Source organism: Tissierella sp. MB52-C2, assembly GCF_030931715.1.
In the GTDB taxonomy this organism is placed as follows: Bacteria; Bacillota; Clostridia; order Tissierellales; family Tissierellaceae; genus Tissierella.
On sequence record NZ_CP133261.1, the window covers coordinates 1,730,144 to 2,652,889 of the forward strand.

Consider the following 922,746-nt stretch of genomic DNA (forward strand, 5'->3'; position numbering starts at 1 on the left):
TTCATAAGCAACACCCCTAAGCACTTTATTATATCCTATTCATATAATAAATAAATAGTTACAAAAAAGCTTAAGAATATATAGATAACCAACATCATAATAAAAAATACACGTTCGTGCTGTTTCGAATATGAATAACTCCTACAACTCATTCAGCTACAAAATCCTAAAATTTATAAACTCGCTACGCTCAAACATATAAATTTCTTTACGGATTTTATAGCTTCATTCATTGGGAGTTATTCCATATTCTGCAAATGCACTTTCTTAGTATTTTTTATTATGATTTCATGTTGGTTATCTATATCTTAAGCTTAATCTTTTGACACAAATATTAGTGCTCTTCCCTTATGAATCTGAACTTTTCCAATGTCTTCAATGATTTTATTACTAATTCCAAGAGTTGAACCAAAAGAGATAAATTTATTATCTAAGTTATAGAAAAATCCTTTTAAAGATACAATTATTCCATCATTTGATATAGGTATAACAGAAACATAATGATCTTTTAAATTTTCTATTTCCAAATAATTGTCTGTTAAATAAATAATATTATTATCATCTACTATTTTTCCTTTAATTCCTTTATCATGTAAAGTATTAAGCAAGAATATATTCGCCATTGTATGATCTTGCCTAGACCCTGTTACTCCCATAAGTACAATTTCATCATATCCCTTATCTACTAAATAATCCATAGCTAACTCTGTATCTGTTACATCTTTAATAGATGAATATTTTTCAATAGGGACATTTTTACTTAATATATATTCTAAAGTTGACTTACTTATTGAGTCTAAATCTCCCAAAATCAAATCTGGCAGCTTGTTAATTTTCAGCAGATGTTCCATTCCTCCATCTGCACATACAATAAAATCTACTTCACTGATAATTTCTTTTAACCTATTATAATTAGTAATGGTTCCACTTGAAACTATTAGTCCTTTCATTTAAAAACCTCTTTCCTACTTTGCTTTTATTGTCTTTTCTAAAGGTTTCCATATAATTGCAATTACTATACAAGAAATAATTAGTTCTGGCACTAAATAATAAGCGTTATATTGTATTGAATAAATCCAAGGGTTTAAGTCACCTGCATATTCAGCAAAGAATATTACACCTGATAAAACATGAGATATCATTCTACCTAAAATTCCCATAAATACAGCTAAAAAAATTCCTAAATATCCCTTAACTGAATCTCTATCTTTAATACTATATGCAATTCCTGCTAATCCCAATATACCAAAAGCTAAAGGATAATCTAAAATAAATTGTACTGGGTGATAGAAATAAGGCTTTAATACGAATTGTAATATTCCATAAACACCACCTATGGTTAATCCTGGTGTTACACCCCAACGTATTGCAAATAGCATTATTGGAATCATACTTCCAGCAGTTACCGAACCACCCATCGGTGCTTCATATACCTTAATATAACTTAGTATAGTGGCTAATGCAATCATCATACCCCCTTCTGTCAACATCTTTACATTCCATCGTTTTTGCATTTGAACTCCTCCTTTAAATAAATAAACCCATCGCCAATATAGGGCAATGGGTATTTAAAGGCTAATACACACTTCCCTACGCTGGCATTATCCAGGTCAGGTCATAAGGGTCGGGATAAATCCACTCTCAGCCTTTCGGCTCCCCTAGTGCTAAACATTTTATGCAATTAACTACATTATATCATACAAAATGATTTTTACAACTCTTTAAATTCTTTAGTTCGTTTTTCCACATCTTCAGCCCCAAATATATCAGAACCAGCTACTAATAAATCAGCTCCGCAATCTAATACTTCTCTAGCATTTTGAAGCTTTACTCCACCGTCTACTTGAATTATAATATTTAAACCTCTATCATCAATGATTTTTCTTAGTTTTTTTATCTTGTCTTTCATTGCTTCAATAAAGGATTGCCCACCAAACCCAGGGTTTACAGTCATGATAAGAACTAAATCTACATCATTTAAAATATACTCTATGTTTTCCAATGTAGTAGCAGGATTTAATGATACACCTGCCATAATTCCATATGATTTTATCTCTTGTATAGTTCTATGAAGATGAATAGTTGCTTCTTCATGTACTGTTATTAAATCTGCTCCTGCCTCTACAAAGTCTTTAATATACCTTTCAGGTCTATCTATCATAAGATGTACATCAAAGGGTAGTTTAGTTACACTTCTTAGACTTTTTATGACTGGAGGCCCAAAGGTAATATTAGGTACATAGATTCCATCCATTACATCTAGATGAAGATAGTCTGCACCACCATTTTCTACTTTTTTTATATCTTCTTTTAAATTAGCAAAATCTGCGGCAAGTAACGAAGGTGCGATCTTAGCCATTTTAGTACCTCCTTATTTTCTTTATTTCTTCTAGGAAAAGTAAATAATTCTCATACCTCTCCTTAGATATATTTCCTTTTTCTACTTGATTCTTTACTTCACAATCAGGTTCATTCCCATGTAAGCAGCTTATAAACCTACATTTCTCCCCATATTTCTTTATTTCTCTGAAATATTCTCTAAGTTCTGATTCTTCCTCAATAAAATCCACATTTAAAGAACTAAATCCTGGAGAATCTAAAACAAATGTATTATTATCCAATTCTAGCAGCTCTACATGTCTAGTCGTATGCTTACCTCTTTTAGTTTTTGAACTTACATCTCCAGTTTGTAGTTTGAAGTTTTTATTGACTCCATTTAAAAGTGATGATTTCCCTGCTCCTGAAGGACCTGCAAAAACTGAAATATTACCACTTAATATTTCCTTCAACTCTTCTATACCAATATGATTTATTGCGCTTGTCATAATTACTTTATATCCAGCTGTCTCGTATATGTTTTTAAGCCTTGATGCGTTGTCTAAATCTAAATCAGATTTATTTAGACATATGGTGACTTCCAATTTTTCATATTCTGCCATTAAAAGAAATCTGTCTAAAAGCCATGTATTAATATCTGGTTTTTTTATACTCATGACTATAACGGCTTGAGTAATATTTGCTACTGGAGGTCTTAGTAGCTGTGAGTTCCTTGGATAGATCTCCTCTATATATCCTGTATTATCTTCATCACTTATTCTAATCCTTACTTTATCTCCAATTAAAGGAGTTAGATTTTCTTCTCTGAATACTCCTCTGGCCCTACATTCAATTATCTCATCCTTAGTCTTTACGTAGTAAAAACCACCAATGCCTTTGACTATTATTCCCTCTAGCATAAGAGCCTCCTATTCATTTTTAGGAATCGTATCTCGATATATACCGTCATAATACACTTCAAATTGAGAACCTTTTTTCCCTTGAAGTGTTATAGTAGCTTCACCATCACTTGCTTTATATGTTTTATCATGGACAACTGTAGGAATACCATCTTGAATTCTTATGATTTTAATCTGTGTCTCTTCCTTATCCTGATATGGTGTTAAATTAAAGGTTATTGGTCCCTCTAGACCATCTGTTTCACCATTATTGTCCTCATTATCATTTCCACTATTGTTATCTGTATTATTCTTTGGACCACTGCTTACATATAAATCTACAGCAGTCTTTGTTTGTAAAGGTGTTCCTTGGTTGTAACTTTGCCAAGTGACTATTCCCTTTTCTAAATTATCATTTGGATCTTCTGTTACTTCTCCTACTTCAAGACCTAGTTTGGCTATATCATTCTTTACTTCCTCAATGTTTCTCCCTGTGTATTTTGGCATAATTACAGTTTTAACTTCTTCTCCCTGGCTTACTACTATAGTAATTCTAGTTCCTGTTTCTACACTTTCTCCAGCATCTGGTTCTTGTCTAATGACTGAATTTTCAGGTACTGTATCTGAATTTTCATATTCTAAATCTACTTTTAGTCCTTCAGCATTAAGTATTGATTCTGCATCTCCTAAAGATTTATTTTTTACATCAGGAACTTTTACTAAGTTATCTCCTTCGCTAATAGTTACCTCTATAGGATAATCTTTTTTTACTTTTGAATCTGGATCTTCACTTTGAGAGATTACTTCTCCAGCTTTAAATTCATCGTTTTTAACTCTTGCTATAACCTTAAATTCCAGCCCTAAATCTTCTATTTCTTTTTTAGCTACTTCTTCCTGTTTACCTCGTAAATCTGGAACAGTGATTAAGTCACCAGCAACAAAGAAATTCTTTAGTTTAAAATAACCTAAAAATACAGATGTGGCTAACAAAAATGCTAATAATATACCTAAAAAGACCATTTTTCCACCATTATCTTTTTTCTTTGACTGTTTTGTTTTCTTTGTAACTTTATCTTTTTTCATAGTATCAACATCCTCTACATTAACTACAGGAATTATTCTAGTATGAGAATCGTAATTATTGGTGTCTTCCATACTAAAGTCTCCTATATTATCCTTTACTCTCCTTATGTCTTTTATCAATTCAGTAATATTGCTATATCTATCAGCTTGTCTTTTTTGAACACATTTTAAAATAATATTTTCGAAGCTGGCTGGTATACTACTGTTTAATTCTCTAGGAGGCTTTATATCTTCTTGAACATGTTTTAAGGCAACTGTTATTGGACTTTCTCCTTGATAAGGAAGTTGTCCTGTAACCATTTCATACATAACTATTCCAAGGGAATATATATCTGATTTTTCATCTGTATATCCACCTCTTGCTTGTTCTGGAGAAAAGTAATGAACTGAACCTAATACATTAGATGTAGTTGTTACTGTTGAGCTTGTAACAGCTCTTGCTATACCAAAGTCTGTAACTTTTACTCTATTATCTTCTGTAATCATAATATTATGAGGTTTTATATCTCTGTGAACTATTCCATTTTTATGGGCGTTTTCTAAAGCCCCTGCAATCTGATACGAATACTCTAATGCCTTCTCAACAGATAGTTTCTTTTCCTCTTTTATGATTTCTTTCAATGTTTTGCCTTTTATATATTCCATAACTATATAATAAATTGGATTATTCCCTTCATTTTCCACACCTACATCATAGATATTTACTATACTAGGGTGAGAAAGACTAGCAGCAGCTTGGGATTCTCGTCTAAATTTCCTCACAAATTCTTCATCATTTACAAATTCATCCCTTAAAACTTTTATAGCTACAAATCTATCTAGAAGCTGACATTTTGCCTTATACACTAAGGCCATTCCTCCGCCTCCGATTTGTTCTAATATCTCATACCTACCACCTAAAATCTTGCCTATCATCTTTTCACCTCTTCTAATTAAATTTAATAGCTAACACAGTGATATTGTCAAGACCACCTCTATTATTAGCCATAGTCGCTAAAGTATCACAGGCTTTTTGAATATCTTTTTCTTGCATAAAAACATCCTTTATTTCAAATTCTTTTAACATATTAAAAAGTCCATCACTACATAATATTAAAATATCGTCTTTATTATATTCTTTAATTATTAAATCCATTTCTATAATACTGCTAGTTCCAACGGCTCTAGTTATCATATTTCTCTTTGGATGAGTCTTGGCCTCTTCTTTCGTTATACTTCCAGTTTTTAAAAGTTCATTTACAAAGGAATGATCTTCTGTTATTTGTAGCATATCTTTATCTCTAATTAAATAGGCCCTGCTGTCTCCAACATGTCCTATACATATTTTTTCATTGAATATATATGATAAAGTTATAGTTGTTCCCATTCCTTTATATTTTTCATTTTCTAAAGATTTAAGGTATATTTTTGTATTTGCTTCTTCTATAAGCTTTTTAATCAACTTAACTACCATATCTTCATTTTTTAATTCATCCTTAGATTCTAAAAAACTTTTTTCAATGATATTCATAGCCATAACACTTGCAACTTCTCCAGCATTATGTCCTCCCATACCATCTGCTACCATGTACAGAGGAAATGATAAATCCCCTGATGCATAGTATGCATCTTGATTATTTTCTCTTACTCTCCCTACATCAGAAATAGCACCAATGACCATAATACCACCCCATTAAGCTCTTTTATTATTAATATCATCAGTAACGGCACGTCTCAATTGTCCACATGAAGCACTGATATCTCCACCCATTTCTCGTCTTATAGTCACATTAATATTAGCTTTATTTAATTCTTTCCTAACTCTCTCTATGTTATCTCTATTTGGCCTGTCCTTTCTAAACTCTTTAATTGGGTTTAAAGGAATTAGATTAATATGACATTTTAGTCCTTTTAAAATTCTTTTCAATTCACTTATATCGATATCTCTATCGTTTACATTTTGAATCAATGTATATTCAAAAGTAATTCTTCTATTAGTTGTTTCTGAATAAAACTTACAAGCTTTCATTAGTTCCTCTATGGAATATTTATTAGCTATAGGCATAATCTTTTTTCTATCTTTATCAAATGGTGAGTGTAATGATATAGATAAAGTAATTGGTATATCTTCTTTAGCAAGATCATATATCTTTGGAACAACTCCACAAGTTGATAAAGTAATATTTCTAAGACTAATATTGTGTCCTTTCTCACTATGAATAAGATTTAAAAACTTCATAACATTATCATAATTATCCAAAGGTTCTCCACTTCCCATTAGCACAATGTTTGAAATATCTTTTCCTAAATTTTCTTCCATCATATAAATTTGATTTGCCATTTCAGCTGGTGTTAAATTTCTTATTAGCCCTTCCTTGGTAGATGCACAGAATGCACATCCCATTTTACATCCTACTTGAGTAGATATGCAAGCTGTTAGTCCATGATTATATTCCATAGCAACTGATTCTATTATATTCATATCTTCTAGTAAATACAAATATTTTTTAGTATTATCAATTTGCGAAGTAAATCTCTTATATATTTCTAACTCATTAACCTTTGCATTCGTCTTAAGATAATCCCTAAGTTTCTCTGGCAAAAGATTTAAATCCTCAATTTTTGTTTTGTTATTTCTATGAAAGTATGAAAAAACTTGTTCTCCTCTAAAAGGCTTTTCTCCTATACTAACCATATAATCTTTTAATTCATCTAGAGTTAGACTATTAAGCTCAATTATATCCAAATAATCACCTCAACTTATTCTAATATAATATTATACATAATTTCTTGATATATTTCTATCTTTCTTTTACTAATTTCGCTATATAAAACCCATCTGTATTATGAATATGAGGAAATAACTGAATATATCCATCTTTTAAAGTTTCAATATTTTCTTTATTATGAAACTTATTTTCAATATTAACTAAACTAAAATTTTTATTTTCCTCTATAAATCTACTTATCATATTAATATTCTCATCCTTCTCTATGGTACAAGTACTATAGACTAAAAATCCTCCTACTTTAAGATATTCTTTTGCATTATTTAAAATTTTATATTGAATATCTACTAATTCTTTTATATCTTCTTCTTTTCTATTTCTCTTAATTTCCGGTTTTCTTCTAATTAAACCTAATCCAGAACAAGGGGCATCTATTAATATATAATCTGCCATATTTATTAATGATTCCTGCCTTTTAGTTCCATCGAAAATAAAGGTTTGAATAATATTAATTCCTAATCTATTTGCATTTTCCTCAACAAGTTTTAACTTATGTTCGTAAATATCCATACTTAAAATTTTTCCTTCATTATTCATAATCTGCCCTAGATGTGTAGCTTTTCCTCCCGGTGCACTACAAACATCTATAATAGTACTTCCTGGACTTGGATCCATAACTTGCCCAACTAAAGTACTACTTTCATCTTGAATAAAGAAATGCCCTAGTTTAAATTCTGAGACTTCAGTTATTCTAGTTGGATTTTCAACGATTAAAGAGTCCTTAGCATATATAGAATCTTTAACTTTAAATCCATAGTTATTTAAACTCTCCTTTAATGTTTCCTTATTAGTCTTTAACGTATTTATCCTGATATTTAACTCTGGTGATTCATTGTTTTTCTTACATAATTTTTCCGTGAAATCTTCTCCAAATTCTTTTATCCATCTTTCTACCAGCCATTTTGGATGAGAATATTTAATTGAAATATAATCAGCTTTATTTGTTTTATCAATTTTTGTAAATGCTTCTTTATTTCTGCTAATATTTCTTAATATTCCATTTACAAAGCCAATTGTGCCTTTGTGACCATGCTTCTTAGCTAAATTAACAGATTCATTAACTGCTGCACTTTGTGGTATTTTATCCATAAATACAAGCTGGTATACTCCTATTTTGAGTATGATTAAAATCTTTGGATGAATTTTTTTCAATTTTATCTTAGATGCCTTTGAAATTATATATTCTATATATATATTGTTTTCTAATACTCCATATACAATTTCTCTAACTAAATTCTCTTCCATATGTATTAAATTTTCTTCTTCTAAATGTTTTTTTATAGATATATTTGAAAATGCATCGTTTATTAAAATATCATATAGTATATTTAATGACATTTCTCTAGCAGATAAGCCCATATTAACACCTCATATTTCTATTAATATTTAAAAAATGGGGGAAAGATCCCCCATAAGTTTAATCTCTTCTTCTATTTGTCATTGCCAATAATCTGAGAAGTTCTCCAATAGCCACTAATGTAGCAGCCACATAAGTTAATGCCGCAGCTCTTAAAACTTCCTTTGCTGGTTTAATATTATCTCTTTCCATAATTCCATTTTCTAATTGAATTAAGGCTCTACTACTGGCATTAAATTCCACTGGCAGTGTTATTACTTGAAAAAGTACTACAGATAAAAATAATACAATACCAAGTTCAATAAAAAATGGAGAAATAGCAAATCCAATAAAAATAAATATCCATACTAGCCTTGAACCAATATTAGCTATTGGTGCTATATTATTTCTAAGAATAAGAGGAAAGTATCCTTCCGCATGTTGTATAGCATGACCCACCTCATGGGCAGCTACACTCATGGATGCTATACTATTTCCGCTATAGATACTATTTGATAGACGTACAACCTTTGTCCTGGGATCATAATGATCTGTCAGCTTTCCACCTACTTGTTCCACTCTTACATCGTAAAGTCCATTTTTATCTAAAATCATTCTTGCTATTTCGGCACCAGTATGTCCTGTATTACTAGAGATTCTAGAATATTTATTAAATGCAGAATTAATCTTCAACTGAGCATAAGAAGCAAATAACATAGCTGGTAGAACAAATATTAGCCATGAACTATAATATCCGCCACCATAAATATATCCATTCATTTTTATTCCCCTCCCATATCTACTTTAAAATAATATCCTCCTCTATGGAGTTACCTCTAAGATATTCTTCTACTTTAAGCTTTTTTTTCCCAGGAAACTGTACTTCTTCTAATATAATAGTCTTGTCTTTAGAGTTTACATATATACCATCTTTGTCTACTTTTACTATTTGTCCATTACTTCCTTCTTTAAGTTTATCTATTAAAGTAGCCTTGTGTACCTTTACAATATCATCTTTATATTGTGTATATGCAGATGGCCATGGCTTTAGCCCTCTAATTAAATTTATTATATTTTCACCACCATCATTCCAATTAATTCTTCCTAAATTCTTATCTAGCATAGATGCATAAGTTGAGATATTATGGTCTTGGGGTATCTTGTTTGCCACTCCATTTTTAATATCATTCAATGCCTTTACTATTAATTCTCCTCCTAATGTAGATAATTTATCATGTATAGTGATGGCATCATCATCTGAGTTTATCGAAATAGAATCCCATATTATCATATCTCCTGAATCCAAACCTTCTGCCATTTCCATAATAGTAACCCCTGTTTCTTTCTCACCATTTATTATGGACCAATTTATAGGAGCTGCACCTCTATATTTAGGTAATAAAGATGCATGAACATTATAACAGCCATATTTAGGAACTTGAAGTATTTCTTTTTTCAATATTTGTCCATAGGCAACTACAATAATAAAATCTGGATTTATATCTTTAATCTTATTAATGGATTCTATATCATTGATTGAATCAGGTTGAAAAACTTCTAGTCCCAATTCTAGTGCTTTCTCTTTAACAGGAGTATATTGAACTTTTTTCCCTCTACCCTTAGGTCTATCTTTTTGAGTTATTACCAAATCTATAGAATGTCCATTTTCATATAATGATTCTAGAGAAGATATGGCAAAATCTGGAGTACCCATAAATATTATTTTCATATTACACCTCGTTATCTAAATCTTCATCTTCTATTTCTACTTCTTCTATCATCTTGTCTGTATATAAAATTCCATCAAGATGATCAATTTCATGACATATAGCCCTTGCTAAAAAACCTCTTCCTTCTAAGTTTTTTTCTTTTCCATCTATATCTATATATTTTATTCTTACCAACTCTGGTCTAGCTACTGTTCCTGATTTTCCTGGAACTGATAAACAGCCTTCTATATCTATAACTTCACCCTTCATCTCTAAGATTTCAGGATTTATTAGTTTAATTGGACCTTCACCTATATCTATTACTACTGCACGTCTAAGTATACCTACTTGAGGTGCAGCAAGACCCACTCCGTCTGCCTCATTCATTGTCTCTATCATATCATCTAATAGTATCTTTATTCTATCTGTGATTTCTGTAATTTCCTTTGACTTTTTCCTTAAGATTGGATCCTTAGATAGTCTTATTTCTCGTAATGCCATTTATATTCCTCCTATAGTATTGAATTTGGGTCAATGTCGATGCTAATTTTTACATCATCTATTTTTAATTTATATTCATTTTCTATACATATCTTCTTTAACAAATACTTTAAACTATTTATGTTTTCTTTTTTAGACTTTAATAATATTTGCCACCTATAATTATTTTTTATTCTTTCTAATGGTGCGGGATATGGTCCAATAATATAATTATTTATATTATCTTTTTCAACCCAATCTATATTCTCTATAATTAAATTATATACTTCCTTTGCTATAGTTGCAACTTTGTTATTATCCTCTCCCCATATTAATAAACTAACAAGTTCTAAGAAAGGTGGATATAAAAATGCTTTCCTTAAACTTATTTCAGTATTATAAAACTCTTTATAATCATGGTCCTTGGAGAACTCTATACTATAATGCTCTGGTTCGTAAGTCTGGAGTATAACTCTTCCACTTTCTTCTCCTCTACCTGCCCTTCCTGCTACTTGAGTCACCAACTGAAATGCCTTTTCTGGAGCTCTAAAGTCTGGTAAATTTAAAGTAGTATCTGCTGCTATTATACCTACTAAAGTTACATTTTTAAAATCTAGACCTTTAGAAATCATCTGAGTTCCTATTAATATATCTATATTACCATCTTTCATATTTTCTAAAATTCTTTCGTGACTTCCTTTTTTACTTGTGGTGTCCATGTCCATTCTAGCTATTCTAGCTTGAGGGAACAATTCTTTTGCAATCTCCTCTACCTTTTCAGTTCCTATACCGAAATATCTAATATATTCACTTTTACATACAGGACAAATATTAGGTGGATTTATAGATAGACCACAGTAATGACATCTTAGTTTATTAATATTCCTATGATATGTCATAGATATATCACAATCATTACATTTAACCACATATCCGCAACTTCTACAGGATACAAAGGTAGAGAATCCTCTTCTATTTAAGAAAAGAATAGTCTGTTGTCCTTTTTTTAAATTTTCATCTATTGAATCATATAGTTCTGTACTAAATATAGATTTATTTCCTTTGTTTAGTTCATCCCTCATATCTATTACAACTACCTTTGGAAGCTTATAATTGTTTATCCTTTCCTCTAATTCCAAGAGAGTAAATCTACCATTTAAACTTTCATAATAAGTTTCTAAAGAAGGAGTTGCTGATCCTAAAATTAAAGTACCATTTTCCAAATCAACTCTCCTTTCCGCAACTTCAATAGTATTATACTTAGGATTCTGAGAAGATTTATACGTGGCTTCATGTTCTTCATCAATAATTATAATTCCTAAGTTTTTAAAAGGTGCAAATACTGCTGATCTAGCACCTACAACTATTTTTACCCTACCTTCTTTTATTTTTCTCCATTCATCAAATCTTTCTCCATAAGATAACTTACTATGTAGTACTGCTACTAAATCACCAAACCTACCTACAAATCTGTCAATAGTCTGAGGTGTAAGAGAAATCTCTGGTACGAGGATAATTGAATCTCTACCTACCTTTAACATTTCCTCTACCAATTGTAGATAGATTTCTGTTTTTCCGCTTCCTGTTACTCCATGGATTAAAAACTTATTTCTGTCTGATTTATTTTCAATAGAATCTATAATTTTATTAAATATTTTTTTTTGAGATAAGGATAAATCATGTTTTTTGTAGTATTTAATATCCTTTTTTATGGGATCTCTACTTATTTCTTTATCATACACTGTAATCAAGCCTTTTTTTTCTATTAATCTTACTGTAGATAAAGTGGTATTCACCTTTCTTGAAAGATCCTTAAACGAAACATCTTTTGTTTCAAAAATATATTCCATTATTTCTCTTTGCTTAGTCGCCCTTGTCCCTATATTATCATATATATCCAGTAGAGAAAGATTAGTGTCTAATATTTTAACCCATTTTTCTGTTCTTTTTTCTACTGTTGTTTTCACATCTATCGTAGTTTCTATAATATCTTTAGATTCTAAATCGTTTAATAACTTATTGATATTATTTATTCTTAAATCTTTTTTACAATCTTCCAAAAGAATCTTTCCTTTATTTCTTAAATAAGAAATAATTTTAGCTTCTTCTTCATCTACATTGTTATCAATTTTTTTATCTACTAATTCAATAAAAGTATTTATTTCCTTAAAGTCTCCAGGAGGTAAAACTGGCTGGAAGGCATCTAAGTAAGATGATAGATAGTATTCCTTCATCCAAATGCTTAATTCGATTAATTCCTTTGATATTAAAGGTTTATCATCTAAAACATCTACTACTTTCTTTAATCTACTTTTGTAAGGAGCATTGTCTAATATTTTGATTACTATGCCCTTTATTAATTTATTTCCCCTTCCAAAGGGTATTATAACTCTCATTCCTTCTTTTACAATATCTTGCAGCTCTCCCTCGACAATATATGTATATGGTCTATCAACTTGAGAAGATTTATTATTTACTATGATCTGTGCATATTTTACATTCAAACTTATCATTCCTTTTATAAGTGAAAATTAAAAGCTAGATAATATCATCTAGCCTTTATCTTGTAATATATATTTTACCTTATCTAATATAATCCTTGCAACTCGTCTTTTATCCATTATAGGATAATCTATTTTTGTGCCTTCCTTATCTATTATAGATATAATATTAGTGTCTACATTAAAACCTGCTCCATCTTTTGTCACATCATTAGCCACTATGAAATCCAAGTTTTTCTTCTTTAATTTTCCCATTGCATACTCATAAACATTATTGGTTTCAGCTGCAAATCCAACTATAATCTGATCTTTCTTTTTGTTTCCAAAGTGAGCTGCTATATCTGGATTTTTTATATATTTTATAATCAATTCATTATCATTGTCTTTTTTCTTTATTTTTTCTTCACTTACTGTCTCTGGTCTATAATCTACTGGTGCTGCAGCTTTAATCAAGACATTACAGGTATCAAAATGATTCTCAATAGCATTTAGCATATCTTCGGTGGTTTTTATATTAATAAGAGTTACTCCTTTAGGTGCCTCAAGAGATGTAGGACCACTTACTAGTATTACTTCTGCACCTCTTTTTACAGCTTCCTCTGCTATGCTATATCCCATTTTACCACTGGAATGATTAGTCATATATCTAACTGGGTCTAAGGGCTCTATAGTTGGTCCAGCAGTTATTACTATTTTTTTTTCTACTAAATCTTTTTCTACAAAGCTACTTAATACATATTCCAGAATATCAGATGGCTCTGCCATTTTCCCTTCTCCATAGTCTCCACAGGCAAGTACTCCTGTTCCTGGAGTAATAAACTCATATCCTAACTCTTTTAATTTATCTATATTTAACTTTACTATTGGGTTACGATACATAAAAGTATTCATAGCTGGTGCAAATATGACCTTAGCCGTTGATGCCATCACAACTGTAGTTAATAAATTGTCTGCTATTCCATTTGCTATTTTCCCTATGGTATTTGCAGTTGCCGGAGCAATTAAAATAATATCTGCTCTCTGTGCCAAGGATATATGCTCTACATCATAACTTGTAATTTCATTAAACATTTTTCTATGAACCACATTTTTTGACATAGTTTGAAAAGTCAGAGGTGTAACAAATTCTTCTGCTCCTTCTGTCATGATTACATCCACATTGGCATTAAGCTTTTTTAATCTGCTGACTAAATCACAAGCTTTATATACTGCAATTCCACCTGTAACTCCTAGAACAATTTTTTTACCTTTAAGCATAATATCCTCCTATTTTATACTACTAATAGATGGTCTAGTATAAGTTATCTTTCCTTCTATCACTTCTCCTAAAGCAATACTAACTGGCTTTTTAGATGTTCCTTCAATTAACGGTTCAGCACCATCAATGATTTGTCTTGCTCTTTTAGCAGTTAGTATAACTAGAGTATATCTGCTATCTCCTCTTTCTGCTAGTTCATTAAAAGATGGGTTTAACATTTTATTTACCTCCCTGTGAAATAATTTTTTCTTTAATATCTGAATGTCTTTTTACTCTTACACTTTCAGCTCTTATTATGGACTCTATATCAGATATGGCATCTTCTATTTTTTCATTTACAACAAAATAATCATATTCCCCTACAAAATCTAATTCTTTAAAAGCATTTTCAAATCTTCTATTTATATCTTCTGGCGTCTCAGTTCCTCTTTTAACTATTCTATTTTTTAACTCCTCCATGGTTGGAGGTAATAAAAATACAAATACTGCCTCAGGATAATTCTTCTTAATTTGTAATGCACCTTGTACATCAATTTCCAATAAAACTATTTCTCCTTTATCGACTTGATCTATAACAAATTCCTTTGGAGTTCCATAGTAGTTAGTGTGTACATATGCGTGCTCTAAAAATTCATTATTATTAATTTTATTTTTAAATTCTTCATCATCTATAAAAAAATAATTGACTCCATCTACTTCGCCAACTCTTGGCTTTCTTGTAGTTGCAGAAATCGAATATACGATATCCTTATTTCTTTCCAATAATTCTTTACATACAGTTCCCTTTCCAGTTCCAGCAGGACCTGAAACAATTAACAAAAAACCTTTTGCCATCTTGTCACCATCTTTCCATATTAGTCTATATTCTCTCCTTTGTCGTGAAACCTATTGGCCACAGTCTCTGGTTGAACGGGAGTTAGTATTACATGTTGACTATCTGTAATTATAACTGCCCTAGTTCTTCTGCCATAAGTAGCATCTATTAAAAGTCCCTTTTCTCTTGCTTCTTGGATAAGTCTTTTAATAGGTGCCGATTCTGAACTTACTACAGAAATTATTCTATTGGCTGAAACAATATTTCCAAAACCAATGTTAATTAGTTTTATTGACATAAAAATCCTCCTTAACTATTCAACATTTTGGACTTGCTCTCTTATTTTTTCTAATTCTGCCTTTGCCTCTACTACTCTCTGAGAAATTAATACATCATTTGCCTTTGAGCCAATGGTATTTATTTCTCTATTCATCTCTTGAATTAAGAAATCCAGCTTTTTACCTATTGAATTATTTTCATTCAATATAGAAATAAATTGTTTTATATGTGATTTAAGCCTTACAACTTCTTCATTAATATTACACTTATCGGCAAATATGACTACCTCCGAAGTAATTCTGTCCTCATCTATATTTATTTCTTTGTCTAGTAGTTCTCTAATTCTTTCTCTTAGCCGATCCTTATACTCTAATACTACTAAAGGGGATCTTTCTTCAATATCTAATATTATGTTTTCAATAGTATGAAGTTTTGATAACATATCTTCTTTTAATTCTTCCCCTTCTAGCTCTTTCATACTCATAATATCTTTCACTGCAATATCTAAAGCCTCTTTTAAACAGGACCATATAATATCTTCATCTAATTCTTTTCTTTCAGTTTTAATAATATCTGATAATCCTAATATATTAAATAGTTTAACACCTTCTGTTAAGTTTAACTCTGTAGATAAATGCTCTAAGGCTGATTTATAAGTTCTTGCTAATGGCACATCTACTTTAATATTTATTGCAGATTCATTTATATAGTCTAGATTAATATATACATCTATTTTCCCTCTATGAATTTCTTTTTTTATAATTTTTTTTATCTTCTCTTCAAGGTAAGAAATATGTCTAGGCATTTTTATTATAATATCATTATATCTATGATTAACACCCTTTATCTCTACCTTTAAATTATATAGCTCATTGCTAAACTCCCCTCGTCCAAAACCAGTCATACTCTTAACCATAATGAGCACCCCTCTTTTTTTATTGTCCTTTGTGCTTGAATAAATTATTATATAGCTTATATTGTTTTAAATCTACTATATATTACAAATTATTAATATTTAATTTAGATTTCCTTTTAGTTTATTATTTTCAAATATAATGGTATACTTTTAATAGTTATATTTTATTGGAGGAATTTATATGTCATTTGATGGTATAGTAACAAAATCAGTTGTTGAAGAGTTAAAAGAAAAATTAATTGGCGGTAGAGTAGATAAGATTTATCAGCAAGAAAATGATGAAATCTTGATTCATATTCATAGTAAGGGAATCAATTATAAATTAATCTTATCTGCCAGCAGCAATAATCCAAGGATATATCTAACTGATTATTCCAAAGCTAATCCTTCTTCTCCGCCGATGTTTTGTATGCTTCTTAGAAAACATCTTATTGGTGGAACAATTCTAAATATTGAACAGTTTAACTTAGATAGAATTATTTTCATAGATATATCTGCCATAGATGAATTAGGGCAGCCTACTGAAAAAAGAATAGTAATTGAAATAATGGGGAAACACAGCAATATTATATTAATAGATAAATCTTCATTTAAAATAATAGACTCTGTTAAAAGAGTTTATGAAGACATGAGTAGGGTAAGACAAATACTTCCTGGTATAGTCTATGAGTATCCCCCTGTTCAAAATAAAGTTAATCCACTAATTGGTACAAGGGAAACCTTTTTTAATCTTATGGATTCATCAGATAAAAATTTACCATGCTTCAAATTTCTTTATCTAAATTATTTAGGGCTAAGTCCCTTAATCAGTAGAGAAGTTTGTTTTGATGCAGTATTAGATATAGATAGAACTATTGGCAGTCTATATGAAGAGGATAAAATTTCTTTATATAATTCATTTAATAAATTAGTTTCAAAAGTAAAAAATAATGAATTTAATCCTGTTTCAATTTTATCTGATGGTTCTTCAGATATTATAGCCTTTCATGCATTGGAACTAAATCAATTTGGTAAAGAAAATAAAGTTTATCTAGATTCAATATCAAAGCTGCTTGATAACTTCTACCATAGAAAAGATATTATGGATAGAATAGGGCAGAAATCACAGTCCATAAAGAAATCTATACAAGTAAAATTAGATAGGACTTTAAATAAACTTGGAAAACAAAAAGAAGAATTAATGGAAAGTCAGGATAGAGAAAAATATAAGGTATATGCTGATTTAATATCTGCAAACCTTCATAATATCCCTAGGGGAGTAGATAATATAGAGTTAGATAATTTTTATGATGAGAATATGAATAAATTAAATATTCCTCTAGACATTAAGTCATCTCCCATAGCCAATGCTCAAAAATATTATAAGAAATATTCAAAACTTAAAAATGCCCATTTATTATTAGAGGAACAAATACCTGAAACTGAAGATGAAATAAGATATTTAGAAAATGTTCTTATGGGTATTGAAAATTCAACTGAAGTTCAAGAATTAGATGAAATCAAGGAAGAACTAATTAGTGAAGGTTATATTAAAGGTTCATTAAAAAAGAAAAAGAAAAAAGATGAAACTATGTCTAAACCACTTCATTATATTTCCCAAGATGGTTTCAATATTTATGTTGGAAAGAATAATAAACAAAATGATTATCTTACTTTACGTTTATCCAATAGGGATGATATATGGCTTCATGTACAGAAAATGCCAGGTAGCCATGTCATCATAGAGAAGAATGGACAAGAGATTCCAGAAACAACACTTGAAGAAGCTGGAATACTAGCTGCATATTTTAGTAAAGGAAAAAACTCTAATCATGTTCCAGTAGATTATACTGAAAGAAAAAATGTTAAGAAACCTAAAAATGCTAAAGCTGGAATGGTAATTTATGAAAACTTCAAAACTTTAATTATCAATCCTTCAAAAAGCTTAGTAGATACTATAAAAAAGGTAGAAAATTAATTTTCTACCTTTTTATTTCTCAATTATAAATACTTTATCTATTTCATCCACTTCTTTAAAATTTACCTTTACATTTTCAGACTTTGATGTGGGAAGATTTTTCCCTACATAGTCTGCCCTAATTGGGAGTTCCCTATGACCTCTATCGATTAATACAGCTAACTGTACCCTAGCAGGTCTTCCCTTTTCCACTAAAGCATTTAAAGCTGATCTAACAGTTCTACCAGTATATATAACATCATCTACTAAAATAACAGTTTTTCCATTAATATCTCCGCTAAATTTTTCATTTACTATGGGATATTCTCTAATTTCAGTTAAATCATCTCTATATAATGTGATATCAAGAGAGAATACTGGAACAGATTCTCCTTCAATTTCTTGGATTTTATGGGACAATCTTTCTGCAAAGGGACATCCTCTAGTTTTAATTCCCACTAAAATAATATCTTTTATTCCCTTGTTTCTTTCAATTATTTCGTTAGCTATTCTTGTTGTAGCTCTTTGTATAGCTTTTTCATCTAAAATTACCGCCTTAATATTCATCTTATCCCTACTTCCTTTTATTATCTAGACTATTTACAATCTCTTTAAAATATTGAGGCAAATCTATTTGAAATTCCATATATTCCTTTGTATTAGGATGAGTAAATCCCAGTTTATAAGCGTGTAACATTTGCTTTTGCAAACCAAATTCATTTTTCCCCTTAGAATATACTGGGTCACCAACAACTGGGTGGTTGATATAAGCCATATGTACTCTTATTTGATGAGTTCTTCCTGTTTCTAAATTTACTTCTAAAAGTGTATAATTATCATACCTATCTAAAACCTTATAATGAGTTATAGCTTCTTTACTATTTTTTTGTGTAACAGTCATTTTCTTTCTATCATTTGCATGTCTTCCTATGGGAGCATTTATAGTCCCCTCATCATGGGACCATATACCATGAACTAAAGTAATATATGTTCTTTTTATATTTCTTTTCTTTAATTCTTCAGACAATACTCTGTGAGCAATATCATTTTTGGCTACAATTAGAATTCCAGATGTATCTTTATCTAGTCTATGTACTATCCCAGGTCTAATAATACCGTTTATAGAAGATAAGTTATCTATATGATATAGTAATGCATTGACTAAAGTCCCCCTATAGTTTCCTGGAGCAGGATGGACTACCATATCCTGAGGCTTATTAACAATAACAATATCTTCATCTTCATATACTATATCTATAGGTATATTTTCAGAAATGATTTCCAATTTTTTAGGTTGAGGAAGATTTACTTTTATCAAATCTCCTTCTTTAACCAAATAGCTAGGCTTCATATGCTTTTCATTAACAGAAACTAGTTTTTCTTTAATTAATTTTTGTATATAGGATCTAGAAACTTCATCTAACTCCTCAGCAAGGTATGCATCAAGCCTTTCATCATCATCTTCGTTAACATAGATTTCAACAGTATTCATTTTTCTCTCCTATACTTCATATTTATCCAATAAAACTAAAATTAAAATAATTATAGTTCCTATAACTATAGATATATCTGCTATATTAAAAACAGGAAATTCATATCTATTAAATAATCTAAAACTTAAAAAATCTACAACATATCCAAATCTAACTCTATCTATAAAATTACCTATGGTGCCCCCTAAAAACATTCCTAAACCTATTCTAGTAAAAAGATTGATTTTATGATAATTTTTTACTAGAAAAACAGAAATAGAACTTATTACTATGAGAGTTATAATAACAAAGAATATTTTTTTGTTCTGTAAAATTCCAAAAGCTGCACCATAGTTTTCAACATAACTTAGCCTAAAAAAATTAGGTATTACAACATGTGAGTAGGTGTCCTTTAGGTATTTAATTGCAGCGTATTTACTTATTTGATCGAGCAAAACAATGATAATAGATAGTACAAATATCAAAACTTATCCCTCCTAATCTTTTAGATATACATTCTATTTTATATTATTGTAATATGAATATCAATAGTTAGACCAACTTAAAAAATTCTCTGGAATTATACACCAGAGAATTTTTACTTTAAAGTCTCATCATAGTATTCTTGAGATATATTTTCTATTTCTTCAACTCCATCTCCACCATCGCCATCTTGCTCATCATCAACCATTAAAAGATCTCCTGTATGAAATGATGGATCATCTGAAACATAATTATAAGAAGCTACTTTTTGATAAGAATCTTCTCTATCAAATTCGACCATATCTTCAGTGGTATCACTAAATGAAGTCGTATTTTCTTCATCTATAGAGACAAATTGTCTATATTCTACTTCTCTATTTGGTGTGATAGTAATATCATTGGAACATTCTATACAATTTTTCAAATAAGGTATAAGATCTAGTCTTTCTTCTTGTATCTTTTTTCCACATGATCTACATATCCCATAATCTCCGTTTTCCATATCTTCAAAGGAGTTTTCCACCTCATGTAAGGTATCCTTTATACTGTTTTTAAATCCATTGTCTTGTTCCATCATAAACAACTCTGTTCCAACATCTGCAGGATGATTATCATAATTAGATAATTCACTATAATATATATCCATTGAGCCATATTCTTCCATATTGTTCATATTATTTAATGTTTTTAGTAATTTTTCTTTTTCTTCCACTAATTTATTTTTTAAATAATGAAGTTTATCTTTATCCATAGTTGCCTCCAGTTTAGTAATATAATTTAGTCTTAAATAATAATATAACCAGTGGAATAATAAACATTCAATATTTAAATTAGAATAAAATTACATTATTAAAAATATATTTTAAATTTATATTAATTCCTTATATAAGTCCTCAAATTCTTTAAAATTAAGAGATTGCATACCATCTGACAAGGCTTTTTCTGGTTCAGGATGTATCTCAACAATTATACCATCTGCATCTAAAGCTTTAGCAGCCTTTGAAGCAGGTAAAACTAATTCTTTTCTTCCTGTACCATGAGACGGATCAACAAATATAGGATAATCAGATATTTCTTTTAATATGGGAACACTCATTAAATCTAAAGTATTCCTTGTATAATCTTCAAAAGTTCTAATTCCTCTTTCACATAGTATTATTTTTTCATTTCCTTCTGCCCTAATATACTCTGCTGCCATTATCCATTCTTTAATCGTTGCACTCATACCTCTCTTTAGCATTACTGGTTTATTAGTCTTTCCAATTTCCTTCAGAAGAGAAAAATTTTGCATATTTCTAGATCCAATCTGAATAATATCAATATAATCATGGGATGAATCTATATCTCTAGGATCCATTATTTCAGAAATTATACTAAACCCGTATTTTTGTTTTATATCATAAAGTATCTCTAGGCCTTCTAACCCTAATCCCTGAAAGGAATTTGGATTAGTTCTAGGTTTAAATGCACCGCCACGTAATATCTTAACTCCCATTTTTTGTAGGAATTCACCTATTTCGTCCATTTGCTTATAATTCTCTACAGCACAGGGACCTGCTATAATATTAAAAGACTTGTCTCCAATGTGTAAATCCCTATTTATTTCAATTCTTCTACTCATCTTTCTTCCTCCAACTACCAATATAATAATCATCCTTTTAAAGAAAAAAGAGGCTACTATGCCCCTAAATCATCTACTCCATTTAAATCTTGACCTTCGTCTATAGTCATTTCTTCTAGTATTAAATCTTTACTCTTGCTTTCATAATCCTCGTGAAATTCTTCTAAAGCAATAAGCTGTGCTTTAATAAAGGTTTCATATCTATTTTTAAAGATAAAGATTTCTTTTTTCAGATGATCATATTCTTTCATTATATTTTTCACTTCATCTCTAGCTGCATTAATTCTATTTTTGGATTGAATTTCAGCATCTTCTATTATTAACTCTGCTTTTTTTCTTGCAGAACTTGTCACTTCATCTGCCGTACTTTGAGCAATAACTAAGGTGCTTTTTAAGGTTTCTTCTAAATTATTATATTGTCTTATTTGATCTGTCAACATTCCTATCTTGTCTTTAAGTTCAATATTCTCTCTATATAATTTTTCATAATCATCATTGATAGCATCTAAATATGCATCAACCTCACGACTATTATATCCACCTAATGCTTTCTTAAATTCTTTACTTTGTATGTCTAATGGTGTAATCATTTTCCTCACTCCATTTAAATTAATATTCTTATAGTAGCCTTTATTTTACCTTTTTTACTTATTCCCTCAACAGAGTGTAGTGCAGAACGCCCATATCCTCTTACAGAAACTATATCCCCAACGGCAATATCTTTAGAGGACTTATTTATAGGTTCCCAGTTAACTTTCACATATTCAGACTTAATTATATCTATACTCTCTTGTCTTGATAAATTATAAGCAGCACTAATATATACATCAAGTCTATATGAAGATAGTATCTTATTAATTTCTTTATATTCAGATTCAACAAAAGATATGGCATCTAAAGACTTCTCTTCTACTGTTACTTTAGTATTCTTAATTCTGTTTAGATTGAATAAAATAAAATCGCTTATTTCTTGCTTTACTATTATATCCGCATAACCTTCATGTACTAAAATATCCCCTATTTTTGTTCTCTTTATACCAAGATTAAGTATTGAACCTAAAAAATCTTTATGTGATAATCCATCTGTATCCACATTTACTCGTAAACAGATAATATCTTTAGGAACATCTATTTTTCTATAATAATCAGGATAAATGTTTATAATCTGTCTTTCAGCTTGTATAATTCCACCATTTTCTAAATAATTTATTTCCATAAATCTATTAAGAATTGACTTGGCTAATAATCTTTCATAAGGATCCATAAAATCTGTAGATTCAAAGGAATGATTAGTAAGCACCACTTCAATTTTGTCTATTATTCTTCGCATTTCAATAATCTTATCATTATCTTTAATATGCGAAATATATTTTTCCCTATCTATTTTCATGTCAATATATACCTATAATAAAATTCTACCAACAAGGTAATATATTATTCTTAAAAATATAATAGCTACTACTGGTGAAAAGTCAAACATTCCAGTTTTTATACCAGTCTTATCAAGTAAATTCCTGGCAGTTCCAAGAACAGGCTCTGTCAATTCATAAACAAATTTAATAACAATATTCTCTCCACGGATATTTAAGAAAGAAAATATTATCCTTACTAGAATTAGTAATTCAATTAAGTTAAGCAATATTGTAATGGACTTATATAAAAGTATCATTAATATAATCTACTCCTTCTTACCAAGAAAATAATCCCCTACTCTTTAGTTCTTCTTTTAATCCATCTATTTCTACATTACTAGGGGCAAAGATAAAGATATCCTTTGTAACCTTTTGAATATTCCCTTCCATTGCATATAATCCACCGCTGATAAAATCAAAGATTTGTCTCTTAATTCCATTATCTAACTGCTCTAAGTTTACTATAACTGTCTTTCTAGATTTTAAATCATCTATGATGCTTGGTGCTTCGTCGTAACTAAGAGGTTCATGTACTACAATCTTCATATTACTATTAGTATGGATATTTACTACTTTATTATTTACCTTTTTTGTTTTTGTTGGTACTACTGTATCATAGTCTTCATCATAATCTATATATTCTTCCTCATATCTCTCTTCTTCCTCTAAATCCTGTACTCCTATAAAATATTTAATCTTATCCATAAAAGTATTCATTGTATCCCTCCTAATAATTTCTTTTTCCAAATATATTAGATCCAACTCTAATCATATTTGAACCTTCCTCTATGGCTAACTCATAATCGTTTGACATTCCCATGGATAAATAATCCATAGATAGTTCTTTATAATTTCTGCTTTTTATGTCTTCTTTTAAATTGTATAAAGTTCTAAAAACCTTTCTTAAAACTTCCTCATCACTTGTATGAGGTGCTATGGTCATTAGTCCTCTAATTCTAATGTTTTCTAAAACTAAAACTTTTTCTAAAAAACTTAGTACTTCATTTACTTCAAGTCCAAATTTAGTTTCTTCTTCAGCTACATTGACTTGTAATAGAACCTCTGTAATTATTCCTTCTTTTTTTGACCTTTTGTCTAGTTCATTAGCTAATGACAGTCTATCTAAAGAATGTACTAACCTTGTTCTATTGATAATGTTTCTTACTTTATTAGTCTGTAGGTGCCCTATCATGTGATAATTTATTTTATTCCCTAATGCTTCATACTTAATGTCTAATTCTTGAACTCTATTTTCTCCTATATTGACAATTCCATAATCAAGGGCTTCTTTTATCCTATCAATATCAATGGTTTTCGTCACAGCTATTAACTCTACTTTTTCTCCATCTCTACCTGATCTCTTTAAGGCTTTTTCAACGTTTTCTTCTATAATCTGTATATTGTCTTGAATAGATATTTTTATCCCCTCCATTTAGTTAAGTATTTGTCCTTCTTTTATACTAGTGGTATTTATAAATATTTCATCAAATAATGTAATGGTTTTTGTAGGCTTTTCTTCACCTTCCAATAAAATATTACCGTTATCACCCATATCAACATACGTATAATCATTATCTTGACCTATGATTTTTACAGGCCTAAACTTCACTATACCACTTTTATCTTTAATATATACCCCTGATAAATTATCTTTATCTATTATCGCTTTAGTAGGTATCCTATAGCCCTCTTTTCTACTTTGTATAACATCAACACTTGTAAATCTAATATCGTAATAATCATGTAGCTTAGTAGTAAATCTTACTATCATAACTCCTTTTTTCCCTGATTCATTAATTGAAACAATTCTTCCCTTTAGATCATAATTGTTTTCATTCATCTGAATCTGAACGCTGTCTCCTACTTCAAAGCCTTTTATTTCTTTTAGATCTTCTATTTTCATAGCAATATACCATTCAAAATTATCTATTATTTTATATATAGGTTGTCCAACATCTACTTCAGTTTTTACCTCATTTTTTTTAGACTTAATTGAATTTAATTTATCATAAGTATAGTTTTCTAATTCTTTAGGTAAATAAGTTTCTTCATAGCCATCTATTATATAAGATACAATCCCACCGTGTGCTGAATAGTACTTTGCATGATTACTCTTGATTTCTTCATTTATGACTTCTCTTTTAGATTTTAAATTTCCTAAACTTTGGCCTGCAAGAGTATTGGAAAAGGAAACATCTTTAATCTTTTCATCATATAATGCTAATTGGTCTTTAAGCAAATATATTTCATCAAAATTTCCCGCAATTATACTTGATTGTAATTCATCTACTAAAGATTCTTTTAGATTTTCTACCTTCTCTTTTTCATTTATTATTAACTTAGTTTCAGCTTCAGATTTTTCTAAAGCTGAAATAGACTCTTCCACTTGTTCCAACTCTTCTTTTAAGGAAGATGTATCTTTCAATGAATTAACAGATACAACCTCAGAACCTGCCGCTAATCTAGTACCTTCAGCAGCCAACATTTCTAATTGTCCCTTAACTTCTGATTTTATTACTGTTTCATGTTTTATCAAAAAACCTTCAGCAGAAAACTTAGTAGTTAAATCTCCTATTTCGGGAAGGATCGTCTTTGCACCATTAGCAAGTAATGATGGAACAGATCTAAACAATAGATATAAAACCACAAAGGATATTATTATAATTCGAACATTTTTTCTTTTTCTTCTGCTCTTTTCTCTTTTATCATAAGACATAAGCTTCACCCTTTGTATATCTTTTAACTGAAAAACTTTCCATAGGTACTCAATATCTTAAATTTCTCAATATTGTCGATTTGGAATACCTTTATTTCATCTTTATGTGTAACCATCAATATAGATTTATCCTTCTTCTTAGCACCTAAAAGGATTCCATTATATTTCTTTTTTTCTTTTGTTATAACTTTAATTTCATCTCCTGCCTTTGCTCTTATACCATCTAATATAAACTCCTTCATATCAGCTTCTTTTAAATGTTCTGGAGTTACTATTTTTTTATCTATAATCACTATATTATTTTTTAAATATAATTTTTCTTTTAAAATTACAAATATATATCCAAATACACTTGTTATGAAAAGTAAAATTAAAATGGTCTGAATATATTCCAACAAGCTAACACCTCCGAATTCAAAATATACTAATAGTATAACATAATCAAATGCCATTTTAAACTACTTTACAAAATCAATTATGATACTAAAGTACTTATTTTAAATTTTTAATATTTATCAATTATGATAATATTTATTTAGATTGTCGTATCTTTCATATAATTGTAGAATTTGTAGATTATTTGCGGTTTAGCTGTTTCTTAAGGGCACTCCAAAAACGGAACAGAGGGCTATTAATAGCCCTCTGTTCCGTTTTTGGGGAATTCTTCTTATATTTTATTAAATCTATATTTTATTTTGCGTATAACTTAATACCTGTTGTATCAAAATATTGTAGCAATTCTGGCAATACATCAACTGATACTTTTTCACCATCTTCAGTGATAAAAGTGTTATTGTTAAGCTTAATATAAACTGGGTTGTTTAAGTTATACCACTCTACTAGCTTAGCTTGTGCTCTTGCGTTATTATTTAGGTAATCTGTATCAAAAGCCTCGTCACCTATAATAACTGCACTAACTGGAAGGTCTTCTATATCTCCTACTAATGTTATCTTTCCTTCTGCTATTTCTGTTAATGTAGTTCCATCTTCACCTGTAAATATTACTTCTATTTGCAAGTCTGACGCTACTACTCCCTCATGTGCTTTGTATGTTGCTTCGTATAATCCTGGCTCAACCTCTGTCATTTCATTTCCAAGTCTATTAGTTGAAGGTCCAAATGGAAGCATTATTCTATAATATGCTCTACCTCCTGCTGGTGCATTAAAGCTTATTTCTAAGGTTTCATTACTTCTAAGCTCCGTATTTTCAGTTGGCTGAAGATTTGTAATTCTTGCTGGTTCTGGATCAACAGGTCCTTCACCTGCTATTATCTTAACTTTTCCTTCTGCCATTTTTGTTATTTCGTAGCCATATTCATTTCTATATACTACCTCAATCAATAAACTTTCTACTTCTATTTCTTCTGGCACTGTCCAAGTTCCAGTATATAATCCATCTTCTTCTGTCATTGGTATTCCTATTTCATTGCTTTGTAACTCAAATGGAACCATTATTCTAAAATATCCTTGCCCTCCTGTAGGTGCATTGAAGCTAACAGTAAGGGTATCTCCTTCTCTAAGACTTATGTCTTCATCTGGTAAAACATTTGTAATAGTTGGTGACTCTAACCCTACTAATACAGTTCTTACAACTGTAGTTACATTTCCTGCTCCATCAGTTGCTTTTACAGTAATAGTATTTTCACCTTGATCTAACATCAATCTTTCATGGAAGTTATTAGATTCATCTACTGATACTTCTTTATCATTTATCTCTAATTTGGTTAAACCTATATTGTCAGTTACAGTACCTCTTACATGAACTGATTCTTCTTTTATCTTAGCATTGTCTAAGGGCTCATCTACTGTTAAAACTGGTGCTAGTTTATCTTTTATTACTACTACTGATGCTGATGGTTCTGTTTCTATTCCATTTAGCTCAGCTGTTACCTTAATTGTATTTGTTTCTTCTGGTATAGGTACTTCTACTGCAAATTCTCTATTCTCAGAATCTATTGAAGTTGTCTTTACATCGTTTACATATACATTTACCTTACCATCTGCTGTAACCTTTCCTTCTACTCTTATGGTATCTTGATTTGTATAGCTCTCTGGAGCTAGATTAGTTATTGCTGGAACGTCCATTGCATATTCCATTCTTGCTCTAATCATCAATCCGCCTTCAATATCCTCAGAGCTTATTAGTTTAAATTCTCCATCAACGTTCATATAGGATCTATCTCCATATGGTGAACTTTGGTCTATACCTGTTCCTGGACACTGAGTACCTGCTTTGTCCTGAATAGTTGAGATATAGAAGTCTTTATCTGTTGAGAATCCAAAGCTTGATAGATCTATATAGTTCCATTCGCCTCTAACTACATCTTGGAATATTGGTTCTCCAACTTTATATGGTTTTCCATTTGCATCTATTCCATATATTGTAAGTCCTATTCTGTTTCCTCCTGGACTTGGCCATGAAGTATCCCAGAAGTAAATATTTGTACCTTTTACTTTACCAAATTGATCTGGCGTAAATTTTACTGCCAATCCACTAGGTGCTGCATTTAATACTAATGCATTTTCAGCAGTTCCATCATCATAGATTATATTGTCTTCATAACCTACAAATCTCTTTAATCCTATATTTACATCTACTGTTTCATTTCCAGCTACATCTACTGTAGTTTCTCCCGGCTCAAATCCATCTGCTACTACCTTAAGTGTATATGTTCCCTCTAGAACATTAGGAATTACGAAATATCCATCTGCATCAGCTGTAACTGGTGCTACTTTTGAATCTTCTACTACTCTTACTACAGCATAAGCTGCCGGAGTCTCATAATATCTATCAAATACTCTACCTGTAATCGTTCCTTGTGGTTTTGGTTCTAATATGAAGTTTGATTTTGCAGTTTGGTCTTCAACTACGTTTACTCTAGCTTCCTTAGAATAATATCCATAAGCTTCTGCTACTAAAGTATATTCACCAATTGGAGATCTCATAAAGAATTTACCTGTAACAGGATCAACTTTAACACTTCTTCCTGTTTCTAATACTGTTACTACAGCATCAGATATTGGGATTCCTGCAAATACCATTGGTATATTTTGAACTTCTATGTCCTCTATTGTTTCAAAGTTATTAGCTCTAAGCATTTCTTCTGCCTTCAAGCTATACTTAGGTGCTGTTGGCTCTACATAATCTACTTTATCAATCTCATCTTTTTTAACTTCTAATTCCCCTAATCTTGTCATACCAGCATCCACATTGCCCATTGATTTCTTCCTTGCTACTGGCCTAATTAAAGGATTATCAGCTGTTGCTTCAGCATTATCGTAGTCCATAATGGATCTAATCATTACAGCTACTTCATAGTCTGCACCTGAATCTGCTAATGGACTTAATTGTCCTCCAACATTCAGATAAGATCTGGTCCAATCTGATGTAGAGTTATCATCTAGACCAGTTCCTGGACTATTATCACCAATTGCATCTTGCATAGTTGATATATAGAAATCGCTACCTGTTGAGAAATTAAAACCAGAAAGATCTATTAGATTCCATCCACCCCTAACTAGATTATTCACATACATAGGTGTTCCTACTTGATTACCATTTGAATCATAAATAACAAATCCTAATCTATTTCCTCCAGGTGTCGGCCAATCATTACTCCATAGATAAATATTAGCAGCTTGAACTTTTCCAAATTGTGATGGAGTAAATCTTACTGCCAACCCATTTCCTGCTGTATTTAATACTAATGCATCTTCTGCTGTTCCATCATCATAAATTAATTCTTCACCTTCAATTGGCTCTGGTTCCACATGATCTATACCCATAACGTATACATCATCTATATACCACCCAGTATATACTCCTGAAGTATCTGAGTGGAAGAAGAATCTTAATTTTATGGTTTCTCCGCTATATCCTGTTAGGACTATTTCCTCATTAGCCCATTCTTGGACTCTTCTTCCATATTTCCCACCTGCTGCCGGAGTTATATTGGTCCAAGTAGCCCCATTATCTTTAGAGATTTGTACTTGACCATAATCCCATAAAGTTGTTGTTCCTTCCATATCAACCCAGTGATTAAATATTAATATACCATCTTTATCTTCTGGTATCACTATGGACGGAGTTTCTATATAGGCATCAGTTCTATGATCATAATTTCCTGCAAGGTTAGTAGCCCATAGTTTTTCACCTGAATATGCTCGATTAGGTCCAGATGTTGGTACTCCCCATTCCCATGGATTAGCAGTTCCAGCTGTAACACCTGTTACAAATCCACCATTATCATTTTCAAAATCTGCACCAAATAGAATCTGTGCTTCCACTGGAACAGCAGATACCTCTTGTGTATAACCACTTATATTACCAGAAAGATCTACTGCATTTAATACATAATAATATGTTGTTCCAACAGTTCCTTCAGTATCTTGATAATTATTGCTGGTAGTTTCTCCTATCTTAACATATCCTTCACCTGATGTTTCTGAGCGATAAATATTATAATGTGATAGATCAGCATCTGGCGAATGGTTCCAGCTTAGCTTAATCCCTGTTAAACCTACTTCTGCAGTTAGATTAGCAGGTATTGCTGGCGCATCATTATCTTGAGCCATTAGTCTTACATTGTCTATATACCATCCTGCTGCCTGTGTTGAAGCATTAGATGTAAATCTAAAGGCTATAAATACTGGATCTTTAGATCCTATATAACTATCAAGGTTTACAAGTGCCTCTTTCCATTCTTCTCTAATACCTGTAATAACTGGTCTTGACTCAGTCCAAGTTTCACCATAGTCATCTGTTATTAGAACATAGCCCTTATCATAACTGTTTTGCATATTATACCACTCATAGAATCTTAGTGAAGCAGTTTCTAAATTTCCATCTCTTAGATCTATTGGAGGAGTAATCATCCAGCTGTCAGCATTATTTGGATAGTTTCCATCTAATGTAGTTGCTGCTAGTTTTTCTCCTTCAAATGGCTTTGGACCAACATTTGATGGTACTCCCCATTCCCATGCTCCATTGAATATCCAGCCATTAGTATTATTCTCAAAGCCTTGAGTATATTCTCCTGGGATTACACCAAATTCTATATCTATTTTATAATCTGATGTAACTACTACATCTCCTGCATAGTCTCTTACTTTTATCTTATATACAATACTATCCCCCATTAACATATCATGGGTTATAGTTCCTTTATACATTCCATTCTTATGATCTCCCGAAATCCTATTCATTGGAGCTACCATCCAATAGGACTTCCCTTGTTGTTTAACTAGAAGCTCTGCTTCTGTTATTGCAACATCATCTGATATTTCTGTAAGGATTTCTATATCTGAACCCATATAGGTTTCAAATATTTCTTGTTCATGAGTTATAGTTGCTTCTGATGTATCTTCTCCAGGAACCAATACTCTACCTGAAATATATCCTGTTCCTGTAGCTATGGATGATACTGCTTCAAATGCATCTACTAGACCATATCCATAACCCATATTTGGTGCTGTTGGATATGTGGAATCAGTTAATGGTATAGCTGTATTTTGTATAATATCTTCCATATCTTCTATTGATAAGGAGGCATTAGCTGATAAAAGAAGCGCTACTGTTCCCGAAATAGCAGGTGCTGACATGGAAGTTCCTGACCAACCACCTTGATATCCTCCTCCTGGTACTGATGAACGTATACTTGCACCTGGTGCCGATATATTTGGTTTAATTAAGGATTCATCATATGGTGATGGTCCAAGTTTTGAGAAAGATGCTCTTATATTATTTCTATCAGTTGCAGCTACTGCAAAGGATTCAGGATAATTCGCTGGGCATGATATAGATCCTGGCCAAGGCAGCGGTTCCCCTGCTCTTTGGTTTCCTGCTGAAAACACTGGAACAATTCCTGCTGCTCTCCATGCTCTAACAGCCTCTCTGTACCAATCATCTATTCCAGCTCCTCCACCCCATGAGTTATTAACCACATCTGGAGCATTGTCTGGATTTCCACCTGGTGCTAACATCCATTGTGCTGCTGATAACAATATAGCATCTGTTGTAGAGCCAGCTGTATTAAATACTCTTGCTGCTATCCATTTTGCCCCTGGTGCCACGCCTATTTTATTAGATCCATCTGGTTCTTGACCAACAATTGTTCCCATTACGTGAGTTCCATGTTCATCGGAATCTGCTGGTAGTGATGCATTGTATACAGGGTCAAACCAGTTTCCACTGGCACTAGTAGTTCCTGTATTTGGGTCATAGCCTCTCCATTTATTCTTAAGTGCTGGATGAGTCCAATCTACTCCTGAGTCTATATTTGCTACTACTATTCCTGTGCCATCATATCCTAGATCCCATACCTCATTAGCTTTTACTCTTTCTATATTCCATTCTAGACTATTATCAGAGGGTTTTATTTCACTATCTAGTTTTACCTCCCCTAATGTATGGATTTTATTTTCATATATTTTTTCTACTTCTGACATATAAGAAAGATTTTCTATTACTTCTTTTGTAGCTTTTACATATACCATATTAACTATATGATAAGGTGTAAATTCTGCTACGTTGCCATTTTCCAGTTCCTTCTCTAGATAATTCAAGACATTTAATTGAGTTAATTCTGCATTATCCTTTAAAGCCTCTATAACACCTTTTCTAACTTGAAGTTTAGTTTGATATGGTGTCATAGCTGATGATAAAGCTGACTCTGTTGCGTAGGCTACCTTCTCTGCATCTACTTGATCTGCCATATAGACCAATACCTCAGCTAAGTCTTCATTATTTAGCTCTTTCATTACTTCAGGTTCTATCTTCATTGAAGCCTCTTTGCGTAAATCTTCTTTTGCTGAACTAAGTTGGTTGTTCTCTGCATAAACAAAAGATGTAAAATACCCCAATACCATAATAAGGCTTATTATTAGGGATAATACTTCTCTTACTTGTTTGTTCTTTGACATTTAACAATTCCCTCCTTTAGTTTTTTGCAAAATTTGAGCTAACCTCATTTTTTAGGATTAGGCCCCTGTGACTAGGGGCCTTCCCTTTACCATCTTATTTCTCGTAATATGTCATATTTCCTCTTATATCAAAGTATGTTATGAAGTCTGGTAATTCATCTATAGCTATTATCTCCCCTTCCTCATTGACCATGGTAGTATCATTAAGCTTGATATACACTTCACCTCCAGTATTGTACCATTCGGTTAACTTTCTCTGTGCACTTGCATCATTATCTAAAAAGTCCATATCAAATGCTTCATCACCTATTATCATTGTATTAGATATTAAATCTTTGATGTTTCCTATTACAGTTACTCTTCCCTCTGCCATTTCTGTTACCTTAACTCCATATTCGCTAACATATACTACTTGAACCTTTAGCCCTGTAGCCACTAATCCTGCTGGTGCTGTGAAAGTTCCAGTATATAATCCGTCTTCTTCTGTCATTGGTATTCCTATTTCATTGCTATCTAATCCAAATGGCATTAACAGCCTGAAATATCCTTCTCCTCCTGTTGGTGCCTCGAAGCTAACAGTAAGGGTATCTCCTTCTCTAAGACTTATGTCTTTATCTGGTAAAATATTTGTAATAGTTGGTGACTCTAACCCTACTAATACAGTTCTTACAACTGTAGTTACATTTCCTGCTCCATCAGTTGCTTTTACAGTAATAGTATTTTCACCTTGATCTAACATCAATCTTTCATGGAAGTTATTAGATTCATCTACTGATACTTCTTTATCATTTATCTCTAATTTGGTTAAACCTATATTGTCAGTTACAGTACCTCTTACATGAACTACTTCTACATTTATCTTAGCATTATCTAAGGGCTCATCTACTGTTAAAACTGGTGCTAGTTTATCTTTTATTACTACTACTGATGTTGATGGTTCTGTTTCTATTTCATTTAGCTCAGCTGTTACCTTAATTGTATTTCTTTCTTCTGGTATAGGTACTTCTACTGCAAATTCTCTATTCTGAGAATCTATTGAAGTCACCTTTACATCGTTTACATATACATTTACCTTACCATCTGCTGTAACCTTTCCTTCTACTCTTACTGAATCTTGATTTGTATAGCTTTCTTGAGCTAGATTAGTTATTGCTGGAACATCCATTGCATATTCCATTCTTGCTCTAATCATCAATCCACCTTGAGTATCCTCAGAGCTTAGTAGTTTAAATTCTCCATCAATATTCATATATGATCTATCTGCATATAGTGAATTCTCATCTATACCTGTTCCTGGACACTGAGTACCTGCTTTGTCTTGGATAGTTGAGATATAGAAGTCTTTATCTGTTGAGAATCCAAGGCTTGATAGGTCTATATAGTTCCATTCGCCTCTAACTACATCTTGGAATATTGGTTCTCCAACTTTATATGGTTTTCCATTTGCATCTATTCCATATATTGTAAATCCTATTCTATTTCCTCCTGGACTTGGCCATGAAGTATCCCAGAAGTAAATATTTGTACCTTTTACTTTACCAAATTGATCTGGTGTAAATCTTACTGCCAATCCATTAGGTGCTGCATTTAGTACTAATGCATTTTCAGCAGTTCCATCATCATAGATTATATTGTCTTCATAACCTACAAATCTCTTTAATCCTATATTTACATCTACTGTTTCATTTCCAGCTACATCTACTGTAGTCTCTCCCGGCTCAAATCCATCTGCTACTACCTTAAGTGTATATGTTCCCTCTAGAACATTAGGAATTACAAAATATCCATCTGCATCAGCTGTAACTGGTGCTACTTTCGGATCTTCTACTACTCTTACTACAGCATAAGCCGCTGGAGTTTCATAATATCTATCAAATACTCTACCTGTAATAGTTCCTTGTGGTTTAGGTTCTAATATGAAGTTTGATTTTGCGGTTTGGTCTTCACCTACGTTTACTCTAGCTTCCTTAGAATAATATCCATAAGCTTCTGCTACTAGAGTATATTCACCAATTGGAGATCTCATAAAGAATTTACCTGTAACAGGATCAACTTTAACACTTCTTCCTGTTTCCAATACTGTTACTACAGCATCAGATATTGGAATTCCGGCAAATACCATTGGTATATTTTGAACTTCTATATCTTCTATTGTTTTAAGATTATTTGTTCCTGTTCTATTCAATTTATAATTAGGTGCTGATGGTTCTATATAATCAGCTTTCTTAGGATCTCTTCTTATCAACTCTGTTTCTTGTACTGGCCCTGGTCTTGATGCTGATTCTGTAGTACCTGCCATAACAAATACATCATCTATATACCAGCCCGTATATGCAACTGAGCCATCTGAATGGAAGAAGAATCTAATCTTTACTGTATTCCCAGCGTAAGCAGCTAAGGATATCTCTTCATTAGTCCACGCTTGAACTCTTCTACCATATTTTCCGCCTTCTACAGGAGTTATATTGGTCCAATTAGCTCCATCATCTGTAGAGATTTGTACTTGCCCATAATCATATAAAGTAGTTGTTCCTTCCATGTCAACCCAATGATTAAATGTCAATACCGAATTGCTTCCTTCTGGAAGTACTATAGCTGGACTAACTATATAGCTATCACTACTCATAGGATAGTTGCCTCCTAAGTTCGTTGCCCATAGTTTTGTTCCTGAAGCAGCTCCATTAGGTCCCGATGTTGGCATTCCCCATGCCCATGGGTTATTAGTTCCGCCAGTAGTAAATCCTCCATCATTATTTTCAAAGTCTGTACCAAATATAGTAGTAAATGCTAAAGCTGTAGCAAATACTTCCTCTGTATTTTCACTGATATTACCTGATAGATCTTCTGCATTTATTACATAGTAATACATTGTGTTAGGATTTGTTTCTGAATCTATAAAGCTATTATTATTGACTTCTCCTATCTTAACATATCCTTCACCTGATGTTTCTGAGCGATAAATATTATAATGTGATAAATCAGCATCTGGCGAATGGTTCCAGTTTAATTTAATTCCTCTCATATTGGCTTCTGCTGTCAGGTTAGTAGGTATTGCTGGTGCATCATTATCTTGAGCCATTAGTCTTACATTGTCTATATACCATCCTGCTCTCTGACCTGATGAATCAGATGTAAATCTAAATGCTACAAATACCGGATCTTTAGACCCTATATAATGTCCAAGGTTCACAAGTGATTCCTTCCAATTCATGGCACTGCCTGTTATGATTCCCCTTGCTTCAGTCCAAGTTTCACCATAATCATTTGTAATTAGTACATATCCTTTGTCATAATTATTTTCCATTTCATACCACTCATAGAATCTTAGTGAGGCAGTTTCTAAATTTCCATCTCTTAAATCTATTGGAGGAGTAATCATCCAGCTGTCAGCATTATTTGGATAGTTTCCATCTAATGTAGTTGCTGCTAGTTTTTCTCCTTCAAATGGCTTTGGACCAACATTTGATGGTACCCCCCATTCCCATGCTCCATTGAATATCCAGCCATTAGTATTATTCTCGAAGCCTTGAGTATATTCTCCTGGGATTACACCAAATTCTATATCTATTTTATAATCTGATGTAACTACTACATCTCCTGCATAGTCTCTTACTTTTATCTTATATACAATACTATCCCCCATTAACATATCATGGGTTATAGTTCCTTTATACATTCCATTCTTATGATCTCCCGAAATCCTATTCATTGGAGCTACCATCCAATAGGACTTCCCTTGTTGTTTAACTAGAAGCTCTGCTTCTGTTATTGCAACATCATCTGATATTTCTGCAAGGATTTCTATATCTGAACCCATATAGGTTTTAAATATTTCTTGTTCATGAGTTATAGTTGCTTCTGATGTATCTTCTCCAGGAACCAATACTCTACCTGAAATATATCCTGTTCCTGTAGCTATAGATGATACTGCTTCAAATGCATCTACTAGACCATATCCATAACCCATATTTGGTGCTGTTGGGTATGTGGAATCAGTTAATGGTGTAGCTGTATCTTGAAGAATTTCTTCAACATCTGCTACTGATAAGGAAGCATTAGCTGATAATACCAATGCAACTACTCCTGCTACTGCTGGAGTTGCCATTGATGTACCTGAATTATTTCCATATCCATTATTAGGTATAGATGATCTTACATTTACACCTGGTGCTGATATATTTGGTTTAATTAAGGATTCATCATATGGTGATGGTCCAAGTTTTGAGAAATATGCTCTTATATCAGTTCTATCAGTTGCAGCTACTGCAAAGGATTCTGGATAGTTAGCTGGGCATGATATAGAGCCTGGCCAAGGCGCCGGTTCCCCTGCTCTTTGATTTCCTGCTGCAAATGCTGGAAATATCTCTGCTGCTCTCCAATTTCTAACGGCCTCTCTATACCAATCATCTATTCCAGCTCCTCCACCCCATGAGTTATTAACCACATCTGGAGCATTGTCTGGATTTCCACCTGGTGCTAACATCCATTGTGCTGCTGATAACAATATAGCATCTGTTGTAGAGCCAGCTGTATTAAATACTCTTGCTGCTATCCATTTTGCCCCTGGTGCCACACCTATTTTATTAGATCCATCTGGCTCTTGCCCAACCATTGTTCCCATTACATGAGTTCCATGGTCATCGGAATCTGCTGGTAGTGATGCATTGTATACAGGATCAAACCAGTTCCCATTAGCATTAGTAGTTCCTGTATTTGGGTCATAGCCTCTCCATTTATTCTTAAGTGCTGGATGAGTCCAATCTACTCCTGAGTCTATATTTGCTACTACTATTCCTGTACCATCGTATCCTAGATCCCATACTTGATCTGCCTTTACCTTTTCAACATTCCACTCTACTCCATTAGCTGTAGGTTCTATTTCATTACTCATCTCTGGATTTTCTAGCGTATGGGTTTTATTTTTGTAGATTTTATCTACTTCTGGCATATAAGAAAGATTTTCTATTACTTCCTTTGTAGCTTTTACATATACCATATTAACTATATGATAAGGTGTAAATTCTACTACATTTCCATTTTCCATCTCTTGTTCTAAATATTTTAGAACATTAGCTTGAGTCATTTCTGCAGTATCTTTTAGAGATTCCACTACGGCACTTCTTACTTCCAGCTTAGTTTGATATGGGGTCATAGCCGATGATACAGCTGATCTTGTAGCATGGGCTACTTTTTCTGTATCCACTTGCTCCCCCATATATATGAGTATTTCCACTAGATGTTCATTGCCTATGTCTTCCTTTACCTCAGCTGAAATCTTATCTGCAGCTAATTCATATAAACCTTCTTTTGCTGAACTAAGTTGGTTGTTCTCTGCATAAACAAAGGATGTAAAATGCCCCAATACCATAATAAGGCTTATTATTAGGGATAATACTTTTCTTACTTGTTTGTTCTTTGACATTTAACAATTCCCTCCTTTAGTTTTTTGCAAAATATTTAATCTCTTTTACACCTCCTTTTTTTATTATGTAAAAGTAAAACTTTAGCAAACTACTGTAATTTCTATATATATGTCATAAGGGGTAATTTATCACACCACTTACTTATTTCATTCATTGTCATGATTTCCTTAATATTCTGAGATATTGTTAATATTTATCAAAGTATGGCAAGTGTTTATAGTTTCTTGCCTTTTTTATATTATTTTCTAATAATTTGTCAATATCTAGTTAAATAAGAAAGTTACCCCTAAAGAGGTTTAGGGGTAACATTTCTATTTACTTTAATATCTCTCAAATATCCTTATGGTTCCAAATACATCTTTATGAATCAATCTATTTGGTAAAATATCTAAATTTACTAGATTCCCATCTTCATCCACTATAGTATCGAATCCAAGCTTGATATAAACTGGCTTTCCAGCATTATACCATTCAGTTAACTTTCTCTGTGCACTTGCATCATTATCTAAAAAGTCCATATCAAAAGCTTCATCACCTAATATAATGGAGTTCGCAGGGATATTCTTCATAGCCCCTTTCACAGTTACTCTTCCTTCTGCTGTTTCAAATATTTCAGTACCATCTTCATCAACATATACTACTTCTATTGCTAAATTTGATGCTATAAATCCATCTGGAGCTGTCCAAGTAGCTGTATATAGTCCTGATGATTCTTCAGACATTGGAGTTCCATAGCTGCTTCTGCTTACTTCAAGTGGAAGCAGCATTCTATAATATGCAGAGCCGCCAGTTGGAGCATTGAAGCTTATATTTAAAGAGCTGCCAGCTTCAAGTTCAACATCTCTTGATGGTTTAATATTTCTAATAGATGGCTCTTGTGGTCCTTCTCCTGATTCTAGATTAACAATTATAGATTTAACTGTACTATGTCCAGCTCCGTCCTTTAAAGTAAATAGGAAATAGTTCTCTCCTTCTACAAGGTTTACGGTGTGGCTTATTGTTTCATTAGCAGGCTCAACTATAACAAGAGGATAGTTATAAACATATATCTGACTGTCACCTAGGAATAACTCTAGATATCCCAAATTGTCCGCCATTGTAATTTCTAGTTCTGCTGTTTTTGATTCTTCATCGATATTTACTATATCTATATTTAATTCTGGGTCAGTAGTATCTACATAAAATCTTCTCACTAAACTACTGGATGTTCCAGTCTTGGATACAGCCTCTATCTTAGCTTCTTGATAACCATCTTCCATGGCTAAAGTTTTTGTAAACTTAAATGCTGGTCCTGAGTAAATACGTGTACTTGGATTATCTGGGTGATCTAAATCCACATGGTCTTTAAACTCAATATCAACTTCAACATTATTCACGAGTACCTTATCTAATGATGAGAAGTTTGCAACATAGCCTTCGAATAATATATTATTCGTAGTATACATTTCAAGTAATTTAGGCTCGTAGATATATATATATGGATGAGTGTTGTCTATATTAAAAGTAAGTTCAGCAAGATTCGTATTATATAATTTATCCACAGATATTACTTCTACATTATATTCTTTTGCATCAGTTATATATGCCTTTATATCCAACTCATATGAAGTCTTTCCTGCTTCTCCAAGAATGACTGCTTCTATTTCCTGTCCATTTATACTAAACATGAATCCTAATACACCTATGCCTTTGTCCACTGAATTCCAAGTAAGTTTATTTGTCTGCGGATTATATGATAAATTGCTTATCTCTGGTCCAGCGGTATCAATAGTTATTGGAATCTTCTTAGATTGTACTTCTGCTCCACCATAATGGATTTTGGCAGCGATTTCATAGAAATAGTTTCCATCTGGAACAACTTCACCATTTACTATTCCATCCCACTGTGCAGCAGTAATCATTCCAACAGGCTGATTTCTGCCTCCATTAATATAATTCTTTCTCTTGTATTGCTGCATCAAGATAGTTCTCAACAGATTACCTTCGCTATCTAATATATTATAATTAACTGATTCTGCATTTCTCATAAATGATAGATACGGCATTATATTACCAGTACCCCTCTCATGTCCAGCTACTGTCCCCGGATTCATGAATATATGTGGTGTAGTATAGAAGTATCCATTATCTTTAGCATCCCAATACAACATACCTGATGCATTGAAATAGGAACTTCCTGCAGGATCAATAAATCTCATACCATCAAGAATAACAGGTTCTCCCCAGTCACCATAAAATCCTACATACGGAACTGAAAGTGTTGGATTTTCATCGGTAGGGTCGACCAAAGTAACAAAACCTTCGACAAACATATTTCTATAAACTGTAGAATCTGTTCCTATATCTACAGTCACTTCAAATACATATTCTCCATTTGCTGGAATAGTCACTGAATCTGGTTTATCAATATCTGCATCGTAGATATAATCAGATCGCAATAGATTTGAACCTAATTCATTAATATAATCTGCTAAAACTGTAACATTTACATTGTAAGTTATATCTGTATTTGAATCATTTATAGCTTTAAATCTCATGGTAAACTCTGTATTTTCAAAATCCTTTAATTCTATCTTTGCTTCATTAGTTTTGGCATCTACTACTCTAACAGGGGTAGATACTGCACCATAAAGGTCCATTATACCTGCACCCTGTCTTCTAGGGGAGTATTCAGTTTCATATTGATCTAATACTGGTATAGCTGTATTCATCAATAACATCTTAGCAAGTCTAGTCTGTTCTGCTAAATCTAATTCTCCATAGATTTCATGTTCCTTAATGTACTCCATAACAAGAGCAGAACCACCTGCTACATGAGGCGCCGCCATTGAAGTACCACTCATTGTTCCATATTTATTATCATTTAATGTAGAATATATCTGTACACCTGGTGCTGTTATTTCAGGCTTAAATTCTAATGAAGGAGTAACTCCCCATGATGTAGAGTCTGCCATTTTTCCTGCATTAATATTAGGTATAGTCATTATTTCATCTGTAAATAATACTTCCTTATTTTCTAATTCTAATAAAGCCATCCCACCATTATACCCTATAAATACTGCTGGTATGGTGTGAGGATCTGGTATAGCCATATTCACTAAGGCTTCTCCCCCAGTTTCATGGTTACGTACTACAATACCCACTGCACCTGCATTCTGAGCATTTTCTATTTTTTGAGTAAAGTTAGATGTTAATCCGCCACGAACCACTAGGGCTATTTTACCAGCTACATTAGTAAGTTCTGATGGATGACCTGAACCACCATCTACAAATTCTTGAGGTCCAGAGAACACTTTTATAGGATTAATATTCCCTGCTATTGCCATTGGAACCTTGTATTCTCCATCATCTTTTATATAAGTTAATCCCTTTATTTTTTGATGAGTATTTTCAATTGATGCTACCTGTATAGTATCCTTATTGAGTCCTGGGGCACCTACTACACCTATGTCAGGATTTTGTTTCCATGGGTTTGCCGTCCATCCGTAGGTCATTGAACCAGAATTTCCTGCCGAAACTGAGCATACTATTCCATTATTCGTAGCATTGGTTATTGCAACATCTTCTGCTGATTTTGGAACATAGAAAGATGCTGTTGAACCTAGACTCATATTTAAAACATCAGCGCCAAGTCTTATGGCCTCATCTATAGCTACTAGATATATATCACTAAATGTAGTTGCATAAATTGGGTCATTGGAAAATACCTTCATAGCAAGTAATTGAGCTTCTGGAGCTACTCCTTTGATTCCGCCATTATCTATATCTCCATTTGCCCCTGCGGTCCCAGCTACATGCATACCATGCATTGATGGGTCTGGACCTAGATCTCTTATTTCATAATTTAAGTCATAATAGTTATATCCATAAGGAACTTTCTCAGTATAATATTCACCAAGTAGATTCTTGCCTTCCAATGTTTCTCTAGTAATCTTTTGATCAATTCCTTCACTAAGTACCATATCCCTATGGCTTGAATCAATACCAGTGTCTATAATAGCAACTACAGTACCTTCACCCTTATATCCTATATCCCAAGTTGGAAGTGTTCCAATCATATCCTTGGATGTATCCATATCAGGTTTTATCTCTGGTCTTTCATATTCATTAGATATATATACTTTGTTGACTTGGGGCAAACTTTCAATAACTTTAATATCTTCAAATTTGACCATACCACTAAATCCATTAAATGTTGTATTGAAGCTATTTATAAACTTCATATCCACTCTGCTGGACTCAATGTTTTTCTTGACCTGTTTTTGTTCCTCATCTATTCTTCTTTCAATCTGTTTGATTGAAGATTCTGATATTTCTTCATATCTTAAATTTCTTTCTGTGGCGTAAACTATTGATGGATCAGATTTTAATTCAACAATAATCCTGACCTCATCATCATCTTCAAAAAACTCTCCCAATTCATCTTCTAGTTTGATCTTTTCAGTGTTTTCATCTGATTTAAATTTTTCTACTACTCTTGTTAATGTTTCCCCTTGAGTCGAATTTTCACTTTCTGCAAAGGCGAACCCTGGTATTATTAGAGTTAGTATAAGTAATAGTGCTAAAATCTTATTCATCCTCTTCAAATCGCTTCCTCCTTTAAATTTTATTTAATCATTCATTTTAAAAATGATTGATCCAAAGTAGTTTTGAATTACTGTGGATGATTATTTTGGAATCCTTGGATTTTCTAATACTACATCTTCAAATGCGTATAATAAATTCTCATCAACATCATAAATTCTGATAGTTACCTTATCTGTTATAGTTCTTGGATTGAAGAAAAATGATTCTGTAGACCATGTCCCTAAATCAAATATAGAAGTATTTCGTTCTTCACCTCCAGATAACTGATATACCACATCATATTTTGCAGCATTGAATATATCTTCAACTTCTACTTTAAGGTGAATTAAGGCTGGGGGCAAAATAGGTGATGCATTACGAACCTCTACTATTACTCTTGGTTCTTCCACCGGATCTACGGGACCTTCTTTCTCTACCAATGCACTTATAGCATCATTTAATTCCCATAATGCTGCAGTCACTTCTTCTTGAGTTACATCTTCATCTTCATTTACCTCTATGGCCCTATCTAAAGCTAATACAAAGTCTCTCCAAGATTCTTCCGTATAATCATCTTCATTCTTTGCCATAGCTTCCGCTATTGCTTCTTCCAATGCTCTTTTATCTACTACTGGATCTGGGTCCTCCATTGTTATATTTATTCTTCCTTTTGCTATTTTTTCTATTTTTTCTCCTTCTTTGCTTACGAAATTTACTTCAACTTCTAGGCCTGTTGCCTTTATTCCTTCTCTTACAACCCAAGTAGCTGAATAAAATCCCGGTTCTATCTCTTCCATATTCTTTTCATATTCACGAGTCTTTTCATTAGCCATTATATTTCTATGCGTATCAGATAGAAGAAGTAATCTGAAGTAAGCTTCACCACCTTCTTCTGCATTAAAGCTGACCTTTAATATGTCACCAGCTTTAAGGGCTATATCTTCGTCTGGTAGGATGTTTGTAATGGATGGTTCTACTGAATTTTCTTTTATTTCTAAGCCTTCTATTGCTGCATTTAAATCTTCTAATGCTCTATCTACCTCACTTTGAGTAGCCTCTAAATCATCTATAACTTCTATAGCAGTTTCTAGTGTTATTTCAAGTTCCTCCCATGTTTCTATTGTATAATCTTCTTTATTCATTCTTTCTGCTCTATCTATTGCATCTATTAATTCTGATTTATTTACTACTGGTTCTGGACTTGATGGTTCTTCTTCTACTAATTCATCCATTTTATCATTTAATTCATATACTGCATCATCAATTTCCCTTTGAGTAGCCTCTGAATTATCTCTTACTATTATTGCTGCTTCTAGAGATTCTATAAATGGTCTCCACGTTTCTGGAGTATAGTCCTCTTCATTTTTTTCTTCTGCTCTATCTATAACAACTATTAATTCTGATTTATCTACCTCTTCAGGCTCAGGATCTGGATTTTCTCCTTCTCTTTTTACCAATCCTTTCATTCTGGCATTTAATTCTGATAATGCTTGATTAATTTCCCTTTGTGTAGCCTCATTATCTTCATTTATCTCTATGGCCATATCTAAAGCTGCTTCAAATGGTTTCCAAGATTCCTCTGTATAATCTTCTTCACTCTTTCTTATAGCTTCAGCTATTGCTTCTGCCAATTTTCTCTTATTTACTTCTGGTTTTACTGGATCATTTGCTTGAATCTTTATTGTATAAGCAGTAGTTCTCCCCCCAATTTTTATGGTCAAAGCTTGTCTTTCTGCTGGCTGCCTACTATCAAATCCTTTTATATTAGATTTTGTTACTCTCTCTGTTTCTCTGCTACCATCACTATATATTCCCTCTATAACTAAACCTGTAATATCCAACTCATCATCTACTGTATAAACCAACTTATCAGGTAATGATTTAACTGAAATCCTGTTTAATGTTACTGGATCTGGTCTTGTAGGTGGCTTTGTGGTGGTTGATTTTTTGGTCGATGCTACAGTTGGATTAGATTCTTCTAACTTCCCATTTACTAACTTATACTCTACATTAGTTTTTAATGTTGATCCGTTAGCCTTAATTTTGGCTCCTGACTTAATTGATTTTATAGTACCTTTCGAATCTACAATCACATCTGCACCGACTATACTAAGGCTATCAATTGATGTATCCTTTGCTGATATAAGACTTGCCTTATCCCTCACTTCAACCTTCTTTATATAACTACCTTTAGTAAGCTCCAATCTTACTTGTTTTACAGTTTTAAGCTCTTCTACTGTTGTATTAGAAAGAACTACATTTACTAACCCTTGTTTTTTATCTATAGATACTGAATTTAATTTAGAATTGTTAATGCTTAAACCATTAGATCCTCCATTAACAATTACTTTACCCTTTACTACTACATTATCAAGAATTGTATTGCCTTCCCCTATACCCTCTGCTAAGTATAAATTGCCTCCGATTATTATATCCTTCAGTATTACATCTTTTGTATTTACTATAAGATTTGTATTTCTATTTTTATTTATAGTCCCAGATGCATTAACTATTTCACCTGAAATGTTATATAACATCTTAACTACTTCAGCTCTTGTAATCTCCGCATTTGCTCTAAAAGTTCCATCTGGATAACCATTTATATATCCATTTTTCTTTAACCCACCGACAATACCTTTAAGTTCTTCAGGTAAAGTTAAATTATCTGTAAATTTAGATGCTTCAAGCTTGTCCTTTTCTACCCCAAAAATAACACCAATTATTCTGGCAACTTCTCCCCTAGTAATGTTCTCATTAGCATTTAATGATGTTCCTGGAAGTATATAATTAGCACTCACTCCCTTTTGTACCTCATCATAATACCAATCTGTAGGACTTACATCATTAAAGTTAACCTCAGATTTTTGAGTAAAACCCATTATACCATTAACAACCTTGTAAAACTCAGATTTATTCATGTTGTTAGTAGGTCTAAATGTTCCATCTGGATAACCTGAAAGAATTCCCTTATTTTTCATGTAGTTGATTTCACTCTTCGCCCAATTGTCTTCATAATCACTCCCTTGCCCCAATGCAACTATGCCTGTAGACATAAGGATGACTAAAGAAAAAATCAGCGATAACAGTCTCTTCATACAAATACCCCCCCTTTAATAGTTATACTTGTCTCATTTATATGATAATACTTAATTTAAAGCAAAGTCTAGGAGCAAGTTATGACATATTTTATTCAGTGTAGATTATTGTCTACACTCCTTCATCCATTCAAAAAAGGAGCTTTAGTGTGCTTACTTTAAATCAACATTAAGCTAAATAATATATAATAACCTTAGTAATTTGTTACTCTATAAATGTATCTGTCATATTTAAGGAGAAATTTTTTAATGAATTACAAAATACCTCTTTATATACTTCTTTCTACTATTTAATAAATATATTTTTATATCCATAGGCAAAGATATATCTATTGAAAGTGTCTTATTCTCTCAATTAGTAGCAAAATAATCTTCTTATATCATTTTCTTTTATTTAAGATTTTATAGTCGTTTTTTGAATATTTTGTAAATTTACGTCTCATTAATGAAGTCATATCAGTTAAAATACCTCTAGGAGATTTTGACCTTCTAGATATTCTTCTTACCTATAATTTTTTTTCCTGATTTATTGATAAGATTGATTACTTCATTATTTTAAGTTATCATTTATGAGTATATTTATTTAGAGTAAACAAAAAATCCCACCAGGGAACTTGGTGAAATTTTGTAATCCTTAATTTTGCCCTGCCAGTTGATTCTTGATAAGTTTTATTTCTAACAGATATTTCTTTTATGTATTGATATGAGTATCCTAGCTCATCAGCAATTTTTTTCAAAGACTTCCCTTATATATATCTCATGTTCCTCCCTCCTAAAAAATAAAAGCCCAAGGATTTTATTTTCCTTGGGTTTCTAAAACCTCTATCTATAATTCAATACTTACGATATCAATAAAATACCGCACAATTCTTTTCTGAATAATACGGTATTTAAAATTATTTTATACATTTAATTATATTTACATATTTTATTATTATAATTCTATAATAATTTACCTGTACGCCTGTAATTTTTTCATAGTTATAATATTACTAATAATAGTTGTTGTTCCAGCAATTAAAGTGCCTAATGCCCATATTTGTTTTTTCATTAATAGTCCAATAATTCCAACTACTATAAGCATAGTTCCAATACCTAATCCCACTAAACAACCCTTATATTTAATTTCAAAGGGTACCTTAGGTATTTCTCCTGTTCTTTCCATTGCTTTTTCTGTTTTAGCTAGTGCTTTTCTTGTTATCTGCAAAAGCTTTTCATTAATATTATTCATTTTTATCCTCCATGATATATGAATGTCTTTTTAAAATTTGTTTAATGAGCTTATCACTTACAATATCAACTCCAAGTTGTTTCATTAACATTTGTAAGAACTTTAGCCTACTTAATGTTTCAGAAATATTACGATTAAATAAAATTGGATTTATCCAAATATTAACAAGTAACATGAATATCTCAGCACATTCATTTGGAAACTCCGTATTAATAGAACCATCCTCTATTCCTTCTTGTATTATTTCACTTAAAATGGGGGCATCACTGTTAATACCTGTTTTAATGCCCAAAACTACAAATTGTGGATTTTTTATTTGACCCATTAGTACATTATCAAGAGAATGCGCTTCTTCATCAGACATAGTAGCTTCTAGTATACGTACAAGTTTTTCTCTGCTGTTATTCGCTTTTGTATTCTTTATTAATTTTTTTAACATCTGATTTGAATAACTAAATTGCTTTTTAGTTATAGCATCTAAAATTTCTTCTTTGGATCTAAAATGATGATAAATTGCGCCTTTCGACATTTGTAGTTCATTAATAATATCCTGTATGCTTGTTTTATCAAATCCTTTTTCAGTAAATAGTCTTTCTGAAACAGATAATATTTTTTCGATTGTTTGTTCTGGATATTTATTTCTCGACATTTAATCACTCCTTACATACCAACCGTTAGTATGTATAGATTATAATATTAATCATTAAATGTCAAGAATATTTTTAATACCGTATTATTCAGTTTTCAATGTTCAATTACACATAAATTATCTTTAGTGATAGAGTGTATTGTAAGTACCAAACTCCCACTAAAACTCACCTCTTTTCTTTTTATACTTTTTTCTGTGTATAGCATGTTAATAACTTTGTTGATAATTCGTCATATAAGAATAATGTCCATATTAACATCATATTAGGAGAATCAGGCGTAATAAAAACAATGCTCATACTGTAATATCCCAAACATACATATCTATTTTCTCTGTTTGTAAGTTTTGCATAATTTCATAATCAGGAACATCATTTACAGTAATAAGCGTCGCTCCTAATTTTTCTATTGTTTTTCTTGAGGCAATATTATCATACCCAGACCCTATAAACAAACGCTTAAATCCATGAGTCAATGCAACTTGTTTAATAAGTTTACATGCTTTCATTGCGTAATTATGCCCGGAATAATGAGGGGAAACACCATAACTAAGATGACCTCTTAAATATTGTCTGCGTGTATTGTCTACTGCAAAATAAATTACGCCAATATCTTCATTATCATTGATATGTATTATAGAAAATCCGTATCTTGGTAAAATTCCTTTTTCATAATCAGGCAAGTCTTGGCTTTTCAAAACTAATTTAATTTCATCATCTTTTAAGTCATTAAATTCCACAAACTGAAACATACATACCTCCACTAAAATTTTTTTTTTGTTACGCCTTATCGCCCAAAACCCCGCTTGGAGACGATTGCGACTTACTTAATACTTTTTAATTTATCCAATTGTTCTCTTAATCTTTTATTTTCATCTCTTAATTCTTCCATGTCAACCAACTGAATAATTAAGTTTTGCTTATCTTCTTTAAGTTTCTTAATTTCCTCATATAGTTGCTTTATCTTATCATCTTTAGCCTTAATTTTATCTTTAGGTGTAGCAATACTATCATTAGGAACACCTTTCTCAATGGCTCTAAGGCTTAATATACGCTCTTTTAGAATATCATTATTATATAGGGTAGCCTTAGATACTCCTCCTTCTTCAGCTACTGTTTTAAAGTTTATCTTCTTTGTTTTAGAACTCTTCAATTTATCTATTGCTTTATTAACCTTTTCAATAGTTTCTTGGTTCTTCTTTTTTGCAAATTCCTTTAATCCTTCTGTATTAACATTTCTCTTCTTCTTCATTCATTTGCTCCTCCAAACTATCTACTAATGGTTTTAAATATTTATATTTAACATATTGCCGTTCCCAGGAACGTTGTTGCCCTAACTCTTTATACCTTGCCATTTCTTTTTCCATAAGGTCTAATTCTTGCTTTAAAATAGGGTAGAACTTAACCTCCGTAACATAGTTAGGACAGTTATAGAAGAAACAACCATCACCATCAGAACAATTACCCCTTCTAAAATCATAAAAGCATACGCCTGTCGGTAACGGATTAAAACTCATAGATTTAGATAAGTTAGATACTATATCATCAATCTGTTGCTCCGTTTTACCTCGAAACTGTTCATCAAGTTTAGACTTAATTTCTTTTGCTCTAAGTCCAGCAATCTTAGAATCTTTACCCAGTATCATATCAGAATATATTTCCTTAACTTCTTCCTCCTTTAAAGTAAGATAATGTGAAGTCATTTCAATTGATACATGAGAAAATTGTTTCATAATATGTGCTATTGAAACTTTTTGTTTAATAAGTTCTCTAACAAATGTTGCTCTAAATTGGTGAGATTTCAATGGATATAGGTTTCCTTTATTATCTCTTATATCCCATCTTTTAATAAAGTTAGGTAATCTACTATTAGTAAACTTATCTACTTTTAAAACATGGATAGGTTACAATTAACTAGACAATAAAATTAAGGTCATGTAAACTAAAAACAATATATTAAAGGAGAATCGTTTATATGGCTAAAAGAGATAGAAGAACCTATACTGAAGAATTCAAAGAACAAATGGTAAAGTTATATGAAAGTGGTAAGCCTAAAGCTGAAATAATGAAGGAATACGATTTAACACCAACTTCTTTTAATACTTGGATCAAAAGAAGTCAAACTACTGGTTCATTTAAGGAGAAAGAAAATCGGTCTCCCGAGGAAAATGAACTAATAAGGCTGAGAAAAGAAAATCAGCAGCTAAAGATGGAGAATGATATTTTAAAGCAAGCAGCGCTGATATTAGGACGAAAATAAATGTAATCAAGAACAATGCTTACAAATATAGTATATCAGCAATGTGCAAAGTCCTACAAGTTAGTAGAAGTACTTATTACTATGAATCAAAAGCTAAAGAATCTACAGATGAAGTCACACCCAAGGTCATAGATATATTTAAAGCAAGTAGAAACAATTATGGTACTAGAAAAATAAAAGTAGAGCTAAAAAAGGCAGGCTATATAGTATCTAGAAGAAAAATCGGTAGAATAATGAGAGAAAATGGCTTAGTATCAAACTATACGGTTTCCCAGTATAAGCCTTATGTGAATAAATGCAATGAATCAAAGATAGATAATGAATTAAACAGAGAATTTAATACAAATCAGCCTTATGCAGCTGTAGTTAGTGATTTAACATATGTTAGAGTCAATAAAAAATGGAATTATGTATGTTTATTAGTCGACCTATTTAATAGAGAAATAATAGGCTATAGTGCAGGTTCTAGCAAAGATGCAAATCTTGTTTATAAGGCATTTACTAGAATTAAAACTAGATTAGATGATATTACTCTATTTCATACAGATCGTGGAAACGAATTTAAAAACAAAATAATAGATGAAGTCCTAGATACCTTTAAAATCAAACGTTCTTTAAGCATGAAGGGGTGTCCCTACGATAATGCTGTAGCTGAAGCTACTTTTAAGATATTCGAAACTGAATTTACTAATAACTATCATTTTGAAAACTTGGAGCAATTAGAGTTCATGCTAGCAGATTATGTTAATTGGTTTAATAATACTAGAATTCATGGGACATTAGATTATTTAAGTCCTAGAGAGTATAAATTACAGAACCTTAAAAAATCTGTCTAGTTTAGTGTTGACAATCCACTTCATATTGTCATCAAGTAAGATTACAATATCTTTATCTTTGTATCTTATTGTGTTCAATTCCACTTTTCTTGTTCCTCCATACTTGTTTTATATGTCTAATAAGTTCATATTACTATTGTACAAGCCTTTTATGACTATTTCCAATGGTAATATATTCTTATTAATATCTATTTCAAGTATGGTACTTACTCTATATTATACACTCCCTATCTATACTCTCTTATCCCTCTATAACACTACTATTCTACATAGTTATATTATTATTTACTATCTATACTATAATCACTAAAGATAACATAAATAATATTTATTCATCATCTGTATTAAACAATTCATAGGTTCCATCTTGAAGTTGTTTTGCTTCTTCTCCTGCAATTCTATCTGATGTACTAAAGTATTCTCCATCTTCTATGCCCTGATAATATGCATCTCTAAAACCTTGAAGTTTTGTATTAGTATTAATAATGTCTTTGAATTTTTTATTATTGTATTCATCTATGACAGCTTGGTCTCTAACTAATACTAATCCCCATTCTTGATTTGCTTCTTTTTGTTTTTTGAAAGCCTTATTTAATCCTTCTATAAATCCTAGGGCATAGTCATTCTCCAAGACTTTTGTTGAATATCCATCTTTTTAATATTCATATCTGAGTTTCTTTACCACGCTATTTATTCAATCAATTGCATATTCTAACACTATAGTACATACAGTAAGCTCTTCATCTCTCCCCATAAAAATTATGGCATGAGTTCTATTAGTTCTAAAAAAAGAATAGCATCGAAAATTTTCTACAATTACATATGCTAATCTACCTTTCATTTGACTTTAGTAAATGTTATATTTGTTTTATTCTCTATTAGATTTATTTTTAAATCATTGCATTATTCGACCTCTCTCAGCGAAAGCTTATGTTTTACTAGCACTTCTTGAGCTTTCACTAAGCGCTAATAATTTTTTTATCCTCAAAATTATAGCGGTATTTATTTTAACCACTCCTTTATTACATATAAATAACACAAGATGTATTAATGCTTAAAGTGCGACATAAAAATACCGTAAAATTCTTTTCTGAATAATATGGTATTTTTACTAAATATTTAATTTTAATAATTATAACATTTAATATAAAAAGCGCAATATACAAACAAATAAATATTATTTAATATATTAGTTTAATAAACCTTTTTTACAACAAGAACTAAATTGTATTCAAAATCTTCACCATTCATCAGATTTCCACTTATTGAAAAATTTAATGACCCCTTTATTAATTCCAAATCATTATCATAAAATAAGTCTTTTGAACTTATTGAGCCAAGATCTGATGAGATATGTAAACCTTTAGTAGCACCTTCCGTTGTTGTAGAACCATTTAAAATAGTAATTTCAACCCCATCTTTGTAAAAAAAGAATTTTTTAAAATAACTTTTAACATCCGATGGTTCTTCAACTTTAAAAGATAAATCTCCTCCAATAAACTTTTCTGAACCATCAGTTACAATAATTAAACCATTACTTATTGTTATATTTTCATTTTCTCCGCTAAAAGAATAAACTTCCATTTTGTCTTGTCGTTTTGTACATGAAGTAATAAAGCATAATGCAATTACAATTAAAATAATCGTTGTAAATTTTATTCTCATTATTTTAACCTCCATTTTGACTATATAAACGATCTTAAGTCGTACTTCTTTGCTATTATGAATTACCTATGTGGATATTATAGCATATATCATATTTTTTTGTATTATATGGTAAATATTTTACTTTCGAATACCGTACTATTCAGTTTTCAATGTTCAAATTTCACTTTTTATAGTTATGTTGCATAAATGGCTTTAGTTACTTAAAACATAATATAAAAATACCGTATAATTCTTTTCTGAATAATACGGTATTTTTACTTTTAATGTATTAATTTAAAAATATATGCTAAATAACGAATCCACCATTAGGACTTATTATCTGTCCAGTAATAAAATCTGAATGAGATGATGCTAAAAAAAGTGCACAACTGGCAATATCACTTGGATCACCTAATCTCATCAAAGGAGTATTGTTTTGAAGATTACTTAGTTCATCCTCAGTATATGAAGAAAGCATATCCGTTTTAATGATACCAGGTGCAATACAATTCACTTGAATATTTGATGGCCCTAACTCCTTTGATAAAGCTTTTGTAAAACCTATTATACCTGCTTTAGAAGCTGAATAATGAACTTCACAAGAAGCTCCAACTATTCCCCATATAGAAGAAATATTAATAATCTTTCCTCTTTTCTTTGGAAGTATATATTTTAATGCTTCTTGGCAACAATAAAAAACACCTTTTAAATTAATATTTATTATGTCATCAAAGTCTTTATCAGTAATATCTATAAATAATTTCTCTTGGCTTATTCCTGCGTTATTAATAAGTACATCAATTGAACCAAATTCTTTAATACAGTACTCCATCATTGAACAAACTTCATCCCTTCTAGAAACATCCGCCTTAAATAATTTTACTGATAGTCCCTCACTTTTTAGTTTGTTATATAAATCAAAAGCTATTCTTTCTGAATTGTTATAGTTAATCAATATGTTATATCCATTATTAGCCAATAACTCTGCAATAGATCTTCCAATTCCTCTAGAAGCACCTGTTATAATAACAGTTTTTAAACTTGTCATTTATAATAATCTCCCTATGTATGATTTTATATTTCTTATTAAATCTATATTACATAGCAATTATATCATATTTTTTATATTATCTAATAAATAATTTGGTTTTTAAATACAGTGTTATTCAGCTTTCAATGTACAATGTTTTCATCTTCATTTTCAATAACTACGTCGCATTTATAATAAACTACGACTCTTTTCACTTGATATATGGCATAAAAGTACCGCATAATTCTTCTCTGAATAATATGGTACATTAAAAAACACTTTATTTTATAGTTATTAAATGTAATGCTTATTTTGTGATGTATATTGATTCCTTTTCCACAAATAAAATGCCAATAATGAAAATATGATGTATCCAACAACCGAAACAATAGATGTTTCTATTCCAAAATCACCACCGGTAATAATTATTGATTTTGATTTGAGAACATATGAGAAAATCGCTTCACTATCATATGTTGGTCCAATGTTTAAAATGCCGCCAATCATGATACAATTCCACACACCATGTATGATTGCACTACACCAAATAGAACCACTCTCATAAGTAATAAGAGAGAACAGGATTCCAACACTGGTGCCAGCTACAAAGAGAAGTAAAATGCTGATGAGGTTCATCTCTGTCCCTATTAAGTGCAACAACCCAAATGCCATAGATGGGATAAGAATAGCAACTACCTTGTTCCATCTACTTTCCAATGAATGCATTATAATACCACGAAAAACCATTTCTTCAACAACCCCAGCACCAATTCCATAATAGAATAATGCTGCCGTGACGATATTCATTCCTTGAGACAAAGAAACAGAATTACTTATCAACTCTCCGGGCATACATAGTAATACCACTGAAACTATTGCTGGAAGCAAACCAGCACTGATTAGCCATACCAATTTTAGCTTTGGCTTTCCCATCCCATAATTCTCTAAAAAGCTTTTCAAAAGTTTAGTGCATAAAATCTTTAATAGAAAATATGTCAATAAAACATAAACAATACCAAATGCAATGTTACCAATCCAATTTGGAATTACAGTAACATATGCAATACTACCTATTAAGTTAGCTGCTGTTTGCGATACAACCAAAGCTAAAATACTTAACATCGAAATCATAACTTCTTTAGTCGAAACTTTATTTTCCATTACAACCTCCTATGTGAAAAGATATAAATAATTCTTATGCTATATAAATATACTAATATAATTTATCTAACGATAAGATTATACCATATTTTGCCACATTCCTGTTATAATAAAATTTTTATTTTCAATACTGTATTATTTAGTTTTCAAGGTTCAAGTTTCACTTTTTATAGTTATGTCACATAAATAGCTTTAGTTACTTTAAACATAATATAAAAATACCGTAAAATTCTTTTCTGAATAATACGGTATTAAAGCTTGTTTTATATTAAAAGATTGTATATTTAAATAGCATTACTTATATACTCAGTAACTAAATCAGTAAAAAGTATCCCATCTAAATGATCTATTTCATGGCAAAAACACTTTACTAAATCTCCTGTAGCCATCAAGATAATTTCGTCACCATTTTCATTTAATACTTGTACTGTTGCTTTCGCAGGTCTTATTAACTTACCCCATGTATTTGGAATACTCAAACACCACTCTATGACCTCTTGGGTTCCTTCCTGATTAATTATCTTTGGATTAACTAGTTTGATAAGACCTTCCCCCATATCTATTACAACCAATCGTATTAATAAACCTATCTGTGGGGCAGCTAACCCTCCTCCGTTTTCTGTATTATACATAGTATCTGTCATATCATTTAGTATTTGCCTTATTTTATCATCTACCACTTCGACTACTTTACTCTTTTTCCTTAATATTTCATCACCAAATAATCTAATTTGTCTTAATGCCATTTAAACTGCACCTCTACTTTGCTGTGATCTTGATTTTCTTTCGCTTTGTCCAAAAAGAAAAATATCCTCTATAGAACAATTAAATGTTTGAGAAATATCATAAGCCAACCATATAGATGGTTCAAACTTTTCTGTCTCAATTGCATTAATAGCTTGCCTCGATACACCAACAAGTTCCGCTAACTGTTCTTGAGTTAATTTAAAGGATTCACGCAACTCCTTTATTCTATTTTTCATTAATTACCACTCCTGTAATGTTGATATTACATTTAAATATAGCATTATTATATTTTTATATCAAGTTAACCTTACATGACATATTCTAAAAAATTATTTTATATTTCAATAAATATATTAACTATAGCCTATAATTTTGATTATACTATTCCCAATACCGTATTATTCAGTTTTCAATGTTCAATCTCATGTAAATGATTAACTATTCTTTTTAGTATCAATTTTATCCTTAATCTTACATCTAGGACACATTATTTCTGCTTTTCCTTCAAGTTCAATGAGTAATTTCCCACACTCTCTACATCTTATTTTCTTCGTTGATTCATGATCCACTTGTCAGCTGAATACGCTATTTTAAGTTCATCTACAATCTCAACATATTCTTCTACTGCAGTTGTTATTTGCTTCTTAGTCGTGTTCTTTCATCTTCTTTAAATTTATTAACTAATAAATTAACACTTTATTACCATCCCTCATATTATATTATGAGAGTAATTAATCTCGACTGAACAGGAGGTGTTTTTATGGGCGGCTTATTCGGCGGCAGAAGAGGGTGTGAAGGAGAATGTGGTATGGATACTTCTTTATTATTCTTCTTTTTACTTTTAGTGGTTCTTTTCTGTAACTGTGATTTATTCTAAGTCAGAATAATTGAATCGGAGCTTGTCTCCGATTCAATTTGCTTATAATTAATTTATAAATTCTAACCTACTAGATCCGTCACTAGATTAGGATATGCTTTATTAAATCTAGTAAAGTTCTCTTCTGCTATATGCCCTGCTAGGCCATTTTCAATAGTGCCAATCTTATCACTTGACTGTTGAGCCAATCTACATTTACATTTCGCTCCAAACTCATATATTTAACTACTTTTCTAGTTGTAGGTGACATGCTTTTTAGTGCTTCCATCTCTTCATAAGACCCATAATTTTTCATTGCATTAACTACTATATTATTAATCAATCTGAAGGTTCAAGAAAAGGTTGCATCTAAAAGATTAGGTCACTTAATATATCAATAAAATTCGATACTTATTCTCATGTATTACGAGATGCATAAAAAGAAGCTCCTGAAAAAATGGATAATTTCCTTAGCTTTACTAGGGAAACAATTCTTATTAAAGTAGTTAGGTTTGCAAATAGTTTGCAGTTTAAAATAATCCTGCTATGATGTTGATTAATAAGAAGTGCAAAACCCTTTGTAATCTTTATATCTACTTGATTGCAAGGGTGACTAAATATTATCGGGATGTGGCGCAGTTTGGTAGCGTACAAGTCTGGGGGGTTCTGCTCTAGACTATTTTTTATTATTATACTATCCTTATGCTTCTAAGAAAATACACATTTTATTAAAATTTGCATATTCAAAATATCATACTTTTTTATACGCTATTATACTTTATGTTACCAGAATGTTTGCAAGGTAGAAGATAATCTTCTGTCTTTTTTCTATCTAAATAACAAAAACCAGAAAATTAATGTTATCGAATAAATATTTCTTCTAAAATAAAAAAGACTAGATCTAATTTTATCAAGAGTAAATTTTAAAAAAACTTTAAAAAACTTAATCTTTACATACTATATATGTGTAGTATCTGATATTGACAAAGTCCAGCAAAGTTATTGCTGGACTTTGATTCGTAATATATTAAATCTATTCCCTAAATTTATAATATGTAAAAATTATTCTTTTAATAGTGACTATAAACTCAACTACAAACTGAAATTTATATATTTTGACTTATCTTCAAACTGAGCACAATAAAAATCAAAACTAATCAAAAAACTTCCCCTTATAAAAATTCTCATTGTCAAGTTTCTTTGCCGTCAGCCTGAACATGACGCAGCCATCCGGGCATACAATGTCCTTGCTATATTTGCCATTGCCGCCAATGTTCTCTAAATCTCCGCCACTTCTGACCGACTCCATGATTGGGAACATAATCATCATGACCTTGGAACAGATACCCTGTCCATCCACATTTATGGGACAGCCATAGGTACAGGTATACTTATCCCCGACTTCCTCGCCGTTTCGGCAGTACCGCTCTGTATGGTCACTGCGAAGAAACCCAGTTACCTCAATTTCAAATTCATACTCCTCATCATACCATTTTTTCATGATTAACCTCCAAATTCTAATTTATGAAGTACAATTTAGTGAAATTGTAACTTAATTTATATATTTAATTGTACCATAATTTTCAACGATTTATAATTGTTTATATATCTCATTGTATCATTGCCCCTTTCATGTTTTTAAGCATAATAAAAACACCTAGAATTAAGTAAATGTTTTGTTTATGGTTCATCATTAATCGAATGACAAATCAAAAGTAATGTCTTCCCCTAATTTATTCCCATCTGAATCAATCGGTCCTGAAATTACATATTTAAAACTAGTTATTTCTTCTGCTTCTGAATCTAATATGAAGAATATATAGCCTTCGCTAATTATTTCTCCTATATATTCTCCGCCTATCATTGACGAAAAAACTTCATGTGCATCCTTTTGTTCTTTTGTATTTGTAACTATCGTTCCTTGTTCTGGATATATTATGTTAGTTTCTGTGCTTTTGTTTTCAGCCTCTACTTCTAACTCTACAATAGTAACAACATCTTTATTGTCGAAGAACGTCCTTTTGTATTTCTCACCAACTTCTAATTCTGAAACTTACATTTTGTTAATTTTCACAGTAAATGGCCCTGATTCTTGAATTGCTTCAACTTTATCATTTTTCTTAAATAATGTCAGTTTCCCTATTTCACTTTCTCCTTCTGGTATAATGCTTTCAATCATATCTTGATTATTGCTTGATTTACTCAGAGTACTACTGCAACCAGATATGAATAATGAAATAATTATTAGTATTACTAGTATCTTTTTCAATGATACCCCTCCCTTGTTAGTATTATATGGTAGTTTAAGGTTACTATTCAAATGAGAGGAGTTCAAGCCTTTTTATGGATTAATATCTACTATGTCAGATTATAAAAACGTACTAGCTGTAAATGTTTCAGCAACATTTTCTCAATACTACTGATTTATCATCTGCATTAATATCTACTGTTACCTGGTGCCAATCTCCTTCAACTACTTTCCATTCACCTAATCCATTGTCAAAATCATCTTCTATTATTTTTTATGCCTTGCCTGGATTAAGTTCAGTTTATGATGTTTTAATAAACTTCTCATATATTTACCCGCCTAAAATATAGTAAAAAAAGACTACCCAAAGGTAATCTTCTATTTTACTAGTTCATAATAATCTATAATATCTTTTAATTGTTTTTTCTGTGTAGAGTTGATTGTATATTCATTATGATAAATTTCACCAGTGAATCTTATTTTAGATTCCTTTGAGTCTATGACCTTTTTTAGGTTTTTGACCATATTTTCATCAATCAATATATCAATCCACTCTCTAATCCCTCTGTATATTACATCTCCTTTTCTATCCTTTAAAACGTCAAAAGGTATATCAAATCTATAATCATCTGCCTTTACTATTATACTTTTAGCAAAGGTCCATTCAGAATCTTCGAATCCTGTTGTCATTCTAAGCCACAATTTATTACCCTTCTCACCCATATAAACATAAAAGAAAAAAACTTCACCATCTTTTACATCATATTCTAAATTGCCATTTGGAGTATACCAGTATATATTATTCATATCATCATATTTTTTAGCAATGTTTTTTAGAAGGTTATCTTTCTGCTCTTGTTTTATCCTGTTATTTTCCTCTTTTTCTTTATTTTGTTCCTCAATACATTTATTTTTTAACTCAATGGCTATTTCGTTATTTTTTATATTCAATGCTGCATTAACAAACTTAATAGCACTGTCTAGGTTTTGATTAGTATAAGCTTCCTCTGCTAATGCAATATTTTTTTCAAATTCTTCATCTGCTAGTTTACTTTCCTGTTCTTCATCTATAACATCCTCTATTTCTTCAACATCTTCTATTGCTGTAGATGTGGGATTGCTACTATTATCTTTCTTAGAGATAAAAAATGCAGATATAAGAATTCCCCATACCATCATAACTAGTGCAAATAAAACTACCATAAGTACAATTAACCCTTTATTAGTTTTTTTCTGATTATCCATTAAACCCCTCCCCTTCCATATTATACAATGGTTAAATGGATAATCAAAGCCTTTCTAGTTTCTTGTTACATCTCGCATAAATTTAGTGACTAAATCATTTTTATTATCTTCAAATATTACTCCTGAAAAATGATTCATTTCATCTTTTACTTGGTTAATTCCTTTTTCTCCATTATCATCAATAGTTAAATACATGCTTATATTTGGAGAATATACAAATCTCTTTAACAAATTATTCTCTGATTTATCTACTTTGCATTGATACTCCGTAAAAATATTTAAATCGCTTGGGATATTAAAATCTCCTACCATCTTACTTACTCCTTCATCAGACTGTATTTCAGTAAAATATTTTATTTTAATAATTCATGAAGTTTAATATAAATGATATTGATTACTTTTATAATTCTCCATAGTATTCAGCAAAATATAGAACACCTTTTTTAGTTACCTTATAATTTCTTAATTGGCCTTTTGTTGCTCTCTCAAATGCTGGTTTTGTAAGGGTATAGCATTTAGCGCTTTGACTTTCAAGAATTTGTTTATCTATCCTATTATGAAATTCATCATCTACTATTCCTGTGGTAAATGCAATAACAGGATAGCCGTTCATAAATAAATGAGTTCTCAATGCTACAGTTGGTGTAATATGCAGTATAATATACAAAGCTATAATGCTACAAATTGTAGTTATAGTAAGAGTCTTTTCCTTTTTCAAAGCTCTACCCCTTAATTTTAATAATTATGATGTTTAATATAAATATTGCGAAGTTAGATAGAGCTACTGATTTTTCGATAATCGCTATCAAGAATACAATAAAAGAGTTGATTTACCCATTTACCTTGCCAGGGTAATTCTTCTCGGAATATTCCTTCTCTGGTCATCCCTAACTTTTCCATTACCTTATATGACGCGATGTTGTGTTCATTACACATAGCAACCACTTTATGTGCATTCCAATCTTCAAAAGCGTATTTCAACACTAATTTTGTAGCTTCTACACAATAACCCTGTCCCCTATATTCGGGAAAGATACAATAACCAATTTCCCAACTTCCACGCTCTTTTACATACCAATGAATATGCAGTACCCCTATAGGTGTTCTCTCTAGGTTATCAAGTTGTATTATGTATTGTTTATACCAATTGCTATCAATTCTTTTACCTACATTCTTGCGAACAGCATCCTTATCAGTTGGAATATCATCTTCATATGGCCATAATGAAGCGTTAATTTTTACATTAACAATGAATTCTATATCTTCCACTGTAGCTAAGGATAATCTTATTTTTTGTTTCATATTCTTTGCATCTCCTCATATGTCTTTAGTTCGTTATAATCTACTATTATGAATTACTTATGTGGATATTATATAATATATAATGAATCTATTTGGGCTATAAAGAAAATAATACTTAATCAAGCTTAGCTTCCAGTATACCAATAGTGAATACGATAAACAATTGAAATTTAACTCTTATTTTAAAGCTGTACTTTTTTTGCCACTACCTCAAAAACATGCCAGTGCTTTAAGTGTTCTACACGCGATGCATCAATGGATGTACCTTCACGTTCTCGCTCATCAAACCATTCAATTTCAAAACCTCCAAAAAGTTTAATAACCTGTTCTTTCGTGTGAAATGTCCTTAATGTATTTCCAGGTGCCCAACTATCTTTATTTCCAAAAAAGGTTCCAGAGAAACGACCGTCTGGTGCTATTGAGTTACTTATTTTCTGCCACACATCATCATAGTCTTTAGGACTTATAAATGGAAGCGAAAAACTGGCATTAAGCCAATTACAAGTATGCAACTTCATATTTTCAAATGTATCTTGTACAATATAAAGATTGTCTTTTTTCTCTGCATCAAGATTCTCATAAACTATATTGATACCAAGCGTATTATGATCAAGAGCAATAACACTCCAATCTTGCTCCAGCATCAATAAGCTATCTGCACCCGCACCGCAACCAATATCAATTGCTAAGCCCTTTCTATTGTCGAATAATTTTAAGGCCATTTTTGCGGCATTAGAAGGTACATTGCGTTTTTTATCTTTCTGAAACGCATTCCAATTACTAGCAGATGTGTTATCATCATCCTGTTTTTTCATCTTCTCACCTCTTCAAATTTTGATTTGTATGACTGCCTATAAATAATTCAAATGTCGCATAATTTAACTGTTATGACTTACTTATATGGAAATTATAGCATATTCATTCTATTTTTCATATATTTTCGAATAATCTGATAAAATTTCTAATACCGTACTATTCAGTTTTCAATGTTAAAATTTCTAATTATTACTTCACATAAATATCTTTAGTTACTTAAATATAAGATAAAAATACCGCAAAATTCATTCCTGAATAATACGGTATTGAAGTAAAATATTCAATTTTAGCTTTAAAGACGTTTAATTTAAATAATGTTCATTAGATAATACATGTTTTGTAATAAATTGATTAGTAAATAAGATATTATTGATTAACTTTTTTTATATAAATTGGATCTTCATTTCTATAACCAGTCTCATGAGTTAATGTATATCCACATTGATTCCAGAAAGCTGCATTATTATCTGAAGTTAAGTATACTTCCTCAACATTTTTATCCTTGAGAGATTGTTCGGCATGAGCTACTAGTAACTTTCCTAAACCTTGCTTCCTTAACTCTTTTTCAATATATATCTCTCGAATAAAACCAAACCCTTCCTTCTGACACCAATCACTTTTTGGAGAATCAATTTGGTATATAATAAATCCTATGGACTTATTATTAACCTTAATTAAATCAAGAAATATAACTTGTTTTTTTACCCTTTCTATTATATCAAAACAAATCTCTTCAATTTTCGAATATTGTAACTTAATTTGGAAGTCATCTAAAAAATAAGAATTAAACATATTTACAAATGATTCATAATCGAATTCTTTAAATGATTTAATTTCTTCGTTAATGCTCTTACAAATATTCCGATTTTTAACTTGATAACTTGAAACGAACCCATTAAAAAAGTCTTCTTTACTAATTTGATAGTCAACAGCACTTCGCCAGTTTCCTAGCTGATCTTGCCATGCATTTTCTTGTATACCAATCTTCCTTGCTCCAATCTTATTCTCATAGACATATTGAGCCCTTTCGTTTTCAAGCGTTGTATCCCAAATAATTTTCTCTATTGGAAACTTGGAATTGATATCTTCATCTGTGAAAATAAATTCTAATAGCATCATAATAATTTTAGGTCCATATCCTTGATTTTGATAGTTAAAGTCACATATTTTCCACCCTGGATATGCAGCCCCATCACCTCTAATGCTATAACTCAGTTCCCCCACTGGTTTACCAATAATTTCTATTATACAAAGCTGACTTAGTTTCCCTTCTCTGCTCCTTATATTAGCTATAGTGTCGTCTAATGATTCCCCTATACCATTAGGAAAACCTGCATGTTCCATAACTCTACCATCATTCCACCATTCATTTAATTGAATAGCATCGTCTATAGTAGCGCTTCTAATTACAATATTATCTTTTTCTATTCTCATACTTTCCTCCATTAAATTTTTAGGAGGGTTATAGGGCGTGAACCCTCCTTGCACGCTTAATTGTCATTTTCATCATATCGACCACTTCCTTTCTTATCATTTCTATGAAAACGCTTAAAGCGATATCACCTCTAGTAAATTAAATTCAAATTTTAGATTTATTATTGAATAACTGATATATCGCTTAATCCTACTATTACGAATTATTTATATTAACATTATATCATATATAATGAATCCATCTGGTATATTGTGGTAAATACTTTTATTTTTAATACCGTATTATTTAGTTTTCAATGTTCAATTTCATATAAATAATTAACTATTCTTTTTAGTATCAAATTTATTTCTTGTCTTACATCTAGGACAATTTATTTCTGCCTTTCCTTTTAATTCAAGAAGTAATTTATCACATCTTTTGCATGTGATTTTCTTCATTGTTTCATACTCCATTTTTCAGCTGAATAGATAGTTTTAACTTTATCCCAAATTTCTATATTTGCTTTTCTTCCTAGGTTTAGGAGACTTTTTGTTTATAAATTCTTGATACTCTTATTCAGACCATATCACAACTAATATCTCAAAATACTACCCACTATATATTCTTTAAGTAATATCCCCTCTAATTAGCTTTTTCTATTTTCTCAATATCTTCATTACTAATCATCTCCCTAGCTGTTCTAATGCATTCGTAATATTTCCACGTTGGATTTTCTCTTAATAATCTTGCTACTTCTGCCGCTATAGTTGTTATTTGTTTCTTAGCCATATTCCTTCACCCTCTTTCAATTTATTAATTAATAAATTAACACTTTATTACTATCCATCATATTCTATTGTAAGAGCACTTAATCTCAACTAGATTGGAGGTGTTTTTATGGATGAATTATTAGGTGGCAGAAGAGGATGCGAAAGAGAATGTGGTATAGATACTTCTTTATTATTTTTCTTTTTACTTTTAGTGGTTATTTTCTGTAACTGTGCTATCTTCTAACTTATAATAATTTAGTCAGGTAATAATTGAGTCGGGGTTTGTCCCCGATTCTTTTTTATCTCTATTACTCCTATAAAACTTGTCTATTTAGCTCATAATTTCATTCACTACCTCTAAAAATAATAATTAACACTTTATCACTATCTTTCATATTCTATTATGAGAGCACTTAATCTCAACTAAATTGGAGGTGTTTTTATGGGTGACTTATTAGGTGGCAGAAGGGGATGTGAAAGAGAATGCGGTATGGATACTTCTTTACTATTCTTCTTTTTACTTTTAGTAGTTATTTTCTGTAACTGTGATATTTTCTAATTCACAATAATTGAGTCGGGGCTTGTCCCCGATTCTTTTTATTTTTGTAAAGCTTTATTCTGCTTTCTAATTTTCTCTAAATACTCTTTTTTCTTCCTTCGTCCCAATTTCATGAAATATATTTGCAATACTATACATCTCCTGATTTTCTTCTTTCATCTGCCCAAAATATTTATATAAATCTCTCATCATTTGCTTTATGAAATCTTTGAAGTAGTTTATTATAATCTTCCTTAGCTTCTTCAATGATAATTTCTTTTTTATTCCCCTCCTAGAAAGGAACCTAAAAGTGAAAGTGGAAATAGAATTATTTCTCTATCAGATCAGCCACTAGCTATATTGAAGAAACAAAAAATTCAACAAATTGAACAGAAGTTAAAACTAGGAAAATGTTATGTAGATAATAATTTAGTATTTTGCGGAGAAGATGGACAACCTATCCACTCTTCTGCTTTTTCAAGATGATTCACAGATTTAATAAGAAGTAGTGACTTATCGGCTGTAAGATTTCATGACCTTAGTCATACTAACGCAACAATGCTTATGAATTTAAATGTTGCAGCTAAAGTAGTTTCTGAACGATTAGGCCATTTCAATATATCAATAACATTGGATACCTACTCTCATGTTCTAAAAAATATGCAAAAAGAAGCGGCTAACAAAATAGATGATTTCCTAGCTTCGAATAAGTAAAATTAAGCAAAAAATAAACTCATGTTAGCTTTTTGATATTCTTTATGCTATAATATTGATTATAATGAAATTATTATCTCGTTCAATCTTGTCATACACTTGATTACACGAGATAGTAAAATATATCGGGATGTGGCGCAGTTTGGTAGCGTACAAGTCTGGGGGACTTGGGGTCGCAGGTTCAAATCCTGTCATCCCGACTTTTTTATATTAGGATAAGAGCTGATAACGTTGAAAAATAGCCATTCTTTATTACACTAAATTGTGTATATTTGGATATAATTTGCTGAATTTGAACTAAATGGCACGCGAATTGGCACGGGGATTAATGATATATTTTATTGGAATAAGGACCTTTTGAGGTTCTTATTTTTTTATTTGGCACGTGAATATCTACAAAATAAAAAAGACCAGAAGAAAGTGATACGCTTCCCTCAGTCTATAACTTCAGTAATTAATTTTTTATTTTTAAAAATAATTAGGTTCAGAGTTTCCCCTGAACCTAACTGTTTCTAATTCATGCCTTGTGGTATCCATTTTCTGGAATGAATTGCTTCACAATTAGTGCAATAGTTAATTATATAAGTCCCTGGATGAGCTGGTTCATATCTAGTGGATATGTTCATATGTGCACAACATACTGGCCCTGCATAAGCAGATAATGTAGACCCAAACACCATGATACATACCATAAGAAGTAGTAAAATCTTTGTTGCTCTTTTCATTGTTTGTCACCCCCTTTTAATTCTACTTATATAATTCTATATTAAACTTAATTTTCCTTCTTATTTTCATAAGCAATTTCATACAAATTCTAACAATAGCGGTGTATTACCAAGTAATGAATTGATTGAAAAGAAGGATTTCAATTTACAAGATCCCGAAATTATTAAAGCTAGTCAAGAACTTAATATCGTTATAACTAAATACAATGATCTAATTGCTGAAAAATTATAATAAAAAAAGACCAGAATTAATTTTCTGGTCTAATAATTCTTAATGCTCTAGGAATGTTTTCTCTTCTCTCAATAAATCCTTTTAATTCTAAATTCTTTAAATACATATGAACAGTACTGCTAGATTTTAATCCCATTATTTTTCCTATTTCTCTCACGCTGGGAGCATATTCATTTTGTTTTATATAATCTACTATTATATTTAGTACTTGTGATTCTCTTTCAGTTAGCATATAAATTCCCCCTTTACTGGATTATATCAGAACATTCGTTCTGTGTAAAGGGTAGTTTGTCAAATTATGTAGAATAGGTGTTAATTATAAAAAAGAAAAATGACTAGAGATTTCTCCCTAGTCTACTTTAATAATTTTTCTAATTCTTTTTCTCCATAAACTTCCTGTACTAGTTCAAGATATTTCTCCTTATCTATTGCAAGAAATAAAGTAGGTAAATATCTTTCAAAAAACTGTGCTTGACTCATCTCAACATGCTCTAGCATTTTATCGGTAATTTCCTTTAGTTCTGGAGTCACTTGGGCTTGTAATCGTGGATTATTAGCTTTAGCCATATCAATATACCTCCTATTTTCTTTTAACTTCTGAATAAGCCTTTAAAGATACTAATAAGGCTATTATACTAATAATTAAAGTGATATATATCATAATAAAACACTCCTTTATTATTTTGTAGTTTATCTTTATTTTGTTATTTTATTTTATTTAGGTTATAATATATATAAAGAGGTTTATATAGGGGAGGTGGTGCTCCCCTATAACCTTACTTCTTTTTCTTTGAACTAGAACTTGTCTTTTTAGATGAGTTCTTTTTATTTTCTTTTACAGTTTGTAGTGCTACTATTGCTGTTACTAACTGTACTATAGAAATTGTTAGTCTTATTAACTCATCTACTTCTATCCTGTCATTCACTCCCTCACCTCCTAATTATATTATACTCAATATATTGAGTATTGTCAATGCTTATTTGCAATTATTCCTAACATTTTATTTAGTATAACCTTTGCAAATACTAGGTTTGTAAAACAGTTTCAAAAAATAAAAAAAGACCCTAGATTTTACGAGGCCACTGAAAAAGTACTAGTAAAATAGAATTAAAGGCATAACAAATACAATAATAGTTGTAGGAGTTATGCTTTTTTTGTTGTAGAATATATATATAAATACATTCTAATTGATGAAGGTGATTCTAATGCTAAAAAAACAAATGGAAATGATTTTAAGTACATATAGTGAAATATACAATTTGATTATTCCAAAAGATAATATCCTTAGAAAGATAAATGAAATGATTGATTTTTCATTTGTTTATGATGAATTAATCACAAAATATTCTCCTGATAATGGAAGAGGTGCAATTGATCCTTTAAGAATGTTCAAATACCTTCTTCTAAAAGTAATTTATGATTTATCAGATATAGATGTCGTAGAACGTTCAAGATATGATATGTCATTTAAGTATTTCCTTAATATGGCACCAGAAGAAGACGTTATTAATCCAAGTTCTTTAACAAAGTTTAGAAAACAAAGATTAAAAGATATTAATTTACTCGATTTACTCATTGGAAAAACTGTAGAAATAGCATTAGAAGAAGGTATAATAAAAAGCAATTCAATCATTGTGGACTCCACTCATACTAAAGCAAGATATAACCAAAAATCGCAAAGAGAAATCCTTCTTGAATACTCTAAGAAATTAAGAAAATCAGTCTATGAAATAGATGACTCAATAAAAAAAGAATTTCCTCCAAAAGTAAATAGCGGTATTCTAGAAGATGAAATACAATATTGTAAAAAACTAATATCTGTTGTTGAAAACAATGAAATAATATCGCAATACCCTAAAGTAAAAGAGAAAATGAATTTATTAAAAGAATTAATTGAAGATGATTTAGAAATGCTAGAATATGCTAATGACAAGGATGCAAAAGTAGGTCATAAAACTGCAGACACTTCTTTTTTTGGATATAAAACTCATTTAGCATTGACAGGAGAAAGAATAATAACTGCAGCCACCATAACATCTGGAGAAAAGCATGATGGTAAACAATTAAAAGATTTAGTAGAAAAATCACGTAAAAATGGTATTGAAGTAAATGAAGTAATAGGAGATACCGCATACTCAGAAAAAGATAATATAAAGTATGCCAAGGAAGAAAAATTTAGATTAATTTCAAAGCTAAATCCTACAGTAGCCCACGGCAATAGAAAAAATGAGGACAAGTTTGAATATAATAAAGATGCTGGAATGTATGTCTGTAAAGCAGGGCATATGGCAATAAGGAAAGCACGCCAAGGTAAAAAAGGGGGAGCAAGAAATCAAGTCAATACATATTATTTTGACATAGAAAAGTGTAAATGTTGTTCGCATAAAGATGGATGCTATAAAGAAGGTGCAAAAACAAAATCATATTCTGTATCTATAAAATCTGTAACTCATCAAGAGCAAATGAATTTTCAAGAAACAGAGTATTTTAAAGAGAGAGTAAAAGAACGGTATAAAATAGAGGCTAAAAATAGCGAATTAAAGCATAGACATGGATATGATATAGCATCATCTTCATGTCTAATTGGCATGGAATTGCAAGGAGCACTCACAATATTTGCAGTAAATTTAAAAAGAATAATTGCATTAATAAAGTAAGTTAAATTTAATATCATAAGCTTTTATTAAAGAAAAACGAACTAGTGATAAAAAATATCCCTAGTTCGTTTTAATTTCATTATCTAGATTAAAAATCGAGAAAAGCAACTAATGTTTTTCAGTGGCCTCGATTTTACTCTAAGGTCTTTCTTACAGTAAACATTTATTTCTCAGAATTTAAGGCGCCTCTTTTTCATCGCAGCCACCGCCACCACCGCCACCACCGCCACCACCGCCACCAGGGACGGTGCCTCCGCCACCTTCTTCCTTATTTGCCGGTACATTAGATGCTGCAAAAACACTTGTCGTTGCAAATTGACTAAGCAAAACAAGACTCAGACAAAGAGCTATTAACATTTTTTTCATTTTAAACATAATACCATCTCCTTTAATTTGATACTATAATAATTCTATATAAAATCTCATTTTCCTTCTTATTTTTATAGGCAAATTCATATAAATTCAGTCATATTCTGCAAAATTAAAAAGACTCTAGATTAATCTAGAGTCCTTAGGATTAGTTCCATCAGTAAGACCTAATTTTTTAGCCCATTCCATAGCCTCTACTGCCCATGGACTACAATCTATTTTAGTTTTCTCAATATATTTCACTCCCAAGTAATTCAATATTCCTTTTGCTACAGCTAAGGCTAATTCTTCTTGCTTATCTTTCAGTATTTTAAAATCATCTATATTAGTAATAAAAGCTAATTCTACTAAAGCTGATGGCATATTACTTTGCCTTAATACTGCAAAATTAGCTGTTTTTATTCCTCTATTTAAAGTATAAATTTTACTTTGTAATATACTATCTTGAATACATTTTGCTAATGCTGTACCTTTCGTGCTATTAGGATAACTAAATGTCTCTACACCTTTAGCATTTACATTTTCAGCAGCATTACAATGTATAGATACAAATATATCTGCATTAGCTTTATTTGCTAGATTGGTACGTTCTGATAGTTCTAAGAATACATCTGTGGTCCTTGAATATATTACTTCTACATTATGTCTTTTAAGTATTTCCCCTACTTTTAATGTTACTGATAACGCTATATCTTTTTCTTGCAATCCATTACCTAATGCTCCTGGATCTTTTCCTCCATGGCCTGCATCTAAAAATACTTTCATTATTCTTTCACCTCTTCTTTCTTCCTTAATATATCAAATGAATCAGATAATATTTTTGGAATAGGTATCCCCATTAAGCCTGCATTTTCAATTATACTCATACCCTCATCTGTCATGAGAGTAATAATCAATCGATATCTTATCTTCTCTTTTCATCCCCTCTGAATATTGCTTAACTTTTCTAAATGTTTTATATGCTAGTCTCTCTTTTAGCCCTAGTAAATTAGTCAATTCTTCTATGCTATAATATTCATTTCCTAACATTCTTTCTAATGTAGCTTTCAATTCTATTTTATAAGTCATATTAACCTTTTTATTTAAGTGTGGTCCATAGCTCCCCTTATATTCTTCTGCTGTTAGATACTTATAATTTAATTCAAAGTCTAGTCCCCCTTGGGCTTCTAGAGCCTCTACTGTTTTATTGAATATAGTATTTGCTGTGTTCAGTTATTATTTTCTTTTCCATATTTGTGTGCCCCTTGATTAACATTTTTTTACTAGTCGCATATTCTAGTATGAGAACTCTTCTCTCAAATAAATAGGAGGTGCTTATTGTGAACGATTTATGTGGTATAGACAGAGACTGTGACTGCCGTAGAGACTGTGATAAAAATAATAATTCAATATTAATATTTTTTATTGTATTAATAGTTATTTTCTGTTTCTGTGGTGATGATTTATTCGGTGGCTTCTTTGGTGGAAAAAGAAGGTGCTAAATCTCACATTAATCGGGGCCTGTCCCCGATTCTATTTTTATAAATCTATTCTCTAACCTTATATTGCCATAGACAACAAACTATTCATCACCTACTTTAAACAATTCGTGAGTTCCATTATATTTGTTTGTGTATATACTACTTAAGAGGTGATATAAATGTCTAATATTTCAAATATATGTCCTAATACTACAGATTTTTATATTTATCATTTAGAATCAGTAGAGAGAAAAATAGCAAATGTATTTGATAATATTATAGGAGAAAGAGGAAGAAAATATAATTAATAATTCAACTGGCTCGCAATAAGATAAGAGCTTATACCGCTGGATATAAGCTCTTTTTCTTTTTTTGAATTTATGTATGTTTAGGTATAACTTGCTGTATTTGTACCGAATGACACGCAAATTGATTCGTGAATATTAATATTTATTAAAAAAGTTGGCGAAAAAAGAACCTATAGTAGGTCCTTTATATATATTAGTATGACATTAACTTTATTAGCAATAGCAATTAATATAATAATTACTGTATGAATTATCTCTATATATTTATGATTATGTCTTTTAGTTCGAGTCTATTTTTCAGGGCTTCTCAATATTTGTAATGCCCTTGGAGATTTTTCTTTTCTTTTAACATAACCTTTATTTTCAAGTTTAGTTAAGTGTTTATGAACTGTGCTTGGTGATTTTAATCCTGCTAATTTACATATTTCCCTAACAGATGGAACATATTGATTTTTTTCAATGTAATCAATTATAATCTCTAATATTTCCTTTTCTCTTTCAGTTAACATACACTCTCCCCCTTTAAATCCATTATACAGAAACGTTAGTTCTATGTAAAGAGGGATTTGTCTGTTTATGTAGAATTAACTCATTGTAAAAGTCCAGGGATTTTTTCTCCCCAAACATTAATAGTCTTTAATTATTTTTAAAATTTTTCTTCAATAAAATTCATTAATTCTTTATTAAACAAATCTTGTTCATCATAAAATGATCCATGACCACTATAACAGAATGGTATAAGTCTAGAATTTTTGATACATTTTTTCTGTATTTCACCTAGTTGAAATGGAACAACTTTATCGTGAATTCCATGAATAATTAATGTTGGAACATTTATTGTCCCTAAATCATTAAATAATTGCTCGTTCTTCCAGGTATTTGCAATGGCAGCAGTGGACCAACCTGCAGCTTGCAATCCTAGTTGTAGAAACCAATAAGAGAATGGTTGCGTTATATATTTAAAGAAAAATATATCCCCAAAATTACTAAGCATTTTAGGTCTATCTGTATATGTTCCTTCAATTATTTGATTTACTACTTCTACATCTACGCCATAAGGAAAGTTAGGAAGTTTTATTAAGCTAGGAGCTGCTGCTGCAAACAAGGCAAGTTTTGATACTCCATAGCCATTATATCTAGACATATATCTAATGGCTATTGCTCCACCTGTTGAGTGTCCTGCTAAGACAAAATTTTGTAATTTAAGTTTCTCAACAACTTCTCTAACATCATCAGCCAATCGGTTGTAATCATATCCTCCCCATGGTCTATCTGATTTGCCAAATCCCCTCTGATCTATTCCTATACATCTATAGCCCCATTTAGGGAGTTGATCAAATTGATATTCAAATAGTTCATGGCTCCCAGGCCATCCATGTAAAAAAACAATTGTTTTGTTACCTACTGGATTAAGATCTTCCACATAAAGTTTTACATCTGATTCTACATTAACATAGTATCCCATCAACTCTCCCCCTATAATTTGAATGATATATTAGAATATTATTCTCTTAACTATATCTTTATGAATTTTCAAACTAATTTCTTAGAAATACTTTCATTAGTACTTTAGAACTATATCAATAGCTTTATCTTTTCTGCTATAATTACTTATATTTGCAATTTTACAAAGGAGGTGTTTTTATGTTTCTCTCTATTGTTCTTGTTATAGCTGGTATATTTGCAATTATTTGTACTATTATGAAACCAAGATTCTACTGGGAAAGCCGTAAAGCCACAAGACTTAGAAGATTAATTGGTGATAATGCTGCTTCCATACTCTATATAATTATAGGTATATTAGCATCGGGCATAGGGATTGCTGATTTATTGGGAATAATCACCTTATAAAGTATCCAGAATTTTTCTTAATAATTTTAATCATCATATTAAAAAAGGTAGAACTTTATTCTACCTTTTCCATGATATAAATATCTTATATAATTATACAGATCAATCCGCCACTGCCATCATTGATTATTCTCTCAAGAGCCCTTCTAAGTTTTTGTCTTGCATCCTCTGGCATTGTACTGAGCTTTCCTTGGAGTTGTTCATTTACTAAATCATATAATGATTTACCAAATAAGTTTAATTGCCAAATATTTGAAGGGTCTCCTTCAACTTCTGATAATAAGTAGTTAATAAGCTCTTCAGATTGCTTTTCTGTACCTATTAGCGGAGATACTTCTGTGGCTATATCTGCCCTTAATACATGAAGTGATGGAGCCTTTGCCTTTAATTTTACCCCATATCTATTTCCTTGACGATAAACTTCCGGTTCCTCTAATTCCATTTCATCTAAGCTAGGACTAACTAATCCATATCCAATTTCCTTAGCTTCAATTAATGCTTTTTCAATCTTATCATATTTTTTCTTAGTATCTGCTAACTTCGAAATTAAGCCTAATAATTGATAGTCTCCTTCTATTGAATATCCTGTCATATCATTTAATACGCTATAAAACAGTCCATCATCAACTACTATTTCAGAATGTACAACTCCTTCTCCTAGCTTAATTTCAGATAGATTTACATTCTTCACTATGTCTAAATCTTTTAAAGGACCTAAGAAACTTGAAACCTCATTTAATTTATGAAGTCCTTCTATAGTTTCTTTTAAAGCATCTAAGATATTTGCTTTTATCCAATGTTTTTTTGGTAATCCCTCTATCCATTTTGGAAGATTTATTGTTACTTCCTTTACTGGAAATTCAAATAATAGTTTTTCAAATATCTTTTCTATATCTTGAGTGTCCATATTTAGACAGTCAACTACTACTACTGATACTTCATATTTCCCCTGTAAACTTTCCTTCAAAGCCATGGTACTATCTAGGTTAGGATGTTTTGAATTTAGTATTATCACAAATGGTTTTCCTAATTCTTTTAGTTCTGATATTACTCTTTCTTCTGCCTTAATATAATTAGATCTGTCTATATCTGTTATGGAACCATCTGTTGTCACTACTAATCCTATACTTGAGTGATCTACTATGACTTTTCTTGTGCCTATTTCTGCTGCATCTTCAAAAGGAATTTCTTTGTCATACCATGGCGTAGTTACCATTCTAGGAGTAAAGTTCTCCTCATGTCCTAGAGCACCACTAATTAAGTATCCTACACAATCTACCATTCTTACTTTAAAACTTACATTTTCGTTTAAAGTAAGCTCTACTGCCTCATTAGGTACAAATTTAGGCTCAGTAGTCATTATTGTTTTCCCTGACCCACTTAAAGGCAATTCATCCTTAGCTCTTTCTTTCTTATGTTTATTGTCGATATTAGGTAAAACCAGCAACTCCATAAACCTCTTTATAAATGTGGATTTACCTGTCCTAACTGGTCCGACGATACCTGCATAAATATCCCCATCTGTTCGTTCTGAAATATCTTTGTATATATCAAATACCTCCACATCGTTCCCCCCTCATAAATATAATTATTAAAATACAATACTTAACATTATATATATACGTGGAGTACTGAGAAATATTACAAGCTAATTAAAAAACCTGCTATTTTATTAGCAGGTTACCATAAATTATTATTTTCTAATACTATATTTTCCATTTCATGCTTCTTATCTCTAATCATTAAATTAGAAACAGAATATTTGACATCCTTACCTTCATATAATACACCATAGATTTCTTCAGTAATAGGCATATCAACATTATATATCTTAGACAGATCAAAGGTAGATTTTGTAGTTTTTATACCTTCCACAACCATTCCAATCTGTTTAATAGCATCGGATGTCTTTATTCCTTGCCCTATTAATATTCCAGCTCTTCTATTTCTGCTAAGCATACTTGTGCAAGTTACTATTAAATCTCCTATTCCTGCTAGCCCTAAAAATGTACTGCCTTGTGCCCCCATTTTCTCCCCTAGCCTTGCCATTTCAAATATACCTCTAGTCATAAGTGCTGCCTTAGTATTATCTCCACATCCTAATCCATCTGAAATCCCTGCACCTAATGCAATTACATTCTTCAATGCTCCACCTAGTTCTACTCCAATAACATCTGGATTTGCATATACCCTAAATTCTGGAGTAATAAATAAATCCTGAACATATTCAGCAACTTCTTTAATTCCAGATGATGATACTACTGTCGTAGGCATATTTTTAGCTACTTCTTCTGCATGGGAAGGTCCTGAAAGTATGGCATATCTACTATTTGGCACTATTTCTTCAACAATCTGTGATATTCTAAGTAAACTTTCATTTTCAATACCCTTAGAAACATTTACTATTATCTGATCTTTTTTAATATAAGATTTGCAATTATTAAGTACTTCTCTAACTCCATGGGTACCTACAGATAATACAATAGCATCCTTATTAAAATTAACTTCTTCCAAATCATTAGTCAACTTTAGATTAGGCGGTAATATAATATCAGGAAGATATTTATTATTTATTCTAGTTCTATTCATATCTATTAGCTGTTCTTCATCCCTTAACCACATATGAACATCATAGCCTTTCTTGGCCAGTAAGATTGCTAAAGCAGTTCCCCAACTTCCACCACCTAAAACACCAATTCTTTCACTCATTAAAAACACCTACCTATATATTATTTCCTAATTTATTTTCTTCACCATTACATAATCTAATTATATTTGCCTTATGTCTCAGTATCAAAAGTCCTGCTAATATCCATATGGTAATAAACAAATACTTATCTACTGGATTTGAAACTAATACTGTAAATAAAGGAGCAAAAACAGCCGCAGTAATTGAACCTAAAGACACATATCTAGTAAATAGAGTTACAAGAACTATTGTCAACAAACATAGTAACCCTACTTTCCAATTAAGTACCAATAGGACTCCAAAAGATGTTGCCACTCCTTTACCGCCTTTAAATCTAAGAAATACTGGAAAATCATGTCCTAGAACAACGAAAAAACTTGCTAAGAGACCTCCATCATATCCAAGTAGAGCTTTCCCTATTAAAACAGCTACTATACCTTTAATTATGTCTAAGGCAAAGGTTAATGCTCCCATTTTCTTCCCTAAAACCCTAAGGGCATTAGTGGCTCCTGCATTGCCACTACCATAATTTCTTATATCAATATTCTTTGACGTTTTACCTAAAAAATATGCAGATGAAAAACATCCTATGAAATAAGGTATCAATATGGATAAAAATATTTTCATTTTTACTCTCCCTTTTCTCTAAATTCAAATTGTATAGGTGTTCCTACAAATCCAAAGTGATTTCTTATTTGATTTTCTAAATATCTAACATAGGAGAAATGCATTAATTCTGCATTCCTTACAAATATTACAAACTTAGGTGGTCTTACAGATACTTGAGTTCCATAGTATATCCTCGTCCTCTTTCCTTTATCACTAGGTGGTTGATTCATTAATACCGCCTCATTGATTATATCATTTAACACACCTGTGCTAATTCTCAAGTTATAATTATTATTTACCACATTTATTAGCTCCAGTAATTTATCTACTCGTTGTCCCGTTAAAGCTGATATAAATATTATAGGTGCATATGCAATAAATCCTAATTCTTTTCTGATTTCCTTTTCAAATTCTAAATGTGTATTAGTATCTTTTTTAACTAAATCCCATTTATTAATAGCAATTATAATAGACTTTCCGTTATCATGGGCATAGCCTGCTATTTTAGTATCTTGTTCTGTAATTCCTTCAGTAGCATCTACAACTAATATACATATATCAGACCTGTCTACTGCAGTTAATGTCCTTATGACAGAATACCTTTCTATATCTTCATATATACTTCTCTTTCTTCTTAGCCCTGCTGTATCAATAAATACATATCTATTTTCTTCATAATCAAAATAAGTATCTATTGCATCTCTAGTTGTTCCTGGTATATTAGTTACAATTACCCTTTCTTCACCCAAAATATTATTAATTAAAGATGATTTACCTACATTTGGTTTACCAATTAAAGAAACTTTTATTAAATCCTCATCATATTCTGTATCTTTGTCTTCTGGAAAGTTTTTTACTATTTCATCTAATAAATCTCCAATACCAAGTCCTTGTTCTCCCGATATAACTATAGTTTCTCCAAGACCTAGCTCATAAAACTCATATATTTCATCTGGAGTTTTCGGAGTATCGATTTTGTTACAAGCTACTACTACTTTTTTTCCTGACTTTCTAAGCATATTTCCTATTTCTCTATCTGTAGAAGTCAGTCCAGCTAATCCATCTACTACAAATAAAATAACATCAGCAGTATCTACTGCAATCTCTGCCTGTCTTTTTATATTGGTCATTATTATTTCTTCATTTTCAGGTTCAAGTCCACCAGTATCTATTACTGTAAAATATTTTCCTAACCATTCTCCTTCTGCATATATTCTATCTCTAGTTACTCCAGGAGTATCTTCTGTTATTGCAATTCTTCTACCAACTATTTTATTAAATAAAGTTGATTTTCCTACATTTGGCCTTCCTACTATACAAACAATAGCTCTATTCATCTGTTCATCCCTCAATTCTTTATTATATCTATTAAACTCTTTCCTTCTACTTTAGAAGGAATAACAGGAATATCCAATTTTTCTGACACTTCTACAAGGGTTAAATTATCTAAGAATATTTCCTCGTCTCTTTTCAACATAGAATTTGGAATAATAATTCCATCAATATCTTTATAATTCTTTAGCTGAGCAACTAAATCTTCACCTGTTACAAGTCCAGATACAGTTATAGTTTCTCCAAAAAATCTATTTACTATTGGCACAACTACTATTTCCAACTCACTAAATTTCTTAATTATTTTGTCCTTAATACTTTCTATAAATTTAAATGCTAAAGTTCCTGTAGCTATTATATATTTCTTCTTGTTATTTATAGGTACCTTTATCTTATCAAGTTCTTTAACTATTTCATCTTCAAAGGATTTCATAAGTCCTACTCCATTTTCTAACTGAGGAAATCCTTCATATTTATCATAACTAGGTAATTCTTTATCTGTAGTTGCAAAGAATTCATCTGAAGCAAATACGAATCTGGTTCCTATTTCTTCTAAAAACTCTGATTGCTTATTAGATACAAATTCCAACAACTCTTTAGAGTCTTCTTTAGTAAATGGTTTTACATCATAAAGTCCATCTCTATACTTAGTTATACCCACAGGCACTACTGCTATACTTTCAACAGTTGGATATAAATTCTTTAAATCAGACAATGTTCTATTTAATTCTTCTCCATCATTTACTCCTGGAACTAAAACTATTTGACAATTCACTTCAAGATTAGCATCTTTAAATCTCTTCAGTATATCATATATCCTGCCTGCATTCTTATTATTCAGCATCTTTATTCTAAGTTCAGGATTTGTAGTATGGACACTTACATTTATGGGACTTAGTCTGTACCGTATTATTCTGTCTATTTCATCATCACTCATATTAGTTAGAGTTATAAAATTACCTTGTAAAAATGATAGTCTTGAATCATCATCTTTAAAATATAAGGTTTGTCTCATATTTGGCGGTAATTGATCTACAAAACAAAACATACATTTATTTCTACAGGATTTAGCCTTATCTATTAAAGGATTAGTAAATATTAGACCTAAGTCCTCATCAAAATCTTTTTCAATTTCTAATTCCCATATCTCACCATCTTTTTTTTCTATGGCAACTATAAGATAATCATCCGAAACTAAATATTTATAATCAATAATATCTTTTACAGGTATATCATTAATAGTTAATAATATATCCCCTGGTTCAATTTCTAATTCTTCAGCTATACTACCCTCGGTAATTTCTTCTATAATATTCCTATCTTCCGAATAGTTATTTAATTCGTAGTTATTTGATTCCACTTTTTACACCTCAATTATTTTTAAATCTATGCCTATTCTAATATAGTATAACAAATATGTAAAGAAAAGCCTACAGAATTATCTGTAGGCCTTATAATTAATATAATTTATGTTTATCACATAATCTTTCTACTCTAGCTTTTATTTCATCTCTATCTTTAGTTTCATCTAGTGCTAAAGTCATTATCTCAGCAATTTCTAACATGTCTTCTTCTTTCATTCCACGAGTTGTCATTGCTGGAGTACCTATTCTTATTCCACTTGTTATAAATGGTGATTCTGGGTCAAATGGAATAGTGTTTTTATTAGTTGCTATACCAATTTCATCTAAAAGTGCTTCTGCTTTTTTTCCTGTTAAACCTTTTGTTCTAACATCTATTAAAATTAAGTGATTATCTGTACCACCAGATACTAGTCTAAATCCATTTTTCATTAGCCCTTCAGCCAATGTCTTAGCATTATTTATAGTTTGTTGTTGATAAGTTTTAAAGTCATCCTGTAATGCTTCACCAAAGGCAACTGCTTTAGCTGCAATAATATGCATTAACGGACCACCTTGTATTCCAGGGAATATTGCCTTATCAATAGCCTTAGCATACTCTTCTTTACAAAGAATTGCCCCGCCTCTTGGACCTCTTAGAGTCTTATGAGTAGTAGTAGTTACAAAATCTGCATAAGGAACTGGATTTGGATGTAGGCCTGCGGCAACAAGTCCAGCTATATGAGCCATGTCTACCATTAAGTATGCTCCTACTTCGTCTGCAATTTCTCTAAACTTTTTGAAATCAATTTGTCTAGGATATGCACTGGCACCAGCTACAATCATTTTTGGTTTTTCTCTTAAAGCTATTTCTCTTACTTCATCATAGTCTATTACTTCAGTTTCTTTATTTACTCCATAATCTATAAAGTTAAAATAGGTTCCTGAAATATTAACTGGGCTACCATGAGTTAGGTGACCACCTTGTGATAAATTCATACCTAATACTTTGTCTCCAGGCTTTAATACAGCAAAATATACACCTAGATTAGCATTAGATCCAGAGTGCGGCTGTACATTGGCATGATCTGCACCAAAAATTTCTTTTAATCTGTTTCTAGCAAGATCTTCAACCATGTCTACTACTTCACATCCACCATAGTATCTCTTAGCTGGATATCCTTCGGCATATTTGTTAGTCAAATAACTACCTGCTGCTTCCATTACCTGTGGAGTTACAAAATTCTCTGAAGCTATAAGCTCGATATGTTTTTTTTGTCTATTTAGTTCCATTTCAATAATATTCATTACTTCGGGATCATATTTAGCTAAATTTGTAAAATCCATATCCTTATATCTCTCCTTATTTTTTATTTTTGTAATTGATTAATTATAAAACCATATTATGTTATAATATATATTAATCAATTACAATTTGTAAAAATACAACCATTTATATTATATGTATTTTAGGTAAATTTTACAAGGATATTAATTAAAGAGGTGATAATATGGATGACAAAGAAGAAGTTAAAAAGTTATTGCTCCTAGCAACAATGGCAGGTAGGGTAATGCTCAAGGCCGGAGCAGAGACCTATAGAGCAGAAGATACAATAGTAAGAATTTGTAAGTCAAGAAAGGATATAAAGTATGTAGATGCCTATGTAGTTCCTACTGGAATCTTCATATCTCTAGAGTATAAAGGAGAACTATTCTCCTATATAAAAAGAAATAAAACTATTTCCATAGACTTAAATAAAATTGATATGGTCAATGAGTTTTCCCGTGCTTTTGTTAATTCCAAGATGTCTATAGATGATGGAATTAAAGAATTAAAAAAAATTAATAAGACGAATACCTATGAACCAAAAACAAAATCTCTATTTGGTTCCTTAGGGGCAGCATTATTCTGTGTTTTATTTGGTGGTACATTTTTAGATTTTATATCAAGCTTTATTGTAAGTTTAACTGTTTTAACTTTTATAAATAAAATTTCAAAACTTGAACTTACATTCTTTATAAATAATTTATTTGGTTCTATTTTAGCCAGTGGTCTATCCTATATTACAGTTATAATTGGTTTAGGTCAAAATCTTGATAAAGTTATAATCGGTTCTATAATGTGCCTAGTTCCTGGTGTAGCCATCACAAATGCCATTCGTGATACTATGTCTGGAGAGTTTTTATCTGGTTTATCTAGAGGTATGGAAGCCGTATTCTCTGCTATTGCTATAGCCCTTGGAGTCGGAATCATTCTTAATTTTTATGCGAAGGGAGTTTTTTAATTGGTGATTATAAAACAATTAATTTTATCGTTTATTTCAACAATTGGTTTTTCTATATTATTTAGTTCTCCTAAGAAAACTTTAGGATATAATGGTCTTACTGGTGCCATTGGTTGGACAATATATTTTATAACTGCAAATTTTTTTCATAGTAATATTGCTGCTACCTTCCTAGGTGCTTTAACAGTTGGACTGTTAGGAGAACTATTGGCAAGGATATGTAAAAAGCCAGCAACCATATTTATTACCTCTGGAATAATTCCATTAGTTCCTGGTGCTGGCATGTATTATACTATGTTTGCAATAATAGAAAATGACTTTACTATGGCTGCCACTAAAGGGGTAGAAACCTTTTTCGTAGCCACAGCTATAGCTGTAGGAGTAATAATTTCGTCAGCCTTCTCTAGGTCAATAAAAAGAGTAAAACTAAAAGATTAAGTTTTTATTTGGAGTATCTAACCATTATATCAACTAATTTATCTAAAGCTTCTTCTTCACTTACTCCCTCTAGATACCCTTTCAAGCAATCTTTCATATAGTTTTCTAATATTAATCCACCTACACTATTTAAAGCTGCTCTAGCTGCAGCTACTTGGATTAATATATCACCACAAAACTTTTCTTCATTCACCATTTTTTGTATGCCTTTTATTTGACCTTCAACCCTTCTTAACCTTTTGATGATAGCATCCTTATCTCCCAACAATTACACTCCTTTAATTAAATAATTCTTGTCATTTTTATAATATTTTCTTCTTTTTTTCCAACTTTTTTATCTATAAATTTAACTACTAAATAACCAAAAGCTAAAAATATTAAACCTATTAAAAAACTTAATGGTTCATAACTAGATATAGACATATTCTTTAAGAACTTCATACCTAATGATATTCCCATAATAAGAAATACAAACGGAACCATATATATAATCATAGTATATTTTAATATATTCTTTGTTTCTCCTTTTATCTCTACAAAATCTCCTACCTTAGCATTTATATCATTCGATAAAACAACAACATGACTAGGAACATTACATCCACCGCCACAGCCTTTACAATTTTCTCCACAGCCTGAAATCCTTCTTACTTCTACTTCGGCTTCTCCATTTGATACTTTTCTTACTAATCCAACCTGATCCATATCTACACCTCCCATATGCTATATATTATAGCATAATAATATAGTGAAATGTTATATATTCTAATTCTTGGTAAGTTGAATATGAACTTCTTGTAACTGCTTTTCAGAAACATCAGTAGGTGCATTAGTCATTAAACAAGTAGCTGATTGAGTCTTAGGAAATGCTATAACATCACGAATATTTGATGTGTTTGATAAAAGCATAATAAGTCTATCAAAACCATAGGCAATACCTCCATGTGGCGGAGTTCCATATTTAAATGCCTCTAATAAGAATCCAAACTTATCCCAAGCTTCTTCTTCGGTAAATCCTAATGCACTAAACATCCTTTTTTGCAGATCAGAATTATTAATTCTAATACTTCCACCACCCATTTCATCTCCGTTAATGACTATGTCATAAGCCTTAGCTCTTACCTTTTCAGGGTGAGATTCTAAAAGCTCTATATCTTCTTCCATTGGATGAGTAAATGGATGATGTTTAGCTACAAATCTATTTTCTTCTTCGTCAAATTCAAACAATGGAAACTCTGTAACCCAGACTAATTTCATATCATTAGGGTCAATTATATTTAACTTCCTTGCTACTTCATTTCTCAAGTTACCTAAACTATCAAATACAACTGATTTTTTATCTGCTACAAAAAGAATTAAGTCTCCTTTTTCTCCTTCCATTCTTTCCAGTATACTAGCAAATTCTTCTTCACTAAAGAATTTTGCAATAGGTGAAGTTATTCCTTCTTCTGTTATTTTAGCCCATGCCAATCCCTTTGCACCATAAGTTTTTGCATAGTCTTCTAAGGCAGTTATATCCTTTCTTGTAAAACTATCTCCATAACCTTTTACATTAATTCCTCTTACAGCCCCATTGTTTTCAATGGCTCCACTAAATACTTTAAAACCACAGTTTTTTACTAAATCGGAAATATCCTTTAACTCAAATCCAAATCTTAAATCTGGCTTATCAACTCCATATCTTTCCATGGCTTCTTCATATGTTATTCTCTTAATAGGAAGATCTATCTCTATACCCTTTAATTCTTTGAATAATTTATATAATAATTTTTCATTTATGGAAATAATATCTTCCACATCTACAAAGGACATTTCAATATCTATTTGAGTAAACTCTGGTTGTCTATTAGCTCTTAAATCTTCATCTCTAAAACATTTAACTATTTGGTAATATCTATCCATTCCTGATACCATTAGAAGTTGTTTCATTAATTGTGGTGACTGAGGTAATGCATAAAATTCTCCAGGATTTACCCTGCTAGGAACTAAATAGTCTCTTGCTCCTTCAGGTGTTGGCTTTGTAAGCATAGGTGTTTCTACTTCAATAAAATTGTTTTCATCTAAGAAATCTCTTACTACCTTTGCTGTTTTGGCTCTTAGTTTTAGCTTTTCCTGCATAGATGGCTTTCTTAAATCTAAATATCTATACTTTAATCTCATGGTTTCAGATACATTATCATCATCTTTAATATATATAGGCGTAGTTTCAGCCTCATCTAATATCTTAAGCTCATCTACTAATACTTCTACTTCCCCGGTAGGTATTTCTTTGTTAATACTTTGTCTAATTCTTACTTTTCCTTTAACAGCCAATACGAATTCTGATCTAATTTTTTCTGCCTTATTAAATATTTCACTAGATATAGTATTATCAAATACGATTTGAGCAATTCCTGTAGTATCTCTTAAATCCATAAATATAATTGAACCTAAATTTCTTTCTCTTTGAACCCATCCCATTAATACAACTTCTTCACCGTTATGTTCCGGTCTTAATTCTCCACACATAATGGTTCTTCTTAAATTACCCATCTTTTCTCCCATATCAAAACCTCCTCAAAAAAATATAAACCCCTCATCTCTGATATTCAGGGACGAGAGGTTATCTCGCGGTACCACCCTAATTAGGTTTTCCTCACTCAAAATTTTAACGCATTTCTGCGAATTAATCCTTACAGATTATTTACTCAAAGGTGTCTTCATTAAATATTAGCATCGGTTTTCACCTTCCACCGACTCTCTATAGCTAAATAGTTTAACTACTCTTCCTTATCTTTGCATATTATTTATATTGATTTTTATTAATTATAGACTAAAAAATAATGAGTGTCAAGGACTATTATACTATTTAATCTAAAATAGAAATAAATTTTTTATCATCACCGGATATATGATTTGCCAGCCACTCTATGATTAAAACTTTTAATTCATTTAAGTTGTCTTCAGAATTCTCCTCTTTTATATTTTGATAAATTCTATAGATTTCTTCTATGAAGTAATTATGCTTTCTCCTATGGTTAATAAAGTCTTCATATGAATTTTCTATCATTAAGACTTCTTCTTCGAAAAAATGATTATTTGCATAATTCATTAAAAATATAAATATTTTTTCAATATCTTCTGCTTTAGATTGGCTTCCTAAATCAAAAATTTCATTGGCCTTATTAAATATACTTCTATGTTGTATATCTATTGTATCTATTCCTGTTCTTAATTCTTCAGTCCACCATAACATTAAATTTTCCCCCTTATCCTAATACCTTTCTTTTATTTTGAATTAATTCATCAGTTCTTTCTAGATATTCCTTTAAGTCTTTAAAGTTTGGAACTCTCTCTATCCTATTTTCCTCTGGAAAATAAATCTTAGATACTGATCCTACTCCTGCTGCCATTATAGTTTCTTTTTCTTCCATCATTGCAATATTATATATACAATCCATTCCTGGTTTACAATATCCTATGTTTTCAAAATTCCCCAATATTTGCTTCTGCCTATAGAGATAATATGGAGCTAGTCCCATTTTATTTGAAACCTCCATAGTTTCATTTAACATCTCACTTAAAGTAGATTGAGTTTGCATTGAATATTTATCCATAGTATCCTTAAACTTAGAACCTCTCTTTACTGAAAGAGTATGTATAGTAAGATTTTCTGGATTTAACTCTTTAATTTTTTCCAATGTTTGCTTAATCTCTTTGACTCCTTCCCCTGGAAGCCCTATGATTAAATCCATGTTTATTACATTAAATCCAATTTCCTTAGCTAAATGAAAAGTCTTTACAATATCAGATGAGTTATGATGTCTTCCTATAAGTTTTAATGTACTATCGTTCATAGTTTGTGGATTAATACTTATTCTACCAATATTATTTTTATTTAACATTTCTAAGTATTCCCTATTTATAGTATCAGGCCTACCAGCTTCCACAGTAATTTCCCTTATATTATTCTCTCCAAATTCATTATATATAGATTGAATAATTCTTTCAAGTTCTATAGGAGGAATGGCAGTTGGTGTACCACCACCTATATATACTGTATTTATCCTTCTACCTCCCATCATATTTCTTATACTCTTAATTTCATCTATTACTTTTAAAGTATATTCTTTGACATAGCCCCTATACCTATCTATGGGCAATGATGGGAAAGAGCAATATAAACATGTAGTAGGGCAAAAAGGTATACTAACATAAAGACTATATCTATCTTTATCTAAAGGATAGATATAGTTCCTTTGTCTTTTTCCAATATCTAATGTCAATCTAGCCTTTTTAATATCTAATTTATATTCCTTAGTCAATACTTCTATTATTATATCTTCATCTATATTTTTATCTAATAATTCATGGATTATTTTTACTGGTCTTATTCCAGTTAAAATACCCCAAGGAATTATATTCTCTGATATATCTATTAAAGTATTATATATGGATTTTTTAATCCCTATCCTTATATATTTATCTAAAGAATCCCTATATATCTCTATGAGATTAATATTTTCAACTGATTGATTGATTAAGATATCATCTATATATAGTTTTGTTACGGCTTTTTTCTCTCCATTTTCTTCCCATAGTTCATTGACTATAAGACTACCCTCACCTAAATATTTCTCTTTATCTTCAATATATATAATTTGTTCTTTAGGAAAAAATACTTTAATTAACTCAGTTAATTCATGTTTAAACTCATGACCGATTAATAATACCTGTATCATTTGATCACCTTTATTAGAATATATTAACGTAAAAAAGGATTAGATACTCTTTCTCGCCCTATTGTGGAAGGAGTTCCATGTCCTGGAAATACTTGAACTTCATCAGGATAAATCATTAATTTTTCTTTTATTGATTTGATTATGGAATCATAATCTCCACCAAATAAATCTGTTCTTCCAATAGAACCCGCGAATAAAGTATCACCTGTTATTATATTCTCTCCTATTTTTATACAAATACCTCCCTTTGTATGCCCAGGAGTATGGATTATTTCAACCTTTAAGTCTCCAATTTCTATAATATCTCCATCTTTAAGCAATACATCTGGCTCTACTTCTACTTTACCCATTGCCATTGATGTAGAAAGATTTTTCTCACCATCCATTAACATATCCTTATCTTCTTCGTGAATCATAACTGTAGCACCAAGGGACGCCTTTAATCCTATTACTCCCCCTATATGATCTCCATGACCATGGGTAAGGATAATATGTTTTATATTTAAGTCATTTCTTTTTATATATGATGATAAATCATCTGCATCTCCTCCTGGATCTACTATTATGCCATCTTTAGTAGTTTTAGAGTATATAATATAACAATTGGCAGCATATACTCCTGCTGGTACTCTAATTATTTCCAAATTAATCACTCCTAAAATGTTTTTTTACTATCTAATAAAATAGTTACAGGTCCATCATTTATAAGGCTTACCTTCATATCTGCTCCAAAGATACCTTTCTCAGTTTTTATCCCTTTATCTATAGCTTTCTGGATAAATTCTAAATAATATTTTTCTGCTATATCTGGATGAGCTGAATCTGTAAAGCTAGGTCTTTTTCCTTTTCTTACATCACCATAAAGAGTAAATTGAGAAACTACCAATAACTCCCCTTCTATATCTAATAATGATAGATTCATCTTATTATTTTCATCTTCAAATATACGAAGACCCAATACCTTATCTACCATATAATCTAAATCCTTAGGATCATCTCCATCTCCTACTCCCAGTAATACAAGCAATCCTTTACCTATTTTTCCTACGATTTGACCATCTACTTTAACTGATGCTTCTAAAACTCTTTGTACTACTACTCTCATGTATCTCCCTCTTTCTAAGCTGTAACTCTATATACATCTATTACATTTCTTATTTTCTTTATCTTCTTCATTAAGCTCCTTAATTCTTCTATGTCTCTAATTTCAAGAGTTAAGTTTATAAATACTATTTTATCCTTTGATGTTCTCGCGTTTAAAGATATAACTCCTAAATCAGAATCTGTTATCTTCTGGGTAACTTCAGCTAAAAGTCCTGACCTATCTGAAGCCTTTATCTGAATTTCTGCTGGATAAGATGCTTTCTTTTGGAAATCCCACTCAACTTCAATAAATCTTTCAGTATCATCTGATGTTGTTATATTTGGACAGTCAGTCCTGTGAATGGAAACGCCCCTGCCTCTAGTTATATATCCTACAACTTCATCTCCTGGTACTGGGTTACAGCATTTGGAAAATCTTACTTTAATATTATCTAATCCTTTTACTCTAATGCCTTGAGTGTATTTACCAGCCTTCTTTTGAGCAGGTTGTTGAATCTTACTTTCTACAAATGCTTTTTCATCTTCTACTTTATAGTATTCATTATATTGGACTCTCAGTTTTGAAATGACTTGATTTAAAGTTATACTACCATATCCAATGGCAGCATATAAATCATCTATGGAATTTATGCTAGCTTTAGATGCAATATTTTTTAGCCACTCATCTTTTAAGATTTCTGATGATTTATAACCTAATTTTTTAACCTCTTTTTCTAAAGCTTCTTTTCCTTTTACAATATTAAAGTCTTTTTCTTTAGCCTTAAACCATTGTCTAATCCTAGCTTTTGCTTGAGTACTCTTTACTATTTTGATCCAATCTCTACTAGGTCCATTACTATTGACCGATGTAATTATTTCTACTATATTTCCATTCTTTAATCTATAATTTAAAGGAACGATTCTTCCATCTACCTTTGCTCCTACGCATTTATTTCCTACTTCAGTATGGACCCTATATGCAAAATCTATAGGAGTGGATCCATCTGGAAGATTTATTACATCTCCTTTTGGAGTGAATACAAATACTTCATCTGTAAAGAAATCTATTTTTAATGTTTCCATAAAGTCTGTAGGATCATTTAAATCAGATTGCCACTCTAGTAATTGTCTTAACCATGTTAGTTTATCATCAAAGTTATCCGATTTATTTGTTCCTTCCTTATATTTCCAATGGGCTGCTATACCGTATTCTGCCGTTCTATGCATTTCCCAAGTACGAATTTGTACTTCAAATATTTCCCCCTTAAGACCAATTACTGTAGTATGAATTGATTGATACATATTTGGCTTAGGCATGGCAATATAGTCTTTAAACCTTCCTGGAAGTGGCTTCCATAAGCTGTGTACTATACCTAGAACCTCATAGCAATCTTTTATATCTTCTACTATGATTCTTATGGCTGTTAAGTCAAATATCTGTTCAAAAGCCTTACCCTGATGAACCATCTTTTTATATATACTATAAAAATTCTTTGGTCTTCCGCTAATATCATATTTTATTTCAACTTCGTCTAACTTTTTACTTAAAGTATCTATAATTATTTTTACATAGGCTTCTCTTTCCTGTCTTCGTTTTGAAACCTTCTCAACTAAATCGTAATAATTTTCAGGATCAAGATATCTAAGAGATAAATCCTCTAATTCCCATTTTATTTTTGAAATTCCTAGCCTATGAGCCAATGGGGCATAGATTTCTAATGTTTCTAATGCCTTTTCTTTTCTCTTTTCATCTCTCATATATTCTAATGTTCGCATATTATGAAGTCTATCTGCTAATTTAACTATAATAACTCGTATATCCTTTGCCATAGCTAATACCATTTTTCTTAAATTCTCAGCCTGACTTTCTTGCTTAGTCTTATAGTTTAACTTTTTTAATTTTGTAACTCCTTCTACTAGATCAGCTATTTCTATATTAAACTCTTCAGCTACTCTTTCATAAGTTATATCAGTATCTTCTATAACGTCATGGAGGAGACCTGCTATTATAGTATCTGTATCCATATTTAAATCTGCCAATATTACTGCCACATTAAAGGGATGAATAAAAAACTTTTCACCAGAATTTCTAACTTGCCCCTCATGGGCAGACTGTGCAAAATTATATGCCTTAACTATAAGGCTTAAATCAGCCTGAGGATTATATTGTTCAATTTTTAAGAGTAAATTTTCTAACATTAGATTCACCTTCTTTACTTAAAATACATTTATATGACTATATTAAAATTTAATTATTTATAATTACCCAGTTTTTAAGAATTATATTTATTTAATCATTATTTCGCCATAAATAAATTATTAGCCAATTCTATAACTTTGAATTGTAATCTGTATATTAGTTTTTCCATTATATTCATTGATGGAAGGATAATATAGAATATCTATATTTATATCATTATCTATACCCCTATATATCTTTTCAAGTTCATTTGCTCCATAGTTTGTAATTATTAATTTTTCAAAACTGTCTATGTCTCCAAAATAAATAGATTCCATAACAGATTTAGTTTTACTCTCTAATATTAATTTTAGAACGTTTCTATTTGCACCTAATCTAAATCCTCTATTTATTTTTAGACTTTTTTCACCAAATATAGGTTTATTATTGCCCTTTCCAAAGGGTTCTAAAAGCTTTAGTTCATCAATTAATTTAAAGTTAATATATTCCAGTGGAAGATGCATATCAATATATACCCTTGGTATTAAATCTTCATCTGTTAATTTTATATTATAATTTAATTTTTCTCTAAGAATATGAATGTTTTCATACTCTAGGGATAATCCTGCTGCCATAGGATGTCCACCAAATCTCAATAATATATCTTTACATTCCGATAACTCCTCAAACATATTATATCCTTCTATGGACCTTCCGGATCCTTTTATTCCTTCTTTTCCATTGGTTAATACTATTGTAGGTTTATTAAATCTATCTTTAATTCTTCCTGCAATTATACCAGCTATACTTTCATGGACTTCTGGTTCATAAATAACCAATACCTTGTCATTCTTTATATCAGAATGTTCAATTGTATTAATTATCTTTTCTACACCTTCTACGGTCATTTGCTTTCTTTCTTCATTTAGTTCTCGAAGTTCTTTAGCCAGTATAGTAGCCAATTCTTCATCTTCACATAAAAGTAATTCTAAAGATTTTAGAGCTGAATCTAATCTTCCTGATGCATTGATACTAGGCCCTATTACAAATCCTATATGATAGATTCCAATTTCTTTGTTTCCTATTCCTGTCTCTCTTATTAAAGCCTTTAAACCAATGTTTTGACTTCGATTTATGAGCTCCAAGCCTTTTTTTACTATAATCCTATTCTCATCAACTAAGTCGACCACATCGCAAATTGTTGCTATTGCAGTATATTCTAACAAGTCATATGTGGCTTCTATGGGAATATTAAATAAAGAATATAATTCTTGTATTAGTTTAAATACAACTGCAGCACCGCAAAGTCTTTCAAAGGCATAGGAACAATCCTGTTGTTTTGGATTTATTACTGCATCAGCATCTAAAGATAAGTATACTCTTTCTCCTGATTCATCCACTATGAAGGGTAAATCGTGATGGTCTGTCACAATCACAGTTAAACCCAATTCCTTAGCCAATTTCACCTGCTCTATAGCCGCTATACCATTGTCACAAGTTATTATAGTGTCTATTCCTTGTTCCTTTGCTTGCCTCACAATTTCATTATTTATACCATATCCATCATCAACTCTATTTGGAATAACATAATCTACATCTCCGCCACATTGTTTTATTGCAGTATATAATAAGTAAATGGAGATTACTCCATCTACATCATAATCTCCTACTATTCTAATGGTATTTTTATTTATTATTTTATCTTTAAGAATATTAGCACCCTTAGATAAATCCTTCATTGTCTTAGGATTATGTAATTTATCTAAGTTTGATGATATAAAACTATCTATTAATCTATAATCATTTATATCTCTATTAACTAATAGTTTAGCTAAAAACTCAGATATTTTAAAATGAGCTGCAATCTTTTTATAATCAGCTGACTTATTTCGTATAAACCATTTTTCCAACTATTTCACTCCAGTAAACAAATTTAAAATATTTTTAATTATTATATAAATTCTATCATTTTATCTAGGTTAATTCTAGACATTATTATCTATTTCTTCATTTTTCGATAAAATCTATTATTATAAAATAAAAACTGCTTATTTAGCAGTTTTTATTTTTCTATTTTTAAGTTCATACCATATGGGCGATGCAATAAATAATGAAGAATAAGTTCCCGTTATAATACCAATCATTAAAGGTAATGCAAGAACTTTAATATCCTCGACTCCCAGTATATATATTACAACAACAGCTATTAAAGTAGTAATAGAAGTATTTATTGTTCTTGTTAAAGATTTCTTTATACTATTATTTACTAAATTGCCTACAGATTCCTTTGGATATAATTTCGATTCTTCTCTTATTCTATCAAATATTACTATGGTATCGTTTATTGAATATCCCAGTATTGTTAATATTGCAGCTATAAATGAACTATTTACTGGAATTCTAAAAATTGAATAAACAGCAACCATAATTAATACATCATGTACCAACGCAATAATAGCAGCTAAACCAAAGTTGAATTCAAATCTCCATGATATATATATTAACATAAGTATAGTAGCTATTAGTATAGATAATAAAGCTTTATTCCTTATTTCCTTACCCATAAATGGTCCAAATTTTTCTGATTGAAAACTACTTCTATCTATGTTATATTTTTCTGCAAATTTATTGACTATCTCTGTTACTGTGTTATTTGAAAGGTCTAATGTACTTTTAATTATTAGTTCACTTTTATTCTCTCCGCCATGTAGGATACTTGCATTTTTATCGTATTCATCTGTAATCTCTCTTACTTCATCTACTGGTATATATTTTCCTGCGTTTATTTCTATTAATGTTCCACCTGTAAAATCTATTCCATAGTTGAACCCTTTAATAAAGAACATTAAAAGTCCTATAACTATTATGGCTAATGAACATATTGCAAAAATCTTTCTATTCTTTATAATATTCATCTTTCCACCTCTCTATTAACCCCATAAAGCTTAGGATTTTTTCCACCTGTAAGGGATACAATTAGCTTTAGTAAATATTTAGAAATAATAACTGCCGTTATCATAGAAGCAACTATACCTATTATTAAAGTTACACCAAATCCTTTAATAGGTCCTATACCAAAGTAATATAATACGACTCCAGCTATTAATGTAGTTATATTTGAATCCATTACTGAAGTAAGTGCCCTTTTAAATCCTGCATCTACTGCCGTTCTTATACTTTTCCCCATTCTTATTTCTTCTTTTATTCTTTCAAATATTATAACATTTGCATCTACTGCCATACCAATTGATAAAATTAAACCTGCTATTCCAGGAAGAGTTAATTTTACTCCTAATGAAGACATTGCAAGTACTGTTATTAATGTATATACTATTAATCCAATTGAAGCAACAAAACCAGGCAATCTATACATAACTATCATGAATATCATAATTATGAGTAGTGCAATACCTACAGCTTTTACACTTTTTTCATAGGCTTCTAACCCTAAGGTTGGCCCTATAATGGATGTTTGTAACTCTTTCATCTCTACTGGTAATGCACCTGCTCTGATTAAAGCAGATAATTCACTAGCTTCCTCTAAAGTAAAACCACCTGATATAACAGCCTTACCATCTGTAATAGCTGTTCCCCCTTCTTCAGCACTTTGTACTGCTGGGTATGATATTATTTGATCATCTAATATTATATAAATAATTCTATCTTCTCTATTTTTCTCCAATGTAAGTCTTCCTGTAGCTTCAGCGAAATTCTTAGTACCTTCTTTATCCAATTCTAGACCTACAACAATTTCTTGTTGTCCTAATTCAGTGTTATGATATTGAACTTCTGAACCCACTACATTTTTACCTGTTAAAACTATATTCTTATCTGGATCCACAAACTGTAATTGTGCAGTCTTACCAATTAGTTCTATAGCTTTTTGTGGATCATCTATACCTGCCAATTCAACCCTTATTCTGTTATTACCTTCAATTGCAATATTAGGCTCTGATACTCCTAAAGCATTTACCCTTTCGTTGATAATTGTCTTAGTTTGTTCCATGATTTTTTGAAGTTCTGCTCCCTTTGCGTCAGTTTGAGCTTCTAAAACCACGTAAACTCCACCTGCCAAGTCTAAACCTAAATCTATGGCATCTTTAGCCTTAACTACTTCATATTTTCCAACTTTAATACCATTTAGCGCTAAAAATGTACTTCCTGCTACTATTGAAAGTATAAGCAGCAATAGTATAGTATTTTTAACCTTCATATTTTTCCTCCTAATTATCTAAATTTGCCAATATAGAGATAGCACATTCTATTCTTTTCTTTTCCATTTCACATCCTAAGCTATAGCTCCTTTTTAAATCATTATGGGCATGATATGAATTCGCATGACATCCACCGCTACAGTAAAATCTAGCCCAACACTTTCTACATTCCTCTTTGTTATATACATTGGCATTTTTAAACTTGTCTCTTAAATCGGTATTCTCTACTCCATCAAAAACATTTCCCATTTTAAACTCATTTTCACCTACAAATTGATGACAAGGATATAAATCACCCTCTGGGGTAACAGCCATATATTCAGATCCTGCACCGCAGCCTACAGCTCTTTTAACAATACAAGGTCCCTGGTTTAAATCTATCATAAAGTGGAAGAAATAAAAATCTTTATCATTTCTTTTTATATTAATATATTCTTTAGACAACTCTTCATATTCATTTAAAACAGCATCTAAATGTTCTTCCCTCAGGGCATAATCCATTTCCTCTGGCGTTACAACAGGCTCTATTGATATCTTTTTAAATCCATTATTATAAAAGTCTAAGGCATCCTTAGAAAAATCAATATTATTGCTAGTGAAAGTCCCTCTAATGTAGTAGTCCTTATCTCCTCTTTTTTCAACCATCTTTTTAAACTTTGGAAGGATAATATCATAGCTGCCTTCGCCATTAATTGTCTTTCTCATATTATCATTAACATCTTTTCTACCATCTAAACTAAGAACTACATTATCCATGTTTTCATTAATAAAATCAATTTTATCTTCATCTAATAATATTCCGTTTGTTGTAATAGTAAATCTAAAGTTTTTATTATATTCTTTTTCTAAGGTTCTTCCATAATCTACCAAATCCTTAACTAGTTCAAAGTTCATTAAAGGCTCTCCACCAAAGAAATCTACCTCTAAGTTTCTTCTTGCACCTGAATTTTTAGCAAGATACTCTAGTGATTTTTTTCCTACTTCTAAGGACATCATAGATTTTTCACCTTTGAAGTTTCCCTGTGATGCAAAGCAATAATTACATTTTAAATTACAATCGTGGGCTACGTGTAAACACATTGCCTTAACAATATTTGACTCATTATATTTGAAGTTGGAAATATCTATATCATCAGACAATAATAGTCCTTCTTTAACTAGTTCTTCTATTTCTTTATATACATCTTCTACTGCTTTAGCTCCATAAACGCTTTTGAACATCCCTATTATTTCATCTTTAGTTTTTTCACCATAAAAATCTAAAATTTCGTATACAATTTTATCAACTACATGCACTGCACCTGTGTTTACATCTAATACTAGATATTTATTGTTCAAAAAGAATTTATGCATCTTTGATGATTTATCCATTAAACTTCCTCCCATTTGTTATTGTACAAAATAAAAAGTAGTGGATAAACCACCACCTTTTATTTGCTTATTTGTTTTCGCATTTTTGATTTCCTACAGTACAGGATGTTTTACAAGCTGACTGACAAGATGTTTGGCATTCTCCACATCCACCTTTAGCTATAGTATTTTTTAGATTGCTACCTGATATAGTCTTTATGTATTTCATCTTAATCCCTCCCTGTGTAATTTTCTGCTACTTATTATATCATATTAATTTTTTTATTTAAAGTTATTTTTATTTTTTATGACAAGTTTATTCCGATAATTCCACCTATTACTCCTATGACAGAAGATAATATTATTTTCGAAGCTGAAAATATATCAAATACTAGTGGCCTTAGAAATATCATATTTAGTGCAATTAATATAATATAGTAAGCTATACCTACTATTCCTCCGCTTATCCAACCTTTTTCTTTTACTTTTGCTGCTGTATAGATACTACCAACTGTTATACTTATTAACATTGTTATAGTATTTAATAAGGGCATTTTCATTTCACTAAGACTTGAATAAGTTAATAATACTGAGGAAAACAATATTAGAATACAGGTAATGATATAAGATAACACCAACCCCTTTAATAGATAAATACCTTTGTTCCAATTTTTAACTTTCATACTATCCCTCCTTATCTTTAGTTTAATCTATTTTAGTAAAGAGGAATTTATTACATAAAAAAAGCTTCCTTAGAAATTTAGGAAGCCTTTTTACTACTCTTTATCATCTTCAGTTTTTACTTCTTCATCTTTATTATCTTTTAACTCATTCTTACTAACTACTGAACCAATAGACCACTTAGTCATTTCCAGTTTAGTCTTAGCTGATCCTACTTCAATAGTTATAACATCTTCTTTAACTTTAAGAATTTTACCATAAATTCCACCAATGGTAACTACTTGATCTCCTACCCTTAAAGCATCTCTCATTTCCCTTATTTGTTGTTCTTTTTTCTTCTGTGGTCTAATCATCATAAAATAAAGTAAGACAAAAAAACCTATGGGTAGTATTAACCCTTGTAATTGTTGTGGCATCTAATAAATCCCTCCCTTTCTATATCTATTATACAATAAAAAACAGATATTTCATCTAATTTTTATCATAATAACCATATTTTTTATAAAATTCATCTTTATATTCCAATAATCTATCCTCTTTTATGGCTTCTCTTATATTTTCCATAAGCTTTATTAAAAAATATAAATTATGAATAGTAGTAAGTCTAGAACCTAAAATCTCATCAACATTAAATAGATGTCGAATATATGCTCTAGAGTAATTTGTGCAAGCATAGCAATCACATTCTGGATCTAATTTAGTAAAGTCTCTAGAATATTTTGCATTTCTAATAACTAACTTTCCCTGAGATGTAAGTACTGTACCATTCCTAGCAATTCTTGTGGGTAATACACAGTCTGCCATATCTATTCCCCTTATTACTGACTCAAATAAGTAGTCTGGAGTACCAACTCCCATATTATATCTAGGTTTATCTTTAGGTAATAATGGTGTAGTAAAATCTAGTATTTCACACATTAACTCCTTCGGTTCTCCAACACTTAGTCCACCTATTGCATATCCTGGAAAATCTAATTCTACTAATTCCTTAGCACTTTGTTCCCTTAAGTCCTTATACATTCCACCTTGCACTATACCAAATAAACCTTGCTTATCCCAATCTTTATGATAATCCTTACATCTTTTAGCCCATCTAGTGGTTCGTTCCATTGAATGTTTAGCATATTCATAAGTTGCTGGATAAGGAGTACACTCATCAAAGCACATCATAATATCTGAACCCAGTGAGTTTTGAATTTCTATTGATTTTTCTGGACTTATGAAATGTTTCGATCCATCTATATGAGATCTAAATTCTACTCCTTCTTCTTTAATCTTTCTTAAATCTCCTAGACTAAAAACTTGAAATCCACCACTATCTGTTAAAATTGGTCCATTCCAGTTCATAAATTTATGAAGTCCACCTGCTTCTTCTATTAACTTATGCCCTGGTTTTAAATATAGATGATATGTATTACTTAAAATTATTTGAGCTCCTAAACCCTTTACTTCCTCTGGTGTCATAGCTTTAACAGTGGCACGAGTTCCCACTGGCATAAATATTGGAGTTTCTATAACTCCATGGGGTGTATATAATTTCCCGAGTCTTGCTTTTGAATCCTTTGCTTCTTTTATTAGTTCAAACTTTATAGCCATTATTGCCCTCCTATTACTTTATAAACATTGCATCTCCAAAACTAAAAAATCTATATCTTTCTTCTACAGCTATTTTATATGCATTTAGTATATTTTCTTGAGTGGATAATGCACTAACTAACATAAGTAGTGTTGATTCTGGTAAATGAAAATTGGTAATCAATCTATCTACGACTTTAAACTTATATCCTGGATAAATGAATATATCTGTCCACCCTGAAGTTGGGAAAACCATTCCATCTTCATTTCCTACTGTCTCTAGTGTTCTTGTAGAAGTAGTACCTACAGATATAATTTTTCCACCACTTGATTTAGTATTATTAATTATTGCAGCATCTTCCTCAGATATTTGAAAGTATTCAGAATGCATATGATGTTCTAAAATATTATCTACTTTAACCGGTCTAAATGTTCCAAGACCAACGTGTAAAGTTATATAAGCTATATTAACTCCTTTGTTTCTAATATCCTCTAATAATTCATTAGTGAAATGCAATCCAGCAGTAGGAGCAGCTGCAGAACCTTTGTTTTTTGAATATACAGTCTGATATCTTTCTTTATCATCTAAAACTTCTGTTATATATGGAGGTAAAGGCATTTCTCCTAGTTTATCTAAGATTTCCTCAAATATTCCTGTATATTCAAATTCTATAAGTCTAGTTCCATCTTCTTCTATTGATAAAACTGTGCCCTTTAGAATTCCTTCTCCAAATTCTATTATATGACCTGGTCTAGCTTTTTTTCCTGGCTTGACCAATACTTCCCAAATATTATTGTTTATTCTTTTAAGAAGCAATATCTCTATACTTTCTTCTTTTCCTATTCTATGACCATATAGTCTAGCTGGTATAACCCTTGTATCATTTAAGACTAAACAATCACCTTTATTTAAATAATTAATAATATCTTTAAAAAGTTTATGCTCTATGGCACCAGTTTCTTTATCTAAGATTAACAACCTAGACTCTTCTCTGTTTTCTAAAGGGTGTTGGGCTATTAATTCTTCTGGCAAAATAAAATTAAAATCTTCTCGCTTCATTTAATCATCCTTCTTTATTATAATTATGGTCATATTTACATAATATCTATTCCTGTATAATAATATTTAAGAATTTCTTCAAAAGTATATCCTAGCTCTGCCATTTTTTTTGCTCCAAACTGGCTCATACCTACTCCATGTCCAAAGCCTTTTCCTTCTATTATTAATTCTGTAGTTGATGTAGTCTGACCTCTGCCCATATCTTCTATTCTATCTTTACTTATGGCTCTATTTACTCTTCCTCTAGTTACTGTCTTTTGATTTTTATCATCTAAAGTATAGACATTATTAATATCTACATTTTTTACACCATTCATGCTGCCGTCTATTACATAAACTTTTTTATTTCCTACATTATTCCCACCATTTATAGTAAACCAAGCACTTTTGAAATTACCTGCACCTATTATATTTCTAAACTCTGTTCCTGATATAATCTTTTCTCCTATAGTTCCTGTAATCTTTACTTTGTCTACTTTTCCAGTAGAAGTAGCATCTATTACTTCAACTCCTTGAAAATCACCTATATTTACTCCAGATGATTTTAAGTTGTTGTTTAGCTCATTAAGACCAATGCTAAATGTCCAATTGCTATAAGGTGATTCTGATGAAAAGCTATCCTCCACCGGTTTAAGGTATGGAACATCTCCACCCCAAACATTTACACTATCTTCCGTAAATCCACTACTAGTAGAATGATATATAGCCTCTATTACTTTCCCTTTATAGTAAGCTAGAATACCTTTTGTTACATCTACTGCAGAGTTTGTAACAGGTCTTTCATACTCAACACCTGAATATACTTGACAGTGAGTTGTGTCACATAGATTAAACCCTTCTCCAATATGTTTATTTAGATTTGAAAGGGTAAAGGATCTAGCTGCTACAGCTTGAGCTTTTAATGCTTCTATATGGAAGCTAGCTGGCATTTCTGCTGGGACTACTCCATATAGATAATTCTCAAGTTGTACATGATTTATAACAAATATTTCATTATTTCTACTTATTAGTTTAATATAATCTCTATAGCGGTCTTTTTCAACAGTTATTATGGATTCATTAAATGTATTAGACTTAATTAGAATACTACCATCTTTAGGTAAATCAATTATAATATTATCCCTAGAGTCCATTAAATAAATACTATCATTATTTAATGTAGCAATTATATTAGTTTCCTGTATATCCATTATATAATCTTTATTTACAGAATCCACTAATAAAAAACCAGTATTACTGCTAAAATTAATAACATCTTTTCGATTTAAGGGTTTGCTAAGTTTAATATCTATATACTGTTCTGTAGCAGAACTAGCATAAGAAGTATTAATGGATAATATAGCCAATAAAAAAACTACAAATGTTGATAATATTTTTCTCATATAGTTATCCCTCGCTTCTTATAGTTTATTAATCTTCCTTATATGGAAGATGGAAGTGATCGTATGCTTTTTTAGTTACTATTCTACCTCTAGGTGTTCTATTTAAAAAACCTATTTGCAAAAGATAAGGCTCGTATACATCTTCTATTGTGGTTCTTTCCTCACCTGTGGCAGCTGATAATGTATCTACTCCTACAGGTCCACCATCGAAGTTTTCTATTAAAGTAAGTATAAGCTTTCTGTCTACACTATCTAATCCTAGGGGATCTATTTCAAGAATTTCTAATCCCTTCTTTGCCACTTCTAAAGTAATTATACCTTTTTCTACTACTTGTGCATAGTCTCTTACTCTCCTTAATAATCTATTGGCTATTCTAGGAGTCCCTCTAGATCTTCTAGCTATTTCCAAAGCCCCTTCTTCCTCAATCCCTATATTTAATATATTTGCTGATCTGATTATAATCTGTTTTAAACTTTCCTCATCATATAATTCTAGATTTAACATTACTCCAAATCTATCTCTAAGGGGAGAAGTTAAAAGTCCAGCCCTAGTGGTAGCACCTATAAGGGTAAATTTAGACAAATCTAATCTTACAGATCTGGCTGAAGGACCTTTCCCTATGATTATATCCAAGGCGAAGTCTTCCATTGCAGGATATAATATTTCCTCCACAGTTCTATTTATTCTATGTATCTCATCAATAAACAAAACATCGTCTTCTGAAAGATTAGTTAAAATACTTGCTAAATCTCCAGGTCTCTCAATTGCTGGTCCTGATGTGATTCTAATATTTACCCCCATTTCATTTGCAATAATATTTGCCAATGTGGTTTTTCCAAGACCTGGTGGCCCATATAATAATACATGGTCTAGAGGCTCATTTCTTCCTTTAGCTGCTTGAATAAAAATATTTAACTTTTCTTTAGCCTTATCTTGTCCTATGTATTCTGTAATCCATTTAGGACGTAAGTTTTGCTCGTTTTCTAAATCTTCACTTCTTAAATTTCCAGCCATTATTCTATCATTATCATCTACCATTTATTTCACCTTCTCACTGTTTTGATAGTTTTTTTAACGCTTCTCTAATTATATCTTCTATACTCATATTGGACGTATCAATGGTTCTAGTAATCTTTTCTACTTCCATCCTTGTATATCCTAATGACATTAATCCATTTATAGCCTCATTATAATCATTAAGATTTAGATTATTAGTATCTTCCTCCTCTATATCAATGTCTTTATCTATTCTGTCTTTTAATTCTAAGATTAGTCTTTCGGCTGTCTTTTTTCCTATTCCCGGTGCCTTACATAATGTATCTAAATCCTTCTTCATGATGGCAACTTTAATCTGATTTGTTGTAAGATTTGATAATATTCCTAATGCTATTTTAGGACCAATCTTTGAAACCATCTGTAATAATTTAAACATATTCATTTCTTCTTCAGATACAAATCCATATAAAAATACACCATCGTCTCTTACATTAAGATCTGTATAAATCATTGAATTTTTCATTCCTAATTCTAGTTTAACCATTGAGTTAATAGAAGTAAATATCTTATATCCTATTCCGTTGTTTTGTAATACTATGTAATCTTCATTTATGGCAACTATGTCACCTATAATAAATTCAAACAATTTATTCACCCTTTATAAATATTATTTCATCCTAAAAGATTCCTTAAATTTAAGAGAACTTCCATGACATATGGCTACAGCTAAGGCATCGGCCACATCATCAGGTTTTGGCTTTTCTTTTAAATTTAGTAGTACTTTAACCATTTCTTGTACCTGTGATTTCTCTGCTCTACCATATCCTACTACTGCTTGCTTTATTTGCAGTGGAGTATACTCATATATATTCAATCCTTTATTGACTGCTGCCAGTACCTCGACTCCTCTAGCTTGTCCTACCTTTATGGCTGTTTTTACATTTTTATTAAAAAATAATTCCTCTACAGCTAGGTCTTCTGGATTATATTTATCTATGATTTCTATTAATCTATCATAAATTATCTTTATTCTATCGGGAAATAAAGTATCTGCATCTGTTCTTATGGCACCATAATCTATTGCCTTAAATTTATTTCCATTACATTCTATAATACTATAACCTACTATGGCTATTCCAGGGTCAATTCCAAGTATTATCATTCTTAGCCACCTTTCTCCATTAATTACACTTACTATTGTACCATATTTACAAGAAAAAACTAAGTTAGATTTCTAACTTAGTTAACTAATGAAATTCTCTAAAACTTCAGATAGTTCGTCTTCACTGTCTACAACAATTCCCTCTATTAATTTTTGTTGATCTACCTCCATTAATATAGATATAGGATGATCTATTAGTACATTTTCTAATACTCTTTGACCATTTTCATTTACTTTAAATATGGCTATTAAATCGTCTTTTTCTCCTACTATATAATGGTTCTCACATAAGTGATTTTTCGTAATCCCTAAAGTTATTTTACTAGATGAAAATGATATAAGTTTTTTATTAGGGTAATTCTCTTCTAGGTAATCTACAATTTCATCTTTATTCATATTTACAAATTCCTCTGTAGCTGCATTAACTTTAGTAATCACATGGTCACAAGCAGTATGATGAATTCTTTCTTCTATAAAGGTGTTGGGAGAAATTCTAATATCCTCTTTTAAAATCTGTAAATCAGAGTAATCCTGAGTATCCTCTTTTTCCTGATTTATTCGACTAATTTGAGGTTCTAGTTTATTCCCCATCAATTGATAGCCAATTACAAAACTTATTAAAAATAAAGCTAAAGAAAAGAAGAAAACAGGTATCATTTTATCTTTTTTCATAAATATCCCTCCAGAATACTATCTAGAGGGATATTCTATCCATTTTATGAAATTTTATACATTTTACACTATTTATCAACTTCACCAATTCTAAATCCTGCTGATTGAATCTTTTCAACTAATCTTTCTACATCTTCAGCATCTACTCTAAGAACAACTTGAATTAAATCCAATACCTCTGGATCCATAATAGCAAAGTTTATTATATTTATATTCTCTTTTCTTATTACATCAGTAAGTTTAGCCAATTGTCCCGGTAGGTCAAACATATTTACTACAATTCTAGTTCCTTTATTAATACCAAATATTTCTGAGAACGCTTTAAATATTGCAGCATGAGTTAATATACCTACAAATTTATTATTAGAATCAAAAACAGGTAAAAATGGCGTTCTTAACTGTTTCAATAGATGTGAAGCTGTTTCAATTCTTTCATCTGATGAAATCCTTTCATAATCATCACTATATATATCTTTAACTTTAGTATTATTTAGATATTCATCTTTATTACAGGTATTGGATTCTAAGTAATTTCTATAGATGGCTTCCTTCATAATTATACCTTTAAATTCTGCACCATCAATTACTGGTAGAGATAAAAAATTTCCCTCATTTATTTTATTAAGTGCTTCCCCTATACTCTCCTCTAAGTCAACAATAGTTAAATCTGATTTTGACAACATATAATTTTTTATAAACATTTGACTCCCCCTTTAAATATTACTTGTATCTTCTTAATACCCTATCATTTAGTCCATACCAGTATGCTTCCTTATATAGTTTATATCCATCTTTAAACATTACTTTTATGATTTCTTCATATATTTTTTTTAATTCATCCTTGGTTAATAAACTATAATCCTCCTTAATCCTATAGTAGTCTGAATTATATTCTATGGTTAATTGTTTGTCTAAGTATTTATTTAAACTAAATATCTTTTCTTTTATTACCCTTGAGCAATAATCCCTTATACAATTGGATAGGTATTTATCTTGTTTTTCTTTTTCCTTAATTTCCTTATTAATTAGACTTTTAATATCAAGTATTTTTTTAGTCTTATTATCAAAATGATATAAATATTGACTTTGATATAACTTTTCTATAGATATATCTTTAACTATTGTTTTCTCTAAAATATTTACCCAATAATTGTCAAAATAACCATGTTTATATCCCTCAAGATAAATAAATAATTCTAATCTGTTAATGTCTTCATGGATTAGTTGTCCAAGATTTAAAGCGATTAAATTATTTCCCTTTTTTTTTCTTAGAAACTTACTAATATGCTTTTTTAAATGATAAACAGAAATATATTTGGGGCGAATATTGGTAATGTTTTCTTCCAAATCATATAGATTAAGCAGGATATGTATGCAATTAATATCATTTTTGTAAAGAAATCTATTTATTAGTCCTTCATAGATACTTAGTAAGTCATTATTTTCCATTGCCATACCCAAACCTCCTTTTTACCAATTATTCACAGTTATCTATTTTTTAAACCTATTTATTAGAATATAAATAAACAATAAAACCATTATACTACAAAGAAGGATATATTTGTTTATAAGTTAATAATAGATTTCTAACAAAAACTTAATATATTATATTTTCTTATTCATTTTTTCTAGTTAGTATATCTATAATCGTACTATAGCTTGTATTAGTTTTTATATTATAAGTCCCAACTATAAACTTTGTACTCATTTTTTTATCCCTTGCCAATTGAACAAATTCTTCTTCTTCTTCAATTAATCCTAAACTAAATAACTTTCTCCCAATCTGTTTTAAGTTTTCGCCGCTTTTAATTATTACTTCGATTTCTTGCTCCTCTGGAATTTCCTCTGGTGGTTCTTCTTGCATTGCGGAGGTCACTTCTTTTTCTTTCTTTTTATTTAACTCATCTATACTTTCTTTTAAGCTAACCATACCTAGTTCTCTTGATCTTTTAATTATCATATCATCACTTAAATCATTATACTTTACAACTGGATAAAATGAATATAAAGTATTGGTGAGAATAATCCCCATTCCTAATCCTAAAATTAAGTATATTATTTTGCTTTTCTTGTCCATTGTTTAATCTCCTTTAAATTATTTCTTATAATCAAATTGAAGTTCCATTATGCCATATTCCTCATCTATAGAATATGTATATCTATCTAATGGTCTCGATTTATAGTTATCATATACTATTTTTTCAACTAATTTATTTATAGATATTTTATCACTACTATAATCTATTATTTTAACTAATAAATATGATTCTCCTCTAAGAAGTATGCTCTTTATTTTTTCTGCTAATTCTTCTTCATCCTTCACTACTAAATTGTTATATTTAAAATAATTAAACTTCTCCCCTTTAGCTTCAGGATAATTTTCTTTTTTCCAATTATGGGTTCTTGAAATCTCACTATCATTTAAATTTAAAAAATTATATCTTAATACATCTGAACCATCCTTCGTAACCGGATCATCCCAAGTAGAATCAATATGATAATATTCACCTTCTATTTCTACTAAATTCCATGCATGACTTTGCCCCTTTGACTCACCTACTACTATGGTAGATTTAACTCCCACACCATCTAATAAGTATTTCATAGCCTTAGCATATCCTTCGCATACCCCAACACCTAAAGATAATATTCCATAGCTAGTATAGGATTCTGGGGGCACTGTTCCTGTTGTTAATAATCTGTTATCGTATCTACTATTGGTAATTATATAATCATGTATAGTTAATGCTTTTTCATAATCAGACATTCCCGGTAGTATATAATTAGATATAAAATTATTTCTTATCTTTCTTATCTCTTCAATATGATCTTTTATTTCTTCTTTTCCCCTTGAATACATAAGTCTTAAGCTTCCAAATCTATGTTCAGCCCCTTTATAATACATTATTTCAGGATTATCATTTGATATTTCTTCCAATATATTAAATATTTCGCTTGAATCTTTAAATAACAATTTATTTCTAAGCTGTATTTCCTCTTCTCCCTCTAGTAACTTTTTCTCAAATGCTGTATATATTTCTTGATTTTCATTTAGTTCACTGTTTTCATTGATTATTAAATTATTTAATATGGGAATATTATATTTATTATATTTAGAGAAAAGATATAATAAAATTAGTAAAACAATTAGAAACTCAATTATAAAAATCTTAACAAATCTTTTTAGCATATTCTTTTCATCAACCCCTTCCTCTATAGTATATATTAATTTTTTTATTCTTCCAACTATAATGGTATTTTGAAATAAAAAGGGGAGCAATTTCCTATTCATTATAATAAAAAAATAAGCTCTATTTATTTGAAATAGAGCTTATCTCCTATAAACTATTAAAATTCTAAAGCAAAATGCCCATCTAATTCTTCAGAATATGAAGCAATGGTGTCTAGTATAAAATATGATATTTTTAAATTTAGTGACAGTGCAAAGTTCAAATCATTTTTGAAATCTGTTTTTAAAGAGTATTCTTCAACTACTTCGTTTATATAATCTTTAATTTTTTTCTTTAACTCTGTTACATGTATATCATATATATCTAAGTCTTTAACGTTAATAACATTCTTTTTAAAGTCATGGGTTACTGCAAAATTATCTAATTGTGACTCATATTTTATATGCTTTACCATACTATTGACAAATGTCCATCTCTTTGCATGAGGAAGACAAACATAATCACATAAATAATGAGATATTATACCTATCTTTTTACTTAATATTTTCATTGTTAAAGGATCGTGAATTTTATTAAACTCTAAATATCTACTAACAAAAATAAGCTTCATGATTTCTCTAGCAATAAAGTTCAAACTTTCATCTTTATAATGTCTAACTAGCTTAAATTGTGGTAATATATCAGGACATACAGCCCCCCATAATAATTTATCTTTATCTAGTTTAACACCATATATATCAGATACATTATCATATATCTTTAATGCAATAATCTTATGAGAATCTGCAAATATTTTAAACACCCCTTTGTTTAAAGTTCAGTTCTATTTTGATAGTATAATAATTAAAACCTAAAGTCAATAACAAGTATATATCAAATTTGTAATATTTTCTCTTTTAAGTAGTTATTATATAATATAAAATCTGTCTCTTTAAACAAGACAAATATCATATCTAATGGTTTATCCTCTTGTTCTATAAAGTCAATAACAGCTGATACAGCCACTTTCATAGCCTTTTCTATTGGATAGCCATAGGCTCCAGTTGATATAGATGGAAAAGCTATAGAATTTATATTATGTTCCTTTCCAAGTAATAGTGAATTATAATAAGCCTCATATAGTAATTTTTCTTCTTTTGAATCCCCTTCTTTATATATAGGCCCTACGGTATGTATTACATAATTGCTAGGAAGATTGCCTGCCGTGGTTATTCTGGCTTCTCCCGTTGGACATCCACCTATCTTTTTACACTGCTCTAAAATCCTTTTTCCACCAACTTTGTGTATAGCTCCATCAACACCTCCACCGCCTAATAAAGTATTATTAGCGGCATTTACTATTGCATCTACCTTTAATTCTGTTATATCTCCTAAAAAAACATTAATCTCTGTACCTCTATATTTAAACATTGAATCACTCCTATTTATTAATCAAAATCCTTTTATATATTGTTGTTCTAGTTTAAAGCTCTATCTAAGCTACTCCATATATTAACAGTTTCAAATCCTTTCCTCCAAGATGCTATTCCTGCTAAATCATATTTATGAACTAATGATACCTTAGCATCTAATGATTCCGATTCTTCCAGCCAAATCCTATATAATCCATTGTCTTTTTCTACTTCACCATAGTATTGTAAAGCTCTATTATCCCAAGTCAATTCTATATTATTTTCTTCTATAAATTTATTGGCCGCTTCCATTGAAAGTGCTTGAGAAGATACTTTGCCATCCTTCTCTAGCCAAAGTCTAGTGTAAAATGGTACTGCCAATACTAGCTTATCATTTGGAATATATTCTGATACTCCTAATATACTTTTTTCTACCCATGAATATTCTGCAACAGATCCAGCTATGGGACTACTGCCCCAATGTTGATCATATGCCATTAAAATCATATAGTCTACGGCTTTAGAAAGCCTTTCTCTATCATAGCTTAAAGACCAGTTTTCAGAAGTTGACATTCCAGTTACATCCATGGAAACATTTAGACCAGCTTCTTTAAATACAGGATATAATTCTCTTACGAATTGAGTCAATAAATCCTTTGTCTTCAAATGCACATTTTCAAAATCAATGTTAATTCCTTGAAATCCATAATCTTTATAAATCTTTAATATATCAGTTATTAGTTTTTCTCTTGTACTGCTTTTATATAAAATTTCATGAGTTAAATCAGGATCAAATCCATTATCGATAAGCGGCCATACTTCATAGCCTAAGTCAATATATTTTCTTACATAATCAATATTGCCTTTATCTTGTATATTTCCATCTGTATCAGTAATAGAAAACCATGTAGGAGATATTATATTTACTCCTGGAATTAATCCTATATTATCTGTATTTTGAACTGTCCTATAAGTATAGTCCCAAGTTAAGCTAAGCTTCTCCTTATTATAGTCTCCAAGAATTTCCTCTTTAGGTATTTCTACTTTAAACATATCTCTAATATAGTTTATTTTTAGAAATTTCTTTTCAATAAATCCTGGTATTCCATTTATGGTTCTTACCTTATACCAGTTTTCATACTCGCCATAGACATTTACTATAGTTCCTGCTAAGAGATTGTTAGATACTATAGGTGATTTAATGTCTAAATCCGTTCTTAAAACTGCATCATCACCTATTATTTCACCCTTTAAATAGTCAATATTTTTATAGTCCAATACAACTGCTTTTGTTTCTTCAAAGTAGTTAATATCCACATCATAATTCTTTAAAACTATATCTACTGGAATATATACTTTATTATTAAATTCTTTTATAGGATTAGATACTAAAAACTCTTTATTATTTATACTTCCCTTATCAGAGTCTAATTTGTATCTAATAACTTTACTCTCATCTGTAATTATCAAAGTATGCTCTGCATCATCATAAAATATATCTTTATCCACAAAGAATTCAATAGAGGGAAGTGAAAGGTATAATGTATCTTCAAAGAATAATACTGATTCATCATCTGCCTCCTGTTCCTCAACTATTAGATATAAATCATCTGAATAAGCCATTACTTTTTTGCTTGGTGATTTCAGTATTTCATAACAAACAAATCCACCTAGGCCTATTGCTGCAATTAATATTAAAACTATGAATATATTTGTTTTTTTCATATTATCTCCTCCGGTTTAATAAATACATAACATGTCCTGTTAAATATTATAATTGAAAGATATTGTTTTTACAAATCTAATTAATTTTAATATTAAAATAAGTAGCCAATATTATAAATCAGCTACTTATCTACTATATTCATAGTATATTATCTATACTACTATAATAGAAATATGTTATTTTTTCTGCAATCTTCTAATATTTCATCTGTCCAAACGGATGCCTGAACTTCCCCTATATGTTTCTTTTCTAAGAAAAACATACAAATTCTAGATTGTCCAATTCCACCACCTATAGTGTAAGGTAATTCTTCATTTAGCAATTTCTTGTGATAATCTAATTTTCTTCTTTCTTCAGCCCCTGATACTTTTAACTGCTTCTCCAGTGCCTCTTTATCTACCCTTATTCCCATACTGGATAACTCCAAAACACCTTCCGTTGCTGGATTCCAAAATATAATATCACCGTTTAAATCCCAGTCGTCGTAATCTGGTGACCTAGTTCCATGGGAAATTCCAGAAGTTAAAACTCCACCAATTTTAGATATAAATACTGCCCCATACTCCTTTACTATTGAATATTCTCTTTCTTCAGGGGTTTCACTAGGATATAAATCCTCTAATTCTTGACTAGTGATAAATTTTATATTGTCTGGTAATTTTTTTGTAAATTTTTCTGGATATAACCCATTGATATAGTTTTCAGTTTCTTTAAATACATCATATATATCCTTTACAATGTGAACTAAATAATCTGTAGTTCTATCTGATTTTTTTATTATTTTCTCCCAATCCCATTGATCCACATAGATAGAATGTATACTATCTAGGGTTTCGTCTGGTCTTATGGCATTCATATCTGCATAAAGTCCCTCATATATATTAAATTCATACCATTTTAAGGCCATTCTTTTCCATTTAGCTAGAGATTGAACTATCTCTATTCTCTCATTGTATTTTCTCATCTCAAAAGATACAGCTTTTTCTACTCCAGTCAAGTTATCATTTAATCCACTATGAGGTGTTACAAATAATGGGGCTGATACTCTAATTAGATTTAGTTTTTCAGCTAATTTTCTTTCAAAATAATCTTTTATTTGTTTTATTGCCACTTGAGTTTCTCTTTGATTTAATTCTGTCATATTTTTTCCTCCTAGTTCAAAATTCATAATAATAAATAAATGATACGTTTGACCTACCATCGATTTGCAAAAAACGCAAATCAAGTTAGATCATAAAAAAACCTTTCATCCATATAAAGGACGAAAGGTTAAATTCCGTGGTACCACCTTAGTTAGCAATAGGCTCACTTAAATAAGTACAGATTATATTACAATCGATACTTTATAGTCGATATCAGGCTATTCCCGTCTAAGTCTACTTTTTTACAATTTCGGTTAGATGCTCAAGAATGTTCTTCATTTATTAACTCGTATCGGAATTCCACCATCGCCGACTCTCTATAACTCTATCAATAAATTACTCTTTCTCTCAAAGCATTATTTTTAAATTATAAATAGTATAGCGTGGTATTTGATTAAAGTCAAGAGGAAATTTTTAAAAAATAAATTTATTTATTTAAACTAATTAAAATACTAAAGATATAACTTTTCCCAATTCTACTACCTGTCATTAAATCTTCATCCAAATTCAGCCGCAGATGTTACTATTCCAAAACTCCTGACAGTATTCTTTATACCAATTCATAAAAGATAGATTCCTATGAATCAACTATAAAAAAAATAGACACTCTGACTACCGAAAAAACATCGAATAATCAGTGTATCTATTTCTGTTGAGAATGGTCTAAAATAGCCGTTTGGCGTACCCTGAGGGAGTCGAACCCCCGACCTTCTGGTTCGTAGCCAGACACTCTATCCAGCTGAGCTAAGGGTACCTATAAATATAAATGGAGCGGGTGAAGGGAATCGAACCCTCGCAACCAGCTTGGAAGGCTGGGGCTCTACCACTGAGCTACACCCGCATGACAAAAAAGTATTGGAGCGGAAGACGAGATTCGAACTCGCGACCCTCGCCTTGGCAAGGCGATGCTCTACCACTGAGCCACTTCCGCATAATTGTTTTTATAATGGTGGAGGAGACTGGATTCGAACCAGTGAAAGCTTAGCTAACGGATTTACAGTCCGTCCCCTTTAGCCACTTGGGTACTCCTCCTAATTGTAACAGTGCCCTAGGGACTACCATATTTAGAAAGTATTTACTATAAAATAAAATATTTTCTTGGAGCTGGCGAGAGGAATTGAACCCCCAACCTACTGATTACAAGTCAGTTGCTCTGCCGATTGAGCTACGCCAGCAAACATATCATTTCGCAGTCTCGCAACTCAAATCTATTTACTCGTTACACTCCTATAGATTTGGTGCTCGTTGCGTTTGACCTACATCAATTCGCTACGCTTATTGTGTTAGATCATAATGGCGACCTGGAAGGGACTCGAACCCTCGACCTCCAGCGTGACAGGCTGGCATTCTAACCAACTGAACTACCAGGCCATTATTGTTTTGTTTTTTCTTCGCAGTTTCGCAACTCAAATCTATTTACTCATTACACTCCTATAGATTTGGTGCTTATTGCGTTTGACCTACCTACAACTCACTATCGTTCGTTGGGTTAGATCATAATGGTGGGCACAACAGGGCTCGAACCTGTGACCCCCTGCTTGTAAGGCAGGTGCTCTCCCAACTGAGCTATGCGCCCATATTATCTTTGACCTATATTAGATTATAATGGTGACCCCACCGGGATTCGAACCCGGGTTACCGCCGTGAAAGGGCGATGTCTTAACCGCTTGACCATGGGGCCTTACTTGAATTATGGTTGATTCTCACGAACACTACCACTACTGAATTATGTACTCTGAACTAAATTAATGGTTGCGGGAGCCGGATTTGAACCGACGACCTCCGGGTTATGAGCCCGACGAGCTGCCAAACTGCTCCATCCCGCGGCATTTTTATTTAATTCTATTCTTATCGTTGCACCCAACCTATTGAGTTAGGTCATAATGGTGCCGGAGACCGGAATCGAACCGGTACGATCGGTGAGGATCGCAGGATTTTAAGTCCTGTGCGTCTGCCTGTTCCGCCACTCCGGCGTTTTATGTTTCTAATGGCTCTTGGGGTGGGACTCGAACCCACAACCTACCGGTTAACAGCCGGTTGCTCCGCCATTGAGCTACCCAAGATCAGCCCGGCAACTTCCTACTCTCCCAGGTCGTTTCCAACCAAGTACCATCGGCGTTAAGATGCTTAACTTCTGTGTTCGGTATGGGTACAGGTGTGTCCATCTTGCTATCGTCACCAGACGAAAACTATCAATTGCAATATTTTTAGGTCAAGTCCTCGACTTATTAGTATCTCTTAGCTTAAAGTATTACTACTCTTACACCTGAGACCTATCTACCAAGTGGTCTTCTTGGAGTCTTAACTTTTAAAGTGGGAAATCTTATCTTGAGGGGGGCTTCGTGCTTAGATGCCTTCAGCACTTATCCCTTCCAGACATAGCTACTCAGCCGTGCCATTGGCATGACAACTGATACACCAGCGGTCTGTCCATCCCGGTCCTCTCGTACTAAGGACAGCTCCTCTCAAATTTCCTACGCCCACGACGGATAGGGACCGAACTGTCTCACGACGTTCTGAACCCAGCTCGCGTGCCTCTTTAATGGGCGAACAGCCCAACCCTTGGGACCTACTCCAGCCCCAGGATGAGACGAGCCGACATCGAGGTGCCAAACCTCCCCGTCGATGTGGACTCTTGGGGAGATAAGCCTGTTATCCCCGGGGTAGCTTTTATCCGTTGAGCGATGGCCCTTCCACTCGGAACCACCGGATCACTAAGTCCAACTTTCGTTTCTGCTCCACTTGTTGGTGTCGCAGTTAAGCTCCCTTTTGCCTTTACACTCTTCGCACGATTTCCGACCGTGCTGAGGGAACCTTTGAGCGCCTCCGTTACTCTTTAGGAGGCGACCGCCCCAGTCAAACTGCCCAACTGACAGTGTCCCTATACCAGTTTCATGGTATCAGGTTAGAATTTCAGCATTACAAGAGTGGTATCCCAAGGTTGACTCCACCAAAGCTGGCGCCCTGGCTTCAAAGTCTCCCACCTATCCTGTACATGCAATGCCGAAATCCAATGTCAGCCTGCAGTAAAGCTCCACGGGGTCTTTCCGTCCTGTCGCGGGTAATACGCATCTTCACGTATACTACAATTTCACCGGATCCATTGTTGAGACAGTGCCCAAATCGTTACACCTTTCGTGCGGGTCGGAACTTACCCGACAAGGAATTTCGCTACCTTAGGACCGTTATAGTTACGGCCGCCGTTTACTGGGGCTTAAGTTCTAGCCTTCGCTTACGCTAAGCCTTCCCCTTAACCTTCCAGCACCGGGCAGGTGTCAGCACCTATACTTCGTCTTTCGACTTAGCAGATACTTGTGTTTTTGGTAAACAGTCGCTTGGGCCTATTCACTGCGGCCAGGTTTCCCTGGCACCCCTTCTCCCTAAGTTACGGGGCTATTTTGCCGAGTTCCTTAACAATGGTTCTTCCGCTCGTCTTAGGATTCTCTCCTCGCCTACCTGTGTCGGTTTGCGGTACGGGTAGTTACTTGCTCGATAGAAGCTTTTCTTGGCAGTGTGGAGTCAGCTACTTCTCTACTTGTTTTTCGATCCCCATCACATTTCAGAATTATGAGTACGGATTTGCCTATACTCACTTCCTTTATGCTTAGACGTGCTCAACCAACGGCACGCTTAGCCTATCCTCCTGCGTCACTCCATTTCTCAAACGCTTATAACTAGTACAGGAATTTCAACCTGTTGTCCATCGCCTACGCTTTTCAGCCTTGGCTTAGGTCCCGACTTACCCTGAGTGGACGAACCTTCCTCAGGAAACCTTAGGCTTTCGACGGGTGAGATTCTCACTCACCTTTCGCTACTTATGCCAGCATTCTCTCTTGTGTGCAGTCCAGCACTCCTTACGGTATACCTTCTACCCACACACAATGCTCCTCTACCGATTCTTACGAATCCCACAGCTTCGGTACCAGATTTAAGCCCCGGAAATCTTCGGCGCAAGGTCTCTCGACCAGTGAGCTATTACGCACTCTTTAAATGTATGGCTGCTTCTAAGCCAACATCCTGGTTGTCTGTGAAACCTCACATCCTTTACCACTTAATCTGGATTTAGGGACCTTAGCTGGTGATCTGGGCTCTTTCCCTTTCGACTATGAAGCTTATCCCACATAGTCTGACTCCCAAGGTTATGAGTATGGCATTCGGAGTTTGATAGGTTTTGGTAACGCTATGCGCCCCTAGACCATTCAGTGCTCTACCTCCATATCACTTTTCCTTGAGGCTAGCCCTAAAGCTATTTCGAGGAGAACCAGCTATCTCCGAGTTCGATTGGCTTTTCACCCCTATCCACAGGTCATCCCATAGCTTTTAAACGCTAACGGGTTCGAGCCTCCATTGAATTTTACTTCAACTTCACTCTGCCCATGGATAGGTCACCCGGTTTCGGGTCTATGGCAGGGAACTTAGTCGCCCTATTAAGACTTGGTTTCCCTACGGCTCCTGACCTTAAGTCATTAACCTTGCTCACTACCATAACTCGCTGGCCCGTTCTACAAAAAGTACGTGGTTACACGAATAATGTGCTTCCACTGCTTGTAGGCGTAGGGTTTCAGATTCTATTTCACTCCCCTTCCGGGGTTCTTTTCACCTTTCCCTCACGGTACTATTTCTCTATCGGTCACCAAGGAGTATTTAGCCTTGGGAGGTGGTCCTCCCTACTTCCCACAGGATTTCACGTGTCCCGTGGTACTCTGGATACCAGCTGGTAAATTCTTCTTTCATATACCGGACTATCACCGTCTATGGTGGGATTTTCCAATCCTCTTCTATTAGATTTATTATTCCATTATGCTGGTCCTTAACCCCAGATAAATCTGGTTTGGGCTCTTTCCCGTTCGCTCGCCGCTACTTAGGAAATCGATTTTTCTTTCTTCTCCTCAGGGTACTTAGATGTTTCAGTTCCCCTGGTCTTCCTTCATACACCTATGTATTCAGTGTATGATACTTGAGGGTTGCTCAAGTAGGTTTCCCCATTCGGAAATCTCCGGATCACAGTCTATTTGCGACTCCCCGAAGCATATCGGTGCTTATCCCGTCCTTCATCGGCTCTTGGTGCCAAGGCATTCGCCCTACGCCCTTAATAACTTGACCTAAATTACTTATTTATATTGCAATTTGTAGTTTTCAATGTTCAGTGTGAACTAGATTAAACAAGTGTGAGTCCTTTTGAACTCCTTAGAAAGGAGGTGATCCAGCCGCACCTTCCGATACGGCTACCTTGTTACGACTTCACCCTAGTTATTGACCCTACCTTCGACAGCTGCCTCCTTACGGTTAGCTCACTGGCTTCGGGTATTGCCAACTCCCATGGTGTGACGGGCGGTGTGTACAAGACCCGGGAACGCATTCACCGCGACATTCTGATTCACGATTACTAGCAACTCCGACTTCATGCAGGCGAGTTGCAGCCTGCAATCCGAACTGGGATCGGCTTTAAGAGATTTGCATCTTATCGCTAAGTAGCTGCTCGTTGTACCGACCATTGTAGCACGTGTGTAGCCCAGGACATAAAGGGCATGATGATTTGACGTCATCCCCACCTTCCTCCGATTTGTCATCGGCAGTCCCTCTAGAGTGCTCAACTTAATGGTAGCAACTAAAGGCAAGGGTTGCGCTCGTTGCGGGACTTAACCCAACATCTCACGACACGAGCTGACGACAACCATGCACCACCTGTGTCCCCTGTACCCGAAGGTAAAGGTCTATCTCTAGACCGGTCAGGGGCATGTCAAGCCCTGGTAAGGTTCTTCGCGTTGCTTCGAATTAAACCACATGCTCCGCTGCTTGTGCGGGTCCCCGTCAATTCCTTTGAGTTTCATACTTGCGTACGTACTCCCCAGGCGGAGTGCTTAATGCGTTAGCTGCGGCACCGAGGTTTGACCCCCAACACCTAGCACTCATCGTTTACGGCGTGGACTACCAGGGTATCTAATCCTGTTCGCTCCCCACGCTTTCGTGCATCAGCGTCAGTATAAGTCCAGAAAGTCGCCTTCGCCACTGGTATTCCTCCTAATATCTACGCATTTCACCGCTACACTAGGAATTCCACTTTCCTCTCCTTAACTCAAGCCTTCCAGTTTCAAATGCTTACCACGGTTGAGCCGTGATCTTTCACATCTGACTTAAAAGGCCGCCTACGCACCCTTTACGCCCAATAAATCCGGACAACGCTTGCCCCCTACGTATTACCGCGGCTGCTGGCACGTAGTTAGCCGGGGCTTCCTCCTTGGGTACCGTCATTATCGTCCCCAAGGACAGAACTTTACGACCCGAAGGCCTTCATCGTTCACGCGGCGTCGCTGCATCAGAGTTTCCTCCATTGTGCAATATTCCCCACTGCTGCCTCCCGTAGGAGTCTGGACCGTGTCTCAGTTCCAGTGTGGCCGTTCACCCTCTCAGGCCGGCTACCCATCGTGGTCTTGGTGAGCCATTACCTCACCAACTAACTAATGGGACGCGAGACCATCTTTCACCGCTTTACGCTTTGACTATTCCTTCATGTGAAGATTTAGTATCATAAGGTATTAATCCCAGTTTCCCGAGGCTATCCCTTTGTGAAAGGCAGGTTTCTCACGCGTTACTCACCCGTCCGCCGCTAAGATAATCAAAGTTTCATTCCGAAGAAATCGACTTTGAAAACTTCGCTCGACTTGCATGTGTTAGGCACGCCGCCAGCGTTCGTCCTGAGCCAGGATCAAACTCTCATTTAAAAGTTTGATTCAGCTCAATTTGCTGACTGTTGTTTCATGTGTTACTTTTTTATAATTCAAAGTTTCTCACACTGTTTAGTTTTCTAGGTTCTTGTCGTCTCTCTCGAGGCGACTTACTTAGTATAGCAAATTTTTCGTTTGCTGTCAACTGTTTTTCAAAACTTTTTATTTTTACCAAAACTGGAAATTTTAAAGAGTTTCGCTGCTGACAATATATAACTATACACGCTTTGTATTGTTTTGTCAACGGTTATTTTATTTTTTCTTTATTTTTTCTTTTTTTATATAAAAAAGTCTGGTATTTACTAGGTTAGCCACATTAGTTTAATGATTAATGTTTAGATTGTAGTTCTTTCATATTTCTAATAAAATAATGGTGGATTTATATCTATTATTTGCTACAATATAGTTAGAATAATAATATATAAGGGGTGATTAAGTGGATTTTAGACAATTAGAAACCTTCGTAGAAGTTGCAAGATTAAAAAGCTTTTCAAAAGCAGCTGAAAAGCTTTATATTACACAACCTACTGTAACCAACCACATTCAAAATTTAGAAAAAGAGCTTGGAACACTGCTAATAAATAGATTTGGAAAGAAGTTAACTCTTACAGATGCAGGTAATTTATTATACAAGTATGCAATAAATATATTAAACTCCTGTGAAATGGCAAAATTTGATTTGGCCTCTTATCAAGGTAAAATACAGGGACATCTTCATATATATTCTAGTTCTGTTCCTAGAAAGTATTTGCTTCCTACTATAATTAAAAACTTTTTAAATTCTTATCCTGATGTTTCCTTTACTATAGGAGACAAAGACTCCCAAGAAGTAGTAAAAGGAATATTAGATGGTGAAACTGACTTTGGGATTTTAGGGGCTATGCACTCCTCAAACAATCTAAGATATATCGATTTAATGGAAGATAGATTAGTTGTAATCACTCCTAACTCTTCTAAATTTCCAGAGGATAACTTTTCTTCTATTAAAAAGGATATTTTATTTAATGAAAATATAATTCTAAGAGAAGAAGGATCTGGTACTAGAAAATTAGTTGAAAATGCACTTCAAAAATCTAAAGTTTCTCTAAACAAGTTAAATGTAGTTGCATATGTAGAGGATACCGAAGCCGTTATAGAATTAGTATCTCTTGGTGTAGGAATTAGTTTTTTATCAGAAAAAGCCATACAATCTAGTTTAAGCCTCAATAAGTATAAAGCTTTCTATATTGATGATTTAGATTTCACTCGAAAATTTTATTTTGCTTTTCATAAAAACAGACAATTATCACCACTGAGCGAAGCTTTCAAAAACTATATCTTAGACTTTGCAAAAGACCAGACTAATTAGTCTGGTCTTTTATAGTTTCTTTATATTATTTTTATATGCAAATATTGCTGCCTGGACCCTATCATTTATATCAAGCTTTTTAAAAATATTAGATATGTGGTTCTTCACTGTTTTTTCACTAATATATAAGTTTTCGGCAATATCTTTATTATTTAATCCCTCTGCTATTAATATAAGAACCTCATATTCCCTTTTTGTTAATGATTTGATCTTATTAATATTAGCATCAGAGTACTCTTCATAGTTAGAAAATTCTTTGACCAAATTAGCTACACTGGGTTGAATGTATTTTTGCCCTTTGGCTACATTTTGAATCCCTTTAATTAGACTATCTGCACTTAAGTCCTTTAGCATATACCCATCTGCCCCTAACTTCAAGGTCTTTAATATATACTCCCTATCCTCATGAATTGTAAGAATAATTATCTTCGTTTTTATTCCCATGTCCTTAATTCTCTTTAAGGTTTCTATTCCATTTAACTTAGGCATATTTATATCTAACAATATTATATCTGGCTCTAATTCTTCAGCCATAGAAAAAGCCTCTTCCCCATTACAAGCTTGTCCAACTACAACTATATTATCTTCTAATTCTAGTATTTGTCTTATCCCTTCTCTTATTAATTGGTGATCATCTGCAATTACTACCCTAATAACTTTATCCTTCATTAATTATTCCTCCTCATCTACTAAAGGCATAGATAGACTTATTTTAGTACCTACATTCGAAGAGGATGTTATATTGAATTTACCATTCAGTAATTCAACTCTTTCTCTTATACTCATTAATCCAAATCCACTAGATATTGAATTACATCCTTTTTTGTAGTCATCTGGATTAAATCCTACACCATTATCTATAATCAATAAATTAATTTTATTCAATGTTTTCTCAATTATAATAGTTGCGGACTGTGCCTGTGAGTGTTTTTGAATATTACTTAAAGCCTCTTGAATTATTCTAAAAATAGCTACTTGAACAGCAGAATCTAAATCATCAAATTTACCATAAGGTTTAAAAGCAACCTTAATTTCCGTTTCTTCTTGAAAAATAGATATATATCTCTCTAATGTAGGAATAAGTCCTAGGTCATCTAAGGACATAGGTCTTAAATCATATATTATTCTTCTAACTTCTTTTAAAGTTAATCTAATAATCCCCTTTAAATTGTTAAGTTCATCTTTTGCCCTTTCTTGATTCATATCTAATAGCTTTTCACATAGTTCTGCCTTCACTATGACATTTGCTAAAGATTGGGCTGGTCCGTCATGAATGTCCCTAGCTACTTTCTGCCTTTCTTCTTCCTGTGCTTCAATAATTTTTATTCCTAAATAATGTTTTTTACTTAACTCATCTACAGTGTCTGAAATATTATTTGCATTCCCCATTAGATATTCTGTAGCAACAGCTATTTGCTTATTAACATTTTCAGCCTTCTTATATACTTTATAAGAGTTTTTTAGACGAAGTTCTAAATCTATTCTTTTTTCTACTAAATTCTTTTCTTCTTCTCTTTTTAGCAGAAGATCCACTCTAATAGCATTAGCTAAATCATAAGCTTCTCTGATTTCATCTTCATTAAACAGGTTAAAGTTTTTACTTTTATTTAGTAAATTTCTTCTACTCCTTTTATCTAAATCCTCTAACTTTTCTACTTGCTCAATGATTTCTATCATTTTTGTCTGAACACTTTTAAGCTCATCTTCTAGTTTTCTACATTCTGTCCTAGCATAATCTACAATCTCAAATATTTCATCTTTACTTCCCTGTATAGAATTAATTGTAGTTTCAAGTATTTCATTTAACCTTTTAATGCCTATTGAGTCTGATTTCATAATTGTTAAACCTCTAGACTTTGTATCTCTTCAATCTCATCTTCAGTTAAAATTTTCTTAAGATCAATTAAAATTAATAGTCTCTTTTCATCTAATTTTCCTACTCCTGTAATATATTTCTTATCAATACCACTGATAAATGCTGGCGCAGGATCTATTTGTTCTTCATCTAATCGTAAAGTTTGAGATGCTTCATCTACTATAAAACCAATTTCCCTATCATCTAAGTTAATTACAATAATTCTAGTATCCTTTGTTACTTCGAATTCTCCTAATAATAATCTCTTTTTCAAATTAACAATAGGTATAACATTTCCCCTATAGTTTACAACCCCTTCAATGAAAGATGGTGTATTAGGAAGAGAAATAGATTCTTCATAGACAATGATTTCCTTTACATTCATTATATCAATTCCAAACTCTCCCTTTCCTAATTTAAAAACCACGTATTGATTTTCAGCCATTATATTTACCTCCTTAGTTTTTAAGTTATTACCTCTATTTAAATATAAAATATTACTTATGTAGCTTTGTATAAACTTTCTTTTCTAGTAATACTGCATATTTCTTATTTAATAATTTAGCCTCTTCGAAATAAAGATTGATATTAGATTTCGAACTTATAATTTGTCCAAAGATAATCACTTCTAATGAATTCCTAACTTTATTTACCACAAAACTTTCATCTGTATTCCAGCCATTATTTATAGAATCCACTATGATAATACTTAAGGCCTCTAAAACCTTATTATTATCGTATTCCTTCTTTATCAGAGAGTCCATATTAATATAAGTATCAGAATAATAATTTCCATATTCCCTTGCCTCTTTAAGTATAAACCTAGTATACCCTATTAAGCAGTGAGAGCCAATACATTTTCCACACTTGCCTTCTCCTAAACATACACTGTCTAGAGTTTCTTTAAGAGCCTGTGTTTGATTGTATAATTTAGAGGCCGCCTCAACCATAGGAGATTTTTCCTTTTTCTTTCTATTATTGATTAGCTTTTTCATTAAACTTACTTCAATTATTGATATTATTAATAAGTATAATACAATATTAAGAATATTTATATAGTCTTTTGGGATTGTATTTAATAATTTTAAGCTTCCAAAAAAAATAAATACTATAGATGAAGTAACTTTAATGGCAACTTCAGGTATCTTTTCTCCAATTTTAGACCCTATAAATATTCCAAATCCAGAAGTGGCAACCATTCCTAAAGTTGTGCCTATTAATATAAATATAGGATAACTAGCTTCTGTAGATAAAGTCATAGCTGTTAATTGTGTTTTATCGCCTAACTCTCCCACAAAAAAAGCTATCGCTACTGTTATAATAGGACTAAAAGCTTTCTTATTATTTGTTTCGTCCAGTTCTTCATCTTTTAAAGCCATTATACCAAAAATAACAAACATAATTCCAGCAATCATTTGAATTAAATTCATTGGGACAACTGTAGAAATAAATCTACCCAATAATATTGCAATCCCATGATTAAGAACAACTCCTAATATTACTCCTAATATTACCTCTTTTACTTTATATTGAGTTGCAAAGGTCATAGCTATTATTTGAGTCTTATCTCCCATTTCAGCTGCAAAAATTAATAGAAAAGCCCTAATAAGTTCTTTAAGCATTTAGTTTTCTTCCTTTCATAATGAAAAAACTTTTAGCTTGATAGCACTTCTAACAAGCTAAAAGTTAATTTATTTAATTTAAATATGATTTAAACTTTTACTTTTCTTTACTATATACTATTTCACCTTTTTTAATTACTTTCTCCACATGGTTTATACCAAAATGATATAAAATATATTCTAGATTTGGAGAATCAAATATTACTAAATCACCTTGCTTGCCTAGGTCCAAACTTCCTATTTTTTCCTCTAACCCCAATGAAGCTGCCCCATTTATCGTTACTGCTGTAATTATTTCTTCTGGAGTCAGTTTCATAATTAAAGCTCCAAAACTCATAATTAGTTGTATATTTTCCGTCGGACAACTTCCTGGATTGTAGTCAGTAGATAATGATACAGGGACACCTTCTTCTATCATTTTCCTTGCTGGAGCAAAGTTTCCAGTTTGTAAGTTAAAACTAGTTCCTGGTAATAAGTTAGCTATTACACCTTTTCTAGCCATTTTCTTAATTCCATTATCACTGGCAGCTATTAAATGATCTGCAGAAATACATCCTATTTCAGCTGCCAATTCAGCTCCCCCTAATGGTTTTATCTCATCAGCATGAAGTTTAAGCCCCATTCCATATTCTCTAGCTGCAAGTAAAATTTTCCTAGATTGATCTATGGTAAATACTCCTTCTTCACAGAACACATCACAAAATCTTGCCAAATCCATTTCAGCTATCCTAGGAATCATGTCATTTATAATAATATCTACAAATTCATCGGAATTTTCTTTATAAGAACTAGGAATAGCATGGGCACCCATAAATGTAGATATAATATCTACTGGATGATCTTCATTTAGTTTTTTTGCTACTTCTAGCTGTTTTATTTCAGTTTCAAAATCCTCTATACCGTATCCACTTTTTGCCTCAACTGTAGTTACTCCAAAGGATAACATAGTATTTAAACTTTTCTTAGCCTGATTATATAATTCTTCAAAACTTGCTTTTCTAGTTGCCTTAACTGTAGAATGAATTCCTCCACCTGATTCCAATATATCTAAATAAGGTACTCCCTTTAACTTCATGGCCAATTCATTTTCCCTAGAACCACCATGTACTAAGTGAGTATGAGAATCTACTAATCCTGGAGTTACAGTTTTTCCAGTTCCATCTAAAACAATCGTGTTCTCATCTATATTAATATTAGATGGCAGTTCTCCTTCTCCTACATAAAGTATTGTATCATTATCTAAGGCTATTATACCATTTTTAATAACTCCAATATCTTTTAATTCTTCTTTAGATCTAGGTTTATTTTCACCTTTTAATGTTATTAAATTGTCTATATTTTTTATAACTAAAGTGGCTTTCATTTTATCACCTATTCCATCATTCTTTTTTCTAAGATTTGACTATGATCAAAGTTTTCTACTCTCAAATAGTAGTCTGCTACATCAACCATTGCTGCCATAGGAACTAATCCTATTATTTCACTACCTATGACATTTACCCCATATCTTTTAGCTTCTCTTTCTATAACATCAAAGACCCTAAATAATGGAGTTCTCGTATAATCTACCATATTCATAGTTACTTGAACTATGTTTCTCTCCTTAATCTCTATCCCTAAGGCCTTACAATACTTAAACCCACCACCACTTGATCTAATAGATTTAGCAATATTCTTAGCTATATTAACATCGTTTGTACCTAAGTTTACATTAAATGCCACTAAAGGCATTCTAGCTCCAACTGCTGTAACACCAGACTTCTCATTTAGTTCAATAGGTCCAAAATCAGGATGCCAATTGTCTTCTTTTAATTTAGATGCCATACCTTCGTATTGTCCACGTCTTACATCAGCTAAGTTTTCCCTATCTGTAGTATTTGCAGATTTTTCATATAAATATACTGAAATATTAAGTTCTTCTCCTATTCTTTTACCTAATACTTTTGATAATTCAATTGCTTCCTCCATAGTTACATCTGATATTGGAATCAACGGTATAACATCAGTTGCACCCATTCTTGGATGCTCTCCCGTATGCTCTTTCATATCTATTAATTCTGATGCTACTTTACAAGCATTAAAAGCAGCTTCTATTACCTTCTCTGGTTCTCCTATAAAAGTAACTACTGTACGATTATGGTCTTTATCCATGGAATAATCTAGTAACTTTACTTCTTCTACAATTCTTATTTCTTCTACTATTTTTTCAATAATTTCTTTATTTCTTCCTTCACTAAAGTTTGGTACACATTGAATTATTCTAGCCATTTATATACCCCCTGTTATTATTTATTCAATTTATTCTGAACCAGTTCCTTAACTAATTTATCATCTGCCACATATGGTATTGTTATATGATCTGTATCGTTGAATTTATTATTATATTCTATACAAGTTGATATGGAGTTTTCATTTCTAGCCCAAGCCCTTCTTGCTACTCCACCCATTACATCCCAAGGCATTGAAGTTTTAAGGATATTATCTACTCTTTCTGAACCATCTAATACCATTCCAAATCCACCATTTATAGATTTTCCTATTCCTACTCCACCACCATTGTGAAGTGCTATAAGACTCATTCCTCTTGCTGCATTTCCTGCAAAACATTGAGTAGCCATATCTGCCATAATATTACTTCCATCTTTAATATTAGCAGTTTCTCTAAATGGAGAGTCTGTACCTCCTGTATCATGATGGTCTCTACCTAACATTATAGGTCCTACTTCTTTATTTCTAACCATTTCATTAAATTTCAATGCAATTTCCGTTCTTCCTAGTGCATCTTGATATAAAATCCTAGCTTGAGTACCTACTACAAGTCCATTGGCTTCTGCATCTCTTATCCATATATAATTATCTCTGTCTTGACCTCTTCTATCAGGATCTATTATATCCATAGCAGCTTTATCTGTTTTAATTAAATCTTCATGTTTTCCACTTAGACAAACCCATCTAAAAGGCCCATATCCATAATCAAATAACATAGGACCCATTATATCCTCTACATAGGAAGGAAATATAAATCCTTCTGATTCATCTATTCCATTTTTAGAAATGTCCTTTGCACCAGCATCATAAATAGCCTTCATGAAACTATTACCATAGTCAAAGAAATAAGTTCCTTTTTCCACTAGTTTTTTAATTAATTCAAAATGATAGATTAAAGATTCATTTACTAATTTTATAAATTCTTTTTTATCTCTTTCTAACATCTCTGTTCTTTCTTCAAAAGTAATACCCTTTGGACAATATCCTCCATCATAAGGTGCATGGCATGAAGTTTGATCTGATAATAATTCTATATGAACATTATTGTTCACTGCATATTCTAATAAATCTATAATATTACCATGGTATGCAATTGCCACTGGTTCTTTTTTCTCCATGAATTCATGAGCATATGCAAATAATTCTTTTAAATCATCAAAGGATTTATCTATCCAACCCTGATCTAATCTAGTCTTTATTCTTGAATAATCTACTTCCGCTATAATTCCCACACCTTTAGCAATTTTAGTAGCTTTACCCTGTGCTCCACTCATTCCACCTAAACCAGAACTTACAAATAAATGACCTGCTAAATCGCCGTCTTCTTTAACTCCTAGTTTCATTCTACCTGCATTTAAAATTGTATTATATGTTCCATGAACAATACCTTGAGGTCCTATATACATCCAGCCACCTGCTGTCATTTGTCCATAGTTGGCAACTCCCATTGCTTGAGCCTTTATCCAGTGTTCTTGATCATCGAAAGCACCTATCATAAGTGCATTTGTTATAATTACCCTAGGACTTGTAATAGATGATTTAAATAGACCTACTGGGTGTCCTGAAGCAATTACTAAAGTTTGCTCATTAGTTAATTCTTCTAAATATTTCTTAATTAAACTATATTGCATCCAGTTTTGGCATACTTGACCTGTTTCTCCATAAGTAACTAATTCATAAGGATATAATGCTACATCAAAATCAAGATTATTATCTATCATTACTTGAAACGCTTTACCTTCTATACATTTTCCCTTATACTCATCTATTGATTTTCCTTTAATATTTCCTTCTGGTCTATATCTATATCCATATATTCTTCCATGGGTTAATAATTCATCTAAAAACTCTGGAGCTAATTTTTCATGTAATTCCTCTGGTACATATCTTAAAGCATTTTTAAGAGCAATTTCTATTTCTCTTTGAGTTAAATTTAATTCTCTTTTCGGAGCCCTTCTTATTTTATCTTCAAACTTTGGTTCTGCCGGCAAATCATTTCCTAACTTAATAGTCATGGCTTGAGAAATCTCTAAATTATTAATCATCAACTATCCCTCCTATAATAATTTTCCAACTTCTTTTTCAACTGCATTAACTATCTCTTCACTTTTGATTATATCCTCTGATTTATTTATATCACAAGACATAACCCTATCATCTTCCATAAAAGGAATATTCTCTCTTACTATATTATAAACTATATTGGTTCCTTTTCCTAATCCTTTATTTTCTCTTAAATCTATTCCTTGACAAGCAGCTAATATTTCCATTGCTAGGACTTTCCTTACATTTCCTAATATCTCTCTAGCCTTTCTTGCTGCAATAGTTCCCATAGATACATGGTCTTCTTGATTAGCAGAAGATGGTATTGAATCTACACTGGCTGGATGAGCCAATACTTTATTTTCTGATACTAAAGATGCTGCTGAATATTGCACTATCATAAACCCTGAATTAAGTCCACCTTTTTCAACTAAAAATGCAGGTAATCCATTACTCAAAGCTGGATTTACTAATCTTTCCAATCTTCTTTCAGATATGTTTGCAAGTTCAGATAAACCTATTCCTAAGAAATCGAAACTTAGAGCCATTGGCTGACCATGGAAGTTTCCACCTGAAATTATTTCTTCTTCCTCTACAAATATTAAAGGATTATCTGTTGCTGAATTCATTTCTATTTCTATTTTTTCCTTTACATATTTAAAGCAATCCTTACTTCCACCATGAATTTGAGGTAAACATCTTAAAGAATAAGCATCTTGTACCCTAACTTCTCCTTGTCTTGTAGTCATATCACTATTTTCTAATAGTGTTAATAGGTTTTTAGCTGTATTAATTTGTCCTTCATGAGCTCTCACTTTATGAACTCTAGGATCAAAAGCATCAGTTATACCATTTAAAGCCTCTATTGTTAATGAAGCTGCAATATCAGCTGTTTTACTTAAAACTATAGAATCGTGTATTGTCAATGCTCCAATTGATGTCATTACTTGGGTTCCATTAATTAATGCTAACCCTTCTTTTGATGTTAATTCAACAGTTTGTATATTTGCTTTTTCCATTGCCTCTTTACCAGACATTCTTTTTCCTTCATATATAGCCTCACCTTCACCTATCATAACTAGTACCATATGGGAAAGTGGCGCTAAATCCCCACTGGCTCCAAGGGAACCTTTTTCTGGAATAATAGGATGAACCTTTTTATTTAACATTTCTACTAATGTATTTAATGTAGATAATCTTATACCAGAAAAACCTTTAGATAAAGCATTGGCTCTAAGTAACATAATTCCCCTAACTACTTCCTCATCTAAGGGATTGCCTACTCCACAAGCATGACTTATAATCAGATTTCTTTGTAATGTTTTTGTTTCCTCTCCAGTGATTACAACATCACTGAACTTTCCAAATCCAGTAGTTATACCGTATACTACTTTATTTTCATCTACAAGCTTATCTACTAAAGCTCTGGCTTTTTCTACTTTTGCAATAGCCTCCTGTGATAATTCTACTTCTTTTCCCATTCTTGCAACCTCTACAAATTCCTCTAGAGTTAGATTATTACCGTCTATAAATATTTTCTCCATGTTACAACCTCCCATTTAAATTTATTGTTATATTTCATTAGTTAGGTAAAGTGTATAAAAAAACCACAGACAATTGTCTGTGGTCTTATTTTGATTCAATTTTCTTAAAATAATCGGTCTATTAATCATAATATCCCCTACTTTAAAATATTAGAAATTTAAAAGCTTAAGCTAATTATAACACAATATAATAGAAAATAGTAAACATATTTTATATTATGGCAGAAAATATATTACCGAAGTTTTTAGATAAATTAAAGTTATCAAAATCAAACTCTTTATTTTTAATAGAAGTAGAAATATATAAAATTCCCTTCACATTACCATTGTTTATCAGCGGCAGAACTATGATAGATTTCCAGTTTGGCAGCCCTGATAATACATCAATATTTTCAATATTATCCCAGTCTATTAAGAACTCACCTTTTCTAGTCTCTATTATTCTATTAATAATTTTATAGTTTATATCTACATCTTCTATCCAATCATCATTAAACCTGGCTCTGCTAAGAGTTCTTTTTATCTCTTTATTGTCGATAAACATTACCGTTGCCCATTCTGCATCTAGAGTCTCTATTATTCTACCTAAAAATATAAATGTCTTTTCTTCAATAGTTTGATTTTCTTTTATTAATTCGAGAATATTGATAATAGCTAACATATTTCGATTATCCTCTTCAGTATTTCCTGTTAATATACCAGCTAATTTATCAACTCTATTTATTGTATTGTCCATCTGTGTATTCCATATAACAGATTTATTTCTGCCAGTTTCTTTTGCATAATATAGAGCTTGATCTGCCTTCTCAATTAATTCTTCTTTAAATTGACTATGTTGTGGATAAAGAGATATTCCTATACTTACAGTAACTAAATGATCAATTCCTTGAATTCTCAACTTTTCAACATTTTCACGTATTTTTTCTGAAATGTTTTTGGCTTCAGATTCTTTAGTATTCTTAAGCAATACAACAAACTCTTCTCCTCCATATCTCGCTACTATATCAGAGCTTCTCACCGTTGATTTCAACGTTTCCCCTATTAAGGCAAGAATTTCGTCTCCCTTTCTATGTCCATAGACATCATTTATATTCTTAAACTTATCAATATCTAACATTAAAAGAGAAAAACTTCCACCTATGGATTTAGTGTAGTTAATAAGCTCTGTTAGTTTTCCTTCATAATACTTTCTAGTAAATACACCTGTAAGCTTATCTTGAATAGCCATTAGTTTTAACTTATTATTCTCCAGATTAATAAATGCTAAATTAGATAGATTTTTAACCAGTTCAAGCCTTTGAATGTCGAATCTATTAAGGACTTTATCGGTTTCTAAATAAATATAGCCTTGACCACGATTTTCTTCGTATATAATTTTTCTTCTCTCTGTTTTTCTATTAATTTCTTCATTAGATTTGAATATTGGTACACATATTATTCCCTTTATATCATTAGATAAAAAATCCCTATATTTCTGATTATATATAGTTTGGAAATTATTATTTATTAAAATGCCCATTTTATGTTTATCTGTTAGAGCTAAAACTTCTTTATTAATTTTATAATCCAATTTATCATCTAAGGATGAAAAGATTATATAATCTTTCTCTTTTTCATCATAGCCTATAATAAAACCTTTTTTAGCAAAAGTTTCTTTTCCTAAATAATTTAATATTATATCTAAATTGTATTTAAAATCATCGGTAAATCTAGATATTAATTGATCTGTATTATTAATATCTAGAACCTTATCCCAATAATCTAATTTAATTATCTCTACTAATTCTTTGCTTCCTATTACATCTATTATAGAAGTAATATTAAAAAAGCAGTTTAAATCCTTTTCATCTATTTCTTCTAATGAAGTATAATCTATTTCATGGTTATATTCATTTTTTACAGCTGTTACAAGTTTTTCTTTTATTAAGTTCCCTTTTTTACTTTTAATGTAACTAAATTTCAATTCTGGATCTGGTATTTCTAAACTTAATCTATAAAGTCGGTCTAAGGAATCTAATAAATATTTAATAGATTCTTTATATTTGTTTTTAGAGTAAAGTATAAATCCTATTATTATATTGAGATATAAATTCATAGAAAATATTTTGTCTTTACGAAGACCTTCCTCCATAAAAATCAAATTTTCAATGGAAGTCTCTGAAAAATCTAAAGAATATAATATTATTTCTCTTATTTTATCTAGAAAATCTATCTTTGCTGAATTTGCTAAATCTGCATCTTCTTCAATTAGTTCTAAGGCATAACTTTTATTTTCATTTAGAAGACAAATAATTGATATATATAAAAGAGATTTTCTTCTATCTTGTATAAATTCTGTATTTCTATATAGATTTCTTAGTTCTTCTATTTCCTCTTTATTTAAGATAGATTTATTAAAAAATTCAAACCAAAGGATCATTAGCTTACTATTTAGATAATCACGTATATTACAATCCTTTGAAAAATCTTGAACAATATTATATGCCTCTATGGCTTTCTCCCATTGTCCAAAGCATCCATAAAACTCTCCTAAAAACTCATGATATTGTAGGTTAATTTCCAAGTCAGTTATATTTTTGGATTCAAACACTTCTTTTAAATATAAATAGCATCCATATGCCTTTGTATATTCTGATGTTGCAATATATATAATGCCTAAGTTAATATGAGCTAAAACAGTGATTTTAAAGTCTTGAAGTTCTAAACTCCCCTGTCTTGCTTCTTCTATATAGTTTAGAGCATCATCAAATTCATAATTCATCATATATGATTCTGCTATATTATTTAAAAATACTATTTCCACCTCTTGAAAACCGTTTTTCTTAGCAATGGCTAAGCCTTTCTTATAATATTCCATAGATTTTTGACTATTAGCATAATGCTCTGCGTATATAATTCCAATATTATTTATAGGCCTAGTAATTTCCATGAAATCCCCTACAGATTCATGGTAGAAAATGCTCTTTTTATAGTTTTCTATTGCTTTATTTGTGTTTCCACTTAAAGTTTTTATTAATCCCAGTCTATTGTAAAGAGTTCCTAGATAAGTTATAATTTCATTGTTTTTAGATAATTTTATTCCTTTATTTAGATATTCTTCAGCCTCTTTTAATTCTCCACTGACTATTTCAAATTTCGCCTTTAGAGCTAAGGCCTTTATTTGACCTTCAATAATATCATGCTCTTTAGAAATTTTTTCTATGGATTCTATCTCTTTTAGAGCCTCTTCCTTTTCACCTTTTCTAAAATAAATATCCGCAATCACAGATTTACTCTTAATTATATGGTTAAAATTCTTTAATAAATTTGCACTTTTTTGATATTCTTCTAAATATGATTTTCCCCTATCTGTTTCATCTTTTAAATAGTAAATATTTACTAAATTTTCTAATATTTCAAGTTTTACATTTCCATCATGATCTTTTACTATATCGTAGGCCTGTTCCCATAAAAACTTAGCCTGACTTCCATATTTGTTTTCAATCTTTTTTATCTCTTCAAAGATAATGTCTAAAGCTTTACTACCTTGATTAGATTTAATTAAATGATATAGTAATTCTTCTAATATGAAGCTTGTACTCTCATCATCAAAATTCTGAATAACTTTAGCTGCTTTTGTATGTAAGATTATCTTTTCTTCTTCAGGTATTTGACTATATATTAACTTCTTTAACTCACTACTATTTATATTGTAACTATATCCCCAGTCTGCTACCTTTTCATCAATTAATTTTAAAGATATTAATTCGTTTAATATCTTTTCTATATTCTTCTGCTCTATTTCCAACATTCCAAGTAATATTCTTTTATGTGGTTTATCACCAAATATTGACATTACTTTAAATATATCAAAATATTTTTCTTTAATTATATTCAATTGTTTTGAAAAATCATCATCTATACTTAACTGAATATATAAGTCCTCATAACTATCAACCTTTAGTCTCCATCTTCCTAAAGGACTCATATATAACTCTCCTATACTAAATAGATGTTTAATTATGTATTCAATTCGTCTTGGATTTCCCTGGCTTTCCTTAAATAAAACAGATGCCAAATTATAAGGTACATAGGATATACCTAGTATACTTTGAACTAATTCTCCGATTTCTTCTAAATTTAATTTATGTGATTCCATAGATAATATATAGTCTTCATTTTTCCATTGATTTATTTTTTCTTCTACTAGGGGATTTATATTTTCATAGTTTTTATCATAGGAAAAAATAAAAAACAAGTTATTGCTTATTGTATTTTGAATTAAGTAGTCTAAAATCATTATAAAGGTAGTGTTACATTTTTGAATATCATCGATAATAATATAAATAATCTTGTCTTTAGATAATTCTATAAAATAATTTGAAATTCTATTATATAGTCTAAATCTTTCTATCTTCTGATTTAAATCTGTGTCTACTTCTTCATCTATATTCAGTCTTAGTTCAGGTAATATTTTAGAAAGTTCACTTCTATACTTTTCTATGAGTTCTGATGGTGTATCTTTTATTGATTGTTTCAAAATGTTGGACATATCTAATAGATGATTGCCTTTATCATTATATATCTCAATGAAATATACATCTCTACCTTTCATCTTAAGTTTATAGGATATTTCACTGAGAAACCTCGTTTTTCCTACTCCCAAATCTGCATTATAAATCAGGCCCCTCAAAGTATTTGCACCCCGCAAGATATTGTCGTCTATGGATAAAATTTTTTCAACTTCTTTTTTTCTTCCTATTATCCTATCCTTAAAATATAAGACATTTCTTGCCGTTACTAAATCATAAGAATAGCTAAAATTAAAAACAGTTGCTATTTTATCTACAATCTCTATTAAGTTTAAGTCTTTATTTATGAAATCTCGCTTGGTAAGTTGTTTTATTATGCTATTTAATATGTCTTTTTGCTCTTCAGTTATTGAGCCCATATCCTTATATCTAAAAGCGTCTATATCGTCGGTAGTAAAATCTTCTAATAATAAGTATTTTATCAATGTTCCTATTGAATAATAGTCTGTTTTTTTATCATTTCGTTCCTTATTAATCAATGCTTCCGGCAATATAAAACATCTTGATAAATCATCGTAATGAGAATTATGTCTTTTTTCAATATTGGTAGGTAAGTCCATGAGCTTAATGTTTCTATCTTCTGTTATAAATATTTCTGAAGGGCTTAATAATTTATATGTAAATCCTCTAAAATGTAAAAAATCAATTACTATCATAGTATCAAGAATGATCTTTAGCCTTTCATGAAAATCTAGCTTATCTTTTATATGGCTTAGTCTAGACCCTTCAACATATTCAACTATTGAATAGTATAGTAACATATTTGTTTTTTTAGTATCTATTGTCTTTACTAAATTAAATGATTCAGAGGATAATAAATACTTATGACGAATATTTGATAGATGAATGAAGTTGTCCGTAAAATAATCAATAATTTGATTTTGGATATTATGATTATAAAGTTTCATCAACTGTGTTTTATCACCTTCCCATAAATCACATACTTTATACTGTTCATAATAAAAAGTATCATCTAAGCTATTTTCAATTTTGTATCTATTATCTATAATTCTCATTATATCCCCTCTTTTTTATGCCTAATCTAATCTTGAGATTCATTTTTCATAGCCTCATATAAAGCCTTTAATCCCAAGTCTAGTCTTTCTTTATCCCCATCTTTAAAGTCACTTAGTTTCCCCGATAAAAATTCAATTCGTTTATTTAATACCTTTTCTAAAATATCATATCCCTTAGGCAATACCTCTACTCTAACCACTCTCTTATCCTTGTCATCTTTTTTTCTAGCTACTAAATCCGCCTTCTCCATTCTATCTATAAGGTCTGTAATAGTACTACAAGCTAGAGCCATATTCTGGCTTAATTCCCCTATAGTCATATTTCCCTTATTGATTAATATTTGTAGAGCTGAAAATTGAGGTACAGTAATATTAAAATCAGCTAATATCACTCTACCTTTTTTCCTTATAATATAATCTACTTTTCTTAAATATCTTTCTATATTAGCTACACTTTCATAGCCTGTATTTTGGTTCATCTAAATCCTCTCCTTCATCTTAACCTTTAGCTTATTATATAATAATTCTAAAGGCATTCGGTACTATTTCAAAGGTAGCTGGCAGCGTTCCTCCATATTCGCCATCTAAATCAATGGGAACATCTCTATTAGCTTTTAGCTTTACACTCTTTGATTTAAAATAAAGTACATTTGGATGATTGATATGTTCACCACTAAATATATTGATAAAGATACTTGCTAAGTCCGGAACTCCAGATTTTTTTATAATCACTACATCTAATAACCCATCAAGAACATCAGCCTCTGGTGCTAATTTTTTAAATCCCCCAATAGAGGAGCTATTAGATATAATAAATAGTAATACCTCTTCATTTAAAGAGTATTCATCACTTTCTATATTTAGTTCTATAGATTCTAAATTTTGAAGAGTTATTTCTTTCAAACCTTCTATATAATAGGCTAACCTACCTAGAACCATTTTCGTCTCAGGTAATACTTGATATCCTACATTTGATAAAATTCCGCCTGCTGCCACATTAACGAAGTACTCATCATTAACTTTTCCTAAATCCACATCTATGAATTTTTCTCTTTTTATCATCTCATAGAATTCATTAATATTTTTTGGGATTTTCATATAATTGGCAAAATCATTTACTGTTCCAGATGACAAAATAGCTACAGGTACCTTTCTTTTACTATGAGCTATTCCCTTCGCTACTTCATTTACCGTCCCATCTCCACCACTGACAATTATAATATCCCAATCTCCTTCGCAGGCTTTAATAGTCTCTAACATAGCATCATTTTTTTTTTTAGTAATAAACTTATTTACTAAATATCCATCATCTAATAATAGTTTGCATAGACGATCTAATCTTCTTTCTGTAGATTGTCTTCCCGAAGATGGATTAAATATTACCTTAACTTTTTTCATAAAACTCAGCCTCTCATCATATAGTAATTTGTATATTTATATATTTGTATGCAATTTAAATATAATTTATTTATCTACGTAATATTATATCTATTATACCAATAATCTAATAATTGTAAAAGAATTTTAAGAATTTGCTTTACAATACTAGGTGTTTCTGTACTAAAAAAAGATAAGAATCTATATAGACCCTTATCTTTTTTTAATAATATTTTTTATACTATCGATTATATCTAAAATTAATTTTAGATAACCATCGAAGTTTTTTATGTTGTTTTGAAAGGAAAATGCTGTTTCTGATATACTTTCTGCAACTATATCAAAGGTTTCATAAGCTTTATGAGTTGTATTTTCAATGGAATCAGTCATTGAACTTATATCCTTTGTTATTTCATTTATATTGCAAACTGTACTATTTATTTCTGGAGCTATTTCCTCTAAAACGTTGTCCACATTTTTTGTAATAGATTGGACATTTTCACTTATAGTAGGTAATTGTTTCAGTATAGAGTCAATTTCTTTTACATTTGACTCCATTATTGTGTCTGCCTTAGATATTATCTTATTTAAGTTCTTTAATATCAAGATTAAATACGTTAGAGCACCAATACCTAACAAAAAAAGGATTAGTCTAAATAAATCTTGAACAGTAAGGGTTGCATTCATTGTCTATTCCCCCTTACTCTAATTCTCTCTCATCATCTTCCATTTCCTCTTCTTCTGGTTCTTCCTCTATTATATCTATATCCTCTATATCTTCTACTTCTTCTATGATATCTTCTTTGGCTTCTCTTGCCTTTCCTTTGATCTCATCATAAACATTTTTAATTTCTGACTTTACTTTTTCTTGGAAATCCTTTCCTGCTTCCATTTGCTCATTTACTGTGTTTTTTATATTTTCTGTTACTTCCTTAGTCTTCTCAGATATATCTTTTCTCGTTTCCTTTCCAGACTTAGGAGCCAATAAAAGACCAGCAGCAGCACCTACTGCTGTACCTATGACTGTTCCAGCAGCAAACTTCTTAGCAGTTTCCATTCTCTTTTCTCTTTCAATTTTTCTCTTTTTTTCTTCAATAAGCCTATTTATCATTTTTTTCTCCCCTTTTCTATATCATATCTAAATTATCCTTTATTTTTTACCCCGAAATAGAATTTATAATCAAGATATATTGGTTATTTTAGACATTAAAACTTTTCTTTCAGTATTTTTTGTAATTCTGCTGCTTGATAGCCACATTCTTCAGCAAATTTTTTAAATATATCTGCTACTTCACTATCATTTACTTTCTTAGAATGAACCTCATAATCCCTTATCATTTCTTGTGAATCCAATATCATCTTTTTTAAGATTTCCTTTGTAGTTAATTCCATAATATACCTCCTGAAGTTTATTTAATGGTTTCTAATTAATTGTCCCTCATTATTAAATATTTTATACTTTTAATAAAAAATATTTTAAATATTCCTTCATTTTAAATATATATCCTTTATAATATATATTAAGAAATTATTTTAGGTATAGAAAGTTTAAGAATTATTCTAATAAGGGGGTATTACAACTTGTCAATTTTTTTTAATCTAAAAGATTTTTTCTCAAAACAAAAATGGAACTATTTAATTGGGGTGATATGGCTTTTAATAATAGACTCTGTACAATTAGTAGTTCCTCAACTTTTAAGGGGATTAACAAACGCTTTCCAAGACAATGGATTAAACAACAAGATAATATTAAAGTATGTATTTTTAATTTTACTAACTGGTGTTACCATTGCTGTTGGACGTTTTTTTTGGAGAATATATATTTTAGGTACTTCTAGGGAACTAGAGTATTATTTAAGAAAAAGGATATTTAATCATTTATTATCTTTATCTCCAAACTATTTTAATACTCATAAAACTGGAGATTTAATGGCCCATGCTACAAACGATGTCAATGCTGTTAGGATGGCAATTGGACAGGGTACTATAATGATTGTAGATTCTCTATTTATGATAGTTTTATCCTTAATCATGATGATAAAAACTACAAATATTAGATTGGCTTTTATTGCTTTATTTACATTGCCATTTATCGTTATTATAGTAAGTAGATTTGGTAAAATCATTCATAAGCGTTTTAGGATAGTTCAAGAAGCTTTTTCTGACCTCACTGATATTACTCAGGAAAGTTTCTCTGGCATTCGAGTAGTAAAGTCTTTCGTACAAGAAGATCTTATCCAAAATAAGTTTGCTGGAGTAAATAAAGATAATCTGAAGAAAAATTTAAGTTTAGTTAAAATCTCTGGAACTTTCCATCCATTTATCCAATTAGTATCTTCCATTAGTTTTCTCTTAGTTATTCTTTATGGTGGTAAGGAAGTAATATTAAATAAAATCTCATTAGGTGATTTTATTGCTTTCAATTCTTATTTAGGTCTGTTGGTGTGGCCAATGATGGCTCTAGGCTGGGTTATAAATATATTTCAAAGAGGAGCTGCCTCAATGGATAGAATAAATCTTATTTTAGCAGAAACTCCAGAGATAGTTAATAGCTTGAATTCTATTGAATTAGAAAATCCAAAGGGAAAAATCCAATTTAAAAATGTTAACTTTAAGTATCCAGGATCTGATAACTATGCTTTAGAAAATATAAGTTTTTCTATAGAACAGGGAAAATCTCTAGCTATAATTGGTAGAACAGGCAGTGGAAAATCCACCATTGTAAGCATACTCCTTAGGCTTTATGATATTCAGCAGGGTAATATATTATTTGATGATATAGATATTAAAGACTTATCTTTAATGTCCCTCAGAGAAAATATAGGCTATGTTCCACAGGATAATTTCTTATTTTCTAATACTATAGAAGAAAATATTGCTTTTTCGTTCGATGAGCCTATATCTCCTGAAAGAGTTATAAGAGCTGCTAAACTGTCTGAAGTTTATAATAATATAGTAGAATTTGAGAATGGTTTTGAAACTATTTTAGGCGAACGAGGAGTTACATTGTCAGGTGGTCAAAAACAAAGAACTTCCATAGCTCGTGCCTTAATTAAAGAACCTTCCGTCCTTATATTAGATGATAGTTTATCTAGTGTAGATACGGAAACTGAAGAAAAAATATTAAATAATTTAAAAACCATAATGAATTCAAAAACTACTATTATAATTAGTCATAGAATATCTACTATTAAAGACTGTGATGAAATCATTTTCTTGACCGATGGCAAGATTACTGAAAGAGGAACACATGAATCTCTTTTATTAGATAATGGTTCATATAAAGAGCTATATGAAAATCAGTTGTTAGAAGAAAAAATAGTTAATAATTAGGGGGTAAATAATGAGTAAAGAATATCATGATGATGAAATAATAGGAAAATCCTATGACAGTAAATTGATGAGACGACTTCTGCAATATGCTAAACCTTATTTTTTTCATTTGCTCCTAGCTATTATTATGATGATTGCTATTACAGGCTTAGAGCTTTTAAGACCCTATTTACTTAAGATAACCATAGACGACTATTTATCTGGCTATACAAAACCTATGTATGAAATGGAAATCAATTCTCCTTATGAAGGAACTATATTTAATGATAAGAAATATATAAGAGTCAATTCTATAAAAGAAATAGACAAATTAAAATTAGAAAATTATCCAGTTGTAAATATAATCAAAGAAGATGGAAAATATTATCTTGGAGATTATAAAGATGAATCAATTAAAGATAGAGTTCTTTTAGATAATGAGTCTTATATGGATTTTAGAAACCCAGATATTAAAGGTATCAACAATATATCTCTCATTTTTCTAATTTCTATTATACTTGCTTTTACATTTAACTATGCTCAAATGCTAATTTTAAATTATACATCTCAAAAAATTATTTTTAATATAAGACAAGAGATATTTACACATATTCAAAGCCTTTCCATATCTTTTTTTGATAAGAATCCTATTGGGAGACTCGTCACTAGAGTTACCAACGATACTGAAACTTTAAATGAAATGTATACGTCTGTCTTAGTAAATTTATTTAAAGATATATTTGTCCTTATAGGTATTATATTTATTATGATTAAGATGAATTTAACTTTGGCTTTAATTTCCTTTGCCTTAGTTCCTTTAATCATTGTGGCATCTATTATCTTTAGAAAAAAAATCAGAGTAGTATATAGATTGGCAAGAGCGCAATTATCTAAGATAAATTCTACCTTAAATGAAAACTTGACGGGAATAAGAATAATCCATATCTTTAGGAAAGAAGAAAAAATTTCAAATCAGTTTGATAAAATAAATCAAGATTATTTAACAACTGCAAAAAAAGAAATTACCCTTTTTGCCATATTTAGACCTTCCATAGAAGTAATTCGTTCGATAGGCATAGCCCTCATTATATATTATGGTGGTGGGCAAGTTATTTCAAATGCGATAGAATTTGGAGTATTATATGCATTTATAGAATATCTACAGAGATTCTTTGAACCAATCCTTGATTTAACTGAAAAATATAATATACTTCAATCTGCCATGGCCTCAAGTGAAAGGATCTTTCATATATTGGATAACACTGATATAATTGAAAATCCTAATAGTCCTATGAATATTGACAATATAAAGGGTAAAATTGAATTTAAAAACGTTTGGTTTGCCTATGAATCTGATAACTGGGTACTAAAAGATATTAACTTCACCATAAATCCTGGTGAAACTATTGCTTTTGTCGGAGCAACGGGAGCTGGAAAATCTTCTATTATGAATTTAATCACTAGATTTTATGATGTACAGAAAGGTGAAATATTAATAGATGGTGTTAATATAAAAGAATATGACAAATATGAATTACGACAAAAAATAGGAGTAGTATTACAGGATGTCTTCTTATTTACTGGAACCATAGAAGATAATATTAGACTAAATAAGCTTGAAATCTCTGATGAAAAGATTATAGAAGTTGCTAAATATGTCAATGCAGATCATTTTATAAATAAACTCCCTCTTAAATATAAGGAAGCTGTAATGGAAAGGGGTTCAACATTATCTTCTGGAGAAAGGCAACTTTTATCCTTTGCAAGAACTTTAGCCTATAACCCTAGTATATTAATACTAGACGAAGCCACATCAAGTATAGATACAGAAACTGAACTATTAATTCAAGATGCCCTTGAAAAATTAATTAAAGGTAGAACTAGTATTGCTGTTGCCCACAGATTATCTACTATTCAACACGCCGATAAAATTATAGTTCTTAGTAAGGGTAACATTAAAGAAATGGGGACTCATCAAGAGTTGCTATCTATGGAAGGAATGTATTATGATTTATATAGACTTCAATATAAGGAAGACTTTGCTAAATAGTTCTTTACTATTCCTCTATTCTTTAGTAAAATGCTTTATAAATAAAACTTTAGGAGTGTTAATTAAATGTACGACTTTCATCTTCATAGTGAATATTCCATTGACTCCAAAGCATCTATGGAATCCATGGTATTAGCTGCCATTGATAGGAATTTAAAAAGCATATGCTTTACTGATCATGTTGATTTAGATTCTACTGCACAAAGAATTGATTTTGTATTTAGAACATCTGATTATTTTAGAAATATCAGGCGAGTAAGATATAAATATATGAAAGACATTGAAATACTTGCAGGTGTAGAAATAGGAATTCAACCTCAGTTATTTGAAAGATATAATGAATTTATTGATAATAATAATTTTGACTTTGTTTTAATGTCTATTCACTCAGTAAATAAGTTAGATATACATGCTGAAAGCTTTACTAAAGGAATTGAACCTATAAAGGCTTTAGAAGCATACTATAATGATATGTATGATTGTGTGAAACATTTTAATAATTTTGATGTTTTAGGTCATTTAGATTATATTGATAGATATTTTGAAGATTATTCTGCTATTCCAAAATATAATGAATATTATTATATAATAGAAGCCATATTAAAAGTTTTAATTGCAAATGGTAAGGGAATTGAAGTAAATACTGCAGGAGTGAGATATGGCTTAGGATATTTCCACCCTAAGATTCAAATATTAAAATTATATAAGGAATTAGGAGGAGAAATAATAACCATAGGCTCTGATTCTCATAGCCCTGACACCATAGGATATGAATATAAAGCTGTGGAAAAGATGTTAAAGGAATTAGGATTTAAATATATTCACATTTTCAAAGAAAGAAAAAAGTTCCCTATAAACATTATATAAGAGCATAAAAAATCCTCTTAGGCGAAACCTAAGAGGATTTTTCCCGCAATGCCGTCAACTGAGGTAATTCATACCCGCCTTCTAAAAGGGGGGTTTCTTGTTAACATATTCTAACGTCCCCTCGAAGGGGCATGTTATCCAATGTTAAACCCAGACTCCCATGTCTGTTATGTCGGTTGAATTAACAAAGCCAACGCACATCGCAGAGCTAATTTCTTATATATATTATACATCTTATTTCTTATTTTTTCAAGTAAACTAGAAATTTATTATTTGTCATTATTGGTAAACTATATTATTTATTTCATCTTCATTAAGCACTTCTTTATCTATAAGATTTTTGGCTAGGGAATGTAAAATATTAATATTACTATTTAATAAATTAATAGTATCTTCATAAAGATTATTTAATATCTCCTTTGCCCTATCTGTTAATGTTCCACTATTAAGATTTCTACTTGATAAAACATTATAACTTAAAAGCCCTACTTCTTCATCCATACCAAATACACCAATCATAGATAAAGCCATATCTGTAGCCTTTTCTAGATCTGAAGATGCACCTGTTGTAATATTTTCTTTACCATAAATTATTTCCTCTGCTACTCTTCCACCAAGTGAAATCATTATACTAGATAGTATATCTTTTTTCGTTTGATACATTTTATCTGGAGGAATATTTAAACTAAAACCACCCATACCTTTTGTACTTGGAATAATACTAACTTTAGTAACTCTATTATCTTCCGCTACTAATTTTGCCACCAATGCATGTCCAGCCTCATGGTATGCAGTTATTTCTCTATCTATATGCTTTATAGATGATCTATCTTTCTTTTCATCTCCAACTAATACTGAATAATAGGCTTTATTTATATGATCCATTGTAATTTCTTTTGATTTTTCTTTTACAGCTATAATAGCAGATTCGTTCATTAGGTTTTCTAGCTTAGCACCACTGAAATAGATGGTTTCTAACGCAACCTTTTTTAAATTTACATTTTTAGCCACTGGCTTATTTCTGCTGTGTAATTTAAGAATTTCATATCTTCCATTTACATCTGGTAAAGAAACTTCCACCTGTCTATCAAATCTTCCTGGTCTCAATAAAGCTTCGTCTAAAATATCTAATCTATTTGTTGCTGCTACTACGATTATTCCCTCATTATCTTTAAATCCAGACATTTCAGTTAATAAGGCATTTAATGTCCTATCCCCTTCCTCACTTCCTGAAGGATTATCTCCTGATTTTCTCTTTTTTCCTAGGGAATCTATTTCATCTATAAATATAACAGACTTTCCTGCATCTTTAGCTTTTTTAAATAATTCTCTTATACGGCTGGCACCAAGTCCTGCATATACTTGTACAAAATCAGAGCCTGATACAGCATAGAAAGGAACTTCTGCTTCTCCTGCCATTGCCTTAGCCATAAGAGTTTTTCCTGTTCCTGGAGCTCCATATAAAAGAATTCCTCTCGGTAATCTTGCACCAAATTTATTATAAATCTCTGGATTTTTTATGAAGTCCACCATGTCCATTAAAGATTCTTTAGCCTCATCATTACCTGCTACATCTTTAAAAGTTATTCTTTTATTAGATGACTCTGCGTCTATTTCAGACATTTTAGCCATTTCTTTCTCAGCTTGTTTAGACATATTCTTGTTTAAATAAAATACCATAAATCCCATGGCCGATACTAATATTATCATAGGTATAGCTTGACTTGCACTATTGGTCTTTTCCACTACATTTACATCGTACATCAACAATTCTTCTTTAAAACCATCAGTTCTTGGATTATCAGTAATGGCCAATTTACCATTTGTAAGCTTTACCTTTATTTTTCCGCCATTGGATAATTCCACTTCTTTTACTAACCCCTTCTGTAAATGAGTTAAAAATAAGGTGTAAGTCATGTCCTCTATCTTATTCTTTGTTTGCATATAAAATAGACTGGCAGATAATAGTACTATAGAAATAGTTATAAGTAAAATTAACTTTAACTTCTTATTTATTTGCATCAAACCACTCCTTTTGGTTTACATAACGTACAATCTATTATAACATCTTATTATTTCTATGTCCATTTCCTAGATTTGTAAATTGATTAAGGAAAATTATAAAAGGGCCAACTATTTTAAAGTTAGCCCTTTTATCTATTAATCTTTATCTAAAATTCTTAATATCTTATCTAGCTTTGAATTTTGTTCTTCACTTAACATAGGTCTAATACTCTCTAACTTGTTAAACATTTCTTCATATTGTTCTTTGCTCATTTGCTCTTCCATCTCACTATTTACTCTTATGATTTCTACAAACAATTCATCATCGGATTTATCCTTATATGCATCCTGCAAGTTTTCAATTAATGTAATATCCTCTTCACTAGGGTTATATTTACCTATATTATCCACAATATTTTTTATATCTTTTTTCTTCATGCCTTTACCTCCTTCTATATTATATTTAAATTTATGAAACTTAAAGTAAATATATTACTAAATTGAACTGCAACTATTAATTCATTTTTGCATATAATGATTATTATATTATGATTAGGAGGGATATTCTTGGATAATAAAATATTGATATTCTTATTTTTACTAGTATTAGGTAAGAATCAAGAGACTGAATCAACGGCATTACATTCTTTAGGTAATTTTGTAAATACCCTGGAGGTAGACCCTGAATATACTGCTGAAAAGATTAAAGTAGTAAAAAAAGTTGGAGCATATTTTCCAGAGCATTACATACCTTTGATAAATAAATCAATATTATTTACGGAAAGATTAGTTAAAATAAATGAATTAGCTAATTTTATGAAAAACGATGAATATGCTTATATTAAGGAGCCTATTTCTGTTAATAACAATAAAGAAAGAATAAGTAAAGTAGTCAATGTAATCCAAAACGAAGTTCCAAAAACGGAAGTAAAAAACTTAGGAATGATGATGGACTTAATTATTAATATGGATAAATATAAGCAAATGTTTTCAATGTTAACCTCAGTAATGGGAAATCAAGATGCATTAAAAGATCCTACACAGTTAATAGGTATGCTTGCACCTATTATGGGTGGCGATAGTCAGCAAAATGGTGATAAGATGAAGGAAATGAGTAAGATGATGGAAATTATGAAGGCATTAAATGCACCTACACCTAAAAATGAAGAAAGAAAGGCTAAATAATGAGAAAGAGAAGAAAAGCAGAACTTTTCTATTCGCTATAAAAAATCATCTAAAGAATAAGTATTTTACTTATCCTTTAGATGATTTATCAATTCTTCCATATCCCTTGGCAATGGAGCAATAAATTCTATATATTCTTTTGTCCTAGGATGTTTTATCTTCAAATAATAAGAATGAAGGGCTTGCCTATGGATCTGAGTACTTTCTTCATCATATAAAGTATCACCTATTATGGGATGCCCAATATGATTTAAATGAACTCTAATCTGATGGGATCTTCCTGTAAATATTTGAATATCTAGCAAAGTGGCATCTTCATACCTTTCTATTACAGAGTACTTAGTCAAAGCCTCTTGTCCTTCTTCTTTTATGGCCTTTCTAATACTTTTTTCTTCTTCTCTACCAATGGGTAAATCTATATAATCCTCTTGCTTTTCTACTCGTCCTTTAACAATTGCCTGATATTTTTTTTCTACTATATTTGACTCAAATTGTAAAGCCATTTGTTGGTGGGCAAAGGAGTTTTTTGCAACTATTAAAATTCCTGTAGTGTTCATATCTAGTCTATTTACAAATCTAATTTTCTTTTTTATTCCCTTTTCCTTGAAATAATATGATATTCCATTGGATAAAGTATTTTCTTGATGGGACTTTGTTGGATGTACTACAATATTTGGTTGCTTATTTAAGATTAAAAGGTCAAAATCTTCATAAACAATATCTATATCTATTTTTTCTGGACTAGTATTTTCTTCTTCATCTCCCATATAAATTGATACTATATCTCCTTTTTCAAGTTTTAATCCTTTTCTTCTAAACTTCCCATTTATATAGATATTCTTTTCCTTATATAATCTTCTAAATAATCTTCCTGATAAATCCTTAGTAACAAGAAATTCTTCTAAGTCTAAATCATCCCTGTCTACTTTAAATATGACAACATTTTCGCTTTCTTTGAATAAATCCATAATTACCTCCAAATTTTCTTATGTTTATTATATAATATAGGTAAACTAATTATATCAAATATTATATGATTTAAAAGGCTAAAATCATTTAGGGGGTAAACGTGTGAGTTCAAACGAAAAAAGAATAATTAATATTATTTCAAACTATAATTATGAATCCAAGAAGACATCTCAAATCTTATCAGATAAACTTATAAATAAAGGCTTTCAGATATCGGAAAAATATAGTGATGATGCAGAATTAAATATATGTGTAGGTGGGGATGGCTCCTTTTTAAGAGCAATACATCGTAATAAGTTTCCTAGTATTCCCTTTGTAGGTATAAATACTGGTCACTTAGGGTTTTTTCAAGAAATCTTACCTGAAAATATAGATGAATTTATAAATAGATACATAGATAAAGACTATTTAGTAGAGGAGATTGCATTGGTAAGTGCAGAAATATGCACTAAAAGTAAGAGTTTCTTTCTTACTGGTGTCAATGAAATTGTTGTTAAGGGGATTAAATCTAAAGTTGTTCATCTAGAAATCTTTTTAGATGGAAATCATTTAGAAAAATTTAGTGGAGATGGTGTAATTATTTCTACTCCAGTAGGTAGTACCGCTTATAACTTCTCCAGTGGAGGCAGTATAATATATCCATCCCTAAAGACTTTACAGCTGACTCCCTTATCTCCTATTAGCTCTAAGGTATATAGATCATTACCTAATAGTGCAGTAGTTCCAGGAGATATAACTATATCTATTAAACCTGAATTTAGATATGAAAATTCTATTTTAATTATAAATGATGGAGTTGAGTTTAAATATAATAATATTACCAGTATAAATTTAAAACTTTCTCATAAGACTATTAAGAAATTAAACTTTGATAAAGATATGTATTGGAGTAATTTAAGAAGTAAGTTTTTATAGGAAAACTATCCCATTGTATACAATGGGATAGAAGTTATCGGAAAACCCCTTGATTTAAGAAATCATATTATGTGAATACTTAAATTAAGGGGTTTTTTCGTTGATTTTTAGATTCGGTATTTTTTCCGTGGTCTAGATATCCTTATTATACTGATACGCATAAAAATAATAGCAAAGAGCTGTGTTAATAAATGTAAAGTGCTTTTCAATATCAGAAACTTATCAATTTCTTTTTCTGCTTCTCCATATATTTCTATATACTTTTTATATGATCTGATGTCATAATATAATGCTATTGAAACCCATAATATGACCATAATAGTAATCATATAAGTTAGTAATTCCACAATACTACTGAAAACCTTCTCACCATATAATTTAGTTATAATAACCATGGATATGCCAACTATAGCAAATATTTTTATTCTATATTTCTTCTTGTGAATTGCCCTTCTCCTCGAAGCATCTAGATAGTGCATAAGAAAAGTTTTATCAGAAGAAACACTAAATTTTTTCGGAATATATTTCTCCCTAATCTTTTTATAATCTTCAGGAATATTATAATAGGCCTTATTTTCTAGATTAAATATCTTAATATAAAATATGCAGATTATTGGTAAGAAAAAATGTATATTTCTCACCTTCATTAAAAAATACATAGCTATAGAGTTTAGCGGAATAAAAATTGTTATAAAATTAATAAAATTCATATTGAAATCTCCTAGTTGTTATTAATATACTTAGTAATGAATATTTGCTAGAAAATGTTTTTTTAAAAGTTTCTATGAATTCCTTTTAAGTCTAATAATAATATAGTATATGCAGTAAACTCTACCGTAGAGTACCCAAGATTTACAAAGGTCTGTACTTTACCTATATAATCATTTAAAATTGAATCTACAGATGTAATAGCAGTTACCGCTGCAGCCTTAAAGCCATTTGCACTTAATTCATATAATACCTCCAAGATATATACTATCGTCCAATAATGATAGAAAATTTCTAGCTTGTCTTTCCCATGATTGTTGTCCTGTTAGAGACGTTCCTCTTCATCTACTAATTTTTTAAATAACTTCCTTTTAATATATCCAATCTTTTTTTCTAAATAATAAAATACCAATTACCATGGCAATTCCAAAATATATAAATGCTACAAAATTAGATTTTACCAAGTCAAAAATTCTAATATCTATTATATCTACATCAACTAACTTAGTAAGGATACCTATTGGAGAAAAATATTTGCTTATAGTAAATCTATCTATAACGCTTACTAATACACTTAACATAACTCCTATAACTATAAATACATTACTAGATCCTGGCATTAATGAAAAAACTCCTATTAATGATGAAAATGCCAATACTGGTATAATAGCTAATAAATAAATAGAAGATATAGATAATAATCCCTTAATTGTCATACCTTTAACTCCAAAAAATAGTGCTCCTAAAACAAAACTCAATAATATATTTATTAAAACTACTATGGTTACAATAGCAAAAAGATATAATATCTTCCCGTAGAATATATCTATTCTATTATTAGCACCTAAAATAAAAAATTTTAGATTTCCACTAGTATTATCTTCAGAAAATGTTCTAATAGAGAATAAAACCATAAATATTAAGAAATATGGAATCATAGGTTTGAAAATAAAATCTGTTAGAAATTTTTCCATAAATATACTGCCGTTCATATTTATATAGCTTTCCTTTACTTTCTCTGTATATCTATTAGCTCCAACATCTCCATTTATAATTTTATTTTGAATATCAGAATAAATATAAGTAGAAAATAAGGCCATAATAATAATAAATACTAATAATATATAAAATTGTTTGTGATGAAAAGTTTTTATTAATTCATTTTTTGCAACTTCTAGTGTCATTCCATCATATCCTTTCTATAAAATATTAAAAAATTTATAATAGATAACAATAAAGTAAATATTATTATATTAAATACCAAGAGTTCTCCATTGTACAAGTATGTTCTTATTATACCAGTAGGTATATACTTATTTGTTAATGGAATGATATGGTCGAATACTAGAAACAAAAAAAACACAGAAATAGATGTTATAATGGAATTTGGAGTAATAATAGATATAAATATAAATACCATAAGTAATGGTAATATTGAAAATATAATATTTATAATATCCTTAATTACTCCTATTTTATGTATATTTAAAACCTGGCTAAATTCTCCTATGACAATTCCAACAGTTATGCTAGAAATCAAATTAATTGCAAAGATAAACAGTGATAATACAATTATTAAAACAAAACTCTTTGTCAATAATATTTTAGTCCTTTTATTTTCTCCTATAAGAAAAAACTTTAGCTGCCCAGTATACATATCTTTAGAAAAAACATTAGATGTTAAAAAAATCATAAAAAAAGGTAAAAAGTAATAAATAAATTCACTACTTATAGTATTATTAAAATATTCTATATCTTTACTATTGGAATATTTATTAGCATCTGGCTTAAACATTAATCCAAACATCCCAATTAGCAATATGATAATAGTAATATATAGTAAAATAACATTTGGTCGAAAAAATTTTATAAATTCATTTTTAATCATTTAACCCACCAACTTCACGAATGAAAAAGCTTTCTAAAGAAAATGTCTTTTTAGAAATATCATCTATTTTAAAATTACTATTAGAAAGCATTTGATTAAGTTGAGAAAATGAACTGTTTTCTAACTTTACTTCTACTTTATTGTCAATTAAATTGGCATTAAATTTATTTAACTTTAAATATTTCACTAAACCCTTTTTATCTTTACATTCTATAACATATACATTTTTTTCTTGAGAGAGTAGCTTAGAAGTACGATCTTCAGCAATAATTACGCCTTCTTTTATTAAACCAATTCTATTACATAGATTTTGTACTTCGCTTAAAATGTGAGAACAATATATGAAGGTTACTCCTTTTCCTGCCTGTTCTTTTATAAATTCTCTCATATCCAAAACACCTTGAGGATCTAATCCATTAGTAGGCTCATCTAAAATCACCAATTCTGGTTTATTAATAAATGCTCTAGCTACTGCTAACCTTTGTTTCATTCCCATAGAATATTTACTCACTTTTTTATTCTTAACATTTTTAAGATCTACTAATTCTAGGACTTCATCAATTCTTTTATCAGGTAAATTATGTAAATTTCCATGTAGTTTTAGATTTTGATATCCTGATAAATATTCATAGAATGATGGTTCTTCTATTGTTGCACCTATTAATCCATTCATAGAACTATTTCTATTCATTAATTTTCCATCAAAATAAACTTCTCCAGAATCTTTTTTCACAAGGCCTAATACTGTCTTTATTGTAGTACTTTTACCAGAACCATTTGGTCCAATAAGTCCATATATATCACCTTTATTAATCTTTATATTAATATCTTTCAATACTTGATCTTTATGATAGCTTTTGTATAGATGTTTTATTTCTAATAAAGAATTCATGACATCCCTCCCAAACTTTAATATTAATTTGATTGTAATTCTTTCTTGTTTGAATTGTGATCTTGAATTTTTATATAAACATTATATATTGATTTTATAATAATTACACCAATAAATAATACAAATAATTTCATTTTCCATAAAAAATCAAGTATACTAACACTATTATCAATAGAGTCTACAATCTCTCTTACTATCCAATTTAGTTGTGATGTAATTATAAAAAGTATCAAAGCTAAGCTTAATATAAAATATATAAGAATAAAAATATTTTTGTTGTCTTTTAATAATTTTGGTTCTTTAATTACCTTTTTAAATTTCTTAAAAGAATTTTTCCTTAAATTAGGCATTTTAAAAATTGTTGATAAAATAAGATATCCATCTAAAGGCATGAATGGAGATAAGTTAGTTACTATCCTATATAAATTAGGTAAGGCAAACAATACAAAAATGCTATTTTTAGTAAAAGTAAATATAGCCATAAATAGAGAAAATAAAACTAAATTAGCAAAAATCCCTGCTGAAAATATTTCTATTCTATCTCTTGGTTTCAAGGTATAGATTCCTGGTGTTTTTACATAAACTATAGGTGTAATCCACATATATAAAGAAATTATGATACTCTTTGGTTTTAAACCTTTATGGTATCCAGTTATTATGTGTCCAAATTCATGAAAAATTAAACTAACTGTAGAATTAATCATAATAACTAATAACCCTATTTCATAAGAGTTAAAAACATGATAAGTACTGTTGTCATAAAAAATATTTAAATTTAAAATAGCTAATATTATTCCAAGTAGTATAAGCATATTAAAGAATATCATTCCATATGGGAAAATGACCTTTTCAGCTTTATCATAAAAATTATAATGATTTGATAAGTCAGCAGAATAAATTTTAAAAGAATATTTGTCTAATTCCTGCTTTTCAATGACGTCAACATTTGCATTTTGAATTAATCCTGCTTTCCCAAGTATCTCTAACAATTGCTTTACATCAAATTTAGATTCATATTTTTTTTCACTATTATTTATTAATTCTTCAACACTATGACTACCATCTAATTCTTTTGCAAATTGATAAATTAAATCCTTATTATATTCTTGTGCCATAATAAATCGATCTTTTGTTTTGCTACCTATACAATATAAATTACCATCTGTTTTTTCAAATAGTGTCCAAATATCAATATCATTTAAAGCAATAGGTTTAAAATTCAGATCAAACATTAAGCATCACCCTTAGAACTATTCTTGTTTTTATTTGTTAATTTTGACATGTTTATTAGGATTCTATCAATCATAGCTCTATACATTTCACATGAATAGCTATCTGGTTCAAATGCATCATTATTTTTTATATAATTTACACCTAAACATCCATGACATAAATTCTTTATATAACAATTTTTGCAGTCTTTAATTGAATCCTTAATCTTTTCAATAAATTGATTTTTTACGTTTTTAAATATATTATTTTCATAAATATTATCATCATAAATATTTCCCATTACATAATCTTCTGCCCCAAATAACATAAAACAAGGATATATCCTTCCATCTGGAGAAATAGACAAATCAGTTATTCCAGCTCCACATAAATAATCAATCTGTTGTTTTTTTATTAATGTATCAATAAACCTTCCTACTATAGATGTAAAGATTTTGTTTTCTTTCCTTGAAAACATATCATCAATAGAATCTATAAAATCTGATACATCCTTTAAATAATAAGGATGATTTTCTTCTAATATTACCGGTGTAATATGAAAACGATTTATTTTAAATTCTTTTTCCATAAAATCTATCATATTAATAATTTTATGATCCTGATCTTTATGATGATTGGTATATGTAGTTTCTATCCCAGAAGGAAAAAGATTATTTGAACGAAGTAAATCCATATTATTTAGTATAAATTCTGAAGAACAATCTCCATTTTTAAACTTTCTACACTCATCGTGTGATTTTGGATTTCCATCAAAACTTATGGTAAATTTAATATTATATTTTTTAAATATGTCTATAATTTTATCATTAATTATTGTGGCATTAGTAACTATTCCTATAGAAGGCATAATTTTCAATCTATTATTGTTATAAAGATCATTCACAGTGGATCCAATATATTCTACCAACTCATATCTTAATAAGGGCTCTCCACCAAATATTTGAATTATAGCTATTTCATCATATTTTTCTGTTATTACATGAAATATCCTATCAATATCTTTTTTATTTAAGCTATCTTTAGTTATAAAGTTTTCTTGCATTGATTCATAACAATAACTACAACTTAAATTACAGGAATCAGTTAAGCTTATGACTAATTTCTCTAATTTGTTGTCAAAGAAAGATATATCTTTCATGGGTTCTAATTCTTCTTTTGAAAAATTTTCTATTTTTGCTATCAATTCAGATAGAGTTTTATTATCTATATTAAATTTATTTTCAATTTGTTCAAGAGTATCACCATATAGATAGGATTCTATTATTTGTTTTGTATAATTATTGACTTGAAAAAATCTTAGATTATTTGGAAAGAAAAATATATTGATATTATCTTTTTCTGAATTTATAATCTTTATATCCATCTTATCACTCCTTGATTTAAATATATATTATAAATTCCTAATTCTTACATTACTAATAAATAATACTAGGTTCTAGATTTTAAAAACTACTAAAATTTCAAAAGCTAAAAATTAACTTATGCCCAGCGGCCGCTACAAAATACTCCCCAGCAGTCGCTACCTGAACAAAATACTCCCCAATCTGGAGTGGAAGTTTCTTCTAATATATCTACCTCGTCCAAGATAATTTCTCTTGATTCTAATTCAAAATCTTTTTTCATAATATTACCCCCTTAAATTACTTTTTGTAAGAATTAGGAATTTTATAAAAACCAATATCCAATAATATTTGATATTCTTTTTTGATATAGTATATACCTATGAACACAAAATAAGGTTTTCTATATACTAATAACCGAGGAAGGACTGCTTGTATATGATTTTAAGTCACGATTATTATATTTGCAATAACTTTCGTTCACCATTTTACGACTTTATCTATTTTTTTTACTATGTATTACCAATACCAGTACAGACAATGTCACTTCATCAATAAATTTATCATAGGATAGATTAACATATGGAAATGCTGAATATGTCTATAAATTATGGCAGCAGTTAGTTTTTCATCAAATATAAACTTTCCAAAATTAACACTTATAAGAATCAAAACTCAAATGCTAGTTATTTATATAGTATCTAGCATTTTTTACTCTAGCTTATTTTTATTTAATTTGAAACATTCAATAAAAAATTTTGTTAAGAAATAAAATAAAAGGATATTTCCCAATATGGCAATTAACAATTCAAGAACTTACTTTCTTCCATATAAAAAAGATACCAGTATCTGGTATCTTTTTTAGTATCTCTATATTAATTGATCCATTTCATCTACTAACTCTTTAAATAACTTCATTGCATTATTTACTGGTTCCTCTGTAGTCATATCCACTCCTGCTAGTTTTAATACATTTAGTGGGTAGTCTGAACTTCCACTCTTTAGGAAGTTTAGATATTTATCTACTGCTTCCTTCCCTTCTTCAAGTACCTTTTGAGATAGTGCAACTGCTGCTGAATATCCTGTAGCATATTGGAATACATAGTAGTTGTAGTAGAAATGAGGTATTCTTGCCCACTCCATTGCTATTTCATCGTCTACTACTACATTTGGTCCATAATATAGTTCATTTAATTCCTTATATTCTTCACATAAATAATCTGCTGTTAATGCTTCACCCTTCTCTAAGTGTTCATTTATTATTTTTTCAAACTCTGCAAACATGGTTTGTCTAAATACAGTAGTTCTAAAGCTTTCTAAATAATGATTTAGTAGATATAACCTTTCATTTTTATCTTTTACATTCTTTAGCATATAATCCATAAGTAAAGACTCATTTGCTGTAGATGCGACTTCGGCTACAAATATAGAATAATTTCCATAGACAAAAGGCTGATTTTTTCTTGTAAAATAGCTATGGATTGAGTGACCCATTTCATGGGCTGTAGTAAATACATTATCTAATGTATCATGGTAGTTTAGCAGTATAAATGGTTTAGAATCATAGGATCCACTTGAATATGCGCCTGATCTTTTACCTCTGTTTTCATATACATCTATCCAGCCTGAACTAAATCCTTCTTCTACTACATCCATATATTCTTCTCCAAGGGGTACTAAAGCCTTTTTAACTAACTCTACCCCTTCTTTATATGGAATTTTAAAATCAATATCTTTTACTATTGGAGTATATAGATCATACATATGAAGTTCTTCTACTCCTAAAGCTCTTTTTCTTATTTCCATATACTTATACATACTATCTAAGTTGTTATGAACAGAATTAATTAAATTATCATATACAGATAAAGGAATATTATTTGCATCTAAAGAGGCTTCTCTACTTGATTTGTAGCTTCTAATATTTGCATTGAATATATTGTTCTTCAAATCTCCACTTAATGAAGCTGCAAAGGTGTTTTTGAACCCTTCATAGGTATTATATAAAGCTTTAAATGCATTTTTTCTCACATCTCTATTTTTAGATTCCATAAGTGGAATAAAGTTTCCATGAGTAATCTCTACATCTTTGCCATCTTCATCCTTTATAGTAGGAAACTTTAAATCTGCATTATTTAGCATTGAATATATCTTCTCTGGTGCAGAGCCTACTTCTCCTACCTGTGCCATTATAGACTCTTCCCTAGCAGATAATACATGAGCTTTTTGTCTTAAAATATTATCTATATATTGCTTATATAATTTTAATTCAGGCTTTTCATCATAATATTTTTCTAAAGTATCTGAGTCTAAAGTCAATATCTCGGGTACTAGAAAAGATGTCTTTTCATCTACTTCTATATAAAGGCTTAAACCCTTATCTGACAAGGCTTGAGACTTTCCATCTCTAGTATCTTCATCTAACTTCATATGAGTATATGAATATATGTTACTTGCTAATCTATATAACTCATCTTTATCCTTTAATGTATTATATAGATTCTCACTACTGGATACTACATTTCCTTTATGGGAATCAAAATTCTTTCCCATTTCCTTAGCCCTATTATAGTCTTCTTCCCATTCATTAACATCCTTGTACATAGATTCTAAATCCCATTTAGATTCTTGTGGTAAATCTTTTCTCTCTAGCGCTTCTCTTTTACTTTCCATATAAATTCCTCCCTTTAATCTCTAATATTATTTATTGTATGGATCATAATATCTCTCGCTATAGGTGCCGCAGTTTTCCCCCCTGTTGATCCTTCTTCTTCCAATATAACTGCAACAGCTACTTTTGGCTCATTTGCCGGAGCAAATCCTATAAACCAGGCATGGGATTTACCACTGGCATTTTCAGCAGTTCCTGTTTTTCCTGCTACTTCTATATTCTTTATTCTAGCATTTGTTCCTGTACCTGATTTTACTACTCCCACCATCATATCCTTAACTTCATTTGCTGTAATAGGATCTGTAGCTTGAGATAAAGCTTCAGTATTATAGGTTTTTATCACTTTTCCACTTTTAGATATAATTTCTTTTACTAGTATTGGCTTTACGATTTCTCCTCCATTGGCAATACCAGAAGTGATCAATGCCATGTTCAATGGAGTAACTAATACCTTACCCTGACCTATGGCTGAAGCAGCAATTTCTGTTTTATCTAAATTACCCTTATAAGGGAATTGTGAACTTTTAGTAGGCAAATCAAAGGAAATATCACTATTTATTAAAAATTTATCTGCTACATTCCCCATTCTTTCTTTTCCTATCTGGATCGATTTCTCTGTAAAATAAGTATTACATGATTTAACCAATGCCTGTTTTAAATCAATATGTCCATGGCCTTTTTGTTGATAGTCCTTAAATACATATCCATTAATTTTTGTACTTCCAACACAATCATACTGTTTATCTAAGCCTGGAGTATCTAGGGCTGCCACAGTAGTTAAAACCTTAAAGATAGACCCTGGAGCATATAATCCTTGAGTAGCTCTATTTACTAAGGGGCTATTTGGGTTTTCAGATATTTCCTTCCAGTCTGCCTTTAAGTTTGATACATCAAAATCTGGAAGACTTACCATAGCGTATATTTCCCCTGTAGTAGGATTCATAGCTACAATAGACCCTTTTTTTCCCTTTAATAATCCTCTGGCTTTATTTTGCAATTCATGATCTATAGTTAATTTAAGATTATTTCCTTCAGTAGTAGGTATTACTAAATTTTTTATTTCATTAATAGCTGCATTTTCATTTATATTTAATAAAGCATTATTATATTGAAGTTCTAAACCTACTTTCCCATATTCACGGTAACTATAACCTATTATATGACTATATAATCTTCCGTAGGGATAGTATCTTTTATTTGTGTCATCTTTCTTTTCACTATATGCTAGTACCTTTTCATTCCTATCTAAAATAGATCCTCTAAGTATTGATTCTTCATTGATCCATAATCTTTTATTATAACTATTATTTCTCACTGCCTCTGCTCTAAAAACTTGAAAATAACTTATATATACTATTAAACTAATAAACATTAGACAAAATCCAACTAAGACAACTATTATTCTTTTAGTCTCTTTGTTCATCAAGTTCCTCCTTTACTTTTATTTCTTCAGAACATATTTGGAGTACTCCAAGGGCAATAAAGCTAGATAACATGGAACTTCCTCCATAACTAATGAAAGGCAAAGTAAGCCCTGTTAATGGTATCATCTTTAAAACTCCCCCTAGAATAATAAATGATTGTATTCCGAATAAAATGCTAATACCTAAAGCAAGTATTTTATAAAATAAATTTTCTTGTGATATAGCTATTTTAAATCCTCTATATACAAGAATCATAAATAACATTATTATACCTATACCAGTAAATACTCCCATTTCCTCACATATAGCAGAAAAAATAAAATCTGTATATACTACTGGAATAAAGTCTGGATAGCCTAAGCCTAAGCCCCTGCCAAAAAATCCGCCTTCAGCAATGGCAAATAAAGATTGTGTTATTTGGTAACCTTGTCTCTCTATATATTTCCATGGATTTAGCCACGATTGAAATCTAATCTTAACATGATCAAACAATGTATATCCTAATATACCGCCTATGGCAAATAATCCTATATTGTACAAGACAAGCCTTCTATCTTCTTCATAAATAAACTGAATCATAATAAATATGCCATAGAACACCAAGGATGTACCTAAATCTCTTTGTAAAAATAATAGTAAAATGAAAGAATATATAATTCCCATTAAATAATAATCACTATATTTTATACCTTTCCATCTAGAAGTATCAGAATAATAAGAAGCCAATATGAATATTGCTAAAAGCTTAGTAATCTCAGCAGGCTGAAATGCAATTCCACCAAAACTAACCCAGTTTATTGCCCCACCCTTTCTGCTTCCAAATACAAAAGTAATGAAAAATAAAATATATGAAGCAATTATATAAATGTATATCCAATTTTTCCAGCCTCTAATATACTTTAAAACAAAATATGTTAGGAAAAATAAAAATATCCCCATGGATATCCATATCAACTGTTTTATACCCAAACTTGAATCAATTCTATATATCATTACTACTCCTATGGATATGAGCATAGTAACGATTAGGAATATATAATTATCTCCATATGAAATTTTACTCAATATATAGTTTGATAAATATATTATAATTACTAGACCAATACCTGTACTTAAAGTCAGCCTATCTATTTTTTCCCCCTCATAGGCAAACAATAAAAATAATGCTAAAATTTCAAAAATGAATAATAAATTTCTGGGGGACTTTGCTCTAATTCCTTTTTTAAACATAGTATTCTCCTATCTATTTACAAACAAAAATTCTATTTGTCCTGCCCTAACAATGTCTCCATCTTCTAATTGCACTGCATCAAATATTTTATCTCCATTTAAATATGTACCATTTGCACTATTTAAATCTTCAAGATAATAATCTCCCTCATCTTCTATTATTTGAAAATGTTTTTTAGATATAAAAGGATCCTTTACTATAATATTATTTTGACCATTTCTACCTAAAGTTATAGTTTCATCAATAGAATAATATTCCTTTATTTTATATGGTAAAGACTCTTTTCTATTAATTAACTTTAAATAGACCCTATTATCGGAAGATATTCCCTCTATACCTTTTATATCTAAATATATAAGTCTTATGATACTAAAAATAAATAAATAAATAATTATAATAAATATATATTTAAATAATATTGCTAATATATTATACATAATCCATTCCTCCAAAACTTTCTATATCTAATTATGTTATCACAAACTTATACTAATGTGAATGATTTTCAATTTATAGTGTTTAAATAATTAGTGAAATTTGATAAAATAAATTTAAATAAATGAACGGGGGTGTAAAGTTGAATAAATTAAGTCGTTCTAAACAAAATCAAATGCTTTCTGGTGTGTGTGGCGGTATAGGAGAATATTTTCACATTGATCCTACTATAGTTCGTATTGCTTGGGTGTTACTGGGATTGCCATCTTTTGGCATAGCATTTATAGTCTATCTAATATGTAGCGTTATTATACCTGAAGATGATGGCGCTATTTATGGTAATGCTACTAATAATAACGAAAAAATCCGTCAAAATACTCCTTTATTTATAGGCCTAGGTTTAATAATATGGGGTGTTGTTTTATTAGTAAAAATATTATTTCCTTGGTTTACCTTTAGAATTATAAATTTTTGGAAGTATTGGCCTGTATTATTAATATTATTAGGTATATATATATTAATTAATCAAAGAGATAGGTAAAATTTCTTTCAATTTATATTTTATGGTATACTATGATATACTATAGTAAAATATTTAGCTTTAATGAGAGAGGTTATTATGAAGATTACCAATATTGAACCACAAAGAAATAAAAATAGGGTCAATATCTATGTAGATAATGTTTTTTCCATAGGTATAGAAGATGAGCTTAGATTTAAATATAACTTAAGGGTTGGAATGGAAGTTACTGATGAATTTATTAAAGACATTCTTAAAGTCGAGGAGCAAAACAAAGTAACCAGTCATGCACTTAATTTATTATCCTATAGACAAAGATCAGAAAAGGAAATATATATGGCCTTAAAGCGCAAAAACTTTGAAGATATTTATATAAGTAAAGCAATTGATTATTGTAAGGAAAACAATTATATAAATGATAAGGCCTTTGCAGAAGCTTTCGTAAAAGATAAAGTAAATCTTAATAAACTTGGTCCAGAAAGGATAAAATATGAACTAATACTAAAGGGAGTCTCTAAAGACATTATAGATAGTGTCCTAGTATTAGACAGAGATGATCAATATGAAATGGCTTTGGAGTTGGCCATTAAAAAGCTAAATTCTTATAAGAATGATGACAAAAATTCCATTTATAGGAAACTTAGTGGATTTTTACAGCGAAAGGGATATTCCTATGATATTATTTCTAAAGTAATGAATGAAGCCCTTAGGGATAGGTGAAATATTTTGTGCTATGTTTATATCTTACAATGTAAAGATGATACTCTTTATACTGGTTGGACTACAAATTTAGATAAAAGAATCCATAAACACAATTTAGGAAAAGCTGCTAAATATACTCGTGGCAGAACTCCTGTTAAACTTGTATATTTTGAAGAATTCGACAATAAAATTGAGGCTCAAAAAAGGGAATATGCTATAAAACAACTTTCTAGAGTGAAGAAATTAGCCCTTATAGAAGAAAATATCCGTAATTGTAAATAGCAATTACGGATAAATACTTTCTGCTCCATTTTTTATAACTTCTTCTTCCCAAATCATAGTATATCTTCCTGCTGCCCATTCTGCCATGACTATGCTATCAGAACTATTCAGCTTAACCTTTCCTATTTCTTTTGGAGATATTTCATGGTCATGTATCTCGTATATTAATATATTATTTCTTGTAACAATAAGGATTATATCTTCGTTGGGAGATGAAAATGCATCTATAGCTTCAGGAACCTTAGATTTTATCACATTCCATGGTATAGCCAGTTCATCATAGTTTACTAACTCCTTTGGAGGAATAGTTTTTATATTATAATCCTTATATAACTCTTCATTTTCACTTATATAATTTATTCTTCCCTTCATAATCCAATGTCCATTTCTTCTAGATAATCCAAAACTTTTTTCATCTAATTCCATATTAGAACTAGTCTTAATTATTCCCTGTGCACCCTCTATAAATGCTTCTAGTCTCTCATCACCTATTATATCTGAAATTTTAATGGCTTTTTCATCTTTTAAATAATCTATTGGATATACTTGAATAGTTTTTCTATTATCTAGCATATCTATGGTTTCTGTAGATATATAATCATTTCCAACATATAAGATATTTTTAAGTCTTGAATAACTTTTATTATTAGATATTTGATATAGGGAAGCTGATAAATCATTTAACTCTTCTTTAAATTTTCCTTTTTGTACTGCATTAATTTCATCATTAATAGCCCCATTATTCTCCCTATTTACATCAACTAGCCAAAATCCTTTTTTTCTTGGAAGCAACAAATCTTTTAATTCATACATAGATGCCATATTACGATTATTCGTTCTAATCCAAAGAGTCTTATAACTCCAATTGTCCCTTCCGCTTTCTTCATCATAAAAATGAGTTTTAATTCCTAAAAGAATTCCTGATCTTAAAGTATCAACTTCTTCTATATTAGAACTCCTCATTATACTTTTTTCAATATTTATATATCTAAGAATTTCTTCGCTGCTCACTTGATCCACAGACTTTTTAAAAAAGTAAAATCTATCATGGGTAAAGCTTACAATTTCTTCATCATTATATTTTATAATCTCCTTAAAAAATTGATTATCACTAAATATAGTTATTATCTGAACTTTGCCTTCCGTAAGTCCTAAATCTTCAGGACTCATTTTATATTTATACAATAAATAATCGGAAAGGCTCACATTCTTTAACTTATACACAGGATTTAAGACAAAATCTTCTCCTATTACGGCTGCTGATTTATGAAATAAAGCTTCTTTATTTAATGCGGATAATTCTTCTTCAGCATTAGCTTCATATTCACCACCTATGCTTTTTTCTACGACCCACTTTCCCAATAATGGTGGCAGCTTATTTTCTGGTGCCTTTATCTTATCTTTAGTGTCAAACTTACTAATGCTGCATGAGCTTAATGAAAAAATTAAAATTATAGCTATTATTATTAAGCATAGTTTCTTCATTGATTAACCTCTCCTAAGGGCAAAGTCACTCTTACTAGAGTTCCTTCATTAATATTGGATAATATCTCCATAGTTCCATTATGAAGCTTAGCTATTTCGTCACATATAGATAGACCTATACCACTATGAGATTTGCTGTTTTTCCCTTTATAGAATTTTTCCTTTACTTTCGGTAAATCCTCCTCAGATATACCAGGACCATTATCCTTTACCTCTAATATTAAATTATTCTCCTTTTTAAAAGCATTTAATATTACAACTCCACCTTCAGGTGTAAACTTAAATGCATTGTCTAAAAGATTAATAAGCAACTGTTTTATCCTGTTTTCATCACCTAATATATATCCTAGGTCATTATTTATATTAATAATAAATTGTATCTCATTATTCTTAGCCTTTGGATATAGTTGCTTTCCTATTATATTAATAGTATCCTCAATTTCAAACTCATCTTTTTCAAGTTTTATTCTTCCAGAAACAAATCTTGAAAAATCTAAAAGTTCTTCCACCATTGTAGTCAATCTATCACTTTCTTTTTCTATGATTTCAAGCCCATCTAATATAATCTCATTTTCATTAAAATCTTCAGATTTTAAAGTTATTGCCCAGCCTTTTATTGATGTTAATGGAGTCCTAAGCTCATGAGATATAGATGATATAAAGTCATTTTTAATTTGTTCTTTTTTTATTAATTCCTCTGCCATATAATTCAATGTGTCAGAAAGTTTACCAATTTCATCTTGAAGCTTAACTTGACTTCTAACCTTTAATTGTCCATCTGCCATTTTTTCCGCCACATCTGTTACTTCTTTAAGGGGCTTCACTATGGAATTGGCTAGAAATACACTCACTAGTCCAGATATAAATACTACTACTAGTCCCATACTAAGGATTAAAAAAGAAACAGATCTTATGGTATCATCAGTTTCTTTAAGAGATGTAATAAATCTAATAATTCCTATTACTCTATCCTGCTCTTTAATTGCTGTAGATACAGACATAACTGTATTATTATAATAGTTAACTTTACCTGTCCATATTCCTTTCTCTCCATTTATAGCTGCTTTTATATCGGGGTATAAATTTGAATCATCGTTTATAACTCCCAAGGAATCCATTAATAACCTTCCTTCAGGATCTAGTATTTGTACTTCTGCATTGGTATGCTGCCAAAATACATCTACATCATCTATTACTATATCTTCCAATGAATCTGAAGAAAAATACCTTAAATAATAATCTCTAGAAAATTCAATTTGATTTTTAAGTATATCCTCAATATTTCTATAATAATATTCCTTTACTGCCTTGATAAGCCCTATTTCTAAAATTAGTACAGTTATAACAATGACCAACATAAAGTTTTTAACTAATCTTGTCTTTATACTTTTTTTCATATATCTAACCTCTAACTTTTATCCTTCCATCTATATCCGATTCCCCAAACAGTTTGTATAAACATTGGTTCACTAGGATTATCTTCTATTTTAGCCCTAAGTCTTCTAATATTTACATCTACAATTTTAGAATCACCTATAAAATCATATCCCCAAACTTGATTTAAAATTTCATCCCTTTTAAAAGCCCTTCCTGGGTTCTCTATAAATATCTTTGCTATGGCATATTCTGTAGGGGTAAGCTCTATTTCTTTATTATCTTTATAAAATTTACGAGAATATATATCTACCTTAAAGGGTTTAGAGTATAGAATACTGTTTGTTTCTACATTATCTATAGCTTCTATTCTTCTTCCCAAGGATTTTACTCTTAGGACTAGTTCTGTAGGATTAAAAGGTTTAGTAATATAGTCGTCAGTTCCATACTCTAATCCCATGATTTTATCTATATCTTGAGTTTTAGCTGTAAGCATTATTATACCTAAACTTGGAAATTCATCCCTTAAAATTTTACAAACTTGAAAACCGTCTATTTCAGGTAACATAATGTCTAGAATTACTATATCTATTTCTTCTTTTCTAGCAATATCTATTCCCTCTTCACCACTTCCTGCTTCAAATACGTTAAATCCATTTCTCTCAAGATTTATTCTTATAAATTTTCTTATGGAAGTTTCATCTTCTACTATTAGAATTGATTTGTTCATTTAAAATCCCATCCTTAATCTACTCTTGACTTAGAGCTCTAAACTCATATCCTTCCTCAATAAGGTAATCTATTATTTCACGTAAGCCATCTGCCGTTGTTTGCTTTGCATCTGTATCATGCATTAATATGATTACTTCTTTTTTCCCTTTTGTTGTTGATTTTGCTCTATATACTAGCTTTTCCTTTGATAAACCTATGCCCTCTGCATCTCCATTTAATGCATTCCAATTATAGTTTTTATATCCCATATCTGTAAACATCTTTAAAAACTTTTGTTTATGTTTTTCAAAGGAACCTCCTGGCATTCTTAATAGCTTAGTCTCAAATTCTTCCCCTAATACTTCTTTTAAGGCTTTTTCCGTTGATTTGACTTCTCCTAAGAAGTTCTTAGTATCTTTATATATATATTTATAGTTATGGCTATAGGAATGATGTCCTATAGAATGTCCTTCTTCATAAGTTCTCTTCAACACATCTGGATTTACCTTAACCATTTTTCCTAAGATAAAAAATGTTGCCTTAATATCATATTCATCTAAAATATCTAAAATTTGATTTGTTACTTTTTTTGATGGTCCATCATCAAAGGTTAAGTAAGCCACTTTAGTATTTTGCTTTTGGTCTTCTGCCTTTGCTTTTTCTTCTGCTATTCTTTTTTCCTCTTCTGCTTTTGCTTCTATCTGTCTAATTTCTTCACCCAATGCCTGATTAATTGGATTTTTTTCACCCATTATATTTAGAGTATCTGTTACACTTATGGCAACAGCAGAATTAGTTGATTTGTTAAAAAGTTTTACAGATGTAGTTCCTATCAGAAAAAATATAATAGCTAAAAAGACAATATTTCTTCTTCTTCTTACAATAAACCTCTTTTTTGTTCTTCTCACTTATGTCACTCCTTTATCCCATGCCATATTCTATAGTCTCATTTTAGCATATAATAGTTCTTAATTCTATTGGTTACAAATAATTTAATAATTAGTTACAAAGTGCTTACATTATCTTATATATTTCCATAATTTGAGTTTTCAAACTAAATAGGCTGAAATCAGCCTATTTATTATAATGGAAAGAAACTTCGATTCCTTCTCAATAGTTCAGATATTAAAAGTATGGTTATTAAGTCTCTTGTAATCCTACTTCTACCAAAAAATATGTTCTGTGTTCCCCTGACTCTTCCTCTATATCTCCTTTCGTATGGATCTTCATGTATCTCTGGACATTCCTCAACCATCTTTATATATATATCATCTACCATTTTCTCCATTTGTTCCTTTGTAATTTCTTCCATAGAGCAGTTTTCATTCAAATGTTCATTTACCCTTGATATAACTTTAGGATAAATTCTATAGTATAGCTCTGGATAATCATAAGACATAAAAACACCCCTCCTTTCTATTCCTGTAATATAGTATGAAAGGAGGGATGTTTTTGCTACTTATTATTCTAATAAATCCTTAAATTGAGATCTATATAATTTTGCATATAATCTATCTTTTTCCAATAATTCCTCATGATTACCATTTTCAACAATTCCTTCTGCCGTTAATACTAAGATTTCGTCTGCATTTTTTATTGTTGATAGTCTATGGGCAATAACTAATGTAGTTCTCCCTCGGGATAATTCCTCCAAAGATTTTTGTATCATGATTTCAGTTTCATTATCTAGAGCTGATGTAGCTTCATCTAATATTAAAATTGGTGGATTCTTTAAAAATAATCTTGCAATCGAAATCCTCTGTTTCTGCCCTCCAGATAATTTAACACCTTTCTCACCTATGAATGTATTATATCCTTCTGGTAAAGACATAATAAAGTCATGTATCCTAGCTTTTTTAGCTGCTTCTATGACTTCTTCATCACTAGCTTCGGGATCTCCATAAACTATATTATCACGAATTGTACCAGTAAATAAGAATACATCCTGTTGTACAAGTCCAATATTTTTTCTCAAAGATTTTATTTTTATGTCTTTAATATCCATATTGTCTAAGAGAATTTCGCCGCTATTTGTTTCATAAAACCTTGGAATAAGATGACATAAAGTTGTCTTACCAGCTCCCGATGGTCCTACTAATGCTACAGTTTTACCTGGCTCTATATCTAAGTTTAAATTTGCAAGTACAGTATTCTCTCCATTATTATAGCTAAAGGATACATCTTTAAATTCAATTCTTCCACTTATATCATTTAATTCTAAGGCATTTTCTTTATCAACTATATCTGATTTAATATTCATAATCTCAATAAATCTTTCAAATCCAGTCATTCCTTCTTGAAGCTGCTGTGAGAATTCAGATAATCTTCTTATTGGCTGCATAAAGAAGTTAACGTAAAGAGTAAAGGAAAAAAGATCTCCAAAATTAATTATGTCCCTATATACAAAATATCCTCCTAAGCTTATAACCAATAGATTAAGAACACTTGACATTATACCTATTCCTGATGCAAATTCAGCCATGACCTTATAGGATTCTTTTCTAGCATCGCTAAATTCACGATTTCCTTCATTAAATTTTTCAATCTCAAAACCTTCGTTGGTAAAAGATTTTGCAACTCTAACTCCTGAAATACTATTTTCAAGTTGAGAATTGACATTTGCAATTTTTTTTCTTACTTCTCTAAAGGAATCTGACATTTTATTTCTTTTAGATATAACAAACCATATAATGATTGGTATAGATGCATATAATATTAAAGTCAGTCTCCACTCAATTTTAATCAATACAATAAATGAACCTATTAACATGACTAAGGATATAAATAAATCTTCTGGTCCATGGTGTGCCAATTCGGTTATGTCTCTTAAATCATTAACTATTCTAGACATAATATGACCTGTTTTATTATTGTCAAAATAGCTGAAAGGTAATGTCTGTAAATGAGTAAATATATCTCTTCTCATATCATGTTCTATTTTTACTCCTAATAAATGTCCCCAATATGATACAATATAATTACTAATATATCTAAGTACAAATAAGAAAGACATTATTATAGTCCATCTAACTAAAAGGTCCATCCTTCCATCTGGAATAATTTCATTAACCATTTTCCTTGTAAAAACTGGAAATATTAGATCCGATATAGATATAAGAAATGAAAAAAACATATCTATAAAGAATAGTTTTCTATGCGGTTTATAATATGATATAAATCTTTTAAGCAAGATTCTTCCCCCCTTATTTAATTTGAAATATATTTCGAGTCACGAATATTATATTATATTTCATATATTTTTTCAATGTTCCAATTCCAATTTTCTACTAATTATATCTAAAATCAAATAATAATTCATATAGAGAAAAGTTATGACTCCAGTATCATTTATTAAAAAACCTATAGTTGAAGTAAATAACACGACTACTGCTTCTTTCTTTAATATATCCTTTGACATTATATACTTATATAACCTTCTCAATATAATTATTTCTGCAATAATGGAAAATGAAAATGGCGGGATCAATGTTAGCTTTATTAACTCTTTAGCCTTAAATAATACTAAGGATATAAATTCACTTACTCCATTTTCTTTTATCCTATAAAAGAAACTTATTGCATGGGTATTATCTTCATTAAGAATATCAAATATCATATTTACTCCAAATATGAGTAATCCTATTAATAAAAACATAATTATCTTTTTTATTCCATCTTTTCTAGATAAAAATAGCATATAAATCATAAATCCAAATAATGAAACTGAAGTTATAAACCCACCAGTATTAGCACCAAAATGGGTAGACAAAGTAATCATATTAAGAGTAAATATAATTACTCCTATAATTCTTTTAAGATTTAAATTTTCTATATTCTTAGTAATATTAAAGAAAAATAGTATTGAAGAAGCTAATAATACTCCCATTATTCCATTATTAAGCCCGTAATATCTCGCACCATATACTAAATTATTAAAACCAATATAAGAATTGTAAATCATCTTTGGATATATTATAATTCCTAAGACTATGGAAACATAAGTAAGACCACTTATTATTTTTACAAAATCTAATTTCTTTTTTATAATTAGCTTTGTAATTATATAAGGTAATACCATACTAATTATTAAATAGACAACAATATTTTGATGCGATTCAAACAGTCCTAATATTAAAGATATAAGAACATTTGTAGATATAAAGGAATAGAAAAAATACAATCTATTACTTATTTTATTAAATTTCATTATTCCAATACATAATATTATGATTGATAAATAAGTCATTCCCTGAAATAAATATGCACTAATAAGTAAATTCATATTTGTCTTATATAATTTATTTATTTCTGTTATGGCATCTTCTGCTTCTAGGATTTTAAATGGTTTTCCTATATCAGATTTTTTAGTATACCCATAAGTATTTTTCACTTGAGCAGAAATATCTTCTATAGCAACAAATCCTTCTCTCTTAGTAGAATTACTGGTTAATAGTCCATTATTTTCTCCATCGATATATATTATTGGGGCAAGATATTTGTTTAAAAAATACTTATCCCCTGCTGCTACTTTTTTAGGCAATATAATTATTTTCTTATTACTATAATAATTTAAATATTCTTTTAAAATTTCTATATTATTTTTTTCACCTTCAATATTGTACTCCAATAATAATATGTTAGATTTATTTAGTAGTTTATCTGTCTTGCTTTTTAGCCAATCTAAATCATAATCTAAGGAATTTTCTTCATAGTCTGTCTTCCTATCCTTATTAGAAATCAAAAGTCCTCCATTTCCATTTCCAATATAAGATGTTTTTTCTGACCTTAATACATCTCCTAAATACTCTAAATTTAAATTCGTTTTTCCAAAATCCCTTAAACTCAATTTTCTTCCTATATTAACAGATAGATATAATCCTTCCTCCGAGTAGGGGGGTCTAGTTTTTAAATTTATAAGTCCAATATTAGATTTTTCTAAATCCAGCTCTTCTATTGTTTCTATTTTCAACTCGTCTACTAGTATAAATATCGATTTCATAGGTTCAGAAGATATTTTACTTGGGATCAAAATTATTAAAAATATCAATATAAAATTTATTGTTTTTCTTATCATAACAATCACCTTAATATATAATTGAACTTAATATACTAAAAATTCCCAATATAAGTGATAATATACTCGTTAGAATTCCATACCTATATCTTCCATCCTGTGTCACATTTGTTTTTTTATCAAGAACTCTTTCACCTTCTATTGTAATTATATTATGTTTCTCTTTTATATATATAAATCCGCTGGTAAATATAAAACATATTCCAATTATCACTTATTCCATCCCTCCATTAAAAAGCTTACTATATAACTCGATTTAAATAGCTTTCCTTATTACTGAACACATTATTCCAAATCGCATATACCTCTATGCTTACAATAACTTGGACATTTATTACTTTTTTCATAGTCATATATACTCTCTTTCTTAGATATAAACTCTATAAATTCTCCTATATGATATATATTTTCTTTTAAACTATTTTCATCTACTGGAATATCTACAGATTTACCCTTCTCCAAAAATACTATTCTGGCCTTATCTATTTCTATACCCATTATATTCTGAAATACATATGCATAAAGCTGTAATTGCGGTTTATAATAGTTTACAAGAGAGTCCTTATTTATAAGCTTATTTGTTTTATAATCGATTATTTCTGCTTTTTTTCCTTTAATATTTATCCTATCAATAACTCCTGTTATATAGCTATCCCCAACCTTTAAGTAAAAAGTTTTTTCTATAAATATTTTATCATATTCTTCATTATATAATTTAAGATAATTTTCAATATAAGGCTTTAATTCCATATATATATTGGTAGTATAATGTACTCCAAAAGATTTACATATATTTTTCAACAAATCCTTTACATCCATATCTAATCTATAATGCTCACAAAATTTATGAATAATATTCCCTTTTTGAATACCACTAATGGAGCTTCCTCTATCTGATATATCCTCTATTTTCCATATATCAGATAATCTTCTATAATAATCAAAATAAAATCTTCTATTGCAATCTAAAAACGTTAGATATTGACTTATGCTATATCTCTCCATAGTATTTTTAGGATATTTAATTTCCTTAGGTAACAAGGGGAATTCCATGTCTATGATATTATCTTGGTTTACTAATTCATTATTTATTAGTCTAACTGAATTATATTCCTCCCTTGAAATATCTATTTCAGATATAACCCTACACTCTGTAGAATCGATTATATCTCTTATAAGTTTCTTAAATCCACTATCTTTCCCTTGACAACCTAAAATAAGCATTTTTTCTGCTCTAGTCATGGCAACATATAAAGTTCTTTCTAATTCCTCTTTATCTTTTATATCTAATTCTTTTCTTATACTATTATATAATGCCTTATTAGCCTCCAATTGAATCCCTATGCCTATGTCCTTATGAAATAATATGTTTGGATAAATTCCCCTATTTAGAGTAGCCATTTCTGGTATTATAACTACTGGAAATTGAAGTCCTTTAGATTTATGTATGGTCAGTATCTTAACTGCATCAGCATCTTCTGATTCTACTTTTCCTTCCTCTTCATCTCTATTTTTAATTTCCTCTAAGTAATCAATGAAATCCGCTAAGGTTCCCTTGAGATTTAATTCATATTTTTTTACTATATCTTTAAACTTATAAACATTTGCAATACACTGCTTACCACCTTGTTTTAAGAGTAATGTTTCTATAAAATATGTCTTTGAAATCAGCTCATCTACTAGTCTAGTTAATCCATATAAGTCTCTTATATAATATAGGTGATCCATAAGAATTAGAACTTCCTTAATTTTTCCTTCTTCGTCTTTTATCTCTTCATCACGGATCATATTTAACATAGAATTATATACAGTTGTTTCTTTATTTCTAAGTATCCAGTATATAGTTTTATCTGTAAGCCCTATCATAGGAGATCTTAAAAACCCTATGGTTGCTATAGTATCAAAGGGGTTTCCTATGGCTTTTAATCCATTAATTAAATCTAATACCTCCTGCTGAAGAAAAAATCTTTTCCCACCTAAATTATAAAATGGTATACCAAAGCTTTTTAAAGCTTCTTCATATATATGATTTCTAGTAGTAGCTCTAAATAACATGGCAAAATCACCATATTTATACTGTCCTTCCGATACTAACTCCTTTATTCTCTTAGCTATTAACTGTGCCTCATAATATCTATAATAACTACTTTGGCTTTGATTCTCTGGTATTTCTAAATCTTCTTTTTCTAAGATTTCTACGTCTATTAAATTTTGTGATTTATGAAATTCTTTCAATTCTTTATACTTATTTGTCATTAGTTTACTAAATATATTATTGATAAATTTAAGCACAGTTTCTACAGTTCTATAATTCCTTTGTAATGTAATTATTTCCTCTTTAGATACCTCTTGAATATCTAATATTACATCATAAAAAACATCTAAATCTGCACCTCTAAATCCATAAATAGATTGTTTGGGATCTCCTACTACAAATAAATTTGATTTATCTAATTTTTCATCAACTGTAGCTAATTTATAGAAAATCCTTTTTTGTAATTCATTAGTATCTTGAAATTCGTCTATCATAATATACTTGTATGTATTTTGATATTTTTCTCTAATATGGTTATTTCCTAATAAATCTAAGACTTTTATTTGCAAATCATCATAATCCAAAGATTTGACTTCTTTCTTTCTCAATTCATATTCTTCATCAATTTCCATAAGCAGTTTTAATACTGTATCATAGATATGAATATTATATTTTTCACACCCTAATAAAGATTTTTCTATGGCAGATTTAAGCAAATCTATGTTTTCACTTTCCTTAGAGCTTGTCCCTATATTTTCATAAAGATATGCCAATATATTAGGTAATTCCTCATGGTCATATTTATTATCCTTAAACTTAATCCAATTTGAATCTAATTGTAATTTAAATATCTTTGAGTTTTTAGGAAGCTTCTCCATTAGATATATAAACTTATCTTTTATAAATGAAATATCATCTTTTTTAAACTCTAATGAATTTATATATTCTAATGTTTTATGTTTCAATTCTTCAAAAGATAGTCCTATGGTTCTCACCTTATTATAAAGTTGATAAAAATCATTGACTAAGAAATTTACATCGTTTTTCTTAAATCTTCTTAAAAGATCATATACTCCTTCATCATTTTCCAACCCTCTAGATAACACATCTTGTATTGTCTCATTTAAAAGCTTCATAGCTTTATAGTCTTCCAAGACCTCAAATAAAGGATCTATCTTTGCTTCAATTGGATTTTCTCTTAATATTTTTGCACAAAAACTATGGATAGTGGAAATATTAGCTTTTCCCATATCCCTATAATATCCTCTCCATCTATTGCTTTTATGAAAGTTTTTTCTCATTTCTTTTCTAATTCGATCTATCATTTCTTGAGTAGCTTTCTTGGTAAATGTAATTGCCACTATGGATTCTACTTCTTTGTTTTCCTCTAAGTTGCCATATTCTAATATATGTATAAATCTTTCTGTCAACACCTTAGTTTTTCCAGTACCTGCTCCTGCGTTTACAGCAACATTTTTATCTATAGTCTCTATGGCTATTTGTTGTGGATCTATTGCCATTACTCCACCTCCAATACATTTTCATATCTGCAAATATCCCTATATATACAGTATGATGAACATTCTAAGGGATTTATGGAAAAATCTCCATTACTTATTTTTTCTATTATTTCCTGTATATTATACTTTGTAGTTTCCAATAGTTCATCCCATTTGTTATTGTCTAAAGCTCCCTTATGCCTTTTGGTTATTAGCTTTGTTTCTTCGATTTTACCTAATTTAATTTGAAACTCACCGTTGGAAATTATACCATATATACCAGCAATTATATCCTTGTTCCCCTGAGACATAATATATATTGGTAATTGAAGTGATAACCCCTTTGACATATGGTCTATATCATATGCTCCATAGGTACTACTTTTATAATCCATGATTAAATACTTCTCTTTTCCTAATACTTTGTCGATTCTATCAATCTTTCCTCTTAGTCTTATTTTTTCTCCATTAATATCCAAATGAAAATCTCCATACGTTCCGAATTCTAATTCAAAATCATAAGGAATTAATTTTTCTTTAGAATCAGATATTCGTTCTATATCATTTTTTATAAAATCTCTTAATTTATCAAAGATATTTTCCACAATTAATAAATCTTTTTTACACTTTATATCTAGCCCTATCTGTGTAGAGTATCTCTCTACTAACTGTCTCAAAGTGTCTATTGTGTTTTCAAATATAAAGGACTCATTATCTTCTATAGATTTCTTTAAATCCTCTTTATATATATTATAATAATGTCTTAAAACTTCGTGGTAGATAGTTCCTATATCTACTGGATTATATTCTTCAAAATTATTTTCCCATTCTTCTATATTAAGAACTCTATGAAGCAAAAATGCATAGGGACATTTACAATAGGCCTCAAGATAAGTATTAGAGTATATCTTATCTTTATGGAATAATTTTATATCTTTATTTATTATATCCTCCGATATTAAGCCGTTATATTCATTGAAGGATTTAATACTTCTCTTATATTCACATAAGATTTTATCGTTTATAATCTTGAGCTTGTCCCTATTTATCTTATTGTGAAACCCATAATACTTTTTTACTTCTTCTGATAAATCCTCACAATGATTAAGTATTAAGTAATTAGATAATTCGTCTATTGTAGTTATATCTCTTATATTATCTTTAAATAAATAGCTTAAACTTAAATTTATAATTTGAAATTTCTCTTCTAATTTCTCTCCGCTAAACATACTAATTATTTCATCTAGAAAAATTGAAGGAATACTATCCTCATTTGCTCCTTCACTATAAGATAAATATAGTTTTTTTCTACAGGAAGCTATTAAGGAAGCAAACTTTATTGCCTCATTATTTAATCTCTCTGAATAACATTTATAATCTAGTTTGATTTTTAATAAATCAGCATAATTTCTATCATTAATCAAAAAATTATTTTCCTGTAAAAGGGGATAATATTCTCCAGATAATCCTGTTATGAAGATAATATCGTATTGAAATCCTCTACTATTTACGGGATTTAATATTTTTATGCCCTTTAAATTTTTATTCTGCTCTACAATCTTTTCATCTTCAATTAGTTTTATAATTCCCCAATAATAATCTTCAATTGAAATTTCTTCCATGACTAGAGATATTTGGTTCATCTTATCTATTATCCCTCTTAGCTTTTCTAGAGTCAACGTATCTCTATAAAGAAGATCATAATCCTTATAAACAGTATATATCTCTTTTATTTTTCCCTTTATATCATAATTGTCTATTACTTCAAGAAATATATTATTATAATTATCTATAAAATCTTTGTCTAAAACCTTATCCATTTCACTTAATATAATCTCTGAAATATCTTTAAGTCTATCAATATTATCCATTGATATATTTAGGCTATTTCCTTCTTCTAAAATCTTCTTTAATTCAAATAAATTATCAAATTTAAGACTTTTTAAAGTAAATTCCATCTCATCCTTATATTGTTTATCTATGATACTAAAATAATTAGATTTTACCCTGTTTATTATGCTTTCTCTATGTCCTTTTCTTATTATAGATTGAAATACATTTAGATACTCCTTAATTAAAGGAATTTCTATTAAGGGAATTTCTTTTTGTAAATTTATTGGTATTTCTTCCTCCTCTGCTACCTGAAATAAACTATCTTTATAAGCATCATTTAATAGAATAATAGCTATATTAGATAAATCTACTCCAGTTTTATTAATACTTTTTATTTCCTGAAATATTCTCTTAAACTCTAAATAAATAGAAGGAGATTTTATCAGAGTCAATTTATTACAGTATTCAAGTTTAGATATTTCATTACTGAAAAAATTCTTTCCTATTGTCTCAAAGGTATTAAACTCTTTTTTTTCTACATATTGTTTTCGAAAGCCCATGCCCTCTAAAGTGCTAATAGTTTTATTAATATTAGATACATTGGTTTTTATTTCGAAAGGAATATTTATATATATATCTATGTCAGTTTTACATATTTCCTTTAGTATTTCCATCTCTATAGGTCTAAAATCATAGAATTCATCTATGATTATAAAATCTAAATCTTTAAAGTAATTCTTGTTATCCCTCAACTTCTCTATTGCCTTAAAGTAAGCACTTTCTCGGTCTATTAATTTAAATCTTTTCAATTCAGATTCATATTCAGAGTAAATAAGTCCTATTTCTCGAAAATTATCTGAACTGCAATTATCTAGGTAATTTTTTGGATAAATCAATGATCTTTTAATTTCTCCTATTATATATCCTAAACTTTCAATAAACCCCTCCATAGAAATAGCATCTTTAAAATATGTAATCTTTCCCTCTTTACATAATTTTAATACTGAGTTTTTAATAATTATATCTTTAGTAAGTTCGTTAATAATTAAGCAAACTTCATTACTTAGGATTTCATTTACTATATCATCAAAAGTAAAAAGATTGATTTCAAAGCTTTGTTCAACCTTAGTAATAAATTCTTTTCTATACTTTCTAAGTAATTCACCATTAGGTAATAAATAATAAAATCTATGACCTTCTGTCTTTTTCAAACTCTCTATTGCCTTTTCTACTAAATCCTTTTTTTTACTATTATTAAAAGGCCCAAAATATATTATTCTATCAGCCACTATAAGCCCCCCTTTATATTGGCTATTTATTGATTTCTTCTATTAGTTTTATGGTTTTAGTATTTAGTTCTTCTAAGTTATTAGATTCTATTATTTTATCTTCTAAAGCATATTTTTCCTTTAGTTTTAAAATCCTGTATACCTTCTTATCTATATCTATTTCACTTAGACTTCCAGTGTTTACTGATTCTTTTATATGTTCTATAACTTTCTTCGGATTATCATTTCCGTGACATATTAGGGCTATATCTCCACCAGACTTAATAAACCTTAGACTAGCTTCTTCTAATGAATAGTTCTCAACTATGGCACCCATGGTCATATCATCAGATACTACTACCCCATTATATCCTAATTGGTCCCTTAGGAGGTTTTGTATAATCTTTTGTGACATAGTGGAAGGATATTCCTCATCCATAGCTGGATATAATATATGCGCCACCATAATCATATCTACATCTTCTTCTATTGCTTTTATAAAAGGAATTAGTTCCATTTTTTCTAATTCTTCCATACTCTTTTTTACTATAGGTAAATTTACATGAGAATCTATACCTGTATCTCCATGACCTGGAAAATGTTTTACTGCTGGAATTATATTTGTATCTCTTATTCCCGACATTACTTGTATTCCATTACTTACTACAATATCCACAGTGCTGCCAAATGCTCTATTACCAATAACAGGATTCTTAGGATTTGAATTAATATCTAAAACTGGTGCAAAATCCACATTAAATCCTAATGCTTTGACTCTTTCCCCCAGTATTTTACCATAGTTATAAGAAATCTCCTTGTCATTTTTATTTCCTAACTTTATGGCTTCGGGAAGTTTTTTAAAAGCTTTAGGAAGTCTGCTTACTCTCCCACCCTCTTCATCTATAGATAAGAATAGGGGAATATCATTATCTGAATTTGCTTCCTTTATATTATTCAAAAGCTCTAATGTTTTATTTTCATCTTCTATATTCCTAGAGAATAATATAAAACCCCCTACTTTAAGTTCCTCTATGAAACTAATTATCTCCTGGTTAATCTCTGTGCCTTCAAATCCTACTATGAGCAGCTGCCCTATTTTTTCTTCTAGAGACATGGATTTAATCCTATCTTCTATAGGGTCTATTTGGATATTATTATCTTCTGAAGGCAATTCCTCAGGCTTAATATCTTTATCCCCAGTATTTATATTATCTTTTTTACAGCCTACTGCAAGAATAATAATCAGCAGTAGGATAATTCCTATAATCTTTTTCATTTTATCATCCTTTTCCTATGTTATTTTAATTTTATTATAGTATAGACTTCTTTACAATAGAATTAAACAATAAACGGAGAGTTTATATTTATCTCTCCGTTTATTCTCATTAAAAAATATTTAAATTTAATTCTTTTGATAAATCTTTCATAATTCCATAGCCAGCTATGGAATTTCCATACTGATCTAAGGCTGGGCTAAATATACCAATTCCCATTTTATATGGTATAGTACCTAATATCCCTCCACCTACACCGCTTTTTGAGGGTATACCCACTGTTGCAGCATATTCCCCACTAAAATTATACATTCCGCAGGTAGCCATGATTGCAGTCAATATAGATGCTATTTTAGCATTACATATTGGTTTATCTTCTTTAGATAATCTATACCTATTAGCTATAAATAAACCTATTTTAGCCATATCAACTGTAGTCACTTCTATGGAACATTGTTTAAAATAAGTGTCCAATATATCCTCTACATCGCCTTCTATAAAACCTCTAGATTTCATTAAGTATGCCATGGCTCTATTTTTATCCCCTGTTTCCTTCTCTGATAAATACACTTCTTCATTATAAGATATATTTGGATTTTCAGCTACCCTTCTAATAAGCTCTAATAATCGATTAAACCTTTCTTCTCCTTCTCCCTTTATTAGAGAAGTAGTTACTATGGCACCGGAGTTTATCATTGGATTAGAAGGTTTAATGGTATGAGGAAAATCCAATTTAAACAATGTATTAAAAGGCTCTTCCGTCGGTTCATAGTCAATCTTTTTAAATACATAATCTTCTCCATTATCTATTAAAGCCTGCATAAGGCTCATAACCTTAGATATACTTTGTATAGTAAACTTTTCACTATAGTCTCCAGCTTTATAAACATTCCCATCTATATCCATGATACATATTCCCATATGATTTGGATTTGCTTGTAGTAGAGCAGGTATATAATCTGCTAATGCCCCATTTTTTATTAAATGTCTATTGTTATCTATAATCTTATTTAATAAGTTTTCCATTTTATCCCACCTAACTAATGAATATCAAATGCTGTTTTTCCTATAAACTCTCTTAAAATAGAGTTTGGCGGAATTATATCTTCATCTTCAATATCTATAAAGTATTCTAAAAACTTAAGAAGTTTTTTTGCTTCTCCGTAGTAAATATTATTGCTATCTATTTCTTCTAGTAAAGGCTTTATATATTTCTTTAGTACTGCTAATTCATATACTAATGCAGAATTAAACATTATATCAGCTTCTTCTTGGAAAGGGAAAATATATTTTTCTTCTCCTGTTCGAACTCCTGCCCACATTTCCAAAGTTCTAGTGGCATCATTTCCCCTATATTTTATATCCCTCACTATTCTTCTAATAAGCCTTGCATCTGTAGTAGGTATGCGATTATGTGCGTCTATGTTTAACTGAGTTAATGCAGATATATATATCTTATATTTGTTTTTTTCTGGAATATAATTAGTCATTTTAGGATTTAGGCTATGTATCCCTTCAACGATTATTGGATTCGATTTATCTACCTTAAGTTTCTTTCCTGATTTTTCACTTTTTCCAGTGATAAAATTAAATTTAGGTAATTCAATTTCATTTCCTTCCAATAATTTTACTAAATCCTCATTTAATCTTTTTAAATCTATTGCATCTATGGTTTCAAAGTTATAGCTTCCATCTTCATTTAAAGGAGTTTTTTCTCTATCTACAAAATAATCATCTACAGATATGGAAACTGGTCTTTTTCCATTTACCTTTAATTGTACCTCCAGCCTTTTAGAGAAAGTAGTTTTTCCTGAAGATGAAGGTCCTGCTATTAATATTAAATGAATATCCTCATCTTCACAAATTTTATCTGCAATATTTGCGATCTTTTTTTCGTGAAGTGCTTCTGATATTCCAATTACTTCCCTTATATTTCCATTTATAATTTTTTCATTTAATGAACCTATATATGCAAGATCTAATATATCGCCCCAGTCATTAGCTTCTTTTAAAACCTTTGATAGCTTTTTCAATTCTTTAAATTCAGGTAAATTATAATTCGAGTTCATTCCTGGAAATAATATTAAAATCCCTGGATAATAATATTTAAGTTCAAATGTTTCTAAATAACCTGTAGATGGAGCTAAAAAACCATGATAAGTATCTATATGCCCACCTATATCATAAACATCAATATCTATTCTATCTAGCGTATTAAAAAGCCTTATTTTATCAATATAATTATATTCTTTAAATATGTCCATTGCCCTTTCTTTAGGCATTCTTTGTCTAATTATCGGAATATCTTTTTCTATTATTTCTTGCATCTTCTCCTGTATTTCCTGTACTTTTCTAAATGTAATAGAATAGTCTTTTTCAAAACTTGCATAAAGTCCTTCTCCAAGGAAGTGCTCAATCCTCACTGTCTTATTAGGTATTACACTTTTACAAGCCATTATAAAAACAGCAGATATGGTTCTCGTATATATTCTATAGCCATCTACATCTCTTATGTCTAGAAATCTTATATTCATATTGTCTTCAGCTATTTTATTTAAATTAAAGACCTCATTATTTATTTTAGCACCTAAATATTTTTTATAATCTTCTTTAAATGCAATTTGTGATACCTCCAATAGGCTTGTTCCTTTTTCTAATGATAAGAATTCTCCTATATTCTCTATATATAATTTGATTTCTTTATTCAATATAGCCCCCCCTAATTATTCAAATAAATCCTTCTCTATCTCTCCTACCTTTCCTTCTACTTCACTAGTAAATATTTTGCCATTTAGATACTGTAATTCATCCTGTAATCCATTAAATTCTATTTTATATCCATGAAGCCATTGATTTTCTAAGGAGTACTTCTCCTTGAATTTCTTATTTATATCACTATCTCCATACTTTCTATCTCCTATAACTGGGTATCCAAGGGATGATAAATGTCCCCTTATTTGATGTGTCCTTCCAGTAATTAATTCTATTTCAAGTAAAGAATATCCCTTATTGTTTTTTAAAGGTTTAATTATAGTTTCTATTTTTTTAGCTCCATCTACATCATCTCTATATATTGTTACTCTATTTCTTTCTTCATCCTTTGATAGAAATCCTTCTGCCATAAATTCTTTTTTTATATTTCCTTTTACTATGGTTTTATAGAACCTTCTTATTTTGCTGTTTTTCATGGCTTCATTTATTGTTTTTAGAGCCTCATAGTTTTTAGCTCCAATTATTATTCCAGAAGTGTTTCTATCTAATCTATTACATATGGAAGGAGTAAATGTCTTTTGTATTCTTGGTACAAAATCACCTTTCTGAATTAAATATGATACCATACTATCTACTATATTTTCTTCAAACTCCTTAGATGCACCATGGGATAATATTCCTATAGGTTTGTTTATTAAAATTATATTATTATCCTCATATATAATATTAGGTATAATTTTAGATCTTATCTCTTCTTTTTTAGCTATAAATTTATCTATAGTTTCGTCTGATAAATAAAGCTGTATTTTATCTCCTTCGTAAATTGTAGTTTCTGGCTGAACTTTAGTCCCATTTAACTTTACGTTCTTTTTCCTAATCATTTTATAGACAAATCCCTGAGGAGCTTCTGCCAAATATTTTTTTAAAAACCTATCAAGTCTTTGTTCATTTTCGTTTTTATCTATTGTTATCTCTCTCAAAATTTTCTCACCTTTTTTCCAAATCTTATGTTATAATTATATTATACACAATTATGAGATTAAAACCTAAAGTTTTGTAAAAGTTTTTAAAGAGGTGGACATATGAAAAAATTTTATGAAGTTGTAAAGGACATTTTATATGATTCTATAGATTACATAATAATGATAGGAATAGTGGGAATTGTAATCTTGATTATAGGCTGGAGACTAGATCTTTTATTCGCTAAGGATGCACTAGATGTCTCATCACATAATATTCCTATTGAAGATAATACTGATAAGGACTCTAACCAAAACTCGGACAATGATAATGAAGAAAAACCTACTGATAATGACAATGATAAAAACAACTCAGAAGAAACTAATGGTCAAATTATTAAAATTACCATACCTTCTGGTTCTTTACCTTCTAAAATTGGCAGCATCCTAGAGGATAATGGTCTAGTAAGTAGTAAGGCAGACTTTGTTCTAAAGGCTCAAGAGTTAAAGCTAGACACTAAATTAAAATCAGGTAATTATGAAATTAAGTCTAATAGTTCAATAGAAGAAATTCTTACAATACTTACAAAATAAAGTCTTCCAATGGAAGACTTTATTTTTATAACGAATAGAAAAATTCTACTTTATCATTCTCTTAGATATAAACTTGTTTTGACCTCAATATTCAACAGTTGCTATTTTAAAATATTTCTTTGAAGCTTTTATTATAATTAATATGTTTCATTAATATATCCATCTATTAAAGATAATTTCTTTTCTTCTATAAATATTCCTTCTTCTTTTAATATATCTAATAACCAAATTGCCTTTGAATGAAATATGGCTTCTTTATAATTTAGAAGTACAATTTCAAAAAGTTTATCGTCTAAACTTTTTGAATTTAAGCTAACAAAATATGCTTCAATATCTTCAAATTCTAGAAACTTAAGTAAATTTAGAGTTGCCTTATCCTTTTCATGATAATAATTATTTCCCTTATTTAAATAATAATTATAATACTTTTGATGTTTTCTAGTGTTTTTTACTTCTTTAGCCAACATAGTAAAGTACTTTGCTAATACATTGTAATACTGATAATTAAACATTCCCATTTCATAACTATCAATCCTTAAAAAAGGTTTAAAATTCATTCTCATTACTAAATCATAATTATATTCTAAGAATTGTCTCTTCGTTATATTTCCTCTTTCAAACTCAACTATTAGAGAGGATCTTCTATGAAAAAATGTCTCAAAGTTATCCCCTATTCTGCCATAAAAAATCAAGCTACACACCCTATCTAATTTAATTTTAAATATATTATATCATATTATTGAGTTAATTATAATTAATTTTAAAGACACTCTTCCAAATATATTTGGAAGAGTGTCTTTAGTTAAAAGTTTGAAGTTAATCCTTCTTGTTCTAATCTTAACTTATCTGCAATAAGCGCTATAAATTCACTATTTGTTGGCTTACCTTTATTGTTGCTTACAGTATAGCCAAATAGTTTGTTTATAGTGTCAATTTTCCCTCTAGTCCAAGCTACTTCAATAGCGTGTCTAATAGCTCTTTCTACCCTAGAGGGAGTTGTATTAAATTTAACTGCAATATTAGGGTATAATTCCTTAGTTATGGCACCTAAAAAGTCCATATCTTCAATTACCATAAAGATTGCTTCTCTCAAATATAAATATCCTTTTATATGAGCTGGAATTCCTATTTCATGTATGATTTTAGTTATTTTAGCCTCTAATTTCTTTTCACTACCAACATTGAATTTATTAGGTATATTTGCAATATTACTTGAATAAGTTTCAGTTTGTTCCTGTATTTGTGCATTTATGACACTAGATTCTATTCCCGCCACTTGTTTTAATCTCTTTATAAATACTTTGAAATCAAATGGTTTAACAACATAATAATGCGCCCCTAATTCTATAGCTCTTTGAGTAATTTTATCTTGTCCCACTGCCAATAATACAATTACCCTTGGTAGTTTAATATTATTCAAACTACTTGAATCATGTAATCTTTCTAGAACCTCTAATCCATCTAAGTGTGGCATAATTATATCTAATATTAATACGTCTGGCTTTTCTCTCTCTATTACCTCTAAGACCTCAATTCCATCCTTTGCTGTACCTACAACTTCAAATTCATCATAAGATGATATAAAACGGGTTAAAATGTCACTAAACTCCCTATTATCATCTGCTATTACAATTTTTATTTTGTTCATACTTTATCCCCCTGCTTTCCTGAAATTTGTAACTTTATATATACTTATTCGACAAATATATGAAAACTCCTTCTTTTTTTCAAAAAATTTTAAACAAATAAGCCCCTAGGGCTTATTTGTTTTGTTCTAACATCCATTCAATATATATTCCATAACCCTTAGTTGGATCATTTACGAAAACATGAGTAATGGCTCCAATTAGTTTATCATCTTGAATTATAGGACTACCGCTCATTCCCTGTACTATTCCTCCAGTTTTCTCTAAAAGTCTTGAATCAGTGACTCTAACTATCATACTTTTTTGATCAATCTTTGATTGTTGCTGCACTTTTGTTATTTCAATTTCAAATTTTTCTACTTTATTATTATCAACTGTGCTCAGTATATATGCTTTTCCTTCTTTTACTTCTTCTTTAAATCCAATAGGTATAGGTTCTTTATACTCAGAATCTAAATTTTCTCCATTTATAGTTCCATAAATTCCATAGGGACTATTAACTGATATATCTCCTAGTAAGTTTTTTGTCTCATAAAATACTCCTCTGATTTCACCAGGAGTCCCTTTTTTCCCTTGTTCAATTTTTGATATTTTGGCATTCATTATTTTACCTTTTTCTACAGATAATAAACCACCTGTATCTGTATCTATAATCCCATGACCTAGTGCACCAAATTCATTTGTTTCTTTATTATAATACGTTAATGTTCCTATACCTGAAGTTTTATCTCTTACCCATATTCCTAATCTATAACAGTTATCTTGAATACTTTTAACAGGTAGTGATTCTGTTAAAAACTCTGCTTTGTTTCGCTGTACAAGTATTTCTACTTTAGTATCCTTAATATCATTCAGAATGCCAACTACATGTTCAGCATCTGTTACTTTTGTTCCGTTTATTTCTAATATACTATCTCCTACTTTTAAGCCTGCATCTTTAGCTGGGCTTTTTCTTTCTCCATTAGCATCGATTACATCTGTCACTGCTACTACTAATACACCTTTGGTATTTAATCTTACACCGATAGCGTTTCCACCTGGAACTAATTGTGGTCTATTTATTACATTTATATTATAATTTTTTATAGGTATAAAACCTAAAAGTTTTAGCTGAATTTCTGCTTCTCCTGCATCTAAGCCATTTAACTTATAGGACTTTTTCAATCCAATATTTTCAGTTTCACTTAAACTAGCCTCTACTACATTTTCTTTTTCATGGCTAATACTTAAGAAAAATGGAAATGATATATCTAGGCTTTTATTTTCTCCTTTTACTACATTGATAATAGAAGGATGAAATAAAATTTTGTTAGTTTGTATACTTAAACTTAAAATAAATAATATTAGAATCGAAATTACAATTTTATGGCTAAACTTAAATTTCCCCAAGAATTATCACTCTCCTATTTTGCTTAATCCTCTTCACCTCCAACTTTTAAATTCATATATAATTTAGCCTTTTTTGAAACTAATTATTCTCTAATAAAAAAATTTTAAATGTAAACTGACTTAAGTTTTTCCAATATAAGAAAGACTTCTAAAGAAATATTTTAAGGACATCTTTATCGAAACTCATTTAGTACAAATCTCCCTATTAATTTAAAAAATGCTTTGGCAATTGCCAAAGCATTAATTATTTTTTTTGATTTTTTTAGACATTTCTATCATTTCATAAGCGTGTTTAAGAGTAGTATCAGTTAAATCTACACCACCTAAAAGTCTAGCCATTTCTTTGACTCTATCTTCCTCTGAAAGTCTATTTATTATAGTTCTTGTTTTATTCTCTAATATAACCTTATTTATGACAAAATGGCTGTCTGCTAAGGCAGTTATTTGAGGCAAGTGAGAAATACATATTACTTGATGATTATTTGAGATTTGATGAATCTTTTCTCCTACAATTTGAGCAGTCCTTCCTGAAATTCCTGTATCAATTTCATCAAATATCATAGTAGGTATTTTATCAGAAAAAGCTAAAATGCTTTTAAAAGCTAACATTATCCTAGACATCTCTCCGCCAGATACAATTTTAGATAACGGTTTTAAATCTTCTCCTATATTTGTAGATATAAGAAATTCTATTTTATCTTGTCCTTCAGAAGTAAATATAGAACTTTCTCCAAAATCTACTTTAAAATCTACCTTCGTCATATTTAAGAAGCTTAGTTCATTTTTTATGTCTTTTTCCAGTTTCTTAGATATAATTTTTCTTTTTTCTGTTAGTTTTTCAGAAACTGACTTTAGCTTATTTTCTAATTCAAGTATTTTTAAATTTGTTTTTTCAAATTCTTTTTCAAAGTTTAAGAGTTCATTTAATCTTTCTTGAGATTTATCTCTAAAAATTAAAATCTCCTCTATGGTATTTCCATATTTCTTTTTTAATTTATTTACGATATTAATCCTTTCACTTAAAAAATTTAATCTTTCAGAATCTATATCAATATTTTCTAAGTAATTTTGTACTTCTCTATATAAGTCTTGAAATTCATAATTTATATCTATAAGTCTTTTATAAAATTGTATAATATTTTCATCAAATTTCTTCGCATTATTCATAATAGAAATACTTCTATTCATTAAGGCCGATATACTGGGAGAATCGAAGCTCTCATTAGTCATATGAAGCAAAGCCGCTTCCATTAGATTTGAAATTTCTTCTATATTTGATAACCTTTTATATTCTATTTCTAAATTGCTTTCATCATCTTTAGTCAATCTAACATCATTTATTTCTTCGATTTGAAATTTGAGTATATCTATTTCTCTATCTCTCTCACTGCTATTTATGGAAAGATTTTTTAGTTTGTTTTTTTCGTTTGACCAGTTTTGATAATAATCTTTAATTTGTTCCTTTAGTTCAAATAATTCCTTATCCCCAAAGGAATCCACTAATGTCTGATGATTAGAAGAATCTAATAGAGATTGATGTTCATGTTGTCCAAAGATATCCACTAGCTTTGTCGTTATGTTCTTTAACATACTTAAAGTAATATTTCTACCATTGACTCTAGATAAACTAGGTCCATTTAAGTAAATTTCTTTAGAAATGATCAGTATATTATCTTCATCCATATCTATTGAATATTCATCTAATATAGGTCTTATAGTAGATGAATCCTCTATATGAAATACTCCCTCCAACAAGGCCTTCTCCTTCCCAGACTGAATAAATTCTCTGCTGGATCTAGAGCCTAAGATTATACCTATGGCCTCAATTAAAATCGATTTTCCAGAGCCTGTTTCTCCTGTAATAATATTTAAACCCTTAGTAAAATTTATTTTTAATTCTTCTATAATTGCAAAATTTTTAATATTTAATTCAATTAACATATAAAAAACCTCCAAATGAATAAAATCATAATTAACTAAGAGTATTATGAGCTTCTTCAATAACTTTTGCAATTAATTCTTCTTCAATAGTGTCATTTATGTTATTTTTTAAATATATTAAATACTCGATATTTCCCGTAGCTCCAGTTATAGGAGAGTAAGTGAGGCCTGAAATCCCTAATCCAATTTCATTAGAAAACTCTGCCACAGTTTTTATTACATCAAAATGAATGTTTTTATCTCTAATTATTCCTTTCTTCCCTACTTTATCTTTTCCAGCTTCAAATTGTGGCTTTATTAATGCAATAATCTGTCCATCTTCACTTAATAAAGTTTTAGCTACAGGCAAAACCAAACGTAGAGAAATAAAAGATACATCAATAGATATAAAATCTATTTCTTCATTAATATCTTCTTTAGTCACATTTCTTATATTAGTTCTTTCCATGACTACTACTCTTGGATCGTTTCTTAGCTTCCAATCTAACTGTCCATAGCCTACGTCAACAGCAAAACTTTTAGATGCACCCTTCCTTAGCATACAGTCTGTAAATCCACCAGTAGAAGATCCTATATCCATGCAAACTTTGTTCTCCAATGCTAAATCAAATAATTCAACAGCTTTTTCTAATTTTAATCCTCCACGGCTTACATATATATTTGGATTTTCTTTAATGGTAATTTCTGCATCTTCATCTATTTTTTCTCCAGGTTTATCTATACGCTGATTTCCGATAAAGACTGAACCTTCCATTATAACTCTTTTACCCTTCTCTCGTGAATCTACTAAACCTTTTTCATAAAGAATTATATCTGCTCTTTTTTTCACTTATCATCTCTCCAAATTAATTACTTTTTATTTTTTATTTTATTAGGAAATATATCTATGCCTAAATGTTTCTCTATAAAGTTTAATATCTTAGCTATACCATAAATAATCTTTTCATAGTTGAGCAAAGCTATGGATTTACCAAATGCCTTGCCGCCTACAGTTAAAGAGGCTATTAAAGATGTTATAATTATACTAAGAATCGTTCCATCTATTAAGTTATATCTTGACATTAGTTTATATATTATTGTAGTACCTGCAGCACCAGATACTATACCGCAAATATCACCTATGACATCATTACAAAAATTAGATACTTGTCCTGCATTCCTTACAAGTTTTATACAAAATTTAGCTTCTTCCACTTTATTAGCTGCCATAGCATGAAAGGGCTTCTCCTCAGATGTAGTCACAGCTATGCCTATAATATCAAAAATAATACCTATTAACATTATTATCATTAAAACAATGAAAGCCATGAGAATATCTAAGTTATTTACTAAGTTTTCAGTAATTATAGATATAATACCAGACATGAAAAAAGTCCATATGGATATAAGTAAAACCCATTTCATATTATATCTATTGCTAAAGGCTTTCTCATCTTCCTTTTTATTCATATATTATTCCTCCACTTATTTATATAAATAATAAATTTATATATACAAAAAGCTGATAGCTATAAGCTATCAGCTTTAAGAGTGGTAGTAAATTGTGTAAATCTTACGGCTTTAGGTCCAGCAGGATTTCCCTAACAGAAACTGTCTGTCGCCATAACAGCGGTTTCCCTTTAATTCTATTACAATCTTGTCGCCAAAGATAGAACTGGATTGCCACTTAGTCCGCACTGTAATCCACAACTTACTTCTTTTGGAACAGTCTAGGAGTTTTCCTCTACAGCCATTCTATTCCTTAGCCTCTTTTGCAAAATAGGTTTCGATAACAGAATTTAAAATGTATCGGGCCCTTCAACAATTTAAATTGAACTTATCATCCGCCATACTTCACTCAAGGCAGGCTACTCTGCTATTTGTCCCAAGACATAGCAGGTTTATCACGATATTTTTATTATAAAATATCGTGTCTCCACGAGAGTAGGGTCAACGCCCGCATGCCATTGCAGATCGCCCCATCTCTCTTACTCCCAGCAACAGCCCACGACTGGGCGTCGCAAGCCGAAACAAGGAACTTCATCGATATGCCCTTCGACGGATTTTTAGCCCCGCCCTCTAGAATAGTTGTACTGACTAGAATACTGTACCACTCAAGCTAAAAATATTATAGCATAAATAATATTAAAATTCAATAAAGCCTATTTATTACGACTCATTAAGTCTCCAGTTAGAGCCACAAAAAAGTCAATCTTTCTATTGCTCAATTCTTTTAAAGAATCCATCGCTCTATTACTATATTCTTCAACTGCTATTTTTGCCCTATCTAAGTTATGGAATGATAAATAGGTTAATTTTTTTATACTTTTATCTTTATTTATATCTAAAATATCATCTCTAATTTGATACGCTAACCCAAGATTTAAACCAAAATTTCTCATAGCCTCTATTTCAATATCTGAGGCATCCCCAATAATAGCACCTGATACTAGAGCTGATCGAATTAAGGCAGCAGTCTTAGTCTCATACATAAATAAAAGTTTTTCCTCTGATGTAGTACTATGAGTGGCTAAAAGATCAACTACTTGTCCTCCAATCATACCATATATTCCTGAATACTTACTGATTTCTTTAAAAGCTCTAGTATATCTTTTATAGTCTTCTAAAGTTTTTGCATTTTTATCTATATGGTCTGCCATAGTTTCAAAAGCTAGATTTAAAAGACCATCACCTGCTAAAATTGCCATAGCTTCACCAAATACTTTATGACTAGTAGGTTTACCCCTTCTAAAATCATCATTATCCATTGATGGCAAATCATCATGTATTAAAGAATATGTATGTATCATTTCAATAGCCATTGCATAAGGCAATATTTCTTCTATATTATCTTTAAAAAGTTCATAGCTTTTAATAGCCATTATAGGTCTTAATCTTTTACCACCAGTAAATAAACTATAATCTATAGCTTCCACAATTCTTTTTTGATAAATATCTTTATCTTTAAGCTTATTTTTTAATTCTATATCGATTATAGAATTAACTCTTTTTAATTCACTATTTAAATCCAAGTCTATCCCTCCATAGGGAATTCAATATCTAACATATTGCCTTCCTTATCTTCTAGTAAAATCTTTAATTCTCCTTCTGCCTTATATAATAAATTATTACAGTAATTGTATAATTCTATACCTTTTTTAAACTTATCTATAGATTCATCTAAGGTATTACCATCATCTTCCAACTGCTCTAAGATGGATTCTAGTTTTATAATAGCCTCTTCATAAGTTAATTCTTTATTCTTCATCTACTAGTCCTCCTTTATCAATGGCTTTTACTATTGTACTTATTCTTCCATCCTTTAGTAATATATTGATTTCCTCGTCTAATATGGCATCTTCAATAGATTTAATAAGTTTTCCCTCTTTATCCATTAAAATCCCATATCCCCTACCTAAGGCAAGTAATGGGTTTAATATATCTAGGTTATTTTTCAAGGCTGATAATTGGTTTTTTCTATTAATAAAATCCTTTTCCATTAGATAATTTAAATCCTTAAACAGATTATCTATCTCTTGTCTTTTATCTCTTAATTGATTTACAGGATTAAAAAACTTTAAATTTCTATTTAGATAATCTATTCTTACTTTATGTTGTCCTAGAATTTGAAAAACACTTTTGATCAGTCTATTATATTTGTTTTCTAATTCACTTTTTATATTATATATATTAGGTACTGCAAGTTCAGCAGCAGCTGAAGGTGTAGGAGCTCTTAAATCTGCAACAAAATCTGCTATGGTAAAGTCTGTTTCATGACCTATAGCAGATATAATTGGAGTATTGAGGTTATATATAGTTCTAGCCACATCTTCATCATTAAAGGCAAATAACTCTTCTATAGACCCACCACCCCTGCCAGTAATTATCAGATCTACATCTTCTCTACTATCTAAATAATTAAGCCCTTTACATATTTCCTTAGGAGCCTGTGTCCCTTGGACTAAAGACGGATATATGAGTATATTGCAAGGAGGAAATCTTCTTCTAATTACTGTAATAATATCTTTAATGGCAGCACCAGTAGCCGATGTTACTATACCTATTTTTTTAGGCATAGTAGGTATAGGTTTTTTATTAGTTTCTGAGAACAATCCTTCAGATTCTAATTTCTTTTTTAGTTCTTCAAAAGCTCTATAAAGGTCTCCTAAACCACTTTCCTTAATATGTCTAATATAAAATTGATAATCTCCCTCTTTTTCATATAGGGAGATATATCCTGTTGCTATTATCTTCATACCTTCTTCTAAATTAAACTTTAAACTCTCATTATCACTTCTAAACATGACTGATTTAATTTTTCCCTTTTCATCTTTAAGATTGAAATACATATGTCCACTATAATGATGTTTGAAGTTAGAAACCTCTCCTTCAATACTTAAAGAAGATAAAATCATATCAGATAAAAATAATCTTTTAATATAGCTATTAACTTCACTTACCCTTAGGGGTCTTATATCCATAGCTTACCTCCTAAGTATTATTCTTTATTAATGGAACGAACTAGTCCTCCTAGGACTCCGTTAATAAACTTGAAGGATTCATCGGTACTGTATTTTTTCACGATTTCAATGGCTTCATTGATGGATACTTGAACAGGAATATCTTTTCTATATATAATCTCATATACTGCTATTCTTAAAACTGCCAAATCAACTTTAGCTATTCTATTAATATTCCAGCCCTCCAAATGTTTTTCAATATAAGTATCAATGGAGTCCATATTTTCCTTTATTTGATTTATAGCGTCTAATATATATTCTTTTTCTAATTCATCAAAGGTATATTCAGTAAAGTAAACATCCATTGCTTCATCAGAAAAATCTTCATTTACTGCCATTTGATAAAGTAGTTTCATAGTTCCTTCTCTTGCTTGTTTTCTTCCCATCGTTTCCTCCTAATTAATCAAAACTCTAATATTAACTTCTACCACCTAGAGGAAGTATTTTTTCTAGAATTTCCCTAAAGTCTATTTTTTTATATGATTTACTTCCTAGAATATATCCTATACAAGTACATAGGAAAATAAACAAGGTTTTTAAAAAACCAATAATAAGAATTAAAACAGCCACTAAGAATCCTACCAATGCTCCAAAAAATTTCCCTCGATTATTATTAATAGACTCTAGAAGTTCTCTTAATATTTGTTTAATCATATCACACCTCATTCTTATCTTACTACTCTAGTAGGTACTGATACATTATTTGTTTTCACATTTATTTCGCTTACTTGCGCTCCTGTTGCGTTTTCAATATATTCCTTAACTACAGATTGTAGTTCCTTAGTTACTTCTGGAATACTAACGCCAGGTGACACGTCTCCTGTAAGGTTGATTCCAACTTGTCCTTCCATAAGTCTTACGTCAATTTTAATATTGCTTATACCTGAGAATTTCTCTACTGCAGTTTGTACTAAAGAAACAATAGTATTGGAATAAATCATTATCTCTCCAAAATCATTTCTTGTAATTAAATATGAACCTCCTCTTACTTCATCACCTTTTCTAGAAAATCCTGAAAAGATAATTCTTATACTAGCAATAAATAAAAGAATTCCGGCCAGAGTATAATAATAGTTTCTGTTCATATTCACAATAAAATAACTTATATTTTGAATTGACAAAAAACCATTTACATTGAATGGAATCATAATTAGAAATACAGACAACGCCAGTATAATTAAAGAAAATAAAGCAATAATTAACCTATCAAGTATCTTCATTGGTATCTCCTTTCTAGTATTTAAAATTACCCTCTGATTATCAGAGGGTAAAATACTACTTTACTCTTGGTTCTGTTTCTACCTTCGACTCCCTTGGAATATTTACACCTAAAATATTTACATTTACTTCTATGATGTTTAATCCAGTCATAGTTTCTAATGTACTTTTAACATTTTCTTGTACCTTCTTACCAAGTTCTGAAATATTTGAGCCATATTCCACAATGATATATAAATCTATAGCCGCTTCCTGATCTCCAACTTCTACTTTAACGCCCTTAGATAAATTCTTCATTCCTAACATTTCAGTAATGCCGCCAGTAATACCACCACTCATACCTGCTACACCTTCTACCTCAGTGGCTGCTATTCCAGCAATAATGGCAACTACATCATCTGCAATTTTTACTGTTCCATGTTCAATATCTTCATTATTTGAAAACTCGTTCAAAACAAACACCTCCATTGCTACTATAAGTTCTTAAAGCTATTATATCAAAGGATTATCCTATTTACAAACATTTCCTATTGCTTTTTCATTATTTTGATATTATTGGCATCATATTCTGTTTCCGACTTAACTATGTCTAAGATTTTTACCATGTCTTGTTCACTTAGTTCATCTTTTGATACAACGATTTTAATATCTTTATCTGTCAAAAATACTATTGCATCTTCGAATCCCTTACTCTTTATTAACCCTTCAATTTGAAGCTCTTGTTCTGAGTTGTTTCCTAACTTCATTATTTCTTTTTGTGCATCTGTTCTTACATCTTCTGCCGTACTTCCATTATTTACAATTTGATCTAATCTATCTACTAAAGTAGCTCTTAATTTATCTCTAGATAGTCTATATTCAACAAAATAGTTTTTAACCCCTTTACCGCCCTCCGTATACATTGTTTCCAGTGCTTCACTTTCATCACTCTTAGCTGAATCTATTACATCTACATTTTCACCTGATACTTCAGTTGAGTCAACTATATCTAAATTTTCCGAATCCACTTCTGTTATATCTTCTTCTATGTTATTTTTTTTATTCATTTTAGCCATTTCTGCCAATTCATGATTCTGATAATCTCTTGAAGATTTAAGTTGAGCCTGTTGTGTCAATTGATGATGTAAATATCCTGTGAATACTAATAGTACTACTAATAAACCAATAATCGCTGGTCTTTTAATTTTAAACATAATTATTCCCCCTTATTTACTTGAGTATACTTGAACTTTATTTCCCTTTATTCCTAACACAGTCTTTACAGCTTCATATAGCATCTCTTTTAATACAGGATCATCTGCTCCCTCTGCAACTACAATAACACCTTGTACAGTAGGTTTTATTTCTTTTACTACTAATAGTGATCCATCGCCACCCCTAGTCATTACCTGAGTAGTCACATCTTCCCTGTGTATCTCCCTCGTCCCTCCTTCTGAATCATTCTCTAGAGTTTCTTCTTTAGTCTTTGTTGTATTTGTAGCGGTGACTTTTTCTACGCTATTTTCTAAAGTTACCATGACATTTACTTTGCCTACTCCATTTAATTTAGTAAGAATATTAGTTAATTTTTTTTCTAAATAATAGCTATAATCTTCTTCTGATTCATTTTTAGATACCTCCCTAGTATTTTCTTTTGGATTTTCCATATCTTCCTCTTTTGGACCTAAAAAATTATTGGTTACAATTAAAAATATGACAGATACCAGTAGTATTATGAATAAATTGTTAATAAATTTTTTATTATTATTTTTTTCTAGATATTCCTTTATCTTATTAAGAATTTCTTTCATCCTATTCACCCTATTCACCCTTCCTCTTTTCATTAATTCTTATATTTATCTTGTCCTTATCTACTGAATAACTGTTTCCTATTAATTCTTTTAAGCTTTCAAAACTATCTTCTGATATTTCCTCATGTTCTTGGTTTTTATTTATCTCAACTGGAACCACGTTATCTATGGAAATCTTATTCTTAGCCCCGTCTTCTTCATTTCCTAGAAGAATATTTAGATAATCTATTTCCCCATAGCGTTCTTCAGTATTTAGTATTTCAACTTCAATATCTAGAACTTTATAATCTGTATTATCCTCAATTAGATTTGTAACTTCTCTGCCTAATTTTTCTTTATACACCTTTTCTATTTGCTTTTCTTGTTCAGCATAGAAGTTATTTTTAGACTCTCCCTGTGAATTACTTGATCGTGAATAATTAAATACTGCCTTATCTAAATTGAAATCCATTTTAATTAACTTTGCAAAAGGGCTGACTATGGTAAATATAATGAGTAAGCCTATTACCATATTGACATACTTTTTCATATTCCCCTTAGGCATTACAAGTTCTGCGATTGAAATAAGTATAAAAAGTATTACAATATCCTTTAGCCAAGAGGATAAAAAACTTATAACATTCATCCCTTCACCTACCTTAACATTAGTAAACTATTGCCTGCTTCAACGATAATAGTTATAGTAATAAAAAACATTGTTCCTGTAGAAATTAAACTAATTAAAAGAAGTAGTAGAGACTTTCCTACTTGGTTGAAAAACTCAACTAAATTTGGTGAACTAATGGGCTGTATAACAACTGTAATTATTTTGTAAGTAAATAAAAGCACTATGATCTTAATTACAGGCAATATACATATAAACAATAGAACTAAAAGTCCAATAAATCCAAGTCCATTTTTAAGAATCGCAGAACAGCCTACTACTGCGTCAACAGCATCTGATAAAAATCCTCCTACTATGGGGATAAATTTATCTATGGCGAACTTCGCTGTCCTTATGGTTATTCCATCTATCTTAGTGCCTAATCCATATATAGTAATCATTCCTATAAATAAAGTTAAGGCACCAGTTATTATTAAAGTGATTACTTGTCTACCTAGTTCAGATAATTTACTAAATTCTGCCCTACTAGATATATTACTTATTATGCTTATGATGAATGAAAAGAATATTAGAGGCAGAATTATAGTCTTTATTAAAATACCAATAAAGTTCACCGTCATCACTATCATAGGATGAAAAAGTATCTTTGTATTAGGTCCAGAAGCAGCCGTAAGTAATGTAAGTAATACTGGAAGAATAGCTTGCATAAATCCAACCATCTTATCAATAGTACTCTTGGCCAAATCCATTATCTGATTAAAACTGCTTATTACTAAAATTGCTATTAAGACATAAGATATATAATTAGCTAGCTCGGCGACAGAAGCATTTTCAAAGGTAGACTGAAGGTTTGTAAGAATTGAAGAGATAAGGGTAATGACTAAGATTTTAGCTAATAATATTAAGGAAGTCCTCAATTCTTTAAAAAATATTTGATAAAGACTTTTTCCAATATCTTTAAAGCTTAATGATACATCTCCTTTTACTAAATTTAGTAGAAATTCCCTTGTATTGAATTGTGGTAATATTTCATTTTCTATTATTGTATCTTCTACTATCTTTTCTAGGTCACCGATATTTAAAGCATCTATTTGCTCATCCATAATAAATAAATCTAAATCCTCTGCATATACATTGCTTCCAAACATTATCAAATATATAATAAATAAAATATAAATTTTTTTCATAAGTTTCACCTTTTAAGGAAGTATTTTTATAATCAATTCCATCAGCGCCAGGAGAATTGGTATGGCCAAAACCATAATCATTACTTTGCCACCTAATTCTATCTTCATGGCTATACCTTCTTCTCCTGCATCTCTAGAAATCTGTGCTCCAAACTCTACTATATATGCCATTCCAATTATTCTAAGAATTGTAGAAAAATATGCAAATTCTATATTTACCCTTCTAGCTAAGGTGTTTAGAGTTTCTATTACGTAGGATAGTTCACCTAAGATCATAGTAAATATAATTACACCAGTTATTAAGCTTATATATAGGGCAAATTCTGACTTTGCATTCTTTAATATTACTATTGCAATAGTAGATACTATTCCAATACCAACTACCTTTAAAATATCCATAGTAATTCTCCTTACTATAATCTAAATAATATCTTTAAATTATCAAAAAGTTTACTGACTAAATTGACCACCGTACCAAAGGCAAATACTAACCCTACTAAGGTTACAATATATGCATATTCTTCTTTACCGAACTTATCAAGTAAAGTATGTATTATGGCCACTAAAATCCCCAATCCTGCTATTTTAAAAATTAAATCCACATCCATAACTATCCTCCTCTATATCAGTAAAATTATTATTGCTACACCAGTTATAACTCCTAGATTTCTATATAATTTTGCATTTTTATTTCTTTCTTCCCTTGCCTCAAATATTTGGGCAGATATTTGGTTTGATACTAATATAAAGTTTTTCTGTTGATCAACCCTATCAGATGTTCCCAAAACTCTACCTAAAGATAGAAAGGTTTCAACATCCTCCTTCTTAAAATTAAGATTATTATATAAATTGCCTTCAACAGATAAAAAGCTATCATATACTCCTCCTCTCTTGTTATTAACTAAATCTTCTTTAATTTCTTCAAATATATAAGACACCTTTTCTTTTCCCTTTCTGTGAACATTGGATAAAGCCTCTGGAAGTGGAGTCAATCCATATACCACCTCAGTTTCCAAAATCTTAATACATTGTTCTAAAGTTATTAGATTTTCCAGTCTCGATGAGAAACTCTTTCCATAGAGATATCCTATGGTACTACAAGTTAGAAATACCAATAATAATAATGTTAATTTAAGCACTCCCATTTAAATCACCCTCTCTAAAAAGAATAGGTTTGTAACTATATCCATCTATTAGCTCCTTTATAGTTCCAACACCTTCAGATCTATCAAGTATAATGAACCGTTCAAATATATTTTCCCTAAATAATTCCCTCATACTAGATTTATTCCTTACTTCTTCTAAGGTTCCTCCATGGACAGTGGCCATAAGCTTTATTCCTGCCCTTAATGCTTCATGTATTGCCTCTACATCCTTCTTGCCACCTATTTCATCAACGGCTATTATATCTGGCGATAAGGCCCTTATAGCCATTATAATACCGTCTGATTTTAAGCATCCATCTAATATATCTGTCCTAATCCCTACATCTTTTTGAGCTATTCCATTATACATTCCTGCTAACTCTGATCTTTCATCTACAAGACTTACTTTAAACCCTTTAGAATTTCCCACTACTCCATTACTTAAATTTCTAACTATATCTCTTAGTAGGGTTGTCTTACCACATTGTGGTGGAGATATAATTAAAGTATTATAAAAGTTATTAGAATCTTTAGTTATATATGGAAGTACATTATCTGAAACTCCAAGGACTTCTCTACCTATTCTTATATTTAAGGATGAAATATTTTTTATATTTTCAACTCCATTTAGTCCATAAACAATTTTTCCGCCAATTCCAACTCTATGGCCTCCTCTAATGGTTATATAACCATTTTTTATTTCCTCCGTATATGCGTATACAGAATAATTGCTTATAATCTGGAAGGTGTCTATAATATGCTTTTGATTAACTATTACAGCATTAGATGGAATAGAGGTCAAACTGCCATTTATAGCTACAAAAAAATCTTTTCCCCCAGATGAAATACTTAATGGTCTGCCATTTCTCATTCTTATTTCCTCTGTCCTTAATTTATGGCTATGGGGTATTTTCATCAGGATTTCATTTAATTCATCACTTAAGTTTTCAATTACAGAGTCATATATTTTTGAATTATTTAACACAACCTGTCCCTCCCTTATATCAATTCTATGATGGTACAAACCATATATGACAAAAATAAAAAAGTCCTAAAGCTTTTTTAGCTTTAGGACCTTTTTTATTTTTATTATTCTTCCTCGATTTCTCCATCACAATGACAACAACAATCATCATCTTCACAAAAATCATCAAAATCAAACTCATCGTCATCATAATAGTAATCATCATCTTCATCGTCTTCGCCATAGATATCATCTTCAACATCTGCTAAATCTTCATCTATGAATGTTACATATTCTTCTAAATCCTCTTGATTTTCAATAGTCTCATCTAGTACATCTGCAAACTCTTCTAATGTATCTACTATATGAAGAAGTAGTTTTCCTTCTTTAGAGCTTTCATCAATACCTAGACCATCAGCTAAACCTCTTAAATAAGATACTTTTTGAATTAAATAATCCATTTTTTTATCCCTCCGTAATTTATATATTTTAAAACATTATTGCCTATTTCCTTGATAAATAATCACCAGTTCTAGTATCTATCTTTACTATGTCTCCTATATTTACAAATAAAGGAACTTGTATAGTTGCACCAGTCTCAACAGTAGCTGGCTTAGTTGCACCTGAAGCAGTATCTCCTTTTACACCTGGCTCAGTAGAAGTAACTTCTAATTCAACAAAGTTTGGTGGTAATACCTCAAAAGCTTTACCATGGAAAAATCTAATCGTAGCATTGTCATTTTCTTTTAAGTATACCATTGCATCTTCTACAGCTTCCTTGTCTAATGGAAGTTGTTCATAGGTGTCAGTATCCATAAAGTAAAATAATTCACCATCATTATATAAGTATTGCATCTCCTTAGTTTCAATTTGAGCCTTTGGAAACTTTTCTGTTGGATTAAAAGTAACATCTTTAGTTCCGCCAGACATTACAGATCTTATCTTTGTCCTAACAAAAGCTGCTCCTTTTCCAGGTTTAACGTGTTGGAAATCAACTATTTGAAAGACATCTCCATCCATTTCAAATGTAACACCTTTTCTAAAATCACCTGCTGATATCATATTTTTACCCTCCTTCAATTTACTTATTCAATAATTTTAAAGCATCTATAGCTACTAAATAACCATTATATCCTAGACCTGAAATTTGCCCCGTACATACAGGTACAATTACAGATTCTTTTCTAAAACTTTCTCTTTTATAAATATTAGATAAATGAACTTCTATAACAGGTATATCTAAGATTTCTATGGCATCTCTAATAGCTATACTATAATGTGTAAAGGCAGCTGGATTAATAATAAGTCCTTTATAGTCCTTATTTAGGATATCCTGGATTTTGTCCACAATCTGTCCTTCATGGTTTGATTGAAATATTTCAACTTCCATATCTAAACGGGCAGCCTTATCTTTAATAAGATTATTAATTTCTTCCAAAGTTTTTTCCCCATATATAGAGTTATTTCTTTTTTCTAAAAGATTTAAATTTGGACCATGGATAATAAGTACTTTCATTAGAAATCTCCTCTACTTTCCATCTTATTATATCAGCCTCTATTATTTACCTCAAGAGTTAATTTTAACACATCTTTCCGATATTTCATAGATAATTAAATCTATTGATTTATTATCTACACAAATTGTGAAATCTGCAAGAGATTTATAAATCTCTTTTCTATTTTCATATAAGTTATTTACTCTTTCATAAATATCTTCTTGGCTGTTTAATAAAGGTCTAACTGTGGTAGATTTTTTTATATTATTGATTATGTTATCTATTGAAGACTCTAAAAGTATTATTATTCCATTCTCCCTTAATTTAATTATATTATTATTTAATACCATACCTCCACCTGTAGATATTATTATATTTTCTCTTTCATATAATTCATCTATGGTATTAGACTCTAATCTTCTAAAATATTCTTCTCCATATAAAGAAAAAATATCTTCGATTTTCAATTTTTCTTTTTTCTCAATAAAAATATCAGTATCTAAAAATTCCATTCCCAATTTCATAGATAAACTTTTTCCTACTGTTGTTTTTCCCGAACCACTCATACCAATTAATATAATGTTTCTCAAAGGAATCACCTATGTATGTTGAGGGTTTTTCCCTACAATTTCAATTGCTTTTGTTACTGTAGTTAGTATATCTGTATTAAACTGAGAATTAAAATTATTTGCCTTAGCATATACATATCCTATATGGGTAACAACATATTTTGGTTTTAAATTATTTAATGCAATTGCAGCCATATCTAACTTACACTTATCACAATAGCATATATCAGGTATATCGTCTCCCATCTTTTCTATAACATTTAATACTTCATCTTCCATTAAGTTGTGAAGTTTCATTTTATTACCTCCTTAGCTAATTACCCTTTATTATAATTATATTTGGATCTAAAAAACCAGGTACATAAGTCCCATATTTATAAATATTTTCCCTATTATAAACTATATCCATATTTTCTATAAAATTATGATTAGCTAAGTTATCAGTAATCATTATTCCCTTTATTTTAGGTTTTATAATAGGATCAACCTTTATTTCTCCATTTTTTACTATTATTACTCCTTTAAATTCAAAATCACTAGATATGGTTATATCTCCTTCTACATATATAACTCCTGAAAGACTTATGGTGCCTTTATTTCCATTAGTGTTTTGAATCAAAAGATTTACCGATTCTTCCTTTGCATGTCTTAATATCATAATTATAGATTTATTAGTAAATCTTTCAACATATGGTTCTGTCATATTTTCTCTAAAAGAAGATACCTGAAAAATATTATTATCTATCTTCTCTAAAATAATATTATTAAAATTTGATAAATCTACTCCATATATAGTGCTGGGTCTATTATCATTTATATTAATATTTTTTCCTATATCTATCAATAGATTTTCTAAATCTTCTCCATGGAAATCATCTATTAAAATTCTATCTAAAACAGGTATCTCCAAATCAAATAGTTCATTTACTATATTTAAGTAAGAAGTTGTAGTGCTTTTCAGACCATTAAAATCACTTTCTGAAATAAGTTTAAGCTGTTTTCTATTATCATTGTCTATCATATCTACTTTAACAGTAGATTTATTATCTCCAAGGATTAAATCTTCCTTTGATATTTTAATATAAGTTAGAGGAGTTGTAATAGGAAAACTTCTAAAATACTTAAAAATCATAGGCAGCAACTGTTCTTTATAATATTTATCTTCATTAAGCACCATATGTATTTTCCCTTCTGATAAATAATAAGCTTGAATATTGTTTTTTGTTGAATTTAGAATAAGATATTCATATCTAGTAGTACTTTCAAAGTATAATATCATAATCATAAGTACAGACATTATAATTAAAGCAATAATAGATATAAACCCCCTTCGTTTATTCGTATTTCCTCTCATTACTAACATTCTATGGGGCATCTGATATAAATATCAGATTTTATTTTCAATTTTTCTCCCCTATCATGCTTAAAGTCTAATTCTAAATAGATTATAGAGTTTTCTATGTCAATTTTAGTATTACTAATACTATCTAAAAACTCACAAAGATTATTATTCCCATGGGCAAAGTTTGGTTCAGGATATTTGTTATTTGCTAAATTATAGGATATCCTTACTATATTATCGTTCTTTTGGTGATATAGTACATATGTATATTTGTCAAAAGTATTCTCTTCACGGATTTTTAAAATAACAAATCCCATATTATTGGGAAATTTTTTATTTATCCACTCTATTTTATCAGAAACAATAATCTTGTCAGCAGTCTTTATCTCATCTTTAATATACTCAATAGCATATCTTCCATTCATCATTAATTGGTCTTTTTCATCACCTTTAGCACAGGACTTAATAGAAAAATCTAGAATACTAAAAATAGGAATTATAATTATAGACGAAATAAATAAGGCTAAAATTAATTCTATTAAGGTAAAACCTTTATTTTTTCGGCATATACCCCTTAAATTCAACATAATCTAAAACCTTCCCCTCTTTATTATGATATACATAAACCGATAGAAGCCATAAATTATCGAATTTTTCATCTTTGATTATTTTTAAGGAATATTTCTCACTATTTTTATCTTTTGGTAAAATTATTTCTACAATTTTATCTTTTTTAAATTCTTCTATTAAATCCTCGATTTTTACATTATATATAGATATTGGTTCTGAACTGTCCTCCTTAAAGGCTTTTATTCGTTCAATGACCATCTCTCCCATGTGAATCATTTCCATCTTTATATTTTGGTTACTTAGTCTAAGATGAGAAATATTAATTTTAGGTAAGATAGTAGCAGCAATTAAGCCTAATAAAAATAATCCCATTATGACTTCTATTAAGGTAAACCCCTTTCTTTTCATAATGTTACTCCTTTTTATTTACCATTAATATAGAGATTTACTTTCCCAGTGGCTACATTAATGGTAATATCAATCTTTTGTTCTTTTCTATTTGAAAGTAAAATAGTCCCTGCTTTACTTGGAGCTCCAGTGGAGGTGAAGTAAACAGAACCTCCCAAATTACTAGATTTAAGTATTATTCCATTGGAGAACTTAATATTTTTTATAGTCTTATTTTCCTTCCTTATTATATAGCCATTTCTTTCAATATCCAGTATCAGAGTATATATGCAATTTTCCACAATTGCACTATTTCTAGCAAAATTAATATCTCTTTTAAACTTCATAAGCTCTTTTTTCTCACTTGTATTAAATATAACCTTCATACTAGGTATCCCTATAGATAAAACAACGGCAAATATGGCCAATACAACTAGTAATTCCACTAGTGTATATCCATATTTGCTGTTATATTTTTTATTATTAATATTGCCACTCATTTAATTGATATAGCAAGAATGTGAATTCTGCTCTAGTTATTTTATTATTCATACTATCTTTACTCCTTGAGCGAACTTTTTTCTCATATATCATTTTATTAGCAAAATAGTCCCATTTGAAATCCTTATTATTTAATACCCTTGACATTATAATCTCAACCTCTCTATAAGTAATTGGATCATGTGGTTTAAAAGTATTATCAATATATCCGTTTACTATTTTATAATAAGTTGCATAGGATATAGACTTTTCTGCATAGCCAAATTCTTTATAGTCTTTAAACTTAATAACATTTGTAGAGTCATATGGGGGATACCAATCATATAATCTACTTAGCATAGTTACAAACTCTCCTCTTGAAATCTCTTTATCTGGCCTAAAAGATTTATCAGGGTATCCATATATAATTTCTCTCTTAACATAAGTATTGATTTCATCTCTCGCCCAATGTCCTCTAGATTCATGAAATATTGGCAGTTCATTATCAACTCTTACAGCATAAATATTTCCAGTTAGATCTATATTATTTAAGTTTATATCTGAAACTAAGTAGTCTCCTTCCTGTTTTGATGGTATATAAACCCATTTATTATAATGATATTTGTATATACCATATTTCACATCGTTGCCATAGGATTTAAATTTAACAGTAATCTTTTTATTTTTATCAAATGTACCTGCTAGATTCATAACCTTTAGTCCATAAACTCCAGAAGCTTGTGTATGTCTTGTAGAGTTGGGATTTACATAGGTTGTTGGAATACCATCTATGGTTACAATAACGTCATTGTAATAAGTTCCAGCCTCAATATCTACTAAAAATTTATCATCATCTTGTATACCAATATTATCCTTACCATCAATTGAGATCTTTTCAGTATGGGTCTTTACTCTATTGCTATCCTGTTGAAGTTTCTTATAAGTTTCGTTATATGATTTCATAAATTCATCCCAATATCCAATTATAAAAGCTAATCTATAATTTTCAGATTGGAATTTAAGTCCATATTCATTTATAATAATTTCATCATTTACCTTGTGACTGCTCCACAAATTAGCCTTGCTCATGGTAATATCCATAATTGCCGCATATTCGCCCTTCATTTTGCCTATAGTTCTTCCACCTTCTTCACCATTTAAGTCAGGTGTTTCTGTAGTTTCTCTATTGGCTTTTCTATAAGCATCGTTATAGTAAAGCATATATCCACCTTCAGTTTTACCTCCAGAAGTACTTCGTCCAAATTCAAATCCTGCCAAAAAAGCATCCCTATATTCATTGGATTCCTTATTTAGATTAAACATATTTATTATTTCTTTATTAGAAGGCATATTTCTCTTATAATCATTCCTAAGACCTAGTAAGTGATCTTTCCTACCATTTAAAGCAGCCAAATTTCTAGCATATTCATCTCCATCTTTTAGACCTTCCTCATATGAATAATCTCTCTCTCCTAATTTAGCCACCTGAAATGCAGCTTCAAAAGATATTCTATAAGATTTTCTAAAGTCATCTATAAAACTATTTCTATGTTCTCTAGATTCTCTATCAAGCTCAAACATATTAATTAATTCCCTATCACTAGGAATATATCTTTCCCAATTATTCCTATTTCCCAATTGATATGCAATATATCCATCTATTCTACCCATTACAGTACCAAAATCTTCCGAACCATAAATTGTTGTAGTATCCTTATCATTTGATTTTATATTTTCTTTATATCCCTTCTCATAGCCTTCTAAATATCCATTTATAAAACTATCTACTACTGATTCTTCTTTATCCTTTAAATAATCACTATTTTCTACCTTTACATCATATCTAGTAGGTTTAATCTCATTATAGGGGGGAAATTTATTATCTATATTGTTTTTCAGTGCTTGATTTCTACCAGCAATCTCTCCTCTTTTAAAACCTTCTTGAAATACTTTATCAGTTTCTTTGGTAGAATTAGTATCCGCAAATACATTTATAGAACTAAATAATATAACAAATACTAATATCCAGCTTAACAAGCTATATCTTCTCATAATTTCACCTTCTTATCTCTTTTTTAGCACAAGAACTTTTCCAATGGGTAATTCATCACTTGCTTTTAATTCATTTAGCTTTAGTATTTCATTTTTATATTTAGTGTTTCCGTAATACAAATTACTTATTTTATCTATTGTATCTCCTTCCTTTACTACATGGAATGTATAATTTCCTATACTTACATCTTTACCATCTTCATCTATATTTCTTTCATAAAGAGCCTGTAGTTTATCAATTAAAATCACACCATAATCTTCTCTGTTTTTAGGTATTTCAAGATATATTTTCTCTAGTTTCAATGGATATAAACTTATATCCTCTGGAGGAGTAGTTTCTATATACTTCCATCCAGTCCAACTTATTCCCTCAGAAATAGGTATTAAAATATCCTCTCCCATTTGCCCCTTAAAGTTTAGACCTATGGTAGCAGGTGAATAATCATAGGAATATAACCATAATCCAATACTATTTGGAGGATATTTTAGATTTATATTACTTCTAGTAATATCTATAAATCCACGATTTTCTTCCTCCACTGCCACAATATTATATTCAAACCTTAAGGAATATTTCTTAGATTTTGATTTAGTAGATTGCCCCACATTTCCTTTAACTAAATCTTGAGAAGGCAAGAAAAACGTATTTCTATTTTCAAAATCCAATAGAGTTTCTTCGATGTAAGGATTGACTTCTTTTATTTTTACTATATCCTCTGATGGAGTACCAGTTTCTATAATACTATCAGTATAATCTTTGTAAGGTAAAAAAGGAGTAATTTTTTGTTCCAATTTTTCAGTATCTATATATACTATGTCATTATCTGTATCAGCAATTCCATCTAAACTATATACCCTTAAAGATATATTTCCATTTAATTTACCTTCATTATCTCTGTCAATAGTTAGACTATCTAATAATATCTTTCTAGGACTATTTTTTAATGCCCTTATAATATCTACAACTCCAGTATAATCCCCCTTATATGGAACAGATATATCCATATTCTTCACTTGAAAATCTCCAATATCCTCATAGCTTGGCCTATTAAAGTTCATGTCTACAGCAGATATACTATCTTTTTCTACTAAATCATTTAATAAATAAATTATCTGTGCCTGATCTAGTTTTGGAAAATACCTAGATATAATATCTTCTTTTTCTTTATGTAATATATCCCACTCCTTATTAATAGTCTCTTCCTTTCTAAGAATGAAATTGATCTCATCTATCTTCTCTTGATACTCTAGCTTTTGTGCATTAAGGGTTGATAACTTATGAGCTTGAGGTGCAATGATAAATCTATAACTTCCCCAGACCACTAGAATGATACCTAAAATGCTCAATAGAAATTTTTCATTTTTAGTCAGTTTTCTAGTTTCCAACTTCTTCTTCCATGTTTTTTGCACCTTCATCTACACCCCTTAATGTAATATTCAGACTAAAATTATAATAATCATTTTGTAGAGAAATATTGGACACAAATATCTCCTCATAATCCTCTAAAGACTCCAATCCTTTTTGAAACTCTGCTATTGACCATTTATCCTTAGATATACCAACTATATAAATTTCTCCATCTTGAATACTAAGAGAAGTAAGAAACAAATCCTCTGGCATATTATCGTTAATCTTGTCTAAAAGAACTTCATCAATCTTATCTCTTTCCTCAATTATTTTATCTAATATTTTAATCTTATCAACAGATTCTTTAAACTCATTTACTTCGATTTCCCTCCCCTTAATCTTATCCACTTTTTTTAAGGTGTCAGGATTTTCTGCTGTAAGCCTAAGGCTATTGACCATTTTAGCTTCTTCTCTAATTATTATTGAATTATAAATTGTATAACCAACTAGATATAAGAGAAAAAAACTTAGTAAAGAAAAATATATAAGCTTTTTATCTAAATTAAATTCTCTTTTTTCTATATAAGTTTCAAAAAAGTTTAAATCTCTCATATTACACCTCATCACTCCTAATTAATCCACCAATGACATTGGCATATTTCGACAAATCTCCATCCCACTTAATCTTATCTAAAGTAGATAGCTGCATACTAGGAATATTAAAATAGGTTGAAAATACGTTATCTGCTCCATTAATATTTGAATATCCCCCTTGAAGTAAAATATAATTTACCATATTTCCAGTCTCCCTAGTATTATAGTATCTAAATACAATTTCTAACTTTTCACAAATATCATTTAGGGTTGTCCTTACAATATTTGAAAATCTGGACTTATCTGAGAACTCATCCTGATAATGATTTAAATCCTCTATATCCATTAATTTTTCTTCTATCTCCTCTATGGAATAATCAAAGAAGGACATTATATTGTCATATAATACTTTACCCCCAGTATCGATAACTCTTGTTACTTCTATTTTCCCATTTTTCACTATGGTAAGTTTAGAGTTACTATAGCCTATATCTACTGAAGCTATGGACAAATCCCTAGTATTATAATCCTCATTTACTTTACCATTAAAACTTAATAGCTTTGATATGGCATTGCCTTGATAATCTAAAATCTCTGGTTTGAGTCCACAATCTCTCAATAAATTCAAATGGCTAATAACCATATCCTTTGGCATGGCAAATAGAAGAATCTTTATCCTTTCAATCTCTCCCTCAATTATATTTCCTAGATTTAAATACTGAACCACATAATCCTCTACATTAACTGGAAGATAGTCTTCTACTTGATAATTAACAACAGATTTGATTTCATTTTGAGAAACCTTTGGAATAATTATTTCTCTAGTGATTATCTTTGAACTATTTATAATACCATAGACAATACCAGTAGATATATTATTTTCCTTTAATTCCTCTTTTATAATTGTGGATAATATATCTTTATCTAATATTTCTCCATCTAGATAAAAATGAGGTTCTACTTGTATTGTAATGGATTTTAATATTCGTATATTATCCCTTGCATATTTTCCTTCTAGGACTTTAATCTCCCTAGAACCAAAATCTATAGATAAGGTTCTCTTGGGGACTCTAGGTAACTTCAATAGTATTACCTCCTTAATTTCTTCGTGAAAAGACTTTTAGTTATATTTTGAGTAATAAATCTTGTTTTGAATATTATTTTCTCTATAGGTAGGTATATTCTCCAATAGAATATTAAAATTTATACTGTATGTTTCACTATTTTTATTTGTTTCTTCCTCTATTTCTATTGTTATATTGATTATGCCATTGGGATTTGTATCTTTAGGATTAAATTCTATTCCTCTTAAAGAATTTGTAAATAGAGTCTGTCTTTTATCTTCATTTTCTATTCCGCTGTCATTGTAAGTCTTCTTTATCAAACTCCCATTATTTGCTTCAAGAGAAAAATGTTCTTCTTTTATTGTTTTTTCATTGAACCTTATTTCCTTTGCCGTTCTAAGTTCCTTAGTAATTAACTCTGATACTATTCTTGCGTCTTTTTGAATAAACCCCTTATTCTTTCCAAGATTAAATGATTTATTTCCCACAAATAATATTGAATATATCATCTGTAAAACAATAGCCATAATTGCTATTGTAATAATTAATTCTATTAATGTAAGCCCTTTATTGTTTTTCATCGTGCCACCTCTTTATGGTGATCTAGAATCAATTTTTTTGGAACAAAGGTAGTTATTTTAATATTAAAGCTTTTCTCATTTGATTTTTTTATATCATCATCTTTAACTTCTATTATCTTTCCATCTACCTCTTTGTCCTTAATAATCTCTTTTATTGTAACTTTAACTTTATCTTTATTAGCTGTATCTTCTTTGCTTCTTATTATTTCTTCATCTACTTTTTCCTTAACTTTTAAAACTCTTTTCGTTCTTTCACCTGATTTAGATATATTCATACTACTAATATTAAAAATACTTAATATCCCAATGGACATAATTGAAATGATAGCTATTGTAATAATTATCTCTATTAATGTAAGACCTTTATTATTTTTCATATTATCACCTTTATTTATAATGGCTTGGTTTGAAAACAATCGAAGATGAATTTGATGTTTCTCCTCCTATTTGAATATTATTAACATAAGCAGGATCATACTCTACAGATGCACCTCCAGATAGAGTTACATTTTTACCTACTACTCCTCCCTTTACATTGCCACTTCCTAAGAATTTAATATCAGCTTCCGGAGCATAAATTACTCCATTATGAACATAACTACCTCCACTTATGGTTATATTATTTCCACCGGATATTAAATTACCGTTAACAGCTCCTCTTCCCCTTATATTTATATCTGCCTGCTTTACATATAATGATCCAAAAATCTTGGTTTCATCTGTAATGTTTAAATTTTCCTTTCCATTATAATATATTTCAACTTTATTAGGATTTCCACCTAGATTAAATCCACCTTTTAAACTTTTATAATTCTCTATAAATAATTTTATCTTCCCGGTACCTAACACTTTTATATGTCCTTGTTGAACATCAAAATCTTTTATTCTTAATACAATATCACCTTTAGTAGTATCTATTGTTGCAGAGCGATTTGATTCTATAATAAGGCTGTCATAATATGCACTTGTATCGATTATTGGATTAGTATTAATACTATTTGTTAGAATAACGCCCTTGTGAGGTAAATTTGCTGGATATTCAAAAAAACTAGGCAAAGAGTATATCCTTTTCTCAATATATTCCACTTTAGGCTCCTTTTTATCCCAATCAGGCTTATTTATTACTTCAGTACTGTCGGATCCAATGGGAATATTTATTATCAATTGATCATTAAATCCAGATGTGAATTCAATGGCATTTTCACTTGATGAATTAGTACCTATATCTCCTATGACATTATTTTGTGTATTATTCTCAAACTTCATATAAACATCTGCAAATATTGCCATATCTATATCTACAGTTTTATTTTCTTCATGTTTTTCAATATACATCTCTTTAGAGATTTTTTCTGTAACTTTATTTATCTCACCTACAGATTCAATAATCATATTACCATTATCTTGAAATAATATTACTTTAGCCTTACCTTCTCCAATTACTATTTCTTCAACATCAACTCTATTATTATTTTCAAGCTTTTCATTTAGTTTCTTGGCTTCTTCTTCATCCATTGTAAGTATTGCTGCCTCAACAGCCTCCACCCCTGACCTTGCTATATAATATGCTGAGGTTTTATATTGGTGGTGTAATGACACCTTATTCTCATTTGACATAAGTCCTAAAGCAACTGTCCCAAATATCATTAATACAGCAAATATAATTAATGTATTTACTAAAGCCAGACCTCTTCTATTTTTAAACTTCATCTTAATCAACTCCCAAGTTTGATTATGAAATATAATTTGCTGATTTGTATAATTTAGTAGAAAAACAGACTTATATACCAGCTAATCAACTGTTCTTTCCAAAATACCACTATAAAAAATGCCCCTACAATGAAAGGTCCAAAGGGAATAGGGTCCCTTCTTCCTTTGATTTTCGTAATTAGTAGAAATACTGATATAATTGCACCTAATATAAAGGATAGAAATATAGTTAAGAATATCCCCTTAATTCCTAATATAAATCCTAGGGAGCCAATTAGAGTAGCATCTCCTACACCCATTCCACCTTGTGAAACTAAAATAATTAGTATAAATAATAAAGCAGATAAAACTAGGCCTCCTATACTATTTAATAGCTGTGGTGGTTTATTATATAATATGTATGAAAGTACTTTATAGATAGTAGTAATTCCTAAAATTAAAACTACTAATATATCTGGAATAATCATTTCCTTTAGATCTATTAAAGTTATTGTAATAAGTATAGAAAAAATAATTGCATAAAAGAAAAATTCTAGTGTTAACCCATATTTCTTATAGATGAATAAATAGATAATAGAATTGAGTAGTTCAACTATTGGGTACTGAAGGGAGATTTTCTCCCTACAGTACCCACATTTCCCCTTATGATGTATAAAGCTAAGTACTGGTATTAGATCATACCATTTTAGATTTGTATTACAATTTGGACAATGGGATGCTGGATAGGCAATATTCTCATCCCTTGGTATCCTATATATACATACATTTAAAAATGAACCTATTAATAATCCGTATAGGGAAATTAGTATAGTCATTTGTACTGCTCCTTTTGTTGATGTTATTTAATCTTCTTTTACTTCTTCTACTACTTTGATTTCTCCATCTTTAATTCCCACTTCACCTGGTTCTACCTTTATATCTCCCTCTTTAGTTATGGACACTTTAAACTCTTTATTATCAAAAGTTTTAGGTGTTTCTTCTTTATCGAAATATTTTTTAAAATTCTCCTCAGCTGTTATTTCTGTATCATTTGTAGAGTCATGAGCATCAGGATAATCAGCTAAATACATTGTTGCTGTACTCTTCAATATCCTTACATTGGCATTATGTGCTGATACCTTTGCACTATTTCTTGAGCCAGATAGCTTAGGCACAGCAATTCCCGCTAAAATCCCCAATATTGCAATAACTACTACTAATTCCACCAAAGTAAATCCTTTTCTTTTCTTCATTTTTTCATTAAACCATTTTAACATTTCTTTCCCCCCTTAATTTTTTTGCTAAAACTTCATATAATTATAATTATCTCCTTTTTAAATCACCACCTTTAAAGTGTCTGAAAATTGAGTTTTTAGCTTTTTTATACAAAAAAACTGCATAAATAATACAACTATTTATGCAGCCGAACGATCATTTTTATCCTTAGATAATTTTAGACTCAGGCTTTGCGTCACTAGGTTTCCCTAGCTTTGCCCTGGAAATACAGGAATTTCGCTAAATTAATTTAATTTATTTATTTCCTGTTACATTATGTTTTTAATTGTCAAATTTTAGATTGTATTTACCATATCAAACATTGGTATTGCCATTGCTATTACTATAAATCCTATTATTAGAGCCATGACTATTAACATTATTGGCTCCATTAGTGTTGTCAGTCTTTGTAAAGCTACTTCTACTTCATCGTCATAGAAGTCTGCTGTCTTATATAATATATCGTCTAATGCTCCTGATTCTTCACCTACTTTTATCATTGAATCAACCATTGGTGGAAATATTCTTGTTTCTGATACTGCATTTGATAAAGTCGCTCCTTTTCTTATATCTTCCATGGATTTTTCCAGTCTATTTTCTACTACTTTATTTCCCACTACTCTACCTACCACTTCTATGGACTCCAATAGTGGTATACCACTAGACATAAGTGTTGATAATGTTCTTGTAAATCTTGATGTTATTATCTTTACATTAGTATCCTTTACTACTGGTATCTTTAATTTTATAGTATCCAATGTTATTCTTCCAGATGGTGTTTCTTTATATAATATGAGCCCAGCCACAGCTAAAATTACTCCTCCTAAGAATAAATACCAAAACTCTGTTAGCCAATTGCTTATATTTAGTAGTATTTGTGTAGGTAATGGCAGGGCCTGCCCACTACTTTCAAACATTCCAATAAATGTAGGCATTACTGCTATAAGTAAAAATATAACTACACCTATGGACACTATACTAAGAATTATTGGATATATCATGGCTGATTTAATTTTGTTTTCCAATTTGTTTTCCTTTTCAAAATGAACTGCCATTCTTTCCATTATAGTATCTAAGTTTCCACTTACTTCCCCTGCTTGAACCATATTTATAAGGAGACCAGGAAATACTTTTTTATGTTTTCTCATGCTTTCTGATAATGTAAATCCTTTTTGTACACTTTCATAGACACCGCTTAAAGCCTTAATTAGGGCTTTATTTTGAGATTGTTTCTCTAATATTTCTAAACATTTTACTATACCTATTCCTGCATCTAGCATGGTGTAAAATTGTCGGCAAAATACTGCTAAATCTTTTTTCTTAACTTTTTTAGAAAATAAATCTATTTTAGCATCTGATTCTATATCTCTTTCAATAGATATCGGAATATAATTATTACCCTTTATCATGGCTAATACATCAGATTCTTCTTCTCCTTCAAAAAATCCTTCTATGGTTTCGCCAGTTTGAGATACTGCTTTATATTTATATATCATAAAGAACACATCCTAAATAATATATTTTTTTATATTATCTTGGTTAATAGCTTGAGTTAAAATTGTTTCTTTCGTTATTAATCCTTTCTTATATAGATCTAGTAAGGAATTGTCCATAGTTTGCATTTGAAACTTTCCTCCTGTTTGAATTGCTGTATCTATTTGATGGATTTTTTCTTCTCTAATTAGATTCCTTATGGCTGTGGTGGCTACCATAACTTCAAAGGCAGCTATTCTTCCACTACCATCTGACTTTGGTAGCAACTGTTGTGATACTATGGCTTTGATTACTGATGCAAACTGTATTCTCACCTGTTGCTGCTGATGAGGGGGAAATACATCTATTACCCTATCTATAGTCTTAGCAGAACCTATGGTATGTAATGTGGACAATACTAAATGTCCTGTTTCTGCTGCCGTAAGGGCTATGGATATGGTCTCTAAATCTCTCATTTCTCCCACTAATATAACATCTGGATCTTGGCGTAGGGAAGCCCTTAGACTGTTGGCAAAGGAATCGGAGTCTATTCCTATTTCTCTTTGATTTACTATGCTTTGGTTGTGTTTATGGAGATACTCTATAGGGTCCTCCAGTGTTAAAATATGACATTTCCTCTCTTTGTTGATTAAGTTTATCATGGAAGCTAAGGTTGTTGATTTTCCGCTTCCCGTTGGCCCTGTAACTAAAATAAGCCCACGGGGAAGTCTAGCCAAATCTTTGACTACAGAAGGAAGTCCTAGCTCATCAATAGTGGGGACTTCTAAAGGAATTATCCTTAGTGCCATGGCGTAGGAGCCTCTTTGTTTATATGCATTTATTCTATATCTACCTACTCCTGGACTAGAAAAAGAAGTATCTACCTCTCCCTTTTCTTCCAGTTCTTTTACTGTTCTTTCATCTAAAGTTTCATAAACCATGGACTTAGTATCCTCTGGCATTAATTTCTTGCTTTCAAGGGTCAATAATTCACCATTAATCCTTAAAATAGGTGGAGTCCCAACTGTTATATGGATATCAGATGCATTTTTTTTCATTGCTATATTTACTAATTCTACTATATTCATATTATTCTCTCCTATCCCAATGTAAATCCTACTCTTAGTACTTCTTCATAGGAAGTCTTGTGATTTATTGCTAAATTAGCTGCTGATTGTAACAATGTAGTCATTCCTTTTTTTATAGCCTTATTTCTTAATTCATCTATATTGGCATTAGTATCTATTAAATATCTTATTTCTTCGTTTATTGGCATTAGTTCATGTATTGCTGTTCTTTCTTTATATCCATTATTACAAGAACTACATCCTACAGCTTTATTTAATATTAGTTTTTCATCTATATCAATTCCTAAAATTCTTTTTTCTACATCACTTGCCTCATATGATTTTTTACATTTTGGACAAAGCAATTTAATCAATCTTTGAGATATTACCCCTATAATTGCAGATGAAACTAAATATGGCTCTATACCCATATCTATAAGTCTTGTAATAGTAGATGGACTATCGTTAGTATGTAATGTAGAAAGTACAAGATGTCCTGTAATAGCTGCCCTAATGGCTATTTCTGCTGTTTCTGAATCTCTGATTTCTCCAACCATTACTATATCAGGATCCTGCCTAAGAACAGACCTAAGTCCTGATGCAAAGGTAAGACCTGATTTTTGATTTACTTGTACCTGATTTATACCATCTAATTTATACTCCACTGGGTCTTCTATGGTGATTATATTTTTTTCTATTTTATTTAGTTCCTGTAATACTGTATATAGTGTAGTAGTCTTTCCACTTCCTGTAGGTCCAGTGACTAAAATCATTCCATAGGGTTGAGTTAGTATATTATCGAAAACTTCTAAGTCCTTCTGACCAAAACCTATATCTTTTTTCATAAACATAAAGCTAGTCCTATCAAGAAGCCTAATTACAACTTTTTCTCCATATACTGTAGGCAATGTAGATATTCTCATATCTATTTCTTTTCCACTTATTCTAGTTTCTACTCTACCGTCTTGAGGTATTCTTTTTTCTGCTATATTCATTTTTCCCATAATCTTTATTCTCGTGACTATTCCTGAAAGACTAGTCTTATTTAAAGTAGTTACTTCTCTTAAATCTCCATCTATACGAAATCTTACCCTTATATCATTGGCATAGGGTTCTATATGTATATCACTTGCTTTTTCCTTTACTGCCTGGTCTATTAAAGAATTTAGAAGTTTAACTATTGGAGCAGTAGTTACTTCCAGAAGTTCTGGATCTTCTAAATCATCTGTATTAATAGGTGAAAAGTTTTCTTCAAATTCTTCCACTACCTTTTTTGTAGTTTCTTTGCTATAAAATCTGTCTATTGTTTTTAAAATACTATCTTTAGTGGATATAACTGGCTGAATTTCCGATTTTACAAAAATTTTTACATCATCTAGGGCAAATATATTTAATGGATCTACCATGGCTACCATTAGTATATTATCTCTTCTATCTATGGCTATAAGTTCATATCTCCTTACTATTGATTCTGGAATCAAAGTTACTACAGATTTATTTATATGGTATTTATCTAAATCTATATGAGGAATTCCCAATTGAAATTCTAATACTTCTATGATCTCATCTTCTGTAATAAATTTTTCCCTTACTAAGACTTCTCCTAATTTTTCACCTGAATTTTTTTGTATGCGTAAGGCATCTTTCAATTGATCTTCAGTTATCTTTCCGGAATATAGTAAAAGTTCGCCAAGTTTTAATCTCTTTTGTGCCATTTCATCACCCTTCAGATTTTTATACAGTAAATTATTATTCTACATAAGTATCTAAAATACCTTCCAGTTCTCGTACATCTCTAGTGTTAATCTTTAAATCTCCATTATGCCAAATGCTTTGACTAAGTATAGCCTGATTTAAAAGCATAGGTATACCATTAAAAGTTGTCATTCCTTTAGTTTTAGCCTCTTTTATCAATTTAGTTTCCTTTGGCTTATAAATTATATCATAAACTATAGCATTTTTAGAAAATCCATTTAATTCCACTGGTACCATATTTTCTAAAGGATACATTCCAACAGCTGTGGTATTAATAATAATATGGATATTTTCTTTATATAAACCATTCAAATTTAAATCAAATATCTTTGTAGAAATATTTTTATTTATTTTTTTTATATTTTCTTCTAATATAACAGCATTTTCTAAAGTTCTATTGGCAATATATATATTGCTTACATCATTCATGGCTAATGTAGTCGCTATGCCATAAGCAGCACCACCCGATCCTAAAATCAAAACATTTTTATTTTCTACAGATATATCATGATTATGGAAGGTTTGCAAAAATCCTTGTCCATCTGTATTATATCCTATAAGTTTCCCATTTTGATTTTTTATAGTATTGACAGCCCCTATTATTTTTGCATCAACAGAAAGATCATCTAAAAATTTTATTATAGACTTTTTATAAGGAATTGTTACATTAAAGCCACCAATTTTCATGGATTTAAATCCTTCTATTGTAGATTTTAAATCGTCTTCTAGTATATCGAAGGCTAAATATATACTGTTTTCATTTAAATTTTTAAAAATATTATTATGTATTATTGGAGATAAAGATTTATAAATTGGATTTCCTATTAAAGAATATAATTTGGTATTATAAGTAATTTCCATAGTCTCCTCCTAGTAATTTGATATATTATATCATAATTTTTTCCTTTCCTCTACCTAAGATGTTAATATATTCAATAATTAAAAACAGGAATATCTAGTTTTGGGTAGAAAATACAAATTGGATAAAAACTAGACTAAATAAAAATTTATTTATGGCTCAAACTATTCTCAGGAGGTGGATGAATTTGAAAAATAATAAATTCAAATTATTAGGATTAAGTTTGGTTATAGCAATAGCAGTAGCTGGTTGTACTACTAAAGGCACAAATTATAGAAATATGTCTACACAGGCTAGATTAAATGGTAATGTTAATAATCGTTGGATGGATAATACTGGACTAAACACTAGAGACAGATTAAATACAAGTGTAAATGATGGTATGGTTAGAAATAATAATCTGAGTAATGGTATGGTAAGAAATGATAATCTAAGTAATGGTATGGTAAGAAATAATGCTGGATTATACAATAATGGATCCGCCAATACTCCGATGAATTATAATAGCTTAAGAAATCAAACTACTGTAACTGATACCAATGTTACCCATATGTCCGGTAGAGCAGCTGAAATAGCTAAAAGAGTAGCTGAATTACCAGAAGTAAAAGATGCTTCTGTAGTAATCCATGGAGATACTGCTCTAGTTGGTTGTGATTTGCGTAACAATGCTGCTAATACCAATGCTACTAATACTATAAGTAATAGTTTAAAGCAAAGAATAGAAGCTGCAGTTAAAGTAGCTGATAAAAATATAAAAAATGTATCTGTAACATCTGAACCTACAGTTTATAATAGAATAAGAACTATTAGTACAGATGTATATAATAACGGACATCCTATAGCAGGCTTTACCAACGAAATCAGAGGGATTATTAACAGAATAACTGCCCCTGTAAGATAATAAAACAATAAACTAATTCAGGTATAAATAATATACCTGGATTAGTTTATTTATCTGCTAAAGCTTTATTCAATTTATTTAATGCTCTTGTTTCAATTCTTGATACATAAGATCTAGATATCCCCAACATAGTTGCAATTTCTCTTTGAGTTTTACAAATTCCATCTATAAGCCCATATCTTAGTTCTATAATTGCCTTTTCTCTATCTTTTAAAACTTCATTTATACATCTATATAATTTCCTAACCTGCAACTTTAGATGAACCTCATCTAGTATTTCATCTGGATCTGAGCCTAAAATATCTAATAGATTAATTTCATTTCCTTCCTTATCAGTGCCTATAGGTCCATGCATAGATATTTCTGATTTGATTTTTTTAGTTGATCTTATGGTCATTAAAATTTCATTTTCTATACAACGTGCGGAGTATGTAGCCAGTCGTACACCCTTTGATGGATCATAGGTTGATATTCCTTTTATTAGACCTATAGTTCCAATAGAAATTAAATCCTCTATGTCATTTCCAGTATTATTGTATTTTTTTACTATATGTGCCACTAACCTCAGATTTCTTTCTATTAATATATTCCTTGCATTTTCATCCCCCTTTGCATAAAGCCCTAGATATTTCTCCTCTTCCTCCCTAGACAATGGTTTTGGAAAAGAATTAGAATTAATCATATACCCGCATAGTATTACAAACGGTTTTGATATTATGCTAAGAATTAATAGAATCCAGTTTTTCAATTATTACACCCCCATTTCATATATAAGTATATGATGAGAAATGTAATTTCTTGCTAGTCCTATCTATTTAGACTTATAATCTCTTTAGAAATCTTTTCAAATATAGGTAATGCAGATTTAGATCCTGAATTGGCTTCCTCCACCAATACAGTAATTACATATTGAGGATCATCTATGGGGAAGTATCCTGCAAACCAACCATATATAGTAGGTTTACCATTTAGTGTTCCCTCTGCTGAACCTGTTTTTCCTGCTGCACCTCCTAAATACTTTGCATCAATATTTTTTGCTGTCCCTGTATTTACTACTTCTTCTAATAATTCTCTAACTATTTTAGATGATTTATTGCTAATTATTTTTAAATCATCTATAGTATTATATGCTTTTATAATTCTACCATCTTTATTGGTTATACCTTGGACAATAGTCATATCTTTTTGAATTCCATTATTAGCAACTGCCAAAAGCATATTTGTAATTTGCAAAGGCGTTGCTTCTAGCTTTCCTTGACCTATGGAAATATTTCCTATGGCCGGTCCTAGGAGTTCTTCTCCTTCTGGTAGAATTCCTTCTACTTCTTCTATAAGTCCAATACCTACCTTTTCACCAAATCCTAGAGTTTTTGCCATATCTATGATTTTCTTTGCACCAATTTCTTTTCCTATTTGTATAAAAACTGAATTACATGATTTTGCAAAACCATCTTTTAGCGATATATGTCCATGACCATAAATATTATTACAATTTATAACTAACTTTCCTAATTCCTCATATCCCTTACAGTAAAACTCCCTATTCATAAAGTTTTCATCTTCTTCCAAGGCTGCCAATAATACTGCTATTTTAAATATGGATCCTGGTGGATAGGAGACTTGGACTGCTTTATTATATAGAACCATATCATTTCTAGTAAAATACTGTTCCATATGGTTTGGATTAAAACTTGGACGACTTCCCATGGCTAATATCTCAGCAGATTTAACATCTGCCACTATTACTGACCCATTTATACGGTTTTGATCTAATATTTCTTCTAATTTTTTTTGGATATTATAATCTATGGTTAATTTCACTGCTGAAGGTTCTTCAGAGGATATAGCATTATCGGCATAATAGGAACTACCTAAAACTAAAGATTTAGATTTATCATATTCTACAAATAAAGATTCCCTATCCGATTTATTTAGAAACTCATCATATACTTTTTCTATACCAAATTCTCCTCTATTTTCTGCCTTATTAACATATCCAATTACATGGGATAAGATATTATCTTTAGAATATCTCTCTGTAATATCTACTATAAACATATTGTGGTTGTCTTCTATATCTATTTCTCTCTTTAAAGGAATTTGTACCAGCTTGTTTTGACTTTTCAATACTTCATTCATTTCTGCTAGTGATAAAGTAGTATTTTCCTTTACCTTTTCATATAATTCTTTATTATTTGCTATGATTTCTCCTGGAGCAATTAATACCTTTGTAATATCTCTATTGGTTATGGGAATCCCATTTCTATCATATATGGTTCCTCTTTTAGACATTAAGTTTATTTCTATACTTCTTTGTTTTAATCCTTGGAATTTAAGATCTTCACTATCATATATTTGTATATAATATAATCGCCCTACAAGTCCTAAAAAAATCATAGCAGATATAAAGTAGAAACTTTTTACTCGCGATTTAATCATATTTCTTAATTGTCTAGCCATAAAAAAACCTCCCTAAAATAGTGTTTCCACTTTTAGGAAGATTATTTATTAATTATTCAATATTGAATTGATTTTTGCAACTATTATATCTACAGCAACTTTATTATATCCACCTTCCGGAATTATAATATCTGCATATCTTTTAGTGGGATCTATAAATTGTAAATGAGCCGGTCTTACGGTTTCCATATATTGAAGAATTACTGAATCTAGAGTACGACCTCTGTCTTTAATATCTCTTAATATTCTTCTAATCACTCGCACATCTGAATCTGTATCTACAAATATTTTAATATCTAAAAGATCTCTTATTTCTTCTTCAGTTAATATTAAAATTCCTTCTAAAATAATTATATCCTTTGGCTCCACTATTTCAGTTTCTTCTTTTCTTGTATGTTTTTCAAAATCATAAATAGGTTTTTCAATAGGTTTATTATCTAATAAATCCTTTAAATGCTTTATAAGAAGTTGATTATCAAAGGCAAAGGGATGATCATAATTTGTATTTACCCTTTCCTCAAAGGTTAAATGAGATTGATCTTTATAGTAGGAGTCCTGTTCTATTATGGTAATTTTCTTTTCGTGGATGGATTTAAATATCTCCTTAGATACAGTAGATTTTCCCGAGCCTGTCCCTCCAGTTATTCCTATAAGTAATGGTCTCTTCAAAGTATTAGTCCTCCTTCTCTTTTCTAATTATATCCATGACCTCTACTGGATTTTCCATTAGAATTTTAACTATTTGCTGTGGATGAGGTGCTACTTCAATTTCATTCATATTTTCATCCCACATTTTCTCAATAGTTTGAGTGAAAAACTCTTTATAAGGACCAAATATTTCTATTTCTTCACCTTTAAACATTCTATTTCTTTGTTCTATTGTGGCAATTTTAGTCTCTTTATCATAATTTAATACCATTCCAACGAAATCATATCCTCTTACATAGGAAGATGTGGAATATACTTGTGATTCATTTGTTGGTTTTCCCAAATAAAATCCTGTTGTAAAATCCCTATGACTTGCCTTTTTAATTTCCTTTAGCCATTTCTCGTCAAATTTATAATTTTCAGGATCTTTATAGTATTGATCTATTGCCATTCTATAGGCTCTAATAACTGTAGCTACATAATAAGCAGATTTAACTCTTCCTTCTATTTTAAAGCTTATGATACCTGATTCCATTAATTTTTCTATATGCTCTATCATACAAAGGTCTTTGGAGTTCATTATAAATGTTCCATCTTCATCTTCAAATACTGGAAAGTATTCTCCAGGCCTTTTTTCTTCCACAAGGGCATATTTATATCTGCAAGGATGGGCACAATCTCCTCTATTTGCATCTCTTCCTGTCATATAATTACTGATTAAACATCTTCCCGAATAGGACATACACATGGCTCCATGGACAAATGCTTCTATTTCCAAATCTTTTGGAAGTCTATCAGTTAAGCTCTTTATTTCTTCAAAGGATAGTTCACGTGCTAATACTATTCTTCTTACTCCTAGATCATACCAAAACATTATGGTTTCATAATTTGTCACTGATGCTTGAGTGCTTATGTGTATAGGTAAATCTGGTACTGTTCTCTTAATTACTGAAAACATACCCACATCTGATACTATAACTGCATCTGCTTTTATTTCGTGAAGTTTTGTAACGTATTCTTCCAAGCCTTCCATGTCTTTATCATGGGGTACTATATTTAAAGTAATATATACTTTTTTTCCTCTTTCATGAGCAAACTTGATTCCCTCTTCAATTTGTTCAATTGAAAAATTTTTAGATGCCTTTCTTAGTCCAAAACTTTCTCCACCTAGATATACTGCATCTGCTCCATATCTAATGGCCATTTTCAATTTTTCCAAATCTCCTGCTGGTGCCAATAATTCAATCTTATCCAAAATATTACTCCTCTCTATATGTTATGGCTACTCCATCTCCTATAGGTATAATACTTGATGTATAGCCTTCTACTTCATTTATATATTGTAAAAATGCTCTTAGTCTTTTTACTATGGTTTTCTTTCTTCTAATGACTAAAGCATCTGTAGCAACCATACCTTTATAGAGTACATTATCTGATACAATAATTCCACCTTTATTTAAATATTTAATACTTTTATTAAAAAAATCCATATATTGACCTTTAGCAGCATCTAGAAAAATAAAATCATATTTTTCATCTAAGGTAAGTAATACCTCTTCTGCATCTCCCTCTAAAATTTTAATATTCTCTTTATATGGAGTCTTAGATATATTTTCCATAGCTATTTCTATCATATCTCTTCTTCGCTCTATAGTGGTTATATTGGCTTTTCCTTCTGTGGTTTCTGCCATTATAAGGGCAGAATACCCTATGGCAGTACCTACTTCCAATATATTCTTTGGTTTATTCATCTTTAATAAAACTTTTAGTAATTGAGCCACTTCCGGTTGTACTATGGGAACATGATAATCAATTGCATATTTTTCCATTATCTGTAGATTATCATTATTCTTAGGTAATAATTGTCTTATATAATCTTCTATATATTCTTCATTTATTTGATTCAAATTAACCATCCTCTTTTATTTCTTTGGTTTAGCTTGTAAATGTTCTTCATAAGTTTTTGTAAAGGTATGAGTTCCATCCCCTGTTAATACAAAGAATAGATAATCTACATCTGCCGGATTTACGGCTGCAACAAGGGATGCTTCCCCTGGAGATGCTATAGGTCCTGGTGGTAATCCTTGATTGATATAAGTATTATATGGTGAATCTATTCTTGTATCTTCATTAGTCAATACTTCTTTTCTTTCTCCTAAAACATATTGTACTGTGGCACAAGATTGTAGCATCATATCTTTTTTTATTCTATTATAAAACACTGCAGACATCAATGGTCTTTCTTCATCTACCTTACCTTCTCTTTCTACTATGGAAGCTAAAGTAACTGCTTCATTTAAGCTTATATCTAATTCTTTAAGCTTTGATGCCAAATCCTTTTCATATACCTTTTCAAACTCATGGAGCATTTTCTCTATAACATCTTCTTCTCTTGCACCTGCAAAGATTTCATAAGTTGATGGAAATAAAAACCCCTCTAAACTTTGACCTTTTTCCAGTTCCTTTAGGAAAGGAAATTCTTCCTCAAAATTCTTTTTATCACTGGATAATTGGATAAATCTCTCCTCATTTACGATTCCTTCCTTAGCTAACTTTTCAGCCATTTGTTCTAATTCATAGCCCTCTGGTATAGTAAATTTTACTATATTCCTATCCTTTCCACCTTTTACTAGCTTACTTATTATTGTATCTAAGTCCATATCTGTAGATAGATTGTACTCTCCTGCTTTAAGAGTACTTGCTACATTGCTTGTCTTCACTTTAATTTTAAATATAAGAGGACTTTTTATAAGTTTATTTTCATGTAATATATTTGCTATGGTACTAACTGAACTAGAGGATGGAATAACTATTAATACATCAGAAGAATCATCTGGATTCATCGCCAGTAATCCTTCCCTATAATAATTATTAGCAAAAATTCCAACTGATAGTAAAATTATAAATATTATTAATACAGAAAATCTTCTCTTTCTTGATTTCCTCATCTTAGCTTTCTCCATTTCTATTACAACTCCTTCTATTTTAATGAGTAACTATAGATAACCAACATCAAAATTACAATTTGTCTATATCCATTAATTTTTCAATATTTTAATACTCTTTCAAATTAGTTGCCTTTTCATATACTGATAAGATTATGGTACCAAATATGCCCAATGATAGCAGTTCTCCACCACTTATTCCTAGTACTGTAACTAAATATGGCACACTTGTATAGTATGATACCCAGATTGATACTATTAATCCATTTAATACTATAGGTGGAATCATACCCATTACTTTATTTTTCATTTTAGATGTTAAGTATGCTGCAATAAGTGTTACTAAACTACCACCCAATATATCTACTAGTCCAAATCCTGTATAAGATGCTAGAAGTAAGTTAGATAATAAACATCCAATAAAAACTCCTGGAACTGCTGCAGATTCTATTAATGGTAATAGTGTTAATCCCTCTGCTATTCTAAGCTGTATTGCACCAAAAGTTAAGTTTACTAAAGGCATTGGCAACATTTGAATTAATACTAATACTATATATATTGCAGCTATTAGACTAGCTTTAGTTAAATATCTTGTGTTCATATTTCCTCCTTCTTTGTTTTAGTTAACAACTAATAAATTAAAATCTTTATTTTTACTGATTTTGACTCTTATTATTTTATAACTTCAGAATAATTGGTAACACGATTGGCACTGCTGTAGTACATATTACTCCTGTAATAAAGGCTATAATAGCTGTTTGTGAGTCTGTTGATGCGGCTATTACTGGAAGGCAAGTATCCATGGCTGTTGCCCCTGCCACCGATACAGATTCTAGTTTCCCTACATATTTTGCTATTAGGGGTATGGTTATTAAGGCTATTATTTCTCTAAATACATTAGATAAAAATGCCAATGCACTCAGTTCCACATATCCATCTGCTAAAAGTATAGTAGAGCTTAAAGAATACCAACCTAAACCCGATCCTATGGCACCCGATTGATTTATTGGAATTTTAAGAAATAATCCTGCTACCATACTGCCTATTATACTTCCTGCTATAACTGCCATAGGTACTAAAAGTATTTTAAGTCCCATATTTTTAATTTTTTGGAATATATCTCTTTGTTTTCCTATATCTATACCTACAAAGAACAATAGTAACATAAGTCCAATATCTATAATAATTCCAATACTTGATGAAATTTTAGGAGATAAAAAGAAATATCCTACTCCAGTTCCTAATAAAACTGCAAAAAATATTCTAAGACTCATTTCTTTCTTCCTCCAGTACAATAAATCTTTTAATTATATATACAAATACTATACTAAATAAAATAGTAAAAATAGATATTATGAAAGCCTTCAATCCTATGGAAAATAAGTTAGTCATTACTTCTTCATTTATTCCAATTGTAATCCCCATTACAAACAATAAAAAAAGTAGGCAAATACTTTGGATAGTATCTAAATTAGCTTCTAGCTTTTCACTAATTTTATCCTTATATCCAACAAACCCACCCAATACTAGTATACCTAAATACAGTATTAACCTCATTCCCATTATATGACCTCCTTTTTAACTAACTATTAAATTTTCCGAGCTTTCCCTATCCAAACTATTATACCAAAAACCCTGGTATAAATCTATACCAGGGTTTATATTATACTTCCATTATTATAGGCAGTATCATTGGATTTCTTTTAATTTTTCCATATAAATGATTTCTTAAAGTATCACGAATATTTGATTTTAATGTGGCCCAATCTGTTATTTTCTTCTTTTCACAGTCTTCAAGTACTGCTCTTACTACTTTTCTAGCCTCTTCCATTAAATCTTCAGATTCTCTCACATATACAAAACCACGAGATATAATATCTGGACCTGCTAGGATGATACCTTCTTTTTTACTAATGGTAACCACAACTACTATTAAGCCGTCTTCCGATAAATGCTTTCTATCTCTAAGCACAATATTTCCCACATCTCCAACACCTAATCCATCTACTAAAATATTTCCTGATTGTACATTACCGCCTGGCTCTGCTGTATCCTTAGTAAATTCCATTATTTCTCCATTATTTAATATAAATATATTTTCTGGGGAAGTTCCTAAAGCTCCTGCTATTTCAGCGTGCTTTTTCAGATGTCTAAATTCACCATGTACAGGTATGAAATATTTTGGTTTAACTAGAGTTAGCATTAGCTTTAACTCCTCTTGGCAAGCATGGCCTGATACGTGAACATCAGCTAATGACTCAAATATAACTTGCGTTCCCTTTTCAACTAAATTATTTATTACCTTAGAAACTGTTTTTTCATTTCCTGGTATAGGTGTAGCTGAGATTATAACCAAATCTTCAGGTTGAATTTGGACTTTCTTATGCTCTCCTGATGCGATTCTAGACAGTGCCGACATTGGCTCTCCTTGACTGCCTGTGGTGATTATAGTGATTTCATCACTTGGATATTTGTTCATATCATTTATATCTATTAAAGTACCTTCCTTCATATGAAGATAGCCTAGCTCTAATGCTACTCCTATGGTATTTATCATAGATCTACCAGATAAGACTACCTTTCTATTATTTTCTTCAGAGGCATTTATTATCTGTTGAATTCTATGAACATTGGAAGCGAAAGTAGCAACTAGTATTCTATGTTTATGATTTAGGAAAATTTCTCTAAAAGTATTACCTACAGTTCTTTCACTCATAGTATAGCCTGGTCTTTCTGCATTGGTACTATCTGACATCAACAATAGTACCCCTTTATTTCCCAGCTCTGCAAAACGATTTAAATCTATTACATCACCATCTATCGGAGTATAATCTATTTTAAAATCGCCCGTATGAACTACTACTCCTACTGGAGTATGAATAGCTAAGGCTGCACTATCCGGTATACTATGACCTGTTTTTATAAACTCAACATTAAATACTCCTAGCTTTATGGTCTCACCATGTTTAACTATATTCATATTTACTTTGTCTAGTTTATGCTCTTTAAGTTTATTTTCTACTAATCCTAGAGTCAACTTAGTTCCATAAATAGGTATATTTATTTTATTTAGAATATATGGCAAAGCACCAATATGGTCTTCATGTCCATGGGTTAGAACTATGGCTCTTATTTTATCCCTATTTTTTAGAATATAAGTTACATCAGGGATAACAACGTCAATTCCCAGCATTTCATCTTCTGGAAAAGTCATTCCACAATCTATTAGGATCATATCTTCTTTATATTCAATCGCAGTAATGTTTTTTCCGACTTCCCCTAGGCCGCCTAAGGGAATGATTTTTAATTTATTTGATTTTCGCACTGAATCACTCCTCTTCTGTCTTTATTTTTTCCATTTTTCTAGTTTTTAGTCTTTCCAAATAAGATTTTCCCAAAAAAGAAATCCCTATAGGGATTTATCTTTACACTCACTACAATATCCATAGAATTTTACATTATGATCTACTATAGTAAATTGCCCTTCTTTCTCTATTTCCTCCTCTAAAGCCTCTAAAAGATCAAGCTTTACCTCTATAACCTTACCGCAGTTCAAACATATTAAGTGATGGTGATGGTGTCCTTCAGGTCCTGTACTTAATTCATACCTACTACATCCATCATCAAAATTTAATTTACAAACTATGTCTAATTTCTCAAACAATTGTAAAGTCCTATATACAGTAGCAATGCCTAGATCCGGATATTCCTTTTTAACAATATTATACACTTCCTCAGGACTTAAATGTTGTTCTGAATTATCTATTATTGAATTTAATATGGCTCTTCTTTGAGTTGTAAGCTTATATCCTTGATTTTGAAGTTTTCCTTTTATAGAATTTATATTAATATCCATTTTCTTCACCCGCTATACTCTTAAATTAACAATACTATTATTTGTTATATTTGTCAACTATTGGAGATTTTCCTTCTGCATCTCTTCATAGGCTGCTATGGCATCTTCCAATTCTTCATCATCGTCTATTCCGGCTAAGATCAGCTCTCCATCTTCATCTCGTTCCATTCTTAAAATATAAGTGGGACTATCTATATTGTCTGCTGGCATTAGAGCTGCATAATCATCATCATCTAATCCAAATGTGGCCAATATAAGAAACTCCTGTGGTTTACCATCTTCGTCTAATAACACTATTCTTTCTTGCATATTATACCCTCCCTTGTCTATCTAAGTAAGTCTGTAATATAAAGTTTGCCGCCACTTTATCTATTACACCTTTTCTTTTCTCTCGTCTTACATCTCCCTCAATTAAAAGCTTTTCAGCTGCCATAGTAGTTAGCCTTTCATCTTCATATATAATTTGGACATTAAATTTATTTTTAAGCTTTTCAGCAAACTTCATAGTCTTTTCACCTTGAGGCCCTAATGTTCCATTCATATTCTTAGGCAAACCTACTACAACCTTTTTAATATTATACTCTTTTATCAAATCCTCTAATGCCTTGTAATCCTTTTCTTTACTCTCTCTTCTTATGGTAGTCACACCTTGAGCCGTCATCTGTAACAAATCAGATACCGAAACTCCTATGGTCTTATCTCCCACATCTAAACCCATTATTCTTTCCATGGTTCTCTCCTATATTAAATTACTTTTATACAAAATTCTGGACATACCTTTGCACAATATCCGCATAGAATACAATTCTCATTTGGAGTAGCTAGACCATCTATTACTTCTATGCCATGCTGCTTACACCTTTTAACACAATTACCACAGCCTAAGCAATAATCTGCTACTATTAATTTTCTCTTTTTTGTTCTAAGGTTAGTCTTTAAATCATCAGGAATAAATCCCTTTTCCAATAGATGAATATTAGCATCTATTTCATCTATGGACTGCATTCCTATAGCTATGGAATCTATATAAGGAATATTTCTTACAAAATTAAAGGCATTTTCTACATCTTTTATTAAATGTCCACCACCTAAGGGCTTCATTCCATAAATCCCTTTACCCATATTGTGAATTATCTCTAGTTCCCGTAACATATCTTCTACTGTTCCATCTTGTATACCAATACCATATTTGTTGATTATTGGATGAATTACGTCTAATTCCTTTACTTCCCCTACGGCTTTAGCACCCGATACTCTATGGGTTGATATTCCTATTGCTTTAATTTTACCCTTTTCCTTTTCTTTTAAAAAGTATTCTATAGCTTCAAAATGTCCTCTTACAGTATGGATACTTTCTTGTTCATGTAATAAAAAAATATCTATATAATCAGTTCCTAACTCTTTTAATGCCAAGTCTAAGCTTTCTTTTGCCATTTCCTTAGTATATGCATACGTTTTAGTTGCTATATGATAATCCTCTCTTTTTTTACCCTTCAAGGCTTCTTTTATATATTCATAGTTCTCATAGATTTCTGCTGTATCAATAAAGTTAATTCCCCTATTATAGGCATATTCTATGAGATATGCCCCCTCTTTTACACTTAAATTAGCTTGAAAAGGAGTCATAGTAAGAGAACCAAAGCATAACTTTGATACCTCAATACCTGTATTTCCTAAATTTATTTTTTCCAATTGATTCACCTTACTCTATATAGTCTAGATATAACTCTGAACTGATTAAATTCATACATATGGCAGCTAAAATTAGCCCAGAATCATTTAACAAAAATCCTCCTATGACTCCTGCTATTCCTGCAGCTCTAGCCATTGAGCTAATGGCATTTTCTGTATTTCTATTAAATATTACACCATGTAAAACCATATGTACTAATAATAAATATGTCCAAAATGAACTTCCTATTAATTTTATATTCATAAGAGCTTTTCTAAGCATTACTCTATCTAAGTAATGCAGCTCATTATTTTTAATAGTCAATAATGTATTTCCTAAATGAGTAGTATCTGGATTAAACTTTATATCTATATACCCCATTATGGAAATTAAAACTACTATTAAAAATATAGGGATAATTAATCCTTTTATATTTAATTCTTTATTAAATAATTCCATGATATAAAAAAACGCAGACACTATAAAGGCCATTGATCCGCCAATATTGGCACCGTATTTTGGATGCCCAACTAATATAATTGCTAAAGCTAATAAAATCAATGGTACTATTTTCCTTTTATATTTTTTTAATATATTTGCTGAAAATATAATTATGGTACCTAAAAAAAGACCCACCATTTCATTCCCTATACCATAGTATCTAGCCCCTATTATGGGATCATGGGATAAAACTGAATATTTGCTTATGCCTCCCTTTAAAGCTAAATCAAGAATTATTATAAAAACATAAGCTCCGCCAATATACATAATCTGATTATTGCTCTTTCTAGTTAACCATAAAATAAATATGAAAATAAATATAAAAAATAATAAAAGTAGAATAAAACTATAATTATTTTCTGGCTTAAATATAGAAACAAATATAAAGATAATAGGTAGAAGAATTACCATATCAAATAATATCCTAGTATATTCCTTAACTTTTCCTGAAAGTTTCACTTTAGCTAAAACTAAAATAATGCCTAAGATTAAAGATACCATTGAAAATAGTCCATAATAATATAAGGTGTTATATCTCACCCTAAATGTTGTATTAATGCTATTACTTTGTTTTACTATGTCTATTAAATTTATATCTTTCTTAATTGATTTAATCCCAGTTCCGGACATACCATCCTTAGATGCTCCAAGAAAATCCATAATAGTTGGCCCTATATCAATATTAGCAACTACACTTTCCCTACCGGTGGTTTTAGATATCAAAGCTCCATTTTCTACTTCATTTCCCCAAAGTATAATGGGAGCTAACTTACTATTGCTGTCAATTTTCATATCTCCACTATTAGGACTTGTAATCATAACAAGAGAGCTTTTCTTATTTAACTCCTTAATTAATTCTTCAATAAAGTTATCTATATCTAATAAAATCTTTTCCCGTATATCCTTAAACTCTTCATAGGATAAATTATCTTTATCTTTATATCTGTAAAGTCTCTCTATATCTCCCGTCTCTACTACAATGAAATCTCCCGGACTTTCCTTTATTTCTTCCAACATCTTATTATAATCTGTTTTTATGAAAAATGGATAGTCTAAAGTTTCAACAATTATATCATCTATGTTTCCATAGTCAATTAAGCCTTTTGAATCCATGGGAATTAAGGCCGAAGTATTTATTTCCATATCTTCTAGATTACTATTTCCATATATTGCCGTTTTAAGCCCTTTTCTATGTAAATTATCACCGATTGCACCTAGATAAGGTGTGTATTTATTATCTTTATTTAAGTTAATTAATTTTGTAAAAGACCGATTTATTATATTACCATTTTCTATAGTCTCAAATTTAATGCTAGCATAGTTGGCATAAGCCTTTCCTGAAGAATTAATTGTAAGAAAGCTTTCGGCACCAGTATAGCCTGAAGTGCCTCTAGTATTTTTTAGCCCAATACTTCCTTCTTTTATTACATTCTTTAATTTTCCCATGGTTTCTATATCTTTTAGAGTCAGTCTATTTACTACTATTAAGTATACTTTTTTATCTGACTTAGCTCCTAAAGATACACTTGGTACTAAGATTGTAGTCAATATTAAAAATAATAAAAGCTTTCTTACATTCACACTAATTCTCCCTTAGCTAAATCTTAATTCTTTAAATATGTCTTCAACAATTCCTCCAATAGTTCATCTCTTTCTATACTACATATAGTGGATCTGGCATTGTTGTGACTAGTAATATAGGATGGGTCTCCAGATAAGATATACCCTATTACTTGATTAACTGGATCATATCCTTTTTCCTCTAAGGATGAAAATACAGATAAGATTATATCTCTTACTGAATTTTGTTTATCCTTTGGTACTTCAAACTTCATAGTTTCATTAAAATTATTATTCACACAAACACCCCCTAATATACTCATATTATACCACATATTATCCTTCGACAATAAGAAATAAATATTAGCCTAAGGCTAATATTTATTTCTTATTATTATTTTATTTGAGAACGAATTAAATCAGGAGCTATGGACAAGGCTTCATCTATTTTAGTAATATCTTTACCACCAGCTTGAGCCATATCTGGCCTTCCACCACCGCCGCCGCCAGTTCTACCTGCAACTTCTTTTATTATATTTCCAGCATGGATTCCTTTATTTGTTAAATCCTTGGTTGCCATAGTTACAAATGAAAGTTTGTTATTTTGTATACTTCCAAGGACTACCACTCCTGAACCTAAACGATTTCTTATTTCATCACCTAAGTTTCTTAAACCATTCATATCTAAATTATCTACTTTTGCAGCAACTAAAGTAATTCCTTCTATATCTACTTTAGTTGATAGTATTTCATCTGCAATAGATGATGCCATTTTACCCTTGAGACTCTCTATTTCTTTTTCCTTCTCTTTTATATCTTCAGTTAAAGTTTTTACTTTTTCCAATATATTATTCTTATTAGCCCTTAATACATTAGAAATTTCATTGATTTCCTCTTCCATTTGGTTTAGATAATCGTATACGCCTTCACCTGTTATGGCCTCTATTCTTCTTACTCCAGATGCAATGCTTGATTCTGAAACTATTTTAAACATACCTATATTTGCAGTGTTAAATACATGGGTTCCACCACATAGTTCCTTTGAATAATCTCCCATTTTTAATACTCTTACTTCGTCTTTATATTTATCTTCAAATAATCCCACAACTCCCATTTCTTGAGCTCTAGTCAGAGAAGTTTCTATAGTAACTACTTCTAGGCTATCTAAAATTTTAGAGTTAACTATTTTTTCTATTTTCATTAATTCATCCTGTGTCACTCCTTCAAAATGAGTGAAGTCAAATCTTAGTCTATTTGGCATTACAACAGAACCTGCTTGATTAACGTGTTCACCTAGAACATCTTTTAATGCCCTATGAAGAAGATGAGTTGCAGAGTGATTTCTTCTAATAGAGTTTCTTCTATTATCATCTACATTAGCTATTACCTTATCCCCTACTTTTATTTCTCCTTCTAATACCTTCACTATATGAATTAAGTGGTCGCCTTTAGAATGTTTAGTGTCTAATACCATAGCCTTGAAATTAGGGTTTTCTATGGTTCCTGTATCTCCTACTTGACCACCAGATTCTCCATAAAAAGGTGATTCATTTAATATAATTATTCCCTCTTCACCAGAAGTTAAACTTTCTATTTTTTCATTATTAGAAAATAATCCAGTAATTTCTGACACAATATTAGTCTTTTCATAGCCTTTAAATATGGTTTTTAGGTCTCCAAATATATCTTCTTCACTACTACTTGACCAGCCACTATCTCCTTCTTCCCTAGCACGTCTTGCTCTACTTCTTTGTTCTTCCATATTTTTATTAAATTCTTCTTCATCTACTTCTAATGATTTTTCTTCAAGAATTTCATTTGTTAGATCCAATGGGAATCCATAGGTATCATATAGTCTAAATGCCTTTTCTCCACTTAAAACCGTTTCACCTTTAGACTTCATTTCTTCGATATATTGTTCTAATATGGATAATCCTTGATGAATTGTTTCTTGGAATTTATCTTCTTCCGCTTTAATTATTTTCTTAATTTGATCTTCTCTTATTTTTAAATCTGGATATTCTACTTTCCATGAGTTAATTAAAACCTCTACCATAGAACTCAAGAAAGCTTTTTCTATACCTAAAAGTTTGCCATGTCTTGCCGCTCTACGAATAAGTCTTCTAAGTACATATCCCCTTCCTTCATTACTAGGCAATACTCCATCAGATACTAAAAAAGTCATAGCTCTTGTATGATCTGTAATTACTCTTATGGATTCATCTTTTTTAGAATCCTTTCCATAGGTAATTCCTGCTATTTCCTCTGCCTTTCTTAAAATTTCTCTAATAGCTTCAATATCAAATATAGTCTCTGCGCCTTCCATTACACAAGTAATTCTCTCAAGTCCCATACCTGTATCTATATTTGGATTAGGTAGTGGATGATATACTCCTTTTTCATCCTTATCAAATTGAGTAAATACTAAATTCCAAACTTCAATAAATCTATCACATTCACATCCAGGCTTACAATCTGGGCATCCACAGCCATGTTTTTCTCCTCTATCTACATATATTTCCGAACAAGGTCCTGATGGTCCTACTTCCAGCTCCCAAAAATTATCTTCTTTTCCCAGTCTAACTATTCTTTCAGCAGGAACTCCCACTTCTTTATTCCATATTTCAAACGCCTCATCATCTTCTTCATATATTGTTACCCATAGATTTTCCTTTGGTATTTCCATTCTCTTATTTAAAAATTCCCAAGCCCATGCAGTTGCCTCTTTTTTAAAGTAGTCTCCGAAAGAAAAATTACCTAACATTTCAAAGAAAGTTGCATGTCTATCAGTTTTACCTACATTATCTATATCTCCTGTTCTAATACACTTCTGACAATTAACCATTCTCTTACTAGGTGGAGTTTGCTCCCCTGTAAAGTATTTTTTAAGTGGTGCCATACCTGCGCCGATTAATAGTAAAGATTTATCATTTTTAGGTACAAGGGAAAAACTAGGTGCAACTAAGTGTTCTTTTTCCCCAAAGAAATCTAAAAATTCTTTTCTTATTTCATGTAGTCCAATTTTTTTCATTATATACACCTCGCTATGATTTTTTTCTTATGTATTGCAAAAAATCGTCCCTATAGAGGGACGAAATTCTCTCTTTGCTATATTTGGATTATAATTTAATATCTCCTCTTTGTCAATAAATACTATCTATTTCTGAACTCTTGGAGACCTTTTAAACCTTTCTCTAGTAAACCTAATTAGGATTAATAATACGGCAACAACTGGAACAGCTAAAACCATTCCAAGCACTCCAAATACTCCTCCACCAATTATTATTGAAACAAGTATTATCAAAGGATGTATCCCTGTAGACTCTCCTATTATCTTCGGTGCTAATATATTGTTTTCTGCCCATTGAATAAATAGGAAAAATACTCCTACCCATATTGCTTTTATGGGGCTCTCTAAGTAAGCAAAGAATACAGCTGGTGCAAATCCTAGGAATGGACCTATGTAAGGAATTACATCGGCAATACCTGTAATAAATCCAATAACTATGGCAAAGTCTATTCCCATCAAGGATAAAACTATAGATGTGGTAACTCCCACATACATTGCCATGATTATTTTACCTCTAACAAATTTAGATAAGGAGTAATCTATTTCAAGAAATATTTTTCTACATTCTTTTCTATATTTTTTTGGAATAAGAAGCATCAGTTTTTCTTTAAAATAGTCTTTATCTACTAAGAAATAAAATGTAAGTATTGGAGTCAATATTAAACTAACGAGTTTTGAAAAAGTATTTAATATACCACCAATAAAGTTTTTAATCGTATCTGTAGCCATATGTTCTAATCCAACAATATTTTCCATGACCACTTGTTGAATTCCTTGGAATAAAGGAGGTAAATCTCCTAAAGTGGAATAATATTTGTTATATACTTCATCCATTAAAGCTGAAGCTTTTTCTAGATATATTGGCATATTTGTCATCAGCTTTTTAAGCTCACTACCTGACCTTGGTATTACTAAAAATGCCACAATTAAAAACATACATATTATTCCTATATATAATATTAGAACACCTAAACCTCTACTTATTTTTTTCTTTTCTAAGTAATTAATTATTGGATTAAAAAGATATGCTAAAATTGCAGAAAAAATTATAGTGTAAAAAGTATCTGATAATATTGCATACTTTTTAATTAAGTTAAAAAATAAAATCAAAAAAACTATTCCTATTAGTATAGGAAGAAGTTTTTTATCATTTATTTTAATTTGCTTCCTGCCAGGAACAAAATTATTACCTATATTGATTAAATAATAGATAATTAGCATAAGTAATATTACAGAAAGGGTCCATACTATCTTAGTTAAAAAAACTGGCTGATAATAATCTATCATAATGCACACCCCTTTACTAAAGATAGGCAGCAATTGCTGCCTATCTCCATAAATTATTCATTCCATCTACTAAGTTAGAACCCATTTTCCTAGCAGATCTCATAACTTTTTTTCTATTCATCGGTGAAATTCGGTTGCTGACTATTATACCTATAGATGTCCCTATAACCGTTCCCCAAAATGCCCCATTATTATACTTATTTCTATTATTGAACATTATTTCATCTCCTTTATAGTGATTTCTATAGTATATCTTGCCACTAAAAGAAGATAATAATTCTATCAAAATTATCCAATATTATTTTATAGCTCCTCTAAACCATGATCATGGTGATCTTCATCAAAATTTATATCTTCTAATCCATCAATATGAACATTATGTTTTTTTGAATAATCTAGTAAAGCAGCTTTAATAGCTTGTTCAGCTAAAACCGAACAATGCATTTTAACCGGTGGCAATCCATCTAAAGCTTCTGCCACTGCTTTATTTGTTAAATTCATAGCTTCCTCTATGGTTTTTCCTTTAATTAGCTCTGTAGCCATACTAGATGAAGCTATGGCAGAACCACAACCAAATGTTTTGAATTTAACATCTTCAATTGCTCCGTTCTCTATTTTAAGATACATTTTCATTATATCTCCACATTTTGCATTACCTACTTCTCCCACTCCATCTGCATCTAAAATTTCTCCTACATTTCGTGGATTTTGAAAATGCTCCATTACTTTTTCTGAATACATTATTGTTCCTCCTTTATCTTCTCATATAGTGGTGACATTTGTCTTAATCTATCTACTATTTTTACAAGTTTCTCTACCACATAATCAATTTCCTCTTTAGTATTGAAATCTCCTAAGCTTAGTCTAAGAGAACCATGAGCGATTTCGTGAGGAAGCCCAATGGCTAAAAGTACATGAGATGGATCTAAAGATCCTGAAGTACAGGCAGAACCACTGGATCCTGCAATTCTTTCCATATCTAAGCTAAGCAGCAAAGACTCGCCTTCAATAAATCTAAAACAAATATTTACATTACCTGGCAGTCTCTTAGTTGGATGTCCATTTAATCTTACATAAGGTATATTATCTTCTATTTTTTTGATTAAACTATCTCTTAATTTAGTCAACCTTTCGTTATGATCTTCTAAGTTTTCATAAGCTAATTCTATAGCTTTACCCATTCCTGCTATAGCAGCTACGTTCTCAGTCCCTGCCCTTCTATTTCTTTCTTGCCCACCACCAGAAATAAGAGAATCAATTCTTACACCTTGTTTAATATATAATGCTCCTATACCCTTTGGTCCATAAAACTTGTGAGCTGACATAGACATTAAATCTATATTTAATTCCTTAACATCTATTTCTATATTTCCCATGGCTTGAACAGCATCTGTATGAAAATATATTTTTCTTTCCTTAGCTATTTCTCCAATTTCTTTAATAGGTTGGATTGTTCCTATTTCATTATTTGCAAACATAATAGATATAAGAATAGTCTCATCCGTTATGGCTTCCTTTAGTTCATCTAAATTTATTAGCCCATATTCATCTACATCTAAGTAAGTTATCTCAAATCCATTTTTTTGTAAATAATCGCAAGTATGTAATACTGCATGGTGTTCAATTTTAGTAGTTATTATATGGTTTCCTTTTTGTTTATTTCCATAAGCAATACCTTTTATTGCCCAGTTATCAGCTTCAGAGCCGCCTCCTGTAAAAAATATTTCTCTTTTATCTGCATTTATTATTTTTGCAATCTTTTCTCTTGATGCTTCTATAGCTCGTTTTGATATAGAGCCTAATGAGTAAACTGATGATGGATTACCATATTTCTCAGTAAAATATGGCATCATTTCATCTAAGACTTCTTTTTTTACTGGAGTAGTAGCCGCATTATCCATATATATATATTTATCCATCTTATTTTCCTCCTATACCTGTTCTTTTCTATTTAATTTATTTTCATCATCGACCATATCCTGCAATGTAATAGAATCAATGACCTCGTCTATACTGTCCTTCATTTTCATCCAAACTAGTTTAGTTACACATCTATCTTCTCTAGAACATTCGTGTTCATCGTCCATTACACAATCTGATGGTGCCATATTTCCCTCTAATGCTCTCAGTATTTGTCCTACAGTAATTTCTTTAGGTTGTCTTGATAGCATATATCCGCCTTGTGCACCTCTAACACTATTTAATAGTCCTTCTTTTTTAAGAGTCGAGAAAAGTTGTTCTAAATAATTTTCAGATAGTTTTTGTTCATCAGCAATCTGTTTTAAAGATATAGGACCATCTCCATAATATAAAGATAACTGAAACATTGCCTTTAAGCCATATCTCCCTCTTGTAGAAAGCTTCATCTTTTCACCTCTTTTTCAATCCCAACTAGTTCGCTTGGTATTTATTATAAGTATATTATACCCTAGTATTTTTGTCAACATTCATTTATTACAAAAAAAAAGAAGAGGTTTAACTCTTCTTTTTTCCCTTAACATAATCCTCCACTATTTAATTGTGGTGGGAAAAATTCTGGAAAATCTGCATAATCAAAAGCTTCACATATATCTGTTGGGCTAAATTCAGTGCACTCAGGTGGTGCTGGACAGTATCCCAAAGTTGGAATTAATAGTTGGACAGTACCTACTACTTTAATTATAATAAATGTACCTGCTACGAAACTTAGAATTTTTCCTGTTAATACCGGTGGTGCTAAAACTTCTGATGCCGTTTCTATAACTATTCTAAATTCGAATTCATCTCTTGAGTCTGGAAGATATATTATTATATCTTTTAATATGTCTGGTAAAAATCCTTCTGCTATTGGATTTCCGTTAGGATCAAATACCTGGAATGGGATTCTTACAGTAAACCTTACTCTCCTAAAATTAGGAGTATCAGTATCTGTAACTATTAATGTATTAGGTACTATAAATCCAGGCCTAAATCTTATACTTCCAAAGACTTTATCACATAATTCTACTTCTACCTGTGGAAAGCATTCTCTTTGTTGACATGATGCAAATACCTTATCCGTAATTATGCAATCAAATTCCAGACATTGAAGAGCCTCAACTGTTTTTTGATTAAGATTTAATTCAGTCACGCTATTCACTCCTTTTAATTTAATATTTCTATTTTCATTATCATATTATGTATATATAGACCAATGTGCTACTAAATTAATTGCGAGGTGAGAAAAATGTTTGATCAAAATATTAGCGTTATATTCAACTCCAGAAAAGACGTTTTTTTATTTAATTTATCAGAAGAAGGAGAAATTATTTATACAATTTATGATTCTTCTTTAAATAAATTACAATCCAACTTCTTATTTGATAAAAATATATTAAAATACTCTACTCTTATTGACGAAAATGATTTTATACATCTTGTCGCCCTATTGAATACAGGAGAATTAAATTATTATAAATACATAAATGATGAATGGGTAAAAGATAATATAGCTAAATTTGATTTAAAATCAAATTTATATAATCAAATAAAAATACTAATAATTAAAGATAATCTTCATATTATATACAATTATTCCAATATAATTAATTCTAATATATGGACAATTCAGCACGTGGTTTTAAATGATAAAAACGGAGAAAAACATAATGCCATAAGATATATATCCAAACGAGTCGCTGATCCATTCTTTGTAGATGTAGATAGTTCAGGCAATATTCACGTAGTATATAAGACTTATATAAATAATGATTCTCAAATTTATCATGGTTTTTATAATCCATTTACTAGAACTTGGAGTTCAGTATCTAAACACATATCCTCTAGTGACTTCAATAATATATTTCCATTTTTATTTATTGATTCTCAAAACAATCTCCATATTCTATGGATAGAAGAATCAATAAATAAATTAAATTTAAAATATTTAAGAATGAAAGGCAGTGGGAAAGAAAAATATATATGGAAGGAAATATCTTTACCACATATATCATTATCTAAAAATCAACCAATTATCTTTGAAGAAAACAATAAGTTAAAACTAATATATTTTTCTAATGATTCCATGATACTTTCATCCTCAAAAGATTATGGAGATAGTTGGGTGAGAGAAGAAATCATGCCTCTACCGCAAAATATCTCCATAGCTAAAGTCAACTCAAATATATTACCTTCAGAAAACCAAATAAAATATGGTTATTTAAATATTTTAGATAAACCTATATTTTATTTCTTAGAACTATATTCTAAATCTTCCATATTAACCTATGATAAAGCCACCTCAGAATCAGAAAGTATCAATGAAGATACTAATATAGAAGTAGATGAAAAAAAGTCTCATGAATTAGTTGATATAAATCCTATATCCTTCCATGACCTAATGGAAGTAGATAAAAAATTAGAAAAAATAATAGAAAATCAGTATATCTTAACTAAAATATTGGATAATCAACTTAATATTGAAAATAATCTAAGCAATATTCAAATTAATATTGAAAATAAATTAGACGATATTCAGAAATCTATAGATTCTAATAAAAAATCATTTTTTAATAATTTTTTTAATTCTTAATGTTTACTTTTGTATATTTATATTTACCTTGTACTTTTTCACAAAAATATATATCGGGAACTTTCATGTCTAGTTCCTTAGCTTCATTAACTATAATATCCATATATCTTTGATCTTTAAACTTTATTCCATAGTTACATCCAGCCTTTATATTGCAAGGTAAAGATACTAACTGGAATATTCTATACCCTATGGCTTCAAGTGTAGAATAAAGAAATATGGCTTGATTTTTAGTTTCAAATACAGTTATATAATAATCATTGACCATGATACTCCCCCCTATATATTAAAGTATTTACCTTACCCTCCATTGGTTACAGTTTTTATATGAAAAATTTTATTAATGATTGGAGTTAAGTTATGGATTTAGGCATATCAGTAATCTGTTCTACCAATAAAACAAAAATGCTTGAAAATATAATAAACAATTTTATATCTCAAGATTATAAGGAAAAAGAGTTAATCATTGCTCTTAATTATGATATAAAAAACTTAAAAACATTTTCAACCCTACCTGAAAATATTAGTGTATACAATTTAGGCAGCAAAAAGTCTTTAGGAGAATGTCTAAACTTTTCCATAGAAAAGTCTAAATACCCTATTATAGCCAAGTTCGATGATGATGACTATTATGGTCCTATGTATTTATCAGACACTATAAAGTCCTTATATAAAAAAGATATATTTATAGTAGGTAAATCCTGTATATATGTATATTTTAGTCAAGAAAAAATAATTGGAATTAATAATATGGGAAGAGAAAATAAGTATGTTAATAGGGTTCATGGATCTACACTAATGTTTAAAAAAGATTTATTTCATAAGATTAAATTTAGAAATATTGATTTAGGAGAAGATAAACAATTTTGCAAAGATTCCTTAGAAAATGGTTATAAAATATATTCTACTAATAAATATCATTACGTATATATGAGGAATAACGAGAACAACCATACATGGAAAATCTCTAATGATTATATAATGAAACAATGTGTGGATTTAAATAAGGTGGAAAATTTAAAAGAATATCTGGCTATTAGTGTCAATAGGGCTAAAAAAGCATATCTATAATATAAATAGATATGCTTTTTTTAGATACTGTTTAAATCTATTTTAAAATCATAAAATTCTTTTTATTAAATATAAAATCTTATTGAATAGGAGGTAGTATATTGAAATCTTCTTATAAGTTTGAAAAAGAGGTGTTAAAACTTATATTTATTCCTAACAAAACTGAAGGAGTAGATTGTTCTGGAAAAGTCAAAATGGGAAGATATGAATGTAATATTCATACACCTAAAGATTGGGATATAGAAAAGATACACCCTGATGTACTGGCTTTAATTATCATTTTAATTGCATACCCATTCATAGATAAAGAAATTGAGGTTCCCATTGGTGTAAGTCAAGACTTTCATGATTCCTTTAAGAAGGAAACTAAAAAATCCATATATCCAGTGGATAAAAATCTAAAACCTAGAATTGCACCTAAAAATGCTGTTCCTGGTTTGGCTTATAGTGGAGGTGTTGATTCTACAGCAGCATTAGCCTTATTGCCTAGTAATACAGTTTGTTTTTTTCTAGATCGTATCCTTCCTAAAGAACTTGAAAAAAGCTTAAAATTATATGATAAACAATCTGTATATGACGTCTATTCACAACTAGAAAAACAAGGCAGGCAAGGATACAAAATAAAAACAGATTTGGAATATGTTAGAGTTCCAAGAGGTTTTCCTGTAGAGACATCTACTACAATACCCGCTTTATTGCTCTCAGATTATATTGGTATAGACAGTGTAGCTACAGGAACAATTATGGAACACCAGTATATACCATATCATAAAATTTCTTTAGATCGAGATTATTTTGTAAAATGGAATAATATCTTCAAAAGTATAGATATTCCCCTTAATCAAGTAACTGCTGGTATCAGTGAAGTTGGTACAATGAAAATTTTATTAAATTCACCTTATAGTTCCTTTAATCATTGGTGCATGAGAGGAGATAATTCTAGACCTTGCATGAAATGTGATAAATGTTTTAGAAAAAAAATATTAGAAATGATATTATTGAAACAACAAGTCCCTAATTCTATGCTGGACAATTTGTTTTTATCTAATGAAGTTAGAACAATGCTTAAACAGCTTCCTATTCCTTGTGAAAATGTAATCGCTTATATTACTTCACATTATAATGGAAACCATACCCTAATGAAATCCCTTAAGAAGCGTACTAGGGCAAATATACTAGATACTTCTTGGATGGAAAAATGGTACTCTCCTGCGAAAGATTTAATAGCAGAAAAATATTATAACTCTGTGGAAAAGGAAATTATCAAACATCTTGAAGTCATGAGCAGTGAAGATGAAGCTAATATGAATAGTTGGGATATTACTAGTATAAATAATTCACTTATTTATCAAAAATATCAACAGGACTTTATATCCGATTTAACTAAATTTAAGCAAGATACTATCAGAAATAGATAGGAGGGAATGGAAATTTATCAATATAGGAATCATCTCAATTCATATATTAAACAGAAATTACAATCAATGTTTAAAAAAGAAAGATTTGATGAAAAACCTGGTGTTTCTATTATCTTATGTTCTAATCGTCTTAACAAAATTGAAGATATCTTCGATAGTTTTTTAAGACAAAGTTATGATCCTAAAGAACTAATAATCGTTTTAAATAACAATAATATGAATATAGATGAATATCATGAAAAAGCTAAAAATTTAAAAAACATCAAAATATTTCAATTGGATGAAACTCTTTCTTTAGGTTATTGTTTTAAGTTTGCATTGAACCATGCAGCTTTCGATTATATAGCAAAGTTTGATGATGATGACTACTATGGCACTGATTATCTTAAGCAAGCTATGAACGCATTTAACGAAATTAATTGTGATGTTGTAGGAAAAGCATCTTATTATATTTATTTTCATCAAAGTAAAATACTAGCTCTATATGGAGAGCAGAAACAAAATATGTTTGTCAATCGAGTTGCAGACTCAAGCCTAGTTTTTAAGAGAAGTGTTTTAGAGAAAATAGATATTCCTCTTATAAAAAAAGCTGGAGCTTTTGCAAATATTCAAAGCCAATTTAAAAATTATGATATAAGCGTCTATTCTACAGATAAATATAATTATTTAGTAAATAGATATAACGATTTAGAACATCAGCACACCTGGAAAGTGTCTGATACTGAATATCTTAAATATCCTTCCGTAAAAATTGTGGCTGAAAACATAGAAAACTTTATTCCATATATTGAAAATAAAGATTAATCATTAATGGTTAATCTTTATTTATAGTATCTATATCATTATTACCTTCTATTGAATATACTGTATTACTACGTAAATTCAACTAGGAAGGTAGATGCTAATGATATTATACAATGAAATAATTAATAGACAAGTAAATATATCTATTATTGGATTAGGCTATGTGGGCTTACCTTTAAGCCTTAGTTTTGCTAAAAAAGCAAATGTAATAGGATTTGATATAGATACTAAGAAAATTGACAATTACAATGCTGGAATTGGCTTATCAGATTATATAGAATTAGATGAACTTGAAGATATTACGATTTCATTTTCTTCTGATGAAAATAGGCTAAAAGATGCCAAATTCCATATAATTGCCGTCCCAACGCCAATATATGAAGATAATTCACCTAATTTAGAATATGTTATAGAAGCAAGTACAATTCTTGGTAGAAACTTAAAAAAAGGATCAATTGTAGTTTATGAATCTACAGTATATCCAGGTGTTACTGAAAATATCTGTATTCCAATATTAGAAGGAGCATCTAAACTAAAGTGTGGCGTAGATTTTAAGGTAGGTTATTCTCCTGAGAGAATAAATCCTGGAGATCCAGTGAATAAATTAGAATCTATAGTTAAAATTGTTTCAGCTATAGATGAGGATGCCTTAGATATTATATCAAGTGTATATGAATTGATAGTAAAATCGGGGGTTTATAGAGCAGAAAGTATTAAGATAGCTGAGGCAGCAAAGGTAATTGAAAATACTCAAAGAGATATTAATATAGCTTTTATAAATGAAATAAGCATTATCCTAAATCATCTTGAAATAGACACCAGATCGGTTCTTAATGCCATGGACACAAAATGGAATGCCTTAGGATTTAAACCTGGATTAGTAGGAGGCCATTGTATAGGTGTTGATTCTTATTTCTTAATTCATATTGCCCAAAGTCTTGGAATTAAACCAGAAACAATTATTGTTGGGAGAAAAACAAATGATTTAATGGCAAAATATATATGTAAAAATACAGTTAGCAAACTTTTGGAATCTAGAAAATCAATAAGAAATACAAATTTAGCTATATTTGGTTTTTCATTTAAAGAAAATTGTCCTGATATTAGAAATACAAAAGTTATAGATTTAATTAATGAATTAAAAAATTATGGAATTAATATTAAAGTAGTAGATCCTATTGTGAACTCAAAAGAAGTATTTAATCAATATGGAATTAATATTACTGATATAAGTGAAATTCAAGATATGGATGCTATAATCTTTGCTGTTTCCCATGAAGAATTTTATAAGTATTCACTGGATAGTATTAAATTTATGTACTCTAAAGATGTACAGCCTCTGCTCATTGATATTAAAGGATTATTTGATAGAACAAATGCTATATCCTTAGGATATAATTACTGGTCATTATAACAAAACAGGGGGCATTGAAATATGCTCCCTGTTTTATAATATTATAAACCTAATTTAATTTTTAATTTATCAAGCATATCTCTAGTCATAGCATCTAGATCATATTTTGGATTCCATCCCCATTCTTCTCTAGCAGCTGAATCATCTAATGAATTTGGCCAAGTATCAGCAATACCCTGTCTTACTGGGTCTACATCATAGTCTAACTCAAATTCTGGTATAACTTTTTTAATTGACGCTGCTAACATTTCTGGGTCGAAGCTCATGGCAGTTACGTTGAATGCATTTCTATGGATTAATTTAGCCGGATCTGCTTCCATAAGATTTACTATGGCATCAAGAGCATCTGGCATATACATCATATCCATCTTTGTGCCTTTGTCTATGAAGCTAGTATATTTTTTGTTCTTTAATGCATCGTAATAAATGTGAACTGCGTAGTCTGTAGTTCCACCACCTGGTAATGTTTCATATGAGATAAGACCTGGGAAACGAACTCCTCTAGTGTCTACTCCAAATCTCTTAAAGTAGTAATCACATAATAATTCTCCAGCTACTTTAGTAACACCATACATTGTAGTTGGTCTTTGTATAGTATCTTGTGGAGTATTATCTGGTGGAGTAGTTGGTCCAAAAGCTGCTATTGAAGATGGTGTATAAACCATACAGTTTTCTTCTCTAGCTACTTCAAGAATATTGTATAATCCATTCATATTTATATCCCAACAATCTTCTGGATATTTTTCCCCAACAGCTGAAAGAATAGCTGCAAGATTTATAATAGTATTTACATTGTGTTTTCTAACTATTTCAGATACATCTTTGCCTTTTGTTATATCAACTATTTCAAATGGGCCGGATTGTATTAAATTTTCATGGCCTTCCTTTATTCTTCTACCACTGGCAATTATATTATCTGCCCCATAAATCTTTCTTAGTTCTGTTGTAAGTTCTGAACCAATTTGTCCTAATGCACCTGTTACTAATATTTTTCTCATTATATACACCTCCGCAGTATTTAATATCCTTAGCTCGTCATAATTATATCATGAATTACAAGTTTTGGATATAATTTTTGTTAATAAAAACAAATTCCTATGCCTTTCGGCCCTAAGTGACTACCAATTACTGGACCTAACTCATCTATAGATATTAAAGCATTGGGGAATTTTTCCTCTAATATTGTTTTAAATTTTATAGCTGAATCCATGTCCATTATATGACAAATTCCTATTTTCTCCACATCCTCTGGAACTTTATCTATTATTGAGGCTATTGCTTTATTTTTACCTCTTAATTTTTCCAGTAGTTGAAGTTCTCCATCTTTTAACTCGATTATAGGCTTAATATTTAATAAATTTCCTACAGCAGCTTGAACTGATGAAAGCCTTCCGCCTCTACTTAAATATTCTAAAGTTTCGGTAGTTAAATATATATGCATTCCCAGTTTTTTAGAATTTATGTGATTTTCAATTTCCCCTGAAGATTTTCCTTCCTTAGCCATGGCTACTGCATCCTCAACTAAAAATCTTAAATTTGATGCAGCATTTATGGAGTCTATAATAGTAATTTTTTTACCTTCTAACATATTCTTTGCAAGTGTTGCACTGTTATAAGTTCCGCTTAATTTAGAAGATAAAAGAATGGCTATTATCTCATCATATCCTTCTTCAAAGGACTTTATAAATACATCTAAAAAATCTCCTGTAGATGGCTGTGATGTGGAAGGAAATAATTTTGTACTGCTTAACTTACTATAAAAATCATCAAATTCTCCTGGAAACGACTCTTTACTCGTTTCCCCACCAAATACATAATTTAGTGGCACTATGGCTACATCTTCTCTTTCTGCATATTCTTTTGTAATGTATCCTGTACTATCGACTACTATCTTAATTTTTGACATTTTCGTACCTCCTTGAATATAATAATTCTACTATTAAATTATGGCAGAATTATTATATTATTTCATACTTTAATTTATTTTACAACTATTTCTTAATCTCTATTTCTCATTCTTCGAAAATATAATATTTAATTCTTAATATTTTCAAGGATCTCATCTCTTTTATTTTTTATATTTCCTATTTCATTTTTCACCAAACTAGAAACTATTGTATTTTATTAACACTTTACCTATACATTACATATTCTATAGTGAGTGATAACACTCATGTATAAATATTAACTGTATAGGAGGTGTCTTCATGGGTGGTCTATTTGGCGGAAGAGATTGTGACTTTGATGATTCTTTACTATTCTTCTTTTTACTATTAGTAGTTCTTTTTACTAATTGTGGTGGCTTTGGTAGAGGTCGATGTTGCTAGCGTAATATAGAATGCCCTAGATTTTTTTCTAGGGCATTGTTATTTACTTATTTAGTAAATATTTTGCAGATATTTTTATTCCTATGGCTCCCAATGGTGCTGTGACTAATATGGATAATACTGCAACAGCCAATATAATATCTCCCGATTCTACACCTAATGATAGTGGCACTGCACCCATTGCAGCTTGAACAGTTGCCTTTGGTATATAGGCAATAATGCAAAATATCTTCTCTTTCCAATTCAAATCTGTGTTTAATAGGGAAATCACTACGCCTATACTTCTTCCCAAAAGACCAATTAATAATACTATAATTCCTATCTTTCCAGCATTAAGTGCAACTTTCACATTTACTTCAGCTCCCACTAGTACAAATAATAGTATTTCTGCAAAGACCCATATTTCATTAAACTTTCCTGCTAGTCTTTCACCTATCTTAGGCATCTTTTCAATTATAATAAATCCTATGGTCATAACTCCTAATAATGAAGCTATAGCTATTTTTGTCTTTAATAAATTTTCCAATTCAGTAATAAGAATAGCTAACCCTAATATCAGTAAAACTTTCTTTGCATCTTGTATATTATATTTATTAAATATTTTTACCAATATAAACCCAATAATAGCACCAACTAAAATTCCTAATAATATTGATACTGGAATATTTAATAATTGTATACCAATATTCATATGAGATCCACTATATAGCCCTAAAAATCCACTGAATATAGTAATAGCGAAAACATCATCAATGGAAGCTCCTGCCAATATCAATGTTGGTATTCCTTTATTTGTTCCCATGTTATTCTCCATTAATTTTAACATAGCTGGAACCACAACAGCAGGAGAAACTGCCGCAATAATAAATCCTAAAATTCCCCCTTGAATAAAAGAAAAACCTAAAAACTTCACCGATGCAAATGCGATGAAAAAACCTTCTATTAACCCTGGTATACAGCTCATCTTTAATGCAGGTTTACCAACTCTTTTTAAATCCTCTTTATTTAGCCCAAGGCCTGCCCTAAGCAAAATTATAATTAGTGCAATTTTTCTTAAATCGGCAGAGGAATTTAATATATCCTTTCCAATTAAGTTAAATCCATAGGGTCCTATTATTATCCCTAATATTATCATCCCTAAGAGCCCTGGTAATTTCAGTTTTTCAAATAACTTATTTGCAAGTAGTCCTAACAGTAAAATAATTGCCAAACTTTTTGCCACAAAATCATCTCCTTTTCATCATTACAAAACAAAAACTCCTACAGAAATATTTATAATATCATCTGTAGGAGTCATTAGCATTATGCAGTTTCGGTGAACTCCATCACCCTATTATATTTTATTATAAGTATAGTATTAAAACCTACTTATGTCAAGGAATCTTTCGACTAGTCATCAGATAATTTATAAGTCAAATAAACTAATTTGCTTAGATTCATATTTATCTTCAAAGGTATTAAGGTAAGTAAATATTTCCTTTATATCATATATAATTCCACTTTTTTTACATCTTTTATGAAATAAATCCATTAACCTCTCACTATGCTTACTCTTTATCTCATAATCATTTCCAAAGGATTTTATATATTGTTGTTTTAATCCAGGAAATTTTTTATCTAAAGCTCTATAAAAGTATTCTCTATTTCCCTCACGAAGTGTTAAACCCATACCAAAACAAATAATGCCCTTTACCTTAGCTTCCTCACAATAATCTAAAATCCAATTTATATTTTCCTCAGTATCATTTATAAAAGGTAAAATTGGACATAGCCAAACTATTGTAGGTATTCCGTTATCTCTCATAATTTTTAAAACTTCGACCCGGTCTTTTGTAGTAGAAACATTTGGCTCTATTAAAGAGCATAGTTCTTCATCAAATGTAGTTAATGTAATTTGAACAACGCATTTGGTCTTTTCATTTATACTCTTTAATATATCTAAATCCCTCAAAATTCTATTGGATTTAGTCAGTATAGATAATCCAAAGCCATATTTCTCAATAAGATTCAAGCATTGTCTAGTGTGTTGTAATTGTATTTCAATTGGAATATATGGATCTGTCATGGCACCAGTACCAATCATACAGCGTTTACGTTTTCGTTTCAATGCATCTTCCAATAACTCTACAGCATTAATTTTCACTTCTATATCTTCGAACTCATGCTGCATTTGGTAACATTTACTTCGAGAGTCACAATAGATACATCCATGAGAGCATCCACGATATAAATTCATTCCATTTTTAGAAGATAAAATGCTCTTAGCTTTAACTTCATGCATATTTGAACCTCTACTTTCTTATCCACTTATAATTGGTAAAATTAATTTTAATCTAGGGTTATCCAATATCTTTGAAAAATTGTATCTCCTTCTTGTAGTTCGTTTTCTAACTTTCCGCCATTATTTATAATAGTCTTTGCTGATGCAATATTGTCTTTATTGCAAGTAATTAAAACTTCTTTGATCTTTAGTCTTTTGCATTCTTCTAAAGCTAATGACAGCATTTCAGTTCCATAGCCTCTCTGCCTTTCCGATTTTCTAACACTACCACCTATATGTCCACCAACCTTTAATATCTGATCATCTAAGCGATGCCTAATATCAACCATCCCAACTAAACGACCATCATCAGTAGAGATGACTAGATATGTAGTTGATGGGACTAGGCCTTTTCTTACAGTTTCCTCTTTTCGATCATTACAAACTCCGATATACCATTCACTAAAGGTTTCGATATTACTCAAGCCACGTGTTCCATCCATACTATCATTATTTTCAATAAATTCCTTTTTATAATTCATGATTTCATCTTCAAACTCCATAGCTGGTAATACTAATTTTAATCTGCCCATATTATCCCCCTTAAATTTATTCTCTATTTACAATATCTTGTTCTTCTTATTCCTATAGTAAGAATTTCATGTAGTATATAATGTTTTTCGTTTATAGTCAATCTTTATCCTAGATTTCTCAGATATATTTTAAATCCTATCATCTAAGTCACTATTTTCAATAAGATTTTTACTTAAATTAAATATATTATCAATATCATTAATACTTGCATCTTCAAATGTTAATTCCATGACTTTACCATCATTCCACCATTGATTCAATTGTTCTGCATCATCTACTATTACGCTTCTAATAACTATATTTTCTTTCTCTATTCTCATACTACCCTCCAAGATTATAGCTTTATTTATATATTTAATAATTATGTTATTTCAACATTCTGTATTTATTTCCAGTCTAATCTTTATTATATCACCTATAATAATATAAATGGTATATCTTAATAATAAATCAAAATAAAACATGATATGGTGAGATATCATGTTTTATTTTGATTTATATGGATTTTTAAAACCTTAACTATTATACTCATTAAAATCAGAAGGCTTTTCATATGGTAAAGATTAATCTTCTATTGATTTTTTTCATAATACTTAAGTAAAATATTCGATCTTAGAATTAATAAAATTATCCTGAATTAGTTCTGAAATATATTCTTTTATTTCAGAACTTTGTTCTTTAGGGTAAACGTATTTAAATTTTCCATAGGGTCCCCACTTAAGTTGCCTATTTTCTTCATTGAGATCTAATTCAGTATTTGGAAATCTAGTAAGAATTAATTCCTTTGCAGTAGCCGTAAATCTATGCTGTATAAGTTCAAAGGTAATCTCTTTATTATAGTCCACAAGTTGAGATTTCAAATTGTTTAGTAGTTCCCTATAATCCTCTTTCCAGTTTTCATATATCATAATAGGTGCTATAATAAAACCTATGGGATAGCCTGCCTTTGCAATTTTTGTTGCAGCTTCTATTCTTTCTTCAAAACTAGAGGTACTGTGTTCAAATTTTTCTATTATATATTTAGTATTTATACTAAACCTAAACTTAGTATGATCATTATGTTTTATATCTAAAAATGAATCTACATTATTAAATTTAGTGATTACCCTAAGTCTTCCATTTTCACTATTAGAAAAGAATTCTATACACTTTTTTAAACTTCCTGTTAAATGCTCAAGGGCAACTGGATCTGTGATACTTCCACATTCAAAAGTAGTTATATTAGGTAAATTCTCATCTATATGTTCCTGAACTACATCCAATATTTCATCTACATTTACAAACACTTTCATAAAGGGCTTTTCACCTTGTGTTGTTTGTAAATAACAATATTCACAATGTCCAGGACATGAACTTGATAAAGCAAATTGATAATCTGCCGATGGCTTACACTTTCTTAGTTTTTTTTCCCTACTAACAGTTAGATAAATTGTCTTTTTAGCCTTAGCATAATTCTCGGAAGGAGACTTACCTTCTATTGCAACTTTTTTTGTTTGTATTATAGGGATATTTAACTTTTCTAATTTTTCCTTTACCATTATTCCAGTATCATATTCTAAACTTTTAGGATCAATATATACTCTATCTGGCATAAACAATTTCATTTTTTCACCTCAGAAGTATTATTTCCTTTTAGCGAATATTAATTCAGTTGATATTTAGATAATAGTCCTTACTTAAAAATTGTTTTTCACCGCTAAAACTATTATAGGAACTATCTCCATAATATTGAAATCCTAATTTCTCCATTACCTTTTTTGAACCAATATTATCAACTGCATGTCTACAAAAGAACTTTTTCTCTCCCAAAATATCTATGGCAAAATCTAATATTACTTTTCCAGCCTCTGTAGTTAAACCTTGTCCCCAATATTTTTTCATAATATTATATCCAAGTTCATAGCAATTAAGCTGCTCTTTATAGTGTACACCGCCTGAACCAAATAATTCTCCAGTTTCTTTTAACACAAATCCCCAATTATAAAGACCTTCTTTATGAATATTTTCTACTTCTACTTTTAGCCACTCAACAGTATCATCAATAGATTCATGTGTATCCCACATCATGAATTTTGATACTTCTGGGTCAGATGTCCAACTTCTATAAATATTTTCAGCATCATCTATAGTAAGAGGTCGAAGAATTATCCTTTTGCTTTCTAATATAGGTATTTTCATAGTCTTTCCTCCTTATATAATCTTTTAATAGATATATTATTTACTAGTTATAAATAGAAGGTGGTTACTAGCTCCCAAAAATTCTGGTTTTTCACAGTAATAATAGTGATAATTTAGCCACTTATTATAGGTTTCATCATCCATATTATTTATATTATCTGCTAATAACTCACTTAGTCCATCTGTAGCAACCTCATTATTAATTGTTAAACCTGAATCTCTTAATATTTGTCTACAATCATCTACTGTATGAAAAACAAATGGAAAATCTCTAACTTTAAAGGTATCGTGATTATATGTATATCCAGTTAGAAAACTAGGATTGTAACACATGGTTTCAGTCGTAATCACCATATCATTGGAAATAAAGGCAAAGAACATTTTACCATTATCTTTACAAACTCGCTTTACTTCTTCTATACATTTCATTCTGTCCCCAATTTTCTCTAAATGATATAATGGTCCAAAACATAATACTATATCGTAGGTTTTATCTTCAATCATAGATATATTCATTGCATTTCCTTGAAAAACTTCAAGTGACATTTCCTCGTTAATTTTTTCTTTAATCTGAGAAACATGACTTTCCACTAATTCAACTGCCGTTACTTGGAATCCATTTTTTGCGAAATATAAGCTATATTCTCCAGTACCAGCACCTAAATCCAATATTTTCGTATCTGGTTTAAGATATTTTTCAATCTGTCTTATGGTAGTTAAAAATTCAACTCTAGTTGCCTTAGTAGATAATCGTGTACTTTCATCAAAAATATTATAAATTGCTGACACTCTTTCTTCTTCATTTTTTATCTCAAATATATCTTCCATTCTCAAGCTTAATCACTCCCTTTTTAATAGATTTAATTACAAAGATAAATATCATAATAATAAGTTTATTTCCATTTATTATAAAACAGTAAGATTTCATTCTTACTGTTTTTAAATTAGTTTTAGTCCTTCTTCTAAATCTTCAATTATATCTTTGCTATCTTCTAATCCAACAGATATTCTCACCATACTTTCTGTAAGACCAAATTCGGCTAATCTTTCCTTTGGATACCCTCTATGAGTAATTGCAGCCGGTATCTGAACTAAGGTTTCACAATCTCCTAAACTAACTGCCAACTGAGCCAACTTTAATCCATCTGCAAATTTTATTGCAGATTGTAATCCACCCTTTACTTCAAAGCTTATTATAGCTCCAAAGCCTTTCATCTGTTCCTTTGCTATATTATGACCTTTAAAATCCTCTAAACCTGGATATAGGACTGAATCTATCTTTGGATGATTTTTTAGGAAGTCAACTACTTCCTTTGCATTTTTTTCATGCTGCCTCATTCTAATTCCTAAGGTTTTTAATCCTCTAAGAAGCAACCAAGCATTAAAAGGACTCATGGCTCCTCCAAATTCACACATATAGCCAAATTTTAAATAATTTATATATTCTATATCCTTAGATATGGCAACTCCTGCCACTACATCACCATGACCACAGATATATTTTGTAGCACTATGAACTACTATATCTGCTCCTAATAATAATGGATTTTGAAAATATGGTGAGGCGAAAGTATTATCAACTACTATTTTTATATTATTTTTCTTTCCTATTTCTCTAACCTTTCTTATATCTATAATAGATAAATCAGGATTTGATGGAGTTTCAAAATATATAACTTTAGTAGATTCATCTATTGTGTTTTCAAGCTCATTCAAATCTGTTAAATCTACAATTTTATAATTTATATTATATTTTGGTAATAGTTCAGTGACTACACTATAAGATGAACCATATAGGGTTTTGTGAACTATAATGGTATCTTTGGGTTTTAATAAAGAAAATATAGTAGAGCTAATAGCTGCCATTCCTGAAGAAAAAGCTACTGCTCCTACTCCATGTTCTAATTCTGCCATTCGATTTTCAAATAATCTAATGGTAGGGTTGTTTCCTCTTGTATAAACATAATCATCTGATTCAAAAGACATTATTTTATTTGCGTGTTCTATATTATCAAATACAAATGTGGAAGTTTGAAATATAGGTGGGTTTAAGGCATTACTTGGATTTTTTCCTTTAATCCCTCCATGAATAGTCCTTGTATCAAATCTCATTTTATCCCTCCAAATCTTATTTTAGATTACTTACAGTTCTATAATTGAATTATTACATTTACAATTTTCTTGATTTAAATCACTTAAAAATACTTTAATAAATCCTTCTGTAATCTTTGCTTTACTTTTTTCTAATGCTCCTTGAATATCGTGTATGGCAATTTCTCCACACATTCCTGTACACCAATTCGTAATGATTCCCACTACTCCATAACACATACCTAATTCTTTTGCCAGTACTACTTCCGGCACATTAGTCATTCCTACTACATCTCCACCTAGATTCTTGTACATCTTTATTTCATGCTGTGTTTCAAATCTCGGGCCTTCAGTACATACATATACTGCCTCACCTTTTATATTTAATCCTATATCCCTAGCAGTTAGATAAAATTTCTCTCTTAATTTTTTACAATAGGGTTCACTCATATCCACATGCTTTACTGGCTCATCTTTTCCTTCAAAAAAAGTCATTGGTCTTAGTTTTGTAAAATCTATGAAATCTTTTATTAAAACAATATCTCCCAGTTCATAGTTTTCATTACAAGATCCCACTGCAGCTGTTGCATATATATATTTGATTCCCAATTGTTTTAGAGCCATTATATTTGCTCTATAGTTTATTAAATGAGGTGGTACAGAATGTTCCTTTCCATGCCTTGCCAAAAATACGATTTCTTCTCCATTTATATTCAAAATATCTACTTCAACTTCACCGTATTTTGTATTTACTAATCTTTTTTCACTTATACTTCCTACATCATATACTCCCGTTCCTCCAATTATAGCCTTTTCCATATTCTCACCTCTATAATTTATATTTAATTCTTATTTTAATTTCATAATATTCTCTTTATATGGAAGTCTAATAATTCCTTTTTCAGTTATTATTCCAGTTATATTCTCCCAAGGTGTAACATCAAATGCAGGATTATATACATCTATTCCTTCTGGAGCAATTCTTATTCCATCTATATGAGTTACTTCAGATATGTCTCTTTCTTCAATTTCGATTTCTTTACCTGTTTCTATATCAAAATCTATAGTCGTTGTAGGTGCTACTATATAAAATGGAACATTATATGTTTTAGCTATTACTGATAACATAAAAGTTCCTATTTTATTTGCAGTATCTCCATTAGTGGCGATTCTATCTGCTCCAACTAAGATTACATCTATTTTTCCATCTCTTATTAAAGTTGCAGCCACATTGTCAGCTATTAATCTTGATGGAATTTCTTCCTGCACCAGTTCCCAAGCTGTTAATCTGCCTCCTTGAAGTCTAGGTCTTGTCTCATCTGCGTATACAAATATATTCTTTCCAGTATAGTGAGCTTCTCTAATTACTCCAAGAGCTGTTCCATAACCTACTGTTGCTAATGCTCCTGTATTACAATGAGTTAAAATAGTAGCATTTTCTTTTATTACTTCATTGCCATACTTTGCCATGATCTTATTTGTTTCTATATCTTCAGCAAGTATATTGTCTGCTTCCTCCTTTATCCTTTTATATAATTCATCTAAAGGTAGGTTCTTGTTGCTTTCTATTAAAACTCTCATTCTCTTAATTGCCCACATTAAATTTACTGCTGTAGGTCTGGAATTACCTAGAAAAACTAAAGCTTCTTCCAGCTTTTTAAAGAATTCATCTTCTTTTAAGAACTCCTTCGCCGCCAATACTACTCCATATGCCGCTGTAGCTCCTATGGCTGGTGCTCCCCTGACTACCATATCTCTAATGGCAAATTCTACTTCTTTATAATCTTTACACTGAAATATTTCATAAATTCCTGGCAATTTTCTTTGATCTATTAAATATAATATATCATCTTTAAACTCTATGGTTTTTATCTCCATTATTCTTCTCTCCCCTCTAAATCTAGTTTAATCTTTTTTCACCTGTCCATAGGTCTTAAATTTTTCAATCATTAAAGTCATCTCTTCTTCAGATAATATTACTGGCTCTCCTATAGCTTTAGTTCTATAATATAATTCTGCTACATATTCAATTTCTTCAGTGATATTAAAAGCATTGGCTAAATCCTTTGAACCTGCTAAAAGTCCATGGTTGGCTAAAAGTACTGCATATCTATCCTTCATAGCTTCAAAGGCATTTTCTGCTAACTCTTTAGTTCCATAGGTAGCATAATTTGCACATCTCACATCAAGCCCTGCTAATGCCACCATATAATGTACTGGAGGCAATGACCAATTCAAACAAGCCAATGTAGTTGCATACATGGTATGAGTATGAATTATGGCATCTATATCATCTCTATTTTCATAGAAAATCCTATGCATATCATATTCACTAGAAGGCTCTCTATGCCCATCTACTATATTTCCCTTTAAATTCATAACTACAATATCTTCCACACCTGTTTTAAAATAATCTATACCTGAGGGGGAAATAGCCATTAAGCTCTTCTCTCTATTATAAACACTTAAATTTCCACCTGTTCCTTTAGTAAGATTGGATGTAGCTAGCTTTTTCCCATATTCAACAATTAGCTTTTTTTCTTCTAACATTATCATTAAATCAACTCCTATTTACTAGTTTAATAACAATTTCTCAAAAGCAACTCTTTCATTTCCATCTTCTAAATATATTATTCCACAATATCTATATCCGTTTTTTTCTAAAGACCTTTGCATTGAAAGGTTTTCACTATGGGTATCTACTTTTATGCTATGAATATTCTTATTTAAGCAAATATCTTCCACGTACTTCATCATAAGAGAAGCAAGTCCCAATCCTTTATATTCTGAATCAACAGCCATTCTATGTATCACTGCATATTTTCCATTACTTAGCCATTGCCCTTTATAAATCTTTTTATAAGTTGGTTCTTCATCAAAGCTTAGATATACGGTTCCAATAATGATACCATCTTTTAGTAACACATAACTATTTTTATTTTTTATATCTTCTCTTATAATATCATCATTAGGATAGTTATTTTGCCACTGATCTATTTTGTTGTTTCTAAAGTTTTCTTGAGCCTTAAATATTATATTCATTATATCATCTATGTCCTTATAATCTGCCATTCTAAAATCCATTCCATCACTCCTATTTAAAATATAAGATATTTTCAAAATCAAATCCAATTTAGAAATTTAGTTAAAGCCAAGTATAATCTTAGCTAATGAATTCTATATTTGATTGACTTTTGAGAAAGAAAACTAATCAAAATCTATTTATAGCAAATTCTACATATGGATTAGCTTGTCCTAATTATATGTAGTTTTAAATACTTTTATGAAATCAATATACTAATTTATAAAAGTATAATTAAAACTATTATTAAGTTTTCTTGTAATAGTATTTCTAATATCTTTATTAATTTCTACTGGATTTCTCTTTGTTCCAAAATACCTTTCCTCTATGATTATTTCTACTCCATGGTCCTTCATTACTCTTTTCATTGCTTCCATTGTAAAACCCATACTTAATTCATCTGGACCAGCACATACACCTATTATAATGGACTTTATGTCTTTAGAATCTAATTGGCTGCTCCAGCTACCTTTATCGAAAGTAAATAATGAAAAAAGTCTATCAAGAAATATCTTCATATATGAAGTCACATTGTAATTATAAGAAGGAGACCCTAAAATTATGCCTTCTACAGTTTTAACTCTTTCAATTATTTCAGACATTTCATCATTGTAATAACATTTTTTATTTTTAATACAATATTCACATCCACTACAGATATTTTGTTCTATTTGGCTTAATACAACCTTATCTACTTTTCTTCCTCTGTTATTTAACCCTTCTATATAATGATTAATTAATGTATCAGTGTTTTTCCCTATTCTTGGACTCCCTAATATTGCAAGCCATCTTTTTTCCATTGGTTTTCCCCCTAAATATATCTTTTCTATAAACATTATCTTTAAAAAAGTCAAATAAAAACTTCTCAATCTTAAAAGAATTCTGGAAATTTAAGATTGATTTTCTTACTTAATGTTAAAGTATAATATTAACATCAAAGACACAAAGCTGTATTTTACAATCCTTAAGCTTTAAAGTTAAAGTTTAACTTTAACTTTTATATTTTCTAATATTATAACAAACTTTCTATTAAATTGTAACTGCCAACTCACAAACATCAACTATTAATGTTCTTAGAAAAAAATACTTATAATCATTATAATCCCTAAAATCAAAACTGGGATACCAACAACAATACCAATAACAGTTAAACTTAGTATAATACCAATAATGGTGAAAAACAAACCTAATAATCCAACTAGTAATCTACCAGTTACTTTTAATACACCCCCTATCAATGCGAATATTAGTACAAATAATATAATAAAAGGCAATAACAAAATTTTCATTAACCTTCCCCCTTAGAATTTACTTCAATTTATCTCTTTATATTATTCTCTCATACTAATATTCTATAAATCTTAGCCCTATAAGTTCCTTTAATTTTATATTTAAAGGATAAAATATCTACCTATAGATTAATTCACTAGCATTGAAGGGACTATCATATCAAATGTCAATTATTCTAATTTATGGTGAAGTATGACTCTGATTTTTAAATGAAAGAGTTATGCTCAACTTTTTATTCTCCAGCTGTGCATTAACTATTCCATTTATTTTTTCAACAAGTAATTTTACAATATAAAGACCAAGTCCAGTACTGGGACTATTACGAGATAAATCCGCCCTATAAAATTTATCAAAGATTTTATCTATATCTATTGCATACTCTTCTGAAATATCATTTTGAAAAGTAATATCTATATTTTTATCTTTAGTAATACTAATATGAAATTCATTTTTTCCATAGCTTACTACATTAGAAACAAGATTATCTATAATACGCTTTAACATAACTTCATCTGCAATAACAAAAGTTGGTTCACTTAACGATGTAATGCTTGGTACTATTCCCTTAGTTTCAAATTGTTCTGTATATATGAGAATACTATTAGTAATGATATTATCTAAATTTAATTGCTCCAGGTCTGGGGTACTTTCCTTCCCCTCCCAAGCGGATATATCATAAAAAATATTAATAAAACGTCGCAAATCTTCACTTCTAGATAATACTGTATCAACAAATTCCTGCTGTTCAGTATCCAGTTTTGTTTTTTGCAATAACTGTAAATAACCTATAATTGAAGTAAGAGGTGTCCGAAGATCATGTGAAATACTTGATATTGCTTCTCTAAGTTGCTTCTCACGTTTTAAGATTTCATTATTCTTTTCTTTCTGATAAAAAATAATATCATTTATTTCAGAAGCCAATCCCGTAATATCTTTATCTATTAAGGAAATATCAATAGGCCTTTCATTTCCAGCTATATGCTTATGTAATTGTCGCTTTATAGAACGCATCTCATTCTTTAAGATAATAAGAAATGCCGACAAAACAGCTATTATAATAATCAAAAATAATATAACTATCATATCAGCACTCCTTTCTGTTTTAATTATTTCACTTCTGCCTTTGCAAATAATAAGTTAGCCAATGAAATAACAATAATCACCGTAATCATAGCAGTTAAAAATACTGTTAAGACTGTGGATGGTAATATGATGTCATCAATAATACTTCCCATCTGCGCCAATGTAGTAAATCTAAGTAAATCTCCAATAACAGGAACAGCCTTGCCCAAGGTACTACTTATGGCTGAAATCAAAACTGGGAAAGCAAAACAAGTACAAATTGTTTTAGGTATATCTTTACATAAAAAGGCTAACAAAACAAAAATACTTGTTGTGCCTACATTCAAAATAATACCCAAAGCTGCCACCCTTAAAATAAATAGTACAGATGTTATTGTAAAGGGTTCTCCCCAGCCGTATTTGAATGTATAGATGATGGAAACGGTAATAGGATACAAAAGCATTATTATAGAAGTACCTATAAAGAAAACTAGTGCCTTTGATATAATAATATCTAATCTCTTATATCCTTGGAATAACTGAGACTGTATTGTTTTATTAGAAAAGTCAGAGCCGATATAAAACCCTGCAAATATTCCACTTACAAAGAGCATGAACATATCTCTAAATCCATTTGTATAGCCCTCCTTACCGCTTCCCCTTAGACCATCACTCATTAATATCCTTATTTCTGAAAATGCACTAAAAGCAGAAATCCCAATGACGATTAAAAGCAAAACTTTAAGAATATCTTGCCTTTTCAATTTATAAAACTCAAGCTTAATCAAATTAAACATGGTTAATACCCCCAATCGTATTTACAAAATAATTTTCCAAACTATCACCGGCAACCATAATATTTTTTATGATTAGGTTATGTTCTGAAAAGGCGGTAATAACCCTTTGAATATCATCAATAAAATCATATAATGTGATAGAATTATCTGGCATAACTTTATAATTTCTCGTAAATAAGTTACGCTCCAAAACTGTAACTGCATGAGAAACATCGTTGACATGGATAGAAATATGCTTTTTACAGCGTTCATCTAATTGTTTTTTTGTAATACTCTGTAGTATTCGACCTTGATGAATGATAATATAATTTGTCGCCAAACTATATAACTCACTTAATATATGACTTGAAATCAAAATCGTTATTTGCTTTTCAGCCACAAGTCGAATAAGTAATTCTCTAATCTCCACTATGCTCACTGGATCTAATCCATTTGTAGGTTCATCAAGCATTAAAAATTCTGGTTCTCCTAGTAAAGCTGTGGCAATTCCTAATCTTTGCTTCATGCCCATAGAAAAATTTTGTATTTTTTTCTTTCCTGTATCAGATAGCCCTACAATCTCAAGGGCTTGGTTAACAACTTTCTTATTAGGTATCCCCTGGGTTATTCTCATGGCTTCCATATTTTCAGAAGCTGTCATATAAGGATAAAACGCTGGAGTTTCAATAATACAGCCCATACGTTTTCTCTCCTCTGCAAGCCCCTTTTTATCGGAAACACCAAATAATTCTATGTCTCCCTTATTTGGAAAAGATAACCCAGATACAATACGCATAAAAGTAGTTTTTCCTGCACCATTTTGCCCAACAAAACCGTAAATACCACCTTTTTCTATTCTTATATTTACATTATCAAGGGCAAGGGTATTTTCATAGGTTTTGGAAAGTTCACATGTTTGCAATATACAATCCATCAAATGTATCCCCCTTTCTTTTAATAATATAAGTATAAGAAACATTTCTAACGAAAACCTTACGAAATATTATCAAAATCATAAGTTTTATTTTACCAACCGATAGCCCAATCCCCATAATGTCTCAATATACTCCATATCAGAGTTTGCTTCTTTTAACTTATGACGTAATCTGCTTATATGAACATTCAATGTATTATCATCTACGGTATATTCCTCTTCCCATATACTCTCAAATAAGTTGGCCTTTGAAAAGACCTTTTGAGGATGTGATAATAGTAATTCCATTATCTTAAATTCTGTAGCCGTAAACATTACATCTTTTCCATTAATAATAACCTGTTTGCTTTGTACATCCATCATAATATCTTTATAGACAATGATCTGGTTTGCCTCTGATTTATTAAAATGTCTTCTGCGTAAGTTAGCCTCTATTCTCGCTATTACTTCATCGATATCAAAGGGCTTTGTGATATAATCATCTGCCCCTAAACGAAGCAAATCAATTTTTGTTTGGATTAAATCCTTCGCAGAAATTACTATAACTGGAATATCTGTAAATTTTCTTAATTCATGTAAAATAGTATCTCCACTTTTGTATGGTAACATCAAATCTAAAAGTACCATATCAAATCTTTCCTTTTTCAAATGTTCTAATCCTTCTATACCAGTCAAAGCAGATACTATACCATAACCATTATTTTGCAAAGTCTTACATAATAGACCATTAATTTCTTTATCATCTTCTATAATCAATATATTCTTCATTTTTTCACCTTCATCAGTTTATTATATTTATATAAGCATCTATTGACTTCATATAGGGATGCAATCTATAAATCGTCATTCCTAGTAATTCTATATTCTTCTCCGACTTCTTTAACTCTTAAAGAGTTTATCTCTAGACTATCCTATAGACCTGTCTATATATTATATTTCCAGCTCTCAAAATATTCAAGTTTTCCTTTCAAAAGGTATTCATAATAAAATAAGGAAAAGTTCTTTAGAACTTTTCCTTATTAGCTTAGATTATATGAATTTTATGCCTAAAATTCTTGTCCATTATTTATATATTTCTATTCTACTATTCTTCTGCCATAATCTATACATTTACTTCCTTGATCTCCTTCTGGAGCTAAATTGACTATACATCCTTCATCAAATACTTTGGCACCATAGGATTCCATTCTTTCAACCCAATTTCTCATCCATTCGCCGTCTCCCCAATCATAGGAGCCAAATAATCCTACTACCTTATCCCCTAGATTGTTCTTTATGGATTCAACAAAGGGTTCCATTTCATCTTCTTCAATAGTTTCAGATCCCATTGAAGGTGATCCTAATATTACTATATCTGCCCAATCTATATCTTCTATTTTTCCTTGACTTACAGGGCATATCCTTACTTCACATTCTTTTTCTTCAATTCCTTTATTTATTAAATTAGCCATTTCTTCCGTATTTCCTGTACCAGACCAATATATTATAGCTACTTTTTTCATATTTTTCCCATCCTTTCTATTATAACTTCTTATGTATCCTTTTAAGATACTTTTATCTTTAACTGTAACAATGTTTCTTCTAAAGAGTTTTTACTACTATTATGACATCTTAATAAAGGTATGTTTTTTCGTTTAGCTTCTTTTGCGGCAGTTAAAGCCATCTTGTGAGAAACTGTACTGGTAAATAATACAATAGCATCTGGATCACCAATACTTTTATTAAGCTTAGATGGCATCTGTGTAAAAACCTTCATCTTATAGCCGTGCCTACCTCCTACTTCTTTATATTCTCCATGCATTCTATCATGTCCGCCTACTAAAACTATACACATTTTATTTACCTATCTAATTTGAAATTCTATTTAAATCAGATAGTATACCTCCTCTCATTAGGTAATTTTTATATTATTATGTCGGTATTGATAATCATTATCAATTGCAAGTTTTAAAAAAACTACTTCTCGCAAGTAGTATGTATTTACATATATTTATTATCTTTATTAACTTATATCGTATAATATCAAAACAAGCCTTAATTGTCAATATATTTTTAAAATTTTCTAGTTACTTTTTTTGAATTAATTTATATAAATCTATGGTAAATCATAATTTTAATGCATATCTACGTATATTAAAAAATAGTATTTTATTCTTTAAAGAATAAAATACTATTTTTTAATATAATATTATACCAATTTCTCTCCACAATTCCCACAGAATTTTCCTTCTCCAGTTTTTTGCCCACAGTTAGGGCAGAAATTAGGCTTTTCTCCCTTGGAAGTTTCCTTATTTTTATCTATATTTTCCATCATCTCTTTAGCTATATTCATTCCCATCATCATTCCAGCCATATCCGATGCTGCACCGCCACCCTTAACTTTTCCTGAAGATATGCCGTCTGTCATGGATATTTGCTGATATCTATTTATATCTCCTACCATACTATGGGAAGCATTTTTATTTATCATATCTTGAATTTCCTCAGGATAATTAAAGCTCATTACATTAAATCCAGTAATATTTATTCCATCGTTTAAAACCATCATATCTAAGTCTTCTTTAATTCCTCTAGATATGTCAAAGGCATTGGCCTGGAGATTAAACATATCTTTTCCTTCCTTAGTAATCCACTTCATCAATAATTGATCAAGTATTGATGTTATTCTAAGTTTTACTTCCTCTACTAAATAAGAATTTTTCACACCAGCTACTTTATCTATCAATGTAATATAGTCTCCTACTTTAAAATTAAAGGTACCATTTGCTCTAACAGGTAAACCACCTGGAAGTCCTAGTGTAGGAATATTTATGGCATTTTTAGTACCCCATTTTACAGTAAATTCCTTTGTATTTACAAATAAAACTTCCGCTCTCATACCAGTATTGAATCCAAATTTAAATCCCTTTAGTGTAGATAAAAAAGGTATTATCTGAGATTCAATATCGTATTCTCCCTCATCTTTGAATATTCCCTCTATTTTACCATTAAATAAAAATATAGCATCTTGACCAGGACGAATAATCAATTTACTTCCCTTTTTAATTTCCCTATTGCTCCATTTCCAAAAAATCATATCGTCTCTAAATTCTTCCCATTCCACCACATTGGCAAATTGTCCTCTGAAAAAGCTCATCTATATCATCCTTTCCTTTTGAAATCGTATCTTAAAATTTACCTCTACTGCTGCTATTTGAGTGTCCTCCTCCAGATACACCTCCGCCACTACTTTTTCCAACAGAGTTTCCACCACTACTTCTTCCAACAAAACTTCCACCACTACTTCCTCCAACAGAGCTTCCACCACTACTTCCTCCAACAGAGCTTCCACCACTACTTCCTCCAACAGAGCTTCCACTACTACTTCTTCCAACGGAGCTTCCACCACTGGAATTATTGTCTGATGGTTTTTTACGTTTACTTACATCAGTTCTCAAATAGTTATCTCGCCTATTAAGAATTTTAGAGCTTGTAGGGTCTTGATAAGTAGCTGCATTTACCGTTGTTCTTCCACCTGAATTGTAAGCCATAATCCCTACTGTTATACTTGCTATTCCAAGGGAGATTATTATTTGAAACCAAAATTCAAATAATACATTTTCAGGATTTACTCCAGGACGTATTCCCATATATTTATAAGAGGTTTTAATAAATGTATAAAAAGCATCATAGTAATTTCCTTGAGATAAATCTGGAGTGATTTTATCTCTAATAATGTCTAATCTATAATCATCTAAATATTTCTCCGCCTTATAATAACCTGCTAAATATACATCTCTATTTTTCATATCAATTGTTAATATGGCAATATTGCCATGGGGTTTATCATATCCTAATCCATTCTCATAATAAAAATCTTCCATATAATCTACTATATCCTTTCCAATTGGGTCTGAGATAGTAAGTATTATAAAGTCTGTTTCTCTCTTAGGACTATATTTACTTGATATTTTTTCAAGCTCCATTTTTTCCTCTTTAGTCAATAGATTAGCAAAATCATATATTCTTTCCTTAGAATTTGATTCTCCTAAGGCTATACTAGATATTAAAGCAAATATAATCACTAAAGACAATAGCCATTTTAGATATGTCCTATATTTCACCATATTCCACCTCCCATAAGTAAGGATGCAAGCTTGAGAAATACAAATACTCCCACTGCAACTCTACCGAACCAAGTGGCTACCTTAGCCTTACTAATAGGTGGCCTTCCTACAACCTTTCCTGTCTGACCATTCATAGCAAATACATATTCTGACCCCTTATAATCATAATAGACCACCCAAACAGGTAAAAGGGTATAATATGCCTGTCTATTCCTTGTAACTATATCCTCTCGATTATAATTAATAGTTGTATATCCGGATATTGTAGATCTAGCCAAGGATTTTACATATCTATGTATTTTAGATGCTGCCCTTGGAAGCAATTCCCTATGATCATAATTATATTTCTCAGCAATATATCCTGCTAAATAAGGAGTATTAAAATCCTTTAATTGACCGTAATTATAGGGCTCTAATCTATCCATAAGCTTATCATCCATTTTCTCTGAAGCGTCTACGGGAACTTTCATATAATCAACATTTATATCTCTGTATACATCATAATAACTAGTTTCTGTATATATGTATTCTCCCTTAGTATAAGTTCTCACTTTAGTGCCTACGGCATTTACTTCTGCTCTGCTATTTAAATCGTATAGCCAAAAAGGTACATACATTCCAGTTATTCCCTTGACTCTATCGGCAGTCATAAAACCTTCTGGAGTCAATAATCCATTTTTACACCAAGTTTGAAAGGCTTTCATAGCCCTTTCCTTACTTATTGTAAACGGAATTACTTTAGATGGAGCTAAGTTCCCAGTCAATCTATCTAAAAGTACTACCCCAGCTCCACAGAAACTACAGTTTATAGCTGTCGTATCTTTATCAGTAATCAGTGTAGCACCACAGTTTTTACAATGATATTCTTTACCGTCATTTTCTTCAAAGATAGTTTCTATATTTTCCTTAGGAAAGCTATCTATACCTTCTTTTCTCCCACAGCTCCCACAACTAAGCATCCCTGATTCACTATCAAAAATCATATCTGATCCACAATTAGGACATTTATAGTGTATTACCATATCTTCACCTCCATAAAAGATTAAATATTTTCAATAGGAAAGCCGTAGACTATGCTACAGCTTTTTATATTATTTATTTAATCTTTTCTTAAGTCCTGCCAACTCATCATCTATATCTGTATTTTGGTCATATTTAGCTGTTAAATCCTTTATATCATCCTTTGTACCTCTATTAAGTTCTGCCATGGCATTTGCTTCATCTAAAGCTCTGTTTGCTTTTTCTTCCATTCTTTCAAATGCAGATATAGATCTATTGGCAGAATTTACAGATGAGCCAATTTGATTGATCCTATCTTGAGTTTTAGCTACTGCCATCTTTCCTTTTATCATAGTCCTTCTAGATTCTAATTCCCCAATATCTGCAACTAATTTGTCGTGCATTTCTCTCATTCTTATGGCATTACTTTGGCTCAAATCATAGGATTCTTGTAGTTCAGCTTGTTTTGCAGTAAGCTCTGTTTTTTTCTCTAAGAATTTCCTAGCATCATCTTCATTGTTTGCCTCCAATGCCTTTATGGCATACCTTTCCATTTTATTAACTTCTTCTGCACATTCGTCTAATTCTCTTTTTGCCCTTTGTTCTTGTGCCATTATAGATGCAGTTTCAGCCTTTACATTACCTAAATCCTTATTAAGATTTCTTAAAATTTGATCTATCATTTTCTCTGGATTTTCAGCTTTATCTAATAATGCATTAATATTACTAGACATAATATCCTTAAATCTCGTTAAAATAGTCATATTCTCTATCTCCTTTTATAATATTTTATAAATATACCACCTCTACTTTAATGTATGTAGGATATTTGATTAATATCCAATTATGAAAATATTAAACAAGCTTAATATTTTCTCTCTTATCTACATAATATCATACTTTGTCATTATATATAAGTATTTGAAGTCCTTCTTTATACTGAAAAGTTTTTCATAAGATATTAGGGAAATTGTTTTGAAAATTCTTATTGTTTATCTTCTTGATTATGATATAATAAACAAAATTATAAGGGGTGAGGATATTGTATAGATTAACTGGAGAAAGGATTATTTTAAGAGAATATAGAAAAGAAGATTTGACTTATATGCGAAATTGGGTAAATGATATAGAGATTACACAATACCTAAGTGATATTTTTCTATACCCCCATACATTAAATAATACTGAAAGCTTTTTAGATGCATTGTTACAAGGCAATTCTAATATGAGAGGTTTTGTTATTGCCCATAAAGAGACTGAAGAATATATTGGGCAAGCAGACCTAGTTAAAATTGATTGGATTAATAGAGTTGCTACTTTGGGAATTGTAATAGGCACAAAAGATAATTTAAATAAGGGGTATGGCTCAGAATCAATTAAATTAATACAGGAATTTGTATTTAACAGTCTAAACCTTCATAAATTAGATCTAGAAGTAAGCGCTCATAATGAAAGAGCCATTAATTGCTATAAAAAATGTGGCTTTAAGGAGGAAGGTAGAATAAGAGAGAATTCTTTTAAGAATGGAAAATATGTAGATACTATATTTATGGGGATATTAAAAAGAGAGTATAAATCTATGTAGCATTATAACTACATCTGATTTCTATATTCACCAATATAAACACTAATAAGTTCTATTAATAAAGTATAGTAACCTGTGGTTTTGTTCACGCATGGACAATTTACATTCTAATAATTTATATAGCTAGTTAAGAATTAGGAATTTCAATCCTTAATTCTTAACTACACCACTATATTTATGTTATTAAATTTGAATCTATAATAACATAATTTGCTCTATGAATATATAAACTCTTTCCATCTATATTTAATCTCGTCATCTTAGGCAAATTATCTGGCACTGTTACATATACACTTTTACCTTGGTACACTCCTATTGGAATCCCCATTTGACTTGATATAATAATTGTTTTTTCCTTGCCAATTTTATTTTTCAAATCATTTATATATCTATCTAAGGGTACAAATCCACCACCTGATTTTACATTTATATCAGTTGGAACTTGGAATCCCTCTACCATATCTAGTCCATCTTCTGCAAAAATAACTGTATTACCAACTTGTAACATCTCATTTCCATTAATGGTTATCTCCAATACACTAGATCCAAATCCTGTAGATTCTAAGTCATTATTAGCATCATTTTCAAATAGTCCTACTGTTATTTTACTCCCCTCTACTGAAAGGGTTTTGTTAGCATAGTGATCGTATGTGGATATATTAAAATGTACGCCAATCAAATCTCCTCTTATTGTGGCAAGTTTATCTCTAATTATGGCACATCCAGATAATCCCATAATTAAAAACCCTAAAACAATTGATAAAATCAATTTGCTATTTCTTTTATTTTTCATGACGGTCTCCTTTTATATTATTTTAGAATATATTTATAGTGAATTAATTATTTGTTTCATTAATTTCCTTCTTAATAATATAATTCCTGAAAAGTATCTACTTGGTAGCTGAATATCTAATCCAAATAAGTAAAAATCATATTTACTGTTTCCTCAGAAAAACTAATAGGAAAAATCTCATTATAGTATTTGTTACCAAATATAAAATCCTCCCTCCTATTTATTTCTCCAATTGCTGTATTTCCATTTGATGTCATTATAATAAAGCTGATATAACCATTTTCTAACCTATTTTCCGTATTAATTGAATCTTCATAATGAAATGACATTAAATAATACGGACTATTATCACTTCTCATTCTTTCATAGTTAAAAAGATCAGTTGTTGTAATACTTTTAATCACTTTTGAATTTAATTCCATTGTGATTTTTTCTAAATCCTCAAGAGATTCAATTTTAATATTTGTGTTTAGATTTAAGGAAGTTTTCCTTGATTCATTAGCATCATGCTTATAAATTACAATGCATTCTGGAACTTTAATATTATTAAGATATATATCTCTTTTAGGATGAATATAGGATTGTCCTATATTGTATCCCACAACACCTATAATAAAAGTGGCTATTAATATGTTTGTTGCTATATATAATTTATTATGTTTTTTCTCATTTAATTTTCTTTCCTTGTAATCTTTAACCAATCTTTCAATGAATCTGGTAAATAATATTAAACCAAATGCAATTAAACATATCCAATATGTATATTTTAAATTATAGTTTCTTGATAAGATTATTTTATATAAGGATATGATCAATATCAAAATTAATCCTATTCTTATAATGATTTTAAAAATTATTAAGTTGTTTTTTAAAACATCTTTTTTTACATATTCATTTATTGGTATAGCAACAAATTGTACTAAAAGGAACACACATATATTTATAAAATATACTACCATAGGAATATAAAAAAAGATGAATATTAAAAATACAATAATATTTAATCCTATTATGAGACCTAAAATTCTATCAGCTAAATTCTTTTTCATTATAGACCATCCCTACAATATTATTTAAAATCTATAATATAAACTATACCACAGCATCATAAATAATTCTATTTTATTAAATTTGAAAAAGACTTAATCTTTTTTTCAAAGATTTATAACCTAATTTTTCATCTTCTTTAGCTTATCTCACACCGTTACATATACACTTCTTCCTTGATATAATCCTATTAAAATTCCTCTAATAAATCTAGCCTGTCTTCTGCAAAACAGCTGTATTACTAACTTGCAACATCTTATTTCCATTAATGGTTATCTCCAATACACTAGATTCAAATCCTGTAGATTCTAAGCCATTATTAGCATCATTTTCAAGCAGCCCTACTGTTATTTTGCTTCCCTCTACTGAAAGGATTTTGTTAGCATAATGGTCATATGTGGATATATTAAAATGTACGCCAATCAAATCTCCTCTTATTGTGGCAAGTTTATCTCTAATTATGGCACATCCAGATAATCCCATAATTAAAAACCCTAAAACAATTGATAAAATCAATTTGCTATTTCTTTTATTTTTCACGGTGGTCTCCTTTTATATTATTTTAGAATATTATATCATAATTCAATCATATAAGATTAATATAATATTAATATCAAGATATAGGAGATGAAAATTATTGATAGGATTATGCTAATACTTTTATTTATTGTTTCATCTGTATTTACCTATAGTTATCTAGTAAATAAATTTCTTCATCCTATCTCTATTATTTATTTGACATAGTCAATTGATATATTGACAATTATGGCAAAGTAAGAATATAATTCCAATTAATATTATATACTCTATCTTCTGTAATCTTTTATGACAGCATGATTACCATCTTATGGCCCTTTTATTATAGATTATTAAGTTCTCCAGATTACTTCCATTGGCATAAACATTGCATCTAATTGAATATATCAAATAAATATGTAATGGAGTGATTCTATGCAATTGCCTTCAATCTATGTAGATACTAAAAAAATTCAAAAGAATGCAGAGTTAGTTGTAAATATTTGCAAAAAATCTGGAATTGAAGTAATGGGTATTACCAAAGGAATTTGTGCATTTATTCCAGCAGTTAAAGCTATGTTAGATGGTGGTGTGCCAAAACTTGGAGACTCTCGAATGAGCAATATCATAAGTATGAGAGATGCTGGAATAGATGTACCTATATACCTTATTCGAATCCCCATGATGGCAGAAGTCGAAAATGTAATTAAATTTACTTATGGCAGTCTAAATTCCGAATTAACAGTAATAAAGGCATTATCGGAAAAAGCTGTTATCCTTAATAAAGTTCATAAGGTAATTTTGATGGTTGATGTAGGAGATCTAAGGGAAGGTGTACTTCCTGAAGATGTATTGGATATTGTTGAAAATATATTAGAACTCCCTAATATTGAGTTAGAAGGTCTTGGAACAAATGTAGGTTGTTATGGCGGTGTATTACCAAGTTATGAAAACACCAAAATATTAGTAGATTTAGCCATCAAAATCGAAAGCAAATATAAAATTCAATTAAAAACTCTTTCAGGGGGCAGTACGGTTAATTTGGATTTACTAGATAATAGAAAAATGGCTTCAGGTATAAACCAATTACGTATAGGTGAAGCAATTTTACTTGGGACTGATATTAAAACTCTTAAGCCTATTCCAGGAGCTGAAGTAAATACAATAGTCCTTAAGACTCAAGTAATAGAACTGAAGATAAAACCATCTCATCCTATTGGGGAAATTGGAAGAGATGCTTTTGGCAAAGCAGTAAATTTTCAAGATAGAGGCAATAGAAAGCGGGCAATTATCGCCTTAGGTAAACAGGATTGTGGATTAGATGGTATTTCACCTATAGACAGTTCTATAGAAATCTTAGGTGCAAGCAGTGATCATATGATTTTAGATGTAACAGATTGTAAGCAGGAAATCCAAGTAGGTTCAATAATTGAGTTTAATATAGACTATGGCGGTATGCTAGACCTTACAACATCAAAATATGTAGGAAAAAGCTAAAAGGCAATACCTTGCCTTTTAGCTTTTCAATTATTCTGATACGGCTATCTCTTTTTTGCCTTTTAGTTTTACTTGTGGTTCCCTTGGTACGCCAAATAATGGTATAAACTTATCAGCTCCTGTTAATGTAAGTAGAAGTATAGATACAACTGCTATTATACTCATGTAGTTATATTTTATAATATCACCAAAAGTAAATGTATGAAGTGGGTATATAGAACTAGCTATAGAGAGAAAATATACAACATAACAATGCCATGGTACAAATTGAGCAGAATAAACACCCATTGCATCAGATAAAGTGGCATTTCTAAGGCGTAACTTATACATATCTTCTTCACTGGCTTCTACATTCTCATCAGTCATGCTTTTAAGCATTGGCCCAATAGTGACAATTTGTGCCATCTCATCTGCTAAAGCTACATTACCAAATATACACAGTATACCATTGTAGAACATTAATTGTTTTACATTTCTCGATATTTTCATTATAAATCTTGATAATGGCTCAAATGCATTCATCATACCCATAACAGCTCCAAAACCAACAGCCCATAGCATCATTGATACAGAATTATTACCGGCATCTGAGAATCCTGTATATAATAGATCACTTAAAGTCATAAAGTCAATAGTCTTAGCCACACTGCCCAGTATAAAAGCTCCAATCATTCCTATAAGTAAACATACAATTGTGGGAAGTCCTTTAAATGCAGCAACAAGAACAATGACTAAAGGTATGGCCATATACAGTGGCACACCATCTTTAACTTGATTCAAAAGAGCAACTGCTGATGGTCTTTCTGCCTCTAAAGTTAACCAAGCTTCTTCCGGTATTTGGTTGATTGCTTCTGCCGCGCTAATGGTGTTATCTGGAAGCTGCATTCCAACAGCTGTTACATATATTAATATGGCTGCTAAAATTAAACATAATACGGACCATACCCCCTGATGTCTTATTCTATCTACGATTCCTACTTCCTGAATTCCTGAACTCACTATTGTGGTATCGGAAATTAATCCTATATTATCTCCAAAGCAAGATCCTCCAACTATGGAAGCTAGTGTAAGTGCAACACTTCCTCCTACAATATGGTTTGCCCAGAGAAAAATCGGTGCACATGCCGCAAAAGTTCCCCATGAAGTACCAGTTGCAACTGATAAAACGCATGTAACCAAGAATCCAACAAGTGCAACTGTTTTACTTGATAGTCCCAATTGTAGCGATATTCTTATTATTGATGCTCCTACACCAGTAGCCATAAACACTTCAGCCATAGCGTATGAAAACATCAATATGAAATAGACTTCCATTACAGAACCTGCACCATCATAAACTACTTTAGTTACATCTTTAAACTTGCGTTTTTCAACTAGCATAGCTATTATAATACCATATATCGTTGCATAACTAGCAGCAACTTTTACATCTATACCTGATAATAAAGCAGTTACCATAACAATTATTGGTGAAAATTTAATAAAAATCATTTTTCTCCCCCCGTCTTATGGAATAATGATAATATTTTTTAAAAATACGATTAGTACTTCACTTGTTAATTCCCTATCATTCATCTTAATATTCTGAAAATTTTAGTTGAGAAAATAGGTTTCATTAGTAACCTACTGAAACCTTATACATTATGTTCATTCCATATCCAATTTTAATCCTATAGTATCCTTGCAGGCTTTTATCAAGAGCTTCATTATCTGTATATATTAATAGTGGATTTCCTTTTAATTCAATTATCTTTGAGTTTGGAGAAATTATTATGATATTGTCTTTTTTTATTTTTTCAATAACCTTTGAACTAATTTGTTGATTACCTCTTCCCAAAAGATATCCTTGCCCTCCTGTGGGAGTGATAATTAACTTCCCTGTGCCATTTCCTAATATATTTAATATATCTTTTTCATTACAATCCAACTTAACTATGGATTTATTCTTAATAATATCTACACCTAATAATGAATTAGGCAAAATAAGTTGATCCATAATGGCTCTTGTAGTGGTGCCTGGACCTATTATATAATATACCTCTTCTACCATATTATCTATTATGTCTAATGCAATTGCCTTTTGGCTCTCCTCTTCCCCTAAAGGAGTAGGTGCCTTTTTGTTTTGTAACCATTCTTTTTTATAAGGTACCTTCAAATATCCAAAGAGTTCTGTCCTAACCTGATTATTTCTAAAGGCCTCTTCATCTATATCTACGACTTCCTCTTCCTTTATATGAAGGCTACTATCTTTCAAATACATTAAAGCTAATTCTCCCGCTAATTCTGGTGTATTTCCATAGACAGGAGAGTGAATCTTCACCCCTGCAGGAATTCCTACTGTAACAACTCTATTCTCCACAGCATTATAGATATCCCTTGCAGTACCATCCCCACCTACAAAAATAATTAAATCTACACCCCTTTCTTCCATTATTTTAGCTGCATTTAATGTATCTAAAAAACCAGTTATGTTATTTGATTTGTGTACTATTTCGTAATTAAAGCCTAAAGTTCTACATTGATTTTCACCCATATCTGAGGAAGAAGTTAAGATCAATAACTCTTTCTTTATTGGTTCTAATTTTCTTAATGCTTTTATGGCTTTGTTGGGGGCTTCTTTAATAGCCCCCAGTTGTATGGCCTTATTTAAAGTCTCTATACCATCTGTACCTTTTAGTCCAACTCTACCACCCATTCCAGCTATGGGATTAATTATTAGACCTATGATTTTCATACTATCACTTCCATATTAATCTTCTTTTGTCTTTCTAAGATAAACTCTCCAAGTTGGACACCATTTTTCTGGATCATCTAGGCTTGTTTCATCTACTTGATGAATAGTACTATTATGTGGTGCATTATGGATTATTTCAGGATTCTCATATGCCTCATCAAATATGTGATGAATTGTCTTTATATATTCATCTAAATCATCTTTAGATGGTGTTTCGGTAGGTTCCAAAGTAAGTGGTTCTGGGATATAGTAGGGATGGTGACTTGACCAAATATGCATACCGAAATCCATTATCCTCCTAGCTAAGTCCCCTGATGTAATACCTGTATCCTTAGTTATTTCTTCCATAGTATATCTAGCTTGTTCAATCCTTTGAGTATCTACTTTATATGGCACTGTTAACCCTTTATACTCTAATAATTTATTTATTAGATAAATATTATTAAGAGATGCAATCTTAGCCACTTCATAGAGTCCCTCAGCCCCTAAACTCATAATCCAAGCATATGCCTTAAGCACAACTTGGGGACTACCTTGGAATGACTTTACCTTTCCAATGCTGTTTTTCAAATCATAGTCTAAGAAATATTTATCTCCATCAAATTCTACTAAGGGTTTTGGTAAATAATCTCTCAATTCTTCAATTACTCCTAATGCACCAGAACCTGGACCACCACATCCATGAGGTGTTCCGAAAGATTTGTGAAGATTGAAGTAACACATATGAAAACCTGCTTCCTTAGCTCTTGCTATTCCAAAGAGTCCATTGGCATTAGCTTGATCATAACAATTTAACCCACCAGCCTTGGTGATTAAATCCGTGAACTCCTTGATTCGAGGATTAAAAATTCCAGTATCCTCAGGATTAGCTACTACGAAAGCAGCTGTTCTTTCACTAACTGCAGCTTTGAATGCTTCGTAATCAGGTTGACCATTTTCATCTGTCATAATTGTAATTATTTTATATCCCTTTAATGCTGGTGCAGCAGCATCTGAAGGGTGAGAGTATACGGTTGTTATTATTTCATCTCTCTTATCTTCTTCTCCCCTCAATCTATGATACATTCTAACAATGGACGCCATAGACATAGTTGCCTGGGATCCTCCACCTGGCTGGAAGCTGAAATATTTCATACCTGATATTTCTCTCATCATTAAATCTGTTTTATATATTATCTCCAATATCCCTTGAACAGTGCTTTTATCTTGTAATGGATGCAAAGCTGTCATCTTTTCATTATTTGCTATTTTATCGTTAATTTTAGGATTATATTTAACCGTACAGGTCCCTTGTCCGATTTCAATATTAACATCTCCACCTAATGTTTCTTGTGATAGTCTCAAATAGTGCATTAATACCCTTTTTTGATTTATCTCTGGCAAGTTAGGTAATCCATTTCTTCTCATTTTGGAAGGAATTTTAGATAATCCATCTCCAACTTGCTTTACTATATCTGCTTCTGCTTTTGGCACTAAGACCCCTCTCTCACCCTTACGACTTAATTCAAATATTATTGGCTCATTCCATCTTGCTTGGTGAAAATCTCTAACCTTAGAATTTCTAACTATTCGCTTCATTCAATCAATCCTTTCTATAGATTATCATTCTATGATTTCTCTAATAGCCTTCACTAGATTATCTATATCTTCCTTTAAGTGAATTTCAGTAACACAATATAAAGCACATTGCCCTAATTCAGGAAATTCCTCAGATAAGTCTTTTCCACCAAATATGCCTTTAACTAATAGTTCCTCATTTATTTCTTCGACAGTTTTCCCCGTGTGATTAAAATCTACAACAAATTCCTTAAATCCAATATTGTTAAATCTAGAACCTTTTACACCCTTTAATTTAGATAGTTCTTCAATAGCATATAAAGATTTTTGTACAATATTTTCTCCTAGTTCATACATTCCTTTAGGCCCCATCAGAGATAAATAAACTCCAGCAGTAATACCCAGTAAAGCTGTTTGAGTACCTACATATTCCTTTCCCTTTTCCCTTAAGTTACCAAAGGAAGTTCTTTCATAGGCTATATCTCCAAATCCATATTCTCCTTCTTTAATGGTAGGAGCTATACCAAATAATCTAGATGGAAACTCCATTACAAACCTTTCTTCGTCCTTAGTGGATATAAACCCTGACTGATTACCACCATAATTCATATGCATACCTAGAGGTTGAAGATCTCCACAGATTATATCAGCGCCATAATGGGATGGAGGAGCTAACACGCCAAGGCTACTTGGATCAACACCTACTACCAAAATTGCACCTCTATCATGGGTTATTTTTGAGATTGCTTCCCCTTGATCTTCCAAAAATCCTAAATATGATGGATTTTCAAAGTATACTGCAGCAGTATTATTGGAAATGTTTTTCTTTAAATCCTCTAAGTCCATTCTCCCTGTTTTTTTATTGAAATCAATTAATTTAATTTCAACTCCTGGATCACAATAATTTTGTATTATCATTAGCCTATCAGGGCAAATAGTTCCTACAACTAAGGCTTCTGATCTCCTAGTAATTCTTGAAGCCATTCTAAGGGATGTAGCAGCAGCTTGAGCCCAATCAAATGTCGGAACATTAACCACATCCATATCTAATAGTTCTGCTACTAGAGATTCGTATTCGAATAGTGTTTGAAATCTTCCATGGTCATTATAGGGTTCACCTGCATACCCTGTTAAAAATTCAGCTCTACTATTTATTTCATCACATACGGCAGGTACATAATGTTGCCAACATCCTGCTCCTAAAAAATTTATATATTCATTACTTGAAATATTTTTATTCATTATTTTATTTATAGATCTTTTAAGCTCATATTCTGACTCAAAAGCTTTTGGTAAATTCAAAGCCTTCTTTAATTTTAATTCTTCTGGTATTTCTACATGCAAATCGTCTAAAGATTCCAATCCTATTTCCCTTAACATTTCTTGCTGAACTTCTAAATTAGAGTTTGGAATATAAGGATGATTTTTAAATCCACGAATTGTCATACTTCTACCTCCTAATTTTTATTATGCAATCCCTCCACCATCAACAACCAAAGCTGTACCAGTAATCCATGCGGATAAATCACTACATAAGAATAGTACTGCTTTAGCTATATCTAGTGGCTCTCCTAACCTTTCTAAAGGTCTTCCCTTAGCTGAATCAACTAAAAATTTATCTATTTCTGATTTAAAACCTAATTGTTCTCCTTCACTTCTAAGCATAGCAGTATCTGTATCTCCTGGATTAATTGAATTAACCCTAATATTTTGTCCCCCATGATCTATTGCCATAGCACGAGTTAAGTTTACAATCCCACCCTTTACTGCACAGTATGCAGCTGCCTTATCTCCACCTTTCAAACCCCAGCCTGACCCAGTATTTACTATGCTTCCTCCACCACCTTTTGCCATTACAGGTATGGTGTACTTGGAAAGTAGATATGTTCCCTTAAGTCCTACATCAAGGACAAAATCCCACTCAGCTTCAGTCAAATCTACAACTGTCTTTCTTACTGTAACACCTGCATTATTAAACAATATATCAATTCTACCAAATTCCCTTTCTATTGATTCAATAGTAGTTTTACACTCTTCATTATTGGTTACATTACATTTTTTAAAGATGGCAAAATTACCTTCATTTATTATTTCCATAACTGCTTTTTCTCCACTTTCCTGATTTACATCAAGTAGCACAACTTTTGCACCATATTCTGCCAACAATTTTCCAGTGGCTAATCCTATTCCAGAAGCCCCACCTGAAACAATAGCTACCCTACCTTTTAAATCTAATGGATTATTCATCTTCTTCCCCCTTTTTTAATCTTCCTTTACATTCAACAATATATACTTGCATAAAGTATGCCAATAAGTTAATAAAATAATCTTTTTCATAAAAACCCCATGATTACAGGAAATATTCAGAATATTATATATTATCCATTGCCTTGTCAAGCTAATATGATATAATTTAATTGTCTTCAAAGGCAAATATTAACATATTATTGCCAACTATGACAAAGAGGTGATAGATATGAATTTGAAAAATATTAAACCTAGTTTGGAAAACATAATATCTACTATGGCTAATCTAACAAATATGGAGTATGCCGTATTTAATACCAACTCAGAATTAGTAAGTAGCACACAAATCTATTTGCAAAGAAAAGGAAGAAATGTTCACTCAGCTTCAATAGAAGAAGTTTTGAACCTAGGAAATGTAATAGTAAATAAGCCTGGCTTAATGAACTCATGTATAGGATGTAGATTTGTAAATAATTGTCCTTCAACTATAGAAGTTTTGTCTTGTATTAAATTAAATGGAATTCCTGTAGGTGTTTTAAGCCTTACTTCCTTTTCCCAAGAAGGACATACTTTGATTGAAGAAAATATACGTAACTATATGAATGTTTTAGAAAATACTTCACAACTGATTTCTATGTTTGCTCAAAATGAAATTTCAAATAATAATATTCAAATGTTACATAAAGTAATTCACGAGATAACTAAAGAAAACAATTCTAGTTATATAATAATAGACAAAAATGGCCTTCTGGTACACTGGGATCAAGAATTTGAAGACCTACTTTCCTATTGTAATTTATACACTCAAACTATAGATATTATTTTCCCTGAAAGCATTTGTAATTGGATATTGAGTACTAGTAAACCTAGAAAAAAATATTCTGTTAGTGAAAGTTTTCAAGGAATTATTCATATTACACCTTTAATAATAGAATTTGATATCATTGGCTATTTTATTAAATTGGAAAAAGATGTTGGTCCATCTAAACAATATTTACATCAAGATTATTTAAATTCTATTATTACTAATGATTACAAAATCAATAATATAAAGAATAGAATTAGAAAATTATCAACATCATCTTCTTCAGTTTTAATTACTGGAAAAACTGGTACTGGTAAGGAGTTGATAGCCAAGGCTATTCATTACACAAGTAATAGATCTGATAATCCTTTTGTCTCAATAAACTGTGCAAATATACCTGACTCTCTATTTGAATCTGAGCTTTTTGGGTACGAAGAAGGAGCTTTTACTGGCGCTAAGAAAGGTGGCAAATTGGGAATTTTTGAGATGGCTAACGGTGGAACAGTGTTCTTAGATGAAATAGGAGAATTACAAGAACATTTACAGGCTAAACTCCTAAGAGTACTTCAGGAAAGTACTATACAAAGATTAGGAAGTGTTACCCCTATATCTGTGGATATTAGGGTTATTGCTGCAACTAATCAAGATTTAGAATCTATGATGGAAGAAAATAGGTTTAGAGAGGATTTGTTCTATAGAATAAATGTTATACCTATTTGCTTACCTCCACTAAATGAAAGAATAGATGATATAGAGTTACTTACTAGACATTTTATAGATAAATACAATAAAAAGCTTTTTAAAAATGTCAAAGATATTTCAGAAGAAGCCTTAGATATTTTAAAATCCTATCCATGGCCTGGAAATATAAGAGAACTTGAAAATGCCATAGAATACGCAATCAATATGGAAGAAGCTGATATGATTGAAATTGATAATCTTCCTGATAGAATATCTAAATTTACTGTAAAAGAGAGATTTGATTTTAAAGAATCTATAGCACAAAAGGAAATGGATTTGATTGTTAGTACATTAAATAAGTATGGTTGGAATTTAAGTGGAAAGGAAAAAGCCTCAGAAGAATTAGGGATTAGTATTAGAACCCTATATAGAAAACTATCCAGCTTAGAAAAATAAAATAGTCATTACCTCCATTAGATCATAAGGGTAGTGTAAAATATAATATAATATTAATTAACACTTTTTTCCTTAATCTCATATTATATCTTAAGTGGAGAACACTTAATATAATTATTAATCGGGGGTGTCTTTATGACTGAATTATTAGGTAGAAGAGAGGAATGTTGTGAGACAGATAGTTCTTTACTATTTTTCTTTTTACTGCTTGTAGTAATCTTCTGTAATTGTGGTATGTTTGGTAGAAGAATAATATAAGCTCAACAGATAAAGGCTGCCAATGGCAGCCCTATTCTATTTTACAACTATGTTATATATTTTTCCTGGAACAAATATTTCCTTTACTATATTCTTTCCTTCTAGGAATCTATTAATATTTTCATCAGCCTTTGCTTTTTCTCTTGCTATATCTTGAGATTCGTCAACACTAATTTGTATTGTACCTCTTACTTTGCCATTTACTTGAACTGGTAGGTCTATTACTTTATCTTTAGTTTTTTCCTCATTAAATTTTGGCCAAACAGTTTCATGTAGATAGCCTTCTAATTCTAATATTTCCCACATCTCTTCAGTTATATGAGGAGCTACTGGATTTAGTAGTATTATAAATGTTCTCAAATCCTCTTTTGTTATACTACCATGGTCATTAAATTCATTTAATAGAGCCATTAAAGCTGCAATCCCTGTATTAAACTTTAATGTTTCAAAATCTGCCGATACTTTTTTAATAGTTTTGTGAATACTACTTTCTAGTTCCTTAGTATAGCCTTCACCATCTACTAAAATCTCTTGAAGTTTCCATACTCTTTCAAGGAATCTTCTACAGCCTTTTACTCCATTTTCTGACCAAGGTACGCTCTTTTCAAAATCCCCAATAAACATTTCATAAGTTCTAAGAGTATCTGCACCATAGTCTCTTACTATATCATCAGGATTTATTACATTTCCTCTAGATTTTGACATTTTTTCATTATTGTCTCCTAGAATCATGCCATGGGAAGTTCTCTTTGCATATGGCTCTGGCGTAGGTACTACTCCAATATCATATAAGAATTTATGCCAGAATCTTGAATATAGTAGGTGAAGGGTTGTATGTTCCATTCCACCATTATACCAATCTACTGGTAACCAATAATTTAAAGCTTCTTGAGAAGCAAATTCTTCTTCATTACATGGATCGATATATCTTAGGAAATACCAAGAAGACCCTGCCCATTGAGGCATCGTATCAGTTTCTCTATGAGCTTTTCCACCACATTTTGGACAAGTAGTTTCTACCCAATCTGTAATATTTGCAAGAGGTGATTCCCCATTATCTGTCGGCTCATAGTTTTCTACATCTGGTAACATAACTGGTAATTCCTTCTCTGGAACAGGTACCCAGCCACATTCATCACAGTGTACTAGAGGAATTGGCTCTCCCCAATATCTTTGTCTAGAGAATACCCAGTCTCTTAATTTAAAGTTTACTTTTCTAACACCTAGATTTTTTTCTTCCAACCATTTAATCATATATTCTTTAGCTTCTTTTACTTCCATTTCATTGATGAAATCAGAATTTATAACTATACCTTTTTCAGTATCTGTAAAGGCTTCCTTTTCTATATCTCCACCTTTTATTACTTCAATTATAGGAAGGTTAAATTTCTGAGCAAATTCCCAGTCACGAGTATCATGTCCTGGTACTGCCATTATTGCACCTGTACCATAGCTCATTAAAACATAGTCAGAAATCCAAATAGGAATTTCTCCGCCAGTAGCAGGATTAATTGCTGTTAACCCTTTTATTTCTATACCTGTTTTATCCTTAGATAATTCTGTTCTTTCAAAATCAGATTTTTTACCTACTTCATTTTGGTATTCATGGATTTCATCTAAGTTTGTTATTTCTTCCTTATATTTTTCTATTAAAGGATGTTCCGCTGCAATAACCATATATGTTGAGCCAAATAATGTATCTGGTCTTGTAGTAAATACTCTTAGCTTATCTTCTTTTCCTGCAATTTGAAAATCTACCTCTGCTCCTTCAGATTTACCAATCCAGTTAGTTTGCTGAGCCTTTACTCTTTCAATATAATCTACCTTATCTAAATCACTAATTAGTCTATCTGCATATTCTGTTATTTTTAGCATCCATTGGTTTTTAACTTTTCTAACTACTTCTCCGCTACATCTTTCGCAGGTTCCTTGAATAACTTCTTCGTTTGCTAAGCCTACTTTACAAGATGGACACCAGTTAATAGGCATTTCTTGTTTATATGCCAATCCTTTTTCATATAGTTTTAGGAATATCCATTGAGTCCATTTATAATAATGTGGATCTGTAGTATTTATTTCCCTTGACCAATCAAAGGAAAATCCTATGGATTTTAACTGTGATTTAAATTTTGCTACGTTTCTTTCTGTAACTGTTTCTGGATGGATTTTATGTTTAATTGCATAGTTCTCCGTTGGTAATCCAAAGGCATCCCATCCCATTGGATATAATACATTATATCCTTCAAGTCTTCTCTTTCTAGACACAATGTCTAATGCAGTATATGGTCTTGGATGACCTACATGCAGTCCTTCTCCTGATGGATAAGGAAATTCTACTAAAGCATAAAACTTCGGCTTATTACTTTCATTAGATGCCTTAAAGGGCTGTCTTTCATCCCAAATATCATGCCACTTTTTTTCAATTTCATTTGGTCTATACTCTCTCATTTATTTTCCTCCTCTTATTTAATTGACAATTAATTTTTTTAGTTGGTTATTGCTGCGTTTGATGTACATCATCTCACTGGCTTAGGTTCTGTGACGTAGTCTCGAAACTCAAATCTATTTACTCGTTACACTCATATAGATTTGGTTCTCGTTACGTTTGACCTACCATCAATTTGTTCGCTTTGCTCACAAACTGGGTTAGGTCATAAAAAAACCTTCCATCTCTAAATAGAGACGAAAGGTAAATTCCGCGGTACCACTCTTATTGATATTTCTATCCACTCAAAATATAACGGCATCAAACCGACTAAGGCTACAATTCACCTTAATAACTCATGGACGAGTTCAGTTTTGACCAATACTATCTTTCACCAGCCGATAGTTCTCTACAATTGGTATGGAACCTACTACTTCCATTCATAGTATATATTAATTTAAAATCTATTCTAACAAAGAAATCCAATAAAATCAAGGACATTTTTAAATATTATATTATATTATATAAAAAATACTAATAATTCTTCAATACCCTCTCATGTTAAGACAATTATACAAAAAAACTCTTCAATAATTTCATGGTAGGACTAGTCCCTAGGATTTAAACTAAAATATTCTTCCAATCCCATAGATATTGAATCTACCACCTTATTTTGGTAATCATCTGTAAGTAAAAGTTGTTCTTCTTTTTCATTTGATAAAAATCCACATTCAATTATTATGGCTGGCATCTTTGTCTGGTTTAACACAATTAAATCTTCCCTTTCTACAATACCCTTATCCTTAGCCCCAGTTCCATTAATTAGTGAACCCATTATAATCCTTGCTAACTCATTATTATTTAAATCACCAATGGTGCTTTCCCTATTTGGATAATAAAGTACCTGAATTCCGTTTATAGAATTATTGTTTTCCATTGCATTTCCATGGATGCTAATAAAAACCCTAGCTCTCTTTTTATTTGTCAATTTAGCCCTTAAAAGATTATCTACATATTCATCACTATCTCTAGTTAAAATAACTTTATAACCATTTGACTTTAACTTTTGTTTTAATTTTTTAGAAATATTTAGATTAATATCTTTTTCATAATTACCATTAAATCCAATAGTCCCAGGATCGCTCCCCCCATGTCCAGCATCTATTACTATGACTTTCTCTAAGGATTTAAAATTTGTATCTATAAAAGGAATCCCTTTAAAAACAATAAACATAAATAAACCTATTAAACCAATTAAAAATACTCTTCTAACTCTTCTAAACATCAACCGTCTCCCCCTTATGCTGATAAGTATCACATAAACTAATTTCCTATAATCTCTTTCTTATACTTATTGTACATCTTTGATATAGAAACATAAATTATAAGAATATAGCCTAAAATAACTAGAATAAATAGATAGTTTAAATTTAATAAAAAATCTATTGGTCTAAATATGGTAAATAGCTTAGATCCTATATAAGTAACAGCTAATACTATAAAAGGCATTAAGTAAATAAAGCTAAATAAAATTTTCCTTTTCTCTTGTTCAAGTATACTTTCTAATAATTTTTTGTCCATTCCTATGGATTTATATAATAAAAATTGATCTTTTCTTTCTAGAAATAGATTATAGAATGAAAAATAGGAATTTGAAAATCCTACTACTATAAAAAACAGACTCAAGAATATTGCCAATATACTTCCTATTATATTTCTCTTTTTAACTAATTTTTCTTCATCTAATTTAGATTCTAGAAAATAATCATCTGTCTTGAAATATTTTAAGGACATATTACTAATGCTCTCTTGAACTTCCTCTATATTGTCAGTCTTAATTGAAATATATTCATATTGATCTAAATCTGCGATTCTTAAGAAATTCGTAAAAAGTTCTATATATTGAGATTTGGGCATATAAACATTTAGACCATTTTTTATAATAGAATAATCAAATAATGGAGTGTCTATTTTGTCCTCTACATTTAAAGTAAATTCATGCCCCCTAATACTAGTTCCATTAATCTCTATAGGACCTCCATATTCTGAGAGAGATAGTTCCTTTATACCATCTTTTAGAAACTTTATATTTTTCATCTCTGATACTGGAATATTAAAATCATCTCCCATAGTATTTAAAAGAATTACTTTATTTCCAATATAATTATCTGGCTCTAATCCTTTTTCTAAGGCTAATTTTTTAAATTTTTCATCCTCTATACCAAATATCTCTATCCTCATATTATCAAAAGAACCTATCTCTTCTTCTAAACTACTTAAACTACCTATATCTTTATATTCATTGGAAACCATACTAGAATCAAAATTAAAAGATACAGCTTCTTTTCTAAAATTTACTAAATCCTCTATTCCTAACTCTTTAATTTCTTTTATAATATCTTCATTTAATGGATTTAAAGTTGCATACTCACCTTGGATATCATAAGTCTCGTATTTACTTATTCGATTATATTTTTTGTCCATAGAATAATAGGTAATCCCGATCATTATAAATACTATCAATAAAAACCCTAATTTTAGAGTTATGTTTGTAAATCTAAAAGCATATTTACTATTTTTATAGAATTGTTTTGAAAGGTCTTTTTCTATGTTTTCTGTATACTTTAAATCGTGTTTTTTATGACTTTTTCCTTTAATATTTCCCTTTAATCCATCTAATACGGAGCTTTTCTTAAGTTTTTTAGTTGGCCTTTTAGTTCCTAAGTATATTATTAAAAAGCTTAGAATATACACGAATAAAATAAGCCTAAAATCTAATTTTAAATCCAAATACATATATATTGAATATATATCTTTTCCACCTGAAAAATATTTGTCAACTTTATTTATAATTAGAAATAATATTTTCACAAGTACAAGGGAAAAAAGTATTCCGAGTGTTATTGGAATCTGGGATATATACATTGCCTTTAATTTTATTATTTTACTTATATCCTTATTTGTAGCTCCAATAGTCTTAAGTCTTGAATATTCTTCAATGGATTTTGATTCTTGAACTAGAAATAAATTTACAATTATTGAATAAAAAAGGATTATTGCTATTATGAATAAAATCACTATTAGAACGTGACTGATATAATCCTTTAACAAGCTTTTTTCTGGATCAATGACAAAGGATCTATTTAAATATAAATCGTTATAACCATAAGTAACTTCCTGAGTCTCCAAGTTATTCATAATTTCTTCACTTAAACTATAGGTTTTATATATATTCTTATACCATATAAAAGGCGATAATTCTTCTTTACTATTTATAAGTGCTTCTTGATTGATATTTAAATATATATTATAGAAGTTTTGATACTCATGGGTTGTATCATAGTATATGCCTGATATATGGTATATTTTATCTTCAATTTCTATATTATCCCCTAAACCTTTATCTATTTCCTTAGCCATATCGTCACTTATCATTGCCTGACCTTCTTTAGGAAGCTTTCCTTCCTTTAAGGCCGACTGCTTTGTAGACATTGCATTATCATCCATTTTAAAGAGTCTAGTTTTTTCTTTAGAACCAAAACCTTCTTCAAGCTCTTTTGTATTAAAAAAACCAATTTTCTTTATATGCCTATTTGAAACTAAATTATTTGCATCTTTACTTGAGATTGTACTTATAATTCTAAATTGCGATCCTCCCATATTATCATTTGGCATATCAATATAAGATTTAAAAAAGGATGATACACTAAATATAAAGGTAGATAAGATTAATACAGCTAGGAATATGGTAATTCTTGTTGAATTATAACTTTCCCTATTATTTTTAATATCTCCTTTGATATATGTTTTAAAAATATTCATCTTATCACCTCGTCACTTGCTACAAGGCCATCTTCCATTCTGATTATTCTATCCGCTGACAATGCCACTTCTTCATCATGGGTTACTATTATCATTGTTTGCTTATATTTTAAATTTGATAATCTAAAAAGTTCTATTATATCTTTAGAATTTTTCTTGTCTAGATTTCCCGTTGGCTCATCTGCCAAAACTATAGTTGGTTTATATATCAAACTTCTAGCTATGGCAACTCTCTGTTGCTGACCACCTGATAACTTATCTGGAAAAACCTTTAATTTATCTTCAATACCCAAACTATCTATTAATCCTTTAAAATAGTTAGTTTCCACTTCTTTGTTATCCATTAAAACAGGTAATTTAATATTGTTCTCTACTGAGAGATTAGGAATTAAATTGAAAAACTGATATATAATTCCTATCTGTCTTCTTCTATAAAGAGCTAAACTATTTTCACTAAGTTTAGATATACTGCTGTCTTCCACTACTACCTCCCCGCTTGTTGGCTTATCTATACCTGATATTAGATTTAAAAGAGTGGATTTACCACATCCACTTGGCCCCATTATGGCAATCATTTGACCTCTTTCTACTGATAAGTTAATATTTTTTAAAGCTTCCACTGTTGTTTTTCCTTTGCCATAGGTCTTTTTTAGATTTTCAATTTTTAATATTTCCATTTTCATACCTCCTATAGCTAAATGATATAATATGTAAGTGACATCTAGGTGACATCATAAAATTTAATTTGAAATGTAAGTCCATTATCATTATAGGCCTTTATTTCTCCATTGTGGTTTTCTATTATTGACTTTGAAAGATTTAATCCTATTCCATATCCTGGTATAGATGTACTTCCCCTATAAAATCTATCAAAAATCCTTTTTAAAACCTCTTCTTCTAGTCCCTTTCCGTTATCCTTTATCTTTATTTCTTTATATATAGGATTAGATATAAACTCTATTTGCATCTTATCCAAGGTATGTTCTAAAGAATTTTTTATTATATTCAAAAATCCTTCATAAAGCCAAACTTCATCTCCAAAAACTATAAAATCTTCTCCAATATACTCTACTTTAACATTTTTGTCTCTATTTAAACTATTTATTATATCATCTATTATTTCCTTTACGGAAAGCTCTTCATATTTATAATCAATAGTATTGGAATTTACTTTAGATAGCTTTAAAAGTACCTCTGTAAAGTTTTTAAGTTTATCTAGTTCCAAAGACAGCTTTTCTAAGTATATATCTGTATTCCCTTTATCTGTTTTAATGAGCTCCGTCATGAATCCTATTGAGGTTATAGGGGTTTTAAGTTGGTGGGCTATGTTGGATAAGTCTTTCTTTAAATTGGATTTTTGCCTTTTAGATTCTGCTTCTAAGGATTTTAAATTTACTATAATCTTATATAATTCATCCCGCAAAATGCTGTATTCATCATCTTCTTTTATCTCTATGGAATAGTCACCTTTGTTTATACTTATTAAATCTTCTTGTAATTCCTTAATTTTAAGCTTGAGCTTTCTATCTTTTTTTGTATTAAATAATATATATATTCCATATATAATTATAGAAATAATAAAAGCAATGAAAATTCCGTATATCCTATTTGGAAATATGCTTTTATTATAATATCCTAAGGATTTTAATATAGTTTCACTATTAAATCCCTTAATATCTAGGATATTTGAGACTGTACTATAAAAATATTTGTCCATTCCCCTTATTAAAAAATTAATAATCAAAAATACTATTATAAAAAAGTACATATTAATCCCTCACAAATCTATAGCCAATTCCTCTTACAGTTTCTATCACATAGCTATAATCCTTTAATTTTTTCCTTAATCTTTTTACTGTTGCTGAAAGTGTATTATCTTCTACAAAATCTCCATCTATGTCCCAAACTATTCCTAGAATTTTTTCTCTACTTAAAGTATTTCCTCTGTTTTCTAAAAGAAGCTTTAATACTTCATATTCCTTTAAAGCTAAATTTATATTTTCTCCATCTAAATAGCAGATATAATTTTTCTGATCTAATACTAAACCTTTATAGTTTAGTTTTTCTTCTACTCCGTCTACTCGTCTTAAAATACTTTCTATTTTCGCTATCAATATTGGAAGTTTGAAAGGCTTTGTAATATATCCATCAGAGATATTAAGTCCCTTAACTATATCTTCCTCTGAATCATTAACTGTTAAAAATATAAATGGTATAGATTCTATATTAAATATCTTTAAAAAATCAAACCCCGTTCCATCCGGTAAATTTATATCTAAAAGAATTAAATCAAAATTATAGTCAAATACTTTCTTTGATTCATCAATTGACTTAGCAACCTTTACTATATAGTTGTTATTTTCCAAATAGGTTTTAATCCCAAAACAAACAGTTTCATCATCTTCAAGTAAAAAAATCTTCATTAAATCCCACCTTGTTTTATATAATAAATTTAAAAAAGTAAACTTCATCCTATGTAACCACCACATTTACTATGTAGCGTTCGAGTAGTATTGAACTTTCACCACCAAGTTGTTTCCCATAATGGGAACACAATAGAAAGACTGAGGGCAGTAAATCACCCGCAGTCTTTAATCGATTCTTTTTTTCAAGAAACGTCTTTACTAGTGAGCATTAAGTAATTCAGGGTTTATTTGATAGGCCTTGTCTTTCCGAATAAATATTACAACAATTATAACATATCTTTCCTGACATAACTATAAAGAAAGATTCCATTTTTTTCTGGTTGCAAAAGAAAAGTTTACATCTTAAGCTCAAGAGATATTTTCCTTATGTTTTCCCAAATAAAAAAGCCTTTATGACTTTAATATGGTCACAAAGGCTTTAAGGTGCTATAATTTTAAAATATTATAATTATATCATTCTTCCCAAGCAAAAGATCTTTCTACTGCCTTCTTCCATCCTTTATATAATTTATCTATTTTTTCAGTATCCATATTAGGATCAAACTTTCTATCTATCTGCCAATTGTCTAAAACTTCTTTCTTATCTTTCCAAAATCCTACTGCCAGACCAGCTAAATAAGCCACTCCCAAGGCAGTAGTCTCTATTATTTTGGGTCTTTCAACTATGGAGGATAATATATCTGCTTGAAACTGCATTAAAAAATCATTTCCTACAGCTCCACCATCTACCTTAAGTGATTGAAGTTTAATATTAGAGTCTTCTTCCATGGCTTCTAACACATCTCTAGTTTGATAGGCTATAGATTCTAAGGTTGCTCTAATTATATGCTCAGATTTAGCTCCCCTAGTAAGACCTAGTATTGCCCCTCTTGCGTACATATCCCAATATGGTGCACCTATACCTACAAAGGCAGGTACTACATATACTCCATTGGTATCTTCAACTTTTGTTGCGTAATATTCAGATTCTTCTGCTGACCTAATGAGTTTTAGTTCATCTCTTAGCCATTGAATAGAAGCTCCTGCCACAAATATACTTCCCTCTAAAGCATATTCTATTTTACCATCTATCCCCCAGGCTATTGTAGTCAATAGTCCGTTTTTAGATAGTACCATGTTTTCCCCTGTATTCATTAGCATAAAGCATCCTGTTCCATAGGTATTTTTAGCCATACCAGGTTCAAAGCAGTTCTGACCAAAAAGTGCTGCCTGTTGATCTCCTGCAATACCAGCTATGGGTATTTTAATGCCATCAAATATATACTCCTCCGTATAACCATATATCTCAGATGAAGGTTTCACTTCTGGTAGCATAGATTTTGGTATATCTAGTACTTCTATTAATTTTTCGTCCCACTTCAATTCTTTTATATTATATAACATAGTTCTAGATGCGTTGGAATAATCAGTTACATGAACTTTCCCTCTAGTTAAATTCCATATAAGCCAAGTATCCACAGTTCCAAATAGAAGCTCTCCTTCTTCTGCTAATTTTCTAGCTCCCTTTACATTATCTAATATCCATTTAATTTTAGTGGCGGAAAAATATGCATCAAGGATCAAGCCAGTATTCTCTCTAGTATATTCTTCTAGTCCCATTTCGCTGAGTTCACTACATATATCTGCAGTTCGTCTACACTGCCATACTATCCCATTATAAATAGGTTTACCTGTGTTCTTATTCCAAACTATAGTGGTCTCTCTTTGGTTAGTAATACCTATAGCTGCTATTTCATCTCCCCTTATACCTCCCATTTCCAGAGCCTCTCTTGCTACCCCTGATTGTGTAGCCCATATTTCAATAGGGTCATGTTCTACATATCCAGCTTTTGGATATATTTGCTTAAATTCTTTTTGTGCCTTACCTATTATATTGCCTGATTTATCAAATATTATAGCTCTAGAGCTTGTTGTCCCCTGATCAAAAGCCATTATATATTTTTTCACCATAGTACCTCCAATGATTTATATCTTTTATTGTAATTATATCATATTGCCCTATTGTTCTTCTATTTTTAATTAGATATAATTAGTTGAGGTGATCAAATTGGGATTAAGTATAGAAACCTTTATTAAGGGAAAAGATGGAATGGATATATTTTTAAGGATTTGGGATGATGTTTTAAATCCAAAGGGAGTAGTACAAATCTTCCATGGAATGGCTGAACATACAGCTAGATATGATGATTTCGCAAGATTTTTAAATGAAAAAGGATATATAGTTTATGCCGATGATCATAGGGGACATGGTTATTCTGTAGATAAAAATAATATCTTAGGATATGTTGGAGAAAATGGTTTTTATAATATTGTTGAAGATGAAAAAATAATATCTAAGCTAATTAAGGAAAAGCATAAAGACCTTCCCTTGTATATATTTGCTCATAGCTTTGGATCCTTTATTGGTCAAGAATATATAATCAGGTATTCAAAAGATATTAATGGTATAATCTTATCAGGCTCTGCAAAACAAAATGGTTTAGATGTTAAGGCAGGTAATATACTGTCAAATATACAGAATAAGTTCCTTGATAATACTTTAGAAGCAAAACTAATTGATAAATTATCCTTTGGTTCTTTTAATAATAAGGTTGAAAATAAAAGAACTAAATTTGATTGGCTAAGTAGAGATGATAAAGAAGTAGATAAATATATAAAAGACCAACTCTGTGGATATATATCTCCAATAAATTTTTATTATAATCTATTTGAAGGTTTTAAAGGATTATATAAAAGAGAACGATTAAATAATATAGTAAAAACTTTACCTATACTAGTCTTATCAGGTGATATGGACCCTGTAGGTAAATATGGTAAATCTGTAAAGAGATTATATAATCAATACAATGATTTAGATATTCAAGATATTTCTCTGAAATTATACTCTAGCGGAAGACATGAACTTTTAAATGAAGAAAATAAAGAGGAAGTTTATGATTATATATATAGCTGGTTAAAAGGAAGGTAATAATAATATAATTGGAATTTCTTCATATACTTATAAAAAAACCTCTGTAAATATTATTATCTACAGAGGTTTTTATAAATATTGTTATATTTACATATCTCTAAGCTATTATTGTCTCTATTTTACTCAAAAAATCCCAAAATAAATACTCCTATGGTTATCATTATAATAGTAAAATATTGATTTTTATTCAATTTTTCTTTCAGCCATATCCTTCCAAAGATTACAGCTACAATACCATCTATAGACATTAATGGTGCTGCAACTACTGAGTTTCCAGTTAATGCATAAACATAGAAAAATTGTCCTGCTGTTTCACAAATTCCACCTATTATATTGAATTTCTCATCTTTAATATTATATCTTTCCTTCTTAATAACAACTAGATAAAATAAAGATATTAAAGCTATTGTAAAAAAAGTAAGCTCAAATGAAATCAATGCTTCTTCAGGTGTAAGGATATTGCTTAAATATACATCATCTAAAAATGTTGCAAAGGCATCAACTACAGCATAGATTATAGGAAATATAAGGGCTACTGCTCCAAGATTAAGTTTTTTTTCTTCTATACTTAAAGATTTTTTTCTAGTTTCTTGACTTTCCAATATTGCCAATAAAACAAGACCAATTGTTATAAGACTTACTGCTAAAAATTGAATACCTGTCATTGTTTTACCTAGTACCATAAAAGACAATATACCAGCCATTGCTCCTGAGGTACTAGCTACAGGTGAACCTACTGAAATTTGGAGGTATCTATATCCATAAAAATCCACCGCCATAGATAATATATATAAAAAAGATACTGGAAAATATATAAAATTAGTCTTTATACTATAATTAAAGTCTAATTTATATAGTTCTACTAAAGCTTGTAGTCCCATAATAAAACCAATCATAATTAAAATCCTTAAATGACTATATTTGTCTTTAGGATCAGTTCCTCTCTTAAAAGATACATCTGATAATCCCCAAAATAATGTTGCTAATAATGCTAAACTAAACCAAGTTAATTCCATGTGTTTTCTCCTTTGTTTTATAATATGAATAATTATTATAGCATAGTCTACTATTCCTTTAAAGAAGATTATAACTATAAAAGCAATAAAAAAAGCTAATTACTTAGCTTCAAATACTCCTATAATAAGTATTACTTATGTCTTTAACTATGATTTATCATAAACATTTTACCATATAATATTTATCCAATTTATATTTTCAAGTCCCATGATAATCCTTTATCTATTGAAATATATTTTATGCTCTTATTAGAGTTACTCCATGAAGGGCTCCCCAATATCAACTCAATTTCTTCTCCGTTTTGCCTAATATCTTGAACGTAGAGCATATCCTTGTTCTCTTCTGACAAATCAATTAAAACATCCTTCCACGTTACTCCACCATCATTAGTCATAAAAAGTGATAATCCTTCACTTGATCCAAAATTAATAAAACCAAGTTCTTTATTTAAAAAGTGTCCATAATAAATCTCACTATTTGTAGGAAATCGATAAATTATTTCCCAGGATAAACTGTCATTATTAGATTGTACAAATGCGTAGGAGTATTGATGACCAGCACGATCTATAAGATAAAATCCATAATTTAAATTATCATCGACTTTTTGAATGTATTCTACATCTATTGGAAGTATTTCTTTTTCTTCATCTTCGATATCATTATCTGTATCTTCCTCTATTGTGTTTGGTATATAATTTGACTCTTTTTTCCTATCTATTTTAAGTTCCATATAATCTTCCCATTTAACTTCTCCTGAATATTTAATATCTTTGCCATAAACAAATAGGTTTTTATATGGATGATAATTGTAAAAATGATCTGGAGTCATCCATCCAGTATCTCTAATTAAGTATTTTTCTCCTTTATAAGTTTCTACTCCTACCTCTTTATAGCCCATACTAATAATTAAGATACAAAAAAGAAGAGCATATAAATTAACTAAAAGTATTAATACAATAGCTATTATTTGAATGACGCCATTCCAAATCTTAAGGATAGGTAATCTTTTTTCAAATATATTATTTAAATTAATTAAGATAGTAACTTCTATAACTAATATACAAAAGATAGAAATGATTATTACCAATGCCCATATCCAATCCCTAAATAATAAGCTAAAATATCTTTCAAGAAAATACCTCTCTGTAATATACATAAGAGAAACTATTAAAATTATAGCAAAAGAATTTCTTATCAATTTCATTTTACTCTTCAAAAATACATCTCCTTTTAATATAATTTGGTTTCATATTTTTACACCGAAACGACACTTAAATACTATAAATAGTATACTATCAGTAGATATATATATTATAAATTATGTTCATCTCTTCTGCAGTCAGAATTCAACTTATTGAACATTATAGGTTTATTCTCTATTTTTATCTTCTAAATACTTTTTAATTCCTTCTACATATCCTATAATCCTTGGGCTTACTGTGTATTCACCTTATACATGGCTGCCCCCATTAGAGTCAATATATTCACTTCTACATTTTTTAAACTTTTCGCTATGAATATGAAGAATAGAAAATACACTTATTGATATTAGCAATATTAGTAAAAAAATAGATACTTTATTTTTTTCATAGTTATAAATAATCTTATTGTACGTAAACCCACAAATGCTACAAAAATATATTTATTAAATTGAAATACTGCTAGTTTATCCTTGTAAGATTTATGTTTCAATAAAAACCTTATATAAGTATCTTTATTATTTATTAGCTTCAAACTTACATTACTTCTAAAAATCACTTTTCAGTATATCATTAACTAATACTGAAATCTCTTTCTTATTTCCTCTTCTTATAATTTGTTCCAATATGGATAAATCATTTGAGTCTATTTTAAAAACTCCAACAAAAGGTTGATCTATGTACAAATCACCATTTTCTTCATAAATTGATCTAAAACTCTTATTACCTGATGATTTAAACTTGTATAGGACAGTAGTAAATTTTGTTTTTCTAGGAATTTGTGAAATACTTTGTTTATTTGTCATTTTAGCATTCTTAAATATATCTAAAAAATTATTTATATCTACTTGTTGATTAATGGTAATTTTTTGGGTACCCTCTTCACCAATAACATCAATCAATATAATACTACTTAATTCTTCAGGATTAGGACTTTTTAAATATCTATTATTTCTACTTATGATTAAAATCAAGGTCATAGCAATAATACTGAATATGGTAATCTCTTTTATTAGCCTATTCATAGTATCTACTCCTATAAAAACCTATTGTTTCCTTATTTTATTTATAACTTTAAGTAATAACATAATTATAAGTGAAAGTCCACTTACTCCAATTGCAAAGTAAGACAATATGATGATTGGTACAAATAACATAAGTCCACAGTAATCCGGAAAAATATATGTATCAGTTATATAAAATAATAGTGAAATAAATAGATTTAATAATAAAACGTAGGTAGTTATTTTAAAACTTTCCTTTGAAATAATCAATGTTTTAATCACTCCTTCTATATCCTTTTAAAGTTAATCTTCCATATATTCTAATATATCACCAGGTTGACAGTCTAAGTCCTTATAATCCTCCATTGTAAATAGTGGATTTCTACTAATTAAACTAAATAACCTAAATGTATGAAACATCCCCAAATAAAAGGATATGATTGTTATATGTAGTCCATAAAGCATAAAGAAGAAAAATAAGTACTCCTACTAACCTAATGGATATTTCAAAAACTTACACTTATGTTTTTTATACTCCACATCCTGTCTTTTTTATCTAATTATAACAGATCCAATATCCTTATTCAACATATATTTATTGTAATACAATAAATATATGTTTTTATATAATAAAAATAACCCTAAGAAACAAATTTATTTCTTAGGGTTATTTTTCCTAAAATTCTGCTGATTTTACTGTTCTTGGGAATGGGATCACGTCTCTTATATTTGTCATTCCTGTTATATACATAACAGCTCTTTCAAATCCAAGACCATATCCTGCATGTTTAGTTCCACCAAATTTTCTTAATTCTAAATACCACCAGTAATCTTCTGGATCCATTCCATTTTCTATTATTTTTTGTTCTAGTAAATCAAGTCTTTCTTCCCTTTGAGATCCGCCTATGATTTCTCCAACACCTGGAACTAAAAGATCCATTGCTGCTACAGTTTTTCCATCCTCATTTAATCTCATATAGAAAGCTTTTATTTCCTTTGGATAATCTACTACAAATACTGGTTTTTTAAATACTTGTTCTGAAATATATCTTTCATGTTCAGTTTGTAAATCTATACCCCATTCCACTGGATATTGGAATTCTTCTCCTGATTTTTGAAGTAGCTCAACAGCATCAGTATATGTTATACGACCAAAGTCCGAGTTGACTATATTTTCAAGTCTTTCAATTAATCCTTTATCAACAAAGTCATTGAAGAACTCCATTTCTTCTTTAGCGTTTTCCATTACATATTTAATTATATATTTCATCATATCTTCTGCTAATTGCATATTATCGTTAATATCAGCAAAAGCAATCTCTGGTTCTATCATCCAGAATTCTGCTGCGTGTCTTGCAGTATTGGAGTTTTCTGCTCTAAATGTAGGACCAAAAGTATAAATATCTCTATAAGCATGAGCAAATGCTTCTCCCTCTAATTGCCCTGATACTGTCAGGTTAGTTTCTTTTCCAAAGAAGTCCTTAGAAAAATCAATTTTTTTGTCATCTGTTAAAGGTACATTGTTCAAATCTAAAGTTGTTAGTCTAAACATTTCTCCTGCACCTTCAGCATCTGATCCTGTAATTATTGGAGTATGAACATATACAAATCCTCTTTCCTGGAAGAATTTGTGTATTGCATAAGCAAGAATAGATCTTACTCTAAATACAGCATTAAAAGTATTTGCTCTAGGTCTTAAATGAGCTATAGTTCTCATGTATTCAAAAGTATGCCTTTTCTTTTGCAATGGATAATCTGCTGTAGAATATCCTTCTATTTCTATTTCACTTACCTTAATTTCAAAGGGCTGTTTTGCCTCTGGAGTCGGTGTTAATACACCTTTAACCATTATTGATGAACTTAATGGCAATTTTTCTATCTCTTTAAAATTAGATAATCCTTCCTCAAATACTATTTGAATATTTTTGAAAAACGTACCATCGTTTAATTCTATAAACCCAAAGGTCTTTGAACTTCTTGATGTCCTTATCCAGCCTTCAAGTACAACTTCATTATTTAAATACTTCTCCGTCTCTTTGTAAATTTCTCTAACTGTAGTTTTCATTTGCATTCTCCCTTCTATTATTATTTGATTTTTGGTGTGCTTAACCTATGTCAGCTCACAACCTTCGTTGGATTGAATTGTTTGACACGGTGACTACGCAGTTTCGAAACACCAATTTATTTACTCGCTACGCTCGTATAAATTGGGTTCTCATTGCGTTTGACCTACCATCAATTTGTTCGCTTTGCTCACAAATTGGGTTAGGTCATAAAAAAACCTTTCATCTCTTTTTGATTATAGAGACGAAAGGTAAATTTCGCGGTACCACCCTAATTGCTAATAGCCACTTTAACACACATCTTAATGTGCTTCACATATAACGGTGTGATTCCGTCTAAGTCTACTCTCTTAATGATTTCGATTAGAAACTCAAGGATGTTCTTCAATATAAGTTTCGTGCCTATGTCTCACTATTATAGGCTCCCTTTGACTACCTCTTATATCTACTCTTCCTATCAAGGTTTTTTCCTTACTTTTATATAATTATAGTTATTTTACTTGAAGATGTCAATCAATTTAGCTAATCTTTCTTTTATTTCTTTATTATATCCATTTTACTAAGTTTATACCATCAAAGAATTCTCTATAAAGCTGTATTTTTGAAAAATACTATTTATCTTAACTTTTGGTCTTCATCTATATAATCCAACTCTTCTTTAAATATTTCTCTTGCATTTTCTATTTTTATAGGGTCTTGAGTTTTAAGTGCAGATTCAAATTTTGTAATTATATAATCTAGCTGCTTTCTAGCATCTCCTACAGTTTCTTCATACATTCGTTCACTTCTGAATAAAAGAAGTTTATTTTTTTCCTGCTCTCTAGGAGGAATTTTCAAATAACTTATTTCTTCCATTCGTTTCTCTATCATTTCATCAGTCATATCATTATTTTTATTTTTAATAATTTGTTTGACTTTATCTCCTGTAGAATTTACTTTAACTTCTACTTCTAGTATAGAATTAATGTCATAGGTATATGTTACATCTATACTTTCTTCACCTGCCAAAGCTGATGGTACTTCCACAAATAGCTCTCCCAAAGATATATTATTCTTTGCGAATCTACTCTCTCCTTGAAGTATATTTATTCTTATTTTACTTTGATTATCATATACTGTATATAAGGTTTGAGTTCTACTTGCAGGAATTACAGTATTTCTATCTATTATTGGACAAAAATAACCTGCTTCTATTCTATTATTTTCCCTTTCCATAACAACTTCTGTTCCTAAAGTATATGGACAAACATCTGTTAAAATTACTTCTTTTATATATTGGTTTCTTTCTTTCAAAGCAGCTTGGATTGCTGCACCTAGAGATACTGCCTCATCAGGGTCAATTGATGTATTTGGAAACCTTCCAAAAAGCTTATTTACAAATTTTCTTATAATAGGAAGCTTCGTGGAACCTCCTACAAGGATTACATCATCTATTTGAGATAATCTCAGATTTGTATCACTTAAACTTCTTTTTATGGGGTTTCTGATTTTTTCTAAAAGAGGCTCACAGGCATCTTCGTAATCATCAATATTTATTTGAAATTCAATTCGTTCATCATTTATAATACAGTTCATAGAAGATACTTTACTATCTGAAAATCCCCTTTTGCATTTCTCTGCTTGGTCCAATATATGTGATAAAGTTTTTGAATCTAGTGATTCTATATCTAATTTATTTTTTTTAATAAATAGCTCAACTAGAATTTGAGTAAAATCTTCTCCGCCTAGATAATTGTCACCAGCAACTGCTCTGACTTCAAGTATATTATTAAAAAGCTCTAAAATAGAAACATCAAATGTACCTCCGCCTAAATCAAATACTAAAATTTTGGCATCAGCTTTTTTTTGATACAATCCATAAGCTATAGCTGCGGCTGTAGGCTCACTTATAATACGCTCTACTCTAAATCCAGCCATTTCTCCTGCTTTTTTAGTTGCTTTTCTCTGTTCATCGTTGAAGTATGCAGGAACGCTTATTACTGCTTCTTCTATTTTTTCACCAAGAAAATGTTCTGCATCTTCTTTTAAATATTTCAATATAAATGATGATAACTCTTCAGCATTAAATTCATTTTTCCCTAGTTTAAAAACTTTCTGACTTCCCATATCTCTTTTAAAAACCTGTGCTGTACTGTCATAGTAAATTGCACTTCTTTCTAGTGCAGTTTCACCTACATATATATTAGAATTTTCATCTATACTAACAACAGATGGTGTTATGTTTTTCCCTAAACGATTGGGAATTATTTTCGCACCATCTTCTGTAAAATATGACACTGAACTGTTTGTTGTTCCTAAATCTATTCCTATTATCATGCTATTCTCCCCTTATTTTTCAGATGCTAATCTTTTAACTGCAATATACGCATAAAGGTACTCTGGCTCATATTCTAATACTATATTATAATACTTCAATGCTTCTTCTATATCTCCTTTGGCTTCTGCTAACATACCCATTAAAGCAAATTTTTCATAACATTTTCCATATGGACAGCCCTTACATTTTTTGTATTTATCCATTTGGGCAATATAGTGTTCAGCATTTTTAATATAGCCCATATTTATATATGCCCTTGTTATATTGTGTAGTCTAGCAGGCAAATATCCATCATCTGTAAAATATTCTTTTTCATCGCCTATATTTTTAATACAATACTCTATTGACTTTTTAAAATAACTCTCTTTTTTAAATCCTAAAAATTTATATACCATTCCTATATGAAAATATATAATAAATAGATTTTCATAATCTGTTTTATCTACACCTTTTAATGCTTTTTTATAATAATGCAGAGCTTTTATATATTTATTTTGATATAAATAGAATTTACCTAAATCAACGTAAGCATCGGTATTATTTTTACCTTTACAAATTGCATCTTCATAATAATATTTTGCCTTCGATAAATCCCCTTTAAGTCTATATAAATCTCCCTTTGTACGCTTGATTTCATTTATATCTGCATTTTCTACATTTGCCATATGTTCGCTGCATATTTTAATTCCTTCATCATATTTACCCATTACTACATATAACTCGCTCAAACTTTCATAAAAAACATCCCTATTAGGGAACCTTTCCAATCCCTTTTTTAAATATTCTTCAGCTTGATCATATTGTTCCAATATCCTATAAGTCTTTGCTATATTATTAAAGGGCAAAGGTGTTTCTTCATAGTCCATACATTCCATAGATTTGAGATAACACTCCAGAGCTTTCTCATACTCTCCTAAATTGTGATAATTAAATCCCAAATTATTGTATGGAAACGGATTTGCAGGATCTAACTCAATTGATTTTAAATAATTATCTATACCTTCTTCAGTTCTTCCAAGTCTTGAAAGGGTAAGTCCCTTTGAAAGATAGTTGTATCCCGTTTCTTTTATCTTAGTTAGTTTATCTCTATATTTTAAAGCTTCATTATAATAGTTTCTCTCTTCATCTCCCGTTGAATATTGTGCTTTTTCCTCTAACATACTGGCAATTGCAGAGTAGGCTTCTGTACGTTCAGGATTAATATCCAGAAGTTTATTATAATATTCCATAGCTTCGTCTAAATTACGCTTCCCCTCATGAGCTGCTGCTAAACGATAAATAATTTTTTCATCATTAGGATATTCCTTATCAAGCTCTGTAAATATATTTATTGCTTCATCATATTCTTCCAGTTCGTGATGTATATATCCTTTGTAAAATACAAATTCAATTTTTTGAGTTAGTTTAACAGCTTCATTCATAGCATTAAGTGCATCTTGAAATTCATACATAGCTACACATACATCTGCTTCCGCATATAAAATATCCAAATAAAATTCTTCTTCGTAGTCATTTTTTACATGTTCATCTTTTAAATCCAACACTAATTTATATGCCTGTTCCTTTACCTCTACTATACTTTCAAGGGTTTGCCTTAAAGCTTTAACTTTGTACAGCCTTATCTCTTCATTATTTATATCATTGTCTTCAGCCCTTTTTATAATATCTAAACAATCTTCGTATTTGTCAAACAGATGGAATGTCTTTATTGCTAGAAGATATGGCATATAATATCCTGGCTCTATGTTTACAGCATTATAATAATCATCAATTACATCCTGATACCTTTCCATATTGTAATAAGCTTCCTGTCTGAATAGATATGCCGGATAATAATCTGATGCCCTTCTAATTATTTCATCACATATATCTATACATTCTTCATTATTTTCATATCTTAAAAATGTCTGTGCTTTATAATTCATATATAGTAGTTTGTTGTTTTCATCTTTTTCATTTTGAATTGCCTTTTCTAAATAATTTAAAACTTCTTTCAAGTTTTCTTCGTTTTGTTCTTTTATGTTTGAAAGAGTTATTGCAATTGTATAATATGAATATCCAAAGTTTCTTAATCTCTTTGCTGTCTCTTCACTTCCATCATCTTCTATTTTTTCTAAATCATCTACCCAAGCTAGTAAAAGGGGATATGCTTTTTCATAATTATTGACAGATAAATATGTCCTTCCCATTAAATTGTTATATAATGGTTTGTTATCTTCAGGAATGTCCACGCCTTCTAAAAGATTTATGGTATCGTCAAATTTATGATTTTGATAAAGGCACCAGCCTAATTCTACTAATGCTTCAAAGTCATCAGGATTTTCATCGAGTTGTTCCTTATAACTTTCTATCAAATATTCATTTGCTTTCATCATTTCATTTGAAGCATTTTGGTCACCAGAAAAAACATATAACATATCAAGGAACCATTCTTTGGCTTTAAGATATTCCTTTTCTGCTAAAAAACATTTACCTAATCCTAGTTTCGCACTATAGTGATTTGGGGTTCTTTCAAGGAGCTTTTCATAATATTCTTTTGCCCTGGAGATTTCACCTATCTGGAAAGAGACCTCTCCTGCGTATAATATAACATAGTCGGAATTAGGATATTTATTTCCCAATTCTATTATAATTTCTTCCGCATATTTATTCTTTCCTAATTTTAAATAATGTCTAACAACTTCTACATCTTCATAGGGATGATAAATTACATTATTCTTCATTATTTCAATTTCTTTTTCTATACCCTCTAGCTCATTATAATCCAGCATATCTTTTACTCTAAAATAATGCCTTATATAATCATCATATTCTCCTAGTTCAGGACCTACAAATAGATAGAAATCCAAAAAATCCTCATAAAAAATAGAATTGCATAGGAAATCTATGAAATTTTTAGGGAATTCCTCGTAAAGTTTTTCTTTATCCTCTATAATATCAAATCGTTCATCTATTAATGTCCATACTTTATGGGGCAGATAGTAATTATCCATAAAAAAAGCAAGTAACCTTTCTTGAACAATCTCTACTGTATCCAAACCTATACAAATATCATCACTTAAAAGCTCTCTCCATTTATCAAGAGATATTCTGTCCGGAAAATTAAAGTATATTTCTTCCGCTTTTTTCATCCACTTTCCAATATCATCTAAGTCATCGAATTCTGTAAATGTTTTTTCTTTCTTAAGTTCTTGTATATGTATAATTGCATCTTCATATGCTTTTCTAAGTTCTTTAAATCCTTCTGGATCATCTTCTGGATTTACATTAACAAGTTTTTCTCTATATGCTGACTTAACTAAATCTTCATCCTCGGTTTTATTGATTCCTAGTATATTCCAAAACCTTTCCATTGTTTTTTCGCCCCCTTATATAACTCTATATTTCTATTAGGTAAAATTATTCATACTAATATATATCGGATTTTTAATAGAAAACTTTAGTTTTGCAAGAATAAAAACTTAATGGGTAGCTACATCTAATAAATATGTTTAATGGCAAGCTTAATATTCTGCTTATGAAAAGTGGAAAATTAGAAAATACCTTCAACTAATCCAAGTTTATCTATAAACAAAATAAAGAAAACTAGCTTTCTACTAGTTTTCTTTATTTTCTTCTATATTCTAATTACTTATCTAATTATTTTTCAATAAATTTATAATGGTCTTATATACTAATTGAGGTGCTATTTCGAAGGAGTATTTCTTCTCAATTCGCTCTGTGAATTTATGTGCATCTTTACCGAAAGCTCCTATATCTAATACTGGTAAATCCAACTTTTGCATATCTTCTAATGGCAAATTATATTTAGTCCCAAAACCAGGCATATTGTTTTTTAATGCTGCTATAATTTTAGGGTCCTTTGGTGCTGCTCCATAGCTTAAATCTGAAATATATGGAAAGAATTTCTTATACACCAGATTATAATCTGATTCTGTTGTATTTATAGCATCGGCTACTGCATCAAGTAGTGCTTTTTCTTTTGGCGCACTTCCTTCTACATAAATATGAGGATAATATGGAGGTGTATAATATACTATAACAACAGGCTCCCTATCAGACCATAGTTTATGAGTCTCTTCCACTAATTTTAATGAAAATTCTCTTTGGTCTATTGACTCATCTTTTAGCATTTCCTCAGTAATTTTTCTAATTCTTTCATAAAGTTCAGTTCCCATTTCCAGCTGTACTTTTTTGTATAATTCTTCATAAGTTAGTACTCTTGCTTTCCAAGGAAGTTCTTTATATTTCCTGCCTGCCAATTTACAAAACCTTTCATATTGTGTATTTAGACTATCAATAGTTGATTGAAAAGCTTCCATGGCAGCATTTTTCATTTTTATCAATACTTCATCTGGTGTACTGCAATGTGTTGCATAATTGAAGAATAGAGTAGAAGTTTTTGCTATCTGCACTGAATATTCCGGTTTTAAATCCCTCTGCTTTAAAGTGATTGGCGGAAGGGAAACCTCACCTTCAGCTACATCGCAGAAATCAACATTTAAATTAATTCTATTTGTAATGGAAGAGGCTATTTGATTCGGATCTATTCCTTTAAATGATTCTCCAACATGTGTCTCTTTTCCTACTATATAGAATGATGGCATTAATTTACCTACTGTACCTATATATACATATTTATTTTCATCACCTTCAAATTCTGATGTCATATAATCAGTATCTAAGAGTGCTAAATATTCAAGTTCTTCCTGCTCTTTTATCTTAATTAATTCTGGTATAACAGATAACATACCACCAGAGTTTCCTTCTTCATCACAAACAGCAGCATATATTAAATTACCTTCAAAATTTTCTATATCCTTTGATATATATTCCATCAATGCTATTATAATAGCATCGCCAGTTTTCATATCAAAAATTCCTCTGCCAAATAAATATTCACCTGATTCCAAGTCACGTCTTACTTCTTCTGGTAATGTAGATGATATTTCTTTAAATTTCTCTGTTAATTCATATGGCTTATTGGCATATTCTTTTAAACTACCATAATCAGAAATACCAACTGTATCACTATGACCTATCATTAATACAGTCTTTTTACTATTTCCTTTCTTTCCTTTTAACATTGCCATAACAGACTTTCTACCTAGTTTATCATTTGGCATATATACAAATTTTATGTGATTAGGATTTTCCTTATAATAACTCATTTCTGAAAAAATATCATAAATTTTTTGTACAGAATCTAATTCCCCAGGTGTTTCTACTACACTTAATTGATTTGTTAATTCCACTGCAATCTGCTCAATTCTCTCTGAAATTTGCTTATTCATAATATGCCCCCTAAATATTAAATTCTCCATTCTCAATTATTTATTTTCTCTTAGCATTGGATAAAAATTAGGATTATTAAAAAAATCATCCTTCAACTCTCTAACTTGGTTTCTCATTAATACCAATCCTATCATATTAGGAATAATAATAGAAGCCAAAAGTATATCTAAGAAACTATATAAAAATTCTATACCTCCATACGCACCTAAAAATATAGCTACTAAATAAATAAATTTCATCACTTGAGAAAACTTTGTTCCAAATAAATATTCAGCTTGTTTTTCACCGTAGAATACAATAACTATTATAGTCGACAATACAAATAATGTAATACTTAAAGTTACTATTCCTCCTCCAAGACTTCCACCCATCAATGACTGAAATGCTCTTGCAGGCATGCTAGCTGCTTCTGATGAAGGAATTGTCTTCCATATACCAGATGTTAGAACAATCATAGCTGTCATAGTACAAATTATTAAAGTACTAACTATAATTTCAAATATACCCCAGAATGCTTGTCGAACTGGATGGTCAGTTATTGCAGCAACATGAGCTATAGGCGCTGTACCCATACCAGCTTCGTTAGAATAAGTACCTCTGGCAATACCACGACTAATGGTTTGTGATATCATTGCACCACCAAAACCGCCCACTGCTGCCATGGGTGCAAATGCATGTTTAAATATTAATACAACAACAGATGGTAATTGAGTAATATTTACAATAGTAACGACTAATGCACCTAATAAATAAACTCCTGCCATAAAGGGAACTAACTTTTCTGAGACCTGAACTATTCTTTGAATCCCTCCATAAACAACAATACCAACTAATGCAGCAATAACTGCACCTGAAACCCAGTTTGGAATATTAAGAGTAGCAGCAGTTTGTACTACTGAAATAGTTTGAGTAGCCACAGATGGAATGATTTCAAGCATTAAACAAAAAGCAAATAATTTTCCCAGCCAAGGAGCATTTAAACCTTTGTCTAAATAATATTGAGGCCCACCAACATATTCACCTAACTCATTCTTTTCCCTATATTTAATACCTAAAACAATTTCACTAAACTTTGACGCACTGCCTATAAAAGCGGTTAACCACATCCAGAAAACAGCCCCGGGCCCTCCAAAGGCTATTGCAACAGGTACACCAACAATATTAGCCGCACCTATAGTTGATGCCAAGGCAGCAGAAGCAGCTTGGAAAGGTGATACAGTGCCCTCACCTTTTTCAGGTTTTTCTAATATCTTGCCAAAGGTTTCTTTACAAATAAATCCAAAATACTTAAATTGAAAAAAACCTAAAGAAAAAGTTAAAATTAATCCGCCACCAAATAAAATGACAAGCATTGGAATTCCCCAAACCCAATTGGAAATACTGACAATAAAGTTCATAAAAGTATCCATGATTTTTCCTCCTTAGAATAATTTTAATTTCTACGTCTAGTATTATAGCAAATCTTATGCCAATAATGTCAATTGTGAATATAACTAATTTTCAGTATATTTTGATATTTTTTTGTCAAATAAAAAAGATATTTTACAGTAAAATTTCTTTTACTGTAAAATATCTTTTACGTTTTATTATTGAACTATTCACATACTATCTCATTTTATATATTTATCTATTTTATACTTTAATAATTGTCTTGAAATTTTTAGAGATTTAGCTGTTAAGCTTAAATTATTCTGATGAGTTTTATACGCTTCTAAAATAATATTTTTTTCATGGTCCTCTAAATAAGACTTTAAATCAAAACCAGAGCTCTCTAATATTTTTATGGAAGGAACATTTTTACTTTCAAAAATTCTTCTTGGCACATCTTCTATTGTAATCTCATTTCTTATGATAATATTAAAACATCCCTCAATTACATTTCGGAGTTCCCTAATGTTTCCAGGCCAATAATATTGTTCAAATGCAGAAAGTAGTTCTTTTGAAATTGGCTCTACATTATTACCTAATTCCTGATTATATCTTTCTATGTAATAATTAGATAGAAGTTCTATATCATCTTTTCTATCAACTAAATCAGGTAAAATAATTTGAACCACTGAGAGCCTATAATATAAGTCATTTCTCATCCTTCCCTCTTTTACAAGCTTCTCTGGACTTTCGTTTAATGCGACAATAATTCTTATATCTAAAGGTATATCATGTGTTCCTCCGATTCTCCTAATTCGTTTTTCTTCAATGGCTTTTAAAAGTTTCACTTGTGATACAGAACTCAAGGAGTTTATTTCATCCAAAAATAAAGTTCCTCCTTTAGCTAGTTCGAAAATTCCTTCTTTATCTTCAGCAGATGTAAAACTTCCTTTTGCTGTGCCAAATAAAATGCCCTCAAGTAAATTTTCCGGTATAGCTCCGCAGTTCTGAGAAATAAAAGGAGCATGTCTCCTATTGCTACAATTATGAATAGAGTGTGCAACTAACTCCTTTCCTGTGCCAGTATTACCTTGAATCAAAACAGTAGACTCTGTTTTTGATACTCTACGAATCTTTTCTTTAATTTCAAGCATTCTAGAACTCTGGGTTATTATATCATCAATGGTATAGCATGTACCATTTTCTTTATAGCATATTTCATGCTTATAAAATCTATTCCATATACCAACATTATCTTCATTTACAATATCTGCAAATTCAATGGCTCCAATTATCTTGCCATCGTCTATAAGCGGATATGTGGATCCAACCTGATATATCAAATTATCTCTTTGAGTCTTTAATCCTTGCTTCAAATTAATAAAAGATTTTCCCGTTTTTATAGCAGCAATCATGGAGCTATTGCTGTTATGTAAATTTTTGTAAAGAGAAGTGAGTTTCCTTCCAATGGTATTTTCTACTATCAAATCATAAACAGGTAAATTATTCATAGTAAAATAAACAATTTCACCTTTATTATTAACTATAACTACATTTTTAGAATCGAATTGTTCAAACATAATATCACCCAATAATATTATTCTTGTAGATTTGAAAATAACTGATATCAGATAGTCTTAATTTTCCTATTACTTCTGCAATCTTTTCTTTATTTCTTTTTCATACCCATTTTCTGTAGGCTCATAGTATTTCTTTCCTATAAATTCAGTGGGCAAATATTGTTGCGGAATAAAAGCATTTTCATAATCATGAGGATATTTATATCCTATGCCATGACCTAAATTCTTTGCTCCAGGATAATGACCATCCTTCAGATGTGTAGGCACCTTTCCTATTTCTTTGCTTCTTATATCCTCTAGGGCTTTATCAATACCTATATATGCTGCATTGCTCTTTGGCGCAGTGGCTATATAGACTGCTGCTTGTGCTAAAGGAATTCTTCCTTCTGGCATACCTATTACATTTACTGCATTAAAGGCAGATACTGCAATATTTAAAGCATTGGGATCTGCATTCCCTACATCTTCCGATGCACAGATTATAATTCTTCTAGCAATAAACTTAGGGTCTTCTCCTGCATTTATCATTTTCGCTAACCAATACAAAGTAGCGTCTGGATCAGAACCTCTCATACTTTTAATAAAAGCAGATATGGTATCATAATGTTCATCACCGTCTTTATCATATCTAGCTGTTTTTATTTGTATAGATGATTTTATTGTGTTTAAATCAATTTGGACTATTCCTGCCTCATTATAAGGTGTTGAAAGAACTCCTATTTCTAAAGAATTAAGTATAGTTCTTCCATCTCCATCTGCAATAGTTATGAGATAATTTATGGCTTCTTCTGTTATATCTACTTTATATTCTCCTAATCCCTTTTCTTTATTAGATAAAGCATTTTCTATAAGATGTTTTAAATCCTCTTTAGTTAAAGATTCTAGTTTTAAGACCATAACTCTAGATAGCAATGCTTTATTTACCTCAAAGTAAGGATTTTCAGTAGTAGCCCCTATGAGTATTATAATTCCTCTTTCTACAGAAGGAAGTAGTGCATCTTGTTGAGATTTATTAAATCTATGTATCTCATCAACAAATAAAATAGTCCTTTTATTATATAGTTTTAAATTTTCTTCTGCCCTATCCATAACCTCTCGGATATCTTTTACTCCAGATGTTACGGCAGATAACTTTTCAAATATCATATTGGTAGTATTGGCTATTATCATAGCCAAAGTAGTTTTTCCCGTACCTGGTGGTCCAAAAAGTATCATTGAAGTTATTCTATCTGCTTTTATAGCTCTATTTAAAAATCTTCCTTCTCCTAATAAATGCTTCTGTCCTACAAATTCCTCTATTTTTTCAGGCCTCATTCTATCAGCCAAAGGTGCATTCCTTTTTAATTTTTCTTCCATGCCTAAAGTAAATAAATCCATTTTATCACCTAATTAATATTATTATATTTATTATAATACAATAACTCCGATTTTTAAAGCCAGGCTTTAGATATCGGAGTTATTTAAATCTAACCTATTATTTCTTTTTCTATATACTCTGATGTCATTGCCCTTAAAATTCCAACATAGGACAATTTAAACTCTACTATATCTCCTACTTTATAGTCTATCTTACTGTCTGAAAAATCCAGTATTAAATGGTCTGAACTTCCACCTAATATTATTATTCCATCATCTAATGGATATAGTGCATCGAAGTCTATATCTTGTTTACCTATTGCGCAAAGAATTTTTTTCCTAATTCCTCTATCTGTAAAGGTCGGTACATTTCCAAAGGCATCTCTACCTATTTCTCCTATGGGAACTGAAGGTTTTTCTTTTACTTCAACAATCTCTACTTGAAGCTTAAAAGCACCATTATCTGTACCTTCTATTTGTTCACCATAGGCAGACTCTATTCCTAAAACTAAGGACTCTCCTAATCTTAAATTATTTAATCTATCTATTTTACGGTTCTCTATTAAATGAACTGTACTTGAATTTCCTCCAGATAGTATTTCTAATTTTATATCATACTTTTCTTCTATTCTCTTTTGCAACTTGACTAATCTATTTAAAACTTCTTCTGTAGGTATTATCCCACCATAACAAGTTAGGTTAGTACCAAGTCCTATTATTTTAATTCCTTTTAACGGGATTGCATTCTCAATACAATCAAAGAGAGATTCTTCTTCGTAAAATCCTTCTCTTAAATCTCCCAGATCTACCATTAGAATAATCTTATGCACCTTATTTTTCTCCAAAGCCTTCTTCGATAATAGTCTTATTGTTTCTAGTTCTGAATTTAAGGATATATCTGCATATTCAACTATCTTTTCGGCTTCAGATTTCATTGGCAACCTTAACATTATCTTAGGTATATTTAAATCTTTTATCCTAATTAGATTTTCTATTCTTGAGTCTGCTAAATAGCTTACTCCTCCATCTATATATGCTTTAGCAAGCCTAGGTTCTCCACAAAATACCTTTGTTACTCCTGCTATTTTTATATCTTGCTTATTACATAATTCTACTAAAGTTTGTACATTGTTTCTTATGATCGATAAATCAATAGTCACTCTCGGATATTTCATAAACTATTCCCCTTTTAGACTATTTTCTAATAGCTTCAATGCTACTTCTGGATATTTCTTAGCCATTACTCCTAGGGAAGCCATTATATAATGATTATCTATTAAAATTTCAGCTTCAGAGTTTGGAAGTAGATCATTTCCCTTATTAGAAAAGGCAATTTCTTTTAGTATCTCTTTTCTATTTGGTAATCTAGTTAAAGCTCCACCTGTACCTATTATATATTTTACCTTCGTTAAATCCTTGCCTTCTGCTATGGTTTTCTTTCCTGATGGTCCATATAAATGTTTCAATTTTCCTCCATGGCGTTTTATCGACATGATTGTAGCATGAAGAGTTAGTTTTTCAACAAATTCCTTCTCTAAATCTGTAGTTGGAATTGGTTTGTGATTCTCAATTAAATCTTCCATTTCTTCCATTGTAATATTAAGTTCTTTAACTAATTCTTCCCTACCTACTATTTCAACTATATTTCTCATATTTACATAGACACCAAGATCACCTTCTACAGTCCTTTTAGCCTTTGGTTCTGGATTAATTAATATTCTTGATATTTCATCACTATCTTCTGTAACAGAGTGAATATCAGTTGTTGCTCCGCCTACATCTATTGTGATTAAGTCTCCAATATTTTCATAAAGTAATTCTGATGCCCTCATTACTGCTCCTGGAGTTGGCATTATAGGTCCTGTAACCATATTTCTCACTTTTTCCATACCTGGTGCATGAATTATATGACTTTCAAATACGTCTTGAATTACTCTCCTTGTAGGTTCTACATTTAATTCATCTATTTTAGGATAAACATTTTCTACTATATATAATTCTGTTTCCTTATGCTGAAATAAATCCTTTATATCTTCGCGATTTTCTATATTTCCTGCATATATAACTGGAATATTTAAATTCATTTCCGATATAAGTTCTGCATTATAAAGAGCAGTATCTCTTTCACCATAATCTACTCCACCTGCTATTAAGATTATATTAGGGTTTATTTCTTCAATTTTTCTTAGATCTGACTTTCTAAGTTTTCCAGCAGTTATATACTTTATATTAGCCCCTGCACCTAAGGCCGCTTCTTTGGCAGCCTTTACTGTCATATCATAAACAAGACCATGGACTGTCATTCTAAGTCCTCCTGCCGCAGAGCTAGTGGCTATAAGTTCTTTATATTCTATATTATCTTCTCCTAAGTTTATGGCTAAATCTCCTATTGCGTTTCTTAGACCAATATTTACATCTCCTTCTAATACAGTTGTAGCAGATTGACCCTGCCCTATAAATATTGGACAGGTATCTAAGTTGTGAAATCCGTTGACTACTGTAGTAGTACTACCTATTTCTGCAACTAATAAATCAATCTTCATGACTCATTGCCCTTCTCTTTTCTACTAAGAATGTAGCTACGTGCTGTCCCTTGGTTCCTCTGCCAAAGCCTTGATCCATACCTGATTCAATGGCCAGTTCGTTAGATACTTGAGTTCCTCCTGCTGCAAGGATTATTTTATCTCTTATACCTTTCTCGATACAAAGATCATGTAGTTTCTTCATGTTTTTATAGTGAATATCATCATGAGAAATAATTGTTGAAGCAAGAATAGCATCTGCATTTAACTCTATAGCTGCATCAATTAATTTTTCTATAGATACTGATGTACCCAGTATATGGCTTTCAATACCATATTTTTCTATTCCACCATGTTTAATATCTATGATTTCACGAAGTCCAACAGAATGTTCATCTTCTCCTACAGTTGCAGCCACAATCTTCATAGGTCTCTTCTCTATATCTTCTCTAATTTCATCATCTGTCATTATCTTTGGCTTAGGTGGTATAACTAAATCATTTATATCTATGGCATGAACAAATCTGCCTTTTAATTCTATACGAGTACCTTCAGCTTCCTGCATTATTTCCTTATGGATTACTTCTACATCTTCTAAGCCCATTTTCTTTCCTATTTCTATTGCAGCAAATTCTGCTGTTCTTTCATCTATAGGCAGGAACAATGTTGTATGGACTATACCATCTCCCAGCCATTCCATTTCAGGCTTTATTTTAGATGTTTTCCTTAAATCTTTTACTTCTTCAAGTCTTAAATTCACATTATCGTTTTCATCTAATTCATCTATGAATATAATCTTAGATGGATCTTCAAAAGTTCCTCCACCTATTAATTGTGCTGGATTATCTGTAAACTCTTCGCCATATTGACTAATATTGTTATAGCCAAAATGTGCTGTAACTGGTGCCATATAGTCTTCGTCTCTTTCATATACTGTTCCATCTCCAACACCTTTATCAGCCTTTCTAACTATTCCATCACCATTTCTTTCTGGATAATAGCCTGAATCCACGAAGAAACCTTCTTCTACAGCATTAAAGTATCCACCAACCTCAAGAATTTCTTCCATGAATAATATGGCTCTTTCCTTTAGTTCTCTTACTGTATCTGCTAGTTCTCCTTCATTTCTCTTTATTTCAATCATGGATTCAAGACCATCCATTCCTGTGAAGGCCTGTTTTGCAGTATCTACAGCCTCTATATTATATATATGCCAAGGCACATTTCTTCCCTCATCAGGAGTAATTGTTGATTGAATATCTGCACTAGTTAATTGAGAAATAAGTAAGTTTAGTACATGGGTTACAGTTGCTTCTCTAGTGGAAGATTCCATATACTTCGTATTCATTTGAGCTCTCATTTTATACTCTTTAAATAATTCTCTTAAAGCAACAGCATAAGGTAGATCTAGTCTCATACAAGGTGCTGGTGGCGCCGTTGGTGGTACTGTTGAAAGACATATATTTTCCTTTTTCATACCAACCTTTACTGAAAATATGGAGTTTATAGCGTGTTGTACCATAAGTTCCGGCATTACCTTCCAAGCTTCCCTTGCTGTAGCATTGGCATTGTGTGCCCCATCAATCTGTGCAATGTCTGCCCAAGTCATTACCCTTTTAGCCTCAGCAGCATCTACAAAGGATCTTACCATATTTATATTTCTATATAGAACATTATACTGTGGATCCTGATGTGCTCCATTTACTCCTTCCTCTGCAAACATTACAGCAATCTCTGGACCTGCTACACCAGATACATAGGAGTGATAATTTATAGGTCTGCCCACTTCATCTTCTATGAAATCTAAAGCTTTTCTCTGAGCTCTAACTTGTTTTCTTGAAATAGGAATTCCACCTACTCCCTGTGGAGTTCCTTCTATAAGGCTTTCAAAATGTGACTGTCCAGCAGTTCTTATAACCATTATATGATCTGCTCCATGCCATGCTGCCATTCTCATTCTTCTAATATCATCTTCAAATCTTCCAGAAGCTATCTCCGTTGTAATTACAGCTTTAGGTTGTGGATCTATGGAATCAAAATATTTAGCTGCTGGAAGTGGTTGGCTATTTTCAAGGGGTTCAGACATATCATAGTATTCAAATTTACCTATTTGTCTATTTTCCTCAGTTCCTTCTCTCCAGTGCCATCCCCTTCTTCTTGGGGTATATTTATCTATATCCTTTAATATAAAATCTATATCTAATTTTTCATTGTGCTTTAATTTCATTAATTCACACCTCCTTTAAATAAGGAAACTGCATCTTCCCACATTTCACCTTGGGCTAATTTTAGCCCTACTTCTCTTATTTCCATATTCTTTTCTTTAGAAAGCTTATAAACAATATGACCTGCACCTTTACCAAGTATTCCTCTATCTATGGCTCCATCTACTATTGTTTTAGCTTCTAAGCTTGAAAAACCCATTCTTAAAAGCACTGATCTCTCTATTGATGGAGAAGTGTTTTTATATGCTAAATCAATTATTGGTTCAACTATTTTTTCTGCTAATTGCCAAAACCTAGCCTCCAATTCTTCTTCTGAAAGATTTGCTAGGTGCTTTCTTCTCTCTTGATAATCATCTACTCTTTTCATCTTCTACCTCCTCTTAATATCTCACTTCTAATTCGTCTAAGGCTTCCTTTACAAACTCAACGCTGGATTTAGTATCTTCAGCAAGGAAATCTATATCTTCCAAACTTACTGTAGTTGCATCTATATTGTTGATCGCATTTCTTATATAGGATTTTCTAGTTTTATTTAAGTCTAGCTCAGTTAATGTAATATAGGATGGGTCCTTTGGAAGTATGATGTTTTTTCCTGGTACTTCATCTTTAGGATCTCCTATTATAATCTCTATTCCATTTTCTCGAGCAAATGTAAGTTGTGGATTTATATGTTTTCCAGCTCCAGTATATTCAGTTTCTTGTACTACAATTATTTGTTCTTCATCCATTTCCTGTGATAGTTTAAATGCCGCTACTAAAGATGTATTTCCTGCTGGTCCTCTTTCTAGCCCTTCTATTTGAGCCAATAACTCCGTCATATAAAATACTGAACCTTGATTCATAGTTACATATCTATCTATATATCTAAGGGGTCTTGCAGCTGACCTTGGTACATCTGATCTATCTGGCCAAGTAGCAAATGGTATTCCAAATCCTGTATGCCCTGTAGTAAAGGATTTTTTATTAAACTGATTATCTGATGCCATATGTAAACCCTTTAAGCTAACACTAGCACCTATTATTTCTGTATCTATGGCACCTGCTTTAATCAACCCTCTAGCAGTGCCAGTCAAGTTTCCTCCACCTGCATTAGTTACGACTACTACATCTGGATCTTTTCCTTCCATTTCTCTGAATTCCATAGATATTTCATATCCTAAAGTCTCAACTCCTGCAATACCAAAGGGCGAATATAAAGAAGCATTAAAATATCCAGTTTCCTCTAACATAATTAAAAATGTATAAAATAATTCTGGCCCTACTGTAAGCTGAACTACTTCTGCTCCATAGGCTTCGCAGGCTCTAGCCTTTTCTATTATTTCTGGCTGACCAATCCCCCTTGAATCATAACATTCCTGTACGATAATACATTTTAATCCCTGCATTGCAGCTTGAGATGCAACCGCCGCCCCATAATTTCCCGATGTAGCTGCTATAACGCCTTTATAGCCTAGCTTTTTAGCATGATAACAAGCTGTAGCTGCTCTTCTGGCTTTAAAACTACCAGAAGGATTGCTGGCTTCGTCTTTTATAAATATCCTTGCACCTTTTCCCTTAGGAGCAAATTTCCTAGCTAATTTAGTTAAGTTTCTAAGTTCAAGGACTGGAGTATTACCCACTCCTGTTCTACCTTGAATTTCTTCTATCTCTTGTAAACTATAACCAGTTTCTCTCATCATTCTTTCATAGTCAAAGGATATACTTCCAGATTCAAACTCATTATAATCTATCCCAACAGCCTTTTTCATTATTTCTAATTTTCTCGACATAACTCCGTCATAGCTCATATCTCTAGTCATTATTATTCACCATCCTTTTCTAATAACGCTCTTGCTTGACGGCCTATATATAAAAGTTCAGGAACTGCTTTCCCAAAATCATGTTTATAATATGGATTGACCTCTATCAAGTCACCTGTTACTACTCTTCCAATATAAGTTTCTATTTTGACTTTATCTCCAATATTTGCACTATCTTCTAATAAAAAGCCTTTATCCCACATTTCTAAAGGCACATTTTGTGTATCTTCTGGAATGCCTGATGCCCTTTCTCCTATCTTTAACACAACAGTATGAATCCTTACCCAATCACCACGTTTAGCATCCATTTCCATCCCTCCACTTATTCTTCTATTAGCTCTCTCATATCTCCCATGATTGCTCTTGGTACTGGCAAGTCTATCATTGTTTTTAATCCTGGTCTTGAATTTATTACATTTGGTATCATATTAACTGTCATAGCTATGGTTCCAATACCACCAGGAACCTCTGGAGTTATTTTCATGCTTATATCTGGTGTACCTTTTATAGTTATATAGTCTCCTGTTTTTACATTTTCTAGATGAGGTTCTACTTGTTGAGGATGTAACATTTCAATCTTTAATTCTCCATCAACATAGCCATAACCCTTCATATTACATCCAGCCACATCTCCTGCCTGAACTTCTGCATAAGGAGCTTTTCTATATACTGATGATACAATTGGTGCTTTTGTTAATTTGATTTCATCACTTAATTTCCATCCTAAAGCATCTGTAATCATATTTATAGATTCTGGAAATCCTACATGGCCTGCCAAATCATCTTCTTCTACTCTTCTATTAAACTCATCTACAGTTATACCTACACCTTGTTCATGCATTACTGCTGGTCCAAAGGGTGAGAGGTCATTTACTCTTTCTGCCTTAATGCTTTCAACGTCAATACAAGCTCCCGTTAAAGTAACAACAAGTAAATCCATAATAAGTCCTGGATTTATTCCAGTTCCCAATACAGTAACTCCATTTTCTTTAGCTACTCTATCTAATTCTTTAGCTAATTCTGGTTCTTGTGCCTGTGGATATGCCATTTCTTCAGCAGTGGTTATTACATTGATGCCCTTTTCTAAACAATATATTATTTTATTATAAGCTCCTTTTACAAAAGAATCTGTTGCAAGAAGTACAATATCGGCAGCTTTATCTGTTATAATATCTTCTACCTTATCACTAACTATTACTTCCTTTCTATCGCCCTTTTCAATTCCTAAAATGTCAAAAATACTCTTATTTATTTTTTCTGGATGAGTATCACAAACTCCTACTATTTCTACACCTTTTTTATTTAACAACATATCTGCTATTCCACTTCCCATAGCTCCAAAACCCCACAATATTACCTTTACATTATCTTTTCTCATTTTATTAACCTCCTAAATTAAATTTCCGTTATTAAAATATGCAATTTTGCTGCCAAGTTTATTTTATCTATTTATTACTAAAAATACTATAATCCTCAATAAGATTTATGGTGTTTTATGAAAATTTTCAATTATCTATAATTAAATAATTAAAAAATGCAATAATTTTTGCATCAACACGCAAATATTATTGCATCAGAACGTATATTTTTTTAATTTATGCTGTAAAGTCTGCCTTTTTATCCCTAATTCTTTTGCAGCCTTAGTTATATTATTCTCGTTTCTTTCTAATGCATTTAATATAATGTCTTTTTCCATTTCTTCTAAAATATCTGGTAGAGATTTATTTTTACCTTCTAAAATAATTGCTTTTTTTAGGGGTTTATCTTCCATTATATGAATTGAAGAAATAAAATCTTCTTTTTTTAATATCGTTTCTTTATCAGATACTATATTCATAGCTCCTTCCAAAACATTTCCCAATTCCCTCACATTTCCAGGCCATGTATATTCCATAAAATAATATAATACATCTTTAGATATTTCTTTTATATTTTTTTTAAATAAAAGATTGTATTTTCTTATGAAGTATTCAGATAATACGGAAATATCATTTTTCCTCTCAGCCATGGATGGTATCTTTATAAAAATAACATTTAGTCTATAATATAGGTCTTTTCTAATGGTTCCATTTTTTACACTTTTTAAAGGATCTTCATTGGTAGTAGCTATAATTCGCACATCTATAGGTATATCCTTTTTTCCACCAACTCGTCTTATATATCCTTCTTGCAAAACTCTTAAAAGCTTAGCCTGCAGCGATAGTGACATGGAGTTTATTTCATCTAACATAAGAGTTCCACCATTGGCTTGTTCAAATATACCTTCCCTTTCAACGGCTCCCGTAAATCCACCCTTATCAGTTCCAAATAAAATTCCCTCTAATAAGGATTCAGGTATAGCAGCACAATTTTGAGCTATAAAAGGCTTATTTTTTCTTTTTCCACCATAATGAATGCTTTGAGCAAATAATTCCTTTCCAGTACCAGTATCTCCATAGATTAAGACGCTTGATGTGGTGTCCTTAGCTTTCTTAGCTATTTTCTTAGCTAATTCTAGCGACTTATCATTTCCTATAATATCATCAAAATTATATCTTTTTATTTGATTTTTTAGATTTTTCCTATCTTTTTGAGTTAAGTTTAGTTTGTTTTGTAATTCTATTAATTGATCAGATAAATTTTTAATATGGGTTATATTATTGGCTATTTCAAGAGCCCCTATTATTTTATCATTATCATAAAGAGGTATAGTTGAGTTTATGGTAGTTATTCTCTGCCCTTTAAAATTTAAGTAGGATTGTGTACTATTGAATATTCCCTCTCCAGTATGAAGAACTTTTATTAGAGTAGAAGTCTCTTCGTTTAAACTAGGGAATATCTCCAAAATATCTTTCTCAAGTACCTGATTTCTATCTACACCTTCTAATTTCGCCATAAAATCATTATAAATAACAGTATTTCTTTCATTATCTATAACATGAATGCCTATATCTGCATGGTGCAAAATATTTTGCATTATTATTTTATTTAAATCTGCTTTTTTCATTATATCATCCTTAATTTAAGGTAATAGCTGCTATCATCCTATTCTTTGTGCCATTTTCCTTTCTATAGGAATATAAGGTATCTAAATTACAACCTGTACAGAAATTACTTTCAAATATATTTTTTTCTTCTATTCCAAGAGACAATAAATTTAATTTATTTACTTTCCATAGATCTAAATATATACTATTATCCTTCTTTATGATTATATCTAAATAATTTGGATATTTATCTGTAAAAAGCTTTTCCACATCAGAACCTATTTCATAACATTCAACAGATATAGACGGACCTATGGCAACCTTTATATCTTTAATATTTGATTTAAATTCATTAATCATATTTTCTATCATTACTTTGTTTATATTGTTTAAGGTACCTTTCCAGCCAGCATGGGCCATTCCTATTACTTCTTTTATATTATCATAAAAGTAAATAGGTACACAATCTGCATGGTAGGTACACAGAGCTATGCCCTTCTCTTGCGTAATAAGTCCATCTACCTTTTCAACAGTTATATCTCTATTGTCTTGATCCTTTATAATTAATACATCAGTTCCATGGACTTGCTTTGCTCTATATATCTTTTCTTCTGGAATATCTAATACATAAGATAAATTATGAAATATCTTATCCTGCTCCCAACCTATTCTAGTTGAAAAAAGATGGTTTATTCTCTTCTCTTCATTAAATCCATTTATCTCATAGTATAAAATCTTATCTCTATATTTTTTTATAACAGTCATATCTATCTCCTATTCTCATTTCCCTCATCTAAAATTTTTTTTAATTCCTCCATAAAAGAATTCAAATCTTTAAACTGTCTATATACAGAGGCAAATCTTACATAAGATACTTCATCTATATCCTTTAATTTATTCATAACCATTTCACCAATTTCATCGGATTTTACTTCTCTTTCTAAGGAGTTATAAAGTGATTTTTCTATTTCATCTACTATATTTTCAATGGTTATTATAGATACTGGTCTTTTTTCGCAAGATTTTATGATTCCATTTAATAGCTTGTTTCTATTAAAAGCTTGCCTATTACCATCTTTTTTCACTACTATAAGAGGTATCTCTTCTATCTTTTCATAGGTAGTAAATCTTTTACAGCATTTCATACATTCTCTTCTCCTACGAATTGCTTGTCCTTCATCGGTAGGTCTAGAATCTATTACTTTTGACTCAAAATATGCACAAAATGGACATTTCATATTTTCACCTCTTCTTAAGTTATACATCTTTATTATATTATAACCACCATTAAATGTCTATTCTAGTAATTCACCTTTATAGTCTACTAAAATAATATCTGTACCTATTCTTACTATATCATTCCAAGGAATAATCATTTCTGTATTTTTCCCAAATAAACCTAACATCTTACCCATTCCGCCTACTACTATCCCATCAATATAACCTTCCTCTAGATTTAGCTCAAAATCATCAGCATATCCTATTCTTTCACCATTGTTTATATTTATTATTTCCTTTTCTCTTATTTCTGATAATTTAAACATACTTTCACCTCTTTATATATATTTACCCCTTATTATGTTTATATATAATAAGGGGTAAATATGACTAAATCTATAGAATTTTATACTATCTTACTGTTATACATATTTTCTCATTTGCCTTAAGGCATTTTTTTCAAGTCTAGATACTTGAGCCTGTGAAATGCCTATTTCCTCTGCGACTTCCATTTGAGTTTTACCTTCATAAAATCTTAAGTTTAAAATTTGTTTTTCCCTAGTATTTAGTTTTGTCATGGCCTCTCTTAAAGCTATTTCTCTTAACCAAACCTCGTCTTCAGCCTTATCATCCTTTACTTGGTCCATGACAAATATGGCATCTCCACTATCATGGAATATTGGTTCAAACAGAGAAACTGGCTCTTGAATTGCTTCTAAGGCAAATACCACATCTTCCTTAGGCAATCCTAACTCCTCTGCTATTTCATATACAGTAGGTTCCTTGGAATTTTTATTAATCAACTGTTCTCTAGCATTTAAAGCTTTATAGGCTATATCTCTTAAAGACCTAGAGACTCTAATTGAATTATTATCTCTCAAATATCTTCTTATTTCTCCTATGATCATAGGCACAGCATAAGTGGAAAAACGTACATTTTGACTTAAATCAAAATTATCAATTGCCTTTATTAGCCCAATACATCCCACTTGAAATAAATCGTCAACATGTTCTCCTCTTCTATTAAATCTTTGGATTATACTAAGTACTAATCTTAAATTTCCTTGAATAAACTCTTCCCTTGCTTGTAAATCTCCTGCCTTTATTTTAACAAATAATTTTTGCATCTGCTCATTAGTGAGTACTGGAAGCTTTGCAGTGTTTACTCCGCATATTTCAACTTTAGATATATGCATTTAATTTCATCCTTTCATGCTGTATTGCCCCTTTCGTATAAAATTATTGCCTCTAAAATTATTTTTATTCAAAAAATAATTTTAGAGGCAATCCATTTTACATCAATTTTACCATTTCTTTCTTTAATCTTTTTATTATTCTTTTTTCCAGTCTAGATATATAGGATTGAGATATCCCAAGCATATCTGCCACCTCTTTTTGAGTCTTTTCTTTTCCGTTAGTATTATGAAGTCCAAATCGTAATTCTATTATGGTTTTCTCTCTATTTGATAATTTATCAATTGACTGTCTTAAAAGAGCTTTATCCACTTCCATTTCTATATCTTTAAATATTATATCTCCTTCAGTACCCATAATATCAGATAATAAAAGTTCATTACCATCCCAATCTGTATTTAAGGGTTCATCTAAAGATATTTCTGATTTCATTTTACTAGTTCTTCTTAAGTACATTAAGATTTCATTTTCTATACATTTGGATGCATAGGTTGCCAGTTTAATATTTTTATCTGGATCAAAAGTATTTACGGCTTTAATTAATCCTATGGTACCTATGGATATAAGATCTTCTATAGATATTTTAGTATTTTCAAATTTTCTTGCTATATATACTACAAGTCTTAGATTTCTTTCGATTAAAATACTTTTTACACTTTCATCTGTCTTGAGAATAGATAGATAATATTCTTCTTCTTCTGGATTCAATGGTGGAGGCAATACTTCTCCACTACCTATATAATAAATTCCTTTAACTAAGTTTAATTTATGTAATATCCTGTATATAAACCTATGTAATTTCATTTTAATTTTCTTTAACACTTAAATCCCCTCCATTTAATATACTTATATTTAATAATCCATTATATTGGTCATCATGGGACAGCCTGTCATTAAATATACCTATTAATAAATCATCATATATTTTTTCAGACTCATCCTCTAAAATAGTAATATAATCTGGTTTAAACCCCAATAGAATACCATTTTTTGCACCTACTGCCTTAAATGGAATAAGCCGCAGTATAACTTCATCACCTATATCTCCTAAGACTCCTTGAATAGATATAAAATCATCTTCCCTATTATTATCATATATATTTTTCAACCTTTCTGGTAATAAATCTTTTATTACTCTATACTCCACAACAAATACTGGAGACTTGGATATTGGCTCTATTAAGGAATTTCCTGTATCTGTAAGTGCTGTAAAACACACCTTTTGGTTATTTAAATAGATTGTCACATCTAATAATTCCTTTTCCTTAGATACTTTCTCTTGATAATACTGAACTATTCCTGTAATCATAATTCCACCTAAGACTACTCCTAAAAATATATACTTCATAGGTATAGAATGATTTATCCCAGTATAGTTAAATAATATGTCTTCGTAACTATTTGTAAAATAATATGTTCCTATACTTGCTCCTGCAAATACAAAAGACACAACGTAAAAAGCCGATAATTGTTTTAAATATAAACTCAAAGACTTAGAATTATATGCTAATTTAACTATGAGTATAGATATTATTATTTTCATAAAAAAGTTTGTCAGAAAACTTAATATGGGAAAAAATAAAACAAATGGATATAAAGCTGCTATGGTTGAAGTAATAAAAATCCGACTTTTCTTTGTCTTTGTTCTAGTAATTATTTTAGTACTTTGTAAAATAGCATAATTTATAAGGAAATTTTCAATAAATAAATATTCTGCTACTACATACAAAGAAATACCTCCTCTGTCTATTTTATTCTCTAATAATTATTATAGGACATATAATCTAAAATTTTTGTCATTTTATAGATAATAAAAAAAACGTATCTCGTCAATAAGATACGTTTTTTTACTTATTTTTTATTTCTATATATCTTTTCTATCTCTTCTTCTAAGGAAAATCGGAATATCCAATTCATCTACATCAGCGGCAGATGCTGCTTCTTCTTTTGCTTCTGCAGCCTCACCAGTATTGTTTACTTCCTCTTGCGCTTGTTTTTTCTCTACTGTAGCTTGGTCGAATCCTGTTGCAATTACAGTTATTTTTAATTCCTCTTTTAAGCTTTCATCTATACCTGCACCAAATATTATATTGGCATCTTTATCTACAGCTGCCCTAATTAAATCTGCTGCTTCATTGACTTCAAATATACCTAAATCATCTCCACCAGTTATATTCAATAGTACAGACTTTGCTCCTTCTATGGATGTCTCTAATAATGGAGACTTAATTGCTTGCTTTGCTGCTTCGGTTGCTCTATTATCTCCAGCAGCTCTACCAATTCCCATATGTGCTATGCCTTTAGCATACATTATTGTTTTAACATCTGCGAAATCCAGATTTATAAGATTTGGTACAGCTATTAAATCTGATATACCTTGGATTCCTTGTTTAAGTACTTCATCTGCCATCATAAAAGCTTCTACCATAGTAGTTTTCTTGTCTGAAACTTGAAGCAATCTATCATTTGGAATAGTAACTAAAGTATCTACTTTAGACTTTAACTCTTCAATTCCTTGCTCAGCATGTTTTAACCTTCTAGGTCCTTCAAAGGTAAATGGTTTAGTAACTACACCAACTGTAAGTATACCTAATTCCTTAGCTATTTCTGCTACTACAGGGGCAGCACCAGTACCAGTTCCTCCACCCATTCCAGCCGTAATAAAAATCATATCGGCTCCTTTTATGGATTCCATTATTTCATTTCTATTTTCTTCTGCAGCCTTTGCTCCAATATCTGGATTTGCACCAGCACCTAAACCTCTCGTTAGTTTTTCTCCTAATTGAAGCTTTACTTCTGCCTTTGAAGAATACAGTGCTTGTCTATCTGTATTTAATGCGATAAAATCAATACCCCTAACACCATGCTCAACCATTCTATTTACGGCATTATTTCCACCACCACCCACACCTATAACCTTTATTTTAGCAAATTGATCAACATCAACATCAAAATCAAACATCTTTTTTCCCCCTTCTCTTATAGTAGATAATCCTATATCTTGTATGATTATTTAAACATTAATTAGATTCTTTTCTTTTGAATAGAAGATTTCTTCTAATTTTTGCAAAGTTTTCAAAAAGTCGTCCTCCAAAAGTAAATATAGCTGCATAATATAATGGTACTCCTAATCTATCACCTAAATAAGCTAGAAATGCTGCTAAAACTGCATTTCCAAAAAAACCTGAAATAAATATATTTATATTAAAGTTTTTTTCTAGATTAGCTCTTATACCACCAAATACTGAATCTAAGCAAGCCAATATTGCTACAGATATATAAAGTGAATAGGCTGTATTGTAAGTATAAGGCAGAATAAACCCTATTACAGCTCCTATTAAAATTCCAATTAGTGCAAAAAACAATTTAATCACCCTTTCCTACTGGTTTTGCATATTTAAAATTCATAGTTCCCCTAAATGCAGGAATTTTTATATAATCCTCCGATTCAACTTCAAAGCCTATATTATATAAGTTTTTTAATATATCCCCATAAGTATTAGGCGCACTAACTGATGCATATAATAGTTTAGGATCTCCTATAGCCTTAATAACGAAAGGAGTTGCAGAACTTCTGCCATTTACCCTAATAGTCGGGCCACCACATTTTATTTCTGATGTTGATAGAACTCTTTCTCCATTTATGCTTATGGCCTCTGCACCTGCTATTTTTAAATCATTTAAAATGTGCAATATATCTACATCATGGATTACATCATCATTAATATCAAATCCTACTACTCTTTCCTCAGGGTTATCATACATAGTAATAGTAATTCCTGGGCCTGTTAAATCTGTTCTCCCAGAGTGAAATTTATTATGCTTAATATCTTCTATTAAAATATCTATAATATTATCGTCACCTTGGGCAATATTTTCCAGTAATTTTAACTCTTCTTCTTTTTGTTTTATTACCTTATTTAATTCTGATATTTCATTATTGATAGATACAATTTCAGCCTTTGTCATTTGCAATGATTTTACTGTAACTGGTGCATATATTTCTAATTTCATCTTTATCTGTGTGGCTATAAAAATACCTATTATAATACTAAAAAACATAAGGACGATTTTAGGATTGTCTTTTTTCATATTAATCACCCCTATTAATTAGCCGGTTGTTCCATTGGACTAGAGTAAATAAATTCCTTTATCTTTCTATACTTAGATATATTTATACTAGGCTCTTGACGTACATGAACAAGATAGTCATAGTCTCTAAGTCGTGTTACTATTCCACCCTTAAGGTTTAAAGCTGATTCCAATGTCTCAGGCTTTCCAATTGCTTTAATCACTATTGGTGTACTCGTTGATACACCATTAATTTCAATATGATTTCCTGCCTTTTCTATTTCAGTAAAAGCCGTATACCTTTGGTCATTAATAGATATTGCTTCAGCATCAGCTGCGTTTAAAACAGATATTACTTGAAGAACTAAATCTAATTCATCTGAAATACTATATCCATCGCCAAATTCTAGGTCTACAGGGGGATCATTGATTTCCATAACTATTCCAGGCCCTTCTACATCTAAATATCCAGCTAACATTCTATATTTCATTGTATCATTATATAGATTTTCTGCATATACATTTTTGTCTATTTCGCCTTTTTCATATTGCTTTATCTTAGTCTCCAGTTCTTCAATTATTTTTCCCTGTGCTTCTCTTTCATTCTGAGCTTTTTTAAGCTCTATAGCTAATTGCTGGGCTCTTTGTGCAGGCATAACTCCTTCTCCAACAGTTTTATTTATGGTCTTAAACTGGATGGATAAAATAACCCCCAAAAAAATTGATACTACAGTTAATCCAATATATTCTTTAACTCTTTTCATTTTACCCCCCCTAATCATCAACAACAATAAATGGATTTTCTCCTTTATTCATTACAATCATTGTACAAGGTCTCTGATTTTTTTCAATATCTTTTAAAATCGTGTCTAATAGACCTAACTTATATTTTACATTATCTAAGGCTCCAAAGGCAACAGTAATCCCATTAAATAGTTTTATATTCACATCACCAATATTTTCCATGTTAATTTCCTTGAATTTAGAAAGAAGTTTGGCAGCCTGTCCCTCCTTAATCAATTCGATACCCATATTATCTTTTTCTAAAGAAAATATATTGTCCCCAATTTTTTCATATTCTGTATTTAAACCCCTTAATTGTGGTAATTTATCATTTTCTGTATCTACTATATCCAATATATATCCTTCAATATCTACTAATATAAAAGAAGAGATTTCTTTTATTTGAATTATTTCCTTACGTTCTGTAATATTTATAATAATTTCTCTTGGAAACTTTCTTTTTATTTTTACATCTTTTACATAAGAAAGTTTCTCTAAGTTTTCATTTCCAAGTTTTGTACTTATTTTAAATATATTCTCACCTAATTTTATAGATGATGCACTAATTATGTTATCCTTCGTTAGTTTACTATTTCCTGTTACCTTTATATTATTTATAGCAAAAAAATCTGAATTAAGAGCCAATACACTCATGGAAACAATCAATATAATTAACAATAAGAATCGAAAAAAGAATCTTCTTCGCCGCATCTTTTTCTCTACCCGTGAAAGTTTTTGCATCTTCCTCACCTCTAGCTTGTCCTTCTATATAATTAGCAGCCAGGGCTGCTAATTAATCTTTATAATATCTCCACCTAATTTTTGTAAAATTAAATGTAAGTTTTCATATCCTCTTTCAATATGATAGATATCATGAACTTCAGTAGTCCCCTTAGCAACTAATCCTGCCAAAACTAAAGCGGCTCCACCCCTTAAATCTTTTGCTGTAGTCCTAGCTCCTGTTAACTCTTTTACTCCTTTAATAACTGCTACTTTTCCAAAGGTTTTAATATTAGCTCCCATTCTTGCCAATTCCTCTGCATGTTTAAATCTATTTTCAAATACAGTCTCGGAGATTACACTAGTTCCATTTGCCACAGATAAAAGTGCCATCATTTGTGCCTGCATATCAGTTGGGAATCCTGGGTAAGGTAAAGTTTGTAACATTTCTATAGAATTGATTTTCCTCGGTCCCATTACCTTCATTGAATTACCATTTGTATATATAACTACTCCTGCTTCTCTTAATTTTGCTATAATACTTAATACATGATCTACAACAATATTATTGATTATTATATCTCCACCAGTTATTGCTGCAGCAGTCATAATAGTCCCAGCTACAATTCTGTCAGATATTATATTGTGATTTACATCTTTAAACTCTTCTACTCCTTCTATTGTTATAACAGATGTTCCTGCTCCAGAAACCTTTGCTCCAGCTTTATTTAAGTAACTTTGCAAATCAATTATTTCTGGCTCCCTTGCTGCATTTCTAATTATTGTTGTTCCCTCAGCTCTTACTCCTGCCAAAATTATATTTTCTGTTGCCCCTACAGATGGATAATCTAATTGTATCTCTGCTCCTTTCAGCTTCGTTGCCTTACAATGTAGATGTCCATGGGACTCTTCAATTTCTGCCCCCATATCTCTTATGGCCTTAAGATGTAAATCTATAGGTCTTGGACCTATTTCACAACCGCCTGGATAAGAAATAATAACTTCCCCAGTTCTAGAAAGCATTGCACCCATTAGTATAATAGAAGATCTCATTTCACCGACTAACTCTTCTGGTACTATTATTTTATCTAGTGGTCTAGAATCAACTGTTATGGTATTTCCCTCATGCTCTACAGTACACCCTAAAGTTAATAATATATCCTTCATTATTTGAACATCTCTAAGATTAGGGATGTTTGATATTATACTTTTATTTCCACTTATAACTGTAGCGGCTAATATTGGCAATACTGCATTCTTAGCTCCTGAAATTGAAAGTTCTCCAGTTAATCTATTACCACCATTTATAATATACTTTTCCACCTAACCACCTCCACATAGTTGATAATAAGTGTATATCACCATATTATGCATTGGGTTATAGGTGGTTACAGTTTTATTTTTTAGCTATTTCGTTTATTATATTAACTATTCTTTTTGCCGCATCGACTTTTCCAAGAGACTTACTAGCCCTTGCCATCTTAGTTAATCTTTCTTCATCTTTAATTAGTTTATTTATAGTATTACTAAAGTCCTTATGGTTTAAATCCTTCTCCAACATCAACACTGAAGCTCCCTTGTCACTAAAGGCTCTGGCATTGTATTCTTGATGATTTTCTGCCGTATAAGCCTTTGGTATAAGAATACTTGGTACACCTACAGCAGATATTTCAGCCAGTGTAATAGCTCCTGAGCTGGTAATTACAAGGGAGGCTATATTAAGAGCTTCAGGTATCTCATAAAAATATGAATAGACTTTAATATTTTTAGGTAATTTTATATTATCTCTATTTAACCTATTTATAAATTCTTCATAAAATCTTTTGCCTGTTACATGAATTACTTGAACATCTTTTCTTTCTATAGATTCCTTTATGAAATAATACATGGCATCATTTAGTTTTTTTTGCCCACCACTACCACCAAATGATAAAATAAGTGGGACATTCTTCTCTATATCTAAAGTTTTATATGATTCTTCACTATTAATCTTTACGATTTCTTCACGAATTGGATTACCTACATTTACTACTCTATCTGGATATTTAAAGTATTTCTTCGCCTCGTCAAAGGTTACTAAAACCTTATCTACATATCTAGAAAGTATTTTATTTGTAATCCCCGGAAAAGCATTTTGCTCATGTATTATAGCAGGAAGCTTTTTTTTCTTTGCCATATATACTACTGGCCCACATACATATCCACCTGTACCTATTACCACATCTGGCTTAAAATCCTTTATAATCTTTTTTGCATCGTTTATACCATGTAAAAGTTCCTTTAAAGCTATGAAAGATTCCTTATTTATTCTTCTTGGCATTCCCTTAACTCTTATGGTTTTAAATTGAAAGCCTTCTTTGGGCACCAATTCACTTTCTAGTCCCTTCTCAGTACCTACATAAAGAATATCAGCTATTTTATCTTTACTTCTTATTTCATTTGCTATTGCCAATGCAGGATAGATATGTCCTCCTGTACCTCCTCCTGTAATTAAATACTTCATATTTTTCAACTCCTATCTAAATTTGCATGTCTTGAGATGTTTAGAAGTATACCTACGGCAGACATATAAACCATTAGAGAAGTACCTCCATATGAAATCAAAGGTAATGTTATACCTGTAGTTGGTATGGATGATGTAACTACTGCTATATGAATTATGGTTTGTATAGTTATAAGTGCAGTAATACCAGTTGCCAAATAGCAACCAAAAGTATCATTTATACTAAGAGCTATACGAACCCCTCTCCAAACCAATAATAAAAATAATAGTATTACAGTAAGAGTTCCTAAAAATCCTAATTCTTCTCCTATAATAGAGAAAATAAAATCATTATATGACTCTGGAATGTAGAAAAACTTCTGTCTGCTTTTTCCAAGACCTAATCCAAATAACCCTCCAGAACCTAAAGCATATAGCGATTGTACTGCCTGCCAACCAATATCTAGTTTATATGCAAAGGGGTCTCTAAAGGCAGTTATCCTATTACGTCTATAGGCATTATGAGGACCCATTAAAGCTAATGATGCCAATCCTACTGCTCCTGCACCCATGAAAATTAAGTGATACAGATTCATTCCTGCTATAAAAAACATACTCATTAAAGTACCAGCCAACGTAAGTGTAGTGCCTAGGTCTTTCTGTACATATATGGCACCACAGGATATACCTATAATGATTAATGCTGGTATAGTTCCTTGACGCAATGTTGCTATGTCCTTTTTTTTATTTGAAAGAAAATTAGCAAAGAAGATAATTGAACCTATTTTTATGGCATCAGATGGCATAAATGTAGTAAATCCTAAGTTAATCCATCTTCTAGCACCCTTTAATGATACCCCTAATGGAGTAAATATTAAAGCTCCCAATGTTAAAGCTACTATATAAATTAAAGTAGAATATTTCTTCCAAACTCTATAATCAATATTCATACAAACCAACATTCCACATAAGCCTATGGCTGCAGCTATTACTTGTTTCCTTAAAAAGTAATAACCATTGCCAAAGTCTTGCATGGCCTCAGGCCAGGATGAGCTAAACACCATGACTATACCTATAAACACTAAGACTAATGCAGACATTAACAAGCTAAAATCAACGGCCTTCTTTTTCTCTACAGATTTTTTCTTTGCCATTCTAATCCTCCTTTAGACCATAAACGGCATCTTTAAAATCTTTACCTCTTTCTTCAAAATTATTATACATTCCCCAAGAAGCACAAGCGGGGGATAACAATATATTGCTATTCTCTTCTCCAAGTTTATGAGCCAATTCAACGGCTTCCTTCATATTTTCTACTAGATGAACATTTTTAATACCTTTTTTCATTGCAGCTTCTTTTATTTTTTCTCTAGTTTTTCCCATAAGTATTAACTCTTTCACCTTTCCATTAAACGAAAGAATCAACTCATTGAAATCTGACCCTTTATCATATCCTCCAGCAATTAAAATTATTGGAGAATTTAAAGCCTCTATGGCTTTTATAGTTGAGTCAGGATTAGTCCCCTTAGAATCGTTGTAAAATTTCATTCCATCTATGGCAGTCACATATTCCATTCTATGTTCTACTCCCGGAAACTCTCTTAGGGTTTTAGCTACTATATCTATATCTAATCCAAAGGCAAAGGCAACTGCAACAGCCCCTAGAGCATTTTCTAAATTATGCTTTCCTAGTATCTGTAAATCTTCATATGGCAACACCTTTATAGTAGTTGCACTGTTCTTTATAACTATGTTTCCATCATCTATAAATACTCCATTATCTAGCCTCTCATTGACACTAAACCAAATAATATTTGAATTTACTTCGTCTTTTATTTCTCTAAGAGTTTTATTATCGTAATTAAGTATAGTATAATCTGTCTTATCTTGATTTTTAAATGTCTTTTTCTTTGCACTAATATAATTTGTTAAGCCTCCATGCCAATTCAGATGATCTGGTGTAATATTAGTTATAAGGCTTATCTTTGGTTTAAAAGATACTGTATTTTCCAACTGAAAACTACTTGACTCTATTACAAATACATCTTCTTCTTTAGCATTTACCATATCCCACAATATACCGACACCTATATTTCCTGCCACATATGTAGTATAATTAGCATTTTTAAAAATTTCTCCAACTAAGGTTGTAGTCGTTGTTTTCCCATTTGTACCTGTTATAGATATTATATTGTCTGTAGGAGAGATTCTATATGCCAGTTCTATATCTGTGATTACTTCAATATTTCTTCTATTTGCCTCTACTATAAGTGGAGAATTAGGTTCAATTCCGGGACTTTTTATTATTAAATCAATGTTTTCTAATGGTACATCACTTGTGTTTAAATGTTTTTCAACTGTTATATCTTTAGTTTTATGGAAAAAATCTTTTAATTCTTCTTCCTTTTTAGAATCAGATACTACTATTTTAGCCCCTAATTTATTCAGGGATTTCACTGTAGATAATCCAGAAATTCCAAGGCCTAATACTAAGACTTTTTTATCTTGTAAATACATCAAACCAACTCACTTTCCTTAAATTAAACTAAAAATTCCAATTAAACAAAGAACAACTGTAACTGTCCAAAACACTGCTACTACTTTAGTTTCCTTCCAACCTTTTTGTTCGAAATGATGATGTAATGGACTCATTAGAAAAACTCTTTTGCCTGTTAATTTATAGGATGTCACTTGTATAATTACAGACAATGCTTCTATAAAATATATTCCACCTACTATTGGTATTATTAATGGAATATTTAATAGTATTGCTATGGCTGATACTGCTCCACCTAAAGCCATAGAACCTGTGTCTCCCATGAAAACCTTTGCTGGATGAGCATTGTGTATTAGAAAACCTAAACAAGCTCCTGCTAAAGCTGTTGAAAATATAGTAACGCTATCCTGTCTCCAGTTTAATGCCACAAGTGCAAAAAACGATAAAACTATTAATGTAACTCCAGATGCTAATCCATCTAATCCATCTGTTAAGTTTACGCTATTTACAGTTCCAACTACTACAAATGCAATAAATGGAATGTAAAGAAATCCTAAATCTAAGTATTGATTATTTAAAAATGGTATTATAAGCTTAGTTCCTAACATGGATGTAGATGATTGATAAACCGCTAGCATTATTGCTAATATTATCTGCCCTATTAGTTTCTCATGTGGACGAAGTCCCAAGGATCTTCTTTTAACTACCTTGATATAATCATCAAGAAATCCTATTAATCCAAATCCAAAGGTAGATATTAAAAGTATATACATATCCTTATTTACCATTCCTGATGTAAGTACAGTAAGAACTAAAGCCATAAATATAATAATTCCACCCATAGTCGGAGTTCCTGATTTTTTAAGATGTGTCTGTGGTCCATCATCTCTAACACTCTGACCTATCTTAAGTTTTTTAAGCATAGGAATCATTATTGGTCCCAGTATAAGTGTAATCAAAAATGAAATAGAAATCGTTCTAAAAATATCTATATATTCAATCATTAAGTTTTTCTCCTCTCAAGTATCTAATCTAGTTTAAATATTCTTTGAGTTTAAATACTCAAGTACTATTTGTCTTTCATCACAAGGATAGGTTTCTCCTTTAATGATAGTATAAGTTTCATGACCTTTTCCTGCCAAAAGAATTATATCTTTAGGTTTAGCATTATCTAAGGCATATTTTATAGCTTCTATCCTATCAACTATTTTTATATAATTTCCATTTGATTTCTTTGTCCCAACTAAAATATCTTCAATTATCATTTCTGGATCCTCATACCTTGGATTATCTGACGTAACTATAAATAAATCTGCATGACTACCTACGGTTTCTCCCATTTCTGGCCTTTTAGTTCTATCTCTATTTCCACCAGCACCAAATACTACTATTTTTCTTCCTTCTGCAAATTCATCAATTACAGTAAGTACCTTTTCCAGCCCATCTGCTGTATGAGCAAAATCAATAATAACTGTATAATCTGTATTTGTAGGTACTACTTCAAATCGTCCCTTTATTCCCTGAACTTTCTCCAAACCTTTTTTAATTATATCTAGTGGAATATCATATGCATAAGCAACTGATGCAGCAGCTAAGGCATTATATACACTAAATTCTCCAGGAATATTAATTAATACATCAGTATTTCCCTTTGGAGTATTTAGGGTAAACTTCACCTTTGACAGTGTAAACTCTACATTAGTTGCAAATAAATCTGCCTTATTCTTTATACCATAAGTAATTAATGGAATTCTTTCGCCTACAGATTTGACGATTTCTTTTCCACATATATCATCTATATTTATTATATTGAATTTATTAGTCTTATAGAAAAGTTTTAGCTTACTATTAAAATAGTTTTCCATAGTTTCATGGTAGTCTAAATGGTCTTTAGTAAGGTTAGTAAATAAGCCTATTTGAAAATCTATATTATCTACTCTTTTTAACTCTAAGGAATGGGATGAAACTTCCATTATGGAAAACTCCATTTCTTTATCCACCATATTTTTAAGTAATTCGTGAATAACCAGGGAGTTTGGAGTAGTATTTTCTAGTTTTATACTTTCTTTACCTATAACTGCACCCATGGTTCCTATTACTCCAACTTTATTACTATTCTCCTCTAAGATGGATTTAATAAAATAAGTAATAGAGGTCTTACCATTTGTTCCAGTTATACCTATAACCTCTAAATCCTTCCATGGTTTATTAAAAAATATCCCTGAAAATTTTCCTAAGGCATCTATTGTATCTTCTACTTTAATTATTGTGACATCTTCTTCAATAGATATTTCTTTTTCTACTACTATGGCAACTGCACCGTTATCTATTGCATTTTTTATATAATCATGTCCATCTACAGTGAAACCCTTCTCTGCAATAAATAAATCTCCTTTTTCTACATATCTTGAATCATTTTTAATGTTTTTTATATCTATATCTAGACTTCCCTTTATTAAATCTATTTTATAATCTTTTGCTATATCTCTTAATTTCATATTACACCTACTTTCTTTCCTTGTATAACATTAACTAAAAGGCAACTTAAGATAAGTTGCCTCTACTTATATTACTCTTATGTGTCACCAAATTCAACCTCTATTTTTTCATCAATAGGAATTTGTAATCCAGGAGCTGGAGTCTGGCTTCTAACCTTACCTTCTCCTTTTAACTCATAGTTTAAATTTAAGTCATCAAGAATCTTTATTACCTCGGCTTTAGTCTTACTAGTTAAGTCTGGCATTATAATTTTTTCTCCTGATTCTACATTTAAGTATAAATCTATTATGGACCCTTTTTGTACTTGTATCTTAGGCAAAGGGAATTGATCTATAATAATAGATTCTGAAGTTAAATCTGAGTATTCAGTTGTATATTTTAATTCTAAATCTGTTAGTATTTTTCCTGCTTCCCCTATGTTCTTACCTATTATATCTGGCACTGTTACCGTTTCAGAAACCATTTCCTTTTCATCTTTAGTAAACTTAGGAGCCACTTCAAGATAACTTAATGTTTCTTCAAGGACAGATTTAGCCACTGGAGCTGCTACAGTTCCACCATAGTATTGACCAACAGGTTCATCAACTATAACTAAAATGGCAACCTTTGGATCGTCAGCAGGGGCTACTGCAACAAAGGACCCAATATATTTACCTGGTGCATATTTACCATCTATAATTTTTTGAGCCGTTCCAGTTTTTCCGCCTACTCTAAATCCAGGTATATAAGCACTAGTTCCTGTACCATCTCTAACTACATTTTCTAGTAACTCTAACATTGTCTTAGAAGTAGATTCTGATATAACCTTTCTTTTCACTTCTGGTGGGAAGCTTTCCACCACTTTACCATCATCATCTATCAATTCCTTTACAAGTCGCGGCGTCATTAGATTTCCACCATTTGCCACAGCAGATACTGCATTGATTAATTGTAAAGGAGTAACAGCAATACCATGACCATAGGACATAGTAGCTAAGTTTATTTCTTTTACATTTTCTGCATTAGATGGTACGATTCCTGCCTGTTCGCCATTTAGCTCTATTTCAGTTTTTTCTCCAAAGCCAAAAGCCTTTATGTATTTCAAGAATCTTTCTTTACCAACTTTTCTACCTACATCTACAAACACTACGTTACAAGATGTGTTCATTCCCTCTATAAAATTTAAACTTCCATGGGGATTATACCATCTAGAACACTTAAGTACTGCACCCTTTATATCCCTTACAAATCCATTACAATAAAAATGGGTTTCAGGTTTAATTACGTTTTCTTCCAATGCAGCTGCCGCGGTAATTATCTTAAACGTAGAACCCGGCTCATAGGCGTCACTAATTGCAAAGTTTCTCCACATATCATACCAACGTTTTTGAAGCTCTTCTTGTGACAAATTATCCCACTGTCTCTTAGTTTCTTCATTTAATGGAACTCTTGGTTCATTTGGATCATAATCTGGTTTAGTAGTTAATGCTAGTATATCTCCTGTTTGAGGTTCCATAACTATAACTGAAACATTTTTAGCTTGAGTTGCTCGAGCTGCTTCTTCTGCTGCTTTTTCTGCAAAATGTTGAATAATTTCATCTATAGTCAATACAACTGATAATCCATCGGAAGCTTCATATATTTTTTCTCCATCAAAGGGCAATTGTCTGCTGGCAGCATCTGTGGTTTTAACCCATTTTCCAGGGGTACCAGTTAGATATTTGTCATAGGTCTGTTCAATCCCCTCTAATCCATTATTGTCAATATTTGTAAAACCTAAAACATAAGATGCAAAATTACCATAAGGATAATATCTTCTATTATCATCAACTATTTCAATTCCCGATAATTTTAACTTTCTAAGTTCTTGAGCTTCCTCTCTAGTAATCCATTGCTTTAACTTTTCAGTTCCAATTTTCTTTGTAATCTTAGAATATACTTGTTCTTCATCTAAATTTAAAATTCTCGCTACTTCTTTAGCCGTCTTATCAGGATCTTTTATATCTGCTGGACTGGCCCATACAGTAGATGCACTAACACTTACTGCTAATTTCTTACCTTTTCTATCATAAATAATTCCTCTTTTAGATTTTATCGTTATTCCTTTAGTCCATTGTTCTAATGCACCTTTTTTCAGTTCTTCACCCTTTACAATCTGTAAATATCCTAGTCTCCCTATTAAAAAAGTGGATATAAACATTACTAAACCTAAAACGAATAATAACCTTTTCTTCGATGAATAACTGGGTCTTGCCAAAGTATTACCTCCTAAAATAAGTTTCTAAATATACTTACTAGTTTTTTCAAAGGACTCTCCTTATTAACCTTCTCTAGACTATCCATCTCATTTTCATTTATTGCAATATACACTACCTGACCTTCTTCTGGATAGTTCATTCCTAACTTTGTTATGGCATCCTCTGAAATCTTTGTTGAAGACTTTATTCCTTCTAACTCTCCTATTAAGTCTTGTTTGACTACTTCAAGTTCAGCTCTTTGTCTTTCTAATTTTGTTATCTCTTGCCTTACAGCAGTTATATTTGCATATCTAAATAGTATTAGTAGTGCTATTCCTAAGAAGAATAATGGCATACTTAAAATCATTAGTTTTGCAAGGCCATTATTTCTTTTCTTTTTTAGCTTAACTTTTTTTTGGCTTTTTCTCGGTTTCTTTTGTACTTCTAATTCCTCTGTAGGATAATACTTCAGTTCCCTCGCTACTAACAATTTATTCTCCCCCTTTTCTATTTAGAACACTAAGTTTCTCTGCTATCCTAAGCTTTGCCGATCTTGATCTAGGATTTAAGTTTATTTCCTCTTTACTAGGTCCTATTGGTTTTCTAGTTATGATTTCGATTTCTCTTTGTTTATCACATATACACTGAGGTAAATGTGGTGGACAAATACAGTCCTTATACAATTCTTTAAATCCTTCTTTAACAATTCTATCCTCTAAGGAGTGAAATGTAATAATCGCCAACCTTCCATGAGGATTTAATCTTTCTACCATCTTTGGAATAGAGTCTTTTAGTACATCTAACTCTCTATTTACTTCTATTCTAATTGCTTGAAAAGTTTTTTTAGCAGGATGGTGACCATCTTTACGAACTTCCTTTGGTATAGCCTTTTTTATAACAGTTACTAACTGAAATGTAGTATCTATTGGATGAGATTTTCTTTCCTCCACTATAAATTTTGCTATCCTCTTTGCCCATCTTTCCTCACCATAATTCCATATTATTTTTTCTAATTCCTCTTCTGAATATTTATTTACCACGTCCCAAGCAGAAAAGGATTTTGTCTCATCCATTCGCATATCTAAATCCGCATCTTTGTTATGAGAAAATCCTCTTGATTCCTCATCTAATTGATGGGAGGAAACCCCAATATCTAAGAGAATACCATCTACCTTTTCAATACCTAGCTGGTCTAATACATCTTCTATATTTTCATAATTATTATGAACTAATACTACCTTGTCCTTGTAATCTTCTAAGACCTTCTCTGCCTTTTTTAAAGCATTTAGGTCTTGGTCTATACCTATTAGCTTTCCTGTAGCCAATTTTCTAACTATATGAGATGAATGACCTGCACCACCTAATGTGCCGTCTACATAAATACCATCTTCTTTTATATTTAATCCTTCTAGTACTTCATTTAATAAAACTGATATATGTTCAAATTTCATTTTATCTCCCCCAGTTATATCCCAAGTTCAGCCATGGTTTCAGCAATACTCTCATAGCTTAAATTATCATCATTATTGTAGGCATCCCATTCTTCTTTACTCCAAATCTCCATCCTAGTAGATACTCCTATAACTACAGCTTCCTTATCTAACTTAGAATGTTCTCTAAGATTTGATGGTATTAATACTCTTCCTTGCTTGTCCAAAGTCCCTTCACTAGCACCTGAAAAGAAGAATCTAATAAATGCCCTTGCATCACGATTGGTTAGTGGTAATGTTTTAAGCTTTTCCTCTAAAATGGTCCATTCCTTTTTAGGATAGATAAAAAGACAGTTATCAAGACCTTTGGTCATAACGAACTCATCTCCTAAATCTTCTCTAAACTTAGAAGGTATGATTATTCTTCCTTTAGTATCTAAGGTATGTTGATATTCACCAATAAACATATAGACCACTCACTTATTATATACTATCTACCACTTCCTACCACTTCTCACCACTATATATACTATTCTATACTAAATCGAGTGAACCTTCCACCTTTTTTTCAAAAAAATATATTAGTACTTTTGTCATAATTTCGTATTTTTCGACTTTTCTAAGAGATATATATGAATTTAATGACATAAAAAGGCTGTTGGTATTTTTTACCAACAGCCTAAACCATAAAAATAGAAATTTTTCTATCTTTATTTTCTCTAAAAAATCTTTTCCTTAACAAGTTTTTAAATTTTTATTAATATATTTACTTTTTATATTACTACATTCTTTTTTCTTCTTCTATAGAATATATACATTGGAATTATAACTCCTATTACACTTACAAGTTGAGCTACTCTAATACTTCCCAACATTAGACTATCCGTTCTAAGTCCTTCAACCAAAAATCTAATAAAAGAATATAACGCTAGATATAAAAGGAATACTTCTCCCCTAACCTTTTGTTTATTCCTTCCGTACCAAAGAAGAAATAAAAACACTAGGAAATTCCAAAGTGACTCATAGAGAAAAGTAGGATGGACTTTTACTCCATTTACCATTATTCCCCAAGGTAAGTTTGTAGGTCCTCCATAAGCCTCCTGGTTTATAAAGTTACCCCATCTTCCTATGGATTGTGCTAATATAAGACTTGGTCCACAGGCATCTGCAATAGCCCAAAAATCTATTTTCCTAATTCTAGTAAATACAACTGTTACAATAATAGCCATAATTATAGCTCCATGAATAGCTAATCCACCATTTCTAATCCTTAATATTTCCATTAAATCACCTTTATACATATCCCAACTAAAGATTACATAATAAGCTCTTGCACCTACTAAACTTAGAGGAATTGCCCAAATCAATAGGTCTATTAAAGGCTCTTCACCAATTCCCAACCTCTTTGATTCCCTTAGTGCAATTATAGTACCTATAAGTACTCCCATGGCGATTAAAATTCCATACCATCTTACTTCAAGACCAAATACGCTAAATGCAACTGGATCCATAGTAAAACCACCTCTCATAATATATCATTTGTTTAGTATATCATAAATGGTAAAATTTTTCTATTATGATAATGGATTAACTATGGATAAAACTACATTTTCTTTTACGAAATGTTTGTTAAATCTTTCAATAAGATCTTTATACTCTATGGATTCTAAGATTTCCAAGTAATCTATTAAAAGAACTTCTTCAAAATAAAGATCCATAAAATTATTGGCAATAGACTCTACTGAATTAAAAGCCATTAAAAATCCACCGATATTTTTTCTTTTAATACGATTAAAATCATCTTCTATCAAAATAGACTGTGGGTCTTTTTCAAATAAATCCATTACTCTATTATAAACTTCCTTAGGCTTTTTAGATTCTCCCCCTACTAATGAATGTCCATATGACTTTTTACCTGTAAAATATGCTCCAAAACTACTATCTATAATACCCTCTTCATAAAGTTCATTATAAAATACAGAGCTGGAACCAAATATCATATCTAGAATAAAATTAGTTACTAGATCCTTCTTTACTCTCTCTTCTCCAGGTAGATTTACATCTTCATCTTTAAAGCCTATATAGAATAGTGGAGTTGAGGTCATCATGTTTTCCTCTATAAAACTTTCCTTTACTCCCTTTGGTTCTTCTTTAAATACTCTATTTACTTCTTCTATTTTTGTGTAATCTTTTCTTTCTGTTTTTTCTACTATCTTTAGTATTTCATCAAAAGAAAGGTCTCCCGCAATAAATAAAACCATATTATTGGGATTATAAAAAGTATCATAACATTTATAAAGCAATTCTTTATTTATATCTTGGATACTCTCTACAGTACCTGCTATATCTATTCTAACTGGATGTTCAGTATACATAGCTCTCAAGCAGTTAAAGAATACTCTCCAATTTGGATTATCCTTATACATATTTATTTCTTGGGCAATAATTCCCTTCTCTTTCTCCACATTTTCATCAGTAAAATATGGATGCTGGACAAATTGTACTAACAGTTCTAAATTTTCATAAAAGTTCTCAGTAGATGAAAATAAATAGGCTGTTTGAGTAAAATTAGTATAAGCATTAACATTTGCACCTAATTTAGAAAACTTGTCAAATATGTTTTCCTCAGGCTCCTCAAATAGTTTATGCTCTAAAAAGTGGGCTATACCCTCGGGAACTTCTATGGTTTCATCCTCTCTTATAGGTGTAAATATATTATCTATACTTCCATAATTAGTAGAAAATATTGCATATTGTTTTGTATAGCCTTCTTTTGGCATAAAATAAACCTTTAATCCTGAATCTAGTTCTTTAAAGAAAAGTTTTTCTTTTATTTTCTCATTTTCGTATATTTTAATATCCAATTTTTTACCTCCTACCTTTATTTCCTTAAGATATAATTAGTTTATTCTACCTTCGAATTTTTCATAAAATATATAGTATCTAGAGCCACTTGAGATATGGCATCTATTATTTCTTCTTTAGTTACGGTATCTATATCTTTTAATATTTCTTCTAAAGACCTATTATCATTGGATAAGATTTGGCTAAAAAAGTATTCTGATATAAGAAAAGCACTATCTCTAATGGATTCTGTAGAAGACTTTATGGATTTTTTTGATATTTCTATATCTTCCTCTGTGAAATTTCCTTTCTTCATCTCATCTAATTGTTCATTTACAATATCTAGTGTTTTCTCAAAGTTTTGAAACTCTATTCCACCATCTATTAACATTATAGATTTATACTTGTAAATAGTAGATGTAATATAATATGCTAAGCTTTCCTTTTCTCTTACATTTCTAAAAAGCTTGGAATTCGGTCCACTGCCTAATATATCGCTGGCTACTATAAGTCCATTATATAATCTATCCTCATAAGGAATTCCTGTCCTGAATCCAAGAACTAGCTTACCTTGAGTTACATCTAAATCTTCGCTTATCATATTTTTAGTTTGAACTCCAGATATGATTTGTTCCCTTGGTATAGTTAAAACATCTTTTCTCTCTGTCTTACCTATATTTTTAATATATTCTATTAATTCATCATCATATTCTCCTATATAAAATATTTCTATGGGACTAGTACTGATTACATCGCTATAGTGATTATACAATATATCTTCGTCAATACTCTGTAAATCTTCTACTTTTCCCAAGGGATATATACTAAATTTTTCATTTTTACACATTTCCTCTATACACCTATCTAGTGCATATGATCTTTTATCATTTATCCTACCTTCAATTCTATTCTTTAGGTTTTCCTTTTCCTGTTCCACATAATCTTTTCTAAAATATCCCTTTTCTAAAGTTGGATTATGAATAATAGACTGTAAAAGATTGATTACTTCATATATATTTTTCTTATCTCCTACATAATTTCCATTTATAGCTTCAACAGTGAATCTTAATACCTGTCTTTCTCCCCTTTTATTTACAGATATACTAAGATTAGCACCGTAAGTTTCTTCTAATTTTTTCTGTATTTTTAAATTTGTATCATATTCTTCAGTCCCTCTTTTAAGTACTAAAGGAAGTAGTGCGTTTTTAGTAACCTCATCCTTTGATAGCGGTCTTAGGAAGTAGTAGCTAAGTAAATTTGATTTGAATTTATCTGTATAGATTAGATTTAAATAGATTCCATTGTCAATTTGTATTCTTTCTGATTTTAAAGGCAATTCTATTCCTCCCTCTTATTTATATTATTTTTACTATACCCAAATTTTAATTTGTTACTTATATTAATATTATGAAATAGATAAAAAAATACAAAAACCCACTCTTTAGAATGGGTTTTTATTTTTTATTTCTTATTTGTTTTTCTCAACAAGTTTACTAATTTGACTAACGTATTTATCATAAGACGAACCATTCATTAAGTCCCCTATGATTTCTACAATTTGAAAGAATGTCTTTTCATCATCAGATATAAATACCTGTGATATTTCCTCATCCTTTTCCAATACTAAATTGTTAATTATCTGTTTAGTATCTTCTGTAAACTCACTATCTTGAGCCATAATAACTGAAACCAATGCTATGTCGTTGAAAATAATTGTAGCCGCATCATCTACACCAAATAGTTCAACTACATAATCTGATAGATCCTCTGATCTATCAATTATTATCTTATCTTCAACCGCTACCTCTATGGATGTTCGTTCCGGCTCTTCAACTTCCACTATTTCCTTATCAACTTTAGTCCTACATCCTGCTTGCAATATTAATACTAGAGTTAAAACAAATAATAAGTATCTTTTCACTCTATCCCTCCTCTTATTATAGTTTGGCATAATTTCCAAATTTTATAACAAGAAAAAGAATTTTTTTAATTTATATTTATATTTGTTTTGCTATTTTTACACCTGAACTAGTGCCTAGTCTTGTAGCTCCAGCTTCAACCATTTGTTTTGCAGATTCTAAATCTCTAACTCCACCAGAAGCTTTAACTTCTAATTTATCTCCTACTATAGATTTCATAAGTTTTACATCTTCTATAGTTGCTCCACCAGTTGAAAATCCTGTTGAAGTTTTTACAAAATCAGCTCCTACTTCCATAGAAAGTTCACAAGCTTTAACTTTTTCTTCCTCTGTAAGCAAACAAGTTTCTATAATTACTTTAACTATAGCCTTTCCCTTTGCAGCATCTACTACTGATTTTATATCTTCTTTGACTATTTCATACTCTTTGTGTTTTAATGCCCCAACATTAATTACCATATCAATTTCATCGGCACCATTTTTTATTGCATCAATAGTTTCAAATACCTTAACTTCCTTTGTATTGGCTCCCAAAGGGAAACCGATTACTGTAGCTACCTTAACCTTAGAATCTTTTAATATTTCCTTACAAACCTTTACATAATAAGGATTAACACAAACCGCAGCAAAATTATATTCCATAGCTTCTTCACATAAAGTTGTAATCATATCTATAGTCGCTTCTGGTTTTAAAATTGTATGGTCTATCATTCCTAGTATATTTCTCATTGAATACCTCCACTATTTAATTAATTCAACTAAGTCTCCATTCTTAACTCCTGCTGCATTTCCTTCTTCTATATCTACGTGCATTTCAAGAGCAAAGCTATCTGCCACTCTGACTAATACATTATTAAATACTAGTCCTCTTTCTCCACCTACTTTTATGCTTACTATCTCCTTGTCAGCTACCCCAAAATCTTTTCCATCTTGAGTATGCATATGGATATGTCTTGCAGCTACTATTATTCCTTCTTCTATTTCAACTTCACCCTTTGGTCCAACAATCTTTGCCCCTGGTGTTCCAGTAATATCTCCAGAGTTTTTAATCATTGGTTTTACGCCTAGGGCAAAGGCATCTGATACAGATAATTCAAATTGAGTCTGTGGTCTAACAGGCCCTAGTATTCTTACTCCCTTTAATGTACCCTTTGGTCCTACTATATCTACTTTTTCTTCACAGGCATATTGTCCTGGCTGAGATAAATCCTTCATTCTTGTTAATTCATATCCTTCACCAAATAAAATATCTAAATCCTTTTGGCTCACATGGATATGACGGTTTGAAAGTGCTATTGGCAATTGAGTTTTCATTTGCATTCCCCCTAATCTTTTATGTACTATACCTATTATAAGTCTTTGTAGATAAAAAATCAAAAATTATTCCACTATTTCCCAAAGAGATTCATAAAATTTAGGATAGGAAATATTTATACATTTCGTATTGGTGACTTTTGACTTGCCTTCTATATTTAATGCTCCTATGGATAAAGCCATGGCAATCCTATGGTCATCATATGACTCCAACACCCCTGGATGTAAAGCATCCGTACCTTTTATAATTAGTCCATCTTCTAAAGCTTCTATATTTCCTCCTAGTTTTTTAAGTTCAGTAACTATAGCCTGAATTCTATCGGTTTCCTTATACTTTAATTCCCCTGCACCTCTAATTATAGTAGTACCTTGTGCAAACATAGCACCTACAGCTATTACAGGAATCTCATCAACTAACCTGCCCATAATAGATGGGTCTAGTTCTATTCCCCTAAGTGGTGAATAAGAAATATATATATCTCCTACAGGTTCCTTGTTTATATTTCTTATGTTTTTTACCTCTATATTTCCACCCATGGATTTCAAAACATCTATGATTCCCGTTCTTGTAGGATTAACCCCAACATCTTTTAAAACTATGGAAGACCCTTTCATTATACTAGCTCCGACCATCCAAAATGCAGCAGATGAAATATCTCCCGGTACATAAATATTCTTTCCTATAAAATCATCTTCACTAAAATACTCCATCATTCTTTCAGTATGATCCCTTGTAATCTTTTTTTCTTCAACTTTAGTTTCTCCATTAGCATAAAGAGAAGCTAATAATATGGCTGACTTAACTTGAGCACTAGCCATAGGTAAAGTATAATCTATACCTTGTAATCCCTTTGAAGGATAGATATTGATAGGTGGATATTTATCATCTGCTCCAGCAATATTTCCATTCATCTTCCTTAAAGGATTAATTATCCTATCCATTGGCCTTTTACTTAAAGACTCATCACCTATAAGTGTGGATTCAAAGTCTTGACCTGCTAACAATCCAGAAAGCAGTCTCATAGTAGTGCCTGAATTTCCACAATCTAAAGGTCTACTTGGTTTCTTAAGTCCATATAATCCATTACCTATTATCCTAAGTTTATCTTCTTCTTCATTTATTAATATCTTTACACCCATTTCTCTAAAACACTTTATTGTACTTATAATATCTTCTGATAGTAAAGCGTTTTCCACAGTAGTTTCACCCTTACTAATTGAGCCAAAAATCACTGCTCTATGGGAAATTGATTTGTCTCCTGGAACTTTTATTTCACCCTTTAGTTTCTTTTTTCCTATAATCTCCATAATCCACCTCTATTTCATAGTTAAAAATTTTCCCCTAGACTCTTTAGGCACTAAGCTTCCACCAGTTGCCCAGCACATATGAACTATATTTTCATTTTTATATTTTTCCGATGTTAAAATAGGGCCTAAAAACCCTGCAAGAGCAGAAGGTTCTAAAAATATATTCTCCTCATAATATAATTCTTTTAAAAATACATATAGCTTTTGATCTTCAATTGTATAAGCACCAGTAAGTATTTTTTCCATAATCTTACCCACAAATGCAGATGCCCTCCCCACAGCTAATCCGTCTGCCTCAGTTTTATTATCTAAACCAATATCTTCTACAGAAATTTCATCATGTTTTCCAGTTGCAAGTCCTAACAACATTGCTGGAGACCGGGTTGGCTCAGCAAAGAAACAATGTACATTATTTCCATACATTAGTTTAAGCCCATATGCTACACCGCCAGGTCCTCCTCCTACTCCACATGGTAAGTAAATAAACAACGGATGTTCTTTGTCTACTATTATTCCCATATCTTCTAGCTGCCTTTTAACTCTAATACCTCCTACTGCATATCCCAAAAACAAATCTCTAGAATTTTCATCATCAATAAAATAGCTCTTTGGATCATTATAAGATAATCTTCTTCCTTCTTCTACAGCTTTAGAATAATCTGATGAATATTCTACAACCTTTACTCCTTTTTCTCTCAGCATATCCTTCTTCCACTGCTTCGCATCTGAAGACATATGGACTATCACATTAAATCCCACTTTTGCACTTATTGTTCCAATACTAAGTCCCAAATTTCCAGTACTCCCTACTTGAATAGTATATTGGGAAAAGAATTCTCTAATTTCTTTATTATCAAACTTTCTATAATCATCATCTAAACTAATGAGATTTTCTTTTAATGCAAGCTCTTCTGCATGTTTTAAGACTTCATATATACCACCCCTAGCCTTTATGGAACCAGCAATAGGAAGTAAATCATCTCTCTTTAATAAGATTTTTCCATATATTTTAGTATCAAAATCCTTCTCCATTCTATTCTTCATATTATTTATTCTACTAATAGGAGATTCTATTATACCATTTTCAACTTCTGGAAATATCTTTTCTAAATATGGTGCAAACCTTTTAAGTCTAGCTTCAGCATCTAGTACATCTTCTAGAGTTATTGGCAGATTATATTTAACATCATCAAATCTGGTATAACTTGGGTTATACCAAATTATTTCTTTAAGTAGTTTTAAATCATCTATTATACCCATATTAATTCCTCCTTTTCTAAATATATCATAAATTGAGACTATTAACATCTAATAGATATATCATATAATAATAAATATGATATATCTATTAGAATCTTTTTCATTTAATATGCAGGACTACTAACTTTGTATAAAAGGGGCTGTTTCATAACTGATAAATCAGTTATGAAACAGCCCCAATCAATATAAAATAACAATTTTACATTTTCACTAGACCTATTCACTTAGGGAAGATACTCATATTATTTTAGGTGGTACTAGTTGCTTTTAAATACCTTTTTTATAATCTCCTCATCTATATCATAGAATATATCTACCTTTCCTTTATCCGTGGGTAAAACAAATCCTATTTTATTATTTTTATTCTTTTTATCGTTTTTCATATATTTTAAGAGCATATTCACTTCATTTTCACTAAAACTCACTGGTTCTACTAAAGGTCTTAATATGCTTATAATCTCGTTATAATATTCTCTAGAAATAAGCTTCTTCTCATATGCAATTTTTGTTTCATATATTATACCAAGGATTACTGCTTCGCCATGATTATATCTTTCATAACGGAATAGAGACTCTATACTATGACCTACAGTATGTCCAAAGTTTAGTTTTTGTCTTAGACCTAAATCTAGTTTATCTTTTTCTACTATGGAGGACTTAATCTTTACAGACTTCTCAATTATATAAGATAATACATTATTGTCCCTACTATATATATTCTTAATATTTTCTCCAATATATCTAAAAAATCCATAGTCTTCTATGAGCCCATATTTTATGATTTCTCCTAGACCACAAGTAATTTCCCTTTCATTCAAAGTATTGATAAATGATGGATCTATTAAAGTCCTAGAAGGAAAGTAAAATGAACCTATAATATTTTTATATCCTAAAAAGTCTACTCCTGTCTTTCCCCCTATACTACTATCTATTTGGGATAGTAAAGTTGTAGGAATTTGAATATAGTCTATTCCCCTTTTATATGTAGAAGCAGCAAATCCTGATATATCTCCTACAACTCCTCCACCTAGACTTAAAATTATTCCATCTCTATCTAAATTTTTATTGATTAACGCTTTATAGATATTGCTTAATTCTTCTAATCTCTTACTATTTTCTCCTGGTTCTAGTATATAAATATCGCTCTTATTATTTGTTAGTTTTTCTATATTTTCCTTATATATATTATAGATATTCTCATCTGTTATCAGAAGAAAGTTATTTTTAATTATATAATCTTTTAATTCCATCCATATATTATCTATTATCTCATAACCCATTTTTTACCTACTTTCTAAATACTTAAGATAATTATTATAATTTGCCTTTGTTTCTTCTAGGAAATCTCCTCCAAATTTTTTCAAGAACTCATCAGCTATTATATAAGCAACCACATTTTCCATAACTATACTTGCAGATGGCACTGCACATACATCCGATCTTTCAAATTGAGCTATTGCCTTTTCTTTACTTATTATATTTATAGTGTCTAGAGGTTTTTTTAAAGTAGGTATTGGCTTCATAGTTCCACATATTACTATATCTTCTCCATTTGATATTCCTGCTTCTATTCCTCCTGCGTTATTGGTTTTTCTCCCAAACTTACTATCATAAACAATCTCATCATGAAATTCTGAGCCTTTAGTAATAGGAGCTTTACCTCCAAGCCCAAATTCAACTGCCTTAATCCCCTGTATACTAATTATGGCGGCAGCTAGTTTTCCATCTAATTTCATATCCCAACTAGAATGACTTCCTAGCCCTACTGGTGGATTTTTAACTATGACTTCTATAATTCCTCCTAGAGTATCTCCCTCCTCCATGGCTTCTTGAATTTTACCTATCATCTTTTCTTCTGATTTTTCATCAATTACTCGTATATTTGACTTATCTGCTTTTAAAAGATTTTCTATTTCAATTCCTGTGTAATACGTTTTATCTGAATTTATCCCTCCAACATTTATAACATGACTATATATCTCTATATTAAATTCTCTTAATAAAAGCTTACAAATACTTCCTAAAGCTACACGCATGGCAGTTTCTCTTGCAGATGCCCTTTCTAAAATGTTTCTACCACCTTTTTGATTATATTTTAATGCACCTACCAAATCACCATGACCTGGTCTTGGCTTTATAACCTCTACCAATTCGATATTTCTACCCTTGTTTTTAATAGATATTGATATTGGATTTCCTGTCGTAAATCCATTAGATACACCTGATAATATATTTACACGATCACTTTCCATTTTCATTCTTAAGGATCTTCCAAATCCCCTTTGCCTTCTTTTTAACTCTTTATTCATAAAATCCAGATCTATATATAAATTAGCAGGAATACCTTCTATTATTCCTGTTAAAGATTCACCATGAGATTCTCCAGCAGTTATAAACCTTATCATTTCTACCTCCTTATGGAAAAGACTTCCACCATAAGGTAGAAGTCTTTTTTTCTTAGTCTATTATCTTGATGCTATATTTCTAAGATATCGTCCTAAATACGTGATTATAATAACTTGAATTGGTATATTAATCAATGCTGTTAGCACTCTTCCAGGTAACATTACAATAACACCTTTATTATACAATTGAGATAACCAATAGGTGTTTAATCCTACAGATATTACTAAATAACAAGTGACTACTATAATAGCAACTTTGTCTGCAGAAAATATATTTGTCTTTATATCTTTTTTCTTAAAATACATTATATAAAGACCAGAGATAACACCCCATAGTGCTGAACTCAATGTAAATCCTAAATGTGGCGGTCCTTGGGGGTTAATCATAATCCCTAGCAAATCTGCTGCTACACCAGATATTCCTCCAACTATTGGACCAAACAATATTCCACTTAACATTATTGGAGTATCACCAAACCCTATTCTTAATGTGGGAAGTACCATGATAGATCCAAATCTTGTTAAAGCAATTGAAAGTGCTACTAAAAATGCCGCTTGAGTAAGAGTTCTCGTTTTAACTTTTCTACTTATATTCATTTGTATCCTCCTTTCTTTTGCTAGTGACAGGCAACTGCCACACTAAAGTCAAGGAGTCTCTTTAATGTTTCAGCGGACGCGGTAAAGAATCGCAGATTTTGTCTTTCGTTTAGGGGCAACTTCCCATCCCCTAACACTTGACGCTCTTTACCTACTCTGTCTAACTAACTAATTTATTATAACTTATTATCCTAATTAAGTAAATCCTTATTATCACTTTTTTTAATATATTCTGTTATATTATATGAGCCAATAAATGTTGCCAAAATAAAAGATACTATTGCCATAGACTTGTAATACATAGGATAAACTGATAAGTAACCAGTTATATAAAATATAATAGCTAAGGAATATAGTTTAAATATCTTATCTTTACTAAGAAAATTAAAGCTTTTTTTTGCTTCTTCTTTCTTCTCATAGTATCTGTCTATAATATAATCTTCTATATCTTCATCAGATGATATTACTTTTTCTTCTTCAAGCTTTACTCTATATTCCTCTTGAATTGCTTTTATTTTTTTATTTCTTGACTCCATAATTAATTTTCTTAGATATATAGCCATAAATACTCCAAATATTAATCCTAAAAAAATAGATATAAAGAAATTCTTAATTAGTTTACTTATTACTATAACTACCCCAATTAATATAATAATACCCAAAGATATTTTATCTAAGATATCAGCCCTCATAGTTTTACCATTTTTCATCTGTTTTGTATAGAAATTATCTAAAACTTTTTGTCTTTCATTTTTTCTATGTTTGTCGTTTAAATATTTTAGAATTTTTTTCATCTTTTCCTCTCCCTTTCTTAGTTGCAGCATATCCTATCCCTTGTATTATTGCCACAAAGCCTAAAAAAGATAACCCAATATTTATAGCCATTGAACTAAAGAATTCTTCTGGTAACATTTGAATAAGCAAATCCGTTTCAGGATCCAATAACCAAAGATCATTAGTGAAAAATATATAATGAAAATATGTGAAGTATTTATTGAAATCAAAAAATATCATAATCCCTAGTAAGCCAAGAATAATCCAATTAATGAATAAACCTTTATAAATATATCTTCCTAGCATTTCCTTTTCTCCAGTAATTGAAAAATATATTATTATAATCAAAGATATTATGATAGATATATATTTTAATATAAATCCATTTCTAAAGAGAACTTCCACATCTTTCATATGTAAAATCTCTCGTTCATTAAAATTAGGCTCTAAAACTTCTTCCCCCCTTTTTCCCTTTAAGTAATCTAATAGGTCATCTGTAATATCATGTAATTCTTGAAAATCTTTTCCTGTTTTCTCCATAATATTATAATCCTCATATGCATTGAGATAAAATCTTGAATTAAATGCATTTTTCTCTACTGCTATTAAAACACATGATAATGATAAAAAAAACACTAAAGTAATAAGAGTTATTTTTTTCAATCTCTTTCCCTCCAAATATATTTTACTACATATTACCATATATTCTCTAAAAAATATAAGGATTGAGAAAATTTCCTCAATCCTATAACTTTAACCCATGGCTTTTTCCAGTTTATCTAAATATTTAATTGGAAAAACTCTTAAAAGCTCCTTATACTGTTCTACTGATAACCCTTGAACAGTTGTATATATTTCAATTTTTGTATCTAGATCTGCTGCTATAAATCTGTCTCTTATTTCTTGAAAAGTCTCATTTGTTTCCATGCTAAATGCCTCCTTTTTATACTCTATATTTATTATGTTTAATACTTAGTCTTTTATACTAATAACTATTTACTTAATTTATCTTTTAACTAAAACTAAAACCTATGTTTTGAATATATACATCAACACATGGAAATAATATTTTAATATCATACGAATTTTATAAAATTTTGGAGGTGTTTTATGGAAAGTCCATCTAGTATTGGTATTACCACCATTAGAAAAGAATCCTGGGATAAGGTTACTGGTAGTGCCAAATACAACTCAGATAATATACCACCTAATACCTTACATGCAAAACTTCTTACAAGCACTATTGCCCATGGATTAATTAAATCTATTAATATAGACAAAGCATTGAAATCTAAAGGTGTTCAAAACATAATAACTGGAGATTATTATCCTGTGCTGACAGGAAGTATTATTAAGGATAGACCCCCTATTGCTAGAGATAAAGTCAGATACTTCGGAGAACCAGTGGCAGTAGTTATAGCAAATAGTGAAGAAGAAGCAATGAAAGCCCTTAATCTCATCGAAGTAGAATATGATCCATTACCAGTAGTTGCATCAATTACTGAAGCTTTGAAACCTAATGCTACCCTTGTCCATGAAAACTTAGGTAATTATTATTGTCCAGATTATACTGTATATCCTGTGGCACATACAAATATGGCAGACCATGTAAAAATTAGAAAAGGAAATATGGAACTTGGCTGGAGCCAAAGTGATGTAATAGTTGAATCTACCTTGTATCTTCCAAAATCAGATCATTTAGCAATGGAAACTAGAAATGCAATAGCTGAAATTACGCCAAGTGGAATCGTAAATATATATACATCATCTCAATCACCTTTCGCAGCCAAAGAAGAATTAAATAGAGCCTATAAAATTCCTGAAGGCAACATAATCGTCCATACTCCTTTAGTAGGTGGAGCTTTTGGTGGAAAGGCAACTATTCAGCTAGAACATCTTGCATACCTTGCCTCCTCTGCTGTAGGTGGCAGAATGGTTAAAATAACAAATACAAGAGAAGATGATATAACCATCTCACCATCTAAAGTAGCCGCCGAGGGTAAATTAAAAATAGGTGCAACAAAGGAGGGTATAATAAAAGCCTTAGAATGTACTTATTATACTGATTGTGGTGCATATGCAGATACAGGTCCTCGTATGGCTAAATCCATTGCCATCGATTGCAGTGGCCCCTATAATATAGAAAATCTTCATTGCGATTCCATTAGTGTATATACAAATCATGGATATGTTACTTCTTTTAGAGGATTTGGCCATGGAGTATGTACATTTGGTATAGAAAGGCTATTAGATAAATTAGCACTGAAATTAAATATGGATCCCTTTGATATAAGAATTAAAAATGCAATCATTGAGGGCAATACTTCTCCGACACAGGATATAATCACATTTAGTAATACTGGAAATTTAACCTCTTGTCTTCTTAAATTGAAACAGCTTATGAAATGGGATGAAGGTCAAATAATAAAAAGTGAAAAAGGAACTATTATAGCCAAGGGAATAGCCTCTCTTTGGAAAACTTCCAACTCTCCTACTAATGCCAGTTCCGGAGTTGTACTTACATTAAACGATGATGGAAGTATAAATCTAAACTTTGGTGCCTCTGAAATCGGCCCTGGAATGAAAACTACAATAGCACAAATATTAGCAGAAAGAATGAAAATGGATGTTGAAAATATCCATGTTTTTATGGATGTAAATACTCAAGTTACTCCAAAACATTGGAAAACCGTAGCCAGCATGACAACCTTTATGGTGGGGAATGCAGCTTTAAATGCAGCACAGGATTTAATCAACCAATTGAAGGAAATAGGTGGCATTGCCCTTAAATGTTCCCAAGATGATTTAGAAATTGCTAATCAAAAAGTATATGTAATCCATAGGCCTGATATTTTTATAAGTTTTAAAGACCTGGTCAATGGATACCAATATTCCAGTGGTAAATCTATATATGGGCAAATAATTGCTAAGGGAAGTTATATCGTAAGTCGTCTGACACCATTAGATAAAGAAACTGGTAAGGGAAAGCCTTCCAACTCCTGGACTGTAGCCGCCCAAGCCGTGGAAATAGAATATAATCCAGCAAATTATTCCTATAGGCTTTTAAAAGCTTTTACAGTAATAGATGCCGGTAGAGTTATTAATCCTAAGGCTGCACGAGGAGTAGTAATGGGAGGTATGAGTATGGGATTAGGCCTAGCCACTAGAGAGGACCTTATATATGATAAAGAAGCTATACTTCAAAATTCATCTTTAAGAACATATAAACTAATACGATTTGGAGAAAATCCTGAATATATAGTAGACTTTATAGAAACTCCACAGATAGATGCTCCTTATGGTGCCAGAGGAATAGCTGAACATGGGACTATTGGGATTCCTGCTGCCTTTGCCAATGCCATATCTTTAGCAGTAGGAGCTGACTTTGATACACTGCCAATTTCTAATGAAGTAATATGGAAAACTAAAACTGGAGGTAAATATGATAGCCTTTGATTTTGAATATTATAAACCTGATACAGTTGAAGATGCTATAAAACTATATAATGAGCTTAATTCAAGTGGCAAAAAGCCTATATATTATGGCGGTGGAACAGAATTTATATCCATGGCAAGAATGAATAATAGATATACTGAAGCAGTGATAGATATAAAAGGAATTCCGGAATGTAATATACATGAAATAAAAAATAATAAGCTTATAATGGGTTCAGCTATAACTCTGACCCAAATTTCCGAAGCAAACTATTTTCCTCTCTTAGGATATATAGTTAGAAGAATCGCAGACCATACCATACAAGATAAAATTACATTAGGAGGCAACTTAATTGGTACAATTATATATAGAGAATCTACTTTAGCCCTTCTTTTATCCAATAGTGATATTGTACTTCAAGGTAACAACGGTAAAAGAACAGTCTCAATATCTGATATATATGATAAGAAGATATGTATTGGAGAAGATGAAATATTGGTTCAGGTAATAGTAGATGAAAAATTTCTTAATCTTCCATATCGCCATGTAAAAAGAACGAAGCATGAAAAAATAGATTATCCTTTAATTACAATGGCAGCAGTCAAAAACGATGATAAGATTTTAATAGCCTTTAGTGGTTTATGTCAATATCCTTTTAGGTCTTTAGGTATTGAGAAAATATTAAATAACTCCTCGTTATCTAAAGACGAAAGAATAAAAAAGATAATTGAAAACATTCCAGATGAAATATTAAATGATGTTGGTGGTTCTTCAGAATATAGAAAATTTATACTACATGATATTTTATCTAGAGTCTTTGATAAATTCCAGGAGGTAAGTTAAATGCTTCAAATACTAAATCCTACTGTAATAACTTTAAATATTAATGGAGAAAATAGAGATGTGATGGTAAAACCTTCCCATACGTTATTATATACCTTGAGAAATGAACTTGGCTTAACAGGTGCAAAGCCAGGATGCGAAAATGGGGATTGCGGTGCCTGTACAGTTTTAGTAGATGATTGGCCTATAAAATCTTGCCTTATGCTTACTGTGGAAGCCATTGGGAAAAAGGTATTAACAGTAGAAGGACTAAAAAATGCTCCAATTCAAAAAGCTTTCGTTGAAAACTTTGGATTTCAATGTGGTTATTGTACATCAGGATTTTTAATGGTATGTCATTCCCTATCTAAAATTCGCCCTAGTGCAGAAGATGCAGAAATTCAAGATTGGCTACAATCAAATCTATGTAGGTGTACAGGATATGAAGAAATAGAAGATGCTGTAAAATCTATTTTAGTTAAGGATATTTAAAAATACTAGATGTTATGTTCATCTAGTATTTTTTCTACATTTATATTGAAATAATCCAATGTCATATTCTCAATTCTCTAATGCTTATATTTATAGATATACCTTTAAGCACAATTAGGCTTACCCTTTAAAGTAAGCCTAATTATATTAAGCTAATATTCTAACTTATAAACAATCTCACCTTCAACAATTCTACCATCTGGTGTAAATCCCATGCTTTCATACATTGATTTTGCCCATTGGTTTTCAGGTTCAAAACTGATATAAATAACACGATGTTCCTTATCTTCTTTAATTCTATTTATAAGTAATTCCATTGCCTGTCGTCCATATCCCTTTGATTGATATTTGGTATCTATCATAACTCTATAGATCCAGTACTCATTATCAATACTGTCCATACAATACATAAGAAATCCTATGGGAGTTTCATCCATATATATGGCAAGCGGGATACATTCTGGCTGTACTTTAGACTGAGCGATTGAAAAAGTATTAGATGCCACAAATTCCTCTTGTTCTTTTGTTACCTTAAGCTTTATAATTTCCCAAAAATTTTCTGAGTCAACATCTATTAGTTTTAACATACTACTATCTCCTTTTTAGGTGATAGGTCTTAAAAAGCTATACTCAGTTCACATGGTCAATTGAAAAGAGTATAATTTATAAAACAATCACCTCATAATTTTTTTCTATAATTTTGATTATCATAAAATCGCCTCCTTTCGTAATATTAACCAATATTTTCATAATAACAAAAACTGTATTTACAGTCAATTGTTAACTAACAATTCAATTTTAAAAAATATTTTTTAAGATAATTCATCAAAAATCCATTAACTGATTTAATCACTCTGGCCTAATTTATTTAACTCTTCCTCTATTATCTTTTTATCTAGTCTTTCAAATAAAATATCAAATTGTTCTACTTTATTTCCCACTTCTATATTTACATATTCCCAGATATCTGAATCACAATTTAACCAGTGTTTAACCTTAATTGATGAAAAGGGTAAAAATGGATGGAGTAAGTTAGCTATATTTGCTATGGCTACTAAACAATTATAAATAGTATTGATACATTGGGTTTTATCTGTATTGATTGTAATCCAAGGAGCTGTCTCATCAAAATATTTATTTATACTTCTAATAAAATCAAATATTTTCTCCACTGATGTTTTTAGGCTTCCACTTTCTATAAGGACTCCAATTTCTTTATACAAAATATCAATATCTGATCTTATTTTAGAGTCTAACTCTCCCTTTGGTATTTCACTATTAAAGTATTTTTCTACAAATACTAAGGTTCTATTTACTAGGTTACCATATATGCCTAATAATTCTCCATTATTCTTATTAACAAATTCTCTCCACGAAAAATCTGTATCTCTTTTTTCAGGGCCATTTACTATAAAGAAATACCTCAATGAATCAATATTGTATTTTTCAATAATATCTGAAATCCATACTGCCCAATTATTGCTGGTGGATATTTTCTTTCCTTCTAGATTAACATACTCACTTGAAATTATATTGTTTGGAAATTTATCTATCTCAGCACCGCTTAACAGTGATGGTAAAATTATTGTATGGAAGGGAATATTATCTTTCCCATGAACATAATAGGATATGGTTTTACTATCCCAAAATTCTTCCCAGTTCCTATGATTTTCTAATCCCCATTTTTTACTTATAGTTAAATAACCTAATATTGCATCTACCCATACATATACTTTTTTATCCTCATGGTCTTTAATCGGTATATCTATACCCCATGGAAGTTCCCTTGATATTGCCCTGTCTTGTAATCCTTCATTTAAATACCTCTCTGTATTATTAACTGCATTTATTCTCCAATCTTTCCTATTTTTATTTAGATTATCTCTTATTTCACTTTCAAAGTTTGATAGCCTAAAGAATAATTGTTTTACATTTTTAATTATTGGCTCATTTCCACAAAGTTTGCATTTTCTATCCTCAAGTTCAAGTGACTCTAAAATAGTGGAACAAGCATCACATTGATCACCTCTAGCAATACTTTTACATACTGGGCAAATACCCTCAACAAATCTATCAGCCAGAAATTGGGAACACTTTTCACAAAATAGCTGTTCTACTTCTTTTTCATATATTAAATCATTATCATATAATATGCTGATAATAGTTTGGACCTCTTTCTTATGATATTCATCATCAGTTCTAGAATATATATCATAAGAAAACCCTAGCCTATCAAAACAATATTTGAATTCATTATGGTATCTATCAGTAATTTCTTTGGGAGATATATTTTCTTTTTTAGCTCTGATGGATATTGGCGTACCATGGCAATCACTTCCTGATACATACAATACTTTTTCACCTTTGGCTCTAAAATACCTTGCTATAACGTCTCCTGGTAATAATGCTGCTATATGTCCTATATGCAATGATCCATTGGCATATGGCCATGCTCCTCCTATAAAAATGCTCATAATTTTCCCTCCTATTATTCTTAATAAATACAAAAAACTCCCGAACCTAAGAAATATTCCTAGGAACGAGAGTCTAACTTCGCGTTACCATCCTAATTTACTTATACCTCACGATATAAGCCTCATCAAGTACATCACAAATAACATGATTATACCTTATCACTATAACGGGTGAACCCGTTGCAGCCTAAATCTTACGATCTCGGTGCACAACTCCAAGGCCATTTTCACTTTAATATTCTTTGCTCCCTCTCACCAACTAGGAGTTCTCTGTAAAAGTATTCTTAAAGTTACTTTCCTTTTCTTTGTATTTCAATTATTATGTGTATTATATTCTATATTATAATTAAAGTAAATATAATTTATTCATTTTCTAACCTTATCATAATCTTCACACCGTTTAAAATAAAATAATCATACCACTTTGAGGATAATAATTCTACATCTTTTAGATTTGTTACCTCTATCCATGTGGAAATTAATTCCAATATGTGCTATTATAGAATATGAAAATAATACATGACAGAGTAGATAACAAGCGTTAAGTGTTTGAGAATGGAACGTTGTCTCAAGACGAAAAGCCATGCTTGCGGTTTGTTATTGCGTTCACTGCCATAGGACTTCTTTCTTATGTGCAGGTCATAAAAGAAAGGAGTTTTTTTAATGGTTAAAAAAAGTATATTCACAACAAAGAAAATCGCTTATGCAGCTATTTTTATAGCAATATCTGTAGCGATTAACACCATGAGAATCGGAAGTATTAGCTTTGGAGGATTTCCAATAATATTTTCAGGATATGTTCTTGGACCTTTAATGGGATTTATAGTTGGAGCATTAGCAGATGTAGTAGGTTTTTTAATTAGACCATCTGCTACAGGAGGATTTAATCCACTGTTTGTTTTAACCTCTGCTTTAACTGGGGCAATCCCAATAATTATAACAAGATTACTAGGAGATAAATATCCAAACTATAAATTATGGAAAATCTTTCTTGGAATTTTTATTGGACAAACTATAACTTCTGTAGTAATGGTACCTATATTTATATCCTTAATTACTGGTAAAAACACTGTATGGTATTATATTTACAAAGCAGCTGCAAAGCAAATAGTTTCAATCCCTATATATGCCATACTATTAAAAGCAATAAACGATACGATAACAAAGCATTTTGATTTTAGATAATAATATATAGAATTACGAAAATAAATTCTCTTCTCTGGCAAGGATCAAAGTTATCTTAAAACCAGAAAGGGACTAAAAAATATTCCAATCCAAAAAGCCTTCGTTGAAAACTTTAGATTTCAATGTGATTATTGTACATCAGGATTTTTAAAAGAGCCGCTCAAAAGTGATGAAACAAACCACTTTTGAGCGGCTCTTTTTTAGAGAGATTTTCTTAATTAACTGCTATTTAACTTTAACTGATGAAAAAGGTAAAAATGGATGAAGTAAATTAGCTATATTTACTATAGCTACTAGACAATTATAAATGGTAGTAGATCAAATCTATTTAATTTCTATCCCATCTTCCATAGATAGAATATTGGAAATAATAGCTGTACCTTTTACAACTTTTTCCTCTACTTTAGGCGCCATTGAAGGATTAGATAGATATTTTTTTCCATCAAATTTCATTCTGGCATAAGAAAATTCTGTCCCTCCACCTGATACCTGCATTATAATATCATTCCAACCATTTGTTTTATCTTCACTTATTATAATTGGATTTCTTGCTAATGTGAATTTAGATATTACTTCATAACTTTCTTCCTCAATTATTAAAGCTGTAGACCCACCTGAACCTGATACAGATTGTCCTAATAAGTAAACGAAGATTTCTTTTTTGCCATCTCCATTAAGATCAATATAATTATAAGAATATGCAACCTTTCCATCTTGATTTTTATCATACTCTAAATAATCAATAATAGCTTTTTCTAATTTTTCATTTCTTTCGGTTTCAGAAGATTTATATTTAATACCTGAAAAATCTATTGTATTTGATTTAAGTTCTATTATCTCATCTTCATTTATTATTTGATTCATCCTATCCATCAAATCCTCTGTAATTTTATTACCATTTTTAGCTATCTCTTCTGTATAAGTCTTCAGAATATCATGTAAAACTAAATGCTCATAATCTGTCATTGATTTCTCATAACTTTTAAGTGTCTCAGGATTTACCTTATGACTTACAAGATCATGGGTTGAAAAAATATATCCTCTCAAGTACCATTCATGCATCTGATTTACTTCAGGTAAATATTTTGAATATGGATACATTAATCTAAATTCTTCCATAACTGCAATTCTTGAAGCCATTTCATCTAATGGTATTTTAACATACTCTTCAGAAAGTCCTGGCTTATTAGATTCTGCTGCAAATATCTTTAAATAATCACTAATCTCACTACTTACAGAGTCACTAAAATTTAAAAACTTCTCGTAATCTATAACAAAATAGTAACTTCCCTCGGCTGTAGCTACTTTTAATCCCATACTATTGGCATTTAGAAGTAATTTTTTCAAATCTTTTTCCTTTGAAAAAGTAGAAGTATTTTTAATAATATTTACATCATTTAAATCAGTAGCTTTCAATTTATATTTTTTCATGATGCCTTGATTTTCAAACATTTTATATTTTTCCTGATATTTATTGAAGGTAGTATTCATTGAACTAAGCTCTTCATTTAAAGCTGACAAATATGTCCTAACCCCTTCACTATTATCTCTTATAGAAAGTTTATCTTTATTTTTATTTAAATAATCAAATACTTTTGATAAATTCCCTTTATTTATAAATTCATTATAACTAGATACTATTTTTTTATCTGTTTTTCCTTCTTTAGATTCTCCCACCTTCTCATATTTCACAAAATTAACTCCATCTTTTCCATCCCATTTATACCATATATTAATCTTTTCTGAGCCGACAGAACTACTATCGGCAGATTCAGGATCAATTCCTTGTATGGAAAATTCAAGTATTCCATCTTTATCAATATCTTTTATCTCCCCATTTGGATATACTGATAAAAGATTTGCTTTTTTAGGACTTATTCTATTAACTAATTTATCTTTCTCAAGAGTAAAAAGGTAAAATTGTCCTGAATGGGCCCCTACATTGGAATTTATAAAAATCGCATTTTTTCCTGTTTTTCCTTCTCCTATAATTATATTTTCAACTCCATTGTCATAATTCATAGAAACTCTATCTATTTCCTTATACTCACCATCTTTATATTTATATATTACTAATGTACCTTCATCATCCATGTTGCTGAAATTTCTTTGTTCATACACTATAATTTCAGGAATGTTATCTCCATCTAAATTCCCTATATTAAAATGTTTACCTATTTTTCTACTATCGTCTTTACTATGTTTTGTCAATAGGCTCGTTCCTAACTTATTTGCCAATTCAATATACTTGGAATCTTTCATATAGTCATAATTATTATCATTTTTATTAATAATTGCAGATATTGAATTTTGTAATCTGTCACTTGCTTTAGTCTGTTCTGCCATAGCTGTAATTCCACTCAAATATCCCAGTGATGCTTGTGGTAGTGGTGCAATAGCTATAGTAAAACCTAATGTAACTGAAGCAATTCTTCTTATTTTTTGTCTCATTTTTTATTCTCCTTTTTTTATTGAATTAACTTTATTATATAACTAAGAAGTCTGGGAGTATTTACAAAAAAATTACATAATAATTACATAATAGAATCAAATTAAATAGATACTCTTTTTATCTCTCATTTTATTTTTAGATTATAATTATTTTCCCTCAATATTTCTTTGAAACAATGTCCATGTGGTGACAAAATAACATCCAAATAATATCATTAGGATAAATCCTGTAACGACCATATTCTGTAATAGAGTCTTCATTCCTACATAAGCAGACAATTCTGCTGATGTGCTGAGGATAAAGTAATATATCATCACCCCGCCACATAATAATCCAACTAAAAGAGGAAGTCCAAACCAAATGCCCATCTGTTTTAAAATGATGTTATCAATTCTTCTTTTAGATACCCCTAATTTATCTATGACTTGAAATCGATATTTAAAATCCGATGAATCATCCAGTTGTTGTAGCGATAGTACTGTAAAGCACATAATGAGAAGGACTACTCCTAAGTAGATAAGAATCAAGCGAATCATTAGGGCTCCAGAAATACTCTCGTTTCGCTGTAACGTTTTTGTTCGAATCTCTGTTTGATTCATAGTAATTGAATCAGGTTGTTCCATAGTGCTAAGAAGATAATTTTCAAGTTCCGTTGCAATAGAAAATGGAAGCGATTCTTCTGTGATTCCATAATAATTCAGATTGGCAGTCAGTAAATTTTCGCAGATCTCATCTGGCAATATATAAATTACATCTGTATAAGAATTATAGAGGGACTCTCCTAAGTTCTCATGTAGTGGAGGATATTTGCTCTGAGTTAGAGTATTTCCATCTACTTGTATGGTAGGATGAGTTATCATAAATTCTTTTATTTCATCTTCTGTAGCAATAGCTTGCCATTGTATGGCAAATGTCTTTGGTTCTAAAGTGATGGGACTTGCTCCAACCATGGAGCGAAGATGGTTATAGTCCGATAGGGAAATTCCAAGAACTGGAAAATCTACTTTATATCGTCTATGAAAGTCATCTTTATCTAAAAAGTAAGTCTCCACTTTTACTCTGTCTTTAAAAGTATATCCTTTTTGTTTTAAAAATTCATTTACAAACCCATAATCCGTCTTTGGTAGATTATCTATTGTTTCAATATCGTTGTATACAGTAAAAACTTGCACATCAAATATAGCTCTCTTGTCCAAATATCCCAGAGACCAATCTGACATCATAGGACCAACCATAAGTGCAATAAGTGAGAACATCAAGGTACAAGTAAGTATAGCCATAGTTTTAGAATTAGTTCTTAGTTTTGCTCCAATCTGTCCCAACAAGAATAGATTTTCACCTTTGAATTTAATCTTACAGGATTTTTCTTTAAACAAAGACAATCCATCTGAGATACAATAAAACAACCCAAAGATAAAAAACAATATAAAAACAATGGTCAATAACACATAGCTATTTTTTACATCATTGCTAAAATTTAAATGGTTGCCTAAAGTACCTGCTGAAAAAAAGATAATTACCAAACTCCAAATCACAGATCCCATAATAAAAATCGGATATTGTGTTTTTCCTTTTTTAAATAGTCGAAGAATACCATATGAGACAGACCAAATGATAAAAATACTGGGTGCAATTATATTACCATAGAAAGTCATCCTTATCCAAAGTCCTAAGCGGTGATCATAATACTTTAATAAATCAACTGCTCTAGATACCATAAAAGCCGAAATAAAAGTGGCCAATAGGATGAGAAAAGGCATCATTTTATCTTTTCTAAAATCAGATTCCAATTGTTTGTCTGCATGAAGCATATCGATGATTTTGATTTTCCGAATAGTTCTTATATTAAAAAAACCAATAATACAGAAAGTCAGTAGGAAGAATCCAAAAGTAATACAAACCGTATCTGGATACAAAGCAAAAGTCAGTTTATATCCTGTATCAAAATAGTTCATAATAATAGATGTCATAAATTGAGATAATACAATTCCCAGTACAATTCCAAATAGTATAGATAGAATTCCCATAGCCAAAGTTTCTAGAAAAAATAAATAGGCTGTGGTTTTCTGTTCCATTCCCAAAGTGGTTTGAATGGCAAATTCTTTTTGTTTTCTTCGTATCATATATCTATTTACATATTTTATGAGGAACAAAAGTACTAGAGTAATAAAAATTACTGGAGATTTCATATTATTCTTGAGCTGTTCCAAACTAAATTCTATGGGAATATTCATTTTATAATAAGAACTGGAGATTGATAAAAAAGCATAGAACAATCCTACACATAATGTCAAAGTCACCAAATATATGAGATAGTCCTTTGCAGAACGCTTAATATTTCTAAATACTAGTCTAGCGTACATTAGTAAGGTCACCTCCCAAAATTGCCAGTACATTTAATATTTCTCCAAAAAATTCTTTTCTTGTCTTAGAACCTCGTCGAATTTCATTGAAGATTTTTCCATCCTTTAAAAAGAGAATCCGTTTGGCATAGCTAGCTGAAAAAGAATCGTGAGTGACCATAAGGATTGTGACCTTTAACTGCTCATTCATTCCAACCATAGTCTCTAGAAGCATTTGAGAAGATTTAGAATCTAATGCTCCTGTAGGTTCATCTGCCAATATAAGTTTTGGATTGTTAATCATAGCTCTAGCACAAGCACATCTCTGTTTTTGTCCACCTGATACTTGTATTGGATACTTAGACAAAATGTCTACAATATTTAATTGTTCTGCCATCTTCATGACTCTGCTTTCAATTTCGTTAATAGGAGTACGATTAATAGTAAGGGCAAGGGCAATATTTTCTTCAATAGTTAAAGTATCTAGGAGGTTGAAATCTTGGAAAATAAATCCTAGATTTTCACGTCTAAATTTTGCGATATTCTTCTCAGATATTTCTGTAATATCCTTTCCTTCTAGAATGATATGTCCAGCTGTAACTGTATCAATTGTAGATATGCAGTTTAGCAAAGTAGTTTTTCCACTTCCACTGGCTCCCATGATTCCAAGAAATTCGCCTTCTTCTACGGACAATGAGATGTCATCCAGCGCTTTTGTAATGGTATCCTTTGTTCCATAATATTTTTCTACATGTTCAATTTTTAATATCTCTTTCATTTTCTTCACCTCATCTTAGATAATATCTAAATCAAAAGAAATTTGATATGAGATTGGCTTACGAAATTCTTACAAAAATGAAAGAAATGGAATACTATTCTTCTTCCATTTCCATAAAGTCACCTATAGGAAAGATTAATTCTACTTCTGTAAAATCTCCTTTTTTTGAAGAAACATTTATTTCAAGACCTAATTGTTCACAGAGTCGTTTACACAAATAAAGGCCAATTCCAGTAGATTTATTGAACTTTCTTCCATTCTCTCCTGTAAATCCCTTGTCAAAAATACGAGAAATATCTTCTTCGCTAATGCCAATTCCATCATCTGTAACAGAAAGAGTGATTCCATTTCGAATTTTCTTAGTATTAAACTGAAGGGATGTTGCCTGATATTTTACTGCATTTACAATAAGCTGATTCAAAATAAACAAAATCCATTTCTCATCTGTAAATACCAAATGTGGGCAGTCTATAGTGATTGAGACTTGTTGATTCAAAAGAAGTCGCTTATTTCCTCTAAGTGCATCTGCCACTACTTCTTCAAGACAGATTTCCTGAACTATATAATCCTTTTCTGCGGTTTCACTCCTTGCATAAAAAAGTGCTTGTTCCACATAATCTTCCATTCGTTCCAGTTCCTCTAAAAATTTTTGTGAAGTGCTAGATTTATTATTATCACAAATCAACTTCATAGCTGCCAGTGGTGTTTTAATCTCATGAACCCATTGCTCTACAAACTCTTTATATTCTTTTCGTTCACTTTGAATTCTAGTAATTTTTTCTATCATTGACTTGTTAGAAAGTCGGAGAACTCTTTGATAAATAATATCTTCAACTGTCTGTGGTTTATCTATTAGTTCTATAATAAGGTATCTTTCTTCTAAGCTTTCACAAGTGTAAAGAAGCTGTTCTAAAAATTTTCTGCGTCTGTAATATTGTGAAAATAAGGAAAGAATCATCATAATAATCCAAACAAAAATGATAAGAAAAATATCTGAAGCGTTATTTCCTATGGCAAGAAGATAAAGTGATAGTAACACCATCATTAGGATATTGACTATAATAATTAGAACTTTATCTTTTAAGTAAGTAATAAATTTCATATCATATATCCCTGCCCATGTTTGGTTTGAATAAAATCATGGACTCCCAATTCCTTTAATTTGTTACGAATACGAGTGATATTAACACTTAATGTATTGTCATCAATAAAGATAGAGTTGTCCCAAAGGTCATCCATTATTTCTCTACGTGATACAATGGTTCCTTTATTCTTGAACAAAAGATATAAAATCTTCAATTCATTTTTTGTCAACTCCACTGTATTATTACTATATTCTGCAATGCTAGATTCTATATAAAGTCGTACACCTTTATGAATAAGTTTTTGTTCCAATCCTTCACCATAAATACGAGTTAAGACTCTCCCCATACGTGCCAAAAGGATAGAAATATTAAAGGGTTTAGTTATAAAATCATCTGCACCTAAAGTAATTCCTTGTAATTCATCCATAACAGTATCTTTACTAGTGACAAAAATAATGGGAACTTTAGTCAAAGTGCGAATCTGAAGACAGAGCTGAAATCCATCCTGTTCGGGCAAATTTATGTCAAGCAGAATTAAATGTGGATTTTCTTTTTGAATAATGGGAACAATTTGAGAGAAATTTGTTGGCAAACAGACTTCATATCCATTGTTTTGAAGGAGTATACTCAACTCCTCACGAATAGTTTTATCATCATCAACGATTGCAATTTTATACATGGGATATACCCCCCTTTTACTTAACATTCATTTTATCCTACTTATTATTGAAAATTCTTTATATTATCTTTAGTACATTAATTATCATAATATTTCTCACTATGGCTAATTCGATCTGCTTAATTGGGTAACTGATACTTTATTATACTAGCAATTTTTATTTTAATATTTCAATTATATCATAGTTATCAAGATAATTATTATCAATCTCCATACAGCAATCAATAGTGTCCTTGTACCTATATGGCATAATATATATCTCTCTTTTTACCACTTTCCATTATACTCCTCCTAATCATAAAAAGAGCAATTCTTTCGAATTACTCTTTATTTAATCTATTGATTTGGGTGTTGTAAATAAAACCTCAATTATCCTAAAAGTAACAATATTTTATTTAAGATGCATACTTATTTTCTGCACAAATTAAACTTTATTACTTCAAATTCTCTATAAATTCATCTGTATTCTCATTCCAGATAAAAAGATTATTCCTCAATAATGACATTCACCATTTCAAAAATCTGTTCTTTTCTACCTATTGGAAGATGGTTTATATACTCTTCTAAATTTAATCGAAGCTCATATTCAGCCTCAGATAAATCTACAGCTTGAATGTCCGATTTAAATGGATTCCACTTAATGAGTGCGGCAATCTCAATATCTTCAAGCATATCAAAGACTAAAGCCATCTCTTCACCATTTAATTCTGCATCCAAAAGTATATCTTCCAAATCATTAAATGACTCTACTTTTTCTTTTATAATTGCAATCTTATCCAATGAATATTCACAGACTAATAATTGATTAATTAATTTTCTATAGTCTTCATCTTCCATCTTTACACCAGGTAAAAACTTAATCTTCGACTTCAAGTCAAGATTAATCGGAATTACAAATACTTTATCCAAAGTATTTGTCTTAATTCCATAAATAATATTAGATGTGATTTTAGGTAAGCTTCTTTCAATATACTCTTTAACTATATGAACTAAATCTTCTAAAGCTTTAAAATCAAATACCTCTGAAGAATTAATAGAATTAGATAGAATTAGATATATGCAAAAGCACAACTCTGAAACTTCTGATAAATTAACCAATACAGACTAATAAAACCAATTAAAGATATCAAAAAAGATTTGATTAGGAAACTTAAAGGTAATAAATAGGACAAGTGTTGTAAGTCTATATATGTGTTTAAAGATATTATTCCAAAAGGGATATATTTTTTTACCATTTGAAAAATGTTAGGACACGCCAATTTATTTATTATATTTAACTTTGAATATATTAAAGAAATGAATAAATTGTCTAACAGAGAAATCTTTAGTAATAATGAAATTAAAATTAAATCTAATAAATTATATATAAATAAAGAACAGTTTAAACTAGTTGGGATATAATTGTAGCAGGATCAAGATTCTTTTGCTACAAAGGCATTTGGTTTTAAATGAATAGATATTGTACAATAAAGATATGATTGATAAATATAAATCCAAAAAAATTAAAGAGCCTGAAGAAGAAAATAAAAAGCTCAAAGAACAGTTAGAGGTTCTTATATAAAAAATGCAAACAATATAGTGTAGACAAATAAGGAGAGGAGATTTAAATGAAAAATAATTTTAATAATTGGTTAGATTCTAAGCTATTAAAAGACAACATTAAAAATCCAAATATTGAAATTGGAGAATTTACGTATTATTCTGGGTATTATCATAAAGAAAAATTTGAAGATGTATGCGTAAGATATCTTTTAGGTGATGGAAGTACTAAAAACTACAAAGAATTTTTTGGCGAAGATTTTATATTTGATAAGTTATATATAGGAAAATTTTGTTCAATAGGTTCTGGTGCAAGTTTTATACTTGCTGGTAACCAAGGGCATAATCATAAATGGATTTCAGCATATCCATTTAATCCAGAGATATTTTCAAATGCTAAAGATGGATTTCAAACTAAGGGAGACACAGTTATAGGTAATGATGTTTGGATTGGAACAGAGGCAATAATAATGCCAGGAGTTAAAATAGGTGATGGTGCTGTAATAGGAACAAGAGCAGTAGTAACTAAAGATGTAGAACCGTACACAGTAGTAGGTGGAAATCCAGCCAAAGCAATAAAAAAGAGATTTTCTGATAATGAAATAGAAAAATTATTAGAAATTAAATGGTGGAATTGGGATGTAGCAAAAATTAATGAAGCATTACCCTATATTTGTAGTGAGGACATTTCTGGTTTGTATGATTTTTATCTAAAATAAATATTCATAAATAATATTTTATTTAAAGCTTGATTCTAATAGAGAAGGTTGAATGATCTAGAATATCTGTTAAACCAATAATCTTAATAGCTAAAGCATCATTATATAATTCTCATTCTAGCTATCTTAAGCAACAGATTTTGTTCATAACTTTATACATTAAACATTGCATTGTATATAAATTTGAATATTTCTTAGGTCTGCCAACCTTTTTATAATTAGTTTTAGAGACAAATTCATTAAATATATTTTGTAATTTTTTACAGACTCTATAAAAGAGGTTAATTATCTCCCATGTTAAGTAATATAATCATTTTATTCGTCCTTTCTAGCAATTCTTTGGTTGGCACTTAACATGATACTAGAAAGTGGTGACTTTTTTAATTGGTGATTTTAGTTATTCAACATCCTATTTTTATTTTAAATAGATGTTCAATTTTTTCTGAAATTTCAATTTCATTTTATCACATTTTTCCATAAAAACAATATATAATTTTTATTATCTTTTCAGAATAGCAGTTTATAAATATCTTTTAATTATATGAAAAAATCCCCCAAACCTAAGTTTGAAAGATCATATAACATAAAATAAAAATTGTTAAATCTAGTAACCTATAAAAAATTAAGTACCAAAAATAAATCGATTCTATTAAGATGTAAAAGTCCATAAATTTTTAGTCTGTTTCATAAAAATATCTATATCCCATGTTTGTTTACTCCTTTTCCTACTATCTGAATCATTTACTATTATTTTATTATTATTATCAACATCAGTTAATACAATAAAATGACCTGTAGTTGTAAAAGTTCCTGGTTCCATACTTGCTATTATAGGTTGTCCTTTTTTCAAAGTACTTAAAATAACAGACTCACTTAATGGTAGTTCTTTGCCATTAATTCCAAATTGTTTTGCTCCTTCAGTCATGAGAGTCCAGCTTGTCCCTACTCCTTCAACTAAATATCCATTTTGTTCACTAAAATCAGCTACAACCTTTGGATTAATATCTGTATTGCCTGTAAGGCCTACTATTACCATCGCTAAAGATGTGGGTCCACAACCATTAATAGCAATAAAATTTGAACCATATTTTTCATATCCCCATCTTTTATCCCATTGGATAAAAAGTGGAATTTTTCCTCCTTCATAATCTTTCTTTATAGATATTTTTTTATTTGAATACGGTTCATAATTAGGATAATCAGCAACAAAATCTATTACTTCTTCTTTTTGTGATGCTAACTCTAAAAGTTCTTCTGGATATAAACTTAAATCACGTAGAATTTTATTAGTCTTAGGATAATTTTTTGACATTTTTAATAAGTTTTGTATAGTCAAATCATTGGAATTTATTACTTCCTTTGGAATATCTTCTATTTCTGCATATTCATTTGTATTTAAGTCTTTTTTATTATTACTTATAGCTAATACATTAAATAACTTCTTGGCTCTTCCATATCCTATATATGTTATTAATAGTGCAAATACAATTAATAGTATTTGTCTTATTTTTCTCTTAACAATTCTTCTTTTCCTACTTCTTTTTGAACTCATAGTATATCTCCTTCTGCATAGTTAATTTATCTAAACCTATTCTTAAAATAATATTTAGGTTGTCGAATAAACAATAATTGTAAAAAACAAGTCATCACTTTAAAGACTTAGCTATGATTATAACATTAAATATTGATAGAGAAAACATTTATTATAAAATTTATGATCAGGTAAAATTATTAAATAATAGCTGTACAAATTCAGTTATTATAATATAAATTTATCTTGCGGTTTAAGGGTTTTATCTATATACAGCCTATACCAAATTATATATACTATAATAGTCCATACTTTTCTGCTGTAATTTCCTTTATCTTCTTTACAACATTGCAACATATATAAAGCTACTTGTGTATTTATCTCTTTAACTGGATTATTGCTAATCAATTCATATGCCCATTCATATAACTCATTTTTCAGCCATACTCTTATAGGTACTGGATATCCTAATTTTTTTCTGCTACAAATATAATCGGGTAAAATTTCTTTTGCTGCTTCTCGTAGCATATATTTAGTAGTAAATTTATTTATTTTTTCATCTTTATATAGGGTTTTTGCTAAATTAAACACTTCTAAATCTAAGAAAGGTACTCTTACTTCCAGTGAGTTTGCCATAGACATTTTATCAGCTTTTGTTAATATATCTCCTACCAACCAAGTATTAATATCTATATATTGCCTTTTGCATACATTATCTAAATGAGAAACATCTTGAAATAGTTTTCCTGTTACATCTTTAAAATTTACACTTTCATCATAATTAAATAGCAGGTCTTTTTTTTCTTCCTCTGTAAATATTCTTGCATTACCTACATATCTATCTTCTAAAGAAGTGCATATTCTTTCCAGGAAATTTTTACCTTTCATATGTTTTGGAATTGCTTTGCTTATTTTTAATAAAATAGATTTTATCCATGAAGGTAAATTTATAAAATATTTCAAAGATTCATCTTCAGTATAAATATTATATCCACCAAATATTTCATCTGCTCCTTCTCCTGATAAAACTACCTTAAATTCCTTACTTGCTATGTTACAAATATGGTATAAAGGAATAGCTGATGGATCCGCTATTGGACTATCCATATGGTAGATTATTTTCGGCAAATCCCTAATATAATCTTTATAACTTAACTTTACACATGTGTTTTTTATTCCAAACTCCTTACAAAACCTTTCTGCATATGGAGTTTCGTCATATCCTTCAACATCAAAACCTATTGAAAATGCTGTTAAATTTGGTGTTAACTCACTTGCTAGTTTTGTTACTATTGATGAGTCTATTCCAGATGATAAGAAGGTTGCCACAGGAACATCACTTATCATATGTCTTTTAACTGACTCTCTCATAGTTTCAAGTATTTCCTTTTTTAAATCTTCCTTATTATGCTCTTTGGGTTTTAATTCTACTTTATAATATCTAGTAATTACTGATTTTTGCCCAAGTTTCTTTTCAATAATATGGGATGGCGCTAATTCCTTAATACCCTGAAATAACGTTTCGTATCCAGGTATATATTGAAAAGTTAAGTATTGATTTAACTTTTCTGGCGTATAATTAAATTTTTCTTTCATAGGTAGTAAAGCTTTAAATTCAGAACAAGCATAAAGTTCTTCTTCATTTTCTAAGTAATATAAAGGCTTTATACCAAAGGGGTCTCTAACACCAATAAGTTTTTCTTCAACTTTATCATATATTATTATTGCAAACATCCCTCTTAGTTTTTTTGCAAATTCAATTCCTATTTTATCGTATAAAGAAGAAATAACTTCTACTTCTGAGTTTGTATTAAATTCATATCCTTCTTTAATTAATTCTTCCCTTATATCTATATAGTTATAAATTTCTCCATTAAATACAATGATATATTTGTCCTTAAAATTAAAGGGTTGAGTACCATTTTCTAAATCTACTATACTTAATCTTTTAAATTGTAATATTATATTATTATCTATATATTCTTCTGTGCTATCTGGGCCTCTATGAGCAATTATATTTCCACTTATTCTACATTGCTCCTTATCCAAATTGCAAATATTTTTCTTATATAATGTAATAAATCCACACATCTATAAACACTCCTTTTGTATCTATTATTCTTAAAATATACAAAATCTATTACTATTAATTTTCAAGTCTATGAACTTCTTATAATTAAGTTAAGTTTGTCTTAGTTAGAATATAGTATACAAATATATAAGATAAATATATAATTTGTAAAAAAAATGTATAATTTTTTATATATTTATAAAAATTAACGCATTTATTATAGAGAAACTTGTAAATTTTTAATAAAAACTTTAAATAATTTATTAAAAAACAAAAATTACCTTATTGATTATTTATTTAAATAATCTAATATTTTTTGATATAATATTTATAAAACATAATGGAGTGATAGAATCATGGAATATAAGAAAATTTTAATTATAGAAGATGAAATACCTATTGCAGATTTGCTTGCTTATGGATTAAAAAAAGCAGGATTTGATTGCAGAACATCTAATAATGGAGCAGAAGGGCTAAAACTTGTGGAAGAGTTTAATCCAGATTTATTATTACTTGATTGGATGCTTCCAGATGTATCAGGCATTGATATTTGTAAATTAATTACTGAAAAAAATAATATCCCCATAATAATGTTGACTGCTAAATCTGATATTGAAGATAAAGTATTAGGTTTAGAATTTGGAGCAGAAGACTATATAACCAAACCTTTCGATATGAGAGAAGTAGTAGCAAGGATTAAAACTATATTTAGAAGAGTATATTCATTTGATGAACAATCAATAGAAGAAAATAAAAAATATCAATTTGGAGATATAGAAATATCAGAAATAGAACATACAGTAAAAAAGAATGAAGAAATTATAGAATTAACCCCAAAAGAGTATGACCTATTATTAATTTTATATAAAAATAGAGGAAGAGTTTTTTCAAGAGATCAACTTTTAAACTCTATATGGGAATATGATTTTACAGGGGATACCCGAACTGTAGATATGCATATTCAAAGATTACGAAAAAAACTGGATTTAAATGATTTAATAAAAACAGTATTTGGCGTTGGCTATAAATTTATAAAGTAGGTGTATCTAGGAATATGAAAATAACTATTAGATTTAAATTGTTATTAGGACTTTTTGTTATATTTTCTATAGCTTTTCTAATACTTAATTTCTCTATAAAAAATCAAATAGATAAAAACAATGAAAATATAATAACTCAAGAATTGATTACTATTAAAGAAAATTGTAATGTATTTATAAGGCAAGGTTTTATGATTAATAATTATAATAATACAAAAATTTACTTTGAAAAGTCAGCTAAGGATATTTCAGAGGAACTTGTTACAGTTATAAACGCAGATATAGGAGTGTATTCTTTAAATGGTGAACTTATTTATTCCTCAAACAGAAAAAAATTTACAGACTCAAAACTTGAAGATATAAATAACGCAATCAATAGCAAAACATCCTATACAATAAAGCATAATCAGGATACTACAGAAATATATTTTTCTTATCCCGTAATAATTTCAGGGAATAAGGTAGGAATTTTAAGAATAATAAAAGATTATTCTATACTATATAATCAAGGATATAATATCATAAAATTTGTTTTATACGCTACCATAGTAATATTCGCTGTAGCTTTTCTCTTTTCTTATTTACTTTCAAAACATATTACAGTTCCTTTGCTAAAACTTACGAAAGCATCAACTGAAGCTGCAAGAGGTAATTTAGATATAGATATTGATATTAATAGAAAAGATGAGATAGGAGAACTATCGTCAAATTTTTCTATTATGATAAGAAAAATTAATGAACAAATAAATACAATTAAAAAGGATAAAGATGATCTTAAACATCTTATTAATCACAAAAAATATTTTTATGATAATGTAACACATGAATTAAAAACACCTCTCACATCTATTCTAGGATATACGCAAATGATAAAAGAAAATGGATTTACAGACAAAGATTTTTTTGACAAAGGTACTGATCATATTATTAATGAGAGCAAGAGACTTCATGATATGGTACTAGGCTTACTAGAAATATCTAAACAGACGAGTGATACAAAAGAAGATTTTTCGAAAATTGAAATAGGTAATCTATTAAAAAATATTTGTGAAGATATGTTTTTTAAGTCTCAAATGTATGAGAATAATATAGTGTACGAATTTGGAAAAAATATCCATGTCTATGGAAATAGTAATCAACTTAAACAAGTATTTATTAATATAATTGATAATGCAATAAAATATGGATTTCCAAAGTCAGATATTAAAGTTATTTCTCATATTGATAATAAGTTTGTATATATAGATGTAATAAATAGAGGGCATGGCATCTCTAGTGATGAGATTGATAAAATATTTACTCCATTTTATAGGACATATGAACAAAGAACAAAGGAAATAGGTAGCTGTGGATTAGGGCTTACGATTTCTTTAGAAATAATAAAGAGACATAAAGGTGATATAAAAGTACAAAGTGCTATTAATAAAGAAACTTCTGTTTCAGTTAAGTTACCTTTATATAATTTAAGGATTTAAAGGAGATTTCTATGAAAAACAATATTAAAAAAATTTTTTTTATAATTTTAACATGGTTAATCTGTAGTTTTGCATTAATATCATGTACTAAAAATCAGTATAAGACTATTACTATAGAAGAAAATAATCAAGAAAAGGATATAGATATTTCCCCTGAGAAGAAGTCAATATTTGAAATTAATAAAATTTATAAATATGATAATCTTAAATTAAATGAAAATCAATTATCTATTGAATTTTTAATTGGATGGTTTAATAATGAAAATATTGCTAGTGTTATTTATCAACATTCTAGTCCAAATAATGAAGTCAGTATAAATGAAAAGGATTATAAATATAGTTTTACAAATGAAGTTATTAAAATCGATGGTCCTAGAGATATAAGTCTATCTCTAGATGGAAATAAAGTAATTTATACAACAGAAGAAGAGGAATTGAAAATTTTCAATAAAGACTTAAATAAAAATAATATAATAACTAAATTAGATACATTGTACGATAGTATTACTGCTTTAAATTGGTCCAATAACAGTAGGTATTTATCATTTGCAATTGATTCATACTCTCGTAAAACTAGCACTTGCTATATATATGATACAACTAATAATATAATAAAAAAAATAAAATTAAAAGAATTTAGTTATTTTACTAAATTAGTTGTGTCAGATGATGGTACAAAAGGACTTTTGACTACAAAAGATTATGACCCTAGACATTCTGGTGATGTTTTTTCATTATATTTAATAGATTTAGATAAAAATACATTTAGTAGAAACGAAGAAAATAAATTAGCAACATTATCAAATGAACATGCTAAATTTATAGATTCTAATAAGATTTTATTCATAAATACACAAAGAAATTCATTAAACTTATATGATTTAGACTCTAAAAAATCAATAGAATTGGATAATAATGTAAAAGGTTTCGAAACATCTACAGATTTGAAGAATATAGTATATTCACAAGTTTTAAAACAAGATGACATAGATATATATGCTTGTAATATAAATGAAAATACTATTTCAAATAAAGAATTATTATACAAGGGTTTTATGCCTGTTAATATATATTGGTCACAAGATAATAAAAAGATATTATTAGCTGGTAAAACAAACTTAAGTTCAAGACCAGATTATACAGATATTAATGAATACTTAACAATTGAATTTAAATAATAGAAATGCTTTATTAAATTAACTGGTTGTGCTAGTTAATTTTATAGTAAAACTTATAAATTTAAAGTTCCAGCATATTATGTTATCATATTGTTCATTAGTCTAATAAGGCAACTGATAAGGGGATTATAAATATGCTGGAGCTTAACAAAACTTGTTCTAGAATTTGATTTAATTTTATCTTAATTAAATTAAATCCACAGAGGCTTCAGATACCTTTCTCAGTGCACTTAGTTTTTAAAAAATTAGGTTTAACACTTTTTATTGCTTTTTGTGGACAATTTGTAATACATTCTCCACATCTTATACATTCCAAACTATTTGGAGTTTTATTTACTTCCACCTGCATTTTACATTTTCTGCTGCACACACCGCAATTTGTACATTTATTTCTATCAACCTTCAATCTATATAAACTAACTGGATTGAATAATGAATAAATAGCACCAAGGGGACATATAAACCTACAGAATGGTCTGAAGATAATCATTGACAATATTATTGTAATTATCAACAATGTAACCTTCCAAGTATACAAAAACCCTATGGCATTTCTTAATGATTTATTTAATAAAACCAGAGGAATACCACCTTCAAGTGTTCCTACTGGACATATAAATTGACAGAATGTAGGTTTGCCCATTCCAATAATATCAACGAAAAACATTGGAAGTAAAAGCACAAATACTACTAATATTAAATACTTTAAATATTTTAATTTGTCAAAACTTTTGTTTAATTTTAGTTTGGGCACTGGAATCTTATGTATCAGATCTTGAATCAATCCGAATGGACATAACCATCCACATACAAATCTACCCATTATACTTCCAATTAACATTAAAAAGCCAACTATATAGAAAGAAAACTGATGTTTCACTCCACCAACAACTGCTTGAAGGGATCCTATAGGACAACTTCCAAGAGCACCAGGGCAAGAATAGCAATTTAGTCCAGGAACACATATTTTTTTCAAATTGCCAGTATAAATTTTTCCAGATGAAAAACCCATTAAATTAGCATTTGTAATAATAGATGTTAATATTTGAACCTTTCTTCTTAGTTTCTTAGCCAATTCCTATGCACTCCAAACATATATTAATGGCTTTCTTAAAAACTTCGTTTACCTCACCTCTATAAATACCTATGCTAATAAATAAGAGACTAGTTAAAACTAAAACTATACTAATAATTTTTCTCATATTATAACAACCTTCCTATGAAAATGGATAGCTACATTACAATAACTATCCATCTTTTAAATAAATTAGAATTACATATTTTGCATTATTATTTCTACAAATCTCCAGCTTCCTTATTATTCGGATCATATTTGAAAATGATCTCATCAAATTTTTGATTAGTTTTCACTGTATATTCAATAGAATTGCTATCTACGAGCTTACCTTCCTTAAAGGACTTCTGTTCTTCTTTCAACAGTATGCCTGTTTCAGCGTCATACCAATATCCACTCTCACTCTTGAATTTATTTCCATTCTGATCAATGTCTTCATATATACTGAGTGAATACAATACTTTTTTGCCATTATAATCAATAGTTTTAAAATCTCCTGACAGTGCATTATTACTTAGTGTAAAAAATCCGTATTGATAAGAATTATTTACTAAACCTTTTTGTGTACATTTTGTAGTCTTTTTAAGGAGATCCTTATCAGTTTCATAATAATAATTTATATCTTCATCTTTATTATATAATCTCAAGTATGCTAGTTTTCCAACATTATACTGCTCCCAACGATAATTACCATCTTGCCAGTATTCTTTTATAATGATTTTATCAGCTTCAGTTCCTTCACTATTGATTACACTCTCTACATAAAAGCTACTACCACAGAAAGCATCAGATTTTCTGTTTAAATCCTTCATTATTGGTAAGTTTTTTTCAACTTTTTCTGTAAATTTCTTTATTCTCTCATCGTTAGCAAAATCTTTATTTTTAGCTATTTCCTTATTTAAGTTGTCAAGAAAATCATTGTATCTTTTGTCTAAACCATCCTCTGTTTTTACACCATTTTCCATACTTGAATTATTAGCATTAACCTCTTTAGATGCAGTAGTATCATTTGATGTACCTTTATCAACAGTTTTATTTGAGCATCCTGAAATTCCTATAGTCAGTATGACGGCAACTATTATAATTGAAAATATTGACTTTCTATTTCTTAACAAAACTATCACTCCTTAAATCATATTATTAAATTTGTTTGTACTTCTATTTCCTTCTGCTATTTTAGTTTTTCCAATGCTTCGTCAATTAGTTTCATGTACTCTTCTTTTGTCCTTGCACCACTTATTATTTCCCCTACAACATCTCCATTGCTGCCAACCAGCAAGGATGTAGGAAAGCTTCCACATAATGACATGAAGTCATCATAAAACTTTTCATCAGGTACAATATTAGTGAATGTCACATTAGTTTTATTGAGGATTTCCTTAACTGCCTCTTCATTTTTCATTCCATCCTCAACTACTCCAACTACATTTACACCTTTATCCTTTACTTCCTCATACAATTTTCCTAGATCTGGTAGTTCTGCCACACATGGTGAGCACCAAGTTCCCCAGAGATTGATAAGTGTAAGTTTACTATCTTTAAATATTTCACTGCTTACTTCCTTGCCATAAACATCTGTGGATTTGAATTGTGGTATAGTTTTTAGTGTCTCTAATGAGATAATTTCTGTTTCTTCCTTTTCTGGAGCTTTTGCAGCCACATCATCTTTGTTCTCCGGCCTTTTCCCACATCCTACCATACCTGTACAAATGATTAATATAATTGCAAAAACTGCACTCTTTTTTAAAATGCTATTCATCACAATACTCCTTTCATGTTGATATCATCCAACTATTTTGCTATTTTCTTTCCATTGGACTGGTATGATTATATAAGGACCATGTATATAAAATTTATTTAATTTGTAAATAAAATGTATCATTTTTCATTTAACTTGAAGATTAGTATTTTTTATTGTCAGAACTCCACTTCATGTCAAAACAATGTAAAGTTCTTTCTTTTACTTTCTCTATCTTCTATATTTTTAAAAAAGAAAGTATTATGCTATTTTTATCCTTTGGCATATTCTAATTAGATAAAATCAATTCAACATTATCCCATTTTCTTTTTTAAATTTATTAAAGGATGCTTAAGATAGGACTTCATCATATTAATCCCTGATACCTCAATATCTACATCAATTTCATGAGTAGAATTATAAATACAAGCCTTTAAATATCCAATTCTATGCCTAATCTCCTTCTCCCTATTAGCTGCTTTAAATTTATTTACAGCGTGTTCTATTATAAAAAAGTTTAGATTCCCTACATCTCCTTTAAGCATATCTACAGGAATAATAGATAAGAACCTGCCCCTTCTGCATAGTATCCATTTTCATATGACATCCTGCACATACTCCAAATTCAATCCGCCCATTGGTTTTTAATGCTAGAGCACGAGTTTCAACTAGTTCAACAGCATCATGATGGGATAAAGTCAGCCTAAACTGAGCAGTAAAATCATTATATCTTTCTATTTCTGTCACAGCTTGTTTTAGTATTAAGGATGAACCTAAGCTAGTTATTCCGAATAACAAAATAAATCTTCTCCTATAATAAATTAATTTTATTTTTTTAAATATCCTATTAACATGCATATTTAAATATGTTACGGTAAAAGTGTATGATTGTTTTTTTGATTTATTGCGTATCTTATATAATCTTATGTACAAATATAAAAAGCAATCAAATAATTACGCGAACAGTTATGTTCGTTTTTTAATTATTTGATTGCTTTTATTGTTATTCTTGTATATCAATAAACAAAGACATAATATCTAAAATACACCAAATGCTCTTCTATGCTTAATTATATATATACCTTTGCTATTAAAATATTAGCTGGATTTTCAGATCTTAGTTTTAGATTTAGAGTATTGTTATTAGATCTAACTAGAAGAGTCTGAAATGGGCTAATAGGATTTGTATCTCCCTTGATATCAACATATATCTCATTATCCCAAGCATATATAAAATAAAAAGCTTCCTTAAAATCAGAAGAAATTTCTTCTACCACTAAATGTTCCTTATCTATATAAATACTCTCAAGTTGTCCTTCAGCTCCATTCCTAAGCATCAAATTAAAATCTCTTGCCATACCATAACTAGTAGTATCTATTCCCCCATCAAATTCGTATACTTCAAAGGGCTTTAGATTGATATATTCTTTATGATTATGTGTTAATTTAAGCTCATTATCAAGTGGTGTGATAAATCTATTTACCCCTTCTAATTTAGTAAACTCTGATTTTTCTAATTCTACTGTAGCAGAGCTTAATCTGAATTTAAAATTAAACTCCTTATAATTTGAACCTTCTGGATAGATAAATAATTGAGTAGTCTTCCCTCCTGACCATTCCGCTGTTATATAGTCATCTTCTTTAATTAGTCTTGTCTTAATCTCCATTTTATTCTCCTTATTATTTTGATAGTCTTGCACACCGATACATGGGATTTTATATTAAAATGCGCTGCTGCCTGACGTGCTGAAGAACTTATACTATGCATCTATTCTATAACAGATAATTTGAAATCGCCACTATAAGTTTGATTTTTAACTGATAATCTTTCCAACCTATGCTGACGATATGCCACTACCCATTTTGTACATTACTTTTATTTATATGACATTTCTTGGCAATAAAAAAATCGTCCGTATGTTATAGCATACGGACGATTTTTATCATTTCATTTTATTTCTTTTTCACAGGGTAGCATACTTCCGTTACCCACTCTTCAGGATTCTGTGTTTCATAGGGACTGACATGGTAAATACAGAAGGACAAACCATTAAATTCATATCCATTATCTCGAATCCAGTTAGCTACAGCTTCATTCACCCCTATAACTTGGTCATAACTTCCCTTGTAAGTAGCTGATGCAATTTGAATAGGAGCAACGGTCTTAAATTTAACATTTTCAGTGTCCTCATAATTTCCACGCACCGATTTCTGAACTTCTACATCTACTCCGCTTTCCTTATACTCTCCATCATGAAAGATAGCTAAAGTATAGCATGGATCACCATTTTGCATATGAAGAGATGCTGTTTCTTCCATGAGAATATTCCAAAGCATTCCTTCCTGATCATAGCTAGGAATTATCTTACGTACACTTGCCACATATCTTTCTGGAAGTTCTTTTAACGTTACATTATAATTCATTGTCTTATCATCCTTTCCAAGTCTCTGAATAGTAGTGTCAATAAGCAGTAAACGTCGATTGATTTCCTCCGCTTGTTCTCGAATTTCTGTCTGTTTTAACAATAAATATTCCTTTAGAGCCTGTGGATTTTCATAACTTTTCAGTATTTTAGAAATAGATGTCAGGCTAAATCCCATGTCTTTTAGTGCATTAATACGGCCTGCAAGAGGCAATTGTGCTTCACTGTAATATCTATAACCTGTAAAATCATCTATACTCTCGGGAACAAGTAAACCAATCTCATCATAATGACGTAGCATTCTTATACTGATCATTGATAGTTTTGAAAAATCACCTATTTTTAACATTTATCTTACCTCACATATATGTGTTTTTTGAGCTCAATTACAGTATAAAGTATACCATAGTGTAAGAGTCAACAAATAATTTTAAAATTATCTGTTGACTCTTACACTATACTATCTAAATCAAATATACATCTCTAAAAGCAGTCATTAATTTTTTCCTTTCTTAAATATACTTTTTAACTCCTTAGCCGCCTCTTTTATATCTGGTTGCGAAATAATAGCTGATACCACTGCAAGTCCATGGATCTCTATGCCTTCAAATTTTGGTATTGTAGTTTTATTAATTCCCCCAATCACCACAATAGGCAGTTCAATATGTTCTCGTATTCGTGCGAGTTCATCTATGGATGTAAGCTTTGCATCTGTTTTCGTACCAGTTGTAAACATTGCTCCGACACCAAGATAGTCCGCATCCTCTGACTGCGCCTTTATTGCTTCTTCAAAGGTAGATGCAGATACACCAAGAATTTTATTGTCACCAATTAATTTTCTTGCAATGGTTGCAGGTATGTCACTCTGACCAATATGTACACCGTCGGCATCCACCGCCAATGCAATATCAATTCGGTCATTAATGATTAATGGAATCTGATATCTATCTGTAATTTCCTTTATCTTCATTGCTATTTCAAAAAACTCCAAAGATGAGCAATTTTTCTCTCTCAGTTGTATTACAGTACACCCACCTAAAATAGCTTGCTCTACAGCAGTTTCCAATTTTTCTGTACTCATAAGTTCCCTATCTGTTATAAGGTAGAGTGTATAATCAATATTTGGCTTCATCTATCTTCGCCCTTTCTAGAAAATATGTGCTGTTCATATTTGATAAAGCATCAATAATGCCAATATGAAAACTACCTGTTCCCATTTCTCTAGTTTTTACAAAGGAAATATCACCAGCGATTCCCATTAAAGTAATTCCTATAACCGTTGCTGTATAATAATCCTTTGTTATACCACAGAAACTACCTACAAGTGCAGATGTCATACAGCCTGTACCAGTAACCTTGGAAAGCATTTTATGCCCATTGGCTATTCTAGTAACCCGAATTCCATCTGAAACAATATCTACCTCTCCTGTAATCCCCACAACACAAGAATATTTATTCGCCACCGATTTCGCAATAGCTTCTGCATCATTTTTTTCATCTGCTTTTGAAGTATCAACTCCTTTTGTAGAAACACTTAGTCCAGCTACAAAAGAAATCTCTGACAAGTTTCCACGAATTACATCTATTTTTACTTCTGAGAGAATTTTATATGTTGTTTTGTTTCGCAGTGAGGATGCACCTGCTCCAACAGGATCTAAAACTACGGGAATATGAAGTTCATTGGCTTTTATTCCTGCCCTAATCATAGAAGCAACAGTTCGTTGATTTAAAGTTCCTATATTAATTACAAGAGCAGAAGATATTGAAACAATTTCTTCTACTTCTGCAACATCATCTGCCATAATAGGAGATGCCCCCATTGCCAAGATCGCATTTGCACAATCATTTACTGTAACATAATTAGTGATATTATGAATAAGTGGACTTTTTATCCTGATTTCATGGAGTAAATCCGCACAAGCATTAGTTAGATAATTCATTAATACTCCCAGCCTTTCTTTTATTTATAATAAAGCATATAAAGCCCATTGCTACCATTACAGGTAACGTGATTCCTATAATAGAGTTATAAGGCATAAGTAAACGATAAACGATAAATCCAATCACCCATAAAATTATGTTTCTTATGCTATGAGAGTGACTAGGGTCTATATCTTTTTTATGCAACAGAAAATAATCCACAAACAGGATGGCAAATAAGGGTGCAAATACAGAACCTATAAGATATAAAAAATTCTCATATTGGCTAATAGGCACAAACATAGCAAGTAATGAGCCTACGACACATGCAATAACAGCAGCAAACTTTTCATTTACCTTTTTACTTAAATTAGCTGTACTTACTCCTGCAGAATAAACATCGAGAAATGTAGTGGTAACTGTAGAAAATAGAACAATTACAAGAGCAATCAAGCCAAGTCCTGCAGACATTAATATGGATGTAATATCCGATGTACCAGTGTAAATTGCTGCACCGAGTCCAATTACAAACATCACTGTACTACCAACAAAATAACTTATTACACTCCACAAAGTACCTGTGATTTTCTTCTCCAACTTTCTTGTATAATCAGAAATAAGAGGAAGCCAAGAAAGGGACATAGCTACATTAAGTTCAACCGCAGTACCAAAGCTCATAGCTTCTTCCACTACATTTACTCCACTAGTATTTTTGAAAACCGTGAAACCGAGAATAATTGTAAATATAAACAAGACCGTCATCACCACAGTATTTAATTTTGACAGATTTTTAATACTAATTACTACCCAAATACAAATAAGCAATCCAATAACTATACACCATAGCTTTTCATTTTGATAGCCCCAAAGATGATTTGTAATTCCATCAAATGCCTTTGCCCCGTTAATAATCATAATTGCAGTCCAACCAAGAAGCTGTAATATGTTAACCCAAGAGAATCCAAATGAACCATATTTACCAAAAGAAATACGAACAGATTCAGCGGCAGAAAGACCAGTTTTTGCACCAATCAGTCCCGCTGGAAAAAGTATAGCACCTCCAATTACATGACCAATAATAATAGCCCAAATACCTTGGACTAGTCCCAATGGAGCAAGTAAAGCTCCTGTCATAATTTCAGCAATAGATACCGCTGCACCAAACCATAATAATATTTGACTAAAGGTAGATACCTGTTGATTTTCATTTTTCATTATAAATCTCCTTTACTTTCCTTGATGTTCAAACCATTTTTATATAGGTCATAAAAATGATGTGTTGGTCCATTACCCTTACCAATGTTTAAGGAATGCTCAATTGCTGTTGTAATATATTTTTTAGCCTGTTCTACAGCAACAGGCATAGACATACCATGTGCAAGATTGGATGCAATAGCCGAAGAGAAAGTACAACCTGTCCCATGAGTATTTTTTGTATTTATACGCTGGGTTTCAAAATAATAAAACTCTTTACCATCATATAAAATATCCAGTGCATCTCCAATAGCATGGCCACCTTTAACAAGAACATTTTTACACCCCATATCATAAATAAGCTTTGCTGCTATTTTCATATCTTCTGTGCTTCTTATCTGAATATTTGATATCTTCTCAGCCTCTGGGATATTAGGTGTAAGTAAATCAGCATAAGGTAGTACAACCTTGATTAATGTATCTATGGAATCGGGGTCCATAAGTGGGCAACCATTTTTCGCATACATTACAGGATCAATTACAACATTACACGGCTTATATTGCTCAAGTTTTCTTGCTACTGCCTCCATACAAAGTTGTGTAGACAGCATACCAATTTTCACAGCATCAACTTCAATATCCTCGAATACTGCATCAATCTGTTTTTCAATCATATCTGGAGTAACATCTTGTATATCGATAACACGACTTGTGTTCTCTGCTACTACTGAAACAATGACACTCATTCCAAATACTCCATGTGCTGAAAATGTTTTTAAATCTGCTTGTATACCAGCACCTCCACTACAGTCTGATCCAGCAATACTAAGTACCTTTTTCATTGAAACTCCTCCCTTTATTCTTTATATAAAATAAATTAGGGTACTTCTCTATATGGAGAAGCACCCTAATCAAATACAATAATGTAAGTGATTTGCTTCCCTACGTTGGTATTAACCAACAGGTTCAAAGGGTCAGGTTTTACCTTCTCAACTATTTCTAGTCCCCCCGCAAACATTGACTATATTCATTTTTATACTTAATAACCCTATCTTAAATAATAATAGGGTACTTCTCTACACAGAGAAGCACCCTAATCAAATACAATAACGTAAGTGATTTGCTTCCCTACGTTGGTATTAACCAACAGGTTCAAAGGGTCAGGTTTTACCTTCTCAACTATTTCTAGTCCCCCCACAAACATTAACTATATTGAGTATATCTTATAATAATAACATAATCAAGGTACAAAATATAATTTTATCCCTAACTTTATTTATAGACTGATTGCTATTTTCAACAATTATAGTCCTACTATCATCAGATATTAGATTTAAAAAATTATCTAAATAAGTATAATTACTCTTTAAGATATAATTCAACAATCACATATATAAAAATAATATACTAAATATATAATTTAATAAAACTTTTTCATCTATATAATTGTCTAATAGATAGATAATAAAAATGAGCTCATATTTTATTCTCAAGGAGGTGGTTATACTGGAAAAATTAGTTCTTAAAGCAATAAAAGGAGATGGTGAGAGTTTTGGCCTTCTTATAAATAGCAAAAAAGAAGATTTATATAGAATTGCATATAGCTATGTACACAATGAACAAGATGCACTTGATATTATAGGAGAAGCAGTCTATAAAGCTTATATATCAATAGGCAAGTTAAAACATCCAGAATATTTTAATACATGGCTTGTTCGTATAGTCATCAATTGTGCTATCAATTTTATAAACAAATCTAAAAGAATTTTATATCTAGATAATAAGGCTATAGAAAATTTAAATAATGAAAAAAATGATATTGTGGAAACCATTGACTTAAAAGAAGCCTTAGAGAAGTTAGACTCTAATTATAAAATTGTCATAATACTAAGATACTCTCAAAACTTAAAGTTGAAAGAAATAGCTGAAATTCTAGAACTTCCTTTAAGTACAGTAAAAACTCGGCTTTATAAGGCAATAGAACTTTTGAAAATAGAACTTAAGGAGGGCGAAGATTTTGAATAATAATACGGATGATTTGAAAAAAATTTATTCAGATATAAAGATACCTGATGCCTTAAACGATACAATTAACAATTCAATAATAAAGGGAGAAAATTATATGAAAAAAAATAATAAAAGTAAGAAAAAAATAATTAATAGCTTTATATCAGTAGCTGCGGCAGTTGGAATATTTACTCTTAGCATAAACATTTCCCCATCCTTTGCAAATAGCCTTGAAGGTGTTCCTGTTTTAGGGACACTAGTTAATATACTTCAATTTAATAATGGAAGTTCTCAAGGAGGTAAAATAACTGATGGGATTGATGTAAATTTTATATCTCTAGACCAAAAAAAAGATTCTGATATTATCACAATAAACTTTGATGGCTTTAATAAAGAAAACCAAGAAATAGCACCATCTTTTAATGTGGATTATAAGGAAGCACCTTTTACAATGACATTTTCTATATCTGGTGCAAGAGGTCTTTCAGCTAGTAAGTACTTTGAAGAGTTAAAAAAGAGTGAATATATCCAAGATATTTATGAATTAATGACTTTAGATGACTCTGCACAAAGATTTAACATAGTATTTAATCAACCAATTGATTTCAAAATAGAGGAATATAAGAATCCCGCTTATATAAAAATACAAATTTCAAAAAATACAGAGAAAGTTTCAGAACAAAAAATATATTCAATAAGAACTGGTTCTTATGAAAAAGGAGAAGAATTTGCTCTTCTTGAAGAAATGTTATTTGAAATAGAAGATCTTAGAATTTTAAAAGATAGCAATGAAACATATTTATATGAACTAGGTCAATATAATTCAGATAAAGAAGCACAAGAAAAATTGAAAGAGTACAAAGATACTTTTAATAATAGTATAGATATATACGTTGAAGAAAGAACTATGGACAAGGTCCCTCAAAGTATAAAATAGTAAAGAAGTAATATTTAAGAATATATACTATATTCAGGGATGAGGCTTAATTAAACTTCATCCCTTGATTTACCTGTACACATATTTATTATATTTAGTTTATCTCTTATTTTCATTAATCTATGGAGTATTCACCTATAAATGTTTACTTTAACATCTGCTTCAACTGGGGCAATCTCAATAATTATAACAAAATTGCTAGAAGATAAATATCCAAATTATAAATTATGGAAAATCTTTCTTGGAATTCTTATTGTACAAACTATAATTTCTATAGTAATGGTACCTACATTTATATCATTAAGCACTGGTAAAAATACCATCATTTCCCTTCAGCTGCTATAACTGAAATTATAGTAGCCAAAGCATCTATATTTTCTTCTGGAACACCAGATATACAAAGCCTTATGTAGTTACAATTCTTCTGATTTTTCTCTTTAGACAATTCTTCGGGGAAGAATTCTGATGCTGCTTTTACAAGAATCCCATGATCTTTAAGTTTCTTTTCAAATTCTACAGCCTCTATATTCTCAGGCAGATGAAGCCATATAAATATTCCATGTTCTGGAACATACCAACTGAGGCCTTGTGGGCTTAATGATTTAACAATTTCAGATACCTTTTTAAGCTTAGTTTCATAAGATTTTTTAACTTTTTTAATATGTTTTTCATACATTCGTGATTTTATAAAAATATCTAATGCTGCTTGTGGGATTTTTGATGTATTCAAGTCACTAATATGCTTAATATTAATCACTTCTTCAATTATAGACTCTGGAAGTACTGCTGCCCCCATCCTTATTCCAGGCATGAAAGTCTTTGAAAAGCTTCGTATATAAATAGTACGTTTACTTATATCATAATAATGTATTGGCATAGAACCTTTTCTTGAGCCTAGATCTGCTAAATAGTCATCTTCTATAATAAACACATTATATTTACAAGAGAGTTCAGCAATTTTCTGCTTGTCTTTTTCAAAAAGAGTATAGCCAGTGGGATTATGATGTCTTGGCATGATATAAAAGGCAGTAATTTCACTTGACTTAAATATCATTTCCATTTCTTTATAGTCAAAACCATCAACTCTCCTTTCAATTCCTATAATATCAATCCCTAAGTGGTCTGCCAACTTTAAAGCAAGATTGTATGTAGGAGATTCAACAAGTAATTTACCTTTGCTTTTCCTAAATAGATAGTGGAACACTAATCCTATAGCCTGCTGTGCCCCATGGGTAACTATTATCCTTTCAGCAGTAGTATACACTCCGTCCTTCTCGAATTCATACTTCAATGTATCCCTCAAAGAAGATAGTCCACCACTAGATTCATATCCAAACAATGTATTTTTATACATATCAACTGCCTTATTCATTACATGAGTAAATTCTCTATATGGAATAAGTTTTTCATCTGGCTTAACTGTCCTAAAATCCACCTCTTCCTGTACTACTCTTAAGTTTTCTTCAGAATCAATCAAGTAAAAACCTCCACGGGGAATACTATATACTTTATGTTCCCTTTCCAATTGGTTGTATGCCTTATTGACAGTTATTTTATTGATAGAAAGGTATAAAGATACTTCTCTGCAACTGGGAAGTCGCTGACCATTTTTTATTCTCCCATCCTTAATTTCTCTAAATATAAAATCCTTCACTATCTCAACTTTACTTTTTTTCATCATTTTCACCTCTACACTGAATTTTGTAATAGTACAGAATGAATTTCAGATAATTGAACTACTATATTTTTCATTATATACTTAACTTACAATAATTCAATATATTGGAGGTAATAAAATGAACAACCTTGAGTATTATATCTCTACTGATAAATCAAAATTAAATATTGAAGCAATGAATTCATTGCTCAGACAATCTTATTGGGCTAATGAAAGAACTGAGGAAACCATATTTAAATCAATTGAAAACTCCATCTGTTATGGAGTATATAAAAATGAAGAGCTAATTGGATTTGGTAGAGTTGTTACAGACTATTCTACAGTTTATTGGATTTGTGACATAATCATTGATATAAATCATCGAAACAATGGTTTAGGGAAAAAACTGATGGAAAATATCATGGCAACTAAAGAATTGGAAGGACTGCTGGGTATTTTAGCTACTCAAGATGCACATGGATTATATGAGCAATATGATTTTGTTAAGGAACCCCATAAATTTATGATGAAAAAAAGGACTAGATTGTAAAGACTTAAAAACTAATTCCCATTAATGTTGACGAATAAGAATCGTAATTATATCAAAACTCTCCATCAATATTGTTATTAAGTATACTATTCGGACTTTCACAGTTCAAAAGGTAAATCGCCAAAAATGTCCAGCGGCTTTGAAGGTTATTTCAGAGCCGCCGTTAGGCATTATTGTTATCGTGCGTTTACAACATTGACTATACTCATTTTTTTAATTTTCCTTGTTGGTGAAACTACTGCTATAAATGAAGTTAGAATTGCGGCTGAAATCGTAACAATCAAGACCATAAATGGTGGCTGCCAAAGTTCTCCCCAATTAGATGTAATCAACATTTCGAAGAAGAAACGGTGCAGGAAAAGCCCTAAAACAGCACCCGTTAGACTGCCGGTTATTGCGTAGGCAGCGGACTCGGCTGTGACCATTTTTTTTAGCTGTTTGCCTGACATTCCTACTGCACGCATCATTCCATAATTACTCATTCTACTTGAAACGCTTGCATTTACCGTATTGATAATATTGATCAGAGCAACCAGCGCAATAACTATCAAAAAACCATAGACAAATACCGCCATAGCAAAATAACCTGTGCGTACTTCACTGTTATGCTGCTGCAAATCCAGTAACTTCATCTCAGGCGTAATAAGATTTCTCACCTCTTTAGAAATATCCTGATTAACTTGCATATCAATTATTGTATAGCCCGATATTCCAGTCAAAGCAGTAAAGGTATTTTCTGAACAAATGATGATCCTTTTGCCATCTGCTGCATCAAATGGTACATCAGAAATGATGCCAGTAACTTGTATATCTTTCAGTTCCCCGGCAATAGAAAGCGTAATGGTATCGCCAATCTTCCAATTAAATTGTTCTGAATAGCCATAGCTAACCAATACACCCTCGCCATTTTGTACATTGTCAACGCTTCCCGAAATCAACATTTCTTTGGCCCACTCAAATTGCGGATCATCATATGATATCAATGTAGCTATACCATTACCATGTTTATCAGTTGCTGGAATATCACGGTAAACCATACGCCCATAGATATTCTTAATATTCGGAAGGGATTTTATCTTTTTCATAATGGAGTGATCAAGTAATATGGAGTCCTGTACACCCCTAATAGATATATCAGGTGAGTAAGGTTTCAGCGGTTTCAAAGCATGACCCATAAAAGTAATCAGTACTGTGAAACTCAAAAATAAAATGATGCTTAGGGCAAAAGAACCAGCTATCAATGTCATACTCTTTTTGTTTGAAAAAGCATGGCGAAATCCCATTGCCGTATCCACATGAAACCATCTTGTGTTAGATGCTTTTCCTATTTCTAGATTATTTGTTTGCTGTATATTTCCCGTTACAGCAGCCTGAGGAGATACCTTCGCCGCATTTTTAGCAGGCGAGTTTGAAGCAATCATAACCACTAGAACCCCAATGACTGCACCAGCTATAATACCAGGCCAGCTAATATGAAACATTGGCATTGCAGGAAGGTACTGTGAGTTCAACATATTTAAAGAAAAAATCGCCATCCATAATATTCCGCATCCACCCACTAGACCAACCGGGATTCCTTTTAGACAATACTGTAATCCCTCCAGCCGGATATACCGTTTGATTTGCTTTTTAGTAGCGCCAAGGCAACGCAGAAGTCCGAAGAATTGCGTCCGTTCTAAAATACTCATGTTAAAGCTACTGGCAATCATAAAAGTACCGGCCATAGTTACAAGAATAAACAAAATTCCTGCTGTGAGATAAACATCCAACATCCTAGTATCACTGCTTTGTCCCATCAGCCCAAGGAGCATATTGTTTGGAGTAACTTGGTCCTCGATCAAACTATATTCCGATTTGATCTCCGAAAGCGCCTGGTTTATATTCACGCCGCTTTTGAATTGAATATAGTAATATTCTTGAAATAAGTCGATTGGAAATGCACGCATACCCTCTACCGATAACATCAGACCGTGTGCATCAATCCCCTTTAAACTGGAAAAATCACCATAGGTCCCGGTAATCGTATATTTCCGTAGTTGCTTATCACTAAAAGCTATTTCAATCGTATCTCCGATGGAAATTCCAAATTGTTCAAGTCCCTGCATATCGAGCAATGCTTCATGTTCTGCAACGGGATAACTGCCCTCGGTCACTACAAGATTCATCTGTTCGGCAAATTCCTGAGTACTGCTTTGAACAATTAATTTTTTCCCTTGATAATTTGTATCTTCAACCATCCCCATCCAGCTTGATACTTTTACATCCTTACGACCGTTGATTTGTTCAGCGGCGCTGTCCGATATATCTGTAATAATAGCATGGAAATTCCCATGTTGACGAATATACTCATTGATTTGAGCTCTTATACTCATATCTGCCATTCCAAAAATCGCAGTTACCAACATAACAGATATAGTAATACATATCACGGTCAACCGATTTTTCTTTTTGTGTACTTTTGCATATTCTGAAACAAGACCAAGATAACTATTCATTCCACATATCCCCCTAAATCTGTGAGAACACCATCTGATACTTGCAGCACACGATCAGCCGCAGAAGCAATGCTTCGATTATGGGTAATCATAATGATTGTCTGCTGATAGCGTTTAGATGCTGTTTTCAAAAGTGAGATAACTTCATTACTGTTATGACTATCTAGATTTCCAGTGGGTTCATCTGCAAGAATTAGCATAGGACGGTTAATCAAGGCACGTCCAATTGCTACACGCTGCTGCTGCCCACCGGACAACTGGCGAGGCAGGTGATTTCTCCTGTTTTTTAAGGACAGCACAGTAAGAATTTCTTCCACATAAGTCTGATCAGGCTTTTTGTAGTCAAGTAAAACAGGAAATGTAATGTTTTGCTCGACATTAAGTTCTGGTATCAAGTTAAACGCCTGAAAAACAAAACCAATATTTCTGCGACGGAAAATAGTGAGCTTTTCATCTTTCATACCGAAAATATCATTGCCGTCAATCAATACCTTGCCGGAAGTAGGTGTATCCAGCGCCCCAATCATATTAAGCAATGTACTTTTTCCGGAACCTGATTCCCCTACAATGGCAACAAATTCACCTTTGGGAATTGAAAAGTTAACATTTTTTAATGCATTAACCCTTGCTTCACCTGTACCATAGGTTTTACTGATAGCATTTACCTCTAATAATTTCATATCTTATCACCCTTTCTAAGCAATTAATTTTAAGATGTTTCCATAACCATCTAATAACACATTAACATCTACTCCTTACTCTCATATGAATTTCAGCTTACATCTTAGTAAGGTTCATAATTACTTGACGGTTTTTCGATAAACCAAATAAGCAATCAGTTCATATAAACATGAGAGCAACAAAAGTGTACCGAATATTTGTGAAAGAATCGGTAGGCCTCCGAAACCAAATGTAAAAATGTTAGAAGCAATCCCGCCTATCATAATGAAAACAGAAATAAAAATCAAAAGCAGTTTTGTCTTTGTAACAAGGCGTAGGGCAATTATAAAATAAACAATACCTTCAATCATCATCAAGCTGCCGAGAAAAACAGGTAATATGCTGATAAGATAACGATGATAAACAATTGAAAGCATACCACATATAATCAGCAAACAGGAAATGACAATATTCACATAGCTTGTGGTTTTGTTGTCATTTCTTCCATGTATAACAGCTCCTACAATGCTCAAAGCTCCATTAAGAATCACATATCCCCCAATCACATACACCATACCATTCAGCAAAAATTCTGGGAATAAAAATGTTATGATTCCCATTATTCCGAGAAAAGCTGCCCGAAGCATTGCATACTTTATGAATTTTTCAAATAACAATGATTTCAAAATAAATCCCACCTTTCTATAAAGGTAGGATAACATTTGTGCCTTACTCTCATATGAATTTCCGCTTACATTTTAGTAAGGTTAAGAAAACTTAAAACAAATATGCTTCCTTTACCTAAAACGCTATCTACTGTGATATTACCATCATGAGCCCCAATGATTGCCTTTGCAAGTGGCAGTCCAAGACCTATGCCCTGGGTATCTTTAGAAAAACGGCTACGGTAAAATCGTTTAAAAATATGGTGTACATCTTCCGGGTGTATACCGCTACCGTTGTCCTTTATGGTTATCTGCGTAATAGCTGGGAGCTTTTTCCACTCAATGGTGATTTGCCCTCCAGTATTCGTATGGTCAAGTGCATTTTTCACAATGTTGCTAATCGTTTCTATTATCCAATCTCTGTCACAAAAAAGCAGAGTATCATCAGCCCCTGACAAAGTGATTGTTTTCTGCTCCTCCTTGGCACGAAACTCAAAATACTGATAAATTTCGCTTATCATATCCCCTATGTTTTCAGATGCCTTTTTTATGACAATAGTCCCTGCATCCAACTTTGTAATCTTCAAAAGACTTTGAACAAGTACTTCTATTCTCTCAATCTCTTTTTCTGATTTTGTCGCAAATTCCTGTATAGCAGCCATATCTTCTGTTTCATCCTGTAAAAGCCCGTTGTAAATAGTAAGGGCGGTAAGAGGTGTTTTTAACTGGTGAGAAATATCAGAGATAGTTCCTTTTAAAAATTCTTTTACTTTTTGCTCCTTTACTGCGTGGGCATTGAGCGCCGTAGCCAAAGTATTTACTGAATGAAACAGCTTATACAAACTACCCTCCTTGCTACAATCAATACGGACATCTGTGTTTCCTGAAAGATATAAATTAATTTGAGATATGGCATCTTCCATAATCTGATCTTGCTTACGAAAGTAAAGAAAACAAGCGCCCAATATACACAGGGCAACCAACAAAGAAAGTATGAACTGAGCAAGGTTCAGTGTGCCGTAAAATAACCATCCAACCAATTGAAACAAGACGATGAAGCTTCCCAATATCCCAGATAGTAGAACAAACAAATTCTTAATGTCCTTATTGGTAAAAATCTTCATTAGACCACCTCAACTTACTACATTCCATTTGTATCCCATGCCTCTAACTGTTAGAAGCATTCTTGGATCGCCCGGATTGTTTTCTATTTTCATTCTCAGTCTGCGAATATACACTGCCAATGTATTATCATCCACATAATTTCCCTCGCCATCCCATAGCTTATCCAGAATTTTCTCTTTAGAAAGTATGATGTTGGGATTTTGCATGAACAAACATAGCAATCGGTATTCTGCCGTTGTTAAGTCCAAAAGTTTCCCGTCTTTATAGACTTGTCCTTGCAGTAATAAAACTTTTATTCCGTTGGATATGATTTCTGTATCTGTTGCTCCAAAACTCTTTGCTCTCCGAAGTAAAGCATTAATTCTTGATAGAAGCACCCCTAACTTAAAGGGCTTTGTGATGTAATCATCGCCACCAATATCAAGCCCCGTAACAATATTGATTTCTTCGTCTGATGCAGTTAAAAATATAATGGGTACTTTAGATACTTGGCGTATTTTTTGACATACCTCAAAACCAGAGCCGTCTGGTAAAGATACGTCCAGAATCAATAAATCGTATTTGCCATCCATCCAAATGGCATTGGCTTCTTTTATGGTTCGGGCAATATCTAATTCAAATCCCTGTCTTTTTAATAAGCAGGAAAGCCCATCAATCAAACTTAAATCATCTTCAATAAGTAATATTCTATCCATATGTTTTCTCCTCTTTTCATCCATCAGTCGGTTTGAGGGCATCTTTGGGTATCACTCATACCCGGCTAAACCAAACGCCCCTTTGACCCTATTTTCTTCGCAGAGTTTTTGTACCTATCCCTCTATAATATTCCATTTCATTGCATTTTTTCAGGGTATATGCATCTATTGTATTCATTTGATTAAACTAAATCAAGCAATTAATCTTGATATTTGATTCAGCTATTGCTAAATTTAAGGATAAAACTACTTTTCAAGTTTATACCAGAAACAATTATTTGTAATATTATATTGCTTCATCCCAGATTTTTCTAGAACACGTTGTGACCCAATATTGTCTCTTTCTACTTCTGCAATAACTGACTGAACAATATCTTGCTGTAACATCCATTTTGATAAAGCTTTCACCACTTCAGTTGTATAGCCTTGATTTTCATATTTGGGATTAATTCCATAGCCTATTTCAATATCTTTATTTTCTAACGGAGGATTTTTACAAGAGATACTGCCAATTATAGTTTTTGTTGACTTTATTGCAAAGACCCACATAGTATACCAGTAATATTCTTTTTCAGACTCTTTAACTATATTTACTTGTTTAGAAAAAATATCATATAAAATGCCTTCCAAGGGCTCACCCTTATAAATATATCCAGTATTATTTTCAAAATCTTCTCTTTCATTTAAAAGCTCATCTAATCCTTCCCCAGTCAATGGCCAAATAACTAGCCTATCTGTCTCAAGCATTTATACTTCACCTCATTCAGTATAATAATTTCTATCTTTAACCTTGATGTCCTTTCTATATAGTTTATATATTATTATACTTAATTTACTCTTGTAATCTCAATTAAAAAGTGATAAATTAGTATAGTCTATTTATATTTAAAGAGTGTTTCCTTGGAACCCACTTAAAAAAAATCAAGGGAGTGATAAAATGATAAGATACAGTAGGATTTTAGAAAAGAATCCTCGAGAAATCGTACTTTTAAAATCGCGCCCATGTACATGGGCGCGATGTTTTTTTTGTGATTATATCCATGATAATTGCAAAGATGACATAAGCATAATAGAGTTTAATAGAAAGGTTCTTAGAAATGTAGTTGGTGATTTTAAAAAACTAGAGGTAATAAATTCAGCAAGTGTATTTGAATTACCTAAGGAATGCTTACAGGATATAAAAGACATAGTATATGAAAAGGGGATAAAAGAGCTTTATTTTGAAAGCCATTATATGTACAAAAATAAGCTTCAAGAAATAAGAGATTTTTTCCCAGATATAGATGTAAAATTTAAAAGTGGAATTGAGACCTTCCATAATGACTTTAGAAATAATTATCTTAAAAAAGGTGTAAACTTTAATAGTCCACAAGAGGTGGCTGCCTACTTTGATAGTATTTGTCTTCTTGTAGGAATAAAAGGTCAAACAAAGGAAATGGTATCTCAAGATATTGATTTACTTCTAAAATATTTTGAAAGAGGATGTATAAATATCTATATGGAAAATTCAACGCCTGTGGAAGTTGATCCCGAGCTTATATCTTGGTTTAGAAAAGAGTATTCTTATTTAGAAAGTATGGATAATATTGAAATCCTTTGGAATAATACAGACTTTGGAGTAGGTGAAAAAGATGAATACTAAAATGATTACACGAGGTGCTGTAGTTGCGGCACTATATGCCATTTTAACCTTAACTTTACCTGCCTATGGTCCTTTACAATTTAGATTATCTGAAATAATGACACTTCTTGCATACTTTGACCCATTTTATGTAATACCACTAACAATAGGATGTGCCTTGGCAAATCTAGCTAGTCCTTTTGGTATGGTTGATGTTATATGTGGAAGTCTTGCAAGTTTTTTAGCCTTAAAATCCATGAGTAAAACTAAAAATATATACTTAGCGAGCATATATCCTGCACTTTTTAGCTTCATCATAGGACTAGAGATAATGTTTTTATCAACTGAACCTGTAAACTTTTTTCTAATAACAGGTCAAATTATTATTTCAGAATTTGTTGTAGTCACTATAATCGGTATACCAGTAATTAAATATATAATGAAAAATCAATATATAGAAAGATTAATTCAGCCTCTACATATGTAGAGGCTGAATTAATTATAATACTAAACACTTTCATCCCTTAATACATCTACTATTTCATCCTTTTCAATCTTTCTAATTCCAAAATAATATGCAATATAGATGCTGATTATGATTACTATGATATATATAAGTAAAGTTTTATATTCTAAGTAAAATAAAAAATCTTTAATACTAAACATCTTATTAAACTTAGCTATTCCAATCAATATTATTAGACATAGAGGTATAGAGTAAAGAAAAGGATATATGCAATAATATATTCCTTCTAATCTAAGCATCTTCTTTAATCCATCCTTAGTCATACCCATGGATTTTAGCATTGCAAACTCCCGCCTTCGATTTCTTAAGTTGTTATTTATACTTGAATATGCATTGGATACCCCTATGATACACATAGAAACAATAAAGGTAAATGCAATTAAATAAAGTACCTTCATTGCATCTTTTGTTTCTAATTCATAAGCAATCTTATCCCAAATATCATAGTCACTGCCAGGAATATAGTATTTTGCTATATCCTTTATTCCTTCCTTTACATGGCTTATATCTTCTTCATCTACCAGCAGATATGCATATTCTGTATGACTATAATCACCTGGTAAGCTAAATCCTTCCATCATAGTATTAAGTACTTCTTTAGGAACTATTAAGGCAATATGATAACTAACTAAATAAAAATCTTTCCAGGGTTTTTTAGAAGTTTTAAATCCAATATCTATATTAAAACCATATTTTTCATCTCCATATTCACCAAATGATAAAGAATCAATATCATCATTTAGATATGGAATATATTCTGCTCTTGATATTGGTTTATTCATATCTTCCTTAACCAAGTTTAGCAGGATAGCCTTTGGACTTTCACTATTATAATATTCTTCTGAAATCAAACCTAGCGATTGGGCATATCGATTAAAACTATCACTGTCAACTCCAATTAATTCGCCTGCCACCTCATAATAATTGCCCTTATTTCTTACACTAAATTTTCTACTGTCAATATCCTTAAAACCACCTATATTCCTAAATTCATTTGATTCATCTTCAGGCTTTACTTCAAACAATACATAATATCTTTTATATACCAATTTTTGTTTTATATCAGAAATTTTATCTATTTCCTTATATAGACTTTCATCAATGATTTCATCGCTATATAAATGCATCTGCATAGGATGATATATTTCTACACTATTTAATGTTTCATCTGCCTTTACACCTGATAAAACAATTAGAAATACAAATAAAATTGTAAATCCAATTCCTATGGATATTACCGTCGTTCTAAAACCCTTCTTATTTACTCTTAATGAATCCTTTGAAAGACTGGGTATTATACTTACATGGTTATAATCAATCTCGCTATTTTTATTACTTTTATAATTATCATAATTTAAACCGCTATATCTAATAGCCTCAATAGGAGATATTTTACTTAATTTTCTGGCAGTCCTTGAGATAGATAAAAGAATAGTTAAGAATGATAGAGTTAAAATAATCAAGATAATTATAGGTGATGTCTTAAAGGTAAGATTAAATATACTTCCATTTACATCAGAATTAACCATATCTTTTATTATATCTACACCAAAATAACAAAACAGATGACCTAATCCCAAGCCTAATATAATAGGTATTATAGATAATACTAATGCCTCAATTTTTACTGTCATCTTTATTTGCTTAGGTGTTGCACCTATGCTTTTAAGTATACCAAGTTGTCTTAATCGATTATTTGACCATATGGTAAATACATTATAGATTATTATTGAAAACATGATCATAATCAATAATGTAAAGATAAAGGGCTGAATTGTATAATATAAGCCTTGTTCCCAAACACTCATGGAAGGAATAAATATTCCTTGTAATCTTAGATATCGTGGATTATATCTGGCACTGTAGTTATATTCAACTAAGTCTCCTTCTCCTAATTCAAACCCCAATGTCTTACCTATCTCCGGCAAATCACTATATACGGTTCTAGGATTTTCCATCCTTAAAAGTGCATTCAGCCTTATACCTTCATCTAAAAAAGCTCTATCTAAAAAACCTAATGCTTTATAATAGGGTTCATAAGAAAGGCTATCAGCTGAAATAATACCTACTATGGTATATTCTTCTAAATCTTTACTAATAAACTTTTCATCAGGATATAAAAAATCAAATACATCTAATTCTTCTCCATCTTTCTCTCTATGTCCTAGATTTATGCTAATTTTACTTCCTACTTTATATGATGGATTTTCCTTAATTAAACTCCCCATTACTATGATTTCATTAATATTTTTTGGAGTTCTCCCTTCTAATATCAAGTTCTTTTCACCCATATTATCCCAATATTCTCTATCCAAATATGAAATATTTATATACGGTTTTTCCAAATCGATCTTACCTGTTAAATATTCTGATCTTAGATAGACTTTATCTATCTTCTGATTCTCCTCTAAATATGGGATTTGAGATTTATTTATATAGGATTTAAAGCCTCCATGGAAATTACCGTTCTTCTCCACTGCATCCTCAAGATCATGATGCCAATTCATATATGTAAATAGTACCATGGTGCTTAACAGGATTACTGCTATGGATATTATAATAATTATAGATATAGTGTTTTTCTTATTCTTCTTTAAATAATTTAATGTATATTCAGTAAGGATTTTCATGATCTTATCACCCCATCTGAAATGATATTTCCATCTTCCAATGTGATTACCCTATCAGTTTCCAATGCCATCCTTTCATCATGGGTTATTAGTAATATAGTCTGATTATATTTCTTGTTAGATAGTTTTAATAATTCTATTATCTCATTTGAATTATTTCTATCTAAATTACCTGTAGGCTCATCTGCCAATACAATTGCTGGTCTATAGATTAAAGATCTACCGATTGCTACCCTTTGTTGCTGCCCTCCAGAAAGCTGACCTGGATAATGACTAAGCCTATTTTCCAAGCCGAGAGTACCGACTATTTCATTAAAAAATTCCATATCAACGGTTCTTCCATCTAAAAGTAGTGGAAGCAATATATTCTTCTTCACATCAATTGTTGGAATAAGGTTGTAAAACTGATAGATTAATCCTACTTTTCTTCTTCTAAAAAGAGCTAATTCATTTTCTTTCAAAGTAGATATCTCTCTGTCCTCTATAAACACTTTTCCCTCTGTGGGTTTATCAACACCACCTAGTATGTGTAATAGTGTCGACTTACCTGATCCACTGGAGCCAACAATAGATAGGAATTGTCCCTTTTCCACTGAAAGATTTACTCCATTAAGGGCTATCACCTTTGATTCACCTTTACCATAGGATTTGATTAAATTTTCTGTTCTTAATATTTCCATATTTATCCCTCCCATGATTATAATTCTATAATCCTAAAGTGACATTTAAGTGACATTTTAAGAATAAAATTTAATCCTAAATCTAGCTCCCCCATCCTTTTTATTTTCCACAGAGATTTCTCCATTATGCTTTGTAAGTATTAGTTTTGACATAGAAAGACCTATACCGATACTATCTTTGTTTGCATTTTTCCCCTTATAAAATCTATTAAATATATATGGGATATCCTCTTTAAGAAATCCCACTCCATTATCCTCTACTATTATCTGTTTAAATATGGGATTAGAACTAATTAAGATATCTATCTTTCCATTATCCTCCATATGTTCCACAGCATTTTTTATAATATTTAAAAATGCTTCACTTAACCAACGTATATCTCCTTCCATACTTGAGTTATCATCTAATATGTTTATTGTTATATTCTTTTTTTCAATCAATGATACTATAGGCTCAATTGCTAAGTCTATAATATCCTTTAAATTTATAGTTTGTTTTGTAAATTTTATAGTATTGGCATCTAATTTCGATATGGTTAATAAAGAATCTGTCAATGTTTCTAACCTTTGTATTTGTTTATTTAATCTATGGATATACTCTTGATTTTCATCTTTAGAGCAGCTATCCTCCATTAGTTGAGACATAATGTTAATAGAAGTAATTGGAGTCTTTAACTGATGAGATATATCTGCTATATTATCCTTTAAACTCATCTTATCTTTAACAGCATTTTCCCTTAATTCTCTTAAAGTCACAACAGTCTTATATAATTCATCTGAAACAATAGCAAAATCTTTATCCACGTTAATATTTAAAAAATACTTACCTTTGTTGATATTCTCCAAATATTCCTTTAGCTCATTGGCATTCCTTCTTTTATTACTACTTAAAATTTCCATACCTATTGCACATAAAATAGTGATGCAAAATGAAAATATAATACTTAACAAAAATACATTTTTTCTATCTTTTATAAATATAAATCTTCCATAACTATATCCATATTTATCTAATGTATCTTTACCAATAATAGAGTATTGATTTGAACCGGACTTTAGCTGATTCATGGCAAGTATCTCCAAGTCCTTAGAATCCTCTGCTATTACTCCAACTACAGTAGACAATTTATCAAATAATATATTTTCATAATAGTTATACAAAAAAATAGAGGAAAAAAATGATAATAGCAAGACCATAACCAACAATGATATTTTATACCATAGAGATTTATTTAATCTATCCATTACCATTCTCCATTCTATATCCTATTCCCCTAACAGTTTTTAATATCTTTGGCTTATTTGGATTATATTCAATTTTTTCTCTCAATCTTTTTATCGCCACAGTAAGGGTATTGTCGTTAATAAAATCTCCGTCTATATCCCAAAGCCTTTCTAAAATAAATCCTCTAGTTAAAGTTTGATCTTTATTTTCCATAAACATTTCCAACAATCTATACTCTCTACCAGTTAAAAATATTTCTTCCCCTTGCTTTAATGCCTTTGTTTGAGATTTAATTAGCTTTATATCATTTGAAAATATTACATCATCTAAAGATATATCCCTTTTTACACGTCTTAAAACCGTGTTTATCCTTGCCTCCAATATAGATAATTTAAAAGGCTTGGTAATATAGTCATCTGCTCCTAATCCTAAGCCTTTGACTATCTCATCATCTTCATTTTTTACAGTAAGAAAAATAACAGGTATATTGGATTTTGATTTTATAAACTCAAGAAAATCATATCCACTTCCATCTGGCAAGTTCATATCTAATACAATCAAGTCATAGTCCGTTTTAAATTTTTCTTTTCCCATAGATATATTATTTCCTATTTCTACATTGAAATCTCGTTTATCTAAATATCTCTTTATACCGAAGGATATATTTTCATCATCTTCAATTAATAGGATATTTTTCAATTTCTTCACCTCTGTTAGTATAATTCTATTAGATATTTTAATATAATTATACTACAATTATAAAGCTTAGTTTCTTTCAATTGAAAAATATATAAGGTTTTGGTTTCCTTCCGAATGCAGATTTCCTTTAGTAGGGTTTATTAATACTTTATAATTATCAAGGGTAATTTTCTTTTTATTTAGTTTTTTATCAAATATATTTTTATACTCATTTAACAATAAATCCTTATCTTCTCCGCTTAATTCTAAACTATTGATTAAATTAATAAAAACACCAATATCATCAGATTCTAACTCTGCTCCATTATCTCCCTGTATAAGTATATTTGTTTTTTCTATGTCTTTATCTTTTAAAAATATATTATATCTTGTTTTTGTACTATCCTGTTGAGAATAATGGTAGTAGCTATTAGGGTCTACAAAATCTATTAAGCTAAATTGTTCTCCTACTATAACATTGTCTAAAAAATATTTATCATGGAAAATCTCATTACAAACTTCCCTATGGTAGTCATTTTTTATATCTAAAAAATTAACCTTAATAGCTATATAGTTGCCAGCACCTCTGCTTCTATTTTCAGTATATACTACAGTTCTTCCTATTTTCTCTGAAATACTTTCATTAGGCTGTAATTTTTCATATTTCATATCTGAAACATAATCCTTTAAACCTTCAGCTATACTTTTATCTAAAATTTCAACTATATCAGCAAAATATTCATCTAGGGGCTTATCATTATTACTGAATATAGCATTTTTAAATCTTGAAACATCAGTTTTATATATATCCAAATATAGTGGAATAGAATTTCTTTCATCAATTCTACCTTTATACTTTTCTCTTAAATTATTTATATCACCGACAACCTTTTTCATCTCATCATTTATATACATTTGATCTTCCATAGTATATTCTACATATATTTCATTTTTCTTATTATATTTTATATAACCTAAATCCTCTACTAATACGGTCTGTTCTTCTATAGTCATAGTACTAGAACAACCTGTTAATATCAATAAAGATCCCAATATAAATATAACCTTTCTCATAATATCCCTCCTATCTAATACCTACTTTGTTTATTTTTTGGCTTATAAAGTACCCTATAGCTCCTCCTAATAATATAAAAGGAATATATACATTATTTGTTTTTATCTGCATTAATTCACTTAATATAACAAATACCAATAGGCCACTACAAATAGTTACTCCTATTTTAAATATATTTCTAGTGATTTTAAATGGTATTATCATATTTTCATTTTCAACTTTTGAATTTTTATTAAACTTATGTCCTATTATTATATTTATAATTATTAAAGCCAAACATACTATGTATTTAATCCATAAATTTTCTATAGATCTAATACTAGTGGAGATACTTACTCCATCGGAGTCATAAATCCATAAGGATATATATTCAGAAGAATATATCCAAGGTATTAGCCATAAAACAAGCCTTTTAAAATTGTAGAATAAAGGTATTCTTATGAATCTATTTAATAAATGTAATGAGGTATATGCAATAAATCCTGGAGCTAACCATGATAATATTCCTGTAGCTATGCCTCCTATTAGATTTGTAAAGGTATATTGCCACATAAATAGGAATGTATAAAAACCAAGAATTATTAAATATATAAGCCCTATTTCTTTTAATAAACTTGCTATTCCATCAGCTTTTATAAATGGCTCCGATATAATACTTATACTATAAATATCTTTTATCCAAAACATATTGTTCATTCTTACAATTATTATTCCAATAGTTAAAACAATAAAAGCCAAGGTTATATTAATTATTCCGGTAGATAATTTAACTTTAAAAAACTCTTCCTTACTTATTGGTAAAGATTTCAGAAACCGCTTTATTTCTTCATCCTTTTCTGCTCTAAATTGAACGAATACCTGTATTACAGAAATTATTGTAAATAATATTAGAATCATAGGAGATGTGTCTCTTAATGATCTTTGGATTAGAGCCTGATTTACTTCTATTCCGTTTAAAAACATACTCCCATATATGTCATCTAAAATTAGACTAAACATTATAACCAAAAACACACTAACTAAAGTAGATAGTAATAATACCCATTTCATAGATCTGGTTTCATGTTTTAATATGGATTTATTCATCTATTTCACTCCCCTTTTCAGTTTTATTAGTATATACAAATACTTCTTCCAAAGTAATCCCTATATTCTCAATAAGCTGAGCCCCTATTTTTTTTAAATCATCTATTAACGCCTCACCATAACTATCAGTAACTAAATAATATACACTACCAATCTTCTCAATATCTATAATATTTTCTAACTGATTAATTTCTTTTTCTACATCATCTTTAAATACTACTTGTAGTTTTTTCACGTTTTCTTTTATTTCATCTATATTTGATTGATATTTGATTTTCCCTTTATTAAGTATTGTGATTTCATCACAGATTTTTTCTAACTCACTAATATGATGGGAACTTATTATTATAGTTAGATCTCTTTCATCAACTTCATTTATAAGTATACCTAGTAAATCCTTTTTTACAATTGCATCAAGACCTGATGTTGGCTCATCTAAGATTAATATTTCTGGTCTAATTGAAAGATTTAGCATAAGAGATAATCTCATTTGCATACCTTTAGATAACTGCTTTATCTTTTTATCCGAATTTAATCTAAATATCTTATTATATGCCTGAAAATCCGTCTTAGAAAAATCCTCATAAATGCCAGAATAAAATTCTACAATTTCCCCTACCTTATAATCCTTAAAATATTGGTTTCTATCTGCTACATATCCAATTTTCCTTTTCACTTTATTATTATCATAAACTTCTTCCCCTTCCACAAGGACTTTCCCTTCTTTAACATCATATACTCCAGCTAAGATTTGCAAAAGAGTAGTTTTACCAGCACCGTTTTCTCCTATTATTCCATGAATAGTTCCTTTTTTTATCCTTATATTTATATTATCTAAGACTGTAAAATCTCCAAAGTCTTTTCTCACATCTAATACTTCTATCATTTTAATCCTCCTTTTCAATATCGCAGTATATCTTTTCTATTTCCTTAAATATCTTTTCCTTATGAAATCCTAGATGTCCTAACTCTATACATATAGTTCTAAGATTTTCTAATGATTTAATTATCCGATCATTATCTATAGGATAATCCATAGGTAGGCTTATAAAAGTTCCCCTTCCCCTTACTGTATGGATAATCTTTTGCCTTTCTAACTCTTGATATGCTTTACTGACTGTATTTGGATTAACAGAGAGCATACTAGCCATTTCCCGAACTGAAGGTAATTTATCATCAGGCTTTAATATATTCTTTAATGATAATTCTTTTATATTATCTATAATCTGTTCGTAAATTGGTTTATCACTAGTAGTATTTATGTTAAACATGGATTTCCTCCTTTCCGTGTATTAAGTGTATTATATATAATAGTACACTCATTGTAAAGTATATATACCAAATTTTTCAAAAATAAAGAATATGTTTGACATTGGTATTTAAATACTTTTTTATATAAAAAAACTGCTGACAAATTTTATAATTTATCAACAGTCTAGATTATTATGTTCTTTCTTTTTGTATCTTCAATTTTACTTCTTTTTCAAATTCCTTTTTACCAAATAGAGCTTTATATAATTCTCCTATTATTAAAGGGAAAAGGGAAAAGCTCATTATAACTCCCCAATCAATTAACTTTAATGGTACCGTATGAAATATTGGTTGAAAAATTGGTATATATATAACCACTAATAAAAGACAGAAAGAGAATGTAGTTGCATATATCATAGTTGGATTTGAAAATATCCCTATTTCAAAAAGAATATGTCTTTCTGATCTACTGGAATATGCCCTAAGAAGTTCAGCCATTATTAGTGTTGAAAATGCTATGGTTCTAGCTTTTACTAAACTATCTGGAAATACTTTAAGCCCCCACATATAAGAAATTAACGAAGTAACACCTATAGCTATACTTTGTACAATAATATTTATCGTCATGGCTCTATCAATTATAGGCGCATCTGGATTCCTAGGTTTTATCTTCATTATATCTTCTTCACCTTTTTCTACTCCCAGTGCCAATGCCGGGAAGCTATCTGTCACTAAGTTTAACCATAATAATTGTATTGGTAAAAGTGGTATAGGTAAGTTCAGCAGTATACTGCTAAAAACTATTATGATTTCTCCAATGTTACAGGATAAGAGGAATAGCACAAATTTCTTAATATTACTATAAATTATCCTTCCCTCTTCAACGGCTGATACAATACTGGCAAAATTATCATCTGTAAGGATTACTTCAGCAGTATTCTTAGCTACATCAGTTCCAGTAATTCCCATGGAAATTCCTATATCTGATTTTTTAAGTGCCATGGAATCATTAACACCATCTCCTGTCATTGCAACGATTTCACCATTGGCTTTAAGGGCAGAAACTATTCTAACTTTATGTTCTGGTGACACTCTAGCATAGACTGTTGTATTCTTCACTATTTTTTTAAGGTCTATATCTGAAATTCTATCTAATTCTTCCCCTACCATGACTTCATTTATGGATTTAGCAATACCTAATTCTTTAGCAATTGCATAGGCAGTTTCCTTATAATCACCAGTTATCATAACAGCTCTTATACCTGCCTCTTTACACTTAATAATAGCTTCCTTAGCTTCAGGCCTAGATGGATCTATCATACCTACTAAACCAACAAATATCATTTCTTTTTCAATATTATCTGAAGAAATATCCTTTGGAAGGTTATTATATTCTCTATAGGATAGTGCCAACACCCTTAAGGCATCTTTAGCAAAAAAGTTGTTAACATCTAAAGATTTTTTTCTTAATGTTTCATCCAATTCTTTTATTTCTCCATTTATATTAATATATTTACATCTTTTAATAATTACATCTGGTGCTCCTTTAGTAAAGGATACTATTTTCCCTGGAATATAATTTTTATGAAATGTAGTCATCATCTTTCGGTCAGAATCAAAGGGTATTTCTTCAATTCTAGGATATTCCTTATTCATATTGCCTTTAGTCATATTTCCTTTTTGAGCCAGAGTAATTAATGCTCCCTCTGTTGGATCTCCTATTACACTGAATATTCCATTGGCTCCATTTATATCTGCATCATTGGCCAATACACCTATGGACAGTAGTGTTTCCAAACCAACTATTTCATTTGGGTCTACTTTTTTTCCATCTATTTTAAATTCTCCTACAGGATTATATCCTACTCCTGTAGAATTATAAATCCTATTACCTGTGAAAATTCTCACTGCTGTCATCTCGTTTTGAGTTAAGGTACCAGTCTTATCTGAGCATATGACTGTTATACTTCCAAGAGTTTCTACGGCTAAAAGTTTTTTGACTATGGCATTCCTCTTAACCATCTTATTCATTCCTAGGGCTAATACAATTGTTACAATGGCTGGTAAACCTTCAGGAATAGCTGCAACAGCCAAACTGATTGCTACCATAAACATTTCTATTACTTTCCGCCCTTGTAATATGCCTACAGTAAATACTATTATACATACTGCTATAGTTATTATACCTAAGTACTTTCCTAGCTCATTTAACTTTTTCTGTAATGGAGTTAGTTCTTCTTCAAAGGATTGAATTTGAGTTGCTATTCTTCCAATTTCTGTATTATGTCCTGTTTCTACTACTATACCTCTAGCCCTGCCATAGGTTGCAATAGTGCTCATAAACACCATATTATCCCTATCTCCTAAACTCATATTATCTTCATAGACCTTATGGCATTTCTTTTCTACAGGTACTGATTCTCCTGTTAAAGATGCTTCATCAATTTTCAGATTAAAACTTTCAACTAATCTTATATCTGCTGGAACTATATCTCCTGCATCAAGAACAACTAAATCGCCAGGCACTAAATTAGATGCAGGAACTATATCTAAATGCCCATTTCTAATAACCTTAGCCGTTGGAGATGTGATTTTTTGAAGAGCTTCCAAGGCCCTTTCTGCTCGTCCCTCTTGATAAATCCCCAAAGCTGCATTGACTATTACAATCGATAAAATAACTATGGAGTCCTTAGTCTCTCCAATAAAGATAGATATTAGAGCTGCAGCAATTAAAATTAAAACTAGAAAATCAGAAAACTGAGCAATAATCTTAGAAAGCAGTCCTTCTTTTTGCTTTTCTTTCAGCTCGTTTGTTCCATATTTTTCTAATCTTTTTTGGATTTCTAAATCTGTTAAGCCTTTGTCTATACTTGTCCCAAGGTTTTTTACCACTTCATCTTTCCCCTGTTTATACCAATTCATTTTTCTCCTCCATTCTATTTATTTACTGCTTTTCATTTGCTAGTCCTTATATTTATATAGTTTGTCCTTATGTTTTATGACATTTTTTAAAAATAAAAATACTTATTAGAATTGTATACAATTCTAATAAGTATTTTAGAGTTTACATAATTTTATCCTTCCAAATAAGCCTTTTTTAATCTTTCATCTGATAAAATTTTCTTTGAATTGCCTTCCATTTCTATTTCACCATTTCTAATTATATATGCTCTATCTGCCACATTAAGAGCCATATTGGCGTTTTGTTCTACTAAGAGAACCGTAGTTCCAGATTTATTTATATCTTTTATGATGGAAAATATTTCTTTTACTATAATTGGAGCAAGTCCCATAGAAGGTTCATCTAATAATATCAACTTAGGTCTTGACATTAAAGCTCTACCTATGGCAAGCATTTGTTGTTCTCCACCTGATAATGTACCTGCCATTTGATTTTTTCTTTCAAGAAGCCTTGGAAACAAAGAAAATATATTTTCAAAATCCCTTTTAATGTCTTCCTTATGATCTCTTATATATGCTCCCATTTCTAAGTTTTCCATTACACTCATTTTAGAAAATATTCTTCTTCCTTCTGGAACATGAGATATTCCCAATTTAACTATACTTGGAACATTTAGAGAGTTTATATTCTCTCCATTAAATTTTATTTCTCCACTTCTAAGCTTTTCCATTCCTGATATAGCTTTTAAAGTTGTACTTTTTCCTGCTCCATTTGCTCCTATTAAAGTAACTATTTCCCCTTCCTTTATTTGAACACTTATATTTTTAAGTGCATGGACTCCTCCATAATATACATTTATATTTGAAAGTTCTAACATTGTGAAGCCTCCTCACCTAAATATGCCTTAATTACCCTTTCATTTCTTTGTATTTCTAAAGGAGTTCCACTGGCAACTAAATATCCATAATCAAATACAAATATTCTTTCACAGATATTCATAACCAAAGACATATCATGCTCTATAAGGATTATAGTAAGGTCAAAGGTTTCTCTTATCCATTGAATTAGAAAGTTTAATTCCTTGGTTTCCTTAGGATTCATTCCTGCAGCAGGTTCATCTAATAATAGTATCTTAGGTTTTGCAGCTAAAGCTCTTGCTATTTCTAGTCTTCTTTGATCTCCATAGGAAAGATTTTTAGCCAGCTCATTTTTCTTATCTAATAAATTAAACTTAATTAGAAGCTCTAAAGCTTCATCATAAGTACTTTTTTCAGTCTTATAATATGAAGGTAACCTAAAAAATGCAGAGACTATACTATATTTTGGTCCACTATGAAATCCAATAAGTACATTATCTAATACCGTCATATTTTGGAAAAGTCGTATATTTTGAAATGTCCTGGCGATTCCATAATGGGTTATTTTATGAGGTTTTAAATCTTTAGTATATGCTTTTTTATCTAAATCATAAATTATTTCCCCTGATGTAGGAGTATATATTCCAGTTAATAAGTTAAAAAATGTAGTTTTTCCAGCACCATTAGGCCCTATCAAACCTATGATTTCACCTTTTTCTATATTTAAACTAACTTCAGTAACTGCCTTAATACCACCAAAGCTTTTTGATAGATTATTTACTTTCAATACTGACATTTCTCTTAGCTCCTTTCTTCCATAATTTAAATTCACCTTTACCTAAAAGTCCTGCTGGTTTATAAACCATTATTGCAAAAAGAACTACTGAATAAACAACCATTCTCAGTTCAGGAATACCTTGAAGGAATAATGAAATTATGGATAATAAAATTGCTCCCAAAATTGAACCTTCTATACTTCCCATCCCACCAAATACAACGATTACTAATATATCAATAGATTTCATAAATCCAAAAGAGTCTGGCTTTATAAAGTAAAAATAATTAGCATAAAGTGAACCTGCGACACCTGCAAAGAATGCACCAATGGCAAAGGCTAAAACCTTATAAAACGTAGTATTTATTCCCATGGCCTCAGCTGCAATTTCATCTTCTCTTATGGCTATACATGCTCTTCCATGGTATGAATTAATAAAATGTTTAATTAAAAATACCGTAGCTACTGTAATCATAAATATCCAGGTCCAATTTGTATATTGAGGAATATCATTGAATCCAATAGCTCCACCTATATAATCTATATTTAAAGCTATAATCCTTACAATCTCACCAAATCCAAGAGTTGCTATAGCAAGATAATCTCCCTTTAATCTTAATGTTGGTATGCCAATAAGAATACCTGCAAAGGCGGCAATAACTCCTGATACTAATATGGATACTATAAAAGGTTGTCCAAGCTTTGCAGTAAATACTGCTGATGTATAAGCACCTATTGACATAAATGCTGCATGACCTAAGGAAAATTGACCAGTGAACCCTGTAATTAAGTTTAATCCAACAGCTAGTATAATATTGATTCCAATAAGAAATATATTTAATTGTAAATAAGAATCTATTATTCCTATATCTAGTAATATCTTTATCAGAAAATAAATTATAGTTAATATACTAAAACTTATAATATTCTTTTTCATGTCTCTATCCTCCTATACCTTTTCTTTTATAGTCTTTCCTAAAAGTCCATTAGGCTTAATTAGCAAAACTATAATTAATATTGAAAAGGCAACAGCATCTTTGAATACTGAGCCACCATAAGCAGATACAAGAGTTTCTGTCATTCCTAAGAAAAATCCTCCAAATACTGCTCCAGGAATAATTCCAATTCCCCCTAATACTGCTGCAACAAAGGCCTTTAATCCTGGGACTACTCCCATTAGAGGATTTATAGTATTATAATATACTCCTACAAGAACTCCAGCTGCCCCTGCTAAGGAAGAACCGATGGCAAAAGTATAAGATATGGTCTTGTTCACATCTACTCCCATAAGTTCTGCTGCATCCTTGTCTAATGATACTGCTCTCATGGCTTTTCCTACCTTAGTTTTATGAACTACATACTGAAGTCCTGCCATTAATAAAACAGTAATTAAAATAATGTAAATATTCTTCAAATCTATTATAATTTTCCCATTAAATAATGTAAGTATTTTATTCTGTAATACCTCTGGAAATGTTCTTGTATCAGGCTTTACAAAGTATACCATAGTATATTCTAAAAATAAGGATACGGATATAGCAGTAATAAGAGCTGCAATTCTTGTAGAATTTCTTATGGGCTTATATGCCACTTTTTCTATTATCATACCTAGAATACTGCAAACCAACATTGATATTAGCAATGATGGAAAAAATCCTAGTCCTAGAAAGGTAGTTAAAGCAAATCCCACATAGGCTCCTATCATATAAATATCTCCATGAGCAAAGTTAATTAAATTTATGATTCCATATACCATAGTGTAACCTAAAGCTATTAACGCATATATGCTTCCAAGAGATATTCCATTTATTAATTGTTGTAATAATTGTTCCATTTTTTAACTTCCTTTCTGTAAGTTTTTATGAACAATGTCTTTAAAAGAAGATTCTTAAAGACATTGTTCAATTTATATTATTTTGGATCCAATTTCTTTAAGAATGTTGGAACTCCATCTTTCATTTCTATTATTGTTACAGATTTTATTGGGTTATGATTTTCATCTATGGAAACTGTTCCTGTTACACCTTTAAAATCTTTAGTTGAAGCAAAGGCATCTTTTAGTTTCTCTGAATTTACTTCTCCTGCTCTTTCTAAAGCATCTTTGAAGAAATAACCTAAATCATATCCTAAAGCGTTGAAAGCATCAGCTTCTTTACCATATCTTGCCTTAAAATCTTTTTTAAATTTAACTACTTCTTCTGCATCATCCATTGGAGAATAGTGACTTGAATAATATACATCATTTAAAACACCTTTTCCTGCAATTTCAGTAAGTTTTGGAGATTCATATCCATCAGCACCAAGGATTGGTACATTTAACCCTAATTCTCTTGCCTGTCTAACAATTAAGCCAACTTCTTCATAATATCCAGGAACAAATAACACCTCTGGATTTAGCCCTTTAAGACTTGTTAGTACTGCTTTAAAATCTGTATCTTTAGCTTGATAGGCTTCTTCCGATAAAATTTTTCCTCCTTGACTTGTAAAAGTTTCTTTAAAAGCCTTTGAAAGTCCTTTAGCATAATCAGATGTACTGTCAGCTAATATTGCTGCATTTTTAAAGTTTAAATCATTTAAAGCAAATTCTGCCATCATAACTCCTTGAAATGAATCACTAAAACAAGTTTTAAATATATATTCTCTAACATTTCCATTGCTATCAACAGTGACATCATCTGCTGTAGCTGAAGCAGATACTAGAGGAATTTTATTTTGTGTAGCCGCTGGTATGGCAGCCTTTGTATTTCCTGATGTGGCAGGTCCAAGTAATGCAACAACCTTATCTCTAGTTGCTAATCTTGTGGAAACATTAGCTGATTCTGTGTCTTCTGATTTATTGTCAACTTTTATAGGTACTATTTGCTTTCCAAATACTCCTCCATTTTTATTTATTTCTTCAATGGCTAATAATACTCCATCACTTAAATTTTGACCATAGGTAGCAACATCCCCTGATAATTCATAGTTTACTCCAACTTTTATTGTATCTCCATTATCTTGATTTCCTGTAGTTTTTGCTGCACATCCTGATATAAAACTTAATATAAGCACTAATGATAATGTTCCTAATAATTTTTTATTCATTTAAAACACCTCTCCAATATTATTTTTTATAAAAATGGTTTTAAAAAAGCCCCTACATGTATATCAAATACACGTAGAGGCCATTAAGCGTTACCACTCCACTTTATAATTATCTCACGATAATTAACTTATTAGGTTCTATCAAACCCTGATTTTATAACGGAATCTCCCGATAAAGCCTACTTTATTTTCAGCCTTATAACTCTAAAGTGATTGTTCCCTATTTTATCAATACTGGTTCTCAGCTAATCCAGTTCTCTGTAATTGATTTCTTAAATAGTTCACTCTTTATCTTAGTCTTTATATTTAATTAACTTACTCGATTGCAATCGAAATTATATTTAAAAACTACTATAGCACCATAAAGCAACAGTGTCAATAGTTAATTGAAACTTTTTTAAAAAATAATTTCAATTAACTAAATTTTCAACTTTATCTTTAAACCTTGATATTTTATTTTTTATTTGATATTATTAAACAAACACATACCCTAGGGAGGTTTATTTATGAAGGAAAAATTTCTTAGTATATTATCAATTTTCACGGCTTTCGGTGCAGCCTTTTGCTGAAGTGGTGGATTAATATTAGCATCCCTAGGTCTAGGGACAATAGGTACAGCATATTTATCCAACCTTACGAAATACAAACCTGTTTTAGTAATAACCACTGCAATTTTAATGTATTGGTCCTATAGCCTAATTGAAAAAAGAAATTCTAGCAAAGGAACCAAAATATTTTTTTGGATTTCTGCTATAATTTCAATTTTAATTTTGTATCTTCCTACAATTTTAAGATTTTTTTAAATTATTAAAAACTTAAAGCCCCTTTATAATACCTATAACTACACTATACTCAAATACAGTTACTATAATACAAAGCATAATAAAAAATCCTAATTTAATCTCTCCACCTCTATCTTTCCAATATTCTCCCCTAAATAGAGATATAATATCTGGAGTAAATGAGTATCTCACAGATTTATTAAAATCATCTTTATCTATAAAAATAATATTAAATAAAAATTTGTAAATTGTAAAACTATTTATTATTATTAAAGCTATTATAACAATGGTCTCCATGCTCCCCCTCCTTTTATTTATATTCCTATCTCTTTATAATAATATATCTTTTTCTGTATATAGTTAATATATTTCATATGAAAGATCTAAATCCTTTTTAATATAAAAAAGAAAACACTCTTAATTGTATTTCTTTCATACAATTAAGAGTGTTTTGTACATGATAACTACTCCTCTTCTTCAAGTTTAGATGTAATTCAGTTTTTGCAGTTATTTCTATTATTTTGTTAAAGTATTAATCAATATCTTCAGGAATCTTTTTATCATAATAATACTTAGTATATCTAGTATAGATTGATATATTTTCTTTTAAATCTTGCATCCATCTTCCTCTCTGTATCTAAATATATTTCATTATGATGGAACCCTTACCTTTACTATATTTCACTGTCGCATATGCACCATTCACCAAAATATTTTGTGGGGGTGTATGACCAACATCAGCATCTAGAATAACAGGGATATTAAAACTTTCAAAAACATCCTTCAAGGCATCAGTTAATGTAAAATCACCTATATCTTTATATTCACTGGTTCGTCCAAAAACCACACCTTTAATATTGGAAAACCAATGATTTTGTTTCATTTGCCATAAAGCTCTATAAATTTCTGCTGCATCCATTCCAACCGTTTCAAGATACCAAATGACACCTTCTTCATGACAGTATTGATTCACAAAATTATTAACATTATCGAATGGAGTGCCCACCAAAACTTGTAAAGTATTTAAACATCCTCCAATCAATCTCCCTGAAAATGTCACTTCATCTTCTTTGTTTAAAGTTTTCCATTCAGTTTGTGAATCGAGATAAAATCCTTTAGCAGGATTTGAATACACCTTATCCCAACTGGATTGATATTTTTCAGATGAGTATTGTGTAATTTCTTCATTTTCATTACAACTGAGCACATCCATCCACATACTAGATAGCCCATCCCATTCAGGAGCTGATAGTTCAGTGAAATTTACACCATGAGCAGAAGCATGACCTGTTATTGTAGTGTAAGCAAAAATTAATGTACTTATATCTGAGTAACCTAATATCCATTTCGGATTCAATTCTTTTAGTTTATTCCAATCGATAAATGGTAAGATTTCCATTGTAAAATTACCTCCCCAAGGAGGCATTATTACGCTAATACTAGGATCTTGAAGAAAATCCATTAATTCTTCTACTCTTTTTTCTTTAGAAGCACTTCTCCCTTTGTGTTGGGTCAGTACAGTTTCGCCGATTAAGACTTTAAAACCCTTTTTCTCTACTTGTAGCTTTGCTTCATCTACAAGTATATGTAATGTTTCTTCAACGCCACTTGAGGGAGCAGTTACACCTATCAAGCTGTCTGGCTTTAGGGATGTTGGGTATTTAATTTTCATAAAATTCTCCTTTCAAATACTTGTTTAATATTTAATAGATTCTACATTACTGAGAATCATTCCTTCTTCAACTAACCTGCACCTTTAGTTTAAGTCTATTTTTTCACAATCTCTTCTCCATATTAATCTAAATATCCATAAACTTCATCATGAAATTTATCTAAAACCACCATTTTGGGTTTCACAAAAGGAGCCTTCCTAAAAAACTCAAAATCTACTAAAATACATAACCAAAAATATAACCAAAATGTATCTACTAATATACACATTTCAAATCTCCTTTTGGTATAGTGAATGTATGATGAAAGGGGACATTTACCTTGAAATCTGGATATGCAAGGGTGAGGCAAGACTGATAGTAAAGATATAAATATTATTGATTTGTGGAAAATTGATTAAGATAGAAATTTTAGTTATTTTGAGGTTAGAAAAGCTATTTAACAGTATATAAATTTAAATAACACTTTCTATATTGAAAAATAGAGTTAAGTGTGTATAAAGTTGTTACTTAAAAATAGTATGAAGGTTTATTCTCACTTAACAGCTGGAATGGAAGATAAAACAGTCCAAATTCTAGAATCATATATTTCTAATTTGCCTACGACTTAATTCTATGTTGGCAAACCGTAGGCAAATTAAAATACTTTATAAAAAACAAACATCAAAACCTTACTAATCGTTGAAAATACGCTATCTTATTCTTCAGGCATCTCCCAATTATGGTATACTTCCTGAACATCGTCATTATCTTCAAGCATATCTATTAATTTTTCCATATTTTTTATATCTTCTGGAGTAGTTAATTCTATTGTGTTTTGTGGAATGTAAGTAAGTTCTGCCATGGCGAAAGTATATCCTTTTTCAGATAATCCGTCCCTTACACCATTAAAATCTTCTGGAGCTGTTATTATTTCAAATCCTTCATCTTCTGCTGCAAAATCCTCAGCACCTAAATCTATTGCAAGCATAGTTAGTTCATCTTCATCTATGGAATCGGTTCTTTCTATGGCAAGCATTCCTTTTCTATCAAACATAAATGTAACGCATCCTGATTGACCCATATTTCCACCACATTTGTCAAAAGCATGGCGTACATCTGGTGCCGTTCTATTTCTATTGTCTGTTAAGCAAGTTGCAAATACTGCTATTCCTCCCGGACCATATCCTTCATAAATAATCTCTTCAAAGTTATCTGCTCCTAATTCACCTGAACCTTTTTTAATAGCTCTTTCTATATTATCATTTGGCATATTTTCTGCCTTTGCTTTTTCTATAGCCGCCTTTAATGCTGGGTTATAGTCTGGGTCAGCTCCACCTTCCTTTGCTGCAACCATAATATATCTACCTAACTTTGTAAAGACTTTAGCTCTTTTAGCATCTTCTTTACCTTTTTTATTTTTAATATTATTCCACTTTGAATGTCCTGCCATTCATTTTCACTCCCTTTATAGTATTGCCTTATTTATTTTAGCATAATATTATATTTATTGCATTACATTTATTTAAATTTAAATATTGGTGGATAAATCCTTTTATGTTCACTAATAGCATTCATTCTTTCTATCTTTTCTATTATTTCTTTAGGTCCTTCACCAGTCTTTATATAATTATCTAGTACATCATAGGAAAATCCCATTTCCTTCTCATCTGTCTGATCTTCCCATAGTCCTGCTGTAGGTGGTTTTTCTATTATTATATCGGGTATATTTAAGCTCCTTGCCAATTCTCTAATTTGAGATTTCACAAAGGAGGCTAAGGGCAATAAATCTACTCCACTATCTCCATGCTTAGTGAAATATCCTACTGTATACTCAGATTTATTACTTGAACCTATTACTAAATAATTATTATTTTGAGCAAAATAATATAGAGTCGTCATTCTAAGTCTTGGTTTTAAATTAGATATTGCCATCTTATTCTTATTTTCTACTTTTATAGAATCTATTAATACATCAAAAGAATTAGATAGATCTACTTTTTCAGTGTGTAAATTTAATTTTTTTGCTACTAATATACCATGTTCTTCATCTATTGGGTCACTATGACACGGCATAATAATCCCTAGAGAATTATTGGGAAATGCCTTTTTAGCAAGACCAGCCATTACTGCTGAATCTATTCCACCACTTAAACCAAAAACTAATCCCTCTGCCTTTGCTTCTTGAACCTTTTCTTGTAACCATCTTACTATTTCATCTACAACTAAGTTTACATTTTCCATATTTCCCCTCCAACTTTTCTCACTTTTGTTTATATGTATATCTTCTCTATTATTGGTAAGATTAATCATAATGATTATAACATAAAGGAGTATTTTATGGAAAAAAATAAGGTTAAATTATTATCCATAGGTTTAATTACTGGATTAGTCAATGGTTTATTTGGCTCTGGAGGCGGAACTATAGTTGTGCCTTTTCTAGTGTTTTTACTCCATCTAGATGACCACAAAGCTCATGCTACAGCCATATCTATAATTTTGCCTTTATCTATTATAAGTACCATTATATATTTTATGAAAGGTTCTATACATTTTAAAGTCGCCCTTCCTGTAGTTTTAGGAGGAGTAGTAGGTTCTTATATTGGGGCAAAGGTTTTAAATAAAATCCCTGTTAATATACTTAGAAAAATATTCGGTAGTGTTATTGTATATACTGCCATAAGGATGATTTGGAAATGATTCTAACTTTAATTGGCTTTTTATCTGGAATAATCAGTGGAATGGGCATAGGTGGAGGTACAATTCTTATTCCATCTCTAGTAATATTTTATGGTATTCAACAACAAGAAGCTCAGGGCGTAAACTTGATGGTCTTTCTTCCCGTAGCCACAGTGGCTTTAATAACCCACTATAAAAAAGGTAATCTGGACTTTTCCATTGCAAAATTAATCATACTTGGTGGAATAGTTGGTGCTATTATAGGCTCTCTTATAGCTGTTAAAATTGATCCTTTAAAATTAAGAAAATACTTTGGTTTCTTCTTATTATTTGTAGGTTTTTATGAGCTAATCAAAAAGAAAGAAAAAGAATAGGTAGATATTACCTATTCTCTCTTAGCACCTTATACACACAATCATTATACAATATCTTAAATCCTAATTCCTTAGCCTTTTCTATAACTTCATCATTATATGTTCCAGGTTGGAACCATATATATTCAATACCTACTTCCTTCGCCTCTTCCAATGTAGGAATGGCAATCTTTGGAGGTACCACCATATCAAGAACTTCTACTTTCTTTGGTATATCTTTAACTGAGTGATAGATTTTATCTCCTTCTATTTCATCATAGTTTGGATTTACTCCATAGGTCTCATAATTATTTTCCTTTAATATTTTCCATATTTTATAGCCAAATTTATCTTGCTTTTCTGTTACACCTGCCACTGCCCAAGTCTTCTTTTTTAACATAGTTTCCACATTATCACCTCTTTAAAATTATACCCCGATTATTTTTTATTAACCCAATTTAATTTAGTTTTTTACCGTCTTTAATAGGAATATATTCTTTATCTATTTCTTCAAATACAGCAGTGCCATTTGTTAAATCTGTTATTACATTATAAAAGTTTTCTTTATCTGTATCTTCTATATAAACAAAAATATTGACACCATCATCAAAATTAGATCCATCAACTATATATCCTTCATTCATAAGGTAATTTTCCATTTTCCCATATAGAGTGTAATCAATTCTTATTTTAATTTTAGCATAAAGAACCATATCAACTATTATACCTGCATCAAGCCCGATCTTAGCTCCCCTTGTATATGCTCTAATTAAACCCCCTGTTCCTAGTTTAACTCCACCAAAATATCTAGTTACAACAACTACTACATTTCTTAGATCCTCTTTCTTAATTACTTCTAATACTGGTATACCTGCAGTACCTGAAGGCTCTCCATCATCGCTAAATCTTTGTATATTACTATCTTTTCCTAGAACATATGCATATACATTATGAGTTGCATCTCTATGTTTTGTTTTTATATCTTCTATGAAATCTAAGGCTTCTTCCTCAGTTTCTATAGGCATTGCATATCCAATAAATCTAGATTTATTGATTATAGTTTCATCTTCACCATAACTATTTATAGTTTTATAAATATTATCCATAAAGTCCTCCTTAGTTAAATCTTACTAAAAAAATAAGGAGATTTAATCTCCTCTTATATTTCTTAAAAAATTTATGGAACAACTCAAAAACCTTATACTATCAGTTAATAATATATTGACTATATTTCTCCCTATCGATTTGATTAATAGTTAATTCTAGTTTTGTTCCATCTTCAATATATTCCAAATTATCTATTTGATAATTTTTACAGAAATAATTTACTATATTTTGATTATCATATGGTATCTTTAGGGTCACAGTTTTATATTGCTGAGGTAATGAATCCTCAACATTTTTTAGTAGATTTTCTAGGTTTTCTCCAGATTTTGCTGAGATAAATATTTTTTCATCAATATATTTATGATCATAAAATAAATTGTGTATATCGACTTTATCCATTTTATTAAATACAGTTATAATAGGCTTATCTAGTACCTCTAAATCTTTTAATATATTATAAGTAGTTTGAATTTGTATATCTAAATCTTTATTTGAAGCATCTACAACATGAAGCAATAAGTCTGCATATTTTACTTCTTCTAAAGTACCCTTAAAAGCTTCTATTAATCTTGTAGGCAGCTTCGATACAAAACCTACCGTATCTGTCAGTAAAAATATTTGCCCATTTGGTAGCTTCCCACGTCTCAAAGATGTGTCCAATGTGGCAAATAACATATCCTTTACAAATACTTCCTTAGACTCTGTGTATTCATCATTAAATTCTATTAACTTGTTTAATAAAGTTGACTTACCAGCATTAGTATAACCTACTAAGGCAACTATTGGAAGGTTTGAATCTTCTCTTTTTCTTCTTTTTATATCTCTGTTTTTCTCTACTTCTTTTAATTGCCTTTCTATATTATCAACTTCTCTTAATACATGTCTTCTATCTGTTTCAAGCTTTTGCTCTCCTGGTCCCCTTGTTCCTATACCTCCCCCTTCCCTAGATAAATAATCTCTAAATCCAATTAGTCTAGGAAGTCTATATTTAAGTTGAGCCAGCTTTACCTGCAGTTTTCCTTCTTTAGAATTTGCCCTATTGGCAAATATATCTAAGATTAAATTAGTTCTATCTACAATTTTTTTATCTATAATTTTTTCTAAATTCCTAAGTTGAGCCCCTGATAATTCATCATTAAAAACAACAGTTGTAATATCTAATTCCTCACAATAGTTTTTGATTTCTTCTGCTTTTCCCTTTCCTATAAAATAAGCAGGGTTTATACTTTCCTTTCTTTGAATCACTCTAGTGACTACTACACCACCTGCTGCCTTTACCAATTCTTCTAATTCATCTAATGATATTTCAATGTCTATTTCATCACGATCTAGTTCTACACCAATTATTAAAACTCTTTCCATGTTTGTTGTTTCTTGGTTCAATTTATCAACTCCCACTATTCCTTTGAAATATTTTCCTATCTAATATTATTATACCATTATTATAAAAACTTATCTAATTATATCTATAGTATCTTCCTTCGGTACAGAAATATATTGTTCCGGCACCTCTCCTACTATGACAGTCTCTGCAATAGGTATATTGGTAGTTACCCTTAAGGTTTCTGAAGTCAATGGGATAATCATTCTTATATCTGTCATCACAATTAGATATATTCTATGACGGGTTTGATTTATTCCTGCCTCCTCAAATTCTGTAGAAAAGTCTACATTGACAGAGCCTTGGGGCTGTATTTCTAATTTTATGCTTGGGAGGCGTATCATTTGTCTATTAAAGGCGTTACCTAAGGGAACATCTACTTTATTTGCAGATAGTTTTCCCAGTTGTTCCTGAACTTCCAATGCCACATCTGCAGCTATGGTATTCATCATCATCATATTTGCTTGAACTAATGTTGCCCTTCCATTGTTATCGTATTTTATAAGGATTAAATCATCATAACTGATATTGTTTTTTAGTCTTGATTTTATTGTATCATTTATCGCCGTTGTAGTTACTGCCTTAGCTTTTATTTCCGACAGTGCTATTAAAGTGGGCTTAATATTATTATCTATATAAAAATACACATATATAGCAAATAAAATAATAATAACTATTGAAATTATAAGTTTCTTTTCTTTCCATCTATGTATTGTTCTGCCCATCATTTTTTTCATTTTAATCACCCCTTATAATAATATATGATACGAATTAATATTATTGTTACTTTCGTCACCATATTGTAATAATTATTTAAGGTCTAGAAATATTAACATTATCATATTTCTATGGTATAATTAATTAGTTCAAGCCTTTTCTTAACTAAGGAGGTAATTTAATGGATAGTAATAACGATAATCAAAAGAAGAAGCCATCAACTAAGAAAACTATTTTTAAATCTTTAAAGATATTTCTAATTGTAATTCTAACTTTATCAGTTGTAGCTGGTGGTGCTGTAGTGGGTGTAGTGCTTTCTATTTTAAAGGATGCACCAGATATAGATCCTACAAAAATCAATGCATCTTTAGATCTTACTTCAACCATATATGATTCTTCTGGCAATCTTATAGAAAAAATTCAAGCACCAGAGTTTAGAACTATAGTAAAAATAAACCAAATGCCTGAATATCTTAAAGACGCATTTATCTCAATAGAAGATGAAAGATTTATAAAACATATTGGTGTAGACCCTAAGGGTATAATTTCTGCTGTCATGGATAATTTAAAGGCTGGCTCAACTGTAAGAGGTGCTAGTACTATTACTCAGCAATTAGCTAGAAACGTTTACTTGACTTTAGAAAAATCTTGGGACAGAAAAATTAAAGAGGCTTATCTTGCTCTACAAATTGAAAAGGTTTTAACAAAAGATCAAATACTTGAAGCATATTTAAATAGAGTAAATTTAGGTCAAGGTGCTTATGGGGTTCAAGAAGCTTCACAAACATATTTCTCTAAAAATATAGAAGACCTTACTCTTGCAGAATCTGCTTTATTTGCAGGTATTGTAAAATCTCCAACTAGGTATGCTCCTTATCACACCATAAGACCTGAAAACTTTGATCCAAATAAACATCACGAAGTTGGAAGAGTTGAAATATTAGGAGAAAAGTATATAACAGTTTATAATGAAGAGGCAGTGAAAAGACAAAAGATTATACTTAAAAAAATGTTGGAATTAGAAAAAATTAGTGAATCTGAATATCAAAGTGCTTTAAATGAGAATATTAAAGAAAATTTGAAACCTGGACAAAAGAAAATAGAAGGTATTTCTTCTTATTTTACAGACTATGTAAAAACACAAACTGTAAACGCACTTATGGAAAGATTCGGATACACTAAGGAACAAGCTCAAGATCAACTATTTACAGGTGGATTAAAAATTTATGCTACTATAGATGTAAAACTTCAAAGAGAACTTGAAAATATTTATAATAATTTTACTGAAATCTTAGTAGGAAATCCTAGTAAAGTCAAGGGACCTATATTAGTAGACTGGAAGCTAAATAAAGCAAAAGATGTTATTAATGATAAAGGAAGTATTATATTTTATCAACGAAATAACTTGGTCAATGAAGTATTTGAATTGATATTAGAAAAGGGAACTTATGAACTAAGGGATAATGATTTATATATTAAAAACAAGAAGCTTACTCCTTATCCAAAACATATAGATGTGGCGGATTACTATACTATAGATGATAGAAAAAATTTAGTAACTCATACCGTTGGATCTATAGTCATACCTGAAGATCAATTCAGCGTATCAGATAGTAAGGAAATAAGAATAGGTCAAACTTATTTAAATGATAATAAGGATTTCTATAGAATTGATGATAATGGAAATCTATTAATCAATGAAAAATATTTTTATATATCTAAAGATGGTATTGTTCAACCTCAAGCAGCTACTGTTCTACTTGATTATAGAACAGGTCAGATTAAGGCTCTTGTTGGAGGCAGAGATATCGAAGGTACTAGTATACTAAATAGAGCTACTGCATCTCAAAGGCAACCTGGTTCTGCTATGAAACCAATAGCCGCTTATTTACCAGCATTGGATAATGGTTATACAGCTGCATCTCCTATAGATGATATTCCTTTTTATGCTAATGGAAAATTATGGCCTAGAAACTGGAATCGAGTATATAAAGGTATTAATACTTTAAGATATTCTGTAGAGCAATCAGTAAACGTAAGCTCTGTTAAAACTGTGGAATCTATTGGAATTAAAACTTCCATGTCCTATTTAGAAAAGCTAGGTATTATAAGTAAAACTAAGCCAGAAAATGATAGCTTCGTTACATCTCAAGAAAGTGGAACTAGTGATGAGAACTTATCTGCCTTAGGATTAGGTGGTATGACTAAGGGTGTAACTCCTCTAGAACTTACTGCAGCCTATGGAGCCATAGCAAATGATGGTGTTTATATAGAACCTATAGCCTTCACTAAAATAGAAGATAAAAACGGAAATATACTAATTGACAATACACCAAAGGAAACTGTAGTTGTTTCTCCTCAAATTGCATATATAATGGGAGATATACTAAGAACAACTGTATCTAATGGTATAGCTAGAAGAGCAAAATTATCTAATATGGCTGTAGCTGGTAAAACAGGTACAACAACAGATCAAGCTGATATTTGGTTTGTTGGATATACTCCCTACTATGTTTCAGCTACATGGATAGGAAATGATTCTCCTAAAATTACTCTTACACAAAGCAGTCGTACTGCTACACAATTATGGCAGCATATAATGACAAAAATGCACGAAGGTTTAGAAGGTAAAACTTCTTTTAATAAGCCTAATAATATAGTTAGTGTCAATGTATGTACAATATCTGGAAAACTTCCTACAGAACTTTGTGCTCGTGATCCAAGAGGCAGTACTGTGAGAAGTGAAATCTTTGCAAAAGGCACTGAGCCTACTGAGTACTGTGATGTTCACGTGGAATTAACTATAGATAGTGCTACTGGAAAGATTGCCAATCCGTATTGTCCAGAGGAAAATCTAGTTACTAAAGTATTTATTGAACGTACACCACCATATTCTCCAGCACAACATAACGGAATAGTTCCATCTGATTACCAATATACTGCACCAACAGCAATTTGTGATGAACATGATTTAAATAGTGCAATAGAGACTCCTGAGGAGGATGATGATGGTATCCTCCCACCATTCCCTGGTTGGGGAGACGATAATGACCAAGATGGTGAGGATTATTATGAAGAGGATGAAAACGAAAACTAAGGATTAATCCTTAGTTTTTCGTTTTTGGTTTGGATACTAATGCCATTATATAGCCAAAAAGTATGGCGGCAGCTATTCCACCTGCTGCTGCAGTTACTCCTCCTGTAAAAGCACCTATTATTCCACTTTTCTTTACACCTTCTATTGCTCCTTCTGCTAAAGCATTTCCAAATCCGACTATGGGAACAGTAGCTCCTGCTCCAGCAAACTTAACAATAGGTTCATATAGTCCCAAACCACCTAATATAACTCCTGCCGTTACAAATGATACCAATATATGTGCTGGAGTTAATTTTGTATTATCTAATATAATCTGCCCTACCACACATATTAGACCACCTACTATAAACGCTTTAATATATTCCATTTAATCACTCCTAATTCTTATTTACATCTATAGTAATTGCATGAGCTATTCCTGGGATAGATTCACCCTGTTGATTTATAGTGGTAGAATGAAGAGCTCCAGTTGCCATCATAAGTACTCTATTGAATTTTCCCTTCATTATTTCCTTATATATATATCCATTTAATACAACAGCTGCACATCCACATCCAGATCCTCCTGCATGAGTATCTTGCTGGTTATCAAAGATTTCTACACCACAATCTGTATATATATCTGTTAGATCATATCCCTCTTTTTTCATTAATTCTAAAACTATGGCCTTTCCCACTTTTCCTAAGTCTCCAGATATTATTAAATCATAATCCTTTGGAGAATAGCCTGTATCTTTAAAATGGGTAATCAAAGTATCTATGGCAGCAGGTGCCATGGCTGCTCCCATATTGTCTGCTTCTTTTATACCCATATCTACAATTTTTCCTGTAGTTGCATAAGTTATATAGGGTCCATTACCATTTGCTGATAGTACTGTTGCACCTGAACCAGTAACTGTCCACTGGGCAGAGAATTTTCTTTGATTACCATATTCCAATGGAAATCTAAATTGCCTTTCTGCAGAACTAAAATGACTAGATGTAGCACATACTAAATTATCTGCAAAACCACCATCTATTAGCATTGCCCCAAGAGATAAGGACTCTGTCATAGTGGAGCAAGCTCCAAATAAGCCGTAATAAGGTATTTGTAACGTCCTTGCAGAATATGTTGATGATATTATTTGATTTAATAAATCTCCAGCTAATAAATAATCCATATCTTGATTTGTTAATTTCCCATTTGAAATAGCCGCTTTTATAGCTTCTTCTTGTATTTTTGCCTCAGATTTTTCAAATGATTCTTGCCCCCACATATCATCCTCTAAAATCATGTCAAAATAATCTTTAAGGGGTCCATCACCTTCTTTTGGTCCTACTATTGTATAGGTACTTATTATTGAAGGTGGATTTTGAAACTTTACTGTCTGTAAACCAAGTTTTTTTATTGCCATGAATTATCTTCCCTTCGTAAATAATAAATGCAGTATTCCAACAACTATAGAACTTCCTATTCCATAGACTAGTACTGGTCCTGCTATTGTAAACATCTTTGCTGCTACACCAAATATTAACCCTTCTGTTTTAAACTCCATAGCAGGAGATACCATTGCGTTAGAAAATCCTGTAATAGGAACTGCCGCTCCTGCTCCTCCAACTTTTCCAATCTTATCATAGACTCCAAGACCTGTTAAAAATGCCCCTATGAAAACCATTATAACGGCTGTTCCCGATGCAACAGATTTTTCATCTAATCCATTTTTAGTTAACCATGCTCGCACCATCTGTCCTACGGTACAAATTGCTCCACCTACTAAAAATGCTAATATTATATTTTTGAAATAGGTTGGTTTCGGAATTTTTCTTTCTGCATAATTTTGATAATCTTTTTTATTCATATTTTCCATTTAAATCATCTCCTATTTAAGAAATAACCAAAATATTAAGGCTCCTGCTACCTTTCCACCTAATAAGGCCCATACTGTATATTTCAAACTATCTTTTATTTTGATTTTTTTAGATAATACTGGAATTACATTTAGCACTTCTGCTAGAGAAGAGGATAATAATCCAACGAAAATTCCATATATAAGCCCAATTGGTGCAACCGCAAATTTAGGTAATTTTAAGCTTAAATCTGAAAAATAGACTATTACAGAGCAAATAAATGAAACTATAATTGTGCCTTGATAGAGTTTAATTCGATTCCATGTCTCTGTAATTTGGACTAATCTAGGTACAATCTTCAGTATAGTAAGAAAAGCTGTTATTGCACCACCAACTGTTACACCACCACCAAAGGCAATTAATACTAAGGCTAATAATCTAAAAAACATATTACACCTCTTTTGCTAACTCTTTTTTTTCTTTACATTGTTTAATATATCTTTTTCTAAATCTTCATCATATAATAATAATTCAATCTCCATAGGCCCAGGCTCTTGCTGCCTTCTTTTACTAGAGCTGAGAACTCTAGAAAAAAATGTAATTACTCCAATTCCAATGCCAAAACAATAGGGAATTACCATTAGTAAAGGATTTTTCTTCTTTTCTCCAGTAAAAGTATAATATAATTCTTCCATGGACTTTCTAGTATTTACGTCTTCATGGAAGTTAATTATGGCTAGGCTGGCTCCAAAAAATAAAACAATACATACTGCAGCTACTTTAATAAATTCCCAAAAAGGCCTTTCTTTCCCCCTAGATTTATACTCTATTAAAGTCTCTACTTCACCTAATAAATCTAAATCAATATTGGGATATTTACTTAACACCTTTTCTACTACATCTTTAGCAGTTATGTAATCCCAATCCTCTTCCACGTTCTTTTTCTTTAATCTAAGAATTTCAATATCTTTTTTTATACTTTCATTTTCACTATATACTTCTGCTATATCTTCTACTAATAAATCTTTCTCTGGATCTATAGTTGCTTTTTTACTAATAATTATATATACTTTTTCTTTATCCACTTGATTCACCTGACTCTATTATATTTAGTACAAAATTAGCCCTCTTAGGAGCTTCTTTATTAGTGGTTTGTTCTTTATACACAATAATTCCCCCTATAACTACTAATACTAGTATCAATAATGTAATAAACTTTTTATAGGTAAATTTGTATGTCATGTAATCACCCCATTCTAAAATTATTATTCGCTATATTTAAAATTTCATACAAAAAAAGGCATATATTATGCCTTTGCTAAATTTTTCCTCATTTCTTCTATTATTTTTTTCTCTATTCTTGAAACCTGTACTTGAGATATACCTAATTGATTTGCCACTTCTGTCTGAGTTTGATCTCTAAAATATCTTAAAATAATTACTTGTCTATCTCTAGGTTTTAATTTTTCTAACATTTCTTTTAACACTATATTATCTACAATATCTCTGCTTTCTTCTGGTTCATTGCTGATCTTATCTATTAGATATAATGGAGAGCCATCATTTTGATGTACAACATCATAAAGATAATCCGGATGATATGAGGATTCTAAAGCCATTACTATGTCTTCCTTAGGAATTTGAATTTCATCAGAAATTTCTTGGATAGTAGGCTCTCTTCCTAATTCCATAAGTAGTCTTTCTTCTGCACCCTTAGCTTTTGCTGCTGTTTGCTTTAAAGACCTACTTACCTTTACCAATCCATCATCTCTTAAAAATCTTTTTATTTCTCCCATTATCATTGGAACTGCATAGGTGGAAAACCTAACATCAAAAGAAGTGTCAAATTTATCAATAGCTTTTAATAATCCAATACTTCCTATTTGAAACAAATCGTCTACATCATATCCTCTATTCATAAAACCTCTTAATACAGATCTAATCAGACCTAAATTATGAGATACTAATATATCCTTAGCCTCCATACTGCCTTCTTGAGCCTCTTTAATAAGCTCCATAGTTTCTTCATGGGATAATAAAGCCTTAGTTTCACCACTAATGTTCATAATATCTACTCCTTATTTGGAAGGCTCTGAAATCTCTTAGTCATCTTTACTTTTGTTCCATGACCTTTAATACTCTCTACCTGAAGGCTATCCATAAAAGTTTCCATAACTGTAAATCCCATACCTGATCTCTCCATATTAGGTTTAGACGTATAAAAAGGTTCTCTTGCCTGATCTATATTTAGTATTCCCATTCCCTTATCTTCAATTATTATCTCTATCTCATTATCTTCAATTTTTGATTCAACTATTACTATTCCTTGTCCATATTCATATCCATGTATAATGGCATTAGTTACAGCTTCAGATACGGCAGTTTTAATGTCTGATAATTCTTCTAATGTAGGATCCAATTGAGACGCAAATGCTGCCACTACAACCCTTGCAAAGGATTCATTATTAGACCTACTTAGAAACTCCAATTTCATATAATTCTTTTCCACTTTCTTCATCTCCTTTATAAGTTTTCAATTGCTGCTTCAATTGTTGGATATACATTAATTATCTTAAGGAGTCCAGACATTTTCAACATCTTCTCTACATAGGAATTATCACTTACTATTGCCATAATGCCAGTTTTTTCTATACAATTTTTATATCTCCCCATAATAAGTCCAATACCTGAGCTATCCATAAAGGTCAATCCCCTTAAATCAAGTATTATATTTTTGAGCCTTAGATCATTATACTTCTGATCTATTTTCTCCCTTACATTCTCTGTAGTGTGGTGATCTAGTTCACCTTTAAATTGTACCAATAAATTATTGTTATGTTCTTCTACTGATAGATACAAAATACCCCCTCCTGTCTTTTCTTCTGTACTATTATATATTCTCTACGGATATTCAAATCTCCTTCAAAGAATATTGACTATTTTTGTACTAAAATGAAAAAAAGAGTCAATGTTGACTCTTTTTTTTCGATTTATATTTACATTTTTTTACAAGCATCAACTACATGGGATAATAAAATAGATGTAGTTACTGAACCAACACCACCAGGAACTGGTGTTATCATAGATACCATTTCTGATACCTCTGGATAATCAATATCTCCGCTTAGTTTTCCTTCACTATCTAAACTAACTCCAACATCTATACATACTGACTTCTCATTAAAATACTTTTTATCAAAGAATTTCGCCTTACCTAAAGCAGTTACTACTACATCTGCTTTACTGGTTATTTCATGTAAATCTTTAGTTCTAGAATGACAAATAGTTACAGTTGCATTTTTTTCAAGTAACATCATTACTAGAGGCTTTCCAAGTACCATAGATCTATTAACAACTACTACATTTTTACCTTCTAATGGTACATTATTATATAATAATACTTCTAGAGCTGCCTTTGCAGTACAAGGTCCGAATCCCGTCATATCTCCTTCGAATATCTTTGCTAAATTCATTGGGTGCATACAATCTACGTCTTTAGCTGGTGACAAAGCTTCTCTTACCTTAGTCTCATCAATATGTTTAGGTAAAGGTCTAAATACAAGAACTCCAGATATAGAGTCATCATTATTTAATTCTTCCATTAAAGCTACTAATTCTTCTGTTGACATATCTAAGTTTTTTTCAAAAACCTTAGATTGTATACCTATGGTATCACAATTTTTGATTATACTTCTTTCATAGGAAACATCATCAGGATTATCTCCTAATCTTACAATACCTAATGTAGGCACTTTTCCTATTTTAGCAAGTTCCTCAATATCTTGCTTCATCTTTTCTTTAATTCCAGTCGCAACAACATTTCCTTTTAAAACCTCAGCCAATTAACAACACCTCTTTCATCTATTATCTATAACTAATATTTGTGTAACTACTCAGATTATAACATATTAGGCTTTTTATTCAAGAATCCCTTTGCAAAAAGGCACCTAAAATTTAGGTGCCTTATAATTATTTCGCTTTTACAGATTTATGCTTTTTTAGTTTTACATTTGGCTCAGTTGGCAAACCAAACAGAGGAACAAATCTGTCCCAGCCAGTTAAAGTTAATAATAATATTGAACCTACGGCTACAAATGCCATAAAATTATATTTAACAAATTCTGTCCATTTAAATACTTTTATTGGATATACGGCATTGGCAATACCTATAAAAAATCCAATATATACGTGCCATGGAATAAGTTGTGAACCAAATACTCCTAGAGCATCAGAGAAGGTAGCATTTCTCAAGCGAAGTTTATACATATCCTCTTCACTTGCCTCCACATTTTCATCAGTCAATTCTTTTATAATAGGTCCAATAGTTACTATTTGAGCCATTTCATCTGCTAATGTAGCATTACCTATAATAGACAAGATACCATTAGCAAACATTAATTGTCTCACATTTCTTACTAGCCTTGAAACTAAATTTGATATAGGTTTAAAGGCATTCATCCTATTCATTATTCCACCAAAGGCTCCAACCCACATCATCATAACTATTACCCATTTTCCCGCTTCTGCAAAACCCGTTTCAATCATTCCTAAAAATTGGGTAGTATTTTCAACAGTACCAGCAAACATACCAAATATATAAGAAGAAATAAGTCCAAGCCCTAAGCAAGCCAAAGTAGGAATTCCCTTTATTGCAGCTATTAAAACAAGTACCAGAGGCACAACCATATAAAACGGTACACCTTCTTTTACTTGATTAAGTAAATCTACTGCTGCAGGTCTTTCTTCAGCCAATGTAGTCCATACTTCCTCTGGAATTTGATTTATTGCATCGGCTGCACTACCAACTTCACCTGGTAATCCTAAACTTGCTACAACAAATAAAATTGCTGCTACAATTAAACATAGGCCAGACCATACACCTTGATGCCTAATTCTATGAATAACTTCTACCTCTTGAATTCCTGAACTAACTACAGTAGTATCTGATATAAGTCCTATATTATCTCCAAAACATGCCCCACCTGCTATTGCTCCAAAAGTAATTAATGCATTACCATCTACTATATGGCTTAGCCATAAGAAAATAGGTGCACAAGCTGCAAAAGTTCCCCATGATGTTCCAGTTGCAATTGATAGTATTGCTGAAATAATAAATGCTATTACTGCTACAGTCTTACCTGTGATTCCAAGCCCTAATGCCATATTAATGATTGCGGCTCCAACTCCAGTTGACATAAATGCTTCTGCCATAGCATAAGCAAGCATAAGAATAAAAAATACCAACTGCATCTCCTTCACATTATCCACTGCTGCATCTACGATTTCATTTAGTTTGTATTTCTCAGTTATGGCAGCTATTATTGCTGCATATACAGTTGCAATAGGCGCTATAACTAAAATGTCTAAACTAATTCCTAAAAAACCTAAAGCTTCAATATTGCTTACCATCATAAGTCCTGCTAGTAAAAATATTGGTGAAAACTTTAGCAATGCAATCATTTTCCCATCCTCCCTTTTTTTAAAAACAGCTTGTTAAATTTTAACTAGAGTATAACATATTACTATTTTGTACACAACATTAATTTGAGTTTGGCAGAAATTTCCGAATTATCTCTATTTTATTTTGCTAACAAAAAATGCATTAAAAATTATTATAACTTTTAATGCATTTACTTCTAGCTAATTATTTATAATTCTTCTTGCTGTTATATATCTCTGCTTATAATAAGCTTCATCTAGAGATGATATCATAATCTGCCTTCTGCCTGAAGATGCGTGTATCATATTGTTATCTCCAATATATAGTCCTACATGACCTATACCTGTCCCTGATGTTCTAAAAAATACTAAATCTCCAGGTACAAGCTCCTCTTTTTTCACTTCTACTCCGTTGGATGATTGAGAAGTCGAAGATCTATTAAGTTTTATTCCTAATGTATTTAAATAAATAGAGTATGTGAGTCCTGAGCAATCATATCCTCTTTTTCCAGTATCTCCTGCTACATAAGGTTTTCCTAGTTCTTCATGGGCAGCCTGAACTACCTTAGTAACAGCAGTTCCTCTTCTAGATATGCTTCCTCTAGTGGCTCTTTCTCTTGACCTTCTTAAATCAATATAGCTTTCATTAGCCTTAAACTCATTTCCATTTTCGTCTATAATAATATAAGTATTATCTTTGAAGTCCTTTATAGAGACAGTCTCACCTTTAATTAAGGTGTAAAATAAATTATTGTCTTTTAGTACCTTATCAACTTTTGAAACTCCATAAGAAATATTCTCTTCTACACTTGCCTCTAAATCCGATAGTTTTACATATCCATCAATACCATCTTCTGTATTAAATAATCCATAGGTGTCATCTTCAAATTTAAGAATTTGTAAAATCTCATTTTCTTTTAATACCCTAATAGGTCCTTCTTCTGGCTTGTCCAGAATATATGTATCAACAGTTACTCTATATTTCTGTGAAGTTTTAGTAGTCCTTATTGTTTCATTTCTTGCTATTTCGTATATTGCATCTTGTTTTTCTCCAATAATAGTTACTTTTTCTTCATTAAATGCAACTTGAGTAGCATCATCTATACTAACATATTCCCTAACAAATATTCCTGTATCCTTAAATCCGATTAAACCAATAAGACATATACCTGCAATTGTTACTGGTAGCTTGTGTTTTCTATTATTCAATATGAACACTCCCCATATTAGATTTCAAATATAAGATTATTATATTCTATTATATTCAATGATGCAACCAAATTATTACAAAATTATTACAATTTTTGTTAACTCTCTTGAAAAGGTTCAATATGAACCATGCAATGTTTAATATCCTCAATATCTTTTTCTAATTGGTCATGGACTATTTCAGAAATATCATGCCCCTCCTTCACTGTAATATAAGGGTCTACAAAAATTTCTACATCAACATAAATTTTATTTCCAAATATCCTAGTTTTTAATTCTTTTACTCCTCTTACTCCATCGATGAATTGAATTTTATTTTTGATTATTTCTATAGTTTCTTCGCTTGCAGATTCATCAACTAATTCTTTAACAGATTTTATATATAGATCTACACCCACTTTAATTACAAAAATAGATACTATTATTCCCGCAATTGGGTCTAAAGCAGGAAAACCTAGCCTAGCTCCAAGCACACCTGCAAATGTACCAATAGAGGAAAAAGCATCAGATCTATGGTGCCAAGCATCTGCTTCCATAGATATACTCTTTATTTTCTTAGCTACTTTAATTGTATACCAATACATTCCTTCCTTAATTAGGATAGATAATAAAGCTGCCACAAGTGCAATTAGTTTTGGTGCTTTAATCTCACCATTAATTAAAATCTTAATGGACTCATATCCTATAAATATTCCAGTTAATAGTAATAGCATACTTAAAATTTTTGCAAACACGGACTCATATTTCTCATGTCCATAGGGATGATCTTTATCTGCCTCTTTAGAGGATATTTTTAGTCCTATTAAAACCACAAAGGTAGTTAAAATATCTGATAAAGTATGTATTCCATCTGCAATCATAGCACTACTATTTCCTATTATTCCTGCAATGACCTTAAATGCAGCTAAAATAATATTGATTATAGCCGTTATCCAAGAAGTTTTCACACCTAATTTATAATTTTCCATGTTTTTCAGACCTTTCTTAATTTTATATTGATAATGATAATTTAATTATACATAGATATTATAGATAATTCAATAGTATTACCAAGATAGAAAGCATTATCAATTGATAACTGATTTAAATATAATTCTAATTTTTATTATTCCCTATATTATTTTATTCACAAAATAAAATTTTATTTACAAATTATATAACTTTTAAATTATTTGTTTTCTTAATAGGATAAATCATTTTTATAATATTTATCTATAATTGAACTTATGACTTATTTTTATGGTATAGTACTTATATTAGAAGTTTTGGAGGAATATTTATGATTATAGATACTCATATACATGAAAACAAATATTCATTTGACAGCTTTCTTGATTTTAAGGAATCTATCGAATTAGGTAAGCTTATGGGCTTAGATTCCATGTGTATTACAAATCACGATAATAATCATTTACGAAATGAACTAGGTGATTCTGCTAAGATAAACGATGTTTTAGTAATAGTAGGTGCGGAGATACTTACTTTTGAAGGAGATATACTTGTATTTGGATTAAAAGATATCCCAAAAGAAATGATAAGTGCAGAGGAACTTTTAACACTTGTTAAAAAACATAAGGGTGCTGCCATTGCCGCACATCCCTTTAGAAATAATAATCGTGGTATGGGAGAAAATATTAGAAAACTTAAACATCTCCTTACAGGCGTAGAATCTTTTAATGGTAGTACTTATTCATACCACAATCTACAGGCTTATGCCTTAGCTACAGAATTAAACATACCATCTTTAGGTGCAAGTGATGCTCATAAACTTCCTAAGCTTGGGTCCTACGCTACAAAATTTTATGATACTATACGAGATCATAAAGACTTTATTGAGGCTCTTAAAGTTGGGAACTACCACCCTGTTATGAGGAAAAATGGTAAATATGAAAATATCAATTATTATTATGAAGATCATATAGTATCAGAAGAAAAAACCATATAATTTACAGCAAATTCATTCTCTCTTATTAATATAAAAAAAGAACTTCAATTTTAACTAGAAGTTCTTTTTTTTACATTACATAGTATATATAATTTTTTTGATATAAATATTATTTTTTACTTGCAATTATTTAAATTATGTGTTAACATGATAATAGTTGAAAAGTTAATAAGCGAATGAAGATTATTGGAAATATCTAATAGATAACCGTAGGAGCAAAAAGTAAGCATATCACTAAACTTACTTTGAAACTCTCAGGTTCTTAACAATAATCTGACGCGTTCCCTGGAGAGACTTGTTAAATCAAGCATCGAAGAAGCAATTCATATATGTATATTATGAGGAAACTTTCAGATAAAAAGACAGGGAGATAAGGTGATATTACTTTAATATATGTCACTTTATCTCCCTGTCTTTTTATGTTTTTGTAAATTAGATATTTTCTCCCTATCGAGGAGTTGTTAAGTATATATTAATTTTATGACACACACACACAAATAAAGCCATGATAATATCATGGCTTTATTTGTTTATATAGTTATTTATTATTTCATAATCTAATTCATCTAATTCAAAATATTCTCCTATAATTTCATCTATATTTTTTTCTAAATCATATATCTTTTTCTGAATTTCTGCATCACCTTTACTTTTTAACTTCATTATCTCATTAACATTTTCGCTTATATCATCTACTATTTCCTCCATAATTATTTTTAAATCCAATATTGAATTAGGATAATAATCATAAATTCCTTTTCCCATTTTCTTAGCAAATAGTTTAAAGTAAAATTCATAAATACTTGAATTAAGTAATCCAACTAAATATTCCAGGGATATTCTATCTTTAAATTCATCTCTAACAACTAAAGAATATATGTCTGCACTATAATATAGATTATTATAATCTATTGTAAATCTATTGCTTCTAGATTTATAAGGAAATATTATTTTAGGCTGTTCAAATAAGTTTCTATCTCTACCCCATTGTAGCTCATACCATTTTCTACTGCCTGTTTTACATTCTCTTCTCTTTTCTAGTCTTGTTTTATATTCTTTAATAAATTTTATACTTCTTGGATAATCCCCCTCTTCTTCTATTAAGTCAGAATATATTAAGAATAGATCATTGTCTAAGGTATTATATCTCTCTATATTACTATTTTTTATCCATCTTTTAAGTAAGTCTTTTTCTATATTTTTTGACATTACTTCTTCTCCATTTAATACAAATGCCTTATCACATCCAGTTATAATTCCTTGGAAAGAGTTTGCTATATCTCCTAATCTATATCTCGTCTTTCTTTCTATTTTTTTATAGATATTTAAACTTCTTTCAGATATAAGTATCCATCTTTCTAGTTCTAAGCTATCCTGTTCTACTTGAAAACTACTAAATAAATCAGACTCTATCTTTGATCTCAAATCCTTTAAATCATTAAATTTATACTTATCATTAATTAATTTATGTACCTTTATTTTATTACCTATTAGTCTATGTTTTTTAAATAAGTATATGGCAGTCGCAACTTTAACATCCTTAAAAATTTCAGCTCCATAGAAATCTACTATTTCAAAAATATCTGTATTTTCCTTTAAATACAATCGTAACTCTTTCCCCGTAGGGCTTTCCATGAAATATCTAGAAGTTATTATTCCAGATATTCCTTTAGGACTTAAAATCTCAAGTATTCTTTGGAAAAAGCAGAAGGAAATATCTGATTTATCTTTGAACACATCCTTATATTCTTCCAATAACCATTCCTTATACTCTATACTCAATTGTTTATGTCCAATATATGGCGGATTGCCTATGGAAATATCATATTTTTTACTCCAGAACTCCTTCAGTTGGTTATAATCCTTTGAATCTATAACATTGTTCTCCCATCTTACTAGACTATCACATTCTACAATATTTAAGTCTATTATATAGTCTATTTCTTCTTTAGATAATAAAGCCAATTTAGTTAAATCAACAGCTACCCCATCTTTATCAGCACCATAGATACAATGTTTCAGTATATGATAGTGAATATTTTCTTTCTGCCAATAATCTATTCCCTTTACTTTTACTATTTTCTCATACTTTTCTATGGTGTATATATTATCTTTATATTTATCTCGTATTTCCTCTAGTTTTAGTAAAAATTTTTCCTTTAAAATATCATAAGAGGCAGTCAAAAAATATCCTGCACCACAAGAAATATCTATTATACTAATAAAAGGATTTTGAATTATATCTACTTTTTCAACTGTATTTTCCAATATATATTTAATAACAAAATTTGGTGTATAATATTGCCCTATTGATTTTCTAATTTCATTATCTGTATTTTGTTGGTAAATCTCACCTAATATATTATCTCCCATATTCCACCTCGGTTTTCCCATCTTTTCTCACTATATTATACAAAGTTTACACTTAGTATATCAATATAAAACTAAAAAATAACTTTATGAGACATATATTAAATATATGTCTCATAAAGTTAAATCATTTTTGAAATTTTATTTGTTTTATTATTCAATTTAATAGCTCCTTAACAAAGCATTGCTCTTTATTACTTATTATTTAACTTTATCAGGATTTTTCAGAAAAATTTCTTGCCCTGTAGAGTTTACCAATTTAAACTCTCCTGTACTACATTTGATATCTGATAAATGTGGAATATTAAAATATCCATCTTCATTCATGTGATATTCATTTCCTCCAATAATCCATTTAGCATCTTTTGGAACTCCATATTCAATATGGTTTCTTGAGTTGATACCATCTATGTTATCATTAAAAGTTTTTTCATTAATTATGCCACCACTATCTTTATAAAAATATTTGTAAGTTTTATTTGCTGTTAAACCCACTTCTAAAGTTCCTGGTTTAAAACCTAACTCCTTTAGTAAATATTCAGTACTTTTTTTTGATCCATTTATATAATTCTGGTTTCTCAATAAGTCATTTATTATATCTGAAGTGTTGTCTAATACTTCATCAAAAGAATTATTTTGATCATTATAGATGTTATCAACGAATTTAATTGTTTGAAACCCTCTATTTGTTGCTCCGTAAATCCTATCTATACCATCATTATGACTAAATCTATAATAAGAGTTGGATTTTAAAATCAATCTGTTATCATTAACTTTTAAAGTTTCTACATTATCCAAATCTATAACTGGTGACACATCACTAATTGGTATCTCTATTATTGTACTACCACTACCAATACAAAAATTATTTGTATTGTATTCAAAAGAAACAACTTCATCTGAAAAGTCTATCATCTTTCTGTTCTCTATCATTTTAGGTGTTATTTTTTTGAAATTAATATATTTAGTTATATTCACATTTTTATCACTCCTAATATAAGAATCTATATTCTTATTATTAGTTAGACTTAATGTGTTGTTTTTTTTACTTATATTTCCAAACAAAAAATTATTATTCTTACTAAAGAGATTATTTATATACATTTATTTCTCTCCTTAATTTTAAAATTATTTTAAAACAGGATGTACATATTTAAAGACTATAATTGAAAAAGTATAACTTTTTTTCATTAAATAATCATACTTTCTTTTAAAAAACTTATATTATAAGTACTATCGACAATATTTATGATAAATATAGTAATATTACTATATTTATATATTTTATATTATATTAGCTATACTAATCGAACTCAATAACACTTCACATAACAAAAGCATCCCTAGGGATGCTTTTGTTAAAATACTAATTTTCCATCTAATACAACATTTTTAATATTTATATCCTTATCAAAAATAATTAAATCAGCTTTTTTACCTATTTCAATACTTCCCAACTGGTCATCTACATTTATGGCTTTTGCAGCGTTTAAACTAGCCGTTTTTACTGATTCATAAATAGGAATGTTTAAAAATTTTACCATATTGTATACAGCCTTTTGCATATTAAGAGTGGAACCAGCTAAACTTCCTGATTCTAGCCTTGCTGCTCCTTTTGAAACATCAACCCTTTGCCCACCTAGTTCGTATTCTCCATCTTCAAGTCCAGCTGCTCTCATGGCATCTGAAACCAATACTATTTTATCATACCCCTTCATCTTTAAGGCAATATTTACAGCTCCATCATGTAAATGGATTCTGTCATAGATTATCTCACAGTATACTCTATCATCCTCAAGGGAAGCTCCTATGACTCCAGGCTCCCTATGACTAAAGGCTCTCATGCCATTGTATAAATGAGTAGCGACAGTTACTCCACAGTCTATGCCCTTTTTAGTCTCTTCAAAGGTTGCATTTGTATGAGCCATGGCTATTGTTATATTTCTTGCTTTTAAATATTTTATTATATCTAAGGCACCTTCCAACTCTGGAGCTATGGATACCATTTTCATTTTATCCTTTGCTATATCTACTATTGATTTTATCTTATCTAAATCTGGAGTTTTAATATGTTCTTCTGGCTGAGCACCTTTTTTACCTAAATCAAAAAATGGCCCTTCTAAGTGTACCCCTATAATACGGGATATATCATGTTTATTTGTATAATTATTTATATTTTCTATTGCATTCATTATATTATCATAGGAGGAAGTAATTACAGTACCTAAATAAGATGTTACACCATTGGAAATATGGTATTTCCCAATTTCATCTAAGGCTTCCTCACTACTATCCATTATATCAAATCCTTTGTTTCCATGGTTATGAATATCTATAAATCCTGGACTAAGATAATTTCCATCTCCATCAATTATTTCATGTTTTCCATTACTAAACTTTTCTTCCAAATCTATATCTACTATTTGTCCATTTTCTACTAAAACCCCGTATCCCTTTAAAACTTCATAAGGAGTAATAATATCTACGTTTTTTATTAACATAAACTCGCCTCCATATAATCCTAAATAATTACCTCTAATATAACTCTTTACCTCTTTTATCTAAACTTAATCATATATCTATATAATTTTAGATAAAAAATGCCTATAACCAATTTAGCTATAAGCATTTTAACTTGTATTTTGTATAATTATAATTATATTTTTATTTTTTCAATTTTTATCCTATTGATTAACTTATCTACATTGTCTAAGTCTACCTTACCTGTTTCCAACTCCATGGCATTTGCAGTTCCACAGGCAGAAGATAATCTTAACATACTTTCAAAATCATATCCCCTCAATAAGGATACTGCAAATCCTGCAACCATAGAATCTCCAGATCCTACAGTATTCATAACCTCCACCTTGGGAATATCTACTCTATACATATATTCATTATTAAATACTAATGCTCCCTTATCTCCTAATGATATACATATTACTTCTATGCCATTTTCAATAAAACCCTTTACTCCCCTAATAATATCTTCTTCAGAGTTAATATTTCTGCCTATGAGTTTACTTAGCTCCTCTTTATTAGGTTTTATTAAATATGGTCTTTCCATTATACCTTTTGCTAAATGCTCACCACTGGTATCTAAAATAAATTTTTTCTCTTTTTTATTGGCTCTTTTTATTAGTTCATTATATATATCTACTGGTAATCCATTAGGCAAACTTCCAGATGCACATATTATATTATATTTATCCAATAGACTATCATATAGCTGGTAGAACTTATTTAATTCTTCTTCATCTATAGTAGGGCCAGATTCAAGTATTTCTGTATTACTTCCATCACTTGATGCTATATTAATACAAGACCTAGTCTCTCCATTAATAAATATAAAATCATTTTCTATATTGATTTTAGCCAGTTTATCTATTATATATGTTCCATTTCTGCCACCTAAAAATCCTGTAGCTAAAACTGGATCTCCAAAGGTATTTATTACCTTAGTAACATTGATACCTTTTCCACCAGCTGTATATTGATATTCATTAGTTCTAAATATTTTTCCTTTTTCAAAATCCTTTACATCATATCTTCTATCAATAGAAGGATTTAAAGTAATAGTTAAAATCAACTATATTCCTCCTTATAAGTTTTAATATCTATTTGCACTTCCACAGACTTTTATTTTTTCCATGGCTATTTTCTTTACCATATCCTTAGCCGGAGTTAAATAATATCTTGGATCATTTGCAGATGGATTTTCTTTAAAATATTCCTTAATAGCTTCAGCAAATGGTATTTTTAGTTCTGTTGCTATATTTACTTTACTAATTCCATTTTCTACTGCTTTTATTACACTTTCGTGAGGTACACCAGATGCACCATGTAATACAAGAGGTATGCTTACCATACTATTGATTTTACTTAATCTTTCAAAGTCTAATTTAGGTTCAGATTTATAGACGCCATGAGCAGTTCCTATGGCAACAGCTAAGGAATCTACATTTGTCTTTTGTATAAAATCTAAGGCGATATGTGGCTCTGTAAGGGTAGTATCCTTTTCATCTATATCTCTATCATCTTCTTGTCCACCTACTAGTCCTAATTCTGCCTCTACACTAACTTCATATCTATGGGAATACTTAACTACTTCCCTTGTAATACTTATATTTTCTTCATAAGACTTTAGAGAAGCATCTATCATTACTGATTTATATCCTGCTTGAATACATTGCTTTAATAATTCTACATCTGTACAGTGATCTAAGTGTAGTGCTATGGGAATATCATATTTTTTAGCTGCTGCTCTAGCCATAGCAACTATAAATTCTAATCCAGCATATTTTACAGTTCCTGGAGTTGTGGCAATCATCAGAGGAGACCTAAGTTCATAAGCTGCTTCTATTACTCCCTTCATAGTTTCTAGATTATGAATATTAAAAGCAGGAACAGCATATTTGTTTTTTCTCGCTTCTATTAACATTTCTCTATTTGATACAATATCCATGGATTTACCTCTCCCAGTTATTAATTTATTTTATTGCTAATTCCGTATCTTTATCAAAAAAGTGTAGCTTTCTTTCGTCAAAGTATATTTTTATATCTTTATGATTTTCTATATTTATATCTGAATCTATTATTGAAATCAATTGATATTTTCCTAATTTAATATATACATATTTCTCAGAGCCTAACATTTCAATTAATTCTACAAAACCATTTAATTCTATTTGAGTTTTTCTTGTTTCGTTATAAATATGTTCAGGTCTTATACCTATGATTATAGCCTTATTTAAATATCCTTTATCAGCTAATCCTTTACCTACTTCTTTGGAAATATTAAGTCTAATATCATCTATCTTAATACTATAGTTATCCCCTTCAGAGATTAATACTCCTTCCATAAAATTCATTTGAGGACTTCCTATAAACCCAGCTACAAAAACATTTGCTGGATTTTGATATACGCTTTGTGGTGTATCTACCTGTTGTATTACACCATCTTTCATTATTACAATTCTATCTCCCATGGTCATGGCTTCTGTCTGGTCATGGGTCACATATATAAAAGTAGTCTCTAATCTTTCGTGGAGCTTTATTATTTCTGCCCTAGTTTGGACTCTAAGCTTTGCATCTAAATTAGATAGGGGCTCGTCCATAAGAAATACTTGTGGATCTCTAACAATGGCCCTTCCAAGGGCTACCCTTTGTTTTTGTCCTCCAGAAAGTGCCTTAGGTTTTCTGTCTAAATATTCTTCAATTCCTAGTATCTTCGCTGCTTCTGTAATTCTAGCATTGATTTCATCTTTAGGATATTTTTTTAATTTAAGGGCGAAGGCCATATTATCATAAACTGTCATATGAGGATAAAGGGCATAGTTTTGAAATACCATAGCAATATCTCTATCTTTCGGGGGAACATCATTAACTAAAGTATCTCCAATATATATTTCTCCCTTTGAAATTTCCTCAAGTCCTGCAAGCATTCTTAAAGTTGTAGATTTACCACATCCTGAAGGTCCTACGAATACTACAAATTCCTTATCTTTAACTTCTAAGTTAAATTCCTTAACAGCTTCTACATCTCCTGGATATATCTTATATACATTTTTAAAAACTAATCCTGCCATTCTTATCCACCCTTCTCAATATCTTAGGTTAAATCTTCCATTTTATTTCTTCTTCTTTTAAGGTAACTACTACAGATTCTTCATACTTATTTGAATCTATCATCTTTGCATATAATGCTGCACCAGTTATTGGCTGCAAAATAGGTTTCATTAATTTAACCTTTCCATGTTCCTCTAAGTATTTTTTTAAAGGTTCTAATACAAAACTATCTGCATTAAATACACCACCTGAATAGGAAATGAGTATTTCCTCATCCTGTAGATTTAACTGATTGATTACAGATTTTATAGTAAGGTAGTGTTCAAAAGCTGCTTCTTCAAAGACCTTAATAGCTTCATTATCATTTTCTAAGGCAGCCTTATATATTATCTTTGAAAATTTTGCAATTTCATCTCTTTTCATAGATAGCTTAGTAATAACAATATCTATTAGGTCAAAATCATTTTCTATATCTAATTCTTCTCTTAATATATTATAAAGAGGAGTCTTACTAATTCTCCCATCAGATTCCTTACTAAATATTTCTATGGTTTTTTTTCCTATCCAATAAGCTGATCCCTCATCACCACAGAAGTGTCCCCATCCACCTGCTCTAGTAGAATGTCCTTCTTTATCCATTCCAAATGCAATAGTACCTGTACCTGCGACCATATTTATTCCAGCCTTACAAGCCAATGATCCTGCCCAAGCAGCGACTGCATCATTGTCACAAGTAAATGGAACATCATTTAGCATCTCTTTTATAATGTTTAATAGTAGAGGAATATCCTTTTTAATTTCACCAAAGCCAGGAATTCCTAAAAATGCATAATTGATTTCTTCAATAGATATTTTAGCTTCATTACAAATATCTTTTATCCCTTCTCTTATTACATTTTCAAAGTTCTTAAGTGATGATTGCTTATAGTGGCAAGTCGGCTTTATATTATAGGCTAATATCTTGCCCTTATCATTTATTAAGACAAATGCAGTTTTGGTTCCTCCACCATCAACTCCTAAATATAACAAGTCCAAACCCCCAATTAAAATCCATTAGTATAATCTTTTGTATTTATTACTTTCTTAGTTTTTCTAGCTTCTTCTGCTGCAAAGGCCATCATATGACTTTGTACTGAAATACTTGCAGAAGTTAAACCAGTTTCTGAATTTGCATCAGATTTTACCAGTGCTATAAAGTCTTCCATAATACCAGTGTCTCCACCACCATGACCACCTGATACTACTTTTGGTGTTATGACCTTCTTCTCATTTGAAGTAAATAATTGTACTTCAATTTCATTTTTAACATCATCGCCTATGATTTCTCCCATAGTACCCATTATCTTAATATTTCTATGAACTTTATTTGTAAATGCAGAAAGATTAAATACAACAGTTACTCCGTTTTCAAAGTTTAACACAGTTCCTTGATGATCAACTACGTTATTATCACAGCCTCCAAAAACACATCTGCCATAAGGTCCTTCCTCTAAAGCCTTATCAACATTTTCCTTAGTTTGAATTTCTGTTATTACAGAAGTTGGCCATCTGCCGATATTATCATAATATAGTTTTAATGCTGAATAAGGGCATTCATTCTCAACCTTACAAGTTACGCAACGATCAGATGCCCCTTTTGGTCTGTTTTCCAATTTAAAATGACTTAATTCTCCAAAGGATGCTATATCTGTACAATCGCTATTAACTAGCCATAAAAGTATATCCATATCATGACAGCTCTTTTGTAATATTAAAGGACTTGATTCATCACTATTTCTCCAGTTTCCTCTAACAAAGCTATGGGCAAAATGATAATACCCTATATTTTCATTATGTTGAATAGATATAACTTTACCAATTACTCCACTATTAATCAATTCCTTAAGTTTAGAATAAAAAGTAGTATATCTTAAAACATGGCATATCATAAATACTTTATTATTTTGTTTAGCAAGTTTTCCAAGTTCTGCAACTTCTTCTGGTTTATTTGACATTGGTTTTTCAAGTAATATATGATATTGTTTTTCTAAGGCTAATTTCGCCGGTACAAAGTGAGTATTGTCTGGCGTAGCTATTACTACTGCATCACAGCATTTTTCCTTGCTAAAAAACTCTTCATAGGATTCAAAAGCCCATTCATCACTTATATTATGTTTTTTACAAAATTCTTCTCTTTTTAATTTATTGGGTTCTGCAACTGCTACAAACTCTATATTTTCTGGATGTAAAAGAGCGTAATTTCCATATATATCCTTTCCACGTTGACCTGCACCTATTAAAGCTACTCTTATCTTTGACATATTTTTTCTTCCTCCTAACATATATTAAACTCTTAACCTTTCGAACCGGTAGATGCCATTCCTTCAACAAAGTGTTTTTGGAAGATAGCGAATAATACTATCATAGGCCATACTGCCAGTACAGTACCTGCCATTGCAACAGGGAAGTTTGTTCCGTGCTGACCACTCAAAGTTGATAATCCTGCTGATAATGTCATTTTATCTATAGATGTATTTACTATTAAAGGCCACATCAATGAGTTCCAACAATATAAACAAGCTGTAATAGCAAGGGCTGCTATTCCTGGCTTCACCAATGGAGTCATTATTTTCCAAAATATTGTAAAATGATTACATCCATCTAAACGAGCTGCCTCTTCCAATTCTTTTGGAATTCCCATATAAAATTGTCTCATAAGAAAAGTTCCATAGGCACTAAATAGACCTGGAAGCACTAGTGCAGTAATAGAGTTTAGTAATCCTAGCTTTTTCATAATCATAAACTGTGGTATTAAAAATATTTGTCCTGGTACCATTAATACAGATAAAATCAATACAAATATAAAGTTCTTACCTTTAAAATTAATTCTTGCAAAGGCATATCCTGCCATGGAACAAAATACAATTTGTCCTATAGTTGTCAGCATTGTATAAACAATAGTGTTGAAATAAAACTTTCCATAAGGTAAAGTTCTCATAGCCTCCTTATAGTTTTCCCATTGCATTTGTTTAGGAAATATTGTAGGAGGAATAATTGTTGATTCACCTAAAGTTTTAAATGATGTTAAAATCATCCAAACAAATGGTATTATAGTTATAATCGCACCTAAAATAAGTAACAGATGTATAATTATTTTGTTGATTTGCATTCTTTTTTTATTAGATGAAATTTCCTTCATATTCCTACTCCCTTCACTTCTAGTAGTTTACCCATTTTTTCTGTAGCCTTAATTGAATTGCAGTAATAACCAAGATTATCATAAATAATACAATTGATATGGCAGAAGCATATCCTTTTTCTTGGAATTCAAATGCATATTTATAAAATAAATATACTATTGACATGGTACTATCTACGGCTAAACTAGTTTTACTAATCATTAAAAATATTAAATCAAACATTTGAAGTGCACCAATTAGTGAAGTTATCATTACAAAAAATATAGTTGGTGTTAAAGAAGGAAGCGTTATAGAAAAAAATTGTCTAATAGGACCTGCTCCATCTATGGTTGCCGCTTCGTAATATGCCTTAGGTATGCCTTGTAATCCAGCTAAGAAATATATAATCTTCATTCCTAATGAACTCCATATTCCTACAATAATTAACGCTCCCATGGCAAATTTAGGGTCTGCAATCCAAGCCTGTCCTTCAATTCCTACTTTAGCTAGTAGTTGATTAAGTAATCCATACTGTCCGTTATATAACCATTTCCACATCATGGCAATAGCTGCCGGCATAGTAACAGCTGGTAAAAAGTATAAAGTTCTATATAATGATAGTCCCTTTATTTTTGAATTTAATAATGTAGCTATAAATAAAGATATGATAATACTAATAGGTACACTAATAACTGTAAATTTAACAGTATTTATTAGGGCCTGTGGCACCTTAGGATCAGAAAACACATTTATATAGTTTTCCATTCCAATCCACTTATATTTACCGAAAGCTCCCAGGTTTGTAAAACTATAGTATAAATTTTGAAAAAATGCAGCTATATAAAATACTGCTAGTCCCAGCACTGTTGGTAAAATCAATAAATATCCCCAAAAAAGATCATTAAGCTTTCTTTTTCCAGATGCCTTTGAGGCCTTATTGTTCTGGTTGTCTTTAATATCAGTAATAGCTTTCATGTGATCCTCCTTCTATAATAAGCCCCCGCAGGGTGTAGTTCAAGTTGTCCTGTAAGGGCTTTTACAATCTAAGAGTCAATTAGCCCTGTTTATTATAAGGCTAATTGACAGAATTCAAACTATTATTGTTCTTTAGTTAAAGCCTCATTCATTAACTCAGATATTTTCTTTAATCCTTCTTCTACAGTTATACCTCTATTCCATATTTGTTTAATATACTCATTTTCTACGTCATTCCATTTTGAAGTATTCAGTGAAACTGGATACATAACTGCATAATCTAATTCATCAACGAAAGCTTTTAAGTTAATCTCTGGATGAGCAGCTTCCCAGATATCTAATACTTCTTTATGAGCTGGAATTACTACTCCTGACTTAGCCCATACTTCGTTTGCTTCTTTACTTCCTAAGAACTTTACAAAATCCCATGCTTCATCCTTATGTTTAGAATTAGCAGCTATGGCATTTGATAATCCATGAATAGTTGCAGCACGCTCTTTTATTAAAGGCATTATAGTTAAATCTATATGGTCTTTAATAACTTCATTTTGCATAAATACTGGTACATTCCATGATGCTGCGTACACCATAGCTACTTTTTCACCTTTAAATAATTCTATGGCATTTGTGTCAGCTTGTTCTTCAAGGGTTGGTGACAATCCTTCTTCTAAAAGATCTATCCAAATTTTTGTTCCTTCTAAAGCTTCTTTTGTATCATATCCTGAAGTTTTTCTATCTTCAGAAATTATATATCCTCCCGCTTGAGGAATAGTATCATATATACCTTCTTGTGTGTCAGGTCTTGCAGCTATACCATATATTCCTTTTTCTTTATCTGTTAGTTTTCTTGCCGCTTCAACCATATCATCCCAAGTCCAGTTTTCATTTGGATATTCTACGCCCTTTTCATCGAAAAGTTTTTTATTATACCAAAGTGCTGTAAGATCCCAGTCTTTTGGTATACCATATAATTTACCATCTACAGTATAAAGATCTATTAATCCTTCTGGATAAACGCTAAGATCAATATTATTAGATTCAACTAATTCATCTAATGGAACTAGCATATCATTTGCAGCATATTTAACTATATTAGGTCCATTAATCCAAAATATATCTGGAAGTACTTCCCCAGTTGCAGCTGTTTCAAGCTTTGTCCAATATTGTCCATATGGAGTTAATTGTATGTCAATTTTTATATTTTCGTTTTTAGCTTCATACATATCTGCTAGTTCTCTCATAATTGGCTCTTGATATTTATCCCATAGACCAAAAGTTAATGTTGTCTTACCATCTGCCGAGCCATCTGAATCTTTTTTTGTGCACCCTGCTACTATAGCAACAAGCATCATCACTACTAATAAAATTGATAAACTTCTTTTAATTTTCATTTTCTTCCCCCTAACAATTTTAATAAAGTCCTTTAAGATTCATATATACCTTCAAATGTATTAATATTTATATATAGTAACCCCCTTTACTACTCTATTTACTAATCCACTTGGATTTGGATTATCTGGTTCAACTTCCGATTTTACAGAAGAAAGCAAAGAAAAAACTTGAGCATATATTGCATACAATAAGGATATAAATCCAACATTAGTTATTCCACTATTGTCTTTAGCTAAATATAGATACTCATCTGTAATATCTTCTATTTCTTCATAATAATTATTTGATATTGCTATTAATTTATGGTTACCTGCATCATGATAAATTTCCTTCAATATATCGATTTCATATTTACGTGTATAGTCATTATCAGATATATAAACTATGATAATAGAATCATCATTTACTATAGATTTAGGACCATGTCTAAACCCTAATACAGTTTCACTTTGAGAAACAATTTGACCCCTAGTTAACTCTAAAAGTTTTAATGAACTTTCCTTTGTCAATCCTCTAAAATTACTAGAACCTAAATATATGACTCTGCTATAATTAACATCAATAGTTGATTGTATCCCTTTATAATCCTCATCTAATATTCTTTTGCCAGTTGATATAAGTTTTGCAACTTGCTTTTCATTTTCTTTTAAATTTTCTAAATCAAATATCAATAATGATGTCAGGGTCATACATGAAAAGCTACTTGTCATGGCAAAACCTTTATCATTTGATTCCTCTGGCATAGTTAATAATAAAATATTCTCCTTGTCCTTAGATATCTCTGCAAGTTTTCCTTTGCTATTGCAAGTTATGAAAATATGAGATATATCTGATACTAATTCGTTAGCAAGATTATATGCTGCAACACTTTCTGGACTATTTCCTGATCGAGCAAAAGATACTAATATTGTAGGTATATCTTTCTTTAAATAAAGCCCTGGATTATCTACTATATCAGTTGTAGCTATGGCCTCATAAATATTTTCTTGGCCTGCATTTAATTTAGCAGCTACTATTTCACCAACGTAAGCCGAAGTACCAGCTCCTGTTAAGATTACTCTAATATCCTTTTTATTTAATCTTTCCTTTAAGTAATTCCCTATTTCTTTTATATTTGACTTTACTATTTCTAGTACTTCACCCCATAGTTCAGGCTGTTGATATATTTCACTGGCTGTATTCAGTCCATTTATCTGAGTCCAGTTTTCCTTAGTGTATCCAAACATTTGATCATTCCTTTCTTTAACATCTACTCATAATGACGTTATGATGTTATGATGTCATTACCAGTTAGTTTAAATTTTTACTTGTTTAATACTACTTGATATTTAAATTTATCTCCTCTTGCAACCCCCTTTGTATATTCTATTATAGAATCATTTTCATAAGTAACCCTTTCTATCATCATACTAGGAAATCCAGCCTTATATTCTAGAAGATCAGCTTCTAATTCTCTCGTTAATACTGGCTGAAGTGTCTCTTCTGCTTTTGTAAAATTAGCATTATGTTTTTTCATAAATATATCATACATTGGAGTGGACTCTAACTCTTCTTTAGTTAGGCCTGGAAATCTATCACAAGGTACAAAACTTGTTTCTAACATCATTGGTTTAAGATCTGCTAATCTTAGTCTTGTAAAGCAATACACCTTATCTCCTTGTTTTAACTTCATTTTTCTAGATAGCTTTTCATCGCAAGTTATTATATCGAAAGATAACACCTTAGAACTAGGTATTTTTCCTAATTTCTTCATTTCCTCTGTAAAACTATAGAATTTTAATAGGTTCTGTTTAAAAATTTCCGGAGATATGAAAGTTCCTTTTCCATGGACTCTATAAATATATCCTTCGTTTTCTAATTCTTGTATTGCTTGCCTTACTGTAGATCTACTGATATTATAATTGTTACATAATTCTCTCTCCGATGGAAGTTGGTCATGGGCCTCTAAGTTACCTTCTTCAATCATTCTAATTATTTCATCCATTAACTGATAGTACAAAGGTATTATGCCACTTCTATCCATTATCTCTTCCCTCCATAAAGTTTCTCCTAGTTATATTTGCTGCGTAATTATCATTGTTCTATAATCTGGTTAGTACCACTTTATATTATCATATAGTATGGCGTATTAAATGTCAATAATATTCTAAAAATAGTTATATAGCATAATAAAGTGTTATATATTTTGCAATATAATATATCTAAACAACAAAATTTCTCCTAAACTCATAATCTAAAATTTAGGAGAAATTTAAACTAATATACAAATATAAATCTTATTCAATCATAGATAAAATAGATTTTCTATAGTTCTTTACCACAAAGATATATCCTATGGTTTGAATTATAAAAAATATAATAAAGCTAATAAAGATTATTTCAGAATAAATAAAACCTAATCTTGAAACTAAAATACCTCTCTGTAAAAATAAAAATATAGAAGCTATAGTGAATGGTACATACATTAATATTGCTATATTTTTATAAATTATTGTTGAAAACTCTTTTTTAGACAATCCTATTTTCATTAAATTCTTAAATTTTATAGCTTCTCTTTCTTTTTCTGTAACTAATCTGAAATAGATCATACTGGCGGAAGCTAATATAAAGATTACGCTTAGTGCACCGCCAATATATAGTGATAGATTTTTTGTCATCTTTTCTACTTCATAAAGACTGCCGGCAGTAAAGAATCCTACTGGATTTTTCCCATTGTCTGTTACTATCTGCTCTAGACTACTAGTTGTATCTAAATCTTCCTTCCAATCATAAACATTAAAAATATTGACTTGGTTTATCTTAAATTCGCTTTTATTTAAGCCATTATAAAGCCCATCTTCTACTACTAAAATGTTTTTAAAATATCCTTCAGGTGTAATTAACTTTTTACCCTCTCCTATAACTTCTAACTCTAGAGTAGACTCATTCTCTAAGACTTTAAAACTTTCATTGTTATCTAGATCGAAATTCAAATTCTTATTTCCAGGTACTATAAATATTTGATTTTTAGCTAGATTTAAGAGATCTATATCTAATATTTTTGCAGATTTATTATAATCACTTTCAGAAATAATACCTGTACCTAAATAAATAGTATCCTTTAACGTAAGAACATCAAATTTTGAATTTATATATTCATCTTTTTTAGACAATATATTTTTCAATGTTTCTAGTTTTTCTTCTGGATTTACTGTATTTTCATCAACAATGTATATATAATTAAATGGATAGCTTTCTAATGTCTTAGCCTCTACATCTTTTCTCATTCCATATAAAAGTGTAGTTGTAGAAAAAGCTGATATCAGCAAAATAGTCAGCATAAATATCATATTTATATTAGTTCTAAATTTTGATTTAAACTCGGATATTAGAAGCATATTGATTTTCTTATAATAATGTCTACTTTTAATAAATAATCCTAGAGCTAATTTAGTAATCAATATAATTGAAAAATATAGACTCATTAATCCCAATAAAAAGACTCCAAATATTCCTATGATATTACTTAATGCTAATTCCATTTTTCCTAGAAGAATTAGAGTTATTAGAATAGAAATAGATATAATTCCTAAAGATATAAAAAGTGGCGATAATCTTACATCTTTTTCATCCTTTTTATGAGACTTTAGTAAATTTAAGGTTTTCTCTTTTCTTATAAATCTAGGTGATATAGTAGATACTAAGGCAAATAATCCGAAAAACATAACGGATGTTAATATCATGGCTTTTATGGGAAAATACATATTGAAACCCTCTATTCCTAAAGCATAACTAGAAACCATAAGGGCAAGGGGACTAAGAGCTACTCCTAAAATAATTGCCACTATAATTGCAGCAATACCAATTATCATGTTTTCTATAAATATCATTCTGTTGATATGTTTTTTACTTGCACCATTTAATATAAAAATCCCCAATGTCCTTTCCCTATTTTTTAAAAAAGCGCCTATAGAATAAGATATAAAGAAAAAAGAAAATAGATAGATCAATATATTCCCAGCTGCCATAGACAGAGATAGAGACGACCCATGAGCAATTACACTTAAATCTGGATGAAACATAGAAACTGAAAATAAGAAAAATAGTAAAACTGAAAATATGCTACTTAAAAAATATGCTAAATAAGTCCATTTGTCTCTCCATACATTATTAAAAGCTAACTTTCTAAATGTCATCTCTATTCCCTCCTAGGAAACTTAACATATCTATTATTTTCTTATAAAAAATTGATTTATTATCTCCTTTATAAATTTCATTATATAAGTTTCCATCTTTTATAAAGATAACTCTATCACAAAAACTTGCTATATAAGGATCATGGGTGACCATTAAAATAGATGTATTTAATTCTGAATTGATAGTAGTAAATATATTCATTACATCTTTTGCAGCTTTAGTATCTAAGTTACCAGTTGGCTCATCTGCCAATAATATAGATGGATTATGGATAATTGCCCTTGCTATGGAAACTCTCTGTGCTTGACCTCCTGAGATTTCAAAAACTCTTTTATCTAATATGGTTTCAATTTCTAGAAATTTAATAGTCTTATCTAATCTCTCTTCCATAACCTTCAAATTTATATTATCTAATACTAATGGCAGAATTATATTTTCTTTTACTGTTAAAGTATTCACTAAATTAAAATCTTGAAAAACAAAACCTAGCTCTTCTCTACGAAATTTAGCTAACTCTTCTTCTTTTAATTTATGTGGGTTTTTATCATTTATTAAGACTTCGCCACTTGAAGGTTCATCAATAGTTGAAATGCAGTTTAATAAAGTAGTTTTTCCACTTCCAGAAGGTCCCATAACCCCTACAAACTCTCCTTCTTTTAAATTAAAGGTAATATTTTCTAATGCTGTATAATTAATCTTTCCCAAGTAAATCTTCGATAGCTCTTTTACTTCTAATATATTCATATATATTTCCTCCTCTTTTTTCCTCTAGATTAATTATAGTTTACGTTATAAAATCTTGCTATTTAGATAGATTACAACTTCATTACATATTTGTAATAAAACAAAAAACCATGAATAGTTCATGATTTTTAAAAATATATGCTAAATGTAGTTTTTCCATTTGGAATAGATTTTACCATAATATTATGAGATAAGAGGTCTAGTGTTTTCTTTACTATATAAAGTCCCACACCACTAGATTCTCCATATATTCTTCCATTGTCTCCAGTATAAAAAATATCAAATATCCTATCTTTATCACTAGGAGTTATTCCAATTCCTTCATTTGTTATATTTAATACAGTATCCTCAGTTTTATTTTCTACCCTAAAGTCTAATTTACTGTTTTTCTTACCATACTTTATTCCATTAGTTACTATCTGATAGATAACATTTTTGATTTGCTTTCTATCTGTGAAAATAAATATACTTTCATCCATATTTATAGAAGGATAAATAGAATTTAATATAAAGAAATCTCTTAATTCATTAATAATCTCTACGATTAAAACTCTTAGATTTATTTTTTCAATTTGTATATCCTTTGCAATATCACTTAATCTTAAAAAGCTTAAAGTCTGTGATAAATAATAATCTAAGCTATTTACTTGAGTTAACAACTTTTTGAAATCTCCATTTTCTCTATTGTTTTGAGAAATCATACTTATTACTGATAGAGGTGTTTTCATCTGATGGATGTTCTGATCTATGAATATCTTATATTCCTTCTGAATATTTTCTAATTCCCGTATCTTGTTATTAAACAGTTTAAAGCATTCTCTTTGATTTCTAGAAAACTCCTCTTCTAAAACTGACCTAGGATTGTCCAATAAAATATCTTCAAGTTCTTTGGGCTCACTTGATAAGATGTTATAAATTCTATAATTATTAAGATATCTAATAATAAGAAATATAAGTAACTGAAAGAAGCCTAAAAATATAAAGTACTTAAAATTATTTTCAATTCCTCCTAGACTTTCAATTATAAATCCTAAGCCTATAAATACAAATATAAACAAGATTATGAAAGAAATATGATGTTTTATAAATAACTTCATTTATTCTACCTCCACAAGTCTATATCCTACCCCTCTTACAGATTCAATTAAAAATTCCAAATCTACCTCTGCTAATCTTTTTCTAATTCTTGTTATATTCACATTTAAAGTGTTTTCTTCTACAAATATTTCATCATCCCATAAAGTCCTTAGTAAATCTTCTCTAGAAATTACCCTAGGATAGTTTTCTATAAATAAAGATAATAATTCTACTTCCTTTTTAGTCAACCTTACTTCCCTATCTCTATTTCTTAATAGAAAGGATTCACAGTATAGAGTTAAATCCTTTAGTTTTAGTATTCTTTCTTTATTTAAATTGCTGTAACTTCCATAGGCTCTTCTAATATTTGCATTTATCTTTGCAATGACTATATCTAATGAAAAAGGTTTGACAATATAATCATCAGCACCATTATCCATGGCATATATTTGCTCTAAATCACCTGCTCGAGCAGATATAAATATTATAGGTAGATTGGATACATTTCTAATTTCTCTACACCAGAAAAAGCCATCATATACAGGTAAATTCACATCTAAAAGGATCAAATCAGGTTTATATCTATTAAACTCATCTATTATATTTTTGAATTCCTTTACTATAAAAACCTCGTAGTTATATTTTTCAATATAGGATTTTAAATTTTCAGCTATAGAAATATCGTCTTCTATAATCATAATCTTATACATAATCTTCCTCCGTATTTATAATAATCTCCATAGAAAAACTATAACCTATATAGCCTCAACATACCACTCTAAAATTCAACATATTTTATTTTATATCAAATTGTTTTTTATAGCATACTATTGTATATTTCCTCAAATAGACTTTTTTCTTATTATTATCTTTCACCAATTTAATAAAATTTATCATATATAAAGATGCCACAACATTTTTATATTAATAAATAAAGCACTTATTTATTAATATGGTTTTCTAAATGATAGACAATACATCAGCCCTTTACAAACTTCTCTATAGTTTATATCTAGCATTTCCTTTGGGATTAATTCTATAGGTGCAGATATATCATATTCTTCATCATAATACTTTTTAGTTATTGGAGTCTTTTTGTAAGTTCCATTGACTAGCTTTTCAGTTTCATCTACTATTACAATCTTAGTTCCACTTTTAGCTATCCTTATCATTTCATTAATTGCCTTATCTTTATGGTTAAAGTAATTTATTCCTCCAACATGATATACAACGTCAAAACTGCCATCTTTAAAAGGTAAACTTTCTGCTGCTCCCTGGAAAAGTTGTGCATTTATGTTCCATTTATTCAAATGTTTCTTAGCTTGCTTTAACATTCCCAATGAAATATCAAGACCATATAGATCTATATTCTTAGGTAGAAATGGAAAATTATCAGCTGTTCCAACTGAAATTTCTATAACTTTATCCTTATCTTTTATTTCAAGTTCAGATAAAAATTCTTTTCTATAATTTTCTTCACTTCCAAACTTAAAAATAAAGTAAAGTTTATTGGCAAAATTATAAAATGGTGCAATCTTATTATAAAATTCAAGGTATTTTTTATTATTTCCTGTGATTTCATCATCTTCCATAAACCTTACAATATTTTTTTCAATCCCATAGGTATTTCTATTATAGGTGTTTACAATACAATTATCCTTTGTTGTAAGATCTTCAAATGTATAGGGGTCCCTTAGTATCTTTATTGTATCAATATCCATTTTGATCTCCTTCCTCTAGAGTTTTGTATTATTCTAATTTACCAATATGTCTTTAATATAATTAAACTGCTCATCTATTAGCTCATCTGTAATGTTCATTACTTCCGATGAAACTCTTATTCCTTCAAGTAACAAAATAATATTTTTTGCCGCAATCTCTTTGTTTACGGAGTTAAATTCTCCTCTGTCCATGCCATATTGAATTAACTCAGATAATATTTTTACTGCTGAATCAAATTGTTCCTTTAAAATATTTTCTTCAATATTACCAATGTTTAGAAAGAAGAATTCATAGATAGCAACTGCCAAATTTTGATCTTTATTTAGTAATTCCTCTTTCTGTTCTTGTAAAAAATCTTCAAGTATTTCTACTCCTGAAATTCCATTCTTCATTCCATCTAAAAATCCAAATCCTACTCCCTCTTGATCTATACGCAATACTTCTAGAAATATTTCATGTGTGCTCTTATAATACATGTAAAGACCTCCACGGCTGATTTCACAGGCTTCTACAATATCTGTCATAGTAACTTTTTTGTATCCCTTTTCTATAAATATCTTTCTTGATTTTTCCAATATAAGTCTTTTTTTAAGTTCTGATTTAGTAAGCATAATAAGCCTCCAATTAAAAATGATATTATTATGATTTAATTATATGACACTAATGTCATATTGTCAATTATTTATATAATTCTTTATCTTATTTTAAATCCAACAAATCAAAAATTTGCAAAATATTAACTAATAATGCGACTTTTTTTCTATATAAAAGAGAGACTCTAGGACTTAAAGTTTCCCTTGTCCATTTGGGTCTCTCTTCATTATTTTCAACAAAAGCCGAAGCGTACTCAGTACCTTTTCTTTCTTAAGCTTACTCCAATTTTTCTATTTTCTATTATCTAGGATTTCTTTTTTCTCCCAAGTGTTCATATCAATAGTGTTTCCTTAGAATCAACTGCTCTATCTTCCATAGTTTTAACATTAACAGGTCTTAATTCTAATTTGTGTACCCCTGTATAAATCCCAAAATCATAGATTTCATCAGAACCTTGGACATAGTATATAATATCTTTTCTTTTCCCAAGAATATTAGCTACACCCTTTTTATCAACTAAAATTCTTGTTTTCCCTGTTTTAGTATTTCTTTCCTTTATCCTTAAATAGTTTATATTGTAGTCTGCTGTTACGTAATATATGTAATCGGCCTCTATTATCATTTGTGGTACAGAGTTATCAATTCCATATTCTGCTGTAATTCCTTCCTCATAGGATTTTATCTCTGGATTCATATTAATCTTATCTTTATTATATTTATAGTATTCTCTCTCGGATACTATCTCATATCTAAGTCCCTTTTCTTTTAAAGAATAAGAGTTAAGAAGATCTTTTTCAGCTAATTTTTCTGCTAAAATAATATTTTCTTCTCCTCCGGGAACTAGTAAAAAAGCATTATATATTAAATAAAGAGCATCCTTAATTTAAAATTCCTTTAACTCTTTTAAATTTTCGGCCTCTTCAAAATCTAAAAGATAGATATCTTGGGCTAAAGTATATATATCTTTACCATTTGTATCATTCCCTCTTTTTTGAGTATTCTACTGTAATTAATCTCTCTAACCCTTCACGATAATTTAAAAATCTTATAACCTATCATATATATTTTCAATGTCTATTCTAGATTCTTTCAATACTTTCTCTGTATTTTTTATATCAACTAACTCATATTTAAGAACTTCTATTTGTGCAAATCTAGGTAAATGTTTATAAAATTTAGAATGACTTTCAAAGTTAGAAGATATTAGTGCCTTCTCAATTATTTCTTCTATTTTATCTGTATCTATTTTATATCTATTGAAAATATCTAAAATATGTTTTTCAGTAATATCTTTTTCTACTTCTCTAACCTTAAGTTTGTCATAAGAAACACTAAATTCAAGCTCAAGTTCATATTGAAATATTAATCCAAGGGTAAAATTCACCTTTTGTCCTGCGTAAGTATATATATCAAATCCATCTTTTATTACATCAATGAGAACTTCATCTAAATCTAAAGAAAATGCAGAATGCTCTAATCGTATACTCTTTAATACAGACTTAGATTTCATATCAATGTATGGATAGTCACTGTTACTATTAAGTACTTTTAGCATTTGCTTGGCTATCTCATAAGATATAACCATTCCACTACCCATCCATGTGGCAAGTCCACCTTCTTTAGATATTTTCACATATATTCTATATCTATCATAATCTATCTTATCTATCTGCCATGTATTTCCTGCTAATACAAATTTAGATGTCTTGTTTTCCTTTAATAGTGAATAGATGAACCAAGATTGTAAAGTTCCAATTTCCTTATTTTTATGTATAATTGAAAATTCAGATACCGTTTCAAATACAGATATAAAGTTCATTAAAAAATTATAGCCATATTCCTTCTCAATTTCCTTGCCAAGCAGATATTCACCATTACTAAATTCCAGATAGTTTTCATCTATAAGATATTGAATAAAGCCTAATAACTTATCCTCGTTAATATCTTTAAATGAATTTGATTTCTCCACAATTTCTTTTAAATATGGCTGATTTAGCCCAAATTTTTGTTGGATCATAGAAAATAATTGTTGAAATAGTACAGTATATGCTGCTAATGGAGTTGGAGTAGACTCTATCCACTTTTGTCTTGCTAATTCAACAATTGCAATGGCATTAATTAGGAAGAATTCTTGGCTAACACAGAACTCATAATGAGATATAGTTCCTTGCCTTCTACCCGTCCTCCCCATTCTTTGTCTAAATGAAGCCACTGTTGAAGGACTGTTTAATTGCATAACAACATCTAGTTCGCCTACATCTATTCCTAATTCCATAGTAGAAGTGCAGCATAAACACATTTCACTTGGAGTATTTTTTAATTTATCCTCAGATATTTCTCTTAAATTCTTACTAATGGAAGAATGATGAACTTTTGCATTTAACCCTAAGTTCTTTAGGATTCTAGACATCATTTCGCTATTGGTTCTACTATTACAGAAAAATAATGCCTTTTTGTCTCTTAACTCAGGTAGGAGACAACTAACGGTATCTTCACTAAACTCATCAAAGTATCTAATAAATATTCTAGATTTATTACCTTTGTTTTCTGGCTTAATAACAGATTTTCTTCTTTTACTAGATCCAGATATCCAATTTAAAATTTCTTCTGGATTACCTACTGTTGCAGATAAACCTATCCTTTGAATATCATACTTTGAATAAGACTGTATCCTTTCAATGATACTCATTAGTTGAGCCCCTCTATAGTTTTCTGCAAAATAATGTACTTCATCTATTACTATGAATCTTATATTTGAAAACAATTCCTCTGAGTCATATGAATCTGACATTAGTATAACCTCTAGTGATTCCGGAGTAGTGGCTATAATATGTTTTGGTTCTATCTTAAACTTTCTCTTATTGCTATAATCAACTTCTCCATGCCATTTAAAAGCATCTATGGATCCAATTTTCCCAAGTTTTTTCAATCTAAATTCTTGATTATTAAGGAGCGCCCTAATTGGAGATACATAGATTACAGAAATAGGTTTCAAATTTTCTTTATAAATTTCAGATATAATGGGTAAAAATGCTGCTTCTGTTTTCCCTCCAGCAGTTTGTGCAATTAGGATACAGTTATCTCCATTTAGAAGACATGGAATAGTCTTTTCTTGTATAGGTGTTAAACTATTCCACTTTAAAATATCTTTGATTCCATTCTGAATTTTACCATCCAGTAAGAAATAACTAGATTCCATCATAGTTCCATCTCCATGGCCATTTCTCTACCATATAGTTCGATCTGCTTATTGACTTCTTCAATTTCTTTTTCAGAAATGTTTAGAAGTGATTTTATTTTACTCATAGGTTCTCTTTTTGCTGCTTCCAAGATGAATATAAAGTTTCGTAAAAAAGTCCTCGGTAATATACTTACTTCCTTTCCAAATGCATTGGTAAAACTTTGAACATAATCTCTAATAAACTCGTCTGATATTTTACTTTCAGGATTCCATTCATGGACAATTCCATGAATGTATCTTACTTTTCTAGAAACTTCTATCAATTGACTTGAATCAAATCTTGACAATTTAATAAGAGGTTGTTCTAATATTCGAATATCACCTAGTTTAATTGGTTCTATTCTGGTATATAAAGCATCATGCTCCTTTATACCTTTTTCTTCGTCTTCTATCAATTCTTCTGTACCAGTTAGAAGAAGATAGCAACCGGGCAGGTTATCTTTACTAACCATATCTATAAGTAATCTTAAATTTTCATAAGCCTGATATCTTATATCTTTTCTCTCTTTTCTTACAGTCTCAACTTCATCTATTATTACTAATAAACCTGCATACCCAGATTTTTCTATGATATAAAGTAATGTTTTAAGAAACTCAAATACATTTCCCTTATCTACTGATCCTTTAACCCCTATGCTCTTCTTTATATCGGCAGGTATATTTGTATCACCAGCAAACCAAGCAAGAGACTTTCGTGCCAATGTATTGTCGCCACTTAATAGCCCCGTACAAAATGATATAACTGCATTTACAATAGAAACATTAGTTGTATTTGCTTTCGCTAGTTCTAATGATATCTTATCTCTAAGCCTTACTATAAGTTTTTCTTCGTCCTCCTCATTATCATCAGGATCTAAATTGTATTTACTTATAATCTCAGATTTTTCTTTTTCAATCCAACTTTCAATTATAATTCTAAAAGCAGAGAACTCTCTAAACTCATTTGTTCGCATCCCAACCATTATTTTATTATATATTGTTTCAAAATTATGAAGTTGAGTATTTTTAGATATTACTATTTCTGAGATAACAAAATTATCCTTCAGTGCTTCCTCTTTTAATACTTCGCATAAAAAAGATTTACCACTTCCATATGGGCCATATATCATTTTGAATCCTGAATGTGCGTTACCATTCGATTTGAATCTTATATAGTTCAAATCTTCTAGTATTGCATCTCTCTCTTCTTCATGACCACACATAATATGTTTAGCACCTTCATATGCTGGTACACTTCCATTGTGTAAAGCCCTTAAAATTTGTTGTCCTTCGTTTATATTCATCCTATGAATTCCCCCCTATTTCAGATAGTACTCGTATGTTGACATACCTACAACCTTAAAACCTATCCAATCATATCCTTCATTGTTAAGTTTTGAGATGAAATCTTGCATAAATGCCATTACTGATTGAGATATAAACCTAATACCATTCTCATTACATATTTCTTGTATCTCAGAATCTGTATAAGAAGATGCTCTTAAGAATAACTCTAGTATTCTTTTCTCTTTCTTACTTAAACCATTACTGTCTATATAGTTTTCTATTTGTTCTTTAACTGATTTAGGAATTTCCCTTGCCTCATTTTGAGCAATATCCATATTTAAGCCAACATCATCCAAACTAATTTGTTCTACTACCTCAGGAGTATATTTCTTTATTACTTTTTCATCATTTTTCTCTATAACTATTACAGGTACTAGTAATTCTTGAAGCGATATTCCTCCATGGTGAAATTTAGTACCTCCACTAACTGGAAACACATTTATTCCCCTTGGAAAATTAAAATATAAATCTCCATCATAATTAGAGGAGTAGGCACTCTTAGTTATATAGTTTCCGTCTACCTTTTTTCTTGAAATAGTATATCTTCGTTTCTTTACAACATTATCCATATCCTTTGAAATATCAACCTTCATCCATTCCTCTAGCCCAGAAGTTAATATGAAGCCATGATCTGCAACAACAACTATTTTTTCAATATCAATCTGTACCAATTTCTTTATTGCACTTTGTATCTTATTGAGCAATCCGGGAAACATCTGAATGTTGCTATCTTCAATGTGACCAGCCTCATCGATTTCATTTGAAAAAATTAATATTCTATCCTTTTTTTCAAATTCATTCTTTAAACTATTTATTGGAATATCTACAATTTCATTTAAGTTCTTAACTACTCCATCGCCATCAGATATTTCTAAGAAATACTTTACACGTTCCGATTTATTATTTAATGGATAATTAAGGTTTCCGTCTGTTATTTTAACCGAATCATTCTCTTCATTTAGGCTAAGTTTTGTATAACCGTTAGGTAACAAACTAGCCATTCCGAATTCCGTAACTGTTGGTATAGAAGAAATAATTGGTGTGATTGTTTTATGTTTAATTTCATTAAGCATTGAGAATATTTCTTTTCCCATTTCATATCTTAAAGCATCTACTATTACTACTGCTGTCTTCTTATCAGAGTTTGATACATATTTAGACCAAAAATCTAATTGTATATCTGTCTTAAATTCATAATCGTGTTTACTCTCAATAATATTAGATATTTCTTCATTTAAGGGTTTAAGATATTGGTAATAATATCTCTTGTCCACAAAGTTTAGAAGTTGAGATATAAAATCATCAATCAAAGTGTAATCTTCTTGAATTTTCCTATACAATAAGTCTATCTTCCACCAACTTTTAGTTTCATAAAGAGAAATTATATTATCTATGTTATTATCTATTATTTTAAACTCTTCTTCAAATATATAAATCATGTTTATTAACTGAAATATATTATTAAGGATATTCCATTTATTAAATATCTTTGATTTAGAAAAATAGTATCTTCTCCTAATATCTACAAATACATTTAGATCTTTTAATTGGCTCCTCAGTGATTCTATATCTATACCATTTTCACTTTCGCTATATTGATAACTTTTTTGCTCTTCCTTCACATATAAACCATTTAAATATCCCAATAAATCTTCTTTTATTAAATGTGGATCCTGAACCCCTTTAAATATCTGAATCTCTAATTTTTTATATAAAATTTCCTCTATACCATATAGATATTCAATAGCAAATAACTCGTCAACTTCCATTTCATTAAGTACATCAATCATATGTTTTTCAGAAACCTTTTTAGAGTACTCAACAAACTTTTCTCTATAAACTTCATGATTAGCCCATGTTTCTAGAAGTTGAACACAATTCATTATTTTATTAGTATTTGATAATCTAATTCCAAAAGGTCTTATATCTTTATTTCTACTTTTCTGGATCAACTCACTTTGGAATAAACTATCTGCAATGTATTCAACAACTTTAGCCTTTGACTCAAAGTTTGATACGTTAATACCATACTCTAAAGAGAGGAACTCAAAAAATTTATCTTTAATTCTTGCCTCTTCAAGAATAGATTCATACTTATCTGTTTCACAAATATATTTAAGTATTGTATATTCTTTACTAATATCAACATATCCAAATCCATTAGTTAAGACAATGTCATCTAGTGTTTCTTGATTAAGGCTTCTAATGACACTTTCAGGTATTACATCCCATAATCTTTTCAATATATTTAGGCGTTCTTCCAGTGTTGATATGTCAAATTGTCCAAAATCTATCCTGTGATTTTTTTCTAAGATATCTTTTACTGACGCAATATATGTGTCTCCAAAATATTCAAACTCAGTTAAAAAACCCTGCTTATTCTCTACATTAGAATATATAAGCCACTTTTTTGTAAGTTCACTATCAGCCAATAGGATTTTGTAGCGGAGTTCAATAAAACTGCCTTCATAGGCAATTTTATTGACTCCTTGTTCATCAAATAAATTAAACTCTTGTAAAAATTCATTCTGCCAATCATACCATATAACAATATTAGAGTTCTTAAATTTTTCCCTTATCTCTGCTTGAATCAATTTATAAAATGGTGTTTTCATTACGTTCCTACCTCTTCATAGTAGTTATCTCTTTCTCTCTTAGTTGCTACTGGGGCTGATAGTATAGGTTCTATAGGTATTATATTGTACAATACCCCTTCATCTATATTGGGTTTGTATGGCAATATCTCCATTATCTTCTTATCTAAAATGCTTAGATCTTCTAATTTTGCTTCTAAGTCACTACATTTATCTTTGACATCTTTTTCTTTACTCTTATCACCGTTAGTCCTTGCCTCAATTAATTGATTGGTATAATACTCTAAATCTTCCTCGTATCTATCAATCATTTGACTTAAATAGATGCTCTTAACTTTATATAAAGTATCATCGTCTAGTTTATGATAGTATACAAAACAATTAAAAGTTTTCTTAGGGCTACAAATATGCCAGTATATTGGACGTTTTTTATAACTTCTAGAATGATTTTTAAAGAAATCATTAATAATATATTTTTCAAGAGTTGTACCAAGAATCTCTTCAATTTCTTCAAAAGTATTATCAGAATTTTCTACACCAAAATATTTCCCAATAATAATATATATCTGTTCTATAATATCTTTTTCTAAATAGATCGAAGAATTGACTGGAACAATACCATCATCTATAGACTTTATATCATTATTCCATCTATCAAATATGCATCCAATTAAAATACTTATAATGTTTTCTAGTTCCTTCTTTATTGCCTTATCTCCATATAATTTTTCTTCTATTCTTTTTTTGATTAAAATATCCTTTCTTAAATTTAACTTTTTACTTACTAGATTATAATTTGGATTATTGTCTTCATTTATCAATTTGATGTAATCAGACTTATCTACATCGATATTATTATTTACTCCATTTTCCTCTTCAATAAATTCAACTTCATCTTCGCTTATCTTGTATGTATCATAGACTAATCTATTAATTATTTCATCCCTATTGTATACATCTAAATCAATCTTATCTTTTATATTAAGAAAATTTAAAATAGTCATCTCCATAGAGTCAGAAAGTAACTTTATTATATTTTCAAAATTGAAATATCTAGATATTTCTATAAGAGAGTATTTATGCCTTAAATCCTCAATGTTTTCTAATACATTTTTTTTAATTATATTATTGTTTTCCAAACTAAACTTCTTAATAGGCAACCGATTTACATCTCCAACTTGACAATGATTAGTCGGATTTATAACATTTAAAAAGTAGATTATTAAGTTTGAATTCATTAAGCCTAATAAAAAGAAATTATCAACACCTTTTTTAGGAAATATACCTGGTTTATCATCTTCGATTATAGTGTTTTCGTGAAGATATTTGGCACTAAAATTGGCACCGTATGGTGATCTGGGATAATACATGCCTTCAGTATTAAAGTAGTTTATACCTGTATAACCTCCCTTGCTTTTATAAAATTCTATAGCATTTTCAGAAAAATCTACCACTGTATTATCTAAAGATACATATCTGTCTCCACCAGGTATTTGGTTAATCCATTTCCATTTTTCGTAGTTATTAACTTCCCAATAAAATCTAATATATTTATAATTAGCATATGTACTTATCCCTCTTTGGACGTGTGCATATTCTTTGTAGTTAGATTTTAAAAAATAATTTAATATATTCTCAGATAATTTATAGGTAAAAGGATACCCTTTTATTATTTTAAACTTTTCTTGATTTATTTGATATTCTTTTATCCCTTCTGTTATATTTGGATAGTCTGCCCGATTTTCACAACTAGTTATATCCACAAACTCAGACTTTAAATTTTCTTGTTTAGTTTTATTTAGTGTAAACATTACACTATTAACCTTCTCACCTGTAAGTTCTTCAAATATTCCAGTTCCTAGATGAACAACCTTTTCTATTTGATTAAATTCTAATATGTTTTTTCTAAGATCTTTATACTTAGGAGTAAACATAAATCCATGTTGAACAATCATACCTAATATCCCATTTTCATTCAAAAATTCTTCGCATCTCATTATAAATGCCGAATATAAATCTTCACTGCCTGCATTATAATTACTTATTATAAAGTTCTTTAATTTTATATCCATATTTCCAATACCCATATACGGAGGGTTAGTAACTACTACATCATAGCCTGTTTTTTGCATGAATATATTTACAAGTTTGATTGATTTTGTAGCCTCAGTGGCAAATAGTTGTCTTGATATATCATTGGCTTTAATTGCCTCACTATAAATGGCATTCAAACTGTCCATAAGTTCTCTTTCTTCCTTGGTAAAGTCTCGCTGAGATTTATACTCGTCAAAAGAAATGGTTTGGTCTTCTAGTAAATTTTCTTGACCTTTAGTTTGCTTCTTCTTTGTTCTTTTCGCTTTACTTAATTCCTTCCTTGCAATTCTGTTCTTAAATTCCTCAAACAATGGAAATAATTTCTTTTCTGGTTGAATAAGGCTCCCTTTAAGCCTTACATCTTCAAATTCTTCATAAATAATTTCTATCATTTTTAATATTGTCTTATTGTTTTTATGTTTTTCTTTTAAATCTTCCAATCTACTTCCGTTTAACAAAATTGCATCAGCACATACCAAATTAACTGAAAGTTTACCTTTAGTATTTGTGTTATAACCATTTTCTTTTAGATAAGTCTTAGTTTTTATAAATAATATTAACCCTGTCAATTGAACTGCTCTTAAATCTATATCTATACCATGAATGTTATTTTCTAATATTTTATAAGGTATTTCCTCTATTGTATATTTTCCTTCTTCTAAATACATCTCAAAAAATACATCGTATGCTCTTACTAAGAAGTGTCCACTTCCACAACAAGGATCTATAAGTTTAATGTCTTCAACATTTTTTTTGTCCCTTAATCCATTCTTCATTTCAGAATATACTTTATAAAGAGAATTATCTATTATCCAATTCACAACCCAATCTGGAGTAAATATTTGAGTTGTTGCTGGAACTTCATCTACGCTGATGAAAAAGTCTTTTTGATCCTGCCTTGTATAGATCTCACTTTTTTCTATGGAATTAAAATATTGATAAATCCAACCTATGATTTCATCCTGTCTCCATGATTCCTCATCAATATTGGAGCATAAAAGTTCTATTACTTTTAATAAACTTGTACTTGATGGAGTTACGAAGGAATATTCATCCTCCGTATTAAACAACATCTTTATCTCCTCACTGATTTCTTCAAACATTATATTTAAGAGATAGGCTAATCCTCCATCCATTTCATACTTACAATATTCTCTTGCAACTTCATAGAATCTTGACCCAATAAATGATCTATTACCATATTCACCTCTAGGTATTAAAATTTCATCAATAAGACCTCTGACTTCCATTACCCTAAGTGCTGCTAAACGATTAAGATAGGTGTATGAAACTTCCTTTATATACTCTATAACGGCTTTGTCTTTCTCAAATCCACCTTTTTTAAGTTTTTCAATTGCTTTTTCTATATTCTTTCTGTTCTTCTCTTGTTTCTCAGTTAAATTTTTTAAATCCCTTAAATTAACCCAGTCTTTATTAATATAAATACCATAATTTATTAAAACCTGTTCTATATCTTCTTCTAATATGTCTCTACACTCAAGAATAGTAGACTTAATAGACTTCTTTTGTTCTGCATTCAACGAACTCCCCCCTATTCAATCATTATGCTGTTTCCAGCACTAATCTCTTCCATTAATTGTTTCTCAATTTTTTTCAGATAGTCTTTAAGAGACTTCGGACTTTGAATAAGTACGTTTTTAGGAAAATTGCTTGTACTTAGATACTTAATTACTGGTTTTGGAACTTCAACCTCATCTTCTTCCATTTCTTCTTCAATTTGCTTGTTAAGATACTCATATAACTTATCTATGGCTTTTTCATTATAAACATCTACTGCATCTATAATTGTTTTCATATCCCTAATAAATGTTCTACAACTAGGACATGGAATCTCTAATTTAGAAATATTATGAGAACATAATTTGTCAGAAAATGTACTTAATATGTCTCCTTTTGCTATTTCACTTTTCAGATTTAAGAAACTCTTATTCTTGCTCATTTCTTCTATTTTCTCATTATAAAGTTTATATAGAGTTTCATGAGTTTCTATATATTCTTTTACATATGGATCATAGAGTTTATAAAAATCATCTCTAACAGTAGGCCATGAATCTATAAATGCTTCACTTTTTAAATCCTTCATTATTTGGGCATATATTTTTTCTTTAATTTCTATATCCTCATCATTGCGATCTAGTTCTATTATCCATACATTGTTTAAGAAATACTTCATTTTCTTATATTCTTTTAAGTTCCCATTATCAATAAAATTCTTTAATTTCTCATATTTTGATAAGAAGGTTCCATATTCTGAGGCTTTTTGAACAAAGTTGTTTATAGTTTCACCTTGTGTCTTTGACTTTAATATAGTGTTGAAAATCTCATCTAACTTATCTATTGAATCTTTAAATGCTAAATTATTGCTAGATATTATTTCTTTTATTGCTGAAATATCATTTCTATAGTCAATTAATATATTTCTCGTATTGCTATATAACTCAACTAAGGTATCTTCAGATCTTTTGTCAAACATATTCATTAAAATATCCTGACATTTTTGTCTAGTGGATGCGTCAACTACTACTGCTAATTTGAATATTGCTTTTCTAAAATTAGGCTCATTTTCAAATATATCTCTTACTCCTGATTGATTGTAGTCAAGAAAATCTTTGCCTTCGTAATTAAGTTCTATATTTCCATTTTTAAATAGTAAGGCCGTAAAAAGCCGTACTGCATCTGAGGCCCAGCCATATGGCTCATTATCAAATACACTTAATAAATCCTTACCAATACATTGTCCATATTTATTTTTCAAGGTTTTTATTTCATTTAAAACTTCTTTTAATACAGCAGATTCTGCATTTACATTGGTGTCCTGTATTAGATTTAATCCACTTAAATCTATAGATAATTGATTTCCTTTAAATACACTCTGTATATCTTCTTTTGTTATCTTAACACCTACTGTATCAAATCTATGATAGACTTTTGGTATTGCTAGATTAGCAATATCTTCAAATATGGATTTTAAATCATTTTTATCTGGTGTAGGAAATTCCTTTCCTTGATATATATAGGTACCATCAATAAAAGACTTTTTAATCTTCTCTTTTATATCTTCATCTAACTTTATATTCTTTTGTTCTTCTTTTCTTAAAAAATAACTCTTATCTTCGTCCGAACTCCATTTTCTTCTATATTCATCTATTATTTTATTAAAGATCAAATATTGCTGCATATCTTCATCAATTGAATTATCATACTTTGCATACCAATATATATTTCTACTATCTCCAATACTTTTCATTAGATGCTGTTGTTTTCTCAATTCATCTGAAGATTGCATCACACTATTTAAATTAAGACTTACTAGACCCCTACTATTCCTTACCTCATCATCTATAGTTAGTTGTATATCAAATGGTCTAATATTTTTGTAATTTATTCTTGTTATGGTAAATATGCCATCGATTACTTCTTTTACTTTTTTATTTATATCTCTAACTCCAATTTCATTTAATCTAGAAATTGCTTCTTGCCTAAAACTCTGCTCCTCAGGCGCTATGAACTTATAGTTTCCATGGGCATCTTTTTCCACATATCCATGCCTGTATAATATATCTAGACTTGATTTAACCTCTTCTAAAATATCAATAAAGTCTGCATCTACATTGTTTATAAGTAATTTTGCAATAGTATCTATGTCTTTTTGTAATTTATCATCATTGTCTAATAGATAAAGCACTTTTAAAATCTTTACTAATAATTCTCCATTATTTGGGTCCAGTTGTTCCGCTTCTTTAATACTTATTTGAATTTGATCATCTATAAATTCTTTTGCCTGTTCAAAGAACATATCTAAAGTAACTAATTCACCAATATTCTTCTCTTTCACATTAACATTACTGTCAATAAGTATCCCTTGAGTTGCTTTAATCATACTTCTGTTAGTTCCACCTAGTTTCTTGTTAACTTTTGAATTTGAGATTACATTATAGTAAATAGGCTGAATTAGTCTTATATGATAAGGAAGAAAAGGATAAGTATCTATAAAATCTTCTTTATTTAGTTTAGGCATATACCTTTTAAAATCTTTGAACTCTAAGATAGATGATAACTTTCCTTTATTACTCTCATATAATCTATCAATATCTTTTACTACGTCTGACTTTTTCTTTAAGACTCTTTCATTTATAACCTTATCTAAGTTTTCTGGAGTTAAATGTATTCTTACTTCAAATCTATCTATTACTTTATTTACCTCATCCTCAGTCTTTAAATACTGCTCTGTTATTTGTTCTAATTTGTTTTGTGAAGATACTGCAAACCATAGTTTGCCTTTACCTTTTCTTGCAAATGTACTTTCTATGGCTTGTAAATATCCTATTACCTCTGGATTTGCTGAAATGTATTGACCTATTTCATCTACGATTACAAATAATCTATTATTTAGCCCATTCTGTTTGTCTAGTTCGTCAACATACTTACATAACTCATCTGCCAAAATAGACGCAGAAATACTTTTACTTCTCTTAAGGTCTTCTATATAATCTTTTGCTATTGATTCCGTGGGAATTTGCTCCGGTAATACCCTAACTAGTGCTCTTTGGATATAGTTTTGACCTATTCTTGTTGGCCTTATATCCTCCCATTTTCTATTACTCATTTCTTCAATGGTTTGTACAAATTCTTCATACTTTCCTTCATCAGATAGTTCTTTTTCCATCTCTGCTACCCAAAGTTTCCCAGTATAAAATCCTCTCTTGCTTAGCCATTGTTTATAAATAGTTTGCTCTATAGGCTCAACTTTGCCTTCTAATTTTGCTGCTTCTTCTAAGATGTCGAACATTACTACAGTAGTTTTATAAGTTTCATTTATTTTTTCTATATAGTTTTTTAAAGTATTTGTTTCGTCTCTTCTAATAAAAATATCTGCAGCAGAAGAATCATCAAATTGATGGTTTTCTAGTAAGTAACCAAATATCTTTAAGAAATGTGATTTACCTGAGCCAAACCATCCTGATATCCAATATCCAACTTTGTTTTTATCATTAAGATATTTATCCAAACACTTCTTAAAATGTTCTCTTAATTGGTCTGTAATAACGTACTCCTGTAATTCTTGTTTAGCCACATTTACATCGTCTTCTTGTACCTTAATTACCGGATTTATGTATCTTTCTATAGGATCCCTAAATAAATCTTTAATTATTATCATACTCTTGACCCCTTTCTATATTATTAAAGCCCTAAGGGCAGTTTCCTTATATTCGTCCAATAGTGTTACTGAGAATCTGTCATAACTCCCCGGATAAAAGAATACGACTGGAATTTGAACTCTTCCTTCTAAATAAGATAGTAATCTTATAAAGTTAAAGTATATAGCCGTTGCCCCTACTCTAGTCACCAATATTCTTCCTTTAGGACCTATTTCTTTTGCCTTGGATATGAAGTGAGACCTTACTTTTTCTAATAAAAATTCTCCTAATTCCTCTACCATGTCAATGTCTTCTTCTATCTTTTCTAATTGGATAATGCCCTCTATAGTCTCGTATTCCTCTATAATATCAAATAAAAGTTGCTCCATATTTATCAATTCTATATGAAACGCTTCTATTTCCTGTTGCAATTTGTTTATTATATACATAACATCCTTATGTTCCTCTTTTTCATATGGACAAATGACAAAAGGAACTCCTGAATGTCGTACCCAAGCAAGGCTATCATTATTGATTAACTCTGTTATCTTAGTGTATTTCTCCATTAACGTAGCCATCTATTATCTCCTTCATAGTTTTATATTTATATATTAAAGTTTTAGGTTCTTCTCTTCCAAAGTCTAAAACTCCATTTCTATATGCTTCTTCAAGTAACATATGAATGTCGCTTTCTAATAACAAAAACAAATGTAAATCCTTGCATTTATATACATCTTCTGTAGTTTTAATATTATCTTTATTCATATATAAAACATAGTAAAAAATTATTGATGGAATAAATGGTTTATTAAATGTAGGTCTTTTTCTACTATCAATAAAACCAAATTCCTTTAATACTCCCATCATACCTGAACGTACATCGTTAATGGTCCTTTCTGACCATTTAGATACATTTTCATCTTTATCAGCAAGACCTAAAATAAACTCTGTAGTGTCCGCTGAAGATATCCCTAAAAAGCCATCTGTATATTTTTCATATACTAGATTTGCTATATATTCGTATATGATTCTTTCTTCCTTGCATAAATAGTAGTATAAAAGGAGGTTGATAATACTATCTGAATCAATCTTTTTCAAAGAATAGATAAACGAAGTTTCTTTATAGCCATCTAATTGATTGTATAAATATCTTTTTCTTAACTCGTAAAATATTGTCTCTGCTCTTCTTTTTGAAGTTTTCAAGATTAAATTATTATCGAGTACCTCTTTTCTTAAAAGTTCTACATCTTTTAATTCTAGATATTTTTTTAATATTAGTTTTGTGTCTGGTAGAACTGTACCTACCACTTTAATACTAGATCTGTAATCCTTTGATTCCATTATATAGCCATCCTTCTCATATAGTATGGAGTTACAACGCTTCCTAGCGTGCATAAATCATAAATTGATATAAATGATTTTATTACATCTTCAAAGTTTTCTTTATTTTTGTAAAAAGTTTCGCTTATGCTACCTAATTCTATAGTCTTTTTATCATCTAAAGTATGAGTAGTTAATTTAGGTAGATTAAAAAATTCTCTAGCCCATGGGTCTGTAAACTTTTTGTCCTTGATATTTTCAATCATATCTAATACTTCTTGCCAACCATTAGAGTTTGATATTTCCCTTATAAATGGAGTAAATATCTTACTCTCAAACTCATATCCAAAATTAAACAACGTAGTGAATCTTTTTTTAGCAATTTCTCTATTTTCTTTTTGAATTATTATCTTTCTTGCAATATCATAACGTTGCTTATGAAAAGTATTAGGGAAAAACTTCTCTAAGTTTCTTCGTCCTACTTCACCTAAGATACTAGACTCCCACCACACATTATTATCCTCTTCTCCTAAACGGATAATAGTTAATCTATAAAAAAGTGTATCTGCTAATATTTCTGCATTAACTTCTGAGTTATGTTTCTTTGCTAATTCATGAATTTTATTCCTTATGGCTTGCATATGAATTCCTCCAATCTGTTATGTACTACTTATGATTATATCCTTTTTAGTGGAAAAAATAAAGAATTCCAGCAATCTTTTTTTTATTGCTGGAATTTCTTAAAATTTGTCTTAGTTCTACGTCATCATATATAGATATTTTACAAATTTTTACAGATAATCATTTATTTCTATTAAATTTAATTTATTTATAAAAATCTTTATTGGTCTATATTTATATATTAAAGCACTCCTGTATAAAAACTTAAATTTTATTATTTTCGGATATATATACTAACTTGTTTTATTCGGTCGAAAATAATGTCCCTATAGATGTCGGTAAATAGGGTAAATCTAATATTGTAAGTATAATATTTATTAAATCTTACTATTATATATTATATATTTTATTAGGGTTTAAGATCAAATATATATGATTAAAGAATATATTCTCTAATGTCAAATAATAAATCATTTAGTACCTAATATATTTAATATATCTGATATTAACTCCTAGTAAATTATAATAAATAATATATTAGATGTATTAAATATATTATATGATTTAAATATTGAAGTACCCTCAAAAATTAGACAATAATTTTAGCTTTTAGGCTATATATGGTCTAATAAAGTAAACACAAGGATAAGAGGAAAACATGAGTGGGTAGTATTTCATAAATAGCAAAAAACACCTGACTAAAATCAAGTGTTTTATATGTATTGTATGAGTAAGTCTATAAGCCGTGTTCTGTTTAAATGGTCATCTATCTAAGACCTATCGTTACCAATAGGTTCATGCGACCTACCTCTGGAACGGCAGCGGGCAACCGCCTTCTTATGTTCCCTTTTGGTCTTGCTCCAGATGGGGTTTACATAGCCATTTAGTCACCTAAATGCTGGTGAGCTCTTACCTCGCCTTTCCACCCTTACCTAGTAAATCTAGGCGGTATCTCTCTGTTGCACTATCCTTAGGGTCACCCCCACTGGACGTTATCCAGCATCCTGCCCTATGGAGCACGGACTTTCCTCATGTGTTTCCACACGCGACCACTCAACTTACTCATAATCTAGATATATAATATAACATAAATCGTCAAAATATGCAAAGGATATATTTTCTATGATTTACATAATCTCTCTTTCTTATCTTTATCTTATCCTTAAAATCATTAAATATTCAATTTAATATACTTTATAAAATGGACTTGGATTATCATATACCTCTATATATAAACTATTTTTTCTTTTCATCTCTAAATACTCTTTTATAGCCGGCAATATAACCTTTTCTGTATGATAATGGCCTGCATCTATTATGGTTAGACCTAGTTCATCACCTATTTGAGCTTCGTGATATTTTATATCTCCTGTTATATAAATATCTGCATTTTCTTTATATACATCATATATAAACTCAGCACCACTACCACCGCAGACTGCAACTCTTTTTATAGTTCTTTCTTGATTTCCATATACTATTAGATTTTCAGTCTCCAACTTTTCTTTTATAACCTTTATATAATCCATTAATTTTATTTCTTCTATATTTCCTATTCTCCCATATCCAGAGGGCTTTTCGAAACTTAAATTTGTTAAATGCAAGGGCTTAGCATCTTTTAGTTCAAGAATCTTTCCTAGTTGGTGATTCACTCCCCCTTCAGCTCTATCTAAGTTTGTATGGGCATTATATACCACTATTTCATTTTTAATTAAATTATATATAAGCTTCTCCTTATGATTTAACGTAGTTATCCTGTTCATAGGCTTAAATATAATAGGGTGATGGGTTATTATCATATGGAAGTTTTCTTCTACTGCCTTTTCATAAACCTTTTCACTTAAGTCCAAGGCAACTAATATTCTACTTACTTCTTTACTGTCATCACCTATTTGAAAACCAGTATTATCCCAGTGATCAATTAATTCAGGCGATGCCCAAGCATTCATCAAGTTGATTATTTCTTTAGCTTCCAATTTCCTTTAGCACCCCCTCATATTCTTCTAAGGAATTCTTTAGCTCTAAATATCTTTCCTGGGATTTTTCTGAATTTATACCCTTTATTTCTTCCATTATTTTTTTAGTTGCTGCTATCTTTTCTTCTATAAATTCTTTCAATAAAGGATGTTTTTCTTTAATTAATAATTGACTAATTTCATAATATATTTCTCTTTCTACAAAGGATAATCCCTTTCTTGCATGGATTATTTCATAGTACTTATTTTCTTCCTTTACTAAATCTTCTTCTATAATTTCAAATTTATTTTCTATTAAATATTGTCTTAGCTCCTTTGAAGCCACCATGGGCTGTAATATAAAGTCAACTATGGAATCTGACACTTTCTTATCTTTCTCGAGTATATCTCGAATTAATAACCCACCCATACCTGCAATAATTACTGTATCTATTTCATAAGGTTTTATGACTTGTAGCCCATCACCTAGTCTAGTATCTACCTTATGTTCTATTTCTAATTCTTTTATATAATCTATTATTTTTTCCAAAGATCCCTTTGATATATCTGTACCTATTATCTTTTTAGAAATATTATTTTGAATCAAATATGCTGGTATATATCCATGGTCTGTACCTATATCTGCTACTATTGAGTTATTAGGTACAAGGTTTGCTATGGCTTGTAATCTTTGCGATAATTTCATTGTTTCCTTCCTTTCTAAGTTGTAGATATAGTCACCACTACAATTATATTGAATATAATAAAGATTCGCCTTAGGCGAACCTTTTTATTCTAAGAAATCCTTTAATTTTTTAGATCTGCTTGGGTGACGTAACTTTCTTAGAGCCTTAGCTTCTATTTGTCTAATTCTCTCCCTTGTAACTTCAAACTCTTTACCTACTTCCTCTAAAGTTCTTGCTCTACCATCATCTAATCCAAATCTAAGCCTTAGAACTTTTTGTTCTCTAGGGGTTAAAGTATCTAATACGTCTATTAATTGTTCTCTTAACATAGTAAATGTAGCTGCCTCTGCCGGTGCTAGAACTTCATCATCAGGGATAAAATCTCCTAGGTGGCTATCTTCTTCTTCACCAATTGGAGTCTCCAATGAAACTGGTTCTTGGGCTATTTTCATTATTTCTCTAACTCTCTCAACTTCCATACCCATTTCCTTACCTATTTCTTCTGGGCTAGGATCTCTTCCTAACTCTTGAACTAGTTGTCTTTGCACCCTAACTAATTTATTTATTGTTTCAACCATATGAACTGGAATTCTTATGGTTCTAGCTTGGTCAGCTATGGCCCTTGTAATTGCTTGACGTATCCACCATGTAGCATAAGTACTAAACTTAAATCCTTTTTCGTAGTCGAATTTTTCTACTGCCTTCATCAGTCCTAAATTTCCTTCTTGGATTAAATCTAAGAAAAGCATACCTCTACCTACATATCTTTTAGCAATACTTACCACTAATCTAAGGTTAGCCTCTGCAAGTTTCTTTTTGGCTTCTTCGTCTCCATCTTGCATTCTCTTGGCTAGTTTAATTTCCTCATCTCCAGTTAGTAGTGGTATTTTTCCTATTTCTTTTAAATACATTCTAACAGGATCGTCTACATTTATTCCCTTAGGAACTGATAAGTCTTCCTTTACATCTGTATCTTCCAAATCTTCTTTATCTATATTATCCTCTAAGTCATCATCCACATCGTCTTTTTCCAATAATAGTTCTTCTTCCTTATCCCCAACTACTTCGATACCCATGCCTTCTAGATTTTGATATATCTCATCTATTTGCTCCGCATCTATATTAATATCTTCTAATACTTCTATTAATTCACTATATGTTAGCATTCCTTCTTTCTTTCCCTTGGCAATTAATTTTTTAACTGCCTCCATCTTAGCCACATTTATCTTTGCTTTATCTTTATCCTTATTTTGTTGATCCAACTGCCTTACCTCCCATCCTCATGTCTCATGAGGTTTAGTTCTTTGTTTAACTTAGTTAGCTCCATACATAGTAGAAGAAATTCTTCTTTCTCACTGGAATTCATCTCTGATTTATTTTCCAATTTTTCTATTTCTTCTTTCACTTCATTTCTCTTATCTCTTAATTTATTTACCTTAATTGTATTAATCAAATCTTTTATCATTTGCTCCACATCTTCTGGTGAAAATTTTATTCTTTTTTCAAATACTAAGTGGAGTAATTCTTCACTTATATTAGGTATCTCCTTTGACATTTTATATAGTAAATCTTCATTTAAAGTTTCATTTTCATTATATAAATCAATTATTATTTCAAGGATTTTCTTACACTCTATATTTGTGTATTCATCCAAAGAAATCTCATTAATTATCATATCAAAATAAATCTTATCAAAAATCATTAGTTTTATTAAATCAATTTCAGCTGTAAGACTAGCTGAAGGTAATATAATTTTAACTGGAGCTATATTCTCCCTTTTATATTTATCATCAACTTTAGGCTTTTCTCTAAAGTTGCTATTTCCTACGTGCTTTATAGTATTACCAAATACTTCCTTTTCTATTGCTTCTTTTGATATATTCATTTCTTTGGAAATTTTTTTTATATAAACATCCTTTTCTATAGGAGATTTTAGTCTTTTTATTATCTTTGCAATTTCAATTGTAAATTTTATTTTTCCTTCTGCTTCTTCTATATTATATTTTCTCTTATTAATATAAATTCTATAATCTATATGATTGAATGATTCATTTATTATTTTTTCAAATTCATTTATTGAATTTTCTTTTAAAAAATCATCTGGATCTTTATATTTTCCAAGACTTATTATCTTAGGGTCAATTCCTTCCTTCAATAAAACTTCTATGGCTCTATTAGTAGCATTTGTTCCTGCTTGATCTGAATCATAACAAATGTATACATTCTCTCCATATCTTTTCAATAATTTTGCTTGTCTATCAGTTAAAGCTGTTCCTAAACTGGCTACGGCGTAATCTATACCTTTGCTAAATAGCGTAATTACATCCATATATCCTTCTACTAATATTATTCTTTTTTTATCGGAAAACTTATTTACTAAATTTAGTCCGTAGAGATGTTCTCCTTTATTAAATACAGGAGTTTCTTGAGAATTTAAATATTTAGGCATGGAATTATCTAAGACCCTTCCACCAAAACCAATTACCCTACCTCTAGTATCGATTATGGGGAACATAATTCTATTTCGAAATTTATCATAATATCCATCATTATTTGATTTTTTACCTATTAATCCTAATTTTTCAATATCTGGTTCTTTATATCCCCTAAACTTAAGATATTTATATAAATCATCCCATTTATTTAAGGAATATCCTAAACCAAACTGCTTTATAATTTTATTGTTTATTTTTCTATTATATAAATAATTTAACCCTACTTCAGTTTTAGTTAAATTACCAAAGAAAAACCTTGCAGTTTCCTTATTAATTTCATATGCTTTGTTTTTTTCATCTATTACTTTTTGATTTTTGGAACTTGTTTCCTCTATGGCAATACCTAGCTTATTGGCTAAAAATTTAACTGCCTCTGGAAATTCTAGATTTTCTACTTTCATTATAAAAGATAAAGCATCCCCACCTTCTCCGCAGCCGAAGCAGTGGAAAAATTGCTTTGTATCTGATACTGAAAATGAAGGAGTTTTTTCATTATGAAAAGGACATAATCCCACATAGTTCCCACCTGTTCTTTTCAGCTGAACATATTCTGAAATAATATTAACTATATCAGAAGACTCACGTACCTTTTCAATTGTTTCATCATTTATATAACTTGTCATATTATCACCTAAATACCTCACCTACCATTATCTTTTCTAATGATTTTACCTCATAAGAATATATTCGACATAAAGTTTAAAAATCCTTCTTTTTTTTTAATATTTTTGCCATGGCTTAGGTAAAAATATATTATTAAATAAATTTACTACATATCTATCTGTTGTTCCTGCTATATAATCACATATAATATCCTCTATATCACAATCTATATTCTTATAAATTTTTAAATGTTCTTGTGGTAGTGCATCTATATTTTTAAAATAATATTTATATAACTGTTCTATAACATATTCTGCTTTATATTCTTCAGACTTTGCATTATTGTTAAGATATACATTTTGGAACATATAATCTCTCAAGGCATTTGTTGCCTCTCCTACATCGTCACTCATCTTTATAACATCTTTTTCTATACTATTCTTAATTATATCTAAAATCATGGTATTTATTCTTTCACCGTGACTTTTTCCCAAAATTTCTACAGAATTCTTTGGTAAACTCTCTCTTTTAATGACTCCTGCTCTTATGGCATCGTCTATATCGTGATTAATATAAGCTATTCTATCTGAATATTTGACTAATTGTCCCTCTAAAGTATTGGAGGTTTTTTTGCCAGAATGATTTATTATGCCTTCTCTTACTTCATAAGTTAGATTTAGTCCTATTTTATCATCCTTACGTTCTAAAAAATCTACTACTCGTATGGATTGCTCATTATGATTGAAGCCCCTAGGATGTAGTTCATTTAATACCCTTTCTCCTGTATGTCCAAAGGGTGTATGTCCTAAATCATGGCCTAGTGATATGGCTTCTACCAGGTCTTCATTTAATCTCAAGGCTCTTGCTAAAGTCCTTCCTATTTGTGCCACCTCAAGAGTATGGGTTAGTCTTGTTCTAAAGTGATCTCCCTCTGGTGCTATAAATACTTGTGTCTTATGTTTTAACCTGCGAAAAGATTTAGAGTGGATTATTCTATCCCTATCTCTTTGAAAGTCCGTTCGCATAGTACATTTTTCTTCAAAACTTTTTCTTCCCTTTGAGTTTTGGCTAAGCATGGCATATTGAGATAAATTATTTTTTTCTGCCTTTTCTATCCTTAATCTTATATTCATTATTTACCCCTCTAATACATCATTTATCTATAATATATATATACAACATAAGTTTCAATAATCCTTCTTTTTATATAAAATAAATTTTATTTTTAAATAAAATAGAAGTGTTTTTAAAACACTTCTATTGGAATATCTTATCTCCAAAGTTTTTCTTCATATATTCTATCACAAAACCTGCTGTTTCTTCAATAGCTTTATAGGATACATCTATTACCATACAACCAAGTTTATCCATTATTTCCCTAGAATATTCTAATTCTAAATTAATTCTATCTATATTGGCATAATTTGCATTGTCCCCTAGCCCTAATGATTTTAATCTTTCCTGCCTAATTTCATTTAGTTTGGCTGAATTTGCAATAAGTCCAATGATCCTTTTATTATCTTTTTGAAATAATTCATTTGGAGCTGGTACCTCTGGAACTAAAGGTACATTTGCTACCTTAAAGTTCTTATGTGCTAGATACATACTTAAAGGCGTTTTAGATGTTCTAGATATACCCACCAATACAATATCTGATTTCTTTATTCCCCTTGGGTCTTTCCCATCATCATATTTTACAGCAAACTCAACAGCTTCAACTTTTCTAAAGTAATTTTCATCTAATCTTCTAATTAATCCTGATTCACGCTTTGGCTGGTACTCAAGAATGGATTCAATTGCATTTAAAGTTGGAGTCATTAAGTCTACTGTTGGAATATTAAACTCCTGTCCCTTAAGTTTTATAAAGCTTTTTAACTCCTCTATTACTATTGTATAGACTATAACACTAGGTTCATTTTTAGCTTCCTCGAATATTTCCATTATCTGATCTTCTGCTGTAATAAAGGGGAATCTTCTAACTTCATATCTTCCTGAGTTAAATTGACTTAAAGCTGCACGTGCTAATAATTCCCCCGTTTCCCCTATGGAGTCTGACAGTACGTAAATTGTTAAGCTTTTGTCCATAATTATGCCCCCTTAATCATTATTACCTAATTCTACGAATAGCCTTGTTATTGTTGTTTTTGTTATTCTACCTAATACTTTATAACCTTTTGCTTCTACATTTTCTTCTATTACAGGCAAACTATCTATTTCATGATCTATTAACTTAATTGCTGCGTCTAAAACACTATCTTCTGGCTCAACATAAACTATATTAGGCATTCTTGTCATTATCATACCAATGGGCATTTTATTTAAATCAATACCACCTATGGCATTTCTTAAGAAATCTTTCCTTGATACTACACCTGACAACAAGCCTTTAGATGTAACATAAATAGAACCTACATCTTCTATAAACATCAGTACTATGGCATCATAGATGCTAATGGTTTCATCCACTATTACTGGCATGGATTTTATATCCGAAACTTTTATACTCTTTATCTTTTCTGAAATATAAGAAAGACTAGTTTTTCCCGTATAAAAATATCCTACCTTTGGCCTTGCATCCAGTATCCCAGACATGGTCAAAATAGCCAAATCTGGTCTTAAAGTTGATCTTGTAAGTTTTAACATACTAGCAATAGCCTCAGACGTAATAGGCTGATTTTCTTTAACTATGTCAATTATCTTTTCTTGTCTTTCACTTAATTGAATAATAGTATCCACCCCCAATATTTTTATTGTCTAAAAATATAAGTAAGGGTTATTTATTTACTATCTTTGATAAGTCACAAATTTGAACCATTGTATCGTATATTTTCTTTAATAATCCTAACCTATTATTTCTTAACTTTTCATCATCTACCATTACCATTACTCTTTCAAAAAAATTATCTATAGGCTCTTTTAATACTACTAATTGATCTAGTGCCTTATCATATTCTTTTTTAAGAAGTAAATTATTTACCTTTTCCTCTACATTATTAAATTTCTCATATAATTCGATTTCATCTTCTGTAAGTAAATTTCTCTGTACTTCATCTGAAATCGCCTTTTCAGCTAAATTCGATACTCTGTTAAATGCAGATAGTATTTCTGATAGTCCTTCTTTCTTCAACCACTCATTTAATTTATTGGCTCTTATTTTCATATCATAGACATCATCTATATTTGTTCCAATTACTGCATCTACAATATCATATCTAATACCAATATCTATAAACATATTTCTTATTCTTCCATTTAAAAATTCAATTATCTCTTGCTTCACCTTTTCATAATCAAAAGCCAATCCATTTATATCTACATAGAAATAAAGGGCTGTTTCCACTAATTCATTAATAGATATATTTAACTTTTTATCTAATATTATATTTATAATCCCAAGGGCTTGACGTCTTAATCCAAATGGATCCTGAGAACCTGTTGGATGAATTCCTATGGCAAATAATCCAGCTATAGTATCTACTTTATCTGCAATGCTTAAAATCGCACCTGCTGTAGTAGTTGGAAGTTCATCCCCTGCAAATCTAGGTAAATATTGTTCAAATATAGCTAAGCTAACTATTTCATTTTCTTCTGAGGTCTTAGCATATTCCATACCCATTTTACCTTGAAGCTCTGTAAACTCAGTTACCATCTTTGTAACTAGATCTGCCTTAGATAAATATCCCGCTCTTTCTATATTCTTTTCTGTTTCTTCTCCTACTTCTAAGTATTCTCCTACTTTTACACCTAAGCTTTGAATTCTCTTAGTCTTATCATACAATGTCCCTAATTTATCCTGGAAGGTTATTTTCTTAAGCTCCTCTACATAGGATTCTAACGGACTTTTAATATCCTCCATATAGAAAAACTTAGCATCTTCTAATCTAGCACCAAGCACCTTTTCATTTCCTTTTACAACTGTTTCTATATATTCTTCGTTTCCATTTCTCACAGTAATGAAATAAGGTAATAATCTATTTTTATCGTCTAATACCGGAAAAAATCTTAATTGTTCCTTCATAGGAGTTATGATTACATCTTTAGGCAGAGAAAGATATTCTTCTTTTATTCTTCCTATTATAGGAGTAGGATATTCTACTATATTAGTTACTTCATCCAAAAGACTTTCATCTTGTGGTAAATTACCACCTTTTTCTTTTACCAGCTTTTCAGACCCGTATTTAATAATATCTTTTCTTTCTTCTTGGTCTAATATTACAAAGTTTTTCCTTAAAATTTCCATGTACTCATCTACGCTAGGTACTTCTATTTTTCCACTTCCTAGGAATCTATGACCCTTTGTAATATTAGATGCTATTATTCCTTCTAAGTCAAAAGAAATTATCTTATCATCTAATAAAGAAACTAACCATCTAATAGGTCTAGCAAATCTTATATTCTTTCCTCCCCATCTCATGGATTTAGGAAAATTAATCATCTTTATTATATTAGGCATATTTAAATTTAAAATTTCTTCTATGGTTTTACCAGCCTTTACTACATCTGCATAAACATATTCTACACCGTTATATTCTTCAGTATATATTGCTCCTAAGTCTATTCCTTGGCCTCTCATGAATCCTAATAATGCCTTACTTGGACTATCGTTTTCATCAAATGCTATTTTCTTTGTTGGTCCTTTTACTTTTTCTTTTAAGTCCTCTTGTTTTGCATCTAATCCTTCAACTATTAAACTTAGTCTTCTAGGAGTGCAGTAAACATTTATATTTTCATAGTTTATTCTTTCATCTTTAAATAAATTTTCAGTATTAGTTTTTAATTGTTCTAAAGCATCTCCAACTAACCTTGCTGGTAATTCTTCTACGCCTATTTCTAACAAATATTTTTTACTCATTACTATGACCCTCCTTCTTCAGTAGAGGATAATCCATTTCTTTCCTTTGTTCAATATATTTGGCTGCAACTATTCTTGCTAGACTTCTTACTCTTCCTATATAATTTGTCCTTTCAGATACAGATATGGCCCCTCTTGCATCTAATATATTAAATGTATGGGAACATTTAAGAACATAGTCATAGCTTGGCAGAACAAGCCCTTCATCTAATACCCTTTGCGCTTCCGTTTCATAGGTATTAAATAATCCTTTTAGAGTATCAATATCTGCTTTTTCAAAACTATATACAGATTGCTCATATTCAGCTTTGTTGAATATATCTCCATAAGTATAATGTTCATTCCATTTTATATCGAATATATTGTCTACATCTTGTAAATACATGGCTATTCTTTCTAGTCCATAAGTCAATTCAGCTGATTCCAATTCACAGTTGATACTTCCTACCTGCTGAAAATATGTGAATTGAGTGATCTCCATACCATCTAGCCATACTTCCCATCCCAATCCCCATGCTCCTAGGGTTGGCGCTTCCCAGTTGTCCTCTACAAATCTAATGTCATGTTTAAGAGGATCAATTCCTATGGCTTTTAAGCTATCTAAATACATTTCTTGTACATCTTCAGGAGATGGCTTAAGAATTACCTGAAGTTGATGATGCTGATAAACTCTATGTGGGTTTTCTCCATATCTAGCATCGGCAGGTCTCCTTGAAGGCTCAACATATACAACCTTCCATGGCTCTGGTCCAAGTGCCCTTAAAAAAGTGTGCGGATTCATAGTTCCCGCTCCTTTTTCCACATCATACGGTTCTAATATTACACATCCTTTATTTCCCCAATAATTTAGTAATTTCAGCATTAAATCCTGAAAATACATACAAAACCCTCCTTAGTTTAACAATTTATGAAAACAAAAAAACCTTAGCATCCCTATAGGGACGAAAGGTCTACTTCCGCGGTTCCACCCTACTTAATACTCCCAAGGGAGTATTCTCTTTATAAAGTATACTCAGAAGTGCCTTATTCAATATTAATTATATCTAGCTCACACCATCCTAGACTCGCTTAGATAATCTCTATTGTCCCTTTCTTCATCATCGTATATAGATTTTATATGATTAATAATTTAGCAAAATTTGATTTTTTTGTCAAGTCCCTGATACTTAAATATGCTCCTCATCTAAAGAATTTATCAGATTTAAGGAATTAAATTTCTGTCTATCTATATTATATAGTATATATTCTACCATAATTTCATGTAATTTATAAAGAGAATCCTTTGAAATAATAACTTTGTCTACATCCTCAAGGGGACTATATAAAAGAGAGTTCATACCTTCGTACATCTCCTTATTTATATAAATACTTGGAGAATTAAAGGCAAAACAATTACTGCAAATTATTCCACCTTCTTGTATACTAAACTTTACATTATTTGTATTAGTTCTCCCACATAATACGCATTTATTTAGATATGGTTTATATCCTAAAAATGATATGAATTTTAACTCATAGGCTGTAATAAATTTAAAATATTCCCTATCTAGTTTAGATAATATAGTTAATCCCTTTAGTAGAAGGTCAAATATTTTATGATTTTCTTGCTCATCTGGTATGGATTTATCAATTAATTCAAGGAGATAGTATCCAAAGCCTACTCTCTCTATTTTTTCCCTTATGGAATAAAAAGATTCTATTATATCAGCTTGATTTAGATAAAAAAAGTTTTTTCCTCTATGAAGTTGATATTCATTATAAGAAAAAGCTTGAGTATTAGCTATGATTTGAGATTTAGGCCTGTAGGCCCCTCTAGCCATTACACTTATCTTTCCATATTTTTTCGTATAAATACTCAATATCTTAGATGTATCTTTGTATCTAATTTCTTTTAAAACTATACCTTCTGTTCTTATCATTTCTATTCCTAATTATTTATATCCAAAGTATTTTACTTTATTTTCTCTTTCTCTCCAGTTCTTTTCTACTTTAACCCAAAGTTGGAGATTTACCTTGCTTCCTAATAGAGCTTCTATATCCATTCTTGCATTTTGTCCTATTTCCTTTAGCTTTGATCCGTGTTTACCTATTACTATGCCCTTATGGGAGTCTTTTTCACAGTATATATTAGCAAAAACATCTATTATATCCTTGTTTTCCCTTTCCTTTACTCCATCTATAGAAACATAAATTCCATGGGGAACTTCTTCTTCCAAACTAAGTAATGCCTTCTCCCTTATGATTTCAGATATGACAAATCTTTCTGGTTGATCTGTTATCATATCTTCTGGAAAATATTGAGGTCCTTCTGGTAATTTACTTTTCAATACTTCTATATATCGTTCTATATTATTATTATTTAGGGCGGATATAGGTATTATATCTTCAAACATATCCATTTTATCATATTTATCTATTAATTGTAATACTTCTTCTTCCGTTAATCTATCTGTTTTATTGATTAATAAAACCATGGGAGTAGATATTTTCTTTAAATCCTCTATGATTAAGTTATCCATAGTACCAATTTCCATACTATCATCTACCATAAATGTAACTACATCTACTTCTTCTAAGGTGCTTTTTGAAATCTTTAACATATATTCGCCTAATTTGTTTTTAGGCATCTGAATACCTGGGGTATCAAGAAAGACTATCTGACTGTTTTCCTCTGTATATACTAATTGTATTTTATTTCTTGTAGTTTGAGGCTTGTCTGATATTATAGATATTTTTTCCCCTATGACTTGATTTAACAAAGTTGATTTTCCAACGTTTGGTCTTCCTATTACAGTTACAAATCCTGATTTATACATTATTTTCACTCCTGTTTTTCGCTTCCTCTAAATCATCTGGTCCAAAACTATGTGGTAATAGTTCTTCCAATGTATATTCTCTATACTCATCTTCAGATTTTGCTATAATTATTTTAGCATCCTTGCCAAATTCCCTAATTACTTGCCTACAGATTCCACAGGGATAAGTAAAATCTGTATCTCCTACAATGGCTATTGCCTTTATATTTTTATGTCCTTCAGATATTGCTTTAAATATGGCAGTTCTCTCTGCACATAATGTAGCTGAATATGATGCTACTTCTATATTGCATCCTGTAAATATTTCATCATCTTCAGTTAATAAAGCTGCTCCAACATGAAATTTTGAATATGGCACATATGCTCTTTTTTGAACCTCTAAGGCTTTCCTTATTAATCCTTTTATATCCAATGAAATACCTCCTTTTTTATCAATTAACACTACTCTATTTCAATCTCTGTTTTTGGTTCAACAACTTGAATCCATGTTACCCCTGGATTTAAAGTTATCTCTTCTCCTTCTAAATTTGTATATATGGTTTTATCATTTCTCGATGTCTTTGCCCATCTTATATCTATTACTTTACCATTGGTTATATATTTTCCTTCTCCTGCTCCTGTCAATTGAATATCTAGCCTACCTTCATTATCTAATACTTTTGTTTTTGCTTCTTGAATTATTATATTTTTAGCTACAATAGGGGTCTCATCTGATTCATCTATATGAAATTTATCATCTTTCTTTCTAGTATAAATTTTATTTTCAGTATCGTAATTATACTCTGTAGTATTATTCTTCCTATATTTAATAATAATATTATTGGCAATATTACCTTCTATTTCCATATCATCCTCATTAAATTTAAAAGGCTTATACTCTCCGTCTAATCTATACTTTCTTTCTTCTTGCGTTGTCCTTAAAACCTCCATACTTGAGTATAGATTATGAGGCATTTTTTTATGAGATTTTCTCCAAAACACTTTATTGGAACTACTTAATCCGTCTATATCTGCTATTTTTAAAGATTTAATATCTGTTTTTGCCTGTGCACTTCCACCTACATGAACATAAACAGCATCATATTCTAAAGCAGATGTTATAAAATAGGGTCTAGCTGATCTAATAGGTCCTATAGATTCTGGATCATTTATTAAATATATACCCATATATCTAGTGTAAGGAGCCTCAACTAAAGCTTCATATACTATTTCTGCATCCTTTAATCCAGATTGCCATCTAGCACCATTATGATTATCAAACATGATTGCTACAGGTCTTCTATTTATTTTTGATTCCTCTGCATATATTCCACTCAAAGGTGAAGGTACACCTACTTTTTCTGGTTCTTCCTCCTGAATTTCTTTTGCTTCATCATCTGGCGTTTCTAATCCTATTGATTCTTCTATTTTTTCCTTTTTACATCCAGTTGACACTAAAGCTATACAAACTGCTAATAAAATAATTTTTGTCTTTAGTTTCATTTTTGTCCCCCTTATCCTATGATTTGAAATACTAAAACTCCTATTAATATTCCTAATATTCCACCTAGTATTACCTCCATGAGGCTATGTATCTTTCCTTCAATTCTGCTTTCTCCCACTAAAATAGCTAGAGAAAAAGTTAGGGTAGTAATTAACATATTTTGTGCCAGAAATGCTATTATTGTGGCTATACAAAAGGATACTGCTGAGTGACCACTTACTGTTCCCCCTTGAAAATGTGTACCATGTCCTCTATAGAATTTGGCTTTAAGCCCTATGGTTAAAAGTATAACTACTAATAATGCCCCAAAAGTAAGATGAATAGGTGATCTCCTTATTTTAAATAATAATAAATTTGTATACTCACTTAATCTATCGAAGAAAAGTAAATATCCTACTATTATAGAGTTTATAGCTGCAATCAAGACTGCACCTGCTGCCACATCCTTTACTAAACGTGCCAAGGGGTGGTAGTCCTGTGTAATTAAATCTATTACTCTTTCTAATGCCGTATTTACCATTTCAGCAACGACAACTAAAGTTATGGAAAATAATAATAAAAGAAACTCCACCCTTGAAAAGTCAAAGAAAAGACTTAAAATTATAACTCCAATGGCAATGGCATAGTGTATTTTCATATTTTTCTCAGTCTTTAGGGCTATGATAATCCCTGAAACTGCAAAATTGAAACTATCAATTATGGACTTTCTCTTCATATTTTAATCCCCTTTGTTTTCTTTGAATATCTCTAATCTTTTCATTACTTCTTTTTCTTTTGTTCTCATTATACCTTTTTCATCCTCTTCCATATGATCATATCCCAGTAAGTGAAACATAGAATGAGCTGTTAAATATGCTATTTCCCTGTATAAAGAATGTCCAAAATCTTGTGATTGTTCCAGTGCCTTTTCCAAGGAAATAATTATGTCTCCTAATAAAGTAGGTCCTTCTTGAAAAAATTCATCTTCCATGGGAAAAGACAATACGTCTGTTTCTTTATCTACACCTCTGTATTCTCTATTTAAATCCCTTATTTCCTCATTGTCTACAAATGATAGACTGACCTCGCAATCTAGTGATTTTTCTTCTAAATCTAAGACTTCCTTTACTATATTCTCTATTATTTCTTCAATTCCATCTTCCAATTTTACTTTATTCTGTCTATTATCTATATATATTTCCATGGTTTATACCTCCATTTTTCTTCCATGATGGAATTTCGCTATAAAAAAAGATTGCTATAGCACTTATAAGCAATAACCTATTTTTTCTATCTTTTATTTCTATTATCCCAAAGTTTTTATTCCCATAGGTTCATCATTATACTTTTATTTATCTTTAGTATCTTCATATCTTTCATATGCATCTATTATTCTTTGAACTAAAGGATGTCTAACTATATCATGCTTAGTTAGATATATAAAATCTATTCCTCTAATATCTCTTAATATTTTTGTTATACCCTTAAGTCCCGATTCCTTTCCTTTAGCCAAGTCAATTTGAGTTATATCTCCAGTGATAATAGCCTTTGAACCAAATCCAAGTCGAGTTAGAAACATTTTCATTTGTTCATTGGTAGTATTTTGAGCCTCATCTAAGATAACGTAAGAGGAGTCCAGCGTTCTACCTCTCATATAGGCTAAAGGGGCTACTTCGATTACGCCTTTTTCAATATATCTAGCATAGGATTCTCCTCCTAAAATATCAAATAGAGCATCATAAATTGGTCTTAGATATGGGTCTACTTTTTCCTGCAAATCACCAGGTAAAAAACCTAAGCTTTCTCCAGCTTCAACGGCAGGTCTTGTAAGAATTATTCTGCTTACTTCTTTATTTTTGAAAGCTTGAACTGCCATGGCCATGGCTAAATAAGTCTTTCCTGTACCTGCTGGTCCAATTCCAAATACTATATCATTGGATTTAATTGCATCTAAATATTTTTTCTGCCCTATGGTTTTAGGCTTAATACTCTTTCCTGATGCTGTAACACAAACTACTTCATTTAATAGTTCCTTTACATATTCTCCTTGTCCCTCTAGTAAAAGTTTAATAGAGTATCTAAGCTCTTGTTTATCAAGTTTTCCCTGTTTTTTAATTATCTCAATTAAATTATAAATTAAGCTTTCTCCCAAATCTATAGATACTCTATCCCCATATAGTTTTATTTCATTTTCTCTAATTGCTATATTAATTCCCAATTCTTCTTTTATTATAGCAATATTTTCATCTAAATCTCCAAATAATTCTCTTGTGATTTCATTGTTTTCTATTACAATACTATTTTCTTCTATATTGTTTGTCAAACTTACTCCTCCTTGTTCTCTATCTTGCTCTCTATTATCTCTTTTCTTCCTATATCCTCTAAGACTTCTACTATTACTTGAGTAGTTAATATATTTCCATCTACTTGATGTCTAGTATTTTTTGACTGTATTTCTGCCTTTTCAGGTAACTGTTCATTTATTTCTTTTGTAGCCTTAATTTGAGAGTCTCTTTTTAAGAAATCTAGATTCTGTTTGATTTCTTTTATCTCCACTTCTCTATATTCATAGTCTACAGTTTTAATTGGAAAACTTATATTATATTTTTGAAGATTTATTAAATCTTTTTTTATTTCTATTTCTTTATAATTGGTAAAAGGAATATTTCCTTTCATAAAAACAATACCTTTATCTCCAACTTTAATTCCTTTTTCCTTATATACTTTTCCTGTTTCTCTTTCTTCATTTTTTACTATAGGCTCTTTTATAATACTACTATATCTAGTTAATGCCATTACTTCTCCTTCTGCATGAACTAAGGTCTGTTGCTCTATATTCTCATTAGCCATTATACCTGTTATAAGGATTTCTCCCTCATTAACTACTTGGCCTTTCTCCACGACCCCTTTACCATTCCTAGGTACAACTTTAACTATAACACCTTTCTTCTTTGCCACTACATGGCATGGATATGATTTATCTACTTTTTCAGGTGGCAAATCTTGTTCTTTTATTTCTATAGTCATTTTAGTTCCTTTTATATTTACAGAAACGAAGGAAAAATAATCATAATTATCTATTAGCATATATTTTATATCATCTTTATTCATATTAAATTTTAGTTTGCCTATATTTATATTGTTATCCTTAAGCAAAGAAATTATATGTTCCTTTGGTGTTTGTTCATTTCCTATTATTTCTATATTCCAAATAGTAGATGTTAGCCATATAATCATCATCCAAAACATTAAAAAACCTACGACTAACATTTTTCTTTCCTTTAATCTTATTATACTAAATGGAAGTCCTACCTTTTGTTTTATTTCTACTCTACAACCTACTTTTTTCACGATTTCCCTTAGTTCCTTAAATCCTCCAGTTGTGGATTTCATTTCCAATACAAGATTATTTTCTCTTTTTACATCCCAAAGATAGATATCATGTGTAGCTGCTAGATTTAACAATCTCTCTAATGTTAGCCCTTCAACCCTAATAATAACATATCCTCTAAAATAATTCCATATTTTTATAGCTAGCATATCAACACTCCTAGCCTACAATTTCTATATTTTCAATATTACCTGTAATAATAATTTCTTCAGATATTATAGTTTTTATTTCTAACTCTTCTCCCGTTATTTTAAATATTCCTGATTTTGTATTTATCCTTATGGTCTCTGTAGTATATTCTATTATTCCTTTGTGATTTAATAGAGATGCCTCCACATTACCTATTACCGTTAACCTTGGTAAATCCATCATAATATCTATGGGCAGTTCTAAAGCTTCTGAAATAGTATACTTTACATTTTCTAATGGTCTTTTCATATTAATCCCTCCGATAAATTCTATGCATTTTATAAAAAGACTATTCCATATAATAAAGAAGCCTGTAAAATTTACAAGCTTCTCCTTTGGTTTTGTATACTTTTAGGAGGAGATAAGATTTCAGAAAATATTATTCCTCTTAAAATATCTTCCCTTAACTCTTCTTTTTTATCATCAATGTTTGTTGAGTTTAATGATTCCATAGATCTGGGTGTCTCTAAAGTTCCAAGGTCTTCTGAAATATTCATACTATTTGATTCTTCAGAATACCTATCTCTTTTTAACCCTCTGTCTATATTACCAGCTTTTTCTCTAGTACTTACCCTAATATTCTTCTTTTCTATTGTTTTATCTTGTCTTTTAGAAAATCCTCTTTGCCTTTCCCTTTGAAGTTCTTCATCTAAAATCTTTTTTAAATCTCCTAAGGTTCTAGATTGTTGAGGTTGTCTATTCATTTCTGGCATTCTTTTCTTCTTGGATTCTTCTATTTTTTGCTTATCCTTTACAGATTTTAAAATTAAATCTGTTACGATAATAAAAATAAAGAATAGTATAGGACCGGACATAATATCCCTCCTTATTTCTGCTTCTTATCGTCTTCAGTCATTTTAGATATTGATGAACGCATATCTGTATCTGCTAGTATATTTCTCATATTATAATAATCCATAACTCCTAAATTACCTGATTTTAAAGCTGACGCTAAGGCCAATGGTACTTCTGCCTCTGATTCTACTACTTTAGCTCTCATGGCCTGTACTTCTGCCTTCATTTCCTGCTCTTTAGCTACTGCCATGGCTCTTCTTTCTTCCGCCTTAGCTTCTGCAATTTTCTTATCTGCCTCTGCTTGATCCATTTGAAGTGTAGCCCCTATATTTCTACCCACATCTACATCTGCTATATCTATGGAAAGTATTTCAAAAGCGGTTCCTGAATCTAACCCTTTATCAAGTACAGTTTTTGATATTCTATCAGGGTTTTCTAATACATCCTTATGAGAGTCTGAACTACCTACAGTAGTTACAATTCCTTCCCCTACTCTGGCTATGATGGTTTCTTCTCCTGCTCCCCCTACTAGCCTTTCAATATTAGCTCTCACAGTTACTCTTGCTTTAACTACTACCTCTATACCATCTTTAGCCACTGCAGCTATTTGTGGAGTCTCTATAACCTTAGGATTAACTGATACCTGAACTGCCTCTAATACATTTCTACCTGCTAAATCTATAGCAGCAGCTCTTTCAAACTCTAATGGAATATTTGCTCTTTGTGCTGCGATCAAGGCATCTACTAAAGTATTTACATTTCCTCCTGCTAAATAATGAGCCTCTAATTCGTTGATTCTAATAACTAATCCTGCTTTTGTAGCTTTAATCATTGGATTTACTAATCTAGATGGAGCTACCCTTCTAAGTCTCATACCTATAAGTGTAGACATGGATATTTTAACTCCTGAGAAAAATGCTGTAATCCAAAGTCCAACTGGCACAAATGAAAAGAAAAGCATTACAACAATTATAATAAATAATGCAAAACCTATTGGGAAAAATGCTGAACCCATATTAACCCCTCCTAACAAATATTTTTGAACCTTCTACCCTCGATACTTTTATAGCTACATTTTTGGGAATAAAACTACCATCTGATAGAGCATCTAATTTTATTCCATCTATTTCTATAAACCCAGCTGGGCGAAGTTCCGTTATACTAATTCCTTCTTTATCCATATATTGATCCATAGAATCTACCGATAAAAATCCTTTTTCATCTTTGTATTCTGTATCCAATATAATCTTATGAAGTGCATCACTTTTAAATCCCATTTTAATCAAAATTACAGTTACAATGGTAGTTATTATTATGGCAACACTTAATGATGCCAAGGCTATAACAAATGAATCCATAGCCAAAATTATACCTAACCCCACCAATATTATTCCACTTATACCTGGAAGTCCAAATCCTGGTACCATTGCTTCTAATACTAAAAGTATTAGTCCTATGACAAACAGAAGTAATGAGAACCAAGTTGAGTTTCCCGCTAAGGAATTTCCTCCAAAATATAGACCAAATCCTATTATACTGATTAAACCACCAATACCAAATCCTGGCGTCAAAATTTCAATTACCAATCCAACAAGCCCTATTGTTAGCAATAAGCTACTAATATAAGGATTGGAAATATAATTGGCCCATCTTATTTGAGCATCACTATCTGCATATACAAAGTTTGATAAAATTAAGATTATCAATAATACAAATACAACTATCCATTTATTTTTCATTACAACACCCCCTAATTATGTGTGCTAAAATACATATTATACAATACTATTACCCATAAATCTAAAAAATAACTCTCAAATTTAATATAAAATATTCCTTGCTATATAAATATTATATCATTAAAGAACTTATATGTGAAAAAACCTGGGTAAATACCCAGGTTAATTAAGAATTTTCTTTATCATTTTATTTACAATATTGCCATCAGTTCTACCTTTCACCTTTGGCATTACAGTTTTCATTATTAAACCTATATCTTTCATAGAAGTTGCATTTATTTCCTTGATAGCTTCAGCTACTATTTCTTCTACTTCTTCTTCTGAAAGTTGTTTAGGTAGATATTCTAAAAGAATATCTATTTCATTTTCTGTTAATTGAACTAAGTCTTCACGTTGTCCTTTTTTAAATTCTTCAATAGCCATTCTCTTTTCTTTTAATTGCTTAGATATGATTTCTAGTATGGCCTCTTCAGATACATCTATTCTTTCATCTACTTCTTTTTGCTTTATAGCTGCCCTTATCATAGTAATAGTATTCTTTTTAATTGTGTCTTTACTTCTCATGGAGTCTTTTAAATCCTCCATTAACTTTTCTTTAAGGGACATTACTTCCACCTTCTCAATTAAAATTTAGAGTGTTTTTTCCTTCTGGCTTCTTCGGATTTCTTTTTACGTTTAACGCTTGGCTTTTCATAGTGCTCTCTTTTTCTAGCTTCACCTAAAATGCCAGCACGTGCACATTGTCTTTTAAATCTTTTTAATGCATTATCAAGAGACTCGTTTTCTCCAACTTTAATTTCTGACATCGACTTCTCCCTCCTCTCTCCACTGCAAGAGTACTTTCATACTATAACTACTGGGCATACACACTAGATTATTATACATTAAAATATTAAATATTTCAACTAGTATTTAGCCTGGTGGCCATAACATTTTTCTTTTACCTAATACATGAAAATGTATATGTTCTACAGTTTGCCCACCATCTATACCACAGTTGTTTACTATCCTATAACCTTCCTCTAATCCCTTTTCTTTTGCTATCTTAGATACTATAAATAATATATGACCCATAATATTTTTATTATTTTCATCTATGTAAGCTGCTGATTGTATATGTTCTTTAGGTATTACAAGAAAATGTACTGGTGCTTGAGGATTAATATCTTCAAAGGCTATAACCTCTTCATCTTCATAGATTAGGTTACTAGGTATCTCACCTTTAATTATATTGCAAAACAAACAATTCGTCAATTAGTTCACCACCTTAATTATAATATATAATAGATTTATTCACCAATTAAAAAATCATCTTTAGTATCCTTTATTTTTATATCCATTATACTACCTATATTATGACTTTCTTTTTTAGATTTTACACGAATATAATTTGTAGTATATCCTTCTATAAAATCCTTTTCTTTTTTACTTTCTTCTTCAAATAATACAGAGAGTTTTTTTCCTATAAAGCCTTGGTTAAACTCAAGCATTAATTCCTCTCCTAAGGATATCAGTCTTTCTGATCTACTATTTTTAATATTTCCATCTACTTGTTCCTTATACTCTGCCGCAGGAGTACCATTTCTCGGAGAATATTTAAATACGTGAATTTTAGAAAATCTAATATCTTTTACGAATTCTAGGGTTTCAGCAAATTCTTTATCTGTTTCTCCTGGAAAACCTACTATTATATCTGTTGTAATTCCTGCATTTGGCATATACTTTCTTATTAACTTTACAATATCTCTATACTGAGAAGTAGTGTATTTTCGATTCATTCTTTTAAGAACTGTATCCGAACCTGACTGTAGTGATAAATGAAAATGGTCGCATACCTTTCCTATATCTATTATTGTCTTCATAAATTCTTCATCTATTAAAGTAGGCTCTAAAGAACTAAGCCTAATTCTTTCTATACCATCTACTTTAGCTACTTCTTTTAATACCCCAGTTAAAGGAGTTTTATCTATATCTTTACCATAGGAAGCTACATGAATTCCAGCTAAGATTATTTCCTTAAAACCAGCCTTAGATAGTTTTTCGGTTTCTTTAATTATCTCATCAAGACTTCTGCTTCTTATGGGTCCTCTAGCATATGGAATTATACAATAAGAACAAAATTGGTTACAACCATCCTGAATTTTTATATAAGCTCTAGTCTTAGACTTTATTTCGTCTATATTTATAGTTTCAAATTCTTTTTGTGTTTTTACATTTCTAACTATATTTATCTTCTCATTTTTTTCCTTTACTTCTTCACATAATTCCAGTATTCTACTTCTTTCAGTAGTGCCCATAATAATATCTACTCCTTCAATTTTGGACACTTCCTCAGGAGATACTTGGGAATAACACCCTACTACTGCAATTATGGCATAGGGATTTAACTTTTTTGCCCTAGATATAAATTGCCTTGATTTTCTATCAGATAAATTTGTTACTGTACAAGTATTTATTACATATATATCAGCTATTTCCTCACTATTTACAACTGTATAGTTGTCCTTTTCAAATATTTCTTCCATGGCTTCCGTTTCATATTGATTTACTTTGCAACCTAGGGTATAAAAAGCTACTTTTTTCATTAAATCACTCCCAAATTTCCAAGTTCATAAAGTATTATTGTAGCTGACACAATTCCAGCTGTTTCCGTTCTAAGTATACGAGGTCCTAAAGTTACTATTTTGGCTCCTATCTCATTTAGTTTCTCTATTTCATCAGGTTCAAATCCGCCTTCAGGACCAATTACTAGATGTATATCATTTCCTTTTACATCTTTTAATCCAATTTTGATGGTTTCTTGTTTTTCATCTTCATAGGGTACAATTATATTTTCTTTATCCTTTAACATATCTATCATTTCATCAAAGGATAAAATATTTCTTACCTTTGGAAGAATATCTCTTTTACTTTGCTTTGCAGCTTCATCTGCTATGACATTCCATCTCTCTACTTTAGATTGCTCCTTTTTTATGTCTTTTATTTTCATTACTGACCTATGACTTGCCAATGGATAGAATTCCTTTATTCCTATTTCCGTACATTTTTGTATGATTAAATCCATTTTATTTCCCTTGGCTAATCCTTGATACAAGGTAATATTTATATCTGATTCGTTAGTTCCTTCTCTTTTGTCTATTATTTTTGCAATAATTTTATTCTTGTCCATAGAGCTTATTTCACAAGTATACGTTATTCCATTTGATCCAATCTCAATTTTTTCATCTGTCTTCATTCTCAAAACGTCTTTTATATGCTTTACATCAGTACCAATTATCTCTATAACATCTTCTTGTATTTGTTCCTTTTCAACAAAAAATCTATGCATTTTTTCACCTAATTATTAGTTGCTACAATACAAGCCCAACTATTTTTCTTCTTGATTTCTAATACTTTAAATCCATTCTCCAATAATGCTTTCTCCACTAAATCAATTTTTTCTACAATAATGCCTGATGTAATAAATATTCCATTATCCTTTAGATATGCTTTTAAATCCTTTGTCATTTTTGCAATTATTTCTGCTATTATGTTGGATACTATTATATTAGCCTTACCTTCTACTACATCTAGTAAATTACCGTTTTTAATTTCTACAATATCACTTACATTGTTTAACTCTATATTTTCGTTAGATACTTTTACACATACTTCATCTAAGTCTACTCCTACTACTTTCTCCGCACCTAGTTTAGCTGCAACTATACTAAGTATACCACTACCACAGCCAATATCATATACTATATCTCCTGATTTTACATATTCTTCTAAAGCCTCAGTACACATCATAGTAGTTTCATGGGTTCCCGTACCAAAAGCCATTCCTGGGTCTAATTCAATTAATATATCTTCTTCTTCCAATGTGCATTCTTCCCAAGAAGGTTTAATTACTATTTTCTTACCTATTCTAAGGGGTTTATAATACTTTTTCCAAGAGTCTGCAAAATCTTCATCGTTTATAACAGATATATTGATTTCATTCGATGCTAAGGCTATGACAGGATTGTCTTCCATTCTAATTCTTATTTCTTCGATTATTTCCTTTACATTTTCTTGTTCTGAGAAATAGGCTTTAATAAATATATCATCTGATTCTATGTTGATTAAGTTTGGATCCACAAAATCCCAATTTTCCTTATACTTAGATAGTTCAAGAATATCCCGTGGATCTTCTATGGCAAGTCCTGTAGCCCCTGCATCATACAAGATACTTGATATTAAATCTTCTAATTCGGCAGTAGTTCTTATTTTAACTTCCGTCCAGTTCATAAATACACATCCTTTTTAGTTTAAAATAATTATACCCTAACCATCATGTAACAATCTTTATGATTTTAAAAACAATCACCATATAGTGATTGTTAGTTAAAGGCATCTTTTACCTTATCAAAAAAACCTTTTTTATGTTCTTTAATATGTTCTCCAGTTTCTTTTGCAAAATCCCTTAATAATTCTTTTTGTTTTTCTGATAGTTTAGTAGGAACAGATACTTCTACAGTAAAGAGTAAGTCTCCTCTTCCATGGCCTCTAAGATATGGAACTCCCATGTTTTTAAGTCTATATTCAGTTCCTGTCTGAGTTCCTTCTGGAATAGTATATTTTGTTATACCTTCTAATGTTGGTACTTCTATTTCTGCTCCTAAAGCCGCTTCTGTAAATGTAATAGGCATAGTGAAGTATATATTGTTTCCAACACGATTAAATATAGGGTCTTCAGCTACATTTATATATATATATAAATCTCCGCTAGGTCCACCTTTATCTCCAGATTCGCCTTCTCCCCTCATGGATATAATAGACTCATTATCTACACCTGCTGGAATTTTAATCTTAATCTTTTTACTTTTTATTTCTTTTCCAGAACCATTACAGCTGTTACATTTTTCTTTAATGATTTCTCCTGTTCCATTACATCTATCACAAGTTGAAGTTCTTACAAATTGTCCAAGGGGAGTTTGTTGAGCATATCTAACTTCTCCTCTACCATTACAGGTCTTACAAGTCTCTTTTGCTGTACCTGGTTTTGCTCCTGTTCCACTACAAGTACTGCAATTTTCTGTTCTTCTAATTTGTATTTCCTTTTCTGTTCCAAATATTGCTTCTTTAAACTCTAGATTTAAGTCATATCTTAAATCATTACCTTTAGTTGGTCCATTTCGCCTAGACCCTCTACTAAATCCACCACCAAACATATCAAATATATCTTCAAAAATATCACCAAATCCACCAAAGCCTTCACCATATCCTCCTGCTTGAGGATCTACTCCTGCGTGTCCGAATCTATCATATCTAGATCTTTTCTCTGGATCACTTAATATCTCGTAAGCTTGATTTGCTTCTTTAAATTTTGCTTCTGCTTCTTCATTGTCTGGATTTAAATCTGGATGATACTTTTTCGCTAAGGTTCTATAGGCTCTCTTGATTTCATCTTCTGATGCATCTTTCCCTATACCTAAGATTTCATAGTAATCCCTCATCATTTCACCAACCTTTAAATTTCCTCATACAATTATATCAAATATATGAGCTAAATCAAATGATTTAGCTCATATATTTATCTATTTTTTATTCTTCATCTACTACTTCGTAATCTGCATCTACTACATCATCATTTGAGTCTTGATTACCTTCTGGATTAGCTCCAGTGTTTTCATACATCTTTTGGGATATAGAATAGAATACTTCAGTTAATTCTTCAGTTTTTTGTTTGATTTCATCGTAGTTGTCTCCTTCTAGTGCTTTCTTAAGCTCTTCTAATTTGGATTCAACTTTTTCTTTTTCATCTGCCCCGATTTTTCCTTCTACTTCCTTTAAAGTTTTTTCAGTTTGATAAACTAAATTATCTCCATTATTTCTTATTTCAATAGTTTCTTTTCTATTTTTGTCTTCTTCTGCAAATTGTTCTGCCTCTCTTACTTTCTTTTCTATTTCATCATCTGAAAGCTTAGTTGAAGCAGTTATAGTTATTCTTTGCTCTTTTCCTGTACCTAAGTCTTTTGCACTTACATTTACAATACCGTTAGCATCTATATCAAAAGTTACTTCTATTTGTGGAACTCCTCTTTGTGCTGGTGGTAATCCAGTTAATTGGAATCTTCCTAAAGTAGTATTGTCACTTGCCATTTGACGTTCACCTTGTAAAACGTGAATATCTACTGATGTTTGATTATCTGCTGCTGTAGTAAACGTTTGGCTCTTTTTAGTTGGTATAGTTGTATTTCTCTCAATTAATCTAGTAGTTACTCCACCTAATGTTTCAATACCTAAGGAAAGAGGGGTAACGTCTAATAAAAGTATATCCTTAACTTCTCCAGCAAGAACTCCACCTTGTATTGCTGCACCTAAAGCAACACATTCATCTGGGTTAATATCCTTTTGAGGTTCTCTGCCGATTAACTTTTTAACTGCATCTTGAACAGCTGGAATTCTAGTTGACCCACCAACTAAAAGTACTTTTTCTATATCAGAAGCTTGTAAACCTGAATCTTTTAATGCTTCCTTAACAGGCTCTAATGTTTTATCAACTAGGTTAGAAGTTAATTCATTGAATTTTGCCCTTGTAATGTCCATATTTAAGTGTAATGGACCTGATTGAGTAGCAGTAATAAATGGAAGATTTATATTTGTTGACATAGTTGAAGATAATTCTTTTTTAGCTTTTTCTGCAGCTTCTTTTAATCTTTGTAGACTCATTTTATCTTGTTTTAAATCTATTCCATTTTCTTTCTTGAATTGATCTGCTATATAGTTTACTATGGTTTCGTCAAAGTCATCTCCACCTAGATTATTATTTCCACGAGTAGCTAATACTTCAAATACTCCATCTCCAAGTTCTAGTATAGATACGTCAAAAGTACCTCCGCCTAAGTCGAATACCATAATCTTATGTTGTCCTTGCTCTTTATCCATTCCATAAGCAAGAGCTGCTGCTGTTGGCTCATTTATAATTCTTTTTACTTCTAATCCTGCTATCTTTCCAGCATCTTTTGTAGCCTGTCTTTGGCTATCTGTAAAGTATGCTGGTACTGTAATTACTGCTTCAGTTACAGTTTCACCTAAGTAACTTTCCACGTCTGCTTTGATTTTTTGTAAAATCATAGCTGATATTTCTTCTGGTGAATAATCTTTACTATCTATATTTACTTTAAAATCTGAACCCATTTTTCTTTTTATTGAAGCTATTGTTCTATCAGGATTTGTTATGGCTTGTCTTTTTGCAGTTTCACCAACAAGTCTTTCTCCATCCTTTGTAAATGCTACTATAGATGGTGTTGTTCTATTTCCCTCTATATTAGCTATTATAGTAGGCTCTCCACCTTCCATTACAGCTACGCATGAATTTGTAGTACCTAAGTCAATTCCAATTATTTTTCCCATATAAAATTCCTCCTAAACAAATGTTATTTTGCAACTTTAACCATGGACGGTCTAATGACTTTATCCTTTAACATATACCCACTTTGCAATACTTCAGATATTTTTCCTTCATCATACTCTGTATTTTCTTCCATAAATACTGCATGATGAAAGTTAGGATCAAAATCTTCTCCTAAGCATTTCATTTCTTCTACACCATTGTCCTTAAAGGTTTTCATCAGTTGTTGATATATCATTTCTATACCTTTATAAAAACCATTTTCTTTATCTTCTTCTGATTCCATTGCCCTCTGGAAATTATCTATTATAGGCAATAAGCTACTTACAAATGACTCTAGAGCATAGGCTATTGTGCTTTCTTTATCCTTTTCAGCTCTTTTTCTAAAATTAACAAAATCAGCTTGAAGTCTTAATAATTTATTATTTAATTCTTCTATTTCTTTTTCCTTTGATTGTAAAGTTTCATCTAATTCTTCATTAGACTCATTAGAAATAGCTTCTTCTGTTAAATCATCTTCCTCTTTAGTTTTTTCATTTTCTTTTTTCATTCCATCACCTCTTAAATATTATAGTTACCTTGAGATATGTTTGCCCATAACCATATCTATAATTTCTGTAATATTTACAGAAAATAACTGCAATATATTTATTAAATTCAAATAATCCATCCTTGTAGGGCCTATAATTCCTATTTTCCCTAGGGTTTTATCTCCTAGTTTATAAGTTGTTGTAATTAAACTACAATCCTTTATAGAATCATAAATATTTTCATTTCCAATTATTATTTCTATATCCTGGGATACAGGGTTATTTAACAAAAGATCTAAAACTAAATCCTTATCTTCTATAAAGGATATAAATGATTTAGCTTTTTCTAAATCCTTATATTCTGGAAAATTTAATATCTTAGTTATGCCATCTGAATATAAATCTACATTGTCTATATCCTCCATAGATTGGTTTATAATAGGTATAATTTTATCTATAGTGGCCTTATATTCATATATTTCCCTCATTATGCCATCAGATAATTCTTCACCAATTTCATCTATGGATAACCCCTTTAATCTATGGTTTAGATAATTAGATATGGTATTAACTTGTTCTTCTGGTATTGCTTTGTTTAATCTAAAAATAGAATTTTTAACTGCCCCAGTATCACTTATTAAAACCATCAACAATTGCATCTCATCAATTGGTATTAGCTGAATATGTTTTATTTTAGCTCCATTCAGACTAGGAGATATGGCAAGAGCTGTATAGCTAGTTATGGCTGATAATACCTTAGCAGAATTTTGCAATAGTTGTTCTATTTCCCTTGATTCACTAATTAATATTTTTTTTATCTGGTTTTTCTTTCCTAAATCTATATTGTACTTTTTATTTTTTAAGATTTCATCTACATATAATCTATAAGCTTTATCAGATGGAACTCTTCCTGATGAAGAATAAGGTTTATTTAAATATCCTAATTCTTCTAAGTCAGACATTTCATTTCTTATGGTGGCAGAACTTACTCCTAAATCATATTGTTTAGTTATTGTCCTTGATCCTATAGGTTCTGCACTCAATATATAAGAGTTGATAATGGCATAAAGAATTCTAAGCTTTCTATTATCTAGCATACTTTATCACCTCAGTATTTTAAATACTAGATCGTTTATTAGCACTCTATCTTATTGAGTGCTAATGCTTACGATTTAAAGTTACCACTACTAATAAATTTTGTCAATAGTTTTTGATAAAAATATTTAATTATTTTAAAAAATCTATTTCTACTAAGTTAGATAAATCTAAGCCTTTCTTTGTTAATTTAATATAATCTTTTTCATTTACTATTAAATTATTATCTACATGCTTACTTATTATATCCCCATATAGATTTTCTATTTTCCTTTTAAATCTTCTTTCAAATTCTAATTTATCAATTCCTTTTATCTTTCTTAATCCCAATATACAAAATTCCTCTATTTCTGTTTCCTGATCTATTATTTCTTCTCCGTATATTGGGAGAACTTTCTCGTTTAGTTTTTTTATGTAATTATTTATATTAGATGTATTAAAAAATCTTTTACTTTCCATATAAGAATGACTATTTAATCCTAATCCTAGATACGAATTTACATCCCAATACACTAGATTATGTTTGCATTCATAACCTGGCAAACAATAATTGGAAATTTCATAATGATTATATCCATGATTTATAAGATATTCAGTAATCTTATGATACATTTCCCTTTCTGTATCTTCATCAGGCAGCGTTAATTTTCCTTCATTATATAAATCATAAAGTTTTGTATTTTCTTCTAATATAAGTCCATAATATGATATATGTTTCACTCCAACTTGAACTACCTTATATAAAGAATCTATTACATTTTCAATAGTTTGGTTTGGAAGACCAAATATTAAATCTACATTAATATTTTCTATACCTACTTCTTCTAATAATTTATAACTTTTATAAAAATCTTCTGCCTTATGAATTCTCCCTATGGACTTTAATAAATTATTATCTAAAGTTTGTACTCCCATGCTGACTCTATTTATTCCACTTTCTTTATAAAGTCTTACTTTTTCTTTACTTAATGTTCCTGGATTTACTTCTATGGTGGTTTCCATTAGACCAGTAGTATTAAAATTTTTATATATAAACTTGAGTATTTCATAAATATATTTTCCGTCTATAGATGATGGAGTTCCGCCTCCTATAAATATGGTTTTTATAGTATAATTTTTTAGTTTTTCTCTATATAGTTCTAGCTCAATTAGGACACTATTTATATAATCATGGATTTTATCATTTTCATAAGCAAAGGATGTAAAATCACAGTAATAACATTTACTTATACAGAAGGGTATATGAATATATAAGGATATTTCTTTCATTTTTTCCTCCTAAAATTAATTTAGGAACGGCTAAAACCGTTCCATAGATTATTTTTCATCATATTTTAGAACAGTTAAAAATGCTTCCTGTGGAACTTCAACTGAACCAATTTGTCTCATACGTTTCTTACCTTCTTTTTGCTTCTCAAGTAGTTTCTTCTTCCTTGATATATCTCCACCATAACATTTAGCAAGTACGTCTTTTCTAAGGGCTCTTATGGTTTCTCTAGCTATTATTTTAGATCCTATTGTTGCTTGAATAGGTACTGCAAACTGATGTCTTGGTATAACATCTACTAATCGTTCTGCTATATTTCTTCCTCTTTCATATGCCTTTTCTTCGTGAACTATTAAAGAAAATGCATCCACTAATTCTCCATTAATAAGAATATCCATTTTTACAAGCTCAGATTGTTGGTATCCCTTCAGATCATAATCTAGAGACGCATATCCTCTAGTCTTTGATTTAAGAGCATCAAAGAAATCATAGATTACCTCATTTAAAGGTAGTTCATAATGAAGTACAACTCTTTTTTCCTCTAGATATTCCATGTTTAAAAAAGTTCCTCTTTTATTTTGACAAAGTTCCATTATTGCACCTACATAATCTGTAGGAGTCATTATATTAGCAGTTACTATAGGCTCTTCCATATATTCTATTTCTGTTAATGGTGGAAGATTAGATGGATTTTGTATTTCTAACACTTCTCCTGTTGTTTTAGTTATTTTATATATAACAGAAGGAGCTGTAGTTATTATATTTAAGTCAAACTCTCTTTCTAATCTTTCTTGAATTATCTCCATGTGTAAAAGTCCTAAAAATCCACATCTAAATCCAAATCCTAATGCAACTGATGTTTCAGACTCAAAATCTAAAGATGCATCATTTACCTGTAGCTTTTCAAGAGCTTCTCTAACTGTGTTAAAGTCTTCTCCTTCTGCAGGGTAGATTCCGCAATATACCATAGGTATAACCTTTTTATATCCTGGTAATGGTTCTTCAGTTGGATTTTCTGCATCAGTTATAGTATCACCAACTCTAGCATCCTTTACATTTTTTATACTTGCTGTTACGAAACCTACATCTCCAGGTTCTAATTTATCTAAAGTTATATGTCTCGATGTATTTACACCTACTTCTACTACTTCGTAGGATTTTCCTGTTGACATCATCTTTATTTCCATGCCAGGCTTCATAGTACCTTCATATACCCTTATATAACAAATAACACCTTTATAGCTATCGTAATAGGAGTCAAATATTAATGCTTTCAATGGTGCGTTGGGATCTCCCTTTGGTGAAGGTACATATTTTACTATATTTTCTAATACATCTTCAATATTTAATCCTTCTTTAGCCGATATAAGTGGTGCCTCTTCACAATCTATTCCTATAATATCTTCCACTTCTTTTTTTACTTCATCTGGCCTTGCACTTGGCAAGTCTATTTTATTTACAACTGGTAGTATCTCTAGGTCCTGATCTAAGGCTAAATACACATTTGCTAAGGTTTGGGCTTCTATTCCCTGAGTAGCATCAATTACTAGTATGGCCCCTTCACAAGCTGCTAAAGACCTTGAGACTTCATAGGTAAAGTCCACATGGCCAGGGGTATCTATTAAGTTTAATATATATTCTTCTCCATCTTTAGCATTATAAACTAATCTTACAGCTTTTAACTTTATGGTTATACCTCTTTCCCTTTCTAGATCCATATTGTCTAGAACTTGGTTTTGCATTTCCCTTGAAGTCAGCATTCCCGTTTTTTCTATTAATCTATCTGCCAAAGTAGATTTTCCATGGTCTATATGGGCAATAATCGAAAAGTTTCTTATATTTTGTTGTTTCTTTTTTTTCATATTTTTCCTCCTTATGAAGTTCAAGATAACTCTAAACAATTATAGCAAATATTCCCTAGTATGTAAAACTAAAAGACCAGAAACTGGTCTTTTAGTAAATTTAATAAATACTTAAAATCGATTATATAGGATTTCCCAAAAAAATCTAAAGTTTTTGTTTCCATAGAAAACCTTAAGATATTAGGATTTTCTAAACAATTAAGCTCGATAATATTTTGGTTTACTATTCTTATTCCTAATATTAAAAGTATAAGTAAAATAAATATATAAAACTTTTTTACTTTTTGCATACGCCTTTCTTTTTTATACCTTTTATTTCTTTCTAATCTGGTTTCCATATTATCACCCAGATTATAGTATCCATTTTTTGTATATATTATACTACAGTACCTTATTTTATTTTTCCAAATCTAGTATCGATAGGAAAATATCTAAATCCTGTAATTCCTTTTATACTTTTAGTAGATATGCATCCAAAGTAACGACTATCCTTAGATGCTCCCTCATCTCTATTGTCCCCCAATACAAATACTGATCCCTCTGGAACTTCCCAAATATTCTTATCATCATATACGTGGGTATATGCATCACTGCTTATATAGCTTTCTTCCAACATATCCCCATTTACATATACCTCACCATCTTTTATCTCCACTACATCTCCTGCTACCCCTATTACTCTTTTAATATAATCCTTATCTGGTGCATCTGGAGCTTTTAACACGATTACATCGCCTCTTGATGGGCCATGAAAATATAAAGAAACTTTATTAGCAAACAGTCTGTCCTTTTCATGTAATGTAGGGTACATAGAATTACCTAATACATAAGTAGTGTTAAAAATAAATGTCTTAATTAATATAGCAATAACAACAGCAGTCGCAATACTTTTTATCCATTCTATAGTTTCGTTCTTCACTTTTTTATTATTTTCTTCCATTTGTATACCTCCTGATTTCCAATAAAATATATTATATCAGATTTTGAAAATTTAGGAAAGTCTATTCTTCCACTATGCTATTTAAAACTACAGATAGAATATCTCCTATTAATTTAGCACCTTCATTAGCTTCTTCTAGAGTATTAATATTATATCCTACCTCTATTAAGGCAGAGTAATCTGATAGATATTGGTTATATTTACCATATTTCTTTATTATTATACCTTTACATAAACCTGGATATAAATTATCAGATACAGCCTTAACATATTTAGCAAAACTAAGAACTTGTTCTTTATTTTGAGAATCTGGTCCTACAACTAAGGAAAAAGTAGCCACAGATTTTCCATCTATTTCAATTTTAGACTTCTGTCTTATGCTTTCTATATTGGCAACTTTATCTACATCTATGCCATCTCTGTGTACATCTAATAATATTTTCAAATTATCAGATTCCGCTTTTTTACTTTCAATAGTCTTTAAACTTCTAGAATAAGATTGATTATACGATGGAAGATCATGGGATGTTTCTACATGATCTACTTTATGGCCATTAGCTTCTAAAACAGTAGATATTATACTCCCTATTCCCACTATATTATTCTTTTTATCTGTACTACGGTAATTACCAGCTTTAGCTATACTATAACTTTCAGTAGCATGGGTATGGTACATTAAAATATATGGTTTTTCCTTATTAACTTTAACTTTATTTAACATCAAAGGAGCTGGAATGTTTTCTACCATATGTGATCCTGAAGAATCCTTAACTACTATTAATGATTCATATTCATCTAAATTTTCTATAATAGTATCTGCTTCAGTATTATGTTCTTCATTTATATTTTCTATTTCTTCAAATTCAGAAGGCGTATTACCCGTGGCCAAGGAATCTCCATCTTTATTTAATATCTTTGCTATGGGAAATAAGGAGTCTATAGCTTTTTTTATTGGATCAAAGGATATATCGGATATATTCGCTATATTAGGTATCTTTAATTGCCCTTGATTTACATTATCAGGTTTCTTAGATGAATATATATTAATGATTATAGCACCAATATTTAGAGCTATTAAACATGTCAATGCCAAGATAATATAATCTAACTTATTTGTTTTTCTCATATCAACACTCCCTAATATACTTTCAATACAAGCATTATATTCTTAAAGGGAGTCAAATATTCTAAATCTTATTTATCTAATATATCTGTTTACATCCTTTAAGTCTATACCTGGGTGTAATGCCATGTTTAATCCATTGGCAACTATTATAGATAAATCATCGATTACAGAATCAATATCTGTAGGAGTTACTATAACATTTTTCATATAAGGATTTAGTACTTCTTGAATTAAAGAATATTTTTCGTCAGATGATATTTTAGACAATAAGTCATAAAACTCTGAACCTACTTGAGCTTCTTTCTTTAAAGACTCTATTATTAAGTCTAAAGTATCATTTACAATAGTAGCTGCATCTACTACTGTTGGTATTCCTATGGCAATAACTGGTACCCCTAAAGTCTTTTCATTCAGCTCCATTCTATTATTTCCAACTCCTGCTCCTGGATTTATACCTGTGTCAGAAAGTTGTATTGTAGTAGAAACCCTATCCATCTTTCTTGATGCCAGTGCATCTATGGCTACTATTACATCTGGTCTTACTTTTTCCACTACTCCTTTTATTATCTCTCCTGTTTCTATTCCTGTTATACCCATTACTCCAGGAGACAAAGCCGCTACATTAGCCACAGTTTCATCTATTTCCTTATTATAATTAACAAAAAATTGTCTAGTAACTAAAACTCTTTCTACTACTTTTGGTCCCAAGGCATCAGGAGTAATATTCCAATTCCCTAATCCCACAATTAATATTTTAGTATCTTCTTTAGTTTTTGCTATTTTTTTTATTTCCTTTGCTAGTGCCTGTGAAATCTCATCCTTTAAATCTTCATCTGTTTTGTTTAGCTTTGGAACATCTATTGTTATATAAGTCCCTATGGGTTTTTTTATATTTAAACTACCCTCTTTGTTTAAAACCTTTATTCTTGTCACTGTATAGGAATTATTTTCTTCCTTCTCTATGTCAATTCCTTCAGAATGACTTTTATCTCCTTGTTTATACAACTCCCTATTTTCCACTGCTAAATCAGTTCTAATCTGAAACAATTTTATTCTCCTCCTAATAACATTATTTTTTATCTTATTTTATATTTTTGTCCATTATAATGTTAAATATCCTTGCAATTTATAGTTCTTCGTGATAAAATATTTTTTGTTAGATATGAGGAGGTGAAACTATTGGCAAATATTAAATCTGCTAAAAAAAGAATTCTTATTACGGAAAAAAGAACAGCTATGAATAAAGCTAGAAAATCTGAAATTAAAACATATATTAAAAAATTTGATACAGCTATTGATAATGGTAATTTTGATGAAGCAAAAACATTGCTTAAGGCTATTGATAAAAAATTAAAGAAAGCTGTTCATAAGAACGTAGTTCATTTGAATAGTGCATCTAGAAAAGTTAGTCGCTTAACGAAGAAATTAAATAGTGCAATGTAGATAAAACTTCGGGAAGCCGAAGTTTTTTTCATTGCACTATATTCCATAGGATAAATTAACAATAAGCATTTCAAGGGCTAGCTTTTCATCGTGAGAACTAGTCTTTTGTTTTATATCTAATTCTAATATATAGTTTAGAGCTCTATTTAACTGTACTTCAGTAAAATTATTAGATTCTTTTCCTATTTTTTTTAGCTCAAAAGGTTTAATCCCTAGTTTGTCTCCAATTTCCCCATCGGTATATCCTTTTTCTTTATATAGTTTATATCCTAAAGTTAATCTCAATTGTCTAATAATCATAGATAAGATTTTTTGAACTGGTTCACCTGCTATATACATTTCATTGAAAATCTTTAAGGCTTCTTCACTATCTCTTTTATTTATACTTCCTAATAAATTGAATATATTTGTATCTAAAGTTTTAGTTAGTACCAAATCTATATCTTCTTTACTCACTTCATTATTAGATGTATAATCTACTACTTTTGTTAACTCATTTTCTAAATCATAAAGAGTCTTTATGCTATTATAATCACTATAGCTTGATTGTCCTATAAAATAGCTTATATTTGAAGCAGATATTTTTTTGTTATTCTTTTTAAATTTATTCTCTACCCATGTATTTAATTCTCTGCCCTTTAAACTATTAAATTCAACTACACCGCCTAATTTGTTAATCGTCTTATATAATTTAGTAGTTTTCTTAAAGTTGTTAGACCTGTCCATTATGATTAGACAAAGATAAGAATCCAAGTTTTCAACATATGAGCTTAGTGTCTTATCTAATTCGTTTAAATTACTTTCCATGATTTCGCTAATATCTTTTATAACTACTAATTTCTTTTCTGACATGAATGGAAGAGTCTCGCAGGCATTTAATATATCATCAAAACTCTTTTCTTTTCCATCTATAATTATATAATTCAAAGCTTCAAAGGACTTATCAATATATTTATCTTTTAAAGCTTCCACAGCATCCTTCATAAGGTATTCTTCATTTCCACTAAGGAAATATACAGGAAGAATATTATCTTTCTTTATACAGCTCATAAATTCATTATAATTCATTGGTTTTTAACTCTCCTTCTAAATATAAATAAAACTTTATTACAATGTAAGATAGTAAATAATATATTATATAAAAAATAATATAGAAAAGATTTTTATTTATAAAATGCATCAAATCTAGTTTTTCTTTTATAAAAGGTTCTACTTTTATATCCCCTTTATTTAAGACTACCTTAATCCTTCCCATAGTATCAGTTCTATATATTTCAGTACCATAATTCATATATCTATCTAATACTTCTTCTCTTGGATGATTATAGAAATTGTTCCTTCCTACAGAAATAATAGCTGTAGCAGGCCGTATCATATCTAAAAGTTCCTTTGTTGAAGAAGTATTACTTCCATGATGGGGAACTTTTATTATATCTATATTTTCTTTTATTTTAGAAGCTAGTTCTAATTCTACTTCCTTTTCCATATCACCAGTGAAAAGTATATTTTTATTATAATTAGAAAGTATAAACACTAAGGATTTATTATTTTCAGTAAATCCGCTTCTAATTATATTTTCGTTGGGGCTTAAGACCTTTATATATGTATTTTCGTCTAAGTAAATCAAATCATTTTCTTTAAGAATTTTTATTGGCACATCTTTATTCTTAATCTCATTATATATCTTATTTGTACCATCTTCATGGGATACAAGGATATTTTTTATTTCAATATTCTCCATTAGTAAAGGTAAAGATTTAGAATGATCTTCATCAAAATGCGTTATGAAAACTCCCTTAATCTTATTTACTCCCATTTTTTCCAGGTATGGTAAGGTAATATTTTTCCCTATATCAAAGGAATCCATTATATTACCACCTGTATCTACTAAATAATTATCTCTATTAGTTTGAATAAGGATCCCGTCCCCTTGTCCAACATCTATAAAATGAATATGAATAGATTTATCATTTAATAATATTAAAAAATTAAATAATAAAAAACTTATAGAATAATATAAAATAACCTTTTTTAACTTTAAATCTATTTTATCTACTTTAATTGTATCAAATAATATAAATGTAAAGACATAATATAAAATAAATTCAGCTATACTTGGTGAGTAATACTTCATTCTTCCAAAGGGCAGCCTGTAAATTATATCTACTAATTTAAATTGTATAGATAAAATTGTATCCAGTACCTTTCCTAAAGCTGAAATAAAAATTCTTGAAAGATAAGATAACCCTATTATAATTCCTCCTACAATCAAGGAGAAAGATAATATAGGTGCAATAATTAAATTAGCTAATATGCTTATAATAGATATTTTATTGAAATAGTAAACTTGTACTGGTAGTAGTCCCATTTGAACAGCTAATAATCCTGATAATGTGTCAGTTAATTTATTTTTATATAAATAAAATATATCTTTAATTTTAGGTGTAAAATAAATTATAGAAAAACTCGCTATAAAAGAAAGTTGAAATCCAAGGTTAAATATCCACATTGGGTTTATAATAAGCAAAATAAACATGGCAAAAAATAAGCTATTAATAGTATCATAAGGTTCAGCCATTATTTGCCCAATAAGTATTATACTAAACATTATATTTGCCCTAAGTAAAGATGGAGGAAAACCTATAAGGTATCCGTAGAACCAAATAATCATTAAAGTTATACCTATATTCGCTCTTCTTTTTATACCTAAGCGAGACAAGATATAGAGTAAAAAACCAGCTATTATTCCTATATGTAATCCTGATACTGCTAATATATGAGCAAGTCCTAGATCTCTATATTTAGATATATTTTCTTCATCTAAATAAGAATATTCACCAAGAACTATACTCTTCATTAGAGAGCTATTTTCTTCATTTAAATTATAATCAAATATATATTCTATTCTTTTTCTAAACTTAGATTTTAGCCTATACTTTAATGATATATTTTTTCTTTCTATTTCCAATATGGAATAATCATTAATATTTACTGTAGTATAGATTTTATTTGATAGCAAGTTTCTTTTATAGTTGAAAAGTATAGGATTAGTATTTTCTAAAGGTATATTTATTTTTCCATTAAATATTATTTCATCACCTAAATAAACTTGATTATCGCCTCTTATTTTCAGCATTATTTTCTCTTTTATATTAGAATCTTCAAATTTATTAATTTTAATTATATATTTCCCTTCCCCTTCTTCTTTCCAAACCACCTCATCTACTACTCCCTTTAATAAAAAACTTTCTCCTGCCCTTGTCACCAAAAGACTATTATTTAAATTATAAATAGATAAAATCATTCCAAATAAAAATAATATAAATAAGAGGATTAAGGTATTAGATTTATCTTTAAAAAGGTTTAAGATATACAAACATAGAGTAAAGGAAATCAATATAAAAACTGTAATAAGTTTTATCTCAAAGTAATATGAGAAAACTATTCCCAATATAAATGGAATTGTTATAAAAACAAAAGGCCTTTTCATAAAAACCTCCAGCTTATTTTTTTCTATTCATCCTATTTAAACTCCAAATTATAAGTATTATTCCTAGGAGAACTAACATACTACCATCTGGCATAATATCACTCCAATTCTTTTATATGATTATAACATAATAAACTAATATTTTATTATGATTTTAAAACTTTTATGTTATTATAATATATATAATGCTGAAAGGAATGATTATTAAGTGACTTATAAACTTTATTTAGATAATCCTTATTTAAGAGAAATAGACGCCAGAATAGTTGACAAAACTTATAAAGACGGTAAATATTATATAAAGCTTAACAGAACTATTTTTTATCCTCACCTATCTGGCGGTCAGCCAGGAGATAAAGGGACTATAAATGGTATCAATGTAATTGAGGTATATGAGGATAATTTAGATATAATCCATGTAACTAAGGACAATATTCATAGTGATAAGGTAATGCTTGCCATAGATTGGGAAAATAGACTAGATAATATGCAGCAACATACAGGCCAACACCTTCTATCTGCTGCCTTTTATAAATTATATAATGGAGAAACTATAGGATTTCACATAGGACAAGATTATGTATATATAGATGTTACTTTACCTGAGTTAACAGACTATGAGGCAGAAAAAATTGAAATTTATACAAACAGGGTAATAGCATCAAATTTTGAAATTAAATCCTACTACATAGAAAAAAATGATATAGAAAAGATTCCAGTAAGAAAGCAGCCTACTGTAAACTCTAATATTCGTATTGTTGAGATTGATAATATCGACTTTTCTCCTTGTGCAGGTACTCATCTAAGAAGTACTGGAGAAATAGGAATTATTAAAATAAGGAAATGGGAAAAATATAAAGGAAATATAAGAATTGAATTTATATGTGGCAATAGAGCCTTATATGATTATAGATGGAAAAATAAAATGATAAATGATATTGGAATACTTTTATCTTCTAAAGACTTAGATGTATTGGAAAAGATAAAAATATTGTATACTCAGAAAGAAGAGTTAGAAAAGAGTAATAAATCATTACGTGAAGAACTTTATATCTATAAAGGTGAAGATCTATTAAGACATTCTATTACAATAAATAATACTTCTTTTATTTCTAAAGTATTTGATAATATGGATCTCAAGGAAATTAACTTTATATCTAATTACTTGAATAATTCCAATACAATCGTTCAGCTTTATGGCTCTACCTATGAAGATAAGGGGCAGTTTCTAATAAGTGTCTCTAAGGACTTAGATATAAATCTTAAAAATATACTAAAAGAAGTATCTGAGGAGTTTGATATAAAAGGTGGAGGAAGTCCTCAAACAGTTCAAGGTGGCTGTTCTATTGAAAGCTTGGAGAAATTACTTAATAGCTTCTTTCTTAAAATCAAAGCATTGTTATAATAATAAGGATGGCAAAATGCCATCCTTATTTTATATAAGTCAATATTTCATTATATATCTCTTCTTTGATTTTATTTACACAGCTAAAATCCACTGATGGCCTGTAAGATTTTTCTAGTATAAAATGATTTTCCTTAGCACCATTTAGGTCTATAACTCCTTTTTCTACTAGTAGATTAAACATATTCATATCTTCTTTATTTATATTATTACTGTCTAGATATTTATTCAGATCGATTATTGCCTTCCCTTTAACTTCTCCATGTTTATTAGATGTTATTATAGTATCTAATTCTTTAATATATAGACTTTCTATTTTCTCTGGTATTAAAGCATTATGATGTATCTCCACTTCATAATTTCTTATTCTACTTTCCACTAAGAGTCTATCTAACAACATAGATCTTCCTGTTCCTATTTCTCCATTTATATAATATATATCTGGTATCCACCTTAATATGGTATCTGTATAATCTACAAATCCTTCTGGCGTATAAGCAGTGGAAAACAGATGTCTTTCCTTAAATCCATTTGAGCTTATTGCCATAGGCTCTTTACTAAATACTGATTCTATTAAATTTATGGTTTCGTTATTTAATCCCTTTATATCTATCATTCTTTTATTATCATCTACTATTCCCTCGTAAATCACCTTTGCAGCTTTGAAATAATTAAAGGCTCTCTTATATGCTATTTTATTGTTCTTTTTAGCTTTTACTATATCTTCCTTTTTCCCCACAATTTTATCCTTATCTATAAATTGTGCTAAATCTATTATTTTATCTGTTATTCCTGGATAAGTTGGATCTATATTATGGGGTGCAGTTCCATCTAATAAGCATATCTTTAATTCCTCTATAACTATGGCATCAACTGAACTTGGATCTGATGGACAATGATGATATTCAATGCTATACCCTTTTTCAATCATTTTATCTGCCATATCTTTCATTAAAGATGATTTTCCTCCACCTGGCATTCCTTTAAATATATATAATTGTTTTCTATCTTCGGATATTATATTATCATGAAAGGAGCAGAATCCATTAGCCGTATTCCCTCCTGGAAAAATCCTTCTAATTCTAGACATATTATCCCTCCCTATTTAGTTTTCCTATATGTATATAATATATTCCGAATAAGCTTTATTGTGATAAGGATTGTTCTTCATCTGTTTAAAGATATTTGCTGTTACCTAGTGTCCCTTATGAAGCTTCATAGGAAAATAAAAATTTATCTTTTCCCCATATTTACAACATTTGACTTCTAATTTCTTCTTCATTTTCAATCATAAACTTATAACTCTTATCCATAAATTTATCTATGGAATTATTTATATATATTTCATCTAGATAATCATATAATGATCTGCCAGCAATAATCATATTATAAAAATAGGGATACGCATTTCCACTTTGATGATAAGGATTGATTCTATTAAGCTCCTTATCACTTAAAATTTGTTCTACTACGGCTTCACTTAAAATCCAAATTAGACTGGGAGCTTCATATTGTTCATATGAACCCTTATACCTTTGATTCCATAAATGAAACCATAGATAATGAGCAATCTCATGTAGTGCAGATCCTATTGATCCTTCATCGCTATTCATATAGAATACGTCAAAAATATTCTTCTTTAAATATCTAGGACTGATGGGATTCAATGTTATATTACATACTAGATCATTAAAAATCTCGCCAGTATCAAATTCAAATATTGAAGAAAAACTTTCATTAATTAGTTTCTCGTGACAATTCCAATGTTCTTGATATGATATAACTTTATTTTGTATTTCTTTTTCTCTTGATTCATACAATTTAGCAACTGTTCCCGAAATCTCTTTAACAATATATTTATTATCATTACCCTTGTCAAACACCCCCTTAAATTTTATCAATTCAGGAAGGAAATAAAAGATAGGCTCACTCCAAAATTCCCTCTGTTTTATAAACTCTGCAATTGATTCCGCAGAATATTTATATCCAGGATCTTTATATAATAACTTCATCCTAATTTCCTCCTTCAAATTTTGATTTATCCATCATTAATAGATAGTAGCCAATTCCCGTAATTATGCTCATATTTAATTAAATAAATAATTTCTCTTTTCTATTTCTTTATCACAATAGGATATTATAAGATTATATACTTTATATCCGTTATGGAACTATTATATGTCCTTCTTAAGATCAAATATATAAAGTTGTAAAGTAATTTTAGCCAATAAAAAAAGATTCTAGAATTCTATAAGCTGATAATTGCAAAGGCGGGGATATGTGAGAATCGAACTCACCTAAGAAGCTACTAACCCCTCACGCTCGCTTTGAAGTTCTGCAAGGTTGTATTTATCAATATTGATGATGTTTGCAAAATGTTAGCAGAATGTTTGCAAAATGTTAGCAGAATGTTTGCAATGTAAAAGATAATCTTCTGCCTTTTTTCTATCTAAATATCAAAAGACCAGAAAATTAATTGTCTGGTCTAAGAATTCTTAATGCTCTAGGAAGGTTTTCTTTTCTCTCAATAAATCCTTTTAATTTCTAAATCTCTCCTATATCGCCTTAATCTTTCCTGTTGTTGTACTAGAATCTTATGTAAACTTCGAGCCGAAATAATGCCGAAGGTGGCTCCACCTCTTATTGACCATTTAATTCTTTAGTTAATTTCTCTATTGCAGACAATACTTCTTTAACATTTTCTTCGTTATTCATATTATTTCTTGAATGAAGGAGAACAGGTCTTACGGATTCAATGGAACGGCCGAACTCATACATCCATTCATAACGCGGAACCATCCAAGTATGGAAATGGTGTGTTGTATCTTCATTATAAAAATAATACACATACTCAATACCCAATACCTTTCTTTGAGCATTCCTGATTTTTGATAACAGATTTATATAATCTAGCTTTTCTGCTTCAGTTAATTCATCGAAACATCTAATATGTCGTTTTGATGCTAAAATTATTAGTCCTTTTATTGGATACGCAACGTCTTGATGAGCGTGAAAGTATTCTGTTTCTATTACAACACCAGCATCAGGTTCAATCAATCCACTTGTCAATGCACAGCTCAAACATTCAACTTCTACAATTTGCCCATTTGGCAATGTAATTTTTCTCACAATTATTCCTCCCTTCAAGTCAGGAGCATTATAATATATCCATTGACGTACCGTCAATATTTTTTGTTAATTTTATTCGAATTATTTTCGTTGAAATTACAACATTTGTAGCTATATTATATAAATATTTTAAAATTATTTTTAGGTATAAAAAAGACCAGGAAGTTAATCCTGATCAGTTCCTCTTTACGAATACAATATGAATATTTATGTAATCGACTCATACAATAGTAGTGAAAGCATGTTTTATCTATTTATAATACCAATCTAGTATTATCATCTTTTCTACCTATCTTTTATAGTTACAAATTCAAATTTCATCCCTGAAGTTGTATGTAGGAGGTGAGAAAATGATATCTTATGAAACCCTATTTAAATCCTTGACAGCATTACTTAATTTTGCAATCAGCATAATAACACTTCAATCTAATATAAAAAATAAAAAGAACTCCCCCGGCAAAGAAGAGTTCCCACAACAAAAAGATACAAACCTATAGGGGGGGCTGGCACCTCCCCTATATTTCTTCTCTCTATTTAGTATATAGTCATATTGCAAATATATTACAAAATTATTATTAATTTTATTGTAGAAAAGTTAAATTTTGTTGCCTACAAAGAATAAAAAGACCCTAGATTACTGATATGATACTTCCAAAGTAGACAGATAATTTAATTAAAATATTATGCCCATATGGATGCATGGTTTCAATATTCTAAAGGAGCGATGCATCTTAGTCTTTTTTGAAATCTTTTTTCATTGTAAAATTTAATATATTCAACTATTTTGCCTCTTAATTCTTCAAGTGTTTTAAACTTTTTTCCATAATATATTTCAGTTTTTAAAGTACAAAAAAAATACTTTAATATTATCAAATTAACAATCTATTTAAGTCTTCTATGTCTACGTATTTGAATGTCTCTAACTTTAATGTTCTTCTCCTAAGATAAATTAATGTGTTATGCAGTTCTAATAAATCTCCATACCATTTCATATCATTTTCATCCTCTTCAATAGGTAATGCTTTATTAATAATAGCTTGTTTTATTTTATATAACTTTTCATCTATTTTTTCTTGAGTCTCTATCCTCAGCTGTTTTCATTTTTAATCATTCAATTCTCTTTATAAGCATTAACTTCTTATATGAAAATATCTCATTAAACTCCCTTCTTTTATAATTTTATTTTATAATTATTAAAATCTCACATGGAAACCTTTACCGTGTCTACTAATGCAATATTATCGAATTTTAAACTTAGATTTTGGGAATCCTAAGTTGGGAAAGTGAGGTGATAAAAATGACAGTACAAAGTGATATTAAACAAGCAATAGCAGCATGCCAATCAGCTGTAGGATGTTATGCTACTATGGCACAAGCAACTGAAGATCAACAAGCAAAACAAACGTTTGAAAAAATGACCTCCGAAGTAAACAGTCACCTTCAATATTTAGAAGGTAGGTTAGACTATCTAAGCCAACATAATGAACTTAATCAAAAATAATCAACCCACAACAACATAAAAATAAAAGCAGCCAATAAAAGGACTTTTGTATCTTATTCTTGGCTGTTTTTATATAACCCTACAAAACAATCTGTTTTTATCCCAACCTAGTTTGTCTAATCCTTTTGTCCTGTCTTTTAAAACTATCATGCTGCATACATTCCTTTATAGAATCATAAGTACCTACCAGTTTTATAGCTGTAATTGCTTTATTCAAATCACTTCTATATTTATTTAATTCTATTTATAAATCCTGCATATCCTCCCTCCCCAAAAAGAAAAACCCAAGGATTTTATTTTCCCTGGGCTTCTAGAGCCTCTATCTATGATTTAATAATTACGCCATCAATAAAGATACTGTAAAATTCTTTTTTGAATACTATGGTAAATAAATTTTCACTTTATTTTCTTAAGGAGATCTCTATTATTTTTGACTCTATTTTTTTTGACTCTATTTTTTTGGGTTTCAAATTTCCCTTATCTTAAAGAAGAAGGTATCGAAAGATACATCAAACTGCAAACCCATGAAAAAATAGAAAACAAGAGTCTACAAAAATAACATAGGGCGCCTCAATACAGACAGAAGGACATTTTGGGGATATCAATAATTTGTTGTACCCAAAAACAAAATACCAAATACAAGAAAAGAACCCAGCAAGATTAAAAGACTTTTTCAAAGTCTAGAACCTGAAGGATTCTCTTAATTTTTTAGTTCATGAAGCTAAAATCAGTTATGAAACAGCTCCTTAGTTTAATCTCTTCCTTTTATTTAAATCCATTTGATATAAATACTTCATATACTTCTAAGTAGCTGTTTGAGATGTCTTCAATAAGATTCTATTATAAAGTTTTCTAGTTGCCATGTCAAAAACATGAGAAATTACTATAGTAACCAATAAACATAATACTAAATATAGATAAGTATTATTAGAGATTATATTGCTTTTTTTAAATATCATCATAGGAATTCTTTGCAGGATATATATACTAAATACATGCTTCCCAATCCAATCTAATATAAAATTATTAAACGAAACTTTCATAGTAACTAAAATAACTAAACAAACAAATAGTAATGACTTTATTTGATAATTTATCACTTTATTACTAAATAAATATGTAAATCCAAATAAAGTTAATGATATTATTAACGATAGTAAATAACTAGTATTATTTGCTAATACTATATTTTCTATCTTCTCTCTATAAAGTGAAAACCACATTCCTGCTACATAACAGAAAATTGTATTATATGAGTAAGATGGCTTAAAATTACTCACAACCAAAACATAAATACCAGAGAGAACAGTAACACAACTTATCGCCATAAAATATTTATTCTTAAATATTTTAAAAGAAATAAATGTAAATAAATAAGTTAATAATACTGCAAATATATACCAATTACTGTTACCCACAGATGTCCAACCTATAAACGACAAAACAATAGTTTTAATATCATATTTATATCCAAGTATAAAACGTACAATTAAAAATAATAATACAGCTATGTCAAAATCAAATAACACTCTTAAAATACGTTTCTTAGGAATCTCATTGACATATTTCATTTTTTTCTTTTTTATAGACTCTAATATTCCATAACCAGAATAAAAAAGAAACATAGTTACTATTAGTTGTCCTAAAAAACTACGTATTGCTAAATATGGCATATCAAAAGGACTATTCAATTCTACATACTGAACAAAATGACTTAAAAATACAAGTAAAACAAATATTCCTTTTATCGATGTGGTTTTTTCAACTGACATATAGTCTAAATGATAATTATCTATTGTTGAATATTTCATTTTATAAGCACAAATCCCTAATATAATAAATAATAAAAATATCATAAAAAATCCCCCATATTATTAAATAAAAAAAGCCACATAAGTGGCTAATTTACTATGGCGGGAGTATGTGAGAATCGAACTCACCCAAGAGAATCCTATTCCCTCGCGCTGGTTTTGAAGACCAGAGAGCCCACCAGGACTCATCTACCCCCATACTGACAACAGAATACATTATATTATATTTTTCGACAAATTTCAAGTTCTTTTTGAAATTATATTTTAGAATTATTAAAATAATAGCCTACTCCCCATTTTGTCATAATATATTTAGCATCAGATGAGTCTTTTTCTATCTTTTCTCTTATTCTTCTTATATGGACATCCACCGTTCTTAAATCTCCATAGTAAGCATATCCCCATACTAACTCTAACAACTCTTCTCGTTTAAATACTTTACTTGGATTTGAAATAAGTACATAAAATAAATCAAACTCTTTTCCAGTTAAGTTTATATTCTCACCCTTTATACTTACCTTTCTACCCAATGTATTTATTGTGAAACCTTGTACTTGTATTGTTTGGCTATCAAATCCTAAAGCCTTATAATTTACTCTTCTAAGTATTGCCTTAATTCTTGCCTTTAATTCAAGATCGTTAAAAGGTTTAACAAGATAATCATCTACACCATATTCAAAAGCCAATAGCTTACTAATATCTTCATCTTTTTCAGTTATTACTATTATTGGTACTTGAGAAGAGTTTCTAATGGTCTGACATAAAGTCAAACCATTAGAGTCTGGTAAAATTAAATCAAGTAATATTAGATTATAGTTGTTTTGATTAATCTTTTCCAAAATATCTTTAGTATTATACATTGTATCTACAATATATTCATCTTGTTCTAAACTATATTTTAGCCCTTTTACAAAAATCTTATCTTTATCTAATATTAGTATTTTTGTCTCCATCTCTTCACCCCTGTATTAACATTAATCATTCATTTAAAGTTCTACTATCTTTTTCTCGTTTCGTTATTTTGATTTGATCAAAGTATTCAAGAAGTGCAAGAGCCACTTTTCTATTTGTATTTAATAAATCTCTATAATCTCCTATTGAAATACTTCCTTTGTCTATTAAATATTCTTTTAACTTATTAAGTGCTATATCATAAGCATTTTTAGATAAATATACTTCTTCATTTAGTTTTATAATATCTCCATTATTTACAAGAGAAATAAACACTTCTTCTATTTCATCTTTTTTAGCTCCTATTATAGATTCTAAGTCTTCTCTCCTTGGTGGTTGATATGGATTTTTGTTTAAAGTATTTAAAATATCTTCTTTAATCTTTAATTGAGTTTCGTTAAATTTTATTTCAAACCCTTTAATAGAAATATTTTCCATCTTCTGCTCTAAATATTCCTTTTGAATTAATAGTTCTATGAAAGTTTCAGCAACTCTTGGCTTTGCATTTTTAAGGAATTTACTTTTTACTTCTTCTTTTTGCATTCCTGATCTCAAAGGATATTTTGTATGGAATTTATTTAACTCTTCTAATATTTCATCTTTAATTTTATTAAAGTAATTTATATGGATAATATGCAAATCCTTAGTTAAAGAAAATAATACAAGTTTATTTTCTCCTATAAGTTTATTTACTTCATTTTTCACATTTTCTTCTAGCATTGCTGTATAAACTGCTATTTCTTTTGTTGTAGGGAATTCCTTAGATTTTTCTTCAATTATATTTTCTATAATATCAGTAGATGAGCCCATCTCCTTGATTTCAAGTTCCTTTATGGCTTTATCATCAAAACGTTTTTTCTTCTTAGGGTTAGGCTCTAGGATTTCTCCACCGCCAATTGTAAACATAGGAGAATAAAATCTAATAATAAACTTGTCTCCCCTTTTAGCTACAACTTCTTCTTCTAATCTAAGTTGTGCATAGGCCTCCTCTCCTGGACCTATTTCCTCTCTATCTAACAAAACAATACGACATAAAACCTCTTTCGTACCTATATATAATCTAAGTCTAGTTCTATTATCAATATATCTATCAATACTTTTTAATAGCTTAATTTTTACATCAAGCATCATAGAATCTGCCATAGAATCAACTGGAGCTATGGTATTTCCCCTATCCACGTCTTCCTTTTTTAACCCTGCTAGATTAACTGCAACTCTTTGACCACCATAGGCTATATCAGCATCTTTATCATGAACTTGCAGAGTTCTTATTCTAGCTTTTTTATTTCCTGGAAATACTTGTACTTCATCACCTATTTTTAATTTTCCAGATAGTAATGTACCTGTGACTACAGTACCAAATCCAGATATCGAAAATACTCTATCTACTGGAAGTCTAGGCATATCATCTATATCTTTATCTTCTAGCTCAGCTGTATACTCATCTATTAAATTTATAATACTATCTATACCCATTTTAGTAGCAGATGAAGCCCTAATGACAGGTGAGTTTTCTAGAAATGTTCCTATTACTTCTTCTTTTACTTCTTCTTCAACCATATCTATCCATTCATCATCTACTAGGTCAGATTTTGTAAGAACTATAAAACCTTTTTTTATTCCAAGAAGATCTAAAATATGAAGATGTTCTAATGTCTGAGGCATTATGCCTTCATCTGCTGACACCACTAATATAACAATATCTATACCTATAACTCCTGCCAACATATTTTTAATAAACTTTTCATGCCCCGGTACATCTATTATTCCCGCTCTTTGACCTGATGGCAAGTCAAAATAAGTAAATCCCAATTCTATAGATATTCCTCTTTCTTGTTCTTCTTTTAATCTATCTGTATTTCTTCCTGTAATAGCTCGAATTAAAGTTGTTTTTCCATGGTCTATATGGCCTGCTGTTCCTATAATTACATGTTTCATCTATTAAACTCCTTTAACTTTATTAAAAGCAAAATTTATTCCTTCTGCTACAATATCGAATTCTTCTTCTTTAATTGTTCTTAAATCTATATATACCCTATCTTTATATAATCTAGTAATAATAGGTACATGGAATCTTCTTAAATTATTTTCAAATTCTTGAGTACTTAAATTATCTAAAGTAAGAACTATACATTTTGTGGGGAGTTTTTCTAGAGGTAAAGACCCTCCGCCTACTTCAGAATAGTTATTTTCTATATCTATTTTTAATAAATCATGAGAAATCTTTGTCTCTATTCTTGATTTAAGTTCTAAAGCCCTTTTCTCTATTTCTTCTAATGGTTGCGTCAACATATATAAGGTAGGAATTTCTTTAACTGCTACAGATTCCTCAAGATAATATCTTAATGTGGCTTCAAGAGCTGATATAGTAAATTTATCTACTCTAAATGCTCTGGTCAATGGATTTTTTTTCATAGCATCGATATATTCTTTCTTTCCTACTATAACCCCTACTTGAGGTCCCCCTAAAAGTTTGTCTCCACTGAAAGTAACTATATCTACACCTTTTTTCAAGGATTCTTGAACTGTTGGTTCATATTCTATTCCATATTTAGATAAGTCTACAAGAACTCCACTGCCTAAATCTTCTATCAGGGGTATATTATATTTTTCCTTTAATGAATATAATTCTTCAGAGTCAACATTTGATGTAAATCCTAATATTCTATAATTACTAGTATGAACCTTAAGTAATGCTCCAGTTTCTTCATTTATTGCATTTTCAAAATCCCATAAATGAGTCTTATTTGTTGTGCCAACAGCAACTAAGTTTGCCCCGCTTTGCTCCATTACGTCAGGAATTCTAAAGGATCCACCTATTTCTACTAGTTCTCCACGAGAAACTATTACTTCTTTATTTTTAGCCATTGAGCTTAATACAAGGATTACTGCTGCTGCATTATTGTTTACAACCATAGCGGCCTCTCCGCCAGTTATTTCAGTTATTATTTCTTCTAAATGGCTATATCTTGATCCTCTTCCTCCATTCTCCAAATCAAACTCTAAGTTTGAATAATTAATGGCTATTTCTTTAATATTGTCCATAATCTTTTCATTGATTAAGGAACGTCCTAAATTAGTATGAATTACAACTCCTGTGGCATTTACCACTCTTTTCAATTTATATGCATTTTTTTCTTCTGCTCTTTTTTTAATCTTAATATGAATATCTTCTATATTCTTTACTATTTCTTCTTCTGAAATCTCTTTTCCTTTAATCTTAGTTCTAATTTCTTCTATTTCTGCTCTTATACTGTCTAATACTATTTTTCTTGGTATATGTTTCAAAAGTTGTTTTGTGGAATCCTTATCTAGTATTTCATCTACTTTAGGTATTAAAGTAAAAATATTTTTTCCTGACATATAATCCCTTCCTTATCTTCTATTCTAATATTACATAATAATCCTGTTTCTCATATACTTCTCCCACTACTGCATATTTAGTTGGGGTAGATTTTAATTCTTCTAAAAGCTTATCTTTTTTCTCTTTTGGAATAGATATTAAAAGTCCACCTGATGTTTGAGGATCAAATACTATATCTTCCATATCTTTAGGTACATTTTCATTAATAAAAACATTATTTCCAACATAGGTTCTATTTGCATAGGCTCCGGCAGGAATTAATCCCATTCTAGCATATTCCAATGTATTAGATATTATAGGAATATTATTATGATTTATTTTTATGGTAACAGAGCTTCCCATAGCCATTTCTAAGGCATGACCTATGAGACCAAAGCCTGTTATATCTGTAAGACTATTAACGTCTCCTGTACGGTCTAAAGCCTCTTTAGCGTATTTATTTAAGGTAGTCATTACTTTTACTGCTTCATCATAAGTATCCCTATCTGCTATTTCACCTTTTATTGCAGTATTAATAATTCCTAGTCCAAGTGGTTTAGTTAATACAAGTATATCTCCAGGCTTAGCATTATTATTGGCAAGAACCTTATCTGGATGTACAAAGCCTGATACTGATAATCCGTACTTTGGCTCATCATCTTCTACAGTATGACCTCCTACTGTAATGGCGCCTGCTTCTTTTACTTTATCATATCCACCCTTTAGTATTTCTCCTAATATATTTGGGTCTAAACAATTTGGAAAACATACTATATTCATAGCCAGTTTTGGTTCTCCACCCATGGCATATACATCTGATAAAGAGTTGGTTGCTGCAATTTGTCCAAAGGTATATGGATCATCTACTACAGGAGTAAAAAAATCCAGAGTTTGAATCATTGCTAAGTCATCATTTATTTTATATACAGCTGCATCATCCGATGTCTCTAATCCTACTAATAAGTTTTCATCATAAGTTTTTGGTAAATGACACAAAACTTGTGCCAAAATATCGGGACCGATTTTAGCCGCTCAGCCAGAACTTTTAGTTAATTGTGTTAATCGTTTTTCCATAACTACACCTCTCTAATTTACTATTATTAATTCCTTTATAGCATCAAATTTCTTATTTCCTATTCCTGAAACATTTTTTATATCTTCAATAGTTTTAAATGGATTAGATTCTCTATATTCAATTATTTTGCTAGCTGTTACTTCTCCTATACCTGGTAAGGAAATCAATGATTCTTTTGTACAAGTATTTATATTTATTTTACCAGAAGTATCTTTAGTATTTGATGAATTATTTACATTTAAGGTATTTATTTCTTCCGATAAATCTTCTCCTATTTCAGGTATATATATCTTTTCTTCATCAACTAATTTCTTAGCTAAATTAATTCTATCTATATCTGCATCTTTTCTAAGACCACCTGCTAATTCTACTGCATCTATTAGCCTTTGTCCTGCCTCCAGTTCTACTAATCCTGGTTTGTATACTTGTCCACTTATATGAACCATTATTATTGTTTCTTCACTGTCTATTCCAATATCATCTTCTATGTCTTCATGGGACTCTAATTCAGCATTATTGCTTACTTCCATATCATCTCCCAATTTAATTATATCCCTTGTGAAAAATTTAAAACCTAAACCCAAAACAATTATTAAAACAATTACTAGTATACCTATTTGTTCTCTTTTTGTAAAGGAATCCATAATACCCCTCCTAAAATAATTCTCATTTATTATTAATTCGACTTAATTCTTTTTTTCCCTCTTTTTAAAAATATTTCTACTTAAAGTTTCATTAAGTTTCTGTTATAATCTTATTATAAGAATAAGGTGGTGGATAATTTGAAAAAAGTTTTAATTTTGTTTATTGTTGGGGTCTTACTTAGTACATATTCCTTTTCCTATGCCGATGGCGATTTAGATTTAGTTGGAGAAGGTGTTATCTTAATGGATATGGATACTGGTGAAGTATTATATGAAAAAAACTCTAATTCCCAGTTCTATCCTGCAAGTACTACTAAAATTATGACTGCTATATTAGCACTTGAGAAAGGAAATATGGATGACATAGTTACTATAGACCAAGAGGTTGTAAACTTAACTTCAGGCAGCCATATAGCCTTAGAACCTGGTGAACAAATGTCACTAGAACATCTGATGCAAGCCTTGCTAGTAGAGTCTGCCAACGATGCTGCTCTTGCCATAGCTAAATACGTATCTGGTAGTATAGAAGAATTTAGCAAACTAATGAATCAAAAGGCAAAAGAAGTCGGTGCGTTGAATACCAATTTCGTCAATCCCAATGGTCTACCAAATGAAGATCATAAAACAACCCCTTATGATTTAGCCATGATGGCTAGATATGCTATGAAAAATGAAAAGTTTAGATCTATTGTAGGAAACTATACCTATACAATTCCTGTAACAAATAAAAAATCTGAAACTAGATATTTAAAATCATCCAATAGACTTCTTTATAGTAATGAAAAAATTGATGTAGATGGAAAAACTACTCCTATTAAGTATGATGGAGTTAATGGAGTAAAAACTGGATATACTGTAGCAGCTCAGCAATGTCTAGTTACATCTTTTGAAAAAGACGGCCATAAACTCATAGCTGTAGTATTGAAATCTACTGGTAAAAATGTTTATTCAGATACTCATAAATTATTGAATTATGGAATTGAAAACTTTGAAAAAGTAAAAATAAGTTTTGCAAATAGATTTGTTGATAATTTCAATGTAAACAAAGGTGTTATTCCTTTTGTGGCAGGAGTTACTAAAACTGATTCTTATTTCATAGTGAGAAAAGACCAAAAATCTAAAGTGGAAGAAAAGTTTACAGCAAATAAAACTATAGACGCTCCTATATCTAAGGGGCAAGTATTAGGTAAGGTGGAATATCTTTTAGATGGAAAAGTCATAGCCGAGACAGATATTGTTTCTACTATGGATATAGAAATGATACCTTCTCCTAATATATTTAAGAGTATTTTAAGTAAGTGGTATATATTAATTTTAATAGCCTTAGTATTTGGAAGAATAGTAGCTTTAAACAAGAGAAAAAGAAGACAGAGAAGAAGGACAAGCTTATATAGAATATAAATAAAAAAAGGGGTTTTATAACTGATTTATCAGTTATAAAACCCCTTTTTGCATTTTAATTGTTCCAATTACTATATTTTTATCCTTCTGCATTTACTTCACTATTATACACTTCAACATTTAATTCTCCCATTAGCTTACTTGAAATAAGTCCTGCTACAATTGAGTCACTTACATTAACCATGGTTCTCGCCATATCTATTAATGGCTCTATTGCTATTAATAGTCCTACTAATCCAACTGGTAAACCCATAGTCGATAAAACTGTCAAAGCTGCAAATGTTGCTCCCCCTCCTACTCCAGCTATACCGAAGGAAGATAATGACGTAACTATGACTAATTTGATTAAGAAAGCCGGAGCCAATGGGTTAATGCCAACTGTAGGTGCTATCATTACTGCAAGCATTGCAGGATAAACTCCTGCACATCCATTTTGCCCGATACTAGTACCTAATGAGGCAGATAGATTGGCGTGCCCTTGAGATACCCCTAGTTTCTCTACTTGAGTCTCTATATTTATTGGTAAAGTACCAGCAGATGATCTAGACGTAAATGCAAACATCAAAGGAGTTGCAGCTTTCTTTAAATAAATGATTGGATTTATTCCAAATATTGCTAAAATCACTAGATGAATAATAAAAACTATCAATAAAGCTACATATGAAGCAATTACGAAGTTAATAAGTCTTAATATCTCAGTAAAATTACTTGTGGAGACTATTTTTGTCATAAGTCCCAATACTCCATAGGGTGTTAATTTAAGAATCATAGTAACCATACGCATTACTACATCATGGAGAGATATTATAAGTTTAGTAAAATTTTCAGCTGAATCTGGTTGTTTTTTTCTTATACCTATAGTCGCCAGGCCTATGAATGCCGCGAAGACTACAACAGATAAAGTTGCAGAACTACCTTGACCTGTCATTGAATAAAATGGATTAGTTGGTATTATTTCAACTATTTGCTCCTGAATTGGCTTTGACTTAAAATCTTCTAAACGAGTCTCTAAATTTGCAACTGCCTTTTGCTCATTCTCACCAGACTGAAGACCTTCGGCAGAAAGCTTAAATATATTAGCTGTACCTGCACCAACAAAGGCTGATATAGCTGTAGTTATTAGAAGTACAGCAATTATTTGAGTTGCCATCTTTCCTAAGTTTTTAGAATCTTGATTTATTATGGCAGATGTTATTGAAACAAAAATTAGTGGAATAACTATCATTCTAAGAAGTCTCACATAACCTGTTCCTATAATAGAAAACCAAGTATTAGATTGATTTACTATATCAGATGATGATCCAAAAATTAGCTGAAGCACTATGCCATAGATAATTCCCAATCCCATTGCTAAAAGAACTCTAACTGTAAAAGAAAATCTTTTTTTCTTCATAACGACTAAACCATAAATAATAGCCAGCATAACTATAATATTTATTATTACTGCAAAATTTGTATTCATATCTACACTCCTTTAATCTATTAATATTTATAAACTTAAATTGATTAACCCATCTCCAGGCTTTTAATTATATATTCCTATCACCTCCTTTAAATTCCTATTTTTAGAAAATAAAAAAACTTCTGCCTCTAATAATTCAGAGGCAGAAGTTTAACTCCGCGATCCCACTCCGTTTAGACAAAATAATAGTAATAATGTCTATCTCATTTCCAACACTACCATGCTGTATCTCGATAACGGGAGATTCCGTAACAGTCTACTATTATTCGACTTAACATTCATAGGGGCACTTCAATTAAGCTTATACATAGAGCTTTCTCAGCCTAGAAGCTCCTCTCTGTCTGGTCCACATAATTTACTTTCCCTAATCGCTATGTTTAATTCCTATTAATTTACTATGTTTTATATCGTAATACTTTATATAAAAAAAATCAAGTTATTTTTTATATATTTATATATTATTTCATATATCCCAACAATGTTCCTTTAAAACATTATAAATTTACTTTATATCTATATTATCTTTTTCTAATCTATATATTAAAAAACTCCCACTTCATAAGCAAGTTTTTATTCCTTATCTGCCTATTTTAATGGGAGTATATAAATTCAATTGAACTAGATTATTATATTATTGCTATTCCTTCAATTTCAATGTCTGCACCTTTAGGTAATGCAGCTACCTGTACTAAGGATCTGGCTGGCTTATGTTCTCCAAAGAATTCTTGATAAACTTCATTGATCTTAGGAAAATCATTCATATCTGTTACAAAAACTGTTACTTTAACTAAATGCTCAATACTTGCATGACCTGATTCTAAAACAGCTTTTACATTTTCCAAACATAGTCTAGTTTCTTTTTGAATATCACCTTTGGATAATTCTCCTGTTTTTGGATCAATAGGTAGTTGTCCTGATGTGTAAATTATATTTTCCACTTTCACTCCTTGTGAATATGGACCTACTGCACCTGGTGCCTTATCTGTTGACAAAAATCTTAATGACATAGATAAATCCCTCCTAGTTTTGATTATTTATTTCTTCTTCTTTAGACCATAATCTTTCAAGGTCATAGAATTCCCTTTCCTCTTTATGGAATACATGGACAATTATATCATTAAAATCTAAAAGTATCCATCTTCCACTTTGATAACCTTCCTTAATTATTTCTTCAGATCCTGCCTGAAGCATTTTGTCCTCTACTTCATCAGCTATGGACATTACTTGAGTAGAAGAATTACCACTTACTATAACAAAATAATCTGCAATAGGTGTTAATTTTGTTATATTTAATACTTTTAAATCTATTCCTTTTTTATCTTCACAGGCCTTAGTGATAATATCCAACTTTTTTTGTAAATCTATCATAATCTACCCCCTAAAATATTTGTTATTATATATATAATACAGATCATTTTAACATCTTATTCATTTAACTTTGTAACTAAAAAATTCCTCGCCCTTATGGTATCAGGATGGATAATTTTATTTTCTCCAATTAGAAAAATTATAGTCTTTTCCATAGCTAACAAAACAGATCTATCTAAGTCTTCAAAAGCTAACTCTCTTACTTCTTCAACTCCAGGAAAACTTCTATAGGGTTCTATATAATCTGCTATATAAATTATTTTATCTAACATAGTCATGTTTTCTCTACCAGTAGTATGGTAATAAATAGCATCTAAAATTTCTTTATCATTTATTTTATATTTTTCTTCTGCAAGTTTTGAACCAAGAGGTCCATGTATTAACTCAAGGTTATGTTCCATACAAGTATCTAAGATTATACCAAAGTCATATGCCATTTTCAATAGAATTTGTCTTTCCATTAACTTTCCACAATCATGTAGAATAGCAGCAGTTTTTATTTTTTCAACATCTACATCATATTTACGCCCTAATTCTATGGCCATTTCCATAACCCTTAAAGAATGATTATACCTTTTCTCTCCTATATTTTTAATTAGGCTTTCCTTTAAATTTTTATCCATTTACAATCTCCCCACTATATAACTTATGTTTATAAATATAATCTTCTACTATTTCTGGCACGAGATATTTAATACTTAAATCCTCTTTAACTCTTTCCCTAATTTCAGTAGAAGATATTTCAATAAGTGGTGCCTCTACCCTTGTAAATTCTAATCCATAAAGTTTTTTTAGCTCTTCAATTCTATTTTCTATTTTATCTTCATTTTTTCCTGGCCTATATAGTAATATAAATTTACATAACCCTACAAGTTCCTCAAAACCTTTCCACTTTTCTATTTCAAATATAATGTCTGAACCTATGATAAAATAGACTTCATCTTCTTTATAAATCTTTTTTAATTCTTTTATGGTATCGATAGTATAAGTAATACCTTCCCTATTAATCTCCATAGCAGATATATCAAAATACTCATTTGATTTAATAGCCAAAGAAAGAATATCTAGCCTTTTCTTTCCTTCAGTAATATTTTTATTATTTTTAAATGGATGGACTCCTGACGGAATAAAAACTACCTTATCTAGTTTCAATGAAGTTCTAACATATTCTGCTACTATTAAATGTCCATTGTGAATGGGGTCAAAGGTTCCTCCCATTACTGCAATTTTCATAAAACTCTCCTCCAATTAATAATTAAACTTCAGAAAAATTTTCTGAAGTTTAAACTTTTATCTCGGCAATTCAATAGTCTTATTTTCTTCTGATTCCTTATATATTACAAATTTATTTCCAATACTTTGTACAAATTCTGCACTTGTAGCTTCCGCCACTTCATTAGCAACTTCAGTTGCATCTAATAAACTATTATTTAATACTTTTATTTTTAATAGTTCTCTTGCTTCTAGGGCATCTTCAACTTGTTTAATGAAGTTTTCAGTTATTCCATTTTTTCCTACTTGAAATATAGGATCCATGTTATGTGCAATACTTTTCAAATATGATCTTTGTTTTCCTGTTAACAAATATTTCACTCCTCTAGTTTAGACTTCCACTTCTTTCTTATTCCTTCTATGCTTTTCGTAGTCTGTACTCCCTTTCTTCCAACCTGTTCTACATTTTTCTTCTCTCTGATAGTTATCATTAATCAATACTTCATTTTTCATTAAACAATAATATGTTGGTTGATTTTCTTTACAGTTTCCACAGTTTAAGCAATCCATTTCAATACTTTAACCTCCATTAATTAAAAAATTCAAATTCATATCCACATATAAATACAGATTCTCCCTCTTTTATGCCTAGGTCACTTAATTCATCTATAACACCTTTTTTTCTAAGCATATCTTGGAAATATCTCAGGGAATCCACATCATCAAAATACGTTGCACTTAGAAGTCTATCTATAAATTCTCCTTCTACAATATACTTTCCATCTTCTTTTTTCACAATTATTGAATCATTCATATCTTCCTCTTCATGCATGAATTCTTCATCAAATGTTTCATAAACAATCTCAGTATTCATTAATAAATCCCATATCTCATATTTAAGCTCATCTATACCCTCTAGAGTTGCAGCAGAAAGTGAAATCACTTTATAGCCCTTAGGTTCAAATTCATTTTTAATCTTTTCAAGGCCTTCTTCCGCTCCAGGTATATCCATTTTATTTGCCACTATTATCTGTGGCCTATCCTTTAATTTTTCATTATATTTACTTAATTCTTCATTTATCTTATAAAAATCATCTACAGGATCTCTACCTTCACTGCCTGATATATCTAGTACATGAACAAGAATTCTCGTTCTTTCGATATGTCTTAAAAAATCATGCCCTAATCCCGCTCCCTCATGGGCACCCTCAATTAATCCTGGAATATCTGCTATAACAAAAGATTTCTCCTCTCCGATTCTAACTACTCCAAGGTTTGGTTTAAGAGTTGTAAAGTGATAGTTTGCTATTTTAGGCTTAGCTGCAGAAATAATTGATAGAATAGTAGACTTACCTACATTAGGAAATCCTATAAGCCCAACATCTGCTAGAAGTTTTAATTCAAGTACTATATTTCTTTCCTCGCCTTTTTTCCCTGGCTCAGCAAATCCAGGTGCTTGACGAGTTGCAGTTGCAAATCTTGCATTACCTCTACCACCTCTACCACCTTTGGCTATAACAAATGTTTGATCCTTTTCTTTAAGGTCTGCAATTACTCCACCAGTGGTTTGGTCTTTAACTAAGGTTCCAACAGGTAGTTTTAGTATAATATCTTCTCCACCTTTACCAAATTGTTTCTTAGACCTTCCATCTTCACCATTCTGTCCTATATAAGAACGTTTATACCTAAAGTCCATTAGAGTCCTAATACCTTCATCAGCCTTTAGGATTATACTTCCCCCGTTCCCTCCATCTCCACCATAGGGTCCTCCTGCTGGTTCGAATTTTTCTCTTCTCCAAGCTACTACTCCATCTCCACCTTTACCTGCCTTAACACGTATATTGGCTACATCTATAAACATAGTCTCATCATCCTCATTTATTACTTCTTCATTTTATTTTCAAATCTTTTAAATTTATTATACCAATTTTGCCCCTTCTGTCAATCTAATTGTCCTATCTGAAATAGTTTTTCCAAAAAAATAAAAAATATAAGCTTACCATAATGGTAAGCTTAAGGTTTATGCTAACTCTTCTGCAGGATAAACACTAACTTGTTTTTTATCTCTGCCTTTTCTTTCAAACTTAACTACACCGTCAACTGTAGCAAATAAAGTATCGTCTGAACCTTTACCTACATTGTTTCCTGGATGTATTTTAGTTCCTCTTTGTCTAACTAAGATATTTCCTGCTAAAACAAACTGGCCATCTCCTCTTTTAACGCCTAATCTTTTAGCTTCACTATCTCTACCGTTTCTGGAGCTACCTACTCCTTTTTTAGAAGCAAATAATTGTAAATTCAATTTAATCATCAATTACACCTCCCCATTTTTGAGTGTTACATACTCTGGGTAACTTTCTATTATAGATTTAATTCCTACTACTAAAGATTCTAGTAGAATTTGAGTCTTCTCTAATTTATCATCTTCTATATTATTAGGTAATTCTACACTTAGAAATCCTATATCATCTATAGAATACTTTATAGTTTTTTCATCAATACCACAAACCTTTACTAAGGATAATAACGTAGTCTGAGAAAGTACTGACATAGCAGCACATACTATATCTTTTCCATAGGAGTCATAGTTTGCATGTCCTTCTATGGTATATTTTTTAATTTTATTTTTTTCATCTCTAAATATTTTAGCTACAATCATAATTAGCCTACTATATTTTCGATTCTTACCTTAGTAAATGGTTGACGATGTCCTTGTTTCTTTCTAGAGTTTTTCTTAGCTTTATATTTGAAAACAACAATTTTTTTAGCTTTTCCTTGCTCTAAAACAACAGCTTCAACTTTAGCTCCGTTAACATAAGGTTTACCAGCAACTACATCATTCTCTTTAGATACTAAAAGAACTTTGTCAAAGTTCACATTTGAGCCTTCTTCTACATCTAACTTTTCTACGAAAACAACATCGCCTTGTTGAACTCTATATTGCTTACCACCTGTTTCTATTACAGCGTACATTAATACAGCACCTCCTCTAACCCAGTCTCGCCAATACAGGGTGCCATTGGACTTAAACCCAGATTGAGCGGCTCTACACCCAAATATTCTAACAAATATTTATATATATGTCAATAGCTAATCTACTCTATTATATGACCTCTGCCTTCACACTTGGGACATACTCTGTGAAAATCCCTAGCTAAAGATCTTCTTATTTTTTTTCTAGTCAATTCTACAAGGCCAAGTTTTGTAATATCTATGATGTTAGTCTTTATCTTATCCTTCTTTAAATGTTTTCTCAATATGGACAAAACATCAGAAATATCATTCTTATTTTTCATATCAATAAAGTCTATTATTATTATACCGCCTATATCTCTAAGTCTAATTTGTCTTGCAATTTCTTCGGATGCTTCTATATTAGTTCTTACTACTGTATCCCCTAAGGAACTACTTCCTACAAACTTTCCAGTATTTACATCTATAACTGTCAATGCCTCTGTCTCGTCTATAACTATATAACCACCCGATTTAAGGGATACAACCCTTTGAAGTGCTGTTTGTAAGTCCTGTTGAATTTCAATATCATAGTTAATAGAGAAGTCTTTATCTAGTTCCATTCTATCTGAAAATCTAAATGGAAATGTTTCCTCAGTTAAGATCAAGTTATCGTAAACGTCCTTATTATTCACTATGATTTTTTCAGTCTCATCATTAAGGCTATCCCTTATTATTTGATAACCTAGGCTAGGCTCATTATATAATAGCTTAGGACAGGGTAAAAAGTTTCTTTCCTTTTCTATTTTAGAATAAATATTATATAAAATATTATATTCTTCTTCTAATACAGGTTCATCTATGCCTTCTGATGCTGTTCTGAAAATTACACCCATATCATCTTTTATAATTCTTTTTCCCATTTCTTTTAAATTTTCTATTTCAACTATACTTCGAATTTTTTTTGATATATTTATTTTATTGGAAAAAGGTGTAAATACTAAAAATCTACCAGGTATTTCAATATGAGTAGTTACTTTTGCTCCTTTATTTCCTGAAGGTTCCTTTACTACCTGTACTATTATTTCTTGTCCAGATTTAACTACTTCCGATATTTTATATCTTTTACCATTGTATAGAAGATCTTTCGGTAAAGCATCCTTTACATATAAATAAGCATTTTTACCTTCACCTATGTCTACAAATGCTGCTTCCATTCCTTGTAATACATTAACTACTCTACCTCTATAAATGTTTCCTACTATTTTCTTTTCTTCTTTTTCTAAATGATATTCAACAAGTCTATGATTTTCTACAATGCCTACCCTTTGAAATCCATCTAAAGAATCAATAAAAATATAACTCATAAAAACTCTCCTATCTTATAACGGCTTATATATATTTTTATCTTTTTCCGCATATAGACCTAATCTTTTTATGGCTATAGAATCCATATCTATATTAAGAGTCGTATCTCTATTTAATGCTTCCATCAAGTTTATTGGCTTTAAATTTCCATTATCTCCTGATTTTAATAGTGTTTCTATTATTATATTGTTATCATTTATTTCTTTTAATATTAGGTTTCCTATAAGGTTTTTAATATTTTCTTGTCTTTCAATTTTCTTTTTACCTTTTTTCTTTAATTTGGTAATCATTATCTCTTCCTTAGATAGCCAAGTATTAATTATATCTTCTGCTTCTTCTTTCGTTCTATCTTCACTTATATCAAAGTTTATTTCATAAAATGCCCAGGCAATTAAAGAGGCTATAGATTCTTCTTTTTCTAAATATACAGCTTTAATAATCTGAATATCTCTAGGTAGTACACTGTTCATTTTTTCCACAAATTCTTCTGCTGGAATATATTCAAGATCTACATCCATATATTCCTCTTCAGATTCAATTCCTAGTGATAAAGGGTGAGCTATGGAAAACTTAGGATGGGGATTAAATCCTTCAGAATATTTTATAGGAATATCTGCTCTGTTAAAGCTCCTATGAAATACTCTCATTAAATCTAAATGCCCAATATATCTCAAATAATTTTTCTTATTAAATGTAACTCGTAAAATCAATTATCTCCACCACCTGTCATTGTACATCCCTTTATTCCACATCCTCTACATTGTTGTCTGCAATCAGGTGTAGTTTGTTCTTCTAGGGATCTTTTATATTCTCTCATTAAATAGTCCTTAGATACTCCTGGATTTATAAAATCCCAAGGTAAATTTTCCTCTAAAGACCTATTTCTTAAAGCATAAAAATCCCCATCTATATTTAGCTCTTTTAGAGTCTCTATCCAAGTATCATATTTAAAGTACTCTGACCATCCGTCAAATTTACAACCTTTTTCCCAAGCCCTAAGTATAAGCTTAGATATTCTTCTATCACCTCTGGCTATTATTGCCTCTAGATAGCTTAATTTAGGATCATGGTAGTTAAATGTTACCTTATTATCTTTTATGCTATTCTTTACAAGATATATCTTTCTATAAAACTCATCCATAGATTCTTGACCTACCCATTGAAAAGGAGTAAATGGCTTCGGTACAAAACAAGAAGCACTAGCTGTTACCTTTAGATTACCCTTTCTTTCATCTTTAGGTAAGTCGAAAAACATATCCTTAACTTTATAAGCTAAATCTTTTATTCCCATTACATCTTCATCAGTCTCAGTAGGCAATCCTACCATAAAGTATAGTTTTATAGTAGACCAACCTTCTTTAAACACATAATTTACAGTATTTATTAAATCTTCTTCAGTTATTCCCTTGTTGATTACATCTCTAAGTCTTTGGCTTCCTGCCTCAGGTGCAAAAGTTAATCCTGATTTTCTAACCTTCTCAATTTCCTTTAATATATCTATACTAAAAGAGTCTAGTCTTAAAGATGGTAAAGATACCCCTACTTTCTTTTCTTCAAACTTCTCCATTAATTTAGTAATAAGTATATATAGTTCTGAGTAATCGCAGGAACTAAGGGAAGATAAGGAGATATTTTCATATCCTGTGTTTTTTACTAATTTATCTGCCAATTCTACTATTTTATCCACAGATTTTTCTCTTATAGGTCTATAGATCATACCTGCTTGACAAAATCTACATCCATGTGTACATCCCCTAAAGATTTCCATACTTACTCTATCGTGGACAGTCTCAATAAATGGTACTATCATCTTTTCAGGTGAAAACATGGAGTCTAAATCTTTAATCATTCTCTTGTCTATTGTACTTGGTATTCCTTCAATAAGAGAAATTCTTTCCTTTATTGTTCCATCTTCATTATATATTACATCATAAAACTTCGGAACATAAACACCCTGAATCTGAGCAACTGACTTTAGAAACTCTTCTCTATCCCATTGTCCTTCTTTGTGTTCCTTATATAGCTTAAGTATTTCCAGCGTCACTTCTTCTCCTTCACCAATTACAAAGAAATCAATGAAATCTGCTATAGGCTCTGGATTATATGCACAGGGTCCTCCTGCTATTACAAATGGATATTCATCTGTTCTATCTTTTGATAATAAAGGAATTTTAGATAAATCTAAAATATTTAATATATTTGTATAACTCATTTCGTATTGTAGGGTAAATCCTAAGAAATCAAAATTCTTTACTTCTTCTTTACTTTCCAATGTAAAAAGCGGAAGATCTTCATGTCGCATTTCTGCTTCCATGTCTGTCCAAGGGGCAAATACTCTCTCGCATAGTAGATTTTCTTCTTCGTTTATTAAATTATATAAAATATGAAGCCCTAAATGAGACATCCCAACATCATATATATCTGGAAAAGAAAAAGCAAATTTTACTTTTACCTTTTCTAAGTCTTTTGTTACTGAATTTTCTTCCATTCCAATGTATCTGGCTGGCCTTTCTACCTTTTTTAAAACTCTATCAAGTTTTTTTTGATTAATCATTTGTTTCCACCTTTCATTGATACTCTAGCTATTATCTTATCACTTTTCAACTAATATTAGTAGACAAATTTTAATCCTCAATAGAATGCCTCGGGGATTCCCGAGGCATTCTATTTATTACGTTTATTAAGTTGTCCAGTTAATTCATCTATGGCTTCCATAGATATATCCACTACTTTTCCTAGATACTCTTTTACTTTTCGCCCATCTTCTTTTAAACTAAATTCATAATATACATTTCTTTCAATAATATTAATAATATCATTTGTGATCTTAGTATTCATCATCTTAATTAAAAGTACGATTAATAAGGTAACTAATACAAAAATTAGTCTATTTACTTGCTTATTATAATATTTTTTTGGGGGATTGCCATATCTTTTATTCATAAAATCACCTACCTCGATATTACTATATATTATTTACTTGAAGTAGATTTTATACCATTAATTAGTATTCCTTTATGTTAAAAGAGTTATTCTTATTATTTAGATTAAATTTATCAATTAAAGCTGTAGGTACATAGATTTCCTTACTTTTTGTAACAAATATGGCTTCTACACCTTCTAGAGAGTTTGCAAGTTCCATTCCCCTATCTAATCCTAAAACAAATAATGTGGTAGATAAAGCATCTCCATCTATGGATTTATCAGAAATAATACTTACCCCCGTTATTTCATTATCTGATGGATATCCTGTTTTAGCATCTAAGATATGATGATATTTTTTCCCGTTATAGTTAAAATATCTCTCATAGTCTCCAGATGTGACTATGGACTTATTTTGAACTTCTATTACGCCTAAAAAGTTTCCAGTATATTCAAATGGATCTTGAATCCCTATTTTCCAAAGAGATTCATCTAATTTATTACCATGAGCAAAAACATTTCCACCTAAATCAATTATCGCCTTATTTACTCCATTTTCAGTTAATATCCTTCTTACTTCATCTGTTGCATACCCCTTTACTATACCACCAAGGTTAATCTTCATATTTTTTTCTTTTAGATATATTTGATTATTATCTAATAATTCAAGATTATTATAATTTGTATAAGCTTTTATTTTTTCAATATCCTCCATGGTAGGGATAGATTCTCTCTCCTTCTCTTCAGCCTTTATATTCCATAGGTCTACCAAAGCCCCAATAGTAGGATCATAAGCACCAGAAGATATTTCAGCAAAATGTTTTGCTTCACTTATAACAAAATATGTGTCCTCGTTCACAACTACAGGTTTTATACCTGCACTTTCATTTATTTTTGTTACATCGCTATTTTCTAATGTTGCACTCATTCTTTCTTCTATTTCTTCTAATCTAAAAAATACTTTTTCTAAAACCTTTTCATCAGGTTTATCATATATCTTTACAGTCATTACTGTATCCATTAAAAACTCTGTCCTAGAAATAGGTTCAAGTTCTTTTGTCTTTGTACATCCACTTATAATCATTATTAAAGCCAACACCATAACAAGCTTTAAATATATTTTTCTCATTATTCTATCACTCCATATGATTTGAAAAAACCCTAACTTTTAAGTTAGGGTTTTATTTTTATTTTGCTGCACTTAAAGCTTGGTTTACAAGTTCCATTACATTAGTTCTTGTACTTGTTGCTCCTGTAACACTATCTACGTCAATATTTTCTGTTCCATTATTATCGATGATTAATTTTTGCATTGCTTTAGCCACTTCAAAAGTCGTCTCAAAAGCATAGTTGTCTACTGATTTTACGTCTCCTACCTTTACTCCATCTGCATCTTCTACTGCTATTTCAGCATAGTTAACACCAGTAATTTGACCATCTTGAACTTTTACTTTAACTTCTGCTAACCAGCCGTGACTAGCCTCTGTAGCCTTAGCTTCATATACTCCATCTTTATATACTGAAGTGTATGCTTCTCCTTTAGATGCTTTATCTAATAGTTGTCCTGTAATCTCTTTAAAGGTTCCTTTAGTACTAGTTGCACCTGAAACTGCATCAAAGTCTACTGCATTAAGATCTTTTTTGTCATTGAATTGAGCATTTAAGTCTTTAATTACAGCTATTCCTTCAGCATAAGGATAGTTTGATTCATTTTTAGCTTCTCCTGAGTCTACTAAATACTCATTATAATCTAATGATTCAACTTGCCCATCCTTTACTTCCAGTTTTGCCATAGAATAGTTTCCATGATCACTTACTTCTGTCTTAACTAGATAAGTACCATCTACTAAGTTTTCATTTGCTTCTCCTGATACCTCTGTAACTGGCTTGTTCTCATCTACTGGAGTTGCACCTTTCTTAGCACATCCTGTGAAAACAGCAGTAGTTAAAACTACTGATAATCCTAATGCTAATACCTTTTTGTTCATTTCAAACCTCCTAATTTCTCTTTAGTTATTTATATGCATTAATTATACTATATAGTATAAAGTTTATCAATATTAAACTTTTTATATATAGTTTTATTTATCTTCTTTTACTTTTATTATTGGTATATTTGCTACTAATGCAGAGATTGTAGAACTATCCATATCCCTTTTCATTCTCGTTAGTTTTATATCTAGTCCAGCCTCATCTATATCTGCATATTCGGATATTACTCTAATTATATCACCTTTAATCATATCTAAGAACTTTGGTGAAAGATCTGCTCTATCATGTACCAATACTAATTTAAGTCTTTCTTTAGCTACATTTTTACTCTTCTCATCTTTTTTCCCAAATAATTTAAATAGTTCCAAGAAACTCCCCCCTTATTTACCAAATAACACTTTTAGAATTTTACTTAATTTTCCTTCTTCACCAACATCTAAGTTTAGCAATTCTACTTCTTCCCCTGTTATTCTTTTGGTTATATTCCTAAAGGCCTTTCCTGATAACGCTTTTTCATCTATAACTACTGGTTCCCCTTTATTTGTAGATATGACTATGGCCTCATCGTCTGGTACTATACCTATTAAATCTATGGCCAAGATGTCTATAATATCATCAATATTCATCATATCTCCTCTTTTAACCATTTCATGTCTAATTCTATTTATTATTAGCTTAGGATTATGTAATCCTTTTGCTTCAAGTATTCCTATTACTCTATCAGCATCTCTTACGGCAGATATTTCAGGAGTTGTAACTATAAGTGCTAAATCAGCACCAGCTATTGAATTTTGAAAGCCTTGCTCTATTCCTGCTGGTGAATCTACTATGATATAATCAAATTCTTTTTTTAGTTGATTAACTAATTCAAGCATTTGATCTGGATTAACTGCAGACTTGTCCTTTGTTTGAGCAGCTGGTAAAAGAAACAGCTTTTCATGTCTTTTATCTCTTATTAAGGCTTGTTTTAGTCTGCAATTTTTCTCTACTACATCAACTATATCATAGACTATTCTATTTTCCAATCCCATAACAACATCTAGATTTCGTAGTCCAATATCAGCATCAACAACTACTACGGATTTGCCTAAAAGTGCTAGTCCAGTTCCTATGTTTGCAGATGTGGTGGTCTTTCCCACTCCACCTTTTCCTGAAGTGATAACTATAGCAGTTCCTAGTTTCTCTTTGTCCATTTATTATCCTCCCTTTTATTATTTGTTAGGTAAATAAGGTTCAATTATTACCTCCCCCTCTTTAATCTTTGCTACCTCCGGAACTTTATATATCTCTAATTCTTTATCTGGTGGTCTAGCAATTATATCCCCAATTCTTAGCTGCATAGGCTGTAAATTATAGGCAGCCACTATGGCATTAAAATTTCCGCCTATTCCAGCATGAGCAACCCCCCTAATTGTACCAAGGACAATTATGTTCCCCTTAGCTTGTATAAGTGCTCCAGGATTTACATCTCCTATTATAACTATATTACCATCATAGTCAATAGTTTGTCCTGATCTTAAGGTTCCATTTATAAATCTTGTCATTCCACAATCAATACCATCAAATTTAGTATTATCTTTAAGTTCCAGCTCTACATTGTCTTTATCAGCTTTTAATGTAGGATTAAGTATGTAATCTGGTAAGTCATCGTCAGAGACTACCAGATCATATTTATATTTTAAAATCAGTCTTAACTCCACCAAGTCTTCATAAGATAATCCTTTAGATTTAATACCCAATAAGTTTATTCCCTTATAAAAATTTGAAGCATTTTTCATCTTTTTATCTAATTCTTTTTTTATGGTTAAGAGATCTACTCCATCAATATTTAAAAAGACACCTTCCTTAACACCCTTAAAACTAATTAAGTCATCTTTCACTTTCTAAGTTACCTCCACAATAATTTAAGTAAGTTTTATATTATTCTGATAAGCTATTTTTAAAAGGTAGGGATTCCTTAGTTCCAACTGCATTTAATCCTAGATATTCTGCAATAATATCTCTTGCCATTGGTCCTGCATAACCTCCACTACCACCTTGAAATAACACTACTGATACTGCTATTTCAGGATCTTCATAAGGTGCAAAGGCAACAAACCATGCGAAATCATCATAAGTATCCCCAGTATAAGGGTTTACCCCTCCTCTTTGAGCAGTACCTGTTTTAGAGCCTACTTGTACTGGAAATTTACCAAATATTTTTCTAGAAGATCCATCATTTGATACTGCTAACATAGCTTTTTTTATATGATCCAAGTTTTCATAGTTATTTAATGCTATTCTTTCACCTTCAGGCTCGTTATTAAGAATAATCTTAGAATTATTATAATTTTTCACATTATCTACTAAGGTTGCTTTATGTCTATAACCTCCATTAGATATTGTAGCTATATAATTTGCCATCTGAATAGGACTATAAGAGTTTTGACCCTGGCCAATAGTTACATTTAGAGTATCTGATATATTCCATCCAGCTTGTTGTAAATAACTAAATTTTATTCTATCAGCTAGTCCTTCTTTTTTTCCTAGCAACTTCTTTTCTGGCTCTAATCCAAAAGCATCTAGTCTTCTAATAACTTCTCCCCTAGATAATGGTTCTTCTAGCTCTGTCCAGCTTACTATCTCTTCTATTATATCTTGAATAGTATCTTGGTCCAACACAGTATCTTCTTTTATATATTTTTCTATATTTCCACGCAATTCGGATTTTAACATTGCTTTAGTAGTTATTACTTTTCGTTGTGGATCGGGAACACCACCTGATACTTCTGCAGGTATATTTATTTCTATACCACTTTTATCATTTAATCCTAATTGTTTAGATAAGTCTACTATATCTTCAAGCTCAAGCTTAACCCCTATATTTTCTCCGGTTCTCTGATTTCTTCCTAAGGCTAATGTATAAAAATAATAGTTACATGAATCTCTGATGGCATCATATAAGTTCTCATATCCATGGGTGCCCCTACTCTGATTCCAAATCCAACATCCAGGGGTATAACTTCCAACTTGAACATATCCCATATCTCTTATGGCTTTAGTAGGGCTCATACCCTTTTCTAGCCCAGCTAATCCAGTTACCATCTTGAAAATTGAACCAGGTTGTACAGCAGTTTGAATTGCTATATTATATAATGGCCTAGGTGCTAAAGGATCTTTATCATGTTCTGGAAATAAACTTAACCAGTCTGCATTAGATATTCCCGTTGAAAACAAGTTTGGATCATAAGCAGGATAACTAGCCATAGCTAGTACTTCACCAGTTTTAACATTGGTAGCTACTACTGCACCAGATGTGGCGTTTACATAAGGTCTACCCTTTTTTCTGTTAGTACCAAATTTATAATTGCCCCATGGGCTTTCATAAGTTCCACCAACTTGAACTTTTTCTAACGTTTGCTGCAATACGCTTTCTGCAAGTTTTTGCAACTTCAAATCTATGGTTAAATAAAGGTTGTCTCCTGGTACTGGGCTTTTCTCATCTAAAGTATTAGTTGTATTTCCAAGTGCATCTACTTCAACTCTTTTTATCCCATTCTCTCCCCTTAAAACGTCTTCAAAGCTTTCCTCAACTCCAGTTTTACCTATAATATCATTAGGGGAATATCCATTTTCATCTACATACTTTTTAATTTCATTAGGCTGACTAATTTTACCTAAATACCCCAATATATGGGCAGCTGTAGATTTTTCTGGATAATATCTAACAGGTTCTATAGAAACCTGTATACCAGGTAAATCAGATAATCCTTCTTCTATTTTTGCTACTGTAGAATTCTTTATGCCATAGGCAATATTTATTGGCTGATATGCAAAATGTCCTTGTTTATTGAGAACTTCATATAATGTAAGTATAGACCTAGCCTCATAACTACTTAGCTCTTTAGATATCTTATATTTTTCTTTTAAAGCCTCAAAGGCTTCCCTAACTGTACTTTCTTCATCTATATTATTCTCATTATACCATCTTTTCTTGTTATTGATAAAGACATATTCAAAATCTTTTGCAATGGAAATCTTCGGATTTATTCCATTATTTAATAGTTGTTCCTGTGCCAATGTTTTTATATCATCACTAGTTATGAATTCTTCCATAATACCTGCTTTTTTACCGTATTCTACTAAAATATCTGTTGATGATTTATCTCCTATATCATCACTACCTAAATATTTATAAATTACATTAGAACTATCTTCACTTAATTCTATCTTTATAGGTACATTTGGATTCTTTTCTAAAACCATATCCAACAATATTTTTCCAGGTACTATGATTTCAGATTTTCCCTTGTCATTTTCTTTTTCTATTACCTTTTCTAAAATATTATTAATGGAAGTCTTCATAACAATGTTGACAAAGTCCTGTTTACCCGTTGTCTTAGCTGTAACTTCTGGATAGGAATTCATTAAGTTCCTTTTTTGTTCCTTATATTCTTCATCATAACTTAACGAATATTCTTCCATAATAATATTTTCAGCTAAATTCTTTTTAGTTAATATTTCATATGTCAATTTCCTTGAAATTGGGTGGTCTATTATTTTTCTTATGATTATTTTATCGTTATTTATCAACCTTACTAGTTCACCAACCATAAGTCCTTCCCTAGTAACCTCTATATCTTTATCTTCTAAAGCATTTATAGCTTTTTCTATTATGGAAAACTTGTAGTGTTCTTGATATTCCTGATGAATATATGAAGCTTCAAGTAATTCTCCTATAAGGTTGTGGTTGATTATAATATCCACTACCTTATCATCAGGCATTAGGCTTTCCTCAAAATAATCTTTTTCAGCCTTATATTTAAAGCTATTTAAATTAATTGGGAAATCATCTATGTAGGAAACTCCGTCTTCTTCCAATAATCTTACTAAAGATAATAGAGCCTCATTCTTTTTATCTTTATCTTTTATATCTAATTCATCTTTTAAAAGCTGTACAGTAAAACTAGGTTTATTCCCAGCTAAAAGCCTTCCATATCGATCTCTTATTTCTCCCCTAGGGGCAGAAACATATATTTCTTTTAATCTTTTATTATCTGCCATATCCCTATACTCATCACCCTTTACGATAGTTAAAGTGGCTAATCTAAAGGATAAAAGAAACATAAGAAAAATAACGATATACGTGACAATATTATATCTATTAAGTATCTTTTCCAACCAGTTCATTTGCTTCACCTCTACCTACTACCAAATCTTATTTTTGGTACAACAAAAATCTTCGAGAAAATTTTATATATAGGAATACATAAAATAATATTGTATATTATTTCTATAATCAATACATCTCTTGCAAAGTATAAAAAAGGAATTTCATGAGATAAGAAAAACATAAATATATAGTATGAGAAACTATAAAATATTGTTCCTAGAATAGAAAATAGTATAGGTATTAAAATATTATCCTTAGATAATTTATTTTGAACTAAACCTATTAGATAGCCCACAAAAAAATAGATAAATGAGCTTATACCTAAAACAGGACTAAATATAATATCCTGTATTATACCAATAATAAGTCCCACTACTCCTCCATAAATTCTTCCCTTATATAAGGCAATACAAATAATTATAAGAAGGGCTGTATTAGGTACAACCCCAAATATACTTATATATGGAAGTATTGAGCTTTGTAAAAAAAGATTTAACAAAGTTATTAAAGATAGTACTAAGACAATCATATTCATCCCTCAATTTTAATCAATTATAAAAACTTTATACAGCTTTTTAAAGTTCACAGCAGGTTTAACTGTTATCTTTTTCATCAGCTCTTCCTCGGCATCTATTACTTCATCTACCTCACCAATATATATATCCTTAGCAAAAGTTCCCCCAAGACCTGATGTAAACAATTTATCTCCTTTTATTACATCAGCCTTATTATCAAAAAAATATCCTGTAACCTGTCCATCTAGACTACCAGATATAACACCACTATCTTGAGTTCTTAAGTTTATAAAGGCAATGCTATTGGTTTCATCTACAATAGCAATTACCTTTGCCCAATTATCTCCAACATCTGCTATACGTCCTACAACTCCCTCAACTATGGTGTTCTGTTCAATTTCAATTCCTTGAACTACTGTACTGCCTTTTTTAATTCCATCTTTTATTCCTTTATCTATGGTAAATCTATCAAACCAATTACCTGGCTCCTTTCCTACTACTTGAGCAGAAGTTAATTTAAAGCTTGTCTTTTCTAAGATTTTAGCTTCATTTTTAAGATAATCAGTTTTTCCTATAATATTTAAATAGCTTCGGTTTTCTTCTTCTAGTTTAGCCACCTGTTTTTTTAAACCTTCATTTTCTTCTTTTAAATTACCAATATTTTTAACGCCCGCAAAAAAGCTAGAAATGTTTTTACCTATAGAGTTTGATACCTTCCCTATAGGTGTAAGAACATTACCTATTACCATCTCAATTTTACTTAAAGCCATTCTTTCAGTACTAGTAACTCCTATTAGAACAATTAGAATAATAGCAATTGCCGTTACAATTATTCTTTCTTTATTCCTATTGAAAAAGGACATAATATCACCACTAACCTATTCTTTTATTATTTGAAAGGGTTTTTTTAAGAACTTCTATACTGTCTAATGCTTTTCCTGTACCTATTGCAACACAATCCAATGGTTCTTCAGCAATATGCACTGGCATACCTGTCTCTTCCATAATCAATCTGTCTAGGCCTTCTAAAAGTGCTCCCCCACCTGTTAACATTATACCTAACTCCATTACATCTGAAGCCAACTCTGGCGGTGTCTTTTCTAATGTAGATTTTATCGCTTCTAAAATATTGTGAACAGGCTCTTTTAGAGCATTATATATTTCATCCGAACTTATGCTTATGGTCTTAGGCAGTCCAGAAATCATATCTCTACCTGTAATATCCATTGTAGTCATCTCAGAATTTGCATCTGCAGAACCTATATTTATCTTAACTTCTTCTGCTGTACGTTCTCCAATCATTAGACTATATTCTTTTTTTATAAAACTAACTATAGACTCATCTAATTCATCTCCACCTACTCTAATGGATTTAGATGTAACGATACCACCTAATGATATAATGGCAACTTCTGTAGTACCACCACCAATGTCTACTATCATAGAACCTGTTGGTTCTTGTACAGGTAATCCAGCACCTATGGCTGCTGCCATTGGTTCTTCAATTAAATAAGCATCCCTTGCTCCAGCATGGATTGCTGCTTCTTCAACAGCTCTCTTCTCAACTTCTGTAACACCACTAGGTACACATACTACAACTCTAGGCTGAAATAAATTTCTTTTTTTCGATGCCTTTCTTATAAAATATTTCAACATACTTTTCGTAACATCAAAATCAGCTATTACTCCATCTTTTAATGGTCGAATAGCTACAATATTTCCTGGTGTCCTTCCTATCATCTTTTTAGCTTCTTCACCTACTGCCAATACTTGTTTAGTATTAGTCTGTATTGCTACAACTGAAGGTTCTCTAGCTACAATTCCTCTACCCTTTATATAAACTAAAGTATTTGCTGTTCCTAAATCTATTCCCATATCCTTCACAAATCCACTAAATAATCCCATCTTTTTTTGCTCCTTCCTTAATCAAAACTTAAATTAGGTTCTTTTCTTTAAAGCTTATATATCTATTATCACCAATTATTATATGATCCAAGACTTTTATCCCAATTAAATTCCCGGCATCTATTAAACGATTTGTTATATTCATATCCTCATTACTCGGCGTAGGATCACCACTGGGGTGATTATGTATCAAAATCATAGCATTGGAATTTCTTTTTATTGCTGCTTTAAATACATCTCTAGGATGCACTATGGAAGCATTTAAAGTTCCTACTGAAATTTCTTCAGTTACTATTATTTGATTTTTGGTATCTAATAATACAATCCTAAAATGTTCTTTTTGTAAGTACCTCATCTCATCCATATATAGATTAGCAATAGTACTAGGTTCATTTATTCTAACTTTATTTAATGCTTCTTTATAGTTTAACCTTTTTCCTAATTCTATCGCCGCCAATATTTGAGCTGCCTTACATTCACCTACACCTTTGGTTTCCATCAATTCTTGTAATGTAGTATCTCTAAGGTATACTAACCCTCTATTATCTCTGCTTAAAATCTTTCTAGCTAGGTCTATTGCTGAGTCTTTTTTATTACCTGTTCTAATTATAATTGCTAGTAGTTCCTCATTGGATAATGCACTAGGTCCATGACTATAAAGTTTTTCTCTTGGCCTCTCTGTCATGGGAAGCTCCTTAATAGTATACTTTTTCTCAAAGCCTAGATTATTACTCATGAACTCACCTACTTATCTATAATATTTTTATATCAAAAAACTTATTTAATAAGTAGTCAAGCTTTCCAAGGGGTAAGCCTACTACATTAGAATAACATCCATCTATCTTTTCAACTAAAACTTCACCATAACCTTGAATTCCATATGCTCCTGCTTTATCCATAGGTTCTTTAGTCTCTATATATCTCTTTATTTGCCCATCTGATAAATGTCTAAATCTAACTAAAGTAGACTCGTAATCTATTATTTTTATATTAGTATTTGCTTTTATAATTGAAACACCAGTAATTACACAATGCTCTTTATTATTTAATAAAGATAAAATCCTAAAGGCATCTTCTTCATCCTTTGGTTTACCTAATATTATATCTCCTAGAACGACTATTGTATCGGCTCCTATAATAACTTCACCATTATTAAAATAATTACTTACCCAAGATGCTTTTTCAAAGGCTAAAGCCATTGCAACCTGTTTTGGTGATTCATTATATGCCTTCTTTTCTTCAATTTTAGCTTCGAAAATTATTGGATTTAATTTATACTTATTTAAAATTTCTTTTCTTCTAGGAGAAGAAGATGCTAATATTATTTTTTTCATATTGTCTCCTTAAATTATATAAAATATGATTTTAAGCTTTTTACTAAGTTTTTAGTTATAAAATTAGATGATAGCCCTACAAAATATCCTGTAAACAAACTCATTAATAAAAGAATCGGTAAGTAAGAATATATTCTAAGGTTAGACATCATTAATACAGCCGCACTAACTTGACCAATATTATGTGCCACTGCTCCCAAAACACTTACTCCTATAAGACTAAAAACTTTAGAAAAATATTTATATATAACATACATGGTAATAGAGGCTAAAATAGCACCTGATAGACTATATATAAGGCTTGATACGCTACCTGTCACAAGGATAAGTACTATACTTTTTAGTATGCCTACTATCAAGGATTCTTTAAATCCAAATATAACCAACGTAACTAAAATAACTACATTGGAAAGTCCTAGTCTAGCACCTGGTATAGTAACTGGCAGTGGTATTGCTGATTCTAAAACTGATAATGCAAGCCCTATTGATACTAATAAGGATAGAAATATCATTTTATTCAATTTCTTCATAACTTATATCATCCTTAATAACTTATATGATCTACTTCATTTATTTCCTGCGGCCCTTTTATTTCAATCACCAATCTATTTGGTAAGCATACTATTAACTCACCAGGGCTTGATATATATCCTTGATGCATATCTAGTTTATCAGGACAAGATGCATCTATTACTCTAACTTTCTCGTCTTCTATTTTCAATAAATTGTAACCAAATTCAGATTCAATCGGTATGGTTTTACCTATTATGTTTTTGTCGAATATTATCTTTTTATATTCTTCGCCATTTATCTGGATACTTATATACTTCTCCTTATATCCTGAGGCTTTATTTTTTATAAAACCTAAAGAGGTTATACTTATTAGTGTAATAACAATTATTAAAATTTTGTCTCCCTTTGTCATATAACCATCCTTTATAAAATCCTTAAGCTTAGTACATACATTACTAGTTTACCATTTATATTTTTTATTTACAAGTTACAATTTAATAAAATAAAGAGCCCAAAGGCTCTTTATTAGACTGCTACATTTTCAGTTTTTTTACCGTATATGGCTTTTGTAGGACATTTTTCAGCACATACCCCACAATTTATACATTTATCGTAGTTAATTTTTGCCAAATTGTTTTCGAAGCTAAATGCTTCTTCTGGACAATTTTTAACACATATTTGACACCCTATACATCCTGTACTACATTTTTGTCTTACTTCCTTACCTGAATCCTTGCTCTTACATTTTACAACGAATTCATTTTCATATGGAACTAATTCAATAATAGCCTTAGGACATACTTCAATACATTTCATACAAGCTGTACATTTGTCTTTGTCAATAAATGCTATTCCGTCAATTATTTCTATAGCTCCAAATTGACAAACATCTTCACAAGTTCCACATCCTAAACATCCAAAGGAACAAGCTTTACTTCCCCCTTGCAGTATATTAGCTGCTCTACAATCTTTTATACCTTCATATTTAAATTTTTCCTTTGCCTTATTACAATCTCCCTGACAAAGAACTGTAGCTACTTTCTTTTCCAGATTACCAGCATTAACTCCCATAATATCTGCTATTTGTTCAGCTACTGGTTTACCACCAACGTTACATGCACTAACAGATGCTTTGCCCGCTACTATAGCATTTGCTAAACCATCACAACCAGGAAATCCACAGGCACCACAGTTAGCTCCGGGAAGTGCTGTTCTCACTGCTTCCACCTTCGGATCAGTTTCTACTGCAAAGGCATTAGATGCTATGGCTAGAAGGATTGCAGAAACTAATCCCATTCCACCTAATACTAATATTGGATTTAATATATCTGTCATATTTTTTCCCTCCTAAACAAGTCCATTAAAACCTAAAAAGGCTATAGACATTAATCCTGCAGCTATTAAAGCTATAGGGAACCCCTTTAAAGCTTCTGGAATATCTGCTAATTCAAGTTTCTCTCTAACACCTGATATAAGAATTAAAGCTAGAGTAAATCCAACTGAAGCACCAATACCATTAAAAGTAGTTTGAAGTAAATCATATCCTTCTTTTATATTTAAAATTGCAACTCCTAATACCACACAGTTTGTAGTAATAAGTGGTAAGTAAACTCCTAATGCGTTATATAATGTAGGAGACATTTTTTTAAGAACAATTTCAACAAATTGAACTAGTGCTGCTATAACTAATATGAAAACAATTGTTTGTAAGTACTGTAGTCCCATAGTTACTAAAATATACTTCTGTATAAAAAAAGTAATTATAGATGATAATGTAACTACAAACGTTACAGCAATTCCCATTCCTGCTGCAGTTTCCATTTTATTTGATACTCCCAGAAATGGACAAATACCTAGGAATTGAGCAAATACATAGTTATTTACAAAAATTGTACTAATTAAGATTGCTGCAATACTCATTATTTTCCCTCCTTACTAGACTTCACTAGAAGCTTTTTTATTTCTAACTAAGTTGAAAACTCCTATTAATAATCCAAGAACAATAAATGCTCCTGGAGGTGCTACAAATATTCCTGCTGGTTGAAAATTTGGCCCAAATAATGATTTCCCTAAGAAAGTTCCTGCACCAAGAATTTCTCTTATACTTCCTAAAATAACAAGAGCAATAGTATAACCTAATCCTGCTCCAAGACCATCTACTATTGAAGGTATTACCTTATTTTTGAAGGCAAACGCCTCTGCACGAGCAAGTATTATACAGTTTACTACTATTAAAGGAAGAAATATTCCCAATGCTTGATAAATAGGTTGGGCATAAGCCTTCATAAACATTTCTATTATAGTAACAAAAGTTGCTATTACTACAACAAAAGCTGGAATACGAATTTTATCTGGAATTACATTTCTAAGTAAAGATATTACAAAGTTTGAACCTACTAATACTGCCACTACAGCTAATCCCATAGCCAAACTATTTGTAACATTAGTTGTAACAGCTAGTATCGAACACATACCTACTAGTTGTACAAATATAGGGTTTTCGTTAATAATACCATTTTTAAATATCTTAGATAATTTCATCTTTTCCACCTCCACTTACATTAGTTTGAAAGTTGTTCAATAAATATTTTTCTAGATTCATTTACACCAGCCATTACAGCTTTAGAAGTTACTGTAGCTCCGGAAATAGTGTCTACAGTTATTTCTTCAGATGCATTTTTACCTTCAAACCTACTTGTAAAATCTGGCTCAGTAGCCTTAGATCCTATACCTTTCGTTTCAGAATGTTCTACTAGTCTCATACCTAATAGATTCCCATCCATTGAAAATCCAGTTAATGTGATTAAATCTCCACCGAAGCCTTTAGATATGGTTTTTATGGCATATCCATTTAAACTTTCACCACTATATACTTCAAATATTTCTGTAACTGCTTCATTTGCTTCTTTTATTTCATTAAGTTCTCCTTCATCTAATGCTTTAAATTTTTGATCTTCTCCAAAAATTTCTTTTAAAGCATCTAAACTACCAGCCATTGCTATTTCTGCAATTTTATCTTTAGTTAAATTATTAGAAACAGCTAAAACTCCTGCTGATACTGCCGTAATAATAAATAAAATCAGTCCTAATTTTATAGTTTCTTTCATCTATTTCGCCCTCCCAAATATTTTTGGTGCGGTGAATTTCTCTATTAATGGACTTGCTACGTTCATTAATAGAATAGAGTATGAAACTCCTTCTGGGAACCCGCCCTTCACTCTAATAAGAGCTGTTAGAATTCCAGCACCTAAAGCAAATATTATTTGACCACGAGATGTAACAGGCGTTGTTGAATAATCTGTAGCCATAAAAAATGCTCCTAGAATTAATCCACCACCTAAAATATGATACATCAATTGATTCATTTCAACTCCTAAAATCAATAATAAAATAGCTGTGGTTCCTATATAGATAACTGGAGTCTTCCAATTTATAACTTTTCTAACTATTAAATAAAGTGCACCAATTAGTAATAGTAGTGCTGATGTTTCACCTATTGCTCCACCTCTATTTCCAATAAACATATTCATTATAGATGGTAGCTCTTGTACTGCTTGAGCCACTGTAGCTGAAGCTCCTGCATCTGCTCCACCGTATTTCATAATAGCAAGTGGTGTAGAACCGGTTACAGCATCTACTCCTGGCAATACAAAGTTTGACATTATATTTGGCCATGAAGCAAGCAATACTGCTCTAGCTGCCAATGCTGGGTTCATAAAGTTAGAACCAATTCCACCAAAACATTGTTTAACTATAATAATAGCAAACCCAGAACCAAATACTGGAATCCACCACGGTGCATTAGCTGGCAAATTAAATGCTATTAAAATACCTGTTATGATTGCACTATAATCATTAATGGTAACTTCTTTCTTAAATAACTTTTGTATTGCAGCCTCGAAAAATAAAGCTGATGCTATAGATAATAATATTAATTTTAGTGCATTAAGGCCAAAAAAGTAAACAGAACCTATTGCTGCTGGCACTAAAGCTATTATTACATCTAACATTATTCTTTTAACAGATTCATTGGACCTAATATGTGGTGAAGAAGATACTACTAACATATCAGGAACTGAACTTGTATTTGTAGGGTTTAACACTTTACCTTCCATCAAATTTCCTCCTAGCTCTATGATTTTTTCCTTTTAGCAAGAATTTCTCTTTTTGAAAATCTAATTGATTCTACTAATGGTCTCTTTGCTGGACATATAAAGGAACATGCTCCACACTCAACACAATCTAATGCCCCATACTTCTCTGAGCCTTCAAAGTCTTTCTTTAGAGCGTAAGCTGATATAAATAAAGGTTGTAATTTCACTGGACATACTTCTAGACATTTACCACATTTTATACATGGTGATACTTTTTCAGCTAAGGCTTCTTTTTCTGTAAGAATTAAAATTCCACCAGAGCCCTTAATCACTGGCACATCTACAGAATATTGACTTAAACCCATCATAGGGCCACCCATTATTACCTTACCAGGTGTTCCATTGAATCCACCACATTGTTCTATTACTTCTCCAAAAGGTGTTCCTATTTTAACTATAAGGTTTTTTGGCTTCTTTACTCCATTTCCTGTAATAGTAACAACTCTTTCATATAAAGGTTTTCCTTCCAATATTGCCTCCGCTATGGCTTTAGCAGTACTTACATTATTAACTACACAGTTAACATCCATAGGTAAGCCACCTGAAGGAACTACTCTTCCTGTAACAGCATTAATAAGTCTTTTTTCATCTCCTTGTGGATATTTAGGTTGTAGAGTTACAACTTTTATATTATCCTCAGGTTTAATTACTGACTTTAAGGCACTTACAGCATCCATTTTATTAGTTTCAACACCAATAAAGCCATTTTCTACATTTAATGCTTTCATTATTGCTTTCAAACCAAAAACTATCTTATCTGGCATTTCTAACATTAACCTATGATCTGAAGTTAAAAAAGGCTCACATTCTGCACCATTTATTATAACAGTATCAATTTTTTTATCTGATGGCGGTGATAATTTTACATGAGTGGGGAATCCTGCTCCTCCCATACCTGTTATTCCTGCTTCTTTGATTATTTCAATTATTTCTTTAGAAGAAAGTGTTTCTAAACTTCCCTTTGGTTTAGAATCTTCATATGCTTCATTGGTTCCATCTGACTCTATAACTACACAAGTTGAGTTAATTCCTGTTGGTGTAATTGTTTTTGTTATCTCCTTCACAGTTCCAGCTACACTTGAATGAATTGGTGCTGATACAAAGGCTTGAGATTCCCCAATTTTTTGTCCTACTTTAACACTATCCCCTACCTTAACTAAGGGTTCACAAGGTGCCCCTGTATGCTGATGTAATGGTATATACACTGTACTAGGTTCTTTTGCATACTCTAGAGCTTTTTTCTCTGTTAACTCTTTATTATGTGGTACATCTACCCCACCCTTAAAAGTGAGATTGTCAAGTTTCATTCTATTCCACCTCTCTATATAATATTTTGTTTTCTTAGTTAATTATATATTAATTCTATGGTCCACTTTTATATTATAACATTAAACCCTAGTGTTGTACACATTCGTAAACTGGTAAAGACCGTTAATTGTTTTTCAAACATTGTTAATATTTTTGTATTCTTTGCAAATAACTTGTTATAATTTTAATATCCAACAGGGAATTTTTTCATTTTATCCTCATTTGAATTAACTTGACTTTACAAATAATTCCAATTGATACACATTTTGCCATAAAAATTAAAAAATGGCCTTATATCTAAAGACCATTTCATAACATTATAGCTTATATCTATATTATACATATTTATATTTTCATAGCTTCATATCATTGTTTAACAATTATCAGTTTCTATAGTTTTACTTACTTGTTTGTCATTTTTTTAAACAAATATTAAAAAAACTTAATATTTGTTGTTTTTATCTATCATATTTTACTAGTGAATTTATATGATATCCTTCTATTTTTTCTCTTCCTTTTAAAAACTCCAATTCAATTAAAAACTCTAAGGCAACTACTTCTGCTCCTAAGGATTCTATTAGTTTTACTACAGATGATACTGTACCTCCTGTTGCTAATAAATCATCTACTATGGCAACCTTTTTGCCTTTTTCTATGGCATCAAGGTGAATTTCAAGTTTACTATTTCCATATTCTAATTCATATTCATAGCTAGCCGTTTCTCCAGGTAACTTTCCAGGTTTTCTAACTGGAATAAATCCAACCCCTAATGCATAGGCAACTGCTGCTCCAAGTAAGAATCCTCTTGCCTCTGGTCCAGCTATATAATCAATATTTTTTCCTTTTAAATCCTCTACAATTCTATCAACTGTTTCCTTAAATGCTTCTCCGTCCTTTGTCAATGTTGTTATATCTTTAAAGCTAATACCCTTCTCTGGAAAATCTTCTATTACTCTTATTTTAGATTTAAGATCCAACTAAACCCCTCCATATTTTATGAAATATCGTCACTATAATAGTTTACCATATTCAAAAAAATTTTCTATATAAATTTAATATTACTTGATTATGATTATTGTCAATCTTGCATATTACCTATCTGACTTTGAATAATACCTACTTAATTTTGTATGGTTCCTATTGGTTATAAAAAGAAATACTATTATAGCAGCTATAGCTATGGAAAATAACTTTATTTTACCTATATAGTTTCCCACACCCATTCCAAATAAATATAATCCCTTGGTAAACCTTCCCTTTGAAAACATTTCGAAGAAATAATAGAGAAAAGGAGCTAAAATACCAACAGATATTTCCCTAGTCATATATCCTAATATCATAGCAATTACTCCCAAGTACAATGTTGTTGCATAAGATCCAAATAAAATATTAGCTATATGAAAATCTATTCCAACAAATTTCAATGGAATAAATGAAATACCTAATACTAAAAATAATTGTATAGAAATAATAATAATTCTATATAAAATAGTTTTCCAGTAAGGATATACCTTTGAATAAACCATTTCTGATATTTCATATTCATCTTCAATCAATACAACTCTAACAAACATTACTATTCCAATGGGAGATATAAGCTGCTCCCCCATGAATATTAGACTATATTCTGATAAGTCATTTTTATTAATCATCAGATAAATAGCTCCTATATATGCCAATGCTAAAGCCATGGTATTAAATGAAATTATCTTTATATTACTGCAAAATATCTTTCTTTCTAGACTTATATCCACTACTCATCTCCCCTCGCTTTCTATCCCATAGCTTTATAGCTAAAAATAATAATACCAAAGAAAATATGGTAAATAAGATTCTATTTAAATATATTTCCTTCATAAAGGGTTGATATTCCGAGTGGGGAATAATTTTATTAAATCTTATAAAGTATTTTGTAGGCCGAATCCCTTGTGGAATCAAATTTTTCATGCTATAGAGCCAGTAAAAAAACTGAACTATAATAGATACTATTCCATTGTCAAATATAAGCTGAATTACATAACTTAGAGAAGTTACAAACATAATAGTAGGTATAATCCACACTATGGAATATTTAAAGAATCCTCCATAGGAAATAGGATCTCCTGTTAATTTTGAAAAACCATGAAATATCCAAGTCGCATGACCTGTCACTAAAAACAATATTAAACTTGCTATAGCTATATCTCCCAAATATTTTCCTAATACATATTTATAAGAAGAAACCCTAGTAGTGTATATAAGCTCATTACAATTATATCTCTTATCCTTAGTAAGACTAAATGCCGTTACAAATACAGTAAAAAAACTTATTGCAATTCCTATATAATCTGCAAAGAGCCTTCCATAGGCATTTGTCACCTTATCTTCTTTAAGTATGGAATTATAGATTTCTATATCTTCATCATAATACCTACTACGAATAACAGATGAAAAATTATTTTCATTGCTATATACTGTGTTGCCACCTAAAGCTCTATCTACCTTATCCATGAATACATCATATTCATCAATAGTTTGAAAGCTTATGTCCTCCATTTCTATTATCACTTCTTCTAGAAACTTTCTCTGTTCTTCATTTATCTTTTCATAAAACATATTTATTCCCTTGATCCTTAGAGTATCACCTGAGTTATAATCAGCCTTCATAGTATTATAAGCATATTCAATATGATCTTCTAACGTAACTCCTCTCACAGCTAAACCATCAGTTGTACTATATTTGAACCTAGGAGGCATAGGCTTTATACCATCTCTTTTTATATCTCCTATAAATTGAGTGTAATAAAACAGGAATATAGCTACTATTAGAATCAATATACTTAGACTTTTAATTTGCTCCTTTATTTGCTTTAAAAAGATTTTTCTAAGCATTTTTTCTATACCTCCTTTATAAACTTCATATATGCATCTTCTAAAGTTGGAGAAATATCATTAGCATTTAGAGACGGTTTCTCCCTTGATAATATCCTTAAAGAAATTTTATCCTCATCCGCTATAGATGAAATAACATTGTACTTGTCCATGTACTGTTCAGAATCTCCAAAGTTTACATTTAAATTCCACACATATCCTTCTGCTTCTTTTATTATCTCTTTTACTGTTCCACTATAAATAAGCTTTCCTTTATTTAGAATCGAAAGACTTTTACAGCTTAATTGAATATCTTCTACAATATGAGTTGATAATAATACAGTTTTTGTCTTTCCAAAGTTAGAAAGCATATTTCTAACCCTTATTCTTTCTTCTGGATCAAGACCTGCTGTAGGCTCATCTACAATTAATACTTCCGGATCTCCTACCATTGCTACAGCTATTCCTAACCTTCTCTTCATTCCCCCTGAAAGAGTCTTTGTCTTAGCTTTATATATATCTTGGAGATGTACCATTTCTAGTCTATCTAATATTTCCTTTTTATTTAACTTTATATTAGAAAGGGAAGCAAAATAATCTAAGGTTTCATATACTGTAAAATTTGGATAAAAGGAAAACTCCTGGGGAAGATACCCTATTATTTTTCTTATTTCCTCTTTATTATCCACTTTTATATTATCATAATAAATTTCTCCTGATGTCTTAGATAATAATGTTGATAAGATTCTAATTAAAGTTGTCTTCCCTGCTCCATTAGGCCCTAAAAGTCCGTGGATTCCCTCATTAAAGGTAAGATTTATTCTATCTAATATTTTATAAGCCCCATAATATTTTTCTAACTCTTTAATTTGAATTTTCATAATAAATCCTCCTTTTAGCTTCATTAAAACTCAAATAATCATAGGTTTCCGCACCTATCAAAAATGCTGATATACATATAATTAACCACTCCATACTGACCCCTAATATAAAATACAAAATTACACTTATAAAGGATAAACCCCCAAATATCAATAATGATAGCTTTATTTCTATTCTTCTCAGAAATTTCTTATTTTCTGTTATCTTCTCTAACTGATATTTATCATATTCCTGTACTCTTACTCTTCTCCATACTTCATTTAGATAATCTCTATTGTTCTCTTCAGGTCTCATAAAATTTACCTCCATCAACTTTATTTTTCAGCATATAAAGCCTTTAATTTTTTTCTTGCCCTAAAAATATTTATTTTCACCTTAGCTAAGCTTATACCTAATACTTCTGAGATTTCATTATAAGACATCTGCTGAAATGCATATAAATAAAGTATGCTCTTCTGACTTTCATCTAATTTATTAAAACTATCTATAAATTTATGTTCTTTTTCTCTGTTTACTATAATTTCTTCGGGAGAAATAGTGGAAGCAATCTGATAATCAGTATAGATATTTTTATCATTATCTCTAATATAGTCTACAGATTTATTGTGTACAATAGAGAACAAATAGGATTTCAATGTACTGTAATCTTTTAATCTTTCCCTATATACATAAAAAATAGCAAAACTATCTTGAACGACATCCTCTGCTGCATGATAATCTTTAAGTATACTTAATGCGAAATTTACAGCTTCTTTTCTATGCTTAAGTACAAATTCTTCAAAGGCACTTTCATCACCACTCTTTAATAGCTGCAACTGTTCTTCCACTCTTTCACCTCCATATTCTTTATATAGCCAATCATTATTTTATTCCTTTTCTCTTTTAAAACATGTATACATTAAAAGTATAATCCCTAAAAATATGAATACAAGTCTAGAATAAATAAAATCACTTGATAAATTAAATGATATAGTCTGGCTTGTTCTCCCAAAGAGTTCTGCAAAAGTTGACATTTCAAAGAAATGCTGTCCAAATATATCTAACCATAGTGGGAGAATACTTCTTGTATTTATACTTCCTAATAAAAATGCGATTGGAATCAGTCCATATAATAGTTTTGAGCTTGTTTTGCCCAAAACCATACCAACTCCTAATAAAAATATAAAAGTAGGAATAAGAAACCATATAATATATTTCCCAAAATTAATGAATTGACTAAAATCAAATAATATTTTGTAATATATAAAGCTCATGATAATTGGAACTAATACTGTCAATATAAAAGTAACCACTAATCCAACAATTTTCAACATATAATATTTACTCTGAGGTATTGGAGCCGAGAATAATATCTTTCTAGCCCTTAGTTCCTTTTCATTAAAAATGTTTGTCATCATAAATATCATTATGCTCATTACTAAAGGTGAAGTTAGCTGAACGAAAAATGTATAGGTCCATTCAGAGAATGGAGCTGTTCCATAGTATCCCCCTATTACTAATCTTGTTAGTGAATCATAAGTAAACGCCATCAATATAAGGATCATATATAAATATTTTTTTGATATGATTGTTCTTTTAATTTCGTATTTTAATAAATTAATATTATTCAAATTCCATCGCCTCCTCAGAAAGATTCATTTCTTTAAGAAATTCTTCATAGGTTAAATCCTTATATAAATAATTTTTATATACTTTTTCTATTCCTGTGAAAAATTCTTTTTCTCCTAATATTTCTTCTCCCTTTAACAATTTAATAGGCATTAAATAATATAATTCACTCTGAAGCTTTTCCATCTCTAAGGATTTTCTATATTTTTCATTTATTCTATCTAACATTTCACTGTTATTTAGATAATAGTAATTATTCAGTTCTCGTACACGATTTTCCCATCTGCTCAAAAATAAACTTGACTCCATATCCCCAAATTCACTTTGTATATATTTATAGGAAAAATATTGTGCAAGTCCCTCACTTGACCAAGGGCTATCTTCTACTACCTTAACACCTGTCCCCCACCATTGGTGTGCAATTTCATGTGCTATGAGACTTATATCACTCATAAAAACATCTATACCCATACCCCTATACTGATTATTTTCATCTTCTATTAGTGAATACATATTCTTGTCACGATTTAATACATTCTCAGAAATAGTTATAACATTTTCTGAGGAATGGCCTCCACGCTTATATAAGGCAACTTCTGCAATCTTTAGGGGATATATATCTGAATAATACTCTCCTATATTTTCAATATAATACTTCATCATATTTTTCATATGTTCTTCTATTTTCATATTTTGGACATATTCCTTATGTCTAGGGGAATAGTAAAATTCAATATTCATATTTTCAAAATTAACTTCGTGCTTCTCATACCTCCCTGCAAATGCCCCAATATCTGCAGTATGAGAATTATAATCAAATATCCACTTCTTCAATTGACCTTCTATCTCTGTACCTATAAGTCTTCCTGGAACCACCATCGTTAAATATTCTGATGCAGAATAATATCCACTGATATTTATGGAATCTCCTTCTTTAACTAAAGGTCTGAAAATCCAATTAGAATTCTCTAGTAAATAAATACTATCTTTAGAAATATATCCTGGCATACCTCTACCTACACCATTTTCATCAGTTTTTACTTTTCCACCATAAGAAATCATGATTTCTACTTCTTCTATATTTGGTATAGATACCTCAACTTCGCCTTTAGTTCGATTATATTCTATTTCTTCTCCATTAACATTTATATAATCTATACTTAGTCCTTCATTAGTATGAAACTTGATTGAATCAGAACCTTTATTTATAAAATCATATAAAACCCTTCCATACATTTCTCCTTTTTCATTATCAAACACAATTTCTGGTCTAAGACCAGTTAAATATATATTTTCATCAATATTATTTTCCATGTTTCTTATTAGCTCCGTTGTATAAGGCTCTTTTATATAGGTAAATCCACTTCCCAATACAGCAATTACAACTAATATTATCAATGCTCTGCTTTTTACATTGATAAAAAATGACTCTTTTAAATTGAATTCATATCTTCTTTTAAATAGCAATCCTACTCCAAATATTGAAATAGAGATAAATATCCACAGTAATCTATTATAAATAATGGTTTTACCTACAGGATGTATTCCTGCAAAATCTGAAATAATATCCAAATTAGTCTGAACCCATGTAAATAAATAGTTATTCGAAGTTAGGCTCTTAACAAATAATACCCCTAAAGCTATAAAGCTTATATCTAAACTATCTGTTAAAAGATATAACCCACTTACTATTAAGGTAGAAAATAAAAGTGATGGAAAAAATATAATCCAATAGTTAAATAGATAATAAAAAATATTAACTGGAATACTAAATACAAATTTTTGTACGGCAATAACAGCTATCATTCCAATTATAGTTGCTATAACTTCATAAAAAACTATGGCCAAAATACGAATTATCATTAATCTATGGTAGTCTATATTAGATCCTATAATTTCTTTACTTCTTTTTCTCTTATCTTTATCTAGTGTTAATACTGTAAACAATCCAAATAATAATGCAGATATTGAAGTTCCAAATTTTACAGCACCAAAGGCAATGGTTGAAGAAGACCTTCTTATATAAAACAAATCAAAGTCATTGGACATATTTAAGGAATTTATTCCAATAGTTACAGCAACACAGGATACCAATATCAAAAGCATTATCAACTTTGATTTAAACATCAATTTAATTTCATTCTTAAATAAATCCATATTATTCCTCCTCCAACATACAATATATGTAGGCATCTTCTAAGGAGGGAACTACTTTTTCAAAAGATAAAGGTAAAGATTTAGATACTACTCTATATTTAGTACCTGTGGGAGTTATAACTGTGGATGTAATCTTAAATTCTCCTTTTACCTCTCTTTCTAAAAATTTCTCTTTATTAGCACCTGTAATCTCTACAACTCCTACATGATCTATGGCTTTTCTAACTAACTCACTAGGCTCTCCAACAAATAGTATCTTACCTTTGTTTATAACAATGATTAGATTACATATAGACTCCACATCTTCAATAATATGAGTAGATAATATAACGATTTTATCAACGGAGTCTTCAGAGAAAAGATTCCTAAATTTAATTCTTTCTTCAGGGTCAAGTCCTACAGTTGGTTCATCAACTATAATCAATTCAGGATTGTTTAACATTGCCTGGGCAATTCCAACTCTTTGTTTTTGTCCTCCTGAAAGAGTCTTTATTTTAAGTTTTCTCTTTTCTTCAAGATTAGTCATTACTAAAACTCTTTTTATTTCATCTTTCTTATTTTCCTTTATTCTTTTTAGGGAAGCCATATAGTCTAAGTATTCTTCTACCCTCAACTCCTCATATAGCCCAAAATCTTGAGGTAAATATCCTAACCGTTCTTTTAAATATCTTTCTCTTTTATTGAGGGAAACTCCATCTATTAAAACTTCTCCCTCTGTAGCCTTAAGTTGTCCTACTAAAATTTTCATAAGAGTGCTCTTTCCAGCTCCATTTGGTCCTACCAGTCCAATCATTGCTGGAGTATTAAAAGCTAAATTAATATTATTTAAAGCCTTTACATTTTTATATTTTTTACTAAGAGTTTGTATTTTTATTTCCATTTTATCACCCTCCACTAGATATACGGAAAAAAGAAGAAAAAGTTACAAAAAAGTAAAAAAAGATTAATATATTTGAATAAAAATATATTAATCTTTTTTAATCTATTTATAAGTTCTATTTTTAGGAAAAAAGAAACATCCGAATTTTGTCTTGCCACTTACGATGTAATATACTCTTTATTTAGGCCTCTTAAGATCAGTAAGGATAAAACACCACAACTCAACAGACTAAACAGACTTATACCAAATTGAATCGGCGTTGTTTCATAATACCCCGACACACAAAATGCTGCTGTAATGGGATATACGGAACGCATCGTACTTTCCATTCCGGCAAAAAGACCGAGGAAAGAATAGATTTCAGCAAATATAAGAGCAAGCCAGTATCCCTTTTTTAGTCGGTACACAATAGCTATGATAGGAGACACAGCCAAAAACAGGGCGATTCCTTCTAAAATATATATCTTTGCAAAGCCAAGCACCATGGGAAAATCAAGTAGAGACATATGAAGTGCTGCCTCTACAGCAAATGTAATGACAAATACGAAAGCATATAGACCCACTGCAAAAATTGCAGTCATAATCAGCTTTGCCCCCATTAATTTTGAAATGCTAACGGGGATAAGGAAAAGAGATTTCATAGTATCGTCCTGATTCTCCCTGCAAATCATGTAACTGCCCATAAGGGCAATCATGGCAGGGAACACATACAAACTTCCCAAGGATTGCGTCGCAGTCATATACCATGTAATATTATCCACATACCGCTGTCCGTAATATTGAAACTGTCCCTGCATAAATACAATAAATGCTACCATAACGGCGGAAAAGACAGCAATCCATAAAATCTTTGAACGTTTCAGTTTTAATCGTTCTGCCCATAATAAAGTTTTCATTTTATCCACCTACTTTCGATTTCCTAAGGCAATTTTTGCCCATATTATTGAAGCGATTCCCCATATTCCGATGCACAAAAAGGATTTTCCTATGCTTATAGCCTCATTCAGGATAACTCCATCAATATTACGCATGATAATAGCTGTCGTGCTGGAAAGAGGATGAAGATACATTTTTACCATGAGCAAAACAAAACCAAAAAACGTATAAACGATTGTTACACATACAGGTAAAATATAACCTTTCTGCGAAGCAGCCACAGCAAGTATAGGTATAATTGCAAAAGGTATTAATAAACCGATCTCCAAGCATTTGATGAGCAAGAAAGAAACACTGTCCCTTGTAAGTACAATTATTCCCGGAATAACCCCTGCAAAAATGGAGCTGACGGCGGTAAACAACATGAAGCATATGGAATAGAGCAAGACCACCGCAAATTTACTGAAAATATATCCCATCCTGCTGACAGGAATAATCCATAGCTGTTTTAACATATCGTTTTGATTTTCATCGTACATCAGCATAGTACAGAGCATTCCAAGTACAAGGGGCAGGATAATCCACATGGTGTAGGAAAAGGCCGTCCACTTGTAAAATTGCATGGGGCTGATTTCTGACGTATTGGATGTGCCAAAATATAATATAGCCACAAGGGGCATAAATAAGGCACCTAAAAGCATGAGCCATATAAATTTTCTACGACGGAGCTTTAAAAACTCCGTTTGAACAAGATTAAGCAATACCTTCTCCTCCTGTAACTTTTTTGAAATAGTCCTCCAAAGTGTCTTTACATATCTGAGAACTTATGACGGAAATATTCTCCATCATCAGTGCTTTGTTAATTTCAGCCATGTCAAGAGTTGTATTATAAATCCGCAGTGTATGGTCATCCTGTACTGAGTATTCTTTGACACTAAACCTGCGTTCCAACACCAAAGTCGCCTTTGCCGTATCAGAAACTTGCAGTTGAATATACTTGCTGTTTTTCTTTTGAAGCTCTGCCAAGCTATTTTCTTCCAGTAAAACACCATTATGAATAATACCAATGTCATCCGCTAACAAGGATATTTCAGAAAGAATATGGCTGGAGATCAGAATTGTTTTTCCACGATCCACACATAAATCCCGAATGAAATTTCTGACCTCTGCAATGCCGATAGGATCAAGTCCATTTGTCGGTTCGTCCAGTATAAGAAGTTCTGGGTCATGCAGTATGGCATTGGCAATTCCAAGACGCTGCTTCATACCAAGGGAATATTTGCTAAATACTTTTTTGTCCTTATAAAGCAGACCCACAACCTCAAGTGCTTCTTTTACCGCATTGGGCTTTGTAGTTCCTCGCAGTTTTGCGAAGATTTCAAGGTTTTCCGTTCCTGTTAAATTGGGATAAAATCCAGGTGTTTCAATAATTGCCCCAATGCGGGGATAAATTCTCTTTTCACTATCTTTAATGTTTTGACCGAAAACATAGGCTTTACCTGAAGTAACGGAAGTAAGTCCCAAAATCATTTTCATGATAGTAGTCTTACCAACACCATTACGACCCAGCAATCCATAAATACGGCCTTTCTGCACATGAAGATTTACTTCGTTCACGGCAGTTTGTTCCCCATATACCTTTGTCAACTGCTGAGTTTCAATTATAAGATTATCCATTTTTCACTTCCTCTCCTCTCTTAACTATTTTCTAGTATAACTCATAAACCTTGCCAAAACCTTGCCGTTATCTTGCTTATTTCTTGTTTTGAAAAAATAAAGCTCCGTAACATTACGGAGCTTTCGGAAATACTATGGTGAATATCGTACCGCCATGGGGTGAATTTTCTGTGCAAATTATGCCACCATGTGCGATGACAAGTTCCTGAACAATGGATAACCCAAGACCATTTCCACTGACACTGCGGGATTCATCACTTTGATACAGCCGTTTAAAAATATGGGGCAGATCCTTCTCAGGTATCCCCTTACCATTATCTGCTACAATAATCTTCGCCTGTGTTTCATTCTCTGATATGTGGATAAATACTTGGCTGCCTTCACTGTGTATAATAGCATTTTGAAAAAGATTATTGAGTATACGCATATAGGCATTTCGATCCAACCGAATGATGTATTCCCTATCTGGAATATCAATTTCATAGACAAACTGTTTATCCTCGAACACTGGTATCCAATGGGCTATAATATCACGAGAAAGTTCATTCAAATCACAGATTTCAAACTGGAATATTTGCTCTTTGGCATCCAATTTTACCCACTCAAACAAAGATTCTACAAAGTATCTTAAGTGATGAGCTTTGTCTAAAGCCACGCTAATATATTCATCTTTTTCTTCCCCCGTTACAATCTTTTCCTGTATTGCCTCCAAGTATCCCACTAAAGAAGTCAAAGGTGTATTGACATCATGAGAGAGGCTTGTCATAAGGAGTTTATAGGCTTGCTCGGATTGCTTGAACCGTATAAGCTGTGCCTGATTGTTCGTGGCAATTTCATTGATACTATAACAAATCGTTTTTGTCATGTCACTTTTTCTTGTGAGAATACGACGATTCAAATTTCCATTTTTAATATCTTCCAAGGCATCTTTGATAATGGAAAGCTGCTCCTTTACACGACAGAGCTTCCCTGCAAGAAAAACAATCACACAAATACATAGAAGAGTTGAGAAAAAGAAAATCAGTGTCCAATTCATAAGCTATGCCTCCCTATTAAAACGATAGCCGACACCATGCACCGTCAGTATGTAAAAAGGATGCTTCGCATCCGGCTCAATCTTTTTCCGCAGTTTGCTGATAAAGGACATAATGTTGTTATCGTCAAAAGCATAATCCTCCTTCCAAACTTGTGTGTAAATTTGTTTTTTCGTAAATACACGCCCTTTATTGGAAGCTAGAAATACCAGCAAATCAAATTCCTTCCCTGTTAGATCAATGGATTCACCGTTGATGCAGACAATCCGATTTTCCTTATTAATCACCATATTTTTAAAGGTAAGAGTATCAACGGGCATAGATTGATTAAATGTTGTATAGCGTCGTATCAAAGATTCCATTCGTGCCATCAACTCGTTTATACTGAAAGGCTTTGTCAAATAATCATCCGCACCAAGACGCAATCCCGTTACTTTATCGATTTCATTGCCTTTTGCAGTCAACATAAGTACAGGAACCATACTGCTTTTTCGAATTTCAGACAACACCTCAAAACCATTCATACCGGGCAGCATAACATCTAGAATCACAAGACAGTATTCATCATTTTGTTCCTGCAATTTTGTCAGTCCAATTCTGCCTGTATAGGCAACATCGGCTTCCAATTCTTCCTGGGTAACACATTTTTTGATTAATGCACATAGCTCCATATCATCATCTATGATTAAAACTCTATTTGACATAACTTTCTCCTATATCTATCTTCTTTTTTCTTGCATCAGTAGATTTTCCCTATACTTAGGAATCCTCCAAGTATGTACTTATATAATTAATTAATTGTTTGTATTTCTCCATTGATGTATATCTTTATTACAGTATATATGCAAAAATAAATAAAAACAAGTTTTGTTCTGATTAGATTTCTCTGGTTATGACAGCCATTGTCAGTTCGTTCTCAATTCTATGCCCATACTGAAAAATTGGTAAAAAGGTGAACTGACACAGGATGCTCTTGCAAACATATGAGAAACACCCTACTTTCATATAAGAAAGTAGGGTGTCCATATAAAAAATATATGTTAAAATAGATGTAGGTAAAATTATGCTCCTTTTGTTGCGTGTAAATTTCTTTTTAGTTTTTCAATTGTTGGTGTTCTCTCACCAGATTTTAAGATTAACTTGTCAAATTCATGCTGTAGCAGAATCATTTCTGGTCTTGCTGTAACACAGTGCTTTGCCATCACTGTTTCAGCAAGTGTTGTTCTCATAAACAAGCAGAATATAACGGTTAGCATTGGTGTTGGAAGATTGAGCCAGCCTAGCTTTTTAGGCGTAGGGTCAATGCCGTTTTTACGAAGAACTTGAAATCCTTCTTTAACTCCATTTACCATATCTTTAACATCTTCATAGGAACGACCTAACTCGAAGTTATTGCATTCGTAACCATATAAAGCATTTCCGATACTAGTTACTAAGGCAACATGAGTTTTTTGCCATGCATCCATATCAGAACAAAAAACAGATGGAATTTTAGCGTGGTTAAATATCTCTATTAGTGTTTTAACACGCTCTGTTTTCATACCATTATATTCCCCAAATGTTGTTGTTTGAAAAAATCTTTGAAGTCCTTTACCAACAAAGTAATTAACCTCTCCGTTATTGCGTTCGCCTCCTGCAGAGGGAAAACCAATCATAAGGCGGTCTTTACCAACGGCATCCACCCATTTATCGTAGCCACCAGCTGTATTTACTACAAAAACAATGTTTTTTGAACGATTTTTAGCTAATACAGGAAGAATTTCATCAACTTGATTACGTTGCATTGCCACTATAATATAGTCGTATTCCATATTGGGTAACAATGTATCGATTACATGGACAGAAACACATTCTCTTTTTCTTGTTTTTGGATTTGTAAGAATAATGCCATTCTTTTTAATTTCTTTAAATCGTTTTCCCCTTGCAAGAACTGTAACGTTGTTTTTTGAAAAAGCAAGCTTTCCTGCAAAAATGCTTCCAATAACCCCTGTCCCATATATAAGTATATTCAACCCTTCTCCCCCTTGTACAAAATATAAATTTCCTGTAGCTTTATTTTAATTCGCCTACAGGATCAAATGATGATAATCTTTATGATGCTCTATTCATATAGCTTACCCATGTGGAGTATTCGTGCAGTGCTGTTGTTTCTACAAAACAAAACAATTAAACAATCGCTTTATCGTTGTGTGTTTAGTATATTCATTTATCAGTACGATGTCAACAGATATAATAAAAGAAAACCAATAGGGCTAAAACTTTACCCATTTGGAACAGAAGGTAAAGCAATCCATATAATCGGAAGCATATCTGAAATTGTCAAGATACCTCTATCTCCAAGTACACGGTATACTTCTCTAAAGAAATCTACTCTTGAATCAAAGTGAAATGCACAATCTAATGATAACACCTTTGAAAAAGTATTATTGAAGAAATCAAGTTTACAAGCATCTCAAACAGTAAACTCAATTTTAGATGATATTTTTTTACTTGATTATGTGTAATTTGCCCATTAAACATAAAGTAAAGCAGTATATAAAAAAGCTACATCTTCATTGGTTTATTACCAAGGAAAATGTAGCTTATAACTTGCGAGCTATGTCAATTTCCGATATCATCCTATTTTGAGATATGGATTTGAACTATCATCTCTGGAGATTATGCTCATCATCTTACCTAATTATCATGCCGCATCATTGAATCTTTCTGTTCTTTAGATTTTCGACAATATTCCTGACTCCGGTTACTATAAATGTAACAAAGCCACTGAAGATGAAAAAGAAACCTATTGGCAGCAAGAAGAAATTTTCGTGCAGAAAACCTTCAGCATCAATGTATTCCACAGAATTTGCTTTAATCAAAATGCAGGCCACACCGATACACAGCAGTACAGCGCCAAAAATGATTGAAATCAAATTCATTTTTGCTCTTCTTGTTTCGCTTCCATCTTTTATCAACTTTTCAGTCATATTATTCATATTTTCGCCTCCTAAAATTAATTGGTCGAGCGAAAGGTTAAATGTCATGGATATATCTACAACCATTTCTAAATCTGGCAGATTTTTGTTGTTTTCCCAATTTGAAATTGTTTGTCTGGATACGTTCAGCTTAGAAGCTACCTGTTCTTGCGTTAGTCCTCTGTCTGTCCGAATTTTTCTCAACTGCTCTCCAAAATCCATTATATTAAGCCTCCGTTTCATTTTTATTATAGTTGCCATGCTACCAATTATCAAGCAAGTATCTCTTGCACTGCCGCATTTTAGCGCCCGAATGACGGTCATTGCACCTTTGCACTTAATATGTAAAGTGTGACCCATAAGAATCGGCTTAATACCATTTGCTCCAAGTTGTATTTGGCAGGATTATTTAAATAATATTTTTTTAAGTCTATCACAGATAATACTAAAAGTCATGTATGAGTTCAGATCCTCATACATGACTTTTATATGGTGCGAGTAGTGGGAGTTGAACCCACACATCATTTCTGACACATGCCCCTCAAACATGCCTGTCTGCCAATTCCAGCATACTCGCATTATATTGATATTAATATAGTTTACTATATTTTCAACTTTTTTTCAATACATTATTACTGGAATTCTTTTGGTATATAAGATTTTTCTATACCTTTATAAGGATTAAATAATCCTGGAGATAAGTCTCCCATTATTTTACTATCTATTAATAAAGCTTTATTTCTGAAGAACAAACTTACATATGGCAGATCTGTAGTAATTAATTCCTGTAATTCATCATATGCTTCTAACTTTTTTTCTCTAGTTCCAACTGCGAAAACGTTCTGAAGAAGATTGTCCATATTTTCCCTAGAATATCTAATAAAATTTGTATTATGAGATATTCTTGAGCTATGGAAAGCAAAGGATAAGTCAGGAATTACAGATAATTGCCACCCAAGAAGCGCTATATCATAGTCTCCTGATGCCAAATGCTTATTTACTACTTCCCACTGTTTATCTATATCATCCATAGTAACACTATCACTCTTATTATTTTCAGGATATATGTTAACCAATATCCCAATTTTCCTCAAATCATCCTTTATCATTTCCGCAGTTTTTAGCCTTGTAATATTATAGGTATTAGTTAAAATTCTAAGGGATATTTTATTTCCATTTTCATCTTCTATAATCCCATCATTATTCATATCTTTGAATCCTATTTTGTTTAGTTCTGCTTTAGCTAAGTCTATATTATAGCCAAATTTATTTGCATTATCAGATAAAAGCCAAGAATCAGGATGAATTGGTACATCCACTTGTGTTCCATGTCCTAAATATACTTTCTGAATAATAGCTTGTCTATCTATGCCATATGCTATGGCTCTTCTCAAGGCTTCACCTTTTTCTCCTGAAAATATTTCTTTTCCAAAGTTGAATCCTAGGAACTCATAATTAGAAGAAACAAATTCTAGTATTTTTATTCGGCTATTTTGGGCATATTTATCCCAGTCAACATCTACAGTGGTAGCCATGTTGATTTGTCCAGTTTCAAATGCAGTTAATATATCTTCTTCACTTTCAAATACTCTTCCCAGTATTTCATCAATATAAGGTCTATCATTCCAATATTCATCGTTGGCTGTCAATTTTATTTGCTTCATCTTTTCATAGGAATCAAATTTAAATGGTCCAGTACCTATTGGCTTATAGTCATTTACTTGTAATGCTTTAATATATCTACTATTACCTGACGAATTGAAAATATGTTTAGGTATTATAGGAAATGTTAAGACTTCCAGATTATTGCTAAAAGATTTATTAAATGTAATGTTTAAACTATCTGAACTAGTAATATTTACATTTAAGATACTTTTTATATCACCTTGACCATATGCTCCTAAAGAATTTGAAAACATCTGTTTATATGTACTATCTGAACTAGCATATTTAATAGTATCTATAGTAAAAGCCACGTCTTCAGCACTAAATTTTTGCCCATCATGCCAAAAAACATTGTTTCTCAATTGAATTTCAACAGTTCTTCCATCATCCTTTATATTATAGGATTCAGCCAATTGATTTGTTATATTTAGATTATTATCAAATTCAAATAAACCTTCAAATATAAGTTTGCTAAAAAAATGATAGTTACTATTTTCGGTCAATAGGGGATTTAAAGTGTTAAAATTAGTCAAGGGTAATATGACTTGTCCACCTGGAACAGGGGTATAGTCCATAGAACTTCCCCCTTCTTCAGTTAAATCTAAATCTTTAGTATTTCCTAAAACCATTTTTTCTCTATCGCAACCTACGATTATAGTAGTTATTAATATCACAAGAAATAAAGATACATATTTTCTATACTTCATTTGCCCACCTCATTATATGTTTCTCACTAGTTCCTTTATAACTCTTTTTATATTATGCAGTAGATTAATATATAAAGAATCTTTCTCCGTAGGATTCATTATATATTCCTTATATACTGAGCTATATACTTTATAATTATCCTTTATTCTCACTAAATAATCTCTTGTTTCTTTAAATGGAATGACTGACAGTTCGACTCCATCTTTACAATATTCATCATTATCTAACCATTTGTTTACATTTCCACTTCCTGCATTATAGGCAGCTAAAACTAAATCTAAATTTTGATTAAACTCCGTGAAAAGATTATTAAGATACCATGTACCTATTCTAATATTTATTTCAGGATCAAATAGCATTTTTTCATTATAGTTTTCTATTCCTAGAACCTCACTGGCCCATTGTCCAGTTTGTGGGGCTATTTGCATCAGTCCCTTTGCTTCTTTGCTGGATACAGCATTTTTATCGTATTTACTTTCTACATTGATAATTGAAGCCACTAAATACGGATCTAAATTATATTCATTAGAATATTTTACTATAGCACTTTTATACCCTATTGGATATTTAGTAGTTAAGACCACAAGACTACCAATAATTATCAGAATAATAATAGTAAAAAATATAATAGTTTTTTTAATTAGTTTTTTCATTTTAAACAACAAAGAACCCCTCCAAGATTAGATTAATTTCCTTAGTAATTTATCTATCTGTTCTTCTAAAAGTCTCACATCTCCACTATTATCAATTGTCTTGGAAGATTTTGCTTTTTTTATTTCTATATCCATTTGTGATTCTATTTTTCTCAATGCTTCCTCTTTTGTAATCCTATCTCTTTTCATAAGTCTTTCTAGCTGAGTAGCTTTATCAAGATATACTACCCATATCTCATCAAATTTAATGTCATATTCCTTCCATAATCTATATTGTTCAAATAACAAAGGAATATCTAAAAATATAATAGAATTATCTTTACTAAACTCATCTATATTATCTTTAATTTCTTGAAAAATATAAGGATGAGTTATATTTTCCAGCCTTTCTCTAGCCAACTTATCTTTGAATATAATATTTCCCAGTTCTTTTCTATTTATAGATTTATTCTCTAGTAATATTTCTTCTCCAAACTCTTTAATTATTTTTATATATGCTGGTTTATTTATTTTCACAACTTCTCTGGCGACTTTATCTGCATCAATTAATGGATAACCTTTTTCTTTTATTATATTAGATATAGTAGATTTACCAGTGGATATTCCACCCGTTAATCCTATTAATATACAATTATTTTGTATCATACCAGCTATCACCTGTTTCTAAATCGACTATAAGAGGTACATCAAGACTTACACAACTTTCCATTATACCCTTCAGTAATTCCTTTACTTGTTCTGTTTCTTCTTTATCTGCTTCAATTATAAGCTCATCGTGAATCTGTAATATTAATCTTGATTTTAGATTTCTCTTTTTTAATTCACCATAGACTTTAACCATTGCCACTTTTATTATATCGGCAGCTGAACCTTGAATTGGAGTATTCATAGCTATACGCTCTCCAAAAGATTTGATATTGAAGTTTTTAGCTTTAAGCTCCGGGATATATCTTCTTCTATGGAGAATAGTTTCTACATAGCCATTTTCTTTGCCTGACTCAACTATATCTTCCATGTATTTCTTTACCATCTCATAATTTCTTAAATAATTATCGATATATTCCTTTGCTTCTTTTCTTGAAATATTTAAGTCTCTAGATAATCCAAAATCAGAAATTCCATATATTATTCCAAAGTTTACAGCCTTTGCATCACTTCTCATGGAAGATGTAATTTCATCCTTAGGTACATTAAATACTTCTGAAGCTGTTTTCGTATGAATGTCTTCATTAGTATTAAATGCTTCAATTAATTTAGGGTCTTTAGATATATGAGCTAATACCCTTAATTCAATTTGAGAATAATCTGCATCTACTAAAATATAATCCTTGTTCTCTACAACAAAAGCCTTTCTTATTTTTCTTCCATCATCAGTTCTTATAGGTATATTTTGTAGATTTGGTTCTGTACTGCTTATTCTTCCTGTTGTGGTTATTGTCTGATTAAAACTTGAATGGATTCTATCTGTATCTTTATTTAAAAGATTTAATAATCCATCTATATAGGTTGATTTTAATTTTACGATTTGTCTATATCTTAAAATCTTATTGATTATAGGATGTTGATCCTTTAATTTATCTAAAACTTCTGCATCTGTAGAATATCCTGTTTTAGTCTTCTTAATAATTGGTAAAGATAATTTATCAAATAAAATTTCTCCTAATTGTTTAGGTGAATTAATATTAAACTCTATATCTGCTAATTCATATATTTCACTGGTTAATGAATTAATCTCCCCATTGTATTCTTCTCCAAGTTTAATTAATTCTTTCTTATCTATTTTAAATCCATAGTATTCCATACTACCTAATACTTCAACTAAAGGTAATTCAACATTATAGTAAAGTTCTAGCATTTCCTGTTCTTCAATTATATTTTTCATACTATTTTCTACATTAAATACTGTATCCAATATAAAAGCTAAATAGTCGCATATTTCTTCCTTGCTTAACATATCGAAACTTTTCTTAGATTTTCCTTTACCTAGTAATGCTTCTTCATCCTTACCATAGTATCCTAAGTATTCTTTACTTATATTATTTATAGAATAAGAATTTTGAGATGGATTGATTAAATATGCACCTATCATAGAATCAAATACAATATTTTCTACCTCAATCCCTAATCTTTTTAAGATGACTATATCAGATTTTAAATCATAACCTATTTTTTCGATTGTTTTGTCTTCAAATATAGGCTTAAAGATATTGATAAACTCTTCTTGTTCTTTATCTAGATAAATAATATTAGTTGGTGAATTTTCTGTTTTAATACCCATAGCGATTATTTCATCTTCAATATAATTACTATTGGATATAATAAATTTAAATCCAACCTTATTTTCTTTTTTTATTCTATTAATTAGTTCTTCATAATCCGAATAATCTATTATATTATATACACAAGGAGAATATTTCTCTTCCTCCTGCAAATCTTCACCTGCTATCTTGCTAATTAAACTATTAAATTCAAGTTCCTCATAATGCTTTCTTAGGGCTTCCCAATTTGGCTCCTTTACCTTTAATTCTTCAATATTAATTTCCATAGGTACTGAAGTCATAATTTCCCCAAGTTTTCTACTTAAAAAAGCGAGATCCTTATTTTCAGTTAAGTTTTCTTTTAGTTTTTTTCCACTAATATTATCTATATTTTCATATACGCTTTCAATTGTACCATATTCTCTTAATAATTTTAGTCCTGTTTTCTCACCAATTCCTGGTACTCCTGGAATATTATCGGACTGATCCCCCATTAATCCCTTTAAATCAATAAGCTGTTCTGGAGTAATTCCATAGACTTCTATTATCTTATTTCTATTAAATTCCTCTATTTCTGTAATGCCTTTTCTAGTAATTAAAACTCTAGTATTATCTGTAGCTAACTGAAGGTAATCTTTATCTCCAGTTACTAAAGTAACATCCATTGAATTTTCCTCACCAAGTTTTGCCAATGTACCTGCTATGTCATCAGCCTCAAATCCTGAAAGCTCTAAATATTTAATATTCATGGCATCAAGTATTTCTCTGATAATAGGAAACTGTTGTACCAATTCCGAAGGTGTAGCCTGTCTATGACCCTTATACTGTTCATATTGTTCATGTCTAAAGGTAGGGCCTTTTTTGTCAAAGACTACACATATGTAGTCAGGATTAATTTCCTCTTCTACTTTATATAACATTGTTAAAAATCCATAAACCCCATTTGTATACAAGTTATTTTTATTGGACAATAAAGGCAAAGCATAAAATGCTCTATGTATTAAAGCACTTCCATCTATAATCATCAATTTTTTCTTATCCATTAGATCACTCCATTCTTTACTACATACTTTCTAGTATACCTCAAAACATAATTTCAGTAAACAAAAGGTAAAATAAAATATTGATTATTTTTTCATTTTATGCTATTATAATTTCATGATATATTTGCCGGTGTGATGGAATTGGCAGACGTAGTGGACTCAAAATCCACCGGTGGCAACACCGTGCCGGTTCGAATCCGGCCACCGGCATTGTAATTGATAAGTGAGTTTGGAAGGTTTTCTTCTAGGCTCATTTTTTATGTGATTTTGTATGCCTAAGATTATGAAACCTTACTAGCTCCAAATCCTTGTTATATAAAATGTCTTTAAATCTTTGACTTATATAGTCTGGTCTAACTGGTATCCCATTATCCCAAGTTGAGCTAGTAAGAAAACTAAATATTACTAGTCAATCACTATTACAATATGGACTTGGTAAAAGAACACCAGATATTGATACGATAAATAAACTTGCATTACATCCATAAAGAATGAAAAGAAGAATTTAATTAGGGAGCTAAAGAGGAAATGAGGTAGAAAGCCTAATAAGGAATTTTAATAATATCAGATATATGCCCTCTATTTCTATTCATTTCATCACCATTCCCCTTATTTAGACTACATTACATATGTCCTTATAAATTTTGTTAGTGTAAACCTATCTATATAATTAATAAATTTATACTCTGTATTACCAAGGATTTCATGTTTTTTTGCATAAAAAACAATGTTCTCCTTTTTTTGGTATAATTGAGCCTGCAAACAAACAAATACCCCAAAAGAAAAGTGTGTCATTGTGAACTCAGTTATATCATATTTAGTTTTATATCATCAATTTCTAATTTCAACTATTGGTGAATTAGTTATGTCTATTGTTAAAAATATTCCTTTAAATACTGATTGTAGGATTAATTAGCAAATATTTCAAATTCTGTTGCTATTATTAACAACTCTTTAAATATTCTAGAACGATTTCTACACGTTCTTGCACAGTATGGTTTCCTTCAATTCTTAATACTGGGCATTCCAAGTCCGCCATCCAATATTCATGTAGTGCCTTACTTCTTACGTTCATTTCCCCTGTATCATATAAAGAAGCCCATTCTAAAAATGTTTTTGATTGTTCATACAAAATGCCATTAGGTAATATCTTTTCACCATACCTTTCGTATTCTCTTTCCTTAAGTCTTTGTAATCTAACTTCACTTGGTACTGAAAGGAAAATAACCAAATCAAATAAAGGCTTTAATTTATCTCCCCAACCACAAACTGCACCAGTAAGAATCCATTGTTCATACAGTTTTAAATCATTTAATAACAGTTGGATCCTCAATTGTGGCTCTCGATGATATGTAAATTTCTCTAACCAAAAATAATCATCTCCGTCAAAAACATGATATGGAATATATAAAGAAAGTTCTTTCCCAAGGGTCGAAGCTCCCGAGCCTGAGGCGCCAAATATATGAATTCGCTTTTTCATTCTTTCCTCCTCATTTTCATCCAACCAAATAATTCGATTGGATAGGGTAGTCTTTATTATCTTTGCAATGATTTCATCTAACCTCTATATTCCCGAACCAAAGTTAGACAATATTTACTAATAACAGTTTCTCCCTCTATTCATCACTACATTCAATATTTCTTACCATATATACCATTCTACATAACTCTCAAAATTCCTCCTTTTTCTAGCTAATATTTACAAAATAAAAAAGACAAGTAAATCTAATTACTTATCTCGTAATAATACCTCTATTATATTCTCACTAGCGTGCTAAATAAAATGTCCTACGCAGCTTGATTTAGACCCTATATTTTACAATTTGTCTGTGGGTTAAGTTGTCTGCATAATATAGAAGCAATCTTCAGCGCTGTACTTCGGAAAGCCTATCCATAGCCGCATATAGTAGTTTTAAGTAAGCTTTTCAATGTTTTAAATTAGATAATAGTATTTATTCGGTGTCCCTGGATAAATACTTTATATATGACATAATAAAACATAGCTTTCTTCCTTACGTGCTGCCATGTTTTGAAAAATAACAAATTATAGATTTCGCTATTTCAATTTTTAAAAGTTAATGGCGGTCTTAACGTTTTGTTGGATAAGGTTAGCGTAAGTTATAGTATCGATGACAAAACTTCAGTAAATTTTGACGCTTCAGACCATTGGGGAAAATGACATGAGTTTTCAAACCAAACAAATTTTTTGGGAGTAAGAATTGTGTCAAGATAAGATTTTGCTACTTGAGATGAAACGTGATAATCATATTTACCTTCTATAAAAACAATTGGTACAGAAAATGATGTATCAGGCTCAAAATTTACTGCCATAAGTTCTTGCCAAAGTCTTTTTATGGATTGCATTGAACCTTTTTGTCTGTTAATCAAATCTATAAGCGAATATTCCTTCGAAAAAATAAAAGGCTTAACAAGCTTATAGTAGTTCTTTTCACCATATAAAGAACCACCATACTTCACAACTTGTCGGGTAACAAAAAGCAAATCTTCAAACCAATGTTCAGATGAATACGTACAGTCTATATTCTTTAATTTACCCAGAGTCTTTATATTATTTCTCTCAACACATTTATCAATTGCGTATTCATAAGCTATACGCGATGATTTTTCCATATTAACTACTTGACCGCAACCTATATATGTATGTATCAATTCAGGATATAGTTGAACAAATTTTAGACCAATTACACTTCCCCAAGAATGGCCAAGCAAATATACCTTATCTTGTTTATATTTATGCAAGAGAAATTCGACTATTTTGTGAATATCTTCAATAAAAAGTTGGATGTTTATGTCATCATCTTTTGAAAAACGGTAAAATGATTTCCCAGATCCACGCTGTTCCCAAACAGCTACTGTATAATAGTTCTCTAAAGAAGAATTGAATTTTTTAACCAAAGGTAATGCAGCATCGCCTGGTCCCCCATGCAAATACAATAAAACAGGTAATCGTATGTCACGTGAACAAACAGATAAAAACTGTTTCTTTCCATTGATTTCTATATAATCGGAAAAATCATTAATGCTAACCAATTGCTATCCCTCCTCTTTCACTGACAATATAAACCCCTTAAAAGAGTCTAAGATAATATGTTTAGCTTCTTCAATTTTTAATGAATCTATATTCGTAGCAATTACAGAAGCTATTCCATGGGATAACAACCACATTTTTTGATATACTCCTTGAGCTTCTTTACTATCTATTTGAAAATCCTTGGATACTTCATTTAGTATTTTTTTTATATCATCATCTGATAACATATCGCGAATCGTATTATCTGTAATCAAATTACTCATAAAAAGAACCTTGAATAGATTAGATTCATCTTTTGCAAAACTAATATATCGCATAGCAATTCCTAAATACGCAGGATAAATGTCATATGATTTGTGCAAGTACTCACTACAATACTTATTAATATATGAAATTGTATCTGTTTTTAATTCTTCCATATTTTCATAGATACGGAAGAGCGGTTTTGTTGAGCAACCCAATATTTGTGCCAAATTTCTTGCATTTAAGCTTTCTATACCATCTTTGTGTATCAATTGCAGTGCGGCAAACAAGACCTCATCTCTATTTACAATAGTTTTAGGTGGCATAAATTTTCTCCTTTCCATAGGTAACATACGTTGCGTAACATCCGTTTCTATTTTATCATTGAATGTTTGAACTGTCAATCACAATCAGCATTTTACCAATGAAATGTCTATTTTTAATATTCCACTAAATGGTAAGCACTTGCATATTTTCGAGATTTTCCCCTGCGCGAAAACTCAAAAATTGCTTGTGGGAGAGTGCCTTCCCCAAACCCTGTAACACCGGTCCAATTTAGCCCAATGAGTAAGACAATCATCAAATATCAATATATGCAAAATCACCCATCAATACTGATAGGTGATTTTGTGTGGGATAAAATTCCAGTACCTCTGCCTATATATCAACTGCTGGTGACTCAGTGATTGGTACTTCGATAATTGGTGATTCAATGATTGGCTCTAATATTGGCTCAGTTATTTCATCCTCTAATGTTGATTCATAGTCGCTATTTGGTATTAATCTAGCTGTAACATTTATAGTTTTTCCTGGTATGACTGTAACATTACCTGAAACAGTATTGTGTTCATGCCCTGATATCGAGATGGTTTGTACTCCTTCTTGTACATTATTTAATATGAAATATCCATAATCATCTGTATATGCATAAAGTGAGGTGCCATCAATATCTACCCTTGCATCTGAAACAGCTGCTCCTGTATTATAGTCTATTACTCTACCTGCTATTGTACCAGTTTGTACTGTTGCTGTATTTAGCACCATTGTACCATTGGCTGTTATTTCTTGATTCGCATTTATAGTTATATTATCTGATATAGGATTATATCCTGCAGCTGTTACTGTTACTGTATAAGACCCAGCAGGTATATTTGTTATAGTGTAATGGCCAGTGCTATTAGTTGTAGTATATAAGGATGTATTTTCTATTGTTATGCTCGCATCTGAAACAGCTTCTCCTGTATTATTGTTTATTATCCTACCTGTTAATGTGCTGGTTTTTATTGGTTGCAATGACTGTGATCTTGATACACTTTCTACTGCTCTAAGTGCATTCACTAGACCATATCCGTATCCCATATTAGGTGATGTTCGATATGTGGTATCTGTTAAAGGCGTAGCAGTGTTTTTAATTGTATTTTCTACTTGTATTACTGAAAGATTTGGATTTGCTTCTAACATCAATGCTGCCACTCCTGCAATATTAGGAGCTGCCATTGATGTACCACTCCAACCACTTTCATACCCATTAATTACTGATGAACGTATATTTACTCCTGGTGCTGATATATCCGGTTTTGGTATACTATTATCATAAGGTGAAGGTCCAAGCTTAGAAAAACTTCCCCTTCTGTTGGATGAATCTGTAGCTGCTACTGCAAAGCTTTCTGGATATGATGATGGTAAAGATATTGATCCTGGCCATGGAGCTGGTTCTCCCCTCAGTTGGTTTCCAGCAGCAAATACTGGAACAATTCCTGCCGCTCTCCATGCTCTTACTACTCCTCTAAACCAGTCATTGATTCCAGTACCGCCACCCCAGGAATTATTAATTATATCTGGTGCATTTGCAGCATTTCCACCTGGTTTAAGCATCCATTGTCCTGCTGATATTAATTGGTTTGCAGATCCTCCATTTGGTCCCAATCCTTTTGCAACTATAAATTTAGCTCCAGGTGCAACACCTATTGCGTTTTTACCTGATGGCTCCTGTCCTAATATAGTACCCATTACATGAGTACCATGTGGTAATTGTGAATCATCATATGGAGTTGTTCTTCCAGCATATGCATCATACCAGTTCCCATTATGATTTACTGCTCCAGTTGCTGGATTATACCCTCTGTATTTATTTTTCAAGGCTGGATGATTCCATGTTACCCCTGAATCAATCATACCTATTACAACTCCTGTACCATCAATCCCGTATGTGCTCCACACTTTATCAGCATTTACTATTTTTATATTCCACTCAATATCTGATGGTAATACAGCTTTAGGGGTAATATCACTTGCTCTCATGGTTTCTTGCATTTCTTCTCCAATAACTTCAAATTTACCTTCCTCAACTTCAATTTCTTCTGCTATATCTGTTTCTTCTTCTACTATCTCAATTATACCTTCAGGATCTCTAGTATAATCATTTAGGTATATCTTTTCATTAAAATAAACCTTTTCTACATCATTCATAAGTGCTATTTTATTAACTACATCCTGTGTAGCTTTTATATATATCATGTTGACTATATAATAGGACTCATATTCTTCTATATTACCATTTTTAGTTTCAGTTTCAATATATTGTAACAATCTATATTGTGTTCTTTCAACAATGCTTTCTAACTCATCAATGACTGCTTCTCTAGTCAATAATTTCATTTCGTCATTGTCAAGCTCTAAAGAATTTAACTGTAATCTTTCATCATTAGCTATTCTTTCTACATCAGCTTGTTCTCTTAATTTAACTAAAACTTCAACCTTATCTTCCCCAGAATCAAACCTATCAAATACTTCACTTGATATCTTATCCTTTAACAATTCTTGATTACTTTGATTTGTATCTAGGTTTTCAGCAAAGGATACAAATGAACTAAGCGTCAAAAGCATTGCTATCATCATAGATACAAAAGATTTACTTTTTCTTGATTTAAAAAAGGTTATCAATTTATATTCCCCCTAGTTTTTAAGATTTTAACTAAGAAACATCATAGAAGATTTAAGTTAATCAAATTACACCCCCTTTGGTTATGATAACGGTTCCCTCCTTTCTATTCCTTTTCCTAATCTGGTGGCTGGACTGTCATTGTATTTCACTTTAGACTCTAGGACTTTGCGTCTCAGCCTTCCAGGTTATTTGCTAATATTATTTACTCTATATTCTTATGTCAGATTACTGTGAATATTCTTTAAAGTATATCATATCTTCTAGAATATATAGATATGTTAATTAAAATCCTGTGATAAATTTAGTACATTTTATTTTAAATAATTAATTAAATAATAGTGCACTTCTCCTTTGTAAGGCAGATTCAAATATTAAATATGCTTCTATAAAAAATAAAGCAATTCCCTAGGTATTAATGTTGCATTAAAGAAGTAATTGCAAGTTGACATGGAAAAATTTATGTAATGAAAAAAAACCTTGCATTAAATTGTTTTTAACCAGAAAACAATGAAATGAGGTTCTTTTTTATGGATCAATATAATAATAAAACAGTTTTTAGTAAATTAATAGAAGTAATTATATGTAAACTTCTAATAAGTAAAAGTAACATGAACTTAATAGTCTTATTTTATTCCAACAGCATATTTATTTATTAATTAGCACATCCTATTATTCAGGAGGTGCTAATTTTGTCTGATATAAAAGATCTAATGAAAAATATAGACGAATTAAAGAAAAACTTAAACATTTTACTTGATAAGAAGGACTTTAATTTACAAGATGAAGAAATAATAAAAGCTAGTCAAGAATTAGATATTGCTATAAATAAGTATAATGAATTAATTATTAAGAATGTCAAAAAATAAAAAAACTAGAGATTTCTCCTAGTCACTTCTTCTATATCATTAAAATAGCTAATATAGATACTATTATGAATTAATTCTACATCAGTCAAATAATATTTGACTGAATGTTTACTTTACTATAATTTATGGTATAATATAAATAAGGTAATCGGATTCACATAAATGCGATTGCCACAAAAGAGACTATTTAATAACAATCACTCTGTAGGGCAATACAGGGTGATTATTTTTTTCCTTTATTATTATCCTTTGTAAGTATAACAACTAAGGAGATTAGTGATATAATAAGCATACCAAACGACATCATTAAAGAAATTGCTTGAAATATACTCTATCTGTCAACTACTTCTTTAATAACCTTCCTAGGTCCTAAGTGTTGCCTTCACCATGTTCTTATTAAGTAATATTCCTATTCCTTCCTCAATAGATCTAGCAACTATATCTGCTTTAGATAACAGTTTTCCACAAGCACCTTCTCCTTCTACTATTGCAATAGATAATATAGCCTCTTCAAACATTAAAATATCATTATATCCATTGCCTAGACATATGGTCTTATCGCCACCAAGATTTCTCACTATCTCTTTTTTTGACGTACCTACATTTTCTTTTGGAAAAGTTAGAACTTCAGCATCAATATGAATACATTCCTTTGCCACAGTTCCATAAGTATCAGCTGTTAATATATAGACCTTCGCATATTTTGCTAATTCATTTATTAACTCCTTCACTCCATCGATTAACTTTCCATTTACTGCAATTGTACCATTATAATCAAATACAATATTTTCAACTACTATATTATCTCTACCAGGTATTTCATATGATATCATTTATATTCCTCCTACTAAATCTATCCATATATTCCATCTAGATATTCTTTTGTTCGTTTATCCTTTGGATTGTAGAATATTTCATTTGTATGTCCATATTCTATAAGCTCTCCATCTAAAATAAATGCAACATAATCTGCTACTCTTTTTGCTTGAGATAAATTATGGGTTACTATTATTATTGTATACTCCTTAGAAAGCTCCAGTAACATTTCTTCAATAATTGCAGTATTTTTTATATCTAATGCTGAACAAGGCTCATCTAATAGTAATACTTCAGGTTCTACAGTCAAAGCTCTTGCTATGGAAAGTCTTTGTTGTTGTCCTCCTGATAATTTCATGGCTGACATATTTAATTCATTACTTACTTCTTCAAAAAGTCCTACCTTTTTTAAATTGCTTTCTACTAAGCTTCTTAATTTTTGTTTATCTCGTATTCCATAATATATAGGTGCATAAGTCATATTTTTATATATGGATAGGGGAAATGGTGTAGGTTTTTGAAATACCATACCTATCATTTTTCTTATTTCATCTTTATCATAATCTTTAATGTCCTTATCCTTGAAAATGATCTCTCCATTATATTTTCCATCATATTCCTCTAACATTAAATTAAGTGTTGTAAGAAATGTAGATTTTCCACATCCTGATGGCCCTATAATTGCCGTAATCTTATTTTTAATAAAGGGCATTGATAAATTTTTTAGTATTAACTTATTTCCATAACTTACATTTAAATTATTTACCTTTATTATTTCCATCTATTATCTATGCTCCTTTCTTCCTCTGCCTATAATCAATGATAGAATATTTATTAATAGTAATATTATAATAAGTACTGCAGCAGTTCCATAGGCGTTCTGAAGGGATATCCCCTCCCCTGTTAATATATAAAGATGAAATGGAAGAGCCATAACAGGTGAAAATATTGATTGAGGTATTGGTGCGAAAATCACAACCCCTGTTAATATTATTGGTGCTGTAGCTCCCATGGCAAATCCTCCTGCTAGAAGGATTGCCGAAATAATATCAGCTTTGCATATTGGTAAGATTAATCTGACAATAGTATAAAACTTTGAAATTCCTAAGGCATAGGAAGAATTGATTATACTAGGATTAACTTCATTTAATATCTTTTCTATCCTAACTTCAATATATGGAAATATCATAATTCCTAATGTTATGGCTGCGGTTAAAAGAGATCTATTAATTCTAAAGTATAGGATCAATAGAGTATATCCAAACATTCCTAATACTACAGAAGGTACACCAGCCATACACTGTATTATTAAATAAATCATCTCCCTTACCCTGCTAAGGCTACAGTAAAATACTGTATAAATAGCCGTTGAAATAGCTAAAATTGATGCAAAAACACATGATAAAGCCATCAATAATAAACTACCAATAATAGCAGGAAATATTCCACCTTCTACTCCTAATGGTATACCCTTTGGATTGCCAAAAATAAACTCTAAGTCTATAGAGCCCAATCCTTTCATTAAAATATATCCAAAAATAAATGCTATAATTGTAACTACCATTATGGCGCTGGCTATAATCCATAATTTAAATATCTTATCTTTAATTTTTTCCTTCATATATTTCAACCTTTATATCAATTTTCTTTTTATTATATATAAAATAACGTTAATAATTAACAAAATCATCATAAGTACAAATCCTGAAGCATAAAGACCATGATAATGGAGACTCCCTACTTCCGCCATTCCCATTTCAAGAGCAATTAATGAAGGTATCGTTTGACATTTGCCTAGCAATTTAGGCATTATAGGTGCATTACCTATTACCATCATTACAGCCATAGTCTCTCCCATACCTCTGCCTAATGCTAATACTATAGAAGCTAAAATACTCCTTTTACTATTAGGTAAAACTATATTTCGAATCATATAACCTTTAGAGACTCCTAAAGCATTTGAATATGCTGAATATTCGTTATACACCTTTTCCATAGATTCTTCACATGTGGAAATAATAAATGGCAGCATCATAATGGAAAGAACTATTCCTCCTGCTAATACTGACTCACCTGTAGGAAATTCAAACTTTATTTCTAAAAATTTTACAAGTACTAATAAACCAATAAATCCATAAATCACAGATGGTATGCCTGCTAATACATCTACTATACTTCTAATTATTCTTTTAACCTTTCCATTTGTATAACTAGATAAAACAATAGCATTACCTATACCAATAGGCAATGCTATAATAATTCCTATAATTGATACATATATAGTACCTAGTATTATAGGGAATATAGCCAATTTGTCAGCAGGTCCTAATGGATTCCACCTTTTGCCAAAGATAAAGTTAGTTATAGATACTTCTTTAAAAAATACTGTACTCTCCTTTAAAATAAAAAATATAATAAAAGAGAGTATTAATACAGAAAATAAAGTTAAAAAGCTTACTATTCCTTTAAAAATACTATTTTCTAATCTTTTCACTTAACCACCTCAAAAAATAGGGGCTTTATGGCCCCTAATTCTAGTTTGCTGGTACAAATCCCATTTTTTCAATAATTTGTGAACCTTCATCTGATAAAACAAAGTCCATAAATGCTTGCTGTTCTTGTGTTAACTCTCCTTTTTTTATTGCAATAAGAGGTCTTGATACCTTATATGATCCATTAACTATATTTTCTTCTGTTGGTTCTACTCCATCTACTTTCAAAGGTATAAGTTTTCCTTGATTTTGATTTACCATACCATATGAGGCATAACCAATAGCGTCTTTATTTTCAATAATTTTTGTAACTAAGGCACCCATTGATGGAGATTGAATAGCATCTTCTCTTACTTGTACATCTCCCATTATGCTTTTTTGAAATACTTCATGGGCTCCACCACCTAAGTCTCTAATAACAACTACAATTTCTTTATGCTCAAGGCTTTCATCTAAATCATCCCAATACTTGTATTCTCCTGAGAATATCTTCATGATTTCTTCAGTACTTAAACTATCCTTTAGTTTTACTAATGGATTTTCTGGATTTATAGAAATTGTTAAGGCATCTATACCTAAGACAAACTCCTTCATATCTCCTATCTTTTCTTTTTCCTCACTCTTTACTTCCCTAGCTAACATACCAAAATCACTAATTTCTTCTATTACTGATTTAGCTCCAGCACCTGAACCACCAGCCGATACATATATAGATATGTTTTCTTCTGGAAAGCTAGAATCTACATTGTTCCATGTAGTATTTGATTCAATAAAATCTGTTGCTATAGCTGATATTACAGGTGCCAAAGTAGATGAACCGTTAAAGGTCATTTGTGCTTTAAATGTACTATCCTCTAATGTTGAACTAACTCCACTATCTCCACATCCAACTAGAGATACAAAGAGCAGTATTGTAATTAATAAAAATGCAATTTTCTTTTTCATAATACCCTCCTATGATTGTTATATTAATAATTTCCTTAATAAAGTTTATATCTCAGAGAGGGTATTGTCCAATTAATTCCATCTATGAGGTGATTTACCATTATAGATAAATTTGATAACATCTTAACATATTATATAACCTTACTGATTTACCATACTTCTTGCAACACTATTCCATCCAAATATACCCCCTGTATGAATGAATAATATGTTTTTATGTTTATCAAATGTTCCCTTCTTCACCTCTTCTACTAGACCATACATTGCTTTTCCAGTATATACAGGGTCTAAGATTATACCTTCTAATTTTGCCAATTTATGAATAAATTCTATTTCATTTTCCTTACTTAAGGCATATCCATTTCCAATATATCCATCTAAAATATCTATGTCTTTTTTATCTATATGAATTTCCTCTCCCGTATATATGGATATTCCTTTAAATAACTTTAGTACTATATCCTTAAAGTATTCAGCATCATCACAAATATTTATTCCATAAACTCTTGCATCATTATCCTTTATATAATTAGCATAGTATAATCCTGCATAAGTACCACCTGAACCTATGGTAGTTACAATAGCATCAAACTTTATGTCTAGTTCCTTTTCCTGCTGCAATATTTCTTCCATAGCTTCACAATACCCTAAAGATCCTACTCCGTTAGAAGCTCCCATAGGAATTATATATGGCTTATATCCTTCTTTTATTAGGTCCTCTTTTATATTTTCCATAATATTTTCTACATTAGAATTAAATTCTTCTGGAGCGACTAATTTAATTTTGGCTCCCAACATTTTATCTAAAAAATAATTTCCTTCAACTTCACCATTTTCATTACCTCTTAGAGCAAGGTATACCTCCATACCTAATTTCCTAGCTACCGCTGCCGTTGCTCTAGCATGATTTGATTGTATACCACCACAAGTAATTAAGTAATTGCAGCCATTATTTATTGCTTCTTTAACTGCATATTCTAATTTTCTAATTTTATTTCCAGATATTTCAGTTCCTGTTTGATCATCTCTTTTTATATAAATTTCCTTGCCTAACTCCTCACTTAGTCGCCCTAATTTCTCAATTTTAGTTGGTAAATTTGCAAAACTAATCTTTTCCGGTAATCTCATTAAAATCCCTCCAATATATACTATAAAGTAAAAGTCTTTCCAATATTATAGTATCAGATGGTACTAATCCTTTCAATTAAAAAACTGTCTAAGAATGATCCAAGACAGTTTTTTATCTTAATTATTTTACTAGGGTAAAGTCAAATTCTTTTACACCTTCTATTGCATTTACTACATTTTCATATCCTAGACCTTCTAATTCTTGTGCAACCTCTGCACTTTTAGTACCAGTATTACAGTATAATGCTATAGTTTTGTCTTTAGGTAATTTATCAAGATTTGATTCTATAGCATCAAATGGAATATTAATAGCTCCTTCAATCATTCCTTCTTCCCCTACTTGTTTTTCTGGCCTAACGTCTACTAATACTATATCTTTATCTTCATCTATAAGATTTTGGAAAGCTGCCCCTCTTATATCATCATAATGAACTAAATCATATTCAAACTCTTTTACTCCTGCTCCATTAGTTACATTTGTAAATCCATTCTTAACTAAGATTTCTGCAACATCTCCACTTTTTTTACCTGAATTACAATAAGTTATTATTGGAAATTCTTTTAAATCTTCAATTTCAGCAATTCTATCTTCGAAACCATCTACATTCATGTTTATAGCATTTGGAATATGTCCTGCTTTGTATTCTTCAGGAGAACGTACATCTATGATTAGAACCTTGTCTTTATCTTTTCCTGAATTTTGCTTTACAAGTTCTTCCCCTGTCATAGATTTTATTAATCCAGAGTCCGAGCTGGTTGGATTTTTTCCACAGGCAACAGTTAATATCATAGCTAATGTCATTATTGCAATTAATGTAATAAATTTAAATCTTTTGTTATTCATCTATTTTCCTCCTATTTCAAATTAATATTAATTTAACCTTATTAAGTGTAACATCCTTAATTTCTCACTTCAATACATATAAACAATTTTTATTTATTAAATCTAACTATAGATTTACTTAATTGAATAAAAACATAGACTTTTCTAGATTTTAATTATATATTATTTATATGACAATTTTTAACAAACAATATTTAGTATTATAATTTATATTATATATTCACTAAAGAATTTAATATTAAATATTTCTTTTTACAATAAATTTAAGAGGTGATTTTTTTGTTTAAGAAATTTACTAAACCTCCATGTGAAGAAGCTTCATGCATAGTTAGGTATGTTGAAGATTCACTAAATGGAATAGTTGTAGATAAACCCAATGTTAAGTATCCTATTCATATTCAAGTATTCGAACACTTCCAAAAATTACTTGATAATGAGAATAATATGGCAGATTCCACTAAAGAAATACTTCATATACTTACTTCCTTAAGTAGCTTTGATGTGGGTATGACTCATATTTCAAATCAATTAACAGGATTTGCACATGAAATGGCAATTTTAAGTGAGTCTAATTTGGCAATGGTAGAAGAAACAACTGCTAGTATGAGCCAAGTAAATGAATCTATTATAAGCACTTCTGAGACTTTAGACAATTTATCTGCTGAATCTGAATCTTTAGCATCTAAAAATGATCATAGCATGAGTATCCTTAAAGAAGTTCAGGTTTTAAAAGATAATGTTATAAACGATACTGGAGTTATGAGTGACAAAATACATCAATTAGTTAATCTAGCCACGGAAGTAGGTAAAATAGTAGATAGTGTACAATCTATAGCTGAACAGACCAATTTATTAGCATTAAATGCAGCTATAGAGGCTGCTAGAGCTGGTGAGCATGGAAGAGGCTTTGCAGTTGTAGCCGATGAAATTAGAAAGTTAGCTGATAATACGAAGGAAGAACTTGATGGGATGAGGGATTTTGTAAATAATATACACGAAGCTACTTATGAAGGAAATGAGAGTCTAACTCGTACCTTAAAATCTACAGAAGAAATGAGTAGTAAAATAGAACTTGTCTACGATACCGTTAGTGCCAATGTAGACATGCTAAAAACTGTGACAATAGATGTTGATAATATTCATGAATCTATGGAAAGCGTAAAATTTGCAGCAGACGAGATTAATCAAGCAATGGAAGCCTCTACTGCTGACTCTGAAAAGCTTACTCATATGACCCACAGTATTCACAATGATGCCATGGAAACTGTAAATTTTGCAGGACAACTTTCACAAATCGATGACCAGCTTTCTACCATTGTGTCTACAATGTTTCAGGGGTTAAAGGGTGGAGCCCATGGACTTACAAATAAGGAGATACAGGACATTATAAAAAATGCTAAGGTTGCCCATTTAAAGTGGATGGAAGGTCTTAACAAAATCGTAACAGAGATGCGTATATATCCTTTACAAACTAACTCAAAGAAATGTGCCTTTGGACATTTCTATCATTCAATTGAAATAGATCATTCTGAAATTAAGAATGAATGGGAAACAATAGATAGCATCCACCATAACTTTCATAGTATGGGGGATAAGGTAATTGCTGCTGTAAAGGGAAATGATGAAACAAAAGCAAAAAAGTTATATCTTGAGGCAGAGGATCTTTCAGATCAAATGATAAACTTATTAAACCAAATTGATTATAAAATAACTGAATTAAACAAGATAAATTCATCTATATTTTAAAATAAGAAATCCGAATATATATTCGGATTTCTTATTTTAATATCTTAGAACTGCTACTATGCTTTTTCCATCAGGTACTTTATCTTCATCTAATATATATACAGTCCCACCTCTTGATATAGTTAATGTTGCCACTCGCTCCATTAAATCTTCATTTTCTGTTCTTTGTTCTTCATGGAACTCTATTTTATTAGTTTCTGGATCAAAACTTCCCCATCGACTTACTCCCTTAGCAATAAATAGAGTTTCTACTTGACCATTATAAGCTTGAAACAATATTTTCTTTAGTGAATTAGAAAAAAGATTGTTTTTTTGACCTGAATACTGTCTGTATTTATCTTCTGCTAATTCTTGTATCTTTAAAAATTTAGGCTCTATAATACTCCAAGCCATTTTTTGCAAATCATCTCCGTACAATATCTCAGGATTACCTTTTATAAATTCATCTACTATATTTGGATAGTTACTTATTTCCTTATATATAGGAATCAGATACTCTACTCCTGCTAATATTAAAGGTATCTCATCTCCTTTATATAATTTATTTAAAGATTCGTCTATTGCTCTGAAATATCTAATAAGCTCATTTCTTTCAAAGTCATTTTCGTTTCCCTGTCCTTGGGTTACACTATTATATACTAATTCATTGGTGCCACCTTTGGGGTTTGCAGTTTTAATCGTTAAGTTAGTTCTCGGATCATTATCCACTTGCATATCATGAATACTCCTTGGTGCTTCTTCCATCCTAATTTCTTTAACCATTTGTCTTGAAGCTTTAAATAATCGCATTTCATTTTTACTTAAAGCTAATATCAGATATTGTCCGTCTCCTGTAAAAAGAGGAAATAATGGCTTTGTATAAAATTTATTGGATACTATTGTCTGTTCTTCTACTTCAAATGGAAGATGATAATAATTCATATTTTCTGAAGTTAAGAATATAGCTAAACCCTCAGTTTGATTTTGCCAAAAGACTGTTTCATCTATTAAATTACTTGCAGACGTTAAAATATGTTTAACTTCAGATTTATCTAGTCCCATCTTAAATAATTTATCTTCTGCTTCTCTTATTCTTTGCTTTAGTCGTATTGGGTTTTGCTTAATATCTGCTCCCATACGAAAAGTAGGAAAATACATTGATACACATAACTCTTCTTCTTTATTTATTAAATCTTCTAATTTTTTTCTAGTTAGTATATTCATTGCAACCTCCCATGAAAAATTATTTGGTTTTAAAAAATTATTATCATTTTTAATTTGCCCATTATATCGTTCATTATGTTATGGTTTCTTTAGGTTAAAAGTTTATATATTGAAAAACCTCCAAATGTATGTTAGCCATTTGGAGGTTTTTGGAATTTTTTTACAATTTAAACATTAGCTAAATGACAAGAGACTTAATGGTCATTTAGATTCTGAAGTATTGATTCATTTGACCTACATATATCCATATATTCAGTACAGCAAATATAACTTTCCTAGTGATTATAAAAAACCTTAATTTTTTTAAAACATTTAAGGTTTTTTAATTTTATTGAAACAGTAATTCTATAAATTCTTCTTCAGTAATATTACCAAAATATTTTTGTAAAGGCTCACTTTCTATGGCCTTTGTTACTTCTTTTTTATCGTATCTTACTCCGTTTAATTTGTCCTGAAGTAAACTTACATCTTCTACCCCGAAGAAATCACCATATATCTTTGTATCTGCTATTAATCCATTTATTACATTAAATCTAATATCAATACTTCCAAAGGGGAATCTTTTATAATTCTTGTAATTTGATTTTGGTGATTCTCCATAGTTCCATTCCCAAGTAGAATATTTTTCTTCAAACATTTTTTGGATGTTATCTAGATCTTCTTGAGTTAGTTTATATTCTTCTGGTTCTAATCCTTCCATTTCAAATATGTTCTTTAGTAATATTTCTTTAAATTTAGCCATATCTATATCTTCTTCTAAATAAGATTTTATATTTGTAACTCTACTTTTTACTGATTTTACTCCCTTAGATTCAATTTTATCCTGTTTTACATTTAAAGCTTTTGATAATACGTCTAGCTCTGTATCAAACAATAGTGTCCCATGGTTTAAAACTCTCTTTTTCCATACTGATTGAGCAATACCTGAGAATTTTTTTCCATCTATGGTCATATCGTTTCTACCAGATAATTCGCATTTAATACCTAGTTTTTCTAAGGATTTAACTATTGGTATATTATATTTTTTAAAATCAATTTTTTCAGGACCAGCAGACATACTAATTATACTAAAATTAAGGTTACCAAGGTCATGGTATACTGCTCCACCACCAGTTACTCTTCTAACTACCCTTATTCCATTTTCCTCTATATAATCTTGGTTTACTTCTTCAATTGTATTTTGATTTTTTCCTACAATAATGGCAGGACCATTTATCCAAAGTATTACATAATCTTCCTTTAAATCTAAGCTTTTAAAACAATATTCCTCAAAAGCTAAATTGTATCGTGGGTCATTTGAATTGTTTACTAAGTATTTCATATATTCCTCCTATTGTTCATAATTTTCATTTTCCTATAATAATGTTTAATTCCATCAATGTATGTTGCAACTCTATTAATTGATTTTTAATTTCATCATAATTAGCAGCCAATACCTTATCGTCTACTAACCTTCCTGATTTATCTATTAGTGCCTCAAATTGATTATATGCTGTTTTAAACTCATTTTCAATATCTTCTTTTAGCATAATAGGGGTTAACTTTTCTTTTTTAGTTAGTTCTACATCATCCTTAGCTATATTGAAGCTATCTCCAATATTAGGAATTATAGTTTCAACTCTGTATAAATGTGTAATAAGAGTTGAAAGTTGTGTAGCTGCTTCTTCCTCACCATGAACAATAAATATCTTCTTAGGTTTAATTTGAAAATTATTTAGCCAATCAAGTAATGCCTTTTGGTCTGCGTGACCTGAAAATCCTTCTAAGTCATAAATTTCAGCCTTGACATCGATTTCCTCTCCAAGTATTTTTACTTTTTTCTTACCATCTAGAAGTATTCTTCCTAGGGTTCCCTGAGCTTGATATCCAACAAAGACTAAGCTATTTCTATTGTCCCACAGATTATGTTTTAAATGATGTCTTATTCTTCCTGCTGTAGCCATTCCACTTGATGATATTATAACCTTTGGAAATTCAAATTTGTTTAATGCCATAGACTCTTCTTGAGTTTTTACATATCTCAAATTTTTAAATTCAAAAGGATTATCTCCACGTAATATAAGTTCTCTTGCTTCTTCATTAAAGCTGCTTGAGTTTCTCTTAAAAGCTTCAGTAGCTTCCACTGCCATTGGGCTATCAATGTAAATAGGAATTTTCATATATTCTTCTACATCAGAATTATATTCATAATATTTATTTAGTTGATATATTAACTCTTGAGTCCTCCCTACTGCAAAGGATGGAATAATGACAGTACCACCTCTTAATACAGTTTTATTGATGATATCTATTAGATTTTGAGTACTTTCACTATAGCTATCGTGAACTTTATTTCCATAGGTAGACTCTATAATTAAATAGTCTGCCTCATCTATATAATCAGGATTATTAATAATAGGCCTATTTGGCATCCCTAAATCTCCAGAGAAAACTATCTTTTCTTCATCCTTGCTTTCCTTTATCCATAATTCTAATATGGCAGATCCTAATATATGTCCAGCATCCTTGAATCTAATTTGAATACTATCATTGATTTTTATTCTTTGGTCTATGAAATAAGGCTCAAAATACTTTAAACTATTTTCTGCATCTCTCATGGTATATAAAGGTTCAATAGTTTTTTTTCCTGCTCTTTGTCTCTTTCTATTTTCCCATTCTATATCTGATTCCTGTATCTTTGCACTATCTTTTAACATTATCTTACATAAGTCATAGGTTGCATTTGTAGTAATTATTCTACCCCTAAAGCCTTCTTTTACTAACTTGGGAATTCTTCCACTATGATCTATATGGGCATGAGTTAAAATTAGAAAATCTATATCATTTGGATTATATGGAAAATTATCATAGTTTAATCTTTCCATTTCTTCGTTTCCTTGAAACATTCCACAGTCAACTAATATATTGTATTTTTCAGTTTTTACGAGGTAATTAGAACCTGTAACCATTTTTGCCGCACCAAAGAATTGAATATCCATATTTATACCTCCAATTTCATGGTCTTAGAAACTATATAAATCTGCTATCTCCTTTAATATATTCATCTATTCTCATATTTGATATTACTGCATTCCTAAGAGCATTTATTTCTTTCAAATCACCAAAGAGAATTACTCCAACTATCTTTTTATCTTTAGTGAATATCTTATGGTGTATATCCATTTCTTCATCTTTATATTCATATGTTTTATCAAAATCATTTATAATCCCTGCGGAGAAAAGCTTAATATCTCCTATCTGTAAAGTAGTGAATATTTTTGGTTGATTATATTTTAAATCTTTTCCTGTCATATTTGCACCTGCTATTTTTCCTTGTTCATTTCCAGCAGTCCATAATCCAAGTACCATACCATCTATTTCAACTACATCTCCTGCGGCATAAATATTTTCTATATTAGTCTTTAAATCCTTCCCTACCTTTATGCCTTTATCATATTCTATATTAGTATCATTAACTATATCTAGATTTGGTCTAATTCCTGAAGACACTAGAATAGCATGAGACTCAATTTTCCTTCCATCCTTTAACCTTATTCCACTAACCTTTTCTTCACCAAGGATTTCTTCCGCCTGTGAATCAAGATATAGTTTAAAACCATTATCTAACAATTTCTTCTTTAATTTATCTGCTATTTCTTTGTCTAATTGCCTAGGCAATAAATATGGAGCAAATTCAATTATATTTACTTCTTTCCCTAATTGTTTTAATGACCAAGCTGCTTCAAGACCTAGAAGTCCACCACCTATTACTGATACATCCTTCAAAGGCTTTAAATATTCTTTCATTTCATGTAAGTCCCTTAGTGTTCTTAAGGCAAATATACCTTCTTTATACTTTCCATTTATAGGTGGTACGAAAGGTCTACTACCTGTTGCTATAAGTAGTTTATCATATCCTATCTCCTGACCATCATCTAATCTTATTTTATTATTATTTATATCTATGTTTTCTACGATTTTACTGAGAATAACTTCTATATCTTTTTCCTTATACCAAGTCTCTTTGCTAACTAGCAATTCTTCATCAGCAAAATCCTTTGATATATATTCTGTTAACTTTACTCTATAATAAGTATTTATCCCTTCACTACTAACCATTGTAATAGTACTATCTAAATCATTATTTCTTATTTCTTTTGCAGCTGCAAGTCCTGCTATTCCATTACCTATAATCAAATATTTAACATTTCTCATTACTTCCACTCCTTTTTATAAGCTACCTTCGTATTTATTACCCAACTTATAAAAAAATAAGCATAAAAAAACCTGTTAGAATATTCTAACAGGTTTTTTACTTATGTAAGCCTGGCAACTTCCTACTCTCCCAGGTCGTTTCCAACCAAGTACCATCGGCGTTAAGATGCTTAACTTCTGTGTTCGGTATGGGTACAGGTGTGTCCATCTTGCTATCGTCACCAGACGAAAACTATCAATTGCAATATTTTAGGTCAAGTCCTCGACTTATTAGTATCTCTTAGCTTAAAGTATTACTACTCTTACACCTGAGACCTATCTACCAAGTGGTCTTCTTGGAGTCTTAACTTTTAAAGTGGGAAATCTTATCTTGAGGGGGGCTTCGTGCTTAGATGCCTTCAGCACTTATCCCTTCCAGACATAGCTACTCAGCTGTGCCATTGGCATGACAACTGATACACCAGCGGTCTGTCCATCCCGGTCCTCTCGTACTAAGGACAGCTCCTCTCAAATTTCCTACGCCCACGACGGATAGGGACCGAACTGTCTCACGACGTTCTGAACCCAGCTCGCGTGCCTCTTTAATGGGCGAACAGCCCAACCCTTGGGACCTACTCCAGCCCCAGGATGAGACGAGCCGACATCGAGGTGCCAAACCTCCCCGTCGATGTGGACTCTTGGGGGAGATAAGCCTGTTATCCCCGGGGTAGCTTTTATCCGTTGAGCGATGGCCCTTCCACTCGGAACCACCGGATCACTAAGTCCAACTTTCGTTTCTGCTCCACTTGTTGGTGTCGCAGTTAAGCTCCCTTTGCCTTTACACTCTTCGCACGATTTCCGACCGTGCTGAGGGAACCTTTGAGCGCCTCCGTTACTCTTTAGGAGGCGACCGCCCCAGTCAAACTGCCCAACTGACAGTGTCCCTATACCAGTTTCATGGTATCAGGTTAGAATTTCAGCATTACAAGAGTGGTATCCCAAGGTTGACTCCACCAAAGCTGGCGCCCTGGCTTCAAAGTCTCCCACCTATCCTGTACATGCAATGCCGAAATCCAATGTCAGCCTGCAGTAAAGCTCCACGGGGTCTTTCCGTCCTGTCGCGGGTAATACGCATCTTCACGTATACTACAATTTCACCGGATCCATTGTTGAGACAGTGCCCAAATCGTTACACCTTTCGTGCGGGTCGGAACTTACCCGACAAGGAATTTCGCTACCTTAGGACCGTTATAGTTACGGCCGCCGTTTACTGGGGCTTAAGTTCTAGCCTTCGCTTACGCTAAGCCTTCCCCTTAACCTTCCAGCACCGGGCAGGTGTCAGCACCTATACTTCGTCTTTCGACTTAGCAGATACTTGTGTTTTTGGTAAACAGTCGCTTGGGCCTATTCACTGCGGCCAGGTTTCCCTGGCACCCCTTCTCCCTAAGTTACGGGGCTATTTTGCCGAGTTCCTTAACAATGGTTCTTCCGCTCGTCTTAGGATTCTCTCCTCGCCTACCTGTGTCGGTTTGCGGTACGGGTAGTTACTTGCTCGATAGAAGCTTTTCTTGGCAGTGTGGAGTCAGCTACTTCTCTACTTGTTTTTCGATCCCCATCACATTTCAGAATTATGAGTACGGATTTGCCTATACTCACTTCCTTTATGCTTAGACGTGCTCAACCAACGGCACGCTTAGCCTATCCTCCTGCGTCACTCCATTTCTCAAACGCTTATAACTAGTACAGGAATTTCAACCTGTTGTCCATCGCCTACGCTTTTCAGCCTTGGCTTAGGTCCCGACTTACCCTGAGTGGACGAACCTTCCTCAGGAAACCTTAGGCTTTCGACGGGTGAGATTCTCACTCACCTTTCGCTACTTATGCCAGCATTCTCTCTTGTGTGCAGTCCAGCACTCCTTACGGTATACCTTCTACCCACACACAATGCTCCTCTACCGATTCTTACGAATCCCACAGCTTCGGTACCAGATTTAAGCCCCGGAAATCTTCGGCGCAAGGTCTCTCGACCAGTGAGCTATTACGCACTCTTTAAATGTATGGCTGCTTCTAAGCCAACATCCTGGTTGTCTGTGAAACCTCACATCCTTTACCACTTAATCTGGATTTAGGGACCTTAGCTGGTGATCTGGGCTCTTTCCCTTTCGACTATGAAGCTTATCCCACATAGTCTGACTCCCAAGGTTATGAGTATGGCATTCGGAGTTTGATAGGTTTTGGTAACGCTATGCGCCCCTAGACCATTCAGTGCTCTACCTCCATATCACTTTTCCTTGAGGCTAGCCCTAAAGCTATTTCGAGGAGAACCAGCTATCTCCGAGTTCGATTGGCTTTTCACCCCTATCCACAGGTCATCCCATAGCTTTTAAACGCTAACGGGTTCGAGCCTCCATTGAATTTTACTTCAACTTCACTCTGCCCATGGATAGGTCACCCGGTTTCGGGTCTATGGCAGGGAACTTAGTCGCCCTATTAAGACTTGGTTTCCCTACGGCTCCTGACCTTAAGTCATTAACCTTGCTCACTACCATAACTCGCTGGCCCGTTCTACAAAAAGTACGTGGTTACACGAATAATGTGCTTCCACTGCTTGTAGGCGTAGGGTTTCAGATTCTATTTCACTCCCCTTCCGGGGTTCTTTTCACCTTTCCCTCACGGTACTATTTCTCTATCGGTCACCAAGGAGTATTTAGCCTTGGGAGGTGGTCCTCCCTACTTCCCACAGGATTTCACGTGTCCCGTGGTACTCTGGATACCAGCTGGTAAACTCTTCTTTCATATACCGGACTATCACCGTCTATGGTGGGATTTTCCAATCCTCTTCTATTAGATTCATTATTCCATTATGCTGGTCCTTAACCCCAGATAAATCTGGTTTGGGCTCTTTCCCGTTCGCTCGCCGCTACTTAGGAAATCGATTTTTCTTTCTTCTCCTCAGGGTACTTAGATGTTTCAGTTCCCCTGGTCTTCCTTCATACACCTATGTATTCAGTATATGATACTTGAGGGTTGCTCAAGTAGGTTTCCCCATTCGGAAATCTCCGGATCACAGTCTATTTGCGACTCCCCGAAGCATATCGGTGCTTATCCCGTCCTTCATCGGCTCTTGGTGCCAAGGCATTCGCCCTACGCCCTTAATAACTTGACCTAAATTACTTATTCATATTGCAATTTGTAGTTTTCAATGTTCAGTGTGAACTAGATTAAACAAGTGTGAGTCCTTTTGAACTCCTTAGAAAGGAGGTGATCCAGCCGCACCTTCCGATACGGCTACCTTGTTACGACTTCACCCTAGTTATTGACCCTACCTTCGACAGCTGCCTCCTTACGGTTAGCTCACTGGCTTCGGGTATTGCCAACTCCCATGGTGTGACGGGCGGTGTGTACAAGACCCGGGAACGCATTCACCGCGACATTCTGATTCACGATTACTAGCAACTCCGACTTCATGCAGGCGAGTTGCAGCCTGCAATCCGAACTGGGATCGGCTTTAAGAGATTTGCATCTTATCGCTAAGTAGCTGCTCGTTGTACCGACCATTGTAGCACGTGTGTAGCCCAGGACATAAAGGGCATGATGATTTGACGTCATCCCCACCTTCCTCCGATTTGTCATCGGCAGTCCCTCTAGAGTGCTCAACTTAATGGTAGCAACTAAAGGCAAGGGTTGCGCTCGTTGCGGGACTTAACCCAACATCTCACGACACGAGCTGACGACAACCATGCACCACCTGTGTCCCCTGTACCCGAAGGTAAAGATCTATCTCTAGACCAGTCAGGGGCATGTCAAGCCCTGGTAAGGTTCTTCGCGTTGCTTCGAATTAAACCACATGCTCCGCTGCTTGTGCGGGTCCCCGTCAATTCCTTTGAGTTTCATACTTGCGTACGTACTCCCCAGGCGGAGTGCTTAATGCGTTAGCTGCGGCACCGAGGTTTGACCCCCAACACCTAGCACTCATCGTTTACGGCGTGGACTACCAGGGTATCTAATCCTGTTCGCTCCCCACGCTTTCGTGCATCAGCGTCAGTATAAGTCCAGAAAGTCGCCTTCGCCACTGGTATTCCTCCTAATATCTACGCATTTCACCGCTACACTAGGAATTCCACTTTCCTCTCCTTAACTCAAGCCTTCCAGTTTCAAATGCTTACCACGGTTGAGCCGTGATCTTTCACATCTGACTTAAAAGGCCGCCTACGCACCCTTTACGCCCAATAAATCCGGACAACGCTTGCCCCCTACGTATTACCGCGGCTGCTGGCACGTAGTTAGCCGGGGCTTCCTCCTTGGGTACCGTCATTATCGTCCCCAAGGACAGAACTTTACGACCCGAAGGCCTTCATCGTTCACGCGGCGTCGCTGCATCAGAGTTTCCTCCATTGTGCAATATTCCCCACTGCTGCCTCCCGTAGGAGTCTGGACCGTGTCTCAGTTCCAGTGTGGCCGTTCACCCTCTCAGGCCGGCTACCCATCGTAGTCTTGGTGAGCCATTACCTCACCAACTAACTAATGGGACGCGAGACCATCTTTCACCGCTTTACGCTTTGACTATTCCTTCATGTGAAGAATTAGTATCATAAGGTATTAATCCCAGTTTCCCGAGGCTATCCCTTTGTGAAAGGCAGGTTTCTCACGCGTTACTCACCCGTCCGCCGCTAAGATAATCAAAGTTTCATTCCGAAGAAATCAACTTTGAAAACTTCGCTCGACTTGCATGTGTTAGGCACGCCGCCAGCGTTCGTCCTGAGCCAGGATCAAACTCTCATTTAAAAGTTTGATTCAGCTCAATTTGCTGACTGTTGTTTCATGTGTTACTTTTTATAATTCAAAGTTTCTCACACTGTTTAGTTTTCTAGGTTCTCGTTTCCTCTCTCGAGGGAACTTACTTATAATAACATTTTTGTTTCTTTCTGTCAATGGTTTTTATAAGTTTTTTATTTTTTAATAAAAACTTAATTTGCCACTAACTCCAGCCATTTTTGACTGGATATTTAGTATAACATGTTTTTTTATGATTTGCAAATACTTTTTATAAAATATTATTCTTTTATTATATTATCATATTTTATCATGGCTAAAGGAGAAAGATTAACATTTGTTATTCTCTCTTGTGTACAGATTCCATTATATGGATGATAAAGAGGTATACATGGTACATCTTCTGATATTATTCTCTGTATCTCTTTATAAATTTCCACTCTTCTTATAGGATTAGATGTTTGCTTTGCTATTTTTAACAATCTCATAAGTTCTTCGCTTTCATATCCACTAAGATTAGAAGCACTATTAGTTGCAAATAATGGCTCTATAAAAGATGATGGTTCAATTGCATCTGCATACCAACCATATAGGTATACATCATATCCTTTATATATATCAGAAGAATTCGCATGTTCCTTATCTGATACTTGATGATATTTACATGTAATTCCGATGGCTTCTAGATCTTCTTCTATAAACCTTAAAGCACCATGAATATTTTGTCCACAGAGTATATTAAGTGGTTTACTTAAATCCACGTTTTCACTTTTTAGAATTTGCTTTGCCTTTTCTGGATTATAATTATATCCGTTTATATGGTCAGATGGCACTAGTTTAGATGGAATCATACATTTGGCTTCTGATGCAAAGCCCCCTGTCATTTCATCTACTATTTTCTTCTTATTTATTGCATAGTGAATGGCTTCCCTTACTTTCTTACTTGTATACTGAGAATCTGTGTTTTTTATTTTAAATCCTAGATAAAATGTAGCTAGTAGTTCCTCAGTTTTAAGACTTTCATAGTGTTTAGTCTCTTTTATCTGATCTAATTCTCGTTTACCTTGTACTACATAAAAATCATATTTATCATTTATAAAGTTTCCAAGAGCATTTTTATCTCCACTTACTATTTCTACAATATCACAGTATGGTTTTCCTCCTATATATTCTTTGAAGGCTACCAATCTATATAAATCATTATCAATGCTCTCTAATATATAGGGTCCACATCCAACGAGATTACCCTTTTCTAATTCCATAGGGTCCATTACTGCACAACATATTTGAGATAAAAACATTAAAAAACCACTAAAAGGTGCAGACAACTTAATAGATAATTGGTTCTCCCCTATTACTCTAATCCCACTTACTTCATTGGAAATACCCTCCATATATTCCTTTGCACCATCTATATAATCTATAAACCAAGTATTAGGAGATCTCAGCTTTGGTGAAAGTACTCTTTCCAAACAATATTTTATATCTTCAGCACGAATTATTTTTCCGTTATGAAATTTTGCATTATTTCTAAGGTTAAATATCCAAGTAAGATTATCATCTTCTACATACCAACTTTTAGCCAATGATGGTAATACATCTCCTGTATCACTAGTAGTTAATAATCCTGTATGTATATTCATAAGAAATCTCATGTTTTCCATACTATTTACCATAGCTGGATCTAGTGTAAAAATAGGCTCAGAAAAATTACTCCTTATTGTAACTATCTCTCTTTCTGAACTAATTGTTTCATCTACTAATTCTTTTGTAACTCCATTTAATAAATTAACAACTTGTCCTAGTGCAACTAAGGCTGACTTTGTAAACTGTGTATTCAATAATGCACTTTCTACCATAGACATTGCTTTATCTGAGACATTGGACATTTCATCTGTTGAAGCTACTATGGACTCAAGGCTGTCAGTTTGAATGGCTATTGCATTATTTATTTCATTCATAGTCTCTATCATAGTTTGAATAGCTTTTTCTATCCTACTAAAAGATATATTTGATTCTTCTGCAATACTTGAACCTTCTTTAATTTTTTCATTACTTTTTTCAATAGCTTCAATTGTGGTATTAACACTTTTATTAATATTATTAATTATATTGGAGATATCATTTGCCGATGTTGTACTTCTTTCAGCCAATAGTTTAACTTCATTTGCTACTACAGCAAATCCTCTTCCAGCTTCTCCCGCTCTTGCCGCTTCTATGGCTGCATTTAAAGACAATAGCTCAGTTTGATCTGCGATACTTTTTATTACATCCAGTATATTATCTATTTGAGCTGTAGCCGTTTTAAGTTCATGAGTTTCTGCCATTACTGATGAAATTGATTCCTCAATTTCATTCATAGAATCAATAGTATTATATACTGCCTTACTGCCCTCTTCTATTATTCCTAAAGTTTCTCTAGCTGTTTCATAAGATGTATTTGAGCTTGCACTAAGTTCCTCTGCCATAGCTGAATAATTTCCTATTTCATTTACTACTTCAGAAATAGCCTTTACTTGTTCCTCTACCCTATTGGATATAACTTCAATTATATTTATTAAGCTTTCAGCTTGATTATTAGAATCCTTTATCCTAACGTTTAAATTGTACAATAAATTTTCTTCATTCTTCTTAATTAAAGCCCGTTTATTCATTTCCTTTTGTGATTGTTCCTTAACTACTGTTGGTTCTTCTTTACTCTCTAGTTCTTCAGTTTTTCTTCTCCATAGTTTGATCATATCCACCTCCGTAAAATAAGACATCCTATGTAACATATTGTAACATATTGTCTATTTACGGCAACATGTTTGAGTGTTTTTTTATAAATCGGACTTATTTACTATAGGAAATGCCCTAAAAATAAGCATTTCCTATATATTAATTAAGTTCCACAAAAGGTTTTATAGGTATTGTCTATTGCCTTAGGTAGTCTAGAATATACTTCCTGTTCATTAGAATATTCATAGGGTTGTAAAAGAACCTTTAAAAACTTTTTCATCACCTCATAATCTCCTTCTTCTGCTGCCGCGAGAGCTTCTTCAACACGATGATTTCTTGGAATTATGGAAGGATTAGAGTTTTTCATTAGAGAATATACCTGTTCTTTAGATTCCTCTTGTCTCTTTAATCTATCTTGCCATTTAGCTTTCCATTTGGAAAATTCTTCAGTTTTAAACAAATCCATATCTTCTAGGCAATCTAGAGTCAATCCTCTGAAAGTATTTGTATAATCAGCCTTATTCTTTTCCATCATATTTAAAAGTTCTTCAATAATATCCTTATCTTCTAATTTCTCATTACACATCCCAAGCTTACTTCTCATTCCTTTAATCCACTCATTATAGTATAAACTACTAAACTCTGATATTGCTTCTTGAGCTAAATCAACAGCTTTATTTTGATCTTTATGAAGTAAAGGAAGTAGCGTTTCTGCAAATCTTGCTAGATTCCAAGCTCCAATATTAGGCTGATTTCCATAAGCATATCTCCCATGAATATCTATGGAACTAAATACAGTAGATGGACTATAAATATCCATAAAAGCACAAGGACCATAATCAATAGTCTCTCCACTTATTGTCATATTGTCAGTATTCATAACACCATGAATAAAACCTACTAATTGCCATTTCGCAATAAGAGATGCTTGACGCCTTATTACTTCTTGAAGTAATGAAAGATAAGGTTCTTCTTCATCCTTAATATATGGAAAATGACGTTCTATTGTATAATCAGCTAATATCTTAAGATCTTCTTTTGTTCCCCATCTCATGGCATATTCAAAGGTGCCTACTCTTATATGGCTACTTGCAACACGAGTAAGTATTGCTCCTTGTAATTTAGTCTCACGAACTATTTCTTCGCCTGTTAAAGTCACCCCTAGACTACGGGTGGTGGGAATTCCAAGATTATACATTGCCTCACTTATAATATATTCCCTAAGCATAGGTTGTATTGCTGCCTTACCATCTCCACCACGAGAATATGGAGTTCTGCCTGACCCCTTTAATTGAATATCGTATCGTTGTCCTAATGGTGTAATTTGTTCACCAAGAAGTAAAGCTCGCCCATCTCCAAGCATAGTAAAATGTCCAAATTGATGTCCTCCATATGCCTGTGCAATAGGTGTACTTCCCTTTGGAACCTTGTTTCCTACTAATATATCTCTTCCCTCATTACCTTGCAATTCTCCAATATCCAACCCTAATGTCCTTGCTAAATTATAGTTAAGGATAACTAATTTAGGTGATGGTACAGAATTTGGGGTAATGTTTGAGAAAAATATCTCTGGCAGCCTAGCATAGCTATTATCTAATTTCCAACTATCCTTTATTAGTTTGTTTTTCTTAGTCATAATAACTCCTTTTCATTTTATACTTAATAAGTCTAATATACCCCTTTAGTTTCTACCTTTGCTCATTTATTATACAATTCTATAAAAAAACTCCAGAGAGATTCTGGAGTAAATATTTCGATTTGATTTTTCATGTTCTAATGCCAATACCATCTATTATATAGACTTTATATTCTAGAGACTTTTCAGGTATGAATAAAGGCTGTCCAATAGATAACAATTGAACAGCCTTCCTATATTCTTGCCTGAAAGTATTTTTCTCCCATTTTCATAGATTTAATCTTATATAAAGCTTTTTAATTTATATACAAATCTATTTATCTAGAAATCTTTCTTTTATGATTCCATCATTTGAATCCATAAAGTTTAAATATTCTTCTTTTGTCATAGCTGGAACAAAATCTTTAAGGATGTTTTTAGCCTCTTTTGCATCATTAAATAATAAATCTACTACTGATAAAGCCAATGACTTAGCAGGCTCTAAATAGATATACTCCTCATCAATTATACAATAATCCTTAGAATGAAGCTCTCCTTTTATTCCACCAAACATAGGATGCAGCGTCGGCATAATATGTGATACATCTCCTAAATCAAAGGATCCTGTAAAATCTCCACCTTTTATTATTTCATCTTCTTTTATTCCAAGATATAATAGATTCTTTAGAAGTATATCTTCCATCTTTTCATGTTTTAAAATTGGCAAATATCCCGGTATCTCTTTAATCTCAATATCTGCACCTACAGCCATAGCTCCGGCAATTAATGATCTATTAACCTTCTTGTTAGCATCTACCATGGCTTGTACAGTCCTTGCCCTTGTATATGATTCCATCTTAACATCAGCAGGTATTACATTTACAATATCTCCACCTTTAGTTATAATTGGATGAATTCTTACCTTATCACTATCTTCAAAGGTTTCTTTCTGGGCATTGATATTGTTCATAGCCAATAGTGCTGCATTAAGTGCATTTACTCCTTTATGAGGAGCATTTCCAGCATGAGCTTCTCTACCTATAAATCTAATATCTTTTCCAATGAATCCATTAGATACAGGTCCTACTAATACCTTTTTATCCCCTGTGTCTAAAGCATGGAACATAAGGGAAATATCTACATCATCAAAAGTTCCATTTCTTATTAATTCTTGCTTTCCTCCGAAATATTTAATGATTCCTTTTTCCTTAAGTTTACTTCTATAATCTAATTCTATAAATTCTTCAGCAGGCGTTGCAATAAAATCAATCTTTCCATCTAATTCCTCATATACACCTGATTTTATAAGGCCAATTGCTACAGCTAACATTCCTGCAATTTGTATATTGTGACCACAGGTGTGAGTCGCTCCTGAATCTAGTGCATCTTTATGATTGCCACAAACTATACCGTCTAACTCTCCCAAAACTGCAACTTTAGGTCCTGTTTTGTCTTTATTTATTTCAGCCTTGCAGCCTGTATATGCAATATTTTCAACTACGTCAATATTTAATTCTTTTTTAAAAAAGTCTTTTACAAGCTTAGTAGTTTCAAATTCTTTAAATCCAAGTTCTGGATTATTATAAATCATTCTGCCGATTTCAAGTATCAAATCTTTGTTATCATCAATTGCTGAGATTACTCTAGATTTAATTTTTTCCTTTTCAATGCCCATTATTATTCATCCTTCTTTATATATCTTATAATGGCTTCTGTGGTTTTAAATAATTCATCAATCTCTAAATACTCATCAACTGTATGAACTTTATTCATTCCAACGCCAATAATAATTGAATTAAATCCCTGTTCAGCAAATATATTGCTATCTGAACCTCCTCCAATTACTTTAAGTTCAGAATCTACTCCCATTTCTTCATAAACTCTAACAAATTCTTTTGCAAATTTTAAGTCATCCTTTGGCTTTAGTACTGGGTAATCACATTTGTAATTAATTTCATAGCTACCACCAAATTTTTCAACTGTTTTATCACATATATTTTTATATGATTCAAGAATCTCTAATATTTTTTCTTCAGAATGACTTCTTACTTCGCCAGTCATTGTACATATATCTGGAACTACATTTGAAGGAAACTTAGAATCTATTGTGGAAACATTTGATGTTGTTAAATCATCTATTCTACCTGTATTCATATGCGTTAAAGTGTGTGCTGCCATGGCAATAGCATTTATTCCCTTTTCAGGTTCTATTCCAGCATGGGCATTTCTACCTTTAAATCTAATCTCAAAATCATACTTACTTGGAGCAGAATGTGCAATAATACCAGCATCCCCTGAATTATCTACTACAATCATATTTTTTGCAGGCATCATATACTTTGGCACCTTGTCCCAATCAAAATATTTTGCACCAAGCATACCAATCTCTTCACAAGGGGTTAAGACTACATAAATATCTTTATGTGATATTTTTTCTTCTTTAATAGTTCTTATAACCTCTAGAATACTTGCGATTCCACCCTTATCATCCCCACCTAATGTAGTAGTTCCATTGGTTTTAATAATATTACCTTCTATTATTGGCTCTACATTTAAATTAGGCTCTATTACGTCCATATGGGCAGCAAGTGTTACTCCTTCCCCTTCTATATCTCCAGGAATTTTGGCTATAATTGAAGGAGAGTCACCACCATATTGTAAATATCCTTCATCTAGGTATATATCTGCACCTAGACTTTCTAATGAATTAACCATATGTTTTGCAAATTCTCCTTCTTTTTTTGAAGGTGAATGAATCTTTAACATTTCTATAAAACTATTTATTAATCTTTCTTTATTCAAGTCTATTACCTCCCTTTTTCTAGTGAGTGAATAACTATCTATTTTCCATCTATCTGCTTACTTAATTGTTTCTTAGCAAATGCAATAGTTGCAAATACTGATACTAAAGTAACGATAAATGAAGGCTGACCTGGAATAAAAGCTACAACTTTTGTCATTATATAAGCAACAGCAATAGCAAAGATACCTGCCTTTGGTGATTTTATTGCAAATTGAGCAAATACTCCACCAAATAATGCTGGGATAATAAGAGATAGCATTGTTGTAAATGATTGCGGTAATGCAGACAATACACTTTGTCCAGCAAATACAGCTAATAATAAAAATATAATTCCAACCCATATAGAAACGCCTATTCCTATTGTTCCCATAATAGCTCCTTCATCAGTACCAGATTTATATCCTGAACCTTCTAAAGCTGATACTGCTGCTGGTATTCTCGCATTTACTAAGTTTCCTGATAAAAATCCCATATAAAGTCCAGCTCTTCCCACTATAGGAAAGTAACTAATAGGTTCACTGAAATAAAAAGCTCCTGAAACTGAAATCTGAGAAATTGCTCCTGCAATAATTGCTCCAAGTCCTGGATTAAATCCAAATCCCCAAGTCATAACTGCTGGTGGAAGTATAGATACTATCAATCCAAGGATCATTGTAAATCTACCTATTTTTGTAACATCCTTAATATATTCATCATAGACATTCATTTATATTCCTCCAATACTTAAATAGTTATAGTTCCAATAATTGCTCCTCCAAACATGGCAATTGTTAGAGCCCATTCTTTTAACCAAGTAAATTTCTTTTCTCCCAATTTCAAGCAAATAATCATAATGATTAAGCCTGCCACAGCTGAAACTGTTACATCTGGATTTGTTCTAAATTTTATATAATTTCCAACATTAAAATATGCAAAAGAACCAAGCATAGCACCTATACTAACTGCTGGTAATAATGCTTTTCTTCCACTTGTCAACAAATTATTTACCTTATCCATTCTATGGGCAAATAAATATACAAATATAATCCATCCAATTGAACCCAAAGCCATTGTCCATAAAGCATTCGTAAATACTACTGGAGTCATATTTGTGGAAAGTTCTGACCCTAGTGCTTGCGCTCCAAAGTTTGCGGCCATAGCCTCAAAGTTAGAACCACCTATTACACTTAATCTAAAAGCAGATATGGGAGAACCCATAGTAACTAATAATGCCAATAAACTTCCTACTACTCCAAGTGCTGGTCCAATACTACTAATTGCACTGGTTTTGATACCTTTTTTCATTCTAGAGTAGTCCATTCCCATGTCTACCCCTGCCTTAATTGATTTTTTGATTATCAATATAGACTGAATTAGTACAACTGATATTCCTATTATGGATACAAGCCATATAATAGGATGATTTGCATAAACCATATGATTCATATTTACTCCTCCTTTTGTCTTTTAAGTCCGTGTCCTAAATACGTCCTTAATTACCTAGATTATATTATAAGCTTAAATGGTTGTCAATATTTTATCTAATTATTATTGAGATAATTTCATCTTTATCTTACGGCGAGGTCTTCCAGGTCCTAAGGAATTCTCTAAGTTTGATTCCTCACCATATCCAGTATCTATGATTTTTTTCAAAATTCTATTTGCACTCCGTTCACTTATGGAAAGAATTTCTGATAGCTCTTGACTAGTAAATTCATCTCTTCCTAGTTTATTAATTACACCATTTATCTTTTCAATATACTGAGAACTAATGCCAATTCTTTTAGATAATTGTATAGTTTTTTCATCTGATAGATTCTTATATTTAATTTGACCTTTGTTCATAATTGGTCCTATTACATTTTGTCCATCATAAAAATAAACATTACATTGTTTTTCAGAAATACTTTTTCTTAAGGCATTTCTGGCATTTGTTTCAGACTGATAGAGAGTTAATCCTTCTCCAATTCCTACACCAATTATAATATTACTAAGTTTACAATTATTTATTATTCTAGATAAGGAGTTTATATTTTCCGAACTCAATAATGCTCCCTTATTAGATATAATAAGATATTCATTTGGTCCTATGACCTGCATCATACCTTCTATCTCCTTAGAATAGATAAGTATTTCTTCCTGCAAAAATTTATTTTCTTCTCCAACTACTTGAATAATTTGTATTTGAATCACACGCTCATGAATATTTTTAAATCTAATGCTGTTTTCTAATTGGATAAATCTATTTTTGATATCAATATTTGTTGCTTGTATTCTATAAACAGGAATATCTTGAGTTTTAAAATAATTATATATATATCCGAAAGATGTAAAGATACAGTCTATCTCCTTGTTTTCATACTTTTCTAGATAGTATTTTATATAATCTTCTTCACTTTTATCAGGTAAATACCTTTGAATATCATAGTCTTTAACCTCTATATTAAACTCATTAAATACATCGATTAAATCCTTTTCCTTAATTATATCCAAGGCTATCTTTAGATCTTTCGTATCTCCAAAATCACTACGGAATTCATATAGTGCTTTAATAATACCTATTATACCTCTTTCTGTATACACAACTGGTTGTTCAAATTTTATCTTTGAAGATAGTTCAGAATAAACACCTATTCCAGTTAGAAAAATACCATCTATTGTAAAATCTATGTTTCTTGCCATATCAATAAGTTTTTTTATCTCATCTTCTGCATATTTAACAAACTCTATATTTCTATGTTCTTTAGAAAGAACCCCATATATCTTTTCAACTGAATCTGAAGCCCCCATTATAGCAACTTTCATTATTTTTCTCCTCTTAAATTAATTTATTTATCGTAAGCAAATAAAGTCTATTACTTCTTAGCTCAATTTAACAATAAGTATAATGCCTTTTTATACAAATCATTCTAACATAAGTATAATAAAAGTACTAGTTATAGAAAAACAAGTTAAGAAAATTTTCTTAACTTGTTTTTAAAATCCATCTATTTTTTACCTCTATATATTAATAATTACTATTTACCTGTTACAGTATTATTTATTCATATAGGCCTCTATTTCCTCTACACTTTTTATAATATATTTAGACAAATTTTCACATCCATCTTCTGTAATTAATAAATCATCCTCTATTCTTATTCCGATTCCCTCTTCTTCAATATAGAGGCCTGGTTCATTGGTTATAACCATACCTGGTTTAAGTTCAACGTTATATTCTCCTACATCATGTGTATCTAGCCCTAGATAATGTGAAACGCCATGGTAATAGTATTTTGAGAGTTCTTCATCTTCCTTTATTAATCCCAACTCCTTACATCCTTCAGCTAACACCTGTTTAGCAATTTCATTTAATTCTTTATAAGGAAGTCCTGGTTTTACTGCCTCTTCAACTGCTTTTTGTGCTTTTAGGACAATATTATAAATCTGTTTTTGTCTTTCTGTAAACTTGCCATTTATAGGGAATGTACGGCTTATATCCCCATTATAATATTTATATTGAGCTCCCAAATCAAAAAGAACTAAGTCTCCATCTTCTGATTTAGAATTATTATCTACATAGTGTAATATTGTAGCATTCTCACCACTTGCAGCTATTGTTGGGAAAGCTCTATTTGTTATTCCATTTTTCTTCAAAGTAAAATCAAAGTATGCTTCAATTTCATATTCCATCATATTTGGTTTAATATTGTCTAGCATATTCATTATGCCTTCATTAGTTATTTCTATTGCTTTTCTAATTAGCTCTATTTCTTCTTCTGATTTTATCATTCTCAATGCTGCAATATCATAATAAATATTTTTTATTTGCATATATGGATATTTTTCAATAGCCATTTTAGCGAAAGCTTGTGATTCAGTTATTGATGTACTGATTTCCTGTCTTTCTAAGTCTAAATATATCTTTTCTATTTTATTTCTACTTAATATAGAGCTAAAAGTTCCTTCAAATTTATCTAGATAATCAATATCCTCTATTCCTGATTCTTCCATTGATTCTTCCTCAGTAATCGTAGCCCCTACCCATTTTGCCATAACTGGATCTGGCCTTTCTATAAATAGCTTTTCTGAAACCTTTCCATCAATTTTACTCATTAGAAATATAATTTTATTTCTATCAATACCAGCCAAATAGTAGAAATTTCTATTTGGTATGAATTGATATAATTCATCAGCAGACTTATATGGTGCTGTGCCTGAAAATAATAGCAATATACTATTGTCATCTAAATTTTTCTCTAATGCTTTTCTGTTTCTTGTGAAGAATTCTTTATTCATAATTCGCCCCCTAAATTTATTATACTTCTTTAGTCTTTATCTTAAAAATAAAATAATAATATTTAAAAATGATTACTAATACTATAAACAATTTTAAATAAATATTATCTATAATTATTAGTGGAAAAGCTAGCATAAAATCTGATATAAACATTAACCTTATTTTTCTCTTTAATGTCATTGATTTATCATTAATATAATCTTCGGCATAATCCCTATATATCTTAGTATTTCTAAACCATATATCAAACTTCTCCGATCCCCTTACGAAAAACATAGATGCCAGTATTAAAAATGGTGTTGTGGGAAGTACTGGCACTACTATTCCTACTATGCCAATTCCCATTGCTATTATTCCTAGAATAATAAATAGTAATTTATATATCTTCAAATCTATCCTCTCTTTATGTATTTATTATTGTATATAATTATACCCAATTAAGCATAAAAAAGCACTAATTCCTAAGATATTATTATACAATATCCTAGGAATCAGTGTTGAAAATTCTTATTGTTTATTCTCCTGAAGTTATTTCAGTCCAAATTCTATCGTATTCAGTTATAATATCTGATGGATCATGGAATATTTCTGTATTTTCTATTTCCTCATCAGCTGGATATGCTGCTTTTGAATTTTTTATATCTTCTGGTAACATTTCTACTGCTTCAGGTATTGGCGTGGAATATCCTATATAGTCAGTATTTCTTGCTGCTATATCTGGTCTAGCCATAAAGTTTATAAACTTTTCTGCCCCTTCTTTATTTTTAGCAGACTTTGGAACTACCATACTATCGAACCAAAGATTTGTTCCTTCCTTAGGTATTACATATTCTAAATCTGGATTATCTCTTATCATAGCTACAGCATCTCCAGACCATACTACTGCAAGAGCTGCCTCTCCACTGACCATAGTGCCCTTTACTTCATCCCCTAGATATGCATATACAAGTGGTTTTTGTATTAGAAGCTGTTTTTTCGCCTCTTCTAATTCTGCTACATTTCTTGTATTCATAGAATATCCTAATTTCTTTAGTGCTACAGCCAGAGTGTCTCTTTGACTGTTCAACATTATTATTTCATCTTTATATTTTTCATTCCATAGTATATCCCAACTATCTACTACATCATTTACTTTAGTTTTATTATAGATTATACCTACTGTACCCCACATATATGGCACAGAATAATCATTACTTGGATCAAAATCTAAATTAAAAAACTTTTCGTCTATATTTTTTAAATTTGGTATATTGTCTTTATTTAATTTAACCAATAAATCTTCTCTTACCATTCTTTCAATCATATAATCAGATGGAAATATTACATCATAACTAGATCCGCCTTGCTTAAGCTTTATATACATATCTTCATTAGTTTCAAACATACTGTAATTTACTTTAATATTATATTCTTCTTCAAAATCCTTTAAAACAGACTTATCTATATAATCTCCCCAATTATATACATTGATAGTTTCTTTCTTTTCTCCACATCCTACAGTCATAATTGCAATAATCAAAGATAATACTAATAAAGAAATCCTTCTTTTTGCTTTCAAATTAGACACCTCTTTCCATTTCATTTTTTTCTGTTCTTTTATTTATTATTAATAATAATAAAATCAAACTTACAAACATTAATGTGGATAATGCATTGATTACAGGGTTTATCCCACGTCTAGACATTGAGAATATTTCTATACTAAGGTTAGATACATTGTTTCCAGTGTTGAAAAATGAAATAACAAAATCATCAATGGACAATGTAAATGCCATAAGACAACCTGTAATAATTCCTGGCATTATCTCTGGTATAATTACTTTTCTTAAGGCATAGAAAGGAGTTGCTCCAAGATCCATAGCTGCCTCTGCCAAATGTTTATTCATCTGTTTTAATTTAGGCAATACTGACAATATTACATAAGGTGTACAGAATACTATATGAGATAAAAGCATGGTAGCTAGACCAAATTCCATCTTTAAAAATCTAAATAGTGCCATAAGAGATACTGCCGTAACTATATCTGGATTTAATACTGGCAAGTAGTTTAAATTTAAGGTTATCTTCTTGCTTAGTCCAGGCATATTATATATTCCTATGGCAGCAAAGGTCCCTAGAATTGTAGAGATAATTGCTGAAAGTACTGCAACTAATAATGTATAATATAATGCCTTTAAAATTTCTGCATCTTTGAACAATTCTACATACCATTTAAATGTAAACCCAGCCCATACACCCCTTGACTTTGAGTTGTTAAAGGAGAATACTATAAGTACTATAATAGGAGCATATAGAAATAGAAATATTAAAAACGTATATAATCTTTTAAGTCCTCTACTTACCATAAGCCTCCTCCTCCTCCTTCTTTCTCTTTATCAAATCTAGATGTAAGTGCCATTGTAATCAAAATAAATATCATTAGGATTATTGACATAGATGATCCAAAATGCCAATCTCCAGTCCACCTAAATTGTTGTTCTACTAAATTACCAATCAAATTATACTTATTTCCACCTAATAATGCCGATATAACGAAAGTACTTACTGCTGGTATAAATACCATGGTTATGCCTGTAATAATTCCTGGCATACTAAGTGGAAGCACTACCTTACTAAATACCTCCAATTTACTAGCTCCTAAATCCTCCGCTGCCTCTATTAAGCTTTTTTCTATTTTAATCAATACAGTATAAATAGGTAAAACCATAAAAGGTAAGAAGTTATATACCATCCCAAGTAAAACTGCCTTGTCATTATACATTAATTCTAATGGTTTAAATCCTATTTTAGTAATTACAAAGTTTATAAACCCATTTCTACCTAGAAGAGTAAGCCAAGCATAGGTTCTCAATAAAAAGTTCATCCACATAGGTATAACCAACATTAAAACCATCATATTTCTTTTTCTTGTCTTTGCTTTTGAAATAATATAGGCCATAGGATAACCTAGTATTAGGCAGATAATAGTTGAAACAAATGCTAAATTTACAGACCTTCCTAAAACTCTTAAATACATTGGGGTAAAAAATCTTTTGAAATTATCTATGCTAAATTGGAATGTAGCAAAGTTTTGACTGTCTCCTGTAGTAAAGGCAAAATACAATATAAGGAAAAGTGGAATTACGATAAATATTGCCATCCAAAGAATATAAGGATAGGCTGCTTTTTTCATCTTCATTCTTCTCTCACCTTCTTCATTATATGGATATTTTCAGGTGAAACTACCATTCCTATTTCAGTTCCTACTGGCTTCATTATAGTTGAATGTATCATCCATTCAAATTCTTTAGATTCTACTATCATCTCATAATGAACTCCCTTAAATGTAACAGATTTAACTATTCCGTTTAATTGTCCATCTTCTATTGATACTATTTCAATATCCTCTGGTCGAATAACTACTTCTATATCTTCATTCTTGCTAAAATCTTTATCTACACATTTGAAATTTTTTCCTGAAAACTCAACTAAATAATCTTCGTGCATGATTCCATTTATTATATTACTTTCTCCTATAAATTCTGCAACAAAGGCATTTTTAGGTTCATTATATATATCTACAGGACTTCCTATTTGTTGAATTCTACCTTTATCCATTACAACTATGGTGTCTGACATAGTCAATGCTTCTTCTTGGTCATGGGTTACATAGATAAAAGTTATTCCTACTCTTTTTTGCATATTTTTTAACTCGATTTGCATATCTTTTCTAAGTTTTAAATCCAATGCTCCCAGTGGTTCGTCTAATAAAAGCACCTTTGGTTCATTGACCAATGCTCTAGCTATTGCTATTCTTTGCTGCTGCCCACCACTTAGGGACTCAATACTTCTATTTTCAAAGCCTTGCAGATTCACAAGTCTTAGCATCTCTTTAACCTTAGTATCTATTTCACCTTTGGATAATTTTTTTATCTTCAGTCCAAAGGCTATATTGTCATATACGTCTAAATGTGGAAAAAGAGCATATTTTTGAAATACAGTATTGATTTGCCTTTTATAAGGCGGAATACTTGTTATATCCTTTTCCTCAAATAATACGTTTCCTTCTGTCGGCTCTTCAAATCCACCTATTATTCTAAGAGTTGTTGTCTTTCCACATCCACTTGGTCCTAATAGAGTTAAAAATTCATTTTCTTGTATATATAAATTTATATTATTTAAAACTTTGACTCCATTGTATTCTTTCGAAATGTTTTTTAATTCTATAGTATGCATTTTCGTCCCCCCATTATCTTTAAAAATTCGGTGGTGTACTCACCCAAATAACTGAGGCTTTTGTTTTGCCTTCGTTCGCTATATAATGATTGGAATTAGCCTTATAATAAAAGCTTTCTCCTTTTCTTACTCTGTATTTTTTACTTCCTATATATAAAGAAATACTTCCACTTATTACATATCCAAATTCTTCTCCTTCATGGGGAGAATCCTCCTTAGATCTTCCGCCAGGTTGTAATTCTATCAATATAGGCTCCATTTTATTCTTCTGTGCATTTGGAATTACCCAATTTAAAGTATATTTTAATTCTTCATTTTCTGTTTCAAAGGCATCATCCTTTGAGAATACTATTTTTTCTTCTACATTTTCATTGAAAAATTCCTGCAGATTTGTTCCTAGACCTTCTAGTATATCTACTAATGTTGTTATTGAAGGAGATGTTAAGTCCCTTTCTAATTGAGATATAAATCCTTTAGTCAACTCAGACCGATCTGCTAACTCTTCTTGAGTAAGGGAATTCTGAATTCTTAGTCTCCTAATCTTTTCACCAATCTTCATAATGCACCTCCTAAAAAACTAGTTATATATTAAATAATTAGTTTATAATTACTAAACTTTTTTAGCAACTATCCCATTATAGTAAAATATTAGTATAAAAGTCAATACTTTTTTTAAATTTTTTTTATAACTTTAACCATGTAGATTACTTATTCATATCATATCCATTATATTACAGGTTTAATATATTAAAATTCAAATGTACTTTAACTGTTAATTTGTTTTTCAAGCAAAAATAAAAGGAATTGGCCCATTTTATCCAATTCCTTCTTTATATCCTTATATTTATTTTACCATTTTCCTCCTGCTCCTCCCCCTCCTGAACGTCCACCACCGCCAGAGGATTTTCTGCCTGAGGAGCCACCATATCCACCGCCTCTTCCTCCACCACCACGAAGAAAAGTATATGTTATAAACCCTCCAAAGAATTTAAAATCTATAAATAGAAATATAATTATTCCTATAATTATTAAAATTCTCATAAAAGATGGAACATATCTATCTATTTGATCTGGATCATCTATCTCATTTGTTTTATCTAAACTTATATTATATTCATCTTCTATACCATTTAATATTTGATTAAACCCTGCCAATACTCCCTTAGAATATTCACCTTCTGCAAAATATGGTTGTATATAATTACCTATTATTCTCTTTACCTTACTATCTGGAAATTGCCCTTCTAATCCATATCCTACTTCGATCCATAGTTCTCTTTCTTCAGGTACTATTAGTAATAACATTCCATTATCATATTTACTACCTATTTTCCATTTTTCAAAGAGAGCTGTAGCATAAAAATTTATATCCATATTATCTAGAGAATTTATTGCAGCCACTACTATTTGAGCACCAGTTTCACTATATATCTCTTTATTAATATCTATGATATAGTCCTCTACATCTCTATCAATTATATTAGCTTCATCATAGACATAGAAATCATAATTAGGTTCTGGAAACTTATAGTCAACACAATATGCAGATGTTGATAAAAGTATTATGATGCAAAGAATAACAAAAGAAAACTTATTCTTGGTCATTTAAAGCACCACCTAAAAATTTACTTTTGGTACTTCTGTGTCCTGTTCATTTATCTCAAAGTATTGTCTTTTATCGAATCCCAATATTTTTGCCATCACATTGGTAGGAAATCTTCTAATCTTTGTATTATAGGTTCTTACTAAATCATTATATCTCATTCTTTCTGTAGATATTCTATTTTCTGTACCTGATAATTCTACCTGAAAGTCTTGAAAGTTTTGATTTGCTTTTAGATCTGGATAATTTTCCACTATTATATTTAAACTTTTTACTGCATTTGTTAATCCTTCATCTGCTACAGCATATTCCTGTGGAGTTCTAGCATTTGTATACATAGATCTCGCTGCTGCAATACTATCTATTACTTCTTTTTCATGACTGGCATACCCCTTTACTGTTTCCAATAAATTAGGTATTAAATCCGCCCTACGTTTTAATTGATTTTCCACCTGTGCCCATGCTGCATCTACATTTTCATCTAATGTAGAAAGACTATTGTATGAGCCTATAAATGGAATGGCCAATAATATAATAACTCCAATAACAATTAATATAATAACTCCAATAACAATTGATAAGGATTTTCCCTTCATATCTTTCACCTCTAACTATTCTATTATAATCAACTCCATATTTTCTATTGCCTTATCCACCAATGTTTCTACATCTAAAGCTTCTTCTGATTTCAATATATCTTCTATTTTAGGTTTTGTAACAGGATGTTTAGGTAAAAATACTGTACAACAATCTTCAAAAGGTAAAATAGAAGTCTCAAAAGTTTCTATATCTCTTGCTATATCTATTATATCCACCTTATCAAGTCCTATTAGTGGTCTAAGAACTGGAATATCTACTGATTTATTTGTTACACTGATACCTTCTATTGTCTGGCTGGCTACCTGACCTAAACTTTCACCTGTAATAAGTGCATTTATTCCTTCTCTTTCTGCAATACGACCTGCTATTTTCATCATAAATCTTCTTGAAAGTATAGTCATTTCATTTTCTTTACACTTGCTATTGATTTCTTTTTGGATTTCTAAAAGATTTATACTATACATCTTTATTCTACCTACATATCTAGACAGTATTCTAGCTAAATCCTTTACTTTTTCTTCTGCCCTTTCACTAGTAAAAGGATAGGAGTGATAATGAACTGCAGATATTTCTAATCCTCTTTTAGCCATTAAAAAACCTGCCACAGGACTATCTATCCCACCTGATAAAAGTAATAGTCCTTTTCCATTGGTACCTAAAGGAAGACCACCATAACCCTTAATTTTATCTGTATATATATATGCGTTTTGCTTTATATCTATATATAAAAATGTATCTGGATTATGTACATCTACTTTCAGTTCATTAAAGTTTTGAAGAATCAAACCTCCTATTTGCCTAGATAACTCTGGGGATTTAATTGGAAAGTTTTTATCTGCTCTATTGGTATCTACCTTAAAAGTATTAATTTTTTCCTTGTCAATCTTTTCCCTAATTGCTACTATGGAGGCATCTTTTATTTTTTCCTCGTTTTTTTCTATTCTAATACATGGACTTATATATACAAGACCAAATACTTTTTTTAATCTATTTATCATTTGAGGAAAGTTATGTTCTTCTGCTTCTATATATATTTTTCCCTGTTCTTTATATATTTTCTCAAAACCAATATCTTTTATTACCCTTCGCATATTTTTAATCAATTGATCTTCAAAATATTTTCTATTTAGTCCTTTTAAAGCAATTTCTCCTAGACTTACTGATAGTACCTTTTCCACTTAATCACCTCATAGTTATTTGCCTAATATCTGCTACAGATTCTTTTAACACCTTTACTGTATAATCTAAATCTTCCTTCGTAATCTCATAAGAAAAACAGAATCTTATGCTTCCTTCTATTTCTTCATTTTTAAGCCCTATACTTTTTAAAACATGGCTCTTTTCAGTACCCTTAGATGAGCAAGCTGATGTAGTAGAAACATAAATTTCCTTATCCTCTAAATAATGAAGAAGTACTTCTCCTCTTACATGATTAAAAGATATATTTATGATGTATGGGGAAGAATTCTCATCTAAAGATGTATTAAATCTTATATAAGGTATTTCTTCCTCTATTTTTTGAGCAAAATATTCTTTTAATTCTCTTATATTCTCAATCTCAATTTTATGATTTTCACTCATTATTTTTACAGCTTCGCCAAATCCAATAATCCCTGTTAAGTTTTCAGTTCCTGATCTTAAACCCTTTTCTTGATTTCCACCGAAAATTAAAGGGTTAAGTATAAGTTTTTTATCTATAAATAATCCACCTATTCCTTTTGGACCATATACTTTGTGGCCACTAAAGGAATAACAATCTATTTCCCATTTTTTCAAGGCTAATTCTACTTTACCAAACCCTTGAATTCCATCTACATGAAATAGTGTGTTTGGATTTACTTTCTTTATAATATCTTTTATTTTAAATATAGGTTGAATAGAGCCAATTTCATTGTTCACGTGCATAATAGATACTAGAATAGTATCATTTCTGATGCTATTCTCTAATTCCTTTAATGATATATACCCCTGGTTATCTACATTTAAATAGGTAATATCAAATCCCTGCTGTTCATAATTCTTCATTATATTTAATACAGAAGGATGTTCTATTTTTGTAGTTATTATATGCTTTCCTCTTTTTCCAAATTTGCTTATTATACTTTGAATCGCTATATTATTACTTTCTGTTCCACCAGAAGTAAAATATATTTCATTAATGTTTACATTCAGAGCATTGGCTATATGCTCCCTTGCTATTTTTATCTTTTGTTCAGATTTCATGCCAAGTCTATGAAGTGATGATGGATTTCCAAAGTCTTCAATCATACTTTTTTGCATAATATCTACTACTTCTTTTCTTGGCTTTGTTGTAGCACAATTGTCTAAGTAAATCAAATATAATACACCTCTTCTATTAGTATCCTAATTCTTCATCTACTAAGTAAATATGAACATTTGTAGTATTTGGCTTCTTATGAATTATTGTCTCCACTTTACAAATTCTATCTGGTGATACACAATCACTACATTTTCCTGTATGAGTACAAGGAGTACTTAAGTTTAATCTTTTTGCATTTAGCGGAGCTGCTATATTTCTAATTCTATCTATTGCTTCATTGTAATCATTACATATTTTATTCTTCCCAACAACAATATAAACATCCTTATGTCCAAAAAACATAGATGCAACTCTATTTCCGTTTCCATCCATATTTATAAGTTTACCATCTAATGTTAAAGCATTAGTACTTGTAATGTAGGTATCTGATGTCATAGCTTTCTGAATAGGGTTTTCAACATCTTTTCTCCAATGCCAATATACTTCATTTCCTCTTTCTCTTAATGCTTCATATACTCCCATATCTTGTATAGTTATAGAACCCCCTACACCTACCGTATCTTCTTTTTTAATATCTAATAATAATTCTTCTTTCACTTTTATTTTATCCTCAAAGGTTTTCACTATAAAGCCATTTTTTGTTAATACCTTTTCTAATTCAATAAATTTGTTATTCATATTTACTAACCTCCTATTATTCCTACTATCCACTATATTTATTATACAAGATTTGTATATTATATTAAAGGAAAATAATCGAAATCTCAGTTTTAGCCATCTATCTTTCATTATGTGAACACTTTGTCGAATAAAAAGTTTTTTCATAAAAACTCTTGCATAATTTGTCGAGCTTTGTTATAATTAAATTGTGGTTATCCCCCTGGTAACCTCAAATAAGATCTCTATTCCCAATACCCCTTTTGAACGGTTTATTTACATCCAAAATGGGTGAAGACTCCTAGTGGAGTCTTTTTTTTTATGTTTTTTAAATGCTATAAATATGTTATATTATATTTATAATTGTCAATATAATTAATTGGAGGTATTAATATGTCTAATAAAAATAAAGTTGCCATTATCTTTACTGGCGGTACTATTTCTATGAAAATCGATCCTCGTATTCATGCAGCAATTCCAGCATTAACATCAGAAGAAATTATTGGTATGGTCACTAATATAGAAAACTTTTCTGATATTGAAGTAATAAATTATGCCAATATTCCTAGTCCACATATTACTCCTTCTATGATGATGGAAATAGCTAATTTGGTGAAGGAAGTAATAAAAAGAGAAGATATTACTAGTGTTATTGTAACTCATGGAACAGATACCTTAGAAGAAACTGCATATCTTTTAGATTTAATAATTAAAACTCACAAGCCTATAGTTGTAGTAGGAGCCATGAGAAATAGTTCTGAACTTGGATATGATGGTTCTAGCAATCTTTCTGCTGCCCTATGCACCGCTATTTCAAGCCGAGCTAAAAATAAAGGTGTTTTAGTTGTTATGAATAATGAGGTAAATGCTGCTAGTGAAGTAACAAAGACTAATACTTTATCTTTAGATACATTTAAGTCTCCGGAATTTGGACCTTTAGGAATTGTAGATAATGATGAAGTTATATTCTATAGAGATATTATATCTCATCAATTTATTGATACCAATATTATAAAAGAGAAAGTAGGTCTTATTAAGTCTGTACCAGGTATGGAATCTGATATATTAGACTTTTACATAGATAATAAATATAGTGGTTTAGTTATAGAAGCCTTAGGTAGAGGAAACTTACCCCCAGCTATGATTCCTGGTATAAAAAGAGCCATTAGTCAAAACATTCCTGTAGTTCTAGTTTCAAGATGTCCTACAGGTAGAGTTTTTGACTCCTATGGTTACGAAGGTGGTGGAAAACACCTACGTGAATTAGGTGTCATCTTTGGAGGTAATTTACCTGGACAGAAAGTAAGAATTAAGCTTATGTTAGCCCTAGGATTAACTAGCATTATGTCTGAAATCAAAGAAATTATTGAACAAAACTGATTTTTATAATTATCAAGAAAAAGGCCTATGGCCTTTTTCTTATACTTTCATATCTACCCCTAGTTCTATTGACTAAGAAATCTTCAATTTTTACTATACTTTCTTCTAATTCTTTAACTCTATCTTCTAATCTCTCTATAGTATCTTTTAAATCCTCGGAAAAATATTGTTTATCTTTTTTTTTATTGGAACTTCTAATACCTTTTCTAAAGGACCAAATCCGATAAATCTCACTTCAGGATATACACTACCAAAGGAATATTTAAGTATAATATCATCTCTAGGATTTATATTTATATATTTGTATCTAACAAAATCTATTTCCCTAGATTCATTCCACTCATATATACTATCCCAACTTTCCCCTCGATCTTCACTATATCTACTTACTACTTTGTTTAATTCTACCCATGTAATCCAAAGTTTATCTTCATAGAATATAAGATTCGGATAGGAAGGACTTCCTTCATTGGATATATATTCCGATCTATGTTTTATATATTGTCTATGCTCTTTATCATATAGTATTTTATTATATCTTATAACTAAATTCCCATCTATAAATTCACAGTAAGTCAAATGGATGGTATCATTATCTTTTATCATATCTAAGAAAATCTTATCAGTCTCTGTACTCACTATATTAAACTTATCCCCCCATTCTAAGTTTTTAATTCCAAATCTTCTTAAGTTTATTTCCTTATCATTACTATAATATGATATTAAAACATCCTCTTCTATTTTTATTATTCTAATGGGATTTAAAACTTTCTCTCTACTTATTTCATCTACTCCATATGTACTCCACTTAGTACCATCATAATAATGATGATTTATTCTATATTTGTTTTCTTTATCTTGTATTTCAATTACATAAAATATGTGGATTATCTTTCCTTCTACTATAATGTTTAGATCAAATACCTCACTTATTGGTTCAGCAGTAAGTTTTACTTCTTCTTTCTTTTTGTTTTTTAATATATTTAAAATAAGATGTCCTTCTGTATTTTGATATAGGATATAAATATTATTTGATCCATCTATTCCCATGTCATATTCTTCTAATATATCTTTAGCGATAATCTCCCTACTATCAAAGCTTGTTTCGCTTACTACCTCTTCCAATAAAATATTGTTCTTAGATTTTCTAACTAGAATCATATTATTTGAAGCCATTTCTGCAATAGTCCATTTATCAGTAAAAAAAGCCATCAAAACACCACCCTTTTATTTTATATTCTATAATTCTCTATCTACTAATAAATATTATGTCTATATACGTTATATTACAGTTTTTATTTGTAACACAATATTAATAGATAGAATATATTATGATTGAGTAGTAAAATTATATTATTAAAAAGGAGGAAATAGAATGAATCCTAAAATATTACCAGAAGACCTTACCGAAAAAAGTATTAGTGATAGATGCTGTGTTGGAAATACAGGCTGTGAATGGGATGGTACTTTAAGAAGAGTAGTTACTGAACCTATATATGTACAAAAAGTTTATGATGCGACCCTTGTAAATCTACAAGCTTTAACTACTGTTAACAACGTTAGATTTACACCAAATTTACCTGTGGGTTCAAGAATAATAAGAGTTATTGATATTAGATGTAGGAAGTTTTTTAACCCTGGAAACATAAATGATCCTCGTAATTTAGTTGTAGATCCTGAGACAGTCCTTTCAGGTGGGGAATTTGTTAGAGATGAGAAAGGAAACTTTGTAGAGGTAGTAGGTCCAGATGGACTAAGAAGTGAAAAGATAATATTTGCTGATACTACTGAATGTGATGAAAGAGGAAAAGGTACACCAGTATTCGGCACACAAAGAATTTTCCTAAGAGGAAATGTTTTAATTGAAATTGATGTATTGGTTCTAAGTGCTAATGGAAGAAGAAGTACAGTTACGTTAACTGCTAATGTTCCTATTGCTCCAGCTAATGCACCTATAATACTAACCAACTTCTTTGAATTATGTATACCTTCAGTATTTAATTCAGCATTCTTCCCAAGATTTGCTGAGTTCTGTAACGTATCATGTGAAACAAGATTAGCTACAAATAGCATTACTAGAGATATTCATATCTGCCCACAAACTGGTGAAGTAAGAATAGATTTAATCATTGCGATTTGTATAACTTGTGAAAAGAAAATAATAGTTCCTGTTCAATTATGCGTTCTTTCAACAGGATTTGTAGAATTATCACCAGAAACATCACCAATCTGTTCAACATTCCCGACTCTATTCCCTAAACAAATTGATAGCAATAGTATAGGTGATGAGACCGATCCGCCTTGCCCTCCTCATCGCCGCACTAGCTATAAAGATTTAGAGGAAGAAGAATTCTATGATGAAGATATAACAGAATAAAATATAAAGGTGTCAGTACTGACACCTTTATATTTTTATCCTATTTATCATCTAATAAATTATCGATGAAATATAGTATATAATCTACTGTAAAATTAATCTCCTCTTTAGGAACTACACGTATATCTAAAGAATATCTAATATAGTCATTAAATTCTTCAATTCCTGCAAATGGAAGTTCTATAAGAGATAATAACTTTCTCATTCTTATTTTTCTTTCTACGTTTGTCATTTTTCCTAAAGACCTATTCATATATTGAACTAAGGAATCAACTATTTGTTCTAAATAATCCTCTGCTACTATTTCCTCATCTTCTGAAAATAATACTTTATGATCTGTTAGTTTGAAATCATTATAGTAGGTTAATACTTTTTTAGTATATAATAAATCTCTGTTTAGTCCGTCATAATCAAATGATTCTCTGCCTATTGCCTCTGTATTTAAGATATTAAATTCTTCCAAGTCTCCTAGGATTTCCTTTTCTATTTTCTTAATTTCCTTTCCGATACTTTTTTCTACAGTTCCAATATCTTTCTTACTTTCATTTATAATACTTTTCATCCAATCCACATATATATCTTCTATTTCTTTTTCAATTTCCATATTTGTAATTAAATTTATAACTATAATTAGATTACTAATAAGTCCTAATTTCAAAATGAAGTTAAAGATTTTATCAGTTTGCTTATTTAAAGAAACTATTTGTTCCGCGATTTTGTCAATTTCTTCTAAGTCTTTATTAGATAAATCTATATGCCTTAATTTTTGAACTTCCCTAAAGTAATAATCAAATTTAGTACCATAGCCATTTCTTAAAGAGCTATCAAATTGTTTCTTATATTCATTTATTTGATTTTCTGCTTCTATCTTTTTAGATAGTTTGAAGTTTCTCATCATAGTGTTTTGAAGTATATTAAAATACTTATCTTTTGTTAGCCTCATTGGTAAAACTGAAATCACATTGGAAATAATATTAATATATTTAAAGTAATTTTGCTTCTGATTATTTAATAAGTTATTAACTCCATTTATTACTTCTTCTACAGCTACATTTTCATAAGGCATATTTTCATAATCTTTTTTAGTTATAATTTTAGTTCCATAGTAATCCACTAGTTCCCTAACATAAGAGAGTTCTATACTATACCCATCTATGATGGAAGACAACTCATATAATTCCTGTCTAATATTTATAACTTCTTCCAATCTATTTTTTTTCTTTTCTTCATCATTATAATATATGGAATCTTCAACTAAATTTATAAGCCTATTTACATAGCTTTCCAATGAATTTATTTCAATATTAAATTCTAATTCACTTTCATCTAAATCATCTTTTAATATTCTCTTTAGCATTATAATTCCATTAAAAACATTTAAGTAACTAGACCTTTTAATTAAATTTAATTGTTTTGTATTTAAGTATATAATTTTTTCTTTTAGTTCATTATCTTCCATAAGAGATATGCTTTTTTCAAGTTCTGTCATATTACCTTCTCCTTTCAGTCCTTTGCCAATATATATAAATTTTGATTTTATACCTATTAAAATGTATAATAATATTATAACATATCAAGGACTTAGGGTGAATTTTTTATGGAAACTATAACTAATATAATTGATCATACTTTAAATATGGAGAAATACTCTAGAAATCACAAAGTATGTTTTATGGATATTGAAACCACGGGATTAAATAGAAATAATAGTGTTATCTATTTAATTGGTCTTCTATACTTTAATGAAGATATTAAAAGCTGGATGTTAATCCAGTACTTTGCTAACAGCCTAAATAAGGAACTAGATGTTTTAAATAAATTCATAGATGATCTATCTATTTTTGATAAAATAATCACCTTCAATGGTGATTCCTTTGACATCCCTTTTATAGAACATAGGCTAAGAAAATATAATATTAACTATGTATTTGATAAAGAAAAATCCTTTGACCTTTATCAAATCATTAAGAAAAATAGGTATTATTTAAACCTACCTAATCTTAAGCTAAAAACCATTGAACGTAGTCTAGGCTTTATTAGAGAAGATAAATATACTGGTGGAGATTGTATTAAATTCTACTATGATTATATAAAATCGAAAGATGTCTTATTAAAGGAAGATATATTAAAGCATAACTATGATGATCTAGTTCATATGCTAGATATAATTGTCATATTGGATATATTAGATGAAAAGAAGAGTCTGTATATTGATTTAATAGGTAAGAGTACAAAGCTTACAATTGAAAGTATAAACAAATCTGGAGATATTTTAAATATAAGTGGAATCTTAGATACTAAATTAAAAAATAATATAAAATATTATGGAGAAGGTTATAGTATTATAACTGAGGGATTTAATAAGTTTAATCTTTCCATAGAATTTAAGGAAGGATTTATCTCCAAAGAACAAAAATGTATTTATATAGATACTAATTATATATATGATCTGCAAAATCTTAGAGATTTAACAGAGTATAAACTTCCACCTCATATAATTATATTGACAATAGAAAAAGAGTATTGTATTGATAATATAAAAAATCTCATTAAGGAAATATTTAAAAATATATTATAAACACAATAAAAAACAGACCTCATGGTCTGTTTTTTCATGGTGGGCCTTCAGGGACTCGAACCCCGGACCTACCGGTTATGAGCCGGGCGCTCTAACCGACTGAGCTAAAGGCCCATAGTATATAAATTATTATAAACTATGGTGGACCTAGGTGGACTCGAACCACCGACCTCACGCTTATCAGGCGTGCGCTCTAACCACCTGAGCTACAGGTCCAAACACTTCTTAGGTCATAAAAATGGTGGGCACAACAGGGCTCGAACCTGTGACCCCCTGCTTGTAAGGCAGGTGCTCTCCCAACTGAGCTATGCGCCCATATTATTTTAATATAATTTTACTTGATTTTTTTTGGTAATGTGGCAGGGGTGGCAGGATTTGAACCCACGACATTCGGTTTTGGAGACCGACGTTCTGCCACTGAACTACACCCCTAAGTTTTTATAATTCCAATGGTAGATAAATCATTGGTGGGCCTTCAGGGACTCGAACCCCGGACCTACCGGTTATGAGCCGGGCGCTCTAACCGACTGAGCTAAAGGCCCCAAAAACAAACATGGTGCCCGGAGCCGGAATCGAACCAGCGACACGTAGATTTTCAGTCTACTGCTCTACCGACTGAGCTATCCGGGCACGTAATAATTTAGTTTCTAAGAATTTTTATGTAATAAATGGTGGGCCTTCAGGGACTCGAACCCCGGACCTACCGGTTATGAGCCGGGCGCTCTAACCGACTGAGCTAAAGGCCCCTACCATACTTGGCGGAGAAGGAGGGATTTGAACCCTCGCGCCCCGTGAAGGACCTACTCCCTTAGCAGGGGAGCCTCTTCAGCCACTTGAGTACTTCTCCATATTCATTCTTATGGAACATAATTTAATTTGGCGGAGAGGGTGGGATTCGAACCCACGTGGGCTTGCACCCTAACGGTTTTCAAGACCGCCCCGTTATGACCGCTTCGGTACCTCTCCATCTGGTGATCCATCCGCGACTCGAACGCGGGACACCCTGATTAAAAGTCAGGTGCTCTACCGACTGAGCTAATGGATCATGATTATTAATTTTAATGGCTGGGGTGACAGGACTCGAACCTGTGGAATGCTAGAGTCAAAGTCTAGTGCCTTACCGACTTGGCTACACCCCATCATCTGGCGCGCCTAGGAGGATTCGAACCCCCGGCACACGGATTAGAAGTCCGTTGCTCTATCCTACTGAGCTATAGGCGCAAGATTTATTTAGTAAATCATGGAGCGGGTGAAGGGAATCGAACCCTCGCAACCAGCTTGGAAGGCTGGGGCTCTACCACTGAGCTACACCCGCATATTTATTTTTAATCGTAACCTACACTTCCATAGAATTAGGTTATAATGGTGGAGGAGACTGGATTCGAACCAGTGAAAGCTTAGCTAACGGATTTACAGTCCGTCCCCTTTAGCCACTTGGGTACTCCTCCCTAAGTTAATTCATAATGGAGCTGGCGAGAGGAATTGAACCCCCAACCTACTGATTACAAGTCAGTTGCTCTGCCGATTGAGCTACGCCAGCAAACATATCATTTCGCAGTCTCGCAACTCAAATCTATTTACTCGTTACACTCGTATAGATTTGGTGCTCGTTGCGTTTGACCTACATCAATTCGCTACGCTTATTGTGTTAGGTCATAATGGCGACCTGGAAGGGACTCGAACCCTCGACCTCCAGCGTGACAGGCTGGCATTCTAACCAACTGAACTACCAGGCCATTATTTTTCTAAATTAAGTCATTATATGGTGGGCACAACAGGGCTCGAACCTGTGACCCCCTGCTTGTAAGGCAGGTGCTCTCCCAACTGAGCTATGCGCCCATATTATTTTTGACCTAATTAGGTTATAATGGTGACCCCACCGGGATTCGAACCCGGGTTACCGCCGTGAAAGGGCGATGTCTTAACCGCTTGACCATGGGGCCTTATTTAATTTCTTTGGTAGCGGCGAACGGATTTGAACCGCTGACACTGCGGGTATGAACCGCATGCTCTAGCCAACTGAGCTACGCCGCCAAACTATTGATTATCATATGGTTGTACCTTAAGAATTATGGTTGCGGGAGCCGGATTTGAACCGACGACCTCCGGGTTATGAGCCCGACGAGCTGCCAAACTGCTCCATCCCGCGGCATTATTTTATAGTTCTGTTTTTCTCCATACCTATGACTTACCTATAATTTTCTACATTCATTGGATCAAGTCATTATGTAATGGTGCCGGAGACCGGAATCGAACCGGTACGATCGGTGAGGATCGCAGGATTTTAAGTCCTGTGCGTCTGCCTGTTCCGCCACTCCGGCGTTTTATGTTTCTAATGGCTCTTGGGGTGGGACTCGAACCCACAACCTACCGGTTAACAGCCGGTTGCTCCGCCATTGAGCTACCCAAGATCAGCCTGGCAACTTCCTACTCTCCCAGGTCGTTTCCAACCAAGTACCATCGGCGTTAAGATGCTTAACTTCTGTGTTCGGTATGGGTACAGGTGTGTCCATCTTGCTATCGTCACCAGACGAAAACTATCAATTGCAATATTTTAGGTCAAGTCCTCGACTTATTAGTATCTCTTAGCTTAAAGTATTACTACTCTTACACCTGAGACCTATCTACCAAGTGGTCTTCTTGGAGTCTTAACTTTTAAAGTGGGAAATCTTATCTTGAGGGGGGCTTCGTGCTTAGATGCCTTCAGCACTTATCCCTTCCAGACATAGCTACTCAGCCGTGCCATTGGCATGACAACTGATACACCAGCGGTCTGTCCATCCCGGTCCTCTCGTACTAAGGACAGCTCCTCTCAAATTTCCTACGCCCACGACGGATAGGGACCGAACTGTCTCACGACGTTCTGAACCCAGCTCGCGTGCCTCTTTAATGGGCGAACAGCCCAACCCTTGGGACCTACTCCAGCCCCAGGATGAGACGAGCCGACATCGAGGTGCCAAACCTCCCCGTCGATGTGGACTCTTGGGGAGATAAGCCTGTTATCCCCGGGGTAGCTTTTATCCGTTGAGCGATGGCCCTTCCACTCGGAACCACCGGATCACTAAGTCCAACTTTCGTTTCTGCTCCACTTGTTGGTGTCGCAGTTAAGCTCCCTTTTGCCTTTACACTCTTCGCACGATTTCCGACCGTGCTGAGGGAACCTTTGAGCGCCTCCGTTACTCTTTAGGAGGCGACCGCCCCAGTCAAACTGCCCAACTGACAGTGTCCCTATACCAGTTTCATGGTATCAGGTTAGAATTTCAGCATTACAAGAGTGGTATCCCAAGGTTGACTCCACCAAAGCTGGCGCCCTGGCTTCAAAGTCTCCCACCTATCCTGTACATGCAATGCCGAAATCCAATGTCAGCCTGCAGTAAAGCTCCACGGGGTCTTTCCGTCCTGTCGCGGGTAATACGCATCTTCACGTATACTACAATTTCACCGGATCCATTGTTGAGACAGTGCCCAAATCGTTACACCTTTCGTGCGGGTCGGAACTTACCCGACAAGGAATTTCGCTACCTTAGGACCGTTATAGTTACGGCCGCCGTTTACTGGGGCTTAAGTTCTAGCCTTCGCTTACGCTAAGCCTTCCCCTTAACCTTCCAGCACCGGGCAGGTGTCAGCACCTATACTTCGTCTTTCGACTTAGCAGATACTTGTGTTTTTGGTAAACAGTCGCTTGGGCCTATTCACTGCGGCCAGGTTTCCTGGCACCCCTTCTCCCTAAGTTACGGGGCTATTTTGCCGAGTTCCTTAACAATGGTTCTTCCGCTCGTCTTAGGATTCTCTCCTCGCCTACCTGTGTCGGTTTGCGGTACGGGTAGTTACTTGCTCGATAGAAGCTTTTCTTGGCAGTGTGGAGTCAGCTACTTCTCTACTTGTTTTTCGATCCCCATCACATTTCAGAATTATGAGTACGGATTTGCCTATACTCACTTCCTTTATGCTTAGACGTGCTCAACCAACGGCACGCTTAGCCTATCCTCCTGCGTCACTCCATTTCTCAAACGCTTATAACTAGTACAGGAATTTCAACCTGTTGTCCATCGCCTACGCTTTTCAGCCTTGGCTTAGGTCCCGACTTACCCTGAGTGGACGAACCTTCCTCAGGAAACCTTAGGCTTTCGACGGGTGAGATTCTCACTCACCTTTCGCTACTTATGCCAGCATTCTCTCTTGTGTGCAGTCCAGCACTCCTTACGGTATACCTTCTATCCACACACAATGCTCCTCTACCGATTCTTACGAATCCCACAGCTTCGGTACCAGATTTAAGCCCCGGAAATCTTCGGCGCAAGGTCTCTCGACCAGTGAGCTATTACGCACTCTTTAAATGTATGGCTGCTTCTAAGCCAACATCCTGGTTGTCTGTGAAACCTCACATCCTTTACCACTTAATCTGGATTTAGGGACCTTAGCTGGTGATCTGGGCTCTTTCCCTTTCGACTATGAAGCTTATCCCACATAGTCTGACTCCCAAGGTTATGAGTATGGCATTCGGAGTTTGATAGGTTTTGGTAACGCTATGCGCCCCTAGACCATTCAGTGCTCTACCTCCATATCACTTTTCCTTGAGGCTAGCCCTAAAGCTATTTCGAGGAGAACCAGCTATCTCCGAGTTCGATTGGCTTTTCACCCCTATCCACAGGTCATCCCATAGCTTTTAAACGCTAACGGGTTCGAGCCTCCATTGAATTTTACTTCAACTTCACTCTGCCCATGGATAGGTCACCCGGTTTCGGGTCTATGGCAGGGAACTTAGTCGCCCTATTAAGACTTGGTTTCCCTACGGCTCCTGACCTTAAGTCATTAACCTTGCTCACTACCATAACTCGCTGGCCCGTTCTACAAAAAGTACGTGGTTACACGAATAATGTGCTTCCACTGCTTGTAGGCGTAGGGTTTCAGATTCTATTTCACTCCCCTTCCGGGGTTCTTTTCACCTTTCCCTCACGGTACTATTTCTCTATCGGTCACCAAGGAGTATTTAGCCTTGGGAGGTGGTCCTCCCTACTTCCCACAGGATTTCACGTGTCCCGTGGTACTCTGGATACCAGCTGGTAAACTCTTCTTTCATATACCGGACTATCACCGTCTATGGTGGGATTTTCCAATCCTCTTCTATTAGATTCATTATTCCATTATGCTGGTCCTTAACCCCAGATAAATCTGGTTTGGGCTCTTTCCCGTTCGCTCGCCGCTACTTAGGAAATCGATTTTTCTTTCTTCTCCTCAGGGTACTTAGATGTTTCAGTTCCCCTGGTCTTCCTTCATACACCTATGTATTCAGTGTATGATACTTGAGGGTTGCTCAAGTAGGTTTCCCCATTCGGAAATCTCCGGATCACAGTCTATTTGCGACTCCCCGAAGCATATCGGTGCTTATCCCGTCCTTCATCGGCTCTTGGTGCCAAGGCATTCGCCCTACGCCCTTAATAACTTGACCTAAATTACTTATTTATATTGCAATTTGTAGTTTTCAATGTTCAGTGTGAACAATTATACTTGATAATTGTTTGGTGGAGATGAGGAGAGTCGAACTCCTGACCCCCTGCTTGCAAGGCAGGTGCTCTCCCAACTGAGCTACACCCCCACGATAATATATAAACAGAACAGTGTGAGTTCTTTTGAACTCCTTAGAAAGGAGGTGATCCAGCCGCACCTTCCGATACGGCTACCTTGTTACGACTTCACCCTAGTTATTGACCCTACCTTCGACAGCTGCCTCCTTACGGTTAGCTCACTGGCTTCGGGTATTGCCAACTCCCATGGTGTGACGGGCGGTGTGTACAAGACCCGGGAACGCATTCACCGCGACATTCTGATTCACGATTACTAGCAACTCCGACTTCATGCAGGCGAGTTGCAGCCTGCAATCCGAACTGGGATCGGCTTTAAGAGATTTGCATCTTATCGCTAAGTAGCTGCTCGTTGTACCGACCATTGTAGCACGTGTGTAGCCCAGGACATAAAGGGCATGATGATTTGACGTCATCCCCACCTTCCTCCGATTTGTCATCGGCAGTCCCTCTAGAGTGCTCAACTTAATGGTAGCAACTAAAGGCAAGGGTTGCGCTCGTTGCGGGACTTAACCCAACATCTCACGACACGAGCTGACGACAACCATGCACCACCTGTGTCCCCTGTACCCGAAGGTAAAGGTCTATCTCTAGACCGGTCAGGGGCATGTCAAGCCCTGGTAAGGTTCTTCGCGTTGCTTCGAATTAAACCACATGCTCCGCTGCTTGTGCGGGTCCCCGTCAATTCCTTTGAGTTTCATACTTGCGTACGTACTCCCCAGGCGGAGTGCTTAATGCGTTAGCTGCGGCACCGAGGTTTGACCCCCAACACCTAGCACTCATCGTTTACGGCGTGGACTACCAGGGTATCTAATCCTGTTCGCTCCCCACGCTTTCGTGCATCAGCGTCAGTATAAGTCCAGAAAGTCGCCTTCGCCACTGGTATTCCTCCTAATATCTACGCATTTCACCGCTACACTAGGAATTCCACTTTCCTCTCCTTAACTCAAGCCTTCCAGTTTCAAATGCTTACCACGGTTGAGCCGTGATCTTTCACATCTGACTTAAAAGGCCGCCTACGCACCCTTTACGCCCAATAAATCCGGACAACGCTTGCCCCCTACGTATTACCGCGGCTGCTGGCACGTAGTTAGCCGGGGCTTCCTCCTTGGGTACCGTCATTATCGTCCCCAAGGACAGAACTTTACGACCCGAAGGCCTTCATCGTTCACGCGGCGTCGCTGCATCAGAGTTTCCTCCATTGTGCAATATTCCCCACTGCTGCCTCCCGTAGGAGTCTGGACCGTGTCTCAGTTCCAGTGTGGCCGTTCACCCTCTCAGGCCGGCTACCCATCGTAGTCTTGGTGAGCCATTACCTCACCAACTAACTAATGGGACGCGAGACCATCTTTCACCGCTTTACGCTTTGACTATTCCTTCATGTGAAGATTTAGTATCATAAGGTATTAATCCCAGTTTCCCGAGGCTATCCCTTTGTGAAAGGCAGGTTTCTCACGCGTTACTCACCCGTCCGCCGCTAAGATAATCAAAGTTTCATTCCGAAGAAATCAACCTTGAAAACTTCGCTCGACTTGCATGTGTTAGGCACGCCGCCAGCGTTCGTCCTGAGCCAGGATCAAACTCTCATTTAAAAGTTTGATTCAGCTCAATTTGCTGACTGTTGTTTCATGTGTTACTTTTTATAATTCAAAGTTTCTCACACTGTTTAGTTTTCTAGGTTCTTGTCGTCTCGCTTGAGGCGACTTGTTTAGTATAGCAAATTTTTCATTTGCTGTCAACCACTTTTTTTAAAAACTTTTTTCAAATCTTTGCTGATTTGTGAAGTTTTTTTGTTGTAGCTGACTTTTACTATCATACTCTTTTTTCCAAGAGTTGTCAACTGTTTTTTTAACTTTTTTTAAATCTTTTTTAGATTTATTTGAGTTAATGTCGCAGCCGACTTTTATTATAATACACGGTTTCAAATATAAAGTCAACCCTTTTTTATAAAAAAGTTAAAGACTATGTTAAACATAGTCTTTAGCCAATATTTATTGTATTCATTTTCTAAAAAAATATACATATAATTTCAAATTAACTATTCTTTAAAGGCTGCAACTGCACTTCCTAGTGCAATAGAATATAATTTCGCTTCGTGGTCGTCCGCTCTTGATACTAATACTATGGGAGCTTTTGCACCCATTACTATACCTGCTGATTTTCCATCGGCAAAATAAGTAATACTTTTTCCTATACCATTTCCCATTTCAATATTAGGAACTAGAAGTACATCAGCATCTCCTGCCACCGATGATTTGTATCCTTTTATTTCTGCCGATGATTTAGATACTGCTAAGTCTAATGCCATAGGACCATCAACTATAGTCCCCTTTGAAAAATCTCCCTTTATATATTTATTCTTCAGTTCATCTGCATCTACTGTAGCTGTCATTTTAGGGTCTACTTTTTCTTTAGCGGCTAAACAAGCCACTTTAACTTCTTCTTTCCCCAATGATTTTACTACTGTTACTGCATTTTCTATGATTTTTACTTTATCCTCAAGTGATGGCTGTAGGTTCATTCCACCATCTGTTAAATAAATTAACTTTGAGTAGCTTGGAATATCATAAATCATCACATGACTTAAAAGTGAATCAGTTCTTAGTCCCCATTCCTTATTTAAAACCGCCTTTAGTAATATGGATGTATCCACTAATCCTTTCATTATAAAATTAGCTTTTCCTGTGGAAACCATTTTGACTCCTATTTCTGCAGACATGTTCAAGTCTTCTTCATCTATCAGCTCATAGTTACTTATATCAATTCCTTTTTCTTTAGCTATTAAGTCTGTCTTTTTCTTGTCTCCTATTAAAATTGGTTCAGCTATACCTAGTTTTTCTGCTTCTACCACTGCACCTAAAACTTCTTCATCATGGCAAGCTACTACCGCTAATCTCATTTTTTTCTCAGTTTTGATTTTCAGCAATTCTTCTAATTTCTTAATTTCCAATGATATCCCTCCATATTTAATATATTATCTATTTATTAAATCCTCTAATATCTTTTTTTGGCTGTTCATATTTTCATCACTGGGGTTTAATTTAACTGCTTCACTAATATCTCCATAAGCTTCTTCCAATTTTCCTAGCTGTAGATAGGATAATCCTCTATTAAATATTAGCTTATAATCATTTTGTATGTGTTCAATACCTTCTGTAAATACATTTATGGCATTATCAAAATCTCCTATAGTAAATAAGCAAATACCTAATTCATTATAAAGGTCTGAGTCCTCTTTATATAAATCTAATGATTCATAGAAATAATCAATAGCTCTTTCAAAATCTCCTATTCCCTTATGGCAAATTCCTATTAGATACTTAAGCTCCCACCACTTCTCGAATTTAGGTAATAGCTTTAAAAATATATCTAAAGCTTTATCGAAATGCTCTCGAGATAAGTATGATATTCCTGACTCTAAAGCCACATCGTTTTCTATAAATTCTATTTCTCCTCTTATTTCTTGAAGTCTTATCTCATCCCTATCTAATGTTAAATACTTGGTCCATATTAGCTTAGCCTTTAAATACTGCTCATTAAACTTATAATGATAACCAAGTTTATAATATGCTAAAGGATATTTATCATCTATATCCAATATAGATTCTAATTCATAAGTAGATTCATTGAGAAACTTTAGTCCTTCTTCTTCTTGTTCCTTAGAAAAATACTCTTTCGCTATTTCTTCCAACGCAAAAGCATAATTAAAAATCCCGTTCATATTTTCGGAATTTATAAGTTTTAATGCTCTAAAACAAATTGCTCCACCTACATAATCCTTCTTTTCCATTCTTTTAATTCCCTGAAAGAATATATACTCTTCAAATTCTTCATTATAAGCCATAAGAATATTTTTATAATCCTCTATATACTTAAACTCAGGATCTATACCTATTAAGTAAATTATTCCGTTTATTATATATTCAAGCTTTATTTCCTCTTCTAAATTACCTTCTTTAATTTCCCCTAATAATACATCTGTTATTATTGGTAAGGGAATATTTTTATTTACTGGATACCCCTTAATATTAATAGTTGTATCCTCCCTTAGCTCCATAAATGTAACTCTAACTGATTCTTTTTTAAAATATTCATTAATATAGTCCATATTATCACCTTCTATTATTAAAACTTGTTCATAAACATTCTTTTTCTTCTAGTACTTGTACTAAGCAATTTATATAAGTGTCCTCTGTAAATCATTGTAAAGGAAAATATCCCTTGTCCTATTAAATATCTTATAATCTCTGGTATACTTAAACCTAATCCTAAATTTAAATGTGTAGAAAACATAGTTATAATACTTCCTGTGAAGTAATAGATAACTATATAAAATATAGCATTTGGCAATAACCAATTTAGCCAATTTTCCTTCATAAAATCAATTGAATACATAATACTCTCCATAGGATCTAAGACTTTTAAATATAATGTCTCAGGAAGAGGATTTAATAAGATAAATATTGATACAGTCACTATTATATTTAATATATTAGCATTAAACCCTATTATCCCTTGAATAAGATTTAATAAATAGCTGCCTATCCACGCAAAGAAAAATACCGTATATACCTTTCTAGTAAAATACTTAAATCCATCTTTAAAATCTTGAAAGGTTATTTTATTATAATTAATCACATTATACAAAAGATATAAATAATTAGATATTAGACTTGCACTTACTATTGCTATTATAATACCTGCAATAATAGATAGTATTCCGCTAAATAAAGTTACAGCCAACCCAAACATAAGCATATTTATGATTATATAGGCTATTCCAGTAAAAATTATCATCCAGTTATCCTTTAAACTAGATACCGCTTTCTTTAATGTCTGCCCATTAATTATAAAAAAATCTTTTAATATATCCAATCAAATCAACTCCTTTAATATATAAGTTACGTCATAAGTTTTACATCTATTTATGACTCCTTCCTGATAAACAAACAATATATATATTTCATCCTTTTCGTCTATGGAATTATAACCATTTTCCATGATTTTAAAAATATTATTTTTAAATCCTTCTATTGCTACTTCTTTTATTGTTTTTTTAGTTGGTAAATCCTTATATTCTCTTAAGTACTTTTCAATTATTCTTTCATCCTTTAGTATCTCATGCATCTTCCTTTGTTCTATGTTTCTTTCAAATATATCTATACCATGTGGAGTTCGTGACCCTTTATTATTCTCTATAAAATCAAATCTTAACAATTCATTAAAGCTCGAGATATCGGGATAATTTTTTGTTTTATAAAACTCTATTAATATTTCATATAATCTAATTCTACTATTGGATACCTTATGATACTCATTTTCTTCCCAGAAGAAAGAGAAATCCTCGTAAAAATCAAATGGACTAGTATAGTGGTTATTAATTATATATTCTAGAGAGTGTTCAAAATATCCTTCATTATAATATCTTTCCACTAGATCCTCTATAAATTTAAGCCTTATAATCTCTCCATATTTTATAAAGTCATTCTCTAATACTTCATAAGGTGGGGTATCTAAGTATCTAAATCCATATTTTTCTTCATCTTTCCTCAAGCCGGACCCTTTTAACAGCTTTAAAAAACCTAATTGTATTTTCTCAGGCTTGATTTCATAAACATCATTAAATGACTTTCTAAAGGAATTGTATCCTTCATAGGGAAGCCCTGCAATAAGGTCTAGATGTTGATGAATATTTTTATATGATTTTATTTCACTAGTAATTCTTCTTAATTTCTCAAAATCAGTAACTCTACCTACTGCTTCTATAGTATCTAAATTAGTAGACTGTACTCCTACCTCAAACTGGAATAGTCCTTCTTTTACATTAGATAGAAAGTCTAGCATTTCTCTATCTAATAAATGAGCTGTAACTTCAAAGTGAAAGTTAATATCTTTAGGATTTTTATCTATAATAAAATTCATTATTTCCATGGCATACTTTTTATTTGCATTAAATGTCCTATCTACAAACTTTACTTGTTTAACTTTAGAGTCTATAAGTATATTTAATTCTTCTTTTACCCTTTCTATAGAGAAATATCTAACTCCTTTAATAGTTGAGGAAAGGCAAAATTCACAACCAAAAGGACATCCTCTAGATGATTCAAAATATACTATTTTATTTCTAAATTCATTTCCCATATTTCTATAGGGAGATGGAATAGTATTTAAATCTTTAATTAAATGCCTAGAAGGATTGATAACTATCTTATTGTCCTCTCTATGAATTAAACCATTTATATTATTATATTTACTGCTATTGCTTATTAAAGCTTCCATAAGCTCCTTAAATGTTTCTTCCCCCTCTCCATAGACTATAAAATCAATGAAGGGATTATCCTTTAGTATCTTTTCTCCGCCGAAGGAAACCTCTGGTCCCCCTAAAATTATCTTTATCTCAGGCTTAACTATTTTTAAAATTTCACATATCTCTAAAGTCTCAGTTAAATTCCATATATAAGTGGAGAAACCTATTACATCCGGGTTTTCTTTATATATATCTGAAGCTATGAAATCTATATTCTGGTTTATTGTATACTCTTTTAGTTCAATTGAGATTAAATCTCTAACATATTCCTTCAAATATCTAATAGATAAACAAGAATGAACAAATTTGGAATTTAGTGTAGTTAATATTGTCTTCATATCTTTTCCTCCCTTAATACTAAATACATTATATCATTAGTTTTTAATCTTATACAGATAATTTAGAAAAACATGAGAATAACCATTGAACTTTTGACAAAGTTCTTATAAAATAGATTGTATAATACGACAAAAGGAGGACAATCATGAGAGATTTTGACAAGATTTCAATACAGGAAATGTCTAAGGATGATATGCTTCTGATTATTGAAGCTTTAGAATATACAGGTAAAAATACTCAAATAGATGACTTCATAAGTTTAAAAGACAGCATTGTTGAGGAATTAAGTTGTTTGGTGGAAATTGACGAAAAAGATTTTTTAGAATATATTAAAAAATAGGCATTCATCAATTTGAAAGCCTATTTTTTAAATGAATACATACCTGTTCTAGTTTGAACTAAAGAAGTTAAAACATTGTTTTTTACTTCTTTTTTTATTACCTTGGATTTTTTAAGCAAGGAATGGAAAAACACTTCTCCTTCTTTAAAGCTAAAAATATCTGGTAATATATACTTTTCTATTTTTAGCTGCTCTGGATCAATTCTAGACTTCCTTAAATTTATAATATACTCTCCAAGATTCATATAAAATTTAGGAAGGCTATATTCAGTATCTAATTCATATAGAAATCTATAAACTATTTCACCAATAGTGGTCTTCGGTTCTTCTTTGTTAAATATATTTGTCAAATCAACTAAGTTAGGATATCTAAGGTTCTCTATTCCATTTAACATATTTAATAAATAAATTTTTTCTCTTTCAAAATCTACACTAAAATTTCCTTTATAATCTTCAATCCCTATCCTATAATGTCTTTCATATTTTCTCATATAATCAACTTGAGAAAACCCTATTATAATTTCTTTTAATTTATCTAATAATTTGTTTTCAATTTTACTATAGATTATTTCATACAATAAGTAGCTAATAGATATCCATTCAAAAAGTACCTTTAAATTCCCAGATGTAAATAATACATTTTTTATAATTTCTTCTTCCACTATTTCATAGTTTTGGTTACTAAGGACTATAGGAATTATCCTACTTACAATTGAATTATCTTCTTCATCCCAATATATAGAAGGGTCTACCCTTCCTTGTATATTTAATAAGGAAGGATTTTCACCATTTCTATAACTTACCCATAGTTTAAACTCTTCTATAAATCTTTTATAATCAATCCTTACTGCTACTTCTTCTTTCATAGGCATTAAGGATTTTATTGTTACTACTCCCAATTGAGATAAATATGTGTAAGTGTTATTTTTTATATAATCTTCTTGAAATAAATTCAGTAAAAGTCTGTCTAAATTCTTTTCCATCTATATCTACATTCTTTCCGGCGCTTCCATACCTAATAAGCCTAATCCATTTTTTAGTACATTTTTAGCTCCAAAGGATAACATAAGTCTTGCTTTTTTTAATTCTATGTCATCTGTAATTATAGGACATGAGTTATAGAACTTGTTATAAGCCTTTGCGACTTCAACTATATGCCTTGTAATGAAATATGGCTCATTTTTTTCCATAGCATCTATTACTATTCTAGGGAAATCATATAGTAGTCTTGTTATATTGATTTCTTCCTCTGTATTTAAAAGACTATAATTCACATTATCATCTACATTAAATTCTCCTCTTTCAAGCAAAGAGTTTATTCTTGCATGGGTATATTGAACATAAGGCCCTGTTTCTCCTTCAAAACTTAAAGTTCTATCCCAGGAGAATACATAGTCTTTAATTCTTTGATTAAATAATTCTTGAAACACTACTGCACCTATACCCACTTGCTTTGCTACTTCTTCTTTATTTTCCAACTTTGGATTTCTTTCATTTATTATATTTAGAGTATTTTTAACTGCAGTATTTAACACATCTTCTAAGAAGACCACTCTACCTTTTCTAGTAGATAAAGTCCCATCCTCTAAACTAACCATACCAAATGGTATATGGATACAATCTTTTGCCCACTCGTGACCCATAAGCTCTATTACCTTCATCCATGCTTTAAAGTGAAGATTTTGTTGGGAAGCTACTACATATATATTTTTATAGAAGTCATAGGTTTTCTTTCTATAGAATGCAGCTGCTATATCCCTAGTAGTGTATAAGGTAGAGCCATCAGATTTCATTATAAGAGCTGGTGGCATTCCATATTCCTCTAGGTCTACCAAATATGCTCCTTCTGATTCTTTTAATAAGTTCTTCTCCTTTAACTCCTCAATTACTGCAGGCATCTTGTCTGAATAGAAAGATTCCCCTGCATAGGAGTCAAACTTAATATTTAACATATCATATACTTTGTTGAATTCCTTTAGAGATATTTCTCTAATCCATTTCCATAGTTCTACAGCTTCTTCATTTCTGTCTTCTAATTCTTTAAACCAGTATCTCGCTTCATCTCTTAAATCTTTATTTTCTTCTGCTTCTGTATTAAATCTAACATATAACTTTAATAATTCATTTATAGGGTCAGCCTCTATTACTTCCTTATCTCCCCATTTCTTATAGGCAGAAATCAACATCCCAAATTGTGTTCCATAATCTCCTAAATGATTTATTGCTATTGTTTCAAATCCAAGGAATTTATATATTTTATATAATGAATTTCCTATAACTGTTGTTCTGATATGCCCTATATGGAAAGGCTTTGCAATATTAGGAGATGAATATTCTACTATTACTGTTTTTCCATTACCCATATCTGAAGAACCGTATTTAGTTTGCTTTTCTTTTACCCCATTTAAAGCAACTTCTGTAAGTTTCTCTTTATTTATAAAGAAGTTAAGATAAGGTCCTTTATTTTCTATCTTTTCAAAATACTCATTGTCTCCAAATTTACCTGCTAATTCTTCTGCTATGGCAGGTGGTGCTTTTCTAAAAACCTTTGCTAACCTAAATACTGGAAAAGCATAATCACCCATATCATAAGATGGTGGTACTTCTATTAAAGCAGATATTTCTTCTTCCGTCAGTGTATCTACTTCAGACTTAATTAATTTTACAGCTTCTTCTCTAAAGTTTAACATCTTTTCAACCTCCTCAAAATAATAATAGCCCTCATCCCTAATGTAAGAGACGAGAGCTAACCCGTGATACCACTCTTGTTGGCAAATGCCCACTCGAAATTTTAACGCTGCTAGCGTAATATCTTACTGATTTCAGATATATTCTCATGAGTTCTTCTCAAATATTTTCCCTGCACTGGCTTTCACCATCCCAGCTCGCTTTTACAGGGTTAAATATCTTACTTTCTCAATCTACGAATTATATACAATTATTAATATATAATATACAATACTCCTAATAAAAATACAAGTAATTATTTAATTCTCTTTACTTACATCTGAAAATATTGTTTTTTTACTATTTAAAGATAATGCATTAGTTAAAAATAATAATATTCCTCCTACAGTTGTTATAAAATATATTGGGATTCTATTTAATAAATATCCAGATAATATTAGACCAATAGGCAGAATGATTTTAACTGTACTCATTACTATACTTAGAACTCTTCCTCTATATTCATCTGGTATCATCTTTTGCAACATATACATAATTGGTATATCTATACAAGATATAGTAACTCCGAATACAACTACTACCCCGCAATAATACAAAGTATACATGATAGTAGTAAATGCCATATTCTTAAATAGTATGGGAATACCTAATAAGATTGTGCATATTCCTAAGGTAAAACTAGAAAACATTAAAACTTTTTTATATTCAATCTTCTTCATTATCCTTTTAATCAGTAATGCCCCAATTATCATCCCTACTGGAAATCCACTTTGAATTATGCCTAGACTTTTAGAACCTAGCGTCAGTACATTATTAATTATATAAGGTAAAGGTACTGTAACTGATAGACCCATAAAAAAATTTATACTAATAAACACAGTAAAAATTCCTATGATGTCTTTTCTCTCCATAATATACTCGAAACCTTTTTTCATATCTTCTACAAAATTAATATTATTTTCATTTTCCTCATGTCCATGATAGTTATATCTAAAATCTATAAACATTTCAGATACTCCTGAAATTACATAGAATATTCCACAAAGTAAAATAAAATATTTAATATCAATAAAAGCAAATACCAGCCCCCCAACCATTGGCCCTAATATTGAAGATATGGAGTCTATAATTTTACTAATTGAATTAATATTCATTAACATATCTTTTGATACTATATTAGGAATTGCAGCCTCCATAGATATGCCAAATATAGTACTGAAAATCGTAGTGATAAATGTACTAATATATATAATTGGTAAGCTTAGTCCATATATACAGCTAATTATATATATTAACATTAAAAATGTTCCATTCACTATATCCATCATAACAACTATCTTCTTTTTATCAAATTTATCTGCTAAAACTCCAGCAAATGGATTGATAATTAGCATAGGTATACTACTAACTATTAGACTTAAAGCAAAATTTAAGCCTGAACCTGTAATTTCTAATACATAAAGACCTATTGCAAAAGAATAAATGGATGCACCAAAAATAGATACAAATTTACCTAGTGAAAATAATATAAAATTTCGTCTTTCTGTTTTATTTTTCATATTGCCCCCTCCTATTAACTACATCTTAAACAGTAGTCTTTAGGCAACGTCAATATATATAATAAATATTTTTGATTATATAATTGATAAAGTATGGTGTTAACTCTATCTTTTACCGTAATATAAATAAGAATATACTTCTTCTCCTTTTACGAAATAATCTTCATATTTACCACCTTTATCTAAAGGTGCTGATACATTTTCATAAATAGGTTTATAGTATAGGTTGTTTATATTTTCTTGTATATTATTTAAAATAAAATTTTTTCTATATTCTTCAGTTATTTTACTATTCATGCTGAAGTTTTTAAATATTATATATGATCCAATTAACCAAGCGGATGTTTTAACATATTTATCAATTTTCTTTAATAAAAACTCTTCATTTAAAAAACCATAGTTGCTACTTCCTGTAAAATCCACAAGAACATCAATAGATTTATCTTCTATGGGAATTTCACTAAAATCTGTGCAGATAAAAACTATGTTCTTATTGCAATTCATAAGTTCTAACATATTTTTTAAGAATTTATGTCTTTCTAAATCATTATCTACAGCTATATAAATAGTATTATCAGGTAATTCATTATATATATGTCTTAGGAAAAAACCACTTCCCGACCCTAATTCTAATATCATTTTATTTTGAAACTCATCAAACTCTACTTTCTTATGCATTAACTCTAAGTTCCTATATAGTTTATCTAAGTACCCTATATCAGTTAAACTTATATATTCCACTATATAATTAAAATCAAAATTTACTCCATGATCTTTAGATTGCTGATTAATTACTAATATTCCATCCTCAATTATATATTCTAATCCACAACTACATCTTAAAACACCGTCAATTATTTGATTATTATCCACATTTCCCTTTGAAAGTACCAAAGTACTATTACACTTTAAACATTTAAATATATTTAAATGTTTAAAATCGATTCCAATTTTATTTTTTGGACCTACATTAAGACTTTCTAACTCTTGTATTTTGTATTTAAGATTATTTCTAACTTCCTTAAGGTTCTCTATTTCTTTTCCAATACTTATATATTTGTTTTCAAAAAAAGCCTTATAATATTGATCTTGTTCATATGGTGTAAGATTTCCTAATCGTCTAAAGATAAATATAGACTTAATTTCATTTAGAGTAAATCCCATACTCTTTAAGCTTAAAATATCCCCTAAGTCTGATTTGCATCTATGGTCAAAATAGTATTGTCCCCCCTGCATTTCAGGTATAATCAATCCCAACTCCATATAATGCCTAACAGTGTCAATGGTAAGATTGTTACTTTCAGCAAATTTTCCTATTCTCACTAATTCACCACCCATTAATAATTTATCACACTTATTCCCAATACGATTCAAACTTTACATTCTTTGCATTATTTCCAATTAAATAAAGCTGAACTTTCCCATCTTTAAATATAGATAAATCGAATTCATAACTATCATTTTTAGGCGATAAATCTATAGTCTTTTCTATTTCTCCCTGTATTAACTTTAGTGAAAGTTCGCCTTTCTCACATTCAGATTCAATATAGAGTGTTTTTGGACTATTATCTTTTATGTTTATTTTACGAGCAAATTCCTTAGTAGAATAAATATACGATATATTCCACTTATCTCCTATATTGTTTTCTATTGAACCTATTGATATTCCACCATTAGATTTTAAGTTATCATCTCTAAATACCATTATAACAAATCCCATGAAAATTATAATAACTATAGTAAAATAGATTATAAATCCTATTATAAGTCTCTTAGAGTTACTTTCTCTATTTTCCCTGTAATATCTAGGATCTTCCTTAAATTCATTTCCACAATTCATGCAATAATGGGATGATGCTGGTACTGTGCTGCTACATTTATTGCATCTGATTGCTTCATATCTACGAGCTACTAGAAAATAAATTATTAAACCCATTAAGTTGGGAACTAATAATACTATAGCAGTCCATAGACCTGCATCTAAATTCCTTTTTTTTGCATCCTTATATGTCCATGTCCCTAACAGGATAAATGTCACACCAATAAATAATATCAATATTCCAAACAGTATTAACATATTCATAAACAAATCACAGCTCCTTTCTTAAGTTCAAAGTATTTAACTCCTATAGCTGTCAATACTATGCTAAATATCATAGTTAATAGCAAAAATATTAAAACTCCTAACTGCAAAATTCCATATGGAATACAAATAAAAGCTATTGTCGATGCTGCCATAGTCATAAATATGGAAATAACCATAGGAAGCCACCATATAGATAAAGATTTTTCTTTAGAAGACTGAGTCTTTAATTTTTTCTTCAATTCTTGATTTAGTCTTTCATCGACCTTAACAGATGGTGAAAGTGATATTTTGAGCAACATATCAATCCCATCCCTATCTATATCTTTCATAGCCCTTCACCTCCAGTTCATTTTTTATAATTAATCTAGCTTTATATAGACGGCTCTTAATTGTTCCTTGGGGCACTTTTAAAGCCGTAGCAATCTCTGCTATAGACATATCTCCATTATAATACATAATAATAGGTATCCTAAACTTATCATTTAATTTAGAAACTATGGTATTAACTTCATCTGTTAATTCATTTGAAATAACTATATCTTCTATACTAATACTATCAGTGGATGTATTTAGCCAGTCCTCCTCTTCCACCCCGGCAATTGGTGCGATCCTGTAGTGGCGTGCTTTCTTACGAGTGCTGTTTTTCCATATACTTACAGCAAGAGAAATCAAGAACCCCTTGGGATTATTGTTTATATCTATCTTTTCTTTTATTTCTAACGCTCTTAGGAAAGTTTGCTGATATAGATCATCTGCGTCAGACTTATTCATTGTAAGCCGCCGACAAAATCCATAAATAACATTCCCATATAAATCAATTAATTTTTCTATATCACATATGTCCATCGGCATCACCCCCTCATATTGTTATCGTCACCAGATAGAAAGCGGTTCATTTTTTCTCGACTATTCATAAATTAAAAAGAGATATTTATCTTTACCACGATAAATATCTCTTTTATTTTTATTTATTTATCTAATTTCTACTACTGTAACTCCATTTCCACCTTCATTATAGTTTCCAAATCTAGAAGACTTTACGTGTCTATGGCTTCTTAAATAGCTTTTTATACCTTCTCTTAAAACTCCTGTTCCTTTACCATGGATTATATAAATTTGCTTTAATCCTGCAATATATGCATCATCTAAATATTTATCCAGTTCAAGGAAAGCTTCATCTAAGTTTTGTCCTCTTAAATCTATTTCTGTTTTTATATCTTTAGACTTTGAACCCATGATTTTCTTAGTGCTGCCATGGATCTTTTCTTCTTCATCAGATGTTGCTCTTTTAAGAGTTGATATATGGGATGTTATTTTCATTATACCTACTTGAATTTTTACATTTCCATTATCATCTGGTTCTTCTAAGACTGTACCTTTTTGATTAAACGTAAGCACCTCTACAGTTTCTCCCACCTTAAGATTTTTTGGCGGCTTGTTAGATTTTACATTTAATATATTTTTAGATACTTCTCTCTCTACTTTATTTAGCTTAGATTTTAGTCTTTCTTGGGTTTCTTGGATCTTTCTAGCCCTATCTTTTTCTATTTCTGAAGATATATCTTTCAACTCTCCAACTATGGAATCTGCATCGTCCTTTGCTGTTCTAAGTATTTGCCTAGCCTCTTCCCTAGCCTTAGTTAAAATCTTATCTCTCATTTCCTCTGTTTTATCTTTTTCTACAGCTAAATCTTCCTTTAGCTTTTCTACTTCTAGTCTATACCTTTCTGCCTCTTGTCTATTGGCTTCAGCAGCTAGTCTATCTTTTTCCATAGCTTGAAGTACATCTTCAAACTCTATATTTTCCTTAGAAATAAGATCTTTAGCATAGTCTATTATATTATCCTTTAACCCAAGTCTTCTAGATATTTCAAATGCATTAGACTTACCTGGCACTCCTATAAGTAATTTATAGGTAGGACTTAATGTTTCTACATCAAATTCTACAGATGCATTTCTAACTCCTTCTGTAGTCAATGCATATAGTTTTAATTGACTATAGTGAGTTGTTGCAATAGTTCTTACATTTAGTTTAAGTAGTTTATCTAAAATAGACATGGCCAAGGCTGCACCTTCCGTAGGGTCTGTTCCTGCACCAAGTTCATCAAATAATATTAAGCTATTATACTCCACTTTGTCTAATATATCTACTATATTCACCATATGAGAGGAAAAAGTAGATAAAGACTGCTCTATACTTTGCTCATCTCCAATATCTGCAAATACTTGATTAAATACTGCTATTTCCGAATTAAAATCTGCTGGAATATGGAGTCCTGATTGTGCCATTAGAGTAAGAAGTCCAACAGTTTTTAACGTAACAGTTTTACCTCCAGTATTTGGCCCTGTAATTATAAGAGAATTAAACTCTTTTCCCAAATATACGTCTATTGGTACTATTTTAGATACATTAAGTAAAGGATGTCTTCCTTTTTTTATATTTATATAACCTTTTTCATTTAATATAGGTCTTGTTGCCTTCATATCTAAGGCAAGCTTTCCTTTAGCAAAAATAAAATCTAACTCTTGAAGGACTTTTTGATTATTGGCAATTCCTTCTGATTCTTCTGCTACTAAATTAGAAAGTTCTCTTAATATCCTTTCTATCTCTTCTCTTTCTTTTAACTCTAATTCTCTCAGTTCATTATTCAACTGAACTACAGCCATAGGCTCTACAAATAAAGTGGCTCCACTTCCACTCATATCATGGACTAAACCAGGAACATTTCCCCTATTTTCAGCTTTAACTGGTATTACATATCTACCTTCTCTAATAGTTACAATACTATCCTGTAAATATTTTTTATTATCTTGAGAGCTTATTATAGAACTTAATTTATCTTTTACAGCATCATTTTTGCTTATTATTTTTCGTCTAATGCTTCTAAGGGTTGAACTTGCATTATCAGATATTTCATTTTCAGAAACAATAGCATTGTTTATTTCATCTTCAATATGTTTAAATACCCTAAGATCTTCTACTAAACTTTCAATAATAGGATAATTTGAAACCCTATCTTCCTTTGTTTCTTTTATATAATTTTTTAATCCCCTAGAAACCCTTAAAGAATCGGATACTTTTAATAATCCACCTGGACTAAGAGAACCGCCTATTTCTGCTCTCTTAACTTCAGGTGCTATACTGTGTATCCCATAAAGCGGTGGTGTTCCTCTTTTAATCAATAAGGATTGAGCTTCTTCTGTTTCTCTTTGAAGATACTCTATATCCTCCATATTTATTAAAGGTTTTATCTCTTTTACTTTATCTTTACCTAAGCTAGATTCAGCTTTTTCTAGAAGTAAGTCTACAATTTTATTATATTCTAATGTTTTTAAGGTCTTTACATTCATTTTTTAATCATTCCTTCTCGTAAATTACCCTGCAATAATGCAATTATAGTGTCTTTATTAGTACTAAACAAATTTATCAAATCCGATATCCAATACTTCATACTGTTTCCAGTCAATGTCATCAAAATGCCACCATTCATTTGAAATACCTTTGAAACCTACCTGTTCCATTACATCACGTAAGTATTTCATATTTTTCAAAGCAGTTTCCGTATGGCCTGAATAGTTATAGGCTGCCTTTTCCGTAAAATTATCATATTCAGTACCCATTTCTATTTCATTTCCCTCTTTATCTACTAAGGTAATATCAACAGCTACGCCCATATTATGTTTAGAGCCTTTTTTAGGATCAGCAACAAAATTCTTATCCGATGCATAGTCCCAGAGTATATATTGTGCACTATGTGGTCTATAGGCATCGAAAATTTTAATAGTATATCCATCTTTTTGGAATATTTCGTTTGCCTCCTTTAGCTTCATAGCTGTATCTGTCCTAAGAATTGCAATGCTATTATCCGGGTAAATCTGTTTTTTTACAAAATTATTTTCAGTTGCATATCTTAAATCTTCAACAAAGGTTGGATCAATATCACTTAACTTAACTAATCCATATTCCCTTTCAATATTTGCTTTATTCTGCAGTTCCTCAATTTTCTTAGTCAATTCTTCACTTATTGCTAATAAATGGTCTCTTTCTTCAATACTTTTATTCAGTTCTTCTTGAAAATCATCTTTATCTTGAATTCGACTGATCTCTATATCCTTATTCTTTATGACCTCTTTATATCTCATATTCTCCTGCCATAAAAAATAAATTGCTAAAGATAAAATTATTATAATCATCCCCATAGGAGCCATATATTTAATTTTATTATCCTTTTTAGACATAAAAATCCCCTCTTCTTATATGGTTTAATACTCCTCTTATAACTTACATAACACCTCTAAAATAATGACCATTGGTTATGTTTTTATTTTCTTTAAATTTATCTAAGAACTCTTTTGCTTCTTTTTCATCTATTCTATTATTAGCATAATCATAGAAATTACTTTGAATTTCTTTTATTCCTTTTTCTTCAATGGTAAAGTCTAGTCTAGCCATTGATATACCACTATTATATATTTGCTTTAAGCTATCTATTACAAGTAATGGTACAGAATTATAAATATTTGAATATCCATCTTTTCTATCCATATAAAAGGTGACATTCATTCTATCTTTTATTCCATATCCCTTGGAGAAATTACATTTTTTACAGTTTTTATCGTCTTTACATCCCTTTACTAAAGACATAGGACAATGTTTTGTTACCATGACTGGTAAATAACCATAAACTATGGCTTCTGTAAAGCTATTAGACTTTTCCTCTATTCTTCTAATTTGATTTAATGTTAGCTCAGGAGATAATGCGGCACTTTCTAAACCTATTTCCTTTAGATAGTTTAAAGTAAAGCTGTTGAATATATTTAATCCTATATCTCCATGAATTTTTAAATCGAATCTATCTTTTATATACTTTAATGTACCTAAATTTGATACAGATACTCCATCTATTTCTTTCTCAATAGGCTCTATTACCCTAGCAATATTATCTAAGTCTCTTCTGTATAATATCTTGTCTGTCCAAAGATATATTTCCTTATTATAATTTTTAGCCTTTGAAACAGCCTTGTTCACTCCATCATAAAAACCTAGATAAACCCTATCTAGCTTATCTAAATCTAGCTGATTAAATTGCTCTATACTACTAACTTTTACACTAATCTTATTATTAGTTTCTTTACTTGATTTTTTGTACGAAAAGAATTCTTTCTTTTTTTCATTATAGGTTTTAGGATCTATGGAAGTTCTCTTATTCATATTTTTTAATACTTCATCTAGCTTTCCTATTGCTTCTCTTCTTAACAGATTTAAAGTTGACACAGGTAAGTAAGATTCTTCATCTAAATTAATATTTATATTATCTAAAGTATAAGTAGTGTCTCCAAGCTTTGATAGTTGTTCTCTCACTTTTTCCTCTGTCAATGGAACTCTCTCAGATTTTTCCACTTCTTTCTCTGCTTCTACAGCAATTACATTTTCTCTATATATAAGAATCAGCTTTGGTTTCTCGCCTATATTTATATTGATTTCCATATTTACAGGTCTTTTTACATTTTCTCCTTCATAGCTTAATCTAGCTCGATTTAACAAATTTACACTAGATGTCCTATATACTAGAGAATCATTAAGAATAAATCCTGGTTTCTCTAAATTCATAGTAGTACCTTTTTTACCATCAAAGGGAGCAATCATTCCTATATATTCACCATTTGCACCTTCAAATTCTAGCCCATCTCCTGTATCTACATCTTCATTCAATAGTACATATACTTTATATTTATCTACCCTAGTTACTTTTCCTGTTAAGATTCCCCTATTATCTGGTCTCTCCATGGAAGAGAAGTCTCTGCCAAATTCTCCAAACATAAGTCCTTTAGTAAATCCTCTATTAAATATTTGCTCTACATCTTTTTTATCTTCCAGGTCTAGATTTTCTTTACCTTCATCTAGAGCTTTTCTGTAGTTTTTAACTACTGTTGCCACATATTCTGGTCTTTTCATTCTTCCCTCTATCTTTAGAGAGATAATACCAGCATCTACTATTTCTTGGATTTCTTCTAAAGTATTTAAATCCCTTGTACTTAGTATATGTTTTTTCTCCCAATCTTTTATTAGATTTCCATCTCTATCTACTATAGAAGATGGCATTCTACATGGTTGTGCACATTTTCCTCTATTCCCACTTCTACCACCTATCATACTACTCATCAAACATTGTCCAGAGTATGAAACACAAAGAGCCCCATGAATAAATGCTTCTAATTCAATGGGGGTATTTTTATGAATATATTTTATTTCATCAACAGGAACTTCACGAGCTAATACTACTCTAGTAAGTCCCATATCATGAACAAATTCTGCTCCTGGTAAATTATTTATTGTCATCTGTGTACTTCCATGAACCTCTAAATCAGGAAACATATCCCTTATAATCTTAGCAAGACCTAGGTCTTGAACTATCATACCATCTACATCTATTTCATAGAGGAATTTAATATAGTCTATTACTTCCTCCATTTCAGAATCATCTACTAAAATATTAGCCGTAATATATACCTTTACATTTCTTAAATGTGCATAATTAACGGCCTCTTTTAATTCATCATAATCAAAATTAGAGGCATATTGTCTAGCATTGAAGAGTTTGCCTCCTAAATAAACTGCATTTGCTCCATTCTGAACAGCTGCATGAAGTGAATCCATACTACCTACAGGAGCTAATAATTCAATATCATTATTCACCTACTATACTTCCTCCTTGGCAAACACCTTTTTTTCATTATCTAATATTTTTAGGACTTCTCCTAATTCTTTTTTAGTTTCAATTAATTCAATTTGATTATCAAAGACTTTATCCTGTAATGATTTAATCATTTTCTGACTTTCTATTAATTCTTGTTCTTTTAATTCTAAAGCCTGTTCATGTTTTTTCATTTCCTTTAATGCATTTTCACTTTCAATTTTAGTCTGAAGCAAATCATCTTTATACTGTAAATTTTGAGCTTCTAGCTTTTGAATAGTCGTTTTAGCTTTTTCTAATTCATTTATTACGTTGCCATATTTCTCCATTGGATCTTTAGATTGATTTTCTAATTGTTGTAACTTTGATGTAGTTCTATGGAGTTCATCGGCTATATTAAAAGCAGCTAATGTAGCTGAACTTGTTTGACATAATCTATCATTTTTACTTGCTAATTCTCTTATTTTTTTATCTACATAATTGGCTAGATTTCTGACGTAATCTTCATCATCAGTTGTTCCTACCACTGTAAAGTTACGACCATCTATAAATATGTTTATTTTCTTTCTTTCTGTCATAACTTGTACCACTCCTTTATAGTTTATAAGTATATATTCTACATAAGTTTTAAATCTCCTTCTTTTTGGAGAAAAAAGAGTAGAATTATCTACTCTTTTTATGACCTAAGCTTTGCATCAAAAGTATTTTCTAAATCTTTAATAATAGTTTCTTGAATATTATTTACTTCATCTTCACGAAGAGTTCTTTCATAGGATCTATAAGTAATAGAATATGCTACACTCTTCATTCCTTCAGGAATTTGATCTCCAGTATATATATCAAATAATTCAATTTTTTCTATTAGACCTTCTCCATGTTTTGAGATTATCTTTTGAATATCTCCCACTAATATATCTTCTTTAACTACTAAAGCTAAATCTCTAAGCATTGCTGGATATTTAGGCAATGGTGTATATTTAACTTCTAAATTAGTCTTTTCAACAATTTTATCAAAATCCAATTGAGCTATATATACTCTTTCCTTTATATCATAATTTTCAAGAACATCTATATGCATTTCACCTAAAATACCTATTTCCTCACCATCTAATATAAGTTTAGCAGTTCTTCCAGGATGGAAACTAGTATTATTTTCTTCTCTAATATATTCTACCTCTTTGATACCAAGTCTACCTAAAGTCTTATCTACAATTTCTTTTAAATCGAAGAAATCCTTATTGCCATAGATTCCTATGGATAAGACCTTCTTTTCATCAGGTAATTCTTCAATAGATAAAGACTTAGCTATAAAAGAGTTTCCTATTTCATATACAGAACATTCCTCTACCCCACGATTATAGTTTCTACTAATAAGCTCCATCATATTTGGTATAAGAGTAGTTCTCATTACGCTATAATCTTCTCCTAATGGATTTATAAGTCTTATATATTTTCTTAAAGGACTATCCTCTGGAAGCCTGATTTTATCATAGGCCTTAGGACTAATAAAGGAGTAAGTCATTACTTCATTTAATCCTAACCCTTGAAGAATATCCTTAGTTCTATCTTCAATTCTTCTTCCATAAGGCTTCTCACCTCTAGTTAAAGTACCCAATAGAGGTTTACTTTCTATATTGTGGAATCCATAAAGCCTACCAATTTCTTCAATTAAATCTGCTTCTATTTTAAGATCAAGTCTAAAGGTTGGTATATTTACCTTAATTAATTCTCCTTCCAGTCTTGATTCAAGACCTAATCCATTTAAGTAAGACATCATTTCATCTATAGAAATATCAATTCCTAGCAGCTTATTTGCTCTACTTGGTCTTAAATCTATTGTTGTTTCTGCTTTTACTTCTTTATATATATCTATATTTCCTTTAACTACTGTTCCAGCACCGATTTCTTCAATTAATTGACAAACTCTTTCTACCGCTAGTTGACTTAAATTAGGATCAATCCCTTTTTCAAATCTAGTGGAAGCCTCAGTTCTTAAACCAAATCTCTTTGATGTAAGTCTTACACTTCTTTGGTCAAAGTTTGCCCCTTCTAAAAGTACACATTTAGTATTATTGGTGATTTCACTATTGAATCCACCCATAACTCCAGCTATTCCTATAGGCTCTTTTTCATCTGCAATAACTAAATCTGAAGTACTAAGTTCTCTTTCTACTTCATCTAATGTAAGTAGTTTTTCTCCTTCTTTAGCTTCTCTTACAATAATCTTTTTTCCTCCAAGTTTATCTAAATCAAAAGCGTGTAATGGTTCACCATATTCTAGCATTACAAAGTTAGTTATATCGACTATATTGCTTATTGGTCTTATTCCTGCCTCCATAAGTCTAATTTGCATCCAAAGTGGTGATGGTTTTATATTTACATTTTTTATCACTCTAGCATAATATCTATTACAATTATTAGATAATACTTCAATGGAATTAACATAGTCCTTTATATCTTCTACCTCATTCTCTATATTAATTACAGGTTCTTTTAGTGGAATTTTAAAAGTAGCAGCAGTTTCTCTTGCCATACCCATAATGCTCAAGCAGTCAGGTCTATTTGGTGTAATTTCAAATTCTATTACCTCATTATTTAATCCCATTATTGCAGCAATATCTTCTCCCAATGGATATTCCTTATCTAATACGAATATACCGTCTTTCATCTCTTTTGGGATAACATTATCACTATATCCTAATTCCTTTAAAGAGCATAACATTCCAAAGGAATCTATTCCTCTAAAGTTTGTTTTTTCAATTACAATATCTCCTGGTAATTTTGATCCTATAACTGCTACTGGAATATAGTCTCCTTCTTGTAAATTAGCAGCACCAGTTACTATTGGAAGGACTTCCTTTCCTATATCTACTTTACATATAGTAAGCTTATCTGCGTCAGGATGTTTCTCCAGATTTGAAATTTTTCCAACTATTATATTTTCTATGCCTTTATTTAAATTTATAATTGACTCTACATGAGATCCAGATAGAGTAAGTCCATCTGCTAATATCCTAGAATCCTTGCCTGTTTCTATATAATCTTTTAACCATTTTACAGGTAATAGCATATTTTCACTCCTTTTCTATCTAGAATTGTTCTAAAAATCTATTATCATTTTCAAATAATAAACGAATATCATTTATACCGTATTTCACCATGGTGATTCTATCAATTCCCATTCCAAAAGCAAATCCACTATATTTTTCAGAATCAATTCCACAGTTTTCTAAAACCTTTGGATGTACCATACCACAACCTAATAATTCCATACTCCACCCAGTGAAGTTACAAGCAGGACATCCTTTGCCTCTACATTTCAAACAGGATACGTCTACTTCTGCAGATGGTTCTGTAAATGGAAAATGATGAGGTCTATATCTAGTCTTCATATCACTACCAAATAACTCTTTTATAAATATATCCAATGTGTGGATAAGATTAGCCATATTAATATTTTCATCCACAACTAAACCCTCTAACTGATGAAACATTGGTGAGTGTGTATCGTCTACATCATCAAATCTAAAAGTTCTACCTGCAGATACAATTCTAAGGGGTGCTCCCATTTCCTTCATTGCTCTAATTTGAACAGGAGAAGTATGAGTTCTTAGGACAATGTCATCCGTTATGTAAAATGTATCAGATAAATCTCTAGATGGATGGTTTTCAGGAGAATTTAATGCATCAAAGTTATTTTCAACTGTTTCAATTTCTGGTCCTACAACTACTGAAAAACCCATGGATATAAATAAATCTTCTAGCTCTTCTACAGTGGCCAATAGCGGATGTTTATGCCCTAATTTTTTCTTATTTGTAGTCATAGTTATATCTATTTTTTCTTTATTCATTCTATTTCTTTTTAGTTCTTCCGTTAACTTTTCTTTCATAGAAGTAATAGAAATTTCTAGCTCATCTCTAATTTCATTAGCTATTTGACCCATTATAGGTCTTTCTTCTGCAGCTAACTTTCCCATATCTCTTAAAACAGATGTTAATTCACCTTTTTTTCCAAGATATTTTACTCTCAATTGTTCGACTTCTTCTAAGGCCGATATTTTATCAATACTATTTAAAGCAATTTCTTTAATTTCCAGTAGTCTATCTCTCATATTTTCCTTCATATTCCTACTCCTTTATCATAGTATAAAAAGGCTTCTAGCAGAACAGTATAATGTAGCCTTTTCTGAAACTTTTCTATTTATTATAAAAAAACAAGACCTCTTAAATATCAAAGGTCAAATTGTAAAAGTATTTACTCAATTATAGCACCTAAAAATTCAAAACACAAGATTTATTAGGCTCTCTGCTTCATTGCCTCATACATTATAATAGAAGCTGCTACTCCTGCGTTTAAAGATTCAGCCATGCCTGGCATAGGTATTTTTATTAATTTATCCGATAGGGAGAAGGTTTCCTCACTTACTCCCTTTGATTCATTTCCTATACTAAGGATAAATCCCTCTTTAAAATCTGCATCATATATTGGAATACTTCCATCTAAAGAAGTAGAATATATTTTTATATTTTCCTTCTTTAACTTCATTAAATCTTCCATAGCTTTAGAAGTATAATATAGCGGCACTCTAAATATAGAACCCATAGTAGCCCTGACTACCTTAGGATTATAAGGATCAACACAACCTTCTGTAATTATAACTCCACTTATATTAAAAGCATCGGCGGTTCTTATGATAGTCCCCATATTACCTGGATCTTGTATACCATCTAAAAATAATAGAAAAGGAGTTTCAATTTTAAATATTTCTTCAACACCATTGTATTTATACATTGCAATTCCCAATATGCCTTGAGGATTTTCAGTATCAGATATTTCCTTAAAAATATTGTCAGGTACATAAACTATATTCTCTAGCGACCTTATTTTTTGGTAGAAATCCTCTCCATCTTTAGTTTTGAAAAGCTGGTCTGTATATATTATATTTTTAATAGAATAGTTGTTATCAATTGCTTCTTCTACAATTTTTATCCCTTCAATAATAAAGGATTTATTCTTCATTCTATCTTTCTTTCTATATAATGATTTTATCTCCTTAATTAAAGGGTTTTTTGAACTAGTAATCTCAATCATATTATTCGCCAACTTTTTGCTCTATTCTTTTAATGTCCTTAGTGTTGCCTATAACTACTAGTATATCATTTTCTTTAATTATTGATTCCCCATTTGGAGAAATACTAATACTGTTACCTCTCTTAATGGCCATTACATTTATTCTATATTTAGTAGAAAGTTTTAATTGAACTAAAGACTTTTCTTCCCATTCTTTTATAGCAGTTATTTCTAAAATACTATAGTCTGGTGACAATTCTATAAATTCTAGTATATTTGTAGAAGCTAAATTATGTGCTAGTCTAATCCCCATATCTCTTTCAGGGAAAATTACCTTATCTGCACCTATTTTTTTAAGAACCTTTCCATGTAATTCTGTTAAGGCCTTAGCCACCACTGTTTTAATTCCCAATTCCTTAGTAACTATAGTTGCCATTATAGAAGCCTCTAAGTCTGATCCAATGGCTACAATTGCCACATCAAAATTTCTTAATCCTAAATCCTTCAATACTGTTTCATCCATTACATCCGCCTGAACAGCATGAGTTACTTCTTCAGCTATTTCTTTAATAGTTTCTTCACATCTATCAATAGCCAATACTTCATTTCCTAAGCTATATAAAGTTTTAGCGACTGCTCCACCAAATCTTCCACATCCTATAACTACAAATGATTTCATAAAAATGTCTCCTTTCTATCCTACTATAATATTGCCTTCTGAATATCTGAAATTACCATGTTTACTTCTTCTAGAGAAAACATATGCCATAGTTAAAGGACCAACTCTTCCTGCATACATAGTCAATGTTATAATTATCTTCCCAAAGTCAGTAAGATGTGGTGTAAGTCCCCTAGAAGATCCTACAGTTGCAAAGGCAGAGGTAGTTTCAAATAAAACATCGAGAAAATTAGCAGGCTCCGTTACTGTCAATACAAAGGACACAGCAATAATTAAAATCATTCCCACTGTAGCTATGGCTAAAGATCTATTTATTACATCATATCCTATTCTCTTTTTGAATGCAACGATATCCCTTTCACCCTTTATTACACCTAGTGTAGTAAGTATAAGAATTCCAAAAGTAGTAGTTTTAATTCCTCCACCAGTAGAACCGGGAGAAGCTCCAATAAACATCAATATAATAGTAAGAAATACTGTTGTATCATAAAGTCCGGCTAAATTAACTGAGTAGAATCCTGCTGTTCTAGGAACTACAGATTGAAAAAATGATGCTATTAATTTCTCCCCCAGATTCAATGGTTTAAGAGTAAGCGGATTATCATATTCTATTAAGAAAAATACTATCATTCCAACTAAAAGTAATACTCCTGTAATGGATATTACTAGCTTTGAATGTAGACTAAGCTTTTTAAAGCTTCTATTCTTAGTAATATCTATATAGACAGAAAAACCAAGTCCTCCTAATATTATTAAAGCTGATATAGTCATATTTATTGTAAAATCTCCCACAAATGGTGCGATACTGTCTCCTGTAAGATCAAATCCTGCATTACAGAATGCAGATATAGCATGAAATATAGAAAACCATATTCCCTTCACCTTTCCATATATAGGTATAAATCTAGTGGATAGAAAAATAGCACCAATACCTTCTATGGCAAGGGTAGAAAGAATAACATATTTAGTTAGTCTTACTAATCCAGACATGGTTTCTTGATTTAACTGCTCTTTTATTACTAATCTTTCCTTTAAGGTAATTTTTTTCCCTATAAGCAATGCTCCAATGGTGGCCATAGTCATAAATCCTAACCCTCCCATTTGTATAAGCATAATTATTACTATCTGGCCAAATAATGACCAAAACTCTCCTGTATTTACTACTACAAGTCCTGTTACACATACTGCAGAAGCTGAGGTAAATAACGCATTGATAAATCCAATACTCTCCCCTGTTTTAGTTGCCATAGGCAAGTTTAACAATAGTGCTCCTATAAGTATTAAACTTGCAAAACCTAATGCTAAAACCTTTGGAGGGTCTAATTGAAATCGTTTTAACTTTTTCATACTAATGCCTCCTGATTACTATATATATCCTAGTATCTCACAATAAAATAAATCTATAAGTAAAAGAAAATAAAAGTCCCATAACGGAACTTTTATAATTAATTACCTTTTGCAATTTCAACTAGTTTAGCAAAACCTGCTGCATCATGTATTGCCATCTCTGAAAGCATTTTTCTATTTATATCAATATTCGCTTTTTTAAGACCATTGATGAATTTGCTATAGCTCATTCCGTTTAATCTTGCAGCAGCATTGATTCTTGCAATCCAAAGCTTTCTAAAGTCTCTCTTTCTTTGTTTACGTCCTATATATGCATAATTAAGTGATTTCATAACAGCTTGATTAGCAGTTCTAAATAACTTAGATTTCGCTCCATAATAGCCTTTGGCTTGTTTTAATACTTTTTTATGTCTTTTCTTGGCATTTACTGCTCTTTTTACTCTTGCCATCTATAGTACCTCCCCGTATATCTATAATTTTATTTATGGTATCATTGAATCTATTCTTCTTTGGTCGCCTTTACTTACTAAAGTGCCTTTTCTTAAGTTTCTAATTCTCTTTGGTGATTTTTTTCCTGTTATATGACTTTTGTAAGCTTTAAATCTTTTTATCTTGCCTGTACCAGTTCTTTTAAATCTTTTTGCTGATGCTCTATGAGTTTTCATTTTTGCCATGATGTTACCTCCTTTATTACTCAGTTTTCGGTGTTAAGTGCATTACCATACTTCTTCCTTCTAATTTTGCCGGTTTCTCAATGATTCCAACCTCTTCGATCAGTTTGGCAAAATCATTTAATACTTCCCTACCTATTTCTGTATGACCCATTTCTCTACCTCTAAATCTAACAGATACCTTAACTTTATCTCCTGCTTCTAAGAATTTGCCAGCAGTCTTAGCCTTTACATTTAGATCATGGGATTCAATATTAGGTGTTAGTCGGATTTCTTTAATGTTGATTACTTTTTGATTTTTTCTAGCTTCTTTTTCCTTCTTAGCTAATTCATATTTGTATTTACCGTAGTCCATTATTCTACATACAGGTGGATTAGCAGTTGGAGCTATTTTTACTAAATCCAATCTTTTTTCTTCTGAAATCTCCAATGCCCTTTTAATAGGCACGATTCCCAGTTGTCCTCCATCAACATCAATTAATCTTACTTCCTTATCTCTGATTTCTTCATTAATCTGAAGCTCTTTGATAGTACAGCACCTCCTAATTATTCTTAAAAATATTAAAAGCGGGTATAGAATACCCGCTTAATTTCATAGAAAAATACGTCTTAACATAGTAAGACTTCTTTATATAACCTTATGAGCAGAACTATAAGGTGAGAAGCGGACACTTCTACTTAAACCCAATATTTAATTTACTCCATTATTATATGATAACAACAGTTGTTTGTCAAATATTTTTTTTGTTTATTTATTGTTTTTTACTTTTAAAAAATCCTCTATTATTAACATAAAGTTAAAATTCTCTTTTTATTTTGTTGCTTCTATCATTAATAATTATAATATTCAACTCATTAAGTTTTTAATTATATTTATTTTGCCAACTCATATAATGCATGGGCATAGATTTTAGTTATCTTCATTAAATGTTCTATAGATATATATTCATCTTTTTGGTGGACTACATCTGGCTGACCTGGAAACATTGGTCCAAAGGCTACTGCATTTTCCATGGCTCTAGCATAAGTTCCACCACCAATAGTAACAGGTTCACTGCTTATATCTCCAGTTTGTTCCTTATATACTTTCATCAATGTTTCCACTAAGAAACTATTCTTTGGAACATAAAGAGGCTTACTATCGCTTGTACCTTCTACTAATTCTAACTTTGTTCCGTCAATATTCGCTCTTATACCATCATATACTTCCTTAGAGGTGGTTTTTATTGGATATCTAACATTAATAGTTAAGATTATTTTACCGTCTTCTAATTTAATAAGCCCTGGATTAAAGTTTAACTTTCCCGATATATCATCCTCTAATCCACATCCAATTCCTTCTCCATTATGCTTGAAGCCAATTCTTTCATTATAAATATTTATAAAATCACAAATATCACATTTGCCTTCAAAAATATATCCTAAGAAATCCATTAAATATGAAATGGCATTTTCTCCTTTTTCTGGAGTACTGCCATGGGCTGATATTCCCTCTGCCATTACTTTTACTTGATTATTTTCTATATTTATAGTTATTGGATACTTCTTTTCTTTTATATATTCTTTATATTTTTCATCAAAACTATCTATATTCTCCACTTCTAAAATAGCCTCTGCATAATCTGGCACCATATTAGGAGCATTGCCCCCCTTTAAATCTACAATTTTAATACTGTCACAGTCATTTGAATTTATCTTTTGCTCTAAGTTAAATACTATGATTCCTTTCTCACCATATATAACTGGAAAGTCTGCATCTGGTGTAAATCCCATAGTTGGAGCTTTTTCATGTTTGAAATAATAATGCATACAACCCCAGCCTGTTTCTTCGTTTGTACCAAATATCAATCTAATCTTTCTATTAAGATTTACACCTGATTCCTTTAAAGCCTTCATAGCATAAAGTGTGGCAATAGTAGGTCCTTTGTCGTCGGCAGTACCTCTGCCATATATTTTACCGTCATGAATTTCACCACCATAAGGTGGATAAGTCCAACCTGTACCCTCAGGTACAACATCAAGGTGAGCTAAAACTCCTATTGTCTCTTCTCCCTGTCCAAACTCTGCATATCCCGCATAGCCTTCTAAGTTTTTAGCATCAAATCCTAATTTTTTTGATAGTTCCAAAGCATATTGAAGTGCCTTATAAGGGCCTTCCCCAAAAGGCATATTCTCCTTTGGTTCTTCCTCCACACTTTTAATCTTTATTATCTCCTGAGTTGATTTAACAATTTCTTCCCTATATTCATCAATTAAATTTATAAAATTCATTCTACACATTCTCCTTTCCTACTTATGATTATTATACCTTTGTTGTTATTTTCATACAACTTTATTATTTTTTCTTTTATATAAATTCAACTAAATGGTTACACTAAGTTTAGAAAAAATAATAAGGTGGGGATATTTTGAAAAAGAAGAAAATAATATTTTTGTTTTTAGTATTAGGGCTAATTGCATCCTTTATACTTATTTATGATGGTTTCTTCCCAACTGAGAACTTTGCTTCCTTTAAAATTAGCGATAGACTGTTAATATGGTCAATTACCCTAATTCTATTTATTCTCTATACTCATACAGATAGTAAACCTCAATTAGTCCCCTCTGTTTTATCTGTTGAAAAAGATACAGGAAAAGAAAAGGATAAATCAGATGTATCTTTTAAAGATGTAGCAGGACTAGATGAAATAAAAGAGGAATTACAAGAGACCATTGATTTTATCAATAATTCTATGAAGTATAGGAAAATGGGGGCAAAAATACCTAAGGGTATATTATTCTACGGACCTCCCGGTACTGGAAAAACCTTATTAGCTAAGGCAGTGGCAGGAGAAACTAATTCAACATTTCTTTACTCCTCTGGATCAGAGTTTGTAGAGAAGTATGTAGGAGTAGGTGCAAAAAGAGTTAGAACTCTCTTTGAAAAAGCAAAAAAAGAAGCACCAGCTATTATCTTCATAGACGAGATAGATGCCATAGGTGCTAGAAGAAATTCAGAATCTAATAATGAAAAAGATCAAACATTAAATCAACTTTTAGTAGAAATGGATGGATTTAACTCTAACGAAACTGTTATAGTAATTGGTGCAACCAATAGACTTGATTTACTAGATGAAGCTTTGCTTCGTCCTGGTAGATTTGACAGACATATATTTGTAGGCAATCCAAACGTTAGAGCTAGGGAGGAAATTTTAGAGGTTCATACTAAAAATAAACCTTTAGATAAATCAATAGATATTAAATCCATAGCAAAAAAAACTACAGGTTTATCTGGTGCACAATTGGCTAATATCGCCAATGAAGCTGCTATCATTGCTGTAAGAAAAAATAAAAATATTATATCTAGTAATGAATTCGATGCGGCGATTGAAAGAGTCCTTGCTGGATTAGAAGTAAAAAATCCTAGTATCCTTAGAAAGGAAAAGGAAACAGTAGCAATACATGAATCAGGCCACGCACTGGTTTCTAAAATATTGGCGACAGATATAGTCCAGAAAATATCCATAGTTCCAAGAGGTCAGGCCTTAGGTTATGTACTTAAGTTTCCAGATGAAGAAAGGTATTTGCTAACTAAATCAGAACTTCTAAATAAGATAACTTGCCTATTAGCAGGGAGGGCTGCTGAAGAATTAATATTTGGTGAGATAACTACTGGAGCTAAGGATGACTTAAATAAAGCAACAGATATTGCAAGGGAAATGGTATGTAGTTATGGAATGAGTAATCTAGGCACTATGGCTTTAGATGAGTCCTTTATGAGATATAATACCGATGTAATTAGAGTTGAAGTGAAAAAGATTACAGATGAAAGATATAAAGAGGCAATTCAGCTAATAGAAGAAAATAAAGATTTACTTCAAAGTATAGCTAACACTTTGTTGGAAAACGAAACTATCGACAATGAAGAATTAGACAATATACTTAAGAATCATAAAAAACCTGAGCTGCCTTGTGCTATAAATAGCAATTAATAAATAACTCCGGATTTTGATGCTAGGCATCAAAAACCGGAGTTATTGTCTATTGCTTTTCTTTCACTTCTTCAATTACTTGAGAAATAAATTCTTCTACTTTAATCTGTCCCTTATCTCCCTCGTCTCTCTTTCTTACAGACACTAATTGTTCTTCTACTTCCTTTTCACCAACTACTAACATATAAGGAATTTGTTGTAATTGTGCTTCTCTTATTTTATAACCTATTTTTTCAGATCTACTATCTACCTCTACTCTAATACCCTTATCTTCCATAGATTTTTTAATTTCATAAGCATAATCATTAAATTTGTCTGATATAGGAAGAATTGTTGCCTGTATAGGAGCTAGCCATACTGGGAATTTACCTGCATAATGCTCTATTAATATCCCCATAAACCTTTCCATGCTACCATATATAGTTCTGTGAATCATAACTGGTCTTTTCTTTTCATTGTCCTTATCTATATAAGTTAGGTCAAATCTTTCTGGCATTTGGAAATCTAACTGAATTGTACCACATTGCCAAGTTCTACCTATGGCATCTTCCAATTGGAAGTCAATCTTAGGACCATAGAATGCTCCATCACCTTCGTTTACAATATAATCTATTTCTTTTTCTTTCAAAGCTTCTATAAGACCATTTGTTGCTATTTCCCATTGTTCTTCAGTTCCCATAGAATTTTCTGGTCTAGTGGATAACTCTATATGATATTTAAATCCAAATATATTATACATATAATCTGCTAATTCTATTACATTAATTAATTCTTCCTTAATTTGTGAAGGAATCATATATAGGTGTGCATCGTCTTGAACAAAGGATCTAACTCTCATTAATCCATGTAGTGCACCAGATAATTCATGTCTATGAACTAATCCTAATTCACCTAATCTAAGAGGAAAATCTCTATAACTATACATTTTGGATTTATATACTAAAATAGATCCGGGACAGTTCATAGGCTTTATAGCATAGTCCCCTTCATCAATATGAGTAAAATACATATTTTCTTTATAATGATCCCAGTGTCCTGATTGATGCCATAGACCTTCATTTAATATAATAGGTGTTTTTATTTCTCCATAGCCTCTCTTAGTATGCTCATCTCTCCAAAAGTTTTCTAGTATATTTCTAATAACCATTCCCTTTGGATGGAAAAATGGGAATCCTGGTCCTTCTTCATGGATACTAAATAAATCTAATTCTCTACCTAATTTTCTATGGTCTCTTTTCTTTGCTTCTTCTAATCTATTTAAATGTTCTTCTAAGTCCTTTTTCTTTTCAAAAGTTGTTCCATAAATTCTTTGCAGCATTTTATTTTTCTCATCACCACGCCAATATGCGCCTGCAATACTTAAAAGCTTAATTGCTTTAACTTTCTTAGTATCATATAAATGTGGCCCTGCACAAAGGTCTGTAAATTCTCCTAAAGTATAGAATGATATTTCCTCATCTTCTGGAAAATGCTCAATTAAATCTACTTTATATACTTCTCCTTTTTCTTTAAAGTATTCTAGAGCTTCATTTCTATCCATTACAGATCTTTCTAATAACTGGGCTTCTTTAACTATTCTAGCCATTTCATTTTCAATCTTTTCTAAATCCTCTGGAGTAAATCTATGCTCTGTATCAAAATCATAATAGAAACCGCTATCTATGGCAGGTCCTATGGCAAATTTAACTCCTGGAAATAGATTTTGCACTGCTAAAGCCATTATATGAGCTGATGTATGCCAAAATATAGCTTTTCCTTCTTTATCTTCAAACTTAACTACCCTAAATGTTGAATCTTCATTTATAGCTTCCTGCATACCTTTTGTTTCATTATTTACCACTGCCCCTAAAGCAACTCTTGCCAATCCTTCAGATATATCCTTAGTCACATCTAATACAGCTATGCCTTTTTCATATTCTCTAACTGCACCATCTGGTAATGTTATTCTTATCTTTTCCATTTCCTTTCCTCCTCAAAAAATAATTAAAGCCTTTCATCCCTACATATTAATATGTAGGGACGAAAGGCTAAGCTTCGTGGTTCCACCCTAGTTACTTCTCAATTTATATAACGCTAAAAAGCGGAAATCCTTCAATTGGATTCGGTTCAGGGGTAGTCTTCATATATTTTTATCTTAAGGAAACTTTCAGCCACGATTTCCTCTCTCTAAAAGTAAATAATATACTACTGGTCCCATCAATACCTAATAATATTAATTTATGTCTTAATATTCTAACATTAAGATATCTATCTGTCAAGGAATTATTCATATATATACCATTATATTTTTATTTTAAACGTTACCATTTACATTGAGCAAGAAAAATAATAAAAATACTAAGGGAACATTTGCAGGACACGATTTAATTCTTAGTGAATGTAAGCTGGAAAGCCGTTAAGCAGTTTGCACTGTTTGAGCGTAGCGAGTTTGCAAACTGTAGGATTTTTAGCTGGAATGAGCTATAGAATTATTCGTGTCCGAAACAGTGAGTGTGGATTTTTATTATTTTTCAGTATAGTTGTGAGTAGTGATTATTTTAAACTTTCGATTACCTCTTCTAAGGAAATATTTTGTTGTTCTCCCGTTTTCATATTTCTAAAGGAATAAGTATTATTCTCAGCTTCTTCTTGACCTATTACTATAACATAAGGAATATTTAGCTTATCTGCATAGTTGAATATCTTACCAATCTTTCCGCCATCTAAATAGACTTGTGAATATATTCCAGACTCTCTTAAAGCATTGGCAGCTTTTACTCCATTATCTATAAATCCATCCATTGGAATAATCAGAACCTTAGTTAGGGAATTATCCTCTGATTTAATAATTTGAGCCGCCATCAGCTGATAGAAAAGTCTAGTAAAACCTATGGATATACCTACTCCTGGTAATTTTTGCTTAGTATAGTGAGTGGCTAAATCATCATATCTACCACCGGAACAAACAGAACCAATAGAAGGATATTCATCTAAGAAAGTCTCATACACTGTGCCAGTATAATAATCCAGTCCCCTAGCAATTGTTAAATCTATTTTGTAATTGTCCTTTGGCACTCCAAAAAGATTAATATACCTATTCACTTCAGTTAGTTCTTCTAATCCTTCTTTGAATACTTCATTATCAATTCCTAAATTATTTAGTTCTTCTAATACTTCCTCATTTGATCCTTTTATATTTATAAATTCTTTTATTCTCTGAATAGCATTATCTGTAATATCTAAGGATTTTAGTTCTTTTTCTACACCATCTATACCTATTTTATCTAGTTTATCTATAGCTCTAAGTACAAAGGTAGAATCTTCAATATCTATACTCTGGAAAAATCCTTTTAAAACTTTTCTATTATTAATCATTATAGTAAATGAATCAAATCCTAAGTCTTTAAAAGTAGAATAAATAACGGAAGGGATTTCAGCATCATTTATTATATTAAGACTGCCATTTCCTATAATATCTATATCACATTGATAAAATTCTCTAAATCTACCCTTTTGGTTTCTTTCTCCTCTATATACTTTTGCTATATGGTGTCTCCTAAATGGAAAGTTTAACTCTGAATAGTGTTGAGCTACATATCTTGCTAAAGGTACAGTTAAATCAAACCTTAAGGACATATCAGTGCTTCCTTTTTCGAATCTATAGATTTGTTTTTCAGTTTCTCCTCCGCCTTTAGCTAAAAGTACTTCTGTTTTTTCTATAACTGGCGTGTCTATTGGAAGAAATCCGAACTTTTCATAATTTTTTCTAATTGTATCTAACATTTTATTAAATAAAATCTGGTCTTCTGGTGTTAATTCCATAAATCCCGGTAAAATTGACGGTTTAACAATATCTTTACTCATAATATACCTCCATATGTATCTTTTATTATTATAATAACAGATAAAACTATTATTTCCAATTATTTTAAAGAAAAAGAAGTTGATTTAATCAACTTCTTCTTCACTTACCTTTTTTAACTTTGGTCTTTATTTCACATTTTTCACATCCATGACAGAATTCCACTTTATCTCCAAAGACCTGAGAGATTATTGAAACCAGTTCCTCTTCTTCTCCCTCCTCAACATGAAGCTTTATCTTTAAAGGGGAGATAACTATTAAAGAACTTACTAAAAGGTCAGCTTTACTTATATCTTTGTAGAATTCTTCCTCTGGTGTATACTCTAACAAACCATTTTCTATTGTATTATTGTCATTATCTAGTAAAAAATAATCATTATTTTTAATTATTACATTAACTAATTCATATTTTGGTTCCTGTATCTCCACAAAATATTGGAGCATATTCATAAATTCCTGATATTCCTTTTCTACTTCAAGCTCTCCTATGGATTTTTCAATTGAAATATCCAATACATATATATATTTTCTTAATCTAAAATTCATAAATCCATCTATTACTATATTATTATTTTCAATTATATAATTAAGAATTTCTTCATTGATTTTACTTTTTTCTTTTATATAATAATTTTCATTTAATATTGTTGAATGGGCAGATGCAAATATTGTTTCTTTATCTTCTGATGAATAATCACCGCATATTTTTAACACTCTATCTATAATTATAGGTTTAATATATATTTCCAAAATAATATCTTGAACTAAATTAGCTATTGCTCTATAAAAGGCAATATCTTCTAAATTTCTTTTATTATCCAAGGTAAATTCAAACTCATATCTTCCTTGATATTCTTCTGATTTAATAGTTACTTTAGAATCGGAGAAATACCTATTTATTAGATTTTTTACTTCATCTTTTTTAAGATTTCCACCAATTTTTATAGATTGCATTGTATCACTCCCTTCTTTTACTAGTATGTACTTAGAGAGTAGACATATACAATATAAAGACTTACTCTAATGGTAATTTAGAGTAATAATTGTACCAATATCTAGTAGTGTTTTTTTGGATAAAAATATTAATTCTACTCTATTATCCAAAAAAAAATTAAAAATTTCGTTTTTATTAGGATGTTCATTTAGAGTTCCAGATATAATAGATTTTCCATTGTATAAACTTCCATTTGTTCCTCCTATGAAACCATAGTTTTGACCTTTTAATATAATATTTCCTGGCTTAACCAATAAAATTTTATATCCTAAGGAAGTTAGTTTATTGTACATTGGATAATCAGAAGTTATAGCTGAATCTTCTCCTACTATTGCTAGAGAACATTTGCTATATCCTTGTTTTACATTTATAAATTCAATATTTTCTTTTTTTAAATGCAATTTTAGGACTTCATCAGTATATTTAAAATTATGAATGGCAATTCCAGATAACCTCCCTACATTATATGCAATATCAGCAGGATATTTACAACCCAAATATTTTTCTCCCTTAATTAATTTTATACCTGTGTCCTTTAATTCTTCTTTGTAGTAATCAAACACATTGGGAGCTATGACTAAAGTATTATGGTTCACTGGATGAATTACAATATCTGGGTGATAGGAAATACTATCATCTACTTCATTACATTTTATAGTTTTTATTATTCTTAATCCTAATTTTTTTAAATTTTTTTCTATTTCTTCATCTATTCTTCTATCTACAATGGCTAAATCAGCCATATGTTTCGGTATAAAAGGATTCATATATTTCATCCTCCTTAAGATTTATAAAAATAAAAATCCCTGAGAACCTATCCCAGAGATGCTTCTGTTTTCACTTTATCATTATATAGTATTTTTTACTATTAGTGAATAAATTAAATTTAGGATAGAAAAAAGACTAGAGATTTCACTCCCTAGTCCCTATCTTCTATAATACTTTTCCCTCAATTCTCCCCGTTACTCTTTTTTAGTGGTTAATGTATTCTTAGTACCTGAATATAGCCCTACTGCACTAAGACCTATAAATATCCCTTGAACTAAGCCTATTTTTATATCTCCATCTCCAAATAATCCTATGCCTATTACTACTCCAAGTACTACTGATACTACAGGTATATACTTATCTTTTAATCCTACTCTCTTAAATACCTCTAATATACCTATTAATAAAGGTATTATAGCTATTCCTCCATACTCCATTATTAATCCCTCCTTTATGATTAAAAAAGGCTAGGGTTTCCCCTAGCTTTTTTTAACCTGTTACTATTATTGCTTCATATCCTTTAGATTTCAATTCTGTAACTAAGGCTTCTGCATTAGCTCTAAAACTAAATGCTCCTACTTGTACTTTATATAATCCTCCTACTGTAACTACCATTGGACTATATCCTTTACCTTTAAGTTCATTTGCAAGATTATCAGCATTTGCTCTTACTGAGAATGCTCCTACTTGTACTTTATAAAGTGTTGAACCAGAGCCACCACCTTGATATGGGATTCCAAGGTAATTTAATATTCCCTTAGATACTGCTACTGCTAATTCATCTTGTCTATTTTTTAGTATATTAGCATCTTGTGCATTAGATATAAATGCTAACTCTACTAAAGCTGCCGGCATATTAGTTAGTCTTAAAACTGCAAAGTTTGCCGTCTTTGTTCCTCTGTTTGCTGTATATACACCACTTGATATTATATTATTTTGTATAGATTTTGATAAGTTAGCACCTGTTGTACTTCCTGGATAACTATAAGTCTCTACTCCTTTTGCTGATGAATCACTGAAAGAATTACAGTGAACTGATACAAATACATTTGCACCAAAACTATTTGCCCTTGAAGCTCTATCTGCTAATTCTAAGAATACATCTGTGGTTCTTGAGTAGTTTACAGTTACTCCATGATTTTTTAAGATATCACCTATCTTTAATGTTACTGATAATGCTATAGTCTTTTCCTGCAATCCATTACCTATTGCCCCTGGATCATGTCCTCCATGTCCTGCATCTAAAAATACTTTTGCCATAAATAAATCCTCCTCTTATTTTTATTTTTTGAAGATTACTTTAGTCGACTTTTTCACCTTTCAATATATAGATAGATTTTTTAGTGAAATGTTACTATGGTAATTTGAAACTTTTTACTTAAATAATATTTGTTGAATTGCATAAAAAAAGAAGCTTACAAAAGCTCCTGCGAATAGCCCTATAAACCATCTCATGGTGGTTGTAAGTCCTTGAATGGTCTCACAAAGATGTTTTATCTGTATTTTAAATTCAGCATTTTCTCTATCATTCTTATCTAATCTTTTATCTAGTTCCAATAATTTTTCATCATGCTCATTGATTTTCATCTCCATAACTTCATAATTCATATTACACCTCCTAAATTCCATAAAAAAAGAAAAAGCCACGAAATAACGTGGCTCTCTCTCATTATAATTCTATATTAGCTATATTCTTTCCGCCTTGAACTGCTTGGACATTAACTTTTTTGTCTTTATATTTTTCCTTTAACTTCTCAGCATATTTTTGAGCTATTTCTTTTCCTTTTTCTTCTGGAACTCCATCTTCAATACTTATTGCTCCTATGACCCAATCATCCTGAAAATAAATTTGCCCATCATAAACTTCTTCTTCCTTTACCAATTCATCAGTTAGGTTCTCATCCCGCTTTTTATTAGGCTTTACTTTTCCCTGATTTTCATTATGTTGTACTTCCTCTTTATTTTCATTGTGTCCTATTTCCTCTTTATTGTTTAAGTTTGAACAAGAAATTAAAGATATGGACAATATAGAAACAACAATAACACTAATAATCTTTTTTAATTTCATATACATATTACCTCCCTGTAAGTAGTATATCGTAAGAAAATGGCTGTTTCAACTTACTTAATATACCAGTATATGAATTAATATCCTAGATTTCTAGTTAATAAGAAAGGCAATAAAAAAAGACTATTGTCTAGTCTATTGCCTTCCAGTTATTTAGTACATATAGAAATCTTACTATGTTCTTAATTCTTTATAGATACATACCCTTTCACACCTTTTAGATTTTTAGGCGTAGATATCATTTCTATACATACGTTATCTTCTTTTAATTTTGCATAATAATTTAATTTCATCATTTAATTATCATCCTTTCTAATATTATTCTTAATATATATCATGTATTGCTAAATTTACTTCAATACTAGATGCACTAGACATTACATTTTCTACGTCCACATGATATATATCAGTTTTGGAGTCAACCACTGGTAAAAACTTTCTTATTATAAACATACCTACTTGACTTTGAAAAATAATCCTTGTATCTATTGCTAAACATACAGTAACTGACCTATCGGTGCTACCAATTATGCTTATTACATAAAGACGATTATCCTTCAAAGGAAGAAAACCATTAGATGACGTATTAACTATAAATGTACGTGTTTCTCTAGCCCCAATATCTCCTCTTCTTGACCAAGCATACTTAAGACCACCTCTAATTGTTGGTATTCCTTCTAGTGTCCCAACAACTCCCCCAATGTTAACATCTTTCTTAACATTCCCTACCACTAAATTAGCAAATTGTGCCTTAACACTTCCACCGCTATAATAACCAGCTGGAATGTTATATTGCCCACCTTGAGTAGTTAATGTCTGTGCTGGTGCTCCTCTGTTTGGCATAGTTCCAGTAGCTCCTGCTATCGTAGTTCCTGTTAATACATTTGCCACTGGTACTGGAACTTTTAGTACCTTTCCTGCTCCATTGTGGAATCCATTTACTATTGTTTGGTCTACTTGGCTAGGAGTGATATTCACTGCACCACGATTTGGCATTGTTCCTGTTAATAAATTCCCTTGTGATACTACCTTCTTACCAGATAGTATATCTCCTGCTAATGCATCTGTAGTACCTATAGATGGGTCTGTAATAATTGACTTTACACCTAAGCCTAATTCATTAAATGTAGCAATTTCTCCTTGTTTAGAAACCGTTCCACCTTTGGACTTGATAGAGGTTTCTAATAGATTTTTACCATCAAGCCCAGACTGAAAAAGTTTATCTTCTATATCCTTTATACCATCATCTACATAATCTTTACTTGCCTTATTATCTTCCAACTCATTTATAGCACCTGCTAAAGTTTTATTTTCTGTTTGTAAATCTTCTATTGTAGTAGAACCTTGTTTTAGTTCTGCTATATCACTTTCATTCTTGGTAATCCTATTACTCAGAATATCTATGTCTTTTTTAGTTGCTAATATAATAGAAGGATCTACCTTTAGATTAACTACAGATGTATTTGCCACCTCTAGAATCATTCTTATATATAAATCCTTAGCACTTCCATTTTCAAGTAAGGGTTTATATGTTTCAGGATACTTACCTATTGCTAATAGATTACCTTCATCATCAAATACTCCTGCTTCACGAATAGTAAAACCACCTATGTCGGCAGGTATAATAGTTTCTAATACTATCCAACTTGGGTTATTTTCATCTACTACAATTTGTCCTATGTTTCCCCTCCAGACCTCTTTTTTCAATGCTGTTTGAGTTTCTGTGGGATTATAGTAACCTCCATTCCCATCACCTAACGCAAAATGTGTAAAATTTACTTTATTACCTAATGCACTAGCATTTGCTATTTTTGCTTTACCTACTTGGGTAGTTATCGTATAAAATTGTTCTACCATTTAAATCACTTCCTTTCTAGGATATATTATTACTTTCTCTAATCCTGTATTGCTTCCTGCTGCAATGTAAATATTACCTTTTGATAATAGTTCTTTAGGTGAATAAGGATATACTGTTATTTCTTCCCCTGCAATTAAAGCGCTTGCTATATAGATTTCACTCAATTTCTGTTTATAGTTTAAAGTAATATCATAATCTAAATGAGCTGGTTTTATTTCTTCAATTGCATTAAACATATCACTTATATTTAATGTTATAGTCCCTTCATTAGTAAACTTAATATTAATTCTTCCGTCAAATATTATGTCTGCTGTACTTCTTGTATAGGCTTCAATTATAGATTTAATCATTGCTAAATCTACTTTTCCCATACCTCTCATTCTCGATTTTATAAGACTTCTTCGCTCTTCTAAAGTTTTTTTAGGTCTAATAGGGAGCTTCAGTTCTTTCTCATATATAGCAAGTCCCCAAGTGGCAGTATCTATAAAAAACTGTCTCTCCAAATCTTCTATATTTAGCCCTAATCGATCAAACTCCATTTGCTCAGAATTTAATATCTCTTGAAATACTATAGAGGATCTTTCATAAATCGGTAGATATTCTAATAATCTACTCATGTAACTTCACCTCACCTAATATAGCTACTTCTTCACTATCTATTATGATATTTTCTAATCCTTCATTAACTTTTAGATCCATATAGTCTAATACTCCATCTACATTTAATATTAGAGAGCCTATTTGTGCATAAGATACTAAATTCTTTTTAAATGCTATTTCTTTTAAATAATTAGTTATATTTTCTTCTATATTGGATTTAATCTGTTCTAGAAGATAACTTTCATTTTTAGTTATTGTGGCGGATATATTAATATCTTTACTTACGGCAGATATTACAGTACAATATGCACCTATGGGAGCCTGTCCTGCTCCTGTCCCCCAAGTTGTCCATCTATCATTTATATATTCACCCTTAGGATCTATATACTCTTGCACTCTACTAATCAGATCCTCACTAGCAGGCTTTTTGTTACTATCTATTACTATTACTTTTACTGTGTTATCTCCATTCCAAAGGGGAATAACTCTAGCATCACCTACACCCACTACTTCTTTTGCCCAATTTAGGTAATGATATTTATTTCCTGATGTTGCAGGAATACGTATTCTTTCATAGTATCTTTGTCTTAAGTCAAAATCACTTTCTGCATTGTAACCATTTTTTACTGATTCAAGGTTAGTCACATTTGCTAATCCTGCAATACTAATAGGAAAGTATTTTATTGCTCTTGCAGGAACATTACCTATGATTCCAGGTGCTTCACATTCTACCAATACTGTCATTTGCCCCATATCATCAATTGTCTTATCCTCTGTAGATATAAAGTTTACTGTATCGGCTCCTACAAAATCCCCTTTAGAGATTCTAGCACATTCTTGACCTGATATTGTTACTATGGTTGTTGCTTTTGTTGCTAGTTTTCTAGTTATTCCTGTACGTTGATGTATAAATCTTTCCAATTCCTCCCCTGATAGATTTTCTATGTCTAGCTTATTTGCTACTTCCTGTATTCCTCTATTTTTATTTTCAAATTCTATAGCTGTAGCTTTAGAGAAATCGTAAGGGAATAATCCTTCTGATTTATCGTATTTATCTGGGATATTGCTTAATATTCTTTTTAGTATTTCTTCTCTATTTTCCAATTAAAAATTCACCTCCTGGTTGAAGGTTTCTCCATTTTTTAATATTATCGTGAAATATATTCTAAGGGTGGCTGCTTCTTGTTCTGTCCTAAAGTCTTTTATTCTGTCAATTTCACTATGTCTCTTTAATACTTCCTCTATCTCTCTCTTTAGTTCAGATTGTAGAAAGAATTGTGGTACTTTTTTTCCTTGAATTAATTTCTTTATAGTTGTACCATACTCGTTAATGTTCTCATCTTCTTTATATACTTCAAACTTGAATTTTTCAGTTCTTAGTATTTTTTCTATCCAAATTTTTATAGCTTCTTTCCCTTCTACCTCTACAAGTCTACCATCCTTAATTACAAAATCTCCTTTTTCAAAATCAAATAAAAATGTTTTACCCTCATTCTTTTTTTCTTCAAATTGTAATTCTTCTGCAATATTGTCTAAATCCAATTTGGGAAACACTTAATCACCTACCTTTTGGATCTTATCTACTATAAAAAATACCTGCTGGTTTTCGGCAGGTATAATTAACACTTCATCACCTTGTTTTAATTCAAAGTATAGTGTCAATTTGGTTTTTTCTTTCTCATTTATGTTGAATGCAATTAGAGGATTAGAGGGTTTAGAGGTAATCGCAATATCCCCTATATCTCCATCAGCATTTAACTCTAATTTATATTCTCTTTTTGCTAAGCTTTGACATATATATAGATGTCCTTCTTGGAGGATTACTTGCCCATCTAGTATTGAAACTTTTAAAGGCTCTACTCCTACAACTTTACCTACACAAGGACCTATATTAATCTTATTTTCCCTCTCCTTAAACATTTGAGCCAATCCTACGTCCCACATATTAAATCACCTTCTCTAATGTTAAGTCCATGGTATGAATTCTATTTTGATACGTATGAGTACAATCTTTAATTAAATATTGTCCTTTTAGCTTAAACATATCATTATCTACTTCTAATATCCTTCCTGCCCTGACATTATCATCCCCTAATAATTTAATAGATATATCCTCTTTTATCTTATTCAACTCTTTAAGTTTATTTTGAGCAATTACCTTAACTTTGGCCATATCCTTATCATCTACTGATTCAACTTCTTGTAGTAGTCCAAATTTAGATATACTTTTTTCATCTTTAGCTGTTGCAATTACTCGACTGCTTTTTTCATCATTACTTGAAATTAATATACTGTTCCTCATATCTGCTATAGATTCACTTTTACTTATACTTCCTATAGTCTTTAAAGGATTTAAAGAAGCTACATTAGAGGCAGGTTTAAACCTTGGCGTTATGATCAAATCAGTATATTTTTCTATATATAATTTACCTTCTCTCATTTCTAGCCTATAGTTTGATCCTAATTCATTTGTAGCCTGTTCTAATATATCCCTTATAATTTCTGCTATATTATTATCTTTATATATTTTAGTAATAGCTGTAGATATAGATACTATATTACCCATAGGAACATTAAACTTACTACATAACTGTTTGATAGCTTCATCTGCATTTACTTTATTAAATTGAATAATAGTCATAGATTGATTTAGATAAAAAGCATAATCAAAGGCTGTGATAGATTTTGAATATCTGTTAATTCCTAAGTCTACTATAATCCCTCTAAATAATTCTTTGTTATTATTAAGTAAGATTATCTTATCTCCAACTTCAATTAAATCATAGCCTTTCATGTACCTATCATCTATATTCCTAACTGCCTCTAAATTTAATTCCATACCTAGAGTATCTATACTATCCTTCCATGATAGATTTCCACAAAACTTAGTTATATCTGAACTCCCACCATTATTTTTTATTAGAGTTATTATATAATTATCCATTTAATTACCTCCAACAAATCTATATTCAGATAAATCTAATGTATATTCCACATCTCCATTTTTTCTAACCGTATAAGAGAAATTATCTATCAATACTGCCATGTTAAACCATTCTGTTCCATCTCTTTTGCTTGTAATAACTCTAAAGGGTACTTTCTTTGCCCTCCATTTATTAAAGAAATCTACATATCTGAAAGGATCTGCTACGCTTCCAGGCTTCAGCCATCTATACTTTTGAGAAGGCAGTATGGATGTGATAGAAAATGTTCTAATCACCTCATCACCTACTAAGTTTATAGTTCCATTGTTTATAGTTTCGAATTGTTCATTATTTTGAGATTTATTAATCTCTATTTCTGGCACCACAGGTAATATCATTACCTCTTCGTTGTTATTTGCACTAAATATTATATTACCTCCCATTTTCTATCACCCCCTAGATATTATCTAATGCTAATTTAACCTTTCTATATACTTCCTCTCCCACTTCATTGGCAAATTGCTTATTACCTATTACATTCCCTGCTATGGTTACATCTACTTTTACATCTTGTCCGATTCCTTTACCTGTAAGGAGTCTTTCAGATTTATCGGCAGATATAATAGTTTCTCCTGATGATAGTTTCCTTATTTCTCCACCTTCTTCATGGATTCTTGCCCACCCAGATGGAGAATAGCTTGTTCCTTTTGGAAATGCTGGATCTTCAGATGGTGAAGTATTAGTAGCTATATCATATTCTTTATTTTTCTTGAATAACTCTATAGTTCCTTTGACTGGATTTTTTAAGAATTCCATTAACCCCTTCCAAGCTTTTTTTATCTTTTCCCATGCTCTTATAAGCCACTCCATTATAGCTTCCCAGTTTCTCCATACAAGATACCCAGCTGCAACTACTGCACCTATTACTAAGACTAACCATCCTAGGGTAGTCATCTTTATAACTCCATCTAATACCATACTCATGGTTTTCCAAGCTTCCATAACTAAAACTACTAATGCTATAACTTTTATAACTGCATACATAGTAGTTACAAATACTAGTATAGTGGTTATAAGCTTTTCATGTTCTTTTACAAAGCTTAATACATTTTTTATAAAATCAACTACCTTAGTAACTCCATCGCCTATGGATTGTACCCAGCCTTGAATCTTTTCTTCATTGTTTGTAAACCATGTCTCTATCTTATCTATATATTCACCTATGAGTCCTGATTGAGTATTCATCATAGAAGTAAATATATTATTAGACGTATTTTTAAGTTTATCTAACTTAAAACCTATAGTATTAGTCATAGCTTCAAAAGTTTCATCTGTCATGCCTGCACTATCTATTACTTCTCCAAGGATATTATTAAAATCATTAAATCCACCTTCACTAGTTAAAGATATTGCAGCATTTAAGGCATTTACATCACCAAATAACTGATCCATAGCATCGGTGCTGCCACCAGTTTTTACTTTTATTTCTTCTAACCACTTAGCAAATCCTTTGCTTTTTATAGCACTAACACTAAAATCTATTCCTAATTTCTTAGCCATATCCTTTGCTTGTTCAGTGGGTTCAATTACATTGGACATTATCCCCTCTAGTCCTGCCATTGCTTTAGATGTAGACTGTCCACTTTTTGTAAGAGAACCAACAGCACCTAGTACCTCATCTAAACTTATACCTGCTGATTTTGCTATTGGAGTAACAGATCCTAGGGAACTTGCTAGTTCACCTATTGATGTGCCACCAAGATTTTGAGTTACTAGCATTTTATCACTTATACTTTGCATAGCTTCAGTTCCAGTAAGCCCATATACGTCCATTGTACTAGTCATGAGTTTTAGTGCACTGTTAGTATCTGTAAATCCAGATATAGCAAGTTTACTTGATAATACTGCTGCATCCATGCTTTCTTCCGCCTTTACACCAGAAGACATAGCAGCATACTGAGCATCTGCTAATTTATTGACTGCTACACCGGTTTTAGTGGAATTCTTTAATAACTCACTCTGTATCTTGTTTAATTCTAAAGAGTTTCCCGCGATAGATTTAACTTTTACACTAGCAGTTTCTAGTTCAATCATGCCTTTAAATCCTGTATCCACTGCTAAACCTCCAAAGGCCTTTGCTTTCGCCTTAGCCATTTTAGCTGATTTCTTGATTACATTGTCTATAGCCTTTACACTTTTATCTTTCCATTTTTCTATTAGAGTTTGTGATTCCTTAGTTTCTTCTTTGACTTTATCTACACTTTTGGTAATTCTTACTAAAGCCTGTGACATCCCATCTTTTAAAGCGAGCATAACTACTATTTCCTCTTTTACCAATTTCTCACCTACTTTCCTAATAGGGCTCTATATTTTTGTCTTTCATCTTCATAATATCTATTTATACTTTCCATATAAAATAGCTTTTCAAAGTATCCTAGATTAAGTAAATATTCTAGCTCATGTCCTCTAACTACCAGGAAGGATACACATTGCAGCCATCCATCCTGGTCTATTAGTTTTTTACTTCGTCATCTTTTATCTTATCTAGACCATAGAAACTATTTATTACTTCGATAATGTCTTTTATCTCATTTAACTGATCCTCTAGTACAGCACTGGGTAAATCAATTGGTTCAGCAACTCCATAGGCTTCCATAGCTTCTTGAGTATTAGTTTTAAAAATTGGACAACATTCATAGATTATTTCATTCATAGTATCAATGGTATTAATATTATCTTCTGCCAATCTTTCACTTAATTCCATATATCTCTGTAAAGGAATTTTCCTTATTTCTATTTCAGTATCTAAAACTTCACTTTTATAGTATTTAACCTGCATTTTATCATTTTTAGATTGATTTCTCTTTGTTATTATATCAGCTAAAGTCACTGTTCTATTGTTCATATAAATTCTCCTTTTTTATAAAATAGTTAACGCCTTAGATTCAATCTAAGGCGTTTTAAATTTATTGTAATATCTCTACTTCACTAGCCTTGAAAGGCATTTCTACTTCCCCAACAGACTTTTCTTCCCATGATTGTAAAGCAAGTTCATCGAAAGTTATACTTGTTACCTTAATTCTTTGAGTTTTTCCAGTTGCTCTATTGAAAGCCTTACCAATTATAGTAACATCTGGGACTCTACCTGCTACGTACTCAGCAAACAACAAATCTATTGCTTTGTTATAGTTTTTATCGGATTTTCTATAACTAAAACTTCCTTCATAACCATAGCCTAGTAAAACCCTATCTGTAGTCATTCCATTTGGTACATCTTCCCATTCTATAACCATTTTAACCTCAAAGCTCTTTACTTTATCCCATTCAGAATCGTTGACCCAGATATTGCCATTAGAACCATTCCAATATTGATTTCCTTTACTCATTATCTGCCACTTCCTTTCTACATATCTATTTTAAATTTAAAATCTTCCATAGCGTTTAATATTTTTATATTTCCATCTAAGAATACATTAGTACCTACTGTCATTTCCATAACCTTATCATCATCCCAAGTACTTACTTCTTCCTCTCCATATTTATAAATATTTGCTAACCTTTGTTGCTCTATATCTATCATAGCTTTATTTGAGAAGTTAGGATCTAGTAGGAGCTCATTTGCAATTTCTTTAAAATAACTATTAATGGCACCTATTAATAACATTTGGTTGTCTAGATAATTTTTATATTTACCTTTATAAAAATTCTTCCAAGTAGTGTAAATATCTGTATAAATCATATCCATAACTTCAACTATTAATATAAACTTCATGTCATCAGTAATTCCTTGCCCTGTAGTTACAAGTGATGTAATGCCTCTCGCAACCCTAACTTCACCTTCATCATTGTAAAGAATGAACTCACCCTTATTTATAGCTTCATCTAGATCTTCTGGTTCTTCTACAGCTTCAAACTTCTGCAGTGGTTTAGCAATGGCACTCATATCTAAGGATAAACCTGCAAGATAACCTAATAACCATGGAGAAGCCTTACCTCCATCTTGTTTTCCTCTGTTGTCCTTAAAAATCACCTTTTCATTAGTGAAATTAACTATGTGCATATCATCAGATGAAGCAGCTTTATATACTAACCCCTTATATCTTTTTTTATCATTTTTAACGCTGGCTTTTATAAAACTTACTAAGTCATTGGCTTCCTCTGCTGTTGCATCTGCAATACCAATCCAGCAATTCATTTCCACCTTACCTTTTATAGCTTTTAATAAATCTGCTAATACTCCATCATTATCCATTCTTGCTATTACTAGTTTCTTAGGTGATCCTTCTAAGACATCTTTAATATATGTTATATTTTCTTCTGTATATCTTAGCAACTCTTCTGATGTCAAGTCTTCTATGCTTCTATATTCCTTAAATGTAAATGTCTTATTGGTATCATCTTTAATGATTAATACTGCTACCCCTTTACTTCCTCTTTGAACGGCACTTACTCCTAATCCTTTAAATATGATTTCTATTTTGGGCATTCCTAAATCTGCCATATCCTCACTCCTTTATATTTAATTCTTCCATTAGCTCTTTATCCTCAAAATCAACACCAATACCTGATTTATCACGTGGATAATTTTCAGATATTCTAATGTCAAAATAACAATGTAGAACCTTATCAATTACATTAATTTCTAGTTCATTAATTTCAAATTTTACATATTCATCTACAGTAATCAAATTATTTTCTAGAAATAGTTCTACTAAGTCATCATACATATTTAACAATTCCATCCCATTTTCATCTGCTGTAGATGAAAAATAATAAATCCTAGCAGTCAAATAAGTGTCCCTTGATTCTCCCATAAAGTTACTAATTTTTATGTTATTCAAGTCAACAAAAAAAGAAGGTCTTACTACATCCTTCTCAACATCTGTACCAAAGACTATATTGGGAAATTTAGTCTTTATCCTTTTTACAATAGCCTTGTGTATATCAGTATATTTTACAATTTTTATCACCTCCTAAAGTAAATAGTTGCCTCATAAAACATCCTACTTTCTTATTTCCTCTTCAACTTAATCACCTCCTCTCTAATATTTGGATAATTTATCTAATGTAAATAATGTTATCTACCATATGGCCAATATAAAATTAACTTACAACAATTAAATGATTTAGATTCATTCTCATTATTCTTTAGAAAAATGAAACTCCTATTGTAGTTTAGATGTAATAAAAAAATCCCACAGAGGAACCCGTGAGATTTTTATAATCTTTATTTTTTCTGACATATGATCTGTGACAACTTTCCATGATACTATAATAGCATGCCTAAATTCATTTGTCAGTATAGTCTAAGTATACTCTTTGGGATTCCTTGCAGAGATTTTCTTTATGTATATTTCAGAGTATCCCAACTCGTCTGCAATCTCCCTCAAGGGCTTCCCTTCGATTTCTCTCATATATACTACCTTTTTATCTAATCCATCTAATCGTTCTATTCTCTCTTCCATTTCCTTTTTTAATTCTTCCATTTCATCTATAGTGCTTTGGTGCATAGATATATGTTCCTCAAGCTGGTGTAATCTAAATAAGGCTTCTTCAAATCCTATTTGATTAGATTCTTGTACTCTTGGCTTAGTGTAATCTATTCCCTTTACATCGCCTGGTCCATATAATTTAGCTAACTTTTTTATAGCTCTGATTTCTGCTTCATAAGTTTCTACCCTTAGCTTCCATATCTTTATCTCTTTACACAAATCTTTATATGATTTAATTATATCCATATATTTACTCCCCTTTCCTTTCTGCATCAATCTTTTTTATAACTATATCTACATTAAGTTTGGTACTATATATAAGTTGTATTTTAAATTTATATATAGTTTCAGCCATATCTCTTTGACTAATGATATTCCCTAATCTTTTTCAGCTACTACCTTAACCTCTACTTGCTATAAATGAAAACAATATAGTGCCATTTTATTTAAATGTACATATACTAATTATGAGGTGATATAAATGTCAAGGATCTCAAATATATGTCCTGATACATTAGTGCTCGTAGTTTCTTTGATTTCTATTTTAATTTCACAAGATTTAGATACTGATGATATTAATGTTTTAGGCAATGTTTTTACGCAAATTGGTGCTAGTTTGCTTACTAAAGCTGCTCAACAACAAAGTTTACAATCTAAAGAAGAACTTAAAACACAAATATCTGATATGGAAAAACAAATCGCAAATTTAAAGCGTCAATTATGTTAAACGTTCTTTCTTCAGTATCAAATATGTCCTTGCCCTTACATCTAGGACATATTATTCATGCCTTTCCCTCTAATCCAAGAGGTAACTTCCCACACCTATTGCATTTTATTTAATATACATCTCATATATTTAATAGGTTTGTATTTTCATATGTTTCAGAACTATCACAGGCCAAAGCAATTTCTTTTAAAGTTATTTCATCTGATTTTTCTTTATAGGTATTTTTCTAGAATATCTAGGCAATTTATATTTTTTCGCCTGTAAACTCTTTCATTAACCCTGTTAACTTTAGTCTATTTTTAACCAGCTTTCCATTTGCTTCTATACCTTTTCTATATAATTCTTCAAGCTCTAAATTTTCTTGGACAATATAATTTATCTGTTTCTCTATTTCATTTAATTCTTTTCTTCTTTCTAATATTTCCATTACTGAATTCTCCTTTCTTTTCTCAACTCTTTTTGGTTTCTTCAATTTGGTTCAACCCCTTTGAACATTAGGGGTAAAAAAATATACTTGAATCTCTTCCTGTGGAATACCTAGAAGTTCAGCCGCTAAAGCAATCTCATCTTGGACAAAATATATTCTCCCATTAAGCTTTAAAGATAGGGTTCTTTCCGATACTCTCATAGCTTTAGAAAAAGCTGATTGAGTGCTAAATTTCTCAGTAATTTTTCCCCGTAATTTATTGTAATTAAATGCCATTGAATAAATCCTCCCTTCTTTAAGTTCAATCTTGTTGAACTGATTTAAATATATCATTAGAATTTTTCTTTGTCAATAGATAAATTCAATTCACTTTAACTTTTGTATTTTATTCTTGAACTTTAGTTTAAAATATGATATATTAAATTTTAGAATGATAGGAGGGAAAATTTTGAAGAAATTAACTACATCTGATAGACTTAAAGAAATTATGAATAAACGTAGACTAAGACAGATTGATATATTAGAAATGACAAAGCCATATTCCGAAAAATACAATATAAAGATGAATAAATCTGATATAAGTCAGTATGTATCTGGCCTTGTTGAACCTGGTCAAGAAAAGCTCTCCATATTAGGAATGGCTTTGAACGTTAGTGAAGCTTGGTTAATGGGTTATAATGTACCTATGGATAGAGATTATATTCATACAACGAATATGGGAGTAGTTTCACTAAGAGAAGTGAAATTAATAAACAACCTTCGCAAGTTAAATCAAGTTGGCCAACAAGAAGCCATAAAAAGAGTTGAAGAACTTACTTATATAGATAAATATGCAATGAAAGAAGATTCTCATCTATTACCTAATGCTGCACATGAAATTGATGGAGCTTCCGAAAAAGATAAAGCCCATGATGACTCCATAATGGATGATGAAGATTTTTAGGAAGTTGACAGGGGGACTGATTAAATGACTTATGAAGAATTATTAGAAGAAGCAGAGATACATGAATTAGTTGTAAAAGAGAAACCTCTTAGGGCCTACAAGGGAAGAATTAAAGGAAATAGAATTGCTATAAAGAAAGATCTTAGCAATACAGATAAGAAATGCACATTAGCTGAAGAAATAGGACACTACCATACTACAGTAGGAAATATATTAGACCAATCAGATCTTAATAATAGAAAACAAGAGAGATATGCTAGGGCTTGGGGATATAGAAAATTAGTAAGAGTCACAAAATTAATCGATGCCTACAAGCATGGTGTTAGAAATAGGTTTGAGTTGGCTGAATATTTAGGTGTTACTGAGGAGTATATAGAAGAAGTTTTAATTTATTATAAACAAAAATATGGATTACAATATCAAATAAATAATTATTTGGTTTGTTTTGAACCATTATCAGTATTAGAAATATGGGAATAATTAATATCCTATATGTCACTACATAGTGAGTTTCTTGAAGATTAGTTTGGAACATTTACGAATTGTGTTAGAGAATATTTAAAAATGGAGAAACAAAAAGAATATATTCAGATGGAACTATTGGATAAAACAGTAGAAAAAATTAAATAATATTTATATAAATAAACTCCCTGACTAGAGGGAGTTTATTCTTTCACATTGGACGGTTTTAGGACAGATTTCGTTTTTTCTCAATCTGTCCTAATCCTTGTAACCGTGTATTCATTTGGAGGCGGCACCCAGATTTGAACTGGGGAGTAAAGGTTTTGCAGACCTCTGCCTTACCACTTGGCTATGCCGCCAAATATAAAGCCCTAATAATTAGGGCTCTTTTTAACATGGAGCGGAAAACGAGATTCGAACTCGCGACCCTCGCCTTGGCAAGGCGATGCTCTACCACTGAGCCATTTCCGCAGGAACTGTTACCTTTATAATAATAGCATATGTCATTAAATAAGTCAATACATTATCAAATCTTTTTTGTAAAATTTAACTTTTATTTATATATAAAAAGTCTATATCTAAAGATACAACATGGTGCCCGGAGCCGGAATCGAACCAGCGACACGTAGATTTTCAGTCTACTGCTCTACCGACTGAGCTATCCGGGCATAATAGCTGCCATATAGGCAGATATCGTACGCAACATTACTTAGTATATATTAATTTCTATTATTTGTCAACTATTAGTTTCTCTAATTCCTCTTTTGAGAAATAATATTTTGTGTTGCAAAAATGGCATACCATTTCTGCCTCTCCATCTTCATCTATTATGGCTCTAATTTCATCTTTTCCTATGCTAAGTAGAACTCTTTCAAGTCTTTCTCTTGAACAGTCACAGGAGTATTTTATTTCTACTTTATCTAATACTTCCATATGGAATCCTGACAGTAATTCATGCATAATATCTTCTGGTGATAGACCTTTATCTATTAGAGTTGATACTGGTTCCATTTTACTTAAGGTTTCTTCTATTTTAGCTATATCTTCATCAGGTACATTAGGTAATAATTGTATTATATATCCACCTGCAGCTTTTACTGAAATATCTTTATCTATTAATACTCCTAGACCTACTGCTGAAGGTTGTTGCTCTGATATTACATAATAGGTTGCTATGTCTTCTGCTATTTCACCAGACACTAGATTTGCTTGTCCTATATAGGGATCCTTAAGACCTAAGTCCATAATAGTAGTAATTGTACCATTATGTCCTACAAGTTTACCTACATCTAATTTACCATCAGTTTCTCTAGTAGGAACATCGGCATATGGATTATCCACATATCCCTTAATTCTACCTTGATTATTAGCTACTATCATAATTGTTCCTAGTGGCCCATCTCCAGCTATCTTTAAAGTAAGTCTATCCTGTTCATTTTTCATCATCATTCCCATCATAGCACCTGCAGTTAAGGATCTTCCTAAGGCTGCTGTAGCCGTGGGAGATGTATTATGAGCAACCCTTGCATCCTCGACCATGTTTGTTGTAGCTGCCACAAATATTCTTATATTTCCTTTTTTATCTATGCCTCTTATTAAATAATCTTTCATTCCAATCCTCCTGAATATCTATAATTATTTTATAGCAACAAAGTTTATTCTTTCAGTTTCATCTTTTGTTTTTTCAAATCCAAACGCTTCAAATGAATCTATAATCCTAAATCCAGCTTCTTTAAGTAATTCTCTTATTTCATCTTCTTCATAAGCCTTCTCTCTATGCTCCTCATCAAATCTTTCAAAATTTTCTCCGTCTTCACTGTAGAAAAAGGTTAAATAAAACTCACATATATCTTCATTATCATCATAATAGTTTTGCCAAGAATAGAATACCTCTTCCTTATCTTCTATAAATGTATTATTCCCTATTATATGCTTTAATTTATAATGGGAATTAATATCAAATATAAATATACCATCATCTTCTAAATGATTCCATACATTTTTAAAAGTTTTAAATAAATCTTCCTTTTCCGTTATATAATTTATGCTATCACATATGGATATAATGGAATCAAAAGACTCTTTTAAATTAAAATTAATCATATTTTGGTTTATTAATTTTACATTCTTAAATTTTCTAAGCTTTTCGTAAGCCTTAGATAGCATATCTGAAGATAAATCAAAACAAGTTAATCTATATCCCTGTTTTGCAAGATAATATGAGAGGTTACCTGTTCCACAGGCCATTTCAAGAATTTGTTTTGGTTCTTTATTATACTTTTTAAATATTTGTTCTATGTAATTAAACCAATCTTCATAATTAAAATCCATCATTAATTCATCATAGATATTAGCAAACCTATTGTAAATATCCATTTTCATCCCCCTTTTTTTGTTATTTACTCTTTCTTTTCTTCAGTATTTTTGTTCATTTCTCTTTTTCTTACAGTGATTAATCCACCTATTCTACCTGATTCTTTAGCTGTTAGTCCTCCCCAGCCCACATCATTTATTTTATCTATTAGTCCTAATTCCTCTGCTATTTCATACTTTAATTTGTCCTCTAAAGTTTCTATCTTTTTCTTTTTTTCTTTTTTCTTCTTCATACTTATCCCTCCTAAGCTTATTATTAGGAAGAACCCCTTCTTTTATTCCTAAAGGGTAAATATTTAAATAATAATTCACCTACAGAGTAAATTCCGTAGGTGAATTGTTTAATCAAAAGTAAATATATATGGGATATTTCTATAATGATCTCCGTAATTAAGTCCATATCCTACTATAAAGACATCTGGTATAGTAAAACCTACGAAATCTGGTTCTAAATCTACCTTCCTTCTACTAGGTTTATCTAACATTACACAAATCTTTACTGAGTTTGGATTTTTTAGACCTAAAGTTTCCTTTACTTTCTTTAGTGTATATCCAGAATCAATTATATCATCTACAATTAAAACATCTTTTCCCTCTATATCTGCTCTTATATCATGTACAATTTCTACGTTCCCTGATGATATCTCATCATGTCCATAACTTGCAGTTGTCATAAATTCAACTTCAACAGGTATGGATATTTCTCTAACTAAATCTGAAGCGAAAATAAAGCTACCTCTAAGTAATGATATCACTATTAAACTTTTATTATTGTATTCCTTAGATATGATTTCTCCTAATTCTCTAACTCTAGTGCTTATACTCTCTCTACTATAAAGGGTTCTCTCTCTCTTGCTGCTGTCCAAATTATTCTCTCCTTTCTCCTAAGTTAATATAGCTTGAACTTCTTAATAGAATCTTTCTTATATCTCTGATTTCCCTTAATATAAGATTAAGCGTATATTGAAGACTTACTAATATTATCAATATTATAGCACTAAATATGAATTTTGTATCCATAAATTATCTTATCCTTTCAGTTTATCTACTAAGCCTCTTCTTCACATAGTTCTAGTCTATTGTTATCGTTTTCAACATATTCTAATTTTGATACCGATACTTCGAAAGCAGTTCTTTTTTCTACTTCTCCATTGGAAAGTTTCTTCTGATACTCTCTACTCTGAATTCTACCCCAAAGTTTAATATGATCACCTACTAACATCTTCTCACAGAATCTTGCATTTCTTCCCCAAGCAATAGATGGTATATAGTCGGATTTATTATATGATCTATTTACTGCTATTAAAACATCTGTTATTTCTCTACCAAAAGGAGTCGTCCTATAAATGGGTTTCTTACATATATACCCATCTAAATAAATTTCATTAGGTTTTCTTAGAGCTTCTTCTAATTCTTCTTCCTCTGGTATATAGATTTCCTTAATAAATATAGTTAAAACTAGCCTATTACTATTGTCAATATATCTATTATAAGACCTTAGTTGTCCTTCTATTATAACATATTGTCCAATAGATAAGTCTACATCTACCATAAGTCTTTCGGAAACCGTTATTGGAAGAATATCTACAGAATCACTCAATCTAGGTACTTCAATATCTAGATTATAAAACCCTTCTCCGTACATTTCATGACTAAAAGTCCTTTCACTTGCCACTTTCCCAACTAATCTCACAATATTTGTTTCTACAGTCTTATCAATCATTATTAATGTCCCCCTCTATTCCTATGTTTTTTAAATCTATATCTAATATATTCTAGTAAGTAAAACAATATGAATAAAAATAAAAAATAATAGATATATCAAATTTATCATTTGTATATATCTATTATTAGACATAGAGTCTAAAAAATCCTTCTTTTTTGTAATTTTTTGTTAAAAAAAACTCAATTTTATTAAATATTTTTTCTCATAATATTTTATTTATATTAACTTCCATAAAATCTTTTAGCAAAAGTATATCTTCATCTATTAATAAACTAGTAGCAATAGTCGCTATAACGCTATATATATCTAGTTTATTCATATAATTAGCTTTTATAGGCAATTCATAAGGCTCTATTATATTTCCTCCAATGGTTACTATTTCTCTCTGAAAACATAAATTTGCATTTATTATGTCGTGAATATTACAACTAGAAATATTTATACTTGCTTTATTATTAAATCCATAGCTTATAATTATTGACTTAAGATTTTCCTCTAATAGATAATTCCATTTTTTTTCATCACAATTTATAATTATATATTCCGACTTATTAAATATTTTTTTAAGATTTTTATTTTCATAGCTTTTAGAGTTTAGAAATGTATGAACAACTATATTGAATTCAATATCCATATCCTTTATTGCATATATCAAGTCTTCCTTTATATCTATTAAAAGAATACTTCTATCTCCTTTATTTAATATAATTATATTCTCAGACTTGTTTTGGTATAAAATTTTATATTGGAATTTGTTTAAGATTTCTTTTAATAGTTTGAAACTTATTCTGTCTTTTAGTTCTTCCATTATTCCAATCACTATTATCTTTTGTTCTTCCATCTACATCCCCTAATCACTTTTTATTTTTGTAAAATCTGTCTTCCTGTATTATCCATTATAAAGTTTTCTTTATATATCAATTCAGAAATAGGAACAATTTCATATCCATCTTCCTGTAATCGCTCTATGACTAAAGGTAAATATTCTTTTATATACTTTGCATTATTGTGAAATAACACAATAGAACCGTTTCTTACATTTCTAGTTACTCTATCCACTACTGGCTGGACTCCAAATTCTTTCCAATCTAAAGAATCTACATCCCATTGAATAGTGTAATATCCATTATTTCTTGCAGTTTGTATTACTAAGTCATTATAATCTCCAAAAGGTGGTCTAAATAGTGTTGGCTTTTTTCCTGTCAAGTCTTCTATCTTTTTTCCTACTGTATTTAATTCCTCTGCCATTTTTTCTGCACTTAATTGACTCATATTAGGATGCGTTGTTGAGTGGTTTTCAACATCGTGGCCTCTTTTTGCGATTTCCTTTACATGCTCTGGATACTTTTCAACCCAGAAATCAACTAGAAAAAATGTACTCTTTACTTTATATTTATCTAGTGTGTCCAATATATGACTTGTATATTCATCGCCCCAAGCTGCATCAAAACTAATGGCAATCTTTTTATCTGGTGTTTCTACACTATATATTGGCAATTCTTTAGTTGGAGCAAATACTGTAGCAATATTTTCTGTAGTCTTAATTGTAACATAAACTAAACAAATTAGTGCTACACACAAAACTATTAACAATCTAATAGTAATATTAATATCATTCTTATAATACCTGTTTTTCATTTTTCCACCTCCAATACTTATATATATAATTTATTCATAAATAAGATTTATATTACTTAAGATTTTATCCTCTTGAAATAAGATGAAATTATGATTATTCCCTAAATTGGTTATTCATATACATTTTAAAATTAATTACCAGTATAGATATGTCCAAAAAGGTTATATTAATATTACAACGACAAAATAAGTTGTTGAATTAAGGAGGTTTTAAAAATGGCTAATAACAATAAAATAGTTGTTCCTGAAGCTAGAGCAGCCTTAAATCAAATGAAATTGGAAATAGCAAATGAATTAGGAATGTCAAATTATGATTCAATGGATAAAGGTAATTTGACTTCTAGACAAAACGGATATGTAGGCGGATATATGGTTAAACAATTAGTTAAGTCTGCTCAAAATCAACTAGCTGGAAAATAGTTTAGCTTAAAATAATATTAAAAATAGAGAAGTGGAATTCCACTTCTCTATTATTTTGTGCTATAATATAACCATGTAATACATGAAGAGAGGTGTTAAAAATTGTTTATAGAAAACACTGAAGAATTAGCACAGAACAAACTCCTTTTATTATACTTAATAAAATTATCTGATAAAGATTTTACAAATTCTGAAATAACTGAATTTGTATTAGAAAAAAACTATATGAATTTTTTCTTAGTACAGCAATACTTAAGTGAATTAATTAATTCTAATTTTATACAAATAGAAAACAAAAACTCTAGGGATGTATATATACTATTAGAAAAAGGTGAAATAGCTTTATCTTATTTTGAAAAAAGAATCCCTGTTCAAGTTAAAGAGGAGTTAAATAAGGTATTTAACAAATTAGAAAAAGAAAAGAAGATAGAAACTCAAGTGGTTACAGATTATTTTCAAAAAAACAATAACTTATACGTAGTAAATTTAAAGCTAGTTGAAAACGAAGATACTTTATTTAGTATCTATTTAGATGTAGCTACAAAAAAACAGGTAGATTTAATTTGTGATAAATGGAAGAAGAATCCAGAGGCTATTTATCAGAGTATAATCAATATACTTACAGATGAACAAACCACTCCATTAGAGTAGGAGAATTCCATTCGGTTCTTTTCCCACTCTAATGTTTTTTATATTTAAGCTATTTGATTCTTGAAATATATTTAATTCATTATTTAATATATTGGTTATATAAAGATTTGCCTTTCCATTCCATTTAATACTATTAGGCATACCACCTAAGTAAATTTTTGAGATACTTATTTCTTTATCTATTAATATTCTATAAATATATCCATCTTCTACATTTGAAAGATAGAATAAATCCCTGCCTTTTATTTTTACAAAGTTGGCATATATGCCTTTTAAGTCTATACTTACTTTTGTCTTGTGATCTTTGATTTCTATTTCTGATAAATTACTATAGTTATTCATACCATTACCTTTATATGAAAGAATAAATAGCCTAGTATTCTCTATTATCATTTTAATAGGTTGTTTAGTTAAGGTTATGGACGAGATCTTTTCACTATTTAAGTCTAAAATATTTATTGTATAGCAATTTCCATTGGCAATAAATACTTTTAAACCAATTTCATCAATTTGAATATCTGTAGGTCTTTCCCCTACAGATATATCTTCTATTAATGAAAATGTCTTTTCATCAACTACAGATATGGAGTTAGAATCACTGTTTGCTATATAGATTTTACCTTTAAAACTTTTAATAGAGGTAGGATTTTTACCTATTTTAATGAATCCCAGCAGCTTCTCACTTCCCATATCTATTTTCATAACAGAGTTATCATAGGAATTTGTAATATATATATTTTTTTCTTCTCCCTTAATCATATCGTAGGGCCCTAGTTTGCTATTTTCTAAGATGTCATTATCTATTTCTTTTCCTACAAGCTTAGATAAAAATATGGTCTTAGATTTAGAATCATCTTTAAAATCTTTTAAAGTTAAGCTATCATCACCAGTGTTGGCCACTAGTATTCTATCCTCATTCAATATATCACCTCCCTGTATATGTAATTTATGCAGGTGAGTATATATTGGTGAAATATAAAAAGGCTTCTAAATAAACATTAGAAGAAGCCTTTTTTGAAACTTATGAAGGTCATAGCAAGTTCTAAATTAGAAAAGATAAAAAGTAAAATCTCCCTATTCGCTATAAAAAAACTACTGTAGAAAGTCTACAGTAGTTTTGCTAAAGTTCTTACTTCTCCTATTAAATACAAAGAACCGCCAAATACTATCATATCATCTTCCTTAGCTAGCTCTAAAGCTTTTTCTATAGCCTTTTTTATATCTTTTTCTACAACAACATTTTGATTGTATTTAGATATTTCCTTAGCCAAATCTTCAGCATCTAATTTCCTAGGCATATTTACTTCTGTAACTACAATCTCATCTGCTAAAGGTGCCAATAACTCAACCATATGAGATGAATCTTTATCTTTTAATATCCCCAATCCAAGAATTAATTTATTATAGTTAAATAGACTAAGAGCTTTTTTCAACTGACTAATTCCTTGTACATTATGTGCTCCATCTATTAAGAAAGTTGGGTTCTTTCTTATAACTTCTAATCTTCCTGGCCACTTTGTTTTCTTTAGCCCTTCTCTAATTTGTTCCTCTGTAATATGGACTAATCCTTTTTCCTTTAAAATCAATATAGTAGTCAAAGCCAATGTAGCATTGTAAACTTGATACTCACCTAGCATAGATATTTTAATATCTTTTAATTCTATATTCTTATAATAGAAGTCGAAGGTGCTACCAGAACCATTTACTTCTTTAACCACAATATTTTCCATAGGGCATAAATAGAAATCAGATTCTTTTTCTTCTGCTGCTTTCTTTATAACCTCTAATGCTTCTGCCTCTTGAGGATAAGATACTACCATACTATTTTCCTTTATAATTCCTGCTTTTTGATAAGCAATTTTATCCAGTGTGTCTCCTAAAACATCAATATGATCATAATCTAAGGTAGTAATTATTGAGGCTAAAGGTGATGAAATAATATTAGTAGAATCATATCTACCACCTAATCCCACTTCTAGAATTACATAATCCACATTTTCCTCTTTAAAATACATAAAACCTATGGCAGTAACTATTTCAAAAGTAGTAGGATGCTCATATCCTTCTTGTACCATAATATTAGCCTTTTCTTTGATAAGACCAGTTATTCTTCCTAAAGTATCATCTGGTATATCTTGTCCATTTATCTGAATACGCTCATTAAATCTTTCTATATATGGTGAAGTAAATAACCCAACCTTATATTCACCTGCTTCTAGACAATGAGCCATGTAAGATGAGGTGGAACCTTTTCCATTGGTTCCACCTATATGAATATACTTTAGTCCTTCTTGAGGGTTCCCTAAGAGACTCATAAGCTTTCCTATTGAATCAAGTCCAAGTCTTGAGCCATATTTATCTTTATCATTTATATATTCTAAAGCCTCTTGATATTTCATTTTATCCTCCAGTTTATTTATTAGATTTTATGCTTTCAAGTCTTTCTATTACATTTTCAAGCATTTCTTCATATTTTCTTTGTTTTTCTTTCTCCTCATTTACTACTTTTTCAGGAGCTTTTTTAACAAATCCTTCATTAGATAATTTACCTACTACTCTTTTTATCTCATCTTCAAGTTTTTCTTTTTCCTTTTCTAATCTTTCGATTTCCTTCTCAAAATCAATTAAATCCTTTAAAGGTAAGAACACTTCACATTTATCCAATACTACAGAAATATTATCTTCTCCTATACCTTCCTTATTATCTACTATTTCAATTTCATCACTTGAAGCAAGATTTAGGAAATATCTTCTACCATTATGGATTATATTTTTTATTCTCTCATCCTTGGTCACAAATATTTGTTTAGATTTCCTAGAAGGTACGATATTCATTTCAGCCCTTGCATTTCTTATACCCTTAATTCCTGATTTAATGAATTCAATTGTTTCTTCTGATTCCGGGAAGTTGAACTCTTCTTTATATACTGGCCAGTTGCTCAATATTAAAGGAGTATCTCCTCCTGGTAAGTGTTGCCAAATCTCTTCAGTAATAAATGGCATAAATGGATGAAGCAATTTCAGTATATCTTTTAAAACAAATAATAAAACTTTTTCTGCTGTTTCTTTACTTTCCTTGTTCTCTCCATATAATCTGGATTTAACCATTTCGATATACCAGTCACAGTATTCATCCCATATGAAATTATATACCTTTTCAGCTGCCATACCTATTTCATATTTATCTAGATTTTCTGTTGCTTCTTTAGCTAAAGTATTTAATTTAGATAAAATCCATTTATCTTCTTCCTCTAAATTATCTAAAGTAAGCTCTTCTTTAGCAATGTCCTCTTCAAGATTCATTAAAACAAATCTAGTAGCATTCCACAATTTATTAGCAAAATTTCTATTGGATTCTACTCTTTCCACATAGAATCTCATATCATTTCCTGGGGAATTTCCCGTAACTAAAGTAAATCTAAGAGCATCTGCACCGTATTCATCTATTATTTCCAATGGATCTATACCATTTCCTAGAGACTTACTCATCTTTCTTCCTTGTGAGTCACGAACAAGTCCTGTAAAAAATACGTCTTTAAATGGCATTTCTCCCATTTGCTCTATACTTGAAAATACCATCCTAACTACCCAGAAAAATATAATATCATATCCAGTAACTAATACATCCGTTGGGAAGAAATAGCTTAAATCCTCTGTTTTATCAGGCCATCCTAAAGTGGAAAAAGGCCATAAAGCAGATGAAAACCAAGTATCTAATGTATCAGTATCTTGATGTAAATTTATACTATTACATTTACTACATTTGTCTGGTTTTGTTCTAGATACCATGATTTCATCACAATCTTCACAGTAATATACTGGAAGTCTATGACCCCACCATAATTGTCTAGAAATACACCAGTCTTTTATACCCTCTAACCAATTCACATAAACCTTACCAAATCTTTCAGGTATGAAATTTAATTCTCCATTTTTATATGCTTCTAATGCCGGTTTAGCTAGGGATTCCATTTTTACAAACCATTGCTTTGAAATAAGAGGCTCTACTATGGTAGTACATCTTTCACAATGTCCTACTGCATTTTGATGATCTTTAATTTCTACTAAATAGCCTTCCCTATCTAAGTCTTCAATTATTTTCTTTCTTGCTTCATATCTTTCTAAACCTTGGTATACTCCACCTTTAGAGCTAATAGTTCCATCTTCATTCATTATTACATATTGACCAAGATTGTGTCTTTCTCCTACTTCAAAGTCATTAGGGTCATGGGATGGAGTTATTTTAACTGCTCCTGTACCAAATTCCATTTCTACATAGTCATCTGCTATAATAGGAATCTCTCTATTCATAAGTGGAAGAATTACTGTTTTTCCCACAAGGTCTTTATATCTTTCATCCTCTGGATTTACAGCTATGGCTAAGTCTCCTAGCATGGTTTCTGGTCTAGTAGTCGCTATAACTATAAATCCATCACCATCTTTAATAGGATATTTAATATGCCATATGCTTCCATTGGAATCTTCGTGTTCTACTTCTGCATCTGATATGGCAGTTCTACAACTTGGACACCAGTTAATTATCCTATCTCCCCTATATATTAGACCCTTCTCATATAATCTAATAAAAACTTCTTCTACAGCCTTACTTAATCCTTCATCTAGAGTAAATCTATCTCTACTCCAGTCACAGGAAACTCCAAGTTTTTTAAGTTGGTTTTTAATTGTATTTCCATATTTATGAGTCCAATCCCAAGCTTCTTCTAGAAAACCTTCACGACCTAATTCTTCCTTAGATCTACCTTCTTTTTTTATCTTTTCTACTACTTTTGCTTCAGTTGATATACTGGCATGATCTGTACCTGGTAACCATAGTGCTGAATACCCTTCCATCCTCTTCCATCTAGTTAAAATATCTTGGATAGTATTGTTAAGTGCATGACCCATATGAAGACTTCCCGTTACATTTGGTGGTGGCATCATTATTGTAAAGGGTTTCTTAGTTTTATCCACATGAGCTGTAAAATGTCCATTATCATTCCAATATTTATAGAGTCTATCTTCAAAGTCCTTTGGATTATAAGTCTTTGGTAAATTTTCTAACATAATATCACTCCTTATTATAATAATTTCATAGTCAGTAAAGACTATGCAGCTAATATATTTCTATTATTTAGTAACAGAAGAAGGAGTTTATCCTTCATCAGATGTTACTTACAAATTACGCAGTTTCGAAACTCAAATCTATTTACTCGCTATGCTCGTATAGATTTGGTTCTCGTTGCGTTTGACCTACATCAGCTGACTGTCGTTCGCTGTGTTAGGTCATAAAAAATCCCTTCATCCTTAACACTCTAAGGACGAAGGGTAATTCGCGGTACCACCTTAATTCCATAAAAACTATGGCTCTCACATCATATAAGGGTTAAAACCCTTCAAACTTACTTTATTTCAGTTTGAATGCTCAAAAGCTACCTTCAGTAAATATTTAACTTAGGATTTTTCAGCCTAGAATCCTCTCTCTGTAAAGGATATTTACTTACTCCTCTTTATCAAAGCAAAATATAAAATTATTGATTTAATTATATATATATAAGATTTATTTGTCAACCATATCATTCAACCTATTATGTCCCATTTTTATATAAATTATAAAATAATTTATAAAGGCTATAATATTCAAGGCTACTGTTAAGAAAAATAAGCTTGTAGATAATAACTCAGGTAATTTAAATACAATAGATAAGGTTGCAGCATAAAACGATAGGGTTGCTACCTTTCCATATTTATTTGAGGGCATTACTTGTTTCCCCTTAAATAGATATAATATGGCTCCACCTGATATCATGGCTATTTCCTTTATTCCTAGGGCAATTAGTATCCAAACAGATATAATTCCTTTAGTAGTAAAACTAATAAGAATAGTAAACATCATCAATTTATCTGCAATAGGATCTAGAACTATCCCGAGTCTAGATGTCATATTATATTTTCTTGCTATATATCCGTCTAAAACATCAGATATTCCTGCAATAATAAATATAATTCCTGCCAATAAAATATTGTTTCTTAAACTAGAATAAAAAAAGTATAGATAGACTGGAATTAGTAGTATTCTTAAAATTGTTATCATATTTGCTATGTTCATTTAATCACTCCTTGCCTGATAAGTAATTTAGTAACCTTTAGTTTGTTTTAGAATATTATAGCATTAAATAAGATTTTCGTATACCTATTTTATGTTAGGAGTGATAAGATGTCAAAGCTTTTAAGAAAAATTTCGTTTGTATTAATCCTAATGGTAGTACTATCATTTGGTTTAGTTGGTTGTCAAAAGAATTCTGAGCTACAAACCATTAGGCTAGTTGAAGTTACTCACTCCCTATTTTATACACCACAATATGTAGCTATTAATCAAGGGTTCTTTGAGGAAGAAGGACTAAAAATTGAGCTGCTCAATGGTAAAGGTGCGGATAAAGTTATGACTTCATTATTGAGTGATGAGGCTGAAATTGGATTTATGGGTCCTGAAGCATCTGTATATGTTTACAACCAAGGAAGAGATAATTATGTAATTAACTTTGCACAATTAACTCAGAGAGATGGTTCCTTTTTAGTAGGTAGAGAAAAGGATGATAACTTCACCTTTGATAAACTTAAAGGTAAAACTGTCATAGGAGGCAGAAAAGGCGGTATGCCTGAAATGACTTTAGAGTATGTAATTAAAAATCATGGCCTAGAAATAGGTAGAGATGTTGATGTAAGAACAGACATACAATTTGACGTAATGGCTGGAGCATTTGTTGCTGGTGAAGGTGATTATGTAGCATTATTTGAGCCTGTTGCAGCCACATTAGAAAAAGAAGGCAAAGGCTATGTAGTGGCTTCCATAGGTGAAGAAGGCGGATATTTACCATATACTTGTTACTCAGCAACTAAAGAATATATTGAAAAGAACCCTGATATAATCCAAAAATTTACAAATGCAATTTATAAAGGCATGGTTTGGGTTCAAGAACATAATAGTGAGGAAATTGCAGATGCAGTAATGCCACAATTTCCAGATACAGATAAAGATGTTTTAATCTCTCTAATAGAAAGATATAGAGATCAAGACTCTTGGAAACCAGATTTAATCATTACAGAAGAAGGATTAGACCATATGATGAATATTATGGAACTGGCTGGAGAACTGGATCAAAGAGCAGATTATAATAAAATAGTAACTACTGAATTTGCTAAGAAAGCTATGAAATAGATAAAGGGCTTAAGCCCTTTATCTATTTATTTTAATTTATCATTTTATTAAAGTAATACTGCCGCTATTGTTCCAAATATTAATAATGGAATATTATAATGGAGAAATGTAGGTACACAAGTATCCCAAATATGATCATGCTGACCATCTACATTAAGGCCAGCAGTAGGTCCCAGTGTACTGTCTGATGCAGGGGAACCTGCGTCTCCCAATGCCCCTGCTGTACCTACTAAACAAATTGTTGCAGCAGGACTAAAGCCTAATGCTGTACATAGAGGTACAAATATTGTTGCAATTATTGGGACTGTTCCAAAAGATGTACCAATGCCTAAAGTAATAATTAATCCTATTAATAGCATTGTAAATGCTGCTATTGCTTTACTTCCTCCCATCATACCTGCCGCTGCCTTTACTAAAGATTCTACTCCGCCTGTTTCTCTAATAACTGCACCATAACCTGAAGCAACTAACATTACAAAAGCAATAAATCCCATTAATCCAATACCACCATTTATCATATCATCAAGCTCTTTCCATTTAAATCCACCTAGCATCATCATCAATGCTAATCCTGATATAGCCCCCAAGGGAAGGGATTTTGTTATAATTTGAATTGCAAATGCTGCTACAGCTCCTACTAATGCAGCCCAGTGCTCTCTTGTCATTCCTTGTTCTTCTATGTCTTTAGTATTCGATTCCTGTGATTCAAGTTCTTTATATTCCCTTGGTTTTTTATAGCTTATTAACACAGCTATAAATAATCCTACTATCATTCCTATACCTGGAAGCAACATTGATTTCCAAATCATATTTCTTTCTACAAGGACTCCATTATCTATCAAAGCTTCTCTTATTATGTTATGAAAAAGGAGTCCAAATCCTACTGGTAATATTATATAAGGAGCCTTAAGTCCAAATGTTAGTGCTGCTGCTACACCTCTTCTATCAATCTTAAATTTGTTCATAACAGGGATTAAAGGAGGTATTAATATTGGAATAAAAGCTATGTGGACTGGAATTAAGTTTTGGGAAAAGCAAGCCACAACAGCTATTAATAATACAAATAGCCTTCTTCTACCATCTATTATCCTTCCTATTTTTCTAGCTAGTATGTCTGCAACTCCCGTCTTGCCAATTGCTACTGCTAATGCACCAAGTAGTATATATGACAATGCAGTTTCTGCACTCCCACCCATTCCACTAATTAAGGTAGCAATGGAATCGCCTACTGACATACCAGATAATACACCACCTGCCATTGCTGATACAATAAGTGCGATTAATACATTTACTCTTAATAAACATAATACAGCCATGACTAATACTGATAATAGCACCGGATTGGTTAACATAATATCCCTCCTTGATTTACTAATATATCCATTAAAATATTCTTTTAACATATATTATTCACTCTAAATAAACCATAGAACTTTAATCATCTGAGGAAATTATAATATATTGACTCATTAGTCCCAGAATTAGAAAAGATAATTCTATCTTCTAATATGTTTTTATCATAAATATAGATTGCTACTTTAAATTTAGTAGACTTCATCTATAGTGGAAAATCATTATATATGTTGCTCTTTCCATAGCTTTTCATATCTAACTGCATTATCTTTTATGGACTTAATATCATCTTCTGTCAATTCTCTTTTGACCTTTCCAGGAGCACCTAATACTAAAGAATTAGGTGGTATTACTGCTCCTTCTGTAATTAACGCCCCTGCTCCTATAATACAATTATCTCCTATAATCGCATTATTAAGAATTATAGCACCCATTCCTATCAAACAATTGTTACCTATGGTACATCCATGGACAACTGCATTATGTCCTACAGTAGTGTAATCCCCTATTTTTAAAGGTTCATTAGAATCTACATGTAAACTAGAGTTATCTTGAACATTACTATATTTTCCAATTACAATAGTATTCATATCTCCACGTGCCACTGCCCCATACCATATACTAGTACCTTCACCTATAGTTACATCTCCTAGAACATCGGCAGTTTCAGCAATAAATGCTTCTTCATGGATTTTAGGGCTTTTATTTTTTAAACTCTTTATCATAATATCTCTCCTTATATATTGTCATTTAATATTTATTACCCTAATTATATCATAAAGATTCGGTAAATTTTCATCCTTAACTTCTATAGATTTCCCTGTAAATCTATTTCACTAGCCACTTTTCTCATGGCAAGTATTGTTTCTTTAATTACTTCATCTCTTTCCATTCCTAACATTTCTATGCCCTTCTCTATAATAGATCTATCTACCCCAGCTGCGAAAGCCTTATCCTTCCACTTTTTCTTCACTGATTTTGGCTCTAGATCAAGAATAGATCTACTTGGACGAAGAAGAGCTACTGCTGTTATAAGTCCTGTTAATTCATCAATAGCATATAGTACCTTCTCCATTTTTTCTACAGGTTCTATATCTACACATATTTCGTAACCATGACTGGCAATTGCTCTTATATAATTCTCTGGATATGATTCTTCCCTAAGAATTTCTTGAACCTTTATACAATGTTCATTAGGATACATCTCATAATCTAAATCATGCATAAGACCTATTATTGACCATTTGTCTACATCTTCCTCATTGAAAAGTTCTGCAAAATGTTTCATTGTCGCCTCAACTGAAAGTGCATGACGTAAAAGACTATCTGATTTATTATATTTTTTAAATAACTCTAAAGCCTCTTCTCTAGTTGGTTTTTTATTTGCCATATGTTTACCCTCTTTCTTTATCACTTTAGTATATATAATAAAGTAGTAAACCTAGAGTGTCAAGGTCTTATATCTAGGATTAATGGAATATTAATACATAAAAAGGATCATAAGTTTATATATAAACTTATGATCCTTTTTCATATTAATCTTGTCTAAATTAAAGATTTTATTTCATTATTTAATATATTCATTACTTACTAAGATATCTTTTATTACTTCTGTTGGTATGGTAAATTCCTGAGTTCCCATATATCCAGGGGCAATTTCATATTTATCAAATGAAATTATTAATTTACCTTCATGGTCTATATAGAAACTTTGTTCCTTTGATATATCTTTAAACTCTGATTCACTGTCCATAGCAAAATCATCAATCCAGTAAACTTTATTCTCGTCTGCCTTCATTTGTGCTCTCATTTGTTCCTTTATATTTTCGCTTATGGCTTCTGTATAGCTTTCATTCTTAAATAAACTTGGTAATGTAATTAATATTTGATTTTTCTTATCAATAGTATCATACTTAATTTTTTGATCTGAAGATCCTGCAGTACTTACAATATAACGTCCTATGGACAATATATTATCATTATCAGTTTTTACATCATAGTCCGTACTAATACTTATATTTCCACTATTTTTTGACTGAAGTTCTTCCATTTCTGATATAAAAGCTTCATATAGTTCTTTATTTTCTTTGATATATTTTTCGTTTAGGCTATTTTGTAATTCATCGCTTTCTAAACCTTCTATTTTGGGAACCTTAATATTAGCATCAAATTTATCTTTATCTATTTTATACTCCCTAAATGTCAACACTTTGACTATGCCACCAAATATTGGTATTTCAGATAAATTCTCTGCAAGGGCTGGGCTAGTGTTGACTCCGGCTGTTATTAATAATGCAGCCGCAGCTACTGATGCTGCTGTGGTTTTTAATATTCTATATTTATTATCTTTTTTCATATTATTTTTTCTCCCCTCTTTAATTGACCTTTTAACTACAAATTCTAGTTCATCTGGAATTGATATATTCATATATTCTTTTTTTGATTCTTCGAGCTTATTATTCATACTACTCCTCCTGGTCTTCATCATTTATTTTTATTCGTAATTTTTCAAGTCCCTTATATAATCGAGTTTTAACTGTATTTAAATTTAGATTTAAAATCTCAGCAATTTCTCCTATTTTTAAGTCTTCAAAATATCTTAGGATTATAATAATACGATAATCTTCAGGTAACTCTTTAATTGCAGTACTCAGATCAATATCTTCATACATATCTTCTTCGCCTAAATCAAATCCAGATAAAGTCTCATCATCTACTACAACTAATCTCTTTCTTTTACGTAAAAAATCTAGTGAAGTATTTACCAGAATTCTATAATACCAAGTCTTTATGTAATCAATATTTTTTAGGGAATCTTTAAATAAAAAAGCCTTATATATAGACTCTTGTATAATATCTAAAGCATCCTCAACATTCCTTACATAAGTATAGACCAATCTATAGTGACTTTCTTTATTTTTAATTACATAGTTTGCAATTTGTTCATCTATACTATCTTCAGCCATCCCGGGAAATTCTCCTTTCTCTTGTCATAAGCTTAAGCCTTACACTATATAGACGTATAAGGCTTTAAAAAAGTTTTATAAATTTAAGTTTTTTTGAAATTATTCAATCAAAAAGGGGCTGTTTCATAACTGATAAATCAGTTATGAAACGCCTCTTTTTCTATATCAAAGTTGACAACTAAGTTATATCAGTCCCTATAAATATTAAATATACTCTCTCTAAATTAATTTAGGGTACAGGAAATAAAGCTTAGATTTTTCTAAACCTCATTTTACTTATGGCGTTTTTTCTATTTCTAAATCACTTCTTTATATCGGATAAAACCTAATTTGTCTGCCTTTATTTTACTACTTAGTTTTCTTATATTTATTGCGACACTTAGTAACTTTATTTCTGAAATAACTTTTTCCATACCTCTATGTTTAAATCTTAAATATTGCATTCCTGATTTTATATATGAAAATACTCCTTCTGACTGAATTGAACGATTAAGTCTTTCTGTAATTCCTTCTTCTGTCATTATATTTTTTCTGATTCTTTTCTTAATTCTTCAAATCCTTCAGAAACATATATGCGTTTCAATCCAGTTTTGTTTTTCATATTGATGCAATCACTAGAATATATACAATTTAGACAGTCATTGCATAGATAAACCTTAGACTCACTTTTAAATCCATATTTATTTTTTCTATATATTCTCTTTTCGAATTTAAGCTTTTTATTATTATGACAAATATAGTAATCTTCTACTTTATAGTAAATCATATTCTCTTTTCTTGATATGTCATTTCTATATTTTCTTGTCTTTTTACTTCATAATTTAAGGGTTTTATGAAAGGTTTTATTTTCTTTTTCTTAGATAAAGATAATTTTCCTCACTTTCATAGCCTGAGTCTGCTACAACTCTATTTATTTTTGTATCATATTTTTTAGAAGTTTATCCATAAAAGGAACTAAGGTTCTCACATCTGTAGGATTACTAAATCCCTCTATATCTACAATATACCCGCCATTCGTTGCACATTGAATATTGTAAGCAGGTTTTAACTGACCATTTTTCATATGGTCATCTTTTAATCTCATGAAAGTTGCATCTTTATCTGTTTTTGAATAGCTGTTTCTTTCATCAAGTATATTCAAATGTTTTTCATATATATTTAGCTTATCAAGCCACTCTTCCAACATTTCATATTTCTTTTGTTCTTCTAATTTTCGCTTCCCTTTACCATAAGCAAATACTATATTTCTTGATTTGCAAATATTTCTTATGTTATTGAATTCAAGTAGAACAAGCTTTTTACAATCCTCACTAGATAAATTTTCATTAATTCTGAAATATTCTAGTATTTTCTGTATTAGTTTCTCTTGATATTTAAGTATAGATTTTTTCCATACAAATGTGTATCTATTGGCATTTGCTTCTATTTTCGTTCCGTCTATGTATACACTTTTTAAATCCATTTCTCCTTGTTCTACTAGTAAGTTTACTAGTTGATGTAATATTTCATCCATGAAAGGATATATCTTATTCCTAAATCTATTGATGGTTACATGATCAGGGGATTTTCCATTATCTAAAAGCCATCTGAATCGAATATCATATTTACAGGCATCTTCAATATCTCTAGCTGAATATTTTCTATTTATGTATGCAAAAACTAGAATTTTCAACATGGTTTTTGATTCTACAGCTGGTTTTCTACCTTTATTAGAGTAGGCACTATCTAAAAACTTTAAATTCATCTCCTCAATAATATTGTGCACCAGGAAAACCTCATCATCCATATCAAAATTATTAGTCAAATCAAAACTAAAAGTTAGTTGCATTTTTTTGATTTTTGCTCTATGATTAACTTTAGTATGTATATTCATCGCAGATAAAGCATACTAGAAAAGAGTTCAAAGAGCAACCGCTCTCTGAACTCTTTTTTTATTAAGGACTATTTATTTTGAAACAGCCCCTTTTTACTATTACTTATACATAGCGATATTGCTTGATTTGTTTTTAATTATTTACCTTTTTCTGTTAGATAATTTTCTATATTATATTCCTCATACTTTTCTCCATACCAATCTTGATATACTTGTGGTAATTTTTCTTCTAATAGAATATCTTTTATTTCTTCTTTGCTTCCTTCTAAAGTTGCCTCTTTTGCTTCTTTTTTATCTTCTAATTTTATTATATGGTAACCAAATTTGCTTTTAACTGGTTTGCTTATCTCCCCTACTTTTAAGGCAAATACTGAATCTTCAAATTCTTTTACCATTTGCCCCTTACCAAAATATCCCAGTTCTCCACCTTGTTCTTTTGTTCCCTCATCTATGGAGTATTCCTTTGCAAGTTTAGCAAAGTCTTCACCAGCAGAAATCTTTTCTTCAACTTCCTTTGCTTCTTCTTCTTTTTCCACTAATATATGACTAGCTTTTACTTGTTCCTCTTGATTAAGGGTTTCCTTATTTTCTTTAAAGTAATTGTTTATTTCTTCATCTGTTATTGTAACTTTAGATTCTACAAGTTTTTTAATTTGCATATTCATAATTATATCATTTTTTATATCTTCAATATTAAAACCATATTCACCCATAGCTTGGTTAAATGATTCCTCACTACCATAATATTCTTTTACTTTATTAACTTCGGCTTCTACTTCTGCATCATCAATTTTAACATTTTCTTTTTCAATTTCTGACTTAATTATCTTTTCACTTATTAAGTATTCCACAGCTTGTGCTCCATATTGCTCCACCATTACATCGTATAATTCATCTTTTGTTATAGCTTGACCATTTACTTTAGCAACTATTTCTTTGTCCCCACTAGTACAACCTGTTACACCTAAAACCAATGCCATAATAATTGTAAGTATTATATACTTATTACCTTTACTTCTTAATTTGTTCATATTTTTCCCCTTTCGCTTTTAATTAATAAAAGCAAAAATTTAAATATCCCATAATTCTTGATATATTAATAATTGCTTTTTATTAATTATAACATAGAATTATGGGATTATTATGGTAAAATATAAAATTTACTCTTGAATACCTAATTGTACTTCCCCAATCATTTTCTTACTGTTCTTCCCTTGGTTCACTTTCATTATTGGACATATCTAACGCTGTCACTCTATAAATATAATTTTTAGATAAATCTGCTGATTTATCTGTAAAAACAAATGTATTATTGTTCTCTCTATTCACCTTTTCTACAACTAAACTCTCCAACTCATTTCCATTTTTCCCTACTTCACTACGATATACTAAGTAAGAGATTGAATCATTACTTGGTTCATCTTCCCAAATTAGCATATTTCCATAACTAGTTTTAACCTTCTCTAAAGATAAAGGACTCTCTACTTTCTTTTCAGCAACTGCTATTTTAGAAGGTAAGTTAGCTTTACTAGTAAAGTGCTCTGTCTTAAGTATGTTTATAAACTGGTTATTTACCACTGGATTATTACTATTTTCAATTAAAGACTTATATCTAAAAAATATACTTCCTTTTACCTCTTCACATAAACTATTGAATTTAAGTTGATTTGAAATTTCGTAGGGATTCATCCAGCTTAAATTTTTATTATTTGGATCTGCTTGTCTATAATTGGCATGTCCAATGTATAAATTAACATCTGTATCTCTTACAACATCTGACCACCAATTAACTAACTCTCCATATGGTGCTGCTTTTTCATCAAAGCTCCAATATATTTGTGGCGCTATATAATCTATCCAATTATTTTTTACCCATTTTCTCGTATCTGCAAATTGGTCATCATAAGAAGCTCTAGAAGTTCTTGGTGTTAAAGAGCCTACTCCTTCTTTAGATCCTTCAGGATGAATTTCCTTATGTCCCCATATTCCAAAGGGACTAATTCCCAACTGCACATTTTTATTATTATTCTTATTATAAGAGCCGATGGAGTTGTGAAGATTTTCTATTAATGTATCTACATTATTTCTTCTCCAATCGTCTCTACTACTAAATCCACTGCCATACTTTTTAAATGTAGTCTCCTCTTCTTTAGAATACCATCCATCCCCTGATTTAAAAGGATAGAAATAATCATCAAAATGTACTGCATCTATATCGTAATTTTCTACTACTTCCATTATACTATTGGTAATATATTTAATTACCTCTGGCTCTCCTGGGTTTAGCTGAAGTTTACCACCAAATTCATAAGTATATTGAGGGTTTTGTCTTGCCCAGTTATTCGGTGCTAAATCTGATAATGTTTCACTTCCTACTGTCACTCTATATGGATTAAACCAAGCATGGAACTCCATTCCTCTTTTATGAGTTTCCTCTACCATCCACTCTAAAGGGTCCCAGCCAGGATCTAAGCCTTGTTTGCCTGTTAAAAACTCTGACCATGGGTTCATTTCAGATTTATAAAATGCATCTAATTTAGGCCTTACTTGAAATATAACTGAATTCATATTTAATCCTTCTAGATTATTTAAAAGCTGTCTAAATTCTGCCTTATAAGCTTCCTCATTTAATCCATTCTTTGAGAAATCCAGGTTATATACAGTAGATACCCACACTCCTCTAAACTCTTCTGTTTTTTCTTGTGCATATATAGGTATTTCTATGGGCTTATTATTTATAAGGATGATTTCATTAGTATTATACTTAGTTACAAACTGCATACCTGTACTGGCAGTTTTGGCTTCAATTGATATACTATTTAAACTAATAGTTAAAACAGTAGCACCTATTGCCACAAGTTTAGATATATTTCTCTTCATCTCCAATCCTCTCCAATCTAGTAAAATTATGTTACTTTACTAAATTATATTATAATTGGACAAGGATTACAAATTACGATTATGTGACATTTGCCCAAAAAAATACCCCCTAAAAAATTTGAGGCCACTGAAAAAGTACTAGTAAAATAGAATTAAAGGCATAACAAATACAATAATAGTTGTAGGAGTTATGCTTTTTTTGTTGTAGAATATATATATAAATACATTCTAATTGATGAAGGTGATTCTAATGCTAAAAAAACAAATGGAAATGATTTTAAGTACATATAGTGAAATATACAATTTGATTATTCCAAAAGATAATATCCTTAGAAAGATAAATGAAATGATTGATTTTTCATTTGTTTATGATGAATTAATCACAAAATATTCTCCTGATAATGGAAGAGGTGCAATTGATCCTTTAAGAATGTTCAAATACCTTCTTCTAAAAGTAATTTATGATTTATCAGATATAGATGTCGTAGAACGTTCAAGATATGATATGTCATTTAAGTATTTCCTTAATATGGCACCAGAAGAAGACGTTATTAATCCAAGTTCTTTAACAAAGTTTAGAAAACAAAGATTAAAAGATATTAATTTACTCGATTTACTCATTGGAAAAACTGTAGAAATAGCATTAGAAGAAGGTATAATAAAAAGCAATTCAATCATTGTGGACTCCACTCATACTAAAGCAAGATATAACCAAAAATCGCAAAGAGAAATCCTTCTTGAATACTCTAAGAAATTAAGAAAATCAGTCTATGAAATAGATGACTCAATAAAAAAAGAATTTCCTCCAAAAGTAAATAGCGGTATTCTAGAAGATGAAATACAATATTGTAAAAAACTAATATCTGTTGTTGAAAACAATGAAATAATATCGCAATACCCTAAAGTAAAAGAGAAAATGAATTTATTAAAAGAATTAATTGAAGATGATTTAGAAATGCTAGAATATGCTAATGACAAGGATGCAAAAGTAGGTCATAAAACTGCAGACACTTCTTTTTGGATATAAAACTCATTTAGCATTGACAGGAGAAAGAATAATAACTGCAGCCACCATAACATCTGGAGAAAAGCATGATGGTAAACAATTAAAAGATTTAGTAGAAAAATCACGTAAAAATGGTATTGAAGTAAATGAAGTAATAGGAGATACCGCATACTCAGAAAAAGATAATATAAAGTATGCCAAGGAAGAAAAATTTAGATTAATTTCAAAGCTAAATCCTACAGTAGCCCACGGCAATAGAAAAATGAGGACAAGTTTGAATATAATAAAGATGCTGGAATGTATGTCTGTAAAGCAGGGCATATGGCAATAAGGAAAGCACGCCAAGGTAAAAAAGGGGGAGCAAGAAATCAAGTCAATACATATTATTTTGACATAGAAAAGTGTAAATGTTGTTCGCATAAAGATGGATGCTATAAAGAAGGTGCAAAAACAAAATCATATTCTGTATCTATAAAATCTGTAACTCATCAAGAGCAAATGAATTTTCAAGAAACAGAGTATTTTAAAGAGAGAGTAAAAGAACGGTATAAAATAGAGGCTAAAAATAGCGAATTAAAGCATAGACATGGATATGATATAGCATCATCTTCATGTCTAATTGGCATGGAATTGCAAGGAGCACTCACAATATTTGCAGTAAATTTAAAAAGAATAATTGCATTAATAAAGTAAGTTAAATTTAATATCATAAGCTTTTATTAAAGAAAAACGAACTAGTGATAAAAAATATCCCTAGTTCGTTTTAATTTCATTATCTAGATTAAAAATCGAGAAAAGCAACTAATGTTTTTCAGTGGCCTCAAAAAATTTAGGGAGTATTTTTTATTTCTTAGCTCTTATGATTTCTACATCATATCCGTCTGGATCTGTTACAAAATAATATCTTGGCTTCTCTCCTGGAAGTCCCATTAGTTCTGTCACTTCATATCCCATTTCCTTATGTCTTTCACGAGATCCTTCTAAATCCTCTACACTAAATGCCATATGGCTAAATCCATCTCCTATTGTATAAGGTTTTTCTGGATTATAATTATATGTTAATTCTACTTCATGATTACCTGTTTCATCAGCTAAAAAAACTAATGTAAATTCATCTTCTGGAAAATCACTTCTTCTAGTTTCCACTAGTCCTAAAGCTTCTTTATAAAACTTTAAAGATTTTTCTAAATCCATTACCCTAATGCAGGTATGTAACATCTTATAATTCATTAAAATCCACTCCTTTTTTTATTAATTACTCCATTCAATTATGATTATACCCAATTGAAGTAGGATTTTGTAACTTTTTTATAATAATATATTTTTTCTTTCTTGGGCATAATAACTTAAAACCATTAGGAGGGATTCTGGTATGTCTATTATGGAATTAGATACTCGAGGTCATGAGCAAAGTCATATAAATAATATGGTTATAAATAGTTTTGATTCACTTCCTGTAGGTGAAAAGATGATATTAGTAAATGATACTGATCCTTCTCATGTATTCGATCATCTAGAAGAAAAAAGATATGGTAAATTTGAATGGGACTATGTGGAAGAAGGTCCTGATATATGGAAGGTATCTTTAGCTAAAAAATATCTTAACTATATATAATACAAAAAGCAGATGGCAAAAGTCATCTGCTTTTTGTATTACAGAAGTTTTTATATGATTTATGTTGTTATAGATAAAGTTAATAGTATATAATGTATTTATATATATTAATAATAGAAGGGAATTTTATATGTTTAGAGTAATTGATTATGAAGATATAGATAAAAATAGAATAGATGAAAATTATATAATAATAGATTTGCGAAGTCCTAGTGAATATGAGTCTGCAACCATACCAAGAGCTATTAATATACCTATCTTTAGCAATAAGGAGAGAGAACTAATAGGTACAGTTTATAAAAACGAAAGTATTGATAAAGCAAAGAAAATTGGTGTAAAAGTTGTGTCTGAAAAATTACCTAGTATTTATGAAGAAGTATCTAAACTGGATAAAGAGTATAACAATCTTGTACTTTTCTGTTCTAGAGGCGGATATAGAAGTAGTTCTCTAGTTGCATTATTTAAATCCATTGGAATAAATGCCATTAAGCTTGATAATGGATATAAAGGATATAGAAAATATATAAATGACAATTTACCAAGTATAGTTAAAGATATACATTTTGTCGTCCTATACGGCAATACTGGAACAGGTAAAACAGATATATTAAAAGAATTAGAATATCAGGGCATGGACGTCTTAGATTTAGAGGGATGTGCTAATCACAGAGGTTCGCTCCTTGGTAGTGTAGGTCTTGGTAAACAAAATAGTCAAAAAATGTTTGAATCTTTAGTATATGATGCTTTAAGTAAAAGAAAGACAAACCTTGTGTTTGTAGAAGGTGAAAGTAGAAGAATAGGTAGAGATATGATACCTATTTATATATATGAGGCTATGAATGATGGCATAGGTATAAAAATTCAAGCTACCATGGAAAATAGGATACATAATCTTTCAAAAGATTATGTCCATGATACAGATAATGAACTTATATCGTCTTTAAATAATTTAAGAAAATACTTAGGCGATAATAATATCGACAAATATATAGAACTAATAGAAAACCATGGATATAAAGAAGTAATTGAGGAACTTATGATTAAATACTATGACCCTATGTATGAACATAAAAATAGGAATTATGAAAAAGTTTTTAATAGTAATAATGCTGAAGAAACAGCTAAGGAAATAATTAAATGGTCAGAAAATATAAAAAGCTCTAAGTAATTATACTTAGGGCTTTTCAAATTCTTATGAAGCAAATTTTGCTAAATCTTCATCTATATCTAATGTTTTATATATAGCTTTTGCTACTCCATAGATTAATATAATAAATATATTAAATGCTAAAAATGCAGTTAAACTGTAAGCAATTGGTGACATGAATTTTTCAAAGAATGCCTTAGCGATAGGGGTTTCAACTAAATAGCAGTAGTTTGATTTAGTTACTATATTGAATATATATATAAATGAATGATAAATATTTGTAAAATGTAATATTGACCTTAAACTCTTTCTATCCATCCTATACTCTTCAACTACTAATATATATATTGTAGACCATAGTAAACCTATATGTCCTATAAAAAAGGATATATTGGTATAGTGGGGAAATGAAAATGGGTCTAGATCAGTAGGCAATAACAATGCCAATATTGCCCCTGCTACTCCCCAATAACATCCTACATTTTTAAATATCTTTTTATCTGTTCCTAAGGCAAAGATTGTAAATATAATAGCTACTCTACAATTATAGAAGGGTAAACTTTCTTGTATAGTAAAATACCCTGAAAAGCCATACCATAAATATAAACTTACCTGTTGTAAAACCAAGATTATAATCATAATTTTTTTAAATATCTTTCCCATACTTGTAGATTTAAGTCTATCTTTCTTTAATACTATAAATTCAACACCTACAAATGCAATGGCTAATATTAAAAAATGGGTTAAACTCCAAATTGGAAATACAAAATCATCTGGAGTTCCCCTAAAAAAATACTTCATACATAATTCCTCCTACTTGGGAATAAATCCTACTTTCTTATATACTTTTCTAAGGATTTTCATAGCTTGATATTCAGCCTTTTCTGCACCTGCTTTATATATCTTTTCTAGATGATCTTTATTGCTTATTAAATAATCATATTTCTCTTGAATTGGTGAAAGACCTTCTACGACTACTTCTGCTAAATCTTCTTTAAATTTTCCATAGCCTTGCCCTTCATATCTACTAACTATATTTGGTATTTCCTCTTTTGAAAATATACTATATATATCTAGTAAATTTTTAAGTCCAATTTGTTCATCATTATAAGCTACTACTCCTAAGGAATCTGTAACAGCTCTTTTTATTTTTCTTCTAATGGCATCCTTATTGTCTAAAATCAGTATATATGCATTTTCATCTGCATCAGATTTACTCATTTTTGATTCTGGATTTTGAAGGCTCATTATCCTTGATCCAACTTCCTTTATTAGTGGATCTGGAACTTTAAATGTGTCACTATATCTGTTATTAAACCTTGCAGCCAAATCCCTTGCTAATTCTAAATGTTGTTTTTGATCCTCTCCCACTGGAACTAAGTCTGCTCCGTATAAGAGTATATCTGAAGCCATTAGCACTGGGTATGTGAATAGTGCTGCATTTAAGTTCTCTTCAGACTTTCTAGACTTCTCTTTGAATTGAGTCATTCTATTTAACTGTCCCATATAGGAAATACTATTTAATACCCAGGTCAATTCTGTATGTGCAGGCACATGGGATTGAATAAACATAGTACTTTTTTCTGGATCTATTCCTGCTGCCAAGTATAAGGCTAATACTTCTAATGTGTTTTTTCTAAGATCCTTTGGAACCTGAGGTACAGTTATGGCGTGTAAATCAACTATACAATAATAGCAATCATATTCTTCCTGTAATTCTACCCAGTTTTTTATAGCCCCTATATAATTCCCTATGGTCAATGCCCCTGAAGGCTGCACTCCACTAAATACCGTTTTTCTTTCCATATAAATCCCTCCTATCATAATTATTGTCATTTATTGAGTTGTTTGACACAGTGACTACGCAGTTTCGCATCACAAATCTATTCACTCGCTACGCTCATGTAAATTTGGAGCTCATTGCGTTTGACCTACCTACAGTTCACTCACTGCGTTCATTCACTGGGTTAGGTCATTTGCCACAGTCTCGAAACTCAAATTCATTTACTCGCTATGCTCGTATGAATTTGGTTCTCGTTGCGTTTGACCTACTAAAGCTCACTATCGTTCGCTAAGTTAGGTCATAAAAAAAACCTTTCATCTCTTTGTTAAGAGACGAAAGGTTAATTTCCGCGGTACCACTCTTGTTGCTCAAAAGCCAACTCTAATCATATAAGGTTGATTAATCCTATATCTTACTCTATTCAGATATATACTCACAAGTCCATTCATCATAATAGTATCACTGGTTCTCACCTTTTCCAGCTCTCTTTAGACCTTTATCATGATTACTCTTCTTGATCTTTGTATTTCTTATATTATATATATTATACTCTAGAATATTATATTGTAAACTAAAAAGTCAAATATTTTTATACTACATAGATATATCCATAATTTTTACTCTTTTTTCTTATTATTCTTGCTGGAGCTCCTACTGCTGTGGAATATGGTGGGACATCTTCTAATACTACAGAGTTTGCACCTATTTTAGCTCCTTTTCCAATGGTTATTGGTCCAAGTATTTTGGCACCTGCTCCTATGACTACATCGTCCTCTACTGTTGGATGTCTCTTAGAACCCTTTTCTCCACCTATTCCTCCTAAAGTCACACCATGATACATTACTACATTATTTCCGACTTCAGCAGTTTCACCTATTACAACACCCATTCCATGGTCTATAAATACCTTCTCGCCTATGCTGGCTCCAGGGTGAATTTCAATACCAGTTATCCTTCTAGCTCGTTGAGATATTATCCAAGACAATACAAATCTTTTCTTCTTATATAGTCTATGTGCAATTCTATGGTAAAATATTGCCCTTTGACTTGGATAGAAAAACATAGCTGTAAAAAGATTTTTAGCAGCAGGGTCTTTCTCTAATATATTCTTTGCATCTTCTATGAACCATTTAAACATGGTATCACTCCTCTAAAAATAGATCTGTAGATAAATACCTTTCTCCGGAATCTGGAAGAACGGTTAAGACTCTCTTACCTTCACCTAATCTCCTAGCCATTATAACTGCAGCAGCTATATTTGACCCTGATGATATTCCACATAAAATTCCTTCTTCTACGGCTAATCTTCTAGCATATGAATATGCCATCTCTTCATCGATACTTAGTATTTCATCTACTATATTACTATCAAATATATCTGGTATAAAATTTGCACCTATACCTTGTATTTTATGGGGACTTGGATTTCCTCCTGTTAAAACTGGAGATTTACTTGGTTGAACAGCTACTACTAATATATCCTTATTATGTTCCTTCAATCTTTTTCCTGCTCCTGATACAGTACCACCTGTTCCAACTCCTGCAACAAATGCATCAATCTCTCCATTAGTTTCCCTTAATATTTCTACTCCTGTAGTTTCATAATGGGCAATTAAATTGTTTTGATTACCAAACTGATTTGGCATAAAGTAATTGTTTTCCTTAGCTAATTTTATTGCCAAATCTACTGAACCTTTCATGCCATATTTTCCTTCAGTTAATATAATCTTTGCACCATAAGCTGCCATTAATTTTCTTCTTTCGATGCTCATAGTATCTGGCATAGTTAAAATTACCTTATATCCCTTTGCTGCTCCTATCATGGCAAGCCCAACACCTGTATTTCCACTGGTAGGCTCTATAATAGTTCCGCCTTTAGTCAATTTTCCTTCTCTTTCAGCAGCCTCTATCATATATAGAGATGCTCTATCCTTTACACTTCCAGAAGGATTAAAAGATTCAAGCTTTACAAGTATCTCTGCCATTCCTTCCTCTTTAATCTTATTTAGTCTCACTATTGGTGTATTTCCTATGGATTCATTAATACCATTTAATATCATTTTCCTACCTCCTATATATTTTTATAATATAACCTGTTGTCGCCGAATTAATCCATATCACGCAGTCTCGAAACACCAATTTATTTACTCGTTATACTCGTATAAATTGGGTTCTCGTTGCCTTTGACCTACATAACCCATTACCTTCGTTAAATTAAGTTGTTTGACACAGTGACTACGCAGTTTCGCATCACAAATCTATTCACTCGCTACGCTCATGTAGATTTGGAGCTCATTGCGTTTGACCTACATCAACTCACTAGCGTTCATTGTGTTAGGTCATAAAAAAAACCTTTTACCCATGTATAAATAAATATACAGAGGCAAAAGGTACGTTTCGCGGTTCCACTCTGCTTAAGGAATTAATCCTTAGCTCAATTCAAGTACTTCCATACTCTAGTTCTGTAACGGGAACAACCGTATAAGTCTACTAAATGTCTTCGACTCTATGCTCATTGGTGCACTTCAAATATATATTGTATAGATTCCTCTCACCATTGGAATCTTCTCTGGAATACTTTATACAATTTACTTTACCAATTCATAGCATTTCAATATATAATATTATATTCAAGTATAACAAAAAAGTTTACAAAAGAAAAGTAATTTTTATACTTCTATTTTTTGGGTAATATATATTAAGAGGTGATTTCATGGATTTTGTAAATATTTTAGTAGTAGAAGATGAAAAAAACATTTCTGATGTTATAGAAGCTTATTTAATTAAGGAAGAATTTAATGTATTCTCAGCCAGCGATGGTGAAATGGCATTGGAGTTCTTTAATAGTGAAGATATTCATTTAATTATATTAGACCTTATGATTCCTAAAATCTCAGGAGAAGAATTATGTAAAAGAATAAGAACCACATCTGATGTACCAATTATAATGTTAACAGCTAAAACCCATGAAGATGATAGAATTGAAGGCCTATCAATAGGAGCAGATGACTATGTGCTAAAGCCCTTTAGCCCAAGGGAATTAGTTAGTCGAGTTAAAGCACTTCTTAGAAGATCCTATCCTAATTCTAGACCAGTGGCAGAAAAGCTTAGCTTTAATAGTGGAGACTTGGAAATTGAAGTAGATAAAATGATAGTTAGAAAAAATAATGAGGATATTAATCTAACAACTAATGAATTTAAAATATTGTTAACCTTTATATCTCACCAAAATCAAGTACTTTCAAGAGAGCAATTAATAGAATTGTCCTTTGGTCAAGATTATGATGGTTTTGATAGAACTATAGATACTCATATTAAAAATATACGATATAAAATTGAATCTAATTCCAAATCTCCAGAGTATATTCATACAATTTATGGATCTGGGTACAAATTTACAGTTAAAAAACAATAACTATAATTTCTGAAGTTTAACTTCAAAAATTATAGTTATTTAAGTTTACTTTTTTATTTTTTCTTACTTAATTGGCAGCAATCCAATGGTTTATCTCCAAAGGATTCCTTGTTAGCATTTGCTAATCTATCTAACATCTTTTTTAGCCATTTTAACAAGTAGTTCACCTTCCCTATATCCTACCACAGCCTCTTCCAAATCTTCCGTTTCTTCCACTCCTACTCATCATACCACCCATCATCCCCATTCCAAAACCTTCTCTGTCACAAACACCAGGGATAAATCCATTTTCTGAATGGAATTTTTCCATTTGATCTAAATCTTTTTCCCAAATATTTGCTTCTTCTTGTGTAATCTTCCCATTTTTAAGTGCATCTTGAATTTCTTCCCTTTGAGATTTTACTCTTTCCTTAAACCATTCTTCTCTATTTTCTGTGCTATAATTTGTATCTATATTTGAAGGGATTATATTTGGTACATTGGGTGAATCTGCATATCCTATCAAGGAACCAACTCCTATAGATACTGCTAAAGCTCCTACTACTAATAATTTTTTCATAAACCATCTCTCCTTTCATTCTATGAATTTATTATAGCTATAGAATGTGAAGTAAATATGAAGAAATATAATATATTTCTTCATATTTATTATAAGATTAATTGTTATAATATAATTATACTATAGGCTTTATAAAGTTTATATATGAAAATGATCTTTACATTGACAATTACTGGAGGTTAAATATATGAAACTTTCTAAGAAACTTACTTTATTTTTTGTTTTTTCAATTTTATTCTCTATTATAATAATTAGCTTTATATCAAATTCCATGATAAATAATAAGTTTGAAATTTATCTAACTGAAGAACAGCAAAGTAGATTAGATCAAATTAGCAATAAATTAAATGAATTATATAATAAAAACGGGTATGTTTTGCATCAAAGTGAAATCAACTCCTATGCTTCACTAGAAAATGTATATATTGAAATTAGAGATTTAGATGATAATATATTATATACCTCAGCTAATAATAAGGGAATGGGGATGAATAATATGCATATGCAAATGATGAAGAATCATGGTATGTACGAAGGCCAGTATATAGAAAAAAGTTTCCCTTTCATACAAGAAAATGAGGAAATAGGGAAACTAATTATAGGATATATTGATAATTCCTATTTAACAAAGTCTGCTGTTTTATTTAAAAGTACTTTATCTAAATCCTTTTTATTATCAGCTATATTTACTACCCTTCTTGGATTAGTCGTTAGTGTTATATTGTCTAAATCTCTAACTACTCCCTTGATTAACATCAGAAATACAGCAGTTGAAATTCGTAAAGGTAACTTAAATAAAAAATCTAAAATAAATACAAATACTTTAGAGATTGTAGAACTTTCAGATGCTATCAATTATCTAGGGGAAACTTTAGCTGAACAAGATAATATTAGAAAAAAGTATGCCTCTGATATTTCCCATGAACTTAGAACACCTCTATCTACTTTAAAGTCACATTTAGAAGCTATTATTGATGATGTTTGGGAGCCTAGTGAAGAACATTTAACTATTCTTATGACTGAGATAGATAGATTATCTAGTCTTGTTGATAGCCTTAGAGATTCTTTTAAAGCCGAGGAATTAAATCTTATTTTAAATAAAACTAAATTTAATTTATCACAGGAACTTGAAAGTATCGTTACAACTTTTATTCCTTTATATACAAAAGAAAACTTTAATATAAAATCTAATATAGAAGAAAATATTCAAATTAATATGGATAAAGATAAATTTAAGCAAGTTATATATAATCTTCTTTCCAATTCTATCAGGTATCTAAATAAAAATGGGACAGTGAAAGTTTCTCTGAAAAAAGATAAAAATAATGCTATTATAGGTATTATTGATAATGGTATAGGTATCGAAGAAAAACATCTTCCCTTTATATTTAATAGGTTTTATAGGCCAGATATTTCGAGAAATAAAAATACTGGTGGAACAGGTCTTGGTCTATCTATTGTAAAATCAATAGTCGTAGCTCATGATGGTACAATAGATATAAGAAGTCAATATGGAAAAGGAACAGTTATTACAATAACTGTTCCCTTAGGCATCTAATCCAATAATCTTTCTTTATGATTATTAGGTTTTTATCTATTGATTAAATCTTGAGCGTGTTTTTCTGCCATGAATTTTATCTTTTCTACGTCTAAAGTTTTTATCTCTCTCTTTTCCATTATTATCTTACCATCTACTATAACTGTATCCACATCTGATGCTTGAGCTCCGTAGGCTAAGGAAGATATTATATTATGATGTGGATATAGATGGGGCTTATCCGTATCTATAAGGATTAAGTCTGCCTTTTTGCCCACTTCAATTGATCCTATTTCCTTTTCCCAATCTAATGCTTTTGCCCCATTTATAGTTCCCATTCTTAGAGCTTCTATTGCTGGTACCGATACTGCATCTAAATTTACAGCTTTATTTACTATGGCTGCCAGATTAACTTCTTCAAACATATTTAGGTTATTGTTAGATGAGGAACCATCTGTACCTAAAGCTACTGGTATTCCCTTTTTAAGCATTTCAGCTACTGGTGCAAATCCAGATGCTAATTTTAAATTACTTCCTGGATTATTTACAGGGATTACATTTTTTTCTTTCATTATATTGATATCATCACTATCTGCATGGACACAATGGGCAGCTATAGTATGTATATCTAATAATCCTAAGTCATACACATGTCTAATTGGAGATTTACCATGTAAATTAAAACTATCTTCTACTTCCTTTTTAGTTTCCGAAAGATGTATATGGATACCTGTATTTAATTCTTTAGCAAGTTTAAAACTTTCCTTTATAAAATCTGGGCTGCAAGTATAAGGTGAATGAGGTGCCACCATAACTTTAATTCTTCCATTTCCTTTGCCATGATATTCTTTAAATAATTGCCTAGTTTCATCTAACTTAGCCTGGCTTTCCTCGTCTTCAATTAATCCACGGGTAAGTACTCCTCTAATACCTGCTTCCTCTAAACCATCACCTACTTGATTCATAAAGAAATACATATCACAGAAAGCTGTAGTTCCACTCTGAATCATTTCAACCATGCTTAAAAGTGAACCCCAATATACATCCTTAGCTGTAAGTTTCGCTTCTATGGGCCAAATCTTTTTAGTTAGCCAATCATGTAATGGTAAATCATCAGCAAAATTTCTAAGTAATGACATTCCTATATGGGTATGGCTATTTATAAGTCCCGGCATTGCTATTTTATTTTTTCCATCAATTACTCTCTCTACTTCTATATCTTCTCTTATTTCACCTATATGGATTATCTTGTCATTCTGAATATAAATATTTGTATTTTTTATCACTTCATTTTTATCATCCATAGGCACTAGATTAACGTTTTTAATTAACATTTTTTACCTCCTATTTATTCATCTAAATCTATTGTAGTATATCTTTTTATTGCATATATTAAACTAGGTATTAAAACTAATTGAATTATAATACCTGGAATCCCTGTTGTAATCCCACCTATAACAAATGTCACAGGATTTAATTTTACTGCAAAGAAAATAGATAATAAAAATACTGCTAATCCTGCAATTATTCTTCCGCATATCATAGAGATAATCAACGATATAACAGCTGGCATTTTCATTTTTCTGTATAATATAGATGCAATAAGTCCGTAAGTTCCTAGTTCAAATACCATTATTATTGCCATAGGAAATAGTGATGGCATACCACTGATTATAGTATTACACAATGGCATTACCATGCCTAATATTAAAGCTAAATATGGCGGCAATAAAAGTCCTCCTAAAAAAATAGGAATATGCATAGGTAAAAATATATTTCCTGGAATACCAGTTGAGTGAAAAGTATTTACCATAATAATTCCAAGAGCTAATAGTGTACCTCCTATGACTATCTTTTTAGTATGATATATCTCTTGCATTGTATCTCTCCTTATTTGGGACAACAAAACTATCCCCTACTGATTTATTGATTTGAAAAAAGCTTCTATTTTTTCTAAAAGTATTATAGGGTCTTCTGTATCTAGTGAAAGTTTTTCTATGGGACAATAGTCTGTCTTATCTCTATTCTTTATATATGGACAGGATTTTTCCATACTATATGAAATTCTATATTGTTCTAAGGTTTTGATTCCTCCTTCCGATATTAAATCAGTATATATTGTATCTACTTCCATATATCCGCATAATAAAGCTGCCCCTTTACCTATTATTCGATCAGCCAATGAGGAACCTTTAGCCTCTTCCTTCATTTCAGTAGCCAATGTATATAAAGGTTTGATACCCTTATCTTTAGATTTATAAACTATTTCTCCATTTTTAACTACTACTAAAGCTAAATCTTCATTTATCAATATTTCCTTTGCAATTTTTATATCATTCAATAGCCTCATCCTTTCCTTTTACTCTATGACTAATGCATCTTGCTCAAATATATCTTTCTTCTTAAAGTAAAAATAAGAATACACCAATCTCCAACACATATCTATTCCTATGCCTATCCATATCCAAAGTATATCTGCTTTGAAGACGTAGGCCATTAACATTACAAAAGGAACTCTAATAAGCCAAAGTCCTATTCCTGCATTTATCATAGGTACCTTTGCATATCCTGCTCCTCTTAAAGCACCATTTAGTACTCCAGATATATTCTGTGGCAATTGGGTTATACCCATTACAAATAAATACATGGCACCCATTTGAATTACTTCTCTTTCTTTTACTAAAAGCCCCATTATTTGTTTAGGAAATATAATAAGAACCCCACCTGCAAATATTGTTACAAGAATAGTATATCTTATGAGCTGGTTAACATATTTTTTCCCCAATTCTTTATCTTTGCTTCCTAAGGCATATCCTACAAAGGTAGTGGCTGCTACGCCAAATCCTGTAGCTGGCATATATGATATGGATTCTGCCTGTAATCCAAGTTGATAAGCTGAATATGCTAGTTCACCGTAGGTGAGTATTGCCCTTGTAAGAAATATAGATGCTGCCTGCCAAAATGAGGTTTCAAATGATGTTGGAAGTCCAAGTTTTAATATTATCTTAGCTTCATCTAATTTAATCTTAAACTCAAATTTTCCTCCTATGTTTCTGATTATTCCATTTTTACCAAATAACATTATTATACCAAACAGGGCTGAAACTATGTAAGCTGTATTATAAGCATATCCTGCCCCTTTCAATCCTAAGGACTTAACTCCTGCCTTTCCAGTTACTAAAATAAATCCTGCAATAATATTAACTACATTTAATATAGCAACTGCTATCATAGGTGTTCTTGCATTTCCCATACCTTGGAGTATTCCTGCCACTAAAAGTATAATAGCCGCAAAGGGTAATGACCAAGAGATTGTTTTTAAATATAGTGCTCCATTTCCTAATAGCTCTGGATTAGGATTAAACACTGTCAATAGAGGTTCTGCAAACCAGAATAATAATTGTTGAAATATAATTGCTACTCCTATGGAGATTATAAAAGATTGCTCTGATACAGATTTTAATTTTTCATAATTATTAGCTCCATGAGACTGAGCTACCAGAACTGAAGTTCCCGTTGCTATACCTTTAAATATACCCCATAATATCCTATAGAGAACTGTTGCTATACCTATTGCTCCAACAGAATAGGCATCTATTCTCCCTATCATTGCCATAAGTACAATTCCTGCTGTCATTTGCAAAATATTTTCACCTGTTATAGGTATAATCATAGATAATATTTTATTTCTAATTATCCTGTCCTCATTTGAATATTCTTTGGCCATTTTACATCCCCTTTTACTGTAATTTTTATATGTTACAACCATATTATTATATTATATTTTAATAGCCTAAACAAGATAATATAGTTCATAAAAAAACCCCTTATGTTTCATAAGGAGTTTTTCATTTAAGCATGTTCTTTGTCTAATTTAGCTACAGTTATACTTGTAAAACTTAGTAGTATTACCATAATAGGCGTTAGATAATTAAAAAATGCCCATTTGCCATATTGCAAAGCAGATACACCTAAGATACCCTTCATAAAGGCACCACAAGTATTCCATGGAATTAAGGCTGATGTCAATGTTCCTGAAGATTCTAAGGCATTTGACAAAGTCTTTGGATGAAGGCCTCTTTCCCTATAAGCAGGAGCATACATTCTGCCTGGTACTACTATGGATATATATTGTTCTGGCATAGTAGCATTACTAAATATACAGGTTAATATAGTAGTGGTTATAAGTCCTGTAGCAGATTTTATTCTCTTTATTAGATGCCCTACTATCACATCCAATTGTCCCGTTTTCTCCATAATTCCACCAAACATCATGGCTATTATTGTAAGAGATATGGAAAACATCATGCCTTCTAATCCACCAGCAGTTAAAAGCTTATCTATCATTTCTATACCAGTTTCACTTACAAACCCTCCAAAACCAGCAGATAAAAGCTCACCCAAATTTGCTCCTTGAATAACAATAGCTTCAATAGCTCCTATTATAATACCAATTGTAATTCCTGGAATAGCTGGAACTTTAAACGCTATAGATACAATAACAGCTATAGGCGGTATTAATAATAATGGAGAAATCTTAAAGGATGATACTATTCCAGTTCTTATAGTTTCAATAGATGAAAAATCTGTTGCTTCTCCACCAAACTTTAGACCAATAAATAGAAATATGACCAAAGTAATACCGTAGGATATTAGCGTACTTGGAAGCATAAACTTAACATGGGTAAAAACATCTGTACCAGCAACTGCCGGTGCTAAGTTTGTTGTATCTGATAGTGGAGACATTTTATCCCCAAAATATGCTCCTGATATAATTGCTCCAGCTGCTATAGGTGCAGGTATTCCTAAACCTTGTGCTATTCCCATGAGGGCTATACCTATTGTTCCAGCAGTACCCCAACTTGTACCAGTGGCTAAAGAAGTGATAGAACAAATTATAACTGTAGCTACTAAAAATATACTAGGCTTTAATATTCCTAAACCATAGTAAATCATACTAGGTACAACTCCTGCTAAAAGCCATATCCCTATTAAAACCCCTATAATTGCAAGAATAATAACTGCTTGTAAAGCCTGATAAATTCCGTCAAACATTGAAGTTTGAATTTCATCCCAACTATAGCCTATTTTCATGGCTATAAGGGCTGCGAATAATGTTCCTATTAACATTGGAATATGTGGATCAGCTCCGTATATGGAAATACTCGCTGCCATAATAGCTATTAGGAACCCAAAAGATAGAATTGCCTCATAAAGATACGGTTTTCTTCTTTCATTTTTCACTGGTATATCACTCCTTTAATAATCCATTTCTATAATATAGATATATATTTTACTAAATATTTAGAACATTTTCAATCACATTTTTTTCTATATTTCTATGTTAATGGATAAGAAAACTCTACTAATATTAGATTTCTAATATTGTATTATAAGCATTTCTTGTTATAATGAAAGAGTATTATCTAAAACAGAGGAGGAATATAATGGAAATAGTCAAAGTATCTAGATTAGTTAAGTCAGAGGATCTGAACCACCATGGTACGTTATTTGCAGGAAGAGGAGCTGAATGGTTTGTAGAAGCTTGTTTTATTTGTGGAGCTAAAATCACTCAAAAACCTGAAAATATAGTTTGTGTTAATATCCATGGACTTACCTTTAAAACTCCAGGAAATAAAGGTGATATAATAAATTTAGAAGCTAGATTGGCAAAAACTGGCAGGACTAGTTTTGTTATTTATGGTAAAATGACTAGAAACAATAGTAAAGATATCCTCTCAGATGGATTTATTACCTTTGTATTTGTTGATGAAAATAACAAAACTATACCTCATGGGATAGTTTTAGGTGAACCTATGGATGATGAAGATATTGAAATAAGAAAAAGGGCTGAAAACTTAAGATAAATGATAATTATTATCATTTACATTTTCTATCGTTTATGTTATAATATTATTGGCTCAAAATTATCGCGGCAAATAATTTTGATGGAGTGATATATATTGGCAAAGATGATGGGACCTAGATTTAAACAATCTAGAAGATTGGGATTAAATGTATGTGGTCATCCTAAAGCAATGGACAGAGCCACTAAAGGAAGTTCTCGCGGAGACAAAAAACTGACAGAATACGGAATTCAATTATTAGAGAAGCAAAGGTTAAGAGCTTACTATGGTGTAATGGAAAAACAATTTATGAAGTATGTAGTTAAGGCTAAAAAATCTGGAGAGCAAACTGGCCATGCCTTGGTTAAAATCTTAGAAACAAGATTAGATAATCTAGTATATAGACTAGGATTTGCTTCTTCAATTAGACAGGCTAGACAGATGGTAGTCCATGGACATATTCTTGTAAATGGCAATAAAGTCGATATACCTTCTTATATAGTTCAAGTAGGAAATACTATTTCATTAAGAGAAAAGTCTAAAGATGTTGAAATTTTTAAGGAAAACTTCAATAACTTTTTCTTAAATAGCTATCCTTATTTATCAAAGGATGAAGATAATATGTCAGGTTCTTTAATTAAGTATCCTGAAAGAAATGAAATCCCAATAGAAATAGATGATCAACTAGTTGTTGAATATTATTCAAGACTTATATAAATATAGATCTAAAAATCCCTCTGCCAAGGCAGGGGGATTTTCTTTTGATTTTACTCCATTAGTTCAAATTGTGTTTTTATTAACTTCTTCAATACTACATATAATATTATACTTGATATTGTAAATACTCCTATTAACAATCCATAGATTAAGTTTATATTTACTTCATCCATTATATTCATAACTAAATATACTAATCCACCTATATATAAAACACCTAAACCCATAGCAATTAATACATTTAAGTTTTGTTTCATTGCCTTTTGCGGATTATCCCAATCTAAAAGTGGCCTTAGTATATCTATTACCATTCCTATTTGAGTCATTGGAATACTACCTAGAAGGCCTAAGATTGTAATCAATATAATACTTAATATATCTAGTTTTATTATGAAGCCTAAGCTAATCAATAAAGTCACTATTCCCAATGTCTGAACAACTAATGATGATAAAATTCTACCTATTATTTGATCTTCTACTTTTATAGGTAAAGTCCTTTGAATCCAAAAGCACTTTCCCTCTCTTGAAAAAGTAGTTGCCCCAATACTATTTAATATACCTAAACTTACAACAAAAGCTATACCTCCTAAGGTTATTAAATTAGTATTAACTCCTAGCATATCTATTATCTGAGACAGCGACTCTTCTCCACCTGTCATGCTTCCTATAACCAATATTATAGGAAGCATGACTACTCCTCCTACTGTATTTAATAAATAGACTGGAGTTTTGAATAACATTATTATTTCTTTTTTTGCCAAAGCCATATATGGTTTTGTTTCTTTCGATAAATCTTTTATAGATATTTTCTTTCCACTTCTGCCTTTGGATGCTGATACTTCTATATTTCCAATTAATCCATCAAAGAATAGAGATTCAGACAAAACTAACATAAGCATAAAAGATATAATACCTACTACTATGAAGGATAGCAAATTGATTAATCCTGTTAAATTAAAATAATTTGATAAAGCCAGTGCCCCCCACTTAGAAGGCGGAAACATAATTCCCAATTTTTTTACTAAGAGATTAGAATCTGTCACTAGATTAACAAGAAAATTGTCTCCTTCCATCATTGCCTTTCCAGCTATGGTTTGAATTTTAAGTTGGAAATATACCATAGCAATAATGAAAATCACTGCACCAATAACTCTAATTAAATCCTTTTTTGCCCCAATATTTGTATATTTCATAAATATCATTATTACAATAGATGATAATACTAAGGGTATAATAGGGGTCGTAATCATTAATAACAGCGAATATATCCAATAAAGTAATCCCTCTCCGCCTTTAACTCCATATATAATAATAAAAGGCAGTATAATAGGTAAGGAAGTCAAATATTCACTAATCATTAAAGTTACAAATTTTGAACCTATAATATATGATGATTTAATAGGTAGTGGCACTAAAGTAGCTAAGTCATTAGAGAAATAATATTTACTCATTACATAGAGTAGTCCAAATACAAATACCATAACCTGAGTTATTAAAAATCCTAATAGTAAAAACATAGATTTTTGACCTATTTCATTATATATATCATATATTCCATTTAAACTATTTACTATTAAGATATAGGATGGTAGTAAAGATAACATGGCTATAGCAAAAATTATAATCTGCCATCTATTTTTCTTATTTTTAAAACTATATGCAATAGAAGATAAACCAAAAGTAGTATTGAAATCGGTCTTGATTAATGAAATAATCTTATTCATCATTCAGTCAACTCCAAGAATATATTTTCTAAAGACTGTCTCTCTTCTGCATGGGCTTTTAATTCTTCCATAGTTCCCATGGCTACAATTTTTCCTTTGTTTATTATGGCAATTCTATCACATAGTTTTTCTGCTACTTCCAGCACATGAGTAGAGAAAAATACGGTTTTTCCTTCATCACACATCTTCCTCATAATCTCCTTTAAATTGAAAGCAGACTTTGGATCTAATCCTACCATAGGTTCATCAAGAATAAATAAATCTGGATTGCTTAATAATGCCCCTGTTAGTACGATCTTCTGTTTCATTCCGTGAGAATAACTAGCTATTATATCTCCTATTGCATTTTTTATATTAAATAATTCTAAATAGTAATTTAGTTTTTCTTCTCTTTCTTCCTTAGAAATTTCGTACATATCAGCTATAAAGTTTAAATATTCAATACCCTTTAATCTATCATATATTTCTGGGTTATCTGGCACATAGCTGATTATAGACTTTGCCTTAATGGGCTCCTTCCAGGCATCTACTGTACCCACTGTCACCTTTCCGCTATCTGGCTTTAAGAGTCCTACTATCATTTTTATAGTAGTAGTTTTTCCTGCACCATTAGGCCCTAAAAAACCAAATATTTCTCCTCTTTTAATATCTAAATTAATATTGTCTACTGCCTTTATTACACCTTTGTTATATGATTTAGAAATATTCTCAAGCTTTAGCATTTTTCTACCTCCTTTATCTGTTATATCAATTATATAACAACTAGTTTTTGATATCAATATATTTTTTAAAATTAGTTATTTGTTTGTCAAAAAAATTAAAGAGTTAGAGAAAATTTCTCTAACTCTTTAAGCTTACTCCAATACTTTTTTCAAAAACTGTCCTGTATAAGATTTCTCTACTTTAGCAACTTCCTCTGGAGTTCCTGTAGTGACTACTGTTCCTCCCTTATCTCCACCCTCTGGTCCTAGGTCTATTACATAATCTGCTGTTTTTATAACATCTAAATTATGTTCTATGACTACTACTGTATTTCCTCCTTCAACTAATTGATTTAATACCTTAATCAATTTATGAATATCTGCCACATGAAGTCCTGTAGTTGGTTCATCTAGTATATAGATAGTTTTTCCTGTGGAACGTTTAGATAATTCTGTGGCTAGTTTTACTCTTTGAGCCTCACCACCTGATAGTTCTGTAGAAGATTGACCTATTTTTATATATCCCAGCCCTACATCATATAATGTTTCTAGTTTTCTGCTTATTTTAGGTATATTCTTAAAAAACTCTACGCCTTCTTCAACTGTCATATCCAATACATCTGATATGGTCTTTCCCTTATATTTTACCTGTAAGGTTTCTCTATTATACCTTTTACCTTTGCATACTTCACAAGGTACATATACATCAGGTAAGAAGTGCATTTCCACCTTTAATATTCCATCTCCGCTACAAGCTTCACATCTTCCACCTTTTACGTTGAAACTAAATCTTCCTTTTTGGTATCCTCTCATCTTTGCCTCATTAGTCATAGCAAATACATCTCTTATATGGTCAAATACTCCAGTATAAGTTGCAGGATTTGATCTTGGAGTTCTACCTATGGGAGATTGATCTATATCTATTACCTTATCTAAATATTCTAATCCCTTTATATCCTTAAATTTTCCTGGCTTTACCTTCGAACCATTTAGTTTTTGTGCTAAAGCCTTGTGTAATATTTGATTTACTAAAGAAGATTTACCTGAACCCGATACTCCTGTTACACAAGTAAATAATCCTACAGGAATTTTAACATTTATATTTTTAAGATTATTTTCCTTAGCTCCTTTTATTTCTATCCAATTGCCATTGGGCTTTTTTCGTTCTGTTGGTATTTCAATTTTTTTCTTTCCTGATAGATATAATCCAGTAACAGAGTTAGGGTTATTTTTTATTTCTTCTATGGTTCCTTCTCCTACTATTTCTCCGCCATGAATACCTGCTCCTGGCCCTATATCTACAATATGATCTGCCACATACATAGTGTCTTCATCATGTTCTACTACTATTAAGGTATTTCCTAAATCTGTTAAATTTCTTAAAGTTTTTAGTAGTTTTTCGTTGTCCCTTTGATGAAGCCCTATACTTGGCTCATCTAATACATAGACTACTCCCACAAGGCTAGATCCTATTTGAGTAGCCAACCTAATTCTTTGAGACTCTCCACCAGATAATGTACCTGCCATACGGGATAAAGTTAAATAATCTAGTCCTACATTTTTTAAGAAATTTAATCTCTCTTTAATCTCTTTTAATACTTGTTCCCCTATTATTTGTTCTTTTTCTGTAAGGATTAAGTTATGGAAGAATTCTATAGATTTAACAACAGACAAGTCTGTTAGTTCTGCAATATTTAATCCATTTATCTTTACGGATAATACTTCCTTTTTTAATCTATTACCATGACATTTAGGACAAGGGTTTTCAGCCATATATTCATCTATTTTATCTCTCATATAATCAGAGCTAGTTGAATTATACCTTCTTTCTAGATTAGGAATAACTCCTTCAAACTTTCCTTTGTAATCTCTCATTCCCCCATCCTCAAAGTGACTTAAAAACTTAAAGCTTATTACCCTATCTGTTCCATATAGTAATTCATCTATGAGTTTTTTTGGTGCATCTTTTAAAGGTTTATCTGTACTAAATCCATTATCCTCTGCTAAAGTCTTAAATATTTGATAATAATAGGTGGATTCATTTGAGCTTGAGAAAGGTGCTATTGCACCTTCATCTATGCTTAAATCCAAATTTGGTATGACTAGACCCTTATCTATCTCCTTGTAAAATCCTAGTCCATTACAAGTTGAACACATACCAAATGGGCTATTGAAGGAAAACATTCTAGGAGATAATTCTTCTATGGCGATACCACAATCTGGACAAGCAAGTTTTTCACTAAACATTATCTTTTCCTTATCTATTACGTCTACCATTACAATCCCTTCTGCTAATTTCAATGCTGTTTCTAAAGAATCAGATAATCTTCCTTCTATTTCTTCTTTGATTACTATTCTATCTACTACTACTTCTATTGTGTGTTTCTTGTTTTTTTCTAGCTTAATTTCGTCTCCAATATCATACATTTCATCATCTATTATGACTCTTACATAGCCTTCTTTCTTAATGTTTTCTAATACCTTTACGTGCTCACCTTTTTTACCTCTTATGACTGGTGCCAAGATTTGAATTCTTGTTCTCTCTTCCAATTCCATTATTCTATCTACCATTTGTTCTACTGTTTGGCTAGTTATTTCCTTCCCACAGCTTGGACAATATGGTATACCAATTCTTGCGTATAATAATCTTAAGTAGTCGTAAATCTCTGTTACTGTACCTACTGTTGAACGAGGATTTTTCGATGTTGTCTTTTGATCTATAGATATGGAAGGAGATAATCCTTCTATATATTCCACATCTGGTTTATCCATCTGACCTAAAAACTGTCTAGCATAACTAGATAAACTTTCTACATATCTTCTTTGTCCCTCTGCATATATGGTATCAAATGCTAAAGAAGACTTTCCTGATCCTGAAAGACCTGTAAATACTATGAATTTATCTCTAGGAAGTTTTAAGGATACGTTTTTTAAATTATTCTCCTTAGCTCCCTTTATTATTATTTCGTCTTTTACCAATTATTTCACCCCATTATAGCTTCTTCTTTAGTTCTATTATTTTATCCCTTAATTCTGCTGCTTTTTCGAAGCTTAATTCTTCTGCTGCCTTTAGCATAGCAGTTTCTAATCCCTCTATCATTCCTTGGATTTCGTCTTTTGAGAATGTTTCTTCGTATTTCGCTTCTTCCTCTGCTACCATTGTAGCTTCTATGATTTGCCGTACATCTTTCTTAATACTTCTAGGTATTATATTGTGCTCTTTATTGTATTGGTCTTGGATTTCTCTCCTCCTATTAGTTTCAGATATGGTTCTTTCCATAGATTTAGTTATGGTGTCTCCATACATAATTACTTTTCCCTCTAGGTTTCTTGCAGCTCTACCTGTAGTTTGAATTAGAGATGTTTCTGATCTTAGAAATCCTTCTTTATCTGCATCTAATATGGCAACTAAAGAAACTTCTGGTAAATCTAATCCTTCTCTTAATAGATTTATCCCTACCAATACATCATACTTGCCTAATCTTAAATCCCTAATTATTTCCATCCTTTCTATGGTTTCCACATCTGAATGGAGATAAGTAACTTTTATCCCTATATCTTTAAAATAATTAGTTAAGTCCTCTGCCATTTTCTTAGTTAAAGTTGTAACTAATACTCTCTCTTCTCTATCTACTACTTTTCTAATTTCATTTACTAAATCATCTATCTGATGTTCTGTAGATCTTACTTCTATGACTGGGTCCAATAATCCTGTAGGACGTATTATTTGTTCCACTGTATTTTCAGTATGAGTAAGCTCATATGGACCTGGCGTTGCAGATACATATAATATCTGATTTATCATGGATTCAAATTCATTAAACTTAAGTGGTCTATTATCCAGTGCCGATGGAAGTCTAAAACCATATTCAACTAAATTAGTCTTCCTAGACTTATCCCCTTCGTACATACCCCTTACTTGAGGAACTGTAACATGAGACTCATCTATTATTATTAAAAAATCCTCTGGAAAGTAATCTATTAAAGTAAAGGGTCTAGATCCTGCTGGTCTGCTGCTTAAATGTCTAGAATAATTTTCTATTCCTTGACAAAATCCCATTTCTTCCAACATTTCTAAATCATACCTAGTTCTTTGTTCTAATCTCTGGGCTTCCAGTAACTTTTCCTTATCTCTTAATTCCTTCAATCTATCACTTAATTCTTCCTCTATGGTTTTTATTGCTTGTTTAACTTTATCTTCAGTTGTAGCATAGTGAGATGCTGGGAATATTGAGATATGTGATCGATATCCTATGACTTCTCCCGTTAAATAATTTACCTCTACTATTCTATCTATTTCATCTCCAAAGAATTCAACTCTAATAGTATTCTCACTGGATGAGGCTGGAAATATTTCCAGTATATCTCCCCTAACTCTAAAAGTCCCCCTTATAAAGTTAATATCATTTCGCATATATTGAATATCTATTAATTTCCTCATTATCTCATCTCTATCTTTAACCATTCCTGGTCTTAAAGATACTACAAGTTCTTCGTAATCTATAGGATCTCCTAAACCATATATACAAGATACAGACGCAACTATGATTACATCCTTCCTTTCAAATAATGCTGCTGTTGCAGAGTGACGTAATTTATCTATTTCATCGTTTATGGATGCATCCTTTTCTATATAAGTATCTGAGTGTGGGACATAAGCTTCTGGCTGGTAATAATCATAGTAACTAACAAAATATTCTACTGCATTGTTAGGGAAAAACTCTTTAAACTCTGAAGCTAATTGATAGGCTAATGTTTTGTTGTGAGCTATAACTAAAGTTGGTTTTTGAACCTTCTCAATTATATTTGCCATAGTAAAGGTCTTTCCTGAGCCAGTAACTCCTAGTAAAACCTGATGCATAAGATCTTTATTTATTCCTTCTACCAATTTATCTATGGCCTCCGGCTGATCACCAGTAGGCTTATAATTTGATTCTATTTTAAACTTATTCATATTTACACCTCTTTGTTTGAACATTTGTTCAAGATATATATTATTATATAATATTATATCTTTTTGTCAAAGCATAATATTAAAACTTGGCAATAATCTAAATAATCTTATCACAAAAAAGTCTATTGAAGAAAGAAGATTAATATAGTAAACTATGGGTAAGGAGGTAGTTATATGAAACGAATGGTATTGACCTTATTTATTGTACTTATTGCATTACCTCTCTTTGGCTGTAGTTCTAAGAAAAAGGATTTAATGGCCTTAGATAGTGATGCAGTTTTCGAAGAAGAGAACATTCCATACGAGATAAACCAAATTACATTCTCAAAAAGTTTCCAATCCATGGAGCCTACAGTTGAAATAATAACTAATAATAACAAATTAAAATTATTAGCCTCTTTAGGTTTAGCTGAGTATTCAGGTGTTAATGTAAATAAAATTGTTAAAAAAGGTGGGGAAATTAATATTCATGTTAGTGGTGTTTCCGATAATAAAGCTTCATCCTTATCAGTACCTCAAGTAAGTCTAGAGATTAAAAAATCTAAATTAAAAGATATTAAAGATCTAAAATTTAATATAGTCTATGATGACTTTACTCCAGTTGATGTAAAAATAAGTAGTAATGATGTCTTAAACAAAATTCATTCCTATCTAAAAGTATCAACCAAGGGATCTCCTAGCATTAACTTAATTAAATCTGATAATAGTATTATATGGGATATATCCTACAATACTATATTTGATAAAGCAGATTCCAATAATTCCTTAGTAAATCTATCTGCACAAGTTGATGCTAATACTGGAGAGATTATAAAGTCAGAGAAATCTTTTATATCTTCACCTCTAGATAACGGCCATATCTTGGAATTTAAAGAAAATAATTATCTCTTGTATAAGAAGTCTATACTAGACGAGGAAAATAATAATTCTTATGAACAGCTATGGATATATAATGTTCAAAAAAACGAAGCCAATATGATTTATTCTTCGGATTCTAAGATATTATCTGCCCAATTTAGTCCTAACTTAGATTTTATATCACTTATAGAGTCAAATGATAATTGTTCAGAACTATATATAATTTCAAGGGATGATACAAAAGCATATAAAGTAGCTTTTTTAGAAAACTTTAATCCATCTTCCATGGCTTGGAAGAATAATACTAATTTATTTATCATAGAAAATAACGGCGAAGAATCTAGAGTCAATGATTATAACGTAGAAAGCAATCAAATGAATTTAGTGAAACAATTAAATAAAAATGTTGAAGGATTAAATATTATCGATGATAAGTTTTTAATATTTGAAAAAGGTAAAGATGAATTTAACAATAAAATATCCGTTACTACAGATTGGAAGAAGTTTGTGTTTATAGATGACGGTTTTAGTCCGAAATTCATAAACAATAAGACTATTGCTTATTTACAAAAGAACGAGAAAAAAGATATCAATTTATTATTGATTTATGATATTGAAAAAGAAAAGATAACTACTAAGCTAAATAAAAATATTTTAAACTATGAAATATTCCCAAATGGAAAAATAATGTATGTAATAAAAGATTCTAGTAATAATTATACATTAGGATCATACTCAATAGAAAATAATTCTACTGAAAATATTGCCAACGTAATTAATGATAAAATCTTTTATGATGAAAACAGTAATATTATTTACTTAAATACAATATTACCCTTTGAAAATAATAAATCTGAAGTGATCTACTCCATAGATTTATCTAAACTAAACTAAAAATCCCTAGGGACTATTATTAGTCCTAGGGATTTTATTTTTCCATAATACTTCTTTGTGGTCAATCCAGATTTCATATTAAAGACTTCAATCTTCAACCTTTTTGCTTTTATTTTTGTAAAGTCTTCCATATCCTTATTGCTATTTATTTCAATTCCGTTGATTTTGAGCAATATATCTCCAGTACTTATACCTAATTTTGTTCCTATACTATCTGGAAGGACCTCCAATATTCGTACCCCCTTATCTATATGAGTAAATATAGGTGTTTTTCTTTCTTCTATTATTTTATTTTGTAATATTATATACTCATGACCTAATATTGCAAATAAAGGTGGTAAAAAAGGATTTTCTACTTCTCTTGATATATATAATAAGATGGCACTATATAAAAATAATATTAAAGATGTTTTAATCACTTTTCTCCTAGGATATGATGATATAGAATAATCACCATAACTTACAATTGCCATAAGGGTAATAGGTTGAATCAATCCGTCACCAATGAATATTACAAAGGGTATGGGCCAAAACCTATTCATATTAAATCCACCGACTATATCTTCTCCTTTTTCAAGAAAGATTGGAAGTCTGTTTCTCCCCCCATCTAAAAGTATTAAAATACTTTCCACTATATGTAACACGGCTACTACTGACATTACTTGAGAAATTTCAATTTTAGGGTAACCTATAATTAAACTGCATAAAGATACTATGGCACCACCATAGGAAAAACACATATATCTTGGATTTATAAGGGATAAAAATATTGATACTACTAATATGTACATATAATCTGTTGGAATTGCAACTACTCCCAAATAAAGAAATATTACTGTAGTAAGTATTCCACCTAATGCACCAAATATAGCTGATGTAATTAGCTTTAATATTGCAGATCTTCTATAGCCTATATTCTCCTTTTCTATTTTACCTATTTTTATATATTGAATATATATAATACCTAGGACTACAATAAAAAAAGGAGATTTAAAAGTATTTAAAATGTCTATTACTGTAAAATATAAAATCTGATACAATCCATACATACTTTAATTCTCCTTTTTAAATGTCTATTTAATTTTAGTTTTTATTTCTTCTATGGCTTTTTTAAGCTGAGTATCCTCCTTTAAGTTTTCTACTCCTATCTCATCTACTCCTTCAGGTAATTCCACTACTATATCTGGTTCAATACCTATACCATGGATATTTACTCCATTTGGTGTAAAATACTCTGAAATCGTTAGTTTTAGTCCTGACCCATCATCTAAGTCCTTTATCCTTTGAACAACCCCTTTACCAAAGGTAGTAGTTCCTATTATCGTTCCTCTATTATGATCCTTAATTGCACCTGCTAGTATTTCTGATGCTGATGCTGAACCACCATTTACAAGTAATACCAATGGATAATCAACCATTGACTTTCCTGATTTCTCGTAAGTTCTCTTACCATCCTTAGTTTGAGTATATACTACAACTCCTTCTCCCAGTAACTCATCTGCAATCTCTACACATCTATCTAATAGACCACCAGGATTATTTCTTAAATCTATGATTAAGCCTTTAATATTTTTTCTTCCTAATTTGTCTAATTCAGTTTTAAAATCTTTATATGTTAAATCATCAAAGGATGTAATATTTATGTATCCTATATCATCATCGATTATATTTGATTTTACAGTAACCAATCTTATTATTTCTCTAATAAGTTCTAAATTAAATATTTCGTCTTTTCCTTCTTTATTTTCTCTCAGAAGCGTTAAAACCACTTTAGTATTAGCCTCACCTTTCATTACTTTAACTGCCTCATCCATTTTATCTGCTGGAAACTCAACGCCATCTACTTTTAATATTTTATCTCCACTTTTTATTCCTGCTTTTTCCCCAGGAGTACCTTCTATAGGAGATACTACAGTTATTATATTGTCTTCCCCAGGTGTAACTACTACTCCAATTCCTGCATAGGTTCCACTTGTCTGTTGTAAAAATGAAGCAAATTCATCTTGAGTCATATAATTAGAATATGGATCTTCTAAGGATTGAAGCATTCCCTTTAATTGTCCATCTATCATTTTTTTTGTATCTACATCCCTCAAGTAATTTTGTTTTACATATTCTTCTACAGCTATTACTTTGGAAAATTCATTATATACAGATTTAAGCTGTCTATATTCTGCCAAAGGAATATATGCCTTGTTATTAAAACTTACACTCATTAAATTTGTTAGACCAAAAGTTGCTATGTTTGTAATAAGTAAAAGAACTACCATTAAAGTTATGACTTTCTTCTTGGACATTTTCTCACTCCCATATTTTTAGGTTATACAATTATTGTATTTATTTTCTATTAAGATTATACCATTCAATTTAATGTATTACAAAGATTAAAGAATCAGCTAGGACTATAATCCTAGCTGATCTTAATTTCTATATATTATTTTCCCTTTAGCCATGGTGTTGGATCTACATAGGAACCATTTTTTCTTACTTCAAAATGGCAATGTGGTCCTGTAGAATTTCCTGTATTACCTACTTTGGCAATCGTATCGCCTTTCTTTACTTCTTTGCCTACTGATGCTACTAGAGATGAATTGTGTCCATAAAGAGTAACTATACCACCACCATGATCTATCATTATGGTTTTACCATATCCACCTAATGTACCTGAGTAAATTACAGTTCCACCATTGGCCGCGATAACAGCTGTTCCTGTAGGAGCAGGTATATCTAATCCTGTATGTAACTTCTTGGTCTTAAAAATAGGATGTATTCTATAACCATATTGAGAACTAATCCTTGAATGCCCTGGGACTGGCCATGACATAATTCCACCTGAATAAGGTCCTGTATTTTTCTGTAACTTTACTATCTTTGAATCAATTTCCTTAGCGAATTCAATTAATTTATCCTCTTCTTTTTCTAATGCCTTTATATCCTTTTTTAATCTTCCCATTAAATCTTCTTTTTCCCTAGTAGCTTTTACTAAATCACTTCTCCTAGCTTCTAGTTTTGTTTTCGATAGCTCAACTGATTTTTTCTGCATCTCCAAATTCGTTTTCTTTGTATCTATTATATCTCTTTGTTCTCTCATGTATTGGATTAACTCTGTATCATGCTCTGCTATGGATTTTATCATATTTCTTCTAGATAAAAAATCTTTTATACTAGAAGATGACAATAAAACTTCTAAATACCCTACATTTCCATTTCTATACATTACTCTCATTCTTTTATTAAAAGTATCTTGTTTTTCATTAACATTTTCTTCTGCTTCTGCTAACTCAACAGTTGTTTTTTCGATATTAACCTTTAGGTTTTCTAATTCTTTTTCTACTTTATTAAGTTCATTACTGGCAACATCCACTTTCTTATCTAAATCTTCAATTTGCCTTGATACATCCTTTGATTGATTTTCTACTGCCTTTATCTGATTTTTATTTTGCTGAATCTGTTTAATAACACCTTTTTGTTGCTGTTTCAAATCATTCATGGTATCTGCCGCGTAAACTTGAATAAAGTTAAATGTAAATACTAAAGCTAGGACTAAATATACTTTTCTCTTATTTCTACTCATAACCCATCCCCCTATACATTTAAAAAACGTTTTAAAGATACGATACTCCCCAAAGCACCTATTCCTATACCTATGGCTGAAAACATAATTATTATGTCTTTCATCAATAGAGTAGGTGGCACTAGCCATACTGTAAATAAAACATAAAGTTGATCACTTACCGATCTAAAGAAATAATCATATCCATAGTTTATTATGGCTATGGACAATACTGCTCCAATTAGTCCAAATAATATTCCCTCTATAATAAATGGTCCTCTTATATATCCATTAGTGGCACCTACATATTTCATTATATTTACTTCTCTTTTTCTTGAAGTCACTGTAATTTTTATTGTATTAGAAATAATAAACACTGATACTAATACTAGAATTCCTATTACAACTAGGCCACCAATTCTTATATAATTTGCAAATATTAATAGCTTGTCTATTATGTCTTTATAATAGTTTATATATTCTATCCCATCTATTGTATCAAGTTTCTTAACTACTTCATCTGCATCTTTTATATCCTTTAGCTGAATTATATATGAATCTTGAAGTGGATTATCTTCTTCAAGACCTTCTAATAAATAACTCTCTTCTTCCCAATCTTTTTTCATTATTTCTAGACCTTGTGCCTTTGATTGAAAAATCACTGATAAAACTCTCTCGTCTTCCTTTATGGTCTCCTCTATCTTGTCCACATCTTCAGTTGTCAAATCATCTTCTAAAAATACTTGTATCTCATCAAATTTAGTCTTTATCTCCATTGCCACATTATTTATACTAAGAACTAAAATTATCACTACACCTAATATCATAAGTACAGCTGATATGGATCCAATTGATGCCAGTCCCATACTACGGTTTCTCCACATACCTTGGAATCCTTGTTTTAGTATGTTTTTAAATACTCGAAATCCCATCGCCATACCCACCCTTCTGTTCATCTCTTACTAGTTTTCCTTCGTTAATTTCGATTACTCTCTTTTTCATATTATTTACTATATCTTTAGCATGGGTTGCCATAAGTATTGTAGTTCCCCTTCCGTTGATTTCAGATAAAACTCTCATTATTTCCCATGCAGTCTCTGGGTCTAAGTTTCCCGTAGGCTCGTCTGCAATCAGTACAGGAGGACTGTTTACTATGGCTCTGGCAATGGAAACTCTCTGCCTCTCTCCACCAGACAACTGGTCTGGAAAACTAGATGCTTTTCTACTTAAATCCACCATACTAAGAACCATTGGTACATTTCTCCTTATTTCCTTAGGATGAGCCCCTATTATTTCCATGGCAAAAGCTACATTTTCATATACCGTTTTATTTGGTAAAAGTCTAAAGTCTTGAAATACTACCCCTACATTTCTTCTTATATATGGTATCCTTCTATTTCGTACTTTTGTAATATCCATATCCTTTAAAATTATTTTACCTTCTGTAGGCTCTTCTTCTTTTAATAAAAGCTTAATTATGGTGGACTTACCTGCCCCTGATGAACCTACTAAGAATACAAACTCTCCCTTATGTATATCCAAACTTACATTAGTAAGTGCCTTAACGTTGTTATCATACTCTTTACTAACATTTTCAAATTTTATCAACCATTTCACCTCATCTTTTGTCATATATTATATAAAATTAATGGATTTTCAAAAAGGTTATCTTGTGATATTTTTATAAAAAGATTTTTTACTTTCCCTTCTTTGTATATTATAATATAAACTGTGAGATAAATAAACCTTAAGAGGTGATTTTTTGAATAAAAAGACTTTAAGAAAAGAAATATTAGGAAAAAGGTCTGAGTTATCAAGGGAAGAGATAATAAAATATAGCAATATTATCTCAAATGAAATTTATGAAATGGATCTTTATAAAAATGCTAAAAGGATTATGTGCTTTGTTAGTAATGGTACTGAAGTTGAAACCCATCCATTAATAGAGCAAGCTATAAAAGATGGTAAAAGTATTGTTGTACCAATTACTATCTCTGAAACTAAAGAACTTTTAGTATCAGATGTCTATAGTCTTTCTGAACTAGAGGTGGGAGATTATGACATAGAAGTTCCTAAGAAAAAGTTTACAAGAATTGTAGATCCTAATACTATAGATCTAATTTTAGTTCCTGGAGTAGCTTTTGCTAAAGATGGATATAGAGTTGGTTATGGTGGAGGCTATTATGATAGATTCCTATCAAAATTATTAAATCCTACTCCTACAATCGCAATAGGCTTTGATTTACAAATTGTTGATAAAGTACCTACTGATAAATATGATCTTCCTGTAGATATGATTGTAACAGAAAAGAGAATTATTCATTGCTAATAGATAGAAAAATAATAAAAATACTAAGAGAACATTTGCAGGACACGATTTAATTCTTAGTGAATGTAAGCTGAAAAGCCGTTAAGCAGTTTGCACTGTTTGAGCGTAACGAGTTTGCAAACTGTAGGATTTTTAGCTGGAATGATTATGACCTAACCCAGTGGATGAACGTAGTGAATGAGCTGTAGGTAGGTCAAACGCAACGAATGCCAATTTTATCGACCGTAGGGAGAATAGAATTGTGCAATGAGACTGCGTCGAATTATTCGTGTCCGAAACAGTGAGCGTGTATCTTTTATCATTTTTCAATACACCTATGAATGAATGATAATAAAATTAATTTAATCCAACCTTTTAATTTGGTTTATTGATGGTATAATATATAGGGTGTTTAATTTGTTATTTTAGGAGGAATTATAATGGTAAGAGCCGTAGGAACTACATCAAGGGGGATTAGAACTCCTATTGTAAAGGAAGGTGACGACCTAGTTAACATAGTTGTTGATTCTTTATTAAAGGCTTCAGAGGCTGAGAACTTTAATATCTACGATAGGGATGTTTTAGGAATTACTGAATCTTTATTAGCTAGGGCACAAGGCAATTATGCCACTGCTAAAGCTATAGGTATAGATATTAAAAGTAAATTCCCTTCCACTATTGGGCTGGTCTTTCCTATTTTGAGTAGAAATAGATTTTCAATTATATTAAAGGGAATAATTGAAAGCGGAAGAAAAGTCGTATTACTTTTATCCTATCCATCAGATGAAGTTGGGAATCATCTAATGGATATAGATAAAATGGATCAGTTAAAAATCAATCCCTATACAGATATATTAACGGAAGAAGATTATAGACGTCTATTTGGTGAAAAGGTAATCCATCCTTTTACTGGGGTAGATTATGTAGATATATATAAAGAAATAGGCAAAGACAATATAGAGATAATATTTTCTAATGATCCAAGAACTATTTTAAACTATACTAAAGATATATTGGTGGCAAATATCCACGATAGACATAGAACTAAAAGAATTCTTAAAGAATCGGGAGCAAATATTATATATGGTCTAGATGATATTCTTAATTCATCTATTGATGACTGTGGCTATAATGAAGAATATGGTATCCTTGGTTCAAATCTTGCATCTGATGACGAGTTAAAACTATTTCCAAGGGATTCACAAAGCTTTGTAGAAAAGGTTCAGGAGAAAATTAGAGAAAAGACAGGAAAAACTGTAGAAGTTATGATTTATGGTGACGGAGCTTTTAAAGACCCTGTAGGAAAGATTTGGGAATTAGCCGATCCTGTAGTTTCACCTGGATATACTAAGGGTCTTATTGGAACTCCAAATGAATTAAAGTTAAAATACTTAGTTGATACTGAGTTAGATGGTTTACGTGGTGATGATGTAATAGAAGCTGTAAAAAGTAAAATCATTAGTAAAGATAATGATATGACAGGACATGCAGAATCTTTAGGTACAACTCCAAGAAGATTAACAGATTTACTAGGTAGCCTTTGTGACTTAACTAGTGGTAGTGGAGATAAAGGTACACCTATAGTCTTAATCCAAGGTTATTTCGATAATTATGCAACAGAGTAGGGAATCCCTACTCTGTTTTATTTTTTAAAGCATCTCTTTTTAAAACTAAATCAGAAATATATAGATGATTTTGAAGCTCTTTTATTTTTGCTTCATATAAATCAATATCCATTTCTTCTCCTGTTTCCTTATTATATACTTTATTCTCTCCGCTTATATATGTGAACACATCAGTTATTACATTGCTATTTCTCAAGACTGCATATCCCTCATTTGTATTTAATAAATCTTTTCCTAAGGCATAAGGAACATCAAATCCCATTAGATTTCCTATTGTAGGAAGAATATCTATTTGCCCACCTGTTTTACTGATTGTTTGATAATCCTTTATACTTATGTCATGAATTAGTAATGGAACTTTTTGAAGCTCTATCCATTGAAATTCAGAATACTCCCTGCCTGTAAATTCCATAAGCTCCTCTGCATTATCTTTTGGTACTGCTTGATGGTCCCCATATATGACTATTAAAGTATTATCATAAAGTCCCTGTTCCTTTAGATAATCCATTAAAGAGCCTATGGCATCATCTGCATAATTGGCAGCCTTTAAATAATATCCTAAGAATGTTCCTTCATATTTCCCCACATCAAATTTATATTCCTCAAAATATTTAAAATTAAAAGGATAATGACTGGACAGAGAAATCATGAAACTATAAAATGGTTCTTCCTTATTTATTTTATCTATAGTTTGTTTATAAAAAGATTTATCTCCTAATCCCCAACCAACATATTCATTTATTTCGAATTTCTCATTACTGAAAAACTCATCAAATCCTAATGCATTATACATTATAGATCTATTCCAAAAGGTTGGATTATTTGCATGGGATGCATAAGTTCCATAACCCTTGTTCTTTAAAATATTACCTATGGAATTATAGGTATTAGTTGGATAAAGGAAATAGGCACTTCCTTCCTTCGCAGGATACATAGATGCATTAGATAATAATTCGGCATCAGAAGTATTTCCTCCCCCTGTCTGATAATATATATTATCAAAATATAGACTTTCATTTATTAGAGCATTTAAATTAGGTGTTATTTCTTCCCCAGATGGAGTTCTAGCATTTATTACAAATTCTTGTAAGGCTTCCACTTGAATAACTATGAGATTTTTCCCTTGAGATATTCCTCTATGATTTGTATCTTCTATGTCTCTATTATTAAAATAAGCTTCAAATTCCTCTAATTCTTTATTATTCATTTTACGATTTCTAAAAATAGTATTTTTAGTAAATTCCTTTATATCATAATAATGGTAATATGCTATACCTCCATGTTTTATAATATGGTTATTATCATAAGAAAATGTTGAAGTATCTGCATTTTTAAATGATATAAATATTAACAATATTCCTGCCATTGATATAACCAATGTTTTAAATACTCTTTTTAGAAATGATTCTCTATTATTTCTATGAAAGAAGTTTTCCTTAAATAATCTGTTAAACAAAAATAATATAAATACTATTACTGGAATATCCAATATATATACTAAGTCTTTAATTTTCACTAAACTTAATATACTATCTCCTAAAGAACCTACAAATCCTATTTGATATATAGTTGTTACACTAAGGGCACTATAATAATATCTATAATATACTGTATCTGAAAATAATATAAAGCTAAAGATCAAATTGAAAATCAATAGTCCTAAAGACTTTTTCTTATTCGATATTAATATTACAATAGATAAAAGTATTATACACATTCCTAAATTGGCAACCAACATCATGGTATTTTCAAATTTAAAATATGGTATACGATTTAATTTTGTAGTAAATTGAAAATAAAATATTTTAACTAGTATTGCACCCAAAAACATTAAAAAAATCAGAATATCTTTTAATCTATTGTTTTCAAAGTTTATGTTCTTTCTAAATAGTTTTTTTAATCTGTGTACCATTTTGTCCTCCTTCTCTTTATTTTGTTTAATTTTATACAATTTAAAGTTTATCATAAAAACATTAATTTTTATAGTTCTTTTCAATATCTTCATTTTAAAAAGCCATATCAAATGCTATAATATTATATAAATAATTATTTATATTTCATGGAAGGATTGAGAAGATGATAAATGTTCTACATTTAATTAATATTACAGGAGGTGGCGGTACAGAAAATTATATCTATTCCTTAGCAAAAAAATTGCATAATAATCAGTGTAAGTTCTTTTTAGTCTATTCAGAAGAAGGTCCTAGTCTAAATCTATTTAAAGAGTTAGGTATAGAAACCATTCAATTGTCTATGAATAGTCCCTATGATTTTAAAGCTGCTAAACAGCTAAAAAAAATATGTGCTGATAAGTCTATTGATGTAATTCATACTCATTTTTTAAGAGAAAATTATATAAGTATTATTTCTAAAATCTTAGGAAATAATGTAAAACTTATTAATACTCGACATATGCTTATAAAAAACAGTAAATCAGTTGCATATTCCAATAGATTTATGACAAAATTCAATTATAAGGTTATAGCTGTAAGTAAAGCTGTAGAAGAACTTCTTATAGATGAAGGTCTTTCGCCTAATAAAATTAAACTGATTTACACTGGTATAGACTTAGATAGTTGGTCTAGTGAAAAAAAACTGGAATTTAGAAATGAATTTAATATAGATAAAGATGAAATTCTTATAGCCTCAGTTGCAAGATTTTCTGAAGAAAAAGGTCATGAATTCTTAATAAATTCTATTGCTGTCATGAAGCAAATCATGGAATCTAAAGGAATTTCTGATTTGAAATTTAAGTTTATTCTTGTAGGCGATGGAAATTTATTAAATAAAACTAGGGAACTGGCTCAGACTTTAGATATTGATAGTGATATAATATTTACTGGTCATAGAAATGATATAAATCATATTTTAAGAGCCTGTGATTTATTTATATCTCATTCTAAATCTGAAGCTTTTGGTATCTCTATATTAGAAGCTTTAGCTTCTGGACTTCCTGTTATATCTACAGATGGTGGTGGTTCAAGGGAAATCATAACTCCAAATTGTGATTTTGGTATATTAATTCCCTATGGAAGTAAAGATAAATTAGTAGAATCCATGTTGAAGTTTTTACTTAATAAAAATTTAATAGAAATATATAGTAAGAATGGATTGAAATTTTTAAGTGAGAACTTTAATCTTGATAATACTATGGAAGAAACTTATAATCTATATAGTTAAGTCTAAATCCAAATAACAAATGAAAGGAGACAAGATATGATAATTGACAATAAGGGAAGAATCTTTGGAAAGATTAGTATTATAGACATTGTATTTGTACTAATAGGGCTATTTCTTGGTGCTTTAGTATTATTTAAACTTGGATTTATATCTAGTAATCAAGGAAGTATTGTAAATAACAATAAAGTTGAAATTGTGTTTTATCAAGAGGAAGTAAATAATTTTTCCTCAGATAATGTTCATATAGGAGACCCTGCTTCTGAAGCCTTGCAAAATGCTAGTTTTGGTAATGTTACAGATATTAAGATAGGCGAATCTGTATCTTGGGATTCAACTGTAGAAGGTAAGCAATTTTCTGCTTCAAGAGAAGGATATTCATCTATATATATAAGTATGGAAGCTTATGGTACTTTAGGTTCTAATGGAATAAACCTTGGTGGTTCTACTTATTATATTGGACAAACCATTACCCTAAGAGCTGGTAATTCAGTGTTCTATGGTAAAATTTATAGTGCAGATAAAATATAGGAGGTAGTTTTCATGAGTAAAAATAATTTAAAACCAAAAAGAAAATTCACCATTATAGATGGGATTATTATATTAGTTCTTGTAATTGGAATTGCTGCAGTAGGTCGTAAATTCAAAAAGGCACAGGTAAGTACTCCATTTGTGGCTAAATCAGATAAGATTCAAATCTCTTATTTTGTTGAAGAAGTGCCTGAATCAGCTGCAACTTCAATAGAAATTGGTGATTCTGTAAGAGAATCAATTCAAAATGCTAATTTTGGTAAAGTTTCAGATACAGTTGTAGATCAGTCCATATCTTGGTCTAGAGATGTAGATGGAAATTATGTACCCTCTACTAAGGAAGGCTATGCTTCACTGTATATAACTATGGAAGCTGACGGAATCATAGGTAAAAATGGTGTGACTATTGATAAATCTATTTATTATATAGGTCAAACCCTTACTATATATGCAGGTAACTCAATGTTACAAAATGGAAGAATAGCTGAAATTAAAAAAGTTGAATAGCCATTGGAAGGTGATAAAAATGGAATACCTTATAAATAACAGCTTAATTATTGGATATATATATAAGTTGTTAGTATTTATAAAAAATAAATTTAAAAATTCCTTAATATATGGACTCTCTAGATCCTTTGTTAAGAAAATTGAATATTATCTATCCTATAGTAAGATTTGGAACTACTTAAAAAGACCTGATTATTTAGATACTATTTGGCGAAATAGTTTTATCTATAGAGTTCTAGATAAATGTTTAAATGGACCAATTATCTTCTTTAGGAAAATTTATTTAAAGTATGAAGAAGTATTTTCTTATAGTTATATATTTAAATTTATCAAATTTTTAGTAAGTAGATTTGAAATAGTCATAGGATTAACTTTAATCTCTACATTTATAATACCAGATCATAGATGGTATAATGCTTATGGTGTATTATTTACATTAATTCTTCTGGGACTATTTATTATAAAAACTATAATTGAACCTACTAAATCTATAGATGTTTTTCACCTGGACTTTAGCTTAGTTCTATTTTTTGCTACAATAGCTTTGGCAACTGTTACATCTCTATTTCCTAAGGAAAGCATTAACTATTTTATATATTATGTAATTTCATTTATTACAGTAATTATAATTGTTAGTTCTATTGATTCAACAGCTAAATTAAATAGACTTATTGAATTAATCCTTATGGGAACTTTTCTTACTGTGCTATATGGCATATGGCAATGGAAAGTAGTTGGTATAGAAGTTAATCCTTCTTTAACTGATATAACTGTTAACCAAAGTATGTCTGGCAGAGTATTTTCAACTATGGGAAATCCTAATATATATGGAGAATTATTAGTCCTTACAATGCCATTTTTAGGTACTGTTTTTTTCAATTCAAAATCTTGGTGGAAAAAAATATTTATCATTTGTATATCTCTACCCATTGTTGTAATACTTTTGAAAACAGGATCTAGATCTGCTTGGGTATCCTTTGCAGTTGCAATGTTTATATTTGTATTCTTTAAAAATAGAAAACTGCTACCTTTTATGATTTTAATTGGAGTGCTTTCTATTCCAATATTGCCTCAATCTATTTATAAAAGAATACTCACTATATTTAATCCAAATGATTCATCCTTACAATATAGAAAACAAATCTTAGAGCCTGCTATGCCTATGTTAAGAAATTATTGGCTGACTGGTGTAGGTCTAGGAAATCAAGTATTTAATACTATATATAAAAGATATAAATCCTTTGCACTAAAAACTGTAGCCCATACTCACAATCTTTATTTACAACTTTGGTTAGAAGCTGGAATCTTAGCAATAGGAGCATTTGTATTATTCATATTCCGACTAGTTAAGAAATCTATGGTATTAATATTTAGTAAGAAAGATGATTCTATTAATAATATATTAATAGCTTGTATATCTGCAATAGGTGGATTAATGGTTATGGGACTTGCTGATCATGTATGGTTTTATAATAGAATTCTATTCTTATTTTGGATAGTGGTTGGAATATGCCTTTGTGGACTAAAATTATTAAATAAAGAGTATCAAAATGAAAACCTGACAAAATAATATTACTTTGTCAGGTTTTCTCTATTCCTCTTCAAAATCTTGACTTAACGTGGAATAATAGATTAGCTTTTCTTGCACATAATAATTTACAGTATTATCCTCATATTCTCCATCTTCATTTAATTCTCCTGCTTTTATACCAGTTAATATTTCTATTCCTTCATCTATGGTATTTACAGCATATATGGTAAACTTATCTTCTTTTACTGCATTTATTATTTCTTCATTTAGCATTAAATTTTCTACATTTATCCTTGGAATTATTACACCTTCTCCACCTTTTAGTCCCTTTAATTTACATACATTATAAAAGCCCTCTATTTTCTCATTTACTCCACCTATAGGTTGGATTATTCCTTTTTGATTTACAGAGCCTGTTACTGCTATTCCTTGTTTTATCGGAATATCACCTAAACTCGATAATATTGCATATAGTTCTGTACTTGAAGCACTATCTCCATCTACACCATCATAGGATTGTTCAAAGGTTATACTGGCAGTCATAGATAATTGAATATTTCTGGCATATCTCTCACCTAAATATCCACTCATAATTAATACTCCCTTATCATGGATATTTCCACTTTGCTCTGCTTCCTTTTCAATGTTTATTATTCCATCTTTACCATAGTAAGTATTAGCTGTTATTTTAGTCGGTCTACCAAAGGAATATTGACCTAGATCAATAACTGATAATCCATTTATTTCCCCTACTTTTTCTCCTTCTATATCTATTAAAATAGTACCATTATTAATTAATTCCAAAATCCTTTCTTCATAAGAATTATTTCTATATTGTTTCTTTAGAATTGCTTTTCCTACATCTGCTTTACCAACTATGGTTTTCAGATCACTTCTAGCCCATCCATCTGCCTCGTATATTATTTCTACTAATTCATTAAATCCAGCAGTTAGCTTGCTTTTCTCATCTGCTATTCTACTGCTTATATCTATAATAGCCCCTAGGGCTTCTCTATGGAATGGCAATAGACTTTCCTCTTTACATTGGTAAGCTACAAAGGAACCAATCTTTATAATATTTTCATCTGTTCTTTCCATTTCAGTGTCGAAATCTGCCTTTATCCTAAATAATTTCTTAAATTCTTCATCATAGGAGTATAATATATGATATGTTAAGTAGTCTCCCACAATTATTATCTTTATATCTAAAGGTATTGGCTCAGGGTTTAATGTTTCTGATGCTATATCAAACCCAAGGACATTTTCTATTTTCAGTTTTTCAGTAGTCAATGCTCTTTTCAACCCATCCCATGAAAATTTGTTTTGTAAAATATCTTTTGCTTGAATTATTATATATCCACCATTTGCTTCGTGCATGGAACCTGGCTTAATTCTAGTATGGTCTGTTTTTGCAACGCCCATTTCGTTTGCATATTCTATTTTACCAAATAAATTATAATAATTTGGATTCATCTCCCTAATTACAGGAGCTCCTTTATTTTGACTATTATCTATGAATAGATTTATATAATATCTTTTCAGAAATTCTTCCTTTTTATTTCCTTGGAAAAGTATCTTTTCCATATAATCTTCTTCTTCATTATCTAAAAACATTTCATAATTCTTTACTATATCCCCTTTTATTTCTAAAAGGAACTTTACTATACTAGGATTTTCTCTATATTTAACTTGGATTGGCCCTATAAATGTAGTAACCACCAATGTAACTTGCTCTTCCTTTAATCTTTTTATTTCATTTTTAAGTTTTGTTTCAACAGCCTTTATTCCCTTTATATAATCATAGGATTGTTGTGTTAATTCTATAGATGTATTGCCTAAAATCTCTATTTCTTCATCTGATAGTTTATCTAGTTCCTCATCTGTCATAGGCCTATTTCCAATTAAAGGTATACTAAGTATTCCTTTTTCTGTTTGTCTAAATACAAAATTATATTTTTTAGCAAAATTATTTAATTCTTGGAGTATTGCTTCAGCTAATTTTTTATTCTCATTAAATACTGCATTTTTACTATCTTCATAAATTTTCGAATTTAACGCCTTAGGTATTTCAATATCTATATTCTTGATTGCAGATTCTACCTCTTGTTTAAAATTTATTCCTTCACCTGGTTCTAGACTTATCGCCTTTGGGCTATTGGATTTTTTAAAATTATAAACATAACACCAATCCTTAGGTATGGGCCTTCCCTTTGCAAATTCCTTTGCAACCAAATAAGAATAAGAGTTTCGTCCTGTACCTGTAAATCCTGATACATAAATATTGTATCCTTTTCTTTTCATGGAAATACCATATCTAATAGCCTCCATAGCCCTATCCTGCCCAATAAGTTCTCTAGATTCTACACATTCTTCTGTAGTTTCATATGGAAATATATTTGGATCACATTGGTTTCTCAATTTCTCAATTGGTACTATATATCTTTCTAACATTATGATTCACCTCCGTAGATAACTATTTTAATTATACATTATTTCCTAATTCAATGTATTCTAAATATAAAAATTGTTTACAAAAACCTTGAAATAATAAAACCTACCTATAATAAATATCCTATTCAAAAAATAATTAAAGCGAGTATATACTCGCTTTAATTATTATATTCTATATCTAAATGAACTTCCTCCGGCATATTTTTCAAATTGGTTTTGACTACTGTATATGGATAATCATATTCTTGATTTACTATTTCATTTGGATCTGGATCAGTAAACTTTGCATATACTACTATATCGAATACTTCCTTAGAATACTTTTCTTTAATTATCTGATCTATTTCTACTAGGTATCCCTTTGAATTCTTTTCTCCCCTAGTTACTACTACATAGATTTCATCTCCATATTTACAGGTTAAGGCTCTCTCTTCCATTAAATATTTTGGCAACATTTCAGAAATCTTTTCTGGAATCTCCTCTTCACTTACTACCTTAAATTTTATGTCTCCTTCATTTCTTTTCAACATCTTAGGTATAAATAAAGCCCCAATAATCAAAATAATTGCTAAAGCTATAATCTGATTTCTTTTCACTCCAATCCCTCCAAGTAATTAATCTTATATCATTAATATTCCTAAATCGACTGGATTATGTGTAATTAAAAAATATTCATAGGAGAATAAGCTCTCCTATGAATATTTTATAATAATTCTTTTGCTTTATTGATTATATTTTCTACATTAAGTCCATATTTATCAAGTAGCTTAAATCCATCTCCTGATTCACCAAAAGTATCCATAGTACCAATTCTAACTACAGGAGTTAGATGGTTTTCAACTACTACTTCTGCCACTGCACTACCTAGGCCACCTATTATACTATGTTCTTCAACTGTGACTATACCTTTGGTCTCTTTAGCAGCTTTTATTATAATATCTTTGTCTATAGGTTTTATAGTAGACATATTTATAACTCTTGCCTTTATGCCTTCTTCTAAAAGCTTTTCTGAAGCAGTCAAGGCTCTTTCCACCATAACTCCTGTGGCTATAATAGTTATATCTGTTCCTTCTTTTAATTCTACACCTTTACCTATTTCAAATTTATAATTTTCATCAAATATTACTGGAGTTTTTGCCCTACCAAGTCTTATATATACTGGTCCATTATGTTTAGCCGCCTCATATATACATTGTTTTGCTTCTATGCCGTCTGCTGGACTTAAAACCACCATATTAGGTAAGGATCTCATTAAGCTAATATCTTCTAAGGCCTGATGAGTTGCACCATCTTCTCCTACTGTTAGCCCTGCATGAGTTGCAGCTATTTTTACATTTAAGTTTGGATAACATACGGAGTTTCTTATGACTTCGAATGCACGACCTGTAGCAAACATAGCAAAAGTACTTGCAAATGGAATCTTTCCTGCTGCAGCAAGTCCAGCTGCTGTACCTATTAAGTTTTGTTCTGCTATACCTACATTAAAAAATCTCTCAGGATATGATTTTGCAAATACTGATGTTTTAGTAGAACCAGAAAGGTCTGCATCTAATACTACAATATTTTCATTTATCTTACCTAACTCTTTTAAAGCTTCTCCATAAGCGTCTCTTGTTGCTATCATTATTTAGCACCTCCCAATTCTTCTAAGGCTTTTTGAGCTTCTTCTGCTGATGGTGCCTTTCCATGCCAACCTACTTGATTTTCCATAAAGGATATGCCTTTTCCCTTAGAAGTCTTAGCTATTATTATTGTTGGTTTATCTTTAGTTTCCTTTGCCTCTCCAATTGATCTAATTATTTCATCTATGGAATGGCCATCTATAGTTAGTACATTCCATCCAAAAGCTTTAAATTTTTCATCTATTGGATCTATATTCATTATCTCTTTATTAGGTCCATCTATTTGAAGTCCGTTATAATCTAAAAATACTGTAATATTGTCTAGTTTATAATGAGCTGAAAGCATTGCAGCCTCCCATATTAGACCCTCTTGACATTCTCCATCTCCTATTACTGCATATACTCTATAATCCTTATTATTTAATTTACCTGCTAAAGCCATGCCATTTGCAGCAGCTAGACCTTGTCCCAAGGATCCAGTAGTCATATCAACACCTGGTATCTCTTTCATATCAGGGTGTCCCTGCAACATAGAACCTAGTTTTCTAAAGCTCTTTAATTCTTCCTTAGGAAAAAATCCTCTTTCTGCTAAGGTACCATATAAAACTGGTGTCCCATGCCCCTTTGAAAGTACAAATCTATCTCTATCCTCCGATTTTGGATTAGCTGGATCTATATTCATTTCTTTAAAGTATAGTGCTGTTAATATCTCAACTGCTGATAAAGATCCTCCTGGATGTCCTGATTGTGATGCTTCTAACATTTCGATAATATCAACTCTTATTTTTCGAGCTATTTCCTTTAATTCCATTTTCCTACCTCCTATTATTTCTTTTCCTCTGTAAATCCTTCACCTAGTACCTCAGACATTTCAGATACCATAATAAATGCAAATGGATCTACTTCTTTTACTATTTCTTTTACTTTAGTAAATTGAGCTCTATTAACTACACATAATAAAACATCCTTATCTTCTTTTGTGTACATACCCTTTCCTTTAAGAGCTGTAACTCCTCTCTCTATTTCTACCATAAGCCTTTGACTTACTTCTTCTGCTTTAGTTGTTACAATATAAAATCCTTTTAGATATCCGATTCCTTCTAAAATCATATCTATTACCTTCATTATAACAAACATAGCTATAACTGAATATAGGGATATTTCTATGTTTTTCTCAACAACACCTGCAAATATAACTACGCAGAAATCAATTATGGTCATAAACGTAGCCGTGCTTAAATTTGGGAACTTTTTATTTAAAATAGAGCCTGCCAAATCTGTTCCACCAGTAGTTCCCCCAAATTTAAAGACAACACCTAATCCTATGCCCATTAATACTCCCCCAAATATTGCTGATAATAAAAGGTCATGAGTTAAAATCATAGGTTGTAAAACTTTTATAAAAAGGGATAATAAAAATGTTGCATATAATGTTTTTAAGGCTGTACTTTTTCCTAATGCCTTTGCACCTAAAAGAAATAATGGAATATTTACAGCTAAGTTTGTAATGTATATGGGAATTCCAACTGTCTTCTCTAAAACTACGGCAAAGCCTGTAACTCCTCCTGGAGCTATTGTATTTGGTGCAAGAAAATATACTAAGGATATTGCCATTAAAAATACTCCTATAGCTATTAAAACATAGGAAAATAACGCTTTGTACCATTTATGACCATTTTCCATAAAATTCTCCTTCCTATTTTATAATGTCTTTGGAAAATAATACTTTTAACATAAATTGAGGTAAAACCATTTGTCTTTTTATTCTTGATGGTTCTTTAATTAGTCTATAGAACCATTCAAGTCCTAGTTTCTGGTATATTTCAGGTGCTCTTTTAGAATTTCCTGCTAATATATCCATTACACCACCATTTCCTATAATTACTTTCCCCCTAATCCTGTCTTTATTAGCATCTATCCAAATTTCCTGCTTTGGAAATCCTAAGCCTACAAAGATTATATCTGGGTCTAATAAATTAATCTGATTTATAATTTCTAGTTCATCTTCATGGTTTTCATATCCCATATGACTACCCTTAAAGTACCCATGATGATATCCTGCTATTCTAATATTAGGATAATCCCTCTTTATGTTTTCTCCTGCTATTTTAGCGGTTCCCTCTTTTCCTCCAAGAAGATAAATACTATAGGAGTTTTCATCAGCTATTTTAAGTAGATTCATAGATAAATCAAATCCAGTCACTCTTTCTTGTAATGGCTTTTTTTTAATTCTTGAGCCATATATCAGCCCTATTCCATCTGGTATTATTAAACTTCCTCTATTAATTAAATCCTTAAGTCCTTCATCGTCCTTTGCAGCCATTACAATTTCTGTGTTAGGAGTATAAATAACCTTTAATTCATCTTTCTTAAGATAAGCCTCTACTTGTTTTGTTGCCTCATCTAAAGTCGTATTATGTATCTTTACTCCAAATATCTCTAAAATATCCACTCTATCACCTGCTTTCCATTAAATCTAATGCCATTTTCACATTAGATAAGGCTTTTTCTTCTAATTCCCTATGTTGTTCTTTTAAATGGCCCTTTAATTGTGTTCTGTTATTCCATACATAATCTATTTTATCTACTAAATCATTATATTCTAGGGTTTCAATATTGCATATATAGTCCATCTTTAGAGAACGTAGAATCCCATCAACCTTTGGATCATAGGATAGTCCCACCATTGGAATTTCTTGAGTAGCTGCATAAATCAAAGAATGGAGTCTCATGGCAACAATGATTTCTAGTTCCTTTATTATTCCCATTATTTCCTCTACACCATATCTCTCCTTTATTACATAGGAGCCTTCTTTATTTACCATACTGTTTATCTCAAGACTTATATCTAAATCCTCAGGATAATGCATTGGTATTAGAACTATATTTACATCATACTTATCTATCATATAACTTATGGCCTCCGCCATAATATTGACTAGATTTTCAGTATTTTTCCATTTTCTAATGGAAATCCCTATAAACTTTTTATCTTTAGGTATATTTTCTTTCTCAAATATCTCCTCAATTTTAGATTTTGGAGCTGGCTCCAAAGTAAATACTGGGTCTGCTGTTACCATTATATTTTTATTCTTTACTCCTAAGTTTTTAATAAATTGTTCAGAATCTTTATCCCTAAGAGTAATTAAATTAACTCCATTTAATATTCTTCTAGTTAAAAATCTATTTAATTTCTTTTCAATAGGCCCTATTCCATTGGCATATACCATCACTGGCTTATTAAATAATCTTGCCAATTTTATTGTTGCTAAATAATATAGTAAAGATCTAGTACTGGTTATATCCTGCAATAAAGATCCACCACCTGAAATAAATAGCTTTGAACTCTTCATAGCCTTATATACTTGTTTAAATTCAAATCTATTAACTGCCTTTACATTATATGCATTTTCAGTCTTTATGGGACTTTTAGAAAGTACCTTTATATCTATTTCTTCATTATGATCTTTAATATCTTTAACTATGGCTTTTAATATTGCATCATCACCACTATTATCAAATCCATAGTACCCTGATATGAGAATTGAATTATTTGCTCCCTTATTATCTAATATCTTCCCATAAATTTTTAGATGCTCCTTTGCCATAGCATCTGATGAATATTTTTCCCTTACTTTATTAAATAGTTTTTCACCCATAATCTTAATTTTTTCTTTATCTTCAGCCAGAGTAATTATTCTATTGGCTAAGGCTTCTATATCTCCAACCTGGACTAAATATCCATTTTCTCCATCTTCTATTAACTTGCTTACTCCTCCCACATTAGTAGATATTATGGTTTTTTTGAGTCTAGCTCCCTCTAATATTGCATAGGGAAAGGATTCACTAACTGAAGTTAGAGTATTTATATCTATGGCATTAAAAAAAGAATGTGGGTCTTTTATATATCCTAGAAAATACAAGTTTTTATCTATTTGTAGTTCTTTAGCCAATGACATTAATCTTTCTCTTTCATTTCCATCTCCTGCAATTAGAAAAATTATATCTTTTCTCTTCTTCAATACATTTGCAGCCGCCCTAATAAAAGTTTCATGATCTTTTACTAAATCTAACCTTGCTGCAATACCTACTACTGTTTCTCCGTTATACTCGACGCCATATTTCTTGAAAAATTCTTCTTTAGATAAATATTCCATATCGGTGTCTAAATCTATACCATTATATGCAGTAAATATTCTATCTTCCTTAAAGCCTCTTTCAACTAACATATCCTTAAATGTATCGGAGATTGCAATAAAGTTTTTAAATCTTTTAAGAGAGAATTTATTTAATCTAGTAAATATAATTTTCTTATAAAAATTATCCTTAAAATCCAATTCATAATCACTATGGATTGTTGTAATAAATGGCTTATTTACCTTTAGCTTTAAAAACATACCAATAAAATTTGCCCTTGCACCATGACAATGGATAATATCATAATCTTGTTTTTCCACTTCTTCCGCCAGTCTATTAACTACTGACATATCGAATCTAGCCTTTTGCTTAAATACTTCTATGGGGATACCTGAATCTTTGGCATCATGATAGAATGTATCTTCAATAAAGCATACAATCTTAGCATCTATTAATTTATTTATGGCTTTCATTAAAGAGATTATGTGAGTCTTAGCCCCACCTGTATCTCCTCCGCTTATTAGATGAAGTACTTTCATTTTAATATGCTCCGTAGGAGCTACCTCCTAACTGTTTGTTTTCTATTATTTTTTTCACTGATTTACTATAAATTTTCTTTTCTTTTCTTGATTTTATAAATGCATAAATCAAAGTAAATTCACTACTTATTTGCTTAAATATCTGTGGATTAAATTTTTCTTTTTCTAGTTTATCTATTATTACATTTAATATGGTGTAATCTATACCTACAAAGTTCTCAACAGCATAACCTTTTCCATACATTAATGCTTTCCTTCTATCTAATAAGTTAAAAACGCTAAATCCCATTGCCCACTGAGATTGAAATATATTAAATCTATCAAGTTTTTCCATATAAGCGTTTTTATCTAAGAAGCTGACTTTGTTAATGATTTTAGGGTGAATTAAACTATTTACTCCATATAGATATATATTTTCAAATTCTTTGTTCCATATTGATAAAGCCTTTTCTAAGGACTTTGTAGTTTCTACATGATCTATATTTCCATCAATTAGAAAAGGACTAAAGATAATATCTGGCTTCTCTTTATCTAAAATTTCTATGATTTCTCCAATCAGCTTTTTGTCCTTAGAATCCAGTGTACCATCTACCTTTTCTAGAAAGTATACACTATGAAATCCATAGCTTTCTTTAATCTTATATCCTTCTTCCATTCTTTCTTTTGCTGTCTCTTCCTTGGATTTATGGCTAGTACTGCCACTTCCATCGGTTAAATATACTAAAGACATTTTACTTCCTGAATTGTGATATTTAATAATGGTTCCACCTAAGCCTATAGTTTCATCGTCCACATGGGGGGATAGTACTAAAATTTTTTCATTTCCCTTAGGGGCTATTTCCTCATATTTTTCATTGATCTTTCTTGTTTTGAAATAAAACCATAGATATATACGGTTTATGAAAATAATAGGATATTTAAGTGTCATTTTAATTAATCTTCTTATCATATAATCACTTCCTAATAAAAATCTGATTCTATAGGCATTATATACCAATTTCTTTCATCTGCAATTGTTTCCTCTAGCTCTTTATTTTCAACAAGGTTTTTCACAACAAAAGGTATAGTACTTCTCGTCTTGGCAAATCCTAACCTCGCTAGTAACCCTCTATATTGCATAGATTCAGATGCCCATGTTACTACTAAATCTGTATTTTGACTTTTGAAATATTCCTTTACTTTAAAATATAAGGCAGCTATTACATCTTCATTGATTCCCATTATGTCTACCATACTGCCAAGTCTTATATTAGGATTATTTCTTATGTTTCTTTTCTCAGTTTTAGTAATTATATAACCTACTAATTCATTATCTAAATAAGCACCAAAAGTTTTGTAATCTATATCTGGATGATTCTTTATTCTCCAATTTAAAAACTTACTATCTCTTTTAGTCATTATGGGGCTATCTGCTTTAACCTTATCCCATAGTTCATCAAATTCTTCATCAAATTCTTCTATTTCTTTAAATATATACTTTTCTTTTATCTTTATTTTTTGTTCCTTGTATATAAATTTAATTAAACCATGTAAAGGTATGGATAATATTTTGGCTAGAAATTTTATCTTTACAACATTTAATAAAATATTATCTAACCTATAATAATTTGTGAAAAGAGGTATCTCCGTTACAAGAGAACCACCAATTCCACCTAGTAATCCTCTTAGAGCCATTTGGGAAGGAAATCCAAATCTAAATTGGATATTATTTTCCACACCTATTTCATAGGATTTATTAGCTAATTCTCCATGTATGCCTTTACCTCTAAAGTCTTCACTTATCATGGTGTCTATTGATTGTCCTGCTAATACTTCTTCTCCCTTAACTACCATTGTAGTAGGTAAAAGAGTACATTGTCCTACTATTTTTGAATCATCCTCCGCCACTACTATTACAGATTTCCCAGCAGAATTCTCCATAAACTGCCAGTTCCAATGTTCTTCCTTTCTATTGGAATTAAAGACTTTATTAAATAATTGGATTATTTCCTTTTCGTCGCCATTCTTATATTCCCTTATATCAACCATAAATCCACTTCCTATCTAATTTCATAATTTCCCTTCACTAGGAAAAAACTATTTCTTATAGCTTTAGCACCTCTGCCATCATCTCTAGGCACTATTATCAAATGATTTGGTTTAATATCTTCTTCCATTTTTAAATCCTTGCCGAAAGTTATATCAGTAAGCCCATTTTCTATACCATTACTTATTATGGCAATTGCCCTGGCTTCTCCAGATCTTAAAATTATTTCTGTACCCTCTTTACATATTAAGGATTGCCCTTTTGCTACCTCCACTGCTTTCCAAGAATTTGCAGCTGTATTTTCATTATTATTTCCTATTTTTTCATCTACATAATATTTTAGTTGCTCTATTTTCTTTTCTACATAGCTAAGACTAACTAATGGATCATTTTCAGACCCCGGCTCTGAAAATACTACTGTAGCCCCTAAAAGAATAATCACTGAACCGACTCCAATGCATAATCTTTTAAATCTACTCATCTTACGTACCTCCTTTTATTAGTAAATAACTTTTCAGTATTCACCATTCACTGTTTCCTATTATACTACAAAAACAATAAAAAAATAAGCATTTTCAATGCTTATTTTAAATATGTATGTATTTTATAGTTCTACTAACCCTAAGCTTATTTTTAGGCACTGATCCACATTGATCATCATTTCTTCATTAAATCTCCCTATTCTTTCTCGTAACCGTTTCTTATCTATGGTTCTTATTTGCTCCAGAAGGACTACAGAGTCCTTCGGTAATCCATATTCTGGAGCATTAATTTCTACATGTGTTGGCAACTTTGCCTTGTTTATCTGTGATGTAATAGCAGCAATAATAATTGTAGGACTATATTTGTTTCCAATATCATTTTGAATAACAAGTACTGGTCTTACTCCCCCCTGTTCAGACCCAATAACAGGGCTTAAATCTGCATAGTATATATCCCCTCTTTTAACTATCATAAAACCTCACGCCCCATCAATCTTGCTTCATATATTACTAAATCAAGGATATCTTGCTCTAGCCCTATTTCTGCAAGAGTTAAATTTATTTGACTCATTTCCCTATAACCTTCTTTCATCTTTTCGGCAACTTCCATTCTTTTTTTTTCGTTAATATATAATCTCATAGCTTCTATTACAAAATCAGACCTATTCTTGTACTCCACAGGTACCATAACATCAACTTCCTCAAGGAGGCTATTAGGTAAGCTAATCATAATCCTTCTAGTCTCAGCCATATAAGTCCACCCCCATAATACAGATTTTATAATTACAATATAAATATAACAAAAGCTTCTATTGAAGCGCTAATGTAACTTTTGTTGAAACTCATTGACGGAAAGTTCAAAGATTTTAAAAAGGAAAAAGTAGAACCTTCCTATTCGTTATAACAAAAGCTTCTATCAAAGCATTAAATATAGCTTTTGTCGAAACTCATTGACGGAAAGTTTATTATTTATAAAACATAAAAAAGTAAAACTTTCCTATTCGTTATAAAAATTTAAAATAGCCTAAGCTCATTATATATTTATTATATTATATATGTCAACCTAATCATTACTTACTCATCTGAAACTTTATTCCAGTAAATAATCCTTTATTTTAATAATATTTCCATCTGATATATATATTCTAGGAACTCTTCTACTAACCATACAGACAATCTCATAATTTATTGTGCCAATTTTTGACGCTAGCTCATCAACATGAGGGTGTCCATCCTCATATCCAAATATAACTACCTCATCCCCTAGCTCTATATTTTCTATATGGGTTACATCTGCCATACATTGATCCATACATATCTTACCTACTATTTTTGCCCTTTTTCCCTTTATATAAACCTCTGCCTTATCAGTTAATAATCTAGTAAATCCATCTGCATATCCAATAGGTATAGTTGCAATTTTTGATTCTTTTTCTGTAATAAATATATGACCATAGCTTATGCCAGTTCCTTTAGGTACAGTCTTCAAATGAGATATCTTAGCCTTTAAGGCCATAACTGGCTTCAACTTTATCTCTTTCTTATTTACTTCATTTGAAGGATAAAGACCATATATCATTATTCCAGCTCTTACCATATTTAAATTATAATCTCTTAAATCGATAATTCCTGCACTATTGGATATATGTTTTATTTCTATATTTAGTCCTCTATTTTCTAATTTATCTATAAACCCCATATATTTTTGAAATTGATCCTTTGCATGGGACTTATCTAATTCATCAGCCTTTGCAAAATGAGTAAATATGCCTTCAATATATATATTGGGAAGTTTTGATATTTTTAGTATATCTTCTATTGTTTCTTCATTAGCTACAAATCCTATTCTACTCATCCCAGTATCAATCTTAATGTGAATAATAGCTCTCTTTCCTAATTCTACTGCTTTATTAGATAGTTTCTCAGCATCTTCATAATTATATATGGTTGATATTAAATCATATTTTAATACATCTTCATGTTGATTAGGTGGTATATAACCTAATATTAAAATAGTATCTTCTATATTCGCTTTTCGTAATTCTATGGCTTCTCCTAAAATAGCAACAGCCAGCCTATCAACACCATTATCCAATAATGTTCTTGCCATATCTATAGACCCGTGTCCATAAGCATTTGCTTTTACTACAGCAGTGACTAATGCATCTTCCTTTATGTGTTTTCGCACTTCCATGATATTATGGGCTAAATTATCTAGATTAATCTCTGCCCACACTGGTCTTACTTCATCTAAGGTATACATTTCATAGTCCCCCTTATATAATACTCATTAGTTTTTAATAAATTTAAAATCTTCATAAGTAATTTCCATCTGTAGCAAACCATTGTGATCTAATACATTTAATTTATAAGGAACAAAATCCTTCTTTCTTACCCAAATCTTAACTAAATCCCTATATCTATTTTTTTCATCTATATTGAGTTCAAAAACTATATGCTCCTTTCCATCTATTTCTTCTCCAGATATATTTATTATATTTCCTAAGTTTTTTAAAAAATCTCCCACAAGTATTTGATTATTTAAAGATTTTATTGCTGTTAGTGATATGGATTGATTAATAGATGGATGCTCTACAAAAATCTTACCATCAGTATTTAATATTACTATACCTTCGCTTTCCTCAGGGCTTAAAATCTCTAATCTATAGTCGTTAGATTTATTATAGGTTTCTTCAATTGTATATTCTGATATAGCATCGCCGGAAATGATTTTTATATTAGTCCTACATTTATATCCAATATAGTCTTCATAGGTTTTTTCTATCTTTGATAATAACTTTTTATCTTTATTGGATGCATCTTTACTATTGTTAAAATTGCATCCTGTAAGTAAGATCATAATAAGTAATATAAATACAAAAAACCTTTTCAATATTACACCAACCTTTACCCTAAGATTTTTTTAATACTATAGGGAATACTTTCCAAAATATCTGTAGCCATGACTCCATATTCACCTTTCTCATAACTTGCTAAGTCTCCAGCTAACCCATGGCAAAATACACCTAATTTTGCTGCATCCTCTGGTTTTATTCCTTGCCCGATGAAAGAAGCTATAATTCCTGTAAGTATATCCCCAGATCCTGCTGTAGCCATTCCTGGGTTTCCAGTTTCATTGATATATATATCACCTGTAGGCAATGCAACAATTGTATTGAATCCTTTAAGAACTACTATTATATTATATTTGCTAGATATATATTTAGAATAATAAATTCTATTTTCTTGAACCTCCCTTGTACTTTTACTTAGTAGTCTGGCTAATTCCTTAGGGTGAGGTGTAATAATAATTGGACTTATGTGATTATTGAGAATATTTAAGTCAAATGAGATGGAATTTATTCCGTCTGCATCAATCACTATAGGATTAGGATAAGTCTTTAAGATTTTCTCGATTATATGCATTTTCTCCTTATCTACTCCAATTCCCGGTCCAATAGCTATTGCATCCATTTCTTCTATTTCATTTAAGATATCATCTAGTGAATCTTTAGATAAATATCCATTATTGTCTCTAACTGGTTTTATTATTGCCTCTGTCAATTTTATACTCATTATAGTTTCTATAGCTTGGGGTATAATTGTATATACAAGTCCAGACCCTGTCCTAAGGGCAGACTGTGATGCTAAGTAGGCAGCTCCTGTCATTCCTTTACTTCCTGCTATTATACCTACTTTTCCATAGGTTCCTTTATGACTTTCCTTTTTTCTTTTAGGCAATAATCTTTTAATGGAATCATCTATATTTATATTAGGATAATGTGAATATGCCACTACAAAGGCTATGGCATATTCTTCCTCATGGGAAATGGATAAACCCATATTATCTATTCCTAGTTCATCCATTCTTAACTTCCCATTTCCAACTAAATTTATATAGGGCTTACCTCTCTCATCATGTAATATTTCTATATCTTTCCATCCTACAGTAGATATGCCAGTGCCTAGGGCTTTACTTGCAGCTTCCTTAGCAGCAAATATACCACCTATTGTTGTAGCTTTATCTCCGCCTTTAGAAATATACTTTTTTTCATTTTCTGTAAATATTTTATTATAAAAGGAATCTTTTTTCTCTATTAATATTTTATTTATTCTATTTATATTTACAATATCTGCACCTGTAAATAATTTGTCTCTATCTCTCATATTATTTAAATCTCTCTTTATCAATTTTATCTATTTCTTCAGAGCCTAAGAGTCCATGTAAAAAGGTATAAGTCTCATTTATCCACTCTTCATAATCATGTTTTTTATCTATTAATCCCTTTAATCTTTCTCTCAAGACTTCTATTTCGTCATTAGCTTCTTTTACAAATTTTTCCTTAATCTTCAGCTCATCATAGCTATATTGTATAGTAGCATTAAGTAGTTTTAAATTGCTTTCTCTTATTTCCTTCGGAATAGTTTCTAACATAAAGGCTACTTCATCCAGGGCATCATTTACTTCTAAAACTTGTTCCTTATATTCATCTAGAAGCCCTATATTTTCTACTTTACTTTCATTATTTATGGAATCAGATATACCAAGAATCATTTTCATAGATTTTAGTTTCTGTCTTTGTAGTTCTCTACTTTGTATTTCCAATTCCCTTTCTTTAGCCACTAGTTCCATAAGTTCTTCCCTAGCATTTCCAATTTTTTTATCATCTACGCTTCCAAATAGTTTAATCCAATTAGGCTCACTATGTAATAATGGTATTTTATTTTTAAGTAATATGTCTTTATCTAAATTAATACTTCTATTAAACATTTTATCACTCCCATATACAATTTTACTAATTTTTTCAAAATTTTTCAAACAATATAATTTTTATTTCTTAAAATATAGAAAAAATAAGCTAGAGGTCCCTCTAACTTATTTATATAATAGCCTTATTCTTTACTACAAAGATATTATTATATTCATTCTTTGTTTCTTCAAATATTACATGACTTACATTTATTACAGTTACCCCTTCTAAATTAAGCAATGTATTTTCTATTTCTCTCGCTACACTGCTATCTAAACTTGCAAAGGCCTCATCAAGAAATATTATATCTGATTTAGTTAAAAGTCCTCTTGCTATGGCTATTCTAGACCTTTCTCCTCCTGAAATGTTTTTTCCATTATCATAAATCATAGTATCTAATCCATTTGGCAAAGCCTTTAGAAAATCTTTTAAACCTGCTTTATCTATGGCAAAATTAATCTCATCATCATTATAATCCTTATATAGAGTAATATTATTACGAAGAGTATCTTCAAATAAGAATACTTGTTGTTCAACATTGGAAATATTTTTGAAATAACTTTCCTTTTTAATATCCTTTAAGTTCTTCCCATCTACTAGAATTTTACCTTCAGTAGGATTAAAGTATTTCCTTAAAAGTTTAAGTAATGTAGATTTCCCGCCACCACTAGGGCCTATTACCAAATACTTTTCACCTTTAGTAATGCTTAAATTAATATCAGCTAAAATTTCCTTATTGTCATAACTAAATGATACATCCTGAAATTCTATGGTATTATTGAAACTATTTAGATCTACTGTTTCCTCATAGTTATCGTGATTTTTAAGGCTTTCGTCTAGCTTTATAAATAAAGATTTCACTGAGAATATCTTTGGAAACCACTCTGCTAAATTCATTAGTGGAAATATTACTCTACTCATATTATTTACTATTAAAATAACTGCACCTGTAGTTATGGAACCTTTTATTGCCATAGCTGCCGATATGAGAAGAATAGCAAAAGTAGAGGCATACATTATAAACTGCTGTATAGATAAAGTATAAGTATGGATCTTATCTATTGTATATCCTTTATATTGAATATCCTCACTTTTATTATAAAAATCCTCTTTTATTTTTTCATTTAAGTTATTAGACTTAATGATTTGGAAGGCTCCAAGAACTTCTTTTATATAGGATGTATATCCTTCAAATAATTCTGCTCTATGTTTTTCATGTCTTTGTAATGGCTTTCCTACTGCCATTGATAAGATAACAGATATTATGGATACACCTATTCCAATAAATAAAGCTGCTGGACTTACAGAAGCAATGACAATGAAGGATATTAAAAAACCAATAAGACTATTTCCCACTTCATATATGCCTTCTAAATATTTTTTCTCTATATTGTTCATATCATTAGTCATAGATGATAAATATACTCCATTATTTTCAGCTTGAAATTCATTTATATTTTTACCAAAAAGTCTCTCTACATAAGTAATCTTTGTTTTTATTAAAGATTTATAGATATATATTCCCCTTGTATAGGAAATAAGAATACTAAAGGGAAGTGATAATCCAATAAGTATAAATATTTTTATGGCCTCATTTTTAAATAATGTCATGTTGCCTTCCAAGGCTGAATCTATTATTTTCATCATTCCAATACTCAAATATCCATCTAAAGCTATCCCAATGGTTAATACTAGAAATGCTAGAATTAAATATCCAATAGACTTGTTTATAGTTCTTTTCATATGGCCACCTCCATAAAATATTCTTTTGAATTATATTTTTCAATACTCTGGTTTTTAATTTCTAAAACATAATCATATTTCTCCGTTATTCCTTCATAATATCTATGGGATATGGCAATGACTGTACAATCCAATGAAAGAATAGTATCCTCTACTTTTCTTCCTAATTCTTCATCCAAACTTGATGTTCCTTCATCTACAAATAATATCTCTGAATCCTTAACTATGGCTCTGGCAATAGAAATTCTTTGTCTTTCTCCACCAGATAAATTCTTTCCGTTTTCCATTAACATTTCATTTATTCCATTTTCTTTTTTTCTAAGAAGTCCATCTAATCCTGCTTCATTTGCTGCTCTCAAAATTCTTTCTTCATCATAGGGCTTATATAAAGCTATATTGTTGTAGATAGTATCTTCAAATAAAAATACATCTTGATATATAAAAGAAACCTTGTTATTTAAGCTAGATTCTTTAATGTCTTTGTAAGATATACTATCTACTGTTATTTCACCTTCATAATCATCATATGTCATGGATAAAAGTTTAATTAAAGTGGATTTTCCAGCACCACTAGCTCCTTTCAGCAAATATTTCTTTCCCTTTTCTATAGTGAAAGAAGTATCTTTAAGTATTTCCTTTCCATCATATTGAAAATACAAATCCTTTACTTTAATTTGGTTTTCGAATATAAATTCCTTTTCTTTATCCATTGCTATGAATTTTTCATCATCCCACTTTGTAATTTTATCAAATATTTTAGCTGATGATTTCAGTTGATTAAACAAAGGTAAAATAGAAGTAATATTCCATATACAGCCATTGGACAGTTGAAACATATAGGTTATTTTAGTTAAGGATATTCCCTTACTCATTAAAGCAGATAAATATACTAAAGATATCATTACAAATCCAAATCCTAAGAACTCCATAATCCTTCTTTGGCTATCTGTATAAACGTTGTAAGCAAACTTCTTTCTTTCAAGACCCATAATAGACTTTAATGATTTTGAAAGAAATTGATTCTCTATATTATTTAATTTCAATATCTCTAACCCATTAAATGTATTGGACATATTTACGGTAAAATGTTCATTATATTCTGATACTTCTTTTTGAAGAGATACTGTCTTTTTCTCAAAGGTTTTACTGATAAAGAATAATAATATTGAAATGCCAAATGCACCTACGGCAAACTTTAAATCTAAAAAAGCTATAATAGTAAGAGATACCACATATACGCCACCACGAAATATTACATTGATAAGTTGTAAGAAAAAGCTACTTTCAAATAAATTAATATCATTAATTAAATTTGAAATGTAAGTATCCTTAGACTTTTTACTAAATTCTTTGTAAGATGAGTTTAATATCTTATCAAAGGCTAAAAGTCTAACATCAAGTAATGTATCCCTCATATAGGATATTCTCATAAATCTAGATACTATATACAGTATAGAACCTAATATTATGATTCCCATTGAAACCCATAAAACTTTCAAGAAATTTTCCTTTGTTCCTATTTGAATACTACCTATGACCATGGATATAGCTAGGTTCATTAAAGTATTATCTAATACCGGTATAAAACAAGCCAATATGTACATCATGAATCTTGATTTTCGCTTCATTAAAAGTTCTTTCATGTTATCCCCCCATTTTATAATTCATAATTATCTTACTCTTTATTTCCTAATACGATATTAGTATATTTTGTTAATTTTGTCAATACATTAATTAATATTTTTAATTTATATATTAAAAATATTAATATATAAATTAATTATATTTATTTATAGTTTATGTCTTTTTTATCTTAATATTAATTATTATATTGTTAATACTATAATATGTGGAGGTGAAACAGATGGATAAAAAACACAAATCTAATCAGCCTTACTATACAAAACCCGTTAAAGAAGTAAATTCTAATATGTTTGAAAATAAAGGAGACTGGAAGAAAACTGGATTCTATGAAAATAGTGAAGTTTTCCCTCCAAGAGGCAGCTTTATTAATGTACCAGATGATGTTTTGTTTGAACCTAAAGCAAATTTATTGGATAATATAATCGAAGAAAAAGAAGAAGATATAGGTTCTCAGTTATATAATAAAAGTGAAGATAAAAACAAACGCTAAAAGAGTTAACTCTTTTAGCGTTTGTTTTTTAAAAATTTATTGTTTAAAATTGTCGAATCCTTATATCTTTCTACTTCCAGGTTTTGCTATAGTAAGTCCTTCTTTACATAGAGGACATTCTTCTTCATTGTATGTTTTTATTTCTAATTCAGTCCCACCATAAACAGGATATTTAATATCTCCCTTTGATCTATTGGCGATGCAAGCTATACCTACTACTACTCCACCATATTCTTCTACTACTTTAATAGCCTCATAAGCTGATTTTCCAGTAGTTACTACATCTTCAGATATAATCACCCTTTGTCCCTTTTCTATATGAAATCCTCTCTTTAGTGTCATCTCTCCTCCTTCTCTTTCAGTAAATATGGCAGGCTTACCTAGCTGACGTCCTAACTCATAAGCTACTATAATCCCACCCATGGCAGGTCCTACAACTATGTCAATATCCAAGTCTTTAATCTTATCAACAATAAATGATACTGCTTTTTCCGCCTTATCTGGATATTGTAATAGCTTTGCACATTGTACATATCTATCACTATGTTTCCCTGAAGATAGTAAAAAATGTCCTTCAAGTAAAGCATCTGATTCTTTAAGTAAATCTATAATCATTTTAAAACCTCCCGTTTTCAATTGATAATATTTCTAAATGATCCCTCTGATTTCTTCCAACGATTTAATTCCTTCTTTCTCCATAAACATCTCAATCCCTTGAATAATGTCTATAGTAATATCTGGTTTAATAAAGTTCCCGCTACCTACTTGAATAGCAGTAGCCCCTGCCATAATAAACTCTATGGCATCCTCAAAACTTATTATTCCTCCTATACCTATTATTGGAACATTTACTACCTTACTTACTTCATATACCATCCTTAAAGCTATTGGTTTAATACATGGTCCTGATAGCCCTGCTGTTATATTGTTAAATACAGGTTTTCTTTTATAAATATCTATGGCAAGTGCATTAAATGTATTTACAAGTGACAGTCCATCTGCTCCTGCCTCTACACAGGCATAAGCCATTTCTTTTATGTTTTCAGCATTAGGAGATAATTTTACTATCATTGGTTTTTTTGATATACTTTTAGCCTTTTTTACTACTTCTGATGCAGTATTGCATTTTATACCAAATGCCATTCCACCTTCTTTTACATTGGGGCAGGAAATATTTAGTTCAATCATATGAACTGAAGTTTCATTTAATAGCTCTATTCCTTCTAAATAATCATCTATGGTGCTGCCGCCTAAATTAGCCAGTATTACAGTATCTTTTTTCTCCATAAATGGCAATTCTTCTTCGATAAATCCCTTTACTCCAGGGTTTTGTAATCCTATGCTGTTCATTAGCCCCGATGGTGTTTCGTGAATTCTTATGCCTTTGTTTCCATCTCTTTTATTCAATGTAAGCCCCTTAGTCGAAATACCTCCTAGCTTTTCTATAGGAAAATACTCTTCAAATTCTTTACCAAATCCAAAGGTACCAGATGCAGCTATGACAGGATTTTTAAATTCTATTCCGCAAATATTTACCTTAGTCAATAGTTATCTCCTCCCCTTTAAATACTGGTCCTTCTTTACATACTCTCTCTATTCCCCTTATGGTCTCCACTGTACATCCAAGACAAGCACCTATTCCACAAGCCATTCTATTTTCCATTGAAATATATAAAGGCACCTTTCCCTTACATATGTTCATTATTACTTTCATCATAGGAGTTGGACCACAGGTATAAACTAAATCATATTCCATAGGATTAAATAATTCAGTTATAAAGCCCTTATGCCCCATAATACCATTGTCTGTTGCCATAAATATATTGTTTACATATTGTCCTATTGATTCTAAAAAATAAGGTTTATCTCTAAAACCACAATATAAATCTGCTTTTATATTAAGACTTTTAGCCAGATATAGCATTGGTGCAATACCTATTCCGCCAGATATTAAGGCAATTTTCCCCTTTGTATTTAAGTCAAATCCATTGCCTAATGGTCCTAGTATACTTAATTTGTCACCTTTTTTAAGTTTAGATATAATATGAGTTCCTCTGCCTTTTACCTCATATAAAAACTTAATTCTACCATTATTTAAGTCTGCAATGGAAATCGGTCTTGATAAGAATGGGTCTAAGGCTTCCCAACCTCTAATCATATAGAATTGTCCTGGAGAACCTTGAAAATCTCCATCTAGAATAAGTTCATATATATTTTCACTGATTTCTATATTGGACTCAATAATCCCATCTTGATAGCTACTCTTCATAGCCTATATCCTCCCTCATGGAAAGCACTGCTTCTCTTGTATATTTTTCAAAGTTTTCTATGCCATCTTCATGTTTTTTATATGCGGTTATTATTCCTCTTGAAGAGTTTACAATTCCACCGTTTCCATTATTTAAATAAAGGTTTACATCTTGTCCCTTAGCTCCTTGTGCACCATATCCTGGAATTAGAAAATACATATTCTTATATCTTTCTCTTATTTCTATTGCCTCGTCTGTATGAGTGCCCCCTACTACTCCACCTATTAAACTATATCCAGATTCCCCCATATATTTAGTGCCTAGTTCTTCTAATTTATTTCCAATATGATAATAAAGTTTTTCTCCATTTACATCTAAATATTCAATATCCTTAGCCCCTGGGTTAGAGGTTCTAAGAAGTACAAATATACCTTTATTCCCTTTATCTAAATACTTAAAATAAGGTGTAATACTATCAAATCCCATATATGGATTAAGGGTGATAAAATCCACTTCAAAATCTCCTTCAAAATGTCCCTTTGCATACATATCTGCTGTAGATTGAATGTCTCCACGTTTTATATCTCCTATAGTTAAAGACTTTAGACTTCTTAAATATTCTAAAGTTTTTTTATAGGCTATTAATCCCTTTATTCCATAGGCTTCGTAATATGCTATTTGAAGTTTATAAATTGCTGTAATATCTTCTGTACAATCTATAATCTTTTTATTAAATCTAAAGATTATTTCATCTATATCTATATATTTCAGTTTTATATCCTCAGGAATATAATCTAGATGTGTATCTAGTCCAATACAAACATTTCCTTTAGCTTGTACTTCTTCATAAAGTTTATCTATTATCATATCTTCACTCCTAGTTTTTATACTCTTTATTTACATACTTTATTTCTCCATCTTTTAAAGTCATGATTACTTCACCATAAAACTTCATTCCATTAAAGGGAGTATTTTTCCCCTTAGATAAGAATGTATTGCTATTTACTATGATTTCTTTATTTAAATCTACAAGGACTAAATCTGCAAAATATCCTTTTTCTATTTTACCTTTTTGAACCTTCATTATCCTTCCAGCATTGGCTGACATTAACTGTGATAATTTCATTAAATCTATTTTTCCCGATTTCACTAAGTTAGTATATGAAACTGAAAAAGAGGTTTCTATCCCAGATAAGCCCGGCGCTCCTTTTTCTTTATCCTCCTTAGTATGAGGCGCATGGTCTGTTGCTATTGTATCTACTGTTCCATCTATTATTCCTTCAATAATTGCATCTCTATCTTTCTCTGTCCTAATAGGTGGATTTACCCTATAATCATTATCATAAAGTGCAATATGATGTGGTGTCACTTCACAGGTCACATTTACTCCCTCTTTTTTAGCTCTTCTAATTTCCTCTATGGCTTCTATGGTGCTCACATGGGCTAAATGCAGTTTGGCACCTGTTACCTTAGATAGATATATATCCCTGATGGTAATGATATTTTCAGATATTCTATAGTCTACCTCTGTTAAATCCTCATCTTCTGCATGGGTAATTATTATTAATCCTTTTTCCCTTGCCTTCATCATGGCATTATACATTACTATATTGGATTTTATGCCCTTACCATCATCTGATATAAACTTCACTCTTTCATCTAATGTATCTAAATGTTCTAAAGTTTCCCCGTCGAAGTTTTTTGTAATAGAAACAGTTTGATGAACATTTACTAAGTCAATTTCCTTAGCCTTGTTTAAAACATACTCAACTATATCCATAGAACTACAGATAGGATTTGTATTTCCCATTAAATTGACTACAGTATACCCACCTTTTAATGCTGCCAGTCCCCCAGTAAACAAATTCTCCTTATGAGTAAAGCCTGGTTCTCTAAAGTGAACATGTAGATCGATAAAGGAGGGCATAAGAACCAAACCTTCCCCATCTATTACTTCACAGTCATAGTCTAATTTTTCATTAAAATCTTCTATTATTCCATCTTTAATATATAAATCTCCTAAGAAATCCTTAGATTCATCTACTATCCTAACAGATTTTATTAAAAGTTCCATTTTATCCCTCCCAAGAATATATTTGGTCACAATATTCACATTTATATCTTCCTTCTTTTTCATCAAGTAATACAAATTTGTGGGTTATTCCTCTTTCTACTGAAGTTATACATCTTGGATTTTTACATTCTATAATTCCTTCTACCTTATTTGGTAATGATAAACTTATTTTCTCCCTTATAATTTCATTTTCTATTATATTTACAGTTATATTTGGATCAATAAATCCTAACATGGCTAAATCTATATCTATTTCATTTTCAATTTTTATAATATCTTTACGACCTTGTTTATCACTTACAGCATTCATTATTAAAGCCACTGTAAAATCTGCCTTATCTAATCCTAGATGTTTAAATATTATAATTCCATATCCTGGTTTAATATGGTCTATTACAATCCCCTTTGAGATACTATTTATACTTAACATTATTTCACCCCCAATAATTTAGCAATTAAAGCCATTCTAACAAACATCCCATATTTAGCCTGTCTAAAATACCAAGCTCTAGAATCATTATCTACTTCCATACTTATTTCATTTACCCTTGGAAGTGGATGAAGAATTGTTAAATCCTTTTTCGCAGTTTTCAGCTTTGCATTATCTAATATATAGCTATCCTTTAGTCTTATATAGTCAGCTTCATTAAAAAAACGTTCTTTTTGCACTCTAGTCATATAGAGAATATCTAGTTTATCTATAACTTCCTCAAGTCTTTCTACTTCTATATAATCTAAAGATTTCTTATGAAGGATTTCAGTTTTAATATATTCAGGTGTTTGTAATTCATTTGGGGATATTAATATAAATTTTATATTTTCATATCTGGATATTGCCTTTATTAAAGAATGGACTGTACGACCGAATTTTAAGTCTCCACATAATCCTATGGTTAAATTTGAAAAGTTACCTTTTGCAACCTTAATAGTCAAAAGGTCTGTAAGTGTTTGAGTTGGGTGTTGATGTCCTCCATCTCCTGCATTGATTAAAGGAACATCTGAATAGTATGAGGCGTATTTAGGTGCCCCTTCTTTTGGATGACGCATGGCTATAACGTCTGCATAGGCTGCAACTGTTCTTATGGTATCTGCTAGATTTTCTCCCTTAGATACTGAGCTGGAATTTGGTTCTGAAAAACCTATTACTTTTCCACCTAATCTTAACATTGCAGCTTCAAAGCTTAATCTAGTTCTTGTACTAGGCTCAAAGAATAAAGTTCCCAATACCTTTCCATCACATAAATGTATAAATTCTTCTGGTCTAGTGATGATTTCCTCTGCTAATACAAATATTTCTTCTATTTCTTTCACTGTAAAGTCTTGTGGGTCAATTAAATTTCTTCCTTTTAACATTTTAATGCCTCCTTATAGTCTATTAGACCTTTAAAGGATTAGCGTCAAAAAATGCCCTCCATAAAGGAAGGCACAAGAATATCATGTACTATTTATCTACGCTGTCCTTCCTAATCTCACAGGATTAGATTAAAGGTATTTATTTATTACTAATAAAAATAACACAAAACATATCAAAAGTCAATGGTTTAATTATCTATTTATAATATCAATAATAAGAACTCCAAAACGGAGTTCTTATTAATTATTGCATTTGATTTCCTGATGACGTACTATTTACTGCAGATGTTAAAGTAGTCTTTAATTGATTTATATCATTTGACTTAGCTGTTGGTGCTGGAGTATAATATCCTTTTTGTTCTGCTATTTGATATAATTGATATTGCATTTGTTCTGCTTCGTTTCTTAATGTTTGTAAAGTTGATCTTAATTGTTGATTTGAACATTCCTGTATAGCTGTTGTATAACAATTTATACTTGCCTTAGTTCCGCCTAAAATATCGTTAACTATATCTCTTTCTTGCATAATTTTTTCCGCCTCCTCTTATAAAGAATTAATTAAATTTGTAGCAGTAGTTTTGGCATCAGTACTTGCCTGCTGTAACATTTGCTTTAATTGTGGGTCTTGAACTTGATTAGCATAATCGCCAAATTTACTACTCATTGTTAAATGTTCACCTGCTATTTCCTTCAATGAATTAAGTTCTTGATAAGTTAAATTATTTAAATTTAATGTATTTTTAAGTGCCATAATTACACTCCTTTCAAAATTATTTATTTTAAATTCCTTTAATATTGTTTGTTAAAAACGATTTTTTATTCTACCAAAAGATTCCTAAATATATAGGACTGAAAAGGAAAAACTAAATTAGGAGGTGTAAAATTTATGAGAATTCCCGATATAAACGATTCTTCACAGTTCTATAACTATTTTGAAAATGAGAATTTAGAGAACACCGATTATATGAGCCATGACGATGTAAATATAAGAAGACCAGATGCTTATATAGGATTTTATAATAATCTATTCTCATCTCAATTTTCCGATATTGTTACTGCTGAAGAATTAGGTGGACTGGAATGGTATAATAAATTGGAGAGAAGATAGATAATAGTCATAAAATGTTCCCATTCACAGTAAATAAGAAAAATAATAAAAATCCACACTCACTGTTTCGGTCACGAATAATTCCACGCAGTCTCATTGCACAATTCTATTCTCCCTACGGTCGATAAAATTGGCATTCGTTGCGTTTGACCTACCTACAGCTCATTCACTACGTTCATTCACTGGGTTAGGTCATAATCATTTCAGCTAAAAATCCTACAACTTGCAAACTCGCTACACTCAAACAGTGCAAGTCGCTTAACGGATTTTCAGCCTACATTCACTAAGAATTAAATCGTGCCCTTCAAATGTTCCTTTAGGATTTTTATTATTTTTCAGTGTAGTCGTGAATAGTAATATAAAATGTATGGAATTAAAAAAATATAAAAATTGTTGTTGACAAATCCAAAATATGCTGTTAAAATTTTAAATTAATATTAAGAATGACTTTGAAGAGAAGAGTAAGTTTATGAATACTCATACAGAGAGCTTCCATTGGTGAGAAGAAGCAGAGGATAGTAAGCTGAATATGGTCTTGGAGTTTGATCGTCGAAGTTCACTTTAGACTTTCACGTATGCACACGTTATAGTGCTAGGGTATAATCACTTTTATAGTGACGTACTTGATGAGGTACTGTATCGTGAGATCAGTATAAACTTAGGGTGGTAACACGAAGCTTTCGTCCCTTTGCTTTTTTGCAAAGAGATGAAGGCTTTTTTTATTGTTCTTGTAAGGGGGTTATGTTCTTGATTGAAATATTTAATATTAGTAAAAATTTCAGTAATGGTAAAAGTCAAATTGATGCTGTTAAAAATGTTTCTTTAAAAATCAATAAGGGAGAAATCTTTGGAATAATTGGTCTAAGTGGTGCAGGAAAATCCACATTAATTAGATGCTTAAATAGGCTTGAAGATCCAACAGAAGGAAATATATTCATTGACGGCGTAGATTTGATGCAGCTTAGTAAGGATGATTTGAGAAAAGAAAGAAAAGAAATAGGTATGATTTTTCAACATTTTAATCTATTATATCAGAAAACTGTTTATGAAAATATTGCTTTTCCTCTACAGTTGGAAAAAATGGAAAAAACAAAAATTGATGATAGAGTAAATGAACTTTTAGATTATGTAGATTTAAAGGACAAAAAACATAGTTATCCTAGTGAGTTAAGTGGTGGTCAAAAGCAACGGGTTGCCATAGCAAGGGCCATTGTCAATAATCCTAAAATACTTCTTAGTGATGAAGGTACATCTGCATTAGATCCAAAAACTACACACTCTATATTAAATTTATTAAAGAAAATTAGAGATGAGTTAGATATAACAATAGTTATGATAACCCACCAAATGGAAGTGGTAAAAGAAGTTTGTGATAGAGTTGCTATTATGGAAAATGGTCAAGTTATAGAAGAAAATACTGTAGAAGATCTATTCAAAGAGCCTAAAACAAAAATTGCAAAGACTTTCATAAGTTCTCTACAAGGAAATATAGAAGATGAGATTATTAATCCAAATGAATTTAGAGGAAAACTCATTAGATTAAGTTTCCTGGGAGATAGCTCAAAGAAACCTATTATATCTAAAGTCATAAAAAACTTTAATATTGATGTAAATATCTTATCAGGAAATATTAATAAATTGCAGTCAACTAGTGTAGGTCATCTAATCTTAGAATTAATTGGAGAAGATGAAGAAATAAGCAAAGTGTTTTCATTTTTAAAAAATGAAGATGTCCATGTGGAGGTGATATAATGGCAGAATTAGTTATACCTTCTTTATTTGAAACTCTATATATGGTATTTTTCTCAACAGTATTTTCATTATTATTAGGTTTTCCTTTGGGAATTTTATTAGTAATTACTGAAAAAAATAGTATCTGGGAAAAACCTAATTTCAACAAAGTTTTAAATAGTATTATAAATGTAATGAGGTCTATACCTTTTATTATTTTAATGATTTTAGCCTTTCCGTTGGCAAAACTTATAGTTGGTACAAAAATAGGTACAACAGCAACCATAGTTCCCCTATCCATATCTGCAACTCCTTTTGTGGCTAGAATTATGGAAGGAAGCTTAAAGGAAATTGATAAAGGTATAATTGAATCCAGCCTTGCTATGGGGGCTACAGTTCCACAAATTATTTTAAAGGTTCTTATACCAGAGTCCTTACCTTCAATAGTATCAGGGATAACCTTGACTATAATAAATATAATTGGATATTCTGCAATGGCAGGTGCCATAGGAGGTGGTGGATTAGGTGATTTAGCTGTTCGCTTTGGATTATATAAATGGCAAAAAGATGTGATGTTTATAGCTCTTATAGTAATTATAATTTTAGTCCAAGGAATACAAATTTTAGGTAATTATATTACATTAAAAATAAATAAAAAATAAATGGGGGAATTAAATTGAAAAAATTATTGTCAATTGTATTATTAGTAGTATTATCATTGTCTATATTAGTTGGTTGCAGCAAAGAACCTGCTGAAGTAGCTGAAATAGCTGAAGTAGAAAAAATTAAAATTGGAGTATCTCCAGACCCGCATGCAAAATTAGTTTCACTAGTTGTAGATGATCTAAAAAAAGAAGGCATTGAGGTTGAAATAGTTGAGTTTACAGACTATATAACACCAAATCTATCTCTTAGTGATGGTGATTTAGATGCTAATTTTTTCCAACATGAACCCTATTTCAATGATTTTAAAACAAAAGAAAAGCTGGATTTAACTGTATTAGGCAAAATTCATGTAGAACCAATGGCATTCTATTCAGCAAAATATAAATCTATAGATGAAATTCCCAATGGCGCTACAATAGCTATTCCAAATGATACAGTAAATGGTGGAAGAGCTTTACTTCTACTTGAAGCCAATGGAATAATAGAATTAAAAGATGGTGTTGGCTATGAAGCTAACGAAAAAACAGATATAATCCATAACCCTAAAAATCTTAAGTTCCAAGCCCTTGAAGCAGCATTTCTTCCAAGCTCTTTAGACAGTGTTGATGGTGCAATAATAAATGGAAACTATGCTCTTGAAGGTGGACTTAATCCTGTAAAGGATGGTATTTTAATAGAGGGTGGAGAATCACCTTATGCTAATCTTATAGCTGTAAGATCTGGCGAAGAATCTCAAGACAGATTTATTAAACTACTTAAAGCATTACAATCAGATAAGGTTAAAAAATATATAGAAGATAATTATGATGGAGCCGTAGTTCCAGCATTTTAAAGAGAGGTAAGCCTAGGCTTACCTCTCCTATAACTTTATACAATATAATTTATTCGTTCTATTTGTATTTCCCTTGAATCTCCATGTCTTTGGTATTTATTATGAACTGCTTATCATTGCTATACATTGGATCATATCTGTATAATGAACTTTCGTATATAATAGCTTCATCGTTGCTTAAATTCTTTTCAAAATCAATGTCCTCATACAAGAATATTACTAATATCAATTTATCTTTATTATTTGGGTTTTCTGCTATAAAGCTTCCCGTAACATTTTCATTTCTAATGGATATTTCATTTATATTAATCGTTTCTTCATCTAGTTTAATAGGGAGTTCTGGGTTCATTTCTTTAATTACACTATGCTTAATCGGATATCCAATTAATATTAAATTACTCTGTTTATCCTCTTTGGTTAAATCCTTTTCTTCTTTAATCTTCATCTTTGAATCATATCCACTCATTCTATCACTTAATAACATTTGGGTAAATCCCTCAAAATTCATTAAGTCTCTTTCGCTTAAGTATTCTGGCTTTACTATTATTACATTTTCTCCATCTAAAGCCCTCAAAGCTATACTGCCTATTATCAATCCATTTCTCTTTTCTGATTCTCTTAAATATCGTTTTTGGTGATTTCTATAGTACGCTTCTTGCTCTTCTTGAGTTAATTCAATATCATTTGGAAAATAATTAGGCTGTGTTACTGCCTCCTCCATAGAATTCTTTATATCTTTTCCTGCTACCTTATCTATTATATCTAATAATCCTTCTATTGTTGCATTTTTGAATTTATACTTTTCAAAATAAGTCTTTAATATTTCTATAAATTTCTCTTCCCCTACGTTTTGTTTTAGAGCTTCAAAGAAGGCAGGTCCCCTTGTATATATAGCCTCTCCATAGTCTCCCCAATTCTTAAACTCATCTACCTTGCTATTTAGCGGTATTATATTTGATGGATAAATTGAATTTCTTATGGCAAAATCGATTCCGTTTTCATGATTTTTTCCATATTCTTTTTCAAAGTAGTATGCAGTAGTAAATACGGTTAAGGACTCATCTAAAAAAGGCTCCTTAAATTCATTGTTTCCCACTGTTACATACCACCATTGATGAATAGTTTCATGAACAGCAGCTTCTATTAGGAATGGAGCACTCTCTTCTATATTAATATCTTCCATATCCCAATATCTTCCCATTTGTATTGCCTGAGGGTATTCCATAGCCCCTCCACCTAAATATGTTTCTGCTATCTTCAACTCATCATAAGGATATTTCCCTATGGTTTTGTTCATAAATCTTACGGTCTTAGCCACTTCATCTAATACCATATCTGCAGTTTTACTATCTTTTTTACCTTCTTCTACAATATAATAATTACTAATTTTAATATCATCTACTTTTTTAGTTTTTACTTTATATTTATCACTCATAAAAACAACAAAATCTCTAACCTTTTCAGCTCTTATAGATACAGTCTTATTTGCACCATTTTCTTTCTCCTCTATTATGGTTCCAGTTGGAGCTATTACCATATTCTTAGGTACGGTGATCTCAACATTATAGTTTGAAACATGGCTATAATTAGACTCTCCTATAGGATTAAAGGGATTCTCATCCCATTTTCTATCTTTCTCATTATAAATGGATAGTATTGGATACCAATTTGTTAAGGAGTAAATTCCTTCTAGATGATGAAAACGATGATATCCTTCGGGAATTTTTATAGTGAATTCAATTTTTATCTCTGCCTTTTCACCTTTTTTTAGTGGTTTATCCATATTTATTTTTAGTATTTGATTATCATCTGTATACTTAACTTTTTTATCATTAATATGGACATTTTCTACCTTAATATAACCTTTTTGTTCCTCTGTTAATTTAGGAATTTCCTCTCCTTCCATTAAATACATACCGCCTATAGCTGGTAATGTCTCGTATGATTCATAGGAATTAGGATAAAGATGAAAAACTAAATTATTCAAGTCTGTATTATAAGTATTAGTAAAAATAACCTTCTGTTCTCCTTCTACAGTATGAATCTTAGTATTTAAAGTAATGTTCATCTCGTACTCAGTCAGATTATCTAGATCTACTGCAAATCCCAATTGAAAACTACTTAGTAAGATTACTAAAATCAATGCAATTGATAAAAATCTTTTTTTGTTCATTATGTACCCCCCTGATTTTTTATATATTTACCATTATATTATCATAGAGTGCCTATAATTTCCAGAATATATAGTATACTTAAAATGAATTAAACCTTATCTACAGTCTGTTAAATTTCTTTAATGATAATAAAGCCAAAAGAGTTAATTCTCCCATCCATTCACCCCTAGCAATCTCCCATTCATCTAAATAATTCTCCCATTCCCATGTAGGAAGTATTTTCTTGTTTTCTTCAAGTTGAGCTATTAAATAATCTAAATTCTTATCTATAAATTTACTATTAATTTCAAAAAAATTCTCAGAATCAAATTCTATAAATTTTAATGGCATTGGAACATAGTCTGTCCATTCAGCTTCATTAACATTAATTAATTGAGAAATCGCAAGTTTTAAAGTATCTTCTATTTGAATAGCAAATTCTTTATCTATAGTATTATACATTTTTATATAACAAAATATTTCATGTTCAGAGCTAAATTCTGTACGTTGGTTTAATTTCTCTATAGCATAGTTTACAAGTGAAAATATATCTAATTTAGTGACATACTGTCTATATTTATAAAGATATCCTATTAATTCAGCTGAAGGATTCCCCCATGAATAATCAATAACTGTCATACCTATATCATCTCTATACTCCCAATGGGGTGCGTGGGGATAATCATTAACTATATTAGGAACGCTGTACCAACCATTTCTCTCTTTATCAAATGTTGATTCTAGATATTCAGTTGCTTTGGCTATCATTCTTTTTGCTCTATTATTATTGCTTAGTAAATTCAAATACCTTAATCCAATAGATGTTGCCATAGGTGAAGATTCTACTAATTTAAAATCAGGCTCTATACCTCTACCGAAACCACCATCTAGATTTTGAAACTTCTCTAGCATATCCAATATATCATCATCATTTGAATCATTAAAATAATAATTAAATATGGCTTTTTCCAACCCTCTAGCTTCTTTATTCATATAAGAATTTATTTCGTCAAAGGCTTCTTTAGATAATCTTTGCATACTATATCTTCCTCCTAAATTCATCAAACTTCTCAATTGTATTAATCCAACTTGATATAATGTCATAGTATTCTTTCACTTTATCTGGATTCTTTTCATATCCTTTCAACAAGTCTATTTGATGTTCATAATACGTTCTTAGCTTTTCAACTGGTAGTTCTTCAAAATCTTCTTTAGTTAAATCATTGTTAGTAATCCCTTTTTTGAATTCACTTAATTTATCAGCAAAATATTCTGGAGCTGCACCTGTATACTTTTTAAAATCTCTAAGTATCCATTGACGCTCAAATACAGGTCTATTCTTCCAGCCATCAACCTGTTCTAAAAAAGTCTGTAAAATCTCGATCATCATTTCTAATACTTTACCTTTATCACCATTAGAAAGTATAATTCTATTATTTTCTTTCGGCTCATTAATTGACACTCCAATATCCATAAGAGCTTGAATTGAGCTTATCTCTAATCCATTATAAATGTCAGCATTTGCTACAGATGCAGCAAAACCTGATCCAGCTTCTTCAACACTTAGCAATACATATTCATTCATTTTATAGAACTCATCTACAGTTTTACCATACAATGGGGCTATTTCAGTTATAGCTTTATGTGCCGTATCTGTTTTAACCATACCAGGCCCTATGGAATATGTAATAATTCCTGTACCATCTAGCTCTCCAGCTAAGGTATTTGATAACTCTACTTGTGATGTTTTAAATACCTCATATGCGCCCATATAAGGGGCAGCACCTGAAGAAGGAATGAAAGCTATAACTCCTGACTTTCTTTCTAGCATTTGAGGAAGAAAATATTCAATAAGAAGTACTGGCCCCCTTAGATTTGTTCTATAACTTAAATCCCATTTTTCAATCCCAACCTTATGCACTGGACCTATGGGAGCAACTGTTGCATTATTTATAAGTATATTTAACTTTCCAAACTTTTTATGTATTTTTTGTGATAGTTTTTTTACTTTTCTTTCACAACCTATATCCGTATGAATAAAGAGACAACAATCTGATCCAAACTCCGATTTTAGTTTTTTCTCTGCCAATCTACCTTTGCTTTTATCTATATCACCAATAACAACCTTCACACCAAGCCAAATTAAAGAACGAGCAGCCTCAAATCCTATTCCACCGCCTGCACCAGTAATAAGTGCAACCTTTCCTTTTAATTGTCCTTTCTGAAGTGAGCCTTTGCTTATAACTAGAGTATTATTTGACAAAACTTATCCCTCCATACCAGAAAAGTTAGTCCTAAAATTAAAAAATATTTACATCTAAGAATTTACAACACCTTCGAATCCTACAGTATATAAAGTCCTACTTTTTCTTTATTACATCTACATCCATTACTTTTTTATATCTTCTATCTGGTGAAGATTCTCCTAATTTAAAATCAGGCTCTATACCTCTATCGAAACCACCATCTAAATTTTGAAATTTCTCTAGTTTGTCCAATATATCATCATCATTTGAATCATTAAAATAATAATTAAATATGGCTTTTTCAGTAATCTAGATTCTTTATTCATAGTTGTATAAATTAATCAGAATATAATCCCTTGCTTAATACCACACTCTTATAATTTGTTACATCCCATTTAATAGTTTCTATATATTTATAACCTCTTTTTTTATAATAATCAATTAAATGATATGCAGTTTCAGCTGTGTCTAGTGCAAGTTCTCTTATATTTTTCATCCTTCTAGCCTCATCTTCTACAATATCCATCATCTTGCTACCAATTCCATATTTTTGTAATTCAGGTTCGACGGCAAACTGTCCAATCTTGGCTACGAAGTCCTTACCATACCAGCCACTTCCGCCCGAAATGTCTGCCCCATATAGAGATATTGTTGAAACTATTTTATTTCTATATATTCCTACATAACATTTATGGGCCTTTTTTATTCTATCTAATGTTATTCTGCAATCCTGCGTAGCTGCCACATAATTAAGCCCCATATCAGCTAAAATCTTATAAGACTTATTTAGAAGCTGTGTTAATTCTTCAACTGAATCATCATTTGAAAATAATCGGAACTCTATATGGTCTTTATTATTTAATTCATATGAATGTAAATTTTTTTGCATTATTTAACCTCTCTTTGTTTTAGTTTTTTTCTTATTCAAATATATTATTTATAAGAGGGATAGTACTCTAGTAATGTCCTATAACTGACTTATCCTTTGTTCTATGCTTGCGATTAGGTTCATATTCCTGCCAATATACTCTTTTCTCATTAAATCGTGTTCTTGCCTCTTTTTCTTCTGCAGGATATCCAACATATACAATACCTAAAGGAGTAACATATTCAGGTATATTCAGTATTTTTTTTAATGGTCTTATATTGCTTTCCAAAGGATATATTCCTATCCAAACTGAACCAAGCCCAATGCTTGTGGCTGCGATTAAAATATTTTCTATTGCAGCGCTACAATCCTGCACCCACATTTCTTGGGATGGACCTTTAAAGGCTAATTTCATATTTCCACATACAACAATAGCAACAGGTGCATTATATCTAGCAAAAATCAATTTATCTCTTAATTGAGAAAGTTTTTCATCCTCATCAATAACTATAAACTCCCATGGCTGACAGTTTGCCGTTGTGGGTGCTGCTGTAGCAGCTTTCAACAAGGTTATAATCTTATCTTTTTCAACCTTCTTATCTAAATAATGTCTTATACTTCTTCTCCTATAAATCGTTTCGATTACTTCCACTCTAAAACCCCTTTCACCTCAAAGCATCGGATTTTTTATAAACAATTTTACCTAACACTCATTAACCTATAAATATAGAAACATAACTAATCCTTGAAGTAAATATATTATTATAAAAATGTTTCCATCTTCTTATCCTTCCATAATAAGCCTTATTTAAAATAACAAACTAATTGGTTTTACTTAATACCACTACATGTACTATTTAAGATTTCTTAATCTTATAATAAAACTTATACATAACTATTTATTCTATAAAGTTCGTTAAATTCCTTCTTTTCCAAGTAATATTTTAAAAAAAGTATGTAATCTTTCTTTTGATTACATACTTTTTTAATGTGGACTTTCTTTCGATTCCCACATGCCCTATTTATAAAAAATCCACTTCTATTATTCAAACATATTATTTATAATTGGAATTATATTAAATAATGGTTCTTCATATGGATGAATTCTTCTAATGGTTTCAATTGCATTTTTTACATATTCCATTTTACACCTTACTTCAACCTTACATTCCTTACCTTCACAAATCTCTCCAACTTGCCCACTATAAGGATTAGTTCCTTCTAATGGTCTCCAATATCCCTTGACATTAGTTATAGACATACAATTATCATAATCCCCTACTCTACAGGCATTTACTCTATTAAGTTCATCCCTTAACTCTATAATATACTCCTCTGGAATATAGACTTCTATTTTTACTTCCTTTATTTCCATAATTATATCTACTCCTTCCCTTATTAAGGATAATTTTTATATCTCAATTTGCTACCTAATTTATTTTAGTTCTTTATTGTATAATAAATAATCAAATCATGCAAACAATATGTCTTATGGAGGTAGTAATATGATATTTTTTAAAACGGTTTTAGCTTTTTTACTATTATTAATCTTAGCTAGACTGCTTGGCAAAAAACAAATGAGTCAAATGACCTTTTTCCATTACGTTACGGGAATAACCATTGGTTCCATAGCTGCCGATATAGTTATCACTGATAATGGGTCTATCATAGATGAAGTCATAGGTTTAGTATTATGGTGCACCTTGACTGCTCTACTATCTTATGGAACTTTAAAGTCTGCAAAGCTTAGATTACTCGTTGATGGACAGCCTACTATTTTAATTAGAAATGGGGTATTGCAAAAAAAGTCTCTAAAATCTGCTAGACTAAGTATAGAAGAGCTATCTATGATGCTTAGAGAACGAAATATCTTCTCCATTCAAGAAGTAGATTATGTTATTTTAGAACCTAATGGCAGATTAAGTGTTCTAAGGAAGCAATCTAATTTAAATTTAACTAGAGCTGACATGGATATTCCTACCTCTAATCCTAAATACTTACCATTACAGATAATTGTAGATGGTAAAATAATCTATAAAAATTTAAAGTCCATTGGTCTAAGTATTGAATGGTTAGAAAAAGAACTTGAAGCTCAAAAGATTAATAATATCAGTAAGGTTTTTTATGCCGAGATTCAAAGTGATGGTTCCCTATATATAGCTCCTTGTTAGAGGTGATTTCTTATTTCTTTTAACATATGGATGGCATATTCCTCCAATATGGTGTCCATATATTTAAGTTCATCTAATCTCCTAGTATATACACTAACAGCATCTTCCACAATTCTTCTATATTTTTGTGGTACTATTTCCTTAGCCCAATTTCCAGCCTCTAGCTTTGAGCAAATTATATTCTCCTTTATATAATATAATACCCTGCATAAATTTAAAGTAATATAAACCTTATTTTCTATTATATCTTTCTCAGCATTTTCTATGTCATTAACAATTGAGTCTATATAATATTCTTTTGGTACATCTGCAAATACTTCTTCAATCTCTTTACCATACAGGCAAATACCTCTGTATATAATGATTGTAAAATGAGCGGCCAAATCTTTGTCTATAAAATTCCCACAAATATAATTACTATCAGACAAATATCTATCTCTATGAGAATCTGAATAATGCAATTCAAATGGTGTGGGATATATAAATTCTTTTGTATGCTTTTCTAGGACAATACTCAACTCTATCCCTTTTCTTGGCAAATTATCTAAAGCTATTATTGATTCAACAATAGCTTTCTTATCTATGATATTTATAGGTTCTCTTACTACAACGATTAGATCTATATCACTTTCATTTGTATAGCATCCCATGACTAAGGAACCATGTAAATATATGCCAACAAGATTTTTATCTAATATATTTTTATATCTTTCAATTATAATATTTAATATTTCTCTAGGCTCCATTTTTTCACCTTACTTATAGTTATATATCTTTTGTAATTCTCAGCAAAACCTTTATTAAGTTGTTCCAGCATATCCTTTTATTTCCAATGATAACAAATATTTTTAAATAGAACAGCTTATAAATTTAAAATCTATTTGATGTTTTTCGCAGTAGCCACTAATTTATTATCTTATAGTTCTTAATATATTTTAGTATCCTAACTCTTCGTTCATAATAATTACCTTTATTCTTTCACGATCAAATTGCCTTGCAATAACGACGAAACTATTACAAATTCGTTGTGGATGTTTACAGTCAATACATCTACCTAATTTGGTGCAAGGAGTTTCTTTATCTAGTCGCTTTGCATCTAATGGTGCTGCAATCTGTCGTACTCTTTCTATTGCATCATTTATATTTTCTACAATTTTATTTTTACCCACAATAACGATTACTTGTGATGGTCCATATATCATAGGAGCAACCCTGCTTCCGTTGCCATCAATATTAACTAACTTACCATCAGCGGTTATTGCATTACAGCCAGTGATAAAGTTATCTGCTGAAAAGTTCTTAATATATATCTCCTTTTTCTCAATAGAAGTCAATTTTTCAACATGTTTATCATAAAATATATAGTTCCGATTCTTAATAAAATCAAAAACTCCCAGTTGCTCTAATGTAACGGAGTCACCACTCCCAATAGTGCTACCTTGTAAAATTAATTTATCTAAAAGTGGAAATAATTCCTCATTATTCTCAAGAAAATACCCCTGCATATTATTACGTTTCAAGTTGTCTAAAGTAGTTTTTATTAATTCCACCATTGCATTCTCCTTTATAAAATATAACTAATCATAGAATGGTCCACCTATACCTGTTTTTATAATATTTGTATTCTAAATCTAGTTTTTCAATTATTATCTTCCAACATGTCTAAATTATTTTCTGCATATACCTCAATATTATTTTTAATTAATAGTTCTGCGGCTAAGCCATTTCCTTTTATCAAATTGCCTGAAAATGTTCCATCGTATATAAGTCCACAACCACAGGAAGGACTTTTGGACTTTAATATTGCTTTTTTGATTCCTATAGCTTTCACAATTGCTAGAGTCTTTTTCGCACCTTCAATAAATTGTTTGGTAAAGTCTTGTCCATCTTCACTAATTACTTTTATATCTCCATTCTCATATACAACAATCTCACAACTTGACCTTGGGGTAGATAATCCAGCTAACTGCTCTGGACACACAGGTATTGCCTTTCCTTGATTAACCAATTCCACTATGGTTTTATGTTCACTATTTCCTCCATTATATCTACAATTGATTCCTGCTAAACATGAGCTTACTAAATACATACTTAATATCTCCTTTTGTCATTTTAGTGATTTACAATTTTTAATTCTAGCTTACCACTAATGTCTCTATTGCGAAGAACTTGGTAACAGAATATATAGATGTCCTCTTAATTTAAATTACTTATTTTTATTAGTGTATCTTCTATTTGCTCAGTTAGAATTTCAGTATTATCTAATCTGATTAATCTAAAATATAGACTTCTTAATAAATTTTTTACATTAATTAATAAATTATCATCTTCTGGATATATCCCTGTCCTTTGTAATTCATTAAAACCCTTTATCCATTCACAAAATTCTTCATTTTTTATTAGTTTTCTATTGAATATACTTATTATTGCAGTTACTAATCTTTCATCTTCTTCATTAATATATACATAATTATTAATACAAACTTTATCTTTAATTATATCTAACATGTATAATAACTCTTCATGTCCTATTTCTGAACAAATAGCTAAATCATCTAGTGCATCTGCAGCATGTGCAACTGAATGTGCCCATCCTTGACCTTTTACATATCCCCTTAAATCCTTCTCCTTTATAAAATAATCTACTACTTTTATATAGATCTCTTTGATATCATTTTCCGAAAGAAATTTAAGTTGTCTATTATTAATAAGTATTAGCGGTATCAATAAAATAGAAAATGAACGAGTAAATACTGAATCAGTATTTATCTCTCCAATTTTAAAGAATAAATGATTATCATCCATACTAATTGCTAGCAATTCCTTTAATTTATCAGTTGCAATCTCATTATTCATAATCCAATGATACATTACTGAATATATTAATTTATCTCGTAACTCTGCATCTGTATTACCTATCTCATGCATCATTTCCATAATAATCTCATTTGTATCTAAACTTGCGGGAATCCTATAATTATCTTCTTTTATCTCTTTCAATATTTTCTTTAGATTATTTGTCATATACAAATCTCCTTATTCTACTATTCATTATCATTTTGAATCTTTAATTTCAAAATCTAATAATTTCAGCATATATCCCATCACTTAAGATGAAAAATTATTTACTCTAACTGACATCCTTCACAATAATAGATACTCCCTCCCATATAAGATTTCTTAATAATATTTTTGCCACAGACCTCACATGGCTCTTTCACAGTATTCTTACTTAATTTTGTGATATAACCTCCCGAACATCCAAATAAATCCTTTTCTGTATCTCGTCCACCTTTTGTCACCATCTCATTCAAAGTAGATTTAATAGAGTGATATAACTTCTCTATCACTTCAGCTGAAAGTGTTGATATCTTTCTTTTCGGATGAAGTTTTGCATTAAATAATATATCTTGTAATACTCCATTTCCAAGACCTGGTATACGTTGCTCTGTAGCTAAAAGAAATTTTACACTTTTCATCTGTAAATTTTTATCCGATATAATTTTTTCATAATACTTAAAATCAAATTCTCTAGATAAAGGAGATGGTTTCTCCTTAGCTAATTCATAATATACATTGTCGAATTCTCCATCTTTAAAACACCATATTCCGCCATACATTTGAATAGATGCAACAAGTGAAGAACCATCGTCAAACTGTATTAACAATTGATGCTTTGGTGGTAATTTCTGACCTTTATCAAAGTATCGCAGATTTACTCCATCACCTAATAATAATTTAATGTCACCTAGGCTGATTTCAACCAAACCGGCATATGCACAAGCTTCCTCTATAATCTTACCATTTAATTTTGAATTATACTCACTAGGATCGCCATAATACCAAGCAAACTTATGCGGTGATTGATTAGTAATAACATCATTAATTTTTTTGCCTCTTAAAGTTTCATTTATTTGACATGATAAGGTAATAGCTTCTGGTATTTCAATCATACAATTCCCTCCTAATATATAGTTACTTCTTGTCTATTCAACAAATATGGTAGTCTAATAGTTCTAGTTTATTGACTCACAACATATAGATATTCTCTTCTTCGTTTCTAACATAATTTAATATATAGTCAGCATTTTGGATAGGGCAATATTCTTCAATATATTTATCTTCCGATGGAAAATATCGTCTTTCATATTTTAATTTTATATCTTCCGAATTTCCTATATACTTGTCTCTATTTATTACACGATTTAATCGTACCTCTTTTGGCACATCTAGATAAATTACGTAATCAAAGTATTCTCTCATCTCTTTCCTTTGTAAAAATACTCCCTCCAATAGTAAAATTGAACCTTGAGGTATTTCTATTTGTTCTAAGGTATATATATCATTATCTTTATCATATACTTCAATTTCCTCGTGAATTTCAGTTCCTTCTTTTATCGGCATCAAGATCTCTTTAATCAAATAATCGTATCTCCATTGGATGTTATAGTAGCAATACCATTCTTCTTCAGATTCATTATATCTAATATTTTTTGGATATATGAAATCATCAATATGTAGTATAACTGTATTATAATTTCTATTACTTAATCGTAGCTTTAATGAGTCAACTATTGTAGTCTTACCAGATCCCCCTAGACCATCAATTCCTATAATTAAAGTTTTTTCTCGATTATATATTTTTATTATCTCATCTAGTAATTTCTTCATTTACAATTCTCCTGTATTATCAATATTCTTTCCGGCTAATTCCTAAACTTTCAAATTTAATACCATATAACCTCAATATATCTTCAAGACCTAACTTTATCTCTTCACGACTAAAATCCGCTTCTTCTAATTCCTCATCACTTAATTTATTTACTTTATCATAAAAATCCATGGCTATTTTTATGTATATTAAATCATTGGTTTCTATGTTTTCAAACAATAGATCTTCAGCTTCATTGACTTTTAGGTTATTTATCAGGTTTATTAACCTTTCGTATAATAAATGAATTTTCTCAGAATTACTTTCACCGTGAATATTTAGTTCAAAACTATCCTTCTTAAATAATACCTTCCCTATCATATCTATAAAGCTTGTAATTTGCCTCATTATCCAATCTTGATGATACATAAATTTCACCTCTTTATCTATTTTTTATCTTTAATTACTTTAATGAATTTATCCCTTTAAATTTAATAAATGTTCCTGCTTATTTAAAAACACAACTCTTCTTTCCTTACCACTTACTTTCCATAAATGTATTCCAGTATCACCAGTACTTATATATGAATCTGTATTAACTGGTAGCATCATAAAACTTCTAAAAAGCATATTTATCATTCCACCATGTGACACTATACATATCCTAGTTTTATTTTCTTCTTTCTCATATTTATGTATAAACTTTGACCAAAACATCTCTGCTCTAGCTCTAAAGTTAATATATGACTCTGATTGTGCAAATTCATCATGAGGATTTCTTCCATCTTTTGGCATAGGAAATTTCTCATTTGCTTCTGAACGATATAAACCTGCTAATAAACCATTATTCCATTCCATCAATTCATCATCAAAGATTATGTCCACACCAGTTTCTATACTTATAAGTTCAGCTGTTTTTGCTGCTCTTTTAAGTGGACTACTTAAAATAATATCAATTTCATAATGTTCTTTTATCCATTTTGCAGCAGATTTTGCTTGTTTGCATCCTAATTCAGTAAGTTCAAAATCTGCTCGCCCCTCATGTCTATCTTCTAAATCAGCAACAGATTGTCCATGTCTTACTATTAATATTTCCATATGAAATCCTCCTTTTTATATTAATTTCATGATTCTCATATGTTAATACAATCTATCTACCTAATCTAAATCGTGAGAATATATTATATTAAACCCCTTTTCATTTACAACAGATAATTCCATTCGAACAATTTTACCTTTAAACTGAATAAATCTTTTTGACATTTCACCAATAATCCCGCCTAAATCTTCAATGTCACTATAATAAAGTGATATATGAGGTAGCCATAGCCCTGAATCAATACTTGTCCACATATTGCAATAAGAATCATATTCTTGATGGTATTCCTCATAATATTGTAATAATTTTCCAGAAGTAGAAGGTATGCAGGCTATACAATTAGTTGTTAGGAAGCCCAATGCTGAGCAATTTATATAGAATGATTTTTTTCCCTTTAAAAATCTCTTGGTGTACTTCAAAATTTCATCTATATCAATATTTACAAAACTTGCAAATGTAATATGTCCATAGATAGGATTATATTCAATGTTAAATAATTCTAATGTCTTTCTTAGCTCATCTAGTTTTTGATTAGTAGTTTCATCTAATATCCAAATAGCATATACTTGATTATCCATATTTATCTCCTCCTATAAGGCATATTTTTAGCCAAGCTTTGCTCTCGATGAAAGGATATAATATACAATATCTTAAAATATAAATTATGCTACACGTAGTTTACTAAGTAGAATTCTTTTCTTTACTTAAAAGTCAAGTGCCATGATAATTTCATCATCATCTTCTTCATATGTATGATAAAATCCAAGGCTTGTAAAGAGACTTACAGCAGCCTCATTTCCCTTACAATAGCAAAGCTTAACATGATTATATTTACCATGCTCCTTCATTCTATTAAGAATAAGCTCTAATGCAGTTCTAGCATAACCCATACCTTGAAAGCGTTCATCAATCATAAATTGATCTAGAATATAATAACTGGATTGCCATTCTCTATAAAATAACAGCCCAATCATTTCATCATCATTACAGATAATTAACGCCTTACTGATTTCATCTCTATATGCATATGCCCTTGCAAGGATTTTCACATTTGTAAGGGCTGTAAAGGTATTTATACCTGTTTCCTCCTTTGCCTCTTTAATTGCAACATGTAAAAAGTCTGAATCTCCATCAACATGTCCACCAGTCCAAGCCCAAGTATTTCGTATATTATGATGAATCATTAGTACCTTATCCAGTGACTTGTTCATTATAAATCCAGAACTTGTAATATGTGCAAATTGGTACATATTCCTTAGATGCATTATGAATACGCCCAGTAGTTCTACCTAATTCCTTAAAGACTTCCACATTATTTAAATATTCAGGGTATGATAGTTTTATTCCTCGGGCTTTTTCAAATAGAGTGGCAGTAATTTTAATCTCATTATAACTCACTAGTTCAGTCATCAGTCCGTTTAATGTTGATAAGGGCTTTGATAAAGGTACTCCATAATCTACAAGATATAAACACCAGTCTAACTCGCTATTAATTTCATCATTATTCCTTGTGGAAGAATTCGATAGCCTCAAAATATAGGATCTATCATTTTGAATATATTCATATACTAAGTTTTGATAACCCCCTATTATTGGGACTAACTTATCTCGTATTAATCCATATCTATTTGCTACTTCATTTAAGATTATTTCAATATCATCATTTATAATTTCTTTTTTCAAATCATTCACCATTACTTTCATATATAATCTTTAGGTTCTTATTTATTATTTTTACATTGAGGACGCATAATGACTTATATTTATAGATTCGCCTATTGCAATATATTTTGAATTAATTCTTTAAATATAGTACTTTCACTAGGAATTCAAATGTTCTATATAGTTACTCAAATCTATTTTTATCTTTCCTTTATCTAATTTAATCTTATGTATACTTGTGTTTTGAGATTTAAAAGCCTTATTTTTATTACTCCATTCAATCTCTTTTACTAGATGATATATAATATTTATTACTCCACCATGTGTAACTACTAATATATCTTCATCTTTGGCTGAAACTTCATCTACTAAATTATAAAATATTTTTTCTATTCTATTTAAAAATTCCCTTGGACTTTCTCCCATTGGATATTTTTCATCCATTCCTAATGTGTTAAAGTATAAACCTGGAAACTTTATTTCAGCTTCTTCATTTGACATACCAGCCATTATACCATTATTATGCTCTCTCCATTTCTGATTCGCTTCAGCCTTCATTTCAAATTTTTTAGCAATGCAAAATGCTGTTTCTTTTGCTCTATTTAAATCACTACTAATTATTCTAGTAATATTAAATCTTTCTTTGTTTTTATACAAATATTCAGCAAGTAGCTGAACCTGTCTTCTTCCTTCATTCGATAAACCTCTTTGACTTCATCCTCCCCTAAATCCTTCCTCTTCTTTTCCATGTCTTACAAAATAAATAGCCAATATATCCCCTCTAACGTTTTATATTTAACCTATATATTCACCAAATCCTTCTTTATTAAATGCATCTTAGCAAAATGTCTTTCCTCATTGTATATAAAGCCTAAATCTATATATCCTTTATCTAAAAACCAATCAAGTGGACCATTTGGAAATGGGGTATTCTCAGAGGCTATGGCCATTATAGATTTAAATCCTAATTCAGATAATTCTTCTTCTAGCCTTTGTAGTGGATATGTTTTATAATCACCATTTTCACTGGTAGTAAAAGAACAAGTAAGAAATGCCATGTCTTCAGCCTTGGCTATAGGATATGGAACTGCTACTGAAGGAACAAATTCTGCTCCTCCGATACAAATTTCATTTAAGTAATGGAGTTTTCCCATATGTGGGAGGTTATATCTTTGTCTTAAAGCTTTTATCCAGTTTCCTTTATCCCTACAATAAGTATCTCTCTTATAAGAAGAACATAGAGCACAAGTATCTATAATGGTTTCTTCAGTTAAATCTTTTATATCTCCCCTAATAATATTATCACTCATTTTAACATTATAAGGCTTTGCTTCTGGTATAGAACCATTTAAGATATTCTCTAGATTATCTATGGAAATTGGTCCATGCCATCTTAAATTATCATCCATAACAATCATATTGGGTGAAAATATATTTAATTTTTTGGCTATATTATAATTTCTTGATATATCAAACAAATTAATTTTACATCTTTTATCATCTGAAAAATTACTTAGCAACTCTCTAATTTTACAATTATGGGGACATTGATCTCCCCAATAATAAAAATCAATTTTTCTCATGTTTTTCACTTCCTTAATTAATATACTGACAAGAACTATTTTAATTACATTCTTTAGATGTATAGTATTATAATTAATCTCTCTGATCTCTCTAAATATAAATTATGTTTTAAATATACATAACTATTATTAAGATTTAAATAATTGTTTTTACACATTCAATCAATGGATTTATATATTCTTTTTTTGAGTGATCATTTGATTTAGTAATTGTATCGTACATCCCTTGTTCTTCTGGAGATTTATCTTTTTTAATCTTCAACATAGATTTAAATATGCTCATCATCCCTTTGCTACTAATTCCCATCTTCTCATAATTCATACCACTATGAAAATAAAATAGATGAAGACTTTCTTTTTCTTCCAATGAAAAGTTTGCATTTTCAATTTCTTCAATTTTTATAGCCTCTTTCGGTGTTGCACCTGTGACAAAAATAATTATATTTTTATCTTTCATTTTAAAAATATCATTCTTGATAGGTTTTAGTCCATTAATCTTCCCAGCATGTAATCCTCCTCCAAAAATAATAGTTTCATAATTTTGTAATTCATTTACGTTTATATCTTTTATAGAGATAGCACTACAATTCAATTCCTCCGCAATCCATTCGGCATATTTTTGGGTAAATCCTGTATTTGACTTATATAATACAATCACATTTTTCAATATTACTTCCTCCTTCTTATACAGATATTATTATTACAAGAAAATACTTACTTAATCCATGGATGTCCTTCTGGATATTCTGTATTCATAGCATTTATAAACCAATCATATCTTTCCCTTTCAAGCTTATTTATTACTGAATCAAAATCATGTTTATAATCATTATTTTCGTGGTTTCTTGACTTATAGAGTAATATAACCTCTGGGGCAAGAATACTAATTTTACCCTTTTTTATAAAAGCCATATCTGCCTCAATCATAATGTTATGATTTTTTTGATAATAGAAAATACCATTTTCTACTTTATTAAATAAAACTTCTATAAAATCTAGTTCTGTCTGTTCTCTATCAATAAATTTTACATATTTAAATACACCATCTATTTTTTCAGTCCTTATAAAATCAGCATCTTTTTTATAACACCAAATATTATCAAAATATAATTCTGGATGTTTAAGAGCAAATTCTACCGGTACTAATCTTTGATTACAAACTGGTGCATCTATCTCCCAACCCTTTGATTTTAGATACTGAATGCATACTTCCATATCATCAAAACTAACAGTTATATCTATATCTTTATGCTTCCTTGTTATGCCCCCTAAAAAAACATCAATTGCAAATCCTCCGCAAAGATGCCATTCCACATTCATATCCTCTAAGTGATTACATAAATCATCCAATAGCTTCATTTCTATCTCCTTTTATTTGCTTTTTCATTTTCATGCTTAAAATTACCAGTGACTTTAGCCATGATTAGCTGCGACTCTATTGTATCTGCTTTTTCTATTCTAGCTAAAAACTTCTGACTATCTTTACCTTTTAGTATCATTACTTGTTTTTCATGCCAAAATATACATACTTTGTTATCTTTTGATACTCTATATGAAAAACATTCTTCTTGAAGTCTATTGCGTTTATCTGTATCATTCAACTATATTGTCTCCTCTAAAATAGACTCAAGTATTCTGTTAGTCTTGTTTCAGTCCAATCATACATTTCTAATAAAAAAACATATGGATTACTGTTTATCTTTAATAGTTCTCCAAAGGCTGGCTCGGTCTTTAATTTATCATTCTTTAAACTCACTATGGTCTCTCTAGCCTTGTCACCTAAAATACTAAGTATTCTATCTTCTATAATCATATGTTTATAGGCATTTTGTTGTGTTGTAGGAATAGGTTGTCCAAATATTTCAAATATCCATCCCTTGTAAATAAAATTACATACAACCCTAGTTATTCCATCGACCTCTCTAACTATGCAATCAAATCCTTTATACCTTCCATACGTATTCTCCATAAAATCTTTAAAATTCTCAAAATCATAAATCTCACATATTATATCTAAATCACTTTCAGGCAAGTCTATTTCTATTGGAATCGTTCCCACAAGTATTGGATTGTACATATGTAATATCTTTAATATATTTAATTCTTGAATAACCTCATACACTTCTTGCTGTTTCCTAGTTCCTGTTTTTAAATATTCAATTTCTAAAAAATCTTGAGATAAATTCTTCAATCTTTTATCATCCTTCCCTTACAACTTTATCAGCTTTTTTAAATCCATATAGCAATTATATACCTTGCTATCTTATTAAATAAATATCTGTACCTAAACATTGAATTGCTATAGATACAGACAGTAATTCTTCATCCTAATACTATTCTATATTTTCTTTCGAAGTCCTTCTTTTCACAAAATATTCTTTAGTAATTCCGTAGCAATACATAATAAAGCCTATAATAATCTTTTCATCACTATAGGCTTTTGATTATATACTTATTCTTATTTGTCAGGATAAATATATTTCTTACTGTTTTCATTTATATTTTGAAAACTTATTTACTTGATTAGAGTTATATTCTTATATAATTTTGCTTTACTAACCAATCTATTGTAGTATAAATTCTTTTTATAGTTTATGTACAATTGATTTTAATTCAATTAAATCATCAATAATATAGTCTGCTTTTGCTAACTCTTCATCACGTGCAAAGTCGAAGTTACATCCTATTGATACTAATCCGCTGTCCTTTGCTGCATTTATATCTGAGATACGATCTCCCACAACTGCTCCTTTTTTGATATTATGCTTCTTCAGAATAAACTCAACTAAATCTGATTTATTTAGTGAGTCAATCTCTTCTATACTATAGAAATCAAGTATCCAATTATCTAGGTGATAAAACCTCACAATAGCCTTTAAGTATTCCTTTAATCCATTACTAGCTATAAATATTGACCAATTATTATCTTTTAAATAATTAAAAATATCTTCTACATTGGGATATAAATCGCCTTTACCATTTCTTATATTTTCAACCAATACTTTGAGGAAAAATGAGTCTGTAAATTCTCTTATATCTTCTGTGTGATTTGGTAATAAAGTTTCCCATACTGTTGGTAGTGGTGCTCCCATTATTTCACGATATTTTTCAATTGGTATTTCGTTCTCCCATTCATTAATTGATTTTAGGTAATTAAAAGTTTCAAATAATGATATTTCTAAAACCTTGTTTGTTTGAAAAAGCGTTCCATCCATATCAAAAATAATGGCTTTGCGGGTTGAATCTTGTTTATGATATGTAATTTCTGCCATATTTAAATCCTCCCATTTTATCTTTCTAGTAATTCTTATGACATTATAAGTGATTTAGAGTACACAAATTTAATCAAGTATTTTCTCAAAATTTATACTATCAATCCATTTTCCTTTTTGATAAATATGCTGATTGTAACGTTCTGTAAATTGGAATCCATTTTTAATTAAAACTATTTGTGAGCCTATATTATCTGGAGATGTACCTGCTTCTATTTTATGAAGCTTATGTGTATTGATGGCTTCATTTAAAATTAATTTTATCGCACTTGTGGCATATCCTTTTCCTTCATGTTTCTCAGCTATTCTATAGCCCAATTCAGCTTTATTAAGACTCCCTCGTGTTATTGATACTAAGTTTATTCTACCAACAATTTCTTTGTCACTATCCATAATTAGGTACATATATACCATATCTTTTTGTTGTTCTTCAACTAGCTCCTTTATTATTTCTTTAAAATTATCAAAATTATAGTAACTATCATCTCTCGATAAAGATTTACTTTCAAAAAAATCTCTGTTTTCAAACTCAAATTTAAAAAGTTCTTTTTCGTCTGATTGTTCAAGTAACTTAATACTAATTTTAGTCATAAAAACACTCCTTCACCTTCAATTGTTAAACTATCACTGATATATCTTTAAATAAAACTTCAAATAATACTTTAATATTTATACAGAAAAAATTCCTACAGTAATAAGATATACATGCCTGATTATACATAATAAATATGATGCAGCTTTCATTTTTTAATATTTATGCTATTGTTAAACCTAAAAATTAGCTTATTTCCATCATCTTCTGTTTGTGAAATCTCCTCTTGATAATTTCCGTCTATATAATTTTCAATGGTTTTTCTCCAAAAAGTTTGCGCTCTTTTATTTCCTTCATTAGGGTTTGTCTGCAATTCCCAAGTACCAAGATGATTATTAAACACTTCAATTGCTGCTTTTTCTGCTACGCCCTTCCCCCTATAACTTCGTAAAATAAAAAATTCATTTAAATAAAAATCACTTCCTTCTGGTGCATAAGGAGATGTTGCTACTAAAGCAAAACCTGCTGGAATGCTATCTACCATTATTAGATATGGGAATAATATTGATTGTTTAGACCACCATATATCAAAAACTTTATTTTGCTCATTTAAAGTCAAAGTTTCATCATCTTCAAAAACTCCATATTTGTTTGGTTTCCATTCCCATATCTCAGATAAATCGTGTAAATATAATGGATATAGGTTATTTATGATAAATTTAGTACTTTGATCTGTCAAGTTTAAAGTTACTTCCATCTACTTCACTCCTTTATCCATAAATTATCCTAACTTCATAGAATATGTTAAACATGTATCTGTTTTTTTAAATCCCAACTTTTCATACAGATGAATTGCAACCGAATTATTCTTCCCTACCATGACCATCAGCTCATCAGCCCCATTATTACTAGCATGTTTTATCGACTTATTGATTAAAGCTGTTCCATAGCCAAGATTTTGTTTATCTTCTGCTACTTCCATTAAATAAATCTCATTCGAAAACTTGCTAGTAACAATTGAACCTACTACTTCATCCCCCTCTAAGATAATAAAGATATCAAATTTATCCAAAGCCTCTAATAATCTCTCTCCTGTCCAATATACATTAGGGTAAAACTTATTATGAATCTCAATAAAACTCTCATAATGCTTTTCGTTCAACACGATAATATTGCCAATTTCAGCTATGCTCTTATATTCATTCTTACTTAATCTCAATTCATAATCAAGATCTAATAACTCAGCTCCAATTGACTCCATAAAATTTATTGCCTGTTCATTCTCCTCAGGATAAGCTGCATCAAACCGATATCCCTTATAACTATCTTTCAAATATGCATAAAACTCCTTCGCTACAGCTTCATAATTATTTTCCGCGAAAACTCCACCTATAGCCTCTAAATACATATCTTCTGGTTCTACAAGTAAAGCCAACACACCTAAAATGTTAATATCATCTGTTAATATCAGTAATTCATCATTAGGATGATTAATCATATTTTCAAATTGTCTTAAAATATCATTATAATCAGTAGGAAATGCTTTACACTTATGTTGTGGATCTAAATTAAGTTGATATGCATACTTTGCTACGCGTTCTAAATCTGATATATCTACACCTTTAATCATCTTTTACACCTCATCAAATATAAATTTTTTTACTCTGAATTATTTTATAATTAGCGATATCTTGCTTTTATTCAATAGGGCCCAAAAGAACATCCCCATCACCATGTCTTATGACATGCCGAGCCTTAGCGATATTAGAACCTAGAACCTGTTCTAACAAGGCATATACCGTATTCTATATAGTCTATAAAGTATTGCCATAATGTTTTACCGAATACAATATTTCCCCTTTCCTTTAATAGCTTTGAGATATTTATTTCCTTCAAAGTTTTTGAATTTCCAATGCCTACTGAACAATCTATGGGGATTAAATCATTTATTCTCTACCCTTAACATCCTCTAAAATTTCAAAGAAAGTAACATCTATATTCCTAGACTTAAAGTTTTTTATTATTTCTAACTTCATGTTTTAATTCATTCTTTTTCTCCTCACATAACTTTATAAAAACTAGGGGGTTCATTCTAATTAATGGCATATAACAGCCTAGTATTTCAGACATCGCTGAATCGAACACCAAAGCCTTACTTCTTAGCGAAGGCTCCATGTGGTATATACATTGCTCTAGGATTGCACCCTCTTTACACCTTTACGTAAGTACATTGTTAACTGCTATCCTGTATATCAAAACCTCAACAATCAATGCATTATTTTATTTATCTATAATGACTTATGTAATTTCTTTCTATCTAGTATAAAAAAATAAACTCCTGTGCCTATAGCAGTAAGAACTCCTATTCCTCCTACTGTATAATCTAATATTGCATGAACAAATACAGGTATAAATAGTGATTTGGATTTCTCTAGAAGATATATAAAGTAGTAACCTGCAACAATTCCTTCACCTATATCACTGAGCATTCTAATTCCTATTTGCCTTAAACCATCTCCAGCCAATAGTCCCGGCAATACTGCATGTAAAATACCCCAAAAGAAACCACTTACAATAACCGCCAAAAACTTATTATGTCTTAGCAACTCATTATAAACGTATCCACGAAAAATAAATTCTTCTCCAAAACCAACTACAACTAGATAAAAGAAAAACTTATAATACCCTCTTATTGTAAAATCTCCATGTAAAAGAAAAAGTACCATCATAATTGCTATTAAAACGTATTGAAGATATGTATGTATAAACTGAAGTTTGAATTCTATTAACTTTTTTCTATAAATCACTACCAAAATAAGTGGAACTAATAACATTATGAAAAAATCACCAATAAATTTTGTGCCTACATTATTAATCGTAATATTATTAATACTAATCAGCATATTGCATTCTATAATGAACTTTATTACTACATAAAAATAAATTGTATAAAGTAATGAAATTATTATTGGTATAGCTATATAATTATTAAACTTTTGCTTATTCATCCAAATCACTCCTCAGTAAATATAACTATTCCTTGGTCTACACTTAATGATATTTGTCTTATTCCCTTCTCTTTCTGCTCATCGAATAGCTTTCTTAATAGCGCTGTACCATCCCTTTACCTCTATATTCTGATCTTAATGCCATTCCCAATTCAGGTATATCATTACTAACATATCCGAATCCTTTATTGTCCTCACTAAAATATCGGATCTAAAATCTTACCTATTTCATATTATTTTCAGACTCAAAAAGTAACCATTTTTAACTCATCTTGTAAGAAATTTAAAGTTTTCCTTATTAATAAGTCGACTACCAAGCGCTATCACAATTTCTCAACTTCCTCAACTTTAATTAATATCAAATTATCATGATTAATCTCATGAATGTATATATCCATATTGGGTTCATATACTAAAACTTTATATTCATAATCTAATTCTTCTGTATATTCAATCGCATCCTTCAAATCATCTAGATCCCTCACATAATAAAGATTTAATCTCACATCATCAAATTGGATGTATAGATGAACTTTATCAGGTCCTTTTCGAATGCCATTATCATATCTCCCATTAAAGCAAGCCGTCTCACGATAACTAGTTGTTAATACCTGATCAATATAAGAACTAAACAATCCTTTTATTGTATTCTTGTTCTGCTTATATGCATACATGAAAGGGTAAAATAATTCAATACAACGTTCATGGCTTTGATTCCTAATCTTAATTTTATCTTCTTGTATCATTTTAGTTATATCATCACTTAGCATATTATTCTCTCCTTAGATTCATAATGATTATATTAACAAAACGTAGAATCTCTTTTATATTTACTAGGCTTTCATTTTAAATAAAATACCATTACGAGTATATCTTTTTAAGATCAATAAGGAATATCCCGAAATGAGAATTGAGTTATTAAGTATATTTGATATGTCCCTTCTTAATTTCTAAACGTTGTCCAAAAATTACTTACTATAGTAATGCTTGTATTACTTTTCTATCATAAGATGATATAAAACTCACGCCAGGGTCACATCCTTGAAAATATGGAATATAAGTATCTTCGACTTCCTTTTTATCTTCAGTTTCCACAGTTATTTTATTCATCAATTATGAATACTTTATTCCATTTCTCATACTAGTCTCACTAAATAATACCAGTATCTTTAAGGATTTTCATAGTTGCAGACTTTTCATTATTATAGTTATATATAGTATCATCAATTAAAAAAGGTAAAGGAGCATTTCCAGTTAATTTAATCAAATCTAAATTAACTTTAACTCTTGTGATGTTTTCATTAAGTGTTGTTTTTATTGATGGCAGTTGTATATTTGTTAAGTTTTCTAGAATATTATGCACACCACCATACTGATTAATCAGCTTTGTTGCAGTTTTAGGTCCAACTTTGGGAACCCCTTTTAAATTATCAGACTTATCGCCAATAAGAGCTTTATAATCTGCAAACAAGGCTGATTTGACTCCGTACCGTTGAAATACTTTTTCTTCATCATATATAATTGTGTTTTTACCACGATAAACGTATAAAGATACATTCTTATCAACAAGTTGTAAAAAATCAGTATCATTTGAAACAATAAATATCTTCATTTTTTCTCTATACATTTTTACATAACTTGCAATGACATCATCTGCCTCAAAACCATTGGTTGTTTCAAAATATCTTATATCTATGTATCCTAAAGATTTCATTATATCTTCTAACTGTGAAAAAGGATTATCACTTTCTTCAATATCAGTGTAATCCATTCTGTTAGCTTTATATTCTGGATTAATTTCTACACGGTCGCTTCCACTTTCACCATCAAAAATAACAACAATATTAGATGGTTCAATATTTTTTATTATTTTTAATAATGCCCCTAGGAAACCTACTATTGCATGAATAGGCTTGTTATCTTTACCCAGTATTCTTGCAGGTATTCCATAAAACATTTGAAACAGTAGGTTATGTCCATCTACTAATAATAACCTTTCCATATACAAGCTTACCTCCCCAGGTTTTTAAATGTATTATGTTATAGAACGACATTGGAATCTAGAACATGTTCTAGAAAAGCATACACCGCATTCTATAAAGTCTATAAAGTATTTCCACAATATTTTTCTTTAAATTGTTCAAGAACATCTTCTGTTGTAACTGTTAATTCTAATGGTAACTTCTCTATTGGAAACCAGCCAATTTCTAGCATTTCTTCATCAAATGATAGGTTTGTCTTTCCAACTTAATATTTTTTTGCAATATATCCTGTCTCTTCAGTAAATTCCATTTTTGCAGACTCTTCTGGTGTTTCGAATATCTCCATGCACCCGCCGGGATCCCCCCATAATCCATTATCAGCTCTTTTCTATAATAATACTTGTCCATCTATGCAGGCAATAATACTTGTCCCAACTAACATTAATGGCCTATTACCAATAAGCTCTCTCATTTCCTTTATATAGTTCATTTTTTCCTCCCTAGTTGATTATTCATTTTTTAAGTTTATCTTTATTCTTTTACCAATTCCTAGAGTTTCATAATAAAACAATGTCATTCTGTCACATAGCATTCTTATATTTAAGAGCTCTCACTGCGTAGACAAGGTGTTATACGGAGTTCATGACATCTTTGAATTCGCAATCGAGAATGCTCTTAATACTATCAAACATCTTATTCCAATCTCTATCTGTATTATTCAAAATATAAAAACGAAAAGGTAATAACTTGGCTATTTTAAGTTCCAAATTTTTGCGTTTTATATAATAGTCTACTGTTTCAGGATCTGACCATTTTGGTTTTGAGCGAATAATAGCTGTATGTCTCAATGATTCTTCAACACTATTTTGTGACATATACAATAACACTGGATTTAATGGGCTCATTATAACTGCAAGATTTCTTATATATTCGATGATTTCATCTTCTGAGATTTGAGGATACAATCTATTGATATCATGAATTTGATGCTGAAATAGGACACTCTCAAAAATTGTTAATGCGTCTATATTGCGCATTCTTGTAACATACTGTTCAAAACGCGTATAAAATACCCTTTTATATGTATTAAATGGAACAATTGGCTTATTTGAATAACAAAATTCTTTAAAAGATAAATACTCAGCTAATTCATCACTCCACGGTTCCGGCTCAGGTACTTTATAAGGTGTTAAAATATAATCATTTTCTATAATAGAGTTTAATCGAATCCATTCTGCTTGTTGAGGAAATCTCATTAGTAAATTGTTGTATTCAGACTTCGTAAGATAAGCATAAAAAGGTAAATCAATTGGATGTTCACTACCTTCAATATAAACTTCTGAATTTATACCAACTTCTTTAAGATATGTATATAGTAATTGAGATGTGGTTGTTTTGCCTGAACCTGGTATACCCTCAAACATAATTAATTTAGTCTTTTCCATTTTCATCATCCTTATTATATATAATAAACCTATTATTAATTTTCAAAATCTTTATATAGATATATTTGCAACTGCCTTATCAAAATTCTGCATTCTTTTCCCATCTTTCCTTGCTATCATTTATGTGGTTTTTCCATTCCTTCATTTATTCCCTCCTAGCTTGTATATTGCCTAAAATTTCAGATTGGTAACATATCTGAACCAACTTACTGCTTTGTATGACTTCATACTGATATAACTAAGTTTTCAATTTTAGATATTATTTTGTTATAGACTTTCTTCATATGAGATTCACTTGAATAAATATCTATTTCATTGAATGGTATCCACTTGACATCACTATTCTCATCTTGTTTAACAATAACTGGTTCATTCTCATCAACCTGAAATAAATATGTAACCGATATATGTAAATGTGATGTAATATACTTTCCTTTTCTAATGTGTCCGAATACAGGTAAAATATCTAATGAAATAATCTTATCAGTGATAGGAAGAATGTCTTTTACTCCAGTTTCTTCTATAATCTCTGACATAGCAACACCTATTAAATCTTCCTCGCCATCTGCATGTCCTCCTGTTAAAGACCAAGCATTAAATATATTATGATTTACCATCAATACTTTATCCCTATTTTTATTTATAACAAACCCAGAACTTGTTATATGAATCATTTCATTATCTCTTTCTAGAATATCATCAAACATATTTATGTACCTCAATGTTGCTTCCTTGTCTTTTCTCTCTTGTTCATTAAAAGGAACAAATTCTTTTATTAAATTAACCCAACTCACATTCCCACCTGCTTTTCTTTCCTATTTTCTGCTATGTAACCTAAATCTCCTTCTCTACCCCAATCTTTTACCTTTATTAATAGCATGTCTATATATCAAGCCATCTTCACCATCTGGATGTACAGATTCTTCAAATCCCAACTTTTCAAACACATTCCTTGACCTTAAATTTCCTCTAAATACTTCTGCAACTACCTCATTTGCCTTCAATTTGTTCTCAGCATATCTAGTGAATCCTTGTGTTATCTCCTTGGCATAGCCCCTGTTCCAGCAGGCACTTCGAAGCCTAAATCCTATTTCAAACTGATTTGGCTCTTTATAATCGATAATATACGCCATTCCGATTTTATCGTTAGTATCTTTGTACTTAACACAAAACACTCCAATTAGTTCTGAATTCTTATATTTATCTATCCAATTATCAATTACGTCCTTGCATTTCTCCAAAGACATTGAATCCCATCCATTAAACTCTATACACCCGGGATCATTATTAATTTCGAAAATCAAATCTATGTCTTCTTCAGATATCTTCTTTAATAATAGTCTTTCAGTCTCAATCATCTTAATCTACCTCAAATATGAATTTTTTCTCACCATATACTATTCTACTTTTCTTTCCAAACTCCTTCTTTTTCTGAAATCTTTCTTTATTCTCTGTTACTTACGCTTTACACCAATGAATATTATATTTAAACACTGATCTATACACAAAAGCTATAATAATCCTCTGATTACTATAGCTTTTAATTTCTTAAACCTACAATTCTCTTGATGTTTTATATAATATTTGACTATGCACCTATTAATTCACTAAAAAAGTTATATGCTTCAATAAGCCAAGGATGTAATACTTTTAGATTAGATTTATTTTCATATAAATATTTTATAAAAATAAATACTCCATGTTCCAATGATTTTTCTAAACCATTTTTTACATTATCTAAATAAGGTGGTATTCCCTTCTGATCCCATTTTAATTTATCTGCAATAAACAAAATCATTTCTAGTCTAGTTGGATTACTCTTTAGTGTTGTATGACAACAAATAGCGCTTAGAATTTCTTCATTTGTTATTCCAAATAATATATTGGCAATTTCTCTAGATATTTTTTGATGAATGATGGAGGGAAATTCCCTCTCCTCATCTAAAATATCTATATCTAAAGACTCTGCAATCTCTATCTTCTTATGGTCTGGGATAATAGCACTAATATCATGTAAGGCACCTGCTATTCTTGCACTGGTACAGTTTTCTCCAAGTAAATCTGCAAGTCGTTCTGCCTCAACTGCTACATTCTTTGAATGCTCAGCAACAATATGTTTTTCATACTTATAAAGTAGATTAATGCCATCTTCAACTATATTTCCTGTAATCTCTAACTGCTCCTTCAATTCCATTAAAGTTGGATGCATACAAGCTCCCTTTTCTATTCTATTTTCTATAACTCTCTCTCCTATCCTTAAATATAGTATAATATTCAAGTACCATTCACCAATTCGATACATATATACTTTCTCTTAGATTCATCTGTAAAAGTATATAAGCTTACTTTAATTGGCTTTTATAGCATTTGACTTCTTATTTCTTCTTCATTTTTAACCATAAATTTATAGCTCTTGTCCATAAATTTATCTATGGAATTATCTTTATATATTTCATCTAGATAATCATATAATAGCCTTCCACCAATATTCATTTTATAAAAATAAGGATAGGCATTTCCATTTTTATGGTATGGATTGATTTTATCAAGTTCTTTATCTTTAAGGATTTGTTCTACTACAGCCTCACTTAAAATCCAAATTAAACTAGGAGATTCGTATTGTTCATAGGAGTCCTTATATTTTTGATTCCATAAATAAAACCATAGATAATGAACAATCTCATGTAGTGCTGAACCTATTGAACCCGCATCGCTATTCATATAAAACACATCAAAGGTATGTTCTTTTAAGTATCTAGGACTTATAGGATTTAATGTTATATTACATACTAAATCATTGAAAACTTCTCTAGTATCAAATTCAAAGATCGAAGAAAAACGCTCATTAATTAATTTTTCGTATCTATTCCAATTTTCTTGATATGAAATAACTTTGCTTTGTATTTCTTTTTCTCTTGATTTATATAATTCAAGAACTGTTCCTAAAATTTCTTCAATAATATTCTTATTATCACTACTCTTATTAAACAAGCCTTTGAACTCTATCAATTCAGGAAAGAAATGAAATATTGGCTCACTCCAAAACTCATCCTGTTTTATAAACTCTGAAATTGATTCCGCAGAATATTTGTATCCTGGATCTTTATATATCAACTTCATTCTAATACCCTCCTTTAGTCTCAATTTATTTAATTATAATAATTACTCATTATTTCATATAATTATATTAATATTTAACTAAAATATATAACCTAAATAATTAAATATCTTCCATAATACTATTCTATTTTTCTTTCCAAATTCCTTCTTTTCCCAAAATCTTTCTTTATTCCTCATTTATTACGATTTATACCAATAAATATTATCTTTAAGTACTAATTTATATACAAAAAAGCCATAATAATCCTCTGATTACTATAGCTTTTAATTTACTTACATTTAATTCTACAATTCTTTAATATTTGTTAATGTAGTTGTAATCGGTGGCACTACTTGTTTTTTTCTTGAAAGAACTCCTGGTGCATAAAAAGAGTTATTTACAAGAGTTTTTCCAAAGGCTTTAGCCACTAATTCCTTATTTTTTCCTACTACTACCATTTCTGAAGCTTCCTTAAATATATCTGTTAACATCAGTATAAATATAGAGTATCCTCTTTCCTTTGCTCTTTCTTCCATTAGGGATATTAAGTCAGTTTTCATATCCTTTAAGCTTTCTGGATCCATTGTATATACTTGTGCTATACCAATATTATCTTCCTCTATGGTAAAGGTTTTGAAATCTTGTTTTAGTAATTCCTGTGGTGTTCTCCCCACTAAAGAAGTTCCTGCCTTAAACATCTCCATGGCAAATTCCTCCACATCTAAATCTGCAATTCTTGCCAGTCTTTCTAGTATCATTCTATCTACATTAGTAGATGTAGGAGATTTAAATAACAAAGTATCAGAAATTATGGCAGCAGAAAGTATTCCTGCCATTTTCTTTGAAGGTCTTCTGCCATTTTCAAATAATATTGATGCAATTATAGTGGATGTGCTTCCAACAGGTTCATTTCTAAAGTATATTGGATTACCTGTAAACACATCTGCCACCCTATGGTGATCTATAATTTCCAATATCTCACATTCCTCTAAACCATCTACAGACTGACTTCTTTCATTATGGTCTACTAAGATTACCTTTTTCTTCATACTGGATATTAGGTGATACCTAGATATTAACCCTACTACTTTATTGTTATTATCATCATCTATGACAGGATATGATCTAAATCTAGTTTGTGACATTGTTTCTCTTACATTGTCTACTAGATCATCAAGATTAAACACTATTAAATTATCCCTAGTCATTACATGACTAATGGGAACTGATTGAGCTATTAGCCTAGATGTGGTAAAAGTATCATGGGGTGTTGATATTATAATTATTCCATTTTCCTCAGCTAAACTTATTATTTCTTCTTCTACTTCTACATTTCCAGTTACAATCATTAATGAAATACCCTTATTGATGGCTAATTCTTGGGCATCTTTTCTATCTCCACATATGACTATATCATTTTCTTCTATATATCCTCCTATAGATTTAGGCTCCATAGCTAAAACTAAAAGCTTCCCTGTAATGGACTTCATATTATGTGAAATTATAACTGTCTTAGCAGACAGAGTATCTATAATATTATCTATACTAGTTCCTGATTTTCCCAATATTCCATTATCCCAAACATCTATATATGCCCCTATTATATCTGATATAGTTACTATTCCTGTTAATTGCTCGTTTTCATCTATAACTGGAAGACTATTTAAATTGTTCTTCTTCATTAACTCTAAAGCCATACGAAGCGATATATCTGGACTAATAGGAGCTATTTTATCAAAATTTAAATCTTCAACACTAAGTCTTACTGTTTCCAAAAGAGTAGGTGCTGAAACTCCAAAGTATTCTAATATAAATTTAGTTTCTCTATTGATTTCTCCAAGTCTTACAGGAATAGCATTAATATCTCCGTTGGCATTTTTATACTCTGCATATGCTAAGGCTGCACATATAGAATCTGAATCAGGATTTTTATGTCCTGTTATGTATACTGTTTCCTTCATACTTAACCTCCTTTTAATCCTTATCTTTTGTTATGTAATAATATTATATCATTTAATCTCTAATATCAAAGTATAAAAAGCTGATGGTAACCATCAGCTATACTATATTTCTAATTCATTATAGTCAAATATAATTTGTTCACCATCATTTACTACTATACAAGGTAGACCTACTTTTCCAGCCTCCTTAATTTCATTGAATACTTCATAGTTATCTCTATATTTTAAAAACATCTTTAAATTCAACATATTTTCACTAATATCTAGATATACAAATTTAACATCATGATTGGAAAGATACTCTTTCGCTGGTTCACATCCTGGTCAGTGTTTACTTCCAAATACTATTATTTTTTTCATTACTTTCCCTCCAATTTAAATTATATATCCAATTATATACTTTTCAGAAGATTATTTCTATACTTCTACTTTAATCTTTTTCTTCTGAAAAAATACACTATTAGCATGATTAATGGAATAACTATACTAGCTATAATAGATACTATAGAAAAAATTGTATTAAAAGGATTTGGTACTGCTAATATAGATCGTCTATCCTTTATAAAAATTACTGAAATAAATATTATAATAGATATTGGAATAATAAATATCTGATTTTTCCTATTTATCAACTCTCCTAAAGCTACAGTAGTAAAATAAAAATAACCTGCAATTTTTAGGGTATTTCCCATTATCCAGGATGTTATATATAATAAGTCAAACCCTTGAATTTCTCCTATTTGAAGTATTCTAGTAAATGTTAGAAATGGAAAGTTTACGTGTTTTGCAAACTCTATACCTAAAGTTAGTTGAGTAGGTATTAGAAACAATATAAATATTAAGATCGAGTATATTATAGACTTTACGAATATCCTGTTTAAATCCTTTTTGTTTTCCAAATTAGGTGTTACCATAACCAATATTAATATGTCATAAAACTTTAAAGAAGTTTCTATAGCACCTAAATTTATTTCTCCAAATGTAGAATCCATAAAAACTGGTAGTAACTCATTAATATTATAGTTTTTATATCCTAATCCTACAATCAAAAAAATAATTATTATTACAATAGGAATTATTATTTCACCAAGTCTAGCTATATTTCTTAAACCTCTGGAGGAAATATATGCACAAGTTAATATTATAATTGAAGCAGTAAACCAGGTAGGAGTCGCTGGAAATAAGGAAGCATCTAATATTTCAACTAATGTACTAACAATTATAGTACTGGAAAATAAAAATGTAAGAAAATAAAATACTCCTATTATCCCTCCAATAAATCTTCCCATAATCTTATTTGCGAACTCCAATAAATTTAATTTATTAAACTTATTGCTTAGATAAATTAGAGGTAAATTAAATATTATGGTGTAGCCAATTGATAACAAAGTTGATATCCAAACATCTTGATTAGCCGGAACAGTATTCACTGCTGGCATGTAAGTTAGTCCTACCATTATTCTATATAATACCATTAAGAGTAGTATCTGATTATAAGCTACTTTATTTCTTGCCTTTATATTTTCCATATTATTTCACCTTTACTCTATTAATTGGTGTGTTTATTAATCCTGTCCTTATTATATTAGTGTCGACTTCTATCTGAAACTCTGCTTCTGAAAATATTTCATCCCAATTATTCTCTATTTCCTTCCATAGTTTCGGATACTTCCTATGAAATACTAGACCAAAACCGAAGATATCTAATTTATGAACCTCTTGCCCTTTTCTTAATGCCTCTTTGAGCGCTTCTTCTATAGCCTTAGAACAGGCTTCTTCCATTTTTTTAATATTTTCTTCCTTGGATATATCTATATCACCTACTACTTCCCCAAGGGAAGATCTTAACTTGATTTTTGTCTTAAGTATTATTTTTCCATCTAATATTTCTACATCATTTTTAGTTTTATTGTTAATTATATATACAGAACTTAAACTATTAGACTTGCCCTCATTTTTTAAAGGTATTGGTGTAGGAAATGTTACAATCCCCATTTTTACATTATCCATAAAAAAGTTTAGAGCCTTAGTATCATTTCCGTTTAAATATCCTACCAAGCTATCTTTATCAAATATGGCAGACCCTAAGATTGATAATTCATATTCTGAAGCCTTACTTGCACTTGCAGATTTATCAACTATTTCTCTTTTTCTTTTTTGTATTATTCCCACTACTGGATGATGTCCTTTATGATAATGGTGTTTTATATAATCTATAAAATTAGTATCCATTGCTTTTGGGTTACTATTTGTATTTCTAACAAGATTTAGTATATAGTTTGCGGGCATTTGTTCTAATCCCGGATTAATACCCATTACATCATAGGCCTTAGACCCTTTCGCAACTAAAATATACGATGTTTCTCTTTGCTCCCTATCTCTAAATAATTCATCTATATGATCAATTAATCCTTGCTTCGCAAACTCCTCTCCAAAGATGACAATCTTATTATGGGAAGCAAATACACGACGGTCAAACTTCAATGTTATATCTCTAAAAGCTTCAAGCATATTATTTCCAACGCCCTGCACATATTTTACAGAAACATCTTGCTCCATATTAGATTCCTGTGCCGAAATGGGTTTTATAAATCCTACTGTCAATAATACTTTGTCATTTTCCATATCAACACCCATGATTAACGAGATACCAAGTTTATTTAATTCTTTAGAATCCCAGCATCCTGTAAGAAATAATACCAATATAACCAATATATTTAGAAAAATAATCTTCTTCATATATTTATCTCTCCCTATTTATATTTTGCCTTTTAAGATTATTCTTTTCTATTCCCGCTGGTCTAAATATAAATTTCCATATAGGTGCTCTTGTAAATGTGTCCTTTGTAAGACCTTCCATATTCCTAGGAGCTATAGGCCAACAGTAAGGTATACCAAAGGAATCTAGGGATACCATATAGGCGGTTATAATCATAAATCCACAAGTAACCCCATAAAGGCCTGAGACTCCACCTAATAGTATAATAATAAATCTTAGTACAACGATTCCTTGTACTAATTCTGGAATAATGAATTCTGATATAGCTGACGCTGAAACTACAATTACTGTAAGTCCGCTTACTATTCCTGCCTGAACGGCTGCTTGACCTAATATCAATGCTCCAACTATACTTACTGTATTACCAATATTTTTAGGAAGTCTAAGTCCCGATTCCTTTGTTAATTCTAGTGCCAAAGTTAGTAGGAATACCTCTATCATTATGGGGAAAGGCGCCCCTTCCCTTGCTCCCGCTGCACTTATTAACAATGGAGTAGGAATCATTTCCTGATGATAAAGTTGTAAAGCTACAAATACTCCAGGTAAATATACAGTTACCATCATGGCAAAGTATCTTAATAGCCTTAAAAAAGAAGCATAATAAGGCCTTAAATAATAATCCTCACTTGCCATTAATCCTTCTACAAAAAGTTTAGGAATGGTCAAAACATGAGGTGTCCCATCAGTAAGTATGGCAACTCTACCTTCCAAAATCTTAGCCGCTATTATATCAGGTTTTTCCACATTTCCAATTGTTGAAAACATGGATCTTGGGCTATCTTCTATAAGTTCTTCTATATATCCACTTTCCAATATAGCATCTATATTTATTTTCTCTAGTCTTTTTCTGACTTCATCTAAGACATCCTCATTTACAATTCCCTTAATATAAGCTAGACTAACAGAAGTTCTAGTCTGTTTTCCTAGAATATAATCCTCGAATACTAGGTTGTTATTTCTCAAAATCCTCCTTACAAGCACTTTATTTACTGATATATCCTCTATGAATCCTTCCTTTGGTCCTCTGACAACTGATTCTGAACCTGGTTCTTCTATATTTCGCTTTGCCCATTTACTTATTTCAACTGTATAGCCAATATTTATACCTTCCATAAATAAGGCTATCATTCCGTTTGGAAGCCGATCTATTATATTTTCCATTGAATTTGTTTTTTCAATTTGAGAAATAAAAATAGTTCTTTTAAAATTTTCAGGCTTTTCTAATCTAAGTATTAAAGGTTTTAATATATCTCTATCAAAAATATCTCTATCTATGAAGCCTTCGAAATATACTGCCATCATCTTTATATTAGAGTTAGTTTCAAATTCATAGGCTACCAAATCTCCAGTACTATGGAAAGCATTTATTATATTTTCTCTATTCTCTCTTATACTTTTCGAAATCATTCATATCATCCTTTATAGTAGAGTTATGGTTATTATTGCCAAGTCTTATTTTATTATTTAATAAATAGTAATATTAAAAAATTTACTATTATAACAAAGCAAAATAAAAAACAACTCTAGAACATAAAACTTCTAAAGTTGTTTTCTAATATACAGAATGTATATTAATCCCTCAAATTGTCCTACTGTATAGCCATTTTATATTTAAATATATCTACTATCTTCCCTCACTCTCTTCTTAGATAGTTCATTATTCAGAATAAAGCCTCAATAAATAGTTCTAAAGGCTCTTCCAATAATCTGGAAGAGCCTTTTATTATCTTAATTTTTTATGTTTAAACGCTATTTAGCTGCGTTTTGTCCAGCAATTCTACCGAATACTGTAATATCAGCAAGGGCATTACTACCTAATCTATTAGCACCTTGAATTCCTCCTGTTACTTCACCTGCTGCATATAATCCCTCTATTACATTTCCTTCTGTATCTAATACTTGAGCATTTGTATTAATTTTTATACCACCCATTGTATGGTGAACTGCCGGAGTAGCTTTTAAAATATAAAATGGACCAACTTCTACAGTTGAAGGTAAACTTCTTTTGTTGAATTCTGGGTCTTTTCCATCTGCCACATATCCATTGTATTTATCAACAGTTTTCTGTAATTCTGCTGCATTAATTCCGAAGAAATCAGCAGCTTCTTTTATAGTATCAGCTTTTACTAATAAATCATTTTTATATAAGTAATCAAGTTCTGGTCCATGATTTTCTTGTAATTTACTTGCTTCAAATCCTTTTTGATCAAGTAGCTCATAGCACACATGACCAGTTTGATCCTTAATAGCCATAGACATTACATCACGTCTACCTAATTCTTCTACAAAACGCTTTCCTTCTTTATTTACAATAACCGTATGACCATATAATCTTGCATCATCATAGTAAAGTAATGTTCCAGTTAGTGGGTCACATATTGGATATGTTTGAATACGTTCCATGCCTACTAAAGATGCTCCTATTTTTTCAGCCATTGTAATACCATCACCTGTACTACCAGTTGAGTTAGTTGATAAGATTGTTTCATCTATATCAGGGTTATATTTAACTCTCATCTCTACATTAGAGCCAAATCCTCCTGATGCTATGATTACTGCTTTGTTAGTATTAAAAGTATAATTTTTATTTTCCCCTTCTGCTTCTACTCCTATAACTTTTCCATTCTCATCTGTAATTAAAGCTGTTGCTTTAGTATTTAAAAGAACAGGGATATTCATTTCTTCAGCCTTTGCAAGTTGCTTAGATATGATTTCTCTTCCGCTAGCTCCTGCTGGAACTAAACTTCTCTTAACTGAATGTCCACCAAAAAACATTAACTCATCTTCCCATACTACCCCTACTTCATCTCTTAGCCACTCAGCACCTGCAAGAGCATTTTCTGCTAAAACCCTAACTAACTCTTCATTTGCCTCATTATCTCCACCTTTTAAGGTGTCTTCTACATGAAGCTCTATACTGTCTTCAATACCTTCCTCCTTCTGTAACCAATTGTTTGGTGCAGCATATTCAGCACCTGAAATCAAGGTATTTCCACCAGCCATAGGCATTTTTTCTAAAACGATTACATCTGCACCAGCTGATTTAGCCTCAATAGCTGCAGAAAGGCCTGCTCCCCCAGCACCAATTATTACTATGTCATGAGTTTCCGTAACTTCTTCCTTTACTCCACTTGAAGATGTAATATCAGTTTTCTTCAACATTTCTGGAGTTCCTCCTGCTGCAGTTAATGCGGCATTTACCGCTTCTATGAATCCGTTAGATGTAAAAGTACATCCTGAAACTCCATCTACTTCAAGACTATTTTGAGATATAATACTTTCTGTTAAAGTTTCCATTGCAGTATCGAATCCTGGTGTTTCATTATGATTCAATACCTTTATATCAGTGATAGTATCATCTGAAATTGTTACTTCAACTTTTATCTCGCCGCCTTTACCAGTACCAACTCCTTCATACACACCATCTTTTATAGCTGCTGTAGATTCATTGATACCTACGTTTTCTGCCTTATTACAACCTACTAAACCTACTGCCATAGTTATTACTAGAAAAAATGCTAAAAACTTTTTCAAATTTTGTCCCTCCTATTTTTGTTAATTTATCGCTTATATCGTTATTAGTTTAACATAGCTTTTCATTTTAGTATTTACACTCATATGTCTATTTTTGTACTTTAAAATCCAGTATTTAAAAATACAACAAAATCCTATATAATAATAATTGAGCTTAAAAGTTAAAATTCAGGTGAACAACTATGTCTTTACGTCTAAAAATTATCATAATTTTTGTTTTATGTATAATACTTACTCTTTCTCCTCTATTGTTTGTATTGGAAACAAAGGTAAAATCTTCAAATATGGAGCAGTTGGAATATCAAACTTTACAACTCATTGATTCAAAATCAAATGAGATTGGGTCTTGGTTAAATCAACGAATAAGTGAAATAAGAATTATTCATGAATATGCTTCAACTAAAGAGTTTGACCTAATAGCCTTAAAACCATATTTAACTCGCTTAAATAAAGTATTAAGTAAGCAATATGGAAATTTAAATGAAACCTTTGCAATAGGGACTAGTGATGGATATGGATGGATCAATGATAATATCACTATTGATGTCTATAGTCGAGAGTATTTCAATAAGGTAATGTCATCAGATATTGAGTATATTATATCTGAGCCAATCATCTCCAAATCTGATAAGACTCCTATTTTTATTATTTGCTATCCAGTTGTAAATGATAAAAATGAAAAAATAGGGTTTATTAATGGTGCCATTAATTTGGAGAAAATCTCCGAAATAGCAAGCGGCATTGATGTATACAATGGATTTTCTTGGATTATGAATAAGGATATGGACATATACTCTACTTCAAAAGATAATTTGGCAAGTAATTATATTTCCATAGAAGGACTAGATAAAATAATTGAGGAATCTAAGGAAATAGATTTAGGAACTATTAGCTTAAAAAATATCTCTGACAAAGATTCGACTTTATTTTTTTCCTCTATCCCCTATACAGAAGACTGGATCTTATGTACCCTAATTGAAAATAGTTATATTCATTCCCAAACTAATAATATCATCAACTTAGTTGTTATCCTAGGAATAATTTTATTATTGTTTGCTATTTTACTTGCAATTATTGTCTCTGGAACTATTGTAAAACCAATACATAAGTTAAAAAATCATATGATAGAAGTGTCTAATGGGAATTTGGATTCCTATTATGAAACTAAAAATAATGATGAAATATCTATATTAGGTAAAGTGTTTAATCAAATGCTTAGGGATATTAAGAAATTAATAAATGAAGTATATCAGGCACAAACTCAAAAAAGAAACGCTGAATTGAGAGTATTGCAATCACAAATAAACCCTCACTTTTTATATAATACACTAGATACAATTCAATGGAAGGCTTTGGAGTATAATGCCTTTGACCTTGCAGATATGATTAACTCATTGTCTATATTCTTTAGGATATCATTAAGCGATGGAAAAGAATTTATTACAATTGATGAGGAAATAAAGCATGTACGCAACTATCTGAAAATCCAAGAAACACGTTATAAAGATAAGATTAGTTATAATATTGATTTAGATGAATTAATTTCACAATATCTAGTCCCTAAGATGATAATACAACCTCTAGTTGAGAACTCTATTTACCATGGACTAAAACTAAAAAAACAGAAGGGTTTTATTAATATAAATATATTATCTGAAGATGATTGTATACTTATTGAAGTTATAGATAACGGCTTGGGGATGAATTATGAAAAGCTTTCTATAATTAGAAAAAATCTCTATCAGTCTATTGAATCAGAGCACTATGGATTGTATAATATCAACGAACGTTTAAAGCTTACTTTTAAGGATAAATATAGTATTAGTATTGACAGCAAATTTGAAGAAGGAACTAAGGTATCATTAAAAATACCAAAGATAAGTGAGGGATCTCAATGTTCAGAGTAGTAATCGCTGATGATGAAGAAATAATACGTAATGGTTTGAAAAATTTAATAGAATCCTATGATTTAAATTTATCTGTTGTAGGAACAGCACAAGATGGTGAAGAAGCTCTGAATTTAATTCATATGTATCAACCTGAAATTATTTTAATGGATATTAATATGCCTTTTATAAATGGTCTTGAAGTAATAGAAAAAATTAAAGAACTGGATTCTAATTCTAAAATAATAATTATATCAGGATACGATCAATTTGAATATGCACAAAAAGCTTTAGAACTTGGAGTATTTAGTTATTTACTAAAACCTATACAGTATAGGGATTTTAAAAATATAATTATTAAAGCCATGGACTCCTACTGCGAAAGAATGTGGGAAATAAATAGATTAAAGGAAATAGATATGGACAATACAAACTATAAATGTGTTGGAAATCAAGCCATTAACTATATAAAAGAAAATTTTACTCAAAACAATCTAACATTAAATCTTATAGCTGAAAATTTACATATAAGTCAGTCATATCTCACTAGAATAATCAAACAAAAAACAGGAGTTAGTTTTACTGATTATCTTAATAAACTAAGAATCAATATGGCAATAAAACTTCTATTAGATAAGGATAAGGACTATACCATAAATGATATTGCAAATATGGTAGGATACAGCAGCCAGCATTATTTTAGCAGAGCCTTTAAAAATTATATGGGACTCTCACCTAATCAATATAAAAATAAAAATTCTGTGAATCATTAAATTTTGGAATTAATTCAACTGTAATTATTCCTTCAGAACAGCTGAGTTATTTCCTAATTTCATCATATACCTTGTTTCTTAATATTATAATGAAGTCTTCTAAGCCTCTTTAAATCTTGTGGTTGTAATTTTGCCGTCTACTTTACTTATAGTTTTAACTTTTAAGGTTGGATTTACCACATTAAATTCTGCTATAATATCTTCAAATATTTTAAACTCTTTCCTTTTGATAATTACTTCCATTTGATATCTCTTTTCCTCATTATTACCTCCAACAAGAAAAGTATTAACTGTATATCCTGTTTCTCTAAGTCTATTTGCTATTTCCATAACTTTATTTTTGTTATTCAAAAATAAATCTACTTCTAAAATACCAAGGGCTAGCCTATCTTCAATCTTACCGCCTATAAAAACTCCAGCTGTTCTTCCTAAAGCATATGATATTGTAAATTGAATCCCATCAGAACTAGTTACCTTACTAACAATAGTTGCAAAGATCATAGCATCCGCAAAAACTAGTAAATAAACTGGATTCATAATTTTTTTTGACATCAATATTGTTTTTAGCGTTGCTAAAACATTTGTAAAAGCGGTTACCAAAAACAAACCCACAAGTGCAAACATAACATTTATTGTCATTTAAACACCTCCTTTTTAAATTTTATATCACAAAAAACTAATATACAAATCGTATATTAGTTAGTAATTAATTAGTCGTATTCATTTAAATAATCCATAGGGAAAATTCAAGATTAAATAAATATAATCCCCTTTCAGGGCATATAGGCATAAAGTAAATGGTTATATCTAAACCACCATCATAACTTTAAAATAAGGATAAGATTATTATAAAAATTATTTTAAATACTTTAACTACATTCTAACAATTAATCTAACTTCATCATTATACTACATCTCCTGATTATTTGCAAATCTAGACCTATTTCTTATGCTTTATTATTTCAAATCAAATACATCTTCTGTAAAATTACTATATTATTTACAGAAAAATTTTAATAAAAAACTATTGACATTACCAGATTAAAGTATTATGATATTTTTTAATATTAAAAATGCTTTGATGGAGAGAAAGATATCCTAACTTAATTACAGAGAGTTGGAAAAGGTGAGAGCCAACATTAAGAAGATATGTAATATTCACTCCTAAGCAGATTCGTTAAACGAAGCTTTCAAGTAGACGAATCCGAAGGCCCATCGTTATAGGGGATAGGACTGTTAGGTCTGATTGAGTGATGACTTTGTCATAATTAGGGTGGTACCGCGGATATAATCTTTCGTCTCTATAAGTATAGCTAAAGCTATATTTATAGAGATGAAAGATTTTTTTTATGACCTAACTTAGCGAACGAAGTGAGCTTTAGTAGGTCAAACGCAATAAGCACCAAATCTATATGAGCGTAGCGAGTGAATAGATTTGAGTTGCGAAACTGAGTGAGGTTACTTAACCAAATTTAAATTGTCAGTTCTCAATCGCCAATTCAAATTATAGGAGGATAAGGAAATGAAGAAATTAAAAATCAGCAAATTATTATCTTTAACAGTAGCAAGTATTATGATTTTATCAGGCTGTAATGCAAATGTGAGTAAACCGAGTAATACATCTAATGAAAAAGTATATAAAATTGGGATTAGTCAATTAGCAGATCATCCAGCGTTAGATGATGCCAGGAAAGGCTTTGAAGATGGATTAAAAGAATTTAATGTGAATGCAGAAATAGACTACCAAAATGCACAGGGGGATATTCCAACTACTGTTAGTATATCTCAAAAATTCGTAAAAGATAAAGTAGATTTAATATACGCTATAGCAACGCCAGCGGCTCAATCTGCCAGGCAATCTACTTCAGAGATTCCTATATTATTTAGTGCAGTAACAGACCCTGTAAAAGCAGAAATAGTTGTAGATTGGAAAGATGTTGGCAGTAATGTAACTGGAACATCAGATATGGCACCTACAGCTTCTCAGTTAAAGATGTTTAAGGAAATCAACCCTAATATAAAAACTATAGGTATACTTTATAATACGTCTGAAGCAAACTCAGAAGTCCAAATAGAAGAAGTGAAAAAACTAGCACCAGCTGAAAGTTTAGAAATAGTTACAGTTGGAGTAAGTAATGTAAATGAACTTCCTCAAGCAATAGATTCCCTATTAAATAAAGTCGATGCCGTTTATGCTCTAAGTGATAATCTAATAGCCTCTTCTGTTGAGTTGGTATCAAAGAAACTTATAGATAAAAAAATCATATCTATCTGTGCAGAGGAAACACAGGTAAAAGGTGGATTATTAGTAACAAATGGACTTAGCTATTATGAACTAGGTAAACAAACAGCTAAGATGGCTAAAGAAATACTTGTAGACAAAAAAGATATTTCTACTATACCAGTTGGTGTAGCAGAAAAAACCGTAACAACTGTAAATATAAACACCTTAGAAGCATTAGGATTGGATTCGACTCTTCCACTATTTAAGGATGCTGTAAATATAGGAGAATGATCTCTCTTCTTTCCTATTCGTTATAAAAATTAAATATTTTTGGCTATACTTAAAACCACTGGCCTCTATTAGACCTTATATCACTCCATCAAGAATTTTAAAAATATTTTTTCAAAAAAGTATTGACATTATGAGATTAAAGTATTATTATTTTATCTAATATTAAAAATGCTCTGATGGAGAGAAAGATATCATTGATTATTCAAAGAGAGTTGGGAAGGGTGAAAACCAACAATAACAAGATATGTAATATACACTCCTAAGCAGATTCACTAAAAGAAACTTTCAAGTAGGTGAATCCGAAAGCCCATCGTTATAAGGGATAGGACTGTTAGGTCTGATTGAGTGATGACTTTGTCATAATTAGGGTGGTACCGCGGATATAATCTTTCGTCTCTATAAGTATAGCTAAAAGCTGTATTTATGGAGATTGAAAGATTTTTTTATTGCCTTAATTACACCATGGATTCAATCTAAGCTAATATCCTATATTTTTTATTAATTAAATTATAGGAGGATAAGAAAATGAAGAAATTAAAAATCAGCAAATTATTATCTTTAACAGTAGCAAGTATTATGATTTTATCAGGTTGTAATGCAAATGTAAGTAAACCAAGTAATACATCTAATGAAAAAGTATATAAAATTGGAATTAGTCAATTAGCAGATCATCCAGCGTTAGATGACGCTAGGAAAGGCTTTGAAGATGGATTAAAAGAATTTAATGTGAATGCAGAAATAGACTACCAAAATGCACAGGGGGATATTCCAACTACTGTTAGTATATCTCAAAAATTCGTAAAAGATAAAGTAGATTTAATATACGCTATAGCAACGCCAGCAGCTCAGTCTGCTAAACAAGCTACTTCAGAGATTCCTATATTATTTAGTGCAGTAACAGATCCTGTAATTGCTGAATTAGTAGATTCCATAGAAAAACCAGGTGGGAATATAACAGGAACATCAGATGCTAGTCCAATGGATAGACAGCTGCAACTATTTAAAGATTTAAATAGCAATATCAAAAAAATTGGAATTATCTTTAGCACTAGTGAACCTAATTCACAAATTCAAGTTGAAATGGCAAAAGAATTAGCACCTTCCATAGGTCTTGAAATAGTAGAGGTTGGAATATCAAACATATCTGATATACCTCAAGCTGTAGATTCTATAGTTAAAAAAGTAGATGGGATATATACAATAACAGATAATATGGTGGCATCTGCAATTAATATAGTTTCTGAAAAAGCTATCTCTAATAAATTAATTACTGTGGCTGCTGAAGATTCTCATGTAAATGGAGGCATTCTCATTACTGATGGAATTAGCTACTATGAACTAGGTAAACAAACTGCAAAGATGGCTAAAGAAATTTTAGTTGATGGAAAAACTCCTTCTGATATTCCATCACAGACTGCAACTAATACCAAAAAAGTCTTTAATAAAGAAACATTAAAGTCCTTAGGACTGGATGAAAATAATAATGTATTCAATGATGCAATAAAAAATGATTAAATAATGAGGTGATATATATGAATTCCCTAATAATTACTTCCCTAGAGCAAGGACTAATATTTGCAATTTTAGCTATGGGAGTATTCTTAACTTATAAAATATTAGATATAGCAGATCTTTCCGTAGAAGGGACTTTTCCTTTTGGAGCCTTTGTATTTGCTAAGTTTATATCTATAGGCGTTAATCCAATCATTAGTACTTTAATGGCCTTTTTCTTTGGAACATTAGCAGGACTCTTTACTGCAATTCTCTTTACAAAGCTAAGAATAAAGCCATTATTATCAGGAATATTGACTATGACTATACTATACTCTGTAAATCTAAAAATAAATGGAAAATCTAATTTTCCACTATTTAAATATGGTTCAATCTTTGATTTAGGTTCATCCTTAATAGTATTAGCTGTAACTGTATTGTTAATAAAAATCATACTAGATCAATTTCTAAAAACTGAAACGGGATATTTATTAATAGCAACTGGAGATAATGAATCTCTAGTAAAATCTTTAGGAGAGAATAGTAATAAATATAAGGTAATAGGACTAATGTTAGCTAATGGATTTGTAGCTTTAAGTGGTGCCTTAATGGCCCAAATGCAAGGTTTTGCAGATATAACTATGGGTAATTCCATTATAGTAGTAGCCCTTGCTTCAATCATAATAGGAGACACTGTAAAGAAAAACTCAAGCAAAATAAAAAACACAACTAGGGCAATATTAGGCGCTATTATCTACAAACTTATTGGTGGCATTGCCATAGACCTAGGTCTGAATCCTAATGACCTTAGAGCGATAAATGCAATAATCGTAATAGTATTTCTATCCTATAATAATTTCGCAACTGATTTTTTAGGATATATGAAAAAAGAAGGAGGAAGAAAAAATGTTAAAAATAGTAAACCTGTCAAAGAGTTTTAACAAAAATACAGATAATGAAATTAATATTTTTCAAGACTTCAACTTGGAAATTGAAGAAAATAAATGTACAGCAATTATTGGCTCCAATGGCTGCGGTAAATCTACTCTCCTTAATATGATAGGTGGAAGTATATTATCAGATAAAGGTCAAATCATATTAAATGGACATAATATAGAAAATTTAAGAGAAGAACAAAGAGCTAACTATATTGGAAGAGTATATCAAAATCCTTCCATGGGAGTCTCCCCCTCCCTTACTATACTGGAGAATATGTCCTTAGCTGATAAAAAGGGAGAAAAATTTACCTTAAGAAAACTTATTAAAAAGAATAACATAGGTAAATATGCAGAACTATTAAAGGATTTGGATTTGGGTCTTGAAAACAAGCTAAATACAAAAGTAAAATTTTTATCTGGTGGTCAAAGACAATCTCTATCTCTGGTAATGGCAGCTATGAAGCATCCAGATTTGCTTTTACTTGACGAACATACTGCTGCTTTAGACCCTAAGACATCAAATGTAGTAATGCAAAAAACAAAGGAATTAATAAAGAAATATTCCATGACAACCATAATGATTTCTCATAATATGAAAGATGCCATAGAATATTCAGATAGAATAATAATGTTAGATAAGGGTCAGATAGTATTTGATAAGCCAAGTATAAATGTGACGGAAAAAGAATTGATTGATATATATATAGAAAAGCTTCAGGACGTAGCATAATCGCATAAAACCACTCCTATATCATATAGGAGTGGTTTATAATTACAACATTATTCTTTCTTAAAATCTCCATACCATCCCGGATGAAAATCCAGTTCTAACATATTTCCAAACTCAATTGCTCATTCTCTAAAGAAGAAACCAACAGAGGTTAAAGTTAATATGCTTTTGAATAATACTCCACAACATGATTGCTAGTTCCCTTTTTTAATTTAACTACTACAGGCCCATTTAAGAACAATCGCTTTTTTGACACTTTATCCATGATCACAATAAAATGGCTGCACAAAATCTTATCTTCTTGCTTAATCATATTCATAGGATCATAGCCACAAATGTAAAAATTTCCCTTATGTTTTACAAAAGATTTATTAAAAAAATCTCCAAATTTCTTTTCTCTTTCATTTATATACTCTCTAAAATACTTTTCTATTTGTAAACTTTTTATATCGTCTATATTAACTATATCATAACCATTTTTATCTGATATTTCCTCAAATATATATTCATTCTGCCCTGATATTTCACGCGTAAAAGGTATATCTAACTCCTCTAAAAGAAATAAAAATAATACTCCCGTATAATAGCAAATTTTACGAACATTAAATATTATGGATATATCCTCAGTAAGGATTTTCTTGTAGTTTTCTATTCTTCTGTCATAGAGCTCTTTTGAAATATCTCTAAGTGCCTTGGTTCCACAATATTCAGCGCTTCCTTCAATCGTTTCAATTGCAAATTCGTATTTTATAATATCTCCATACTTTCTTAACCTTAGCATCCTCAGTGAAATAATTTCTTTTAGTATATTATACTTTATGTTTCTATCACTACTATTAAGAGCCTCAACAAGCAATATATTTTCTTTATACTTTATTTCATAATTTTTTAAGTCCATAGGATAATCTAATCCTTTTAAATCATCGGGAAAACGTACCTCATTATTTGTAATCTGATATGAATGAAACATTTCATGTATTATATTAGAAGCCAGTTCCCTACTATCCTCTTGACTAGGATTCTCAGTATACCATATAGCTAAATTACTTCCATTATAATCGATACTAGTATTCCCTAAAAATCTTTTATCATATGGTATTTCTCCACTTTTAAAAAAGACCTTTGTTTTATTATAAATTGCAAATTCCGTTCTAAAAAATTCAGCCCATAAATCATTATACTTTACCTTATCTAGCTCTAATTCTATATTTCTATATAAATTCCTCATCTTACAATCTATTCCCTCCATTCCCCCATATTGATGAAAATATAATTCTAATTTTTTCCACTTTCATAATATAATCTCTTAATATAACAAAATATTAACTTGTTATATTGAAAATATCCAGTAAAATTGAGATCTCTTATTTCTATACCATAATTCCTAGCTAAATTCTTTAGCGTCTCTAGGCAGCTCTTTAATCTTTTTAATATATTCCGTTACATTTATATCGTCTTTAGTAGGATAAGAGTATTCAAGTGATTCAGCTAACAAGTTTCCTATTCTTCGTATAAATCTACCTGCTATAAATAATGATTCCCACATTTTATCATAATCTATAGGCGGATATATTGAAATAAAGTCATTATATATTTCATCAGATAAGTATTTTTTTAACCATTTTCCGTATTTGCCCACATTTATATTCCATTCATTCTCTTCCCCAATATACCATGATAACAATGTTTTTATACAATCCATTAAAATAACATCAAACATATATTTAGCAAGAGGTAATTCATCTCTCCATATTCCTTTGGCGACATAGGTTTGAATCCACCATGCTTCATTCAATAATTCATCAAACTCCTTTTTTGAAGGCTTTAGTACATGGTATCCATTATCATTGGGTGCGGATATTTTAAGCTCAATATCATCTTTATTCAATAGTATTTTACTAAGAGTATCTTCTCTAACTATTTCTTTAATTTTCTTAACATCCTTAAAGCTAAGGTCTATTCTAACTCCATCTTTAAACTGCATAAGAAAAATATATGAGCCATCCTCAAAATCATTTTGCTGCATAATAACAAGCTCTCCAAATATATTAATCCAGCTTTGATTTATTTTATAACTTAAATCTTCTATATTGGTTATAAAGAATACTATATCATAATCTTGCATTATATCCTTAGGTGCATTAGAGTTAACCCTTGAACCATTCAGCATAACAGCTCTAACCCCATCTTCACTGTTAGCAAAATCTAGTATCTGCTTCATTACTTCATTTTCTTTTCTCATATATACTTTGCCCCTTTATCTACATCTAGATTATTTTTTAATCTCTTATCCTTTTATCATTTCAAGGGCTGACATCTTGTCAGCCCCTAAAATTCTACTACTTTATTTGTTTGCCAAAAAACATAGAATCTTGCTCCATAATACTCATTAATTTATCTCTTAAATCCAGCATCCATCTAGGTTCATTATCCCAAGTTTCCTTAGCCGACACTAGAACTCTAGTATATCCATATAAATTTGCAAATCTTCTTAGCATAGGCATATACAGTAACATCTCGTCTGAAACATTAAACTCTTGTGTGTATCCCATTATAAAATTTTCTCTTAGCATAGAATAATCCTCACAAGATGTTTCACTTATTATATTGTTTAATGATCTTTCTATATCCATAGCATACCAGTGATACATGGCATCATCAAAATCAATTATATTTAATCTATCTGCTGATTGGTCATAGAATATATTATCCAACTCAAAGTCATAGTGTATTAGACCAAAATTTTGGTCATCTTTAGGTATTTTAGATAAATAATCCCTTACCATCTTAGCCTCTTGTTTGGCTAATATCTCATTAGGAAAATCTTCTAATTCCTTTTCAATCCACTCAAGAACATCCTCATATGACCATCGCAACCTTTTGTCAGGTTTATATTCCGAAGATAACCTATGAAGCTTGCCTAAATATTCACCATGTTTTCTGCATATCTCTTGTGTATATTCTATTTCTCCCAATTGAATCCCCGCAACTCTATCAAAAACAACTGCAAAATACTTTCCCCAAGGAGTATCCACTTCTACTAACTCTTTATTATCCTTTGAAGGCACAGTGGATAAAACAGGATATTCCCTTGATTTTAAATAACGAATAAATTCTAATTCTCTTATTATATTATTCTTATCTCTTTCAGCTACAGGAGAAAATCTCAGTAATCGAGTTTTACCATTATATTGAAACGGGTAAATCGCATTTGATGAAATTCTATAATAGTCAAAGAGTTTAAGTGAAGATAAATCGTATTCCCAATTCTCTAGAATCATTTCTGCCAAATCTCTATTATCAAAAAGATATTTTAGTTTTAACATGTTATTCTACCTCTTTCAAATAAATTTTAATTGATTTTTAGTCTTTGAAACAGCAAAATAACACCAGCCAATTTAACCGAAAAAATATTATTTACTGCTTCACTTTAGATATAATTCACCTTATTTCGTATTACCCGACGTTTCATGTCGATCACTCCCTTCAAAATTAGTGTTTTGTTAGTTTTTATGTATATTAAATTATTATTAAATAGTTCATAATTCTATCCATAATAATTTTAATCTAATCATCAGACCTTATAAACAATTCCATTATATCATTGTCCGATTTAAATCCTTTTCTCTCATAAAACTCAACTGCTTCACGGCTTGGCCATACTATCAATATTTCTAAATCCTTTTCTGTTGCCCAAGCCTTTACATTATCCATAAGCTTAGAACCAATGCCTTTACCTCTATATGACGGTCTTGTATAAACATTTGTAACATATCCATACTCATCAATAATCCTATTGGGCTTCGGAATCTTTCTAATATGATTAATAGAAATATGGGATACGATTATATTATTATCCAATACTATCCAATGAGTCCAATTCCTTTCTGCTAATCCACTTTTAAAGAACTTATAACATTCTTCTAAAAATATATCTTTGTTTATAGAATTTGAAATCTCTTTATTTTCAGTCTTAAAATCCCATCTCATCTGCGATAGCTGCATAAAGTCTTCTGTTCCTGCTATCCTATATTCCATAATAATTCCTTCCTTTCATATTACTAGCTAAATATTTCCTAATAAATCAGATAAACTTTTTTGATTTTCAGCAAGCCAAATCATTTCTTTTGCGAATCTAGCAGGTGGCAAACTATGTTGATCCATATAAGCATCTGTCCACCATGTACTTTCCATATACCATAACAACTGTAATGCGTTTGTTAGATACCCCTCACTTACGTTGCATTCCTCACTGTAACCTTCAATAAATGCTGAGGCAAGAGATACATCAAAATCATCATCTAGAGCACATGACATAACAGCACGAGCAACATCAAGTTGTGGATAATCATAATTTAATCGATCAAAATCTAAAATTGCTGTTAGTCCGTTATTATCAAATAAAAGATTATCAACCCAGAGATCACGATGAGCCCATCCTAATTGAAGTGACTCACATATTTCCATATTTAAATCTTCTGTTGCCTTACGTTGGGCATCTATATAAGTAAGTAACTGTATTTTATCATTTTCCTTTTCTTGTTTCCATACTGAGTTCCAATATGCTAAACGTTCTTCACGACACGGAGGAATAAATTTGGGATTATTTTTAATACCTAGTGTTCCATCATTTAATAATCTATGCATTCTCCCTGTTACTTTACCTAAATCATATATTTGATGAACATTAGTCTTACCCGGCGGGATTACTTTCCCCTGACAAAATTCCATCACCATGAATTGTTCACCATTATCAGATTCAAGTAAAATATTTTCATTATGTGATAACAAGTTTGGGCACTGGACACCCTGACTATACAATCTAGCCTGCTGAGCAAATGCAAATAGTAGATCTTCTGTCTTATACATTTTATATCTTTCTTTGTTATATTGCTTAATTAGAAACTGTCCTGAATCTGTGGTAATTTTCCATTTTAAATTTAACCATCCTCGTTTTATTGGCGTAGATTCCAATACATTTAAATCAAATAAACGATGAAATGTTTTTATTAAATCATCTAAGACCATTTCTTCTAATATTATTGTTTTCATTTCCCATCTCCTACATTTATGATAGATAGTTTTTTACTTCTCATAAAAATCTATATAATCTCTCTAATCATAACCTTTAGTTTCATAATAATTCTCATTGTGCATTTTCCTTTTGATTGAATTATTATTAGTCCTATTATATCACTTTTCTATAACAAATTAATTTACCTCAATAATAAATACCAACTCATCCATTCTAGTTATTTGCAACTCTCTATTATATCTTTTAAATTCGTTTCTTAGTAGTTGAATATTTGAATAATGTTCATCTTCTATTTCCTTTATTTCTTCTTTAGTTAATCTATTCATAATTTTTTCCTTTTCCTCTTGATTTTCAAACATTAAATCTCCTATTACTATTCTACCATCGTCTTTTAATACCCTTAAAATTTCCTTTATGGCAACCTTCTTTTCTTCGTCATTTAGATGATGAAATGCATAGGTAGATACTATTACATCAAATTTCCTATTTTCAAAGGGTATATTAAGAAAATCTCCTAACCTTAATTTTAATTTAGGATATTTTTCCTTTGCAACGTTTAACATTTCTCTTGATTGATCCATTCCAGTAATGTCGTATTCATTCTTTAAAAACCTATCTGCTAAATTCCCAGTACCTACACCTATCTCTAAGACTTTTATAGTCTTTTCTTTATTCTTAATAGATTTATTAAAGGTTGTATCTAGTATATCATTATAATATTTGTAGAATTTTAAGTTTCCGCTATCTCTTTCCACTGATTTATCATAAGTCCTAGCCCAACTATTAAAATCCCATTTATCTTTCCAGTTATTTTTTATTTCCCATACTTCATTCATAGATTCTATTACCTTAATTATTTTTTCCTTATAGGTTTCATTTTCACCTTCGTATATATTATCCATAATTTCTTCTAGAGAATCTTGTATTAACTGCATTCTATGAATTTGATTGTTTATCACTTTCCATTGAGCATGGAAATGGTTTAATATATTATCCTTACTTTCATCTGTGAATATATCCTTAATATGTTCTATTGGTATATCTAATTCTCTATACATTAATATGGTTTGTAATTTAATTAAATCATCTTCAGTAAAATACCTATAATCATTATCCATATCTCTCTTAGGATTAATTAATCCCTTCTTTTCATAAAATCTTACTTTGTTAGTTGTGATATTAAATATTTCTGATACTTCTTTTATAGAGTAGTTTTTCCCCACTTCGTTACCCCCTTAAATATTATAAGTATAATATAAACCTTAGTCTAAGGCTAAGGTCAAGGAAATAATTAAATATATTTTGTAAGTTATTATTTTCCTACTTTTTTCTCTTAAACACTGCTATAGCGTCCCTACTATATCCATTGGATGCATTTGCTGTAAAACAAGATACCAATTCCCAGCCTTGCTCTCCTAGTTTATTGAGCTCATAGTCGAAATCTTCTGTTTCTAATATCCCTCCACCTAATCCTTTTAATTTTACTTTTATTGTTCTATATTCCCATCTTTCCAAATTTACTCCCTCCTATAATTTATTTTATCAAATATCTTTCTGCTCCTTCCTCTGTAGTTAATTTCTACCCCCATTGTTATACCTGCAAACTATAATGACTATTGAGTCAATGAAGAAATTAAAATCGATATTATGAGAAAGTTTGATGAGGTATTTTTATCATAAGTTAATTATTTTGTAGTATAATAAAATTATAGTTATGCTAGATTAGCATATAAATTTTATTTATTTGGAGGAATAGGAATGCAAATAGGTTTTTTTGACTCTGGTGTCGGAGGAATTACTGTATTATATGATACGCTAAAAATGTTACCTAATGAAGATTATATATATTACGCAGATACATCAAATGTCCCTTATGGACCCAAACCGAAGGATGAAGTAAAAAAATATATATTTGATGCAATAGAGTTTATAATGGATCAGGGTGTTAAGGCAATTGTCATTGCTTGTAATACTGCTACAAGTGTGGCTATTGAAGATCTAAGGGCTAAATATAGTGTTCCAATTATTGGCATGGAACCTGCTGTAAAACCTGCTGTTGAAAAAAATAGAAATATAAATAATCGAGTTTTAGTAACTGCAACTGCTTTGACTTTAAAGGAGGACAAACTTCAAAATCTTATTACTAAATTAGATAATGATCACATTGTTGATTTATTACCACTTCCAGGATTAGTTGAATTTGCAGAAAGATTTGAGTTTAATGAAGAAATAGTATTACCTTATCTTAAAGAACAATTACTTAAGTATGACTTAAATAAGTATGAAACTATAGTTTTGGGTTGTACGCATTTTTCTTTCTATAAAGATATATTTAGAAAAATACTTCCAGTAGATACAGATATAATTGACGGAAACCTTGGTACAATAAAACATTTAAAAAGGATTTTAGAAAAAGATGATGCTTTAAACGAAGGAAACGGCAATATTGTTTTCTATAATTCAGGAATAAAGGTGGAGGATAAAGAGAAATTAGCTAACTATGGAGAATTATTTAAAAAACTAGATATTATAAATAAATGTGATTAACTCTTGAAACATAAATTAAGAAAGCTCCCTAAAAAAGGGAGTTTTTCTTAATAGATCATATATAAAAAATATTAAGTATATTTTTTTACATATAGCCAAAGTATTTCAAACAAGTGAAAATAAGACTATTGAAACAACAAATAACACTAAGACACGTTATAGACTTCTTATCATTAATAAACATGGATTTTGTTCTCCCCAGATTTCTTTAATCTCCTCTATAGGATAAAATCCTACCTTTCTATAAAATTCTCTAGTTTTTTTATAGTTTTTATCGGGATGAGTTTCCCCAAGGGTTTTAACCATTAAAAATTTATAACCATTTTCTAAAGAATAACTTACTGCTCTTTCAATTAAATCTCTTCCTATCCCCTTGCTATGATATTCTTTTAAAAGACCCATCACATATATTTCTGAAGTAGATTCATTATTGAATTTTAAACTTAAGAAACCTATTGGTTTATCATCGTCAAAAGCTACATAGAACGCTGTTTCTTTTACTTTATCTACATATTCTATAATAGCTTCTTCTATCCCAAACCAGTCTGGCAATTGTCTAAGTACTAAATCAGTAATATTTGATTTTAGCTCTTGATTCTCTATTAGTTTATATATACAACTACAAGCTCCAATAATTTTAGCCATTATTTTCCTCCATAGAACTATTATTATATCCTAACAAATATCTTTTAAAAAATGTCCTAAACCCATCTCCAATTTTATCTCCCTTTTCTTCTCTATTCATGTCTAGATAATATTTCTTGCTGTTTTTCTCTACTGAAAGAGAGTCCAGGGGAAATCCTTGATTTCTTCTTGGATGAGGCTTGTCTATAATTATAAACTCCTCTGATGATATTTCATCACCTTGGTACTCATATATACGTTTTTCATCTAGAACAAAACAAATTGCATTTTCATATCTTGCAAATACTTGCCCACCATTTTCCCTGGCAATACCACCATAGTATTCTATCATTTCTTCATCGGTTAACTCTTTTCCATTTACTCTCCTTACATATACTCCTGGCTGCTGTTCTGATTTAAGTCCCTTTATATATAAACCAGAGTCACAGGAGAAAACAGGCATCTTGACTTTCTTATAATATTCTAAAGCTTTTATTCTAGCATTCTCCAATGGATTATTTCCTGTTTCATCTATATAATCATTTTTAATAGCAATTGAATTTAATCCTATTACTTCTATATCTAAATCTTTCAATGTTTTTCTCATGCTTTCAAGTTTTGCTAAGTTAGTTGTTCCATATAATATTTTCATCTTACACCTCTTATACAAATTTCTCCCTAAAATACTCATAGGCTTCCCTCGAATCCTTATGATATAAAGGTAATGTTTCTTTATTTAATTCTAGATCCGTTAAATAATGTAATATTGCTTTTTCCCTTGAGTGCTTTAAGGCTTCTCTAATATCATTTACAAGTTTTTCATATCCTTCTTCTTTCCAACTTAATTTATCTGCTAATAATACTTCTATTTCGATTTTACTTGGTTGTCTCCTTGATGTTGTATGATATCTAATTGCATTTAATATATTTTCATCTTCTATGCCAAATACACTTTTTGCTATACGTTTTGAGATTTTCTGATGTAAAATTGAAGGCATTTGCTTTTCCTCATCAGTAATTTCAATATTATTTTCTATACAAAATTCTAATATTTCATCATTGTCTACTACTCTCCCTAAATCATGACAATAACAAGCAATATCACTTCCTTGTTCTATAGAACCAATTTGTTTTTCAATATTATATAGCTCCCTAACTACATCGAGAGTATGCTCATATTTATCTAATTCATCATGCATTAAAAAATATGATTCTATATCTTTTTTGAAATCTCCTGTTATTTCAAAATTTAGATACTTTTCCATTTTTACGCCTCCTTATACTATCTTCATATGAAATATTGTTGCTGTTTTATGCACTAAGATTTTATTATATATAAATCTAACATATCTCAAACATTTAGAAAAGTAGTTTTGTGATTTTTATTTGAATATAATTAAAATTTACAATTATTTAGTATAATAACTTATTCAAGTTTCAATTTTTTCTATAGAAAATATAGATACTGTTAGATTAAATTCTTTGTATAAAATAACTTTAGGTTCAGGGGAGCTTTAATTCCCCTAAACCTAACTCTTTTATTTATTGCTATTATTGTAATCGAATAGCAGCTAAAGATGCACCTGCACCATTTTGTAAGACTACTGCACCTAGTAATCCTGATAATTGTAATGAGATTGTATCTCCTGCTGTTAGGTTTACTATTACTTGTGCTGAATATCCTGATACAGATACTATAGGGTTTACTACGGAAGCAGGAATAGCAGCTCCATTTAATAATATCTGTGATTGTAATACAGCTCCAGCTGTTAGGTTTATATTATAGCTTAAATAATAACGACCTGTTGTTGGTACTGTAAATACAGTATTAGCTCCATTTACTGCGAAAGCATCTAGACTTTGAACACTTGGTAATGGTATTAAAGTTCCAGCTAATATTACTGCTATCGTAGCTCCTGTAGCATTAGCTGCAAACATTGAATTATCTGTTACTACTGGGCCTGCTGGACCCATATCTCCTGCCGGACCTGTTGGACCTACATCTTCTGCTGGACCTGCCGTCCCTGGGCAGCAGCATTGTTCAGGATATAGTGGGTTATGTGGACATGATGGATATGGTTTACATGGATCACCTGATGGATGTGGCCTATATCCTCCACAACACGGACATAAACATCCTTTTTCTTGGAGATATTTCATCATAGCATTATCTAAAAATGAATATTCTTGTTTTCTAGAGAAGTTCTTTGGTACTATATATGAATCATATTGATTTGGCATTCTATTACAATCCATTTCCTTGCTCCTTCCTTCTATTTTATTTTACGATTTATCTTTATAATCTACTGTGATTTTATAATACCTACAATTTTTTTGCTCCCATTACTAGTGTATGTACAGGTAAAAAAAGTGTCCCATGCCTTATATACATTATTTATCTTCAATCAAAACTTAAAAAAATAAAATGGACAGATTAATCTGTCCATTTTACCTTTTATATTAAATAAAAATAATTACTAATCTTGAATTAAACCCCTTTCAGCCGCATCTTCAATCATATTCTCTACAAAATTCCATAATTCATCTGAAGTTTTTCTAACTGGTGCTATTCTCTTATATATATCATCTTTAGCCACATTGAACTTTCTCCAAGTTCCACCATTATTATTATAATTATTTAACATTGGTTGAAGTCTATCCATAGAAGCTGCAAATAGGGCTTCAGATGTTTCTCCTTTTTCAAACTCATCCCATAGTGCTCTAAATTCTTTAGCCTTGTCCTCTTCCAATATTCCAAATATCCTTTCGGCAGCCTTAATCTCTCTTTCTGTTTTGTCTTCATTACCCTTTTTATCATAGCAGAAAGTATCTCCTGCATATATTTCCACTAAATCATGGGTAAGTAACATTTTTATTACCTTACATATATCTATTTTTTCATTAGAATATTCTTCCAATACCATTGCCATTATGGCTATATGCCAAGAATGTTCTGCATCATCTTCTCTTCTATCTTCATTGATTAAACTTGTCTGCCTTAATATGCTTTTCATTTTATCTAGTTCTACTATAAATTCTATATCTTTTAGTAATCTTTTATTTATCATATTTATCTCCCTTATCTAAATTATTTCTTATCTTTATAATTGAATTAATTACTATAGCTATTAAAGGGCCAAGTATTACTCCTATGGGTCCCATAATTGTTGCACCTAGTATTGTTACAATAAATGTATAAAGTGGCCTAATTCCTATTTTATTTCCTACTATTTTAGGTTCCATAACCTGTCTTAAAATTAATAAAACAATATATACAATAGCTAAATTGGTTCCCATTTCATTTTGCCCTGTTATAAAGCTAATAATAGACCAAGGTATCATCACTAGTCCTGCCCCAAGAACTGGAATTACATCTAATATTGCTATTCCTAGAGCAATCATTATTGGATAAGGAGCATCTATTATCGTTAAGCCTATTCCAGTGATTACAAAGGTTATAACCATTAATATGAGTTGAGCCTTAATGTAAGCTTTGATACCCTTTCCAGTATCATCCATTATTTGTTTTAAAATATTTCTTTTATTATCCATAACTTTTCTCCTTAAACTATACCCTATTACTCCTATTATTTGAAATTATATCATAGCTATTCTATTAGTAAAGAAAAAGCTCTAAAAAAATTTAATATTTTAGAGTAAATTTGCTTCGTTACATATAATGGAAACTAAGATAAGAATATTTTATCTATAAAATCAAGAAACTATATTACTAAGATATAAATCTTATTTTATAATGGAGGTCTTCTTTATGGGCAAATTTAAAAAAACAATTTTACTAATTAGCTTAACTATATTATTATCAAATAATGTTTATTCTATTAGTAATCAAACTAAATATAAGGACTTAATAAAAAGTTCTGATAAAATAAGTGGTGAAGTAGAGTTTATCATTAATACAATAAAAGATAGATATGATATTCCTGAAGTTTCTGGAGAAGTAACCAATATGCCTTGGAGAAATGATAAAGAGTTTTTAAAGGCTAAGGAAAAATATAATACTCCAATACTCATTGCAGGATTTTGTGCAGTTCTTAAAAATCCTTTACCAGGAGAAGAATATAATGTTAATTTAGCAGCCAGAAAAGCTAAGGGCTTAGTAATTAAACCTTCAGATACATTCTCTCAAAATAGCAATATAGGACCTTATACCAAGTCTAGAGGATTTAGAGAAGGTGCTTCTTATATAGGTGGAAATATTATAATGACTGAAGGTGGAGGAGTATGTAAAGTCGCCACCACTCTTTATAATCTAGCAGCCTTATCTAATTTTGAAATTATAGAAAGGCATAATCATTCCATGCCTATTAACTATGTACCTTATGGGCAAGATGCGACTGTAGCCTATGGTGTAAAAGACCTTAGATTTAAAAATACTACTGAAGATTCCATATTGATCTGGACAGAAATGATTGGAAATAGGCTGTATATGGGGTTTTATGGAAGCGAAAAACCTCCTAAAATAACTTGGAATCATGAGATAGATAAGATTACACTCCCATCTACTAAATATATTAAAAATGAAAAATTGGCCCCTGGAGAAACGAAAACTGTATTAAATGGAATGAATGGTGCAACTGTAAAGTCAACTATTACAATAACTTATAGTGATGGTCATTATGCTATAAAAAATATGGGAACTAGTCATTATCAACCATTACCTCAATTAATTGAGACTAATTAGTTTTATATTTTTAGAATAAGTTATCATATGTAGAATAAGTGATTAAATCTTTTAAGGAGGTTTTTTAATGAAAGAAGATAAAAGAAGTTTAAATTCTAAAACTGAAAATTTATCGGCAACTGGAACATACAAAAATCATAAGGATCCTAACTTTGGATATTCTCCAACTGATGTGTATTATGATACAAAGGAAAAAAAACCTGAGTCAAAAGTTTCTATACCAACTTATGATGCAGTAGTATATGCTAAGGAATGGGTAGACGATGTGAATAAAAAATAGCCTTAAGGCTATTTTTTATGATATTTTTTATATATTAAGACATACTAATCATATAGATTTATGAAAGGATGATAGTATGGAAAACCCAAGAGCAATTGCAGAAATACTTGAACAAGCAAAGAAAATAGAGGAAAACAATTTTTCTAATATGGAACATTTTACAAGCATAAATATGCTCCTTAGCAGTAACGATCTAGGCAAAACTAAGGATAAGGAATTAACAGCTAAATTTAATAAACTTAACCAGCAAATCGAAGATATTAATACACTGACTTCTGATTTGTTAAATGATTTAGCATCTAGGCATAACTAAAGTGATGGATTTCCATCACTTTAGTTTATTATATATTCTACTTTTCTATCCTATTTCACAAATATTATAGTCAATATTATTATAATAATTGGCAATATCATAATAGCCATACCAAGAGGCCTTGCTGCATTAATAGTCCAGCCTACTCCTACTCTTTTTTCTACAAATACAGATGCATCATCTGGATTATAATAAATTGTATTACCTAACTTCCACAATCTATCATCATCTATATCATACGCATTTAAATCTTCACTATTGTCTTTTATTTTTAATCTATCTCCACCTTGACCAACTACTACACTTAAAACTACTGACCCTATAATAGCAAATCCAAAAGTAATTCCCCCTAAAATATCGATTATAACACTATACCTTATAATCCCTAGAACTAACATATTTAAAACTGTAAAAAATATTTCCATTAACACTAATAATACTATAAGGTAAATAGACCAAACTTTTCTAAATATAATATTTCTCTTTAATGAATCCTCTGGATTCCTTGGATTTATCTGTTGCTTTGCAGTCATGGAAAAATAATAAGTTATATATATAACTATAGTCATAAGTGCTTGTGTCATAGGCATCATCAATGCTACAAACATAGACTTATCCATATATCCATCAATATTTCCTTTCCAGTCCCAGTGAGTAGGTACTCTATCTGGCAAAGATGGGTACATCTTAAGTGATAGTATTATACTTATTATTATTATTCCTATGGGAATTAAAAACCATTTTTTTGATATTGTAACTATCTTTTCTTTATCCCTACTAAATTTCATATCTACAACTACTACGCCTTTGCCTAAATGTCCCCAACCATTTTCCTCTTTTAACTTCTTTGATTTTTTATTCCATCTTAGATATATACTAAAGAGTAATCCCATATATAGAAAAATGGAAATACCAAATATATAAATATGTTCTATATAATATACTAGAATAAAATTTAAAATCAAAGCAGGTATACCTATAATGAGATTTTCCCTTTTAAAGCCTTTTATAATCTTTTTAGCTTCCTCTGTTTCTATTTTATCTTCTGGTATTTTTACTCCAAAAAGTATATTTCTCCTAGTTATCCTTGGAGTTAGTATTTGAAGTATAAGTAGTATCAGTAAAGTAAATCCATAGAATAATGCTGTAATCATGTTTTCAGACATAATATCACCTCTTATTTATGATTTTTATCTATAATTTCATCATATATATCTGAACAAATTTTTATAAATTCTTCTTTTTCTATATTTCTATTTTTGCTATCTGATATTAAATAATTTAACTCCTCCTTTAAAATTCTCAGATATTCTTCTTCTGCCTGTGGTAAGTTATCCTTTATCATGGCTCCTTTTCTTCTATCAATAATTAGATAGCCTTCATTCTTTAATATATTATATGTTTTATTTACAGTATGAAGATTTATTCCAATATCTCCACCTAATTGTCTAACAGATGGAAGCTCTTCTCCTGCTTCCAACTCTCCTTTAGCTATTCCTATTATAATCTGTCGTCTAAGCTGTTCATATATAGGGGTTTCAGACTCAAAATCTATTTTTAGCAACATAAGCTTTCATCCTCTCATTCTGTTATATTCATTATATAACAGATATCCATCTTTTGTCAATATATAGCCCATTATTTGCCCCATAAAAAAACCTCTTGATTTAATCAAGAGGATAATTCCTATAAAATTCTAACCTTTCTTCCAATGTAGGATGTGTAAAATACCATGTCTTGAATATATTACTTGGGCGAGGAAGTCCTAAGCTTTCTTTGTATAACTTCTCCATGGCAGATACAGCAGATTCTCTATCTTGAGTCAAAGTTATTTCAAAAGCATCTGCTTCTATTTCCATATCTCTAGAAAGGTAATTCATAATTGGCGAGCCTACAAATGAATAAAAATTTAGGACTAAAAGTAAAAGAGGTAAAGCCGCTATATCATAAAGCTTCTTTATACCAAAGCTTCCATTGGATAATTTAAGTATCCAGGTTGATGTAATATAAACTAAAAATAATAATAAAACTGTACTAATACTACTTTGAATAATGTTCTTCCAAATATGTCCTTTTACATAATGACCTATTTCATGGGCTGTTATACTTAATACTTCACTTTCTTCTAAATTATTAATAGTTGTATCCCATAATACTATTCTCTTAGAATGAAAGATTCCTGTCATATAAGCATTCATAGTATTTGTATCCTTAGACTTATCCACCTTATATATATTAGCATCTTCTATACCTGACTTATGTAAAAGTACTGTTATTTCTTTCCCTAATTTCTCATCCTCTATGGACGTATATTTATTAAACATAGGGTCTATTACAAAGGGTGAAATAAATACCATAAATATAATTACTGGCACAGTTAAAATTGATAATTGTAACCACCAGGTCCTTGGACTTCTTTGTATTATATAAAATGGTATAAATATAAAAAAGCACATCAATAAATCATTTATTAAAAGACCTTTTAGGGAAATTTCAAGCCATCTCAAAAATGTTTGATTAGATAATCCATATTTATGACTTAGATGGAAAGAACTATAATAGTTTAATGGAAGACTTATTACAAATATTATAACAAAAAATATAATTCCATATAATAGACACGTTAGAAATAAGGATTTCTTCTCTACAAAAAACCTTATTCTACTGGACAGCCTTGATGTAAGAAATATTAATGGTATAAGAAATTGTAATATAAGTCTTAATGCCCAAACATTAAGGTTTTCCTTCCTAAGACTATAAGATTCCTCTGGTAAATCTGGGTATTCAGCCCTTATATTTTTCATATTTATATATTCACTAATTAAAACTACACTAATAAAAATTAATAATACTAGAAAAAATATGGAAATAGTTAGCTTAAGTTTATGCTCCACAGTATCACCTCTCCTTATATAATTTACCTTATTAGCTATTTTATTCTAAGTTTTTTTTATTTATGATATAGAAAAAAATAAGGAAGGTCATTCCTTATTTTTTCTATAAATCTATTCTCTTTTCTATTATATACCCTGTAGTTATAAAAGCTAGTACTGAAATTACTATTTGTAATAGACTACCAATTATATTTATAAAAATATTATTATTTCCAAGCAGTATTGTCTGCCCCTGTACATTACCAAATATATTCATTAAGGAATGTGCTTCATACTGATGCAATACCTTAAAGGTACTTAAATCTAAAAAATATGGAAATACACTACTAATTTTAAAAACTAAATATCCAGTTAAAGCATTTAATATTATAAATATTATAAACCATAGACCACCAATCTTTTTATTTCTTACACTTACTCTACTTAAAGCCATGGAGAAATAAATTAGAATTTGAGTCATAATAACCGATAATCCTGATATTATTCCTAGAGAAAACACGCTGGAATTTATCATACTGAATATTTCCTTTCCGATTTTCAGCCAATCTCCACCAAATAAAATGAATGCAAGTAATAGGTTATATACAACTATGGAAAGCCCCAAAACTACATACCATAGTAAAGCAACTATTATTTTGCTTCCAAGTATTTGATTTCCAGTGAGAGGTAGTGTAAATGTCAAGTAACCTCTATCCTCATATAGTTCTTTTCTAAAGGATCCTATAATTTGAAAAAATGCTGTTAAGAATGCTCCAAATATGACTCCTATAGATATAATTAGCATAAATGCTCCAAAACCTGTAATATCGTTTCCTGAACCCATCATGTCAAACTTTATTTGTTTAGATATATTAAGTTGTATAATAGTTGATGCAATTAATACTATGGCTATTATACCTAAAATAAACTTATAACTTCCTTTTATTTCATATTTCATATACTTTCTCATTTTATCCCTCCTATTCTCCAAATATTTCCTTATAAAGTTCATCTATTTGCATACCTTTTTCTTCCCTAAGGCTCTCTGCATTACCTGTTAAATAAATCTCTCCATCCCTAAGAAAAACAACATCATCAAATATATTTTCCATATCCCTAACTAAATGAGTTGTAATCAACATGGTACTTTCCTTATCATAATTATCTATTATGGCATTAAGTATCTGATCCCTTGCTACTGGATCTACCCCTGCAATCGGTTCATCTAATATATAGACTTTAGCTTTTCTTGATAAAACTAAGGTTAAGTTTAGTTTCTCAGTCATTCCTTTGGAAAGTGAATTTATCTTTGCATTTCTATCTAATTTCATAAATTTTAATAGATCATATGCTTTATTTTCATCAAAATCTTTATAGAAATCTTTATAAAAGTTAATTGCCTCTTGTATATTCATCCAACTATATAAAAAATTTCTATCTGGTAAATAAGATACTATAGACTTTGTATATACTCCTGGTCTTTTACCATCTATTAAAACTTCTCCCTTGGATTCCCTAAGTATTCCCGTGATTATTTTTATCATAGTTGTTTTTCCACTGCCATTTGGTCCTAGGATTCCAATGATTTTTCCCTTTTCTAAGTTTAGATCCACATTATTTAATGCTTTTTTATTAAGATAGGACTTAGTAAGTCCTTTAATTTCTATAATATTTTCCATTATTTAACCTCCTTTACTCTTTCATTGATTAATTCTATAATATCTTCTGAATTAAAACCTAAAGATTTCATATCTATTAGAAATGATTTTACAATATTTGAAGCCATATTTTTCTTTAAGTTCTTTATGGTTTCAGTATCTTCTGTAACAAAGGTTCCCATACCTCTTTGTGTAAATACTAAACCTTCTCTTTCTAATTCCTGATATGCTCTCTGTATCGTATTTGGGTTTACTTTAAATTCTGTAGATGATTCTCTAACTGATGTCAACTTATCTCCTCCCTTCAATTCTCCCGAAACTATTTTCTTTTTAATTAAGTTCATAATTTGAGTATAAATTGGTAAACTTTCATTAAATATCATCTTTCCACCTCCATTTGTAACGTCTTAGTGTTCTAATTACATAGTACACTAAGACGTTATTTTTGTCAACAAAAAAATGAACAGTTTTTTAAAAACTATTCACTAATTTTTTTTGATTTCTCTGTGCATACTCTGATGGCTTCAATAATACTTGATCTAAAGCCTCTTTCTTCTAATTTGGCTACTGCCTCTATTGTTGTACCCTTCGGTGAACATACATTATCTTTTAATTCTCCTGGATGAGTTCCTGTTTCTAAAACCATTTTAGCTGCACCTAAAACTGCTTGGGCTGCCATTTTATAGGATTGTTTTCTTGGTATACCTTGCATTACTCCACCATCTGCCATGGCCTCTATCATCATATATACATAGGCAGGAGATGAACCACATAAGGCACTAAATCCATCCATAAGGTTTTCCTCTAAGATTTCTGTTTTTCCAAAACTATTGAATATATCTATTATTTCTTCTCTCGCCTCTTCCTTTATTTCTTCATCTAATACTAATGCTGTTATACCTTCTCCAACCATGGCTGGAGTATTTGGCATTGCCTTAACAACTAATATATCTTTGCTTAAGTGCTGCTTCATATAATCCATACTTATTCCTGCTGCTATAGTAATGACGATTGTATCCTTTCTTACTTCTTTTCTTATTTCTTCTAAAATCATATGATGCATATAAGGCTTAACTGCTAATATTAAATAATCTGAGACTCTTGCAACTTCTTTATTATCTAAGGTAGTTTCTATATTATATTCTTTCTCTATCTTTTCTAATGTATCTTTAGTTTTTGCAGAGGCTAATATTTTTTCAGGAAGAATTAAGTTTGATTTTATCAATCCTCCTATTATTGCCTTAGCCATATTCCCACAGCCTATAAATCCTATTATCTTATCCATTATATACCTCCCATATTTAGTCAATAACCATATCACTATATAATATATCACAATACTTACCCATTAAAAATACTATATTAATTTCAACCATTGCAAAAGCTTTGATTTGTGAATATAATAACTTATAAACCATATACTTCTACTAACTTCATATTATTATTTTTATTAAAAGGAAGCCTCGTCAATAGTTATAAAGAAGGTGATTTAATGGAAAAAAAGAAACCTACATATATCTTTTTAATGGTCTTACTTATTCTTTTTCTAGACCTTAGTCTTGAGCATGTAATAAACTATAAAAAGCACTTATTTCAAATTAAATCTCAATTTAGTAGCCTTCTGTATAATTATAATGATTTTAATGAAGAATTGCCTATAATCCATAACGATGATTATGATCTTAAAGTTGATTTCATTGAGAAACGCAAGGCAATAGCAGATATAGAGTATTTACTTAGTATATTAAAATATGGCTATGCAGGCTATGAATTCTTTGGAGGAGATAATGTATTCAATACTGCTAAAGAAAATATGATATGGTCTATCAGGGAAGTTTTAGGAGACAACATTTCTAGACAAAATCTTCTAGATATCATAATATCTGAACTAAATTTTATACAAGACTCTCATTTTGCTGTAGATGACTATACTTTATGTACCTATACTAAATACTTTAGTACAGACAAGATAATATTTCTTAGAGATAATAGGGGGCTTTATACTTCTATTGGCAATAGAAAATATTACTTAAACAAGATTAATGGTGAGATGCCTTGAGACTACATTAGGAAATCCTTGGACGAGGATGGCAATATTATTTATAGTTTAGGAACCTTATCTAATAAAGATAACTTCTCCATACCTATGACCTTATTACTTGAGTCTGGCAGACTAACTTTAGAAAAAAAGATTAGTCTATTTGAATATATACCTCTATATAAAGAGAATAATAGTAGCTATCAATATTATGAAGTAGATAATATTCCTATTTTACAGGTAAACTCTCTATGTAGAACTACAGCTTCAGATAATACCATAGAAAGTTTTATAGAAAATAGCAAAACTCTTAAGGAAAAAGATACAGTTATTATAGATTTACGAGGTAATATTGGTGGAAATATGCTTAATGTAGAGAAGTGGTATGAAGGGTTTACCGGAACAAAACTTAGAAAGGATATAATCGAATCCGGTCTATATACTAATACCAGTATCGATTTATCTAAAGACAAATTTGAATCAAAGGAAAATGAACCAGATAATATTAAGGATGATTGTCTAGAAACCATATCAAGATATGAAAATAAAAGATACTTTCCCGGATGGAGTCCCATAGAATATGTAGATTTTAAACCTATAGATAATAAAACAAATATATTTATACTCATGGACAAAAAGACATCTTCCGCTGCAGAATTTCTTATATATTATCTTAAAAAATTAAATAATGTAACCTTAATAGGTACTAATTCTAATGGATGTATGTTGACTGGTAATTGTAATTCCGCTGTTCTTCCTTACTCTAATATCCGTATTTCCATATCTCATAAGATATACATTAACAGGGATTTCCATAATATTGATGGATTGGGAATCCTCCCCGATCTGTGGGTTAAGCCTGGACAGTCTTTAAATAAAGTAATTAATCATATTAAAAAAGTATCTTAAACCAAAGGTTTAAGATACTTTTTTATAATTTATCGTTTTGCCATTGGATCCGATAACATATGGTAACTACCAATACTTGCCATAGTTATCATCATTGTATTTATAATTATCAGCACAATTCCTTCTATTCCGCTAGAATCTCTTTTAAATATAATAGTCAATATCAACGCTATAAAGAAAGAATAAAATCTAACTGCGGAGTCTCCAAACTTATTTTTAACTATTGATTTTGTAAATTGTACTACAACTGTTACAGCAGTTGTCATCCCTACAAATGTAGTTAAAATATCTGCATTCATAAAATCGTCAAACATTTTATCACCCCTTATAATATCCTTATAAAGATATTATGCTTGTATTATAGGGGCTATTCCTATTAATCTCTCATTCCATAAATTTTTCCAACTGGTAGTGTGAACATAAGTCCCACCCCTGGCTTCGCCATATCTCCCAATACATTTTTAACAGATTTTACTGCCTTATCTAATATTTCATCATCTTCAATTACAGTAAATATTGTTTTGTTATATGGCTTAGCATCATCAAGTAAGTTTCTTAGTCCTCCAAAAAATGGTATGTCCTTTCCACCATTTGTTAGTGCACTCCCCATTCCCTGACTATCCAGTATAGTAGCTCCCTTTACTCCTGCATCTACAAATCCGTCTAAAATCTCATCTAGATATTCTGTTTCATTAAGAACTAAAAATAAAATGTTCATAATATATACCTCCTTCAGCCTTTAAGCTGTTTGCTCTTTCTTCTTTTCTTTTTTTAGCATACCATTTACTTCTCCTGCTTTTGTAATGGCAATCTTAGCTAATATTGGTCCCACTATTTCATATATCAATACACTAAATAATATTACAGTAATTATGGAACTACTAAGTTCAGGTAACTCTTTTCTAACTATCATAGATAAACCTATGGAAATCCCACCTTGGGTCAATAAACTCATGCCCAAGTATTTAACTATTTTTTCTTCTGCTCCTACTGCCTTTGCTCCTAAGGTGGCTCCTATATATTTTCCGCCTGCTCTGGCTATTATATAGCCTATCCCTAGAATTCCAACTGTAGATAATACCTTTATATTTAAACTAGCACCTGCTACAGTAAAGAATAACAGGTTAACAGGTGGAGTAAATTCATTTATTAAATTAAATACTCTAAAGGAGTTCTGCTTTAAATTAACTAAAGTAGCTCCTACCATCATACAAGTAAGTAGTGGAGAAAGATTAAAATAATTAGCGGCACCAGAACTTAACAATATAAATCCTATTATAATAATAAGTAGTTCTTCATTATGTTTTGCCTTCTTTACTACATATGTCATTACTATACCTATAACAAATCCTAAGACAATAGAACCGAATATTTCTATTGTAGGATTACTTATTATCTTTATTATAGAATATTCTTCTACTCCAGATAAAATCTTGGATAAAGATAAACACACTCCAAATACCATAATTCCTAAAGCATCGTCTAAGGCAACTATGGGAAGTATGGTCTTAGTCAATGGCCCATTTGCCTTTAATTCCCTAATTACCATTACAATACCTGCTGGTGCCGTTGCCGCAGACATACTAGATATCATTAGGCTAAATTCAATAGATTGATTTAAAACAAAATACATCATTATAAACACTACAACAAAAGCTCCTACTACTTCTGCTACAGTTATAAGTAATACATCTTTACCTACTTTTTTCATATCCTTCAATAAGAATTCATTTCCTATGGAAAATGCAATGGCAGCTAAAGCCATTTCATTAATAATATTAAATGCTTCTATATCCATCTCATTTACTAGATTAATAAATGATGGCCCAATTATCAAACCGGCTACAATATATCCTGATACATTGGGAAGTTTGAAAAAATTAGCTATTCTTCCACCTACAATTCCTACTAAAATGATTATACCTAATTTAAAAAGCAAATCCAATCTAAACATTCCTCCTCATTTTATTATTATATAAACTCTTCCGAGATAATTAAAATTAAATCCATACATTATTCAAAATCACACCCATACACATTATACAGCATAAAAAAAGATAAGTAAACCTAGTTACTTATCTTTTAAGAAATTCGCCTTTAGCTACATGTACTGCATCACCTATCATAAAAATTCTATAGTCCTTATTTATCTCTACAATTAATCTCCCGCCTTCAGTATTTACATTAACCCTATTCTGAAGCTTACCTAATATATTTCCTATGACTACGGAAGCACAAGAACCTGTTCCACACCCTAAGGTTCTTCCTGCTCCTCTCTCCCATGTATAAATATTTATATTACCTTTATCTATTACTTTTATAAAATTAACATTAGTCTTTTTAGGAAATAAAGGATCTTCTTCTATTTTTCTTCCTAGACTATTTATATCTAATTCATCTATATCTTCTATAAATATAACTACATGGGGTACACCTACTGTTAATGCAGAAAATATGTAATCCTTTCCGTCAACTGAAATAATTTCCTCTATAATCTTTTCTTTATGTATATTTATAGGAATTCTTCTTCCTTCAAATATTGGATAACCCATATCTACCTTTATAATATCCGCTTTATTATCTTCATCTGCTACTATATCAATATATTTTACTCCTGCCAGCGTTTCTATGGATATATTTTTATTTTCGATTATATTATGATCATAAACATATTTAGTAAAAGCTCTAATTCCATTACCACACATTTCCCCTTGTGAGCCATCTGAATTATAATAAAGCATTTTTACATCTGCTATGTTACTGCTTTCTACAATCATCATACCATCTGCACCAATGCCAAAGTGTCTATTACAGACTTTTAAAGCCAATTTATTATGATCTTCATAATCATTATTTACTCCATTAAACAATATAAAATCATTACCTGCAGCCACATATTTATCGAAGTTCAAATGGACCACTCCTAGTTAAAAAATATTGTTTTAGTAAACCCGTCATATCCTATCGTAGTATTATTAAATATATTCATAACATTTCCTTCATATAACTCTGGTTTATTCATAGCAGTACTAAAGTGAGTAAGTAATAATTCCTCTACATTGCCATCATAAGCTAATTTTCCTGCCTCTGAAAAGGTCATATGCTTGTTTTTTATAGCCTTATCTAAGTCCTCATTGTCTCCATAGGTACCTTCACATATAAAAAATGTGCTCTCCCTTATAAAATCTACTATTTTATCTGTAGGCCTTGTATCTGTAATATAACTTAACTTTATCCCTTTTCGTTCTTCTCCTAGTACCATATTAGGAGAATATTCTTGATTATTATATATTATAGTTTCGCCATTTTGCAGACTTCTCCATATTTCTCTAGGAACCTTATTTAATTCTGCTTTCTCAGGATAAAACTTAGGTTTCCTTGTAATATAAAAGCCATATCCTAAACAGGGCAAAGAATGTTCTAACTCTAATGTAGATAGAATAATATCTGTATTAAAGGAAATTTTATTATCTATTCTCATTCCTTTTGATGAAATATTAATGCCTAATGGTTCTATTGGATTTTCTATTATATTTATTTCATAGGGGAGATATTTCATTGAAAATATAAGCCCACTTACTATATCTTTTATCCCCTTTGGTCCTATGATTGTTATTGGTTCTATTCTATCACTATTTCCAATGGTAGACAAAAGTCCTGGTAGACCAAAGATATGATCTCCATGGTCATGGGTTATACATATTATATCTATGAACTTAAATCCTGTTTTCATCTTTCTTATGGCTACTTGAGTACCTTCTCCACAATCAATGAGTATTTTCCTTCCATTATAACCTATTACCATAGATGATAGAAACCTCTCTGGCATAGGCATACCTCCGCCACTTCCCAGCAAACATATGTCAAGCAATAACATCTCTCCTTTTTAAGTTGAGTAATAATCTTATTATCTACAGTAGGATAGATCCTATCCCATTAGTATATAAAAGTAGAGCCTATTAAAAGATTCCAGCCTTTATTTATATTTTCTTTTCTCTCCGAATAGTTCATCCTTAGTATACATGGATATCTTATATATATGATCTGCAATTCTTTCTAGATGTCCCACTATATCTATAAAAAGTACTCCTGAATCTACATTACAGGTTCCTTCGTTAAGCCTTTTTATATGATTTTCTTGGAATGTTTCACTTAAATTATCTATTTTATTTTCAAGCTCCACTACTTTTTCTATTACTTCATAATTCCTTTCACCTAGGCAAATTATAGCATTATCAAATAATTCAATCATCGTAGACTCTAGTTCTTTTAATTCCTTAATAGCAGTATCTGTAAAAGAAAGATTCCCATCTATTTTCTTATTGCATAGGGAACATATTTCTATAACTCTATCCCCTGATCTTTCTATATTATTTATACTACTGATCATAGCAGGAACCATAATAGATTGACTCTCCGTCAATTCTTTTCGTGAAAGCTCTACAATATATCTTGTTAAATCCTTTTGCATTTCATTTATAATAGCTTCATCATCAGCAATAAAACCCATTTTCTTTGCATCATTTGTATAGACTATTTGCATAACACCTATAACCATTTCTTTTAAAATTTCTGTTCCTCTAATGATTTCAGAGCGTGATGCTTTTAAAGCTGCTACAGGTGTATTTAAAAGTAATTTATCTAATAATACCTTTTCTTTTTTGTCATTTTCCTTTGATTTTATTACCCTGTTTAAAAACTCCACATAATATTTAGTCAAGGGTAAAAATATTAAGGCATTGATGGAATTAAATAATGTATGAGAGTTTGCAATATATACAGATATATCTGCGCCTGATTTGTGAAAATGATCTGTAATATAAGTTACATCTATTTTTCCGAAAAAACAACATTATCTCCATTAATAATTTTATCAGCAATTCTTCACTATTACAATAAATTATTCTCTTAAAAAATAAAAGCCTTACCATAATACGGTAAGACTTTTCAGTACACCTGAGAGGGCTCGAACCCCCAACCCCCTGATCCGAAGTCAGGTGCTCTATCCAGTTGAGCTACAGGTGCTTAATAATATTATTGTATATAAAAAAAATTGGCTTAAGCCAATTTTTATATGGTGCGGGAAAGAGGACTTGAACCCCCACGTCAATGACACTAGATCCTAAGTCTAGCGCGTCTGCCAATTCCGCCACTCCCGCATATATAGCCTCTATGGGCTATTATGGTGATCCATCCGCGACTCGAACGCGGGACACCCTGATTAAAAGTCAGGTGCTCTACCGACTGAGCTAATGGATCATGATTATTTAGTATCCTAGCAGATGTGATATATTCCTTCGATTGAATTTACCAATCAAGGACTAAGCGATGTACACAAAATCGAAAACCACGATTTTGGTCCCCTGCTTATACCGACATGAGCTAATGGATCATGATTATTTGATACAACTATTTGAAGTTTTATGGGGTGGATGATGGGATTCGAACCCACGACCTCCAGAGCCACAATCTGGCGCCATAACCAACTAGGCCACACCCACCACGAATTTATTTTTTTGGCGCACCTAGGAGGATTTGAACCCCCGGCACACGGATTAGAAGTCCGTTGCTCTATCCAACTGAGCTATAGGTGCAAGCTGTTTATGATGCAGTTGGATGCACTATGTCTGCTAATTAATCTCAGAGCGGGTGAAGGGAATCGAACCCTCGTAGCTGGCTTGGGAAGCCAGTGCTCTACCATTGAGCTACACCCGCGTAGCTCAAATATTTTCATTGTACTCAAGGCTGTTGTCCCAAGCAGTATTAACTTGCTAACAATTTAAAATTATAGCAGGTTCTAAATATAAAGTCAATAGCATATTATAAATTTATTTGGATTATTTTTGTATTTATTTTTTCTCCAATATTTACAAGTCCGAAAGTCTTGATTTTATCAGGGCTTCGAGGTATAGATCCACTTCCAGGATTCATAATAATTATATTTTTTTCTATTTCTATAATAGGCTTATGTGTATGACCAAATAATACTAGATCAGCCCCTAATTCTAGCCCTTTGTAGTATAAATTATTTATGCCATTTTCAACATTATATTTATGACCATGAGTTAAAAATATTTTTTTATTTTTTATATTTATTAACTCATCTTCTTTATATTTTGTATTAAAATAATCTCCATTTCCTTTTACGATTATAGTTTCTATTCCTAAAGCACTAGATATTTTTTCTCCATCCTCTACATAATCTCCTAAATGAAATAACATATCAGGCTTTTCCATTTCTAATAATTTTTCTAAAATATATTTGTTATTTCCATGTGTATCACTAACTACTACTATTTTCATATTAAGCTTACTCCAATTATATCCTTTATTGCTTTTTTCATTTCATCTAAAGCTTTCGCCCTATGACTTATTTTGTTTTTAATCTCTTCTCCAAGCTCTGCAAAGGTTTTATCATAGCCTTCAGGTATAAATAGTGGGTCATATCCAAAGTCATTGTTTCCTTCTTCCTTAAAGCCTATGGTGCCTTTACATTGCCCTTTAACTACTATAACCTCTTTTTGCTCTGTGACTAGTGCTATTACTGCCTGAAAATTAGCTGTTCTATCCTTTAAAGGTATATCCTTTAATTCTTCTAGAAGCTTTTGATTGTTTTTTTTATCATTTCCTTCCTCTCCTGCATAACGGGATGAATAAACTCCTGGTTCTCCATTTAATCTATCTACAAATAGTCCAGAATCATCTGCTAAGACCATATAATCTAATTTTTCAGCCAGAACCTTAGCTTTTTTAATACTATTTTCTTCTAAAGTCTTGCCATCTTCTACTACATCTAAATCTCCTAAGCCTACATCTTTTTTCGTCAATACTTCTATTGGTAAGTCTTTAAGTATGTCTTTTATTTCCTCTACCTTATGTGAATTTCCAGTTGATAATATAAGTTTTCTTTTCTTCATTTTAGCATACTCCTTTGTTATTGATTCTTATACTATTTTACCAAAAATATAGGAATTTATCTATAAAAAGAAAAAGCGAGCTAGGCCCGCCCTACATCTTTTCATTATTAATTTTTCTTAATATTCATTGGCAAATACTGGAATTGTAGTGTTTATTATTTCTCCATCTATAAGTAATTCTACAGTTTCTATTTCTGTAAATTGACTTAATGTCAAACCTATATTTTTTACTATATCACTAAATGCATCATCATTTGATGTCTCCATACTATTATAGGATATATCCACATATGCAGTACCATCTTTTACTTCTACGCCATGTAACATAACGTCATTTGGTATATCTGAAAATAGTCCAATATCTACTGGTGGACCATCAAATAGTAAATCTAGCGCTGAATATACATTTGCTACTGGTGCAAGGGTAGGTATTGTTACTGGAACATAATATTCATACTCTTCATTGTCCATTCCCTTATAATATACTACAACCTTTGAGCGGCCATCTTCTAAACTACCAACTAAGTTTATGTTTTCTCTTGCCAACGGCTGACTAATATTACCACCATAAGTCATTGAAGGCAATACCTTTCCACCAACTAATATTTGTACTTCATTAATAACTGGGAATTCAGTTAATGTATATACGACACCTTTAATAAAATTTTCTTCTTCTTTCTCTGACTGATTATTTAAAACACCTTCTGAAAAGTCTATCTTACATAATCCTGTATCTTCATTGATAGATATTCCTAAAACCTCTGTACCTGCTGGTATAACTGGTAATAATCCAGTAGGGCTTAACATCTCCCTAAGTTCTGCACTATCAATCATATTATTAATTGTTACCTTTGCAATTCCTTCTTCCCAAGGTATTTTTTTCATTACAGGGACTAAGTATCCCTCTGTATTTTTAAAGTACATAACTGTCTTTCTCATGCCTTCCTCCTCAGTTAAAACAACTTCATTTTCATCTGATCTAATTATTTCAATCTCATCATCCTTAGCTGATAGCCTACTTTCAATTAAATTCTTCCCAAAGGTTAGTACCGTTAGACCTAAGACTACTATTAGTCCAAATAAAACTATTCTCCTGTTTACTTTTACCATCGTCAACCCTCCTAGTTCATACTAGTACATTATATTAGATGAGCTGTCAGACTATGAATAATTTATAATTAAAATAAAAAAAAGCAAGGATAACCTTGCTTTTTAGTACGTTTCTAAATATCTTTGTATTCCATTTATTATACCAGTTACTATTTTATTTTGGTATTCTTCATTAAATAATAGTTGTTCTTCCGCTGCATTAGATAAAAATCCTGTCTCTACTAATACTGCCGGCATCTTAGTCTCTCTAAGTACTATTAAATTTGGTCTATCAACTATACCTTTATCTACTGCTCCTGTGGCGTTTAATACTTCTTCCATTATGATTTTCGCAAAAGGATGTTGATCTACTTCTTTTAGGCTAGATTTAGTAGCAGGACAATATAATATCTGAACACCTGCTATAGATCCATTATTATGTGAATTACCATGTATACTTACAAATAAATCTGCATTACTATCGTTGGCTATTCTAGCTCTTTCATATAAGTCAATAAACTCATCTGTATCTCTAGTCATTATAGTGTTATAGCCTAGTTCTTCTAGCTTCTCATTTAGTTTTAAAGATACGCTAAGGTTTAGATCTTTTTCTCTTTTCTTTGTCACAGACGAAGCTCCTGGATCCTTTCCACCATGTCCTGCATCTATGACTATTAAATTGTCTAATGAATTATAGTTTCCATTTCTTTTTACTGATAAAGAAACTTTACTATCTATACCCTTAGATAATTGAGTATATTCTATTTCCTTTGCAAACTTAATAAGTAATTTAGTATTATCTTTATCTTTAACTACTTCTAATTCATTTACTAACCCATCTTTTACTGAAACCTTGCCTTCTGTTAATTCTACTTTGTCACTTGGAATACTTATTTCCATTAACTTACTTGCTTGATTGTAGTTTACAAGGTAATCTGTATCTTCAAGGTTTACTATGGTAAATATCTTTTCTGTTCCAGATGAAGTATAAGAAATATTTTCCCAGAATGATTTCTCAGGATAAATTATTATTTTACCTTCATCATAGTCCATTTTTATATTAGGATCAGTTGTTCCTTCTTTTATATCTAGAACCACTCTAACTATTCTATCATTAGGACTATAGTTATTATCTCCACCAAATTGTGAAATTCTAACTCCTTTAATAAATCCTAAATCATAGTCGTAGCTATAAGTAGTTCCTACTAAATTAGAGTCCATTATATCCAATACTATTCTCTCTGGATTTTGTAGTCTCATGGTGTTTACCTTTGGTTGAGAGGTGGAATGGATTACGATTGCCTCTTTTCCATTGATAATTTCCTTTGTAGCTGATTTTACTTCATTATCAAAGGACACTATTATATTCTGGTTATTATTTCCTAAGGAAATATTATATTTTGCTTTATCTTTTAATGTAAGTATCACTCTAGTAATACTAGGATCTGATGAAAACTGTGAATACTCTACTTTTTCAATAATACCATCATTTACATCTATAACTCCTGATGTAGTATTGTTTACAAGTATTTTTGAATCATTAATATCGATTACAAGTTTGTTGCTATCTTCTATAAATACTGTTTCATATTTAATAGATTTATTACTTTTTATAACTAATTTATTCTTATCTGTACTTCCTTTTTCTAAAGAAATACTATTTACAACTGCTTCATTAGTATTTATATATGGAGCATCTTTAGTGCTATCCCAGCCAACTTCATAACCAAATACATCAGTTACAAACTTTAAAGGAACCATGGTTCTTGAGTCTTTTCCATCTAATTTGGCTAATCTCGGAATAGCAAATTTATCTAAAGTTACTTTTTTTCCATTGATCGTAGCTATATTACTATCTACAGTAAATTTACCTTCCTTGTCTCCATGAGTTACTGTAGCTGTTTTAGTTTTTTGATCCCAGCCTACTTCTGCACCATAACTTTCTGATACGAATCTAATAGGCACTAATGTCCTATCACTATAAACAAAGGAGGGAAATTCTGTATTTATTGCTTGTCCATCCATGATGATAGGCACTGGCTTTACAGAAACCTTAGTACCATTTACGCTTACTTGAATCATATTATTTGCTGCAGCCTGACCTATTTGACTAAATATAAATAATAGCACAAATAAGGGCAGTATTACCTTCCATTTTTTCATTCATCTACCTCCTTATGCTCTCGCTCTTTAAAATAGTTTGTCCATTTTATTTATATCATTTATTGGATTATTATGTCAACGGATTCCGTGTTTTGTAATCATAATGTAATATTACTTAGTGAGACATAATGCCTTATATAATTCATCACTTCCAGGTGAATCTATCTCTACAGTTTTACCATCCCTTTCCAATACAACTCCTCCATCTATTACTTCTCCAATGACTGTAGACTTAATTCCTTCGTCATTTAACTTTTTATTGATTTCCCCTATCTTTTCTTCTTCTGCAATAATTAGCATAGACCCGCTTGAAATAAGTTTATATAAGTCTATATCTATTATACTGGCAATTTCCTTAGTTACATCTTTTACTGGAATTAAACTTTCTACAACTTTTATTCCCTTACCAGTAGCCTTTGAAGCTTCCCAAATTGCTCCTAAAACTCCACCTTCAGTAATATCGTGCATATATCTAACCCCTATATTGCCACAGATTATTCCTTCTTTAACTACACTTAGCATATTATCCATATTCTTTGCTATCTCTAGCTTTTCTTTGCCCAGTTTATGAATCAATTCTTCTTCTAACTCCTTTGCAATTATGGATGTCCCCTCTATTCCTGCATATTTAGTTATCAAAACCTTGTCTCCAATTTTTATTTCCTTTGAATTAGGCAACTTTTTCCTAGATTGTTTTCCTATAACTGTTGTACTAATTACAATTCTATTTACTGCATCTGTAATTTCAGTATGTCCACCCATTATTTCAACATTGATTTCTTTAGAAACTTCTCCCGCTTCTCTCATAATATTTTCTATATCTTCTTCTGAAGTTTTAGGTGGTGCTAATATAGTAAGCATTACTCCTATAGGCTCTGCTCCACTGGTAGATACATCATTACATGAAATATGCACAGCCAGTTTTCCAATATCTTTAGTTGCACCTGTAATTGGATCTGTACTGATTACACATAGATCATTATCAAAATCAATTACAGCACTATCTTCTCCTACTGCAGCCTTCACCAAAACTTCTTCTCGCTTATTTTTTATATTTGATAAAACTATTTTTTCTAAAATTTCATTAGGTAATTTTCCAATTTCCATTTCCGAACCTCCCAAAATATTTATCTTAATATATTCTACCATATGAGTAACACTTTTTATACAATATGGATACACTTTCCATGGAGATATAATTATAATTAGTCTTATTGTGGGAAACAATAATAAAAACAATTGACAGGAGATATAAATTATAAACTGATAGTAGAGAACTGCCAATTATTAAAATAGGGAGGTTTTTGCTTTGATGATAATTTGTTCTGAAAAATGCTTATATGAAGAGGATGGGCTATGTACCTTAAAAACGGTCATTCCTTCATCTAGTACGCCTACTCCTGATTGCCCTTATTTTACGGAAAGAAAAAGAAAAAACAAATCATAAACTCTCTAAAAATAAAAGTACAGAAAGTTATATAACTTTCTGTACTTTTATTTTTAATGACTTTCTATATTATGAATTAGCAACTTCCATATCAAGTTCACCTTCTTGTTTTGCTATTACTGCTGTACAAACTGCATCACCTGTAATATTTGTAACTGTTCTACCCATATCCACAAGTCTATCTATGCCCATGATTAATCCAATTCCCTCTAAAGGCAATCCTATGGATTGTAATACCATAGAAAGCATTATAGTCCCAGCTCCGGGAACTCCAGCCGTACCTATGGATGCCAATGTAGCAGTAAGTATTACCGTAATCATCATTCCTGTAGTTAATTCATATCCATAGACTTGAGCTATGAAAAACACTGCTATACCTTGCATTATAGCAGTACCATCCATATTTATAGTTGCTCCTAATGGAATAGTAAATGATGCTATATTCTTTGAAATCCCCAGCTCCTTCTCTGCTATTTCCAAAGATACTGGGACTGTGGCATTACTACTAGCAGTGGAAAATGCCACTGACATTGCAGGTAAAAACTTTTTATAAAATGTCCTTGGTGACAGATTTGTAAGCCCTTTTAAAAAGCCTCCATATACAAAGAACATATGGATTACTAGTCCAAGATATACAGTGAGTATATACTTAATCAAAGGTAATAAACCTGCATATCCTACAGTAGCAAAAGTCTTTGCTATAAGCCCAAATACACCTACTGGTGCGAAGACCATTACTATCTCTACTAATTTCATTATAAGAACATTTAAGTTCTCAAATAATTTTATTAGTAGTTCGACCTTTTTACCTAATAATGACAATCCCACTCCTGTTAATATGGCAAATACAATGATTTGTAACATATTTCCTTCAGCCATGGCAGAAATCGGATTTCTTGGTACAATTTCATATAATATTTGGATAAGTGGTACCTTTTCGTTTATTACAGGCTCCACGACTTCTATAGATGACATATCTAATCCTATTCCAGGCTTTAGGAAAAATCCCAATATCAATGCAATAACCACAGCTATTGCAGTAGTAGTTAGGTAAAATCCTACTGTTTTAACCCCAACTCTTCCTAATTTTTTCACATCTCCCATACTGGCAGCGCCATTTACTAAAGATATAAATACTAAAGGAACTACAAGCATCATTATTGCTCTTAAAAATATTTGACCTACCAATTGAAAGATTCCATTGATTAAGATTGTATCCTTAATCACTCCATTAGGTAATCGGAAAACTATAATTCCAGTAATTACTCCAAGTACAAGTCCAATAAGAACCCTTGACGTAAGGCTTATTTTTTTCCTAGACATAATATCCCCCCTAAAATATTTTATACTATATAAATTATAGATATTATTAGTAATAATATCTTATTCTGAATATTTTTTCAAGTTCTAATTATCCGAATAAACTCCAATATAAAAAAATAGATGGAAAATCCCATCTATCTTTCATTTATCATTTCTATTAACATTTTATTTACCATCTATAAACAAATTTATATATTTTTCAACAATAAAATTATGGACCATTTCATAATTAATCAATCAGTTATGAAACAGCCCATTTTAATTTTAATAATATTTTATAAATCTACTATTCAACACTTGTAAAAAAATCATCACAGAATTTATGCCATTTAATCCTGTATTGGTTTTCATCTACAATCTCCATATCAAATGCACTAAATATCTTTCGGTTAATAGCTTGATTAACAAAATAAGAAATATAATCCCCTGCTTCATCATAATAAACATATACAGAGTCATATCCTAAATCAATAGCAGCTCTCAATCTAGTATGTCCATCAACTGAAATAATCTTATTGTCTATTACGGTTATAGGTATCATAATATCTTCTTTGTTTTGTATCCATTCTTTACAATCCGCTAATTTTCTTTCATTTAAAATCCTTCCATCTGAAGACTTTATAGAAGTAATGAATCCTGAATAAAATAAAAACTCATCAATTACTTCATCAATATACATATTATTACTTGCATAAAGTATAGCTTCCTGTCCTTCTATTTTAAAAAAGTATTTGCAGGATTTATCTTTAGTGTAAAAACAGCAGCCCCCTAGTTTAAGTTCCTCTTTAGAAAACATATGAACATCATCTATTCTCGCCCTTATTATTTTCACTGCTACTTACACCTATCTTTCATTTATCATTTCTATTAACATTTTATTTACCATTTGAGGATTTGCCTTGCCTTTTGATGCTTTCATTATTTGTCCTACTAAAAATCCTATGGCTCTATCTTTACCATTTTTATAATCAATAATAGATTGTTCATTTTCATCTAGGACTTTTGATACTATTTCCTTTAAAGCACCTTCATCACTTATTTGAACTAATCCTTGTTCTTTAATTATAGTTTCTGGTTCTTTCCCAGTGTCAAAGATTTCCTTTAATACTTTTTTACCAGTATTATTATTTATCTTTCCATCTTTTACAATATTTATTAGTTCTCCCAAAGCCTTTGGAGTAAGCTTAGTATCTTGTATTTCTATTTCTTCATCTTTTAATCTTCTTAAAACATCTCCCATAATCCAGTTACTAACTAATTTTGAATCATCTATATATTTAATAGTTTCTTCAAAGAAAAGAGCTAGTTCTTTAGATGCAGTCAATACTCCTGCATCGTATTCTGAAAGATCGTAATCGCTAATAAATCTTTCTTTCTTATGGTGAGGTAATTCTGGAAGATTGTTTTTTATTTCCTCTATCCGTGAATCTTCTATAACAATTTCTGCAAGGTCACCATCTGCTGCATATCTATAGTCTGCAACATCACCCTTTGTTCTCATAGTTATGGTTTCACCTTTTACTTCATCCCATCTTCTAGTTTCTTTAATGGTATTTTCACCTTTTTGCAAAAGCTCTATATGTCTTTTTTCTTCATACTCCATGGCTCTTACTGCACCTCTAAAGGAGTTTAAGTTTTTAATTTCTGTAATATTGGTTTTATTTCCTGTTTCAGTATCTACTATATTTATATTTACATCGCATCTAAGGGAGCCTTCCTCCATTTTACAATCTGAAACTTCAATATATTTTAAAGTCGCTCTTAAATTTTCTAAAAACAGTCTTGCTTCTTCTGGAGTATTCATCTCTGGTTTTGTAACTATTTCTATAAGAGGCACTCCCGCCCTATTATAGTCAATTAAAGTGTCTCCCTCTGTTGTATGAGTTTGTTTTCCTGTGTCTTCTTCTATATGAATTCTCTCTAAGTGAACTTTTTTAGTTCCTTCTTCTGATTCTATTTCTATATATCCACCTTCACATAGAGGTAAGTCATCTTGAGAAATTTGGTATCCTTTAACTAAATCTGAATAAAAATAATTTTTTCTATCCATTCTAGTATGAGTATTTATTTTACAGTTAAATGCAATTCCTGACTTTATGGCATATTCTATTGCTACTTTATTTATAACAGGAAGAGCACCTGGTAAACCTAAACAAACTGGACAACAATGAGTATTAGCTTCACCGCCAAAGGCATTTGTACAGCTACAAAACATCTTTGTCTTAGTCATAAGTTCAGTATGGATTTCAAGTCCGATTATAGTTTTATAAGCCATTTTTTACTCCTCCTTCAAATCCTAATCCTGCCTTAATTATATTTGCTTCCTTAAGTCTATCTCCAATTATTTGTAATCCAACAGGAAGCCCTTCTACATATCCACAAGGTATACTCATGGCACAAAGACCTGCTAAGTTTACAGGTACTGTAAATAAATCTCCCATATACATAGCTAATGGATTCTTTGCTTTTTCGCCTAATTTAAATGGTAAAATTGGGCATGTAGGAGATAAAATTATATCATATTTACTAAATGCTTTATCAAAATCATTTTTTATAAGCGTTCTTACCTTTAATGCTTTTTTATAATGGTCTTCTGCATATCCTCTACTTAATGAATAGGTCCCTAACATTATTCTTCTTTTAACCTCTTCACCAAAGGCTTCTGTTCTTGAATTTGTATATAATTCATCTAAAGTATTATATTCTTTTGCCCTATATCCATATCTAACTCCGTCAAATCTTGCTAAATTTGAGCTAATTTCTGATGTAGATATAATATAATAAGCCGCTAGTCCATACTCTATATGAGGTAAAGATATTTCTTCTATTTCTGCACCTAAGGATTCAAATATCTTTATTGATTTTTTTATTTCTTCATTGATTCTAGAATCCATACCCTCATAAGTAAATTCCCTTGGAATACCTATTTTCATTCCCTTTAAATAATCTCTATAATCTATTTCTTCTGGGAAACTGCCAAATATTATAGTTCCTTCTGGATTGTTAAATGACGTAGAATCTTTTTTATCATATCCTGTTATGGCAGACAGCATAAATACTGCATCCTTTACATCTCTTCCAAATACTCCTACCTGGTCTAATGTATTAGCCATGGAAACTGTTCCATATCTAGACACTATACCATAACTAGGTTTTATACCTACAATATCACAATAAGCCGCAGGTTGCCTAATAGAGCCACCTGTATCTGTTCCTAAAGCTAATGCCACTTCATTAGACTTTACAGCAGCTGCCGATCCACCTGATGATCCTCCTGGTACCCTTTCTGTATCTATAGGATTTTTAGTTGGTCCAAAATATGATGTTTCTGTAGATGAACCCATGGCAAATTCATCCATATTGGTTTTTCCAATGATTATTCCATCTGCTTCTTTAATTCTAGTAACTACTGTTGCATCATATGGTGGTATGAAATTCTCTAACATCTTAGAGCCACAAGTAGTTCTAAGGTCTTTTGTCACTATATTGTCTTTAATTCCTATGGGAAGTCCTGCCAATAATCCTATCTGTTCACCTTTTACAATTTTCTCGTCTACTTTTTCTGCCGATTTCAGTGCTTCTTCTTTATTTAAAGTAATAAATGCATTAATATCCTTTTCTACTTCTTCAATTCTATTAAAATGAGCTGTTATTAATTCTTTACTAGATATTTCTTTTTTGGAAATCTTTTTTCTCATTTCAAATGCTGACAGTTTTGTAATATCCATTTTATCACCTCTTTTATTCAACTATTTTTAGTAATTTAAAATATCCATATTGATCTTCTTTTGTATTTTGTAATACCTCTTGTCTAGATAACCCCTCTTGTACCACATCTTCCCTTAATACCTGAGTATGACTATTAACTCCATAAGTAGGTTCTACATTTTCTATATTTACCTCGTTTAATTTCTCAACATAATTTAAAACTTCAGAAAATTTATGGGTGAATTCATCAATTTCTTCTTCTGAAAATTTTAGTTTAGCTAAACTAGCCATATGTTCTACCTGTTCCTTAGTAATCATTCCAATTCCTCCTCATTAGACTTTCATTACTATTTTACCACTTTTTATATAAAAAAATCAAATGATAGCTACAATATATCATTTGATTTTTTATATTTCTTTATTCTTCTATATTGAAGTCAAGGCAAGTATTTACTACTTTACCAAATTTATAATCTTCCTTGACTTTAACATTCTTATACCCTCTAATTACTTCCATAACACTGTCCATACTTTCATCTATAATTTTATCCTTATGATATACTAAACTAAAACTTCTATTCCACACATTCTCTATATGTTTAAAGACTCGAATCTGATTTTGTTTTATTTCATTTTCTATTAGTCTTATGGATATAGCACCTAGACATCCATTTTTTAAGATTGCATTTTTCATAGCTTCTGGACAATTTGTTTCCCACTTTATTTTTACATCAAATCCATTTTCATACATATAATCCTCAAAAAGTTTTCTTGTCCCACTACCTTTTTCTCTCATTACAAAATCTAAATCTAGTAATTCAGGTAATTCAACCACTTCTCTACTGCTAAATTTATGATTTAAACCACATGCTAAAACTAAATAATCATCTATTTCTGGAAGTGAAACTAAATTAGGATTATTAATCTCACCCTCTACTATAGCAATATCTATTTCTGAATTCAATAATCTTTCTTCTATGACTTTTGTATTATTCACATATACATAAGTTTCTATATTTGAACTTTTTTCTTTAATACTATTTACAATATCTGATATAAGACAACTTCCAACAGTTATGGTTGCCCCTATTTTTATCTTATATATATCATTTATTGTAGACATCTTTGCTTCTAAATCATCAAATTGTTTTACTGCTGCTTTTGCATAACTAAGTAGCATTTTTCCTTCATGGGTTATATGCAGCTTCTTACATAGGCGTTCAAATAAAAGGACATTATAGTATTCCTCTAGTTCTCTAATGGTTTGACTTACTGTAGGTTGAGAAATAAATAAATTTGACGCTGCAGTACTCATCTTACCACTATCCGCAACTTCTATAAATACTTTCAAATGCCTTATATCCATTTCCATTCTCCTTTTTGTTGAAATTTCACGCAAATTTGCCATTAATAGGATTTACCTATATGTATGATAAGATTTTATCACTTTCTTTATATAAGTGCAAGTGATACATTATTAGTGTAAAGTGGATGTTAAAAATAATACAAAGGGGTGAAAGTATGAAAGTTCTTATTATTGGCGGAGTAGCTGCTGGTACTAAGGTAGCTGCTAAGCTAAAAAGAGAAAATCGTAGTCACGAAGTTACAATATTAACTGAAAGCAAAGATATTTCTTATGCTGGATGTGGATTACCATATTATGTTGGTGATGTAATCCCTAGTAGAGATGAATTAATAGTTAATACCCCAGAAAGTTTCTCAGAGTTAACTGGTGCTAAGGTATTAACAGAAGTTAAAGTAACTAAGGTCAATCCAGAATCAAATACAGTAGAGGCATTGGATATGAAAACTAGTGAAACTTCTACATATAATTATGACAAATTAGTTATTGCAACTGGAGCTAACCCGATTAAACCACCTTTAGAAGGTGTAGATTTAGATGGAGTATATTTCATGAGAACTCCAGATGATGCGATTTCCTTAAGAGATGCCCTTGATTCTAAAAAAATCAAACGCGTTGTTGTAGTTGGTGGTGGATTTATAGGCTTAGAGGTGGCTGAAAACTTATCACTTAAAGGAATAAATACTACTGTAATAGATATGGCTGAAATGGTTCCTCCAGGATTTGAACCTGAATTTATTGAATACATTGCTGACCACTTGGCAGAACATGGAATCATGATATTTACAGGTACTAGATTAGAAAGTATTATTGGTGAAGGCAAAGTAGAAAAGATTAAAACTGATAAGAGAACTATGAAGGCAGATGCAGTTGTTTTATCTATTGGAATTAGAGCTAACACAGCTTTCTTAAACGATAGCGGTATTGAATTAATGCCAAATAGAACAATAAAAGTAAATGAATATTTCCAAACTAATTTTGAGAATATTTATGCCCTTGGTGATTGTGCCAGTGTAATAAATAGAGTAACAAAAGAACCTGCTTGGTCTCCAATGGGATCTACTGCTAATATAGCTGGCCGTATTGCAGCTAAAAATATTAATGGAGAATCCATTAGCTATAGTGGAGTTCTAGGAACTGGAGTTGCTAAGTTACCAGACCTTAATATAGGTAGAACTGGTTTAACAGAGGCTGCAGCTAAGGCAGCAGGCTATGATGTAGAAAGTGTTGTAACTGTAGTAGATGATAAAGCCCATTATTATCCAGATTCATCTGTATTTATTGTAAAAATGTTAGCAGATAGAAATACTAAGAAGCTGCTGGGATTACAGGTTTTAGGTAAAGGTGCTGTAGATAAAATGATAGATATTGCTGTAACTGCAATGACTTTAAATGCTACATTAGAAGATATTGAACATATGGACCTTGCATATGCTCCTCCATTCTCTACTGCTATACATCCTTTTGCCCATACTGTAAATGTTTTACTTAATAAAATTAGTGGCAACTTTAATACTATTACTCCTTTAGAATTTGCAACTAATAAGCCTGAAGGATATAAAATAATTGATGCCTCTATTCAACCATCTTTAAAAGGTTATCCTTATATTGATCTAAATAAAGTAGATAAGGAATTACTAGAATATGATAAAGATGAAAAATTATTATTAGTATGTTCTAAAGGTAAAAGAGCATATATGCTTCAAAACAAATTAAAGCATCTTGGGTATAACAATACCCTAGTTTTAGAAGGTGGGTCCATAGTAAATAAATTATAATTAAATAAAATAAGGGGGTCAAAAAAATGGCAAGTTTAACAATTAGTCCAGAAGATCAAAAGAAGGTAAAAGCATTAGGTTTTTTAGTCAATAAGGGAACTGACAACTTTTCAGCTAGAATCATTACTGTAAATGGTAAAATTACAGCTGCTCAAAACAAATGTCTTTCTGAAGCAGCAGAGCTTTATGGGAATGGTATCGTAACATTTACATCAAGACTTACAGTTGAATGCCAAGGTATTCCATATGATAAAATTGAGGATTTTAGAAATTATATTGCAAAAGAAGGTCTTGTAACAGGTGGTACTGGCTCAAAGGTTCGTCCAGTAGTTTCATGTAAAGGTACTACTTGTCAATATGGTTTAATTGATACTTTTGATTTATCTGAAAAAATCCACGAAAAATTCTTCAATGGATATTCAAGCGTTAAATTACCACATAAATTTAAAATTGGTGTAGGCGGATGTCCAAACAACTGTATGAAGCCTAGTTTAAATGACTTAGGAATTGTTGGACAAATGATACCTAATTATGACAGTGAATTATGTAATGGATGTAGAGTTTGTGGTGTTGAAAACGTATGTCCAATGGATTCTGCTAAAGTTGAAGATGATCTTTTACACATAAATGAAGAAACTTGTAATAACTGTGGTCGTTGTATAGAAAAATGTCACTTTGATGCTATTCCTGATGGTCAAGTTGGATATAAAATATATATAGGTGGTAGATGGGGTAAACTTGTTAACCATGGTATTCCACTAGATAAAATATTTACAACTGAAGAGGAAGTTATGGATATAATCGAAAAAACTATACTTTTCTTTAGAGAACAAGGTGAAACTGGAGAACGTCTATCTCAAACCATAGAAAGAATTGGTTTTGAAAATGTTCAACAACAACTATTATCAAATGACCTTCTTGAAAGAAAAGATGAAATTTTAGATTCTGAACTTCACTTAGTTGGCGGAGCTACTTGCTAATTAAATAATTTATGATTTATCCAAAAGATAGATTTAAAAATCTATCTTTTGGATAGTAAGTATTATTTTTTTAATTTTGATTGATTTTTTTTTAACAGTGTTTTATGGTTTTCATTACTCAATAAGGGGGAGAAAAATGAATACGAAAAAGCTTATGGGTATTATTCTTTGTATTGCTATTGCAATATTAGCAACATATATAGGTGGCTTACAGAATATAGTTGGTGCTCCAATGATTGGTTTGTTCATAGGTATGCTTATATTAAATATAATGCCATCTATGGATAAAGAACTTAAATCTGGTGCATCTTATGCCGGAAAGAAGTTCTTAAAATGGGGAATTGTATTGGCTGGTGCAACTCTTAATTTCAAACAAGTGTTGGGTTATGGTGCTAAGGCATTACCATTACTTCTTTTTAATATTTGTTTATCATTTGCTGTTGCTTATTACGTAGGTAAAAAACTGGAATTATCAAAAAATACTTGTACATTAGTTGGTGGTGGTAGTTGTATATGTGGTGGTACTGCCATTGCTACTTTAGCATCTATTATTAAAGCAAAAGAAACTGAAATAGCTTATGCTATGACTGCAATATTTTTATTTGATATTTTAGCTGCACTAGCTTATCCTTATTTAGCTGGAGCTATGAACTTAACTGTAAACCAATTTGGTTTCTTAGCAGGGGCAGCAATCAATGATACTTCCAGTGTTGCTGCAGCTGAGGCTACTTACAATGTTTTAAATAATCTTGATTCAAGTTTAGCTATTACTATAAAACTTGCTAGAACCAGTTTATTAATTCTTGTCTCTATTATTGCTACCATCATAACTGTAAAAAATGCATCTAAAGCAAATCAAGATAGTGAAGAGCAAATGTCTATAGGTCAAACTGTTATGAAAGTTTTCCCTTGGTTCATAGTTGTATTTTTGGGAATGGCTATTTTAAACACTGTAGGGTTATTTGAACTTATTCCTGGATCATCTAAATTCTTTAAAACTGGATATAAATTCTTAATAACTACAGCATTAGCTGGTGTTGGATTTAAAATTCACTTCAAAGATCTTTTCACCAAAGGAACTAAACCTATTATACTAGGGGGATGTACATGGGCGGCTGTAGCCATATCTACATTATTGTTTATTACAATATTTGCTAACTATGTCGGTTAAATATAAATGCTCTGAGTTTAAACTCAGAGCATTTATTATTCTTTTATTGATTTTAAGGCTTCATAATTTGATTTTATAGTATAATCTAAATCTTCTTGGCTAAAAGCTGCAGATAAAAACATACATTCAAATTGAGCTGGTGGAAGCATTATTCCCCTATTTAGCATTTCTCTAAAATATTTAGCATACATATCTGTACTACATTGCTGTACATCATCATAATTCTTAAATGGACCTTCTCCAAAGAATAAAGTAAGCATATTCTTAAATCTAACTATATTAGCTTTTACTCCTGTTTTTTTAATATTTTCTGCTATTCCTTCTTCCAGTTTAATAGCCATACTTTCCATCTTCTCATATATATCTTTATTGTCTTTAAGCAGTTTAATATTTTTATATCCCATATGCATTGCAAGTGGATTGCCTGAAAGAGTTCCCGCTTGATATACTCCCCCTAGAGGAGATACTATTTCCATTATTTCTTTTTTTGCACCATAAGCTCCTACCGGAAATCCTCCACCTATTATTTTGCCAAAACAAGCTATATCTGGATTTATTCCATAGACTTCACTAGCTCCACCATAGGCAATTCTAAATCCTGTAATTACTTCATCAAATATAAGTAAAGAACTATGTTCCTTTGTTATTTCCCTTAATCCACTTAAGAACTCTTTTGTCCCTGGTACTAATCCCATATTACCTGCTACTGGCTCTACTATTATAGCTGCTATATCTTCTCCGTACTCTTCAAAAGTTTTTCTTATATCTTCTAAATCATTATATCTACATACTATAGTGTTTTTTACAATTTCTTCTGGTACTCCTAAACTTGTAGGTACACCATAGGTTATAGTTCCTGACCCTGATTTTACCAGTAGGGAATCACTATGTCCGTGATAACAGCCTTCAAATTTTACAATCTTATTTTTTCCTGTAAATCCCCTTGCCATTCTTATGGCACTCATAGTAGCCTCTGTACCTGAATTAACCATTCTAACCATATCTATGGCTGGATATGATTCTACAATTAATTTTGCCATATCTACTTCAACTTTAGTAGGAAGCCCAAAACTTAATCCGTCATTTATTATATCTTCTATTCCTTCCATTAGTTCTTTGTTAGAATGTCCTAAAATAGCTGGACCCCAAGATCCAATATAGTCTATATAAACATTTCCATCTTCGTCCTCTATTCTGTTTCCATAACCCTTTTTTATAAACACTGGACCAGTATCTACTGATTTGAAGGCTCTAACAGGGCTATTTACTCCACCTGGAATGTACTTTAATCCTTCTTCATATATCTCTTTTGATTTTTCGAATTTCAACTTAAGTTCCCCTTTCATCTTTATTTAAGGTGTTTTGCCACGTCTTTAGCAAAATATGAAATAATTATATCTGCACCTGCTCTTTTAATTGAAGTTAAAGTTTCCATCAAAACTTCTTCTCCTACAATATTGTTATCTATTGCATTTTTTAACATAGAATATTCCCCACTTACATTATAAGCTACAATAGGAATATTAAAATTGCCTTTAATTCTTCTTATTATATCTAAATAGGAAAGAGCTGGTTTTACCATTACCATATCTGCACCTTCTTCTATATCATACATTACTTCTCTTAAAGCTTCATCTGAATTAGCTGGATCCATTTGATAAGACTTCCTATCTCCAAAACTTGGAGCAGAATCTGCAGCTTCTCTAAAAGGTCCATAATAAGCTGAAGCATATTTTGCACTATAGGCCATTATAGGAGTTGAAGTATATCCACTTTCATCTAATATATTTCTTATATATTCTATTCTTCCATCCATCATATCTGAAGGTGCTACCATATCTGCCCCTGCAACAACATGACTTAAGGCTATTTGTCCTAAATAAGGTAATGTTTTATCATTATCTACTGTTCCACAGTCCTCCAATATACCACAATGACCATGAGATGTATATTCACACATACATATATCTGTTACTATGTAGATTTCAGGATAGTTTTTCTTTATTGCTCTTATGGCTCTTTGAATAATTCCATTATTACTATAAGCCTCAGAACCAACTTCATCCTTATGATCTGGTATTCCAAATAATAATATAGACTTTATTCCTAAGTCTAGAATTTCCTTTACTTCATCTAACACCATATCTACTGAAAAATGATATACTCCCTTCATAGAAGAAATTTCTTTCTTTATATTTTCCCCTTCTACTATAAATAAAGGATATATAAAATCATCTATGGATAATTTTGTTTCTCTTACCATACTTCTAATGGCTGAATTTTTTCTTAATCTTCTAGTTCTATTCACTTTATCACTTCTCCTTAATTAAGAGTTCTAATATACCATCTATGGTATATTCTTTAGCTTGTTTATATACAGAATAACCTGCTTCTTCAATGGTTTTAGTAGTTATTGGCCCTATGGATACTATCTTACCCTTTTCTAAAGCAGGACCAACATCTTCTTTAAGTATTTCACTAAAGTTAGTAAAGGTAGATGATGATGTAAATAATAAATAGTAAGAGTCTAGGTCATTTAATGTATCCATTATTTCTTCTTTATTTTCTTCATCTTTTACAGTATGGTATATTTTTAAATCATTTATTGTGGCTATTTGAGAAAGTTCATTTATTAATTCATTTCTACCTATTTTGGCTCTAGGAATCAGTACATTATCTTCCTTAGATAAAACTTTACTTAATTCATCAATTAAACCTTCTGCTACAAATTCATTTGGAATTATATCTGGATTTATTCCATATTTGCCTATGGCTGCAGCTGTTTTTGGACCTACGGCTGCTATTTCTATATTAGCTAAAGTTCTTATATCCATTCCTAACTGGAAAAACCTTTGGAAGAATATGTTAACTCCATTAACACTTGTAAATATTAAGTAAGAATAATTTGTTATGTTTCTTATGGATTTATCTAATTCTTCATTTGGACTTATTTTCTCTACTTTTATAGTTGGAAAAGAAATTACATTTCCACCTAGTTCTTCTATTTTATTTATGGTTTCACTGGCATAAGATTTTTCCCTAGTAATTACTATATTTTTTCCTAATAAAGGCTTGTTTTCAAAGAAATTCAACTTTTCTCTTAATCCTACTACATCACCTACTACGATTAGACTTGGTGGCTTAATGTTTTCTTCTATGGCTTTATCATATATATTAGATAATGTTCCTATAACAGTTTTTTGACTTAAAGTAGTCCCCCAGTTTATAATTGCGGCTGGCGTGTCTTTACATTTCCCATTTTTCATTAAGTTTTCAGATATATTCTTTAAATTTGAAACCCCCATTAAAAATACTAAAGTTCCTTTTAAAGCCGACAAGGATTTCCAGTCAAGTTCCTCTTCTTCATCCTTTAAATGCCCTGTAATTACATGAAAAGAGGTAGCTATGTCCCTATGGGTAATAGGTATACCTGCATAACAAAGTCCACCTATGGCAGAAGTAACACCAGGTACTACCTCAAATTCTATTCCTCTGTCATAAAGATAGATACCTTCTTCTCCCCCTCTTCCAAATACATAGGGGTCTCCACCTTTAAGTCTTACCACTAGATTTCCGTCTTTTGCCTCTTGATAGATTATTTCATTTATTTCATCTTGAGTCTTTACATGATTCTTTGAAGCTTTTCCCACATATATAAGTTTAGCATCCCTTTTAATATGGTCTAAAAGCTTTGGACTAGCTAATCTATCATAAACTACTACATCTGCTTTTTTTAAGTAAGACAATCCTTTTAGTGTGATTAAATCTGGATCTCCTGGCCCTGCTCCTATTAGGTAAACTTTACCCTTCATATTATATTCACCTCTTTTAATATTTCCTTAGCTAAAGATTCCCCTAAAGCTTCTCCTTGATTTATATCCCCTTCTATGGATTTTCTTACTAACTTTTCTCCGTTTGCTGTGCCTAATAAACCTTCTAAACGGATTTTCCCCTCCTTAACTTCACAATATGCTCCTACTGGAATAGTACAACTTCCTCCTACTGCCTTAAGAAAAACCCTTTCAACTTTACATTGTATTCCCGTTTCTTCGTGGGCTATACTTTTTAAAATTTCTTCTAATTCATGGTTATCTTCCCTAATTTCAATGGCTAGAATTCCTTGAGTAGGGGATGGTAAAACTATATCTTTATCTAAATAAACCATATTTTCACCTAATTCTAGACCTAGTCTATGAATTCCTGCTGCTGCTAATATTACTCCATCTAAGTTTTCTGTATATATTTTACTTATTCTAGTCTCTATATTTCCCCTTATACCTACTACTTCTAAATCTGGTCTATAGTTTAATATTTGATATTTTCTTCGTTTGCTTCCTGTACCTATTACTCCACCTCTTGGTATATCATTAATGCTTTTTAGTCCTTCTCTTAGAACTAATACGTCCCTATAGTCCTCTCTTATTGGAGAAAAGGATAACTTTAGTCCCTTGGGGAGTTCTCCTGGCATATCTTTCATACTATGAATTGCCATATGAATTGTATTATCTAATAGCTCTTTTTCTATTTCTTTTATAAATATTTCCTTTCCACCTAATTTATCTATGGGTATATCCTTTAATATATCGCCTTTTGTTTTTATTACTTTAACTTCAAATTCTATTTCTGGATGAACTTTTTTTATACTATCTATAACCATATTGGTCTGTGTAAGGGCAAGATTACTTCCTCTACTTCCTACTATTATTTTCATATTATCAGTGCTCCTTATAGTTCTATTTTTCTAACTCCTTTAAAAACTCCTTTAAATCAACAATATTTAATTCTAAAGCCTTATCCATAATTTCTTTTGTTTTATGTGAGTAATTATCTAAAGTTATCCTACGTATTTCTTCTAAGATAATCATATATTCCTTGTCGAACTTCTTATATTTTTTTTCCATATCTATTCTGATTTTTTTACTTAAGTAAGGAAAGCTACCTAATGTGGAAATAGAAATAGTTAAATTATCGTTATTTATAATAGATGATGTAATAAAATCAGACTCATCTTTGCTATCTACTATATTCACTAGTATATTTAAATTATTACAATCCTCTCCGATTTCCTTATTTGTCATTCTAGAAGATGTAGCCCCTATTACTAGAAAAGCATCTTCAATATATTTTTTATTATAAATATCGTATATAAGTTCAATGTTTTCTTTATACTCTTTCTGTAGATCCTTAAAATCATCTATAATCTTAGGACTTACCACTCTTACAGTTCCGCCAAATTCTAAAAGTTTTTTTACTTTCCTATAGGCTACTTGTCCACCACCTACTACAATAATTAACTTATTTTCAATTTTTAGCATTATTGGATAAAACATAGATCACCTCTATATTTCAAAGATTTTTTTCATTACTTCTATATATTCTTCTGAATCTTCATTGTTTATTTGCTTTAAGACCTTTATAGGTTCCCTTATAATCTTTTTTAAAGCAGACATAACCATTTTATCTACTATTTTTTTATCTCTCTTGTTTAAATCTACCTTCCGATTAATATAGTTCATAGTTTCTTCCTTTATGGAATTACATCTATTATTTAAAGATTCTATAATAGGATCTACATTTATAGTATTTATCCACTCCATATACTTGTCCACATCAGAATTAATAATTTCTATGGCCTGTTCTGAAAGTCTTTTTCTTCTTAATAAGTTTATTTCTGATACTCTCTGCAAATCATCATTATGGTATAATATTATATTTTCATCTTCACCAACTGTAGAGTCCACATCTCTAGGAAGAGCTAAATCTAATATATATATTTTTTTATTTCTCTTTTTCATATGTTCTTTCATTATAATAGTATGGGGTGCAGAAGTTGCTGTAATTAAAATATCTACATCTTCTATTACTTCATATCTCTCTTCATATTTTATTGCTATTAAATTATTAAATTCCTTAAATATTTCCTTCATCTTTTCATAGGTTCTATTAGTTAAATAAATCTCTTTCAAATCTTCTTCATATAAGTATCTAATGGCCAATGTACTCATTTTCCCAGTACCTATTACAAGAGCTTTTTTATCCCTTAAGGAACCTATTTCTTTTTTCAAAAGATTTATACCTATATAGCTAGTTGATAAGGGTATTTCAGAGATCTTTAGAAGATTTCTTATTTTCTTCCCTTCACATATTGCGTCCATAAATAATCTGTTTAAGACCTTTTTGCTAAATCCTAGTTCCATGGAAAAATTCATGGCATCTCTTATTTGCCCTAGTATCTGATCTTCACCTAGTATCATGGAATCTAGTCCTGCTGATACCATATATAAATGAATAACTGCTTTCTTTCCCTTTTTAACAAATATGTAATCTTCAGACTTAGGAAAATTGAAAAATTCCTTATAAAACTCTATTACTTCTTTAACGGAGCTTTCTATATCTTCACTGGCTATATATATTTCACTTCTATTACAAGTAGAGATAATTATTAATTCTTTACTAGATTTATCTAGTATTAAATCTGCTCCTTCGATTTTCATAGACTCAGTAAAAGAAAATACTTCCCTAACTTGTATTGGAGAATTATTATGATTTATTCCTATTACTGCAACTTCCATCCTTATCCTCCTACCTTTGAATTTACCTTTATTCTTAATTTTATTCTAATTCTATCATATTGTAAAATCTAATATTTAACAAGCTTTTATGTAATGTATATTATTATATATGTCATTGATATATATAATAATACAACAGACCTTCATGTGTTCATGAAGGTCTGTTGTATTATACGTTTTTTTATTGGTTTTGAACTATAAACTCTCCATTACTAACTCTAACTATTTGAATTCCCAATTCTACAGCTTTATCATACTTAGACCCTGGATCTTCTCCTACTATTACATAGTCAGTTTTTTTACTAACGGAGCCTGTTACTTTACCACCCATTTTTTCTACCATATCCTTTATCTCGTTTCTGCCTAATCCCTCTATAGTCCCTGTAATAACTACTGTTTTGTCTGTAAATATAGATTCTTCTATTTCTACTTCTTCAAAATATGGATTTACTCCTTCAGACAATAGTTTATCGAGACTTTCCAGTATCCTATCATCATGGAAAAACTCCAATATACTGTTGGCAATGATTTCTCCAACTTCTCCTACTGTTATTAATTCTTCATGGCTTGCATTTTTAAGGTTATCTAAAGATTTAAAATGGTTTGCTAAATCGTTTGCTGTCTTTATTCCAACATTATTTATCCCTAAAGCATATATAAAAGAACCTAAATCTATATGTTTTGATTTTTCTATTGCCTCTAATAAATTATTTGTTTTCTTTTCCTTAAATCCTTCTAATTTAATTAAATCTTCATATTTTACTTCATATATCTCAGGTAAATCCACTATGTTTAATTCATCCAATAGCTTTTCTGCAGTTTTTTCACTAAATCCTTCTATATTCATAGCATCACGACTGGCAAAATGGACTAGTCTAGATACTAGCTGCGGCTTACAGGAAAGTGAGTTTGGACAAAATATATGAACTCCATTTTGAATTAATTCAGAATCACAAGCTGGACAATGGGTTGGCTTTTCTATTTCAAAAGTTTCCTCATCCGTCTCTAAAGTTCCCAATATTTCTGGAATAACATCGTTAGATCTTCTAATAAGAACCCTTGAATTTAACTTAACACCTTTTCGTAGAATATCATCATAGTTATTTAATGTGGCTCTTCTAACTGTAACTCCACCAATATCCACTGGCTCAAGTAAGGCAGTAGGTGTTACTTTAGATGTTCTACCTACGTTCCATACTACTTCTAAAAGTTTAGTTGATGTTTCTTCCGCTTCAAATTTATAGGCTATTGCCCATCTAGGAAACCTATTAGTAAATCCTAAGACTTCTCTAGTTCTTATATCATCTATTTTTATAACTAATCCATCTGTTAAGAGATCTATATTGTGTCTTTCTTCCCTTATGATTTCTATTTCTTCAATTACTCCATTTATGGAATCAAATTCTTTAGCATATGGAAATACAGGGAATCTATTTTCTTTTAGGAATTCCAATATCTCCACATGCCTTTGGAAGGCTTTTCCTTCTATATATGAGATATTATAAAAATAAGCTGTAAGATTTCTTTCTGCTGTAACCCTTGAATCTAAGTTCCTTAAAGCTCCTGCTGCTGCATTTCTAGCATTTTTTAGAGGTTCAGAGGCTGTCCTATTATACTCTTCTAATGCTGATAATGGCATTAATCCTTCTCCATGTACCTCCATAGTCCCCTTAAAATCAATTTTTAGAGGAATAGATTTTATTGTTTTAAGTTGAGGTAAAATTGCTTCACCTACAGTTCCATTTCCTCTTGTTGCCCCTTCTACTAATAGCCCATCTCTATAGGTAAGATTTATAGTCAGTCCATCAAATTTATATTCAACTATATATTTAGGCTCTGGTAATTTATCTGTATTTTCCCTATTATAGTCTCCTATTAGTTTTCTAACTCTATTATCCCAGCTAATTAATTCTTCTACACTTTGACTCTTATCTAAACTCCATAGCCTACCTAAATGAGTATGTTTTTCAAACTTATCTACTAGTTCTCCACCTACCCTTTGTGTTGGAGAGTAGGAATAAATTATTCCTGTAGTATTTTCTAAATGTACTAACTCATCATATAATAAATCATATTCTTTGTCGGTTAATTTAGGTTCGTCTAATGTATAGTAATGATAATTTAAATCATTGATTATTTCAATAAGTTCATCTATTCTTTTTTCTTCATTCATAAAATCACCTCATTATTTCTATAGGAGCAATTGAAAGCAATAGTCTTTTTAATCCCTGTCCATCAAATGATATTACTAGTTCTTTGTCATTATCTCTATCCTTTACTTGAACTATAGTACCTATACCGAATTTCTTATGTTTTACTTTGTCACCTATATTTACCTCTTGGTTCACATCTGTTATTGGCTTAGGCTTAGCCTGTATAGTAAATGAATTACCCATAAAAGTTTCTTTTTTAAATGTCTCTTTCTTCGCCGTCAAGTCCTTTACAGATACTAGCTGTTCTCTTAGTCCTTCCCTTTCTCTTTTCTCTATGCCATCTCCCATCTCGGCGATAAATCTTGAAGGCAAAGTATAGTTTACATTCCCATAAATAGTCCTTATCTTTGCATTAGTTATATATAGAAGCCTTTCTGCCCTAGTTACTGCAACATAGCAAAGTCGTCTTTCTTCTTCTAATTCAGACTCACTTTCTAAAGACCTAGTTATAGGAAATAGCCCTTCTTCCATACCAACTAAAAATACAACCGGAAACTCTAACCCTTTAGAACTGTGTACCGTCATCATAGTAACTACATTGGTGCTGTCAGAAGTCTTATCTACATCTGATAGTAAAGCAACATTTGCCAAGAATTCTTCTAAATCACTCTCACCCATTCGCATTTCAAAGTCGATTGCAACAGATACAAATTCCTTTATATTGTCAATTCTTGTTTGAGATTCTATAGTATTTTCCTTTTCCAATTCCTTTATATAGTCAGTAGAATTTATAACTTCTTCTATAAAATCTTTTATTCCCATTGTTTCCTTTTTAGCCATAAGCATACTCATCATATCCATGAAAGGTTTTAGGCTGTTTTTTGCCCTACTGTTTAACTCATCTATACTATCTAAAGATAATAAAACGCCATAGATAGAATCATTATTTCTAAGGGCAATTTCATCTAGCTTATCTATGGTTGCATTGCCTATGCCCCTCTTAGGTACATTGATTATTCTCTTTAAAGAAATATTATCTAATGGATTTTCCAATACTTTTAAATATGCTACTATATCCTTTATTTCTTTTCTATCATAGAATTTAAGCCCTCCTACGATTTTATAAGGAATATTCTTTCTCATAAAACAATCCTCAAAGGAACGAGACTGGGCATTAGTTCTATAAAGAATGGCAATATCAGATAGATTAAATCCATCCTTTATTAGTTCATCTATTTTACTTCCTACAAATAAAGCCTCGTCTTCTGAGTCAGACATTTCCTCATAGCGTATAGGCTCTCCTTCCTGGTTATCTGTCCATAGATTCTTATCTTTTCTCTCAGAATTGTTTTTTATCACTCTATTTGCCAAATCAAGTATTTTTTGTGTAGATCTGTAGTTTTGCTCAAGCATTATAGTAGTAGCACCTTTAAAATCCTTTTCAAAGTTTAAAATATTAGTGATGTCTGCATTTCTCCATGAATAAATTGATTGATCAGGGTCTCCAACTACACAAATATTTCTATATTTGTCTGAAAGTAGTTTAACTAATTCATATTGAACCTTATTTGTATCTTGATATTCGTCTACAAAAACATATTTGAATCTTCTTTGATAATAGTCTAAAACTGTTGGATCATTTCTTAGTAGTTCCACTGTCTTTATTATTAAATCATCAAAATCTAATGCATTATATTGTTTTAATTTTTCTTGATATAGTGCATATAATTCGCCAATATTTCTTAGGTAAAAATCTTTATAATTATTGTTTATAAATTCATTTGGATCTACTATTTCATCCTTTAATTTACTTATTTGAGATAAAACTGATGATTCCTTATATGTATCTTTATTAAGATTTCTTTCCTTTATACATTCTTTTACAAGGGTTATTTGATCATCTCTATCATATATGGTAAATGATCTATTGTATCCTATTTTATCAATATCTCTTCTTAAAATCCTTACACATATGGAGTGGAAGGTTCCCATCCACATATTTTCTACAGAATCAGACAAAGTTCTAGCAACTCTATCCTTCATTTCGGCAGCAGCCTTGTTAGTAAATGTAATTGCCAATATATTTCCCGGGAAAATTCCTTTTTCTTCGATTAAATATGCTATTTTATGAGTAACAACTTTAGTTTTTCCACTACCGGCACCTGCTAAAATTAGTAGGGATCCATCTGTATGTAATACAGCTTCTCTCTGTCTATCATTCAATCCATTTAGGTAATCCATTGCTCCACACCTTTCTAAACATTTGTTTCTTTCTTATTTATTATATAGTATTGAGCATAATATTTCCATTAAAAAAGCAACAATCATGGATTGTTGCTTTTTCAGTAGATTCAAATGTATAAAGCTATATTAATGAAAATTATTTGATAGAACCTGCAATTTTTACTAATTCTTCTCTACCTATTTCTCCTCTTCCCATCAAACTATAAAGGACATCATTATATTCCCAATAAATACTTCTTTCATTCATAAGAATAGCTTTTTCATTATTAACTTTGACTTCCTCTATTTTTCCGTCTGTTGCTATACCAAATGCTGTCTCTTCATCCGATAAACTTTGTTGCATATAGATATTTTTTCCTGTATTTTGATTAACAAAATATAGATCAATATATTTACTATTTTCCGCAATACCGTCTTCATCTTTATAAAATTCTGCTCTGTCAAATTTATATCCATCTGGTAAGTAGCTTGGAAGAATTACATTAAAGCAAGTATAGCTATTCAATTCGTCAGCATCTTTGATTACAAGATATTCTTCTTTTCTTAGCAATTCTTTATCTGCTACTGTTATTATCTCTCCACTTTCTTCATCTATATTAGCAATTTCCTGGCCATCAGCTGTATATATTTTCCTAGTACCTATGCCTTCTTCTTGGAATACTTCTAGCATATTGCCATCCTTATCAAATATTTTTCCTTTTAAATTCTCAGGAATTAAGTATGATTTTTTCTCAGGTTCAATTTGCACAGCTTCTATATTTTTGAGGGATATAATCTTGACTATTTTATCTATAATATCCTGTGCAAATGATGTTTGCATTGCTGAAACACTTAATACCCCTATTAACAAAAATGATGCAACTTTAGCAATTGGATGTTTAATTTTCTTTCCTTTTTTCATTTCATCTTCTCCTCTATATTCATTAATATTTTTTAATGTTTTATCAAATACTTCTTTTCTATTACTGTCTTTGCTAAAATCTTTATTGGCTAAAGCCTTAGTTATCTCTAAAACTTTCTCGTATTCTTCTGAATCTATACTGTTTAAATCATCTATTCCTTGAAAACACTCATCTATCTTATTAGAAAATTCATCTTTAATATTTCTATCAATCATATTTATTCCTCCTTTTCTAATTCTATTTTCAACTTTTTCATTATCCTATAAAGTATTATCCCTACATTGTTGGGAGTAAGATCTAATATCTCTGCGATTTCTTTGTTCTTCAGTTCTGCTCCAAACCTAAGAGATATAATGCTTTTTTCTCTTGGATCTAATATCTTTAATGCCTTTAGAAGTTCATCATTTGTTTCTGATATTTCTATTATTTCTTCTGGAGTTTTCATCTTTGATATTAATTCCTTCACTCCATCAATAGAAAAAATATTATATTTTTTCCTATTTCTAAAATGATCATTTACTATATTCTTAGCTATGGCGAATAGCCATACTTCAAATGGTGATTTGTCTTTTGAATATTTATTTATATTGATCATAGCTTTTAAAAACGTTTGACTAGTCAAATCTTCTGCAGTATATTGACAACTAACTTGATAATATATAAAATTGTACACCCTTTTATAATAGGTTTCAAAAATATAAGAAAAATCTTGCTCATTATATATATTTTCTTTAGTTTTTTCTATTTTGAGGGTATTTGCCAAAGTTGCTCGATACATATCAAACCTCCTCCTTGAATTTTATATTTGGCGCCGAATATTTTCATTCATATGTTAATACGTAAATTTCTTCGTTTCATTACACAATATTTAAATTTTTTTATTTATATTAAAATCCAATTAATTATATCGTATAAATAAAGGACTGTCTCAAAATTTAATTTTGAGACAGTCCTTTCTATGTTATTAACAATTTTAAAACTTATTTTATATTTGCTTTAAATAATTATTTCTTAATATCAGTCTATAAATCAATTCTTCAATAAATGTAATTATACTACTTGTTATAAAGTATATTCCTATACCAACTGGACTTCTAGACGTTAATATAATTGATATAATGATAATGCTTACTATATTTTGCTTTAAAGGTTTACTTTCATCAAATCTTCTTAAATATCCTATATAGTTTAATAAATTAGGACTTATTGAAACCAATGCATATACTAAAGGTATTATATAGCTAGTGTCATAAGATTTTAGGCTTGAAGCCCACGGTACTAATATAGAACCTGTATCTACACTGTTTGCCTTAATAACATTGAATAAAATTATTAGTATTGGAATTTGAATTAAACCTGTAAAAGAGCCTAATAAACTGGAGCCATTTTTAGTATAATACTTAGTTAGTTCCTCGTTCATTTTTGTTTCGTTATCTCTATATTTTTTCCTTATTTCATCAATTTCTGTTGTAAACTCTCGCTGTTTTAATAAAGCCATTTTTTGTTTTATAGATAATGGTAGTAATAAAACTTTAACTAATATAGTTAACGCCACTATGGCCAAACCCCAGTCATTAGTAAAGTTAAATAATATATTTAAAACACTGCTTAATAAATTAGACATGAAAAATTCATCCTCCCAAAATAGTTTTTATAGTTTGAGTCATTAATCATATCTATTACTTAATCTGGAAAGTAAAATCTCCATATTTGATACTTTTCATATGAGCTATAGTCTGCTATGTTTAAACATATATTATAATCTAGAAATTTACTTTTCTCAAATTTATAATGTTCATTAGAGATATTTAGAAACTGACTTTTAAAACATCTTAATGCAATATATCCCATAGATATAAAACATATAAAGAACATCATGAAACTTAAAAATGATAAGTAATCAAAATCCATGGTAAAAACTCCTTTTAAAATGAATTGCATTAACATTATACGATATAGATAATATATATACAACTCATATATCGTACTTTTTGATATTTCCAACCATTTAGAATGTAATTAAAAATCTAAATCTTCATAAAAAGTGCACCTCCAAAAGTCAAATTTATTGTCTAACTTTTGGGGTGCTCTTCTTAATGAGTTCTTTAATTATATTATCTAGCTGCTTTTAATCTTGCTATATCGCCCCAATTGTCAGCAGTAGCTATTTCTATTCTTGATATGTTCGATTTAATGTCTGCTAATTCTTCCTTTACTTCATATCTAAATTCCGTCAAATCCATAGTCTGCTCTACTACAGCATCCAACTTTACAAAAATTTGTTTTTGTCCCTCTTCTAATCCTATTACTTTTTCTTCTAGGTTAGTTACTTTTTCTTCTATCCCAACTACTTTTTCATTTAAATTTTTCTGTCCTTCTTCTAGGTTTCCTAGTTTTTCCAATACTAATATTTGAAATTCTTCATTAGTCATAGTCAAAACCTCCCCTTATCCCTATTCTACATTATATCCTTAAATACAATTATATATTAAAAATAAATATCATACAATGAATAATTCATCTTTAATTTTCTACTTATAATATTCATTGTTTATATAGATTTCCAATGCTATAATAAGAGTAAATTCAATGATTAAGGAGGCCTATATGAAGCTAAATTATAAACGAACATTTTTTATTGGTTTGGCATTTTTATCGATTTCTTCTTTTTGGCAATTATATGATAATATTATACCTCTTATTTTACACAATACCTTTGGCATTGGGGAAACTATGACAGGAACTCTAATGGCTCTTGATAATGTACTAGCATTATTTTTGCTTCCATTCTTCGGTACTCTTTCTGATAAGATAAATACTCCTTTTGGAAAAAGGACTCCCTTTATTGTTATTGGAACAACCATAGCTGTTATATCTATGATGTTAGTTCCTATGGCAAATAGTAGTCAAAACTTTGCATTGTTTTTTATATCTTTAGGGTTAGTATTGCTTTCTATGAGTATTTATCGTTCTCCTGCCGTTGCATTAATGCCCGATCTTACTCCTAAGAACCTTAGAAGTAAGGCAAATTCCATAATTAATCTTATGGGAGCAGTAGGGGCTATCTTTACTCTTTTAATGATTAGTCTCTTAATCCCAAAGGAAGCTTCACCTAATTATACGAGTATATTTCTGGCTGTTGCTTTTTTAATGTTATTTTCAGTTATTATACTTGTGATTGCCATTAGAGAAAATAGATTATCTAAAGAAGTAGCTATCATTAATTTAGATGAAAATGAAAAATCACATTTAGATGATTTAAGTCCTAGTATGACTATGAATAAGGATATAAAAAGGAGTCTAGGTTTTTTATTGGCATCTATCTTCTTATGGTTTACAGCCTATAATGCTATTACTACAGCATTTTCTAGATATGCTACTATAGTTTGGAATTTAAAAGGTGGTGGTTTTGCCAATGCTCTTATGGTTGCAACAGGTACTGCTATTCTTTCCTATATACCTATAGGAATTATATCTGGCAATATAGGTAGAAAGAAAACTATTATTGGTGGAATTTTGTTAATGAGTGGATCTTATTTCTGTGGATTTTTCTTTAAATCCTATTCACCATTAATTAATTTAGTATTTGCCTTTACAGGTATTGGCTGGGCTGCCATTAGTGTAAACTCATATCCTATGGTGGTAGAAATGAGTCGTAACTCAGACATAGGAAAATATACTGGTTTATATTATACTTTTTCCATGTCTGCCCAGATTTTTACCCCTATATTGTCTGGCTTTTTACTGGAGAATATATCCTATAAAACCTTATTTCCATATTCATTTGTATTCTCTTTATTATCATTATGTACAATGCTAATGGTTCATCATGGAGATTCTATACCAGTAAAAAAGAAAAGTACATTGGAGCATTTTGATATAGAAGATTAGTTTTAAGGGGTGTGGTTAATGTTGTTTTATATTTTAGGACTGATTTTTATTATACTTATTTGTTATCTCTTAGCTATTATGCCAAAGATAACAAATAGGCCTGATTTAAGTGTATTTATGAATAGACATTATACCCATAGGGGATTTCATAAAGAAAAGAATATTGCTCCTGAAAACTCTTTAGCTGCCTTTAAATTATCTGTTCAACATGATTTGGGAATAGAGTTCGACGTTCAACTATCAAAGGATGATGTTCCTATTATATTCCATGACTCTAATTTAAATAGGGTATGCGGTGTAGATAAAAATGTTAATGAGCTAACATTTAAAGAATTAAGAGAACTTAATTTATTTGATTCTAAAGAGAAAATCCCTCATTTGCAGGAATTATTGGATTTAGTCAATGGACAAGTACCTTTAATTGTAGAAATAAAATCTAACTCCAGTGATATGTCAATTTGTTCAATAGTTGCTTCTTATTTAGACAACTATAATGGTATTTACTGTATAGAATCCTTTAACCCTATACCTGTTCTTTGGTATAAGAACAACAGACCTGGAGTTATTAGAGGACAACTTTCTACAAATTATTTAAAAAGTAATATTAAGCAAAATAAAATATTTGCATTTTGTTTACAACATTTATTATTCAATTTTATCACTAAGCCTAATTTTATTGCATATGGATACCAATACTATAATAATCTTTCTCTAGTTTTATGTAGAAAATTTTATGGAATTACTACAGTGGCATATACTATTCCATCAAAATTAGAGTTAGAGAAACATCTTAATAACTTTGATCTATTTATATTTGAAGACTTCTTACCTAGTAATTCATTTAAAAATAGCTAAGGATGCCCTTAGCTATTTTATATTATATTTAATTTTCTACTAAAAATATATTTATATCAAATTCTCCAATAGTAGTCTTCAATGGTATAAGCAATGACTTTTTATTTGCCATGGAAATCGACTTATAATCCCCTACGATAATCTGCGGTGGAGCAATATCACATATATAATCATATGATGTTAAATTAGTTACTGCATTTCCACCGATTATGTTTGCAACTTCCCCTAAAGCTGAAGATACAAAATTATCGATTTCATCTAGTTCCATACCTGACATTATCTTAACCATTTCTAGGGCAGTTTCATTTTTGAAACCAAAAAGAACTGACCCTTTTAAATCTCCTGTAATTCCCAGTAAAACATTTGTCTCGTTACTACATACCATTCCCTCTACTATTTTTAAATCTCCTTTTTCTACTGGTAAATCAAGCATCAGACGAAATACATCTTGAGTTGCTCCATAAAAGGAGTTTATATATTCTGCTTTCATTACGCTTCCACCTCTTTACTTTTTACATACTCTCCAATTTTCTGATCCATTTTACCAACGTGCATAATTAGCCATGTCATAAGTTTTGCACCAAATTCTTGCATTTTCTCTTCAGTGAATTCGCCCTGCTCAAATACTTTAACATAATCATTAACCCCTTCTTTAAATACTCTGTGGGCCTCTTTATGTATTTCAATATCAGGATAACCAATACTTTTTTGATACTCTTCTTCATCATCAAAGTGAAATACTACATAATCTTTCATAAAATCCATAGTTTCTTTTACATTATCCAATCTATCTTCCCATGGTTTTTCTTTATCTTGAACAATCTTAATAAATTCTGATAGTCTTTTAAAAAGTTCAATATGTTGATCGTCAATTAAATCCACACCTATTCTATATTTATCTTTCCACATCATAATATCCCTCTTTTCTATATAAATGCTAAATTTACTATATTGTTATATCTAATATTTCTATCTCCTGTTCCTTAAGGAAATCTATAAATTTATCTCCTACTTTTACTATAGGTTTAGTTTCATCTTGAGGATGTATATATACTATTACTCCAGTAGTACCATCACTTAATAAAACTGTGTTCCCTACATAAAATCTAGAAATATTTTTTAAAAACACTTGGGTAATATGTGAATCTAAGGATGTAAAGCTTTCTTCTCTAAGATAATCTGCTGCTCTAAGAGGTGAGTCCTTATACTTATATGTTCTAGTAGAAGTAAGGGCATGATATATGTCACATATGGCTATTATTTTGGCATATAAATGTATGTCCTTTTCACTTACTCCATTTGGATAGCCAGTCCCATCTATTTTCTCATGGTGCTGTAATACTCCCAACAAAATATCATTATTAAATTTTTTAGTATCTAAAAGCATTTTATAGCTATAAAATGAATGTTTTCTCATTTCCACAGCTTCTTCTTCTGTCAATTTACTAGGTTTCTTTATTATATCATCGGATATCTTCAATTTTCCTAAATCATGGAAAAGTGCAGCTATGGATAAATCAAAAATTTGGTTTCTAGAAAGTTCTAACCACTTACCTAATGCGATGGCTAATATACACACTCCTAAACTATGATTAAAAGTATAGTCGTCTTTTTTCTTTAATAATCTCATTTGAGTAAGTATATCTCTTTCCTTAGATACCTCATCTACAAAATCTTTCATTGTTTCAAGTATCTTATCTGTCTCTAGTTTGTTTTCCCTTTTTACTTCATCAAATATTTTATCTAAAGCGTCCTCTAAATTATGATAGGAATCTTTCAATTCTTTATTGGAAACTCCTTCTGGAATTTTCTCTTCTCGTATAAAAACAGAGTCTATTTTATAATTAATTAATTTATTAATAAACTCTTTAGTTATGGCTGTACCCTTTGGAATCAATATAACTCCACTTCTTGAATCCATTACATCTCTATCTAAAATCATTCCTATATCTAGTTTCTTAACTTCTATGTTTTTACTCAAGTTATCACTCCTCTAAGGAATAATCTATTTTCCATTTTAATACAATTATATATTAAAGAAAAATATATAACAATAGCATTCTTTAAAGATTGTGCTAATTCATTTAGTGAGTATTTCGTTGTAAAATTAGAAAAAAATTAACTTAGCCAAATCCTATATTATCTACTTTAATACCCTATTTATCAAATTTAAAAAGTTTTTATAGCCTATTTTTTCTATATCTTCTTGTGTAAATCCTTTTTCCTTAAGTTTTAGTATAAAATCTTTTCCTTTAGAAATGTCCTCTAATCCCTTAGTACGTAGAGAAGAATCTTCAGTAAAGGTATTTGCTGTATCTTTTCCAATATATTCAAAGAAATCAAATCCTAAGGCGATTTTATCTATTCCTATGAGGTTTATAATATATTCTATATGACTTATTAAATAGTCTACACTTCTTTTATCCTTGTCTTCATGTATAAATTCATTGAAAGCATTTATACCAACTAGACCATCTCTTTCACCAATTGCCTTTATTTGATCATCGGTTAAATTTCTTGGAACATTACATAATACTCTTGAATTGGAATGAGATGCTATAAATGGCTTTTCAGCTACATTATAAATATCCCAAAAAGTTTTATCGTTTGCATGGGATACATCTAAAATCATACCTATGGATTCCATAATCTTAATAGCTTCTTTTCCTAAAGTAGTAAGACCTCTATTTATATCTCCCCTTGCTCCAGTTCCAAGAAAATTTTCTTCATTCCATGTTAGGCTTCCATGTCTAAACCCTAATTGGTACAAAGTATATATACTTTCTATATCTTCACCAATGCCACTTAATCCTTCTAATCCTAACAATACTCCAATTTTATTTTCTTCTATGGCTTTATAGAAATCTTTGCTATTATATATTACCTTTATTATATCTTTACTTTCCCATAGCTCACTACTCATGGCTTTAATACTTTCAACAAGTCTTTCCTTTGGCCTCTTATCATGTGGGGGATCAATCCATATAACAAATACCCCTCCAACCATATTTCCTTTTCTAAATCTATCTAAATGATAATCTCTAATAATATTTTTTAATCCTTTTTCCCTTTTTTTAGTTACATCGGCCCATATATCTCCATGTATATCAAATAACATAATTATAGTCCTCCTAGACAAATTCTTTCACTTATATTACCTGAATTAATAATAACCAAACACAGTAAATAACTAATAGTCTAAATAATATCTTTTCAAACTTACTATTTGTTTTAATTGTAATGGGAAAGGAAATTTTATTATTTAAAGGATAGAATAGCTTCACTCCCTTAGAAGTAAATAAGTCTGCTACTATGTGCAAGAAATACCCTATTATAAATCCAGAATATATGGAGTCTAATCCATAATCTAACTTACCTAAGGATACTATGGTTGTTGAGACAAGAAAGCCTACTATACTATGAGTAAATCCTCTATGACTTGATATTCCCACAAGAAAAGATCCTATACCCAGAAACAAAAGAAACTTTAACTTGCTTAGGTAATACAGATATGTAAATACAATTCCTACTAATACATAAAATGAGACTCTATAAAAATTGTTTTTAACTAATAATATCTTCTGATTTATTTTCCCCTTAGGGTGGTCTAAATCAGGAATTAAGGAACTTATTGCAGAAACCAATACTATTACAGACTGATTCTCTAAGGGTTGTCCATAGGATATAGTTAAAGCTGCTGCAATTCCTATTGCTATATGTGTTTTTCCTGTCATAAATATTCTCCTATTGATGTCGATTAAGGTTTCTAATTAAAAGACAAGGGACATTTTTTTAGTCCCCCATATTATTTATCCTCTATTATTCCCAATTTCTTAAGTACGACATTATATCCTTCTGATCCATAATTTAATGCTCTATTTATTCTGCTTATGGTTGCCGTACTAGCACCCGTTTCAGCTTCGATTTCATTATATGTCTTATTTGTTTTAAGTAACTTAGCTACTTCTAACCTCTGTGATATTGCTTGAATTTCCTTTATTGTACATATGTCCTCGAAAAACCTATAACATTCTTCTCGATTTTCCAAAAGCAAGATTGCTTCAAAAAATCCATCCACTTGATCTGATTTTATCTTCGAGTTAAATTCCATTTTTATTTCCTCCTAAAGTCATAGTTTCATATTAAAGCGTTCAAGTCTTATGTCCAATATAATAGCTGGGAAAACCCAGCTATTATATTTATTATATTAGAATAATCCTACTATTTCTCCATTAGGTAATATATCGATATTGTTAGCAGCTGGAACTTTTGGTAATCCTGGCATTGTCATGATTTCTCCCGTTAATGCTACTAGGAAACCTGCTCCTCTTGATACTCTTATATCTCTTACAGTTATTCTAAATCCACTTGGTCTACCAAGTAATGTTGGATCGTCTGATAAGGAATATTGAGTTTTTGCCATACAAATTGGCATCTTATCAAAGCCTAACTTTTCTATATTAGCTATAGTCTTTTCACAAGCCTTTGTAAAGTCTACTCCATCTGCTCCATAAACTTCTTTAGCTATTTTTTCAATCTTAGTTTTGATTGATTCTTCTACATCATAAATTGGCTTAAAGTTGGATTGTTTTGTTTCGCATACTTTTACTACTGCCTCAGCCATAGCTACTCCACCTTCTCCACCTTTACCCCATACTTCTGAAAGAACTGCTTCTGCACCTAATTCTTTACATCTATCAAGTACATATTTAAGTTCTGCTTCTGTATCTGTTGGGAAGTTATTTATAGCTACTACTGCTGGTACTCCAAACTTATTAATGTTTTCTATATGTTTCTCTAGGTTAGCAAATCCTTTAGATAATGCATCTAGATTTTCAGTTCCTAGTTCATCCTTCTTAACTCCACCATTGTATTTTAGTGCTCTTATTGTAGCTACTATTACTGCAGCATCTGGTTTTAAGCCACCAAATCTACACTTAATATCAAAGAATTTCTCAGCACCTAAATCTGCACCAAATCCAGCTTCTGTTACTGTATATTCAGCCATTTTTAGAGCTAATTTTGTTGCTAACATTGAGTTACATCCATGAGCAATATTAGCAAATGGTCCACCATGAATTAGTGCTGGTGTATTTTCTAATGTTTGAACAAGGTTAGGATCTACTGCATCTTTCATAAGTAAAGCTACTGCCCCTTGTGCATCTAGGTCTTTAGCAAATACTGGGCTACCGTCAAATTTATATGCTACTATTATTTCTCCTACTCTAGCTTTAAGGTCTTCTAAGTCTTTTGATAAGCAGAAAATTGCCATTATCTCTGATGCAACTGTTATATCAAATCCATCTTGTCTAGGCATACCATTTGGTTTTCCACCTAGGCCTACTACAATATCTCTTAAAGCTCTATCATTCATATCAAGAACTCTTTTCCAAACTACTCTTCTTGGATCGATGTTTAATGCATTTCCTTGATGAATATGGTTATCTAATAAAGCTGAAATTAAGTTATGAGCTGTAGTTATAGCATGGAAGTCTCCTGTAAAGTGTAAGTTGATATCTTCCATTGGTACTACTTGAGCATATCCGCCACCAGCTGCTCCACCTTTAACTCCAAAGCTAGGTCCTAATGAAGGCTCTCTTAAAGCTGTTATAGCACTCTTTCCAATTTTATTTAATCCCATGGAAAGACCTATGTTTGTAGTTGTTTTACCTTCGCCTGCTGGAGTAGGGTTAATTGCTGTAACTAAGATTAATTTTCCATCTGGCTTATCTTTCATCTCATCTAGTAATCCTAGAGATACTTTTGCTTTATACTTACCATACTGAATTAAATGATCTTCGTCGATTCCTAACTTAGCTGCAACATCAACTATGGGAAGCATTTTCGCTTCTTGTGCAATTTGAACGTCTGTTTTCACTTATATTCCTCCTCTATATTCATTCGTACTACAATATTGCCTATAATAGTATAAAAAATTATACATCTTTAGATATATACCCTATTTTATGCACCAATCACATATTTATTTAAAATTTTAGCATTGTTTTATTTTGCCCTGTAGTACTATATAGTATTATAACAGAATTGTCTAAAATTTGGAATCATTTTAAATTAAAAAAACAGATTTCCTTTACTTTAAAAAAATTATATCTTTCCTATATCTTTCCTATATCTTTCCTATATCTTTCCTATATCTTTCCTATATCTTTCCTATATCTTTCCTATATCTTTCCTATATCTTTCCTATATCTTTCCTATATCTTTCCTATATCTTTCCTATATCTTTCCTATATCTTTCCTATAATACATGTTGCTAAAATTAATTTTTTCTACATTTTCATAAGCATTTTTTATGGTTTCATCAAGAGTTTTTCCTAAGCTAGTCACAGATAAAACTCGCCCTCCATTTGTAACTAAATCCTTATCGACAATCTTTGTGCCATTATGGAATACAATAGTATTATTATCTACTTTGTCTATATTTATTATCTTAAATCCTTTTTCATATTCATTTGGGTAGCCTTCTGATACTAAAACTACTGTCATAGCTCTATCATTATTCCATTTTAGGTCAGATTTCATAAATGTTCCATCTATGGTTTTCTCAAATAACTCTACTATATCTGAATCAAGTCTTGGAATTAGTACTTCAGTTTCAGGATCTCCAAACCTTGTATTAAATTCTAATACCTTTGGCTCTCCTTTTACGACCATTAATCCAATAAAAAGTATTCCTCTAAAATCTAAATTCTCCTTAGCTAATCCATATCTAATATTATTTAAAATATTCTTCTCAATCTTTTCACTTAATTCTTCATTAAATATAGGACTAGGAGATATACAACCTACACCACCAGTATTAGGTCCCTTATCACCATCATATATCTTTTTATAATCCTTAGCAGACTCCATAGGAACTATTTTATCCTTTGTTACCACACAAAGCAGTGATGTTTCTACGCCATCTAGAAATTCCTCTATAACTACTTTGTTTCCTTCATCACCAAATATTTTATTTCCTAAAATATCTTTTAATGTATCTTTAGCCTCATCTTCACTATGACAAATAACTACACCTTTTCCAGCACATAATCCATCAGCCTTTATAACTAATGGATATGAAAACTCCTTTATTCCTTCTATTGCATCTTCTAAATCTGTAAATGTTTTATACTTTGCAGTAGGTATATTATATTTTTCCATAAATACTTTAGAAAATTCTTTACTTCCTTCAAGTCTAGCACATTCTTTATTTACACCAAAGATTTTTAATCCTTCTTCTTGAAACCTATCTACAATTCCTAAAACTAAGGGTTGTTCAGGCCCTACTACAGTTAAATCTATATTGTTTTCTAATGCAAATTCTAATAATTTATCTATATCATCTACATTTATATCCATATTTTCAGCTAATTCAGCAGTTCCCCCATTGCCTGGAGCACAATAAATCTTACTTACTTTACTACTTTTAGCTATTTTCCAACATAATGCGTGTTCTCTACCTCCGCTACCTAATACTAATACTTTCATTTTCTCCCCTCCTGCATTAATGTTTGAAATGTCTTATATCTGTAAATATCATAGCCATATTATTTTTGTCCGCCTCTTCTATGACTTCTTTATCCTTAATGGAACCTCCTGGTTGGATGATTGCCTTTATTCCTGCTTCATTTAAAAATTCTATTGAATCTTTAAATGGGAAGAATCCATCAGAAGCTAGAACACCTTCTGCAATCTTATCTCCCGATCTATCTATGGCATTTTTAACTGCCCATGATCTATTCACTTCACCTAGACCTATACCTATAGTTCCTTTATCCTTAGCTATAACTACTCCATTGGATTTTACAGTTTTTGCAGCTTTCCAAGCAAATATTAAGTCTTCCATTTCTTTTTCTGTAGGATTTCTTTTTGTAACTACTTGTAACTCTTCTTTTAATAAAATAGTATCTCTATTTTGTACCAAAACTCCACCTAATATCTTTTTTATATCTAGTTCTTTGTATTTATCATCTAGAATATCTTTTATTTCTAGAATTCGTATGTTTTTCTTTTGAGTTAATATTTTTATTGCTTGTTCTGTAAATGATGGTGCAATTACTATTTCAATAAATATACTGTTTAACTTTTCAGCAAGTTCCTCATCAATTTCTCTATTGGCAGCAACTATACCTCCAAATATAGATTCTTTATCACACTCATAAGCCTTTTCATAGGCTTCAGATATGTCTTTTCCACTGCCAATACCACAAGGATTAGCATGTTTTACAGCTACTACAGTAGGCTCATCAAATATTTTTAAAGCATCAATTGCACCGTTGGCATCATTAATATTATTAAAAGAAAGTTCTTTCCCATGGATTTGTACTGCTCCTGCAAGGGTTCCTTCTATTTTTCCTACTTCCTTATAAAAAGCTGCTCTTTGATGAGGGTTTTCTCCATATCTTAATTCTTCTTTAGATTTATATGCTAAAGTTAATCTTTCTGGAAATATAACTTCCTCTATTTCATTAAAATAATTTGATATTAAGGTATCATAATAAGCTGTATAGTTAAATACTTTTCTCGCCAAATATTGCCTTGTTTTTATAGTGGTCTCGTTATTCTCCTTTAATTCCTTTAGTACTATTTCATAATCCTTTGGATCAACTATTACAGTTACATCATTGTAATTTTTCGCTGCAGCTCTAATCATAGATGGTCCGCCTATATCTATATTTTCTATAATTTCTTCATGAGTTACTCCTGGTCTTTTTATAGTCTCTTCAAAGGGATAAAGATTATTTACCACCATATCAATAGGTCCAATATTCATTTTCTCTATTGTTTCCATATGGGAAGGCTCATCTCTTCTATATAATAAGCCTCCATGGATATATGGATTTAGAGTCTTTACTCTTCCATCTAATATTTCCGGGAATTTAGTTATATCCTCTACTTCTATTATTTCTACTCCTGCTTTTTGCAAGATCTTAGATGTACCACCAGTTGAAATTATTTCCCATCCTAATTCTCTTAAACATGATGCAAACTCCACTATACCTTCCTTATGAAAAACACTTATTAATGCTCTTTTCATTAGCTCACCTCTAGTTTATAATCACTTTTCTTCCTTCAATGTATAATCTATTTTCACAATATAACTTAACTCCTTGTACTAGAATTTCATGTTCTACTTTTAATACCTTTTCTTTTAAAGTATCTATTGTATCCTTTGAATCTACTTCTACTACTTTCTGAAGTATAATTGGACCTGTATCCGTTCCCTCATCTACAAAATGAACTGTAGCTCCTGTAAATTTAACTCCATAACTTAAGACTTCTCCATGAACTCTCTCACCATAATAACCTTTACCACAGAAACTTGGTATTAGTGAGGGATGGATATTTATTATTCTCTCTTTAAATTCATGAATAAAGGATTTTGATAAGACTTTTAAATACCCAGCTAAAACAATTAATTCTATATCTCTTTTTTTAAATTCATTTATTAGCCTTAGATTATATTCCTCCTCCGAATCAAAGGCTTTCCTTCCTATAAATATGCTTTCTATCCCTGCATCTTTTCCTCTAGTTAATCCATAGGCTTCTTCTTTATTGGAAATAATCAGCTTTATTTCACCATTGATATTTCCATCTTTAATATTATCTATTATTGATTGTAGATTAGTTCCGCCACCAGAAATTAAAACTCCAATTTTTACTGGTGGCATAGTACTACTCCTTCAGCACCTTTCTTAACCTGACCAAGAACTACAAAGTCTTCTTCCTTTTCTTCTAATAAATTCTTAATATCATCTAATTCCTCTTTATCTACTGCCATAACCATGCCTATTCCCATATTAAAAGTACCATACATTTCATCGATAGCTATGTTTCCCCATTGTTGCAATAATTTAAATATAGTTGGCGTATTTATTTTCTGTGTATTTATCTCGACAGTTAATCCTTCAGGTAACATTCTTGGAATGTTCTCATAAAATCCTCCGCCTGTTATATGGCTTAGTCCCTTTACATTGAATTTTTCCACTAATTCATATACTGGGTTTGTATATATTCTCGTTGGCTTTAGAAGTTCTTCTCCTATGCTACATCCTAGTTCCTCTATATAATCATCTATTTTCATATTCATTTTATCAAATACAATCTTTCTAACTAGTGAAAAACCATTGCTATGAACTCCACTGGAAGGTAGTCCTATTATATAGTCTCCTTCTTCTATGGTTGATCCATCGATTATTTTCTTCTTATCTACTACTCCGACACAAAAACCTGCCACATCATATTCATCGTCTTTATAAAATCCTGGCATTTCAGCCGTTTCTCCACCTATTAATGCACATCCAGCTTTTATACATCCATTTGATACGCCTTCTACTATACTTGCCATTTTTTCAGGAATTAACTTTCCTGTGGCTATATAGTCTAGGAAAAATAAAGGTTTAGCACCTTGACACAGAATGTCATTGGCACACATGGCTACGCAATCTTCTCCTATAGTATTGTGTTTGTCTGCCATAAATGCAAGTCTAAGTTTTGTACCTACTCCATCTGTTCCTGATACTAAAACTGGCTCTTCAAAGGATTTAGTATCTAGTTGAAAAAGTCCGGCAAATCCTCCTATATCCGACAAAACTCCTGGAATATGGGTTTTCTTAATCATTCCTTTAATAAGCTGTACCTCTTTATATCCCGCTTCTTTATCTACACCTGCATCTTTATATGTTAAGCTCAATTCCTTCTCTCCTTTCGCTGAATTAACAGCTAATTATTCTTTATCTATTGGGTAATTACCATCTAAACATCCAGTACAGAACTCTTTTCCACCTGCTGATTTTAGTAATCCTTCTAAAGATAAATATTCTAGAGAATCTGCTCCTATTAACTTTCTTATTTCTTCTTTAGACATTTGAGCTGCTATTAAGTTCTCTTTAGTTGGAGTATCCATACCTAGATAGCAAGGGTGTAATACTGGAGGTGAAGATATTCTTACATGTATTTCCTTTGCCCCTGCATTTTTTATCATTTCAATTGTTCTTTTTATTGTAGTTCCTCTAACTATGGAATCATCTACTAAAATTACTCTTTTACCTTCTACATTTTCCTTTAAAACATTTAATTTGATTCTAACTCCTTGCTCCCTTAATTCTTGAGTTGGTTGTATAAAAGTTCTACCTACATATCTATTTTTTATTAAACCTTCTGCATATGGAATTTTAGCTTGTTCTGCATAGCCTATGGCAGGTATCGTTCCTGAATCTGGAGCTCCTATTACTATGTCTCCATCTACTGCCGATTCTATTGCCAACTGTTTTCCCGCTTCTATCCTTGCTAAATAAATGCTTTTATTCTCAAGCTTACTGTCTGGTCTTGCAAAGTATATTATTTCAAATAGACATAGTCTTTTATCATATGCTTTTCTTCTAATAGATTTCAGTCCCTTTTCATCTATAATAACTATCTCACCTGGTTCTACATCTCTTATGAATTCCGCTCCTATGGTGTCAAAAGCACAGGTTTCTGAAGCTAAAATATAATCTTCTCCTAGTTTGCCTATGGAAAGAGGCTTGACCCCATATTGATCTCTTGCTCCTATTAGTTTATCTGTTGTCATTATGACTAATCCATATGTTCCGTTTATATCGTCTAATGCTTTTATTATGGCATCTTCTATATTATCTTTATGGTATCTGGCTATTAGATTTGCTATAACCTCTGTATCTAATTCCGATTGAAATATAGCACCTTGCTCCTCAAGCCCATCTCTTAGTTTTTCAAAATTTACTACTGCACCATCATGGGCTAAAGCCAAAGCTCCTTTTCTATATCCTACAACTAAAGGCTGTGCATTAATTGTCGTTGTATCTCCAGTAGTTGCATATCTTATATGACCTATACCTATATTTCCTCGAAGTCTTTCCATAGTTTCCTTTGGAAAGACCTCGTGAACTAATCCTAAGTCTTTGAAGTAGTCTACAAATCCATTGTTATTTACTGCAATTCCAGTACTTACTTGACCCCTATGCTGTAGGGCATATAATCCATAATATATTATATTCGATACATTATTTCTTTCCTTACTGTAAATTCCCACAACTCCACTCAAAGCTGCACCTTCTTCCTAGTTAGTTTCTGCACACAGTTCCCCAACTCAAATCTATTTACTCGCTACGCTTGTTGGGTTAGGTCATTTCCCACAGTCTCACTGCACAAATTCATTTGCTCATTGTCATTCGCATGAATTTGGCGTTCGTTGCGTTTGACCTACATCAGCTCACTACTTTCGCTGTGTTAGGTCATAATCCATTTTTTCTACTTCTCTTTCCATTTCTTTCTTATATTCCTTGAATTTTTCCCTTAGTTCAGGATATTTTATAGAAAGCATCTGAACTGCTAAAAGTCCTCCATTTTCTCCACCATCTATGGCAACAGTTGCCACTGGTACACCCTTTGGCATTTGTACCACAGAAAGAAGTGAATCCAATCCATCCATAGTTGAAGACTTTGCAGGAATTCCTATTACAGGTAAGGAAGTTACTCCTGCTAATACTCCTGCCAAATGTGCTGCTTTTCCAGCTATGGCAATAATTACTTCTGTTCCATTTTCCTCAGCTTTTTCTGCAAATTCTACTGCTTGATATGGAGTTCTATGAGCTGATATTACCCTTGTCTCGTATTCTACTCCAAATTTATCAAATATCTTGGTGACCTTTTCTGATATTCCTCTATCTGATATACTTCCCATTACTATACTAACTTTCATATTAGACACCCCTATCTAAAATATTTTATACCTGATTCAAATATCTTGTGCTCTCCTACGATTTCTGAATTCTTATATAGTCCTTTTCCTACTCTATCTATAGATGAAATAGTTCCTAAGATTCTACCATCACAGCTAGTTAAAGATTCTATACTAGACATTGAACCCGTTGGATTCTCATCTATAAATTGAGTTGAAATTTGTCCCTTAGCTATTAAACCATCTATATTCTCACTTATTACTCTTCCTTCTTTTGTAGCTACTGGCACAGTATATATATCTCCCACTGTCATATCATTAAACCAAGGTGACAGGTTTGAACTTACCTTAATATTGGCTAATTTTGAGATAAACTGTCCATTCTTGTTGTAGGTAATACTTGTTGAAGGAGCCATAAGTCCTAACTTCATCAGACCTAGGAAACCAGCACCTACCCCAAGGATTAAACCATCTCTCTTATATAGATGATTGTTAATCTCTTCCATTACATAGGAATTGCTTAATATCAATTTCATTAATTTTCCGCCTGTCTCTGGTTCATCTCCTAATAGTGAACCATTTGGTAGTCCTATTATTTGATAGTCCTTAATTTTTCTTGCTAATTCCTTATATGATTCCTCCATATCTGTTAAAGATAAAGTTTTAAATACAAAGGCATCTACTTCACCACCAGCTTCTTCAAAACATCTAGCCATAGTATATTCTCCATGAGTTCCTGTAAATATTGGTATTAAAACTCTTGGCTTTGCTATACTAGCTTTTCTTACTATTTCGCCTTTTTCAAATTTAATATCTTCTTCATTATCTTTGTCTCTATATAATGGAAATACTTCTTCCAATGGTTCTTCAAAAGATTTAATTAAGAAATCTAATTGAATAATCTCTTTATCTATTTCTATATGTTCTGCTTCTATTGTAGTTCCAAGAACTCTATAATTAATATTTCCTAATGCTGCTTCATCCTTCAATTCAACTACTATGGAACCATATAGTGGCTTAAACAAATCTTCTTTGCTGATTTCATTCAGTCTAAAGCCTATTTTATTGCCCATAGCCATCTCAGCAATAGATCTTGCGACTCCGCCAAATTTAACTGTGGAAGCTGAAATAATCTCACCTTTATCTATTAATTCTTTAATTAAGGAGTAATTTGACTTTAGTTGATTGAAGTCAATCATACCATCTTCATCTATATCCAATTTTATTAAAGCTACAGTTGAATCCGTCTTTTTAAATTCTGGAGATATAATATTCTCTACTTTGTCTGTAGCCACTGCAAAACTAACTAATGTTGGTGGAACATGAATATCTTCAAATGTACCACTCATACTATCCTTTCCGCCTATACTTGGAGTATCTAATTCTTTTTGCACTAGAAATGCGCCAAGTAGTGCAGAAAATGGTTTTCCCCATTTAGTTGGATCATCTCCAATCCTTTCAAAGTATTCTTGGAAAGTTAATCTTATCTTTTTGTAATCTCCACCCATGGCTACAATTTTTGCAACAGATTCTATAACAGCATAATATCCACCATGGAATGGACTCCATTTTGAAAGCTTTGGTTCGTAGCCATAACTCATTAAAGAGCAAGTATTTGTCTCTCCTTCTAATACAGGAATCTTTGCTACCATTCCCTCTGTTGGAGTAAGACCATATTTACCACCTAAAGGCATCAATACTGTACTTGATCCTACTGTATGGTCAAATCCCTCTATTAAACCCTTTTGGCTACAGATGTTTAAATCCTTTATATTTTCTATAAAAGCATCTCTAATATCTTTTCCTTCTACATAAGATGGAATTTTATCTAAATATAATTCTTTAATAGGTTGTTCTATATTAACTTTATTCTTTTTTCTTATACCATTGGTATCTAAGAAACTCCTCTTGATATTGACAATAGTTTTTCCTCTCCATACCATTTTAAGAGTTTTTTCTTCTGTAACCTTAGCTACCACTGTGCCTTCTGAATCCTCTGCTTCAACAAAGGACATAAATCTTTCTAGATCTTCAGGTGCAATAACAACTGCCATTCTTTCTTGAGACTCAGATAATGCAATCTCTGTACCATCAAGACCAGGATATTTTAGTGGCACTTTGTCTAATTCAATGAAAAGTCCGTCTGCCAATTCTCCTATGGCTACTGAAACTCCACCAGCACCGAAGTCATTACATTTTTTAATCATTTTAGATACTTCTTCATTTCTAAATAGACGAACTATTTTTCTTTCTACTGCCGGATTTCCCTTCTGGACTTCTGCCCCCGATGTGTGTAGAGATTCCTCCGTATGTTCCTTAGATGAACCAACCGCTCCGCCTAATCCATCTCTACCTGTCTTGCCACCTACTAGGACAATCAAATCTCCCGGCTCAGAATTTCCTCTATATACAGCATCCTTTGGAGCAGCGGCAACTAATGCACCTAGTTCCATTCTCTTTGCCATATAACCTTTGTCATATATTTCTTTAACATATCCTGTTGCAGCACCTATTTGGTATCCATAGGAACTATATCCTGCCTTTGCAGTCTGAGTAATCTTTCTTTGAGGTAATTTCCCAGGCAAAGTATCTTCATATTTTTGTCTTGGATCTGCTGCCCCTGTAATTCTCATGGCCTGATATACATATGCTCTACCTGATAATGGGTCTCTTATTGCACCTCCGAGACAAGTAGATGCACCACCGAAAGGCTCCATCTCTGTAGGATGATTATGAGTCTCATTTTTAAACATCAATAGCCATCTTTCATTTGTACCGTTAACGTCTACATCTATTTCAATGCTGGCAGCATTAACCTCATCTGATTCTTCCTTATCATTTAATAGACCCTTTTTCTTTGTTTCCTTCATATTTATAGTAGCCAAATCCATTAAGCAAACTGGTCTTTCTTTATTTTCATAAACAAATTCTCTAGATTTTATATATTCATCTAATGCATTTTGGAATACTTCTTTATATTTTCCTTCATCCATAGATATATCTGTAATCTCTGTCATAAAAGTAGTATGTCTACAGTGATCTGACCAATAGGTGTCTATTAGCTTTAGTTCAGTAATAGTTGGGTTTCTATCTTCGTCTTTAAAATACTTCTGACAGAATAAAATATCTTCTATATCCATACCTATTCCATACTTTGATTTAAAAGATATAAGCTCATTTTCTGTCATATTTATAAAACCATCTATTATTTCAATTTCTTCTGTTGCTTCATCTTCTTTTTCAAAGGTAAAGCTATCTATGGCAACTTCTTTCATCTCTATTGGATTTATATAATATTTCTTTATTTTATTTAGTTCTTCTTCTGTTATATTTTCTAAGATTACTATCTTTGAATTTTGCACTATTATATTTTCATTTTGTGTTAAGATCCTAATCATCTGATTTGTAGAGTCTTCTCTTTGATTATATTGACCTTTTAGATATTCAACTCTAAATAATCTTTCACTATCTTTAATTGGAAGGTTATTTTCATATTTATTATCTAAGATTTCTTCAAAGAGTATTTCCTTTACTATCAGTTCTTTTTCCTCTTCTGTTACATTTATTAAATCATATACATTGACTGTTCTTACTTTACTTAAATTTTCTATTCCTAAATAATCTCTAAAATCTTTTAACAACAATTGTCCTTCAGTATTAAACCCTTCATTCTTCTCGATAAAAATTCTTTTAAAATCCAAATTTAACCCTCCTCAAAAAATTAAATTAAGCCCAGCCGGGTAGGCAAAGCGAAACCTACCCGACTGGGCTTTTATCCCTTCGGTGTAATACTGACCATACAGTATCTGTACCGCTCGGTCCAGCAAGACAAAGTCTTCGGAACCCTAGGTACACTTTCGCCCATAGATAAATGATTTTCGGTCATTTTGTAGAAACGTCTCAACCATATTATGAGACCTATATGAGCAACATATTCATTATTATTTATTACACTTACATATTAACAGTATGATCTATATCTGTCAAGAGTTGTTTATTATAATATTTTTTAAAATGCAATTCTTTTACTTTCATCCTTCAAACAAGTTACGTCACAAACTCAAAACTATTTTTAGTCAGTAACGTTGGATTCCTTTTCTAAATATCTAATCAAAAGAATAATTGTAAAAAATAATGATAATATAAATATTGAAAAACCAAATGTTGATTTAAATACACTTGTGACAAAAAGAAATGCTATGATTTTCTTTGCAATATTATCAAATATCTTTTCATCCTTGTATTTCAATCTATATGAATACCAAAACAATGTTGTGAAGCCTCCTGATGCAACTAATGACAGGATAATTCCTACCACGAAAGCTAATATTTTGATTAGAAAAATTTCTTTATCATACATTTGCAACTCAGTAGTATAAAAATTATAAAAACCAGTCATAACATTATATATCCAAAAGAATCCAAATAAGTAACAAACAAACTTCAGTATCTTTATTTTATCACTATTCATAGTATCCTCTCAAAATATTATATTTTCTCATTCAAGCCTATTAAAGCCCCTATTGCTGCATAATTAATAATTATATTGATTTTACAAATTTTTTAATGCTTTTTCATCTCTCATAGCTCTTAGATTTTTAAAGATATGGCATATTAAGAGAAATTCAAGTCCACATAAAGCTACAAAGAAGGCCATCAGCATAGCCTCTTTAATAGTCAGTCTAGGATTAGGTACTAATATAAGTTTTAAGTAATTTATTTTAGTTCAGATTCTCAATAAACTTTTTAGTTTCATCTGCTATCTTTTTATATTCAATATCATGAACATAATGGGAACAATTTAAGTCAACCATCTCTCCATCTTGAGTGTTTTTCATATAATTTTTATGAAAATCTCTCCACTCATTCTCATTCCAACCAGTTCCTTGTCCATTAGATGAAAACATTAATATAGGAACATTGGGAACTCCACTTTCCTTCACTATACTTGCATTTTTCTTGATTTCTTGCACTTCATTTAGCATTGTTTTCGTTGCTGTTCTTCGATAAAAAACAACTTTATATAACTCTTTTTCTTCATCTGTTAATGTTCCATATTTTATAGCATCACTTTCCCATATACCAGGAATCCATCTTGTAATTCCTGCATTAGCTGCAAAAGCCGATAGTTTTATTAAGGGTATATCAATATTGTACTCCTCATAAGATTCTGGAACTGCCATATCAAGTCCTATAATTGCTGTTACTTCACCTGGATATTTTTGAGCCCAATATAATGCTTCAATTCCTGACATTGAATGTGGATACAAAATATATGGTCCACTTATTTCAGCTTTCAAAAGTGCCTCTCTTGTTTCAGATAAAATATTATCAATATCTCTATCTATATCTACAATATCGCTAAATCCATATCCTGCTTTTTCTACTACTACAATCCTATATTTATCACTCAGAAGTGAATAGAGTGATTTAAAATCTAAAGTAGGAGAGCATGTACCACCGCCTGACATAAATACTAATGTCTTATCTCCTTCCCCTTCTGTATATATATACATCTGATGTCCATTTACTTCTACCATCTCCCCATTTGGGACGAATAACTCATCTTCTTTAGATAAATGAATTCTATGATTAATATAGCTAACTCCTATAAATATAATAATTAGCCCAATAATTATCCCCATGACTTTTAATATTCCTTTCATGATTTCCTCCCTAAAAAGTAGCTTTACTATAAAAAGCTACCTTTTATCATTATTAAAACCTAGAATTATTAATATCTTTCTGATAATGATTCTTCAACTCTCCATTGAGGTGGCTCACCATTATCTCCCCAGTATTCTACTATTTCACTGATTAACCCATTATTAATAGTAAAGAAAGAATTGGCATAGAAACTACTTGACTTATCCCCTGCTTCTACCTTTACGGCAGAAACGACTATGTCGTCCTTAGAGAAAATTTTATCTAAAGTTATTATCCACCGACCGGGATATTTTTTATTAAAATTGATATATTTATCTCTACCTCTAAAAAGTTCTCTAGTATTTGGTAACCATACATCTGCATTTTCTTCCATTAATTCTCCTATTTCATCAAACATTCCATCACTCATTAGATTCCAAAATTTCTTAACTATATGTTCATTCATGCTATAATTTCCTCCTCAGTCAATTTTAATCTCCATAACACCTGGCACATTAGTTTTGGATGTATTTTATCCAAACATAAGTTCCGCGTCAATATATCTTTTGAATTTTACTGCAAATAGACTAAAATGCATATTATACTTATTCTACAAAATTTACTAAATCCCTTCTTTTATATAATCTTTTATGTCATAAAAATAGCCTCTTACTGATCCAAGACTTAAAATTCAGTAAGAGGTTTAAAAAATCATTTTCTATTTTCTTTTTCCTTTTAACAGTTCTATAATATAATTAGATTTTTCATTTACGAAATCATTCATTTCCTTTTCTGTTAAATATATATATTCTCTCTCTGGGTTACCATTATATTTAGTATAAAATTCGCTAATATACTTTAATTGTCTCTCAACTGCTCCAGCAGGATAGTAATCTAAATAATCGGAAAAGGATTCTATATTTTTAAATATCCTATGAAATATACTATTGGGATTTTTCCTAAAATATAGGTGATCTAAGTCATACCAATCTTTTTTAATAGTCCATATAAACTTTTTATCAGTTTCTAATTTCTTATACTCAGCATCTATTTTTTTCTTCTCATCTACCATGTTGCTCCACTCAATATCCGTTAACAAATGGACATAGTAGCCTAATAAAAAGGAATATAACTTATTATCCTCTATCTCCTCATTCAAATATTCCTCGTAAAATTTCTCCGCTTCAATAAGATTATCTTCATTAATCCAATGACTGACTGATTTGGGTGGAAAAAACTCACTCCAATCCTCATTAGGCTCTCCACAATCTGGTCCTACATTGCCTACAAGAAAACATTTTTCATCTAAACTATTATCTATATTAAGTATAGCTTCTGCTATTCTAATATGTGCTCCCCATGTTGCCATAATTCTCCTCCCCTTTATCACAAGTTTTTATCACTAAATTTCTTCGTATTCTTTCTTACTTATTTTATATAGAACATGAGGTTTCAATGGACTACTATCTTCTACTTTTGGATGATTAAATCCTCCGACTTTCTTTAGACCTATTTTTTTCATAACATTTTCAGAAGGTTTGTTTATTTCTGCTGTAAAAGAATATATGCTACTTAAATTCAGCTTATTAAATCCATATTCTAAACAAGCCTTAGCTCCTTCTGTGGCATATCCCTTATTCCAATATTTATTATCCAGTCTCCACCCTATTTCAACACATGGTGTAAAATCAGCCTCAAAAGTCGCATTTAAAAGCCCAATAAATCCTATAAACTCCTTAGTATCTTTCAATTCAACTGCCCATAATCCATATCCTTTTTCCTTGAAATGTTCTTGTATTCTATAAAGAAAATCATCAGTTTCCCTAGAATCTAAGGTTTTTGGGAAGTATCTCATTACCTCATTATTAGCATTCATCTTAGCGAATATTTCTCTATCTGATTCTTTCCACATTCTAAATCCTAACCTAGGAGATTCAAATATATATCTATCTATGCTTAAATTTTCCATGATTAACCTCACTTTCAATATTATCTTTTATTCGTATAACTAGTTCATTAAACTTTTCATGCTCTTCAAAAATCGGAAAATGAGCTGATTCTTCAAACCATATAAATTCCTTTTTAGGTGCTATTATCTGATTATAGTATTCTTCAGTCAGCACAGATGGAGTGTTATAATCGTATCTACCTGCACAGAAGTAAATAGGTACTTTTACTTCTGGCATATCTCTAATAAAATCTAAATCCTTATTATGACCCCACATTGTATCCGCAGAAAATTTATTACCTAAAGCAAATTTTATTCCATCTATTCCAGTATATTCTGGTGAGAATATGCTGCCTAAAACAATATATTTTAATGTATTTACTTTTCTTTCTACTCCTCCATATTTAGATAACCATCTTCTCTGTGTTGCAGTATCGCTAACGGTGTTTTTATAAGGGGGTCTTCCAATTCTCACTAAGTCATTCATGGCTTTTTGATTCTTATTCTTATTAGCCATTTCTAGGACATAGTCATATGAGACCACTTCACTTTCTATTCCATCAACGACTTGTCCCACACTTATAAAGGCAGCTACTTTTTCTGGATATTTATCTATTACATACAAACCAAGTTCTGTTCCCCAAGAATGACCTACTAGATATATCTTTTCTTTTTGATACTTTTCACAAAGGTAATCAATAAGCTCTTTTGTGTCTTCTATAAACTGACCTCTATTCATAGACTCTTTTGGAATATTAGATGAGTAAGACATACCAGAACCCCTTTGGTCCCAATTAACAACTACGAAGCTATCTTCTAGCCTTTTTTCATATCTACGAGCAAATGATATTTGAGGATATCCAGGTCCCCCATGTAAAAAGAGTAAAACTGGATTAGAAGTATCCTTTCCTCTTATTAAAATAGTTTGTTCTAATCCACCCAATTTAATTTTTTCTATAACTGCTACACTATTTTCACCTTCTATCTTTGGTGTTCTATTTGGCAAAATTAATATGGCTAATATAGATATTATTAAAGCTACTATTGCTATTTTTCTTAATAGTTTCATAAAATTAACACTCCATTTAAGTTAAGAAGATTCTTTGCATCTTCTTATTTTTATCATGTATATAGCTTCTACCAAAATTTATTTTATATTTTTATCTTTTAAGTGATTATAAAATTTATTCTTATCTGTCCATTGAATTAAGTCTATCTCAAAACCATCTGGATCTTTTATATAAAATTGTCTCGAAAATGGTTTAACTATAATCTCTTGATCTTTTTCTATATACCCTTTTAACTTTAGCTTTTCAAGAAGTTCATCTACATTTTCAATAGAATATCCTATATGTCTAAAATTTTGGTCTTTATCTAATATAAAATTATCTTTTTCAGAAATAAACAATTCATGTCCATCACCCTTAAGAATTCCATAGTTTTTCCCATTTCCTTTTATACCTTTATCAATTAATTCGTAGCCAAGAACATCTATATAAAAATCGATAAACTTGTCTACATTTGAAACATATCTATTTAAATGATCTATAGCTTTCATTTGCCCCTCCTTTAATTATTTTTCCTAGCTACTTTATAGTTAAATATATTTATAAATATTTAACTATATCTTTTAGCGAATCTATTTTTATTGTTTTTCCTTTAGACCTGTCTAACCTTATACCAAATGTCTTTATCCCTAATCTTTCTCCTAGTTGAACATCACACAAGGAATCTCCAGCTATAAAAGAATTTTCTAAATCTATTTCTGGATGTTTTTCTAATGCCATTTTTATCATTCCATCTTTGGGTTTCATACAGTTACAGTTTTCCTCTTTAGAATGTGGACAGTAGAATATGCCCAGTATTTCGATTCCATCATCTAACAATTTTCTTATAAACTTATCTGTAATCTCTTCATATTGATGTAAGGTAATAATTTTCTCATTTATTAAATATTGATTTGTTATAATAATAATTTCATATCCCTTTTGCCTTATAGCTTTAATGGCATCTATTGATCCATTTATAAAAACAGGTTCAGTTATACTACTCCATAATTTATCCTCATAATCTTCTATGATTGTTCCATCTCTATCTAAAAATGCTACCTTCAAAGCCTCACCTCAGACCTTATATATTGGAACTATGATCATCAACAGTATCTTAATACCTTCTTATCCTTGATTATATTCATCTTCCAAAATAGCATAGAGTAGTGAATCTCTCCAATCGTCTTTACACCACATATGCTTCCTTAAGCATCCCTCTTTTTGCATCCCAATTTTCTGTAATATTTTTTTAGAACCTAGATTATTAGGATGACAAGTTGCATAAATTCTGTGTAACTTAAACTCATTAAACCCAATATCTAATAATTTCTCTGCAATTTCTGTTCCATATCCTTTTCGCCAATATAGTTTGTTGATAACATATCCAATCCAGCCTTCTCTATCTTCCTGGTCTGAAATATGAAGCCCACAAGCTCCTATTAGTTTATTGTTACTTTTCTCTATTACAGCTAATTCGAAATCTACTCTATCTTTTTGATGTTGATATTCTATACATTTCTTCACAAATTCTTCTGTTTGTTTTAATGTATTTGGACCCCATGGCTCATATTCTGATACATCTGGATCTGATGCGTATTGATGGACTTCCTGAATATCTATTTCTATGAATTCTCTTAATATCAATCTATTAGTTTCTACTTTTTCAAAACTTGACATCCTCAGCCTCCTCTAACACTTTGTTCTTCATTACTTTAAGATATTAATATCAGTTTTCTAAGACATATCCTCAATCTACTCTCTTATTTTTTCAATCATAGATTACAGTAACTTTAGGCGATTTATCACATATTCTTTTTTCTTTAAGTCTAAAATCATCATCACCTGGTTCAATATTGACTGCTACTCCAAATATGCTTTTATTATTTACAGTGCTTTCTAAGATTCGATTAAGCTTACTTTCTTGAACCAACATAATAATCCCCTTAAACTTATTTATCAAAATACAAATACAGTTACCTTTCTCCTATAGCTTTATAGTGAAATATTTAGGGCAATATATTTACAATAATATTTATTCTATAATACTTATTCTATAAAAAATATTAAATTCCTTCTTTTTTATGGTGTAAATCAATATATTTATAATATTAAATTTTTATCTACATTATAACATTAGATTAACTCCAAGCTTATAATCTAACTAGTATAATAATCATTAAGATTTATAATAAGTTATCCTTCGTAAATTTACGAAGGATAACTTATTATAAAAATAGTTTTATATTATTTTAGTTATATCATAACATATGTTAAATATAAGAATGCTGCTATATAAATCTTCCTATTCTATTCACAGGTATGGAAATTTCATTTTTTAATTCTCCATACTTACTTTCTTCCATAGATACAATTACACAAGTTGATGGCCCACCAGATTTATAAATATCTATTGACAGGTTATCTTCTAAAGAGTATTTAATATTATTAGTTTTAGACATCTGATTTAGTTCATACAATATTCCCTTTGAACCAACAGGAAGTATTTCCTTTATATATATTTTTTTCTTTAACTCCAATAATTTTGAAGTAATCATTATAGTATTGCTATCATTTAACACTTCATTACCCACTTTAGGTAAACCTACTACAGTAGCAATCAATCCAGGTTCTGTATAAGGCTTTCTCCACTCTTTCTTATTTATAATTCCTATTATAGTTATGCCTATTCCTGTAACAGTTACTGGAAAGTTTTCTTCTGTACTTCCTGTTATTAAGTTTATATTATGAAAATCCAAGGGTTCTAAAGCCTCTTTAATACCTTTTATTATTCTTTTACCTGTATCGTTCATTTCTACAGATAAAGTATTTACTACAGTAATAGGTTTAGCACCAAATGAAAGTATCTCCATAAGAGCAACTTGTGTTGTAAAATAACCTATAACCTCAGGAGTAGTCTTAACTACATCATTTTTCTTATTTCCTATTCCTCCAGCTGAATCACATGATATAACTAACAATTGTTCTTCATTTATATCTATCAATGTTAAATCTCTATATTTGCTTATATTCATTTAATCACCCTGTTAAATCATATTATTTATGAGAAAAGCTTCTAATAAAGCATTAGAGGTAGATTTCCTTGAGACTCATTAAGGTCAAGTTCTTGATATGAAATATTAAAGTAGAACTTTCCTATTCGTTATAAAAAACATAAAAATTGAGGACTCCAAATTCTCTATGACATGTTAAATGCCTATAAGAAAAGTCCTCATGTAGGGAAATTATATCAATAAAATATCTAAAATACAACTGCTATTTATTTTCTCTTAATAAAAACTTTTACTATAAATTCATTTTCGTCCAATATACAAGAAATGTTCACCAGTTCCCATAAGACTTTCATCTTGACTCAGTTGATATCCAATCTCCAACCATTTTCTATATTCACTTTGTTCTAGCATATTAATTTCTTTTTCCCTTGCCCCTAAAATATTCTCAACATTAGCAAATACTATTTCAGTTAGTCCAAAACTATTCATCAATTCCTTTGCTTCTTTATAATCTGTAAAATAGGCTGTAGTAAATCCTTTATCTCCTTGATTTTCACCATTTTTTAAGTACTCAAGTAGCTCGTCTACAGATTCAATTGGATATACTGATTTAAGGTAATCTTGAATAGGTGCATAATTAGATATAAAGGATGCAATTATAATTCCATTTGGTTTCAATAATCTCAAAGCACCGTCAATAGCAGCTCTTCTATCTGATTCTTTAGTTAAATGATATAGAGGTCCCATTAACAAAATAACATCATATACATCATTATATTTATCCAACTCCAATGCATTCCCATGTATATAATCCTCTAGTAAAATTCCTCTTTCGGCTGATTTTTCTTTTGCAACTTCAATATTACGCTTTGATAAGTCAAGTAATGATACTCTATGTCCTTTTTCTGCCAAATATATAGAATATCTTCCAGGGCCGCCTCCAATATCAAATATCTTCAGATTTTCTCCGATTATATTTTCATCTATATATCTTCTAGTAATATCAAATTCAATTTTGTGTCGCTCTAATCTGTCCCATTCATCATATTTTTCATCGTACCATAGTTCAATCTCCTTCATAACATGTTCCCCCTTAGATTATATTTCTGTGAGAAATCCAAATAATTTTCCAATCTTTTAATCTAAAAATTAAATTGGCAATTTCATCTAAACTGATATCCCCTAATAAATTTATTGTAAATTGTAAAATTAAATTCTTTTTTAGAGCTTTTATGAACTTTTTTATAAATCTCTTTTTCTATATTAGACCAATAATAATCCATAAGATAATCTTCAACACCGTAAATCTCTATATTATAGTCAGTAAAGTGATCTAATCATAATAATTATGCTTTTTCTTTTAATATACTGATTTTAATAAAGATTTGATCTAAATTTATACCAATATCTCCAACACCTTCAATAGACACAACAGGAAAATGTTTAATGCTACTGAAATTAGCTACACAGGCTTAGTATTGTTAAACCATCCCATACTTTTCCAGTACTCCTTATCAATGTTTCCATCTTGATATCCAGATATCATTGTTCTCATCGCTCTGAAAATTACTTTGGTAGATAATCTAGATTTTAGCTTCTTCCTATTAACTAGAGATTGATAGTATTTCTGAGATTTTTTAATAAGTCTTTTCTCAATGGTCAATTTCTTACTTTCTTTTACATCTTCCCATCTAGATGCAGCAACGGCACTACCAAAATCATATATACGCTTAAAACCCATGTAGTTCAAAGCTAACTTCATAGTTTTATTTACCCTTTTCATGCCACTTCCTGCTGCAGTTGAAACTACAAACCCTACCTTTGAAAACATTTCATTATGAGGTCTATGAGGCATCCACATAAAACATAAATGATCTATCAGAGTTTTCATTGCTCCAGATACATCTAGCCCATATGCTGGTGATGCCATAATAATTCCATCTGCTTCAATAATAGAGCTAACTATGGGAGACACATAATCACTATGGGGACAAAATTGCTCTCCTCTCAGAATACAATTAAAGCATCCACAACAAAGTTCTGGCAAATCCTTTGGGAGCCATATTTCTTCAAATCTAACATCTCCATATTGTTCTATAGTTCTTTTTATTATTTGGACACAGTTATATGTGCTACCCCTTCTTCCATTTCCATATACTATAACAATCTTCATAAATTAACATCCCCTAAATCAGTTTATTCCCTTATTATTCATTATATTTCTTGATTTTTTACCTATATCTTAAACCGTTCAATCTTTCCACTTATTTATATGAAATTATATGATCCTTAATTCATCCATACAATGGATAAGTTAAGCTTTGAGGTATAGTGCCAAACAACTTAATCTCATCCATTTAAGTTTGTCATATTCTATAGTTTTATAACATTTCTAATTATGGTTTGATTCCATGAATACTGCCTCATTTGTTACTCTGAGACCACATTTTTCATATAGTTTTTGTGCTGGCATATTATCTGTATAGAGTCTGACCTTAATTGCTCCAGTTTCATTTTGAACTTCAAATGCTTTTTCCATAAGTTTCATAGCAATTCCTTTTCTTCTGAATTCAGGGGCTGTCCACAATTCCTCAACAAAAATTATACCTCTATTCCATTTACCTATTTTAGGTATATATATTAGCATTATCCACCCCACGAAACGTCCTTCATAAAGAGCAGCAAAAACATAAAAACCTTGGTAATCAAGTTCAGAGAATGCATCCCTAAAAGTTATATCCTTATTTTTATCTTTCTCATCCTCAGTTCTTTCAAATCCATTTGTCCTCCAATATACCATATCATCAAACATATGGTAATTACTTTTAGTGATTCGTTCAATAGTTATATCTAAACTTTCCATTATTTTATCATCTCCAAGATTTTACTGACTACGTTTTTTACACTGACGTTTGTTGTATCTATTTTAAATGTATCCATATCTTCATAAAATTTTAATCTACTAATGCTATTTTCGATTTGTTCTTCTGTTCTTCCATCTTCTAACATTCTTTCTTTAAGGACTTTAGGAGAAGATATTAATGATATTTTATAAAGCTGAAATTCTATATCATCTAATTTACTTAGTATTGTTTCAAATATCTTTTCATTGCTTATTACCCAATTAAAAACAACATATTTATAAGAGGAATTATTCAGGTAGCTTCTTAATAAGAAATTAATATTATTCTCAACCATCCTCTTATTCTCTTCATTGACCACAAAAGGATTCATCATCCAACACCAATCAGCATCTAACCACACTGAGTCTGAAATTGATTTATAAAGTTCTCTGCATATGGTGGTTTTTCCTACCCCTGGTACCCCATTAATTATAATTAGTTTTTTCATATATACTTCCTTCTTCTTAGTATAATTTCTATTTTCGGGACTTATCTTTAACTAAATATAAACTACCTCAAACTCCTCAAAAATCACTGGCATATCTTCTGTGAATTCTTTGCCAATACTATTGCATTCCTCAATAAAAAACTCTTCATGGACCTTCCTCCAATATTCAAGACTTAAGTCTCCTTCACCTTCTTTTCTTGCATGCTCTTCTGTAATCAAGTTGAATGGTATTATTTCAACACGTTTTGTCTGAATAATACATACTGCAATACCATCCCAATCCGTTATTATGCTGTAATCACCTTCATTTGGTGTAGGCTCCCCTTCCCATTCATATACCCATAATGAGGATGCCGTAGCTTTCTTCTTACCTTCTAAAACTAATTTTGCTAATTTGTTTGCTGCACCTTCCGTTATTTCAAAATGCCATGATACATATTCTTTCTCAGTAGTATCAATAGATTCTCCAATTGATTCTAAATATCTCTCCCACATAACAATCACTGAATTATGTTCTGTTTTCTTCATATTTAATCTCCTTTACATGATGTCTTGTATAATTTTTACTTCTATAGCTTAAAATAAATGAATTCTGATCATAGTCATTTAATTACTTTTCTAGTAAAAAACAAATATAAAACTCCAACTATTGAAAGCAATAAAAATATAACAGTAAAAACATATGGAGATAGTCTCCATGTTATATAAATAGCTGTTGGTCCATCAGCACCACCTATAATCCCTATAGAGCTTACTTTACCTACTTCGTTATTTAGTCTGTATGATAAATACATAAATCCTATACTAATAATAGTTATTACCACAGCAATAACAGTAAATATAGTAATTAATTTTCGTAATCCTTGTTCTTTCAATCCTTTACTCCTCCTATATCATCATTTGTATGACATTTTGACATGATCTATAACTGACTTATAAATAGCCACAGTCTATATAGTCTTTCTCAATTCCAGCAATCCTTTGTTTAATACATTATCTACTCCATTTTTGTAGTCCTCAATAGAAGTCGCTTCATATATATGAGGTTTTACACCAATATTGATAAACTCTTTTCCATCTGGATATGTACAAAATCTAGTACATATAGCAAATCTTCTATTAACTGGTAATTTCCCTAGTAGTAAAGTTCCAGTAGAACCATGGGATTCTTCTCCAATCATAATCCCTCTTTTTGCAACATCAATCATAATTAAAAAATCCTCTGCAGCGGAACTTGTATTTCGTGAAGATAGAATTATTAATGGCTGTGTTAAATGGATGGGACGATTCCCTATAATGAAATTATCTAATTTTTCCTCAAAATATTGATTACTTTTGACCTTTATGTTAAAGATCTTCTTTTTCAAATACTAAATCAAAATTCTTAATAACCCCATGTCCATTAGATCTTGTAGGAATAGCAGTAACAAATCTCCATCCTTCCTTACTGTATTTGTCAATTAGCTCCCTATGATTTCCTTCTCTCATTATCCCTGTTGCCTGTGCCTCAATATAAATATATTTATACATTTCATCATATCCTCTCTTTATAAATTATTTAAGTTTCAGAATCAATATCTTTTACATTAAACTATATTATTTCTTATTTCATTAAAAAACGTTTCCATATATTCTAATCTATTTATAGCAATTTCTTTAGCCTTTCTCGTAAACAACCTATCAGGAATTTTTTTAAGCTTTAATTCGTATTCTATATCTGGTGAATGTTTCGACCCATCATTTATTCTTCCATTATCAATAATGTTTTCTTTAATATACTCATCAATTAAAACATCAGAATAAATCTTTTGATTGTGTTTCCCTGCAATTATATATAACCTTGCTATACCAACAGTGCCTAGTACATCAAGCTTATCTGCATCTTGTTCATGTCTCGCTAACTCTAAGGATGTTTTATACACTCTCATAACATGATTAATATCATGGGACGAACTAGACAATTCCTTTATTAATATTTTTTTAATAGACTCATATTTATCATTCATTTTTCTTTGCTTACTTTAAAATAATATAAATTTCACTGACAGATTCTCTATACTGTCTTTCCCCTATACATTAGTACATACTCTACGATTCAGCCTTAAATATATTTCTCTTATTTACTAAAATAGCCAAAATCATTTAGGTTATGTATTATAATTCCAGTCCATATCTTTCCTGTCTTATATATGCTTATAGCACAGATTAATCCAAGAAAAAAACAAGCCATATATTCAACCTCTTTCATCTACCTATCTTTGTTTTCTATCTAAATACTCTTCTCTCATTACAGAATAACAAACATCATCATAAATCCTTCCATCATATATTTTACTAGCAAATCTTAAAGTCCCCTCATATTGAAACCCGCTTTTTTCAATTACTCTTTTCGATTGAATATTAAAAGGGTAATGGTAGCAGGAAATTATCTCGCAATTCTCTTCGTCAAATAAGTATCTTATTACTTCTTTTACAACCTCACACATAATTCCCTGCCCCCAGTAATCCTCTGAAAGTACATATCCAATCATCTTTCCATTAACTCCTCGTCTCTTCTCATCACTATGAGCGCCTATTGAACCTATTACCTTATTATTAGCTTTATATTCAATTGCCCATACTTCCCCTTTTTCTATGAATGATTGTAGTATTTTCATTGAGACATCTTGGTTCTCATGAGGCTTCCATCCTGCACTTGGCCCTATATTAGGATTTTTTGCATATTCATAAAAATCATCTATATCATCTATTTTCCATGTCCTAAGAATAGTTCTTTCAGTTTCTAGTGTTTTCACTATTTATTACCTCCTAGTTTCTTGCATACAAAAATTAGTTCCCTGCCATTTTCAATATTGCTTTTATCATACCAACCATATTCTTCCTCTATGGCAAACCCAGCCTCTTTTAAATATCTAACAATTTGATCATAGTAATAATACTTTAGTTTTAAATGTTCCTCTAATCTTTTCATATTTCCATTACTATCTGTAATTTCGAAGGCATAATGGGGATAAATAATCTGGTTTACTGTATCAATTTTATCACCCCAATGTTTCTTTACAATTTTATGGCATCTGTTGTCATCATTAACTTCCCATTGAACTACCTCATCATAGCACCAAGTTTCATCTAATTCTTTATAAGGTCTAAATACATTTAATATAAAAAAACCTTTATCTGATAAATGCTTCTTAATACAATTTAAACAGTTTATTATATCTTCATCTTCAGTTAATGATTGGAATGCTCTAAAGGGTGCAATAATCAATTTGTATTTTTTCCTTAAATTAAACTCAGCCATATTTCCCTTTACTAAAGTGATATTATCTTTGTAAGGGCTATTTTTTAATTTTTCTCTAAAGATTTCAAGCATAGTATCTGATAAATCCAGTCCCGTAATCTCAAATCCAGCTTCTGCTAACCTCAGGGCTACTCTTCCAGTACCACAGCCTAATTCTAGTACCTCTCCGCCTAATTTTGACGCATATTCTTTATAAAAATCTATATCATCAGTCAAATTATCTCTATCGTCATAGTCGTATAGCCATGCCGTATTTTCATAAATATTTCCTAACTCCATAGCTTATCTCCTTATCAATAAATAATATTTTTTATTTATTTCTATTTCCCTCAATATTAAACCTTACTATCTTTTGAATTAGCTCTGCATCTAATTCTCTATCATTAGGTATTTGAATAGTACCATTGGAAGTCTTGTAGTTTTGAAGTCCTTCTATAAAGTTTTCAACTGCTTCTTCACCACAATATAGACCAATATGTTTTTTATGTGATGCAAAATGGATTATATTGCCCTTGAAGTAAAAAGTAGGCATACCCCAGCTAATTTTCTCTATCAATTCTGGTGATACATCTCGAATAATCTGTATAAGTTCCATAAGCTTAGGTTGAATTTCTTCAGAGCATGTCCCAATATATTCATCAATAGTTTTCATTTTTATATCCTTTTCCACTGATATCTCTCCCCTAAATTTAAAGTAAACCATTGTAGCAAGTATTATACCAATTAAAGAAGCAACCATATCTTTGTTATCCCATATACCTAGTTTAAAAACCACATGTAAATATTCTATAATTGCAAAAACAAGTATATTTAATATATTGATTAACCATAAAAGTTTAGAATTATTGATTGTCTTAATATCCTTAAAATACATAGGAACCATATAAAAAATACCTATTAGTGTAAAAATAAAACTTGATATAAAATTTGGGGCAACCCATGCAAATAAGGTAATATACTTATTATCAAACTTATATAATTTATCTCTGAGTGTATATACTAAAATCAATAAAGTATATATTAGAATCATTATTTTATTTAAGAAATTATATGGTTTTCTATTGAAATCTTTTTTATTTATATTTCCTACCTTAGATTTATGCATTATAATCTAACTCCTTATACGTATGGTTTAACAAATGCAATATCTGACAAACTAATTATACACCCTATTATGATTCCTCCAACTACATCTCCTACATTTAATAAATTAAAGACTATAGCGCTTAAAAAAATACAGGTAATAGCAACATCCATTTATAAATATATTTTTCCTTCCATTCTTTGGGGTATTTTTTCAAATATTAAAAACAACTGTGGTTTTGTTTTTTGTAACTAAGTAAATATCCTACCAAAGATAATCGTTGAAATTGCTAAGGTCGCAGTAAAGAATACAATAAGGTCTTTATTTGAAATACTATACCTTGTGAACCTCTCATGAATAAAGTCACGAGCTCCTAACATTACTATTAGAGTTTCCTGCTTCTCGGATCGACCTTAATGCATCGCATTCTCCACAGGCGTTAATTCGGATAGTTCCTACCCTATCTTTATTCTTTACTATGCTATTATTCTCAGTCCTTCTTTTAGTATGTTTTTGCTTGCATTTATATCTCTGTCGTGTTCTGTTCCACAATTCTCACATATCCATTCTCTGATTGATAAATCTTTTGTCTCTACATTCTTGTATTCACACTCTGAACATAATTGACTGGATGGATAGTATCTGTCTATTTTTATATAGGTTCTTCCATACCAATTGGCTTTATATTCTAGTTGTCTGGTAAATTCTGTCCAACTTACATCTGATATTGCTTTAGCTAGTTTGTGATTCTTCACTAATCCTCTTACATTAATATCTTCACTGACTATTACTTGGTTTTCGTTTACTATCTGTGAAGACAGCTTATGTAAGAAGTCTTTTCTGGTGTTTTTTATATTCTCATGAAGTTTGGCTACTTTTTTTCTTATTTTGTTCCTATTTTTACTGTCTTTTTGCTTCTTTGCTAATTGCCTCTGTAGTTTCGCTAACTTCCTTTCATTCTTATGTAGATTCTTCGGATTGGGGATTTTGTTTCCATTACTGTCTATTAAAAATTCTCTAATTCCTAAATCGAATCCTATGACTTTATTTGTTTTTGGTAATTCTTTCATCTGTGTATCCACTAGTATGCTTACAAAGTATCTACCACTTGGATTTTGTGTGATTGTTGCTGATTTGATTTTTCCATCAAATTCTCTATGTACTTTGGTTTCTATCCATTTTAATTTTGGTAGCTTTACTCTGTTCTCTATAAAGTCTACTTCTATATTATTGTTTGTAAAATTTGTTGTATAACTAAATCTATTGCTATGTTTACTTTTGAATTTAGGAAATCCTATTTTGTCACTTCCTTGTTTTATTCTTCTAAAAAAATTCTGATATGCTACATCTAAATTGTAAATAGCATTTGTTAGGGCAAACTTATCTACATCTTTCAGCCATATAAATTCTTTCTTTAATTCTCTGTTTAGATGGTTGTTGCAATCTATTTTTGATAATGATTTCCATCCTTTTTCATATCCTTTTATCTTTTTATCTAGGTAATAATTGTAGACAAATCTAGTACATCCAAAGGTCTTTGCTAATTGTTCTTTTTGAATTTGATTGGGATATATTCTATATTTATATGCTCTTAGCATATAGTTTCCCTCCCTATTTTATCTTTTGACTTCTTATGTACTCTCTATTTCTTTAAGATCATGTTCTACTTCTCCTTGTAATATCTTATGTCTATACTATGTGGTATTGGATAGTATAGACATAGCCTCTTCCATAAGTAGCTTTTCCCATATGTCACCTTCCTCATAGAGCGGATAACATAGGTAATCTACTAACGCTAATGTTTTAGCTCTCTATGTTTTTATTCTAGTCAACATATGTCGTCACTAAATCACGACTTAAGTCACAAGAATGCGTGACGACTTCTTCAAAAATCTATCCATTTACTAGTGATTATAAATCCTTGGTCTTCTATTTTTCATTTTGCCTCATTTTCCTGTATCTCTGTATACTCTACTTTAACCTTACTTCATATCGACAAGTTTTCCTGCTACCATCTTTATACATGGGATGCCATTCAGGTACATCTACTATTTCTAATAAATTTGCTCCACAATATTCACAGGTTTTTCTTGAAGCTATATTATCTGGATCACATGTAATAATAACAGTATCAAGCCCATGTCGTCTTGCTAGTTTAAAAAGTAATAAACAGGCCTTACCTGCATAGTAGTTACCTCTATATGGCTCATGAATTGTGTAACCAATATTTCCTCCAAATCTAGTGTTTATATTATGTCCTACTCGCAAATCACATTCTCCAACTTCTATTCCATCTGAACAACGACATATTTTAAAAATATAAGCTGGAACATACCTCTTATCAACATTTGCATCTACAGTTCTATTTAATTGTAAAAATATTTCTTCATTCATTAAATCTCCTGTATCCTGAAACATAATTTCCACCTCATCAAATTCAAATTATAGTTTTAAAGTCTTTAGTAATTCATAAATATCACCTATATCTATATTCTGTGATTTATTTATAAGTCTATACTTAATCTAATCATATCTCTACAGATGATACCATTTTCAATAATTTCTTCATCGTAATGTCTTATAAAAAAATCTTTATCTACACCTACAATACGAAATCCACATTTCTGATATAGTGATAATTGTTGCAAACTTGAATTTCCAGTTCCAATTTCCAAAGTCATTGCTCCTTCTTCTTTTGATACAGATATAGCATGTAAGAGTAATCTTTTTCCTATTCCTTTACCTTGCATATCTTCTTTTACAGATATATTTACAATCTCCATAGTATTAGGTCTTGTTTTTATTAAAATATAAGTTCCGACTATTTTGTCTGTTCTATATATATAACAAATCCCTCTACTCAAATAATCTTCTATAGAATTTTTAGAAGGGTCAGCTAACAATAATAACTCTAAAGGTATAGCATCTGTATCATCTAATCTATCAATACTATATTCAAATTCTTCCATTGTCATTTGTCTATTTTTCTCCTTATTAAATTATTTTTTCAACATTCGATTTACCTGTTATATATAGGTTTCCTTAATCTTCTTAAATAAATATGGCTGAATCAAAGGATAGGTTAATTCTTCAGGCATAGTATCAAATAATCTAATCTCACCTATTTCAGAGTCTGGTAATTCATCAAGACTTTCTACTTGAGAGTAAAATAATTGTCCAAATGTTTCAACTCCATCCCTAGTTACTGAATACACACAAACTGGAATAATACTAAATTCCTTCGCTCCTGTTTCTTCTTTTAATTCTCTTGAAGCAGTCAAATTAATGTCTTCACCGTCTTCTCTATGTCCACCTGGGATTTCCCAAGTTGCTCTTTCTCTATGTCTTACAAATATCCACCTTTCATTATATTTTGCTGCAATAACTGCAAACTTTAATTGACTATCTTCAACTTTATTTAATTCATAAAAGTTTATCTTTAGCATCTTTATCATCACCTATAGTTATTTAATTTACTAAAAATCCTTTTCTATAATCCTAATTGATTCTTCTTCATTAAATAGTTCATATTCAAACTTGCCACCATATCTCCAATAATTAAATAACTTATCTCTTGCCTCCTCTTCCTTTAGTTCAAGGAATATCACTTCATCTATATCTCTTATCTTTCCACTACCATAAGTAATATGAATTCTCTCAGACTCATAGTATTCTTGGTTTATAATTTCCCTTACTTCCTCTGGAAAGTGTATCCTTACTTCAAATTTCTTAGGTTCTTTACCATAATCCTTTAATTTTAATTTAATATCTATTTTTACGCTTCTGTCTACTATATCTAAACTAGTACTTGTACTTGTATCTAATATTTCTATACTGGATAATCCATCATCTATTAAAAAATGATATGCCATTCTAGTTGCATCTATACTCTGTCTCATTAGAGGCATTATGATTACTAGCATTGCTATAAATATTATACTGCTATTTCTGAATTTAAGTTTCTCTATTTTAGATAAATCATTTGTAGCTATAATAATTAATATTAATGGTATAAATCCAGAAATATAAAATGTACTACTTCCCTTTTTTATTGGTCTTATTATATATTCAATTATTGAATAG

Annotated in this window: 894 protein-coding genes, 47 tRNA genes, 9 rRNA genes, 2 other RNA genes, 6 pseudogenes, 10 riboswitches and 15 other annotated features (2 of these 983 only partly in view); of the genes and pseudogenes, 106 read left to right on the plus strand and 852 right to left on the minus strand. The window is 30.6% G+C overall.

Going from position 1 to position 922,746, the window contains the following annotated elements:
- The 18 genes from RBU61_RS08700 to RBU61_RS08785 all read right to left on the minus strand — a co-directional run.
- On the minus strand, positions 1 to 5 hold the beginning of the coding sequence (locus RBU61_RS08700) for a hypothetical protein (protein WP_308879304.1). Its footprint begins 166 nt before the window's first position; only the first 5 of its 171 coding nucleotides appear in the window; its start codon is at positions 3 to 5; its stop codon lies beyond the left edge, outside the window.
- A 309-nt stretch (positions 6 to 314) separates the two neighbouring features.
- On the minus strand, positions 315 to 950 hold the full coding sequence (locus RBU61_RS08705; protein ID WP_308879305.1) for a thiamine diphosphokinase: 636 nt from the start codon (positions 948 to 950) through the stop codon (positions 315 to 317).
- Between the two features lie 15 nt (positions 951 to 965).
- A complete protein-coding gene (thiT, locus tag RBU61_RS08710; protein ID WP_308879307.1) occupies positions 966 to 1,514 on the minus strand; it encodes an energy-coupled thiamine transporter ThiT in 549 nt (182 codons plus the stop codon).
- Positions 1,515 to 1,570: 56 nt separating this feature from the next.
- Positions 1,571 to 1,670, minus strand: a riboswitch (TPP riboswitch).
- Positions 1,671 to 1,711: 41 nt separating this feature from the next.
- Entirely contained in the window at positions 1,712 to 2,359 is a 648-nt protein-coding gene (gene rpe / locus RBU61_RS08715; protein ID WP_308879309.1) for a ribulose-phosphate 3-epimerase, read from the minus strand.
- Between the two features lies 1 nt (position 2,360).
- On the minus strand, positions 2,361 to 3,236 hold the full coding sequence (gene rsgA / locus RBU61_RS08720; protein WP_308879311.1) for a ribosome small subunit-dependent GTPase A: 876 nt from the start codon (positions 3,234 to 3,236) through the stop codon (positions 2,361 to 2,363).
- Positions 3,237 to 3,245: 9 nt separating this feature from the next.
- Positions 3,246 to 5,213, minus strand: coding sequence for a Stk1 family PASTA domain-containing Ser/Thr kinase (gene pknB / locus RBU61_RS08725; RefSeq protein ID WP_308879312.1), 1,968 nt, complete (start codon positions 5,211 to 5,213; stop codon positions 3,246 to 3,248).
- 13 nt (positions 5,214 to 5,226) lie between these two features.
- A complete protein-coding gene (locus tag RBU61_RS08730) occupies positions 5,227 to 5,958 on the minus strand; it encodes a Stp1/IreP family PP2C-type Ser/Thr phosphatase (protein WP_308879313.1) in 732 nt (243 codons plus the stop codon).
- Between the two features lie 12 nt (positions 5,959 to 5,970).
- A complete protein-coding gene (gene rlmN, locus RBU61_RS08735; protein WP_308879315.1) occupies positions 5,971 to 7,023 on the minus strand; it encodes a 23S rRNA (adenine(2503)-C(2))-methyltransferase RlmN in 1,053 nt (350 codons plus the stop codon).
- A 55-nt stretch (positions 7,024 to 7,078) separates the two neighbouring features.
- Positions 7,079 to 8,425 carry a 16S rRNA (cytosine(967)-C(5))-methyltransferase RsmB gene (gene rsmB, locus RBU61_RS08740; RefSeq protein WP_308879317.1) on the minus strand — a complete coding sequence of 449 codons (1,347 nt, stop codon included), beginning with the start codon at positions 8,423 to 8,425 and terminating at the stop codon, positions 7,079 to 7,081.
- Between the two features lie 58 nt (positions 8,426 to 8,483).
- On the minus strand, positions 8,484 to 9,182 hold the full coding sequence (locus RBU61_RS08745) for a zinc metallopeptidase (RefSeq protein ID WP_308879318.1): 699 nt from the start codon (positions 9,180 to 9,182) through the stop codon (positions 8,484 to 8,486).
- Positions 9,183 to 9,201: 19 nt separating this feature from the next.
- Positions 9,202 to 10,131: a methionyl-tRNA formyltransferase gene (fmt, locus tag RBU61_RS08750; protein ID WP_308879320.1), complete on the minus strand. Its 930-nt coding sequence runs from the start codon at positions 10,129 to 10,131 to the stop codon at positions 9,202 to 9,204.
- 1 nt (position 10,132) lies between these two features.
- The gene (gene def / locus RBU61_RS08755) at positions 10,133 to 10,612 is read right to left on the minus strand and encodes a peptide deformylase (RefSeq protein WP_308879321.1); all 480 of its coding nucleotides are present in this window, start codon (positions 10,610 to 10,612) and stop codon (positions 10,133 to 10,135) included.
- 11 nt (positions 10,613 to 10,623) lie between these two features.
- Complete coding sequence (gene priA / locus RBU61_RS08760; protein WP_308879323.1) at positions 10,624 to 13,095, minus strand: primosomal protein N'; 2,472 nt, start codon at positions 13,093 to 13,095, stop codon at positions 10,624 to 10,626.
- A gap of 48 nt (positions 13,096 to 13,143) precedes the next feature.
- Positions 13,144 to 14,349 (minus strand): bifunctional phosphopantothenoylcysteine decarboxylase/phosphopantothenate--cysteine ligase CoaBC, encoded by a 1,206-nt coding sequence (gene coaBC, locus RBU61_RS08765; RefSeq protein ID WP_308879325.1) that lies wholly within the window; start codon positions 14,347 to 14,349, stop codon positions 13,144 to 13,146.
- Between the two features lie 9 nt (positions 14,350 to 14,358).
- On the minus strand, positions 14,359 to 14,568 hold the full coding sequence (rpoZ, locus tag RBU61_RS08770; RefSeq protein ID WP_308879326.1) for a DNA-directed RNA polymerase subunit omega: 210 nt from the start codon (positions 14,566 to 14,568) through the stop codon (positions 14,359 to 14,361).
- Between the two features lies 1 nt (position 14,569).
- On the minus strand, positions 14,570 to 15,184 hold the full coding sequence (gmk, locus tag RBU61_RS08775) for a guanylate kinase (RefSeq protein WP_308879328.1): 615 nt from the start codon (positions 15,182 to 15,184) through the stop codon (positions 14,570 to 14,572).
- A 20-nt stretch (positions 15,185 to 15,204) separates the two neighbouring features.
- Positions 15,205 to 15,462 carry an extracellular matrix/biofilm regulator RemA gene (remA, locus tag RBU61_RS08780; protein WP_154438270.1) on the minus strand — a complete coding sequence of 86 codons (258 nt, stop codon included), beginning with the start codon at positions 15,460 to 15,462 and terminating at the stop codon, positions 15,205 to 15,207.
- Positions 15,463 to 15,477: 15 nt separating this feature from the next.
- Positions 15,478 to 16,359, minus strand: coding sequence for a YicC/YloC family endoribonuclease (locus RBU61_RS08785; RefSeq protein WP_308879331.1), 882 nt, complete (start codon positions 16,357 to 16,359; stop codon positions 15,478 to 15,480).
- A 181-nt stretch (positions 16,360 to 16,540) separates the two neighbouring features.
- Here RBU61_RS08785 and RBU61_RS08790 point away from each other — a divergent pair, with 181 nt between their 5' ends.
- Positions 16,541 to 18,316, plus strand: coding sequence for an NFACT RNA binding domain-containing protein (locus RBU61_RS08790; RefSeq protein ID WP_308879332.1), 1,776 nt, complete (start codon positions 16,541 to 16,543; stop codon positions 18,314 to 18,316).
- Between the two features lie 12 nt (positions 18,317 to 18,328).
- On the opposite strand, the gene pyrR is transcribed toward RBU61_RS08790, so the two are convergent.
- The 21 genes from pyrR to RBU61_RS08895 form a co-directional block, all read right to left on the minus strand.
- On the minus strand, positions 18,329 to 18,862 hold the full coding sequence (gene pyrR / locus RBU61_RS08795) for a bifunctional pyr operon transcriptional regulator/uracil phosphoribosyltransferase PyrR (RefSeq protein ID WP_308879333.1): 534 nt from the start codon (positions 18,860 to 18,862) through the stop codon (positions 18,329 to 18,331).
- A gap of 7 nt (positions 18,863 to 18,869) precedes the next feature.
- Positions 18,870 to 19,787, minus strand: coding sequence for an RluA family pseudouridine synthase (locus tag RBU61_RS08800; RefSeq protein WP_308879334.1), 918 nt, complete (start codon positions 19,785 to 19,787; stop codon positions 18,870 to 18,872).
- Between the two features lie 9 nt (positions 19,788 to 19,796).
- Positions 19,797 to 20,252 (minus strand): signal peptidase II, encoded by a 456-nt coding sequence (lspA, locus tag RBU61_RS08805; RefSeq protein WP_308879335.1) that lies wholly within the window; start codon positions 20,250 to 20,252, stop codon positions 19,797 to 19,799.
- A 113-nt stretch (positions 20,253 to 20,365) separates the two neighbouring features.
- The gene (locus RBU61_RS08810; RefSeq protein WP_308879336.1) at positions 20,366 to 21,001 is read right to left on the minus strand and encodes a TraR/DksA C4-type zinc finger protein; all 636 of its coding nucleotides are present in this window, start codon (positions 20,999 to 21,001) and stop codon (positions 20,366 to 20,368) included.
- Between the two features lie 117 nt (positions 21,002 to 21,118).
- Positions 21,119 to 21,871 carry a bifunctional 3-deoxy-7-phosphoheptulonate synthase/chorismate mutase gene (locus RBU61_RS08815; RefSeq protein WP_308879338.1) on the minus strand — a complete coding sequence of 251 codons (753 nt, stop codon included), beginning with the start codon at positions 21,869 to 21,871 and terminating at the stop codon, positions 21,119 to 21,121.
- A gap of 56 nt (positions 21,872 to 21,927) precedes the next feature.
- Positions 21,928 to 22,461: a DivIVA domain-containing protein gene (locus RBU61_RS08820; RefSeq protein WP_308879340.1), complete on the minus strand. Its 534-nt coding sequence runs from the start codon at positions 22,459 to 22,461 to the stop codon at positions 21,928 to 21,930.
- A 14-nt stretch (positions 22,462 to 22,475) separates the two neighbouring features.
- Entirely contained in the window at positions 22,476 to 23,261 is a 786-nt protein-coding gene (locus RBU61_RS08825; protein WP_308879342.1) for a YlmH/Sll1252 family protein, read from the minus strand.
- 12 nt (positions 23,262 to 23,273) lie between these two features.
- Positions 23,274 to 23,540 (minus strand): YggT family protein, encoded by a 267-nt coding sequence (locus tag RBU61_RS08830; RefSeq protein WP_308879344.1) that lies wholly within the window; start codon positions 23,538 to 23,540, stop codon positions 23,274 to 23,276.
- Between the two features lie 19 nt (positions 23,541 to 23,559).
- Entirely contained in the window at positions 23,560 to 24,000 is a 441-nt protein-coding gene (locus RBU61_RS08835; protein ID WP_308879346.1) for a cell division protein SepF, read from the minus strand.
- Between the two features lie 10 nt (positions 24,001 to 24,010).
- The gene (locus RBU61_RS08840) at positions 24,011 to 24,715 is read right to left on the minus strand and encodes a YggS family pyridoxal phosphate-dependent enzyme (RefSeq protein ID WP_308879348.1); all 705 of its coding nucleotides are present in this window, start codon (positions 24,713 to 24,715) and stop codon (positions 24,011 to 24,013) included.
- On the minus strand, positions 24,716 to 25,999 hold the full coding sequence (locus RBU61_RS08845) for an HlyD family efflux transporter periplasmic adaptor subunit (RefSeq protein ID WP_308879350.1): 1,284 nt from the start codon (positions 25,997 to 25,999) through the stop codon (positions 24,716 to 24,718).
- A gap of 23 nt (positions 26,000 to 26,022) precedes the next feature.
- Complete coding sequence (locus RBU61_RS08850; protein ID WP_308879352.1) at positions 26,023 to 26,397, minus strand: hypothetical protein; 375 nt, start codon at positions 26,395 to 26,397, stop codon at positions 26,023 to 26,025.
- 292 nt (positions 26,398 to 26,689) lie between these two features.
- Positions 26,690 to 32,920: a S8 family serine peptidase gene (locus RBU61_RS08855; protein ID WP_308879353.1), complete on the minus strand. Its 6,231-nt coding sequence runs from the start codon at positions 32,918 to 32,920 to the stop codon at positions 26,690 to 26,692.
- A gap of 94 nt (positions 32,921 to 33,014) precedes the next feature.
- Positions 33,015 to 38,342, minus strand: coding sequence for a S8 family serine peptidase (locus RBU61_RS08860; protein WP_308879355.1), 5,328 nt, complete (start codon positions 38,340 to 38,342; stop codon positions 33,015 to 33,017).
- Positions 38,343 to 38,663: 321 nt separating this feature from the next.
- Positions 38,664 to 42,920, minus strand: coding sequence for a S8 family serine peptidase (locus RBU61_RS08865; RefSeq protein WP_308879794.1), 4,257 nt, complete (start codon positions 42,918 to 42,920; stop codon positions 38,664 to 38,666).
- A gap of 90 nt (positions 42,921 to 43,010) precedes the next feature.
- A complete protein-coding gene (locus RBU61_RS08870) occupies positions 43,011 to 46,004 on the minus strand; it encodes an S-layer homology domain-containing protein (RefSeq protein ID WP_308879357.1) in 2,994 nt (997 codons plus the stop codon).
- Positions 46,005 to 46,956: 952 nt separating this feature from the next.
- Positions 46,957 to 47,235: a hypothetical protein gene (locus RBU61_RS08875; protein WP_308879359.1), complete on the minus strand. Its 279-nt coding sequence runs from the start codon at positions 47,233 to 47,235 to the stop codon at positions 46,957 to 46,959.
- Positions 47,228 to 47,884: a TetR/AcrR family transcriptional regulator gene (locus RBU61_RS08880; protein ID WP_308879361.1), complete on the minus strand. Its 657-nt coding sequence runs from the start codon at positions 47,882 to 47,884 to the stop codon at positions 47,228 to 47,230. The genes RBU61_RS08875 and RBU61_RS08880 overlap by 8 nt, the downstream gene beginning before the upstream one ends.
- A gap of 294 nt (positions 47,885 to 48,178) precedes the next feature.
- Positions 48,179 to 48,634 (minus strand): GNAT family N-acetyltransferase, encoded by a 456-nt coding sequence (locus RBU61_RS08885; protein WP_308879362.1) that lies wholly within the window; start codon positions 48,632 to 48,634, stop codon positions 48,179 to 48,181.
- A gap of 71 nt (positions 48,635 to 48,705) precedes the next feature.
- Positions 48,706 to 49,134, minus strand: a complete 429-nt coding sequence (locus tag RBU61_RS08890) for a DUF6262 family protein (RefSeq protein WP_308879364.1) — start codon at positions 49,132 to 49,134, stop codon at positions 48,706 to 48,708.
- Positions 49,112 to 49,783 (minus strand): tyrosine-type recombinase/integrase, encoded by a 672-nt coding sequence (locus tag RBU61_RS08895; protein ID WP_308879796.1) that lies wholly within the window; start codon positions 49,781 to 49,783, stop codon positions 49,112 to 49,114. The genes RBU61_RS08890 and RBU61_RS08895 overlap by 23 nt, the downstream gene beginning before the upstream one ends.
- A 74-nt stretch (positions 49,784 to 49,857) precedes the next feature.
- On the opposite strand from RBU61_RS08895, the gene RBU61_RS08900 reads away from it, so the two are divergent.
- Positions 49,858 to 50,978 (plus strand): IS3 family transposase gene (locus RBU61_RS08900; protein ID WP_308879365.1). Its coding sequence is split into 2 segments (ribosomal slippage): positions 49,858 to 50,107 and positions 50,107 to 50,978, totalling 1,122 coding nucleotides; the frame shifts between segments, so codons are not numbered across the junction.
- A 328-nt stretch (positions 50,979 to 51,306) separates the two neighbouring features.
- Here RBU61_RS08900 and RBU61_RS08905 read toward each other — a convergent pair.
- From RBU61_RS08905 to RBU61_RS08990, 18 genes are all read right to left on the minus strand, one after another.
- On the minus strand, positions 51,307 to 51,609 hold the full coding sequence (locus RBU61_RS08905) for a hypothetical protein (protein ID WP_308879366.1): 303 nt from the start codon (positions 51,607 to 51,609) through the stop codon (positions 51,307 to 51,309).
- Between the two features lie 563 nt (positions 51,610 to 52,172).
- Positions 52,173 to 52,643 carry a hypothetical protein gene (locus tag RBU61_RS08910; RefSeq protein WP_308879368.1) on the minus strand — a complete coding sequence of 157 codons (471 nt, stop codon included), beginning with the start codon at positions 52,641 to 52,643 and terminating at the stop codon, positions 52,173 to 52,175.
- Positions 52,644 to 52,932: 289 nt separating this feature from the next.
- Positions 52,933 to 53,673, minus strand: a complete 741-nt coding sequence (gene ymfI, locus RBU61_RS08915; RefSeq protein WP_308879373.1) for an elongation factor P 5-aminopentanone reductase — start codon at positions 53,671 to 53,673, stop codon at positions 52,933 to 52,935.
- 276 nt (positions 53,674 to 53,949) lie between these two features.
- The gene (locus RBU61_RS08920) at positions 53,950 to 54,816 is read right to left on the minus strand and encodes a type II CAAX endopeptidase family protein (RefSeq protein ID WP_308879375.1); all 867 of its coding nucleotides are present in this window, start codon (positions 54,814 to 54,816) and stop codon (positions 53,950 to 53,952) included.
- A 284-nt stretch (positions 54,817 to 55,100) separates the two neighbouring features.
- Positions 55,101 to 55,562, minus strand: a complete 462-nt coding sequence (gene def, locus RBU61_RS08925; protein WP_308879377.1) for a peptide deformylase — start codon at positions 55,560 to 55,562, stop codon at positions 55,101 to 55,103.
- A complete protein-coding gene (locus RBU61_RS08930) occupies positions 55,563 to 55,799 on the minus strand; it encodes a helix-turn-helix transcriptional regulator (protein WP_308879379.1) in 237 nt (78 codons plus the stop codon).
- Between the two features lie 780 nt (positions 55,800 to 56,579).
- Complete coding sequence (locus tag RBU61_RS08935) at positions 56,580 to 56,735, minus strand: hypothetical protein (protein ID WP_308879381.1); 156 nt, start codon at positions 56,733 to 56,735, stop codon at positions 56,580 to 56,582.
- 837 nt (positions 56,736 to 57,572) lie between these two features.
- The gene (locus tag RBU61_RS08940; protein WP_308879383.1) at positions 57,573 to 57,920 is read right to left on the minus strand and encodes a TIGR04076 family protein; all 348 of its coding nucleotides are present in this window, start codon (positions 57,918 to 57,920) and stop codon (positions 57,573 to 57,575) included.
- Between the two features lie 192 nt (positions 57,921 to 58,112).
- Complete coding sequence (locus RBU61_RS08945; RefSeq protein ID WP_308879385.1) at positions 58,113 to 58,283, minus strand: hypothetical protein; 171 nt, start codon at positions 58,281 to 58,283, stop codon at positions 58,113 to 58,115.
- A gap of 189 nt (positions 58,284 to 58,472) precedes the next feature.
- Positions 58,473 to 58,688 (minus strand): hypothetical protein, encoded by a 216-nt coding sequence (locus tag RBU61_RS08950; RefSeq protein WP_308879387.1) that lies wholly within the window; start codon positions 58,686 to 58,688, stop codon positions 58,473 to 58,475.
- Between the two features lie 357 nt (positions 58,689 to 59,045).
- The gene (locus RBU61_RS08955) at positions 59,046 to 59,912 is read right to left on the minus strand and encodes a hypothetical protein (RefSeq protein ID WP_308879390.1); all 867 of its coding nucleotides are present in this window, start codon (positions 59,910 to 59,912) and stop codon (positions 59,046 to 59,048) included.
- Positions 59,913 to 59,966: 54 nt separating this feature from the next.
- A complete protein-coding gene (locus RBU61_RS08960; RefSeq protein WP_308879392.1) occupies positions 59,967 to 60,224 on the minus strand; it encodes a hypothetical protein in 258 nt (85 codons plus the stop codon).
- Between the two features lie 88 nt (positions 60,225 to 60,312).
- Entirely contained in the window at positions 60,313 to 60,630 is a 318-nt protein-coding gene (locus RBU61_RS08965) for a hypothetical protein (RefSeq protein ID WP_308879393.1), read from the minus strand.
- Between the two features lie 53 nt (positions 60,631 to 60,683).
- The gene (locus RBU61_RS08970) at positions 60,684 to 61,214 is read right to left on the minus strand and encodes a GNAT family protein (RefSeq protein WP_308879394.1); all 531 of its coding nucleotides are present in this window, start codon (positions 61,212 to 61,214) and stop codon (positions 60,684 to 60,686) included.
- Between the two features lie 182 nt (positions 61,215 to 61,396).
- A complete protein-coding gene (locus RBU61_RS08975; protein ID WP_308879397.1) occupies positions 61,397 to 62,029 on the minus strand; it encodes a class I SAM-dependent methyltransferase in 633 nt (210 codons plus the stop codon).
- A 367-nt stretch (positions 62,030 to 62,396) separates the two neighbouring features.
- Positions 62,397 to 63,464, minus strand: coding sequence for a GNAT family N-acetyltransferase (locus RBU61_RS08980; protein ID WP_308879398.1), 1,068 nt, complete (start codon positions 63,462 to 63,464; stop codon positions 62,397 to 62,399).
- A gap of 622 nt (positions 63,465 to 64,086) precedes the next feature.
- A complete protein-coding gene (locus RBU61_RS08985) occupies positions 64,087 to 64,233 on the minus strand; it encodes a hypothetical protein (RefSeq protein WP_308879401.1) in 147 nt (48 codons plus the stop codon).
- A 606-nt stretch (positions 64,234 to 64,839) separates the two neighbouring features.
- Positions 64,840 to 65,019, minus strand: coding sequence for a hypothetical protein (locus RBU61_RS08990; RefSeq protein WP_308879404.1), 180 nt, complete (start codon positions 65,017 to 65,019; stop codon positions 64,840 to 64,842).
- Positions 65,020 to 65,250: 231 nt separating this feature from the next.
- Between RBU61_RS08990 and RBU61_RS19565 the strand changes: the two genes are divergently transcribed.
- Together RBU61_RS19565 and RBU61_RS08995 are read left to right on the plus strand one after the other, a co-directional pair.
- Complete coding sequence (locus RBU61_RS19565) at positions 65,251 to 65,466, plus strand: tyrosine-type recombinase/integrase (RefSeq protein WP_374212522.1); 216 nt, start codon at positions 65,251 to 65,253, stop codon at positions 65,464 to 65,466.
- A 126-nt stretch (positions 65,467 to 65,592) separates the two neighbouring features.
- Positions 65,593 to 65,666, plus strand: a tRNA-Pro gene (locus RBU61_RS08995).
- A gap of 312 nt (positions 65,667 to 65,978) precedes the next feature.
- Here the strand turns inward: RBU61_RS08995 and RBU61_RS09000 are convergent.
- The gene (locus tag RBU61_RS09000; RefSeq protein ID WP_308879405.1) at positions 65,979 to 66,191 is read right to left on the minus strand and encodes a hypothetical protein; all 213 of its coding nucleotides are present in this window, start codon (positions 66,189 to 66,191) and stop codon (positions 65,979 to 65,981) included.
- Positions 66,192 to 66,312: 121 nt separating this feature from the next.
- Here RBU61_RS09000 and RBU61_RS19570 point away from each other — a divergent pair, with 121 nt between their 5' ends.
- Positions 66,313 to 66,423: a Spo0E family sporulation regulatory protein-aspartic acid phosphatase gene (locus RBU61_RS19570; protein ID WP_374212500.1), complete on the plus strand. Its 111-nt coding sequence runs from the start codon at positions 66,313 to 66,315 to the stop codon at positions 66,421 to 66,423.
- A gap of 16 nt (positions 66,424 to 66,439) precedes the next feature.
- On the opposite strand, the gene RBU61_RS09005 is transcribed toward RBU61_RS19570, so the two are convergent.
- From RBU61_RS09005 to RBU61_RS09015, 3 genes are all read right to left on the minus strand, one after another.
- Positions 66,440 to 66,655, minus strand: a complete 216-nt coding sequence (locus tag RBU61_RS09005; protein ID WP_308879407.1) for a LexA repressor — start codon at positions 66,653 to 66,655, stop codon at positions 66,440 to 66,442.
- Positions 66,656 to 66,777: 122 nt separating this feature from the next.
- Positions 66,778 to 66,990, minus strand: a complete 213-nt coding sequence (locus tag RBU61_RS09010; RefSeq protein WP_308879409.1) for a hypothetical protein — start codon at positions 66,988 to 66,990, stop codon at positions 66,778 to 66,780.
- Positions 66,991 to 67,199: 209 nt separating this feature from the next.
- Positions 67,200 to 67,349 carry a hypothetical protein gene (locus RBU61_RS09015; RefSeq protein WP_308879411.1) on the minus strand — a complete coding sequence of 50 codons (150 nt, stop codon included), beginning with the start codon at positions 67,347 to 67,349 and terminating at the stop codon, positions 67,200 to 67,202.
- A 280-nt stretch (positions 67,350 to 67,629) separates the two neighbouring features.
- Here RBU61_RS09015 and RBU61_RS09020 point away from each other — a divergent pair, with 280 nt between their 5' ends.
- Positions 67,630 to 69,081, plus strand: coding sequence for an IS1182 family transposase (locus RBU61_RS09020; RefSeq protein WP_308878343.1), 1,452 nt, complete (start codon positions 67,630 to 67,632; stop codon positions 69,079 to 69,081).
- A 177-nt stretch (positions 69,082 to 69,258) separates the two neighbouring features.
- Here RBU61_RS09020 and RBU61_RS09025 read toward each other — a convergent pair whose 3' ends face one another.
- From RBU61_RS09025 to RBU61_RS09040, 4 genes are all read right to left on the minus strand, one after another.
- Positions 69,259 to 69,447, minus strand: coding sequence for a hypothetical protein (locus RBU61_RS09025; protein WP_308879413.1), 189 nt, complete (start codon positions 69,445 to 69,447; stop codon positions 69,259 to 69,261).
- Positions 69,448 to 69,573: 126 nt separating this feature from the next.
- Entirely contained in the window at positions 69,574 to 70,215 is a 642-nt protein-coding gene (locus RBU61_RS09030; RefSeq protein ID WP_308879415.1) for an N-acetylmuramoyl-L-alanine amidase, read from the minus strand.
- Positions 70,215 to 70,316, minus strand: coding sequence for a phage holin family protein (locus tag RBU61_RS09035; protein ID WP_308879416.1), 102 nt, complete (start codon positions 70,314 to 70,316; stop codon positions 70,215 to 70,217). Before RBU61_RS09035 ends, RBU61_RS09030 begins: the two co-directional genes overlap by 1 nt.
- Positions 70,317 to 70,320: 4 nt before the next feature.
- Positions 70,321 to 70,518, minus strand: a complete 198-nt coding sequence (locus RBU61_RS09040) for a hypothetical protein (RefSeq protein WP_308879417.1) — start codon at positions 70,516 to 70,518, stop codon at positions 70,321 to 70,323.
- Between the two features lie 251 nt (positions 70,519 to 70,769).
- On the opposite strand from RBU61_RS09040, the gene RBU61_RS09045 reads away from it, so the two are divergent.
- Both RBU61_RS09045 and RBU61_RS09050 read left to right on the plus strand, forming a co-directional pair.
- Positions 70,770 to 70,931 carry a hypothetical protein gene (locus RBU61_RS09045; protein ID WP_308879419.1) on the plus strand — a complete coding sequence of 54 codons (162 nt, stop codon included), beginning with the start codon at positions 70,770 to 70,772 and terminating at the stop codon, positions 70,929 to 70,931.
- Positions 70,932 to 71,089: 158 nt separating this feature from the next.
- Positions 71,090 to 71,218: a hypothetical protein gene (locus RBU61_RS09050; RefSeq protein ID WP_308879421.1), complete on the plus strand. Its 129-nt coding sequence runs from the start codon at positions 71,090 to 71,092 to the stop codon at positions 71,216 to 71,218.
- 290 nt (positions 71,219 to 71,508) lie between these two features.
- On the opposite strand, the gene RBU61_RS09055 is transcribed toward RBU61_RS09050, so the two are convergent.
- Together RBU61_RS09055 and RBU61_RS09060 are read right to left on the minus strand one after the other, a co-directional pair.
- Positions 71,509 to 71,727 carry a MarR family transcriptional regulator gene (locus tag RBU61_RS09055; protein WP_308879423.1) on the minus strand — a complete coding sequence of 73 codons (219 nt, stop codon included), beginning with the start codon at positions 71,725 to 71,727 and terminating at the stop codon, positions 71,509 to 71,511.
- A gap of 137 nt (positions 71,728 to 71,864) precedes the next feature.
- Positions 71,865 to 72,683, minus strand: a complete 819-nt coding sequence (locus RBU61_RS09060) for an alpha/beta hydrolase (protein ID WP_308879425.1) — start codon at positions 72,681 to 72,683, stop codon at positions 71,865 to 71,867.
- A gap of 179 nt (positions 72,684 to 72,862) precedes the next feature.
- On the opposite strand from RBU61_RS09060, the gene RBU61_RS09065 reads away from it, so the two are divergent.
- Entirely contained in the window at positions 72,863 to 73,069 is a 207-nt protein-coding gene (locus RBU61_RS09065; protein WP_308879428.1) for a hypothetical protein, read from the plus strand.
- 85 nt (positions 73,070 to 73,154) lie between these two features.
- Here RBU61_RS09065 and spoIVA read toward each other — a convergent pair whose 3' ends face one another.
- From spoIVA to glyA, 6 genes are all read right to left on the minus strand, one after another.
- Positions 73,155 to 74,633: a stage IV sporulation protein A gene (gene spoIVA, locus RBU61_RS09070; RefSeq protein ID WP_308879431.1), complete on the minus strand. Its 1,479-nt coding sequence runs from the start codon at positions 74,631 to 74,633 to the stop codon at positions 73,155 to 73,157.
- Positions 74,634 to 74,749: 116 nt separating this feature from the next.
- Positions 74,750 to 75,778, minus strand: coding sequence for an NAD(P)H-dependent glycerol-3-phosphate dehydrogenase (locus tag RBU61_RS09075; protein WP_308879434.1), 1,029 nt, complete (start codon positions 75,776 to 75,778; stop codon positions 74,750 to 74,752).
- 13 nt (positions 75,779 to 75,791) lie between these two features.
- Positions 75,792 to 76,385 carry a glycerol-3-phosphate 1-O-acyltransferase PlsY gene (gene plsY, locus RBU61_RS09080; protein ID WP_308879436.1) on the minus strand — a complete coding sequence of 198 codons (594 nt, stop codon included), beginning with the start codon at positions 76,383 to 76,385 and terminating at the stop codon, positions 75,792 to 75,794.
- 2 nt (positions 76,386 to 76,387) lie between these two features.
- Complete coding sequence (der, locus tag RBU61_RS09085; RefSeq protein ID WP_308879438.1) at positions 76,388 to 77,704, minus strand: ribosome biogenesis GTPase Der; 1,317 nt, start codon at positions 77,702 to 77,704, stop codon at positions 76,388 to 76,390.
- Between the two features lie 11 nt (positions 77,705 to 77,715).
- Positions 77,716 to 79,059, minus strand: coding sequence for a DUF512 domain-containing protein (locus RBU61_RS09090; protein ID WP_308879440.1), 1,344 nt, complete (start codon positions 79,057 to 79,059; stop codon positions 77,716 to 77,718).
- Between the two features lie 97 nt (positions 79,060 to 79,156).
- Complete coding sequence (gene glyA / locus RBU61_RS09095; RefSeq protein WP_308879442.1) at positions 79,157 to 80,386, minus strand: serine hydroxymethyltransferase; 1,230 nt, start codon at positions 80,384 to 80,386, stop codon at positions 79,157 to 79,159.
- Between the two features lie 164 nt (positions 80,387 to 80,550).
- Here glyA and RBU61_RS09100 point away from each other — a divergent pair, with 164 nt between their 5' ends.
- Together RBU61_RS09100 and RBU61_RS09105 are read left to right on the plus strand one after the other, a co-directional pair.
- The gene (locus RBU61_RS09100) at positions 80,551 to 81,324 is read left to right on the plus strand and encodes a threonine/serine exporter family protein (protein WP_308879445.1); all 774 of its coding nucleotides are present in this window, start codon (positions 80,551 to 80,553) and stop codon (positions 81,322 to 81,324) included.
- Positions 81,325 to 81,327: 3 nt separating this feature from the next.
- Entirely contained in the window at positions 81,328 to 81,762 is a 435-nt protein-coding gene (locus tag RBU61_RS09105) for a threonine/serine exporter family protein (RefSeq protein WP_308879797.1), read from the plus strand.
- A 4-nt stretch (positions 81,763 to 81,766) separates the two neighbouring features.
- Here RBU61_RS09105 and RBU61_RS09110 read toward each other — a convergent pair whose 3' ends face one another.
- From RBU61_RS09110 to RBU61_RS09325, 44 genes are all read right to left on the minus strand, one after another.
- The gene (locus tag RBU61_RS09110) at positions 81,767 to 82,027 is read right to left on the minus strand and encodes a metal-sensitive transcriptional regulator (protein ID WP_308879447.1); all 261 of its coding nucleotides are present in this window, start codon (positions 82,025 to 82,027) and stop codon (positions 81,767 to 81,769) included.
- Between the two features lie 17 nt (positions 82,028 to 82,044).
- Positions 82,045 to 82,467, minus strand: coding sequence for a SoxR reducing system RseC family protein (locus RBU61_RS09115; protein WP_308879450.1), 423 nt, complete (start codon positions 82,465 to 82,467; stop codon positions 82,045 to 82,047).
- A 60-nt stretch (positions 82,468 to 82,527) separates the two neighbouring features.
- Positions 82,528 to 84,306 carry an aspartate--tRNA ligase gene (gene aspS, locus RBU61_RS09120; protein ID WP_308879453.1) on the minus strand — a complete coding sequence of 593 codons (1,779 nt, stop codon included), beginning with the start codon at positions 84,304 to 84,306 and terminating at the stop codon, positions 82,528 to 82,530.
- Positions 84,307 to 84,349: 43 nt separating this feature from the next.
- Positions 84,350 to 84,547 (minus strand) — a binding site (T-box leader).
- Between the two features lie 63 nt (positions 84,548 to 84,610).
- Positions 84,611 to 84,997 carry a hemerythrin family protein gene (locus RBU61_RS09125; RefSeq protein WP_308879455.1) on the minus strand — a complete coding sequence of 129 codons (387 nt, stop codon included), beginning with the start codon at positions 84,995 to 84,997 and terminating at the stop codon, positions 84,611 to 84,613.
- A 13-nt stretch (positions 84,998 to 85,010) separates the two neighbouring features.
- Positions 85,011 to 86,483 carry a coproporphyrinogen dehydrogenase HemZ gene (gene hemZ / locus RBU61_RS09130; RefSeq protein WP_308879458.1) on the minus strand — a complete coding sequence of 491 codons (1,473 nt, stop codon included), beginning with the start codon at positions 86,481 to 86,483 and terminating at the stop codon, positions 85,011 to 85,013.
- A gap of 23 nt (positions 86,484 to 86,506) precedes the next feature.
- Complete coding sequence (locus tag RBU61_RS09135; RefSeq protein ID WP_308879461.1) at positions 86,507 to 87,127, minus strand: MBL fold metallo-hydrolase; 621 nt, start codon at positions 87,125 to 87,127, stop codon at positions 86,507 to 86,509.
- A gap of 11 nt (positions 87,128 to 87,138) precedes the next feature.
- Positions 87,139 to 87,588, minus strand: coding sequence for a D-aminoacyl-tRNA deacylase (gene dtd, locus RBU61_RS09140; RefSeq protein WP_308879462.1), 450 nt, complete (start codon positions 87,586 to 87,588; stop codon positions 87,139 to 87,141).
- Between the two features lie 14 nt (positions 87,589 to 87,602).
- The gene (locus RBU61_RS09145; RefSeq protein WP_308879464.1) at positions 87,603 to 89,765 is read right to left on the minus strand and encodes a bifunctional (p)ppGpp synthetase/guanosine-3',5'-bis(diphosphate) 3'-pyrophosphohydrolase; all 2,163 of its coding nucleotides are present in this window, start codon (positions 89,763 to 89,765) and stop codon (positions 87,603 to 87,605) included.
- Between the two features lie 120 nt (positions 89,766 to 89,885).
- Positions 89,886 to 91,655 carry a single-stranded-DNA-specific exonuclease RecJ gene (gene recJ, locus RBU61_RS09150; protein ID WP_308879466.1) on the minus strand — a complete coding sequence of 590 codons (1,770 nt, stop codon included), beginning with the start codon at positions 91,653 to 91,655 and terminating at the stop codon, positions 89,886 to 89,888.
- A gap of 138 nt (positions 91,656 to 91,793) precedes the next feature.
- On the minus strand, positions 91,794 to 92,660 hold the full coding sequence (secF, locus tag RBU61_RS09155; RefSeq protein ID WP_308879468.1) for a protein translocase subunit SecF: 867 nt from the start codon (positions 92,658 to 92,660) through the stop codon (positions 91,794 to 91,796).
- Complete coding sequence (gene secD / locus RBU61_RS09160) at positions 92,657 to 93,958, minus strand: protein translocase subunit SecD (protein WP_308879470.1); 1,302 nt, start codon at positions 93,956 to 93,958, stop codon at positions 92,657 to 92,659. Before secD ends, secF begins: the two co-directional genes overlap by 4 nt.
- Positions 93,959 to 93,968: 10 nt before the next feature.
- The gene (scfB, locus tag RBU61_RS09165) at positions 93,969 to 95,330 is read right to left on the minus strand and encodes a thioether cross-link-forming SCIFF peptide maturase (RefSeq protein WP_308879471.1); all 1,362 of its coding nucleotides are present in this window, start codon (positions 95,328 to 95,330) and stop codon (positions 93,969 to 93,971) included.
- A 67-nt stretch (positions 95,331 to 95,397) separates the two neighbouring features.
- Entirely contained in the window at positions 95,398 to 95,538 is a 141-nt protein-coding gene (scfA, locus tag RBU61_RS09170) for a six-cysteine ranthipeptide SCIFF (RefSeq protein WP_308879474.1), read from the minus strand.
- 76 nt (positions 95,539 to 95,614) lie between these two features.
- Entirely contained in the window at positions 95,615 to 95,992 is a 378-nt protein-coding gene (locus RBU61_RS09175; RefSeq protein WP_308879476.1) for a TIGR04086 family membrane protein, read from the minus strand.
- Between the two features lie 93 nt (positions 95,993 to 96,085).
- Complete coding sequence (gene yajC / locus RBU61_RS09180; RefSeq protein ID WP_308879479.1) at positions 96,086 to 96,406, minus strand: preprotein translocase subunit YajC; 321 nt, start codon at positions 96,404 to 96,406, stop codon at positions 96,086 to 96,088.
- A 55-nt stretch (positions 96,407 to 96,461) separates the two neighbouring features.
- Positions 96,462 to 97,586, minus strand: a complete 1,125-nt coding sequence (gene tgt / locus RBU61_RS09185) for a tRNA guanosine(34) transglycosylase Tgt (protein ID WP_308879481.1) — start codon at positions 97,584 to 97,586, stop codon at positions 96,462 to 96,464.
- A 13-nt stretch (positions 97,587 to 97,599) separates the two neighbouring features.
- A complete protein-coding gene (gene queA, locus RBU61_RS09190; protein ID WP_308879483.1) occupies positions 97,600 to 98,625 on the minus strand; it encodes a tRNA preQ1(34) S-adenosylmethionine ribosyltransferase-isomerase QueA in 1,026 nt (341 codons plus the stop codon).
- A gap of 35 nt (positions 98,626 to 98,660) precedes the next feature.
- Positions 98,661 to 100,007: a SpoIID/LytB domain-containing protein gene (locus RBU61_RS09195; protein ID WP_308879485.1), complete on the minus strand. Its 1,347-nt coding sequence runs from the start codon at positions 100,005 to 100,007 to the stop codon at positions 98,661 to 98,663.
- A 28-nt stretch (positions 100,008 to 100,035) separates the two neighbouring features.
- Entirely contained in the window at positions 100,036 to 101,046 is a 1,011-nt protein-coding gene (gene ruvB / locus RBU61_RS09200; RefSeq protein ID WP_308879488.1) for a Holliday junction branch migration DNA helicase RuvB, read from the minus strand.
- A gap of 13 nt (positions 101,047 to 101,059) precedes the next feature.
- Entirely contained in the window at positions 101,060 to 101,650 is a 591-nt protein-coding gene (gene ruvA / locus RBU61_RS09205) for a Holliday junction branch migration protein RuvA (protein ID WP_308879489.1), read from the minus strand.
- Positions 101,651 to 101,671: 21 nt separating this feature from the next.
- Positions 101,672 to 102,166 carry a crossover junction endodeoxyribonuclease RuvC gene (gene ruvC / locus RBU61_RS09210; protein WP_308879491.1) on the minus strand — a complete coding sequence of 165 codons (495 nt, stop codon included), beginning with the start codon at positions 102,164 to 102,166 and terminating at the stop codon, positions 101,672 to 101,674.
- Positions 102,167 to 102,247: 81 nt separating this feature from the next.
- Positions 102,248 to 102,838 carry a BofC C-terminal domain-containing protein gene (locus RBU61_RS09215; RefSeq protein WP_308879494.1) on the minus strand — a complete coding sequence of 197 codons (591 nt, stop codon included), beginning with the start codon at positions 102,836 to 102,838 and terminating at the stop codon, positions 102,248 to 102,250.
- Positions 102,839 to 102,906: 68 nt separating this feature from the next.
- Positions 102,907 to 103,539, minus strand: a complete 633-nt coding sequence (locus RBU61_RS09220) for a CBS domain-containing protein (protein ID WP_308879496.1) — start codon at positions 103,537 to 103,539, stop codon at positions 102,907 to 102,909.
- Positions 103,540 to 103,558: 19 nt separating this feature from the next.
- Positions 103,559 to 104,293 carry a hypothetical protein gene (locus RBU61_RS09225; protein ID WP_308879498.1) on the minus strand — a complete coding sequence of 245 codons (735 nt, stop codon included), beginning with the start codon at positions 104,291 to 104,293 and terminating at the stop codon, positions 103,559 to 103,561.
- Positions 104,294 to 104,453: 160 nt separating this feature from the next.
- A complete protein-coding gene (locus tag RBU61_RS09230) occupies positions 104,454 to 104,915 on the minus strand; it encodes a hypothetical protein (protein WP_308879500.1) in 462 nt (153 codons plus the stop codon).
- Positions 104,916 to 104,933: 18 nt separating this feature from the next.
- Positions 104,934 to 106,028, minus strand: coding sequence for a transglutaminase domain-containing protein (locus tag RBU61_RS09235; RefSeq protein WP_308879502.1), 1,095 nt, complete (start codon positions 106,026 to 106,028; stop codon positions 104,934 to 104,936).
- A 158-nt stretch (positions 106,029 to 106,186) separates the two neighbouring features.
- Entirely contained in the window at positions 106,187 to 106,831 is a 645-nt protein-coding gene (locus tag RBU61_RS09240; protein WP_308879504.1) for a zinc dependent phospholipase C family protein, read from the minus strand.
- 71 nt (positions 106,832 to 106,902) lie between these two features.
- Complete coding sequence (locus tag RBU61_RS09245) at positions 106,903 to 107,439, minus strand: O-acetyl-ADP-ribose deacetylase (RefSeq protein WP_308879507.1); 537 nt, start codon at positions 107,437 to 107,439, stop codon at positions 106,903 to 106,905.
- Positions 107,440 to 107,486: 47 nt separating this feature from the next.
- Positions 107,487 to 109,145, minus strand: a complete 1,659-nt coding sequence (locus RBU61_RS09250; RefSeq protein ID WP_308879510.1) for a glycosyl hydrolase family 18 protein — start codon at positions 109,143 to 109,145, stop codon at positions 107,487 to 107,489.
- Between the two features lie 161 nt (positions 109,146 to 109,306).
- Positions 109,307 to 110,287 (minus strand): aspartate--ammonia ligase, encoded by a 981-nt coding sequence (asnA, locus tag RBU61_RS09255; protein ID WP_308879512.1) that lies wholly within the window; start codon positions 110,285 to 110,287, stop codon positions 109,307 to 109,309.
- Positions 110,288 to 110,400: 113 nt separating this feature from the next.
- Positions 110,401 to 110,649 (minus strand) — a binding site (T-box leader).
- A 316-nt stretch (positions 110,650 to 110,965) separates the two neighbouring features.
- Positions 110,966 to 111,042: transfer RNA gene (locus RBU61_RS09260), tRNA-Arg, on the minus strand.
- A gap of 13 nt (positions 111,043 to 111,055) precedes the next feature.
- Positions 111,056 to 111,129 (minus strand) — tRNA-Gly (locus RBU61_RS09265).
- A gap of 15 nt (positions 111,130 to 111,144) precedes the next feature.
- Positions 111,145 to 111,219, minus strand: a tRNA-Gly gene (locus tag RBU61_RS09270).
- A 16-nt stretch (positions 111,220 to 111,235) separates the two neighbouring features.
- A tRNA-Tyr gene (locus RBU61_RS09275) sits at positions 111,236 to 111,320 on the minus strand.
- Between the two features lie 67 nt (positions 111,321 to 111,387).
- Positions 111,388 to 111,463, minus strand: a tRNA-Thr gene (locus RBU61_RS09280).
- A 119-nt stretch (positions 111,464 to 111,582) separates the two neighbouring features.
- Positions 111,583 to 111,659, minus strand: a tRNA-Asp gene (locus RBU61_RS09285).
- A gap of 129 nt (positions 111,660 to 111,788) precedes the next feature.
- A tRNA-Val gene (locus RBU61_RS09290) sits at positions 111,789 to 111,864 on the minus strand.
- A 30-nt stretch (positions 111,865 to 111,894) separates the two neighbouring features.
- Positions 111,895 to 111,969: transfer RNA gene (locus tag RBU61_RS09295), tRNA-Glu, on the minus strand.
- A 68-nt stretch (positions 111,970 to 112,037) separates the two neighbouring features.
- Positions 112,038 to 112,114 (minus strand) — tRNA-Met (locus RBU61_RS09300).
- Positions 112,115 to 112,172: 58 nt separating this feature from the next.
- Positions 112,173 to 112,261, minus strand: a tRNA-Leu gene (locus RBU61_RS09305).
- 15 nt (positions 112,262 to 112,276) lie between these two features.
- A tRNA-Asn gene (locus RBU61_RS09310) sits at positions 112,277 to 112,351 on the minus strand.
- Between the two features lie 3 nt (positions 112,352 to 112,354).
- A 5S ribosomal RNA gene (rrf, locus tag RBU61_RS09315) occupies positions 112,355 to 112,471 on the minus strand.
- A gap of 25 nt (positions 112,472 to 112,496) precedes the next feature.
- A 23S ribosomal RNA gene (locus tag RBU61_RS09320) occupies positions 112,497 to 115,391 on the minus strand.
- Between the two features lie 88 nt (positions 115,392 to 115,479).
- Positions 115,480 to 117,010 (minus strand): 16S ribosomal RNA (locus tag RBU61_RS09325).
- The 16S, 23S and 5S rRNA genes sit together here with 11 tRNA genes alongside, the layout of an rRNA operon.
- A gap of 439 nt (positions 117,011 to 117,449) precedes the next feature.
- Here RBU61_RS09325 and RBU61_RS09330 point away from each other — a divergent pair.
- On the plus strand, positions 117,450 to 118,361 hold the full coding sequence (locus tag RBU61_RS09330) for a selenium metabolism-associated LysR family transcriptional regulator (protein WP_308879514.1): 912 nt from the start codon (positions 117,450 to 117,452) through the stop codon (positions 118,359 to 118,361).
- Positions 118,362 to 118,370: 9 nt separating this feature from the next.
- On the opposite strand, the gene RBU61_RS09335 is transcribed toward RBU61_RS09330, so the two are convergent.
- The 14 genes from RBU61_RS09335 to RBU61_RS09400 form a co-directional block, all read right to left on the minus strand.
- Complete coding sequence (locus RBU61_RS09335; RefSeq protein WP_308879516.1) at positions 118,371 to 119,030, minus strand: response regulator transcription factor; 660 nt, start codon at positions 119,028 to 119,030, stop codon at positions 118,371 to 118,373.
- A gap of 3 nt (positions 119,031 to 119,033) precedes the next feature.
- Positions 119,034 to 120,197, minus strand: coding sequence for a sensor histidine kinase (locus RBU61_RS09340; RefSeq protein ID WP_308879519.1), 1,164 nt, complete (start codon positions 120,195 to 120,197; stop codon positions 119,034 to 119,036).
- 5 nt (positions 120,198 to 120,202) lie between these two features.
- Positions 120,203 to 120,661: a chemotaxis protein CheW gene (locus RBU61_RS09345; protein WP_308879521.1), complete on the minus strand. Its 459-nt coding sequence runs from the start codon at positions 120,659 to 120,661 to the stop codon at positions 120,203 to 120,205.
- A gap of 52 nt (positions 120,662 to 120,713) precedes the next feature.
- The gene (locus RBU61_RS09350; protein WP_308879523.1) at positions 120,714 to 121,838 is read right to left on the minus strand and encodes a TMEM165/GDT1 family protein; all 1,125 of its coding nucleotides are present in this window, start codon (positions 121,836 to 121,838) and stop codon (positions 120,714 to 120,716) included.
- A 97-nt stretch (positions 121,839 to 121,935) separates the two neighbouring features.
- Positions 121,936 to 123,201 carry an imidazolonepropionase gene (hutI, locus tag RBU61_RS09355; RefSeq protein ID WP_308879525.1) on the minus strand — a complete coding sequence of 422 codons (1,266 nt, stop codon included), beginning with the start codon at positions 123,199 to 123,201 and terminating at the stop codon, positions 121,936 to 121,938.
- Between the two features lie 8 nt (positions 123,202 to 123,209).
- Positions 123,210 to 124,106 carry a glutamate formimidoyltransferase gene (gene ftcD, locus RBU61_RS09360; protein ID WP_308879527.1) on the minus strand — a complete coding sequence of 299 codons (897 nt, stop codon included), beginning with the start codon at positions 124,104 to 124,106 and terminating at the stop codon, positions 123,210 to 123,212.
- Between the two features lie 17 nt (positions 124,107 to 124,123).
- The gene (locus RBU61_RS09365; protein ID WP_308879528.1) at positions 124,124 to 126,151 is read right to left on the minus strand and encodes a urocanate hydratase; all 2,028 of its coding nucleotides are present in this window, start codon (positions 126,149 to 126,151) and stop codon (positions 124,124 to 124,126) included.
- Between the two features lie 12 nt (positions 126,152 to 126,163).
- Positions 126,164 to 127,693, minus strand: a complete 1,530-nt coding sequence (gene hutH, locus RBU61_RS09370; RefSeq protein WP_308879530.1) for a histidine ammonia-lyase — start codon at positions 127,691 to 127,693, stop codon at positions 126,164 to 126,166.
- Between the two features lie 211 nt (positions 127,694 to 127,904).
- Positions 127,905 to 133,280 (minus strand): diguanylate cyclase, encoded by a 5,376-nt coding sequence (locus RBU61_RS09375; RefSeq protein WP_308879532.1) that lies wholly within the window; start codon positions 133,278 to 133,280, stop codon positions 127,905 to 127,907.
- A gap of 26 nt (positions 133,281 to 133,306) precedes the next feature.
- A complete protein-coding gene (locus RBU61_RS09380) occupies positions 133,307 to 133,759 on the minus strand; it encodes a MarR family transcriptional regulator (protein ID WP_308879534.1) in 453 nt (150 codons plus the stop codon).
- Positions 133,760 to 133,793: 34 nt separating this feature from the next.
- On the minus strand, positions 133,794 to 134,678 hold the full coding sequence (locus RBU61_RS09385) for a YegS/Rv2252/BmrU family lipid kinase (protein ID WP_308879536.1): 885 nt from the start codon (positions 134,676 to 134,678) through the stop codon (positions 133,794 to 133,796).
- A gap of 192 nt (positions 134,679 to 134,870) precedes the next feature.
- A complete protein-coding gene (locus tag RBU61_RS09390) occupies positions 134,871 to 135,344 on the minus strand; it encodes a hypothetical protein (RefSeq protein ID WP_308879538.1) in 474 nt (157 codons plus the stop codon).
- Between the two features lie 13 nt (positions 135,345 to 135,357).
- A complete protein-coding gene (locus tag RBU61_RS09395; protein ID WP_308879540.1) occupies positions 135,358 to 135,768 on the minus strand; it encodes a YtxH domain-containing protein in 411 nt (136 codons plus the stop codon).
- A gap of 95 nt (positions 135,769 to 135,863) precedes the next feature.
- Positions 135,864 to 136,049, minus strand: a complete 186-nt coding sequence (locus RBU61_RS09400; protein ID WP_308879542.1) for a hypothetical protein — start codon at positions 136,047 to 136,049, stop codon at positions 135,864 to 135,866.
- Between the two features lie 189 nt (positions 136,050 to 136,238).
- On the opposite strand from RBU61_RS09400, the gene RBU61_RS09405 reads away from it, so the two are divergent.
- The 3 genes from RBU61_RS09405 to RBU61_RS09415 all read left to right on the plus strand — a co-directional run bounded on the left by RBU61_RS09405 (position 136,239) and on the right by RBU61_RS09415 (position 140,886).
- A complete protein-coding gene (locus tag RBU61_RS09405) occupies positions 136,239 to 137,990 on the plus strand; it encodes an ABC transporter ATP-binding protein (RefSeq protein WP_308879543.1) in 1,752 nt (583 codons plus the stop codon).
- A gap of 10 nt (positions 137,991 to 138,000) precedes the next feature.
- A complete protein-coding gene (locus tag RBU61_RS09410; RefSeq protein ID WP_308879546.1) occupies positions 138,001 to 140,019 on the plus strand; it encodes an ABC transporter ATP-binding protein in 2,019 nt (672 codons plus the stop codon).
- 66 nt (positions 140,020 to 140,085) lie between these two features.
- Complete coding sequence (locus RBU61_RS09415) at positions 140,086 to 140,886, plus strand: histidinol-phosphatase HisJ family protein (protein WP_308879548.1); 801 nt, start codon at positions 140,086 to 140,088, stop codon at positions 140,884 to 140,886.
- A gap of 36 nt (positions 140,887 to 140,922) precedes the next feature.
- Here RBU61_RS09415 and ssrS read toward each other — a convergent pair.
- The 3 genes from ssrS to RBU61_RS09430 all read right to left on the minus strand — a co-directional run bounded on the left by ssrS (position 140,923) and on the right by RBU61_RS09430 (position 143,328).
- A non-coding RNA gene (ssrS, locus tag RBU61_RS09420) (6S RNA) lies at positions 140,923 to 141,098 on the minus strand.
- Positions 141,099 to 141,165: 67 nt separating this feature from the next.
- A complete protein-coding gene (locus RBU61_RS09425; protein ID WP_308879551.1) occupies positions 141,166 to 142,908 on the minus strand; it encodes an ATP-dependent metallopeptidase FtsH/Yme1/Tma family protein in 1,743 nt (580 codons plus the stop codon).
- A 138-nt stretch (positions 142,909 to 143,046) separates the two neighbouring features.
- On the minus strand, positions 143,047 to 143,328 hold the full coding sequence (locus tag RBU61_RS09430; protein ID WP_308879553.1) for a hypothetical protein: 282 nt from the start codon (positions 143,326 to 143,328) through the stop codon (positions 143,047 to 143,049).
- Between the two features lie 129 nt (positions 143,329 to 143,457).
- Here RBU61_RS09430 and RBU61_RS09435 point away from each other — a divergent pair, with 129 nt between their 5' ends.
- Complete coding sequence (locus tag RBU61_RS09435) at positions 143,458 to 144,075, plus strand: hypothetical protein (protein ID WP_308879555.1); 618 nt, start codon at positions 143,458 to 143,460, stop codon at positions 144,073 to 144,075.
- Between the two features lie 65 nt (positions 144,076 to 144,140).
- Here the strand turns inward: RBU61_RS09435 and RBU61_RS09440 are convergent, their stop codons facing one another.
- Positions 144,141 to 145,043, minus strand: a complete 903-nt coding sequence (locus RBU61_RS09440) for an RluA family pseudouridine synthase (protein ID WP_308879557.1) — start codon at positions 145,041 to 145,043, stop codon at positions 144,141 to 144,143.
- A 103-nt stretch (positions 145,044 to 145,146) separates the two neighbouring features.
- Here RBU61_RS09440 and RBU61_RS09445 point away from each other — a divergent pair, with 103 nt between their 5' ends.
- Positions 145,147 to 145,959, plus strand: a complete 813-nt coding sequence (locus RBU61_RS09445; protein WP_308879560.1) for an NAD(+)/NADH kinase — start codon at positions 145,147 to 145,149, stop codon at positions 145,957 to 145,959.
- A gap of 107 nt (positions 145,960 to 146,066) precedes the next feature.
- On the opposite strand, the gene RBU61_RS09450 is transcribed toward RBU61_RS09445, so the two are convergent.
- The 12 genes from RBU61_RS09450 to RBU61_RS09505 all read right to left on the minus strand — a co-directional run bounded on the left by RBU61_RS09450 (position 146,067) and on the right by RBU61_RS09505 (position 157,783).
- Positions 146,067 to 146,669, minus strand: coding sequence for a hypothetical protein (locus RBU61_RS09450; RefSeq protein WP_308879563.1), 603 nt, complete (start codon positions 146,667 to 146,669; stop codon positions 146,067 to 146,069).
- A 62-nt stretch (positions 146,670 to 146,731) separates the two neighbouring features.
- Positions 146,732 to 146,926 (minus strand): hypothetical protein, encoded by a 195-nt coding sequence (locus tag RBU61_RS09455; protein WP_308879564.1) that lies wholly within the window; start codon positions 146,924 to 146,926, stop codon positions 146,732 to 146,734.
- A 112-nt stretch (positions 146,927 to 147,038) separates the two neighbouring features.
- Positions 147,039 to 147,851 carry a hypothetical protein gene (locus tag RBU61_RS09460; protein ID WP_308879566.1) on the minus strand — a complete coding sequence of 271 codons (813 nt, stop codon included), beginning with the start codon at positions 147,849 to 147,851 and terminating at the stop codon, positions 147,039 to 147,041.
- Entirely contained in the window at positions 147,848 to 148,555 is a 708-nt protein-coding gene (locus RBU61_RS09465; protein WP_308879569.1) for an ABC transporter permease, read from the minus strand. Before RBU61_RS09465 ends, RBU61_RS09460 begins: the two co-directional genes overlap by 4 nt.
- Positions 148,548 to 149,447: an ABC transporter ATP-binding protein gene (locus RBU61_RS09470; protein WP_308879572.1), complete on the minus strand. Its 900-nt coding sequence runs from the start codon at positions 149,445 to 149,447 to the stop codon at positions 148,548 to 148,550. The genes RBU61_RS09465 and RBU61_RS09470 overlap by 8 nt, the downstream gene beginning before the upstream one ends.
- Positions 149,448 to 149,470: 23 nt before the next feature.
- Entirely contained in the window at positions 149,471 to 150,679 is a 1,209-nt protein-coding gene (locus RBU61_RS09475) for a hypothetical protein (protein WP_308879574.1), read from the minus strand.
- On the minus strand, positions 150,679 to 152,043 hold the full coding sequence (locus RBU61_RS09480; RefSeq protein WP_308879577.1) for a radical SAM/SPASM domain-containing protein: 1,365 nt from the start codon (positions 152,041 to 152,043) through the stop codon (positions 150,679 to 150,681). The genes RBU61_RS09475 and RBU61_RS09480 overlap by 1 nt, the downstream gene beginning before the upstream one ends.
- A 116-nt stretch (positions 152,044 to 152,159) precedes the next feature.
- On the minus strand, positions 152,160 to 152,303 hold the full coding sequence (locus tag RBU61_RS09485; protein WP_308879579.1) for a hypothetical protein: 144 nt from the start codon (positions 152,301 to 152,303) through the stop codon (positions 152,160 to 152,162).
- A gap of 587 nt (positions 152,304 to 152,890) precedes the next feature.
- A complete protein-coding gene (pepF, locus tag RBU61_RS09490; protein ID WP_308879581.1) occupies positions 152,891 to 154,693 on the minus strand; it encodes an oligoendopeptidase F in 1,803 nt (600 codons plus the stop codon).
- Positions 154,694 to 154,707: 14 nt separating this feature from the next.
- The gene (locus RBU61_RS09495) at positions 154,708 to 156,114 is read right to left on the minus strand and encodes a penicillin-binding transpeptidase domain-containing protein (RefSeq protein ID WP_308879583.1); all 1,407 of its coding nucleotides are present in this window, start codon (positions 156,112 to 156,114) and stop codon (positions 154,708 to 154,710) included.
- A complete protein-coding gene (locus RBU61_RS09500; RefSeq protein WP_308879585.1) occupies positions 156,098 to 157,345 on the minus strand; it encodes an FtsW/RodA/SpoVE family cell cycle protein in 1,248 nt (415 codons plus the stop codon). The genes RBU61_RS09495 and RBU61_RS09500 overlap by 17 nt, the downstream gene beginning before the upstream one ends.
- Before the next feature lie 9 nt (positions 157,346 to 157,354).
- Positions 157,355 to 157,783 carry an FHA domain-containing protein gene (locus tag RBU61_RS09505; RefSeq protein WP_308879586.1) on the minus strand — a complete coding sequence of 143 codons (429 nt, stop codon included), beginning with the start codon at positions 157,781 to 157,783 and terminating at the stop codon, positions 157,355 to 157,357.
- A 140-nt stretch (positions 157,784 to 157,923) separates the two neighbouring features.
- On the opposite strand from RBU61_RS09505, the gene RBU61_RS09510 reads away from it, so the two are divergent.
- From RBU61_RS09510 to RBU61_RS09520, 3 genes are all read left to right on the plus strand, one after another.
- A complete protein-coding gene (locus RBU61_RS09510; protein WP_308879588.1) occupies positions 157,924 to 158,322 on the plus strand; it encodes a PspC domain-containing protein in 399 nt (132 codons plus the stop codon).
- A 78-nt stretch (positions 158,323 to 158,400) separates the two neighbouring features.
- Complete coding sequence (locus RBU61_RS09515) at positions 158,401 to 159,021, plus strand: RecX family transcriptional regulator (protein WP_308879590.1); 621 nt, start codon at positions 158,401 to 158,403, stop codon at positions 159,019 to 159,021.
- A gap of 6 nt (positions 159,022 to 159,027) precedes the next feature.
- Positions 159,028 to 159,285, plus strand: a complete 258-nt coding sequence (locus RBU61_RS09520) for a GIY-YIG nuclease family protein (RefSeq protein ID WP_308879592.1) — start codon at positions 159,028 to 159,030, stop codon at positions 159,283 to 159,285.
- A 3-nt stretch (positions 159,286 to 159,288) separates the two neighbouring features.
- On the opposite strand, the gene RBU61_RS09525 is transcribed toward RBU61_RS09520, so the two are convergent.
- The 14 genes from RBU61_RS09525 to RBU61_RS09590 all read right to left on the minus strand — a co-directional run bounded on the left by RBU61_RS09525 (position 159,289) and on the right by RBU61_RS09590 (position 179,530).
- Positions 159,289 to 160,770, minus strand: a complete 1,482-nt coding sequence (locus RBU61_RS09525) for a hypothetical protein (protein WP_308879594.1) — start codon at positions 160,768 to 160,770, stop codon at positions 159,289 to 159,291.
- Complete coding sequence (locus tag RBU61_RS09530; protein ID WP_308879596.1) at positions 160,767 to 162,167, minus strand: HAMP domain-containing sensor histidine kinase; 1,401 nt, start codon at positions 162,165 to 162,167, stop codon at positions 160,767 to 160,769. The genes RBU61_RS09525 and RBU61_RS09530 overlap by 4 nt, the downstream gene beginning before the upstream one ends.
- A gap of 11 nt (positions 162,168 to 162,178) precedes the next feature.
- Positions 162,179 to 162,874, minus strand: a complete 696-nt coding sequence (locus tag RBU61_RS09535; RefSeq protein WP_308879598.1) for a response regulator transcription factor — start codon at positions 162,872 to 162,874, stop codon at positions 162,179 to 162,181.
- Positions 162,875 to 162,893: 19 nt separating this feature from the next.
- Entirely contained in the window at positions 162,894 to 163,763 is an 870-nt protein-coding gene (locus RBU61_RS09540) for a polysaccharide deacetylase family protein (protein WP_308879600.1), read from the minus strand.
- Positions 163,764 to 163,936: 173 nt separating this feature from the next.
- Positions 163,937 to 164,254 (minus strand): hypothetical protein, encoded by a 318-nt coding sequence (locus RBU61_RS09545; RefSeq protein WP_308879602.1) that lies wholly within the window; start codon positions 164,252 to 164,254, stop codon positions 163,937 to 163,939.
- Positions 164,255 to 164,317: 63 nt separating this feature from the next.
- Positions 164,318 to 166,045 carry an ABC transporter ATP-binding protein gene (locus tag RBU61_RS09550; protein WP_308879604.1) on the minus strand — a complete coding sequence of 576 codons (1,728 nt, stop codon included), beginning with the start codon at positions 166,043 to 166,045 and terminating at the stop codon, positions 164,318 to 164,320.
- A 72-nt stretch (positions 166,046 to 166,117) separates the two neighbouring features.
- Positions 166,118 to 167,929, minus strand: a complete 1,812-nt coding sequence (locus tag RBU61_RS09555) for a hypothetical protein (RefSeq protein WP_308879606.1) — start codon at positions 167,927 to 167,929, stop codon at positions 166,118 to 166,120.
- Between the two features lie 10 nt (positions 167,930 to 167,939).
- Complete coding sequence (locus RBU61_RS09560; RefSeq protein ID WP_308879609.1) at positions 167,940 to 168,143, minus strand: hypothetical protein; 204 nt, start codon at positions 168,141 to 168,143, stop codon at positions 167,940 to 167,942.
- Between the two features lie 71 nt (positions 168,144 to 168,214).
- Positions 168,215 to 171,484, minus strand: coding sequence for a UvrD-helicase domain-containing protein (locus RBU61_RS09565; RefSeq protein WP_308879610.1), 3,270 nt, complete (start codon positions 171,482 to 171,484; stop codon positions 168,215 to 168,217).
- Positions 171,484 to 174,585 carry a PD-(D/E)XK nuclease family protein gene (locus RBU61_RS09570; protein WP_308879612.1) on the minus strand — a complete coding sequence of 1,034 codons (3,102 nt, stop codon included), beginning with the start codon at positions 174,583 to 174,585 and terminating at the stop codon, positions 171,484 to 171,486. The genes RBU61_RS09565 and RBU61_RS09570 overlap by 1 nt, the downstream gene beginning before the upstream one ends.
- Positions 174,586 to 174,607: 22 nt before the next feature.
- Entirely contained in the window at positions 174,608 to 175,840 is a 1,233-nt protein-coding gene (nagZ, locus tag RBU61_RS09575) for a beta-N-acetylhexosaminidase (RefSeq protein WP_308879614.1), read from the minus strand.
- Between the two features lie 109 nt (positions 175,841 to 175,949).
- Entirely contained in the window at positions 175,950 to 176,864 is a 915-nt protein-coding gene (gene glsA / locus RBU61_RS09580; protein ID WP_308879616.1) for a glutaminase A, read from the minus strand.
- A 14-nt stretch (positions 176,865 to 176,878) separates the two neighbouring features.
- The gene (locus RBU61_RS09585) at positions 176,879 to 178,546 is read right to left on the minus strand and encodes a nucleoside kinase (protein WP_308879618.1); all 1,668 of its coding nucleotides are present in this window, start codon (positions 178,544 to 178,546) and stop codon (positions 176,879 to 176,881) included.
- A gap of 15 nt (positions 178,547 to 178,561) precedes the next feature.
- Positions 178,562 to 179,530, minus strand: coding sequence for an RluA family pseudouridine synthase (locus RBU61_RS09590; RefSeq protein ID WP_308879620.1), 969 nt, complete (start codon positions 179,528 to 179,530; stop codon positions 178,562 to 178,564).
- Positions 179,531 to 179,632: 102 nt separating this feature from the next.
- Here RBU61_RS09590 and RBU61_RS09595 point away from each other — a divergent pair, with 102 nt between their 5' ends.
- Positions 179,633 to 180,103, plus strand: a complete 471-nt coding sequence (locus RBU61_RS09595) for a hypothetical protein (protein WP_308879622.1) — start codon at positions 179,633 to 179,635, stop codon at positions 180,101 to 180,103.
- Positions 180,104 to 180,240: 137 nt separating this feature from the next.
- Here the strand turns inward: RBU61_RS09595 and RBU61_RS09600 are convergent, their stop codons facing one another.
- From RBU61_RS09600 to aroE, 43 genes are all read right to left on the minus strand, one after another.
- On the minus strand, positions 180,241 to 180,795 hold the full coding sequence (locus RBU61_RS09600) for a DUF6648 family protein (protein ID WP_308879624.1): 555 nt from the start codon (positions 180,793 to 180,795) through the stop codon (positions 180,241 to 180,243).
- 110 nt (positions 180,796 to 180,905) lie between these two features.
- Positions 180,906 to 181,751 carry a sporulation transcription factor Spo0A gene (gene spo0A / locus RBU61_RS09605; RefSeq protein ID WP_308879626.1) on the minus strand — a complete coding sequence of 282 codons (846 nt, stop codon included), beginning with the start codon at positions 181,749 to 181,751 and terminating at the stop codon, positions 180,906 to 180,908.
- 112 nt (positions 181,752 to 181,863) lie between these two features.
- Entirely contained in the window at positions 181,864 to 183,138 is a 1,275-nt protein-coding gene (gene spoIVB / locus RBU61_RS09610; RefSeq protein WP_308879628.1) for a SpoIVB peptidase, read from the minus strand.
- Between the two features lie 240 nt (positions 183,139 to 183,378).
- A complete protein-coding gene (gene recN / locus RBU61_RS09615) occupies positions 183,379 to 185,079 on the minus strand; it encodes a DNA repair protein RecN (RefSeq protein ID WP_308879629.1) in 1,701 nt (566 codons plus the stop codon).
- 31 nt (positions 185,080 to 185,110) lie between these two features.
- A complete protein-coding gene (locus RBU61_RS09620; RefSeq protein ID WP_308879631.1) occupies positions 185,111 to 185,908 on the minus strand; it encodes a TlyA family RNA methyltransferase in 798 nt (265 codons plus the stop codon).
- 20 nt (positions 185,909 to 185,928) lie between these two features.
- Positions 185,929 to 186,528 carry a hypothetical protein gene (locus RBU61_RS09625; protein WP_308879633.1) on the minus strand — a complete coding sequence of 200 codons (600 nt, stop codon included), beginning with the start codon at positions 186,526 to 186,528 and terminating at the stop codon, positions 185,929 to 185,931.
- Positions 186,529 to 187,220: 692 nt separating this feature from the next.
- A complete protein-coding gene (locus RBU61_RS09630; protein WP_308879635.1) occupies positions 187,221 to 188,090 on the minus strand; it encodes a polyprenyl synthetase family protein in 870 nt (289 codons plus the stop codon).
- Positions 188,091 to 188,092: 2 nt separating this feature from the next.
- The gene (xseB, locus tag RBU61_RS09635; protein ID WP_308879636.1) at positions 188,093 to 188,326 is read right to left on the minus strand and encodes an exodeoxyribonuclease VII small subunit; all 234 of its coding nucleotides are present in this window, start codon (positions 188,324 to 188,326) and stop codon (positions 188,093 to 188,095) included.
- Positions 188,316 to 189,539: an exodeoxyribonuclease VII large subunit gene (gene xseA / locus RBU61_RS09640; RefSeq protein ID WP_308879638.1), complete on the minus strand. Its 1,224-nt coding sequence runs from the start codon at positions 189,537 to 189,539 to the stop codon at positions 188,316 to 188,318. The genes xseB and xseA overlap by 11 nt, the downstream gene beginning before the upstream one ends.
- A gap of 17 nt (positions 189,540 to 189,556) precedes the next feature.
- Complete coding sequence (gene nusB / locus RBU61_RS09645) at positions 189,557 to 189,964, minus strand: transcription antitermination factor NusB (RefSeq protein WP_308879640.1); 408 nt, start codon at positions 189,962 to 189,964, stop codon at positions 189,557 to 189,559.
- A gap of 31 nt (positions 189,965 to 189,995) precedes the next feature.
- The gene (locus RBU61_RS09650) at positions 189,996 to 190,232 is read right to left on the minus strand and encodes a DUF2273 domain-containing protein (RefSeq protein WP_308879642.1); all 237 of its coding nucleotides are present in this window, start codon (positions 190,230 to 190,232) and stop codon (positions 189,996 to 189,998) included.
- A gap of 14 nt (positions 190,233 to 190,246) precedes the next feature.
- Positions 190,247 to 190,798, minus strand: a complete 552-nt coding sequence (amaP, locus tag RBU61_RS09655) for an alkaline shock response membrane anchor protein AmaP (protein ID WP_308879643.1) — start codon at positions 190,796 to 190,798, stop codon at positions 190,247 to 190,249.
- Between the two features lie 55 nt (positions 190,799 to 190,853).
- The gene (locus tag RBU61_RS09660; protein ID WP_308879647.1) at positions 190,854 to 191,249 is read right to left on the minus strand and encodes an Asp23/Gls24 family envelope stress response protein; all 396 of its coding nucleotides are present in this window, start codon (positions 191,247 to 191,249) and stop codon (positions 190,854 to 190,856) included.
- A gap of 74 nt (positions 191,250 to 191,323) precedes the next feature.
- Complete coding sequence (locus tag RBU61_RS09665; RefSeq protein WP_308879651.1) at positions 191,324 to 191,989, minus strand: SpoIIIAH-like family protein; 666 nt, start codon at positions 191,987 to 191,989, stop codon at positions 191,324 to 191,326.
- A 12-nt stretch (positions 191,990 to 192,001) separates the two neighbouring features.
- Entirely contained in the window at positions 192,002 to 192,586 is a 585-nt protein-coding gene (locus RBU61_RS09670) for a sporulation stage III protein AG (RefSeq protein ID WP_308879654.1), read from the minus strand.
- Positions 192,587 to 192,596: 10 nt separating this feature from the next.
- Positions 192,597 to 193,211 carry a stage III sporulation protein AF gene (spoIIIAF, locus tag RBU61_RS09675; RefSeq protein WP_308879658.1) on the minus strand — a complete coding sequence of 205 codons (615 nt, stop codon included), beginning with the start codon at positions 193,209 to 193,211 and terminating at the stop codon, positions 192,597 to 192,599.
- Between the two features lie 8 nt (positions 193,212 to 193,219).
- Entirely contained in the window at positions 193,220 to 194,377 is a 1,158-nt protein-coding gene (spoIIIAE, locus tag RBU61_RS09680; protein WP_308879660.1) for a stage III sporulation protein AE, read from the minus strand.
- A gap of 12 nt (positions 194,378 to 194,389) precedes the next feature.
- Positions 194,390 to 194,776, minus strand: a complete 387-nt coding sequence (gene spoIIIAD / locus RBU61_RS09685; protein ID WP_308879663.1) for a stage III sporulation protein AD — start codon at positions 194,774 to 194,776, stop codon at positions 194,390 to 194,392.
- Positions 194,777 to 194,790: 14 nt separating this feature from the next.
- Entirely contained in the window at positions 194,791 to 194,985 is a 195-nt protein-coding gene (spoIIIAC, locus tag RBU61_RS09690; RefSeq protein ID WP_308879666.1) for a stage III sporulation protein AC, read from the minus strand.
- Between the two features lie 12 nt (positions 194,986 to 194,997).
- On the minus strand, positions 194,998 to 195,522 hold the full coding sequence (locus RBU61_RS09695; protein ID WP_308879669.1) for a stage III sporulation protein AB: 525 nt from the start codon (positions 195,520 to 195,522) through the stop codon (positions 194,998 to 195,000).
- On the minus strand, positions 195,509 to 196,507 hold the full coding sequence (gene spoIIIAA / locus RBU61_RS09700) for a stage III sporulation protein AA (RefSeq protein ID WP_308879672.1): 999 nt from the start codon (positions 196,505 to 196,507) through the stop codon (positions 195,509 to 195,511). Before spoIIIAA ends, RBU61_RS09695 begins: the two co-directional genes overlap by 14 nt.
- 104 nt (positions 196,508 to 196,611) lie before the next feature.
- Positions 196,612 to 196,947, minus strand: a complete 336-nt coding sequence (locus RBU61_RS09705; RefSeq protein WP_308879675.1) for a CD1247 N-terminal domain-containing protein — start codon at positions 196,945 to 196,947, stop codon at positions 196,612 to 196,614.
- A 43-nt stretch (positions 196,948 to 196,990) separates the two neighbouring features.
- The gene (gene efp, locus RBU61_RS09710) at positions 196,991 to 197,548 is read right to left on the minus strand and encodes an elongation factor P (RefSeq protein WP_308879678.1); all 558 of its coding nucleotides are present in this window, start codon (positions 197,546 to 197,548) and stop codon (positions 196,991 to 196,993) included.
- 19 nt (positions 197,549 to 197,567) lie between these two features.
- Positions 197,568 to 198,002 carry a type II 3-dehydroquinate dehydratase gene (gene aroQ, locus RBU61_RS09715; RefSeq protein WP_308879681.1) on the minus strand — a complete coding sequence of 145 codons (435 nt, stop codon included), beginning with the start codon at positions 198,000 to 198,002 and terminating at the stop codon, positions 197,568 to 197,570.
- A 51-nt stretch (positions 198,003 to 198,053) separates the two neighbouring features.
- Entirely contained in the window at positions 198,054 to 198,572 is a 519-nt protein-coding gene (locus tag RBU61_RS09720) for a shikimate kinase (protein WP_308879684.1), read from the minus strand.
- 9 nt (positions 198,573 to 198,581) lie between these two features.
- A complete protein-coding gene (locus RBU61_RS09725) occupies positions 198,582 to 198,848 on the minus strand; it encodes a late competence development ComFB family protein (RefSeq protein WP_308879685.1) in 267 nt (88 codons plus the stop codon).
- A gap of 16 nt (positions 198,849 to 198,864) precedes the next feature.
- Entirely contained in the window at positions 198,865 to 199,905 is a 1,041-nt protein-coding gene (locus RBU61_RS09730; protein WP_308879687.1) for a hypothetical protein, read from the minus strand.
- Between the two features lie 2 nt (positions 199,906 to 199,907).
- Complete coding sequence (locus tag RBU61_RS09735; RefSeq protein WP_308879690.1) at positions 199,908 to 200,480, minus strand: prepilin-type N-terminal cleavage/methylation domain-containing protein; 573 nt, start codon at positions 200,478 to 200,480, stop codon at positions 199,908 to 199,910.
- Positions 200,446 to 200,871: a prepilin-type N-terminal cleavage/methylation domain-containing protein gene (locus RBU61_RS09740; RefSeq protein ID WP_308879691.1), complete on the minus strand. Its 426-nt coding sequence runs from the start codon at positions 200,869 to 200,871 to the stop codon at positions 200,446 to 200,448. The genes RBU61_RS09735 and RBU61_RS09740 overlap by 35 nt, the downstream gene beginning before the upstream one ends.
- A 14-nt stretch (positions 200,872 to 200,885) precedes the next feature.
- Positions 200,886 to 201,350 carry a GspH/FimT family pseudopilin gene (locus tag RBU61_RS09745; RefSeq protein ID WP_308879694.1) on the minus strand — a complete coding sequence of 155 codons (465 nt, stop codon included), beginning with the start codon at positions 201,348 to 201,350 and terminating at the stop codon, positions 200,886 to 200,888.
- Entirely contained in the window at positions 201,334 to 203,382 is a 2,049-nt protein-coding gene (locus RBU61_RS09750) for an S-layer homology domain-containing protein (RefSeq protein WP_308879699.1), read from the minus strand. Before RBU61_RS09750 ends, RBU61_RS09745 begins: the two co-directional genes overlap by 17 nt.
- A 12-nt stretch (positions 203,383 to 203,394) precedes the next feature.
- Positions 203,395 to 204,798 (minus strand): LysM domain-containing protein, encoded by a 1,404-nt coding sequence (locus RBU61_RS09755; RefSeq protein WP_308879701.1) that lies wholly within the window; start codon positions 204,796 to 204,798, stop codon positions 203,395 to 203,397.
- A complete protein-coding gene (locus RBU61_RS09760; protein WP_308879703.1) occupies positions 204,758 to 205,342 on the minus strand; it encodes a PilN domain-containing protein in 585 nt (194 codons plus the stop codon). Before RBU61_RS09760 ends, RBU61_RS09755 begins: the two co-directional genes overlap by 41 nt.
- Before the next feature lies 1 nt (position 205,343).
- Entirely contained in the window at positions 205,344 to 206,408 is a 1,065-nt protein-coding gene (pilM, locus tag RBU61_RS09765; protein ID WP_308879706.1) for a pilus assembly protein PilM, read from the minus strand.
- Between the two features lie 36 nt (positions 206,409 to 206,444).
- Positions 206,445 to 206,969 carry a prepilin-type N-terminal cleavage/methylation domain-containing protein gene (locus RBU61_RS09770; protein ID WP_308879710.1) on the minus strand — a complete coding sequence of 175 codons (525 nt, stop codon included), beginning with the start codon at positions 206,967 to 206,969 and terminating at the stop codon, positions 206,445 to 206,447.
- Positions 206,966 to 207,346, minus strand: a complete 381-nt coding sequence (locus RBU61_RS09775; RefSeq protein ID WP_308879712.1) for a prepilin-type N-terminal cleavage/methylation domain-containing protein — start codon at positions 207,344 to 207,346, stop codon at positions 206,966 to 206,968. Before RBU61_RS09775 ends, RBU61_RS09770 begins: the two co-directional genes overlap by 4 nt.
- 10 nt (positions 207,347 to 207,356) lie before the next feature.
- Entirely contained in the window at positions 207,357 to 208,679 is a 1,323-nt protein-coding gene (locus RBU61_RS09780; RefSeq protein ID WP_308879713.1) for a pilus assembly PilX N-terminal domain-containing protein, read from the minus strand.
- A 53-nt stretch (positions 208,680 to 208,732) separates the two neighbouring features.
- Complete coding sequence (locus RBU61_RS09785; RefSeq protein WP_308879715.1) at positions 208,733 to 209,494, minus strand: prepilin peptidase; 762 nt, start codon at positions 209,492 to 209,494, stop codon at positions 208,733 to 208,735.
- 27 nt (positions 209,495 to 209,521) lie between these two features.
- The gene (locus RBU61_RS09790; protein WP_308879718.1) at positions 209,522 to 209,935 is read right to left on the minus strand and encodes a type II secretion system protein; all 414 of its coding nucleotides are present in this window, start codon (positions 209,933 to 209,935) and stop codon (positions 209,522 to 209,524) included.
- Positions 209,936 to 210,073: 138 nt separating this feature from the next.
- A riboswitch (cyclic di-GMP riboswitch) is annotated at positions 210,074 to 210,163 on the minus strand.
- A 66-nt stretch (positions 210,164 to 210,229) separates the two neighbouring features.
- On the minus strand, positions 210,230 to 211,429 hold the full coding sequence (locus tag RBU61_RS09795; protein ID WP_308879721.1) for a type II secretion system F family protein: 1,200 nt from the start codon (positions 211,427 to 211,429) through the stop codon (positions 210,230 to 210,232).
- 12 nt (positions 211,430 to 211,441) lie between these two features.
- Positions 211,442 to 212,494 carry a type IV pilus twitching motility protein PilT gene (locus RBU61_RS09800; protein ID WP_308879724.1) on the minus strand — a complete coding sequence of 351 codons (1,053 nt, stop codon included), beginning with the start codon at positions 212,492 to 212,494 and terminating at the stop codon, positions 211,442 to 211,444.
- A gap of 11 nt (positions 212,495 to 212,505) precedes the next feature.
- On the minus strand, positions 212,506 to 214,188 hold the full coding sequence (locus tag RBU61_RS09805; protein ID WP_308879727.1) for an ATPase, T2SS/T4P/T4SS family: 1,683 nt from the start codon (positions 214,186 to 214,188) through the stop codon (positions 212,506 to 212,508).
- Positions 214,189 to 214,222: 34 nt separating this feature from the next.
- Entirely contained in the window at positions 214,223 to 215,089 is an 867-nt protein-coding gene (gene aroE / locus RBU61_RS09810) for a shikimate dehydrogenase (protein ID WP_308879730.1), read from the minus strand.
- Between the two features lie 185 nt (positions 215,090 to 215,274).
- Between aroE and RBU61_RS09815 the strand changes: the two genes are divergently transcribed.
- Positions 215,275 to 215,988: a YhcN/YlaJ family sporulation lipoprotein gene (locus RBU61_RS09815; protein WP_308879732.1), complete on the plus strand. Its 714-nt coding sequence runs from the start codon at positions 215,275 to 215,277 to the stop codon at positions 215,986 to 215,988.
- 46 nt (positions 215,989 to 216,034) lie between these two features.
- On the opposite strand, the gene sigK is transcribed toward RBU61_RS09815, so the two are convergent.
- The 23 genes from sigK to RBU61_RS09930 all read right to left on the minus strand — a co-directional run bounded on the left by sigK (position 216,035) and on the right by RBU61_RS09930 (position 237,096).
- On the minus strand, positions 216,035 to 216,736 hold the full coding sequence (sigK, locus tag RBU61_RS09820; RefSeq protein ID WP_308875180.1) for an RNA polymerase sporulation sigma factor SigK: 702 nt from the start codon (positions 216,734 to 216,736) through the stop codon (positions 216,035 to 216,037).
- Between the two features lie 59 nt (positions 216,737 to 216,795).
- Positions 216,796 to 218,448 carry a penicillin-binding protein 2 gene (locus RBU61_RS09825; protein WP_308875181.1) on the minus strand — a complete coding sequence of 551 codons (1,653 nt, stop codon included), beginning with the start codon at positions 218,446 to 218,448 and terminating at the stop codon, positions 216,796 to 216,798.
- A gap of 48 nt (positions 218,449 to 218,496) precedes the next feature.
- Positions 218,497 to 219,117, minus strand: coding sequence for a uridine kinase (gene udk, locus RBU61_RS09830; protein WP_308875182.1), 621 nt, complete (start codon positions 219,115 to 219,117; stop codon positions 218,497 to 218,499).
- Between the two features lie 4 nt (positions 219,118 to 219,121).
- A complete protein-coding gene (locus RBU61_RS09835; RefSeq protein WP_308875183.1) occupies positions 219,122 to 220,351 on the minus strand; it encodes a U32 family peptidase in 1,230 nt (409 codons plus the stop codon).
- A gap of 4 nt (positions 220,352 to 220,355) precedes the next feature.
- Positions 220,356 to 221,012 (minus strand): O-methyltransferase, encoded by a 657-nt coding sequence (locus tag RBU61_RS09840; RefSeq protein WP_308875185.1) that lies wholly within the window; start codon positions 221,010 to 221,012, stop codon positions 220,356 to 220,358.
- Positions 221,013 to 221,018: 6 nt separating this feature from the next.
- Positions 221,019 to 222,059 carry an endolytic transglycosylase MltG gene (gene mltG / locus RBU61_RS09845; RefSeq protein WP_308875187.1) on the minus strand — a complete coding sequence of 347 codons (1,041 nt, stop codon included), beginning with the start codon at positions 222,057 to 222,059 and terminating at the stop codon, positions 221,019 to 221,021.
- 91 nt (positions 222,060 to 222,150) lie between these two features.
- Positions 222,151 to 222,642 (minus strand): QueT transporter family protein, encoded by a 492-nt coding sequence (locus RBU61_RS09850; RefSeq protein WP_308875188.1) that lies wholly within the window; start codon positions 222,640 to 222,642, stop codon positions 222,151 to 222,153.
- 76 nt (positions 222,643 to 222,718) lie between these two features.
- Complete coding sequence (locus RBU61_RS09855; RefSeq protein WP_308875191.1) at positions 222,719 to 223,315, minus strand: lysine exporter LysO family protein; 597 nt, start codon at positions 223,313 to 223,315, stop codon at positions 222,719 to 222,721.
- Positions 223,305 to 223,604 (minus strand): LysO family transporter, encoded by a 300-nt coding sequence (locus RBU61_RS09860; protein ID WP_308875193.1) that lies wholly within the window; start codon positions 223,602 to 223,604, stop codon positions 223,305 to 223,307. Before RBU61_RS09860 ends, RBU61_RS09855 begins: the two co-directional genes overlap by 11 nt.
- A gap of 100 nt (positions 223,605 to 223,704) precedes the next feature.
- Positions 223,705 to 225,366: a ribonuclease J gene (locus RBU61_RS09865; protein WP_308875195.1), complete on the minus strand. Its 1,662-nt coding sequence runs from the start codon at positions 225,364 to 225,366 to the stop codon at positions 223,705 to 223,707.
- 84 nt (positions 225,367 to 225,450) lie between these two features.
- Positions 225,451 to 225,897 carry a Fur family transcriptional regulator gene (locus RBU61_RS09870; RefSeq protein ID WP_308875197.1) on the minus strand — a complete coding sequence of 149 codons (447 nt, stop codon included), beginning with the start codon at positions 225,895 to 225,897 and terminating at the stop codon, positions 225,451 to 225,453.
- A gap of 57 nt (positions 225,898 to 225,954) precedes the next feature.
- Positions 225,955 to 226,206: a DUF1292 domain-containing protein gene (locus RBU61_RS09875; RefSeq protein WP_308875198.1), complete on the minus strand. Its 252-nt coding sequence runs from the start codon at positions 226,204 to 226,206 to the stop codon at positions 225,955 to 225,957.
- A gap of 1 nt (position 226,207) precedes the next feature.
- A complete protein-coding gene (gene ruvX / locus RBU61_RS09880; protein ID WP_308875200.1) occupies positions 226,208 to 226,627 on the minus strand; it encodes a Holliday junction resolvase RuvX in 420 nt (139 codons plus the stop codon).
- A gap of 14 nt (positions 226,628 to 226,641) precedes the next feature.
- Positions 226,642 to 227,589, minus strand: coding sequence for an aldo/keto reductase (locus RBU61_RS09885; protein ID WP_308875201.1), 948 nt, complete (start codon positions 227,587 to 227,589; stop codon positions 226,642 to 226,644).
- 10 nt (positions 227,590 to 227,599) lie between these two features.
- Positions 227,600 to 229,651 (minus strand): hypothetical protein, encoded by a 2,052-nt coding sequence (locus tag RBU61_RS09890; protein WP_308875202.1) that lies wholly within the window; start codon positions 229,649 to 229,651, stop codon positions 227,600 to 227,602.
- Between the two features lie 23 nt (positions 229,652 to 229,674).
- On the minus strand, positions 229,675 to 229,905 hold the full coding sequence (locus tag RBU61_RS09895) for an IreB family regulatory phosphoprotein (protein ID WP_374212523.1): 231 nt from the start codon (positions 229,903 to 229,905) through the stop codon (positions 229,675 to 229,677).
- Between the two features lie 119 nt (positions 229,906 to 230,024).
- Complete coding sequence (alaS, locus tag RBU61_RS09900; protein ID WP_308875204.1) at positions 230,025 to 232,661, minus strand: alanine--tRNA ligase; 2,637 nt, start codon at positions 232,659 to 232,661, stop codon at positions 230,025 to 230,027.
- Positions 232,662 to 232,787: 126 nt separating this feature from the next.
- Positions 232,788 to 233,987: an AI-2E family transporter gene (locus tag RBU61_RS09905; protein WP_308875205.1), complete on the minus strand. Its 1,200-nt coding sequence runs from the start codon at positions 233,985 to 233,987 to the stop codon at positions 232,788 to 232,790.
- Between the two features lie 40 nt (positions 233,988 to 234,027).
- On the minus strand, positions 234,028 to 234,204 hold the full coding sequence (locus RBU61_RS09910) for a hypothetical protein (protein WP_308875207.1): 177 nt from the start codon (positions 234,202 to 234,204) through the stop codon (positions 234,028 to 234,030).
- An 86-nt stretch (positions 234,205 to 234,290) separates the two neighbouring features.
- Positions 234,291 to 234,731 carry a Fe-S cluster assembly scaffold protein NifU gene (gene nifU / locus RBU61_RS09915; protein ID WP_308879799.1) on the minus strand — a complete coding sequence of 147 codons (441 nt, stop codon included), beginning with the start codon at positions 234,729 to 234,731 and terminating at the stop codon, positions 234,291 to 234,293.
- Complete coding sequence (gene nifS, locus RBU61_RS09920; RefSeq protein WP_308875208.1) at positions 234,728 to 235,906, minus strand: cysteine desulfurase NifS; 1,179 nt, start codon at positions 235,904 to 235,906, stop codon at positions 234,728 to 234,730. Before nifS ends, nifU begins: the two co-directional genes overlap by 4 nt.
- A 12-nt stretch (positions 235,907 to 235,918) precedes the next feature.
- A complete protein-coding gene (locus tag RBU61_RS09925; protein ID WP_308875209.1) occupies positions 235,919 to 236,353 on the minus strand; it encodes an Rrf2 family transcriptional regulator in 435 nt (144 codons plus the stop codon).
- Between the two features lie 128 nt (positions 236,354 to 236,481).
- Entirely contained in the window at positions 236,482 to 237,096 is a 615-nt protein-coding gene (locus tag RBU61_RS09930; protein ID WP_308875210.1) for a hypothetical protein, read from the minus strand.
- A 96-nt stretch (positions 237,097 to 237,192) separates the two neighbouring features.
- Between RBU61_RS09930 and RBU61_RS09935 the strand changes: the two genes are divergently transcribed.
- Positions 237,193 to 238,536, plus strand: a complete 1,344-nt coding sequence (locus tag RBU61_RS09935; RefSeq protein WP_308875211.1) for a hypothetical protein — start codon at positions 237,193 to 237,195, stop codon at positions 238,534 to 238,536.
- Here RBU61_RS09935 and RBU61_RS09940 read toward each other — a convergent pair.
- The gene (locus RBU61_RS09940; RefSeq protein WP_308875213.1) at positions 238,526 to 238,804 is read right to left on the minus strand and encodes a DUF3343 domain-containing protein; all 279 of its coding nucleotides are present in this window, start codon (positions 238,802 to 238,804) and stop codon (positions 238,526 to 238,528) included. The genes RBU61_RS09935 and RBU61_RS09940 overlap by 11 nt on opposite strands.
- A gap of 92 nt (positions 238,805 to 238,896) precedes the next feature.
- Between RBU61_RS09940 and RBU61_RS09945 the strand changes: the two genes are divergently transcribed.
- The 4 genes from RBU61_RS09945 to RBU61_RS09960 all read left to right on the plus strand — a co-directional run bounded on the left by RBU61_RS09945 (position 238,897) and on the right by RBU61_RS09960 (position 243,243).
- The gene (locus RBU61_RS09945; RefSeq protein WP_308875214.1) at positions 238,897 to 239,607 is read left to right on the plus strand and encodes a glycosyltransferase family 2 protein; all 711 of its coding nucleotides are present in this window, start codon (positions 238,897 to 238,899) and stop codon (positions 239,605 to 239,607) included.
- A gap of 101 nt (positions 239,608 to 239,708) precedes the next feature.
- Positions 239,709 to 241,025 carry a DUF6395 domain-containing protein gene (locus RBU61_RS09950; protein WP_308875215.1) on the plus strand — a complete coding sequence of 439 codons (1,317 nt, stop codon included), beginning with the start codon at positions 239,709 to 239,711 and terminating at the stop codon, positions 241,023 to 241,025.
- A gap of 6 nt (positions 241,026 to 241,031) precedes the next feature.
- Entirely contained in the window at positions 241,032 to 241,829 is a 798-nt protein-coding gene (locus tag RBU61_RS09955; RefSeq protein WP_308875217.1) for a glycosyltransferase family A protein, read from the plus strand.
- Positions 241,830 to 241,929: 100 nt separating this feature from the next.
- Entirely contained in the window at positions 241,930 to 243,243 is a 1,314-nt protein-coding gene (locus RBU61_RS09960; protein WP_308875218.1) for a nucleotide sugar dehydrogenase, read from the plus strand.
- A gap of 41 nt (positions 243,244 to 243,284) precedes the next feature.
- Here RBU61_RS09960 and RBU61_RS09965 read toward each other — a convergent pair whose 3' ends face one another.
- From RBU61_RS09965 to RBU61_RS10090, 26 genes are all read right to left on the minus strand, one after another.
- Complete coding sequence (locus RBU61_RS09965) at positions 243,285 to 244,241, minus strand: L-threonine 3-dehydrogenase (protein WP_308875220.1); 957 nt, start codon at positions 244,239 to 244,241, stop codon at positions 243,285 to 243,287.
- 80 nt (positions 244,242 to 244,321) lie between these two features.
- Positions 244,322 to 245,149 (minus strand): DegV family protein, encoded by an 828-nt coding sequence (locus RBU61_RS09970; RefSeq protein ID WP_308875221.1) that lies wholly within the window; start codon positions 245,147 to 245,149, stop codon positions 244,322 to 244,324.
- A 464-nt stretch (positions 245,150 to 245,613) separates the two neighbouring features.
- A complete protein-coding gene (locus RBU61_RS09975) occupies positions 245,614 to 246,792 on the minus strand; it encodes a cation:proton antiporter (RefSeq protein WP_308875222.1) in 1,179 nt (392 codons plus the stop codon).
- Between the two features lie 58 nt (positions 246,793 to 246,850).
- Positions 246,851 to 246,909: riboswitch (Fluoride riboswitch) on the minus strand.
- A 66-nt stretch (positions 246,910 to 246,975) separates the two neighbouring features.
- Complete coding sequence (locus RBU61_RS09980; RefSeq protein ID WP_308875223.1) at positions 246,976 to 247,851, minus strand: radical SAM protein; 876 nt, start codon at positions 247,849 to 247,851, stop codon at positions 246,976 to 246,978.
- Positions 247,852 to 247,898: 47 nt separating this feature from the next.
- Positions 247,899 to 248,423 carry a GNAT family N-acetyltransferase gene (locus RBU61_RS09985; protein ID WP_308875224.1) on the minus strand — a complete coding sequence of 175 codons (525 nt, stop codon included), beginning with the start codon at positions 248,421 to 248,423 and terminating at the stop codon, positions 247,899 to 247,901.
- Positions 248,424 to 248,552: 129 nt separating this feature from the next.
- Positions 248,553 to 248,744 carry a hypothetical protein gene (locus RBU61_RS09990; RefSeq protein WP_308875225.1) on the minus strand — a complete coding sequence of 64 codons (192 nt, stop codon included), beginning with the start codon at positions 248,742 to 248,744 and terminating at the stop codon, positions 248,553 to 248,555.
- A gap of 273 nt (positions 248,745 to 249,017) precedes the next feature.
- On the minus strand, positions 249,018 to 250,028 hold the full coding sequence (splB, locus tag RBU61_RS09995) for a spore photoproduct lyase (RefSeq protein ID WP_308875226.1): 1,011 nt from the start codon (positions 250,026 to 250,028) through the stop codon (positions 249,018 to 249,020).
- A gap of 43 nt (positions 250,029 to 250,071) precedes the next feature.
- Positions 250,072 to 250,602, minus strand: a complete 531-nt coding sequence (locus RBU61_RS10000; RefSeq protein ID WP_308875228.1) for a GNAT family N-acetyltransferase — start codon at positions 250,600 to 250,602, stop codon at positions 250,072 to 250,074.
- 36 nt (positions 250,603 to 250,638) lie between these two features.
- On the minus strand, positions 250,639 to 251,430 hold the full coding sequence (locus RBU61_RS10005; protein WP_308879801.1) for a class I SAM-dependent methyltransferase: 792 nt from the start codon (positions 251,428 to 251,430) through the stop codon (positions 250,639 to 250,641).
- A gap of 111 nt (positions 251,431 to 251,541) precedes the next feature.
- A complete protein-coding gene (locus tag RBU61_RS10010; RefSeq protein WP_308875229.1) occupies positions 251,542 to 252,714 on the minus strand; it encodes a PLP-dependent aspartate aminotransferase family protein in 1,173 nt (390 codons plus the stop codon).
- A gap of 30 nt (positions 252,715 to 252,744) precedes the next feature.
- A complete protein-coding gene (locus tag RBU61_RS10015) occupies positions 252,745 to 253,512 on the minus strand; it encodes an S-methyl-5'-thioinosine phosphorylase (RefSeq protein WP_308875230.1) in 768 nt (255 codons plus the stop codon).
- 30 nt (positions 253,513 to 253,542) lie between these two features.
- On the minus strand, positions 253,543 to 254,571 hold the full coding sequence (gene mtnA / locus RBU61_RS10020; protein WP_308875231.1) for an S-methyl-5-thioribose-1-phosphate isomerase: 1,029 nt from the start codon (positions 254,569 to 254,571) through the stop codon (positions 253,543 to 253,545).
- 27 nt (positions 254,572 to 254,598) lie between these two features.
- The gene (locus RBU61_RS10025; protein ID WP_308875232.1) at positions 254,599 to 255,249 is read right to left on the minus strand and encodes an L-fuculose-phosphate aldolase; all 651 of its coding nucleotides are present in this window, start codon (positions 255,247 to 255,249) and stop codon (positions 254,599 to 254,601) included.
- Between the two features lie 18 nt (positions 255,250 to 255,267).
- Complete coding sequence (locus RBU61_RS10030) at positions 255,268 to 255,777, minus strand: GNAT family N-acetyltransferase (protein ID WP_308875233.1); 510 nt, start codon at positions 255,775 to 255,777, stop codon at positions 255,268 to 255,270.
- 213 nt (positions 255,778 to 255,990) lie between these two features.
- Positions 255,991 to 256,575 carry a flavodoxin family protein gene (locus RBU61_RS10035; RefSeq protein WP_308875234.1) on the minus strand — a complete coding sequence of 195 codons (585 nt, stop codon included), beginning with the start codon at positions 256,573 to 256,575 and terminating at the stop codon, positions 255,991 to 255,993.
- Positions 256,576 to 256,848: 273 nt separating this feature from the next.
- Positions 256,849 to 257,064 carry a hypothetical protein gene (locus RBU61_RS10040; protein ID WP_308875236.1) on the minus strand — a complete coding sequence of 72 codons (216 nt, stop codon included), beginning with the start codon at positions 257,062 to 257,064 and terminating at the stop codon, positions 256,849 to 256,851.
- A gap of 181 nt (positions 257,065 to 257,245) precedes the next feature.
- On the minus strand, positions 257,246 to 258,148 hold the full coding sequence (locus tag RBU61_RS10045; RefSeq protein ID WP_308875237.1) for a HAMP domain-containing sensor histidine kinase: 903 nt from the start codon (positions 258,146 to 258,148) through the stop codon (positions 257,246 to 257,248).
- Between the two features lie 23 nt (positions 258,149 to 258,171).
- Entirely contained in the window at positions 258,172 to 258,924 is a 753-nt protein-coding gene (locus RBU61_RS10050; protein ID WP_308875238.1) for an ABC transporter permease, read from the minus strand.
- Positions 258,917 to 259,837: an ATP-binding cassette domain-containing protein gene (locus RBU61_RS10055; protein ID WP_308875239.1), complete on the minus strand. Its 921-nt coding sequence runs from the start codon at positions 259,835 to 259,837 to the stop codon at positions 258,917 to 258,919. The genes RBU61_RS10050 and RBU61_RS10055 overlap by 8 nt, the downstream gene beginning before the upstream one ends.
- An 87-nt stretch (positions 259,838 to 259,924) precedes the next feature.
- Positions 259,925 to 260,605, minus strand: coding sequence for a response regulator transcription factor (locus RBU61_RS10060; protein WP_308875240.1), 681 nt, complete (start codon positions 260,603 to 260,605; stop codon positions 259,925 to 259,927).
- Positions 260,606 to 260,913: 308 nt separating this feature from the next.
- The gene (locus RBU61_RS10065) at positions 260,914 to 261,339 is read right to left on the minus strand and encodes a flavodoxin (RefSeq protein ID WP_308875241.1); all 426 of its coding nucleotides are present in this window, start codon (positions 261,337 to 261,339) and stop codon (positions 260,914 to 260,916) included.
- A gap of 41 nt (positions 261,340 to 261,380) precedes the next feature.
- Entirely contained in the window at positions 261,381 to 261,671 is a 291-nt protein-coding gene (locus tag RBU61_RS10070) for a DUF2325 domain-containing protein (protein WP_308875242.1), read from the minus strand.
- A 354-nt stretch (positions 261,672 to 262,025) separates the two neighbouring features.
- Positions 262,026 to 262,973: an SPFH domain-containing protein gene (locus RBU61_RS10075; protein ID WP_308875243.1), complete on the minus strand. Its 948-nt coding sequence runs from the start codon at positions 262,971 to 262,973 to the stop codon at positions 262,026 to 262,028.
- Positions 262,974 to 263,004: 31 nt separating this feature from the next.
- The gene (locus tag RBU61_RS10080) at positions 263,005 to 263,943 is read right to left on the minus strand and encodes a TPM domain-containing protein (protein WP_308875244.1); all 939 of its coding nucleotides are present in this window, start codon (positions 263,941 to 263,943) and stop codon (positions 263,005 to 263,007) included.
- Complete coding sequence (locus RBU61_RS10085) at positions 263,937 to 264,965, minus strand: TFIIB-type zinc ribbon-containing protein (RefSeq protein ID WP_308875245.1); 1,029 nt, start codon at positions 264,963 to 264,965, stop codon at positions 263,937 to 263,939. The genes RBU61_RS10080 and RBU61_RS10085 overlap by 7 nt, the downstream gene beginning before the upstream one ends.
- 69 nt (positions 264,966 to 265,034) lie before the next feature.
- Positions 265,035 to 265,706 carry a PspA/IM30 family protein gene (locus tag RBU61_RS10090; protein WP_308875246.1) on the minus strand — a complete coding sequence of 224 codons (672 nt, stop codon included), beginning with the start codon at positions 265,704 to 265,706 and terminating at the stop codon, positions 265,035 to 265,037.
- 278 nt (positions 265,707 to 265,984) lie between these two features.
- On the opposite strand from RBU61_RS10090, the gene RBU61_RS10095 reads away from it, so the two are divergent.
- Positions 265,985 to 266,527, plus strand: a complete 543-nt coding sequence (locus RBU61_RS10095) for a GNAT family protein (protein WP_308875247.1) — start codon at positions 265,985 to 265,987, stop codon at positions 266,525 to 266,527.
- A gap of 175 nt (positions 266,528 to 266,702) precedes the next feature.
- Here RBU61_RS10095 and RBU61_RS10100 read toward each other — a convergent pair whose 3' ends face one another.
- The 3 genes from RBU61_RS10100 to RBU61_RS10110 form a co-directional block, all read right to left on the minus strand.
- On the minus strand, positions 266,703 to 267,320 hold the full coding sequence (locus RBU61_RS10100) for a DUF5052 family protein (protein WP_308875248.1): 618 nt from the start codon (positions 267,318 to 267,320) through the stop codon (positions 266,703 to 266,705).
- A gap of 116 nt (positions 267,321 to 267,436) precedes the next feature.
- Positions 267,437 to 268,369, minus strand: a complete 933-nt coding sequence (locus RBU61_RS10105) for a hypothetical protein (RefSeq protein WP_308875249.1) — start codon at positions 268,367 to 268,369, stop codon at positions 267,437 to 267,439.
- A 208-nt stretch (positions 268,370 to 268,577) separates the two neighbouring features.
- Positions 268,578 to 268,907, minus strand: a complete 330-nt coding sequence (locus tag RBU61_RS10110; protein ID WP_308875250.1) for a DUF5052 family protein — start codon at positions 268,905 to 268,907, stop codon at positions 268,578 to 268,580.
- Between the two features lie 411 nt (positions 268,908 to 269,318).
- Here RBU61_RS10110 and RBU61_RS10115 point away from each other — a divergent pair, with 411 nt between their 5' ends.
- Entirely contained in the window at positions 269,319 to 270,380 is a 1,062-nt protein-coding gene (locus RBU61_RS10115) for an alanine/ornithine racemase family PLP-dependent enzyme (RefSeq protein WP_308875251.1), read from the plus strand.
- 30 nt (positions 270,381 to 270,410) lie between these two features.
- On the opposite strand, the gene RBU61_RS10120 is transcribed toward RBU61_RS10115, so the two are convergent.
- The 5 genes from RBU61_RS10120 to RBU61_RS10140 all read right to left on the minus strand — a co-directional run bounded on the left by RBU61_RS10120 (position 270,411) and on the right by RBU61_RS10140 (position 276,918).
- Positions 270,411 to 271,871: a Na+/H+ antiporter NhaC family protein gene (locus RBU61_RS10120; RefSeq protein ID WP_308875252.1), complete on the minus strand. Its 1,461-nt coding sequence runs from the start codon at positions 271,869 to 271,871 to the stop codon at positions 270,411 to 270,413.
- A gap of 124 nt (positions 271,872 to 271,995) precedes the next feature.
- Positions 271,996 to 273,114, minus strand: coding sequence for an ATP-NAD kinase family protein (locus RBU61_RS10125; protein ID WP_308875253.1), 1,119 nt, complete (start codon positions 273,112 to 273,114; stop codon positions 271,996 to 271,998).
- Between the two features lie 15 nt (positions 273,115 to 273,129).
- Entirely contained in the window at positions 273,130 to 274,692 is a 1,563-nt protein-coding gene (gene gcvPB, locus RBU61_RS10130; RefSeq protein WP_308875254.1) for an aminomethyl-transferring glycine dehydrogenase subunit GcvPB, read from the minus strand.
- Positions 274,693 to 274,716: 24 nt separating this feature from the next.
- Positions 274,717 to 276,117: an aminomethyl-transferring glycine dehydrogenase subunit GcvPA gene (gene gcvPA, locus RBU61_RS10135; RefSeq protein ID WP_308875255.1), complete on the minus strand. Its 1,401-nt coding sequence runs from the start codon at positions 276,115 to 276,117 to the stop codon at positions 274,717 to 274,719.
- A gap of 21 nt (positions 276,118 to 276,138) precedes the next feature.
- Positions 276,139 to 276,918: an SDR family NAD(P)-dependent oxidoreductase gene (locus tag RBU61_RS10140; protein WP_308875256.1), complete on the minus strand. Its 780-nt coding sequence runs from the start codon at positions 276,916 to 276,918 to the stop codon at positions 276,139 to 276,141.
- A 229-nt stretch (positions 276,919 to 277,147) separates the two neighbouring features.
- Here RBU61_RS10140 and RBU61_RS10145 point away from each other — a divergent pair, with 229 nt between their 5' ends.
- Complete coding sequence (locus tag RBU61_RS10145; RefSeq protein ID WP_308875258.1) at positions 277,148 to 278,860, plus strand: sigma 54-interacting transcriptional regulator; 1,713 nt, start codon at positions 277,148 to 277,150, stop codon at positions 278,858 to 278,860.
- A gap of 135 nt (positions 278,861 to 278,995) precedes the next feature.
- Entirely contained in the window at positions 278,996 to 279,118 is a 123-nt protein-coding gene (locus tag RBU61_RS10150) for a hypothetical protein (protein ID WP_308875259.1), read from the plus strand.
- 36 nt (positions 279,119 to 279,154) lie between these two features.
- On the opposite strand, the gene leuS is transcribed toward RBU61_RS10150, so the two are convergent.
- The 7 genes from leuS to glpK form a co-directional block, all read right to left on the minus strand.
- Complete coding sequence (leuS, locus tag RBU61_RS10155; protein ID WP_308875261.1) at positions 279,155 to 281,566, minus strand: leucine--tRNA ligase; 2,412 nt, start codon at positions 281,564 to 281,566, stop codon at positions 279,155 to 279,157.
- Between the two features lie 227 nt (positions 281,567 to 281,793).
- Positions 281,794 to 281,996 (minus strand) — a binding site (T-box leader).
- Positions 281,997 to 282,150: 154 nt separating this feature from the next.
- Positions 282,151 to 282,828 (minus strand): N-acetylmuramoyl-L-alanine amidase, encoded by a 678-nt coding sequence (locus RBU61_RS10160; RefSeq protein WP_308875262.1) that lies wholly within the window; start codon positions 282,826 to 282,828, stop codon positions 282,151 to 282,153.
- A gap of 38 nt (positions 282,829 to 282,866) precedes the next feature.
- Positions 282,867 to 285,365, minus strand: coding sequence for an FtsX-like permease family protein (locus RBU61_RS10165; protein WP_308875263.1), 2,499 nt, complete (start codon positions 285,363 to 285,365; stop codon positions 282,867 to 282,869).
- Entirely contained in the window at positions 285,362 to 286,042 is a 681-nt protein-coding gene (locus tag RBU61_RS10170) for an ABC transporter ATP-binding protein (RefSeq protein ID WP_308875265.1), read from the minus strand. The genes RBU61_RS10165 and RBU61_RS10170 overlap by 4 nt, the downstream gene beginning before the upstream one ends.
- A 44-nt stretch (positions 286,043 to 286,086) precedes the next feature.
- The gene (locus RBU61_RS10175; RefSeq protein WP_308875267.1) at positions 286,087 to 287,133 is read right to left on the minus strand and encodes a HAMP domain-containing sensor histidine kinase; all 1,047 of its coding nucleotides are present in this window, start codon (positions 287,131 to 287,133) and stop codon (positions 286,087 to 286,089) included.
- Position 287,134: 1 nt separating this feature from the next.
- A complete protein-coding gene (locus RBU61_RS10180) occupies positions 287,135 to 287,788 on the minus strand; it encodes a response regulator transcription factor (RefSeq protein WP_308875268.1) in 654 nt (217 codons plus the stop codon).
- Between the two features lie 456 nt (positions 287,789 to 288,244).
- On the minus strand, positions 288,245 to 289,738 hold the full coding sequence (gene glpK, locus RBU61_RS10185; protein ID WP_374212436.1) for a glycerol kinase GlpK: 1,494 nt from the start codon (positions 289,736 to 289,738) through the stop codon (positions 288,245 to 288,247).
- A gap of 100 nt (positions 289,739 to 289,838) precedes the next feature.
- Between glpK and RBU61_RS10190 the strand changes: the two genes are divergently transcribed.
- Positions 289,839 to 290,759: an alpha/beta fold hydrolase gene (locus RBU61_RS10190; RefSeq protein WP_308875271.1), complete on the plus strand. Its 921-nt coding sequence runs from the start codon at positions 289,839 to 289,841 to the stop codon at positions 290,757 to 290,759.
- Between the two features lie 122 nt (positions 290,760 to 290,881).
- Here RBU61_RS10190 and RBU61_RS10195 read toward each other — a convergent pair whose 3' ends face one another.
- The 55 genes from RBU61_RS10195 to RBU61_RS10460 form a co-directional block, all read right to left on the minus strand.
- Positions 290,882 to 291,778 (minus strand): DMT family transporter, encoded by an 897-nt coding sequence (locus tag RBU61_RS10195; RefSeq protein WP_308875273.1) that lies wholly within the window; start codon positions 291,776 to 291,778, stop codon positions 290,882 to 290,884.
- 191 nt (positions 291,779 to 291,969) lie between these two features.
- A complete protein-coding gene (locus tag RBU61_RS10200; protein WP_308875274.1) occupies positions 291,970 to 292,995 on the minus strand; it encodes a hypothetical protein in 1,026 nt (341 codons plus the stop codon).
- A gap of 341 nt (positions 292,996 to 293,336) precedes the next feature.
- On the minus strand, positions 293,337 to 293,537 hold the full coding sequence (locus RBU61_RS19575; RefSeq protein WP_374212437.1) for an Rpn family recombination-promoting nuclease/putative transposase: 201 nt from the start codon (positions 293,535 to 293,537) through the stop codon (positions 293,337 to 293,339).
- Positions 293,527 to 294,003 carry a DUF5301 domain-containing protein gene (locus RBU61_RS10205; RefSeq protein ID WP_308875275.1) on the minus strand — a complete coding sequence of 159 codons (477 nt, stop codon included), beginning with the start codon at positions 294,001 to 294,003 and terminating at the stop codon, positions 293,527 to 293,529. Before RBU61_RS10205 ends, RBU61_RS19575 begins: the two co-directional genes overlap by 11 nt.
- A 21-nt stretch (positions 294,004 to 294,024) precedes the next feature.
- Positions 294,025 to 294,264 (minus strand): hypothetical protein, encoded by a 240-nt coding sequence (locus RBU61_RS10210; protein ID WP_308875276.1) that lies wholly within the window; start codon positions 294,262 to 294,264, stop codon positions 294,025 to 294,027.
- Between the two features lie 394 nt (positions 294,265 to 294,658).
- The gene (gene asnS / locus RBU61_RS10215) at positions 294,659 to 296,047 is read right to left on the minus strand and encodes an asparagine--tRNA ligase (protein WP_308875278.1); all 1,389 of its coding nucleotides are present in this window, start codon (positions 296,045 to 296,047) and stop codon (positions 294,659 to 294,661) included.
- Between the two features lie 235 nt (positions 296,048 to 296,282).
- Positions 296,283 to 296,515 (minus strand) — a binding site (T-box leader).
- Positions 296,516 to 296,660: 145 nt separating this feature from the next.
- The gene (locus RBU61_RS10220) at positions 296,661 to 298,361 is read right to left on the minus strand and encodes a molecular chaperone HscC (RefSeq protein WP_308875280.1); all 1,701 of its coding nucleotides are present in this window, start codon (positions 298,359 to 298,361) and stop codon (positions 296,661 to 296,663) included.
- 12 nt (positions 298,362 to 298,373) lie between these two features.
- On the minus strand, positions 298,374 to 301,715 hold the full coding sequence (locus RBU61_RS10225) for a tetratricopeptide repeat protein (protein WP_308875281.1): 3,342 nt from the start codon (positions 301,713 to 301,715) through the stop codon (positions 298,374 to 298,376).
- Positions 301,716 to 301,997: 282 nt separating this feature from the next.
- The gene (locus RBU61_RS10230; RefSeq protein ID WP_308875282.1) at positions 301,998 to 303,656 is read right to left on the minus strand and encodes a M20/M25/M40 family metallo-hydrolase; all 1,659 of its coding nucleotides are present in this window, start codon (positions 303,654 to 303,656) and stop codon (positions 301,998 to 302,000) included.
- A gap of 36 nt (positions 303,657 to 303,692) precedes the next feature.
- Positions 303,693 to 305,066 carry a sodium:alanine symporter family protein gene (locus tag RBU61_RS10235; RefSeq protein ID WP_308875283.1) on the minus strand — a complete coding sequence of 458 codons (1,374 nt, stop codon included), beginning with the start codon at positions 305,064 to 305,066 and terminating at the stop codon, positions 303,693 to 303,695.
- A gap of 201 nt (positions 305,067 to 305,267) precedes the next feature.
- On the minus strand, positions 305,268 to 306,605 hold the full coding sequence (locus tag RBU61_RS10240) for a sigma 54-interacting transcriptional regulator (RefSeq protein ID WP_308875284.1): 1,338 nt from the start codon (positions 306,603 to 306,605) through the stop codon (positions 305,268 to 305,270).
- A gap of 69 nt (positions 306,606 to 306,674) precedes the next feature.
- Positions 306,675 to 307,982 (minus strand): replication-associated recombination protein A, encoded by a 1,308-nt coding sequence (locus RBU61_RS10245; protein WP_308875286.1) that lies wholly within the window; start codon positions 307,980 to 307,982, stop codon positions 306,675 to 306,677.
- Between the two features lie 89 nt (positions 307,983 to 308,071).
- Positions 308,072 to 309,136: an ornithine racemase Orr gene (orr, locus tag RBU61_RS10250; protein ID WP_308875287.1), complete on the minus strand. Its 1,065-nt coding sequence runs from the start codon at positions 309,134 to 309,136 to the stop codon at positions 308,072 to 308,074.
- A gap of 3 nt (positions 309,137 to 309,139) precedes the next feature.
- Complete coding sequence (locus tag RBU61_RS10255; RefSeq protein ID WP_308875288.1) at positions 309,140 to 310,504, minus strand: GlmL-related ornithine degradation protein; 1,365 nt, start codon at positions 310,502 to 310,504, stop codon at positions 309,140 to 309,142.
- Entirely contained in the window at positions 310,494 to 312,710 is a 2,217-nt protein-coding gene (gene oraE / locus RBU61_RS10260) for a D-ornithine 4,5-aminomutase subunit OraE (RefSeq protein ID WP_308875289.1), read from the minus strand. The genes RBU61_RS10255 and oraE overlap by 11 nt, the downstream gene beginning before the upstream one ends.
- Entirely contained in the window at positions 312,710 to 313,075 is a 366-nt protein-coding gene (locus RBU61_RS10265; RefSeq protein ID WP_308875290.1) for an ornithine aminomutase subunit alpha, read from the minus strand. The genes oraE and RBU61_RS10265 overlap by 1 nt, the downstream gene beginning before the upstream one ends.
- A 13-nt stretch (positions 313,076 to 313,088) precedes the next feature.
- A complete protein-coding gene (gene ortB / locus RBU61_RS10270; protein WP_308875291.1) occupies positions 313,089 to 314,507 on the minus strand; it encodes a 2-amino-4-oxopentanoate thiolase subunit OrtB in 1,419 nt (472 codons plus the stop codon).
- Between the two features lie 2 nt (positions 314,508 to 314,509).
- Complete coding sequence (gene ortA / locus RBU61_RS10275) at positions 314,510 to 314,815, minus strand: 2-amino-4-oxopentanoate thiolase subunit OrtA (protein ID WP_308875292.1); 306 nt, start codon at positions 314,813 to 314,815, stop codon at positions 314,510 to 314,512.
- A gap of 14 nt (positions 314,816 to 314,829) precedes the next feature.
- On the minus strand, positions 314,830 to 315,885 hold the full coding sequence (ord, locus tag RBU61_RS10280) for a 2,4-diaminopentanoate dehydrogenase (protein ID WP_308875293.1): 1,056 nt from the start codon (positions 315,883 to 315,885) through the stop codon (positions 314,830 to 314,832).
- Positions 315,886 to 316,080: 195 nt separating this feature from the next.
- Entirely contained in the window at positions 316,081 to 317,493 is a 1,413-nt protein-coding gene (locus RBU61_RS10285) for a sigma 54-interacting transcriptional regulator (protein WP_308875294.1), read from the minus strand.
- Between the two features lie 10 nt (positions 317,494 to 317,503).
- Positions 317,504 to 318,238: a peptidoglycan editing factor PgeF gene (gene pgeF / locus RBU61_RS10290; RefSeq protein WP_308875295.1), complete on the minus strand. Its 735-nt coding sequence runs from the start codon at positions 318,236 to 318,238 to the stop codon at positions 317,504 to 317,506.
- Between the two features lie 2 nt (positions 318,239 to 318,240).
- Complete coding sequence (gene nrdR, locus RBU61_RS10295; RefSeq protein ID WP_308875296.1) at positions 318,241 to 318,711, minus strand: transcriptional regulator NrdR; 471 nt, start codon at positions 318,709 to 318,711, stop codon at positions 318,241 to 318,243.
- Positions 318,712 to 318,768: 57 nt separating this feature from the next.
- The gene (locus tag RBU61_RS10300) at positions 318,769 to 319,017 is read right to left on the minus strand and encodes a YlmC/YmxH family sporulation protein (protein ID WP_308875297.1); all 249 of its coding nucleotides are present in this window, start codon (positions 319,015 to 319,017) and stop codon (positions 318,769 to 318,771) included.
- Positions 319,018 to 319,113: 96 nt separating this feature from the next.
- Positions 319,114 to 319,887, minus strand: coding sequence for an RNA polymerase sporulation sigma factor SigG (gene sigG / locus RBU61_RS10305; RefSeq protein ID WP_308875298.1), 774 nt, complete (start codon positions 319,885 to 319,887; stop codon positions 319,114 to 319,116).
- 97 nt (positions 319,888 to 319,984) lie between these two features.
- Entirely contained in the window at positions 319,985 to 320,707 is a 723-nt protein-coding gene (gene sigE / locus RBU61_RS10310; protein ID WP_374212438.1) for an RNA polymerase sporulation sigma factor SigE, read from the minus strand.
- Positions 320,691 to 321,614 carry a sigma-E processing peptidase SpoIIGA gene (locus RBU61_RS10315; RefSeq protein ID WP_308875299.1) on the minus strand — a complete coding sequence of 308 codons (924 nt, stop codon included), beginning with the start codon at positions 321,612 to 321,614 and terminating at the stop codon, positions 320,691 to 320,693. The genes sigE and RBU61_RS10315 overlap by 17 nt, the downstream gene beginning before the upstream one ends.
- A 135-nt stretch (positions 321,615 to 321,749) precedes the next feature.
- Positions 321,750 to 322,847 (minus strand): cell division protein FtsZ, encoded by a 1,098-nt coding sequence (gene ftsZ, locus RBU61_RS10320; RefSeq protein ID WP_308875300.1) that lies wholly within the window; start codon positions 322,845 to 322,847, stop codon positions 321,750 to 321,752.
- 58 nt (positions 322,848 to 322,905) lie between these two features.
- The gene (locus RBU61_RS10325) at positions 322,906 to 323,259 is read right to left on the minus strand and encodes a small basic family protein (protein WP_374212439.1); all 354 of its coding nucleotides are present in this window, start codon (positions 323,257 to 323,259) and stop codon (positions 322,906 to 322,908) included.
- Positions 323,252 to 323,977 carry a DUF881 domain-containing protein gene (locus tag RBU61_RS10330; RefSeq protein ID WP_308875303.1) on the minus strand — a complete coding sequence of 242 codons (726 nt, stop codon included), beginning with the start codon at positions 323,975 to 323,977 and terminating at the stop codon, positions 323,252 to 323,254. Before RBU61_RS10330 ends, RBU61_RS10325 begins: the two co-directional genes overlap by 8 nt.
- A gap of 14 nt (positions 323,978 to 323,991) precedes the next feature.
- On the minus strand, positions 323,992 to 324,720 hold the full coding sequence (locus RBU61_RS10335; RefSeq protein ID WP_308875305.1) for a DUF881 domain-containing protein: 729 nt from the start codon (positions 324,718 to 324,720) through the stop codon (positions 323,992 to 323,994).
- 10 nt (positions 324,721 to 324,730) lie between these two features.
- Positions 324,731 to 325,480, minus strand: coding sequence for an FtsQ-type POTRA domain-containing protein (locus RBU61_RS10340; protein ID WP_308875306.1), 750 nt, complete (start codon positions 325,478 to 325,480; stop codon positions 324,731 to 324,733).
- A gap of 48 nt (positions 325,481 to 325,528) precedes the next feature.
- Entirely contained in the window at positions 325,529 to 326,782 is a 1,254-nt protein-coding gene (gene murA, locus RBU61_RS10345) for a UDP-N-acetylglucosamine 1-carboxyvinyltransferase (RefSeq protein WP_308875307.1), read from the minus strand.
- A gap of 73 nt (positions 326,783 to 326,855) precedes the next feature.
- Positions 326,856 to 327,962 carry an undecaprenyldiphospho-muramoylpentapeptide beta-N-acetylglucosaminyltransferase gene (murG, locus tag RBU61_RS10350; RefSeq protein ID WP_308875308.1) on the minus strand — a complete coding sequence of 369 codons (1,107 nt, stop codon included), beginning with the start codon at positions 327,960 to 327,962 and terminating at the stop codon, positions 326,856 to 326,858.
- A gap of 5 nt (positions 327,963 to 327,967) precedes the next feature.
- Entirely contained in the window at positions 327,968 to 329,095 is a 1,128-nt protein-coding gene (ftsW, locus tag RBU61_RS10355) for a putative lipid II flippase FtsW (RefSeq protein WP_308875309.1), read from the minus strand.
- Between the two features lies 1 nt (position 329,096).
- Entirely contained in the window at positions 329,097 to 330,458 is a 1,362-nt protein-coding gene (gene murD / locus RBU61_RS10360) for a UDP-N-acetylmuramoyl-L-alanine--D-glutamate ligase (RefSeq protein ID WP_308875310.1), read from the minus strand.
- Positions 330,459 to 330,476: 18 nt separating this feature from the next.
- A complete protein-coding gene (gene mraY, locus RBU61_RS10365; RefSeq protein ID WP_308875311.1) occupies positions 330,477 to 331,442 on the minus strand; it encodes a phospho-N-acetylmuramoyl-pentapeptide-transferase in 966 nt (321 codons plus the stop codon).
- A gap of 33 nt (positions 331,443 to 331,475) precedes the next feature.
- On the minus strand, positions 331,476 to 332,936 hold the full coding sequence (locus RBU61_RS10370) for a UDP-N-acetylmuramoyl-L-alanyl-D-glutamate--2,6-diaminopimelate ligase (RefSeq protein ID WP_308875312.1): 1,461 nt from the start codon (positions 332,934 to 332,936) through the stop codon (positions 331,476 to 331,478).
- 77 nt (positions 332,937 to 333,013) lie between these two features.
- On the minus strand, positions 333,014 to 335,173 hold the full coding sequence (locus RBU61_RS10375; protein ID WP_308875313.1) for a penicillin-binding transpeptidase domain-containing protein: 2,160 nt from the start codon (positions 335,171 to 335,173) through the stop codon (positions 333,014 to 333,016).
- A gap of 11 nt (positions 335,174 to 335,184) precedes the next feature.
- Positions 335,185 to 335,643, minus strand: a complete 459-nt coding sequence (locus RBU61_RS10380; RefSeq protein ID WP_308875314.1) for a hypothetical protein — start codon at positions 335,641 to 335,643, stop codon at positions 335,185 to 335,187.
- A gap of 1 nt (position 335,644) precedes the next feature.
- The gene (gene rsmH / locus RBU61_RS10385; protein ID WP_308875315.1) at positions 335,645 to 336,604 is read right to left on the minus strand and encodes a 16S rRNA (cytosine(1402)-N(4))-methyltransferase RsmH; all 960 of its coding nucleotides are present in this window, start codon (positions 336,602 to 336,604) and stop codon (positions 335,645 to 335,647) included.
- 14 nt (positions 336,605 to 336,618) lie between these two features.
- Positions 336,619 to 337,050 (minus strand): division/cell wall cluster transcriptional repressor MraZ, encoded by a 432-nt coding sequence (gene mraZ / locus RBU61_RS10390; protein WP_308875316.1) that lies wholly within the window; start codon positions 337,048 to 337,050, stop codon positions 336,619 to 336,621.
- A gap of 306 nt (positions 337,051 to 337,356) precedes the next feature.
- Positions 337,357 to 338,094 (minus strand): prolipoprotein diacylglyceryl transferase, encoded by a 738-nt coding sequence (gene lgt / locus RBU61_RS10395; protein ID WP_308875317.1) that lies wholly within the window; start codon positions 338,092 to 338,094, stop codon positions 337,357 to 337,359.
- Between the two features lie 63 nt (positions 338,095 to 338,157).
- Positions 338,158 to 339,447 carry an EF-P 5-aminopentanol modification-associated protein YfmH gene (gene yfmH, locus RBU61_RS10400; protein WP_308875318.1) on the minus strand — a complete coding sequence of 430 codons (1,290 nt, stop codon included), beginning with the start codon at positions 339,445 to 339,447 and terminating at the stop codon, positions 338,158 to 338,160.
- Between the two features lie 41 nt (positions 339,448 to 339,488).
- Positions 339,489 to 340,763, minus strand: coding sequence for an EF-P 5-aminopentanol modification-associated protein YfmF (gene yfmF / locus RBU61_RS10405; RefSeq protein ID WP_308875319.1), 1,275 nt, complete (start codon positions 340,761 to 340,763; stop codon positions 339,489 to 339,491).
- A 132-nt stretch (positions 340,764 to 340,895) separates the two neighbouring features.
- Positions 340,896 to 341,348: a YhcN/YlaJ family sporulation lipoprotein gene (locus RBU61_RS10410; protein WP_308875320.1), complete on the minus strand. Its 453-nt coding sequence runs from the start codon at positions 341,346 to 341,348 to the stop codon at positions 340,896 to 340,898.
- Between the two features lie 76 nt (positions 341,349 to 341,424).
- Complete coding sequence (gene deoC / locus RBU61_RS10415) at positions 341,425 to 342,075, minus strand: deoxyribose-phosphate aldolase (protein WP_308875321.1); 651 nt, start codon at positions 342,073 to 342,075, stop codon at positions 341,425 to 341,427.
- 12 nt (positions 342,076 to 342,087) lie between these two features.
- A complete protein-coding gene (pduL, locus tag RBU61_RS10420) occupies positions 342,088 to 342,660 on the minus strand; it encodes a phosphate propanoyltransferase (protein ID WP_308875323.1) in 573 nt (190 codons plus the stop codon).
- Positions 342,661 to 342,726: 66 nt separating this feature from the next.
- On the minus strand, positions 342,727 to 343,968 hold the full coding sequence (gene aroA, locus RBU61_RS10425) for a 3-phosphoshikimate 1-carboxyvinyltransferase (protein WP_308875324.1): 1,242 nt from the start codon (positions 343,966 to 343,968) through the stop codon (positions 342,727 to 342,729).
- Positions 343,969 to 343,977: 9 nt separating this feature from the next.
- Entirely contained in the window at positions 343,978 to 345,228 is a 1,251-nt protein-coding gene (locus RBU61_RS10430) for a D-serine ammonia-lyase (RefSeq protein ID WP_308875325.1), read from the minus strand.
- 257 nt (positions 345,229 to 345,485) lie between these two features.
- The gene (aroB, locus tag RBU61_RS10435; RefSeq protein WP_308875326.1) at positions 345,486 to 346,508 is read right to left on the minus strand and encodes a 3-dehydroquinate synthase; all 1,023 of its coding nucleotides are present in this window, start codon (positions 346,506 to 346,508) and stop codon (positions 345,486 to 345,488) included.
- A gap of 3 nt (positions 346,509 to 346,511) precedes the next feature.
- Positions 346,512 to 347,633: a chorismate synthase gene (gene aroC / locus RBU61_RS10440; protein WP_308875327.1), complete on the minus strand. Its 1,122-nt coding sequence runs from the start codon at positions 347,631 to 347,633 to the stop codon at positions 346,512 to 346,514.
- Positions 347,634 to 347,693: 60 nt separating this feature from the next.
- Positions 347,694 to 348,230: a folate family ECF transporter S component gene (locus RBU61_RS10445; RefSeq protein WP_308875328.1), complete on the minus strand. Its 537-nt coding sequence runs from the start codon at positions 348,228 to 348,230 to the stop codon at positions 347,694 to 347,696.
- A gap of 68 nt (positions 348,231 to 348,298) precedes the next feature.
- Positions 348,299 to 348,391: riboswitch (THF riboswitch) on the minus strand.
- A gap of 30 nt (positions 348,392 to 348,421) precedes the next feature.
- A complete protein-coding gene (locus RBU61_RS10450; protein WP_308875329.1) occupies positions 348,422 to 349,024 on the minus strand; it encodes a hypothetical protein in 603 nt (200 codons plus the stop codon).
- Positions 348,987 to 349,667 (minus strand): TIGR01906 family membrane protein, encoded by a 681-nt coding sequence (locus RBU61_RS10455; RefSeq protein WP_308875331.1) that lies wholly within the window; start codon positions 349,665 to 349,667, stop codon positions 348,987 to 348,989. The genes RBU61_RS10450 and RBU61_RS10455 overlap by 38 nt, the downstream gene beginning before the upstream one ends.
- Before the next feature lie 90 nt (positions 349,668 to 349,757).
- Complete coding sequence (locus RBU61_RS10460) at positions 349,758 to 349,931, minus strand: hypothetical protein (RefSeq protein ID WP_195837947.1); 174 nt, start codon at positions 349,929 to 349,931, stop codon at positions 349,758 to 349,760.
- Positions 349,932 to 350,114: 183 nt separating this feature from the next.
- On the opposite strand from RBU61_RS10460, the gene RBU61_RS10465 reads away from it, so the two are divergent.
- Genes RBU61_RS10465 through RBU61_RS10475 form a run of 3 tightly spaced genes read left to right on the plus strand, consistent with a single transcriptional unit; the run spans position 350,115 to position 353,754 of the window.
- Positions 350,115 to 352,460 (plus strand): xanthine dehydrogenase family protein molybdopterin-binding subunit, encoded by a 2,346-nt coding sequence (locus RBU61_RS10465; RefSeq protein WP_308875332.1) that lies wholly within the window; start codon positions 350,115 to 350,117, stop codon positions 352,458 to 352,460.
- The gene (locus RBU61_RS10470) at positions 352,447 to 353,283 is read left to right on the plus strand and encodes an FAD binding domain-containing protein (RefSeq protein ID WP_308875334.1); all 837 of its coding nucleotides are present in this window, start codon (positions 352,447 to 352,449) and stop codon (positions 353,281 to 353,283) included. The genes RBU61_RS10465 and RBU61_RS10470 overlap by 14 nt, the downstream gene beginning before the upstream one ends.
- The gene (locus RBU61_RS10475; RefSeq protein WP_308875335.1) at positions 353,284 to 353,754 is read left to right on the plus strand and encodes a 2Fe-2S iron-sulfur cluster-binding protein; all 471 of its coding nucleotides are present in this window, start codon (positions 353,284 to 353,286) and stop codon (positions 353,752 to 353,754) included.
- 152 nt (positions 353,755 to 353,906) lie between these two features.
- Here the strand turns inward: RBU61_RS10475 and RBU61_RS10480 are convergent, their stop codons facing one another.
- Positions 353,907 to 354,341 (minus strand): GNAT family N-acetyltransferase, encoded by a 435-nt coding sequence (locus tag RBU61_RS10480; protein WP_308875336.1) that lies wholly within the window; start codon positions 354,339 to 354,341, stop codon positions 353,907 to 353,909.
- 258 nt (positions 354,342 to 354,599) lie between these two features.
- Entirely contained in the window at positions 354,600 to 356,228 is a 1,629-nt protein-coding gene (gene metG, locus RBU61_RS10485) for a methionine--tRNA ligase (RefSeq protein ID WP_308875337.1), read from the minus strand.
- Between the two features lie 58 nt (positions 356,229 to 356,286).
- Positions 356,287 to 356,543, minus strand: a binding site (T-box leader).
- A 206-nt stretch (positions 356,544 to 356,749) separates the two neighbouring features.
- A riboswitch (THF riboswitch) is annotated at positions 356,750 to 356,842 on the plus strand.
- Between the two features lie 49 nt (positions 356,843 to 356,891).
- Here metG and RBU61_RS10490 point away from each other — a divergent pair.
- Positions 356,892 to 357,413, plus strand: coding sequence for a folate family ECF transporter S component (locus RBU61_RS10490; protein ID WP_308875338.1), 522 nt, complete (start codon positions 356,892 to 356,894; stop codon positions 357,411 to 357,413).
- A 324-nt stretch (positions 357,414 to 357,737) separates the two neighbouring features.
- Here the strand turns inward: RBU61_RS10490 and RBU61_RS10495 are convergent, their stop codons facing one another.
- From RBU61_RS10495 to RBU61_RS10520, 6 genes are all read right to left on the minus strand, one after another.
- Positions 357,738 to 359,864 carry a hypothetical protein gene (locus tag RBU61_RS10495; RefSeq protein ID WP_308875339.1) on the minus strand — a complete coding sequence of 709 codons (2,127 nt, stop codon included), beginning with the start codon at positions 359,862 to 359,864 and terminating at the stop codon, positions 357,738 to 357,740.
- Positions 359,865 to 360,011: 147 nt separating this feature from the next.
- On the minus strand, positions 360,012 to 362,228 hold the full coding sequence (locus RBU61_RS10500) for an FtsX-like permease family protein (protein ID WP_308875341.1): 2,217 nt from the start codon (positions 362,226 to 362,228) through the stop codon (positions 360,012 to 360,014).
- Positions 362,218 to 362,985: an ABC transporter ATP-binding protein gene (locus tag RBU61_RS10505; protein ID WP_308875342.1), complete on the minus strand. Its 768-nt coding sequence runs from the start codon at positions 362,983 to 362,985 to the stop codon at positions 362,218 to 362,220. Before RBU61_RS10505 ends, RBU61_RS10500 begins: the two co-directional genes overlap by 11 nt.
- 94 nt (positions 362,986 to 363,079) lie before the next feature.
- Positions 363,080 to 364,087 carry a sensor histidine kinase gene (locus RBU61_RS10510; RefSeq protein WP_308875344.1) on the minus strand — a complete coding sequence of 336 codons (1,008 nt, stop codon included), beginning with the start codon at positions 364,085 to 364,087 and terminating at the stop codon, positions 363,080 to 363,082.
- Positions 364,084 to 364,749 carry a response regulator transcription factor gene (locus tag RBU61_RS10515; protein ID WP_308875345.1) on the minus strand — a complete coding sequence of 222 codons (666 nt, stop codon included), beginning with the start codon at positions 364,747 to 364,749 and terminating at the stop codon, positions 364,084 to 364,086. The genes RBU61_RS10510 and RBU61_RS10515 overlap by 4 nt, the downstream gene beginning before the upstream one ends.
- A 486-nt stretch (positions 364,750 to 365,235) precedes the next feature.
- Complete coding sequence (locus RBU61_RS10520; RefSeq protein ID WP_308875346.1) at positions 365,236 to 365,820, minus strand: hypothetical protein; 585 nt, start codon at positions 365,818 to 365,820, stop codon at positions 365,236 to 365,238.
- 536 nt (positions 365,821 to 366,356) lie between these two features.
- Here RBU61_RS10520 and RBU61_RS10525 point away from each other — a divergent pair.
- Positions 366,357 to 367,007 carry a CatB-related O-acetyltransferase gene (locus RBU61_RS10525; protein WP_308875347.1) on the plus strand — a complete coding sequence of 217 codons (651 nt, stop codon included), beginning with the start codon at positions 366,357 to 366,359 and terminating at the stop codon, positions 367,005 to 367,007.
- A gap of 649 nt (positions 367,008 to 367,656) precedes the next feature.
- On the opposite strand, the gene RBU61_RS10530 is transcribed toward RBU61_RS10525, so the two are convergent.
- Positions 367,657 to 368,559 carry a C39 family peptidase gene (locus tag RBU61_RS10530; protein WP_308875348.1) on the minus strand — a complete coding sequence of 301 codons (903 nt, stop codon included), beginning with the start codon at positions 368,557 to 368,559 and terminating at the stop codon, positions 367,657 to 367,659.
- 207 nt (positions 368,560 to 368,766) lie between these two features.
- Positions 368,767 to 370,629, minus strand: coding sequence for an asparagine synthase (glutamine-hydrolyzing) (gene asnB, locus RBU61_RS10535; protein WP_308875349.1), 1,863 nt, complete (start codon positions 370,627 to 370,629; stop codon positions 368,767 to 368,769).
- A gap of 336 nt (positions 370,630 to 370,965) precedes the next feature.
- Between asnB and RBU61_RS10540 the strand changes: the two genes are divergently transcribed.
- From RBU61_RS10540 to RBU61_RS10550, 3 genes are read left to right on the plus strand one after another with little or no spacing between them, the layout of a single operon-like run.
- Positions 370,966 to 371,649 carry a response regulator transcription factor gene (locus RBU61_RS10540; protein ID WP_308875352.1) on the plus strand — a complete coding sequence of 228 codons (684 nt, stop codon included), beginning with the start codon at positions 370,966 to 370,968 and terminating at the stop codon, positions 371,647 to 371,649.
- 14 nt (positions 371,650 to 371,663) lie between these two features.
- Entirely contained in the window at positions 371,664 to 373,124 is a 1,461-nt protein-coding gene (locus RBU61_RS10545) for a HAMP domain-containing sensor histidine kinase (RefSeq protein ID WP_308875353.1), read from the plus strand.
- Between the two features lie 11 nt (positions 373,125 to 373,135).
- Positions 373,136 to 374,302 (plus strand): hypothetical protein, encoded by a 1,167-nt coding sequence (locus RBU61_RS10550; protein WP_308875354.1) that lies wholly within the window; start codon positions 373,136 to 373,138, stop codon positions 374,300 to 374,302.
- 208 nt (positions 374,303 to 374,510) lie between these two features.
- Here RBU61_RS10550 and RBU61_RS10555 read toward each other — a convergent pair whose 3' ends face one another.
- From RBU61_RS10555 to thiD, 12 genes are all read right to left on the minus strand, one after another.
- Positions 374,511 to 375,377 carry a 4Fe-4S binding protein gene (locus RBU61_RS10555; protein ID WP_374212440.1) on the minus strand — a complete coding sequence of 289 codons (867 nt, stop codon included), beginning with the start codon at positions 375,375 to 375,377 and terminating at the stop codon, positions 374,511 to 374,513.
- Positions 375,370 to 375,504: a CD1871A family CXXC motif-containing protein gene (locus tag RBU61_RS10560; protein ID WP_308875355.1), complete on the minus strand. Its 135-nt coding sequence runs from the start codon at positions 375,502 to 375,504 to the stop codon at positions 375,370 to 375,372. Before RBU61_RS10560 ends, RBU61_RS10555 begins: the two co-directional genes overlap by 8 nt.
- A gap of 94 nt (positions 375,505 to 375,598) precedes the next feature.
- A complete protein-coding gene (locus RBU61_RS10565; RefSeq protein ID WP_308875356.1) occupies positions 375,599 to 376,492 on the minus strand; it encodes a hypothetical protein in 894 nt (297 codons plus the stop codon).
- Between the two features lie 56 nt (positions 376,493 to 376,548).
- Positions 376,549 to 377,136, minus strand: coding sequence for a TlpA disulfide reductase family protein (locus tag RBU61_RS10570; RefSeq protein ID WP_308875357.1), 588 nt, complete (start codon positions 377,134 to 377,136; stop codon positions 376,549 to 376,551).
- Between the two features lie 293 nt (positions 377,137 to 377,429).
- Complete coding sequence (locus RBU61_RS10575) at positions 377,430 to 377,660, minus strand: hypothetical protein (protein ID WP_308875358.1); 231 nt, start codon at positions 377,658 to 377,660, stop codon at positions 377,430 to 377,432.
- Entirely contained in the window at positions 377,653 to 377,913 is a 261-nt protein-coding gene (locus tag RBU61_RS10580; RefSeq protein ID WP_308875359.1) for a DUF6323 family protein, read from the minus strand. The genes RBU61_RS10575 and RBU61_RS10580 overlap by 8 nt, the downstream gene beginning before the upstream one ends.
- Before the next feature lie 272 nt (positions 377,914 to 378,185).
- A complete protein-coding gene (locus tag RBU61_RS10585; RefSeq protein WP_308875360.1) occupies positions 378,186 to 378,782 on the minus strand; it encodes a HutD family protein in 597 nt (198 codons plus the stop codon).
- A gap of 286 nt (positions 378,783 to 379,068) precedes the next feature.
- Positions 379,069 to 379,887: a MerR family transcriptional regulator gene (locus RBU61_RS10590; protein WP_308875361.1), complete on the minus strand. Its 819-nt coding sequence runs from the start codon at positions 379,885 to 379,887 to the stop codon at positions 379,069 to 379,071.
- 147 nt (positions 379,888 to 380,034) lie between these two features.
- The gene (gene thiE, locus RBU61_RS10595; protein WP_308875362.1) at positions 380,035 to 380,670 is read right to left on the minus strand and encodes a thiamine phosphate synthase; all 636 of its coding nucleotides are present in this window, start codon (positions 380,668 to 380,670) and stop codon (positions 380,035 to 380,037) included.
- Positions 380,654 to 381,478: a hydroxyethylthiazole kinase gene (gene thiM, locus RBU61_RS10600; protein ID WP_308875363.1), complete on the minus strand. Its 825-nt coding sequence runs from the start codon at positions 381,476 to 381,478 to the stop codon at positions 380,654 to 380,656. Before thiM ends, thiE begins: the two co-directional genes overlap by 17 nt.
- Entirely contained in the window at positions 381,462 to 382,673 is a 1,212-nt protein-coding gene (gene cytX, locus RBU61_RS10605) for a putative hydroxymethylpyrimidine transporter CytX (RefSeq protein WP_308875365.1), read from the minus strand. Before cytX ends, thiM begins: the two co-directional genes overlap by 17 nt.
- Positions 382,673 to 383,494: a bifunctional hydroxymethylpyrimidine kinase/phosphomethylpyrimidine kinase gene (gene thiD / locus RBU61_RS10610; RefSeq protein ID WP_308875367.1), complete on the minus strand. Its 822-nt coding sequence runs from the start codon at positions 383,492 to 383,494 to the stop codon at positions 382,673 to 382,675. Before thiD ends, cytX begins: the two co-directional genes overlap by 1 nt.
- A gap of 79 nt (positions 383,495 to 383,573) precedes the next feature.
- A riboswitch (TPP riboswitch) is annotated at positions 383,574 to 383,672 on the minus strand.
- Positions 383,673 to 383,759: 87 nt separating this feature from the next.
- A riboswitch (TPP riboswitch) is annotated at positions 383,760 to 383,858 on the minus strand.
- A gap of 264 nt (positions 383,859 to 384,122) precedes the next feature.
- On the opposite strand from thiD, the gene RBU61_RS10615 reads away from it, so the two are divergent.
- Entirely contained in the window at positions 384,123 to 384,677 is a 555-nt protein-coding gene (locus RBU61_RS10615; protein WP_308875368.1) for a sigma-70 family RNA polymerase sigma factor, read from the plus strand.
- Positions 384,670 to 385,596 (plus strand): hypothetical protein, encoded by a 927-nt coding sequence (locus tag RBU61_RS10620; protein WP_308875370.1) that lies wholly within the window; start codon positions 384,670 to 384,672, stop codon positions 385,594 to 385,596. The genes RBU61_RS10615 and RBU61_RS10620 overlap by 8 nt, the downstream gene beginning before the upstream one ends.
- A gap of 322 nt (positions 385,597 to 385,918) precedes the next feature.
- Here RBU61_RS10620 and RBU61_RS10625 read toward each other — a convergent pair whose 3' ends face one another.
- The gene (locus tag RBU61_RS10625; RefSeq protein ID WP_308875372.1) at positions 385,919 to 387,274 is read right to left on the minus strand and encodes a PLP-dependent aminotransferase family protein; all 1,356 of its coding nucleotides are present in this window, start codon (positions 387,272 to 387,274) and stop codon (positions 385,919 to 385,921) included.
- Positions 387,275 to 387,392: 118 nt separating this feature from the next.
- Here RBU61_RS10625 and RBU61_RS10630 point away from each other — a divergent pair, with 118 nt between their 5' ends.
- Positions 387,393 to 387,803, plus strand: a complete 411-nt coding sequence (locus RBU61_RS10630; RefSeq protein WP_308875373.1) for a GNAT family N-acetyltransferase — start codon at positions 387,393 to 387,395, stop codon at positions 387,801 to 387,803.
- Positions 387,804 to 387,979: 176 nt separating this feature from the next.
- Here the strand turns inward: RBU61_RS10630 and RBU61_RS10635 are convergent, their stop codons facing one another.
- From RBU61_RS10635 to RBU61_RS10660, 6 genes are all read right to left on the minus strand, one after another.
- Positions 387,980 to 390,298, minus strand: a complete 2,319-nt coding sequence (locus RBU61_RS10635) for an FtsX-like permease family protein (protein ID WP_308875374.1) — start codon at positions 390,296 to 390,298, stop codon at positions 387,980 to 387,982.
- Entirely contained in the window at positions 390,295 to 390,978 is a 684-nt protein-coding gene (locus RBU61_RS10640; protein ID WP_308875375.1) for an ABC transporter ATP-binding protein, read from the minus strand. The genes RBU61_RS10635 and RBU61_RS10640 overlap by 4 nt, the downstream gene beginning before the upstream one ends.
- 120 nt (positions 390,979 to 391,098) lie before the next feature.
- Positions 391,099 to 391,644: a DUF308 domain-containing protein gene (locus RBU61_RS10645; RefSeq protein WP_308875376.1), complete on the minus strand. Its 546-nt coding sequence runs from the start codon at positions 391,642 to 391,644 to the stop codon at positions 391,099 to 391,101.
- A 65-nt stretch (positions 391,645 to 391,709) separates the two neighbouring features.
- Positions 391,710 to 392,747 (minus strand): HAMP domain-containing sensor histidine kinase, encoded by a 1,038-nt coding sequence (locus tag RBU61_RS10650; protein ID WP_308875378.1) that lies wholly within the window; start codon positions 392,745 to 392,747, stop codon positions 391,710 to 391,712.
- Positions 392,748 to 392,756: 9 nt separating this feature from the next.
- Complete coding sequence (locus RBU61_RS10655; RefSeq protein ID WP_308875379.1) at positions 392,757 to 393,443, minus strand: response regulator transcription factor; 687 nt, start codon at positions 393,441 to 393,443, stop codon at positions 392,757 to 392,759.
- Between the two features lie 246 nt (positions 393,444 to 393,689).
- The gene (locus tag RBU61_RS10660; protein WP_308875380.1) at positions 393,690 to 394,190 is read right to left on the minus strand and encodes a GNAT family N-acetyltransferase; all 501 of its coding nucleotides are present in this window, start codon (positions 394,188 to 394,190) and stop codon (positions 393,690 to 393,692) included.
- Positions 394,191 to 394,380: 190 nt separating this feature from the next.
- On the opposite strand from RBU61_RS10660, the gene RBU61_RS10665 reads away from it, so the two are divergent.
- On the plus strand, positions 394,381 to 395,085 hold the full coding sequence (locus tag RBU61_RS10665) for a radical SAM protein (RefSeq protein WP_308875381.1): 705 nt from the start codon (positions 394,381 to 394,383) through the stop codon (positions 395,083 to 395,085).
- Positions 395,075 to 395,551 carry a QueT transporter family protein gene (locus RBU61_RS10670; protein ID WP_308875382.1) on the plus strand — a complete coding sequence of 159 codons (477 nt, stop codon included), beginning with the start codon at positions 395,075 to 395,077 and terminating at the stop codon, positions 395,549 to 395,551. The genes RBU61_RS10665 and RBU61_RS10670 overlap by 11 nt, the downstream gene beginning before the upstream one ends.
- Positions 395,552 to 395,571: 20 nt before the next feature.
- Here RBU61_RS10670 and RBU61_RS10675 read toward each other — a convergent pair whose 3' ends face one another.
- The 19 genes from RBU61_RS10675 to nadE form a co-directional block, all read right to left on the minus strand.
- Positions 395,572 to 398,220: an FtsX-like permease family protein gene (locus tag RBU61_RS10675; RefSeq protein WP_308875383.1), complete on the minus strand. Its 2,649-nt coding sequence runs from the start codon at positions 398,218 to 398,220 to the stop codon at positions 395,572 to 395,574.
- Positions 398,217 to 398,900, minus strand: coding sequence for an ABC transporter ATP-binding protein (locus RBU61_RS10680; protein ID WP_308875384.1), 684 nt, complete (start codon positions 398,898 to 398,900; stop codon positions 398,217 to 398,219). Before RBU61_RS10680 ends, RBU61_RS10675 begins: the two co-directional genes overlap by 4 nt.
- Before the next feature lie 57 nt (positions 398,901 to 398,957).
- A complete protein-coding gene (locus tag RBU61_RS10685; RefSeq protein WP_308875385.1) occupies positions 398,958 to 400,145 on the minus strand; it encodes a HAMP domain-containing sensor histidine kinase in 1,188 nt (395 codons plus the stop codon).
- Complete coding sequence (locus RBU61_RS10690) at positions 400,138 to 400,824, minus strand: response regulator transcription factor (protein ID WP_308875386.1); 687 nt, start codon at positions 400,822 to 400,824, stop codon at positions 400,138 to 400,140. Before RBU61_RS10690 ends, RBU61_RS10685 begins: the two co-directional genes overlap by 8 nt.
- Before the next feature lie 66 nt (positions 400,825 to 400,890).
- On the minus strand, positions 400,891 to 401,877 hold the full coding sequence (locus RBU61_RS10695) for a membrane lipoprotein lipid attachment site-containing protein (RefSeq protein WP_308875387.1): 987 nt from the start codon (positions 401,875 to 401,877) through the stop codon (positions 400,891 to 400,893).
- A gap of 10 nt (positions 401,878 to 401,887) precedes the next feature.
- Positions 401,888 to 402,964 carry a hypothetical protein gene (locus RBU61_RS10700; RefSeq protein ID WP_308875388.1) on the minus strand — a complete coding sequence of 359 codons (1,077 nt, stop codon included), beginning with the start codon at positions 402,962 to 402,964 and terminating at the stop codon, positions 401,888 to 401,890.
- Positions 402,957 to 403,850, minus strand: coding sequence for an ABC transporter ATP-binding protein (locus tag RBU61_RS10705; protein ID WP_308875389.1), 894 nt, complete (start codon positions 403,848 to 403,850; stop codon positions 402,957 to 402,959). The genes RBU61_RS10700 and RBU61_RS10705 overlap by 8 nt, the downstream gene beginning before the upstream one ends.
- A 1-nt stretch (position 403,851) precedes the next feature.
- Positions 403,852 to 404,235 carry a GntR family transcriptional regulator gene (locus RBU61_RS10710; protein WP_308875390.1) on the minus strand — a complete coding sequence of 128 codons (384 nt, stop codon included), beginning with the start codon at positions 404,233 to 404,235 and terminating at the stop codon, positions 403,852 to 403,854.
- 172 nt (positions 404,236 to 404,407) lie between these two features.
- Positions 404,408 to 407,137: a calcium-translocating P-type ATPase, SERCA-type gene (locus tag RBU61_RS10715; protein WP_308875391.1), complete on the minus strand. Its 2,730-nt coding sequence runs from the start codon at positions 407,135 to 407,137 to the stop codon at positions 404,408 to 404,410.
- 152 nt (positions 407,138 to 407,289) lie between these two features.
- Complete coding sequence (locus RBU61_RS10720; RefSeq protein WP_308875392.1) at positions 407,290 to 407,994, minus strand: ABC transporter ATP-binding protein; 705 nt, start codon at positions 407,992 to 407,994, stop codon at positions 407,290 to 407,292.
- Positions 407,988 to 408,770, minus strand: coding sequence for an ABC transporter ATP-binding protein (locus RBU61_RS10725; RefSeq protein ID WP_308875393.1), 783 nt, complete (start codon positions 408,768 to 408,770; stop codon positions 407,988 to 407,990). Before RBU61_RS10725 ends, RBU61_RS10720 begins: the two co-directional genes overlap by 7 nt.
- Complete coding sequence (locus RBU61_RS10730) at positions 408,748 to 409,686, minus strand: branched-chain amino acid ABC transporter permease (protein WP_308875394.1); 939 nt, start codon at positions 409,684 to 409,686, stop codon at positions 408,748 to 408,750. Before RBU61_RS10730 ends, RBU61_RS10725 begins: the two co-directional genes overlap by 23 nt.
- 12 nt (positions 409,687 to 409,698) lie before the next feature.
- Entirely contained in the window at positions 409,699 to 410,583 is an 885-nt protein-coding gene (locus tag RBU61_RS10735; RefSeq protein ID WP_308875395.1) for a branched-chain amino acid ABC transporter permease, read from the minus strand.
- A 77-nt stretch (positions 410,584 to 410,660) separates the two neighbouring features.
- Positions 410,661 to 411,833, minus strand: coding sequence for an ABC transporter substrate-binding protein (locus RBU61_RS10740; RefSeq protein WP_308875396.1), 1,173 nt, complete (start codon positions 411,831 to 411,833; stop codon positions 410,661 to 410,663).
- 815 nt (positions 411,834 to 412,648) lie between these two features.
- Complete coding sequence (locus RBU61_RS10745; RefSeq protein WP_308875397.1) at positions 412,649 to 412,912, minus strand: hypothetical protein; 264 nt, start codon at positions 412,910 to 412,912, stop codon at positions 412,649 to 412,651.
- A 340-nt stretch (positions 412,913 to 413,252) separates the two neighbouring features.
- Positions 413,253 to 414,287 (minus strand): LD-carboxypeptidase, encoded by a 1,035-nt coding sequence (locus RBU61_RS10750; RefSeq protein ID WP_308875398.1) that lies wholly within the window; start codon positions 414,285 to 414,287, stop codon positions 413,253 to 413,255.
- A gap of 122 nt (positions 414,288 to 414,409) precedes the next feature.
- Positions 414,410 to 414,556 (minus strand): hypothetical protein, encoded by a 147-nt coding sequence (locus tag RBU61_RS10755; protein ID WP_308875399.1) that lies wholly within the window; start codon positions 414,554 to 414,556, stop codon positions 414,410 to 414,412.
- 426 nt (positions 414,557 to 414,982) lie between these two features.
- The gene (locus tag RBU61_RS10760; RefSeq protein ID WP_308875400.1) at positions 414,983 to 415,717 is read right to left on the minus strand and encodes a YebC/PmpR family DNA-binding transcriptional regulator; all 735 of its coding nucleotides are present in this window, start codon (positions 415,715 to 415,717) and stop codon (positions 414,983 to 414,985) included.
- Between the two features lie 68 nt (positions 415,718 to 415,785).
- Positions 415,786 to 416,508: an NAD(+) synthase gene (nadE, locus tag RBU61_RS10765; protein WP_308875401.1), complete on the minus strand. Its 723-nt coding sequence runs from the start codon at positions 416,506 to 416,508 to the stop codon at positions 415,786 to 415,788.
- 33 nt (positions 416,509 to 416,541) lie between these two features.
- Between nadE and RBU61_RS10770 the strand changes: the two genes are divergently transcribed.
- Both RBU61_RS10770 and RBU61_RS10775 read left to right on the plus strand, forming a co-directional pair.
- Positions 416,542 to 416,964 carry a sulfite exporter TauE/SafE family protein gene (locus RBU61_RS10770; RefSeq protein WP_374212441.1) on the plus strand — a complete coding sequence of 141 codons (423 nt, stop codon included), beginning with the start codon at positions 416,542 to 416,544 and terminating at the stop codon, positions 416,962 to 416,964.
- Positions 416,961 to 417,317: a sulfite exporter TauE/SafE family protein gene (locus tag RBU61_RS10775; protein ID WP_308875402.1), complete on the plus strand. Its 357-nt coding sequence runs from the start codon at positions 416,961 to 416,963 to the stop codon at positions 417,315 to 417,317. Before RBU61_RS10770 ends, RBU61_RS10775 begins: the two co-directional genes overlap by 4 nt.
- Before the next feature lie 7 nt (positions 417,318 to 417,324).
- Here the strand turns inward: RBU61_RS10775 and RBU61_RS10780 are convergent, their stop codons facing one another.
- The 4 genes from RBU61_RS10780 to yunB form a co-directional block, all read right to left on the minus strand.
- Positions 417,325 to 417,696, minus strand: a complete 372-nt coding sequence (locus RBU61_RS10780) for a CoA-binding protein (protein WP_308879809.1) — start codon at positions 417,694 to 417,696, stop codon at positions 417,325 to 417,327.
- A 58-nt stretch (positions 417,697 to 417,754) separates the two neighbouring features.
- Positions 417,755 to 418,402 (minus strand): YigZ family protein, encoded by a 648-nt coding sequence (locus tag RBU61_RS10785; protein WP_308875403.1) that lies wholly within the window; start codon positions 418,400 to 418,402, stop codon positions 417,755 to 417,757.
- Positions 418,403 to 418,502: 100 nt separating this feature from the next.
- Positions 418,503 to 419,786, minus strand: coding sequence for a GTPase HflX (hflX, locus tag RBU61_RS10790; RefSeq protein ID WP_374212442.1), 1,284 nt, complete (start codon positions 419,784 to 419,786; stop codon positions 418,503 to 418,505).
- A gap of 69 nt (positions 419,787 to 419,855) precedes the next feature.
- Positions 419,856 to 420,521, minus strand: a complete 666-nt coding sequence (gene yunB / locus RBU61_RS10795; protein ID WP_308875405.1) for a sporulation protein YunB — start codon at positions 420,519 to 420,521, stop codon at positions 419,856 to 419,858.
- 161 nt (positions 420,522 to 420,682) lie between these two features.
- On the opposite strand from yunB, the gene RBU61_RS10800 reads away from it, so the two are divergent.
- The gene (locus RBU61_RS10800) at positions 420,683 to 423,598 is read left to right on the plus strand and encodes a PBP1A family penicillin-binding protein (RefSeq protein ID WP_308875406.1); all 2,916 of its coding nucleotides are present in this window, start codon (positions 420,683 to 420,685) and stop codon (positions 423,596 to 423,598) included.
- A 10-nt stretch (positions 423,599 to 423,608) separates the two neighbouring features.
- Here RBU61_RS10800 and spoVAE read toward each other — a convergent pair whose 3' ends face one another.
- From spoVAE to RBU61_RS10865, 13 genes are all read right to left on the minus strand, one after another.
- Positions 423,609 to 423,965, minus strand: a complete 357-nt coding sequence (gene spoVAE, locus RBU61_RS10805; protein WP_308875407.1) for a stage V sporulation protein AE — start codon at positions 423,963 to 423,965, stop codon at positions 423,609 to 423,611.
- Positions 423,966 to 423,975: 10 nt separating this feature from the next.
- Complete coding sequence (spoVAD, locus tag RBU61_RS10810) at positions 423,976 to 424,992, minus strand: stage V sporulation protein AD (RefSeq protein ID WP_308875409.1); 1,017 nt, start codon at positions 424,990 to 424,992, stop codon at positions 423,976 to 423,978.
- 3 nt (positions 424,993 to 424,995) lie between these two features.
- Complete coding sequence (gene spoVAC / locus RBU61_RS10815) at positions 424,996 to 425,445, minus strand: stage V sporulation protein AC (RefSeq protein ID WP_308875411.1); 450 nt, start codon at positions 425,443 to 425,445, stop codon at positions 424,996 to 424,998.
- A gap of 12 nt (positions 425,446 to 425,457) precedes the next feature.
- Positions 425,458 to 425,874 carry a stage V sporulation protein AB gene (locus tag RBU61_RS10820; RefSeq protein WP_308875413.1) on the minus strand — a complete coding sequence of 139 codons (417 nt, stop codon included), beginning with the start codon at positions 425,872 to 425,874 and terminating at the stop codon, positions 425,458 to 425,460.
- A 15-nt stretch (positions 425,875 to 425,889) separates the two neighbouring features.
- Positions 425,890 to 426,510 (minus strand): stage V sporulation protein AA, encoded by a 621-nt coding sequence (locus RBU61_RS10825; protein ID WP_308875414.1) that lies wholly within the window; start codon positions 426,508 to 426,510, stop codon positions 425,890 to 425,892.
- A complete protein-coding gene (locus RBU61_RS10830) occupies positions 426,503 to 426,667 on the minus strand; it encodes a hypothetical protein (protein WP_308875415.1) in 165 nt (54 codons plus the stop codon). Before RBU61_RS10830 ends, RBU61_RS10825 begins: the two co-directional genes overlap by 8 nt.
- Before the next feature lie 65 nt (positions 426,668 to 426,732).
- Positions 426,733 to 427,491, minus strand: a complete 759-nt coding sequence (sigF, locus tag RBU61_RS10835; protein WP_308875418.1) for an RNA polymerase sporulation sigma factor SigF — start codon at positions 427,489 to 427,491, stop codon at positions 426,733 to 426,735.
- Positions 427,492 to 427,496: 5 nt separating this feature from the next.
- Positions 427,497 to 427,934 (minus strand): anti-sigma F factor, encoded by a 438-nt coding sequence (gene spoIIAB, locus RBU61_RS10840; protein WP_308875420.1) that lies wholly within the window; start codon positions 427,932 to 427,934, stop codon positions 427,497 to 427,499.
- Between the two features lie 14 nt (positions 427,935 to 427,948).
- Positions 427,949 to 428,284, minus strand: coding sequence for an anti-sigma F factor antagonist (gene spoIIAA, locus RBU61_RS10845; RefSeq protein WP_308875421.1), 336 nt, complete (start codon positions 428,282 to 428,284; stop codon positions 427,949 to 427,951).
- 137 nt (positions 428,285 to 428,421) lie between these two features.
- Positions 428,422 to 429,267 (minus strand): bifunctional 5,10-methylenetetrahydrofolate dehydrogenase/5,10-methenyltetrahydrofolate cyclohydrolase, encoded by an 846-nt coding sequence (locus RBU61_RS10850; RefSeq protein WP_308875422.1) that lies wholly within the window; start codon positions 429,265 to 429,267, stop codon positions 428,422 to 428,424.
- A 127-nt stretch (positions 429,268 to 429,394) separates the two neighbouring features.
- Complete coding sequence (locus RBU61_RS10855; protein WP_308875423.1) at positions 429,395 to 430,885, minus strand: Na+/H+ antiporter NhaC family protein; 1,491 nt, start codon at positions 430,883 to 430,885, stop codon at positions 429,395 to 429,397.
- Positions 430,886 to 431,065: 180 nt separating this feature from the next.
- On the minus strand, positions 431,066 to 432,073 hold the full coding sequence (locus RBU61_RS10860; protein ID WP_308875424.1) for a C40 family peptidase: 1,008 nt from the start codon (positions 432,071 to 432,073) through the stop codon (positions 431,066 to 431,068).
- 98 nt (positions 432,074 to 432,171) lie between these two features.
- The gene (locus tag RBU61_RS10865; RefSeq protein ID WP_308875425.1) at positions 432,172 to 433,041 is read right to left on the minus strand and encodes a cation diffusion facilitator family transporter; all 870 of its coding nucleotides are present in this window, start codon (positions 433,039 to 433,041) and stop codon (positions 432,172 to 432,174) included.
- Positions 433,042 to 433,352: 311 nt separating this feature from the next.
- Here RBU61_RS10865 and RBU61_RS10870 point away from each other — a divergent pair, with 311 nt between their 5' ends.
- Positions 433,353 to 434,018, plus strand: a complete 666-nt coding sequence (locus RBU61_RS10870; RefSeq protein ID WP_308875426.1) for a PHP domain-containing protein — start codon at positions 433,353 to 433,355, stop codon at positions 434,016 to 434,018.
- 275 nt (positions 434,019 to 434,293) lie between these two features.
- Positions 434,294 to 434,394, plus strand: a riboswitch (glycine riboswitch).
- Positions 434,395 to 434,540: 146 nt separating this feature from the next.
- On the opposite strand, the gene RBU61_RS10875 is transcribed toward RBU61_RS10870, so the two are convergent.
- The 65 genes from RBU61_RS10875 to gpr form a co-directional block, all read right to left on the minus strand.
- A complete protein-coding gene (locus tag RBU61_RS10875) occupies positions 434,541 to 436,391 on the minus strand; it encodes an Eco57I restriction-modification methylase domain-containing protein (RefSeq protein ID WP_308875427.1) in 1,851 nt (616 codons plus the stop codon).
- Positions 436,392 to 436,589: 198 nt separating this feature from the next.
- Positions 436,590 to 437,492: a hypothetical protein gene (locus RBU61_RS10880; RefSeq protein ID WP_308875428.1), complete on the minus strand. Its 903-nt coding sequence runs from the start codon at positions 437,490 to 437,492 to the stop codon at positions 436,590 to 436,592.
- A gap of 254 nt (positions 437,493 to 437,746) precedes the next feature.
- The gene (gene nagA / locus RBU61_RS10885) at positions 437,747 to 438,889 is read right to left on the minus strand and encodes an N-acetylglucosamine-6-phosphate deacetylase (RefSeq protein WP_308875429.1); all 1,143 of its coding nucleotides are present in this window, start codon (positions 438,887 to 438,889) and stop codon (positions 437,747 to 437,749) included.
- Positions 438,890 to 439,044: 155 nt separating this feature from the next.
- The gene (gene pfkB / locus RBU61_RS10890) at positions 439,045 to 439,977 is read right to left on the minus strand and encodes a 1-phosphofructokinase (protein ID WP_308875431.1); all 933 of its coding nucleotides are present in this window, start codon (positions 439,975 to 439,977) and stop codon (positions 439,045 to 439,047) included.
- 21 nt (positions 439,978 to 439,998) lie between these two features.
- A complete protein-coding gene (fba, locus tag RBU61_RS10895) occupies positions 439,999 to 440,853 on the minus strand; it encodes a class II fructose-1,6-bisphosphate aldolase (protein ID WP_308875433.1) in 855 nt (284 codons plus the stop codon).
- Positions 440,854 to 440,878: 25 nt separating this feature from the next.
- On the minus strand, positions 440,879 to 441,976 hold the full coding sequence (locus RBU61_RS10900; protein ID WP_308875434.1) for a sn-glycerol-3-phosphate ABC transporter ATP-binding protein UgpC: 1,098 nt from the start codon (positions 441,974 to 441,976) through the stop codon (positions 440,879 to 440,881).
- A gap of 28 nt (positions 441,977 to 442,004) precedes the next feature.
- Positions 442,005 to 442,985 carry an ROK family protein gene (locus RBU61_RS10905; RefSeq protein WP_308875435.1) on the minus strand — a complete coding sequence of 327 codons (981 nt, stop codon included), beginning with the start codon at positions 442,983 to 442,985 and terminating at the stop codon, positions 442,005 to 442,007.
- Between the two features lie 14 nt (positions 442,986 to 442,999).
- The gene (locus tag RBU61_RS10910) at positions 443,000 to 444,256 is read right to left on the minus strand and encodes a Gfo/Idh/MocA family oxidoreductase (RefSeq protein WP_308875437.1); all 1,257 of its coding nucleotides are present in this window, start codon (positions 444,254 to 444,256) and stop codon (positions 443,000 to 443,002) included.
- A 32-nt stretch (positions 444,257 to 444,288) separates the two neighbouring features.
- On the minus strand, positions 444,289 to 445,134 hold the full coding sequence (locus RBU61_RS10915; RefSeq protein WP_308875438.1) for a carbohydrate ABC transporter permease: 846 nt from the start codon (positions 445,132 to 445,134) through the stop codon (positions 444,289 to 444,291).
- A 19-nt stretch (positions 445,135 to 445,153) separates the two neighbouring features.
- The gene (locus RBU61_RS10920; RefSeq protein WP_308875440.1) at positions 445,154 to 446,089 is read right to left on the minus strand and encodes a sugar ABC transporter permease; all 936 of its coding nucleotides are present in this window, start codon (positions 446,087 to 446,089) and stop codon (positions 445,154 to 445,156) included.
- A 122-nt stretch (positions 446,090 to 446,211) separates the two neighbouring features.
- Positions 446,212 to 447,480: a sugar ABC transporter substrate-binding protein gene (locus tag RBU61_RS10925; protein WP_308875441.1), complete on the minus strand. Its 1,269-nt coding sequence runs from the start codon at positions 447,478 to 447,480 to the stop codon at positions 446,212 to 446,214.
- Positions 447,481 to 447,540: 60 nt separating this feature from the next.
- Complete coding sequence (locus tag RBU61_RS10930; protein WP_308875442.1) at positions 447,541 to 448,707, minus strand: SIS domain-containing protein; 1,167 nt, start codon at positions 448,705 to 448,707, stop codon at positions 447,541 to 447,543.
- Between the two features lie 77 nt (positions 448,708 to 448,784).
- Entirely contained in the window at positions 448,785 to 449,504 is a 720-nt protein-coding gene (locus RBU61_RS10935; protein WP_308875443.1) for a GntR family transcriptional regulator, read from the minus strand.
- Between the two features lie 253 nt (positions 449,505 to 449,757).
- Positions 449,758 to 451,656 carry an FtsX-like permease family protein gene (locus RBU61_RS10940; RefSeq protein WP_308875444.1) on the minus strand — a complete coding sequence of 633 codons (1,899 nt, stop codon included), beginning with the start codon at positions 451,654 to 451,656 and terminating at the stop codon, positions 449,758 to 449,760.
- Entirely contained in the window at positions 451,646 to 452,401 is a 756-nt protein-coding gene (locus RBU61_RS10945; protein ID WP_308875445.1) for an ABC transporter ATP-binding protein, read from the minus strand. The genes RBU61_RS10940 and RBU61_RS10945 overlap by 11 nt, the downstream gene beginning before the upstream one ends.
- A gap of 128 nt (positions 452,402 to 452,529) precedes the next feature.
- On the minus strand, positions 452,530 to 453,498 hold the full coding sequence (locus tag RBU61_RS10950) for a sensor histidine kinase (RefSeq protein ID WP_308875446.1): 969 nt from the start codon (positions 453,496 to 453,498) through the stop codon (positions 452,530 to 452,532).
- On the minus strand, positions 453,499 to 454,188 hold the full coding sequence (locus RBU61_RS10955; protein WP_308875447.1) for a response regulator transcription factor: 690 nt from the start codon (positions 454,186 to 454,188) through the stop codon (positions 453,499 to 453,501).
- Positions 454,189 to 454,425: 237 nt separating this feature from the next.
- The gene (locus RBU61_RS10960) at positions 454,426 to 455,199 is read right to left on the minus strand and encodes a methyltransferase domain-containing protein (protein ID WP_308875448.1); all 774 of its coding nucleotides are present in this window, start codon (positions 455,197 to 455,199) and stop codon (positions 454,426 to 454,428) included.
- A 33-nt stretch (positions 455,200 to 455,232) separates the two neighbouring features.
- Positions 455,233 to 455,811, minus strand: a complete 579-nt coding sequence (locus RBU61_RS10965) for a TetR/AcrR family transcriptional regulator (RefSeq protein ID WP_308875449.1) — start codon at positions 455,809 to 455,811, stop codon at positions 455,233 to 455,235.
- 314 nt (positions 455,812 to 456,125) lie between these two features.
- The gene (locus tag RBU61_RS10970; protein WP_308875450.1) at positions 456,126 to 456,488 is read right to left on the minus strand and encodes a hypothetical protein; all 363 of its coding nucleotides are present in this window, start codon (positions 456,486 to 456,488) and stop codon (positions 456,126 to 456,128) included.
- A gap of 351 nt (positions 456,489 to 456,839) precedes the next feature.
- Complete coding sequence (locus RBU61_RS10975) at positions 456,840 to 458,996, minus strand: DEAD/DEAH box helicase (RefSeq protein WP_308875451.1); 2,157 nt, start codon at positions 458,994 to 458,996, stop codon at positions 456,840 to 456,842.
- Complete coding sequence (locus tag RBU61_RS10980; RefSeq protein ID WP_308875452.1) at positions 458,993 to 460,318, minus strand: BREX system ATP-binding domain-containing protein; 1,326 nt, start codon at positions 460,316 to 460,318, stop codon at positions 458,993 to 458,995. The genes RBU61_RS10975 and RBU61_RS10980 overlap by 4 nt, the downstream gene beginning before the upstream one ends.
- Positions 460,319 to 460,333: 15 nt before the next feature.
- Positions 460,334 to 462,976, minus strand: a complete 2,643-nt coding sequence (locus tag RBU61_RS10985; RefSeq protein ID WP_308875453.1) for a PglZ domain-containing protein — start codon at positions 462,974 to 462,976, stop codon at positions 460,334 to 460,336.
- On the minus strand, positions 462,976 to 466,590 hold the full coding sequence (gene pglX, locus RBU61_RS10990) for a BREX-1 system adenine-specific DNA-methyltransferase PglX (RefSeq protein WP_308875455.1): 3,615 nt from the start codon (positions 466,588 to 466,590) through the stop codon (positions 462,976 to 462,978). The genes RBU61_RS10985 and pglX overlap by 1 nt, the downstream gene beginning before the upstream one ends.
- A gap of 11 nt (positions 466,591 to 466,601) precedes the next feature.
- Entirely contained in the window at positions 466,602 to 470,228 is a 3,627-nt protein-coding gene (brxC, locus tag RBU61_RS10995; protein WP_308875456.1) for a BREX system P-loop protein BrxC, read from the minus strand.
- Between the two features lie 15 nt (positions 470,229 to 470,243).
- A complete protein-coding gene (locus RBU61_RS11000; protein WP_308875457.1) occupies positions 470,244 to 470,786 on the minus strand; it encodes a BREX protein BrxB domain-containing protein in 543 nt (180 codons plus the stop codon).
- A complete protein-coding gene (locus RBU61_RS11005) occupies positions 470,758 to 471,549 on the minus strand; it encodes a BrxA family protein (protein WP_308875458.1) in 792 nt (263 codons plus the stop codon). Before RBU61_RS11005 ends, RBU61_RS11000 begins: the two co-directional genes overlap by 29 nt.
- Positions 471,549 to 472,169, minus strand: coding sequence for a BrxE family protein (locus tag RBU61_RS11010; RefSeq protein ID WP_308875459.1), 621 nt, complete (start codon positions 472,167 to 472,169; stop codon positions 471,549 to 471,551). The genes RBU61_RS11005 and RBU61_RS11010 overlap by 1 nt, the downstream gene beginning before the upstream one ends.
- Before the next feature lie 703 nt (positions 472,170 to 472,872).
- Positions 472,873 to 473,214, minus strand: an RNA gene (gene rnpB, locus RBU61_RS11015) — RNase P RNA component class A.
- 119 nt (positions 473,215 to 473,333) lie between these two features.
- Positions 473,334 to 474,125 carry a Nif3-like dinuclear metal center hexameric protein gene (locus tag RBU61_RS11020; protein ID WP_308875460.1) on the minus strand — a complete coding sequence of 264 codons (792 nt, stop codon included), beginning with the start codon at positions 474,123 to 474,125 and terminating at the stop codon, positions 473,334 to 473,336.
- Complete coding sequence (locus RBU61_RS11025) at positions 474,115 to 474,810, minus strand: class I SAM-dependent methyltransferase (RefSeq protein ID WP_308875461.1); 696 nt, start codon at positions 474,808 to 474,810, stop codon at positions 474,115 to 474,117. The genes RBU61_RS11020 and RBU61_RS11025 overlap by 11 nt, the downstream gene beginning before the upstream one ends.
- Before the next feature lie 84 nt (positions 474,811 to 474,894).
- Positions 474,895 to 476,052: an RNA polymerase sigma factor RpoD gene (gene rpoD / locus RBU61_RS11030; RefSeq protein ID WP_374212443.1), complete on the minus strand. Its 1,158-nt coding sequence runs from the start codon at positions 476,050 to 476,052 to the stop codon at positions 474,895 to 474,897.
- Between the two features lie 5 nt (positions 476,053 to 476,057).
- Positions 476,058 to 477,908 carry a DNA primase gene (gene dnaG, locus RBU61_RS11035; RefSeq protein WP_308875462.1) on the minus strand — a complete coding sequence of 617 codons (1,851 nt, stop codon included), beginning with the start codon at positions 477,906 to 477,908 and terminating at the stop codon, positions 476,058 to 476,060.
- A 96-nt stretch (positions 477,909 to 478,004) separates the two neighbouring features.
- On the minus strand, positions 478,005 to 479,021 hold the full coding sequence (locus RBU61_RS11040) for a deoxyguanosinetriphosphate triphosphohydrolase (RefSeq protein WP_308875463.1): 1,017 nt from the start codon (positions 479,019 to 479,021) through the stop codon (positions 478,005 to 478,007).
- 124 nt (positions 479,022 to 479,145) lie between these two features.
- On the minus strand, positions 479,146 to 479,973 hold the full coding sequence (locus RBU61_RS11045) for a pyruvate, water dikinase regulatory protein (RefSeq protein ID WP_308875464.1): 828 nt from the start codon (positions 479,971 to 479,973) through the stop codon (positions 479,146 to 479,148).
- Between the two features lie 12 nt (positions 479,974 to 479,985).
- The gene (locus RBU61_RS11050; protein WP_308875465.1) at positions 479,986 to 480,624 is read right to left on the minus strand and encodes a helix-turn-helix transcriptional regulator; all 639 of its coding nucleotides are present in this window, start codon (positions 480,622 to 480,624) and stop codon (positions 479,986 to 479,988) included.
- A 37-nt stretch (positions 480,625 to 480,661) separates the two neighbouring features.
- On the minus strand, positions 480,662 to 482,740 hold the full coding sequence (glyS, locus tag RBU61_RS11055) for a glycine--tRNA ligase subunit beta (protein ID WP_308875466.1): 2,079 nt from the start codon (positions 482,738 to 482,740) through the stop codon (positions 480,662 to 480,664).
- Entirely contained in the window at positions 482,733 to 483,620 is an 888-nt protein-coding gene (gene glyQ / locus RBU61_RS11060; RefSeq protein WP_308875467.1) for a glycine--tRNA ligase subunit alpha, read from the minus strand. Before glyQ ends, glyS begins: the two co-directional genes overlap by 8 nt.
- 286 nt (positions 483,621 to 483,906) lie before the next feature.
- Positions 483,907 to 484,659: a DNA repair protein RecO gene (gene recO, locus RBU61_RS11065; protein WP_308875468.1), complete on the minus strand. Its 753-nt coding sequence runs from the start codon at positions 484,657 to 484,659 to the stop codon at positions 483,907 to 483,909.
- Positions 484,660 to 484,671: 12 nt separating this feature from the next.
- A complete protein-coding gene (era, locus tag RBU61_RS11070) occupies positions 484,672 to 485,556 on the minus strand; it encodes a GTPase Era (RefSeq protein ID WP_308875469.1) in 885 nt (294 codons plus the stop codon).
- Positions 485,549 to 485,968, minus strand: coding sequence for a cytidine deaminase (locus RBU61_RS11075; RefSeq protein WP_308875470.1), 420 nt, complete (start codon positions 485,966 to 485,968; stop codon positions 485,549 to 485,551). Before RBU61_RS11075 ends, era begins: the two co-directional genes overlap by 8 nt.
- 29 nt (positions 485,969 to 485,997) lie before the next feature.
- Complete coding sequence (locus tag RBU61_RS11080; RefSeq protein ID WP_308875471.1) at positions 485,998 to 487,038, minus strand: DUF3048 domain-containing protein; 1,041 nt, start codon at positions 487,036 to 487,038, stop codon at positions 485,998 to 486,000.
- Between the two features lie 11 nt (positions 487,039 to 487,049).
- Positions 487,050 to 487,754 (minus strand): diacylglycerol kinase, encoded by a 705-nt coding sequence (locus RBU61_RS11085; RefSeq protein WP_308875472.1) that lies wholly within the window; start codon positions 487,752 to 487,754, stop codon positions 487,050 to 487,052.
- 3 nt (positions 487,755 to 487,757) lie between these two features.
- A complete protein-coding gene (ybeY, locus tag RBU61_RS11090) occupies positions 487,758 to 488,222 on the minus strand; it encodes an rRNA maturation RNase YbeY (RefSeq protein WP_308875473.1) in 465 nt (154 codons plus the stop codon).
- Between the two features lie 144 nt (positions 488,223 to 488,366).
- Positions 488,367 to 489,341, minus strand: a complete 975-nt coding sequence (locus RBU61_RS11095; RefSeq protein ID WP_308875474.1) for a PhoH family protein — start codon at positions 489,339 to 489,341, stop codon at positions 488,367 to 488,369.
- Between the two features lie 2 nt (positions 489,342 to 489,343).
- Positions 489,344 to 490,558 (minus strand): sporulation protein YqfD, encoded by a 1,215-nt coding sequence (gene yqfD, locus RBU61_RS11100; protein WP_308875475.1) that lies wholly within the window; start codon positions 490,556 to 490,558, stop codon positions 489,344 to 489,346.
- A gap of 10 nt (positions 490,559 to 490,568) precedes the next feature.
- Complete coding sequence (yqfC, locus tag RBU61_RS11105) at positions 490,569 to 490,847, minus strand: sporulation protein YqfC (protein ID WP_308875476.1); 279 nt, start codon at positions 490,845 to 490,847, stop codon at positions 490,569 to 490,571.
- A gap of 71 nt (positions 490,848 to 490,918) precedes the next feature.
- Positions 490,919 to 491,413: a hypothetical protein gene (locus RBU61_RS11110; RefSeq protein ID WP_308875478.1), complete on the minus strand. Its 495-nt coding sequence runs from the start codon at positions 491,411 to 491,413 to the stop codon at positions 490,919 to 490,921.
- An 11-nt stretch (positions 491,414 to 491,424) separates the two neighbouring features.
- On the minus strand, positions 491,425 to 492,408 hold the full coding sequence (floA, locus tag RBU61_RS11115; RefSeq protein ID WP_308875480.1) for a flotillin-like protein FloA: 984 nt from the start codon (positions 492,406 to 492,408) through the stop codon (positions 491,425 to 491,427).
- Between the two features lies 1 nt (position 492,409).
- Positions 492,410 to 493,132 (minus strand): NfeD family protein, encoded by a 723-nt coding sequence (locus tag RBU61_RS11120; protein ID WP_308875482.1) that lies wholly within the window; start codon positions 493,130 to 493,132, stop codon positions 492,410 to 492,412.
- A 162-nt stretch (positions 493,133 to 493,294) separates the two neighbouring features.
- Positions 493,295 to 493,738, minus strand: coding sequence for a GatB/YqeY domain-containing protein (locus tag RBU61_RS11125; RefSeq protein WP_308875484.1), 444 nt, complete (start codon positions 493,736 to 493,738; stop codon positions 493,295 to 493,297).
- A gap of 17 nt (positions 493,739 to 493,755) precedes the next feature.
- Complete coding sequence (gene rpsU, locus RBU61_RS11130) at positions 493,756 to 493,938, minus strand: 30S ribosomal protein S21 (RefSeq protein ID WP_154442160.1); 183 nt, start codon at positions 493,936 to 493,938, stop codon at positions 493,756 to 493,758.
- 106 nt (positions 493,939 to 494,044) lie between these two features.
- Positions 494,045 to 494,386, minus strand: coding sequence for a histidine triad nucleotide-binding protein (locus tag RBU61_RS11135; RefSeq protein ID WP_308875487.1), 342 nt, complete (start codon positions 494,384 to 494,386; stop codon positions 494,045 to 494,047).
- Between the two features lie 35 nt (positions 494,387 to 494,421).
- Complete coding sequence (mtaB, locus tag RBU61_RS11140; RefSeq protein ID WP_308875488.1) at positions 494,422 to 495,717, minus strand: tRNA (N(6)-L-threonylcarbamoyladenosine(37)-C(2))-methylthiotransferase MtaB; 1,296 nt, start codon at positions 495,715 to 495,717, stop codon at positions 494,422 to 494,424.
- A complete protein-coding gene (locus tag RBU61_RS11145; RefSeq protein WP_308875490.1) occupies positions 495,717 to 496,460 on the minus strand; it encodes an RsmE family RNA methyltransferase in 744 nt (247 codons plus the stop codon). Before RBU61_RS11145 ends, mtaB begins: the two co-directional genes overlap by 1 nt.
- Before the next feature lie 8 nt (positions 496,461 to 496,468).
- Complete coding sequence (gene prmA, locus RBU61_RS11150; RefSeq protein WP_308875491.1) at positions 496,469 to 497,401, minus strand: 50S ribosomal protein L11 methyltransferase; 933 nt, start codon at positions 497,399 to 497,401, stop codon at positions 496,469 to 496,471.
- A gap of 92 nt (positions 497,402 to 497,493) precedes the next feature.
- Positions 497,494 to 498,612 (minus strand): molecular chaperone DnaJ, encoded by a 1,119-nt coding sequence (gene dnaJ / locus RBU61_RS11155; RefSeq protein ID WP_308875492.1) that lies wholly within the window; start codon positions 498,610 to 498,612, stop codon positions 497,494 to 497,496.
- A gap of 85 nt (positions 498,613 to 498,697) precedes the next feature.
- The gene (dnaK, locus tag RBU61_RS11160) at positions 498,698 to 500,509 is read right to left on the minus strand and encodes a molecular chaperone DnaK (RefSeq protein ID WP_308875493.1); all 1,812 of its coding nucleotides are present in this window, start codon (positions 500,507 to 500,509) and stop codon (positions 498,698 to 498,700) included.
- 23 nt (positions 500,510 to 500,532) lie between these two features.
- On the minus strand, positions 500,533 to 501,057 hold the full coding sequence (grpE, locus tag RBU61_RS11165; RefSeq protein WP_308875494.1) for a nucleotide exchange factor GrpE: 525 nt from the start codon (positions 501,055 to 501,057) through the stop codon (positions 500,533 to 500,535).
- A 24-nt stretch (positions 501,058 to 501,081) separates the two neighbouring features.
- Positions 501,082 to 502,134, minus strand: a complete 1,053-nt coding sequence (gene hrcA, locus RBU61_RS11170; protein WP_308875495.1) for a heat-inducible transcriptional repressor HrcA — start codon at positions 502,132 to 502,134, stop codon at positions 501,082 to 501,084.
- A 130-nt stretch (positions 502,135 to 502,264) separates the two neighbouring features.
- The gene (gene hemW, locus RBU61_RS11175) at positions 502,265 to 503,401 is read right to left on the minus strand and encodes a radical SAM family heme chaperone HemW (RefSeq protein WP_308875497.1); all 1,137 of its coding nucleotides are present in this window, start codon (positions 503,399 to 503,401) and stop codon (positions 502,265 to 502,267) included.
- A gap of 48 nt (positions 503,402 to 503,449) precedes the next feature.
- Positions 503,450 to 505,261, minus strand: coding sequence for a translation elongation factor 4 (gene lepA, locus RBU61_RS11180; protein ID WP_308875499.1), 1,812 nt, complete (start codon positions 505,259 to 505,261; stop codon positions 503,450 to 503,452).
- A gap of 391 nt (positions 505,262 to 505,652) precedes the next feature.
- Entirely contained in the window at positions 505,653 to 506,201 is a 549-nt protein-coding gene (gene lepB / locus RBU61_RS11185) for a signal peptidase I (RefSeq protein WP_308875501.1), read from the minus strand.
- A gap of 61 nt (positions 506,202 to 506,262) precedes the next feature.
- Positions 506,263 to 507,327 carry a stage II sporulation protein P gene (gene spoIIP / locus RBU61_RS11190; protein WP_308875503.1) on the minus strand — a complete coding sequence of 355 codons (1,065 nt, stop codon included), beginning with the start codon at positions 507,325 to 507,327 and terminating at the stop codon, positions 506,263 to 506,265.
- 72 nt (positions 507,328 to 507,399) lie between these two features.
- Positions 507,400 to 508,374 carry a GPR endopeptidase gene (gene gpr / locus RBU61_RS11195; protein WP_308875504.1) on the minus strand — a complete coding sequence of 325 codons (975 nt, stop codon included), beginning with the start codon at positions 508,372 to 508,374 and terminating at the stop codon, positions 507,400 to 507,402.
- Positions 508,375 to 508,506: 132 nt separating this feature from the next.
- Here gpr and rpsT point away from each other — a divergent pair, with 132 nt between their 5' ends.
- Complete coding sequence (rpsT, locus tag RBU61_RS11200; RefSeq protein ID WP_308875505.1) at positions 508,507 to 508,770, plus strand: 30S ribosomal protein S20; 264 nt, start codon at positions 508,507 to 508,509, stop codon at positions 508,768 to 508,770.
- Positions 508,771 to 508,806: 36 nt separating this feature from the next.
- Here rpsT and holA read toward each other — a convergent pair whose 3' ends face one another.
- Positions 508,807 to 509,838 carry a DNA polymerase III subunit delta gene (gene holA / locus RBU61_RS11205; RefSeq protein ID WP_308875507.1) on the minus strand — a complete coding sequence of 344 codons (1,032 nt, stop codon included), beginning with the start codon at positions 509,836 to 509,838 and terminating at the stop codon, positions 508,807 to 508,809.
- Complete coding sequence (locus RBU61_RS11210; RefSeq protein WP_308875508.1) at positions 509,828 to 512,260, minus strand: DNA internalization-related competence protein ComEC/Rec2; 2,433 nt, start codon at positions 512,258 to 512,260, stop codon at positions 509,828 to 509,830. Before RBU61_RS11210 ends, holA begins: the two co-directional genes overlap by 11 nt.
- A gap of 208 nt (positions 512,261 to 512,468) precedes the next feature.
- Here RBU61_RS11210 and RBU61_RS11215 point away from each other — a divergent pair, with 208 nt between their 5' ends.
- Complete coding sequence (locus RBU61_RS11215; protein WP_308875509.1) at positions 512,469 to 513,665, plus strand: DHHA1 domain-containing protein; 1,197 nt, start codon at positions 512,469 to 512,471, stop codon at positions 513,663 to 513,665.
- Between the two features lie 25 nt (positions 513,666 to 513,690).
- On the opposite strand, the gene RBU61_RS11220 is transcribed toward RBU61_RS11215, so the two are convergent.
- The 3 genes from RBU61_RS11220 to RBU61_RS11230 all read right to left on the minus strand — a co-directional run bounded on the left by RBU61_RS11220 (position 513,691) and on the right by RBU61_RS11230 (position 516,779).
- A complete protein-coding gene (locus tag RBU61_RS11220) occupies positions 513,691 to 514,755 on the minus strand; it encodes an ATP-binding protein (protein ID WP_308875511.1) in 1,065 nt (354 codons plus the stop codon).
- 160 nt (positions 514,756 to 514,915) lie between these two features.
- Positions 514,916 to 515,677 (minus strand): hypothetical protein, encoded by a 762-nt coding sequence (locus tag RBU61_RS11225; RefSeq protein WP_308875513.1) that lies wholly within the window; start codon positions 515,675 to 515,677, stop codon positions 514,916 to 514,918.
- A 628-nt stretch (positions 515,678 to 516,305) separates the two neighbouring features.
- Positions 516,306 to 516,779, minus strand: coding sequence for a hypothetical protein (locus RBU61_RS11230; RefSeq protein WP_308875514.1), 474 nt, complete (start codon positions 516,777 to 516,779; stop codon positions 516,306 to 516,308).
- Between the two features lie 365 nt (positions 516,780 to 517,144).
- Between RBU61_RS11230 and RBU61_RS11235 the strand changes: the two genes are divergently transcribed.
- Positions 517,145 to 517,291, plus strand: a complete 147-nt coding sequence (locus RBU61_RS11235; RefSeq protein WP_308875516.1) for a hypothetical protein — start codon at positions 517,145 to 517,147, stop codon at positions 517,289 to 517,291.
- 208 nt (positions 517,292 to 517,499) lie between these two features.
- On the opposite strand, the gene RBU61_RS19580 is transcribed toward RBU61_RS11235, so the two are convergent.
- A complete protein-coding gene (locus RBU61_RS19580; RefSeq protein ID WP_374212444.1) occupies positions 517,500 to 517,667 on the minus strand; it encodes an IS3 family transposase in 168 nt (55 codons plus the stop codon).
- Positions 517,668 to 518,091: 424 nt separating this feature from the next.
- Between RBU61_RS19580 and RBU61_RS11240 the strand changes: the two genes are divergently transcribed.
- Positions 518,092 to 518,295 (plus strand): DUF1657 domain-containing protein, encoded by a 204-nt coding sequence (locus RBU61_RS11240; RefSeq protein ID WP_308875518.1) that lies wholly within the window; start codon positions 518,092 to 518,094, stop codon positions 518,293 to 518,295.
- Between the two features lie 803 nt (positions 518,296 to 519,098).
- On the opposite strand, the gene RBU61_RS11245 is transcribed toward RBU61_RS11240, so the two are convergent.
- From RBU61_RS11245 to RBU61_RS11275, 7 genes are all read right to left on the minus strand, one after another.
- Entirely contained in the window at positions 519,099 to 520,151 is a 1,053-nt protein-coding gene (locus RBU61_RS11245; protein WP_308875519.1) for an acyltransferase family protein, read from the minus strand.
- A 55-nt stretch (positions 520,152 to 520,206) separates the two neighbouring features.
- A tRNA-Sec gene (locus RBU61_RS11250) sits at positions 520,207 to 520,303 on the minus strand.
- 60 nt (positions 520,304 to 520,363) lie between these two features.
- Positions 520,364 to 521,059: a response regulator transcription factor gene (locus tag RBU61_RS11255; protein ID WP_308875520.1), complete on the minus strand. Its 696-nt coding sequence runs from the start codon at positions 521,057 to 521,059 to the stop codon at positions 520,364 to 520,366.
- A 25-nt stretch (positions 521,060 to 521,084) separates the two neighbouring features.
- Entirely contained in the window at positions 521,085 to 522,995 is a 1,911-nt protein-coding gene (gene selB / locus RBU61_RS11260) for a selenocysteine-specific translation elongation factor (RefSeq protein WP_308875522.1), read from the minus strand.
- Positions 522,996 to 522,998: 3 nt separating this feature from the next.
- Positions 522,999 to 524,420, minus strand: a complete 1,422-nt coding sequence (gene selA, locus RBU61_RS11265; protein WP_308875524.1) for an L-seryl-tRNA(Sec) selenium transferase — start codon at positions 524,418 to 524,420, stop codon at positions 522,999 to 523,001.
- A gap of 19 nt (positions 524,421 to 524,439) precedes the next feature.
- Entirely contained in the window at positions 524,440 to 525,474 is a 1,035-nt protein-coding gene (gene selD / locus RBU61_RS11270; RefSeq protein ID WP_308875525.1) for a selenide, water dikinase SelD, read from the minus strand.
- 12 nt (positions 525,475 to 525,486) lie between these two features.
- A complete protein-coding gene (locus RBU61_RS11275) occupies positions 525,487 to 526,119 on the minus strand; it encodes a helix-hairpin-helix domain-containing protein (RefSeq protein ID WP_308875526.1) in 633 nt (210 codons plus the stop codon).
- 138 nt (positions 526,120 to 526,257) lie between these two features.
- Here RBU61_RS11275 and RBU61_RS11280 point away from each other — a divergent pair, with 138 nt between their 5' ends.
- Entirely contained in the window at positions 526,258 to 527,520 is a 1,263-nt protein-coding gene (locus RBU61_RS11280; RefSeq protein ID WP_308875527.1) for a D-alanyl-D-alanine carboxypeptidase family protein, read from the plus strand.
- Positions 527,521 to 527,599: 79 nt separating this feature from the next.
- Here the strand turns inward: RBU61_RS11280 and RBU61_RS11285 are convergent, their stop codons facing one another.
- The 56 genes and pseudogenes from RBU61_RS11285 to polA all read right to left on the minus strand — a co-directional run bounded on the left by RBU61_RS11285 (position 527,600) and on the right by polA (position 576,925).
- The gene (locus tag RBU61_RS11285; RefSeq protein WP_308875528.1) at positions 527,600 to 528,982 is read right to left on the minus strand and encodes a cation:dicarboxylate symporter family transporter; all 1,383 of its coding nucleotides are present in this window, start codon (positions 528,980 to 528,982) and stop codon (positions 527,600 to 527,602) included.
- Between the two features lie 135 nt (positions 528,983 to 529,117).
- Positions 529,118 to 529,363 (minus strand) — a binding site (T-box leader).
- Positions 529,364 to 529,608: 245 nt separating this feature from the next.
- The gene (locus RBU61_RS11290; RefSeq protein ID WP_308875529.1) at positions 529,609 to 529,989 is read right to left on the minus strand and encodes a RidA family protein; all 381 of its coding nucleotides are present in this window, start codon (positions 529,987 to 529,989) and stop codon (positions 529,609 to 529,611) included.
- A 13-nt stretch (positions 529,990 to 530,002) separates the two neighbouring features.
- Complete coding sequence (gene rsfS / locus RBU61_RS11295; RefSeq protein ID WP_308879815.1) at positions 530,003 to 530,347, minus strand: ribosome silencing factor; 345 nt, start codon at positions 530,345 to 530,347, stop codon at positions 530,003 to 530,005.
- Between the two features lie 59 nt (positions 530,348 to 530,406).
- Complete coding sequence (gene yqeK, locus RBU61_RS11300; RefSeq protein WP_308875530.1) at positions 530,407 to 530,973, minus strand: bis(5'-nucleosyl)-tetraphosphatase (symmetrical) YqeK; 567 nt, start codon at positions 530,971 to 530,973, stop codon at positions 530,407 to 530,409.
- On the minus strand, positions 530,966 to 531,583 hold the full coding sequence (gene nadD, locus RBU61_RS11305; protein WP_308875531.1) for a nicotinate-nucleotide adenylyltransferase: 618 nt from the start codon (positions 531,581 to 531,583) through the stop codon (positions 530,966 to 530,968). Before nadD ends, yqeK (RBU61_RS11300) begins: the two co-directional genes overlap by 8 nt.
- 57 nt (positions 531,584 to 531,640) lie before the next feature.
- A complete protein-coding gene (yhbY, locus tag RBU61_RS11310) occupies positions 531,641 to 531,934 on the minus strand; it encodes a ribosome assembly RNA-binding protein YhbY (RefSeq protein WP_308875532.1) in 294 nt (97 codons plus the stop codon).
- 18 nt (positions 531,935 to 531,952) lie between these two features.
- Positions 531,953 to 532,132, minus strand: a complete 180-nt coding sequence (locus RBU61_RS11315; RefSeq protein ID WP_308875534.1) for a hypothetical protein — start codon at positions 532,130 to 532,132, stop codon at positions 531,953 to 531,955.
- Positions 532,133 to 532,151: 19 nt separating this feature from the next.
- A complete protein-coding gene (obgE, locus tag RBU61_RS11320; protein WP_308875536.1) occupies positions 532,152 to 533,423 on the minus strand; it encodes a GTPase ObgE in 1,272 nt (423 codons plus the stop codon).
- A 159-nt stretch (positions 533,424 to 533,582) separates the two neighbouring features.
- Positions 533,583 to 533,873 carry a 50S ribosomal protein L27 gene (rpmA, locus tag RBU61_RS11325; RefSeq protein WP_154442119.1) on the minus strand — a complete coding sequence of 97 codons (291 nt, stop codon included), beginning with the start codon at positions 533,871 to 533,873 and terminating at the stop codon, positions 533,583 to 533,585.
- 3 nt (positions 533,874 to 533,876) lie between these two features.
- Positions 533,877 to 534,221 carry a ribosomal-processing cysteine protease Prp gene (locus RBU61_RS11330; protein WP_308875537.1) on the minus strand — a complete coding sequence of 115 codons (345 nt, stop codon included), beginning with the start codon at positions 534,219 to 534,221 and terminating at the stop codon, positions 533,877 to 533,879.
- A gap of 2 nt (positions 534,222 to 534,223) precedes the next feature.
- A complete protein-coding gene (gene rplU / locus RBU61_RS11335) occupies positions 534,224 to 534,535 on the minus strand; it encodes a 50S ribosomal protein L21 (RefSeq protein WP_308875538.1) in 312 nt (103 codons plus the stop codon).
- Positions 534,536 to 534,657: 122 nt separating this feature from the next.
- The gene (locus RBU61_RS11340; protein WP_308875539.1) at positions 534,658 to 535,881 is read right to left on the minus strand and encodes an Rne/Rng family ribonuclease; all 1,224 of its coding nucleotides are present in this window, start codon (positions 535,879 to 535,881) and stop codon (positions 534,658 to 534,660) included.
- Positions 535,882 to 535,896: 15 nt separating this feature from the next.
- Positions 535,897 to 536,592: a TIGR03936 family radical SAM-associated protein gene (locus RBU61_RS11345; protein WP_308875540.1), complete on the minus strand. Its 696-nt coding sequence runs from the start codon at positions 536,590 to 536,592 to the stop codon at positions 535,897 to 535,899.
- The gene (locus RBU61_RS11350) at positions 536,589 to 538,436 is read right to left on the minus strand and encodes a TIGR03960 family B12-binding radical SAM protein (RefSeq protein WP_308875541.1); all 1,848 of its coding nucleotides are present in this window, start codon (positions 538,434 to 538,436) and stop codon (positions 536,589 to 536,591) included. Before RBU61_RS11350 ends, RBU61_RS11345 begins: the two co-directional genes overlap by 4 nt.
- Before the next feature lie 110 nt (positions 538,437 to 538,546).
- The gene (locus tag RBU61_RS11355) at positions 538,547 to 538,825 is read right to left on the minus strand and encodes a hypothetical protein (RefSeq protein ID WP_308875542.1); all 279 of its coding nucleotides are present in this window, start codon (positions 538,823 to 538,825) and stop codon (positions 538,547 to 538,549) included.
- A 61-nt stretch (positions 538,826 to 538,886) separates the two neighbouring features.
- A complete protein-coding gene (locus tag RBU61_RS11360) occupies positions 538,887 to 539,933 on the minus strand; it encodes an FAD:protein FMN transferase (protein WP_308875543.1) in 1,047 nt (348 codons plus the stop codon).
- Positions 539,934 to 539,991: 58 nt separating this feature from the next.
- A complete protein-coding gene (locus tag RBU61_RS11365; RefSeq protein WP_308875544.1) occupies positions 539,992 to 540,792 on the minus strand; it encodes an FMN-binding protein in 801 nt (266 codons plus the stop codon).
- A gap of 93 nt (positions 540,793 to 540,885) precedes the next feature.
- Complete coding sequence (minE, locus tag RBU61_RS11370; RefSeq protein ID WP_308875546.1) at positions 540,886 to 541,164, minus strand: cell division topological specificity factor MinE; 279 nt, start codon at positions 541,162 to 541,164, stop codon at positions 540,886 to 540,888.
- Positions 541,165 to 541,176: 12 nt separating this feature from the next.
- Positions 541,177 to 541,989: a septum site-determining protein MinD gene (minD, locus tag RBU61_RS11375; protein ID WP_308875547.1), complete on the minus strand. Its 813-nt coding sequence runs from the start codon at positions 541,987 to 541,989 to the stop codon at positions 541,177 to 541,179.
- A gap of 18 nt (positions 541,990 to 542,007) precedes the next feature.
- Positions 542,008 to 542,676: a septum site-determining protein MinC gene (gene minC / locus RBU61_RS11380; protein WP_308875549.1), complete on the minus strand. Its 669-nt coding sequence runs from the start codon at positions 542,674 to 542,676 to the stop codon at positions 542,008 to 542,010.
- Positions 542,677 to 542,716: 40 nt separating this feature from the next.
- Positions 542,717 to 545,965, minus strand: a complete 3,249-nt coding sequence (locus RBU61_RS11385; protein WP_308875550.1) for a penicillin-binding transpeptidase domain-containing protein — start codon at positions 545,963 to 545,965, stop codon at positions 542,717 to 542,719.
- An 11-nt stretch (positions 545,966 to 545,976) separates the two neighbouring features.
- Positions 545,977 to 546,477: a rod shape-determining protein MreD gene (gene mreD / locus RBU61_RS11390; protein ID WP_308875551.1), complete on the minus strand. Its 501-nt coding sequence runs from the start codon at positions 546,475 to 546,477 to the stop codon at positions 545,977 to 545,979.
- A gap of 15 nt (positions 546,478 to 546,492) precedes the next feature.
- On the minus strand, positions 546,493 to 547,326 hold the full coding sequence (gene mreC, locus RBU61_RS11395; RefSeq protein ID WP_308875553.1) for a rod shape-determining protein MreC: 834 nt from the start codon (positions 547,324 to 547,326) through the stop codon (positions 546,493 to 546,495).
- A 10-nt stretch (positions 547,327 to 547,336) separates the two neighbouring features.
- Positions 547,337 to 548,368 carry a rod shape-determining protein gene (locus tag RBU61_RS11400; RefSeq protein WP_308875554.1) on the minus strand — a complete coding sequence of 344 codons (1,032 nt, stop codon included), beginning with the start codon at positions 548,366 to 548,368 and terminating at the stop codon, positions 547,337 to 547,339.
- 28 nt (positions 548,369 to 548,396) lie between these two features.
- Positions 548,397 to 549,104 carry a DNA repair protein RadC gene (gene radC / locus RBU61_RS11405; RefSeq protein ID WP_308875555.1) on the minus strand — a complete coding sequence of 236 codons (708 nt, stop codon included), beginning with the start codon at positions 549,102 to 549,104 and terminating at the stop codon, positions 548,397 to 548,399.
- A 16-nt stretch (positions 549,105 to 549,120) separates the two neighbouring features.
- On the minus strand, positions 549,121 to 549,702 hold the full coding sequence (locus RBU61_RS11410; protein ID WP_308875556.1) for a Maf family protein: 582 nt from the start codon (positions 549,700 to 549,702) through the stop codon (positions 549,121 to 549,123).
- A gap of 14 nt (positions 549,703 to 549,716) precedes the next feature.
- Positions 549,717 to 550,232, minus strand: a complete 516-nt coding sequence (locus RBU61_RS11415; protein ID WP_308875558.1) for a Gx transporter family protein — start codon at positions 550,230 to 550,232, stop codon at positions 549,717 to 549,719.
- Positions 550,233 to 550,246: 14 nt separating this feature from the next.
- On the minus strand, positions 550,247 to 550,627 hold the full coding sequence (locus RBU61_RS11420; protein ID WP_308875559.1) for a NusG domain II-containing protein: 381 nt from the start codon (positions 550,625 to 550,627) through the stop codon (positions 550,247 to 550,249).
- A gap of 113 nt (positions 550,628 to 550,740) precedes the next feature.
- Complete coding sequence (locus tag RBU61_RS11425) at positions 550,741 to 551,550, minus strand: RnfABCDGE type electron transport complex subunit B (RefSeq protein WP_308875560.1); 810 nt, start codon at positions 551,548 to 551,550, stop codon at positions 550,741 to 550,743.
- A gap of 12 nt (positions 551,551 to 551,562) precedes the next feature.
- Entirely contained in the window at positions 551,563 to 552,135 is a 573-nt protein-coding gene (gene rsxA, locus RBU61_RS11430) for an electron transport complex subunit RsxA (protein WP_308875561.1), read from the minus strand.
- Between the two features lie 15 nt (positions 552,136 to 552,150).
- Positions 552,151 to 552,756 carry an electron transport complex subunit E gene (locus RBU61_RS11435; protein WP_308875562.1) on the minus strand — a complete coding sequence of 202 codons (606 nt, stop codon included), beginning with the start codon at positions 552,754 to 552,756 and terminating at the stop codon, positions 552,151 to 552,153.
- 20 nt (positions 552,757 to 552,776) lie between these two features.
- Entirely contained in the window at positions 552,777 to 553,322 is a 546-nt protein-coding gene (locus RBU61_RS11440) for an RnfABCDGE type electron transport complex subunit G (RefSeq protein WP_308875563.1), read from the minus strand.
- On the minus strand, positions 553,323 to 554,330 hold the full coding sequence (locus tag RBU61_RS11445; protein ID WP_308875564.1) for an RnfABCDGE type electron transport complex subunit D: 1,008 nt from the start codon (positions 554,328 to 554,330) through the stop codon (positions 553,323 to 553,325).
- A 17-nt stretch (positions 554,331 to 554,347) separates the two neighbouring features.
- Positions 554,348 to 555,676, minus strand: a complete 1,329-nt coding sequence (gene rsxC, locus RBU61_RS11450; RefSeq protein WP_308875565.1) for an electron transport complex subunit RsxC — start codon at positions 555,674 to 555,676, stop codon at positions 554,348 to 554,350.
- A 459-nt stretch (positions 555,677 to 556,135) separates the two neighbouring features.
- Positions 556,136 to 556,654: an adenine phosphoribosyltransferase gene (locus RBU61_RS11455; RefSeq protein WP_308875566.1), complete on the minus strand. Its 519-nt coding sequence runs from the start codon at positions 556,652 to 556,654 to the stop codon at positions 556,136 to 556,138.
- 114 nt (positions 556,655 to 556,768) lie between these two features.
- Positions 556,769 to 557,431 (minus strand): hypothetical protein, encoded by a 663-nt coding sequence (locus tag RBU61_RS11460; protein ID WP_308875567.1) that lies wholly within the window; start codon positions 557,429 to 557,431, stop codon positions 556,769 to 556,771.
- Positions 557,394 to 558,548 (minus strand): ABC transporter permease, encoded by a 1,155-nt coding sequence (locus RBU61_RS11465; RefSeq protein WP_308875568.1) that lies wholly within the window; start codon positions 558,546 to 558,548, stop codon positions 557,394 to 557,396. Before RBU61_RS11465 ends, RBU61_RS11460 begins: the two co-directional genes overlap by 38 nt.
- Positions 558,549 to 558,553: 5 nt before the next feature.
- Positions 558,554 to 559,408: an ABC transporter ATP-binding protein gene (locus RBU61_RS11470; protein ID WP_308875570.1), complete on the minus strand. Its 855-nt coding sequence runs from the start codon at positions 559,406 to 559,408 to the stop codon at positions 558,554 to 558,556.
- Entirely contained in the window at positions 559,392 to 559,703 is a 312-nt protein-coding gene (locus RBU61_RS11475) for a hypothetical protein (RefSeq protein ID WP_308875571.1), read from the minus strand. Before RBU61_RS11475 ends, RBU61_RS11470 begins: the two co-directional genes overlap by 17 nt.
- A gap of 20 nt (positions 559,704 to 559,723) precedes the next feature.
- Positions 559,724 to 560,236: an RNA polymerase sigma factor gene (locus RBU61_RS11480; RefSeq protein WP_154441143.1), complete on the minus strand. Its 513-nt coding sequence runs from the start codon at positions 560,234 to 560,236 to the stop codon at positions 559,724 to 559,726.
- 39 nt (positions 560,237 to 560,275) lie between these two features.
- A complete protein-coding gene (locus RBU61_RS11485; protein WP_308875572.1) occupies positions 560,276 to 561,019 on the minus strand; it encodes a hypothetical protein in 744 nt (247 codons plus the stop codon).
- Positions 561,012 to 563,174, minus strand: a complete 2,163-nt coding sequence (locus RBU61_RS11490) for a M1 family aminopeptidase (protein ID WP_308875573.1) — start codon at positions 563,172 to 563,174, stop codon at positions 561,012 to 561,014. The genes RBU61_RS11485 and RBU61_RS11490 overlap by 8 nt, the downstream gene beginning before the upstream one ends.
- A gap of 1 nt (position 563,175) precedes the next feature.
- Positions 563,176 to 564,054, minus strand: coding sequence for an ABC transporter ATP-binding protein (locus RBU61_RS11495; protein WP_308875574.1), 879 nt, complete (start codon positions 564,052 to 564,054; stop codon positions 563,176 to 563,178).
- Positions 564,055 to 564,212: 158 nt separating this feature from the next.
- Positions 564,213 to 564,950 carry an ABC transporter permease gene (locus RBU61_RS11500; protein WP_308875576.1) on the minus strand — a complete coding sequence of 246 codons (738 nt, stop codon included), beginning with the start codon at positions 564,948 to 564,950 and terminating at the stop codon, positions 564,213 to 564,215.
- Between the two features lie 9 nt (positions 564,951 to 564,959).
- Positions 564,960 to 565,691 (minus strand): ABC transporter permease, encoded by a 732-nt coding sequence (locus tag RBU61_RS11505; RefSeq protein ID WP_308875577.1) that lies wholly within the window; start codon positions 565,689 to 565,691, stop codon positions 564,960 to 564,962.
- A complete protein-coding gene (locus RBU61_RS11510; RefSeq protein ID WP_308875579.1) occupies positions 565,684 to 566,607 on the minus strand; it encodes an ABC transporter ATP-binding protein in 924 nt (307 codons plus the stop codon). Before RBU61_RS11510 ends, RBU61_RS11505 begins: the two co-directional genes overlap by 8 nt.
- 112 nt (positions 566,608 to 566,719) lie before the next feature.
- Complete coding sequence (locus RBU61_RS11515) at positions 566,720 to 567,643, minus strand: HAMP domain-containing sensor histidine kinase (RefSeq protein ID WP_308875580.1); 924 nt, start codon at positions 567,641 to 567,643, stop codon at positions 566,720 to 566,722.
- A 3-nt stretch (positions 567,644 to 567,646) separates the two neighbouring features.
- Entirely contained in the window at positions 567,647 to 568,345 is a 699-nt protein-coding gene (locus RBU61_RS11520; protein WP_308875581.1) for a response regulator transcription factor, read from the minus strand.
- A gap of 357 nt (positions 568,346 to 568,702) precedes the next feature.
- A complete protein-coding gene (locus RBU61_RS11525) occupies positions 568,703 to 569,653 on the minus strand; it encodes a 2-dehydropantoate 2-reductase N-terminal domain-containing protein (RefSeq protein WP_308875582.1) in 951 nt (316 codons plus the stop codon).
- A gap of 248 nt (positions 569,654 to 569,901) precedes the next feature.
- Positions 569,902 to 570,081: pseudogene (locus RBU61_RS19585) on the minus strand (methyltransferase domain-containing protein); the annotation flags it as partial.
- A 253-nt stretch (positions 570,082 to 570,334) separates the two neighbouring features.
- Positions 570,335 to 570,820, minus strand: a complete 486-nt coding sequence (locus RBU61_RS11530) for a DUF3955 domain-containing protein (protein WP_308875583.1) — start codon at positions 570,818 to 570,820, stop codon at positions 570,335 to 570,337.
- Positions 570,821 to 571,088: 268 nt separating this feature from the next.
- Positions 571,089 to 571,175 (minus strand) — tRNA-Leu (locus RBU61_RS11535).
- 55 nt (positions 571,176 to 571,230) lie between these two features.
- A complete protein-coding gene (locus tag RBU61_RS11540; protein ID WP_308875584.1) occupies positions 571,231 to 572,970 on the minus strand; it encodes a peptide ABC transporter substrate-binding protein in 1,740 nt (579 codons plus the stop codon).
- Positions 572,971 to 572,982: 12 nt separating this feature from the next.
- Positions 572,983 to 573,636, minus strand: a complete 654-nt coding sequence (locus RBU61_RS11545) for a lytic transglycosylase domain-containing protein (RefSeq protein ID WP_308875585.1) — start codon at positions 573,634 to 573,636, stop codon at positions 572,983 to 572,985.
- Between the two features lie 15 nt (positions 573,637 to 573,651).
- Positions 573,652 to 574,269: a dephospho-CoA kinase gene (gene coaE, locus RBU61_RS11550; RefSeq protein ID WP_308875586.1), complete on the minus strand. Its 618-nt coding sequence runs from the start codon at positions 574,267 to 574,269 to the stop codon at positions 573,652 to 573,654.
- A complete protein-coding gene (polA, locus tag RBU61_RS11555) occupies positions 574,256 to 576,925 on the minus strand; it encodes a DNA polymerase I (protein WP_308875587.1) in 2,670 nt (889 codons plus the stop codon). The genes coaE and polA overlap by 14 nt, the downstream gene beginning before the upstream one ends.
- Before the next feature lie 126 nt (positions 576,926 to 577,051).
- Between polA and RBU61_RS11560 the strand changes: the two genes are divergently transcribed.
- A tRNA-Leu gene (locus RBU61_RS11560) sits at positions 577,052 to 577,135 on the plus strand.
- A 733-nt stretch (positions 577,136 to 577,868) separates the two neighbouring features.
- Here RBU61_RS11560 and RBU61_RS11565 read toward each other — a convergent pair.
- The 4 genes from RBU61_RS11565 to RBU61_RS11580 all read right to left on the minus strand — a co-directional run bounded on the left by RBU61_RS11565 (position 577,869) and on the right by RBU61_RS11580 (position 583,163).
- Entirely contained in the window at positions 577,869 to 578,405 is a 537-nt protein-coding gene (locus RBU61_RS11565; protein ID WP_308875588.1) for an AAA family ATPase, read from the minus strand.
- A 638-nt stretch (positions 578,406 to 579,043) separates the two neighbouring features.
- Positions 579,044 to 579,976 carry an alpha/beta hydrolase gene (locus tag RBU61_RS11570; protein ID WP_308875589.1) on the minus strand — a complete coding sequence of 311 codons (933 nt, stop codon included), beginning with the start codon at positions 579,974 to 579,976 and terminating at the stop codon, positions 579,044 to 579,046.
- A 3-nt stretch (positions 579,977 to 579,979) separates the two neighbouring features.
- Positions 579,980 to 580,546, minus strand: coding sequence for a hypothetical protein (locus RBU61_RS11575; RefSeq protein WP_308875591.1), 567 nt, complete (start codon positions 580,544 to 580,546; stop codon positions 579,980 to 579,982).
- Between the two features lie 331 nt (positions 580,547 to 580,877).
- Positions 580,878 to 583,163 (minus strand): S8 family serine peptidase, encoded by a 2,286-nt coding sequence (locus tag RBU61_RS11580; protein WP_308875592.1) that lies wholly within the window; start codon positions 583,161 to 583,163, stop codon positions 580,878 to 580,880.
- Positions 583,164 to 583,283: 120 nt separating this feature from the next.
- Positions 583,284 to 583,368: riboswitch (cyclic di-GMP riboswitch) on the minus strand.
- A 485-nt stretch (positions 583,369 to 583,853) separates the two neighbouring features.
- Between RBU61_RS11580 and RBU61_RS11585 the strand changes: the two genes are divergently transcribed.
- Complete coding sequence (locus RBU61_RS11585; protein WP_308875593.1) at positions 583,854 to 584,030, plus strand: aspartyl-phosphate phosphatase Spo0E family protein; 177 nt, start codon at positions 583,854 to 583,856, stop codon at positions 584,028 to 584,030.
- Positions 584,031 to 584,253: 223 nt separating this feature from the next.
- On the opposite strand, the gene RBU61_RS19590 is transcribed toward RBU61_RS11585, so the two are convergent.
- The 8 genes from RBU61_RS19590 to RBU61_RS11620 form a co-directional block, all read right to left on the minus strand.
- Entirely contained in the window at positions 584,254 to 584,358 is a 105-nt protein-coding gene (locus RBU61_RS19590) for a putative holin-like toxin (protein WP_374212524.1), read from the minus strand.
- A gap of 34 nt (positions 584,359 to 584,392) precedes the next feature.
- The gene (locus RBU61_RS11590; RefSeq protein ID WP_308875594.1) at positions 584,393 to 584,863 is read right to left on the minus strand and encodes an HAD family hydrolase; all 471 of its coding nucleotides are present in this window, start codon (positions 584,861 to 584,863) and stop codon (positions 584,393 to 584,395) included.
- A gap of 20 nt (positions 584,864 to 584,883) precedes the next feature.
- Positions 584,884 to 585,627, minus strand: a complete 744-nt coding sequence (locus tag RBU61_RS11595) for a phosphate ABC transporter ATP-binding protein (protein WP_308875595.1) — start codon at positions 585,625 to 585,627, stop codon at positions 584,884 to 584,886.
- 3 nt (positions 585,628 to 585,630) lie between these two features.
- Positions 585,631 to 586,467 carry an ABC transporter permease subunit gene (locus tag RBU61_RS11600; RefSeq protein WP_308875596.1) on the minus strand — a complete coding sequence of 279 codons (837 nt, stop codon included), beginning with the start codon at positions 586,465 to 586,467 and terminating at the stop codon, positions 585,631 to 585,633.
- 12 nt (positions 586,468 to 586,479) lie between these two features.
- A complete protein-coding gene (gene pstC / locus RBU61_RS11605; protein WP_308875597.1) occupies positions 586,480 to 587,340 on the minus strand; it encodes a phosphate ABC transporter permease subunit PstC in 861 nt (286 codons plus the stop codon).
- A 40-nt stretch (positions 587,341 to 587,380) separates the two neighbouring features.
- A complete protein-coding gene (locus tag RBU61_RS11610; RefSeq protein ID WP_308875598.1) occupies positions 587,381 to 588,283 on the minus strand; it encodes a phosphate ABC transporter substrate-binding protein in 903 nt (300 codons plus the stop codon).
- A gap of 141 nt (positions 588,284 to 588,424) precedes the next feature.
- Positions 588,425 to 589,411 carry a D-cysteine desulfhydrase family protein gene (locus RBU61_RS11615; protein WP_308875599.1) on the minus strand — a complete coding sequence of 329 codons (987 nt, stop codon included), beginning with the start codon at positions 589,409 to 589,411 and terminating at the stop codon, positions 588,425 to 588,427.
- 121 nt (positions 589,412 to 589,532) lie between these two features.
- Positions 589,533 to 590,255 (minus strand): rhodanese-like domain-containing protein, encoded by a 723-nt coding sequence (locus RBU61_RS11620; RefSeq protein ID WP_308875600.1) that lies wholly within the window; start codon positions 590,253 to 590,255, stop codon positions 589,533 to 589,535.
- Positions 590,256 to 590,534: 279 nt separating this feature from the next.
- On the opposite strand from RBU61_RS11620, the gene RBU61_RS11625 reads away from it, so the two are divergent.
- Positions 590,535 to 592,001, plus strand: a complete 1,467-nt coding sequence (locus tag RBU61_RS11625; protein WP_308875601.1) for a methyl-accepting chemotaxis protein — start codon at positions 590,535 to 590,537, stop codon at positions 591,999 to 592,001.
- Between the two features lie 36 nt (positions 592,002 to 592,037).
- Here the strand turns inward: RBU61_RS11625 and RBU61_RS11630 are convergent, their stop codons facing one another.
- From RBU61_RS11630 to RBU61_RS11755, 26 genes are all read right to left on the minus strand, one after another.
- Complete coding sequence (locus RBU61_RS11630; protein WP_308875602.1) at positions 592,038 to 593,204, minus strand: hypothetical protein; 1,167 nt, start codon at positions 593,202 to 593,204, stop codon at positions 592,038 to 592,040.
- A gap of 328 nt (positions 593,205 to 593,532) precedes the next feature.
- Positions 593,533 to 594,525 (minus strand): lipoate--protein ligase, encoded by a 993-nt coding sequence (locus RBU61_RS11635; RefSeq protein ID WP_308875603.1) that lies wholly within the window; start codon positions 594,523 to 594,525, stop codon positions 593,533 to 593,535.
- 25 nt (positions 594,526 to 594,550) lie between these two features.
- On the minus strand, positions 594,551 to 596,182 hold the full coding sequence (locus tag RBU61_RS11640; protein WP_308875604.1) for an MBL fold metallo-hydrolase: 1,632 nt from the start codon (positions 596,180 to 596,182) through the stop codon (positions 594,551 to 594,553).
- 31 nt (positions 596,183 to 596,213) lie between these two features.
- Complete coding sequence (locus tag RBU61_RS11645; RefSeq protein ID WP_308875607.1) at positions 596,214 to 597,398, minus strand: FAD-dependent oxidoreductase; 1,185 nt, start codon at positions 597,396 to 597,398, stop codon at positions 596,214 to 596,216.
- Between the two features lie 109 nt (positions 597,399 to 597,507).
- Positions 597,508 to 597,624 (minus strand): 5S ribosomal RNA (rrf, locus tag RBU61_RS11650).
- A 24-nt stretch (positions 597,625 to 597,648) separates the two neighbouring features.
- Positions 597,649 to 600,543 (minus strand): 23S ribosomal RNA (locus RBU61_RS11655).
- 88 nt (positions 600,544 to 600,631) lie between these two features.
- Positions 600,632 to 602,162 (minus strand): 16S ribosomal RNA (locus RBU61_RS11660).
- Positions 602,163 to 602,431: 269 nt separating this feature from the next.
- Positions 602,432 to 604,888 (minus strand): ABC transporter substrate-binding protein, encoded by a 2,457-nt coding sequence (locus RBU61_RS11665; RefSeq protein WP_308875609.1) that lies wholly within the window; start codon positions 604,886 to 604,888, stop codon positions 602,432 to 602,434.
- A 143-nt stretch (positions 604,889 to 605,031) separates the two neighbouring features.
- Positions 605,032 to 606,504 (minus strand): protein adenylyltransferase SelO family protein, encoded by a 1,473-nt coding sequence (locus RBU61_RS11670; protein WP_308875610.1) that lies wholly within the window; start codon positions 606,502 to 606,504, stop codon positions 605,032 to 605,034.
- 313 nt (positions 606,505 to 606,817) lie between these two features.
- Positions 606,818 to 608,158, minus strand: a complete 1,341-nt coding sequence (locus RBU61_RS11675; RefSeq protein ID WP_308875611.1) for an amidohydrolase — start codon at positions 608,156 to 608,158, stop codon at positions 606,818 to 606,820.
- A gap of 2 nt (positions 608,159 to 608,160) precedes the next feature.
- Positions 608,161 to 609,285, minus strand: coding sequence for a M20/M25/M40 family metallo-hydrolase (locus RBU61_RS11680; protein WP_308875612.1), 1,125 nt, complete (start codon positions 609,283 to 609,285; stop codon positions 608,161 to 608,163).
- Positions 609,286 to 609,323: 38 nt separating this feature from the next.
- Positions 609,324 to 609,992 (minus strand): hypothetical protein, encoded by a 669-nt coding sequence (locus RBU61_RS11685; RefSeq protein ID WP_308875614.1) that lies wholly within the window; start codon positions 609,990 to 609,992, stop codon positions 609,324 to 609,326.
- A gap of 17 nt (positions 609,993 to 610,009) precedes the next feature.
- Positions 610,010 to 610,711 (minus strand): DUF5058 family protein, encoded by a 702-nt coding sequence (locus RBU61_RS11690; protein ID WP_308875615.1) that lies wholly within the window; start codon positions 610,709 to 610,711, stop codon positions 610,010 to 610,012.
- Positions 610,712 to 610,813: 102 nt separating this feature from the next.
- Complete coding sequence (locus RBU61_RS11695; RefSeq protein WP_308875617.1) at positions 610,814 to 612,070, minus strand: hypothetical protein; 1,257 nt, start codon at positions 612,068 to 612,070, stop codon at positions 610,814 to 610,816.
- A 231-nt stretch (positions 612,071 to 612,301) separates the two neighbouring features.
- Positions 612,302 to 613,543 carry an aminopeptidase P family protein gene (locus RBU61_RS11700; protein ID WP_308875618.1) on the minus strand — a complete coding sequence of 414 codons (1,242 nt, stop codon included), beginning with the start codon at positions 613,541 to 613,543 and terminating at the stop codon, positions 612,302 to 612,304.
- A 19-nt stretch (positions 613,544 to 613,562) separates the two neighbouring features.
- A complete protein-coding gene (locus RBU61_RS11705) occupies positions 613,563 to 613,934 on the minus strand; it encodes a YbaN family protein (protein WP_308875620.1) in 372 nt (123 codons plus the stop codon).
- A gap of 124 nt (positions 613,935 to 614,058) precedes the next feature.
- Positions 614,059 to 615,048, minus strand: a complete 990-nt coding sequence (locus tag RBU61_RS11710) for a PotD/PotF family extracellular solute-binding protein (RefSeq protein ID WP_374212525.1) — start codon at positions 615,046 to 615,048, stop codon at positions 614,059 to 614,061.
- Positions 615,049 to 615,103: 55 nt separating this feature from the next.
- Positions 615,104 to 615,889, minus strand: coding sequence for an ABC transporter permease (locus RBU61_RS11715; RefSeq protein ID WP_308875622.1), 786 nt, complete (start codon positions 615,887 to 615,889; stop codon positions 615,104 to 615,106).
- A complete protein-coding gene (locus tag RBU61_RS11720) occupies positions 615,883 to 616,722 on the minus strand; it encodes an ABC transporter permease (RefSeq protein WP_308875623.1) in 840 nt (279 codons plus the stop codon). Before RBU61_RS11720 ends, RBU61_RS11715 begins: the two co-directional genes overlap by 7 nt.
- Positions 616,719 to 617,759 carry a spermidine/putrescine ABC transporter ATP-binding protein gene (potA, locus tag RBU61_RS11725; protein ID WP_308875624.1) on the minus strand — a complete coding sequence of 347 codons (1,041 nt, stop codon included), beginning with the start codon at positions 617,757 to 617,759 and terminating at the stop codon, positions 616,719 to 616,721. The genes RBU61_RS11720 and potA overlap by 4 nt, the downstream gene beginning before the upstream one ends.
- A gap of 19 nt (positions 617,760 to 617,778) precedes the next feature.
- Positions 617,779 to 618,318: an XRE family transcriptional regulator gene (locus RBU61_RS11730; RefSeq protein WP_308875625.1), complete on the minus strand. Its 540-nt coding sequence runs from the start codon at positions 618,316 to 618,318 to the stop codon at positions 617,779 to 617,781.
- A 290-nt stretch (positions 618,319 to 618,608) separates the two neighbouring features.
- The gene (locus tag RBU61_RS11735) at positions 618,609 to 619,364 is read right to left on the minus strand and encodes a TPM domain-containing protein (RefSeq protein ID WP_308875626.1); all 756 of its coding nucleotides are present in this window, start codon (positions 619,362 to 619,364) and stop codon (positions 618,609 to 618,611) included.
- Positions 619,365 to 619,376: 12 nt separating this feature from the next.
- A complete protein-coding gene (locus RBU61_RS11740; RefSeq protein ID WP_308875628.1) occupies positions 619,377 to 619,958 on the minus strand; it encodes a LemA family protein in 582 nt (193 codons plus the stop codon).
- A gap of 15 nt (positions 619,959 to 619,973) precedes the next feature.
- Positions 619,974 to 621,140: a tRNA uracil 4-sulfurtransferase ThiI gene (gene thiI / locus RBU61_RS11745; protein WP_308875629.1), complete on the minus strand. Its 1,167-nt coding sequence runs from the start codon at positions 621,138 to 621,140 to the stop codon at positions 619,974 to 619,976.
- Between the two features lie 4 nt (positions 621,141 to 621,144).
- Positions 621,145 to 622,299, minus strand: coding sequence for a cysteine desulfurase family protein (locus tag RBU61_RS11750; RefSeq protein ID WP_308875630.1), 1,155 nt, complete (start codon positions 622,297 to 622,299; stop codon positions 621,145 to 621,147).
- Positions 622,300 to 622,318: 19 nt separating this feature from the next.
- On the minus strand, positions 622,319 to 622,921 hold the full coding sequence (locus RBU61_RS11755; RefSeq protein WP_308875631.1) for a lactate utilization protein: 603 nt from the start codon (positions 622,919 to 622,921) through the stop codon (positions 622,319 to 622,321).
- Between the two features lie 372 nt (positions 622,922 to 623,293).
- On the opposite strand from RBU61_RS11755, the gene RBU61_RS11760 reads away from it, so the two are divergent.
- A complete protein-coding gene (locus RBU61_RS11760) occupies positions 623,294 to 624,280 on the plus strand; it encodes an asparaginase (protein ID WP_308875633.1) in 987 nt (328 codons plus the stop codon).
- A gap of 147 nt (positions 624,281 to 624,427) precedes the next feature.
- On the opposite strand, the gene RBU61_RS11765 is transcribed toward RBU61_RS11760, so the two are convergent.
- The gene (locus tag RBU61_RS11765; RefSeq protein ID WP_308875634.1) at positions 624,428 to 625,492 is read right to left on the minus strand and encodes a hypothetical protein; all 1,065 of its coding nucleotides are present in this window, start codon (positions 625,490 to 625,492) and stop codon (positions 624,428 to 624,430) included.
- Positions 625,493 to 625,655: 163 nt separating this feature from the next.
- On the opposite strand from RBU61_RS11765, the gene RBU61_RS11770 reads away from it, so the two are divergent.
- Positions 625,656 to 626,657 carry a hypothetical protein gene (locus RBU61_RS11770; protein WP_308875636.1) on the plus strand — a complete coding sequence of 334 codons (1,002 nt, stop codon included), beginning with the start codon at positions 625,656 to 625,658 and terminating at the stop codon, positions 626,655 to 626,657.
- A gap of 40 nt (positions 626,658 to 626,697) precedes the next feature.
- On the opposite strand, the gene RBU61_RS11775 is transcribed toward RBU61_RS11770, so the two are convergent.
- Positions 626,698 to 628,146, minus strand: a complete 1,449-nt coding sequence (locus RBU61_RS11775) for a hypothetical protein (RefSeq protein WP_308875637.1) — start codon at positions 628,144 to 628,146, stop codon at positions 626,698 to 626,700.
- Between the two features lie 108 nt (positions 628,147 to 628,254).
- On the opposite strand from RBU61_RS11775, the gene RBU61_RS11780 reads away from it, so the two are divergent.
- Entirely contained in the window at positions 628,255 to 629,235 is a 981-nt protein-coding gene (locus tag RBU61_RS11780) for a ribonuclease H-like domain-containing protein (RefSeq protein WP_308875638.1), read from the plus strand.
- Positions 629,236 to 629,272: 37 nt separating this feature from the next.
- Here the strand turns inward: RBU61_RS11780 and RBU61_RS11785 are convergent.
- The 30 genes from RBU61_RS11785 to RBU61_RS11930 all read right to left on the minus strand — a co-directional run bounded on the left by RBU61_RS11785 (position 629,273) and on the right by RBU61_RS11930 (position 641,462).
- Positions 629,273 to 629,349: transfer RNA gene (locus RBU61_RS11785), tRNA-Ile, on the minus strand.
- 25 nt (positions 629,350 to 629,374) lie between these two features.
- Positions 629,375 to 629,451 (minus strand) — tRNA-Ile (locus RBU61_RS11790).
- Between the two features lie 23 nt (positions 629,452 to 629,474).
- Positions 629,475 to 629,550, minus strand: a tRNA-Val gene (locus RBU61_RS11795).
- Positions 629,551 to 629,592: 42 nt separating this feature from the next.
- A tRNA-Trp gene (locus RBU61_RS11800) sits at positions 629,593 to 629,667 on the minus strand.
- Positions 629,668 to 629,700: 33 nt separating this feature from the next.
- Positions 629,701 to 629,777, minus strand: a tRNA-Ile gene (locus tag RBU61_RS11805).
- 12 nt (positions 629,778 to 629,789) lie between these two features.
- A tRNA-Phe gene (locus tag RBU61_RS11810) sits at positions 629,790 to 629,865 on the minus strand.
- Positions 629,866 to 629,904: 39 nt separating this feature from the next.
- Positions 629,905 to 629,981 (minus strand) — tRNA-Ile (locus RBU61_RS11815).
- 10 nt (positions 629,982 to 629,991) lie between these two features.
- Positions 629,992 to 630,082: transfer RNA gene (locus tag RBU61_RS11820), tRNA-Ser, on the minus strand.
- A gap of 30 nt (positions 630,083 to 630,112) precedes the next feature.
- Positions 630,113 to 630,201 (minus strand) — tRNA-Ser (locus tag RBU61_RS11825).
- 3 nt (positions 630,202 to 630,204) lie between these two features.
- Positions 630,205 to 630,280 (minus strand) — tRNA-Lys (locus RBU61_RS11830).
- 17 nt (positions 630,281 to 630,297) lie between these two features.
- Positions 630,298 to 630,374 (minus strand) — tRNA-Gln (locus RBU61_RS11835).
- Positions 630,375 to 630,379: 5 nt separating this feature from the next.
- A tRNA-Arg gene (locus tag RBU61_RS11840) sits at positions 630,380 to 630,456 on the minus strand.
- Between the two features lie 20 nt (positions 630,457 to 630,476).
- A tRNA-Gly gene (locus RBU61_RS11845) sits at positions 630,477 to 630,550 on the minus strand.
- A 48-nt stretch (positions 630,551 to 630,598) separates the two neighbouring features.
- Positions 630,599 to 630,683: transfer RNA gene (locus tag RBU61_RS11850), tRNA-Tyr, on the minus strand.
- 16 nt (positions 630,684 to 630,699) lie between these two features.
- A tRNA-Thr gene (locus tag RBU61_RS11855) sits at positions 630,700 to 630,775 on the minus strand.
- Positions 630,776 to 630,894: 119 nt separating this feature from the next.
- Positions 630,895 to 630,971 (minus strand) — tRNA-Asp (locus RBU61_RS11860).
- A gap of 27 nt (positions 630,972 to 630,998) precedes the next feature.
- Positions 630,999 to 631,074, minus strand: a tRNA-Val gene (locus tag RBU61_RS11865).
- A 29-nt stretch (positions 631,075 to 631,103) separates the two neighbouring features.
- Positions 631,104 to 631,178: transfer RNA gene (locus RBU61_RS11870), tRNA-Glu, on the minus strand.
- Between the two features lie 14 nt (positions 631,179 to 631,192).
- Positions 631,193 to 631,269: transfer RNA gene (locus RBU61_RS11875), tRNA-Met, on the minus strand.
- A 38-nt stretch (positions 631,270 to 631,307) separates the two neighbouring features.
- Positions 631,308 to 631,384, minus strand: a tRNA-Met gene (locus tag RBU61_RS11880).
- Positions 631,385 to 631,467: 83 nt separating this feature from the next.
- A tRNA-Leu gene (locus RBU61_RS11885) sits at positions 631,468 to 631,556 on the minus strand.
- A gap of 15 nt (positions 631,557 to 631,571) precedes the next feature.
- Positions 631,572 to 631,646 (minus strand) — tRNA-Asn (locus RBU61_RS11890).
- 3 nt (positions 631,647 to 631,649) lie between these two features.
- Positions 631,650 to 631,766, minus strand: a 5S ribosomal RNA gene (gene rrf, locus RBU61_RS11895).
- Positions 631,767 to 631,790: 24 nt separating this feature from the next.
- Positions 631,791 to 634,684 (minus strand): 23S ribosomal RNA (locus RBU61_RS11900).
- 71 nt (positions 634,685 to 634,755) lie between these two features.
- A tRNA-Ala gene (locus RBU61_RS11905) sits at positions 634,756 to 634,831 on the minus strand.
- Between the two features lie 47 nt (positions 634,832 to 634,878).
- Positions 634,879 to 636,409: ribosomal RNA gene (locus RBU61_RS11910) — 16S ribosomal RNA — on the minus strand.
- A gap of 446 nt (positions 636,410 to 636,855) precedes the next feature.
- Positions 636,856 to 637,767, minus strand: coding sequence for a bifunctional enoyl-CoA hydratase/phosphate acetyltransferase (locus RBU61_RS11915; protein WP_308875639.1), 912 nt, complete (start codon positions 637,765 to 637,767; stop codon positions 636,856 to 636,858).
- Positions 637,768 to 637,791: 24 nt separating this feature from the next.
- Positions 637,792 to 638,925 carry a tetratricopeptide repeat protein gene (locus tag RBU61_RS11920; protein ID WP_308875640.1) on the minus strand — a complete coding sequence of 378 codons (1,134 nt, stop codon included), beginning with the start codon at positions 638,923 to 638,925 and terminating at the stop codon, positions 637,792 to 637,794.
- Positions 638,926 to 638,942: 17 nt separating this feature from the next.
- Positions 638,943 to 639,692 carry a hypothetical protein gene (locus RBU61_RS11925; RefSeq protein ID WP_308875641.1) on the minus strand — a complete coding sequence of 250 codons (750 nt, stop codon included), beginning with the start codon at positions 639,690 to 639,692 and terminating at the stop codon, positions 638,943 to 638,945.
- The gene (locus RBU61_RS11930; RefSeq protein ID WP_308875642.1) at positions 639,693 to 641,462 is read right to left on the minus strand and encodes a B12-binding domain-containing radical SAM protein; all 1,770 of its coding nucleotides are present in this window, start codon (positions 641,460 to 641,462) and stop codon (positions 639,693 to 639,695) included.
- Between the two features lie 146 nt (positions 641,463 to 641,608).
- On the opposite strand from RBU61_RS11930, the gene RBU61_RS11935 reads away from it, so the two are divergent.
- Positions 641,609 to 641,803, plus strand: a complete 195-nt coding sequence (locus RBU61_RS11935) for a hypothetical protein (RefSeq protein ID WP_308875643.1) — start codon at positions 641,609 to 641,611, stop codon at positions 641,801 to 641,803.
- 20 nt (positions 641,804 to 641,823) lie between these two features.
- Here RBU61_RS11935 and RBU61_RS11940 read toward each other — a convergent pair whose 3' ends face one another.
- The 20 genes from RBU61_RS11940 to pepV all read right to left on the minus strand — a co-directional run bounded on the left by RBU61_RS11940 (position 641,824) and on the right by pepV (position 664,870).
- The gene (locus tag RBU61_RS11940; RefSeq protein WP_308875644.1) at positions 641,824 to 642,786 is read right to left on the minus strand and encodes a hypothetical protein; all 963 of its coding nucleotides are present in this window, start codon (positions 642,784 to 642,786) and stop codon (positions 641,824 to 641,826) included.
- A gap of 6 nt (positions 642,787 to 642,792) precedes the next feature.
- Positions 642,793 to 644,493: an arginine--tRNA ligase gene (gene argS / locus RBU61_RS11945; protein WP_308875645.1), complete on the minus strand. Its 1,701-nt coding sequence runs from the start codon at positions 644,491 to 644,493 to the stop codon at positions 642,793 to 642,795.
- Positions 644,494 to 644,535: 42 nt separating this feature from the next.
- Positions 644,536 to 644,736: a binding site (T-box leader), on the minus strand.
- Between the two features lie 54 nt (positions 644,737 to 644,790).
- Positions 644,791 to 646,050: an MFS transporter gene (locus tag RBU61_RS11950; RefSeq protein ID WP_308875646.1), complete on the minus strand. Its 1,260-nt coding sequence runs from the start codon at positions 646,048 to 646,050 to the stop codon at positions 644,791 to 644,793.
- 105 nt (positions 646,051 to 646,155) lie between these two features.
- Positions 646,156 to 647,373: a MerR family transcriptional regulator gene (locus RBU61_RS11955; RefSeq protein WP_308875647.1), complete on the minus strand. Its 1,218-nt coding sequence runs from the start codon at positions 647,371 to 647,373 to the stop codon at positions 646,156 to 646,158.
- A 31-nt stretch (positions 647,374 to 647,404) separates the two neighbouring features.
- On the minus strand, positions 647,405 to 648,139 hold the full coding sequence (locus RBU61_RS11960; protein WP_308875648.1) for a hypothetical protein: 735 nt from the start codon (positions 648,137 to 648,139) through the stop codon (positions 647,405 to 647,407).
- The gene (locus RBU61_RS11965) at positions 648,130 to 648,465 is read right to left on the minus strand and encodes a hypothetical protein (protein WP_308875649.1); all 336 of its coding nucleotides are present in this window, start codon (positions 648,463 to 648,465) and stop codon (positions 648,130 to 648,132) included. The genes RBU61_RS11960 and RBU61_RS11965 overlap by 10 nt, the downstream gene beginning before the upstream one ends.
- A complete protein-coding gene (locus tag RBU61_RS11970; RefSeq protein ID WP_308875650.1) occupies positions 648,449 to 648,982 on the minus strand; it encodes an RNA polymerase sigma factor in 534 nt (177 codons plus the stop codon). Before RBU61_RS11970 ends, RBU61_RS11965 begins: the two co-directional genes overlap by 17 nt.
- A 126-nt stretch (positions 648,983 to 649,108) precedes the next feature.
- Positions 649,109 to 651,487 carry an endonuclease MutS2 gene (locus tag RBU61_RS11975; protein WP_308875651.1) on the minus strand — a complete coding sequence of 793 codons (2,379 nt, stop codon included), beginning with the start codon at positions 651,485 to 651,487 and terminating at the stop codon, positions 649,109 to 649,111.
- A 63-nt stretch (positions 651,488 to 651,550) separates the two neighbouring features.
- Positions 651,551 to 652,375 (minus strand): M15 family metallopeptidase, encoded by an 825-nt coding sequence (locus RBU61_RS11980; protein WP_308875652.1) that lies wholly within the window; start codon positions 652,373 to 652,375, stop codon positions 651,551 to 651,553.
- A 43-nt stretch (positions 652,376 to 652,418) separates the two neighbouring features.
- Positions 652,419 to 654,833, minus strand: a complete 2,415-nt coding sequence (locus RBU61_RS11985) for a DUF3656 domain-containing protein (RefSeq protein ID WP_308875653.1) — start codon at positions 654,831 to 654,833, stop codon at positions 652,419 to 652,421.
- Positions 654,834 to 654,836: 3 nt separating this feature from the next.
- Positions 654,837 to 655,409, minus strand: coding sequence for a cell division protein ZapA (gene zapA, locus RBU61_RS11990; protein ID WP_308875654.1), 573 nt, complete (start codon positions 655,407 to 655,409; stop codon positions 654,837 to 654,839).
- Between the two features lie 98 nt (positions 655,410 to 655,507).
- Entirely contained in the window at positions 655,508 to 657,901 is a 2,394-nt protein-coding gene (pheT, locus tag RBU61_RS11995) for a phenylalanine--tRNA ligase subunit beta (protein ID WP_308875655.1), read from the minus strand.
- Between the two features lie 19 nt (positions 657,902 to 657,920).
- Positions 657,921 to 658,943 carry a phenylalanine--tRNA ligase subunit alpha gene (gene pheS / locus RBU61_RS12000; RefSeq protein WP_308879818.1) on the minus strand — a complete coding sequence of 341 codons (1,023 nt, stop codon included), beginning with the start codon at positions 658,941 to 658,943 and terminating at the stop codon, positions 657,921 to 657,923.
- Between the two features lie 185 nt (positions 658,944 to 659,128).
- A complete protein-coding gene (locus tag RBU61_RS12005; RefSeq protein ID WP_308875656.1) occupies positions 659,129 to 659,923 on the minus strand; it encodes an RNA methyltransferase in 795 nt (264 codons plus the stop codon).
- Between the two features lies 1 nt (position 659,924).
- A complete protein-coding gene (locus RBU61_RS12010) occupies positions 659,925 to 660,581 on the minus strand; it encodes a TrkA family potassium uptake protein (protein ID WP_308875658.1) in 657 nt (218 codons plus the stop codon).
- A 15-nt stretch (positions 660,582 to 660,596) separates the two neighbouring features.
- Complete coding sequence (locus tag RBU61_RS12015) at positions 660,597 to 661,928, minus strand: TrkH family potassium uptake protein (protein ID WP_308875659.1); 1,332 nt, start codon at positions 661,926 to 661,928, stop codon at positions 660,597 to 660,599.
- Positions 661,929 to 662,026: 98 nt separating this feature from the next.
- Complete coding sequence (rplT, locus tag RBU61_RS12020) at positions 662,027 to 662,377, minus strand: 50S ribosomal protein L20 (protein ID WP_308875660.1); 351 nt, start codon at positions 662,375 to 662,377, stop codon at positions 662,027 to 662,029.
- A 33-nt stretch (positions 662,378 to 662,410) separates the two neighbouring features.
- On the minus strand, positions 662,411 to 662,602 hold the full coding sequence (gene rpmI / locus RBU61_RS12025; protein WP_308875661.1) for a 50S ribosomal protein L35: 192 nt from the start codon (positions 662,600 to 662,602) through the stop codon (positions 662,411 to 662,413).
- 16 nt (positions 662,603 to 662,618) lie between these two features.
- Positions 662,619 to 663,146 (minus strand): translation initiation factor IF-3, encoded by a 528-nt coding sequence (gene infC, locus RBU61_RS12030; RefSeq protein ID WP_374212526.1) that lies wholly within the window; start codon positions 663,144 to 663,146, stop codon positions 662,619 to 662,621.
- Positions 663,147 to 663,152: 6 nt separating this feature from the next.
- Positions 663,153 to 663,285 (minus strand) — a sequence feature (ribosomal protein L20 leader region).
- Positions 663,286 to 663,472: 187 nt separating this feature from the next.
- The gene (pepV, locus tag RBU61_RS12035) at positions 663,473 to 664,870 is read right to left on the minus strand and encodes a dipeptidase PepV (protein ID WP_308875662.1); all 1,398 of its coding nucleotides are present in this window, start codon (positions 664,868 to 664,870) and stop codon (positions 663,473 to 663,475) included.
- Between the two features lie 137 nt (positions 664,871 to 665,007).
- Between pepV and ftsH the strand changes: the two genes are divergently transcribed.
- Positions 665,008 to 666,570 (plus strand): ATP-dependent zinc metalloprotease FtsH, encoded by a 1,563-nt coding sequence (gene ftsH / locus RBU61_RS12040; protein ID WP_308875663.1) that lies wholly within the window; start codon positions 665,008 to 665,010, stop codon positions 666,568 to 666,570.
- A gap of 49 nt (positions 666,571 to 666,619) precedes the next feature.
- On the opposite strand, the gene thrS is transcribed toward ftsH, so the two are convergent.
- The 21 genes from thrS to RBU61_RS12145 all read right to left on the minus strand — a co-directional run bounded on the left by thrS (position 666,620) and on the right by RBU61_RS12145 (position 685,361).
- Entirely contained in the window at positions 666,620 to 668,530 is a 1,911-nt protein-coding gene (gene thrS / locus RBU61_RS12045) for a threonine--tRNA ligase (RefSeq protein ID WP_308875664.1), read from the minus strand.
- Positions 668,531 to 668,582: 52 nt separating this feature from the next.
- Positions 668,583 to 668,779 (minus strand) — a binding site (T-box leader).
- Between the two features lie 323 nt (positions 668,780 to 669,102).
- Complete coding sequence (gene hisS / locus RBU61_RS12050) at positions 669,103 to 670,413, minus strand: histidine--tRNA ligase (RefSeq protein ID WP_308875665.1); 1,311 nt, start codon at positions 670,411 to 670,413, stop codon at positions 669,103 to 669,105.
- 100 nt (positions 670,414 to 670,513) lie between these two features.
- On the minus strand, positions 670,514 to 671,365 hold the full coding sequence (locus RBU61_RS12055; protein WP_308875666.1) for a putative sporulation protein YtxC: 852 nt from the start codon (positions 671,363 to 671,365) through the stop codon (positions 670,514 to 670,516).
- Between the two features lie 66 nt (positions 671,366 to 671,431).
- A complete protein-coding gene (locus RBU61_RS12060) occupies positions 671,432 to 672,172 on the minus strand; it encodes a DUF6873 family GME fold protein (RefSeq protein ID WP_308875667.1) in 741 nt (246 codons plus the stop codon).
- A gap of 195 nt (positions 672,173 to 672,367) precedes the next feature.
- A complete protein-coding gene (locus tag RBU61_RS12065; protein WP_308875668.1) occupies positions 672,368 to 672,610 on the minus strand; it encodes a phage holin family protein in 243 nt (80 codons plus the stop codon).
- Positions 672,611 to 672,662: 52 nt separating this feature from the next.
- Positions 672,663 to 673,433 (minus strand): N-acetylmuramoyl-L-alanine amidase, encoded by a 771-nt coding sequence (locus RBU61_RS12070; RefSeq protein WP_308875669.1) that lies wholly within the window; start codon positions 673,431 to 673,433, stop codon positions 672,663 to 672,665.
- 114 nt (positions 673,434 to 673,547) lie between these two features.
- Positions 673,548 to 673,781, minus strand: coding sequence for a hemolysin XhlA family protein (locus RBU61_RS12075; protein WP_308875670.1), 234 nt, complete (start codon positions 673,779 to 673,781; stop codon positions 673,548 to 673,550).
- Between the two features lie 61 nt (positions 673,782 to 673,842).
- A complete protein-coding gene (locus RBU61_RS12080; protein WP_308875671.1) occupies positions 673,843 to 674,241 on the minus strand; it encodes a hypothetical protein in 399 nt (132 codons plus the stop codon).
- A 324-nt stretch (positions 674,242 to 674,565) separates the two neighbouring features.
- Positions 674,566 to 676,098 carry a phage tail protein gene (locus tag RBU61_RS12085; RefSeq protein WP_308875673.1) on the minus strand — a complete coding sequence of 511 codons (1,533 nt, stop codon included), beginning with the start codon at positions 676,096 to 676,098 and terminating at the stop codon, positions 674,566 to 674,568.
- Positions 676,099 to 676,716, minus strand: coding sequence for a putative phage tail protein (locus RBU61_RS12090; RefSeq protein ID WP_308875674.1), 618 nt, complete (start codon positions 676,714 to 676,716; stop codon positions 676,099 to 676,101).
- The gene (locus tag RBU61_RS12095) at positions 676,709 to 677,803 is read right to left on the minus strand and encodes a baseplate J/gp47 family protein (RefSeq protein ID WP_308875675.1); all 1,095 of its coding nucleotides are present in this window, start codon (positions 677,801 to 677,803) and stop codon (positions 676,709 to 676,711) included. The genes RBU61_RS12090 and RBU61_RS12095 overlap by 8 nt, the downstream gene beginning before the upstream one ends.
- Positions 677,804 to 678,253 (minus strand): DUF2634 domain-containing protein, encoded by a 450-nt coding sequence (locus RBU61_RS12100; protein ID WP_308875677.1) that lies wholly within the window; start codon positions 678,251 to 678,253, stop codon positions 677,804 to 677,806.
- Positions 678,254 to 678,619 carry a DUF2577 family protein gene (locus tag RBU61_RS12105; RefSeq protein ID WP_308875678.1) on the minus strand — a complete coding sequence of 122 codons (366 nt, stop codon included), beginning with the start codon at positions 678,617 to 678,619 and terminating at the stop codon, positions 678,254 to 678,256.
- Between the two features lie 25 nt (positions 678,620 to 678,644).
- Entirely contained in the window at positions 678,645 to 679,643 is a 999-nt protein-coding gene (locus RBU61_RS12110; protein WP_308875680.1) for a hypothetical protein, read from the minus strand.
- Positions 679,644 to 680,066, minus strand: a complete 423-nt coding sequence (locus RBU61_RS12115) for a phage baseplate protein (RefSeq protein ID WP_308875681.1) — start codon at positions 680,064 to 680,066, stop codon at positions 679,644 to 679,646. It lies immediately after the preceding gene.
- Between the two features lie 13 nt (positions 680,067 to 680,079).
- A complete protein-coding gene (locus RBU61_RS12120; RefSeq protein WP_308875683.1) occupies positions 680,080 to 681,960 on the minus strand; it encodes a phage tail tape measure protein in 1,881 nt (626 codons plus the stop codon).
- 175 nt (positions 681,961 to 682,135) lie between these two features.
- Positions 682,136 to 682,528 carry a hypothetical protein gene (locus RBU61_RS12125; protein ID WP_154442778.1) on the minus strand — a complete coding sequence of 131 codons (393 nt, stop codon included), beginning with the start codon at positions 682,526 to 682,528 and terminating at the stop codon, positions 682,136 to 682,138.
- 61 nt (positions 682,529 to 682,589) lie between these two features.
- Positions 682,590 to 683,009, minus strand: a complete 420-nt coding sequence (locus RBU61_RS12130) for a phage tail tube protein (RefSeq protein ID WP_308875684.1) — start codon at positions 683,007 to 683,009, stop codon at positions 682,590 to 682,592.
- A 17-nt stretch (positions 683,010 to 683,026) separates the two neighbouring features.
- Positions 683,027 to 684,124, minus strand: coding sequence for a phage tail sheath C-terminal domain-containing protein (locus RBU61_RS12135; RefSeq protein WP_308875685.1), 1,098 nt, complete (start codon positions 684,122 to 684,124; stop codon positions 683,027 to 683,029).
- A gap of 4 nt (positions 684,125 to 684,128) precedes the next feature.
- Positions 684,129 to 684,593: a DUF6838 family protein gene (locus RBU61_RS12140; RefSeq protein ID WP_308875686.1), complete on the minus strand. Its 465-nt coding sequence runs from the start codon at positions 684,591 to 684,593 to the stop codon at positions 684,129 to 684,131.
- Between the two features lie 336 nt (positions 684,594 to 684,929).
- Positions 684,930 to 685,361 carry a sigma factor-like helix-turn-helix DNA-binding protein gene (locus RBU61_RS12145; RefSeq protein WP_308875688.1) on the minus strand — a complete coding sequence of 144 codons (432 nt, stop codon included), beginning with the start codon at positions 685,359 to 685,361 and terminating at the stop codon, positions 684,930 to 684,932.
- 235 nt (positions 685,362 to 685,596) lie between these two features.
- Between RBU61_RS12145 and RBU61_RS12150 the strand changes: the two genes are divergently transcribed.
- Positions 685,597 to 685,842: a hypothetical protein gene (locus RBU61_RS12150; protein WP_308875689.1), complete on the plus strand. Its 246-nt coding sequence runs from the start codon at positions 685,597 to 685,599 to the stop codon at positions 685,840 to 685,842.
- A 244-nt stretch (positions 685,843 to 686,086) separates the two neighbouring features.
- Here RBU61_RS12150 and RBU61_RS12155 read toward each other — a convergent pair whose 3' ends face one another.
- On the minus strand, positions 686,087 to 686,314 hold the full coding sequence (locus RBU61_RS12155; protein WP_308875690.1) for a hypothetical protein: 228 nt from the start codon (positions 686,312 to 686,314) through the stop codon (positions 686,087 to 686,089).
- A gap of 6 nt (positions 686,315 to 686,320) precedes the next feature.
- Entirely contained in the window at positions 686,321 to 686,545 is a 225-nt protein-coding gene (locus tag RBU61_RS12160) for a DUF739 family protein (RefSeq protein WP_308875692.1), read from the minus strand.
- Between the two features lie 172 nt (positions 686,546 to 686,717).
- Between RBU61_RS12160 and RBU61_RS12165 the strand changes: the two genes are divergently transcribed.
- Together RBU61_RS12165 and RBU61_RS12170 are read left to right on the plus strand one after the other, a co-directional pair.
- Positions 686,718 to 687,212 (plus strand): hypothetical protein, encoded by a 495-nt coding sequence (locus tag RBU61_RS12165; protein WP_308875693.1) that lies wholly within the window; start codon positions 686,718 to 686,720, stop codon positions 687,210 to 687,212.
- 24 nt (positions 687,213 to 687,236) lie between these two features.
- Positions 687,237 to 687,692, plus strand: coding sequence for an ImmA/IrrE family metallo-endopeptidase (locus RBU61_RS12170; RefSeq protein WP_308875694.1), 456 nt, complete (start codon positions 687,237 to 687,239; stop codon positions 687,690 to 687,692).
- A 266-nt stretch (positions 687,693 to 687,958) separates the two neighbouring features.
- Here RBU61_RS12170 and RBU61_RS12175 read toward each other — a convergent pair.
- From RBU61_RS12175 to RBU61_RS12220, 10 genes are all read right to left on the minus strand, one after another.
- Positions 687,959 to 688,033, minus strand: a tRNA-Cys gene (locus tag RBU61_RS12175).
- 37 nt (positions 688,034 to 688,070) lie between these two features.
- A tRNA-Gly gene (locus tag RBU61_RS12180) sits at positions 688,071 to 688,145 on the minus strand.
- 121 nt (positions 688,146 to 688,266) lie between these two features.
- A tRNA-Phe gene (locus tag RBU61_RS12185) sits at positions 688,267 to 688,342 on the minus strand.
- Positions 688,343 to 688,403: 61 nt separating this feature from the next.
- The gene (gene hslO / locus RBU61_RS12190) at positions 688,404 to 689,285 is read right to left on the minus strand and encodes an Hsp33 family molecular chaperone HslO (protein ID WP_308875697.1); all 882 of its coding nucleotides are present in this window, start codon (positions 689,283 to 689,285) and stop codon (positions 688,404 to 688,406) included.
- 24 nt (positions 689,286 to 689,309) lie between these two features.
- Positions 689,310 to 690,050 (minus strand): methyltransferase domain-containing protein, encoded by a 741-nt coding sequence (locus tag RBU61_RS12195; RefSeq protein WP_308875700.1) that lies wholly within the window; start codon positions 690,048 to 690,050, stop codon positions 689,310 to 689,312.
- Between the two features lie 23 nt (positions 690,051 to 690,073).
- A complete protein-coding gene (locus RBU61_RS12200; RefSeq protein ID WP_308875702.1) occupies positions 690,074 to 690,280 on the minus strand; it encodes a small, acid-soluble spore protein, alpha/beta type in 207 nt (68 codons plus the stop codon).
- Positions 690,281 to 690,388: 108 nt separating this feature from the next.
- Positions 690,389 to 690,913 (minus strand): hypoxanthine phosphoribosyltransferase, encoded by a 525-nt coding sequence (gene hpt / locus RBU61_RS12205; protein WP_308875704.1) that lies wholly within the window; start codon positions 690,911 to 690,913, stop codon positions 690,389 to 690,391.
- Between the two features lie 182 nt (positions 690,914 to 691,095).
- Positions 691,096 to 691,770, minus strand: coding sequence for a single-stranded DNA-binding protein (locus RBU61_RS12210; protein ID WP_308875705.1), 675 nt, complete (start codon positions 691,768 to 691,770; stop codon positions 691,096 to 691,098).
- 205 nt (positions 691,771 to 691,975) lie between these two features.
- Positions 691,976 to 692,614 carry a hypothetical protein gene (locus tag RBU61_RS12215; protein ID WP_308875706.1) on the minus strand — a complete coding sequence of 213 codons (639 nt, stop codon included), beginning with the start codon at positions 692,612 to 692,614 and terminating at the stop codon, positions 691,976 to 691,978.
- 20 nt (positions 692,615 to 692,634) lie between these two features.
- Positions 692,635 to 693,411, minus strand: a complete 777-nt coding sequence (locus RBU61_RS12220; protein WP_308875708.1) for a polysaccharide deacetylase family protein — start codon at positions 693,409 to 693,411, stop codon at positions 692,635 to 692,637.
- A 216-nt stretch (positions 693,412 to 693,627) separates the two neighbouring features.
- Between RBU61_RS12220 and RBU61_RS12225 the strand changes: the two genes are divergently transcribed.
- Both RBU61_RS12225 and RBU61_RS12230 read left to right on the plus strand, forming a co-directional pair.
- Positions 693,628 to 693,831 carry an alpha/beta-type small acid-soluble spore protein gene (locus RBU61_RS12225; protein WP_308875709.1) on the plus strand — a complete coding sequence of 68 codons (204 nt, stop codon included), beginning with the start codon at positions 693,628 to 693,630 and terminating at the stop codon, positions 693,829 to 693,831.
- Between the two features lie 102 nt (positions 693,832 to 693,933).
- The gene (locus tag RBU61_RS12230) at positions 693,934 to 694,482 is read left to right on the plus strand and encodes a DUF4364 family protein (protein WP_308875710.1); all 549 of its coding nucleotides are present in this window, start codon (positions 693,934 to 693,936) and stop codon (positions 694,480 to 694,482) included.
- On the opposite strand, the gene RBU61_RS12235 is transcribed toward RBU61_RS12230, so the two are convergent.
- From RBU61_RS12235 to pgsA, 4 genes are all read right to left on the minus strand, one after another.
- Entirely contained in the window at positions 694,474 to 695,403 is a 930-nt protein-coding gene (locus RBU61_RS12235) for a hypothetical protein (protein ID WP_308875711.1), read from the minus strand. The two genes, RBU61_RS12230 and RBU61_RS12235, sit on opposite strands and share 9 nt — an antisense overlap.
- 185 nt (positions 695,404 to 695,588) lie before the next feature.
- On the minus strand, positions 695,589 to 696,881 hold the full coding sequence (locus RBU61_RS12240; protein ID WP_308875712.1) for a folylpolyglutamate synthase/dihydrofolate synthase family protein: 1,293 nt from the start codon (positions 696,879 to 696,881) through the stop codon (positions 695,589 to 695,591).
- 13 nt (positions 696,882 to 696,894) lie between these two features.
- Positions 696,895 to 699,546: a valine--tRNA ligase gene (locus RBU61_RS12245; protein WP_308875713.1), complete on the minus strand. Its 2,652-nt coding sequence runs from the start codon at positions 699,544 to 699,546 to the stop codon at positions 696,895 to 696,897.
- 247 nt (positions 699,547 to 699,793) lie between these two features.
- Positions 699,794 to 700,005, minus strand: a binding site (T-box leader).
- Between the two features lie 34 nt (positions 700,006 to 700,039).
- Positions 700,040 to 700,588, minus strand: a complete 549-nt coding sequence (pgsA, locus tag RBU61_RS12250; RefSeq protein WP_308875714.1) for a CDP-diacylglycerol--glycerol-3-phosphate 3-phosphatidyltransferase — start codon at positions 700,586 to 700,588, stop codon at positions 700,040 to 700,042.
- Between the two features lie 108 nt (positions 700,589 to 700,696).
- On the opposite strand from pgsA, the gene RBU61_RS12255 reads away from it, so the two are divergent.
- Positions 700,697 to 701,698, plus strand: coding sequence for an ABC transporter substrate-binding protein (locus RBU61_RS12255; protein ID WP_308875715.1), 1,002 nt, complete (start codon positions 700,697 to 700,699; stop codon positions 701,696 to 701,698).
- A 47-nt stretch (positions 701,699 to 701,745) separates the two neighbouring features.
- On the opposite strand, the gene RBU61_RS12260 is transcribed toward RBU61_RS12255, so the two are convergent.
- The 9 genes and pseudogenes from RBU61_RS12260 to RBU61_RS12305 form a co-directional block, all read right to left on the minus strand.
- Positions 701,746 to 703,050 (minus strand): Na+/H+ antiporter family protein, encoded by a 1,305-nt coding sequence (locus tag RBU61_RS12260; RefSeq protein WP_308875716.1) that lies wholly within the window; start codon positions 703,048 to 703,050, stop codon positions 701,746 to 701,748.
- 222 nt (positions 703,051 to 703,272) lie between these two features.
- Complete coding sequence (locus tag RBU61_RS12265; protein WP_308875717.1) at positions 703,273 to 703,776, minus strand: gamma carbonic anhydrase family protein; 504 nt, start codon at positions 703,774 to 703,776, stop codon at positions 703,273 to 703,275.
- A gap of 83 nt (positions 703,777 to 703,859) precedes the next feature.
- Positions 703,860 to 704,441 carry an HDIG domain-containing metalloprotein gene (locus RBU61_RS12270; RefSeq protein ID WP_308875718.1) on the minus strand — a complete coding sequence of 194 codons (582 nt, stop codon included), beginning with the start codon at positions 704,439 to 704,441 and terminating at the stop codon, positions 703,860 to 703,862.
- A 177-nt stretch (positions 704,442 to 704,618) separates the two neighbouring features.
- Positions 704,619 to 705,515, minus strand: coding sequence for a DUF3298 domain-containing protein (locus RBU61_RS12275; protein ID WP_308875719.1), 897 nt, complete (start codon positions 705,513 to 705,515; stop codon positions 704,619 to 704,621).
- Position 705,516: 1 nt separating this feature from the next.
- Positions 705,517 to 706,017, minus strand: a complete 501-nt coding sequence (locus RBU61_RS12280; RefSeq protein WP_308875720.1) for a sigma-70 family RNA polymerase sigma factor — start codon at positions 706,015 to 706,017, stop codon at positions 705,517 to 705,519.
- 296 nt (positions 706,018 to 706,313) lie between these two features.
- Positions 706,314 to 706,783, minus strand: a pseudogene (locus tag RBU61_RS19595) (transposase).
- A gap of 144 nt (positions 706,784 to 706,927) precedes the next feature.
- A complete protein-coding gene (locus RBU61_RS12295) occupies positions 706,928 to 707,782 on the minus strand; it encodes a transposase (protein ID WP_308875724.1) in 855 nt (284 codons plus the stop codon).
- Between the two features lie 245 nt (positions 707,783 to 708,027).
- Entirely contained in the window at positions 708,028 to 708,921 is an 894-nt protein-coding gene (locus RBU61_RS12300) for a peptidylprolyl isomerase (protein ID WP_308875725.1), read from the minus strand.
- A 169-nt stretch (positions 708,922 to 709,090) separates the two neighbouring features.
- A complete protein-coding gene (locus tag RBU61_RS12305) occupies positions 709,091 to 710,770 on the minus strand; it encodes a family 10 glycosylhydrolase (protein WP_308875726.1) in 1,680 nt (559 codons plus the stop codon).
- A 250-nt stretch (positions 710,771 to 711,020) separates the two neighbouring features.
- Between RBU61_RS12305 and RBU61_RS12310 the strand changes: the two are divergent.
- Positions 711,021 to 712,469, plus strand: a pseudogene (locus RBU61_RS12310) (IS1182 family transposase).
- 150 nt (positions 712,470 to 712,619) lie between these two features.
- Here RBU61_RS12310 and RBU61_RS12315 read toward each other — a convergent pair.
- Positions 712,620 to 713,006, minus strand: a complete 387-nt coding sequence (locus tag RBU61_RS12315) for a VOC family protein (protein ID WP_308875728.1) — start codon at positions 713,004 to 713,006, stop codon at positions 712,620 to 712,622.
- 142 nt (positions 713,007 to 713,148) lie between these two features.
- On the opposite strand from RBU61_RS12315, the gene RBU61_RS12320 reads away from it, so the two are divergent.
- Both RBU61_RS12320 and mnmH read left to right on the plus strand, forming a co-directional pair.
- Positions 713,149 to 713,391 carry a DUF2249 domain-containing protein gene (locus RBU61_RS12320; RefSeq protein WP_308875729.1) on the plus strand — a complete coding sequence of 81 codons (243 nt, stop codon included), beginning with the start codon at positions 713,149 to 713,151 and terminating at the stop codon, positions 713,389 to 713,391.
- Between the two features lie 130 nt (positions 713,392 to 713,521).
- Entirely contained in the window at positions 713,522 to 714,559 is a 1,038-nt protein-coding gene (gene mnmH / locus RBU61_RS12325) for a tRNA 2-selenouridine(34) synthase MnmH (protein WP_308875731.1), read from the plus strand.
- Between the two features lie 24 nt (positions 714,560 to 714,583).
- On the opposite strand, the gene RBU61_RS12330 is transcribed toward mnmH, so the two are convergent.
- From RBU61_RS12330 to cysK, 4 genes are all read right to left on the minus strand, one after another.
- Positions 714,584 to 715,339, minus strand: coding sequence for a TIGR02206 family membrane protein (locus tag RBU61_RS12330; RefSeq protein ID WP_308875733.1), 756 nt, complete (start codon positions 715,337 to 715,339; stop codon positions 714,584 to 714,586).
- A gap of 12 nt (positions 715,340 to 715,351) precedes the next feature.
- Positions 715,352 to 716,344 (minus strand): tryptophan--tRNA ligase, encoded by a 993-nt coding sequence (gene trpS, locus RBU61_RS12335; RefSeq protein WP_308875734.1) that lies wholly within the window; start codon positions 716,342 to 716,344, stop codon positions 715,352 to 715,354.
- Positions 716,345 to 716,646: 302 nt separating this feature from the next.
- Positions 716,647 to 716,852 (minus strand) — a binding site (T-box leader).
- 58 nt (positions 716,853 to 716,910) lie between these two features.
- Positions 716,911 to 717,459 (minus strand): serine O-acetyltransferase EpsC, encoded by a 549-nt coding sequence (gene epsC / locus RBU61_RS12340; protein WP_308875735.1) that lies wholly within the window; start codon positions 717,457 to 717,459, stop codon positions 716,911 to 716,913.
- Between the two features lie 4 nt (positions 717,460 to 717,463).
- Positions 717,464 to 718,381: a cysteine synthase A gene (gene cysK, locus RBU61_RS12345; protein ID WP_308875738.1), complete on the minus strand. Its 918-nt coding sequence runs from the start codon at positions 718,379 to 718,381 to the stop codon at positions 717,464 to 717,466.
- Positions 718,382 to 718,697: 316 nt separating this feature from the next.
- Positions 718,698 to 718,935, minus strand: a binding site (T-box leader).
- A 99-nt stretch (positions 718,936 to 719,034) separates the two neighbouring features.
- Here cysK and RBU61_RS12350 point away from each other — a divergent pair.
- Positions 719,035 to 719,736, plus strand: a complete 702-nt coding sequence (locus RBU61_RS12350; protein ID WP_308875740.1) for a response regulator transcription factor — start codon at positions 719,035 to 719,037, stop codon at positions 719,734 to 719,736.
- A gap of 53 nt (positions 719,737 to 719,789) precedes the next feature.
- Here the strand turns inward: RBU61_RS12350 and RBU61_RS12355 are convergent, their stop codons facing one another.
- The gene (locus RBU61_RS12355) at positions 719,790 to 719,894 is read right to left on the minus strand and encodes an LDCC motif putative metal-binding protein (protein ID WP_308875741.1); all 105 of its coding nucleotides are present in this window, start codon (positions 719,892 to 719,894) and stop codon (positions 719,790 to 719,792) included.
- Between the two features lie 14 nt (positions 719,895 to 719,908).
- A complete protein-coding gene (locus tag RBU61_RS12360; protein WP_308875743.1) occupies positions 719,909 to 720,295 on the minus strand; it encodes a hypothetical protein in 387 nt (128 codons plus the stop codon).
- Between the two features lie 187 nt (positions 720,296 to 720,482).
- Between RBU61_RS12360 and RBU61_RS12365 the strand changes: the two genes are divergently transcribed.
- Positions 720,483 to 721,853, plus strand: a complete 1,371-nt coding sequence (locus RBU61_RS12365) for an ATP-binding protein (protein ID WP_308875744.1) — start codon at positions 720,483 to 720,485, stop codon at positions 721,851 to 721,853.
- Between the two features lie 32 nt (positions 721,854 to 721,885).
- Here the strand turns inward: RBU61_RS12365 and RBU61_RS12370 are convergent, their stop codons facing one another.
- The 5 genes from RBU61_RS12370 to nhaC form a co-directional block, all read right to left on the minus strand.
- The gene (locus RBU61_RS12370) at positions 721,886 to 723,166 is read right to left on the minus strand and encodes an amidohydrolase (RefSeq protein WP_308875745.1); all 1,281 of its coding nucleotides are present in this window, start codon (positions 723,164 to 723,166) and stop codon (positions 721,886 to 721,888) included.
- 14 nt (positions 723,167 to 723,180) lie between these two features.
- Positions 723,181 to 723,711: an ECF transporter S component gene (locus RBU61_RS12375; RefSeq protein WP_308875746.1), complete on the minus strand. Its 531-nt coding sequence runs from the start codon at positions 723,709 to 723,711 to the stop codon at positions 723,181 to 723,183.
- Positions 723,712 to 723,747: 36 nt separating this feature from the next.
- Positions 723,748 to 724,182, minus strand: coding sequence for a DUF1893 domain-containing protein (locus RBU61_RS12380; protein WP_374212445.1), 435 nt, complete (start codon positions 724,180 to 724,182; stop codon positions 723,748 to 723,750).
- Between the two features lie 9 nt (positions 724,183 to 724,191).
- Entirely contained in the window at positions 724,192 to 725,559 is a 1,368-nt protein-coding gene (locus tag RBU61_RS12385; protein WP_308875748.1) for an MATE family efflux transporter, read from the minus strand.
- Between the two features lie 125 nt (positions 725,560 to 725,684).
- Positions 725,685 to 727,076, minus strand: a complete 1,392-nt coding sequence (gene nhaC / locus RBU61_RS12390) for a Na+/H+ antiporter NhaC (RefSeq protein ID WP_308875749.1) — start codon at positions 727,074 to 727,076, stop codon at positions 725,685 to 725,687.
- A gap of 203 nt (positions 727,077 to 727,279) precedes the next feature.
- On the opposite strand from nhaC, the gene RBU61_RS12395 reads away from it, so the two are divergent.
- Together RBU61_RS12395 and rpsD are read left to right on the plus strand one after the other, a co-directional pair.
- Positions 727,280 to 727,699, plus strand: a complete 420-nt coding sequence (locus RBU61_RS12395) for a hotdog domain-containing protein (protein WP_308875750.1) — start codon at positions 727,280 to 727,282, stop codon at positions 727,697 to 727,699.
- A gap of 96 nt (positions 727,700 to 727,795) precedes the next feature.
- On the plus strand, positions 727,796 to 728,395 hold the full coding sequence (gene rpsD, locus RBU61_RS12400; protein ID WP_308875751.1) for a 30S ribosomal protein S4: 600 nt from the start codon (positions 727,796 to 727,798) through the stop codon (positions 728,393 to 728,395).
- Positions 728,396 to 728,445: 50 nt separating this feature from the next.
- Here the strand turns inward: rpsD and RBU61_RS12405 are convergent, their stop codons facing one another.
- From RBU61_RS12405 to uvrB, 4 genes are all read right to left on the minus strand, one after another.
- A complete protein-coding gene (locus RBU61_RS12405) occupies positions 728,446 to 730,122 on the minus strand; it encodes a hypothetical protein (RefSeq protein ID WP_308875752.1) in 1,677 nt (558 codons plus the stop codon).
- The gene (locus tag RBU61_RS12410; RefSeq protein WP_308875753.1) at positions 730,119 to 730,841 is read right to left on the minus strand and encodes an ABC transporter ATP-binding protein; all 723 of its coding nucleotides are present in this window, start codon (positions 730,839 to 730,841) and stop codon (positions 730,119 to 730,121) included. Before RBU61_RS12410 ends, RBU61_RS12405 begins: the two co-directional genes overlap by 4 nt.
- Positions 730,842 to 730,973: 132 nt before the next feature.
- Positions 730,974 to 733,799, minus strand: a complete 2,826-nt coding sequence (gene uvrA, locus RBU61_RS12415) for an excinuclease ABC subunit UvrA (RefSeq protein WP_308875754.1) — start codon at positions 733,797 to 733,799, stop codon at positions 730,974 to 730,976.
- Positions 733,800 to 733,812: 13 nt separating this feature from the next.
- Positions 733,813 to 735,774, minus strand: a complete 1,962-nt coding sequence (gene uvrB, locus RBU61_RS12420) for an excinuclease ABC subunit UvrB (RefSeq protein ID WP_308875756.1) — start codon at positions 735,772 to 735,774, stop codon at positions 733,813 to 733,815.
- Between the two features lie 174 nt (positions 735,775 to 735,948).
- Between uvrB and RBU61_RS12425 the strand changes: the two genes are divergently transcribed.
- A complete protein-coding gene (locus RBU61_RS12425) occupies positions 735,949 to 737,526 on the plus strand; it encodes a hypothetical protein (RefSeq protein ID WP_308875757.1) in 1,578 nt (525 codons plus the stop codon).
- Here the strand turns inward: RBU61_RS12425 and RBU61_RS12430 are convergent.
- From RBU61_RS12430 to ftsE, 5 genes are all read right to left on the minus strand, one after another.
- Complete coding sequence (locus RBU61_RS12430; protein WP_308875758.1) at positions 737,523 to 738,575, minus strand: hypothetical protein; 1,053 nt, start codon at positions 738,573 to 738,575, stop codon at positions 737,523 to 737,525. The two genes, RBU61_RS12425 and RBU61_RS12430, sit on opposite strands and share 4 nt — an antisense overlap.
- Positions 738,576 to 738,599: 24 nt before the next feature.
- Complete coding sequence (locus RBU61_RS12435) at positions 738,600 to 739,823, minus strand: S41 family peptidase (RefSeq protein ID WP_308875759.1); 1,224 nt, start codon at positions 739,821 to 739,823, stop codon at positions 738,600 to 738,602.
- A gap of 137 nt (positions 739,824 to 739,960) precedes the next feature.
- Positions 739,961 to 741,100 carry a peptidoglycan DD-metalloendopeptidase family protein gene (locus RBU61_RS12440; RefSeq protein WP_308875760.1) on the minus strand — a complete coding sequence of 380 codons (1,140 nt, stop codon included), beginning with the start codon at positions 741,098 to 741,100 and terminating at the stop codon, positions 739,961 to 739,963.
- Between the two features lie 11 nt (positions 741,101 to 741,111).
- Complete coding sequence (gene ftsX, locus RBU61_RS12445; protein ID WP_308875761.1) at positions 741,112 to 742,011, minus strand: permease-like cell division protein FtsX; 900 nt, start codon at positions 742,009 to 742,011, stop codon at positions 741,112 to 741,114.
- Positions 741,992 to 742,687: a cell division ATP-binding protein FtsE gene (gene ftsE, locus RBU61_RS12450; RefSeq protein ID WP_308875762.1), complete on the minus strand. Its 696-nt coding sequence runs from the start codon at positions 742,685 to 742,687 to the stop codon at positions 741,992 to 741,994. Before ftsE ends, ftsX begins: the two co-directional genes overlap by 20 nt.
- Positions 742,688 to 742,841: 154 nt before the next feature.
- Here ftsE and RBU61_RS12455 point away from each other — a divergent pair, with 154 nt between their 5' ends.
- Entirely contained in the window at positions 742,842 to 743,408 is a 567-nt protein-coding gene (locus RBU61_RS12455) for a 5-formyltetrahydrofolate cyclo-ligase (protein WP_308875763.1), read from the plus strand.
- Between the two features lie 419 nt (positions 743,409 to 743,827).
- Positions 743,828 to 745,012, plus strand: a complete 1,185-nt coding sequence (locus RBU61_RS12460; protein ID WP_308875764.1) for a coenzyme F420-0:L-glutamate ligase — start codon at positions 743,828 to 743,830, stop codon at positions 745,010 to 745,012.
- Between the two features lie 7 nt (positions 745,013 to 745,019).
- Here RBU61_RS12460 and RBU61_RS12465 read toward each other — a convergent pair whose 3' ends face one another.
- Positions 745,020 to 746,924, minus strand: a complete 1,905-nt coding sequence (locus tag RBU61_RS12465; protein WP_308875765.1) for an LTA synthase family protein — start codon at positions 746,922 to 746,924, stop codon at positions 745,020 to 745,022.
- A gap of 164 nt (positions 746,925 to 747,088) precedes the next feature.
- Between RBU61_RS12465 and RBU61_RS12470 the strand changes: the two genes are divergently transcribed.
- Genes RBU61_RS12470 through RBU61_RS12485 form a run of 4 tightly spaced genes read left to right on the plus strand, consistent with a single transcriptional unit; the run spans position 747,089 to position 750,797 of the window.
- Positions 747,089 to 748,192 (plus strand): glycosyltransferase, encoded by a 1,104-nt coding sequence (locus RBU61_RS12470; RefSeq protein WP_308875766.1) that lies wholly within the window; start codon positions 747,089 to 747,091, stop codon positions 748,190 to 748,192.
- Positions 748,193 to 748,228: 36 nt separating this feature from the next.
- Complete coding sequence (locus RBU61_RS12475) at positions 748,229 to 748,720, plus strand: DUF4330 domain-containing protein (RefSeq protein ID WP_308875767.1); 492 nt, start codon at positions 748,229 to 748,231, stop codon at positions 748,718 to 748,720.
- Between the two features lie 12 nt (positions 748,721 to 748,732).
- A complete protein-coding gene (locus tag RBU61_RS12480) occupies positions 748,733 to 749,227 on the plus strand; it encodes a DUF4330 family protein (RefSeq protein WP_308875768.1) in 495 nt (164 codons plus the stop codon).
- Between the two features lie 19 nt (positions 749,228 to 749,246).
- The gene (locus RBU61_RS12485; protein ID WP_308875769.1) at positions 749,247 to 750,797 is read left to right on the plus strand and encodes an O-antigen ligase family protein; all 1,551 of its coding nucleotides are present in this window, start codon (positions 749,247 to 749,249) and stop codon (positions 750,795 to 750,797) included.
- 21 nt (positions 750,798 to 750,818) lie between these two features.
- On the opposite strand, the gene RBU61_RS12490 is transcribed toward RBU61_RS12485, so the two are convergent.
- The 18 genes from RBU61_RS12490 to RBU61_RS12575 all read right to left on the minus strand — a co-directional run bounded on the left by RBU61_RS12490 (position 750,819) and on the right by RBU61_RS12575 (position 770,152).
- Complete coding sequence (locus RBU61_RS12490) at positions 750,819 to 753,209, minus strand: ATP-binding protein (protein ID WP_308875770.1); 2,391 nt, start codon at positions 753,207 to 753,209, stop codon at positions 750,819 to 750,821.
- Between the two features lie 158 nt (positions 753,210 to 753,367).
- A complete protein-coding gene (locus RBU61_RS12495; RefSeq protein WP_308875771.1) occupies positions 753,368 to 753,805 on the minus strand; it encodes a protease complex subunit PrcB family protein in 438 nt (145 codons plus the stop codon).
- 107 nt (positions 753,806 to 753,912) lie between these two features.
- A complete protein-coding gene (locus RBU61_RS12500) occupies positions 753,913 to 754,833 on the minus strand; it encodes a transketolase family protein (protein ID WP_308875772.1) in 921 nt (306 codons plus the stop codon).
- Positions 754,833 to 755,642: a transketolase gene (locus tag RBU61_RS12505; RefSeq protein ID WP_308875773.1), complete on the minus strand. Its 810-nt coding sequence runs from the start codon at positions 755,640 to 755,642 to the stop codon at positions 754,833 to 754,835. Before RBU61_RS12505 ends, RBU61_RS12500 begins: the two co-directional genes overlap by 1 nt.
- Positions 755,643 to 755,656: 14 nt before the next feature.
- Positions 755,657 to 756,514, minus strand: a complete 858-nt coding sequence (locus RBU61_RS12510; RefSeq protein ID WP_308875774.1) for a YitT family protein — start codon at positions 756,512 to 756,514, stop codon at positions 755,657 to 755,659.
- A 13-nt stretch (positions 756,515 to 756,527) separates the two neighbouring features.
- Positions 756,528 to 757,283, minus strand: a complete 756-nt coding sequence (locus RBU61_RS12515) for a WecB/TagA/CpsF family glycosyltransferase (protein WP_308875775.1) — start codon at positions 757,281 to 757,283, stop codon at positions 756,528 to 756,530.
- A 4-nt stretch (positions 757,284 to 757,287) separates the two neighbouring features.
- Positions 757,288 to 759,507: a polysaccharide pyruvyl transferase CsaB gene (gene csaB, locus RBU61_RS12520; protein WP_308875776.1), complete on the minus strand. Its 2,220-nt coding sequence runs from the start codon at positions 759,505 to 759,507 to the stop codon at positions 757,288 to 757,290.
- Position 759,508: 1 nt separating this feature from the next.
- Positions 759,509 to 760,456 carry a PIG-L family deacetylase gene (locus RBU61_RS12525; RefSeq protein WP_308875777.1) on the minus strand — a complete coding sequence of 316 codons (948 nt, stop codon included), beginning with the start codon at positions 760,454 to 760,456 and terminating at the stop codon, positions 759,509 to 759,511.
- Between the two features lie 11 nt (positions 760,457 to 760,467).
- Positions 760,468 to 761,535, minus strand: coding sequence for a GNAT family N-acetyltransferase (locus RBU61_RS12530; RefSeq protein ID WP_308875778.1), 1,068 nt, complete (start codon positions 761,533 to 761,535; stop codon positions 760,468 to 760,470).
- Positions 761,536 to 761,546: 11 nt separating this feature from the next.
- Entirely contained in the window at positions 761,547 to 762,014 is a 468-nt protein-coding gene (locus RBU61_RS12535) for a hypothetical protein (RefSeq protein WP_308875779.1), read from the minus strand.
- A 123-nt stretch (positions 762,015 to 762,137) separates the two neighbouring features.
- Positions 762,138 to 762,488 carry a type II toxin-antitoxin system PemK/MazF family toxin gene (locus RBU61_RS12540; RefSeq protein WP_308875780.1) on the minus strand — a complete coding sequence of 117 codons (351 nt, stop codon included), beginning with the start codon at positions 762,486 to 762,488 and terminating at the stop codon, positions 762,138 to 762,140.
- Positions 762,485 to 762,766: a CopG family transcriptional regulator gene (locus tag RBU61_RS12545; protein ID WP_308875781.1), complete on the minus strand. Its 282-nt coding sequence runs from the start codon at positions 762,764 to 762,766 to the stop codon at positions 762,485 to 762,487. Before RBU61_RS12545 ends, RBU61_RS12540 begins: the two co-directional genes overlap by 4 nt.
- Before the next feature lie 339 nt (positions 762,767 to 763,105).
- Positions 763,106 to 764,278 carry an alanine racemase gene (gene alr / locus RBU61_RS12550; RefSeq protein WP_308875782.1) on the minus strand — a complete coding sequence of 391 codons (1,173 nt, stop codon included), beginning with the start codon at positions 764,276 to 764,278 and terminating at the stop codon, positions 763,106 to 763,108.
- Positions 764,279 to 764,305: 27 nt separating this feature from the next.
- Positions 764,306 to 764,908 carry a hypothetical protein gene (locus RBU61_RS12555; protein WP_308875783.1) on the minus strand — a complete coding sequence of 201 codons (603 nt, stop codon included), beginning with the start codon at positions 764,906 to 764,908 and terminating at the stop codon, positions 764,306 to 764,308.
- A 14-nt stretch (positions 764,909 to 764,922) separates the two neighbouring features.
- The gene (locus RBU61_RS12560) at positions 764,923 to 766,182 is read right to left on the minus strand and encodes an NAD(P)H-hydrate dehydratase (RefSeq protein WP_308875784.1); all 1,260 of its coding nucleotides are present in this window, start codon (positions 766,180 to 766,182) and stop codon (positions 764,923 to 764,925) included.
- Between the two features lies 1 nt (position 766,183).
- Positions 766,184 to 766,786 carry a hypothetical protein gene (locus RBU61_RS12565; protein ID WP_308875785.1) on the minus strand — a complete coding sequence of 201 codons (603 nt, stop codon included), beginning with the start codon at positions 766,784 to 766,786 and terminating at the stop codon, positions 766,184 to 766,186.
- 109 nt (positions 766,787 to 766,895) lie between these two features.
- Positions 766,896 to 768,509, minus strand: a complete 1,614-nt coding sequence (locus tag RBU61_RS12570; protein WP_308875786.1) for an ABC transporter ATP-binding protein — start codon at positions 768,507 to 768,509, stop codon at positions 766,896 to 766,898.
- Entirely contained in the window at positions 768,506 to 770,152 is a 1,647-nt protein-coding gene (locus tag RBU61_RS12575; protein ID WP_308875787.1) for an ABC transporter ATP-binding protein, read from the minus strand. The genes RBU61_RS12570 and RBU61_RS12575 overlap by 4 nt, the downstream gene beginning before the upstream one ends.
- A gap of 221 nt (positions 770,153 to 770,373) precedes the next feature.
- On the opposite strand from RBU61_RS12575, the gene RBU61_RS12580 reads away from it, so the two are divergent.
- Positions 770,374 to 770,643 (plus strand): hypothetical protein, encoded by a 270-nt coding sequence (locus RBU61_RS12580; protein ID WP_308875788.1) that lies wholly within the window; start codon positions 770,374 to 770,376, stop codon positions 770,641 to 770,643.
- Positions 770,644 to 770,703: 60 nt separating this feature from the next.
- Here RBU61_RS12580 and pyrE read toward each other — a convergent pair whose 3' ends face one another.
- The 9 genes from pyrE to RBU61_RS12625 all read right to left on the minus strand — a co-directional run bounded on the left by pyrE (position 770,704) and on the right by RBU61_RS12625 (position 777,070).
- Positions 770,704 to 771,258, minus strand: a complete 555-nt coding sequence (gene pyrE / locus RBU61_RS12585) for an orotate phosphoribosyltransferase (protein ID WP_308875789.1) — start codon at positions 771,256 to 771,258, stop codon at positions 770,704 to 770,706.
- 33 nt (positions 771,259 to 771,291) lie between these two features.
- On the minus strand, positions 771,292 to 772,188 hold the full coding sequence (locus RBU61_RS12590) for a dihydroorotate dehydrogenase (protein WP_308875790.1): 897 nt from the start codon (positions 772,186 to 772,188) through the stop codon (positions 771,292 to 771,294).
- A complete protein-coding gene (locus tag RBU61_RS12595; RefSeq protein ID WP_308875791.1) occupies positions 772,181 to 772,912 on the minus strand; it encodes a dihydroorotate dehydrogenase electron transfer subunit in 732 nt (243 codons plus the stop codon). The genes RBU61_RS12590 and RBU61_RS12595 overlap by 8 nt, the downstream gene beginning before the upstream one ends.
- A complete protein-coding gene (pyrF, locus tag RBU61_RS12600) occupies positions 772,902 to 773,759 on the minus strand; it encodes an orotidine-5'-phosphate decarboxylase (protein ID WP_308875792.1) in 858 nt (285 codons plus the stop codon). The genes RBU61_RS12595 and pyrF overlap by 11 nt, the downstream gene beginning before the upstream one ends.
- A gap of 10 nt (positions 773,760 to 773,769) precedes the next feature.
- Positions 773,770 to 774,966, minus strand: coding sequence for a dihydroorotase (locus RBU61_RS12605; protein ID WP_308875793.1), 1,197 nt, complete (start codon positions 774,964 to 774,966; stop codon positions 773,770 to 773,772).
- A gap of 1 nt (position 774,967) precedes the next feature.
- On the minus strand, positions 774,968 to 775,396 hold the full coding sequence (locus RBU61_RS12610; protein WP_308875794.1) for an aspartate carbamoyltransferase regulatory subunit: 429 nt from the start codon (positions 775,394 to 775,396) through the stop codon (positions 774,968 to 774,970).
- Positions 775,396 to 776,319, minus strand: a complete 924-nt coding sequence (gene pyrB / locus RBU61_RS12615; protein ID WP_308875795.1) for an aspartate carbamoyltransferase — start codon at positions 776,317 to 776,319, stop codon at positions 775,396 to 775,398. The genes RBU61_RS12610 and pyrB overlap by 1 nt, the downstream gene beginning before the upstream one ends.
- A 244-nt stretch (positions 776,320 to 776,563) precedes the next feature.
- Positions 776,564 to 776,845, minus strand: a complete 282-nt coding sequence (locus RBU61_RS12620; RefSeq protein ID WP_308875796.1) for a spore coat protein — start codon at positions 776,843 to 776,845, stop codon at positions 776,564 to 776,566.
- An 18-nt stretch (positions 776,846 to 776,863) separates the two neighbouring features.
- The gene (locus tag RBU61_RS12625) at positions 776,864 to 777,070 is read right to left on the minus strand and encodes a hypothetical protein (RefSeq protein ID WP_308875797.1); all 207 of its coding nucleotides are present in this window, start codon (positions 777,068 to 777,070) and stop codon (positions 776,864 to 776,866) included.
- Between the two features lie 135 nt (positions 777,071 to 777,205).
- Between RBU61_RS12625 and RBU61_RS12630 the strand changes: the two genes are divergently transcribed.
- From RBU61_RS12630 to RBU61_RS12645, 4 genes are all read left to right on the plus strand, one after another.
- The gene (locus tag RBU61_RS12630) at positions 777,206 to 777,427 is read left to right on the plus strand and encodes a hypothetical protein (RefSeq protein ID WP_308875798.1); all 222 of its coding nucleotides are present in this window, start codon (positions 777,206 to 777,208) and stop codon (positions 777,425 to 777,427) included.
- Between the two features lie 440 nt (positions 777,428 to 777,867).
- Positions 777,868 to 778,118 (plus strand) — a binding site (T-box leader).
- A 56-nt stretch (positions 778,119 to 778,174) separates the two neighbouring features.
- Complete coding sequence (locus RBU61_RS12635; protein WP_308875799.1) at positions 778,175 to 779,179, plus strand: methionine ABC transporter ATP-binding protein; 1,005 nt, start codon at positions 778,175 to 778,177, stop codon at positions 779,177 to 779,179.
- Positions 779,179 to 779,820: a methionine ABC transporter permease gene (locus RBU61_RS12640; protein WP_308875800.1), complete on the plus strand. Its 642-nt coding sequence runs from the start codon at positions 779,179 to 779,181 to the stop codon at positions 779,818 to 779,820. The genes RBU61_RS12635 and RBU61_RS12640 overlap by 1 nt, the downstream gene beginning before the upstream one ends.
- Positions 779,821 to 779,834: 14 nt before the next feature.
- Entirely contained in the window at positions 779,835 to 780,656 is an 822-nt protein-coding gene (locus tag RBU61_RS12645) for a MetQ/NlpA family ABC transporter substrate-binding protein (RefSeq protein WP_308875802.1), read from the plus strand.
- A gap of 58 nt (positions 780,657 to 780,714) precedes the next feature.
- Here RBU61_RS12645 and RBU61_RS12650 read toward each other — a convergent pair whose 3' ends face one another.
- The 7 genes from RBU61_RS12650 to RBU61_RS12680 form a co-directional block, all read right to left on the minus strand.
- A complete protein-coding gene (locus tag RBU61_RS12650) occupies positions 780,715 to 782,829 on the minus strand; it encodes a M1 family metallopeptidase (RefSeq protein WP_308875803.1) in 2,115 nt (704 codons plus the stop codon).
- A 100-nt stretch (positions 782,830 to 782,929) separates the two neighbouring features.
- Positions 782,930 to 783,847 (minus strand): hypothetical protein, encoded by a 918-nt coding sequence (locus tag RBU61_RS12655; RefSeq protein ID WP_308875804.1) that lies wholly within the window; start codon positions 783,845 to 783,847, stop codon positions 782,930 to 782,932.
- Between the two features lies 1 nt (position 783,848).
- The gene (locus RBU61_RS12660) at positions 783,849 to 785,072 is read right to left on the minus strand and encodes an SDR family NAD(P)-dependent oxidoreductase (RefSeq protein ID WP_308875805.1); all 1,224 of its coding nucleotides are present in this window, start codon (positions 785,070 to 785,072) and stop codon (positions 783,849 to 783,851) included.
- A gap of 97 nt (positions 785,073 to 785,169) precedes the next feature.
- A complete protein-coding gene (locus RBU61_RS12665; protein ID WP_308875806.1) occupies positions 785,170 to 785,307 on the minus strand; it encodes a hypothetical protein in 138 nt (45 codons plus the stop codon).
- An 85-nt stretch (positions 785,308 to 785,392) separates the two neighbouring features.
- A complete protein-coding gene (locus RBU61_RS12670) occupies positions 785,393 to 785,944 on the minus strand; it encodes a GNAT family N-acetyltransferase (RefSeq protein ID WP_308875807.1) in 552 nt (183 codons plus the stop codon).
- A gap of 67 nt (positions 785,945 to 786,011) precedes the next feature.
- Positions 786,012 to 786,575: a nitroreductase family protein gene (locus RBU61_RS12675; protein ID WP_308875808.1), complete on the minus strand. Its 564-nt coding sequence runs from the start codon at positions 786,573 to 786,575 to the stop codon at positions 786,012 to 786,014.
- A 390-nt stretch (positions 786,576 to 786,965) separates the two neighbouring features.
- Positions 786,966 to 787,298: a hypothetical protein gene (locus RBU61_RS12680; protein ID WP_308875809.1), complete on the minus strand. Its 333-nt coding sequence runs from the start codon at positions 787,296 to 787,298 to the stop codon at positions 786,966 to 786,968.
- Positions 787,299 to 787,428: 130 nt separating this feature from the next.
- Here RBU61_RS12680 and RBU61_RS12685 point away from each other — a divergent pair, with 130 nt between their 5' ends.
- Positions 787,429 to 788,094, plus strand: coding sequence for a DUF421 domain-containing protein (locus tag RBU61_RS12685; RefSeq protein WP_308875810.1), 666 nt, complete (start codon positions 787,429 to 787,431; stop codon positions 788,092 to 788,094).
- Here the strand turns inward: RBU61_RS12685 and RBU61_RS12690 are convergent.
- From RBU61_RS12690 to RBU61_RS12865, 37 genes and pseudogenes are all read right to left on the minus strand, one after another.
- Positions 788,091 to 788,840: an aminoglycoside adenylyltransferase domain-containing protein gene (locus RBU61_RS12690; RefSeq protein WP_308875811.1), complete on the minus strand. Its 750-nt coding sequence runs from the start codon at positions 788,838 to 788,840 to the stop codon at positions 788,091 to 788,093. The two genes, RBU61_RS12685 and RBU61_RS12690, sit on opposite strands and share 4 nt — an antisense overlap.
- A 189-nt stretch (positions 788,841 to 789,029) precedes the next feature.
- Positions 789,030 to 789,647 carry a lactate utilization protein gene (locus RBU61_RS12695; RefSeq protein WP_308875813.1) on the minus strand — a complete coding sequence of 206 codons (618 nt, stop codon included), beginning with the start codon at positions 789,645 to 789,647 and terminating at the stop codon, positions 789,030 to 789,032.
- Between the two features lie 86 nt (positions 789,648 to 789,733).
- Entirely contained in the window at positions 789,734 to 790,183 is a 450-nt protein-coding gene (locus tag RBU61_RS12700) for a DUF523 domain-containing protein (protein ID WP_308875814.1), read from the minus strand.
- Positions 790,184 to 790,290: 107 nt separating this feature from the next.
- Positions 790,291 to 791,118 carry a DUF2785 domain-containing protein gene (locus tag RBU61_RS12705; RefSeq protein ID WP_308875815.1) on the minus strand — a complete coding sequence of 276 codons (828 nt, stop codon included), beginning with the start codon at positions 791,116 to 791,118 and terminating at the stop codon, positions 790,291 to 790,293.
- Between the two features lie 101 nt (positions 791,119 to 791,219).
- Positions 791,220 to 792,047 carry a hypothetical protein gene (locus tag RBU61_RS12710; protein ID WP_308875816.1) on the minus strand — a complete coding sequence of 276 codons (828 nt, stop codon included), beginning with the start codon at positions 792,045 to 792,047 and terminating at the stop codon, positions 791,220 to 791,222.
- Between the two features lie 76 nt (positions 792,048 to 792,123).
- Positions 792,124 to 792,765 carry an AAA family ATPase gene (locus RBU61_RS12715; protein WP_308875817.1) on the minus strand — a complete coding sequence of 214 codons (642 nt, stop codon included), beginning with the start codon at positions 792,763 to 792,765 and terminating at the stop codon, positions 792,124 to 792,126.
- A gap of 19 nt (positions 792,766 to 792,784) precedes the next feature.
- The gene (locus RBU61_RS12720) at positions 792,785 to 793,174 is read right to left on the minus strand and encodes a DUF6483 family protein (protein ID WP_308875818.1); all 390 of its coding nucleotides are present in this window, start codon (positions 793,172 to 793,174) and stop codon (positions 792,785 to 792,787) included.
- A gap of 48 nt (positions 793,175 to 793,222) precedes the next feature.
- Positions 793,223 to 793,843, minus strand: coding sequence for a histidine phosphatase family protein (locus RBU61_RS12725; RefSeq protein WP_308875819.1), 621 nt, complete (start codon positions 793,841 to 793,843; stop codon positions 793,223 to 793,225).
- A gap of 60 nt (positions 793,844 to 793,903) precedes the next feature.
- The gene (locus RBU61_RS12730; protein WP_308875820.1) at positions 793,904 to 794,422 is read right to left on the minus strand and encodes a hypothetical protein; all 519 of its coding nucleotides are present in this window, start codon (positions 794,420 to 794,422) and stop codon (positions 793,904 to 793,906) included.
- 126 nt (positions 794,423 to 794,548) lie between these two features.
- Positions 794,549 to 795,055: a GNAT family N-acetyltransferase gene (locus tag RBU61_RS12735; protein ID WP_308875822.1), complete on the minus strand. Its 507-nt coding sequence runs from the start codon at positions 795,053 to 795,055 to the stop codon at positions 794,549 to 794,551.
- A complete protein-coding gene (locus RBU61_RS12740) occupies positions 795,036 to 795,527 on the minus strand; it encodes a phosphotransferase (protein ID WP_308875823.1) in 492 nt (163 codons plus the stop codon). The genes RBU61_RS12735 and RBU61_RS12740 overlap by 20 nt, the downstream gene beginning before the upstream one ends.
- Before the next feature lie 138 nt (positions 795,528 to 795,665).
- Positions 795,666 to 796,196, minus strand: a pseudogene (locus RBU61_RS12745) (histidine phosphatase family protein); the annotation flags it as partial.
- Positions 796,197 to 796,306: 110 nt separating this feature from the next.
- A complete protein-coding gene (locus RBU61_RS12750; protein ID WP_308875824.1) occupies positions 796,307 to 797,089 on the minus strand; it encodes a hypothetical protein in 783 nt (260 codons plus the stop codon).
- A 136-nt stretch (positions 797,090 to 797,225) separates the two neighbouring features.
- Positions 797,226 to 797,747, minus strand: a complete 522-nt coding sequence (locus RBU61_RS12755; protein WP_308879822.1) for a flavodoxin domain-containing protein — start codon at positions 797,745 to 797,747, stop codon at positions 797,226 to 797,228.
- A gap of 56 nt (positions 797,748 to 797,803) precedes the next feature.
- Positions 797,804 to 798,448, minus strand: coding sequence for a nucleotidyltransferase domain-containing protein (locus tag RBU61_RS12760; RefSeq protein WP_308875825.1), 645 nt, complete (start codon positions 798,446 to 798,448; stop codon positions 797,804 to 797,806).
- A 2-nt stretch (positions 798,449 to 798,450) separates the two neighbouring features.
- Positions 798,451 to 798,690 (minus strand): hypothetical protein, encoded by a 240-nt coding sequence (locus tag RBU61_RS12765; protein WP_308875826.1) that lies wholly within the window; start codon positions 798,688 to 798,690, stop codon positions 798,451 to 798,453.
- Positions 798,691 to 798,704: 14 nt separating this feature from the next.
- The gene (locus tag RBU61_RS12770; protein WP_308875828.1) at positions 798,705 to 799,280 is read right to left on the minus strand and encodes a DUF4269 domain-containing protein; all 576 of its coding nucleotides are present in this window, start codon (positions 799,278 to 799,280) and stop codon (positions 798,705 to 798,707) included.
- 394 nt (positions 799,281 to 799,674) lie between these two features.
- Positions 799,675 to 800,361, minus strand: coding sequence for an HAD family hydrolase (locus tag RBU61_RS12775; protein WP_308875829.1), 687 nt, complete (start codon positions 800,359 to 800,361; stop codon positions 799,675 to 799,677).
- A 69-nt stretch (positions 800,362 to 800,430) separates the two neighbouring features.
- Entirely contained in the window at positions 800,431 to 800,952 is a 522-nt protein-coding gene (locus RBU61_RS12780) for a GNAT family protein (RefSeq protein WP_308875830.1), read from the minus strand.
- 149 nt (positions 800,953 to 801,101) lie between these two features.
- Positions 801,102 to 801,650, minus strand: a complete 549-nt coding sequence (locus RBU61_RS12785) for a hypothetical protein (RefSeq protein WP_308875831.1) — start codon at positions 801,648 to 801,650, stop codon at positions 801,102 to 801,104.
- A gap of 24 nt (positions 801,651 to 801,674) precedes the next feature.
- Positions 801,675 to 802,523 (minus strand): GNAT family N-acetyltransferase, encoded by an 849-nt coding sequence (locus tag RBU61_RS12790; protein WP_308875832.1) that lies wholly within the window; start codon positions 802,521 to 802,523, stop codon positions 801,675 to 801,677.
- A 658-nt stretch (positions 802,524 to 803,181) separates the two neighbouring features.
- Complete coding sequence (locus RBU61_RS12795) at positions 803,182 to 803,901, minus strand: CPBP family intramembrane glutamic endopeptidase (RefSeq protein ID WP_308875834.1); 720 nt, start codon at positions 803,899 to 803,901, stop codon at positions 803,182 to 803,184.
- Positions 803,902 to 804,224: 323 nt separating this feature from the next.
- The gene (locus tag RBU61_RS12800) at positions 804,225 to 804,671 is read right to left on the minus strand and encodes a hypothetical protein (RefSeq protein WP_308875835.1); all 447 of its coding nucleotides are present in this window, start codon (positions 804,669 to 804,671) and stop codon (positions 804,225 to 804,227) included.
- A gap of 205 nt (positions 804,672 to 804,876) precedes the next feature.
- Positions 804,877 to 805,014, minus strand: a complete 138-nt coding sequence (locus RBU61_RS12805) for a hypothetical protein (RefSeq protein ID WP_308875836.1) — start codon at positions 805,012 to 805,014, stop codon at positions 804,877 to 804,879.
- Between the two features lie 37 nt (positions 805,015 to 805,051).
- Positions 805,052 to 805,903, minus strand: coding sequence for a 5'-3' exonuclease H3TH domain-containing protein (locus tag RBU61_RS12810; RefSeq protein ID WP_308875838.1), 852 nt, complete (start codon positions 805,901 to 805,903; stop codon positions 805,052 to 805,054).
- A 245-nt stretch (positions 805,904 to 806,148) separates the two neighbouring features.
- A pseudogene (locus RBU61_RS19600) lies at positions 806,149 to 806,253 on the minus strand (NUDIX domain-containing protein); the annotation flags it as partial.
- Positions 806,254 to 806,512: 259 nt separating this feature from the next.
- Positions 806,513 to 807,328, minus strand: a complete 816-nt coding sequence (locus tag RBU61_RS12815) for a hypothetical protein (protein ID WP_308875840.1) — start codon at positions 807,326 to 807,328, stop codon at positions 806,513 to 806,515.
- A gap of 224 nt (positions 807,329 to 807,552) precedes the next feature.
- Positions 807,553 to 808,122 carry an NUDIX hydrolase gene (locus tag RBU61_RS12820; protein ID WP_308875841.1) on the minus strand — a complete coding sequence of 190 codons (570 nt, stop codon included), beginning with the start codon at positions 808,120 to 808,122 and terminating at the stop codon, positions 807,553 to 807,555.
- A gap of 54 nt (positions 808,123 to 808,176) precedes the next feature.
- Complete coding sequence (locus RBU61_RS12825; protein WP_308875842.1) at positions 808,177 to 808,686, minus strand: GNAT family N-acetyltransferase; 510 nt, start codon at positions 808,684 to 808,686, stop codon at positions 808,177 to 808,179.
- A gap of 230 nt (positions 808,687 to 808,916) precedes the next feature.
- Positions 808,917 to 809,606 (minus strand): bis(5'-nucleosyl)-tetraphosphatase (symmetrical) YqeK, encoded by a 690-nt coding sequence (gene yqeK, locus RBU61_RS12830; protein ID WP_308875844.1) that lies wholly within the window; start codon positions 809,604 to 809,606, stop codon positions 808,917 to 808,919.
- Between the two features lie 80 nt (positions 809,607 to 809,686).
- A complete protein-coding gene (locus RBU61_RS12835; RefSeq protein WP_308875845.1) occupies positions 809,687 to 810,448 on the minus strand; it encodes a hypothetical protein in 762 nt (253 codons plus the stop codon).
- A gap of 285 nt (positions 810,449 to 810,733) precedes the next feature.
- Complete coding sequence (locus tag RBU61_RS12840; protein ID WP_308875846.1) at positions 810,734 to 812,389, minus strand: putative manganese-dependent inorganic diphosphatase; 1,656 nt, start codon at positions 812,387 to 812,389, stop codon at positions 810,734 to 810,736.
- Between the two features lie 102 nt (positions 812,390 to 812,491).
- Positions 812,492 to 812,698 (minus strand): annotated as a pseudogene (locus tag RBU61_RS12845) (glutaredoxin); the annotation flags it as partial.
- 116 nt (positions 812,699 to 812,814) lie between these two features.
- Entirely contained in the window at positions 812,815 to 813,918 is a 1,104-nt protein-coding gene (locus tag RBU61_RS12850) for an endospore germination permease (protein ID WP_308875850.1), read from the minus strand.
- A gap of 1 nt (position 813,919) precedes the next feature.
- On the minus strand, positions 813,920 to 815,128 hold the full coding sequence (locus tag RBU61_RS12855) for a Ger(x)C family spore germination protein (RefSeq protein ID WP_308875851.1): 1,209 nt from the start codon (positions 815,126 to 815,128) through the stop codon (positions 813,920 to 813,922).
- Positions 815,129 to 815,132: 4 nt separating this feature from the next.
- Positions 815,133 to 816,575, minus strand: coding sequence for a spore germination protein (locus tag RBU61_RS12860; RefSeq protein WP_308875853.1), 1,443 nt, complete (start codon positions 816,573 to 816,575; stop codon positions 815,133 to 815,135).
- A 342-nt stretch (positions 816,576 to 816,917) separates the two neighbouring features.
- Complete coding sequence (locus tag RBU61_RS12865; protein ID WP_308875855.1) at positions 816,918 to 818,702, minus strand: flavocytochrome c; 1,785 nt, start codon at positions 818,700 to 818,702, stop codon at positions 816,918 to 816,920.
- A gap of 182 nt (positions 818,703 to 818,884) precedes the next feature.
- Between RBU61_RS12865 and RBU61_RS12870 the strand changes: the two genes are divergently transcribed.
- A complete protein-coding gene (locus tag RBU61_RS12870) occupies positions 818,885 to 820,609 on the plus strand; it encodes a sensor histidine kinase (protein WP_308875857.1) in 1,725 nt (574 codons plus the stop codon).
- The gene (locus tag RBU61_RS12875; RefSeq protein ID WP_308875859.1) at positions 820,597 to 821,361 is read left to right on the plus strand and encodes a response regulator; all 765 of its coding nucleotides are present in this window, start codon (positions 820,597 to 820,599) and stop codon (positions 821,359 to 821,361) included. Before RBU61_RS12870 ends, RBU61_RS12875 begins: the two co-directional genes overlap by 13 nt.
- 99 nt (positions 821,362 to 821,460) lie before the next feature.
- On the opposite strand, the gene RBU61_RS12880 is transcribed toward RBU61_RS12875, so the two are convergent.
- Entirely contained in the window at positions 821,461 to 822,000 is a 540-nt protein-coding gene (locus tag RBU61_RS12880) for a DUF5698 domain-containing protein (protein ID WP_308875861.1), read from the minus strand.
- Positions 822,001 to 822,430: 430 nt separating this feature from the next.
- Positions 822,431 to 822,667, plus strand: a binding site (T-box leader).
- A gap of 216 nt (positions 822,668 to 822,883) precedes the next feature.
- On the opposite strand from RBU61_RS12880, the gene RBU61_RS12885 reads away from it, so the two are divergent.
- The 4 genes from RBU61_RS12885 to RBU61_RS12900 all read left to right on the plus strand — a co-directional run bounded on the left by RBU61_RS12885 (position 822,884) and on the right by RBU61_RS12900 (position 827,035).
- The gene (locus tag RBU61_RS12885) at positions 822,884 to 823,876 is read left to right on the plus strand and encodes an ABC transporter substrate-binding protein (protein ID WP_308875862.1); all 993 of its coding nucleotides are present in this window, start codon (positions 822,884 to 822,886) and stop codon (positions 823,874 to 823,876) included.
- Positions 823,877 to 824,040: 164 nt separating this feature from the next.
- Positions 824,041 to 824,277, plus strand: a binding site (T-box leader).
- 124 nt (positions 824,278 to 824,401) lie between these two features.
- The gene (locus tag RBU61_RS12890) at positions 824,402 to 825,391 is read left to right on the plus strand and encodes an ABC transporter substrate-binding protein (protein ID WP_308875864.1); all 990 of its coding nucleotides are present in this window, start codon (positions 824,402 to 824,404) and stop codon (positions 825,389 to 825,391) included.
- 17 nt (positions 825,392 to 825,408) lie between these two features.
- Positions 825,409 to 826,308, plus strand: a complete 900-nt coding sequence (locus tag RBU61_RS12895) for an ABC transporter permease (protein ID WP_308875866.1) — start codon at positions 825,409 to 825,411, stop codon at positions 826,306 to 826,308.
- A complete protein-coding gene (locus RBU61_RS12900; RefSeq protein WP_308875868.1) occupies positions 826,274 to 827,035 on the plus strand; it encodes an ATP-binding cassette domain-containing protein in 762 nt (253 codons plus the stop codon). Before RBU61_RS12895 ends, RBU61_RS12900 begins: the two co-directional genes overlap by 35 nt.
- Positions 827,036 to 827,192: 157 nt before the next feature.
- Here the strand turns inward: RBU61_RS12900 and RBU61_RS12905 are convergent, their stop codons facing one another.
- The 7 genes from RBU61_RS12905 to RBU61_RS12935 form a co-directional block, all read right to left on the minus strand.
- On the minus strand, positions 827,193 to 828,284 hold the full coding sequence (locus RBU61_RS12905) for a hypothetical protein (RefSeq protein ID WP_308875870.1): 1,092 nt from the start codon (positions 828,282 to 828,284) through the stop codon (positions 827,193 to 827,195).
- A gap of 135 nt (positions 828,285 to 828,419) precedes the next feature.
- Positions 828,420 to 829,277 carry an aminoglycoside 6-adenylyltransferase gene (locus tag RBU61_RS12910; protein ID WP_308875871.1) on the minus strand — a complete coding sequence of 286 codons (858 nt, stop codon included), beginning with the start codon at positions 829,275 to 829,277 and terminating at the stop codon, positions 828,420 to 828,422.
- A 97-nt stretch (positions 829,278 to 829,374) separates the two neighbouring features.
- Positions 829,375 to 830,361 (minus strand): phosphotransferase, encoded by a 987-nt coding sequence (locus RBU61_RS12915; RefSeq protein WP_308875873.1) that lies wholly within the window; start codon positions 830,359 to 830,361, stop codon positions 829,375 to 829,377.
- Between the two features lie 241 nt (positions 830,362 to 830,602).
- The gene (locus RBU61_RS12920; RefSeq protein WP_308875875.1) at positions 830,603 to 831,073 is read right to left on the minus strand and encodes a GNAT family N-acetyltransferase; all 471 of its coding nucleotides are present in this window, start codon (positions 831,071 to 831,073) and stop codon (positions 830,603 to 830,605) included.
- A gap of 27 nt (positions 831,074 to 831,100) precedes the next feature.
- Positions 831,101 to 832,087, minus strand: a complete 987-nt coding sequence (locus tag RBU61_RS12925) for a phosphotransferase (protein ID WP_308875877.1) — start codon at positions 832,085 to 832,087, stop codon at positions 831,101 to 831,103.
- Between the two features lie 159 nt (positions 832,088 to 832,246).
- Positions 832,247 to 833,293 (minus strand): methyltransferase domain-containing protein, encoded by a 1,047-nt coding sequence (locus RBU61_RS12930; RefSeq protein WP_308875879.1) that lies wholly within the window; start codon positions 833,291 to 833,293, stop codon positions 832,247 to 832,249.
- A 97-nt stretch (positions 833,294 to 833,390) separates the two neighbouring features.
- Positions 833,391 to 833,585 carry a DUF4177 domain-containing protein gene (locus RBU61_RS12935; RefSeq protein WP_308875881.1) on the minus strand — a complete coding sequence of 65 codons (195 nt, stop codon included), beginning with the start codon at positions 833,583 to 833,585 and terminating at the stop codon, positions 833,391 to 833,393.
- A gap of 243 nt (positions 833,586 to 833,828) precedes the next feature.
- On the opposite strand from RBU61_RS12935, the gene murI reads away from it, so the two are divergent.
- Positions 833,829 to 834,617: a glutamate racemase gene (murI, locus tag RBU61_RS12940; protein WP_308875883.1), complete on the plus strand. Its 789-nt coding sequence runs from the start codon at positions 833,829 to 833,831 to the stop codon at positions 834,615 to 834,617.
- A gap of 156 nt (positions 834,618 to 834,773) precedes the next feature.
- Here murI and RBU61_RS12945 read toward each other — a convergent pair whose 3' ends face one another.
- The 6 genes from RBU61_RS12945 to RBU61_RS12970 all read right to left on the minus strand — a co-directional run bounded on the left by RBU61_RS12945 (position 834,774) and on the right by RBU61_RS12970 (position 838,793).
- On the minus strand, positions 834,774 to 835,262 hold the full coding sequence (locus RBU61_RS12945; RefSeq protein WP_308875884.1) for a GNAT family N-acetyltransferase: 489 nt from the start codon (positions 835,260 to 835,262) through the stop codon (positions 834,774 to 834,776).
- Positions 835,255 to 835,893: a non-canonical purine NTP pyrophosphatase gene (locus RBU61_RS12950; RefSeq protein ID WP_308875885.1), complete on the minus strand. Its 639-nt coding sequence runs from the start codon at positions 835,891 to 835,893 to the stop codon at positions 835,255 to 835,257. The genes RBU61_RS12945 and RBU61_RS12950 overlap by 8 nt, the downstream gene beginning before the upstream one ends.
- Positions 835,894 to 835,903: 10 nt before the next feature.
- On the minus strand, positions 835,904 to 836,506 hold the full coding sequence (locus RBU61_RS12955; RefSeq protein ID WP_308875886.1) for an HD domain-containing protein: 603 nt from the start codon (positions 836,504 to 836,506) through the stop codon (positions 835,904 to 835,906).
- A gap of 286 nt (positions 836,507 to 836,792) precedes the next feature.
- Positions 836,793 to 837,497: a hypothetical protein gene (locus RBU61_RS12960; RefSeq protein ID WP_308875887.1), complete on the minus strand. Its 705-nt coding sequence runs from the start codon at positions 837,495 to 837,497 to the stop codon at positions 836,793 to 836,795.
- Positions 837,498 to 837,718: 221 nt separating this feature from the next.
- Positions 837,719 to 838,309: an HD domain-containing protein gene (locus RBU61_RS12965; protein WP_308875888.1), complete on the minus strand. Its 591-nt coding sequence runs from the start codon at positions 838,307 to 838,309 to the stop codon at positions 837,719 to 837,721.
- The gene (locus RBU61_RS12970) at positions 838,299 to 838,793 is read right to left on the minus strand and encodes an AI-2E family transporter (RefSeq protein WP_308875889.1); all 495 of its coding nucleotides are present in this window, start codon (positions 838,791 to 838,793) and stop codon (positions 838,299 to 838,301) included. Before RBU61_RS12970 ends, RBU61_RS12965 begins: the two co-directional genes overlap by 11 nt.
- 217 nt (positions 838,794 to 839,010) lie before the next feature.
- On the opposite strand from RBU61_RS12970, the gene RBU61_RS12975 reads away from it, so the two are divergent.
- The 3 genes from RBU61_RS12975 (at position 839,011) to RBU61_RS12985 (ending at position 840,536) form a co-directional block, all read left to right on the plus strand.
- Positions 839,011 to 839,943, plus strand: coding sequence for a VanW family protein (locus RBU61_RS12975; RefSeq protein WP_308875890.1), 933 nt, complete (start codon positions 839,011 to 839,013; stop codon positions 839,941 to 839,943).
- Positions 839,944 to 840,010: 67 nt separating this feature from the next.
- Positions 840,011 to 840,223, plus strand: a complete 213-nt coding sequence (locus RBU61_RS12980) for a DUF3787 domain-containing protein (protein WP_308875891.1) — start codon at positions 840,011 to 840,013, stop codon at positions 840,221 to 840,223.
- Between the two features lie 76 nt (positions 840,224 to 840,299).
- A complete protein-coding gene (locus RBU61_RS12985; RefSeq protein WP_308875892.1) occupies positions 840,300 to 840,536 on the plus strand; it encodes a hypothetical protein in 237 nt (78 codons plus the stop codon).
- Positions 840,537 to 840,586: 50 nt separating this feature from the next.
- On the opposite strand, the gene RBU61_RS12990 is transcribed toward RBU61_RS12985, so the two are convergent.
- The 7 genes from RBU61_RS12990 to proC all read right to left on the minus strand — a co-directional run bounded on the left by RBU61_RS12990 (position 840,587) and on the right by proC (position 846,352).
- Positions 840,587 to 841,702 (minus strand): DUF1648 domain-containing protein, encoded by a 1,116-nt coding sequence (locus RBU61_RS12990; protein ID WP_308875893.1) that lies wholly within the window; start codon positions 841,700 to 841,702, stop codon positions 840,587 to 840,589.
- Positions 841,703 to 841,713: 11 nt separating this feature from the next.
- Positions 841,714 to 842,103: a GntR family transcriptional regulator gene (locus RBU61_RS12995; protein WP_308875894.1), complete on the minus strand. Its 390-nt coding sequence runs from the start codon at positions 842,101 to 842,103 to the stop codon at positions 841,714 to 841,716.
- A 100-nt stretch (positions 842,104 to 842,203) separates the two neighbouring features.
- Positions 842,204 to 843,430: a M48 family metallopeptidase gene (locus RBU61_RS13000; RefSeq protein WP_308875895.1), complete on the minus strand. Its 1,227-nt coding sequence runs from the start codon at positions 843,428 to 843,430 to the stop codon at positions 842,204 to 842,206.
- Between the two features lie 103 nt (positions 843,431 to 843,533).
- Positions 843,534 to 844,379: a hypothetical protein gene (locus tag RBU61_RS13005; protein ID WP_308875896.1), complete on the minus strand. Its 846-nt coding sequence runs from the start codon at positions 844,377 to 844,379 to the stop codon at positions 843,534 to 843,536.
- A 10-nt stretch (positions 844,380 to 844,389) separates the two neighbouring features.
- Positions 844,390 to 845,088 (minus strand): ABC transporter ATP-binding protein, encoded by a 699-nt coding sequence (locus RBU61_RS13010; RefSeq protein WP_308875897.1) that lies wholly within the window; start codon positions 845,086 to 845,088, stop codon positions 844,390 to 844,392.
- Positions 845,088 to 845,450, minus strand: a complete 363-nt coding sequence (locus RBU61_RS13015; RefSeq protein ID WP_308875898.1) for a GntR family transcriptional regulator — start codon at positions 845,448 to 845,450, stop codon at positions 845,088 to 845,090. Before RBU61_RS13015 ends, RBU61_RS13010 begins: the two co-directional genes overlap by 1 nt.
- A 95-nt stretch (positions 845,451 to 845,545) precedes the next feature.
- Positions 845,546 to 846,352: a pyrroline-5-carboxylate reductase gene (proC, locus tag RBU61_RS13020; RefSeq protein ID WP_308875899.1), complete on the minus strand. Its 807-nt coding sequence runs from the start codon at positions 846,350 to 846,352 to the stop codon at positions 845,546 to 845,548.
- A gap of 207 nt (positions 846,353 to 846,559) precedes the next feature.
- Between proC and RBU61_RS13025 the strand changes: the two genes are divergently transcribed.
- Positions 846,560 to 847,126, plus strand: coding sequence for a hypothetical protein (locus tag RBU61_RS13025; RefSeq protein WP_308875900.1), 567 nt, complete (start codon positions 846,560 to 846,562; stop codon positions 847,124 to 847,126).
- An 18-nt stretch (positions 847,127 to 847,144) separates the two neighbouring features.
- A complete protein-coding gene (locus RBU61_RS13030; RefSeq protein WP_308875901.1) occupies positions 847,145 to 848,014 on the plus strand; it encodes a S41 family peptidase in 870 nt (289 codons plus the stop codon).
- A gap of 29 nt (positions 848,015 to 848,043) precedes the next feature.
- On the opposite strand, the gene RBU61_RS13035 is transcribed toward RBU61_RS13030, so the two are convergent.
- From RBU61_RS13035 to RBU61_RS13115, 17 genes are all read right to left on the minus strand, one after another.
- Positions 848,044 to 848,328, minus strand: a complete 285-nt coding sequence (locus RBU61_RS13035; RefSeq protein WP_308875902.1) for a hypothetical protein — start codon at positions 848,326 to 848,328, stop codon at positions 848,044 to 848,046.
- A 62-nt stretch (positions 848,329 to 848,390) separates the two neighbouring features.
- A complete protein-coding gene (locus RBU61_RS13040) occupies positions 848,391 to 848,732 on the minus strand; it encodes a P-II family nitrogen regulator (RefSeq protein ID WP_308875903.1) in 342 nt (113 codons plus the stop codon).
- A gap of 21 nt (positions 848,733 to 848,753) precedes the next feature.
- Complete coding sequence (locus RBU61_RS13045) at positions 848,754 to 849,968, minus strand: cation:proton antiporter (protein ID WP_308875904.1); 1,215 nt, start codon at positions 849,966 to 849,968, stop codon at positions 848,754 to 848,756.
- A 121-nt stretch (positions 849,969 to 850,089) separates the two neighbouring features.
- Positions 850,090 to 850,926, minus strand: coding sequence for a diaminopimelate epimerase (dapF, locus tag RBU61_RS13050; protein ID WP_308875905.1), 837 nt, complete (start codon positions 850,924 to 850,926; stop codon positions 850,090 to 850,092).
- Positions 850,927 to 850,937: 11 nt separating this feature from the next.
- Complete coding sequence (locus tag RBU61_RS13055) at positions 850,938 to 851,885, minus strand: ribonuclease Z (RefSeq protein WP_308875906.1); 948 nt, start codon at positions 851,883 to 851,885, stop codon at positions 850,938 to 850,940.
- Between the two features lie 105 nt (positions 851,886 to 851,990).
- Positions 851,991 to 852,734, minus strand: coding sequence for a PhoU domain-containing protein (locus tag RBU61_RS13060; RefSeq protein WP_308875907.1), 744 nt, complete (start codon positions 852,732 to 852,734; stop codon positions 851,991 to 851,993).
- A gap of 231 nt (positions 852,735 to 852,965) precedes the next feature.
- A tRNA-Arg gene (locus RBU61_RS13065) sits at positions 852,966 to 853,039 on the minus strand.
- A 50-nt stretch (positions 853,040 to 853,089) separates the two neighbouring features.
- A tRNA-Leu gene (locus RBU61_RS13070) sits at positions 853,090 to 853,173 on the minus strand.
- A 24-nt stretch (positions 853,174 to 853,197) separates the two neighbouring features.
- Positions 853,198 to 853,273 (minus strand) — tRNA-Lys (locus RBU61_RS13075).
- 165 nt (positions 853,274 to 853,438) lie between these two features.
- Positions 853,439 to 853,515, minus strand: a tRNA-His gene (locus tag RBU61_RS13080).
- 16 nt (positions 853,516 to 853,531) lie between these two features.
- Positions 853,532 to 853,608: transfer RNA gene (locus tag RBU61_RS13085), tRNA-Arg, on the minus strand.
- A 50-nt stretch (positions 853,609 to 853,658) separates the two neighbouring features.
- Positions 853,659 to 853,729: transfer RNA gene (locus RBU61_RS13090), tRNA-Gly, on the minus strand.
- A gap of 105 nt (positions 853,730 to 853,834) precedes the next feature.
- Positions 853,835 to 854,317, minus strand: coding sequence for a metallophosphoesterase (locus RBU61_RS13095; RefSeq protein ID WP_308875908.1), 483 nt, complete (start codon positions 854,315 to 854,317; stop codon positions 853,835 to 853,837).
- Positions 854,314 to 854,931 carry an XTP/dITP diphosphatase gene (locus RBU61_RS13100; protein WP_308875909.1) on the minus strand — a complete coding sequence of 206 codons (618 nt, stop codon included), beginning with the start codon at positions 854,929 to 854,931 and terminating at the stop codon, positions 854,314 to 854,316. The genes RBU61_RS13095 and RBU61_RS13100 overlap by 4 nt, the downstream gene beginning before the upstream one ends.
- 117 nt (positions 854,932 to 855,048) lie before the next feature.
- Positions 855,049 to 856,041: a GerMN domain-containing protein gene (locus RBU61_RS13105; RefSeq protein WP_308875910.1), complete on the minus strand. Its 993-nt coding sequence runs from the start codon at positions 856,039 to 856,041 to the stop codon at positions 855,049 to 855,051.
- Between the two features lie 102 nt (positions 856,042 to 856,143).
- Positions 856,144 to 858,183, minus strand: a complete 2,040-nt coding sequence (locus RBU61_RS13110) for an N-acetylmuramoyl-L-alanine amidase family protein (RefSeq protein ID WP_308875911.1) — start codon at positions 858,181 to 858,183, stop codon at positions 856,144 to 856,146.
- 111 nt (positions 858,184 to 858,294) lie between these two features.
- Positions 858,295 to 859,290 carry an AIR synthase family protein gene (locus RBU61_RS13115; RefSeq protein WP_308875912.1) on the minus strand — a complete coding sequence of 332 codons (996 nt, stop codon included), beginning with the start codon at positions 859,288 to 859,290 and terminating at the stop codon, positions 858,295 to 858,297.
- Between the two features lie 202 nt (positions 859,291 to 859,492).
- Here RBU61_RS13115 and RBU61_RS13120 point away from each other — a divergent pair, with 202 nt between their 5' ends.
- Entirely contained in the window at positions 859,493 to 859,630 is a 138-nt protein-coding gene (locus RBU61_RS13120) for a hypothetical protein (protein ID WP_308875913.1), read from the plus strand.
- Positions 859,631 to 859,699: 69 nt separating this feature from the next.
- Here RBU61_RS13120 and RBU61_RS13125 read toward each other — a convergent pair whose 3' ends face one another.
- The 6 genes from RBU61_RS13125 to RBU61_RS13150 all read right to left on the minus strand — a co-directional run bounded on the left by RBU61_RS13125 (position 859,700) and on the right by RBU61_RS13150 (position 866,027).
- Positions 859,700 to 860,953, minus strand: coding sequence for a dicarboxylate/amino acid:cation symporter (locus RBU61_RS13125; protein WP_308875914.1), 1,254 nt, complete (start codon positions 860,951 to 860,953; stop codon positions 859,700 to 859,702).
- A 286-nt stretch (positions 860,954 to 861,239) separates the two neighbouring features.
- Positions 861,240 to 861,785 (minus strand): ParB/RepB/Spo0J family partition protein, encoded by a 546-nt coding sequence (locus tag RBU61_RS13130; protein ID WP_308875915.1) that lies wholly within the window; start codon positions 861,783 to 861,785, stop codon positions 861,240 to 861,242.
- A gap of 12 nt (positions 861,786 to 861,797) precedes the next feature.
- Positions 861,798 to 863,228, minus strand: coding sequence for an Asp-tRNA(Asn)/Glu-tRNA(Gln) amidotransferase subunit GatB (gene gatB, locus RBU61_RS13135; RefSeq protein WP_308875916.1), 1,431 nt, complete (start codon positions 863,226 to 863,228; stop codon positions 861,798 to 861,800).
- Positions 863,218 to 864,681, minus strand: a complete 1,464-nt coding sequence (gatA, locus tag RBU61_RS13140; protein WP_308875917.1) for an Asp-tRNA(Asn)/Glu-tRNA(Gln) amidotransferase subunit GatA — start codon at positions 864,679 to 864,681, stop codon at positions 863,218 to 863,220. Before gatA ends, gatB begins: the two co-directional genes overlap by 11 nt.
- Before the next feature lie 13 nt (positions 864,682 to 864,694).
- Positions 864,695 to 864,979 (minus strand): Asp-tRNA(Asn)/Glu-tRNA(Gln) amidotransferase subunit GatC, encoded by a 285-nt coding sequence (gene gatC / locus RBU61_RS13145; protein ID WP_308875918.1) that lies wholly within the window; start codon positions 864,977 to 864,979, stop codon positions 864,695 to 864,697.
- A 100-nt stretch (positions 864,980 to 865,079) separates the two neighbouring features.
- The gene (locus RBU61_RS13150; protein ID WP_308875919.1) at positions 865,080 to 866,027 is read right to left on the minus strand and encodes a LysR family transcriptional regulator; all 948 of its coding nucleotides are present in this window, start codon (positions 866,025 to 866,027) and stop codon (positions 865,080 to 865,082) included.
- Between the two features lie 155 nt (positions 866,028 to 866,182).
- Here RBU61_RS13150 and RBU61_RS13155 point away from each other — a divergent pair, with 155 nt between their 5' ends.
- The 3 genes from RBU61_RS13155 to RBU61_RS13165 all read left to right on the plus strand — a co-directional run bounded on the left by RBU61_RS13155 (position 866,183) and on the right by RBU61_RS13165 (position 869,953).
- Positions 866,183 to 867,802, plus strand: coding sequence for an FAD-dependent oxidoreductase (locus RBU61_RS13155; protein ID WP_308875920.1), 1,620 nt, complete (start codon positions 866,183 to 866,185; stop codon positions 867,800 to 867,802).
- Positions 867,803 to 867,828: 26 nt separating this feature from the next.
- Positions 867,829 to 868,782, plus strand: coding sequence for a 4Fe-4S binding protein (locus RBU61_RS13160; RefSeq protein ID WP_308875921.1), 954 nt, complete (start codon positions 867,829 to 867,831; stop codon positions 868,780 to 868,782).
- Positions 868,783 to 868,918: 136 nt separating this feature from the next.
- Positions 868,919 to 869,953 carry a putative sulfate exporter family transporter gene (locus tag RBU61_RS13165; RefSeq protein ID WP_308875922.1) on the plus strand — a complete coding sequence of 345 codons (1,035 nt, stop codon included), beginning with the start codon at positions 868,919 to 868,921 and terminating at the stop codon, positions 869,951 to 869,953.
- Between the two features lie 35 nt (positions 869,954 to 869,988).
- On the opposite strand, the gene hemL is transcribed toward RBU61_RS13165, so the two are convergent.
- From hemL to RBU61_RS13230, 13 genes are all read right to left on the minus strand, one after another.
- Positions 869,989 to 871,281: a glutamate-1-semialdehyde 2,1-aminomutase gene (gene hemL, locus RBU61_RS13170; RefSeq protein ID WP_308875923.1), complete on the minus strand. Its 1,293-nt coding sequence runs from the start codon at positions 871,279 to 871,281 to the stop codon at positions 869,989 to 869,991.
- A gap of 20 nt (positions 871,282 to 871,301) precedes the next feature.
- Positions 871,302 to 872,261 (minus strand): porphobilinogen synthase, encoded by a 960-nt coding sequence (hemB, locus tag RBU61_RS13175; protein ID WP_308875924.1) that lies wholly within the window; start codon positions 872,259 to 872,261, stop codon positions 871,302 to 871,304.
- A 4-nt stretch (positions 872,262 to 872,265) separates the two neighbouring features.
- A complete protein-coding gene (cobA, locus tag RBU61_RS13180) occupies positions 872,266 to 873,765 on the minus strand; it encodes a uroporphyrinogen-III C-methyltransferase (RefSeq protein ID WP_308875925.1) in 1,500 nt (499 codons plus the stop codon).
- Complete coding sequence (hemC, locus tag RBU61_RS13185) at positions 873,762 to 874,664, minus strand: hydroxymethylbilane synthase (RefSeq protein WP_308875926.1); 903 nt, start codon at positions 874,662 to 874,664, stop codon at positions 873,762 to 873,764. Before hemC ends, cobA begins: the two co-directional genes overlap by 4 nt.
- Before the next feature lie 22 nt (positions 874,665 to 874,686).
- The gene (locus tag RBU61_RS13190; RefSeq protein WP_308875927.1) at positions 874,687 to 875,283 is read right to left on the minus strand and encodes a bifunctional precorrin-2 dehydrogenase/sirohydrochlorin ferrochelatase; all 597 of its coding nucleotides are present in this window, start codon (positions 875,281 to 875,283) and stop codon (positions 874,687 to 874,689) included.
- Between the two features lie 9 nt (positions 875,284 to 875,292).
- Entirely contained in the window at positions 875,293 to 876,525 is a 1,233-nt protein-coding gene (hemA, locus tag RBU61_RS13195) for a glutamyl-tRNA reductase (RefSeq protein WP_308875928.1), read from the minus strand.
- Positions 876,526 to 876,706: 181 nt separating this feature from the next.
- Positions 876,707 to 878,698 carry an NAD-dependent DNA ligase LigA gene (gene ligA, locus RBU61_RS13200; RefSeq protein ID WP_308875929.1) on the minus strand — a complete coding sequence of 664 codons (1,992 nt, stop codon included), beginning with the start codon at positions 878,696 to 878,698 and terminating at the stop codon, positions 876,707 to 876,709.
- 4 nt (positions 878,699 to 878,702) lie between these two features.
- Entirely contained in the window at positions 878,703 to 880,919 is a 2,217-nt protein-coding gene (pcrA, locus tag RBU61_RS13205; protein ID WP_308875930.1) for a DNA helicase PcrA, read from the minus strand.
- 139 nt (positions 880,920 to 881,058) lie between these two features.
- Positions 881,059 to 882,039 carry a DUF4367 domain-containing protein gene (locus RBU61_RS13210; RefSeq protein ID WP_308875931.1) on the minus strand — a complete coding sequence of 327 codons (981 nt, stop codon included), beginning with the start codon at positions 882,037 to 882,039 and terminating at the stop codon, positions 881,059 to 881,061.
- Positions 882,040 to 882,041: 2 nt separating this feature from the next.
- On the minus strand, positions 882,042 to 882,602 hold the full coding sequence (locus tag RBU61_RS13215) for a sigma-70 family RNA polymerase sigma factor (RefSeq protein WP_308875932.1): 561 nt from the start codon (positions 882,600 to 882,602) through the stop codon (positions 882,042 to 882,044).
- Between the two features lie 207 nt (positions 882,603 to 882,809).
- A complete protein-coding gene (gene yidC, locus RBU61_RS13220; protein ID WP_308875933.1) occupies positions 882,810 to 883,448 on the minus strand; it encodes a membrane protein insertase YidC in 639 nt (212 codons plus the stop codon).
- A gap of 59 nt (positions 883,449 to 883,507) precedes the next feature.
- Positions 883,508 to 883,735 carry a hypothetical protein gene (locus RBU61_RS13225; RefSeq protein ID WP_308875934.1) on the minus strand — a complete coding sequence of 76 codons (228 nt, stop codon included), beginning with the start codon at positions 883,733 to 883,735 and terminating at the stop codon, positions 883,508 to 883,510.
- Positions 883,736 to 883,938: 203 nt separating this feature from the next.
- Positions 883,939 to 884,256 (minus strand): hypothetical protein, encoded by a 318-nt coding sequence (locus tag RBU61_RS13230; RefSeq protein WP_308875935.1) that lies wholly within the window; start codon positions 884,254 to 884,256, stop codon positions 883,939 to 883,941.
- A 175-nt stretch (positions 884,257 to 884,431) separates the two neighbouring features.
- Between RBU61_RS13230 and RBU61_RS13235 the strand changes: the two genes are divergently transcribed.
- Both RBU61_RS13235 and RBU61_RS13240 read left to right on the plus strand, forming a co-directional pair.
- Positions 884,432 to 885,715: an MFS transporter gene (locus RBU61_RS13235; RefSeq protein WP_308875936.1), complete on the plus strand. Its 1,284-nt coding sequence runs from the start codon at positions 884,432 to 884,434 to the stop codon at positions 885,713 to 885,715.
- An 18-nt stretch (positions 885,716 to 885,733) separates the two neighbouring features.
- Positions 885,734 to 886,570, plus strand: coding sequence for a glycerophosphodiester phosphodiesterase family protein (locus tag RBU61_RS13240; RefSeq protein ID WP_308875937.1), 837 nt, complete (start codon positions 885,734 to 885,736; stop codon positions 886,568 to 886,570).
- A 28-nt stretch (positions 886,571 to 886,598) separates the two neighbouring features.
- Here the strand turns inward: RBU61_RS13240 and RBU61_RS13245 are convergent, their stop codons facing one another.
- From RBU61_RS13245 to RBU61_RS13450, 43 genes are all read right to left on the minus strand, one after another.
- On the minus strand, positions 886,599 to 887,060 hold the full coding sequence (locus RBU61_RS13245) for a chemotaxis protein CheX (RefSeq protein WP_308875938.1): 462 nt from the start codon (positions 887,058 to 887,060) through the stop codon (positions 886,599 to 886,601).
- A complete protein-coding gene (locus RBU61_RS13250; protein ID WP_308875939.1) occupies positions 887,060 to 887,482 on the minus strand; it encodes a hemerythrin family protein in 423 nt (140 codons plus the stop codon). The genes RBU61_RS13245 and RBU61_RS13250 overlap by 1 nt, the downstream gene beginning before the upstream one ends.
- Positions 887,483 to 887,516: 34 nt before the next feature.
- On the minus strand, positions 887,517 to 888,551 hold the full coding sequence (locus tag RBU61_RS13255) for an HD-GYP domain-containing protein (RefSeq protein ID WP_308875940.1): 1,035 nt from the start codon (positions 888,549 to 888,551) through the stop codon (positions 887,517 to 887,519).
- A 162-nt stretch (positions 888,552 to 888,713) separates the two neighbouring features.
- Positions 888,714 to 889,688: a membrane dipeptidase gene (locus tag RBU61_RS13260; protein WP_308875941.1), complete on the minus strand. Its 975-nt coding sequence runs from the start codon at positions 889,686 to 889,688 to the stop codon at positions 888,714 to 888,716.
- A gap of 31 nt (positions 889,689 to 889,719) precedes the next feature.
- Complete coding sequence (locus tag RBU61_RS13265; RefSeq protein ID WP_308875942.1) at positions 889,720 to 890,304, minus strand: metal-dependent hydrolase; 585 nt, start codon at positions 890,302 to 890,304, stop codon at positions 889,720 to 889,722.
- 71 nt (positions 890,305 to 890,375) lie between these two features.
- The gene (locus RBU61_RS13270) at positions 890,376 to 890,681 is read right to left on the minus strand and encodes a YerC/YecD family TrpR-related protein (RefSeq protein ID WP_308875943.1); all 306 of its coding nucleotides are present in this window, start codon (positions 890,679 to 890,681) and stop codon (positions 890,376 to 890,378) included.
- 96 nt (positions 890,682 to 890,777) lie between these two features.
- Entirely contained in the window at positions 890,778 to 892,448 is a 1,671-nt protein-coding gene (locus tag RBU61_RS13275) for a formate--tetrahydrofolate ligase (RefSeq protein WP_308875944.1), read from the minus strand.
- Positions 892,449 to 892,807: 359 nt separating this feature from the next.
- Positions 892,808 to 894,061 carry a phosphoribosylamine--glycine ligase gene (gene purD, locus RBU61_RS13280; RefSeq protein ID WP_308875945.1) on the minus strand — a complete coding sequence of 418 codons (1,254 nt, stop codon included), beginning with the start codon at positions 894,059 to 894,061 and terminating at the stop codon, positions 892,808 to 892,810.
- Between the two features lie 16 nt (positions 894,062 to 894,077).
- On the minus strand, positions 894,078 to 895,610 hold the full coding sequence (gene purH / locus RBU61_RS13285; protein ID WP_308875946.1) for a bifunctional phosphoribosylaminoimidazolecarboxamide formyltransferase/IMP cyclohydrolase: 1,533 nt from the start codon (positions 895,608 to 895,610) through the stop codon (positions 894,078 to 894,080).
- Between the two features lie 10 nt (positions 895,611 to 895,620).
- Positions 895,621 to 896,244 (minus strand): phosphoribosylglycinamide formyltransferase, encoded by a 624-nt coding sequence (purN, locus tag RBU61_RS13290; RefSeq protein ID WP_308875947.1) that lies wholly within the window; start codon positions 896,242 to 896,244, stop codon positions 895,621 to 895,623.
- A complete protein-coding gene (gene purM, locus RBU61_RS13295; protein WP_308875948.1) occupies positions 896,232 to 897,266 on the minus strand; it encodes a phosphoribosylformylglycinamidine cyclo-ligase in 1,035 nt (344 codons plus the stop codon). The genes purN and purM overlap by 13 nt, the downstream gene beginning before the upstream one ends.
- 33 nt (positions 897,267 to 897,299) lie before the next feature.
- The gene (gene purF, locus RBU61_RS13300) at positions 897,300 to 898,637 is read right to left on the minus strand and encodes an amidophosphoribosyltransferase (protein WP_308875949.1); all 1,338 of its coding nucleotides are present in this window, start codon (positions 898,635 to 898,637) and stop codon (positions 897,300 to 897,302) included.
- Between the two features lie 171 nt (positions 898,638 to 898,808).
- Positions 898,809 to 899,294, minus strand: coding sequence for a 5-(carboxyamino)imidazole ribonucleotide mutase (gene purE, locus RBU61_RS13305; protein WP_308875950.1), 486 nt, complete (start codon positions 899,292 to 899,294; stop codon positions 898,809 to 898,811).
- Positions 899,295 to 899,305: 11 nt separating this feature from the next.
- Positions 899,306 to 902,974 (minus strand): phosphoribosylformylglycinamidine synthase, encoded by a 3,669-nt coding sequence (locus RBU61_RS13310; protein ID WP_308875951.1) that lies wholly within the window; start codon positions 902,972 to 902,974, stop codon positions 899,306 to 899,308.
- 143 nt (positions 902,975 to 903,117) lie between these two features.
- A riboswitch (purine riboswitch) is annotated at positions 903,118 to 903,219 on the minus strand.
- Between the two features lie 126 nt (positions 903,220 to 903,345).
- On the minus strand, positions 903,346 to 903,744 hold the full coding sequence (locus RBU61_RS13315; protein WP_308875952.1) for a hypothetical protein: 399 nt from the start codon (positions 903,742 to 903,744) through the stop codon (positions 903,346 to 903,348).
- A gap of 250 nt (positions 903,745 to 903,994) precedes the next feature.
- Entirely contained in the window at positions 903,995 to 904,939 is a 945-nt protein-coding gene (locus tag RBU61_RS13320) for an alpha/beta hydrolase (RefSeq protein ID WP_308875953.1), read from the minus strand.
- A gap of 68 nt (positions 904,940 to 905,007) precedes the next feature.
- Entirely contained in the window at positions 905,008 to 905,385 is a 378-nt protein-coding gene (locus RBU61_RS13325) for a nuclear transport factor 2 family protein (RefSeq protein ID WP_308875954.1), read from the minus strand.
- A 252-nt stretch (positions 905,386 to 905,637) separates the two neighbouring features.
- A complete protein-coding gene (locus RBU61_RS13330) occupies positions 905,638 to 906,288 on the minus strand; it encodes a zinc dependent phospholipase C family protein (protein WP_308875955.1) in 651 nt (216 codons plus the stop codon).
- A gap of 33 nt (positions 906,289 to 906,321) precedes the next feature.
- A complete protein-coding gene (locus RBU61_RS13335; RefSeq protein WP_308875956.1) occupies positions 906,322 to 906,888 on the minus strand; it encodes a GNAT family N-acetyltransferase in 567 nt (188 codons plus the stop codon).
- Positions 906,866 to 907,936 (minus strand): alpha/beta hydrolase, encoded by a 1,071-nt coding sequence (locus tag RBU61_RS13340; RefSeq protein ID WP_308875957.1) that lies wholly within the window; start codon positions 907,934 to 907,936, stop codon positions 906,866 to 906,868. Before RBU61_RS13340 ends, RBU61_RS13335 begins: the two co-directional genes overlap by 23 nt.
- A gap of 78 nt (positions 907,937 to 908,014) precedes the next feature.
- Positions 908,015 to 908,425 (minus strand): VOC family protein, encoded by a 411-nt coding sequence (locus RBU61_RS13345; RefSeq protein ID WP_308875958.1) that lies wholly within the window; start codon positions 908,423 to 908,425, stop codon positions 908,015 to 908,017.
- Between the two features lie 49 nt (positions 908,426 to 908,474).
- A complete protein-coding gene (locus tag RBU61_RS13350) occupies positions 908,475 to 908,981 on the minus strand; it encodes an HAD-IIIA family hydrolase (protein ID WP_308875959.1) in 507 nt (168 codons plus the stop codon).
- Between the two features lie 60 nt (positions 908,982 to 909,041).
- Positions 909,042 to 909,593, minus strand: coding sequence for a GNAT family protein (locus tag RBU61_RS13355; RefSeq protein WP_308875960.1), 552 nt, complete (start codon positions 909,591 to 909,593; stop codon positions 909,042 to 909,044).
- A gap of 91 nt (positions 909,594 to 909,684) precedes the next feature.
- The gene (locus RBU61_RS13360; RefSeq protein ID WP_308875961.1) at positions 909,685 to 909,849 is read right to left on the minus strand and encodes a hypothetical protein; all 165 of its coding nucleotides are present in this window, start codon (positions 909,847 to 909,849) and stop codon (positions 909,685 to 909,687) included.
- A 355-nt stretch (positions 909,850 to 910,204) separates the two neighbouring features.
- Complete coding sequence (locus RBU61_RS13365) at positions 910,205 to 910,948, minus strand: AIR synthase related protein (protein ID WP_308875962.1); 744 nt, start codon at positions 910,946 to 910,948, stop codon at positions 910,205 to 910,207.
- A gap of 279 nt (positions 910,949 to 911,227) precedes the next feature.
- Complete coding sequence (locus RBU61_RS13370; RefSeq protein WP_308875963.1) at positions 911,228 to 912,007, minus strand: methyltransferase domain-containing protein; 780 nt, start codon at positions 912,005 to 912,007, stop codon at positions 911,228 to 911,230.
- 382 nt (positions 912,008 to 912,389) lie between these two features.
- Positions 912,390 to 913,100 (minus strand): NAD(P)H-dependent oxidoreductase, encoded by a 711-nt coding sequence (locus RBU61_RS13375; RefSeq protein WP_308875964.1) that lies wholly within the window; start codon positions 913,098 to 913,100, stop codon positions 912,390 to 912,392.
- 219 nt (positions 913,101 to 913,319) lie between these two features.
- Positions 913,320 to 913,790 (minus strand): GNAT family N-acetyltransferase, encoded by a 471-nt coding sequence (locus RBU61_RS13380; RefSeq protein WP_308875965.1) that lies wholly within the window; start codon positions 913,788 to 913,790, stop codon positions 913,320 to 913,322.
- On the minus strand, positions 913,790 to 914,278 hold the full coding sequence (locus RBU61_RS13385) for an AAA family ATPase (RefSeq protein WP_308875966.1): 489 nt from the start codon (positions 914,276 to 914,278) through the stop codon (positions 913,790 to 913,792). Before RBU61_RS13385 ends, RBU61_RS13380 begins: the two co-directional genes overlap by 1 nt.
- A 51-nt stretch (positions 914,279 to 914,329) precedes the next feature.
- A complete protein-coding gene (locus RBU61_RS13390) occupies positions 914,330 to 914,806 on the minus strand; it encodes an ASCH domain-containing protein (RefSeq protein WP_308875967.1) in 477 nt (158 codons plus the stop codon).
- 74 nt (positions 914,807 to 914,880) lie between these two features.
- Complete coding sequence (locus tag RBU61_RS13395) at positions 914,881 to 915,153, minus strand: sodium ion-translocating decarboxylase subunit beta (protein ID WP_308875968.1); 273 nt, start codon at positions 915,151 to 915,153, stop codon at positions 914,881 to 914,883.
- A 75-nt stretch (positions 915,154 to 915,228) separates the two neighbouring features.
- A complete protein-coding gene (locus RBU61_RS13400) occupies positions 915,229 to 915,645 on the minus strand; it encodes a S41 family peptidase (protein ID WP_308875969.1) in 417 nt (138 codons plus the stop codon).
- Positions 915,626 to 915,808, minus strand: coding sequence for a DUF4177 domain-containing protein (locus RBU61_RS13405; protein WP_308875970.1), 183 nt, complete (start codon positions 915,806 to 915,808; stop codon positions 915,626 to 915,628). The genes RBU61_RS13400 and RBU61_RS13405 overlap by 20 nt, the downstream gene beginning before the upstream one ends.
- Before the next feature lie 56 nt (positions 915,809 to 915,864).
- The gene (locus RBU61_RS13410; RefSeq protein WP_308875971.1) at positions 915,865 to 916,284 is read right to left on the minus strand and encodes a hypothetical protein; all 420 of its coding nucleotides are present in this window, start codon (positions 916,282 to 916,284) and stop codon (positions 915,865 to 915,867) included.
- Between the two features lie 110 nt (positions 916,285 to 916,394).
- Positions 916,395 to 916,526 (minus strand): type II CAAX prenyl endopeptidase Rce1 family protein, encoded by a 132-nt coding sequence (locus RBU61_RS19605; protein WP_374212446.1) that lies wholly within the window; start codon positions 916,524 to 916,526, stop codon positions 916,395 to 916,397.
- Between the two features lie 4 nt (positions 916,527 to 916,530).
- The gene (locus RBU61_RS13415) at positions 916,531 to 917,073 is read right to left on the minus strand and encodes a GNAT family protein (protein ID WP_308875972.1); all 543 of its coding nucleotides are present in this window, start codon (positions 917,071 to 917,073) and stop codon (positions 916,531 to 916,533) included.
- Positions 917,073 to 917,858, minus strand: a complete 786-nt coding sequence (locus tag RBU61_RS13420) for a class I SAM-dependent methyltransferase (RefSeq protein WP_308875973.1) — start codon at positions 917,856 to 917,858, stop codon at positions 917,073 to 917,075. The genes RBU61_RS13415 and RBU61_RS13420 overlap by 1 nt, the downstream gene beginning before the upstream one ends.
- A 31-nt stretch (positions 917,859 to 917,889) precedes the next feature.
- Positions 917,890 to 918,684, minus strand: coding sequence for a DUF1801 domain-containing protein (locus tag RBU61_RS13425; protein WP_308875974.1), 795 nt, complete (start codon positions 918,682 to 918,684; stop codon positions 917,890 to 917,892).
- 455 nt (positions 918,685 to 919,139) lie between these two features.
- Complete coding sequence (gene tnpB, locus RBU61_RS13430) at positions 919,140 to 920,261, minus strand: IS200/IS605 family element RNA-guided endonuclease TnpB (RefSeq protein WP_308875975.1); 1,122 nt, start codon at positions 920,259 to 920,261, stop codon at positions 919,140 to 919,142.
- A gap of 373 nt (positions 920,262 to 920,634) precedes the next feature.
- Complete coding sequence (locus RBU61_RS13435; RefSeq protein WP_308875976.1) at positions 920,635 to 921,081, minus strand: GNAT family N-acetyltransferase; 447 nt, start codon at positions 921,079 to 921,081, stop codon at positions 920,635 to 920,637.
- Positions 921,082 to 921,167: 86 nt separating this feature from the next.
- On the minus strand, positions 921,168 to 921,638 hold the full coding sequence (locus RBU61_RS13440; protein ID WP_308875977.1) for a GNAT family N-acetyltransferase: 471 nt from the start codon (positions 921,636 to 921,638) through the stop codon (positions 921,168 to 921,170).
- 51 nt (positions 921,639 to 921,689) lie between these two features.
- A complete protein-coding gene (locus RBU61_RS13445; RefSeq protein WP_308875978.1) occupies positions 921,690 to 922,109 on the minus strand; it encodes an NUDIX domain-containing protein in 420 nt (139 codons plus the stop codon).
- Between the two features lie 30 nt (positions 922,110 to 922,139).
- Positions 922,140 to 922,746, minus strand: the 3' portion of a protein-coding gene (locus RBU61_RS13450; RefSeq protein ID WP_308875979.1) for a hypothetical protein. It continues 92 nt past the right edge of the window; the window shows 607 of its 699 coding nt (coding positions 93-699); its start codon lies off the right edge, out of view; it ends in the stop codon at positions 922,140 to 922,142.

Coding starts and splice junctions, on each gene's coding strand:
- RBU61_RS08705 (WP_308879305.1), bottom strand. CDS start 950: ATGAAAGGACTAATAGTTTCAAGTGGAACCATTACTAATTATAATAGG.
- thiT (WP_308879307.1), bottom strand. CDS start 1,514: ATGCAAAAACGATGGAATGTAAAGATGTTGACAGAAGGGGGTATGATG.
- rpe (WP_308879309.1), bottom strand. CDS start 2,359: ATGGCTAAGATCGCACCTTCGTTACTTGCCGCAGATTTTGCTAATTTA.
- rsgA (WP_308879311.1), bottom strand. CDS start 3,236: ATGCTAGAGGGAATAATAGTCAAAGGCATTGGTGGTTTTTACTACGTA.
- pknB (WP_308879312.1), bottom strand. CDS start 5,213: ATGATAGGCAAGATTTTAGGTGGTAGGTATGAGATATTAGAACAAATC.
- RBU61_RS08730 (WP_308879313.1), bottom strand. CDS start 5,958: ATGGTCATTGGTGCTATTTCTGATGTAGGGAGAGTAAGAGAAAATAAT.
- rsmB (WP_308879317.1), bottom strand. CDS start 8,425: ATGGGCTTATCTGCTAGAGAAATGTCATTAAATATACTATATGATATT.
- RBU61_RS08745 (WP_308879318.1), bottom strand. CDS start 9,182: ATGAATGGATATATTTATGGTGGCGGATATTATAGTTCATGGCTAATA.
- fmt (WP_308879320.1), bottom strand. CDS start 10,131: ATGAAAATAATATTTATGGGTACTCCAGATTTTGCCATATCTTCTCTA.
- def (WP_308879321.1), bottom strand. CDS start 10,612: ATGGCATTACGAGAAATAAGACTATCTAAGGATCCAATCTTAAGGAAA.
- coaBC (WP_308879325.1), bottom strand. CDS start 14,349: ATGCTTAAAGGTAAAAAAATTGTTCTAGGAGTTACAGGTGGAATTGCA.
- rpoZ (WP_308879326.1), bottom strand. CDS start 14,568: ATGTTAAACCCATCTTTTAATGAACTAGCAGAAAGAGGAGATAGCAGA.
- gmk (WP_308879328.1), bottom strand. CDS start 15,184: ATGGCAAAAGGTTTTTTGTTAATTGTTTCAGGTCCTGCTGGAACTGGA.
- remA (WP_154438270.1), bottom strand. CDS start 15,462: ATGTCAATAAAACTAATTAACATTGGTTTTGGAAATATTGTTTCAGCC.
- RBU61_RS08785 (WP_308879331.1), bottom strand. CDS start 16,359: ATGGTTAAGAGTATGACTGGTTTTGGACGAGGGGAGTTTAGCAATGAG.
- RBU61_RS08790 (WP_308879332.1), top strand. CDS start 16,541: ATGTCATTTGATGGTATAGTAACAAAATCAGTTGTTGAAGAGTTAAAA.
- pyrR (WP_308879333.1), bottom strand. CDS start 18,862: ATGAATATTAAGGCGGTAATTTTAGATGAAAAAGCTATACAAAGAGCT.
- RBU61_RS08800 (WP_308879334.1), bottom strand. CDS start 19,787: ATGAATACTGTTGAAATCTATGTTAACGAAGATGATGATGAAAGGCTT.
- RBU61_RS08810 (WP_308879336.1), bottom strand. CDS start 21,001: ATGGATAAAGATAAACTTCATTATTTAAAAAATAAATTAGTGGAAGAA.
- RBU61_RS08815 (WP_308879338.1), bottom strand. CDS start 21,871: ATGAGTAGAAGAATTGAAATAAATAGGGATTTACACATTGGAGACAAG.
- RBU61_RS08820 (WP_308879340.1), bottom strand. CDS start 22,461: ATGATTACACCATTAGACATACAAAGTAAAGAATTTAAGAAAGCATTA.
- RBU61_RS08825 (WP_308879342.1), bottom strand. CDS start 23,261: ATGAAAATAGATAGGGAAAAATATATTTCGCATATTAAAGATAATGAT.
- RBU61_RS08830 (WP_308879344.1), bottom strand. CDS start 23,540: ATGATACTTTTATATAAGTCCATTACAATATTGCTTAACTTAATTGAA.
- RBU61_RS08835 (WP_308879346.1), bottom strand. CDS start 24,000: ATGAATACTTTTATGGATAAGATTAAATATTTTATAGGAGTACAGGAT.
- RBU61_RS08840 (WP_308879348.1), bottom strand. CDS start 24,715: ATGGAGGGGATAAAAATATCTATTCAAGACAATATACAGATTATAGAA.
- RBU61_RS08845 (WP_308879350.1), bottom strand. CDS start 25,999: ATGTCTTATGATAAAAGAGAAAAGAGCAGAAGAAAAAGAAAAAATGTT.
- RBU61_RS08855 (WP_308879353.1), bottom strand. CDS start 32,920: ATGTCAAAGAACAAACAAGTAAGAGAAGTATTATCCCTAATAATAAGC.
- RBU61_RS08860 (WP_308879355.1), bottom strand. CDS start 38,342: ATGTCAAAGAACAAACAAGTAAGAAAAGTATTATCCCTAATAATAAGC.
- RBU61_RS08865 (WP_308879794.1), bottom strand. CDS start 42,920: ATGAATAAGATTTTAGCACTATTACTTATACTAACTCTAATAATACCA.
- RBU61_RS08870 (WP_308879357.1), bottom strand. CDS start 46,004: ATGAAGAGACTGTTATCGCTGATTTTTTCTTTAGTCATCCTTATGTCT.
- RBU61_RS08875 (WP_308879359.1), bottom strand. CDS start 47,235: ATGAATAATATTAATGAAAAGCTTTTGCAGATAACAAGAAAAGCACTA.
- RBU61_RS08880 (WP_308879361.1), bottom strand. CDS start 47,884: ATGTCGAGAAATAAATATCCAGAACAAACAATCGAAAAAATATTATCT.
- RBU61_RS08885 (WP_308879362.1), bottom strand. CDS start 48,634: ATGTTTCAGTTTGTGGAATTTAATGACTTAAAAGATGATGAAATTAAA.
- RBU61_RS08890 (WP_308879364.1), bottom strand. CDS start 49,134: ATGAAGAAGAAGAGAAATGTTAATACAGAAGGATTAAAGGAATTTGCA.
- RBU61_RS08910 (WP_308879368.1), bottom strand. CDS start 52,643: ATGAGAATAAAATTTACAACGATTATTTTAATTGTAATTGCATTATGC.
- ymfI (WP_308879373.1), bottom strand. CDS start 53,673: ATGACAAGTTTAAAAACTGTTATTATAACAGGTGCTTCTAGAGGAATT.
- RBU61_RS08920 (WP_308879375.1), bottom strand. CDS start 54,816: ATGGAAAATAAAGTTTCGACTAAAGAAGTTATGATTTCGATGTTAAGT.
- def (WP_308879377.1), bottom strand. CDS start 55,562: ATGGCATTAAGACAAATTAGATTATTTGGTGATGAAATATTAAGGAAA.
- RBU61_RS08930 (WP_308879379.1), bottom strand. CDS start 55,799: ATGAAAAATAGAATAAAGGAGTTGCGTGAATCCTTTAAATTAACTCAA.
- RBU61_RS08935 (WP_308879381.1), bottom strand. CDS start 56,735: ATGAAAAATTATGGGTCTTATGAAGAGATGGAAGCACTAAAAAGCATG.
- RBU61_RS08940 (WP_308879383.1), bottom strand. CDS start 57,920: ATGAAAAAATGGTATGATGAGGAGTATGAATTTGAAATTGAGGTAACT.
- RBU61_RS08945 (WP_308879385.1), bottom strand. CDS start 58,283: ATGATAGGCGGAGAATATATAGGAGAAATAATTAGCGAAGGCTATATA.
- RBU61_RS08955 (WP_308879390.1), bottom strand. CDS start 59,912: ATGGATAATCAGAAAAAAACTAATAAAGGGTTAATTGTACTTATGGTA.
- RBU61_RS08960 (WP_308879392.1), bottom strand. CDS start 60,224: ATGGTAGGAGATTTTAATATCCCAAGCGATTTAAATATTTTTACGGAG.
- RBU61_RS08970 (WP_308879394.1), bottom strand. CDS start 61,214: ATGAAACAAAAAATAAGATTATCCTTAGCTACAGTGGAAGATATAGAA.
- RBU61_RS08975 (WP_308879397.1), bottom strand. CDS start 62,029: ATGAAAAAACAGGATGATGATAACACATCTGCTAGTAATTGGAATGCG.
- RBU61_RS08980 (WP_308879398.1), bottom strand. CDS start 63,464: ATGAGAATAGAAAAAGATAATATTGTAATTAGAAGCGCTACTATAGAC.
- RBU61_RS08985 (WP_308879401.1), bottom strand. CDS start 64,233: ATGGCTAAGAAACAAATAACAACTATAGCGGCAGAAGTAGCAAGATTA.
- RBU61_RS09000 (WP_308879405.1), bottom strand. CDS start 66,191: ATGAAAAGAGCAACAAAGATTTTACTACTTCTTATGGTATGTATCATG.
- RBU61_RS09005 (WP_308879407.1), bottom strand. CDS start 66,655: ATGCTAACTGAAAGAGAATCACAAGTACTAAATATAATAGTAGATTAT.
- RBU61_RS09010 (WP_308879409.1), bottom strand. CDS start 66,990: ATGGCTAAAGCTAATAATCCACGATTACAAGCCCAAGTGACTCCAGAA.
- RBU61_RS09020 (WP_308878343.1), top strand. CDS start 67,630: ATGCTAAAAAAACAAATGGAAATGATTTTAAGTACATATAGTGAAATA.
- RBU61_RS09025 (WP_308879413.1), bottom strand. CDS start 69,447: ATGAAAAAAATGTTAATAGCTCTTTGTCTGAGTCTTGTTTTGCTTAGT.
- RBU61_RS09030 (WP_308879415.1), bottom strand. CDS start 70,215: ATGAAAGTATTTTTAGATGCAGGCCATGGAGGAAAAGATCCAGGAGCA.
- RBU61_RS09035 (WP_308879416.1), bottom strand. CDS start 70,316: ATGAGTATAATTGAAAATGCAGGCTTAATGGGGATACCTATTCCAAAA.
- RBU61_RS09040 (WP_308879417.1), bottom strand. CDS start 70,518: ATGACTTATAAAATAGAATTGAAAGCTACATTAGAAAGAATGTTAGGA.
- RBU61_RS09050 (WP_308879421.1), top strand. CDS start 71,090: ATGTCTAATATTTCAAATATATGTCCTAATACTACAGATTTTTATATT.
- RBU61_RS09055 (WP_308879423.1), bottom strand. CDS start 71,727: ATGTTAACTGAAAGAGAAAAGGAAATATTAGAGATTATAATTGATTAC.
- RBU61_RS09060 (WP_308879425.1), bottom strand. CDS start 72,683: ATGGGATACTATGTTAATGTAGAATCAGATGTAAAACTTTATGTGGAA.
- RBU61_RS09065 (WP_308879428.1), top strand. CDS start 72,863: ATGTTTCTCTCTATTGTTCTTGTTATAGCTGGTATATTTGCAATTATT.
- RBU61_RS09075 (WP_308879434.1), bottom strand. CDS start 75,778: ATGAGTGAAAGAATTGGTGTTTTAGGTGGTGGAAGTTGGGGAACTGCT.
- plsY (WP_308879436.1), bottom strand. CDS start 76,385: ATGAAAATATTTTTATCCATATTGATACCTTATTTCATAGGATGTTTT.
- der (WP_308879438.1), bottom strand. CDS start 77,704: ATGAATAGAGCTATTGTTTGTATAGTAGGAAGGCCAAATGTAGGAAAA.
- glyA (WP_308879442.1), bottom strand. CDS start 80,386: ATGGATTTTACAAATTTAGCTAAATATGATCCCGAAGTAATGAATATT.
- RBU61_RS09100 (WP_308879445.1), top strand. CDS start 80,551: ATGGATGACAAAGAAGAAGTTAAAAAGTTATTGCTCCTAGCAACAATG.
- RBU61_RS09115 (WP_308879450.1), bottom strand. CDS start 82,467: ATGGATCAGGTTGGATTAGTAAGAAAAGTATCAAATGGAGAAGCCGAA.
- aspS (WP_308879453.1), bottom strand. CDS start 84,306: ATGGGAGAAAAGATGGGTAATTTAAGAAGAACCATTATGTGTGGAGAA.
- RBU61_RS09125 (WP_308879455.1), bottom strand. CDS start 84,997: ATGTTATGGTGGACTGAAGAATTAAGAACAGGAATAGATACAATAGAT.
- hemZ (WP_308879458.1), bottom strand. CDS start 86,483: ATGATACAGGTATTATTAATCGGTCATGAGTTTAAACATGAATTAACT.
- dtd (WP_308879462.1), bottom strand. CDS start 87,588: ATGAGAGTAGTAGTACAAAGAGTTTTAGAAGCATCAGTTAAAGTAGAT.
- RBU61_RS09145 (WP_308879464.1), bottom strand. CDS start 89,765: ATGTTAGAAAATTTACTCTTAAAAATTGAACAATATAATCCTCAGGCT.
- secF (WP_308879468.1), bottom strand. CDS start 92,660: ATGAATATTATAAAGAATAGAAAGATTTTTGCAATATGTTCATTAGCC.
- secD (WP_308879470.1), bottom strand. CDS start 93,958: ATGAAGGTTAAAAATACTATACTATTGCTGCTTATACTTTCAATAGTA.
- scfB (WP_308879471.1), bottom strand. CDS start 95,330: ATGGATAAATCATCAAAGATGCATAAATTCTTTTTGAACAATAAATAT.
- scfA (WP_308879474.1), bottom strand. CDS start 95,538: ATGAAATACATAAAGACTATATCAGGTAGCAATCTAAAAAATACTATA.
- RBU61_RS09175 (WP_308879476.1), bottom strand. CDS start 95,992: ATGAAAGTTAAAAATTGGAACAAAGGTATTTATCTATTAAAGGGGTTG.
- yajC (WP_308879479.1), bottom strand. CDS start 96,406: ATGCCACAACAATTACAAGGGTTAATACTACCCATAGGTTTTTTTGTC.
- tgt (WP_308879481.1), bottom strand. CDS start 97,586: ATGGCTATAAAGTTTGAACTAATAAAAGAAGCAAAGGATTCAAAAGCA.
- queA (WP_308879483.1), bottom strand. CDS start 98,625: ATGAAGCGAGAAGATTTTAATTTTATTTTGCCAGAAGAATTAATAGCC.
- RBU61_RS09195 (WP_308879485.1), bottom strand. CDS start 100,007: ATGAGAAAAATATTATCAACATTTGTAGTTTTTTTATTGGCTATATTA.
- ruvB (WP_308879488.1), bottom strand. CDS start 101,046: ATGGTAGATGATAATGATAGAATAATGGCTGGAAATTTAAGAAGTGAA.
- ruvC (WP_308879491.1), bottom strand. CDS start 102,166: ATGATAATACTTGGAATTGACCCTGGAATAGCCATAGTAGGTTATAGT.
- RBU61_RS09215 (WP_308879494.1), bottom strand. CDS start 102,838: ATGAAAAAAGATAAAATGATACCTGTTTTCTTCTTTTCTTTAGCTTTA.
- RBU61_RS09220 (WP_308879496.1), bottom strand. CDS start 103,539: ATGTTTATAAAAAATTATATGTTGTCAAAATCAGATTTAACTATTGTT.
- RBU61_RS09225 (WP_308879498.1), bottom strand. CDS start 104,293: ATGGCAATGGAAAATAATGACTTACTAAGTATCTATGAAGGACTAATA.
- RBU61_RS09230 (WP_308879500.1), bottom strand. CDS start 104,915: ATGGACAAGAAAAGCAAAATAATATACTTAATTTTAGGATTAGGAATG.
- RBU61_RS09235 (WP_308879502.1), bottom strand. CDS start 106,028: ATGCTAAAAAGATTTGTTAAGATTTTTATAATTGAGTTTCTAATTGTT.
- RBU61_RS09245 (WP_308879507.1), bottom strand. CDS start 107,439: ATGTTTAAATATAGAGGTACAGAGATTAATGTTTTTTTAGGAGATATA.
- RBU61_RS09250 (WP_308879510.1), bottom strand. CDS start 109,145: ATGAAAAAAACAAATATATTCATAGTTTTAATATTAATTGCAGCAATA.
- asnA (WP_308879512.1), bottom strand. CDS start 110,287: ATGACAGAATTAAATCAAAGAGAAACTCAAGTGGCAATAAAACAAATA.
- RBU61_RS09335 (WP_308879516.1), bottom strand. CDS start 119,030: ATGAAGGATAAAGTTATTAGGGTAGTAATTGCAGATGATCACCAATTA.
- RBU61_RS09340 (WP_308879519.1), bottom strand. CDS start 120,197: ATGAAATCAGACTCAATAGGCATTAAAAGGTTAAATGAAATACTTGAA.
- RBU61_RS09345 (WP_308879521.1), bottom strand. CDS start 120,661: ATGGCTGAAAATCAATACGTGGTTTTTAAATTAGGAAAGGGAGAGTTT.
- RBU61_RS09350 (WP_308879523.1), bottom strand. CDS start 121,838: ATGCTTAAAGAACTTATTAGGGCTTTTCTATTAATTTTTGCAGCTGAA.
- hutI (WP_308879525.1), bottom strand. CDS start 123,201: ATGAAAGCCACTTTAGTTATAAAAAATATAGACAATTTAATAACATTA.
- ftcD (WP_308879527.1), bottom strand. CDS start 124,106: ATGGCTAGAATAATTCAATGTGTACCAAACTTTAGTGAAGGAAGAAAT.
- RBU61_RS09365 (WP_308879528.1), bottom strand. CDS start 126,151: ATGATTAATAATTTAGAGATTTCTCAAGCCATGACTATTAAGTTAGGA.
- hutH (WP_308879530.1), bottom strand. CDS start 127,693: ATGGAGAAAATATTTATAGACGGTAATAATCTAACTCTAGAGGAATTT.
- RBU61_RS09375 (WP_308879532.1), bottom strand. CDS start 133,280: ATGAGAATTATAGATAATAGATACAAAATTGAAAATAGCTTAGATGAT.
- RBU61_RS09380 (WP_308879534.1), bottom strand. CDS start 133,759: ATGAACCAAAATACAGGCTATGAAAGTGTAGCTAATATAGAAAGATAT.
- RBU61_RS09385 (WP_308879536.1), bottom strand. CDS start 134,678: ATGAAAAAAGTTAAGGTAATATTTAATCCATCTTCGGGAAGACAATCT.
- RBU61_RS09390 (WP_308879538.1), bottom strand. CDS start 135,344: ATGAATGCAACCCTTACTGTTCAAGATTTATTTAGACTAATCCTTTTT.
- RBU61_RS09395 (WP_308879540.1), bottom strand. CDS start 135,768: ATGATAAATAGGCTTATTGAAGAAAAAAAGAGAAAAATTGAAAGAGAA.
- RBU61_RS09400 (WP_308879542.1), bottom strand. CDS start 136,049: ATGGAATTAACTACAAAGGAAATCTTAAAAAAGATGATATTGGATTCA.
- RBU61_RS09410 (WP_308879546.1), top strand. CDS start 138,001: ATGAGTAAAGAATATCATGATGATGAAATAATAGGAAAATCCTATGAC.
- RBU61_RS09415 (WP_308879548.1), top strand. CDS start 140,086: ATGTACGACTTTCATCTTCATAGTGAATATTCCATTGACTCCAAAGCA.
- RBU61_RS09425 (WP_308879551.1), bottom strand. CDS start 142,908: ATGCAAATAAATAAGAAGTTAAAGTTAATTTTACTTATAACTATTTCT.
- RBU61_RS09430 (WP_308879553.1), bottom strand. CDS start 143,328: ATGAAGAAAAAAGATATAAAAAATATTGTGGATAATATAGGTAAATAT.
- RBU61_RS09440 (WP_308879557.1), bottom strand. CDS start 145,043: ATGGATTTATTCAAAGAAAGCGAAAATGTTGTCATATTTAAAGTAGAC.
- RBU61_RS09450 (WP_308879563.1), bottom strand. CDS start 146,669: ATGAATTTTATTAATTTTATAACAATTTTTATTCCGCTAAACTCTATA.
- RBU61_RS09460 (WP_308879566.1), bottom strand. CDS start 147,851: ATGACACTAGAAGTTGCAAAAAATGAATTAATAAAAACTTTTCATCAC.
- RBU61_RS09465 (WP_308879569.1), bottom strand. CDS start 148,555: ATGATTAAAAATGAATTTATAAAATTTTTTCGACCAAATGTTATTTTA.
- RBU61_RS09470 (WP_308879572.1), bottom strand. CDS start 149,447: ATGAATTCTTTATTAGAAATAAAACATCTATACAAAAGCTATCATAAA.
- RBU61_RS09475 (WP_308879574.1), bottom strand. CDS start 150,679: ATGTTTGATCTGAATTTTAAACCTATTGCTTTAAATGATATTGATATT.
- RBU61_RS09480 (WP_308879577.1), bottom strand. CDS start 152,043: ATGGATATAAAGATTATAAATTCAGAAAAAGATAATATCAATATATTT.
- RBU61_RS09485 (WP_308879579.1), bottom strand. CDS start 152,303: ATGAAAAAAGATTTTGAATTAGAATCAAGAGAAATTATCTTGGACGAG.
- pepF (WP_308879581.1), bottom strand. CDS start 154,693: ATGGAAAGTAAAAGAGAAGCGCTAGAGAGAAAAGATTTACCACAAGAA.
- RBU61_RS09495 (WP_308879583.1), bottom strand. CDS start 156,114: ATGAACAAAGAGACTAAAAGAATAATAGTTGTCTTAGTTGGATTTTGT.
- RBU61_RS09500 (WP_308879585.1), bottom strand. CDS start 157,345: ATGTTTAAAAAAGGAATTAGAGCAAAGTCCCCCAGAAATTTATTATTC.
- RBU61_RS09505 (WP_308879586.1), bottom strand. CDS start 157,783: ATGTATAATATATTAGCAATATTATTTAAATATATATTTATTATAATT.
- RBU61_RS09515 (WP_308879590.1), top strand. CDS start 158,401: ATGAAGATTACCAATATTGAACCACAAAGAAATAAAAATAGGGTCAAT.
- RBU61_RS09525 (WP_308879594.1), bottom strand. CDS start 160,770: ATGAAGAAACTATGCTTAATAATAATAGCTATAATTTTAATTTTTTCA.
- RBU61_RS09530 (WP_308879596.1), bottom strand. CDS start 162,167: ATGAAAAAAAGTATAAAGACAAGATTAGTTAAAAACTTTATGTTGGTC.
- RBU61_RS09535 (WP_308879598.1), bottom strand. CDS start 162,874: ATGAACAAATCAATTCTAATAGTAGAAGATGAAACTTCCATAAGAAAA.
- RBU61_RS09545 (WP_308879602.1), bottom strand. CDS start 164,254: ATGTCTTATGATTATCCAGAGCTATACTATAGAATTTATCCTAAAGTT.
- RBU61_RS09555 (WP_308879606.1), bottom strand. CDS start 167,929: ATGATAAGAAAAACAATAAATTTTATATTGATATTTTTAATAATTTTG.
- RBU61_RS09565 (WP_308879610.1), bottom strand. CDS start 171,484: ATGGCAATAGATCCACAACAAATAGCCATAGAGACTATAGATAAAAAT.
- nagZ (WP_308879614.1), bottom strand. CDS start 175,840: ATGAAAAAGATTATAGGAATTATCCTACTGCTGATTATTATTCTTGCA.
- glsA (WP_308879616.1), bottom strand. CDS start 176,864: ATGGAAAACTTATTAAATAAGATTATAGATAACAATAGACATTTAATA.
- RBU61_RS09595 (WP_308879622.1), top strand. CDS start 179,633: ATGAAAAAATTTTATGAAGTTGTAAAGGACATTTTATATGATTCTATA.
- spo0A (WP_308879626.1), bottom strand. CDS start 181,751: ATGAACAAAATAAAAATTGTAATAGCAGATGATAATAGGGAGTTTAGT.
- recN (WP_308879629.1), bottom strand. CDS start 185,079: ATGTTAATTGAATTAAATATTAAAAATTTTGCAATTATAGAAGAATTA.
- RBU61_RS09625 (WP_308879633.1), bottom strand. CDS start 186,528: ATGAATAAAAAGGAAGATGAGAAAGCCTTTAGCAATAGATATAATATG.
- xseB (WP_308879636.1), bottom strand. CDS start 188,326: ATGAAGAATAAAGAATTAACTTATGAAGAGGCTATTATAAAACTAGAA.
- xseA (WP_308879638.1), bottom strand. CDS start 189,539: ATGGATATAAGACCCCTAAGGGTAAGTGAAGTTAATAGCTATATTAAA.
- nusB (WP_308879640.1), bottom strand. CDS start 189,964: ATGGGAAGAAAACAAGCAAGAGAAGGAACTATGAAACTACTTTATCAA.
- RBU61_RS09650 (WP_308879642.1), bottom strand. CDS start 190,232: ATGATTAAACAAATATTAAGAGAACTTCTAGAGTCTATTAATAATAAT.
- amaP (WP_308879643.1), bottom strand. CDS start 190,798: ATGAAGATACTTGATAGGTTAATTATTGCTTTATTTTCTTTAATTATA.
- RBU61_RS09665 (WP_308879651.1), bottom strand. CDS start 191,989: ATGTTTAAAATTAAAAGACCAGCGATTATTGGTTTATTAGTAGTACTA.
- RBU61_RS09670 (WP_308879654.1), bottom strand. CDS start 192,586: ATGAAAGAAATTCTTAATAAGATAAAGGAATATCTAGAAAAAAATAAT.
- spoIIIAF (WP_308879658.1), bottom strand. CDS start 193,211: ATGAATGTTATAAGTTTTTTATCCTCTTGGCTAAAGGATATTGTAATA.
- spoIIIAE (WP_308879660.1), bottom strand. CDS start 194,377: ATGAAAAAAATTTATATTTTATTTATTATATATTTGATAATGTTTGGA.
- spoIIIAD (WP_308879663.1), bottom strand. CDS start 194,776: ATGGATATTTTAAAGGTAGTTGGTATTGGAATAGTATCTACTATTGCA.
- spoIIIAC (WP_308879666.1), bottom strand. CDS start 194,985: ATGGATGTGGATTTAATTTTTAAAATAGCAGGATTGGGGATTTTAGTG.
- RBU61_RS09695 (WP_308879669.1), bottom strand. CDS start 195,522: ATGGGAGTGCTTAAATTAACATTATTATTATTGGTATTTCTAACTTGT.
- RBU61_RS09705 (WP_308879675.1), bottom strand. CDS start 196,947: ATGGATTATTTAATTCAAAAAGTATCTTATTTAAGAGGTTTAGCTGAT.
- efp (WP_308879678.1), bottom strand. CDS start 197,548: ATGATATCAGCAGGTGATTTTAGAAAAGGTGTTACATTTGAAATGGAT.
- aroQ (WP_308879681.1), bottom strand. CDS start 198,002: ATGAAAGTACTTATTATCCATGGTCCAAATTTAAATCTTTTAGAAAAA.
- RBU61_RS09725 (WP_308879685.1), bottom strand. CDS start 198,848: ATGAAACTTCACAACTTAATGGAAGATGAAGTATTAAATGTTATAGAA.
- RBU61_RS09730 (WP_308879687.1), bottom strand. CDS start 199,905: ATGAGAGGAAATACGAATAAACGAAGGGGGTTTATATCTATTATTGCT.
- RBU61_RS09735 (WP_308879690.1), bottom strand. CDS start 200,480: ATGTTGAATTTAAGGGGTATATGCCGAAAAAATAAAGGTTTTACCTTA.
- RBU61_RS09740 (WP_308879691.1), bottom strand. CDS start 200,871: ATGAAAAGAAAGGGGTTTACCTTAATAGAAGTCATAATGGGATTATTT.
- RBU61_RS09745 (WP_308879694.1), bottom strand. CDS start 201,350: ATGAGTGGCAATATTAATAATAAAAAATATAACAGCAAATATGGATAT.
- RBU61_RS09750 (WP_308879699.1), bottom strand. CDS start 203,382: ATGAGAAGATATAGCTTGTTAAGCTGGATATTAGTATTTGTTATATTA.
- RBU61_RS09755 (WP_308879701.1), bottom strand. CDS start 204,798: ATGAAGGTGCAAAAAACATGGAAGAAGAAGTTGGAAACTAGAAAACTG.
- RBU61_RS09760 (WP_308879703.1), bottom strand. CDS start 205,342: ATGAGAGATTTAAACTTTTTTGAAACTTATATAGAAAAAAGAGAATTT.
- RBU61_RS09770 (WP_308879710.1), bottom strand. CDS start 206,969: ATGAAAAACAATAAAGGGCTTACATTAATAGAATTAATTATTACAATA.
- RBU61_RS09775 (WP_308879712.1), bottom strand. CDS start 207,346: ATGAAAAATAATAAAGGTCTTACATTAATAGAGATAATTATTACAATA.
- RBU61_RS09780 (WP_308879713.1), bottom strand. CDS start 208,679: ATGAAGTTTAAAAATAGAAGAGGTCTGGCTTTAGTAAATACATTAATT.
- RBU61_RS09785 (WP_308879715.1), bottom strand. CDS start 209,494: ATGACTATACTAATTTCCCTATACGGATTATTAATAGGTTCATTTTTA.
- RBU61_RS09790 (WP_308879718.1), bottom strand. CDS start 209,935: ATGTTAAAATGGTTTAATGAAAAAATGAAGAAAAGAAAAGGATTTACT.
- RBU61_RS09795 (WP_308879721.1), bottom strand. CDS start 211,429: ATGATATATAAATATAAAGCAGTATCTCAAACTGGCGAAACCATAGAA.
- RBU61_RS09800 (WP_308879724.1), bottom strand. CDS start 212,494: ATGAATATAGTAGAATTAGTAAATATAGCAATGAAAAAAAATGCATCT.
- RBU61_RS09805 (WP_308879727.1), bottom strand. CDS start 214,188: ATGGCACAAAAGAGATTAAAACTTGGCGAACTTTTACTATATTCCGGA.
- aroE (WP_308879730.1), bottom strand. CDS start 215,089: ATGGAAATTACTTATAATACCAAATTATATTCTTTAATAGGAAATCCA.
- RBU61_RS09825 (WP_308875181.1), bottom strand. CDS start 218,448: ATGGCTAGACAATTAAGAAATATGATTAAATCGCGAGTAAAAAGTTTC.
- RBU61_RS09840 (WP_308875185.1), bottom strand. CDS start 221,012: ATGGTTAATTTGAATCAAATAAATGAAGAATATATAGAAGATTATATA.
- mltG (WP_308875187.1), bottom strand. CDS start 222,059: ATGGAGAAAGCTAAGATGAGGAAATCAAGAAAGAGAAGATTTTCTGTA.
- RBU61_RS09850 (WP_308875188.1), bottom strand. CDS start 222,642: ATGAACACAAGATATTTAACTAAAGCTAGTCTAATAGCTGCAATATAT.
- RBU61_RS09855 (WP_308875191.1), bottom strand. CDS start 223,315: ATGAGTCTTAGAATATTTTTTGCAGTTTTATTAGGAACTGGAGTAGGA.
- RBU61_RS09860 (WP_308875193.1), bottom strand. CDS start 223,604: ATGGGAATGAGGTTAATACTGTATTTAGGTATACTAGTATTGGGTGGG.
- RBU61_RS09870 (WP_308875197.1), bottom strand. CDS start 225,897: ATGGATATTAATATAAATTCTATAAAAGGAAAACTTCAAAATCAAGGA.
- RBU61_RS09875 (WP_308875198.1), bottom strand. CDS start 226,206: ATGCAAGAAAGAATAGTGTTATTAGACGAAGATGGTAAACCACAGGAG.
- ruvX (WP_308875200.1), bottom strand. CDS start 226,627: ATGGAAAGAATAATGGGTTTAGATGTGGGAGATAAGACCATAGGAGTT.
- RBU61_RS09895 (WP_374212523.1), bottom strand. CDS start 229,905: ATGAAGTTTGAAGTACCAAAGGATAAACAAAATTCAGTAAGAGATATA.
- alaS (WP_308875204.1), bottom strand. CDS start 232,661: ATGAAAAAAATTGGACTACATGAAATAAGAAAAGAATTTTTAGATTTC.
- RBU61_RS09905 (WP_308875205.1), bottom strand. CDS start 233,987: ATGATAGATTATTATCAGCCAGTTTTTTTAACTAAGATAGTATGGACC.
- RBU61_RS09910 (WP_308875207.1), bottom strand. CDS start 234,204: ATGTTCAATAATAGAAATAAGTATAATAATGGGGCATTTTGGGGAACG.
- nifS (WP_308875208.1), bottom strand. CDS start 235,906: ATGGATAAATATATATATATGGATAATGCGGCTACTACTCCAGTAAAA.
- RBU61_RS09925 (WP_308875209.1), bottom strand. CDS start 236,353: ATGAAGCTTTCTACAAGAGGGAGATATGGCTTAAAGGCAATGTTTCAG.
- RBU61_RS09935 (WP_308875211.1), top strand. CDS start 237,193: ATGTTTGATCAAAATATTAGCGTTATATTCAACTCCAGAAAAGACGTT.
- RBU61_RS09940 (WP_308875213.1), bottom strand. CDS start 238,804: ATGGTCAATGATTATTATATAACTGTATTTGAAACTAAAAATCAAGCC.
- RBU61_RS09945 (WP_308875214.1), top strand. CDS start 238,897: ATGGATTTAGGCATATCAGTAATCTGTTCTACCAATAAAACAAAAATG.
- RBU61_RS09955 (WP_308875217.1), top strand. CDS start 241,032: ATGGAAATTTATCAATATAGGAATCATCTCAATTCATATATTAAACAG.
- RBU61_RS09960 (WP_308875218.1), top strand. CDS start 241,930: ATGATATTATACAATGAAATAATTAATAGACAAGTAAATATATCTATT.
- RBU61_RS09965 (WP_308875220.1), bottom strand. CDS start 244,241: ATGAGAAAAATATTAGTAACAGGTGCATTAGGACAAATTGGTTCAGAA.
- RBU61_RS09970 (WP_308875221.1), bottom strand. CDS start 245,149: ATGTCAAAAATTAAGATAGTAGTCGATAGTACAGGATACATTACAAAA.
- RBU61_RS09980 (WP_308875223.1), bottom strand. CDS start 247,851: ATGCATGAAGTTAAAGCTAAGAGCATTTTATCTTCTAAAAATGGAATG.
- RBU61_RS09985 (WP_308875224.1), bottom strand. CDS start 248,423: ATGGGCAGATTAAAATTAGTATTACCAGCTATGGAGTTTGAAGATGAA.
- RBU61_RS09990 (WP_308875225.1), bottom strand. CDS start 248,744: ATGAGAATAGAGAAAGAAAATATAGTTATTAGAAGCGTAATAGTAGAT.
- splB (WP_308875226.1), bottom strand. CDS start 250,028: ATGAAATTGTTTATGCCAGATAGAGTATATATTGATCCTAAAAGTTTA.
- RBU61_RS10000 (WP_308875228.1), bottom strand. CDS start 250,602: ATGAAAATACCTATATTAGAAAGCAAAAGGATAATTCTTCGACCTCTT.
- RBU61_RS10005 (WP_308879801.1), bottom strand. CDS start 251,430: ATGGAAGATATATTTGAGATAAAAAATGAAGAAGAAAGAGTGTCAGCA.
- RBU61_RS10010 (WP_308875229.1), bottom strand. CDS start 252,714: ATGAGATTTGATACAAGGACTATTCATGGAGGGATTAAAGGAAAAAAT.
- RBU61_RS10015 (WP_308875230.1), bottom strand. CDS start 253,512: ATGGAAAAGGCTATAATTGGAGGAACGGGAGTATATGATGTAGGAAGT.
- mtnA (WP_308875231.1), bottom strand. CDS start 254,571: ATGGAGATAAAAACCATAGAGTTTAAAGATGATATATTATATTTAATA.
- RBU61_RS10025 (WP_308875232.1), bottom strand. CDS start 255,249: ATGATAATGTTAGAAGAAAAAAAGCTAATTGTTGAATATGGGAAAAAG.
- RBU61_RS10030 (WP_308875233.1), bottom strand. CDS start 255,777: ATGGATTTTAGAATGGCAGATTATAAGGACATAGATGATATAATGAAT.
- RBU61_RS10035 (WP_308875234.1), bottom strand. CDS start 256,575: ATGGAAAAAAGATGGCTTGCAATATTAGGGAGTCCAAGAATAGGGAAA.
- RBU61_RS10040 (WP_308875236.1), bottom strand. CDS start 257,064: ATGAAAATTTTGTTATTGCCTTTTATTATATTATTTGTACTAATATTC.
- RBU61_RS10045 (WP_308875237.1), bottom strand. CDS start 258,148: ATGATAGTTATATTATTTTTGATTATTATAATAGCTGTTTTGTCGGCA.
- RBU61_RS10050 (WP_308875238.1), bottom strand. CDS start 258,924: ATGTTTAATTTGATTAAGCTTGAGTTTTATAAATTGAAAAGGCAAGAT.
- RBU61_RS10055 (WP_308875239.1), bottom strand. CDS start 259,837: ATGGATTGTATATTGCAAACATGTGAACTTTCCAAAACCTATGAAAAT.
- RBU61_RS10060 (WP_308875240.1), bottom strand. CDS start 260,605: ATGAAGAATATATTGATTATAGAAGATGATAAAGAAATTAATGGTCTA.
- RBU61_RS10065 (WP_308875241.1), bottom strand. CDS start 261,339: ATGAAAAAAGTAGCTATAATATATTGGTCTGGTACAGGAAATACGGAA.
- RBU61_RS10070 (WP_308875242.1), bottom strand. CDS start 261,671: ATGTGTATAGTTTTAGTAGGCGGACATGATAGAATGCATGGAGAATAT.
- RBU61_RS10075 (WP_308875243.1), bottom strand. CDS start 262,973: ATGAGCTTTTTCAGAGGACAATTTGCCAATGTGGTGGAATGGGAAGAA.
- RBU61_RS10080 (WP_308875244.1), bottom strand. CDS start 263,943: ATGGTGAAATATAGGACATATCTAAAATGGCTATTGTCTTTAGTGATT.
- RBU61_RS10085 (WP_308875245.1), bottom strand. CDS start 264,965: ATGGTAATACACTATAAATGTCCTAATTGTGGATCAGATATGATTTTT.
- RBU61_RS10090 (WP_308875246.1), bottom strand. CDS start 265,706: ATGACTATTTTAACGAGATTTAAGGATATTATGTCTAGTAATATTAAT.
- RBU61_RS10100 (WP_308875248.1), bottom strand. CDS start 267,320: ATGAAAAATAAAAGAAATAGCAAATTGATTTTATCAATTGTTTTAGGG.
- RBU61_RS10105 (WP_308875249.1), bottom strand. CDS start 268,369: ATGAAAAAGAATTTAGCTGATAGAATTTTAGGTCTCATAATAGGATTA.
- RBU61_RS10115 (WP_308875251.1), top strand. CDS start 269,319: ATGCAATTGCCTTCAATCTATGTAGATACTAAAAAAATTCAAAAGAAT.
- RBU61_RS10120 (WP_308875252.1), bottom strand. CDS start 271,871: ATGATTTTTATTAAATTTTCACCAATAATTGTTATGGTAACTGCTTTA.
- RBU61_RS10125 (WP_308875253.1), bottom strand. CDS start 273,114: ATGAAAATCATAGGTCTAATAATTAATCCCATAGCTGGAATGGGTGGT.
- gcvPB (WP_308875254.1), bottom strand. CDS start 274,692: ATGAAGCGAATAGTTAGAAATTCTAAGGTTAGAGATTTTCACCAAGCA.
- gcvPA (WP_308875255.1), bottom strand. CDS start 276,117: ATGACAATTCGTGGATTTAAAAATCATCCTTATATTCCAAACTCTAAT.
- RBU61_RS10140 (WP_308875256.1), bottom strand. CDS start 276,918: ATGAATAATCCATTAGATTTAAAAGGTAGGGTAGCTATTGTTTCAGGT.
- RBU61_RS10145 (WP_308875258.1), top strand. CDS start 277,148: ATGAATTTGAAAAATATTAAACCTAGTTTGGAAAACATAATATCTACT.
- RBU61_RS10150 (WP_308875259.1), top strand. CDS start 278,996: ATGACTGAATTATTAGGTAGAAGAGAGGAATGTTGTGAGACAGATAGT.
- leuS (WP_308875261.1), bottom strand. CDS start 281,566: ATGAGAGAGTATAGACCAAATGAAATTGAAAAAAAGTGGCATGATATT.
- RBU61_RS10160 (WP_308875262.1), bottom strand. CDS start 282,828: ATGTTTAGAAGAGTTAGAAGAGTATTTTTAATTGGTTTAATAGGTTTA.
- RBU61_RS10165 (WP_308875263.1), bottom strand. CDS start 285,365: ATGAATATTTTTAAAACATATATCAAAGGAGATATTAAAAATAATAGG.
- RBU61_RS10170 (WP_308875265.1), bottom strand. CDS start 286,042: ATGGAAATATTAAAAATTGAAAATCTAAAAAAGACCTATGGCAAAGGA.
- RBU61_RS10175 (WP_308875267.1), bottom strand. CDS start 287,133: ATGTACTTTTTTATAATAGTATTTTTGATTATTAATTTTTTAATAAGG.
- RBU61_RS10180 (WP_308875268.1), bottom strand. CDS start 287,788: ATGAAGATTTTTTTACTTGAAGATGATGAAACTGTTTGTTTTGGGATT.
- RBU61_RS10195 (WP_308875273.1), bottom strand. CDS start 291,778: ATGGAATTAACTTGGTTTAGTTTAGCATTATTAGCAACATTATTTTGG.
- RBU61_RS10205 (WP_308875275.1), bottom strand. CDS start 294,003: ATGAATAGGCTAATAAAAGAGATTACCATATTCAGTATTATTGCTATG.
- asnS (WP_308875278.1), bottom strand. CDS start 296,047: ATGAAAACTACAGTTAGAGAAATTTACAAAGAGACGGAGAAGTATTTA.
- RBU61_RS10220 (WP_308875280.1), bottom strand. CDS start 298,361: ATGATAATAGGAATAGATTTAGGAACAACAAACAGTTCAGTGTCATAT.
- RBU61_RS10225 (WP_308875281.1), bottom strand. CDS start 301,715: ATGGAAAGGTTTTGGAATATACTAGGAATCAATAAAACCGAGGATGAA.
- RBU61_RS10230 (WP_308875282.1), bottom strand. CDS start 303,656: ATGAATAAGCAAATTTCAGAGAGAATTGAGCAGATTGCAGTGGAATTA.
- RBU61_RS10235 (WP_308875283.1), bottom strand. CDS start 305,066: ATGGATACTTTTATGAACTTTATTGTCAGTATTTCCAATTGGGTTTGG.
- RBU61_RS10240 (WP_308875284.1), bottom strand. CDS start 306,605: ATGTTTGAACAATTCGATTCTAAAAATGTAGTTATAGTTAATAATAAA.
- RBU61_RS10245 (WP_308875286.1), bottom strand. CDS start 307,982: ATGGATTTATTTACTTTAGGCATGGAAGAAAAATTAAAAAGGAATGCA.
- orr (WP_308875287.1), bottom strand. CDS start 309,136: ATGAAATATCCGAGAGTGACTATTGATTTATCGATCATAAGAAACAAT.
- RBU61_RS10255 (WP_308875288.1), bottom strand. CDS start 310,504: ATGAAGATTGATTTATTAGTTGCAGAAATAGGTAGTACTACTACAGTA.
- oraE (WP_308875289.1), bottom strand. CDS start 312,710: ATGAAATTAAAGCACAATGAAAAATTAGATATAGATTTTATATTAAAG.
- RBU61_RS10265 (WP_308875290.1), bottom strand. CDS start 313,075: ATGAAAAGAGTAGATGATTATCAAGAGAGAAGAAAGCACCTAGCAAAT.
- ortB (WP_308875291.1), bottom strand. CDS start 314,507: ATGACTAGAGATATGAGCTATGACGGAGTTATGTCGAGAAAATTAGAA.
- ortA (WP_308875292.1), bottom strand. CDS start 314,815: ATGGATGCTAAACGTGGTGATTGGGTAAGGATTCATACTGTTGTGTTA.
- ord (WP_308875293.1), bottom strand. CDS start 315,885: ATGAGAAAAGATAATGTAAAGGTAATATTGTGGGGTTTTGGAGCTATG.
- RBU61_RS10285 (WP_308875294.1), bottom strand. CDS start 317,493: ATGAAAAAAGCAGATTTAAATAAAATAATAATGCAAAATATTTTGCAC.
- pgeF (WP_308875295.1), bottom strand. CDS start 318,238: ATGACTGTTATAAAAAAATATAGAGATAAGATTTTATACTATGAGATA.
- nrdR (WP_308875296.1), bottom strand. CDS start 318,711: ATGAAATGTCCATTTTGTGCATATTTTGAGTCAAAAGTAATAGATTCT.
- RBU61_RS10300 (WP_308875297.1), bottom strand. CDS start 319,017: ATGTTTAAATTATCAGAAATAAGAGAAAAGGAAATAATAAATATAAAC.
- sigG (WP_308875298.1), bottom strand. CDS start 319,887: ATGCATATATCTAAAGTTGAAATATGCGGAGTAAACACTGCAAAGCTT.
- ftsZ (WP_308875300.1), bottom strand. CDS start 322,847: ATGTTTGATTTTGATGTTGATGTTGATCAATTTGCTAAAATAAAGGTT.
- RBU61_RS10330 (WP_308875303.1), bottom strand. CDS start 323,977: ATGAAAAAAGACAATCCTAAAATCGTCCTTATGTTTTTTAGTATTATA.
- RBU61_RS10335 (WP_308875305.1), bottom strand. CDS start 324,720: ATGAAAAGAGTTAAAGAATATATTGGATTAACTGTAGTATCAATTTTT.
- RBU61_RS10340 (WP_308875306.1), bottom strand. CDS start 325,480: ATGCAAAAACTTTCACGGGTAGAGAAAAAGATGCGGCGAAGAAGATTC.
- murG (WP_308875308.1), bottom strand. CDS start 327,962: ATGAAGTATTTAATTACAGGAGGAGGTACAGGAGGACATATCTATCCT.
- ftsW (WP_308875309.1), bottom strand. CDS start 329,095: ATGGCAAAGAAAAAATCTGTAGAGAAAAAGAAGGCCGTTGATTTTAGC.
- murD (WP_308875310.1), bottom strand. CDS start 330,458: ATGTATTTACAAGATAAAAAAGTCTTAGTATTAGGCCTTGGAATTTCT.
- mraY (WP_308875311.1), bottom strand. CDS start 331,442: ATGATTGAATATATAGATATTTTTAGAACGATTTCTATTTCATTTTTG.
- RBU61_RS10370 (WP_308875312.1), bottom strand. CDS start 332,936: ATGAAATTAAGAGATATAGCAAAAGATTATAAAATAGATTTAATAAAG.
- rsmH (WP_308875315.1), bottom strand. CDS start 336,604: ATGAAATTTGAACATATATCAGTTTTATTAAATGAAGTACTAGAAGGA.
- mraZ (WP_308875316.1), bottom strand. CDS start 337,050: ATGTTTATTGGTGAATATCAACATACCTTAGATACTAAAGGAAGAATA.
- lgt (WP_308875317.1), bottom strand. CDS start 338,094: ATGGATCCAGTTGCATTTAGCGTATTTGGTCTTGAAGTAAGATGGTAT.
- deoC (WP_308875321.1), bottom strand. CDS start 342,075: ATGAGAAATATACTAGGAATGATAGACCATACAATTTTAAAACCAGAA.
- pduL (WP_308875323.1), bottom strand. CDS start 342,660: ATGAAAACTCAATTGCCAATAGCACTTTCAAACCGTCATATCCATGTG.
- aroA (WP_308875324.1), bottom strand. CDS start 343,968: ATGGAGATTATAGGAAAAAAGAAACTAAAGGGTGAAATAAAAGTTCCA.
- RBU61_RS10430 (WP_308875325.1), bottom strand. CDS start 345,228: ATGGGTATAATAGATGATTTAAAACTACTTAAAGAAATAATTTGGTAT.
- aroB (WP_308875326.1), bottom strand. CDS start 346,508: ATGGGTTATGAGATAATAGATAATATATGGATGGAATTAAAAGATTAT.
- aroC (WP_308875327.1), bottom strand. CDS start 347,633: ATGATAAGGTTTATAACTGCTGGAGAATCTCATGGTGAATCTTTAACA.
- RBU61_RS10445 (WP_308875328.1), bottom strand. CDS start 348,230: ATGAATATAAGTAGAAAAGTTAAAACGAGAACTCTTACTCAAGCGGCA.
- RBU61_RS10450 (WP_308875329.1), bottom strand. CDS start 349,024: ATGAAAAAAATTCTAAAATATTTAAACGACAAACATAGAAAAAATGAA.
- RBU61_RS10460 (WP_195837947.1), bottom strand. CDS start 349,931: ATGGAAACAAATGAGACTTTTCAAGAAATAAGAGACAGATTTATAGCA.
- RBU61_RS10465 (WP_308875332.1), top strand. CDS start 350,115: ATGGAAAGTCCATCTAGTATTGGTATTACCACCATTAGAAAAGAATCC.
- RBU61_RS10470 (WP_308875334.1), top strand. CDS start 352,447: ATGATAGCCTTTGATTTTGAATATTATAAACCTGATACAGTTGAAGAT.
- RBU61_RS10475 (WP_308875335.1), top strand. CDS start 353,284: ATGCTTCAAATACTAAATCCTACTGTAATAACTTTAAATATTAATGGA.
- RBU61_RS10480 (WP_308875336.1), bottom strand. CDS start 354,341: ATGTTAAAACTAATAGATGTTGACTCAGAAAATTTTTGGGAAATTATA.
- metG (WP_308875337.1), bottom strand. CDS start 356,228: ATGAGCATTTTTATAGGAGGAGCATGGCCATATGCCAATGGATCATTG.
- RBU61_RS10490 (WP_308875338.1), top strand. CDS start 356,892: ATGGTTAAAAAAAGTATATTCACAACAAAGAAAATCGCTTATGCAGCT.
- RBU61_RS10495 (WP_308875339.1), bottom strand. CDS start 359,864: ATGAGACAAAAAATAAGAAGAATTGCTTCAGTTACATTAGGTTTTACT.
- RBU61_RS10500 (WP_308875341.1), bottom strand. CDS start 362,228: ATGTACGCTAGACTAGTATTTAGAAATATTAAGCGTTCTGCAAAGGAC.
- RBU61_RS10505 (WP_308875342.1), bottom strand. CDS start 362,985: ATGAAAGAGATATTAAAAATTGAACATGTAGAAAAATATTATGGAACA.
- RBU61_RS10510 (WP_308875344.1), bottom strand. CDS start 364,087: ATGAAATTTATTACTTACTTAAAAGATAAAGTTCTAATTATTATAGTC.
- RBU61_RS10515 (WP_308875345.1), bottom strand. CDS start 364,749: ATGTATAAAATTGCAATCGTTGATGATGATAAAACTATTCGTGAGGAG.
- RBU61_RS10525 (WP_308875347.1), top strand. CDS start 366,357: ATGAAAAATAATTTTAATAATTGGTTAGATTCTAAGCTATTAAAAGAC.
- RBU61_RS10530 (WP_308875348.1), bottom strand. CDS start 368,559: ATGAGTTCAAAAAGAAGTAGGAAAAGAAGAATTGTTAAGAGAAAAATA.
- asnB (WP_308875349.1), bottom strand. CDS start 370,629: ATGTGTGGATTTATTACATTATATAAGAAAAATATTTGCAATTTGGAT.
- RBU61_RS10540 (WP_308875352.1), top strand. CDS start 370,966: ATGGAATATAAGAAAATTTTAATTATAGAAGATGAAATACCTATTGCA.
- RBU61_RS10545 (WP_308875353.1), top strand. CDS start 371,664: ATGAAAATAACTATTAGATTTAAATTGTTATTAGGACTTTTTGTTATA.
- RBU61_RS10550 (WP_308875354.1), top strand. CDS start 373,136: ATGAAAAACAATATTAAAAAAATTTTTTTTATAATTTTAACATGGTTA.
- RBU61_RS10560 (WP_308875355.1), bottom strand. CDS start 375,504: ATGAGAAAAATTATTAGTATAGTTTTAGTTTTAACTAGTCTCTTATTT.
- RBU61_RS10570 (WP_308875357.1), bottom strand. CDS start 377,136: ATGAATAGCATTTTAAAAAAGAGTGCAGTTTTTGCAATTATATTAATC.
- RBU61_RS10575 (WP_308875358.1), bottom strand. CDS start 377,660: ATGCTTAAAGGAGATGTAGGGAATCTAAACTTTTTTATAATAGAACAC.
- RBU61_RS10585 (WP_308875360.1), bottom strand. CDS start 378,782: ATGGAGATTAAGACAAGACTAATTAAAGAAGATGACTATATAACAGCG.
- RBU61_RS10590 (WP_308875361.1), bottom strand. CDS start 379,887: ATGTTAAAAATAGGTGATTTTTCAAAACTATCAATGATCAGTATAAGA.
- thiE (WP_308875362.1), bottom strand. CDS start 380,670: ATGAAGCCAAATATTGATTATACACTCTACCTTATAACAGATAGGGAA.
- thiM (WP_308875363.1), bottom strand. CDS start 381,478: ATGAATTATCTAACTAATGCTTGTGCGGATTTACTCCATGAAATCAGG.
- cytX (WP_308875365.1), bottom strand. CDS start 382,673: ATGAAAAATGAAAATCAACAGGTATCTACCTTTAGTCAAATATTATTA.
- thiD (WP_308875367.1), bottom strand. CDS start 383,494: ATGAAAAAGGTACTTAGTATTGCTGGATCAGACTGTAGTGGAGGTGCT.
- RBU61_RS10615 (WP_308875368.1), top strand. CDS start 384,123: ATGAGCTCATATTTTATTCTCAAGGAGGTGGTTATACTGGAAAAATTA.
- RBU61_RS10625 (WP_308875372.1), bottom strand. CDS start 387,274: ATGAAAAAAAGTAAAGTTGAGATAGTGAAGGATTTTATATTTAGAGAA.
- RBU61_RS10630 (WP_308875373.1), top strand. CDS start 387,393: ATGAACAACCTTGAGTATTATATCTCTACTGATAAATCAAAATTAAAT.
- RBU61_RS10635 (WP_308875374.1), bottom strand. CDS start 390,298: ATGAATAGTTATCTTGGTCTTGTTTCAGAATATGCAAAAGTACACAAA.
- RBU61_RS10640 (WP_308875375.1), bottom strand. CDS start 390,978: ATGAAATTATTAGAGGTAAATGCTATCAGTAAAACCTATGGTACAGGT.
- RBU61_RS10650 (WP_308875378.1), bottom strand. CDS start 392,747: ATGAAGATTTTTACCAATAAGGACATTAAGAATTTGTTTGTTCTACTA.
- RBU61_RS10655 (WP_308875379.1), bottom strand. CDS start 393,443: ATGGATAGAATATTACTTATTGAAGATGATTTAAGTTTGATTGATGGG.
- RBU61_RS10660 (WP_308875380.1), bottom strand. CDS start 394,190: ATGCTTGAGACAGATAGGCTAGTTATTTGGCCATTGACTGGGGAAGGA.
- RBU61_RS10665 (WP_308875381.1), top strand. CDS start 394,381: ATGATAAGATACAGTAGGATTTTAGAAAAGAATCCTCGAGAAATCGTA.
- RBU61_RS10670 (WP_308875382.1), top strand. CDS start 395,075: ATGAATACTAAAATGATTACACGAGGTGCTGTAGTTGCGGCACTATAT.
- RBU61_RS10675 (WP_308875383.1), bottom strand. CDS start 398,220: ATGAAAATCCTTACTGAATATACATTAAATTATTTAAAGAAGAATAAG.
- RBU61_RS10680 (WP_308875384.1), bottom strand. CDS start 398,900: ATGGAAATATTAAGAACAGAAAATTTAATCAAATCCTATGGTAAAGGT.
- RBU61_RS10685 (WP_308875385.1), bottom strand. CDS start 400,145: ATGGATAGATTAAATAAATCTCTATGGTATAAAATATCATTGTTGGTT.
- RBU61_RS10695 (WP_308875387.1), bottom strand. CDS start 401,877: ATGAGAAAGGTTATATTTATATTGGGATCTTTATTGATATTAACAGGT.
- RBU61_RS10700 (WP_308875388.1), bottom strand. CDS start 402,964: ATGAATAAATCCATATTAAAACATGAAACCAGATCTATGAAATGGGTA.
- RBU61_RS10705 (WP_308875389.1), bottom strand. CDS start 403,850: ATGATAGAAGTATTAGATGTGAGAAAAGACTTTGGAGATTTTACAGTC.
- RBU61_RS10710 (WP_308875390.1), bottom strand. CDS start 404,235: ATGTTTAACATAAATACTACTAGTGATAAACCAATTTACGAACAGATT.
- RBU61_RS10715 (WP_308875391.1), bottom strand. CDS start 407,137: ATGAATTGGTATAAACAGGGGAAAGATGAAGTGGTAAAAAACCTTGGG.
- RBU61_RS10720 (WP_308875392.1), bottom strand. CDS start 407,994: ATGTTAGAACTTTCAAATATAAATGTATATTATGGAGGAGTCCATGCA.
- RBU61_RS10725 (WP_308875393.1), bottom strand. CDS start 408,770: ATGTCAGTATTGAAAGTAAATAATCTATCAAAAAGCTTTGGTGGTATT.
- RBU61_RS10730 (WP_308875394.1), bottom strand. CDS start 409,686: ATGAAAAAGAATATTATAAGTTTTAGTATATTAACTATAATTTATTTT.
- RBU61_RS10735 (WP_308875395.1), bottom strand. CDS start 410,583: ATGGAACAATTATTACAACAATTAATAAATGGAATATCTCTTGGAAGC.
- RBU61_RS10740 (WP_308875396.1), bottom strand. CDS start 411,833: ATGAATAAAAAATTATTAGGAACATTATCATTAGTGCTTATATTAAGT.
- RBU61_RS10745 (WP_308875397.1), bottom strand. CDS start 412,912: ATGGAGACCATTGTTATAATAGCTTTAATAATAATAAATAGTTTTACA.
- RBU61_RS10750 (WP_308875398.1), bottom strand. CDS start 414,287: ATGAAAATTAAATACCCAACATCCCTAAAGCCAGACAGCTTGATAGGT.
- RBU61_RS10755 (WP_308875399.1), bottom strand. CDS start 414,556: ATGTGTATATTAGTAGATACATTTTGGTTATATTTTTGGTTATGTATT.
- RBU61_RS10760 (WP_308875400.1), bottom strand. CDS start 415,717: ATGGCAGGACATTCAAAGTGGAATAATATTAAAAATAAAAAAGGTAAA.
- nadE (WP_308875401.1), bottom strand. CDS start 416,508: ATGGAAAATGTAAACTTAGTTGTAGATGAAATAGTAAGATGGTTACAA.
- RBU61_RS10770 (WP_374212441.1), top strand. CDS start 416,542: ATGTATATCTTCTCTATTATTGGTAAGATTAATCATAATGATTATAAC.
- RBU61_RS10775 (WP_308875402.1), top strand. CDS start 416,961: ATGATTCTAACTTTAATTGGCTTTTTATCTGGAATAATCAGTGGAATG.
- RBU61_RS10780 (WP_308879809.1), bottom strand. CDS start 417,696: ATGTTAAAAAAGAAGACTTGGGCAGTGGCAGGTGTAACAGAAAAGCAA.
- RBU61_RS10785 (WP_308875403.1), bottom strand. CDS start 418,402: ATGGATAATATTTATAAAACTATAAATAGTTATGGTGAAGATGAAACT.
- yunB (WP_308875405.1), bottom strand. CDS start 420,521: ATGAAAAAAATGATGGGCAGAACAATACATAGATGGAAAGAAAAGAAA.
- RBU61_RS10800 (WP_308875406.1), top strand. CDS start 420,683: ATGGATAGTAATAACGATAATCAAAAGAAGAAGCCATCAACTAAGAAA.
- spoVAE (WP_308875407.1), bottom strand. CDS start 423,965: ATGGAATATATTAAAGCGTTTATAGTAGGTGGTCTAATATGTGTGGTA.
- spoVAD (WP_308875409.1), bottom strand. CDS start 424,992: ATGGCAATAAAAAAACTTGGTTTACAGACAGTAAAGTTTCAAAATCCA.
- spoVAC (WP_308875411.1), bottom strand. CDS start 425,445: ATGGAAAATATGAATAAAAAAGATTATCAAAATTATGCAGAAAGAAAA.
- RBU61_RS10820 (WP_308875413.1), bottom strand. CDS start 425,874: ATGTTTTTTAGATTATTAGCCTTAGTATTAATTGCCTTTGGTGGTGGT.
- RBU61_RS10830 (WP_308875415.1), bottom strand. CDS start 426,667: ATGACATACAAATTTACCTATAAAAAGTTTATTACATTATTGATACTA.
- sigF (WP_308875418.1), bottom strand. CDS start 427,491: ATGAACATTAGTGGTGAAACTAAGGCTTTATTATCCCATGAAGAAACT.
- RBU61_RS10855 (WP_308875423.1), bottom strand. CDS start 430,885: ATGATTGCATTGCTAAAGTTTTCACCAATATTTTTACTAGCAGGACTT.
- RBU61_RS10865 (WP_308875425.1), bottom strand. CDS start 433,041: ATGGAAAATTATAAATTAGGTGTGAAAACTTCTTGGATAACGGCTATA.
- RBU61_RS10870 (WP_308875426.1), top strand. CDS start 433,353: ATGATTATAGATACTCATATACATGAAAACAAATATTCATTTGACAGC.
- RBU61_RS10875 (WP_308875427.1), bottom strand. CDS start 436,391: ATGGGAGATAATATATTAGGTGAGATTTACCAACAAAATACAGATAAT.
- RBU61_RS10880 (WP_308875428.1), bottom strand. CDS start 437,492: ATGTATATAAATAATCTCTTTAGTAAGAATAATAATTTTTTGTTTGGA.
- nagA (WP_308875429.1), bottom strand. CDS start 438,889: ATGTTAATAAAAAACGTAGATATTATTACTCCTTATGAAGTTTTAAAG.
- fba (WP_308875433.1), bottom strand. CDS start 440,853: ATGGATATTGTATCAAATAGAGAAATGTTAATAGAAGCGAGAAAAAAC.
- RBU61_RS10900 (WP_308875434.1), bottom strand. CDS start 441,976: ATGGCAGGATTAGTTTTTAAAAATGTATATAAGATATATCCAGGAGAT.
- RBU61_RS10910 (WP_308875437.1), bottom strand. CDS start 444,256: ATGTCAAAGATAAGAGTAGCTTTAATAGGTGCAGGTCAACGTGGAAAG.
- RBU61_RS10915 (WP_308875438.1), bottom strand. CDS start 445,134: ATGAAGGAAATTTCATCTAATAAAAAAAGAATGCAAATCAACAAAATA.
- RBU61_RS10920 (WP_308875440.1), bottom strand. CDS start 446,089: ATGAAAGCTATTACTGATATTAAAGACAACCAGAACAATAAGGCCTCA.
- RBU61_RS10925 (WP_308875441.1), bottom strand. CDS start 447,480: ATGAAAATTAAAAGAAGTTTATCAATTTTATTAGTAGTGATGATGCTT.
- RBU61_RS10930 (WP_308875442.1), bottom strand. CDS start 448,707: ATGTTTGGATACACTAAGGAAAACTGGACTCAGATAAATGGACTGAAT.
- RBU61_RS10935 (WP_308875443.1), bottom strand. CDS start 449,504: ATGGATAGAAGTGGCATAATACCTTTGTACTATCAGTTAATGGATGAA.
- RBU61_RS10940 (WP_308875444.1), bottom strand. CDS start 451,656: ATGACATTTAGAAAGTTAGCTTTTAATAATGTATGGAGAGACAAATGG.
- RBU61_RS10945 (WP_308875445.1), bottom strand. CDS start 452,401: ATGAATATATTAGAAGTAAAAGAGCTATCGAAGATTTACTTGGGAAAG.
- RBU61_RS10950 (WP_308875446.1), bottom strand. CDS start 453,498: ATGAAGTTATTTATAAAACATCATATTTCTTTCATAATCTTGTTTATA.
- RBU61_RS10955 (WP_308875447.1), bottom strand. CDS start 454,188: ATGTATAAGATTATGATTATAGAAGACGATATTTCTATAGCTGAAAAT.
- RBU61_RS10960 (WP_308875448.1), bottom strand. CDS start 455,199: ATGGATATTGATACAATAAAGATACTAAGGGACCCCTATACATTTGAA.
- RBU61_RS10965 (WP_308875449.1), bottom strand. CDS start 455,811: ATGCTTACTAAATCAGAACTTAAAAAAAGACTTATATTGGAAAAATCA.
- RBU61_RS10970 (WP_308875450.1), bottom strand. CDS start 456,488: ATGAATCCAGAGATAAAATCCTATGAGGAAGGAATTACAGCAGAATAT.
- RBU61_RS10975 (WP_308875451.1), bottom strand. CDS start 458,996: ATGATGGAATCTAGTTATTTCTTACTGGATGGTAAAATTCAGAATGGA.
- RBU61_RS10980 (WP_308875452.1), bottom strand. CDS start 460,318: ATGAATATAAACGAAGGACAACAAATTTTAAGGGCTTTACACAATGGA.
- RBU61_RS10985 (WP_308875453.1), bottom strand. CDS start 462,976: ATGAAAACACCATTTTATAAATTGATTCAAGCAGAGATAAGGGAAAAA.
- brxC (WP_308875456.1), bottom strand. CDS start 470,228: ATGATAATAATTAAAGATTTATTTAGGGATCCTATAGAAAGATACATA.
- RBU61_RS11000 (WP_308875457.1), bottom strand. CDS start 470,786: ATGGCTACGTTAATGGAGAAATACACTAAGATAACAGAGTTAATCAAT.
- RBU61_RS11005 (WP_308875458.1), bottom strand. CDS start 471,549: ATGGAATCAAAGGATTACAGATCTAGTATTAAAGTGGTAGGTACAGTT.
- RBU61_RS11010 (WP_308875459.1), bottom strand. CDS start 472,169: ATGCAAGCCATAAGGAATAAAATTCATGAATTAGCAAAGAAACATAAC.
- RBU61_RS11025 (WP_308875461.1), bottom strand. CDS start 474,810: ATGAAATTATCGCAAAGATTACAAGCCATAGCAAACCTTGTACCTAAT.
- dnaG (WP_308875462.1), bottom strand. CDS start 477,908: ATGACAAGTTATATAAATGATGAAACAATTGAAAAGGTACGTGAGTCT.
- RBU61_RS11040 (WP_308875463.1), bottom strand. CDS start 479,021: ATGAATATAAGATTAAGGATAGAAAAGGCAGAAAAAAATAATTTATCT.
- RBU61_RS11045 (WP_308875464.1), bottom strand. CDS start 479,973: ATGGACAAAAGCTTAACAATTTACGTACTGTCAGACTCCATAGGGGAA.
- glyS (WP_308875466.1), bottom strand. CDS start 482,740: ATGAGTAAAAAATATTTGTTAGAAATAGGCGTAGAAGAATTACCAGCA.
- glyQ (WP_308875467.1), bottom strand. CDS start 483,620: ATGTATTTTCAGGATTTAATGCTGAAATTACTAAATTATTGGGGAAAT.
- recO (WP_308875468.1), bottom strand. CDS start 484,659: ATGATAAGAACAGAAGGTATAGTTTTAAAAGAAATTAGATACAAAGAT.
- era (WP_308875469.1), bottom strand. CDS start 485,556: ATGTATAAATCAGGATTTGTAACTGTAATAGGAAGACCAAACGTTGGA.
- RBU61_RS11080 (WP_308875471.1), bottom strand. CDS start 487,038: ATGAAACTAAAGACAAAAATTATTTTATTAGCAGTTTGTATAGCTTTA.
- RBU61_RS11085 (WP_308875472.1), bottom strand. CDS start 487,754: ATGAAGAGAAAGTCCATAATTGATAGTTTCAATTTTGCAGTTTCAGGG.
- ybeY (WP_308875473.1), bottom strand. CDS start 488,222: ATGGAAATATATATAGATAATAGACAGAATAAAGTAAAATTGGAAGAT.
- yqfD (WP_308875475.1), bottom strand. CDS start 490,558: ATGCTAGCTATAAAAATATGGAATTATTTTAGAGGATATGTTATTATT.
- yqfC (WP_308875476.1), bottom strand. CDS start 490,847: ATGAAAAGACCATTAGAAAATGTAAAGTATACTATTTCAGAAGCTTTA.
- RBU61_RS11110 (WP_308875478.1), bottom strand. CDS start 491,413: ATGTCCGGTCCTATACTATTCTTTATTTTTATTATCGTAACAGATTTA.
- floA (WP_308875480.1), bottom strand. CDS start 492,408: ATGGGTTCAGCATTTTTCCCAATAGGTTTTGCATTATTTATTATAATT.
- RBU61_RS11120 (WP_308875482.1), bottom strand. CDS start 493,132: ATGAAAAATAAATGGATAGTTGTATTTGTATTATTGATAATCTTAATT.
- RBU61_RS11125 (WP_308875484.1), bottom strand. CDS start 493,738: ATGTCCCTTAAAGAAAAGTTAATGGAGGATTTAAAAGACTCCATGAGA.
- rpsU (WP_154442160.1), bottom strand. CDS start 493,938: ATGTCAGAAATTAAAGTTGGAGAAAACGAGTCTCTTGATAATGCATTA.
- mtaB (WP_308875488.1), bottom strand. CDS start 495,717: ATGAAAAAAGTAGCTTTTTATACCCTAGGTTGCAAAGTAAATCAATAT.
- RBU61_RS11145 (WP_308875490.1), bottom strand. CDS start 496,460: ATGCATAGATTTTTTGTTGAAAAGGAACAAATACAAGAAGATGTTATA.
- prmA (WP_308875491.1), bottom strand. CDS start 497,401: ATGAACTGGACGGAAGTTAAAATAAGAACTACTGCCGAATTAGAAGAT.
- dnaJ (WP_308875492.1), bottom strand. CDS start 498,612: ATGATGAGGGATTACTATGAAATCTTAGGTATAGGGAAAGATGCATCA.
- dnaK (WP_308875493.1), bottom strand. CDS start 500,509: ATGGGAAAAATAATTGGAATTGACTTAGGTACTACAAATTCATGCGTA.
- grpE (WP_308875494.1), bottom strand. CDS start 501,057: ATGAAAAAAGAAAATGAAAAAACTAAAGAGGAAGATGATTTAACAGAA.
- hrcA (WP_308875495.1), bottom strand. CDS start 502,134: ATGCTAGATAATAGAAAGCTTAGAATTCTTTATGCCATTATCAACTCT.
- hemW (WP_308875497.1), bottom strand. CDS start 503,401: ATGAAAGAAATATCCTTATATATTCATATACCCTTCTGTATAAGTAAA.
- lepA (WP_308875499.1), bottom strand. CDS start 505,261: ATGAAAAAAAAGAAACAACAAAATATAAGAAACTTTTCGATTATTGCC.
- lepB (WP_308875501.1), bottom strand. CDS start 506,201: ATGGAAGAAAATAATAAAAAAGTGAAGAACGAAACTATAGAATGGATA.
- spoIIP (WP_308875503.1), bottom strand. CDS start 507,327: ATGAGAAAAACAAATAAGTTAGATTATATTATCTTGGCATTGACATGT.
- holA (WP_308875507.1), bottom strand. CDS start 509,838: ATGAATTATAATGAATTTATGAGCTGTATAAAGAAAGATAATATTCTT.
- RBU61_RS11210 (WP_308875508.1), bottom strand. CDS start 512,260: ATGAAAAGGCCTTTTGTTTTTATAACAATTCCATTTATATTGGGAATA.
- RBU61_RS11220 (WP_308875511.1), bottom strand. CDS start 514,755: ATGTCTAGAATTAGAAGGATTTTTCCAGGAGGGAATACGGCTAATGGA.
- RBU61_RS11225 (WP_308875513.1), bottom strand. CDS start 515,677: ATGAAGTTATTATATAAAGATCCTGGATATAAATATTCTGCGGAATCA.
- RBU61_RS11235 (WP_308875516.1), top strand. CDS start 517,145: ATGATATCTTATGAAACCCTATTTAAATCCTTGACAGCATTACTTAAT.
- RBU61_RS11240 (WP_308875518.1), top strand. CDS start 518,092: ATGACAGTACAAAGTGATATTAAACAAGCAATAGCAGCATGCCAATCA.
- RBU61_RS11245 (WP_308875519.1), bottom strand. CDS start 520,151: ATGATATTTTTATTATTTATTATATTAGGGATTTGTGCTTATAAAATG.
- RBU61_RS11255 (WP_308875520.1), bottom strand. CDS start 521,059: ATGGAGACAAAAATACTAATATTAGATAAAGATAAGATTTTTGTAAAA.
- selB (WP_308875522.1), bottom strand. CDS start 522,995: ATGAAACATGTAATTATAGGAACAGCAGGCCATATAGACCATGGAAAA.
- selA (WP_308875524.1), bottom strand. CDS start 524,420: ATGTCAGGAAAAAATATTTTTACTTTAATACCTAAAGTAGATGAAATA.
- RBU61_RS11275 (WP_308875526.1), bottom strand. CDS start 526,119: ATGGATTCCTTTACAAAAAGAGAACAAATAGGTATACTAGTAATTGTT.
- RBU61_RS11285 (WP_308875528.1), bottom strand. CDS start 528,982: ATGAATACAAATTTTGCAGTAATAATAAATATTATAGTTATGCTGGCT.
- RBU61_RS11290 (WP_308875529.1), bottom strand. CDS start 529,989: ATGTCATTAAGATTTTTGTCAACAGATAAGGCACCAGGTGCAGTAGGT.
- yqeK (WP_308875530.1), bottom strand. CDS start 530,973: ATGGATAAAAATTTAAAGGAAAGCCTAATTAAAAATATAGGAGAGAAA.
- nadD (WP_308875531.1), bottom strand. CDS start 531,583: ATGAAAATTGCAGTAATGGGAGGAACCTTTGACCCCATTCACAATGGA.
- RBU61_RS11315 (WP_308875534.1), bottom strand. CDS start 532,132: ATGGATTGCTTAAACTGTGGAAACTGTAAAGAAAATCAACCAACATAT.
- obgE (WP_308875536.1), bottom strand. CDS start 533,423: ATGTTTATAGATGTAGCCAATATACGTGTTAAGGCAGGTAAAGGTGGA.
- rpmA (WP_154442119.1), bottom strand. CDS start 533,873: ATGATTAAATTGAATTTACAATTATTTGCTTCTAAAAAAGGAGTAGGT.
- RBU61_RS11330 (WP_308875537.1), bottom strand. CDS start 534,221: ATGATTGTAGCTAAAATATTTAGAGATGAAAAAAATAAAATTAAAAAA.
- rplU (WP_308875538.1), bottom strand. CDS start 534,535: ATGTACGCTGTAATAGAAACAGGTGGTAAGCAATATAGAGTTCAACAA.
- RBU61_RS11340 (WP_308875539.1), bottom strand. CDS start 535,881: ATGAGTTATATTTTTATTGATTCTTTAGATGGATTTCAAAGGGTAGGC.
- RBU61_RS11350 (WP_308875541.1), bottom strand. CDS start 538,436: ATGATTAATCAAAAAAAACTTGATAGAGTTTTAAAAAAGGTAGAAAGG.
- RBU61_RS11355 (WP_308875542.1), bottom strand. CDS start 538,825: ATGAATAAAAGATATGGCAATCCCCCAAAAAAATATTATAATAAGCAA.
- RBU61_RS11360 (WP_308875543.1), bottom strand. CDS start 539,933: ATGAGAAAAATATATTTAAAGCTTGTTATGGTGTTGGCTTTAATAATG.
- RBU61_RS11365 (WP_308875544.1), bottom strand. CDS start 540,792: ATGAACAAAAAGGTATTAGCATTAGGATTATCAGTAGTTTTAACTACT.
- minD (WP_308875547.1), bottom strand. CDS start 541,989: ATGGACAAAGAGAAACTAGGAACTGCTATAGTTATCACTTCAGGAAAA.
- RBU61_RS11385 (WP_308875550.1), bottom strand. CDS start 545,965: ATGAACTGGTTGGAAAAGATACTTAATAGATATAATATTGTCACGTAT.
- mreD (WP_308875551.1), bottom strand. CDS start 546,477: ATGATTGTCTTAGTACTATCTTTAATAACTTTGTTAAATCTTTTTTTA.
- mreC (WP_308875553.1), bottom strand. CDS start 547,326: ATGTCCTTTTTCAATAGGAATAAAGAAAGAATAATTGTAACGGCAATT.
- RBU61_RS11400 (WP_308875554.1), bottom strand. CDS start 548,368: ATGGGATTATTTAGTGGATTTGTGAAGGATATGGGAATAGATTTAGGA.
- radC (WP_308875555.1), bottom strand. CDS start 549,104: ATGAGTAATAATCTAGGCTTTGAGAAAAAGTATACTATTAAGGAGCTT.
- RBU61_RS11410 (WP_308875556.1), bottom strand. CDS start 549,702: ATGAAAAAAATAATATTAGCATCTTCTTCTCCTAGAAGAAAAGAAATT.
- RBU61_RS11415 (WP_308875558.1), bottom strand. CDS start 550,232: ATGAAGAAATTGAATAAAATGATATTTCTATCCTTATTAGTATCAATA.
- RBU61_RS11420 (WP_308875559.1), bottom strand. CDS start 550,627: ATGACAAAGGGAGACAAAATTTTAATAATTGTTATTACACTAATAAGT.
- RBU61_RS11425 (WP_308875560.1), bottom strand. CDS start 551,550: ATGACAGATATATTAAATCCAATATTAGTATTAGGTGGAATGGGATTA.
- rsxA (WP_308875561.1), bottom strand. CDS start 552,135: ATGAGTATTGCAGCAATCTTAATTAGTACAATTTTTGTAAATAACTAT.
- RBU61_RS11435 (WP_308875562.1), bottom strand. CDS start 552,756: ATGAAATTATCTAAGATATTTAAAAATGGTATTATTAACGAAAACCCT.
- RBU61_RS11440 (WP_308875563.1), bottom strand. CDS start 553,322: ATGAAAGAAACTATAAAATTAGGACTGATTTTATTTATTATTACGGCA.
- RBU61_RS11445 (WP_308875564.1), bottom strand. CDS start 554,330: ATGGAAGGTAAAGTGTTAAACCCTACAAATACAAGTTCAGTTCCTGAT.
- rsxC (WP_308875565.1), bottom strand. CDS start 555,676: ATGAAACTTGACAATCTCACTTTTAAGGGTGGGGTAGATGTACCACAT.
- RBU61_RS11465 (WP_308875568.1), bottom strand. CDS start 558,548: ATGCTTAGAAAAATCTTTTTAAAGCAAATAAAGGAGCAAATTAAAAGT.
- RBU61_RS11470 (WP_308875570.1), bottom strand. CDS start 559,408: ATGAAAATTCAAATTAAAGAGTTAGAAAAATATTATGGGGCTTATAAA.
- RBU61_RS11475 (WP_308875571.1), bottom strand. CDS start 559,703: ATGAGACCTGAAGAGAACAATAGAGATTATCTAAATGAAGTATGGAGA.
- RBU61_RS11490 (WP_308875573.1), bottom strand. CDS start 563,174: ATGGATTTATTTAAGAATGAAATTAAATTGATGTTTAAATCAAAGTTG.
- RBU61_RS11495 (WP_308875574.1), bottom strand. CDS start 564,054: ATGGAAATAAAAATACAAACTCTTAGTAAAAAATATAAAAATGTAAAG.
- RBU61_RS11500 (WP_308875576.1), bottom strand. CDS start 564,950: ATGAAAACTTTATTATGGGCAGAACGATTAAAACTGAAACGTTCAAAG.
- RBU61_RS11510 (WP_308875579.1), bottom strand. CDS start 566,607: ATGGATAATCTTATAATTGAAACTCAGCAGTTGACAAAGGTATATGGG.
- RBU61_RS11515 (WP_308875580.1), bottom strand. CDS start 567,643: ATGAATTGGACACTGATTTTCTTTTTCTCAACTCTTCTATGTATTTGT.
- RBU61_RS11520 (WP_308875581.1), bottom strand. CDS start 568,345: ATGTCAAATAGAGTTTTAATCATAGATGATGATATGGAGCTATGTGCA.
- RBU61_RS11530 (WP_308875583.1), bottom strand. CDS start 570,820: ATGGATTTTGGAGAGCAGTTGAGAAAAATTCGGACAGACAGAGGACTA.
- RBU61_RS11540 (WP_308875584.1), bottom strand. CDS start 572,970: ATGAAGTATAGAAAATATGTATCTTTATTTCTTGTGATATTAATAACT.
- coaE (WP_308875586.1), bottom strand. CDS start 574,269: ATGATACAAAATAATTGTATATTAATAGGATTAACGGGTGGAATATCC.
- polA (WP_308875587.1), bottom strand. CDS start 576,925: ATGGATAAGAAAAAATTGATGATTATAGATGGAAGTGCTTTAATACAT.
- RBU61_RS11565 (WP_308875588.1), bottom strand. CDS start 578,405: ATGAAAAAGCGAATTCATATATTTGGCGCCTCAGGCTCGGGAGCTTCG.
- RBU61_RS11575 (WP_308875591.1), bottom strand. CDS start 580,546: ATGCCACCTAAAACTATTGTAAATAGAGATGAGGTCTTGTTTGCCGCA.
- RBU61_RS11590 (WP_308875594.1), bottom strand. CDS start 584,863: ATGATATCATATGAAATACCTGGTAGAGATAATATAGTAGTTGAAAAT.
- RBU61_RS11595 (WP_308875595.1), bottom strand. CDS start 585,627: ATGGAAATAATAAAGGTAAATAATTTAAATGTAAGTTATGGAAATAAG.
- RBU61_RS11600 (WP_308875596.1), bottom strand. CDS start 586,467: ATGAAGGAAAAAATTAAAGATAAGATATTTAAATTATGGATTATAGCC.
- RBU61_RS11610 (WP_308875598.1), bottom strand. CDS start 588,283: ATGAAAAAGAAAATTGCATTTTTATTAATTACAATACTGCTCTTTGTA.
- RBU61_RS11615 (WP_308875599.1), bottom strand. CDS start 589,411: ATGAGATTACCGGAAAAGATTAGTTTTGCAAATTTACCAACTAAAATT.
- RBU61_RS11620 (WP_308875600.1), bottom strand. CDS start 590,255: ATGAATAACAAAAGATTTAAATTTATTACATTAATTGCAATAATGACA.
- RBU61_RS11630 (WP_308875602.1), bottom strand. CDS start 593,204: ATGAATATACTAACTAGAAAAAAATTAGAAGATTTAATAAATAAAGAA.
- RBU61_RS11635 (WP_308875603.1), bottom strand. CDS start 594,525: ATGAAATACTTAGTAAACAATTCAAATGACCCACGATACAATTTAGCT.
- RBU61_RS11640 (WP_308875604.1), bottom strand. CDS start 596,182: ATGGATATTCAATTCTTTGGTGCGGCAAAAATGGTTACAGGTTCTAAT.
- RBU61_RS11645 (WP_308875607.1), bottom strand. CDS start 597,398: ATGAGAAATGTTAAATATTTGATTATAGGTAATGGAATAGCAGGACTT.
- RBU61_RS11665 (WP_308875609.1), bottom strand. CDS start 604,888: ATGATCAAACTATGGAGAAGAAAAACTGAAGAACTAGAGAGTAAAGAA.
- RBU61_RS11670 (WP_308875610.1), bottom strand. CDS start 606,504: ATGACTAAGAAAAACAAACTAATAAAGGATAGTTGGAAATTAGATAAT.
- RBU61_RS11675 (WP_308875611.1), bottom strand. CDS start 608,158: ATGGGCATTGAAAAGGAAAAAATTAAATCTAGAGTAATCTCAGCAATT.
- RBU61_RS11685 (WP_308875614.1), bottom strand. CDS start 609,992: ATGAATGTCTATGATGAATATATTAAGGATGTTACAAAAATAGGTAGA.
- RBU61_RS11690 (WP_308875615.1), bottom strand. CDS start 610,711: ATGAATCATATGGTTTATGCAAATCATCCTATTATATGGCTTGTATCC.
- RBU61_RS11695 (WP_308875617.1), bottom strand. CDS start 612,070: ATGAAAGTTGCTATAATGGGGGCTTCAGATTCAGTTGAAAAGATATAT.
- RBU61_RS11700 (WP_308875618.1), bottom strand. CDS start 613,543: ATGAATAAAGAATTCTTCACAAGAAACAGAAAAGCATTAGAGAAAAAT.
- RBU61_RS11710 (WP_374212525.1), bottom strand. CDS start 615,048: ATGACTGTAGGATGTGGAGAAAAGAAAGAAACTATCAATGTATATAAT.
- RBU61_RS11715 (WP_308875622.1), bottom strand. CDS start 615,889: ATGGTAAGTAGAGGACTTAAAAGATTATATACGTTTTTAATATTTCTA.
- RBU61_RS11720 (WP_308875623.1), bottom strand. CDS start 616,722: ATGAAGATGAAAAAAGCAGCCTATCCTTATATTCTTTGGATGGCAATA.
- potA (WP_308875624.1), bottom strand. CDS start 617,759: ATGCATACTATAGAATTAAAAAACATTTCGAAAGAATACAATGGAGTC.
- RBU61_RS11730 (WP_308875625.1), bottom strand. CDS start 618,318: ATGAAGATTGGTGAAAAGATTAGGAGACTAAGAATTCAGAATTCCCTT.
- RBU61_RS11735 (WP_308875626.1), bottom strand. CDS start 619,364: ATGACCAAGAATAAGTTTTCTTTTGTTATTCTTTGCATCATAATACTT.
- RBU61_RS11740 (WP_308875628.1), bottom strand. CDS start 619,958: ATGAAGGGAAAATCCTTATCAATTGTTATTGGAGTTATTATATTAATT.
- RBU61_RS11755 (WP_308875631.1), bottom strand. CDS start 622,921: ATGAATAACAAATTTATTGAATTAGAAAAGGTATTAACAAAAAATGGC.
- RBU61_RS11760 (WP_308875633.1), top strand. CDS start 623,294: ATGTCTAATAAAAATAAAGTTGCCATTATCTTTACTGGCGGTACTATT.
- RBU61_RS11765 (WP_308875634.1), bottom strand. CDS start 625,492: ATGGCTTTTTTTACTGATAAATGGACTATTGCAGAAATGGCTTCAAAT.
- RBU61_RS11770 (WP_308875636.1), top strand. CDS start 625,656: ATGAATCCTAAAATATTACCAGAAGACCTTACCGAAAAAAGTATTAGT.
- RBU61_RS11775 (WP_308875637.1), bottom strand. CDS start 628,146: ATGACAGAACTTGAAAAAAGCATATCTCTTATGGAAGATAATGAACTA.
- RBU61_RS11780 (WP_308875638.1), top strand. CDS start 628,255: ATGGAAACTATAACTAATATAATTGATCATACTTTAAATATGGAGAAA.
- RBU61_RS11920 (WP_308875640.1), bottom strand. CDS start 638,925: ATGGACTATATTAATGAATATTTTAAAAAAGAATCAGTTAGAGTTACA.
- RBU61_RS11930 (WP_308875642.1), bottom strand. CDS start 641,462: ATGAAGACAATATTAACTACACTAAATTCCAAATTTGTTCATTCTTGT.
- RBU61_RS11935 (WP_308875643.1), top strand. CDS start 641,609: ATGAGAGATTTTGACAAGATTTCAATACAGGAAATGTCTAAGGATGAT.
- RBU61_RS11940 (WP_308875644.1), bottom strand. CDS start 642,786: ATGGAAAAGAATTTAGACAGACTTTTACTGAATTTATTTCAAGAAGAT.
- argS (WP_308875645.1), bottom strand. CDS start 644,493: ATGTTAAACTTTAGAGAAGAAGCTGTAAAATTAATTAAGTCTGAAGTA.
- RBU61_RS11950 (WP_308875646.1), bottom strand. CDS start 646,050: ATGAAAAATAAAACAGAAAGACGAAATTTTATATTATTTTCACTAGGT.
- RBU61_RS11965 (WP_308875649.1), bottom strand. CDS start 648,465: ATGAAAGATATAGATAGGGATGGGATTGATATGTTGCTCAAAATATCA.
- RBU61_RS11970 (WP_308875650.1), bottom strand. CDS start 648,982: ATGGACATATGTGATATAGAAAAATTAATTGATTTATATGGGAATGTT.
- RBU61_RS11975 (WP_308875651.1), bottom strand. CDS start 651,487: ATGAATGTAAAGACCTTAAAAACATTAGAATATAATAAAATTGTAGAC.
- RBU61_RS11980 (WP_308875652.1), bottom strand. CDS start 652,375: ATGTCTAAAAAGGATAATAAAATTAAATATATGGCTCCTATGGGGATG.
- zapA (WP_308875654.1), bottom strand. CDS start 655,409: ATGACAGAAAGAAAGAAAATAAACATATTTATAGATGGTCGTAACTTT.
- pheT (WP_308875655.1), bottom strand. CDS start 657,901: ATGCTATTACCTGTAAAATGGTTAAAAGATTATATAGAAACAGGCAAG.
- pheS (WP_308879818.1), bottom strand. CDS start 658,943: ATGAGAGATAGACTACTGGAAATTAAAGAAATTGCTTTAAATAGTATT.
- RBU61_RS12005 (WP_308875656.1), bottom strand. CDS start 659,923: ATGATTGAGATTACTAGTTCAAAAAACCCTTTAATTAAGGAGATAAAA.
- RBU61_RS12010 (WP_308875658.1), bottom strand. CDS start 660,581: ATGAAATCATTTGTAGTTATAGGATGTGGAAGATTTGGTGGAGCAGTC.
- RBU61_RS12015 (WP_308875659.1), bottom strand. CDS start 661,928: ATGAAAAAGTTAAAACGATTTCAATTAGACCCTCCAAAGGTTTTAGCA.
- rplT (WP_308875660.1), bottom strand. CDS start 662,377: ATGGCAAGAGTAAAAAGAGCAGTAAATGCCAAGAAAAGACATAAAAAA.
- rpmI (WP_308875661.1), bottom strand. CDS start 662,602: ATGGCAAAAATGAAAACTCATAGAGCATCAGCAAAAAGATTTAAAAGA.
- pepV (WP_308875662.1), bottom strand. CDS start 664,870: ATGAATTTTATAAATTTAATTGATGAATATAGGGAAGAAATTGTTAAA.
- thrS (WP_308875664.1), bottom strand. CDS start 668,530: ATGGAAAAGATAAGAATAACATTACCAGATGGTGCAGTTAGAGAATAT.
- hisS (WP_308875665.1), bottom strand. CDS start 670,413: ATGAGTAAAGATATTGTTAAACCGTCAATTTTACCGGGATTTATGGAA.
- RBU61_RS12055 (WP_308875666.1), bottom strand. CDS start 671,365: ATGCAATCTATAAAAATTGGTGGAAATCTTAAAAAAGATGAAGTAAAA.
- RBU61_RS12060 (WP_308875667.1), bottom strand. CDS start 672,172: ATGAATCCTTTTATACCGAAACATATGGCTGATTTAGCCATTGTAGAT.
- RBU61_RS12065 (WP_308875668.1), bottom strand. CDS start 672,610: ATGGAGTATGGAGGAATAGCTATAATACCTTTATTAATAGGTATATTA.
- RBU61_RS12070 (WP_308875669.1), bottom strand. CDS start 673,433: ATGGCAAAAGTATTTTTAGATGCAGGACATGGAGGACATGATCCAGGG.
- RBU61_RS12075 (WP_308875670.1), bottom strand. CDS start 673,781: ATGAATTATGAAGTTATGGAGATGAAAATCAATGAGCATGATGAAAAA.
- RBU61_RS12080 (WP_308875671.1), bottom strand. CDS start 674,241: ATGAAATTAAAAAAGATTATTAGTGTTATTGTTGTTTCTATATTGTCC.
- RBU61_RS12085 (WP_308875673.1), bottom strand. CDS start 676,098: ATGGTAGAACAATTTTATACGATAACTACCCAAGTAGGTAAAGCAAAA.
- RBU61_RS12090 (WP_308875674.1), bottom strand. CDS start 676,716: ATGAGTAGATTATTAGAATATCTACCGATTTATGAAAGATCCTCTATA.
- RBU61_RS12105 (WP_308875678.1), bottom strand. CDS start 678,619: ATGTTTAAGGAGAGGGAAAATAAGATTAATATAGGTCCTTGTGTAGGT.
- RBU61_RS12110 (WP_308875680.1), bottom strand. CDS start 679,643: ATGGATAATTATATAATAACTCTAATAAAAAATAATGGTGGGAGTTCA.
- RBU61_RS12115 (WP_308875681.1), bottom strand. CDS start 680,066: ATGGGAGGTAATATAATATTTAGTGCAAATAACAACGAAGAGGTAATG.
- RBU61_RS12125 (WP_154442778.1), bottom strand. CDS start 682,528: ATGAACAATAGAACAGTGACTTTAGCTGATATAATAACAAAGAGAAAT.
- RBU61_RS12130 (WP_308875684.1), bottom strand. CDS start 683,009: ATGAGTAAAGGAAATCAATATTGGAATGGTTCTAATGGCAATATCTGG.
- RBU61_RS12135 (WP_308875685.1), bottom strand. CDS start 684,124: ATGGCAGATTTAGGAATGCCCAAAATAGAAATCATATTTAAAGGATTA.
- RBU61_RS12145 (WP_308875688.1), bottom strand. CDS start 685,361: ATGGATATAATTAAATCATATAAAGATTTGTGTAAAGAGATAAAGATA.
- RBU61_RS12150 (WP_308875689.1), top strand. CDS start 685,597: ATGTCAAGGATCTCAAATATATGTCCTGATACATTAGTGCTCGTAGTT.
- RBU61_RS12160 (WP_308875692.1), bottom strand. CDS start 686,545: ATGGCATTTAATTACAATAAATTACGGGGAAAAATTACTGAGAAATTT.
- RBU61_RS12170 (WP_308875694.1), top strand. CDS start 687,237: ATGACTTATGAAGAATTATTAGAAGAAGCAGAGATACATGAATTAGTT.
- hslO (WP_308875697.1), bottom strand. CDS start 689,285: ATGAAAGATTATTTAATAAGAGGCATAGATAAAAAAGGAAATATAAGA.
- RBU61_RS12195 (WP_308875700.1), bottom strand. CDS start 690,050: ATGGATATTTACAATAGGTTTGCTAATATCTATGATGAATTAATGATG.
- RBU61_RS12200 (WP_308875702.1), bottom strand. CDS start 690,280: ATGAAGAAGAAAAAAGAAAAAAAGAAAAAGATAGAAACTTTAGAGGAC.
- RBU61_RS12210 (WP_308875705.1), bottom strand. CDS start 691,770: ATGATTGATAAGACTGTAGAAACAAATATTGTGAGATTAGTTGGGAAA.
- RBU61_RS12215 (WP_308875706.1), bottom strand. CDS start 692,614: ATGGAAGAACAAAAGATAATAGTGATTGGAATAATGGAAGAACTAAAA.
- RBU61_RS12220 (WP_308875708.1), bottom strand. CDS start 693,411: ATGAAAAACAGGTATTATAAGAATGATATTAATATTACTATTAGATTG.
- RBU61_RS12225 (WP_308875709.1), top strand. CDS start 693,628: ATGGCTAATAACAATAAAATAGTTGTTCCTGAAGCTAGAGCAGCCTTA.
- RBU61_RS12240 (WP_308875712.1), bottom strand. CDS start 696,881: ATGAAATATCAAGAGGCTTTAGAATATATAAATGATAAAGATAAATAT.
- RBU61_RS12245 (WP_308875713.1), bottom strand. CDS start 699,546: ATGTTAGAAAATTTACCAAAGACTTATAATCCAAAGGACTTTGAAGAT.
- pgsA (WP_308875714.1), bottom strand. CDS start 700,588: ATGAACATAGCAAATATGATAACAATTTTAAGAATACTACTAATTCCA.
- RBU61_RS12255 (WP_308875715.1), top strand. CDS start 700,697: ATGTCAAAGCTTTTAAGAAAAATTTCGTTTGTATTAATCCTAATGGTA.
- RBU61_RS12260 (WP_308875716.1), bottom strand. CDS start 703,050: ATGTTAACCAATCCGGTGCTATTATCAGTATTAGTCATGGCTGTATTA.
- RBU61_RS12265 (WP_308875717.1), bottom strand. CDS start 703,776: ATGATAAAGAGTTTAAAAAATAAAAGCCCTAAAATCCATGAAGAAGCA.
- RBU61_RS12270 (WP_308875718.1), bottom strand. CDS start 704,441: ATGGCAAATAAAAAACCAACTAGAGAAGAGGCTTTAGAGTTATTTAAA.
- RBU61_RS12275 (WP_308875719.1), bottom strand. CDS start 705,515: ATGAATAATAAGCTCGAAGAATCAAAAAAAGAATATATGAATATATCA.
- RBU61_RS12280 (WP_308875720.1), bottom strand. CDS start 706,017: ATGGCTGAAGATAGTATAGATGAACAAATTGCAAACTATGTAATTAAA.
- RBU61_RS12300 (WP_308875725.1), bottom strand. CDS start 708,921: ATGAACAAATTAAGAAGTAAAGGTAATAAGTATATAATACTTACAATT.
- RBU61_RS12305 (WP_308875726.1), bottom strand. CDS start 710,770: ATGAAGAGAAATATATCTAAACTTGTGGCAATAGGTGCTACTGTTTTA.
- RBU61_RS12315 (WP_308875728.1), bottom strand. CDS start 713,006: ATGAATTATAAGATGTTACATACCTGCATTAGGGTAATGGATTTAGAA.
- RBU61_RS12320 (WP_308875729.1), top strand. CDS start 713,149: ATGTCTATTATGGAATTAGATACTCGAGGTCATGAGCAAAGTCATATA.
- mnmH (WP_308875731.1), top strand. CDS start 713,522: ATGTTTAGAGTAATTGATTATGAAGATATAGATAAAAATAGAATAGAT.
- RBU61_RS12330 (WP_308875733.1), bottom strand. CDS start 715,339: ATGAAGTATTTTTTTAGGGGAACTCCAGATGATTTTGTATTTCCAATT.
- trpS (WP_308875734.1), bottom strand. CDS start 716,344: ATGGAAAGAAAAACGGTATTTAGTGGAGTGCAGCCTTCAGGGGCATTG.
- epsC (WP_308875735.1), bottom strand. CDS start 717,459: ATGTTTAAATGGTTCATAGAAGATGCAAAGAATATATTAGAGAAAGAC.
- cysK (WP_308875738.1), bottom strand. CDS start 718,381: ATGATATTAAATGGTATTAATGAATCCATAGGAAATACACCAATAGTG.
- RBU61_RS12350 (WP_308875740.1), top strand. CDS start 719,035: ATGGATTTTGTAAATATTTTAGTAGTAGAAGATGAAAAAAACATTTCT.
- RBU61_RS12360 (WP_308875743.1), bottom strand. CDS start 720,295: ATGAAAAAATTATTAGTAGTAGGAGCTTTAGCAGTATCTATAGGAGTT.
- RBU61_RS12365 (WP_308875744.1), top strand. CDS start 720,483: ATGAAACTTTCTAAGAAACTTACTTTATTTTTTGTTTTTTCAATTTTA.
- RBU61_RS12370 (WP_308875745.1), bottom strand. CDS start 723,166: ATGTTAATTAAAAACGTTAATCTAGTGCCTATGGATGATAAAAATGAA.
- RBU61_RS12375 (WP_308875746.1), bottom strand. CDS start 723,711: ATGCAAGAGATATATCATACTAAAAAGATAGTCATAGGAGGTACACTA.
- RBU61_RS12380 (WP_374212445.1), bottom strand. CDS start 724,182: ATGAGGCTATTGAATGATATAAAAATTGCAAAGGAAATATTGATAAAT.
- RBU61_RS12385 (WP_308875748.1), bottom strand. CDS start 725,559: ATGGCCAAAGAATATTCAAATGAGGACAGGATAATTAGAAATAAAATA.
- RBU61_RS12395 (WP_308875750.1), top strand. CDS start 727,280: ATGGAAATAGTCAAAGTATCTAGATTAGTTAAGTCAGAGGATCTGAAC.
- RBU61_RS12405 (WP_308875752.1), bottom strand. CDS start 730,122: ATGATGAATAAGATTATTTCATTAATCAAGACCGATTTCAATACTACT.
- RBU61_RS12410 (WP_308875753.1), bottom strand. CDS start 730,841: ATGCTAAAGCTTGAGAATATTTCTAAATCATATAACAAAGGTGTAATA.
- uvrB (WP_308875756.1), bottom strand. CDS start 735,774: ATGAATAAGTTTAAAATAGAATCAAATTATAAGCCTACTGGTGATCAG.
- RBU61_RS12425 (WP_308875757.1), top strand. CDS start 735,949: ATGAAACGAATGGTATTGACCTTATTTATTGTACTTATTGCATTACCT.
- RBU61_RS12430 (WP_308875758.1), bottom strand. CDS start 738,575: ATGTATGGATTGTATCAGATTTTATATTTTACAGTAATAGACATTTTA.
- RBU61_RS12435 (WP_308875759.1), bottom strand. CDS start 739,823: ATGTCCAAGAAGAAAGTCATAACTTTAATGGTAGTTCTTTTACTTATT.
- RBU61_RS12440 (WP_308875760.1), bottom strand. CDS start 741,100: ATGAGTAGAAATAAGAGAAAAGTATATTTAGTCCTAGCTTTAGTATTT.
- ftsX (WP_308875761.1), bottom strand. CDS start 742,011: ATGGGATTTCGAGTATTTAAAAACATACTAAAACAAGGATTCCAAGGT.
- RBU61_RS12460 (WP_308875764.1), top strand. CDS start 743,828: ATGGTAAGAGCCGTAGGAACTACATCAAGGGGGATTAGAACTCCTATT.
- RBU61_RS12465 (WP_308875765.1), bottom strand. CDS start 746,924: ATGGTACACAGATTAAAAAAACTATTTAGAAAGAACATAAACTTTGAA.
- RBU61_RS12470 (WP_308875766.1), top strand. CDS start 747,089: ATGATAAATGTTCTACATTTAATTAATATTACAGGAGGTGGCGGTACA.
- RBU61_RS12475 (WP_308875767.1), top strand. CDS start 748,229: ATGATAATTGACAATAAGGGAAGAATCTTTGGAAAGATTAGTATTATA.
- RBU61_RS12480 (WP_308875768.1), top strand. CDS start 748,733: ATGAGTAAAAATAATTTAAAACCAAAAAGAAAATTCACCATTATAGAT.
- RBU61_RS12485 (WP_308875769.1), top strand. CDS start 749,247: ATGGAATACCTTATAAATAACAGCTTAATTATTGGATATATATATAAG.
- RBU61_RS12490 (WP_308875770.1), bottom strand. CDS start 753,209: ATGTTAGAAAGATATATAGTACCAATTGAGAAATTGAGAAACCAATGT.
- RBU61_RS12500 (WP_308875772.1), bottom strand. CDS start 754,833: ATGATAGCAACAAGAGACGCTTATGGAGAAGCTTTAAAAGAGTTAGGT.
- RBU61_RS12505 (WP_308875773.1), bottom strand. CDS start 755,642: ATGGAATTAAAGGAAATAGCTCGAAAAATAAGAGTTGATATTATCGAA.
- RBU61_RS12510 (WP_308875774.1), bottom strand. CDS start 756,514: ATGGAAAATGGTCATAAATGGTACAAAGCGTTATTTTCCTATGTTTTA.
- csaB (WP_308875776.1), bottom strand. CDS start 759,507: ATGAAAGTACTTCATCTAATAAGCGGAGGAGATACAGGTGGGGCTAAG.
- RBU61_RS12525 (WP_308875777.1), bottom strand. CDS start 760,456: ATGATAAGAAGATTAATTAAAATGACACTTAAATATCCTATTATTTTC.
- RBU61_RS12530 (WP_308875778.1), bottom strand. CDS start 761,535: ATGGTTGATATAAGGGAATATAAGAATGGCGACGAAAAGGAAATAATC.
- RBU61_RS12535 (WP_308875779.1), bottom strand. CDS start 762,014: ATGAGTAGATTTAAAAGATTATGCATTGGAGTCGGTTCAGTGATTATT.
- RBU61_RS12540 (WP_308875780.1), bottom strand. CDS start 762,488: ATGATAGTTAAAAGAGGGGATATATACTATGCAGATTTAAGCCCTGTT.
- RBU61_RS12545 (WP_308875781.1), bottom strand. CDS start 762,766: ATGGCTGAGACTAGAAGGATTATGATTAGCTTACCTAATAGCCTCCTT.
- alr (WP_308875782.1), bottom strand. CDS start 764,278: ATGTATACCTTAGATGAAGTAAGACCAGTGTGGGCAGAGATTAATCTA.
- RBU61_RS12560 (WP_308875784.1), bottom strand. CDS start 766,182: ATGAGAGATAGAGACAAATTATTTACAGGTGCAGATATTGTAAATATA.
- RBU61_RS12565 (WP_308875785.1), bottom strand. CDS start 766,786: ATGTTTAATAGAAGTATTAATTTAGATAAAGACATATTACTTAAAAAT.
- RBU61_RS12570 (WP_308875786.1), bottom strand. CDS start 768,509: ATGAAAAGAACTATAAACAAGTCTATTGGATATTTAATTCTAGCATTT.
- RBU61_RS12575 (WP_308875787.1), bottom strand. CDS start 770,152: ATGAAAGAACTTTTAATGAAGCGAAAATCAAGATTCATGATGTACATA.
- RBU61_RS12580 (WP_308875788.1), top strand. CDS start 770,374: ATGGATAAAAAACACAAATCTAATCAGCCTTACTATACAAAACCCGTT.
- pyrE (WP_308875789.1), bottom strand. CDS start 771,258: ATGATTATAGATTTACTTAAAGAATCAGATGCTTTACTTGAAGGACAT.
- RBU61_RS12595 (WP_308875791.1), bottom strand. CDS start 772,912: ATGAAGAGTAGCTATCAAGATGGGATTATTGAGTCCAATATAGAAATC.
- pyrF (WP_308875792.1), bottom strand. CDS start 773,759: ATGATAATAGATAAACTTTATGAAGAAGTACAAGCTAAAGGAAATGTT.
- RBU61_RS12605 (WP_308875793.1), bottom strand. CDS start 774,966: ATGGAACTTTTAATAAAATCTGTTAGGATAGTAGATGAATCTAAGGAT.
- RBU61_RS12610 (WP_308875794.1), bottom strand. CDS start 775,396: ATGTTAAGTATAAATAGTATCTCAAAGGGGATTGTAATAGACCATATT.
- pyrB (WP_308875795.1), bottom strand. CDS start 776,319: ATGTTAAAAGGAAGAAATTTAATTGACCCACAAGACTTTACAGTGAAA.
- RBU61_RS12620 (WP_308875796.1), bottom strand. CDS start 776,845: ATGCAAGAAAGAGATATAGTTAACGATATTTTAGGCGGAACTAAGGCA.
- RBU61_RS12625 (WP_308875797.1), bottom strand. CDS start 777,070: ATGGCACTTAAAAATACATTAAATTTAAATAATTTAACTTATCAAGAA.
- RBU61_RS12630 (WP_308875798.1), top strand. CDS start 777,206: ATGAGAATTCCCGATATAAACGATTCTTCACAGTTCTATAACTATTTT.
- RBU61_RS12640 (WP_308875800.1), top strand. CDS start 779,179: ATGGCAGAATTAGTTATACCTTCTTTATTTGAAACTCTATATATGGTA.
- RBU61_RS12650 (WP_308875803.1), bottom strand. CDS start 782,829: ATGAACAAAAAAAGATTTTTATCAATTGCATTGATTTTAGTAATCTTA.
- RBU61_RS12655 (WP_308875804.1), bottom strand. CDS start 783,847: ATGCAAAGATTATCTAAAGAAGCCTTTGACGAAATAAATTCTTATATG.
- RBU61_RS12670 (WP_308875807.1), bottom strand. CDS start 785,944: ATGCAAAAAAATTTACATTCATATGAATTAAATAATAAAGACCATATA.
- RBU61_RS12680 (WP_308875809.1), bottom strand. CDS start 787,298: ATGGAAATAAAGGAAGTAAAAATAGAAGTCTATATTCCAGAGGAGTAT.
- RBU61_RS12685 (WP_308875810.1), top strand. CDS start 787,429: ATGATATTTTTTAAAACGGTTTTAGCTTTTTTACTATTATTAATCTTA.
- RBU61_RS12690 (WP_308875811.1), bottom strand. CDS start 788,840: ATGGAGCCTAGAGAAATATTAAATATTATAATTGAAAGATATAAAAAT.
- RBU61_RS12695 (WP_308875813.1), bottom strand. CDS start 789,647: ATGGTGGAATTAATAAAAACTACTTTAGACAACTTGAAACGTAATAAT.
- RBU61_RS12700 (WP_308875814.1), bottom strand. CDS start 790,183: ATGTATTTAGTAAGCTCATGTTTAGCAGGAATCAATTGTAGATATAAT.
- RBU61_RS12705 (WP_308875815.1), bottom strand. CDS start 791,118: ATGACAAATAATCTAAAGAAAATATTGAAAGAGATAAAAGAAGATAAT.
- RBU61_RS12710 (WP_308875816.1), bottom strand. CDS start 792,047: ATGATTGAAATACCAGAAGCTATTACCTTATCATGTCAAATAAATGAA.
- RBU61_RS12715 (WP_308875817.1), bottom strand. CDS start 792,765: ATGAAGAAATTACTAGATGAGATAATAAAAATATATAATCGAGAAAAA.
- RBU61_RS12720 (WP_308875818.1), bottom strand. CDS start 793,174: ATGTATCATCAAGATTGGATAATGAGGCAAATTACAAGCTTTATAGAT.
- RBU61_RS12725 (WP_308875819.1), bottom strand. CDS start 793,843: ATGGAAATATTAATAGTAAGACATGGACAATCTGTTGCTGATTTAGAA.
- RBU61_RS12730 (WP_308875820.1), bottom strand. CDS start 794,422: ATGGATAATCAAGTATATGCTATTTGGATATTAGATGAAACTACTAAT.
- RBU61_RS12735 (WP_308875822.1), bottom strand. CDS start 795,055: ATGAACAAGTCACTGGATAAGGTACTAATGATTCATCATAATATACGA.
- RBU61_RS12750 (WP_308875824.1), bottom strand. CDS start 797,089: ATGAGAAAAATTGATTTTTATTATTGGGGAGATCAATGTCCCCATAAT.
- RBU61_RS12760 (WP_308875825.1), bottom strand. CDS start 798,448: ATGAAGCTATTGGATGATTTATGTAATCACTTAGAGGATATGAATGTG.
- RBU61_RS12775 (WP_308875829.1), bottom strand. CDS start 800,361: ATGGCAGAAATTACATATCATAAACAAGATTCAACCCGCAAAGCCATT.
- RBU61_RS12780 (WP_308875830.1), bottom strand. CDS start 800,952: ATGACTAAAATTAGTATTAAGTTACTTGAACAATCAGACGAAAAAGAA.
- RBU61_RS12785 (WP_308875831.1), bottom strand. CDS start 801,650: ATGGAAGTAACTTTAAACTTGACAGATCAAAGTACTAAATTTATCATA.
- RBU61_RS12790 (WP_308875832.1), bottom strand. CDS start 802,523: ATGATTAAAGGTGTAGATATATCAGATTTAGAACGCGTAGCAAAGTAT.
- RBU61_RS12795 (WP_308875834.1), bottom strand. CDS start 803,901: ATGAATAAGCAAAAGTTTAATAATTATATAGCTATACCAATAATAATT.
- RBU61_RS12800 (WP_308875835.1), bottom strand. CDS start 804,671: ATGCTAAGTGATGATATAACTAAAATGATACAAGAAGATAAAATTAAG.
- RBU61_RS12810 (WP_308875838.1), bottom strand. CDS start 805,903: ATGGAAAGGTTATTATTAGTAGATGGACATAACCTACTGTTTCAAATG.
- RBU61_RS12815 (WP_308875840.1), bottom strand. CDS start 807,328: ATGGAAAAGACTAAATTAATTATGTTTGAGGGTATACCAGGTTCAGGC.
- RBU61_RS12825 (WP_308875842.1), bottom strand. CDS start 808,686: ATGATTGAGACTGAAAGACTATTATTAAAGAAGATATCTGAAGAAGAC.
- RBU61_RS12835 (WP_308875845.1), bottom strand. CDS start 810,448: ATGAAGTTGATATATAAAGATCCAGGATACAAATATTCTGCGGAATCA.
- RBU61_RS12840 (WP_308875846.1), bottom strand. CDS start 812,389: ATGAAGGAAACAGTATACATAACAGGACATAAAAATCCTGATTCAGAT.
- RBU61_RS12850 (WP_308875850.1), bottom strand. CDS start 813,918: ATGGAAAATATAAAGGCAAGAAATAAAGTAGCTTATAATCAGATACTA.
- RBU61_RS12855 (WP_308875851.1), bottom strand. CDS start 815,128: ATGAAGAAGATTATTTTTCTAAATATATTGGTTATATTGGTATTATTT.
- RBU61_RS12860 (WP_308875853.1), bottom strand. CDS start 816,575: ATGATTTCGAAAAGTATAAGAGAGAATAGAGAAAATATAATAAATGCT.
- RBU61_RS12870 (WP_308875857.1), top strand. CDS start 818,885: ATGTCTTTACGTCTAAAAATTATCATAATTTTTGTTTTATGTATAATA.
- RBU61_RS12875 (WP_308875859.1), top strand. CDS start 820,597: ATGTTCAGAGTAGTAATCGCTGATGATGAAGAAATAATACGTAATGGT.
- RBU61_RS12880 (WP_308875861.1), bottom strand. CDS start 822,000: ATGACAATAAATGTTATGTTTGCACTTGTGGGTTTGTTTTTGGTAACC.
- RBU61_RS12885 (WP_308875862.1), top strand. CDS start 822,884: ATGAAGAAATTAAAAATCAGCAAATTATTATCTTTAACAGTAGCAAGT.
- RBU61_RS12890 (WP_308875864.1), top strand. CDS start 824,402: ATGAAGAAATTAAAAATCAGCAAATTATTATCTTTAACAGTAGCAAGT.
- RBU61_RS12895 (WP_308875866.1), top strand. CDS start 825,409: ATGAATTCCCTAATAATTACTTCCCTAGAGCAAGGACTAATATTTGCA.
- RBU61_RS12900 (WP_308875868.1), top strand. CDS start 826,274: ATGTTAAAAATAGTAAACCTGTCAAAGAGTTTTAACAAAAATACAGAT.
- RBU61_RS12905 (WP_308875870.1), bottom strand. CDS start 828,284: ATGGAGGGAATAGATTGTAAGATGAGGAATTTATATAGAAATATAGAA.
- RBU61_RS12910 (WP_308875871.1), bottom strand. CDS start 829,277: ATGAGAAAAGAAAATGAAGTAATGAAGCAGATACTAGATTTTGCTAAC.
- RBU61_RS12915 (WP_308875873.1), bottom strand. CDS start 830,361: ATGTTAAAACTAAAATATCTTTTTGATAATAGAGATTTGGCAGAAATG.
- RBU61_RS12920 (WP_308875875.1), bottom strand. CDS start 831,073: ATGGAATATAGGATAGCAGGAACAGAAGACTTTATGCAGCTATCGCAG.
- RBU61_RS12925 (WP_308875877.1), bottom strand. CDS start 832,087: ATGAAAACAATAATATTAGAAGAAATGGTCTTAGATGATTTAATAAAA.
- murI (WP_308875883.1), top strand. CDS start 833,829: ATGCAAATAGGTTTTTTTGACTCTGGTGTCGGAGGAATTACTGTATTA.
- RBU61_RS12945 (WP_308875884.1), bottom strand. CDS start 835,262: ATGGCTAAAATTATTGGAGCTTGTAGTTGTATATATAAACTAATAGAG.
- RBU61_RS12950 (WP_308875885.1), bottom strand. CDS start 835,893: ATGAAAATATTATATGGAACAACTAACTTAGCAAAACTTGAAAGCATG.
- RBU61_RS12955 (WP_308875886.1), bottom strand. CDS start 836,506: ATGGAAAAGTATCTAAATTTTGAAATAACAGGAGATTTCAAAAAAGAT.
- RBU61_RS12960 (WP_308875887.1), bottom strand. CDS start 837,497: ATGGATTGTAATAGAATGCCAAATCAATATGATTCATATATAGTACCA.
- RBU61_RS12965 (WP_308875888.1), bottom strand. CDS start 838,309: ATGATAAATAAAAGATTACTAAAAGATATAGAATTTATAGTAGAACTA.
- RBU61_RS12970 (WP_308875889.1), bottom strand. CDS start 838,793: ATGGATAATAAAAGAAATATTTTAAAACAAATAATGGATGATACTGGA.
- RBU61_RS12975 (WP_308875890.1), top strand. CDS start 839,011: ATGGGCAAATTTAAAAAAACAATTTTACTAATTAGCTTAACTATATTA.
- RBU61_RS12980 (WP_308875891.1), top strand. CDS start 840,011: ATGAAAGAAGATAAAAGAAGTTTAAATTCTAAAACTGAAAATTTATCG.
- RBU61_RS12985 (WP_308875892.1), top strand. CDS start 840,300: ATGGAAAACCCAAGAGCAATTGCAGAAATACTTGAACAAGCAAAGAAA.
- RBU61_RS12990 (WP_308875893.1), bottom strand. CDS start 841,702: ATGTCTGAAAACATGATTACAGCATTATTCTATGGATTTACTTTACTG.
- RBU61_RS12995 (WP_308875894.1), bottom strand. CDS start 842,103: ATGTTGCTAAAAATAGATTTTGAGTCTGAAACCCCTATATATGAACAG.
- RBU61_RS13005 (WP_308875896.1), bottom strand. CDS start 844,379: ATGAGAAAGTATATGAAATATGAAATAAAAGGAAGTTATAAGTTTATT.
- RBU61_RS13010 (WP_308875897.1), bottom strand. CDS start 845,088: ATGGAAAATATTATAGAAATTAAAGGACTTACTAAGTCCTATCTTAAT.
- RBU61_RS13015 (WP_308875898.1), bottom strand. CDS start 845,450: ATGATATTTAATGAAAGTTTACCAATTTATACTCAAATTATGAACTTA.
- proC (WP_308875899.1), bottom strand. CDS start 846,352: ATGGATAAGATAATAGGATTTATAGGCTGTGGGAATATGGCTAAGGCA.
- RBU61_RS13025 (WP_308875900.1), top strand. CDS start 846,560: ATGGAAAAAAAGAAACCTACATATATCTTTTTAATGGTCTTACTTATT.
- RBU61_RS13035 (WP_308875902.1), bottom strand. CDS start 848,328: ATGTTTGACGATTTTATGAATGCAGATATTTTAACTACATTTGTAGGG.
- RBU61_RS13040 (WP_308875903.1), bottom strand. CDS start 848,732: ATGAACATTTTATTTTTAGTTCTTAATGAAACAGAATATCTAGATGAG.
- RBU61_RS13045 (WP_308875904.1), bottom strand. CDS start 849,968: ATGTTTAGATTGGATTTGCTTTTTAAATTAGGTATAATCATTTTAGTA.
- RBU61_RS13095 (WP_308875908.1), bottom strand. CDS start 854,317: ATGAAAATAGTAGTAGTTAGTGATACACATGGAAATAACAAATATATT.
- RBU61_RS13100 (WP_308875909.1), bottom strand. CDS start 854,931: ATGAAGAAAAGAAAACTTATATTATCAACTGGAAATTCACATAAGGTA.
- RBU61_RS13105 (WP_308875910.1), bottom strand. CDS start 856,041: ATGGTAAAAGTAAACAGGAGAATAGTTTTATTTGGACTAATAGTAGTC.
- RBU61_RS13110 (WP_308875911.1), bottom strand. CDS start 858,183: ATGAAAAAATGGAAGGTAATACTGCCCTTATTTGTGCTATTATTTATA.
- RBU61_RS13115 (WP_308875912.1), bottom strand. CDS start 859,290: ATGGAAATTGGAAAATTACCTAATGAAATTTTAGAAAAAATAGTTTTA.
- RBU61_RS13125 (WP_308875914.1), bottom strand. CDS start 860,953: ATGTCTAGGAAAAAAATAAGCCTTACGTCAAGGGTTCTTATTGGACTT.
- gatB (WP_308875916.1), bottom strand. CDS start 863,228: ATGGCTTATAAAACTATAATCGGACTTGAAATCCATACTGAACTTATG.
- gatA (WP_308875917.1), bottom strand. CDS start 864,681: ATGGATATTACAAAACTGTCAGCATTTGAAATGAGAAAAAAGATTTCC.
- gatC (WP_308875918.1), bottom strand. CDS start 864,979: ATGATTACTAAGGAACAGGTAGAACATATGGCTAGTTTAGCTAAACTA.
- RBU61_RS13150 (WP_308875919.1), bottom strand. CDS start 866,027: ATGGATATAAGGCATTTGAAAGTATTTATAGAAGTTGCGGATAGTGGT.
- RBU61_RS13155 (WP_308875920.1), top strand. CDS start 866,183: ATGAAAGTTCTTATTATTGGCGGAGTAGCTGCTGGTACTAAGGTAGCT.
- RBU61_RS13160 (WP_308875921.1), top strand. CDS start 867,829: ATGGCAAGTTTAACAATTAGTCCAGAAGATCAAAAGAAGGTAAAAGCA.
- RBU61_RS13165 (WP_308875922.1), top strand. CDS start 868,919: ATGAATACGAAAAAGCTTATGGGTATTATTCTTTGTATTGCTATTGCA.
- cobA (WP_308875925.1), bottom strand. CDS start 873,765: ATGAAGGGTAAAGTTTACCTAATAGGAGCAGGGCCAGGAGATCCAGAT.
- hemC (WP_308875926.1), bottom strand. CDS start 874,664: ATGAAAATAATAGTAGGAAGTAGAGGAAGTAATCTTGCCCTTACACAG.
- RBU61_RS13190 (WP_308875927.1), bottom strand. CDS start 875,283: ATGTTTTATCCAATAATGCTAAAAATTGAAAATAAGTTAATTATTGTA.
- hemA (WP_308875928.1), bottom strand. CDS start 876,525: ATGGAAGTTGCAGTAATAGGAATAAATCATAATAATTCTCCAATACAA.
- ligA (WP_308875929.1), bottom strand. CDS start 878,698: ATGAATGAAGAAAAAAGAATAGATGAACTTATTGAAATAATCAATGAT.
- pcrA (WP_308875930.1), bottom strand. CDS start 880,919: ATGGATTACCTAAATGGATTGAATGATAGACAGAGAGAAGCTGTATTA.
- RBU61_RS13210 (WP_308875931.1), bottom strand. CDS start 882,039: ATGATTGATAGAAATATTAAAGATGAATTTTCTAATAAGATAGATGAG.
- RBU61_RS13215 (WP_308875932.1), bottom strand. CDS start 882,602: ATGTATCGAGCAACTTTGGCAAATACCCTCAAAATAGAAAAAACTAAA.
- yidC (WP_308875933.1), bottom strand. CDS start 883,448: ATGTCTAATTTATTAAGCAGTGTTTTAAATATATTATTTAACTTTACT.
- RBU61_RS13225 (WP_308875934.1), bottom strand. CDS start 883,735: ATGGATTTTGATTACTTATCATTTTTAAGTTTCATGATGTTCTTTATA.
- RBU61_RS13230 (WP_308875935.1), bottom strand. CDS start 884,256: ATGACTAATGAAGAATTTCAAATATTAGTATTGGAAAAACTAGGAAAC.
- RBU61_RS13235 (WP_308875936.1), top strand. CDS start 884,432: ATGAAGCTAAATTATAAACGAACATTTTTTATTGGTTTGGCATTTTTA.
- RBU61_RS13240 (WP_308875937.1), top strand. CDS start 885,734: ATGTTGTTTTATATTTTAGGACTGATTTTTATTATACTTATTTGTTAT.
- RBU61_RS13245 (WP_308875938.1), bottom strand. CDS start 887,060: ATGAAAGCAGAATATATAAACTCCTTTTATGGAGCAACTCAAGATGTA.
- RBU61_RS13250 (WP_308875939.1), bottom strand. CDS start 887,482: ATGATGTGGAAAGATAAATATAGAATAGGTGTGGATTTAATTGACGAT.
- RBU61_RS13260 (WP_308875941.1), bottom strand. CDS start 889,688: ATGTTATTTGATATACATGGAGATATATGGGCCGATGTAACTAAAAAA.
- RBU61_RS13265 (WP_308875942.1), bottom strand. CDS start 890,304: ATGACAGGAAAAACACATATAGCAATAGGAATTGCAGCAGCTTTAACT.
- RBU61_RS13270 (WP_308875943.1), bottom strand. CDS start 890,681: ATGGAATTTAACTCGAAGATAAAATCAGATCAAGTGGATGGATTTTTT.
- purD (WP_308875945.1), bottom strand. CDS start 894,061: ATGAAAGTATTAGTATTAGGTAGCGGAGGTAGAGAACACGCATTATGT.
- purH (WP_308875946.1), bottom strand. CDS start 895,610: ATGAAAAGAGCATTAATAAGTGTTTTTCATAAGGAAGGTATAGTGGAG.
- purN (WP_308875947.1), bottom strand. CDS start 896,244: ATGCCACCAGTAAAAATTGGAGTTTTAATTTCTGGTGGCGGAACTAAT.
- purE (WP_308875950.1), bottom strand. CDS start 899,294: ATGAAAGTTAGTATAGTAATGGGAAGTATATCAGATAGAGGAATATCA.
- RBU61_RS13315 (WP_308875952.1), bottom strand. CDS start 903,744: ATGAATAGTGATAAAATAAAGATACTGAAGTTTGTTTGTTACTTATTT.
- RBU61_RS13320 (WP_308875953.1), bottom strand. CDS start 904,939: ATGAAAGGAATATTAAAAGTCATGGGGATAATTATTGGGCTAATTATT.
- RBU61_RS13325 (WP_308875954.1), bottom strand. CDS start 905,385: ATGAATGAACATATAGTTAAGAAATTTTGGAATCTAATGAGTGATGGA.
- RBU61_RS13330 (WP_308875955.1), bottom strand. CDS start 906,288: ATGGCAACATGGGGAGCACATATTAGAATAGCAGAAGCTATACTTAAT.
- RBU61_RS13335 (WP_308875956.1), bottom strand. CDS start 906,888: ATGGAAAATTTAAGCATAGATAGATATATATTTGAATCTCCTAGGTTA.
- RBU61_RS13340 (WP_308875957.1), bottom strand. CDS start 907,936: ATGAAACTATTAAGAAAAATAGCAATAGTAGCTTTAATAATATCTATA.
- RBU61_RS13345 (WP_308875958.1), bottom strand. CDS start 908,425: ATGAAAGCTATAGATCATTTAAATAGATATGTTTCAAATGTAGACAAG.
- RBU61_RS13355 (WP_308875960.1), bottom strand. CDS start 909,593: ATGTCAAGTTTTGAAAAAGTAGAAACTAATAGATTGATATTAAGAGAA.
- RBU61_RS13360 (WP_308875961.1), bottom strand. CDS start 909,849: ATGTTGGTTCAAGAAAGTAAGCTTAATCGAATCTTAGAAAGCACTGTA.
- RBU61_RS13365 (WP_308875962.1), bottom strand. CDS start 910,948: ATGAATATAAGCAAATATAGAGATTTAACATTGATAGATATAAATGAA.
- RBU61_RS13370 (WP_308875963.1), bottom strand. CDS start 912,007: ATGAAGGAGATTGAACTATGGTACGATGAAAAATATGATGAATGGGAC.
- RBU61_RS13375 (WP_308875964.1), bottom strand. CDS start 913,100: ATGAAGATTGTTATAGTATATGGAAATGGAAGAAGGGGTAGCACATAT.
- RBU61_RS13380 (WP_308875965.1), bottom strand. CDS start 913,790: ATGGAAAGTTTAGATATAACTATTGAACGAATCACTAAAAGTAATTAC.
- RBU61_RS13385 (WP_308875966.1), bottom strand. CDS start 914,278: ATGAAAAAACTAATTATAATTAATGGGGTACCAGGGGTAGGAAAAACC.
- RBU61_RS13390 (WP_308875967.1), bottom strand. CDS start 914,806: ATGAAGAAAACAGAACATAATTCAGTGATTGTTATGTGGGAGAGATAT.
- RBU61_RS13405 (WP_308875970.1), bottom strand. CDS start 915,808: ATGTATAAATATATTTATATTGAGGCACAGGCAACAGGGATAATGAGA.
- RBU61_RS13410 (WP_308875971.1), bottom strand. CDS start 916,284: ATGAATGATAAATATGAGTCTATTAAAAAAATATTAATAAAGGAATTG.
- RBU61_RS19605 (WP_374212446.1), bottom strand. CDS start 916,526: ATGAAAGAGGTTGAATATATGGCTTGTTTTTTTCTTGGATTAATCTGT.
- RBU61_RS13420 (WP_308875973.1), bottom strand. CDS start 917,858: ATGGAGTTAGGAAATATTTATGAAAATACGGCATGGCTATACGACTAT.
- RBU61_RS13425 (WP_308875974.1), bottom strand. CDS start 918,684: ATGCATAAATCTAAGGTAGGAAATATAAATAAAAAAGATTTCAATAGA.
- tnpB (WP_308875975.1), bottom strand. CDS start 920,261: ATGCTAAGAGCATATAAATATAGAATATATCCCAATCAAATTCAAAAA.
- RBU61_RS13435 (WP_308875976.1), bottom strand. CDS start 921,081: ATGTTTCAGGATACAGGAGATTTAATGAATGAAGAAATATTTTTACAA.
- RBU61_RS13440 (WP_308875977.1), bottom strand. CDS start 921,638: ATGACAATGGAAGAATTTGAATATAGTATTGATAGATTAGATGATACA.
- RBU61_RS13445 (WP_308875978.1), bottom strand. CDS start 922,109: ATGCTAAAGATAAACTTTTATGAATTAAATAAAGTTGAAGATAGTCAA.